Origin of the sequence: Halomonas sp. 5021, assembly GCF_036663435.1 — a bacterium.
Taxonomy (GTDB): domain Bacteria; phylum Pseudomonadota; class Gammaproteobacteria; order Pseudomonadales; family Halomonadaceae; genus Vreelandella; species Vreelandella janggokensis.
Genome location: NZ_JAXOVU010000001.1, coordinates 1 through 735,667, shown reverse-complemented (window position 1 = coordinate 735,667; position 735,667 = coordinate 1). Strand labels below are relative to the sequence as shown.

Here is a 735,667-nt window from a genome sequence, read left to right as displayed (position 1 = left end):
CGTTGAGCTAACGTGTACTAATGGCCCGTGAGGCTTGACCCTATAACACCCAAGGGGTCTGGTCGTGATGATAACGAGACAAACCGGATACGCGTACTGAGTCAAGTGTTGATGACACAGGGCTTGGTAAGAGACGCACACAAAGCACAGCATGATAGGCATTTAAAGTTACGCCTGACGACCATAGCAAGTGTGAACCACCTGATCCCTTGCCGAACTCAGCAGTGAAACCGCTTCGCGCCGATGGTAGTGTGGGGTCTCCCCATGCGAGAGTAGGTCATCGTCAGGCACCTATACCGCAGAAAACCCAGCCAATCGGCTGGGTTTTTTGTTTAGGGGTCTCCCCATGAAGAGTACCGGAGCGCCGACCGGCGGAAGGCCGCCCCCCGGAGCGCCGGCCGGATCATCGTCAGGCACCTATACCGCAGAAACCCCCGAGCACATCGTGCTCGGGGGTTTTTGTGTGCGTGGAAGAAAAGCCGTCGTTAAGACGGCGGCTTTTTAAAAATGGTGATTAATTATCCCTGTGATGCTGGCAAATGCCACCCGCCCAGGTTTCATAGATGGCTCGGTCGTCGGCCAGCATCATCAAAGCGAACAAGCGTTCTCCCAGCGTTTTACAGTGATTGATGCGACGCTTAAGCAGCGACGTTGCCTGAGTGTCGATCACTACAAAGTCAGCCTCAAGCGTGGGCGCCAATTGGCCGATATGGCTATCCAGTGAGAGTGCCTTTGCATTTCCTTTGGTCAAACCATAAAACCCCTGCCAGGCGGTAAGGGGCTGTCCGCGTAGCTGACCAACTTGATAGGCGCTTTTGAGTGTGTCAAATCCGGAAAGGTCAGTGCCTGCACCGATATCGCTGGCGAAGGTAAATGCCATGCCGGTTTCATTAGCGGCCTCCCGGTCAAATAGTCCGCTGCCAAGGAAGAGGTTAGAGCTAGGGCAAAAAGCAATATTTGCACCGCGTTCCGCCAACCGCTTACGCATACCGTTATCAAGATGAATACCGTGTGCAAAGGTGCTGCGAGGGCCGACAAGCCCCGCTTCTTCATACACCGACAGGTAGTCACGGCTGCCGGGAAAAAGCTCTGCCACCCAGTCCAGCTCCCCGCTGTTTTCCGCTAGATGAGTCTGTAACCAGAGGCTCGGGTCGTTACGTAGAAGGGCGCCTGCCGCATCCATTTGCGTTTTGGTCGATGTTGGCGCAAAGCGTGGGGTAACGCTATACCCCAACCGCTGCTTGCCGTGCCAGTCTTCAATCAGTCGCTCGCTGGCGGCAATACCCGTCGTGCCGTCCATAAGCGCCTCTGGCGCGTTACGATCCATCAATACCTTGCCGGCCAGCATGCGTAGTCGACGTTTTTGACAGGCAGTAAAGAAAGCATCCACGGACCCTTGATGGCTTGAGCCAAATACCTGCGACGTCGTGGTGCCTGCACGCAGCATTTCATCCAGAAAGGCATTTGATAATGCCTCTGCGTGCTCATGATTGGCAAAGCGACATTCCTCAGGGAAGGTATAGTCATTGAGCCAATCCAGCAGTTGCCGACCATAAGACGCCATTATATCCAACTGGACATAGTGAACATGGGTATCGATAAACCCCGGCATGATCAGCTTATCGCGATAGTCCAATACATCACTGTTTTCTGGTAGTGACGGCAATAATTCATTGAAATGGCCGACGGCATGAATATGCTGACCTTTCAACCAGAGCAATCCGTCGCCGTAATGCTCTAAACTGCCCGGCTTGGGCGTATCGCCAATGCCAGGGTCGCGGGCAAAACTAATCAATTCGGCACGAATCAACGTATCGGTAGTGGAATTCATATTAACTCTGGGTCGTTTTCGTATCGCCAACTAAAGCACGTACAGCGTTAGGCTCAAGGCCACGTGTTTCTGGTGAGGTGGGTTTGTCGGTTAGCCACAGCAATTCGGTGACCACCGTCATCGCAATGGCATAGGGGGTCTTATTATTGAGTTTGGTGGCGTGGATGCGTCCGATGGGGCTTCGCACACGCTCTATTTTCCCGGCGTCATGGCCTTCTCGCTGGAGACGTCCCTGAAAGCTTGACCATTTACTGTCGCTGCCAATTAGCCCGATGGATGCCACATCATCTCGCTCAATGAGGGCTGTGATGAGGGCGTAATCCTGATCGTGGCTATGGGTTAGTACGAGTGCATGCGTTCGCGGCGGTAATTCTGCGACCGTCCGATGGACATCGCCAAGTGTATGACAGCTAAGGCGTGATTGCTGTGACGTCTGCTCACTAAATATATCGCTTCGGCTATCGTACCAGTGCAGTTGCCAAGGCAACGGTGCGCTTAAGTTAACGATTTCGCGACCGACATGGCCCGCACCAAAGATAGCGACATGGGCTTCTGAACCTGGAAAGACTTCCAGCAGAATGTTGACGAAGCCGCCGCAGCACTGGCCGCTGCGGCCCCCCAGCGAGAAGGCTTCAAGGTGAAGGCCATAACGCTGATGGTATAAATAATCCCGCGCCGCGCTGATCGTCTGCCACTCGAAAGTACCGCCACCTAGCGTATCGAAGATAGCCTCTTCAGTAATCACCATTCGCGCACCAGGCTCGCGGGGTGTCGAGCCTGCGCTGGTCACCTGAGTTGCTAGTACATGGGGGATGCCGTCGCGCTGTAAGCGATGCAGCGCCGCATGCCAGCTTTCTGGAGTGGGTAAGGTCATAGTGCTTTCTGCCTGATGGCATTTGCTGCCAACATGACCCGTTCAGGTGTTGCCGGGGTATCAAGATGGGGGGATGCCTGATAGCCCGTCAGGCTTGAAAGGGCATCTCGTAATGCCGACCACACGCAAATCCCCAGCATGAAGGGCGGCTCGCCAACGGCTTTGGAGCGATAAAGGCTCGCCATGGAGTTGGGGTGGCCTTCCAGAAGTTCGACATTGAAAATCGGTGGCAGGTCGCCGAACGTGGGGATCTTATAAGTTGCCGGCCCGTCGGTGATCAGCATGCCTTTATCATTCCATTTGAGCTCTTCGCTGGTCAGCCACCCCATGCCCTGTATAAAGCCGCCTTCCACCTGGCCCATGTCAATGGCAGGATTAAGTGAATCGCCCACATCGTGGAGTATATCCACGCGCTCCACCTGATATTCACCCGTCAGTGTATCTACGCTGACTTCGCCTACTGCTGCGCCGAAGGCATAGTAATAGAAAGGGCGACCCTGGCCGTCGGCGCGGTTGTAATAAATCAGCGGCGTTGCATAAAAGCCTTTTTCCGACAGTGAAATACGGTTTAGGTAGGCGGTCTGGACGAGCTCACCCCAGGCGATACGGCGCTCACTTTCGCCAATGCCGGCAATCAGCATACCGTCTTCCAGGCGCATGCCTTCACGATCCAGGCCTTCTGAATAGTGCTCGGCGGCAAAATCGAACAGTCGCTCCCTCAGCTTGCTGGCGGCGTCCCGCGCCGCCATGCCGTTCAGGTCGGCACCGCTGGAGGCGGCGGTGGGCGATGTATTGGGTACCTTGTCTGTGCGGGTTGCACTGATGCGGACGCTGTCCAGATCCAGCCCCAGTTCTCGAGCGACTACCTGACAGATTTTGGTATGTAGGCCCTGACCCATTTCCGTGCCGCCGTGGTTGATCATGATACTGCCATCGGTATACACATGAAGCAGCGCGCCGGCCTGATTCAGGTGCTGAGCAGTAAATGAGATGCCAAATTTGACCGGGGTAAGAGCGAGGCCCTTTTTGATAATCGGGCTTGCCGCATTGAACGATGTAATGGCCTTACGACGCGACCAATAGTCACTGCTGTGTTCCAGCGTGTCCACCAGGGTGTGAAGCAATTGGATCTGATCGACCTGCTGGCCATAGTGGGTAATGTCGCGACCCTGGCGATAGAAATTGCGCTTGCGGATGGTCAGTGGATCCTCGCCGATCCGGCGGGCGATGTCATCCATGGCGGCCTCAATGATCATCATTCCTTGAGGCCCTCCAAAGCCTCGAAAAGCAGTGTTTGAGGCCGTATGGGTCTTGGCGCGATGCCCTGTCACGCGCGCATTGCCCAACGAGTAAGCGTTATCGGCATGAAACATGGCACGATCGACGATGGCGTCTGAAAGGTCGGGCGAGTAGCCGCAGTCGCCGATCACGGTGATCTCGCCGCCTTCGATGACTCCCTGATGATCGATCGCCAACTGATAGCGGTTATGGAAAGGATGCCGCTTACCCGTGGCGCGGGTATCCTCGCTGCGTGGCAACCGTAGGCGAATGGCCTTGCCCGTTCGGCGCGCAAAAAGCGCTGCCATACAGGCCCAGGGAGAGGCCTGGGTTTCTTTGCCGCCAAAGCCACCGCCCATGCGGCGAACTTCAACGGTTACCGCGTGAAAAGGAATGCCGAGCACTTCGGCAACGAGCTTTTGGGTTTCGCTTGGGTGCTGGTTGGAGGTATGGACGATGACGCCTTCATCTTCGCTGGGCAATACAATGCATGCCTGTCCTTCCAGGTAAAAATGCTCCTGGCCGCCAATAAAAAGCTCGCCTTCGATGTGCTGCGATGCTTGTTCCAGGGTTGCCTGCCAATCACCACGCTCTTGAACGTGGGTGGGGCGAACGAACTCTTCACGCTCGGTCGCCGCGAGAGGATCAAGGCTGGCGGGTTGTTCGTCGATATCCAGCTTGGCAAGTTTCACGGCCCGGCGCGCGGCCTGTAAGGTTGTTGCAGCCACGGCAAAGAGGCATTGGCCTGCATAGCTGATTTCCCGGTCCACAAAGATAGGATCACCCGGGAATACCGGGCCAATGTCAGTGTGCCCCGGTACGTCATCAAACGTTATAACATCGATAACCCCAGGTGCTTGCCTGACCGCCTCAAGGTTGAGCTTGGTTAATGTGCCATGGGCGACAGGCGATAAGCCAAGTGCAACGTGCAGGGCATCAGCCGGCGTTTTGATATCGTCAATATAAGCTGCCTTACCCGTGACGTGTTTATGAGCGCTTTCGTGAAAGCTTGCACTGCCCGCCTGGCGTCGACTCTGGTTATCGACCGTATGGCGAGCAAGTGGGCCGGAGCCTTGAATATGGTCATGCAATTCACGGCGTGCACGGTGGCTGTCGACATCGAGTTTAGTGAGCGTACGCATGGAGCATCACCTCCTGATTGGGCGCGCAAAGCGTCAGGTACAGGCGCTCTAGCAGGTTGCGAGCGGCTTGTTGGCGATAAAGCTGGCTACCCCGCACATCGCTCATGGGATGAAATTCGTCGTCAAGCGCCTGCTGTGCGGCTTGGAAGCTGGCTTTCGACAGTGGCTGGCCATCCAGTGCTTTCTCGGTCGCAAGGGCTCGTTTAGGGGTTGCGGCCATGCCGCCGAACGCGATGCGCACGTCGTGCATGACACCTGCCTCCAGGCGGTAGCAGAAAGCGCCCAACACCGCTGATATATCATCCTCCCGCCGCTTGGAGAGCTTCCAGACACGCAGCATGCTGTTATCAGCCAGTTTTGGAACAAATACCCGGCTGACAATTTCATCTGCTGCCAGCGCGGTTTTTTTATAGTCGATAAAAAAAGTACTCAAAGGAATTTGCCGAGAGCCGTCAGCGTTTGCCAGTTCTACCCAGGCATCGAGTGCCAGCAAAACGGGGGGGGTATCACCAATGGGAGACGCATTGGCGATATTGCCGCCGATGGTGCCTGTATTGCGTATTTGTTGGGAACCGAGACGGTGTAGCAAATGGGCAAAGGCCGGGAAGTGGGTGTCCAACAGCGGCTCAAGCTGGGTGTAGGTGACGCCAGCGCCTACCCACCAGCCTGATTGTTCCTGAAAAGTGGCTTCCTCAATCCGGCGGAGCTCGTTAACCCGGGAAACATCAATCAGTTGATCCAGTTCGACAAGGCGCTGAGTGTTTTCCAGCCATAAATCCGTTGCACCGGCGACGAGGCGCGCATTGGGGTAACGACGGCGCACTCTGGTCAGTTCATCCAGGGTGGTTGGCTGGGCAAACAGCGATGCGTTGTCTTCTATCCGCTCAGAATCGGGCGCTGATGCAACTGGCGGTGAGGCGTCAAACCATTGGGGGGCCTGCCAGGAAAATGATTGCATGCTCAAGGCCGCATCGCGGATAGGGCGATAGCCGGTGCAGCGGCATAAATTGCCTCCTAAAACGGCTTCCAGGCGTTCCGGAGTCAAGGGGGCAGGGCGATGTTGCTGAGTGGTATGCAGCGTAAACAGCGACATGACGATACCCGGCGTACAAAAACCGCACTGACTGCCGTGACATTCAACCATGGCCTGTTGCGCAGGGTGCAACTGACTGCCTTGCGCCAAACCTTCGATAGTGACCAAGTGGCGACTGCTAAGCTGATGTGCTGGCGTGATGCAGGCATTGATGCTTTGAAAGCACGCTTGAGCATCACTCGGGTTGCGAATGGCAACCGTACAGGCGCCACAATCGCCGGAGGCGCAACCTTCTTTGGTGCCCGTCATCCCCAAATGGTCGCGTAATAGCGTTAAAATGCTTGTGTCCGGTGGCACATCGCATTGCTTGGGGATGCCATTGAGCAAAAACTCAATCGTCGCCATACCAAACTCCATCTTCATTGTTTTGACCGATCGGTCAATATCATTTGAGCTTGAGACAAAATCGGCGGTTATGCAAGGCTTCGAGTGTTGCACCGGTAAGGTGCAAATAACCGTATTACGCGGGGTTTTGGAGCATGTAATGTGAAGCGCCGTTATCTGCCCCCACTCATCTACCCAGCACCTGATAAAGGAACTCAGTGAATGACGGCTGAAACAGCAGACCAGGATAACGTCGGTAGGGATCACATCGAACGCTGCATTTTGCGCGCGGCTGAACAGGTGTTTTCGCAGTATGGCTACCGGGGAGCAAGCCTCCAGGCGATTGCCGATAAAGCCGGTCTGCCCAAAGCGAATATCCTGTATTACATGGGCAGCAAGCAGGCGCTCTATGTGCGGTTGCTCAATCGCATGATGAGCCGGTGGAATGCAGTGCTTGAGGACATCACACCGGAAAGCGACCCAGGACGCGTTCTCAGCGAATTTATTCGCACCAAGGTAGTGCTTGGTCAGCGTTATCCCGAAGGCTCAAAGCTGTTTGCCGCTGAAATTTTAGCGGGTGCTCCTTTTCTGAATAAATACCTGTCCGGTGAACTCCGTGATTGGGTCGCTTCCCGGGCGGCCGTTATTCGTCAGTGGTCGAATCAAGGCAAGATGGACGATCTGGACCCACATTTGCTGATTTTTCTCATTTGGTCCGCTACTCAGCATTACGCTGAATATAGTGCCCAGGTCACCGGTATTCTAGGTAAAGAGGCACTTGATGAAGCAGACCTGGAGTCGATTTGCCAATTCCTTGAGCAGGTGATCCTGAAAGGCTGTGGTGTGCCGCGTCCCGATGCATCGCCCGCAACGCCGCGGTGATTGGTTATGACCACGCTACCTATTGAGCCGCATTTAACCTCCCTGCAAGAAGCCCTGGACGACCATAATCGACTTATTTTGGTGGCCCAGCCTGGGGCGGGCAAGACGACGCGAGTGCCCATGACGCTTTTGAATAGCCATTGGGCGCAAGGCAAAACGCTATTACTGCTGGAACCACGACGAGTTGCAGCTCGGCTAGCGGCAAATTTCATGGCTCAGCAGCTTGATGAGCCTATAGGTCATACGGTGGGCTATCGAATGCGGGGCGATAGTCAGGTAAGTCGATATACCCGCCTGGAAGTCGTCACCCAAGGGGTTCTGACCCGTATGCTGCAGGATGATCCGCTGCTTGAGGGGGTTGGCGGCATCATCTTTGATGAGTTCCATGAACGCAGCATTGACGCAGACCTGGGGTTGGCTCTGGCGTTAGATGTACAGCAAAGCATTCGCGACGATTTACGCCTCATTGTGATGTCCGCCACTATCGATGTGGCGGCTTTACGGAAAGTGCTTGGGCAACAGACGCCGGTGATTGAAAGTACGGGGCGCCAGTACCCGGTTGAAACGATCTATCGGCCGGTGCAGCGTGATACAGCTTTGGAGACACGCGTCTGCGAGGCAGTTGGTGACGCCCTCAAGCGATCGGGTACGCGCGATATTCTGGTTATTCTGCCGGGCGTAGCCGAGATAAACCGGCTGGTGAAGAAGCTGTCAGAGAGTTGGCTTGATATCGAAGTGCGCACGTTGCATGGTCGCATGTCAGTAGAAGCGCAGCAGGCTGCCCTCCAGCAAAATGCTTCACGTCCTCGGGTCATCGTATCGACGGCTATCGCGGAGTCGAGCGTGACAGTGGATGGCGTTAATGTGGTGATCGACGCTGGTTTAGAGCGTGTTCCGCTGTTCCAGCCTCGTTTGGGACTCACGCAACTGACCACTCGGTGGGTTAATAGCGCCAGCGCCGATCAGCGGCGCGGTCGCGCGGGTCGACAATGTCCAGGGCTATGTTTCCGCTTATGGTCTAAAGAACAACCGCTCGTCCCCTTTGGTGAACCTGAAATACAACAAGCTGATCTCTCGAAACTGGTGCTTGAACTGGCGTCCTGGGGCGTACAGTCTCCCGACGATCTGACGTGGGTGAACCCCCCGCCTAGCGGCGCCTGGCAGAGTGGCAAAGCACTGCTGAAAAAGCTTGGCATCATTGATCGAACCGGCATGTTGACCTCGGTGGGTGAACAGTGTGCACGTTGGCCGGTGGCCCCAAGGCTTGCCGCAATGTTGGTGAAATCAGCCGACATCAACGCGACGGCGTTGGCCTGTGGGCTAGCCGCGCTCCTTGAAAGCAGGGAGCGTATCAACGGCTCGCTTCGCAATGCGCTGGATCTGCGTTTTTCTCAACCTGCACGGTACCCTCAGTGGCAGCGTGAGGCCAAGTGGCTGGCACGGAGTGCACACGTCGATTTCCCAGGCAAGGTTGACGACGCATTGTTAGGTGCACTTGTGGCGCTGGCGTATCCAGAGCGTATTGGTCAGTGCATCAGCCCAGGTCGATTCAAACTCGCCAATGGTAAAACGGCGACCTTACTGAACAGCCATCCGCTTGCCAGTGAGCCTTACCTGGTTGCTGTCAACGTTGAAGGGGCGGCCAGCGAGGCGACGATATACGTGGCGGAGTCGCTTCCGCTAGATACCCTTAACAGTCTTTATCCGGCCACCCGGCAGTGGGTCAATCGCGTCAGCTGGTCGGACGCCCAAGGCAGACTGATTGGAGAAAGGGTGCAGTGTCATGGTGAGCTGGTGTTAGCCGCTTCTCCGCTCGGCAAGTTGCCCGAGGAAGACGTCACAGCGGCGCTGTTGAGCGCTTTGGAGCAGCGTCCTGAAATGATCTTTAATTCATGTGTTCAGCAGCTACAGGGACGTATGGCGATGCTGCACGAGTCTTTTGAGCGTCACTGGCCAGATTGGTCGGACAGTTCATTGATAAAAACACTTGAAGTCTGGCTCGCTCCCTACATGATCGGGGCGACCCGCATGAGCCAGGTGGAAAAAATGCCTTTCGAGACATACTTGCTGGCGTCACTGAGTTGGGATCAGCAGACTCAGCTTGAGCGCTTGGCGCCCACTTCGTTAACCGTGCCAAGCGGTCGCGATATATCGCTTGACTACACCCCGTGTCTGGAAAGTAGGCCACCGGTGCTCGCGATCAAGCTTCAAGAGGCGTTTGGCTGGCAGGAGACACCAAGGGTTGTCGATGGTCGCGTCGCCGTCATGGTTCATCTGCTATCACCGGCGGGGCGACCCCTTCAGGTTACTCAGGATCTGCACAGCTTCTGGGTGAACGGCTACCCTGATGTACGAAAAGAAATGCGAGGGCGCTATCCAAAGCATCCCTGGCCCGAAGATCCTCTTGCCGCACCAGCTACCGCAAAAACGCATAAGCGCAGATAAACGAAACACCCATATCATGTATAACGGGTTTTAGGGCCGTTTGACGTTGCGTTTAATAGCGCATTGATGACCGCTTTTATTCAGGGATCTCACCAGGCTTGCGGTAGCGCACTCCTTGAGCGCGACGTTCCTCTTCCGTGAGCCTCTCATCCTCAGCTGGTACGCCAAATACTGTCTCCTTGGACCCGTCTTCCCAAGTGTAAGTGGTACAGCCGGACAACAACGTGACCAGCAGGCATGATGCCATGGCCAGGGTGATTATTTTCAACATTTTCATGCGCATCAGTTATCTCCGCAGGGCACGTTAAGATCAATATTATCAATCAACTATAGAAGTCGATAGCGGAATCGTAAATTAGCAAATAAACAATGTTCCAAGAGCGTTGAATGACTACCAGGGTAACATGTCGCGTGTGAGCTATCGTTTAAAATAGCGTATTACAGCAGAACAGAAAGCCGTCGATAGCCACATCGCGGCAAGCGGCAACGAGGTGAGTATGTGGTCGGTAATCAAATCGGTGCTCGCAGCACTCATCGGTGTTCAAAATGACCGTCAACGGCGTGAAGACTTCAGTTCTAAGCATCCAGCTGCGTTTATTATTACATTTATTATCATTACGTTAGCGTTTGTCGTGGCGCTTTGGGCTCTTGCTACTGTCGTTGCGGGATAAGCAGACCAGCTTTATTTTTTACAAATCACGTGAACATTGGCGGGTGTTTTCTATACTGCAGTTGACAACGTTATATCGGCATTCGTCTGTTGCCTACATCCATGCAGGTTGCTGGTTTCAGCCACAACAAAAAAAACAAGGGGGCTTCAATGCGCTTATGGTGGCGACCATCAGTGTTCAGTGCAGGCGTGATGAGTAGCAGTGTCTGCTTTGCTCAATCGTGGAACATGCCGCTCGGGGTGACCAATGTAAGCCGCGATATCTTTGGTCTACACATGACCATTTTCTGGATATGTGTCGCCATTGGTGTGGTGGTTTTTGGCGCTATGTTCTTCTCGCTTTTTCGCTATCGTCATTCACAAGGCGCCAAAGCCGCTCACTTTCATGAGAACACCAAGGTAGAGATTCTCTGGACGGTAATTCCTGTACTGATTCTTGTCGGCATGGCCGTACCGGCGACGGCCACGTTAAAGAATATGTACGATGCTTCAGATGCTGAACTGGACGTTATGGTAACGGGCCAGCAATGGCGCTGGCGCTATGAATATCTGGGGGAAGATGTCGCGTTCACCTCCAACCTCAGTACGCCCCGCAGCCAGGTAAGTGGCGAGGAAGTTAGAGGAGAGAACTATCTCCTGGAGGTTGATGAGCCACTAGTCCTGCCTATCAACCGTAAAATCCGTTTTTTAATGACGTCAGATGACGTTATACATTCCTGGTGGGTGCCTGATCTCGCCGTCAAGCAAGATACGATTCCTGGGTTTATTAACGAAAACTGGGTCAGGATTAACGAGCCTGGAATGTATCGTGGGCAGTGTGCTGAGCTTTGCGGCATTGACCACGGCTTCATGCCGGTAGTGGTTCAGGCTATGGAAGAAGAGGCCTTTGATGACTGGCTGACAGAACGCAAAAAAGCGGCTGAGCAAGAAGCGCAGGGGGTTGGGCGTGAATGGGCAATGGAAGAATTAATGGACAGAGGAGAGGCTGTCTATGAATCCATTTGTGCATCATGTCACCAACCAGATGGACAGGGTTCTCCCCCCGCATTTCCAGCGCTCGCGGGAAATCAGCAACTGATTGATGATCTCGACTGGCACTTGGACAAAGTCATCAATGGCGTTTCGGGTGCCGCAATGCCTGCGTTCCGAAATACGCTTAATCCGGTCGAGATTGCCGCGGTCGTTACCTATACGCAAAACGCCTGGGGCAACGATACCCAAAAGCAGGTACAGCCCGCGCGCGTTGCAGAACAAACAGAATGATCGATAGGTACTGCAGGTTACAGCGAAAAGAATAAATTTGGAGACAGATATGGCACCCAGAATACCTTTGCAGTCTACGCTACAGCACAGCGATGCGGTTGCGACAGCGGGTGGAGTTGCCGATCATCCGGCGCATCCGACTGGATGGCGTCGTTGGGTCTTGACGACCAACCATAAAGAAATAGGCACGCTTTATTTGATTTTTTCCTTATCCATGTTTTTTGTTGGAGGCATCTTTGCGCTTGTTGTGCGTGCAGAGTTATTTCAACCCGGATTACAGTTGGTCCAACCAGAATTCTTTAACCAGATGACCACCATGCACGGCCTGATAATGGTGTTTGCAGCTGTCATGCCGGCTTTTACTGGGCTTGCCAACTGGATGATACCGTTACAGATTGGCGCGCCCGATATGGCGCTGCCGCGCTTGAACAACTTTAGCTTCTGGTTGCTGCCTGTCGCGTTCACGCTGTTGCTTTCCACGTTGCTGATGCCGGGTGGTGGGCCTAACTTTGGCTGGACGTTCTATGCACCACTATCGACTACCTATGCGCCAGCATCGACGACCTTCTTTATTCTTGCACTGCATATTGCAGGTATTAGCTCCATTTTGGGGGCGATCAATATTATCGCTACCATTTTAAATATGCGCGCTCCGGGCATGCGGTTGATGGATATGCCGCTGTTTGTATGGACTTGGTTAATCACCGCTTTTTTGCTGATTGCCGTCATGCCGGTTCTGGCTGGCGTCATTACAATGATGCTCATGGATATTAACTTTGGCACCAGCTTCTTTGATGCAGGGGGCGGTGGGGACCCCGTGCTTTTTCAGCACCTTTTTTGGTTTTTTGGTCATCCTGAAGTTTACATCATGATCTTGCCAGCTTTCGGAATCGTATCTGCAATTATCCCGACTTTTGCTCGAAAACCTCTATTTGGCTATGCCTCGATGGTTTATGCCACGGCGGCTATTGCTCTATTGTCTTTCCTGGTATGGGCGCATCATATGTTTGTGGTGGGCCTGCCATTAGTCGCTGAATTATTTTTTATGTATTCGACGATGCTGATTGCCGTACCCACGGGCGTTAAAGTCTTCAATTGGGTAACGACGCTTTTTCGCGGTTCGATTAGCTTTGAGTCTCCCATGCTTTTTGCGCTTGCCTTTGTGGTGCTGTTTACCATCGGTGGCTTTTCAGGCCTGATGCTTGCTATTGCGCCAGCGGATTTTCAATATCATGACACTTACTTTGTCGTCGCCCATTTTCATTATGTGCTGGTGCCAGGCGCCATTTTTGCCATCATGGCGGGTGTTTATTACTGGTTGCCCAAGTGGACAGGGCATTATCCAAACGAAACGCTAGCAAAATGGCATTTCTGGTTTTCCGTTATTGGGGTCAACTTAACATTCTTCCCGATGCATTTTGCTGGTTTAGCCGGTATGCCAAGACGAATACCTGATTATGCACTTCAGTTTGCCGATTTTAATCTAGTCTCCAGCATAGGTGCCTTCTTTTTTGGTACGTCGCAATTGCTTTTCGTTCTGGTGATTATTTTATGTGTGAAAGGCGGTAAACCAGCCCCCGCTAAGGCTTGGGAAGGCGCCGTAGATTTAGAGTGGACGGTGCCCAGTCCTGCTCCCCTACATACATTCGAGACACCCCCAGTATTTCGACAAATAGAAAAATAGGTCATCCATACTCAATCACCTGGAGTGAAATATGCGTTCACACCAAGCGGAAGGCGTAAAGAAAACAGTCACCAAGACGATTTTCGCCTTGATTGGTATGTTTGCATTTGCGTTTGCATTAGTGCCTCTTTACGACGTTTTTTGTGAAGTAACAGGTATTAATGGAAAGGTGAGCACCTCCGCGCAACAGGTCTTGGGTAATGATGTTGACCGCGATCGCTATGTGACGGTTCAGTTCATTACCCGGACAAGCGCCGGGCTTCCGTGGCAACTTGGTGTGGAAACCCGCCAAGTCCAGGTACATCCCGGTCAAATGACGGAGGTTGACTTTACGTTCTCCAACCGTAGCCAGTCGACCAGTTGGGGCCGGGCAGTTCCCAGCGTTAGCCCATCTGTTGCTAGCGCCCATGTGCGGAAGGTGAGCTGCTTTTGTTTTCAGGAACAGCGGCTTGATGCCAACGAGAATCTTACCATCCCGCTTGTTTTTCAACTGGATAACACGCTGCCAGAGGATATAGCGACCGTTACATTGGTATATACGCTATACCCTCTCGACGAAAGTGATGACCGCCCAGCAGTGGCGCAATATGTGAATAATAAAAACGGGGAGATTTAAAATGAGTGGCGGAAGTTATTATGTCCCTGCAAAAAGCTATTGGCCGATCCTGGGATCTTTGGCTACCGGTTTTATGATGGTGGGTTTGGGCTCGCAGCTTGTTTACGGCAGTACAAGCTTACTTATTGCGATAGGTGTTATCTCCGTTATCGCGGTCATGGCATTCTGGTTTCGTGATGTGATCAATGAGTCCCACCTGGGCCTATATGATAGCCAGATGGATCGCTCTTTCCGCTGGGGAATGGGCTGGTTTATTTTTTCAGAAGTGATGTTTTTTGCCGCGTTTTTTGGTGCACTGTTTTACGTTCGTATGTTTGCGATACCCTGGTTGGGAGGTGAAGGTGCTAAAGGTGTTTCCGCACTTTTATGGCCGAACTTTATTGCCGAATGGCCTTTGTTGAGTCCCCCGGATAGTTCAGTCTCAGGGCCTGATAATGTCTTTAGCCCTTGGCAGCTGCCCTTGGTGAATACATTGCTGTTGGTCACATCAAGTATCACATTGACAATTTCCCATGAAGCACTCAAGGCTGAAAAGCGTGGTGTATGCAGGAACTGGCTGGCTGGAACGGTAATACTTGGTTGCTGTTTTATTTTTATTCAAGGTGTCGAGTATTATGAAGCTTACCAGCATTATGGTATTACGCTGGAAGCCGGTATTTTTGGGTCTACGTTCTTTATTTTAACGGGTTTTCATGGCGTTCACGTCATCATAGGCACCCTCATTCTTATGGTAATGCTGGCGCGTATCATACGCGGACATTTTTCGGATACTGAGCACTTTGGTTTTGAGGCATCCTGCTGGTACTGGCACTTTGTCGATGTTGTATGGTTAGGATTGTTCATCTTCGTTTACGTTGTGTGAGCACTCAGGTGAGTTGGCCGCTCCCGAATCCATAGACGATTAGCAATAAGAGCAGAGCAGCAAAGCCTATCCGCCATTTCAGAGATGTAAGTAGTCGCTTGGACGAAGAGCCATCACGTAACAGGTAACCAGCGCCTATCGCCAAGCTAATCAACATAGCGAAAAAAACAATGATAATGAGTGATTTAAGTAGCATGAAAAAGTACTCCTCATGTCGCTGGCGTCTATATGGCTGGTATGCGTTCTGGTTGTCGTTGGTGCTGCTGGGCGGTCTTCTTGGCGCATGGCAGTGGGACAGGGCCAATAATAAACAAGCGGCGGCTTCGGCGCGAGACAATGCGCCTGCGCTGGTTGACCCGCAAACGCTACCTACCGAAGGGGCTGAGCTTACGCTCAATGGTGAGTATATATCCGAGCATACTTTTTTTTTAGATAACCGAATTGCCAATGGACGGTTGGGGGTTGCCGTTTTAACCCCGCTTAAAGATAGATTTGGTCAGTACTGGTTGATTCAGCGTGGCTTTGTTGAAACCGGGACCAGTCGTGAATCGCCAATTATATCGACACCCAAAGAACACGTCTCTTTAACCGGGAAATGGCAGCAAGCAAATAATGATGGCCTATTGTTTGGACCTAACCGGGAAGAAGAGCGCCTTCAACAAATCAGCCTTACGCCTTGGCAAGGGGTGATACCCGGCTTTCGTTACCAGGGATGGGTGCATGCGCAAACCGGCGACGGCGTTTTCTCAGAGTGGTGGCAAGCCAATGTAATGCCAGCAAGTCGGCATATTGCCTATGCATTTCAGTGGTGGGGGCTTGCGCTGGTGGCACTGATCACGATGTTGGTTGGCAGACGTTATCTTTACTCGAGCCGAGAGCACCATGAGAGGGGGCATGATGATAGCCATTAATTCAGTCAATCGTCAGCGTATTAAGTTGGTATTGGTATTCGTTATCTTTTCTGCGCCTATCATCACCGCTTGGGGGATGGTTGAGTGGCGTATCGGCGTTCCTGAACAGATTACGGCTCACGGATCACCCGCTGAGCAACTTCCATTACTTGAGCATTGGCCCGTTGAAACGGTTTCAAAGACAGATGTTGGTGAAGATCAATGGACATTAGCATTTGATTGTTCGGTTAAGTGTGCAGAGCGCCGAGACATCCTGTGGCGAATGCATCGCGCTCTCGGCCGTGAGGCCCATCGGTTGGCGCGATTAAGTATTGGCGGAGGAGGTCAGGCATTGCCTGGCGAGCAGTTGGCACGTTGGGAAGGAAAGCCCACCTGGCGAAAAGCAAATAGCGTGTGGTTGATTGATCCTCAGGGTCGTCCGGCGTTGTCGTTTCCTGCTTCTGTGCCGGTGGCAGATATACTCGACGACACGCAACATTTATTTAAGGTCAACGCCAGATAGCATAGAACAAGCGCTTTGCCGTGGGAGGTCTCAATGGTTGATCAACAGCGTATTGTCGTCGTCAAGGGGCTGTCATTTATCGGTATCTTTTTTACCGCTCTGGTGATGTTAGTGGGGGCCTGGACGCGACTGTCAGACGCAGGTTTGGGGTGTCCAGATTGGCCAGGGTGCTACGGTCAATGGGTGGTGCCCACAGCCGATCACGCCGCTGTGAACTATCCAGCCTTCCCCTTAGAGGCATCGAAGGCCTGGCTTGAAATGTTCCATCGCTATGTTGCAACCATGCTCGGCGCGACTGTCATCCTGCTGTTGTGGCTGGGTTGGCCACTAAGACGTGTAAAGCAATATCCATGGAATATCAGCATTATCTTGTTAATGGCTATTACGGCACAAGGGACATTTGGTGCGTTGACCGTCACCCTCAAATTATGGCCCCAGGTGGTTACGTTGCATTTGCTGGGTGGTATGGGGATTCTGTTGCTGTTTGCATTGTTATATAGCCGTCTGAAAGCATTACAGCAAAATTCTGGTCGGCAGCCACGTCGAGCATCTGCACACTGGTGGCTGGTGGCAGTACTATTATGTTGCCAGATAGCGTTGGGGGGCTGGGTTTCGAGCAACTATGCTGGTATTTCATGCCAGGGCTTCCCGTCGTGCAATGCTCAATGGTGGCCGGAAATGGATATTAGTGAAGGCTTCCACTTGACCCAAACCGTAGGACCCAATTATTTACACGGCCAGTTGCACGCTGATGCGCGAACCGCGATTCATATGATGCACCGACTGGGAGGCGGCTTGCTGGGAGCGGCTCTAATGGCTTTGTGGTGGCGATATCGGCATGACAGGGCGGCACTCGGCTTGCTTACGGTATTGAAAATCTACTGCCTCCAGGTGGTCCTCGGCATTGCCAGCGTTGTTCTGTGGCTGCCGCTATGGTTGGCGTTACTGCATACCGCCGGCGCGATGGCGCTTAGTGTCAGTTATTTAATTGCCTGGCGGCAGTGGCGATACAACATGTCGGATAGAAATGCTCACGGGCTCAACTCTTCCTCGACGGCAAACTATTTATCGCCTGATAAGGCAAGCCAGCCAGCAGAGCTAGTAACACTCGCTGCCAATCGACAAGCTCGATATGATTAGCGTGATCGATATAGATGCTGTAAGGTCATGATGATTGATATGTACAACTTTGGTAAAGCAATTGATAGGTTTGGGTAAGGAGCATCATGAGTCTGACGTATGCATTGTTACTTCTCTTGGTCGCGGTTGTGGTAATTGTCGCACTGGGTGGCTACGCCTACCGCTTACGCAAGGAAGTCAAGCGGCGTGATGCGTTTCGCGTCGCTGAAGACCAACAGGCTCAGTTGAAGAGCCTGGAGAATCTGGATTGGGTAACCGCTGCTTTGGTTCAGGAGCAGGTGGACATCACCGAAGGCGCCTGGCGTTGCAAAGTCTTGCTGGAGATTATCGACCCGAGCCTGACGGAAAGGTCTGATTTTCAAGCCTTCGCAGAGCATTATGAGCGCACAAAGCACCTTAAAACCCATTCGGCCAGGCAACAATTGACGCCGCGTGAGCGCATGGAAGAAGATCGTGAACGTCTTGCCGCGGAAGAGCAAATGCGAGATGCCGTGTTAGCCGCTGCTGAGGCTGTGATGACATGGCGTAAAAAGGGTGGGCAAGGGCTTCATTGAGCTGTCAATGGATTGATTGCCCAAATTTTTTAAGTGTAACGGCTGGTTTATAGTGCTCTTCGTGCTTAATTTGCTATGCTGAGGTATGTCAGCGTCTGCAACAAGTTGATAAATCGACATGTTGCCTAAGGGCATTGATTCGGTACCATGACCAACGGCCTCACACCGAGGAAGGCAAATTTTGGCGGTGTCAGGCAAGCGAAAAATGGATGCTCTCGCTTAAAAAGAAGCATTATATGACATGGTCACTAATGACCATGTCAGCATTGGATCAAGAAGGAGTTCTGCATGAAAAAATCAACGACTGGCTTGCTAATCGGTTCTGCTCTGGTAGTGGGCCTTTCCGGTTGCGCTAGCTCTGCCTCCCAGTCTTCCGGCCAAATGAGCGCCAGCAGCGATCGCAGCTGGTATCAGCATCCTTTTGTTTGTGGCTTGGCCGGTAGCGTAATTGGTGGAAGCATCGGCTACGCAAGCAGCAGCAGCTCTGATGAAGACACGGGCGCTGCTGTTGGTGCGACAGCGGGTGCCACTATCGGTGCTATGCTGTGTGCGGACAGCAGCCCTGAGCCTATGGAGCCTCAATGCCCGAGTTATGGCGGTGAAATTCCTGCTGGTGCAGCTGTCGATGCTGAAGGCTGCCCGTTAGATTCCGACAATGATGGCGTGCCTGACTTCCGTGATCAGTGCCCGGGTACTCCTGCAGGCGTTGAAGTCGATGCCAACGGTTGCCCGCTGGACTCTGATAACGATGGCGTGCCTGACTACCGTGACCAGTGCCCCAATACACCGGCAGGTGTTGAAGTCAATTCATTGGGTTGCCCTGACAGCGTTGTACTTCAGGATGTCAACTTTGAGTTTGATTCCGCTCAACTAACCGCTGAAGCGCAAAATGTGCTTAATGGCGTTGCTGAGCGCTTGGTGAATAATCCTGGCGTGCGTGTCCGCATTGAAGGTCACACCGATTCTGTTGGCTCCAATCAGTACAACATGGATCTGTCCCAGGCTCGTGCCGAGTCGGTAACTGAGTATCTTGCAACTCGTGGCGTCGAGTCCAACCGCATGATGGCTGAAGGTTTCGGTGAGGAGCAGCCAATTGCAACGAATGAAACTGCTGCAGGACGTGCTGAAAACCGTCGTGTAGAGCTGGATGAGTGGAACTAAGGTACGCATTTAACGCGCCGACCTTACGGTTTTAAATCGCGTTAATTGAAGTAAGCGGGGGGCTTTAGCCTCCCGCTTTTTTATTTATACAAAGTCCGTCATCTGTTAGTCTTATCCCTTATACGTTGTTATCGTTAGTCTATTTTTACATCATTGATAGCGAAATGTGATCCTTGGTATGGATCACCACTGCGCTCAAGGAAAATCCGCATGCCCATTGTGACACTGCCAGACGGCAGTCAGAGAACATTTGATGAACCGCTTTCCATTATGCAACTGGCAGAGTCCATTGGCCCTGGTTTGGCTAAGGCCTGCGTTGCCGGAAAAATCGACGGCGTCCTGGTAGATGCTGCTGATCTGATCGAGCAAGACGCTCAGGTGGCCATCCTTACTGCCCGTGACCCGGAGGGGCTGGATATTATCCGGCATTCCTCTGCGCATTTGATTGGCCACGCCGTCAAGCAGCTATATCCCAATGCCAAGATGGCAATTGGTCCGGTCATTGAAGACGGCTTCTATTACGATATCGAATTTGGCAGCTCGGTATCGCCTGATGATCTGGAAGCAATAGAAACGCGTATGAAAGCGCTTATTGATCACGAATATGACGTCGTACGTGAGTACGTGGATCGTGATCAAGCCATGCTGACCTTCCTGCATCGTGATGAGCCCTATAAGCAGGAAATTGTTCGGGATATTCCCGAGGGCGCTACCATCCGGCTCTATCATCATGAAGAATATACCGATATGTGTCGGGGGCCGCATGTCCCCAATACGCGTCACCTCAAAGCCTTCAAGCTGACCAAGCTGGCGGGGGCTTACTGGCGTGGTGATGCCTCGAATCCCATGTTGACGCGGATTTACGGAACAGCGTGGGGCGACAAGAAACAGCTCAAGGCTTATCTAAAACGGCTGGAAGAAGCTGAGAAACGGGACCATCGCAAGCTGGCGCGCAAGATGGATCTTTTTCATCTCCAGGAAGAAGCGCCTGGCATGGTGTTCTGGCATCCCAACGGCTGGACGATGTATCAGGCCTTGGAAGACTACATGCGCCAGATCCAGCGTGAACACGGTTATCAGGAGATCAAGACGCCCCAGGTCGTGGATCTTTCCCTGTGGAAGAAGTCGGGTCACTGGGGGCACTACAATGAACTGATGTTTACCACGGAATCGGAAAAGCGCGAATATGCGGTCAAGCCCATGAACTGCCCGTGCCATGTGCAGGTCTTTAATCAGGGGCTCAAGAGCTACCGTGATTTGCCGTTACGCTTGGCAGAATTTGGTAGCTGCCATCGCAACGAGCCGTCTGGGTCCTTGCATGGCCTGATGCGTGTACGCGGCTTTACGCAGGACGACGCGCACATCTTTTGTACTGAAAGCCAGATTCAGGCGGAAGCGGAAGCCTTCATTGCGCTCACGCTTCAGGTATATAAAACGCTTGGTTTTGAAGATGTGGAGCTTAAGCTGTCAACCCGGCCCGAAGACTTCTTGGGCGAGGCTGATGTGTGGGATCAGGCTGAGCAAGGATTGGAAGCTGCCCTCAATGCCACCGGGCTTGACTGGGAGCTGCAGCCGGGTGAAGGTGCCTTTTATGGTCCGAAGATTGAGTTTGCCCTGCGCGATTGCCTGAATCGCGTGTGGCAATGTGGTACGCTACAACTCGATTTCAATTTGCCAGGTCGGCTTGGAGCGCAATACGTAGCCGAAGACGGGGCTCGCAAAACGCCAGTGATGCTGCACCGTGCTATATTAGGTTCCTTCGAGCGCTTTTTGGGAATTTTGATTGAGCACTACGCTGGCGCAATGCCATTATGGCTGGCACCGCAGCAGGTCAGCGTGATGACGATAACCGATTCACAGCGTGATTATGCCCTTGCTTTAGAGCAACGTTTGCAAAAAAATGCAATGCGAGCAAAAGCGGACTTGAGGAACGAGAAAATCGGCTTTAAAATCCGCGAGCATACGTTACAGAAAGTTCCCTATCTCCTGGTGGTAGGAGATAAGGAAGTCGACGCTGACTCAGTGGCCGTGCGAACTCGCAGCGGCGAAGATCTCGGCACTATGACGGTCGATGAGTTTATCGAACGTTTCAGTGCTGAGCGAGCAGCCCTGGCGACATCGTCAATTGCCTAAGGAGACGGAACGATCAAGAGAAGCAACCAGCGCGGGCGTCCAGCAGACAAGCGCCCACCAATGAACGAGCGAATTACCGAGCAAGAAGTGCGTCTTATCGATAGCGAAGGTGAGCAGTTGGGTGTAGTGCCCACCACCGAAGCGTTGGAACGTGCTGAATCTGCCGGTTTGGACCTCGTGCAAATTTCGAATGCCGATCCCATCGTCTGCAAGATTATGGATTACGGCAAATTCGTTTTTGAGCAGAAAAAGCAAAAAGCGGCTCAGAAGAAGAAGCAGAAGCAAATCCAGGTCAAGGAAGTTAAATTCCGGCCTGGCACCGACGAGGGCGACTATCAGGTCAAGCTGAAAAACCTGACGCGCTTTCTTGAAGGTGGTGACAAGGGGAAGGTCACATTGCGCTTCCGTGGTCGTGAAATGGCGCACCAGGATATCGGCCGAAAGCTGATGGAACGGATTGCGGCAGACCTGGAAGAGATCGGAACGGTGGAAGCATTTCCAAAAATGGAAGGCCGCCAGATGATCATGATCCTTGCCCCGAAAAAGAAGTGATCCAACGGCGAAGTTAACGGGCTACCTCCTGTAGGTAGTAGGCCCTGGATTTTCTAAAAAACATCGAGCGGAGTTTTCCTCATGCCGAAAATCAAAAGCAACAGTGGTGCTGCAAAGCGCTTCAAGAAGACAGCCAATGGCTTCAAGCACAAGCAGTCTTTCCGTAGCCACATTCTGACCAAGAAGTCGACCAAGCGTAAGCGTCAGCTGCGCGGTATGAAACAGATTCATGCGTCTGATAAGGCGCTTATCCAGCGCATGCTGCCGAATCTGTAACGTCGAATTTTCTAAACTGAGTGCATTTGCCTCAGTCATAAAGTCAGGAGTGTGTTATGACTCGTGTTAAGCGTGGCGTAGTTGCCCGTCGTCGCCATAAAAAAGTATTGAAGCAGGCCAAAGGTTATTATGGTGCTCGTTCGCGTGTGTTCCGTGTAGCCAAACAGGCGGTTATCAAAGCCGGTCAATATGCCTACCGTGACCGCCGCAATCGCAAGCGTCAATTCCGTGCGTTGTGGATTCAGCGCATCAATGCGGGTGCGCGCATGAACGGTATGTCATACAGCCGTTTTGTTGGTGGCCTCAAGAAGGCCGGTATTGAAATTGACCGTAAAGTGCTGGCGGATCTGGCCGTTCATGAAAAAGCGGCATTTGCTGCCATCGTGGAAAAAGCCAAGGCTGCCCAATAAGCTTCAATTGGCACCGGTGGTGCCAGTGAACGTTTCGGTCATTTCAGTGTGACCCATACAGGGGAAGAGCAGCCGCTCTTCCCCTGTTTTTATGTCACGCTCTTCAATCACAACGTGACACGCCATCCTCGGGATGGAAATCGCTTAATTCGGAGATGAACAGGATGGACCACCTTCCAGCGCTGGTATCTGAAGCACGCGACGCCATTCAGGCGGCACAGAGCGTCGCTGCATTGGATGAAGTGCGCGTACGTTATTTAGGCAAAAAGGGCGAAATGACGACGTTGCTTAAAGGGCTTGGCAAACTGTCCGCCGAAGAGCGTCCAGCTGCAGGTGAGCGTATCAATCAAGCCAAGCAGACATTGGCGGGAGAAATCGACACCAAGCGCCAGCAGCTCGAAAGCGAGGCCCTTGAAGCGCGTTTGGCCGCGGAGCGTATCGACGTGACCTTGCCCGGTCGCACGCAGTCGGCTGGCGGTCTGCACCCGGTGACCCGTACACTGGAGCGGATCGAGGGACTGTTTACCCGCATAGGTTATGACGTCGCCGTCGGGCCAGAAATTGAAGATGACTACCACAATTTCGAGGCGCTCAATATCCCCTCGCACCATCCGGCTCGCGGCATGGCCGACACTTTTTACTTTGATGCAACGCGCTTGTTGAGGACACATACCTCGCCAGTGCAAGTGCGCACCATGAAAAGCACTGAACCGCCTATTCGGATTGTTTGCCCAGGGCGCGTTTATCGCAGCGATTCGGACCTGACCCACACGCCGATGTTTCATCAGGTCGAGGGTCTTCTGGTGGATGAAGATATCAGCTTTGCGGATTTGAAAGGCACGATTGAAGATTTTCTGCAGGCATTTTTCGAGCGGGATGATCTCTCGGTGCGCTTTCGTCCTTCCTACTTCCCGTTTACAGAACCTTCAGCGGAAGTTGATATTCAATGTGTCATGTGTAGCGGTGAGGGATGCCGTGTGTGTTCACACAGTGGCTGGCTTGAGGTGATGGGCTGCGGCATGGTCCATCCCGAAGTCTTTCGTCACTCAGGTATCGATGCTGAGCGTTTTACGGGCTTTGCCTTCGGTATGGGCGCTGAGCGCCTGGCAATGCTTCGATATGGCGTCAACGACTTGCGTCTTTTCTTCGAGAATGATCTGCGCTTCTTGCGTCAGTTCGCTTAAGTCCTTCGCCAACCACAGGAACGACCATGAAATTTTCAGAACAGTGGCTGCGTGAGTGGGTTTCGCCGCAGCTGGATACGCAGGCAGTCGCCGACCAGATCACCATGGCAGGCCTGGAAGTCGATGCCGTTGAGCCGGTGGCAGCATCATTCAGCGCCGTGGTAGTCGCGGAAGTGTTGACCAGGGAAAGTCATCCCAATGCCGACAAGCTCAACGTGTGCACAGTGGATGACGGCAGTGGTTCGTCGGTACAGGTGGTTTGCGGGGCGCCCAATGTCGACGCGGGCCAGAAAGTACCATTTGCCCGGGTAGGTGGTGTATTGCCCGGTGATTTCAAGATTAAAAAAGCCAAGCTGCGGGGTGTCGAGTCGCAAGGCATGATTTGCTCGGCCTCAGAGCTTGGCCTTGAAGAGGATACCTCGTCCGGTATTCTCGAACTGCCCATCGAAGCGCCTGTTGGCATGGATTTTCGTGAGTATATGCATCTCAATGACATGACGATTGAGGTCGATCTCACGCCTAACCGAGGCGACTGCCTGAGTATTAAAGGCATGGCCCGTGAAGTGGGGGTGCTTAACCGCCTGACGCTGACGGAGCCAGAGGCGCTGACGGTGCCTGCCGAGATCGATGATACCTTCGCGGTCGACCTGGAAGCGCCGGAACAATGCCCGCGTTATCTGGGCCGTGTCATCACCAATGTCAACACAGGCGCGGAAACACCTCTATGGATGGTCGAGCGCTTGCGTCGCAGCGGTATCCGTGCGATTGACCCGGTTGTTGATATTACCAACTATGTGATGCTGGAACTTGGCCAGCCCATGCACGCCTTTGACCGGGAAAACCTCAGCGGCGGTATCGTCGTGAGGATGGCTCACCCCGGTGAAACCCTAACCCTGCTGGATGGGCAGGAGATCGCTCTGCGGCCTGAAACCCTGGTAATTGCCGATCAGGCAGGTCCGCTGGCGATGGCAGGGATCATGGGGGGCGAGCTGTCCGGTGTCAGCGAAACAACACGGACGATCTTTCTGGAAGCCGCTTTTTTTAGCCCGGTGGCCATTGCCGGTCAGGCCCGTTCCTACGGTTTGCACACCGATGCCTCGCATCGCTTTGAGCGCGGTGTCGACCCAGAACTGACGCCCCTCGCCATCGAGCGTGCGACAAGCCTGCTCATGGAGATATGTGGTGGCCAGGCAGGGCCCGTTGTCGAGGCGAAGAGTGAGGCTGCAATGCCGACCACCAAGCACATCACGCTTCGCGTTGAGCGGCTTGAAAAAGCCCTTTCCAAACGTCTGGCCAGCGATGATGTCAGCGATATTCTCAAACGACTGGGTTTCAGCGTCACCGAAAGCGAAGGCAACTGGCTGGTGCAGGTACCCAGTTGGCGGTTTGATGTTTCCATTGAAGAAGACCTGATTGAAGAAGTGGCGCGAATCCACGGCTATAATAATCTGCCGGTTCGTCGCCCCGCTGCGCGACTTTCGCTGCGTCCCACAGATGAAGCCACGCTTTCCCTCGGGCGACTGTGCCGACAAATGGTGGCGCGGGGATTTCAGGAAGCCATTACCTATAGTTTCGTAGCCCCCGAGCTACAGTCGGCCATGCTGCCAGACGCCGTCTCGCCGGTTCTTGCCAATCCCATCTCTGCCGATATGTCGGTGATGCGTGCCAGCCTGATGCCGGGATTAGTGAGGGCGATGGAGCACAACCTTAACCGTCAGCAAAGCCGGGTGCGCCTGTTTGAGACGGGGCTGGTCTTCAACGGTGAGCTGGATGCTTTATCGCAAGTGCCGATGATGGGGGCGCTGGTGTGCGGCAGCCGCGACCCAGAAGGCTGGAGCGGCGCGAAGGTCGGCGTGGACTTTTATGACCTCAAAGGTGACCTGGAAAGCTTGTTGACATTGGGCGGCAATCGCGATGCGTGGCGGTTCGAGCCCGCTGAGCATCCAGCCTTGCACCCGGGTCAGAGTGCCCAGGTACTGTTTGAAGGCAAGCCGGCGGGTTGGATTGGTACCCTGCATCCTCAGGTGAGGGCAACGCTGGGACTTAAGGTTGATGCGGTCGTATTTGAAGTGCGTTTGGATCACTTGAGTCAGGGGTGTGTACCTGCTTTTGAGCCGCTGTCACGCTTTCCAGAAGTACGCCGTGATTTAGCGTTTACGCTTCCCAGTGAGCGCCCCGTGCAGACATTGCTGGATTGTGCGCAGGTAAAAGCCGGTGAATACCTGAAAGACATAACGCTATTTGATGTCTATGCTGGTAAAGGCGTTGCCGAAGGGTATAAAAGTATCGCGCTAGGCTTGACCTGGCAGCACCCATCGCGCACGCTTAATGATGAAGAAATCAATCAGTTGGTAGAGTCGATAGTGGCGCAGGTGCAGGCTGAGTTGGGCGCTGAGCTACGCGGCTAAAAATGCCAAGATGCGGTCCGTTCCGTATGCTTGGCGGCTTTGTGCTACACGGAGGATTCCCATGGGTGCGTTAACCAAAGCAGAGCTGGCGGAGCATTTACATACTGAGCTGTCGTTTTCCAAGCGGGAAGCGAAAGCTATGGTTGAGGCTTTCTTCGAGGAGATCCGAGCCTGCCTAAGGGAGAACGAGCAGGTGAAGCTGTCGGGTTTTGGTAATTTTGATCTTCGCGACAAGCGTGAGCGGCCTGGCCGCAACCCCAAAACCGGTGAGGAAATCCCCATTTCAGCCCGCCGGGTTGTCACTTTCCGTCCCGGGCAAAAGCTCAAGCAGCAAGTCGAGCATTATCGGGGGGCGGCATCATAAAGTAACGTAGATGCTCTGTTTCCCCTGTAAGCCACTGATTAACCCCCGTTGACGCTGCCCGTGTCGATGGGGGTTTTATATTGTCCACTCTGGTAGAGGTTCTCTTGAGGGTGCGCCATATCACGCAGGCATGTTAATATTTGAGCAAATTCATCAGGTATTAGTCGGCTCTTTGTCGGCGGTACATTACCTTGTTTGAGGAGTCGTAATGCCTCGTCTAAGTATAGCAGTAGGTACCATGTACGGTGGTGCATTGGATGTGGCCGAGCAGGTCAAGCCGCTATTTGAGGAAGCGGGTTACGTGGTTGATATCCTGGAACAGCCAGTACTGGCGGACATTACCGATTCGATGCCGGATCTCGTGTTGTTTTGCGTATCGACCACCGGTAGCGGTGATTTCCCAGGCAACTTTGTTCCTTTAGTTCGCGACCTTCAGAGTCAGAGCCCATCACTTTCCTCGTTGTCTTACGGCCTGATAGCGCTCGGTGATAGCTCCTACGGTGACACCTTTTGTGGTGCGGGACGTCGTCTGGATGAGTTGCTGGCAGATCTTGGTGCGACACGTCTGGGCGAGCGATTGGAAGTCGATGCCATGGAAACCTTTATGGCCGATGACGCCGCATTACCCTGGGTCGAAGAATGGCTGGCGTCTGAGCAACTGCCGGTGAATAGCTGATGCAGCCGGGGGAGGCAACGTCAGCCAATAAAGTGAGCAGTGCGCTAGGCCTGTGTGTCGTGATGCTCGCCACCTTGCCTCGCTACATGGCGGGTGGCCACGAAACCCGCTTGACGTTGATACTGCTGGCTCTGGTGGTTGTGCTAGTGGCTACCGTCGTGCAGTGGCGTCTCCTGCCGCGCGATGGTCGACAGCAGCTTCCTGGTATGCTCAAACGTCTTGCCATCATGATGATGCTCGGAGTGTTGGTAATGGGGGCGTGGCATGCACTGTTCACCGACTGGATGAGCTGGCAGGTGTTTATTTCCCATGCAAGCACCTTTGGCCTTGTTGCCCACGTTGTCAGTCTATGGTGGGTGGCCAAATAAGGCGGCAGGCCATGAAAATTGTCCGCCTTGGTACTAAATCGATGTCAAAGGGGCTCTGAAACCAGCACTATCCCCTTGTTTTTCACGATGCTGCCCCCATCTTGCGAGCATGGCGCTTGCCACGATGCGCCAGGGTTCTTAAAATTGCCCCTTGGACTTATTTACAGCAATCAACACAACGCCCAGCCGTTAGAGGACAATTCATGCAAGTTTCCGTCGAGACGACCTCCCAGATTGAGCGCCGCATCACGATTCAAGTGCCTGCTGGCGAAATCGATGAGGCTGTCAATACTCGCTTAAAAGAAACGGCGAAGAACGTTCGCTTGAATGGTTTTCGCCAAGGGCGAGTGCCGATGGCCGTGGTTCGTCAGCGTTACGGTCAAAGCGTGCGTAATGAAGTTGTTGGCGAAGTAATGCGTGAACGCTACGTGCGTGCAATCACCGATGAAGGATTTAACCCGGCGGGCTATCCGCAAATCGAGCCGGTCGTCAACGAAGCGGGTAAAGACTTTGAATTTGTTGCCACCATGGAAGTCTATCCCGACGTCGAGCTTGCTTCGATTGAGGGTACAGAAGTGGAGCGCCCGGTAGTAGAAGTCACCGATGCTGATGTTGACGAAATGATCGACACACTGCGTAAGCAAAATGCGACCTATGAAGAAGTCGATTCTGCTGCGCAAGACGGCGATCAAGTGACCATCGACTTCCAGGGCTACCTTGGCGACGAGCCGTTCGAAGGCGGTAGTGCTGAAGGTCATGAGCTGGTGATTGGTTCCAATAGCTTCATCCCCGGTTTTGAAGAGCAGCTCATCGGTGCCAAAGTTGGTGACGACAAAACCATTACGGTGACCTTCCCTGAAGACTACCAGGCCGAGCACCTCGCGGGTAAGGAAGCCACCTTCAAGGTCAAGGTGCACAAGGTCAGCCGCCAGGCGCTGCCGGAAGTCGACGCCGAGTTCATCGAGCGTTTCGGCGTTGAGGGCGGAGACGAAGCCAAGTTCCGCACTGAAATCAAGAAGAACATGACCCGTGAAGCAGAACAGGCGGTCGATAACCGCGTCAAGCAGCAGGTGCTGGATGCGCTGAAAAAAGCCAACGACATCCCTGTTCCGAGTGCGCTCGTGCAACAAGAGACTGACGGCATGAAGCGGCAGGCTGCTCAGCAGTTCGGCCTCGGTGAAGATTTCGACGTCAGTCAATTGCCGAATGAGCTTTTCGAAGAGCAAGCGAAAGGCCGCGTTCAGGTCGGTTTGTTACTCGCCGAGGTCATCAAGGCGAACGAGCTTGACGCATCAGACGATGAGATTAAGGCGAAGGTTGAAGAACTGGCGGAGCAGTACCAAGATCCTTCTGAAGTCGTTGACTACTATATGGGCAACGAGCAGATGAAAACCCAGGTCAAATCTGCCATTCTCGAAGAAAAAGCGGTTGATAAGCTGCTTGAGCAAGCAACCGTCGCCGATGTTGATATGTCCTACCAGCAAGTGCTGGCAGCGGCTCAGCAACAGGCTGAGGCAGGTGAGGGCGCTGAGGAAGACGAAACTACCAACGCGTAAACTCCCTGACACTGGCGCACTTTCCGGGTGCGCCATTCCCTTATCGGACGCAAGGAATCACCTAAATGAGTGAATTTGATATTCAAAACGCCGGCGGTCTAGTGCCCATGGTGGTGGAGCAAAGCGCCAAAGGGGAAAGATCCTACGATATATACTCGCGTCTGCTTAAAGAGCGCGTTATCTTTTTGGTGGGCCCCGTCGAAGATTACACAGCCAATCTGGTCGTTGCCCAGCTGCTGTTTCTTGAATCTGAAAACCCCGACAAGGACATCCACCTTTACATCAACTCTCCCGGTGGATCCGTGACGGCAGGTATGTCGATCTACGACACCATGCAGTTTGTGAAACCCGATGTGTCGACAGTGTGTATTGGCCAAGCGGCCAGCATGGGTGCTTTGTTGTTGACCGCCGGTGCCCAAGGCAAGCGCTATTGCCTGCCCAATTCACGCGTGATGATCCATCAGCCGCTGGGTGGCTATCAGGGCCAAGCGTCGGATATCGAAATCCACACCCGTGAGATTTTGGGTATTCGTGAGAAGCTGAATCAGATTCTGGCACATCACACTGGCCAGGAGATTGAGGCTGTTGCGCGCGACACTGATCGCGACAACTTCATGAGTTCCAGCCAGGCTCAAGAATATGGCTTGATTGATGCAGTGCTGGATAAGCGGCCTACATCCTGATAGCGTGATGGGATACTGCATTTCCAACGAGCTTACAAGGCGGTCTTTACCGCCGCAGTGAAAGAGGTACGCGAATGGCCGACGGCAAAGGCAAAGACGAAGGTGGCAAGCTGCTTTACTGCTCGTTTTGTGGCAAGAATCAAAACGAAGTAAGAAAGCTGATTGCAGGTCCATCCGTCTATATCTGCGATGAGTGTGTCGACTTGTGTAACGACATCATTCGCGAAGAAGTTCTCGAAGCCGATGCCGAGAGCGATGAGGAGCGTTTACCTACGCCTCGCGAAATACGTTACACGCTTGACGACTACGTCATCGGACAGGATCGAGCCAAAATGGTCCTGTCGGTCGCTGTGTACAACCATTACAAGCGACTGAAATCTGAAGTCCGTGAAAGCGACGTCGAGCTCGGAAAATCCAACATCCTGCTGATTGGTCCGACGGGGAGCGGTAAAACACTCCTGGCCGAAACCATGGCGAGATTGCTGAATGTGCCGTTCACGATTGCTGATGCCACCACGCTGACGGAAGCGGGCTATGTGGGTGAAGATGTTGAAAACATCATCCAGAAGCTGCTGCAGAAGTGTGACTATGACGTCGAGAAGGCGGAACGAGGCATCGTCTATATTGACGAAATCGACAAGATTTCGCGCAAGTCGGACAATCCTTCAATTACGCGTGACGTTTCCGGCGAAGGCGTACAGCAGGCGCTGCTCAAGCTGATTGAAGGTACGACAGCGTCTGTTCCTCCGCAGGGTGGTCGCAAGCATCCCCAGCAGGAGTTTGTGCAGGTCAATACCGCCAACATGCTGTTTATTGTCGGTGGGGCATTTGCCGGGCTGGACAAGGTTATCCGTGACCGTGTTGAAAAGGGTGGTATCGGTTTCAATGCGACGGTTAAGAGCAAGGAATCATCTCGGGGTGTCGGTGAAATGCTTGCCGATGTCGAACCGGATGACTTGGTCAAGTTTGGCCTTATTCCTGAGTTCGTCGGTCGTCTTCCAGTGATCGCCACGCTTACCGAGCTCACTGAAGAAGCGCTGATCGAGATACTCACCGAACCCAAGAACTCCTTGATCAAGCAGTATGCCAAGCTGTTTGAAATGGAGAATGTAACGCTTGAGTTTCGTGATGATGCGCTTCGTGCCGTTGCGGAAAAAGCGATGGAACGCAAAACCGGTGCGCGTGGCTTGAGGTCGATCCTTGAATCCGTATTGCTTGATACCATGTACGAAATACCTTCTTTGGAAGGCGTCAGCAAAGTGGTGATCGAAGCTTCGGTAATCGCCGGTGAAAGTGAACCGCTGTTGATTTACTCCCAGCAAGAAGAGGCACGGGTCGACGGTACCGATGGCTAAACCCATCACCGAAGAGCCTTAGCTTTCTATCGCTTTCGCGGTTAGCGCCAGTCAAGGGGGTCGCCTAGGCGGCCCCCTGTCATTAGTAGCGCAGTGCTACATGGTGCTTAGGCCGTGCTTTAAACGTAGTCAGTTCTCTTCCCAGAACTCATCTGATTTATCGAGGAACGTCTGCGATGCAGCAGAGCGCCGAACAGACACAATGTCTACCCTTGTTACCATTGCGCGATGTGGTGGTTTATCCGCAAATGGTGATCCCCCTTTTTGTGGGACGTGAAAAGTCGATCCAGGCCCTCGAGGCGGCAATGGAGGCTGACAAACGCGTTCTGCTAGTGGCTCAACGCGAGGCATCTCAAGATGAGCCCGACAACGCCGACCTTTATTCCATGGGGACGGTGGCTGACATCATGCAGCTCCTGAAGCTGCCTGATGGAACGGTAAAGGTGCTGATCGAAGGCAACTTCCGGGCGGACGTGAGTCGCATCGAAGAGCATGCTGATGGTTACACTCAGGCCTATCTGGTGGCCCGTGAAAGCCAGCCGCTGACGACCCGCGAGCAAGAAGCATTGGTTCGCGTACTGCTCAATCAGTTTGAACAGTACGTCAAGCTGTCCAAAAAAGTACCCAATGAAGTCCTCAACTCGTTGTCCGGCATTGAGGATCCAAGTCGCCTGGTGGATACCATCTGTGCGCATTTATCGCTGAAAATCGGCGATAAACAAGAGCTCCTGGAAATGGATCGTGTGCGTGATCGCATCGAGCATTTGATGGCGCTCATCGAGTCTGAAATTGACCTCTTGCAGGTAGAAAAGCGTATTCGCACGCGTGTCAAAGAGCAGATGGAAAAGACGCAGCGTGAGTATTACCTGAACGAGCAAATGAAAGCCATCCAGAAAGAGATGGGCGAGCTCGATGATGTACCCAATGAAGTGGAAAAATACGAGCAGGCGATTGCCGCATCCGGCATGCCGAAAGAGGCGGCGGACAAGGCCAACCAAGAGCTGAACAAGCTCAAGATGATGGCGGCCAACTCTGCTGAAGCCAGCGTGGTTCGTTCTTATCTGGACTGGCTGGTTGCAGTGCCGTGGAAAAAACGTACCCGTGTTAAGCACGACTTGCAGAAAGCCCAACAGGTGCTTGATGAAGATCACTATGGTCTGGAAGAGGTAAAGTCACGCATCCTTGAATACCTCGCGGTACAAAAGCGTGTACGCAAGATGAAAGGCCCCGTTTTGTGCCTGGTTGGCCCTCCTGGCGTGGGTAAAACGTCGCTTGGTCAATCGATTGCTCGGGCGACGAATCGTAAATACGTGCGCCTTGCTCTGGGCGGCGTGCGTGATGAATCAGAGATTCGGGGACATCGCCGAACCTATATTGGTTCGTTGCCAGGTAAACTCATGCAACGCATGAGTCGGGCTGGTGTTAAAAACCCCTTGTTTTTGTTCGACGAAGTCGACAAGTTAGGCATGGATCACCGGGGTGACCCGGCGTCTGCGCTGTTAGAGGTCTTGGATCCTGAGCAGAACAACAGCTTCAGCGATCATTACCTTGAGCTTGATTATGATCTGTCCGAAACGCTGTTCATCTGCACAGCAAATTCGATGAATATTCCGGGTCCCTTGCTGGACCGTATGGAAATCATTCGTCTTCCTGGCTATACAGAAAATGAAAAGCTGGCGATCGCCAAGCGTTACTTGCTACCCAAGCAGTTGAAAGCCAATGGTTTGAAAAACGCCGAGCTGGCGGTTGAAGATGAGGCCTTGCTGGAGCTTATTCGGTATTACACCCGTGAAGCGGGTGTGCGTGAACTGGAGCGCCAGATCGCCAAGGTCTGCCGGAAAGTGTTGCGCGAGCGTATAGAACCTTCTGCCGTTAAGGATGGCGAATTGCCACCTGATCTGCTCGCGGCCAAGCACGTCGAGCACTATGCCGGCGTTCGGCGCTACAGCTATGGTCTTGCCGAAGAAGATGACCAGGTGGGCCGTGTGACCGGGCTGGCATGGACCTCTGTAGGTGGTGAGTTGCTTAATATCGAATCGGTTGTGACGCCAGGCAAAGGGCGAATCAACAAAACCGGCTCGTTGGGCGATGTCATGAAGGAGTCCGTCAGTGCTGCGCAAACCGTGGTACGTGCCAGAGCGCAGGCATACGGTATCGACGCCGAGCGATTCGAGAAAGAAGATCTACATATTCACGTCCCTGAGGGCGCCACCCCCAAGGATGGACCGAGTGCCGGGGTAGCCATGGTAACGGCGATTGTCTCTGCCTATACCCAACGGCCAGTGAAGTGTCAGGTTGCGATGACAGGTGAAGTCAACCTGCGTGGCGAAGTATTGCCGATTGGTGGGCTAAAGGAGAAATTGCTGGCAGCCCGTCGTGGTGGTATAAAGATAGTCCTGATTCCGGAAGAAAATCGTCGCGATCTCAAGGAGGTACCGGACAATATCAAGGATGCACTGGATATTCGTCCGGTACGCTGGATTGACGATGTACTTGCCGTGGCGTTGGCGGACGAACCTCTAGAAGGTGCGCCGCTACCTAAAGCGGATAAAGCGTTGGGTAACTCCGCCGTCGCCAATACACATTAGGCAACGTCGGCAAACCAATAGCATTTTGTTTGTATCATTGCCCAAAGCCTTTATGGCGGGCACATCCAGGCAAGGTTGCTTGACAGGCGTTTCAGGGCATTGCTATAAAACGCTGCTATGCCTTGATCGTCGATACCGTCGGTGACCATGTCTTTAGAACCATTTTTTGAAACAGTCAAGGGGTGAAGTGTGAATAAGTCTGAGCTGATTGAAGCCATTGCCGCGTCTGCAGATATTCCAAAAGCAGCGGCAACCCGCGCATTGGATGCCATGGTGGAGTCTGTCACCGATAGCCTAAAAAATGGTGACAGTGTTTCACTGGTGGGCTTTGGTACCTTCGCAATCAAAGAACGCGCTGCGCGTACGGGCCGTAACCCACAAACAGGTCAGCCGATCCAGATCAGTGCGGCAAAAGTGCCTAGCTTTAAAGCCGGTAAAGCATTGAAAGACGCCGTTAACTAAGTTGTACGCGTTTGTAGTCATCTATGGGCGCATCGCAACCGCGATGCGCCCATGTTATTTTCTAGCTCACCTTTAGGGGCGACCCGTTTAGCTGTGACTGCCTGAGGAAAACATGCTGCAAAGTATTCGGAATGGATCCAGAAGCTGGGGAGCCAAGATTATTATCGGGGTCATGGTGGCTGCCATGGCGCTTTTCGGTGTGGAATCTTTGTTTGGTCTGTTCGGTGACGACCCGAATCAGGAAATCAGCGTGAATGGCGAGCCCATCATGCGCCAACAGATTGAATTGGAAGTTCAGCGTGCTATGCGTTCGGGCCAGGTCCCTCCTGAGCAAGAGCGTCAACTGCGCAATGACATAAGGGATGAACTGGTAACACAAACACTGCTTACCCAATACGCAGAAGAAGGCGGCTTGTACGTATCCGAAGATCAAGTCGACCAGCTCATTGTGGGGATTCCTGAATTCCAGGATGAAGACGGACGATTCTCGCCCGACATATTTCGCAACCGCCTATCAGGTGCTGGCTATACCCCTCTTTCATTTCGTGAGGAACTGGAAGTGGACGTTAAACGTCAACAGCTTCAGCAAGGCCTCGCGTTTAGTGACTTCACGCTGGATAACGAACGTCAGCGTCTGGCAGAACTTCAACGTCAACAGCGCAGTTTTCGTTACGTGATGTTGGATGAAGATGACCTCGAGGGGGGTATCGAGATCAGCGACGATGAGCTTCAAACCTACTATGAAGCCAATGCTGATCGGTTTGAACGTCCAGAACAGGTGCGTCTTGAGTATGTTCTGGTCGACCGTCGAGAAATGGCAAATAACGTCGATGTGGATGAAGAGGCACTGCGAGAAGCCTGGCTAGAGCGGACCGAAGACGCAGATCGTCGCGTTTCGCACATCATGATTACATTCGGTGATGAGCGCAATCGCGATGAAGCTCAGCAGCGGGCGGATGAAGCGCTACAAGCCCTTGAAGACGGCGAGTCTTTCGCCGATACGGCACTCCGCTATTCTGATGATACGGCCAGTGCTGAAGAAGGCGGCGACCTCGGCACGATCAGCCCTGGCTTCTTTGGTGAAGCCTTTGATGAGGCGGCATTTTCTCTTGATGAGGGGGAAACGTCATCGGTTGTCGAAATGGACAACGCCTTGCATATCATTCAAGTCACCGACATTGAGCGTCCGGCGTTTGAGGACCAGCGGGATTCGCTGCGTGAAGATGTCGCGATGAACGAAGTGAATGATGCGTTTAACGATAAGGTTCAGCAGCTCATCGACGAGAGCTTTGCCGCCGATGACTTGCAAAGCGTCGCCGAAGACCTTTCGCTAACCCTTGAAGAAAGCGACTGGCTGTCCCGGAATGACCAAGGTAGTAGCGTTCTATTTGAGCCAGGCGTCATGGAGCAGGCCTTCAGTGACGACGTTCTGGAGGAAGGTTATAACAGCGAAGTGATCGAGCTCGATGAAGACCGTCGATTGGTCGTTCGCGTTGCTGACCATCGTGAGCAGACTCAGTTGCCGCTAAATGACGTGCGCGATGAGGTCGAGGCAGCGGTACGCGCCAAGCGGCAACAGGAGCGGCTTCAGTCGCAAGCCGAAGACATGGTGGCACGCCTTCAGGCGGGTGAGTCGATTGATAGGCAATGGCTGGAAGCCAACAATGTACGCCGCCAGGATGAAGTCACGGCTTCTCAACTGATCGTGCAAGCTGCTTTCCGGATGCCCCATCCCGATGACGGCGAAAGCACCTACCAAACGGCAGTTCTACCTACTGGCGTTGCGGTCCTTGCGCTTGACGAAGTCACGGCGGGTGATGTGGATGAAGAGCGCGAGCGGTTTGTCGCTCAAATGGCCCAGCAATTGCGCGCGCAGGCGATTATTCAGGGGCTTGTTGAAGACCTGCGTAGTGACGCCGAGATTGAGCGATGATACTTGGGCGTTAAGCACGTACCGTCAAAAAAGCCGATCCAAGGGATCGGCTTTTTTTATAGTGGCCGCTAGGGAGGCGGTGGGTCGTTAAGGGGGAACTGCCGCAGCCGAGGGGTAGTATGGTCTGTTTTCTCGACCACAATATCCCAACCGTGACTGGCATCCCAGTCGCCAAGCACGAAGCGTTTTGCAGGAACATCTTCCACGGTTAAATCGTGCACTTTGGGGCGATGGGTATGGCCATGAATCATGGTTGTGACACCATGCTTTTCCATCAGCGCTACCACCTCATCGTGGGTAACATCCATGATGGCATCTGCCTTCTTGGCATTGGCATCTCCCGACTGCAGGCGTAGGCTGCTGGCCAATTCCAAGCGTTGATCCAGCGGCATGGCGAGTATCTGAGCTTGCCATTCAGTGTCCCGGGATTGTTGGCGAAATGCCATATACGCCTCATCCCGAGTGCACAGGCTATCGCCGTGCAAGATGACGGCAGGCACGCCCTGGAGCTCGATTTGTTCGACCTCGGAAAGCAGTGTCGCCTGGCAGGCGTCAATAAAGCGTTGGCCCAGCAAGAAATCACGGTTGCCGTGAATAAAATATATCGCGGTTCCATCGCTGCTAAGCCGGTGTAATTGCTGAATGACCTCGCGAGCGACAGCGCCCAGTGGGTGAGGCGTATCGAGGAGATCATCACCGATCCAGGCGTCAAACAGATCGCCCAGAATGTACAGGGCATCCGCTCCTCTGGCGGTATGGGCTAAATAATCATAGAACCCCTGATTGATCTCAGGGGTATCATGACTTAAATGCATATCAGCAACTAGCAGGGTACGCATATAGCTCCCGGAGATTATTCTGCTTCCTTGAGATAGGCGCGCTCGATGATAACGTCCTCGGCGGGTACGTCGGCATGCATACCGCGACGCGTGGTGCTGACGTTTTTAATGGCGTTGACCACGTCCATACCGTCGACGACTTCACCAAAAACGGCGTAACCCCAACCCTGCAAATTCTTGCCGCTATGATTCAGAAAACTGTTATCACCGACATTAATGAAGAACTGAGCAGTAGCGGAGTGAGGGTCCTGGGTGCGTGCCATCGCCAGGGTGCCCAGGGTATTTTTCAGCCCGTTATCCGCTTCGTTTTCGATTGCATCACGGGTGGGTTTTTGATTGAAATCCTGGTCAAAGCCACCGCCCTGGACCATAAAGCCATCAATGACACGGTGAAAAAGGGTGCCATCGTAAAAACCATCGCGAACGTACTGCTCGAAGTTGGCGGCGGTGACGGGGGCTTTTTCGTGATTAAGCGCAATCGTGATGTCGCCGTGGTTCGTCTGTAATACGATCATAGATAAATTCCTGTTCAATAAAGGCGTTCGCCTTGGCGCTGTGCATCGGCGTCACGTTATAATACCGGTTTTGCTTGGCACCGCGAAGCGCTATACCGTTAGAGTAGGCAGACGACGCCAAGCATGCCATCCACCACGAGGTTATCAACACCACCATGACCAACGAGACCACCCCAGCGCCGAACTTCATTCGCAACCAAGTACGCGACGAAATCGAGGGCGGCCAGGTCACTAAGATTGTGACGCGCTTTCCCCCTGAGCCCAATGGCTTCCTGCACATCGGCCATGCAAAGTCGATCTGCCTGAACTTTGGGTTGGCGGAACAGATGGGTGGTGAGTGTCATTTACGCTTTGACGACACCAACCCTGCTAAAGAAGAGCAGGCCTATATTGACGCGATTAAAGAGGACGTCAGTTGGCTGGGCTTCCAGTGGGCAGGGGCGGTGCGTTTTGCTTCTGACTACTTCGACCAGCTATATGCCTGGGCGCAACACCTGATTCGTGAAGATAAAGCCTATGTTGATGACCTGACGCCTGACGAGATTCGCGAATACCGCGGTACGCTAACCGAGCCAGGCCAGCCGAGTCCTTACCGTGAGCGTAGCGCGGAGGAGAACCTTGATCTTCTCGAGCGGATGCGCATGGGAGAGTTTGCTGAGGGGGAAAAGGTGCTGCGTGCGAAAATCGATATGGCATCGCCCAATATCAACCTGCGTGATCCGATCCTGTATCGAATCCGACATGCCAGCCACCATCAAACCGGCGACAAGTGGAAAATCTATCCGTCTTACGATTTTACCCATGGGCAGTCTGATGCCATCGAGGGGGTTACCCACTCGATCTGCACGTTGGAGTTCGAAGACCATAGGCCGCTTTACGAGTGGTTCTTGAATCATCTTCCGGTACCCACCAAACCCCGTCAGATCGAGTTTGCCCGATTGAACCTGAACTACACGCTGACCTCGAAGCGTAAGCTTAAAATGCTGGTGGACGAACAGATCGTCGACGGCTGGGATGACCCGCGTATGCCGACTATCTCTGGCATGCGTCGCCGCGGCTATACACCCGCCGCCATCCGCAAGTTCTGCGAGATGATTGGCGTTACCCGCGCAGATGGCGGCCTGGTGGATATCGCCATGCTGACCCACGCGATTCGTTCGGACCTTGAAGATAATGCGCCGCGTGCGATGTGTGTATTGAAGCCACTGAAAGTGGTGCTGACCAACGTGCCTGACGATCACGAGGAAGTATATGAAGTGGCAGGCCACCCGGCGCGTGACGACATGCCGGTGCGGAAAGTGCCATTAACCCGTGAGGTCTACATCGACCAGAATGATTTCATGGAAGATGCGCCGAAAAAATTCTTCCGCCTGGCGCCGGGCAAAGAAGTCCGCCTGCGCAATAGCTATGTTATCTGCTGCGATGAGGTCATCAAGGATGACGCTGGGGAGGTAACCGAACTGCGCTGCTCGGTTGATTTTGACACCCTGGGCAAAAACCCCGAGGGTCGAAAAGTGAAAGGGGTCATCCATTGGGTCAGTGTCGACCATGGTATCCCGTTGGAAGTGCGTCTCTATGATAATTTGTTCATGGTGGAGCAGCCTGACCGGGACAAAGATGTCGACTTTCTGGACCATCTGAACCCCGAGTCACTGACGGTTTGCCACGCCATCGGCGAACCCAGCCTGGCGGATGCAGGACCTGAAGCGCGTTTCCAGTTCGAGCGTGTGGGTTATTTCTGTGCTGATCGGCATGTATCGACGCCAGACCATCTGGTGTTCAACCGTACTGTCGGGCTCAAGGACAGCTGGGCGAAAATCAAACAGAAAGGTTAAGGAATCGGCACATGCATATTTACAATACGCTGACACGTCGCAAAGAGCCTTTTACCCCGCTGGTGGCGGGCAAGGTGAGTATGTATGTCTGCGGCATGACGGTGTATGACTATTGCCACCTTGGCCATGCCCGCGTCATGGTGGCGTTCGATGTCATTACGCGCTACTTGCGGGAGCGAGGTTATGAAGTCAATTATGTGCGCAATATCACCGATATTGACGACAAGATCCTGAAGCGTGCCGATGAAAACAGCGAGACTATCTCAGCGCTGACCGAGCGCATGATTGCGGCGATGCACGAGGACGAGGCGCGCCTCAGTGTGTTGCCGCCCAGCCATGAACCCAGGGCAACCGGGCATGTCGACGATATTATCGCCATGATCCAGACGTTGATTGAAAAAGGCTTTGCCTATCCGGCCGACAACGGCGATGTGTATTACCGCGTTCGCCGTTTCGCTGACTATGGCAAGCTGAATAATCGCCAGTTGGATGACATGCGCGCAGGCGCCCGCGTTGACGTAGACGTTCATAAAGAGGACCCGCTGGATTTCGTGCTGTGGAAGGCGGCCAAACCCAGCGAGGCCAGTTGGCCATCTCCCTGGGGAGATGGCCGCCCCGGTTGGCATATTGAATGCTCGGCAATGTCGACCTGCTGCCTGGGCGACACTTTCGATATTCATGGAGGTGGCCCGGACCTGACCTTCCCTCACCACGAAAATGAAATCGCACAGTCTGAAGCGGCCACCGGCAAGACCTATGTGAATACCTGGATGCACGCTGGGGCCGTCCGTGTTGACCAGGAAAAGATGTCGAAGTCGCTGGGAAACTTCTTCACAATTCGTGAAGTGCTGGCTGAGCACGACCCCGAAGTGGTCCGTTTTCTGCTGGTCGCCAGCCACTATAGAAGTGCGATTAACTACTCACTGGATTCGCTTTCAGAAGCCAGAAAGTCATTGACGCGGTTTTATACGGCGTTGGAGGGCGTGCCAGTTGATGCCGCCGCCGCGAGCGATGATCCGGCGGTTGCCCACTATCGCGAGCGTTTTACCACAGCCATGGACGATGACTTCAATACCCCCGAAGCGTTGGCGGTCTTGTTTGACCTGGCGCGTGATGTTAACCGTGCTAAATCCGATGCACCTGAAAAAGCCCTGGGTCTGGCCGTTGAATTGAAACAGCTGGGCGGCGTGCTGGGGCTTCTCCAGCAATCACCAGAGGCGTTTCTCAAAGGCTCGCAGCAAGACAATCTCGCGCTGAGTGAGTCGGCCATCAACGAAAAGATTGCCCAGCGTCAGGCTGCCAAAGCCAACAAGGATTTTGCTCAAGCCGACGCCATCCGCGACGAACTGGCGGCGCTGGGGATTATTCTTAAAGATTCCCGAGAAGGCACCACCTGGGTCGTCGAGTCTGCTTCTTAAGCAGGGCCAAGCGATGGTTTAGATAGCGCTGTGGATTCGAAGGGCGTCTGACTTCAACGCACGAGGGGCATATACTCCTACCAAACTCTGCCAAAAGGATGATGACAATGCGTTTTGCGACTAAATCGGCCATCGCCATCGGATGTTTCAGCCTGTTACCGCTATCATCGGTTAATGCCAATGACCCTGTGGTAGTCTCGTCAAAAATCGACACGGAAGGGTCGGTGCTGGGTGAACTGATCATACAGACGCTGGAGCGTAACGATATCCCCACTGAAGACCGCCTGCAGTTGGGCGGCACCAGTGTTGTACGTAGCGCCCTGCAAGCGGGGGAAATCGACCTTTATCCCGAGTACACCGGCAACGGCGCCTTTTTCTTCGATATGGGCGGCAGCGATGTATGGAACGACCCGGAAAAGGCGTATGAAACTGTCCGTGAACTCGATGCCGAACAGGGACTGGTGTGGTTAAGTCCGGCGAGTGCCAACAATACCTGGGCCATGAGTGTGCGAAAGGACGTCGCAGAGGCGAATGGCCTGGAAACGCTCGATGACCTGGCGGCTTATCTGGACGAAGGGGGCGAGTTCAAGTTTGCGGCAAGCGCCGAATTTGTTGAATCCGAGCAGGCTCTTCCCGCTTTTCAGCAAGCCTATGGGTTTGAACTCAGCGAAGACCAACTGCTGGTGCTTTCTGGCGGTAACACGGCGGCCACCATGCGGACAGCCGCCGAGCAGACCAGTGGCGTCAATGCCGCGATGACATACGGTACCGACGGCGGTTTGAATGCGCTGGGCCTCGTGGTGCTTGAAGATTCAAGGGGTGTTCAACCCATTTATCAACCCGCCCCGGTCGTACGCGAAAGCGTATTGGAAGCGTATCCTGATATCGCGCCGTTGCTTGAGAACGTATTCAGCACGCTGGATCTTGAAACGCTGCAAAAACTCAACGCTGACGTGGCAGTGAACGGCATGTCACCCGGTAATGTCGCAGGCGATTACCTCGATAGCCTGGATAACGACTGATAATGGCGTTGCTGGATGCTTTGCCAAGTCCGCGCATGTCTTGGCGACAGTGGCGGCCCAATAGTGTTCTCGTCGTTCTCCTCAGCGTCCTATTGGTGGCCGTTTGGCTGTTCGATGTCGTCAGCGTCTCCCCCAACCGGATCGTCAGCGGCCAGGGAGCTGGTCTGGTTGAAGCCGTGGGCTGGTTGGGGGCATTGCTGGTCAGCGGTGTCATTCTCACCCTGGTGCTGCTGTCTCTCCAGCCTAGTCGACAGAACTATCAGGTTGCCCTGGTAGGTGTCTGTCTATTACTTCTCCTGATGCCGTTTGGTTTGATGGTGGCCAGCGACCGGCTGGTCAGTAGCGATGCGCCACCAGCTCGACTGAATATGGGGATGGCCTATTGGCTGATGCTATCTCTATTATTCCTGTGCTGGATCGAGCTGCGCTTGCGTTTAACGCTGCCACGGCGTTGGACTGTCCTGATGCTTCTGGGCGTTGCGATCGTCTGGTGGCTGTGTGCCATGTGGGCGCTAGAGGCGTTGGCGTTGGGGCAGGAGTTTCGCGCTCGGGACGATGAATTCTGGCGCGCCTTGCGACAACATATAACGCTGGTGAGTGTCGCCGTGGCTATCAGTATTGGATTGGGTTTATCCCTTGCCATGCTGATGCGCCGCTATGCAAACTTTCAGAAAGTCGCCTTTGGGGTGCTCAATTTCCTGCAGACCATTCCGAGTATCGCCCTGTTCGGTTTAATGCTGGGCCCCCTGGCTTGGCTGGCGGCTCAGTGGCCGCTGTTGTCTCAACTGGGAGTCAGTGGCATTGGCTGGGCACCCGCTTTGCTGGCGCTGGTCGCTTACAGTCTACTGCCGATGGTGCGAAACACCTACATTGCCCTTGAGCAAGTCAGTCCTGAAACATTGGAAGCGGCACGCGGGATGGGGATGCGCAATAGCCAGCGCTTCTGGCAGGTACGTTTGCCACTGGCCTTGCCGGTGCTGATTGAGGGTATAAGAATCACATCGGTCCAAGCTATTGGCCTTACGGCGGTTGCTGCCTTGATTGGCGCGGGCGGCCTGGGGGCTTTTATTTTTCAGGGATTGGGGCAGGCAGCGATGGATATGGTGTTACTGGGCGCATTGCCCATTCTGATACTGGCGCTCATAGCAGACGCCGGACTGGGGGCCTTGTCTGATATCCTCCGGCCGAAAAATACCGTGCCGCCTGGAGAAGCCCAATGATCGAACTCGCCCACGTTTCCAAACGTTTTGGCGACGCTGTCGCAGTGGATGACATTTCGCTGCACATCCCAAAAGGCAAGTTTTGTGCGCTTGTGGGTACGTCGGGCTGTGGTAAATCAACCACTTTACGGATGATTAACCGTCTGATCGAGCACAGCGAGGGTGACATCATATTGGATGGTCAACCGATTGCCGCCTATGACCCGGTCAAGTTGCGGCGTCGCATCGGCTATGTGATTCAGCACACAGGATTATTTCCCCACTGGACGGTGGCTCGCAATATTGGCCTCGTTCCACGCCTGCTTAAATGGTCCGCCGCAGAGGTTCAGGCAAAAGTTGACGAGCTGATGAACCTGCTGGGTTTGCCGAAAGATGAATTCGCCCATAAATACCCTCATCAGCTGTCGGGCGGGCAGGCGCAGCGTGTCGGGGTGGCGCGGGCGCTGGCTGCTGACCCTGATATTTTGCTGATGGATGAACCCTTTGGCGCACTGGATCCGATTACCCGTGAAAAGCTTCAGGATGAACTTGCCAGGCTCCAGGCAAAGATGCATAAAACGGTGGTGTTTGTTACCCATGACATGGATGAAGCGCTAAAGCTGGCGGATCATCTGGTCGTGATGCGTGAAGGCCATATTGTTCAGCAGGGCACGCCACTGGCACTGCTTCAGCATCCGCAGGATCCGTTTGTGGAATCGTTGCTCGGCGGACTTGAGCGCGGGCTGAAGCAGGCGGCATTGACCCGGGTAAAGGACCATATGGCCCCGATGGGACCAACATTACCTGCTCAATCGAGAATTCCCGCGGCGTTTTCCCTGCGCCAGGGGCTTTCCATGATGCTGCGTGACCATACGGATCGCCTTACCGTCGTGGACCAACACGACGTGCCGGTAGGCGAGCTCACACTGCGCAAAATCGTCAAGGAAGCCCAACCGGAACAAGGAAAAGTGCGTGAGTCATAATGCCATGGGCCGTTCGCTGACGGCGCGCGGCGCTAACCAGGTGATGTGGCCGGCTATCTGGCTGGTGCTTTTAATGGTGTGTGTCTGGGGATTTCCTTACGCTGACGGTGTGCTACGCGTGATAGAGCCGGATGCCCGTCAGGTTGTCTATCAACGCGCCAGCTTAGCGTCGCTGTTGGTGCAGCACCTCCTTGTGGTCAGCGCGGCCGCCGTGATTACCACGGCGAGTGGCGTGTTGGCGGCGATTGTCGTGACAAGGGAATGGGGACGTAATTTTTTACCTCTGGTGGCGCAAGTCGCCTCACTGGGTCAGACCTTTCCACCGGTTGCCGTGCTGGCGCTGGCGGTACCGGCATTGGGTTTTGGCACACTGCCGATCATTGTTGCGCTGGTGCTGTATGGCGCGCTACCCATCGTTCGAAATACACTAGGCGGCATACAGGGCGTTGATAAAGAGGTTAAAAGCGCCTCCGCCGCGATGGGCATGACGGGCTGGCAAACCCTTTGTCAGGTGGAGTTGCCCCTGGCGGCCCCAGTCATACTGGCCGGCATTCGGACCTCCATCACCATCAATATCTCGACCGCCGCGATCGGCGCCACCGTCGGTGCGAGCAATCTGGGTGACCCCATCATTGCCGGTATTGTGAACGGAAACATGGCTTATATCATACAGGGGGCGCTGACCATCGCATTGCTGGCGTTGACCGTCGATAGCCTGTTCGAGCGTCTTCAGGAACGGCTACGTTCGCGCTTTTATACCTCTTAAGTCGAATCCCTAAAGTGTCTCAGCTGCGTTACTGTCGCAGGTGTTGCGTTGACCAATGTCAGATAAATCCACTGGCATAAAAGGTCATCACCGACAACACTGCCCTCAAAAGGGGTACGACAAGGACAATAATGATGACACAGCATGCACACCAGCCTGTCTTCCTGACAGGCGATGAATTTTCGATTCCCACCTTCAGTTTGCTGAGCCCCGAGGGCGAACTCTACAGCGAAGCTGATGCCCCTGCGCTTGAAAAAGACCATGCCCGGCGCATTTATCATGCGATGCTGGCAACGCGTATTCTCGATGAGCGTATGTTGGCGGCCCAGCGTCAGGGACGGCTGTCTTTCTACATGCAATGCACCGGCGAAGAAGCCGCCGTGGTAGGCGCCACTGCGGCGCTCGACGATGCCGACATGATCATGGCGCAGTATCGCGAGCAGGGTGCCTTGATGTACCGCGGGTTTTCCATTGATGAATTCATGAATCAGCTATTCGGCAACGAGCTGGACTATGGCAAAGGCCGCCAGATGCCGATTCACTATGGGTCGCGAAAGCTCCACTACATGACCATTTCCTCGCCGCTTGCTACCCAGATTCCCCAGGCGACAGGCTATGCCTATGGTCAGAAAATGGCGGGCGATGGGCACTGTACCCTAACGTTCTTTGGTGAAGGGGCGGCTTCTGAAGGCGACTTTCATGCGGCGCTGAATATGGCCTCGGTCCACCAGGTCCCGGTGATCTTTTTCTGCCGCAACAATGGCTACGCGATTTCGACGCCGGCGGTAGAGCAGTTTGCAGCCGACGGTATCGCCCCCCGGGCTTTTGGTTATCACATGCATGTGATCCGTGTGGATGGCAACGACATACTGGCGGTCTATGAAGCCACGCGACAGGCTCGTGAAATCGCCGTTGAACGCAATCAACCCGTGCTGATAGAAGCGATGACGTATCGGCTGGCCGCGCATTCCTCTTCCGATGACCCGTCGGGTTATCGTTCCAAAAATGAGGAAGAGGCCTGGCGTATCAAAGACCCACTGTTGCGCATGCAGAAGTGGCTGTTGGCCAAAGGCTGGTGGAGCGAAGACGAAGAGGCCAGCGAGCAGGAACGTCTGCGTCGTGAAGTGTTGGACACCATGAAGCGCGCCGAAAAGCGCTCGCCTCCGCCCCTGGACTCCCTGATCAGCGATGTCTATGCGGATGTCACCCCGGCGTTGCAGCAGCAGTTCGACCAGCTCAAGCAGCATATCCGCCGCTACCCGGAGGCTTACCCGCGTGGGGCCAAGTCATTGGATCTGAGTGTGAGCACCGATGCCGACTCCCAGGGGGGCGAATAAAATGCCGACAATGAATATGCTTCAGGCAATTAATAACGCCCTCGACATTGCCATGGCGGAAGACGAAAAAGTCATCTGTTTTGGTGAAGATGTGGGGATTTTTGGCGGCGTCTTTCGTGCCACCAGCCACCTGCAGGAAAAATATGGCAAGGCCCGCTGTTTTAATACCCCTTTGGTAGAGCAGGGTATCATTGGCTTTGCCAATGGCTTGGCTGCTCAGGGATCGGTTCCAGTCGCTGAAATTCAGTTTGCCGATTATATTTTTCCCGCCTTCGATCAAATCGTTAACGAAACCGCCAAATTCCGCTATCGCTCGGGCGATCTGTTTAACGTCGGCGGCCTGACCATTCGGACGCCTTATGGCGGTGGGATTTCCGGTGGCCTTTATCACTCACAATCCCCCGAGGCCTACTTCACCCATACACCTGGGTTAAAGGTTGTGGTGCCCCGCAACCCCTATCAGGCCAAGGGGCTACTACTGGCGTCTATTCGTGACCCGGATCCGGTGCTGTTTCTAGAACCCAAGCGGCTTTACCGCGCGTCAGTCGGCGAGGTGCCGGAAAACGATTACCAGCTTCCCATCGGCGAGGCCGAGATCACCAAGGAAGGCAGCGATATTACCCTGGTCGGTTGGGGCGCGCAGATGGAAGTGATTGGCAAAGCGGTGGAGTTGGCAGAGGAGCAGGGCATTAACTGCGAAGTCATCGACCTGCGCTCGCTATTGCCCTGGGATGCAGATACGGTCGCCGAGTCCGTTCTCAAGACAGGTCGGTTAGTGGTCAGCCATGAAGCGCCGTTGACCGGTGGTTTCGCCGGTGAAATTGCCGCGACGATTCAGGCGCGTTGTTTTCTCTACCTGGAATCGCCCATTGCACGGGTGACCGGGCTGGATACGCCTTTCCCGCTGGTGCTGGAAAAAGAGTATCTACCCGACCACCTGAAAATCTTTGAAGCGATTCGTGAAAGCGTTAATTTTTGACGCCAGAGGAGAACAACAATGAGCGATTTTATGTTGCCGGATATCGGCGAAGGTATCGTCGAGTGTGAAGTGGTCGAATGGCGCGTCGCTGAAGGCGACCGGATTGAAGAAGATCAGCCTATTGTCGAGGTCATGACCGACAAGGCGCTGGTGGAAATCACCGCCCATGAAGCAGGCGTGGTCACTAAACTGTATGTCGATCAGGGGCAAATTGCCAAGGTCCATGCCCCCCTTTATGCCTACCAGGCTGAGGGTGAAGATGCTGATGAGGCAAGGGCATTGAATGATAGCTCAGAAGCGTTGTCGTCCAGTCAGCCCCCGGCTGCTGAAAAACAGGCGGAAACTCAGCCGTCACCCTCAACCCCATCGGTTGTTACTCAGGGGAAAGTGCCTGCCAGCCCCGCCGTCAGACGGCTGGTCAGAGAGCATCAGTTGCAGCTCACGGATATCGCGGGAAGCGGCAAAGACGGCCGAGTCCTCAAAGAAGACGTCCTGGCGCATCTTGATCAACCTGCAGAGACCGTTTCGATGGCTTCTTCATCACGAGGGAGTGGTGAAGTGAGCCGGGTCGAGCCACTGCGTGGTATGCGGGCGATGATGGCCAAGCGCATGGTGGAATCGGCCAGCACGATTCCGCATTTTCATTACGGTGAGGAAATCGACGCGACGCAGCTTCTCGCCATGCGGGAACGTTTGAAACCGGTAGCAGAAGCCCAGGGGGAGCGCTTGACGCTGATGCCTTTCTTCATGAAAGCGATGGCATTGGCGGTTGCCGAAACACCGATTATCAATGCCCAGCTCAATCAAGCAGGCGACGAGCTGCACTACTACTCTCATTGCAATATCGGGATGGCCGTGGACAGCAAGGCTGGCTTGCTGGTGCCCAATGTCAAAGGTGTCGAGCGATTGACGCTCCTGGAGATTGCCAGGGAAGTTGGGCGTTTAACCCATGCGGCCAGAGAAGGGCGGGTTGATCAGGCGGATCTCAAGGGTGGCACCATCAGCATTTCCAACATTGGGGCGCTGGGCGGCACCTACGCGGCGCCGATCATTAATGCCCCGGAAGCCGCCATCGTGGCGATTGGCAAAACCCAGTGGCTGCCGCGTTTTGATGATCAGGGCGAGGTCCAGCGGCGTGCGATCATGACGATTACCTGGGCGGGGGATCACCGTTTTATCGACGGCGGTACGATCGCGCGCTTCTGTAATACCTGGAAGGGCTTTCTGGAAGCCCCAGATAGCATGTTGTTGCATCTGGGATAACGCAGGCACCCCATGGCTCAGGCACCCCTTCAGCAGTTTTATATACCCGAGGAGCAGTCGGTATACCTGCTGAGCCACCACGATGCCCGCAAGCTCAAGGACTGGGTGGCGCTGTGCCAGGAGCAGCTCTCCCAGTTGGGCTACCGGGACATCGAACTGATCGGTAAGGGTGCCTACGGTTTCGTTTTTGCCGGTAGTGCGCCGATCCAGGGAGCGACGGCGCACTACGTTTTCAAGTTCTCGCGCATTACCCTGCCCATTCACCTCCAGGAACGCCTTGAAGAAGAGGCGTTCATGCTGGAGCAGGTATCTCACCCGCTCATTCCTAGACTGATCACCTACCAGCGCGCGCGGGGGCAGTCGATTCTGGTCATGGAGCGCGCGCCCGGCTTGAATCTTGAACAGGTATCGCTCAAGGAGGGGCGCCTGTCACCCCGTCTGATCGTACGCATCGCCGCTCAGTTAGCCGATATCCTCATGGCGTTACGCAGAGAGTCCGGACCCAAGGCGCGACCTGTCGTCCACGGTGATATCAAACCCTCCAATCTGGTCTTTGACCCGACTGACGAGTCCATCGCCTTGATCGATTGGGGCTCATCCGTCTTTGCCCAGCTCGATGCCCAATTGCAGTTCGTTGGTGCCAATGTGATGGAGTTGATGTCGGATAACCTGCAACAGACCAATGCGCGACTGGGCGATGTCTATTTTATCGGCGAGGAACAGCTCAATGGAGCACTTTCGTCGCCACGCTTTGACGAGCAGGGCGTGGCGGGCACCTTGTATGCCTTGGCGTCTGCCCAGTCGTGCCGCTTTGGTCATCGCGCGATTCCTGCCAGTTCGCTGGGGCTTCCCATGGAGTTTGCCCGAACGCTGGACGCTATGCTCGACCCAGATCCTCAAATACGCCGCAAAGCGGGTGACTATTTTTTGCGCGCCATGCCCCGGATGGCTCGTGTGGTGATGCTGGACCTGCCGGGTAGCGTTCAATCACCGCTGGTACCTGTATGGGGGCGTCCGGCTGAACAGGAAATTGACACCGTGGTGTACAGTTCTCGCAAGGCGTTTCTGCGTGAAGCCAATGCCCCTGAAACCCTCAACGACGTTAACGATGTGCAGCTGGATCGCTATTACAAACAGTTCATGCAGGGGATGGGAGAAACTGAAAAAGCCTTTCTGGCCTCGGTGAGCCGTCTGGGCAAGTACCCGGTTGTAGGCGGTCTGGCAGTACGCTGGGAGCGCGACGGGGTCTATATCGATTCGTCGTTGAACCTGCACGACCCGGCATTGAAGCCTGCGTTTATCGAAGCGGTCAATAACATGGTGCACCTGGCGCGGGCGATCCATCGCCAAGGGGTATTCAAGAGCTGTCTGTTTAACGCCCGCCAAACATTGCATCTGGAGCGGGGTTCAGCGTCAGAGGCTTTTGATTGCGAACCCGGCATGGCGATCAGCTATGAAATGAGCGCCGTTCCGGAACTTGAGGACCGTACTCGTCAGCATAGCTACTTCGAGGATGGTCCCGATCCCGAAGAGCTATTAGCATTGCCAGAATCGATCATGCAGGTGCTCAAACAGCTTAACGAGATTCATCACACCGGCATGATCATTTTTGAAGCGCTGCCCAAGCACCTCAAGATTCACAGCTACTATCGTCTTCTCGACCCTTCCAGGGAGGGCGAATTTCGTGCGTTGCTGGTGAAAATGCTCGCATCAGTCAGCCAAATTGAAGGTCTGGGGGTCTCTGGATTCATGAAAATGCCTTACAAAGATACCCGCTACTTTACGCACCTTGAAAGCCAGCCCGAACGATACTACCCGCGTGACCCCCGGGACTATATCAGGAAACATGGCCAATAAAGGCAGACCATTTTTGCAGGTGTTACCGGGAGAATTCCCGCCATGCCGCGTAAGTACTGAGAAAGACGCGACCGGTGAGCGCCTCAAGAAAGTCACTTTTCTTGAGCTGATCCATCACAGGGCCTTTTACCTCTGAAAGGTGCAGCTTGACACTTGCGTCCTTGAGGCGGGCATTGATGGCGTCGAGGCTTTCCAGTGCTGATGCATCAATCAGGTTAACGGCTGAGCAAATCAATACCACGTGTTCCAGTTCGGGGCGGCTGGCCACCAGATTATACAGCGTATCTTCCAGATAGCGCGCATTGGCGAAGTACAGGCTTTCATCAATTCGCAGTAGTGCGACACGGCTGACAGTCTCGACATCGTGACGGGTAATGTTACGGAAGTGTTCGGTGCCAGGAACGCGCCCGACAAGCGCGCTGTGCGGGCGACTGGTACGATATAGATAAAGTGCAATGGAAAGGGTCACGCCCCCCAGAATACCCGCCTCGATTCCCTCGACAAGCGTCAGGATGATGGTAAGCGCCATGGCTGAGAAATCACTGCGGGAATAGCGCCACGTCTGGCGCAGCATGGGGATATCCACCAGGGTCAGGATAGACACGGTAATCGTCGCTGCCAGGGTGGCAATTGGCAGGTAGTAAAGCCATCCCGTAAACGCCATCGTCACCAGCGCAATGCCCAGCGCGGCAAAAGCACCGGCAGCTGGCGTCTGAGCGCCCGCATCAAAGTTAATCACCGTGCGTGACAGGCCGCCGGTCACCGGCATGCCATGGGTAACGGCCGCGGCCAGGTTGGTTGCGCCCAGGCCAATCAATTCCTGATTGGGGGAAATGCGCTGGCGCCGTTTGGCCGCCAGCATCTGCCCCATCGACACCGACTCGACAAAACCGACCAGGCTGATGAGCAAGGCCGGAATGAATAGCGCTTTCCATAACGAGGTATCAGCCCACGGCAGGCTGAAAGCGGGAAGCCCAGACGGCACGTCGCCGACGACATTGACGCCCTGATCAGCAAGCCCCCAGTACCAGGTGGCAAGGGTGGTAGCAACCACGGCGATCACCGGCCCTGCCTTGGCGACCAGGTCGGCAGCACTATTGGGTAGCCCCAGGCGCTTGAGTGTCGATTTCCCATGTCGACGAAGCCATACCAAAAACACCAGTGTGCCAAGCCCCAAAAGGCAGGTGGGCACGTTGAGGGCATCCAGGTTGGGGATGAGCGTCATCAAACGCTCCACCAGAGTGAAACCGCTGCTTTCGATCCCCAACAGACTGCCAAGCTGACTGACCGCAATCAGAATACCTGAGGCCGTTAGAAAACCTGAAATGACCGGGTGGCTCAAGAAATTGCTAAAAAAGCCCATTTTCAGCAGCCCCATGGCGACCAGCATGCCCCCCGAAAGCATCGACAGCACCAAGGCGGCTTCCAGGTAGGCATCAGATCCTGGAGAGGCAACCGATGAAAGGGCAGCCCCGGTCATTAGCGCAATAATCGCCACAGGGCCCACAGCCAGGGTACGGCTGGTACCAAACAGGGTATATACCAGCTGCGGTAAAATACTGGCGTAAAGGCCCACCACGGCCGGAAGTCCTGCGAGAAGGGCATAGGCAAGCGACTGCGGTATGACCATGACGGTGACAATCAAGCCGGCAAGTAAATCTGCTCCCAGTAACCGCTTATGGTAGTAAGGCAGCCAGGACAGAATGGGCAAGTAGCGCTTTAGCATGGGCTCCCGGGGCGATCCGCCTCAATTCATCGGATTGATAAGCTGTGTCAGAGCTTAACGCGAATGTAGGTCATTATATTAACAAGTTATAAGTCAAATTACGGCACCCTGCGGTAATTTCATCTTCAGAGGGGCGTCCTTCCCCCAAAGTGTTACTTATTTAATCCTCATTAATTAGTAAGCTTACGATAAGTCTAATGGAAGACTTGGGGCCTCATTACCACTTTAATAACAAGAGAACTGACTATGCGTGTCATTCAATGGGCGGTTCCCATCGTGCTCTTGGCACTGGCGGGTTGGCTGGTGTCTTTCAGTACATTTGGGGGATATGTAGCGGTGGGGTTGGCGGCCCTTGCGGGGGGGCTGAGTGTTTTGATGGCCTGGGGAGCGCTATACCAGGCAGATCAGCAGTCGTTGGAGAGCAGGCGACCTGTCAATCGGTTAATGGCCGATTATGCGTCGCTACGCGCCATGGCGTTTAGGTTAATGAAGCGCGCCAGCAGCACCGCGATCGCCTCGGCAGAAGTTTCACACTACGCAGATTTGATGGATCAGCGTCTCACTAAACAGGAAAGAATGGCTCGAGAGTCGTCAGCCAGCATGGGGGCTATCAATACGGCTATCATGCAGGTCAGTGCCAGCGCCTCTCAGGTTGCCACGCTCGCTGAAAGCGCCCGCGAAGCCAGTCATCACAATCAGGAAGCACTCACCGATATCATCCAGGAAATGAGCGATGTGTCCGAACAGTCCCAGCAAGCGCTGGAAATGCTGACCGCGCTTAACGACAAGATCGAGCGTGTGCGCAACGTCACCTCAATGATTGAAGACATTGCCGAACAAACGCACCTGTTATCTCTCAATGCCTCCATTGAGGCCGCACGGGCAGGCGAGCACGGACGAGGGTTTGCTGTCGTGGCCGGTGAGGTTCGCAACCTGGCTCACAAGACCTCGACGGCCACTCAAAGCGTGGATGAGCTCGTCAAGGATATGCATCAAAGCGGGCAAAACGTGGTGTCATCGATGGGGAGCCTGATGAGTCGAATCAGCCACCGGTCCGCTGACATGCAGCACGTCGGTACCAGTCTGGGCACCATTACCCAGGAATTTGATCAAGTGCAAAGTGAAATCAGCAGCGTTGCGGACGCCATCGATAATACCCGTCAGCATAGCCAGACCGTGGCCGATACCTTGCACGAGCTGGAAGCAGACGTTGATGAAGGCAACCGCGACATGCACGACCTGGCGAATCAGGCCCGTGCGCTGATGGAAGCGGCAGAAGGTGTTGATGGCGAGCTGGCGCAACAGCGGCTCAACGGTCGTCATCAACAAGTTTTTCATGCGGCGCGGAAAGCCGCCGACCGGTTGGGCAAACTGTTTGAGAACGCCCTCAAACGCGGCGAATTAAGCGAAGCGGCGTTGTTCCAGCCCAGCTATCAGCAGATCCCCGATACTCGGCCACCGCTGTATCGAACGTCGTTCGATGACTTTACCGATAAATATCTGCCCGATATCCAGGAACCGTTACTTACCCAACTTGAGTTGAGCTACGCGATTACCTGCGATAAGAAAGGCTATGTGCCCACCCACAATCAAGCCGTGAGCCGTGCGCCCACTGGCGACTTTGAACACGACTTAAAATTCTGTCGCAGCAAGCGTATCTTCGACGACCCGACGGGGCGCCGCTGTGGTGCACACGAAAAGCCACTGCTACTGCAAACCTATAAGCGTGATACGGGCGAGATCATGCATGACCTGTCAGTACCCATCTATATCAATGGCCGACACTGGGGTGGTTTCCGTATCGGCTATCAGCCAGAGCGCGAACCGGTTTCTCAGGCTCTGGACCATCAAGACGATGTGCCCGCGCTACCTGGCCGACAGCTGGCCGGGACGTGATTGCCAGGCAGACCAAGAGTAAAGGGCCAGCCCTGTCCAGATCATGATAAACGTCACCAACTGGATAGGGCTGAGAGGTTCTCCAAAAACAGCCAGGGCGATTAAAAACTGGATACTGGGGTTGATGTACATCAGAAACCCAAGCGTCGCGAGGCGCAAACGCCTCGCAGCGCCCGCAAAAGCCATGAGCGGGAGGGCCGTAATGACCCCGCTGGCGATCAACAGGGCCGTTGTCTGGGTGTCGCCTAAAAAGTGGGATGTTCCTTGCCAGCTAAAGCCTGCCAATGCGATCAGCGCAACGGGGAATAGCAACAACGTCTCAACAAAAAGCCCCGACAGGCCATCAAGCGGGACCTGTTTGCGAAACAGGCCATAACTTCCAAAGCTCAGTGCCAGCAGTAGACTGATCCATGGCAATTCCCCCAGCATTAAAAACTGAATGGCGATCGCCAGGCTGGCCAACCCCAGTGCCACCAGTTGCAACCGTGCCATCACTTCACGCAGTACCAGCATGCCCAGCGCCACATTGACCAGCGGGGTTAAAAAATAACCTAAACTGGCCTGTAGTACTTGGCGGGTTTCAACCGCGTAGATATACATTCCCCAATTGAACCCAATCAGCAAGGCGCAGGCGAGAACACGGCCGAGACGCCTGGGCTCCACCAGGGCGGCGACAACCGGCGGCCAGCGGCGTAGGAGGGTAATAAGGCCCACCAGGAAAAGACATGACCACAAAATGCGGTGAACCAGTATCTCGACCGCCGGTACGCCATCAAACAGCGCAAAAAAAAGCGGGAAGCATCCCCACATGGTATAGGCCGTCAAACCAAAGGTGACCCCTTTGACGGCTTCGGGATCGCGTGGTGGAGTGGGATGCATAGCAGCCTCATTATTTAAAAATGCTAATCTAACACAAACGCGACAACATGAACGGCGTAAAGGAGTGATTCGATGAGCCAACTCAGAACCAGCCTGGTGCAGTGCGATCTGCGCTGGGAAAACCCGGAAGCCAACCACACCCACCTTGAGAAGCTGCTGGGTGATCTAGATAACCGGGAAACTGATCTGATCGTATTGCCCGAAATGTTTGCCACCGGGTTTACGATGAACTCCCGTGAGATGGCACAGCCCATGGACGAAAGCCAAAGTGTTGCCTGGATGAAGCATCAGGCCCGGTCACGTCAGTGCGTCATGACCGGGAGTGTGGCCATCCAGCATGGGGGTGAATTCTACAACCGGCTGATCTGGGCCATGCCGGATGGGGAGCTGACCTATTACGACAAGCGACACCTGTTTCGCATGGCCGGTGAACATGAGCGTTATGACTTGGGGGAGCGTCGTGAAATTGTCGAATTGAACGGTTTCAAAATACTGCTCACGGTCTGCTACGACTTGAGATTTCCGGTTTGGCTGCGCCAGCAACCGGCACAAGGCGAACATTTCGAGTATGATGCGCTGCTGTGCGTGGCCAACTGGCCCGCACCTCGCCGTCAACCCTGGCGCACCTTGCTTCAGGCCCGGGCGATTGAAAACCTGACCTACGTGATTGGCGTCAATCGCGTGGGCGAAGATGCCAAAGGCCTGGCGTACAGCGGCGACTCTATGCTGGTTGATTTCAAAGGCGAGCCACTTATCGACCATTCAGCGCATACGCCGTTTGTGGAAACGGGATGCCTCAATAAAACGGATCTAGATGCTTTTCGAGAAAAATTTCCTGCCTGGCAAGACGCCGATCGATTTTCATTACTCCCAGGAGTCGGCCAATAATGCGTCTTGATCGCTTTTTAAGTGAAACGACCCCGTTAACGCGCAGCCTGGCTAAGCGCGCGCTAAAAAACGGTGAGGTTACCTTGAACGGCGAGCCGATCAAGCAGGCAGCAACGCATATTGATACGCAAGAAGACGTGGTGCTGCTTAACGGCGCGCGTCTGGCGCTGGTAGGGCTACGCTATATCATGCTGAACAAGCCTGCCGATGTGGAGTGCACCGCCAGGCGAGGGCTTTACCCCAGGGTCATCGACCTGATTGACCTTCCCAAGGCGGAGCGATTACAACCGGTCGGTCGTCTTGATGTCGATACTACGGGTCTATTGCTGCTTACCGACGATGGCCAGTGGTCGCATCGTGTGACGTCACCGCGCCATCGCTGCGCCAAGGTGTATGTGGCTGAGCTTGCTGAGCCCATGGAAGGTGATATGGCCGAGTGGGCCATCAACCAGGTGGCAGAAGGCATCATGCTCGATGGTGAAGAAACGCCGACCCAGCCAGCAACGCTGCGTTTTATATCACCGCGCCAGGCCGAGTTGACCATCACGGAAGGCCGCTATCATCAGGTCAAGCGCATGTTTGTAGCGTTAGGCAATCACGTAGATGCGCTGCATCGACGTTCCATTGGCGATATTGAGCTGACTGATGCCCTTGCGCCAGGCGAATGGCGTGAACTGACCCCGGAAGAAATCGCCAGCTTTTAATTGCCCACGAACGCCCTGAGCTTACGCACACCGATATGGCTCAGGCGCGTTTCATTTTACTATCATTTTATACCGTTATCTTTTTTTGCCTGGTCTATAGGCAAACTCGAGATATTCTTGAACAGGCAGCAAATCAGCCCACGAAATCTTTCAGATACGCCGCCGCTATAAGCGATTGGGTATAAGGATGCCGGGGAGAGGCCAGTACATCCAGACAGGATCCTTGCTCGACGACGTCGCCATCTTTCAGCACCATGATGCGATGGGCCATCGCGCGCACCACGGCGAGGTCATGGCTGATAAACAGATAGCTGAGCTGGCGCCGTGCCTGGAGGTCCCTCAGCAGTGTCACCAGCTGCTTTTGAACGGTGCGGTCCAGTGCTGACGTCGGTTCATCCAGCACCAGCAGCTCAGGCTCCAGGATAATGGCTCGCGCGACGGCGATCCGCTGGCGCTGACCACCGGAAAATTCATGCGGGTACCGCGCTGCACAGCTTTCCGGCAGGCCAACTTCTCTCAGCGTTTGATGGACGCGCTCGGTGACTTCCGCATCAGACAGGTGCGGGTAGTGAAACCGCAAACCTTCGCTGACGATATCGAATACCGGCATACGCGGTGACAGTGCGCCATAGGGATCCTGGAAAACCATCTGTAGCCGGTGCCGCTGACGGCGCAAGTCGTTACCCGTCAGCTTGCTCAAGGGGGCATCATCCAGGGTGATATCGCCCTGGCTGGTCACCATCCGCATGATAGCGGAGGCGAGGGTGGTTTTGCCCGAACCTGACTCACCCACAATACCCAAGGTTTCGCCTGGTGCGATGGTGAGGTCAGTGGCTTTGACCGCTTCAAAGGCAGGCGGTTGACGCTTGAACAATCCGGGTTTGGGTCGTTTAAAGCTTACGCTCAACTGTCTGACGGTCAGTAACGGCGAACGCTCGGCAACAGGCGATGGCCTGCCTTCCGGCTCGGCGGCCAGCAGTCGCTGGGTATAATCGCTTTGTGGCCGCTCAAACACCTGCTCGACGGGGCCAGACTCCTGGATTTTACCCTGATACATGACGCACACACGGTCTGCATGACGGCGTACCAGGTTAAGGTCGTGACTGATCAACAGCAGCCCCATGCCGTGCTGGTCGCGCAGCTCTTTCAGCAGGGCCAGAATTTCCTGTTGAACGGTGACGTCCAGTGCGGTGGTGGGCTCGTCGGCGATCAACAGCGATGGGTTATTGGCAATCGCCATTGCGATCATAACCCGTTGACGCTGCCCCCCGGATAGCTGGTGAGGCCATGCATCGAGCAGTTCTTCAGCACGCGGCAGTTTCACTTGTTCAAGCAGGTTTTTGGCCCTTGCTCGGGCGGCTTTTCCACGAAGCCCCTGGTGCAGGCGAAGGGATTCACCAATCTGCTTACCAATCCGGTGTAGTGGGTTGAGCGATGTCATTGGCTCCTGGAAGACAACGCCTACCGTATTGCCGCGCAGGGCGTTCCACTCGGCATTGCCAAGTGAGTTAAGCGGGGTACCGTTCAGACGTCGTTCGCCGCTTACCCTGGCATTGGCCGGCAACAGATTCATCAATCCGAGCGCCGATACCGATTTGCCTGAGCCGGATTCGCCCACAATGGCCAGCGTCTCGCCTGCATGTAGCTCCAAACTCAGTGACTCGACCACCGAGCTACCATCAAAGGCGATGGTCAGGTTGTCGACGCAAAGTAGCGGCTCAGGCATGGGGCGTTTCCTTAGCAGGCGTTGGTAGCTGCTGAACGTGGCGGGGGTCAAAGGCGTCACGTAGGCCTTCGCCGATAAACACCAGCAGCGAAAGCATAATGGCCAGGGTCATGAAGGCGGTGATGCCCAGCCAGGGTGCGTGCAGGTTGTTTTTGCCCTGAGCGGCAAGCTCGCCCAGTGAAGGCGCTCCCGGTGGTAGTCCAAACCCCAGAAAATCCAACGCGGTCAAGGTGCCAATGGCCCCGGTAAACAGGAAAGGGATGAACGTCAGGGTGGCCACCATGGCATTGGGCAGCACGTGTCGCCACATGATCAGACGCGACGGCAGCCCCATGGCTTTGGCCGCGCGAACGTACTCTAGGTTACGTGCACGCAGGAATTCGGCGCGCACGATGTCCACCAGCCCAAGCCAGGAAAACAGCAGCATGATACCCAGCAGCCACCAGAAACCGGGCTGCACGAAACTGGCGAGAATGATCAGCAGAAACAGTACTGGGAGTCCTGACCATATTTCGGTAATGCGTTGGCCGACAAGGTCCGTCTTGCCGCCAAAATAGCCCTGGACACCCCCCGCAAGCACGCCTAGTACCAATGATCCAGCCGTTAATACCAGGGCAAACGCGACCGAAAGACGAAAGCCGTAAATCACACGCGCAAGCACATCCCGTCCCTGGTCATCGGTGCCCAGCCAGTGGCGACCATCTGGCGGGGCAGGCGACGGGCGGGTCATCTGCATATCCAGGGTCTGGTAAGAAAACGGAATCAGGGGCCACAACGCCCAACCGTTGTTCTCGATCTGCTGCTGGACAAAGGGGTCCAGGTAATCGGTTCGTGTAGGCAAGAAGCCGTCAAATTCCGTTTCGGGGTAGTCGACCAGCAGCGGAACATACCACTGACCATCGTATTGCATGATGATCGGTTTATCGTTGGCGATCAGTTCGGCAAACAGGCTCAACACAAACACGACACCAAACACCCATAATGATACCCAGGCGCGGCGGTTCGACCTGAATGCGGCAAAGCGGCGCCGGGTAATGGGTGAAAATCGAGACGTAGAAACAGTCATGGTCACGACTCCCGGGTGGCAAAGTCGATGCGCGGGTCAACCCACACATAGGTGAGATCTGACAGCAGTTTCAGCAGCAACCCGATGACCGTATAGAGAAACAGCGTACCGAAAATGACGGGATAGTCTCGCTGCATGACCGCTTCAAACCCCAGCAGGCCCAGCCCATCAAGAGAGAAAATCACCTCAATCAGTAACGAGCCAGTAAAGAAGATACCAATCAAGGCTGAGGGCAGGCCGGCAATAATGATCAGCATGGCATTACGAAACACGTGTCCATAAAGAATGCGCTGCTCATCGGCGCCCTTGGCCCGGGCTGTCAGCACGTATTGCTTGTGGATTTCATCCAGAAAGCTGTTCTTGGTCAGCATGGTGAGCGTGGCGAAACTGCCAATCGATGCAGCCAATACAGGAAGCGTGATATGCCAGAAATAATCCTTGACCTTACCCCAGGTGGAAAGCTGGTCGAAATAAGGGGAAGTGAGCCCCCTGAGTGGAAACCAGTCCAGGTAGGTGCCACCGGCAAATAGCACAATCAGCAAGATGGCGAATAAAAACCCCGGGATGGCGTAACCGACGATGACCAGCCCGGATGTCCAGACGTCAAATCGTGAGCCGTGGCGCAGGGCCTTCCGTATGCCTAGCGGAATCGAGATGAGGTAGACCAGCAAGGTCGTCCAAAGCCCCAGCGAGATAGATACCGGCAAACGCTCTATCATCAAATCGATTACCGGCCGGTCGCGAAAAAAGCTGGTGCCGAAATCGAAGGTGAGATAATCCGCCATCATGCCGATGAAACGTTCATGGGCCGGTTTATCAAAGCCAAACTGCTGTTCCAGTTGCTCAATAAAGCGAGGGTCGATTCCCCTGGCACCGCGGGATTCGTCGTTGACCTGTACATCGGCACCCCCCATATCTAGGCGCGTACTGGCCATTGCATCGGCGCCTTCAAAGCGTGCCAGCATTTGATCGATCGGGCCACCAGGCGCGGCCTGCACGATAATGAAATTGAGCAGCATGATCCCGACAAGCGTCGGAATCATCAACAACAGTCGGCGTAGGGTGTAACGTGCCACAGAACTCTCCATGGTTCATCAAGAATAAGCCGAGGTCAGCGGCGTGACCTGCGCTGTAAAGCGGCTTCACGTTCGGGGACCACCCACCAGGCGTCTAAATCCATGGCGTATTCGGGGAAGGGGTCGGGATAACCGAATTTATCCCATATGGCGATCCGTGTCTCACCTGAATGATAGTGGGGAATGACATAAAACCCCCAGCGCAGGACACGGTCCAGCGCCCGGGTAATGGTATTAAGCTCTTCGCGGTCTTCTGCTCGGATCAGCTTTTCCACCAGATCGTCGATAGCCGGATGCGCAAGGCCCATGCGATTGCGACTCTGTGGCGAGTCAGCTGCTTGGCTGGTCCAGAAGTCACGCTGCTCATTGCCTGGGTTATTGGACTGGGGGAAATGGCTGATTACCATATCAAAATCAAAATTGCGCTGACGATTGAGGTACTGATTGATATCGACGATACGCATCGAGGTTTGCACACCCAGGCGGGCCATGTTGCGCAACATAGGCTGTACCACGCGCTCAAGCCCTGAATCGTATAGCAATACTTCCAGGCTTAGCGGCTGCTGGGTATCCTCATGGACCAGAACGCCGTCTTCCACCCGATAACCTGCCTCGCGAAGCAGGTCCAGGGCCAGGCGAAGCCGTTCGCGGAGGTCGTGAGGATGGTCGATGGGCAGTGGTTCCGTGAACAACCGCTTTGACTGGTGGGACTCCATCAGCTCCTCGCGATGGGGTTCGAGTAATGCAAGCTGTTCGTCGCTCGGTAGGCCCTGGGCTTCCATTTCGGAGTTTTCAAAGAAGCTTTGCGTCCGCTGATAGGTATCGTAAAAAATATTGGTGTTCAGCCATGGAAAATCAAAGGTCAGGCTCAGCGCTTCACGAACGCGCGGATCCTGGAACTTTTCCTTGCGCAGATTGAACACGAACGCCTGCATCATGGAGGGGTTAACATCGGGGACCGTGATACGCTTGACAAGCCCTTCCTCATAAGCGGGAAAATCGTAGCCAATTGCCCAGGTAGCGGCGCGCGCGTCAGTGCGAAAATCCGTCAGTCCGGCCTTAAAAGCTTCCCAGGCAATATCCCGATCCCGGTAATAATCATAGATCACCCGGTCAATGTTGTATCGGCCCACGTTGACCGGCAGGTCCTTTGCCCAATAATCGTCGTCGCGCTGATAGACAATCCGTCGCCCAGGATCCACTTCGCCAATTTTATACGGGCCAGACCCGGGATGCGCCGCCAATGTCGGGGCGGTGAAATCATGCTGTTCCCAGTAATGCTTCGGCAGCACGGGGAATTGGGCGACGATAAGCGGTAACTCTCGTGACTCACTGTCGCTAAGCGTGAAACGAACCAGGTGGTCATTGAGGGCAACGGCTTGCTCAACCCCTGCATAGTAGCTGCTATAGAAAGGGTTGCCTTCGTCACGAAGCAGGTTCAGCGAAAAGACGACATCGTCGGCCGTGACCGGCTCACCGTCCTGGAAGCGAGCTTCAGGGCGAAGGTCGAATTCAATCCATTCACGATCGGGGTCAAGACGCACACCTTCTGCAAGCAAACCATAAAGACTGAAAGGCTCATTAGGATTGCTTGCCATTAAGGTGTCGTAGATCTGAAATATTCCCGCCGCTGGTGTGCCGCGAATAATGAAGGGGTTTGTCGAATCAAAACTGCTTCCCACCGCCGTATGCTTGATACTCCCGCCTTTGGGCGCGTCGGGATTCACGTGGGAAAAGTGCGCAAAATCCTCAGCGAGGGCAGGCGCGTCATAAAGCGACATCGCATGGCGGGTTTCGACAGGTGCCGAGCCATCCGTGGCGGTGGACTCTGTCACGCGGGCATCACTGCTGGCATGAGTGCTGGCCAGGAGTGATGCCGCAAGCAGCGCGTTACGGGCAAGGCATAAAACAGGACGCAGAATAACGCCACAGCGCATGGGGCAATTTCCCTATCAACAAGGCGATGAGTCTCAACGTCCTGAAAGTGTCAGGAGTTGGCCTGCTTGTAAAGCTTCTGGACGTTCAATCTCATTTAACCGCATCAACTCTTGAGCGCTCAGATTATAGCGACTCGCTATCACTGATAGGCTATCGCCGCTTTCCACGCGGTAAGTGTCGGGCGTATTGGCGCTGGCTATGGCCTGGCGCTCATTTGCACCGTTTGACAGCTCTGCGAGAACGTCATGATCCACGTCTTCAGGTACCAGCAGCGTTTGAGAACTTGATGGGTTGAGCGCACCATTGAGGAGACCGGGGTTGAGTTCAGCCAGCGCCGATTTATCTATCCGAAGCAACTTTGACGCTTCAGACAGGGTAACCGAATGCTCGAGCTTTACCTTGGCGAAGGCCGGCTCTGTATGAATATCCGGCAAGCTGACATTGTAGCGTTCCGGATCATCGATAATCTTGGCAATAGCAAGCAGCTTGGGCAGGTATTGCATGGTTTCCTGGGGCAGGTTCAGATCCCAATAGCTGCCTTGCAAGCCTTGGTTTTCGGCGCGTTGTTTGGCTTTATTGACTGTCCCGGCGCCTGCATTGTAGGCGGCAAGAGAAAGCTGCAGGTCCCCTTCATACCACTGGTCGGCCTGCATTTCGAGGTAGTCCAGCGCGGCGTTAGTCGAGGTGACAACGTCGAGCCTGCCGTCGTAATGGCCGTTGCGTACAAGCCCTAAAGCGTCACCGGTGCCAGGCATAAATTGCCATAGACCAGCAGCGCCCCGATGACTTCGCGCATTGGGGTCAAAAGAGCTTTCAACGAAGGGTATAAGTGCTAATTCTCCCGGCAGGTTGCGATCACTTATCTGCTGAGTGATCCAGGCAAGCCATGGACTTGCACGACCGGTGATTTCAGCAATATTTTCAGGGCTTGAGCGGTAGTGGTCTATCCATTCATCGACACGTGCCTGTGCCTTGGCAGACAGTGACTGCTCGCGCCACTGGAAGCTGTCACGCAGTTTGCTCCAGGCATCCTGAGGCTCCAGCATCAGCTCTTCCCAGAAATGTACATGAGACGCTGTGGGATGATCGGACGCAGAGGCATTCCGTGAATCGGAGGCAGACCGCTGAGAAGGGTCGTATTGGATAGCGGATGCCTGAGAGTTAGCGGCAGCTGCCAGTAACAGGCTCATGATCACGGTACTGCCGGCGCCCAATAAAAGGCGTTGGCGAATCGTGCGATAGGTCATAGTGGTTTACGTCGTTGCGATAGCGTTTAGAAACGATTCTTCCACTCACGCAGAGTGGTGAACGTTGCGAGATCATTATCAATAGCGCCCTGCTTGCTTGCGGCGCCGCGGACACTTTCCGTATCGACACGCAAGTAGGGGTTGATTTTCAGCTCGCGTCCTATCGTGCTGGGTAAGGTGGGGCGGTCTAGTGCCCGTGCCTTCTCACACTCCGTTAAGGCGTGTTTGACGTCTTCATTTTCCGGGTCTGCTTCGCTGGCAAAGCGAAGGTTGGCCAACGTGTATTCGTGAGCAGCAAACACAAATGTTTCTTCCGGCAGGGCAGCAAAGCGTTTCAATGCCTTGTGCATCTGCTCAGGGGTCCCTTCAAAAAGGCGGCCACAACCGGCACAAAACAGGGTGTCGCCGCAGAACAATAACGGGGGAATCCCTGGTGTAAAGTAACTGATATGGTCTAACGTATGCCCAGGTGTCTCGATGACCTCGAACAGGCGGCCCATGACGCGAATTTCATCGCCATCACTGACCCGCTCGTCGACCCCCTCGATAGAGGGATTGTCCGGGCCTATTACCCTGGGGGCATAGCGCCTGATTAATTCTCCCAGCCCATCAGTATGATCAGGATGATGATGAGTGACCAGGACAGTGCCGAGTGACAACGACTCGCGTTCAAGAAACTCGATAACCGGCAACGCTTCACCAGGATCCACCACGCACACCTCTTGACTGGTATCCTGTCGGAGCAGCCAAATATAGTTGTCGCTAAGGGCGGGAATCGGTGTCACGCTCAGCATAGGCGAGATCCTTTAACGATGGATTAGCGCTCATGATTAATAGCTTTTTCATGATGCAAGACGTCAAAAAGCAGTTACTGTGGAGGGTTGAGCGGTACATGTCAAATTCAACGGCGGCAGAGACACTCGCCCACACGCTATTTACAAGCCGCACCTACTGGGAGTCGGAGGCAGGTAAATCATTGTGGGATTCCCAACGCGCCTGCCTCGGGCCCCTGGTTGATTCCCGTTCCGGTGGTCATAGCCTCGAGATGGGAATGGGGCCAGCACTGATGTCGATGTCCGGCATTGCCCATCGCCTGCAGTGGGCACCTACACGCACGAGCGCCTCCAGCGACCAGACGTTAATTTGTCCGCCCGACAGGCTCGCACTACCGGACAGCTGTCTGGATGTCGTCGTGCTTCACCATTGGCTTGAGCATTTGCCGGATGCCCATCATGCGCTTCAAGAAGCCGCACGCGTTACCTCAGATAGTGGCCTACTGGTACTGTTCGGGTTTAACCCTATGGGGGTCAGCGGTGTGGTCAAACAGTGGCGCAAGCGCCAGGGGCAATACCCCTGGAACGGGCAATGGCGAACGGCCAGCCGGATGGGTGACTGGCTGGCATTTGTCGACTTTGAGGTGGAGCGAGTAGACTACTGCTGCTTTAGAAGCTGGCCGGGAGGGCGTTGCGTCGAGCACTGGGAGTCACTGGGTCGGCGCTATAACTGTCCTCTGGGGGAAAGCTACATGGTGCTGGCCAAACGCCGCCAACGCCATGCACCCAAACAACGCATTACATTTGGTCTGAAAGCGCCGGTTGCCGCGAATTCCCTGGGGGCGACGCGTACCCATGGTCATTAACCGCCGTTATCCAGTCTACAGACCCCAAGCTCAAACATTATGGATTTAAGGACGCACACAACGTGACTGACACTGGACGGTTACCCCGGGTAACCGTGTATACCGATGGAGCCTGCCGTGGGAACCCCGGCCCCGGCGGATGGGGCGTTGTGCTGGCAAGTGGGCAGCATGAGAAAACCCTTTATGGGTATGAAGCACAAACGACCAATAACCGCATGGAATTAATGGCGGCCATCATGGCACTGCGTACATTGAATACCCCTTGTCAGGTGGCGATCTGGACGGATTCCCAATACGTCCGTCAGGGTATCACGCAGTGGATACATAACTGGCGTAAACGCCAATGGAAAACCGCTGCTAAACAGCCGGTCAAAAATGCCGAACTGTGGAAAGAGCTTGATGCTGAAGCCCAGCGTCATCAAGTTGAGTGGCACTGGGTAAAAGGGCATAGCGGTCATCCCGGCAATGAACGAGCTGATGCCCTTGCCAATCAGGCAATCGATGAAGCAGTACAAAACGCATAGGAGACCATGATGCGCCAAGTCATTCTGGATACGGAAACCACAGGTATTGATCCCAGGGAAGGTCATCGGCTGGTAGAAATCGGTGCCGTGGAAATGGTCAATCGGCGTTTTACCGGCCGTACCTACCATCAATATATCAATCCCGAGCGTCACATCGACGCTGAGGTAGTCGCAGTACACGGGATTGATGATGCCAAAGTTGCCAACGAACCGGTGTTTGCCCAGGTTGCCGACGATTTCTGGGCCTTTATAGAAGGGGCCGAGCTGGTCATTCATAACGCCCCCTTCGATGTGGGGTTCATTGATCACGAATTAAAAATGCTGAAGGGTCGTGGGCAACCGCTCGGCCCTGTCGGTGATCATTGCCGTATTCTTGACACCCTGGTGATGGCCCGAAAGATGCACCCGGGACAGCGCAACAGTCTTGATGCGCTATGCAAGCGGTATGATATCGATAACGGTCATCGCGTACTGCACGGCGCCTTGCTGGACGCCGAGATCCTGGCTGATGTCTATCTTGCCATGACCGGTGGGCAGACGGCGCTCACGCTGGATGCTGAGGTCAACCAAGAGGAGCGTAGCGATACTCCGTCCGAGGCGGGGCTGTCGGTTCAGCGCATGTCATTATCGCCTGGGCAGCTTCGGGTCATTGCGCCTAGCCAGGAAGAGCGGCAAGCGCACTTGGCGAAATGTGAAACGCACCAGCTTCGCTGGTTCGAGGATATGCCGGGCAATGCTTAGACGAGAAATACCCCATGAAGCACGGGAAGGGCGTGTTATTTACCTTTCACGCAGTCGTCTTGCGCCTGCCGAGTCGACACTAGATCGCGAGGCATTGACCCCTCTCCACCCCTGGCAAAAGTGGACTCAAGAAATGCAGCCGCTTTGCTACTGGGAGGAAGAGCCTGTTGCGCTGCAGTTAGCCTCATCGCCGGGCGAAGGATGGATAGACGGGCGGCAATGGATGGGTGAGTTGCCGACCCACTGGTATTCGCTGTTATCCACCGCCCTGCAAGTGGGAGCGTGGCTGGAAAATCATCGCTTTTGTGGTCGCTGTGGTGCAGAAGCAACGAAGCTCTCCACTGAATTTGCGATGCATTGCCACGCCTGCGGTCACCGTAACTACCCACGCATCTCGCCCTGCATTATCACGCTGGTGACCAGTGGCGAGGCGATGCTGCTGGCACGCAGCCCGCGTTTTCCGCCTGGCCGCTATTCAACTCTGGCGGGGTTTATTGAACCGGGAGAATCCGCTGAAGAGGCCGTACATCGAGAAATTTTTGAAGAGGTGGGCGTCCACGTAAGCCAGTTACGCTATTACCAAAGCCAGGCGTGGCCATTTCCCCATTCACTAATGCTGGGTTTTTTTGCCGAGGCGACCACACGGCGGATTCGCATTGACGGGGTGGAAATCAGTGATGCAGCGTGGTTTTCCCCCCGCCAACTGCCTACGCTACCGCCGACCTATTCGATCTCTCGCGAGCTGATCGAAACCCATTTAAACCATTGGCGATGAAAAGGGTGGGGAGCCGTCGGCTTATTCGCCGGGAAAGAGGCTCGTCAACTTGGTGGCCAGCATCACGTTACCCGTTGCCTTGAGTTTGCCGGTCATGAATGCGGTCATGCCATTGATGTCGCCATTCATGATGCCTTTCAGCGTATCTGTGCTCATGCTCAGGCTGACCGACGGGTCGTCGTGCTCACCCTCTTGAATATCGAGGTTGCCATCCTGGATATCCAGATAGTGACTGCCCGCATCAGAAAAATGAAACTGGAAAATCTCATGCATCCCCTGAGCGGCTTTTGGGTCAAAGCGAGCTTGCAACTTTTCGAGGGTGTTGGTTGACATAATAGCGTTCCGTTAAAAAACCAGATGGAATGAATAATGGGATGAAGTGGCGTGCAATGTGAAGCGACATCGTACCATTGGCCACCTTGGGGCGAGAGAATATTTCAAACATATGTTTCATATCAAGCGCCGTTTTCATGCAGCGGTCAACGGTGGCAGCTTGATGCACATCAATCAAGGAGACGCACGTGAACGAATGGGTCGTAGAGATAGGTACGTTTATCGTACAAGCCTGCATTATCGTCGCTGTTATCGGCATCGGTGTATTGCTTATTGCACGTGCCAAGGCAGAAGGGGAGCGCGATTTAACCCTGCACGTAGAACCCCTGCACGAGCGTCGCCGTAGCCGCGCTCGTCGCCTGCGGCTCGCGGCGACGCCTGCCGGTATTCGCAAAAAGCTGCTCAAGACTTTCCGTCGTGAGGACAAGCATCGGCGTAAAGAAAAGGGCGAAACTGAGACGCCCAATGTGTGGGTGCTGACATTCAAGGGCGATATGAAAGCCTCGGCCACCGAGCATTTTGCCCAGGAAATCTCAGCGCTTATCGAGGTCGCCAAACCTGATGATGAAGTGGTGATCTGTCTTGAGTCGCCCGGTGGGCTGGTTCACGCCTATGGTCTAGCTGCTGCCCAGTTGGATCGTTTGAGAGAGGCAGGGCTTACGACGACTGTGTGCGTGGACAAGGTGGCGGCGAGTGGCGGCTACCTGATGGCGTGTACCGCGCATCATATTAAAGCAGCGCCTTTTGCCGTGGTGGGGTCAATTGGCGTGGTCGCTCAGATTCCTAACATCCATCGCTTGCTCAAGCGCCACGATGTCGACGTTGAGCTGTTAACCGCCGGTAAATACAAGCGAACATTGACCCTGTTGGGTGAAAATACCGACGAAGGGCGTGAAAAATTCCTCGAAGATCTTGAGAATACGCATCAATTATTCAAGCGTTACGTTGGCGAGCGTCGCCCCGATATGGATATCGATGCCTTGGCGACGGGGGAGATCTGGTACGGCAGTGAAGCACTGGATCGCAAACTGGTCGATAGTGTCGGCACCAGCGAAGCGTATTTGATGGAGCGTATCGCAAAAGCCCACGTTTATCGGGTAAAACTCGAGCCCCCCAAGACAGTTGGCCGCAAGTTTGGCCTGGCGATGGCCAGCGGCGTAGAAAATGCCGTGCTTAAAGGACTAAGCATGCTGGAAGCCACAGGTTGGCATCGTCGTTAAGTACGCTTTGCTGCTGCCTATCAAGCAGCAAAATGGTCTGCCAAGGTCATGATGATGGCCTTGGCGCTATCACTGCTGAGCGAATAATAAATCGTTTGTGATTCCCGCCGGGTATTCACCAGTTGGTCACGCCGCAAAATTGCCAAATGCTGCGAAAGCGCGGACTGACTCAGTGCCAGCTGCTGATTAATCTGTGTTACCGAAAGTTCCTTACCCGCGAGCAAGCACAAAATCTGCAACCGTTTCTCATTGGCCAATGCTTTCAACAAGTTGGTTCCCGCCTCGATGGCGTGACCGTTATGATTAAGCAGGCGTGCAGCACTCTTGGAAGCCGACATGGGGATCTCCTGGTCTACCTTTGAAAGGTAGCGTTGTTATAGGTTGTTGAAGGCATGGCCGCGATGTAGTGTCTGATTATTTAATGATCAGTAAATTAGCGTGGTTTGTCCAAGTTGTTGTTTAACGGTTTATCAATGGTAATCAACGCATTTTGTCGACAATGAAACCCATTCCGCGAATTATCTCCCACTTGTAGCCCATGGTCTTAGAGAAAAGCATCGGCTTAGTGCATAAAGTGTCAACAATCCTGAGAGCCTTCTCCAATCACAATAACGATAGGTGTTCCCATGCGCCGCTACCCGCAGCTTTACCAGCAATCTATTGAGCAACCAGAACAGTTTTGGGCCGAGCAGGCCAAGCGGATTCCCTGGATGATGCCGCCCACGACGGTACTGTCCTACGATGAACAACAGCACGCGCGGTGGTTTGCCGACGGTGAGATGAACCTTTGCCACGCGGCCCTGGACTACCATGTGGATCAGGGGCGAGGAGAGCAGGCCGCCATTTTCTGGGATTCGCCAGTGACGCAAACCGCGCAGACCATTACCTACCGTCAGTTACGGGATCGGGTAGCGGCATTTGCCGGCGGCCTTCAACAGTTAGGCGTTGTAAAAGGCGACCGGGTGGTCATCTATATGCCGATGATTCCGGAGGCGGTGGTCGCCATGTACGCCTGCGCCCGACTGGGCGCGATTCATTCCGTTGTATTTGGTGGTTTCGCTCCCCACGAACTGGCCGCACGCATCGAAGACGCCGCACCAAAAGTCGTTGTTGCTGCCTCCTGCGGTATCGAGGGTGGCAAGGTAGTGGCCTACAAGCCGATCATCGACCAGGCCCTGGCCTTAAGTCCGCATCAGCCCGATGCCTGCATTATCAAAGTCCGCGCGGAGTGTGACGTCGAGTTCAACGAACGGGAATACGACTGGGAGGCCCTTGTCAGCCAGGCGACCCCGGCCGACTGCGTACCGGTAAAGGGCACCGACCCGCTTTATGTGCTGTATACCTCAGGCACCACGGGAAAACCCAAAGGTATTGTGCGCGACACCGCTGGCTATGCCGTGGCGCTTGCTTACTCGATGGAGGCGATTTATGCCCTGGCGCCGGGCGATGTGTTCTTTACCGCGTCAGACGTTGGCTGGGTCGTCGGCCATTCCTATATCGTCTACGGCCCACTGTTACACGGATGCAGCACGGTTCTTTATGAGGGCAAGCCGGTCAAGACGCCCGATGCTGGGAGTTTTTGGCGTCTCATCGAAAAATATAACGTCACCAGTTTCTTTAGTGCACCTACGGCCTTTCGTGCGATTAAAAAGGAAGACCCGGATGCACAGTGGCTGTCAAAGTACGACATCAGCTGTCTCAAGCATCTTTACGTTGCCGGTGAGCGGCTTGATCCGCCGACCTATCACTGGCTTGACGATCTGCTCGACGTACCGGTTATCGACCACTGGTGGCAAACTGAAACCGGCTGGCCCATTGCCGCCAATCTGCCGGGTATCGAACCCATGCCCACCAAGGCTGGGTCGGCGACCGTACCTGTTCCTGGCTTTAATGTGCAGGTGTTGAATCGGGATGGCGAGCAAGCAGCCCCCATGGAACAGGGCAGCGTTGTGATCAAGCAGCCGATGCCCCCGGGTTGTTTAACCGGTGTTTGGGGAGATCCAAAGCGCTTTCACTCTGCCTATATGGCAGCATTTCCGGGCTATTACCTGACCGGAGATGGCGGCTTTTTTGATGAGCAGGGTTACCTGTTCATCATGGGGCGCACCGACGATGTGATTAATGTGGCAGGCCACCGGCTTTCTACCGGCGAGATGGAAGAAGTCGTGGGCGGTCATCCGTCGGTCGCCGAATGCGCGGTCATTGGTGTCCATGATGATCTAAAAGGGCAGTTGCCTGTTGGCCTGGTGATTCCCAAGGATGGTTACACTGAAGGTGAAGAAGCACTCGAAGCAGCGTTGATTGCGCGTGTACGCGAGCAAATTGGCCCGGTGGCCTGTTTCAAGCAAGTCATTGTCGTCGACCGGCTGCCCAAGACACGCTCCGGAAAAATCTTGCGGAAGTTGCTGCGCAACCTGGCCGATGGCCAGGAGGTGGGCATTCCTTCCACTATCGATGATCCCACCAGCGTCGATGATGTGCATCGCGCCATGTGCGATCACCGGATCGGTCGCGCGAACGAAACGCCACCTCACGCCTAGCCTTTGCTGACCGCCGCCCACTTTTAATGCGGTCGAGAAGGCGTATAATGCGCCTCTCGCCGCACTGGGTGCGCAATACATTGAGGGTTCCCTAACCCCTCGTTACACAAAAAGGCTAGCCGCATGTTTGTTTTAAACGACGCTCAGCACCGCCGTTGCCTCGCCGTCATGGTAGCGTTTCACATAGGTATCATCGCCGCCAGTAACTATCTGGTTCAGCTTCCTTTCAGCCTGTTCGGTTTTCATACCACTTGGGGCGCCTTTAGCTTTCCGTTTATCTTTTTGGCCACTGACTTGACCGTCAGGCTGTTTGGAAAAGGGCCTGCGCGAGCGATTGTTCTGCGCGTCATGCTGCCTGCGCTGGTCGTTTCGTATGTGATCTCCGTGGTGTTTCCGCAGGGCGATTTCGCAGGACTGGGCGCATTGAGCGAAGGCAATCTATTTGTCGCGCGTATCGCACTGGCAAGCTTTTTGGCTTACGTTATTGGGCAGTTATTGGATGTGCAGGTGTTTGATCGTTTGCGACAGTGGGTATGGTGGGTCGCGCCGGTGTTTTCTACCGTGCTGGGCAACCTGGCCGATACCTTTGCATTTTTTTCGGTCGCCTTTTACCAGAGCCCGGATCCCTTCATGGCCACCCATTGGGTGGAAATTGCTGCCGTCGATTACGCCATAAAGCTTGCCATCAGCCTGCTGTTTTTCCTGCCACTGTATGGCCTGTTGCTATCCTGGTTAACGCGTCGGCTGGTGGTCTGGACCGATCAGACTGACGTCGCGCCGCGACCGGCCTGATAGCCCATCAACCGACGAGGAGCCACGATGAATGACGCCATGCCGATAGATTTACACTACCTTGACCAGCCCTCGGAAGAGCACGCCGATGCGACTCCGATGGTCGTCATTCACGGTCTTCTCGGCAGCGCCGACAACTGGCGCTCGCATCTCAAGGTATGGCAAGCCTCACGGCGGGTGATTGCGGTTGACCTACGAAACCACGGCCGTTCGCCTCATGTCGAGGGAATGAGCTACGCCCAAATGAGTGCCGATGTCGTCGCCTTGCTCGACAAGCTCGGATTATCGCAGGTTCATCTGGTGGGGCATTCAATGGGCGGCAAGGTGGCGATCAGCCTGGCCCGTCAACACCCGGATCGCGTTGCCTCACTGGTGGTGGCGGACATTGCCCCAGTGGCTTACCAGCATGGCCATGATGATGTCTTTGCCGCGCTCGAGCGGGTGAGGGAAGGGCAGCCCGCTAATCGCCGCGCAGCGGATGAACTGCTTGCTGAACACGTCGATTCCCGGCCGACCCGGCTGTTTCTTGCCACTAATCTGGTGCGAGGCGAGCAAGGTGGGCTCAAACTGCGCGTTGGGTTGGATTACATCCGCCAGGATTACGAGGCAATCATCGGTTTGCCGTCGGGGGAGGCACCTTACAACGGACCGACGCTGGTACTACGCGGCGATGAGTCCCCCTACGTGAGCGACGCCATGCTGCCTGCGCTGCGTGAGATACTTCCCGCCGCACGTGTCGTGACGCTAAAACAAGCCGGGCACTGGCTGCATGCCGATCAGCCTGTGGCTTTCCAGCAATCAGTTGACGCATTTTTGACAGCGCAAACTTCTTCAGTCAACTCATAGAGCCTTGATGGATAGGCCATACTCATCAGGTTCACGTAAGAAACGCTGCAGGATCCGATAGCTGTCGATATCGAAGCTGGCTGACTCGGCATCCAGCTTCTTGGCGGCGGCTAAAGTGGCGGCACTTCCCAGGTAGCACCACTGATTTACCACGTGCCAGGCCACTGCCTTGTGCTCCGGTGGGGATTCCTTGATGACAATCCGCCCCGGCCAGGGCCAGGTGTTGACCTGTAGGGGCTGCAACGCTGTCTGCGCGCGCTGTGTGTGGTCGCTGATTGTTTCGTTACCGCAACAGGCGCCCCGGCACTTTCCTACCTGGCTGGCAAAACAGCGGCCTTTACCCGCTTCCAGGCCCAGCACCTGCGGGCAAAGCTGATGCGTTTCGGCTAGCCCACGTAAGGCCTCCTTGGCACTGGAAGCATTTCGGTAAAGACCGAAGAATCCTCCCGTTGTCGGTTGATTAAGCGCCGTGCCGCTGAGCAATTGTGGCTGTGTCGCCCCCTCTGGCCAATGCCAGGTGGTCAGGTTGCGCTGCTTGCGTAATTGACGGTTCATGATCGGTAGCAGTGACTTGACCAGTTGGGCTTCCCGTAGCTGGGCACCCAGGTCGCCAGCTGTCTCTTCCCATTCTATATGCTGTATCTGCTCGACCATTCGCATCGCTTTATGATCGTGGCGGGCTCGCCGAAAATGGTCGCGCACGCGGTCGCGTAGGCGGATACTCTTGCCGACGTAAAGCGGTAGCCGGTTATGGCCATAAAACAGATACACTCCAGGCCTGGGCGGTAGCTGGTCGAGCATGTCCTGATCAATCCGTGCCGGTCGTTGACGACCCCGGGTTTCATCCAATTGCGTTTGCCGTTTGGTCGGTGATTAACAGCCCCCGACTAGAGGGTATGGGGATCGATGGCCAGGCGTGACACTGGCAAAAGCTCATCGCTGAGGCCTTGCTGTAAAAGAAATTGTTCAAAGGCCTGATAGCGGCGGTTATCCACCGCACCAGGTGACAACGCGATACGCCTGAGGAGGTCTTGCCAATTTGCTGCATTAATGGGGTTATCAAGCACCGGTTCGGCACTGATCAGTAACTCCCAGGCGGCATCGGGGTTTTCCAATATCCAGTAATGCGCGTCTTCAATGGCCCTGACAATGTGAGACCAGGTCTTGGCACGACGGGCGGTACCGTCTCGGTTGGCCAACAGTATCAAGCCGTCGTAGCGCGGAATATCCAGGGCACTGTGGCGTATAACCTGCGTATTGATGCCTTCATTCGCCAGTTGTTCAGGTAATGAATGAAAGGGCGCATCGATGACCGCATCGACCTGCTCCTCAGCGAAAGCACGGCGAATGTCAAAATGCAGATTAACCGGAGGCGCGACATTGCCAGCCTGGGTGAGTGCCTTGGGAATCAAATAAGGGATGAACAGATCAAGACCTTCGCGGCTTGTGTAGCCGTAGCGCATCCTTGCAAGTTTATCCTTGATGGGATCTTCAATCTCACCTGCCACGACCACTGCGGTTAGCGGTGTTTCGATCAGCGTGGCGATACGTACGATAGGAGCTCCATCATGCACGTAGAGATGCAGTGAAGGCTGGCGACTTAAGGCAAAATCGATTTCATCGGCCGCTAACAGCTTCAGTCCGACGCTTGGGTCTGCCGGTGTCTGGAGCTCAACCTTCATGCCCTGGGCGGTAAACAAGCCACGTTGCTGAGCCACGATGAGCCCTGCGTGCTTCGGGCTCAAAAACCAGTCCAGCATGATGCTGACCTGTTCAAGGGGCGGTGGCTCAAGGGGAGGCGCTGGGGTGACGGCGTTGGTAGGCGCCTCCTGTTGGGGCTCCTCTGGTTCGGCATTGGGCGTCCACCAGGCGGGGGGAACCTCGACGCTGCTGTTAAGTTCGAGCTGGCTGTCACTGTTCGTCTTCTGAGCATCCGACTCATTTGCGTATGTCATTGAACTTACGAATAATAAAACAACCTTTATAGACAGCAAAACATACCAAGTGCGACACAAACGGGTCAGCATCATCAATCACTCCCAGTAACAGAAAGCAAAGTGTATCTGGCACGCTAAGCATCTGACCAGCCTTCAATTACGCCTTGTCAGTCCATGAGGCGCAGTAAATTCAACGCTGGCATGCGATAATCAGCGTGCTTAGAGAAGAGACGGAGAGTCATGGACGCAATCTACACGTTTTTCTTGGTCGGCGGTTCCTTGATGGCGCTCAGTATTCTGGCGAGTCGTCTTTCCTCGATGATGGGGGTTCCCCTGCTCCTGATCTTCCTTGCGCTAGGGATGGTCGCCGGTGAAGAAGGACTGTTAGGGCTCCAGTTCGATGACTATTACATGGCGTTCACCATCGGCCATTTAGCGCTGGCGATGATTCTACTGGATGGCGGCCTGCGCACACGCCTGAAAACTTTCCGCGTCGGCTTCAAGCCGGCGCTTTCACTTGCCACCTTCGGGGTCTTTATCACCAGTGCCATTGTCGGTGGCATCGCCATGCTGGTGTTTGATCTATCGCTCGCCGAGGGGTTGCTGGTGGGTGCCATTGTAGGCTCCACCGACGCCGCCGCGGTGTTTTCAATGCTAAGCGGACGAGGTGTCAACCTCAATGAGCGGGTAGGGGCCACGCTTGAAATCGAATCGGGTACCAACGACCCGATGGCGATTTTCCTGACCTTGATGTTGGTCGAATTGTTGGTTGGTGATATCGGCGGTCCCGTTGAGACACTGCTGTTTTTTATTACCCAATTCGGTATTGGCCTGGTGGTGGGACTTGGCGGCGGCTGGCTGAGTGCCAAGCTGTTGCGCTGGCTGGACCTGGCCCCGGGCCTCTACGCCATGCTAGCGCTTGCCCTGGGCTTCAGCGTCTTTGGCCTCACCAGTGTACTCGGCGGCAGTGGCTTCTTGGCGATCTACCTGGCGGGCTTGATGATCGGCAATCAGCCGGGCCGCCATCTCAACTTTATCCTGCCCGTTCACGATGGCCTGGCGTGGTTGAGTCAAATCGGTCTTTTCCTGGTGTTGGGGCTTCTGGTAACGCCCAGCGAGCTCTGGGACGTCGCGCTTCCCGCCGCCTTGGTAGCGCTGGCCCTGATTTTCATTGCCCGCCCGCTGGCCGTGTTGATTACCATCAAACCGTTTTTCAAGTTTCGCTGGCGGGAAACGTGGTTTATTGCCTGGGTGGGTCTGCGCGGCGCGGTGCCGATCGTGCTGGCCATTTTCCCCTTGATCGACGGTGTGGAAAACGCCTCGCTCTACTTCAATGTGGCCTTCGCGGTGGTGCTTATGTCGCTTCTGATCCAGGGTGGCTCACTGACTATCATGGCTCGCTGGCTAAAGGTGGAGGTGCCGACGGGTACCACGCCTGATCGACGCGGTCCGCTGGGTATATTGCCGGAAAACGACTACGAGATGTTCGTCTACTCAGTTGACAACAAAGACCTTGAAGACGTGCCCATCCGTCTTCTGCGCTTTCCCTCCGGTGCACTTATCTCGGCGCTATTCCGTGAACATGCCATGCTGCACCCGAAAGGCAGCACCCGACTCAAGCTGGGCGATGTAATTTGCGTAATCGGCCGTTCGGAAGACCTGAATGCGCTCAACCGTCTGTTTAACGGTGATTCAAAGTTAAAAAGGGAGCGTGCCTTTTTCGGTACCTTTACCCTGGATGGCAGCGCCCAAATGCAAGATATTGCCCAGGCTTATGGTCTGACCTTGAGCCCAGGTGAGAAGGACATGACCCTGGCCGAGTTTGTATCGCTCCGCGTAGGCGGTCACCCTGTGGTAGGTGACGATGTGGACTGGCATGGCATCCATTGGGTTGTCAGCGATATGCAAGGCGGAAAAATCACCCGTGTCGGGCTAAGGTTGTACTAAAGGCGTTGACTTCCAAGGAAAAGCTGGTAGTATATGCATCCGTAAGCCGGAGGGATGGCAGAGCGGTTGAATGCACCGGTCTTGAAAACCGGCAAAGGTTAATAGCCTTTCCAGGGTTCGAATCCCTGTCCCTCCGCCAATATTATATATTTATCAGCAACTTAGAGACGTTTTCTCAGGTTGCCCAACAACCCGCCCAACATACCAAAAATGGTATCAAGGCGGGTTTTTTTATGCTTTGTATTCCAAAGTAAGCGTGATCACTTTCCCTTTTTCTTTGCTGCAATGGCAGCCCGAGCCTGGGCCTTGCCAGCACTGATGCGCGCGGCGAGGTCGTGAGCCGTGTCACGCCGTTGCTGTCGCTTCTCAGGGCTGCCGTCCCCCGCTTCAATCTCTCGATCAAGGCGGCGTAGGTTCTTAAACCCCTCAGAAAAGCCGTCTTTGTTGTGTTCTGTCATGACTTATTGCCTCCTTCCTGTGCTGCTCTCACCCGCTCGCGAGCGGCGTGGATCTTATCAACGAAGGTTTCACCCAGGTCGTGCTCGACCTTGTCCTTAAAGGCCTGCACATCGACATGGCGGCCCAGCATCTGCAGGTTCTTGAGCTTGTCAGGCCATTTGAGTTTCTTCATCACGCCGACCACCTGGCGATCATTACCAGAACCTTCCCACACCTCGGCCAAGTCCATGCTGCTGATGTAAGTGCGCCACACTTGAGGCCAGTCATTCACCGCCTTTACGGATCCATCATCATTAAGGATGTCGGCCACGTCCATTTGGTCGATCTCCACCAGCCGTTTGAGCAAATAGGCTGCGTCAACGTTGAAGGTTTCCTGGGCTTTCTCGGCAATGACTTTCTGCAACTGTCGAACCCGCTGCGCGATGTTTCCATCCTTGAGGAGTTCGGACGCCTTCACAGCGATAGTGTCAGCTTTCATGCGCCCGGCCTCGAAGGCGTGGCGGTAGGCCTCGGACGGCTTGCCATGAAGCGCGTAATGTTGCGCGAAGGCTTCCTGTTTCTTGCTCTTGAGCATGATGACTCCTAATTATCGCGATCGCCGAAAATAAGCATTTTGGCCGCTTCGCCGGCGTTGTCTGGGTTTCCTTCGTAGATGCTCCAGGCCCCATCTGTGGTGCGCTTTATCTGTCCGCTTGGCAGGTGAAGAGTGATGCCCAGGGTGTCGGCAGTGGCATTGAACAGGGCCTGATCCATCTCGCCTTGGCCAACCTGCTGCCCCAGGCTCACGGTCTCGCCGAATATGCTGGTTCCGGCAGGGCCGGAGTAGCGGTATCCGGTCACCAGCCCGGACACGTCTCGAACCCCAAGGAACATGCCCATCACGAACGATACCTGCTCCTTGAGATAGCGCTCCTCGAATTCCTCGTCGTCGTCCCATCCGTTGCGCAGGCCGTCGAGGAACACGCTACCCACTGCGGGGACGACCATGAGCAGAAGCATGTCGGCGCCAAATTTCATCACCTCGGCAGGCGACCGGAAGTCAGTACGGCGGAATGACTCGGCGCTGAGGTTCCAGGTCGTGACCATATAGCTCATGAACATGGAAAACAGTTTCTTCCAGGCCGAGCCGGTTTGTACGCCGGCAAGGTCTTTCACTGCGCCCCCGCCCTGGGCGTCGAGTACGGCTTGATCGGCTACCGCTATGGCGGTGCCTTCGTCATCGCTCATGCTCATAGCCTTTCGGTAGGTAGTGATCCAGGTCGGTATGTCCACCGCGACCAGCTGCACGGCCGCCATCGGAATCATTGAGGACTCGGCGATCTTCTTCTGGGTGGTCTTCCGCTCGATGGTGTTGCGTATCTCGTTCATCTCCCGGTTCTGTTGCATCGTCCGGGTGCGCATCATCTCGGATTTCTGCATGGCCAGGCGGGTGGTAGCGACGGGGCTGCTCAGGTACTCGGTGTACCCTTTGAGCATGGCTGAGTAACCGGCTCTCACCGCCAGGCGGGCAATAGAGTTGGTCACCCCCAGGGGCTGGAGAAGCATGGTGCCAACGTTAAAGCCAAGGAAGGCGACCGATGTACCAGACCGGAAATACAGCATGGTGCGCTCCATGGCTGTGCGTGCCCGCTCCGGGCCGAATTTGATATCCGCCAGCCGGTCGATCATCTGCCGGTAGATGTCACGTCCCAGGCGCCGCTCAATGATCTCCGCGACGTCGCGCTCTTTCATGATGCGGCCCACGTCGAGGATCGTTTCAGTGTGAGTGATCTCGTGGATCACTTCGCTGACGTGATCCTGGATTACCATCAGCCCATCCAGATCCAGTTGTCGCTCGACCTTGGCCTGGCGGGACTGCGTGAAGCCGGCCTGTATGCGGTTCGATACTCGGGCGCTGCCGCTGTTGGCTCGAGACTGGTTGACCAGCCCCTGTTCGCGAGCGCGAGTGCTCAGGCGTTTGCTGTAGCGAATGGGGAAATAACCGCCGCGATACTCTCCAAAGGGGGTGACCACACTACTTGGCTCGACCCGCTCCGGGGGAATACCGTAAATGCGCTCATTCATGCCCGCAATTTCTGACCAGAAGGTATCGAGGTAATCCCACACCTCCTGAACAAATTCCCAATCCTTGCGAGTCATCACCCGGTTGAACAGTGACGTGACCTGCTGGTTGGCCAGGCTAAAGCCGTCCATAACACGGGAGCGGTTTACCTCGTTGCCCCAGTTCAGCGCCATGGTGACCACGTCAAACTTGCCAAGCCGCATATTCACTTCTGGGTAAAAGGTGCGGTTACGGTTTAGCCGCGGGGTCATCTCCCGAAGCTCCTTGTCGCTGTAGTGCTTGCGGAACAGCTTACCCAGCGCTTCACCCTCTTTGCGGATGCGCAGCGACTCTGTGTCGCCGGCCTCGTTAAGGGGTCGCATAATAAGATCCCAGACCGTTCCGGCATCCTGCCCACCATCCATCTGCCGAACTAGGCTGGAGAGTTTGCGATGCTCGGCCAAGTAGTTACTAAAGCCTTCGGAAGCGCGCTCACCCGGTGTTGGGTTAGCGGGGCTGGCCTTTATGTCGGTGCGGGTGTTCTCGTTCACCGTGGTCACGATGGCGTCCCGGGCCTCCTCGAGGGATCGCGTCCGCTGGTTCTTGAGCAGTTCATCCTTGAGCGTGGCCTGGCGCCAGATCAGCCGCAGCATGTCGCGCACGCCTGAAAGCTCTTCGACCGTAAGCTGCTGCCAGTTCACGCGGCGCGCCTCGTTGACCATATCGGCAGTGATCGTAAAACGCTGGCTGTCGGTGGCCTTTTCCATCGCCTTGTCGGCAAGTTGCTGATCAGTTAAGGCGGTATTGGCCAGCCCGTCATCGGGTAGGATGCCATTCAGGAAGTTGGCCAGGGACTCGCGGCGGCCTTGGGCCTGGCGTGTCACACGGCGAAACTCGTAGCGCTCCAGAATGCCATTGACTTGCTCGCGGTAGCTTGGACCGGCTTTGCCTAGCCGTTCCTGCCGGGTGCGCGTGGTGAAGCGGCGGGCTTCGCGGTAGGCCTGTTCGCTCATCTCTTTGGCCTGGCGGGCTTCGCGGTACAGTTCATGGTTCAACAACTGCCGCTGCTTCGCCTCGATGGCCTGATCGTAGTTGTTCTCGGCCACAGCGTTGAAAGCGTCCCGGCCTGCCTTCTGCTCAGCACGCAGGTAGAGGCCCGGTTTGATATCGCGGACAGCCTTTCCGGCGATGATGCGCTGGGCAGCTTCGCGAATGGCCGACATTGGCGTGGCACGGCGACGGGAGCGGCTGGCCAGGGCGCGCAGCTCGCGCTGCATGACGTCGGCCCGTTGGTCGTTGTGCACAGCTTCCAGGGCAGCATCCGCCATTGATCCATCGTTAAGCATGTCGCCGTGGCGCTCACGCATCCTGGAGTCTGTCTCGGCTTCGATGAGTTTGGCCCGGGGCCTGGCATTGGCCAAGGCTTCGAACAATTCGTTTCCGGATCGATAGCCCAACATATCAGCAGCCATATCCAGCGGGACGCCACCCTCGCGGCTATACACGTAAGGGCGGGGGAGGCGGCTTAGGGACTCACCATAGCCCGCATCAATGAGGCTCCTTTTGTTGATCTTGAAGGCCGACGTTCCATCGGGAAGAGGGGAGCCATCAGGCAGGGTGCCGCGCTGGAGGACACTCAGGGCGACGTATTCACGCCGCTGGTTTACCTCGTTGGCGACTTCCTCGCGGACTTGCTCGCGGGACTCCTTCCACCAGGCTTGTGACTCGCGCTGTTGCTCGCGCATCACGCGCCGGGTCAGCTCATCCTCGGCGGCAACCTTGGCCTGTTCGGCGCTTTGGCGGTAGCGCTCGTACTCATCGGGGGTCATGCCGGCCGCCTGGGCATCCTCGAAGAGTGGGCGATAGCCTGCCTCCTCTCTCGCTTCGGTGATCTCCTGATCGGTGGCCACCAAACGATCCATGACGCCGCGGACCTCGTCGGTCAGGTCAACGTCGAGATTGCGCACACTGCGATAGATGGCGACCAGCCAGGCGCGAAAACGAGCGAACACGCTGCGCAACTCGGCAGACGGGGCATTGCCCTCAAGCAAGTAAGCCTCAAAGCCTCGGGCGAATTGTTCATGCTGGTCTGTGCCAATACTGTCCGCGTCATCGACGCCAAACCAGTCGAGCAAGCGCTGATAGTCCTGGCGGATCTGCTCGGGGGCGTCGTCGCGCTGCGCAAGCTCTCGCAGAACCTCAAGATAGAGATGCCCGGACTCATGGAGAAACGAGCTCAGGTTGGCGCCTTCCAGGAATTCGATGTTGAAGAAGCGGCGGCTTTGGGGGAAGGTGATGCGGGCGCGGGGGCCGCGCTGGTCAAGCGTGGTCGTCTGCTCACCATCCTCGGCCTGTGGCCGGTCGTCACCACGCAGCAGGGCCTTGACGCTCTCGTTGTCCATGGCGTTGAGGTCGGCCCCAATCTGCTGGAGGTAGTCACTCAACTCCTCAAGGGTGCGCCGTGTTCCTTCCAACTGCTCGTCAGCATTGAGGTCGGAGAAGACCGGGCCGTCCCGAAGCTCACGGCCTACCGCTTCTGTAAGCGCGTCAGGGGTTACCGTGTCGCGATCAAAGCCACGGAGGTACCCGGCCTCGGCGGCCGCCTGAGCGGCATCGTCGGGTGTCAGGCCGTCATCGCGCAGGATGGCCCGCTGAAAGGCCTTGCGGTTGGCATCGACATCACGCGCGGCCAGTTCGCCGCCATCGTCCCTCACGCCGCGCTCCCGTAGGAAGTCCAGCAGAGACGGCCCCAGGGCATCGGTCTGTGCGGAAATGTCACCGGCCCTGAGGCGATCAAGCAACGGATCCACCTGGGCATCGAAGTCGCCGCCAGCGCTGCGCAACACCTCGGGCAATGGGCGGGTCACGTTGATATTGAACTGGCCGAACAGCTCGGCGGGGTCCATGCCGGTACGCTCGCCAAGGGTTCGCCATACGGCTTGTGTGAGGCGGGCTTCTTGGGTCGCCGTGGCGCGATCACGGCCAGCGGCGAGAAGTTGACCATAGACATCCTCATAGACCGCCGCACTCGGGTCGTCTGAACGTCCTGCAAGGTCGTCGACGTAGCGCTCGACGTTCTCCTGGGCGCTGCTCATCCAATCTTCCGCCTCGCGGCGGGTCATGTCCTCCGGACGCATCCGAATATCTTGCATCAGCTCCTGATGGAAGTCTGTGGGTGCGATGGTGGTGGCGTACTCGGCCAAGGGAAGGGATAAGTCGCCACCGGTGGCCATGGCCTCACGGTAGGCCTGGGGGCTGCCAGTGACCTGCTCGGCCATCTGGGCGGGATCCCGGTCGGCACCCTGAAACAACTCGTTCCACCGTTCGACGGGAACCTGCAGGGACTCAATGCCAGTGCCTTCCTGCATCCGTGCAACGAACTGACGGAATTTGTCGGGGCTTCTGCCTCGCAGCTTTGATTCGCGGGCGGCTTGGCCCAAAGCCTCAAGGGTTTGGCCTGACTCCATCGCGCCGCGCACCTTGGCGGCGTCCTCGACAGGCTTGGGGGTGCGGCGGGACAGAAGGCGGTCAGCGGTGAAGGTTCCGGCCTCGATCGGTGCTCCTGAGAACTCCCCAATGAACTCGGCGAACAACTCGCCCGGGGCGATCTCGCCCTCCTGGGTCAGTTGCAGAAAGCCTTCGGCACCCGCGCCCAGCGTGCCCTGAGCGAGCGGCTGGGCTGCAAAAACATTGACTGCTTCCCGAGTAGCCGTCTGCCCGGTACCAGGCGCCAGCATACGCGGGGCCAAGGCGCCCGCTGCCGCTCCTGCTGCACCCATGACGGCGCCACGCTGCTCGGCGTACTCCACGGCGCGGGTGGCAGTCTCATCGTCACTCAGTGCCGTTACTACCTGGGTCGGGTCGCTTGCGTCTACTCCTTGGCGGTTAAGGTACTGGATGATTCCCCCACCGGCTTCGAGGGCGTACTGGTTGGCACCGCTGGAGACCATCGCCACGCCGGGGTTGCGGGTGGCCATCATCAGGGCCAGAGCGGGGAGCTGCTGCACCTGGGAGGTGATGCCGATATCGGCCATGATGCCAAGTGGGTCCATTGTGAAGGCGTCGAAGACCTCACCCCAATTGCCTGCCTGCATCATTGCCTGTGTCGCCGGGCGCTGCTCAATACCTTCCAGGCGTTGCTGCAAAGGGGCTATCCGACTGGCAAACTCAACCGATGCCGCGTCACCCATGGCCTCAGCACCCTCAGCCAGCTGTCGCTGCTGGTTCTCGCCGACCGTCACCTGGCTGGCCGGAATCGGCATGCCAGTAATCGGGTCGGTTGCGGCCTGGAAGTCGCCGGTCTGACTTGCCTGTGCGCCGCGCTCGATCATGTCAACCAAGGGAAGGCCTGCCATCGACTGCCGGAAGCTGAGGGCGCCAGAGCGGGCGCTGTTCCATAGCCGCTCGGCCAGGGTGGTATCTTCCTCGTAGCGCTGCTGTCGGCCTCGCAGGCTATGTTCGATCAGCCCCAGGGCTTCAAGGTCGTCGTGGGCCATCTCAGCGTTCTGGGGGTCATCCAGCAAGCCGGCCATTCGCGGGAATTCCTGACGGAATTGGCGGGCGTCAAAATCCTTTTCCTGCGCCGCTCCCCGCACCATCTCTATGTTCCGCTTAATGAGGTCGGGAGGTAGCCCAGTTTTGCCCTGCAGCTGGAACACTTCGGCCGCTTGGTCAGGATTTGCGCCCCGGGCGTTTTTTAGCGTGGTAGTCAGGCGTCCATCGGACTGCTTCAGTAGGCTACCGACGCGGGTAATGCCATCTGATAACATATCGTCCTGCACGCGCTGCTTTTCCTGGAAAAGCTGCTCAACCCTGCTCATGATGATTGCCCCTTGAGGATGGTTTCAAGCTGCTCTATATCGCCGAGTAGCGTTGCCTGCCAGGCCTCTGCAATGGCCTCGGGTGTCGGCATTACTCCGTTACTCAGCATCCTGTTACGAATCTCTTCAGCCTCATTGCCTGGGACTTCATCAGCGGGTACGTAGGCACTCTCGCGTTCTTCCTCGCTCATATCCCAAAGGTAGCGCTGTGGATCCGGCCCGAATCGGTCGAGGCGGAAGGACTCGATCAGCATGCTGTCAATTACTTCCTGCTGCTCGTTGCCGGTTAGCTTGCGACCTGCTTGCCGCTCGGCGGACTCGATGCGGCCCGCAGCCTCGGTCTGGAACCGGGAATAGGTCCGGGCGCCGTCGCCTTTGGGGCTCTCGCCAGCGGGGATCATCTCAGCCTGTTCAGCGGCCGCTCTGACGCGCTGCGTAAAGGAAAGAGTTGAACTGGTCTCGACCTCGCCCCTGATCCCTTTGGCGTCGTTGATGAGCTGCACCGCCTTTTCGTAGTGGCTGTCATCGAGATGAGGGCGCAGGGCGGTATAGGGGTCTTCAATGGCGGCCAGGTCGTCGCGGTCCATCATGGTAATTTCGGTCCAGCGATCCCAATCCATTGTCGGCTCGCTGGTCACCAATTCGCGGGATCGTGCTTTCAGCGCTTTGATCTGGTCGGCGTTCAGCCGGTCAAGCGCTCGAGAGGGCAGTCGGTGAAACCTCGTGCCGTTCTCAACCTCAAGTTTTACCGCCTCGTAGAGCTCGGAAAGCTGCTGGTCTTGTTGTTTCCATACCGCTTCAAGCCCTTCGGTGGCGGCTTCACGAACGCCGCTGGGGTAGCTATTGAGTACGGCCATTTGTTCGGAGCGCTGCAGTGTCTCGGCTCGGGCGCCACGTGTCACGTTGCGCACATACCCACGAGTTTCCTCGATGGGGATGCGGGCAATCCATTCCTCATGGCTGACGCCGTCTGCCCTGGGGTCGCCGTTCTCTCTTAGCCAGGCATCCACGCGTCCCGGTCCAGCGTTGTAGGCGGCAGCTGCCAACGCCGGGTCGCCATACTTCTCCACCTGGGCATCGAAGTAGGCGCGACCCAGAGCCAGGTTATACTCGGGATCGTTGCGGTACCGATCCTCGTCCCATTCGAGCCCGGCCATTCGTGCGGCTTCCGAGGCAGTCCCCGGCATCACTTGTGCGATGCCAATGGCACCCCTGCTAGAGGTCAGCGGCTGTCCGTCGCGTCCAAATTGCTGCCCACCGCTTTCCTGCTGGACCATCCGCGTCCAGACACCATCCGCCCCTTCACCCTGACCGGCCGTCAGGCTGTCCACGATGCGGGCAGCGGCATCGCGTTCCCGGGTGGTCTGAATCACCTTGTCATAAGCGACACGGTCCTGAGGTGTCATCTCGGGGCCGTGCTTCGCGTAATAGCGGATAGCCTCGGCCGGGTCGTTGGCAGCCATTCGGTCGATCACGGCGCCGTGTGTCGCGCTCTCAGCTTTATTGATCTCTAAACGAACCTTTTCCGGACTCCATCCCATGTCGGAAGAGCGGGCCATGATGGCGCCACGCTGGCGACGTAGCTCGATGCCTATGCGCTCGGGGTTGTTGTAGTAGTTGGCCGCGGTGACCTGACTGCCTGCAATCAGGCTCTCGGCCTGCTGCTGCTCGTAGGTGTTGATCTCGTTGGACACATGGCGCTGTAAAGCAAGATCCATTTGCTGGCGGCGTTGGGCTGTCAGCTTATCGAAGGCCTGAACTTGGCGATCGCTCAGGTTGCTTCGTATTTCTGTCGCACGGGTATCGAAATCCTTCATTACCCGCTCGGGGACATCAAAGGCATTCTTGCCGCGTTGGTTGAGCGCGCCCGCCTCAGGGTCATAAAGCGCGTTGTTCTCGAACTCGGTTAACGCGCTGTCGGCTTCCATCACCTGAGCCGTATCGGCGCGGTCGCGCGCCTTGAGCGCCATGTCGGTAATTTGATTGGCAGCGCCGGACAGGTCAGGGCCAAAGCTGCCCCGGGGCGTAGACGGATTGACGTTGCTGAACGAGGTGCTGGGCAGCCCCTGCGTCTTGGCCCGTTGATCGCTAATGCGTGGGATGCGTGGCACGGGGGTTCTCCTCAGTAGAGCCGTATCTTCGCGCACTCGATGGCGTCTCGGATGGAGTAGCCCTGGTTCCGCCGTACAGGTCGTTAGTCCGATCTTCCTGATCCAGTGCGTAAGGGTTTCCCCGCGGTTCCTCCTTCTCCTGGTAGAGCCGCTCGGCACGCGCCTCGTCGTCTGTCTTGGTAGGCGGCTTGCTGTCTTTCTGGGGCTGGGTCTGCGCTTCGCCATACATCCGTGACGCGAGGTCATTGGGAGTGTTGTCATTGGTCGTGGAAGCTGGGGCAGGCTTCGGCGGTTCTTCGCCGTAGAGGTTGGTAGCGTGGTCAGTCATGACAACCCCGTTCATCTGTTGTGGTGTGTGCTTTCTGGGCGGCTTGCCGCTGCTCAGAGAGGAATAACAGCCAGCCAGCAGCCTGCACGTCACCCTCATCTGCACGATCCTGCAGAAGGCGCGTGTAACTGCGTACGGCTGTCTCACTTGGGTTTAAATTTCGGCGGCCCTTGGGGCGGCCTAATTGCTTTTCCATGGCTATACGTCCAGCGTGGATACATGAACAGTAATAGCAGAAAACAGAGGATTTACCCACAGTTTATGTGGGGTAATATGTTGGATAGAACACAGTGGAACGCTATGAAACGGCATGGAACTGGAGAAAAATACGGAATAGTTGTCCGCCACTTATCAGTCGATACCAGAAAAACTGGTAACGGGTTCGTGCACACGCAAAAGGGCGGTTCGCAGCAAGGCACCTGGCTAACGCCGGGGCTTCTTCCATTTGAAATGGAGGAAGTGAAAGCCGAAATCCCGGCCTTTTCTGAAGGCAGATGCTTGGCATAATCGCGTTTGAAACGCGGAAGCCTGCGGTAATGGCTAACTTTCAATAGTTTGCGTGGCGAAGAGGGATTTCCCCACTTCTAATTGTGATTTTTTCCCACATTTAGGTTGTGAGCCAGCGTCACTTGTAGGCGTGGTCATTTCGGCCACACCTGCACGGTCAAGCTGACCGACCAGACCAAAGTGATCCTGAGTCACTTTTAAAAACGAAGCGCGGCAGGCACAAAAAACCGGATCTATGTCCGGGTTCGAAGTTGGCGATAAGAACAATTCTGTCTAATTTGGGTGCTGCTATTTGGTCCATTATCTGAAGTCAGGACTCAATGCCTGCATCGCCGCGGGAAGAGATTACCGTCAGATTACCGTCACGCAGGTCATTGCCGGGGTTCATGCCTGGCAATGATCAGCCCCATTTTCTGGACGATCCCCTCAAGCTGCGTGTCTCCAGTCTTGTCGCGCAGTTCTGCCAGCTCCGTCATCAGCTCTAGAAGCTGCCAATGGGTACTGCTGTCCATCTGTGGTTCGCTCATCTGCTTGGGTTTTTTGAACTCGATTACGTTATCCATGCCGAGAACTCCACTTTGGGGTAGGTGTGGGTGGCGGTAGTAGGTGGCTAATGTAGGAGTGGTGCAGAAACGACACCTGTAGAAGCTGGAAAAACCCTCCACGGGTATCAAAAACGCTACCTGTAGGTGCCTAAATCCCTTCCTATGGTGCATAAACGCTACCTGTGGCCTAGTCAGCGGTATCGAATATGCACCGGTAGAAATTTTACGCACGGCGCTGTTCTTCCCAGTCGTTGCTTGGTGGCCGGTTCCTCCAGCACGGCATCCAAGTTAGGCGCCAGGTGCGCGTCTTTGACTGAGTGCGCGAACAGAACAGGCTGTCTTCCACCAGAACGATGAAGCCGGCAGCCTCAAGCTCTTTGAAAGCACGCATTGCCAACCGGCGAGAACAGGGAATCTTCTGCTCAGCCTCACGTACGCCATAGCCAACCGGATGGTTAGCGCTCCAATGGACGTGCATCAGGTGCATTAGCGCCTTTGCCTGCGGCGATAGCCCTATGTAAGCGTTAGAAGTCAGCAGGCGGCGCTGTATGGCCACGACGCCGCCCTTCTTATCGAAGGGCAGGCTTTTCCCTTTTCCCATACGGTCACCCGATGCTCATGAGGTGATAACGTTTGATCTTCTCGCCTGGCTTTCTCGGGTGTGGGTGTTCTTGGGTCACGATGCTGATACTGGCCCGACGAAGATCCCTCACGGCTGCGGGCGGGTGCGCAATGTCCAGCTCCCATATCAGCTCTATGTTGCTCATGGGCTTTTCACGAAGCGCCGCTAGGACTTTGCCGGCGTGGGTGGTAGGATCAATTTTCGACAGTGTTTTGGAAGTGTCCCGGTCGCCCCCACGGCCGGGATTTTCTTTGCTGATACTCATGCAGCACCCCCTGAGAGGCGCGGCCTCAAGTGCTCATCGACGTACTCGGTAAGGGCCTGCTTCCGTTGCTGGTAGTCCAGCCCCTGGCCCAGCAGGAAGGTATTTCGCTGCTCGAGCATGCCGATCAGGCGTAGCTCGGTCCGGTCCATGTCTGTGCGGTCACGTCCCTTGAACTCGCCATAGAGCACACCGTTGATCAGGCGAGCTTCGTTGATGAAGTGGTGGGGAGCGGACTGCTTGCCCTGGGCCTGGCGGGTCAGGTTGAGTGCGTCACACATACCCTGATAACCGATGGCCGCGGAATCGCGGAGATGCTGCCAATCGTCTTGGTCGCCGTGAATAAGGTTGTCGATCTGCGCGTCACACCAGACAGAAAAGCGCATATCGAGCCATTGGGCAAATCGAACTCCCAACTTGGGATGCAGCCAGGTGCCCGGCGCCTTACCGCCTCTACTTGTCCGTACCAGGCCAAAGTGATTCTGAGTCACTTTGGTCATTCCCATCGCCTCAGCCAGCGTCCTGATGTACTCCTGGGTTTCTTCCTGCTTGAGCCAATCTACCGGGCGCTTCCCAAAGCGCCGCGCCGCTTCGGTCGCGTTGATCCAGCCATCAGTGCTGAACCGAACGGACTGGCCCTGATACTCGAAGGGGATGATGTTGGTTGCGGAAGACATGACTATGCCTCCTCTTGGCGGGAGGCTTCCCACGCTTCAATATCACCGAGGCGCCAGCGAGTGCAGCAGGCACTTAATTTGACTGGCTTAGGGAAATCGCCTTCACGTGCCCAGCGCCAAATAGTCGGAACGCTGGTTTGGTAGCGCTTAGCGAGTTGCTTTACGTCTATATAGTGGTTCACCGTGGCCTACCTTGTTGCGTATGGGTTCAAGGCAGACTATGGCGTGGTAGTTAGGTGGGGCCGACCTCAAGAATTATCACTTTCTGAGGTCTGGTTTAATCAGTCGGGTCGAAGCGCACTTTCAACATCATCACGAAGCTCAACATACGCACGCTCAACGCTGGATTCGCTCATGCCGAGCTTTTCGGCGACTTTCCCGTAGACACTGTTAGGTGATCCCTTGCTTGCTGGGTTTTTGCTGGGATCGTCCAGCCGAAACTGGCCGACCATAAGAGCCGCCATCCAACGTCTGGGGTGTGTTCGATCTAAGGTTTTTGTTGGATGCTCGAACCGCTTCTTGGTCCAGAACTCACCTATATATTTGTCGTAACGCTGCAAATATCTTAGCACCGGCCAATAAACTAGCCCGATTGATTTTTTCGGAGGCGGCACATCGTAATCACTTGCTTTCAATATCGAACGCAAGGCCCACATAAAGTCAGCCTTGTCTTTCTGCTCAGAGGTAGGTTCATCAGGAGAGTTGGGCGCCGTCGCCCCCTGTATATCAAATGTCTTATTCTCCACACGAGCCCTTAGCCTTCTAGATTCATACTCCACATATTCGCGGTAATCGGGAGCGTCTCCATACAGAAAAGCATCATAAACTCCGTCCCTGCCAAATTCCGTCATGCCAGGAAGAGTCATCGCTAATGACAGATCATATTCAATGCCACAGTTATTGACTGTGCCTCTGCGCATTGCATATGCGTAAAGCGATGCACCGATATACTCCCTAGCTTCATCTTCTTTTTTACTGGTTAGCTCTTCAAGCCTGTCAATAACGCTGTCTAGGTCTGCCTGGATCCTCATTAACTCGTCAAGCATCATCCCCCCCATGGCGGATATATACTCCGCCGCAATTCCTTTAAAAACAGGGCTCAAGCATCGCCTGGCCCCGTTTCCCATCAACAGCCCAACATAGATCAGGCCGACGCAATTCGCGCCCTCCCTCTTGCCTCACCGTCAACCGCGTGAATCACGCTATCCAAAGCAAACCGGAAAGCATCTTCATCAGTGCCGCGGCGAACTCGGCAGGTGATAGCTGTGGGTGAGTCGGGGTCGAACGTGGCTTCGTAGGCACGATCGCCGATTCGTTCGACTAAGCAGGCATCATCTCGACCAGCTTGGCGTGCAGCGTCACGCCAGTCGGTTGCTTCAATAGAAGTTTCTTGGCCGGTGCGGGCGAACGTGATCTTGAATAGGCTCATTTGCTCACCTCCTGATTTTCGGCGCGCAAGGCGTCGTAAGCCTGCATCATTTTTTGACGAAAGCAGGGATCTTCCAAAGTGGGGGTAATGCTCTGAATCATGTGCATATGGTTGGAAATGTTCTCGAAAAGGCTTGTCATGATGTCATCAGACAGTATTTCGTGGCCCTCTTCGGAGTAGTGAGACATAAGAATCTGGGCGATTCCGTGCGCCTGCCGGGCGTGCCGGTCAATGGCGTCAATACAGTCGAATTGATCTTCGATAGTGATAGGATGTTGTTGCATGTCGGCTTCTCCTCAGTAGTTGCCGATGTGTAGGCCTTGGGGTGTATCAGCACCCTGGGGCCACCTTGTTAGCCCTCGTGGGCCCGTATTGGCGTCACGCTCGCTTGTGTGGCGCCCTCGGCGCAGAATTGCGCCCAGTCCTTCATCAGCCGGCGTCGTTTCTCCAGCAGATCGCCGCGACGGTAAGCCGCCTCAGCCTTGTTCTTGATCGTATGGGCCAGCGCCATCTCGCAGATATCGCCAGGGTAGGCAGTGCGCTCGCCAGCCCAATCTCTGAACGTTGAGCGGAAGCCGTGAGCGGTGACAATTCCGCCTGTATTTGGATCTCGATAACCTTGCCCCTCGGGCATTGCTCCATCCATCCGCTTAACAACGGCTGTCAGGGTGTTTTCAGAAAGCAGCTTGCCCTGGGCAGAGGGGAATACCAGTTCAGTGCCTTCATGTTTCGGCAGGGCCTTTAATAGCGACAGGGCAGACCGTGAGAGCGGTACGCGATGCTCTTTGCCTGCTTTCATGCGGCTGGCCGGTATCGTCCACAAACGCGCCTGCAGGTCGATCTCGCTCCACCTGGCGCCCTTGGCCTCGCTGGAGCGCGTCGCGGTCAGGATGGTGAACTCCAGGCAGCGGGCGCCATTGCCGTCCATCTCAGTAAGATGGCTCATAAATCGCGGCATTTCGTCAATTGGCAGGGCGGAATGGTGACCCTTCGTGGCCACCTTGTTGGGGTTGGGCAGGCGGGCGTCCAGATTGCCACGCCAACGGGCAGGATTATCGCCGGTACGGTGCCCACCAGCGGTGGCCCAATCCAGTACCTTCTCGACGCGTCCGCGCAAACGCTTGGCCGTCTCGGTCTTTGCCAACCATAGGTTGTCTCGGGTCAGCAGTTCCTCGATATCAGCCAGGGTGATCTCGTCCACGCGCTTAGTGCCGATGATCGGTGAAGCGTAAGTGGCTAACGTGCTTTCCCATTGAGCGGCATGCTTGGCGTTCTTGAACTCATGGCGCTTGAGGGCTAGAAACTTCTCTTTCGCTTCGTCAAAGGTGAGGCGATTTGTTTGTGCTCTCAGGGCGAGGCGGGCGGTGCGCTTTTCTTCTACCGGGTCGATTCCAGCAATAACTTGGTCACGCAGGGCTCGAGCCTTCGCTCTGGCATCTGCCAGTGGAACGTCAGGGAAGCCACCCAGGCCAATGTCCCGGCGGCGGTCGCCTACCTTGATGCGGAAAACCCACGAACGGCCACCGGTCTTTGTCACCTGTAGTTGCAGGCCGGCCACACCACCCACGGCGTACAGTCCTGGGTCAGTGAGGCGCCTTACCTCGGCGGCAGATAACTCTCGGGCTTTCTTGGGCATCTCATATCCTCCAACTTCTTACCCCACATAAGGGAAGTAATTGGATGATAGGCGATGAACTTAGATAACACAAGAAAACCAGCAATGGCGGGGATGAAAGGGCGGATATGATATGCGGTGAAACTGGATTAAGTGTGGAAGCGGCGGCCTGTCCCTCCGCCACCTCTATATTAAAGCCCCGTTTTTACGGGGCTTTTTTGCGTTTCTAGTCCCTTCGTTTCTTGTTCAATACCCCTTCTACTAAATGCACAGGTCCTTTACTGTGTCCAGATCGTGTCTACGGTTGTTTAGCAACCTCCGTCGGCGCTTGGCGCTCTTGTTGTTTTCACCTTTCAGGTGAGATGGGGCGTTATCAACGTCGATACGTGACCAGATCATCTTGAGAAGCTCATTCAAGTGGCCTTAGGCCCAATAGAATGACGTCTGCGCACCGCAGCGTTATGTTTTGGATGCCGCTAAAGACCTGACTGCTTCCGAGTGGGTGGTCCACCTACCATCCTTTGGCTTCCTTTAGCACCCTGTCGCGACCAGGAGCTATCACCATGAGCTTGATTCAAAAGCACGACCAGAACATGACGGGTAGGGACTTCATTGTCAGCGATATCCATGGGCAATACGACTTGCTGCTGGAGTCCATGGCGCAGGTTGATTTTGATAAGACCAAGGATCGCCTGTTTTGCGTGGGTGACTTGATAGACCGCGGCGCTGATTCATTGAAGTGTCTATCGCTACCCTTCGAGCCTTGGTTTTTCGGCGTGCGCGGCAATCACGAAATGCTGGCATTGGAGGCTCTAGAAAGGGGTGGAAACGCTGAAAGTCTTTGGATGATCAACGGCGGTACTTGGGCGAACAAAGAGAACCGGACCGAAGTGCACCGACTACTCCTCAAGGCGTTGAAGTATCTGCCCTATGCACGCCAGGTGGAGGTGATGGGGCAGCAGATAGGCATCGTTCACGCGGAGTCGCCCGCTGACTGGTCAATGATTGAAGATGCAGGCCCTGCCGAAAAAGAACAAATCGTGTGGGGGCGTTCCCGTATCAAGCGTATGGACAAAACGCCGGTGACTGGCATCAATGCGGTGGTGGTCGGGCATACGATCATCGAGCGACCGACGTGGTTGGGTAATGTGTTCTATATCGACACCGGCGCTTTCCAAACCGGGCGACTGACGTTGATCAATGCCCGGGAGGTGTTGGCATGAACGGGAGCGAATGTCGGCCACCCAGTAGGGCTAGTGCGTTCTAAACGGTAGTTTCGCGGGGATGATCTCTTTCGCACCGCTAGTTGAATAGTATGATGATTCCCGTCAAATAAAGGCCGATTATTGCCATGCTTTCAAATCCAATACGGCCCGGCCCTTGCTCTTGTCGATGCAGAAGGCCCAACATGAGCACCCCCGTCATCAATACCGTAAGGGCAACCCATAACATCACATGATTGGGGATGACGTGATAAATGGAGCCGCCCCGATAAGCTACATCTGATGCGGCGGCAAACAATGTATCAAACGCATTACCACCGATAATCCCAGCCACTGCGAGCGTTAGCGCTCCCCGTCGCACCGCTGCAATCGTCGTTACAAGCTCGGGTAACGATGTGACGACTGATGTGAGCAGGACACCGACGGCGGCTTGGCTAAGCCCTGTTTCGGCAGCAATAATCGTCGCGCTACGTTCCAGCAACCAGCCGGTGAAGCCTATTGCAAGCGCGAGACCCAGGAAAAAGAGCCATAGCCGCTTGAGCGTAATTTTTCCAGACGGCTCATCGGGCTGGTCCTCACGCGTCTCGCGGGTTCTTGTCGGGGACCACATCGGCCGTGTGTGAGCATTTTTAATCAGCCTTAGACCAAATAGGTAAGCAATAAATAATAACGGTGTGATCGGATGTATCTGCCAGAAAGTCCACTCAGGCGCGAAACGCCCCACCAGCAACAGGCTGAGAAGGCACAAAAGTAATGCCCCCTGAATCAGGTTACCAAGAGAGGCTGCCGCGTGTTCGAGATTGGCACGTCGATATACCATGTCGGCGATCGTTAAAAATAGCGTCTGGACGGCGATACCGCCTAGCGCATTACTCATTGCCAGTTCGGGTTTATCAGTCCAGGCAGAAGAAACCGATACCACAATGCCTGATAGCGAGGTAGCCATTCCAAGCAAAACAGCTCCCGCAATCGCTTCACCTAAGCCAGTGCGATTAGCGAGGCTATCAACCACTCGAGTGAGTCGGGTACCCACGATACCAATGACAACTGCGCAAAAACCGAAGAGGGCAAACGCGGCCAGAAGCGAAATATCATTGAGCAATGTGAACATTCAGTTTCCCTCGTTAGGGCATATCGCTGTGTCATGCCGAGAATGTTTAACACTGGCTCATTAGAAAGCATGAGTTCAAGCAATAAGTGCCTCACCAACAGTATTCAGGATCGATAAAAAAACATTAAGCTGTGGGGCATGCGATATTACCTCAGCTAACGATCGGTGAAGTCAGCTTCGCTGGCTAAATTCTAGAAAAATCGCCGTTTTACTCGGGGAGTATGGGACCTTGTCGTCATTAAAAACGCACTACCAGGTGCATTGGTTGACCGGTCAGTTCTGTGGCGGTGGCAGTGAGTCAATGTATCGCCAGTCCATTGAGTCGAGGGTGCGGTTTGAATCCTGCCTTTACTTGATTGTGGCCGCGTTGATCTTCGGCATGTTTGCCATTTCGGATTACTACCTTCTGGGCATCACCAGAGAGTTTTATTTGCTGCTCGCTATGCGTATCGGGGTGGTGAGCTTCTGCCTTATGCTGGCCTTCATTATCGGGCGTTGGGGCGGCTATTCGAGAAAAGTCTGGTTGCATGCTTTGCCGCTATGGCTACTGGCGACGGGTATCATTTTGATTGTGCCATTACGCCCCGAGAGCCTTCCCACTCAGGTAACAGCGGTAGTGGTAGCCACGATGGCTTTTTATCTTTTGATTCCCAACCTGCTGACGGTAGCGGCGCTTGCCAGCCTCTATTTGAATATTGGGTTTTTGGTCTTTGCAGTGCTGTTTGCGGCGCTTGGCCCAATGACAATGCTTCGCATAGCGCTGCTGTTGATTATGGCCAACGTGGTGGGGTTCTGTGCATTGCTGCGTATTGAGAGCCTACAACGTAAGCAATTTGCGTTGCTTCACGAAGAACGTGGTCAGAATCAGCAGTTGCATGAGGAAATCGTTCGCCGAAAATCACTGGAAACGCAGCTGCGCGAAGTGGCAGAGCGGGATGCTCTGACAGGATTAAATAACCGCGGTCATTTCATGAATTTGGCCGAAAAACTATTGCAGCACTCACAACTGGAAAAGGTGCCGTTCGGCTTTTTCATGATTGATGTGGACCACTTCAAAGTCATCAACGACACATGGGGCCATCGCCATGGGGATTGGATTTTGACCAAGATTGCCGAGGTCTGTGTTCAATCTCTGCGCCCTACGGATGAGATAGGGCGCTTCGGAGGGGAAGAATTTGTGGTGGCCCTTCCTAATATCAGTCCTGAAGACGCGCAAATGGTGGCAGAACGACTTAGAAAACAGGTCGCAGATCTGCCATTACAAAAAGGAATGGAAAAACTATGCCCAAGCGTTACGATCGGCATAGCGATAGCGCACACCCAGGACGTTGATCTCGAGACGCTGATCACGCGAGCTGATCAGATGCTTTACAGCGGCAAACGTCAAGGCAGGAACCGGGTGGTAATGTACGACAACCCGCGAATAATCCGGTAACCACTCCTTCCACAACGCCGAAGATGGCGGCAGCCAAATATATGAAGTGGGCATTTTCGTTTGGCGTGCCACCGGTAAGATTAACCACCAAGGTTCCTGCAGGCAGCTAAAAGCGCCCTGAATAAGGGCGCTTGCTAATACGGGGTTTTGCGAAAAACGTACCCAAAACGAAGCTTCATCACGCAAGCGGCATTCAGGCCGGTAGGATGTTTTGGTTGACGCGGAAGAGGTTTGTCGGATCAAACTTCTTCTTGATCTCCACCAGTCGCTCGTAGCTCGCCCCATAGGCGAAGGCAATGCGGTCGGTTTCATCATCGGTCAGGAAGTTGATGTAGGCGCCATCACTGGCATAGGGCTGTGTCCGGGTAAAGAATTCACGCGCCCAGTCGATGCAGCGCTCGTCCTCGGCAGCCGTCTCCCAACGGGCATGCACGTTTAGCACGTAGTTGGCGTCGCGGCTCGAGTAGGCCATCGCTTCGGATTGGACCCGGCCCGTTTGGCCGCCTAACGTGGCAATAAATATCTCGCACTGTGAAGACGGTAGAGTGCCGGCGTATTCGATGATGGCATCGACCGCCCCTTCGCCAAGCGACGAGAAATTATGCGACTTCCAGTAGTTGCGGGCGCCTGAGGTTAACAGTGGATCGAACGCCTGTTGCCAATCGGTATATGGCTGTACGCCGATATGCTCACCATGGGCGGTACCGAACCCACGCAGCGGTGCGATGTGTTTCTCGCCTTCAGCAGGATCGCCTGTGTAGCAAATGGCCAGTGCGACAATCTCTTTCCCGTGGACAGTCTCGGGCAGGAAGGGCAAGGGAGGTGCCTTGCGGGTCACCATCCACACGTTGAGTTCATCAGGCATCGTTTCCGTAAAACGGGCGAACTGCGTGATGACCGATTTCGCCTGATCGAAGGGAAAGACGATGAGACCGCACAGCACATTCGGGCCTACGGGATGCAGCTGGTACTCGAAACGCGTCACGATACCGAAGTTACCGCCTCCACCGCGAAGTCCCCAGAAAAGGTCGGCGTTTTCCGTTTCACTGGTGTGCAACTGTTGGCCATCGGCAGTAATCACGTCCATGCCGAGCAGGTTGTCGATGGTCATGCCGTACTTGCGGCTGAGCCAACCGAAACCACCTCCCAGGGTCAGGCCGGCCACACCCGTGGTGGAGTTAATGCCCAGCGGGGTGGCAAGGCCATACGCTTGGGCAGAGGCATCGAAATCTGCGAGGGTGCAGCCAGGCTCAACATATCCGCGATGAAGCTTCTGATCAATGAGTACGCCCTTCATTAATGAGAGGTCGATCATCACACCATTGTCACAGACAGAATTGCCGGCAATGTTGTGACCACCGCCACGTATGGAAAAGGGCAAGTCGTTGGCGCGCACGAAGTTCAGGGATTGGACAATATCCTCAGGTGAAGAGCAGCGGGCAATCATGGAAGGCCTGCGGTCGATCATGGCATTCCAGATCTGTCGCGTTTCTTCGTATTGCACATCATCCGGAAGCATCACACTTCCCGAGAAATCGGCCTTAAACGCCTCTATTGCGGTTTGAGAAATATGGTTCATGACGACCACCGTTGCGTGTGCCCGAGGCAGGGACGCATGGAAAGAGCGTCGGGCGGAGAATGGAAGAAAACAAATCGGCTGGCGATTCGCCCCCAATCCTCACAGCGACCCTTTGATTGGCATTTCGTCAGTGGATCATCATAGTGTAGGTCAGACTGTTAACAATCGCGTTTATTTATTCGATGGACTCATGGAGAATCCTAGTCTCATAGCGACTGGATCTCTGGCAAGTAGTTATCGCCGTTCGTTTTCGGTAACTCTCGGCCCATATAGTGAGTAGAGCAGTTGATGAAACGAGCGGGAAGCTACAGTGTTTCTTCCAGGAGCAAGGCCAGTCGCTTGAGATGCAGTTCATAGGCGGTTGCATTAAAAGAAGGGGCGTCCTTGGCCGTGAAGCCGTGGGCTGCGCCTTTGTAGAGTTCGGTGGTGAAGTGCACGCCAGCGGCGGCTAGCGCAGCGTCCATGCGGGCGATCTGCTCCGGAGGCAAAAGCTCGTCCTGGTCGGCATGTCCAAAATAGACGTGCCCCTGAATATTGCCGACCACGTGTATCGGACTGTTCGGGTCGTCTGCTTCCGCCAGCCGGGCCGAATGGAAACCGGCCGCCGCTGCAACGCGGTCGGGGTGTTCAGCTGCCATGCGAAGCGCAAACGCCCCAGTCATGCAATAGCCGACCGCCGCCATCTTGCCGTCAGCAAATTCGGCCTCGTTATCAATGCCGTTCAGAAGGGCAATGAAGTCACGGGACTGTGCCTCGGGCGTGAGGTGACCGGCATACGCTAATAGCGTTGGCCTTACGTCCGGGTCACGAAAGGATTTGCTCTCCGGCACGACAGAGCCTTGCGCATCACGGTAGTAGACGTTAGGCATCAACACGGCATAGCCATTGTTGGCGACCTGCTGGGCTTTCTCGTGATAGCAGGGCCGCAAACCGCCGATATCCGTGAACAGAATAACGGCCGGAAAGGGGCCTACGGCGTTCCCGGGCGTGAAGATATGAGCGTCGATGGTGCCGTCGGTGGCGGGAATTTCGATAGCACGAGACATGAATAAGCTCCGGCTTGTCGATAGCGAGTGGTTGTTATCACAGTCGAATATTACACAGATAAATCTAGCCGAATAAAGGCTTGTCATCCTCGTAACTTGGCGTGATCGACGTAAAACTCCTATGTTGTCGGAAAGGCGATAGGAGTAACAATAATGGATGCACTTGCGCGGAAGCTCGGCCTCAGGACGGATCCCACTATATTTTTCACCTCCGCAGGGATCATGATCCTTTTCTTGGTAGTGATTTTAATTGCGCCGGGCCCCATAGGCGATGCCTTTGGCGCCGGACGGGAGTGGATAGTCACCAATCTTGGCTGGTTCTTTATTTTCGGGGTGACGAGCTGGGTGGCCTTCCTGCTTTGGGTGGCGATCAGCCGTTATGGGGCAATCCGCCTGGGTGGCAATGATGCCAAACCGGCTTATAGCAATATCTCCTGGTTCGCCATGCTGTTTGCGGGCGGTATCGGCACGGTGTTGATGTTCTGGGGCGTAGCGGAGCCTATTTCCCATTTTACGACGCCACCAAGGCCGGATGTTGAACCCTTCTCTGTAGAGGCCGCTGACGATGCCATGAGCTTTTCGATCTATCACCTGGGGCTGCATACCTGGGCGATCTTCGCCATGCCGGGCCTTGCTTTCGCCTACTTTATCTATCGTTTCAATCTGCCGATGCGTTTTAGCTCGGTTTTCTACCCATTGATTGGCGAGCGCATTTACGGTTCCGTCGGTAAATCCCTCGATATCTTTGCCATTCTCGGTACCCTTTTTGGCGTGGCAGTCTCCATTGGCCTGGGGACTCAGCAGATCAATGCGGGGTTAACGGAGTTGTTCGGTATTCCTGATGCAGTGATGCCCAAGGTGCTGATCATTGCCATTCTGACAAGCGTTGCTGTCGGTTCGATCGTGGCAGGGCTGGATTCAGGTGTAAAACGGCTTTCCAATATCAATATCGGTATGGCCGTTGGCCTGATGATGTTTGTGCTCTTTACAGGCTCTACCGTTTTCCTTTTACGTGCCGTTGTCGAGACCTTTGGGCTCTATATATCGAACCTGCTGCCCATGGCGTTCTGGAATGACACCCTGGCGACCTATACCAACGATGATGGCAGTGGCTGGGGATGGCAGGGCAGTTGGACCGTATTCTACTGGGCCTGGACAGTCACTTGGTCGCCGTTCATAGGGATCTTCGTGGCACGGATTTCCCGCGGGCGGACCATCCGCGAGTTCGTGCTTGGGGTGCTGTTCGCGCCCTCCATTTTCACGTTGATCTGGTTTGCGATCTTTGGCTGGTCGGCGATGGAGATTGACGGAATCGGGCCCGAGGCCCGGGAAGCAATGGGCGAGCAGGCCGGTGTCTTGTCTGCTGCCGTCGGCGAAAGCATTCCACTCGCCATGTTTGCGTTTTTCGAGAATTTCCCGGCCGCTACATTGATTCAGGGTCTGGCGGTCGTCATCGTTGCCATCTTCTTTGCCACGTCATCAGACTCCGCGTCCCTGGTGGTCGACATGCTATGTACCGGCAGCCCTGACCCTGGCCCTTGGCATCAGCGCGTATTCTGGGGGGTCTCTGAAGGCATGTTGGCGGCAATGCTCATTGTGCTTGCCGGCGATGCAGGGCTGACGGCATTGCAGGAGGTGATTACCGTTGTCGGTCTGCCAATGTTCATTCTGGTGTTTGCCATGATGTTCGCGTTGTTCCGTGGGTTGTCCCACGAAGACCTTGGGGCGGTGAAGGTTGGTGATCCACCCAAACCTGAGGAGTTATCAGCGAGCGAGAAGGGGAGAACCTAAGCCCCTTTCGAAGATCAAAAGATTCTAGGAAACTTGAGACAGCATTTTCCGGATCCATTACCGCAAGGGGAGAATGGCAATGAGTCAACGCGATGAATTCATCGAGGAAATGAAAGCCAGGCTTGATGAGTGGAATGCTGAAATCGACAAACTAACCGCTCAGGCCCGTCAGGCCAGTGATGAGGCCAGGGTCAAATACCACGAAGACATTGAGCGACTCAAGAAGCGCCAGGCGGAGACTCAGCAAAGGCTCGAGGAACTGCGCCATGCCAGTGAAGAGGCCTGGGATACCGTTCGCCAGGGCATGGACGATTCCTGGGAATTGATGCGCAAAGCTTTCCGGGACGCCTCCTCTCGTTTCAAGTAGCCGGCGCTAGCCCCATTAGTTGGAGGCACGACCGTCCTGCGGTTGCGCCTCATTGCCTTCGCGTAGTCGTTCGATAGACGCACTTCCCTGCTCTGACAAAGCGGCAAGGCGGTCGATCTGCTCATCCAGGCGAGGCAGGGCTTCCTGACGGTAGGTTGAAAGGTCGTCGATTGCGCCCATCACCTCGCGAAACGCCTCTTCGAGCACCTGCATGTCGAGCATCGCCGAGGAGGCCCGCTTCTGGATGTCCACGCCTTGCTGGCGTAGTGCCTTGGCGGTTCCGCCGATCATCTGTGATGTGGTGGAATTTAGGGATTCGATGCGGTCCAGCACCAGACGCTGATTGGCCATGGCCATGGCGACCGTCACTGCAACGGTAAGGGCCGAGACGGTCACGTTGATGGCCCGGTCCACACCGCGCATCAACTCCCGGTTGTTGCGGATGATGACTTCCAGCGCCAGTACACCCTGCTGGCTCACCGCCAACTGTTGCTGAAGATCGACAATGCGTTGACGAAGCGGAAAGAGCAGCTCCTCTTCGATAAATTGACGCCGTGGGTCATTCACGTCACGGTCGGCGACATCATCCTGAAGTCGCTGATCGATCAAGCGACCCAGCGTGATCTGGCGGTTCAGCTCACTGAGGATGTCATTGAGCGCTTTCTGGTCATCGCTAAGAGTGAGGTTGTCACGATGTAGCATGTCGCGACCGCCTTCCAGCTCCTCGATGATCGCGTCCAGGGCCTGCTGGGCATTCTCGAACTTGCGGAAGTAGCGCTGCAGGCGGCTGTCGACGCCGGGAATGATCGCCATCACGCGATCCAGTGCGCTGGGCGCCAGGCGATGACGGGCGGGGTCGAGGCCTTCCATCCGCCCCCGTAGGTCACTTAGCGCCTTGGCAACCGGCCCACCTTCGTCGCCCTGGTGGGCCAGCTTGCGGAGCGGTGTTTGCAGCATGGCACTGCGATGGGCGGCCTGCTGCTGAAGCTCCAAGCCCATTTCGTCCACGGCGCGGCGCTGGCGAACCGCTGATGCCTCGTCGCCTTCGGCTAGAATGTCCTCGATAAAACGGTCAGCCAGGGACGCGAGTTCGGGGTCGATATCCTTCTTGTCAGGCTCAACTGACTCGTCCTGGCGCGCCCCCAATTGGCTGGCGATCTCGTCCACCGGTGGCAGGGAGAGGCGAGGTTGGTCATCCGATGGTTGAGTCATGAGCGTCTCCAGAGGATAAAAAAACTAAGTGATCAAAAGACCGTCGTAAAACGTTACTCTATCAATGGCTACCGGATCAGTCTTTGCGCGCATACCGATCGGCGCCTTCGACGAAGCGGCGCAGATCTTCCAGCGCTTTATCGGTGGTAACGGACGCCTGGGGTCGCGTTGTTTCGATGCGTGACATGGAAACGGCGGTATCGTCGAGCACGGTAAGCGCCGACTCAATTCGGGCGGCTCGCTCATTGAGCCGATGTTCGGTCTCCACCAGCAAGTCGAGGCGACGCACCAGGGCGGCACGTTCCTCATCGCTTAGCCGTTTGCCATCCCGTTCCAGCCGACCGCGCACGTATTGGCCGTCCACGCTGACCACGCCGCGGGCCTGGGAGGCCATGGTCGTCAGTGTATCCACCGCGCCGAGACATACCTGGGTGACCAGCCCGCGCGAGCGCTCAAAGGCCAGCTCGCCCGTGTGGAAGCGACCGCTCAGGACGTCCATGACATGACGGTAGCGGCTGTAGAGACGGTCCGCGAGAATCGCCAGGTCAGGACGCTTGACGTCCAGCAAGCTCTGCTTGGCCCGACACATGGCCAACACAAGATCATCGGCACCCTCGGGTGGTCTTGCCGGATCGAGCACCGAGACGCCAGCTTCATAGGCCTTGCGCTCCTCCTGGGCTCTGCGCTGCTGCGCTTCGGCGATACTTTGAGCCTCTCGACGGCGTTCACGGCGGCGAGCAAGCCAGCCGCGTAGCGTTCGCTCGATGGGCAGCTCCACCGGAATGGCAACAATGCCCGCCAACCAGCCAAACAGACTAGGGCTGAAACCACCCCAAAGAGAGGTTAGCCATAGCAGCATGCTGATGAAAGGGATGATCAGGCAATAGCGGAAGACGACCTGTAGCCGCCCTTGGGTTGCCACCGGAAGCGCTATACCGGGGTTGTACAGGCCGACCAGTAACCAGGGGAGACAGGTCATGAAGAGGCCATAGGAAAATCCCTGCAGGAATCCCAACATTGATGCGATTATCCTTGAGTGATTGAACGCCTAGAGTAACCGAGCCGGGATGATCAGCACCAGCAGCGCTGGCACTCTAATATTGACTTGCATCCTCCATGTGGATGGTATTGATGAATTTATGGATCAACATTGCACTTCACCAACAACTTGATTGCGCCCGTGATGCTTGCCTGTGTAGAGAGAGGTATCCGCACGATGAAGAATGCTTTCTTCTGTTGGGTCATCCGCAGTGAAATGCGCAACCCCGCAGGTGACAGAAATATAAAAGGTAGCACCGGTATGCGTAGTGAAGGCAGTGTTGGCAAGCTTTTGTCTGATATCATCAGCGATTGCTAATGCAGCGTCTGGCGTTATTTCAAACAGCAGCACGGCAAATTCCTCTCCACCCAAACGCCCGATGACATCGGTCTCTCTGAACCGTTCCTTGAATAAGCGGCAAACTTGCTTCAGTACCTTATCGCCTACGGCATGCCCATAAGTGTCGTTGACGTTTTTAAAATGGTCGACATCAAAAAGCAGGACGGCGGCGTTATGTTCGCTTCGACAAAAATGAGAAAAGGCTTGTCGAAGTCGTTTCATAAAGTGACCTCGGTTGAATGTGCCGGTGAGGTCATCAGTGATTGCTTGATTTCTTAGGTTTTTCTCCAGCACCTTGTGGTCGGTGATGTCCTGTAAAGTGCTGAGGAGAATATCAGGGTCGTCGGGTGCAGAGTTATCGGCAACTTCATGTATCCAGCGCACATTACCACCAGGCTGGACGATACGATATTTGATATCAATGGCGCCGGTTTTCTTAAGTGTCTGCTGTGCCTTGGCAACTTTTTTCCGATCAGAGGGATGCACCAACCTGATAAAGTCCTTTTTATCAGGTATGAACCGGTCAGGGTCAACGCCAAAGAATTCGTAAACCATCTCTGACCAATACATCTGCCCAGTTGATAGTGACATCTGCCAGTAGCCGAAGCCTCTTATCTTATGCAGTTTTTGTAGCATGATCGCGAAGGACTGCCACTCTTGCGATGTCGAAGGCATACCGAAAATTCGAGATGAAGTCTGCATGCCATGATTTGCGGGGTTGATAGTGTTCCTCGATGCCATTTTTACGGCTGCCGAATGAGGGCCCTGAGGCCATACCTCTTAAAAATTAGTGCTTGGGTCAGCATCCATAGCCAGTACCCAGATTATCCAATGTACTTGAAGGTCAATGAGTTGATCGACTGCTGTTTTTTCTATTGGCCTTGAATAAAGATGCCACTATCTTTTCCTTAAGCACCCTTTAAGGCGCTCTATCATTGGGTGTGTCAATGTCGTTTTATGTACCAACCGTTGTAAGGGGCTGAGATGCCTTGCGTGTTGAAGGCATGCCAAAGATCCCGTGCTGGTATGTGGAGATGTGATGAAGTGCCTGAATGCCATTTACATGGCTGCAGGATGAGAGCCCTGAGACCACGCCTCTAAAAAATTGAGTGCTTTGTCGGCATCAACGGGACGGCTGAACAGGTAGCCCTGAAGGACATCACAGCCAAGCTTTTCCAATAGCGTCTGCTGTGTCTGGTATTCAACGCCTTCGGCAACGACCGTCAGACCAAGGCCGTGAGCGATGCGGATAATGCCGCTCACCAGGTTGATGGCTTTTTCATCATGAGGCAGGTCGTCGATAAAGCTCTTGTCGATCTTAAGCACGTCAACGGGTAAGCGCTTGAGATAATTCAGTGACGAATAGCCAGTACCAAAATCATCCAGCGCCAGAGATATACCGCTGTTTCGCAGCTTATCCATGGTCGAAATGGCACGGTCGATATCTGTCAGCAGGCTTTCTTCGGTAAGTTCCAGCGTCAGGCGCTGTGGGGCCAGGTTGTGCTCACCAAGGGTCCGCAGAACCTGCTCGACAAAATTGGGTTGATAAAACTGGTTAGCGGGGATATTGACGCCGATTTTCAACGAGGGATCGCTGAGCTTGAGGGGCCAATGGAAGGCTTTTTGGCATACAAGCTCAAGCGACCAGTCAGTCAGTAACCGTGACAGCCGTGCATTTTTTTCGGCAATGGGGACGAACTCTCCAGGGCTGATGGCCCCCAGCTTGTTATCCTGCCAGCGCGCTAGTGCTTCGAACCCAACCACGCCGCTGCCATCGGCGGAGACCAGCGGCTGGTAGTGTTGCTGCAATTTATTCCCTGACAGAGCCGCTTCAAGGCGCTGCTCAACCTCATGTCGGCGTAACGCACTTTCTTCTGTGCGATGGGTAAAGACATGAATGTTTTCATATGTCTTGGGTGCCTTTAGCGCTGTACGAGCCCTTTCCAGCAAATCATCCGGGTTGATTCCATCACTTGGTGAGACGCTGACCCCTACGTCGATTTTCGGTCTTACCGTATGACCATCGAGATCAATGGGAGCGTTCAGCTTGTTGATAATCGGCTTGATAACGCCGAAAAGATCGCGCAGTGAATAGATGGATACCACGGCACCAAAACGATCAATGTCGATATTGCCAGCTGTCAGGATACCGATATCAGGGGCAATGAGACGATCGGCCAGGCATTTAAGAATCGCGTTACGATACTTGCGACCATGAAGCCGACTAATCTCGTCTAGGTTGTTGATCCGCAAGTGCAAAACAACCAGATGGTAAGATTCGGTTTCAGCAAGTTGGACTAGATTGTCCAATGTTTCGCCCAGCAAGGTTTCGTCGGGTAGGCCCGTTCGCGCATCCCGTTGATTAATACGGCTGGCCTGGTGGCGCATCTCGAGTATCTGCGTCTTGATGTTGATCTGCTCTTCGACAATATTGCCAAAGGCGAGCAGCCATGAACGCTCAACTTCATTGAGTGCGCGCGGCTGGATATCACTAAGACAGAGCGTACCGATTGCCTTTCGGTTTGGGTCGCGTAACACGACGCCAGCGTAGAACCGAATATAAGGATATGAAATCACGGCCCTATGGCGTTTGAATAAATCGCTCTCCAATGTATCGGACACTTCCATATAACCGTGCTCTAGCGCATGGATACAGAAAGAAAACTCGCGTGAGATTTCACGCCCTTCCATGCCGACTGACGATTTCAGCCGCTGACTATTTTCATCGAACAGTGAAATGAAAGCGATGGGCACATTGAATACCTGGGACACCAGGTGGATAAAACGATCAAAGTGCGCTTCTGGGGCGGCATCTGGTGAATACTGAGGGGTGAGGCCGTTGTCATCGTTTTGCAAAGGGGGGCAGCGGTTACTTTCGTCATCCATTGAATATGCCTGCTTGAAGCTGAGCACGCAGGTAACCAGCCGGGGCATTGACACTCGTGCTTTAAACGATAGTAATTGATTTAATCATTCCTGCGGGTATGTTTCAAATGTTCTAGGGGTTTTTATGTATATATTGGTGCTCATGTGCCTCTTAAAAAGCTGTTCACGACGAGGAAGGTAAGTATTCTCGTCAGGGGGTTGTAATAAATCGTTTTGCTCAGCAGTCAGTGGGAGCGTCCAAAATCAGTGGGGCATGCCGTAAAACAGCATTGATTAATGAGGAGTGCGAAGTGAATCCACAAGAAGGTTCCGGGTCAGCTATCAGAGTGTTGGTTGTCAACGAAAGCGGTTTTATTCGTGAGGGACTTTGCAAGGTTATCGAGCGGTTCAGGGGAGTTGACGTGGTGGGCAGCACTTCTTGTGCTCATGATCTGGACGCGGTGGTGCAAACCTTGTGCATTGATGTTGCCTTGATTGACGCACAATTCCCCAGTCAGACGGGGTTTGATGCCGCTCGTCAGCTTCACGAAAGCGGCGTCGAAACGCGGGTGGTCATCCTGTCGGTCAATCCTAGCCTGACGGATGTAAGAAGAGCATTTCAGGCAGGGGCTATCGGTTTTTTGCTGCGTAGCGCTGGTATCAGCGACCTTGAAATAGCGCTGCGTGTCGCTGTTAAGGGGAAGATGTTTTTGTGCCCAACCTTACTCAAACGGTTGTATGAATCATCGGCGCCAGAAGGTATTCTAGACGGCGAAAACATAGGTGCTGACACCCATCAAAATTGTCATTCGATTGAGGATATGCTCCTTAAGGCACAGCACTTGGGTATGCTCCAGCAGGATAGCTAGTCAGGGTTTTTACTTATACTGCTTTGTCGATCACTGCGTTAACGTGCAGGAACGAATTATACACCTAAATTTCTAATGTTAACTTTTTATCCAGTAACGGGGTGATGCGCCTGCTAGGTTCACGATTCACGATTGAACACACCCTCAGCCAAGAGGGAGTTACAGGCAACAACCTGTCAAGGTCAACAGCATAAATTCATGAAATCTAATGACAATACCATCCAGATACTACTGGCGGATGAACATCAGCTCGTTCTTTCTGCGATCAGCTCGCTTATTGAAACCTTTGATGACATGACGGTGATTGCCGAGGTTGGCTCTGCGCAACAGTTGCTGAATGATGACGAGGTATATAACGATGTTGATGTGGCACTTATCGACTCAACGTTGCTTTCGATGAAGGGAGTCGCGTCATTGAGTCGGCTCAGGAAACGGTGCCCCAAAGGGCGGGTCGTGATTCTATCGAGCTATTCCAGCGATAGTTTCATTCGCCGCCTTTTCGAAGAAGGGGCACATGGATTTCTACATAAAAACGCTGACGTCGATACACTGGAATTGGCAATCAAGAAAGCGGTGATGGGCGAGTGTTTTGTATTTACTTCCATGGAACCTGAGCAATTCGTTGATGCAGCCTCCGTTGTCGGGACCTCCGCCATCCCGGATAACCCCTTGACCTCGCGTCAATGCGAAGTTCTTGAGCTGGTGGCAAAAGGCTTTCGCAGCAAGGCCATTGCTAACCAGCTTAACGTCAGTATTAAAACCGTCGAGACCCATCGAGCCGATATTATGCGTCGCCTGGGGGTGAGGCATACGGCAGGGCTTGTTCATGAAGCGATTCGATTTGGCTTATTGGTTTCACCCAACGAAACGGATGGACCTGAATGAACAACACGATGGTTATCCATGTCCTCGTTTAGCCCTTCCAGATGGCTGCCCGGTGGTCATTTGCAAACGCTGTATAGCCCATTGTTTCGTTCAGAACTGCTTTTAGCGCGCGAGCGTGAGCGGATGACACTGAAAGATGGGGACTTCCTTGATCTCGACTGGTATGGCCGTCGTGACGACGATACGCCTTGCGTCATACTGCTACACGGGCTGACCGGCAGTTCTTCGTCACGTTATATCCTGGGCCAGCAGCAGGCGTTAGCCTTGAGAGGCTGGCAGAGTGTGGCCGTGAATTGGCGTGGCTGCTCTGGACAGCCCAATCAGCTCGCTCGCGGTTATCATTCTGGGGTGAGTGACGACCTGGCTGAGGTTGTCGGGATGCTATCCATGCGCCGACCGGCCCAGCCTCTGGCGGCCATTGGTTATTCGCTGGGCGGCAACGTCCTGTTGAAATACCTGGGCGAGCAGGGCAGTGCCACCCCGTTGCAGGCAGCCGCCGCCGTTTCGGTCCCGTTTCGTCTGGACCACAGTGCCGAGAGGATTCGTCAGGGCATGTCGAAAATATATCAAGCCCGTTTTTTACGCGACCTGGGTCATTACATGAAAGACAAGCGCCAGCGATTCTCCATCAATGGTGACCCCGATGAATACGCAAAGCTGTTAGCTTTGGGGTCGCTCAAGGGGATGTCCACGCTATGGGAATTCGATGAGCGAGTAACGGCCCCCTTGCATGGTTTTTCAAGTGCTGCCGACTATTACCAGCGATGCAGCAGTCTGTATTTTGTTTCGTCGATCACTGTGCCGACGCTGATCATCCAGGCACAAGACGACCCCTTTCTTTATCCGGAAAGTGCACCACCTCCACAGTCATTACCTTCCAGCGTGACGCTTGAGTTTCACCGCCAAGGAGGGCACGTGGGCTTTATTGAAGGTACGCCCAGATCCCCCGGCTATTACCTGGAGCGGCGTCTGCCAGCGTGGTTGGCGTCTACGCTATCAAACGCCGAGAAGTGGGCGAGCTGCGCGTGAAATATTGATTGTGTTAGTGAGGCGTTGCACTACTATGCAGCTATAAGGCTCATTGGGAGCCCTTATGGAAAGACGCCATGCTAAAAGGTCTGATTATCTGTTTTGCTGTGCTGTTTGCACAATTAGCGGTACTGCATGTGATTGACACGCGTCTCTACAACTCATCGCAGGACGCACGTCAAACCGCGGTGACCAAGACCACACCGCTGAAAGACGATGAGGAAGACGTGCAAAGTTGAGGCGCGGACATCAACATACCCAGCGGGGCTAACCGCTGGGTCACTCGATTTAGAGCATGTCCTCCAGCCAGACCGTAAAGGCTTGCCAGGAGCGCCGGTCGGCACGTTCATGGTAAGCATCACTTCCGAAGACGCTAAAGGCGTGTGGCGCGCCAGAATAGATACCGACTTCGTAGGTAACTTCGGCGTTTTCCAGTTCGCCGGCCAGGGTCGCTACATCGCCGAGGCTCACCGATGAATCGGCGCCACCGTGGGCAATGAAGATCGGTGCCGTATCACTTGAATAGGCCTGCCCCTCGGGCGTGGTCAACCCACCATGAAAACTGGCATACGCCGCAATATCTTCGGCCTCATCAGAACGGGCGATCTCCAGTGCCACTGCACCGCCAAAGCAGTACCCCATGATCACGGTGTTATCGGCGGCACCCTGTTGCCTTGCCTGCGAAAGGCCACCGAGGGTAAGCGCTCTCATCCGTTCCCTGTCTTCGTAAAGCCGATTGGTGGCCGCCCGTTTGTCTTCAACTGCCTGGGGCCGGTTGCCTTCCCCGAACAGGTCCAAGGCAAACACGTCAAAGCCTTTTTCGGCGAGCATATCGGCACGTTCCCGCTCATAATCATCCAGCCCGTCCCAGTCATGAACGATCAGCACGCTGCCTTGTGCGTCGTCACCACCCGAGACGAAATAACCTTCGAAATCTTCATCATTGATGGAGTAAGCCACATCCTGCCCGGCGGGGGAGAAAGCAAAAGTAGCCTGAGCCAATGACATCAGCACGATGGTGCTGGCAGGGAATAGAATTTTTTTCATCATCTTGGTGTCCAAGGTGGGAATGGGTATCAAGGAGGTTCTTAGCAAGCATAGCTAACGCTTGCTAAACTGACACAATGTTGAAAGTCTCAACGCTGAAAGACTAATAGCGTGGAAGACAAAGACTTGCGTCTGGAACTCGGTAACGGCATGCTGGTCAACTGTTTGATAGATCATTACGGAGCATGAACACATGAGTTACAACGACTCGCATATTGCGCAATCAGCCTCTGGCGGTGTAGCCAATTCGGTTAGCACCAACAAAGTGCTGCGTAACACCTACGCGTTGTTGGCGATGACGCTACTTTTCTCTGCGGTCACCGCAGGCGCCTCCGTCGCGATGGGCGTTCAGCAACTGAACATCTTCGTGTTCTTCATTGGTGCTTACGGGTTGATGTTCCTGGTCCATAAAACGGCCAATTCAGCGCTAGGGCTGCTTTCTACCTTTGCCTTCACAGGCTTCATGGGCTTCACCTTAGGGCCGATCCTGTCCGCCTACCTGGCACTGCCCAATGGCGGCGCCTTGATCATGAATGCCCTGGCCATGACCGGCATCACCTTCATCGGCCTATCAGCCGTCGCCCTGATAACGAAGAAAGATTTTGGCTTCCTGGCCAACTTCATGGTGGCCGGTGCCATCGTGCTGGTGCTCGCGATGGTGGCGGCGTTGATTTTCAACATCCCCGCGCTTTCACTGATGGTATCGGCTGGCTTCGTACTGTTTTCTTCAGCGGCCATTCTTTACCAGACCAGTGAAATCATCCATCGCCAGGGTGAGACGAATTATATTCTGGCCACCATCACGCTCTTCGTCTCTATCTACAACCTGTTTATCAGCCTGCTGTCGCTGCTCGGTTTCATGAGCAACGAGTAACCCATCTGGCGTTACACATAGCAGCATGTCTCAACAGACCCTATTACCAGGGTCTGTTTTTTGTTATATGCAGGATGTCACTCGCCACACCGATAGGTAAGGGCAATGAATTACGGACTGTTAGTCATGGGGGCCCCCTACAGCCAGCCGGCGCCTCATTCGGCGCTCAGGTTTGCCCATGCGGTGCTGGCAAGGGGGCATCAGCTCGCCGGCGTTTTCTTTTATCACGACGGTGTTCATAATGCGTCAATGCTAATGACCCCGCCGCAGGATGAGTTGAACCTGCGCGAAGCCTGGATAGCGCTTCATAAAGACCACAATGTGGCGCTGGATGTATGTATCGCCGCGGCGCTGAGGCGTGGTGTCATCAGTCAATCTGAAGCATCCCGCCATGGCCATGATGCCTTTAACCTGGAAGCTCCCTTTGAGCTGACCGGGCTTGGTCAGTTGCTGACGCTGCAACAACGCTGCGATCGTTTGATTACCTTTGCCAGTTGAGGCCGTCCATGCATGAATCAGAAGACCTGTTGGTGATCATTCGTCATGCTCCCCATAATTCGAACTGGCTGCGTGAGGGGCTTGACGCCGCTCTGGTTGGCGCTGCCTTTGGGCAATCTGTCAGGCTGCTGTTCATGGGGCAGGGTGCGTTGGCACTGTGCAGGGAACAGCAGGCAGGCGCCCCGGGACAAAAGGCCAGTCTGCCGACCATCGACATGCTCGAGATGTACGATATCGACCAGTTGAATGTCCCCCAGCGAGTGCTCGACGACCTCAAGCTTCCTCTCGATGCGCTTGTCGATGGCGTAACACCGCTCAGCGAGGAGCAAGTCAAAGCGCTGTTTAGCCAAAACCGCCCGATCCTCAACTTCTAGGGTGTTTCATGATCCTGCATATTTTGACAACCCCTCCCACCCATGAGGCCGCCCAGCAGGTCGAGCAGGCCATTCAGGCGGGGGATACGCTGTTGCTGACCGAAGCAGGCGTGATGGCGGCGCTTAACCCAGATTTACACTGCTGGACGCAGAATGACTACGCGGTATTTTTGCTTGAAGAAGACCTCGTCGCCCGAGGGCTCTCAAGCATTGCCGCAACCCATGGGTTGGCGGCCGTGGATATGGAAGGGTTTGTAGCGCTGACTGAGCAGCATGCACAGTCGGTCACCTGGTATTGAATAGCTGATAGGCAACAGTGAGTACACTGATGGAGAACACCGACGCTAACGTACTGCTTGATCCGGAAGGGTACCTCGTCGACATGAGTGACTGGTCAGAAGCGGTTGCTGACCAGTTGGCCGTCGATGAAGGCATCGAATTGACGTCCGAGCACTGGGAAATCATCCACTTGGCGCGCGGTTTCTATCGCCGTTATGAAATGGCACCGGCAATGCGACCGCTCGTCAAAGCCACTCAGCAGACGCTGGGTAGTGACAAGGGCCGCTCTATTTACCTGATGCGGCTCTTTCCTGGCAGTACCGCCAAGGTGGTGGCGCGCATTGCAGGGCTTCCCAAACCCACCAACTGCCTTTGAAAACAGCCAGGCAGCGTAACCGCTGGTCGGCCGTTAGCTCGATGCCGCAAAAGGCAGGCCCAGCAATGCCTTGAGATGCGCCTCCACACCGCTTGCCAGCGATGTCGGGTTATAGCCGCCCTCCAGCGAGGAGACAAGCCGGTTATCGGCATACAGCGTGGCAATTTCCATCGCCATGTGCGTGATCCAGTAGAAGTCCTCATCCACCAGGCATACATCGCCCATGGGGTCATCACGGTGGGCATCGAACCCGGCGGACATCATCACCAGGTCAGGCTTGAAGCGGTGCAACGCCGGTAGCCATTGGCTTTCAATCAGGCGACGGAATTCGGGCCCTTGCGTGCCGACTTCCAGGGGCGTATTGACGACGTTTTGCCATTCGCTACGTAAATATCGCCATGGGTAGAAGGGATACTGGAAGCTGGTGCAGATCAGCACATCCGGATCATTCTTGAAAATATCGATCGTGCCGTTGCACTGGTGGACGTCAAAATCCAGGATGGCAATGCGCTGGGCACCGTAGCGTTCCCTTGCATAGGCCGCGCCGACCGCGATGTTGTTGTAAAAGCAAAACCCCATCGCCTCGGCGGCTTCGGCATGATGCCCAGGCGGACGAATCGCACAAAACACATTATCGGCTTGGCGCTTGAAGACCTGATCGATCCCTTTGATAACCGCACCAGCGGCATAACGAGCGGCTTTCAGGCTATCCGGGTTCATCAGGGTGTCGTTATCAAGCGATACGATGCCTTGCTCGGGCAGACATTTGGTAAGGGCGTTAAGATGACGTGTGGCGTGCACTCGATTGAGTGCCGCTTCATCCGCTTCCCTGGCATCGGCCTGCATGGTTTGCTGCAATAAGCCTGACAATGCCAGACGCGCTCGAATCGCCTCCAGTCGATGAGGGTTTTCAGGATGTTCCGGCCCCATATGATGCAATAAGCAGTCCGGGTGGGTAAGGTAGGCAGTGATCATTCAAGCGCTCCATGGTAGCTAGTATCACCTTAATCGCGACACGCTGATAGGCGACAGTGTCCATAAGTCTTACATCGCGCTGCACCGTTCCAGGAGAGGCAAACGTGAGTACACGTTTCTTGCACCATTTTTTCGAACCCCGCACGCTTGCCGTCATTGGCGCATCCGAGAACCCAGCGTCGCTTGGGGGCTTGGTGCTTCGCAATATTCATGAAGGCGGGTTCAAGGGGCGACGTTGGGCGGTTAATCTGAAAGGCTATGATCAGGTCTTCGGTGACCCCTGTGTCAAGCGCGTTGACGACTTGCCTGAGGTGCCTGACCTCGCCATCATCTGCTCGCCCATTGACGGGGTGCCCAAATTGATCCACCAGTTGGGCAAGTTTGGGGTAAAAGCCGCCCTGGTACTTTCCGGTGGCGCTTATCTGGATCGCGACACGGGCAATAAAGGCTCGATACGCGAGCGCATGCTGAAGGCTGCCCGTGAATCCGGCATCCGCGTGCTGGGGCCTGAGTGCATGGGCCTTATCGTGCCAGCTAAAAAACTCAATGCTTCATATGCCAGTCAGCCGGTCAAGGCAGGCCGAGTGGCGTATCTTGGCCAGTCAGGCATGTTGGCCAACGCCATGATCGATTGGGCAGCCGGGCGCGATGTGGGGTTTTCGCACCTGATTACCGTGGGTGACAGTGTCGATGTGCTATTGCCGGATCTGATCGATTACGTAAATCAGTTCTCACCGGCGCAGGCAATTCTGCTCCATCTTGAGCGGATTTCCGACGCGCAGCATTTCATGACCGCGGTACGCGACGCCTCGAGAAACCGGCTCGTGCTGGCCATCAAGAGCGGAAGAACCTTTGCTTCGGATATTTCCGGCATGGCCCCGACGCCGGGTATTGCCAATCGCGATGTCGTGTTTGACGCGGCTTTTTCACGCGCCGGGGTAGTGCGTGTCGACGACTCCGACGAGTTGCTGGATGCCCTGGAAACCCTTTCGCGCATGAAACCATTACGTGGCGACCGCCTGGCGGTGGTGTCTAACGGTTTGGGGCCTGCCATGCTGGCTATCGACAAGCTGGTCAGCGCCGGAGGCAAGCTGGCCGAGTTCAGCGATGAAACACAACAAGCGTTGCATCAAAGCCAGGTCGATTTCAGCAAACCCGGTGAAAACCCCGTTGACCTGGGCGGTAATGCCACGCCCGAGCGGTTTGTCGAGGCGCTGAAAATTGTCGCCGCAGATGCCAATGTGGATGCGGTCCTCGTGGTGCATGCACCAACGCGCCTGGCGCCTTCGCTGGTCACCGCACAAGCGCTGATTGCCAACCGCAAGGCCTTCCGTCGTAATTTATTGACCAGTTGGATGGGGCTCAAAGAGGCGTTGAATGCTCGCCACGAATGCAACCTGGCTGGCATTCCCACTTATATTTCGCCCGAAAAAGCGGTGAAAGCCTTCATGCATATGGTGGACTACCAGCGCGTTCAACAGCTGCTTCAGGAAACACCGCCCAGCCTGCCGTTTTCCACCAGTGCTGATATTCGCGCAGAGTGCCGGACATTGATCAGCGAGGCGAAGGCCGAGGGCCGTCAGACGTTAAGCCACTCGGAAACGGCGCAAGTGCTTGAGGCTTACGGCATTCCTGCAGCGACCAGTTATTACCTTACCAGTGCCGAGCAGGCGTTGGACATTGCCGGGCAGATTGAAGGACCCAAGGCGCTGAAGGTAGTGCATGAGGGCAATTGTCGACCCTATCGCTATCGCAAGCACCCGCATAAGATTTCGGCAGGGCTGCTTCAGGATCTTGAAACCCCCGAGCAGGTGGCGGATGGAGTTCGCCAACTGGGCGAAAAGGTGAACGAAAAGTACCCCGAATACGCGATCCATGAATACTGCCTGCAGCCCATGCAGCGCGGCAAGCATTCCATGCAGGTGTGCGCGGGCATTACCCGGGACCCGGTATTCGGCCCGCTGATCGTGTTTGGCATTGGTGGCTATAAAGTCAATGTACTTGCTGACCGCCAAGTCGCTTTACCGCCCCTCAACATGAGCCTGGCGGCGGATGTGGTCAATCGCACCCACGCCGCATCGTTGATCCGCGAACACTCGTCAGACCCCGACCGGGATACCCAGCACTTATGCCAACTGCTGGTAAAGCTGTCACAAATGGCCTCGGATCTGGGCGAGCTGCGTGGGCTTGAACTTAACCCATTGCTGCTCAACCGGGACGGCATGCTGGCCGTCGATTTTGCCATGGACCTCGGCCCCCCGGCTCGTTTTGCCATCATGCCTTATCCGGAAGAGCTGCGTGAATGGCTGACGTTGAAAAACGGCTGGCAAGTCGAGGTGCGGCCGATTCGTGCCGAAGATGCACCTTTGATTACCAATTTTCACCGCCAACTTTCCGAAGAAAGTATTCGTTTCCGCTATTTTCATAACAAGTCGGATTTAACCCAGCGCGATCTTTCGGTGTTGTCGCATATCAATTACGACCGCCAGATGGCGTTTATTGCCGAACATCAACGCGATGATGGCAGCAAGGAAATGCTCGGGGTGGTGCGTGTCTGGAATGATCCGGATAACATTCGAACGGAATTTTCAGTCATTATTCGCGACGACATGCAGGGCCTGGGGATCGGCAGCCTGTTAATGAAAAAAATGGTCGCTTATTGCACCCACATTGGCACCCTGGAAATGGTGGGCAAAATCATGCCGGATAATCATCCCATGCGGGCACTGATGAAACACCTGGGCTTCACTTGTCGTTACAACATGGAAGAACAGGTAATTGATGCCATCATGCGGCTCAACGAGCCCGAAAGTGAATGGCAGCGCCACCGGCTGGAAAGCCTGCCGGACTAGCCGCTGGGCATGGCTAGCCCGCCACCTTGGCCAGCCACAGGGCAGAGGGGCTCAGGGCGCCATGCGGAAAGAGTTCCACTCGCCGCCTTCGCGACGCTCAAAGCGTATACGGTCGTGCAAGCGACTGGGTTGGCCCTGCCAGAATTCGATCATATCGGGATTCACGCGGTAACCGCCCCAGTGGTTGGGACGCGGAATTTCTTGCCCTTCATAGGCTTGTTCAAAACGCTTTTGCCGTTCTTCAATCCAGTTACGGTCCGGTATCACTACACTCTGGGTGGCAATCCAGGCACCTAACTGGCTGCCACGTGGGCGGCTGGCGAAATACGCGTCGGACTCTTCAGCGGCCACCTGCTCGACGGCTCCCTCAATACGCACCTGGCGGGAAATCGATGGCCACCAGAAGGTAAGCGCCGCGTAGGGCACATTGTTGAGTTCACTTCCCTTGTGGCTATGGTAATTGGTGTAAAACACCATGCCGCGCTCGTCGAACCCTTTCAAAAGCACCACGCGCGCGTGAGGGCGCCCCTGGCTGTCGACGCTTGCCAGCGTCATGGCATTGCTGTCTTTGCCTTCCTTTTCGATAGCCAGATTGAACCATTCATCAAACAACACGAGGGGATCATCAGGGGCCTGGGATTCATCGAGTTGGCCACCTTCATAATCACGCCTGATATCCGCTATGTCGCGTGCCATTGCTAGGCTCTCCATCAAGAATTTTTTACATGGTGTCGGGTGTGGTCACAAAGCTCAAGCCCTGATTAGCCCTGAGTACGTAATTGGCGGCTGCGAAACCGCGCAAAGGCCATGCAACCGGTAAACAAAGCGAGCGAGAGAACGGCCTCGGTGACGCCACGCAAGGTTTGAGTGGGTAGGGTGGCCACCATCACGCCCTGGCTGAAATACAGCAGGCTGACAAAGGCTAACCAGGCATGTCCTCGCGGTCGCCTTCCGATAATAGAAGGTAGAAACAGGATCAGGGGAAGCACAAAGGCTGCCATGGGGCGCCAACTGAACGCCGCGTCCTGCACCATGAAACCACGTAACAGCATCATTATCAGCAACAGGCCAAAACTTGCCAATACCCACTGCCGTGCCCGCAAGGTGAGAAGATCAACGCCGTGCCGTTGCTCAAGCCGCTCCAGCCACTGCTTCATGATGTCTCCTCGCGCATTGTCCGCATCGCCAGCGCCAGTTTGGCGAGGCGCTTGCCCTGAGCGACGCACAGGGCGCGCTCATGTTCGTCGACTGAGCGGTCGCTCCTTGGCCCTGCCAGGTGGCTTGAGCCATAGGGCGTTCCACCGGTTTCTGTGGCCAGCAGCTCAGTGGCGCTATAGGGCACGCCAGCGTAGACCATGCCGTGGTGAAGCAGCGGGACCAGCATGGTCAACAACGTGGCTTCCTGCCCACCATGCAGGCTCGAGCTTGAGGTAAAGGCGGTTGCCGGTTTGTCGATCAGGGCACCATTGATCCAAAGGCTGCTGGTGGTATCCAGAAAATATTTAAGTGGTGACGCCATGTTGCCAAACCGGGTCGGGCTGCCTAGCGCCAGGCCGCTACAGTGACGGAGATCGTCGAGCTCGGCATAAATCGCACCTTCCTCGGGGATCTCGGGGGATGTCGCTTCGCAGGTGGGGGAAACCGGCGGCACAGTGCGCAGGCGCGCTTCAATGCCTGCCACTTGCTCTACGCCGGCGGCCATCTGCTGAGCCATGGTGGCGGTCGCACCCGAGCGCGAGTAATAAAGTATCAAGACATAGGGCAATGAACCGGACATAGTAACTCCAAGCAGATTATTCTCTTAGGGTACCAGAGCAATGTGGGCAGCGGGTAATGCCAAACGCATACCTTGCGCATTGGGCAGCCGTTGATAGACCCAGGCCCGGGTTCCGTCGGCCAGCTGCTTTTCCACGCGCTCGTAGCGAATCCCCAGGCGTTCGTAACGGTCAAGGCGGGCCAGTTGATCCGCGGTCACACGCAAACGCAAGCCATCAACCTGGCTGTCCGGCAATGGCGATAAATCAAGGCCATTACGCTGATAACCTTCGAGGGTGGCCGCTTGAGGGTTGCCCGAGCCCCCCATGACGATCCAGCGCACGGGGGCATAACGTAACGTGCCATATACAAACACGTGGTGTGGGCGTTGTTCGATATCCGCAAGATGGTCGGGCCGATCATAGAACCAGGGGCTGAGCATGGTCAGCCAAAGCCACCCGGCAAGGCCCAGTAGCAGTATTGTACATAGCACCAACAGGCGTTTTACCCAGGCCATGGTGTTTCCTTATGTAGCAGGCAGAAAGCGTAGCGTGGCGTGCGTCAGCGTGGAACACAAGCGTAACAAGACGCTTAAGCAATCAGTGCGTGTTTGGTAGGATAAAAAGCCTATCCTGTCGGAGAGCCTGCCATGAACCAGCCACTTCGTGATGAAACAGACTTTCGGGCGCTTGTGGGCGACGTGAAACCGCTAGCGGATAAAAACCGCGCAGATACCGGTGATGCGCGCAAGCGTCCTTCCGAGGCCCAATTGGCAAGGCGCGAACGCGCTGAAGCAGAGATTGATGAGCGTAACTTTCTATCCGATGATTTTGTCGACCTGATACCCCCCTTTGACCCCATCGAGTACCGCCGCGAGGGAATCCAGCAGGGGGTGGTTGATAAACTCAAGCACGGCGGCTACTCGGTCCAGGCACAGCTTCACCTGCTCAGACGGCCTCTGGCCGAATGCCGGAGACTGGTATTTCCCTTTATTCAGGATGCTTATGCGCACGACCTGCGTTCGGTACTGATTGTCCACGGGCGTGGGCGGGAGATCGACAGCCCGGCCAATGTGCTGCGCTCCTATATTGGCAAATGGCTGATCCAGTTTGATGAAGTACAGGCCTACATCTCCGCCCAGCCGTCGGAAGGTGGGCTGGGGGCTACCTGGGTCATGCTACGCAAGAGCGATCGCGCGAAAGCCAACAACCGTGAACGGCAACAGAAGCGTCGTGGCTAGCCAGCGACACATAAGCCGTCAAAACAAAAGGGGCAGCCGTTGGCTGCCCCTTTGCGTTTAGATGACTGACGCACTTAGTGGCTAGCGTTAAGGCGTTTCTCAAACAGTGCCTGGCGTTCTTCGACATCCGGCTGGTAGCGTACACTGAAAAAGCTCAACGCCCGCAGGGCATCTTCGGGATGCTGGTCATCGCGCAGCGCCATGGCGGTAAAGCCACAGCGGCGCATGTATTCCAACTGGTCGACCAGCACATCGCCAACTGCGCGCACTTCACCGTTGTAGCCGAAACGCTCGCGTAACAGCCGGGCAAGGCTGTAGCCACGGCCGTCGGTGAATGCCGGAAAATGAATGGCGACTGCCGGGGCCGAACGGATCTCATCGGCCAGGGTCGCCGTCAGTTCGCAATCGCTTGCCAGCAGCGGTGCCAGCTCGGTGTCTTCCTGATGAGCCTTCCAGAGCGCCAGCGGTACAAAAGCAGGGCGTTGCTCGGGAAGTGCCTCAGCGTCGTAAGACACGCACCAGGCATTTTCCGCCGCCAGTTCGCCATTGGCGATCAGGTGATCGGCATGAACCGGCGTCATCTCAACCGCCTCGGCCTGTTTGTCATTAGGCGGCATACACACGCTCCTTGAAGGGTTTCAGTCCAATACGGCGATAAGTGTCCAGGAAGCGTTCATCTTCATGGCGCTGGGCCACGTAGACTTCCAGCACTTTCTCGACAACCCCGGGGACGTCTTCACGGAAGAAGGAGGGGCCAAGAATCTTGCCCAATGAGGCATCATCGGTCGAATTGCCGCCAATCGATACCTGGTAGTACTCCTCGCCCTTTTTATCGACGCCCAGAATGCCGATATGGCCCACGTGGTGGTGGCCACAGGCATTCATGCAGCCGGAAATATTCAGATCCAGCGGCCCCAGGTCGTAAAGGAAATCGAGGTCTTCAAAGCGTTCCTGCAATGCCTGGGCGATGGGAATCGACACCGCGTTGGCCAGGCTGCAGTAATCGCCGCCAGGGCAGCAAATAATGTCGTTGAGCGTGCCCACTGTCGGGTTGGCCATGCCCAGTGTTTCAAGCTCTTGCCAAAGGGCTTCCAGCTCGTCGACAGGCACGTCGGAAAGTACCAGGTTCTGCTCATGGGTAACCCGGACTTCACCGAAGCTGTAACGGTCCGCGAGGTCGGCGATGGCGTCCATCTGGTCAGCCGTCACGTCGCCAGGGGCATGCTCGCGACGCTTGAGCGATAGCGTCACGGCCTTGTAGCCGTAAACCTTGTGGTCAGCCACGTTATTGGTCACGAAGCGTGCAAAGCCTCGATTTTCCCGACGAAGGCGCTCGTAATCCTGCACAGCACTTTCAGCCACGCTGCGACGTTCCGGTTCGGGGAAGTGGCTTTTGGCTGCCTCGACCGCCGCCGCATTGAGCGTCTGGGGGCCGTCTTTCAAATGCGCCCACTCTTCCTCGACGCGACGGCGGTACTCTTCGATGCCCAACGCCTTGACCAGAATCTTGATCCGCGCTTTGAACTTGTTGTCGCGACGCCCGAACTGGTTGTACACCCGGACGCACGCTTCCAGATAGGTCAGCAGGTGCTGCCAGGGCAGGTCGTCGCGCACCACATCGCCGATCATCGGCGTGCGGCCCAGACCACCACCCGCAAGGACTCTTACGCGCAATTCGCCTGCCTCGTTGTACCACAGACGCAGGCCGATATCGTGGACCTGGATGGCCGCACGGTCCTGGGAAGCACCGCTGACGGCGATCTTGAACTTGCGCGGCAGATAGGCAAATTCAGGGTGCAGCGTCGACCACTGGCGAATCAGCTCGCACCAGGGACGCGGATCTTCCACTTCATCGTTGGCAATACCGGCAAATTGATCGCTGGTGGTATTGCGAATGCAGTTGCCGCTGGTCTGGATCGCGTGCATCTGGACGTTGGCCAGATCCGCCAGGATATCCGGCACGTCTTCCAGGGCAGGCCAGTTGAGCTGCAGATTCTGGCGCGTGGTGAAGTGACCGTAGCCACGGTCGTAGCGACGGGTAATACTCCCCAGCGCACGCAGCTGATGGCCAGCCAACATGCCGTACGGGATCGCAATACGCAGCATGGGCGCATGGCGTTGGATATAGAGACCATTCTGCAAACGCAGTGGACGAAACTCTTCTTCTCCCAAACGCCCGTCGCGGTAGCGATCCATTTGATCGCGAAACTGAGCGACGCGCTCATCTACCAGCGTTTGGTCATGAATATCATAGCGATACATGGGGCACGGTCCTGCTAAAGCGAAGTTGTCACGTTGAAACGGGACGAATCAGTGTCGCCACCTTAACGCGGGCATCATATTCTACAAAAGAATATATAATTATCTTTTTATCTCAAAATGGTATTTACGCTAGCGACGTCGCCCACCGGCGACGTTGCCATATCCAGAAAAAAGCAGCTGAGTTAATGATGCGATACATCAACTGCATTAGCCAAATGCCGAGCAGCCCATAGCCGAGACTGACGCCAACCCACCAGGCCAGCGGTAAAAAAAGCAGCCACTGCAGGCTCAACGTCAACAGCATGACGGTTCGCTGAGCGCCCGCGCCCATCAGGGCCTGGGCGAGTACCAATGCGGCGACGTCAATGACCATCATCAGGCCCGTTAACTGAAGCGGCAAGGTGCCAAGCTTAATCAATTCCGGCGCCTTGAAAAACAGGCCAAGCAGTTTGTCCGGCATCCATAGCATGGGCAGGGCCAGTACGGCCAGCAGCAGTGCAGCTACCCAGAGCGCGTCCAGACCCCAGCGGTGAGCTTCTTGCTCGGCGTCCCGCCCCAGGGCTTCACCCACCAGGCTCATTGCGGCAACCCCGACACCCACGCCCGGCAATATCAGCAACAGCGACAGGTTGATCAGCACGTGCCCCACCGCAACACTCGCGGTGCCGAGCTGGCTCAACAGCCAGAAAAGCACGGCATAGCCAGCGGCAAACCAAAGCTGCTGGGCCGAGTGCGGCAACGCCAGCCGGGCCGTGGTTCGCAGCCCCTGTATGTCAGGTCGTAACTGGGCCCATGTCAGAGCGCTGCTGTGGCGGGCGGTGATGCCTATCCAGAGCAACAGCCCCACGCCCACCGACAAGCTGGTGGCAACGCCAGCACCACTGGCGCCCAGTTCGGGAAGCCCGGCAAGGCCAAAAATCAATCCCGCGCTGAGCACCACGTTAAGCAGGTGAACCGCCACAATAATGCGCAAATACAGGCGAGTGTACTGACGGCCATTCCAGTAACCACGAAAGCACAGGGTGAGCGCAATCGCCGCCAGCGACAGCACACGCCAGCGGAAGTAATCAACTGCCACGTCATGAACGTCCGGCGTCGGCGAGATCCACTGCATAATCAAAGGCGCCTGCCACCATGCCAGCAGCGCCAGTAATGTACCACTGATCAGGCCAAGCAGCAGGCCCGCCTGCAGCGGCAGGGAGAGGCCTGAATGACCCGCGCCCAGGCGCTGGGCGGTTTGTGATTGAACGCTGGAGGACAGCCCGAACACCAGGGCGGTCATCATGAACATGGCGTAACCGCCAAGGCCAACACCCGCCAACGCTGTTTCGCCTAGACGGCCCACCAATGCGGCATCGACCAGGTTGAGCATGCTCTGCGAGAGCATGCCCAGTATGACCGGCCAAGCCAGACGAACCACTATGCCGTGGCGGTGGGCGACGTAGGGCACAGTCAGCTCGGGTCGTAGGAAAGCACTGGTGACAGCCAGCGCTCCATTTCCTCGAGCGGCATCTGTTTACGCTCAGCCAATACCTTGACCTGGTCTTGGGTAATCTTGCCGGTTGAAAAATATTTGGACTGCGGATGCGAGAAATACCACCCTGATACCGCCGCGGCAGGCCACATGGCAAAGTTTTCGGTCAGCGCCAGTCCGGTATTGGCGGTGGCGTCAAGCAGTCTGAACAGCGTTGCCTTCTCGGTGTGGTCAGGGCAGGCCGGGTAGCCGGGGGCAGGGCGGATACCCTGGTATTTCTCGGCAATCAAGGCGTCATTATCGAGCGACTCCTCGGGCACATAGCCCCAGAACTCCTTGCGCACACGTTCGTGCATGCGCTCGGCAAAGGCTTCCGCCAACCGGTCCGTCAGGGCCGGAACCATGATGGCGTTATAGTCGTCCCCCGCCGCTTCATATTCTTTGGCCAGTTCATCGACCCCGTGCCCGGTGGTCACTGCAAAGCCACCAATCCAGTCCGCTTTGCCGCTGTCCTTGGGGGCGATGAAATCCGCCAGGCTGTAACAGATGCCGTCGCGCCCTTTGGTGGTCTGCTGACGGATATGGTGAAGTCGTTCGACGACATCGGTACGGGATTCATCGGCGTAGACTTCAATGACGTCGTCGTCGACAGTATTTGCCGGCCAGAAGCCAATCACGCCCCGTGCCTGGACGCGCTTTTCATCAAGCAGCTTGCGCAGCATCACCTTGGCATCTTCAAACAGGTTGCGGGCAGCTTCACCGACCACCTTGTCATCCAGAATCTTGGGGAACTTCCCTGCCAACTGCCAGCTCATGAAGAAGGGTGTCCAGTCGATCCGCTCGACGAGTTCATCAAGCGGGTAATTATCGAAGGTTTGTAGCCCCAGTTGATGAGGTTTGCCCGGTGTGTAGCTGGCCCAGTCGGTCCGGAAACGCCGCTTACGCGCCTGGGTGTAGTCAAGGTCGGCGGCTTTGGGGCGACGCTTGGCATTGCGTTCACGAACCTTTTCGTACTCTTCGCGTATTTCGGCGATATAGGGCGTCTTGAGGGACGGGGTAAGCAACCGGCTGGCCACCCCAACGGCCCGGGACGCATCGGTCACATAAATCACCGGATGGTCATACTGGGGTTCGATTTTAACCGCCGTATGCGCTTTCGAGGTCGTTGCACCGCCAATCAGCAGTGGCAGGTCCATGCCGCGACGCTTCATTTCCTTGGCGACGTGAACCATTTCATCCAGGGACGGCGTGATCAAACCGGACAGCCCGATGATATCGGCGTTGTGATCCTTGGCGGCCTGGAGGATTTTCTCGGTGGGCACCATTACGCCAAGGTCAATAACCTCGTAGTTGTTGCACTGAAGCACCACGCCGACGATATTCTTGCCGATATCGTGGACGTCGCCCTTGACCGTCGCCATGACAATCTTGCCCTTGGCCTGGGTGTCAGCGCTTTTTTCGGCCTCGATATAGGGAATCAGATAGGCGACGGCCTGCTTCATGACGCGAGCGGATTTGACCACCTGGGGCAGGAACATCTTGCCCGCGCCAAACAGGTCGCCGACCACGTTCATGCCGTCCATCAATGGCCCTTCAATGACCTCAATGGGGCGTTCCGCCTCGGCGCGTGCCAGTTCGGTATCGTCTTCGATATGCGCTGTGATGCCTTTGACAAGGGCATGTTCGATACGCTTGTTGACCGGCCAGCTGCGCCACTCCAGGTCTTCTTTTTTCGCCGCGCCGCTGCCATCGCCTTTATAGTTATCGGCAATATCCAGCAGGCGCTCGGTGCCGTCGCTGCGACGGTTGAGCACCACGTCTTCCACGGCGTCGCGCAGTTCGGCCGGCAGATCGTCGTAAACGGCCAACTGACCGGCATTGACGATCCCCATGGTGAGCCCCGCACGAATGGCGTGGTACAGAAAGACCGAGTGAATCGCTTCGCGTACCGGATTATTACCCCGGAACGAGAAGGAGACGTTGGAAACGCCCCCGGACAGCATCGCATGGGGCAGGTGTTCGCGAATCCACTGGGATGCCTCGATGAAATCAACGGCGTAGTTGTTATGCTCTTCGATACCCGTGGCAATGGCGAAAATGTTGGGGTCGAAAATGATATCTTCCGCCGGGAAACCGATTTCATCTACCAGCAGGCGGTAGGCGCGCTCACAAATCTCGGTCTTGCGGGCGAAGGTATCAGCCTGGCCTTCCTCGTCGAACGCCATCACGACGATGGCGGCCCCGTAGCGCCGGCATTTGGTCGCCTGCTCGCGGAAAGCTTCTTCGCCTTCCTTGAGCGAAATGGAGTTCACCACGGCCTTGCCCTGCACGCACTGAAGGCCGGCTTCGATGATTTCCCATTTGGACGAGTCGATCATGATAGGCACACGGGCGATGTCGGGCTCGCCGGCGATCAGGTTCAGAAAGCGCACCATGGCTTCCTGAGACTCCAGCATGCCCTCATCCATGTTGATATCGATGATCTGGGCGCCGTTTTCCACCTGCTCCAGCGCGACTTCCAGCGCGGTGGTGAAATCTTCTTCCACGATCAGTCGCTTGAAGCGCGCCGAGCCGGTCACATTGGTGCGCTCGCCGACATTCACAAACAGCGAGTCGGCCTCGATGTTGAACGGTTCAAGTCCCGATAACCGGCATGCGCGCGAACGCTCTGGCACCTCCCGGGGCGCCAAACCGTGAACGGCTTCGGCAATGGCGCGGATGTGTTCCGGCGTCGAGCCGCAACAGCCGCCGATAATGTTGACCAGGCCGCTCTGTGCAAACTCGCCGACGATGGCCGCCATTTCTTCAGGCGTTTGGTCGTATTCGCCAAATTCGTTGGGCAGGCCCGCGTTGGGGTGGGCCGATACAAAGGTGTCGGCCTTGGTGGAAAGCTCTTCGACGTACTGGCGTAATTCCTCGGCACCCAACGCGCAGTTTAGGCCCACGGAAAACGGCTCGGCATGGCGAATCGAATTCCAGAAAGCTTCCGTGGTTTGCCCCGACAGCGTCCGCCCGGAAGCATCGGTGATGGTGCCGGAAATCATCACTGGCAACCGCTTACCCAGGGACTCGAACAGTTCATCAAGGGCGTAGATCGCGGCCTTGGCATTCAGCGTATCGAAGATGGTCTCGATCATGATCAGATCGGCGCCGCCTTCGATCAGCGACTTGGCTGCTTCAAGGTAATTGTCGCGCAGCTCATTAAATGTGACGTTACGCTTGGCAGGGTCGTTGACATCCGGCGACAGCGACGCGGTTCGCGAGGTAGGGCCCAGCACACCCGCCACATATCGCGGTACGCCGGTCTCTTCGGCAACGGCGTCACACACTTCCCGGGCCAGCCGAGCCGATTCCCGATTCAGCTCCGGCACAATATCTTCCATGCCATAGTCAGCCTGGGAGAGGCGCGTGCTGTTGAAAGTGTTGGTTTCAATAATATCGGCACCGGCCTCGAGATAATCGCGGTGAATGCGGGTCACCACGTCGGGGCAGGTCAGCGCCAGCAAGTCATTGTTGCCTTTCAGGTCCGACGGCCAGTCACTGAAACGCTGGCCACGAAACTCCTCCTCGCTCAGCTCGGCATTCTGCAACATGGTCCCCATGCCGCCATCCAGGATATGGATACGTTGATTCAGGCGTTGGGAGAGGGTGGCAATCAAATCACTAGCAGCCATGGCAGGGGGATGTCTCCAGCGTCACAGTCAAAAAAGGTTTTTTATCGTCGGCAATCGCCGTTCAAATGAACCAACGGCGCATTATGATAACAAAGGGTGCCAGGCGGGGCAGCAATGTATTGTTTATGAATGCCATAGGCCCCATTAACAATACACCGGAAATAGCCTAGTAAAACAGTCGGGATTGTGTCGGCGCGCTGTTTTGCTTACCATAGACACAAAATGACATGTGAAGTGGCCCCGCCACTGCCACGGGAGGAAAACAACCCTCATGACCACGACAGCAGAAGCCGATACCAACGTCGATACCCAAGGTATTGATATCACGAACAGTGCGCAGGATTACCTGGCGGAATTGCTGGAAAAGCAAAACGTCGAAGGCATCGCCGTGCGCATTTTCATCACCCAGCCAGGTACACCTTACGCCGAAACGTGTCTGGCCTATTGTCGCCCGGGCGAAGAAGAGCCGACTGACGAAAAGCTTGAGCTCGAAAAAATCAATGTGTTTCTCGACAAGAACAGCTTGGCGTTCCTTGAAGAAGCCGTGGTCGACTTTAACGCCGACCGCATGGGCGGTCAGCTGACCATCAAGGCCCCAAACGCCAAAATGCCCAAGGTCAACGCGGACAGCCCACTTGAAGACCGCGTCAACTATGTTCTGTACAGCGAGATCAACCCAGGTCTGGCCTCTCACGGCGGAGAAGTCAAGCTGGTCGAACTGACCGAGCAGAACATGGCGGTGCTGGCCTTCGGCGGTGGTTGCCAGGGGTGTGCGGCCGTTGACCTGACCCTCAAGGACGGCGTCGAAAAAACGCTTATGGAACGTATTCCCGAGCTTGGCGGCATTCGTGATGTGACCGACCATTCGGACACCACCAACGCTTACTACCGGTAAGCGATAGCGTCCCAACAGCATTATGATGCCCAGCACCCGCTGGGCATTATCGTTTAAGAGTGCCCGTTGATGCTAGCCGTCTACTCAAGGCTATCTTTATCTTCGCGCTCACCGTCCTGATCACGCGACAGTGATGTCGGCAGGTCGGTTAACTGTCGCTGCATGGCGTCCATTCTTGACCAAAGCTGCTCCTGCCAGGCCTTTTCGCGAGCGTCATGCTGCCGCGCTTCTTCGGCTAATGCCGATTCTGCATCGTCGAGTTTCTTGATCGCCTCTTGGTAGCGTTGCTCCAGCGCATTCAGCGCTGCCTGAAGCTGCTGTTGAGCTTGCTGCTCGGCATGCGCCTCCAACTGATACTGATAGATTGATTTTTCCAGCGTTTTAACCTCTTGGGCCAGTTTCTCGTTGCGTTTATCAGCCTGTTTCAGCCGCTGCTGGTAGGCGCTTTCTTCCTGTGCCCGTTCCTGTCGGGCGCTGTCCAGCAAGCTCATTAGGCGATCTTCGGCGGCTTCATGGCGCTGCTCTTCCTGAGTCAGGCGCGCCTGCCATTCGGCTTGCTGTTGGCTGAGCTGATCGGCATGTTGCGCCTGATGCTCACCCAACTGTTGCTGGGCTCGCTCATAGGCGGACTGCCACTTGGCCACCTCTTCACGTGCCTCTCTTGCTTGAGTCCGCCACTGGGCTTCATCGGCTTGGCTGGCCGCCAGGTCTCGACTAAGCCCCTCGACGCGCGTTTCTGTATGACGCAGATGTTCCGCCAGGGCGCTTTCACGCTGCTCCGCATTGGCGGCCCGCTGGTCGGCGTCGTTGGCTTCAAGCTTTGCAGTCTCAACCTGGCGGTCGGCTTCTTCACGGTAATGGCATAACGCATCGTGCGCCGCCTCCCTGGCTTCCTTCCATAGTTCACTGGCAACGCTGACCACTGCCTCAGGCAACCCTTTGGGCGGTGGGACGTCACGGTTGTGCTCACGCTCAAGACGCCACTGGCGGAAATGTTCACTGATGGTGGTGAAGCTACCCGTACCGAGCACTTCACGAATGCGCTGCACGCTGGGCGTATCGCCTCGGCTGAGCAACGTATCGATGGCCTGCTGTACATCTTGATATTGAACGCCGCTGCGTGCCATTTGCGAGCTCCTTATTGGGGTTAGTGGCCGTCATTATCCCGCCCCGGGTCATACAAGGCAATATTACGTAATATGTAAAGTGTAATTTATTTATTTTAAATGGGTAAAATTCAAGATTACCCGTATTATCTTGAATTTATAAGGTATAAAAGGCAGACTTGGCGCACCCGTTAGCAACTGGGCCGAATAAGAAGGGAAGAGGGACGATTAGGGTGAGAGAGGAGCAGGGTCGCCAATGGAAACGCGAGATAATACAGCTATCGCCAACCCGATATCGCCGCTGGAAAACCTCAGCGGTTCGCCGGTTTTGCCACACATTACCGCCAACACGGATGTGGAAGCGGTGGCGGCGTGGCTCGCCGAGTACCAGGACAGCCCGCAAACCTGGAAGTGCTATCGTCGGGAAGCCGAGCGCTTGCTGCTGTGGCTCAAGGCTCAGAATTTGACGCTTGGCCAGGTAAACCGTGACGTGCTGCGTCACTTCGAGAACTTCCTGGCCGATCCGCAGCCAAGCGCGCAGTGGGCGGGGCCTACCAAGCCCCGTCATCACCCGCAATGGCGCCCGTTTCGAGGTGGTCTTTCCCCGGCCAGTCGCCGGCAAAGCCTGATCATTCTGCAGGGGTTATTCAGTTGGCTGGTAGAAGCAGGCTGGGTGCGCCATAACCCATTTCGCCTGATGCGCGATAAATCGCGTCGCTTGAACAACCAGGCGCCGCGGATTGAGCGCTATCTGGAGCGCGAGCTATGGGGGTGGCTCTGGCAGTGGCTTAACCAGCCAGCGGGGAAGGGTGAACGCGACCGTTACGAAATGGCCAGGCGACGTTTTATCTTTGGTTTTGCGTACCTGCTGGCTCCCCGCGTGAGTGAAATGGCCGATGCCCGTATGGGCGATTTTCATCAAAGCGAGGGCCGTTGGTGGTGGTCCGTCGTTGGCAAGGGCAATAAGGTCGCCCATATTCCGCTACCCGCTGACATGCTGGAATGCCTGGCTGAATGGCGACAAACCCTGGGGCTCGCTACCACGCCACCCCATCACGACGATACGCCGGTACTTCGCGCTTTGGACAAAAAGCGGGGGATTGGTCATAACCAGCTCTACCGTCTGATACGTGAGACTTTCAACGAAGCGGCCAACGCGCTGGAAGCGGCTGAAGGAAGCCCTGCTAATATCGCGGCGTTGCGTCGCGCAACGCCCCACTGGTTGCGTCATACGTCCATTACTCATCAAGCCCAGGCAGGCATCAGCCTGCGGCATCTGGCCGACAGTGCTCGCCACTCGCGCCTGGATACCACGGCGCGCTATCTGCACAATGAGGCTATCGAGTGGCACCAGCAACAGCAGCGCCATCAGATTGAGCCGAGAGTCACCCAAGACGACGCTGAGACGTTATAATGGGCGGCATACGTGACACCAACGCTAAAGGAATCACCATGAGCACGTCCGGTGCCGAGTTAGCCCAGCAGGAACTGATCGAAGAGTTTGACATGTTTGATAACTGGATGGACCGTTATCAATACATCATTGATATGGGCAAGCAGCTCCCCCATTACCCAGACGAGTGGAAAACTGACGAGTTTAAAATTCAGGGGTGTCAGTCGAACGTGTGGATGCACCATGAACAGCAAGACGACAAGCTGATCTTCAAGGCGACCTCTGATGCGGCGATAGTCTCGGGCTTGATTGCCGTGCTGCTGCGTATTTACAGCGAAAGAACCGCTGCCGAGGTGAGCGTCACAGAGCCGCATTTCATGACGGATCTGGGCCTGGACAAGCACCTGTCGCCAACGCGTAGTAACGGCTTGCATGCCATGTTGGAGCGCATTTACCAGGTTGCCCGGCAGAGCGCTTAATCACGCCGGGAGTGATGGTGACCATCGGTGTGAGCGTGTCCCTCGTCTTCCCGGCACAAGGCTTCGCTGCGCCCGCCGGGTACGGGGTCCATCCCGCCGTTGCTTCCCGGGTGGCATTTCAGAATACGCTTCATCGCCATCCAGCTGCCTTTGAACGGCCCGTGTACCTGAATGGCTTCAATGGTATAAGACGAACAGCTTGGCCAAAAACGACAGCGCGGGCCGAGCAGGGGGCTTAACGTATATTGATAAGTGCGCACCATGACAACCAGGCAATGACCGACCAGCCAACGAACGGCACTAACCAGTGCGCGCCAAGCCGTCATGGTGATGGCTTGGCGTAGAGCTCGGCGGGGTCAATAAGTGGCTCGCTGTTGACCGTCACGCCTTCACTTGAAAGTGACAGGTAAAAGCAGCTTCGCCGACCCGTATGGCAGGCAGGTCCTGTTTGGTCCACCTGGAGCAGCAGCGTGTCTCCATCACAGTCGAGGGCCGCTGATACGAGATGCTGCTGCTGGCCGGAAGACTCACCTTTACGCCATAATTTCCCGCGCGAGCGTGAGTAATAGCATACCCGCTGCGTTTGCAGTGTTTCTTCCAGGGATGCGCGGTTCATCCAGGCCATCATCAATACTTCGCCGGTATCGTGCTGTTGGGCGATGGCTGGCATCAATCCGTCCGCATTAAAAGCAGCGGCATCGAGCAACGCCGTTACTGAGAGAAGGATATCCGCGGGAGATGCCGACTCAAGGTCTTTGAGTAATGAATTTTTGGAGGACATGTTCACGATTCCTCATGGGGTTGGCAGCGCTGGCATAGCCCCTGTAGCTCAATGGTTTGGCGCTCTACATTGAAGCCTTGACGCTGGGCGAGGGCAGCCAGTTGATCGCTGATTTCATCCAGGTGGAGTTCTTCCACGTAGCCACACTGTCGGCAGATAAGCAGTTGAAAGCCATGGGCATGCTCCGGACATGCGCAGGCAACATAGGCGTTTTGCGATTCGATACGGTGCACCAGTCCCTGCTCGATAAGAAACTCGAGGGCACGATACACCGTCGGGGGTCGAGCAGCCGCGTGCTCTGTGGAGAGTTTATCAAGTAGATCATAGGCCTTTAAGCCGCCGCCATGACGCGCAATCAGTTCAAGCACACGGCGCCGAATAGGCGTAAAGCGCACCCCCCGCGTGTGGCATTGGGATTCTGCCTGTTGTAATAGCACATTGGCGTGTGTCATAGACGTCTCGTTGACCATGGTGAGCGCAGTTCACGCGCTGAAGAGTAGTTTACGCGCTTGCAGGAGGCGTGTCAGGTGGGTCAATCAACTCACTCACGCGGGCAAAATGATGCTGTGCAAACGCCACACGCTTCTCGGCCGGCACACCATCGGGCTGACGTTCAATAAGGTCCAGGCGGCGGCGCAGCCCTTCACCGTTGGTCATCTGGATGGCAAGACCGGGGCGGGCATTGAGCTCTAATAGCATCGGGCCATGCTGGCGGTCGAGCACCATGTCGGTTCCCAGGTACCCCAAGCCGGTCATTTCATAACAACCGGCCGCTAAGTTAAGCAAGGTTTCCCACTGCGGAACTTTGAGACTAGCAAGATCATGCCCTGTATCGGGGTGGACAAAGCAGGGACGATCAAACTGAACGCCGCGAAGGGCAGCGCCCGTTGCCATATTAAGCCCCACCCCGACAGCCCCCTGATGCAGGTTGGCCTTGCCATCCGACGCCGCCGTGGAAAGTCGCATCATGGCCATGACGGGGTAGCCTTTAAAGACGATGACACGAATATCGGGCACGCCTTCATAGGTGTAGGCCATCAGGCTTTCATCAAAGTTGATCAGTGTCTCGACAACGGCGACATCGGGTGAGCCGCCAAGCGAATAGAGTCCTGACAGAATATTCGATACATGGCGCTCGATGTCGGTGATCGACAGGCGAGCACCGCTGGGCTTGATAAAATCGTCGCCCTCAATCTTTTCAACCACCAGAATCCCTTTGCCGCCGCTGCCTTTGGCCGGCTTGATCACAAAGCCATGGTGGCCTGCCAATATGCGTCCGATATGTTTGACCCCAAACTGCGTCGTCACCGTGCCGATTAACGCCGGAGAGGTAATTCCATAACGCTGCGCCAGTAGCTTGGTTTTCAGCTTGTCATCGACCAGCGGGTAAAGACGCCGATTGTTGTAACGCCCGATATAACGGATGTTACGCCGGTTCATGCCAATGATGCCTTTGTCACGCAGTTGCGTCGGCCATGTCCAATTGCTCAGCAAGCTCATGAGGGTTTGTCTTCCTCGGTAATGGGCTTGAAGCGCCTCAGTTCCAGCAGGCGGTAACCGGTGTAATTACCGAGCAACAGAATCAGCGCCATCAAGATAAACTGAACCCCCAGGAAGTTGAAGGTGATGTGTCGCACCCACGGATTGTTCATGGCCAGGAACGCAATGACGGCTGTCAGCAAGCTCCCGCCGCCCTGTATCAGGACCTGCTTGGGACCTTCTTCTTCCCACAGAATCGACATCCGCTCGATCGTCCAGGCCAGAATGATCATCGGGAAAAAGGTAATGGTGAGTCCGGCGTTCAAGCCCATTCGGTACGCCAGCACCGAGAACACCGAGATGATGGCAATGACGGTGATGATCACCGCCGAGACCCTGGCAACCAACAATAAATTCAAGTAAGACAAGTAATTGCGGATTATCAGGCCTACCGATACGACCAGCAGAAAACCAATTAATCCGGTTGCCAGACTGGTCTGGATGAAGGCGAGGGCAATCAGTACAGGCATGAAGGTGCCCGAGGTTTTGATGCCTACCAGTACGCGCAGGAAGACGACGACCAGCGCCCCAATCGGGATAAGCAAGATGGTTTGGAATAGGGCCTGTTCTTCCAGCGGGAGGCTGTGAATCGAGAAATTCAGCAGCGTATCGTTGGAGTTGTGGTTACGTACCGCCGCGGATGCGGGCTGATAGTGGGTCATCATCGAGAAGCTGACCCGGGAATTGGTCCCGCCTTGTACCTCAAGTACAGCGTCACCGGTCGTTTCCCATAGCAGCAGGTTGTCAGGCTTGCCTTGGACACCGGTAATGGGATGAAAAAGCGACCATGTTTCATCGTTTTCATCGAAGACCTGAATCCAGGTGCTCAGCGTTTGTCGGCGACGGCCATCGTCAAGTAGCAAGCCGCTAACCCCTCGAGCTTTCACACCTGCCTGGTTAAGCAGGCGAACAACCAGTGGGGCAGGGTCCATCTCGCCAAGCAGAAGGCGAGCATTTTCATCCTGGCGTTCTCCGTTTGTATCGCGAATCAACTCCCGGGCAAAGGTGGCGTTATTGGCACTTCGCTCCCAGGCTTCCTCGATAAGCTGCTCAGCAGCTGAGTCGTAAGGACTTTCCCATTCGACGGCAGGAGGAAGCTCAGGTGCAGCCTGCACCGGCGCTTGCGCCTCGGGCGATACCAGCATTTGAACGGAATAATACAGCTGCTGTTCACCATCAGCCTCGCGAATCGTCCACTCCGCACGCCGACCTGCTTCATCTGCCTGGTAAGCCAGCCCATAACCGGAAGACGCTGTGTTCTCGGTGAGTATGCGGTATCCGGCCTGCTGGGTCGGCAGTGCAAGATCAACCTCTACAGGCCCATCCTGAGCATCAAAGGTAATGACGGCCTCGATTTCCCATACCTGGCGCTGCTCACCTGGCACCCAGGGTATTTCAAACTGCAGGTGACGATGTACACTCATCGCAATGCCGGCTGCGAGCAATAAACCGACAATAAAATAAAAGGGTAGCCGTGACATTAAGATTCCTTTCAAAAGTGACAGTGGCGACTGTCGTTATTCTTCACTATCGTCCGAGTCGGCCGCTTCATCCTCAGCCGCTTCGTCGGCGGGCTCACCACCTGGGAATTCAGGTCGATCGAAGCGATAAGTTTCAGCCACATCAATAAGGGCAATATCGAGTAAAAAACGACGACCAAGCAGAACAGGGTAGTCTAGGTGACTGCGGTTACTAAGGGTGAACTCCACATTTTCGCTAAGCGGACCCAGGGTTAGCAGCAGGGAAATCACCAGACGCGATTCTTCTCCGGAGGCCTGTACAATACGGACGCGACGCTCGATAGGCGCTTCAATCCACTCATCGCGGATACTTTCAACCACGACATCTTCTTCATTAAGCGCCAACTTGAAGCGCACCCAGTCTTCACCGTCACGCTCAAAGGGCGTGATGTCACGGGCAGATAGCGATGATGTATTGGCGCCTGAATCCACTTGGGCCTGGAGATAGGTACCAATACTCGGCAATCCCACCCATTCATTGCGGCCAAGCAGCGTTTTATTTTCAAGCAGGTCGTTTTCAACGTTGCATTCTTCACGAACCACGATGGATTCTTGGTTGTGCGCATCCAGTTGCTGCACGTCGTTACGTAGGCGACGAAGCAGGCTGCCAACTTCACGCACATCGGCGGTGAAGACTTCTTGCTGGTCAAGCTGGCGTTGCTGCAAGGAAGCGGTCTCGCCGCACTGCTGGGACAACTGGGTCTGTAACCTATCCATGCGCATGTTGAATGCTGCTTCATCAAGAGGCGGAGGGCCTTCGGGAGCAGGCTTCGGCAATGCACAGCCAGACACCAAAACAGCCGAACCTACTATCAACCAAACAACACCTTTACGCATAACATGGACATCCGTGATCAATAAGAAGATGAATGATAAGGAGTAGTGAGACCGGTTGTCCAACAACCGCGTGGTGTTATTTACCGGCAATCCATTCAATTTAACATAATATATATTATGCGAACCGAAAGGATAGATTGGCTTTAGCCACAATTCCTGCGATAGTCTTGACAGTAATTATACATGCCACGTTGTCTATATAGGAAAAACGCGATGAGAAAACCTGTACACGCTACCGTTATCGCCCTCTTGGTTGTTTTCCTTGCCAGCTGTTCGAGTGTCGACGTCGAAGATTACGCCGATACAGAACCGCGACTGGATATTGCGGAATACTTTACCGGCTCAACACGCGCCTGGGGCATGGTACAGGATTACAGCGGCGAGGTTCAGCGCCGGTTTACCGTGACCATCGATGGCCGTGTTGAAAACGGCACGCTCATTCTGGATGAAGACTTCGTGTTTGCCGATGGCGAGACAGACAAGCGCGTATGGCGCTTCGAGCGTATCGATGAGCATCGTTGGGTGGGTACTGCCAACGACGTCGAGGAGCCCATTGAAGCCCGCCAGTACGGTCATGCGTTCCACATGAATTACCCACTTGATGTGGCGATCGGCGATAGAACGATAAACTTCACCATGGATGACTGGATGTACTTACAACCGGATGGACGATTGATCAATCGTACCGCGATGAAAAAGTTTGGTTTAACCCTGGGTGAGATCACGCTGGTTTTTGAGCAAGCAACGCCGCGATCAAAATAATAGTCGCTTTGATGCATCAGCCTCTGCCGCACCCAAAAACAGCCTGCTGATCAGCAGGCTGTTTTAGTACTAAGGTTTTAGTACGGTGTGCCAAAAAAACTTGAGCCCCATGGCTCAATCATCGGCTGGTGCGTACGAGCCATCTTCACGGTGTACTTCGTTGCCTGTGATTGGCGGTGTGAACACACAGGCCAGATGCATCGTTTTATGAGCACGCAGCAGGTGTTCGTCATGCTGGTCAAGAATGTAGATGTCACCGGGCTTGATCGGCCAGATTTTGCCATCTGCCAGGGTTTCTACCTCACCCTCACCTTCGATGCAGTAGACGGATTCATAGTGATGCTTGTAATGAATATGCGTTTCGGTGCCTTCGAAGATGCGCGTAATGTGGAACGAGAAGTTGCCACCATCACCAGCCAGTACCAGGCGCGTGCTGTCCCAGTTTCCGTTTTCAGCTGTCACTAAGCGATCTGTTTGGCGAGCTTCTTCAATGTTGCGAACGATCATACGTGTGCTCCAGTTCAGAGGCGGCCCGGACGGTACCGCGTACGTTATATCTTAGCGGAAGATCAGTAGCGTTGTTACTCGCTAGCGACGGCTTTGACACATTTTTCCAGGATATCCAGCCCTTCCAGCAGGTCTTCATCGCTGATGGTCAGCGGGCACAGGCACTTGACCACTTCACCGTCTTGACCGCTGGTCTCGATAATCAGACCGTGTTCAAACGCCATACCGGTGATTTTATCGGCGATATCACCTGATACAACGTCGATGCCACGCATCAAGCCACGGCCACGCTCAGTCGCTGGCATGCCGTTTTCTGTGAGCACAGCGGCTAACGATTTAAAACGCTCTTCTACAATACGGGCTTTACGCTGCACGTCACGCTCGAAGGTATCGTTTGACCAGTATTTTTTGAAGGCGGCAGTGGCCGTGACCATCGCCAGATTGAAACCGCGGAAGGTACCGTTGTACTGACCCGGCTTCCACTTATCCAGCTCAGGCTTGATGAGCACATGGGCAAACGGCATCCCGAAGCCTGACAGCGACTTGGAGTTGGTCACCATATCAGGGTTGATGCCCGCGTGCTCGAAGCTGAAGAACTTGCCGGTACGACCACAGCCTGCCTGGATATCGTCAATGATCAACAGAATGTCGTGGGCTTTACAAATCTCTGCCAGGCGTTTGAGCCACTCGATACCGGCGACGTTGATACCGCCCTCGCCTTGCACCGTTTCGACAATCACCGCGGCTGGCACATCCAGACCGCCCGATTTATCCTTCAATAGCTTCTCGAAATAATCGAGAGTGTCGGCATGTTCGCCCATGTAGCCATCAAAAGGCAGGAAGCTTGCTCCCTGGGTCGGGATGCCACCGGTGGCTTCGCGGAATTTACGGTTACCGGTGGTTGCCAAGGCCCCCATGGTGACGCCGTGGAAACCGTTGGTGAAGGTGACGATGTTGTGACGCCCTTTCGCAACACGCGCCAAGCGGATGGCGGCTTCTACCGCATTGGTGCCGGTAGGACCAGGAAGGTGAACTTTATAATCCAGTCCACGAGGCTTGAGAATGACATTTTCAAGCGTTTCCAGATAATCGCGTTTTGCATCGGTCCACATATCCAGGCCGTGAACGACACCATCTGTTGCCAGATAGTCGATCATGGCTTGCTTCAGATGAGGGTTATTATGCCCATAGTTCAATGTGCCCGCACCGGCGAGAAAATCGATGTATTCTCGGCCGTTTTCATCGGTCAATCGGGCATTCTGCGCCTTGGTGAACACCACAGGGAAAGAGCGAGAATAGGTACGAACATTGGATTCCATGCGTTCGAGTGTCTGGGTCTGCATTAGCGACCTCCTTTTTAATAAGAATCAGTTTGCCAAGCGAAAGGAAACAAAGGTAACGCGAGCGGGAAAACCGGTCAGATGTTGTGGGTATTGAACGGACCAATACGCACCAGGTTTTCCGGATCGTGCTCGCCCCCGAGTTGTTCGGTTGAAAAGTACTCGCGGCTGTTCAGTGGTGCCTGCCAGCGGCCTGCCAGCCGTTTGAACAAGCCCCATGAAGCTTGGTTATCGGGCGTGATCGTCGTTTCAAGGTGGTGGACATCGGCCAATTCCGGGCGCGACATGATGGCTTCGACCAGGCGACGTGCCAGCCCGGTTCCCCTGGCCTTTTCACCCACGGCCACCTGCCATAAAAAATACGTATCCGGCGCATTGTCCTTTACATAGCCAGATACAAAACCAACGATTTCACCTTCTTCATTGGTCGCAACGGCACAGGTGTCACGGAATTGGGTGGCTAGCAGAAGATAGGCATAGGCGGAATTTACATCCAGCGGGGGGCACGCTTTTATCAATTCATATACCCCCCAGCCGTCTTCGGCATTAGGCTTGCGAATGTACAGCGGGGTGTCCGCATGGCCAACAACGGCATCGGCGACGGTCGGCCGTGCCAAGTCTGCTGAAGGGGTAAACGGCGGTATTGGGGTGCTCATGGTTATGCTTCGCTGTTGCGATTTTGGGTGTGATTATAACAGCTGCTTATGAGCAATTCAAAAATCATGTTATTCAACTCCCTATTTTCGATAATTATTTATTATACGAGAAGCCTGTCCTTGGCGAACTGGATGCCGTTACCCCTCTACTGCCTATGATCAGTTTAGCTCAAAGACGGTGGCTGCCCAGGGCATATTGAAGTGCCACTATCTCCGAGAAGGCATACGCATCGTGACAAATTCTTCAGCGCCGGTGGGATGAATCCCGACCGTATTATCAAAGTCTCTTTTGGTTAATCCTGCGCGCACTGCAATGGCAATTCCCTGGATGACTTCCCCCGCGTCGTCACCGACCATGTGGGCACCGACAACCACATCGGTCGCATCATCCACCACGAGCTTCATCAGGGTGCGTTCCTGGCTGCCTGATAGCGTATGCTTCATGGCTCGAAAGTCAGTGCGATAAACGCGGATGGCGCCAAATTGCTCCCGTGCGGCTTCTTCCGAAAGGCCGACCGTGCCAATGTTGGGGTGGCAGAAAACGGCCGTTGGCACGCGGGTGTAGTCCAGGGGAGCAGGCGCCGGGCCACCGAAGTGGTGGTCAGCTAATTGCATGGCTTCCGCAATGGCCACCGGGGTCAGCTCGGGCGTATCAATCAGGTCCCCAAGGGCAAGAATTGACGGGACCTCAGTTTCAAAGCGTTCATTGACCGATAGCTTGCCCTGCTCGTTTAGCGAAAGGCCTACCGATTCCAGGCCCAGTCCGGACACGTTGGCACGGCGCCCTGTCGCAGCCAGAACGGCATCCACTTCAAGGGTATCCCCATTGCTGAGCGCAACCTGGTAGCCAGTGTCAGTTTTCTCGATTGTCTCGATATTGGTATCAAAATGGAGATGGACACCTTGGCGGTCCATTTCCTGACGCGTGAACTCACGCACCTCGTTATCAAAGCCTTTCAGGAATAGGTTGCCGCGGTAGATCAGATGCGATTCGCTGCCTAGCCCATTAAAAATACTGGCAAACTCAACGGCAATATAGCCACCGCCTAGCACCAGGAACCGCTCCGGCAGACGTTCAAGATCAAAAATCTGGTTGGAAGTCAGGGCATGCTCATTGCCAGGGAACGTCGGTACCCAAGGCCAGCCGCCGGTAGCCAGAAGGATACGCTCGGCCGTCACATGCTGCTCGTCGCCCTGCTGATCGGTAATCACGACCGAGTGCTCACTGTTCAGGCGGGCTCGGCCGTTATAGAGGTTGACGCCTGCGGTCTCAAGCAAACGCTGATAGATGCCATTGAGTCGTTTGATCTCGCTGGTTTTATTGTCCCTTAGCGTCGCCCATTCAAAACGCGCCTCGCCAGGCAGTTGCCAACCGAAACCACTGGCATCATCGAACGCGCTATGGAAATGGGACGCATAGGCATAAAGTTTTTTAGGCACGCACCCCACGTTGACGCAGGTGCCGCCTAGATAGAGATCCTCTACAATGGCGACGCTGGCCCCCTTGGCAGCGGACATGCGTGCAGCCCGCACGCCGCCGGACCCGGCGCCAATCACCAATAAATCGTAGTCGTAACCTGCAACCTCTGACATTTCAAACTCCTATATCGTCAACACGGCGAATGTTGACCCGCTGTCGAGAGAAGGTTAAAACCTTCCTCTGATTAATGTACGTGATGGCTGCCATGATTAACGATGAGCATGCCGGACGTAATGATGAAAAAATTAAGTAATCGGAGACCCAATGTCTGACCCTATTGAGACGTTACTAGAGAACAATCGCGCCTGGGCGAAGCGCATGTGCGACGAAGACCCTGATTACTTTAAACGACTCTCCGAGCAGCAAAATCCTGATTATCTCTGGATTGGCTGTTCCGACAGCCGGGTACCCGCCAATCAGATCATTGCTTTGCCCCCTGGCGAGGTATTTGTCCATCGCAACGTCGCCAACCTGCTGCATCATACCGATATGAATGCACTTTCAGTGGTGCAATTTGCTGTGGATGTGCTCAAGGTCAGCCATATCATGGTGGTTGGGCATTACGGCTGCGGGGGAATCAAGGCAGCGGTAATGGGTGGCGAATGCGGCGTCGTCGACTATTGGCTACACTCGGTTCGCGAGCAATACAATCAACATCGTCGTTCGCTTGAACATCTCCCGCTTGACGAGCAAATTGACCGCATGTGTGAGCTGAATGTAAAAGCGCAAGTCAATAGCCTGTGTCGCACCAAGATCCTTCAACGTGCCTGGCAGCGTGGGCAGCAGATTTCGGTTCATGGTTGGGTCTATGGCTTGAGCGATGGACACGTAAAAGACCTCAATTGCACCATCAACGGCCTTGAACAAGTCGAAACGTTATACCGCATTGACCGTCTTCAGACCGATGATTGACTGCCTCTCGCCCGCGGGTTCTGCGCGGGCGACAGTAACATCCAGCAGGTTATCCGATAGGACAGCTGACACCCGTACCCTTGATGCCACAATAGCCATTGGGGTTTTTGTATAGATATTGCTGATGATACGCCTCAGCATAATAAAAAACGTCCAATGGCTTGATTTCAGTGGTGATATCGCCTTTTCCAGCGGCGTGAAGCGCCTCCTGGAATACCTTGGCACTTTCCTCGGCTGCCTGATGCTGCGCCGTTGTCGTCGTGTAAATCGCTGAGCGATACTGAGAGCCAACATCATTACCCTGGCGGTTTTTTTGGGTAGGGTCGTGCTGCTCCCAGAAAACATTCAGCAATGTTGCCAGTGAGACCTGGCTCGGGTCGTAAATAATTCGTACGGCCTCGGTATGGCCGGTACGCCCCGTGCAGGTTTCTTCATAAGTCGGGTTGGGTGTTTGCCCCCCGGCATAACCTGCCGCCGTCACATAGACCCCCGGCAAATCCCAGAAAAGACGCTCCACGCCCCAGAAACAGCCCATGCCCACAACCAGTTCCTCAGCCTCTGAAGGAAAAGGCGGGTGCAGAGGGTGGCCGTTAACGGCATGGTGATCACTGGTCGCAATGGGTGTCTCGCGACCCGGCAGAGCGAGCTCCGCCTGGCGAGTGGCATTATGGGTGTCAAATATAGACATGCTGCTTACCTCATTGCTGATCGAAAATAGTTGGGTTACCAGAACGACTGAAGGTGTAGATCAGGTCGACTGCCTGATTGGCCCCGGAAACCGCCTGTACATAAAGGTTGCGCCACAAAGTGTAGCGTAACGTTAGTTCTGCAATGGGTGAAAAAATTCCCACCCCGTAGCTTATCCGGATATCGTCAGTCAGTTGTCCACTCAATGCCACCTGGCTATCTTCACCGGAACCTGCCGTATCCAGCGTCAAATCGTCGATGCCAAAGGCCTCGCCAATAGAGCCAACCGCCCCGCCCGTGCGACCCAACGACATGCCAATCAGCGCGGTGGTTAAAGCGCTGTCGACACCACCGCCTGAAGCCTCCGGAGCTCGCCCTCTCAACACGTAAGAAAGCGCACGGCTCTCATTCATGGGGGGCTCGGAAAAAATGGCAATATTAGGCTGTTCAGCATTACCCGTTACACGAAGGCCGGCAATGACATCGTCTTGGGTCACATCCGGGTTGCGTATGGCCTCAAAGTCGAGAATGGGCAGCCCAGGTGGGCCACTGAACAGCAGTTGGCCGCGGCGAATGAGCAGGTCCTGGCCAAATGCCTGGAAGCGTCCGTCGATCAGGTTGACCTCGCCAAATAGCTGTAGCGAACCGCTATCCTGACGAACTTCTAATGTACCTCCCAGCCGAGATTCCAGCCCATAAGCTGAAATCATCATGTCGCGACCTAACGTCAGGGTAATTAACACATCCAGCTCCATGCCATCACTGGCCAGCTCATCCGCCGCACTGGGGCCGTCTTCTCCACGTTCTGCCTGGCGGCGTGCCTCCTGGGCCGCCTGCCTATCCTGGCGCTCGGTAATAATCACTTCATCGGGGCTGGGTGAGATGGCAGACGACGGCAGGTCTCCCACTTCTAGCCGTGCCCATGGCAGGTCAACATTGCCGCGGACTTGCAGTCGCTCGGGTGTGACCCGGATACGAATATCCGGGGCGGCTTCCAATCGCCCAAACTGCGGTAATACCACCAGTATGGGTGATTGGGTTGCGTTGAGGTCTACGCCCACTCGCCAGTCATCATCCGCTGGCCAGTTGGCATTCCCGTCAATATCAAGCTGGCCTCGCTCGGCTGCCAGGAACCCATCAATCGTCCCTTCTTCACCCTCAAACGTTATGTTCACCTCGCCATCTTGTACATCGACAGGAATATCGGGGCCATTTACCTGGATGCCAACCAGCGCAAGCTCGCCCTGCAAGTCCGGCTGAGTGGTGGTGCCAGAAATATCGATGCGGCCATTCAAATCCCCCGCAAGCTGCTCAAGGGATACCACCATGGGCCGATACGGAGCCAGTGATACGCCATTGGCTTCAAGCGAGCCGGACAGCTCCCCCGCGCCGAGTGGGTCCAAGACCGATAGCGCAAGTTCGACATCCCCCGCCTCTTCAAGCGATAGCAGCACCCTGCCATCCGCCTCGGCCTGTGTGGCGGATACCTGAGTATCCAATGAGATACGCGGCAGCTCAACGGGCTGGCCATAATCATTAACCGCCGTGACTGCCAGTTCGCCTAGCACCTCGACATCGGCTTGCCAACGCTGGCCTCCCTGGCTCCATTGGGCGGCCAGGTCCGCGGTTGTATCACCATCGACCTGCCATGCTTCGGGTAACCAGGGTTCCAGCGCTTCGATAGGAATATCACGCACGCTAAGCGCCGCTTGCCCCTGGTCAGGCGATGCGACCGTCGGTTGGTCAGCGCATACCCGGCCACCCTGCTCGCGAACCAGGCAAAACGGCGTCAAACGGGCCTCACTGCTGGCGAGATTGAAAACGATCTCAAGCGGATCTTCCAGTCGAATATCGCCTGCCTCGGTGTCAATTTCCAGCGGTGTCAGACGCGCCTGGTAGCGCTGAGCAGCCTGGTCGAACTGACCACTGAGGCTGATCAAGGCGCGTTCCAAGGCGCCGTTCGGCTGACCATCCACATTGATCTCCAGTTGATGCGATGACAGGCGTCCATCCAGCGTTAGATTCGCTGCAGCCAGCGACTGACCGCCGGCAACCAGATTCTCGAGTGCCAATGAAACATCCAGTTGTGGATCTTCCAGCCCTTCCACATTAGCGTTCAGGCGCAACTGTTCAATGCGGTTTTGGGCAAACCGCAGCACGTCGCCGTTGAGCGTCGCTTGAAGCTGGGGTTGCTCCAGGCTACCCCGAGCTTCAATGTCGCCGCGGATCGTACCAGCAAGATCAGGGGAAAGCGTTTGCAGCTCGCGCAGATCAATATCGGCGTCCACGGCAAGCGCGTCAGGCTGAACCGAACCGCTCGCCGACAAGCGATTCTCACCCTGACGAAAGCGCAAACGCTCAATGTTGGCCTGCAAGTCACTGTTGGCATCAAAGGCAGCATCAAGCTGCAGTGGGTAGTCACGCAGGTCACCGCTCAGGCTTAAATTCGGCACATCGACCAACCAACGTGTGTCTTGCTGACGAACGGTGAAAGCGAGTTCGCCGTCGATATCGCCTTCTAACTGGTCAATAAACAAGGCGGGATCAAATTGCTCGAGCCCAACCCGGGCATTAACCGTCAGCGGCGCCGTCCAGTCGACACGGCCTTCGCTTGTCAGTTGACTATCGCCTGCGACGAGCGTCAATGGCTGCCAGATGAAATGTGCCGTATCGCCTTTTCCGTTCACCGTGATGTCGGTTTCGGGCAATCCAGGGCCCTGAGCCTTCAAACCCAGCTGTAGTTGATAAGCGTCGAGGTTACCGCTGGCCTCCAGGTCCATATCATTGATGACAAACCCCTCACTTGAAGAGGCTTCTTGAGGATTTTCGTCAATCGCCGCATTGGCCGGCAGCGGCCATGTCAGCTCATCACTTTGCAGGTGCGCCTTAAAGGGGAGCACCGGGTCCAGGGTATTCACCTGACCTTCCAATGACGCGTTAATGGCCCCTTCCGCGTCAAACTGTGCCGTCAAATCGCTTAGATTTCCCGACAGATCAAGTGTGAATGCCTGACCCTTCAGTGCCGGTAACGGTTCCTCCAGAAACAGTGTGGTTTCAGCCCGTAATTCCAGCGGATAGTCGTCACGCAGTGCAACATTACCCGCCAGGTTAAACGTTGCATCGGCAGACGACACCGCGAAGTGTTCGATTACAATGTCATTACCCTGAGCTCCAACCCCGAGACTTAATCGTTCGACGAGATAGCTGAAGCGACCCGCCACCTCGATATCATTAACCGTCAGCGTGGCGAGGTGAATATCGACAGGCAGACGAACCTCGGGCAATTCGATGGGAGAGCGATCTGAGGCTACGGCCTCAGTGGTCGCGCCAGTCGTTTCTGCAGGTGGATTTTGTAACGCGATCGAGGCATCAATAGCCGCAGCGGTTAACCCTATTTCACCCTCTGCTGGCGCCAGGCGTGCCCCCACTGACGGCGGCAAATAAAGCCGTGGGTTTTCCCAGTGCGTCGGGGCAATATCAACCTGTCCGGCGCTTGCACTTAACGAGGTGCGAAAAGAGGTCCAAGCGAACCGGGTCCCATCAGGTAGTTGCAGGGCGACATCATCCAGCACCAGTTCCCTGAGCTCGACGGGAAAGGGAAAACGGAATGGAGACGTACCCTCTGAACCTGCCGCCTCTGCGGGGGCTTCTTCATCACCGCCGGCGCCAGACAGGCGAATATCAACGCCTTCCAGGCGTAGCGTATCCAGGCACAGCTTGCCGGACAGGACACAGTCATCCGCCCATGCAAGCTCAAGCTCGTCAATCCGAACCTCTGCGCCTGGGGCGTCGAGCCGGAAACCGCTAAGCCGGAACTCATCGAGTACACCGCCCACGTGTTCTTCGACGCTGAACCAGCCGCGATCCTGGCCCTGGGATAGCAATACGCCGGTTCCCCACGGTGACAGCGCGACCCCCAACAATAGCGCTATGGCGCCAAACAGCCATAGTGGGAATAGCAACACCAGCCGCAGCATACTCCAGCACAGTAACCACAGGCGGTAGCGAAGTGATAACGCTCGGCGACCAGTCGCAGGCGTTTGCTTAGCTTGAGACACATCGCTCTCCTAGAATTCGGGTCCAATCGAAAAGTGCAAACGCCAGTTATCGTCGGCGTCGTCAAAAGGATGCGCCACGTCCAAGCGAATAGGGCCAACCGGGGACACCCACCTAACTCCTAAGCCCGCGCTTTTTTTCAGATCAGCGGGGCCCCAGTTGTCAAAGGCATCCCCGGCATCGATAAAGGCGGCTCCCCACCATGCACCGGTCACGCGGCGCTGGTACTCGAGGCTGGAGGTAAGTTTTTGCTGGCCACCACGCAGTTTGCCTTCATCGTTACGGGGCGAGAGTCCTTCGTAGGAATAACCGCGTACGCTGCGATCGCCCCCGACAAAGAACCGCAGGGACGGGGGAATCTTATCGAAATTTTGGGTCTCGATGGCCCCGACACTGACGCGTGCCAAAAAGCGGTTATCATCGCCGTAGGTGCGAATCCATTCGGTGTCACCCGTTAGGCGTAAAAACTGGGCGTCCGATCCCCAGACCGGATCAGAGTACTCCACCGAAAACTGCTGGCGGTCCCCCCACAGAGGAAAGCGCTGTGGCCTGGTGCGCGTACGTGACCATTGAATGCCGGGGTAGAATAACCACACTTGATCGGCCTCCCCCCCTTGGTTGAAATCCTCATAGGTCGTTCGAAAGTACAGCGACTGTACCCAGTCATTGTCGAACTCCCAGCGCCGAGCGATTTCAACGGTACCTTCCAGCGAGTCGGTATCGCTGTCATCGACGTTGCGGACACCGTATTGCAGGCGATAGCTATCACGCAGCGGGTCTTCGAGGGGAACGTCGTAGACGCCGGTAAAGCGCTGCTCAGGCGCTGACAGGTAGAGATCGTGATCCAGGCTATGGCCATAGCGGTTGATCCATGGCTGGTCCCAGCCGAACCGTAACCGTGCGCCTACGTCAGTGGCGAAGCCTATGCCTGTTTCAAACTGGTGCCGATTGGCAGGCTCCACACTGACATCGATGGGCAGGGCTGTGTCGTCGGATTGTTGCGTGCTCAACGCGCTGGCAAGTGCGGCACTGGTAATCCTTGGCCGCTCAGGCTGCGATTCGGTTGCCGATACCCACCATGGGTCACCACCACCAGGTGGGGCGAGTGTCAGTTCTTGGGCAGTTTCCAGGCGTGGCTTGACGGATACTGAGCTAAACCATCCGGTCTCGGCAAGACGCTGGTTAAAACGCGCAAGGGATTCCGCCAAATAAGGTTCATTCACCTGGTACGTGCGCATCTGCTGCAGACGTTCGGGTTGAATGTGGCTCCCAGTGATCATCGTCTTGCCAAACCGGTAACGCGGGCCACTGTCAAAATCCATATACAGCCGGGCACTTTGCAAATAGGGGCGAACTTCCATTCGACGCTCAGTAAATCCCCAGTCGAAGTAGCCTCGTTCAATCGCCAAACCGGAAAACTCACCCCGCAGTCGATCCCAGGGCGCGTGGCGCAGGGTATCTCCCACTTTCAAGGGGAATCCCGCCAACGCCTCATTGAATGGCTCATCCTGAGCGGCGTCACCGAGTATGTTGATATCCAGTGTTTCGATGGTGACCTGGGGGCCTGGCTCAATGGTCAGGTGTGGATTACCCTCCGCTGGTAAGTCGATGGAAATATCGGGTTCATAATAACCGTAAACGCGCATCGCTTCCTGGGTGCGTTGGCGGATTTCACCCACCAGACGGCTTTCGGTGTACTCGTCTCCTTCGAGATTCTGCAGATAGGCGCGAATATTGCCCTCTACCTCATCTTCCACACCTTCAAGCGTCGCGCTCAGTGCCCATACGGCGGGTGCAGCCATCCCCAGCGGCAATGTTACCAAGTGTGCGATGACCGCTGCTGAAAGCCACTGCCGTTGTCTTCCCATACATTTTCCCTAACCTAATCATCGGCGTGCTGCCTTTCAGCAGGTCGTGTCAATTAACGCAACATTTCAAGTTGTGCACTGAATGCCAGTTGCGCTTGGCGAACCTGGCGTAAATCGTTTTCGAGTTCATCCAGTCGCTGTGACAATCGACTCTCTAGTGTTTCGTTGTCGCTCTTTGCACTCTCTAGCTCACTTAGCGATGCTTCAAAGCGTGACCATTTCTCTTGTCGCTCGGCGTCGCGGGCACTGAGGCGTTCGTCAATATCGTTCGCCAAAGCGGCCACTGACGTCTCCAACGCTTCCAACTCTTCGCGGCTTTGAGCCTCTACATGAGCGATTTCCTCGGTTAACGATCTACGCCCCGATGTCCCAGCTTCTTCCAACGCATCCAGCGACGTGTGTATGGCGGCAAGCTGGCTATCGCGAAGAGCCGCTCGCTCGCGCTGTTCCTCCAGTCGCTCAAGCAATGGATCAATGGTGTCACTGGCAACAGTGCTTTCATTTTCGGTAAGTACGTCGTAAAGCTCATTACGAGTATCCGTTAGCGCTATCGACAATTGTTCCTGCTCTTGGAACAAGGTACTCATCTGAGCTTGGACAAAGGTTAACGTATCTTGTACATCACTGTCACCCGAGTCTAGTCTAGCGTGCATGTTCGATACCTCACCACTGACCCGCTGCAACTCCTCCTGAAGCCGCTCGCGCTCGAGGTACAGACCAATCGCGGCCGCCACCAACAGGCCAATCAACAAAAACATGCACAGCCAAAGCGGCCATAGCGAAGGCCCCTTACGATGCTTGACATGCTGCGATGCAATACTCTGATCGGCATCCGGTACAATGCGCGAAGATGGGGCTCTATCGGACATGCAGTTTCCTCACAACGACGTTGGATCGGCGCGCCGACCTATTCCTCGATACTGTAACCCACAGCTGGCCACAAATTCAGGATCATAAATATTTCGGCCGTCCAGTATCAGCTTATCGCCAAGCTGTGAAGCCAAGTATTTCCAGTCTGGATTCCAGTAGATTTTCCATTCTGTTACCAACATTAACGCATCGGCATCTTCACAGGCATCGTACGGGTTATCGACAAAGGTAACCAAATCATTCCTTGGGCCAACGGCCGCCATTAATGCAGGCGTGGCCGCAGGGTCGTGAAGCTTGACGTGAACCCCTTGCGCCCAGAGGGCGTTCAATAACGTCAGTACCGGCGCATGATCAATACGTGCTGTGCCTGGCTTAAAAGCGGCTCCCCAGATGGCAATCGTCTTCCCTTCAAGCGCGCCGCCGTAGTAGGACCATAGCTTTCTGAATAATGTCTCTTTCTTCTGTTCATTGATATCGAGCACGTGTTCAAGCAAGGCAGACTGTCGCCCGCTGGCGACCTGCACGTCGGCAAGCCTCATCAAATCCCGCGAGAAGCTTGGCCCGCCAAACCCACAGCCTGGATAAAGGTATTCATACCCGATACGTGAATCGGCCCCCATTCCCTGCCTTACATGCTCGACATCAACGCCCAGGGTATCTGCCAGCCCCGCAATTTCATTCATGTAGCTGATGCGCGTGGCCAACATGCCGTTAATGGCAAGCTTGGTTAACTCAGCGGCACGCGTGGGCATCACCTGAAAAGCATCACGGCGTCGATTGAAGGCTCTCAGTAACTCTCTTAGCTTTTGCTCGGCCAGTTGATCATCACAACCCAATAGCCAACGGCCAGGGCGTGTAAACGACGCCCAGGCTCGCCCTTCTTCCAGCGTATCTGGCAAGGCAACGCCCAGAGCGCACTCCCCTGTCAGGCGCTGTAACCGTTCGGTATCACCGACCGGGAAGGTCGAGTTATTGACCAGTATGCTATCGGTCTGCCATCTCAGCGCGGGGTGCTGCAGCAAAGCGGCTGCCGACTCGCGCTGTGATGGTGAGAGTGCTAACCACAGCACATCGACAGCCAGATGCGTTTCCGGCTGGGCGATAACCGTTAAAGCGCCACTCTCCAGAGCTTGCTGTATCTGCTCAACGAGTTGTGGTTCGCGGCGTAGCCAATCCTCGTTGAGGAGCGTCGACCACGGTGTATCTCCATGAGGAAGCCATGCCACCACATGGCCCACAGAGGACAAGGCCGCCGCCGCGGTTGCGGTGCTTAATTCACTACCGTACAGGAGCACCCGCATCGATTAGGCTCCCTGATGGTAGCGCGCGAGCAATGCTTTAAACTCATCCCCCAAGTCAGGGTGCCTGCGTGCATAGGCCAGCGTTGCCTCCAGGTATCCCAGTGGTTGTCCGCAATCGTACGTCGTCCCTTGCATACGATAGGCCTGAACGCCCTGCTGCTCACGAAGCGTTTCAATGGCATCGGTGAGCTGAATTTCCCCACCAGCGCCGGGTGGCGTCTTGGCAAGAATAGGAAAAATCGCGGCGGGCAAGGCATAGCGGCCGATGACCGCCAGATTCGAGGGAGCCTGGTCACGCGCCGGCTTCTCAACCATGCCAACCAGGTCGGCAGAGCTGGCGGGAGCCGGCACATCACCTGCGGGGGCAACAATGCCGTATTTTTCCACAAGCTCCCACTTGACTTCCTCGACCATCAGTTGAGCGGTGCCCTGCTGGTCGTAAGCCTCGAGCATTCCTTGCAGATCGCTGCGCGGGGTGTCGCTGTTGTCCACCAACACATCCGGCAATAGCACGGCAAAGGGTTCATCGTCGCCAATAACTGGCTGTGCGCAAAGTATGGCATGTCCCAGTCCCAAGGGCTCACCCTGGCGTATACTGATGATATTGACGTCATCAGGCACCATTTCCCTGAGCGAGGCCAACAGATCATGCTTCCCCTTTGCTTGCAGGCTCGCCTCTAATTCAGCATGGGTGTCGAAATGGTTTTCGATGGCGCCCTTATTACTGCTGGTGACAAACACGATATCGCGAATACCTGCGGCAATTGCCTCCTCGACCACGTATTGAATGACTGGCCGATCCACAATGGTGATCATTTCCTTGGGAATGGCTTTGGAAGCGGGCAGGCAGCGGGTACCGAATCCCGCAACAGGCAATACAGCCTTACGAATCATAAGAGGTCCTTTTCATGCGTTCCGGCTCAGGAGTGGTTAGAATGCCTATCATACTGAACGCGCGTTGGGTTTCCAGTTCGCCGTTACACTGCAAGTATCAGGCCACGGTCTTTCCCATGCTTGCTCAATGTTGATGGAGTCAAAACATGTCAGCGACACCAAAGGATAGCATTGCTCACCAATACCAAGGCAATGTTGATAACGCCGAAGTGGCGAAATTTGAAGCACTTGCCAGTCGCTGGTGGGACCCGCAGAGTGAATTTAAACCCCTGCACGATATAAATCCCTTACGACTCGACTTTATCGATGCCAGGGCAGGATTAGCGGGCAAGAAAGTGCTGGATGTTGGCTGCGGCGGCGGTATTTTAAGTGAAGCCATGGCCCGCCGTGGTGCAAAGGTGACCGGTATTGACCTGGGTGAAGCACCCTTGGGCGTTGCCCGCCTGCATGCTGAAGAGCAAGGCGTGACGATTGATTACCGCAACATCAGTGTGGAAGCACTGGCGGATGAACAGCCAGGCCAGTATGACGTCGTCACCTGCATGGAAATGTTGGAGCATGTTCCTGACCCGGCGTCGGTCGTGCATGCTTGTGCGGCCTTGGTGAGACAGGGTGGCTATGTGTTTTTCTCTACCCTTAACCGCACGCCGAAATCCTACGCCTTTGCCATTCTCGGTGCCGAGTACGTGCTGAAGCTACTGCCTCGGGGAACGCACGACTATGCGAAATTCATCCGCCCCTCGGAAATGGCGAGTTGGAATCGGCATAGCGGTCTGGAAGTGCGCGAACAGATCGGGCTGACCTACAACCCCCTGACCCGACGCTATCGGTTGACCGAAAACGATGTCTCGGTCAATTACATGATGTATTGCCGTAAGGTGCAGGCATAATGCCTGTCTGCTCATCGCCCCGTGCCGTGCTGTTTGACCTTGACGGCACCCTGGTGGATACCGCGCCGGACTTAGCTGTCGCCACCAATGCATTGCGTCAACACCACGGTTTGACACCGCTACCGTTCGCCACAATTCGCACCCAGGTGTCAAATGGCGGTAACGCCTTGGTGAGCCTGGCGCTGGGCAGTGATCTTGGCGTTACTCATCAGGCAGAGGCTCGTCAGTTTCTGCTGGACGCCTATGAAGCCTCGGTTGCGGTTCACAGCCGGGTATTTTCACCTCTGGATCAATGGCTCGCTGAATGGCAATGCCAGGAACGCCCCTGGGGGATTGTCACTAACAAACCCCGTCGCTATACCACGCCGTTGCTCGAGGCCTTGTCGCTGACGCCGGGTGCCCTGCTTTGCGCGGATGATCTGACCGTCAAAAAACCCGATCCCACTCCGCTGATCGAGGCCGCTCGGCGATTAGGTGTCAAACCACAGCATTGCTGGTATGTCGGCGATCATCTCAGAGATATGCAAGCCGCCAGAGCAGCCGGCATGACGGCGGTGGCGGTTGGCTACGGGTATATTGCGGAAGGCGATGATTATCGTCTGTGGCCAGCACACTACTGGTATCAGCAGTGTACTGAGCTGGTCGATGCGCTGCCTGATATCGCTTGAACAACCCTCAAAGGTCAAGTCTGCTTGGGGGGTTGGGCATCGATTTTCTGACCATGGGTGCCTGCGCTATCGGGTCCCATCAACCACAGGTACGTGGGCATAATGTCATCGGGGGTACGCAAGTTGGCGGGGTCTTCACCAGGATAAGCATTACGCCGCATTTGCGTCCGGGTAGCGCCTGGATTAAGGGTGTTAATGCGCAGGTGGGGCTCACTATCCAATTCGTCGGCCAGTACCTCCACGAACCCTTCGGTGGCAAATTTGGATACGGCGTAGGCCCCCCAGTAGGCACGGCCTTTGCGGCCGACACTGGAAGAGGTAAAGATGACCGAGGCATCGTGGGAGCGTTGCAACAACGGCAATAGCGCCTGGGTCATCCAGATGGGGCCATTGATATTGACCTGCATGACCTGCTCCCAGAGTGCGGCATCGTACTGCGCAAAAGGGGTAATACGACCCAGTAGACCGGCATTGTGCAGCAGACCGTCCAGGCAGCCGAACTCTTTTTCGAGGGTGTCGGCCATGTCGTGAAAATCCTTGAGCGTGGCGCCCTCAAAATTGAGCGGAAAAATGGCCGGTTGAGGGCCTCCGTCCGCCTCGATTTCATCGTACACACGCTCTAACTTGGCAATGGTGCGGCCAAGCAGGATCACGGTCGCACCATGGCGGGCGTAACTTAGCGCCGCCGCACGCCCTATGCCGTCACCTGCGCCAGTGACCAACACGACACGGTCACGGAGCAAATCGGGCGCTGGCTGATAATCAATTTTACATGTCATCGCAGACCCTCCTGGCGGCTTTTGCCATCAACTGCCCTGGCGAAGAAAATCATCGGCCAGCCCCGCCGCACTGCTTTGTGGATAATCATCCTGCACTTTTTCGAGGAACGCACGACTTTCTTCCGCTTCGCCCTGCCGGGCCTTGACCAAGCCAAGCTTGTACAACGCATCCGGCACCTTGCTGCTACCATCATAGTTGTCAATCACGCGGGTGAACGCTTGCTCGGCGGCATCCAGTTCGCCTTCCGCGGCATACAGCTCACCCAGCCAGTAATGGCCGTTGGCGGTCAAGCTGGTATCGGGATAGGCTTCCACAAAGGCTTCAAAGGCGGCGATGGCTTCGTCGAAACGGCGCGCCTGTACATGTGCGAAGGCGTCCTGATACGTCTGCCGCGCATCCTCACTCACATCGCTTGGTGAGGGAGTATTGGCAACTTCCTCGGCGGCGTCAGGCTCCACCTCGGGTGTCGATTCCTCGATTTGACTCTGCCCAATGCTCATCAGGCGGTCTTCAATATCAAGGTATTGCTGCTGTGATTGGCGGCGAAGTTGCTCCAATTGGTGACGCAGCTCTTCAATTTCACCACGCAGACGCTGAATTTCCTGCTGGTGCTCCTGCACCGTGTTGAATAAGACGAGGCTTCCATTGGAGCCTCCGCCCTGGGTCTGGGCTTGTTCATAAAACCCGCCGCCTGAACCTGAAAGGTCTTCGACAACGGGCTGTTGGGCAACACTGGCAAGGGGCAATACGGATAACGGGAGCACTAAGGCTCCCGCACCGCACAGCCTCTCAATGTAACGCTTGAGACTGTGATTCATGATGACTCCAAAATGACGAATCCTAATGCGTGTTGATTATCACGCGGGTCATCAATAATTGAACACAACGCGACGGTTTTGTGAATATGCAGCCTCGCTGCTACCACGTTCAGCCGGACGCTCTTCCCCATAGCTCACCACGCTCATTTGCGAGGATGAAACGCCTTGAATGTTCAGAAAGCGCTCGACGGCGTTGGCACGGCGTTCACCGAGGGCCATGTTGTATTCACGGGTACCGCGTTCATCGGTATGCCCGTGCAAGACGACGTTGACATCCGGGTTTGAACGCAGATAGCGCGCGTGGGCCATCACGACAGATTCGTATTCGCTTTTAATCGTGTCGCGATCGTAGTCAAAATAGATGGTTTTGACATCCGGAATACGCGAGTCGGCCTGTTGACTGCGATCAGCGCCTGATGTGGCGCTGCCATACTGACCGCTCGTTCCGGTGCCCGAGGTGCTGCTGGCGCTTCCATCACGGCCATCCTGGCTGCCGTATGAATCACCGTCTTGAGTGCCGCCGGTGCTTGAACAGCCTGCGATAACGGCGATAGAAAGCGCGACTGCCAATGAGCGAGCCAACGGTTTAAGTTGCATAATCAGACTCCTTGCCTGAAAACATGAATGGATTTCAGTTGTTTAAAAACGGTGACCATGCGGGGTCACGCACATCACCTTGGGCAGCGGGCAACCTGAATGACGAACGGCCATCGGCAGAAACGGCACTCAGCACCCCGTTGTTACCCTGTTGGGTAGCGAAGATTACCATGGTCCCGTTCGGTGCAACACTGGGTGATTCATCACTAGTGGAATCACTCAACGTGACCAGGCGACCACTGTCGATTTCCTGACGTGCGACTTGAAAACCACGGTCAGAACGGTGGATCAAAAACAGGTTTTCGCCATCCGGCGAGAAACGCGCCCGAGCGTTATAATTACCCGTGAAAGTCATACGCTCCGTTTCACCGCTACCGAGCGTATGCTGATAAATTTGCGGCCCACCGCTACGGTCGGACGTGAACACCAGACGGCGACCATCCGGCGACCATGCAGGTTCGGTATCGATACTGTTGCTATCCGTAACGCGAGTGAGCGAACGGTCGGCGATTTCCATGACATAAATATCGGGCTGACCGTCTTTTGACAAGGACATGGCCAACCGGCGGCCATTTGGCGACCAGGCAGGTGCACCGTTAATCCCCTCAAACGATGTAATCCGCGCACGATTACCGCTACTCACTTCCTGAATATAGATCTCCGGGCGTCCACTCTCGAAAGATACATAAGCAAGCTTGCCACCGTCCGGTGACCAGGCAGGGGACAGGATGGGCTGGTCGGACGTCAAAATCTGCTGGCTATTGCGCCCGTCTGCATCGGCTACGTACAGGCCATAGTCGGTGTTATCGCCAACCCCTTGCGCGGTGACATACGCAATTCGCGTCGAGAAAGCACCGCGAATGTCAGTAATCTCCTCAAAAATCTGGTCGCTGATATAGTGCGCGGCACCACGCAGATCATTTTCACTGGCCGTCACGGTTTCGCTCATCATGCGCCGCTGGCCGCTGATGTCCATCAGATCATATTGGATTCGATAGCCAGTGTCTGTCCGTTCGGTTCTGCCAACGACCAGATAACGAACATCCAATGACCGCCAGGTGCTGTATTGAACATCCTCTGCCTCGTTGGGTTGCTCAAACATCGAACCGCGATCCAGGGGATCAAAAAAACCGCTGCGATCAAGATTGTCATGAATGATTTGTGCCACGTCTTCGGGCATACCCTCTGGACCCTCGAACGGCACCACGCCTATGGGTAGCGCCTGATCACTGCCGCGGGTAATTTCGATGGTTAAATTGGCGCTAGCAACTGTGCTCATTGCCAGCAACAGACAGAATAGCCATACCTTGCTTATGGTGTGCATCAGCGAACATCCCCCGGGGTAAATCGCAGATTGAATTGACGTAAATTGCGCTGCTGTCCAGCCGGCAGCTCACGCAGCTCAACGAACGGTGCTGCATGTTCGATTGCCTGCATCGCCGATCGATCAAAGTTGCCATCGCCGCTTGACGATACCACCGACGTGGTCAGCACTTCGCCTGACGGCCCTAACCTGACTTCAAGCGTAGCACTCATCGAGTCGCTTGCGTCTGACGGAATTATCCATGCCTGCTCGACGGCGCGCTTAACAATCGTCAGGAAGCTATTGGCGGCTTGCTCGGCTTGTTGTGCTGCAGCAGCGGCCTGGGCTTCACCTTCCAACTGTCGCTGCATTGCGGCTTCTGCCTCTTCCTGAAGGCGCTGTTCTTCGGCTTCGCGTTGACGCTCGGCCGCGGCTTCTGCCTCTTCCTGACGGCGTTGCTCTTCCGCTTCGCGTTGACGCTCGGCCTCGGCTTCTGCCTCTTCCTGGCGGCGTTGCTCTTCGGCTTCCCGCTGACGCTGGGCCTCGGCTTCTGCCTCTTCCTGGCGGCGCTGTTCTTCGGCTTCCCGCTGGCGCTGAGCCTCGGCTTCTGCCTCTTCCTGGCGGCGCTGCTCTTCGGCGGCCTCCTGACGGCGTTGCTCTTCAGCTTCCCGCTGACGCTCGGCCTCGGCTTCTGCCGCTTCCTGGCGGCGCTGCTCTTCAGCTTCCCTTTCACGTTCGGCTTCAGCTTCGGCTGCCTCCTGGAGGCGTTGGGCTTGCGCTTCTGCTTCTGCCCTGGCAGCTTCCAGGGCTTCTTCGGCAGCAGCAGCTTCAACCGCTTCCTGTGCAGCCTGTTCGGCAGCAGCCTGCTCTTCGGCGGCTGATGTATCGGGTTCTTCTATTGTCTCCTCAGCTTCCTCAGCCCCCTCCATGGCAGCTGACTCATCATTGGCCTGCTGGGCCCGGTTCGTGAACGCCTCTGTGCTGATCAGGGTTGCCTGTACAATAGAAGAGGAATCTGGCTCGGCGTCACTATCTGGCCATTCAACCAACGAGAACAACACGATCAGCAGGTGCACGGCAATCGCAAACACCGCTGGCCAAAGGTAGCCAATATCTTGAGGATCACGAGGTTTTTTTACAGCCATGCCCTGTGCGTCCTTACTCATTCTGTGGTGGCTCAGAAATGAGCCCCACATTGGCCACGCCCGAGCGCTGCAGATTACTCATCAACACGACCACTTCACCATAAGCCACATTCTGGTCGCCACGAACCATCACCGGCGTGTCAGGCTGCTGCTCTATAATAGCGCTAACCCGGCGAGTGATATCATCAGCAGAGACCTGGGTCGAATCGTCTCCGAGGCTAAGGTAGTACTGTCCTTCGCGATCGATGGAAATAATGATCGGGTCGTTGTCTTCCTGACTTTCTATTGGCTCTGAACTGACCTGGGGCAATTCAACGTCCACTCCCTGATTCAACATCGGAGCGGTAATCATGAAAATGACCAGCAACACCAGCATGACATCGATAAAGGGGACAACGTTGATTTCACCCATAGGCTTACGCTGTCCGCCGCGTTTAAACGGTCCTTGCATGGGGCAACTCCCTTAGCTTGACGCGCTGTCGCGCCCTTGCAGATTGCGGTGCAAGATAGCGTGGAACTCTTCAGCGAAATCCTCGTACTTGCCCAACAAGCGACTGGCGTTGTTGGAAAGCCGGTTGTAGAAAATCACGGCAGGTATCGCGGCGAAAAGGCCCATTGCCGTGGCAATCAATGCCTCTGCGATCCAGGGGGCGACCGTTGCCAATGTGGCTTGCTGGGTCATGGAGAGCGATTGGAAGGACCCCATGATGCCCCACACAGTGCCAAACAGGCCTATATAGGGGCTGGCAGAAGCCACTGTCGCGAGAAAGACAAGATGCTGGGTCAGGCGGTCTTCCTCACGTGACCATGCGACGCGCATGCTGCGCTGAACACCTTCCAGAACCGTTGTGGTATTACGGGTCTTGGGCATCAGGCGATTGAATTCACGAAAGCCTGCCTGAAAGATGTGTTCAGCCCCGTGGCGGGGATCATCAGCAGGGATTTCACGGTAAAGCTCATTCAAATCAACGCCTGACCAGAACGTTTCTTCAAACTGGGTATATTCTTTTTGCGCACGGCGCAGGGCAATGCCGCGTTGAAAAATCACCACCCATGAAAGAATGGACCCCACTGTTAATAGCAACATGACCAGCTGAACAACGACGCTGGCATTCATAATCAGGTGTGGAATAGACATGGCATTATCGTTCACAAGTGCCCTCATCAATCATCAGTAATGTGGTGTTAGGTGCCCGCATCGTGCGTTACATAAGCGATTTGAGCGCAGACGGCCATGCCATAGGGCGCAGATCCTGCGCACTCAAGCACGCTATCTCGACCGTGGCGGCGCAAAGACGTTCATTTTCCCGCCATACGTGCTGCTCAAATGTCATCCGGCAGCGGCCAACACTGACGACATCGGCACTTACGTCAAGCGCATCATCTAGTCGCGCAGGCTTGGTGTAATGACAGGACAAGCGATATACCACTAGCTGAGTGCCTGCGTCCAGCAACGTTTGCTGGTCGATCCCCAGGGATCTCAGCCATTCACTGCGGGCACGTTCCATAAACTTCAGGTAGTTAACGTAGTAGACAATCCCCCCCGCGTCTGTATCTTCCATGTAAACGCGGACCGGGTAACGCGGCGACTGGTTCATGGACGCTGCTCTCCCTGGGCCTCGATGGACGCCTCATGGGGAACACGCTCAAAATGCAACCAGGCCTGCCGCGTGACGACGCGCCCGCGAGGCGTGCGCATCATCAGTCCCTGCTGGATCAAATATGGCTCGATGACGTCTTCAATGGTATCGCGTTCCTCACCGATGGCGGCTGACAGTGAATCGACACCTACTGGCCCGCCGTCGAATTTATCGATCATTGCCAATAACAGCCTGCGATCCATATGGTCCAACCCATGGTGGTCCACATTAAGCATGTTTAGCGCCGCGTCTGCCAGACTTGCATCCACGGTGCCATCGCCCTTCATTTCGGCATAGTCGCGGACTCGGCGAAGCAAGCGGTTGGCAATTCGCGGGGTGCCCCTTGAGCGACGGGCAATTTCAACGGCACCGTCATGATGAGTTTCAACGCCAAGCAGCTTGGCTGAACGGGTCACGATCTCTGTCAACTCGGTCAGGTTATAAAACTCCAGCCGTTGAACGATGCCAAAACGATCACGCAACGGCGAGGTGAGGAGCCCTGCTCGAGTGGTGGCGCCCACCAACGTAAAGCGCGGTAAATCCAGCTTGATCGAGCGTGCAGCAGGCCCCTCACCAATCATGATATCGAGCTGAAAATCTTCCATCGCCGGATACAGCACTTCCTCGACAACGGGCGATAAGCGATGGATTTCATCGATAAACAGGACGTCCCCAGGCTCCAGGTTGGTGAGCATGGCCGCCAGGTCACCGGCCCTTTCAAGCACCGGGCCCGACGTCGACTTGAGCCCCACGCCCATTTCCGTGGCAATAATGTTGGCCAAGGTGGTCTTGCCCAAGCCTGGTGGGCCGAACACCAATGTATGGTCAAGGCTATCTTCACGCAGCCGGGCGGCCCCAATAAAAATTTCCAACTGCTCGCGAACGCGGGGTTGGCCAATATAGTCCTGGAGCCGTTTAGGGCGAATCGCATGGTCAATGCGGCCTTCACCCTGCTCTGGCTCAGCGGCAATCAGTCGATCGTGCTCTAGCATAAGCGTTCATTTACGTCCTTGGTTGTACGCGTTCAGCCCTTCATGCGCTGGGTAAGTGCCGCCTTGATGAGGGCCTCGGTCGACTGAGAACCATCAAGGTCGGCCAGCATTTTCGTGGCCTCGGTCGGTTTGTAGCCAAGACTCACGAGCGCCGACTCGGCGTCCGCCAAGCTGTTTCGGTGATGAGTAGCCTGTCCATTGGCGGCTTCGAGAGGAAGCGTGGTATCGCGGCCATTTTCCCACTCAGGAAAGCGGTCACGCATTTCTATGATCAAGCGCTCGGCGGTTTTTTTACCCACGCCTGGAAGTTTGGTGAGCGCCTTGCTGTCATCATCGCGCACACAACGCATAAAAGCGTCTTCATCCATACCCGACAAGATGGCCAAAGCCAGTTTGGGCCCCACGCCATTCACTTTGATCAGGGCGCGAAACAGGGCACGTTCATGCTCGCGACCAAATCCATATAGCAGATGGGCGTCGTCCCGTATCGTGAGATGAGTATATAAAAAAATGCCTTCACCCACCGGCGGCAGCGCTACCAGCGTTGTCATCGACGTTTCCAGCTCGTATCCCACGCCATGTACATCCACCACGATCCAAGGCGGCTGCTTCTCAATTAACTGGCCTTTAAGCCGTCCAATCATATCTATGCTCGCGCTAAGCCAAACCAGTCGCCACTATAAAGCCACTCTGTACAAGTGACCAGTGGTTGGCGGCTGATTATCAGAGTCGCCAGCGCCCGGAGGAACGGCGACGCCCTCCTCCTTGCGTGGTTAGCGCCTTGGGTCCTTGGCTGGCGTAGGCATGGGTCAGTGCAATCGCGAGTGCATCAGCCGCATCCGCCTGCGGTGAAGCCGCCAGATGCAAGATAGCCGTTACCATATGTTGCACCTGCAACTTATCGGCGCCGCCCTGACCGGTTACCGCCTGCTTGATCTGCCGCGCGGCATACTCATCAACTGCCAGACCATGGTTGGCCATACAGACCAGCGCCACCCCTCTTGCCTGCCCCAGTTTGAGCGCTGAGTCGGGATTTTTTGCCATGAAAATGCGCTCAATGGCCACAGCATCTGGGCGGTGCAATCCGACCACCTCCCCTAGCCCTGCGTAGATTTGAGCCAAACGCTGCTCGAGCGGACCTTCAGCGGTGCGAATGCAGCCGCTAGCAACATACCGGGGAACAAGCCCTACCAGCTCAATGACACCATAGCCGGTAATGCGCGAACCAGGGTCAATGCCCAGGATACGCAACGGGTTGGATAAGGCAGGTGTCTGCATATAACAGCACTCAAGTCGTCCAAACAAAAACACCGACGCCTGGGCGCCGGTGCAAGGTGGTATATGAAGAGCGCTTATTCGGCCGTGGTATCCGTTTTGGCTTTCTGACGCAAACGGATATTAAGGTCTTTGAGCTGCTCTGAGCTGACTTCGCCCGGGGCGTCGGTCATCAAACAAGCGGCACTTTGGGTTTTCGGGAACGCGATCACTTCGCGGATGGTCTTGGCACCCGCCATCAGCATCACCAGGCGGTCCAGACCAAAGGCCAAACCACCGTGAGGCGGCGCACCGTACTGGAGGGCGTCCAGCAGGAAGCCGAACTTTTCCTGGGCTTCTGCCTGGCCAATTCCCAGGATGTCAAACACCGTACGCTGCATGGTTTGATCATGAATACGGATCGAGCCGCCGCCAAGCTCGGTACCATTCAGCACCATGTCGTAGGCGCGCGACAAGGCGTTCGCCGGGTCATCCTTGAGTGCTTCAGGCGAGCATGACGGGGCAGTAAAGGGATGATGCAGCGGGCTGAGGCGGCCGTTATCGTCCTCTTCGAACATCGGGAAGTCGACGACCCAGAGAGGAGCCCAGTCTTGGGTATACAGGTCGAGGTCTGCCCCCAGCTTAACGCGCAATGCGCCGATCGCTTCGTTGACGATACGCGTTTTGTCAGCACCGAAGAAAATAATGTCGCCATCTTTGGCGTCGACACGGTCGAGCAGATCCTCTACCACATTCTCCATGAACTTGACGATCGGCGACTGCAGCCCGTCAAGGCCTTTCGCGCGCTCGTTGACCTTGATCCAAGCAAGCCCCTTGGCGCCGTAGATACCGACAAATTTGGTGTATTCGTCGATTTCCTTGCGTGAAAGTGATGCACCGCCAGGAACCTTCAACGCTGCAACGCGGCCATCTGCCGCATTTGCCGGGCCGGAGAACACCTTGAAGTCAACCTGTTGCATCAAGTCATCGACATTGGTCAATTCAAGGGGAATACGCAAGTCGGGTTTGTCTGAGCCAAAGCGGTCCATGGCTTCCTGCCACGTCATGCGCGGAAACGCGGCCAGTTCGACATCGAGCACTTCCTGGAAGAGTTGACGAATCATGGACTCGGTAATGTCCATGATGTCGTTTTCTTCAACGAACGAGGCCTCGATGTCGATTTGGGTGAACTCGGGCTGGCGATCGGCACGCAGATCTTCGTCGCGGAAACACTTGGCAATCTGGTAGTAGCGGTCAAACCCCGCCACCATCAACAGCTGCTTGAAGAGCTGCGGCGACTGCGGCAGTGCAAAGAAGTTGCCCGCATGGGTACGGCTCGGCACCAGGTAATCGCGCGCCCCTTCGGGCGTCGCACGGGTCAAAACCGGGGTTTCGATATCCAGAAATCCCTGATTTTCGAGGAACGCGCGTACGGTGTGTGAAATACGCGAGCGCAGCCGTAGCTTGTCGATCATATCGGGGCGGCGCAAATCGATATAGCGGTGCTTGAGGCGGACCTCTTCACCGACTTTGCCATGCTCGTCGAGCTGGAAAGGCGGCGTCACCGCGGTATTAAGCACTTCGACGTCTTTTGCCAGTACTTCAATCATCCCGGTGGGCATATTGGGATTCTGCGTACCTTCGGGGCGCAGACGAACCCGCCCGGTAATGCGCAGAACGAACTCATTGCGAGCACGGTCGGCATTGGCAAACGCGTCGGCGGTATCTGGGTCCACGACGAACTGAGCGACGCCATCGCGATCGCGCATATCGAGAAAGATAACCCCACCATGGTCACGGCGGCGATGCACCCACCCGCATACGGTGACCGTCTGGTCTACCAATGTTTCGTTTAGCTGGCCGCAATAATGACTGCGCATGTTTCATCCTGTTGTGTTTCGTGGCAAAAGGTAATTGTAGGACCTTGGTCGGTCTGACGACGTCGGCTAGGCCGCCGTGTCTTTTTTCTTGGCCGCCGGACTGGCGCTATTCTGACCACCTGTCTCGGGCGTTGCGCTTTTGGCATCAGCAGCTAAATTCTTTTTACTGCCGGTTTTAAAATCAGTTTCATACCAGCCGCCGCCCGCCAAGCGGAAACCGGCAGCGGATACCAGCCGCGACAAGCTGGCGCTTTCGCACGCAGGGCAATCCGTTAACGGATCGGCGCTGATTTTTTGCAATTTATCCATGCGATGGCCGCAGGCCTTGCACTCATATTCATAGATGGGCATGTTGATGACTCCAGATAAAGCTCAACTCCGACAAAACAGCAACATGAATGCTGCCAAGCTGCAATATGCGGCCCGTCGGGATAAATTCCAAGGCGATGATTATTCACGCCAGCTTATTATACCCTTTTGTGCCCCCTGCCGAGCAAGGCTAGACGCCACCGGCAGACAGTGGAGGTCAGAAAATGCCAAATGCAGTCATATTGGATGCCGAGAGTCTTGGTCCGCAAATCGATCTAACCGCTATCCGTCAGTCGGTATCGCACCTTGAGGTGTTCGGTCAAAGCACGTCTCAACAGGCTCGTGAGCGCCTGGACAATGCCGATATCGCCATTGTCAATAAAGTTGTCCTGGATGCGGAGACACTCAATCAGTTGCCCTCGCTGAAATTGATCTGTGTGCTGGCTACCGGGCTTAACAATATCGATCTGGAAACTGCCAATGCCAGAGGGATAGCCGTTAAGAACGTTGCCGCTTATGGCACCGCCAGTGTGTCGCAGCACACCTTGATGCTGATGCTGACGTTGGCAAACAGACTGCCGCTTTATCAACGGGATGTTGCCGCGGGCGCCTGGCAAGACAGCGACTTTTTCTGCCTGCAGCATTATCCGACGATGCAGTTATCGGACAAGCACCTGGTGATGGTAGGCCAGGGCGAACTTGGTTCGGAAGTAGCACGTCTGGCTGAAGCACTGGGGATGCGCGTCACCTTTGCAGCCCGCCCGGGGAATGAAGCGAACGACCCCCGTCCGTCACTCGACGACCTGCTGCCAGAAGCCGACGTTATCAGCCTTCACTGCCCGCTAAATGACGCCACCCATCACCTGATCAATGCAGGACGCCTGGCCAGGGCCAAACCTTCGTTATTGCTGATTAACTGTGCCCGTGGAGGCGTTATCGACGAACATGCCGCGCTCTCGGCACTCAGGGATGGGCACATAGGCGGGCTTGCCGTCGACGTGCTACCCAATGAGCCGCCACGCGAAGGACACCCACTGCTAGCCGCGCTGGATGAACCACTCAACCTGGTTGTCACGCCCCATAATGCCTGGATTACGCCAGAGGCCAGGCAAAACATTGTCAGCCTGACCTCTGAGAACATCCAGCAGTGGCAGGCAAACCGCTAATAAGTCGCAAAATGATCCGGGGCGTGGCACTGATCCAGCACGTTAAATTCGACATGGGTCACCTGCGCCCCGTCAGGGCCTTTCCATAACCACTCGCTGACGGTTTTTACATCCTCTGGACCGCCGCAAAGCAATACTTCAACACGACCGTCAGGCAAGTTTTTCGCATAGCCGGTTAAACGATACTGCAGCGCCTGATGTTGGGTAGAGCGCCGAAACAAAACGCCTTGCACTTTTCCCGTCACCCAAGCACGTACACAACAATCTGCCATTGTCGTCTCCTGTTTTAGCCGTCGTCATTTTCCTGATATTTGATAACAACAGCGCTATTGCGTGGCACCAACGGTCGACCTCTGCGCAAAAGAAGTGAGCGGGTAAAGGCGGCGCCAAAGAGCAAAATGAGGGATGAATAATAAACCCACAGCAGCACCATCACCACAGAACCAGCCGCACCGTAAGTGGAAGCCGTTGCCGTATAAGCAAGATAGACAGCGATGACACTCCGGCCAATGGTAAATAATACGGCGGTTACCACAGCACCTATCAAAACATCCTGCCAACTTAATACCACATCGGGCAAGACCTTGAAAATAGTGGCGAAAAGCAAAGCAACAACCAATAGCGAAACCAGCGATTCGGCCACTTGGCTCAGCAGGCCTACATAAGGTAGCAGGTTATCTGCCGCACCGAGCGCACCCCGGATGGCCACACCCAACACTAACGAGACCAGCAATATAAACCCGATCGACAGCACAACCGTTAACGAGAGTATACGATTTTTAATGAACACCAGCGCCCCGTTGGCAGTCGGCTTGGCGGTGACGCCCCAGATCGTATTGAGCGAGAACTGCATCTGAGCAAACACCGTTGTGGCACCCACGACAAGTGCGCCCACGCCGAGTATCGTCGGCATTATCCCCGCTTCCTGAATGCGCGATTGAGCGACGGCTTGTTCCACTACCGCTGCGGCATCACTGCCGATCGTGCCTTGCAGTTGTGCCACGATCTGACCCTGCGCCGCCTCCTCACCCAGCACAAGGCCAATGACGGTGACCGCAATAATAATGGTGGGGGCCAGTGAAAAGAGGGTGTAAAACGCCAAGGAGCCTGCATAGCTGAAGGCGTTGCGCTTCAACCATAATGACGCCGAGTCCCTGAGCACGTTGCCCCAAAAATATGCGCTGCGTTTGAGCATGAAAACTCCCTAATCAATTGATACAGGGCCAACTCTCCATGGCCTATTATAATTAGCATACCCAATCATACCGTTGGCTGCAGAGCTAGATTGCGCCGCCTCGCCAAGCCCACCATAATGCGGGGCCATGATTGACAGACAAAGGACAGCCTCGCATGCCAACTGATGCCTCACACCCGAGCCAGGCGTATGACTTTGACTGCCTCGTCTTTATTGGCCGTTTTCAGCCCCCTCACCTGGGACATCTGGCGGTTATTCGTGAAGCACTGAAACAAGCTCGTCAGGTCATCGTGTTGGTCGGCTCCTCCTGGCAGGCGCGCTCGCTGCGGAATCCATGGCGTTTTGAAGAACGGCAGATGATGTTGCGCTCAGGTTTTGACGAGGAGGATAACCAGCGACTGGAAATCACACCGCTACTGGATGCGCTTTACAACAACGACGTCTGGGTTCGCGATGTTCAGCGTAAAGTAAGGGACTTGACCGCGCCGGCAAATGCCAGACTGCCACGGATCGGTCTTATAGGGGCTAGCCGGGGACAATCCAGCTACTACCTATCACTATTCCCGCAATGGGAGTCGGTGAGTGTCCCGTTGGTCGAAGGTATTTCAGCAAGCCAGATCCGTGAACGTCTGTTTCGCTCGCCTGGGTCCACCGACGACTACCTCAGTACAGGTGCCTACCACGACCTACCCCCTGGCGTGGTTGATCGTGTGGCGCTTTTTTGCCGGGGAAGCGACTACGAACAACTGCTGGAGGAGCAGCAACTGCTGGACCAGTATCGTAAAGCCTGGCAACAAGCGCCCTACCCTCCCATTTTTGTTACCGTCAATGCCGTGGTGGTCCAGTCAGGCCATGTGCTACTGGTACGCCGTACTGCAGCACCGGGTAAGGGGCTGTTCGCATTACCAGGTGGCTTTATCAATCCCCATGAACGATTGCTTGACGCCTGCCTGCGGGAATTGCGTGAGCGTATCCGTCTGAAAGTACCTGAGCCGGTTTTGAAGGGCTCATTGAGAGGCCAGCGCCTGTTTGATGAACCTCACCGCAGTTGGCGTGGCCGAACGCTGGCTGAAGCCTTCTACTTTGCCTTGCGCCCCGACCAGCAGTTGCCGCAATTGAAACCCGTCAAGGGCGGTGACCATGCCCGCTGGGTCGCCCTTGCCGACCTTCAGCCCGATAGCCTGTTTGAAGACCATTTTTTTATCATTCAAAATTTTCTTGGCCTGCCTGCCGACTTTACGAGCGAGTCAGCGCACTAATTCATTACCCCTGCAGAAAGTCCCGGGGCAGCTTCATCATTTGCCGCCACAAGCGCTCTACACCAGGCTTGTGGACCAGTGAACAGCGGTACAGCCGGATTTCCAGCGGGATATCCCAGTTGGCATCGGCAGCACGCACCAAACGACCGCTCTTTAGTTCTTCGCGAATACAAAAATCGGGGATCCATGCCATGCCTACCCCTTGAAGCACCATCCCCTTCAGCCCCTCCGCCATGGCGGTTTCATAGACGGTGCGCAGTTTCATACGCAAGGGGTCGTTTTTCAGCAGCATGCGTACACTGCGCCCCAAAAAGGCACCCTGCGTATAAGCAAGGTAGGGCACAGAGTCACCTTCTTGAAGTGAAAACAATGGTTTGCCCTGGGCATCGGGTAATGACACGGGGAGCATATTGACGTTGCCAATCGAAAAAGACGGGAACACTTCAGCATCCAGCTGCATGGTGGCGAATGGATCATAGTAGGCCAGCATGAGGTCACAGTTGCCTTCACGAAGCACGTGAATGGCCTCTCCGACATTCATCGCGACCAATCGGGTAGGCAGCTCACCGAGGCCTTTTTGCAGTCGCGATATCCAGGGCGGATAAAAGCTCAGCGCTAACGAATGCGCGGCGACGATATCCAGCGCCTCATTGGCAATCGAGAGCCCCCGTAAATGGCCTAACGATTCGTTAAGCTGCTCAACAAGGTTTCGCGCGGTAACCAGAAACAGCTGTCCTTCTGAGGTCAAGCCCACCGGCGTCGTTGAACGGTCAACCAACGTCACCCCCACCGCCTGCTCTAAAGCCCGGATACGCCGACTGAACGCTGGCTGAGTCACGTGCCGCTGCCTGGCAGATGCTGAAAAACTCCGGGTATTGGCCAATGCGACGAAATCTTCCAACCATTTTGTTTCAAGGTTCACCAACGACTCCTTGTCACCCTAGTTATTTGAATTGATCTGGCACGGAGCCTTCAGTTTACTGAATGGGCGCCGTTAAATAGGCCGCCCGTGATACCACTTTTTTCCACCAGGGACGCTGGGCAATCTCATCCAGGCTGATACGACGACATCTTGCGAAATCGTTCTCGAGCATCAAGCTAACCTGGGCAGCAACGGACGGGCTGGGCATAAAAGCGGTGATTTCAAAGTTTAACCGGAAAGAACGGTTGTCCATATTCACTGTACCGACCGTTGCTGCCTTGTTGTCGACAAGCATCACTTTCTGGTGGAGAAAACCAGGAAGATAACGGTATATTTTTACACCAGCGCGCAACATATCGGGCAGGAATGAAAAGGCCGACAGGAAAACCAGCAAGTGATCAGGCCGTTCGGGTATCATGACCCGGACATCCACGCCACGCATGGCGGCTAGCCGAAGCGCATCCTGAACACCCTGGTCCGGCACAAAATAGGGGCTGGTAACCCATAGCCGCTCTTCGGCACTCTGTATTACCTGCTGTATGAGCAGGCTTGCTGTGTCCTGGCGATCTGCAGGTCCCGAGGGGACCACGACCACGTGATGGTTACTGGCGAAGGTTTGCACGGGCTGCCAATCCAGGGTTATCACTTCGCCTGTCGCCCAATGCCAATCTTCCCAGAAGGCTTCCTGAAGCCCCAGAACACTCGGGCCTTCAAGCTTGAGATGCGTATCGCGCCAGGGGCCACGATTAGGATCCTCGCCCAGATACTCCACGCCGACGTTAAACCCGCCAAGCCAACCTTCATGCCCATCGACCACCATCACTTTACGATGATTGCGAAAGTTCAGTTGGAAAGGATGCTTAAGCCCCCTGGAGGATCGAAACGCACTGACTTCGATACCTGACTGGGCCAAATCATTTAAATAGCGATCGCTGAGCTTTCGGCTGCCCATCTCGTCGTATAGGAAATAGATATTGATACCACGCCGCACAGCTTGCTGAAGGTACGCCATCAATCGGCGGCCAAGCCGATCATCCCGAACGATGAAAAATTGCAGAAGAATATAGCGCTGGGCACGCTCAATGCCCGCAAACAGGCTTTCGAAGGTCTCCTCGCCGTCAATCAGCAAGGTTGCCTGGTTACCCTGGGTCATTGGCATCATGGCCAACTGTTCAACGGCTCGAATATCGGCGCTTTTAGCCGTCACACCATAGGGGTCAATGTTGGCGCGATAACGTACCAGCATGCGGCGTAAAATATTGTCACGCACCCCGCGGGCCGTCACGTAGCCATAAAACCGTGGCCGTCCAAATAGCCAATAGGCAGGTACGGCAACATAAGGAAACGTGAGTAGTGAGATAATCCAGGCGACCGCGCCCTGGGAGGTCCGGCTGGACATCAGCGCCATCACCGCTGAAACAATCCCCAGCACATAGATCAACAAGATGCCGGTCCCTAGCAACCACGAGGTCATAGTGGTGTCCTCATTATGGGTGTCAATTCCATTGCGATGCGCTGGCCGAGAATGGACATAGGCCCCGCCACTGGCAGGGCCTATATCGCCTGAAACACGCGACTCCTTTCCAACATTCAAGCCGTCTGGGCGATAATTTCCTTCCACTTGGCAGGCCCGGTCTGGTGCACCGAGGTTCCTGCACTATCCACGGCGACGGTAACCGGCATATCTTCCACTTCAAACTCATAAATGGCTTCCATGCCGAGATCCTCGAAGCCAACCACGCGGGATTTCTTTATTGCCTGGGCAACAAGATAAGCAGAACCGCCTACCGCCATCAGATAAACCGCCTGGTTATCGCGGATGGCGTCAATCGCCGCCTGCCCTCGCTCGGCCTTGCCCACCATGCCCAGCAAGCCTGTTTCTTCGAGCATGGTGCGGGTGAACTTGTCCATGCGTGTGGCGGTGGTAGGACCTGCAGGGCCGACCACTTCGTCACCTATCGGATCCACCGGGCCCACATAGTAGATAAACCGCCCTTTCATATCGACCGGTAACGGCTCGCCCTTGGCAATCATATCTACCATGCGTTTGTGGGCCGCATCACGCCCGGTCAGCAGCTTGCCATTCAACAAGAGCGTATCGCCGGGCTGCCAGGTTTTGACATCGTCGGGAGTCACCGTATCCAGGTTGACACGTTTGACGTTGTCGCCGGCTTCACGGGTAATTTCCGGCCAATCTTCCAACTTGGGGGCAGGTAGCGCCACGGGGCCAGAGCCGTCCAGTGTGAAGTGGGCATGGCGAGTGGCCGCGCAGTTGGGAATGATGGCGACCGGCTTATTTGCCGCATGCGTCGGATAATCCTTGACCTTGATATCCAGCACAGTCGTCAAGCCACCCAAGCCTTGTGCGCCAATGCCACTTTTATTGACCTTGTCGAACAGCTCGAGACGCAGCTCCTCGGCGCGATTGCTGGCCCCTCTTGCCTGCAAGTCCTGGATATCGATAGGATCCAGCAGTGCCTCTTTCGCAATTTCCATGGCTTTTTCGGCCGTGCCGCCAATCCCGATACCCAGCATACCAGGCGGGCACCAGCCAGCGCCCATTTTAGGCAATTGCTCCATTACCCAATCCACCACGCTGTCAGAGGGGTTGAGCATGGCAAACTTGGATTTTGCTTCGCTACCACCGCCCTTGGCTGCCACATGGATATCGACTTTATCGCCCGGCACAAGCTTATGGTGGATAACCGCCGGGGTGTTGTCCTTGGTATTCTGACGCTTTCCATCAGGGTCCGCCAGGACAGACGCTCGCAAAATATTGTCGGGTAGCTGATAGGCGCGACGCACCCCTTCATTGACCATGTCATCCAGGCTCATGCCAGCGTCCCAGGTGACATTCATACCCACGTGAACAAACACCGTGACGATACCGGTATCCTGACAAATTGGGCGATGACCGGTGGCACACATACGCGAATTGATCAAAATCTGGGCAATCGCATCCTTGGCGGCAGGGTTTTCTTCACGCTCATAGGCAGCCGCCATAGCATCGATAAAGTCTTTGGGATGGTAGTAAGAGATGTACTGCAGTGCATCGGCAACGCTTTGAATCACGTCGTCCTGGCGAATCACGGTCATGGACAAACTGCTCCTCGGTTATCGTCTTGTCGGCGGCCTAAGCGGTGATGGGAATAGCGGCCTGTTTAACGTGTAAACATTATACCGTATTGGCATTATTCCGGCAGCAACACTGTATGTCTGTAATTCTAGGGGGTGTGTTGGTTTAATGGTTTTCAAACAAAAAGATAACGGTATAAATCATGGCGTATCTATTTGACAGCCGGGGCACCAGTAAAGCCGCCGGGAGCCGACCATCATACGCTCGATAACGCGACCGCAACGATGGCAGGAAAGTCCCGCTCGCTCAAAAACACTGAAGCGCCATTGGCGACGCGGTTCACCGGCGGCGATGGCGTTTTCAACCCAGGCCTTTGTATTGGTTACCCCCGCCTGCTGGTAGGCCTGTCGAGTTATGTCGATAATAAAAATAGCCAACTGCTGGCGCTGCCGCTCGGTTAAATCAACCGGGCGCTGTTTGGGGTGGCACTGGGCAAAAAAAAGAATTTCCGAGCGCAGATAATTGCCTAACCCCGCGACAAAGCCCTGGTCCAGAAGTAATGCACCCAGGCCACGTCGGTGAAACTGCTTAAGGCTCATGCGCTGCTGTACTTGCAGCGGGGTCACCTTCTGGCTCAGGAGGTCAGGCCCGAGCCGGGATAAAAACGGGTGTTCTGTGAGATTGTCTTCGTGCCAGAGTGAAATATCGGAAGCACTATACAGACTGGCGCAGCGCCCATCTGTGGTTATTCGAACACGCAGCGAGCGCCGGGTGCTGGGGGGCTTATCTTCTTTGTGAAGCTTCCAAACCCCATACAGTTGATTGTGGGAGTAAAGCACGCGCTGGTCGGCAAACCAGATCAGCATTGCCTTGCCCCGAGTATCTACCCGCGAAACCCGCACCCCAAGCAGTGACGCTGCCTGCTCGGCAAGTTCCGGGAAGGCGAACCAGGCATCGTCAATCACCTGGCCGCCTATCTGCTGCTCAATGCGATCTGCCGCACGACGGATTTCCGGACCTTCAGGCATGCCCTACCCTAGCGCCAGCTGTTTTTCTTTCATCTTGTGCAACTGGTCGCGCAAGCGTGCCGCTTCCTCAAACTCAAGGTTTTGCGCCGCTTCAAACATGGCATCTTCGATTTTGCTGATCGCGGCAAGGAAATCGTGCTTGTCCATGCTCGCGGTATCGTACTCGGCAGTACTCTCGGCCACTTTGCGATCACTACCCCGCTTGCGGTTGCTTTTCTTGCCCGGTGCCTGTGCGGCTTCCATGATATCGGTTACCGAGCGGGTAATCGTGGTTGGGGTAATACCATGGGCTTCGTTATGCGCCTTCTGTTTGTCACGCCGACGCTCGGTTTCATCCATCGCCCTGCGCATGGAATCGGTAACCCGGTCGCCGTAAAGGATAGCTTTCCCCTGGGCGTTACGTGCGGCGCGGCCAATGGTCTGGATCAATGAGCGCTCGTTACGCAGAAAACCTTCTTTATCGGCATCAAGAATGGCAACCAATGAGACTTCCGGGATATCCAGCCCTTCACGCAGCAGGTTGATCCCCACCAGCACGTCGAATTTCCCCAACCGCAGGTCGCGGATGATTTCCACCCGCTCGACGGTATCGATATCCGAATGCAGATAGCGGACGCGGATGCCATGCTCGTCCAGGTATTCGGTCAAGTCTTCGGCCATACGCTTGGTGAGGGTGGTCACCAGCACGCGTTCGCCCACCTCGGTGCGAAGCCTGATCTCGGACAGCAAATCGTCAACCTGCGTGCTTGCCGGACGCACTTCAATCTCGGGGTCCAGCAAGCCCGTCGGCCGCACGACCTGCTCGACAACCTGGCCTGCATGCTCGGCTTCATAAGGGCCCGGTGTCGCCGAGACAAAAATCGTTTGCGGTGAAATGGCTTCCCATTCTTCAAACTTCATCGGCCGGTTATCGAGTGCAGACGGCAAGCGGAATCCGTACTCCACCAGCGTTTCCTTGCGCGACCGGTCACCTTTGTACATCCCGCCTACCTGGGGCACGCTGACGTGGGATTCATCAATAAACAGCAGCGCATCGTCTGGCAGGTAATCGAAAAATGTCGGCGGTGGCTCGCCGGGGGTGCGGCCCGATAAATAGCGAGAGTAGTTTTCGATACCGTTGCAGTAACCCAGTTCGAGCATCATCTCGATATCGTACAGCGTGCGCTGCTCGAGCCGCTGCGCCTCGACCAGACGCTCGTGCTTGCGCAGCCACTCCAACCGCTCTTTAAGTTCTGCCTTGATATCGTCAATCGCGCCTAGAATCGTTTCTCGAGGCGTAACATAGTGGGATTTCGGGTAGATGGTCATGCGCGGGACTTGCCCGCGCACGTCGCCCGTCAAAGGATCAAAGAGCCGGATCGAGTCGATTTCATCGTCAAACAACTCCACCCGCACGGCTTCTTCTTCGGCATCTGCCGGGAAAATATCGATCACATCGCCTCGCACCCGGTAAGTACCGCGGCGAAAATCCATATCGTTACGCGTGTACTGAAGTTCCGCGAGACGACGGAGGAAAGCACGCTGGTCGATCAACTCGCCGCGGGTAAAATGCAAGCGCATCTTGAGGTACTGGTCAGGGTCGCCCAGGCCATAAATCGCTGACACCGATACGACAATCAACGCATCCCGGCGCTCCAGAAGTGCTTTCGTCGCCGACAGGCGCATTTGCTCGATGTGGTCGTTGATGGAGGCATCTTTTTCAATGAAAGTGTCCGACGACGGCACATAGGCTTCCGGCTGGTAGTAATCGTAGTAGGACACGAAGTATTCAACGGCGTTATCCGGGAAAAACGCTTTGAACTCACCGTATAGCTGCGCCGCCAACGTCTTATTGGGCGCCATGACAATCGTTGGCCGCTGCTGTTGCGCGACGATATTGGCCATGGTGAAGGTTTTCCCCGAGCCGGTGACACCGAGCAGCGTTTGATGGGCAAGTCCCGACTCTAGCCCCCCCACCAGGCCCTTGATAGCGTTGGGCTGGTCGCCTGCGGGCTCAAATTTCGATTGCAACCGGAAATCCTTGCTCATCGTCACTCCTGATCAGGGTAAGGCGAGCTACGTGGTGCTCGTCGTAATCTCCACGGTCGATGTGGTCATCAACCGTTGGATGGGGCAGCGGTGGCTGATATCTTCCAGCCGGGCACGCTGCTCAGGATCATCAATGCCGTGAAAGGTCATCATCACCGCCAGCTTGTACTCACCTTTCCTTTCCTGGCTGTCATCGCGCTGAACAGTGACGGTAATGCCTTTCAGAGGCCATTGCTTTCGCTTGGCATACATCTGTACGGTAATTGCCTTACAGGTTCCAAGGGCAATATCAAAATAGTCATGGGGGTCAGGCGCGCTGCCGTCACCGCCCACGACGGGCGGCACATCGGCGGCCAGATCCTCAAGGCCGTCAACCTCGACGCGCTGGCGGAAAGCGCTGTTGCGCTCACTGATCACCGTAATCGGCTTGTGCATCATGTTACCTTTATGCCCAGCTTGAGCTTTTCAACGGCCTTGATGAGCGCCTCACGCTTTACGCGACCGTCCACTTCAGCGCCATAGCGACCCACTTCAGCGCTGTCCACGCCTTCGAGCATCATCAGCGCGGTGGTAATCTGATTGACCTGTTCAGCGGATTTCACACCGTGAAAGGTTAGTGATTGCTGTGCCATCGGCTAGCCTTGTTTCAAATACATTTTACCGTCACGGGTCAATGCCAACTGGATTGGCTCTCCGAGCGAATTGATATTGTCCTATGCAAAACTGATACAAACAACGAGTCTAGCACGCGGCAGGACCCTTGCAATTGCGGTCCATTGCCCATACTTAAGACAATATTGATTCGCAACACGATCCAGCCACCCCTTCAACAGGAGTTGTCATGGCGACCGTTCCCTCAATCGATGCCCTTAACAGCGGTATTCGCCTTAACCATTTAGCGGCATTGGATATCCAAGGACCCGATGCCGAGAAATTCTTGCAAGGGCAAACCAGCGCTCAGGTCAGTCTTGCCGACGGGCGTTTTGCGCCGCTTACCTGTTTCTGCACGCCAAAGGGACGCATGCTGGCAAATGCCCAGTTGATGAAGGTTGGTGACAGTCATTATCGGCTACTTCTCAGCGCGTCGCTGCTTGAAACGCTGAGCAGCCACCTAAAAAAATTTGCCGCTTTTTATAAAGCGGAGCTAACCCCACTTCCCGGGCTATTGCTGGTCGGCGTGGGAGAAAATGCCCGCTCAGTTGCGGAAACGCTGGACCTCCCCTTGCCCAACGCGCCTGGCACTCAATCCACAAACCCACACGCCAGCGTGCTGTGCTATCCAGGCGATACACCACGCTGGCTGTTCTGTCTGGAAGACGACACTCTTATCGAGACACTTGACGATGAAGGCGGACGGGCCGCCTGGCAATTGGCTGACATCCGCAGCGGCCTGGCATGGCTGACCGAGGCACAGCAGGACCATTTCCTGCCGCAGATGCTCAATTGGGAAGCGCTGGGCGGTATCAGCTTCAAAAAAGGCTGTTACACCGGTCAGGAAGTCGTTGCCCGGGCTCATTTTCGTGGTCAGGTAAAAAAACGCCTGGTGCGTGCCGAACTTTCGAATATCGAGGCGCCAACAACCGGGGACACGATTATCAATGAAGCCAATAAGGCCGTCGGCGAAGTCGTTACCAGCGCTCTTAGCGAAACAGGCAGCATTGAGCTTCTGGCTGTCATGAATACCAAGGTGATGGAAGAGGCCATGCCCGTTTATATCGGGGAGGCCCGCTTGACACTACTCGATCTTCCCTACGCTATCGAGCGGCTCGACCCCGAGCAGCTCGCCATGGGCCTGGCGAATTGAACGCTGATTAATCGACCGCAACGGGTAAGCGAAACAGGCGGACAGCATTGGCGCTGCTGATGGCGGCGACATGTTCGCGTGCTTGTCCGCGTAATTCGGCCACGACATTGCAGACGTCACTTACTCGGCAAGGTTCATTGCGCTGTCCCTGGTAGCCACTTAGCGGCATGTCGGGGCTGTCCGTTTCCAGCACAAAACTGTCATCGGGCAATGCCTTGATAACCCGGTGCAATCGCTTTGCCCGGTAATAGGTCGCCGCGCCCCCCAGACCCAGGACATAACCAAGATCCACAAACTTCCTGGCCTGCTCGTAAGACCCGGCAAAGGCATGGATCAACCCGGTTCTGGAAAGCGTGCGTTGACGAAGCCGTTTGGCGACGGTGTCGTTGGCTTTGACACAATGCACGACCACCGGCAAGGCATGCTGCTTGGCCAAGGTTAATTGGGCATCAAAGTACGCCCATTGGGCATCAAGGGTAGTGTCAAAGCGAGCGTCAATCCCGCATTCACCGACGGCGACTAGCTCGGAGCGCTCTTTCAGCAAGCACTCGAGCTCAGCCAGATCCTGATCACGGTGTTCACCCGTAAAGTAGGGATGAAGCCCTGCGCAAACGCTGACATCCTGACATCGCTGTCCCAGCGCCAGCACGGCTTGCCAGCGAGCACGCGTCGTCCCCGGCACGATGAAGTGCTTGACCCCCACGCCTCTTGCGGCTGACATGACCGCATCACGATCAGGGTCGAACACCGCAAAATCAAGATGGCAGTGGGCATCAATCAGCATGGTCGCCTCGTATTGCCCGGCTAGTGCTCGCGCGTCGGCTGGAAGCGAATATCCGGCCAGCGCTCCTGGGTCATTTGCAGGTTGACGCGGGTCGGTGCGATGTAGGTCAAGTAGCCGCCGCCATCGATCGCCAGGTTGGTGCTTGCCTTACGCTTGAATTCCTCAAGCATCTTGGGATCTTCGCAATACACCCAGCGCGCTGTCTGAACATTGACGGCTTCATACAGACAGTCGACCTTGTATTCTTCTTTCAAACGGTGCGCCACGACGTCAAATTGCAGCGTCCCCACTGCCCCCAGAATCAGGTCATTGTTGTCGATCGGCATGAAGACCTGGGTAGCGCCTTCTTCGGAGAGCTGCTGCAAGCCTTTCTGCAAGGCTTTCATTTTAAGCGGATCTTTCAAGCGCACGCGTTTGAAAAGCTCCGGCGCAAAATGCGGAATACCGGTGAAGCGCATATTCTCACCCACGGTAAACGTATCGCCAATCTGGATAGTGCCATGGTTGTGCAGGCCGATGATGTCGCCAGGCCAGGCTTCTTCTACCTGAGAGCGGTCGGAGGCCATGAACGTCAGCGCGTCGGCAATCTTGACGTCCTTGTTGATACGCACATGGCGCATCTTCATGTTCTTGTCGTACTTGCCCGAGCATACCCGCAGAAAAGCGATACGATCGCGATGATTGGGATCCATATTGGCCTGGATTTTAAACACAAAGCCAGTAAAGCGAGAATCGTCAGCCGGCACATCCCGCACATCGGTTTCCCGGGGTTGGGGAGCCGGTGCATATTCGACAAAGCCATCCAGCATTTCGCGTACGCCAAAGTTGCCCATGGCCGTCCCGAAATAGACGGGCGTCAATTCCCCACGGCGATAAGCATCAAGGTCAAACTCATGGGATGCACCGCGCACCAGTTCAACTTCCATGCGCAGTTCTTCAGCCTGTTCTTCACCCAGCACTTCGTCTACCTCGGTATTATCCAGCCCCTCGATACGCTTGTCCTCGGGGATACGACTGCCCTGACCCTGGGTATAGAGATGAACCACATCATTATAAAGGTGATACACCCCGCGGAAGTGCCGTCCCATGCCGATGGGCCATGTCATTGGCGCACACTGTATGTTGAGCACCGTCTCGACCTCGTCCATCACCTCAATAGGATCACGGATATCGCGGTCCATTTTGTTGATGAAGGTCAGAATCGGCGTGGTGCGTAGACGACAGACGTCCATCAGCTTGATGGTCCGGTCCTCGACGCCTTTAGCGCCATCAATCACCATCAGGGCGGAGTCCACCGCCGTCAGGGTACGGTAGGTGTCCTCAGAGAAATCTTCGTGACCTGGCGTATCGAGCAGGTTAACGATGCGTCCCCCATAAGGAAACTGCATCACGGAGGTTGTCACCGAGATGCCCCGCTCCTGCTCCATTTTCATCCAGTCCGACGTGGCATGGCGATCATTGCGCTTGCTCTTCACCGATCCGGCCAGCTGAATGGCATTACCAAACAGCAGCATTTTCTCTGTAATGGTCGTTTTACCGGCATCGGGGTGCGAAATGATAGCAAAGGTTCTTCTAAGCCCGGCTTCCTGGGCTAATTGAGTATCTTTCATCGGGCCTCATCATTAACGTGGACTCAGCCAGGCACATAGATGCAGGGTGTCAGCGGCTGAGCTGTGTGGCATTGAGCGCAATTGTACCCTCGCAGACAGTATGGGGCCACAAGAGGACGGTTGTGGGACGGTTTAGTTAAGCGAGACTGCGGTCATGAACAGCAGGAGCCATGACAAAGAGCCAGGCGTGAATAACCGGACATAAAAAAACGCCGGGAAACCGGCGTTTTGCGTAAAGCTGTCGGGAACGTATTACGTTTCAGGCAAAGGTGTTGACCTGAGTCCCCACGGTGCCCTCTTTTGCTAGATCAGGCTGTGCACCGGTATCGGCAGACGCCATGATGTCAGTCACTTGCTGCGCCTGGGTATCCAGTGCTTCCTTGAATACCTGCATTTGAGCTTGCTCAGCACTTTGCGCCTGATTCATGTAAAGCGCCGTACTGACGGCGTTGCTGACGGCTACATCCATATAATCACCTCAATGTAGTACGAATATACTAGGAGACTAGCAAATGGTGTGACAACACGCAAAATCGCGCGCTAAAAACGCTCGGCCCTGAAGGGGGCCATATCAATGGCTGGCGTTTTACCTTCCATCATGTCCGCCAGCAGGTAGCCCGTCGCCGGCCCCAGGGTAAACCCTTGATGGCCATGCCCGAAGGCCAACCAGAGGCCTTTATGACGGGGCGCAGGGCCAATCACCGGCTTCATATCCGGAAGACACGGGCGTGCGCCCTTCCAGGCGGCTTCATCAAGACGCTCAGCCAGCGGAAAAATACGTCGTGCAGCGCTTTCCGCCGCGCTTAGCTGGCCTTCATGAGCCGGTGACTCAAGGCGGTCCAGCTCGGCACCCGTGGTAAGACGGATGCCTGCATTCATGGGCGCCAGCAAGTAGCCCACCTCGGCATCCATCAACCAGTACTGCAACCGAGCCGGTGCTTGAGTGGCATAATGCATGTGATAGCCCCGTTTGACGAAGGTCGGGAAGCGATAGCCCAGCCCTTTGAGCCACTCGCCTGACCAGGGTCCCAGTGCCATTACGACATCATCTGCCACCACTTCTCCATCGCTGGTCGTCACACGCCACTGGGTTTCACGCTGGGTGACCGACTGAACATCACTTTGCACAACGCGTCCGCCATTGGCGACAAATGACGCCGCGTAGGCAGCCACCAGCGCGCCTGGGTCGGCGACTGTCCAGGAATCAAGCCAATGAATGGCCCCAATGATGTCATCGCCAAGGTCGGGCTGCTTGTCTCGCAATGCCTGTCGATCCAACACTTGAAATTGCACATCGTAGAGGTCCCGCATTTCTTCGGCCTCTTTTGCGCGCTCGGCCAGCTTCTCCGGGGTTCTATATATCTCCAGCCAACCTTGACGACGAACCAAGTCCTCGACCCCCGCGGCCTCAATCATCGGCTCATGGGTTTTAAGACACAGCTGAATCAAGGAGGCATATTCCGGCACGATCTGCCGGTAGCGACGCGGCGAAGAATGATGCCAATAGCTCAATAACGGCGATGCCGCTTCCAGCATCCCGCCGGTACGATAGCGGATATCCACGCGCCGATTGGGCAATACACTCAGGATAGTTTTCAAATCGCGAGGAAAGGGATACGGTTTTACCGCTTCACGTTGGATAATACCGGCATTGCCAAAGGATGTTTCCCGGCCTGGCTGGCGCCGGTCCATCAGGGTGACCTGAATACCCCGCTGCTGCAGTTGCCATGCAATGCTGACACCTACCATACCTGCCCCTAACACCACTGCATGACGCGACATTGAAACACCCTCCGATCTGCAAATTACACGACACGCGGGCTCGTTACACCGCACGCCTATTTATCTAAAAAAATAGCACTGATAAAGAACCATTAATACAGTCCAAAAAACTGTTTTTAATAGATAAATCAGAAATTAATATCGCCTTAAGCACAAAAATCGACAGCGCCCGACATTGCGGCACAGCAATTGCTTGGCCTTATTACCGGGTGAATCATCATCAGGGCAAAGAACATTAATTCAGCACTGTCTTAACAACCTTTGCATAGCGCCATGCACCGAAAAGGTGCGTGCCACGCACCAAAAATACCAAGGACACCGCCATGCCGCTCACACCCATTGTCGACACCGAACTGCTCGATACGCTGTGGGTATTATGGGCAGCCGCGCTGGTATTTGTCATGCAGGCGGGTTTTTTATGCCTGGAAGCCGGCACAACCCGCAGCAAAAACGCCATCAATGTCGCAATGAAGAATATTGCGGATTTTGCCATCGCATTGAGCATCTTCTGGCTAGTGGGCTTCGGGTTGATGTTCGGTGTTTCGGAAGGCGGCTGGTTGGGCACAAGCCTGTTCGGGTGGCAGCTCAACTCCGTATCGAGTTGGGTAATCACGTTGTTTATCTTTCAAGCCATGTTCTGTGCTACCGCTGCGACCATTGTGGCGGGTGCCGTCGCCGAAAGAATGCCATTTTTTGCCTACCTATGGACCGCCCTCTGGATAGCGCTACTCATCTACCCCGTATTTGGACACTGGGCATGGGGCGGTCTATTGGGAGGCGAAAGCGGCTGGCTCGCCTCGCTGGGTTTTGTCGATTTTGCCGGCTCAACCGTCGTTCACAGCGTGGGGGGCTGGGTCGCGCTTGCAGCCGTCCTCGCCATCGGCCCTCGCCAGGGACGCTTCAACCAAAACCAACCTCCCACCGCCTTCCCGGCAGGCAACCTTCCCCTTGCCATGTTAGGGGCATTGTTCATGACACTCGGCTGGTTTGGCTTCAACGGCGGCAGCACGCTGGCTGTTAACAATCAGGTACCTGGCATTCTTGCCAATACCGTCCTGGGCGCCGCCGGTGGCATTTTATCCGCCATGCTGATGGGCTGGCGAACCCGTCGCTATGCTGACGTCATGTATGCCATCAACGGCGCCATTGCCGGGCTGGTCGCTGTTACCGCAGGCGCCCATGCGATTTCGATGTCGGCAGCACTGGGGCTCGGGGCTGTCAGCGGCGTTCTGATGGTGGTCACCAGTGAATGGCTACTCAACCACCGCATCGATGATGCCGTAGGCGCTATTCCGGCGCATTTGATTCCCGGCATTTGGGGCACGCTCGCTCTGCCCTGGATAGCCAACCCCAAGGCACTGGCCACGGGACTGAGCACCTTGGAGCAGGCAGGCGTTCAATTGCTGGGCGTCGTTGTCTGTGGACTCTGGAGCTTTGGTATTGCGTGGCTGCTGTTTCGTATCTCGGGGCGCTATTTTCCACTTCGCGTTAGCGCTGAAGATGAAAAAATGGGCCTCAACCTCGCCGAGCACGGTACCCATAACGAACTGACTCAATTACTGGAACACATGCGCCGTCACGAGCAGCAGGGCGACATGCGCCAGCGCATCGAGGCAGATCCTTTTTCTGAAGTGGGTGAAATAGCGGCAGGCTACAACCGCGTCGCCGCGGCACTGGAAAGCGCTATCGGGCATACCCGCGTGATGCTGCACAACCTGCGCGACGGCGTGCTTACCTGGCAAGCCAATGGGCTGCTAACCAGCCTTAACCCCGGAGCCGAACAGCTGTTCGGCGTTCAAGCCGAGCAAATGATAGGTACCCCCGTCAGCCGCTTACTGGATAGCCGAAACCTGGCACCGGGTGAGCGTCACGAGATTAAACTGCGCTCCGCCACTCAGGAAATCCGCTACCTGGAAATTCAGGTAAGCGAAGGTGCCAGTGGCTCGGCCTCCGAACGTTCCGGCATGGTGCGTGACATTACCGAACGCAAGCGCCTGCAGGAGCAGCTAAACCGCGAGAGGGACCTGGCAAGAACAACCCTTGCTTCCATTGGCGATGGCGTTATCACCTGCGACGCCAGTGGCTTGATCACGTTCATGAATAGCGAAGCCCAGCGGCTGACCGGCTGGCACCTTCGCGACGCACGTGAAAAACCGATCCAGTCTATTTACCGGCTCATTGACGACAATACCGGTAGCCTAAGGAGCAACCCAGCGCGCCAGGTGCTCACCCAGCATCGCGCCATTCATTCAACGGACGATGGCTGGCTTGAACACCGCGAAGGACAGCGAACGCCCATTCAGCATAGCGCCGCCCCTATTCGCTCGCGCAGCGGCATTACGCTGGGCGCAGTGGCCGTCTTTCAGGATGTCAGCGTCACCCGCCAGCTTGCCGACCAGCTTAACTACCAGGCCAGCCACGACAATTTGACAGGGCTAATCAATCGCCGAGCATTTGAAACAACACTGAGCCATTTGCTGAATGAGAAGGAAGGATCGCACGTTTTATGCTATCTGGATCTTGACCAGTTCAAGATCGTCAACGATACCTGCGGCCATATCGCCGGTGATGAGCTCCTACGGCAGGTGGCCACAAAGCTGCAGGTTTATGTGCGCACCAGCGATACCGTTGCACGACTTGGTGGCGACGAGTTCGCCCTGCTGCTGCCCAACTGCCCTATTGATCAAGCCTGCCAAATCGCCGATGCCATCCGCTGTGATATCGAAAACTATCGCTTTGCCTGGCAGGAGCACACCTTTGGTATTGGCGTCAGCATCGGGCTGGTCGCTCTGACGGATCACAACATGCAGCTAACCGATGCGCTTCACGCCGCCGATGCCGCCTGCTATACCGCCAAAGAGGCAGGACGCAACCGCCTTCACTGCTACCAGGCCAATGACCATTCGGTACTCGAACGCGACGGCGAACTTCGCTGGGTACAGCGCTTACAGAACGCCCTCGACAATGATCATTTCCGACTCTTTGCCCAACCAATCAAAGCTGTCTGCGCCAAACGCCCCGCTTACCAGGAAATACTTTTACGCCTGGAAGAAGACGGCAACCTGATCACACCGGGCAGTTTTTTACCTGCCGCCGAACGCTATCACTTTATGCCGCGCATTGACCGCTGGGTGGTTCGCAACACGCTTGCATGGCTGTCCGATATTACCCGCTCAGCCCCAGACACTGCCTGGGGCTGCTGGGGGGTCAATCTCTCGGGCGCGTCACTGTCTGATGGCGAATTCTGCAGGGATTTGATCACCCAGGTACACAAAGCCCAACTGCCCAAGGGCAGCCTGTGCTTTGAAATTACCGAAAGCGCGGCCATTGCCCAGCTTTCAAGCGTGATCGAGCTCATCCACACGCTTAAGCAACTTGGCTGCCGATTTGCGCTGGATGATTTTGGCACAGGGCTGTCTTCCTTCAGCTACTTGAAACAGTTGCCCGTTGATTATTTAAAAATCGACGGTCATTTCATTCGCCATGTTCATGAAGACCCGATAGATCGAGCGATGGTGGAAGCCATTCATGCCGTGGGGAAAGCGCTCAATATAGAAACCATCGCTGAATTCGTCGAAACACAGCAAACCCTGGATACACTCACGACGCTCGGCATTGACTATGCCCAAGGTTTTTTACTCGGACACCCAGGCTCACTCACCCAGGTAGGCGGACAGCCTATCAAGGTAATGCCACGTTAATCAGAAACCGGAAATAACAAAACCCTGCAAATCAACTACCAAGGAAGAAAGGCGAAAGAACGAACTTGAAGAACGAGCTTGAATAATTAACTGAGGAGTTATAACAGAGAAATAACAGAAAAGAGGTTAATGGGGTGGATGATGGGGATCGAACCCACGACCACCGGAGCCACAATCCGGGGCTCTACCACTGAGCTACATCCACCATAACCTGTAGAAGGGAATTGCTGCTTGCTGTGCTGTCACTGGGGTGGATGATGGGGATCGAACCCACGACCACCGGAGCCACAATCCGGGGCTCTACCACTGAGCTACATCCACCATAACCTGTAGAAGGGAATTGCTGCTTGCTGTGCTGTCACTGGGGTGGATGATGGGGATCGAACCCACGACCACCGGAGCCACAATCCGGGGCTCTACCACTGAGCTACATCCACCATTGACAACTGCAACTGACGAGACATCAAGGCTGATCGCTACTGGTACAAATGGCGCGCCCAGCAGGATTCGAACCTGCAACCTACGGCTTAGAAGGCCGTTGCTCTATCCGGTTGAGCTATGAGCGCACATGTAATATCTGTAGACAAAGACATTGATGAGCACTTGACCACAACCATCGCCTGGAAAAGCAAAACTACCTTTCGCGTTAGACGTGGTCGGGGTGGAGGGATTCGAACCCCCGACATCCTGCTCCCAAAGCAGGCGCGCTACCAGACTGCGCTACACCCCGATTTCATTGCCTAAACGCTGCCGCCTGGCCCGTCTCAAGCGAGGCATATATTACTGTTTTTAATTTTAAAGTCAACCATCAACATGACAACTTACCGTGGCACTTTGCCTGACTGCCCCATCATGCGAAAATTAGCGATGTCAGACCTTTGATTAACACTCGTGTTTTTGTTCGCCCTTCAACCTCTACGGGGATTTCTTTACATGACCGCCCAACTCATCGATGGCAAAGCGATCGCCGCCAATGTCCGTCAGCATGTTGCTCAACAGGTAGCTGCACGCCAGCAGGCGGGTAAACGAGCACCCGGACTTGCGGTTGTGGTGGTAGGAGATGACCCCGCTTCACAGGTCTATGTCAACAATAAACACCGCGCCTGTGAACAGGCAGGCATTCTTTCCTTTCAGCACGCCCTGCCCAGCCATACTTCCCAACAGACACTTGAAGCACTGGTTGACCAGTTAAATGACGACCCTGCTGTCGACGGCATCCTTGTCCAACTGCCCTTGCCAGAATCGCTTGACGCCGAACCGATACTCGAACGAATTCGCCCCGACAAGGACGTCGATGGTTTTCACCCCTTCAATATTGGCCGTCTTGCCCAGCGCATGCCTGCCCTTCGTCCCTGCACCCCGAAAGGCATCATGACGCTGCTTGAGCAGAGTGGCGTCAAGGTCCGCGGTCTCGATGCCACTGTCGTCGGCGCCTCTAACATTGTCGGCCGACCCATGGCGCTGGAACTGATGCTCGCTGGCGCCACCACCACGGTATGTCACCGGTTTACCAGAGATCTGGAAGCACATATCCGGCGTGCCGACCTTGTAGTGGTCGCCGTCGGCAAACCCGGCATTGTCCAAGGCGATTGGATAAAACCCGGTGCTGTGGTGATTGATGTGGGTATCAATCGCCAGGAAAACGGCAAGCTGAAAGGGGATGTCGGTTTCACCGCTGCGGCCGAACGCGCCAGCTTGATCACCCCCGTCCCCGGCGGCGTGGGACCGATGACCGTTGCCACGCTACTGGAAAACACCCTGGCGGCCGCTGAACAGCACGACCAATCTGACAGCTAATCGTGGCTGTTTATCTTCTTCTGATGGATAGGAAAACAACATAGTGAAGCGTATCGGCATCATCGGCGCCATGGCCCAGGAAGTCAGGATCCTGGCGTCCCAGCTCGAAAACCCGGAGCGTTATGAACACGCTGGGTTTATCTTTCATCGCGGCACACGCCATGGCCTCGATGTGACAATCCTTCAATCGGGTATTGGCAAAGTGAACGCCGCGGTGGGCACTGCGCTACTTTTAGAGCGCCATCAACCTGATGCGGTGATCAACACCGGCTCAGCCGGCGGGTTCGCCAGCGACCTGAAAATCGGCGATATCATCATTTCCGACGAAGTTCGCCACCATGACGTAGACGCGGTGGTATTCGGCTACGAAATGGGCCAGGTACCCGGCATGCCCGCGGCTTATCTGGCCGATAAAGCGCTCCGCAAAGTGGCTCAGGGAGCCATCAAGACACTCGGTGAGGTCAACGTGCGTGAAGGCTTGATCGCCACTGGCGATGCCTTCATGGCCGACCCGGCCAGAGTCGATGCCACACGCGCCTTGTTCCCCAGCATGCTGGCGGTGGAAATGGAAGCCGCCGCTATTGCCCAGACATGCCACCTTTACCAATGCCCGTTCGTGGTTATCCGCGCGCTATCCGATATTCCCGGCAGCGGCGATAACCACCTGTCCTTCGAGCAATTCCTGGATGTGGCTGCCGACCATTCCTCGCGCATGGTCGACCAGATGCTCCTCACTTTAGGCGCTAGCTGATTGACCAGTCGAGCGTCTCCCCCGCCAGCAGCGGAATAATCGCCTCACCATCGGCATAGGGGTAGCTGGCGGGGACGCTTTGCGGGCTCCGCGACAAGGTAATCGTATCGCCATTGGGCGGCAGCCCGTAAAAGCGCGGTCCGTTGAGGCTGGCAAACCCCTCCAGCGCCGACAGCGCCCCGACTTCGTCAAACGCCGTCGCATAAAGCTCTATCGCCGTGGAGGCCGTGTAAGCGCCCGCACAACCACAGCTGGACTCTTTGGCGGTTTGCGCATGGGGAGCGCTGTCGGTGCCCAGAAAGAACTTCCCGCTGCCACTGGTCGCCGCTTTCAATAGGGCCTGACGGTGCCTTTCGCGCTTGAGAATGGGCAGGCAGTAATAGTGCGGCCGAATCCCCCCGACCAGCATTTTATTGCGATTGAACAACAAGTGATGCGCGGTAATCGTCGCGGCCACGGTATCGGGTGCCTGGGCAACGAACTCGGCGGCTTGTTGTGTCGTGATATGTTCGAACACCACTTTCAGCGTTGGGTGGCGCGCTAAAAGCGGCGTCAGCACGCGCTCGATAAACACCGCCTCGCGATCAAAAATATCAATATCTGGGTCGGTGACCTCGCCATGCATCAACAACGGCATGCCTGCATCGGCAAGCGCGGCAATGGTAGCATCGCAGCGGGTCAGATCTGTCACCCCTGAGGCGGAGTTGGTGGTCGCCCCTGCCGGGTAAAGCTTGACGGCGTTGACAATACCGCTTCTTGCTGCCCGTTCAATCTCTTCCGGCGGAGTGGTATCTGTCAAATACAATGTCATGAGCGGTTCAAAGCGGCTACCGGCAGGCAATGCATCCAGAATCCGCTCACGGTAACCGATAGCTTGCTCGGTCGTGGTGATCGGCGGCGTCAAGTTCGGCATAATGATTGCGCGCCCCATTTGGGCCGCGGTGTGGCCCACAACCGCTTTCAGCGCTTCGCCATCGCGCAGGTGGAGGTGCCAGTCGTCTGGCCGGGTCAAAGTAATAGCGTCCACGGAAGATCCTGTACGTCGTCAGTTATCGCAGTCAATGAAATGGGCGCCCTGCGCCTCAAGCAGTAGTATACCGGATACACCATCAGGTTGAATCGAGTGCAATTCACCCACAGCTAACCCGATGTGGCGTATGATAATTATCACTGGTTGGTCAAAGGATACACGTTATGCAGAAGGTCCGGCGAAATGCCGACATTATTGCCAGCCTCGAAGGCTTGCTGTGGCTCGCGCTAGCGTGGTCGGTGTCGTTTTCAACGTATTACGGCAGCACCGAAGCGACCGTCACCATGTTGCTGATCGTCGCCACCCTGGCATTTTTCAGCTGGGCACACCGGCCGCTTCGCTACCTGCTGCGGCGCTATCATGTGCGCAAACGGCGGACCGATATGTGGATTCACTTGCTGGCGCTGCCGGTGCTTATTGCGATGTTTTTCCACATCATGATTGAGGGCCTGCTGGGCAGCGCCTGGCTGCCGCCCAAGATGCTGGTATTCAATATTGTTGCCACGGCGGGATGGTTAACCTACGTCATGACACTGTTTATTAAATTCCTGATCCATCGCTTTAAATCCACCGCCAGGTGAGCAAGATGCCAACCGAGCTCCCGCTGCCGTTATCGACCCCAAACCGTAATCTGGTCCGATTGACCATTGTACGAGGCATCACCTGGACGGGTTTTTTAATCGCCATCATCGTGGGCGTCAAATTCCTCTCGTTCGAGCTACCCGTTCCTGAGGTGGTCAGCGTTGTCCTGGCAATGGGACTGCTCAACATTGCCACCTGGTGGCGGCTGGGTCGGCCGCGTGCGGTTCGGCATCTTGAGTATTTGCTGCATCTGCTTGCTGATATAGTGGGCTTGACGCTGCTGTTCTATTTTTCCGGGGGCTCCACCAATCCCTTCATCACCTATTACCTGGTACCCATTACCATTGCGGCCGCGACCCTGCCCTGGCGTCATGCGTGGATCATTGCCGGCTGTGCCATGGCCGCCTATAGCTTCTTGATGATTGACTACCATCCGATCCCCCAACTGGGCCATATCAACAGCGGCAGCCCGCTTAGTCTCCACGTACTGGGCATGTGGGTGAATTTCGGCATGTCAGCGGGGCTCGTCACTTTCTTCATCTATAAAATGGCCCATGCCTTGAGACGTCGCGACCAGGCCCTTTCGCGCACCCGTGAAGCGGCGTTACGCAACGAGCAAGTGTTGGCCGTTGCCACCCAGGCGGCGGGCACCGCGCATGAACTGGGCACGCCACTATCCACCATGGCCGTACTGCTCAAGGATATGCAGGAAGAAGCCAAGGACCACCCGGAGCGTCAGGAAGATATCGAATTACTGCGTCAGCAGGTGGATATTTGCAAATCGCGCCTGCAGCATCTCGTCAACCAGGCGGACCGGCGGCGCATGGCAGAACCGGAAGTGCTCGACGCCGAAACCTGGCTGGGGGGTGTTGTCCAACGCTGGCTGGTATTGCGGCCCGATGTCAGCCACCAATTGGACATCGCCAGCCGCCGTGGGCGACCCTGGCTGGCGGTTGACGCCACCCTTGATCAGGCGCTGACCAATCTGCTCAATAACGCTGCGGACGCCAATCCTGAAGACATCGCCATCGGGCTGGACTGGCACTCTGACCGCGTCGTCATCGATATTCGTGACCACGGCCCAGGCGTTGCCATGTCGATCGCCGATCAGCTGGGCGATACGTTCATTTCCACAAAAAGCAAAGGAATGGGCATTGGTTTATTCTTGACCCACGCCACGATCAATCGCTTTGGCGGGGGCGTCAGTCTTTACAACCATCCCGAAGGCGGTACGTTAACCGAGGTCACGCTACCCCGTGCAGACGCTGACTAGGCTATGTGGCGCTCTCGTTTTAGTGATTAATTGAGGTCATCATGCAAACACCCAACCAGCGGTTATTGATTGTCGACGACGACGAGATGTTTTGCCATGTGCTAAGCCGCTCCCTCACCCGGCGAGGCTTTGAGGTCGTCGTGGCACATGATGCGGACCAGGCCCTGGCACTTGCGGCCCAACATGCCCCCACCATGGCCACCCTCGACTTGAAGCTGGAAAATTCCTCGGGGCTCAAGTTATTGCCCGACCTGCTGGCAGTCGTGCCGCACTGCCATGTGGTCGTCTTGACCGGCTACTCGAGTATTGCGACCGCCGTGGAAGCCATCAAGCTGGGGGCCGTCAATTATTTATGCAAACCGGTTGACGCTGACGATGTACTGAACGCGTTCGACCGCTCCGAAGGTGATCCCAACATTGAAGTTGCTGATAGCCCACCTTCCATCAATCGCATTACCTGGGAACACATCCAAAAGGTCTTGCAGGAGCACGATGGCAATATCTCGGCCACTGCCAGGGCGCTCGGCATGCACCGCCGAACGCTACAGCGCAAATTGCAAAAGCGCCCTGTACGTCGCTAACCGTTTATCTGCCTCCGCTTGCATGGCAACGGAGGCGGTTTAAGACGGACTAATGGGCGGTCCAGCCAAGGTCGATATTCCAACTCGCTCCGGTCACCGCCCCTGCAGCGTCGGAGGCCATATAGGCAACCAGCTGCGCTACTTCAGCGGGTTCGATCAGGCGTTTCACAGCGGCATTCTTGAGCATGATATTTTCAATCACTTCCTGCTCGCCCATGCCATGCAGCTTGGCCTGATCCGCAATCTGATTATCGACCAGAGGGGTTTTCACGTAGGCCGGGCATATCGCATTAGCCGTAATCCCCTGCTCACCACCTTCCAGCGCAGCCGTCTTGGTGAGCCCGATCATGCCGTGCTTGGCACTGATATAAGCGGCCTTCCCCGGCGAGGCCACCTGGGCATGAATAGACGCAATATTGACGATCCGGCCCCAGCCCTTTTCGCGCATGTGCGGCCAGGCTGCCTGGGTCAGCAGGAAAGGGGCTGTCAGCATCAGGTCGATAATGTGACGCCATTTCGCTTCGGGAAAGTCTTCAATCGCCGCCACATGCTGAATCCCGGCATTGTTAACCAGGATATCCACGCCGCCAAAGCGTTTGACCGCCTCCGCAACGGCACCGCGACAGGCCTCCGGGTCGGTCAAATCTGCCTGGTAGAACGCAGCCCCTGCCGCCTCGGCGATCTTTTTACCCTCAGGGTTGAAATCGACCGCCAATACCTGGTGGCCCAATTCGCAAAAGTGTTTGACCACTGCTTCGCCAATACCGCTGCTGGTGCCGGTAACCAAGGCAACACGGGGGGTCACTGCTGTCGTCGTCATGGCAAATCCTGTTGATTAAATGAGTGGGCTTGCTGGGTTCAGTCTAGTTGATTGCTTACCGCTTCACTGCGCCTCTTCGAAAAGACGCAGATGATAACGTGACTCAATAACCTTTTTAGCGTTCCCCTATTGGATAACACTGGCGGGTTGATTCACAATGTTCTGTCGTTCTATCACCAGCAAAGGAGTCATGTATGTTTGTGGTCATTTTTGGACGCTTGTCCTGCCCGTTTTGTGTTCGCGCCAAGCAGCTTGCTGAGCAGCTGGAACAAGCGGGGAACATTGAAGGCTATCGCTACGTCGACATGCCGTCTGAGGGTGTCAGCAAAGACGATATTGCCAAAACCGCCGGCAAGCCGATTCATACCGTTCCCCAGGTTTTTGTCGATCAGCAGCATGTCGGTGGCTTTACCGAATTCGACCAGTTTGTGCGCGACCACCAGCTACTGAGCACCTCGTCGACTGCCTGAGTCAGCGTTAGCCTGCCGTTTAGCTGCGTTGAACCGTTCACCTGTCACTTGCCTATACTGACTTGATAGCAACCTAGACGTTAATGGTCCGATACCTTGGCAAGGAAGGCAGTATGCATCGCGAGGAGTTCATCCAGCAGTTGTGGCTGGATTATATCCATACTCACCCTGATATCGGGGCACTCCGCCTCTGGCCCCTTTCCACGCCAGCGGATTATCTCACCCTGGTGACGCTCAACCATGGCGGTTTTTCCGCCCAAGCGCTATCGCCTTCGCTTGCCCATATGGGTTATCGCCACATCGGGCATTATGCGATGGCCGACAAGGGACTGCTCATCCATCTCTTGGCGCCAGCGGAGGGTGGAAGCTGCCTGGTTCTTGTCGAATTACAGACGGGCACCCTGTCAAAATCGCTACGTGAAGCGCTGCTGGGCCTCGTCCAGCAAACGCACCCGCAAGACAGCAAAGGCCAAAACCTGCTGTGTAGAGGTCGCCCCTGGCCAATGCCTGCTTGGACACTTTATCAAAAGCTACACGATGAACACCCGCTCGCCGCCTGGTTAGCCGTTATGGGGCCCAGGCTGCACCATGTCGGCTTTGACTGCGAACAGCTTGGCAGCTCAATGGAAGCCATTGACCGGCAACTATTACAAAGCGGCCTGACCCACATGGTAGATCAGCAAAATGGGGTATTCAGCGTTTCCAACCTGCTTGTCCATCGTTTTTACCCCGCCACCCCTCAAAAAATGATATTCGACCAGGGTGACGAACATCGTCTCTGTCTGGGCGGTCTGGCCATAGTTCAGAGGCACCTGGAAAGCAATCACGAACGGATAGCCGAGCTATTGCTGCCTGTTCATGCCCGCTGCGAGATGGCGTAAGCGCCAGGCGACGCTTACGCCTTGACTTGCGTCAGGCACTCGGGGGCCGACTAGCCTTGGGCAAATGTCATTTCGGGGACGTGGTCGGGTACCACCAGCTTGCCTGCAGTCTTTTCGACAATTTCTTCAACACTCACGCCCGGCGCACGCTCTTTCAGAATGAAAGTGCCGTCCTTGATTTCAAGGTATGCCAGGTCCGTCAATACACGGTTAATACAGCCTGCGCCGGTCAATGGCAGATTGCATTTTTCGAGCAATTTGGACTCCCCGTGTTTTGACGCATGAGTCATGGTGCAAATGATATTTTCCGCACCAGCTACCAGATCCATGGCGCCCCCCATCCCCTTGATCAGCTTGCCGGGAATCATCCAGGAGGCAATATTGCCATTCTGATCGACCTCAAACGCTCCCAGTACCGTCAGATCCACGTGGCCGCCGCGAATCATCGCGAACGACTCTGCCGATGAAAAAATCGCCGCGCCCGGTCTTGCCGTAACGGTTTGCTTGCCGGCGTTGATCATGTCGGGATCAACTTCTTCTTCGGTGGGATAACGCCCCATGCCCAGCAAACCATTTTCCGACTGAAGCATTACGTCCATATCCTCGGGGATATAGTTAGCCACCAGGGTCGGAATGCCGATTCCCAAATTAACGTAAAAGCCGTCTTCCAGTTCCCGCGCCACACGCTGAGCCATTTGTTCACGTGTCAGTGCCATGATCAGTTCCTCATAGTGAATCGATTAAAAGCCAAAACAACCGGGTCGTTCTATAGCGCTGCACTCTTAACTGTGAACCGTGCGTTTTTCGATGCGCTTCTCAAACGTGCCCTGAATGATTCGGTCTACATAGATGCCCGGTGTATGGATCTGACTGGGCTCCAGTTCGCCGGGCTCAACGATCTCTTCGACTTCAACGACAGTAATCCTGCCCGCCGTTGCGACCATGGGATTAAAGTTCTGCGCCGTATGGCGGTACATGACATTACCGTAACGGTCGGCTTTCCAGCCCTTCACAATGGCAAATTCACCGGTTATGGCCTCTTCCAGAATATGCGGACGACCATTGAATTCACGGACTTCCTTGCCTTCGCCAATGGGAGTGCCATAGCCGGTGGCGGTATAAAACGCCGGGATACCGGCTCCGCCTGCGCGCATCTTTTCCGCGAGCGTCCCCTGAGGGGTTAGCACCACTTCGATCTCGTCATTGAGCATTTGCTGCTCGAACAGCGCATTCTCGCCTACATAAGACGCCAGAATCTTGCGTATCTGACGGTCTTCGAGCAACAGGCCGAGGCCAAAACCGTCAACGCCACAGTTGTTCGATACAACGGTCAGGTCCTTGACGCCACGTCGCTTTATTTCAGCAATCAGATTTTCGGGAATGCCGCACAGGCCGAAACCACCGGCCAATACGGTCATGCCGCTTTCAATGCCTTCCATCGCTTCTTCGTAGGAAGCAACACGCTTATCGAATCCTGCCATTGTTATACCTCGCCTTGTTGTCGATGACGGTTGTCAGTGATACACCAATGTCGCTGAGCCCACGAGATCCAAGTTGTGACGGCTATCGCGACGCAGGCTTCTGGTTGCAGTGTTGTGCCAGACAATATATTTGTTAAGTTTGTTTTTCTTATCAATTTATTTGCATAACTTATAAAGAGCCGACCATGACCGTCAAACAGTTGCGCGCCTTCCTGGCCGTTGCCCAGACCCTGAGCTTTACTCAGGCCTGCGAACGGTTACATTTGTCCCAGCCTGCCCTTAGTCTAGCCATAAAAGGGCTCGAAGATGCTCTGGGCGGCAAACTATTGCTACGCAGCACTCGCAGTGTCCGCTTAACCCCCGAGGGCGAGTCGCTGCTGCCGCTGGCCAAGCATTTGCTCGCCCAGTGGGACAATACGGAAGAACGCCTGCGTCAACGCTTCACTTTGCAACTGGGCCGCCTCAGCGTCGCGGCCATGCCTGCCTTTGCCTGCAACCTGCTCCCCGGGGCATTGGTCAGATTCCGTCAACAATACCCCAAAATCAATGTGACCGTGCACGATGTCATCAACGAAGATGTTAACGACATGGTCCGTTCGCGCCAGGTGGAAATGGGCATTGCGTTTGCACCAGAAGGCACCGGCAGCCTGACATTCACGCCTCTATTCGAGGATCATTTTGTCGCGGTTGTTTCCAATGGCTCACGGTTGAGTAAGCGAGCCTCACTGTCATGGGCGGACTTGCTAGGCGAGGATTTCATCACCTTGCAACGACCCTCAATGGTCCGCCGACTGCTGGAACAGGCTCTTTCCCGACAGCAAATGGATTTACCGGTCGCCTTCGAAAGTCATCAATTATCGACCGTCGGCCGAATGGTGGCAGAAGGCCTGGGCGTCAGCGCAGTGCCATCAATGTGCATTCCGCAAATGCAGGCGCTGGGCGCTCAATACCTTCCCCTGACCTCGCCAAGCGTTGCCTGTCGCGTGGGGATACTGACGCAACAGGAGCTATCAGTCGCTGCACATGCATTGCGCACGGTATTGCTGGAAACCGTTCAGGCGCCTTACTTACCCGAGCATGAGGCTGGGCAGGCTGGTTAATATCCTTTAGCATTCAACATTACGCACCAGTAAGGAAACGCGGTATGCCGATGTTAAAAGGGGTGGTTAGCGTTGCCTTGCTAGCCCTCAACACGCTTTTTTGGGGAATCCCCCTGACAGCGCTGTCTCTGCTCAAAGTAATAACCCCCAAGGGTCGCGTTCTAAAGGCAGTACAAGCAGGCATTGGTCACGTCACCATGAACTGGATAGGCGTTAACCTGTGGTGGATGCGGCACTGGATACAGCCTCGGCTTGATGCATCTGTCCCCGATAACCTGCGTCCGGATCAGTGGTGGTTGGTGATTTCCAATCATCGTAGCTGGACCGATATCTTTATGCTGTTGTTGGTTCTGCATCGGCGCATTCCCATGCCGCGTTTCTTTGTAAAACGGCAGTTATTGTGGATACCGATTGTGGGTCTTGCCTTTTGGGCGCTCGATTTCCCTATCATGCGTCGCATTACCCGAGAGCAAATCGCCCGGAATCCCGCCCTGGCAAAGCTGGACCGAGAGGCGACAGAACGCATGTGCGCTCGCGCCCGCCAGTCGCCCATTGCTATCTACAACTTTGTTGAAGGCACTCGCTTTACGCCGCATAAACATGCCTTGCAACAGAGCCCCTACCGCCATCTGCTTCGCCCCAAGGCGGGCGGGGTTGCTCAAGTCCTCAACTTGCTTGGCGACAAGCTCGACGGCATCCTTGACGTCACGTTGAGCTATACCAATCCAAATCCCACTTTTTGGGGCTTTCTCTGTGGACAGGAAGCACCGATCACCCTGAAGGCACGCATCCTTGAAGTGCCTGCATGGATGTTGACCGCTGACTATCACGCCGAATCGCAGCACAAGGAACATTTCCACACATGGATCAATGCACTTTGGCAGGAAAAAGACTGTCAACTGGATGGTCAGATCGATCATGCTTGAGCAAGTGGCTCGGGGCTATCATGGTCGCCAGCATAATGGTGGGCTGCGCCGGCACGCCCTCTACCCCGCAGCGAGTCGCTGCCCCGGCGATGACCCAGATCAGCGGTAGCTGGGTGGCAATCAAACGTGGTGATACGCTGGGCCAGTTAGCCAAACGCGCCAACGTGCCACTCGAAAGGCTACAGCGCTTCAATCCAGGCGTAAAAGCTCGCCACCTGGCCGTTGGCCAACGCGTGCTGATTCCTACGCAGCAGGAACGCGCGCCGGCAAGTGGACCATACCGCTACCAAATCCGCCCGGGCGATACTTTTTCCAGCCTTGCTCGCCATTTCGGCACCACCTCGTCGCGGCTACAAAGTGCCAACGCGGGCAGCTCGGCGACCGAATTGCGCGTTGGACAAATGATCAATATTCCCGTCGGTTCGAGCGCTAGCACCTCGACCGCCAGCTCGACACCGTCAAGCACCAGCAAACCGGCCGCGCAAACGTCCAGCGCAAGCAGTTCATCACTCCCAGCATCGGCCAAACGCTGGCCCTGGCCACTGGACGATTACCGGGTTGTTCGCCGCTATGGCCCTGATAGCCGTGGCACGCTTCAGCCCATGCTGCTGGCCACCCAGGCCAATGCCAGCGTAAAGGCAGTCGCCAAGGGCGAGGTCCGCTTTGCAGGCAGTATGCGACAGCTTGAGAAGGTGGTGATTGTTCACCATGCAGATAACCTGCAAAGCGTCTATGCCCTGTGTGAGCAGTTAACTGTCGAGGAAGGTCAGCAGGTAGCCGTAGGCGACCCGCTTTGCCAGGTAGGCAAAAGCCGGGCCACGGGTCGTCATGATTTGTTGTTTGATTTACGCCAGGGTGGAAAACCGATTGACCCTCGGCAAGTGCTGAAATAAAACCGGCCCCGCGGCTACAGCCAGGGCGGGGGCGGTTTCACCACCACGCCTAACCACGATAATAGTTGGCAGTGACAAACGGTGTTTTTGTGACGGTCATGGGTAACCGTTTACCGCGCACTTCGGCATAAACGGTCGTGCCCGGTGCTTCAAGGTCGCGGGAAACGTAGCCCATTGCCACTGGCTTACCCACACTGGGCCCGAATCCGCCGGAGGTCACCATCCCCACCTCACTGCCATTCTCAGTTAACAGCGTTGCGCCTTCACGCACCGGCTGGCGCCCCTCGGCCACCAGCCCCACGCGTTTACGGGTATGGTCTTTGGTATCGACCTGGTGAAGGATCAAATCCGCACCGGGAAAGCCGCCAGGGCGATCGCCGCCGTGACGACGCGGCTTGCTGATCGCCCAGATCAAACCGGCTTCTACCGGTGTGGTCATGGTATCCATGTCGTGCCCGTAGAGGCACAGACCTGCCTCCAGACGCAAGGAGTCACGGGCACCGAGGCCGATGGCTTCGACTTCAGGCTCTGACAGCAATCGTTCAGCGAAAGCCTCGGTGGCGTCAGCCGCCACCGATATTTCGAAGCCATCTTCGCCGGTGTAGCCACTGCGGCTGATCCAGACCTCTTGATCGGCCACTTGAAAGCGACCGTGCTGCATAAACACCATCTCGCAGGCTGCCGGGCAAATCCGCTGCATGACCAGATGCGCACTGGGTCCCTGCAGGGCGAGCAACCCCCGGTCCAGCGGTTCTATGGTCAGGCGGTCACCTAAATGTGCCTGCAGATGGGCGATATCCTGTTCCTTGCAGGCAGCATTGACCACCAGATAGAAATGATCTCCCGCATTGACGACCATCAGGTCGTCAAGAATTCCGCCTTCGCTGCTGGTCAGCAGCCCATAGCGCTGGGCACCTTCGGCCAACCCAACCAGATCGGCAGGAATCAGGGTTTCCAATTCCTCGGCGACGTTATCGCCAGACACCACTACCTGCCCCATATGCGAGACATCAAACAAGCCGCACTGCCGGCGTGTATGCTCGTGCTCCTTTTTAACGCCCAACGGATATTGGACAGGCATCTCGTAACCGGCAAAAGGCACCATCTTTGCCCCCAGTCGGCAATGCAGCGCATGCAACGGGGTCTGTTTAAGCTCAGTCATCAATCACTCCTTTACAAACAAGAGCGGGAAGCCACATCAGTGCCTTCCCGACTCTTCATCAGCATTGCAAATGCGCACGAGCGCCTGGCAACGATTAGTTATCGTGGTCTAACGATTCCCCTGGCAAGACATCTTTGCCATCGAAATAGTCTTTGGTCAGTTTAAACACGACGGGCGACAGCAGGGCCAGTGCAATCAGGTTGGGGATCGCCATCATGGCGTTGAAGGTATCCGCCATCAGCCAGATGAACCCAAGCTGCGCCATGGCACCAAGCGGAATCGCTAGAACGAAGAGTACGCGATAAAGCATGATGGAGCGCGTCCCGAACAGGAACTGGAAGCATTTTTCGCCGTAGAACGACCAGCCAAGGATAGTGGTAAAGGCAAACACCGCTAGCGCAACGGCAACAATCTGATTGCCGAACCCGGGTAGCGCCGCATCGAAGGAGAGTGCCGTTAACGACGCCCCCTCCTCGCCATCAATCCATACGGTTGAGGTCAAGATAACCAACGCTGTGATGGTGCACACCACAATGGTATCGATAAAGGTTCCCAGCATGGCAATCAGACCCTGGCGGACCGGGTTCTTGGTTTGTGCCGCCGCGTGGGCAATAGGCGCACTACCCAAGCCTGCTTCGTTGGAGAAAATCCCCCGAGCCACACCAAAGCGAATCGCTGCCATGACCGCCGCGCCTGCAAAACCACCCGCAGCCGCAACCGGGTTGAAGGCATAGTAGAAAATCAAGCTGAAGGCTTCACCGATCTGACCGGCATTAATAATCAGCACGACAATACCCGCGACGATGTAGGCTATCCCCATGACGGGTACCAACTTGCCAGCGACCTTGGCAATCCGCTTGATGCCGCCGAGAATGACCGCACCGGCCAGCACCATGATCACCACCCCGGTTAACCATGTCGGCACGCCGAAGGTGGCATCCATGGCATCCGCGACCGAATTGGACTGCACCGTGTTACCAATACCGAAGGCAGCCACAGCACCGAAGAACGCAAACAACACACCAAGCCACATCCATTTCTTGCCGAGACCGTTCTTGATGTAGAACATCGGTCCGCCGACATGGTAGCCAGTACTGTCGGTCTCACGAAAACGGACCGCCAGCAGTGCCTCGGCAAATTTTGTGGCCATCCCTACCAGCGCCGTGATCCACATCCAGAACACCGCGCCCGGCCCACCTAACGCAATCGCGGTGGCCACCCCGGCGATATTACCGGTACCGATAGTCGCCGACAGCGACGTCATCAGGGCATTAAAGGGGGAAATTTCGCCGTCTTTTTCAGCGCTCTCTCCCTTGGCTTCCCGTCCCTGCCACATTAGCTTGAAGCCGATACCGAGCTTCCTGATGGGCATCAGTTTCAGGCCAAGCTGGAGGTAGATCCCCACACCTAACAACAAGATGAGCATCAACGGGCCCCATACCACCCCGTTAATGGCTCCGAAGAGACTGTTTAATGTTTCCACCTGCTACCTCCTTACCCTTTTCATGATTTGATTTATTCGATGTAGGCCAGATGTAACGCTTGACGACGCGTCGCTTAATTCTGGCCATCAAACGCTCTTGTGTCACGAGCCGATCGCTGGCGGCACCCGACGTAAGATCGCCATGTTTTACACCATAACTTTGGTCACTTGCCATGGCATTGTCGAGTTAACGCAGTAAATTTCGCTAAATTGACAATTCATGACCACGTAATCGTCATCGACGTTTTAGATAGGTAGGGATGTCGCTATAAAGCAGCAGCATGGAAACTTGTTTCCTATTGGAAACACGTTACCATGCTTCGCTAAACGCTCGCCGTGAACAGCGCCCATCGCCAAGGTGACCAACAAGCGCTAACATGGCGGCTCCACATCCGTTTCGTATAGGGAATCACCATGAGCAATCTTCCTGCCAACCTTCGTTACGCTGAGAGCCACGAGTGGGTGCTTGACCATCAAGATGGCACGGTCACCATTGGCATTACCGACCATGCTCAAGCCGCGCTTGGCGATGTCGTGTTTGTCGAACTGCCCGATGTCGGCACCACGCTGACCAAAGGCGATGAGTTCGGTGTGATTGAATCGGTCAAAGCCGCCTCTGACCTTTATTCGCCCGTTGATGGCGACGTTATCGACGTCAATGAAGCGCTGGAAGACGCCCCTGAAACGGTCAACGATGCCCCCTATGAAGGCGGCTGGATCATGAAGGTGCGGTTAAACGATGACAACCTTGATGAGTTGATGGATGCAGACGCCTATCAAGCGACGTTAAGCGACGACTGATCAATAAACGCCTGCCCAGCATTGGCAGGCGCAGCCCCAACCCCTGCCCGGTTTTCTCATCACGTTCGGAATTCTCTCCATGCCTTTTGAAACTCGCCGATTAGCCGAACTGGCTGACCACGATGCTTTTATCAAACGTCACAATGGCCCTGACGCCGACGACGTCTCCACCATGCTAAAAGCGCTCGACATGCAGCGCATGGAAGATCTGATCGAGCAAACTGTACCCGGCGATATTCGCCTTGGCCGCGAACTGTCGCTCGACGACCCCAGAAGCGAAGCTGAAGCCCTCGATTACCTGAGCCAGTTGGCGCGTCAAAACCGGGTCGCCAAAAGCTATATTGGCCAGGGTTACTATGGGACACACATGCCTGCGGTGATTCAGCGCAATGTCCTGGAAAACCCGGGCTGGTACACGGCATATACGCCTTACCAGCCGGAAATCTCCCAGGGGCGCCTGGAGGGGCTGCTGAACTTCCAGCAGGTGGTCATGGATTTAACCGGCATGGAGCTTGCCAACGCCTCCCTGCTGGATGAGGCGACAGCGGCGGCTGAAGCCATGGCGCTGTGCAAGCGGGCCAACAAGAAAAACAAGTCCAATGCCTTTTTTGTCGCTGACGATGTGTTTGCCCAAACCCTGGACGTGGTGAAAACCCGCGCCGATTTTTTTGGGTTTGAACTCATCGTGGGACCGGCAGCGTCGGTTGCCGAGCATGACGTTTTTGGGGCCTTGTTCCAGTACCCCACGGCCAGCGGCGAAATCAGTGACCTGGCATCGTTGGTCAGCACCGCCGCTGAACGCTCGATCATGACCTGTGTCGCCACTGACCTGTTGAGCCTGGTTCTGCTTAAAGAGCCGGGCGCGCTGGGTGTCGATATTGTGGTGGGTAACTCTCAGCGCTTTGGGGTGCCCATGGGCTTCGGTGGGCCTCATGCCGCCTTTTTTGCCACATCAGACAAGCTCAAGCGATCCATTCCCGGACGGATTATTGGTGTGTCCAAAGACAGCCGCGGCCACACGGCGTTACGCATGGCGATGCAAACCCGTGAGCAGCACATTCGCCGTGAGAAAGCCACGTCGAACATCTGTACTGCCCAGGCGCTACTGGCCAATATTGCCGGTTTTTACGCTACTTACCACGGTGCCGACGGGCTACGCAAAATTGCCGGACGCGTGCATCGTTTGACGACCCTGCTCGCCCACGGCCTTCAGCAGACAGGTATCCGCCTCGCGCATGACACCTGGTTCGATACGCTGCGCCTGACCCAGGTGGATGCAGGCAAAATCCATGGCCGCGCGATGACCCACGACATCAACCTGCATTATTTCGCCAACGGCGATGTGGGTATCAGCCTGGATGAAACCACCACGGCCCACGACGTGGCCATCCTGTTTGACGTACTGCTCGGTGATGAGCACGGACTCTCTGTCGCCGCTCTTGACGAGCAGATTGTCACTGACCGTGTTTCCGGCATTCCCAGTGCTTACCAGCGCGAAAGCGCTTTTCTGACCCACCCCACCTTTAAGCGCTATCGCAGCGAAACCGAGATGCTGCGCTATCTGAAGCGGCTGGAAAATAAAGATTTATCGCTTGCCCATGCAATGATTCCGCTCGGCTCGTGCACCATGAAACTCAACGCCACCAGCGAGATGATCCCCGTTTCCTGGCCGGCGTTCGCCCATATCCACCCCTTCGCACCCCGCGAGCAGGCGGCTGGCTACCACCAGATGATCGACGAACTGGCCGATTTCCTGGTTGAGGTGACGGGCTATGAACATATTTCCATGCAGCCCAACTCAGGTGCCCAAGGCGAATACGCCGGGCTGGCAGCCATCAGGCGTTACCAGAATGCCCAGGGCGAGGGCCGCCGCAATGTCTGTCTGATCCCAAGCTCGGCCCACGGTACCAATCCGGCATCTGCGGCCATGGTGCAAATGAAAGTGGTGGTCGTCGAGTGCGACGCTAACGGCAACATTGACCTGGACGACCTGCGTACCAAGGCAGAACAGCACCGGGATCAGCTTTCCGCCATCATGCTCACTTATCCGTCGACCCACGGGGTCTTTGAAACCAGCGTGCGCGAGGCTTGCCAGATCGTTCATGACAACGGTGGCCAAGTGTATATCGACGGCGCCAACATGAACGCTCAGGTTGGGTTAACCCGCCCCGGGGATTTTGGCGGCGACGTTTCACACCTGAATCTGCATAAAACGTTCTGCATCCCCCACGGCGGCGGCGGTCCAGGCATGGGGCCCATTGGTGTCAAAGCCCACTTGGCTCCCTACGTCTCCAACCACGTGGTCACGCCCATCAACGGCGTCAATCCAGAGTGTGGCGCGGTATCCGCCGCGGCGTTTGGCAGTGCCTCCATCCTGCCGATTTCCTGGGCGTACATTAAAATGATGGGTGCGCGGGGTCTGCGTGAAGCAACTGAGCTGGCCATCCTCAATGCCAACTATATCGCCAAGCGGCTTGAAGCGGCTTTTCCGATTCTCTATCGCGGCCAGAACGGTACGGTGGCTCATGAATGCATCATTGACATTCGCCCACTCAAGACGGCCTCGGGCATCAGCGAAGAAGATATCGCCAAACGCCTGATGGATTACGGCTTCCACGCGCCTACCATGTCGTTCCCCGTGCCAGGCACACTGATGATCGAGCCAACCGAGTCGGAATCGCTGTATGAAATAGACCGCTTCTGCGATGCGATGATTGCCATTCGTGGGGAGATCACGCGAGTCGAGCAAGGCGAGTGGCCGCAGGACAACAACCCGCTGGTCAACGCGCCGCACACCCAGGAAGATATCATCGACGCTGAGTGGCAACGTCCTTACGATCGCGAACTGGGGGCCTTCCCTACCGCCGCCGTCAAGGCGTCGAAATATTGGCCGGCGGTGAATCGCGTGGATAACGTCTTTGGCGACCGTCAGCTGATTTGCTCCTGCCCGAGTATCGACGAATACCGCGACGCGTAACGGCCAGGTCGATCAGCCAAGCGCCTTGAGGACGACGAGGCGGCCTCAAGGCGTTATTTCCTGCATCCGTTCCTGATGAAAGCCATTGAGCAGCTTTTCATAACGCTTGGGCAACACGGAATCTCGCCGACGCAGCAAATACAACACTTCATTGACCGTGTTGGGCAGGTTAAGCGCCTTTACCTGCCGCTGCCATGGGGACGTCTCCAGCACCAGACGCGACACCACGGTAAAACCCAGCCCCCGGGCGACGGCGTCAAGTACCATGCTGACTTCATTGGTAAAGCCCTGGTGGCGAAAATGCGTCATCGAACGGTAATCATCGGGATAGTTGGCCCGCAACAGGGCGTTGGCGTGGTTGATGCCATCATAGTAGTTGAGAAAGCCAATCCCCATCAGGTCCGAAAGCGTTCCTTCGACGAAGTCCGCTGGCACGACCAGACACAGGGGTTCCTGGTGCCATACATAACATTCCAGATCGGGATGATTGACCGCTTCAGTGACGATCCCGATGTCGTACCGCCCTTCCAGTAAGTCATTGACGATTTCGTGATTGAACGCAAAGCTGTAGCTGACCGTTAGATTGGGATGCCGTTGCTGCTGTCCCAGAATGTAAGGATAAAACATCAGGCCAACACTGCCCGGAGAGGCAATACGACATTCACCGCTGTCCAGTAAATCGTCGTCCAGCGCATGACGAAACTGCTCATGCTCAGCAAACAGTTTTAACGCATAGTCGTAAGCGCGACGCCCCGACTCGGTCAATGTAAAACCCCGTCCGCGCCGTTCCAGCAAGGTCTTATTTAAATAACGCTCCAACTTGCGAATGTGCTGGCTCACCCCTGGCTGCGTCATATCCAGTCGCTGCGCGGTGCGCGTAAAGCTGCCGGTTTCCACTAAGGTGATGTAGGTTCGAAAATATTGCGCATTAAACATGTTGAGCATCATCGGGTTAGCAATGGCGTATATCATATCATACTGCTTACCAGGCACTTGCGGTGTACCCGCTCAGGGAGCGTGATAGTATGAGAAAAGACCTCACACCGTCAGGAACCGCACCACTAATGACCCAAAACGCTCAATCGCGCGACACCATTTCCAGCATTATCTCGCCGGAAGGCAGCCTTGAAGTCCTCTCGCAACACGAAGTCAATCGCCTTCATCGCACATCCAAGAGCGGCCTGCATGATTTACTAAGGCGCTGCGCGCTGGCCGTACTTAACTGCGGCAGTCCCACCGACGACAGCCTGGCGATTCTGGAAGCCTATAGAGACTTTGACATCGAGGTGCTTCAGCAGGATCGCGGCATTCGTTTGAAACTGACCCATGCGCCCGCCGAAGCCTTTGTGGATGGCCGCATGATTCGCGGTATTCGGGAACACCTCTCTTCGATCATCCGCGACATTGTGTACATCTACAATGAAATCCAGCGTCATGATCGCTTTGACCTGACCACCGCAGAAGGCACCACCAACGCGGTGTTTCATATCCTGCGAAAGGCAGGCACGCTCAAACCTGGCCGTGACCCCAGCCTGGTGGTGTGCTGGGGCGGTCACTCCATTTCACGGGAAGAGTACGAATATACCAAGGACGTCGGCTACCACCTGGGCCTACGCGATCTGGACATTTGCACAGGCTGTGGCCCTGGTGCCATGAAAGGCCCGATGAAAGGTGCCAACGTCGCCCACGCCAAGCAGCGTCGTCGTGATGGCCGCTATCTGGGGATTTCGGAACCAGGCATCATCGCCGCCGAAGCGCCCAACCCCATTGTCAATGAACTCGTTGTCATGCCCGATATCGAAAAGCGCCTTGAAGCGTTTGTCCGCCTGGGGCACGGCATCATTGTCTTCCCCGGCGGCGTTGGCACCGCAGAAGAAATCCTCTATCTGTTGGGGATTCTGTTGCATCCCTCAAATCAGGATATGCCATTTCCGCTGATATTGACCGGCCCAGCCGACTCGGCTGCCTACTTCGAGAAGATCGATGAATTTCTGGTCTATACCCTGGGCGAGGACATCCGGCGATTTTATACCATCATTACCGGTGACCCCGTCGCGGTAGCTCGGCTCATGCGCGAGAGTGTCGATGAGATTACTGAATTCAGGCGTACTCACCAGGATGCGTTCTACTATAACTGGCGCCTGACGGTTGCGCGTGACTTCCAGGCGCCTTTTGACCCCACTCACGATGCCATGCGGGCCCTGGCACTTCACCGCCAGCAGCCAACCCATGAGCTGGCCGCCAATCTTCGCCGGGCGTTCTCGGGTATCGTCGCCGGCAACGTCAAAGAGCAAGGCATTCGTGCGATTGAGGCCCACGGCCCCTATGTGCTCAATGCCGAGCCTGAGCTAATGCGGCGCCTGGATGAGCTGCTGAGCTCATTTGTGGCACAGGGCCGCATGAAACTCGATGGGCAGGCCTACGTCCCCTGTTATGTGCTGACGTGATCATGCGGGCAAAAAGGCACTGAACGACTACACTGGACGTGTTTAACGCGTCATCAAGGAGAGCAAACTACCATGGACATGATCAACCAGTTAAGTGACGGCAAAACCAAGGCGTTTGCCAAGCATTGTTTTGAACGACACTCCAGGGATGAGCTTGAGGATGCCGCCAAAGGCAGCCCTGACCAGGCGGAAATGAAGCATTGGGGGATTACCCCGGGCCAGTGGGAAGAAGCCGTGACCGCTGCCCTCGCCGATCACCAGGCACCCAGCTAATCCCTCTGGACCTGGACTGCCGACACATACAAAAACGCCGACTGGGAATAACGTCCCTCGGCGTTTTTGTCGTCAGATACTCTGAAAGGAGTTGTGTTGGATTAACGACTTAATCACTTCCAATGAAATAGGTCGTCTTGCATTGCCCCTGACAGATGTCATTGAGAGAATGGAAATACCCGTATGACATTCAAGCCAAACGCGACAGTGGGGTGGCCATATGAAGACTTTGTCCAACATGGGGTTTGCCTTCTTTGGCGCAGCCCTTGTGGCTATCAGCTACGGGCTTGCGCGCTTCGCGTTTGGCTTGTTCGTCCCTTCCATCAGCAATGAACTTGACCTGTCAGCGTATATTGTCGGCATCATCGGCGCATTACCCTTTGTCAGTTTCGTGCTAGCCACCATGGTGGCTCCACTTGCCGCCAACCGTCTCGGCGCGCGCAATCTGGCAGTGCTCTCAGGGTGTTTTGGCGTTGCGGGTCTGGCACTGATCAGCCGGTCTTCAGACGCTCTATCCCTAGGTATTGGTGTGTTTACCTGCGGCGTCTGTACGGGGTTGATGATGCCGGCGCTGACCTCCGCCATGCAGGTATTGGTCAGCCGTTCGATGCACGGCCGTGTCAGCTCCATCATGAACGCGGGTACCAGTATCGGTATCATCGTGGCGGTACCTACCGTCGTGTTCCTGGCAGATGCCTGGCGTTTTACTTATACATCATTTGCCGTACTGGCAGGTATCGGGGTTGTGGCAGCCTGGTTTTTTATCCCCTCGGTCTCACGGGTCATTCCCGCCAATGCAGCGCCTCCTCCCCCGGTGACTCGACAGCAGTGGTCGCGCCTTGTCCGGCTTTCGCTGTTTGCTTTCGCGATGGGTTTTGTATCTGCACCTTACTGGATCTTCGCTCCGGATCTGGTAGTCAGGCTTGGTGAACTCCCCCCCGCCTTTACCGGCTGGCTATGGTTCGCCGCCGGGATTGCCGGCCTGGGAGGTGCCGTGGTGAGCGATGTAGCCGACCGCAATAACCCGCCCATTACCCAGGCGTTAATGCTGATGATGCTGGCGGCAAGCCTTGTACTGCTCGCCGCCAGCCCCGACCAGTTAGCCCTGACGATGTTTTCCGCATTGGTATTTGGTCTCGCTTACATGAGCCTGACAGGTTTATACCTGATGACCGGCATCCGCCTGTTGCCGGGACGCCCATCGATGGGCCCGGTATTACCCTTTATGGCCTGCGCCTTGGGTCAGGCAGCTGGCTCCCCGATGGTCGGTATGCTGGTCGGCAAATTCGGCTATGCCGACGCTTTTTCCGTATTCTGCGTGATCGGCATTCTGGTGGCGGTACTCTCGCCCCTCTATCCGGGCCACATCGACTACCTGACTGACGATGACGAACAGCCCCAGGAAGTCGAACCAGAAGAGACTGGCCTCCAAGCGGCGTATGATCACCAATTTCTTGACGAGGATGGCAACCCCCTGGAACCGGTCGGGGACGAGGAAGAAGCAGAAACAGAAGAAACGACGAAGTGACGCAGCCGGTGGTCGCTATTGCAGTGCGCAATCCCGGGTTTCAAGCGCCCGGGGTATTTACGTTTGCGGCCTCTTCTCGAGATGGCAAGCACCAGGCTTGCTCATAGCACGTACCAGGCGATCAATATGCCACCAGCCGGTAATCGTCGTCGGTCAACCGCCTGGCTAACTCGGCAATATGCGCAGGACCCACCTCACAGCAGCCACCGATCACCGTAGCGCCCAGCCTAACCCATTCGAGCGCATGTTCGGCATAGCCGGCAGGATCAAGATCACTACGCGACATTAGCGCGTCTACGGTCCCGCCGGGTTGGAGTGGTGCCACAGATGTAAAGCCGTTGGCATACCCTCCAAAGGGCACATCGAGGGTTGCAAGTTCATACATGGCGGTTGTAACGGCTTCAGGTACTGAACAATTGACCACTATTCTCTCCGCGCCAATGGAGGCGACCTCATTGGCCGCCTCGGACAGCCGTTCGCCAGAGCGCAAGCGGGTGCCATCGCGATCGTCCACAGTGAATGCCACCCATACCGGGCGCTCAGCCTCCACCGCCGCGATTGTCGCTGCTCGCGCCTCACGTATCAGCGACATGGTTTCACAGAGAAATAGGTCGACCCCCTCTGTTTGCTGCTTCACCAGACGCCGGTAATCACGCTGGCAAACGCTATCGTCGGGTACGCTATCAGCGTGATAACTGGCCACCAATGGCGGCAGGCAACCTGCGATACGAACCTCACGCCCGCTCTCTTCTCGCGCCTCCCGGGCGGCATTTAGTGCCGCTGTATGCAAAGGCTCGAACATGGCAGCGCTGCCATCGCGTTCCAGACGTATCGGGGTGGCACTGTAATTATTAAGCTTGATGACTTGCGCTCCAGCCGCGATAAAATCACGATGTGCATCAACGACCAAATGGGGTTCGTCAAGCATGACCTGAGCAGACCATAGCGGGGACGCTGGCTGGCTGCTGCGTTTCCTGAGTTCTTGCCCCATTCCACCGTCCAGCAGCACTATGTTTCTGCTTTCAGTATTCATCAGTTTTCCCTTAATAAAAAATCGATCACAGTCTTCGTATCCCGCCGCTATGTGACTCATACCAATATAAAAGTTCTCATGGCGCAAGACTTCGATGGGTAGAGGTATCAATGACTCAGTATGACTAGACGTCCCTGATACAGACGGAGTATGTTCTACACATCATTAGAATTAAGAGCCTCAGGCATGTTAGCTTTCATTCGACGGATACTCATAACAGTTGCTTTTACGGTCACCGCCTTTGCAGCACCCGCCCAAGCAGCCGAAGTGACACCAAGCGCTCTTTCACCATCAACAGATGACACACCGGTTATTACACTGCATAGCGATGAGGAACGCCGCTCAATCAGTCGTGCGCAGATTGAGCAATCATCTCTCCATGAAGTATCACTGCAACACTTTGAAGGACCAGAAGGGAGCTTTGCGGGCGTCTGGCTCGATGACTTCCTCAATGCTGAAGGCATCGATAATGCGGCGACATTACGTTTCATTGCTCATGATGATTATACGACCTTCCTTACGCCTGAAGACCGCGATGCCAAACGCTATCTCCTCGCCACAAGGCTGGACGGCAAGACACTGACCAGAGATGAGTTTGGCCCGACGATGTTGATCATTCCGGCGGACGCTGATGCCGTTGAGACAGGCACGGTGAGTATGACCTCATGGGTATGGTCAATTAAAGACATCTACGTGCAATAATGAATCTGCGCTTTAATCGGCCACTGGGCTGGCAACTCGGCCTTGGGTTTACGCTACTAGCGGGCATTTGCGCAATCGCCGCAGGGATTTATCTGTACCAGGTACGCCAGCAACTTGGATCGAACTACACAGCGCTCGTTGCCGATGTCATTCGCCCGCAGTTGCATACTGCCCTGCTACGCTCCACGTTGAACGAGTTTCGCGAGGATCCACAAGATAGCGAGCTGATAGAGCGCTTCGACAACCTTCTTTGGCGCATCCCGCAACATATTGAAGGTATAAGCTTCGGGCTCAGCAAAAACCGCTTCGCACCAGCCGAGTATAGATCCTCTTTAAACCGCTTACGCCGCGTAGAAGAGAAGATTCCCCACCTACGTCAGACGCTGGGTGAAATAGCCGCTGGCGCGCCTCCCGATGACTTGATTCAACAAGGCATCGCCATTGAAAACGATTTGGCTCAAGCCTATAGCAGGCTGAGTCACCTCTTACATTCTGAGGCCGCCAAGCAACGCATTGTGATGGACCGTCTGGCGATAGGCATTGCCGTGCTGATCCTTGTTATTCTTCTCCTCGTGGGCGGCCTCATGCTGCTCTTGATGCGCCTGCATCATCAGCACAAAAAAGTGCTCCAACTAAGCCTGATGGATGAGCTCACCGGGCTAGGCAACCGCCGTTACGTGCTCAATTTCGCCGAACGCTTATTCGAACAGAGACAACGCAGTGGCCTCCCCCTGAGCATGGCTGTTCTTGATCTTGACCATTTCAAGCGCGTGAACGACGATTTTGGCCACCCCGCGGGCGATCAAGTCCTTAAAGTCTTTGCCGACTCGCTACTCGACGAGGTCCGCAAGGCAGATGTTGTGGCGCGCCTGGGCGGGGAAGAGTTCTGTGTGCTTATGCCAGAAACCGACGCTGAAGGGGCGCTGGAGGTCGTCGAACGGATACGCCATCGAGTGGCAACCCTGTCCCATCAAGAACTTGGCGTACCCGTTGGCCTCACGGTTAGCCTGGGGCTAGCCACAGCCGTGAATCATGATGCATCTTTCGATCAGCTTTACTCCCGTGCTGACCGAGCCCTCTATCAAGCCAAGACCCAGGGACGCAATCGTGTTGTCGTCGACTGACGTCATGCGTCGGACTTGCCTGCTCGGTATAGCATGAACAAAGGTTCGTCCCAAGAGCTGCCACCCCATCAGTGATACAAAAGGATCGGCAGGCAACGCGATTACGGGTTTGAATAACGCTGGATCTGAACCTAGATAGCCTAGCGAAAAGGGATAGCCAGGTTTTATCGCATTGCGACAACACCGTATGGAGGCTGTGTTTCAGCGTCACGCTCGTTTCAATTATCAGGATGTGGTGGACAGAGCGAGGCGTCAAAGTGCTCACCGCAGATCGCAGCAAACCGTAGATTAAATATTGCCCCCTGGCTATTCGATAGGCACCTTGAACCGCTTGCATCTTTGCATTACGACTATTCATTTGCTTTAACACGATGCATTTTGTAATCATTCGCACTCATTTGGTGCATGCGGGCGTGGAATGAAGACTTATTTAAACAAGATGCGCGGAGGGACTGTCCAGCGTTCTTTTGTGGGCTGGAAAGACGCTTTCTGGTCGTGGCTCGGTGCCTTCAGCGGTATGGCGTTGATTTGCTGGTTAAGCGCAGGATGGCTCTCAAAAGAACTACTCATTGTAGGGTCTTTTGGTGCCACCTCAGTACTCATCTATGCAGCACCTGAAAGCCCCTTTGCACAGCCAAGCCACGTACTCGTTGGCAGCATGCTGTCTGCGTTAGTGGGCGTTGTTTGTTACCAAGGGCTTGGCACGTCTCCTATTGCCATGGCACTGGCCGTGTCGCTATCGATTTTTGTCATGCAGCTTACCCATACGGTTCACCCACCGGGTGCCGCCGCGGCTTTGACGGCTGTCGCGGGTGGCGAAAACGTCCATCAGTTAGGCTGGCTATATCCGATTTTCCCTATTGGGGCTGGTTGCATCATTATGCTTTCAGTCGCCATTACGGTTAACAACCTTGCCCGCCACCGTCGCTATCCCCACTATTGGTAGACAGCCTTTTCTCAGGATCGGATTGCCAGCACCTGTTCGGCGATATCGTGACACTCAGCTGAGAAGCCCTGTTCGCTGCCATGCGAGAAACCGGCCATTGAAAAGCCTGGCGCTATATAGCGCCAGGCTCATTTTTCCGTCTTTTCCATACTCAGGGGATGATTTTTTCGGCGCGCAGGCGGTCGAAGAGGTCAAAAAAGGCACCGCGTGTCTCGCGGAAGTGGTCAAAACCGAAGTCGCGGGCCTTGGTGGTGTCATTGACGCACTCCTGATCACGGCCCAGATCAGCGTCGGTGTGCCACCAAGACGCTAGTTTGTCGACGTCCGGCTCCACCAAGTCGTGCTTTTTGGCAATCTCGCGCCAGGTCGATTCAGCGTCAGCCATCTGCTCGTCTAACGGCTGGGGAGTCTCGGGGCAGTTCGCCACGTCAAGACCAAAGTACTCGCCGATCTCTCGCCACATGCGACGCCAGCGGAAGACGTCGCCATTAACTGTATTGAAGGCCTGATTCGCTGCACCTGGCGTGGTCACCGCCCACTCCATTTGGCGTGCCAGAACAAGGGCATCGGTCATGTCCGTTAGCGCGTTCCATTGGATCTGCGAGCCTGGGAACACGAACGGTCTGCCGGTCTCCTTACAGATTGAGGCGTAGACGGCAATCGTTGTCCCCATGTTCATTGCGTTGCCACGGGCATAACCAATCACCGTGTGCGGGCGGTGCACGTTCCAGGCGAAGCCGTGACGCTCGGCGGCCTCGAACAGTACATCTTCCAACGCGTAATAGAAATTGTCACCCGGTACTCGTGGCTCGGATTCGCGGAACGGGGTCTCGATTCGACCGCTACCATAGGCCTCGAATGAGCCTAGGTACTGTTTGGTACCCGTCACCAGCGAGGCGTGTTGCAGGTTATCACTGTCGAGCGCCTCGAACAGGTTACGCATCATCGCACTGTTGGCCTCAACGTTGGCTTTTTCGTTGTCGCGACGAATCCAAGTGCAGTAGAAGACGTGAGTAATCGGTAGCCCAGCAAGCGCCTGCTCGGTGGCGGGTTCGTCCAACAGATCGGCGGCGATGGGAATCACACCGCTCTGCTGGGTGGCGCGACGCGACAGACCATACACGGTCCAACCACTGGCCACCAGGTAAGAAGCCAGATTACCACCGGTGATACCCGTGGCACCTACCACAAGCGCAGTACCTTTACGCATGATTGATGTCCTTCTTGAGAGTTATAAAAGTTCTGACACCAAGCCAGACTAGTGAAAGCAGTCTGTAAGACAGAGATAATTGCTACAATCGAAAATATCGCAAATCTTTATTGCAGGAAACGCAACTTGATGAACCTGAATGCGCTGGACCTAAACGCCTTGCGAGTGTTCGAACGCGTTGCCGCTACCGGCAGCTTCACCGCCGCCGCGAATCACTTCCACAGAGCAGTGTCGTTAGTCTCCCGGCAGATTCGGGGACTGGAAGAATCAGTGGGGCAACCTCTGCTCTACCGGCATACCCGTGCCGTCACACTGACAGAAGCAGTTCAACGCTATTATGCAGAAGTGCGTGACATTCTTGAGCGCCTCGACATGGCGACCGAAGCACTCAACCAGCCAGAAGCAGAACCCAGAGGCGTGCTTCGTATCAATGCACCGGTGGCCTTCGGCCAGCGCCAGATCGTGCCGTTGCTTCACCGCTTTCAAGACCGCTTTCCGGGCATCAAGGCGGAACTGCAGTTGGACGATCGTGTTGTCGATCCGGTACGCGAAGGGCATGACATCACTTTTCGAGTTGGTGATCTGTCCGACTCATCAATGGTCGCGCGGAAGGTGGCACCGATGAACTACGTCTTGGCTGCATCACCCGACTACCTGGCAACACAGGGAACGCCGGAAACACCCGAGGCACTCGCTGAATACGACTGCCTGCTCTATCAGGGCGAACTGGGTCGCCAGCGGTGGTATTTCCAGCAAAACAAGGCGGCGCCCGAAGTGGCCTACGAACTTGACGGTAGCCTCGCCAGCAATGATGCCGAGACGCTGGTAAGGGTGGCGCTAATGGGTCAGGGGCTCGTCATGTTTCCCACCTGGTTGATGGCCGAAGAGCTTGCCAAGGGGGCTCTGGTGCCACTGCTTGAGGGATGGCGTGGCGAGGTCATGCCCGGTCGCCGCGAACTTTACGTACTGACACCTGAGCGCCGAATCAAAACGCTCAAGGTGCGTACCTTTATGGATTACCTGTTCGAGGTGGTATCGCCACTTCCCCCTTGGGATCGTTGGCAGGAAGGGATTTACCGTTAAGTTTATTAAACGGCTGCATAAACTTCATAAACGCTACCCCATCTTCCTCAAGAATCGGCTGCTTTGCCAGGTCAGTGCTGTCGTCGACTACCTGTTTAATTATCGCGAGTGTTGAGGAGCGAAAATTCACTCACTCAGCAGAAAAGGAAGGCACGGTAAACCAAAGAACAAGTGCTCTTTAGCTGGACCACGATGACCTTCAGGGCATGAGGCTCCCGCCCGAGAGGTGTTCGGCGTCGTGTATAACAAGTGGCAAGCCGTTGTCGCTTATTTGTTTCCTGGTACCAAAGACAAAAAAACGGCCACTCGCTGTATTAGCGAAGTGGCCGTTTTTGGTATTAACTTTTGGTCGGAGCGACAGGATTCGAACCTGCGACCTTTGCAACCCCATTGCAACGCGCTACCAAGCTGCGCCACGCTCCGATTCACCGAGGCGTTAATTTCTTGCCTCAAGACGGTGCGTATACTAGCGGTTTAGCCGGCAAATGAAAAGCTCTTTTTGCGCTTTCTTTTCAAGTGTTTGTCTACCATACGGATTCATCGTTTCAGCCTATGCGGCACTATCGGCATCGCGTAACAGTCTGGCCATCGCAGAGTGAACGGCGGGTGTCGTCACCAGCAAATGCTGGGAATATAAATCTACAGGTACGTCAGCTGGCACATCGTAAAGATGCCCCACACTGGCACCCGCCTCGCGCGCGACAACCCAGCCGGCGACGAAATCCCAGGGCGAGACGCTCTCGTAGTAAGCATCCAGCCGCCCACAGGCAACATCGCAAATATCCAGAGCGGCGGCGCCGTTGCGTCGTATATCGCGGCAGTTACTCAATACGGCAGCCAGGCGAGGCAACAGAGCTTCCCGAGCCTCGCGCTGATAGGGAAACCCCGTTGCCACAAGACTGCGCGCCAGTTCGCTTGCGTCGCTTGGCTGGATGGGCTGGTCATTGCAGAAGGCCCCAGCTCCCTCGGCGGCGGTGAAGGTTTCTTCCAGAAACGGTGCGTGGACAACACCGATCTTTGCCACACCGTTCTCCATCCAACCGATCGAGACCGCCACATGGCGAAGCCCCTGGGCAAAATTGACCGTACCGTCAATCGGGTCGACAACCCATAGCTGCGGGGCACTTTCGTTGAATGCCTGATCGGGAGAGAGTTCTTCGCTTAAACGGGTCTCGCCAGGAAAATGTGATGCCAGTTGATCACTAATAAAGCGATCAACCGCCACGTCGGCATCCGTCACCAGTTCATCACCGGCCTTGTAATGCCGACCAAAAGATTGCTCCTGGCGTGCCTGACGAATCATTTGCCCCGCCTGTTCGGCAATCGAGCGGGCAATGTCCAAACGCTCTTTGAGGGTATAGGCAGGCATAGCGACTCCGTTAATAGACAAGCCCCTAGCGTAGTGCATCCACCAGGATATCGACAACTACGCGCGTGGCCGCATCGATCAACACCACATCAGACCCCACACGCTGCCACTCATAACCGGGATAACGAGGCAGTTCGTTGGCGATCGGCCCGTCAAACCGCTTGGCGATGCCTGGCGGAAGCGGCTTTCCACGTGCCAGATTGCGCTCTATACCCGGTGGAAGCGGCTCCGCTCTGGGCGCACCGTATTCACGCAGCAGGCGCTGCAACAACCGCTCCTCAATACGTGGCCAGTCACCACGATAATTCCGTTCGGTGCGATCATCGTAAGACCGATTCTCACGCTTTGGAGTCTGCCCCTGATGATGCTGCTTATCGCGAGCGCCGTGAGCCGGGGCATGGTCGGGCTGGGCAAGCGCCAGCGGAGTGGTCAAACAGAAAATCAACGAACCCAATATAACCCGATGAGGTATTTTCACTGCGAGCTCTCCCATGTAATGGCAATCTCTAACAGGTTAAGCGGCAAATACGCAGTGAGTGTGTAAATACTGAGGTTTTACTGTTTAAGAGCGGCAGCTACCGGGCAGATATTTATTATCCATTGGCTGCTGCTGGGCAGGCATACAGCGCCATGTAATCGACCCCTCCGTTGCCCTCACTTCTATCCTGAAGCGCGTATTACGAATCGCCTGGGAGACGGGTGCTTCATTGCGCATGCGAATGCCGATATCAACGCCCTCTCCTCCCTCTGCGGCGTAGTAGTCGATGGAGTCTATATACTGGGTATGGCTGACCAGAGAATCATCGTTAAGCGAATTTTCCTGACCGAAGCTACCCTCCATGGCATAACGCTCGCCGAGTTCGCTTTTTACGCCGCTGAGAACATTAAGCGCCTCGGATACCTGGGCGCGGGCCGTGTAGTTCTGGTACTGCGGAATGGCGATAGAGGCCAATACTCCGATGATGGCGACCACAATCATCAGCTCGATCAGTGTAAAGCCTTGCTGGGTTCCCTTCATTTTTTTATTCCTACATTGAGGCAATCTAAAAGGGGCCAACAAAGGCCCCCAAATAACTAAACTCAGCGTTTATTTAGTCACCGCGGCACCCTGCGGGAAGTAAACTATCTTCCAAACCACCACAACTCCAACCTTCCGAGGGGTCGCTAGTTGAAATTGTTAGTTCGTCGCTATCTTCAGCTTGATTTGCGATTGCTGTACCACTTTGATATGAAACGGTAATGGTTCCGGTACCTTCGCTTTCAGCATAGGTAGCATTTTGTACATACCTGCCAGATGGATCTTCAGCAGTACCGCCTAAACTATCAATATCGTCATCATCTGGCATAGCACCTTGAAGTGAGTATTGTTCAGCAATATCTGCACGCATGCCCGCTGTTACAGAAAGACCTTCACTGGCCTGAGCGCGGGCGGTGTAGTTTTGATACTGCGGCACGGCAATGGACGCCAGTACGCCGATAATGGCCACCACAATCATCAGCTCAATCAGCGTGAAACCACCCTGCTTCTTGTTACGAATTGCCGGTTGTGCAGAATGCTGCATGGAGACGTCTCCTTGGGGGATGCTACCCAGCGTCGCCGCAGGGTATCGCGATAGGGGAAATTTAAAATGACACTAATTGACAGTCTGTGCTTTATCAATATATCGCACCAACGCTTGAGTATGAGTTATATCGGCAGTGGGATGCCTGGCTTGAGCTTTTCGACTTAACGAGACGCTACTGCCTTGTGGTGCCAAGTATGGTAAAAGTAACCCGCAGCGCACTTCACCAACGAGTCACGCATGAGCGAACCCTATTTCGAGTCCACTTTAAGCCATGCCGCCGCCCGGGGCGGACTGCGTGGTATCGCCCAACGCCTGGTCAAGCACGGGTTGCTGACCGAGGCTCAGGCGGCCACCGCTGAAGCGACAGCGTTCGACTTGGATATCTCACTGCTCCAGCATGTCGTTGACAGCGGCCTGGTTGATCCCAGGCAATCAGCCATTGCCGCTGGCTGGGAGTATGGGTTGCCGGTGATTGATCTAAACGCCGTACGGTTATCGTCACTGCCACCAGCGGCTGAGTACCCTGTTAAAGTCCTTCAGAACTTGACGGTGCTGCCATTGGCGCGCCACGGTCACCGGCTCACTGTTGCCGTCCCTTATCCGGCGACGCTTACCCAACTGGATGAGTTGCAATTTGCCACCGGGCTAAGCGTTGAAGGTGTTCTCGCGCCTGTTGATCAGTTGAGCACGGCGTTAAACCAGTATCTCACCCAGAATGAGCGCAGCATGCTGGAGGAGCTTGACGACATCGACGATGCCGTCAGTTCCTTGAATGTCGTCCAGGGAGCCGCCGGTGAAGACGCTCCCCTTGAGGAAGCACCGCAGAATAGCGACGACGCACCGATCGTCAAATTCGTCAATAAACTGCTGCTGGATGCGATTCGCCGGGGCGCCTCGGATATCCACTTTGAACCCTATGAAACCCAGTACCGGGTTCGCTTCCGGATTGATGGCATGCTGATCGAGGTGGCACGGCCGCCTTTCGCCATGCGTAACCGAATCGCCGCGCGCTTGAAGATCATGGCCCGGCTGGATATCTCCGAGCGCCGCCTGCCCCAGGACGGTGCGATCAAACTCAAGCTTTCACGCACTCGCTCCCTCGACTTCAGGGTCAATTCACTGCCGACTGTGTATGGCGAGAAGCTCGTACTGAGGATCCTTGACCCCACCGCCACGCAATTGGGCATCGAGCAGTTAGGCTTCACCGATGACCAGCGCGGTTACTACGAGCGGGCGCTGGCGCAGCCGCAAGGCATGATTCTGGTGACCGGCCCCACGGGCAGTGGTAAAACCGTATCGCTGTATACCGGGATCAATATCCTTAACCAGATAGAGCGCAATATCTGCACTGCCGAAGACCCAGTGGAAATCAAGGTCCCTGGCGTTAACCAGGTCAACGTACTGCCAAAAATCGGTCTGGATTTCGCCAGCGCGTTAAGGGCATTCCTGCGCCAGGATCCTGACGTGGTCATGGTCGGTGAAATTCGCGACCTGGAAACCGCCGAGATCTCCATCAAGGCGGCCCAGACTGGCCACCTTGTGCTGTCAACGGTACATACCAACTCGGCGGCCGAAACCCTCACTCGCTTGTCCAATATGGGGGTGTCTTCCTTCAATATTGCCAGCGCGGTCAGTTTGATCATTGCTCAGCGCCTGGCGCGCAAGCTTTGCCCTCACTGCAAGGAACCGGCTGACATTCCCCACGAAACACTGAGACGCGAAGGGTTCAGCCAACAGGAGATTCAGCAGGCTACCCTATTTCGCCCGGTCGGCTGCAAGCAGTGTACCCATGGCTACAAGGGGCGTGTGGGTGTCTACGAAGTCGTGCCGATAACCGATGCGATGCGCCAGTTGGTCATGCGCGATGCCAACTCACTGGATATTGACCAGTTGGCCCGCCGTGAGGGGTATCCGAGCCTGCATCAAAGTGGTCTTTTAAAGGTGATGCAAGGGATCACGAGCCTTGAGGAAGTTAACCGTATCAGCAAGGAGTAAACCATGGCCAAGTCGCCTCGGGCTCGTCGTCAGCCGGGTATTCAGCTTTACCGCTGGAAGTGGGAAGGCACTGGGCCCCAGAACCGCACGCTTAGCGGTGAAATAATTGGTCGCAGCAAGGCAGACGTCGCCAGCGAGCTCGCCAATCAGCAGATCAACGTAAAACGGTTACGCAAGAAAGGCGGCCTCAGCGGTCGTGGTCGAATCAGTCCGCACGATATCATGGTGTTTGCCCGCCAGATGGCGACCATGATTCGGGCAGGCATTCCGCTACTTCAGGCGTTTCAGGTGGTCGCCGAGAGCCTCAAAAAACCGGCAATGGTTGCGCTGGTCCAGCAAATGATGAGCGATGTATCCGCTGGTTCCAGCTTCTCCGATGCACTGCGCCGCCACCCCAGGCATTTTGACCGCCTGTTCGTGAACCTTGTTGAAGCAGGCGAGCAGTCCGGGGCACTTGACCAGATGCTTGACCGCATTGCCACTTACAAGGAGAAAGTCGAGTCGCTTAAAAGCCGCGTCAAGAAGGCCATGTGGTACCCCTCCGCGGTCCTCCTGATCGGTGTCGGCGTCACCCTTCTTCTGCTGATCAAGGTGGTGCCCGAATTTGACAGCATGTTTGACAGCTTTGGCGCAGAACTCCCCGCCTTGACGCAGATGACGGTCAACCTATCGAGCCTGGCCCAGCGTTACTGGCTATATGCATTGGGGGGCGTCGTCGCGGGGATCTTGCTGCTCAAACAGGCGATTAACCGCTCTCCCCGCGTTGCTTACCGCGCGCACAGTGTCCTGTTACGCCTGCCCGTCGTCGGTGACATCCTGCATAAATCGGCAGTGGCACGTTTTGCCCGGACCCTGGCGACCACCTTTGCGTCTGGCGTGCCGTTGGTTGAAGGATTGGACACGGCGTCCGGGGCCACCGGCAATAGAGTCTATGAACGCGCCGTCACCCGGACGCGCCATGACGTGGCCACCGGTCAGCAGTTACACTTCGCCATGCGCATGACCAATCAGTTTCCGCCCCTGGCAGTGCAGATGGTCAGCATCGGTGAAGAAGCAGGCTCGCTGGATGCCATGCTCAACCGCGTCGCGGACTACTACGAAGAAGAAGTCGACAATAAGGTAGATGCCTTAACCTCGCTGATGGAACCGCTCATTATCGTGGTCTTGGGCCTGCTGGTCGGCGGTGTTGTGGTGTCGATGTACTTACCCATCTTTAACTTAGGCTCGGCCCTGTAAGGCGCCGTGCAAAGGTATTTCATGCAGTACTTGTCGATCACTTTCTGGCCACTGGTCTTTTTATTGGGGTTATGCCTGGGCAGCTTTCTCAATGTGGTCATTACCCGTCTGCCCGTTATGCTGATGCGGCATTGGCGTCAGGAAGCACGTGCCCAGCTCGCGCTTGATGAAGAACCATCGCCGCGCTTCAACCTTGCCCAACCACGTTCTATGTGCCCGAGCTGCGAGTCTTCTATCGCCTGGCACGATAACCTGCCGCTGATCGGCTGGTTCAAGCGGCGCGGGCGATGCTCGCACTGCAATGCCCGGATCAGCGTGCAATACCCGCTCATAGAGCTTGCGGGTGGCATCCTGGCTATCAGTGTTACCCTACTTTATGGCATCAGTTGGCAGGCGCTATGGCTTTATGGGGCCTGCTTGACGCTGCTTGCTCTGGCCGTCATTGACTGGCGTGTACAGCTACTGCCCGATATCTTGACACTGCCGTTGCTGTGGGCCGGTTTGATCTATCAATGGCTTTTTCAACCCGCTTTCCTCGCCGATGCCGTTATCGGTGCGGTGGTGGGGTATATGAGCCTATGGAGTTTTTACTGGCTATTCAAGCTGACTACCGGCAAGGAAGGGATGGGCTTTGGTGACTTCAAGCTACTCGCTGCATTGGGTGCCTGGCTGGGTTGGCTATCGCTTCCACTGGTAGTACTGTTTTCTGCGGGTTTAGGCGCCATCCTCGGCCTGGCCTATCAAGCATCATCACCCCAGGCGCGGGGCACCCCCATGCCGTTCGGGCCTTTTTTAGCACTTGCCGGATGGATAATGCTGCTCGCTGGCAACGACATATTAGTAATGTACCTCAATATCGTCAGTTAACCCTGAAAGTCTGAATGACATACCATAGGTAGACACACCATGATTATTGGCCTTACGGGAGGCATCGGCTCAGGCAAGTCAACGGTCGCCCGCACCTTTGGCGAACTCGGTATCGGGTGGGTCGACGCCGATGACGTGGCGCGGGAAGTCGTGGCCCCCGGCGAGCCCACACTTGATGCTATCCGTCAGCATTTTGGGCCCAGGGTGATAAATCAGGATGGGGCACTCGACCGAGCTGCTCTGCGCGAGATTATTTTTGAAGCCCCTGAACAACGTCGCTGGCTTGAGCAGCTCACCCATCCGCTCATCCGCGAGCGGATTATTGCCCAGCTGGACAACATCCAGTCGGGGCCTTCCCCCTATGCGCTGTTGGTATCGCCTTTACTGTTCGAATCGGGCCAAGCGGCGTTGGTCAATCGCACCCTGGTGATCGATATTCCCACCGACATGCAGCTATCCCGAACGCTTGAGCGCGACGGTGTCAGTGAAGCAAATGTGCGTGCTATTCTGGATGCACAGATGTCGCGCGAGGAACGTTGTGCCCGTGCCGATGACATCATCGACAACAGTCGTGATATGGCGCACATGCAGCGCCAGGTCGCCCGACTTGATCAATACTATCGCGAGCAATTATCGTCGTGACCCGTTGACGGCCCTTGAGGCGGTCTCTTTCACTGATCACGTTTTACACCTGCGGATATTTTATGTCTCAACCTGCTAACGACAGCCCATTTGAAGTCGCTTGCCCTCAATGTTCAAGAACCGTTGCATGGAGTAGCGAAAGCCCTTTCCGTCCATTTTGCAGCAAACGCTGCCAACAGCTCGACCTGGGGGCCTGGGCGGAAGAATCCCACCGAATAGCCGGTGAAAACGCCATGGACGAAGCCGATATCGACGCTATGCTAGCGCAGGCTGATCGCGATGCACCGCTTTCCTAAATGACCGTATCCGACTACCCTGCCTACCATCTTATGCAGCACCTTGAACGGTGCTTTGATGATCTGATGGCAGCATTGGACGTACTTGCAACGCAATACGCAACTCAGTGCCCGCCTACCTGGATGCTGTCTCCCATGGCCGATTCCTCACCAGACGGGTTCAGAACGGCACTCTTTGATGTCTGGCATCAGACGGGGCAGGATGGTCGGGAAACACGCAATTACCTGGGTATCGTTGTCGCCAACGAGGCGCTTATCGACGCTGCTCGCAATGTAAATGCAGCGAAAGACGCACTCCATGCCGGTTTGCAAAAGATTAAAAGCACCACCCCTAAAGCGTTAAGTGATACTAAAGCACAACTGACCACTCGCCACCCGGATGTTAATCAGGTCTTGCGTAAAGAGGGGTTAGCGCGGCTACATTTAAAACAATGCTGGCGTCAATTGCCTATCGCCGATGCGGAAGTCGCAAAAGTGCGCTTTGCCTGGTATCAAAGCGGACGCTCGATTAAACGCATCACCGTAAGAGACGCCGAACAAAAGCTACTTCGACTGGATACTGACGCGCCTCATATAAAAGTACAATTGCGTCGTCTTGCAGGCTTACCCAGCGAAGAACCGCTTGCCCAGGTTCAAACCCAGGCACCGCTGATGCGGGCCAATCTCTTTTTTAGCCACCCATTAGCGGATGGCCACACGCGACGGGCGTTAAACGTTTCCATGCCCCTTTTTGTACCCAATGAGCGCCTGGGAATGCCTGATATCAAGGCACCGCCAGCTCACCCCCAGCCGCAACGAACTCGGGCGACTCGAAGCGATGAAAAACTGGAATCCGAGGCTTTCTTACCCAGCCTGCGAGTTTATCGCTACCGTTAAGCTTATTTTAACATCAGGTTTAAAAAAACGGGGTTAATCAAGCAGGCACCTGCTCCTCCGTCCAACGTCCCGAAGCCAGCAGCGCCTCGATCAACTCGCGCAGCTCATGCGACGCAATGTGGTATTCCGCCAGCAATGCTTCGAATTGCTGCTGAAACGCTTCCTCTCGTAATAGAGCCTGCTTTTCGGCGTCTTCCTCTTCAAGCGCCTCCAAGGAGCGCACTGGCGGCCCAGTCGGAATATCCGTTGCGCTGCCTGGGTCTTCTAGCTGACGTAGCGCTTGCGCAAAGGCATCATCCAATTCACGAAATTTACGAAGCTTGTCGCGCTCGTCCATCGGTTTCTGAACTTTTTGATATTTCATTGATATGTCATTCACACCCTTTCGATTGAGAGATACGCCTGCCTATAAGGCCATTTTCCCCAAAAACTGTGCCCAAACGCGTAAAAAGCCAAAGCAAACTTGCCTTCGAGAGCTGTTCCTAGCATAAAGAGAGCATCATTATGTATCGGTGCATAAAGTAAAGAATACTTACGTATCACTGCACATTTTGCGACCACTGACATATTACGCTGCAATGTAAGTACTGGGCTGCAATATAAACGTTGGGCTAAAAAAACCGCCGCCACGTTGCACTGACGTGGCGGTACATCCGTGACACCAAGGCACCGGGAGGGTGCACATACCGCCAGATACACTACCTGGCGGTAAGACTCATGCATGGGAGGCCAGATAATGTTCAATGCTATGACACGAGCTGAAATCTGGCTGCAAGACACACTTGAAAAGCCATTGAGTATTGACGATCTTGCGCAACATCTAGGGTATTCAGCTTCACAAGTACGACGCCAATTCCGTCATTACTTTCACACAACGCCGAGTGCCTATCGAGAAAAGCGTCGGTTAGAGCGTGCGGCGGTTTTACTCGCCCTCACTCCCCGTAATATAGCGCAAATTGCACTGCATTGCGGTTACCAAAACCATTCGTCTTTTTCGCGAGCTTTTCTGCGACATTTTCGACTATCCCCGCGACATTACCGTCAGGCTATGGGCCATGTAATGCATCAGCAAATACCGCCTTACGGCTACACGACTCGAATCAAGCAAACACCGGCTCGGCAGGCTGTTCTCATGCGACTCTATAAATCACCGGAGCAGCTTCAAGGCCTCGGGGACAGCACTTACCATAGCCACCAGTTGGAAAGCCTGCAAGCAAGGCTGGCAGACTCAACCCCAGCCGTTTCGCTGCCTGATCTACTCAGCGAAAAGATTGATGCTCTAAGCGATCAAGCTGCGCATCCGGTGCGTACCGATATCGGGCTTTATCTTGAAACACTTCACAACATGAAAAGCATCCCACTGCCTGCGCCCTACCGCCGGATTAATATCGCGGCACGCTACTATGCGAGCACCTGCTTCGAGGAATTTTCACAACTTTCACACGCGCTGACCAGCATGCTGCTGGAACTCTTGCATAAACAAAAGGGCTATTACATCAGCGGCGAGGCGCCCATGGTACTGTGGAAACCCGATTATTTGGAATTGAGGGTACCGCTGAATCAATAAGCAAATACATTTTGGGCAACCAATAAAGTCGGCATTCCCATTGGAAATGCCGACTTGGCGATACGATACTTAGTCTTCCATCCGGACAAGCCAGGACTCAACGGTCTCATCGCCGTGTTCGTCTTTCCAGCTACGCAATCCCTTGTGGTTACCTCCACGCGTTTCGATAACCTCACCTGTATGAGGGTTTTTATATATCTTTAAACGACGCTTACGGCGGCCTGCATTACTACTGGCGGGCTTTGAGCCACGCTGGTCAGCGGCAGGATCAAGCAATGCGACCACGTCGGCTGGACGCTTACCAAACTCGTTCATGAGTGCTTCAAGCTTTGATTTGAACTCTAGTTCACTCTTGAGGCGCTGATCACCCTCTAGTCGCTGAAGGTCTTCTTGAAGCTGCTTCAGCTGCTGTTCTTTTTGGATGTATTCGTTAAGTAGTGACATGGGGAATCCTTTAACATCAGGTCAAACCAGATAAGATACCGAACGGACATTGTCAGTATCCATTAGTTCAGAATGCGCATTCATTATTGCTGTAAAAAGACCAACTGACAACAGTCTAGATGATTTTTAGTCAATTACGAAAGATATTTTAAAGATTGGCTTAGCAATGAATAACTTTTTATTAGGTTAATCGCCAAGTTATACAGACAAAAATTGCTCACAAAAAAACGCCGCCCTAAAGGCGGCGTTTTTATGAAGCCATCACTAACAGGATATTAGTCTTGGCCCATTTGCTGCTTAATCAAGTCACCGATCGTGGTAGCACCACCTGCTGCTTCCGGCTCTTGTTCACGCAGTTTCTTGAGGTTCTGACGCGTGTCATCTTGCTCTTTCGCTTTCACCGACAGATTAATCTGACGGCTCTTGCGATCAACACTCACGATGCGTGCTTCGACACTATCGCCCTCACTGAGAACGTTACGTGCATCTTCAACGCGATCAGCCGCGATTTCAGACGCCTTGAGCACCGCCACTACATCGGTAGCCAGCTCAACGTGAGCTTCTTTGGCGTCTACTTCAACGACACGACCAGTGACGATGCTGCCCTTGTCGTTGACCGACAGATATTCAGCAACCGGATCAGAATCCATTTGCTTGATACCCAGTGAAATGCGCTCGCGCTCAGGGTCGATAGACAGGATAACCGCTTCGGCTTCGTCGCCTTTCTTGAAGTTACGAACCGCTTCTTCGCCAGTATCGGTCCAGGAGATGTCGGACAGGTGAACCAACCCATCGATACCGCCTTCCAGGCCGATGAAGATACCAAAGTCCGTGATTGACTTGATGGTACCCGAGACGCGATCGCCCTTGTTGTACTCGGCATTAAAGGTTTCCCAGGGATTAGCAGTGCATTGCTTGATACCCAGAGAAATACGACGACGCTCTTCGTCGATATCCAATACCATGACATCAACATCATCGCCCACTTGAACCACTTTGGACGGATGGATGTTCTTGTTGGTCCAGTCCATTTCAGAAACGTGAACCAGGCCTTCAACGCCTTCTTCCAGTTCAGCAAAGCAGCCGTAATCGGTCAGGTTGGTGACCACAGCATGAACCTTGGTACCTTCCGGATAGCGCTCTTTAATACGAACCCACGGATCTTCGCCAAGCTGCTTGAGACCCAGAGAAACGCGATTGCGCTCACGGTCAAACTTAAGCACTTTCACGTTGACTTCGTCGCCGACAGCCACGATTTCAGACGGATGCTTGATGCGCTTCCATGCCATGTCAGTGATGTGCAGCAGGCCATCAACGCCACCCAGATCAACGAAGGCACCGTAATCAGTCAGGTTCTTGACGATACCCTTGATTTGCTGACCTTCCTGAAGCGTGGCCAGCAGCGCTTCACGTTCCGCACTGTTTTCTGCTTCCAGAACCGCACGACGTGAAACCACGACGTTGTTGCGTTTCGGGTCGAGCTTGATGACCTTGAAGTCCAGCTCTTTGTGCTCCAGGTGCGCGGTATCGCGAACCGGGCGAACGTCGACAAGAGAGCCCGGCAGGAAGGCACGGATAGAGTCGACATCGACGGTGAAGCCGCCTTTGACCTTACCGTTGATCACGCCTTTGACGACTTCATCTTTCTCGAAGGCGGCTTCCAGAATCTTCCAAGCTTCTGCGCGCTTGGCTTTTTCACGGGATAGACGCGTCTCACCGAAGCCATCTTCAACGGCTTCAAGTGCAACGTGAACATCGTCACCGATCGCAATGTTCAGTTCGCCGTTCTCGTCGCGGAATTGCGCCGCGGGGATCTGACCTTCAGATTTCAGACCGGCGTTGACGGTAACCCAGTCACCGTCAATATCGACAACCTGGGCCGCGACGATAGCGCCTGGCTCCATGTTAATGTCGTTAAGAGACTGTTCAAACAGTTCAGCAAAGCTTTCGCTCATGGTGTTCCTACGTGATCAACGTTGTTGAGGCATAAATGCCTTCTCCGTACCACCAGCGAGCACGGGCCTAATGTCACTCTGCTTTTGGAGGTGTTAGCGCTGGTTAAACCTGACCGGGCTCCCAATGTGAGTTTTACGCCCTGCCATGTCATGACACCTATCCAAAAACGCCGCAAGGGAGAGTCAATTTCCGGAGACCAGGCCTTGTTGGGCCAGTAGCTCGGTCAACTGATCAACCACTTCCGGTATGCTCAGGCGCGTGGTATCAAGCGTGATGGCATCATCTGCCGGCTTGAGTGGCGCCACGTCGCGATGCATATCGCGTGCATCGCGTGCCTGAATCTCCTTTAGAAGACTCGAAAGACTAGCATCCACGCCTGCTTCCTGCAACTGCTGATGGCGACGGCGGGCCCGCTCCGATGCTGAGGCGGTCAGAAATATCTTCAGAGACGCGTCAGGAAAAACGATCGTTCCCATGTCTCGACCATCAGCCACCAGGCCAGGCGCCTGACAAAAATCGCGCTGGCGCTCCAGCAGCGCCTGACGTACAGCCGGAAGCGCCGCCACCTGAGAAGCACGCTCGCCAGCTTGTTCGGTGCGGATTGTACGGCTGACATCCTCGCCTTCCAGCAGGGTTCGTGGCTGACCATTTTCGACCGGAAAAGCGACATCCAATGCTTGGGCCAATTGTGCCAACGCCGCCTCGTCGTCAAGCGCCACCTGATGTTTGGCAGCGGCCTGCGCCGTCAACCGATACAAGGCACCACTGTCCAACAGGTGCCAATTCAGGCGTTCGGCCATTAGCCCGCTGATCGTGCCTTTACCTGCGCCGCCGGGGCCATCAATGGTCAATACAGGGGTGATTTCAGTCATGCCCCCTCCACCGATAGCGTCATCCCCACGCGGGTTACCAGGTCCACGAAATCCGGGAAGGAGGTCGCCACATTGGCGCAATCATCGATTACGATATCGTCGCTTGCCCGCAGTCCAGCAATGGCGAAGGCCATTGCAATTCGGTGGTCACCCAGGCTATCGATCCGCCCGCCACCATAACTGGCCACTTGGTCGTCGCCATTACCAGTAATATCAATACCGTCAGCAACGACCGTATGCTCGACGCCCAGAATGGCCAGGCCATCAGCCATCGCCTGAATGCGATCAGACTCCTTGACGCGCAGCTCTTCGGCGCCGCGTAATCGCGTGGTGCCCTTGGCGTTGGCGGCGGCAATGAATAAGGCTGGAAATTCGTCTATCGCTAATGGCACTTGGTCGACAGGAATCTCAATACCGCTAAGCGGTGCGTAACGAATGCGAATATCCGCAACGGGCTCGCCACCCACTTCACGCTGATTTTCAAGGGCCAGGTTGGCCCCCATCAGGGTGAGAATATTAATCACGCCGATACGCGTCGGGTTGATGCCCACATGCTCAAGCGTTATGTCGGAACCTGGGGTAATGGCCGCGGCCACCAGGAAAAACGTCGCTGATGAAATATCCGACGGCACATCGATCGGCCCCGCTGTCAGCTTTCCGCCACCCTGCAGCCAACAGGTATCACCCTCACGGGACACCGGATAACCAAAGCCGTTGAGCATGCGCTCAGTGTGGTCGCGGGTAGGCGCTGGCTCACGCACGCGGGTTTCACCTTCAGCATAAAGGCCTGCCAGCAACAGGCAGGATTTCACCTGGGCACTGGCCATAGGCATGTCGTAATCAATGCCTTTTAAAGCGGCGCCGCCTCTGACATTCAGCGGGGGGCGTCCACCTTCTGCGGTATCGATGGTTGCCCCCATCAGGCGCAGCGGGTCGGCAACACGGGCCATTGGACGCTTGTTCAGCGACTCGTCGCCGGTCAATTCGCTGTCGAATGCCTGCCCGGCCAGCAAGCCTGCAAACAGTCGCATCGCGGTGCCCGAATTGCCCACATAAAGGGGGCCAGAAGGCGCTTTTAATCCATGCATGCCTACGCCATGGATGGTGACGCGCCCCTGGTGTGGCCCTTCAATGGCCACGCCCATTTCACGAAACGCCTGAAGCGTAGCAAGGCTGTCTTCGCCCTCAAGGAAACCTTTGACCTCGGTAACACCATCAGCCAGTGCCCCCAGCATGATTGAGCGATGTGACATGGATTTGTCACCGGGCACTCGCAGTCGACCCTGCGCCTGACCGCCTGGCCGCACCCGGTAAGTTACCTTACCTTCTGGTTGCATATGATATTCCGCCTGATAAGTGGTTTTGTTCAATAACGTATCGAAATAGTGGCGTGCATGGCTGGCCCGATCAAATGTCGCAATCAGGGCATCGCTATCGCCTTGCTCAACGGCCTTGCGCAATCGGGCAAGGCCCGCTTCAAAATCATCCAGCGACGACAGTACCGCCTGGCGATTGGCGATGAAGATATCGCGCCACATCACCGGGTCACTGCCCGCAATACGGGTAAAGTCACGAAATCCCCCGGCGGCGTAGCGAAAAATATCCAGCCGGTCATCCTGACGCGCCAACGTGTCGACCAACGAAAATGCCAACAGGTGCGGCAAGTGGCTGGTACGCGCCAGTACATGGTCGTGATGCTCAACGCTCATTTTCAGCACATCGGCACCGCAAGCCGTCCACAAAGCCGAAACCCGCGCCAAGGCCGCCTCATCAACGTCCGGCTCAGGGGTCAAGATCACCTTATGATGCCGATAGAGATTGGGATTGGCTGCCGACACGCCACTTTTTTCTGAGCCGGCAATTGGATGACCCAACACCATATTGGCAGGCACGCCACCAAAAACGCGGTTGGCACAGGCGCGAATCGCCGCCTTGGTGCTGCCCACATCGGTAATCACCACATCAGGGGCAGCCTTGGGCAATGCGCCAGCCAGCGTTTTCATTACCGTTTCCATCGCCAGTACTGGGACGGCGAGCACGATAAGTGACGCATCAGCCACCTGGGCGCCAAGCTCGGTGCCGCCGCTGTCAATCAAGCCCATCTCGATACCACGGGCAATTTCATCGGGGTTGGGATCGCAACCGACTATCTGGCCCTCAAACCCGGCAAAACGCAGCGCCGAGGCCAGTGATCCGCCAATCAGGCCGAGCCCGACAATCAACAACCGCGACTCATCGACACCTGCCCCACCGGACATCTTCTCACCCGCTGGCGTCACAACACGCCCTGGGGGTAGGAACCCAGCACACGCAACTCGGCGGCTCGCAGTTGGACTTCTTCCAGCACAGCGGTGACCCGTGGCTCGTCGCGATGCCCCTTAAAGTCGATAAAGAAGACATAGTTCCAGACCCCAGTACGCGAAGGACGCGTCTCCAGGCGGGTCATGTCGATTTGGTGACGATGGAACGGCTCGAGCAGATCATGGAGGGCCCCCGGCTGGTTGCGCATCGCCACCACAATCGACGTTTTATCTTCTCCCGACATGGGAATATCCTGGTTACCGATAATCAAAAACCGCGTGGAGTTATCCGGACGGTCTTCAATCTTTTCGGCGACACGCTCAAGATTGTAGAGTTTGGCGGCCATGTCGCCGGCAATCGCTGCACTGTGCCACTCGGTTTTCACCAATTTGGCGGCTTCGGCATTGGAAGCAACCGGCACTCTTTCCGCATGAGGAAAGTGGGCATCAAGCCACTTACGACACTGGGCAAAGGATTGAGGGTGGGAGTAAATACGCGAGACTTTATCCCGCCGGGTCGTTTCGCTGACCAGTAAGTGATGATGGATACGCAGGACCACTTCACCGCAAATGCGAATCGAGGAATCCATGAAGGTGTCGAGCGTATGATTGACCACCCCTTCCGTAGAGTTTTCTACCGGGACAACGCCATAGTTGACCGCTCCGGCTTCAACTTCGCGGAACACCTCATCAATGGCGGCCATCGGCAGGCTAATCGCGCTTTCCCCGAAATGCTTCAACGCCGCCTGCTGGGTAAAGGTCCCCTCCGGGCCCAGGTAGGACACCTTGATGGGCTTTTCCAGTGCCAGGCAAGCGGACATAATCTCGCGAAACAAGCGCGCCATTTCCTCAGCATCCAGCGGGCCTTTATTTAACGCCATAATACGGCGTAGCACCTGGGCTTCGCGCTCGGGCCGATAGAATACCGCTTCCTCATCCTCGGCGAGCTTGATATGCGCGACCTGCTGAGCGCAGTCCGCCCGCTCGCTGATCAAGCGGAGAATATCATCATCCAATTGGTCAATACGCTGGCGCAGCGCGTCCAGATTGATCGACGTGTCGGCCATGGTGATTAGCCCCTTCGTTGTTCGAAATCTGCCATGAAGGCAATCAAAGCGTCCACCGCTTCCTCTGGCACGGCGTTGTACAGGCTGGCGCGCATGCCACCCACGCTGCGGTGCCCTTTCAGGTTCAAGAGCCCCGCCTCATCGGCCTCTTTCAAGAAGGCGTTATCAAGCCTGGCGTCTTCCAGCACAAAAGGAACGTTCATGCGAGAGCGGTTATGACGTGCAATCGGATTGCTGTACAAGTCGCTGGCGTCAATGGCGGCATACAGTTTTTCAGCCTTGCGCTGGTTAATCGCATCCATCGCCGCCAGGCCACCGACATCCGTTTTCAACCACTGGAAAACAAGTCCCGCCAGATACCAGGCATAGGTCGGAGGCGTGTTGACCATGGACCCTGCCTCGGCAAGCAACTGATAGTCAAACAAAGAGGGAATGGTGGGCTGCGCGTTACCCAGCAGGTCGTCGCGCACGAGCACTAACGTCAATCCCGCCGGGCCAATGTTTTTCTGCGCGCCCGCATAAATCACCCCGAACTGACTGACGTCCCGCGGCCCGGAAAGGATGTTGGACGACATATCACAGACCAGCGGTACGCTGGTGCCATCGTTACGCTGCACGTGTGGCGTGTAATCAAATTCCAGCCCGCCAATCGTTTCATTGGAGGTATAGTGCAGATAAGCCGCGTCGTCACTGATCTTCAATGTGTCTGCCGCAGGCACCGCCGTATGGCCATTCGACTCACTACTTGCTGCCACATGACAGTCAAAACCAAGCCGCTTGGCCTCGTTGAACGCTTTCTTGCCCCAGATACCGGTTTGAATGAAGTTGCCTCGCCCCCCCTGACCCAAGAGGTTCATCGGCAGCATAGCAAACTGGAGGCTTGCGCCCCCCTGCAGAAACAGCACCTTGTAGTTACTGGGAACTCCCAGCAACTCACGTAAATCGGCTTCCGCCTGTTCGGCAATTGCCACAAACTCATCGCTGCGATGGCTCATTTCCATCACCGACAAGCCGCGGCCCTGGTAATCGAGCAGTTCATCCCGGGCCCGTGCCAATACCGCTTCAGGCAGTGCGGCAGGCCCCGCACAAAAATTATAACGACGTGTCATCGGCTCCGGCATCCTGTGCGTCATTATGGTTGGCGTCGTCTGTCTCCGCCTCTTCCAGCGTCTCAAAATCGCCTTCTTCGGGCTCTTCGACACGCACGGTTTTAACCAGCTTTTCTTCTTTACCGAGACGAATCAGCATGACCCCCTGAGTATTACGCGACGTGGTCGAGACCTCTTCCACACGCGTGCGGACCAGCGTGCCGCGGTCGGTGATCAGCATCATTTCGTCACTGTCATAGACCTGCATGGCCGCTACCAGGGAACCGTTACGCTCACTGGTCTGCATGGCAATCACGCCCTGGCCGCCACGACCGCGAAGCGGGAAGGCTTCAAGACGGGTACGTTTTCCGTAACCGTTCTCGCTCGCGGTGAGAATATAGATATGACCGGCGTCGGATTGACCATCGACAGCACTGTCTGATGCATCGTCTTCACCGTCATCAATCTGCTGCGTCTTGGGAATGATCAAGCTGATCACTTCCGCCTTGTCTGCCAGGCGCATACCGCGAACGCCACGAGCTGTCCGGCCCATCGCCCTTACATTACCTTCCTCGAAGCGGATTGCTTTGCCGTTGGAAGACAGCAGCATGGCGTGGTCGGAACCCGACGTAATCGCCGCGCCCACCAAGCGGTCACCTTCTTCCAGGTCAATCGCGATCAGGCCTACGCTGCGTGGACGGGAGAACTGCTCAAGGCTGGTGCGCTTGACCGTCCCTTGGGCGGTGGCAAACAAGATATAATGATCAGGGTCATAATCGCGCACCGGCAAGATGGCGTTGACCGCCTCACCTTCCTCGAGGGGCAGCATATTGACCAGCGGCTTGCCACGGGAGCCACGACTCGCGTTAGGCATTTCGTAGACTTTAAGCCAGTACACCTTGCCGCGATTGGAGAACAGCAGCACCGTGTCGTGGGTCGATGCCACCAGCAGGTGCTCGATCACGTCCTCGTCTTTCATGGCCGTGGCAGACTTGCCGCGACCACCGCGGCGCTGGGCCTGATAATCGGAAAGTGGCTGTGTCTTGGCGTAGCCTGAACGCGAGACCGTTACCACCATGTCTTCTTCAGCAATTAAATCTTCCATCGAAAGATCAAGGTGGCTGGCCTGGATTTCAGTGCGACGGTCATCACCAAACTGATCGCGCACGGCATGCAGCTCTTCACGGATCACTTCCATGAGGCGGTCCGGCGAGGCAAGAATTTCGGTCAGCTCGGCAATTTTTTCCAGGATGGAAAGGTACTCATCGAGCAGCTTTTCGGTTTCAAGGCCGGTCAACCGATGCAGACGCAGTTCCAGGATGGCTTGAGCCTGGGCCGGCGACAAGCGGTACTCGGTCGCGCTGGGATTAAGACCAAAGCCTTCGTCAAGGTCTTCAGGCTTGCACGAAGTGGCCCCGGCGCGCTCCAGCATGCTGGTCACCTGACCTGGCTGCCAGACATTCGCCAACAGCTTATCTTTCGCTTCGGACGCGTTGGGCGATGCCTTGATGAGTTCAATGACTTCATCAATATTGGAAATCGCCACCGCCAGACCTTCCAGAATGTGACCGCGCTCACGGGCTTTCTTCAGTTCAAACAGCGTTCGACGGGTGACGACTTCACGACGGTGGCGGATAAACGCTTCAAGCATCTGCTTGAGGTTCAACGTGCGTGGCTGGCCGTTTTCAAGCGCCACCATGTTGATACCGAAGACATTCTGGAGCTGCGTCTGGGCGAAGAGGTTATTCACCACGACCTCACCGAACTCGCCCCGCTTGATTTCGATCACCACCCGCAGGCCGTCCTTGTCGGACTCATCGCGCAGTTCGGCGATGCCTTCGATCTTTTTCTCTTTGACCAGCTCGGCGATCTTCTCGATCAAGCGCGCCTTATTAACTTGATAAGGCAACTCGGTAATGATGATGTGATCGCGACCGGTTTTATCATCATGCTCGATGGTGTGACAGGCGCGCACGTAAACACGCCCTCGCCCGGTACGATAGGCATCAAGAATGCCCGCACGCCCATTGATGATGCCACCGGTAGGGAAATCCGGCCCGGGAATATACTGCATCAGATCATCGACGCTGAGCGTATAGTCATCGATTAACGCCAGGCAGCCGTCGATCACCTCGCGCATATTGTGGGGCGGAATATTGGTCGCCATCCCCACGGCAATTCCCGAGGACCCATTGATCAACAGATTGGGAACCTTGGTGGGCAGAACGTCTGGGATGCGCTCGGTACCGTCATAGTTATCAACCCAGTCGACGGTATCTTTTTCCAGGTCGGCAAGTAGCTCGTGGGCCAGGCGTGCCATGCGCACTTCGGTGTAACGCATGGCGGCCGCATTGTCGCCATCTATCGAACCGAAATTGCCTTGACCGTCGACCAGCACATGGCGCATGGAGAAATGCTGTGCCATGCGAACAATGGTGTCGTATACCGCACTGTCACCGTGCGGGTGATATTTACCGATCACATCGCCGACGACACGCGCCGACTTCTTGTACGGTTTATTCCAGTCATTGTTCAGCTCATGCATGGCAAACAGCACACGCCGATGAACAGGTTTCAGGCCGTCACGCACATCAGGTAGCGCGCGGCCGATAATGACACTCATCGCATAGTCGAGGTACGACTGTTTGAGCTCGTCTTCAATATTGACGGGCAAGATTTCTCTGGCGATGTCACCCATGAAAGTCAGATCCTTTGCACTGCATTGGCACTGCGAGAGTTGAAAGCGCTTATAAATACGGCCTGAAAAGACACAGCATAGCGGCGCCCAAATAATTCCCCATCATACCACTGCATTTGCATCAAGGGCAGTCAGTCGCAATGCCGAGACGCTTCAATCAGCAAATATCGACTTGTCGACGGTTAACGCATCGAGTGTCTCGCGGACATTGCCGTCAATGGGGCTCGCCTTGTTGGCCTGCACGTCCAGCAATACAAAGGTAAGATCCGCCTGGGCCACCATACGGCCGTCCTTTTGGCGAATCTGATGGTGGCATACCGCACTTCGATCACCGACATCGATAATCCCCGTCACCACCACCAGGTCATCGCCTTGAACGGCAGCGGCTCGGTAATCAATATTTAAATTCACCACCACAAACGCCCGCCCGGCGGCGTGCAATTCTTTCATTAGCGCGGGATGTTCATCGAAAAATGCCCAGCGCCCTTCTTCCATGAATTCCAGGTAGCGGGCATTGTTAACATGGCCATAGCCATCCAGGTGATAACCACGCACGCGTAGCTGGGTGCTCGACACTGATTCGACTGACATAAGGGCTCCTCCATTGTTCGGGTTTATAACGATAGTGACTGACCGGCGTGACTTGGCCAGCGAGACCCCAATCAAACACAAGTTTGAAACACTCGCAACAATGAACCGCTTTGCGACGATGCTGGTAGGACAGCGCCGCTTTCGACATAATGTGCCACCTTTTACACAGGACAGGCGACATGTGGTTTAAACACCTGCACTTATATCGCGTACACAGCGCTCCTGAACTAAGTCATGAGGCGCTCAGTGAAGCACTGGATGCTCACGCAGCAGCACCTCTGGGTAATGCCGACGCCCGCCGCCTGGGCTGGACAGCGCCCGCCGGGCGCCTGGGCAGCGGCCAGCGCCTGCATGAAATCCAGGGGCATCGGCTGTTGTCGGCGCTGCGTCAGGAACGCCTTCTGCCGGCCTCGGTCGTCAAAGAGGATGTCGACGAACAGGTGGCAAGCATTGAGGCAAGTGAAGGCCGCAAGGTGACCCGCAAGGAAAAAACCGCTCTCAAGGAGCAAGTCACCGAAGAGCTGTTACCTCGCGCTTTTGTACGCAGTCAGAAAATTGATGTTTGGTGGGATACTCGACGCCAGCTAATCGGTGTTAATGCCAGTTCGCGGACCCGGGCGGAAGATATTCTCGACCTGCTGCGCGAATCCCTGGGCACCTTGAGCGTTACCCCGCTCGCCTCCCAGACGCTGCCCATGCGGGCAATGACGACCTGGCTTGGCGACCCCGCCAGTCGACCCGCTGACCTTCAACTGGGCGACCAGGTAGAACTGAAGGCCAAAGGCGACGATGGCGTACTGCGTGCCCGACAAGTCGACCTGGATAGCGACGAAATCCAGCAACTTCTCGAGAGTGGGCGACAAGCCAGTAAACTCGCCATTCACATCGAAGGTCGCCTAAGCTTGGTATTACACGATGACCTGGCGCTCAAGTCGCTACGCTTCGGTGATGCCCTGATTGAAGAAGCTGACCAAGCTGATGATGGCGACGATGCGCTCGCACGGCTTGAGACCGACTTTATTCTCATGGCGAATGCCCTGTCTGACGACATCGTCCGCTTGATGGAATGGCTTGGCGGGGAAGTACAGCAAGAACCAGTACAGCGAGAACCTTCACCGGCTTGATCAGGTCGCGCCCAAAGGTCAACGACTATCGCTCATACATTTGATTTTATTGAAGAAATCTTACGGATCGCATGACACATCACAATAACGCTTCGACCGCCTCGATGCCATCAGACCCCTGGGCGGATGTCCGCCCTTACATGGATCATGAAGTGGCTGACGTGCTTGCCAAGCTTTCGCGGGATAACGAGTTGCTAAATGCGCTTACCCGCTTCCGGCTGCCCCGCCTGGCTCGCTGGGCACCCCCGCTGGCACGTGCCATTGCCAGTCAAGCGGTGCGCCGGGAAGTCAAGGGCGTCGCCAGCGTGCGTGAATTCCAGATGCGCATTGCCAGCTATATGGTGCGCATGATCCGCACCACAACCGATGCATTCGAGGTTGCCGGGCTGGACAAACTGGATCCTGATAGCGCCTATTTATTTATCGGTAATCACCGGGATATTTCGCTGGACCCGGCTTTCGTCAACTACGCTCTCTACCAGGCTGATCGGGACACGGTGCGTATTGCGATTGGTGACAATTTATTGAAAAAGCCCTACGTCACCGATCTCATGCGGCTCAACAAAAGTTTCATCGTCCCTCGCAGTGCACGTGGCAAGCGCGCCATGCTGGCCGCATACCAGAAACTTTCGTCCTATATCCGCCATTCGATTACCGAGGATCAACACTCGATCTGGATGGCTCAGCGGGAAGGTCGAGCCAAAAACGGGATTGACCGGACCGACCCTGCCATCATCAAGATGCTGACCATTGCGAGTCGCCTCAGCAATCGCGACGCTCAATTTGGCGATGCCATTGCCGAGCTTAAGCTTGTGCCCGTCTCGATCAGTTACGAATATGATCCTTGCGACCTGCAAAAAGCCCAGGAACTTCACGATATCGACACGAAGGGCCATTACGCGAAAAGCGAATTCGAAGACATTCAATCTATTGTGGCTGGCATCACCGGCACCAAGGGCCGTGTTCAACTACGATTCGGCACGCCCGTGGGGGCCGATATGGCCACCCCCGATGAAGTCGCCGCTGAAATTGACCGACAGGTGATTGGCGGTTACCGACTTTTTCCCAGCCATTATCTGGCGCTGGAAGCCCTTGGGGATGCCCCTGAACTGGTGGCCCGTCGCACCATTACCCGTGAAGACAGAGAGCGTTTCAATGCGCGACTGGCAAACGTGCCGGAACCGCTGCGGCCTTACTGGCTGGCACAATACGCCAACCCGGTTAAACACAAGGCGGGGCGTTTAACCCACTGAGGTTACACGCCATGCTCGTTGGCAGAAAAAATGCTATTGTCGAGGTATTTAGTGGCCTCGCTTGACGCCATGCTCGTCGCGATATGAAGGAGAACCCCATGTCCGCTTCAGAAATCCAGAAAACCCGTATCATCAATGAGCTCCGCGGCTTTATTCGCAAGCTGCTGCAAGACCCCAAAATTCTTGAGCAGTCGCTGACCATTGCCCGAGAAGAATTGGCCGAGGGCAACAGCCCCGCCGTCATGGCGCGTATTGCCAACCAAATATCTGATACCACTAGCGTGCATATCCCTGAAGACCCAACCGAGCACTCTGAGGCGGATAAATTGTTTTTAGAGCTATTGCGTGAAGTGGTTCAAGAGGAACAGGCGCTCTACTAGTCAGTTACTTGAGCCGCCTCACCGTTTTATCTTTTTGTTAATGCCTGACCGGGATCTTCGTTCATCATGTCAACTACCTCCTCGCGCCGCATATTGGTTACCAGCGCGCTGCCTTACGCTAACGGCGCTATCCACCTGGGCCACTTGCTTGAATATATCCAAACCGATATTTGGGTGCGCTTTCAGAAAAGCCGTGGTCAGCAGTGCCACTACGTATGTGCCGACGACGCACACGGCACCGCCATCATGCTGCGCGCCGAGCAGGAAGGTATTTCCCCTGAGGCATTAATCGACCGGGTTTCACGCGATCACCAAGCCGACTTTGCGCGCTTCGGGGTTGCCTTTGACAATTATCACTCAACCCATTCCGACGAAAACCGCTATTACAGCGAGCTGATCTACCAGCGCTTACGCGACAAGGGCCATATCGCCACGCGGGAAATTGAACAAATGTTCGACCCGCACAAGGGATTATTTCTCGCTGACCGGTTCATCAAAGGCACTTGCCCAAAATGCGGTGCGGACGATCAGTACGGCGATAACTGCGAAAAATGTGGCGCTACTTATACGCCAGCCGAGTTGATAAATCCGGTCTCGGCGATTTCAGGGGCCACGCCCGAAGTCCGCAGCTCCACGCACTACTTCTTCAAGTTGCCGGACTTTGCTGATTTCCTGCAGCGCTGGATAAACGATGGCCATGTACAGCCGCAGATTCGCAACAAGCTGATGGAGTGGTTTGAGTCGGGCTTTAACGAGTGGGACATCTCCCGAGACGCCCCCTATTTCGGTTTTGAAATCCCCGATGCCCCCGGCAAATACTTTTACGTCTGGCTGGACGCGCCGATCGGTTATCTGGCGAGCTTCAAGAACCTCTGCGAGCGAGAGGGCATTGACTTCGACAGCTACTGGGAAAAAGACTCGGATGCCGAGATCTATCACTTTATCGGCAAGGATATTGTGTATTTTCACGCGCTTTTCTGGCCGGCGATGCTCGAGGGGGCAGACCTTCGAACGCCAACCGCCGTTAACTGCCACGGTTTTGTCACCGTGGACGGCGCCAAGATGTCGAAGTCGCGGGGTACCTTTATCAAGGCAGCCACCTACGCCGACTACCTGAACCCTGAATACCTGCGCTACTACTTTGCCGCCAAGTTGACGTCCAAGGTCGATGACCTTGACCTCAACCTTGACGATTTTGCCGCCCGGGTGAATGCGGATCTGGTCGGCAAAGTCGTCAACATTGCCAGCCGTTGCGCCGGCTTTGTCAAAAAGCTTGGCGGCGGTCGCTTATCCGCCCATTGCAGCGAGCCACAGATGGTCGCCCGGTTCATCGCTGCTGGCGACAGCATTGCCCAGGACTTTGAAGCGCGCGAATTTAGCCGCGCGATGCGCCACGTCATGGAGCTGGCCGACGAGGCCAATACCTATATTGCTGAAAAAGAGCCTTGGGTGCTCGCCAAGCAGGAAGGCCGGGATGACGAAGTGCTCGACATCTGCTCGGTGGGCATTAACCTGTTCCGCCAACTGATGGTTTACCTTGCACCGGTAGTCCCCGGCATGGCTGACCAGGCAAGAGTCTTCCTGAATGTGGAGTCGCTGGACTGGGAGAGCCGTCAAGAGGTGCTTGTCGACCATGACATCAACAAATTCAAACCCCTCATGCAGCGCATCGAGCGCGACAAGATTGACGCCATGATCGATGCCTCAAAGGAGGATATCGTGGAAGAGCAAAAGCTTAAGGAAACCCCCAAGGGCCCCTTGACAGACGACCCCATCGCGGCAGAAATCAGTTTCGATGAGTTTGCCAAGGTTGACCTGCGCATCGCGCGTATCGCCAGGGCGCAATACGTCGAGGGCGCGGACAAACTGCTTCAACTAACGCTCGACCTGGGCGGCGAAACCCGTAATGTCTTTTCGGGTATCCGCTCCGCTTATGCCCCGGAAGCACTGGAAGGCCGTTTAACCGTCATGGTCGCCAACCTCGCGCCGCGCAAAATGCGCTTTGGTGTGTCGGAAGGAATGGTACTGGCATCGGCTAACCAAGACGGCATTTATCTTCTCTCGCCGGACTCTGGTGCGGAACCGGGTCAGCGTGTCACCTAACTAGGTATCCGGCAGTAAAAGGGGCAAGGCACCCAGCCTTCGCCCCTTTTTTATAAGCGCTTATTTAGTACCCATACACTTTTGGTTCACTTTATGCACCGGCATATTCCACGCTCATTGCGTTTCCGCTTTTTCGCTGCTCTTGGCGGATTACTTATCTGTGCAATCGTTGCACTGGCCGCGATCAGTTCATCGGTCATCTTTCCGGCATTGCAAGCTGAAGAGCGCCAGGCCGTAAAACGAGAATTAGATCGCGTTGAGCGCAGCTTTCAGCTTGAGCAGCAGCAACTGCTTGCCCAGGTGCGTGACTGGGCTCATTGGGATGATACCTATCAGTTTGTCCAAGGTGACTATCCACGCTACAAAGACGTCAACTTCAGTCAGGAAATGTTTGACGATATGCGCTATCAGCTGATGGCGTTTTTCAATAATGCTGGAGAAGTCTACTTTTTAGCCGGTATTAACCCGACGACGGGCAACTACCAAACATGTGAAACGCCTAACAACGAATGTGCCTGGATGGAGCCTTGGGTTAACCGCATGCAGTCAGCCATTGATGGGGATAGAGCAGATCAAAGCGCTATCTATGCTGACCAGGAGCCTGTAATGGTGGGCTCCACCCCCATTTTACGCACCGATAAAAGTGGCTCACCGGCGGGATGGCTATTTAAGACACGCGCCTTAGACGACGAATGGCTGAGCTTCATGGAAGAATACACGGGGCTGCCTATCAACCTGAGCCTTACCCGGCAGGCCGCCTCAAGCAGTGATGCTCTTAGCTTCTCTGGTAACATCGTTCATGCCGAACGTTACTTACCCATCTATAGTCCACTAACCCCCGTTTCACTAGGAATAGGCATAGAGCTCAATCGCACTAGCTATTTAACTAGCTTGACCACCTTTCGCTATGTTCTGTTGTGGACGGCTGTCCTAATGATTCTGGTCATTGCCGTGGTACTACTGCTGCTTGAGAAAATTGTACTTAAGCCGTTGCGCTTACTTACCCAATTTACTCAACAGCTGGATATACACGAGACGGATGTACATAAGCTCACCAGACGAAGCGACGAAATAGGGTTGCTGTCACGAGCGTTTCAGGAACAGTTTACCTGCCAGCAACAGCTCAATGATGAACTTCTGAAGATGTCCACGCATGACGCGCTGACAGGGCTGCCCAACCGGCGGCTCTTTGACCAGCAACTTGAAACTGCCTTCAGCGACACCAGTACCGATTCAGACTCAGTTGCCGTGATGATGCTGGATATTGATCACTTCAAACTCTACAACGACCATTATGGGCATCCCGAAGGGGACGTCTGCTTGCAACGTATTGCCGACGCCATGTACAGTCTCGCCCGAACGAGAGACTTTTTCATTGCCCGAACCGGCGGAGAAGAGTTCTGCGCCCTGCTTCCCCACATCTCGCCCGATAAGGCAAGAGGCATTGGGGAACAGCTTTTGGCGGCGATCGATGGCTTACAGATTCCTCATTCAACCTCACCCGTTAAACCGTTCGTCACGATAAGTGTCGGTATTGCCATGCAAAAAGACGCTAAATCCCAGTCGCCCAGTGCGGTGGTCAGCTGCGCCGACCAGGCGCTCTATCTGGCCAAGGAAGCGGGCCGACACCAGGTGGCATTCTTCAGCCCCCAGCTAGCCAGTGGGCTGACGCCTGAACACAATGCTCCGCAATGAATGAGCTCTTTGTGATCTTGGTCAGCACCGCGCTGGTCAACAATTTTGTGCTGGTGCAGTTTCTTGGTTTATGTCCGTTCATGGGTGTTTCCAATAAACTTGAATCGGCGATGGGTATGTCGTTGGCCACCACCTTTGTACTGACCCTGGCCTCCGCCGCCAGTTTCGTGGTCTACCATGGACTGCTGGTGCCCCTGGACGTTACCTATTTGCGCACCATCAGCTTTATCGTGGTGATTGCCGCCGTGGTCCAGTTCACCGATATCATGGTGCGCCAGCTAAGTCCCTTGCTGCATCGTGTACTGGGTATTTTTTTACCCTTGATCACCACCAACTGCGCGGTACTTGGCGTTGCCCTACTGTCACTTAATCGCGATCTGAGTTTTATTGCCACCACCCTTTACGGCCTGGGCGCCGCGGTTGGGTTTTCCCTGGTACTGGTACTTTTTGCCGCCATGCGCGAACGCCTCGCCGCGGCGGATACGCCCCGGCCTTTCAAAGGTGCCGCCATTGCCATGATCACGGCCAGCTTGATGTCACTTGCCTTCATGGGCTTTTCTGGCCTGGTCCAAGGATAGGTGCGTCGATGAGTGATGCCTTTTCGATCATCAGCCTGCTCAGCGCCATTGCGGTGCTCACCGCGCTAGGCGTGGGGTTTGGTGCCCTGCTGGGCGCCGTTAGCGAGCGTTTCAAGGGAGATGAATCCAGCCTGGTCGAGCAGATTGATACCCTGCTGCCACAGACGCAGTGCGGGCAATGTGGCTATCCTGGCTGCCGCCCCTATGCCGAAGCCATCAACCAGGGTGATGCCATCAACAAGTGCCCGCCCGGCGGCGAAGCCACCATTACCGCCCTCGCCGACCTGTTGGGCCGCACGCCTGAACCGCTGGATGGTGAAGCCCCGAGTGAGGATTTGGTGGCGTTCATCCGCGAGGATGAGTGCATTGGCTGTACCAAATGTATCCAGGCGTGTCCGGTGGACGCGATCATTGGCGCCGCCAAACAGATGCACACCGTTATCGAAGATGAGTGCACAGGCTGCGATTTATGCCTTGACCCCTGCCCGGTCGATTGCATTGATATGCTGCCGCGGAGTACGCCGTTGGATCAATGGCGACCCGTCACCTATCCCCCCCAGGTGATTGCCAGTGACCGCCGCTCGTCAATGGAGATGCCTCATGGCACGCACCTTTGAGTTTCATGGCGGCGTCTATCCGCCCGAACGCAAACAGCGCTCCCAAGGGCCGGTGCGTCATGCAAGGTTGCCCGATCAAGTCGTGCTGCATTTGGACCAGCATGCCGGTCGCCCTGCCTTGGCGACCGTCGCCGTGGGTGATAGCGTCAGGGTTGGCACGCCGATCGCCAGGGGCGACGGCATGATTTCAGCCACTTTGCATGCCAGCATCAGCGGCCAGGTCACCCAGGTGGATCGCCATACCATCACCATCGACGGTGACGGCGTTGATACCTGGCAACGCTTGACGCCGCTTGAATGGCGTACCGAAAGCGCTGATCAACTGCTTAGGCGCCTGGAACAAAGCGGCGTGGTAGGGCTCGGCGGCGCGGGTTTTCCTGCTCATATCAAGGCCCGAATCGGCGAGCGCCAGCGCATCGATACCCTGGTGGTCAACGCCGCCGAATGTGAACCCTATATCACCGTGGATGACCTTACGCTGCAGCAGTACACTTCGGATGTGCTGGAAGGTGCCCAGTTCATCGCCTCGCTTTGTGGCGCCAAGCAGATCGTTGTCGGCATTGAAGATAACAAGCCCGAGGCGATAAGCGCCCTGCGTCAAGCGATGGCAGAAAGCCAACCGCTCAGTGTGACCGTCAGCGTAATCGCCACCCGTTACCCCAGCGGAGGCGAGCGCCAGTTGATTAAATCGCTACTCAACCGCGACGTGCCCGACCAGGGGTTACCCGCTGACGTGGGCGTGCTCTGCCAAAATCCCGGCACGCTCCTGGCAGCCCTGCGCTCGGTTCGCGATGGCGAACCGCTGGTTGAACGACTGGTGACACTGACCGGTGAGGCCATCGCCGACCCGGGTAATCGCTGGGTACGGATCGGTACGCCGATGGCCGCCCTGCTCGACGAGGCCGGCCTGAATCGGGCAGAACTTCATCAACTGATCGAGGGCGGCCCCATGATGGGTACGCCGCTTGACGACCTTGAAGGCATGGTGACCAAAACCACCAACTGCTTGATTGCTGCCACGCGGCAAGAGCTCCCGCCTGCGCCGCCCGAATCGCCCTGCATTCGTTGCGGCGCGTGTGAAGAGGTCTGCCCGGCCAACTTATTACCCCAGCAGTTGCATTGGTATGCGCGCGCTCAGGACGATACCAAGCTGGCTCACTACCGGCTGTTCGATTGCATAGAGTGCAATGCCTGTAGCTACGTTTGCCCGAGCCATATTCCCCTGGTTGCCGACTATCGTCAGGCTAAAACCCGGCTTCGCCAACAGCAACTGGAAACCGCCAAGGCTGAGCATGCCAAGCATCGCTTTGAATGGCGGCAGGCGCGGCTCGCCCGCGAGGAAGCAGAAAAGCAGGCGCGTCGGCAGGCACGACTTGCCAGGCAGTCGACTCAGCAATCCGATTCTCAGGGCGCTTCTCCTCAAGCCGACCTGCGAAGTTTACGCATCGCGCAAACCGCCGCCAAAGCCGCGGTCAGAAAAGCCGAGAAGAACCTCGCGCGGGCTGCCCAGCAAGACCCTGAACAGCCCAACGACGACCTCGAAATTCAGTTGGCCACCGCCCAGGAAAATCTGCAGGCAGCCGAGGCACGCCTCGCCGAGGCTCGTGAAGCAGGCGAACCCCAAGAGACTTCATAAGTATGCTGCACGCGTCCCAGGTAGACGACCGACCCCGCTTGACGACAATGCCCAGCACCGGGGGCATCATGCGCTGGGTGATCATTGCCACACTGCCCGGCCTTGCCACCATGACGTTTTTTTTCGGCCTGGGCGTGGTTAGCAACGTCGTCCTCGCCGCCGCTTTCGGGCTGGGGCTGGAGGCCCTTGTCCTGCGGCTGCGTCAGCGCAATTTGCGGCCGCTCAATGATGCCAGCGCGCTACTCACTGGCGTATTGCTCGGCGCGTCGTTACCCCCTGCCAGTCCCTGGTGGCTGATCGGCATCGGCATGGTCGCGGCCATCGTGGTCGCCAAGCACCTTTATGGCGGGCTGGGAAACAACCCTTTCAATCCCGCCATGGTGGGCTATGCCCTGTTACTGGTGTCGTTTCCCACCTACATGACCCTGTGGCCGACGCCCCAGTCGCTATGGCCCGATACGCTTGTCAGCCAGATCATGGGCATTACCTCGCTTGAGCAGATTGACAGTTTAAGCGGCGCAACACCGCTGGACGCGTTCAAACATAAAGCCGAGGAGGTATCCGCCAGCCAATTCTGGGCTAACCCGCCGCTACCCCGAGCCACCCTCACTGCGTGGGAGTGGATTTCGGCGGCCTGGGCAGTGGGCGGCGCACTGCTGCTTGCCAAACGCCTGATCAGCTGGCATATCCCCGTCGCCATGCTTGGCAGCATGACAGCCGCCGCCGCGTTGCTGTACTTGTTCAACCCCGATGAAGCCGCCTCACTCTGGCTACACCTGTTCACCGGCGCGACACTATTTGGCGCATTTTTCATTGCCACCGACCCTGTGTCCGCGGCCACCAGCCAGCGCGGCAAACTGATCTACGGCGCTGGGATCGGCCTGCTTGTCATCGTGATTCGTACCTGGGGCGGCTACCCCGATGCGGTCGCCTTTGCCGTGCTACTCATGAACCTGTGCGTACCGCTGTTGGATATTTACACGGTGCCCGCCGCGACGGAATCGCAAACCGCCACTGGCAGGGCACAACCATGAGCACCCTCAACGCCATGCAGCGCGGTGCACTGACGTTAGGCCTGTTTGCCTTGATCACAGCGGGCAGTGTCGCCTCGCTGAGGGCATTGACTGCCGAGCGTATCGACGCGCACCAGCAAGCCTATCAGCAACGCCAGCGCCAGGCCGTTCTGCCCGAAGCCCTTACCCAGCAGGCAACGGTATCCTCCGTTTGGCTGCCCGATGCTGAAAAACTCGGCTACCCCGACGGTGTGACCGGCTGGCAAGTGGAAAACGACCAGCAACGCGCTGTCGTGTTACCGGTGGTCACCCGACGCGGCTATAACGGCGACATCCACCTGCTCGTGGGGCTTGATGAGCAACAGCGAATCAGCGGGGTTCGCGTCACCCGGCATCAGGAAACCCCAGGCCTGGGCGACGACATCGAGCGCCGCCGTAGCGATTGGATCACTGACTTCGATGGCTTACGCTTGGATTCGCTAGCCACCGAAGACTGGGCGGTACAAAAAGATGGCGGTCATTTTGATGCCTTTACTGGCGCCACCATTACCCCCCGAGCTGTGGTCGATGCTGTACACAGTGCCCTACAATATGCGGCCAACCATGCACTATTTGACAATACACCCAAGCGGCAAGCAGAGGAGCCAAAGCGATGAGCCAACTTGGCCAGCTTTCGCGTGAAGGACTGTGGTCAAACAACCCGGCGCTGGTTCAACTGCTGGGGCTATGCCCGTTATTGGCTGTCAGTGCGAGCGTGGTCAACGCATTGGGGCTGGCCATGGCCACGCTGGTCGTCATGGTCGGCGCCAGCACCACCGTATCGCTGATTCGTCACCAGGTACCCAGCGCCGTCCGCCTGCCTGCCTTTGTGATGATTATTGCCGCCTTTGTCACCTGCGCTGAGCTCCTCATGGCCGCCTACGCCTACCCGCTTTATCAGGTGCTGGGGATTTTTATTCCGCTGATTGTGACCAACTGCGCCATTCTGGGCCGTGCCGAGGCGTTTGCCTCGCGCCAGCCAGTGTTACCTGCCGCCATTGATGGTTTGATGATGGGGCTCGGCTTTGGCGCTGTACTGGTGGTGTTAGGCGCATTACGCGAACTGCTGGGCCAGGGGACGCTGTTCCGGGAAATGGCGCTATTGTTCGGGCCGATGGCCGATGGCTGGCGATTGACATTGATCGACGACTATCAGTTTCTGTTTTTTGTACTTCCTCCCGGCGCGTTTTTCGTCGCGGGGCTGCTGATCGCGCTGAAAAACAGCATTGACCAACGCCTTGAGGCATCGTCACAACCCAAGACCATCACCCCCCGTGAACAGCGCCGTGTCCGCGTCACGGGGACGATTAAATAACCCAGAGACTGACCATGAATGCCCAAAAGCGTCATGAAATTTTCGCCCGGCTGCAGGCAGAAAACCCTCACCCCACAACTGAGCTCAATTGGCATACGCCTTTCGAGTTGCTCGCCGCGGTGCTGCTCTCCGCCCAGGCCACCGATGTAGGCGTCAACAAGGCAACCGCCAGCCTGTTCCCTGTCGCTAACACGCCCCAGGACATTATCGACCTGGGTATCGATGGCCTGAAAACCCATATCAAGACCATCGGCTTGTACAACACCAAGGCCGAAAACCTGATGAAAACCTGCCATCAACTGGTCGAACAGCACAATGGGGAAGTGCCTCAAACCCGTCCTGCGCTTGAGGCCTTGCCCGGCGTGGGACGCAAGACGGCTAACGTCATTTTGAATACGGCCTTCGGCCAACCGACCATGGCGGTGGATACGCACATTTTCCGGGTTGCCAATCGAACGGGCATTGCCAGGGGTAAAAACGTCGTCGAGGTAGAGCAAAAACTGTTGCGCCACGTGCCCAATGATTTTCTGCAGGATGCTCACCACTGGCTGATCCTGCACGGCCGTTATACGTGCGTTGCCCGCAAGCCGCGATGCGGCAGCTGCATCATTGAAGATCTATGCGACTATAAAGAAAAAACTGAGATTGCTTGATCACTCAAATGCATCTTCCTCCAGCAGGGACGAATAGGCCGCCTGCCATGCTGGCCACTCCCATTGAGCCGTATTCAATGGCTCCGGTTGGTCTGTCGGCGCTGTAAGCCAGCGGTACAACTGATCGTAAAGCCCACCTCGGGTGCCATCGTAACGATACGCCTTGGGGTAAAGTGCCGGGAAGCAAAGACGGTCTGGCACTAACGGTCGTGCGCCACGCTGGGCCGCCTCCATGATCGCCAACCCTTGAAACTCGTGCCACGTCGTTGACACCACGATACCGGCTTTATCCAACTCGGCCTGATAATGCCCTTCCGGCAGCGGCCCCCAGGCGGTGATATGTGACGCAAGTCGTTGCTCCGCCTCGGCAAAAATCGGCGGGACATGACGAAAGCGTTGCCCCACCACCGCAAGCTCGAAGGCCACACCCTGGCCGCTCAGTTCAAAAAGCACCTCGAAAAAGTCCTCAGGGTTCTTGTCGTACTCCCAGCGGTGGTTCCATAGAATTCGCCGGGGATGGCGCTGGTCCTGGTACCCGCCATCAAGGGGCATGATCGGGACAGGCAGTATTCTGGCGCGTTGTCGCAGCGCCTCAAGAGGTTTTACCGCCGGTACATTCTCGGGCATCTTTTTTAAAAAGGCGCGCGCGCCATCGACAAAGGAGTCGCGGTTATAGGCGGTATTAAAAATCACCGTATCGGCCGCCAGAGCGGAATACAGATTGACCATTCTGCCTTCCACCGAGGAGTGCTGCGCTTCCGACACAGGGTAGGCAAACTGGTTCTCATGAAAATAGATGATCTTGTGCGCCTGGCCCAGCGAAGGGAACAAGCCGATTAACGTCGCCAGGTCCACCATCGAGGTTACCAGCACCACATCATAGGACTGACTCAGCGTTTCGCGCTCTTTAAGCAGCCATGTTAATGGGTTACCACGGACACGCCAGCGAAAATGCCGCGCTGGCAAGCGCAGTTGCGTCCACTCGACAGTCTCGACGTGACGAATCACGCTGTCGGCCCAGTAGCGGTGGCTCACGGCATCATAGGCGGATAGCAATAAAACCCGCTTCCGGCGATTCAAGGGAGCGTTCATTAGGGTCTCGTTGGGTAGCGTTAATACAATTGTGTAATACCCAGGCGTTGCTTGTCATCACAGCCGCAGGCTACCTATTGAAAATCCACAGCCATCGCTTTGTTACCAAGGTCGTCTTGGCGCAGCCAGCTCGCCTACCTACACTCAGGCTAATAACCGGGCAACTCGGTCCGCCCCAACACCTTTAATCCATGGAGAGCACAATGGCCAGAGTGCTTGTGGTCGATGACGAACCCAACATCTTAATCTCGCTTGAGTTTCTTATGCAGCAAGGAGGCTTCGAGGTCATGACGGCAGAAGACGGCGAACAAGCACTTGTGCATGTGCAACAAAGCAAGCCGGATCTAATCTTGCTGGACATCAGCTTACCGGGTATCAGTGGGTTCGATGTACTGGAGCAATTACGCCAAGCCCCCGACACTGCAACACTCCCCATCATTATGCTGACCGCCCATGGCCGCGAGGTGGAGCGGGAAAAAGGCATGGCACTGGGAGCTGATGATTACATTACCAAGCCTTTCTCTACCCAGGCACTGGTCGAAAAAGTCAACGCACTGCTGACAGGAAACAACCCATGACAAGAGGTGGGCTGCCCAAACGCCAGCGATTGATTGGCCTGTGGCTTCTGCTTAGCGGCATCAGCCTGCTGGGCGGGGCTGTCTTTGCTGCGTGGTTGGATGCCCAATTGGCGCCAAGTGGGGCGACGCGAGTCGCCTTGTGGCTGGGCAGTTTCTCTGGCGGCGCCACGATTTTCCTGGCGGGGTTGCTGCTTGAACGCATGCTGTTCACCCCCTTGCGCCACCTGCAGGTCCAATTGGCACGCCTGGTGGCCAACCCCGATGCTCGAGATGAATACCCGCCCGAAGGCTGGCTAAAAGGCTTGGGGCCAGACCTTAAGCGGGTCCGCGAGAGCTGGCGTGAAGACCGCAGTCGCCTGGCCACGGCGCATACCGAAGGCGCGCGCAGCGCCGCCAAAATTCGCCAGGAGCTTGAAACCCTGCTGCAGGTGCTCGAAACACCTCTCCTGCTATGTGACCATCATCGTCGGGTGATGCTGTTCAATCAGGCAGCCGAAGACTTTTTCGCCGATAATACCGGCCTCGGCCTGGGCAAACGCCTGGAAGCGCTCCTGCCGGTAGCGAGCTTGCAGCAGGCGATCAGCCAGCTACCCAACGATGGGGCCCCCCGTGAGCTGCTTTCTCCTTGTGACAACCGCTGGCTAAAGGTCATTTTACGCCGCGTCCCGGGTAGCGATGGCGAAACGTTGTTGACGTTCAGTGACGCGACCGCCTCCTGGTCGAACGAAATGGGGGTAAGAGCGGAGCTTGCTGACATGTTGACGCCCCTTCGCCAGCATACCGCGAGCCTGACCAGTGCCGCGGACGCGCTGATCCAGCTTCGTCATCAAGGCGACCTGGAAACCTCATCGCTACGCCAACGTCTTGAACGCGTCATCCAGGAGGAAGGCGCCACACTTGGCGACAACGTTGCCCAAATCGGCCAGCTACTGGATGCCATGCAGCATCAGGGCGAACGCCTGACCCCCATGTGGTCAAACGACTTCTGGCAAGCCCTGGACGAACGCCTTGACCCCGAGCACCGCCTGATTACCCCCGTCGGCATGCCTGCCTGGTTCAAGGGCGACGCGCCGGCTCTGATTGCGCTGTTTGATTCGCTGGTCAAGCATCTCAATGCGCACCTGCCCGACAGCGGCTTTGAGGGCGAGATGTGCCTGGGTAATAAGCGTGTCTATCTAGACCTTATCTGGCAGGGCAAGGCGTTACCCGAGCATGAGCTGGCCGAGTGGCGGCAACAACCGCTGCCTTCTCTGCCGCTGAGCCCCATCGTTTCCGACGTACTGCGCCAGCATGCCAGCGATATCTGGAGCCTGACCGACGATGATGGCGTTCATGCCCGCCTGCGCCTTCCGCTACCCGCCATGGACCGTGTAGGCGCCCCACGGGAAACCGCCCCGCCGCGCCCTGAATTCCATGACTTTGGGATTGCCGACCTGCCACCGCCGGATGAAGCTCTCGCCAGCCGCTCGCTGCGCAGCCTGGATGTGGTGGCATTTGATACCGAAACCACCGGGCTTGAACTGCGCCGAGGGGATACCGTGATCAGCCTTGGGGCCTGCCGCGTGGTTAACGCACGCCTGCTGGCAAGCGACGTCTTCGATCAAAAAGTGGATCCCAAGCGGCCTATTCCGCTGGCCAGTACCGCCATCCACGGCCTTACCGATGCCGATGTGGCCGGCGCGCCCCCCCTGGATATTGTGCTTAGCCGTTTTCGCGACTATGTCGGTGAAGCGGTACTGCTGGCCCATAATGCCGCTTTTGACTTACTCGCCATCAGTCATCAAGGGGTGACCTTTGATCTCCCCGTGATCGACACCCTCCTCATCTCGCGCGCACTGGACGAAGCGCTGGATGGACACGACCTGGATAGCCTCGCCGAGCGCTACGACCTGGCCTTCCCGCCCGGCACACGTCACACGGCGTTGGGTGATGCGCGCGTCACCGCCGAACTCTGGCTTGCCCTGCTACCACGCCTGGAAGCCCGAGGCATCAATACTCTGGAGCAACTACTTGCCCTCCAGGCCAATGCCTTCGACCGAGAGGATGCCAGCGCCTCATGACACCTTCAGGCCCTCAATCACGCAAAACAGAACGCCTGGTCGCTCTAGTTGCCATTGCCTTGGTGCTGTTTTGCCCGCCGCTGATCATTGTGGTTGACCGCCTTCCCTCACCCCACATTGGCTGGCTATCCCTGTATCTATTTAGCGCCTGGGCAATCATCATCGGCCTGGCGGCATGGCTGATGGAACACCGTGCAGGCCGCTGACCATGCGCACTGACCCTATTATTCTGGGCACCGCCTTTGGTTATCTGGCCCTGCTGTTCGTGGTCGCTGCCTGGGGAGATCGTCGTGCAGAACAGGGCCGGTCACTGATCGGCTCCCCCACGGTTTATGCGCTTTCCATCGCCGTTTACTGCACTGCCTGGACCTTCTACGGCAGCGTGGGGCGTGCCGCCGAGCATGGGCCCAGCTTTTTGCTCATTTACCTGGGGCCCACGCTTGCAATGCTGCTGTCGCCCTTTATCATCCGCAAAATGGTGCGCATCGCCGCTCGCCAGCGCATCACATCGATTGCCGACTTTATCAGTGCCCGCTACGGCAAAAGCAGCAGCCTCGGCGCCCTCGTCGCCTTGATGGCCCTGATCAGCATCACGCCCTACATCGCCTTGCAGTTAAAAGCGATCACCGTCAGCCATGCGGTGCTGATCAACTACCCCGCTGCGGCCGACACCACCCTTGTCGATGAACACTTCTGGATGGATAAGTCGCTCTGGGTCGCTCTGGTTCTGGCCGTTTTCATCATCCTGTTTGGTACCCGCCACCTGGATGCCAGCGAACGCCATGAGGGCATGGTGGCAGCCATTGCGCTGGAGTCGATCGTCAAGCTGGTGGCGTTCATGGCCGTCGGCGTGTTCGTCGTCTTTGTCATGTTTGAAGGGCCTGGCGCGCTGTTTGACCAGGTGGCCGTAACGCCCGGCCTGGCCGGCAGCATGCGCCTGGATAGTGTGCCTGGCGGCGCGACCGGCTGGGTAGGCATGCTGGTACTGGCTTTTCTGGCCTTTTTAACCCTACCGCGCCAGTTTCAGGTCCTGGTTGTCGAAAATGTCGATGAGCAGCATCTCACCCGGGCAAGCTGGCTGTTCCCGCTGTATATGCTGCTGATCAATCTGTTCGTGATTCCCATTGCGTTGGCGGGACTGCTCCTGGGCGTGAGTGCTGGCGACCCCGACAGCTTTGTGTTGACGCTGCCACTTTCCGCCGGGCTGGAAGGGCTGCCCTTGCTGGTATTTATAGGCGGTCTCTCGGCCGCCACCGGCATGGTCATCGTCGAGACGATTGCGCTTTCCACCATGGTCAGCAACCAGTTGGTCATGCCGCTGCTGTTGCGCTCGCGGCGGCTGCACCTGAGCACCAAGGGCGAGCTTGCTGGCTGGCTGCTCGGCATCCGCCGGGTGGCCATTGTGCTGATTCTGCTTCTCGGCTACCTCTACCATGCGCTGATTGGCGACTCCTATAGCCTGGTCACTATTGGATTGGTGTCCTTTGCCGGCGCGGCTCAGTTCGCCCCGGCGCTGCTCATCGGCCTTTATTGGCGTGGTGCCACTCGCCAGGGCGCCGCTGCAGGATTAATCGCGGGTTTCGTGGTCTGGTGTTATACGCTGCTGCTGCCAGGCTTTGCCCAGTCCGGCTGGTTGGATGCCGGATTGCTTACCGAGGGCCCCTGGGGAATCGCCTGGCTGATCCCCTATGGGTTATTCGGTCTCGAAGACTGGGATATTTATACCCATTCGCTACTCTGGAGCATGCTGGCCAACGTCGGGCTATTGGTGGGTGTTTCGTTATTTACCCGCCCCACACCACTTGAACAGACCCAGGCAGCACTGTTCACCGAAGCGATGCACCCCAACCTGCAAACCGCCCCACTCTGGCGAGGGCAAACGACGCAAGGGGCGCTTAGCGAGTTGCTCATTCGCTACCTAGGCAACCAGGCAACGCGGCGCGTCTTCCGTCAGAACCGCGCCGACAATGCCTTCGCAGCAGATGAGCCCGCCAACGCCGAGCTGATTACCCGCGCCGAGCAGGCCCTTGCCGGGTCGCTGGGCAGCGCCTCTGCCCGGGTTCTGATCAACTCGGTGGTACGCGGCGAAGCGCTGGATATCGAGTCGATTCTGAGCATTCTGGATACCACCTCGCAAACCCTTGAGTACAACCGCCGCCTGGAGCAAAAGTCCCAAGAGTTGGCGCAAATCGGCGAAGAATTACGCGCTGCCAATGAACGGCTGCGCGAGCTGGACCGATTGAAAGATGAGTTTGTCGCCATGGTCAGCCATGAACTGCGCACACCGCTCACCTCGATCCGCGCCTTTGCGGAGATTCTGCGTGATAACAGCGAGCTACCCGACGAAAAGCGCCAGCACTTTCTGGGCGTCATCGTTCATGAAAGCCAGCGACTATCCCGCCTGATAGAAGAGATTCTGGATCTTGCCAGATTGGAGAGCGGCCGCTTAACGCTTAACCCGGTGCCTCTTGACCTGGCTGCGCTGGCGCGGCGCAGTGTGGATACCATTGCACACCTGCATCAAGAACGCGGGATCAAGCTTGAGATGAGTCTTGAGGCTGACCCGGCCATGGTGATCGGCGATCAGGACCGCCTGGAACAGGTAATCATCAATCTGCTCGATAACGCGGGCAAGTTTGCTGATCGCCATCAGCCCATGGTGCGCCTGAGCCTATACCGTCACCGCCATCATTTCCGCTTAAGCGTGGAAGATAACGGCGCGGGAATTAGCGTTGATGAGCGCGAGCGGGTATTTGAAAAATTCCATCAGATACAGCAGGACGGCGATATCCCCCACGGCCGCCCCAAGGGAAGCGGGCTTGGGCTACCCATCAGCCGGGGCATTATTGCCCATCTGGGTGGACGCCTCTGGGTTGAAGATGCCAGGACTCTGGGCGGTGCATGCCTGACACTGGAGCTGCCGCCCGCCCCTGATCACCCTACGACGACAGAGTCATCGGCATAATCCCACCGCTTGCTAGGCCGCTCTCACCTGCTTTACAAACGCCTTGATCTGCTGGAGGTCGAACTTTAACAGCAGTTGCTCATCTTCGCGCAGACGGTGCACATCAATCCAGCCGTCAGCAACATGGCCGCCCGCCTTGTTGTATCGCTGCTGATCCAGTAATCGCTGCTGTAAGCGCTCAAAGGCTGCCAGGAGCATGTCTGATTGCGACGCTGTCAGCACCTCTGCGGCATGGCTGAGCGCAACCAGCCGTTCCCGAGTGCCTATTTCATGGCGTTGGTGGCGAACACAAAGCAAGCGCACGGCACTGATCAGCGGTATTAACCCCTGCTGTTTCAGGTTGACAGCCTGCTCGTGGGGTGCCGCAAGACCGGGGCTTGAGGCGATCCGCCCTAAGCGATCCAGCGCCACCGGCAGCTCGTCAAGCAATGCGGCCATCTCGTGCATGAACAGGGAGGCCTTGGGCAACGTCGCCGCGATGCTTTCAGCCAGTTGTTCTGCCAGCGCGGGATTGCCCGCAACCGGTGAAAAATCAAGCAGAATATTAGTCTGCTGTACCCGTTTTACCCGCCGGTCGGCACTCCAGATTGACAGCTGCGCGCGCCATTCGCTCAACCGCTTGCGCCACATCGGCCAGCGCGCCATCACGTGGCCTCGGCACAGTGGTATACCTGCCTCGTCCAGGCGATTGGTAAACCGCTCGCCTAATGCTTGAAAGTAGCCGTCGATCTCGACGTGTCGATGGTCGGGATAGTCGTCAATAATCAGTGCGTTATCCTGGTCGGGACCCAGTAAACTCTCGTAGCGCGCTGCAGAGCCTAACAGCAGGACGCAGTAGTCGACTGGCGGTTCCCCCCAGCCTTGTGCGCGCATTTCGTCAAGCGATAGCGAAATCGCCTGGCGGTAAAGCATGGCGTTATGGTCACTGATCACCTCACTAATGCGCCAGGCTGGCAGATCGTAGCGAACCAGTGATTCAGCCAGGGACAGCTGCCACGCATGCGCATCGGCTAACGAGGTAAGCGGCGAAGAAAGATGGGTTGAAAGGTGGCTCAACGGCGCGGTGAGCGCCGATAGCTTGAGCGTCCCGTCATCAGTAAACAGGGAGCGCCAGGGTGAGGCTTGGTGGACAACCCGCATACGCCTCTCCTTAACGTTACAGCCGCCTCTCCGTCACCGGCCACCTTCGTGGCGTGGGTCGGGCTTGAACATGTCGTCGCCCACTTCATCAATGTAGCGCTGGGCTTTGGTGATCATCATGGCGTCGCAGGCATCGCGGCTGGGCAACATGTCCGAACGCTCAAAGCGGTGCTCAAGATCCTCGCCCTCGCCCTGAGGACGGCTGATCAAACCGCTCACCCGATACTGGCCACTCTGGTTATCGGGCTGAGAGGTGATCATGTAGCCTTTATATTCGACGGGGTCGGCCGACTGGGTTTTACCCGTGGCGCCTTCCTGACCGCCACCCAACAAACCTGAGAGTAATTTTTTTAACATTTTGACTCCTCGCGTCCGGCAGGCGGCAAGCCACACTTGCCGCCCAACCAGCCCGTTAGCTCTGTTGACGACCTTTACCAGCCGCAATCCGCAGACGCAGCGCGTTCAGCTTGATAAAGCCTTCAGCGTCTTTTTGATCGTAAGCACCGGCGTCGTCTTCAAAGGTGGCAATCGACTCATCAAACAGCGACTGCTCTGACTGACGGCCCACCACGATGGCATTGCCCTTGTAGAGCTTCATGCGCACAACACCCGAAACATTGTGCTGGGTTTCATCGATCGCCGCCTGAAGCATGCGACGCTCAGGGCTCCACCAGTAGCCGTTGTAGATGACTTCAGCGTACTTCGGCATCAACTGGTCTTTGAGATGGGCTTCTTCGCGGTCCAGGGTCAACGACTCGATCGCCCGATGGGCACGCAGCATGATGCTGCCCCCCGGGGTTTCGTAGCAGCCACGCGATTTCATGCCCACGTAGCGGTTTTCTACGATATCCAGACGGCCGATGCCGTTATCGCCACCCAGCTTATTGAGCTTTTCAAGCACTTCATGGGGTTTGAGGGCTTCACCATCAATCGCCACGATATCGCCTTTCTCGAACGTGAGTTCCACGTAAGTCGGCTGATCAGGCGCCGCTTCCGGCGAGACACTCCAGCGCCACATGTCTTCTTCGGCTTCCGCCCACGGATCTTCCAGAATGCCGCCTTCGTAAGAAATATGCAGCAGGTTGGCATCCATGGAATAAGGCGATTTTTTCTTTTTACTGGAAAAGTCGACGGGAATGTTGTGCTCTTCGCAGTACGCCATCAACTTTTCACGCGAAGTGAGATCCCACTCACGCCACGGTGCGATCACCTTCACACCAGGCTTAAGCGCATAACCGCCGAGTTCGAAGCGTACCTGGTCGTTGCCCTTGCCGGTCGCGCCATGGGAGATCGCATCGGCACCGGTCTCGTTGGCAATATCGATCAGGCGTTTGGCGATCAACGGGCGGGCGATGGAGGTACCCAGCAGATATTCGCCTTCATAGATGGTGTTGGCGCGAAACATTGGGTAGACAAAATCACGCACAAACTCTTCGCGCAGGTCTTCAATGTAGATTTCTTTGACGCCCAACGCCTCTGCCTTGGCGCGCGCTGGCTCAACCTCTTCGCCTTGACCGATGTCGGCGGTAAATGTCACCACCTCGCAGTTGTAGGTTTCTTGCAACCACTTAACGATAACGGATGTGTCCAGGCCGCCTGAGTATGCCAGCACAACCTTTTTGACATCGGACATTCTTGACTCCTTTTCTGAACAATTGCGCGCCAGACTCGCTAATCGCGGAATGGCTTACGTTGAAAAACACCAGTCACCAAGTATAGCGTTCTCAGTGCTCAGCGAATACCGCCAACGACGCCTTAAAAGGAAACTGCTAGAATCATCCACGAAAAGCGCTAACCGATTACTCGCAGACTAAGGAGAGCTGCATGAGCGAGGCGATTGCCCGCGAATTAATGGCCCAACGTTTTCGCAGTTACCTGCCCGTTGTCGTTGATTTAGAGACCGGCGGCTTCAATGCACAAGGCGACGCCTTGCTGGAAATTGCTGCCGTTACCCTGACAATGGACCCAGAAGGCAACCTTTTACCCGATGCCACTCATGCCTACCATATTCAGCCGTTTGAGGGGGCTAACGTTGAGCAGTCCGCGCTGGATTTCACCGGCATCAATCTGGATGACCCCTTACGTCAGCAGGTCGCGCTGAGTGAAGAAGAAGCCTTGGGCGAAATTTTTCGTCCTATTCGCAAATCGATTAAAGCCCACGGCTGTTCGCGGGCTATCCTGGTCGGCCATAACGCGGCATTCGACCATGGTTTTTTAAATGCGGCTGCCAACCGCTGCGGTGTCAAGCGCAACCCCTTTCACCCTTTTTCCAGCTTCGATACAGCGACCCTGGCGGGATTGGTCTATGGCCAGACCGTTCTGGCGCGCGCCTGCCAGGCAGCGGGTATCGAATTTGATAACAAAGCGGCTCACTCGGCACGCTACGATACCGAACGCACAGCAGAGCTGTTCTGCGCCATGGTCAACCGCTACAAGGATTTAGGCGGCTGGCAGTTGGCCCAACGCGAACAGGCTCTGGATAGCGGCGACTAGCCGTATGCAGGCCTTAGCGCTTTACGCTAAACTTCGCCCACTTATTACGCTTTCCGACTTTCAGGAGATGAGACGTTTCCATGGCTCAGTATAATGCCTTCTACGCCCAATCAGGCGGTGTCACCGCTGTGATCAATGCCAGCGCTTGCGGCGTCATCGAAGCTTGCCGACAAGCCCCCGACCAGATTGGCAAGGTCTATGCCGGTCATAACGGCATTATTGGAGCCCTGACGGAAGACCTCATCGATGTCACCCAGGAAAGCGACGACGCCATCGCGGCCTTGCGCCACACCCCGGGGGGTGCGTTTGGCTCTTGCCGCTACAAGCTTAAGGATATCGATACCCACCGCACCCAATACGAGCGCCTGATCGAGGTCTTCAAGGCCCACGATATCCGCTATTTCTTTTATAATGGCGGGGGTGACAGCGCCGACACCTGCCTAAAGGTCTCACAGCTTTCCGAAAAGCTTGGCTATCCGCTGACCGCGATTCATGTACCCAAAACCGTCGATAACGACCTGCCGGTTACCGACAACAGCCCAGGGTTTGGCAGTGTGGCGAAGTACATCGCCACCTCAACTCTTGAGACGTCGTTGGATATCGCCTCAATGTGCGCCACATCGACCAAGGTGTTTGTACTTGAAGTGATGGGTCGCCACGCTGGCTGGATCGCGGCGGCAGGCGGGTTAGCCGGTGAAGGTGCTGGTGAGCCCCCCCATCTGATTGTATTCCCGGAAATTCCTTTCAACCGCAAAGCGGTCATGGAAAGGGTCGAGCAAAGCGTCAAGCAGAATGGCTACTGCGTTATCGTGGTGTCGGAAGGGGCACGCTACGAAGACGGCACCTTCCTGGCCGATGCGGGCAACACCGACGCTTTTGGCCACCGCCAACTGGGCGGCGTTGCCCCTACGCTGGCAGGCATGATCAAGCAGGATCTGGGGTACAAATACCACTGGGCCGTTGCGGATTACCTGCAGCGCGCTGCCCGTCACCTGGCGTCTAAAACCGATGTAGAACAGGCCTACGCGGTAGGTCGCGAAGCGGTATCACTGGCACTGGCGGGCAAGAACGCCATGATGCCAGCGATTCGCCGTATTTCTCAGTCACCTTATCAGTGGGATGTTATCTCTGCCCCGCTCTCCCAGGTGGCGAACCAGGAAAAGTTCATGCCCCGCGACTTCATCAGCGAGGAAGGCTTCGACATTACCGACACGTGTCGCGACTATCTTTCACCGCTGATTCAGGGCGAAGATTTTCCACCGTTTGAAAACGGCCTGCCGAAAGTGGCCAAGCTGAAACTGGCCAAGGTAGAACGCAAGCTGCCTGTTTTCACGCTTTAACCGTTCGCTGATACCTGTAGGTTGATACACAAAAAGCCCGGGAGTCTCCACGACGCCCGGGCTTTTTGTCAGCTCAACGGCAAAGAGCGAGCACTAACGCAACAGCCAGGACAACACAAGCAGCAAGAGCAGAATACCGGCAACACCCTGCCAGAAATGGCGTGGCTCTTTGCGTTCTTTCTCGCCCGGTGTCCGTTTACCCAATGGCAGCCGCAAGGCATGCAGAAACTCGGATAACCGCCTGAAACGCAGTGATCGTTGAGGGTCCAATGCGCGCCGCAAGGCCTCATCAAGCTCCGGCGATATTTCCGGATTAGTGGTGCGTGCATTGCGGTAGCTCAGCCCTTCCAGGTCGGTATGACTGCGCAGCCGGTTAGGCGTCAGGCTGTAAGGCAGTTCGCCCGTCAACAACCAATATACGGTCGACGCCAGCGAGTATTGGTCGCTGCGCCGCCCGACGCTGTCCCCGAGGGCATACTCGGGGGCCGTGTGCTCATTGAAGCCCACTTGCCTTAACAGCTCGCCTGAATGGCGATGGCCGTCAACCTCGCGCATGTGGCAGGCACTGAAGTCGGCCAGGACGACCTTCCCGTGCGGGTCGATCAGAATATTATCGGGATTGACTTGCTGATGCAGGATGTCGCGATGGTGCAATGCCTGAACCGCTTTGCCCAACTGATTGGCGATATCCAGCCGCTGGGACAGGTTTGCCTGGGGATGGCGCTCGGCCCACTGACGCAGGGTCTCGCCCTCAACATGCTGCATCAGATAGTAAAGGTAACGCCGCGGCCGTGACGGCTCAACAACCTTGACCACGAACGGCGAGTTGACCCGCTCTACCACCCACTGCTGGAGCAGAAAGTGCTCTAGATAGGCATTACGCAGCGAAAGCTCCGGGCTGGGCGCCTTCATGACCATTTCCCGCTCTGAGTAGACATCGCGCACACGGTATATGCGTGACTGGGCCGTACGCGACAACACCGCCAGCACCTCCAGGCCATCCAGTCTCGCCCCGGGGGCCAGTTCCGGCGGTATCGGCAATTCGCCATATAACTGACCGGGATGGTCGCTGCTTTCTTCAGGCAGTTCATCGATGCGTACCAACTGGAAACAGAACTGGTCACCCCCATAGCCGCGATCCTGAGCGCGTTGTTTCGCTTCATTGGCAAGGCGTTCACAGGCCGCATCTAGATCGCTGGCATCCTGGCGGATCAGTCGCACGTAGTCGGAAGGCAGCAAGGTGCCCCCCACGGCCTGGGTCGTAAACAGGAAAAGGTCGCCCTGCTTCATGGGCAGATGGGAGTAGTCAATATCCAGACTGCCATCCATACCCAGCGCCCGTGATGGATAGCGATACCCCCCAAGGTCCGTGACGTGGTCACGGGTCAGTTGTTCAAACTCGGCCCCTCTCAGGCGAAACACCAGGGTGTCACCCATATGGAACAGGTGGGCATCGCGTTCACGGAAGATCAAGGCCGACAGCGATGATACGAAGCTGCCATTCTGCACATGCTGGCTTTGACCATAACACCAGCTGTTGAGCGCTCTTAGTACACGCGTCGCCGAGGTTTTTACATCCCAGTGATCAGGTGTTGAAAAATAATCGGCTAAAAACCCCCTTACGCTTAAATCGCCTGCCTGTTTGGCCAGGGTATTGCGCGCCAGCGAGTCGCTAATGACCGCGCAACTCCCTTTAGCCTTGAGCAAAGGCGGCTCGGGGAAGCGTACCGACATGGAGCTGCGGTGCAGGCGCCGATCCGGGGCAACAAATGCCTGACCGTAACTGATCAGCAATTGGGCATGGGCCAAGTCATCCTCCTGAGCATACAGCATTGGCAACTGACATCACTGTCTAGGACTTCCTATGATACACACTGGAGATACTGAACGATGCTCGCCAAACGTCGTGACCTTATCAAGCTTGCCGTGCAGTCCGATCGCAGGATGGCAAACGCTTTGTCGTCGCAACACCTATGTCGCATTGGTAATCTTGCGGCCATGTTCGTATAATCCGGTGTTATTCATACAGCAACTTCGATTGCCTAGCCATTGTACGACCAAGGAATTAACGATGAACTTCGACAACATCCCCGCTGGTAAGGATCTGCCCAACGACTTGTATGTGGCGATTGAAATTCCTGCCAATCATGCGCCGATCAAATACGAGATCGATAAGGACATGGGGGCCCTGCTGGTCGACCGCTTTATGGCCACCCCCATGTTCTACCCGGCCAACTACGGTTTTATTCCCCACACCTTGGCCGACGATGGCGACCCGCTGGACGCACTTGTCGTCACTCCACATCCGGTGCAGCCCGGCAGTATCATTCGTGCACGCCCCGTCGGCATCCTGAACATGACTGATGAAGCCGGGGAAGACGCCAAGCTGGTATGTGTCCCGCACCCCAAGCTTAGCTCGCTCTATGACGACGTTCAGGAAGTCACCGACCTGCCCGAATTGCTGCGTCAGCAAATTGCCCACTTCTTCGAGAATTATAAAGATCTGGAAAAAGGCAAATGGGTTAAAGTCGAGTCCTGGGAAGGTGTCGATGCGGCACGCAAAGCCATTGAAAAATCGGCAGCGGCCTACCAAAAAGCCTAAGCGTACGTGATGAACGGGGCCACCTTCGGGTGGCCCCGTTTCGTTGACGGTCAGCATTCTCCCTGAAGCCCGTTGCCAGCGCGCCACGTTGCGTTATGCTAGCTGCTGATATGACGTTATCGACCAAGGACACATTTTGCACACGATTCGACGTTTAGGTCTGTTGCTTCTGCTCGGCACGCTACCATTATTTGCCCAGGCGCAGTGGTTCTCTTCAAGCGATCAGAACGACGACTTTCTACCCGTCCTGGAAGCCTTTCAACCCACCGCCTGGCATGACGGCGACACGCTCTTCGTGGGCGTCGAAGTCGCTGACGGGTATTACCTCTACCGGCACCAGTTTGCCGTGGAAAGCCTGACGAACAAGGTTCGCCTGGGTATGGCCGAACTGCCCGAGGGTACCTTCACCAATGATGAGTTCATGGGTGACGTCTATATTTTCCGCGACCAAGTGGTCATGGAAGCGCCGTTGGAAAGTGACTTTTCAGGTCCGCTGGATGTCGACTTCACCTTCCAGGGCTGCGCCGATGCCGGGCTTTGTTACCCGCCGGAAACCATCGCACTGAAGGCTACCGAGAGCCAACCGCCACGCGCATATGCCGACTGGGAGACCGGAGCGAACGCCGACGAAACGCCTCCCGCATCGCCTGCGGACGCGTCGAATAACGCCACCGATGCGGCAACGGCTGCCGACTCGACGGTGGCATTGAACAACAGCGCTGCAACCCTTGGCGCGCCACAAAGCGAGGACAGCCGCTTCAGCCAACTGATGACCGATGCCAGCCTGCCGCTGGCGCTAGGGCTTTTCTTCCTGGCCGGCATCGGACTGACATTCACACCCTGCGTATTGCCGATGGTGCCCATCCTGTCTTCGATCATCATCGGTCAACAGCCCTCACGTCCCCGTGCGTTCATGCTGTCGGCCAGCTATGTACTGGGTATGGCCATGACCTACGCTGGCGCGGGCGTGCTGATGGGCCTCTTTGGGGCCGGCCTCAACCTCCAGGCACAGCTCCAGTCCGCGCCGGTACTGATCTCCTTTGCCATTCTGTTCAGCGTGTTTGGCATGGCAATGCTTGGCGCCTTTGATTTACGCCTTTCACCACGCCTGGCGCAACGCGTCGATGCCTGGCAGACACGAGCACAACGCAGCGGCCCGGCTGGCCTGGCACTGGCAGGTGCACTCTCGGTCCTGGTGGTGTCTCCCTGTGTAACGGCACCCTTGGCCGGGGCACTGGTGATCATTTCCACCACCGGTGATGCGCTGATGGGAGGTGCCATGCTATTTGCACTGGGCATGGGAATGGGCGTGCCGCTATTGCTGGTCGGCACCTTCGGCGCCACTCTGCTGCCACGTTCCGGCGCATGGCTTAACGGGGTCAAAATGGCTTTTGGGCTATTGCTGTTCGGGGTGGCAATCTGGATGGTAGAACGCCTGATAGCACCGTCAATTGCCCTGCTGCTCTGGGCGGGACTTGCCATTGGCACCGCCCTCACACTGGGCGCCTTGCAAACCCATACGCCATCGGGCTGGGCTAAAGCGCGTCAAACGCTGGGCCTTATCCTGCTGACCTGGGGCATCGCCCTTACCCTTGGCGCTGCCTTGGGCTCGCATAATCCGTTGCGCCCGCTAAACATCCAGACGACCAACAAAAGCGACGCTCAAGGACCATTGGCTTTTAAGCATTTGGACAGCTTGCCAGCACTCAACAGCGCCATCGACACAGCTGAGACAAAGGGCAAACCCGTCTTCGTTCATTTTACGGCTGACTGGTGCATCTCATGTCGCCAGTTGGAGCGCAAGGTCTATACTGACCCCGATGTCATTGAGCAACTTTCAGGCTTTGAGCGCATTGCCGTCGATGTCACCGATACCAATGAGCAAAGTCGGCAACTATTGAACCGCTACCAGCTTTTTGGCCCACCCAGCCTGCTCTTTTTCCAGAATGGTCAGGAGGTCCGTGCAGCGCGCATACAGGGCGATATCAACGCCGCCGACTTTGCCCAGCACCTGCGCGAATTGGCGCGCTGGGAAGAGAGTCGCCAGGCAGGCAACGGTTAGATATTGAGGCGTCCTGTCGCGAACGCCGTCAAACGACCGTTTAAGAACAGCCTTATGTGCCAGGCATGTGATAACTGGACATCGATAACGTTTTTCGGCACACTTCGCCACCATATTGATTGAACTTCTGCTTTTATAAGCAGTAAAAAAGGGTAACGTTCGTCATCATGCGGCGTTCTCTACATTTTATAATTTGGTTTACTGCGCTATTGACGCGTGATGAACACACCACTCTCAACGATAGTGATGGGGCTAGGTAATGGATATCCGTAAAGTCAAAAAACTGATTGAACTGCTTGAAGAATCCAATATTAGCGAGATTGAAATCCAGGAAGGCGAAGAGTCGGTTCGCATCAGTCGTCATCCCAATGGGGGCACCTGGCACCCGCAGTCAATGCCCCAGTACGCTCAGCCTGCCCCTCAACAGCAACCTGCTGCGCCTGCGACTAACGCCGCAACGCCTGAAGAAGAGCCCGCTCCAGGCAACAGCTATCGCGGCGAAGCCATCAACTCGCCGATGGTCGGTACCTTCTATCGCAGCCCCGCGCCTGGCGCCAAATCCTTTGTTGAAGTCGGCGATACGGTCAAGCAAGGCGATACGGTGTGTATCGTGGAAGCCATGAAGATGATGAACCAAATTGAAGCCGACCGTGACGGCGTGGTGGAAGCCATTCTGGTAGAAGACGGTGAGCCGGTGGAATTCGATCAGCCAATGATCGTCATCGCTTAATCCTTCATTTCAATACGGGTGGACTCTCCCATGCTCGACAAGGTACTTATCGCCAACCGCGGCGAGATTGCCCTACGTATCCTCCGGGCCTGTAAAGAGCTAGGCATCAAGACCGTGGCGGTTCATTCCAAGGCGGACCGCGAACTCATGCACGTACGCCTAGCCGACGAGGCGGTATGTATCGGTCCGGCCTCCTCTGCTCAGTCCTATCTTAATATTCCGGCATTGATCAGCGCAGCGGAAGTGACCGATTCCAGCGCCATTCATCCCGGCTATGGCTTTTTATCCGAAAACGCCAACTTTGCCGAACAGGTAGAACGCTCAGGCTTTACGTTTATCGGCCCCCGCGCTGAAACCATTCGCCTGATGGGCGATAAAGTCAGCGCCATCGAGTCAATGAAAGCGGCTGGCGTCCCCACGGTTCCAGGCTCGGACGGCCCACTTGGCGATGATGATGAAACCAACCTTGCGACCGCACGGCGCATCGGCTATCCGGTTATCATCAAGGCAGCAGCCGGTGGTGGCGGGCGCGGTATGCGTGTCGTGCATACCGAGGGCCACCTGCTTTCCGCGATTACCGTCACCCGCACCGAGGCCCACTCCTCGTTTGGCGATGGCACCGTCTACATGGAGAAGTTTCTCGAAAACCCCCGCCATGTGGAAGTTCAGGTACTCGCCGACGGCCAGGGCAATGCCATTCACCTCTTTGACCGTGACTGCTCGTTGCAGCGTCGCCACCAGAAAGTCCTCGAGGAAGCGCCAGCTCCCGGCATCGACCCTGACGCGCGTGCCAAGGTGCTGGAAGCGTGTCGCCAGGCATGCGTGGAAATCAACTACCGGGGCGCGGGTACCTTCGAGTTCCTCTACGAAGACGGCAACTTCTTCTTTATCGAGATGAACACTCGCGTCCAGGTCGAACACCCTGTCACCGAGATGGTGACCGGCGTGGATATTGTCAAGGAACAGCTGCGCATTGCCTCGGGCATGCCGCTGACGATCCGCCAGGAAGACGTTGTATTGAACGGCCACGCGTTCGAATGCCGCATCAACGCGGAAGACGCGCGCACCTTCATGCCGTCACCCGGTAAGGTAACGCTTTACCACGCACCAGGTGGCCTTGGCGTGCGTATGGACTCGCACATGTATACCGGCTATACCGTCCCGCCCCATTACGACTCGCTGATCGGCAAGCTGATCACCTGGGGAGAGGACCGGGAAATTGCCCTCACCCGCATGCGCAACGCACTGGATGAGCTATTGGTTGAAGGCATCAAAACCAACATTGATCTGCAAAAAGACCTGGTGCGCGATAGCTACTTCCGCCAGGGTGGCGTCAATATTCACTATCTAGAAAAGAAACTCAGCAGCTAACACACGCTGAGATCGATCATCACGGGATGGCCATCGTCATCCCGCTTTTTTTGCTGCTGCGGAGACCCGGAATGCCCTGGCTTCAACTCAAAGCGCACGTCCCGCCCGAGCAGGCAGAACTGCTGGAAGAATTACTCCTTGAAGAAGGCGCGACGGCAATTGGGCTTCAAGACGCCCAGGATGACCCGGTATTCGAACCCGAACGCGGCACAACGCCTCTATGGCAGGACACTGTCGTCACCGGGCTATACGATGACCTCGAGGGCATTGACGCCATGCTTGCGCGCATCGAAGCCGCCTGGTCGGAACAGGTACCGGACGAACCCTGCCCGGCCATTGACTATGAGCTACTCGCAGACCGCGATTGGGAACGCGAGTGGATGGAAGACTTTACGCCACTGCGTATGGGAGAAAGGCTCTGGATTGTGCCAAGCTGGCACGAACCACCCGAGTCCGATGCCGTCAACCTGGTCCTTGACCCGGGCCTGGCGTTTGGTACGGGTACCCACCCGACCACGGCGTTGTGCCTTGAATGGCTTGATAGCCTGGCAGTCAAGGGGCAACTCGCTGACCAGTCTGTGCTGGACATTGGCTGTGGTTCGGGCATTTTGGCCATTGCCGCATTAAAGCTCGGCGCGGCCCATGCCGATGGTACCGATATTGACCCCCAGGCACTGCAGGCCAGTCGTGACAACGCCGAGCGTAATCATATCGACGAAACAGCACTGGCACTCTGCTTTCCTGAGCAACTCGTCAAAAGCCGCTACCCGATTGTCACCGCCAATATTCTGGCGGGTCCGCTGATCGAAATGGCATCAACGGTTGCTGGCCACGTTGCCCCTGGCGGTCACATTGCCCTTTCGGGCATTTTGGCCAACCAGGCCGATGATGTCATGCAGGCCTATCAGCAACAGGGGCTCAGCATGGATGCGCCTGTCATGCGGGAAGGCTGGGTACGCCTTACCGGACATCGCCTCATTTAATCTGTCGCTGACACTCAGGCCGCCTTCACCCCGCCGTCGAGTAAGCGTATCATACGCGTCCTCGGGCGGCCTGACGGTCGTTAACCGCAACATCAAAGCGCCAACTGCCATGACCCTAGCAACACCACCACTCAAGATCGGCCCACACGCCCTGCCGAACCGGGTCATATTAGCGCCCATGGCGGGGGTGACCGATCGTCCTTTCCGCCAGCTGTGTCGACGGCTCGGGGCAGGCTGGGTAGTTGGCGAGATGGTCACTGCCGACCCCAATCTATGGCATACACGCAAATCAAAATTGCGCATGGATCATCGTGGCGAACCCGCCCCCAGGGTTGTGCAAATTGCCGGGGGCGACGCCGAGATGCTCGCCCAGGCAGCCCGGCTCAATGCCGATCTTGGCGCACAGGTAATCGACATCAACATGGGCTGTCCGGCCAAAAAAGTCTGCAATAAGGCAGCAGGCTCAGCGTTGCTTCGCGACGAAAGACTGGTTGGCGAGATTCTTGACGCCGTCGTCAACGCCGTCGATATTCCTGTCACCCTTAAAATTCGCACTGGATGGTGTGCTGACTCCAATAACGGCGTCCGTATTGCGCGTCTTGCAGAGCAAGCAGGCATTCAATCGTTGGCAGTTCATGGCCGACATCGCGAGCAGCGCTATACTGGATGGGCAGAGTACGACACCATTGCCGATATCAAGTCACGACTGGGCATTCCGGTGATTGCCAACGGGGACATCACCACCCCGGAAAAAGCGGTAGAGGTGCTGCACTACACGCAAGCAGACGCCGTTATGGTCGGACGGGCCGCCCAGGGAAATCCCTGGATTTTTGATCAGATTCAGCACTTTCTGGAACATGGTGAGCACCGCGCTCAACCCAGCCTGGAAGAGCGCCGCGGCGTGCTCATTGATCATTTAAACGCCCTTCATGGCTTTTATGGCGACACCATGGGCGTGCGCATTGCGCGTAAGCACCTTGGCTGGTACCTGGGCGAAGATGCCCGTTTCACTCCAGCTCAGCGGCGTGATTTAAAGCAACAATTCAACGGATTGGCCACTACCGAAACACAAGTCAACTGGATCAATGACGCCATGGCACCCGATGCCATCAAGCGTCTGCTAGCCAAAGGAAGCTATGCAGCATGACCGAACGCGATCTTGACCTTGTTTCCAGCGACAGCGCGTCAGACAGCCATACACGCCTCAACGGCACACTGGCAGACTCCGAGGCCAATATGCCGCCGCAGCCTCTTCGAGAGGCCGTGGAAGCTGCGATGCGTCGCTACTTCGAGCATCTCGATGGCAGTCAGGCGAGCGACCTGTATGCCATGGTGATGGCCGAAGTAGAGGCGCCTTTGCTCGCCTGCGTGCTTGAGCACACCGAGGGGAATCAGACCCGTGCGGCGGATGTACTGGGCCTCAACCGTGGCACGCTGCGCAAGAAACTCAAGCTTTATGGACTTATTGAAGGCGACGCCCCAACACCCTGAAGGCGTCATTGACTTTTCATTCTCTACTCTGCACACGAGCACCCTCATGGCTGATAGCACTGCGACCCCTGTACGCCGCGCCCTTTTGAGCGTTTCTGATAAAACCGGCATCGTTGAATTTGCCCGCGGCTTGTCCGAGCATGGCGTGGAGCTTCTGTCCACGGGCGGCACATTCCGCCTGCTACAGGAACACCAGATTCCGGTTAAGGAAGTTAGCGAACACACCGGCTTCCCCGAGATCATGGATGGCCGCGTCAAGACACTGCACCCCAAAATCCATGGCGGCATTCTCGCCCGCCGCGGCCAGGATGACGCGGTCATGGCGGAGAACGACATTACCCCGATTGATATGGTCGTGGTAAACCTCTACCCCTTTGCTGCCACCGTCGCCAAGCCGGACTGCACGCGGCAGGACGCCATCGAAAATATCGATATCGGTGGCCCGACCATGGTCCGCGCCTGCGCCAAGAACCACGCGTACACGACGATTGTCGTCAACGCCGACGACTATCCCCGGGTGCTGGGTGAGCTCGCCGCTCAGGAGGGGTATGTCAGCGAAGCCACCCGCTTCGACCTCGCGGTAAAAGCCTTTGAACACACCGCAGGCTACGACGCTGCCATTGCCAATTACCTGGGACGCCAGGTCGAGGCAACAGACGCCGATTTCCCAAGGACGCTAAATCTGCAACTGCACAAGAAACAGGCCATGCGCTACGGTGAAAACCCGCACCAGCAGGCTGCTTTTTACGTGGAGGAAGGAGCCAACGAACCCGGCGTGGCGACGGCAACAATGCTGCAGGGTAAGCCGCTGTCGTACAACAATGTCGCCGATACCGATGCTGCCTTTGAGTGTGTCAAAGAATTCGATGACACCGCCTGCGTTATCGTCAAACACGCTAACCCCTGCGGCGTTGCGATTGGCGCCACCGCCCTTGAAGCCTACGACAAAGCCTTTGCGACCGACCCTACCAGTGCGTTTGGCGGCATTATCGCTTTCAATGTGGCGCTCGATGCCGACACGGCCCAGGCAATCGTCGATCGCCAATTTGTAGAGGTGATTATCGCCCCCGGCGTCAGCGCCGACGCCGCTTCCATTGTGGCAGCGAAGAAGAATGTCCGGCTACTGGATGTCAGCGCACATTGGCCCAGCGAAACCAAGCCCGCCTTCGACTTCAAGCGGGTTAACGGTGGCCTGCTGGTTCAAGAGCGTGACGACGGCATGGTAACGCGTGATGCCCTGACGGTGGTCAGTGAGCGCGCTCCGTCCGAGCAGGAACTGCGTGATCTCTCGTTTGCCTGGAGGGTCGCCAAGTTCGTTAAATCCAATGCCATCGTGTACGCCCACAGTGGCCAGACAATAGGCGTTGGCGCGGGACAGATGAGCCGTGTCTATTCCGCCAAGATTGCGGGCATCAAGGCGGCCGACGAGGGTCTCTCAGTGCCGGGTTCCGTAATGGCGTCGGACGCTTTCTTCCCGTTTCGTGACGGCATTGATGCCGCTGCGGCGGCAGGTATCACCGCCGTCATTCAGCCGGGCGGCTCAATGCGCGATCAGGAAGTGATCGATGCAGCCAATGAAGCCGGTATTGCCATGGTGTTTACCGGCATGCGTCATTTCCGCCACTAAGCCAGACTAGGGTCCCCGACAGCAAACAACCCTCATTGACGTGTTCAGTGAGGGTTGTTTCAGCTCAGGAAAAATGAAAAGCGGGGTTTAACTGAGATCAATACACAGATACTTGGTTTCCAGATATTCCTCCAAGCCCTGGTGACCCCCTTCGCGTCCCAGGCCGGATGCTTTCACACCGCCGAACGGCGCCGCTGCATTGGAAATCAGGCCGGTATTAATGCCTACCATGCCATATTCAAGCGCTTCAGCTACCCGCCAGACCCGCGACAAATCACGAGAATAGAAGTAAGACGCCAGCCCATATTGAGTGTCGTTAGCCATTTCAATGGCCGTCTCTTCGTCATCGAAGGGAAAGACAGCCGCCAGCGGGCCAAAGGTCTCTTCATGGGCGACTTTCATTTCATTCGTGGCAAAGCTGATCAAGGTTGGGCTGAAGAAGTTACCTCCCAAGGGGTGCGGATACCCGCCCAGTAACAGCTCTGCCCCATGGTCGACAGCGTCCTGGACGTGCTCACTGACTTTCTGAACACCATTCTGGTCAATCAACGGCCCGATGTTGATATTTTCCTGAGTGCCATCGCCCACATTCAGCTCGCTGTTCATCGCCACGGCGAGCTTTTCGCAAAACGCATTGATGACGCTGGACTGGACCAAAAAACGGTTGGTGCAGACGCATGTTTGCCCTGCGTTACGAAACTTGGCAGCCATGGCGCCGTCAACCGCCGCATCCAGATCGGCATCTTCAAAGACGATAAAGGGAGCGTTGCCGCCCAACTCAAGCGATATTTTCTGCACATGCTCGGAAGCCTGCGCCATCAGCTTGCGGCCAACTTCGGTCGAACCGGTAAAGGTAATCTTGCGCACTTTAGGTGACTGGGTCAGCGCTTCGGCAATGTCAGCAGCGCTCCCCGGTACAACGTTGAAAACGCCGCGGGGAATACCGGCACGCTCCGCCAGCATGGCCAGGGCCGTGGCCGAAAACGGCGTCTGGCTCGCTGGCTTGACCACAATGGTACAGCCAGCCGCCAGAGCAGCACCCGCCTTACGGGTAATCATCGCCGCCGGGAAATTCCAGGGGGTGATGGCACCGACAACGCCAACAGGCTGTTTGGTCACCACAATACGCTGGTTGGCCTTGGCGGCAGGAATGGTTTCACCGTAGACGCGCCGAGCTTCTTCAGCGAACCAGCGAAGAAAGCTCGCCGCATAGGCAATTTCACCCGCCGCCTCTTTCAGTGGCTTGCCTTGCTCGTGGGTCATCAGCATGGCGAGATCGTGCTGATGTTCCAGCATCAGGTCATGCCACTTCAATAACAAATCCGCCCGCTCCTGGGCAGTCAGCGAGCGCCACGCGGGAAGTGCTGCATCAGCCGCTTCAATGGCCCGTTCGGTTTCCGCTTTCCCCAGCCTTGGCATATCGCCCACTATCTCACCGGTGGCCGGGTTAAGCACGTTGATCTGGTCACCGCTGTCGGCCGCTACCCAACTTCCATCGATATAGGCAAACGGACAGTACAGCTGTGTCTCTTTAAGCGCTTCCATGACAGACTCCTGCCCCGGATAAGGGACTCATCAGCAAAATAACGTATTCATGCTATGACGAAACAGGGTAACAGACCAACCGTAATACAGTATCGTGTCGCACAGGGTTAATTGACCAGCGTCAAGAACTCCTGACGCGTTGCCTGATTGGCCCGGAAATCGCCCAGCATGACGGATGACGTCATACTCGAGTTTTGTTTCTCGACGCCACGCATCATCATGCAAAGATGACGCGCTTCAATTACCACGGCCACCCCACGCGCCTGGGTGACCTGCTGCACTGCCTCGGCAATTTCCCGGGTCAGGTTCTCCTGAATCTGCATGCGTCGGGCATACATATCGACGATACGAGCAAATTTGGAGAGCCCCAACACGTTACCGTTCGGCAGGTAAGCGATGTGACACTTACCAATAAAAGGCAACAGGTGATGCTCGCACATTGAATACAGCTCGATATCCTTGACCAGCACCATTTCGTCAGTCTGCGACTCAAAAACGGCACCGTTGACGATTTCCTCCAGCGACTGATGATAGCCATGCGTCAGGAACTGCATTGCTTTTGCTGCGCGAAGAGGGGTATCTCTGAGCCCTTCACGCTCGGGATTTTCCCCAAGTGCGCTGATGATCTGTTGGTAATACTGGGCGATATCATCCGTCATGGTAAGCCTCGTCAAAAATGTCGTGCACGATCAATATGGCTCCATCGCGCTAAAAAGAGTCGGCCATAGGCCGCCATGGCAATGATTGGACGCAATCCAGACACAACCATGTACAGAAAATATACTTTAAGTAAGGTATGTACAATAAAATATTAACATAACGCAATAAAAGCGTGCATCTTAGCGCACCTAAGCGCTGGGTGGCAGCTTGGCTTGATCCGGCATCCCGCTATGCGCGTGATAGAAAGACACTATGCCAACCACTGCGGCTTTTTTAGTATTAGCAATTGTTGCTCAAGTTGCCGGATATGCTGATCCCAGTACCCTTTATCAGCGACCCAGGGAAACGCTAACTGGAAGGCAGGGTCTTGCCAGCGAGAGACCAGCCAGGCGCTGTGCCTTATCAACCGGTAGGCACGCAGTGGTTCAATCAGCTCTATCTGCTGATGGGGAAAGGGCCGCGTTTCTTCGTACCCTTCGACAATCTCACTCATCTGACGCTGCCACTCAACGGGCTCATTCGCCGATAGCAGCATCCAGATATCCTGGATCGCTGGCGCCATCAGGCAATCATCAAAATCCACCAGTGAAAACTGCTCATCGCGCCCCAGAATATTGCCCAAATGACAGTCACCGTGACAACGTATCATTGTTTCATCACCCCATTGATAGGGACGAAGCGCTTTCAGCATGCGGGTAATGACGCTTTCATAACCCCGACGCTGGTAACGATCCAAACGCTGGCTATCGAAGACCCGTTGCTGAGCATCTTTCACTCCTTCCACTAACTCCAGACGTGGACGATGGATAAAAGTGCCCTTGCTTGACGACTCGTGCAACTGCCCCATCAGTTCACCAAGCGCGAAAAGGTGGGCATCATTGTCCAACTCGGGGGCCTGTCCAGGGCAGTGGCGGAATAACGCAAAACGATACCCTTCATAGCGATGCAGGCTTTGCCCGCGACGATCACGCCAAACGGTGGCCACCGGCACTCCGGCCTGGCTAAGCTCGACAAGAAAATCGTGCTCTTCCTGGATAGTGGCGTCCTGCCAGCGTTCTGGACGATAGAACTTGATAATCCATTGACCGCCTTGCTCATCGCGGAACATCATCACGCGGTTCTCATAGCTGTTTAGCGCAAATGGTTCCGACGTTGGCCATATATCCAACGACTCCACCGCTGACATCACAAGGCCAGGAGAAAGCTGGTGAAAAGCATGCGTCATGGTGTCTCCAGGGATCAATCAGTAAAAGCGTATCATCGACGAGGGCATCGTGCTGTCAGGCGTCATCAACCACCAGAGGTGTGCGCGCCGCCGCCCACACATCAACACGCTGCGCTCCAGCCCGGCGCAATGCCAAAGCGAGTGCATGGGCCGTAGCCCCCGTGGTGACAACGTCATCAACAATCGCGACATACGCAGGCGGCGGTTTATCAATCACGAAAGCACCCGCCAGATTGGCAAAACGCGCCTGCCGGTTCAAGCGGCGCTGCGAAGGCCCCTGCTTGAGTCGACGGGCTTCGAGCACGGGCAAGCCGCTTCGCTTGGCGAGCTCGAAAGCCAACCAGTGCGCTTGATTGAACCCGCGGTCGCGAGCGCGCTCTGGTGTCATTGGCACGGGCAGTATCGCATCAAAGGGTGGCGACGGCAGGCTTTGTTGCATTAACTCACACAACAACATGCCAGCCCGAGGCCGGGCGTTAAATTTGAAATCGCGCACCAGTGCATTAACGGGAAATTCATAGCGTAACGCCACATAAGCAGCCTCGAAGGCAGGCCGCTTACTGAGGCAATGCCCGCACAAGAATTGGTGATCGTTCGTTAACTGATCACCACAGCACGGACAGGCAGGTCTATTCCAGGGCAACTGCTCGAAACATTCCGAGCACCAGCTTGCGTCCCCTTCAAGCGGTGCCAAACAAAACGCACAATAACCCGGCAGTCCACGTTTTAGCAGAGCACTACCGGCAGCTACCCAGCGTTTCAATCGCATGAGCACTCCTTGGCTGGCGGCTTGTACACTTTATCATTGACTTTATATAAAAGATTGATAGTATACGCATCGTTCTGCGGATGTGGTGGAATTGGTAGACACGCTAGATTTAGGTTCTAGTGCCGTAAGGCGTGGGAGTTCAAGTCTCCCCATCCGCACCAATTAAGCTTTATTTTTCAATCAGCTAGATTTATCCCCTCCTTGCTTTTAGTGCTCATATAGTCTGTTTTGGGCATGCTTCGGTCAGTGTCTTAGCCAACATTTGCATCCCTTCTAATCGTCTTTATCTGCTTTCTTACGTCCCCGCAATGCTTTTTTATTGCCCAACAAATCAGGTTTACCTGATTAAAATTGAATCACAACTCATTGGCTAACTGGATTTTTTAGCCTGTTGAGCTAGCTTTTGTTCTACTCGCTAACTCCAAACCATTAAACGGGCTAAGGAACAGACCTATGGACTGGCTTAACGGAAATAGTCAGGCGATTTCCGCCGCCACAAGCATCTTCACCGTTCTCCTTTGGTTATTTTACCTGCAGCTACTCTATAACGGCTACGTTCGCCAGCGGCGTCCACGCATCATTATCAATCGCGGCCTTGGCACCGGCCAGAATGCGCTTTGTCTAATAAGCAACATGAGTAGTGAATCCATCTACATTCAACATGTGGCAGCACTTCTTCATACCCAAGAAAGCAGCTACATGGTCGACGTCGCGGAGTACCAAGAAGAGAAAGAGAATGAGCAGGAAGGGAAATCCATCAGAAGTCACCAGGGGCCGCTAGCCTCTGGCGATTACCTGCATATGCAACGCTTTGCCGACATTGCCGATCAGATCTGCGCTACCTGGCAACTGGACAACACCATTTACGATCAGACCGGGCTTCAACTGGAGCTGCGAGTGATTGCCATCTATGGCTCGGAAGACAGGCCCGTCGGAGCGTCGCGGTCATTCTATCTAAGCGACCCATCCACTTCCGAAAAGACATTGATCCCCATCAGCGTGGATACCAAACGTCTCAACGGGCGGCTTCAGCGCCGTAAAGTAAAGCGCTGGGCTGAAGAAGTGGATAACCTTGAAACGAATCGCTAGCCCGGCGTTGGCCATACGCCACTATCAACACGACACCCATGGACTATGGCTACAGCCGCAGCCCACCGTCGCACTCGATGATTCGACCAGAGAAATAATCATTATCGAGGATAAACGCCACGCTTTGCGCAATATTATCCGCCTCCCCCAGACGCCTTAACGGCACCTTTGAGGCAATGCGTTCCAGCATATCGGGGCGCATCGAGGCGGTCATGTCAGTATTGATGAAGCCCGGCGCCACCGTACCGGTGCGAATACCATAGCGCGCCAGCTCGCTTGCCCAGGTGACAGTCAATGCATGTACTCCCGCCTTCGCGGCCGCATAATTGCTCTGCCCGGGGTTACCCGCTTTAGAGATACTGGAAATATTGACGATCACGCCTTCATGCTGGGCTTCGATCATTTGCGTCGCCGCTTCTCGTCCGCACAAAAACACGCCCGTCAGGTTGATATCAATCACGCGCTGCCAGGCCGCCAGGGACATGCGTGTTTCCACCTGCCCCTCTTTGGCTTTCACCATGAGGGCATCGTCGGTAATGCCCGCATTATTGACACACCCGCTGACCGGACCCTGCTTCTCGGCAATGTCCGCAAATGCTTGCACCACTGATGCTTCATCGGCAACATCAACGACCACTCCCTGCGCATCGATCCCCTGCCGTGCCAATGTTGAGACAGCGCTATCCAGAGCTTCACCACTAATATCCAGCAACGCCAGCCGCGCTCCCTTCTGCCCCAGTTGCTGAGCCACGGCATAGCCCAGGCCTTGTGCACCTCCAGTTATCGCAATTACCCGACCATCCAGCTTCATTTAACGCTCCTTCCCGTCCGTTTTGATCACGTTGATACATCTCGTCGTTCAAACTGACACGCAAACCATCACCCGGCAATCCCCTAAAAGCGCAATGCAGCTTCGCTAGGCTATTTAGTCCGGCTTGTTTTTCAATCAGACTGTCACCATATCTATCACGACGTTTATTACGGAGTTAGTTATGCCCATTTTGGTGTTTGTTTCCCTGTTCACGCTGCTTGACTTTGTCATCCTGTTCTCGATTGGCAGCCAGATCGGTTTATTAATGACTCTGCTGCTGGTGATTGGCACCGGGGTCGTGGGTCTGCATCTTATTCGCAAGGAAGGCGTGGCAACGTTTGCCCGCGCTCGTCAGCGCATGCAGGCAGGTGAAATTCCCTCTAATGAGCTGTTTACCGGTGCCGCCCTGATATTTGGCGGTGCGTTATTAATGGCACCGGGTTTTCTCTCCGATGCCCTCGGCCTTGCCTGCCTTGTGCCGAATGCCCGTCGCCTGCTGTTTAAACTGCTTACCGCGCTGGGTTTAAAGGTCGCCACCCACCGCACGACCGGGCATGATCCGTCGTGGGCCTCTCATCAGGATGAGCCCCGCTATCGTCACAGCGAGAGCGCGTCGTCCACCGAAAAGCCGGAAGGACCGATCGAAGGGGATTTTATTAGCCGGGATGAGCCGAAACACCGCGGCTAGCGAATAGACAGCGCTTGAGATTTTTTTATTAGCGCCCCCTTGAAAGGCCACCCGCAGCCCCCACTTTTCAAACAGCACACAAGTTCGGTAACTGCTTCACTATAAAGTGGTTGCCATTTACAGCGAAGACATCTTGTCTTCATTTTTCGCGGGCACCGCCCACGAAAACTATCAACACTAACCGCCCTGATTGGGGCTTTGACGATACTCAGGAGAACGTAAGCATGAATATCCGTCCTTTGCACGATCGCGTCGTCGTTCGTCGCGTGGAAGAAGAGCAGAAAACCGCTGGCGGCATCGTGCTTCCGGGCAATGCGCAGGAAAAGCCTACCCGTGGTGAAGTTATCGCCGTTGGTAATGGCCGCATTCTGGAAAGCGGCGACGTTCGCCCCTTGGACGTGAAAGTTGGCGATAACGTGATCTTCAAAGACGGCTTTGGCGTTGAAAAGCAGAAAATCGACGGCGAAGAAGTCTTGATCATGAGCGAAGCCGATATTCTGGCAGTTGTCGAAGGCTGATCACCGCCTCGACCTATTACTTTCCCATTTCTTGAAATTTATTAGGAAGTAACGAACATGGCAGCTAAACAAGTCAAGTTTTCCGATGATGCTCGCAAGCGCATGGCGCGCGGTGTTGACGTTCTCGCCAATGCAGTGAAGGTCACACTGGGTCCGAAGGGACGCAATGTTGTTCTCGAAAAATCCTTTGGTGCACCGACCGTCACCAAAGACGGTGTATCGGTGGCCAAGGAAATCGAACTGAAAGACAAGTTCGAGAACATGGGCGCCCAGATGGTCAAGGAAGTTGCTTCGCAGACCTCTGACGTCGCGGGCGACGGCACCACCACCGCCACGGTTCTGGCCCAGGCTATTATCGCGGAAGGCCTGAAAGGCGTAACTGCCGGCATGAACCCGATGGACCTCAAGCGCGGTATTGACCATGCCGTCACGGCAGCCGTCAAAGAAATCCAGGCGATGTCAGTGCCCTGCACCGATACCAAATCCATCGCTCAGGTAGGCACCATCTCCGCTAACGGCGACAAGCGCATCGGTGAGATCATTGCCGAAGCAATGGAAAAAGTCGGTAAAGAAGGTGTCATCACCGTTGATGAAGGTCGTGGCTTCGAAGACGAACTGGAAGTCGTCGAAGGTATGCAGTTCGATCGTGGCTACCTGTCGCCCTACTTTGTGACCAACCAGGACACCATGTCCGTTGAACTGGAAGATCCTTACATCCTGTTAGTGGATAAGAAGATCTCCAACATCCGTGAGCTGCTGCCGGTTCTCGAAGCCGTTGCCAAGCAAGGCAAACCGCTTGCCATCGTTGCCGAAGACATCGAAGGCGAAGCGCTGGCCACGCTGGTCGTGAACAACATGCGCGGCATCGTGAAAGTCGCGGCCACCAAGGCGCCTGGCTTTGGCGATCGTCGCAAGGCGATGCTTCAGGATATTGCGATCCTCACCAACGGCACCGTGATTTCTGAAGAAGTTGGTCTGACCCTCGAGCAGGCGAACCTGGATCACCTGGGTACTGCCAAGCGCATGACCATGTCCAAGGAAAACACCACCATCATCGATGGCGCCGGCGTTGAAGCCGATATCGAAGCTCGCGTGGGTCAGATTCGCACCCAGATCGAAGACACGTCTTCCGATTACGACAAAGAGAAGCTGCAAGAGCGGGTTGCCAAACTGGCAGGCGGCGTTGCGGTTATCCGCGTCGGTGCGGCCACCGAAGTGGAAATGAAAGAGAAGAAAGCCCGCGTTGAAGATGCGCTGCATTCGACTCGCGCCGCCGTTGAAGAAGGCGTAGTGCCTGGCGGTGGTACCGCGCTTGTCCGCGTCATGGCCAAGGTACAGGGTCTGACGGGTGATAACGAAGACCAGAACCACGGCATCAACATGGCCCTGCGCGCCCTGCAGTCGCCGCTGCGTCAAATCGTCAGCAACGCTGGCGAAGAGCCCGCCGTCGTCATCAACCGCGTGAAGGACGCTGAAGGCAACTTCGGCTACAACGCGCAGACCGGTGAATTCGGGGACCTGTTTGAAATGGGCGTCCTCGACCCTGCCAAAGTAACGCGTTCTGCGCTGCAGTCTGCAGGCTCCGTTGCTGGCTTGATGATCACCACCGAGTGCATGATCGCCGACGATCCGGACGAGAAAGAAGCCGCTCCGGACATGGGTGGCATGGGCGGAATGGGTGGCATGGGCGGCATGATGTAAGCTGCCCCCGAGCCTTATCGCTCTGACGGTAAGCCGTCATCAAGAACCCCGCCTTGTGCGGGGTTCTTGTCGTTAAAGCGTGGTAAAATCGTCGTTTTCCATTCGCTATTCAGGCTGTCTTATCACCGTGCTTTCCAACATTCGCATTGTGCTGGTGCAAACCTTCCATCCCGGTAATATAGGCGCCACCGCCCGGGCCATGAAAACCATGGGGCTGACGAACCTGGTGCTGGTCAACCCCCGTCAATTTCCCGACGAGGAAGCCACCCGCCTTGCCGCCGGGGCGACAGACGTTATCGACAACGCCCGGGTCGTCACCCGGCTTGACGAAGCGGTGAGTGACTGTGTTCAGGTAGTAGGCGCCAGTGCGCGGCTTCGTAGCCTCCCCCTGCCCCATTTTGAAGAACCCGACGATATGGCCCAGGCGGTGACACAGAACGCGCAGCATGCGCCGGTAGCACTCGTGTTTGGCCGCGAACGCTCAGGGTTGACCAACGACGAGATTCGCTGCTGCACGCATCAAGTCAGCATTCCCGCCAACCCTGACTACGGCATCTTGAACCTCTCTCAAGCGGTGCAAATCCTTGCCTACGAAGTACACCGCGCATGGCGCAGGCGCGACGACAGCCACTATGTTTATCAGCAGCCGACTGAAACCACGCCGCCGAGCCGCGAACAATTCTTGTACTTTCAGGAGCACTTAGGGCGATTGATGCAGCAAAGCGGCTTTATCACCCAGCCCCATGCGCGCACTGAGGAACAGTTGCAAGCCCTGTTTACCCGCGCTCAGCCGAGCCGCAAAGAGCTTTCTCTGCTGCGTGGCTTGCTCAGCGCTTTCGAGTCCCACTTGCCGGATCGATAACTCGTGCCACACAGCCATCAACCCATCCATCGGGCACGGTGCGTAATACCTACCCACAAAAAAACGGCGAGCTTGTGCTCGCCGTTCGTCTATGCCGCTAACAGTTAGTGTGCGTAACACTGATTAACGGTCCAACCACGCCACCAGCGCTTCACCGGTGGCCGCTGAGGATGGCGGGTTTTGGCCGGTGATCAACTGACCATCTTCACGCACATAAGGCGTGAAGTCGTCTGCCTTGCTGTAAATACCGCCACATTGCTGAAGCGCATCTTCTACCAGATGAGGAACAACATCCGTCAGCCCCACGGCCTTTTCTTCACCGTTGGTAAAGCCGGTCACTTCACGACCTTTCACCAATGGTTCGCCATTCCTGTCCTTCGCATTGACGAGCACAATCGGCGCATGGCAGACCGAGGCCACCGGCTTACCTTGTGCGATAAAGGTTTCGATCAGCTTGATAGAATCTTTATCATCGACCAGATCCCACAGCGGGCCATGGCCTCCCGGATAGAACACGGCATCAAAGTCATCTGCTTTCATATCGCTCAGGCGATGCGTGGCGGCCAAGGCGGCATTGGCTTGCTCATCCTTTTTGAAGCGCCGCGTTTCATCGGTTTGGCCATCTTCGGCATCGCTTTTTGGATCAAGCGGCGGCTTGCCACCTTTCGGCGATGCCAACGTCACCTCGGCCCCGGCGTCCTTGAACACGTAGTAAGGCGCGGCAAGCTCTTCCAGCCAGAAACCCGTCTTTTCTCCGGTATCGCCCAACTGATCGTGAGACGTCAGTACTACCAAAATACGCTTGCTCATCTAAATTCTCCTAGCGTGATGCGTTCAAAACTCCGCCTAACACTCTTTTAGGTGGGGGCATGCCCCCTGAGTTGCAAGCCGAACCCGTCCGTCCTTGTTAGACGCCGCGCCCTGGATGGTTAAAGCATCATCGTCGCCAGCCAGCCAAAGCCGATAAGCGGTACGTTATAGTGCAAGAATGTCGGTACGACACTGTCCCACATGTGATCATGCTGACCGTCGACATTGAGGCCTGCCGTAGGACCGAGCGTAGAATCTGATGCGGGGGAGCCCGCGTCACCCAAGGCAGCAGCAGTGCCCACAAGTACGACGGTGGCCATGGGCGAGAAGCCGAACTGAACCGCTAACGGCACAAAAATAGCCGCGATAATGGGAATCGTCGAAAATGACGAGCCGATTCCCAGGGTGATAAACAACCCGACCAACAGCATAACCAGCGCAGCGAGCCCGCGATTATCGCCAAACAGGTCGACAGCACCCGCGACAAGCGTGTCGATATCGCCGGTGGTTTTCATGACTTCCGCAAAACCGGCCGCCGAAATCATGATAAAGCCAATCAACGCCATCATGCGCATGCCACTGGTAAACAAGTCATCGGCTTCGCGCCATTTAAAAATCCCCCCCAGCGACAGCAGCCCAATCCCTACCAAGCCGCCGAGGATCATCGAGCCGCTATAAAGCTGAAGCCCGAGAGCGGCGACAATGGCGACCCCGGACATGACCAGCCCAAGTGTGTGGGGCGTGGCGGGCGTGGCCGAATGTCCTGCCGGTGTATTGGCTAACGGCTTGACCGCATAATCGCGACGGCCGCGGTAGCTGAAAGTAAGCGCCACGACCAAACCAACAAGCATCCCGCCGACCGGTATGGCCATCGCCATGGGCAGCATCTCGCGGGTGATCTCCAGGCCCAGCGGTTCACCCGCACTCCTCAGGTTGGCCAGTAAAATATCATTGAGGAAGATAGCCCCAAAGCCCACAGGCAGCAGCATATAGGGGGCAGTCAAGCCGAATGTCAGGGCACAGGCTACCGCCCGACGGTCCAGCTGTAGGCGGTTCATGACGGTCAACAAGGGTGGTATCAATACCGGGATAAACGCGATATGCACGGGGATCACATTCTGAGACAGAATCGCGACCAGCACTACCGCGGCCAACAGCACCCACTTCACTCGATTCTGGTTGGCTGCATGGGTTTCTTTACCCAGCATCCTGATCAACACGTTGGCTAGCATGTCCGGCAGCCCGGAGCGGGAAATCGCCACGGCGAAAGCGCCCAGCGTCGCGTATGCAAGCGCCACCTGGGCACCGCCGCCCACCCCATCGTTGAATGCCTCGAGCGTCTGATCCAATGAGAGCCCGCCCACGAGCCCACCCACTAACGCGCCCACGACAAGGGCGAACACAACTGAAACTCGCGCGAGCGAGAGCGCGACCATCACAAGTACGGCAATAATTACGGCGTTCATCAATCTTCCTAAAATAGGCAGTGAGAAGTGGTAAGCGAGAAAACGCGGGATTTTATCAGAGAAAATCGCTATTCGCGGCGCCATTTACCCGATATATCACCAAGAACAACAGCTCCGCATTGCTGCCATGCAACACGAAGCCTGATATGTTGGTATCCTGGCTCTTGGATTAACTCAGATTCATGCTGCTCCGGAGCGCCCATGAGCACCTTTGCCATTGTCATTTCGCTGCTTCTGCTCATCTTCCTTGCCTACCGTGGGCTGACAGTTCTGCTGCTCGCCCCGCTGATGGCGGCGCTGGCGGTTACACTTTCGGGTGAAGCCGCCTTTTTGTTGCCGATGTATACCGACACTTTCATGGGGGCCCTCGGCAGTTTTGCCATTCAGTTTTTTCCGCTGTTCTTTCTGGGCGCCCTGTTTGGGCAGCTAATGTCGGATTCCGGCGCGGCTCAATCCATCGCCAACGGCATCGTCAATAAGCTGGGCACCCGTCATGTGGTACTGACGGTCGTGCTGGCCTGCGCCATTCTTACCTACGGCGGCGTTTCGTTATTTGTCGTAGCCTTTGCCATTTATCCCATCAGCCGCGAATTATTTCGCCGCACCGATATTCCCAAACGATTGATTCCAGGCGCGATTGCACTGGGATCTTTCACCTTTACCATGACCGCTCTACCCGGCACCCCGGCCATTCAGAACGCAATCCCCATTCCTTATTACGCCACCAACAGCTTTGCCGCTCCCGGCCTGGGAGTCATCGCCGGGCTCGTGATGCTCGGGCTGGGAATGGCCTACCTGCAATCCCGAGTAAAACGGGCGGCCGCACTGAATGAGGGCTACGGCCTTCATAAAGAACGCGAGACGGATGAAAGCGACTCACAGAATTCGCCACCCACCATGCGGTTAACCACGGCGCTGATTCCGTTGATCATGGTGATCGGTCTGAATGGCCTGCTGACGTACCTTGTTTTCCCATCGATGGACCTGAGTTTTATCAGCGATGAATTCGCCAGCGTAACGCCCGCCCGGCAGAGCGGCCTGTGGTCAATCTTGATCGCCCTGCTGAGCGCTTCCATATGGCTGGTCATCAGCCGCTGGCGACACTGGATAGCCCTGAAAGATACGGTTAATGGCGGCTGTGTCGACTCGTTGCTACCGATTTTCAACACCGCCTCCGTCGTCGGCTACGGTGCCGTGATTGCCAGCCTCGAGGGCTTTACCATCATTCGCGATACGGTGCTCAACGCATCGCCGGGTAATCCGCTGATTTCCGAAGCGCTGGCGATGAGCGTGCTGTCAGGTATTACCGGCTCCTCGTCGGGGGGCCTGTCGATTGCACTGGAAACGTTGGGCGGCGAATACCTGGCGATGGCACAAGCGGCCAACATCGACCCCGAGCTCATGCATCGCGTTGCCACACTGGCCGCCGGCGGCATGGATACACTGCCCCACTCTGGCGCCGTCATTACGCTGCTGACCATCTGCGGACTCACCCACCGACAGGCCTACGGCAACGTGGCCATGGTCACGATCGTGCTGCCTATCGCCGCACTGGTGAGCGTTATCACCCTCGGCACGCTGTTCGGCAGCTTCTAAAATAACCGCGCGCATGAGATAGTTAACCCAAAACCAGCGTTTGCAACCACGGGCCCAGCTTTTCGTGACCATTCCGTACCCTGAACACGTCGTGGTGGTCATCACCACGTCTATCACCGTCGTGCTCGCGGTTCTGCTGCACTACGAAGCCCTCTGGCTTATTTCCCGCCAGATTGAGCGATCACACAGACCCCACCGTCAGCGCATTCTGGCCATGGCATTCGGCGTTCTGATGACCCACATCGCCGAAATCTGGCTGTTTGGGCTTACAGGGTGGTGGTTGGTTGAGCTGCGAGGTATCGGCGCATTAAACGGCTATAGCGTTTTCAACCTGCTGGATCATATATTCTTCGCTGCCGTGACCTACACCACGGTGGGCTACGGCGACATTTATGCAACCGGCCCGATCCGTTTCTTGTATGGCACATTAGCGTTGACCGGTTTTGTCTTGATCACCTGGTCGGCGTCGTTCACGTTTGTCGAAATGCAAAAGCATTGGCGAGTAAGAAAATAACCTGTCTGTTCCATACGCTAGGGATTGTGCATGTTTGAAGTCATTATTTTATCGTTTGCCTTTATCTTCGGGATTATAGCTCGCCAACTCAGTCTGCCACCTCTGGTGGGTTTTTTAACGGCCGGTTTTGCACTTAATTTTGCCGGGCCCTATCTGGGTTTACCGACCGAGGCTGGCCCATTGCTCGAACACCTGGCGCATCTGGGCGTATTGCTGCTGTTATTCACCATTGGCTTGAAACTCAACCTAAAAAACCTCGTCGAACCTGCTGTGCTGGGCGGTGCTTTTATACACCTCAGCATCACCACCTTTATTTTCACTGCCGGCTTCGTGGTCTTGATGGGCCTGGCGCTTGATACCGCCATTCTGCTGTCCATTGCGCTATCATTTTCCAGCACGGTACTGGCTGCCAAGGTGCTCGAGGGCAAAAGAGAATTGCGGGCGCTGCATGGACGACTGGCTATCGGCATCCTGATTATCCAGGATCTGGTGGCACTGGCCGCCATCAGCATTTACAGCGGCCAGTCTCCCTCCTGGTGGGCACTTTGGATCCTGGCGCTGCCGCTACTACGGCCGGTGCTTTACTGGCTGATGAGCATTGCCCAGCACGATGAAATGCTGGTGCTGATGGGGGCAGTGTTGGCCATTGCCATCGGCGGCATGGGCTTTGATGTCGTGGGGCTCAGCGGCGAAGTGGGCGCTCTGGTGATGGGACTTTTGCTGGCCAAACATCCACGTGCCCAGGAAATGTCCAAGGCGCTCTGGGGGCTAAAGGAAATACTGCTGATCAGCTTTTTCCTGCAGATAGGCATGTCGGGCCTACCGGACGCTAATGCACTGATCTTCGCTGGCGTGATGGCAATGCTGCTGCCACTAAAAACCGCGCTGTTTTTTGCCCTTCTGGTTATATTCAAGATCCGCGCCCGTAGCGCTTTTCTGGGGAGCCTCAGCCTCACAGCCTACAGCGAGTTCGGCCTGATCGTGGCGTCCAGCATTCTGGAAGAGTGGCTGGTACCGCTGGCGCTGACGGTGGCGCTTTCATTTATCATCTCCGCGCCGCTCAACCGAGTCGCCCACGCCCTGTTTGATCGTTACGAAGTCCGCCTGACCCGCTTTGAACGTCATTTACGCCATCCCGATGAGCAGCCCGTCACCCTCGGCGATGCCAAAATGATGGTGATTGGCATGGGCCGGACCGGCAGTGCCGCCTACGACTTTTTCGTCGAGAACCATTTGCGGGTGATCGGCATTGATTCTGACCCGAATAAAGTGGCGACCTCCGAGCGCGACATACGTTATGCCGATGTGGAAGATGTTGCTTTCTGGTCGCACCTGGATATTCATGCCCTTGAAGCCGTAATGCTGGCAACGCCCAACACTGAGAGTAAGCTGTTTGCCACTCGCCAGCTTCGTAAAGCGGGTTTTAAAGGTACGATCATTGCGGGTATCAACTATCCCGATGAAGAAGCCCCCTTGATGGCGGCTGGCGCTGACCAAACCTATTTGCTGATGGCCGGTGCCGGTATCGGTATCGCCGAAAAAACCTGGGAAAACCTACAGTCTACTGCGCCAATCAGGTTTTGAGGGCGTTAGCTCAACAAAAAAGCACCATGCAAATAGTTTAACCTTGGCTAACAATTATTCCAAAAAATACGTTACCATCCTAATCAACGTTTTTACTCACTCTGATATAGCCAACCTATATAGCCATTATGAGCGATCACGAACAGCCGCCATTGCCGCCTAATTCACGCCTAAGTGGCGATGCGCTGCCGCCTGTCGAGCAGCATGCACAACAGTACGAAACCGTGCGCAACGCCCACGAAACTGAACTGATCGAAGATTATGTGGAACTGATCGGGGATCTTTTGCGCCATCGTGGCGAAGCACGCGCGGCTGATATCGCCAGCCGCATGGCGGTTAGCCAGGCAACTGTATCGAAAATGATCCGACGTCTGAATGAGCTGGGGCTGGTAACGAGCCGTCCCTATCGGTCGCTCTTCTTGACTGAGGAAGGCCATAAAATGGCCGAAACCTCACGCGCACGTCATGATATTGTGCTGCATTTCCTGCGCGCCCTGGGCGTTCGCGACAACACCGCCCGCATTGATGCAGAGGGCATGGAGCATCACGTCAGCGATGAAACACTGGCCATCATGCGGCGTTTTACTGAAAAGCATCAGACATAAAACAGCCACTTCATTGTTTTTACGATTTTTTTACGACCTTGATACGGCTGAAAGCCGATTAACCTGGGCGATGTCACCATTCCAGATCATTTCCAGGTGAGTGGTCTGAATCATCTGCTTGACACGACGCGGCGTCATCAGCGCCCAACAGACACCTCCCTCGTGCCGCACCGAGTGATATCGCAGCCCCGTTCCAGTTGAAAGACGTAATGCTTCGCCCAAGACCTGCGATGCCCGGTAATCATCAGCGCAATAGATGGGGTGGCTCGGTGCTAACACCAACCCATCTCGGCATCCCCCTTCATCGAACACACATTTCAGCCCTCTAAACACGAAGCGTTCATAGTGCAGCGACGGCACTTTTCGCCAGTACGCTTGCTGGTGATATTTTACTTCCGTAATCGCAGCAGTCAGTGAATCCGCGACATAGAGTACGCCAAAGCTGCCATCGCTAAAGCGCGAGCCATTAGGATTGACATGGGTAAACGGTGCGGTGGCATAAGAGCAGCCGCGAATGCCGAAGGGAATATCTTGAATTGGCAAAAGCCCCAGATCGCCAACCTCGTTTCGCAAGCGTGGATTGGTTAATGCCTGAAGCGCGTAGAGGGCTTCAAACTCCTCGGCATTGGCAACGTCGTCAAACAGCTCAATCGGTGGAAACTTGCTGTTGACCAGGCAGTAACTTTCCACCCGTTTTGCGGCACATGACGGCAGCTCGTCAGGCATTACCACTGGGCACTCCGCAGGCTATCGATACGCTTGAAGGTCTCGTAAAGCGCGGCAAAATCACCGCTACTGATAACGTCAAGCGGCGTGCGGCCGTTAAAATAGGGGTTGTAGTTGGCCATCGAGACAAACCCATACAGGTTATCAGGGTTCTCAAACAGCATGCGCAATGCCGCATGAATATTGAGCAGATAGCTAATTCGCGTAAGTTGATCGTTGTCGAGCTTGATTTCAGCCACGTCACCACGGCGTGCCCGGGCATAGGTACTGTGGGAAACACGCAAAATGGCTTCCCCCTGCTCACCGGTCGCGCGCCACTTATCCAGAATACGGACCGCTGCTTTCAGCCCTACCGCTGCCGCTGCCTTGTTATGAGCAAGTTCGTTTGCCGTTTGCATCGTCATCTCATGGCCCATTCTGCAAATACAATAAATCTATAAAGGTATCTACAGACAGTATACACCATTACCCTCTTTTCTGCCTTTTGCCGGCTGCGAGGCAGCCAACAAGCGCGCCAACATTTAATGATTCCCCATGGCCCGGGCGGGCATCCCCAACCGGCCGACACCCGGCAGCTTGATCGCCGGCCGCATGAAATCAATCCCCACGCCAAGCCCCAGGATATTCACCTCAACCCCCTCTTCACGGGCGACAAGCAATCCCGCCACACCCCCCAGAGAAAGCTGATAACCGGTACCACTCGGCGCAGGGGCGAAAACACTGTCAAACAGGTAGTCTTTACCAATCGCCGTGATCGGCAGAGACACGTTGAACCCAGGCACCTCCCGAGCCACCCAGGCAATAAAGCTATTGCTGTTGGGTCCCGGCCACACGCGGTACAGGTCAGCATAGGGAAAACGTGCCGCCGCATCGGCAATCCGGGGAATCATGGTTTGCGCTGGCTCGCCGCGGTAATCCGCCAGCAGTTCGGGGGAGTTGCCAAACCAAAAGCGATCAGGCATATCGATCGACGACACCACCGTAGGTCGACGCCAACTCAACACCTGATGCAAGCGATAGTAGTCAGCGTTTTGCGCTTTGGTGGCAATCCATACATGAACCCCGAAGGCACCTCGCCAGTTATACGCACGTGCGGCGTAAACCTGCACGACCGCCTCAGAGACATCCTCCGGCGACGGGGCGATATCCGCCGACGAGCGATCAAGCGCGGACCAGTGCCCATCTGTCACGATCTGGTCACTGGCCAACATCCAGACGGGGCCGGCCAGTAGCACCGCCAACATCACGATCAATACGGCCACCCAGCGCGTAAACGCCGCTAGCGTTTTCTTCATCTCTGACCTCGATTGACATCGGCCCCATTGGGTTCGGCAAATAAGCTAACCCGACGCTGAGCACAAATCGAGGCGCTGATCTAAACGCGGTGCACACGCAAAGGCCAAGCCGACTAGGAGGGGGGTAAAAAGCACGGTGGCGACGCACATTCACGATCGGCGACATCCTCTTGCTGCAGCGCTTCGAGGAGCATGTCCCTTAGCACAGGCAAATGCGAATGCTCGGGATCGCGGGCCGCGGTCAGAAGCGTCAGCTTGCCCTGACGGGCATAGCGCATCAGCGGCAGCAGCACCTCCGGCTCGGCCTTCAATGCCTTGCGATAGCGCTCGCGAAAGTCATCCTCGCTGATGGCGTGGCGGTGATAGTCGCACCGCAACGTCGGCGCGGGCGAGGCGTCGCGGTACCATTCGTCAAGCGCAAGCGACGCGCGGGACTTTCCCCTTGGCCAAAGCCGGTCAACCAGCACCCTGGCACCGTCATCGTTTGCCTGCGGCGAGTAAATACGTTTGAAGACGATGTCATAACTCATCAGACTCTCCTCATCATGCCATGCCACGCAAGGCTAAAGAACGTCATGAAGCCGCTTCATGGCTGAATGCAAATCGCTCACTTGCTTTAAGGAGGTGCATTTTGTCATTATCTGCACCCTTTTGATGCAACAAGGCGCCAAATGAAAACCTACCTGGGGAAAATGCGTGGCGAACGTACCCGACGACCTTTTGTCGGTTGGCAGGACGCCTTCTGGTCATGGCTGGGCGCCTTTAGCGGCATGGCGCTGATTTGCTGGTTAAGCGCGGGCTGGCTCTCCAATGGACTGCTCATTGTCGGCTCGTTTGGCGCCACCTCGGTACTCATTTACGCGGCGCCGGAAAGCCCGTTTGCGCAACCCAGTCACGTCCTGTTTGGTAGCATGGTGTCAGCCGCCGTGGGTGTGGGCTGTTACCAATGGCTGGGCGCAACCCCGATGTCCATGGCGCTGGCCGTGTCATTATCCATTCTGGTCATGCAGCTCACTCATACAGTGCACCCGCCGGGTGCCGCCGCCGCATTGATTGCCGTTGCCGGCGGCGACAACTTGCATGCCCTGGGCTGGTGGTTTCCCCTGGTGCCGATTGGCGCGGGCTGTCTGATCATGCTGATGGTCGCCATCCTGATCAACAACCTGGCCCGCCATCGGCGCTACCCACGCTACTGGTAGTCGTCATACCCGCCCCTCCCAGTCAGGCAAGCGTATTTCCTCCTGCAGCTGACGAAGTTCGGGCTGATGCATTTCGGCAATTTGTGCCACGCGCTTTGCACCTTCTGTCAGCAAGTGGACTTCGATCTGGCGACGGTCTTCACGCCCTGGCCGCCGCTCCACCAACCCCAACTGTTCGCAACGGTCAATCAAGGTGACCGTGCCGTGATGCTTGGCCTGCAAACGCTCGGCCAACTGACCCACCGTCGCCCACTCCTGCCCTTCAAATCCTTGCAAGTGCAGCAGTAATTGATACTGCAGCGAGGTCATTCCATGTTCGCGGCAAATATTTTCGCTGTGGCGTAAAAAGCAACGGAGCTGGTAACGAAACTGGGAAAGCTGCTGAAAATCCCGTTTGGTTAATGACGACGTCGGATTATTGGGCATCGTTTGGCTATGTCTCTATTTAGCTGGGCTGACTTGACAGCCACCAGTGTAGCGCCTAAACATTAAATATCACAATATGATATTTTAAACCTGAAACGTAGGCAACCGTTGTCATTGCACGGTACGCGTAGCCAATGGGGAGGTGCTCCGATGAATTTACTGACCGCCGCACAAATGCCTTTTAATCATCAAGTGGGATGGCAAGAACTTAGCGAGCGTCAACCGTCGATACCTGCGCTTGCGGGATGGCTGGTACTACCCATGTCGCTTCTGCCACCAATCATGCTTTATTTTGCCGGCACTCACCACGGCGATGCGCTGATGCCTGGCTTTGCCGATCGGGAATGGCGGTTTATCACCACCATTTTATTTTTGGCCGAGCTGCTGACGTTTTTCATGATGGGGTGGGTGATTCATACCGTGGTCAATGGCACCCAGGCGCTTTCCATCGACTATCCGGACGCCTACCTGCTGGCCGCGCTGGCCCCGCTACCGCTATGGGCATCATCGCTCATACTGCTCATTCCGAACCTGCTGCTTAATGTGCTGGTCGTGTTAGCGGCGCTTGGCGTCTCGTGCAGCCTGATCTGTCACGGCCTGCAGGCGCTTTGCGGGAGACACGACCATGATATGGCCACCATGTCGGCGACCTATACCATCATGTCGGCAGGCGTGCTCGCTTGGGGCGTGCTGATGGCGCTGACCTGGGCTTACTAGGTTTTCCTGAATAACACGGCGGTGATCACTGCATCAGCGAGTCACCGCTATCATCGTCAAGCGCCACCCCTTCCACGCCAATATCCGCTTCCAGCGCCAGCAGATAATGCCGCAGACCGCGGCGGGTCGCTTGTTCGTGCAGGCTAAGGCGTACACGATCGGCCACATCATTGTAGGCCAACTGCCGACCTTCCTCGCGTGCGTCCACCATGACCAGATGCCAACCGTAGCGCGACGCAAGCGGGCGATCGTGCAGGCCCTCCGGCAGGTGTTGCAGCGCGCGGTCAAGCTCCGCCACGGTTTGCCCTGGCACCAGCCAGCCAAGCTCACCACCCTGCTCATTCGAGGGGCAAGCAGAATAGCGCTGAGCAAACTCTGTCAACCGCTCAGGGTGCTGCCTGAGTGTTTCCAGCAATGTCACCCCCTGATGATACTGCGCGTCCCGTGCTTCAGCGTCGTCCGGCGCAGCGGCAAGCAGAATATGACGAACGCTCACTCGCGTGGGTTCACAAAAACGCTCAGGGTGAGTGGCGTAGAAACGCTCGCAGTCTTCTTCTGAGGGCTCAGGCACTGCAAGCTCTTGCTCGAGTAGCGCGGCAACTGCCTGATCATCAGCATCGTCGCCCTCTTGAAGCAGCCCAAGCTCGGTCGCACGCTGGCGCAGGAGTTCCCGAACCACCAGCGCCCGGGCGGCTTTCAACTGCGCACTCCCGGCACTATCCGCCGGGTGGTACTGCATTTCCTGGGCGATATCACTGTCTAGAATGGGCTGACCACCAACACTGACCGCTGGAGTCGTTGCCTCGCCTGGTAGTTGTTCAATATCTATCATCTGCATGACAACACTCCTTAGCCTCTTTTACGCACCAACTGATAACGACGAGTGACATAGCCAAACGGCGCGCTCCATACATGAACAAGGCGGGTAAAGGGAAAGATCAAAATAATCGTCAAGCCGACCAGAATGTGCAGCTTGTAGATAAAGCCAACGCCTACGAGGTAACTGGCAGCGCCGCCCTGGAAGAACACCACCGCCTGGGCCCAGTGGGCAAGCTGAATCATCACGCCGCCATCAAGGTGATTCAACGCCGGAATGATCGTCAGCAGGCCTAACGAAACCTGCACCACCAGCAGTAAAATCATCAACGTATCCATGAGGCTCGACGAGGCTCGCACCCGTGGGTTGGCAACACGGCGATAAGCCAACATGGCACCACCCACTAGGCACATAACGCCTGCGATGCCCCCCACCACAATGGCGATGATTTGCTTGGTGCCCGCGCTCATAAACGGTGCGTAGACCCAGTGTGGTGTCAATAGCCCTACCAGATGGCCAAAAAAGATGGTGATGATGCCGATGTGGAATAGGTTGCTTGCTAAACGCATGTTTTTCGACGACAGCATTTGGCTGGAGCCGGTTTTCCAGGTGTACTGACCGTGATCAAAACGCAGCAGGCTGCCAAGCAAAAATACCGTGCCCGCCAAATAGGGGTAGTAGCCATAAACCAGTTGATGAAGGTAGTCGCTAACCATGGGGATTCTCCTTTAGCGCTCGCTTGGGCCAGGCTTAGCGGCGCCAGTGCTGGGCATAATGTTAATGGGGTCGCTGGGAACGCTGCGCTTGCGCTCGGCAAGCCGACGCCCTTCGGCGGACTGTAGCGCGCAGTCCTGATCGGACTCGGCAGAAAAACGCACCGCTTCTTCTTCCCATACGGCATCCAGTGCCTCCGGCGTGTCATCAGGCGCCTCGGCTTTCACCTCATCACGGTGTTCATTGACCTCCTCTTCAGCACCAATCAGTGCCAGTAATGCATAAGGAGCAAGGGCATGGTCCGCTTCGCGTTCTTCCAGCCGCGCCATCAATAGCGCCAGGATGTGACGAATTTCGCCCAGCCAACGGGCTATTTCCCCTTCCGGGCGCGTGGAGAGATACTCGAGAAACAGCGGCAGGAAGTCCGGCAGCTCACGCGCATCGAGCTCAAACCCGGCGGCCTGGTATTCGTTCATCAAATCGACCATTGCCTGACCGCGATCGCGAGACTCGCCGTGCACGTGCTCAAACAGCAGCAATGACGTCGACCGTCCTTTATCGAATAGCGCAACGTACTCTGCCTGCAGGTCGAGCAGATCAGTGTCGGCGATGCGCTGACACCAATTGATCAGCTGCTGGCGCAATGGCGCGCGCCAGCGACGCTCTGCGTCGATGATGTCACTCAGCTCTCCGGCCGCCTGCTGCAGATCAACATTGGGATAATCCAGGAGCCTGGCGAGCACACGTAAACTCAACATTTCATCCTGCTCGTCGGGCAGCATGTGCTCTACAGCGTTACCCATGACGGGCCTCCTCGGCGTGCGCGTTGGGGTCAAAGGTTTCAACCGGTTTTACCAGGGTTTCCGTGTTGGAGCGGCCGTTGAACAGGCTGGCTTTGCTCTCGCCATGACACCCATCGCCAAAGCTGAAGCCGCAACCGCCGCGCTCGGGAAACGCATCGGTGGCCATTTCGCGGTGGCTGGTGGGAATCACGAAACGGTCTTCGTAATCGGCAATGGCAAGGTAGCGGTACATTTCCTCCACCTGGGTCGGCGTCAGACCCACTTGGTCGAGCACCTCGGTATTGGGCTCGCCCTCGACGTGTTTACCGCGCATATACAGACGCATGGCCATCAGGCGCTTGAGCGCCAGCACCACGGGCGCTTCTTCACCGGCGGTGAGCATGTTGGCCAGATACTTCACCGGGATGCGCAGGGACTCGATTTTCGGCATCACGCCGTCGAACTCGACCTTGCCGTCTTCCGCGGCGGACTGAATCGGCGACAGCGGCGGTACGTACCAGACCATCGGCAGCGTGCGGTATTCCGGGTGTAGCGGCAGCGCCAGCCCCCAGTCCATCGCCAGTTTATACACCGGCGATTCCTGTGCGGCTTGGATGACGTTATCGGTGATGCCGTCCTGTTTTGCCTGGGCAATCACTTCGGGGTCGTTGGGGTCGAGGAAGATCTCACGCTGACGATGGTAAAGATCCTGCTCGCTGGGCGCGCTTGCCACCTCCTCGATGCGGTCGGCGTCGTAGAGCAGCACGCCGAGATAGCGGATCCGGCCCACGCAGGTTTCCGAGCAAACCGTTGGCTGGCCCGATTCAATGCGCGGATAGCAGAAAATACATTTTTCGGATTTTCCGCTTTTCCAGTTGTAGTAGATCTTCTTGTAGGGGCAGCCGGAGATGCACATCCGCCAGCCGCGGCATTTGTCCTGGTCGATCAGCACGATGCCGTCTTCTTCGCGCTTGTAGATCGCGCCGCTGGGGCAGCTCGCCACACAGGTAGGGTTCAAGCAGTGTTCGCAGAGTCGCGGCAGATACATCATGAAGGTGTTTTCAAACTGGCCGTAAATATCGGCCTGCACCTTCTCGAAGTTGATATCCTTGCGACGCTTGGCAAATTCGGTACCCAGGATTTCTTCCCAGTTCGGGCCCCATTCGATCTTCTTCATCCGCTCGCCGGAAATCAGCGAGCGGGGTCGTGCCACTGGCTGGTGCTCGCTTTGCTTGGCCGTGTGCAGGTGCTGATAGTCGAAGGTGAACGGCTCGTAGTAATCATCCACTTCGGGAAGGTCGGGGTTGGCAAAAATATTGGCCAACACCCGCCACTTACCGCCGATGCGCGGTTCGATCTTGCCGTCCTTGCGCCGCATCCAGCCGCCCTTCCATTTGGCCTGGTTCTCCCATTCCTTGGGGTAGCCAATCCCCGGTTTGGTCTCGACATTGTTGAACCAGGCGTACTCGACGCCTTCGCGGCTGGTCCAGACATTTTTGCAGGTCACCGAGCAGGTGTGGCAGCCAATGCACTTATCGAGATTGAGGACCATGCCTACTTGCGAGCGAATTTTCATTTGACGGCCTCCTGGACGTAATCGTTACCTTCGCCATCGAGCCAATCGATGTGCTTCATTTTGCGTACCAGCACAAACTCATCGCGGTTCGAACCCACGGTGCCGTAGTAGTTAAAGCTGTAAGCGAGCTGGGCATAGCCGCCGATCATGTGCGTCGGCTTGGGGCAAACCCGGGTAACGGAGTTGTGAATACCCCCACGGGTACCGGTAATCTCGGAGCCGGGCACATTCACCTGGCGCTCCTGGGCGTGGTACATCATCACCATGCCGACCTTGATCCGTTGGCTGACCACCGCGCGGGCGGCAATCGAGCCGTTGGCGTTGAAGACCTCCAGCCAGTCGTTGTCGTCAATACCCAGGTCGGCCGCATCGTCTTCGGACAGCCACACCACCGGGCCACCCCGGTTGAGCGTCAACATCAACTGGTTGTCCGAATAGGTCGAGTGAATTCCCCACTTCTGGTGCGGCGTCAAAAAGTTGAGCGCCTTGCTCTTGAAGCCGTTATCCGCCGGTAGCGGGAAGTTCTCGGCTGCCTTGGTGTTGATCGGCGGGCGATAGACCAGCAGGCTTTCACCGAAGTCGCGCATCCAGGCGTGATCCTGATACAGCTGCTGACGACCGCTCACCGTGCGCCAGGGAATCAGCTCGTGAACGTTGGTGTAGCCGGCGTTGTAGGAAACGTGCTCATCTTCCAGGCCGGACCAGGTCGGGCTTGAGATAATCTTGCGCGGCTGGGCGACGATGTCCCGGAAGCGGATTTTTTCTTCCTGCTTGGGTGTCGCCAGATGGGTGTGATCCAGCCCGGTAATCTTGCCAAGCGCGCCCCAGGCCTTCACCGCCACATGACCGTTGGTTTCCGGGGCGAGGGTCAACACGGTTTCGGCGGCGTCGATCGCTGACTCGATGCACGGGCGACCTTTCGCCGAACCCTCAAGCTTGCGTTTATTAAGCTTGCCGAGCAGCTCAACTTCGGCATCGGTATTCCAGTTGATGCCTTTACCGCCGTTGCCGAGCTTTTCAAGCGCCGGACCAAGCGACGTGAAGCGCTCATAGGTTTCCGGATAGTTACGCTGCACTTCCATCAAGGCAGGCATGGTTTTGGCGGGGATCGGGTCGCACTCGCCCTTTTTCCAGTCTTTGACATCCACCTGGGATAGCTCCCCCGGTGAGTCGTGCTGTAGCGGCAGCGTGACCAGATCGGTTTCTTCGCCAAGGTGGCCGACGCAGGCTTTTGAAAACGCCTTGGCAATGCCCTTGTAGATGTCCCAATCGCTGCGCGATTCCCACGCCGGGTCGGTCGCCGCCGTCAGCGGGTGAATAAACGGGTGCATATCCGAGGTGTTCAGGTCATTTTTTTCATACCACGTGGCCGTGGGCAGCACGATGTCGGAATACAGGCAGGTAGTCGACATGCGGAAGTCCAGCGTCACCAGCAGGTCGAGTTTGCCTTCCGGCGCTTCGTCGTGCCATTTCACTTCTTCGGGCTTCTGGCCGCCAAAATCGCCCAGATCCTTGCCTTGAATACCGTGGCGCGTCCCCAGCAGGTACTTGAGCATGTATTCATGCCCCTTGCCGGAGCTGCCGAGCAGGTTGGAGCGCCAGATAAACATATTGCGCGGGAAGTTCTGCGGATTGTCGGGATCTTCAGCGGCAAAGGAAAGCTCGCCTTTCTTCAACTGATCCACGACGTAGTCTTTGCTGGCCATGCCCGCGGCTTTTGCCGCTTCAGCAATACGCAGCGGGTTGGTGCCCAGCTGCGGCGCCGAGGGGAGCCAGCCCATGCGCTCGGCACGGACGTTGTAATCGATCAGGCTCCCGGTGTGCCGCGAAGTATCCGCCAGCGGCGAGAGAATCTCCTTGATCTCCAGCTTCTCGTAGCGCCACTGCGAGGAGTGGTTATAGAAAAACGAGGTGGAGTTCATGTGCCGTGGGGGGCGCGTCCAGTCAAGACCAAAGGCGAGCGGGAGCCAGCCGGTCTGCGGGCGCAGCTTCTCCTGGCCAACATAGTGCGCCCAGCCGCCACCGCTCTGTCCGATACAGCCGCACATGATCAGCATATTGATCAGGCCACGGTAGTTCATGTCCATGTGGTACCAGTGGTTCATCCCGGCGCCGACGATGATCATGGATCGACCTTGGGTTTTGTCCGCGTTATCGGCGAATTCCCGGGCGATCCGGGTTGCCTGCTCGGCGGAGACGCCGGTGATCTTTTCCTGCCAGGCGGGGGTATAGGGTTTGATCTGATCGTAAGCCGTCGCGCCGTCGTCTTCGCCCTCGTTGCCCAGACCGCGGTCGATGCCGTAGTTGGCGCACATCAGGTCGAAAACCGTCACCGCCATTACGCTGCTGCCATCGGCTTTGGTCAGCCGCTTGACGGGCAGGCAGTGATAGAGACGGTCGCCGCTCGCGCCGGCGACATGATTGAAGTGCTCATGCTCGATGCCACCAAAGTAGGGAAACGCCACCCGCACGATGTCGTCGTGACGTCCCACAAAGGTCAGCAGCGGCTTGATCTCGCCGCCCTCGGCATCACGCGGCTCAAGATTCCACTTGCCATGATTGGCCTCGTCTTCGCCCCAGCGAAAACCAATCGAGCCCCGCGGCACCACAAGCTGGTCGCGGGTTTCGTCCCAGGCCAGGGTTTTCCACTCTGGGTTGTTGTGCTGGCCCAGGTTGTCAGCAAAGTCGGCTGCGCGCAGTTGACGACCCGGCACGATAGTGCCGTCCTCGCGGGTCTCCAGCTCGACCAGGCACGGCATATCGGTGTAGCGGCGCACGTAATCAGTGAAGTAGACGCTTGGATTCTCCAGATGGAACTCCTTGAGAATCACATGCCCCATCGCCATGGCAAGCGCCGCGTCGGTACCCTGCTTGGCGCTCATCCATTCGTCGGTGAGCTTGGAGACCTCGGCGTAATCCGGCGTGATCGAGACCGTCTTGGTGCCCTTGTAACGCACCTCGGTAAAGAAGTGGGCATCCGGCGTGCGGGTCTGCGGCACGTTGGACCCCCAGGCGATGATATAGCCCGAGTTGTACCAGTCGGCGGACTCGGGCACGTCGGTCTGCTCGCCCCAGGTCATCGGCGAGGCGGGCGGCAAATCGCAGTACCAGTCGTAAAAGCTCATGCACACGCCGCCGATCAACGACAGATAGCGACTGCCGGCGGCGTAGCTGACCATCGACATCGCCGGGATGGGCGAGAACCCGAGGATGCGATCCGGCCCGTATTGCTTGGCGGTGTATACGTTGGAGGCGGCGATCAGCTGGTTGAGTTCGTCCCACTCCGCGCGCACAAACCCGCCCATGCCTCGGGCGCGCTTGTACTGCTGGGTTTTCGCTGGGTCGCTAACGAGGTATTCCCAGGCATCCACCGGGTCGTTTTTTTCAGCCAGCGCTTCGCGCCACAGGCTCAGCAGGGCTTTGCGGATCAACGGATACTTCAAGCGGTTGGCGCTATACATGTACCAGGAATAGCTGGCCCCCCGAGGGCAGCCGCGCGGTTCGTGATTGGGAAGATCGGGCCGCGTGCGCGGGTAATCGGTCTGCTGGGTCTCCCAGGTCACCAGGCCATTCTTGACGTAGATTTTCCAGCTGCACGAGCCGGTGCAGTTGACGCCGTGGGTAGAGCGCACGACTTTGTCGTGCTGCCAGCGGCGGCGATAACTATCTTCCCACTGGCGGTCCTCTTGGCGAACTTCACCGTGATCACTCGCAAAAGGCTCGCGGGCCTTACGGAAAAAATTTAGCCGGTCAATGAAATGACTCATGGTCGATCTCCAGGCTTTTCAAAGGAAAGCAATCGCCTGATAGCAGACGTCTTGGAAATCGATTGTGGGGGATTGAACCGGCGATTTCTGCCCAGTTACCTCTATATACCCCACCCCTACCTCTTAGGTGATAGAACCCCCAAACCACTGGGGATAGAGGACGAAAAACGCTTGCGATCACTGACCTGCGTCAATGATGGTAAGGGCATCGGCATAGGATAGTGTCCCTCTACAACACTCAGCTTTCGCACTTAAAGGCGCGCTTATGAGCTCACGTCAACTTTCTGATCGCTTACCGCTACTGCGTTTGGCCTTTCGTCCTTTCTTTTATTTTGCCGCGCTGTTTAGCCTGCTCGCCATGCTGGTGTGGCTGGGCTTCTGGCACGGCAACGTTTGGCTTTCTCCCTACGGCGGCATGCTGTGGTGGCATCAGCATGAAATGCTGTTTGGCTTTGCGGGTGCCATCATCGCCGGTTTTCTGCTTACCGCGGTACAGAACTGGACGGGGCGGCCCGGGGTGTCGGGCTGGGCGCTACTGGGATTGGTGGTGCTATGGCTCGCCGCCAGGGTATTGCTGGCCTACGCCGCCTCTCTACCCGGCTGGCTATTATTGCTGGTGGATGTCAGCTTTCTACCGCTGGTTGCGATCATCATGGTGCGCAGCGTTGTGGCAGCACGCTTATGGCGCAACCTCTTGTTTCTTCCCGTGCTACTGCTGCTGGGCACCGCCAATGCCGCCATGCACCTCGGGGTGGTAAACGGCAACGCCCTGCTGATTCGCGAGGCAAGTCATCTGGCTGTCTTGACCATTACCCTGCTGATGGTGATATTGGGTGGACGCGTGATTGCGTTTTTCACCGCGCGCAAACTGAGCTTTCCCCAACCTGAGCGCACCCCGCTACTTGAGGCGCTGAGCCTTGGCAGCATGGCAGCCATTGTCGTTCTACAACTGATGAGTATGTTAAGCGACCTGGGCTCTGACCGGTTAATGGCCACGTTAATGACTATCGCCGCTTTAAGTAATGCCTGGCGATTAGCCCAGTGGAAAGGCTGGCTTGGCTGGCGCGAACCGCTTTTATGGGGATTGCACCTAAGCTATGCCTTTATTCCCCTTGGGTTAATGCTTTGGGCATGGCAGCTAGTCAGCGGCCAGCGCGTCGAAACCGCCGTGCACGCGCTGGCGATTGGCGCCATGGCAACGATGATGCTCGCCATGATGGCGCGGGTGTCGCCGGGCCATACCGGACGCGCCATCCAGACGTTACCGGGAGTAGGCTTGGCGCTGGGCATCCTGCTAATCGCAGGGCTGCTGCGTTCGGTGTGGCTGGTGGTATTTCCGCAGACAAGCCATTGGGTATTTAGCGCGGCCATCATCGCCTGGTGCATCAGCTATTTGGTTTTTTTACTGCACTACACCGTCCCACTCTTCTCTGCACGCGTTGATGGCAATGATGGTTAAGCAGGCAATGTCGGCAACCGGCGGCTTATGGGGAGATGATCGTGGCGGAGCACTATTTATTGCTAAAGCACCTGCATATCACCGCGGCTTATGCGAGTCTGGCATTTTTTGTCCTGCGCGCTATCTGGTCGTTCAACGGTGCCCAAGTGCTTCAGGCCCGTTGGGTAAAGGTGATACCGCATATCATCGATACGGCCCTGCTGGCCCTTGGGGTATCGCTGGCTGTTATACTGAATTTCTGGCCCTTGCCACCCTGGCTAAGCGCTAAAATCACCGCGCTGGTTATTTATATCGTGCTGGGCACGGTCGCCATCAAGCGTGGCAGAACGCCGACCACGAGAGCCATGGCGGCGTTGGCGGCGATCAGCGTATTTGGCTACATGGTGGGGGCCGCCATACAGCGTTCGCCGCTATCCTGGCTTGGCTGGCTTGGCTGATACCTGAACATAATGAAAAAGGAGAGCCCATGCGACTGACACAGATAGCCTGGTGTGCGCTTGCCTACCTGTGTATCGGTCTGGGCATCGCCGGGATTGTGCTGCCTCTCGTACCCACTACACCGTTTTTACTGCTCGCGCTGTGGGCCGCCACCAAAGGCTCTCCCCGCATGGCACACTGGTTGTATCACCATCCGCGTATGGGCCCCTACCTTCACGCCTGGCACGAACAGCGGGCCATTCCAAAGCGGGCCAAGATCATTGCCTTGGGGCTGTTGACGAGCACTTGGCTGATACTGTTGGCCAGCGGCGCACACCACTTCCTGCTCGTGGGGATGGCTACATTTTTCATCGGCGCTGCCAGTTTTATTGTCACACGCCCAAACGCCTATGCCGATCAATAAGCGCACTCTTACCCCTTGCCCGCGATACTCTTCTTATCCCCACAAAGAAGCATTACACTTACTTGATTAAATAATAGGGGCACGGCCCAATACCGCACCCTAGATGCCTTCTCTGCGCACCGGGAGTGACATGAACCCCCTACACCATTCGTTGGTCGTCAGAATCGTCGCGTTACTGCTGATCATCGGTAGCATGGCCATCGCCAGCATCAGCGCGACCATTGTGATCGCCCAACGTAGCCAGGGCGACGCCGAAGCGATTAACGTGGCCGGCTCGCTCAGGTTGTACAGCGCGCAAATCAGCCAGACGCTTCAGCAGCCGTCGACCACCAACAGCAACGCACGCCAGGCTGCGATTGACCGAGCCACGGCACGCTTTTCCGAACGGCTGGCAAGCCCTGCTTTAACTGACCGGGCGGGTGTTTCGTTAACGGATCAGGCCGAGCAGTCACTCACTTCATTGACCACCCAATGGCAGCGCGATATCACCCCGCTGATCGAACGTGCACGAGACGGCGACGGTGGCGACGTTCGACTTGCGATCGACAGTCTCGATGGTTATATCGCCGATATCGACCACTTTGTCACTCTTCTGGAAGACCATAGCCAGGACAAGATCCGCTTTCTGACCCAGCTGCAGATGGGAAGCTTGGTATTGATTGGCCTGCTCTTGACCGCAGCGCTCTACGACCTTCGCGCCCATTTTATCAAGCCACTACGGCGATTAATGCGGCTCAGCCGTGAAGTGGGCAAGCGCAATTTTGGCTACCGTGCGCCGGCTCATTCCAAAGATGAGCTGGGTCAGCTGGGCCAAACGTTCAACCAGATGGCTGCGGAACTTGGCGACAGCTACCAGGAACTCGAGTCCCGGGTGTTCAGCAAGCAGGCAGAACTCAAGCGCCATAACCGGGCGCTGCAAATTATTCATGACGGCAGCCGAGCGCTTTATGGCGGTGGCAACGACCTTTGCTCAAGCGCCGCCCCGATGCTCCGTGAACTGGAGGCCTTATTGGCCATTGGCCCCATGTCCCTGTCTCTGCATAATTCCCACGACAACAGCGATATGGAAATTCTTGCCACCCACTCGCTTGAACGCCCTCGTTATTGCCGCGACCTGGCCTGTGTGGCCTGTCTGGAGCCCGCTCAGCCTATCGGTTTGGGTGATACGACTCACGACCCTGCTTTGCGCGTCGATAGCCATACTCATCAGTTGCAACTACCCATTACTGCTGGGCATTTAACCCTAGGGTATTTGACTGTTAGCTATACCAGCCCTATCAGCGATACCACCCACCAACTGCTCAACACGCTATGCGGGCAACTGGCCACCGCTATATACCTGCAGCAGCGAATCGAAGAGCAACAGCAGCTATCGCTGATCAAGGAACGCACCATCATCGCCCGTGAACTGCATGATTCACTGGCCCAATCGCTGTCTTATCTCAAGATGCAGGTAGCCCGGCTCGAGCGCATGCAGGCCAAGGCAGTGCCCGTTGAGCAACAAAGCAACGTGATGAGCGATTTACGTGATGGCTTGAACAGCGCCTATCGCCAACTGCGTGAGCTATTGAGCACGTTCCGGCTGTCACTGGATAAACCGGGCCTGCAGGCGGCACTGCAACATACCGTCGATGAATTCAGCGAGCGGCTGGGTTTTCCAGTAGCCTTTAGCTATGCCGTACCGCCCCATTTGCTCAGCGCTAACGAAGACGTGCACATCTTACAAATCACCCGTGAAGCGCTAGCCAATACGCTCAAACACGCCAACGCCCAATGGGCCAGTGTCAGCTTGACCTTTGAGCAGGCCGAACTGCGTCTGACCATCGAGGACGACGGTGTTGGACTCAAGCAAGCCGAGTCGCCGCCCATGCATTTCGGGCTGGTGATCATGCGCGATCGGGCCAGCCATATTAACGGCACATTGACCTTTCATAACCGCCCCACAGGCGGAACCGGCGTTTATCTGTGTTTTACGCCCCAGGCCAACCGACTCATCAAGGAAGCGCGCTTATGAGCACTCCCAACTCCGCTGCGGACCCGATCGCCACCATCATTGTCATAGACGATCACCCGCTACTGCGCCGCGGCGTCCGCCAGCTGTTGGACATGGAGGATGATCTGCAGCTGATTTACGAGACCGGCTCGCCGCAGGAGGGAATCCAGCAGGCCGTTGCGCTCGAGCCGGACATGCTGCTGCTCGATATGAACATGCCCGACATGAGCGGCCTGGAAACCCTCCAGCACCTTCGCGATGCGGGCTACGGCGGTCGAATAATCATGTACACGGTCTCGGATCAGGAGGGTGACGTGGTCGATGCGCTGCGCGGCGGCGCCGACGGCTATTTGCTCAAGGATATGGAACCCGAAGATATGGTCCACCAACTGCGCCAGGCCGCCAAGGGACGTATGGCGATCAGCGAGAACCTGACCGCCCTGCTGGCTCAGGCGCTGCGCAACCAGCGCGGCGCTTCGCCAGCGCCTTCATCGGCATCCTTGACCCAGCGCGAGAAGGAAATACTGCGTGAACTGTCGGCGGGAATGTCCAACAAGCTGATTGCCCGCAAACTGGGTATTACTGAAGGTACGGTCAAGGTCCACGTTAAGCACCTGCTAAAAAAGCTTCACCTTCGCTCGCGGGTAGAGGCCGCCGTTTGGGCTGTGCAGGAAGGGATAAGCTAAACCGGTTCTATGTGGTTACCCCTAAATACCTAGCGGCAAATTTTGATCCTGCACCCACACCGCCTACACATAAAAATAACTCATAAAAACAATGCTTTAACTTAAATAACTCGCTACCTCCTTAGAGGTAGTTGGCCGTTAACACCCCTCTATTCCCCCGTTTTCTCGGATCAAGCCAAGGCGTATCTTGCAAGGCACTGCGCTTTGCAGCACTTGCGTCCAAAGGGGGTAGCGAATGGCCAAACACAATGCCGACATAGAACACTGGGACGTTGAGGATCCGCAATTCTGGGATCAGCAGGGCAAGCGAACCGCCACTCGAAACTTGTGGATTTCCATTCCCAGTCTCCTGCTTGGCTTTGCCGTCTGGATGATGTGGGGAATGATCACCACCCAGATGCTAAACCTGGGGTTCCCCTTTTCGAACGATCAGCTTTTCACTCTCACCGCCATCGCCGGGTTGGCAGGGGCCACGCTGCGGATCCCTGCATCATTTATGATCCGCATTGCCGGCGGTCGCAATACCATCTTTTTAACCACCGCGCTGTTGATCATACCGGCGGCCGGCACCGGTTTTGCGCTGATGAACCCGCAAACGCCTTTCTGGGTGTTTCAGGCACTTGCACTGCTTTCCGGCATTGGCGGGGGGAATTTCGCCTGCTCGATGAGCAATATTTCCAACTTCTTCCCCAAACAGCAGCAAGGCTATGCGCTAGGCATGAATGCCGGGCTGGGTAATTTTGGCGTGACCACCATGCAGATTCTCGTGCCACTGGTCATGACGGTCGGCCTGTTCGGCGCGCTGGCAGGCGAGCCCATGGCGCTGGAAAGTGCGAGCGGCACGCTCATCGGTCGCATTGAGGCTGGCACCGATACCTGGATTCAAAACGCCGGTTTTGTATGGCTATTGTTTCTTGTACCGCTGGCAATCGCCGGCTGGTTTGGAATGAACAACCTTCGCCCTATCACCCCCAACCCGGGCAACCCTCTGCAGGCATTCGCCAAGATTCTGGGGCTATACGCGGTGGGCATCCTGACATCCATCGCGGGCGTCCTGGCACTCGGGTATATCAATATGTGGTTTGCCCTGCCCCTGACGATTGTAGTCACGCTGGCGCTGTTGCGGCTGCTGCCGGGCGATATCAAGCCGGCGATCACAAAACAGTTCGGTATTTTCTCCAACAAGCACACCTGGTCGATGACGGTGCTTTACATCCTCACCTTTGGCTCTTTTATCGGGTTTTCGGCCGCGCTCCCCCTCTCGATCAACATTATTTTCGGCAACATGATGGACGTCGCCGCTGACGGCAGCATGACCCGTGTCACCAACCCCGATGCACCGAGCGCGCTGACCTGGTCATGGATAGGCGCCTTTGTCGGGGCACTGATTCGCCCGGTGGGCGGCTGGATATCCGACAAGGTCGGCGGCTCGATTGTCACCCAGGTGATCTCGGCCATCATGGTGGTGGCTTCCATTGCCTGCGGCTATGTGATGATGCTGGCCTACAACGCCACCGATCCAAATCAGTTCTTTTGGATATTCCTATTGCTATTCATTGTGCTTTTCGCCGCCAGTGGTATCGGCAATGGTTCGACCTTTCGCAGCATCGGGGTGATTTTCGACGCCCAGCAGAAAGGACCGGTACTCGGCTGGACCTCGGCTATCGCCGCCTACGGCGCGTTTATAGCGCCGCGGGTGATTGGCGATCAAATCAAAGCGGGCACACCGGAACTGGCGATGTATGGCTTTGCCGTGTTCTATGCCATTTGCCTGATCGTTAACTGGTGGTTTTATCTTCGCAAAAACGCCTACGTCAAAAACCCGTAGACCTAAAGCCCTGCCCGCCTAGCGACTAACGCCACCCCAATGTCAAGAGAGGCCAACATGGCGTCAAAACGTTTTCAACAAACCTCGGTGCTGATCGCCAACACCTTTGCCTTCACCATGTGCTTCATGGTGTGGACGATGTTTGGCGAAATAGGCGTGCCGATTGCAGAAGAACTTAACCTGAATGGCACTCAGTTCGGCATCCTGACCGCCGTCCCCATCCTGACCGGCGCACTATCACGCCTGCCCCTGGGCGCAATGACCGACCAATACGGCGGCCGACCGGTGTTTTTTATTATCCTGCTGCTGATTATACCCGCCGTATGGCTCGTTCAATTCGCCACTCAGTACTGGCAACTTCTTACGCTAGGGGCATTTATCGGCCTTGCTGGCGGGGCCTTTTCAGTAGGTATCACCTATACCGCCAAGTGGTTTGAAAGCGATCGCCAGGGGCTTGCCATGGGCATCTTTGGTGCCGGTAACGCGGGGGCGGCGGTGACCAAGTTTATCGCCCCGACGGTGATTGTGATGCTCGGCTGGCAGGCGGTGCCGAATATTTACGCGGCGATCATGCTGGTCACCGCAATCCTCTTCTGGTGTTTCACCTTCACCAATCCGGCCCACCGCAGCCCTGGAAAAGCACCCCTGCGCGAGCAGATCAAAATCCTCAACGATCCTAAAGTGTGGAAGTACTGCCAGTACTATTCGCTCGTATTTGGCGGCTATGTCGGCGTGTCGCTTTGGCTCACACGCTATTACATGTCCGAATACGGCTTTGGTATTCAGTTGGCGGCGGTGATCGCCACCATTTTCGTGCTGCCGTCCGGAGTCATCCGCGCCTTCGGTGGCTGGCTTTCCGACCGCTTCGGTGCCCATAACGTTACCTGGACGTGCCTTTGGGCCAGCCTGATTGCCTTGTTTATCATGTCCTACCCGGAAACACGCTATAGCATTGAAGCGGCGGGTGGCGCAGGTCGTGTGGAGTTCGGCTTCGGCATACCAGTATGGCTGTTTACCGTAGCGTTGTTTGTGGTGGGTATCGCATGGGGCATTGGCAAGGCGTCGGTATTCAAATACCTCTCCAACGAGTACCACGAAAACCTCGGGCTTGTTTCCGGCATTGTCGGGCTGGCGGGTGGGTTGGGCGGGTTTTTCCTGCCCATCATGTTTGGTGCCCTGGTAGATATAACCGGTGTTGCCACCACGGTGTGGATGCTGTGTTTCGGTATTACGCTGGTGTCGATCATCTGGATGTGGTGGACAGAGCGACGCTCACCGGTAATCACACGCAGTACATCGTCAGGCGCAAAGGCCGAACAAGGGGTAACGAGCGAGGGATAAAGCTGAGAAGGTAGTGCGAGGAGGCTGGTTGAAAGACAACCCAAAATAAAATAACGGGGCTGAAATGGAGGCGGCCCCAAAAGCCACATCCCGGCACACGCATCCACCACTACCGTTGCTCCCTTCCGGGCCTGGCGGGGTTTGCAGTTTAGCGTTGCGGGAGGACCTAAGGGGCCACCATAACAGCTGACTCATTTGCGAGTCTGCCTACGCTGAGTGGTGGCTACGCCCTGATTTGAACAGGGGACCCCATCATTATGAGTGATGTGCTCTAACCAACTGAGCTACGTAGCCTTTCCGACATCAGCGGAGACGCATTGTGCCTATCTTAACGGCAAAAGGCAAGCCGTTATCGACCTGCCTTTTGCTCCAAGCACCTTTTATTGCAATGCGTTACGCACAGCTTCTTCAGCAGGCTCGCCATCGATCGTTTCCACGCCGGCTAACCACTCGCCTAGCAGCTCATCATTTTCCTGCAGGTAAGCACGCGCGGCATCACGGGGGTCTTCACCATCGTCCATGATTTCGCCCATCAACTGATTTTCCATTTCGAGTGTGAACGTCATGTTGTTGAGCAGTTCACCAACATTAGGGCACTCTTCCGCGTAACCACCACGGGTGTTGGTATACACCGTCGCACCACCCAGGTCAGGGCCAAAGTAATCGTCAGCCCCTTCAAGATACGCCATGTCAAAGTTGGTATTCATGGGGTGTGGCTCCCAACCCAGAAATACCATCCAATCTTCATTGGGTACCCGCGCTGTCAGTTCGGCCAGCATGCCGGCTTCACTGGAATCGACCAACTGCCAATCGCCAAGGCCGAAAGCATCGTCATCGATCATTTGCTGGATCAATTCGTTGCCATCGTTGCCTGCTTCAATACCATGCAGTTGCTGGTCAAACTGGTCGGCATGCTCTGCCAGGTCTTCGACCGACGTGACGCCTGCATCGTAAACATACTGCGGCACGGCCAGGGTGTATTTGGCACCTTCTAAATTGGCCGTTAACCGATCAACTGTGCCTTTTTCAACGTAAGGGTCACTGATTGAGGCCATTGACGGCATCCAGTTGCCCAAAAAGACATCAAAGTCACCGTTTTCCATGCCCGAGTACGCGATGGGTACCGATACGGTATCCACTCGTGCCTCGTAGCCCATACCTTCAAGCACTTCGCTGGCAAGCGCTGTGGTCGCAGTGATGTCGGTCCAGCCTACCTCGGCGAAGCGAACAGTGCTGCATTCGTTAGCCATCGCCAGTGAAGGAAGTCCCGCCGTGACGACCATCGCCCCCATCATACCAATATGTGTTTTCTTCATTCAGCGTCCCCTTTTCATCAGATTATCGATCACCCGCTCCGCATTCATATCGCAGCGGCAGCTAACATCTTTTTGTTGATTGAACGTTCAATAAAAAGATGCCATCATTGTTAGGTAATCATGCCTAAAGTCGTTTTTCAAGGTAATGGGTGAATAGGCATTCAACGCGACAGGAGACAGCCATGCCTAAAGTGGGAATGGAACCAATACGCCGCGAGCAATTAATTAACGCCACCATGGCGGCTATTGACGAAGTTGGATTGGCGGAAGCCACTGTCATGCGGATTGCCCGCCACGCGGGGGTGTCAGCAGGTATTATCAGCCATTACTTTGGCGGCAAGGATGGACTGCTGGAAGCTACCATGCGGCAAATTTTGACCGACCTCAACCACGCTATTTCAGTGCGTCGCCAAGCGTTGGAAGACCAGACGCCACGCGCCCACATTGGTGCCATTATTGAAGGCAACTTTGACCGCACTCAGGTGACCGGCCCGGCCGCCAAGACCTGGCTTGCCTTCTGGGCCAGCAGCATGCACAAGCCGACACTGCAACGCCTGCAGAATGTCAATGACCGCCGCCTGTACACCAATTTATGCCACCAATTTCGCCAGATAATGCCGAGGTCTGATGCTCGCAACGCGGCTCGGGGTCTGGCCGCCATGATCGACGGCTTGTGGTTGCGCGGCGCACTTACACCAGAAGGCCTGGACGCCAACGAAGCCCGCCACCTGGCCCACACCTACCTTGACCAACTACTTGCTCACCATGGGTGCCAACAACCTGCATCCATGATCGAATCTTATTAAGGAGACCACCATGGCTACTCATGATGTACTGCCTCTTTTCATTAATGGTCGCCCGGTTGATGCCACCTCAGGCGATACGTTTACCATCACCAATCCTTTCGATGGCAGCCTGCTGGCAACGGTCGGTCAGGCAAGCCAGGCCGACGTTGATAGCGCCGTTGAAGCGGCCCGCGAAGGCCAGCGCAAGTGGGCCGCCATGACCGGCATGGAACGCGCACGCATCATGCTGCGTGCCGTTGCGCTGTTAAGAGAGCGTAATGACGAGCTGGCTGAACTGGAAACTCGCAATACCGGCAAGCCAATCAGCGAAACCGCAAGCGTCGATATCGTCACCGGTGCCGATGCGCTGGAGTACTATGCGGGCCTCGCCCCAGCTATCGAGGGCAGCCAGATTCCACTGCGGGATAGCTCGTTCGTCTACACCCGCCGCGAACCGCTGGGTGTGATCGGTGCCATCGGCGCCTGGAACTACCCGATTCAGATCGCCTGTTGGAAAGCCGCCCCGGCACTGGCCGCGGGTAACGCGATTGTCTTCAAGCCCAGTGAAGTCACGCCGCTCACGACGGTGAAGCTTGCCGAAATCTTCACCGAGGCGGGTCTCCCCGACGGCGTGTTCAACGTCGTCCAGGGTGACGGCCGCGTGGGCGCCATGCTGACCGGGCATAAAGGTATCGACAAGGTATCGTTTACCGGTGAAGCCGGTACCGGCAAGAAGGTCATGTCAGCAGCGGCCGAATCGACGCTCAAAGACGTCACCATGGAACTGGGCGGCAAATCGCCGCTGCTGGTCTTTGCCGATGCCGATCTGGACCGCGCTGCCGATGCTGCCATGATGGCCAACTTCTATTCCTCCGGCCAAATCTGTACCAACGGCACCCGCGTGTTTGTGGAACGCAGCGTCAAAGACGCCTTTGAGGCCAAACTGGTCGAGCGCGTCAAGCGTATCAAGGCGGGCGACCCCATGGATTCGGCTATCAATTTCGGCCCGCTGGTCAGCTTCGAGCACCAGGAGAAAGTGCTCTCCTACATTGCTCTCGGCAAAACCGAAGGCGCACGCGTCCTGGTGGGCGGCGAGGACTGGAACAGCGGCAGCTGGGCCAACGGTGCCTGGGCGGCGCCGACGGTCTTCACCGACTGCACCGATGACATGCGCATCGTCAAGGAAGAGATCTTTGGCCCGGTGATGTCGGTACTCGCCTTTGATGACGAGGAAGAGGTGGTTCGCCGCGCCAATGACACCACCTACGGCCTCGCCGCCGGTGTCTTCAGCGAAAGCCTGAACCGCGCCCACCGGGTGATCCATCAGTTGGAAGCCGGTATCTGCTGGGTCAATACCTGGGGCGAATCGCCCTCCGAAATGCCAGTTGGCGGCTATAAAGAATCGGGCATTGGCCGCGAAAATGGGGTCGAGACGCTCAACCACTATACCCAGACCAAGTCTGTACAGATCGAGATGGGGCCGTTTGAGTCTGTGTTTTAACTGTTTTCAACACACGAACTCATGAACCAAGGGCCTGGGGGTGGCCAAGCTACCCCCAGAGTCGCACCCTCCCCCTATAAGTCCCGGTGAATCAGTATGTCTCAACCACGTGAATTTGATTACATCATTATCGGTGCAGGTTCCGCAGGCAATGTGCTTGCGACTCGCCTAACTGAAGACAGTGACGTCAGCGTGCTGCTGCTGGAAGCAGGCGGCCCAGACTATCGCTTTGACTTCCGAACCCAAATGCCCGCTGCCCTGGCCTACCCGCTGCAGGGCAAGCGCTACAACTGGGCATTTGAAACCGACCCCGAACCGCATATGGACGGCCGCCGCATGGAATGTGGCCGCGGCAAGGGCCTGGGCGGCTCCTCGCTGATCAACGGCATGTGCTATATCCGCGGCAATGCGCTGGATTACGACAACTGGGCCAAGCAACCGGGTCTTGAAGACTGGGACTATTTAAGCTGTTTGCCCTACTTCAAAAAAAGCGAAAGCCGCGATATCGGACCAAATGACTATCACGGCGGCGAAGGGCCGGTCAGCGTCACGACGCCCAAGGCGGGCAATAACCCGCTTTACCACACCTTTATCGAGGCCGGAAAGCAGGCAGGCTACCCTGAGACCGACGACGTCAACGGCTATCAGCAAGAAGGTTTTGGTCCCATGGACCGCTTTGTGACGCCTAACGGCCGCCGAGCGTCGACGGCACGTGGCTACCTGGATACCGCCAAGCAGCGCGAAAATCTGACCATCGAAACTCATGCGGTAACCGATGTAATCGAGTTCGAGGGTAAGCGTGCAGTGGGCGTGCGCTATGAGCGAAAAGGCGAGAAACAGCAGGCCTACGTTCGTCGTGAAGTGCTGCTGTGTGGCGGTGCTATCGCCTCACCGCAGATTCTTCAGCGCTCGGGGATTGGCAACCCGGAATTGCTTAAAGAGCTCGATATCGAGACAATTCACGACCTGCCCGGTGTCGGTGAAAACCTCCAGGACCATCTGGAGATGTACATCCAGTACGAATGCAAAGAGCCTATTTCGCTCTATCCGGCGCTCAAATGGTACAACCAGCCGAAGATTGGTGCCGAGTGGCTGTTCAAGGGCACCGGCGTGGGCGCCAGCAATCAGTTTGAATCCTGCGGCTTTATCCGCAGCCGCGATGAGGAAGAGTGGCCCAACCTGCAGTACCACTTCCTGCCCATCGCGATCAGCTACAACGGTAAAAGCGCGGTGCAGGCCCACGGCTTCCAGGCTCATGTCGGCTCCATGCGCTCGGAAAGCCGCGGCCGCATTCGCCTGACCTCGAAAGATCCCCATGCGGCGCCAAGCATCCTGTTCAACTACATGGCCAAGGACAAAGACTGGCAAGAGTTCCGCGATGCCATTCGCCTGACCCGCGACATCATCGCTCAGCCAGCCTTTGACCCATACCGTGGCCGCGAGATCGCACCCGGCCCGGCTGTTCAGTCGGATGCCGAACTCGATGCCTTTGTCAAACAGCACGCCGAAACCGCCTATCACCCCTGTGGTAGCTGCCGGATGGGCAACGACGAAATGGCAGTCACGGATGGCCAGGGCCGCGTCCATGGCATTGACGGCTTGCGCGTGGTCGATGCGTCCTTGTTCCCGGTGATTCCCACCGGCAACCTGAATGCCCCCACCATCATGCTGGCCGAAAAGATCGCCGACCGGATTCGTGAACGTGAGCCCCTGCCCCGGGCCAACGTCGACTATTACGTCGCCAACGGCGCACCAGCCAAACGCCACTGAACCAAGTCTGGTTAGCAAAACTCTAAAACGTCGTAGCCCAGCGCTGCGACGTTTTTTTATGTCCCTTTAACGCATCGAAATACTTGCACTGGGTGGCGCAGGTCTGCCAATATTCAAACATCTGTTTAAATCTGTGCATTATTAACCATATCGTATCCTTCAACACTATCCCTCAACATATGGAGAGGCACTATGCTCACCCTACTACTGATCGTGCTGGCGGCTGTTGGCCTGCTCGCGGTGATGCGCCGCGAAGCCGGTGCGACCGCCGCCCTGGTCGTGCTTGCCGTGCTGGGTCTTGTTGGCCTGGTGTTCGATGCCGCCGTCATTGGCGTGCTCTTACTGCTGGGCGCCGCCGCTGTGGCCATTGCCGGGCTTCCTGCGCTACGCCGCCAGTGGCTTACCCCGCGGCTGTTTGCAATGTTCAAGAAAGTCGCGCCCAAAGTCTCTGACACAGAGCGCACTGCGTTGGAAGCGGGCACTGTCTCCTGGGATGGCGAGCTGTTTTCCGGCAAGCCCCAATGGAACAAGCTGCTCAACTTTAAAGACGAAGGCCTGCGTGAAGACGAGCAAGCCTTTCTCGACAACCAGTGCGCAAAAGCCGCCGGCATGTGTAATGCCTGGGATATCGCCATTGAGCGCGCGGACCTTCCCCAGCAATTGTGGGATTACCTGAAAAAAGAAGGCTTCTTCGGCATGATCATTCCGAAGGAGTACGGCGGCCTGGGCTTCTCGGCCAAGGCCCAGTCCATGGTGCTGCAAAAGCTCTCCGCCAATGAAACGCTGATGGTTACCGTCGGTGTGCCCAACTCGTTGGGCCCAGGCGAGCTACTGCTCAAATATGGTACTCAGGAGCAGAAAGATCACTACCTGCCGCGCCTGTCCGATGGCCGTGAGATTCCCTGCTTTGGCCTGACAGGCCCGCGTGCCGGTTCAGACGCTACCTCGCTGCCGGACACCGGCGTCGTGTGCAAGCAAATGGTCAACGGTGAAGAAGTCCTCGGCCTGCGGCTCAACTTTGAAAAGCGCTGGATCACCCTGGCGCCCATTGCCACCGTTGTCGGTCTTGCCTTCAGGCTGTTTGATCCCGAGAACCTGCTCGGCGATGAAGAAGACCGCGGCATTACCCTGGCGTTGATTCCCCGCGATACCGACGGTATGGAGATTGGTCGTCGCCACCATCCGATCGGCAGCCCGTTTATGAATGGTCCGATCAAGGGTAAGGACGTTTTTGTCCCGCTGGATACGATCATCGGCGGCCCCGACATGATCGGCCAGGGTTGGCGCATGCTGGTCGAGTGTCTTTCCATCGGCCGTTGTATTACGCTTCCCTCAGGCGCCACCGGCACGGCGCGCTATGCGTTGGGCTGGAGCGGCGGCTTCACCCGCGTGCGCCGTCAGTTCAACGTGCCCGTGGCGGAAATGGAAGGCGTGCAGGAACCTCTGGCGCGCATGGCAGCCCTCGGGTACATCGCCCAGGCAACGGTCTATCAAACCGCCAACCTGATCGACCATGGCGAAAAGCCCGCAGTCCCCTCGGCGATTCTGAAAAGCCAACTGACCGAATTCCAGCGCGATATTCTTGCCGATGCCATGGACGTACATGGCGGTAAGGCGGTCACTCTGGGCCCACGCAACTACCTGGGTATTGGCTACAGCGCCAATCCGGTGGCGATCACCGTGGAAGGCGCCAACATCATGACCCGCAACCTGATGATCTTCGGTCAGGGAGCTATCCGCTGCCATCCCTATGTGCTTGAGGAGCTAGCCGCGAAGGACGCCAACGATATCAAGGCATTCGACAAGGCGTTCTTCAGCCATGCGGGACTCATCTTTGGCAACGCGGCCCGCGCCTTCACCCTGGGCTTCGGCATCGGCAAACCCAATGTGCCGTTCGACGGCCCGGCGGCCGCCTACGCCCAGGACATTGCCCGCCTCTCGGCAGGCTTCGGACTGTGCGCCGATGCGGCCATGGCAAGCCTCGGATCGGCCTTGAAGAAACGTGAAATGCTCTCCGCCCGTCTTGGCGATGTGCTTTCCAACCTCTACCTGGCCTCGATGGTACTCAAGCAATGGCAAGCGGGTGACAAGGTGGAAGGCGAAGAAGCCCTGCTGCATTACAGCTGTCGTTTCCTGCTCCAGCGGGCTGAACAGGCCTTTGTCGAGATTTTCGATAACCTGCCCAACCGGGCGCTGGGCAAGACGCTGAAAGTGATCGTCATGCCGACCGGTCGCCGCTGGGACAAGCCCCACGATGACGATGCGCGGGATATCGCCAAGCGCGTCTCCACCCACAGCGCATTGCGTACCAAGCTGTTGCACAATACCTGGGACGCCGACGACGGCGAACAGCGCAACCCGCTCGCCCGCTATAACGCGCTGCTGGTGGACTACGAGCGTGCTGAGGCAATCTATCGCACGGTCAACAAAGCCTATGCCAAGGGTGAACTGCCGCAGACGGCACTGCATCCTGAAGCACGGGTGGAAGCGGCATTGGAAGGCCGTCTAATTAGCGAAGAAGACGCCCAGTTCATGCGTGAATTCGAAGCTGAGGTATTGGAAATGCTCACTGTAGACGATTTCCCTTACGAAACCTTTGCTACCGACAAGTCGACGCTGATTGATCACAATGCCAAGCCGCAGTCGACACAAGCATCTGAGACGACAGACAGCATTAAATAGCCACTCGCTCGCACCAACCTTCAACCGGCCTCCCTGAGGCCGGTTTTTTTTGACCCTAGACTTTCGTTTAATTTTCGATTTTTCATCCAAAAACTGCAAACGAAAGCAGATAAAGGCATTGCAGGTTCGAAAACGATCAACTAGGATTTCGTAAACGAAAGCTAGATATTCTCCAATAACAACGACGCTAGCGAGATTCGCATGTCACTACATTTGCAAAATATCGCCCATACCGTAGGCGGTGTTCCCTATATTAGCGACGTTGACCTAGCACTCGAGCCGGGCTCCTTCAATGTGCTATTGGGCAGAACACTCGCAGGCAAGACCACACTGATGCGCTTGATGGCCGGCCTTGAGCCACCTACCCAAGGTCGGATTCTGATGGACGGCAAGGACGTCACCGGAGTACCGGTACGCCACCGTAACGTATCGATGGTATATCAGCAGTTCATCAATTATCCCAGTTTGACCGTCTACGACAATATTGCCTCGCCGCTTAAACTCGCCAAACAGCCAAAAAGCGAAATTAACAAGCGCGTCGGCGAAATTGCTGAGATGCTGCATATCGAGCATCTGCTTGACCGCTATCCTCTGGAGTTGTCCGGTGGCCAGCAACAGCGCACCGCCATGGGCCGCGCTCTGGTAAAAGACGCCGATGTCATTCTCTTCGACGAGCCGCTGGTCAACCTGGACTATAAACTCCGTGAGGAACTGCGCGACGAGCTGCGCGACTTGTTCAAAGTGCGTAACTGTATTGCCGTGTACGCCACCACTGAGCCTAATGAGGCTCTTGCACTCGGCGGCAACACAGCCATCCTTCACGAAGGTAAGCTGCTGCAGTACGGCCCCACCGATCAAATCTACCGGCAACCCAACGGCATTCTCAGCGCCGAGATGTTTTCTGAGCCGCCGATCAATATCGTGCCGGGTCGGCTCACCGACAACGACATCACCTTCGATAACGACACTCACTTTACCTGCGACGATGCCTTGCGAAAGCTGCCTCCTGGTGACTACCAGTTCGGGGTTCGCGCCTCGCATTTGAGCCTTACACCACAAGCCGCGGATGATCTGGAACTGCCGGTCACCGTGGATGTTGCCGAAATCAGTGGGTCCGAAACCTTTCTTCATGCGCGTCATGCGCACTTCCCACTGGTATTGCATCTCCTGGGAATACACGAATTGAAGGTCAATCAGCCCATCAAGGTTTATTTCCCCATTCATAAACTGTTTGTTTTCGACCAGCAGGGCCACATTGTGCATACCCCGTTGGCTCAGACGGAGGGCGCCGCGCATGGCTGAGATCGTGCTTAAAACACTCGCGCACACATACAGCGCCAACCCGCAATCGGCCGAGGATTACGCCATCCGCCATATGGAACACGTATGGCATCAAGGCGGCGCTTATGCCTTGCTGGGACCGTCCGGATGCGGCAAATCAACCCTTCTGAATATTATTTCAGGGCTACTGGCGCCTACCGAAGGAGATGTACTCTTCGATGGCCACCGGGTCAACGAACTGCCACCGGAAGAGCGCAACATCGCCCAGGTGTTCCAGTTCCCGGTGATCTACGACACCATGACGGTGTTCGATAATCTCGCCTTCCCGCTGCGCAACATGAACACCCCCGAGTACCGGGTTAAACCCAAGGTACTGGAAGTCGCCGACATCCTTGAGCTGACACCGCTGCTATCGCGCAAAGCCAAAAACCTGACCGCCGATGAAAAACAGAAGGTCTCCATGGGGCGCGGTCTGGTCCGCGACGACGTTACCGCCATTCTGTTTGATGAGCCGCTTACCGTCATCGACCCGCAGTTGAAGTGGAAGCTGCGCCGCAAGCTCAAGGAAATCCACGAGCGGTTTAACATCACCATGATCTACGTCACTCACGACCAGCTTGAAGCCTCGACCTTCGCTGACAAGATTGCCGTGATGTACCAAGGCCAGGTGGTGCAGTTCGGTACGCCACGGGAACTGTTCGAAACACCCGCGCATACTTTCGTGGGTTATTTCATCGGTAGTCCAGGCATGAATTTTTTCGAGCTTCGCTACGATGAGGCACAAAATACGGCCTACTTCGGCGACCAGCCACTGCCGTTAAGCAATGCTTATCTGGCCACGCTTAAAAAGACCGAGAGCGACAACCTCAAGCTCGGCATTCGCCCGGAATTCATCGACGTTCACGCAAGCGCCGCACCCGACACGATTGCCGTGCAAAAAGAGAACCTGCAGGACCTTGGCACCTACGCCATTCTCACCTTCTCGTTCAATCAGCAAACATTTAAAGCCAGGTTGCCCGAAGACCATCCTGCCCTGGGTGACACCGTCTATATCCGTTTTCCCGACGACAAACTGAGCCTTTACGTCGATGAATACCGAGTCGAGGTAGATCATGAATAAAGTCTATAACAACCGCGCCTGGCTATTGGTACTGCCAATGCTTGTCCTGGTCGCGTTTTCCGCGATCGTGCCACTGATGACCGTCGTCAACTACTCGGTGCAAGACGTGCTTGGGGCTAACGCCCGCTTCTTTACCGGCACCGAGTGGTTCGAAACCATGCTCAACGACCCGGCCCTGCAAGCGGCTTTTCTACGCCAGATAATATTCTCGCTCACCATTCTTGCCATCCAGATCCCTCTGGGAATCGGCATTGCGTTGATCATGCCCAAACGTGGTTGGCAAGCATCGGCAGTGCTGATCCTGATTACTCTGCCCCTGCTGATCCCCTGGAACGTAGTGGGCAGTATCTGGCAGATTTTCACACGCGGTGATATCGGCCTGATGGGTTGGGGACTTCGCCAGTTGGGCATCGAGTACAACATTACCCGTAACGCCGCCGATGCCTGGGTGACGATCATCCTGATGGACGTTTGGCACTGGACCCCGCTGGTCGCCATGCTTTGCTACAGCGGCCTGCGCTCCATCCCCGAAGCCTACTATCAGGCGGCGCGCATTGACCGTGCCTCAAAATGGGCGGTATTTCGCTACATTCAGTTGCCCAAGCTGACCAATGTGCTGGTCATTGCCGTGCTGCTGCGCTTCATGCACTCGTTCATGATTTACGCCGAGCCCTTTGTACTGACCGGTGGCGGGCCTGGCAGCTCAACGACCTTCCTGAGTCAATCATTGACCACCATGGCGGTGGGTCAGCAGGACTTGGGACCCTCCGCTGCTTTCTCGATTATCTACTTCCTGGTCATCCTGCTGGTGAGCTGGGTGTTCTACACCGCCATTATGAACATGCAGAAAGACAAGCATTCCCAGGGAGGAGCCTGATATGAGCTACCAACTGGAAAACACCCAGCAGGGTGAAAAATACAACACCATTTTCAGCCGCACCACACCCGCACAACGCCGCAAGCGCAACGCCAGAACCAAGCTGCGCTCGCGCCTGTTGCTGGGCGTCTATCTGCTCTTGATGATTCTGCCCATCTATTGGCTGCTGAATATGTCGCTGCAAACCAACAGCGAAATACTGGGCTCCATGACCATGTGGCCGGAGAACCTCACCTTTGACAACTATATTGGTATCTTTACCGACTCAAGCTGGTACATGGGCTATGTCAACTCGATTGCCTATGTGCTGATGAACATGCTTATCACCATCTGTGTGGCACTACCGGCTGCGTATGCCTTCAGCCGCTACAGCTTCATTGGCGATAAGCACCTGTTCTTCTGGCTGCTGACCAACCTCATGGCGCCGCCCGCTGTGTTCCTGCTGCCTTACTTCCAGCTTTATTATTCGGTCGGTCTCTTCGACACGCACATTGCCGTGGCGCTGGCGCACTGCCTCTTCAATATTCCACTGGCCATCTGGATTCTTGAAGGCTTCATGAGCAGCGTTCCCAAGGAGATCGACGAAACCGCCTACATCGACGGTTACAGCTTTCCACGCTTTTTCATTAAGATTTTTATCCCGATGATTCGCTCGGGTATCGGCGTCACGCTGTTCTTCCTGTTCATGTTCTCGTGGGTTGAGCTGCTCCTGGCCAGAACGCTGACGGCCACCGAGGCACAGCCCATTGGCATGATCATGACGCGCACGTCCACCGCGTCGGGGATTGACTGGGGCACGCTCGCCGCAGCCGGTGTGCTGACCATCTTGCCAGGCATTCTGGTGGTCTACTTTGTCCGCAACCATATCGCCAAGGGCTTTGCCCTGGGTCGTACCTAAGGAGGTGATGTATGTCTTGGATGGTATGGACGGTGCCCACCGCTATTTTCTTTTCCGCCATTGCCGCCATGTTGGCGGGGATGACGGTCTGGGAAATTGTCTCGCCCACCATAGAGCGTAAGGGCTTTCTACCCATCACGACCACACGCGGAGACCGGCTGTTTGTTGGCCTTCTGTCTGCTGCGTTTATTCATCTTGGCGTGATTGGCTTTACCTCATTATCGATTTGGTTAGCACTGGCAGCTTCGCTGGTCTGGCTGTTGGTGCTGATGCGCTGGGGGTAACCGGTGCGAGAACCAAAAGCGGTCTCATGGACGGATTCGCCATTAGGGAAGATCACAACACAACGAGGTCTATATGCGACATAACAATTTCAAACTTACCACCCTCGCCGCCAGCCTGCTGCTAGCATCCGGTTCGCTAGCCGCAGACGACCACGATGCGCGGGCGGTGGCCGAGCGGCTGGTCGACGAGCATTTCCAAAACTCGACCCTGAGCCGCGAGGAACAGATCGAAGAACTGATGTGGTTTGCCAAAGCGGCCGAACCATTTCGCGACATGGATATCCAGACCGTTGCGGAGGGGTTAACCACCCACGTCTATGAAAGCGAAGTACTTGCTGAAGCGTTCAGTGAGCTAACCGGTATCAACGTCACTCACAACATCATTGGCGAAGGCGATGTTGTCGACACCATGCAAAACCAGATGCAGTCGGGTAACAGCATCTACGATGGTTTCGTCAACGATACCGATGCCATCGGTACCCACATCCGCTATGGCACCACCATCAACCTCTCCGAGGCGATGGAAAACGAATGGGCCGACTACACGCTACCCACGCTGGATCTGGACGACTTCATCGGGCTGCAGTACGGCACCGGGCCAGATGGCAGCATCTATCAATTGCCAACCCAGCAGTTCGCCAACCTTTACTGGTTCCGCTACGACTGGTTCCAGCGCGAAGACCTGCAGGAGCAGTTCCGGGATATTTACGGCTACGACCTGGGCGTACCCACCAACTGGACCGCCTATGAGGATATCGCCGAATTCTTCACCGACCATGTTGGCGAGCTCGACGGCAAAGAGATCTATGGCCACATGGATTACGGTCGCCGCGACCCCTCACTAGGCTGGCGTTTCCACGACTCCTGGCTCTCCATGGCAGGTATGGGCAGTCCTGGCGTTCCTTCCGGCAACCCGGTAGATGACTGGGGTATTCGTGTCAACGAAGACAGCCAGCCGGTGGGGGCCAGCGTTAGCCGTGGCGGTGCGACCAACTCTCCCGCCTCCGTCTTTGCCATGCAAAAGGCCGTTGACTGGCTCCGCGACTTCGCTCCACCCGAAGCCCAAGGCATGACCTTCGGTGAAGCGGGTCCGGTGCCTGCTCAAGGCCATATTGCCCAGCAGATTTTCTGGTACACCGCCTTCACGGCCGACATGACCGACCCCGATGTCGCCGTGACCGATGACGAAGGCAATCCGCTATGGCGCATGGCCCCCTCGCCCACCGGCCCGTATTGGGAAGAAGGCATGAAGGTTGGCTATCAGGACGTAGGCGCCTGGACGTTCTTTGACTCCACCCCCGAAGACCGTCGCACAGCGGCGTGGCTGTTTGGTCAGTTCACCGTTTCCAAGACGGTATCGCTTGAGAAGTTGATGCACGGCCTGACGCCGATCCGCGAGTCCGACATCTTCTCTGAGCAGATGACCGAAATGGCGCCCAAGCTCGGCGGGTTGGTTGAATTCTACCGCAGCCCCAACGAGTCCAACTGGACCCCAACGGGCACCAACGTCCCCGATTATCCCCGCATGGCGCCCCTATGGTGGCAAAACCTTGCACCGGTCATGAGCGGAGATGTATCGCCACAGGAAGGCCTCGATGCACTGGCGGCGGATATGGATAGCACCATGCACCGTCTTGCCCGTGCCGATGTCTTCGACAGCTACGCCCCCGTGCTGAACGAAGAGCGTGACCCGCAATACTGGCTGGACCAGGATGGCGCGCCGAAAGCCAAGCTGGATGACGAAATGCCACAAGGCACCACCGTGCCTTACGACGAAATGATGGAAGAATGGATGTCGGCCGGGACGCGCTAATACCGGCTGGGCGGGCCCCACGGCCCGCCCTTTCCGGCTTCATCGGCGGCACCCTCTATCGACACTTACCAACAGCGCGGTCGCCCATACAGCACCGTGAACGGGGCTTTCTTTGTTAATTTGGATCCGCTATGAAACTGCGTAACCGTAATATCGAGAAACTACATTCCGATGAATTCGATGTACTGATCATTGGTGGTGGCATCAATGGTGCCGCCACCGCTGCGGCGCTGTCAGGTAAAGGCGCCCGGGTTGCCTTGATCGATCGTGGCGACTTCGCTGGCAGCACCAGCATGCACTCCTCAAATCTCGTTTGGGGAGGCATCAAATATATGGAAAGCAAAGACTTTGCATTGGTTCGAAAGCTTTGCAAGAGTCGTAATCATTTAATTAAAAGTTACCCATCCACTGTTCAGGAAATTCGTTTTCTGACCAACATCACCCGGGGGTTTCGCCATTCACCGCGTTACTTGTGGATTGGCACCTGGCTCTACTGGCTGATGGGCAATGGATTTACCCGGCGACCCCGCTTGTTGTCCCCCAAGGATATCAAGCAGGAAGAACCGATTATCGATGTCGATGACTCCGTCGGCGGCTTTGAATATTCGGATGCCTACCTGCACGACAACGATGCCCGTTTTGTCTTCAATTTCGTTCGTCATGCACTCAATCATGGGGCAACTGCCGCCAATTATGTTGAGTCACTGGGCGCCGAGCGTGAAGGGAATGTCTGGGTCACCAAGGCGCGTAACGTGATGGACGGCCAAACCTTCGATATCCGCGCCAAGGTGCTGATTAATGCAGCAGGCCCCTGGGTTGACCAGCACAACACCCTGACCGGGCAAAAGACCACCCACCAACACCTGTACTCCAAGGGTATTCACCTGATCGTGCCCCAGTTGACGGATTCCCAGCGCGTGCTGGCCTTCTTCGCCGACGACGGGCGGCTGTTCTTTGTCATTCCCATGGGCAACCGCACCTGTATCGGGACCACCGATACGCACATGGAACACCCCGAGGTGGATGTTACCGGTGACGACATTGACTTCGTGCTGGAAAACATCAACAAGCGCCTGACCCTCGACAAGCCACTGGGTCAGGCCGATATCATCTCGACCCGCTGTGGCGTGCGTCCCTTGGCCATCAAGGCGGATCAAGGCAACGACCGCGACTTTCTCCAGCTATCCCGCAAGCATGTGATCGATACCAATCAGGATAGCGCACACATCAGTATTTTTGGCGGCAAGTTGACCGACTGCCTGAACGTGGGCGATGAAATCGCTGAAGCCGTCGCAAAGCTTGGGGTCGAACTACCCGACCAGGGCTTCCGCTGGTATGGCGAGCCCCCCAATGCCGTGAAACAACAGTTCATGGATCATGCCAAGCGCATGAACCTGGACGCCATGACAGCGGCGACATCCTCAGAGCCTCTCTCATCACGCCTTTGGCGACGTTATGCCGAACAGGCGATGCCCATGCTCGAAAAAATCCGCCAGGACCCGGCAGAAGCCGACATTCTGATCGAGGGCACGGAATACATTCGCTGCGAGCTTGAACATGCCCGCGACCATGAGATGATCACCCAGCTTGAGGATTTCCTGCGCCGCCGAGCCAAAGTATCGCTTGTAGTGCACCACGAGCAACTGCGCCACTCCAAGGGGTTGAAAGAAGCCTGCCGTGTTCTATTTGGCGAGCAAGCCGAAGAGCGTTTTGAGGCGTATTTCGCCCAGAACCGGGATACCGCCCAACCCTATACACCCAAACAGGAAGTTCCCTCCTAGAAAGTGGCGGCAATGGGAGCGCAGTGGCAAATAAAATCCCCCTCACGGTGGCCGCCAGGGGGATAGAGGAAAGTGAAGAGCGTCAGAACCTAATCTTTAGTCGCTATTCTTCGTTTTCAACCAGCAGCTGGGAATCCCCTGCCAGCACCTCGTCCCACGCCTCTTCAATGGTGTACCCCATACGGCTATCAATGGTGTCGATGACTTCAACCGCGTGCTGAAGCGACTCCCGCTGGCCTTTTAGCGCTACTACCAGCTTGGCCAGGTCTTGCTTGCTGAACGTATTCGCGATTCGGTCGGCTTGTTGGCTTAATTCGATGCAGTTCATGGTTCAACCCTCATGGTATGGTCATCCGCTGCTTACTATTGTCGTTAATCGTTAAGCAGCCATCTTGTTAATGACGAATGGTGACGTTGCTACTCATGCTGGACCGGATAAGTGTCCAGTTCGGTGACTGCGATAAGGTCACAAGCGTTACAAGACCTTCGCTTCAAGCGCCCGGGTAATTCAAAAGCGCATCAAATGTAGCAGTGGTCAGAAGGGGTCAATCGGGATAACGAAACACCGCCCTGATCCATGACTTCACTATGGTGCACTGCCGTAAAGCTCACAATGCGTCATTGGCCGCAGGCAGCGTTGTAGCTCGACTACATAAGCGTCGAATAACCCCGAAAGGTGTCATAGAATTTCACGATGGAGGGACAGTACGCAGGGAACGCATTGATAACGTCGGGAAACTTACCCGAGGTGGCCTGGATAAGCGGTGGCAGTATACGCCATCAACCCAACGACGCCAGTCGACCATGGGTTAATAAAATGAGGCCGCTATCACCACCGCCATGGCGATAGCGGCCTCTGGCGGGAATAGGTTAATCCGTTGAACGCACGCGGGAAACCGCGTCCAACCATCCTTGGTACAGTTGTTCGCGGTTCGCCTCCTCCATACTCGGTATAAAGCTTCGCTCGCAGCGCCAGAGTTGCTCTATCTCGTCCAGGGTCTGATACCAGCCTAACCGCAGGCCGGCCAGGTAGGCGGCGCCCAGAGCGGTGGTTTCCAGAATCGTGGGGCGGTCCACTTGCACGTTCAGCATATCGGCCAGAAACTGCATGACCCAGTTATTCTTGACCATGCCGCCATCAACACGCAGGTTGCCGGGTGGGGCTTCCATATCGTCATTCATGCAATGCTGAAGATCACGCGTCTGATAACAGACTGCCTGAAGACCAGCGGCGACAATTTCCGCAATCCCGGTATCGCGGGTCAGACCAAAAATCGCCCCGCGGGCTTTCGGATCCCAGTGCGGTGCCCCCAGGCCAGTAAAGGCAGGGACTAGATAAACGCTATGCCCGCGGCGGGTTTTACGGGCAAGGGCTTCGGTCTCCGCCGCATCCGCAAATAAATTCAGCCCATCGCGCAGCCACTGGACCGTGGCGCCGGCGACAAAAATACTGCCTTCCATGGCGTAGGTCGGCTTGCCGTTCAGGCGATACCCAATGGTCGTCAGCAACCGGTTGCGCGACAGAGACGGTGTGTCTCCGGTGTTGACGATCATGAAACATCCGGTCCCGTAGGTACTCTTCCCCATGCCCGGCTGAAAGCACGCCTGACCGACCAGCGCTGCCTGTTGATCCCCCGCCACACCCGCAATCGGCAGCTCAACACCCAGCCAGCGGGCATCCATGGTGCCAAAATCATCGCTCGAGTCTTTCACCTCAGGCAGCAAGCTTGCCGGGATATCGAACAGGTCGAGCAGTTCGTCGTCCCAGCACTGCTCGTGGATATTGAACAAGGCGGTGCGCGAGGCATTGGTTGCATCAGTTACGTGATGGTGACCACCGGTCAATCGCCAGATCAGGAAGCTATCGACGGTACCAAAGAGCAATTCGCCTTTCTCAGCCCGGGCTCGGGTCCCTTCGACGTTGTCCAGCACCCATGCAAGCTTGGTGGCGGAAAAGTACGGGTCGATCAACAGGCCGGTCTTGGCCTGCACACGCTCGGTATGTCCACCATCGCGCAGCTGTTCGCAGAGCGACGACGTACGCCGGTCCTGCCACACAATGGCGTTATAAACCGGCTTTCCGGTGCGCTTGTCCCACACAATGGTGGTTTCGCGCTGATTGGTGATCCCCACGCCAGCAATTTGCTCTGGCTTGATAGCTGCCTTTTTGACAACTTCCTGGCAGGTGGCAACGACCGTGTCCCAGATATCTTCAGGATCGTGCTCGATCCAACCGTCGTAGGGATAGTGCTGGGTAAATTCCTGCTGCGCGACAGCAGTTACTTGACCTTCACGGTCAAACAGGATGGCACGGGAACTGGTCGTACCTTGATCGATGGCAAGTATATAGGAGGACATGGCACGTTCACTTTGTTGTTGGTAGTTTCGATTCTGTACATTTATTTTCGAATTATTATCACCAAAGGCTACGCCAGCCGCCAGCAATGCTCAAGTATGAAAACATAACCGCCTTCACCTGATCAGGCCAGGTGCAACGCGACATCGTGCTGGGTCAGCAGGCGCTGAATGGCCTCAGGCGGTTTACGGTCGGTAAACAGTGCGTCCAACTGGGCAATATTGCCTTGGCGTACCACCGGGTTGCGGTGAAACTTTGAATAGTCGGCCGCCAGATAAACGCGCCGTGAATTGGCAATAATGGCCTGGGCAACGCGCACCTCCTGGTAGTCGAATTCCAGCAAAGAGCCATCTTCGTCGATGCCGCTGATACCGATAATGCCGTAATCGACCTTGAACTGATTGATAAAGTCGATCGTGGCCTCGCCAATAATCCCGCCATCCCGGGAACGCACCTGCCCCCCTGCGATGATCACCGTGAAATCTTCCTTGTGCTGCAGAATCGCCGCGACGTTGAGGTTATTGGTAATAATCTCCAACCCCTGATGATCGAGCAGCGCCTGAGCAATCACCTCGTTGCTGGTACCAATGTTGATGAATAGTGACGCGTCATTGGGAATATGGTCAGCCAGGCAGCGTGCGATCCGCTCTTTCTCTTCAAGATGCAGGGTTTTACGAGTGCTGTAGGCGGTATTCACGGTGCTGGATTCAATCCCCACTCCCCCATGAACTCGCCTCACGCGGCCATCGTTCGCCAGTGTGTTCAGATCTCGGCGAATGGTCTGCGGCGTTACGGCAAAATGATCAGTGAGCTGCTCGATGCTCATGTATCCATGCTGGCGGACCAGCTCGATGATCGCGTCTTGACGAAACTGTTGATTCATAAGCTAGCCCGTGGCGTTATTTTTTCGTTTTAGAACGTATTTACTTTAAAACTATTTATTTTAAAAACCATTTACTTTGAAACCATTCACTTTTAAACCATTCACTTTTAAACATAGCAGCGTAGCAAAATTTCTATCAAATAACGCTTATTGATGCTCGAAGACGAACGTTATGTCGACAGCGGCCATACCCACAGGATCATCGGTATCGACACCAGCAGCACGATGACCGACAGCGGCAACCCCAACTTCCAGTAATCGCCAAACCGATACCCCCCCGGCCCCAGCACCAGCGTATTGGACTGATGGCCTATCGGGGTCAAAAAGGCACAGGACGCACTGACAGCGACCACCATCAGGAAGGGATCGAGCGATACCTCGAACCCTCTGGCCAGGCTGACGGCAATGGGCGCCATCAGCAGCGCCGCTGCCGCATTGTTGATGACATTGGAAAGCAGCATGGAAAGGATAAACAGCCCCACCAGGGTAACCACCACCGGCCAGTCGGCTCCCCATTGCAGCAACGCCTGGGCGATCAGATCCGCCCCGCCGCTGGTCTCCAGGGCCTCGCCGACCGGAATCATGGCCCCCAAGAGAACAATCACAGGCCCGTCGATCGCCTGATAGCCCTCCCGAAGTGGCAGCACACCAATCAATAGCGAAACCAGTGCCGCACTACTCAACGCCACCGCAGCCGGCAATACGTCCAGCAGCATGGCAACAATCGCAGCCGCAAAGATAGCCATCGAAAGCAGCAATTTGCGCGGCTGACCAAGGCTTAAATTGCGGTTAGCCAGCGGTAAACAACCCAACGCTGGCAGGCTTTCGGCAATTTCATTCTCCTCGCCCTGTAACAACAGGATATCCCCGGTCTGAAAGCGAATATCCCGCAGACGCTGCTTTAACCGGGTGCCATCCCTAGCCACCGCCACCAAATGCAAACCAAACTGGTGATTGAGACGCAACTGACGAACACTCCGATTGATCATCATGGAGTCATTACGTACCACCACTTCCACCAGCTGTAGCCCTTCGGTATCCACCGGCGGATGCGAATCCGACGCTTCTTCTGCAGCCAGGTCGCGGGCTTCCTCATCCTCGTCATCCCCTTCAATCTCGGCGACGGCGCTCAGCCCTGCCTTGTCTTCCAGCAGTTTCAGTTCTTCAGGTCCGGCTTCCAAAAGCAGGATATCGCCTGCCTGTAACATACCGTGGAACGAATAGCCTGCCTGGCGGTTGTCATCGCGCACCACTGCCAGTACCGGAATAGACTCTTCAAGCTCGTCGCGAAGCTGCTGCAACGTCAACCCTTTGGCCTTGGATTCATCATTGACCTTGAGCTCTACCAGATAGTTGGCAGTGTCAAACATATCCGCGGCTGATGCCTGGCCGCTACGCTTGGGCGTTAGTCGCCAGCCGACCAATACGATAAATGCCAACCCGGCCAACGCCACGACGCCTCCCACAGGGGCAAAGCTGAACATGCTGAAGGTATCGCCGGATACGTTCCCCCGGTAACTGGAAATAATGATATTCGGAGGGGTACCGATAAGCGTCATCAGCCCACCCAGCAGTGAGCCAAATGCCAGTGGCATCAGCAATAGCGATGGAGAGGTGTCATGCTCCCTTGCCATACGCATGGCGACGGGCAACAACAGCGCCAGCGCCCCGACATTGTTCATGATGCCCGAGAGTACCAAGACGGTTCCCACCAACGCCAGCAACTGGAGTATCAAGCGATCACCCACCTTGAGTATCTGGTCGGCGATAATATCGACCAGACCTGAGCGTTCGAACCCTTTGCTCAGCACCAGCACGGCGGCAACCGTGATCACGGCAGGGTGGCCAAACCCCATAAAGGCATCTTCGGCAGGCACCAAGCCAAGCATGACCGAACCCAATAGCGCTGAAAGGGCGACCAGATCATAGCGAAACCGCCCCCATACAAAGGCCGCCAATGTTAACCCCAGCACTAAAAACACCAGCGTGCTCGTCGCCAGCCCCACGTCCTCGATTGCCATATATTGAATCACCTCCCTGTAGAGCACCGTCACTATCGTCGGCTTGCTTTACTGTAAATCAGATAGTGGCAAGCAGGTAAATCATATTAGACATTGACTATACGCCAATAAAAAGCCCGGCGATGCCAGGCTGAGAAAGATCATTGATTGAGTCCGCAGACCTGGGGCGCTATTTTTTCATGCGATCCAACATTTGCTGAACGGCTTCCAGATGCTCGGGTTCGTTATGAGACATGCCCTGAAAAACGGCGCAGACGTCCAGAAATCCTTTTAGCTCCATGTCGGGCGCCATTTTCATTAGCCGCTTGGTCAACCGAGTCGCCTTCGGTGGTTGGGCAGCGATCCGCCCGGCATGCTCATACGCCGTCTTCATCAACACATCGGGCTCGGCAACCTCCAGTACAATTCCGTACGCCAAGGCTTCCTGGGCATCGATCACCCGGCCGGACAAGGTCAGCTCAAAGGCACGCTGGTAGCCGATCTGGCGTTGCATGAACCATGCGCCGCCGTCGCCGGGAATAATGCCCAGGTTGAGAAAGGTCTCACCAAACTTGGCCTGGCGCGAGGCAATGCGCAAATCCGCCATATTGGCCAGGTCAAACCCGGCGCCGATCGCAGGCCCGTTGATCGCCGCAATGATGGGCACTTCCACCGCTTCAAGCGCCAGCGGCATACGCTGTATGCCCCGGCGGTATCGCTCAGCGACTTCCGCCACGTCGCCCGCGAAGTCGCCGTCGCGGTGGGCCATATCCTTGACGTTACCACCGGCGGAGAACGCCGATCCGGCCCCGGTAATCACCAATACCGACACGTCGGCAGCGTGGTTAACCCAGTTAGCCGTAGCGACAATGTCATCGACCAACGCAGTGCCGGTAAGCGCATTGCGCACGTCGTGACGGTTCATGGTGAGCGTAGCCACCCGTTCTTCAAGCGTTAAAGTCGCATCCGTCAGTGTCGGCAACGATTGACTCATTCTTCACGCTCCAAAATGATGCGGGCATCCACAATGGCATACCCGTGGGGGTGGCTTTCTGGATACACCATTACCGGGTTTAAATCCAACTCACGAATGCTCGGATAGGCGTCCACCAACTTTGAAATGCGCATCAACAGCAATACCAGTGCCTGCTTATTGACCGCCTGAGCACCGCGGACCCCTTCAAGCACTTTTTGCGCCTTGATTTGGCTCACCATGGATTCGGCATCGGCTTGCGTGATAGGTAGTGAACGAAACGCCACGTCCTCCCACACCTCAACGAAAACGCCGCCCAGGCCAAACATGAGCACCGGGCCAAAGACCGGATCCCGCAGCATACCGATGATCACCTCCACCCCTTTCTCTACCATCGGCGTGACCAGCACCCCCTCGAGTCGTGCGCCAGGGTCGTAGTACTGGGCATTAGCGACGATGGTTTTGTAGGCATCGCGTAATGCGGCTTCGCCTACCAGGCCAAGCTTGACCCCACCGGCGTCGGATTTGTGCAGAATATCTTTGGAAACCACTTTCATGGCCAATGGCTGTTCGCCAAAGTGACGGGCAACTTCCTCCATCTCATCGCTACCTTGCACCCACCGTTCGTCGGGCACATGAATGCCATGCTCGGCCAGCAGTCCCTTGGCTTCGAACTCTAGCAAGTTCCGCTTTTGTTCTTTTGCGTTGGTTAATATTGCCTGGCCGTTACGGGATGCCTGCATCGGCAGATTTGCGGGTTGAACGGCGCATTTCGCCAGGTATTCACCGCGCTCGCCCAGCGCCGCCAGCACTCTTACCGCGTGTTCGATGGAGGCGTAAACGGGCAACCCCGCCTCGTGCAAACGGCTCAGCGCTGGGGGGTTAATGGGCGCGTAGAGGCTGTAGATGACCAGCGGTTTACCGCTCGAATGGGCAAGCTCAATCATGGATTCGGCCCCGCGCATTTCATCCCCCAGCAAGGACTCGGCAAAGCGGAGACTGTAGCCGCCAAACATGCCTACCAGAAACACGCTATCGACATTCGCATCAGCGGCCACCACGGCCATGCATTCTGCCAGGAGGGAAGGATTCGCATCCGAAGACCCCGCCACATCGACAGGGTTCAGCGTCGAGGCCTGGGGCAGCAAAAGCGCCTCGAGTTTCACCTGGGTATCTCGGCTAAGCGTCGCCAGTGTCAAGCCCGCCTCCGCCAGCCGATCGGCGGCGATCGTTGCCTGACCACCACCGTCGGCAATCACCGCCACGCGTTTACCTTCTGACTTTTGCAAGCGGCCCAGCCCTTCCGCCACCGGGAGTATTTCATCGGAGTATTGCACCACGCTCACCCCAGCCTGGCGCAACAGGTCCACGGTCATCCGGTAGCTGCCTGCAAGAGCCCCGGTGTGAGAACTGGCGGCCTTTTGGCCCTGCTCGGTAGAGCCCGACTTATATACCACGACGGGCTTCATGGTAGTGACTTCACGCGCCGCATCGAGAAACTGGCGACCGTCCCGAAAGCCCTCCACATAAAGCGTCGCCACCCGAGTATGCTCATCTTCCCCCAGATAGCGGAGGTAGTCGTTGAAGCCGATATCGGCCTGATTGCCCGGCCCGATGTAGGTACTGAACCCGACCTGCCCGTTGTGCTGGGCCTCCAGCGCCAGGGAAAGCAGCATGTTGCCCGACTGGGAGACAATTCCGATGTCGCCGGTCTTGAGGTTATCAAGCGCCAGCAGATTAACCCGATGGTGCAGGTTGAACAGCCCCGACGTGTTGGGCCCGATGATGCGCACGCCATGGGCCCGGGCGTTGGCCATCATGCGGGCTTCCAGCGCAGCGCCTGCCTCGCCAGTCTCGCCAAAGCCGCTGGCCAACACCACGGCCCCCTTGATGCCGAGGCGGCCACACTCAGTAATCAGGTCGGGCACCGTGGCGGCGGGAGTACAAATCAGCGCCAGCGCCGGGGTGCCCGGGATAGCACTGATCGAGGCAAAGGCTTTGACCCCTAAAATCGAGGTCGCCTTGGGATTGACCGGGTAAATCTCACCGCCATAGCCGCCCTTGATCAGCCCGACCATGGCCTTATAGCCGCGCTTGGTGGGATCAGACGATGCACCAACGACGGCAATGCCCGACGGCGCCAGGATGGCATGCAGCGGGCTTTGAGAAGGAAGATGACCTTCGATGGATTGCATGGAGTTACCTTTAGGAAGTAAGACAAGTCGACAATGCGTGTTGGAGCGGACGCCTAACGGCCCTTGAACTGGGGCGCGCGTTTTTCGGCGAAGGCGTTGACCCCCTCCTGCCAATCCTCGGTGGTCGAACAGGTAAAGACGGCATCAAGCTCTTGCTGAAGCTGGCTTGGCATGTCGGTTTGCGCGGCTCGATTGACCAGCGGCTTCAACATGGCCAATGACACCGGCGCCTTTTCCGCCAGCTGCAACGCCAGTGTCTCGACCTCTGGCATCAACTGATCCGCTGGATAACTGGCCAGCGCCAGACCCAGCCGTGCTGCCTCGGTTCCATTGATTCTTTCGCCGATATACAGAAGCCGACGAGCCTGGGCCAGCCCGACAAGTTGGGGTAACCACTTGGAAACGCCACCGCCTACGCAGGTGCCAATACTGGTTTCGGGAAAACCGATCTGAGCATCATCGGCCATCAGTATAAAATCGCAGGCCACCGCCATTTCGGCGCCCGCCCCCAGGGCATAGCCGTTCACGGCGGCAATCACCGGCTTGCTCAGTTGAGCGATTGCCTCGCCCACGTCGTTCCCCAACTGGAGATATTGGCGCCGCTGGAAAAGCGTCCGACCCGCGCCTTCGTGGGCTTTCATGTCAGCGCCGACGCAGAAGGCACGCCCTTCCCCGGTGATTACCACGGCGCGAATATCCGGCTCGCGCTGGGCAACGGCCAGCACGCCAAGTAGCTCGTGATATAGCGATTCCACAACGGCATTGAGCCTGTCGGGCCGATTGAGTCGCACCGTCATTACATGGTCTTGCTGGGTGACTACAAGATGGGAACAGGAAGGTAAATCAAGCGGCATGGTCATAACGGTCAGGATACCTGGCGGAAAGGTGAATAAGTAGACACATACGTTTCTATATTTTTCATAAAAAGAAACATATGTATCAAATTCAATCCTAGGACCACCCTGCGCCCCAGTCAACACGATTGTTTCATTAAAAAATAAAAAAGATACAAATGTATCGATCAAGTGTGATGGTCTAAACTACCCGCCTGAATGCGCTGGAGCCTTACATGACATCCAAGAACAGTGAAACGATCACTTCATCTGCCTCGCCGCTGGATACCATCAATCAACGTCTTGCGGCGGTTTACCCGACGCTCAGCCCACAGTTGAAACAGGCGGCAGGCTATGTGATGGAACACCCCCCGAACATCGCATTTCAATCCATCCGCAAAACCGCAGAAGCGGCACAGGTCACGCCCTCAACCCTGGTGCGTCTGGCCAAGCGACTGGATTTCAAAAGCTATGAAACGTTTCGCGAGGTGTTTCAGTCGGCGGTTAAGACACCGTCTGTGGAACTATCAGGGCGCGCCAACCGGCTTCGTTACCAGGCAAGTCAGCCTGATGACCCCCTCTTTGTTGATGTCGGCGATGCCGCCTTCGACAACATTGGCCGCCTGTTCACCGCGGATAACCAGGCACGGGTACGCGATGCCGCTCAGCAGCTTTTAGCGGCGCGCAATATCGCCGTGGTGGGTTTTCGCGACACCTTTGCCTGCGCCTACCACTTTGCTTATGTGGGTCGCATTGCCATGCCCAACATCAGCCTTATTCGAGGCTTGGAAGGCGGGTTATTAACCGAGCTGGACGGCTTCGATGAAAACGATATTGTCGTCGTTTTTGGCTTTGAGCCCTACTGCGCAGAAACGGTAAAAGCACTGGAAGTTACCCGCGCAAACGGCGTCAAGGCTATTGTCGTAACGGATAACATGCGTTCACCACTGGCACCCGGCGCACAGATCACATTCAACCTTGCCAACGCGACCCCACACTTTTTTCCTTCGATTCTGTCGGCCATCACGCTCATCGAAGCCATTCTGGCGGAATGTGTCGCCTTCGGCCCTGATTCTCTGGTCGACAACGTGTCCAGATTCGAACAGCGTATGCGCCATATGGGGGCGTATGTTGAGACCGACTAAAGATAAGACTATTGATGGAGACCAAGCAGGTATTTCGACATTCGACATTCGCTGTACTATGGCAAACGTTGAAAATATTAATTGGCGCTTAGCTCAGGACTCGCTAAATTCTGTTTACGTAAAGTGATGCCTTCGCGCTTGGCATCACCTTGCCTGTGCCACAGGGAACTCAAAAGTGACACGACGTTTAGTATGGGAATACAAAAACAAACAGTGGCAATGATCACTGCTGGAGCTTCCAACATGCATAACAAAGAGCAAAACACGAAGTCAGAATCTTTAATCTCCACGTCAACAGAGCTACCTTCCTCTATCACCAAGGGATCCTCAACGCGACGTAATTTCCTTAAAACCGCAGCAGTCGGTTCCGCCGCTGCCGTCGCCGCCCCCTGGATCGGCAATGTTCAGGCCCAGGAAGGCATTCGCATCCGCATGCAGTCTTCCTGGCAGCCTGGCACGACGGGCTACAGAATCTTTGAGGAGTGGGCTGCCGGCGTCGCCGAAGCAACGGGAGGCGAGGTGCGCATTGAGCCCTTCCCTGCCGGCGCCGTGGCGGGAGCCTTTGAGGTTGCCGATGCGGTACGTAACGGCGTGCTTGACGGCCAGAACTGGTTCACCGTTTATTGGCCAGGCAAAATGCCAGCCGGCGTATTCCTGACTGCCTATCCGATGGGGCTTTCCGTCCCTCACCAGTGGGATATGATGTTCGGAGCCTATGGCGGTTTTGGCATTGCCAAGGACCTTTATCGCAAGCAGGGCCAGGAACTGCTGGGCTATGTTCATCATGACCTTAACCTGATCCACTCCAAGATTCCGTTACGCAGCTTCGATGACTTCAAAGGCGTTAAGATCCGCATGCCAGGCGGCATCGTGGCTGAAACCTTCGCCTCTATTGGTGCACAGACGACTCTGCTCCCGGGCTCCGAGGTATATCCGGCACTTGAGAAAGGCACTATTGATGCGGCCGATTACACCGGCGCCGCGGTCAACTACGAGTTAGGCTTCTGGCAGGTAGCTGACTACATCATCATGGGGCCGCCCTCCACGCCCTGCCTACATCAAGCTGTTGACTTAATGGATATTTCTGTCAACCGTCGAGTCTTTGAGCGCATGTCGCCACAAACTCAGGATCTGATGCATGATCTGGTGGCTGCCTATTCCCGCGAGCATTATGCGGCAATCCAGAAGGCCAATGCTGAAGCATGGCCCAAATATCGCGAAAAAGGCGTGGAAATCATCCACCTCACCGAAAACGATGCCAGCCGTTTCCGCGATGCCGCCATCCCGCTGTGGTTCAAGTGGGCCAACAAGGATCCAGATGCGGCTCGGCTGTTTAGAGCGCACCTCAACACCATGATGGATCCTGCAGTGGGACTGGTCACTGACGAAGACATTCAGGGCTACGAACTTAACGCCTGATGCTCAACGCCTGACTTATTTGCTCGACAACATCGGATGTTGCGATGAAATCGCAACATCCGATTTGACTGGAGCAACCCTTTTTCCGCATCCCGTCGGCTTGATGATCCGGTTCCATCGCCAGGAGGTGATGGTGTCACGGAGGAGTGTCCATGAATCTTGATATCGAATTCGTTCTTCCGCACTGGCTATACTGGTCAGTGCTGTTGCTTTTGCCACTGGTGGTCATGTTTTTCGTCGACCGTAGCTTCCGTCGAGGTGCCACGGTCAGCGGCGGCGACACCGCCGAGATACCTGCAGGTGAAGCCACCAATGTCGCCTATCAACCGCCAGGCAACGTATTTACGACTATTGTCGACCGTCTATCCGGCTTTTCCGGCCGTTATGTGGCCTATTGGGCGCTGATTGCTCCTTTCATCTTCGCCTACGAAGTCCTCGTACGCTATGCCTTCAACTCGCCGACTAACTGGGCCCATGAGTCGATGACGTTAATGTTCGGCATGCAGTACCTGATTGCCGGTGCTTATGCGCTTCGCGAAGGTGGACATGTTCGCGTCGATATCCTGTACAGTCGGGCAAGGCCCCTCAACCGAGCGGCACTGGATATTGTCACCTCGATATTCTTCTTCATCTTCACCCTCGCTTTACTAACGACCGGCTGGACGTTCTTCTCCCAGTCGGTGAGCGACGCGTACTTCTTTGGGTCCAGCTATTCCAACGAGACCTCTTTCACCGAATGGGCCATCCAGTTCTATCCGGTGAAATTCATGCTCTTCTTTGGCGCACTGCTGCTGTTGCTACAGGGGTTCGGCCAACTGATTCGGGACATTCAGGCGTATCGGTACCACTGGCGCTTACATGAGGGTAGCCGAACCTTCGCACGCGTAATGGTGGTTATCGCCGCCATTCTGGCGGCTTGGCTGTTGTTCGAGATGGTCAATATCGCCGTCACCGACTACGAGAGTCTGGCAGGTAGCATTTCAGGTAGCCTAAGCTCATTCGGCATCGGGGCCCTGACATTGGTCATGTTCGGTTCGCTGATGGTGGTGCTGGTCGCAGGCCTGCCATTGGCCTTCGTCACCGGTGGCCTAGGGGTGGTATTCCTGTATACGGTTGGCGATCAGGCGATGCTCAACCTGATGCCATCGCGCATTTTCCCGATGATGACCAACTATCAGCTTTCAGCCATTCCGCTGTTCATCTTCATGGCGTCAGTCCTTGAGAAAGCCGGGATCATCGAAGAGCTGTTCGACGTCGTCTACAAGTGGATGGGCGGCCTCAAGGCAGGTTTGGCCATTGCCACGATTATTGCCTCAACGCTTCTCGCAGCGATGGTCGGCGTAATTGGGGCGGCAGTGGTAACCATGGGTCTGATTGCCCTCCCAGCGATGCTCAAGCGCAACTACGATCCGGAAATTGCCATCGGGTCGATCATGGCCGGCGGCACCCTGGGCATCCTTATCCCGCCCTCGATCCTGGCGATCATCTACGGCGTTATCGCCCAGCAGTCAGTGGGTGAGCTCTACCTCGGCTCGCTGATTCCAGGCTTGCTGCTCGCCTTCATGTATGGCTTCTACTGCTGGATGCGAGGAACGCTGAACGTCAAGATGGCCCCGCCAATGCCGGTTGAAGACCGTGTTGATACAAAAGAAAAGCTCCGCCTGTTGCGCAACATGCTGGCCCCCATCGTGCTGGTGATACTGGTACTCGGCATCATCTTTACTGGCATCGCAACGCCCGTGGAGGCAGCGGGTATCGGTACCTTCGGTGCCCTGGTGGTCGCGGCCATGCACAAGCGCCTGACCTGGCCCAACCTGCACGCCGCCTGCATGACCACGCTGGTCGCCTCTGCCATGGTGATGTGGATCATCTTCGGCGCCAGCATCTTCGTCGGCTTCTACATCCTGCAGGGCGGACAGACGTTCGTGCAGGAGCTGATCTCCGGCGCGGGACTGGGTCCCTATGCGGTGCTGATGGTGATGATGGTACTGCTGGTAGCACTGGGCATGTTCCTCGACTGGGTCGGCATCCTGCTGCTGGCGGTGCCGATCTTCGTGCCGTTGATCAAGGGAATGACCTTCGATGGCGTGTTTGGCCTGCCCGGTGTCGACGCCGCGGATGTTTCGCTTTGGTTCGGCGTCATCTATCTGGTCAACATGCAGATGTCGTTCCTCAGTCCGCCGTTCGGCTATGCGCTCTTCTATATCAAGGGGGTCTGCCCACCTCATATCACCATGGCGCAGATATTCCGCTCGTCCTTCCCATTCCTGGGCATTCAGGCGCTGGGACTACTGCTGGTCATTCTCTTTCCGGCACTGGTCACCTGGCTCCCCAACCTGGCCTACGGCTAACCACGCTTGACCGTTCGCCCTTCTGCCGCCCTCGCTCAGCGAGGGCGGTTTTCGTTCCGGGGAGGCAACCTCAGGGCAGCAGCACCGTGGAGCCGGTGGTCTTGCGGCTTTGCAGCGCGTCCTGGGCGAGGCCCACATCTTTAAGCGGGTAGCGGTTGGCCACATCAATTTTGATCTTGCCGCTTTCCAACATGGCAAAGAAATCCTCGCACATCATCTCGAAGCGCTCACGGGTATCCGCGTAGCCGTTCAAGCTCGGGCGTGTCACGAATAGCGAACCTTTCTGGTTGAGAATACCGATGTTCACACCGTCGACGGGGCCTGATGCGTTGCCAAAGCTGACCATCAAGGCGCGCGGCTTGAGGCAGTTCAGCGACATTTCCCAGGTATCCTTGCCTACCGAGTCGTAGACCACGTCGCACATCTCGCCGTTGGTGAGTTCGCGCACACGGTCGACCACGTCTTCCTGGGTGTAGTTGATGGTCGCCCAGGCACCGTTGGCCATGGCAAGGTCGGCTTTCTCCTGTGAGCTGACGGTCCCGATCAGCTTGACGCCCAGCGCCTTGGCCCACTGGCAGGCGATCGAACCAACGCCACCGGCGGCGGCATGAAATAAAATCGTTTCGCCGCCCTTGAGTTCATAGGTCTGGCGCAGCAGGTACTGCACCGTCAGCCCTTTGAGCATGCTGGCCGCGGCGGTTTCAAAATTAATGAAGTCCGGCAGCTTGACGACTTTGGAAGCCGGTAGCGTATGCAACTCGGCGTAGGCGCCGAGTGGCCCCTGGGCATACGCGACCCGATCGCCCTCTTTCAGATGGGTAACACCTTCACCCACCGCATCCACAATACCGGCACCTTCGGTACCCAGGCCCGAAGGCAAAGAAGGCGCCGGGTAAAGCCCGGTACGGAAGTAAATATCAATAAAGTTGAGGCCAACCGCCTCGTTGGCAACGCGGACTTCGCCAGCGGCAGGTGCCGCCGGTGTCACATCCACCAGTTCGAGCACCTCTGAACCGCCGGTGCGAGCAAATTGAATTCGTTGAGACACATATTCTTGGGACACAGGGAACTCCTTTTTATTGGGTAGTGGTCAAGCTAACGCTATCGGCCCGGCAGCGCAACGCGGTTGTCATACCCCCCATGCTAGACTGGGATTTGTTGATCGCCGACGGCTAACGGAACATTGCTAATGCACCCTGCTATTTCACTGCCCACGTTAATTGCCCACCGCGGCTACTCTGCCGCCGCCCCGGAAAACACCCTCGCGGCCGTCCGCGCCGCCCATCAGGCCGGGGTTGACTGGGTTGAGCTCGACGTTCAGTTGCTGAGGGACGGCACGCCCGTGATCTGGCACGATGCCGACGTCGCGCGCTGTTCAGACGGCCGCGGCAGGCTGCGCCGCATGACCTGGCCCCAGGCACAGACCCTCGATGTCGGCCGCTGGTTTGGCAAGGCTTTCGAAAGGGAAAGGATGGCAAGCCTTGAGGCCATGCTGGCACTGCTCAACAAGCTGGGGATGGGCGTCAATCTGGAACTCAAGGTCAATCGCGGCCACGACCCCATCGCGCTGGTCGACCGCGTTCTGCCAGCCGTGCTCGAGGCCTTGCCCGCCGAGCGGCTTGTACTGTCGTCTTTTGATCAAACGGCGCTACGCCACAGCCGCTCCTTTGCAATGGCCGACAAGCTGGCGCTCGGCTTGCTGGTCAACCGCCTGCCCAAGGATTGGCGGACACTGTGCGCCGAGATCGAGGCGTTCAGCCTTCATGTCCACTGGGGCCGCCTGAAACCCGCACAGGCCGACGCCATTGTGCAGGCGGGCTATGCGCTGCTCTGCTATACCCCCAACGATCCCCACGCCTTCCACCCGCTCTGGGCCTGGGGGCCTGCCAGCGCGATCACCGATGAACCCGAGGCCTTCCAGCGTTATTTATCGGCCTCGGCCAGCGCCGCACACGGCAGATAATGGATGACGTCGTGAAAGCGTAGCGGTGTATCGCCGTCATTACGCATGACATGCGGCCGGTCAGCGGCGAAACGAACGCCCTGGCCCGCCGTCACCGTTTGCCAGGCGTCGTCGATGCGCAGCGCCATGGTGCCCTCGATCACCACGATATGCTCCACCACGCCGGGCGCGTGGGGTGCCGATTCGCTGGCGCAATTCGGCGCCAGCTCGATCGCCAGCATTTCAAACCCGAGTAGCGGGTCGTAGGCAAACAGCACCTGCGCCTGCATCCCGGCGCTATCCTGCCAGGTGGGCGGATGCGGCGGCCTGGCCTCCACCTCTGCCCCCGCATCAAACAGGCTGGAAAACGATACGCGAAAGCCGCTGGCCATGCGCCACAGCGTGGCAATGGTCGGGCTCGACTCGCCCCGCTCGATCTGGCCCAGCATGGCTTTACTGACGCCGGTGGCCTCCGCCGTCCGGGTCAGGCTCCAGCCACGCTCACGGCGGAGTTGCTTCACGGTCGCGGCGATATGCGCCGCCAGAGTGTGAGGCTCAGCAGTCATAAAACGCTCCTTAGGTACGTGGCGTTGTTTGCCCACCACTTATCACAGGACATGTACCAGCCACTGACGTTGATGTTAAGTAATACGCGGAGGCCGGTTAGACGCTGACCGCCCCGTCCACTAGGCTCTATTTAGCCCTTTTGAGCCATGACCAACAAGGACAGTGACATGAGTGATACAGACCTCGGCGCCATGGATGCGCAAACCCTCAGGCAGCTCTTCGAAACGCGCCAGGCGTCTCCACTGGAGGCGACGCGAGCAGCGTTGGCACGCATTGACCAATTCAACGGTGCCGTCAACGCCTACATCCATGTGGATGCTGAGGGCGCCGAGCAAGCCGCGAAAGCGTCGGCCCGGCGCTGGGGCCAGGGCAAACCACTTAGCCCGATTGATGGCATTCCGGTATCGATGAAGGATTTGACCGAGGTGGCCGGTATGCCCTGCCGCGCGGGGTCATTGACGACGTCCGATGAACGTTGCGATACCGATGCGCCCCCGGCGCGCATGCTGCGTGAGGCCGGGGCGATTTTTCTCGGCAAAACCAATACGCCCGAATTTGGCTGGAAAGCCGTTACCGATAACCGCGTGTTTGGCGCCACTAATAACCCCTGGGACACGCGCCTCACCCCCGGTGGGTCGTCGGGCGGTGCCGCCGCGGCCGCCGCTCTCAACATGGGCGTGCTGCACCAGGGCGGTGACTCGGGTGGGTCTATTCGTATTCCCGCTGCCTTTACCGGCGTTTTCGGCTTCAAGCCCACCTTCGGCTGGACGCCCCAGTGGCCGCCTGCCAAGGAACCGACCCTTTCGCATCTCGGGCCGTTGACGCGTTCGGTGCGCGATGCGGTGAGCATGCTCGATGTGATGGGCCGCTACGACTACCGCGACCCCTACGCCACCCGAGGGCAGCCTGACTGCTGGGGTGCCGACCTCGACAAGGGCCTTACAGGATTACGCATTGGCTATTCGGCCGATCTGGGCTACGCCGACGTTGACCCGCAAGTTGCCAGCCGGGTAAAAGAGGCCGCTCAGAAAATGGAAGCGCTGGGGGCGGAGATCGTCGAGGTGGACCCCGGGTTCTCCTCGCCGCTGGATACCTTTCGCAAGATCTGGTTTACCGCCTCCCTGGATCAATGGCGGCAGATGACTCCATCCCAGCGCGAGCAGCTGGACCCCGGCATGGTGGCCAACGCCCGCGAGGCCGAGGCGTGGAACGCCCTCGACCTCTTCCGTGCGCTGTCGGATCGTGCCCTGCTGACCCGGGAGCTCGAGCACTTCAACCAGCACTATCACCTCATCATGACCCCGGCCGTGGCCGTCCTGCCGTTCGAAGTCAATCAGGAGGTGCCGCCGGGCAGCGGGATGGGCGACTGGGAAGAGTGGGCGCCTTTTTCCTACCCGTTCAACCTCAGCCAGCAGCCCGCTGCCTCGGTGCCCTGCGGGTTTACCGACAACGGGCTGCCGGTGGGTTTCCAACTGGCGGGCGGCAAGTTCGACGACGTACGGGTGCTGCGCGCCTGCCATGCCTTCATGGAAGCGCACCCGCCGCGCTTTCCCACCGTGCCCAATCCCTCACAGTTCGCATGAAAAGGCGCAGTACTCACCACCGTTGTGCGTTATAGCGCACGATGATAGGCTGATTTGTACGTTATAACGCTCGGCCTCATTGACGAGGCTGAGCGTTTTTCCAGACGCCAGCCGCGAACGAGTCACTGCCATGCCGACGCCTTCTTCCGATACCCCATGTCTCAAGCGCGATATCTCGCTCTCCAACGTGACGGCGGGTATTGTCGCGGTACTTATTGGCTACACAAGTTCAGCGGCGATCATCTTTCAGGCGGCCTCAGCCGCCGGCGCCTCTAGCGCCCAGACCAGTTCCTGGCTGTGGGCGCTGGGCATTGGCGTCGGGCTGACGTCGCTGGGGCTATCGTGGCGTTACCGCATGCCGCTGGTGACCGCCTGGTCGACGCCCGGGGCAGCGTTTCTGGCGACCAACCTGCCAGGCGTGCCGCTGGGGGAGGCGATTGGCGCCTTCATCGTATCGGCGGGGTTGATCACCCTGTGTGGCCTCACCGGTGTGTTCGAACGGCTGATGCGGCATATCCCGAGCAGCCTGGCCTCGGCCATGCTGGCGGGCATCCTGCTCAATTTCGGCCTGGAGATTTTTACCCGGCTCGAGCAGCACTGGCTCATGCCCCTGGCGCTGCTGGCCGCGTGGGGCATCGGGCGGCGCTTCTGGCCGACGCTTGCCGTACCCGGCGTGGTGTTGACCGGCATTATCTGGGCCATTCTGCAGGGTCAGTTGGCGATTGAGGGCCTGCCGCTGTCGCCTACCCTGCCAATACTCATGACGCCTGAGTTTTCTCTGGCGACGCTGATCAGCGTGGCAATTCCGCTGTTTATCATCACCATGGCCACCCAGAACGTTCCGGGCATGGCCGTGCTGAACGCCGCCGGCTATACGCCAAACAGCTCGCCGCTGTTGGTAGCGACCGGCGGCGCTACCCTGGCCCTGGCGCCCTTCGGCGGTTACGCACTCAACATGGCCGCCATCAGCGCCGCCGTGTGTACCGGCCCGGATGCCCACCCGGATCCCAGGCGCCGCTACCCGGCCGGCATCGTCGCCGGGCTGTTGTATCTGCTGCTGGGGGTCTTTGCGGCCACCGTCACGGCGCTGTTTGCCGCGCTACCCGGGGCCATGGTGGTGGTCGTGGCGGGCATTGCCCTGCTGGGAACGTTGAGCAGCGGGCTGGCCGATGCGTTCTCGAAGCCCGACGAACGCGACGCCGCGCTGGTGACGTTTCTGTTCGCCGGGTCGGGCATTACCCTGCTGGGCATCGGCGGCGCCTTCTGGGGACTGATCGCCGGGATGGTCACCCGCCATCTCATCGCCAGACGACGCTGATGCGTCTGGCGCCTGGTCTTTGCGGGCAGGCGTGACTACATGGCCGAGAGGCGATCGTCATCCATCACGCCCGACATGCGCACCATGGCCAGCGCCTCTTCAAGGCTATCCACTTGTTCAACCTTGACCAATTCATTCTTCAGCGCCACCGGCTTCCCTGCCTGCTCAGACAACACTTTTTCCAGCGACGCTATGTCCATGTCGTCACCCAGCGACTGCATCTCGATATCGCTGTTGGTCCGGCTGGGTAGATAGATCGTGCCATTAGAGAAATCCACCGCGTAGGCAATCACGCCGGGGACAATAAAGAAAAGCAGTCCAACGCCATTGGCCACCGCTACGGCAGGATCAATATCGCCACCCAACTGACCTTTCCTTTCCGGGTGAAAAAGCGTCCCGCAACCGCTGATGGCGACAACCGCTGCGCCAATGACGGCCCCCTTCAACCACTGGTTAACTGTGCGTTGCATGCAGGGTCTCCCCGTTAATAATCAATTGTGTATAGGGTTAAAACCCGCTGATTTTAGCACACCGAACGGATAAGTCAGCGCGGGTAATCTCAGCGCAATTTTGCCGCCTTAACCGCTTGGCCGTACAATGTCGCAACGAACGATAACGGGTCCACCCCATCAACAAGGAATGCTCTCGCCCATGCGCGCCAGCCAACTACTCATTGCCACCCTGAAAGAAACCCCGGCGGACGCCGAGGTGATCAGCCACCAGCTCATGCTACGCGCGGGCATGATCCGCCGTCTCACCTCGGGCCTTTATACCTGGCTGCCGCTGGGTTTGCGCACGCTGCGTAAAGTGGAAACCATCGTGCGCGAGGAAATGAACAACGCTGGCGCCCAGGAAGTGTTGATGCCTGCGGTTCAGCCAGCCGAGCTCTGGCAGGAATCCGGGCGCTGGGAGGAGTACGGCCCTGAACTTTTACGCTTGAAAGACCGCCACGCCCGCGATTACTGCGTTGGCCCCACCCACGAGGAAGTCATCACAGATCTGGTGCGTAAAGAAATCGCCAGCTACAAACAGCTGCCGATCAATTTCTACCAGATTCAGACCAAGTTCCGCGACGAGATTCGCCCACGCTTCGGGGTTATGCGCTCGCGGGAATTCATCATGAAAGATGCCTACTCCTTCCATCTGGACGAGACATCGCTCAAGGAAACTTACCAGGGTATGTACGATGCCTATACGCGCATCTTCAACCGTTTGGGCCTCGACTTCCGCCCGGTGATCGCCGACAACGGTTCGATCGGTGGTACGGGTTCGCATGAGTTTCACGTCCTGGCCGACTCGGGCGAGGACGATATCGTGTTTTCCGATGGCTCGGATTATGCCGCCAATATGGAAAAAGCCGAGGCAATACCTGCACCGCTGGGTAGTGACGCCTTGCGCGAAGCCCCCAGAGAAGACATGCGTCTGGTCGACACGCCAGACACTAAAACCATTGCGGCACTGGTCGAGCAGTTTGGCCTGCCCATCGAGAAAACCATCAAGACGCTGATCGTGAAGGGTGCCGATGGCCAACTCATCGCCCTGCTGGTGCGCGGTGACCACGAACTGAACGAAGTCAAGGCGGAAAACCTTCCCCAAGTGGCAACACCATTGACCATGGCCAGCGAGGAAGAAATTCGCGCCGTGGTTGGTGCAGGCCCTGGCTCCCTTGGCCCGGTAGGCTTAGATCTGCCCATCATCATCGACCGCAGCGTGGCATTGATGAGCGATTTCGGAGCCGGTGCCAATACCGATGACAAACACTATTTCGGTATCAACTGGGAACGCGACACGCCCTTGCCCGAGATTGCCGACCTGCGCAATGTGGTTGATGGTGACCCCTCACCCGACGGACAAGGCACGCTCTCGATCAAGCGCGGTATCGAAGTGGGCCACGTCTTCCAACTGGGCCAAAAATACTCGCAAGCCATGAATGCCAGCGTGCTCGGCGATAATGGTAAAACCAGCCACCCCTGGATGGGTTGCTATGGCATTGGCATTACCCGCGTGGTGGCCGCCGCTATCGAGCAGAATCATGATGATGCCGGCATCATTTGGCCCAACGCCATAGCGCCTTTCCAGGTTGCGCTCGTCCCCATGAACGCTCACAAGTCGCAGCGGGTGCGCGAAGAGTCTGAACGCCTTTACCAAGCGCTCAGTGCCGCTGGCCTGGATGTGTTACTGGATGACCGCGACACGCGTCCCGGGGTTAAATTTGCCGACCTGGAACTCATGGGCATCCCCCATCGCCTGGTCATTGGCGACCGCAGCCTGGACAACGGCGAACTCGAATACAAAGGCCGCCGTGACAGCGATGCCACCATGGTGCCTGCCGAGCAGATTATTGACTTCCTTCGAGAAAAGGCCGGCCTTGCCCCGACTGCTCAATAGACGCTCAACCTGCATCGCCCGGCCATTGTCACGGCCAACACTGGCGGCCTGCCTGGCCGCCAGTCTCTTCTTAGGCCCGCCGGTCAAGGCCGAGGAGCCACTACCCGGGCCTCTTCGCCCGACCTTGGCGGATACCCATCAGCGCCATCAGACACCTCAACAGCAATGGCTGATGCGCCAGTGGCGACAGCGTATGGACACCGATCTGGCTGACTTCATCAGCGAACCAGCCGAGCGCCGCAAGCTGCTTACCCAAGTTTACCAGGAGGCACGTCTTGCCAGGCTGCCGCCCGAGCTTGTTCTGGCATTGATTCACGTGGAAAGCGGCTTTGATACACAAGCCGTATCGTCCGCGGGCGCTGTGGGCCTCATGCAGATCATGCCGTTTTGGATCAAAGAATTGGGGTTGCCGATGGATGACTTGACGAACCCAAACCGCAATCTGCGCTATGGCTGCACCATCCTCGCCCACTACCTCGCCGTCGAACAGGGCGACTTTACCCGGGCGTTGGCACGTTACAACGGCAGCTTAGGCAAAACCTGGTATCCAGAACGGGTGCTGCGTACCTGGCGTGACCACTGGCGATAAGTCTGATACCTGCGTGCGGTATATCTGTGAGCCTATCGTTAAGTAAGTGGCATGACTTTCCTGACATAAACTCGCATGATAGTGGTTCGATATCCGGCTCAGCTAACCAAGGATGCTTATGGTGTATCTCAAACGTGCGTATTGGGCGCTTTTATGCGGCGGCGCCTCGCTTGTTCTTCTAAGTGTCAGCCCTGATACGCTTGCCAGTGATACCCGTATCAGCGTATCCGACAGCAATGGTGAACCGCTGAGCAATGCCGTGGTGGAAGTCTATTTTCCATACTCGGCATCGCGCGATACCAGCGTAAAGCAAATTTATCAGCGCGATGCGGCTTTTCACCCCGAGGTGCTGACAATTCCGGTGAATAGCCAGGTAACATTTCCCAACGAAGACACGACACGTCACCATGTATTTTCTTTTTCCGACGCCAAAACCTTTGATCTCAATCTTTATCTGAACGAAACGCCACCGCCCGTTCATTTTGATACGCCTGGCGTGGTGGTGCTGGGATGTAACATTCACGATCACATGCAGGCCTTTATAGTGGTCAGCGATGCCCCTTTTTATGCCATGACCGATAACAACGGACAGGTCGTCCTGCCATCGTTGCCACCCGGCGAGCATCGCGTAAGGGTTTGGCATCAACGCCTCCACGATAGCCAGCAGCGCTGGTGGGAAGGCGAAATTGCCCCAACCGAGCAGTTGTCGGTCCCTCTGGAACTGCGCGCCACCCCGAAGCCACCCGAGAAGCTGTCGCCGTTGCAGCAACGTTTTAGAGAGGCCACCTAGTGCCTAGCGACAACTTGAGGGCCAGATAACAACGATATGCGCTTTCGTACCCGTTTGATGCTCGTGCTGTTAACCGTGGTGGTGGTCTCACAACTGGCCACGGGCCTCGCGTTTCTGCGCGCCACCCAGCAAGATGCCCTGGCCAAGGGCAACCAGCGCCTGGAGGTAGGTGCCCGCGTTCTCGACCAACTGCTCGAAAGACGCGGCGATCAGCTACGCGATAACGTAGCGATCCTGGCCGATGACTTTGGCTTTAAAAGCGCGGTCGCGTCGCAGGATCGTGAAACCCTACAGTCTGTATTGGTTAATCACGGTACTCGGGCTGATGCAGACATCGTGCTATTAAGCGACCTGGACGGCCAGCTGCTGGCCAGCAGCCACCACCCCTCGCAAACGCCCATGCCCTTCCCCGAGCTGTTCGAAACCGCTCGCCAGCAGGGTTCTGCGTTCAGCGTCGTGATTGCTGATGGACAGCCCTACGAGCTTGTCATGTTGCCGGTACAAGCGCCCAACGTGATTGGCTGGGTGGGCATGGGCTTTTTGATTGACGACGCCGTCGTCGAGGAAATCAATGCCCTCACCGGCCTGGAAATCAGCGTGGTCAATTACACCTCTGACCAGACATCAACGTATCTAGCCAGTTCGCATTCCCAAAAAGCAGCCGAGCCATTAAGTCAGTTCAATAATGCAGCTGAGGCAGGGGCGTACTCAGAAACCAGTCAGATGACGCCTGACGATGGTTATCTGACCTATGCGAGCGAGCTATATAAGGACTCAAGGAATCAAACGTTCGCGCTCATTCAGCTGTCACGTAACGAATTACTAGCCGCCTACGACGACCTACAGTGGCAGCTAGTCATTATCGTGGCACTTATATTGCTGTTCACAATCGCTATTGCGGCCTGGAGTGCCCGTAGTATCAGCCGCCCGCTCGTCGCGCTGGCCGACGTTGCCAGACGGATTGGTCAAGGTGAGCGTGTCACTGACGTCCCAGCAGAATCATCCCAAAGTGAAACCGGGCTGCTCGCGGGGACGCTGCGCTCGATGCAAGACGATATTGCCGAACGTGAAGCGATCCTGCGGCATCAGTCACGCCATGACCTGCTCACCGATTTGCCCAATCGCATCAGCGCCCTGGAAGACATCAATGCCCGCATAGACGACGGTCACCCCTTTACCCTGCTGCGCCTGGCCATTAAGGACTTTCGCAACATCAACGATACCTTCGGCTACGAACTGGGCGATCATGTGCTGGTAACCCTTGCCCACCGTATGAAAGCGCTGACATCCCCTATTCAATCCGCCTATCGCTTGGCCAGCGACGAATTCTTACTGCTGATCAATCAACCTGACACCACGCCAAACTGGCGCATCAGTGAACTCGCAGCACTCTCAACGCCCATCGATCTGGATAATTCGTCAATCGGCATTTCACTGGCTGCGGGTGAAGTGAGCTATCCAGCACACGGTGCGAAGGCGCAGTTGCTGCTACGCCGTGCCGATATTGCTCTCGACATGGCGCGTCATCACCCGGATGCCCACCAGCGTTACGCCGAAGGCCAGGACGAACGCCACTTACGCCAGCTGACGCTGATTCATGATCTCCGCGATGCAGTGAGCAACAATCAGCTTTGGATGGCCTATCAACCCAAAGTGGCAACGCATGATGGGGAGGTATGCCAGTTTGAAGCACTGATGCGTTGGCGGCACCCTTCGCTTGGTTTTGTGCCCCCGGATGAGTTCATTGGCCTGGCCGAGCGCTCGGGCAATATTCGCAAGCTTAGCCAGTGGATGCTTGAACACATAACCTCACAGCTCCAACAGTGGCAGCAACAAGGCTCTCGAATCAGCGTGGCTGTCAATTTATCCGCCAGCGATGTCACCGACCCCGATCTTCCGGGGCAGTTAGCCGAGTTGCTGGCGCGCCATGATTTAGCAGCGGATCAATTGAGCCTGGAGGTTACTGAAAGTGCCGTCATGCAGGACATCAATGCCGCTGCCAGAACGCTGGATGAGCTGAACCGCCTCGGCGTGTCCATCGCGATAGACGACTATGGCACCGGGTATTCGTCCCTGGCACAGATCAAGCGATTGCCGGTTAACGAACTCAAGATCGACAAGTCCTTTGTGCTCAAGCTCGACTCCCAGGAAGACGACCTGACGATTGTACGTTCGACGATCGAGATGGGTCACAGCCTAGGGCTGAGTATTGTTGCCGAAGGGGTTGAAAATGCGGCTAGCGCCGCCTTGCTGAATGACTTGGGCTGCGATTATCTACAAGGCTACTGGATCGCCAAACCCATGCCGAGTGACCAGGTGATCCCCTGGCTGAAAAGCACCGAAATCTTCACCTTCACGCATTAACCGCGTGCTTACCGAGAGAGCCTGTCCATGTCCAACGTCATCCCTAAGGCAATAGCAAAAGGCAAGCCACTCCTTATTATCCTCTTTGGGCTTTCAATAAGCAGTGCGTCCCTTGCTGGCAGTCGTCTGATAGGTACCGGTGGTGTGGGCGCTATTGAGGGAGCCGCTGGCGGTGGACTCTCGCCCTGGGCCTTGCTTACAAGTACCGCCAGTGAGCAGGAATTCGGGGCAACGGCAACCGTCTCGCGCGCCTGGCTGGATGATTATCGCTTAACGGTCGAGGCCGCCAGCGCCAACATCTACGATCGCGTCGAGATCTCTGTGGCACGCCAAACCCTGGACCTCGAAACCTTAGGCGGCGAACTGGAGCAAACCATTATCGGTGCCAAGGTACGGTTATTCGGCGATGTGTTGTACCACCCCTGGGGGATCTGGAGCGCGGGCGTTCAACATAAAAACCTGGCCGATGACAGTATCCCCAACGCGTTAGGGGCGCAGCACGGCCAGGGGAACGATATTTATCTAAGTGCCAGCAAACTGGTGTTCAACGCCGTGGCTGGGCGCAACCTGCTGCTGAATGCCACCCTGCGTAATACCGACGCTAATCAAGGCGGATTGCTGGGGTTTGGCGGCAATAACGGCGGCCGCGAATGGGTTGCCGAAGGCAGCCTGGGACTCTTTGTGACACCCAAGTGGGTGGTGGGAATGGAATATCGACAAAAGCCTGATCGGCTTAGCGCAGCCCGGGAAGACGACTGGCAAAGCCTGTATAGCGCTTACTTCTTCAACAAGCACGTATCGCTGACCGCGGCCTGGTTAGCGTTGGGCGATATCGCCGGGTTACCGTCTCAGAATGGCGCCTATGCGTCGCTTCAGGCAGCCTTTTGACCCGTCAAGGAGACTCCATCATGCGTTTTCACCACTACGCCACCACGCTGCTGATGGCACTCTGGCTGACTGGCTGTGCGGCCCAGCATACGACCCAACCATCGCTTTACACACGACTTGGCGGCATGCAGGCCATTGATCGCGTGGTCGAGAACATGCTGTATCGGGTGGCAGACGACCCGGAGGTCGTGGTCTTTTTTGCCAACACCAACATCGACCATTTTGCAGAGGCTTTCGCCACCCAGCTATGCGATATCAGCGACGGTCCCTGCCAATACGAAGGGCCGCCCATGGATCGTGCCCACCAGCACATGGGCATCAACGATGCGCATTTCAATCGTGTGGTTGAGTATCTCGCCGACGCAATGGCGGAGGAAGGCGTTCCTCTGGCAGCTCAAAACGAGTTATTGGGGCGATTAGCGCCACTGTATGCCGATGTCATGCGACGGCAATGATTTGCCAATCATCCCGTCCCGCTGTCTTCACCTGATAAAGGGCGTTATCCGCGGCTTCATAGGCCCGGGGGAACCCCACTCTCGACGGCATAAAACAGGTTGCCCCGATACTGAGCGTCACCTGTTTTTTATCCGGATGGGCGGCGTGCGAGAACGCTGACCGTTGCACTTCTTGGTGAAGCTGTTGGCAGTAGCGACCCAGCGCATCAATATCCTCGCAAGGCAATAACGCCGCAAATTCATCGCCGCCCAGCCGATAGAGAGTCGCCTCTTCTGGCAAGGCATCGGCAATTAACAGTACAAGGTTGCGTAACAGAGCGTCACCCGCCGGATGCCCCATGGTATCGTTATACTGTTTGAAAAAATCGATATCCACTAACACCAGGCCTAGCAACTGCTGGGCTTGCTGCATGACGTCCTGGTGGAGTGCACTGCGATTGCCAATGCCCGTTAAAGGGTCACGCATGGCACGCCCCATCCACCGCAGTGTTTCCTGAGTCGCCTTTTCTGTACGCCTTAATTGCCGTTCATGCAGCCACCAGAACAGCAGGCCAAATACAAAGATCAGAAGGCTGGTATAGATAAGCACCTGGTTGTGCCAGCGGGTTCTCTCCGAAAAGGTGTTAATGGCTTCCGCGCGGCGATCCAACTGCCCCATTTCGATACGCGTCAGGCAGGCAATCGGGTCGAGCAGTTCTCGAGCGAGCACCACCGGTAACACGCTATCGCTTTCCAGCGACGTCACCGTCTCGTCCAGCACGCCTAAGCTGGGTGACGTGCAGTCATATTGCTGATGGTAAACATCCACGTCGAACAGGCCGTAGGCCAACTCGATGTCGGTTATCGCCGCTGCCCGTTCTTCGGGCCCAGGCATGTCCAACAGACGGGCCTGAGCATCCTGTAAATAGTGCCGGGAACGCGTAGCCAACTGTTGCCCCGTCAGGTTACCCGATTGGCTGAAGTAAGTCTGAATCTCGGGAAACACCCAGCGGGCTTCATAGATGATCAACACCATCAGCGCCATGAAACTCATCAGGCTGAGCGATAGCCATTTGATGTAGCGGCCCGGCCGCTTGCGATTGGCCCAGTCGCTTTTATCAACGTCACGGGATGAGTCAAGAATTGGCTTCATGGTTTACCCACGCGCTTCGATACTGCGAATCATCCAGATCCAGTCATTGAACTCGCGTAAGCTGTTAACATCCCGGTCACCGTATTCCCGCTCTACCAGGCGTACCGGGCCCCTTGAACGCAGGGTCAACGGCTTGTCATTTTCAATCGTTACCAGGTACCAATTAGGATCGTCCCAACCACCTAGCGTGACCTCGTATCCGTCCCAGGCAGTAAAGCGCAACTTGGCAGGCACTCGATCAAAGTGGCGGGTGAGAAAATCAGCAAATGGCATGCCCTGCATTGCCACCTCTTCACCCTGATAAGGGTCAAACAGTTGAAAGTGGCTGTCTGAAGACTGTCGAAGCTGCTCGATATCGAGCTCCTTGACCATGTCGCCATCGATCAGTCGTAGCGTTTGCGCCACGCTCGCGACAGGCATCAGGAGAGCAGAAATACCCACCCCGAGCGCCCAGCGAGCTGCGGGGTAGCGGCGCAAACAACGCTTCAAAAAGGCAGCATCCATAGCATGAGCTTCTCAATAGTCAACGATGGGAACGACTGTATCACTTCCAAATTTACTTTGCCTTTCAACCGCGAAGAACTCACGTTGACCACAGCAGACTGAAAGGCTTCCGTGGGCGGCAAGTCAATCAGGGTCTGAGTCGCGGGGCTGTCGCTTAGCGTTCTCATGGGTTTCGAGGCCACTTTTCAACTCATGGGTCAAGGGGTCGTAGTTAGGCCTTAGCTCGTCCTTTACCGTGCCACTCCACAAACGCGATCCCACAAAGTAGCCAGCCCGTCCAATGACGTGAGCTGCCACCGGTGCCGTCATCAGGATAAACACGATAATGGCAAACGAGCGTGCAACGACACCCACCTCCGCAAAGTGCATAGCTGAGGCCAGCATAATCAGAATCACGCCTAGCGCAGCCGCTTTGGTAGTGGCGTGCATGCGCGTCAGCAAGTCCGGGAGTCGTAGTAAGCCAACCGCGGCCAAAAGCATGAACAACGACCCGGTAATGAGCAAAGCACCTTTTATAAAATCAATCATCTCGTGGCCCCCCACGTTCCAGAAAGCGCGCAAAACCAATGGCTGCCAAAAAACCCATCAGGGCAATCACGATTGCCGCGTCCAGAAAACTCGCCACGCCAGATTGAATAGCGTAAACCCCGACCAGCCCAACCACGGTAGTTGAAAACAGTTCTAGTGCCATCACTCGGTCTGGCAGGCTCGGTCCACGGACGACACGCACAAACGTCAACACGAGCGTTAATCCCATGATGACTTGACTGATTAAAAGAACGGTTTCCATTAACGAAATAACTCCAGAGCGCGGTGTTCCATATCTTTTAGGTTGCGCCGCAAATCGTCCTCGTTGTCCAGGAACATCGCATGGATGTAGAGTACTTTGCGGTCATCGGATACGTCCAAGCTGAGCGTCCCTGGGGTCAGCGAGATCAAATTCGCTACCATGGTGATCTCCATTTCGGTGCGCGCCGAAAGCGGTAACGCGATGACGCCAGGTTTCATGTGCCAGGGCGGGGTGACAATATCGAACGCCACACGTAAATTAGCCTGCACCAACTCTTTGATAAAAAAGCCGACGAAACCAATGAACCGCGGTATACGGGCCGGATAGCCTTTTAATGCATCCACCTGAGGCTCCAGAAGAACCAGAGCAAGATAGCCAAATACCATCCCAACCAGCAGGTTAAGACCCGTAAAATCACCGCTGAGCAGCACCCATGCCAAGCCTAGCAGCAGGTTCCAAATTGCACCGGTCATGGCGTTTCCTCCGTGCCGTTAGCCTGCTCGGTCTGAAGCTCCGTGACCAATGCGCCTTCAGCGCTTGCGGAAGCTCCCAGCACTGCTTCAATATAACCAGAAGGTGTCATCAACTGATCACCTATCAACGTCATGACGTTCATTACTGGCTCAGCAAACAAACCAATCAACAGTGACATCAAGGCTAAAACCCCGACGGGCAGGTACATCATCCACAAGCTCGGCTTAACCAGTCGACCATCGTCGCCCACCGGCGTTTGCGAACCGGGCACGAGGTTATCCTCGGGCAGCGCTTTCCAAAACACTTCGTTCCAGATTTTGACCATCGAGTACAACGTCATCAGGCCCACTGCCAGGGCGAACCCTGTGGCCACGTAAGCGCCCGCCTCCAGGCCTGCACGAACCAACACGAACTTGGCGAAGAACCCCGACAGCGGTGGAACACCTGCCAGGGAAAAAGCCGAGATAAAAAACGCAACAGCAAGCCACGGTCGCTCCCGGTATAGCCCGCCCATTTTCTTAAGCTGGTAGGTACCTTGCAGACGATGGGTGATACCGCTGATCAGGAACAGATTCGTCTTGACGACGATGTTGTGTATGATGGCAAAGACACCGCCAGCAATGGCAAGAGGCGTATACAGCGCCAGCCCCAAGATCATGTAGCCAATCTGGCTGACGATATGAAAAGACAGGATACGCCTGAACTCGTGTTGAGCCGCCGCACCCAATACGCCGGTAACCATCGTAAACACCGCTCCCCACAGCATGATGTCCTGCAAATATCCCATGGTCTGATCGAACATCAGCGTGAAGACACGAAATAATGAGTAAACGCCCACCTTGGTTAGCAGGCCCGCAAACAGTGCCGACACTGCCACCGACGGCGTGTGATAGGAAGCAGGCAACCAGAAAAACAGCGGGAACGCCGCTGCCTTGATGCCAAACGCCACCATGAACATCACCGCCAGCACCTCAACCATTCCAGTATGCTCAGCAGCATCGAGGCGCAAGGCGATATCGGCCATATTGAGCGTACCCACCGTACCGTACAAAAGCCCCACAGCGGTTAGAAAAATCACCGACGCCAGCAGGTTGAGCGTTACATATTTTATCGCCCCTTCCATCTGCGCACGTTCGCCACCTAGCGTGAGTAGCGCAAACGAGGCCACCAGCATGACCTCGAACCACACGTAAAGGTTAAAAATATCGCCGGTTAAAAAGGCCCCCGCGACGCCTGCCAATAACAGATGCATTAACGGATAGTAGCCAAACTTCTCGTGCCTACGCCCCGTCGTGGCCAGCGAATAGATCCCCATCGCCAGTCCAATAATGCCAGTGAGCAGCACCATGACGGCACTGAGTATATCGGCAACCAGCGTGATGCCAAACGGCGCTGTCCAATTGCCCACCTGCATGGTGATATAGCCGTCGGAAAGCGTGGCAACAAATAACCAAAGGCTGACGACGAGTAACGCAAGATTCCCGGCAACGGCGATAAACCGCTGCATTGGGCGCGAGCGCCAGAAAAGGAGCGATATGGCACCGGAGAGCAGCGGCAGCAGTACGGGAAGTGCAACTTCAGGCCTCACGTGTCAGTTTCCTTCATCTTGTCCAAATCATCGGCTTTTACAATTTCATAGGCACGCCGAATCAATACCACTGCAAAGGCCAGTACCCCAAAGGCAATCACGATGGCCGTCAGCACTACCGCTTGAGGCAACGGATCAGCGACCTCACCCAACGGTTGCTGAAGGCCCTCGGGTATCAATGGTGGTGCGCCTCGCGTCATGCCCGCCGTGGTAAAAATCAACAGATTCGCCGCGTTGGAAAGCAACATTAAGCCAATTACCAACTTGACGATGGAGCGGCGTAACATCATAAAAATAGCGGTGGCATAGAGTAGCCCAATCGCTAGTGCCATTAGCGGTTCCATATATCGCCTCTCATTAACTCAAGGTTCATCCTTGTCGGCCTCCATCAGCGCCATGACCATCCCGGTCACTGAGCCCAGCACCGCGAGGTAGACACCCACATCAAAAATAAGTGGCGTCGAGGCTTTAAAATCGATCACCGGGATTGTCCACCACTGGGCCGTCAAGAACGGCTGCCCCATGAACCAGGCCGGCAACACGGACACCATGCCAAACAACAGCCCCACGCCAATCAAGTCACGTGGGTCGACCATGCGTAGCAATTCCCGGGTGGCGCTGACACCAAAGGCAAACAGGTAAAGCGTAAAGGCCCCGGCTGCTACCAGCCCGGCGATAAAGCCCCCGCCTGGTTCGTCGTGGCCCCGGAGTAACAGGAAAACCGAAAACATTAGCTGCAACGGCATCAAGAAGCGGGCCGCCGTATTGAGAATAATGGTGCCTGACTTAACCATCGTACGGCTCCTTCGCGCTTGGTTTGTCGCCATTAGTAGCGGAGATGTCTTCATCTTCAACGGGGCGCAATTTCAACATGGCAATGACACCAATCGCCGCCAGCGCCAGGACAAACATTTCCCCTAAGGTATCAAGCGCACGGTAGTCGACCAGAATCACGTTAACGATATTTAACCCATGGGCTAAAGGCACGCTGTTTTCCACCATGTAGGTGGAGATCGTCTCAAACTGATCGATACTCCAGGCTGTCATGATCAACAGGAAAATCAGCACCCCGAGCGCAGTGGCCACTGCGCCGTCGCGGATACGCTCCAGGGCGGTGGAAAGATTCGAGAAGCGCGGCAAGCGGAAGAGCACCAATACCAATAAAATGACGGTCAACGTCTCCACCAACAGTTGGGTGATGCCTAAATCAGGGGCGCTGAACAGAATAAAGACCAGCGCGATGGAGAACCCCATGATGCCGACTGATACCACCGCTCCCAATCTTGAACGGGAAATTGTGGCAAATATTGCCCCCATCGCCATGGTGCCCACCACGATGACTTCGTGGAAACGCACATCCAGCTCAAACGCCAGCTGTGGGGAATGACGCAATAGAATCGAATTACCGATCAGGGCAATCAGTACCGTCAGCATGACAAGAATATAGTTACGCATGTAGCCATTTTGCAGCAACCGCGTTTGCCATTCGGAAAACGTTACGACACCGTTCATCAAGCCTTCATAACCCGCCTCCGGGCCACGTTGCATAATGGGTTCCAGACGAGATAGCTTCAAACGCACGGTATCCCAGCGTTTAAACACGAGGAAGCCAAGGCCAAGGCTGACGATCGATATGATCAGCGCAAGATTGACCCCATACCATAGGGATAAAGAAACCTCCATCGGCTGGCCGGAAACCGCCGTCGCCGCCGACGTCAACAACGCATTACCACCTAGCAATCCAGGCGCAAGCCCGATTAGAAGCGAGCCCAGGGCTAAAAGGCCTGGGCCCAGCAACATGCTTAGCGGCGCTTCATGGGGATCTTGAGGTGTCGATTGGCGTTGGCCATAAAATGGCCGTATCACGACAATGGCGGCGACGGCAATCGTGAGCACAGCGGAAGCGAAGGCTAGCAACACGAGCAGCAGCCGAAAGCTATCAGCCCCCAATGTGGCTTCAAGCATTAACTCTTTGCCGATAAAACCCAACAGTGGTGGTACACCGGCTAACGATAATGCCGCCATAATCGCGATAGCGGCCGTCACCGGCATCAACTTTCGAAGACCACCCATGGCCGTGACATCTTTCGTACCCGTTTCATGATCCAGAATACCGGCCACCATGAACAGCGCCCCCTTGTACATGGAGTGGGCGAGTAAAAACGTGACGAATGCCGTCATGGCGTATTCGGTGCCGATACCCAGCAGCATCGTCAGGGTCCCTAGGGCCATGATGGTGGAATAGGCCAACAACTTCTTGATATTGGTATGGTGGATCGCTAAAAAAGCGCCGGTAAGCATGGTGGTAGCGCCCACCAAGGAAAGAATCCCTACCCATAACGCTGTACCACCGAGTTCGGGCTGCAATCTTGCCAGCAGATAAATACCCGCTTTTACCATGGTCGCCGAATGCAGATACGCCGACACAGGGGTCGGTGCTGCCATGGCGTTGGGCAACCAGAAGTGAAAAGGAAACTGCGCGGACTTGGTAAAGGCACCAATCAACAAACAAATCAGCATTGGTGTATAGAGCGAATGTTGCCGTAGGTCGCCTTCCATCTGGCTAATTTCATAAAGCGACCAACTACCAGAGGCGATGCCTAGCAACACCAACCCGGCCATCAAAACCAGCCCACCCGCAACGGTCACAAAGAGCCCCTGTCGGGCCGACTTACGAGCCTCAATGTCAGTATGGTTGAAGCCAATCAGCAGGTAAGAGGTGATGCTGGTCAGTTCCCAGAACACAAATAGCGTGAACAAGCCGTCCGCCAGCACAAGCCCTAGCATTGAGGCCATGAAAGCGACCATTGCAACGTGAAAACGGGCTATATCAACATGACCCTTGAGATAGCCACCTGCGTAAATCAGCACGAAGGTACCGATCACAGTAATAAGCAGACCAAAAAGTAACGACAGCCCATCAAGGAGGAAGCTGAGGCTTATGCCTAGCGAAGGTACCCACTGCCATTCCAGTAACATCGGGCCATCATTGACGACCGATGGGGCTAGACTTATGAGCCAAGCCGCAAGAAAGGCCGGAAATATCGCCATCACAAGGCTTGCCCGCTGTCCAAACCAGCGATTGAGCAGCGGCGATGCCGCCGCCAGCACAAATCCCATTAATAAGGCGAGTTGCATCTAGCGATATCTCCTGTGTGTTAGCTCCGGTCCTGATACCGGACAGAGCTTTCCATTGGCAACAACGTAGCCTGACGCATGAGTGCTTGCGGAAGGTGTTCAACCGCCAGAATTGTGCAAACATCCTAGCATTCAAGGCATTATTTAACTCGTTAAACCGCAACGAACATCTCCAACGCTGAAACTTCAGCATCAGTAGGTTACAGAACCTTGCGGTCTTCTACCTTGCTATAGTCGGTATCCGGTGGCAATGGATGCCCCTTGGCCAACTCCGCTCTTGTTGCCTCACGGATGGTAAGCACGTTGACCTGGTAACGCAACGTATAGCCTGCCAGCGGGTGGTTAGTATCGATGCTCACGCTGTCCCCGTCTACGCCAAGCACGGTAACGATCTGCGGCCCGGCTTCACCTTCGGTTTGAAAACGACTGCCCACCTCAAGCTGGGTATTCCCAAAGGAGGCACGGCTGACCGTTTGCACCAACGCCTCGTTATAGTCCCCGTAGGCGTCTGCCGGAGCCAGCGTTACGCTAAGCTCGGCACCTGCAGGCTGGCTTTCCAGGGCACGCTCAAGTCCTGGCAGGATATTGTCATGGCCATGCAAATACTCGAGCGGATTATCCCGCGCTTGAGAATCATCCAGTAGTTGCTCGCCGCCATCATTCAACACTTCATACAAACGATAGTGTAGGGTAACTACCTGATGTGCTGAAATCGACATACAAAACTCCTCTCCGGTAAGCTGTTGGCCGTGTGTCCAAGCGTGGGCACAGCTTATCATTAGGCCGCTGTCACCGTCTTACTCAGGAGCCGCATTTCATGCCCACCCCTACGCCCCAGCGCAGTTGGCGCGCTGCCCTGGCGATTTACCTGCGTGCCCCGGTCATTACCATGCTGTTTTTAGGGTTTTCCGCCGGACTGCCCTTCTTGCTGGTGTTTTCGACGCTTTCCGCCTGGCTGCGCAGCGACGGCGTCGAGGTGGCGGCGATTGGTTTTTTCGCCTGGATTGGCATGCTCTACTCAATCAAGTTTTTCTGGGCACCGGTGGTCGACCGCTTGGCACTGCCGGTCTTGACCCGCCACTTCGGCCAGCGACGTGGCTGGATGTTGCTTGCCCAGGCAATGATAGCTGCAGGACTCATTGGCCTGGCCGGGTTGAGCCCACTAGGGAATCTAGGGTGGGTCGCAGCCTTTGCGCTGCTGGTGGCTTTTGGTTCGGCCACCCAGGATATCGCCATAGATGCCTTCCGCATCGAATCCGCGGACGACGATGTGCAGGCGGCCATGGCGTCAACCTATATCATCGGCTATCGCGGTGGGCTAATCGCCGCCGGGGCATTGGCGTTGTATGTCGCCTCGGCAGTGTCCTGGCAGGTGGCGTACCTGACCATGGCAGCGTTGGTAGGCGTCGGCGTTGTGACCGTGCTACTACGCCCGGAACCCAAGCGCGCCTCGTTGACGGTTCAGTTGATCCACGAACCTAAGGTACGGGCCTTTATTCGTTCCAGCCGCGGCCAACCCAAAATGCTGCGCAGAATCGGCGCCTGGGTAATTGGCGCTATCGTTTGCCCGTTTACCGACTTTTTCCGCCGCTATGGGCTCAAGGCGCTGTGGCTTCTGGTCTTCATTGGCGTGTTTCGCATCAGCGATCTGGCGATGGCCTCGATGGCTAACCCGCTCTACATCGATTTGGGTTTTTCGCTGGAGACCATCGCCAACGTGACCAACGTGTTTGGCATCGTGATGAGCATTGCAGGGGGCATTCTTGGCGGCCTATTGGTGGCACGCTACGGCATTGGGCCGCTACTGATCTTTGGCGCGGGCATTGTCATGGTGACGAACCTTTTGTTCGCGGCACTGGCGCTGATCGGCAACCAATTGCCCATGCTAGTGCTCACGATTACCGGCGACAACCTGGCCAACGGACTTGCCAGCGCGGTATTCATCGCCTTTCTTTCCAGCCTGACCTCCCGCGCCTATACCGCCACCCAGTACGCGCTGTTTTCTTCGTTGATGACGCTACCCGGCAAGTTCCTCAGCGGTTTTGGCGGGCTCGTAGTGACTGGTCAGGGCTATGCCAGCTTTTTTGTGCTGGCCACCCTGCTGGGCCTGCCAGCCATTCTGTTGGCCATCTGGATCAATCGCGACCGCCAGCTCGTGCCCGCCCCTGTTACGGCCACCCGCTAACGCTTAGCGACTCGCGGGGCGGTGGGCATCGAGCCAGTCCAACGCCCCCTGGGTCGTCCGCCACTGATCACGCATTAGCGTGCGGTACTGCCAGGCCTCGGCGCGTGAACCGGGGTCAACCTGACCATCGGGGTGAGGCATTACCGGGCGCGGGTTTTCAGCGCAAATCATGTCCAGGGTATGGCGGTTATGGGTAACGACCTCCTTGAGCGAGCGCTCTGCGGCTTCGTGATGGCCAAGCCGGTATAGCGCCAGCGTGCGGCCCATCAGCAGCCCCAACTCCAATGAACCATCGCCGCTGGCTTGCTCGGTGAGCGCCAAGGCTTCTTCATTACGGTCATCGCGCAGCAGTTGGTCCAGCACCAGTTCACGTAGCCCTAGGCTATCTTCCTGATCGATCGCCAGGAGCTCTTCGGCCAGCTCTCGGGAATGCTGGCGCGCGCCACGCTCCATGCCCACCACCAGGGCCAAGCCAATGCGCAGCAGGATGGCATTATTGGCATCGTCCCAGCGCAGGCTACCTTGCCCCTCAGCGCGTGCCTGGGTCAGCCAGCGCGAAAGACGCTTGGCAAGCGGTGCGAGCAAACTGGGCGCCATCCACGGCAGGCTGCCAAAACGGCTGGTAAGGGCCAGCGTCAGGTCCTGCACCACTTGAGGCGCATCCAGCCATTCGGGGTGGGCGCACAACGCCGACATCCACTCCACTGCGTTGCCCCATGGCTCGCCTCGGAATCCCAGCGCTACGTCGTCATCCACCATGACCTGAAACTGCTCGTGCCAGGCGGCGAATAGCGTCGCTTCGCGTGCGCTGACGTGGTACTCCAGATGCTCGGTATCAGGATTAGAGGTGATGTCGATCTTGGGCGCAGTGGGCAGCGCAGCGAGCAGCGCCTGCAATGAAATCAACGGCGTTGCCAGGTCTTCCTCAGCACTGAGCAATTGATCCGCCAGGGTCGCACCGGGGTTGTCGGCAAGCGCCGCCAGGAAGTCGAGCTGATCGTCGTCAAGATCGCCCTGCCGGACCAAGCGACGATACCAAAAATTGGCACGCTCCTTGGCTTCACGTTCGTGCCCTTCATGCAACAACAGCATGGCTTCGATATACGCCAGCGTCGGCGAATCCGGCAGCGCCTGCTGGGCTTTGACAAAGGCCGCACGAGCGCTATCCAGGTCATCGTTGTCCAGATGCGTCAGGCATAGCCGTTCAAGTGCCACCCCGCGCAGGAACAGTGGCCCCCTTTCCAATACCTCATCCAGCAGGTCGGCTCGCTTGCGGGTAAATCCACGCTCCTGGTAAATATCCAACAGAATTTCAAACGCGGGTTCAGCCTGTTCAGGCAGCCGCGACCAGTCGCTGCCATCGAACAGCGATTCAAGAATCTGCATGGCGCGGCCGCTTTGGCCACTTTCAGCGGCAATCAACCCGGCTTCAAGCAGTGCCTGGGGCAGCGCACGCTGGCTATCCAGCGCGGCTTTCAGGGTCGCGCCCTTCCACTCGCGCAGCGAGAGCATCCACATCATCTGCTCGGGGATTTCAGTGGGGAATTCGACCCGCGCGCAGCACTGCTTGAACTTGTGACCGGAATCGCACCAGCACGGCTCATTTCGACCGGGCGTGGCAAGGGGTTCGCAGGCAAAATCCAGCCGTTCCAATGGCGTTTGCGACCATAGAATGGGGGCAAGCGCCTGAGCCGTCGCCAGATCATCATTGAAATATTCCGCCCCCTCGGCACGCACCCAGGTCATAAAATCGGGGTAGTGTTCATCCTGCCTGATAGCCGAGAGTGCCCCGGAGGCAAATCCCAGCAGCTGATCGACCCATACCGCCAGCATTGCCGTCTCCACTTATAAAAGACCCTATTGAAAAGCGACATAGTCTAGCATGACCATTGGGGGCACGCAGAGAGGATTGGCAAGATCGCCAAGGGCTGCCAGCGGGAAACGCTTCTACCCACCCGGCCAACGTTTATCTGGAGAGCAACCCAATGGACACATTGACACTAACCACCTGCCAAGGGGCCGAAATAACGCCTCATGTCCAGGCACTGGCACGCCTGCGCATTGAGGTATTTCGTGACTACCCCTACCTCTACGATGGTGACCTAAGCTACGAAGCGGATTACCTGGGTCGCTACGCGGATAATCCAGACAGCCTGTTCGTCCTGGTCTTCGACGGCGAATCATTGGTGGGCGCCGCCACAGGACAGCCGCTGGCCGATGAAGTCGACGAGTTCCGTCGCCCGTTCCAGGCCAACGGCATTGATCCCTCGAGCGTGTTTTATTATGGGGAATCGGTGCTGCTTCATGATTACCGTGGACGCGGCATCGGCAAACGCTTCATGGCCGAACGAGAGGCACATGCCAAGCTCAGAGGGTTTGATAGAGTCGCTTTCTGCGCTGTTGAGCGCCCCGCCGGCCATCCACTGGCGCCATCCAATTATCGTCCGCTGCATGACTTCTGGAATGCCCAGGGTTACCAACGCCACCCAGAACTCGCCACCACTTTCGCCTGGAAAGATATCGGCGAAAATGAAGAAAGCCACAAATCAATGGTGTTCTGGATGAAGCGTCTCGATTAAGCCACTCGGGCCCATTCAAGCAGGGGGGCCGTCCGCGAGTGCATATCAAGCCTTGCCTGTAAGCGCACCAGGTTCCAGTAATGGCCATTGAGGGCGCGTGAAAGTAGCAGCGTATCGGCGGGGGGCTGCAGACGGTCCATGGCCCCCCATACCTTGGGCGTCAGTTCGCGCAGGCGGCGATGGACGCGCACATCGCTGAAGTCCTGTTCACCGGGGCTAAACAGCGGCGCCACGCACTCGGCGGACTCGCGATAAAGCGATAAGGGGGCGCCCTGCCCCTGGCGGCCCCCCATTTGCATCAGCGCTTCATCCATTGCCATCGGATCATGGGCAAGGGTCGCGTTGAGGAGTTGCATCATCGCTTTCAAGCGGGTCTCGGGCACTGGAATCACCGCGCCAAAGTCGTATATCACCAACCGGCCTTGATCATCGGCCGCAAAATTACCCGCATGCGGGTCGGCGTGCAGCTCGCCGTAGGTAAACAATTCCTCGGTGATCCAGTCCGCCAACGCCACGGCGATTTTCTGGCGGGTGTCATCGTCAGCGCTTTCCAGATCGCGCAGCGGTGTACCACCCACAAAACGCATCGCCAGCACATGTTGGCCGGAAAGCTCAAAAAGCGGCTCGGGTATCACCAAGCGGCTATCGGCCTGGTAGCGTTCGCGGTAACGGGCCATGGCATCGGCCTCGGCGCGATAATCAAGCTCGTCGCGTAGCCCCGCTGCCAGCTCTTCAAACAGCGCATCCAGGCGCGCCTGGGGCACCTTGAACCAGCGGCCCAATCCCATGATACGCTTTACCTGCTTGAGATCGCTTTCCAGCACGTCGGCAAGCCCGGGGTACTGCACCTTTAGCACCACTGTTTCGCCGGCATGGGTGACCGCCTTGTGCACCTGCCCCATGGAAGCGCTGGCGAAGGGCCGCTCTTCGATGTCCCGAAAGTGCGAATCCAGCTCGCCGTACTGCATCACCAGCGCCTCGCGTATGCGCGGCCAGGGCATCGGCTCCGCCTGGCGTTGAAGGCGCGACAGCTCCTCGGCCAGGTCCGGCGGCAAGAGGTCATCCCACTGGGACATGATCTGCGCCAGCTTCATGGCCGGGCCTTTCAGCTCGGATAGTCCCTCAAATAGCGCCTCGCCCAGAGCCCGCCAGTCTGCCTGGCCACCCAGGCGTGTCTTGAGTAGCGCCCCGCCAGTGCGTGCCCCCAACCCCATCAAACGTCGTGTTCTGCCGCGATCTCGCATTTAAGTCGCCTCGTTGAGCATCTGATAAGCAGCTTACGCAATCCTATCAAATTATACAAAAGCTATACGCATAATTACTGAACATCATTTTCTCGACAACCCCTGCTATGCGCTTACGTGTGTGGTGTCTGTTACCATATTCATACGTTACACAATTTAAGGCATCTCCCGCATGCGCTTGATTATCGCCGAAAAACCCAGCCTTGCCCGGGCAATTGCCGATGCACTTCCCGGAAGCGGAAAACGACAGGACGGCGCCATTCACTGCGGCGATACCACGGTTACCTGGTGCCTGGGACACCTCCTGGAACAGGCAGCCCCGGAGGCCTACGACCCTGCCGATAAACAATGGCGATTGGATCGGCTACCCATTGTGCCGCAGCAGTGGAAATTGATGCCGCGCTCAAAAGCGCGCGGGCAACTGGCGGTGATACGCAAGCTGATTAAACAGGCAAGCGAGGTCGTTCACGCCGGTGACCCGGATCGCGAAGGTCAATTGCTGGTACAGGAAGTGATCGACTACATGAAGTACCGCGGCCCGGTACAACGGCTGCTGATCAGCGACCTCAATAGGCCCGCCGTCAGCCGCGCCCTTGCCAGCCTGCGACCCAACGCCGAGTACCAGCCACTGTTCCAGGCGGCCCAGGCACGCGCCCGTGCTGACTGGCTCTACGGCATCAACCTGACCCGCGCCTGGACGCTTACGGGCCGCCAGGCAGGCCACGACGGCGTGCTTTCCGTAGGCCGCGTACAAACCCCGGTGCTGGGCTTGATCGTGCGCCGCGACAACGCTATTCGAGACTTTGTGCCCCACCCTTATTACCCCCTTTGGGCCGACCTCAAGGTCGCTCAGGGCCAGCTGCGCGCCTGGTGGGCACCCAAGGAACACCAGCCATTAGATGACCAGGGGCGCTTGATCGACCGCCGGCCCGCCGACGCATTGGCAGCGCAGCTACCCGGCGCCTCGGGTCAATTGACCCATCTCGACCAGCAGGAGAAACGCCAGGCACCGCCACTGCCGTACTCGCTCTCAGCCCTTCAGGTCGACGCTGCCCGCCGTCACGGGCTTTCTGCACAGGTAGTACTGGATATTTGCCAGCGGCTATACGAGCAACACAAGCTGATTACCTACCCGCGCTCCGACTGCCGCTACCTGCCCGAAGAGCACCTCCCGCTTGCCCAGCGCAGCCTGAACGGTGCCTGCCAGAACGATGAAGCCCTTCAACAGTGGCTGAAAGGCGCGGACTTTTCGCTACGTTCCAAAGCCTGGAACGACAAGCAGGTAGGCGCCCACCACGCCATCGCCCCCAGCGGCAAGCCAGCAGATTTCAGCCAGCTCTCCGCGACCGAAGGGCATGTCTTTCGATTGATCGTACGCAACGTTATGGCCCAGTTTTACCGTCCGCTGCGCACCTTTGAGGTAAAAGCCGAGTTTACGCTGCTTAATGAAGCCTTCCGCGCTCGCGGCCAAAGCATTCTTGACCCCGGCTGGAAACCGCTGTTTACCACCCGCGATGAAAGCCCGCCGCTGCCGCCGCTCACCCAAGGAGAAGCCTGCCAGGCGATGGGTGCTGGCGTTGACGAGAAGGAAACCCGCCCGCCGGAACCCTTCACCGATGCCAGCCTGATCAAGGCAATGATGAACATCGGCCGCTACGTAGACGATCCTGCCGTGCGTCGCACCCTGCGCGACACCGATGGCCTGGGCACCGAAGCCACCCGCGCCGGTATTATCGAAACGTTGGTCCAGCGCGGCTACCTGGTCCGCCAGCAAAAGGCCCTGCGCGCCACCAAGCTCGGCAGCGCCCTGATCGCCGCCCTGCCTGAAGCGGTCAGCACCCCCGAACGCACCGCACTCTGGGAACAGCGACTGCGCGCCATCGCCGAACAGCAGGACGACGCCAACACCTTTCAGAAGGCGTTACTGGATGACTTGCGCGGCCTGCTCAGCCATAGCGATGCAGGGAAACTCAGGCAGAGTTTGCAAACGGCACAAGGCGTAGCCGGTGGCCCGGCGAAGCGCTCAGGCAAGCCGAGAAAGCGTTATAGTAAGAAGAAAGCCAACAGCAAGGGCAGTCGTAAAACACCAGTGCAGTAACGCTAACGCCTTATCGACTTGCAACTGATGGGGCTATGGTCGTTTGGTGGCTTCAAACATCGGAATGATCGTCATCATCCTCAGAGGTTGAAGCTTTTTTCTTGCTGATGGGGCGCGAAAAGAAAGGCACCACGTAAAGCACCATCCAGGCCAGCAGCGTACATAAAACGGCTGTTTGCTCACGCCCCAGACCCACGGCTACCCCAATGGCGGCCGTCAGCCAAATACCGGCCGCCGTGGTGAGGCCTGACGTGCCTTGTTCGTCTTTGCGGGTAATGATGGTGCCGGCACACAGAAAACCGATGCCTGCAATGACACCCTGAATGACGCGACTCATCTCTGCATCAGAAATACCCGTCTGTTCAGGAATAAAAATGAATAAAGCAGCACCCATGCAGACCAGCATGTGGGTCCGAATACCAGCCGCCTTGCCTCGCTGCTCTCGCTCGAGCCCCAACAGGCCACCGAGAACAGCTGCCAATAGTAGCCGGATCACCACAATGATGAGTTCGCCTAAGTCGTTGAATTCCGAAAACTCGGAGGCGATGATATTTCTAATTGCTTCCACCTTTTCACTCCTGTTGATCCAGTCTGGTAGCCCTTCATATCCACACGTCAGGGCGATGGCGCACAAAGCCCACCCGGCACCGATTTCACCCACTCCCGTATAGCCAGAATCGTCGGATCGTCCCGGCGGCTTTCCGGGTAAACTAGAAAAAACGGCTTGCCTTCAAATGCAGGGCCGAAAGGTTGCACCAGGCGCCCTTCCTCCAATTCATCCTTAATCAACTGGCGACTCATCAGCGCAACGCCCTGTTCACCCACGGCAGCTGAAATAGCATGGGTTTCGTCAGAAAACACCAGACCGGCACTAACGTCCAGTCCAGGTACCTTTGCCTCTTTTTGCCACGCTGCCCAATCAAGCGGCGAAGAAATAGCCCCCTGACTACTGAAGTGAATCAATGGGTGCAAAGGTAAATGCGCCACCTCGTGCAGACCAAGGCGTGGACTGCAGGTCGGGATGAAGGTGTTATCAAATAATTTTTCCGCTACCAATCCCGGCCAGCGGCCATCACCATAACGAATGGCAATGTCTGCCGTTACCCCATCCAACGCTACCGGCTCGTGAGAAGCATGAATGCGCAGATCAATGTCTGGATGCGAGTCACGCAGTAGGCAAACCCATGGCAGCAACCAGCGCACCGCGACCGCAGGCGTCGTGGAAAGCGTAGTGGTTTGGCGAACGGGCACAGCGCTTAGCCGCTCGACCGCGTGACTGATGCTGTCAAACGCGCCTTCCAACACCTGCAGCAGCTCCCGGCCCTGGGAAGTCAGTTCCAACTGGCGTGGTTTACGCACAAACAAGGTAATGCCGAGCGTTTCTTCAAGCCCACGGACCTGGTGACTAATGGCAGTGGCCGTCACTGAGAGCTCCTGTGCCGCCTGCTTGGCACTTTCATGACGGGCAGCAGCCTCAAAAGCGCGCAGTGCCGAAAGTGAGGGTAAACGTCGATAGCTCATGAATGAATTTTAATCACCTATGCCGACAAGAAAAGATCGTTTGTTCGCCTCTACAAGCAAGGCCTACGCTGATTCTGTTGTTAATCATAGATGAGTTCAGTTCAGATTAGGAGACCAATCATGCCACATATTCTGCAGATAGATGCCAGCGCCCGCCCCGGTATTGCGGGAACCGATAAGCACGGCTCCCATAGCCGCCACCTCACCCAACGGTTTGTCAGTCAATGGCAATCAGGTCGCCCCCATGACACGCTAACTTATCGCGATATTGGTCAAAATCCGCCGTCCTTTATCAGCCACGATTGGATCGCGTCAGCGTTTACGCCTGAAGACCAGCGAGAACCCTGGATGAAGGATGCGTTGGCAGAGAGCGACCTCTTGGTGGATGAATTAATTGCTGCTGATATTGTGGTGATTGGCGCGCCGCTTTATAACTTTGGCATGCCGGCCGCCCTCAAGGCGTGGATCGATCAAGTGATAAGGCTTGGCCGCACAATAGATTTCGATGACACCAATCCCATTGATCCTCCCATCCCGATGCTCACGGATAGATCAAGGCATGCTGTCATTCTTAGCGCCAGAGGCAGTATCGGCTTTGACCCTGGTAGAGAAATGGCGCATATGAACCACCTCGAGCCAAACCTCGCCACCGCGCTTGGCTTTATCGGCATTACCCGACTCCACTACATCGCCATTGAGGGGCAGGAAGCTGGCGGTGAGCTACTGGCAAACTCTGTGGCCGAGGCGATAGGCAAGGTTGAAGCGCTGGTCGATAAACTACAGATGTCGCTAGAGACCACTCCGATATCCGAACCGGCCTAGATCTCAAAGGGAGCTATTTTCAAGTAAACAGTCAACATTAATAGGTGCGGTGATCGCAAACCCAGGATATCCGCACCTTTTGAATCTATTTAATACTAGCGAATAGAAATTCCTCTTTTAACACCAGAGTTACCTTCACTTAGTTTTGCATAGGCAGCTTTTTTCTGGCTGATTGAGTGTGAAAAGAAAGGCACCACATAAAGCACCAGCCAAGCCAGAAGTGTGCACAGTACCGCCGTTTGCTCACGCCCAAGGCCAACCGCTATGCCGATGGCCGCTGTGAACCAAATACCGGCTGCTGTGGTAAGCCCTGTAGCAGCCTGATCATTCTTGCCAGTGATGATACTTCCGGCGCAAAGAAAGCCGATCCCGGCAATAACACCTTGAATAACTCGGCTCATCTCCGAATCCGAAATACCTGCTTGCTGCGGAATCAATATAAATAACGCAGCGCCCATGCAAACAAGCATATGGGTGCGTATTCCAGCCGCCTTGCCGCTCTGTTGACGCTCAAGCCCCAGCAGCCCACCTAGCAAGATAGCCATCAGTAGTCGAACTATCAAAATAATAAGTTCACTTACGTCATTGAAATCCGAAAACTCAGAAATAACGACACTGCGGATCAATTCCATCACTTCATTCCTGTTGGTTAACTAAAAAAAGCGGGCTGCAAAGGGAAAACCGGTGCACTGTGCCTGATTATGGCCACCACTTTGTCATCATCGGTTTGACGGTTAGTCCGTGGACGACGATCGAGAGCACGATGACCACTAGCGTGATGTGGATGAATTCCACGGCCAGCGCTTCCGGCAGACCAAAGACGATCGCGAACATCAAATAATAGATCGAGCCGATTCCACGTACGCCGAACCAGCCAACCAGCATCTGCAGCCGCATCGGTGTACCAGAACCAAGCAGACCCAAGAATACGCTGGCGGGGCGAACCACGAGAAAAAGGAATAGCGCCACCCCGACGGCCCTTAAACTCCATGAGTCAAGAAACAACATTCCACCTAGTAGCATGACCAGCACCAGCTCGGAGAGCCGCTCCAGTGACTCCTTGAACAACATGGAACCTTCAGATACTTGAGTGCTATTCGGTGGCGTCGGCTCTTCGGAATTAACCGGAATTTGCCGGTTGAAGCCCGTTTCTTGGTTAGGCCCGTGAATACTCGCCAGCTTAAGCTCCGACTGACGAAGTGAAATAGCCGCCGCGAAAACGGCCAGAAACCCCCAGGCATCGAGTAGCAGACAGACGCCATAGACCACGCCGATCAAGCCCATACCCAGAAAGTCATCCAGCAACGGGCCTTCGTTACTGAGAAAGCGCTGTTTCCATACAAGCTGTGCTAATAAGCGCCCCATTACGAGCCCGACAACCAGGGCAACGATTGTCGACCATAAAACATCCTTTAACACCCAAGCCCCAAGCAGTTCGTAACTAACCGGGGAACTGAGCATTGCCAGCCCCAGCATGACAAACGGAAAAGCACTGCCGTCATTCATGCCCGCTTCACTGGTCAGCGTGAAACGTAAAGGATCTTTATCCCCCATGTGCCGGACTTGAACATCGGTGGCTAAAACGGGATCAGTGGGTGCCAGAATAGCCCCCAGCAGAATCGCCGCCCCCAGTGGCAAGGCAAGCACGTAATAGCCAAACACAGCGGTCAGGACGACACTGATGGTCATGGAGATAATCGCGAGCCGAACGGGGGCATTCCACTCCCGCCATTTGAACGGCATCGGCATTTTCATTCCCGCGATAAACAACGATACGAGAACCGCAATTTCAGCGAGCACTTCCAGCAAATGCGCTTGTTCTAACGGATTAAAATGAAATGCTCCCAAGACCGACGGGCCAAGAGTCACCCCAATAGCCAAATAGACAATGGAAGGTGTCAGTCGCAGGCGATGTAGAATGGGCGAACGCAACCCCATCATGATCAGCAAGGTTCCGATCAATACAAACCAAGTAGCGTTGGTCACAGGGATTCATCCGAGGCGGGTTGAGTAGCAGTGTGGCGCATGAAAGCTGTCCGGTCACGAACACAATACGATGGCACCCACAAAACTGGCGATCACCTCAGCTAAATCGTCATTCCATGTTATGGAACAAAGCTGCCAAAATTGCCGGTCCCTGTAAGCTATGCCGCTAAAAGGCACACCGGGTGACCAGGAACTGTCCATTCCCGATGGGCACTGTGCAGGTAGTGACATCGGCATCTGCCGATACCAACGTCATAAAAGAATCCATTTCATCGTCGTGGGACGTGGCGTTGTCAACGACAAGAAGCCCGCCCCTGCGTAGTAAACGTTTGATGGTAGGCCACCAGGCCACATACGCCGAGCGTTTGGAATCCAGAAAAACAAGGTCGCAGCTTTCGTCATGCATTGCTTCCAGCAGGCCGCCCGCTTCCCCGCGAAGCTGGATAATGACATCAGAAAGCCCCGAGCGCTCAAAGTTACTGGCCGCTAGCTCAAGCTTGAAGTCAGATTGCTCAATTGTCGTCACGTGCCCAGCAATCTTTTGTGCCGCCTGAGCCAGCCACAAGGTGGAATATCCGTTGGACGTGCCAATCTCAAGCACACGCTGCGCGTTGGTCGCCTGAACCAGTACTGACAGAAACTCCCCGGTATCACGGGTAATATTCAGCATTCGCCGTGGGCGCTCGGCGATTGCCGCGTCGTTTTCCTGCCCAAATTGCTCCAATTCGACTAGCAGCGCTTGTAATGACTCACTTGACCCGGAAGGCGAAATCCCGCTTCCTTGAGATTTTTTAGCCATCCCAGGACTCCTTTGCGTTTGACCGTATAGTGTTGAGGCTCAAGTGCTTGACCATGGAAAGCCATGTATCGCCATGCAGAACTGCACGGTTTCAACTTAACGCACCTGATGAGCTTCGCCAGATGGGTATCAACTAGCGGGCCAAAGGAGCCAATGCCAATACCTCATTGCGCAGTTCGTGCTTTCGCTTCTCCAACGAAGCGCCCCATGACGCGCACTCTTTCTTCTGTTCAGCGTCGTTATCAGCGCTTTCGATGAAGGCATTTAGCCAGGCTTGTCGAGTGCATAGATCCTGAAAGTCACCGAGCAGGCGCTGACGGTGCTTCAATTCTGCCAGAAACGACTTGGGGACCTTGGGATTCAGATCGGCCAGATAACGGATGCGCTTCACGCCCTTGCGAAGTTCATGCAAAGAGGTGTCAGGGGCGTCTAAAGAAAGTGCCGCCAGATCCTTATCGTGGCTTGCAATGCGCTTATTGAGCACCGCCTTGATACGCTTGGGCGTCAGCTTGGTGAGCGCCTTCTTGACGTCATCGGAAGCGATAAACCTCTGCCAGTTTTGCATTTCCTCGGCGTACGCCGGCGCGCTTAACTGCTCGCACAGGGCTTGATGCTCTGTCCGCTGGCAATCCTGAAGCCATTGCTGCAAAGCTTGACGAGTCGCGGAAGAAAGCGGCGGTGACGTATTGCCAATATCCTCCAGAAACACGTCAAGGTCGCGGAGGTCGCTGGTGGCCCGGGCACGGTACTTGAGCCGCTTAAGCATTTTTTTCAGGCCAGGCACTTTGGTAATGGAACGTACGGATTCGCCCACTGCCAGGCTGCGACGCAGGTTAACCCGGTACTGATGCAGAAATTCAGCATCAACACCTGCGATCACCCCCGGCTCCAGGGCCCTGACCATCCGGTACTGGTGCTCGAGCATGGCAAGGAGTCGGCTGGACGTGTTGCCTTTATGATCAGATGGTTTGGGGGCAAGGCGCTTGAAAAGTGAATAGCTGGCCTCTTCCGGGGTCAGTCGTCTCACCAGCTCCGCACAGCCAGGTTCCATGGATGACCAGGGTGTATCGGGCAACGTGAAATGCAGCACGCTGCCGGTAGGCAGCGACGTCGGCGTTTCCTTATTGAGCCAGCAGGCGAGATCCACAAGGGCCGGATTATGGCCAATAACAAGCATTTTTTCGGGTTCATCAGGCAGTGCTTTGAGCCATGCCAGTAGTTCTTCACCGTCGAAGGTGTAGAGAGCGTCGTCAAATTGAGGCTGATTGATGAGTGCTCGTTCTGGCAACTGCGCGGCGATGTCGTCGAGGGTTTCCCGCGTACGAGCCGCCGTGCTGACGTGAACCTGCCCCTCCAACGCTTTCCAGCGTTGCAGCACAGGGGCCATTGCCGTCGCCTGACGCTTTCCCCGTTTGCGCAACGGCCGTTGGTAGTCGGTCATATTGTCACTGGGTTGCTTGGCCTTGGCGTGGCGCATCACGAAAAGATGCCGCATGTATTCGCTCCTCATTGCGACATGATTAACCAAGTTTAGTACACCCACATATGCTAGCGAACCCGTTTACGTGGCCGCACCACCCACCAACTCGCCAGCACCAAGCCGCCAAATATGCTGTAAACCACACCAAACACCCAGTCCGGCGCGCTGTAGTAAAGAAGGCTGTGCAGCCAATACTGAATAAATGAACCGGCATAAGTGGCCGCCCCCGCCTCGGTTCTGAGCGCCATTTCCCAGGTCGTCAGCGGACAGACCATCCCCAACCAGGCTTGCCCCACGACGTAGCCAATGGCACACAAGTGCACGATACGAAAACCGCGGTGACGCACCCACTGCCACTTCAGCAGATACCCGGCGTAAACAGCCAACAGGCCTAGTACCACGAAAACTACAAAGAGAACGTGGAGGATCAGGATGGCGTCTGCGAGCAACAGTAATAGCCACTGTTTAGTTATCACGATTCATTCCGTAGATGCTTCAAGCCCGCAACGGCAGCGCTGCGCCAATTACCATGAACAGACCTCTGCAAACGCGATTAAACCCTCGCCCGGCAAGTTCTAGCCAGTGTCGAATGCGGCTAGCAGCGCTTGCCAAAATAAACTCTGCCAAAGATTCCGTCATCACGCATGCCAAACATCCAAAGAGCAATAACGATGACAAACCCTATCGCGCCACCCGAAATCGTAAACAGCGTCTTGCGGCTTCCGTGAAGCACCCCATGCGTGAGTGCAAGAAGCCCGTTGGGACCAGGCGAGAGCGACAAGCCCACACAACTGGCGAAATAGATAAACCACATATCCAGCTGCATTGGCCAACTCGTGAATTCCCACCATTAAGCGCCTGAAAGATGCAAGCACAAGCTGCCTACGATACACGGCAATCCTGGCATACCTCGCCGATGGAATGCACTGTTTACAGCGCTTATGCGGCGCTCGCTGTATTCCTCCGCATCTCGGGAAGGCGTACACTCTCCAGATACAGCTTCTCGCCTGGGCGTTTTCTGGGTTGCCTAAGGGGTTCAGGCGCGGGATAACGAAGACAGCATATGCGCGGCCGTTAGCTCGACTGGGTTCGACGTCGGACCTGCCGCCTGGATTTTTACAAGTCGGCCTCAGAACCTTGAGCCTAACCACAGAGGATGGAATTATGGCTCAATCAAAGCTGTTCACCCTGGACAAGCTGCGCTTTGCTTTTAGTCGGATTAGCGAGCGTCTCTGGGTCAAGCCACTGCTCCTTTGCGTGCTTTCTATAGGCGGTACCTTCATCGCCATGCTCGCTGACACGATGGGGCTGTCGAGTGTGCTACCGGATATCACCCTGGCGTCTGTCGAATCGCTACTGACCATCATGGCGTCCAGCATGCTGGTGATTGCAACATTTGCAGTGGGCTCCATGGTGGCCGCTTATGCATCCGCCAGCACCGGGGCTACTCCCCGCTCCATACCGCTGGTGATTGCGGATGACGTTACCCAGAACGCATTGTCGGCATTTATAGGCGCCTTTATCTTCAGTATCGTTTCGCTGATAACCATCCAGAATGACATGTTTGACGCGGCAGGCCGGTTTGCGATCTTTGCACTGACGCTGTTGGTGTTTGCCATTGTCATCATCACATTCGTTCGTTGGGTGGACAGAATCGCACGGCTAGGCAAGGTGGTGAATACCATCGAGAAAGCGGAAAAGGCCGCAGGCGACGCACTGAACCGCCGTCGGCATGCGCCTTCACTCGGCGCGTTGACAGCCTCCCCGCATCAAGCGGCTGACAAGGGCATTCCTACCTGTTCTTCGAAAATTGGCTATGTCCAGCATATCGACCTGGAGACATTACAAGCCTGTGCTGAAGCGCACAATTGCCACGTAACAGTAGCGGTACTGCCGGGTACCTTTGTTCATACACACCTTCCATTGCTTCATATTGTTAAAGACGCCGAAGAATGCAAGGCGTTCGAGACAGAGGCTTTCTCCAGTGCCTTCACAATTGGCTCAAGCCGTACCTTTGAGGATGATCCTCGCTTCGGGCTGCTGGCGTTGTCCGAAATCGCCGACAAAGCGCTGTCGCCGGGCATCAATGACCCGGGAACCGCGATAAACGTGATTGGCACACTGGTGCGACTATTTACCCTTTGGCAATCCCCCGTAGAGATAGACCGGTTGCAAGCGATTACCTATAACCGTATCTCAGTGCCAGAACTGCTGATCGACGACCTGTTCGACGATGCTTTTACGGCAATTGCCCGGGACGGCGCGGGTATGGTGGAGGTGTCGATCCGATTGCAGAAAGCCCTGCTCGCTCTGGCCGGAACAGGTGACAGTGCGATGGTAGCGGCCGCCAGAAAACATTCAAGGATGGCACTGGCCCGTTCAGAAAGCGCAATGTCGCTTCAAGACGATATCGATGCTGTGCGCAAAACTGCTGAGTTTTCGGCATTGCCACCCATAACAGAACCAAACTCACTATAACGGGTCTTCCACTCGGTCAGACTCTCAACACGGCGTTGACCAGCCAGCCGTTATAGGCCACTACCTCCAGCAGTAGCATGCTCGCCTCGATGCGATTGATCCGCCCCTTGCCGCGAACCTCTTAGCCCATGATAAACAGCCCCACTACCTTGGCCATCATCACCGGCCAGTCCCAACGCATAACGCCGGGTTAAAACTGACCCATCCTTGGCAGTTAGCTGACAATTCAGGACTGCTTCGAGCGTCATTGAGCTCAACACTGACCCAAGGGGCTCGACCTCAAGCGAACAAGCAGGCATGGTGAGTATTATCATCCATCATCCGTGAACCAACAGGAGATCAAGCTAATGCCGCGCTGTCTTGCTCAAAATCTATGCATCATGGGTCTATTATCGATCTTGGTGTTGTCTCCCAACGCCTTCAGCCAACAACAACCGAGTACGTCTACCGGTGATGATGTCACCACCGAGTCTTTCCAGGACTGGGAGGTGCGTTGCCGGCGTAATGCCGAGGGCCCGTCGCCTTGTGCGATGTCGCAATTGGTTACTCAACCTGGCAGCGACCAGCCCTTGATGCAGGTCATTCTCAACTACCCACCCCAGATCGATGATCCGGTAATGAGCTTCTTCGTTCCGCTGGGGGTGCGTCTGGCCGCAGGCTTGCAATTAAGTGTGGATAACGCTGAGCCAATCCAGTTCCCTTACCAAGTCTGCCAGGCGCAAGGGTGCCGTGCTGACGCCCCCATTGAGCCGTCGATGTTGCAGCAACTCCGCAGTGGCAATACGGCAACCCTCAGCATGATTGGTCCACGCGGCGACCGCATGGACCTGGATATTTCTCTGATCGGCTTTACCGACGCCAATAACCGCATCAACCCCTGATCGTTGGGGCCTTGCCCGACAATGCCGGTCCATAAGGACCGGCACGTCGATACGATTGATGTGCGCTGCCAAGTTATGCGCTTCCAGCCCAACGAAAGCCGCCAGACCAAAGGCGGTATCTCCTATTTCAACCTTGGATGGCGGCCACCACCTGTCAGAGCAAAGCCTTCAAACTGTCAGTACAGCGTTGACCAGCCAGCCGTTGTAGGCCACTAACCCCAGCAGTAGCAGACTCGCCTCGATTCGATTGATCCGCCCCTTGCCGCGAATCCCAAAGCCCATGATGAACAGGCCTACTACCATGGCCATCATCACCGGCCAGTCGCGGAGCATGACCTCCGCTGAAAGTGCCTCCATCGGTGCGATAACACCAGCGATACCCACCACTGCCAATAGATTGAACATGCAGGAACCCACGACATTGCCAATGGCAATATCGTGCTCCCCCTTGCGAACCGCGGCGATCGACGATGCCAACTCCGGCAGCGAGGTACCAAGCGCCACGATCGTTAGTCCGATGATGAGATCACTGACGCCCAGGGCACTCGCCACGGAGACAGCCCCCCACACCAGCATCCGCGAGCTCACCAACAGCAGCGCCAGACCAACGAGGAGCCACAGGATGGCTCGGCCAAGTGTCATGGCATGCGAGGAGAGTTCCTGTTCAGTCTCGACGGCTAATGTATCACCCTTGCCACGCAGGGCTGCCCAGGTCGTCCAGGCCATCAGGCCAAAGAACCCCATCAGTAGCAACACCGACTCCAATCGGCCAAGTTGATCATTCCAGAAGAATGCCCCTGCCACGGCTCCAAACAGCAATAGCAACGGCAACTCACGACGGATGATCGTCGAATGCACCGCAATCGGCACGATCAGCGCCGTTACTCCGATGATCAGGCCAACGTTGTAGATATTGGATCCCAGCGCATTGCCGAGGGCCAGTTCAGGATTCCCGTCCAGGGCCGCCATGATGGACACGACGATCTCGGGTGCCGACGTGCCGAACCCGACGATGACCATGCCGATCACCAAAGAAGGCAACCCGATGTGCCCGGCTACCGCCGAGGCACCATCAATGAAGCGGTCAGCGCTCCACAGGAGCAGGACAAACCCCAGGATGATGGCCAGAGTCGGTAAGATCACTACGTCTCCTCAATCGTTGTAAAGGGCACTGTTTGTAACCAGCCCGTCAGATGTCGGTATCTTTATCGTCGTCATGGTCGGAATGTCGTATCAGATAGCTGAAGAGACAGGATGGCAGATTATCTGGATCCTCACGATGTGGAACAGTCTGCAGGCGAGGCATTCTCGTAGGTTGCCAACGCTTCATCCATGGACGTTTCGAGCACCTTGATACGAGATTCGTGAGCGGGATGAGTCGAAAGAAACTCTGGAGGCTGACCTCCACCGGTAGCGGCCATATTGCGCCACAGCGCCACGCTCTCTTGCGGGTCAAACCCCGAACGGGCCATGATCGCCAGCCCCATCAGGTCGGCTTCTTCCTCATGGGTCCGGCTGAACGGCAGACTGATGCCGATCTGGGCGCCGATGCCCAAAGCCTGCATCAACTGCTGATGCCCCAGCTCACCCTCACCCAGTAATCCCACGACCAAAAGCCCGGCCTTGATGCCGAGTTGCTGGGTCAATCGCTCATTACCATGGTCAGCCAGCACATGGCCTACCTCGTGTCCGATCACCGCCGCGAGTTGCGCGGGTGTCTCGGCCACTCGAAGTAAACCAGTATGCACACCGATGCGCCCCCCAGGGAGAGCAAAGGCGTTGGGAGAAGAGTCCTCAAAGACGACAACGTCCCAGCGCTCAGGGAAAGCGAGCCCTGGGTAGCTTGCCTCAGCGCCCGCCACGACTTTGTCAGCCACACACTGTACCAGTTCATTCACCTGCGTATCGCGTGATACTGGCTGGCGATTGAGTAACTGGTCGAAGGTGTCCTCCCCCATCTGTGCCATCAGGTTTTCGGGCACCAATGCCAGTTGGGAACGCCCTGTTGGCGTCTCATCGCAACCAGTCAGAAGTGCCAGCTGCAATATGAACAGCAGGTGTAACGGGAATCGCAGACGCATCAACGGCCTCGCCAAGGATCAGGTAACCTGCAGGAGAGTATAGGGCGCCTCGCAGGCATGTCGTTCATCACGCTCATCCACGCTGCCTAGACCGAGATGCCGATCGTTGTCGTAAGCAACAAACAGTCGATCATGATCCAGTACGGCAAGCCCCTCAGCCTTGTGCTCGAACTCCAAGGGCAGTCCCTCAGGCGTGGTCACTAGTGCCGGGCTGCTGCCCGCTCGAAAATCGCCCAGGCTAACCTCCCACAGGTAACCGCCGATGCGTTCTTCCCCGGCTTCCTTCACCTCGAAGCTGTTAAGCAGGTAAAGGCGTGCATGGTAGGGATCATACTCCAGGCTCGATAAACCGCAGTCATAACGAACCGCCGGGTGATGGCCGGGATCAAAGGCGTAGTGCTCGCGCATTTTATCGATAAACACCAGGTTACCAGTGTCGCTAATCTCGTAATGAGCGCCCACGATACGGCTTACGTAACGGAAGTCATCATGCGCCCGCCCCTGTTCGCGAATGCCGAACAACAACAGGCCATCGCCGCGCTCTCCAGGTACCGCAGCAAGCCCCTCAACCTTGTAATAAGGGAAGCCAACGGCCTCATCGAGCTTGGTGCGCAGTTCCAGGGAGCCTTCGACGCCATCCCGTGGGTCGGGGTCTACTGCCTGCACTTTTTCAGGTTCGCCCAGCGGCCAAATCAATAAATGGTTATAGTCGTTCAGGACATGGCTTTCACTGTCGATTCGATCAAAGCCTGTGGTTGCCAGTACGTGTCGGCCATCCGCCGTGAGGGATAAATCCTCGTACTTGACAGCCTGTTTGACCAGCGGCGCTGTGTAGTATTCCAGTTGGCTGTCATCCGGGCCTTGTGCCGTCATCGGCATGGCAAAGACCGCCGAGCGTTCCTCGCCGGGGACCGGCTTGTCACTGGCCAGAATCAGCCTTTTGCCGTCATAGAGCACCGCGGAGACCTCGGCATTGACCAGTTTTCCTTGCTCATCGCGCAACCCAGCGGGAAAGCAGTGGATAGTTCCTTGCTGTAGAATGGTCGCGTGCGTCATGGTGTATGATCCTTACAACTGCCAAAAGTGGAGCGAAGCCTAGACCTTAGCGTCGGCGTCGCGTGTCCCAGAAGCTCTGGAAACGTTTCGTCGCTGCCGCGTTTGCCTTACGTCGCACATTACCAACTACGTATGGCCTGTTATGCTGGAAATCAAGCGACTTACCGATACGTACTGGCAATAACGACTGACCCGAGGAGCGTTAAATGAGCACTAAAGAAGAAAGGGATGTAGAAAAAGGCTACTCGAAAGCAGACTTTGTGGCCAAGCTGCGGCGGTTGGCGGATTCCATCGAGAACGGCGAACGTTTCGATATTCAGATTGCAGGCGAGCGTATTTACGTCCCCGTCCGAGCGGCGTTCACCATCGAACACGAACGCTCAGATGATGAAGAAGAAATAGAGTTTCAGATCAAATGGCATCATGAATAGCGACCGGTAGTCACCTGACATGACGGCGAGGATTTGCTTGGCGTCGGCTGAAGCGGCGCTGGTTATTGCCGACTGAGTCACAGCAAGCCGCTAGCGCGTTCGCGATTTGCGCCGGGAGTATTGTCGCAGCGCAAATAGCAGCAGGATGCCAAGCCCCAGGCCGACCAGCGACAACATGACATCGCGGGAGTCACTGGCCGTCACAAGCGCACCAAGCTGGCTGCCCAACAAGGTGACGGCTGCGAGCCCTGGCACAATGCCCAGGGTTGAACCGACCATGTAATCGCGAAACTTGATGTGAAAGGCCCCCGCCATCATATTGGTAAGGGTAAAAGGTGCCAATGGGAGCAGGTTAATCAGCGTCATTGCTCGGATGCCGCGACGGGACAGGTAGTGCGAAAGCCCATTCATGTGTTTGCCGCCATGGTTCATCAACGCCTCGCGCCCCAGGCGATGCCCTACAGCATACGACACGACCGACGACGCCAGCGTCCCCATCGTTGCATAAACAAACCCCCATACCGGACCGAATATCAAACCGGTGACGGCCACTAGGATACTCAGCGGAAACATCACCAAAAGGGCGATCACATAGACGACCGTCACCAGCACAAACACCCAAGAAGAATCTCGCCATTGAGGTGATGCGGCTACCCACGCACGGAGGCTATTAACTGTCACAATGTCATTGACCGTCAGCCATTGCCATAACCCGCCGAGTGCAAGCAGCAATGCTAGAACACTTAGCGCTATTGTGACGGGACGCACCATCCGCTTTTTCTCCTCAAATCCAATTGCCAACAGGGTAAAATATTGGGTTGTCGACGCGCGGGCACGTTTGTGTCAGCTTATCGCCCCTGTTACCCACCCAGCCAGGAGACACAACGAGTGCCCCGCCAGCGACTCATTTCGTGGTTTTTCTATCTCAACCTTGCCCTTATTGCTGCACTGCTGGGTTACAAAGCTTACCTGAATTTTTTTGAGCAGGACTTTGCCAGCGCTCACGCTGCCCAGGTCAACGCCATTGAGTCGATGCTTACCGAACGTGATACCTACCGTTTTGCTGTGCTGGGCAACATTAACAACTCGGTGGGCATTTTTGAGCGCAAAATTATCCCTCGCCTGAATCGCGAGGGCTATGACTTTATCATCTCCGCTGGCAATGCTGTCGCCAGCGGTGGCGAGGACAAATACCGCGCACTGTTTGGCACCCTCAGTTATTTGGAAATGCCATACCTGCTAACCTTCGGCCCCCATGAGGAAAGTCGGCTCGGCGGCTTTCGCTTTTACGACCACTTCGGTCCCTATCACTTTAGTTTTGCCGCAGGGAAAAGCCGGTTCACCTTTCTTGACAGCACCGGCACCACCGACTTTGGCTGGCAAATACGATGGCTTGATGAAGTACTTGCCGCAAAGCGCGAACCCAATCAGTTTCTTTTCAGTGCCCACCCACTCTACCCGGTGGACCATGCAGGGCTGTTCGGCCTGGACGATAACCATGACTATCACCTTGAGAACCCCGCGCGCCAAGGGTTGACCCGCCAGATCGAGCAGGCCGACGTGGATGCAGTGTTCTCTTCCCAGGTGCCGCTGTTTGACCGTCAGCAACATGGTGGCACCACTTATATCACCACCGGCGGTGCCGGCGGATTAGTGCTCAATGATGACGAGAGCTACCATCACTTTGTCTCCGTCAGCGTTGACGGCGATGACATCCAGATTAGCGAACGGCGCCTGGATATTGGCCAGCACCCGATCTGGCGCACGCTGGAAAGTTTATGGTTTTTTATCTACTCACTGTTTTACGTTGGCTACCTGAACTTCATCTTGATCGTTTCCACGTTCATTGCCATCGCGCTATGGTTATACAAGCGGATCTTCACCGAGCAGGATTACTACCCTGACTTTGATATTGACCCGGACGCCGGTGGTGATATGCCACTTCAAGTGGCCATGTTTACCAATAACTACCTGCCATTTATCGGTGGCGTACCGATATCGGTTGAGCGCTTAAAACGCGGTTTAACAGAGCTTCGTAATAGCGTCTTGGTCGTTGCCCCGGGCTACCCTCATCAGCCTCCCGATGAGGAAGCCGATATACTGCGCCTGGCCTCGCTGTTGCCAATGGGCCGCCACAAAGAGTTTCGCCTGGCTAACATTTTCTCTTGGCGTTTGGTTAAGCGTGTGCGCGCCTTTGCTCCACAGGTGATTCACGTTCACCACCCGTTCTGGATCGGCCGCGCCGGTCAGCTGTTGGGTCGGTTATTCAGAGTGCCCGTGGTTTACACCTACCACACCCGCTTGGAGCACTACGCTCACTATGTGCCACTACCAGGGCCGTTGTTTCGCAACTTGATTTCCCACGCCCTGGTCAAGCGCTTTGCCAACGGCTGCGATGCGGTGATTGTTCCTACCAGCTCCGCCGAGGAGTACATGCGTATTATCGGCGTCAAGCAACCGATCTTTGTCCAGCCGACGGGGATCGAATACGCGCGTTTTGCCACCGCTGACAGCGCCGCGATCGACACGCTACGCCAACGCTACCGGCTTGAAGGCAAACGCGTGCTGGTATCAATTTCACGCCTGAGCAAAGAGAAGAACATCGACTTTATGCTCGATGGTTTAGCGCTTTTACGCGACAGCAGTGAGCACGACTTTCACCTGCTACTGCTTGGGGAGGGTCATGACCACGAGCGATTGCAGGCACGAATTGAAGCGTTAGGCCTTAGCAAGCACATTACGTTGGTTGGGGCCGTCCCTCCCGACGAAGTAGCATGCTACTGCCACCTGGCCGAGCTTTTCGTCTTCGCTTCCCGCTCGGAAACGCAAGGCATGGTGGTACTCGAAGCCATGGCCGCGGGACTGCCGGTAGTGGTGATCCGCTCCAGCGGCATCGAGGATATCGTTCAGCACGGGGTTAACGGCTACAAGACGGCCCCCGACCCTCAGGCTTGGTGCGAACGTATCGACACCCTGCTCAGCGACGATAAATTAAAAACACGCATGAGCGAACAAGCCTCGCGCTGTGCCGCCGAACACTGTATCGAGAAGTTTGCCACAGCTGTGCTACGTGTTTACCGCTACGTGATCGAAGCGCGACGTAAGCGCCATGCTGATTAATCGTGCAAGTCCCGACACTAGTGTAAGGAACTTTATAAAGTGGCCGCTGTAACAAAAATGCTGTCATGTTCCATGCACTTGAAAGAAAGGAGCCAGTCGTGACGCTCAAACCCCATTCGCCCTACTGGCTGATAAGCTTAGCGCTATTGCTGATGTTGGCAACGCCAGCCTTTGCCGACAAACCTCAGCTTCCGGACTTTACGGAGTTGGTCGACGCAGCCGCGCCTGCCGTGGTCAACATCTCGACCACTCGCGATGTCGATAGGACGATGACCTCATCCCGGCAATTCGGCGGGCAAGAGGTCCCGGAGATCTTTCGCCACTTCTTTGGCGACCGTTTTCCGACGCCGCCAGGCGGCTCACCCGACCATGGAGACGAGCCGCGTCGATCGCTGGGGTCGGGCTTCATCTTCGATGAAGACGGCTACATCATGACCAACGCCCATGTCGTCAAGGATGCCGACAAGATTCTGGTACGCCTCAACGACCGCCGCCAGCTTGAGGCAGAGTTGGTCGGAGCCGATGAGAAGACCGACGTGGCGGTTCTCAAGGTCGAGGCAGACAACCTGCCCACCCTGAACCTAGGTGAGTCTACCGACCTCAAGGTCGGTCAGTGGGTCGCCGCTATCGGCTCGCCCTTTGGCTTCGACCACTCTGTGACCTCCGGCATCATCAGCGCCATCAACCGCACCTTGCCTCAGGACGTCTATGTTCCCTTCATCCAGACCGACGTGGCGATCAACCCCGGCAATTCAGGCGGACCTCTGTTCAACCTGGATGGCGAAGTCGTGGGTATCAATTCCCAGATCATCACCCGAAGTGGTGGTTACATGGGCCTTTCCTTCGCCATTCCCATCGATGTGGCAATGGATGTTGCCAAACAATTGCGTGAAGACGGCTATGTGAGTCGCGGTTGGCTCGGCGTCAGCATCCAGCCAGTGTCCAAGGACCTGGCAGAATCCTTCGGTATGGAACAGGCCGAGGGCGCCTTGATCGCCGAACTCGAACCCAGCGGCCCAGCGGCTGACAGTGGCCTTCAGGCAGGCGACGTCATACTGGAGGTCAACGGCCAGGAGGTGGACCACTCCACTACACTGCCACGCTTGGTCGGTGAGACAGCACCCGGTGACGTCGTCGAACTCTCCGTATTGCGCGATGGCCAGAATGAGACCATCACCGTAGAGGTTGGCGAGTGGCCGAATGCCGGTCCTCATCAATCAGACGGCGATCCGCTTCGATTGGGTATCGCTGTCCAGCCGTTGAACGACATGGAGAAACGTCGGCTCGGCATCGATCATGGGGTACGCATTGCCAGGGTCGACCCGACCGGCCGCGCTGCAGCCGCTGGCATTCGCCCCGGAGACGTTCTGGTCAGCATCGGCCAGCAGCCGATTGAGAGCCCAGGCCAGCTGAAGACAATGCTGACAAATCTGCCTGACGATCAAACGCTGCCTGTTCTGCTCAACCGCGAAGGCCGCGCCTACTTTGTGGCCATACGATTTGGCAACGATGACTGATCACGGCTGAGAGAAAATTCATCCAGGTTCGTTCTGCCTGGCGCACAACCAAGACGCCCCCGGAATTCCGGGGGCGTGGGTATTGCTAGGTTCTCCATTTACCGAGAGTATCAGCAGCTCTCATTGAGGACCGCTTCCGGGAAGTGGCGACGCAGCATCCGATTCTGGAAGTCGTCCACGAAGCGGCTGTTGATGATGATGATAAACCGCTCGAAGGGTGCCTCGCTGTCGAGCTGTTCGATCCCGTCGACACTGTGGAATACCTGGTCATCGTTCAGATGCAGGATATCCCCCGGATTCAGGGTGATATCGGCCAACGGTTGCGTGCCAGCCTTGTCGGCGTAGAGGTGGTTTTCGGCACCCGCCACGTTTTCCCGATTGATGACCAGAATGCTAAGGGCCTTGCAGCCATCGGCATGAATTCCCTGTCCCTGGAGGGGGTCGATGCTGCCTTCGCCGCGAACCCCGGTGATCTGCATCAGGATGGGTTCGTGCGCACCGATACTCCACAGCCTTGCCCAGGCGCGAACAAAGGCCTTCACATCGGGGCGTCCCATGAATTCCCGAGTCAGCGGATCATAGTACCGCAGGCGATCCGCCATGCTTTCCGCGTCGTTGAAGGCTCCCCCCTGGGCCATGGGGCATTGGCCCATATCTTCGACATCGCCCTGATCATTCAGGGCGAGCCATGACATCCGCTTCCATCGCTGGTTAACGTAGGGATCGCGCGGCAGGTCAGCGGTAAACCCCTGCCAGGCGGTCAGATCGATTCTCTCCCGAATATCAGTTTTCGCCCAATCCTGATGCCTCAGCGCCTCGGTCACTCCCGGATTCCAATAATCGGCGAGTGAATCGGCAGGCATGGAGGTGGGGTCGAAACCGTGCTTCAGAGTATCGAGTTTCATGTGAGTTTCTCCTGTTAACTGGGCGGAATTGCCCGGTGTTGCCGGTGTAAACACTGCGGTCAACAGGAAGAAAATGAAAAGATTTGCAACGATATGTCAAAAAAACGTACTAAAAAAGAGTGATTATTTTTGAAAACAGGATCAGACCGTTGATGACGTATGTGTAGGTTATCTCCTACAAGGTGTAGGATGACTAAGACAAAGTGCCTATTTTGGCCATCATGATGGCTCTTAACAGTGTTTGTTCTTTAAGTGGACCCCATGGCTGCCAGCGATTCCCGACATTACCGAGATCCGGAACGCCTGAAGAAAAAACGCAGGGGGTTTTCCGGTGCGCTCGTGTTGAAGGCGTCAAAGACACCTTCAACTGCTGGCATCGATTCACAGGATGCCAACAGAGAAGAAGTTGAGTTAGTACGTCGCCAGTATCTGGAGAGTGAGCAGCGATTCCGCGCGCTGCTGGAGAGTCTGCCTAAGGTGGCGGTCCAGGGTTATGATCGCGATCGGCGAGTGATTTACTGGAATGAGAGTAGCACTCGGCTTTATGGCTATACCGCTGAGGAAGCCCAGGGACAGTTACTGGAAGATCTGATCATTCCTGCCTTCATGCGTGACGAGGTGATCCAGGCGCATTGTGCCTGGATCAAAGAAGGGGTCGAAATACCCGCCGATGAACTTGAGCTCAAGCACAAAACCGGCGAACTGGTATCGGTCTTTTCGCAGCATCTGATGCTCAATGAGCATACCGACTCCCCCCTGATGTTCTGCGTGGATGTCGATCTTTCCGACCAAAAGCGCGCCCACCGTGATCTGGAATTCGCCACCCGTTTCGACAGGCTCACCCATCTCCCTAACCGCCAGACCTTCGAGGTCGATCTGGACAGTCAGTTGGATTCCTGTCGACGCCAGGGCAATGGCCTGGCAACCATCTATCTGGACATCGATCACTTCGTCGAGATCAATGATGCCCTTGGCTATGATCAGGGCGATCGCCTGCTCATTGAGCTGACTCGGCGACTGAGAGAGTGCCAGCAAGTCACTGACCTGGTGTCCCGTGTCTCTAGCGATGAATTCGTGCTGGCCTTTCCCGGCGTCCACTTGGCCCCAGATGTCAGACGGATCGTTCGTCATGTCCAGAATGTCTTCCGCGAACCTTTCGTCCTGGATGGTCGAGAGTCTCAGGTCACGGCCTGCCTGGGTGTGGCGCTCTTTCCCGAGAATGGTGAATCGTCACGCGAATTGATTCGTAATGCCGATGTTGCCAAGAATCGTGCCAAACTGGATGGTCGGGGTGTTGTACGTTTCTTCCAACAGAAGCTCCATGATGAGCTGGTTCGCCAGCACTATCTCTCGGCGCAACTCGAGGAAGCCCTGGATAACGGTGAATTCTCCCTCCACTACCAGCCCCAGGTCTCGGCGGCCAGTGGGCGAATAGAGAATCTCGAGGCCTTGCTACGCTGGGAGCCTGCCGAGGGCCCGCCGATCTCGCCTGCCGAGTTTATCCCGCTGGCCGAGCGTTCCGGTGTGATCCATCGCATGGGCGACTGGGTCATCGAAGAGGCTTGCCGCCAGCAGGTGGAATGGCGTGCCAAGGGCTTTCATGAGCACCGCGTCGACATCAATGTCTCGGGGCGTCAACTGGTGCGTCCCGATGCCCTCAAGAGCTTCGAGGACGCGCTGCAGCGTCACGGCTTGGGTCCGCGGGATATCGGCATCGAATTGACCGAGAATGTCCTGATCGAAGCCGACGAGACCGTCCTCGAGGACCTGTGGCGCCTCTATCATCGGGGTATTCACATTGCTATCGACGACTTCGGGACCGGTTATTCCTCCCTGAGCTATCTCAAGCACTTCCCAGTCACCGCCCTGAAGATCGATCGTTCCTTCATACACGACGCTCCCACACAGCCGAAGGATAGAGCCATCATGGAGGGTGCCATCTTCATCGGTCATCGGTTGGGGTTGGAAGTGGTGGCCGAGGGCGTCGAGAACGCCGAACAGTTGTCACTGCTTCGCGAAATGCATTGCGACCTCATCCAGGGGTTCTTCTTCTACCGGCCGATGCCTGCCAAGGACATCGACCGCCTGCTGGGCGGTTTCGTGCCTGGTTCCGAAGGGCTGTCGAGCTGAGTCTTGACGTGATTTGGCTTGCAATGCAAAGGGTTGCCGGATCTTGTGGGCGTACCCGATGCCACCTGGTCGCTTGGATTAACCCCGGGGTTCTAGCGGGATCGCCGTTATCGGCCAGAAGCGGCCTTTTAGGAGCCACTGATATAGCACTTTAACGCTGCGATCAGCTGCCGCCGCAGGCGGTCTGCTGCATCGACTTGTTAGGAGTGGTACTTGCGGAGATAGCGCCGAGCCCAATGATAGAGATAATACAGGCTACAGCTAAAAGCCCCCTCCGCTGACCGATGTAACGAAAATACTCTGGCGTTTCAACTTCCTCACGTAAGCAGTAAGCGACCCACCAAACAATGAGATTAAGGAAGAAAACCACGCCTAGTAACATGACGCCCACGACCGAACGAAGGTAGTCAACAAACTCGCTAAACCCCGATTCATAAGAAGCTACACAAAGTAGACCCAAAACGGCCCCAAAACCAAGCGCACCTACCTCTGATGAAAATTTTAGGACAGCATATGAGGACCGAAAAAAATAGGACGAAATACTCTGACATCGAACTGCATATGCCAAGGCACCGAAAAGCGCAAATAGCAGGCCCAGAACTACTACCATATTCCAAAACAGCGGCGCGAGCATTTGCTTGACGGACTCTAAAAAATAAGAGTTTCCGAGAAAACTAGTGAGGAAACAAGCTAGGATGACTCCTGTGAATCCCCAGATGACCCACGTTCTCACGTACTCTTTCCAATATACAATTAATACTCTTGACGGATCGCCACCAGGGATTAATGCATGCCAACCCTGCGTACAGATGGGGCCTGCCGAATATGCGATTAGCCGGCGGATTCGTTCCATAAAACTCCTAACAGCGTATTAGACGGCGCGTTCTATGATTGAATGAACGTGCTGGCACTTTTTGCCGGCAAATGCAGCCTGCCAGATACTCCCAAGCCTATGATTCTTTGAGGTATTAATTTCTATTAGGCTATATGTCCAAAACTCGCGTGCCTGCTGCATTTCCCGGAATATCCGCTCAGGGTCAAAAGCGCCTAATACGCACATTCCTGTTTCCGACAAAAAGCTGCACTTGAACGTCAAGTCAGGAAGTGTCCTACCCGCCAGCCCGCGATGTACTGTCGAATGCGTTCATCGCCTACCAGCTTTTGCATTACATCTAGGACTATTCGGGCATTCTCACCTTGATGGCGTAGTAAGCATCGTAGGATCACACCGGTTGCCTTCTCTCTAGTGGTTACCAAAGATCTGGTTCTCCATAGTTCGAAAATCGCTGATATCGTCACATCCATATGTGATCTCATGTCAGCCCCAGCTTGTCCTAAAATAGAACAGAACATTACGAATTCGTCCTCCGACAACTTACCTGACGATAGCATTTTCACCGCTTCCAGCACTCGTTCAGAACTAGTACTCAGAGACTCTTCGCCCAACTGAAGTAGCAGTACTGTGCTCTTTATGACTTCTTGACTGGATAACTTGCCTGTAGCTTCAAGATAGAACAAAAGCTCCTGCAACCACGCACTCTGGATTTGAAATAGCCCTTCTGCCCATTGCCTAAGGTGAAAGTCATCAGAAATCAAAACTCGGCCGGAGCCGTCGGCTGCGAAAATATCTTCGAAAAACTGTCCACCTTCTACACGACGGAAACGAATAACTGCATCATTAGGGTCTGTCTTGGCAACTGACGGAATTAGTACACAGTCAGACTTCAGCCATTCAAGATCCGCTTGCATTAAACTAACTTTGCTACCTACCTCCTCTTCAGTTAATTCGGACAATACAATTTGACCATCGCGTATTGCCATGCTCCCTGCTTTACGCGTATCAGTATCTGTGTCGACGAAAATTGAGTTTTCAGTCTCCTGCAAGCGTCGCGAAAATATATCTATTGTTTGTTGTGTGATGCCAATTGGGCCGAATTCTTGTTCAACTGATTTTTCGACCTCTAAGCGACGCAAAAGGTAACAAGCAGCGGCATCAGCAATAATGCCGGACTTACTAGCTACTTTAAGAGCGGCATGTGCCTTACTTTGCTCGGCATGCGAACAAGAAGAAACTTTTGGAGAGACGCCGCATTCAGCTTTAAGGCCGACTAAAGCGTCTATTGGGTCAATACCCAGATGATATCCGAGTATGTAAATCGGATATGCTCCCTCATGGTACTCTCTAGCCTTGCTCTGAGCGTAGTCGGATCTTTGTTTGAGCATGGCCTTCATTTCATCAAGGCCATCCTCTGCCTCAAAGTTCACTGATACAGACTTAAAACTGGAAGTTTCAGGGAAGCGTTCTTCAAATTTTTCCAATATCATGTGGAAGGCAGCCAAAGTCTTGTGCTTAACGCTCAATATCTCCGCCTTACTAGCGCCTTGAAACGGCCAATCAAAGTGTTCGCCTTGGCTCCTTCCCAGCGCCGCTAGTGCAACCGGATGACCTGGGGGAATGTTACCATCTCTTAAGGAGAGCAATTTTTCATCACTCTCAATGGTGAAGAGCTGCTTCTCACCGTTAGGTTTCAGCACTTCAAATGTTGAACTTTCTTGTATTATTATAACGTCTAAGTCATCATTTGACTCAGGTGAACGTCCAAACGCTAGAACGCTGGAGCTCAGCGCCATCCAAGCATGATTATCATTTTGATTTTCGCAGAAAAGACGATATGCATAAGTTCGGGCCCGCATTATCTCGCCGCAGAACACTAAAAGCTTTACGTAGTTACACCGATCAAGCAGTGTGCCAGATAAATTCCAATCGTCTAAGTCTTTAATAACTCTCTGTATTCTTTTCCGATCATTGGACCTCAGCAAAGATTGCACATACCATTCAAGGGCATTGAGGGACCGAGGATTTCTCTCGAAGAGCTTTCTTGTGAGGGGAACGGCCTTGGCAATCTCCCCGCCCAAATAAGCTACATTTGCGCAGAATTTCCAACCAAAAACAGAGTTTTTGACCTTTGGTGCTAGCTCATCACTAATCTCTCTGGCCAGGCTTCCTAAATGTCCATGCAAACAAGCGTCGCATAATGTTTTCAGCGCTGGGCTTTCTTTAGAAAGGCTGACACGGTCTCGAAGCAAATCAGTACATTCGCGGAAATAACCTAGCGCAAGTAACTCGTCTGCAGCTTGAAGCAAAGTAGAGAAGTCCCATTCATGCGCCTCTCTCAGCGAAGCGAGAAGTTTTCTTGCTTCAGAATAATTATCGGCTTTTATGGCTGGAGCCAGTTCTAATAATTCCTTTTCGGTGCGGCTCGTAAAAGCTCGATCATAGGCCGAACGCAATAGAACTAACTCCGGTAAGCTGGGATATCTCGCCAAAAGCTCTTCAAGCGCTTCATCAGCAGCATCTTGCTCGAGAGCATTGATTCCAATTCTAGCCTTAGCTGAGAGTGCTTGAGATAAGAAATTTTCAGGAGGTCCTGATTTCAACACATTATTGATCCGGGATAGAGCGTGGAATGTCTCCCCTATCTGGGCCTCGATCTCTGATGCCAGTACTTGGAGCTCGCAAGTATCAATGAAAGGTCTAAGTAGTTCGAGTGCTTCGCGCTCCTTGTCTTCTTGAATGAACAGTACCGCGCGGATTTGAGCGAGCTCTATTGTCAGTTCTGGGAATAGTTCTAGCACTCGATCAACCAGCCGGCCTGCATCAGAAACACTGCCTGAAAGACGCAGAGCTACTGCCGCGTTATTTGCTTGCGACGGTAGTAGAAGTTTGTTAGGAGATTGTTGGCTGAGAGACTTTTCTAAATCATTCCTAAGTATTATTGCACTATTATCAACATTTTCCTCAAACTCACTCGCCATTTTTTCTCCAAGCAAAAATGCTTGGTTTCGCTTCATATTTTCGAGTATGGACAGCGCCCACATCGTTGCCACTTCATCATTTTCTGGATTATCCGCATATGCCGTAGTTATAGCATTCTCAAATTCAGTTGGACGTAGCTTTCTAAGATATTCTAAGTACGCTGCTAAAACGTCAGGACAGGTCAATTCGTCACTGCCGATGAGTTTACAATCAAGTTCTTGGCCAAGGTTCTGGGCAGCATAATAACAAATACATGCTGCCAGTTTTCGATGATCACCATCAGCTTTCAGAAGTTCGGAAGCTTGCTCCAACGCTCGTTTGTATGCGCCGCCGAGGAGTTCCGCAAGAGCTAACCCTGTCTGCGACTTAGGATCTTCAGGGTAGTAAGAGTGAGCTGTCCTTAATGAGAAACAAGCTTCTTCAATTTCACCGATTTGTTGCTGAACAATACCAATATTGTAGTGGAGGCGAAATGCAAAATATCCGGTAGAATAACGTTCATCTTTCGCTAATTTTTTTAAAAGGGTTAATGCAGTTGAGCTCTGTCCTTCATCTGCGAGTTGTCTATACTCGATAATCCTCTTAATCTCTTCACGGTCATCTCCCTCTAGATAATTTGACGCGAATGATCGGTTGCTCAGAGAAGTCTGAGAAGTATCGGCTCTCGCTAATAAATCACGCTTAAAGCTGTCTTCAGTACCCTCAATAATTATCGTTTGAGTGACTGTATTATTGTTACCAGCGATTTCTGTAGATTGCACATTTCCCTTTTTCGGTGATCGAAAAATCGACATTAAGGAAAATTTACCGAGCCTCATTGGTTATCCTTGCTCTCGCCAGTTTTGATATCGGCCCTTTGATTAACGATATTGTGCTGCCCCGATATTTTTGCGTTCTGTCGATTTTTGGTGGAGTTTGTTGCTTTGGCATAAAGAAATAGTCCGACAATCGATACCACTGCTACAATTATTCCAGCGACCCAGTATATTTGTTCAAGCATTGTAGAACCTCCCCATTTTCTTGGTTCAAGCCTCCAGGCGACGACTCCCCACTCAAGTCCTTATGCACTGAACTATCTCGGTTTTTTTGGATGAACGCAATGCGCCGGACGACTATAAGCTCGACGGATGTCTGCTTGCTCAAATTTCGAGCCAGACATGCGACGATGCATCAAATGGCAGCTTTTCGTCCTTCGATAACTATGGCCAGAATCGAGCCGATCCTGAAGCTAACGACCGCTAAGGGTCGATAGCCGACCAAAACACCCTATTCAAAACGCGCCCATAAACCCTGACGGCATCTTCGTCGACAATACATTCGAGCACCTATCACATAGGCACCCAAGCAGTTGTCGCTTGGCTGGTAGTATCCTGGCCAGCAGCATAGCGAACGGCTATTTCTTCAACCACCTTAGCACTTGATCGCATGATCCGCTCCACATCCCGGGACTTTCTCCCTCAACGCTGCCGCAAAATATTTTGCGAATCCGTGCATCCCAGCCCTGCGGGTTTTAAATGCTTTAGCCGCTGGTACGCGCGTCGCCCATGCGTTTACTGAGAGGTGGCGCTCGCCGCTGATCGACGGCTTTGCATCACTGTGCCAAGATCGTGATGTACCGAATATCTGCAAGAGGAGCGCCAAACCATCATGCCTGAGGATTCCTTCTGGCTGGAGCTGTTGAGCAACCGGCTGGTGAGCTCGGTTGCGCTCGTGGCGATTCTCATAACGCTGCGTATCCTTGCCGTGCGTGTCATTCGCGGGCGCCAAGAGATTCTGTCCGATTACCGGCGCGCCTGGCTGGCCCGGATCCGTAATGTGGCCGTCATCCTGACGCTACTCGGCCTAGCGTTAATCTGGCTGCCTTCCCTGCATGCCTTTGCGCTTTCCATCACCGCTTTTGCCGTGGCCTTGGTTATCGCAACCAAGGAGTTGATTCTGTGCCTTTCGGGCACCGTGCTGCGTATCGTCAACCAGCCGTTCGAGATTGGTGACTGGGTCGAAATCGGCAGCCTGCGTGGTCAGGTGGTCGACGAGACCATGCTGGCGACGACCCTTCAGGAAATTGGCGGCGCAGTGGGCCGTTTTGAATACTCCGGCAAGACGATCGTAGTGCCCAACAGCGTGTTCCTGACCACCCCGGTTCAGAACCAGAACTTCTTCAAGAAATGGGTGTATCTCGACGTCGGTGTGGTGTTAGAGGCCGATGTGGATATGCGATCCGAACTGTCGGCGCTTGAAGACGAAGTGGCCTCCCTGCATGCGCCGCATTCCGACTTGGCCCAACGCTACAGCGAGGTCATCAGAAAACGCAGCGGCGTCGACATCGCAGATCCGCAACCCCGCGTGACCCTGACGACCACGGACATTGGCAAGCAGCGCATTGGCGTCACGCTTTTCTGCCCCACGCCAAGCGCCTTTGAAATGGAGCGCGCCATCAACGATGCCGTGCTGCGCCGCTATTGGCAGCTGCGCACGACAGCGAACGCCTTGAACTCTGCTTATACAAAAACTCCCGGCTTCGTGGCCGGGAGTTGACGATTACCAGGCGTTAAGGTGCCCTCATCCAAACCGATGACTTAAAATTCTTCCCACTCCAGTTCTGCTACTTTTTTGGCGCTGGCAGGCTGGCCAAGTGAAGGGCGCCCCGGATTGCTGGCGATTGCTCTTGCCACCGGCTTGCGAAGCGGAAGGGCTGCAGAGGCTACGCCACCCTGCAGTTTGAAGATAGCCACCGCCGTTTCAAGCTGGGCGGCTTGATCTTCCAGGGAAGCAGCGGCTGTCGAGGCTTCCTGCACCAAGGCGGCGTTTTGTTGCGTTACCTCATCCATCTGTGAAACGGCCTGATTCACCTGTTCGATGCCATCACTTTGCTCTGTGGAGGCAGCCGAAATTTCATCCATGATATCCGCAACGCGCTTAACGGACGCCATGATCTCTTCCATTGTCTTACCGGCTCCTTCCACGAGGGAAGAGCCCTGATGCACCTGGCCTGCCGATGTTTCAATGAGGCCTCTTATCTGCTTGGCGGCATCAGCGCTGCGGCTGGCAAGATTGCGAACTTCCGTGGCAACAACAGCAAAGCCGCGGCCTTGCTCACCCGCACGCGCCGCCTCGACAGACGCATTTAGAGCCAGAATATTGGTCTGAAAGGCAATCGAGTCGATCACACCGATGATGTCGCTGACCTTTCTGGAGCTTTCCGAGATACTATGCATCGTGTCGACAACTTGACCGACCGCGTCACCACCCCGCGCTGCGGTGACAGACGCATCGCTCGCTAGCTTGCTGCCCTGACGTGCATTGTCTGAATTTTGCTTCACCGTTGCAGTGAGCTGTTCCATGCTGGCAGCGGTTTCTTCCAGCGACGCGGCTTGCTGCTCCGTGCGTGATGAGAGGTCGGCATTTCCCATTGAAATTTCCCGTGCCCCGATATGAATCGAGCCGCTGCTGTCACGCACGCTCGACACCGTTTGAGAAAGTCCTGACTGCATGTATTGCATTGCCGCGAACAGTTGGCCGATTTCGTTTCGGCCACGATCAGCGATCTTGTGCGATAAATCGCCCTGGGCAATGCGCTCAAAGTGGTGAACGGCTTCCTGAAGAGGGCGAATGACCACGCGCATCATGCCGATTCGCACCAGGACGACACTCAGGATGACCAGCAGCAATGCGCCGACCCCCACGTATGCTGACGTCGTCATGGTTGACTGGTAGCCTGCCATCAGCTCACGGCCCCGTGCTGTGGCATAGTCAATAAAGGCTTCATTGGTTTCGATATAGGCAAGATTGAGCTGGTCGCCTTCGCGCTTGGCCGCTCGATAGGCTCGTTCATCATTGCGCTTAAGTGCTTCATGCTGAGGCATCAGGCCTCGCGAGAGCAATTGAGTAAAAGCGTTCTCGATCGCGTCTGCGTAAGGCTTGCCTGTTTCTGTCTTGGGCACAGACAAAAAGGCATCAAAACGCTGCTGGGCCATCTCAAGGGTCTGCCCTGCCTGGTCAAGATAGCGTTCTGCGAGTGCCTCGTTCCCTTCGTTCAGCGCGTCCAGGTGGTTCAGAAAAAACAGCTGCGTATCGGCAATATTGACCTGCGCTCGATTCAGCATATTCAGCTGCTGAACATTGATGCGGTTAAGCTCATCAATCGAACCAGCGCCCAGCATGCTGGATTTGTAGCCAAGTGCCGCCACGATGAGAATCAAGGTGGTAAACAGGCCTAGCACAACCGTCAAGCTCGCCTTGACGGTTAATTTTTTCAATAGGTTATGCATCTGTGTTCTCTAAGAGAGGGAGTCATTCAACGTGAATGCATCCGGCCACTGGGAAGGTACCTCGAAAAAAGCATATAAAATACTGGTTTTTGCGAAGTTAAAATGGATATCGGCACCAGGGGCATTAAATTGAATTAAAAAAGCTGTCATCCCGTAAATAATGACCTGTATCAATTAATGATGATGCTCGTCATTAGCCCTACGCCGTTACCTGCCTTCGTTTCTTGGCGGTGAACACGTTAAGCTTGACGACAACACCGCTGCTGAGCAACGACCTCAATGATCACGAGCCACTGGATTCTTGGCCCTGGCGCCATTGGCCGCCTGTTGGCCCATTCGCTATCGCCCATAGGTGCGGTCACATTAATTGGCCGCCGGGCGCTGGCTGAGCCGCAATGGCTGACCACGCCAGAAGGCGAGCGGCGAGTTCAGCGTTTAAACGCACTTACCGTTGATCAATTGGCATCTGCCGATCTGCCCACGCCTGGGTTTGTGCATATCACCACCAAAGCCATGGCCGCTGAAGCGGCACTGGAAAGCATTGCTGACTACCTTCCCCCCACTACCCCGCTGGTGCTTTGGCAAAACGGTTATTGGGCCCAGCCACGTATTACGCAAGCCTGGCCTGGCCCTGTGCTATGTGCCACCACCACAGAAGGCGCTTATCTCACCGAGGGTGATGGGGTGGTACACGCAGGGCGCGGGCATACGTTTATTGGCGATTTGCACGACCAGCACCGTTCACTGACCGAAGCGCTGGTCCAAACACTGTCAACAACAGGCTTAACGGCGACGGCAGTGAACGATATTCGCGCCCGGCTCTGGCAGAAACTGGCGGTCAACGCGGCAATCAATCCGCTGGTGGCGCTGCATGGGGTGCGTAATGGTGAATTACGTGGTTCCCAGTATTCGGGCCGCGTGGCATCTGTGATAACTGAAGTGGCGATGATATTGCAGGCAGAGGGCATTCAGCCGCCAAACGCGGGCCAAGGCGACGCCGCGTGGCGGGCGCTGGTCTGGCAGGTCGTGGACAATACCGCGGGAAACAAGGCCTCGATGCTTCAGGATGTTGAAGCCCAGCGCCCCACCGAGCGCGGGGCGATCTTGGGGCCGTTAATCGAAAGTGCAAAGCACCATGGGCTGCCATGTGAGGTGCTGCAAGCGCTTGATGCCGAGCTAGCGGCGTTGGAGGCCAGTTACCTGAGCCCTCACTAAGTACAAAATCCTAGGCCAGCACCGGATACAGCGAGCCCACCAGCAACACCGCCATGGTGATATTGAACGCCCGGTTGCGCTTGGGGCTGGTCAGCCACTGGCGCACCACCAGACCCAGCCAGGCCCAGATCGAAATCGCGGGGAAGCTGACCATGGCAAATACACAGGCCACCATCACCACGGAAAGCAGGGTTCTGTCCGGCGCGTAGAGGGTGATCGCCGAAAGGCACATTGCCCAGGCTTTGGGGTTCACCCACTGAAAGGCAGCCGCCTGCAGGAACGTCATGGGCGTGCCCTTTTCATCGGATGCCTTGAGCGGCGCGGCGTTGGCGATCTTCCAGGCAAGCCAAAGCAGGTAGGCAATCGATACCGCCTGCAGCACCTTGCTCAGCAGCGGATAGGCGTCGAAAAGCGACATGAGTCCGCCCCCGACTACCAGCACCATCACGCTGACGCCCACCATAATACCGAGCATATGCGGCAGGGTTTTCCTGAAGCCAAAGTTCGCGCCTGAAGCCATCAGCATCAAATTGTTGGGCCCTGGGGTCACAGTGGTGACAAACGCAAAGGCCGTTAAGGCAGCCAATACCGATATGCTCATTCTCGCTGTCTCTTTTGGGTGAGTGTGCGTAGAATTTTACGTGCTCGAATGCGCAATTTGGTGCCTAATATCCATTTATATGATCGCTTTTCGCAAGAAAATATGAAAATAGATACCCTTGACAGAAAAATATTGCACGAACTCAAGCGTGATGGAAACCTCAGCAACGTTGAACTTGCCAAGCGCGTTAATCTTTCTGCCTCGGCATGCCTGCGCCGGGTCCAGGAGCTCGAGAAAAACGAGGTCATCCTCGGGTATCGGGTAGTCACGGCGCCAGAGGCGATGGGGCGAGGCTTTGTGGCGTATGTCACGGTGGGGTTGGCAATACATACCAAGGCGGCTCAGGAGGGTTTTGAGCGGGCGATGGCCGTGGCGAATGAAGTGGCAGAATGCCATAACATCGCCGGTCCGTTTGAGTACCTGCTGCGCGTCGAAACCCGGGACCTCGCCAGCTACAAGCGCTTTCACACCGAGGTGCTGGGCACCCAGCCTCATGTCAGCGCCATTTCTACCCTGATTGTGATGGGCTCGCCCAAGGACGAGCGCGGCTAGGGTCTGCCGACGAGCCCATCACGGTTGCTTACACGTTAGGCGTTACCGTCTTGGTCTTGATAGAACCGCATCAGGCTCGAGAAGTCGAGCTTGCCGTTACCCCCCGCTTTATGAAAGGTAAACAGTGAGCGGGCGACGGAGCCCATGGGCACCGGCGAGGCGCTTAGCTGGCTGACGTCCATCGCCAGGCCCAGATCCTTGATCATCAAGTCCACCTGGAAACCGCCCTGATAGTCTTTCGACGCGGGCGCATTTTCCATTACGCCCGGGTAGGGGTTATAGCCATTGAGCGCCCAGTTGCCACCGGAGCTTTGCTTCATGATTTCCGACAGCACCGCGGGGTCCAGGCCGTTTTTGACACCCATGTTGATCGCCTCACAGGTGCCCGCCATCAGAATCGACAGCAGCATGTTGTTGCACACCTTGGCAATCTGCCCGGCACCGTGATCCCCGGCGTGGAAGATATTTTTACCCATGGCGTCCAACACCGGCTTGGCCTGCTCGAATTGAGCCCCACTCCCGCCCACGATAAACGTCAGCGTTCCCGCCTGGGCGCCGCCCACACCGCCGGACACCGGCGCATCGACAAAGCCAATCCCCTTCTCCTGACCCAACGCCGCCACGTCTCGGGCGGTATCGGCATCGATCGTTGAGCAGTCGATCACCAACGCGCTGGGCTTGATCAGATCAAAGAGCGGCGCATCGCCTTCCGCGTAAAGGCCCATGACATGCTTGCCCGCGGGCAGCATCGAGATCACAAAGTCAGCCTCAGCGACGGCCTCCTGGGCGGAGCTTGCCACTTCGCAGCCCTGGGATTTGGCGGTTTCCAGCGCGCTTGCCGAAAGATCGAAAGCGCGCACCTGAAAACCTGTCTTGACCAGGTTGGCGGCCATGGGGCCGCCCATATTGCCTAAACCGATAAATGCGACGGTGCTCATGGAATTTGTCCTTGTTGTAGGTTGTCAGTCGTAAATCGAACGTTGTAATACGTCAGCGTAGATCGTGGAGCGGATTCGTTGCCCACGGGGGCGTTAGCAGCTCATCGATGAACGACGCTTCAACCGAGGCCACATCGGGGTAGGTCCAGTCAGGCTCACCATCTTTATCCACCAGCAGGGCACGCACGCCTTCCGGGAACTCACGGTGACGGCAACACTGCACCGAAAGCGCCAGCTCCGACTGAAACACCTCGGCAAGCGACATGTACTTGGCCCGCTTGAGCTGTTCATCGATCAGCGTGATGGACACGGGGCTGCCGTGGGCCAGCGTTTTTTGGGCTTTGCTAAACCACTTGTCGTCGCTTTTGACAGCGCTAATGGCAGCAACAATTTGCTCGACAGTGTCGTGATCCATCAGCTCGCGGATCAGCGGGGAGAATTTATAAACCGGGGCTTCCAGCTCTTCGAACACCGGCTGCGACGCTTGCTCCAGCTCGCGCAGAATACGGTTGACGACACCATGGGTATCCGTTTTCTCCCCTTCGCCCCATGGGGCTTGGGTCAGTTTTTTGGCCAGTTTGTCGCGCTCGTGGCTGGCGATGGCTCGGTCGGCCAGGCCCAGGTGGACGGCGTCCGGCGCGTTGATCTGGCTGCCCGTCATGGCCAGAAAGCGGCCCGTGCCGTTGGGCAGGCGGTTCAGGAACCAGCTTGCGCCCACATCCGGGTATAGGCCGATGGTGACTTCCGGCATCGCCAGGCGCGAGGTTTCTGTCACCACCCGATGGCTGCTGCCGCTTAGCAGTCCCATACCGCCGCCCATGACAATGCCATTGCCCCAGCAAATCACCGGCTTTGGGTAGGTATGCAGCGCGTAGTCCAGACGATACTCCTGATGGAAAAAGCGCTCCGGAAAATCGGGATCGCCCTCACCTTTAATCGCCTTGTAGAGGCTGACCACATCGCCACCGGCGCAGAAGGCTTTTTCCCCTGCGCTGTCGAGTAGCACGGCGACCACACGCTCGTCGTCCTGCCAGTCGGCCAGGCGCGGCAGTATTTCCTCGATCATTTCCAGGGTCAGGGCATTTAGCGAACGCTCGGCATTGAGGGTAATTTCCGCAACGACGTGGCCGTCCTGGGTGGGGTGTTCGGTAAACAGTACGCTACTCATCTCACTTTCCTTATTCGGGCCGGTGACCACAACATTTACCAGAGTCGTGCTATCAGTGTCTGGTCATTCAATACAGCTAAGCTCGGCATGGCTAAAGCTCGGCGGCACCCTCTGCCAGTACCCGGCGAGAAATGATCAGGCGCATGATTTCATTGGTGCCTTCCAGAATACGATGGACACGAGTATCACGCACAAAGCGCTCCATCGGGTATTCCTTGATATAGCCGTTGCCGCCGTATAGCTGAAGCGCTTCGTCACATACCTTGAAGCCTACATCGGTGGCGAAGCGTTTGGCCATGGCGCAGTAGGTAAGCGCATCCGCGTCGCCCGCGTCCAGCTTGGTGGCGGCCAGGCGCACCAACTGCCGCGCGGCGACCAGCTCGGTCACCATATCGGCCAGGCGGAACTGGAGCGCCTGGAAGTCCGCGAGGCGCTTGCCGAACTGTTTGCGTTCCAGCATATAGGCCCGGGCTTCGTTGATGGCCTGCTGAGCGGTACCAATCGAGCAGGTGGCAATATTGATTCGCCCGCCATCCAGGCCTTTCATGGCGATCTTGAAGCCGTCACCTTCGTTGCCAAGCATCTGATGGGCAGGCACCCGCACGTCTTCGAACGTGATCGTGCGGGTCGGCTGGCTGTTCCAGCCCATTTTGGCTTCCTTACGGCCGTAGCTGATGCCGTCTGACTTGGCATCCACCGCGAAAGCGGAAACGCCCGCTGCGCCCTCTCCGCCCGTGCGCGCCATCACTACCAGCACGTCGGTACTGCCCGCGCCGGAGATGAACATTTTGCTGCCGTTGAGCAGGAAGTCGTCGCCGTCGCGCTTGGCAGTGGTTTTGAGTGAGGCAGCGTCGGAGCCCGCGTTGGGTTCGGTCAGGCAGTAAGACCCCAACAGCTCGCCGGTGGCCAGCTTTTCGCCCCACTGTTCAATCACCTCAGGCGAGCCGAAATCGGCCAGCATCCAGGTGACCATGTTATGGATCGTGAGATACGCCGTGGTAGAGGTGCAGCCCATGGAAAGCTGCTCGAAAATGATGCTGGCATCCAGCCGTGAAAGCCCCAGCCCACCGACGCTTTCCGGTGCATAGAGCGAGCAGAACCCCAACTCACCCGCCTTACGAATCACCTCAACGGGGAATATAGCCTCTAGGTCCCATTCCGCCGCATGGGGAGCCAGCTCATTTTGGGCGAAGGCACGCGCCATATCGGCAAACGCAACCTGGTCTTCACTCAGCTCGAAATTCATGGCGACTCTCCGCTGAAAGCCGACCCCTGACATCAAGGTCTCAAGGGGGCGCTTTCGTTATTGTGATTGTGTGCTTCAAGCGTGGATGACGAAAAGCCAAACACGCTAATTGACGTTTACGTTAACTTATATTTTAACCCTGCCATAAGCAACCATCCTCCCCCTCGACCTTTGGTGTAGATGGCTGCCTGACAAAAAAGGGTGCCGAATGGCACCCAACAACGGACAGACGCGAACCCGCTTTGTCGATAAAACAGCGGTATTTACTTGAAGTTTTTGCGGTACATTTTGCCAAGCTCCCCCACGATGCCGCTGCGAAAACTCAGCACACAGACCACGAAGATCAGCCCCAGAATAACGCTGACCCAATTACCCAAAGGCGATTGCGCAAGAATATGTTGAAGACTGATCACCAGGCTTGCCCCCATGACCGGGCCGAGCAATGTGCCAACCCCGCCGAGCAGGGTCATCAGAATCACCTCGCCCGACATATGCCAGTGGGCATCGGTCAGCGATGCGAGCTGGAACACCACGGTTTTGGTGGAGCCCGCAAGCCCCGCGATCGCGGCAGACAGCACAAAGGCGAGTAGCTTATAGGCATCAACGTTATAGCCCAGCGAAACCGCCCGGGGTTCGTTTTCGCGAATCGCTTTTAATACCTGCCCGAATGGCGAATGCACTGCGCGCTGAATCAACGCAAAACCAAACAGGAAGATCGCAAACACGAAATAGTACATGGCGATATTATTGCTCAGGTCGATAAAGCCCAGCAGCTCGCCGCGCGGCACGCCGTGAAGGCCATCTTCCCCGCCGGTAAAGGGCGCCTGGATGTAGACGAAGAACATCAGTTGCGCCAGCGCCAAGGTCACCATGGCAAAGTAGATGCCCTGGCGGCGGATCGACAGCACGCCGAACAGTATTCCCAACAGCGTCGCTGAAAACGTGCCTGCGATAATTCCCACCTCTGGCGTGAGTCCAGGGTAGCTGGCCAACAGATAACCGGTGACGTAACCGCCACTCGCCAGAAAGGCCGCATGCCCAAACGAAAGCAGCCCCGCGTAGCCAAGTAGCAGATTGAATGCACAGGCAAACAGTGCAAAACAGAGAATTTTCATCAAGAAGACAGGATAGGCCAGAAACGGGGCGACCAACCCTATCGCGATCAGCGCGAGATAGAACATGGTGCGGCGCTGCTTGGCCCGACGCTGCCGCTCGACGACCATCGACGGCGCGGCTATGGCTTCGTGTTGAGATTGCGTCATGGTTTACGCCTCCTTACCGAACAGCCCTGAGGGGCGTAATAACAGAACCAGAATCATCACCAGAAAGATCACCGTATTGGCTGCCTCGGGGTAATAAACTTTTGTTAGCCCTTCGATGATTCCCATTGACAACCCGGTGATAATCGCCCCCAGAATCGACCCCATTCCGCCGATCACCACCACGGCAAACACCACGATCAGCAGGCTGGAGCCCATGGTCGGCGATACCGGATACAACGGCGCCGCCAGCACACCGGCAAAGGCAGCCAGACCAACGCCAAAGCCATAGGTCAAGGTAATCAGCAAGGGCACGTTAACGCCAAACGCCTGCATCAGCTGGGAGTTTTCTGTCCCCGCGCGAAGATAGGCCCCCAGCCGGGTCCGCTCGATCATGAACCAGGTGAACAGGCACATCGCCAGGGCCGCCACCAGCACCCAACCCCGATACACGGGCAGGAACATGAAGCCCAGGTTCATACCGCCCTGTAGCGCTTCAGGGGCGGTATAGCGCGCGCCAGAAACGCCGAAAATATTGACCAGCGTGCCCTCGAATATCAGCGCCAGACCAAAGGTCAGCAATAGGCCGTACAAATGGTCCAGGTGAGCAATACGACGAAGCAAAAAGCGCTCCATCAACATACCGAAAGCACCTACAACAAGCGGCACCAACACAAGCGCCAGCCAATAATTGATACCTAAATAGCGAAAGCCTAGAAGCGCGGCAAAAGCGCCCAGCATGTATTGCGCTCCGTGGGCAAAGTTGACGATCTTCAACAGACCGAAGATGACCGCCAGACCCAGGCTGAGCAGTGCGTAAAAAGCACCGTTCACAAGGCCCAGTGTCAACTGCCCCAGGAACACGGCCAATGGCACGCCGAATATCATCGTCATGGTACGACTCTCCCCGCCATCAAGCGGGTAGCAGCCAACGACTGCTACCCGAAGATGGATGCTTGTTTATTACGTCTGGGCTGATTAGTTCTGCACCAGTTCGCACTGGCTCTCAGACAGCGGACGGTAAGCTTCTTCGGCGGGAATGGTGCTGAGGATTTCGTAAAGATCCCATTCACCGGTGGATTCCTCAGGGGTTTTCACCTGGGCAAGGTACATATCATGAATCATGCGACCGTCTTCCCGGATACGGCCGTTGCGAGCGAAGAAATCATCGATCGGCATCTCCGCCATTTGCGCGCGAACGGTTTCAGGGTCGTCGGTGCCAGCGGCTTCAACGGCTTTCAGATAATGCATGGTGCTTGAGTAGATACCTGCCTGCACCATGGTCGGCATACGCTCTTCTTCTGCGTAGTAACGCTCCGCCCATTCGCGTGACTGATCGTCCATATCCCAATACCAGCCAGTTGTCAGCAGCAGGTTCTGGGTGGCTTCCAGGCCAAGCGCCTGCACATCGTTAAGGAAAATCAGCAGGCCTGCCAACTGCTGCCCAGATTGCGTCAGGCCAAACTGGCTCGCCGTGGTGATGGCATTGACCGTATCAGAGCCCGCATTGGCCAGCCCCACAATCTTGGCACCTGAACCCTGGGCCTGAAGGATATAAGATGAGAAGTCGTTGGTCGGAAACGGGTGCCGAACACCACCCACAATTTCACCGCCATTCGCCTCCACCACGCTGGTCACATCGGCTTCCAACGCATGACCGAAGGCATAATCCGCCGTCAACATGAACCAGCTGTCACCGCCCTGATCCACCACCGCTTTAGCGGTACCGTTGGCGAGCGGGTAAGTGTCGTATACCCAATGAATGTGATTAGGCGTGCAGTGCTCGTTGGTGATACTCGACGCCGCAGAGCCAGACACAATCGCCAGGCCATCGTTTTCTTCGATCACATTGCTGACGGCGATCGACACCGATGACGCCACCAGGCCGCCAACCATGTCGACGTTGTCCTCGTCGATCCAGCCGCGCACGGTATTGGCGCCGACGTCAGCACTGTTGCGATCATCAGCACTGGAAATAACGATGGGCGCGCCGTTGACGCTGCCGCCAAAGTCCTCAACCGCCATTTCCATGGCGGTTAAGCCACCAGGGCCAGCAAGATCACGATAGGTACCCGACATATCGGCCAAATAGCCAATACGAACTTCGTCGTCACTCATTTGCGCCTGGGCATTCGAGGCCATCAGACTGGTAGCTGCCGCCGCGGCAACACAGCAGGCTAGCGTTTTCTTGATAAATGTCATGCTATTCTCCTGACTCTAGAGAGCCTTTGTTGTTGTGGTACAGGCGAAGTATCAAGTGTGCTTGGTCAATCACGGGTTGTGAGATAAAGCTAGAAAGCCGTGTCGGGTTATACCCCCAGCATTGAATTGAGGTGCTCACGGCGCGATGGCAGTTCGGCGGCGCTGATTTCCTCGACGATCTGCCCGTGCTCCATCACGAAGTGGCGATCCGCCAGCGGTGCGGCAAATCGAAAGTTTTGTTCCACCAGCACAATGGTCATGCCTCGCGCCTTGAGCTGTTCCAGTACCTCGCCGAGCTTTTGCACAATCACCGGCGCGAGGCCTTCGGTGATTTCATCCAGCAACAGCATGCGCGCACCCGTGCGCAAAATACGCGCCATTGCCAGCATCTGCTGTTCACCGCCGGAAAGCCGGGTACCCTGGCTTCTACGCCGCTCGTAGAGGTTAGGAAACATGGTGTAAATTTCATCGAGACTCATGCCGTCTGAACGAACAGTAGGCGGCAATAAAAGGTTCTCATGGACATCAAGGCTGGCAAAAATGCCACGCTCTTCCGGGCAGTAACCGATCCCTAAGCGCGGAATATGGTGCGGCTTCATGTGCAGCGTTTCATTGCCGTTGATGACGATCGATCCGGAACGCCGCCCCACCATGTTCATGATGGCTTTCAGGGTAGTGCTTCGCCCGGCGCCGTTGCGGCCCAGCAAGGTCACCAGCTCACCGCGCTTTACGTCGAAATCGATCCCGTGGAGGATATGCGACTCGCCATAAAAGGCATGCAAATCCTGTACGCGCAGCATTTCCAGGCCCTGAACATTATCGCCAGGTGCCTGGTCGATAGGTGCCTGCGCTTCAACGGTATTCATACGGCAGCTCCTTCCTCTTCGGCGGCGTCGCTGCCCATATAGGCTTCGCGCACTAGCGGGTTACGGGACACATTGTCGTAATCGCCCTCGGCCAACACGGCACCACGCGCCAGAACAGTAATACGATCGCACAGGCGGCTCACCACGCTCAGATTATGCTCCACCATCAAAACCGTACGGCCTTTCGATACCCGCTTGATCAACGCCACGATGCGGTCGACGTCTTCCGCGCCCATGCCTTGTGTGGGTTCATCCAGCAGCATCATGGTCGGATCAAGCGCCAGCGTAGTAGCGACTTCCAATGCCCGCTTGCGCCCGTAGGGCATCTCAACGGTTAGCGTATCGGCATACTCGCCAAGCCCCACTTCTTCCAGTAATTCAAGGGCACGCTCATTGAGGTGATCCAGGGATTTCTCTGACTTCCAGAAGTGGAACGAGGTACCCAACTTACGCTGGAGCGCCACCCGCACGTTTTCCAGCGCGGTCATATGGGCAAATACGGCTGAAATCTGGAAGGAGCGCACCATACCCAGTCGCGCGATCTCATTGGATTTCATCGAGGTAATGGCGTTACCCCGATAGAGAATCTCCCCGCGCGTAGGGGGTAGAAACTTGGTCAGCAGATTGAACACCGTGGTTTTGCCAGCGCCATTAGGCCCTATCAAGGCGTGGATATGCCCTTCCTGTACCTGGAGATTGACATCGTCCACCGCTGTAAAACCGCGAAACTCTTTGGTCAGCCCGCGCGTTTCGAGAACGGGCACTTTCCGAACATCGTCTGCACACATGAAGTGGTAAGCCTCTTGTTGTTCTTGTGCTGACTTAGAACCCTCTGACTCACGATGACATGTTGATGCATGCCTCATGTTCCAGTGACTTCTTTACACCAGCCTGTACTTACTAGAAGCAAAATTCGTTAGCTGGCAACATATTCTTACCTTAACGTAAGGTGTAGGTGCAAACTAGCAACCTCTGTCAGGTAATTACAATTACAACTTTGGTCTACGCAAGTGAAAGATACTGACCTTGTTTTGTAAAAAAGACTTCTTATTCAGAAGATTGGCAACGTCTATCAGCAAAACAAAGAAAACAAGATATGCTTTACGTTAACGTAAACTTGTTTTAGCCTCACTGGCAGTGTTCCATAGAAGGTATGCCTTAAGAATGATTCTTGGGAACAATGCCCTTTTGAGAGAACGTCACCATGAGCAAAACCTACTCGATCAGCGAATTGGCCAACGAATTTGATTTGACCACCCGCAGCATCCGTTTCTACGAAGACCAAGAGTTGCTTCACCCCACCCGCCGCGGGCAAACCCGCGTCTACAGCAGTAAGGATCGGGTGCGACTCAAGCTGACCATTCGTGGTAAGCGACTGGGGTTTTCACTCGCCGAAATTCGCGAGCTGTTCGAGCTCTGGGACGAGACCCGCAGCGGCAGTAAAAAACAGCTGAATTTAATGCTCAGCAAGATAGCCGAGCGCCGCTCTGCACTGGACCAGCAGATGAAAGATATCACCATGGTCCAGCTTGAGCTCGAAAGCGCAGAAATTCGCTGCCGTCAGGCGCTGGAGGAACTGAATCAAAAACAACGCGAAGAAGAGCAGACGGAACCCGATACAACATCGCCATCTTCATCCGCGACTACGCACTGAATAGATAACGACTCTAAATACCCCCAGCGCGCTTACCAACACAATGAACAACAGGTGATTGACCATGTTTTCACACTACTCAGAACTCAATTTTGGCCTGGATGACGAGCTGAATATGCTGCGCGAGCAGGTCAACGCCTTCGCTGCAAGCGAGATTGCCCCACGCGCTGCCGAAATCGACCAGAGCAATGAATTTCCCAACGACCTATGGAAGAAGTTCGGCGATATGGGCTTATTGGGTATTACCGTTTCTGAAGAAGATGGTGGCAGCGGTATGGGCTATCTCGCCCACTGTATCGCCATGGAAGAGATTTCGCGGGCCAGCGCCTCGGTGGCGCTCTCCTACGGCGCCCACTCCAACCTGTGCGTCAATCAGATCAAGATCAACGCCACCGCCGAACAGAAAGCCAAGTACCTGCCCAAACTGATCAGCGGTGACCATGTGGGTGCCCTGGCCATGTCGGAACCCGGCGCCGGTTCCGATGTGGTCTCCATGCAGCTGCGTGCTAAACGCGATGGCGACCACTACATCCTTAACGGCAACAAGATGTGGATCACCAATGGCCCGGACGCGGATGTGCTGGTGGTCTACGCCAAGACCGACCCGGACGCCGGTTCCAAAGGCATTACCGCCTTTATTATCGAAAAAGGCATGCCCGGTTTCTCGACCGCCCAGAAGCTCGACAAGCTGGGCATGCGCGGCTCCAACACCTGCGAACTGGTGTTCCAGGACTGCGCCGTGCCCGCCGAGAATATTCTGGGGGATGAGGGCAAAGGCGTTCGCGTACTGATGAGCGGCCTGGATTACGAGCGCACCGTGCTCGCGGCCGGCCCCATCGGCATCATGCAGGCCGCCATGGATGTGGTGCTGCCCTATATCCACGAGCGCAAGCAGTTCAACCAGTCGATTGGCGAATTCCAACTGGTGCAGGGCAAGGTAGCGGATATGTACACCACCCTGAACGCCTGCCGGGCCTATCTTTATGCCGTAGCGGGTGCCTGCGACCGCGGCCAGACCTCCCGCAAAGACGCTGCCGGGGTGATTCTCTACTGCGCGGAAAAAGCCACCCAGGTAGCGCTTGATGCGATTCAGCTACTCGGCGGAAACGGCTATATCAACGAGTACCCCACTGGCCGCCTGCTGCGCGACGCCAAGCTTTACGAAATTGGCGCGGGCACCAGCGAGATTCGGCGGATGCTGATTGGCCGCGAACTCTTCACTGAAACCCTTTAATTAACATCAGCAGGGCCGCGCCATGAGTACCATCAATAGCCAAATCAATCCGCGCAGCGATGTGTTCCAAGCCAACGAAGCCGCAATGCTCGGTGAAGTTAGCAAGCTACGTGAGCTTACGGCCGCCATTGCCGAGGGCGGCGGTGCCAAAGCCCGCGAGCGCCATGAAAGCCGCGGCAAGCTGTTTGTTCGTGACCGTATCGATCACTTGATCGATGAGGGGTCCCCATTTCTAGAATTCTCCGCCCTGGCAGCTCACCATATTTACGACAGTGAGATTCCGGCGGCAGGCGTTGTGACCGGTATTGGCCGGGTTTCCGGCGTCGAGTGCGTCATCGTGGCCAACGACGCCACGGTCAAAGGCGGCACCTATTTTCCGCTGACGGTTAAAAAGCATATTCGCGCCCAGGAGATCGCCCGCAAGCACCGCCTGCCGTGTATTTATCTGGTCGATTCCGGCGGTGCCTTCCTGCCCCGCCAGGATGAAGTCTTCCCTGACCGCGACCATTTCGGTCGCATCTTCTACAACCAGGCAACCCTGTCCGCCGAAGGTATCCCCCAAATTGCCGTGGTCATGGGTTCCTGTACCGCAGGTGGCGCTTATGTGCCCGCCATGGCGGATGAGTCGATCATCGTTAAAGAACAGGGCACGATTTTCCTCGGCGGACCGCCCTTGGTAAAAGCCGCCACCGGCGAAAGCATCAGCGCTGAAGACCTGGGCGGCGCGGATGTGCATGCCAAAGTCAGCGGCGTGGCCGACCACTACGCCGAAAACGATGCCCACGCGCTGCAGCTTGCCCGCGCCTGTGTCTCGCGGCTCAACTGGCAGAAACGCGGCCAGCTTGCCATGCAGGCGCCCAAGCCACCCAGGCTCGACCCCGCCGAGCTGTATGGCATTGTCGGCACCGACCTTAAAAAGCCCTATGACGTGCGGGAAGTCATTGGCCGCATCGTCGATGACTCCGACTTTGACGAGTTCAAGCGCTACTACGGCGATACGCTGGTCACGGGCTTTGCGCACATCCACGGCTATCCGGTGGGTATCGTGGCCAACAACGGCGTGCTGTTTTCTGAAAGCGCCGTCAAGGGGGCACACTTTATTGAGCTCTGTGCCCAGCGCAAGATTCCGCTGATCTTCCTGCAGAACATCACCGGCTTTATGGTCGGTTCAAAGTACGAACACGAAGGTATTGCCAAGCACGGCGCCAAGCTGGTCACCGCCGTGGCCTGCGCCAAGGTGCCCAAATACACCGTCCTGATTGGCGGCAGCTTCGGCGCTGGTAACTACGGCATGTGCGGGCGGGCTTATGATCCCAACCTGCTGTTTATGTGGCCCAACGCGCGTATTTCCGTGATGGGGGGTGAACAGGCGGCGGGCGTGCTGGCCCAGGTCAAGCGCGAACAGCACGAGCGCGATGGTCGCGAGTGGAGCAAGGAGGAAGAAGAAGCCTTCAAACAGCCCACACGCGAACAGTATGAGCATCAGGGCCATCCCTACTACGCCAGCGCCCGCCTTTGGGATGACGGCGTGATTGACCCCCTGCAAACCCGCGATGTGCTGGGACTTTCACTGGCCGCCGCGATGAATGCTGAAGTCGAAGAGACACGCTTTGGCGTGTTCCGGATGTAAGGGGCAATCACCATGGCTTACTCAACACTGATGATTGAAAAGGGCGTGGCGCGCCTGACATTGAACCGCCCAGAAGTGCATAACGCCTTCGACGATAGCCTGATCGCCGAGCTGAATGAACACCTCAACCGGCTACATGTGCTTGCTGAAGCGGGCGAAGTGCGCGCGGTCGTACTGGGCTCAGAAGGCAAGAGCTTTTCGGCGGGTGCTGACCTGAACTGGATGAAGCGCATGGTCGACTACGACCTTGACGATAACCTCGCCGATTCGCGCAAGCTCGCCGCGCTGATGCACGGTCTGGACACGTTGCCCTGCCCCACGCTATGTCGTGTGCAAGGCGCTGCCTTTGGCGGTGCCGTAGGGCTTGCCGCCTGCTGCGATGTGGTGGTTGCCTCCGTGAAAGCCAAGTTCTGCCTCTCGGAAGTCAAGATTGGGCTTTCGCCTGCCGTCATCAGCCCCTATGTGCAGCGTGCATTAGGCGAGCGCCAGATGCGTCGCTATGCGTTAACAGCGGAAGTGATGGATGCCCCAATGGCGCTCGCGCTCGGTTTGGCCCACCAAGTGGTTGAGCTTGATGCGTTGGATGACGCTGTCGATGCCATGCTGGCAACGCTATTGGCTGGCTCACCCCAGGCCCAGCGTGCCACCAAAGCGTTGTTGGCTAGCGTCGTCCAGTCCCCGGATAGCGACGCCACTCGAGAACACACCTGCCAGGTCATCGCCAGATTGCGGGTAAGCCAGGAAGGCCAGGAGGGATTATCCAGCTTCTTTGAAAAGCGCCGCCCCGTTTGGGCCGAATCTAATAACACATCTAACGCTTCGGAGCGTCGCTCATGAGTCACTCATCCACCATCGCAAAAGACGAAAAAGCTGACAACGCCGCTCGCACGACACCTTTTGACACCCTACTGGTCGCCAACCGCGGCGAAATCGCCTGCCGAGTGATGCGCACGGCGCGCCGCATGGGATTAAAAACCGTCGCCGTCTATTCAGACGCCGATGCCAGCGCCCGCCATGTACGTGAAGCCGACGAGGCCGTGCGCTTGGGCCCTGCCGCCGCGCGGGAAAGCTACCTCAATATTGACGCGGTGGTTGACGCTGCCAAGCGCACCGGTACCGGAGCGATTCACCCGGGCTACGGCTTTCTTTCCGAGAATGGCAGCTTCGTTAAAGCGCTTGAAGAAGCGGGCATTACCTTTGTGGGGCCGCCCGCCTCGGCCATTGCAGCCATGGGCGATAAATCCGCCGCCAAAGCGCGCATGGCCAATGCCGGCGTTCCGCTGGTGCCTGGCTACCATAGTGATGACCAGGACGACACCCTGCTACGTACCGAGGCTGACAAGATCGGCTACCCGGTCATGCTCAAAGCCAGCGCGGGTGGCGGTGGCAAAGGCATGCGCGTTGTTGAATCGGGTGATGGTTTCCAGGCTGCGTTGGATGGCTGTCGCCGTGAATCCAAAGCTGCTTTCGGCGACGACCGCATGCTGATCGAGAAGTACCTGGTGCAGCCACGCCATGTGGAAGTGCAGGTATTCTGCGACCGCCATGGCAACGGGGTTTACCTGTTCGAGCGTGACTGCAGCGTTCAGCGTCGTCATCAAAAGGTGATCGAAGAAGCCCCTGCTCCCGGCATGACCGCGGAATTGCGCAGTGCCATGGGCGATGCCGCAGTGCGTGCCGCAAAAGAGATCGGCTACGTGGGTGCGGGCACCGTGGAGTTCCTTTTAGACGCGGACGGTTCCTTCTACTTTATGGAGATGAACACTCGCCTCCAGGTCGAGCACCCGGTCACCGAAAAGATCACCGGTCAGGATCTGGTCGAGTGGCAACTGCGTGTTGCCATGGGGGAACGGCTCCCGTGTCAACAAGATGAACTAACCATTACCGGCCACAGCTTTGAGGCGCGCATTTACGCCGAAGACCCGGACCAGGATTTCATACCCGCCACCGGCTTGCTTACCCGCTTTGCACTGGATCTGGAAGGCGCAGGCTTGAACGCCGATCAGGTTCGCTTGGATAGCGGTGTGGAGAGCGGCGATACAGTGTCGATGCACTATGACCCCATGCTCGCCAAGCTGATTGTGCACGGCCCCGACCGCAGTGCAGCGCTGGCGACGCTTAACCGCGCGCTTGCAGCGCTGGACGTTCAAGGGGTGGTTACCAACCGTGCCTTCCTGATGCGCCTGGCGACCCACCCTGGTTTCAAGAACGTGGAGCTGGATACGCGCTTTATCGAGCGCAACGAAGCCACGCTTTTCGCACCGCGCCACCACAGCATTGAGGCCTACGCCAGTGCGGCGCTGATTGGTCTGCACCAACTCGCCCAGGAGTGTGAAAGCGACTCCCCCTGGGATCGGCACGACGGCTTCCGCCTTAACGCACCCCACACTATTCGTATTGCCCTGTGTGACCCGGCAGATATCAAAGCCGCTGACAGCGATGAGTCAGTGGTGATTGTGGAAGGCAAACGCAACGCAGGCGAAGCGTTATGGAATCTGACCATTGGCGATGACACCCTCACCGCCAGCCTGCAGCCGCTGGCCGGCGATGCGGTCGCCGTCACCCTTAACGGCCACCGCCGCCGCCTGCAGGCGCGCCGGGATGGGCATGTCGTGGTGATGGCTGACCCTAACGGAGAAACCCGGCTGTTCTGGCGGCGTATTGATGCCATCGATCATGGTCACCACGAAGCGGAATCCACTCTCACTGCACCGATGAACGGCACCGTCGTTGCCCTGCTGGTGGAGTCCGGTATTGCCGTTGAAAAAGGCATGCCGCTGATGGTCATGGAAGCCATGAAGATGGAGCACACCATGACCGCACCTGCAGACGGCAGCGTGGAGGCCTTCCACTTCCAGGCAGGTGATACCGTCAACCAGGGCGATGTGCTGCTCGACTTTGCAGCCAACGAATAAAGGAGCTCTCAATGGCATTGCCAACCTCCGTCAAGCTGTTTGAAATGGCCCCCCGGGACGGCCTGCAAAACGAGCCCGGGGCCATCGTGCCTGCTGCGACCAAAATCGCCCTGATCGAACGCCTCGCCAACGCGGGTATCACGCATATCGAAGCCGCCAGCTTTGTGTCACCCAAGTGGGTGCCGCAAATGGGCGATGCAACTGAGGTAATGACCGGCATCCATCGTCAGCCAGGCGTGGTCTATTCTGCATTGACGCCCAACCTGAAAGGCCTGGAGAACGCGCTGGAAACGGGCGTGGATGAAGTGGCCGTCTTTGGCGCCGCATCAGAAGCGTTTGCGCAAAAAAATATCAATTGCTCGATTGCCGAATCACTGGCGCGCTTTGAACCGGTACTGGAACGCGCCCGGGAGGCCGGTATTCGAGTTCGCGGCTATGTGTCTTGCGTGTTGGGCTGTCCTTACGAAGGCGAGATAGCGCCTGGCAAGGTAGCCGAGGTAGCCAAGGCACTTTACGACATGGGCTGCTACGAAATTTCACTGGGCGACACCATTGGCGTGGGCACCCCATTGGCTGCCAAGCGAATGATTGAGGCGACACGCCAGCAGGTGCCCGTTGAGTTCCTGGCAGCTCATTTCCACGATACCTACGGCATGGCGCTGGCGAACCTGTACGCGGTAATGGAAGAAGGCATCAGCGTGATCGATGCGGCCACGGCTGGCCTCGGTGGCTGCCCCTACGCCAAGGGCGCCTCCGGTAATGTCGCCACCGAAGACGTACTCTACCTGCTTGAAGGGCTAGACATAGAAACAGGCATCGACCTGCAGGCCGTGATCGATACCGGCTACTGGATTACCGGCGAGTTAGGCCGCAAGCCCAGCTCTAAAGTCGCCCTGGCAAAAGGTCGCGCCAGCTCATAACAAACAACAAACAGTCGCGGCCTTCGCTCGGACAAGACAATAATATTTGGAGAGATACCATGGCATCACCTGCACTCACGCTGCCAAGCTACACCAGCAGCACCGCCGACAAGCCACTGCTGGGCATGACCATTGGCGATAAATTCGACCAGATCGCCGCGCAGTACCCGGATAACGACGCCTTGATTGCATTACACCAGAATATTCACTGGTGCTACCGCGAGCTTCAGGATGAAGTGAATCGCTGTGCCCGTGCCCTGCTGGCTATCGGCGTCAAAAAGGGCGATCGCGTGGGCATCTGGGCGCCTAACTGCAGCGAATGGACCGTCACCCAGTTCGCCACGGCCAAAATTGGCGCCATTCTGGTCAATATTAACCCCTCCTACCGCACCCATGAGCTGGAGTACGCGCTGAATCAATCCGGCGCACGCTTTCTGGTGACGGCGAACCGTTTCAAAACATCTGACTACAGCGCCATGCTGTATGAACTGGCGCCAGAACTGAACACCTGTGCCGAAGGCCAGTTGACGTCACAAAAGCTGCCCGAGCTTGAGTGCGTGATTAATTTAAGTGCCGATAAACACCCCGGTATGTGGCGTTGGGCCGACATGATGGAAGCGTCTCGCCACGTCAGCCAAACCGACGTTGACGACCTGCAGGCCACGCTCCAGTTCGACGACGCGATCAATATTCAGTACACCTCCGGTACCACGGGCTTCCCCAAAGGGGCGACGCTCTCCCACCACAACATTCTCAACAATGGTTTCTTCGTTGCTGAAAGCATGGGCTTTACCAGTGAAGACCGCCTGGTGATCCCGGTGCCGCTTTATCACTGCTTTGGCATGGTGATGGGCAACCTGGGCTGCATGACCCATGGTGCGGCCATGATCTACCCGGATGAAGGCTTTGACCCCGGCACTGTTCTCAAGGCAGTACACGAACAGAAAGCCACCGCACTGTACGGCGTGCCCACCATGTTTATCGCCGAGCTTGACCATCCGGACTTTGCAAGCACCGACCTCTCAACCCTGCGCACCGGTATCATGGCGGGTTCCATCTGCCCTGCCGAGATCATGAAGCAGGTCATCAGCAAGATGAACATGAAGGGCGTGCAAATCGCCTACGGCATGACCGAAACCAGCCCGGTATCCACCCAGACCGGCGCCGATGACAGCATTGACAAGCGCGTTTCGACCGTCGGACGTACCCAGCCGCACCTGGAAACCAAAATCGTTGACCCCGGCAACGGCGGCATTCTGCCCCGTGGCGAAATCGGCGAGTTGTGTACTCGCGGCTACAGCGTCATGTTGAAGTACTGGAACAACGACAAAGCCACCGCTGAAGCGATTGACGAAGCGGGCTGGATGCATACCGGCGACTTAGCCACCATGGATGAAGAGGGCTATGTCCAGATCGTCGGTCGCATCAAGGACATGGTGATTCGCGGCGGCGAGAATGTTTACCCCAAGGAGATCGAAGAGTTTCTTTACGCCCACCCGGCCATATCAGAAGTGCAGGTGACCGGTGTGCCGGACAAGAAGTATGGGGAAGAGCTGATTGCCTGGGTCAAGCTCAACAGCACCGCCGATGAGGTCACTGGGGAAGAACTGCGCGAGTACTGCAAGGGCAAGATCACCCACTTCAAGATTCCGCGCTACTTCAAATTCGTCGATGAATTCCCGATGACTGTCACCGGCAAGATCCAGAAATTCAAAATGCGCGAGATTTCCATTCAAGAGCTCGGGTTAGACGACTAGCGGCACGCGCTGGCAGCTCTTCGGCTAGCGAAGGAGCATCAAATGGCTTTCCACTCGCCCCTGGTGACGCATTACCATCAGGCACTTCGTGACCGCGAAGTGCTTGAACAAATCCGGGCCCATTACCCTGACGGACCGACACTGCCCCAGCTTGCTCCCCTGGACCAACTGCATATTGGCGGTATGGCGGCGTCCGCCAGGTTGCTGAACCTGATTGATCCCGTTGCCCCCACACGCGTGCTGGATATAGGCGCTGGTCTGGGCGGGCTAATGCGCCAGGGAGCGGCGCTGGGTTATCACATGGTCGGCCTTGATATTACCCATCGGTTTAACGTTCTCAACCAATCGCTTAGCGCACTGGCAGGCAGCCCGCCGCTTGTCTCGATCACTGCTGACGCCTGTGCCTTGCCGTTTGAGTCGGGGTGTTTCAATGCAGTGGTCTTCCAGCACAGCCTGCTCAACATGCCTGACGCGGCCAGGGTGATGGATGAATGTCACCGCGTGCTGAGCGCTAACGGTCAACTGGTGATGCACGAAGTGATCAGCGGTCCCAACGTGGAAGACCTTGTCTACCCCGTACCCTGGGCGGATTCGCCAGCGCATTCCCATTTGCTTACCCAGGACGCACTAGTCCATCTGCTCGAATCAAAGGGCTTTCACATTCAACACCTCGATGACTGGAGCGATACAGCCCTGGAATGGCGCCAGCGCCAAAGACATAAAGAACAGACGCCACGGACGGCGGTACTCTCCCCAGCCTGGGTGTTCGGCGACCGCTTTACCCAGATGGGCAAGCACCTGGTCGAAAACCTGGTCAATGGCGCAATTAAATTGGTAGAAATCAAGGCCCGTTGCTACGCTTAAAAGGTCTGCCTTCACTTTACGCTTCTAGGTGTAAGAAAAATGCCAATGAAACGCTTGGCAAGCACCCTCCTCTTTTGCGCCGTGCCATATGCTGGCGCCCATGCTGACGAGCTCGCGCCCGCCACTTCGTATGCCTTGCCGCAAAGTGAGTTAATGCAACTGGACAATGGCGTCATCCTCGAAGGCAGCGACCTGAGCAGTATCGACAGTTACACCAGCGGCTTCCGGTTAACCGCCGGCTTCAGCCCATGGCAGTTGCCCCAGTTGGATATCGGCGCTGAACTGGCCTACCGCGAGAGCGAAGAAGTGCCTATCTCATCAAGTATTAAGCCGTTGATCATGGACACCCTCAGCCTAGGTGGCGCTGTGGTGGCAGGTTTGCGTATGGGAGCATTCAGCATCTACGCCAAATCAGGGCTTACCGAGTGGCGCGGTGAAAGCTACCGGCCAATGCAAGGCATTGATGAAAGCGGCACCGCCCTACTGCAAGGGTTTGGCGCCACTCTCACCGTCGACCGTCTCGTCAGCCGCCTGGAATACGAGCGGGTCGACGACCCTACTCTTGATCATCTCAATATGCTCAGCGCTTCGCTACACCTGCCGTTTTAAATGCCACTAGACCGACGTCAATGCGAGCTCGTCATGGCATTGACGGGTGGCCGCTTATTCGCCCAGGGGCGCGCCTGCTCAAGCTGAGCCGCCAACGACAGCAGCGTACTCTCGTCACCGAATCGCGCGGCAAAATGGCTGCCGATCGGCAGACTATCCTGCGTCCAATACAGCGGAACCGACATGGCCGGCTGGCCGGTCGCGTTAAAAATAGCCGTATAGGGCGAATAGCTATGGAACTGATGAATGATGTCTTCAAGACTCAGCGTATCGTCAAAGGCGTCCAGCTCACCGATGATTGGCGGCTTGCGTGTCAATGTCGGCGTCAAGATCAGATCGTAGTCACGCATGAAACCCGCCACCGTTCTGCCCAGCGCATGCATATACTCGATGGCCGCAATGTAGGTGGTGGCGTCGAGATGGCCTTTTTCCCTCAGCATCACCCTGGTGCGAGGTTCCAGCTCGGTATCCTTGACAGGAGATCCGCGCATCTCGCCGAGAGTATTGATGAAATTCTGCGTGTTAGGCGCGATGATGCTAAAGGTATTATGAATAAACTCGGGCAGGTTCACCGGCAACGATACCGATTCAACGCGGTGTCCCAGGGATTCGCATAACGACGCGGTAATCTTGACGGCTTCTCGCGCCTCGGCGCCTGATTCCCAGGGGGCCATACTTTCCACCACGGCAATGCGCAACGTGCCAGGCGACCTTTCCACGGCGTTCAGGAAGGAGTCACGCTGTTCCGGAGCGGCATAGGGTGCCCCGAGGTCCGCCCCGCTAGTGGCATCAAGTAACGCTGCGCTGTCGCGCACCGACAGGGTCATCGCGTGAGGCGTCCCCATGCCTCCCCAGCCCTCACCTACCATCGGGCCCGATGGCATCCTGCCCCGCGTAGGTTTAAGACCAAAAATGCCGCAACAGGATGCCGGCACTCGGAGGGAGCCGCCGCCATCGTTGCCGTGGGCAAACGGCACCACCCTGGCAGCCACCAGAGCGGCAGCACCGCCACTCGAACCGCCCACGCTTCTCTCCGGGTTCCAGGGATTACGCGTTGCCCCAAACCGGCTCGACTCGGTGGTATAGGAAGTGCCGAACTCAGGGGAGGTGCTGGTACCCACGAACAGGCAACCCGCGCGCCGCAACCGAGCAACGGCCTCGGCATCGATTTCCGCACGCGCCTCTCCCAATGCAAAGGAACCACTGGCCATCCTGGCCCCATTGAGGGGCGAAAAAAGATCCTTAACGAAGGTGGGAACACCACAAAATGGCTGCCGCGTGTCGACGTTTTCCTTTGCCGCCTTCTGCGCCTGTTCATATAGCGGCTCGGCCAGCGCATTGAGCTGAGGGTTGACGGCTTCCAGGCGATCGATGACCGCCGTTACCAGTTCAGTGGGTGAGACGTCCTTCTGCCGCACCTTCTCGGCAAGCCCAACGCCATCCTGACTATCCATCAACGTATGTATATCGCGTGTCATTTCACTATCACTCATCGGCTGTGGTGGTTAAGGGAGGCGTGTCGTTCTGTTTGGCAAAGAAGGCATACGTTAACCAGATGACGGCTGATCCAAAACCGATCAATGCCAGCATGGCGATGGCATGCGTCAGCCTGCCGGTCATTGACATCAGGAAGGCGACACACAAGGGACTGACAAACTGTCCTAGATAAAGGCAGGAGGTAAATCCGCCCATTCCTCGTCCATTTTGGCGCTTGTTCAACGCATTCATGACCGGGGTAAGCGCATTGGGAACTAATAACCCCGCCCCCACACCATGAATGACGACGGCAATAAAAATACCCGTGAGTGAGCCAGCGTTGATGAGCAGCATCAGTCCGGAGGACATCAACCCCAGCAGCAGGGCGTTAGTGCACTTGATGCCAATGGTCTTGCGAATCAGCGGCCAGGCCAGCGCCCCCACCAGTGAGGCGAGCAGACCGGCGCCCGTCGCCATGCCGATCAACGTACTTGACGCGATTCCCAGTTGAACCATCAGTCTGGGGGTTTGCACGGGCACGACAAAGCTCAACACCATGCCACCGAGAATCAACACATAGCCAACCACCAAGGCAACCCCATCAATGCGCTGCCTATCGGGCGTTTCATCCTGCTCAGAACGTGCAAGGGGTTCCCAGAGCACTTTCATCATCGGTATGACAAGCAACAGAGGCAGCAGGTAGAGATAGAAAGGCGTGCGCCAGGATTGCTCGCCAAGCGCCCCCCCGATGACAAAAAACAGGGCACCCACCAGCGCGATCGAGATAACCTGCGCATTGATATAGCGGAGTCTGCGCTCGCCCTGCCAATAGTCTGCAATCAATGCCGTGCAGCAGGTCATCACCATGGCCTCGCTACAGCCGAAAAGAAAACGGGCAATGACGATCGACTGGAGATCATTGAGGAGCGCAGGCGCAGCCCCCAGCAGCGCATAAAGCAAGGTGGCGAAGATCAATATGAGTTTTCGGCCCACGCTATCCGCAAGCCAGCCCGCCAAAGGCGCGAATATAGCAATGGCTAATGCCGGGCCGGTAATCGCCAGCGGTGCAAGCACCTCGACGCGAGGTTCGCTGGCTGCAAATTCCGCGATCAATTTGGGAATGATGGGCGCCACCATGACGGATCCCATGATGGTCAGGCTGCTCCCCAACACCAACACGCTGCCCTGAGACCGCCCCGCTTCGCGGGGTAAATGTGCATTGCTCATCATGCCCCCTTAGAAGCTGAACGCCATTGTTAAACCGATGTTATAGCCTTCGGTGCGGTTCTCGGCGCCAAACTCCTTGTACGCATGGAACCTGATCGGCGGAATCGACGATCCTGGGTCGAAGAAGCCAATGGCAGGCCCTGCGGCCACCACCGATGCGCGATTACCGCCTTCCAGGCCCGGGGCATCGTCATCGATAATTTGCTGATAGTGATAGCCACCGACGCCGACCGTCCATGGGCCCACATGCTTGCCTACCGCAAACTCATGGCGATACTCCGTGCCACTCCGGTAGTCGGTGTCATCATTGCGGGTATTGATGTCGAGCTGAAACGAAGACGAGACCTCATAGCCGCTATCGCTGACATAGGTAAACGCCGCCTGAGGTGTAAAGGCCCAGCGATTCAACCCCGGGGAGACGAGGCGCTCTGAATCGTAATCCCCCGTGGGCGCCTGGATCTGGAACTGTGCAAAGATCGACAGATTGGGGCTTGGTGTCCACTGCAGTAACATCGGCATGAACTGGATATCCGCCAGCTCAAATACATCGGCCTCGTCGCTGAACAGCGTCGCACCACCTCGCTTGACCTGCAGCTCGGAGTCCATCTTGAAGAAAGGCACGACCGTTCCGAAACCGTAACGGGCGCCCAGCACTTTCTGATCCGTCATGTAGAAATAGGCCATTGACAGCGAGAGCACATCTAGCGAGAAATCATTGCCTGTATCGTTTCCGTCGTTATCTTTCTGGGCATCCGTTGAGTAATACGCGGCTCGAAAGCCCACTGTGCCATTATCCGTGGAGGGAGGTAGATAACCTGCGCCAAAATCCAGCAGCCCCATTGCCGTCGTCGGTGTGCCATTTTCGGTGGCCATGGAAGCCGCTGAATAGCTGCAGGTGAGTGCCAATAAAATGCGGGGTAGCATTGTTTTTCTTGGAGTCATTGTATTGCCTCTATGTCTCGGAATGAGCCATTTCAGCTTATGACGCTGCCGAAAAGGGCGTTATCCGAGATTGGCAAACCTGCTTATCATTCTCCCTCGAGTGTCTGATGGGCGCTCTCCGAACAGGTTACGGTAGTCCGAAGTAAAGTGACCTAAATGCCAAAACCCCCATTCGGCGGCAATATCCTGGATCTGCTTGTCTTGGCTTCCGGTACACAGGGCTTTATGAACGGCATTGAGCCGCAGTATACGCAGGAAGGACACTGGACTGATGCCGAGCACATCCTGAAAACAATACTGCAGCTTTCGTCGACTGGCTCCTACATGGTTGCATAAGTCCATGATGGACAAAGGAGTATCGCTATGCTCGATCGCGTATGTACGTGCACGATCCACCATCTGCTTTTTTCGTGTCGTCGACAGGGGAGGCAAGCAAGCCGTTTCACATGTATCCAGCAGATGCATCAGCAGCAGGTCTTGGGCATTCTTCTTTTGTACTGGTTTTGCGAGCTGTCCCTGCTTGCTTAGCAGGAATATACGCTCGACCGCCTGCGCCAGCGCATTCTGGTCATGCGGTTGACTGAAAGGGAAAAAGTAAGGAGCACAGCTGGCCTCAAATGCCAGGTTCTGCTTAACGATATAGTCAATCAGCAAATCCTTTTGCACACTCAAGTTAAACACCTGCAGTCCTGCCGGCGTTCTTAATTCAGGTAGATCCTGAGCATCGGAGACAAGCAGCCCCGGGGTGGTAAAGATATTACCAAGGCAAATCAGATCAGAGGGGCTTTTGCGCGTCGAGATACTAAAGCAGATCGTATTTTTGAAGGCCTCCCCACTCTTGATCATCGCCTGATTGGTTTGATCTTCGATAATCTGGATATTGGGCAACTCCAGCTGGGAGATCTGCCCCAGGAACTTGCCGGCAGACACCTGCTCATAATTGAGCGTCCATCCACTTGGCGTTTGCGCATGCTCGACAACATCGTGGGTTTGACGCTCGACGAGCGCAGCCGTACATGGGTGTTCCCGGATAATGGATTGCTCACTACTCACCATGATTCTCCTTGACCTCGAGATTATTGTTGGCTTTTTAGTCAAGCAACTTCCGCGCTATATCAGCAGTTTGGCTCCCCCAAAACAGCTATTCTCACTGTCCGCTGAATCAAGGTATAAAGCATTTCAGCCGTCGCGTCTTGTTGTTACTTGCCAGTATTATTGGCCCTGAGTGCCATTCACAGCGCTGGTCTCTGGCCTTCCGCCCCCACCAATTCCCCACGACCATCATGGATGCACCATAACAGGCTAAACCCTTACCCCACCTGTTAAACTATATGTCTCATCCCAGGATGGTCGATCGCCCAGTAGCGGCATGTGAGTTTTGTGAATCCGCGTTTGTCACGTTCTGCCGTGCATCGTATGCTTTCACGTTGCCAGATGGCCGTGCTGGCGGAATCGACAATCAGGTAATGTTCTCATTGCCATCAGACAGCTTGCCTGGCCTGGTGGCTATTTAGAAAAGGCAACACATGGTACGCCCTACCCCCTCCTTGACGTTGGCATTGATGCAAGCCCGTGAGTCAGCAATGGACTTCTTCAGGCCTCATCTCAATCGCCACAACATAACCGAACAGCAATGGCGGGTGATCCGTATTTTGTGGCAATCGGAAGATCAAACCCTGGAAAGCCATCGGCTGGCCAAGCTCGCGTGCATACTGCCGCCCAGCCTGACAGGCGTCCTGGTTCGACTGGAACAGAATGGCCTGGTGGAACGCTGGAAACCTGCCGCCGACCAGCGGCGTCTGTGCGTTACGCTTACCGCAAAGGGCAATGCGCTTTTCGATGAAATGAAAGGTGAGATGATCAATCAATACAAGAAGATCCAGCAGGCGCTGGGAGAAGAGAAGTACCGCACCCTGATGAACTTGCTTAAAGAAGTGCAAGCACTTGATCCAGATGAACTGCCTTCCGACCCCGACGCGTAACGCTGAACGGCTATCGAGACCGTCGAGTCAGTTTGTCCACACTGCGCGCCCTGAACGTTTTTACTGCTCCTGGGAATCCAGAACGTCTTGAATGCGTTGGGTGGCTTCCTGCGTTTGGTTGGCCAGTTTCTTGACTTCATCGGCGACGATCGAAAACCCTCTGCCAGCCTCGCCCGCTCGTGCCGCTTCAACGGCGGCATTGAGCGCCAGCAGATTGGTTTGGGTCGCAATCTGGCTGATAACGTCCACCACCTCTGACACCTGGTGGTAAGTCTTGTGGTTGTTCTCGACGATGGTTTCGTGAGCTGACTTGGCCGATCGCTCATCCTCAATGTTGCGAACCGCCCCGATGACACGTAACAGCTGCCCATCTTCATCCCGGATGGCCCGGCCACGCTCTCTAAACCAGCAGTAGCCGTGTTGTTTATGGTACATGCGAAATTCTTCCACGTATTCGCCCGAGCCCAACGGCGAGAGGATTTCCTTTTCAAAGGCCGCCAGAATATTGGGCAGATCATCGGGATGGGTAATGTCCTTCTGGCTGTCCATCCCGTTGGGCAGCTCCTCCCGGGTATAGCCCAGAAGGCTCCGAAACTGGTCGGTGATGATCATCTCGCTTGACGGATCTTCTACGTTACCGTGATGAACGATAAAGTCCCAGACGCCTTCAGTGAGCGTCAGTTGTATCATCTCCCATACCCTTTGCTCCCCTGCCAAGCGCTGACACTCTGCTTCCAATGCACGAATACGGTCATCTTTTTGGCTAACAAGCGCGGCATGCTGCTTTTCCATTTCCGCAAGCCTGTTTGCCATTGACGCTAACTCTTGAGATAACGCCTCTTCTGACGCTGACGTTCGTTCAATAAACGTTTGGATGGTTGAAAACACATCTGAGTTGCGGCGTAACTCGCTAAGCAAAGTGCTGTCAATGGCGCCCTGGGCATCCTCTAACTGACCAAAGAAATTGAGAATATCGTTTGCTAGCCTTTTTGATGACCCCATATGTAACATTGTCGCTACCCTCTAGAGACTTGGCGTATCAAAGCAGCGCCTCGTCATCGGTTTCATACACCGAATAATCACGGTGGGTCTCCTCACTGTGATTCCTGGGGCAGGTCATTTCTTGTATCCGGATGCCGGTGACTTGCATTTCCTTGCCATCCACCGGCAGATGGGCGCCGATAGCTTACTTGGCAAGGCAGTATTGATAACCCGAATGCGCTACACGACGACCTAATCAATCTAATCGGAGCTTTTTTTGCCACACCTGATTCTTAGATAGGACTTTCCGGTATCCAACGTCAGGCATTTTCTTGAGCCTGGCCCTTTTGTGCTAATGTCATTGCTTGTCTTAGCACGTCAGCAATGAAGGGGATCATTGCTTATCCGCTTCAGGTGGCGTCCAGATCGGCACATCTTCACGCTGAGGCTCGGGCCAATCCTGGTGCATGGCACTATTGAGGGATTCTTCCAGTTTCATAAACAGCTCACCGTAGCGGGGGCTGAAGCTGATACCTCCCTCTATCTCTTTCCAGGCAGCAAAGAGCTCATCCTCGTGGGCCTCTTCGTTCTGTACAAATGCCCAGGTCATCTGCTTGGCGCGCATGGGATGAACGCCCACGGCGGTCAGCGCGTGGCCACCCAGTTCCAGCGCCGAATGGTAGGTTTCACTGACCACATCATCAGCCCCCGCTTCACGTAACTGGTAGCTGTGGCCGCGGTCAAAGGCGCGGGCAAGCACCCAAACATGGGGGTAGGCACGCTTGACATGCCTGACCATCTGCAAGGCACGGTCGCGATCATCCAGCGCGATGACGAGCAGCCGAGCGTACTCAATTCCCGCCGTTTCGAGCAAATCGGAGCGACTGGCGTCACCAAAATAGCTTTTTATGCGAATTTTTCGCAGGTTCTCGATTTGTTCGATCTCGAGATCCAGCGCCACAATGGGAATGTTATTAGCGCGCAGCAAGCGGCAGATAATCTGCCCAAACCGCCCTACGCCTGCCACGATAACCGGCGCCTGCTCTTCTATCGTATCGGCCTCCCGGTCATCGTTTTTGACTGTTAGGTAACGCGGTAGCACTAAGCGGTCATAGGCAATGAACAGCAGCGGCGTCACGAACATCGAAAGTGCCACCACTAGCGAAAGCACCTGGGAGATATCGGTCGAAATCACGTTGTTTTGTACACTATAGGTGAGCAGCACAAAGCCGAATTCACCGGCTTGGGCAAGGCTTAACGTGAATAGCCAGCCGTTGCTGCCATGCACTCGAAAGAGCAGTGCCAAGCCCAGCAAAATTAAACCTTTGACAACGATGACCGCTACGCCCAACGAGAGTACCGTCCCCCACTCTGCCGCCAGTACCGAGAAGTTGATGCCCGCGCCGACGGTAATAAAGAAAAGCCCCAGCAGCAGACCTTTGAAAGGCTCAATATTGGCTTCCAGCTCATGTTTGAACTCGCTGTTAGCGAGCACCACGCCCGCCAGAAAGGCCCCCAGGGCAGGAGATAGATTGACCACACTCATCAGGGCGGCGATACCAATAACCAGCATCAGCGCCGTGGCGGTAAATACCTCGCGCAGGCCAGAGCCAATCACATAGCGAAACAGCAGCGGTACTAGATAGTAGCCCGCCGCTATCACGCTGGCGATAGCGGCGACGACCACCAAGGCGTGCGCCCAGCCGGGCAAGTGCGCGACCAAGCTTAAACTGGCGTGGCCATCACTGCCGCCGGTACCCATCAGCTCGGGCAGCGCCAGCAGCGGAATCAACGCCAGCATGGGAATCACCGCCATATCCTGGAACAGCAGCACCGAGAAGGCGCTGCGCCCGCCTTCTGTTTTGGCCAGCCCTTTCTCATTGAGCGTTTGCAGCACAATGGCTGTGGAAGAGAGCGCAAAAATCAACCCCACTGCCAGGGCAGTTTGCCAAACAAGCCCCAGCCACCAAGCGATGATGGTGCCAGCCGTCGTCGTTAGCGCTACCTGAAGCCCGCCCAGACCAAATAGACGCACGCGCATCGCCCAAAGGCCCTTGGGATCAAGCTCCATGCCCACCAAAAATAGCATCATCACCACACCAAACTCGGCGAAGTGCTGAATGGTGGTGGTCTCCTGCCCCACCAGCCCCAGGATAGGGCCAATCACCACCCCGGCCACCAGATAACCCAGCACCGATCCCAGGCCAAAACGCTTGGCAAGCGGTACCGCAATCACCGCGGCAACTAGGTAAATAAAGGCTTGAATAAAATAACCGGTCATCGACGTTCCTTAACGTAATTCAACACTCACTGCTTGACTTTTCCAGCTAACAATATACCGTACTAGTACGCTAGTACACACTTATTCATCGGCCTTGACCATGCCCTCAAACGAACACTATCAGGCTGAACTCATTCGGCACTTGCTCGCCATCGACTCGCCGGACGCAATGGATGAGGCGCTGGCCAGCCTGCTGACCCCTGCAGAGTATCAAGAAATCAGCAAGCGCCTACAGATTTTTAAGCTGCTACGCGAGGGTGTGCCACACCGCAAAATTGCCGAAACACTGGGCGTGGGCATCGCTACGGTATCACGGGGTTCCCGCGCCTTGGCCACGTTACCCTCTTCAACATCGCCACTTTCTTCGCTACCCACTTCACGGAATGATTGATCATGACCACTGCTGATACGCATGCATCGACAGGGCCTGAGCCGTTTACGCTGCCGCGCAAGCCGCACTATGTGACGCTGGCGGCGGACTGCGACTTTTTTGCCCTGTTTCAAAAAATCGAGCGGCAGTTTACTAACTGCTACATGCTGGAGTCGCTGGGCGAAGATAGCCACATGGCGCGCCACTCGATCATCGGCTTTGACCCAGAATACACGCTCTATGCCAATGGCAAGACGCTGACGATCGAAGACCGCGACGGCCATGCCAACCACTATCCGAGCGATAACCCATATGAACTGCTGCGCAGCCTCATCCCGCAGAATATTATTTCGCGTAAATACGCCGGCGGATTAAGCGGTTACCTCGGTTACGACGCGATGCAGTACTTCGAGCCATCGCTGACGTTAAAAGCCAGCGATGATTTCGATACGTTCCGGTTCGGGCTCTATAAAGATGGACTGATTCTCGACAAGATGACCGGTGAGGTTATCTATTTTTACTACGACAATAGCCGCTACGAGTTCCTGCAGACGCTGATTGACGCCGAGGACGCGCCGCCCGGCCCGCTGCATATCACGGCCCTGGGCGATACCATGAGCCAGGCGGAGCACGCCAAGGCCGTGGCCAAGGTGAAACAGGACATCATCGACGGCAAGGTCTTCCAGTGCGAGGTCGGCTTTAAAAAGCGCTTCCGGATTCAGGGCGATACCCTGGCGCTGTATGACCAGCTCCGCACCATTAATCCCTCGCCGCAGATGTACTACGTCAAGTTTGGCGATCAGAAGCTGATTGGCGCCAGCCCCGAGCTTCTATTCCGGCTGCGCCAGGGTGAAATGGAGACGTTCCCGCTGGCGGGCACAACAACTCGTGGTCAAACGCCTCAAGAGGATACCCAGCTTGCCCGGGCTCTGCTCAATGACCCCAAAGAGATCGCCGAGCACAATATGATCGTCGATCTGCACCGCAATGATATTGGCCGGGTGGCACAGTTTGGCACGGTAAAGGTGCGCAGCCTGATGGATATCAAGCGTTTCAGCCACGTTCAGCATATCTCAAGCGAAATTGTCGGCATTATCGCCGAAGGTGACGACATGTTCAGTGCCCTGGCCAGCAACTTCCCGGCGGGCACCCTCACCGGCGCGCCCAAGATCGAAGCCATGAAAATCATCGACGATCTGGAGACCGATGGGCGCGGCCCCTACGGCGGCGCCGTGGGCCAGTTCTCGTTCAACGGCGACTGCACCTTTGCGATTCCCATCCGTACCGTTTTCGTGAACGGCGAGCGCGCCTATGTGCAAACCTGCGGCGGTAACGTCTTTGACAGTAATGCTGCGGATGAATACGAAGAGATTCGCCGCAAGTTTGCCGGCACCCGCAAAGCCCTTGCCCCCTTTATGGAGACGGACATGGAGAGCCAAGCATGAAGGTACTGATCATCGATAATTACGACTCCTTCACCTATAACCTTTACCAGTTCATCGGTGAGATTCTGACCACGGAAAAAAATCGCGGTAAGGTGCCCCATTTCGAGATACTCGTTAAGCGCAACAACCAGATCGACTTCAAAGCGATTGAAGCCATGGCGCCGGACCGCATTATTATCTCCCCCGGCCCCGGTTCACCGGATGACCCGCGTTACTTTGGCGTCTGTGCCGAGGTGATAGAAAAGCTTGGCAAGACCACCCCGCTGTTGGGGGTTTGTCTGGGTATGCAGGGCATTGTGCACGTGTTCGGCGGCCAGGTGGTCAAGGCGCCGCTACCCATGCACGGCAAGATCAGTCCCATCAACCACAACAACCATTCGGTATTTAACGGCGTGCCCGACCAGCTTGAAGTGATGCGCTATCACTCACTGATTGCCGATGCGACCACCCTGCCCGAGTGCCTGGAAGTGACCGCCACGGTTGGCGCCCTGGCGGCGGACAACTTTGAACAGCGTAGCCGCTGGCAGGCGGTCGGCGAGTTTGAGTTGATGGGCGTTAAACACCGGGACTATCCCATCCACGGCATTCAGTTCCATCCGGAATCGTTTGCAACCGAGGGCGGCAAGGAGCTGATTGGCAATTTCCTGTTTGCCTATGCAGCCTGACGCCATCGCCACTACTTTCGGCGGGGGGCCGGCTTTCCTTTAACCGGCTTTTTTTTCACAGGCTTGCCCTGTCCGGCTGCTTTCCGGCCGGAAGGAACCCCACTCGACTTGCCTTTAAGCGCTGGTTTGCCGCCAGCGCTTTTGGCCTTGGGCCGCCCCGAGGCGCTGGCAGTGCGTTTTCCCGCCGCTTTTCCCGCCCTTTTGCTCGGCGTTTTGTCACCGGATTTACCGCCACGCTTGCCCGGCGTACCCGCCGCATTTTTCCGGGATTTGTTCTGACCGCCCGAACGCTTTGGAGCAGACGGCGGCGCGGGCTTGGCCTCTGAACTGGCGGTTAACGCCTCAAGCGTCGCGATCTCTTTCGGGGTCAGGTCACGCCAGTCACCCAGCGCCAGGCCCTTTAGCGACACATTCATGATGCGCGTGCGAATGAGCTGGGTGACGTCATAGCCGAAATAGTCACACATGCGGCGAATCTGGCGGTTCAGCCCTTGCACCAGCGTTATCGTGAACTCGAAGGTGGATACCTTCTCCACTTGGCATTTTTTAGTGACCTGGCCAAGAATGGGCACCCCGTTCTGCATCCCTTGAATAAAGTCATCGGTAATCGGCTTGTTAACCGTTACCCGGTATTCCTTTTCATGGTGATTGTTGGCACGCAGAATCTTGTTCACCAGGTCGCCATTATTGGTGAGCAGGATCAGTCCCTGGGAGTCTTTATCCAGCCGGCCAATGGGAAAAATGCGCGTGCCGTGTTTTACAAAATCGACAATGTTGTCTTTTTCGCTCGGCTCCGTGGTACAGACGATACCCACCGGTTTATTGAGCGCTATGAGGACGAGATCTTCCTCTTCCTGGGGCTCGATATCCTGGCCGTTCACCTTGACCCGATCGCCTGCCACCACCTGATCACCGGTGGTCGCCCGGCGACCGTTAATCCAGACGTTGCCCTGCTCCACAAAACGGTCGGCTTCCCGCCGTGAGCACAGACCGCTTTCGCTGATATATTTATTGATACGGGTAGATTTTCGTAACGTCATAGAACGCCATGTGGCTGAAAGAGATAAATAAACGGTTAAAAAGACGACCCGGGCTGCTTCAGAAACGCCAGTTCCTCGTCGGTAGAGTCCCGTCCCAGAAGCGCATTGCGGTGCGGGTAGCGCCCAAAGCGATCAATAATCGCTTTGTGGCGCACTTCAAAGTCGAGGTTTTTCTCCAACCCAGGCTGGTTAAACAGCTCCATCGCCCGCTCGTGAATTGTCGCCGACTCGCTATGCATATAGGGCATATACAGAAACGCCCGCTGCTCACTGGAAAACTCAGCATCGGCGCCAGCGGCCACCGCTTCCTGAGCCAGCGCCAGCGCCAAGGTATCGGTGGCAAAGGCACTGGCGTCGTCGCGATAGATATTGCGCGAGAACTGATCCAGCACGATGATCTCCGCGAGCCGCCCTTGGGGCGTTTTCCGCCAGGCGTAACACTCGCACTGCGCTGCCTGGGCATGCAGAGTGCCAAACCGCTCCCGGATCGCCTGATCCATCTCGGGGTCTTTTTTAAACCACTGCGCAGGCGTCAAGGCCTCAAACCAGAAATCGAGTACCGCTTGAGCATCTGATGACATTGACGCCTCCTGATGGTGACAAAAACGCTGATGGTGATAAAAACTAGCCCGTATTACGTAGACCGGCCGCAATCCCCGCCATGGTAACCATCAGTGCTCTTGAAAGATCGGCGCTGATAGCCCCGTCGGCGTCACGATTACGCTGCAAGAGCTCCGCCTGCAAGCCGTGGAGCGGATCGATATAGGGGTTACGCACATCAATCGCCTGACGAATCAGCGGCGTATTTTCCAGCAGTTCCTCCTGCTGCAGAATATCCAGCACGGACTCTTCCAGCCGTGCGAACCGCTCACGCAACTGTTTACCCAATGCCTTCAACGAAGGCTCGTCCACCAGGCGGTGCTCGTAGTAGGCAGCAATCGCCACGTCGGCTTTGGCCAACAACATTTCCAGCATATCGAGGTAGGTGCCGAAGAACGGCCACTCGTTGCGCATTTCCTGTAGCACTTCGCGCCCGCCCGGCTGCGCCAGCCGGTGCGAGAACGCCTCGCCACTACCCAGCCATGCGGGCAGCATCAGACGTATCTGCGTCCAGGCAAAAATCCACGGAATCGCGCGGAGTGTCTCCACCCCGCCATCCTGGCGGCGTTTAGTTGGCCGCGAGCCCAACGGCAGCCTACCCAGTGCGCCTTCCGGTGTTACCGAACGGAAGTAAGGTACAAAGTCCGGGTCTTCACGCACAACGCCAACATAGGCGGCGTGGGCAACGCTGGAAAGCTGGTCCATCTCTTCGCGCCAGTGCGGTTCGGGTGCCCTCGGCGGCAGCAGCGTGGCCTCCAACACCGCACAGGCATAAATTTCCATCGAACGCAGGGCAATATCGGGCTGACCAAACTTGAAGCGAATCATCTCGCCCTGTTCAGTCACCCGTAGGCTGCCGTTCACCGAGCCAGGCGGCTGGGAAAGAATCGCCGCGTGGGCGGGGCCGCCGCCACGGCCAACGGTGCCACCGCGGCCATGAAACAGGGTGAGGTCGACACCATGGCGCTCACACACATTGACCAACGACTCCTGAGCGCGGTACTGGGCCCAGGCGGCGGCCAGCTGCCCGGCGTCCTTCGCAGAATCCGAGTAGCCAATCATCACCTCCTGGCCCTTGCGCATCAGCTTGCGATAGCCCGGCAGCGCCAGCAGTTGGTCGATCACGTCGCCTGCGTGATCCAGGTCGTTCAGGGTTTCAAACAGCGGTGCAATCGGCAGGGTCACGTTGCCGCCGGCCTCTTTCATCAACAGCGCTACGGTAAGCACGTCTGACGGTTCAGCCGCCATGGAGATGATGTAGGTCCCCAGCGCTTCACTGTGCTCCTGGGCGACCACCTTGAAGGTATCGAGCACCTCGCGGGATTCTGCCGAACACTCCCAGCGGCGCGGGATCAGCGGCCGCCGCGATTCAAGTTCGGCCAGTAAAAATTCCTGGCGCTGGGCTTCATCCCACTCACGGTAGTGACCCAGGTTCAGCGCGTCGGTCAGCTCTTCCATTACCTGGGCATGACGGCTGGCTTCCTGACGCAGGTCGAGCTTGGTCAGCGTGACGCCGAAGACCGCCACCCGGCGCAGGGTGTCCAGCAGCGCGCCGTTGGCGATGGTGTCCAGGCCCACATCGCACAGAGAACGGTAGCAGGCCAGCAAGGGCGCATACAGCTGGTCGCGGGTTTCGATAATCGGCCCGCCGTCATAGTTATGCCCCTCCAGCTCGGCCTTTGCCCAGTCGCGAGTGAACTCCATTTTCGCCAGCAGGCGCTTCAGTACTTCGCGGTAAGGCTCTGCCACGTCGCCCGCTTCGGCTTTAAGGGCGCTATTGGCCTTCCACATGGAGAGCTCGGTCTTGAGTTGCTCAAGGTCACGCAGGTAGAGGTCTGCTGCCATCCAACGCCCCAAAAGAAGCACTTCTTTGGTGACCTTGGCCGTGACGTTCGGGTTGCCATCCCGGTCACCTCCCATCCAGGAGGCATAGCGAATGGGCGCGGCGTCCAGCGGCAAGCGTTCGCCAGCGGTATCGAGCAGCAGGTTGTCCAGATCACGATGAAAGTCAGGCACCGCCTGCCACAGCGAATTTTCAATCACGGCAAAGCCCCACTTGGCCTCATCGACGGGCGTGGGTCGTTCATGGCGAATCTCGTCGGTATGCCAGGCTTGACTGATCAGTTCCTCCAGCCGCCCCTGTGCGCGGGCACCACGCTCAGGGTAGTCATCAGAACCTTCAATGGCCGTCAGGCAGTCGTCGATGGCATCGTACTTTTGAATCAGCGTGCGGCGAATGACTTCGGTAGGGTGCGCGGTGAGCACCAGTTCAACCCGCATATTGGCAAGGCTCTCGACAAGCTTGCGCGGCGAGTTGCCTGCCTGCTCGGCGCGCTTGAGCAGCTCGCCCAGCACCGGCTGCGAGCCTGGCTTGTAGTCTTCAACACGGCGGAATCGCGCCCGGTAGTGCTGCTCGGCGATATTGGCGAGATTGAGGAACTGGTTGAAAGCACGGGTGACGGGCAGCAAATCCTGCTCAGGTAGCTGACGCAGGTATTCAATCAAATCACGTTGCTGTAGCGAATCACCCTGCCGCCCCTGCTTGGCATGGGCACGAATGGTTTCGATTTTATCGACAAATGATTGGCCTAGGTCGTCGGCAATGGTACGCCCCAGGCTGTCGCCCAGAATACGCACGTTATCGCGCAGCGATTCGTGTAGATCATGGCTCATGGCGTGGCCTCCTTGCAGGGGTCGCGTATAAACGGTTGATAACGATGTTATTGGGTGTCTTCGGCTTTGGCTGCCTGCCAGTGGGCTTCCATCTCGTCCAGCGTGGCCTCGGCGAGTGGCCGCTTTGCAGCGCTGAGTTCGCCCTCTACGTAGCGAAAGCGCCGCTCGAATTTGGCATTGGTCGCGCGCAGGCACTGTTCCGGGTTGGCCCCTAGCGTGCGTGCTAAATTAGTGACGGCAAACAGCAGATCACCGACTTCTTCATGGGCGTGCTGCTGGTCGCCTGCGGCAAGGGCCTCTTCCACTTCATCAAGCTCTTCGCGGATCTTGGCCAGAACGCCATGGGAATCCGGCCAGTCAAAGCCCACCCTTGCCGCGCGTTTGGAAAGCTTGGCCGCACGGCTAAGTGCGGGCAGGGTTCGGGGCACGTCATCAAGCACCGAGGCAGGTACGCCTGCCCTGTCAGCACGCGCCCTTTCGTCACGTTCTGCGGCTTTCAGCGATTCCCAGCGGCTATTCACCTGCTGTGTCTGTACGTCCCTGGCACTGCCCCCCGGTGGTCGACGTGAGTTCAAGGTGCCGTCGGGGAAGACATGCGGGTGGCGACGCAACATCTTGTCGGTGAGCGTATCGATAATGTCATGGAAATCGAAGCGCTGCTCTTCCGCCCCGAACTGGGCGTAGTAAACCACCTGAAACAACAGATCGCCCAGCTCGCCGGGCAATTCATCAAAAGCGCGGCGTTCGATGGCATCGGCCACTTCGTAGGCTTCTTCAAGAGTGTGAGGCACGATGCTGTCCCAATCCTGCTTGATATCCCAGGGGCAGCCCTGCTCATGGTCTCGAAGCACCTGCATCAGGGTGAGCAAATCATCCAGCGAGTAACGCATCAGCCCCTTCCCCCCCGCGTTGTCTTGTCCGGGTCGGTGTCGCGCAGGCGACGCACCTCGGTCACATTGGGCAATTGTTGAATACGTGAGAAAAGACGCCCCAGCGCTTCCAGACCATCGACTTCCAGGGTAATGCGAAGCCGGGCAATACCTTCGTCAGTGTCGGTCAGCGTATTCACCGCCAGCACGTTGACTTTTTCGTTGCCCAGCAGACCGGTGACATCGCGCAGCAGGCCTGAACGGTCCCAGGCCTGGATCTCGATAGTTACCGGATAGCGCGTCTCGGCGCGCTCACCCCACTCCACCTCAATAATGCGCTGGGGTTCGTCCAGGCGCAATTGCAGGATGTTGCTGCAATCCTGGCGATGTACCGTCACGCCGCGACCCTGGGTAATGAAACCGACGATGGGTTCGCCGGGAACCGGGCGACAGCAGTTCGCCATGCTGGTTTTCAGGTTGCCGACCCCCAGCACGGTAATATCGCTTTTGGTCGCCTTGCTGGACTGACGCTTGGGCTTGGCCAGCAGTCGGTCGAGCTGGTCCTGGTCATCGGTTTCACCAAACAGCTGCTGGGCCTGGTGAAGAACCTGTCCAATGCGCAAGTCGCCCGCCCCCAAGGCGGCATACATGTCATCCGGCGTTTGGTAATTAACCGCTTTGGCCAGCTTGGGAAGATCGAGCCCATCGACATCCAGGCGGCGCATTTCACGATCAAAAAGCACGCGACCTTCGTCCAGGTTTTGATCGCGGGCCTGGTACTTGAACCAGGCCTGGATCTTCGCCCGGGCCCGGGAGGTGCGCACATAGCCAAGACTCGGGTTGAGCCAGTCCCGGCTTGGCCCGCCTTTTGTCGCTGTAAGAATTTCGACCTGCTGACCGGATTTCAGCTTGTAGGTAAGCGGCACGATACGGCCATTGACCTTGGCCCCGCGGCAACGGTGTCCAATTTCAGTGTGCACGCGATAGGCGAAATCGATAGGCGTGGCGATCCGTGGCAAATCGATCACGTGGCCATCGGGGGTAAACACGTAGATGCGGTCCGGGGCGACATCACTTGAAAGCCCTTCGCGCAGGTCGCCAAAGCCGCCAACCTCGTCCTGCCACTCGAGCACCTGGCGCAGCCAGGCGATTTTTTCCTCGTAGCTGCGGCTCTTGGCGTTGGTGTCGTGGCCCTTGTAGCGCCAGTGGGCACAGACCCCTAGCTCGGCTTCGTCGTGCATCGCAAAGGTGCGAATCTGAATTTCCAGAACCTTGTTTTCCGGTCCCATCACAGCCGTGTGCAGCGACTGGTAGCCGTTTTTCTTGGGGTTGGCAATGTAGTCGTCAAACTCGTTGGGTACGTGATGCCAACGGGAATGAACAATCCCCAATACCGTGTAGCAATCGGCCACTTCAGGCACCAGGATACGTACGGCGCGTACGTCGTGAACCTGGGAAAAATCGATCCGCTTGCGCTTCATTTTGCGCCAGATCGAATAGATGTGCTTGGCGCGCCCATCGACATCGTAATGGTGGATGTTCTGAGCTTCCATCAAGCCTTTCAAGGTCTCTACGACATCATTGATATAGCGGTCCCGGTCAAGGCGTTTTTCCGCCAGTAGCTTGGCAATCGCTTTGTATTCATCTTCGTGGAGATAACGAAACGAGAGGTCTTCCAGCTCCCACTTGAGCTGGCCAATACCCAGGCGGTGCGCCAACGGTGCATAGATATCGGCCACTTCCCGGGCGACCTGTTGGCACTTTTCACGGGGCGCATCTTTGACCTGGCGCAGGGCACAGGTACGCTCGGCAATTTTGATCAGCGCCACGCGCACGTCACTGACCATATTGACCAGCATCTTGCGCAGGTTTTCCTGCTGGTTGTGCTGGCCCATGCCATGGTTGGGGGCCAGCGGGTAGCTGATCGCGGCCATCTGCAAGACACCATCGATGAGGTTGGCCACCTCATCACCGAAGCGCTTGGTGACTCCCTCCAAACTCAACAGGCCTTCTCGCACCGCACGATAGAGAACGGCTGCTTCCAACGTTGACTGGTCGAGCTTGAGTTCCCCCAGGATGTCGGCCATCTCCAGGCCCATACGAAAGCTGGAACCCGGCGTCAGCCACACACGGTGTGACCTGGGCGCCTCGAGCTCCAGGGTTTGAGCAAGCTCACAGGCCTCGCGTAAACGCGCTGGTTCCGGAAGACGCACGTCTTCTTGCAGGCGAGATAACCATTTCTGCAAGTCCACCGTTCCGCTGTCAGTTAGCGGCTGGTCTTCACGCACTTTTACCATGACGATTCTCATCCATTCGAGGCAGCCGTTTGCGACACCGCTGCCGAGGCTAACGACGTTTTAGGCACACTTAGTGTGTTCAAACAGCATCAGCGTTTCCATATGTGCAGTGTGCATGAACATGTCGGCCACTGCGACGCGGTTGATGCGGTAACCTGCATGCACAAGATGTGCCGCATCACGGGCAAGCGTGGCGGGATCACAGGAAATATACATTATCCTGGCAACCGGATTGCGCGCCAGTGCTTGGCAAATGACCTCGGCCCCACTACGTGGCGGGTCAAGCACCAGTGCCTCCAGACCTTCGGCCTTGAGCAGGGAGGCGACGGTATCCGGGTCGCTGAGATCGGCCTGTTGGCCCGTCACATCAAGTCGATTTCGATGGGCATTATCCGCCAGCCGCTCGACCATGGCAGGACTGCCTTCCACGGCATGTACACAAGCTCCGGCCGCTGCCATTGGCAGGCTGAAGTTACCGATACCGGCGAACAGGTCCATCGTTCGTTGGCCGGGCGAAAGCGCCAGCCAATGCATGGCAGTATTGACCATCTGCTGATTCACGGCGGCGTTGACTTGTAAAAAGTCACCAGGCGCAAAATGAAGGGTCAATGGCGTCGCATCCGGCCTATCGAGGGTCTCTTCCAGTACCGGCGCTGCACCATACCAATGCAGTCTCGGGCTCTCACGCCCTAACCAGGTGCCTAAAGCGACTTGGTGGTGATCAGCAAACGCCTGCCAGCGCTCGGCGTCCGATGGATTGGCTTTCAATTGACGAACCAGAACGACCCGTTGGCTGGCGGTCGCCAGCAGTTCGATATGCCCAACCTGACGCGGGGCATCCAGCGTTGCCAGCAGATCGCGCAAGGGAGCAATCAGCGCTTGCAACCCATCGACCAGCACCACACAGCGTTCGATGTCGATCAGTCTGTGAGAATGGGCCGCTCGAAAGCCCAGCCGTGGATGGCCGTCAGCATCGACCTTAACGCCCAGGCGCGCCCGCCGACGGTAGCCCTGAACATCGTCGTGCAACGATTCGATCTCACCCAGTTCGATTCCCTGGCGGGCCATTAAATCGCGAACCACCTCCCTTTTATGCTCGCGCTGCGCCGCCACCGTCATGTGCTGAAGATCGCAGCCGCCGCAATGGCTGAAATGCGGGCACGGCGGCGCAACACGCTGCGCCGAGGGGGTCAGCAGATTTTTGACGTGCGCTTCGTCGTAGCGCTTGCGGGTCTGGTGAACCGCCACGTCAACGTACTCGCCGGGTAGCGCCTGGTCGATAAAAACCGTTTTGCCCTCGGCGTTGTGAGCCACCCCCCGGCCGTCATGCGCCAGGCGCTCTATCACCAGCGTGTTTGACTCTTGCGGCGACTGGCTCGAGGGTTTCGCCGTGGGTTGGCGTGCCAGCCCGGAATGCCCCGACGCGGGACGCGGCGGTCGCCGTTTTCCCAGCATGGCCATCTATACCTCCGGGGCAAACAAGCCCGTGGAAAGATAGCGATCTCCGCGATCGCAGACGATAAACACGATCACGGCATTTTCCACCTGCTCGGCAATACGCAGCGCGCCCGCCAGGCTCCCGCCGGAGGAGACGCCCGCAAAAATACCCTCTTCACGCGCCAGACGCCGCATGTGCTCCTCGGCTTCGTGCTGGGCAATATCCAGCGTGGCATCCACTCGTGGCGCTTCAAAGATGGCTGGCAGATATTCCTGCGGCCAGCGCCGGATCCCCGGAATGCTCGCCCCATCTGCTGGCTGCAGGCCAACAATCTGGATGGCAGGATTCTGCTCTTTCAGATAACGCGATACCCCCATGATGGTACCGGTTGTCCCCATGGAGCTGACAAAATGGGTGACTTCGCCGCCCGTCTGCCGCCAGACTTCAGGGCCTGTCGTCCGATAGTGGGCCAGGGGATTGTCCGGATTGGCGAACTGGTTGAGCGGCTTGCCCTCCCCCCGAGCGATCATGCCGTCGGCAATATCCCGGGCTTCTTCCATGCCGCCTTCCTTACTTGCCGACACCAGCTCAGCGCCGAATGCTGCCATGGCCTGCTTACGCTCCTCGGATGCGCTCTCGGGCATTATCAGCACCATGCGGTAACCCTTAATGGCAGCGGCCATCGCCAGGGCAATCCCGGTATTGCCCGATGTGGCCTCGATCAGCGTGTCGCCGGGCGTAATATCGCCGCGCGCTTCTGCCTCGCTGAGCATCGACAACGCGGGCCGGTCTTTCACCGACCCTGCCGGATTGTTACCTTCCAGTTTCGCCAGGAGGGTATTGTTACGCCCCGCGCTGATACGCTTCAGACGCACCAACGGCGTGTTGCCAACCACCTCTTCTAACGTGGGATAATCCATCGCATCAATTCCTTATCGTGATCGTTACCTACATTATATCGGTGCTAACGTACACTGGACAGGTAACCCTCTTGAATCAGCAGGCTGCTTTCATGTCTTTGAACACGCGACTTCTTTTTGCGCTGCTTGGCCTTCCGCTTGTGGTCTATGCCTGCATGGCGATACTGCTCATCATCCAAAACGACCAAAAAGCCCACGCGCTGTTAGAGGAGCGTATTGTAAGCGCCAGTCACGCCATTGCCCCCGACATGGCAGAGGCGTTACTGGAAACAGATATTGATCAGTTGGACACCCACGTTGCCGACTTCCTGGCACAGCCGAGCATCAGTTCAGTCACCATCTTCGATAATCAAAAAAACCGTCTCATGGTGCGCGGGCGCACCAACTCAGCATCACCGCTCTCGTCATATCCCGATACCACACAACTGGTCACCACTGATGATGGATGGCGCTTGCAAGCTCCTCTGGAGGCGTCGACGACAGGCAACGAATCTCCCTCACGAGCGGGGTGGCTCGAAGCCACGATTGACACCTATTCACTAAACCTTGCTCGCTATCAGATGATTGCCAGTTTAAGCCTGGGCGGCATGCTTCTCGGGCTTTGCCTGTTCCTGATTGCCTTTGCGATCAGCCGCTATGTCACGCGGCCCATTGAAGAGGCAAACCATGCACTTTATCGCCTGACGCGGGGCGATTATGAGCAAACGGCGATGTCACATGACGCCGTCGAGCTTAACCGGTTAGCCCAACAGATCAATGCCCTTGCCCGTCATCTCCAAAGCGCCAAACATGACATGCAAACGCAAATCGAACAGGCGACCAGCGAACTCCAGGAATCCATGGAGACCATCGAAGAACAGAATATCAAGCTCGACTTGGCCCATCGCAGCGCGGTGCGGGCCAATACGGTGAAGTCGGAGTTTCTCGCCAACATGAGTCACGAGATCCGTACACCACTGAACGGGATCATCGGATTTTGTCGGCTACTGGGCCGTTCATCCCTGGATGCCCGCCAGCGCGATTGGCTACAGCACGTGCATAGGGCCTGCGATAACCTGCTCATGCTGGTCAACGATGTGCTCGACTTTTCCAAGCTGGAAGCCAACCGGCTAACCCTGGAAGAAGCCGATATCGACATCGTGACGCTGGTTGATGAGGTTCTCGGCCTGCATGCCCCCGAAGCCCAGCGTAAACACCTTCATCTGGTGGCCATGGTGTACGACGATGTGCCAACACCGCTCAGCGGCGACCCGCTCAGACTGCACCAGGTGCTCAATAACCTGCTCAGCAATGCCCTCAAGTTTACCCATCAGGGCGATGTGGTCGTCAGGGTCATGCTGGAGCACTATGCGGGCAAACATGTCGTGCTGAATATCAGCGTCAGCGATACAGGCATCGGCCTGAGCGAAGAACACCAGCAACAGTTATTCAGCGCCTTTTCTCAAGCCGAGCCCAGCCACCCCCGGCAGTTTGGCGGCAGCGGGCTCGGCTTGACCATCTGCCGTCAGCTCATTCACCGTATGGGGGGCGAGATCAGCGTCGAGAGCGAACTGAATAAAGGCTCGACGTTCTCTTTTACCCTGCCCCTCCAGGCCACCCACGCCGACGAGCGCAGCCCAGAGCTGCGCCTTGACGGTCCGATCATCCGCGTTCACGAACCACACACCACCACGCGCCATGTGCTGGATCATCTACTGGAACGCTGGGGAGCAATGCCGGTCGCGCTTTCCAGCAACGCGGCCAGCGATTTGTTGCTCATCAGTCTTGACCAGGATGATTTACAACCCAAGGCGCTTAGCCAGTGGCAGGACATCATCCGTGCCGCCGAGTGTCCCGTACTGGTGCTGGTCAACGGGTCAAGCTTTGAACTGCCAAAACTCGATTTTCCGTTCAAAGGCGAGCTGCTTTGCAAGCCATTTACCCGTTCGCAACTGGCTGTCTCGCTGACGCATCTATTGGTGTCGGTCAGCGAAGTCCCCTCCCTCCAAAACGCTCCTCTTCCGGCGTTACCTGCCGCGGACGAGGGGTATCGATTATTGGTTGTCGACGACAATACATCCAACCGACAACTGCTCAGTGCGTTATTGGAGGCACCCGGTCGGCACATTACCTTGGCGGAAAGCGGTCATGAAGCGATCAAGATTGGTCGGGAGCAGACGTTTGACATGGTGTTCATGGATATCCGCATGCCTGAGATGGATGGTGTCCAAGCCACCCAGACGCTGCGACGCATCAGCAATGCCTGGAGCCGCTGTCCGATCATTGCGGTGACCGCGCACGCGTTGAATAGTGAGCGTCAGCACTGGCTGGCCGAAGGGCTGGACGACGTGATTATCAAGCCGATAGACGAACATGACTTGAACCAATTGCTCAACCGGTTCCTGGGCATTGACGCACCGGATTCAGCGCCCCTGCCGACTAAAAAGCTGCCCAGCGAAACCTCGACATCTGCCACGTTACCGGTAATCGACCTGACGCTGGGTACACGCCTGGCCGGCGGCAAGGATGACATTGCACGGGCCCAGATCAAGCGCCTGATCGACAATTTGCCCGCCACGCGGCAAGCCATGGATGCCGCTCATCAGCAGCGCGACATTGAAGCGCTGCTGGACAGCGTCCACGACCTGAACGGTGCCAGCCGCTACTGCGGGACCCCCGAGTTAGCACTGATTGTCGAGACCCTGGAAACCCGGCTGCGCACCAGCGGGCTGGACCATGCGGACACCCTCATCAACGATCTTTACCGGGCCATGGACAAGCTCATTGCCCAGCGCGGAACGCTTGGCTAGGACGACCTAGCTTTCCAGGACCACTTAGCTTTCCAGGACCACTTAGCTTTCCAGGACTACAAACGCAATGGCATAGTCATCTTCATCGCTTAACGTGATATGCAGAGCGGCCACCCCGGCGGCTGACGCTTTCTCTGCGGCAGCCCCCTGGAGGTTAAAGTAGGGTTTGCCCAGGGCATCATTGAGCACCTGAATATCGCGCCACTGCAACCCATGCCGCAATCCCAGGCCCAGCGCTTTGACAAAAGCCTCTTTGGCCGCAAACCGCTTGGCCAGAAAGGCGATGGGATGCGCTTTCTGCTGCCACATGACGTGTTCTTCAGGGCCCAGGATACGCAGTGCGAAGCGCGGTCCATGACGCTTTAAGGCCCGCTCAAAACGCTCTATCCGCGCTATATCTGAGCCGATACCGACGATCACGGATCAGTGCCCACAGCAGCCATCATGGACATGACCGTGCTGCTCCTCATGTTCATGGTCATGAGCATCCAGCGCCGCCATCAGACCGGCTTCCTGACCCGCGATTATCAACCGTTTCATCTCGGCAACGGCGTCTTTCAGACCAACAAAGAGAGCGCGTGCAATAATCGCGTGGCCGATATTCAACTCATTGATGCCCGGCAATGCGGCGATGGCCTCAGCGTTATGGTAATGCAGCCCGTGGCCGGCATTGACCACCAGCCCAAGTGATACCGCGTGCGTGGCGGCAGCGGTTAACCGCTGGTACTCGGCCGTGGCTGTCTCACTGCCCGGGCGCGCCTCGGCATACGCCCCGGTGTGCAATTCAACGACCGGCGCGCCCGTGCGCTGCGCCGCATCGATCTGGTCAGCGTCCGGATCAATGAATAACGACACCTCGCAACCGACTGCCGCAAGTCGCTGGCAGGCACTGGCAACAGCGTCGAAACCACCCGCCACATCGAGACCGCCTTCAGTGGTCAATTCTTCGCGCTTCTCGGGCACCAGGCATACATGGGCGGGGCGAATCTCCTCGGCAAGGGCCAGCATTTCCTCGGTCAGCGCCATTTCCAGGTTCATGCGCGTATTGAGCACCTCGGCGAGCAGCTTCACGTCGCGCGGTTGGATATGGCGGCGATCTTCACGCAGGTGCACGGTAATGCCGTCGGCGCCCGCCTCTTCGGCTAACAGCGCCGCCTGCACAGGATCCGGATAGCGGGTGCCGCGTGCCTGACGCAACGTGGCAATGTGATCGATGTTGACACCTAACAGTATCCGGGGGGGATGCATAAATGGCCTCCAGTTTTATAAAGGGTGACTACCTAACGTTGGCGACGCTGGGCGAGATCGCGCATCAACTCCCGGGAGCGTAATGCGGTGGTCCCCAGATGCGGTGCCAGGGCGGCACGCATGACGGCTTTCAACGCATTGGAAAGTGTCGGTTCCTGCCAGTCATGGTGATCAATATAGCGCAGGGTTCGACCGTCCAGCCCTTTGGCGGCCGGGATGAACGCCCGGCTGGCCGCATCGAATCGGTAGTGGGCATGTGGATCGAGTGCGCCACCGTCGGGGGTGCAGAAGCGTGGCGTGGCGTCCAGGACCTCCAGGAGCGACCATTCGTAACGGCGCAGCGCCAGCGCACGGGCGGCTGGCACCGGCAGCGCCTCCAGCAAGGCCGTGTAAAAGGCGAAGACATTGCCTGCGGGCAGTTCCAGCGGCAACAGGCGAGTCGCAATCTCGTTGGCATAAAACCCACAAAGCAGGCCCTCGCCCGCCAACAGCGCTGTCGCTCCCCGTGATTCCATCAGGTTCAGCCGCTTGAGCTCACGTTCGCCTCGCCAGGTTACTAGAAGAGGAGTAAAAGGCTGAAGCCGCTGGCGCGATTTTGACGTGGGTCGCTGACCGCCCTGGGCGACCGCTCGGATACGCCCATGGTGGAGTGTCAACAGATCCACCAGCGCACTGGTTTCGCGGTATGGCCTTCGGTGAAGCAGGAAGGCCGGCTCCGCCGACATTGCCATGCTCAATCGAGATCGTAGCCCAGGCTCTTCAGCGCGCGCTCATCGTCTGACCAGCCACGTTTAACCTTCACCCACAGATTCAGCATGACTTTGGTACCCAGCGCACGCTCCATATCCAGGCGCGCCTCACGGCCAATGCTCTTGATGCGCTCGCCATTTTCACCGATCAAAATGACTTTCTGCCCCTGGCGTTCCACCAGAATCAGCGCACTGATGTGGGTCACGCGCTCAGTTTCGCGAAACTCTTCTATTTCCACGGTCATCTGATAGGGCAACTCGTCACCCAACTGGCGCATGACTTTTTCCCGCACCAGCTCAGCCGCCATGAACCGCAGGCTACGATCGGTAATCTGGTCTTCGGGGAAATAGTGAATGCTTTCGGGAAGATGCTTGGCAACCTCTTCCTCGAGGGTATCTACCTGGGTACCATGCTTGGCGGAAATGGGCACAATGGCGGCAAACTCACGGCGCGCTCCCACCTCGGAAAGCCAGGGGAGCAGGTCGCTTTTGTCATTGAGACGGTCCACCTTGTTAACCGCCAGGATGATGGGCGCATCGACGTGTTCAAGGCGCTTAAGCACCGCTTGGTCCTCATCGGTCCAACGAGTGCGGTCAATAATGAACACGACACAGTCAACGTCACGCAGGGCCTGGGTCGCCGCCTGGTTCATGAACCGGTTAATCGCTTTATTGCGATCTTTGGACATGATGTGCATGCCCGGTGTATCGACGTAAATAAACTGGGCGTCGCCTTCCGTCTTGATCCCCATCACCTGGTGGCGTGTGGTCTGCGGCCGCCGGGAGGTAATCGAAATCTTCTGCCCCAGAATACGATTCATCAAAGTGGATTTGCCGACATTGGGGCGGCCGACAATCGCAACGAATCCACAGGACTGGCTCATGCATTGTCTCCAGGACGTTTTTCAAGGTGGGCGAGCGCTTCTTCAGCGGCTTGCTGTTCTGCGTGGCGACGGCTGGGGCCTTTGCCCGTTGTGTGTTCGCTCAGCAGATCAATGTAACATTCCACAGTGAACATCTGGGCGTGAGCCTCCCCCTTGACGCTAACAACTTCGTAGCGGGGTAGCGCCGCCTGGCGAGACTGAAGAAATTCCTGCAGCCGTGTTTTAGGGTCTTTCTGGGTGTCCTGCAGCGATATACCCGCCAGCCGTTCGGCGTACCATGACAGGACACGCTCGCGAACGGCATCCATGCCTGCATCCAGGTAGATGGCACCGATCACCGCTTCTACCGCATCCGCCAGAATCGATTCCCGGCGATGCCCGCCGCTTTTCATTTCGCCTGAGCCTAACCGTAAGCATTCACCAAACGTCATTTCCCTGGCCAGCTCTGCCAGCGTTTGTCCTTTAACCAGACGCGCCCTCAGGCGCGATAGCTGACCTTCACGGGCCTGCGGAAAACGCTCATAAAGAGCTTCCGCAATCACGAAATTGACGATGGAATCGCCCAGAAACTCCAGGCGTTCATTATTGCGGCCGCCGTAACTGCGGTGGGTCATGGCCAGCTCTATCAGCGTAATATCGCCGAAGGTATGGCCAATACGTCGGCAAAAAGCGGTTAACGAAGTACTCACGGGGCCCCTACGTCATTGACGTCGACTAAAAATAAATGGTTATACATGACGATTGTTTTCATTACTCAATACGGCGCACGTCGGTAAAGCTTGGCAGACCACCATCCCAGTGCATCCAGACAGCAAAGGCGCGCCCGACAATATTGTCTTCAGGCACAAACCCCCAGTAACGGCTGTCGTTGGAGTGGTCGCGGTTGTCGCCCATGGTGAAATAGTGGCCTTCGGGCACCTCCACCTCACGCATCTGCGGCCCGGGATCACGGGGGTTGTTATAGATATAATGCTCCACGTCACCTAAACGCTCTTCAAATAACGGCTGCTGAGTCGCGCTCTCTTCCATCAGCTCCTTGGGCACCGGCTCGCCATTGATGTACAGCTGTTTGCCTTCATAGCGAATCTGGTCACCAGGCAGGCCTACCACGCGTTTGATGAAGTTGACCGAGGGCTCTTCAGGGAAGCGAAACACCATGACATCGCCACGTTCAGGATCATCGACTTCAAGGAACCGCGTATTGACGACCGGTAGGCGCAGGCCATAAGCGAACTTGTTGACCAGAATAAAGTCGCCTACCTCAAGGGTCGGACGCATCGACCCGGAAGGGATTTGAAACGGCTCAACGATAAAGCTGCGTACCACCAGCACGACCAGCAATACCGGGAAGAATGAGCGCGAATAATCGACTAGCCATGGCTCTTTAAGCAGCTTTTCCCGGGTGGCCGGGTCCAACCCCTCCTGGGTATTGGCGTCGGCGCGCTCGACACGCTCCCGACGCTTGGGACGCAGCCAAACCACATCAAGCAAATAGATAACGCCAGAAAGCGCAACGGCAAGTACCAGCAGTAATGCAAAATCCATGGGTGGACGTCTTCCTTAGTCGTTAACCTTGAGTACAGCAAGGAAGGCTTCCTGGGGGATCTCCACCCGACCGACCTGCTTCATACGTTTCTTACCAGCTTTCTGTTTTTCCAGCAGTTTTTTCTTGCGGCTAACATCACCGCCGTAACATTTTGCCGTCACGTTTTTACGCAGCGCTTTGACAGTGGAGCGCGCCACAACCTGCCCTCCGATAGCGGCCTGAATCGCCACGTCATACATTTGCCGGGGGATCAACTCTTTCATTTTCTCCACCAGCAGTCGACCCCGCGAGTGGGCGTGATCGCGGTGAATAATCACCGCGAGGGCATCTACTTTATCACCGTTAATCAGCACGTCCAGGCGGGCCAGTTGGGCCGCTTCAAAACGCTCAAAATTATATTCAAGCGACGCGTAACCCCGTGAAATAGACTTCAATCGATCAAAAAAGTCCATCACGACTTCAGACATCGGTAATTCGTAGGTCAACTGGATTTGGTTGCCGAGAAACTGCATGTCCAGCTGGGTGCCGCGACGGAGTTCACATTCGGAAATCACATTCCCGACAAACTCCTGGGGTACCAGAATACTTGCTCGCACAACGGGCTCGCGCATTTGCTCAACGTCGGCCATGTCGGGCAGCTTGGAGGGGTTCGATACGTAAAGGAGATCGCCATTTTTCATGGAAAGCTCGTAGACCACCGTGGGAGCGGTCGTCAGCAGGTCCAGATCGTATTCACGTTCCAGGCGCTCTTGAATGATCTCCATGTGGAGCGTGCCAAGAAAACCTACCCGGAAACCAAAGCCCAACGCATCCGAATTTTCAGGTTCGTATTCGAGCGAGGCATCGTTAAGTGCCAGCTTTTCCAACGCATCGCGAAAATCTTCATAATCATCGGAATTGACGGTGAAGATCCCGGCATACACCTGCGGTTTGACCTTTTTAAAGCCTGGCAGCCTGGGCACATCCGGTGTTTTGGTATGCGTGATGGTATCACCCACCGGGGCACCGTGAATGTCTTTAATACCCGCCACGATAAAGCCCACTTCGCCAGCACGCAGAATATCGGTCTGTTTGCGCAGCGGCGTAAAAATACCCACTTCAGTGGTATTCCAATCCCTATTTGTGGAATTGATTCGGATCTTGTCGCCTTTGCGCAGCGTACCGTCAAACAGGCGAACCAACGACACAACCCCAAGGTAGTTATCAAACCACGAGTCGATAATCAACGCTTGCAAGGGGGCGTCAGGGTCGCCTTTGGGGGGCGGTATATCGCGTACCAGACGTTCTAACAGCTCATCGATGCCAATCCCGCTTTTAGCGGACACCTGACAGGCATCGGTCGCATCAATGCCGATGATTTCCTCGACTTCCTGAGCCACCCTGTCAGGGTCGGCCTGGGGCAAGTCGATTTTATTCAGCACCGGCAATACTTCCAGGCCCTGTTCAACGGCGGTGTAGCAGTTGGCAACCGACTGGGCTTCAACCCCCTGAGCGGCATCGACAACCAGCAGCGCGCCCTCGCAGGCGTAAAGCGAGCGGGACACTTCATAAGAAAAGTCGACGTGCCCGGGCGTGTCGATAAAATTGAGCTGGTAGACCTGCCCGTCGGACGCGGTGTAGTCCAGCGTTACCGACTGAGCCTTGATGGTAATGCCACGCTCGCGTTCGATATCCATCGAGTCAAGCACTTGTTCTTTCAATTCGCGCTCGGTTAAACCACCACAGGTTTGAATCAACCGGTCTGATAGGGTGGATTTGCCGTGATCAATGTGCGCGATGATCGAGAAATTGCGTATATGATTGATCTTACTAACTTTTTCGTCTGTCATGTAAGGGCTTTATCCGGAGTTTGTACACAGCCATGTACACGTTATGATTTTACATGGCTGCGTTCAATGTCGATTTTAGGCATTGTACCGCTCTAGCTGCCCGGGTGCTACGAAACCAGCCAAGGCTTCCATTACGCGGCAACCTGACGCTCCTCCCATGCCTGAATGTCGACTTCTCGCCAACGTGATTCAGCGCCGTGCCCTCCCTGGATAACCGGCTTGGGAAAACCCTTCTCTTTCTGCCAGCGAAGTAACGTGTCTCGGCTGCGTCCGTAACGGCTGCATAGCTCGCTAGTGCTTACATATTGTGGGTGCATACTTTCCTCCCGCGCAAAAGAAGCCGCCTCTTGGGCGGCTATTCAAAAAAGCTTTCGTACTCACTTTCGGGAACTCTTTGCGGCTTGAGCTCAATCTGAAGCTCTTTGTGCCAAAGCCTGCCACGCGGCTCATCGGTATGTTTTTCCTTTGCCTTCTCGGCCATGAACTCAACCGCTTTCAGGTATTCATCCTCGCGGAAATTGCCCAGGCACATGAAGTCATCACATACACGCCAGACCACGCGCTTAGTCTCATCAGTTTTCCGCTTGATCAGGTCGGCAACGATGGATTGCGCGTTATAAAGCTGGTCGGTATCCAGCCGCCCAAGATATTTAGGGATGCCCATTTCAAGGTCGCGCCTGGTGGCAGTGAGTAGGAAGCTATGGCCTTCCATTTCGTGGCCAGTTGGCGGCTTGAACTCGAACATCCGCAAGCCTTCCGGCATACATAGCCTCGTGCACGCCTGGCGCACCATGTGGCTGACTTCGAAGTAGTCTTTTATCCCGTACTTTTCGGCAATCTGTTTCGCCAGCCGACCGTGATCAGACAAAAAGAACATATCTATCGTGATGGCCTTGCTTGCCCAATCATCGGGTATGCCGCACTCATCGCGCAGCTGCTGCTCTGCTTCCTGCTCTTCAAATACTGTTGGCATAATTCTCTCCATAAAAAAGCCGCCCTGGTGGCGGCCATAGTCCTTAAACAGTCGTGTCGATAGTCGCCACGCGGGTGTATCAGTTGGCGGGCGTCGCCTCACCAGTGCTGCGATGCGCCTGGCGTTGGGTAGGTCGGTTAACATTGCTCGGACTGCCGGCGTAGCCAGTCTGCTACCGCTTCCGAAACATCGCGCTCAAACACAAGTGGGCTGCCACTATGATCGTCATAGCATGCTTCGGCGGTGATATCGCTGACCTCGGCTTTTAAGGCAAGCGCTTCTATCATTTCCGCCTGTTTAATCTTGTCGCGCCGGGCGAGGCTGGTGTCTGGCAAGTAATCAAGAACCTCCATAACTATCTGCCCATAGCACGGCTCATCTCTCTCAACTTCCTTTAGCCGCTCAACATGCGCCGCCAGCGCCGCCTCCCGCTCATCCGCCTTCTGCCGCAACGCTATCTGCATTTCCTCGGCGGCTTTGTGCTGCTCAACCTGGGCTTCAAGATCGGCGATGCGCCGCTTTTGCTGTGCGATTGTTATCTCTCCGCCAATCATCACGCCACCCTCCGTTGCATTGCTGCTAGCTCGCGGCGTAGCTTGATATTTTGTTTAGCGTTGCCGTCAGCCTCCGCAGCAAGGGAAAGTTTCTCTTCAAACATCTGCATCAGTTCATTGATCAACTGATCGTGCAGGCGCTCCATGGCGGCGCTATGGCATCGCTCGACGGTGCCCGCGTGTACGGGAATAATCATTTCTTATCTCCGGTAATGATGTAACGGTCGCGGCTCGGGCCCACAAGCGGCTGCTGGCTGGGCTCAAGCCGCCACGGAAACTCATGCAGGCACTCATCGCACTGCTTCAAGTTCATCGACGAGAAAAGGCGTAGGCGCTGGCAGCCGCATTTAGGGCAGCGTTTGGTGGTGGGGTTCGAGGTTGTCATTGATCCAGTCCATTTCTGCGTCATAACCAGCGTCATGCAGCACCGCGTCGCCCGCCGGGCTGCGTATCGTGCGAATCTTCGGCCCGCCTGCGCGGCGCTGTTGACGCTCTATCGTGTAGCCGTGCTTGGCCCAAAGGGCGTTGGGGCTGTTTGGCTGCGCTTTCATAAAGCCTCCATGCATTCAGCCCACAAAAAAGCCGCGCTGATCTGGTCATAGGCGCGGCTGCCAATCTCTCCGTAGTATTCGATTTCTTCGATCCACGTCATAAGACCCCCAGCCACACCAGCCAGCCGTGCAACATCCCAACAGGAAAGATCACAGCGCCCAGCACCAACAGTACCCACATTTCTTCATTGATCGCTGTAACGAAGTGCTGAACGTAAGCGCCAAAGGTGGCCAGCGCGATACCGATAAAAAAGATGACGCCTAGTAGCGATTGCATAATAATCTCCAGATAGTAAAAGCCCCGCTAAGCGAGGCGTTAAGCTCTGCGTTGTTCGGCGGCTAGCTGCCGGCCGACTGTGTTGTGCGGCCATGATTGCCACGCATCGGGCGGGATAAACCGTTTGAGCGTTGTGCAGTCGATGCCGATGTCCGCGGCAAGGTCGCAGCGGGCCAAGTTTCTCGCCTGATACCATTCAACCACTTCGGTAAGCGGCTTTCCCTGCCGCTTCAGGAAGGCTTCAACGGCTACCCTGGGGTCACTGCGAGCACTGCGGATGCCTAGCTTGCTGGCCATCCTGTGAACGCTGTGCTTGGTGCGCCCCAGCGTCTCGCCGATGCACTGAGCGGACAGCCCGCGCTCATAGCCATGGCGCAGCGTGGCGACTTCTACCGTGGTCCATTCGCGGTGGCTGGCCATGTGACCTCCAAAAGAAAAGGCCCCGTAGGGCCTCGTTGTGATAAGCGCTTAACGCGGCGCGTCGGCGTGCAAAATCATGACGTCACTGCCCAGCGTTTGCTTGATGCTCGCCATCGTCTGCGCGAACGCATCTTCCAACAGGCGCTCGGGGCGCAGCAGGTCAAACCACATCACTAGCTGGCCATCATTGATCCGGTAGCGTAGACGGGCGTCGAGCGCGTAGTGGTCGCCACCTTCAAAGACGGGAATTCCCAGCTTGAAGACTTCGGGAATCTCGATCGTGCCTTTGCCAGCCGTCCCTTGGATGTCTTCGTTGTAGGTGATCTGCACCTCGCCGTTATCCAGGCGCACACCACTCTGAAAGTCGACTTTCTTCTTGGCTTCCAAGGTGCGACTGACGGTAAGGATATCGCTGCCGTTCGGCTCCTGAATGTCGGGCAGGTTGTCCTCGATGAACTTGGCGAAGTCCTGTTGAGCCATGCGCTTGCCGTCAGTGCCGGACCATGTTTTCCAGCTGCGTGAATGCGGGCAGGCGTAGGTAGCGCGGTGCTGACCCCAGGCGGGCGCGTCTTTCTCCGGATGATCGATCACCGCCGTAAAGCGCGTGGCCGACAGGTCGGCATAAACGGTAGTGGCGTCATTCTTGAAGCGATTCACATAGGATGTGAAGTCTTCCGCATTGTGGATCGTGACGTTCTGACGCGTTCGCCGTGGTGACTGGCGATATTGCTCCAGGTCTTCGAGCCGGTAGCCATCCGGCAGCATGACGGCTTCGTCATTCTCGGGATCGAAGCCAGCCATCTGGGTGCCGGCGGCGATGGCGTCAGCGACAAACGTTTGGTTGAGTTCTGCCATTATTTATACCTGCTTGAGTTCGGTGGGTTTGCTTTCTTCTGCGAGCTGCTTGGCCTCGCGCTTCTGTAGCTCAACCTCGCGCAAGTCCATCTTTTGTTGGCGAGGGTCTTCGAGCTGCAGCTGCATGTTGGCGTCTTCGAACATGACGCTTGCACCGCGATCAAACTCAGGCAGCTTCGATTTGATCTCGTCGGAAAGCATGAACATGCCGGGCATGCCTTTCTCCGGCTTGATCTTCACTTTCAGCGTGATCTCGGCCATCTTGCCCGTGTCTTTGCAGCGGTCCTGCGCTTCGACCAGGGCTTCGGATAGCTCTTCCAGCGTTTGGCCACGGCGTAGCTTGGCCAGCATTGCCGTGAATGCTTGCGGGTTGACTTCCATTGCGAGTTACCTCATCGAGGTGGTGGGTTGAAAGGGGCCAGCGGCCCCGGGTGGGTGAACTGTTGGCATTAAAAAGCCCCTGCGTGAGGGGCTAGTAGTTGATGGTGATATTGGGCACCTTGCTTTGCGCAATCAGCGTTATCGCCTGCTTGGCACAGTCTTCCGGCATCCCTCCATCGATCATGGCCTGCATGGCCGCGCGGTTGATGCGCTTGCGGTGCTCCTTGTCGGCCTGGCGGCGTTCCGCTTCCTCTCGCTCCCGGCGTTCGGCATCAAGGCGCGCTTGCTCCCGGCGCTCATGCTCCTGCTGGATGCACTGGCGTTCGGCCTCTGCTTCACGCTGCGCCTTAGCGATGCCTTCCTGATATTCGCGTTCTTTACGCTCGGCTTCAGCCTTGGCTTCCTGCTCACGCCGTGCCGCTGCTTCGCGTTCTGCCTGGGCAGCCTGTTCAGCTTCACGCCGTGCGCGCTCCTCTGCCTCCCGAGCGATTTGTGCTTCACGCTCTTGCTGCTTGCGCTCTTCCTCTTGTTTACGCAGGCGCTCAAGATCAGCCTGTTCGGCTTCATAATTCTCGCGCTTCTGAATCGCGGCCCGTAGCGTGCTGACGGTTACATCTTTTACCCGATGCGCCTCGGCCTCGTATTCTTCCCAGCTTTCATCAACCTTTTTGGCTTCGGCATTTGTCAGCCGCTCTTTGAGTGCAGCGCTGTCCAGCTCCTCAATTTCCAGGGCCATATCGCGCAACCACTCAATGCCCTGCACATGGTGAGCGATTCGCGCCTCCTCAGCAGCTTCCCACTCATTCAGTGGGCCACGCGCCTCATCACGCCATGCGTCCAGCTGGTCACGCCAGCGTTTACGCTCTGCGTCGATGGTTTTGGGTAGCTGCTTTAAGTCGGCTACTAGCTCCTTGCCAATGTTGTCGATGGCCGTCTTACTGCGGGCTATCTTGTGAGCCATGGATGCGTAGGCCTTTCGGCCCGTTGCGGTATCCAGCGAAGGCGGCTCGGCTAGAAAACTGTCTAGCTCCTGGCGAATCGTTTGCAGGTAGGGATCAAGCCCTTGCTCGGCCTTAAAAACTTCCAGCGCCGTCTCCTTCGACGGCACTGTGACCAGCTCGGTGGATTCTTTCTCGGCTACTTCGGCCATGTTGCTCTCCTAGGCAGCCATTACCAGCTGCATGCGCTCATCCAAAAGCTCGTAAAATGCGTTTACGCGCTCGCTAATCTTGCGAATCATCACTTCGTCACGGTAGGCGCGCTTAACAAACAGCGGCATGCCTGGGTAGTAACTGATGAAGTCGATCCATTCGCGTTCGCTGACCCAGAGACCACCCTGGCATTGAGCCATGTGTTCCTTGGGTATCTCGCCATCCAGCAGCACCTCGACCTGAAACTTGGGCAGCTTGGTTTTGATCTCAGCCAGCCCATCATTTCCAACCAGGCTGTCAGGGGAATAGCCAGCACCATGGTTAAGGATGATGCCTACCTGCTCCAGGGCGTTGCCGGTGCGCTCGGTGTAAAGCTCACGGCCCATCGGCTCTAACTCATGGCCCCGCTCGGTGTGGAAATTGCCCTTGAAGGCGTCGGCAGGTTCTTCGGTGATTCGCTCGCCAATTAGCTGGTTCATGTAGGTGATGGCCCCGGCCCCGAAACCGCCAGGGCCCTTGCCGTTGACCAGCAGGCATTGCAGCTCGCTCATGGTCACGATGCCAAGGCGTGCCGCTAGCCATGCGTCACTGCCTTGCTCAAGCTCCTTGATGATCTGCATTTGCAGCCTCCTGTTTCTCAATGCCTGATTTCAGCTTTGCCGATAGCTTGTCGTACTTGGATGCAGGAACGTGCTCAGGCTCGCCAAACTCGCCCGCAAACCAGCCTTGGGTTACTGCTGGGCACTGGCTCAGCAGCGACTTGAGATAAGCAGCTTGGGCCAAGCTGATCGTTTTAACCGGCGTGGCCGAGTTGCCGTCGCCATCCTGGCCGCGCGTGGTGATGTTGAGTAGCGCGCTCATAACGTAGCGCTTGCCATAACTGACCGACGAGCCCACCTGTTGAACCGAGTTTTTCTTGCCGCTATCGTCCAGGGGCAGCGTCATCGTGGTTTCTTCGCGGTGCCCGCTCTTGTGCATCAGCACGCCAGTCACCTCAATGCCGCCCTGGATGTTGTGGACGCGAAAGCTGACCGCAAAGCCGTGGCGCTTCATGATCGGCTTGGCTACGTCGTTGATATCCTCGAAGGTGGCGTAGTGGCCGTTGTGCGATTGCCCCCGCTCGGCAATACTTGGCAGCTCGTCCTGCATGGCGGCCATGGCGGTATTGAAGTCCATCGACGCCTGGCGCTCCATGACGCGCTCCTGCATTTGCAGCAAGCGCTCCATCTTGTCGATGTCGACGTCGGGATTCATTGCTGCCCGCTCAATCACCTGGATGATGGCGGTGGCTTCGTTGCGTGGGGTTTCGGCGGGCGGTGCCGCCTGGTCTGTTGTTGCGACTGCGTTGCTCATATAAACTCCTTGTTGATCTATTTCGACGTGGATCAATCCGGCCCCTGACGTGTTAGCGCACGAAAGGGGCTTTTTATTTGCCCGGCGCTTTAACCTGACCGCTGCTAATCCTGTTAATCAGTACGCTGATCTGCTTAGCGACTTCGAGCGCGCGGTGATAGTCGCCGTTGTTGATCGCATGGGTGAGGTCTACCAGCTCGCCGTCCTCGTACTCCATAAACAGGTCTTTCAGCGTGCTGGCCTGGCCGGTGTCTGTTGATCGTTGCGCGGTCACAGCTCACCCCGCTGCACTTTCTCGCTCCACTGCTTGATCCATGACCGGACAACCGTGCTGTCGGCCTGCTGTAGCAGATAATCGAATAGCTCTTGCTCCATAAAATCGCTGCGGGCGTAGTCGATGAATGCCTCAGCGGCTTGCTTGTCGCCCTCATCCAGCGACTGCTCCGGCGTCGGCTCCTGGTCCGGATCAAACTGCGGATAAATCACGCGGCTTTGGTCGGGTACACGTAGTGCTGTGTTCATGTCGTTACCTCGCTGGACGTAGGCCGGGGCAGTGTTCCTCGGCAACGTTCTTAAAATCGCTGTGACCGTTGAGCTTTTCAGTCGGCACACCGCGCGCCACTTCCGCTTCGTACTGCGCTACCCGCTCGCAATACCGCAGGTGTTCGCGCTGCGTGGCTTCGTAATCGGCGTTGCCTGCCCAGGCCATGGCGGTGACAAGGCCTAGAATGGCGATGACGCTAAGCGTTTTTCCGTTCATTGCGCGTTACCTTCTTGATCAGTTCGATAGGAAAGCCGCGACGCTTAGCGGCTCGCTTGGCGTCCTTTCGGCTACAAAAAAGCCCCAGATGGGGCATTGGTGTAATGGTGTCTAGGTAGTAATCGCAGAGTATCCAGCGGCTAGTCATCGGCGCGCTCCTTTTCTCGATTGCGAATGAAGCCCATCACATCGCCGCGATGACGCTTACCCTCATACATAAACCGCGTGGTAGAGGGCCAGTAATCAAGGCGCTTGCCGTTAAGCATCCGTGACCAGTGGTATTCGGTGTGCTGCGTCCAGCCTGCAGGGTCGGCTTTCGCCAAGTTGTTCTGCTTTCGCTGCTTGTGATATTCATCAAGCGCACTAAAATCATCAGCCATGTCGCCCATAAATCACCTCTCATAGAATTAGGCGCGCCGCCTCGTCGCTCTCGCAGTGCCAGTGCAGTGAGTCGGTTAGGGGAAGCGGCGCGGGCATGGCAGCTCAGTGAGAAGCCATGCCAATAAAAAACCCCTCGGCTGAGGGGCGAATGCTTGCTCTTCCTTAAGCGGACACGTGATGCGGATGCATCGGTGGAGCGCCCTGTGAAGACGTCGCATGTCCGCAGTCAGTTGAAAACGGCACCGAACCAGGACGCTCCCCGATGCCCTCGAATTCTCAGCCCAAGGGCAGGCTTTAGGCCGCGTTTACCCAGCGGAACGGGCTACTGCTCTTTACGCGCACCGTTCGACTTAAACTCTCGACCAATGCGCTTGCCTTCTTGCTGTAGCCATCTGCCAAGTTGGCGAAGCTCTTTCGGTGTCATGCTGTGAAGCATCCCGACCTCGAGGCTGACAATCTGCCAAGGTCTGCGCGTCTCCTCTTTCGCTTTCTGATCAATTACAAGCGAGACATCCAGATAATCATGCTCAACTTCTTGCGTTACGACGCCCATATACCCACCTCCTGTTGATTAGCGGCTACGCGCCTTTAGGCTCAGGCATCCATCCAAGCGCTCGCTGTTCTGTGATGTGCGAAACTGCGTCGCCATCGCACAAATGCTGCCATGCGCCGCAATTCGAGTTAACGCTGTAAGGCTTTACCCACCTACATAGGCGGTACCAATTGCCGTCCTCATCGCGCTCTTTGACGATGATTGCCGTGCCATCTCTTGGCGCTTCATCCATTGGCCTTAATCGAAATTCTGTTTGTTCGCTCATGCCGCTCTCCTGTGATCGTGATCAAACATCGAGGTAGCGGCTGCCCGAAGGAACGACCGCGAATCCGCAATCTTATCAACCGCTACGTCGATGCCCGCTCAGTGAACGGGCTTTTATTGACCGAGCAAGTCAGCCTCTATTGCCTCCGCCAAATTGGCGTAAAGCTCACCTCTGTTTTTCTGGCGAGTAAAGCGAGCAATCGGGATAGTTCCTCGAACTACCTCAAACGTGTCGCTAACTTTCTTTCGCTTGATCCAGTAGGCAGAAGAGCAAAGGTGCTGTTCTTGCCCCGGCCATGCGATACGAAACCAATCGTCTTTGGTCGTTTTGCCGTGCTCAAAAGTCGCGGCAACAATGTCGCGTAGCCTGCGCTCAACTGGCATCGGTAGTTGGCCAAAACTTCTCGCCTCTGAAATGTTCGCTGCTCGCTGGGCGTCAATATCTTCATGGATATTGCGATTAATAATGCCGATGCATTTATTTAAGCCTTGGCAGGCTTGGGCTAATTGGTTCATGTCATTCTCCTGTTTCATCCACCAGCGCCCTCAAGGAAGGCGCTGTAAGATGACCTGATACTTCGACAGCCTCAGGTAGGCGTACTCCTAGCGACCTCTCGTGAGATGCAATCCCCTACGGGCGGCTAGGCTTATCAAATTGTTAAAGAGCGTCCACATTGCCCGGTGGTGCGGGTGTTGCTACTGCTAGGCGACGGTCTGAACCTGCTCCGCCTTTCGTGCCATGCGAGTCTTGCCAGCTCGGCGCATCGCATCGTCTGTGCCTGTGAGCATTGCTGCAGATAACAGCAAGCACATGGCGGCTTTCCCTGCGTATCGAATCCATCCCTTGGCCTGGGCCAGCGCTACTGCTGCTGTGCCCCTGGTCACGCCGAGGCGGTCGTAAGCTCGTTTGAGCCCTTTGCTTACCGTTTCCGGTGAGCGCCCTACCGCCTTGGCTACTTCCTTGTGATTCATTCCGTTGGCAACGCACAGCAGATAGGTGGCTTCCATGCGGGTCATTCCTTCGCTGCCCTTGGTGGTTTCGATCTCTGCCACCCACTCGCCTTGTGTGATTTCCATGTCGCTGGCCTTCTGCTGTGCCGTTGTGTGAGTTAAATATAGGCAATCCTATAAACACGGTCAATAGCTATCCCTATATTTTTTATCAATTCCCTATATTTTACTTTCTTTGCCTATACTTACAGACACAAAAAACCCGCCTCATGGGCGGGTTGAGCTATTTGCTAAGTGGTTTTGCTAGCCAGCGATCATTCTAGCAGCGGTGAAAGCAATCCCGGCGGTTAGACCAACCATGGTAAAAGAAGTAGCCACGTACCACTTCACCATAGTCGACTCCAGCTTGCTCAGGTCGGACTTGGTGGCACCGTGGGTCTCTATGGATTGCACGGTTGCCTCTATCCCAGCCAAGCGCTCACGAATATCTGGGACGGCTTTTTCCAGGGCCTCTATGCGCTTTTCCATATCATTGCCTCCAGGCGGTCCACCGCCAGAATTTGGCTTATCTGGGGGTATTTTAGCACCATTACGGCGTCCCTCGCCTACTGTGCGCATTTGATTTGCAGTTCTCGTCAGAACATGGCGAGATTTTGGCTTCTTAGCACTCAATCAAAATTCTCCCACCAGAAGACCTTGCCGATGATCTTGGGAGCGTCGGGGTCTGCGAGACTATAAACCTCTTCTGGGTATTCATCTGAGTTTTCGCTAACGACGCGCACGCGGTTCAACGGAAGGCGGTAAAGCTTTTTAACTCGCAGCATGCCGCCATGGTCCAGGGCGTAGATTTTGCCGTCTACAATGCCCTGGCAGCCCTTGTCGATCCCTAATGTGGCCCCGTCGTGAATAGCTGGCATCATTGAGTCGCCTTTTGCTACCGCTAAGGCGGCGTTGTGAGGCTGAACGCCTTGGCGGGCCAATCGTGGCAAGCTGAAACGCTCCTGAGCGCCGTGATTCTCAATTACCTGCGTAGCGCCGTCACCTGCGGCAAACTCCACTTCTCGCAGGATGGGAAGCCACACCTCGTCGCTACGTAAGGGCTCGTCGCCCTCAATGACCTCGATGTCCATCATCTCGGCGTTGCTATCAGGTAGCGACTGTTCAGCATCAAGCATATCGCCGACGCCCGTGGCTAGCCATCGGGCATTCACCTTGCACACCTCAGCTATCTGCACGAGGTAAGCGCTAGACCGCGATTCGCCGCGCTCCAGTTCTGAAAGAGTGGGCTGCTTTATGCCGATGGCAAACGCCAGCTCTTTTTGATTCATCCCTATGCGCTTGCGGGCGCGCTTAACCCGATCACCGATGCTCATAACTGAGAAATGTATAGGCGAACCTATACTGTTGCAAAAAGGAGTTCCTATGCCTACTATATAGGCATTCCTATCTATGCAGGCTGTCATCATGCTTTCACCTATATCCAAGCTCATCGCCCATTTCGGCACCCAGGAGCGCACTGCAACCGCATTGGGCGTTAAGCAGGCGAGCGTTTCCGGCTGGGTGAGCGGTAAGCACGGCATGTCCGAGCTTCATGCAATTAAGGCCGAAAGGGCTACTGAGGGTGCGATCAAGGCGTCAGAGCTTTGTCCGCGATTGGCTGACGTGGATGCCGCCTAATTCATAGGAATCACTATAGGCCAGCCGTTATAGGTGCGCATCGCCCATGATTGGGCTGGAAAAACATACAGGTAGGTGGGCAGACGCCCAAAACGACAACCGGAGGTAGGTATGGCCAAGCAATCACGACTCGAACTCAAGCTCGAACCCACCGAGCTGTTCTGCCAAGTACGGGAGCGGCTGGCGTCAGGTATCGAGGAGCTAGCCGAGGAAGGCGAAACGCTTTCCGGCGACCAGCTCCGCGAGTTGGCGAAAGACGTTCGCTCTATCGGCCTCTCGGCTTCGTGAAGCCGCCTTTGCCGCCGAATTTGCCGAAGACGTCGCTGGCAGCGTCCTGCGCCGCCTTCTCCATGTCGTCCAGGCATTGGCGCTTGGTGCCCAGCTCGGCATTGCAGCCAAGGCAAACGACCTGTTCGTCGTCAGATTCGGGGATATCGAAGGTGTCATGCCCGCAGTCGGGGCACCGGAAAGAGGGGTTACCGGACATTGCAAGTTCTCGCTGTGTTGCTGCGTGGAAACTTCAGCATAGCGCGGAACGAGTCACCTGCGAAGTGGTGAGGCAGCCGGGGCAGACCGGCATGGTAAACGCAAAAAGCCCGGCGCGCTGGGGAGCGAGAACCGGGCTTTAAACCACATCAACTTGATAGGAAACATTCTAATGCAAACCGCCGACATATACCAGTTTCCCAATCGCCCCGATGGCGAAGTCAGGGAGAAGCGAGGCCCGCAGGTGGAGGATGGTTACACGCGCATCGCTAATGAGCTGTACGAAGTGGTCAACAACGGGCACTCCTGCCCTGTCAACGTTCGCCACCTTCGTATCATCCATGCGCTTATTCGGCGCACCTATGGGTTTAACAAGACCATGGACGCAGTAGCGGACACTCAGTTAGCTGCTGATACCGGCATCCCGCGCAACAAGGTCAACGTGGCTAAGCATGAGCTGATCGCCATGAATGTGATCAGGCTTTCAGACGATGGCCGCAAGCTGGGCATAAATAAAGATTACGCCTCCTGGGACTTCACAAAGCGCCCTGAAAAGAAAGCGCCAAAGCCCAAAACCAAAATGGGTCAAAATGGTAACGGTGTTACCAAAATGGTCACTTCAGACGTTACCAATTCGGGCACACACAAAAGACAGAAAGACAGTAATACCTCTACTGACGTAGAGGAGCGTATCGGCGAGCCGAAACGCGAAGCCGCGGTTGGCCAAGATTCAAAACCAGAACCCAAGCTGCCCGACTGCCCGCACATGGAGATCATCGACCTGTGGGCCGAGATCATGCCTGACAAACCCCAGCCCTCGAAAAACATGTGGCAAGGCACCGAGCGAGCCCGCCACCTCGCAGCACGCTGGAAGGCTGGGTTCAAGATCAAGCATGAACGCACTGGCGAACCCCTGTACACCGACTTGCAAAGCGGTCTCGACTGGTGGGGCCGGTTCTTCCGCTTCCTGCGTAAATCCGAATTCCTGATGGGCGATAACCGCTGGTTCAAGCTGGCATGGGTCGCCAAGCGCGAAAACTTCGTGAAGATCATGGAAATGGATTACCACGACGGGGGTGAATCATGAGCCTCTACAGCCTCGAATCAGAGCAAAGCGTCATCGGCGCGTGCCTGCTCGACAACCGCTTGATCGACAGAATCACAGACATCGTTGCCGCGGCGGACTTCTCCTCGCTTGAAAATCAGATCGTCTGGTCGACCCTGCTCCGACTTCGCAATGCTGGGCAAGCCTGTGATGTGGTGACCGTTTCCGAGCGGCTTGAGACAGACCAGACCTATGACGATGTGGGCGGGCTGACCTACCTGGCCGAAATCGCCCGCAACACGCCCAGCGCATCGAACGCGCTTTCCTACGCCAACATCGTTGCCGACTTGAGCGGCCGCCGCAAGCTGCTGGGCGAGCTGACGAACATCGAAGCAATGACCGGCGACAAGGGCCGCAACCTGCTGACCATCGTTGATGACGCCCAGGGCCGACTGGCACGCCTGATCCGCGCTGATGCAGATCAAGCAGGCCCAATGTCCGCGGACTTGGCCGACATGCTGGACGAGATCGACCGCAAGTGGAACGGCGAAGCCGACGCCATGGGTCTAAGTTTCGGCCTAACCGACCTAGACCGCCGCACGATGGGGATGCACCCAGGCCAATTCATTCTGGTGGCTGGCAGGCCCGCCCAAGGCAAGACCGCGTTTGCGCTCAACATCATGCGCGCCTGCTGTGTTCGCGATAAGCGACCTGCCCTGATTTTCAGCATGGAGATGGACCGCAAGGCGCTGCGCAACCGGATGACCGCCGCGGTTGGCAACCTACCACTGCAGGCCATCCGTGACCCCAAGCAGCACATGACCGACGAGCTGTGGCCGAAAATGAGCTACGCCGTGCAAGGGCTGAAGGATGCACCGCTGATCGTTGATGACCGGGCGGCCATGACGCCAAGTCAGATCCGCGGCGCGGCAAAGCGCTGGCGGGACCACTACGGCGACCTGGGCGTGGTGATGGTGGACTACCTGCAGCTCATGAAGGCTGACGGCAAGCACGGCAACCGCGAGCAGGAAGTGGCGGAAATGAGCCGGTCGATGAAGACCATGGCGAAAGAGCTGGGCTGCCCCGTGGTGGCGCTTTCCCAGCTCAACCGCTCACTTGAGCAGCGCCCCAACAAGCGACCGATGATGGCCGACCTTCGCGAGAGCGGCAGCTTGGAGCAGGACGCCGACTTAATCCTCTTTCTGTACCGGGACGAAGTCTATCACCCGGATAACGAAGCCAGCCGCGGCGTGGCGGAAATCATCATCGGCAAGCAGCGGGAAGGCGACACAGGGACGGTCTACGCCCGCGGCCTTCTGGCTAACGCTCGCTTTGATGACCTGGATCATTCGGTAGTAAGCGCAATGGTCGAGGCCTCAAAGCCTCAGCCGCGGAAACAAAAATCAGCCATGGCGGAGTTTTGATCATGAAGAAAATTGCTTCCTTTCCCGAATCTGCCGCTATGGCAAAGACGCACCCAACTCCGTCGCTGATGGCTCAATTCGTCATCAAATCATGCGGTCGAGATATTTACGTCAATCAGGCGTCCGGCCCGATGGTTCGCATTAGCTGGCTTGATGACCACTCTGCCTGGAAGGCCTGGAGCTTTATCGAAGCAGTTCAGCGTGATGCTGGCGATGCAATTTCCAAGGCGGTTCGCAGCGTTTCAATCAATCACGACGACACAGCCGCAACAGTATTTGTCGATCACTCCGACTTGGATAAATGCGGCGCTCAAATGCCCGATTCGTTGGCCTGGATGACCCGCTTTGACGAATCGCCGTATTTCGTTCAGTGCGTCGTCAAGGAGTGCGAATCATGAGCCTAAGTATCAAACAGCGCGCCCAGCTCCGCACCAAGGGCATCATCGTTCGAATCGAGTACGCCAGCGGCACCGTCCTTTGCTCCACGCCCGAGGGCGACCGCTACTACGCCGCCGGGGATTTAAAGCAGCTAGCGAAGCCTGGGTTTTGTGACCGGCTGACGGCCTGGATTGGGGGTGCGGCATGAGATACGGCAGCGTTTGCAGCGGCATCGAAGCCGCCTCAGTAGCCTGGGAGCCGTTAGGCATGACGCCCGCATGGTTCTCTGAAATCGAAGCGTTTCCCAGTGCTGTACTAGCCCACCACTGGCCTGACGTTAAGAACCTAGGCGACATGACCAAGATAAGCCGCCGCATCCTCTTGGGCGAGATTGAAGCGCCTGACGTTCTGGTAGGCGGCACGCCCTGCCAAGCGTTCAGCGTCGCGGGTATGCGGGAAGGAATGGCCGATGCGCGCGGCCAGCTAACAATGAAATACGTGGAGCTAGCCAATGCAATCGACACTGTTCGAACTCGGGCCGGAAATGCCGAAGCCGTCATCGTCTGGGAAAACGTCCCAGGCGTCCTCAGCGACAGGCAAAACGCCTTCGGATGTTTTCTTGGCGCGCTCGCTGGGGAAGATCGCGAATTGCAGCCTTCAGGGAAAAAATGGACGAACGCTGGTTGTGTGTATGGACCCCAAAGAGCAGTCGCATGGCGGGTTCTTGACGCCCAATATTTCGGAGTGGCCCAACGACGCCGCCGTGTGTTCGTTGTCGCAAGTGCTAGAGCAGACTTCGATCCCGCAGCGGTACTTTTTGAGCGCGAAAGCGTGCGCCGGGATACTCCGCCGAGCCGAAGCCAGGCGCAAGACGCTACCCAAGATGCTGGAGCAGGCTTTACAGCATCAAGCTTTGGTCAATACCAACCAGGCGTAGGCACGCTTAGATCGCAGGGCGGTGATATTGGCGGAGGGTCGGAAACAATAGCGGTTCACCCTCACTGCATAGGTCGAGCTGCCACTGCTGGCCCGCAAGGCAAAGAGTATCTGGAAGATGGCGCGGCATATACCTGCGATGCGCGTGGCGTCGCGCAAGCGGTTGCATGCACCGTCGCTCTACGAGGCCGTGAAGGCGGCGCCACTGCCGAGCTAGGCGGCGAAATTGCTACCGCGTTGCGCGCCTCTACTGGCGGCGGTGACAAACCTCATATTCTGACTGTTCACGGCACCCAAGACCCCTGCGTCAGCGACAGCACGGCATTTTCTTTGGGTCGCAACAATGGCGGAGAGAATGCCGTATTGAATGACCTAGTCGTTCGCCGCCTAACTCCTACGGAAGCAGAGCGCTTACAGGGCTTTCCTGATTCGCACACCGCCGTCCTCTACCGCAATAAACCCGCTGCCGATGGCCCGCGATACAAAGCAATTGGAAACTCGATGGCTGTTCCTTGCATGGCATGGATCGGCTCTCGCCTCACCGCGCTTATGGGGGTGCGTCATGCCAGTTAACTACGAGCTGTGGCAGCCATGGGAAGACGAGTTCGTGATGGAGGTTTACCCGTTGCGCGAATGGAGCATTCCCCAGATCGCCGAGAAGCTAGAGCGGACGCACCGGGCGCTTGAAGCTAGAGCGCTAAAGCTAGGCGTGCAGCGGCCAAGAGGCTTGGATTATGACGCTATCGCCCGCCTTTCAAAAGACGGCCTACCAATCAGAGACATTGCCCAGCGGCTCAACTACTCGACCCAGGCCGTTCGCTATGCGCTGAAAGTGATTGCGAGGGAGGCGGCATGAAACCACTAGAACCCAACTGCCTCGCCTACGTCACCGGCGGCCCTGACTCGGGCATCACAGTTACCTGCCTGCAGTACGCAGCGCCGGGATTCAAGTACAGCCCGCTGAGCAGCAGTGATGTTATCGAAACGAACGAGCCCGGCTGGATTGTTCAGCACCCCGACAACGTGACGGCGATACATGCCGAGCGTGACCTGATGCGCATCGACGGCAGTGCAGAAGCCGAGCAAAAGCAGGAGGCCCGCCATGCCTAGATTCAAGCATCCGCCGTTCCTGTGCCCAGACGGCAGCAATCCGTGCGGCAAATGGGGCTATTGCGCGTACTGCCCTCACGACAAGAAGGCGAAGAAGAAAGAGCGCGAGGTGGAGCATGGGTAAGCAACCAAAGCGCTACGCCGTCACAGCCAGCACCATCGAGGAAGCCCTGGGCGCGCTCGCCAGAATGCCGGGTATGTTGACACAGGCGTTTTCCCGCTGGAAGCGCGTGCGCCTGGTGGTCGAGGAAGCCGAAGACGAGCGCACGCTGAACCAGAACGCCTTGCAATGGAAGTGGTGCCAGGAAGCCAGCCAACAAGGCGACCAGAGCGCAAGCGAGTATCAGGCGTGGTGCAAGCTGCACATCGGCATGGACATTCTGTGCCGCGATAGCGAGGACTACGCCACCGCCTGCCGCAACGTGCTGGGCAGCCTGACCTATGAGCAGAAGCTGGCATTGATGCGCCACCCCTTTGACTGGCCGGTCACCAGGGCGATGACCAAAAAACAGCTCACGGAATACCTCGACCGTGTATGGCAGCACTTTACCGCTCTGGGCATGCGCCTGACTGACCCGGGGCTGAAAGGGATTAACGCAGACGAATATCGGGAGGTGGCATGAGCAGCTTAGGCAGCGCATGGATGGGGCTCATCAATCAGCTTAATCGAATTGGCTCTAGTCCAGCGCCCAAGAAAATCGAGCTATCGCAAAATCTTATCAGGGTGTCCGAAGGGCCAGGGCAGATTAATCGCGGCTGCCGTGCCATGGGCCTTAAGTATTTAGCCGAAGCGGTGGTAGCCAAAGACCGCAAGGAGCGAGGCCAATGAAACGCACTCCATTGGCCCACAAGTCGCCGCTCAAAAACAAAGCGCCCATGGCCCGCAAACCCATTAAGCGGAAAGCCACGCGCAAGCAGAGCACCGACAAGCGCTGGCGTAGCGAAGCCTATCTGGTGTTCGTGCGTTCGCTACCGTGCTGCAATTGCCAAGGGCCGGGCCGCGACCCGCACCACGTCATCGGCCTTCACTGGGGCTTGTCCGGTCAAGGCTTAACGGCCCCTGACAGCTTCGCTATGAGCTTGTGCCGTGAATGCCATGACACAGTGCATCGCTCGCCAGAACTGCAGCAGATGCAACCGCAATGGCTGCGCACCACGTTACGCGCTGGCTTAAAGCAATTCACTGGCGAGGCAGGCGAGCAGCTATTACATGCGCTGGCATTTTTGGAGGCCCAAGAACAATGAGCAGAGAAAACCACCAACCACCAGCTAGAACGCCGCCGCCCGTTTGCTGCAATAACCACAAGGTGAATTGCGGATGCTGGCTTGGCCGCGGCTATTGCGCTGAATGCCCGAACAAGCCTGCAGCGAGCGAAAAGCACAGCAAATACCACCGCGAGATAAAGCCCGGCGTATGGGTTGATTGCTATGACGTTATCAAGGCATGGAACGTCAACAACCCGGCGCTGCAACACCTTCTCAAAAAGGCGATGGCACCGGGTCAGCGTGGCCACAAAGACCTCATGACCGACCTTGACGACATCATCGCCAGCGCAAAGCGGGCCAAGGAGTTGGAGCAATGATCATGATCGATTCGAAGGCTGGGCAGCGTTTTGCCAGAGCATGCCATGCGTATGAGCAAGCGGAAGAAGCGTGCGCTAAAGAGCCTTTCAGCGTTCAGCGGGATTTAGATATTGAGCGCGCAGAGCAAGCGCTACTTGTCGAGGCTGTGCAGCTAGGCAAGCAGCTAATGGAAGACGGCCACCACTTAGCCGAGGACTACTGATGCCAAGACGCGCCGCAAGGGTAGACAGTAACCAAGCCGAGTTGGTCAAGGTAATGCGTAAGCTGGGAGCTAGCGTCGAAATCACCAGCGGCGCGCATGACGGCTTTCCTGATGTGGTTGTCGGCTGGGGTGGTGTCACCGTGCTGGTTGAAGTTAAGGACGGCGACAAGATCCCGTCCAAGAGAAGGCTAACACCTGATCAAGTTGTTTTTCATGAGCGCTTCAAGGGGGCCGTCACCGTGATTGAGACAGAGCAGCAGGCTGTCGAGCTAGTTAATCGGATTCGTCGCTTGGCGGGCATGATTGGGCCCGCTAACTGGAATCTAGGTGCGGTGGCCAGCAATGGTTGAGCGCCCAACTGCATGGCCGGACGGTCGCCCGCTAGGCGGCACCAATGGCTACCCGCCCGAGTGGCACGAATGGGCCGCCGAGTGCCAGGTGAAGTACGTAGCAAGGCAGATGCTAGCGGCACGCAAAGAGAATCGCCGCGGCATTCACGAGCAATGGCTGAAAGTATTCCCGCACGCAACGCAAGACGCGGTGAAAGCCGTTTGGGATGAAGTGATTCAGGAAAAACGACAGGGGGCGGCATGATTACTAACGATCCACGGCTAGCATGGGTATTGGCGCGTGACGATGGATTGCGCAGCCAAGGCGTTATCAGCATGGAAATGGCAGAGCTAGGCTGCCGCGTTGATTGCTCGGTGAAAGGTGGCGTCGGTGCTGGGTCTAATGCTGAATACGCAGCGGTCAATACGGCTATCGAGCGAATGGATCTACCTCGCCAATCAGTGGGCGACTTTCTAAACTGCCGGGGCTCGCTGAATGATGCGTCAATGCGTAAAACTGCCACGCTGGCCGCCCTCTCTGTCTCGCAAATGGCAGCCAAGCGTTTGCCGGGATTCTCGAAGTGGTCACCAGCACGGCAGCAAATGCTCTATTGGGTCGCTCTGGCAGCGATTGAGCGTTGCTGGGTATGTTTGCACGACGTACCGGAGAAGATCGACCACAAGGGCAGAGAGGAAGGTCGAACCCTTAACGAGCCTTGGAAGATTGGCAAGTGGCTACGCGGCAAGCATAGTCAATCACTCGACCTAAAGCGCTGGGGCGAGCAATGGGCTAAGCCCTGGCAGCTACTGCAAGACGTGGCGTATGAGCTAGATGATGCTGGCCAGGTTGAGATAGAGGAGCTATTGGGCATTAAGCGGCGATTACAAAAAGCATCTTGATACTTGCCACCCTGTGCGATATGGACTATGATATTCCTAAGCTGTTACAGCTACGCTTAATCAGCACCTAATTCAAAGCCTCGCCCTCACCGGCGGGGCTTTTCTTTTGCTATCTGCTCAAGCATGACCTGCATGCCGTAACTCATGGCCTTATCACCGCGCAGCACTGCGTTGATGTACTGCCGAGTCATACCCATTCGCCGGGCGAGCTCCGGCTTTGACTCAGCGCAGGCCTTGAGCGCTTCGGCGATCAGCTCTTTTGCTTTCGTTGTGTCGTGATACTTCTCTGCATCAATCATTCTGCCAGCAGCTCTGATTCGCGGCCCATCATGCTGACCATGTAAGAAGTGCCTTGCTCGTCTTCGACTTCAACAGCACGAAAGCCAAGGATTTGAGCAGCGCGAGCGGTGAATACTTGAACGTCCCAGCTAGCATCAGCCATGTCTTCTGGCTCAATGTCGAGATCCATATCAAAAATGCTTTTGCTTTCGTCGATCAGCGCTTCGGCGTCGTCTTCGTCGATATTTAGTTTTTCTGCTAACTCGGCAACTAAGTCAGTTAGCTTCTCGGCACCGTCATGATAGAAAAGCTGGCCCGCTTCGATGATCGCATCGTCTTCAATCTCGATGCTGTAGGTAACGTGCTCGCCAGCCGTCATCACATACGCTTCATCAGCGAAGAACAGAAACTCGCCAAAACGACCAAATGAGTTGATTTCAGTGATTTCGCTTGGGCTGGTGTGAAGTAGTTTCATGTCTGTTCTCCTTGGCTGATGTGATCAGTATACGGAAACTTAGTTTCCATAGCAAGTCCTTTTCTGAATTATTTTATGTCGCCCTCCGGCCTTGAACCCCGGAACCTATGGGGCGGCGCTCATACCATGCCTCGCTTATGCGGGGCTTTTTTGTTTGAGGTTCCGCTATGCCGCGCATTACTGCTAAAGACGCGGGTAGCGTCAACTTATGTGCTTTTCTGGACATGCTCGCGTTTGCCGAGATCGGTCCGGCCATGCTCGAAAAGAGCGACGACGGCTATGACGTCCTGGTGGGCTCGCTGCCCAACGCAATGAGCACCTTCGACGGTTACGGCGACCACCCGCTGCCCAGCAAGCGCGATGCCATCGAGTACGCGCCCGGCGTATGGTCTACGGCTGCCGGTCGGTATCAAATCCTTTCCCGCTACTGGCGTCACTACCGCGACCAACTCGGCCTGCCCGACTTCGGCCCGGTTAGCCAGGACCGCTATGCCATTCAGCAGATCAAAGAGCAGCGAGCGATCGACCTGATCCATGACGGCGATATTACCGAGGCCATAGGCCGCTGCCGGAATATCTGGGCCAGCCTGCCCGGTGCCGATTATGGCCAGCATGAACACGCCCTGGGCGACCTGATACACGAATACGTGAAGGCCGGGGGTACGCTGAGTGGCGAGGACAAGACGTGGTACGAGCGGGCTGAGTTACAACGAGGGGGCGCGTGATGCCATGGAGAAACACAGGTTGGCTTCAGGAAGCACTGCTGGCGATTACGCTAGCGGGAGCAGTATTTATGGGATTCATCGCTAAGGTTGCCGCCGAGATCAAAACCGGTGAGCGGGACAGGTTCTTTACGAAGCGCTTACTGCTTGATGTCCCGGCGCTTATCGTCATGTGCGTTATCGCCGCTGGCATCAACATCTGGTTCGAGCTAGATGGGTGGCCATCGACGGCGGTGGCGGTTATCTGCGGATGGGTAGGCCCTCGCGGTATCGACATTATTCTTATGGCGGTTGCTGACCGCGTGAGGGGTGCTAAATGAAGCTGGTTTCTAAAGCTCTGGGTGCTATCACCGGCCCGCTGTTCGGCGTGATCGACAAAGCTGTCACCGATAGAGACGAAGCCAACCGCCTAAAGCAGCAAATCCAATCCCAGCTTATCGACTCCAAGGATAGCGTCGTCAAGGCGCAGATGGAGATTATCCTGGCGGAAGCTCAGGGCGAAAGCTGGGCACAGCGCAATTGGCGTCCCGTATTGATGCTAGTGATCGTCGCCATTATCGCGAACAACTACTTGCTGGCTCCCTACCTGGGCGCGATGTTTGGCGTGGGCTTAATGCTCGACCTACCAGAGCCTTTATGGAATCTGATGACGCTGGGCGTTGGCGGCTACGTTGGGGCGCGTACAGCGGACAAAGGCATTAACGCTTGGCGCGAAGTGCAGGCTGAGCGAAACCGCGCGCAGACGAGCCTCTACCGTGAAGCTGACACCAAGTAGACGCACTTACGCCTGGCTGCGCCTCCGCTACATCGTGGCCGTGTGGCTGCTGTCGTGTTACTGGCATCGTAAGCGCAAACATTGAATAGGTAACCAAATGGCTAAGAAGTCGCCCGATTGGGAGGCCATCGAGTCGGCCTACCGGGCTGGCTCCTTGTCCATCCGAAACATTGCAGAGAAGCACGGAGTAAGTGATACCGCTATTCGTAAGCGAGCTACCAAGCATGGGTGGCAACGTGATCTAACCGAGCAGGTGCAGAAAGCCGCTCGGGATAAGTTAGTTCGCAAGAAGGTTCGCGAAGCGGGTTCGCAGGAGCAGGCGCGAACCGATGCAGAGATTGTCGAGGAGGCTTCAACCGAAGCGGCCTCCGTTGTCCTGGCCCATCGGCAGAACTTGGCGCAGTGGCGAGGCATCACCAACAAGCTACTTCTTGCCCTGGGCGCCATGGATGTAGATGAATCCAACCACAATGACTTCGCCCGCTCGCTGAACGCTGGCGTTGATGCCCAACTGAAAGTCATCAAGGGCGAGCGCCAGGCGTACAACCTGGACGAGCCGGGCGGTGGTGAAGATGACCTTGAGCGCGTCGAGCGCGTGGAGATAAGCATTGTCGGGCAGGACGCTACAGATCAAGGCGACGAAGCCTCAGGCTGAGTTCATGACGCTCAAGGCCAAGTATCGCCTTTTTTGTGGCGGCTTTGGCTCGGGCAAATCGGAAACCATGGCGAGCGCGTCAATGATCGACGCCAGCCAGGCGGCCAGTATTCTTGTCGGGCTTTACGCGCCCACGTTTGACCTGGTGCGGCTCATTACGGCGCCGCGCATACAGTTGAAGCTGGCTGAGCATGGCATTGCTCACCGCTACAACAAGAACGACAACGCCATCTACACCAGCGCGCCAGGCTTTGGCGACTTCATCATGCGCACGATGGACAATCCCGAGCGCATCGTGGGCTATGAGACATACACCGCCCACGCGGACGAGCTGGACACGCTAAAGACCGAGCAGGCCCGGCGCGCCTGGAACCAGATCATTGCCCGTAACCGGCAGCGCCCCAGAGGCGTGGTCGAGCCGTTCAACCAAGCCAGCGCTTACACCACGCCGGAAGGTTTCAAATTCTGCCATGAGCGCTGGGTGGCCAAGCGTGGCGACTCTTACCAGATGGTTCAGGCGGCAACGTACTCAAATCCGTACCTGCCTGTTGACTACATCGACAGCCTGCGCGAGTCGTATCCCGCCGAGCTGATCGACGCTTACATCGAAGGCAAGTTCGTCAACCTGACGACTGGCACCGTTTACAGCGCTTACGACCGTGACCGCTGCCGCAGCTTTGAGACGATCAAGCCAGGCGAGCCGCTGTTCATTGGTCAGGATTTCAACGTAGGCGCAATGGCCTCCACGATCTACGTGCGCCGCCCTAATGGCTGGCACGCTGTCGACCAGTTGACTGGCATCTACGACACGCCTGCGCTAATCGAGACGCTAGGCGAACGCTACGAAGGCCACAAGCTGACCATCTACCCAGACGCCTCAGGCAAGAGCCGCAAGACGGTGAATGCCTCAACGTCAGACATCGCGCTGCTTCAACAGGAGGGCTATCGCGTCAAGGCGCCGAACAGTAACCCGCCCGTTAAAGACCGCATCATGTCGGTCAATGGCGCGCTTAGCCGTGGCGAAATGTGGGTCAACGACCGCAAATGCCCCGACGTCGCCGCATGCCTTGAGCAACAAGCCTTCGATAAGAACGGCGAGCCCGACAAGCAAGGCGGTTTTGACCACCAGAACGATGCCACCGGCTACCCGATGGCTTATGAGCTGCCTATTCGCAGGCCCGTTGCAACAGTCGGCCGCATCCAGTTTTGACGATAAGGAATCACCATGCCCGTCGATACCCTCCATCCCAGTTATGAAGCGCACGAGCAGAAAGCGCGGCGCGTGCGGGATGCCGTCGCCGGGTCTGACGCTATCAAGGGTCGCGGCTTCTTGTATCTGCCGCATCCCCAGGAAGAATACGAAACGCTCACTGGTGACGCTAAGAAGATCGCTGACACGCGTTACAAGGCGTACAAAGAGCGCGCTGTCTGGGTAGGTGTCACCCGCAGCACGCATGATGGCCTGCTGGGCGCAGTGTTCCGCCGTGACCCTGAGGTAACGCTGCCCTCGCCCATTGGTTACATGGAGGAGGACGCAGATGGCTCGGGCATGTCGCTTGTTCAGTTTGCGCGGGGCAATGTGTCCGGCTTGATGACCAGTGGCCGCCACGGCGTGTTGGTGGATTATCCCGAAGCCGAGGACGGCTTGACCCGGGAGCAGACGCAGGGTATGAAGGCGACGCTTCGCCACTACTCAAGCCCGAGCATCGTCAACTGGCGCCGCGATGGCGAGACGTTGGTGCTTGTAGTGCTGCGTGAGCCCTGGGCCAAAGACGTCGACGAATTCGAACAGGATTGGGACTGGCAGTATCGCGTCCTGCGCTTGGAAGACGGCAAGTACACTCAGCAGGTCTATCGCGATAATCAGCCAGCAGGCGAGAAGGTCATGCCGCGTCAGGCGAACGGCTCGCCCTGGCAGGAGATCCCGTTCCAGTTCCTCGGCACCGTGGACAACAACGAGACGCCAGATCCGCCCCTGCTGTTGGACATTGCCGACCAGAACATTGCCATGTACCGCAACAGCGCCACGGTTGAGGAAGCGGCGCACATTTGCGGGCAGCCGGTTCTACACATCGACATCGGCGAAACGTCCACTGACGAATGGACGGAGCTTAACCCGAACGGCATCAGTATCGGTGCTCGTCGAGGCGTGCAGACGCGAGGTGGCGGCACGATGGCCATGGTGCAGGCCGAAGAGCGCAATCTGCCCCTGAAGCTCATGGAGCAGCGCCGAGAGGATATGGTTGCTCTGGGGGCCAAACTGATCGAGCGTGGCGCATCCAATGAAACCGCAGAATCAGTTCGCGAGCGCAGTGGTTCCGAGTCGGCCAATCTGTCTAGTGTGGCGGGCAACGTCTCCGATGGCATCCGCAACGTTCTGGAGTGGTCGCTGGCCTTCATGGGCGGATCCGGTGAGATCGAGTTCGAGTTGTCGCGTCAGTTCTATGACGTCACTGCTGACCCGCAAGACGTTATGGCCCGCATTCAAGAGCTTGATCGTGGCCTGATCGCCAAGAGCGACTACCGCACCTGGCGGCGGAAGACGGGTGGCATCGAGCCGGATCGCAGCGACGAGGATATTGACGCTGACGTTGAGGCTGGCGGGACTGCCATAGGGGCGCTGTGATAAAATCAGCTTGTGGCTAGGCCTGTACAGCCGAAAAGCGGTAACGCCTACCGCCTGCCACACCTCCAAGGCGATAGCGAGAGGCGACGTTATGACCGATAAGGAATTACTGGAGCGTGCTGCCAGGGCTGCTGGATACAACTTCGATGGCAACCTGAAGCACGACAGGTACAGCAGCAATATTTGGGACCCGCTTTTTGACGACGGTGATGCGTTTCGGCTGATGGTTGCTTTAGGTATCAGTCCAAAGTTTGATGGCTATGCAGATATGGCCACGCAAGACGAGCTAAGCAAAACCCGCCGCGCCATCGTTCGAGCCGCCGCTGAAATGGCCGGCTAGATTGCAACAAGAACACCACTAGCCCAGCTATAACGCTGGGCTTTTTTACGCCTGGAGCCTGACCCATGACGGCAGACGTAAAGTTATTGGAAAGGCTGGTCAGGCATCAAATCCTCAATCAGCGCTTTGCAGGCGGCCAAATCAAGGCCGCCCTTCCCATCATCCGCCAGCTCGCAAAAGACCTGCGTAAGCGCATCCAGTCAGCCGAGGCCACCGAGTTCCAGATGGGCCGCATGGTCGCCCTGGAGCGCGATATTCAAGCGCTGGTCGCCACCGCTACCGGCGACATTCAGGGCGTGCTTGAGCTTGAAGACTTTGCCGTACAGGAAGCCGAGTTCACGCAGAAGCTGCTAGGCGCATCGGTGTCGATCGATCTTGCCGAAGGGCTGGACCTTGATGCTATTCGCGCGATCACCACGCGCCGGAAGTTACGCCTGGTCAGCGGCGATACCGTTAAGAATCTGACGATCCCTGAAATGTGGGACGAGTTTAGCGAGGCCGCTGGGCGTGATGCCATGCGTGTCGTGCAAGCGGGTGTGCTTGAGAGCAAGACGCAGCAGCAAATGGCGAGGGGCGTGGCCGAACTGGTCACTACCCGCAGCCGCAGACAGGCAGAGACGGTCGTTCGCACGGCGGTCAACGGCATAGGCGGCGCTGCCCGCAACGAGGTCTATGGCGCAAACCGCGACATTCTGGAAGGTGAGCGTTTCCTGGCCACTTTGGATTCATCCACCACATACCAATGCGCAGGGCATGACCAGTCCGTTCATCCGCTAGGCCGTGGCCCTATGCCGCCGCTACATTTTGGATGCGTCCTTCCTGATTGCGACGTAACGCCCAGTGGCGCTATCTCGTACGTTACGAAACGGCCATTCAATGGTGAAGTGATCGTCATCCGAACGCTGGGCAATCGCGAGCTGACCGTTACTGGCAATCATCCGGTAATGACGGATAGGGGATTCATCCCGGCCAAGCTCCTCAAGCAAGGCGACCGCGTGGTCAGCAGTCTCGGCACTGACTCCTTGAGAGCGAGCAGCAATGACGACCAAGTGGAATCCGTTATTGAGGATCGTTTTGATGCGCTCCTCAGCTCTGGCCGCATGCAGCCCGTTCCAGTGCCATACGCCCCCGAAGATTTCCACGGCGACGTTACCGAAGAGGAAGTCGGCGTTGTACTTGTCGATAGCGAACTGTCGGATGCCATGGTATCCACGCTCGCGCATCAATTCGTCAAACGTTTCCTCAAGGTAACTGGATCGAGAGCTTTGGTTGGCGAATCTGCTGGCCGCGAGTTTGCGGAGTTCGTCTTCAGTTTTTACATGGCCGAGAGATGCGGCGTGAGCTTTGGCGGTGAGTCTAGCGACCTCCTCAGGGCTCGCATTATCCATGCGGGCCTGCTGCTGCTCGGACCGGTTGCGGGGCTTACGCCCAGAATCAATCAGCAGGTTATTGATGACGCTGGCAGAGACACCAAGCTCTTTGCCAATGCCGACCGAACCCCTGCCCGCCTCCCACATGCTGATGACCATATCGGCATCGAGGGATTTATGTCGGGGCTTTCTACTGGTGTCGACGCCGTGCTCTTTGGCGGCTCGGTAGCAGACGGAGCGGCTGATGCCAGTTATGCGGGAGACTTCCGGGGGCTTTACCCCTTGACGGAGGAGCTCGACACAGTGAGCGAGGTCGGCAGAAGGAGTTTTAGCGGTCATGTGTTTAACCTTATGTGCGGAGACGGAGTTTATTCTGCATCCGGCATTATAACACATAACTGCCGAAGCATTCGCGTGCCAGTAATTAAGGAGGAGTATCGCATCGCCACGCAAGGCGAGCGCGCCTCCATGGATGGTCCGGTAAGCAATCAGCTCACTTATGGCGGATTCCTTCGTAATCAGTCGAGAGAGTTTCAGGATGACTATCTAGGGCCACGCCGTGCCGAGCTGTTCCGCTCAGGCCAGATCAAGATCGACCAATTCACCGACGACATGGGCCGCACATTGACGCTTGACCAACTCCGGCAGCGTTACGACCTCACGATGGAGTAAATCATGGATAACTATTCAGACATTGAGCTGCTAGCCGAGCTTGTTAAGCGCAATCTACAGCGCGTAACGGTCGCACCGGCAGCTCGCCAGTACGCAACGCCGCACAGTGACCTATGTATCGGTATCGGCGCAGACCATACGGCTGATATCACGATGGATGATGATGCGCTAATGGAGCTTCGTCGTCTGACTCCTAACGCTTAACACCACTAACCAGAATCAACACAGCCCTGCTCTCGAGCGGGGCTTTTTTATGGGCGCGCGGGGCGCGTCTGAACCAACGCTCGGGGAGCGACTGATGGCACTTAAGTTTGAAATCACCAAGGAAGAATTCGAAGCGCTCGACGAGGCGCAGCAAGCGCTTTATGCCGCGAAAGGCGACGGCTACCAGCTTGAAGTCGAGGGCATCGACGACGGCGCGGAGCTGAAAGAAGCCTTGCGCAAGGAGCGTGAAGAGCGCGCCGAGGCCAAGCGCAAGCTGAAAGAATTCGAATCCGACGCTGAGCGCAAAGAGCGCGAGCGCTTGGAAAAGCAGCAGGAATGGGAGCAGCTAGCTAAGAGCGAGCGAGAGCGCGCAGAGAAGACAGACAAGGAGCTGGCCGAGCTACGCGACAAAGTAGCGAACAGCGCCCGCGATAGCGAAGCGGCCACCATCTGTGCCGGACTGATCGACAAAGAGGCAACCGGCGGCGTTCAGCGCTACAACCTTCTGACCAAAGAAGCCAAGCAGTTCATCAGTCACACCCCAGAAGGCATCAAGATCAATGGCCCAGATGGCGAGGCGTGGAGCGCCAAGCAGCTGGGCGAGCACCTATCACAGCAATACCCATTCCTTGTGGATGGCAGCAAGGCGAGCGGGGGCGGCGCCCCAGGCTCGAGCGGCGGCGGGGCCGTCACGAAGAAGCTCAGCGACATGAACGACGCCGAGCGGCTCAAGTTCAAGCAAGACGATCCCGAGGGCTTCCGAAAAGCCCTGCAAAACCGATAAGAGGTAATACCCGATGGCTACCGTACGCCTATCCGATGTTCAGTTTGATCCCGATGTTTACCTGTCCTACGTGCAGGAAGACCGCACCGCCAAGAACGCCTATATCGCGTCTGGCGTTGCAGTTACTAACCCGCAGCTCCAGGCCCGAGCCAATGGCGAAGGCGAAATTACCACCATTCCTTACTGGAAAGACCTCAACGCTGACAACGAGAACATGTCCAGCGATGACCCGGCAGCCTACGCCACCCCCGAGAAAATCGGCACCGGCAAAATGGTGGCCCGCAAGCTGTTCATCAACAACTCCTGGCAGTCTGCCAACCTTGTATCCAGCCTGACAGGCGGAGAAGACCCGATGCGCCAGATTGCATCGCGTACGTCTGCTTACTGGCAGGAGCGTTTTGCTGCCCGCATTCATGGCGCTACCCAAGGCATCTTTGAAGACAATGACGCTGGCACTGGCGACATGATCTTTGATGTAGCCGTTGAAGACTCCGCCGCTGTCACTGCTGACAACAAGTGGACGTTTGATGGCTTTGTTGATGCTCGCGCCACAATGGGCGAATCAGCAAGCGACCTTACTCTGCTGGGCGTTCATCCGGACACCATGACGCAGATGATCAAGCAGCAGGCCATCGAGTTCATTCAGGATGCGGATACTGGCGTCATGATCCCGACTTATAACGGCTACCGCGTCGTTGAAGACAAGAAGCTGCCGGTTATTGCCGGTTCCGTTTCTGGCTTCAAGTACGTGTCTGTGCTGTACAAGGCGGGCGCCTTTGGCTACGGCGAAGGCTCTCCGAAGTATCCGACCGCAGTCGAGATGGACGAGCTTGCTGGTAACGGCGCAGGCGTTGAAACCCTGGTTGAGCGTAAGGAGTGGCTGATCCACCCCGAGGGCTACCAGTGGACAGAAACCACTGTGACCGGACAGTCCCCTACCGCTGCTGAGTTTGAACTGGCGGCTAACTGGACGCGTGTGTTTGAGCGTGAGTCGGTCGGTATCGCCTTCTTTGTCCACAATTAAAGACAGATGTATTAAGTAAAACGTATTCGCGCTATGATTCCCCTGAGTAGTTTATTCAGGGGAATTTAATGACTAGCGTGCTTGCGGGATCAGTGTTTGGGGAGCTGACAGTCGTGTCGGTGTTTACCGGAACTCGCTCAAGCGGAAAGGCCAAATGGATGGCCTCATGCAAATGCTCTTGCGGGGCGATGATTGATGTTGAGAAACACAATCTAAAGACCGGCAACACGACTAGATGCAGGGCGTGCGCCAATGCCGTCAGAGGTCTGACAAGGAAAAGCCACGGCCATTCAGGTAATGCCGTTAGGTCAAGCCCCATAGAAAAGAAGTGTTATTACACATGGCAGGCTATGAAGCGCCGCTGTTACAGCCAGCTAGACAAGCGCTTTGCTGACTACGGCGGGCGCGGCATCAGTGTTTGTGATCAGTGGCGCGACTCGTACGAAGCCTTCTTTTCTGACATGGGCTTACCGCCAAGCATGGGCCATCAGATAGACAGGGAAGACAATGATGGGAATTATTCCCCAGAGAACTGCCGATGGATAACGCGCAAAGGTAATTCTCGAAACAAGCGCAATAGCCGTAATATTTCCGCCTTTGGAAGGGTTGCGACTATAGCTGAATGGGCTGAAGAAACAGGCCTGCTGCCCGACACTATTTCAATGCGGATTGCTCGTGGTTGGGATGGCGAGAAGGCGGTATCCAAAAGGCTTGCTAAGCCTGGAGGCGAAAAGCCTGTTAGCTGCCCGTCAGGGGATTTCCAGTCAGTGGCTGAGTGCGCAAGGTTCGCTGGGATGAGTCATTCCGGCATCCTTGGGCGCATATCCTCGCCAAACTATCCAGATTGGCGATACAAGTAAAACCCAATCAGGCCGCCATTGAGCGGCCTTTTTTATGAGAGGTAATTGACATGGCAGACGCCAACGAGAACAAACAGGCTGAAGGCCCAGCGCCTAAGCGCAACAAAGACGGCTTCATCCCCGGTCAGCGCGTGACGCAGAAAGAGATTGCAGAATATCGCAACAAGCAGCGTAAAGCCGCCAAGAAGTAATGTTACCGGGCGGTGAAAGCCGCCCACCTATTCCCGTCAGGAGGTTCTATGCCCGCTCGCATCAATAAGCCGAGAACAAAACAGGCAAAGCGCCGCCTGGCGTCGTCAGACTTTTACCGTCGCCAACAGCAAGCCCGCATTCGAGAGCAAGCACGGCAGCAGGAGCCTGAGTCATGAGCGATTACATCACCGTCGCCAAAGCCGACGAACTGCTTGGCGCTGGCTGGCAGGGTGACGGCGATGCCGATCAAGCCGTTATGGAAGCCAATGTGTGGCTGTCTGCCCGCAACCTGCCCGATGACCCTGTGCCGAGCGCTGTGGAGCGTGCAGGGGCGTTGCTGGCCAAGGAAGCGGCAAAGGGTGAGCTCTACGCGTCAACCACTGGCAGCGTGAAGCGCAAACGGGTCAAGGCGGACACGGTAGAGAGCGAAACCGAGTATACGACCGGCGACAATCGCCAGTCGGGCACCATGCGGCTTGTTCTCGACCTGCTTCGGCCCTGGCTTAGCTCCGGCTCCACCTTTGACGTGAGGCGCGCATGAGCTTACGTGACGATCTACAGGCAGATATTGCCGAGGCGTTCGATGACGTTGACGGCCTGGCTGATGCGGTCCAACCATTCACCTGCGAGCGTGAGGTGGTCGACGGCGAATATGACCCGATCACCGGCGAGACCCCGCAGACGATCATCGGCTACCAGGGACGCGGGGTATTCGGCGGCTTCCGCTCATTCGAGATTGACGGCACTCGCATCATGGCCACCGATACCAAGCTGACCGTGCTGCAAAACGAGATATGGCGCACTGAGAGCGGCGAGGTGACCGATACGCCGGAATCACCAAAGGTTGATGACGTCATCAACGGCCTGGCGGTGATGGACGTTCGAAAGGATCCGGCGAGCGCCACCTGGACGGCCCAGCTACGCAAGACGTGAGGTGCTTATGGCATGGTCAAAACCGCTCGGCGGATTCGCCCGGGAAGTGGAGCAGACTCAAAACAAGCGGCTGCGTGCTGCTGCCCTGCAAGGGTTTTCGGGTGTGATTGAGCGAAGTCCCGTTGATGAAGGGACTTTTAGGGGTAACCACCGCGTGAGCGTTGGCTCTCCTGATAATGCCTATGACGAAGACCTTACTGATAGCGCTGGTGACAAAACCCTATCAGATGGCTTCCAGATTATCGGGCAAGTAAATAATCCATTCGCCGTTATTTACGTTCAAAATAATTCACCGTACGGCCCGCCCTTAGAAAATGGCTCCTCTAAGCAGGCACCCCAGGGCGTATATGCCATCACCTTTAACGATTTAAAAGAGGCGGCTGGCCGTGACTTTTGAGCAGATACGAATTGCGGTGGAGTCAAAACTGGCTTCCTGGGATGGCGTGCCCGTCGAGTATGACGGCGCGCCGCAGTCTCAAGAGTTGATAGCGGCGATTGAGGCTAAGCAAAGCTGGGCCAGAGCAACCATACAGCATGGCAACAGCTCTGCACCCTACAAAGGCTCGGAGCCGGGCATTCGCCGTACTGGGCTCTTGACCTTTCAAATATTCACCGACAAAGACAAAGGCTCGCGCCCTGCCGCCCTGCTGGCTGACTCACTTGCCGAGCACTTCCAGTTCTATCGCAGTGGCGGCCTTGAGCTGCTAACGGCTAGTGTCCAACGGGTCGGCCCTGATTCGGGTTGGTATATGTACTTGGTCAGCGTGCCCTTCCGCGCCGGATAGTCCAAACAAATCACCCCAATGGCCCGCACTGAGCGGGCTTTTTTATGCCCGCAAAACGCCATAGGAGAACACCATGAGCAGCGGTTCGCAGATCGTTACGTACATCGTAGCCGAAACCACGCCAGGCGAAACGCCTGCCACGCCCGCATATGACACCCTGCGCCTGACCGGCAATAGCATGACGCCGACAGTGGGCACCGAGCAGTCTGACGAGATCCGCGCTGACCGCATGTCAGGCGGCAATATCATCACCTCGCTGGATTACTCGGGCGATCTTTCGTTTGAGCTGTCCGCCCTGACCTTTGATGACCTGCTGGAGGCGGCGTTCTACGGCACCTGGGCAACCGATGTTCTGGAGGTCGGCTCCGACCGGCACACCTTCACGGTGGTGAAGGGTTACAAGGACATTGGCGTCTGGACAACCTTCCGTGGCGTCCATGTGGGCTCGATGAGCCTGGAAATTCCCGAGGAAGGCAAGGTCACCGGCTCGTTTACGTGCATGGGCCTGGATTATGAGGACGGCACGACCGACCCGACCGCTAGCGGCACGATCAATGCACCGACCTCGACCGTTCCGTTTGGCTCAGCGACCAGCGTGGGTGACATCACCATCAACGGCGCAAGTCTTGCGGGCGAGGCGTGCATCTCTGCCTTGTCGCTTGAGATCGATAACACCATGCAGGTGCAGCGCTGCCTTGGCAAAGCAGGCCCCGGCGCGCTGATTGCTACCCGCGCCAATATTACCGGCTCCGTGACAGTCGCGTGGTCTGCCGCGTCATTTGAGTTGTGGAAGAACACTTTAACACGAGAGGCGATTAGCTTGGTTTTCCCGCTAACAGATGCCGCCGGTAACGAGTACATCTTTGAAGTGCCGCAGGCCGAGGTCGATGGAGACTTACCCGACGGTGATAACGAGTCAATCGTACAGGTCGAGCTTAATATCTCGGCGAAACTGTCGCCGGTAAAGGTGACTCGAACATTGGCTGCATAAGACTTGATGCAGTAGAATATTAGCGTGCGGCTAGGCTTAGCGGCCGAAACGGGAGCACGTCACTCCTTTGCCGCACCCCTTCAAATGACGATAACGGTGACGACGTTATGATAGAAAAACAGAAACTGCTTCAAAGACTGCTTTCCTACGACCCGGCTACCGGCATATTTTTCTGGCGAACAAGGTCTGGCGAGCTATTTCGTTCTGAGCGCGCGTGTAATGCTTGGAATGCCCGTTTTGCAAACAAGGAAGCTGGGCACACATGGGAGAGAAAAGATGGTTATCGTTACAGAATAATTCAGTTTGACGGGTCTCTTCGTAGGGCTCATCGACTGGCGTGGCTCTACATATACGGAAAGTGGCCAGAAGGCGAGATCGACCATATTGATAGAGATGGCACCAACAACAGAATTGAAAATCTTCGCGTTGTTGATAGCTCAGGCAATAGCAGCAATCTCTCAAAATACAGAAACAACACCAGCGGGTTTACAGGCGTTCATTTGCACAAGCCATCAGGGACTTGGCACGCTTACATCAAAGAGCGCGGAAAGAAAGCTCACCTTGGGAGCTTCAGCACTATGGAAGACGCATTAGCAGCACGCAGAGAAGCAGAAATCAGGCTTGGATATAGCGCAGGACATGGAAAGCCGAGGCCCTTCTAGCAAGACCTCTTTCGAAAGTGCATAGCCCGCCCCGAGCGGGCTTTTTTACGGCTTAATTTCGAGCGTCAGGGCTTACCGCGACCCTGGCGCTTTTTTAATTCGCGGAGCGGAGATAGATCAATGAGCTTCAATGCAAAGCGCAACGACCCTTCTAAATTCACCGAAGGCACATGGGTAAATATCCTGGGCGGGCAATTCAAGGTGGCGCGAGCTGGCAGCGCCGAGTACGAAAAGGCACTTGAGGATTGCGGCTATCGCAAACAAGAAGAGCCACAAGCCAAGCAGGAAGCGCTCTACACAGCTATCGCCACCGGCATATTGAGGGATTGGCGAGAAGTGGTAGATTGCAACGACAAGACCATCCCTTACAGCGTCGAAAATGCCGTTGAAGTGATGCTAGAAAACCCTGATTTAGTTGGCCGTATTCTGAACGAGGCCAGCGACCTTGCCAACTTTCGCCGCGAAGACCTGGAAAACCAGAAAAAAAAGCAATAGCCGCGCTTGAGTATGAGCTGCGAGCGTCAGGCAAGGAGACCAAGCTGGCAACGATTGCGGCAAAGCTGGGCATTGCTGATAAGTTTGAGAAGCCCGAGATAGACAGTCGTACCGCCTTCTGGCTTGATGTCTACTCGCTCGCTGAGCGCGGCAGGCCTTACACGCATGGCTACCCCTTACCCTTGCGCCCCTTAGACATTATCGCCCTTGTGAACGCCTTGTCGCTCGCTGCTGAGCCTGATGAGGCGGTAGTAGTTGTGTGCTCTATGGATGACGCCTGGATTAAGTGGCGGGATAGTAAGCAAGGGAAGAAAGCCAAGTAAAGGGCATGAATTGCCCGAACAAACCTCTGGAGGTCGACAGATGAAAAGTCAAACCGCTCAAAGCAAAGCAGAGAAGTCTGCCCAAAAACATAGCGATGCAGAGGTTTTAAAAAGCCTCAGCCGAGAGATTGAGCAGTCTTCTCTATTTAAATCACTAGCAGCCCGAGAAGAAGGGAGTAAGGGCTATATGCTACTCCCAACTGGCAGAGTGCTTATTTCAGATAGCCTGCTCGACAGGCTGTTATTTCCTAAGCTGCCGGTTCACTAGCGTATCCATAATATCGTCAGAGACTGCCGTAGGAATATTTTCTCCAGGAAATACAGTTTCAAAAACCTTTCTTGGGATATCGTCACCCATTTCAGCATCCCTCGCAGCCGCAATTACTGCGCCGCCAAGGTAGGATTTCGCTTTAGCCTCATCAATCTCTCTCATAAATACGCCCATCGCTATGAGCGTTTGTATCGTTTGATTCAAGTAATCAGGACTCGACATTGGTAAATCTCCTAGCTTGTGGTGAGCGTAGAGAGTATCAGTCGACGTAGGCGAGATGCAGACTGTGTATTAATACATGCCCTACCCCTCCCCTCCCGCCTGCGCTACGATTGGGGAAACTGAGGAGGGATTATGACCAAATGGGTAGCTATTGCATTTATCGCGCTGGCATTTGCAGGCGGTGCTCAAGCTCAGCAAGTTGATCAAGAGAGCCTGAGAATCCAACTGATGAGCTACAGCACGGTAAAAGACGTCGCCTTTACAAGTAGCGGCAATGTTTATGTTGGCGTTCTAGATAACGGCAACAACCGAGACGGCTACGCAATGTCGGTTTGCGAAGATGTTCGAGAGTTCGCCACTGGCAGTGGCCGCGTGCTGGTGAAGATGATTGATATAGCCGTCGCTGCTAGAGGAGATGGCTTTGAGCAGCTCGGCAAATATTGGTGCGAGATATAGCTTTGCACATCGGAATACAACCCGCCTCGGCGGGCTTTTATTTACTAGCTCGCTTATGCGGGCTTTTTTTATGCCTGGAGACAGCCTGTGTCATATTCCTCTCGCCTAGAGCTACAGATAGATAGTCGCACAGGGGAACGGTCTCTACGGCGCGTAGAAGATCGCCTGCAGGGCGTAGAGCGAGCTGGCGACCGTGCGCAAGGCTCAATGCGCGACATGTCGGGCAGTCTTGATAGCGTCCGCCGCGTGGCTATTCTGGCCTCTGGCGCGCTGGCCGGCCTAGGCCTAGCTCAGTTCTCACGTAACACCTTTGGCGCTATCAGTAGTGCTCAAAAGCTTCAAGCATCGCTAGAAACTGTCACCGGCTCAGCCGATGCAGCGGGCCAAGCGTGGGAATCACTTCTAGAGTTTGCCAGCGAAACACCGTTTACGCTGGAGCAGTCGGTACAGGGTTTTATTCGCATGAAGTCATTGGGGCTAGACCCGACCAATGACGCGCTGCGCTCGTTCGGCAACACCGCCTCAGCCATGGGCAAGGACATGATGCAAATGGTGGAGGCGGTAGCAGATGCCACCACAGGTGAGTTCGAACGCCTAAAGGAATTCGGTATTCGTGCCAGTAAGGAAGGCAATCAAATTACATTCACCTTTCAGGGCGTGGAGACTACTGTTCGCAACAGCTCAGAGGCTATTAGCGAGTACCTGCAAAGCATAGGCGAAAACCAATTTGCGGGCGCCATGGCCGATCAAATGGACACGCTGGGCGGAAAGATGTCGAACCTGCAGGATTCCGTTTACCAGCTTTATATAGCTATTGGCGACGCGGGCGCGACTGACGCTTTCAGCGGGTCAATAGACAGAGCGGCTGACTCGGTCGAGCGACTTACAGCAGCTATTGAAAATGGTGCATTTGATGATCTTATTGGCTTTTTCCAAGACGCTAATGCCGAGGGTAATGCCTTTATAGCTGAGATATACGGCATTAAAGAAGAAGCTGTTGGAATGAAAAACACCTTGAGCGCAGGTCTTCTAGAGATAGAGGCGAGCTTTCTAGATATGCGCGCGACCGGTGTTGAGGCGTTCGCAGGGCTTGCGGCAGGCGCAGCCGATACAATCAACAAAGGCCTGGTTCCGATACAGCAAGCACTGAATTACCTCGATGAAACCTTTGCCAATCTACTCGAAAATGTCGGCAATCTGCTCGGCCCTGCTGGTGGTAACTTCATCGCCCAAGCAGAAGCAATTCGAAATGGGCTGATTGACCCCCAAGGACTTGCTGTTGAATCTCTTGAAAATACCTCCGAAGCGTTACGCCATCAAGCTGAAGCAGCGCGACAATCTGCCGAGGCTATTAGGTCAGGCGGAGAGGCTGCTAGCCAGGCATCAAGCTTAGGATTTAAACCGCTTTCAGGCTGGTTGTTCGATGTTGAGCAGGCAGCTAGCGGCGTTAGCAAAGGGGTGAATGAGGCATCGGGAAGCACAAAAGAAGCCCAACGCCAAGCCGATCAATTCGCCAACTCCCTACGCTCCCTAGAAGAACAGCTATTCCCGCTTGAAGCCGCCCAGCGTCAGTATCGCAGCGAGCAGATGTTGCTCCAAACAGCGCTCATGAACGGCACCATTGGCATTGAGCGCTATATGGATGCATGGCAGCGCCTGCAAGATGCGCAGCGCTCAGACGAGAACTGGCAAGAGGCCTACGGCTTCACCGGTAACTCAGTCAACGAAGTGGATAAGCTCAGCGACGCAACCCGCGACCTGGGGCTGACGTTCGAGAGCGCGTTTGAGAACGCGATCGTCAACGGCGAGGGTTTCCGTGATGTGCTGGATGGTATCTACCAAGACATTCTGCGACTTTCTGTGCGCAAAGGCATCAGCGACCCGTTTGTTAAAACCATATCCGGCCTAGATTGGGGCGGCATGTTTGGCTTCGGGGGCGGTGCTACCTCATACAGCGGATGGGCCGGAAGCGCTACATATTCCGAAGGCGGCTACACCGGCCCTGGCGCCAAGATGGATCCGGCGGGCATCGTCCACGCGGGCGAGTTCGTGGTGAAGAAAAGCGTCGTCGATAACCCTGGTGTTCGCCCCTTTCTCGAAAGCCTCAACCGCAAGGGTTATGCCGAGGGCGGCTATGTGGGTGGCGCTTCATCAGGAAGGCCGGTTGCACCCCAGTTCAACGTAGAGATTCACACCCCACCAGGCATGTCTGCTAGGACTGAGGAGCGTCAAAACGCTAGTGGTGGCCGTGACTGGCTTGTTATGCTTGATGAGGGGGTGGCGGCCAACATAAAAAAATCAGGCTCGCAGACCCAGCGCGCCATGCAAAACAAGTTTGGCGCACAGCGTACGCTAACAGGAAGAGGCTGATATGCAGATTAGTGAATTCGAGTCCAGGGTGCTAGATGTAGTAAACAGTTACTATCTTGCCGATAAGCCGTCAGTTGAAGGCGAGGACATCTACGACATTGCGAGAGAAGCAGGTATTGCATCAGCCCGAGTGATTGCGGTATTGCGACACCAGGGCCCGTTGACTAGCGACACGCTTGACCATATTGCTTCCATGGAAAAAGAGTTCGTTGGCATGTTCACTGAAAGCATGCTTCGAAATGCGCGTGAGGCGGGCTACGACGTTGACATTCCGCCTACTTAATTGCAGTCACGCGGCAAACCCTAGCACCGAACATTCGGGGCTTTTTTGTGCATGAAGGAAAATCAATATGCCCACTTGGCCCGCCTCACTACCGCAAAGCCTCAACATCGGCGCTTCTCGCAAGGCGCAGAAAGGGATGATTCGCTCAGAGCCCGACACCGGCCCCGCCAAGACACGCCGCCGATTCACCGCTGTTAGCGTGGATTACTCGGGCGACATGGTGCTGTACGGCTCTGAAATGCAGACGTTTCTCGCCTTTCATGATGACGAACTGGCCATGGGGGCGCTGCAATTTGACTGGACAGACCCCGTAGATGACAGCGCGGCTAAGGTGCGAATCAAGGAATACCAAAGCGAGGTCATCGGCGGCAACGAAGACCCAGCAAGGCGCGTCTGGCGGCTGTCACTTGAGATCGAGGTATTGCCATGAGCCTACGTGAATCCGCCTTTGCTGAGGCGACAGGCGACGTCTGGTTGCCGCTGCTGACCATCTCGCACCCTGACATCAATCCGTCTATTCGCGTTGTTTTCAACACTCAGGCCATCGTCAGCCGGGGCGACGAGTTCTTGCCCTTCCCGTTCGACGTCAAACTGCCGAACGAGACGGACGATGCGCCCAGCCGTGCGCGGCTGATCATCGACAACGTGTCACGCGAAATCGCCCAGGCCGTGCGCTCCATACGCACCTCGCCCTCGGTAATGATCGAGATCATACGGGCCGATGCGCCGGATACCGTCGAGATGAGTTGGCCGAATTTCTGGTTGCGCAATGTGAGCTGGAACGCGCAACAGGTATCAGGCGAGCTTGTCCTCGAGGATTTAACCGACGAGCCGTATCCGGCCGGCACGTTCACGCCCGCGAGCTTCCCTGCCCTTTTCTGACCCGAGGCACCCATGACGCTTAATGAATTTGTCGGACAGTCCATTGGGCTGCCTTTCCGGCCGCATGGCCGTGGGCCAGACGCATACGACTGTTGGGGGCTTGTCTGCGAGGCGTACCGGCGGATCAGCGGCTTGGAGTTGGACGATTACGGCGGCGAGTACACGACGCTCAAGGACATCGAGCGGCTGAAGCGCATCTTCTCACGCGAGTGCGGCACGACCTGGCAGCGCATTGAGTCGCCAGAGCCGATGGACGTGGCGGTGATCTTCCGGCGAGGCCGAGCTATTCACGCAGGCATCTATCTTGGCGACGGTCAGATTATGCACGTCGAACATGGCATCGAAACCACCGTCCAGCACGCCACCGACTTCCGCGTGGAAGGCTATTACAGACCGAAGGAGCGCCCATGCAGGTAATCGCCGCCAATCATCCGCTGCGCTCTGATCTCGCGCCGGTGTCCGCCCGGGAAGGCATGACGCTGACTGATATCCTCGAGCAAGCACAGCCAGACCCCGTCCTTCGTGCGCACGCCCATATTTTTGTGGGTGATGTTCGCGTGCCGCGTGAGCGCTGGGCGTTGGTTCGCCCTAAGTCTTCAAGCATCGTGACCATCCGCGTTGTACCTCAGGGCGGGGGTGGTGGTGGAAGCAAAAACCCGCTCCGCACGATTCTGACGATTGCTGTAGTGGCCGCAGCCGCTGCGGTCACAAGCGGGGCCGCCCTTGGTGGCCTGGCGTCCGCCGTGCCAGGAGGTGCCGCCGTTCTAGGGGCCGCTGTAGCTGTGGGCGGCAACCTGCTCGTCAACGCCATCGCCCCGATTCGCGGGCCCTCGCTTGATGGTCGATCCGGCACGAGCAAACGCGATAGCGCCACGCTCAGCATTGAAGGTGCGCGAAACACGGCCAAGCCTTTCGGCGTGGTGCCGGTCGTGCTGGGTAAGCATCGGCATGTGCCGCCACTGGCAGCCCAAAGCTATACCGAGGTGCTGGGCGACGACCAGTATTTGCGGATGCTTGTCGTGTGGGGATACGGGCCGCTACAGATAACCAATTTACGCATCGACGACACGCCTTTATCGTCATTCGAGGGCGTGCGCGTGGAGACGCGCCAAGGGCGCTCGGGCGACGCGCCGCTAACGCTATTTCCCAGCCAGGTGGTACAGCAAGATTTAGGGATACGCCTTCGCCAGGATGAAGGCTGGCAGGTGCGCACATCGGGATCAAATGCCGACGAGCTGAGCGTTGACATCGCATTCCCGCAGGGCCTGACGAAATTTAGTGATGCAGGCGACCGAGCACCACGCCGGGTCGGCGTTCAAATCGCTTATCGGCAAGTCGGGGAGATCGATTGGAAAATCCCCAGCTTTTCAGACGCAACAACGCCTTCTTCTTGGTTTTCTATCTCCTCGACAGGCAACCGGGAGATTAGCTTTACTCATAAGCGCACGTCAGCTATTCGGCATGGTTTCCGCTGGTCTGTGCCAAGAGGCCAATACGAGGTACAGCTGCGGCGCGTAACGAGCGACACCGACGATCCGCAAACAAGTGACACCACCGTATGGTCGGCGCTGCGAACAATCACTGACGACAACCCCATCCAGTTTGATCAGCCAGTGGCTGTGACAGCTTTATCGATTAAGGCAACTGACCAGCTAAACGGCACCGTTGACCAGTTGACGGCTGACGTTTCAAGCTATGTCAAAAGCGTATGGACGGGCAACGAGGTCATCACCAGCAACCCCGCTCACCTTTACCGCCATGTGCTTCAAGGCGCTGCGAATGCTCGAGGCTTGAGCGATAGCCGTATTGATATCGATGGACTTCAGGATTGGGCTCAGCACTGCAACGAGGAAGGTTTCGAGTTCAACATGGTTCGGGACTTCCAAGCGTCAGTGTGGGAGACCTTGGCCGACATTGCTGCTGCGGGGCGTGCATCGCCTTCCCAACGAGATGGCAAGTGGGGCGTTGTCGTTGATAAGCCGCAGCCGTATCCGGTGCAGCACTTCACGCCGCGCAATAGCTGGGGATTCGAGGCAGAAAAGACCTTTCCTGATCCGCCTGACGCCTTCCGCATCCGCTTTTCATCGCGCGAGTCGCAGTATGAGCAGGACGAGCGCATCGTCTACGCGGATGGCTACAACGCCAGCAACGCGGAGGTGTTCGAGTCACTGGACGCGCCGGGCATTACCGATCCGGCACATATTTGGAAGTTTGGGCGCTTTCACCTTGCCCAGGCGATCCTTCGCCCTGAACGCTGGACGCTGAATCTGGATTTCGAGCATCTTGTTGCTCGGCGAGGCTCTTGGGTCAAGATCACCCACGATGTACTTCTCGTCGGCTTGGCATCAGGGCGCATCAAGGAAGTGCTGACCGACGTCGACGGCAATGCCACAGGCTTCGTCTCTGATGAACTGCTGAGCATGGAAGCAGGCACGACCTACGGCGTGTCTATTCGCACCGTAGGCGATGCGGCTATATCACGTGAGCTGGTAACAGTCGACGGCGATAACCATATTGTCGATTTTGCTGTTCCGATTCCTGCCGCCTCAGCACCAATGACCGGTGATTTGTTCGGGTTTGGCGAATCCGGCAAAGAGACGGTCGACGCCCTGGTGCTCTCCATCGAGCCGCAGTCGGATCTCGTCGCCCGCCTCGTGCTAATTCCCTACAGCCCTGAGGTCTACGACAGCGACACTGGCGAGATTCCCGCATTTGACCCGGGCATCACGCCTATTGAGTCCATTCCGGACGCTATGGTAACGGGCGTCCGCACTGGCGAGACCGTGTTAACCGTGGGGCTTGGCAGCACGCTGACGCCGCACGCTGCTATAGCACTGGAAAACCCGCAATACCCGGGCTTAGTAGCCGATGCGCAAATACGGCCTAGCGGCACCGGGGAGCCGTTCGTTGAGGCGTCGATAGCCCGCCGCAACGGCACGGAGATATGGGTTGGCGAGGTAAACGAGGGCGAAACGTACGATTTCCGCGTTCGATGGCTTGATCCGGCTAGGGTGGTCACGGGGCGCTGGTCTTACATCAATGCGCAGATTGTTAGCGGTTCGACAAACCCGCCGCAAGAGCTTCGGGGGCTGACAATTTCGGCGTTCGGGGGTTCCGCGCTTCTGCGATGGGATCAACCGCCCGACATAGATGTTCGCATCGGCGGGGAAATTCGGTTCCGGCACTCGCAGGCCGAGAACGCCACCGTCGCGCAGTGGAACAACAGCACCTCTATCGGGGACTCCGCAAACGGTAATAGCACGACGGCGGTATTGCCGCTAAAGCGCGGCACCTACCTCGCCCGCGTCTACGACAGTGGCGGCAGACCATCGACTGAGATAGCAGCGATTAGCACCAAGCAAGCTAGCGTGCTGGCATTCGCCAATCTCGACTCAGTGACAGAGAGTCCGTTATTCCCTGGCACTAAATCAGGCGTTACCGCAATTGATGGCTCACTTTGGCTGTCAGCGGTTGGGCAGTTCGATGATATTCAGGATTTTGACAGCCTTTCAGCGCTCGATAGCTTCGGCGGGATTGGTACCGAGGGCTACTACACGTTTAGCGGCGGCTTTGATTTCGGAGCATTGCGGCGCGTGCGACTCACTAGCGTCATTGATGCCACGGCAATTAATGTGCTCGACCGCATAGATGAACGTACCGACCTGATCGACACCTGGGAGGATTTCGACGGCACTCTGCAGGCGCAAGCGGATGCGCGTGTGCAAGTGCGCCACACAGATGATGACCCACTAGCCAGTCCAACTTGGACCGTTTGGAATAATCTGGATAGCGCTGAATTCGAAGCCCGCGCTTTTCAATTCCGCGTTCAATTAACCAGCCGTGATCCCGCTTACAACATGCGCGTCGATGAACTCGGCGTGGTCGCAGAGGAGTTAGCATAATGCCCAGAATTGCAGTGCTCGATGAAAAAGGGCTGCTGATTGGCAGCAAGCAGAAAGCCAAGCCCGCCAAGGGTGACGTTGAATGCGGTGACCTACCGTGTGATGGCAGTTACCGACTAATGGAAGGCGCGTTTATTCCGGTAGGGCATGGGCTTGGCAAGCCAGGGCGGCCGCCTGTGTCGCCGTATCACGCGCTTTGCTTAATGATTCGCGCGGTGGAAAAGGGCAGCCCACTGCCGGATGAATGCCTAGCGTGGGCTGATTGGTTTGAAAAATACGGGGGTGCACGCTAATGGCACAGTCAGATCTTAATGTGGCCAACGCTGACGGCGCGACAGTCCGCGCAGACATCAACTCGCAGCTTGAAGCGCTAGCTACTCAGAACAGCGGCCCAACCGCACCGCCTGTCACTTTTCCTTTTATGGCATGGTTTGATACTGCGAACCAATTAATGAAAGAGCGCAACGCTGCTAATACTGGCTGGCGTGTCACCAATCTAGGATTGCCGATCGGCTCTTACCTTGCAGTTCAAACCAACATAGCAGGTGCCGAAGAGCCTGACCCCGCGCGATTTATTAAGCTCACGGCGGGCGAAGACGGCGTAGGCGGATACAACGAAGGGAAACTAATCAGTGAGACGATCACCGGTTCCGCGCCTCTTCTTGTAGCCACGGCTGTAATAGACGACGCTAACAGCCCAATGAACGGCGAAACCGTGCATTTAGTCAACACGGAAAATCGCTACTTAGCACCTGGCGCAACTGCAGGCGCTATAGCAAACGATCAGATGCAGCGGATCACTGGTTCTTTGTTACGCATAGGTAGCAACCGCGTCGTGTTTAGAACAGAGGACACCGGTGGTGTATTTACTGCTGACGGGGGTTTTGACGCGCCGGTTGATGCGGGGAATGGATCAAATACAGGGTTAAGCGGAAATATACAATTCGACTCGGCAAACTCTCCGAGCGCTCGAGCCGGCGATCACACGAACGTCAAGCGTATACAGGCCACGTATTACATGAGGATCAAATAATGCCGTATGCAGCGAATGGCCAGCTATCAAAATCTCCGCTAGAAGGCGGCATTGAAATCACGGACGAACAATACAGGGAAGCCATTGAAGCCGCCCAGCAAGGGAAGCGCGTTGCCGTGCAAGGCGGTGCGTTGCAGCTGCTTTCCAGCGACAAGCGCAAAGTTTACAACACCGCTGACGGTTCGCTTCTGGAAATCTACGCTGACGACGAAACGCCCGTGGGCTATGCCGAAACCGAGCGCCCAAGCGAATTTCACGAATGGGTAAGCGGCGAATGGATCCAAGATGAGCAAGCCGCGCTAGAAGCATGGCGCGAAACAGCCAGCGTCACTTCCCGTCAGGGCGAGCAGCAGCTTATTATCGCGGGACTAGATGAGCAAGTCGAAGCCGCGATTGATGCCATCGCCGACCCATTGCAGCGCAAATTAACCAGCGCTTGGTACCGACGCGCATCGACATGGGAGCGCATGAACCCGGAATTTGTTGCGATGGGCGCAGCGCTTGGGCTGACCGATGAACAGATGGATGAGCATATCCGGGAAGCAATGAAGCTTTAGACGCTGACCACAACTGCAGCAAACCCCGCCGCCTTGAGCGGTTTTTTGTGTCTGAAAAACAGGAGTCCCTATGTCTACGCTCTTAGTCGTCCTAGCTTGCGGCCTGATCATCGCGGTTGTCGGCGTCGTTGGGTTTGTTTACTGGCTGTATCACAACGATAAGGATTCGTTGCGTTAGCGCCTGCCCGTCAATTCCTCGAGTCTATCCGCTGCCTGCTGTGCGGCTCTGTCATAGGGCCGCTCTCGCAGCTTGGCGATTAGCTCGTCGTCTGTGAGTTTGTCCATCACCCCTCCTCTGCCGTATCGGCGTTAACAATCCCCATTACCCGAGCGTACCACTTCCGGTAAGCGTCGGCTTGCTCGTCTAAATAGTCGTGCCTGTCGTACACTTGCCACACGCCTGGTAGGACGTGGCCCAGCATTAGCTCGCAAACGTGCGGCTCGGCCAGCGTTGACCAGTTCGTTCGCGCTGTCTTGCGCAAGTCATACATGGACCAATGTTCCATTGGCCGCTTTAAATGCCTATCTGCCGCTCTCATGATGTTGTAAGGATAGGACAGGACTGAGCTGTTATGCAGGACCACATCTGACGACTCACCGCTGAAAAGCATGTCAGGAATATGCGAGAGCGCCATCGCTTCTTTTATCATCGGTGCCACTTCATCAATGATAGGGCGCTGGAGCGACTTTCCTGTAGCCTTCCCCGTTTTGTGCCTCTCTGGCGGTATCGTCCATACCCCCGCTGTAAAATCAAACTCCTTCCGCTTTGCCCCAACAAGCTCCCCCGGCCGACAGCCAAACAGCAATACCAGCTTGACCAGTATTTTTGACCGGGTCGCCATCCGTGAGCGCTCCATCGCGTGCCATAGCGTCCATATTTCGTCATCGTCAAGCGCCCTGCCCGCTATTCGCTTCCGGTTAACGTGCAAATCCTCAGTGGCGCTAGCCGCTGCAAGCGGCTGGCTTTCAATCAGCCCCCGCCGTGCGCCCCACTTGTGCGCTTGCTTAGTATTGACCAGTAGCCGCTCAGCAATGCGCGGCTTGATGTCTGCCAGCGGCTCCAGCAGGTCCATCCATGGCCGCAGACCCGTACTGTCAGCAGGCAGACTGCCTAGCGTTGGGAATACGTGCAGCTCGAAGGAGCGCAGGATTTCAGCGGCGCCCGCTTTGGTTGGCTCGCAATAGCGAACATACCACTCCCGAATCAAGCTTTCGTTGGTGTATGCGGCAGCAATGGACGCCTGTTCCACCTGTTTCTGTGTCCGCGGGTCATAACCCTGCTCCAGCTGACCACGCCGTTTAATGGCCTCGTCGCGCGCCTCCTTTAGGGTCATGGCGGGATAGGTGCCCAGGTCCAACCGAGACTGCTTGCCCTGGTAGCGGAAACGCAACTGAAAGATCACTTTCCCCGTGGGCGAGACTCGGGCGCTCATTCCATCGCGGTCGGTTTTTACGATGGCTTTTTCCCGCTGCTTTCTATGCACGGATTTAAGCCAAGCGTCGGTTAACGCCATGTGTACATGCTCCCCAGCATATTTCAGATAAGGGGGAGATTATGTACACAGATATGTACATATTAATAGTGCCTTGGAGTGATTTGCTGTGCTTTCTGGTGGGGCGCAGTAATGCGCAAGAGGCAGGAAATGCAATGGTTTAGTGCGGGGCAGTGAGCGTCTTGCAGGGGTAGTGCTTGGTAGTTAGTCGTCGATGTGCGCGATGATCGAGAAGTTTCTAATGTGCTTGATTTTGCTAACTGTTTCTTGGGTCATTGGCCGTTTTTATCCGGTATATGTACGCAACCATGTACGGTTAACAGTCTTGCTGTGGTATACGCAGTAGAAATTTGACGCCATTGTACCGTTACGACGGTCCCGGTGCTATGTGCAAAAAAAAGAGCAAAAAAAACGACAGCCCGTTAAGTGAAAACGGACTGCCGTTATAGAGAGGTTAATCAGTTACTCAAAGCGCAGCGCCACAAAGAGCGAGCGCCCCTCGCGATAGAGGCGTAGCGGAATCGCTCGATCAGTGGGCAACTCCTCCACGATGCGACGCAGCTCTTCAGGCGACGTTAAGCTGCGATGGTCCAGGCTCACCAGCACATCACCTGCACGCAGCCCTGCACGTGCTGCCACGCTATCGGGCTCTACTTCACGCACGATGACACCGCCTTCCAGGTTAAGTTGCTCACGGGTTTCCTGGTCAATTTCGGCCACCGACACCCCAAGGCGTACCTGACTATCGCTGGACGACGATGGTACAGACGCTTGTTCAACGTTCGGCCAGGTCCCCAGCTCGACTGACTCACTGCGCTCTTCTCCATCACGCATCAACAGCAAGTCCACTTCGTTGCCCGGCGCGACACGCCCGATCAGACGCGGCAGACTGCTCGAACTGTCCACGGTTTCGCCGTTGACTTCAAGGATCACATCACCCGCTTTAAGCCCGCCTTTCGCCGCCGGCCCTTCAGGGTCAAGATCAGCGATTAGCGCGCCTTCGGCTTCTTCCATGCCGAATGACTCGGCCAGGTCACGGGATACGGGCTGTATCATCACCCCTAACCAGCCACGGTTAACGTACCCATCTTCGCGAAGCTGATCGGCCACATCCATCGCGACATTGATCGGGATGGCGAAGGAAACGCCCATGAACCCGCCGCTACGCGTGAAAATCTGTGAATTGATACCAATAACTTCGCCATCGAGATTGAACAGCGGACCACCGGAGTTACCCGGGTTGATCGCCACATCGGTTTGAATGAACGGCACGTAGGCATCCCGCGGAAGCGTGCGATTGATCGCACTGATAATGCCAGCGGTCACCGAATGATCGAATCCGAATGGAGAACCTATCGCCGCCACCCACTCACCGACGCGAAGCTCGTCGGAATCGCCGAGTTCTAGCGTGGGCAAATCACTTGCCTCCACCTTCAAAAGCGCCACATCAGTTTGCGGATCACTGCCAATAAGCTCGGCGTTCAATTCACGACGGTCGTTCAAACGCACCAGAATTTCATCGGCATCCTGCACCACGTGGGCGTTGGTCATCACATAGCCGTCTTCACTGATAATGAAGCCAGAGCCCAGTGATTGGCGTTCTTCTGTTCGCCCACGACCGCTACCTGGAGGTGACGGGAAACGATCACTAAAATTATCGCCGAAGAAGTGGCGAAATATCTCGGGTATCTCCTGCCCGCCAAAATTGTCAAATGAGGGCCCGCCGCGCTGCACCGTGCGACTAGTGGAAATATTGACCACACCGGGGGCAGCGTCTTCAACGAGATCGGTAAAGTCTGGCAGATCCTGGGCGTGGGCGTTTTGCCCCCAAGCGAACAACACGACAAAGCATACCCACAATGTGGAGGAAAACATTAAGCGCTTCATGCAAGAACTCCTACTAAAAACACTATCATGCCAAGTTAATACAGCTCACAGCGAGCCATCCATCACGGTGCGTCGATCAATCGTGGGCGAAATAACTCCGCTCGCTGACCTAACGCATATTTAAGACCCACCATGCCACACATCAAGACACCAAAAAAAAGCCCCGGGGCAAGCCAGGTCGAATCACTCACCACACTCCCCAGGCCGGCGACCACCAATCCGGCCAGAAGCGGAAACCCGTAGACCAACCACGTCAACCGAGTCACTGAGGTTTTTTCTATCGCCACCGTTACCTCGCTGTTCAGTGGCGGAACGGGGTCTCCTTCCCAACATGCTGGTACGTCTATTTCCAACTGCCACGAGCGGGGACGCGAGAGAAGCCCCAGCCCACAACCCTGCCCTTTCGCGCATTGAGTGCAGCCAGACGATGCCGTCGCTACAACGATAATCCCCTTGTCGTGGTAGCCCACTACCCGCGCCTTGCGCTCAATAAACGTCTTGCTCGGTAATATCGGCATCACTTCCCTCTCCACAAGTCGCCGAGGAGTGATCACCCAATCGGCACCCACAAAAAATGGACGTTGAAATAGAGAGAAGCTCTTTTCAACGTCCATTTATCACTTTCCATGTTGGCCGCTCGTTTTGTTGATCAGCGTTGGCCCAAGGGCTCTGTCACTCCTGCGGACCGCATCAACGTCGACCCTTGATCGGCTTGATATCCTGCTGCGCCTTGGGTCTGTTGCTCAAGATAAGACTGCAGCATGCGCAGTTGTTCAATGTCGATATTCGTCCCTTGCTGGGCTGAGACAGCCTGCTGGGAACTAGGCCCCACGAAGCCACCTTCACTGACATTCATCAGGCCGCTGCCCGAGGCTTGCGCGTTCATACGAAAAGGGGTCTGCTCGAACATGGGCATTTCGTTTTGCCCAGCGCCCGCTGCCTGGCCACCGGAGACAGCCGGTGTGGCGGCAAGATTGACCGGCTGCACCTGGTTAGAGGCAGGCGTCGTAGTGGTTGCTACCCCTTCATTACCACCCTGCTCGACAGTTCCGGCATTGTTGCCGAAAAACTGAACGCCGGTAATCACCATCAGCGAAACTGCCGCTGCCACGCCGGCACCACGTGCGAAAGACACGCTTCCAGCACTACGGCTTACCATCGAGTCGTCTTCCGACGCGGGTGTGGGTTCACTCTGCAAATGAGCCATTACGCCAGCGGAAAGATCAACACTCACATCCACGTCCCGTTCGCGCCGCATCATGCTGCGTGCCAAATGATAGCGTCGCCACGTATCAGCGGCATCATCATCGTTCGGTAGTGCCTTCAACACTCGGCGCAGTTCAAGCTCATCACTTTCGCTATCCATCAATGCCGAAAGTGATTCCCGTGTGTTTTGACTCATACTTCACACCCTCACACTGTTGAGAAGAAGCGCTGATGCCATCGTAATAGGTTGCTTTTACGCTGATTCACCGGCTGCTTCGCTGTCGCTTCCCATTGGGGAATGTAATGGCTTTGACGATGATGACACCAAACAGTTCACGGTGATCAGTCATTTTTCGCCATTCACGTTTAATCTACCCACATTGACCATTAATCATCGCGACTGTTCCGTGCCGTGGACACCAGGGGGCGAATATGTTCGTCAACGGCCTCGCGAGCACGAAAAATGCGCGAACGCACCGTACCCACCGGACACTGCATCACCTGTGCAATATCTTCATACGCCAGCCCGTCAAGTTCACGCAGCGTAATCGCGGTGCGCAAATCATCCGGCAGCTTTTCGATCGCCTCATAAACGGCGGCTTCCAGCTGGTCACGTGCAATCGACGCTTCGGGAGACTCGGCATCAGCCAGGCGACCGCTTTGGTCGACGATTTCGGCATCGGATATATCCAGATCGCTGCCGGGTGGACGCCGCCCGCGGGATACCAGGTGATTTTTGGCAGTATTGATCGCAATGCGATACATCCAGGTATAAAAGGCACTTTCCGAGCGAAACTTTCCCAGCGCTCGATAGGCCTTGATAAAAGCCTCTTGAGCGACGTCGTGAACTTCGGCATGGTCATGGACATAGCGCCCAATCAGGCCAATAATTTTATGCTGGTATTTCTTTACCAGCAGATCAAATGCACGTGTATCGCCTTTTTGGGCACGTTCTACAAGCTGTTGATCTGTTTCATGAGTGCCCATTCACACGCTCCCCCCACCCGGACGGTGACCGCCGAGCGCAACTCTTCCTTTAAACCCGATACATTGGGTGTTGACAGCAAGCAACATAACGTTCCTTGGGCATTGGTTAATCATTCGAATGACATGAATTGGCACTGTAACGTGATCGCCTTTTGATAGCTAAGTGTTACGCGTTCTGCACGGCGCATCAAGCGTTTACCCCTTGAACAAAACCCAGCGGCTGACTTCAATTTACCTCGCCAAGTTCCGCAACAATTGATTTTTACTGCGCTGACAAGCGATAGTAGGCGGCATGAATCGACCATCACGCATGCACAGGTAGCACAATGTCAGATCAGCAGGTCAATAATCTTAACGTCCTTGCCCAGGATGTACTTACCACCCCCGAAACCCTCAAGCAGGATGTGCCGCTTACCGACGCTGCCGAGCGCACCGTGATCGAGGGTCGCCATACCATCCAGCGTATTCTGGAAGGCAGCGATCCACGCTTGCTGATGGTAGTGGGCCCTTGCTCTATTCACGATGTCGATGCCGCTCTGGATTATGCCAAGCGCCTTCGTAAACTGGCGGATGAGGTCAGCGACAGCCTGTATATCGTGATGCGGGTGTATTTTGAAAAGCCCCGCACGACCGTCGGCTGGAAAGGCCTGATCAACGACCCGCACATCAACGACTCGTTTGAAATCGACGAAGGCCTGCATATCGCCCGCAAGCTGCTGGTCGACCTTGCCGAGATCGGCTTGCCACTGGCTACCGAAGCTCTCGACCCGATCTCCCCCCAGTATCTGCAGGACTGCATCAGCTGGTCAGCTATCGGCGCACGCACCACCGAATCGCAAACCCACCGCGAGATGGCCTCGGGCTTGTCTTCACCTGTCGGTTTCAAGAACGGCACCGATGGCAGCCTGGATGTGGCGATCAATGCGCTGCAATCCGTTGCCAGCCCACACAATTTTCTGGGTATCAACCAGTCGGGGCAAGTCGCCATCATCCGCACCCGCGGTAACGGCTATGGCCACGTGGTACTGCGCGGCGGCAACGGCAAGCCCAACTACGATAGCGTGAGCGTTGCCCTGGCCGAGAAAGAGCTGAAAAAAGCCAACCTTTCCGCCAATATCATGATCGACTGCTCCCACGCCAACTCGAACAAGGACGCGGCACTTCAGCCCCTGGTTCTCGAAAACGTGACCAATCAGATATTGGAGGGCAATACGTCCATCATCGGTTTGATGGTGGAATCCAATATTGGCTGGGGCAATCAAAAAGTTCCGGCCGATCTGAAAGACCTTCAATACGGCGTTTCGATTACCGATGCCTGTATCGACTGGCAGACGACCGTTGACGCCTTTACCCAGATGAACGACAAGCTGGCACCGGTTCTGACCAAGCGCCGCCCGTCGTAACCCTACCTGTCGCCCACCGCGTTGAGTGCGGTGGGCGTCATGTCACGAAGCGATTTCACGCCTGAAGGGTGGTAGCGCATCCAGCAACGCCTGACCGTAGCGTCGCGTGATGACGCGCTTATCCAGCAGGGTGATCGTGCCTTTATCGCTTTCCTTGCGGATCAGCCGACCGCAGGCTTGTACCAGCTTGATCGATGCATCCGGCACGCTGATGCGCATGAACGGGTTGCCGCCCTGGCTTTCAATCCATTCGGCAAGCGTCGCCCCCACGGGATCATCCGGCACCGCAAAGGGTAACCGTGTGATGACCACATGGGTCAGGTAATCACCGGGTAGGTCGATACCCTCGGCAAAGCTGGCCAGACCGAAAATAATACTGCCCTTGCCGCTATCCACCGCCGTGCGATGACGCTCAATCAATTCCCGCTTGGGCAATGCATCCTGAGCCAGCACGCGCTCCCTGACGGCCTCACTCAGCGCTTTCTCGACCCCTCGCAGCTGCGCCCTGGATGAGAACAGCACCAGCGCCGCCTCGCGATCCGCCAGTTGGGTCACAAAGTCGACGATCGCCTTTTCGTGGGCGTCACGGTCACTCGGGTCCGTCGCTTCCTTGGGCACACTCAGCACGGCATTGGCGTAATCAAACGGACTGGGCAGTGCCTGATAGCGGTAGCGATTGGCAAGCCCTGCCCGTTCCTGGAGCCGCTCGAAGCGACCCAGCGCCGTCAAGGTTGCCGAGGTGACAACAGCGCCATGACAGCGCCCCCAAAGGTGCTTGGCCAATGTGTGTGCGGCGGATACCGGGCTTGCCGAAAATTCGATTTCCGGCTCGCCAGCCACCCGGCTCAAGGTGATCCAGCGAGCGCTCGGCGGCGCATTGGCCGCGTCACGGTCGCTGAACGCTTGCCACAGTGAGTGAGCATCCAGCGCCCGTCCGTGAAGCAGCGCCACCAGTGGCAGCCAGGTTTCCGCCTGTTCGCGGTCCAGGCCTGTCTGCTTGTCTGGATCGAGGCTTTCGCGCAGTACATCGCTGATGCTTTCAAGGCTGCGCGACAAGGTAGCAAACAGGGTCAACAACTGCTCGGCCTGCTCGCGCAGCGCATCAGGAATCTCGCCTTTCTCAAACCGCGACTGCAGCGTGCTTTCTTCGTCCGACAGACCATTCGCGCGCCCGGCGAGCTGGTGGCCTGTGCTGAACACATCGCCCAACGCCGGTTCCAGCGTATGAATAAGTTCGGGCAAACCGGCAAGCAACCGGGCAACCGTCGGCTGGACAGCAAGCCCTTGATTCAGATCCGTCAAGCTGCTCTTGAGGGTTTTCAGCCAGCGCAGGCAACCATTGACGGCAAAGCGGTGGGCAAAATGCGACAGCGCCTTGTCAGGCAGATGGTGGCCTTCATCAAACACGAAAATACAGTCGGCGGGATCCGGCAGGATGGCCCCGCCACCCAGCGCCAAGTCCGCCAACACCAGATCGTGGTTGGCCACGATGACATCGGCGTTTTCCAGTTCCCGGCGGGAGCGAAAAAACGCGCAGGCACCAAAATGGCCGCAGCGGCGTCCGGTACACTGGCGATGATCGACGGTCAATCGACGCCAGTGGGCATCGTCAATCGCATGCGGCCAGTTATCACGATCGCCCTCCCACTCACCCTGCCCGTAGGCCTCGGCCATATCGCTGGCAATCACGCCAAGGTCACTGCTCTGCGCCTGTTGCGACTGCTCGAACAGCGAAAGCGTGGGGTTTGGCTCCGCGCCTTCCAGCGCCTGATCCAGTCGCGCGACGCAGACATAACGCCCACGCCCCTTGGCCAACGCATAACGAAACGCCAGACCGCTGTGGCTGGCCAGGGATGGCAGGTCGTGGTTGAGCACCTGCTCCTGGAGCGCCACGGTGGCGGTGGAGATGATCAACCGCTTGCCACGTGCCTTGGCGATGGGCAGCGCGGCTATCAGGTAGGCCAGGGTTTTGCCCGTTCCAGTACCCGCCTCCAGCACACAAACGTGGTTATCACTTTTGCGCTTGCCTTCGTCGTCGCTCTCGATGCCACCCAGCGTGCGGGCAATTTCAGCGATCATCAGCCGCTGCCCGTAGCGCGGGGTCAAATCAAGGTTTTCCACCACGCGACGGTAGGCGTCCTGAATCTCGCTTTTAAGGGCAGTATCCAGCATGCGGCTTAGAGCATACCTTCCGGCGGATGTTCGCAGGGCAGCTTGTCGTTGATATAGCGCTCGATCTCAGGCAGAGAAAAAGCATCTTCTTCACCGACAAAACTGATGGAGACGCCTTTTGCGCCTGCCCGGCCGGTCCGCCCGATACGGTGAACGTAATCTTCCGGGTCTTCCGGCAGCGTGTAGTTGATCACGTGACTGACGTCTTCGATATGAATGCCGCGCCCTGCCACATCGGTGGCCACCAGCACCTGGATTTCGCCTTCGCGGAAGCTTTCCAGGGTCTTGATACGTTGGTTTTGCGGCACATCGCCCGACAGCATGGCGGCACTGACACCGGCTTTCTTGAGCAGACTGTCGAGTTGGCGCACCAGGTCACGGCGATTGCCGAACACCATCACCCGCTCGAAGCTTTCCTGCTCCAAGAGCTTGACCAGCAGACGCTGCTTGTCATCGTCAGAGACCAGATAGACCCGCTGGTCGATGTCGGCCTGATTCTCGACGGTCACTTCGATCTCAACGTGGGCTGGGTTCAGCGTCCATTGACTGGCCAGATTGAGAATATCGTCGGTGAAGGTGGCCGAGAACAGAAAGGTCTGGCGCTCTTCTTTCTTGGGCGTGTAGCGAATGATTCGCTTCACATCGGGAATGAAGCCCATCGACAGCATGCGGTCGGCCTCATCCAGCACCAGCACCTCGACCTCGGAAAGATCGATATCGCGCTTCTCGTGAAAATCGAGCAGACGGCCAGGCGTGGCGACAAGAAGGTCGATCTTTTTGCCAAGGCTGTCGCGTTGCTTCTGATAATCCATCCCGCCCACAACACTTGCCACATTCAGCTTGGTAAAGCGGGCAAGGGCCTTGGCGTCTTTCTCGATCTGCAGTGCCAGTTCACGGGTGGGGGCGATAATCAGCGCACGCGGCGCGCCGGGCTTCTGCCCATCCGGTGTTGGCTCCTCGAGAAAATAGGCTAGCGCCGACATCAAGAAGGCAGCGGTTTTTCCGGTACCGGTCTGTGCCTTGCCGACAATATCGCCGCCGAGCAGCGTATGGCGCAGTGCCTCTGCCTGAATGGGCGTGCAGTACTCAAACCCTTGAGCATGAATCGCGCGCATTAACGGCAGCGGCAGATCGAAGTCATGAAAGCGCCATTTGCCGGCCACGGCAGGCACCTGAAACTGACGGAGATCCCAATTCGACTGACGACGACGCGGCTTCCGACGACGACGTTTAGGTTTGCGATTCTGGGCCGATGCTGTGGTCTGTTCCGACTCGCTCATAGGCTATCTATCTGTCCATTGCTGTGGATATTAGTCATCTTGACGCGCGCATTGTAACAGGGCTTGGCGATAAGAGCGCGCCCTGCTGTCGAAGGAGGTTGCTAGGCTGTTAGAATAGGCCCATTACCGAACCAAGGAGCGCGATATGACGCGTAAGAAAAAGACCCGTTCGCTGGCGGATAAAGTAACCATCAAAACCGGTCGGCGTAAAGATTATAAAAAGTGGCGTCATGATAACCCTGACCAAGTGACATCATCACGCCGTTTTGTGGCAAAAAAACAGCAGCAACGCAAACTTCAGGCAGTGCGCAAGCTGGCCCGCCAGCAGAGTGGGCAACATATCGCCATTCACCCTGACAAGGATACGGATAACCCGCCGGGAGATCGTTCGTGATGCGCCTTGTTTCTTTCAACATCAATGGCATTCGCGCGCGACTTCATCAACTGCAGGCATTGATCGATTCGCAAAAGCCCGACGTGATCGGCCTTCAAGAAACCAAGGTGCAGGATAGCGAGTTCCCGCTTGCCGATGTAGAGGCCATGGGCTATCACGTTTTCTACTATGGCCAAAAAGGTCACTACGGCGTTGCAATGCTGTGCCGTCACAAGCCACAAGCCGTCTTTTACGGCTTCCCTGACGACGAGGAAGACGCTCAGCGGCGCATGATCGGCGTCAAACTCCTCGCCGACGACGGCCAGCCCGTCACCGTGTGGAACGGCTATTTCCCCCAGGGGGAAAATATCGACCACCCCACCAAGTTCCCGTACAAGACCCGCTTTTACCAACAGCTGGCGCGCCTGCTTGATGAGCAGCACCAACCCGACGAGCGCGTGGCGGTAATGGGGGACTTTAACATTTCGCCCGAGGACCAGGATATCGGCATCGGCGAAGCCAATCGCAAACGCTGGCTGCGCGAAGGCAAAACCAGCTTTCAGCCCATCGAGCGTGAATGGCTGGAAGGCATCAAGGGGTGGGGCTTGAGCGACAGCTACCGGCTTTGCCACCCAACCGATGCTGAGTGGTTCAGCTGGTTTGATTATCGCTCCAAGGGGTTTGATCGTGAACCCAAGCGCGGGCTGCGCATCGACTATATTCTGGTTACCCAACCGCTGGCCGAGCGTATCAGCGACGCAGGGATCGACTATGCGCTGCGCGGTATGCAGCGGCCCTCCGATCACGCGCCAACCTGGAGCGATTTTTCGCTTACCCTGGCACCGGCGGAATAACCGCGGCGGCCAGCTTTATAGTGAATGGGGCGGCGACTGCTCAAGCGTCGCCAGCCACTCACCCGCCTGGTCATCGCCCAGCGACTGGGCACGCGACAGCGCCTTCTCGGCACGTTCATCCTGCCCCCAGGCAAAAGCGAGCTGACCATACTGACGCCAGTCGCTGCCCTCTTTGCTCAGTGTCGCTAACGCCTGCCAGGCATCAAGCGCCTGAGTCCTATCGCGGGCTTGATGCCATGCGTTCGCCAACAGGCGGAGCGAGGTCTCATCCCGTACGATGTCGCCCGATTCAAGCCATGTCTCAAGATACTCGGCGGCCCGGGCGGGCGTTCCCCCCGCCATGTGCAGGTTTATCAATTGCCAGCGGTCACCGTCTTCATCCAGCCTGCCCAGCTTCCAGGCGGTATCCCACAGCGCCGCGGCGATACCCGGCTGACCGGACTGCTGAGCGAGCCCGGCGGCTTCGCGCCAGTGAGCCGCATCACTGCCTTCATCAAGCCCGCCCAGCAACAGGTCAAGCGCCTGATCGGTTTGCTGGGTGCGCTGATAGACAACCAGCGCCAACCTGCGCTGGGTAGCATCAGGCTCAGCGGTTTGGTTCAGGCTACGTTCAAGCCACTCCCCCGCTTCCTGCCAACGCTGGTCGTCGGCGAGCCAACGGGTCAGTTTCCAGTAATCCTCGGCAGGGGCAGCGGCGTCCTGGGACTCGAGCCACTCGGCAAGTAAGTCGCTGGCCTGCGTCGTTTGTCCCGCCGCGTGGCGCAACGACACTTCTTCGCGCAGCCAGCGGGCCACCTGGGCTTGCTCGCCCGCGGCCAGTTCACGCGCTTGCGCCAATCGATTGGCGGCATCACCCGGCTGGCCCTGGTGCGCCAGTGCGTTAGCGGCAAGCTGCTGATACAACGCGCTGGCCCAGCGGTCAGCCGCGTTACCCGTTTGCAGGCGGGTTGCTTGCTGGGTGGCCCGGGAGACCACGCTGGCGTATTGCGCTTCGCGTAGTTGCGTTTGCAAGCGGTTCAGGTCGCCAATGATATCGCCGGGAAGCGCCGGGCTGGCGTTGGCAAACGATGCCCACAAGCCGATTAAACAGATGCACCCCCATACACGCATGGTCATACCTCAATAAAGTCGTTAGCGCAGCTGAAACTCGATCCGCTGGGTCGCGTTGCGCAACCGATCGCTAGGCTCGAACTGCCACTGCGCAATCGCGTCGCGGGCCGCATCGTCAAACACCCGGCGTGGCTGGGCATCCGTAATGCGAATCGAAGAGTCATCAACGCTGCCGTCGCGACGAATGGTAAACGATACCTCAACAAACCCCTCCATGCCGCGACGCTGAGCGCGAGCAGGGTACGTCGGATTGACCCGGCTGGTCGGCGCGGCCTGACCGACATTGACCGGTTCATCCGACACTTCCTGCGGCGCTTCTGGCGCTGCCTCGCGCTCGGCATCGGAAGGCTCGGTTTCACTTGGCTGAGCAACGGGGTCGGGCTGCGGCGTTGGTTCAGGGGCCGGTTCCGGTTCTGGCGGCGGCTCGGGTTCCGGCTCGGGCGTCGCCTCGGTCAATTCCGGCAATTCACTCTCCATCTCCACCGGCTCGTCGGGCGGCTCGGGTAGATCAATCTCCGGCAAGGCAATGGTACTGTCGGACACCGGGGGCGGCTCGGGGGTCGGCATCGGCTGCGGCAGAGGCGTGGGTGCCTGTTCGGTTTCCGGGGGAGGCGCCTCTTTCTGCGGGGCGACGTCGGGTGCCTCCACCATGTTCATCGAGACCGTCTGCTCTGGTGGTTCCACCTGGTCATCCGGCGGCGCGACCAGCAATGCCAACAGCCAAAACAGCCCAATCGCCAAGATCCCACCACTCACCATGGATAATGCCTGGCGTATCATTGGCCGCTCCGGTTAGCCGCCACCGCCACCTGGTCCACGCCGGCCTGTTCAAGACGGTCCATCACTTCAATCAGCAGCCCGGTCGTCGACTCGCGATCCGCCTGGATGACGACCGAGCCATCCTCGCTGATCATCCCGGCGACTTCTTCGCCCACCCTGTGGGCGTCGATCGCGCGACCATCCACCCATACCGCCCCTTCGGGCGAAAGCGCAACCAATACCTGGGCATCGGGCCTGGGGCTTGCGTCACTCGACTCCGGTCGGTTGATTTCAATCCCGCTTTCCTTGATAAAACTGGTTGTGACGATAAAGAAAATCAGCATGATGAACACCACGTCCAGCATCGGCGTGAGGTTCACCTCGGTATTTTCGTCAGCGCTGCCCATCGAACGTCGTCTACGCATCATTTTCCTCCACTGCCCGCGCCATCCGGTCGTGCAACCGCTGATCCTCGCGCCGAATGATGTGTTCCAGGCGACTGATGAATAAAAGCCCGACCACGGCAATTGCCATGCCGGTCAACGTTGGCAACGTTGCCCTTGCCACGCCATCGGCCATTGCCCGGGCCTGGTGTGTATCACTCAGCGATAGACTGTCGAAGACGCCGATCATGCCCGTCACGGTACCCAGCAAGCCAAACAGCGGGCATAACGCCACCAGCAGCTTCAACCAGGGCAGCGGACGGCGCAGACGAACCACGAGGTCCTCCGTCCAGACGTTGCGCAGCGTGCGAGCACTCCAGCTATGATGGTCATCTCGCCTGGCCCAGCGATTGACAAGCTGGCGGCGCGCTCGCCGCCAGGTCATGCGGTAGAACCAGAAGCGCTCAATGGCCATGCCAAATACCAGCAACGCCACAACGGCCAGTACGACCAGCACCAAGCCACCCGCACTCATGAGCCGTTCGACGGGTTCGAGCCAAAGGGGAACGGTCACCATATCATCTCACCGACGCGTCTTGGGAAGGCTGCTGCGCTTCCAGATGGTCGGCCAGCGCGGCACTTGCCCGACCTTCAATGACATGAGTGAGGTGGCGACTGCGGCTTGACAGCGCCGTCTGCGCGAACAGCAGCGGCACGGCGGTAATCAGGCCAAGGACGGTCGTCACCAGCGCCTGGCTGATCCCACCCGCCATTAGCTGTGGGTCGCCGGTGCCAAACACCGTGATCGCCTGGAAGGTCACGATCATGCCGGTGACCGTGCCCAACAGCCCCAGCAAGGGCGCGATGGCCGCCAGCAGCTTGACAATCGGCTGCCCCCGTTCCAGACGGGGCAGCTCGGCGAGCACTGCCTCATCCAGGCGTGCTTCCAGTGCTTCCGGCGTCTGATGCTTATCCATTCCTTCAAAGCGCAGCAGCACACGCCCAAGCGGATTATGATCCGTGAGTTGATCGGTGCTTTTGAGCTGGCGGTTCACCCGCTGGCTGGTAGCCAGCAGATACAGGTATTGCAGCAAAGCGACCAGTAGACCGACGCCCCCCAAGGCAACGACCACATAGCCGACGTACCCGCCTTGATGGAAACGCTCCATCAGAGTAGGACGCTGCGCCAGGGCATCGATCACGCTACCTCGAGTTGGGTCCATGGCCATCACGCGCGTATCGCCCTGATGATAAGCGGCCAGATAATCAGCTATTTCCGCTGGAGTACGGGGCAGCACCGTCAGATGCCCATCATCGTCCTGGCGCAGTAAATCGGTGCTGGTAAACGCTGCAAAATCCCCCAGCCGCACGACGGTCTGAGGCGCAATTTCGCCATTGGCATCGGCCACGGGACGTTCAAGCCGCTCCGCATTGCCGGTGTTGCGCGTCAACGTGGCGAGCCTGTCGACCACGTCTTCCAGCACCTCCTGCTCGAGTACGTTGACGTCACTCAGCCGTGGCGGCAACGCTTCTTCGTTCAGGGTCAGCCAGCTATCTTCGCCCAGTGCGTTACGCACCTCGTTACTGTGCTGGTTGAGCGCATCCAGCAGATTGCTCAGCGCTTCGCCCTGCTCTGACTGACGCGCCGCCAGGCGCTCCGCCTCGGCCGACTGAGCGGCGTCCTGTGCCTGCAAGGCATCGTGACGCGACTGGGCGGCTTGCTGGCGATCCCGCGCCTGCTCCAGTGCCTCCTCAAGCGCCGCCTGGTCGTCCAGCAGCTTGATCAAGCGCTGCTGATCACGAATTTCAGCGGCTTCGCGGGCTTCACGCAGTGAGGTTGCCTCTTGCGACTGCGCGTTCGCCAACGGGCTCAAGCTGGTCAGCCCCATCAGCAGCGCTACCATCACATAACGATGGCACTTCTTGAGATCGCGTATCATGGCTGCTCTCCCTGATCGGCCGAGACGGTGATGGAGAGCGGCAGCGTCAGGATATCCGGCGCCCGCTGGTCTTCCGCTATCCGCAGCCCGTCACGCACCGCCTGAAGGTGTTCGGCACTCAACGACTGCCACTCGCCGTCCTCGGCATTCCATACGCCGCCCTCGCGGCCATCGGGTGTCAGGTAGTAAAAACCGATACGCCCGATGCGCAGGAAGTCCACTTCCAGTTGCTGATCATCGTCTAAGCGCAAACGCCCACGCCAGGTATCCATTTCACGGCCGTAATCCAGCTCCGTGCGCCAGATATCGAGCATGCTTTCAATCTGCTCGGCGGGCTCCGCACCCTCGTCGTTTTTCAAGGTTTCGATGCGGGCCAGCCGCTGCTCTTTAAGAAACGGCAGATCGCGTTCGATCCACTGGGTGAGCTGGGCTTGCATGTTCTGCTCAATGTCCGGCAGCGCGGCGCGCGTATCGGCCAGGGTATCCAGCGCGGAAGCCAGGCGGGCCTGCCGCTCGGCTTCCTGGGCCAAGCGGCCCGCTAACGAGGCGTTCTGGGATTCAAGCTGGCGAGTATCGCGCTCTAGCTCGCGCAGCTCTTGCAGCGCGGCCCGGGTTTGCTCATCGGCGCTATCTATCTGCTGTTGAAGCTCGGCTTGAAGCTGCTGGGCATCAATACCTTGACTGGCCTGCTCGAGCGTCTCGTCACTTGCCATTAGCGAACTGCTGGCCAGCATGCACGCTAGCCAGCAGCCCTGCATGGCAAAGAAAGGCTTATTCAGCACATCGACTCTCCGTCACTGATCACTGGCAGTCACCCTGCCGCTATAGAGAACACATCAAATATAAGAACGAGTTGCGTTTCATATCGAGTGCCCATAGCCTACCCACTTATAAAATAAATGACAATATTTATCATTAGCGTTCAGCTAACTTTAGCCTGCTACAAAACAAAAAAGGGAGCCGCTGGGGCTCCCGATCTTTATTAGACTGTGTGCTCAATGATTGTCTAGAAAGCCCAATCATCGTCTTCGGTGGCGACGGCCTTACCAATCACATAGGACGACCCTGAGCCGGAAAAGAAGTCGTGGTTCTCATCGGCATTCGGCGATAGCGCCGCCATGATCGTGGGGTCCACATCCGTTTCACTGCTGGGGAAAAGCGGCTCGAAGCCGAGGTTCATCAGCGCCTTGTTGGCGTTGTAGTGAAGGAACTTTTTGACATCTTCGGTCAGGCCAACCTCGTCGTACAGCGACTCGGTATAGCGGACTTCGTTGTCGTAAAGCTCCAGCAGCAGCTCGTAGGCGTAGTCCTTGACCTCCTGCTGACGCTCCGGCGTTGCCTCAGCCAAATCCTGCTGGAACTTGTAGCCGATGTAATAGCCGTGCACCGCTTCGTCGCGGATGATCAGGCGGATCAGGTCCGCCGTGTTGGTCAATTTGGCGTGGCTCGACCAGTACATCGGCAGGTAGAAGCCGGAGTAGAACAGGAACGACTCCAGGAAAACACTGGCCACCTTGCGCATCAGCGGATCGTCTGAGCGATAGCGGCCGAGAATCAGCTCCGACTTGGCCTGCAGCGTCGGATTTTCTTCACTCCAGCGAAAGGCATCGTCGACATCCCGGGTGGTGCACAGCGTCGAGAAAATCGAGCTGTAGGAGCGCGCATGAACCGATTCCATAAAGGCGATATTGGTGTAGACCGCCTCTTCGTGGGGCGTGCGCGCGTCTTCCATGAGTACCGGTGCGCCGACACTGCTCTGGATGGTATCCAGCAGCGTCAAGCCGGTGAACACGCGAATGGTCAGCTGTTTCTCTTTATCCGTCAGCGTATTCCACGACTGGATATCGTTGGACAGCGGGACTTTTTCCGGCAGCCAGAAGTTGCTGGTCAAACGGTTCCACACTTCGAGATCTTTATCGTCTTGCAGACGGTTCCAGTTAATCGCATCGACCCGCGATAAACGTTGCATCATGTTCATATCGTCAGTCTCTTGAAAGTCGTCGGACGCTTAAAGCGTGCAGGATACGCAGCCTTCAACCTCAGTACCTTCCAGCGCACTCTGGCGCAGGCGGATGTAATAGAGGGTTTTAATCCCTTTGCGCCAAGCGTAAATCTGCGCCTTGTTGATATCACGCGTGGTGGCGGTATCCGGGAAGAACAGGGTCAGCGACAGGCCCTGGTCGACGTGCTTGGACGCCTCGGCGTAGGTGTCGATAATCTTTTCAGGGCCAATCTCGTAGGCGTCCTGGAAGTAATCAAAGTTGGCTTCGTTGAGGAACGGTGCCGGGTAGTAAACCCGCCCCAGCTTACCTTCCTTGCGGATCTCGATCTTGGCCGCGACCGGGTGAATGCTCGACGTCGAGTGATTAATGTAGGAAATCGAGCCCGTGGGCGGAACGGCCTGCAGGTTGCGGTTATACAGCCCGTGCGCCATGACGCTGGCTTTCAGCTCTTGCCAGTCCTGCTGGGTCGGCAAGGCGATACCGCTGCGCTCGAAAAGCCCACGCACTTTTTCGGTCCGCGGCTCCCAGGCGTGTTCGGTGTACTGATCGAAGAACTCACCCGACGCGTAGGTAGAGTCGGCAAAACCGGCGAAGGTATCGCCGTGCTCGATTGCCAGACGATTTGACGCCCGCAGCGCGTGAAAGGCGATGCAATAGAAATACAGATTGGTAAAATCCAGGCCTTCATCCGAGCCGTAATAGATATGCTCGCGGGCCAGGAAGCCATGCAGGTTCATCTGCCCAAGACCGATCGCCCGGGACTTGGCATTACCTTCCGCGATGGAGGGAACGCTGCTCAGGTTGCTCATTTCCGACACGGCCGTAAGACCCCGAATGGCCACCTCGACGCTGGTGCCGATATCGCCCGAGTCCATCACCTTGGCGATGTTCATCGACCCCAGGTTGCAGGAGATATCCTGGCCGATATGCCGATAGCCGAGATCTTCGTCATAATCCGTCGGCGTGTTCACCTGAAGGATTTCCGAGCACAGGTTGCTCATGTTGATCCGGCCCGCGATGGGGTTGGCGCGGTTCACTGTATCTTCGAACATGATGTACGGATAGCCGGACTCGAACTGCAGTTCGGCCAGGGTCTGGAAAAATGCCCGTGCGTTGATCTTCTGCTTGCGGATACGCGCGTCCGCCACCATTTCGTGATACTTCTCGGTCACGCTGATATCACCGAAGGGCACGCCGTAGACCCGCTCTACGTCATAGGGCGAGAACAGGTACATATCTTCGTTGCGCTTGGCGAGTTCGAAGGTGATATCGGGAATCGTCACCCCTAGCGAGAGCGTTTTAATGCGGATTTTTTCATCGGCATTTTCACGCTTGGTATCCAGGAAGTGCAGGATATCGGGATGGTGAGCGTTCAGGTACACAGCACCGGCCCCCTGACGCGCGCCGAGCTGGTTGGCGTAGGAAAACGCATCCTCCAGCAGCTTCATGATCGGGATAATCCCCGACGACTGGTTTTCAATGCGCTTGATGGGGGCGCCTGACTCACGAATATTGCTGAGCAGGAAGGCAACGCCACCGCCACGCTTGGAAAGCTGCAGCGCCGAATTGATCGAGCGGCCGATCGACTCCATGTTGTCTTCGATGCGCAGCAAAAAGCACGACACCAGTTCACCGCGCTGCTGCTTACCGCAGTTCAGGAAGGTGGGGGTCGCCGGCTGGAAACGGCCGCTGATAATTTCATCGACCAGCGACTTGGCCAGGGTTTCATCCCCACGCGCCAGGGCAAGCGCGACCATGCAAACGCGGTCTTCGTAGCGTTCAAGGTAACGCTTGCCATCAAAGGTCTTCAGCGTATAGCTGGTGTAATACTTGAAGGCGCCAAGGAAGCTTGGAAAACGAAACTTGTAGGCATACGCCTGCTCGAACAGCGCTTTGACGAAAGAAAAGTCATACTGCGCCAGCGTGCCCGCTTCGTAGTACTGCTCTTCCACCAGATAATCGAGCTTCTCTTCGAGGGAATGGAAGAACACGGTGTTCTGATTGACATGCTGCAAGAAGTACTGACGCGCGGCTTCGCGGTCTTTATCCAACTGCAGTTCGCCGTTGGCGCCGTAAAGATTCAGCATGGCGTTCAGCGCATGGTAATCCATGGTGCGACCGTCGCTTGCCGCCGCAGGCCTTTGCGTTTCAGTGACGTTTTTTGAGGCTAGCGTTGTCGTTTCCAAAACTCTTCTACTCCTTCACGGACCTTGGCGACGTCTTCGTCGGTGCCAAACAGTTCGAATCGATAAAGCAACGGTACCTGGCATTTTTCCGCAATGATGCGGCCCGCCAAGCCATACGCGTCGCCAAAGTTGGTGTTACCCGCGGCAATCACCCCGCGTATCAGGTGGCGATTGTGCTCGTCATTCAGGAACCGGATCACTTGACCCGGCACCGCGCCCTTCGCCTGGCCGCCACCATAGGTGGGCGTTACCAAAATGTAAGGCTGATCCACCTGGGGTACCGGCGCTTCCCGATTAAGCGGCAAGCGCTGTGCAACCAAACCTGTTTTTTCAATGAAACGGTGGGTATTACCTGATTTGGTGGAAAAGTACACCAGATTGCCGACCATGGAGGGCGTGCGTCCATCTGTCAGCATGGGTAACTTACGCCAGGGCTTGGATGCGGTCTGGACGGAAGCCTGACCAATGGTCTTCACCGGCAACGACGACCGGCAACTGACGATAGCCCAGCGCTTCAACTTCTTCCTGGGCACCCGATTCGGCGGTGATGTCGATCACGGTATAAGGAAGTCCCTGCTTGTCCAGCGCGCGATAGGTAGCGGTGCACTGAACACAGGCTGGCTTGCTATAAATTTGAATTTCCATGGTCATTTCCCTTTTCATAGCGGCATTTTTCGGGTAGGGCATATCTTGTGCCCGCCCCCTATAGAAGCTACAACGCATACTATATATAGACCATCAGAAAATCAATTCAAGCATATGTGGTATTTTTCATCCACAGGATATTGACAGCTATTGCCCATTACTATTCACGACAGCAAAAAAAACCGCCTCCGATTAAGGAGGCGGTTTTTAAGCAGACACCATCAGATGGCGTCATACGTAGCGCGGCTAGCGTAGCGCGGCTAGGTGTTAGGCGGTGGCCGCTTGGTAGCGACGTTCGACGTCTTCCCAGTTCACTACGTTAAAGAAAGCGGCGACATAGTCAGGGCGCTTGTTCTGGTACTTGAGGTAGTACGCATGCTCCCAGACGTCCAGGCCTAACACCGGCGTATTGCCGTGCATCAGCGGGCTGTCTTGGTTCAGTGTGTTTTCAACGACCAGTTTTTTCTCGGGCGTGACGGATAGCCAGGCCCAGCCACTACCGAAACGACCAAGCGCTGCTTTTTTGAACGCTTCCTGGAAAGCCTCAAAACCGCCTAACTCGGCATCGATAGCCTTGGCCACGCCGCCTTGTGGCTGACCGCCGCCATTGGGTGACATCATTTGCCAGAACATGGAGTGGTTGGCGTGACCACCGCCGTTATTGATGACGGGCTGACGCTTGTCTTCCGGAACACGGTCCAGGTTGGACACAAGCTCTTCCACCGGCACGTCCTCAAGCCCGGTGCCTTCCAGCGCGGCATTCAGGTTGGTGACATAGGTGTTGTGGTGACGAGAATGGTGGATCTCCATGGTCATCGCATCAATGTGCGGTTCTAGCGCATCGTACGCGTAGGGTAACTCTGGAAGTGTATGTGCCATATTGATCATCTCCTTTCAGTGGCTTTCTTTGCGTTCAGCAATATCCGGTTTCGATAACTAGGTATGGTCACCTCATTGCTTTTTCAACCGCAAGGGGCTGATTTCGCTTTTGCCCCAGCATTTTAGTCAACTAATGACAGTTTATCTAACCCAGCTCATATAAAAAAGCCGACTTCACATGAAGTCGGCTTTTAATTCCGAGATTTCAGATGGTTACAGCTTACCTTCCAGCTCTGGGAGGATCTCGAACAGATCGCCCACCAGGCCATAATCGGCAACCTGGAAGATCGGCGCTTCGTCGTCCTTGTTGATCGCGACAATCACCTTGGAGTCTTTCATGCCCGCCAGGTGCTGGATGGCACCGGAAATCCCCACCGCGATATACAGCTCCGGGGCAACGATTTTACCGGTCTGACCGACCTGCATGTCGTTGGGAACAAAGCCGGCATCAACCGCGGCGCGGGAGGCACCAATCGCCGCCCCAAGCTTGTCGGCAATGCCATCGAGCAGCTTGAAGTTCTCACCGTTGCCCATGCCGCGACCACCGGAGATGACCACCTTGGCGCCACCCAGCTCCGGGCGGTCCGACTCGGCCAGTTCCTGCTTGACGAAACTGGATTGGGCATTGTCGACCACGGTATCAATGGCTTCAATGGTGGCGCTACCACCATCGCCCACGGCATCAAAGCCGGTGGTACGCACGGTGATGACTTTCAGCGCGTCGTCGCTCTTGACGGTCGCAATTGCGTTGCCGGCGTAAATCGGGCGCTTGAAGGTATCAGCGCTATCCACGGCAAGCACATCGGAAAGCTGGCTGACATCTTTCAAGGCCGCCAGACGCGGCAGTACGTTCTTGCCAGTGGTAGAGGCGCTGGCCAGCACGTGGGTGTAGCCATCGGCCAGTTCGACCAGCAGCGCGCCCATGGGCTCAGCAAGCTGGTGGGCATAAACGGCGTTATCCGCAACGCGTACTTTACTCACACCGTCAAGCTTGGCCGCCGCCTCGGCCGCGGCCTGAACGCCTTCACCGGCGACAAGAACGTCGATATCGCCACCAATGGCTTTAGCCGCGGCCACGACGTGGGCCGTGGCGCCCGCCAGCTGGCCTTCATGAAGGTCGGCAAGTACCAAAATGCTCATAAAATCAGCTCCTTTCAAAGCGCTTGTCTCGAAGAACTTGTCTCAAAGTACGGGTTGTAAAGAACCGACCTTAAAGAACCTTGGCTTCGTTTTTCAGTTTGTCGATCAGCTCGTCTACCGAGGCCACTTTGATACCGCCTTTGCGCTCCGCTGGCGATTCGACTTTCAAAAGGCTGACCTTGGACGCCACCTCGACACCCAGATCGGCGGGGGTCTTCACGTCCATGGGCTTTTTCTTGGCTTTCATGATATCCGGCAGCTTGGCGTAGCGCGGCTCGTTGAGGCGCAGGTCGGTCGTGACGATCGCCGGCAGCGTCAATGCAACCGTCTGCAGGCCGCCATCGATTTCACGGGTGACGTGAACCTTGTCACCGTCGACGGCCACCTCTGACGCAAAGGTACCCTGGGGCAGGTTGGTCAAGGCGGCAAGCATCTGGCCGGTCTGGTTATTGTCGGTGTCGATGGCCTGCTTGCCGAGAATCACCATGCCCGGTTGCTCTTCATCAACCACCTTGGCCAGCAGCTTGGCCACGGCCAGCGATTCAGCGCGCTCGTCGGTTTCGATATGAATGGCGCGATCCGCGCCCAGCGCCAGCGCGGTGCGCAGTTGCTCCTGGGCGGCCTTGGGGCCCACCGTCACGGCGACCACTTCCGTCGCAACGACCTTCTCTTTCAGACGCACGGCTTCTTCCACGGCAATTTCGCAGAAAGGGTTCATGGCCATTTTGACGTTGGTAAGATCGACGTCAGAGTGGTCTGCTTTGACACGAATTTTGACGTTGTAGTCGATGACGCGTTTCACCGCGACAAGTACTTTCATAGGTTCCTCGCTTGGCTTGTGGTGAAGCCGTTAACCCTGGATGGCACCCACCTGGCAGGCACCTTGAGAAGCTTGGGATATCACATTGCGGCCCATGGAAAGGCTACCGCATAAAATTCATTCGAGCGTTTGATAGGTGTGCAAGTAAAAAACCTTTTTAATTTGCCATAGCCTACCTGCCTGCAACAATAGGGGTTGCTTACGGCCTTGGTCGAATCCCCATCGATAGATAGGCCGCCATTCACCATCGCTAAATGTTAAATCGCCATTTAGCATCGTAGGCGTGACCTTACACAGGTATTATGCCTATTATGAAGGATAACCAGAAGCAAACGACCGTTTAAAATTAAGGCCATGTTTTTATAAGCTAGTTCCCAATCGCTAGTCATTGTAAACAATGGCCCTTATGAGAGTAAGGAGACACCAGGTGGATAACGTTGAACGCGATGTGATGGACTTTGACGTGGTCATCGTCGGAGCTGGTCCCTCAGGACTGGCAGCAGCCTGCCGTCTAATGCAGCAGGCCAACGACGCGGAGCAGGAACTGACCGTCTGCGTGGTTGAAAAAGGCTCGGAAGTCGGCGCGCATATTCTGTCCGGCGCCGTGTTTGAACCCCGCGCTCTCAACGAACTGTTTCCCGACTGGCAAGAGCGCGGTGCGCCCCTTAACACGCCCGCCATCCGCGATGATGTTTACCTGCTGAAAGATGCTGACAAGGCGCAGAAACTGCCCAATGCCCTGGTGCCCAAGAGCATGCATAATACCGGCGGCGACCTGACCCGCTACGTGATCAGCGCTGGCAATTTATGCCGCTGGCTGGCGGAACAGGCAGAGGCCCTGGGCGTGGAGATATTCCCGGGCTTTGCCGCCCAGGAAGCCATCGTTGAAGACGGTGCGGTACGTGGCATCCTCATCGGCGACATGGGCGTGGCCGCCGACGGTTCGCCAAAAGAGGGCCATATGCCCGGGATGGAACTGCGTGCGAAATACACCCTGTTTGCCGAAGGCGCCCGCGGTCATATTGGCAAACGTCTGATCGAAGACTTTTCACTCGACGCTGGGCGCGACCCTCAGCACTACGGCATCGGCCTGAAGGAGCTTTGGGACGTGCCTGCCGACAAGCATGAACCCGGCGTCGTCCTGCACGGTTCCGGCTGGCCTCTGGACAACAATGCGCATGGTGGCTGGTTCCTCTACCACGCCGAGAATCAGCAGGTGGTGGTCGGCCTGATCATGGACCTGAGCTACCAGAACCCCTGGCTGTCACCGTTCGACGAATTCCAGCGCATGAAGCACCACCCGGTACTCAGCCAATACCTGGAAGGCGGCAAACGCGTTGCCTACGGCGCCCGGGCGATCACCAAAGGCGGCTTCAACTGCCTGCCTAAAATGACCTTCCCAGGTGGCCTGCTCATCGGCTGCGATGCGGGCACGCTCAACTTTGCCAAGATCAAGGGTCTGCACACAGCCATGAAGTCGGGCATGGTGGCGGCAGAAAGCGTGTTTGAAGCGATCAAGAACGGCGACGAGGGCGCCCAGGAACTGACGAGCTTCAGCGACAAATGGGAAGCCAGCTGGGCATATCAAGAACTGAAAGAAAGCGCCAGTTTCGGCCCGGCGATTCATAAATACGGCACTGTCGGCGGCGGCGCGTATAATTTTGCCAATCAGCTATTGGGCAACAAACTACCCAACCTTCACGATACGACCACCGACCATGGGGCTCTCAAGCCCGCCGACGAGTGCGAGAAAATCGACTACCCCAAACCCGACGGCAAGCTATCATTCGACAAACCTTCGTCGGTGTTCCTGTCCAACACCAACCACGAAGAAAACCAGCCTTGCCACCTGCGGCTGGACGATCCTGACCTACCGATTCGCGACAACCTGCCCAAGTACGCTGAACCCGCGCAGCGCTACTGCCCGGTAGGTGTCTACGAAGTCGTCGAAGATGATCAGGGCGAACCTCGCTTCCAGATCAATTTCCAGAACTGCATCCACTGCAAGACCTGCGATATCAAGGATCCGGCTCAGAATATTACCTGGGTAGCACCGGAGGGCGGCGGCGGCCCCAATTACCCGAATATGTAGCGGTCGCTGTGACGCAACCCGCATGTCAATAAGCCTAAATGCCCCATCACTGGGGCATTTTCTTTATCAGGCCAGCCGCTCGATGGGCGCTCGGCTGGCAATCAGCCGTCGCCGCCCTGCCTGATCAAAGCGCACATCAATCACCGGGTCGCTTGGGTTACCTTCCACGGTGGCCACCTCGCCTTCGCCGAATACCGCATGGTGCAACCGCTGGCCAGGATAGAACGCGCTTGCGGTGTAGCCTGCCTGGGGGGCCTGAACCTGGGGCGCGGCCAATTCAATGTCATCACGCCCTAGCTGGCTGAGATAACGTCCCACAAGCGATGGCGACGTGACCGTCAGCGTGGGCGACGGCGTCTTGTCGCTGGCCAGGCAGGCGGCGACCTGCATGCTGTCCTGCCAGGCACTTTCGGCAATAAAACGGCTGGGCCGATGTGCACCGCCGTCGTGAAGCACAAGCAACTGTTCTTTCGAGCGCGTGATCGCGACGTAAAACAGCCGCCGTTCTTCTTCCAGGCGGTCATCGGTGAGCGGGTTATCCCGACTGTAATAAGGAAAGTCTTCCTCGTTGACACCCGCCACGGCGACGAAGGGCCACTCAAGCCCCTTGGCGCCGTGAACGGTGCTGATCAGCACCCCCGCCGCTTGATTCTCTACCGGCCGCTCCAACAACTCGATAAATGCATCCGGGTCTGAAACGCTTTGCGCCTGCTCGATCAGCACGTCCAGCAAACGCACGTCCTCTTCGCCCTTATCGCGCCGGGCGGCGGCGCGTTTCAGGGTTTTCTCGGCCTCGATGGTGTCGACCACGTACTGCAACAGCTTGGCGGGCGGCCATGCACTGAGCTGCGGCAGTTCGCACAGCAACGCCCAGCGTTTTTTCAGCGTGCGCCGTTGGATGGGCTTTAAATCACTGATCACCGGGTCGTGATTTTCCGGCCATGCTTGACGACTGGCGAGCTGCCGAGCCAGGCGCTGCAGGCGCTCACGGGCCACGAAAGGCGTGGGCTGGGCCAGCAGCAAGGTGAGTTGTTCGGGATCTTGCAGCAATGTCGGACGACGGGAAAGTTTTAAATACCCGGCCAGCGCCTGAACCAGCGGCAGGCGAAACACAAAGCGGTCTTCCCGGGCCAGCCGAAAGGGGATGCCAGCCTGCAGAAGCGCCAGTTGAAACGGCACCGAGAGCGCCCAGCTGCGTACCAGGAGACTCACGTCGCTCAACACACGGCCCTGCGCCTGCCAGTCAATCAACGCATCCAGCAGCTGTCGACCGCCCTGCCCCACTGACAAGCGGGTATCCGGATTGTGGGTCGCGGCCAAACATAGCTGATCCGGCCGACGCTGGTTGGCGGCAATCGCATGGTTGGCCGCCAGTGCCAGGGCATGGCCGTGGCGAAACGTGGTCGAGAGAGGGTAATCGGTTGCTTCACCAAAGGTGGTGGTAAAGTTTTCCAGCATGGTATCCGGCCGCGCGCCGCGCCACTCGTAGATACACTGGTTGGCGTCGCCGACCGCCATCACGGAGGCTCTTTTACCCGCCAGAACCGCCAGCAAGCGCTGCTGGGCCGCATTGATATCCTGATACTCATCGATGATCACGTGATCGAGAAAGCCCTCTACCCGGCTGCGTAAGGCGCTATCGGCCTCGATTGCCTGCAGCGGACGGTAAAGCAAATCCGCATAGGTCATCACCCCTTCACTACGCAGCAGGCGTTCGGCCTCCTTGAAGGCGGCGGGGAAATAGTCCGTATCGGGGTCGTAATTGAGACGTTCAAAGAGGGCCTCTGGCGCCATCATTTCGGCTTTAACCAGACCGCAAAAATGGGCCAGCGTCTCGAGTCGATCGCCTTCCAGCGCCGCATCGCGGCGCTCAACGGCATCGCTGAGCACATTCAGGCTGGCCTGGCGAAGCAAACGCTCGAGCTGCCATTCCGCCGACAACAGGCGACGCGGCGCCAGGACGCCCCAGCGGCACAGGCTTTGCGTCAGCCGGTAACCCAGCGAGTGGAAGGTACGAACGTCAGGTAACGCCTGGCCGGATGGCGCCATACTGGCCAACCGACGCTGAAAATCTTCCCGGGCGGAGCGGTTAAACATCAGCACCAGGATGCGCTTGGGCGGAACACCACTGCCGAGCAAATAGTGAACCCGCGCGGCCATGGTGGTGGTTTTACCGGCGCCGGCCACCGCTGCAACACGGGCATGGCCCTCATCGTGGTGAATGACGGCTTGCTGTTCAGCGGTTAGCTTCACGACCCCTCGCTGGGCGATAACCCATCAAGCTCATGCCCTTCAAGGTAGCCGATGGGATGCCAGTGACCAGCACTGTAGACACTCAGCGCCTGACGACCGGCCCTTTCATCGCGTAACTCAGCAACGTCGGCAAGCTGATAATAGACATGGCGATGCAACCTGGCAGCCAGTCCGAAACGTACGGCAATTTCCGGCACATGGTCTCCCTGGGGCGTCTCGCTCAACGTCAGGGAGTGCTCGGCATCAAGGCGCACGATGTCGTCAAACTGCGTGGTCAACCACCATGCATCGTCACGAAAATCGGCTTCCACGGCGACTAGCGGCCGATCGTCCACCTGAATACGCCAGCGCTCGATCGGTGTTACCAGGCAATAGCCCTCGGCATCATGACGCAGCAAGGTCGACAGCAACCGCGCGACGCTGGCACGGGCAAAGGGCACGCCCTCGTGCCACCAGCCACCCTGGGCGTCGATACGTATATCCATATCGCCTGACAAGGCGGGCTGCCAGTCATCGAGTGGCGGTATGCTGGAAGCGCCCTGTCGATAATCAAGCAATCGGTCTATGTTCATCCTATTACCTCGCCCTGGCCCGCCTACTTAGCCAATAACCCCGATTGTGCCAACGCTTGCTTAACCTGTTCGGGGGCGTCGGGGGCCGCATTACGAAATAGCTGATAGAAATTGGCCGTGGTCTGCATGGCGACTTCATCAACACTGATGCCACGCGCTTCGGCAATGCACTCGGCCACTTCAACCACCCAGGCGGGCTCATTGGGTTTGCCACGATACGGCACGGGTGCCAAATAGGGGCTATCGGTTTCGATCAGCAACCGGTCAAGGGGCAACTGGCACGCCAGGGTACGCAGCGACTCAGCATTGCGGAAGGTGACAATCCCTGATAATGAAATATAAAAGCCTAAGCGTACGGCGTCACGCGCCATCTCGATATCTTCGGTAAAGCAGTGGAGCACGCCCCCGACTCGCGGGTCGCTGTGCTCACGCAGCAAGGCCAGAGTGTCTTCCTTGGCATCGCGGGTATGCACCACCACGGGCAGCTCGAGCTCACGAGCGGCGATCAAGTGGCGCTTGAAACGTTCATACTGAACCCCTGCCGACACGCGGTCCGCATAATGGTAATCAAGGCCCGTCTCGCCAATGGCCACCGCGTCGAATTGCTCCGCCGCCTCCTTGATATCACTGACACCGGGTTCGACCGGTGCGTCATGGAGAGGATGCTGGCCCGCCGATATCACGACATCCCCGTGCTCTCTGGCAATGCCGGCAAGTTTGGGCATGTCCTCAAGCGTCACGGAGATGGCAAGAAACTGGTTGACGCCAACGTTGCGGGCGGCCTCCAGCGTGGCCGCAAGGCTGCCGTTGTGTGTGGTGTCGGATAAGCGGTCCAGGTGACAGTGGGAATCAACAAACATGTCGCTCTCGTGGTGGGCGTTAAAGAGTAAATGAGGGCGCAGCTTTATCCAACTGCCCCGCCAGAAGGGTTTCAATACGGTCACGCACCCGGTAATCCTGCGCGTGGAAGTGAATGCCGATCCCCGGCATGCGCCGACCGCTGACACCGTCGGGAGACACCCAGATCACCTCGCCGCTTAGCGAGAGACGCTCGCTCTCCCCCGGCAGTGTCAGCAGTAAATAAACGGTCTGGCCCAGGTCATAGTAGCCGCGCGTGGGAATGAACATGCCACCGCGGTCAAGAAACGGCATATAGGCAGACAATAAAGTGGGCACATCGGGCACCGTGAGGGAGAGCGCTTTTTGCGTTGCCATAACACCTCGCAAGTCGGTCTAGGAGCGGAGTAATGCCGACCAGCGCACCAGCCACGCTTCCAACACAAGCTGCGGATTGGGGTTGGCACCAACGGCGAGCAGGCGGCGCTGCTCGCGGGCATAGTCCAGCAGCTTAAACCAGTCCCGTACCCGGGCATTTTTCACCGCTTGACGGTAAAGCGGAAGCAAATCGGGATTACGCAGGGCAGAGGTGGAGCCGGACAACCCCAGCCTGATCAGGTCTTCAAGCCAGGCAATACCGTACCATAAAATGGCATCTATCGCCTGACGGTCTAATCGCGCGGCTTCAGATACCGGCTCCCCGCCGCGTACCAGTTGCTCGAAGCAGTCGTGCAACTGCTGACGCAAGGCGCGCGCCTCAGGAGCGGCAAGCTCGACCGCCCTCAACGGCAGCCCACCTGACACCTGCCACCAGAAGCGCGCTTCGTCCTCGCTTGCCAACTGCTCGGTCAACCAGCCCAGGCAATCGGCTAACGCGACGCTGGGTAGCGGCCACTGCTGGCAGCGTGAGCGAATGGTGGGCAGCACTCTGGACGGCACATCCGCCAACAGGATAAATAGTGTCTGATCGCCCGGCTCTTCCAGGCTTTTCAACAGTGCGTTTGAAGCGGCCACGTTCATGGCTTCAGCCGGCGAGATAACGATGACCCTGTAGCCACCCTGCTGCGCGGTTTGCGAGACAAAGCGATTGACGTCACGAATGGTATCAATACGGATCTGGCGCTTGCCTTCCTCCGGCGAAATGCGTAGCAAATCGGGATGGTACCCGGACGCCAGCAGCTGACAGCTGCGGCATTGACCACAGGCCTGCTCACCGGGGGCGGCACACATCGTTCGGGCAATCAGTGCCTCTGCCAGGCGCTGCTTGCCTACGCCATGCTCGCCGCTGAACAGCAGCGCATGGGGCATTCTCCCAGCATCAGCAAGACGACATAGCTGGCGCCAGGTGGGGTCATGCCAGGGCAGCACACCGCTCAGTCCCATAACGCGGCTCGACCGGCCAGGGTGTCACAGATATCGGACTGGACCTCTGTCAGGGGTTGGTGGGCGTTGATCAGGGCAAACCGCTCCGGCGCTTGCTCGGCCCTCGCCAGGTAGGCATTACGAACAGCCTGAAAGAAGTCTGCCTGCTCCTTTTCAAACCGGTCTCGCTGGGTATGCTGGTCGCGCAGGCGTGATTCCAGGCGTTGCCTGGCAGCATCGTGTGGCATATCCAGCAATAGCGTCAGGTCAGGCGCCACTCCCTTCTGCACAAATGCCTCAAGCGCTGCGATACGCTCTACCGGAATCCCACGGCCGCCGCCCTGATAGGCGTATGTCGCGTCAGTGAAACGGTCACACACCACCCAGGCGCCTCGCGCCAGCGCGGGCAGAATCTTTTCGGCCAGGTGCTGGGCGCGGGCGGCAAACATTAACAGCAGCTCGGCGTCGGTGTGCAGCCATTCCTCGGGGGCGGGGTCCAACAACAGTTGGCGAATCGCTTCTGCCCGGGGGGTTCCCCCTGGCTCCCGCGTGGCCACCACTTCGATTCCCTGAGCCTCCAGCCAGGCCACCACGAACTGCATATTGGTGGACTTCCCTACACCTTCACCGCCTTCTAGGGTAATAAAGCGACCGCGCTTCGTCATCATGGCCTCTGGATTTGGGTAATATTAGTCACGGTTACGGATATACCGGTTCACGGCGTTGTTGTGCTCCCGCAGCGTGCTCGAGAACTTGTGGGTCCCGTCACCCCGCGAGACAAAATACAGCGTGTCGCCCGGCAAAGGGTTCACAGCCGCTTCCAGCGAGGCTCGCCCCGGCATCGCGATTGGCGTCGGCGGCAGCCCATCAATCACATAGGTGTTGTAGGGCGTGGCCTCGCGTAAATCGGCATGGGTAATCCGCCCATCGTAGCGATCCCCCATTCCATAGATAACCGTCGGGTCGGTTTGCAGCCGCATGCCGCTCTCCATCCGCCGCTTGAAAACGCCCGCGATTTCACGCCGTTCTTCAGGTGCTCCGGTTTCGCGTTCGATCAACGATGCCATGATCAGCGCTTCATAGGGCGAGTCGATGGTCAGGTCGTCGTCGCGTTCGGCCCAAACCTCGTCAAGTATGCGTTCCATACGTTCAAGCGACTGACGCAGGATATCAACGTCACTCATCCCCAGGTGATAGCGATAGGTATCGGGGAAGAACCAGCCTTCCGGGTGCGTCCCCTCTCGATCAAGCAATGCCATGAGCTCCCCATCGCTCATATCCGCCGTGCGCTGTTCAAGCTTGGGGGCTGCCGCCAGTTGCTCACGCATCTGGGCAAAGGTCCACCCTTCGGGAATGGTCAGCGGATATGTTACGACATCGTTGCTGCCGAGCAGCGCCAAAAGCTCCATGCCGGTAATGCCAGGCTCGAGAAGATATTCCCCTGTGCGCAGGTCCGGCAATTCATCCGGCTGAAGTTTCGTCATCAGTTGGAACGCCCAGGCATCCTCAATAATGCCTTGCGCCTCCAACTCGGCGACCACACGATTGAGGCCGGCACCAGAAGGCACCTGATAAAGCGTGGGCTCATCAATCGACAGCGGCGCATCAAGCCGCTGCTGCCAATAAACATAACCACCCGCGACACCGGCAACGCCAACCACGGCCATCACGGCCAGTGCAACCACCAAGCGTTTCACTATAAGACCTCAATATTCAATACGTTAAGACGTCGCTGGGTAACCGAGCAGCGGGTGGGCCACGGCTTGCAAGGGATCATGCCTGGGCGCTCCCCAGCGACGAAGAGGGGCGCCTTCAGCCGTCCACAACGCATTGACCGGCCATACACCCTGCACTGAGTTGGCCAGCCACAACCGGTCAACCGCCGCGACCTCATCGATTGCCAGTTGAGCAGGGGTAACAAGCTGTGCATCAATCAACGCGGCGCGCAGCGTACCTTCCACACCACACTGATCCAGCGTAGGCGTCATGATGCACCCGTTCTGTTCCCAAAACAGATTCATGCTGGTGGCTTCCACGACCAGGCCGTGGTTATCAGCCAACAGACCTTCACGGTAGTCCGTTGCCTGCCACTCCTGGCGAGCCAGCACATTTTCAAGACGATTGAGGTGTTTGATACCCGCCAAGCGGGGTTGCCGGGCCAGGCGTAGCGAACAGATACGTACGCTAACCCCCTGCGACCAGGCCGACGAATCCGGCTGAAAAGGCACACGACGGCTCATAAGACGGGGGGCCGCCACGTCAGGAATCGCGTAGCCACGACCACCGCTCCCCCGGGTGACGATAATCTTGAGCACCTCCCACCCGACAGTGGGTGCTGCTTGCCAGGTGGCCGACAATGCGGCTGGCGAAGGCGGGTCGATCATCAACCGCTGACAGCCCTCCAGCAGCCGCTCCACATGCTGCTGCCAAAGCAACGGCTGACCATCGTGCAGCAGAACAGTTTCAAATACGCCGTCACCGTAGGCCAGCCCGCGGTCGTCAAAAGGTACCCAGGGCTGACTCATACAGGCTTACACCTTTTTGAACAGCAATGACCCATTGGTACCGCCAAAGCCGAAGGAGTTCGACAGCACAGCATCGATACGCATGTCACGAGCCGTGTGCGGTACGTAATCGAGTCGGCAGCCCTCCTGCGGGTTGTCCAGGTTGATCGTGGGCGGTGCGACCTGATCGCGGATAGCCAGCACGCTAAACACCGCTTCCACAGCGCCAGCCGCCCCCAATAGGTGGCCAATCATCGACTTGGTCGAACTGACGGCCACTTGCTGAGCAGCCTGCCCCATGACTTTTTCGACAGCTCGACTTTCAGCCAGGTCGCCCGATGCCGTTGAGGTACCATGGGCATTGATATAATCCACCTCGGCAGGATTCATCTGCGCGTCCTTGATGGCATTACTCATCGACAATGCAGCACCACTGCCATCTTCAGGTGGTGACGTCATGTGATAAGCGTCATCGCTCATGCCAAAGCCTGCCAACTCCGCATAGATGGTTGCGCCGCGGGCCTTGGCGTGCTCGAACTCTTCAAGCACCATCACACCGGCCCCGTCTGACAACACAAAGCCGTCACGGTCGGTATCCCAGGGACGGCTGGCAGCCTGCGGGTCATCGTTGCGGGTCGACAGCGCGCGTGCGGCTGCGAACCCCCCCAGCCCCAGCGGTGTGGTGGCCATTTCCGCGCCACCGCAGACCATCACCTCGGCATCACCATAGGCAATGGTGCGGGCGCTGTAACCAATATTGTGCGTTCCCGTGGTACAGGCCGTGGTAATCGCAATATTGGGCCCTTTAAAGCCGTGCTGAATCGCCATATTGCCCGAGATCATATTGATAATGGACCCTGGGACAAAAAACGGCGATATCCTGCGTGCACCGCCTTTATTCAGCGCATCATGATTATGTTCAATCATGGGTAACCCGCCAATGCCGGACCCGATCGCTACACCAATACGGTCAGCGTTGGCCTCGGTACACTCAAGGCCTGAGTCCTGAATTGCCTGAGCACCCGCGGCCATGCCGTACTGGATGAACAGATCCATCTTGCGGGCATCTTTAGGGTTCAGGTACGGGCTGATATCAAACCCTTTTACCGACCCGCCAAACCGCGTGTTAAAGCCGCTGGTATCGAAATGCTCAATCGGCGCGATACCGCTTTGCCCGGCCACAATGTTGGCCCACGACTCATGGACCGTATTTCCAACTGGGGTCACCAGGCCTAACCCGGTTACCACTACCCTTCTTCGCGCCATCAATCTTCCTCCAGGCATCCATGGTGACTCGACCCTTGTGAGTCATTATCAGTCGTCAAAGTTGCCGCTAGTATAACGGAGATTGAACGTTATATTCAGTGCGACCGCAAAGCAAAAAAGCCGCCCCTGGAAGGACGGCTTTTTAATGCGGGTAGACATCAAGCCACCTACCCGGGTTCGATGCATCAACTACCCCTTACTGATGGGCGTTAACGTAGTCGATAGCTTCTTGAACCGTGGTGATCTTCTCGGCTTCTTCGTCCGGAATCTCCGTATCGAATTCTTCTTCCAACGCCATGACGAGCTCAACTGTGTCAAGCGAGTCAGCACCCAGGTCTTCAGTAAAAGAAGAGCTATTCTGGATATCTTCTTCTTTAACGTTCAGGCGCTCAGCCACTACTTTCTTTACGCGCTCTTCAATAGTACTCATCAACGTACTCCAGTCATTCACATTAGCCGTTTTGGATAACCAGCTATTTGGGAACCGCAAGCCAAAAGCTGCGGGGTAGTTTATAGACGCCCTTGAGCTGACGCAACCGCCAAACTCAAGGCCATCAACGCATATTCATGCCGCCGTTGACATGCAGTGTCTCGCCGGTGATGTATCCTGCCGCATCACTGGCCAGAAATCCCACGGCAGCGGCAATTTCATCCGGAGAACCCAGGCGCGCCAACGGAATCTGCTTGAGCAGCATTTCGTGCTGCGCTTCCGGTAGCGCTTCGGTCATGTCGGTGGCGATAAACCCCGGCGCCACCGAGTTGACCGTAATGGCACGCGAGGCAACCTCACGGGCCAGCGCTCGGCTAAAGCCTTCCATGCCAGCCTTGGCCGCCGCGTAGTTAGTCTGGCCCAAGTTGCCCATGGTCGCCACCACGGAGCTGATCGACACAATACGCCCAAAACGCGCCTTGGTCATCCCTCGCAGGCACGCTTTGCTGACCCGGTAGACAGACTTGAGATTGGTATCCATCACCGAGTCCCATTCGTCTTCCTTCATGCGCATCAAGAGATTATCGCGCGTGATACCGGCATTGTTGACCAGAATAGTCGGCGCGGCAAACCGTTCAGCAATGGTTTTCAAGACATCATCGATGCTCGCCTGATCGGTGACATCAAGGCATAAGCCAGCCCCTTCAATGCCCTGATCTGCGAAGTCAGCGTCAATGTTGGCTGCACCAGCTTCGCTGGTCGCGGTACCAACGACAATACGTCCCTGGCGGCTCAGTTCGTAAGCGACTGCCCGGCCGATGCCACGACTGGCACCCGTAACAAGCGCAACTCTACGTTCTTGGGTCATAAGGTACTGCCTTTCACCATGTAAATAAGCAAGGATAGCGGAAAATCACCACTTATCATGCATCATCCGCCAACGCGTCGCGAGCCAACTCAAGCGCGGCATCCAAGCTATCGGGATCGTTGACCGCCAGACTTTTACTGCCACGCACAATACGCTTATTCAAGCCGGTCAGCACTTTACCCGGGCCACACTCGATGAACACGTTTGCTCCCTGGGCGGCCATTGTTTCGACACAGTCGCTCCAGCGCACAGGCTGATAAAGCTGTTCAATCAGTCGCGTGCGCAGCGTATCGACGTCAGCATGCGCCTCGGCGTCTACGTTTTGGATGACTGTGTAGCGCGGCGGACGCAGTTCGATTTCCTGCATCGCTGCCGCCAGGCGGTCTGCCGCAGGGCGCATGAGGTCGCAGTGCGAAGGCACGGAAACCGGGAGCGGCATCGCCCGCTTGGCGCCCGCTTCCTGACACGCCACAATCGCCCGCTCAACGGCCGCTTTGCCGCCCGCAATCACTACCTGGCCCGGGGCATTGTAGTTGACAGCTGAAACGACGTCCCCTTGCGCTGCGTTGGCACAGGCGGCCTCCACAGACGCGTTATCGAGGCCCAGAATGGCGGCCATACCGCCTTCTCCCGCTGGCACTGCGTGCTGCATGGCCTCACCGCGAAGACGAACCAATTTAACGCCCTCGGCAAATCCAAGCACACCTGCGCATACCATGGCGCTGTATTCCCCCAGGCTGTGCCCGGCCATGACCGTCGGGCGCGGCCCTTCCAGCTCTTGCCAGACGCGCCATATCGCTATACTGGCGGACAGCAACGCTGGCTGAGTGCATTCGGTAGCATTTAGCGAGGCATCTGGCCCCTCTTGCACGACTTTCCACAAGTCGTAGCGTAACGCATCCGATGCTTCCTCAAAGGTCGTTCCCACCACGCTGTAACGCTCGGCAAGCTCGCGCAGCATTCCAAGCTGCTGAGAGCCCTGCCCGGGGAAAATGAGGGCAAGGGGTTGAGACATGTCGTTCACCTTTGCTCTTGTAGGCATTTGCTCAATTGAGCGATAGACGCGGTTATGGGCACATCCTGCTGCTCGCCATAACCCGCTAACCTGCAATGCAGTGACATCATCACTGCACTATTAAAAAAGTCGCTACTCATTGAAAGACCAGCGCTTGGCAAGCCGCTCGGGCAGGTTGTGCTCAACCTCCTGCATCGCGCGGCGAATGGCATAGTAAAAACCATCTGCACGGGTACCTCCATGGCTTTTCACCACGATTCCCTGCAAGCCTAGTAAACTGGCGCCGTTGTAGCGTACCGGATCCAGCTCTTGTTTTAAGTGCTTTAACACGGGCTTGGCAACCCAGCTCGCCAGGCGCCCTCTCAGGCGTGACGCAAACGCAAGCTGCACCCGCTCGACCAGCATACCCGCCAAACCCTCGCTTGCCTTGAGCACGGCGTTGCCCGCAAAACCATCACAGACAATCACATCCAGTTCGCCTTGGAAGATATCGCCGCCCTCAGCATAACCAAGGTAGTCAAATGGCAAGCTGTCCGCCGATTCTTGAAGCAATCTATCGGCTTCGCGCACGCTGGCACTCCCTTTGGTTGACTCGGCACCAACGTTGAGCAACGCCACGCGAGGGCGCGCGATACCGTCCACCTGCTCTGCCATTGCTGCACCAATCAGGGCAAACTCGACCAGGCGGCTCGCCGGCGAATCAACATTAGCGCCCAGATCCAGCAGATAGCAGCGCCGCCCGCAGCGCGCCGGAATAGCCGTGCTGATAGCCGGACGCGACATACCCGTCAGCATACCCAGCTCTCGGCGGGCCAACGCTACCAGGGCGGCCGTATTGCCAACGCTGACACCCGCCTGGGCATCGCCTTTGGCCAGGCAGCGTAGCATTTGCGCCATACTGGTCGACTGCCCGCGACGCAACGCCCAGGCAGCCGTCGCCGTCGTCGCAACGCTATCAGCCACATCGTGGACCGCTAAACGTGACGTTGCCGCAGCCAAAGGCCGCGGCAAACGCGAGAGCTCAGCACTGATATGCTGATGCGGACCAAACAGAACAAGCTCTAGACCAGGGGTATCGATAACAGCCCTGGCAGCCCCTTCAATCAGCGCGTGAGGGCCTTCATCGCCCCCCATCACATCAATTGCTAGGCGCACAAAGCACCCATTCGTTTAGTCGTATCGACCGGCAAAGACGCTTTACGCGTCAACCACCTTGCGACCGCGATAGAAACCATCCGGCGAAACGTGGTGACGCAGGTGGGTGGTGCCGGTTTCTTTGTCTTGAGACAGCGTCGGAGCGGTCAAGGCATCGTGGCTACGACGCATACCGCGCTTGGAACGAGTTTTACGGTTCTTTTGAACTGCCATGGGATTACTCCAGGGTCTGTCGGATTATGGGTGCTTACTTCTTGCCTTTCAGCGTGCTAAGCACCGCGAAAGGATTGGCGGGGGCTTCTTCCTGCACCCCACCTTCTGTCTTGCTGACCAGTTGCTCTGCCGAAACGTGGCAATCTGCTTCGTCGTGGTAGACCACTTGAGGCAGACTGAGGATTAATTCATCCTCGACGACCGTCAGCAAGTCCAGCTGTTCATGTTCCACCAGCACCGGTTCATGACTGGATGGCAGCTCTCCGGCCAGGCTTTCATCGGCGACCATCCCTAATAGAAAATCGCTGGTGACGTGCTGGCTGAGCGGCTCCAGACATCGGCGGCAAGGAAGGGCCAGTGTTGCTTGCATATGACCACGAATTTCACGTCGCCCCTGAGCATCAACACCAAATTCGAGCACGACGTGACAGTCACCCGATTGGAGTCCGGCTTCTTCGGCGAGGCGTGGCAGCTTATCAAGCGCTACCAGGCCTTCGAGTCGTTCGCGGCGGGCTGCAAGCTTATAAGGCTCAACCCGGCTGGGGAGTTGTGAGGTCAACATAGGCGCGCAATGATAGGCACTCCCCATGCTGGTGTCAAAGCCAAGGGCATAATTCTTTGTGGTCGCGCGATAGGATAAGGCCCAAGTTTCGGTAAACTGGGCATCCATCAGGCCCATTGACCGCAAAAGCCACTTACCTTACGAAGGAAAAACGCATGTCTAACGCAACACCTGCGCTGGTGCTGGCTTCAAGCTCGCGTTCGCGCCGCGCACTGCTCGACCGACTGCAATTGCCTTATCAATGCTTTTCGCCCGACATTGACGAAACACCGCAAATGGGTGAAACGCCGCAGCGGTTGGTGCATCGCCTGGCGTTAAGCAAAGCCAACGCCGTGGCTGACCGGTTTAACGACCACTTGATCATCGGCTCTGACCAGATTGCCGTCTTTGAGGGCGACATCCTGGGCAAGCCGCACACCAGCGAGCGTGCCGAACACAATCTCAACCGCTTTTCCGGTCAACGGGTGACCTTCCTTACCGGCTTAGCCCTGCTTGACACCCGACACAAATCTCACAGGGTCCACGTAGAGCCCTTCGAGGTTGTCTTCCGACAGCTGAGCCAAGAGGAAATAAGCGTTTACGTCGCTAAAGAGCAGCCGCTTGATAGCGCTGGAAGCTTTCGCATGGAGGGTCTGGGCATCGCGCTGTTCGAACGCCTTGAGGGACGCGATCCCAACGCCCTGATGGGGTTACCCTTGATCGCCCTTTGCGACATGCTACGCCAAGCGGGCCTCGACCCGCTTGGCGCCAACCTTCTTCAGGGTGACTGAAAGCGCAGCGGCGAAGGGGATGTATCGACCCCCAGCAGTCGAGCGGCCGTCTGAGTGAAGCGCCGGGTCAGCCGATCAAACGGATCCAGGCTCGGCGTGTAGTTTTGCCACTCAGCCTCATCGCTGTACTCACGGGCAACATCATCGATACTACCCAGCTGGTCGACCAACCCCAGCGTCTGGGCCTGCGCGCCACTCCAGACAAGGCCACTGAACAAATCGTCGTTATCGCTCAAGCGATCTCCGCGTCCCGCTTTTACATCATCAATAAACTGCTGGTGGGTGCTTTCGAGTACGCTCTGCCAAAACGCCTCATCTTCCTCATCAAAGGGCTGAAAAGGATCCAGAAACGCCTTGTTATCACCTGCCGTCAACACCCGCCGCTCGATGCCCACGCGGTCAATGGCCTCTTCCAGGCCAAAACCGGCGTATATAACGCCAATCGAACCGACCAGACTCACCGGGGATGCGACGATGTCATCAGCCGCCGCCGCTATGTAATAAGCACCACTGGCACCAATATCTTCAATGACGGCCACAATGGGTTTATCGCCCGACTCCCGTAACCGCATGATTTCCGAATAAATGCGCTGTGACTGCACAGGACTGCCGCCCGGGCTGTTGATATGCAGCACAATGGCCTCGGCGCTATCGGCGTCCCAGGCGTTGCGCAGCCCTTCAATGATACGTTCAGCATTGGCTGGCGCGTCCGCGGCGATCACGCCGTTAACGTCCACTCTGGCGAGGTGCGCGGCAGCGGGCGTCGCTTCCGACGGGGCATAGAAACGGTATATACCCAGCCCCAGCGCCACCGCGAACAGGGTCAGCATCAGCAGACGAAAAAACAGCTTCCAACGACGCGAGCGCCGCTGCTCTGCCAACACGCCGCCAATCCAGTGATCCATCATCTCGATCTGCGCCAACCGCTGGCGCTCGCGCAGCGTATCAGCGTCGTCACCGGGCTGCCCCGCCTCCTCATTTCCCTTGTTTGGGGGCACTTCGGGGCCCTGGGTCCAACGATCTGCCATCTTTTGTTGCTCGGACGATGGCGATGCATCGTTGTTCATGTTGCTGCGGGAATCATCATCCTTCATCACTTACCCCTGTAGCCAGGTAAAAAGTTCATCAACGCTGTGCACGATCTCATGCGGCTGGCTAGCCGCCAGGCGCTCAGGGGAATGAACGCCATAACTGACGCCGACGCGAGGCATACCGAGCGATCGAGCCATTTCCAGGTCATACTCGGTATCCCCCACCATGACCGCCCGCTCAGCAGGCACCGATAGCTCGTCGAGCAATTCCTGCAGCATTTGCGGGTGAGGCTTGGAACGTGTTTCGTCGGCGGTGCGGCTGGCGTGAAACCAGTCGAGGCTACCCGTCTCCTGGAAAATCCGGTCCAGACCACGGCGACTTTTGCCTGTCGCGACCGCCAGTCGCTGCGCCTCATTTAACCGAAGGCGCGCCAAATGATCTTCCACACCAGCGAAAAATCGCATGGGAGTGGTATCCACATGCACAAATTGATGCGCGTAGCCTTGGCGGAGACGCTCGGCCTGCTCTGGCGATATACCCGGGCAAAGCGTTTCAATGGCTTCAGGCAATCCCAGACCGATGATGTTCTCGATATCCGCCTGGGGAAGCGTACCCAATCCCGCTTCGATACCCGCCGTCTGCATGCACGACACGATACGCGGCACCGAATCCATCAGCGTACCGTCCCAATCAAAGATGACCAGTTCATAGCGCATGGGAACTCCTTATCGGCGCACGCGATTAAGTGTGTCTTCCAGCGCCTCAGGCAGCGGCGCCTTGACCGTTACAGGACGTCCATTGGAAGGCTCAGGAAAGGTCAGTGCGCGGGCATGCAAAAATAGTCGGCCAAGCCCGAGCTGCTTGGTAAGCAGGCCGCTCTCTCGATTGGCATACTTGTCATCCCCGAGCAGCGCGTGACCGGCATGCGCGGCATGCACACGGATTTGATGCGTCCGCCCGGTCACCGGCTCGGCCTCGATAAGCGTGGCTTTTTCAAACGTCTCGACAACCGCGAAGTGCGTGCGCGACACCTTACCATCGGGATCCACCCTGACACGCCGCTCGCCGTTGCCCGCGTCATAGCGATCCAGACGGGCGCTTTCGTAGGTCTTACGTGCCGGCCAGCGGCCTGCCACCAGCGCCAGATAGCGCTTGTCCATGCCGTGTTTTTTCAGTGACTCGTTCAGGGTGACAAGCGCATCGCGGGATTTGGCCAGCAGCAGGCAGCCCGAGGTATCGCGGTCCAAACGGTGCACCAGTTCTAAAAACGTCAGGTCGTCGCGCACCTGACGAAGCGCCTCGATCAGGCCGATTTTAACCCCACTGCCGCCATGGACGGCGAGCCCTGACGGCTTATTGAGCACCATCCAGTCCGGCCCCTCCATAATGACGCTGCCGACAAGCAGATCACGCAAATTATCGCTGACTTCCTTGACCGCCTCGCGGGGCGCCAGACGAAGCGGTGGAATGCGCACCAGGTCGCCCGGCTGAAGCCGGTAATCGACCTTGATGCGTTTTTTATTCACTCGCACCTCACCCTTGCGCACGATCCGGTAAATCAACGCACGCGGCGCGCCTTTAAGGCGGGTCATCAAAAAATTATCAATTCGCTGGCCAGATTGTTCCTGGGCAATTTCCACCCACTGTACTTCGCGCCCTTCGGCCATTGCCGCGCACTCCTGCTGATAGGCTAAAACGGCATTCTACCGTAGACCCAACACCAATGCGTCAATTGCTGGTCGTTTGCTTTACTGTTATATTCCAAAGCGCTTACCGGCTGATAGAGATCATTGATAGCATCGCGTTGTCATTAAGCTAATTGATGGTATCAAGATGATGTTTGGCCAGCGCCTGCCCGACTAACACGCAGGCCGAAGCAAGAGGCGTGGTTCAGTGTACGCATTACCCACCCCTCGCCGTAAAAAAATGCAGTAACTCTGCCGCCCGTTTTCCATACGGCAGACAAGATTGTGCCCAACCCTGAACGGTGGGCAATCGCTTAAAACGCCACGTCCTAAGTAGCCAGGCTGAAACGTCACAACGCGCTGCCTGCTTAAGACGACAAAGTTCAACACCGTGCCGATGACGGTGTTGGTGAATCGATGAATGCCAGGTGTTGGCGGTGTCAGCAGGGCCGGATGGACGTGACAGCCACCGAAACATGTCTTGCCTCCGCCACGTACTCAACGCCTAATTAGCCAGGTCGGCGATCATGCCGTCCTGGTAAAATGCGTCAGCATCGCTATGCGCCGAGCACAAGCACGCAGCACCCAGCGGTTCGCCACATCACCCCCAAGGTGGTTCGTCGGCACGCTACGCTATGCGAGACATTATGAAAAGAATGCTAATCAATGCGACCCAGCCTGAAGAGCTGCGCGTCGCTCTGGTTGATGGACAACGGTTGTATGATCTGGATATCGAGTCCGGCGCAAGAGAGCAGAAAAAAGCCAATATTTATCGTGGCAAGATCACTCGTGTTGAACCCTCACTGGAAGCAGCCTTCGTTGATTTCGGCGCCGAACGTCATGGTTTTCTACCGTTAAAGGAAATCTCGCGGGAATATTTCATCAAGGATGTTTCCGGCCGTCCGAGCATCAAGGAAGTACTCAAAGAGGGCCAGGAAGTCATTGTCCAGGTCGATAAGGAAGAGCGCGGCAATAAAGGTGCAGCGTTAACCACCTTCATCAGTCTGGCCGGGCGCTTTCTGGTGCTGATGCCTAACAATCCGCGCGCCGGCGGCATCTCACGCCGTATCGAAGGCGACGAGCGTAGCGAATTGAAAGAGGCCATGGGCCACCTTACCGTACCCGATAAAATGGGCCTGATCGTGCGCACCGCTGGCATCGGCCGGAGCCCTGAAGAACTGCAATGGGACCTGGACTACCTCGTTCAGGTATGGGAGTCGATCACTACCGAAGCGGGTAAACGCGCCGCCCCCTTCCTTATCTACCGCGAATCCAACGTAATCATTCGCGCGATGCGGGACTACTTGCGCCAGGACATCGGCGAAGTCTTGATCGACAGCCCCGAGATACACGCAGAAGCGCTCGCCTTCATTCGTCAGGTGATGCCGTCTTACCAGCAGAAGATCAAGCTTTACGCCGATGAAGTGCCGCTGTTCTCGCGTTTCCAGATCGAATCGCAAATCGAAACGGCCTACCAGCGCGAAGTCAAACTGCCGTCCGGTGGATCGATCGTTATCGACCATACCGAAGCCCTGGTATCCATCGATATCAACTCGGCCCGCGCCACACGTGGCAGCGATATTGAAGAAACCGCGCTGCAAACCAATTCAGAAGCCGCCGATGAAATCGCTCGTCAGCTACGCCTGCGCGACATTGGCGGCCTGGTGGTCATCGACTTTATCGACATGGGGCCCGCCCGCAACCAGCGTGAAGTTGAAAATCGTATGCGCGATGCCCTCAAGCTTGACCGGGCACGGGTACAAATCGGCCGCATCTCTCGCTTTGGCCTGATGGAAATGTCACGTCAGCGGCTGCGTCCTTCACTGGGCGAAACCAGCGGCGTGGTCTGCCCGCGCTGCAACGGTCAAGGCACCATTCGCGATGTCCGCTCGCTCTCGCTATCCATCATGCGCCTGATCGAAGAAGAGGCCATGAAAGAGCGCAGCGCGCAAATACGGGCTATCTTGCCAGTCCCTGTGGCAACCTACCTGCTTAACGAAAAGCGTAGTGTGCTGGCCGACATCGAATCCCGCCAGGGCGTTCGCGTCGTTCTGCTGCCCAACCCGGAAATGGATACCCCCCATTACGATGTGCAGCGTCTCCGCGATGACCACCTCGACGAAGACGACAGCCAAACGCTCTCAAGCTTTGAGCTGTCCACGGAGAGCGACATCGGCAAAGAACCGGCGCCAAGCTTTGTCCCCCCTGCCCAGCGGGCTGAAGCGGCGGTTAAAAGCGTTGCCCACAACGCCCCTGCTCCTGCCTCGTTGCAGCATGAACCAAGCCCGGAAAGCCCGGCACCTGAAAGCAACACCAGCGATGCCAGCATGCTGGGTCGCTTCATGCGCGGCGTTGCCAAATGGCTGGGTAGCGATGAACAGCGCCCTACGCCCACTGACCAGACCAAGAAGCCGTCAGAACCAGCCGCGCCGCGCAAAACCGAACGCACACCCTCCGCTCGCCGTGAAGAGACGCAACCCAACCGGCAGCGCAGCGATAGTGCGGCCAAGAGCAATACGGGCAATGCCCAGCGCAGTACCGGCAACGAGACCGACGAAAAGCGTAACGGCCCAAGCCGGACCCGCAACCGTCGCCGCCATCCCCAGCAAGATGATGGCAACAGCGCACAGGGCAATGACAAAAAGCCAAACCGTCAGAAGGACACTGCTCAGGCAAGTTCTGCCAAGGGCAGCGACAGCGATACAGCAGGCAAAAGCGCACCCCCCAAAGCCCGTCGCGAGTCGAACCGTGACACCTCTCGCAATGCCAGTGACGCGAATGCGAATGCCAATGCCAGCGACACCAAAAACGCTGCCAAGGCCAACGCCGATACGCCGACGGCCAAGCAGGATGACGGCAAGCCCAAGCGCACGCGTAACAACCCGCGCCAGCGCACGCGTCAGCAGGCCATCAATCCGAAGGCCGAAGCCGAGCAGCTAAAACTTCAGGAAGAGGCTGCCAAGGCCCCCAGCGAGTCGGATAATGCATCAAATGACGCGGTGACAGGCAACGGCAACGAGCGCCAAGCAGATAACCACGCGACCACCGAGACTGCATCGCAGGCAACTCAGCCAACGGCCGCTGCGCCAGCGGACACGGCCAAGCAACCGCCCGCTGAACAGGAAGCAACCTCCTCTTCAGTAGATAGCATCGCTGATTCAGTCGACGAGGCGCCAACCACAACGGCTGAAAGCCCTGCCGATAATGCGGCCAAGGCCCGCAAGTCGACGCAGCAACGGCGTCAGCCAAAACGCAATTCGCGTTCGAAAGGTGGCGATACGGCATCGAATGAAGGCACTGACGCAGTGCCCTCACAAGACCAAGCGACTGTATCAGAGGAGGAGGCTTCCACCCCCTCCGAGGCCGCCGAAGCGCCAGCAGCCCAGGCATCGGTAACGGAAGAGACGCCCAAGGCTGACCCCATCGCTGATCAGGCGGGTGCTAACACGTCTTCAACAACAGCGCCGGAGCAGACTGCCGGTACAGACGCGCCTGAGGACAACACCTCAGAGGCCGCCTCCAAGCCAGCCGCCAGCGACGAAACGGCTGAGGTAAGCGAGCAGCCGACAGCGCAGACGCCGCAGGACAACGATGGCGAGCAAGCCGCGTCAGCGCCCGAGGCGTCGGAGAAGGCACCTGAGCAAAGCGCTTCTCAAGAAAGCACTTCTGAAGAAAACGCACCTGAAGTAAGTGCTGAAGAACCTGTTAAAGCGAGTCCTGAAGCGGAAGTCGAAGATAGCCCTGCTGAGCCAGGCGCTACTGAAAAAGACACTGCTGTGAAAACCTCGCCTGAGCAGGCACCAGCCACGGAACCAGCGGCTGAAACGCCGTCGCAACCTGCGCAGCAAGCAGCGCCCGACAGCGAAGCAGTGGCTAAAGAAGCCGCAAAACCGCGCCGTCGTCGCAGCCGGGCACATAATGACCCGCGCGAGAAACGCAAGCAGCAGGCAAACGACAAGAACGCCGACTAACGACCAAGTCAGCCGAGCGGCACCAAAACAAACGCCCCGCCGTTGTTAACGGCGGGGCGTTTTTTGTGTGCAACCGAAACGGATCATCCCGTGATCAGACGCGGCTCCGGGGTTAGCCTGACAGCAAAGCGTTCAGCCACCCGCTCAGCGACCGTATTGGCCAACGCCAGCAGGCCCTGGCGGTTCCCGCCGCCGAAATGGACCAGTACCAGCGCTTGACGCTCGTGAACCGCAAACGCCCCCTGACGAAATCCTTTTAAGCCGCACTGGTCAATTAACCAACCTGCTGCCAGCTTCGTTTGCCCGTTACCTTGAGGAAAACAGGGCATCTCAGGGTAGCGCTGGCGTAGCGTCGCGGCCAGTTGATCGGTCACAAACGGGTTTTTGAAAAAGCTGCCCGCATTGGCCAGTTCTTCAGGGTCCGGTAGCTTTTCACGGCGGATGTCGCATACTGCGTTGGCCACTGCCAGCGGCGTAGGTGACGCCGGCACCCTTGTTGCCAAGTCCCCATAGCCCAGCGTGACCAGGGGCTCACGGGACAGTCGCAGCACCAGCCGGGTAATAATGACCGTTTCCGCCAGTGCGCCTTTGAAGATACTATCGCGATAGCCGAACTGGCAGGCATCGCGGCTCAACCAGCGCACCTCCCCGGTCGTCCGATCAACCACCTGCACCGCGTCGAGCCTATCCGCCAGCTCTACCCCGTAGGCACCGATATTTTGCACCGGGGCTGCGCCACAATCACCAGGTATCAGGGCGAGGTTTTCGGTGCCCCATACCCCGGATGCTGCCAGAGACATGACCAGTCGGTGCCAGTTCACGCCCGCGCCCACATGAACAAACAGTTGATCGCCCCGCGCTTGAAGCCACCACTGTTCAAGCAATGGTCGAAGCACAATGCCGCTGAGCCGGGCTGGCAACAGCACATTACTACCGCCGCCCAGCACGGTTACCGACCACCCTTCTTGTCTGGATTGGGCAAGCACCTGCTGCAATTGAGCCAGCGTGCGAGGCGCCGCGTACCGTTCGGCCACACACGGGAGACGCAGCGTATTGGCATCACTCAGATCGACTTCTCGCTGGACTGACACTGTGCTCATTTCAGTGTTCACGCTGGATATGCTCAACCAGACCTTCGGCAGCAGTCTCAAGCAGGTTGAACACCCGCTCGAAGCCTTCATCGCCACCGTAGTAAGGGTCCGGTACCTCGCTTTCCGCCAGGTCGGCAAAGTCCAGAAACAGCCCCACATGGGCATTGGCGTGCGCAGGTTTCATGGCGAGCATCGCGCGAAGATTGTCGCGATCCATCCCCAGCACATAGTCGAAGTCAGCGAAATCCTGAGCTTGCAATTGGCGAGCCCTCAAACCGCTGATATCGATACCTCGCTGTTCTGCCGCTGCCTGCGCACGCGGGTCGGGCGCATTGCCTACATGCCAACGCCCCACGCCACAGGAGTCGACGACCACGCGATCCTGATATCCGGCGCGCGCCAGCGCGCGGCGAAACACGCCTTCAGCCGTTGGCGAGCGGCAGATATTACCTAAGCAAACGAACAGCACCTTCACGATTCACTCCTTCTGCTGTGTTGGCGCCAATAACGCGCGCACACGGGCTAGATCTTCAGCGGTATCGACCCCGGCCGGGTTCAAATCACAGGCCAACGCAACCTGAATCGTATGGCCATACTGCAGTGCGCGCAGCTGCTCGAGCTGCTCGAGCTGCTCGAGGCTTGATGCAGGCCAGTCGCAATAGGCATGCAGGAAGCTGACTCGATAGGCATAGAGGCCGATATGGCGTAGCCACGCATCGGTATTGAGCCCCGTAGGCGGCTGCGAAAAATGTTCACGATCCCAGGGAATCGGTGCCCGGGAAAAGTACAGCGCCCGCCCCTGAAATGAACGCACCACCTTGACGACATTGGGGTTGAACAGTGCATCGATATCCGCAATCGGTTCCGCCAGTGTCGCGATGGAGGCCTGATCATCGTCCGCCAAACGCTCGGCCACCTGATTGATCAGCGCCGGGGGAATCAAGGGTTCGTCCCCCTGGACATTGACCACCAGCGCCGACTCATCCAACGCCAACTGGTCGGCAACCTCGGCCAGCCGGTCGGTTCCGGAAGCATGGTCCTCGCGTGTCATGACGACCTCGGCGCCGTAAGGCTCCATGGCCGTCCGAATACGTGCATCGTCGGTGGCCACCACGATACGGCTGGCGCGGCTCTGGCAGGCGCGTCGCCAGACATGGGCAATCATCGGCTCTCCCGCAATATCCAGCAGTGGCTTGCCCGGTAATCGGCTCGAACCATAACGGGCGGGAATCACCACGGTAAACGACAATGCCATTCACCCCTCTCCTTTGCGGCCTGGTGACGGAGGAAGTTTTTCATCGACATCCAGCGCACGCGCCGCCTCCGGCAACATCACCGGAATGCCGTCTTCAATCTGATAGGCCAGGCCATCGTAAACACAATGCAGCTCCTGGGCCTCGCGGTCGAAATGCAACTTGCCTTGACACAGCGGGCAGACCAACATTGCCAGCAGTTCCTTATCCATGAGCGTTTCTCCTGTCTCATGTAAGCGCTGACAGCTTGCCTGTCAGCCAATGCTCAAAATCAGGTGGAAGCACGGCTTCCACATCGAGAACCCAACTATCCGGCGGGGCGAACGCCTGACATTTCACGGCATCCTTGGCGGTCATCACCAGCGGACGCCCTCTCCACTGGTTCAGCAATGTCTCGGTCAACGGCTGATGATCCGCCAGCGGATGCCACTCGCCTGTTACCCCCAGTGATGTCAATGCCGCAAAAAAACGCTGGGGATTACCAATGGCAGCCAGCCCGTTCACCGGGGCTTCAAACGGCAGCGGTGCCAGCGGAAACCGCTGACCATCGTCAAGTCGGCGCCAGCTGCATGGCCCCAGGTGCATCTTGACGGCCGCTACCGGCAACTCACAAGTGTTGACGCCATTCACGATGACGGCATCGACACTCTTCAACCGGTCTGGCGGTTCGCGCAGCGGGCCTGCCGGCAGGCAATGACCATTTCCCAGTCCACGTGCGCCATCAATCACCACCAATTCAATATCGCGCGCCAGGTGGAGATGCTGCAAGCCATCATCGCTGATAATCAGATCGCAGCCCGCCTGGACAAGTGCCTCCACCGCTCGGGCACGCTGTGGGTCGACCATGACCGGAAGCCCCGTCTGCTGGGCCAGCATCAGCGGCTCATCGCCGCTCTCGCTTACCGGCGTGGTCGGCGTTACCCGCAGTGGGTAGCGTTCGGCACTCCCCCCATAGCCGCGTGACACGATACCCGGCGACCAGCCTTGCGCTGCCAACCGGTTACCCAACCATGCCACCAGCGGGGATTTACCCGTACCGCCCAGGGTGATATTACCCACAATGATGACCGGCACCGGCGCCCGCCATGCGCGTCGCCTGCCAGTCTGAAACTGGCGCGCCCGTCGCTGCATCAGCCATTGATATAGCTTACCCAAGGGCCGCAAAGGCCATAGCCAGCAGCTACCTTGGTAGGCACCCACAAGCCAGCGGTCGGCAAGCTTCACTGGGGCTCCTGAAATTGCAGCTGGTGCAGCGCCGCGTAGGCACCGCCTGCCGCCAGCAGGGTTTGATGACTGCCCTGCTCAATAATGCGTCCCTGATCCATGACGATAATCCGATCGGCGCGCTCAATGGTAGACAACCGGTGGGCAATCACCAGGGTCGTGCGACCCTGGCAGACATCTTCGAGCGCCTTTTGGATGTAACGCTCTGATTCGGTATCCAGGGCGGAGGTGGCCTCATCCAGAATCAGTAACGGGGCATCCTTGAATATCGCCCGCGCAATGGCCAACCGCTGGCGCTGACCGCCTGACAGCATCACGCCGTTTTCCCCTACCACCGTGTCATAGCCCTGGGGAAGCTGGTCGATAAACTCATCTGCATAGGCGGCTTCAGCCGCCGACTTGACCGCCGCAGGGTCCGGATTATCCACGCCGTAAGCGATGTTCTCGGTAATCGAGGCATTGAACAGCGTAACCTGCTGGGAGACCAGTGCCATTTGCTGACGCAGGGGGCGTAACGCATAATCGTCCAGGGGCACATCATCGATGGTGATGTGCCCCTCACTGGCATGGTAAAAGCGCGGCAGCAAGCTCACCAGGGTCGACTTGCCGCTGCCGGACCGCCCCACAATCGCCACCATCTCGCCGGCTGCCACATCAAGATTGATATCTTGAAGAACATAGGGCTGATCATCGGCATAGCGGAAACTGACGTTTTCGAGCTTGACGCGACCCGCCAATCGTTCGACCCGATACGTACCGCTATCGCTTTCGGGGGCCTCATCCAGCAGGCCGAACAGTTCGGCGGCGGCGGCTATCCCTTTCTGGATTTCGCTGTTGATTTCCGACAGCTGACGAACCGGCTTGATCATCAGGGCGGCCGCGGTAATAAAGGCGACAAATTCACCCGGCGTCATACTGGCCATCAGTGAGGGCGCCATGGCCAGCCAGACAAGAATGGCCATCGAGATCGCCACCAGAATCAAAATCACCGGTGAGCTGATGGCACGCGTCATCGCTTCCTTCATGCTTTGTCGGCGATTCTCTTCGCTGACGCGCTCGAAACGCTGCTTTTCATACATTTCCGCGCCATGGGTGCGAACCACCCGGTGACCCGAAAGCGCTTCGGAGGCCACATGGGTCACGTCGCCCATGGAGTGCTGAATACGCTTGGAAAGCCTGCGAAAACGCTTGCTGGCGTAGCTCACCACGCCTGCAATAATCGGCGTGACGCCCAAAAACAGCAGCGTCAGCATCCAGTTGGTCCATAGCAAATAGCCCAGCAGGCCAATTACGAACAAGCCTTCACGTAGCAGGATGGTAAACGCTTTGGTCGCGGCTCCCGCAACTTGCTCCACATGGTAGGTAACCCGGGACACCAGATGACCGCTGGAGTGATGATCAAAAAACATGCCCGGCAGGTGGAGCATGTGGGCAAAGACATCGCAACGCAGCGTATGAATCACATAGCGCCCGACATACGACATGAAGTAGGTACTCAGAAAGGTTCCGATGCCCCGCGCGGAAAACATGATGATGACAAATAACGGAAGGAAGAGCCGGAACGAGGCGTCGGGGTCTTGGATGCCGTCAATCAGGCGTTTCATCATTTCCGCCAGCGCCGTGCTTGACGCGGCATAAATCACAAAACCCACCAGCGCCAGGCTAAAGGCACGCCAGTGCGGCTTTACATAGCTTAATAAACGTTTATAGAGGACCCAGCCTGATTCAGTCACACGAGCTCCTAAGCAATAGCGTGCAGTGGGGGAATTCTACCTGATGGCGCTGCGCATCAACACCGCTGTCGAGGCGTCGACTCCCGCAGGGGATTTATTTCAAGCGAGGCACCGGGTGAGAGGCGTAACTGGATGGCACCATCTTGCGCGGTATTCCATAAACAGCTCCCTTGCTCGCGAAAACGCCGCACAACGTCGTCATTGGGGTGACCAAAGGGGTTATCGCGCCCGGCACTAAAAATAACATGCCGGGCATCGGCCGCCCGCACGAACTGCAGCCCCGAACTCGAGGCGCTGCCGTGGTGTCCAGCGACCAATACCGTAACGGGTGAATTAAGATCTCCGATCAACCGCCGCTCGACCTGACGGCCGACATCGCCGGTGATTAACACCTGCTGTTGGCCCACCTGAACCGACAGCACGCACGACCGGTCATTGGACGAGGATTCGCCCTGGTCCGCGTTGGGCCACAATACGCGGTAATGCGCGCCATCACGCTGCCACTCGTCACCCCGTTGACAGTCAAGACGTTGCACCGCAAGGGGTTCCAGGGCAGGCGCACGCCATTCCTCCACCTGGTGCTGGTCGCGGAGCGCCTGCACGCCCCCTGCGTGGTCACTATCGCTATGGCTGACAAGCACCAGATCGAAGTGCTGCCCCGGCGGCCATAGGGTTTCAAGGGGCATAAATCCCGAGCGATAACGCGGCCCCGTGTCCACAAGCATCCGCTGATGGGTGCTACGCAGCTCTATCAGTTGACCCTGCCCCACATCGTAAACGGTGATAAGCAGGTCATCGCCTGAGAGGCGAGGAGACGCTGGCCAAAAAGGCACCAACATGACAATGGTAAGCGCCCCTCGCTTGAGCCACCTGGCCGTGCCGGGCAACCCCCAGCATAACGCCATCACAAGAAGCCCCAATGCCCATGGCAGTTGCAGGTAGCGCGACGGCTCCCATAGCGGCCAGTGCACCACTGCCATCTCCAAGGCACTGTAAAAGCCACCCAACCCCTGCTCGAACAACCACCAGGCCGCTGTCGACGCGTAAGGCACTGGCGTCAACAACCAACCCAACAACGCCAGCGGCACCATGAAAAGGCTCATCAAGGGGACGGCGACAAGATTAATCAGGGGAGCCGTCGGTGCTACCCGGCCAAACGCGACAAGCACCGCCGCCGCCATCAACGGTGCCAGCAGACATTGGGACCGCAGCACGGCCCAACACCATCCACGCAGGCCTTGGGGGCGTGGCCTGCCTTGCCAAATGATGATGAGCCAGGCAACAGCCACAAACGATAGCCATAACCCGGGTCGCCAAAGGGCAACGGGATCGATCACCAATACGGCGGCCAATGCCAGCCACCAGCCTTGCCAGGGGCCCGGCGCGTGGCGACCACTCAACACCCAGAGACCCACAACGCTCATGATCATGGCGCGCATGGCCGGCGGCTCCATACCCGCCAGCAGCGCATAACCAAGGGCCGCTGCAGCCGATAGCCACCAGGGCCACGCTCGCAGGCGCCAGTTACCCGGTGTTATCCAGCGTGCTGCCTGGCGCGCCAACAGCAAAACAAAAGACGCCACCAACCCCACATGCAAACCGGAGATCACGACCAGGTGGGTCGTGCCACTGGCGTTGAGCAGCTTCCAGTCACTCTGGGTGAGCTGGTCTCCCAGCCCCAAAGTCAGCGCCGCCAGCCAACGCCGGGTGCGCGGCGAAAGCGGCTGTTCTTCCAGCATGGCATGCGCTTGCTGACGTAGTGAGAACGAGGCAGCGGTTAACCGCTGAGCAGATGGTTCCTGTCGGACATAGCCGGTCGCATCGATACCTTCGCGCCATAGCCAGTGGGCATAGTCGAAAGCACCGGGGTTCATAAAGCCGCTGGGCGGGCGCAAACGCAGCGTCATCATCCAGCGCTCGCCTGGTTGAGGCAACGGCGACTCCAGGGCGTATGCGCTGACCCGAACCCTTTGCAGGCGCTCGCAGTCTGGCCGAAGATCCGGTGCCTCACAGCGCTCCACCTTCAATAACAGGCGTAGGCCACCGCTTATCTGCTGGGTCTGAGTAATACGCCCTTCAACCCGAACATCCTCGCCGGAGAGGCCGACGGGTAATTGCCGTGCCCACTGGGACTGGATGGCCACCACCCCCCAACAGACGATTGCCAGCCAGAGGCAATAGCGCAAACGCACTGTCGCCAGGACAAGCAGCAAAATGCCCAGCGCAGAGGTCAGCCACAGCGTATTACAGGCGGGCCCTAGCCAACTGCCAAGAACAGCTCCCGCCATCACGGCCACTGCAACCGGCATCGCAAGCCCAATGCGCATATTGCCCTCCCTGGCACCGCCTTATCACCGCCTTGGCGTAGCCGAAACCCTGTCCCTTATGGATAATGGGCGGCATTCACAGGCAAGAGTGTCCGACATGCCTCGCCGTTTCTTTCAACGCTATATGCCCAGGCCCGATACGCTAAAGCGTCAGCGGTCGCTGCGTTTCATGGCGCCGCTGATTGCCGACCCGCGTTTGTGGCAACTGACGCGACGCAGCGTCGCCAATGCGTTCAGCGTGGGGCTTTTCTGCGCCATGCTGCCGATTCCTTGCCAAATGGTGGTAGCGGCCATAGGTGCTCGCTTCAGCCGCTGCAACCTTGCTCTTGCGGTGGGCCTGGTGTGGATTACCAACCCACTGACCATGCCGCTATTTTTTTACGGTAACTATTGGATTGGTACCTTTTTTCTGGATACGCCTGCACGTGAGGCGCCTTCCCGTCTTTCGACACAATGGCTGGCCGAACAAATGCATAACATCATGCCTGCCCTGCTGCTGGGCTCCCTGGTGTCAGCCCTGGTCCTGGCGGTAATGGCCAATATTGCCGTCCGCTTGATCTGGCGCTGGCACGTTTCCCATCACTGGAAGCGCCGCCGCCAAAAAAGGCGGCAGCGGCGGGCCCGTGTCGAAGCAGAATTCGACGATTAGGGCTGCTGTACGAGTTTTCCACCATCCAGTTTCATCATCCGATCCTGGTGCCCCGCCAGGCCAATGTCGTGGGTGACAATCACGAAGGCGCAGGCGCTTTCGCGCGCCAGCTCATCCATTAGCGCCAGAATCGTGGCGGCGGTGGTCTGGTCCAGATTCCCCGTAGGCTCATCCATTAATACCAAGCTGGGATCCGTGACCAGCGCGCGGGCAATGGCCACCCGCTGGCGCTCCCCGCCGGATAATTCACCCGGCTTATGATCGGCCCTGTCCTGCATACCCACCCGTGACAAAATCTGCATGGCGCGCTGCTCGGCCGTTTTTTTCGCTTGCCCGCGAATGATCAACGGCAGCGCGGCGTTTTCTACCGCCGTGAACTCTGCCAGCAAGTGGTGGAACTGATAGACAAAGCCGATATAACGGTTGCGAAAACGCCCCAGCGCCGTCTCATTCAGACCCGCCAGGGGTTGATCCGCGATCACGACATCGCCTTTAGTGGGCCGGTCCAATCCACCTAACAAATTTAGCAGTGTCGTCTTGCCCGACCCTGAGCTACCCACAATGGCAACGCGCTCGCCCGCATGCACTTGAAGGTCAAGGGTATCGAGGACGGTTAAATCCTGCGGCCCTTCACTGTAAGTGCGAGTCAACCCTTCGCATTTAAGCATTACAGGGGCTTGATTCGATGTCGTCTCAGACATGTTGGCATCCTTATTCATAGCGCAGCACATCCGCAGGCTGGACACTAGCGGCTCGCCAAGCCGGGTATAACGTTGATAAGAACGTCAACCCAAAGGCAGCCAGCACAATGTTTCGAACATCTTCAAAGTGTAAACGCGACGGCAAATCACTGATGAAGTAGACCCCTGCGTCGAGGAATTTAATATTCAAGAAACCCTCGACCCAGCCGATCAGATCGGAAATCGTCAAGGCGAGCAACACACCGACAGCGACGCCCACGGCAATCCCGATCAAGCCGATAGCCAACCCCTGCACGATAAAAATGCCCATGATCGAACGCGGCGTGGCACCAATGGTTCGCAGTATGGCGATGTCAGCCCGCTTGTCGGTGACGACCATGACCAGGGTTGACACAATATTAAAGGCGGCGACCGCAATGATGACCGTCAACAACAGCGCAATCATGCGTTTTTCCATCTGGATTGCCTGGAAAAGATTGCCCTGTGAATAGGTCCAGTCGCTGCCTCGATAGCCGGGACCCAGTTCATTGAGGATAGCCTGTGTTTCGCTACCGGCGACAAACAGGTCGTCCAGCTCAAGACGCAGCCCCCCGATCGCATCACCAAGACGACCAAGCGTCTGCATGTCCTCGATATTAGCGTAAGCTAAGTTAGCGTCAAGCTCAGCGCCAACGCTAAAGATACCGCTCACGGTGAAGCGTTTGAGACGCGGAAATACGCCCGCCGGGGTAATCGAGGCCTCAGGAACCAGCAAGGTCACTCGATCACCCACACCGACGCCCAGGCGTCGGGCCAACATCGACCCCAGCACCACGTTCCATTCGCCCGGCACCAGGTCACTTAACTCACCTCGTTGCATGTGGTCGCCAATAATCGATACCTTATCTTCCCAGTCGGGGTGGATACCGTTGACCATGGCGCCTTCATTGTTGCCGCCAACCGAGAACATGCCCTGCTGTTCGACATAGGGGGCGACCCCCTCAACGCGGTCACGCTGCATAATCCTTTCGGCCAGCGACTGCCACTCCACCATGCCATCACGGGCTTCGATTTTGGCATGCGGCACCATGCCCAGAATTCGGGTACGCAGCTCATGGTCAAACCCGTTCATTACCGACAGAACGAGAATCAGTACCGCCACGCCCAGCATCAGTCCCAGCATGGAGGTCAGCGATATAAACGAAATAAAATGGTTTCGGCGTTTAGCGCGCACGTAGCGCAGCCCCACCAAAAAAGGCAAACGATCAAGCATGGCGTCATTCCTTATAAGTCAGCGCTCATGGTACGGTTTTTTTAGCATCGCTGCATATGTATAAGCGGGCTTTAGAGGCACATCAGCCGCCAGCGTTCCCTCATGATTCTCTATACTTGCAACTTTTCGCGCCAGCCCCTACATTGCGCCGATTCGACTGGCGCCAGGCGCGCTCTCTTTTAACTTCGCTGCGAGCGGCTTTACGTTGATCACTTCGACCTACCGTTTATTACCCGAGTGGCATCCTCAAGATGGCATTCAACTCACCTGGCCACGCCCGGAGGGCGACTGGCAGGCGCTCCTGGGTGGCATTGAAGGCACACTTGAGCGTATTGTCGTCGCCGTGAGCCGCTATCAAAGAGTGCTCATCAGCGTGCCTGACAATGCCACGCGCACACGCCTGGCAGCGACATTCGACGCCTACGGGGTACCCGAAGGTCAGTTACTGTTGTGCGTCGCGCCCAGCAACGACACCTGGGCACGCGATCACGGGCCGATTACCGTCGCCGATGAAACGGGGGCGTTGCAACTGCTGGATTACACCTTTACCGGCTGGGGCGGTAAATTTCCTGCTGACCGCGATAACCAGTTGACCCACCGGCTTGCCGAGGAAGGCGTTTGGAACTGCTGTGTAAGCCGCCGCGAGCTAGTGTTGGAAGGAGGCGCGATTGAGACGGACGGCGACGGCACCTTGCTCACCACCGAGGCCTGCCTGCTTAATCCCAATCGCAACCCGCAGATGACGCGGCATCAACTGGAACAACAGCTTGAGAAAGACTTAGGGATAGATCGCGTGCTGTGGTTGGCCCATGGCCATCTGGAAGGCGACGACACGGATAGCCACATTGATACCCTGGCGCGTTTTTGCAACCCGACGACAATCGCCTATGTGCGCTGTGACGACCCGACGGATCCTCACTACCCAGCCCTGCAAGCGATGGAGCAGGAGCTGCAGGCGTTTCGGCAGCGTAATGGCGAGCCCTATCGGCTAATTCCGCTGCCCTGGCCTCAGGCCTGCTATGCACCCGAAGATGGTCGCCGCTTGCCAGCCACTTACGCCAATTTTTTGATCATCAATGGCGCTGTACTGGTACCCACCTACGGGGACCCCGCCGACGTTATCGCGCTGAACGCTCTGGCGGTCGCCTTTCCCGAACATACGCTTATTCCCATTGAGTGCAGTCACGTCATTCGCCAACACGGCAGCCTGCATTGTTTAACCATGCAGCTCCCCAGAGGCACGCTCGCCACTGCTCATCAGACCGCTGAGGAATCATCATGAAAAGCCCCGTCACCGTTGGCATCGTCCAACAGCAAGCCTGGCCCGATAAAACCCAAAGCCTGGATGCCAGTGAAGCGGGCATTCGCAACGCTGTGCAGCAAGGGGCTCAGCTGGTATTGCTCCAGGAATTGCATGCCACGCACTATTTCTGCCAGTACGAAGACCCTGCGGTGTTCGACCTGGCCGAGCCGCTGGACGGACCCACGGGCCAACGGCTCGCTGAATTGGCCCAGGAACTGGACATCGTACTCGTCGGCTCCCTGTTCGAGCGCCGGGCGCCCGGTCTTTATCACAATACCGCGGTGGTATATGACCGCGCCAAGGGCCGCGTGGGGCACTATCGCAAGATGCATATCCCCGACGACCCCGGGTTTTACGAGAAATTCTATTTCACCCCAGGCGATCACGACGCCGCGCGCAATGAGGGGTTCACTCCCATCGATACGTCGCTCGGCCGCCTGGGCGTGCTCGTCTGCTGGGACCAGTGGTACCCCGAAGCCGCGCGACTGATGGCTCTTGCCGGCGCCGAGTTGCTTCTCTACCCCACCGCCATCGGCTGGGATCCCAACGACGACGATGCCGAGAAGGCCCGTCAGCATAACGCCTGGACGCTCATCCAGCGCGCTCACGGTGTCGCCAATGGATTACCCGTGGTCGTCGCCAACCGCGTTGGCTTTGAGGCAGACCCGTCTACCGTGGGTGCGGGCATCCAGTTTTGGGGAGGCAGTTTTGTCTGTGGCCCGCAGGGTGAACTGCTGGCGAGCGCGGGAGAGACGACAGAACAGCTGGTCGTGGAGGTCGATATGGCACGCAGCGAGAACACGCGGCGTATCTGGCCTTACCTGCGTGACCGCCGTATCGATGCGTATGGCGAGCTGACCCGACGCTTCAGGGACTAGGCGCCTGATGCTCTTCTATTGTTAAGCAAAACGCCTGCCTGGGATTAACCAGACAGGCGTTTTTCATGCCCTGCTTACTTCCTTACTTCCAGAAATCGCGGATGGAGGCAATTCCCTGGGCACCAACGGCCCGGGCGTGATTGGCATCAAAACGCGTCATGCCGCCCAACGCAAAGACCGGCATGCCGGCGTGCTCCACCCACTGCTGAAAATCATGCCAGCCGATGGGGGCTACGTCGGGGTGCGACGGCGTGGTGCGCAACGGCGATAGCGAGACAAAGTCACAGCCTAGCGAGGCAGCCTGTTCCAACTGCTTGGGGTCATGGGTCGACGCCGATAGCCATTTATTTTCCGCAATTGGCCGACGTTCAAGCTGCATTAGACGCTCGCTGGTCAGGTGAATACCGTCGGCATCCACCTGATCGAGCAGCGACGGATCGCCATTGAGCAGCAAGCGAGCACCGACCTCATGGCAAAGGGCGAGTGCACGCTCAGCCCTTGCCACATAGGCCTCCGGCGTTAACTGCTTGGCACGTAGCTGCACCAGGCGAATACCATCTTCGCTCAACGCCCGGGTGAGTGACGCCTCAAAACGGGCTTCATCGGCTTCTTCACCGGTAATCAGGTATTCAGTCGGCAACATGACAGCCCGCAAGATAGGCAAATTTGCCGCCGGGAACGGGTAGTTCACCAGTTCCTCCATGGGGACCCAGCGAACGGCCTGGCCTTCGCGACCGAAAGGTTCACCGGCAAAGGCATGCACCTGCCAGACATCGAGCAGTATATGCTTATCCGAATACTCATGATGCACTCGGATTAATGGTTGCGCATTGACAATTTCGACACCCAGCTCTTCGTGTAACTCCCGCTTCAAGCCTTCCAACCCGGTTTCGTAGGGGGCCAGCTTGCCGCCGGGAAACTCCCATAACCCGCCGTGATCAACATTCGAAGGCCGCCTGGCAATTAACACCTGCTGCTTGTCAGCACTGATAATGGCAGCGGCTGCCACATGAACCCGTCGTTTAACCATGATATTCATTGCATCTCTATCCACTGTGTGCACACCCGCTGAGCGATAGTGGTGTTATATCGCTACGTTAAGATCTATTGACGTCGAGGGAGCGACGATAGTTTGTCGCTTAGCTACGATAATCAGCGTTGATCGATACATAGTCATGGGAGAGATCCGACGTCCACACTGTGGCACTATCGTCACCCCGCCCAAGACAAATGCGGATGGTAATCTCATCGTTGGCCATCACCTGGCTACCGGCTTCTTCCGTATACCCCGCCGCTCGACCGCCGTTTTCCACCAGGCGCACATCGCCAAGCTCGATGATGACCTTTTCAACGTCAAACGCATCGACTGGCGCACGACCAACGGCGGCAAGAATACGTCCCCAGTTGGCATCGGACGCATAGAGTGCCGTCTTGACCAACGGAGAGTGGGCAACGGTAAAGGCCACATCAAGCGCTTCCTGGCGGCTACGCGCCTGCTCGACCTGCAAGGTGACAAACTTGGTCGCACCTTCACCATCGCGAATAATGGACTGCGCCAATTCCGTCATTACCCGCTGCAAGCCGTTGCGGAATATCTCGATATGCGCATCGCTTTCAATACGCACCCCCGTGCCGGTTGCCGCCAGCATGCAGGCGTCATTGGTCGAGGTATCGCTGTCAACGGTAATACAGTTGAACGAGCGGTCGACCGTTTCGCGCAGCAAGCGATCCAGCAATGCCTGATCGATTCCCGCATCCGTCACTACAAAGCCCAACATGGTGGCCATGTTAGGCTTGATCATGCCCGAGCCCTTGGCGATCCCGTTGATGACAACCTCCCGGTTTCCGATCGCCAAGGTCACGCTCGCCCCCTTGGGACGTGTATCGGTGGTCAAAATACCTTCAGCCGCGTTTTGCCAAGCTTGACCATCGCTTGCCAAATCGCCAAGCGCCACAGGAATGCCGTCCAGAAAGCGTGCCATGGGCATTGGCTCGCCGATCACGCCCGTGGAAAACGGCAGCACGGCATAAGGATTGGCACCCACCTGCTCAGCAACTGACGTGCAGCTGTTCTGAGCGTCCTTAAGGCCTGTGTCGCCGGTGCCTGCATTGGCATTGCCCGTATTGATCAACCAGAAACGAGGGGCTTGACCGTTTTCAGCGCTACGCTGAAGATGCTCCTTTGCCACTTTAACCGGAGCGGCGCAGAAGGCATTACGGGTAAACACCCCCGCCACCGTCGAGGTCTCGGGCAACTCAATAACCACGACATCACGGCGGTCTGGCTTTTTTATCCCGGCCATGGCCGAACCCAAACGCACCCCGTCAAGGGTCGGCATAGAAGGGAAAGGCATCGATCCTACCGCCATGTAGTTCTCCTTAAACGTGGCTTTTGCACTTAATCGAGTTTACCGCAACACTGCTTATACTTTTTGCCTGATCCGCAAGGACAGGGGTCATTGCGCCCCACCTTGGGGCCCTCGCGACGAACGGGACGGCCGTCGGCGCCAGGCGCCTCTTTAGGCGCGTCGGTATCCCCGGCCGCGGCAGAGTCCGGGTCATCATGGCGACTGGCGGCAGTGGCTTTTTCACGTTCCAGCGCTTCACGACGCTTCTGCTCGAGGGCTTCCACTTCTTCCGGCTGGCGCACCTGTACATGGCTGAGAATCCGCGTCACGTCTGCCTTGATGTTAGTCAGCAATTGCTGAAAAAGCTCAAACGCTTCACGCTTGTATTCCTGCTTGGGATTTTTCTGCGCATAGCCACGCAGGTGAATACCGCGACGCAGGTGGTCCATGGATTGCAGGTGCTCTTTCCAACGGGTATCGAGAACCTGCAGCATCACCTGCTTTTCAAACCGGCGAATAAGCGCTTCACCGGCGGCGTCGATTTTCGCAGCGTAGGCTTCGCGGTGCATGGTGTGCAGGCGTTCACGCAGCTTCTCTTCGTTGAAGCGTTGATCCGCTTCTGCCCATTCGACCACCGGCGCATCCAGGTTGAACTCGGTTTTCAGGTGCGCTTCCAGGCCCGGCAGGTCCCATTGCTCCGCCAGGCTTTGCGGCGGAACAAAGTCGCTGATGGCGTCTTCCATGACTTCTTCATGGATACCCGCAACAGCGTCTGCCACGTTATCCGCCGCCAGGATATCGTTACGCTGCTGATAAATGACCCGACGCTGGTCGTTGGCCACATCATCGTATTCAAGGAGCTGTTTACGAATGTCGAAGTTGCGCCCCTCGACTTTTTTCTGCGCTCGCTCAACGGCATTGGAGACCATCTTGTGCTCGATGGCTTCGCCACGCTCCAGGCCCATCGCCTGCATCAGACGCTTGACGCGGTCAGAGCCGAACAGTCGCATCAAACTGTCTTCGAGGGACAGGAAGAAACGGGTGGACCCTGGGTCACCCTGGCGCCCGGCACGGCCGCGCAGCTGATTATCAATTCGCCGCGACTCGTGGCGCTCGGAGCCGATCACGTGCAAACCGCCGGCTTCCAGAACGGCGTCGTGACGCTCCTGCCATTCTGCTTTCAGGGCATCAATCTGCGCCTGGCTGGGCTGCTGCAGTTTGGCCACTTCAGCTTCCCAGTTACCACCCAGCACGATATCGGTACCCCGGCCCGCCATGTTGGTGGCGATCGTTACCGCCCCAGGACGCCCCGCCTGGGCAATGATCTCGGCTTCACTTTGGTGTTGCTTGGCATTGAGAACGTTGAACGCGAGTTTGGCCTCGCGCATCAGGTGCGCAATGTATTCGGAGGTTTCGATGGAGGCCGTACCCACCAGCACAGGGCGACCCGCCTCGGTCTGCACCTTGACATCCTGAATGATGGCTTCGTACTTCTCTTCCGCGCTCAGGTAGACCAGGTCATTGAGGTCTTTACGCGTCAACGGCCGATTGGTGGGAATCACCACCACATCAAGCCCATAAATCTGGCGGAATTCAAAGGCCTCGGTATCGGCCGTCCCGGTCATACCGGCGAGCTTGTCGTAGAGGCGGAAGTAGTTCTGAAAGGTGGTCGAGGCCAGGGTCTGGCTCTCGCGCTGAACCGTGACGCCTTCTTTCGCTTCGACAGCCTGGTGCAGACCCTCGGACCAACGCCGCCCCGGCATGGAACGGCCGGTGTGTTCGTCAACGATCACCACCTGATCGTCGGCGACCATATAGTCCACGTCGAGATGGTAAAGATGACGAGCCCGCAACGCCGAGTGCATGTGCTGGAGCAGGTTGAGGTTTTGAGCCGCGTAGAGGGAGTCATCTTCCCCCAGCAGCCCCTCCTCACGCATGAGCGCTTCGACCTTGTTGTGGCCCTGCTCGGTCAGCTCGACCTGTTTTTGCTTTTCCTCGAGGACGAAATCCCCCGTGACCGGCGTTTCGTCGTCCTCGGACTTTTCGCCTTTTTCCAACTGCTGCGACAGGCGATCAACCACTTTGTAAAGGTCGGTATTCTCGTCGACAGCGCCTGAAATAATCAGCGGCGTACGGGCTTCATCGATCAGGATCGAATCCACCTCATCGACAATCGCGTAGTGCAAGTCACGCTGGACTTTATCTTCAAGCGAAAAGGCCATGTTATCGCGCAGATAGTCAAAGCCAAATTCGTTGTTAGTGCCGTAGGTAATATCACAGTGATACGCATGACGCTTTTCAGCGCTGGTCTGACCACTGAAAATAACCCCGACAGTGAGCCCTAAAAACTCATAAAGCGGGCGCATCCATTCAGCGTCACGGCGGGCCAGGTAATCATTCACTGTCACGACGTGAACGCCTTTCGCCGGTAGCGCATTCAAGTAAACGGCGAGGGTCGCCACCAGGGTCTTACCCTCGCCGGTTTTCATTTCGGCGATACGGCCGCGATGCAGGGTGATCCCGCCGACCATCTGCACATCAAAGTGACGCATCCCCATGACGCGTTTGCTGGCTTCACGGACCATCGCGAAGGCTTGCGGCATTAAGCTGTCCAGCGACTCACCGTCCGCCAGTCGCTGACGCAGTGTCGCCGTTGTGCCCTGCAGTTCAGCATCGCTTAATGCCTCGAACTCACTTTCCAACGCATTAACGTGCTGCACGCTTTTGAGCATGCGTTTCACATCACGGTCATTTTTTGAACCGACGACCTTACGTAATAAATTATTGATCATGTAGTTTCCAACTAACCGCGAGCGCCCTTGACAGGGCCACCCCGTTCCATAAATGAAGAAGGTTGACTGATTTTTCAGCGGTAAAACGGGGAATTCTGAGGGGGGCCACGACGGCTGAACACATCATGTGCGGCCACTAGCACACTAACAAACCGCTTGAATGCGAAAGGTCTAGGTGATGTTAAGGGCTTCAACACGACCCAGAAGCGCCGCATAGCGTGACGCCGGGTTGCCATCAAGCGTGTCCGTGCGCGCAAGACGGCAGGCACCCAAATACACGCCACGACGCTGCGCTCACCACCCCGCAGCGCTTCTGCATAGGTCAGGTTAGTCGGCAATAAACAGCCGACCAACAGGCCTGCCAGCCACCAGCGCGCCAGACTATGGCGACGCTGACGCCGAGGCAATACCGAGGCAATGTTCAACGCTTGCGACATGCTGTGGACAAACTCCTGAGCGTGTTAGGCTTTAAGGATCGGGCAACCTGACGTGTGCCCGACATCACCTTTGCCAGAAAGCATCTACATAAGGCACCTATGTAAAGGTAAAGTCCCCATGCATAGGGCAATAAGCGATACCTTAGGAATCAAGCGTATGAGTATAAAGGTTAAGCGATCTCAGGCCCAGCCCATCAGCCGTCTGATGGGCAAGTCGGGCGATATCGGCAAGCTTATGCGCCTCTCAGCACTTATTGATCAGGCACAACGGCATTTGCAGGCCCACTTGCCCGAGGCAATGCGTGAGCATATTTATGTTGGCGGATTCCGAGACGGACGCTTGACATTGATTAGCGGCCAGGCCCAATGGCTAACTTGGCTGCGCTACGAACAGGACCGCTTGCTAAGCCTTATTCATCAGTTGCCGGGATTCGAGGGCGTCACCGGATTTACCTTCAAGGTGCGTCCTGTAAGGACCATCCAGCCACCTTTACGCAATACCCGCTCTCTGTCGCGTTCAGCCGGCAATACGCTCAGCCAATGTGCCGAAGACACCGACCACCCTGCCCTCAAGCGGGCCTTGGAACGACTGGCCTCCCACGCACCGGATGAAGCCAGCAACGAACCCAGCCATGAAGACTGACCCACAAAACAAAACGCACCGCCATGGCGGTGCGTTTTTCGAGCAGTCAATCAGGCGAACAAGACTGACTACGCCATGGCAGGTGCCGAGTAGGAAATCGGCGCCACGGCCTGCTCTTCTTCAAAGGTGACAATTTCATAGGCATCGGGCTGAGCCAGTAACTCGCGACATAATTGATTGTTCAATGCGTGACCCGACTTTACGCCGCGGAACTCGCCAATCAGGCTATGACCTAGCTGGTACAGATCACCAATGGCATCCAGCACCTTGTGCTTGACGAACTCGTCTTCGTAGCGCAACCCGCCCTCATTGACGATTCGATAGTCATCGACAACGATGGCATTATCCAGGCTTCCACCTAATGCCAGGTTGTTCGAGCGCAAGAATTCGAGATCGCGCATAAACCCGAAGGTACGCGCACGGGAGACTTCTTTAACGAAGGAGGTCGTCGAAAAGTCGATCAGTGCCGTTTGCTTTTGCTGGTCGAACACCGGGTGATCAAAGTCGATGGCAAAAGAAACCTTGAACCCCTGATGCGGCAGGAAGGTCGCTTCTTTATCGTCTTCTGTCACGCTGATCGGACGCTTGATACGAATAAATTTCTTGGCTGCTTCCTGCTCCAGAATACCCGCCGATTGAATCAGGAAGACAAACGGGCTTGCACTGCCATCCATGATAGGCACTTCTGGGGCGCTAACATCGACATACGCATTATCGATGCCCAATCCAGCAAACGCCGACATCAAATGCTCGACAGTCGCGACTTTGACACCCTGATAGCTGAGTGCAGTACACAGCTTGGTATCTTCAACCAACGCTGCGCGGGCAGGCACCTGGGCCATTGGCTCCAGGTCCGTTCTGACAAACACAATCCCCGTATTAGCGGGCGCCGGACGCAAAGCCAGATGAACTTTTTTACCCGAGTGTAAACCCACTCCGGTGGCACGAATGATATTTTGTAAGGTGCGTTGTCTGATCATGGGCAGTGGTCGAACTCTAATAACGGGGATAACCGCAAGGGATGAAAGTTATCAAACAGTGTTCACTTTAACAGCAAACGAGAGTTTTGACCAATAAAACTCTCGTTTGGCGGTAGCATGAACCTGATAGCTTGTATCAATCCGCTTGGCGGCGAAGAAACGCGGGGATGTCCAGGTAGTCGTCAGCATCCGCAGCGCGACGCTTTTCAGGGCGTGCAGGTGTGCTTTCGGCAGCTTCGGCACGGCTGCTTGCCTGCTGGCGCATTACCGTCGGCTGTTGCAGCTTGCGGTAATCTGCAGAGGTTTCCGCCGTCCGGCGAGCCGGCTCGCGGGTAGCCGCTTTAGGCTGACCACCATCCAGGCCTGCCGCCACCACCGTTACACGCAGCTCGTCTGACATTTCCATATCAATGGAAGTTCCCACGACGATCGTCGCTTCCTGGGAGGCAAATTCCTGAACCGTGGCGCCCACGTCGTTGAATTCGCCAATCGATAGATCAGGACCTGCCGTGATATTGACCAGAATGCCGCGGGCGCCGTGCAGATCGATATCTTCCAGCAGCGGGCTGCGGATAGCCTTTTCAGCGGCTTCGCGGGCGCGGTTTTCACCTGTCGCACCGCCGGTGCCCATCATCGCCATGCCCATCTCGGACATCACCGTGCGCACGTCGGCAAAGTCGACGTTGATAATGCCCGGGCTCGTAATCAGCTCGGCAATGCCCTGGACAGCCCCCAGCAGCACATCGTTGGCTGCGCTAAAGGCGGTCAACAAGGTGGCATTTTTGCCTAGAACAGAGAGCAGCTTTTCGTTGGGAATGGTGATCAACGAATCCACATGCTCCGAGAGCTCTTTCATGCCCTCTTCTGCCGCGCGCATCCGCTTGGGCCCTTCAAAGGGGAAGGGGCGCGTCACCACCGCCACCGTCAGGATACCCAATTCCTTGGCCACCTGCGCGACGACAGGCGCACCACCGGTACCTGTACCACCGCCCATACCAGCGGTGATAAAGACCATGTCAGCGCCATTGAGAAGCTCAGCGATACGCTCACGATCTTCCATCGCCGCCTGACGGCCGACATCCGGATTAGCTCCCGCACCCAGGCCTTTGGTGATTTCACCCCCAAGCTGCAGAACCGTCTTAGCGGATACCCGCTTTAATGCCTGAGCATCGGTGTTGGCGCAGATGAACTCGACGCCTTCGATGTTGCTTTCGACCATGTGGTTAACTGCGTTGCCACCACCGCCGCCAACGCCAACCACTTTGATGACCGCACTGCTCGAGGGTGCGCTATCTACCAATTCGAACATAAGCCCCGTCTCCTGAACCGCGCTTGCGGCCCTGTCAGAAATTTCCTTTGAACCAGCCTTTGATTCTTGCCAGCGCTGCACTGCCATCCTTGACGTCACGCCGGGAGACGTCAGTACGCCCCTTGTGCACAGGGATGACTCCCCGTTGACTTTCTCGACCATGCCCATGGCGGGATTCCTGCAGTGCATAATGCAGTAAACCCACACCCGTTGCATAGATAGGGTTGCGTACTACGTCTGACAACCCTTTGACATTTTGTGGACACGCAATGCGAACGGGCATATGAAAAATCTCTTCAGCCAGCTCGCCCACGCCTTCCATACGTGACGTACCGCCCGTCAGCACAATACCGGCAGCGACCATGTCCTCATAGCCGCTGCGACGCAGCTCGTCTCTGACCAGCGTAAACAGTTCCTCATAGCGTGGCTCCACTACTTCGGCCAGGGCTTGCCGGGAAAGGTCCCGAGCCGGCCTGTCACCTACGCTAGGTACCTTGATCATTTCGTCGCTTGCCGCTAACTGAGTCAGCGCGCAAGCGTACTTTACCTTGATCTCTTCAGCGTGCTGTGTCGGGGTCCGCAACGCCATCGCAATATCGTTGGTGACCTGATCGCCGGCAATAGGAATCACCGCCGTATGGCGAATAGCACCTTCGGTGAAAATCGCCATATCGGTCGTTCCTCCACCGATATCGACCATGCAGACACCCAGCTCGCGTTCGTCCTCGGTCAGCACGGCCATGCTGGACGCCAGTTGCTCGAGGATAATGGCATCTACATCCAGACCACAGCGGCGTACACACTTTTCAATGTTCTGTACCGCATTGAGGGCGGCGGTTACCAAATGAACCTGCGCCTCAAGGCGAACCCCCGACATACCCAAGGGCTCGCGAATACCGCCTTGAGCGTCGATTGAAAACTCCTGGGGCAGCACATGCAGAACGCGCTGCCCTTCTGAAACAGCGCGCGCGCGCGCCGAGTCAATCACTCGTTCGATATCCGAGGGCGTCACTTCACGCTCTTTGATGGCCACCACACCATCGGAATTCATCGATTTGATGTGGCTGCCAGCCACGCCGACATAGACAGAATGAATGTCGCAGCCTGCCATCAGTTCGGCTTCTTCAACGGCGCGCTGGATTGATTGCACGGTCGACTCAATATTAATAACCACGCCGCGCTTCATGCCCCGCGAAGGATGCGAGCCAATACCTGCAATTTCAATTCCACCGTCGTCGGTCGGCTGACCGACGATCGCGACGACCTTGGACGTTCCAATGTCCAGCCCGACCACCATGTTGGATGCGTTGGGTGAGCCTGCCATGAGTCGGGAAATCTCCTTGTCGCCTTAAATAAAAAAACAATTAACGTTCAATTCTACTTGGGCACTAGTTAATAAGAGTGCCAACTTGTGTCTTTGCGATGCTGAGCAGTGAGCTAACTTAATCGGCAATATTAACATTTATAATTCACGATTGGCTCATAGTATAGAAACAATCAGCGCATTACGACTAGTCAATTATCACAATAGTCGCCATCAAAGCGAAATAAAACCCCATTCGCGCGGTTTTCATCGACAGCGACTGCTTACTTTACACCGTTAAACGATGTTTCATCGACGCGTTACTCTTCTTGCACATCAAATTCACTTTCTCCGTGCCAAGCCACCGCCACCCCATTGGGGTAGCGTAAATCGATATAACGGATGCGTTCGCTTAAACGACTCAATTCCCGCTGCCAGGAAGCGCTTAAACGCGCCAGCCGCACTTGATGTTGACGACGCCCCAACATTACCCAGGTGCTATCATTTAACTGTAACCGCCAAGCGCCACGCGGCTCTAATCGTAACTGCGTTAACCGTAGATTCAGCCCTGCGAAATGCGGGGTTAATTGGTGGTAATAATCCAACACTTCTTTACTGCTACCAGCGGGGCCTGCCATATCGGGCAAGCCCTTGGGCGCTTCCATCGGGGCGAATGCAAAAGCTTCGCCTTCTGCGTTAAGCAGAAAGTCGTCATTCCAGCGGGCCACCGGGGTTTGTTCAATCAGCTCAAATACCAGCGCATTGGGCCATTCACGTGTTATGCGCACTTCATTCAACCAACCTATGCGCAATGCCTGTTGCCTTAACGCCCCCAGATCAGCAGATAACCACTGAGTGTCCTCAACGACAGGTGCCAACTGGGTCCGTAGATAATCAGCATCGACGTAGTCCCAGTCGCCCCGAATAGAGACACGCTCAATGGGGCGATCAAGCCACAGCCATAGCGCCTGTCCACCTGCCACCAACAGCAGACCCAACATCAAAGCACCCAACCAGGCCTGGCGTTTTTTCATGAGGCGCTCTTGTGACCGGCCGTTTGCAGGATACGCATCACCAACTGATCAAAATCCATACCGGCATGGGCAGCCGATTGGGGCACAAGGCTGTGGTCGGTCATCCCGGGCACGGTATTGACTTCGAGTAACCAAAAGCGCCCTTCACTGTCACGCATCACGTCAACGCGCCCCCAACCCTGCCCACCCACGGCGGCAAATGCCTGTTGGCAGAGCGCTGCCAGCGCAGACTCGTCCTCTTGCGACAGACCGCACGGCAGATGATATTGCGTCGTATCGGTTAAATATTTGGCTTCATAGTCGTAAAAGCCACCCGGCACTTCAACGCGAATGGCGGGGAGCACCTGATCGTCTAACAGACTCACCGTGTATTCATCGCCTTGGATGAATCGCTCTGCCATGACCCGCGCGTCGAAACGGGCGGCATCATGATAGGCGGCTTCCAGGGCTACCTGATCGTCGACAATGTTGATGCCAAGCGTCGAACCCTCGTGGACGGGTTTGACGATCAGCGGCAAGCCAAGCTGCGCGACAACCCCAGCCCAGTCAGAGTCTGCATGCAGCATGATGCTTTCCGGCGTTGGCAACGCCAGCGCATGCCAAACCTGCTTGGTTCGTTGCTTATCCATACCCAATGCCGACGCCAGGACACCACTGCCCGTATAGGGAATGCCCAATAGCTCAAGCGCCCCTTGCAGCGTACCGTCTTCCCCGCCACGGCCGTGCAGCGCGACAAAAACGGCGGTTGGCGCCAGCTTTTCCAGACCGACCAACCCGCCCTCGCGCGGGTCGTAACCCTGGACATTAACGCCCTGACGCTCCAGCGCCGCAATAATCGCGGCGCCGCTCTTCAATGACACTTCACGCTCGGCAGACTGACCGCCATAGATGACGACAACACGCTCAAGCGATAGGGGTTCAGAGTTGAGTCCGCTCACAGGTCTACCTCATTTAACGCCAACTGGGCTTGCGCCAGGCGCAGCGAGATACCGCCGACATCCCCGGCGCCCTGGGTAATCAAAATGTCGCCGGGGCGCAGCACGTGACTTAGCAGGTTAGGCAATTCGTGTTTATGCTCGACAAATAGCGGATCGACCTCGCCACGCTGACGAATCGAACCCGCCAGCGTACGGCCTTCTGCCCCGGGAATCACCGCTTCACCAGCGCTATAAACGTCCAACAGCACGAGCGTGTCCACCTGGGAGAGCACCCGGACAAAATCCTCGTATAAATCGCGCGTCCGGCTATAACGATGCGGCTGATAAAGCATCACCAGACGCCGCTCAGGCCACCCCGCCCGAACCGCCTGAATGACCATATCCACTTCCCGAGGATGATGACCATAATCATCCACCAGCATGACGTCACCGCCCGTCGGGCTGGGGTAATGGCCATGCACCTGAAAGCGGCGCCCTACCCCAGCAAAGCTCGCCAGGGCGCGCGTGATCGCCTCATCACTGACACCCGCATCGGTGGCCACCACGATGGCCGCCATCGCGTTCAATGCGTTGTGACGTCCCGGCATGGCCAGTCGTATGGGTAGCGGGTCGGCATCACCTGGACGCAATGCGGTAAACGATACCTCGCCCCCTTGCTGCTCAAAATCGGTGATTCGGTAGTCGGCATCCGCGTCGAACCCGTAGGTGACGAACTGACGTTTCACCTGGTCACAGAGCTCGCGCACATTGGCATCGTCCGTGCAAAGCACCGCCAGCCCGTAGAAAGGCAGATTATGAAGAAATTCGACAAACGTGCTTTTAAGACGCGAGAAGTCACCACCGTAAGTTGCCATGTGGTCGGCATCGATATTGGTAACGATGGAGACCATGGGCTGCAGGTGCAGAAATGACGCATCGGATTCATCGGCCTCGGCCACCAGATAATCACCCTCACCCAGCCTTGCATTGGCACCCGCGCTGGTCAGCTTGCCACCAATCACAAACGTCGGGTCAAGGCCGCCCTCGGCCAGTATCGTTGCCGTCAAACTGGTGGTCGTGGTTTTGCCATGGGTACCGGCCACCGCGATGCCGTGGCGAAAGCGCATCAGTTCGGCGAGCATTTCAGCGCGGCGCACCACCGGTACGCGATGATCGTTGGCCCAGCGAATTTCTGGATTCGTCGGATCGATGGCGCTCGATACCACCACGACATCCGCCCCCGACACGTGTGCCTCAGCGTGACCGATCGATATACTGACACCACACTGGCTCAAACGCTCGGTAACCGGCGAAGGTTTCAAATCGCTGCCGCTGACAGCGTAGCCCTGGTTGGCTAGCACCTCCGCGATGCCGCACATACCTGCACCGCCGATGCCAACAAAATGAATGCGCCGAATGCGGCGCATGCCGCGACCAGTGGGGGCGGTCGTTGCTGATGCCGCCTTGGTTACAGAGTGGGTCACACAGTCTCTCCTTGCGGTATCACAGCCAGACACCCGTCGGCCAGGCGCTGGGTTGCTTCCAAGTAGGCAGCCTGGCGTGCATTAGCGGCCATCGCCGCCAGGGTGTCAGGCGTTAATAAATTTGCCAATTCATGGCTAAGGCGCTCGGCGGTCAGCTCGGACTGAACGATGCACAGTGCCGCCTTTGCCTCGACAAGCACCTGGGCATTGACGCGTTGGTGATCATCTACCGCGAAAGGGAAAGGCACCAGCAAGGCTGGCTTGGCCGCTGCCGCCAGCTCCGCAACGGTCAATGCCCCGGCACGGCAAACCACTAGATCGGCCCAGTCATAAGCCGCCGCCATGTCATCAATAAATGGTTCTACACGCGCCTCGACGTCCTGCTCGGCATACAGAGCCGCGGTATCAGCATCACGCGCCTTGCCGGCCTGATGCCATATAGCCGGCCGCTGCGCAGCCGCCAGACGGGCGATCGCTCCGGGCAGTCGCTCGTTAAGGGCAACAGCGCCCAGTGAACCACCGACGACCAACAGGCGTAGAGGACGGTCTGTCATGGTCGCCGAATCGCGCGGATGATCGCCCAAGGAGGCAATATCCTCGCGGACCGGATTGCCAATCACTTCCGCCCGTTGGCCAAAGGCCTGCGGAAAAGCCGCATAGGTGCGGGTAGCCAGGCGCGACAACACCCTGTTCGTCAATCCCGCCACCGCGTTCTGCTCATGAATCACCAGCGGAATGCCCAATGTCCTGGCGGCCAGGCCGCCAGGACCACTGGCAAAACCACCCAACCCAACCACAACCTGAGGTTTGAATGCTGCCATGACACGGCGGGACTGACGTACCGCGCGGCTCAGGTTCAAAGGTGCCTTCAGCCAGCCTGTCAGACCATTACCGCGCAGCCCTGAAATAGCAATGGTATGCAGAGTGATACCCGCGTCGGGCACCAGCCGGTTTTCAATGCCTTTCGGACTACCCAGCCACTCAACTTCGACACCCTGAGCCATCAGAGCGCGCGCCAACGATAAAGCAGGCATCACGTGGCCCCCGGTTCCTCCTGCCATGATGAGCGCTCGGCGCGCTGGCTGTGTCACAGGCAACTCCTTAAGCTTGATTATGAGAGGCGTGGTTCACGACGCGGGCGATAGGGCGTCGAGGCACGTTTTGGCTGTTGGCGCGTTTCCACATCGGTGCGCAACAACAAACCGATCATGACGCCGGTCACCAGCAAGCTGGAACCGCCATAGCTCATCAGTGGCAGCGTCAATCCTTTGGTTGGCAGCAGCCCAGAGCTTACCGCCATGTTGATAAACGCCTGAGCCGCAATGATGAAACCAATACCATAGCTGACATAAGCGCCAAACAGATGCCCTGACAGCTCAGCTCGACGCCCTACCAACATGGCCCGGGCAATCAACAGCGTAAATAACACCACCACTGTGATGGCGCCCAACATCCCCAACTCTTCGGCGACCACTGCAAAAATAAAATCGGTATGCGCCTCGGGGAGGTAATGCAACTTCTGCACGCTGTTGCCAAGCCCGGTACCGGTGACATGACCACGGCCAAAGGCAATCAGTGCCTGGGTCAGCTGATACCCCGTCGCGAACTGATCGGCCCATGGGTCCAAAAAACTGGTCCAGCGAGCCAGCCGGTAGGGTTCAAGCGCCACCATCATCACCGCACCCGTCGCCAACAGGCTGCCACTACCAATCAATAAAGTTAGCGACGCCCCCGCCATCATCAGCATACCAATCACGCACGCTGCAAATACCACCATACCGCCAAAATCGGGCGCTAAAAATAACAGCCCGGCCGGCACGGCCAATACGGCCAGTGGCCGCCATATGCTGAATGGCTTGCGTCTGAGGTCGTAAGCAAAGCGTGACATGAAAGCTGCCATATAAAGAATCAAGCCAATCTTGGCGAGCTCGGATACCTGCAGGCTAGGCAATGGGCCGGGCAGTGCAATCCAGCGTTTGCTGCCGTTGATTTCCTGACCGATGAACAGAACCAGTGTCAGAAGGAAAATATTGACAAGCAGAATCAGACTGGCGTTTTGACGCCAGACCTCCAGCGGAAGACACAACATCACCAGGCATGCCGCTATGCCGAGCAGCAAGAACACACCATGCTGCTGTGCATAGTGATAGCTGTCATCGACCAACCCGATAGAGGCCGAACTCACCATCACCCAGCCGAAACCCGCTAGCGCCACCGCCACCACGATCAACCAGACGTCACAGGGCGCCCCTTGGGTAGACAGTTTTTGGCGTAGATCCTGGAATCGCTTCATGACGTTGCCTCGCTGGAGAATCGTGCCTTTTGCTCTACCCATTGACGAAAGGCATCGCCTCTTGCCTGGTAATTGACGAATTGGTCCAGACTCGCACAGGCCGGCGACAGCAGCACACAATCACCGGGTTTCGCAAGCGCATATGCTTCTTGCATGGCATGCTCCAGCCCTTCCACCAGACGCGTCTCGACGTGGTCAGCCAACGCCTCATCCAGCCGCAATGCATCTTGGCCGAACAAGATAACGCAGCGTGCGCTGGCGCTTAATGGCGCCGCCAGGGGAGAAAAATCGGCCCCCTTCCCCACCCCGCCTGCCAGCAATATCAACCGACCTGTTAAGCTGGCGCTAATGCCTTCAATGGCCGCAAGGGTCGCTCCCACATTGGTACCCTTGCTATCGTTCACCCATTTAACGCCGTCGAGTTCAACGATTAGCTCGCTGCGATGGGGCAATCCCTTAAAGCCCTTTAATGCCTCGCACATGGCCGTTTGATCAAACCCCAATGCGTCCCCCATGGCCAGGGCGGCCAACCCGTTAACGTAATGATGCTGGCCTACCATCGCCAATTGATCGGCGGCAAGCCAAGGCGCTTTCCCCTTCATCAGGGTTAACTGCCCCTGCTCTATCGCCAACCCAAAATCACGACTGCCTGGCGCCTGATTGCCAAAGCGAGTCAGCGTGGCAACCGGCTCGTTGGGAAACGTCATGGGATCATCGGCATTGACAACAGCATGCTGGGCACCGTGAAAAATGGCTTGCTTGGCACGACAATAGCCTTGCATATCGCCATGTCGGTCCAGGTGATCTTCCGATAAATTTAAAAAGGCGGCTACCGCCGCCCCAAGGCGGGGGGTGGTTTCGAGCTGAAAACTGGAAAGCTCAAGGATGAATAGCTCAGCGTCAGGCTGTTGCGCCAATAGATCCAGTGCCGGGGTGCCGAGATTACCGCCAACAGCGGCGTTGACACCTGACACCTGGGCCATCTGCCCGAGCAGGGTTGTCACGCTTGACTTGGCATTCGAGCCGGTAATCGCGGCAATGGGGGCAGATGCTGCACGCACAAAAAGGGCCATTTCGCCGACCAGCCGGGGCTCGCCAGTACGGGGGTTCATCTGCGCCGCCAGCGGCGCTAAGGTCGGATGATGGGGGTCGACACCCGGGCTCACCACGACTTCTTCCACCGCGTCAATATCCAGGACCTCGAGGGGGCCGCAATGAACGACCACGTCAGGATGGGCGCTGTGGAACGCAGCCATTTCAGGTGGTTCCTCGCGGGTGTCCGCCACCATGAACGACACGCCCTGTCGCGCCAAGTGGCGACATATCGCCCGCCCCGAGATTCCCAGCCCCACGACGAGCGTTATTCCTGGTGGAACATGAACCATCCCGGCTCCCTCACACCGACCCATGTCTGGCCCGGCCGCATTGAAAATGAAAAAACTTAACGGACTTTCAGCGTGGCTAGACCCAGCAACACCAGTACCACGGTAATGATCCAGAAGCGCACGATCACCCGCGGCTCTGGCCAGCCTTTCAGCTCATAGTGGTGATGTAGAGGCGCCATTCGGAAAATCCGGCGTCCAGTAAGCTTGTAGGAACCAACCTGCAAAATGACCGAGACGGTCTCCAGAACGAAAATACCGCCCATGATGAACAACACGATTTCCTGGCGGACAATAACGGCGACGACGCCAAGCGCAGCGCCCAGTGCGAGCGCTCCCACGTCGCCCATAAAGACTTGTGCAGGGTAGGTATTGAACCAAAGAAAACCCAATCCAGCGCCCGCTATCGTGGCGCAAAAAACAGCCAGCTCTCCGGTGCCCAGAATAAACGGGATATGCAGATAATCAGCGAAAAGTGCGTTGCCGCTGGCATAGGCAAAAATCGCCAGCCCCATCGCCACCAGCACCGTCGGCATGATAGCCAGGCCATCCAGGCCATCGGTCAGGTTGACGGCATTGGAGCTACCGACAATCACCAGATAGGTTAGCAGGATATAAAAAACACCCAGAGGAATCGCGACGTCTTTCAACGTCGGTATCAACAAGCTGGTCTCGACCGCCGAGGCTGCGGTAAAGTAAAGAATCAGTGCCGCACTCAAGCCGACCACTGATTGCCAGAAATATTTCCAGCGTGCCGGTAAACCCCGAGGATTTTTCTCGACCACCTTGCGGTAATCATCTATCCAGCCAATCGCGCCAAACCCCAGTGTCACGCCTAGCACGACCCATACGTAGTGATTGGTCAGGTCCCCCCACATCAAGGTGCTGATGGCCATGGCCATCAGAATCATCGCCCCTCCCATGGTCGGCGTGCCGGCTTTTGAGAGGTGTGATTGCGGACCGTCATCACGCACGGCCTGGCCAATTTGCCCTTCGACCAGCCGCCTTATCACCCAGGGCCCTAGCCATAAGCACAGAAACAAGGCTGTCAGGGCGGCTAAAATCACCCGTAAGGTTAAATAGTTAAAGACTTGAAAGGCAGATTGATACTGCGACAGAAAATTCGCCAAGTGAAGTAACATGAACGGCGTTTACCTTATCTTATCCGTGCGCAGGGCGGTGACAACTTGTTCCATGCCTGCGCTGCGCGACCCTTTTACCAGCAGGCTGGCATTGGGCGGCAACGTATTATGAAGATGACGCACAAGCGTCGCGTGATCATTAAAATTCAACCCACCATCAAAGGCATCGCTGGCCGGCTTGGCCACTTCCCCCAGCGTTAACAGAAGATCAACACCCAACTGGGCCGCATACCGGCCGATATCAGCATGAAAAGCGTTGGAGTCGCTACCCAGTTCCCCCATTGCCCCCAAGGCACACCAACGTGGCCCAGGAAGGCTCATCAACGTATCCAGCGCGGCTTTTACAGCGCCAGGGTTGGCGTTATAGCTATCATCAAGCACGTTTGCACCACGTAAGCCGGGTAGCACACCCAGCCGGTTAGGCAGTGCGGACAAGCACGCCAGACGCTCGATCACCTGCGCCGACGACACGCCCAGGGAGAGCGCCGCCGCCGCCGCCGCAAGCGCATTACTCACATTATGCTTGCCCAGCAGCGGTAAATGCACCCGCCCAAGGGATTGGCCTTGATAGTTAAGCGTGAAAGCATAACGCCCTTGGGAGTCACAGGAAAGCGCTTCGGCCCAGATATCGGCCGGTGCCTTGATGCTGAAGCTGATGACACGACGCGGCGCAGCACAGGCCGCCCAGTAGGCATAATAGTGATCGTCGCGATTTAGAACCGCCACGCCATCGTCCGCCAAACCGCTCAGCACTTCGCCCTTGGCCTGGGCAATCTGCCCCATACCGCCGAACTCGCCGACATGAGCACCGGTCACATTGGTAATAACGGCGACCTGAGGCCGAGCCAGACGCGTCGTCCAGGCAATTTCCCCCAGATGATTGGCCCCCAACTCGACTACCGCCGCCTGGTGCCCTGGCGTCAACGCCAGCAAGGTTAACGGCGCCCCAATGTCATTGTTGAGGTTCCCCTGGGTGGAATGAACCGCGCCCAGCGGTGCCAGCAAGGCGGCCGTCATGTCTTTTACCGTCGTTTTGCCGCTGTTGCCGGTCACCGCTACCAGCGGGCCTTGCCAGGCTTCGCGCGCGGCGGCTGACAGCAGCCCCAACCCCAGACGGGTATCAGGACACACCAATTGTGGCAGCGGACTCTTCACTGGCGTTTGCACCACAGCCGCAGCCGCGCCCGCCTGCTGTGCCTCGGCCAATAGATCATGACCGTCAAACCGTGGCCCATTGAGGGCGACAAAGAGCCCTCCCGCCACCATCTTGCGTGTATCGGTGACAACAGTACTGATGGGCATGTCCGCCAAGGATGGCGGCACTTCAACAGCGAGCGCCGCCGCCACGTGACCGAGGGTCCAGTCCATCTAGAGCGCCTCCCGAGCGGCCAGTGCGGACTGTACGGCCTCACCATCATGGTAGGGGTAGCGCACCCCTTTGATTTCCTGATAGGGCTCGTGACCTTTACCCGCCACCAGAATGACATCATCAGGGTTGGCGTGACGGACCGCATAAGCAATCGCCTCGCCTCGCTCGGCTATTTCCAACGGCTGAGCCTTCTGAGTGAAGCCTGCCAGAATGTCGGCGCGTATACTGTCGGCAGACTCACCCCGGGGATTATCATCGGTCACGATCACGCCATCCGCATGCGCTTCTGCCACACGCGCCATCTCGGCGCGCTTGCCGGTATCACGTTCACCGCCACAGCCGAACACGCACCATAATTTGCCCGCATGCCCATCAAGGGCGCGCAGTGCATTATCAAGCGCATCCGGCGTATGGGCATAATCGATCACCACACTGGGAGAGCCTGCCTGGCGGTAGCACTCCATGCGTCCTGGTACCGGGCTAAGCGACTCTGCCGCCTCAAACAGTGAATCCAGTGACTCGCCCAAACCGTATAGCGTTGCCATGGCCAGCAGCACGTTATCCAGATTAAAGCGACCCATCAGTGACAGCGACAGTGTTTTTTCACCATCCGGCGTGGCGATCAGTGCCTGCTGGCCTTCACTATGCGGATTCCAGCCCACCACGCGCAGCGTGACGGCCTCTTCTGTGCCTGTCGCCAGGACGCGCACATGGCTATCGCAGCCGGCCAACATCAGACGAACGAGCGGGTCATCACCGTTCATCACGGCAAGGGCAAGCTCAGTACGTCTGAATAACTTGGCCTTGGCAGCCGCATAGGCAGCCATACTGCCGTGATAATCCAGATGATCACGGCTCAAATTGGTGAACACGCCGGTCGTGATATCAACGCTATCCAGCCGCGATTGATCAAGGGCATGGGATGACACTTCCAGCGCCACACGCTTGACACCTTGACGAGCCAACCCGCCCAGCGCCGCATGCATGGCAAGTGCGCCGGGCGTTGTCAGCCCGGTATCGCTCAGCGCGCCCAACCGGCCTACGCCCAAGGTGCCGATGACGCCAGCCGGTGTACCCAGTGCATCGCTTAACGCGGCAATGTAGTGCGTCACCGAGCTTTTCCCATTAGTTCCCGTGACCCCGATGACTTCAGGGCCTTGAGGCAATTGAAAAAGCGCGCGCCCAAGCTCCCCAAGCCGTCGCGTCAGATAAGGTAACTGCAGAACACGGCCATTGAGCGTGATCTCACCATCGCTTGCATGTGCAAGCACCAGGCCCGCACCTGCTTCAAGGGCGCTATCAATAAAATCGCGACCGTCTAGCCGTCCACCTGGAACGGCCACAAAAATATCGCCAGGGCCGATCTGGCGAGAATCGCTGGTAATATTGATATTGTCGGACAACGATGGCAGCGAGGCGGGCAGCCCACCGGCTGGCCACACCTTGGTGAGCGCTTGTATCACCTCATTCGGGCTGAGCGTCATGCAATCTCCTTCCCACTAGTCCGCCTCTCTATCAGGAGGCACGTCCAATAACCTTAGCGCATTACCTGTCACACTTGAGAATACCGGCGCTGCCACGGCACCCCCATAGAATTCGCCTGCCTTGGGATGGTCGATCATGACCACCGTCACGATGCGCGGATCCGAGATCGGGGCAATCCCGGCAAACACACTACGGTAAGCGTCTTTTGCATATCCCCCCTGGCCGGATTTACGAACCGTCCCGGTCTTACCACCTACACGATAACCTTCAACCCGAGCTCGTCGGCCACCCGTATAAGCGGCGACCGAGCTTTCCAGAATATCCAGCAAGTCATTAGCAACCCGGGGCTCTATGGCAGGGATGCCTTGAGGTGACTCAGAAAGACGCAGCAGCGAGGGCGGCAAACGTTTGCCGTCATTGGCAAGCGCTGTATAAGCACTCGCCAACTGAACGGCTGAAACCGACAGGCCGTAGCCATAGGACAGAGCGGCCCGCTCGCTGCGCGACAGGCGTATCGGTGAGGGCAAGTGGCCGGTGGCTTCACCGGGGAATCCCGTTTCCGTACTTTGGCCAAGGCCAAGCTGCCGATACTTTTCCCAGATCTCCGTGTCATCAAGCTCAAGGGCAAGATGCGACATGCCAATATTGGAGGACTTTTCGAGAATGCCCGCTAGATCCAGCTCACCGTAATTCCGAAAATCGCGGATCGTGTACTCGTCGATCCGCATCCAGCCCGGTGACGTGTCCACAATGGTATCGCGATCAAAGCCCTCGTTTTCCAACACCGCCGACATCGCCAGCGGTTTCATTACCGAGCCGGGCTCGAAAACATCGACCAACGCCTGGTTGCGCAGCCCGCGGGGGTCTAGCCCTGCCCGATTATTCGGGTTATAGGAGGGTAGATTGGCCATGGCCAGCACTTCACCACTGCGGGCATCCATCATGACCAGAACACCACCATCCGCCTTGTTTTCAACGACCGCTGACCGGAGTTCCCGGTAGGCCATGTACTGCAATCGCTGATCAATTGAGAGGGTCAAATCGCCACCCGGCTGAGCTTCACGGATAACATCCAGCTCCCTGACCAGTCGGCCACGACGATCCTTGATAATGCGTCGCTGCCCCGGACGACCGGCCAGGTGAGGCTGGTAGGCAAGCTCAAGCCCTTCCTGTCCGACATCATCAACGTTGGTCACGCCAAGCAGCTGTGCCGCCACTTCACCTGCGGGGTAGTAACGCTTGTATTCCCGCTGGGGGTAGACCCCTGGTGTGCGCAAATCGAGGATACGTTGAGCGGCTTCAGGCGTCATTTGGCGACGCAGGTACATGAACTCATGCTCGCTATAGCGCGCCACTCGAGCCTCAAACGACTCCAGCGACATACCCAGTGCCTGGGCCAGGACGATACGCTGAATCGCATCGTCGGGTAGTTCCTGGGGGTTCGCCCAAAGCGTAACTACTGGCGTGGAGATCGCCAGCGGCTCGCCATTGCGATCAGTAATCATCCCCCGGTGGGCAGGGATGACCTCATTACGCAGCGTACGCGCATCCCCCTGGCTTTGCAGAAAAGGTCGGTCGATCACCTGCAGCAAGGTAATCCGCCCTATCAGGATCGCGGACGCCAGGACAATAAGCAGCATGACAAAGAAAAACCGCCCACCCGGCAGCGGAGGAGCGACAGGCGCTTGGCGTGAACTGACGCCCCGGCGCTGAGTGCTCATGGCCGAATTACCTCAACGTCATCAACATCGGGAATACGCATCCCCAGACGCTGTGTGGCAATCTGCTCTATGCGCGCAGGCGTTGACCACGCGCCTTCCTCCAGCAGTAGCTGACCCCATTCAGTGTTCAACTGGTTCCGCTCTTGCTCTAGTTGCTGTAGCTGAGCGTACTGCCCCCGGGTCGCATGGGTGGTCACGACGACGCAAAAAGCCGTTGCCAGGCAGGCTAAAAAAAGCAGGCTAAGAGCCACCGGCCAGGGCCGCAGACGTAAAGAAAACGGCCATCCGGCCTGCAAAGAAGACCACCACCGATCAAGTTGCTCCAAACTCATACTGACATCCGTGATCACTCTCGTTTGCGCGCAGCACGCATGACCGCACTTCGGGCACGCGGGTTCTCGGCCACTTCGGCATCGCTCGGCCGTCTTCCTTTACCCAACGCCTCGAGACGACGGCTCAACTGGTCATCTCGAATCGGCACGCCCTTGGGTAGATGTGTATCGCCTCGCACATGATGGCGAATAAAACGCTTGACCCGGCGATCCTCGAGCGAATGGAAGCTGATGACCACCAAATGCCCCCCCGGCGCCAAGGCCTCGAGGGCAGCCTCAAGCGCGGCATCCAACTGTTCCAACTCGCCGTTTAAATAAATCCGCAGGCCCTGAAATGCCTTGGTGGCCGGATGACGGCCTTTTTCCCATGCCGGATGGGCAGCTTTCAGTACGTCGGCCAAGTCCACCGTATGCGTAAATGGCGCCTCGGCCCGCCTATTGACGACCGCCCGCGCAAGCCGTTTTCCAAAGCGTTCTTCGCCATAGGCTTTGAATACGTGCGCGATAGTGGCTTCACTGGCGTGAGCAAGAAATTCTGCGGCGCTTTCCCCTTGACCGGGATCCATACGCATATCCAGAGGGCCATTGCGCATAAAGCTGAAACCCCGCTCAGGGTCATCAAGCTGTGGCGATGACACGCCAACATCGAGCAAGACCCCGGCAAGCTTGCCGTGCACACCCTGCTCGCGGGCAACATCGCCCAGCCGGGCAAAGTCGCGCTGTACCATGGCAAATCGTGAATCGGCGATATCTGCCGCCGCCGACACGGCTTGAGGATCCCGGTCGAGGGCAATCAAGCGACCTACCTCATTCAAGCGCGATAAAATGACCCGGGAATGGCCGCCACGGCCAAAGGTGCCATCAAGGTATATGCCATCAGGTTGATGAACGAGGACATCGACAGCGCCGTCCAGTAGCACACTGGTATGCTCGAATGGAGCGCTAGCCTGATCAGATGGCGGCATGGTAAAGCTCACAGGTAGTCCAGGTCACAGACAGTACACTCACAGGAGAATGAGGGGCATGCCTGGGCATGCCCCGATGAATGGGGAGTCAGCCGATAAGCCGGGTTCTGTCGTGGACAGTCATTCCTCTAGGCACTGCGTTACCACAGCGCTCAAGCAACCTACCCGGACCCAGCGCGGGCCACGCCATTGGGTCCCTATTTGGTCTTGCTCCGAGTGGGGTTTACCTTGCCACGCACTGTTGCCAGGCGCGCGGTGCGCTCTTACCGCACCCTTTCACCCTTACCGGCCCCGAAGGGCTTAGGCGGTCTACTCTCTGCTGCACTTTCCATCGGCTCACGCCGCCCAGGCGTTACCTGGCACTCTGCCCTATGGAGCCCGGACTTTCCTCCCCCAACACCTTTTGAGGGGCATTAGCGGCGACTGTCTGGCCAACTCCGGCGGCAAGCATACCAGTGCCCAACGTTCGCCTCAATGCTCGCCTTTCATGCCTTGCAAGCGGGCATACCAGGTTTGCTTACGACCGCCGAACAGGCGGGCAGCAACACTTGCCGCCTGTTTGACACCAACGCCTTCTGCTAGCAACGTCTCAAGCAGGGTGTCGGCGTCAATCGCCTGCTGCTCACTTTGCGCTACCGGCGGCGAACCTGCGACGATCACGACAAACTCGCCGCGCGCCTGATTCGGATCGCTGGACAACTGCGCCAGCAACGACGACGGCGTACCGTGCAGAAATGTCTCGAAGGTTTTGGTCAGCTCGCGAGCCAGGACGACCTCGCGGCCTTCCAGCTGTTCATGCAAGGCCTCCAGGGTATGAACGATACGATGCGGGGATTCGTAAAATACCAGCGTCTCCTCGCGCACCTTCCAAGCCTCCAGCGCTTGTCGTCTCGCGCCGGGCTTAGCAGGCAGAAACCCGCCAAATACAAAGCGATCGGTAGGCAAGCCGGCTGCAGACAACGCGGTAATCAGTGCGCAGGGGCCAGGTATCGGCACAATATGACGATTACGCGCGCGCAGTTCACGCACCAATACGAACCCCGGGTCGCTGATCAGCGGTGTCCCGGCGTCGCTGATCAAGGCAATATCCTCCCCCGCTTCAAGGTAGCGATCCAGGCTATCGACCCGTCGCGCTTCATTGTGCTCGTGCAACGATACCATCGGCTTATTCAAGCCCAGATGCGACAGCAAGCGGGCGCTGTGACGAGTATCCTCAGCGGCAACGCGGGCCACCTCACCCAGCAGTCGCACGGCGCGGGCAGAAAGATCATCCAAATTCCCAATCGGCGTGGCGACCACGTACAATGTACCCGGCGGTGTATGTGTCATCGTGACTCCCAATTCGTCAATGGCTTGCCCCTCGGTACGCTATGCTTGTGCAATAGTCGCCAAATCGTTGACAAGCAGCGACGGCGCAAATGGAAACTAAGGAAGGATACATGAAACAGTCATTACGTGGCTTTCTTGCCGCTACGCTCATGGCGCTTTTCGTTGCGGGCTGTGCGACACAGCCCCCCGGCGTCGTTGATCGAGTACCCGACGAGGACCCTGGTCGCCTGCTTAGCCAGGCGGAAGAACAGGCCCCGGAAGAAGCAGCCAGAACGCGCCTAGAGGCGGCCAATATTTTTGCCCGCCAGGGCCAACGCGAAAATGCCTTTGAGGCGGCTGACAACATTGACGAACAAGCGCTGTCCGAAGCAAACCGGGTTCGCTGGGCACTCCTTTTTTCCGAGTTAGCCCGCGCACTCAATGAACCTGACAGCGTCTTGCGCGCCACCCAGGTGCTTGATGACGAGTTGCCGATGCAGGCCGACCAGCAGCGCACGCTTGAAGACCGCCAGCGCTGGGCACGCGAAGCGCTCGACAAACCCGATCCGGAACGCTTTGCACTGCCTGAACTCGAAGGCGAAACGATCAACCGTATCGTCGTGGCACTCCCCGAATCCGGCGCGCTCAGCAGCGTCGCCGAGACCATTGCCTCCGCCATGCGCCGCCATCACGACATCACCGGCGACAATGTACAACTGAGCTTCCTGGATGCTTCGCAGTACTCGCTCAACGAGCTTTATGATCGCGCCCAGCAGATGAACACCCAGGTGATGATTGGGCCGCTGGACAAGGAACTGGTCACTCAGCTTGAACAGCGCGACAGTGTTCCCGTGCCGACATTGGCCCTCAACTACGGGAGTGGCGATCGCAATCAAGCCAAGCGGCTTTTCCAATACGGCCTCTCGGCTGAAGATGAAGCGCGTCAGGCCGCACGCCGCGCTTGGCAGGATGGCCACCGCCAAATGGCACTTATGGTACCCGATAACAACTGGGGGCAGCGCGTCGGCGAAGCTTTCTGGAACGAGTGGCATCGCCAGGGAGGCGATATCAGCAACGCAGTGCGCTACAACCCTGACAATCCGGTTTCTGATGCGGTAAAGACAGCCTTGAACGTTCGCGGTGAGCGCGCCCAGTTGAATGATATTGATGCCCTCTTCCTACTCGCGCTACCTGACTATGCTCGCCAGGTGCCGCCCACCATGGATTACTACTACGCGCCCGATCTTCCCATCTATGCCACTTCCCACCTTCACGAAGGACGGGGTCAGACGCGCCTTGACCAGGACCTCAATGACGTCATGTTCATGGACATCCCCTGGCAAATTCCTGATGCCGCCGTGGGTGGTGAAGAAGTACTGCCTTTCTACGACAGCTACCAGCGCCTCCGGGAAGAGCCCGATGCCTCGGTGTTCCGATTAATGGCCATGGGTGTCGATGCCTATGAAATTGCCACAAGCCTGTCTGATTTTTCTGCACTGGAAGGCTTTGATGGCAGCACAGGCAAGCTGTTTCTCACCGGTGACGGCAGGATCTATCGCGAGCTGCCCTGGGCCAAGTTCCAGAACGGGACACCTGTGCCGATTTTAATCCCGGGCTTGATGAGCAATGAAGAAGACAACGACGCAAGCGATGACGACTAGCTCGAAGACGGCACGAGCGCGCGGGCAAGCCATTGAGCAGCTTGCCGCGCAATGGCTGCAGCAGCAGGGACTGCGCTTAATCGCCAGTAATCACCATGTTAAAGGCGGTGAGCTTGACCTGATCATGGAAGATGCGGATATTCTGGTTTTTGTAGAGGTCAAACATCGCAAATCGAGCCGCTACGGGCATCCTCTCGAGTCCGTAACGGCTCAGAAACAGCAGCGGCTTATCCGGGCCGCACGCCTTTATTTGGCCTCCAGGCGACACCCGTCAGCGTGTCGTTTTGATGTTATCGCCATGACCGGCATGCCCCCTCAGATGGAAGTCGAGTGGGTAAAAGCCGCTTTTGATGCCTTTTGAATCGACAACCAGGAAGCCCTAATGGACTTTCAACCACGCATACTGGACCACTTCAACGCCAGCATTGATACCAAAACCTACGCCAGCGAAGTGCTGCCGCCTTTTATTGAGGTCGCCAGTCAGATGATGGTGCAATGCTTGGTAAGCGAAGGCAAAATTCTTGCCTGCGGAAACGGCGGCAGCGCGGGAGATAGCCAACATTTCTCGTCAGAGTTGCTCAACCGCTTTGAGCGCGAGCGGCCGAGCTTACCGGCACTGGCGTTAACCACGGATACCTCCACGCTAACCTCGATCGCCAACGACTATACGTATAATGAAGTATTTTCTAAGCAGATCAGGGCGTTAGGTCAACCGGGCGACATACTCCTGGCCATTTCGACAAGTGGCAATTCGGCTAATATTGTGCAGGCTATACAAGCCGCTCACGACCGTGACATGACAGTCGTGGCGTTAACCGGCCGGGATGGCGGTGACATGGCATCGCTACTGGGTCAGGATGACTGCGAAATTCGTGTGCCGGCGACCTCCACGGCACGCATCCAGGAAGTGCACTTGTTGGTCATCCACTGCCTTTGCGACTTAATCGATGAGCAACTATTCGGCGGCTAACCCCGCCCTGCCGAAAATGAAAAGGAACCTATCAATGACTCCAAACCTCTCAGCCTCACGTTTTTCTCGTTTGTTAATGGCCGCCACCCTGGGTGCCAGTATTCTGCTCGCAGGTTGCGCGACCAATACCGCTGTCGATGCTTCAAATTACGGTCAACGTGGCGAAGATGTCGTTGCCATTGACGAAACAATTGAACGAGAAGTCGGGCGTGCGCTGGACCGAGCTGACGGACGGCTGGGTGACGCTCGCATTCGTCCCCATAGCTTCAATGGCGTCGTGCTGCTGGTAGGCCAAGTGCCCAGCGAAGAATTGCGCGAGATGGCCGGAAACGTCACCGCTGACTTACGTGGTGTCAATGACGTACACAACGAGCTCACGGTGTCGGCCCGCCTACCCAGCACCCAACGCTTGACCGACACCTGGCTAACCAGCAATGTTATCGCTCAGTTGGCGACCAATGACCGCATTGACTCTTCAAAGCTCAAGGTCACGACGGAAAACGCCAGCGTTTACATCATGGGAATGGTGACGCGTGAAGAAGCGGACCGCATCGTCAATACGGCTTCCAACGTGGCCGGCGTCCAGCGGATTGTAAAAGTCTTCGAGTATATCGACTGACCCGACGCGAAAAACAAATGAAAAAGCCTCGCTGTTGTGAACAGCGAGGCTTTTTCATTTAGGAAGACTTCGAAGGAAGTCTATCGCATTACTTCACCACCCGGAGCGATGGTTTTTTCTTGCCGGGCTTATCCTTTGATTCACTGTCTGATTCCGACGTTTTCGTTGGCATTTCCTCAGAGGAAGAATCCGCCTCACCGGTTGATTCGGTCGCCGCCAATGTTGGCTTGCTTGGCGGAGTGGCTTCGTCTGCCGCCTCTTCCTCGCCCTCGAGCGGAGTTAATTCCGGCTCGTGACCGAACACCATACCAGCGCCGTTTTCCCGGGCATAAATCGCGATGAGTGCCGGCGTTGGAATCATCACCTGCATGGGCTGCCCACCGAAGCGCGCATTAAAACCAATGGCCTGGTTTTCCATAAACAGGTCGCGAACCGCTGTAGGCGCAACATTGAGTACGATTTGGCCGTTTTGCACAAATTGACGCGGCACTTCAACACCAGGCTGAGTGGCATCCACCACCAGGTGCGGCGTGAGTTCGTTGTCCAACAACCACTCGTAAAGCGCTCGGGCAATATAAGGACGGCTCGATTTCATCTCGTCTCGCTCCTCCCAGAGAGAAGGCCCCGCCAGGCGAGGCCTGAGTGGGTTCAGGCACGCATCTCTTTTTCACGCTCATTCAATGCGGCTTTAAATGCGTCTCGCTCGAACACCCGCGACATATAGTTTAAAAGCGGCTTTACCTGTTTTTCCGGCAACTCAATATTCAGTGCCGGCAAACGCCATAATATCGGCGCCAGACAGCAGTCCACCAGAGTGAATTCGTCACTCATGAAATACGGCATGTCTTCAAAAATAGGTGAAATGCCGATCAGGCTCTCGCGCAGCTCTTTTCGTGCTTTTTCGGCTTCTTTTTTCCCACCGCTGGTGATCTGTTCGACCATCGGGCACCACTCGCGTTCGATGCGATGCATCCAAAGGCGGCTCTGCGCACGTGCCACGGGGTAGACAGGCAAGAGTGGTGGATGCGGAAAACGCTCATCCAGGTATTCCATCATGACCTTCGACTCGTAAAGCACCAGATCACGATCAAGCAGCGTAGGAACGCTATTGTAGGGGTTCAGGTCGGCGAGCTCGTCAGGGACATTCTCGTCGGAGACATCGACGACGTCGACAGCCACCCCCTTCTCAGCCAACACAATGCGGACACGATGACTGAAATGATCATCATTACCTGAATAAAAAATCATCGACGACCGTTTGGCCACAACTCCCATGAAACCATCCTCGCAACGAATCAATCTTGAATAATAACACGTCCACCCCACCCTTGGGGAAGGCAACGCCATGCATTACGTTAAAGGCTAACACGAAAAAGGCGCACGACTTGACCGTGCGCCCGGGATTGCCCTGAATCAGCGCCTCAATGAATATCGCGCCAATATTCGCGCTTGAGGAGATAGGCAATGACGGCAAAGATAAACAAAAAGATGAGCACCTTCGGCGCTAACGCCTGCGCCTGAAGCTTCGAGGGCTCTCCCACATAGGCAAGAAAGTTTGTGAGGTCATAAACCGCCTCTTCAAACTCCTCTGGCGAGAGCTCGCCCTGACGAGTAATTTCCAACGTATTACAGCCAGTTTCGCTGCCGGAGGTACCTTCTGATGCATCTGCTTCAGGACATACCTTTTCCTGTACACCCTGAAGCGGCTCCAGCACATTGGGCATCGCGACCAACTCGAATACCGCATTATTAACCCCGGTAGGACGGCTCGGATCCTGATAGAAACTGAGTAGATAGGAATACAACCAATCAGTGCCGTGCAGCCTAGCTGACAGTGTCAGGTCAGGGGGCGGCGCACCAAACCAGGTCTCACCGTCTTCCTCGCTCATTGACGTTTCCATTTGATCGTTGAACGCCATTTCGGAGGAAAAGATGACATTGTCCTCAATAATGTCCCGTGGAATATCCAAATCCTCAGCGGCGCGCGAAAATCGCTGATACTCAAGCGAGTGGCACCCCATACAATAGTTAACGTAGAGCTTCATGCCATTTTGCAACGACGCCTGATTCTGCAGATCCGGCTCCATGGAGTGCGGGACACCTGCGCCACCGGCAGCCATTGTGGTCATAGGCACCAGAACAGCAATGAGCGCGATCAGTTGTTTTTTCATTAGCCTGTCACCCTTTCCGGAACGGGTTTTGTTCTTTCCAACCGCGTATAGATCGGCATCAACAAGAAATAAGCGAAATAGATCGCCGTACAGACTTGGGCCAATAGTGTTCGCCCCCCTGTTGAAGGCATTACACCTAGAACACCCAGCGTCACAAAGCTTGCCGCAAACAACGCTAACATCAGCTTGGATATCCAGCCTTTATAGCGGATCGAACGCACAGGGCTACGATCCAGCCACGGCAGCACAAACATCACGGCAATGGCCGCCCCCATGCACATCACCCCTAAAAACTTAGCCTCCAAACCGAAAATCGAGAAGGTAATGGCACGCAAAATCGCGTAAAAGGGCGTGAAATACCACACGGGCGCGATGTGGTCGGGGGTTTGTAACGGATTCGCCGGTTCAAAGTTGGGTGTTTCAATGAAATACCCACCCCCTTCCGGGAAATAGAAAACCACAATGCAGAACACAAACAGAAAAACGGCAACGCCAACCAGATCCTTAACCGTGTAATAAGGATGAAAAGGGATACCATCCCGCGGATTACCGGCTTCATCTTTCTTCTGCTTGATATCAATGCCGTCCGGGTTGTTTGAACCCACTTCGTGGAGTGCCACAATGTGCAGCACCACCAACGCGAGAATCACAATCGGCAACGCGACCACATGCAAGGCAAAAAAGCGATTCAGCGTGATGCCTGAAATCAGGTAGTCGCCACGCACCCACTGCGCCAGATCCGGACCAATAAAGGGAATGGCAGAGAACAGTGAAATAATGACCTGCGCACCCCAATACGACATTTGCCCCCAAGGCAGCAGATACCCCATGAAGGCCTCGGCCATCAGGGTCAAATAAATGGCCATGCCGAAAATCCACACCAGCTCTCGGGGGGCTTTGTAGGAGCCATATAGCAATCCCCGAAACATATGCAGATAGATCACCACAAAGAAGGCTGATGCCCCCGTGGTATGCATATAACGGATAAGCCAGCCCCACTCCACATCGCGCATAATATATTCAATGGAGTCAAAGGCGCCTTCCGCACTGGGGTTGAAGCTCATGGTAAGCCAGATCCCGGTCAGAATCTGATTGACGAGAACCAATAGCGCGAGTGAACCGAAAAAATACCAAAAGTTAAAATTTTTCGGCGCGTAATAGTGCGATAGATGGTCCTGAAAGAACTGCGTTGCCGGAAAGCGGGCGTCAATCCAGCGCATCAGGCCTCGGGGCGCTTTGGTTTTATTCGAATTACCCATCAGGCCGTCTCCTCATCTTCACCGACAACAATGATGTTATCGCCTTCGAAACGATAGGGGGGCACTTCCAGATTGGTCGGCGCCGGTACATTGCTGAACACTCGTCCCGCCAAATCAAACCGTGAGCCATGACAGGGACAAAAGAAGCCACCAGGCCAATCCTCGACGCCAACGCCCGCTGCATCAGGCTCGGGACGATAGACGGGCGAACAACCCAGATGCGTGCAGATACCAATCAGGACACCGATTTCCGGGCGTATGGAGCGCATTTGACCGGCAATATAGGAAGGTTGCAGAGACGCTTGAGATTCAGGGTCAGCGAGGCGGTCAGTGGCAAAGGATTCCGTGCGCTCGATCATTTCGGGCGTTCGGTTGATAATCCAGACGGGTCGCCCTCTCCATTCGACCGTCATACGCTGCCCGGGAGCCAGTTTCGAAACATCGGCCTTAACAGGCGCCCCTGCCGCACGGGCTCTTGCACTCGGCTGCCAAGCTGACACGAACGGGATTGCAACCCCAACCGCTCCTACTGCGCCGACAACCGTCGTCGCGCCTACAAGGAAACGCCGCCGCCCCTTGTTAACGCCGTTATTTGCCATATCCGGCCCCCACTTTTTCCTCACGCAACGCTTAACGTTCCGCAAGAATGACTGTTGTTATTTAATGTCTATGTATAAAGTAGTTTAACCAGCGTGCAGTTCGCCAGGCACGCTTAATCAACGTACACCTTGACGGATGATTGTTATAGCAAAAAAAAGCCCAGGCCAATGGCCTGGGCTTTTTCCACAGTATTTGAGCGTCCGATTAACGCTTGGAGAACTGCGGACGACGACGTGCTTTACGCAGGCCGACTTTCTTACGCTCTACCTGACGTGCATCGCGCGTCACATAACCCGCGGCGCGCAGTGCAGGACGCAGGTCTTCGTTATAATTCATCAGCGCACGGGTAATACCGTGGCGAATGGCACCGGCTTGTGCTGAACCACCACCGCCTTCAACCGTGACGTAAACGTCGAACTGGTTGAGGGTTTCGGTCAGTTCTAGCGGCTGACGCACAACCATACGACCAGTTACACGACCGAAGTAATTGTCGAGTTCACGGTTGTTGACGGTAATTTTGCCGGAACCCGGCTTCATAAAGACGCGGGCGGTGGAAGTCTTGCGGCGCCCGGTACCGTAATACTGCTGTGTCATGGCGGAGATTTCCTCAGATGTTCAGTTCAAGCGGCTGTTGGGCAGCATGCGGATGCTCGGCACCAGCGTACACTTTCAACTTGGTGTACATGGCACGGCCAAGCGGGCCTTTGGGCAGCATGCCTTTCACGGCAGACTCAATAATACGCTCGGGCGCATGGTCGATCATTTTATCGAACGTCATGGAGCGTAGACCGCCCGGGTAACCAGTATGGCGGTAATAGGTCTTGTCCTTCGCCTTGTTGCCGGTCACTTGGACTTTTTCAGCGTTGATCACCACGATGTAATCGCCGGTATCAACGTGAGGGGTAAATTCGGGCTTGTGCTTACCGCGCAAGCGGCGAGCAATTTCGGTAGCCAGACGGCCGAGCGTCTTGTCCGTTGCGTCGACAACGTACCAATCGCGCTGGACGGACTGCGGCTTAGCACTGAACGTCTTCATGGATGAAATCACCAGTTAAAATGTGTTGGGTACGACACACCGCAATGCGGCGTTGCACCATCCCTATTTTTTTTGGTTGCGGGATCTTGACCCACAACGTGTAGCGAGGCGGCATTCTACAGCAAGCCATCCGTCAAGTTAAGCCTTTATAGGTATTCACCGAGACTTTTCTGGATTTATCTTTTTATGTGGTCATGGTTCATACAGCCAAGTTTCTACGACCGAGTTTTATATGGCTATACTTTATGCCGCTAGGGCTTGTGCGGCAGCGCCAAATATTCATGGGACTGCATCTCCTGCAGCCGAGAGAGCGTTCGCTGGTATTCAAACGTCAGCTTTCCACCTTGGTAGAGCGACTCCACCGGCACCTCTGCCGACATCAAGACCTTGACGCCCCGGTCATAGAACTCATCCACCATGTTGATAAAGCGCCTTGCCAGATCGTCATCTGCGCCGCGCATAGCAGGGACATTAGAAACGATAATCGTGTGAAACTCGCGTGCCAGCTCGATATAGTCATTTTGGCTACGCGGTCCATCGCAAAGCGCCGCAAACTCAAACCAGGCGATGTCATCGTGCAGCCGGCGAGTCGTCAGCACACGCTGATTAATTTCAAGCGGAGCGTCTTCCTCCCCAGCGTGCCCCGCAATTTCGCGAAAACTGCGTGCCAGCTCTTTTTCGGCGGCGTCGTCGAGCGGCGAGTGAAAGATTTCTGCGCGCTCCAGAGCGCGCAGTCGGTAATCAACACCCGAGTCAACATTCACTACCTGACAATGGCGATTGAGCAAATCGATAGCAGGCAGGAACCGGGCGCGTTGAAGACCGTCTTTATACAGGTCGTCAGGCACGATATTCGACGTTGCCACAAGGACGACACCTCTTTCAAAGAGGGCTTCAAGCAGGTTCGCCAGGATCATGGCGTCGGTGATATCCTTGACGAAGAACTCGTCAAAGCAAATCACCCTCGCCTCACTCGCAAATTTGCTCGCCACCAATGTCAGCGGGTTCTTTTCCCCTTTGTAATGGGTGAGCTCGTTATGCACACGCTGCATGAAGCGATGGAAATGGGTGCGCATTTTATCGGCAAACGGCAGCGATTCGTAGAAAGTATCCACCAGGTACGTTTTGCCGCGACCCACACCTCCCCAGAAATAAAGTCCCTGAACGCTCGGCGTCACCGGCTCTTGAGCGGACGTTTTTTTACCTATCAACCCCGCCACCTTGGCCTTAAGCCCTTTATTGGCAAGGACCGTTTTCGGCACCGTCGTCGGGGTTGACAGCAATGCATCGTATAAACGCTGCAAATGCGCCACTGCCGCTTCCTGGGCCGGGTCGTACTCAAACCCCTCTCGCTTAAGGTCTGCACGATAACGCCCCATCGGCGTCGCCGTATTCGGCGCTGGCCCACCACCGTCCGACGTTGCCCTCATCGTTTAACTCTCCTGTTATTTCCGCCTAGGATTACTGAAAACCAACACAACATAAATAAAGGCAACAAGTATACGTGGTTAGGCTCACCAACGCATGAGCATTGACCCAACCATCATCAAGGCGCCTATAATAGCAATCGACTGTTTCATGCGCTGTATAACCAGCAGCGACAGGCATCAAGGGAGATAAATGTGGAAAGCGAGCCATTAACCTATGCAGCAATAGGCCTTGTGATCGGCTTGATAATCGGCGCAGGATGCTACCGGTTACTCAGCAAAAGCCAGCGTCAACTTGCTTCACTTCGCCAAACACTATTGGAACGTGAACATCAGGTGGCGTCACTCAAGAATGGCGTCAGCCATCAACTGTCCAGTGTGCATGAATCGCTGGCAACGATCCGCCAGGAAACCGACGAGCTGGAAAAAAAGCTGCAAGACGACGCGGGCCAGTGGCAACTAGACCAGCTAACACATCGCCCTGCCGAGTTGACTGACCTTCGCCCTGTAAACGAGCCCAGTGATACGCTGAGTGCACCCGCGACGCCTCGCGACTACGCCGATGGCCAGAACGGCACGTTATCCGAACATTTCGGCCTCAAGGATAAAGAGGCTCGCGACGACACGGCAACACCGCCACGTTACTGAGCGCTTCCAGTGTGAGTTGACCCCCGGCAGCATTGCCGAGGGTCAACGTCATCAAGCTGGATTATCAATATCGACAAATCGGTGCTCAACACCATATTCATCAGCCAACCATTCCCCTAATGCCTGAACACCATAACGTTCAGTGGCATGATGGCCTGCCGCCAGATAATGGATCCCCATTTCTCTGGCAAGATGCGTCGTTCGCTCTGAAATTTCTCCGGAAACAAATGCCTGCGCACCGCCTTCAAAAGCGGCACTGATCATATCCTGCGCCCCACCCGTGCACCAGGCGATGCGCTCTATGTCACCTACACCCGGCGCTTCAATGAGCAGTGGTTCTCGCTGCAAGGTCTGGCTTATTTGCCCGGCAAGCGCGGTCGCACTCAGTGGCTTGGCAACGCGCCCAGACCAAAGCAAACCTTCACCCAGCTCCCCATCCAGGCAACCTTCAACTTTCCAGCCAAGCTGCCTGGCCAGCTCAGCGTTGTTGCCCATCTCGCTGTGGGCATCAAGGGGTAGATGATAGGCCAGCAGGTTTATCTCATGATCGAGCAAGGTTTTGATTCGTCTTTGCTTCATGCCCGTAATGGCGACCGGCTCGTTCTTCCAAAAATAGCCATGGTGAACAATCAACATATCAGCCTGCCAGCTCACTGCTTCGTCAAGCAAGGACTGGCAGGCCGTCACGCCGGTCATGACACGGGCTACTCGATCACGACCTGCCACCTGAAGGCCGTTAATTGTAAAGTCTTTAAACTGCGAAGCGCGAAGCTGATGGTCACAGGCTGCTACTAATATATCGCGTTGAATCACCGTTGCTCCTAAGTATCTGCTGGCATCCATGAGATACAAGCCAATAAAATGTTATCATTTATAAGATAACGTCTAGTGTAAAACTGACGACTCGTCAGCGCTATTATCTACCCCTCGACGATCGCCAAAGGAAACCTCAATGAAACGCTTTGTGCTGCCTTATATATGGCCCATCATCACAGGCTTTTTGCTGGCAGCGGTCATCATGTTTGCGTTTCCTGAGCGCTTCCCGCTGCCCTTTCAGCCTTCAGCCCCCCAAACCGCAGACACGCCCTCTCTGGTCACCACGGCAGATCAAGAGACCGACCCAGACCGACCGGCACCTGAAGTCCGGCGAGCGGCACCCCTGAACCGCAACCAGGGCCCTGCCAGCTACGCCGCTGCAGTCAACCAGGCGGCGCCTGCCGTGGTCAACGTCTACTCATCTCGCATCGTCGAACGCGACGAACACCCGCTGATGTCAGACCCGTTCTTTCAGCAGTTTTTCAACGGCGATGACGCCACTACCCATCAACGTATGCTGTCGAGCCTAGGGTCAGGCGTTATCGTCAGTGACGAAGGCTATGTGCTCACCAATCACCATGTCATCAACGGTGCCGACGAAATCCAGGTAGCGCTGCGCGATGGCCGCGAAGTACTCGCTGAAGTGATTGGCACTGACCCTGAAAGTGACCTCGCCGTGCTTAAAATCGACCTGGAAAACCTGCCCGTTATTGAGCTGAGCAATTCAACGGATGTTGCCGTTGGCGATGTCGCCCTGGCCATCGGCAACCCCTTTGGCGTTGGACAGACGGTGACAATGGGGATTATCAGCGCCACCGGGCGTACCCATCTGGGCCTGAACGCCTATGAAGATTTCATTCAGACCGACGCAGCCATTAACCCGGGGAACTCGGGTGGGGCGCTGGTCAACCCGGAAGGCGCGCTGGTGGGCATCAATACGGCCATCTTTTCGCGCTCGGGGGGGTCTCAGGGTATCGGGTTTGCCATTCCAGCCAACCTTGCCCATAGCATTCTGGACGAGCTGGTTACCCAGGGGCGAGTCATCCGTGGCTGGCTGGGGATTGAGGCGCAGGCACTATCCAGAGAGCTTGCCGCCTCTTTCGGCCTACGCACGCCTCAAGGGGTGATTGTCGCTGGCGTTGTGGATGGAGGGCCCGCAGAGAAGGCGGGATTATTGCCTGGCGATGTCCTGCTATCAGTCGATGGCCAACCTATTCTCGATGCGCGCGCCACCATGAGCGATATTGCCTCGATCAAGCCAGGCACCGAGCTACCGCTGACGATTGTCCGCGACGGTGAACGCATGGAGATGACGCTGAATGTTGGTGAGCGCCCCATTCCTTCGACACTTCCACAACCCGACGGAACCCGCCGAAGTGACAATGATGAAGGCGAACCAACCCAGCCCTGACGGACTGAGTGGCCGCCTTTTCACCCCATCAAGACGGTTTGATTCGATATTCAGCGGATCGCGCGTGAGCGGTCAACGATTCACCGCGTGCCAATACTGAGGCGACCTCACCCAGCGCTGACGCCCCCTCGGCCGAGCAGTGAATCAGCGACGAGCGCTTTTGAAAATCGTAGACGCCCAGCGGTGATGAGAAGCGCGCGGTACCCGAGGTGGGCAGCACATGATTCGGCCCCGCACAATAATCACCCAGCGCCTCTGCCGTGTAACGCCCCATGAAGATCGCGCCCGCATGACGAATACCCGCGAGCCACGCATCTGGCGTTTCCACTGAAAGCTCAAGGTGCTCGGGGGCAACCCGGTTGATCAGCGTGACGGCCTCCTCCGCATCGCGGCAGTGAACCAGCGCGCCGCGTCGACGCAATGACTCACGGACGATATCGGCCCGCTCCAGGGTCGGAAGCAGACGTTCTATAGCGGCTTCTAAATCCGCCAGATGCTGAGCGTTCCAACTCACCAGGATGGCTTGAGCATCTTCATCGTGCTCCGCCTGGGAAAACAAGTCCATCGCCAGCCAATCAGGGTCGGTCAGTCCATCCGACACCACCATGATTTCAGAGGGACCAGCAATCATGTCGATACCCACCTGACCGAATACGGCCCGCTTGGCCGTGGCCACATAGATATTGCCCGGCCCGACGATCTTATCCACCCTGGGGACGCTTTCTGTTCCGTAGGCCAGGGCGGCAATGGCCTGGGCTCCGCCAATGGTAAACACCTGGTCCACACCGGCCACGTGCGCTGCCGCCAGCACAAGATCGTTGAGTACACCATCGGGGGTGGGAACCACCATGATGATCTCTTGCACTCCCGCCACATGAGCGGGAATCGCATTCATCAGAACTGATGAGGGATAGGCCGCCTTGCCGCCAGGTACGTAAATCCCCGCGCGGTCGATGGCCGTCACTTGCTGGCCAAGCACCGTTCCGTCAGGTTCTTCGTATTGCCAGGAGGTCGGTTTCTGATGCTCGTGATAACGCCGAATTCGCTCGGCAGCCCTCGCCAAGGCATCACGCTGCTCAGCGGGCAGCGACTCAAAGGCCTGACGCAATTGCTCAGCTGTCAGACGAAGCTCATCCATTTGGGTAACCGAGACGCGATCAAAGCGATTGGTGGCTTCGATGACTGCCGCATCACCATGACGCTTCACGTTGGCGAGAATGTCATTCACGCGCGCCTGAACAGCACTGTCTGACACGCCCTCCCAATCCAGCAACGCGTCCAGTTGTCCGGCAAACGCCTCATCGGCAGTGTTGAGCCGTGCTATCGTCACTGTAGCGTTCTCGTTCATAGCAACCTCACTTAGTCGGCGGACGATATCGTCTTGCGATCGGCAATGGCGCGTTCCAGTCGAGCCAGCAATGGCTTGATACGCGCGTGCTTCATGGTCATGGCCGCCTTGTTGGCCACCAGGCGCGTGCTGATCGGCGCAATCAGCTCACGCGGTTCCATACCATTGGCGCGCAGGGTATTACCGGTGTCGACGATATCGACAATTTCATCGGCCAGGTTCATCAACGGCGCCAGCTCCATGGCACCATAAAGCTTGATCACCTCGGCCTGGATACCTTGCTCGGCATAGTAGCGCCGAGCGATATTGACGAACTTTGTTGCCACCCGACGGCGTGCCAGCTTCGGCGGCTCACCGGTAACGCCAGCGGTCATCAGCTTGCAGCGTGCAATATCGAGATCAAGCGGCTCATAAAGCCCTTCGGCGCCGTGCTCTAAAAGGACATCCTTACCGGCCACCCCCAGATCGGCTGCCCCAAGCTGAACGTAGGTCGGCACGTCCGTTGCCCTGATCACGACGAATTTGACATCGGGCAGGTTGGTATCGAACAGCAGCTTACGACTTTTATTTAAATCCTCTGTAGGCGTGATGCCTGCATCGGCCAGCAGCGGTAGCGTCTCTTCTAGAATACGGCCCTTTGAGAGGGCTAAGATCAGTTGCTTACTCATTTTGGTTGCCAATGGTTGGGAGCCGGGCTCAGCCTGGGATACGGCGGATACGCGCACCCAGCAGCTGCAGTTTTTCCTCGATACATTCGTAGCCACGGTCAATATGATAAATGCGATCGACCAGGGTTTCGCCCTCCGCCATCATGGCGGCAATCACCAACGAGGCGGACGCGCGCAGATCCGTCGCCATCACCGGCGCACCCGAGAGCTTGTCAACACCGCTAATCAAGGCGGCATTGCCCTCCAGAACGATATTCGCACCCATGCGGTTCAGTTCCTGCACGTGCATGAAACGGTTTTCAAAAATCGTTTCAACAACTCTTGATGCCCCTTCTGCCACGGCGTTCATGGCCACGAACTGGGCTTGCATGTCGGTAGGAAAGGCCGGGTACGGCGCCGTGCGGATATTCACGGCACGGGGACGCTTGCCGTGCATGTCCAGGGCAATCCAGTCGTCGCCGGTAGAAATCTCGGCACCCGCCTCTTCCAGCTTGGCGAGCACGGCTTCAAGGATATCCGCCCGGGTGCGTTTTACCTTCACGCGACCGCCGGTCATGGCCGCCGCAACAAGAAAGGTACCGGTTTCGATACGGTCCGGCATGACATCGTGAACGCAGCCCCCAAGCGACGCCACGCCTTCAATCGTGATGGTATCGCTGCCGTGTCCACTGATCCGAGCGCCCATTTTGATCAGACACTCAGCCAGGTCGACCACTTCAGGCTCACGAGCGGCGTTTTCAAGCACGGTGACGCCATCCGCCAGTGTGGCGGCCATCAACAGGTTCTCGGTGCCGGTAACCGTCACGGTATCAAAATAAATCGTCGCCCCTTTCAGGCGACCATCCACTTGCGCACGAATATACCCTGCTTCGACGCGAATCTCGGCGCCCATGGCTTCGAGACCACGAATATGCAAGTCCACCGGGCGGGAACCGATCGCACAACCACCGGGCAAGGACACATCAGCTTGGCCAAAATGTGCCAGCAGAGGCCCCAGCACCAGAATGGAGGCGCGCATTTTCTTTACCAGCTCGTAAGGCGCGTGGCAGTGAGTGACCTGGGAGCCGTCCAGTTGGATGGTGAGGTTATCCCCCATCACCGGCTCGACGCCCATACGGCCAAGCAGTTCCAACGTGGTGGTAATGTCCTGCAGGTGCGGCAAATTACCGATCACCACAGGCCCCTTGGATAAAAGACTAGCGCAAAGGATGGGCAATGCCGCGTTTTTGGCGCCGCTGACCCAAACTTCGCCGTCAACCGAGCCATTGCCGGTAATTATGAGTTTATCCATGAGATAACCGTTACTGCACGTTTTCAGCAGCGGTTTGCCACTGTGACGGGGTGTAGGTCTTGATGCTGATGGCATGCAAGGCACCCGAGGCAATCTCATCACTCAAGGCTGAATACACCAATTGCTGGCGCTTCACGGGCGATAATCCTTCAAAGGCATCACCCACTGCAATCACCTGAAAATTACAGCCTTCGCCCTGAATATGGAACTGACATCCGTCGACACGCGATTCGAGCAGGGCTTTCACCTCTTGGGGTTGCATAGGACAGAGACTCCTTAAAGGACGTTTGTAAGTGGGTAGATGGATATCAAGAGGAGGACATCATAAAGAAAAGCTGGCGCTTTGGCGACGCCCACGAATCAGCCAACAGACTGCTCGCCGGGCGCCCGGATCAATGCGTCCAGCTCGGCAAGTTCGGCAAGCCGCTGGAGCGGCGCTGACAGGGCAATAGACGTTACCCTGATACGATACTCATGGCATGTGCGCAACCATTGGAGCAAGACGCTCAAGGCGACGTTGCGCGGCGTTGCCACCTTACTGAAATCAAACGCGACCGTTTCGGGCTTTTGACTGGCTAACCAGCGCGCGCCCTCTGCAGCAAGTGCTGCCGCAGAGGCAATATCCACGTCACCCTGCACACTCAAGCCATCGGCCTGCTGGTGCAGCGATACATCGCGGTCGGTAAAAATCACCGTCACGCATCGCCCCCTGCTTCGAGCTCGTCGACACCCACGTCCGGCGCCCAGCTATCAATTACCGCATCGTAATCCCGGTTATTGTCACGCATTGCCTGATCAAACTGGTTACGGAAGGTCAGCCCCAGATTGATGCCGTTCACAATGACGTTGACGACGCGCCACTCGCCGTCGGATAACCGCAGACTATAGTTGACCGGATAGACATCACCATTAGTGGCGACGACTTCCATGGCCACGCTGGCACGGTCTTCTTCACGCTGAGGACGCTGGTCATCCAGAACGCGAATGTCATCGTAGTCAAAGGTCACCAATCCGCGTGTGTACGTATCGATAAGCGTTTGACGAAACACGTCGACAAAACGACTGCGCTGCTCTGGCGAGGCATTACGGAAATAACTTCCCATCACGCTGGCACCGATGTAGCGAAAGTCCGCCACTTCTTCAAGACTCTCATCGACTTGCTGTTTCAGCTCATCGATATTTTCTTCGTAGTACGCCTCACGGCCTTCAAGCTGGGCCATGAATTCGTTGATATTGCTGCGAATCATCTCTTCGGGTGGCTCGGGTTGAGCGCTTGCCGAGAGCGGCACCATCGCCGCGAAAAGCGCGACAGCAAAGGTGAACACCGAGACGAACGACCCTTTCTTTACAGACATCCTTTTATCCTCCTATTGACGGCGAACAATGTCTCCGTCACCTGTTTCAACACGAGCAAGTCAAACAAATACGGCAAGGGCACCTCATCACAATGATCAGTTAGTTGCCATATTGGATATAAATTGCTGGATAAGTTCTTCAAGCACCAGAGCCGATTGGGTATCGCGTATCGTATCGCCTTCCTCAAGCATCTCGGGGTCGCCCCCCATGCTCAGGCCAACGTACTGTTCCCCGAGCAACCCTGACGTCAGAATCGCGGCAGTGGCATCCCGGGAAATCTGACCTTCCAGCTCATTGCTCAGGTTCAGCGTTACCCGGGCGTCATACCATTCGGTATCCAGCTCGATCGACTCGACATGACCCACCGTGACACCTGCCATGGACACCCGCGCACGAGGCTTCAGGCCGCCAATGTTGGAAAAGTTAGCCTCCAGTTGATACGTATTAGACGCACCCGAAAAGGTCAAGCCACTCACCCGCAGCCCCAGAAACACCAACCCCAGGATGCCCACCAGGATAAACAGGCCGACGCCAAACTCCATGGTCCTACTTCGTTTCATGAAACAGCTCCAGCTAATCAGAGGCCGCCAAACATAACGGCGGTTAATATGAAATCAAGCCCCAGTACCGCAAGCGACGAATAGACAACAGTCCGCGTTGTCGCACGGGAAATACCTTCGGAGGTAGGCAGCAGATCATAGCCCTGGAAAACCGCTATCCAGGTGACCACCACGGCGAACACAATGCTTTTGATCATGCCGTTGCCAATGTCGTTGATAAACGCCACGCTGGCCTGCATGTTGCTCCAGTAAGACCCTTCAAAAACCCCCAGCCACTCGACGCCGACCAGGTAGCCGCCCCAAATGCCGACAACGCTGAACCCCACAGTGAGAATCGGCAGCGCCACCACACCTGCCCAGAAACGCGGCGCCACCACCCTTCTCAGCGGATCCACGCCAATCATTTCCATGCTGGTTAGCTGCTCGGTGGCTTTCATCAAACCGATCTCGGCGGTCAGCGCCGAACCAGCACGACCGGCAAATAACAGAGCAGCGACTACCGGGGCCAATTCACGTAACAGCGAAAGCGCCACCATCTGACCCAGGGCGTCCTCGGCGCCAAAATCAATCAGAATGGTGTAGCCCTGAAGCGCCAGCACCATACCGATGAACAGGCCGGATACCAGCACAATGGCCAGCGACAGGACACCGACAAAATGCAACTGCCGCACCCACAGGCGGAAGCCTTCAGCTGATGGCACCCCCACCGCAGACTGAGCAAGAAACACCCCGGCACGGCCCAGCGATTCCACTACATCACAGCTGCGCCGCCCTAACCGGGTAATACGCGTGGCGACCTGCCCACCTCTCATCGACATCAGGCTCCTCCTCGGGTCGCCGTATCGCCCAGCATATCCTGGTAAAACTGAGCGGCTGGGTAATGGAAAGGAACGGGACCATCGGGCTCACCATGGATAAATTGCTTCACCCGTGCGTCCTGGTTGACGTCGAGATCCGCTGGCGTTCCATGTGCCACCACATGGCCCTCGGAAATAAAGTAAAGATAATCAGCAATCGTCAGGGTCTCCTTGATATCGTGGGAAACCACCACTGACGTCAGGTTTAGCGCCTGATTCAGCCGCTTTATCAGTTGGACAAGCACGCCCATGGAAATAGGATCCTGCCCCACAAACGGCTCGTCGTAGAGGATCAGTTCCGGATCCAGCGCCACGGCCCGCGCCAGCGCAACGCGTCTGGCCATGCCCCCCGAAAGCTCGGCTGGCGTGAGATGGCGGGCACCGCGCAGGCCGACTGCCTGAAGCTTGAGCAACACCAGGTCACGGATCATGGCATCGGGCAGGTCCGTATGAACCCGCAATGGAAATGCCACATTTTCATACACATCCAGATCGGAAAACAGCGCCCCACTTTGAAACAGCATGCCCATGCGCTTACGTAGCGTAAATAGTGCCTTGCGCGAAAGCCGATGCACGTCATCCCCGTCGATCAGCACGCGGCCCTTGTCGGGGGTCAGCTGTCCGCCGATGAGCTTTAACAGGGTCGTTTTGCCAGTCCCGCTGGGGCCCATGATCGCCGTCACTTTACCGCGCGGGATGGTCATGTTCACCCCGCGGAAAATCTCGTTATCACCCCGAGAAAAATGCAGGTTCTCGACTTCAATAAAAGGCACATCGCTCATGGAACCATCGACTCTCGCGTTGACTTGCACCATTGCTCGCTTCACGCAGCAATTAGGAAACAGTGATAAAAAATCCGTGTTAAAAAAACTGTATTTAAAAAACCACGTTAAAAAACCATTATCGAACAACGTATTCTAACCCTAGCAGACGATGACAAGCGAGCATCGCTTATCCTCACGACAAAACGATGGGGCAAAGTCCACTCGGTCAATGTTACTCTTACGTTTTAATTGTCATTTTTAACGAGCCACGCGATTACCCATGCCAGCGACAACTGCGACCACACCCTTTCGCCAAAGCGCATTGCGCACGCTAGACATTGAGCAGGCCGCCATCGCAGGCTTGGTCGGCAAACTGGATGCGCATTTCGACCATGCCTGCGAGCTGATTCTGGCTTGCCAGGGACGCGTTGTGGTGACCGGCATGGGAAAGTCAGGCCATATTGCCGGCAAAATCGCGGCCACACTGGCCAGTACTGGCTCGCCGGCGTTTTTTGTTCACCCTGGTGAAGCCAGTCATGGTGACCTGGGCATGATTACCCGCTGCGATGTCGTGATCGCGCTCTCGAACTCAGGAGAAACTGCTGAGGTAACGGCTCTGCTGCCGCTGCTGAAGCGCCTGGGTACGCCACTGATCAGCATGACAGGACGCCCGACCTCTACACTTGCCCAGCATGCGGATGCTCATTTGAACAGCAGTGTCGATCGGGAAGCCTGCCCACTGGATCTAGCGCCGACAAGTTCTACCACAGCGGCATTAGCCCTGGGCGACGCTCTCGCTGTTGCCCTACTTGAAGCACGCGGCTTTACCGCAGAAGATTTTGCCCTGTCGCATCCTGGCGGCAGCCTGGGCCGCCGCCTCCTGCTTCGCGTTCGTGATCTTATGCATCAAGGCGAACGTTTACCTCAGGTCGCCCTGGGCAGCCCCCTGCGCGATGCGTTACTGGAAATCACCCGACAAGGGCTGGGATTCACCTGCGTGGTAGACCCCGACGGCCTGTTAGTCGGCGTATATACGGATGGCGATCTGCGCCGCACCCTGGATAACTTTCACGACCTGCGTGACGTACAGGTAGATGACGTCATGACCCGGCCTGGCAAGCGTATATCTCCCGACCTTCTCGCGGCGGAAGCCGTTCGTATCATGGAAGACAACCGCATTACCGCGCTGGCCGTAGTGGACGAACACCAGCGCCCGATAGGCGCGCTGCATATGCATGACCTGCTTGCCAGCGGCGTTATTTAACTTAAATCGACCGGAGTCCTAATGACCCTTTCTGCTGACCTACTCGACCGACTACGTCGCATTCGCTTATTTGCCCTTGATGTCGATGGTGTGCTTACCGATGGTCGCCTCTACTTTCAAGCCGACGGTGTCGAAATAAAAGCCTTCCACACCCAGGACGGCCATGGACTCAAGTTGTTGAAACGTGCGGGCATCTCAGTGGCCTTGATCACCGGCCGCGACTCCCCCATGGTCAGCCAACGTGCCGCCGCTCTGGGCATCCCCCACGTCTATCAAGGCTGCGAAGATAAACTGGCCGTCCTCCGCGGCCTGTGCCAACGCCTGGAGCTTGACTTGTCTCAGGTTGCCTATTGCGGTGACGACCTTCCCGACCTGGCCAGCATCAAGCGTTCGGGGGTTGGCATCACGGTACCCAACGCCCCTGACTACATGCACACCCACGCTGACTGGGTCACCGAACGCCTGGGGGGACACGGCGCTGTCCGCGAAGTCTGCGATACGTTACTCGATGCTCAGGGCCACTGGGGTGCCGTCGTCGATACTTATCTACACGGCTGAGGCACTATGCTGAAGACACTGCGCACGCGCCTGGGACTGGCCCTGATAGTGCTGGCTCTGGGTGGCTTTCTGGTATGGCTGGACCCAGGTGGCCCACAGACTGTCCCGACAGACCCGGAAGCCCGAGCCGAGGAGCCAGGTCATGTCCTTCACAATGCCGAGCTTACACTGTTTGATGAACAGGGGAATATTCAGCAGGGGTTAACCACGCCTCGTCTGGTACATACCCCCCAATCCGCCTCAACACTCGCCGAAACGCCGCACGCCACGCTTTATGACAGCGAGCGACGTATCTGGAACGCCACGTCAGAGATAGGTACGCTGAATACCCGTTCCCAGGAGCTGACGCTTTCGGGCAATGCAAGATTGATCGCCCCTGATGAAGGCTGGCAGCTCGACACGGACGTTCTGCACTATGAGGGGAAAACCGCCCATGCGTGGAGTAATACTCATGTGCTGCTCCAGCAACCGCCCCAGCGCATGACAGCACAGCGAATGGATGCATGGCTCAACGAGGAGGAGGTGCGCCTCGAAGGTAACGTTCAAGGCCACCACCCTCCGGAGACGCAACCCGGACAGGAATGAAACATGAAAGCGTTTATCTACACGGCGATGGCTGCTGCCTGCCTAGTGCCTTTTTACGCAACCGCAGATAATCACCAGCAACCGGTTGAAGTCGTCGCCGACCAGCTCGACCTGGATCAGCGCGCCGGTACAGCGGTCTACACCGGCGACGTCGAAGTTCGCCAAGGCAACATGCTGATAAGAGGCGACGAAGTGGAAATCCAGCGAAATGAGGAAGGCGAGCTCTCGCGGGCCACGGCGCTGGGCGAACGGGCCTATTTGCGGCGGCAGCCCGAAGACCAGGATGGCCCGATGGAAGGCTGGGGTCGAAGGGTGATCTACCATGTCGCCGAGCGACGCGTCGAGTTGATTGACCAGGCGGAAATCATCCAGCAAGGCGACCGCTTCACCGGGGGGCGGCTGGAATACTTTATCGACCGCGAGTTCGTCAAGGCGCGCTCCGACGTCGACAATCAAGAGTCGCAGCGCATCCGCATGACGCTGCAACCCGAGGGATAAGGAGAGCCTGATGGCAGCTGCCGACAACAGCGCAACACGAACGCTATACGCCCGCCATTTGGCGAAAAGCTACAAGCGCCGACGCGTCGTAAAAGACATCAACCTGGATATCTCACAAGGCAGCATCGTCGGTTTGCTCGGCCCCAACGGCGCCGGTAAAACCACTTCATTCTACATGATTGTCGGCCTGGTCAAGGCAGATGCAGGCAGCGTCGGGATTGATAGCCTGGACCTTTCCCGAGCACCCATGCACGAGCGCGCCAAGGCAGGCATTGGCTATTTGCCCCAGGAGGCGTCGATCTTTCGCAAACTCTCCGTCGCCGACAACATCATGGCCATTTTACAAACCCGTCACGACCTGGATCGAGCCGGACGCGAAGCACGCCTGGAAACACTCCTGGAAGAGTTCCACATTACCCACATCCGCGACAATATGGGCATGAGCCTTTCCGGAGGCGAACGGCGCCGCGTCGAGATCGCCCGGTCCCTCGCGACAGAGCCTGCGTTCATCCTGCTTGATGAGCCTTTCGCAGGTGTAGACCCCATCTCCGTGGGCGATATCAAGTCGATCATCCGCGCCTTGAAGGAGCGAGGTATTGGCGTATTGATTACCGATCATAACGTGCGTGAAACGCTGGATATTTGCGATGTGGCGTATATCGTCGGCGACGGGCATATTATCGCCAGCGGTTCGCCGGCCGCTATTCTTGACAACCAGGAGGTGCGTGACGTTTACCTAGGTGCTGATTTCCGTCTCTAAAGCCAGCAATGGCATATTTATTGCCGATGGCATACTTATTGCACTTGCACCCAAACACAACTCGCACTAGGGTGGATGCTTTCCGATAAACGAGTGGTTCTCAGATGGTCATGAAAGCTTCTCTTCAACTGCGGATCGGCACTCAGCTCACCATGACACCCCAGCTGCAGCAGGCAATTGCCCTGCTACAGCTATCAACGCTCGATTTACGCCAGGAAATCCAGCAAGCGCTTGACGCCAACCCCATGCTCGAGCAGGAAGATGAGTTCAGCGAAAGCGAGCAAGCTGACAGCGAGCCGGAAGCAAGCGAGTGGGCAGATAGCATTCCCAAGGAGCTATCCGTCGATAGCGACTGGTCAGATACCTATCAGGATACGATGGGCAGTGGCAGCACAAGTAGCGAGGGACCTGACTTCGAGCGCCAGGCCACCGGGCAAACGCTGCATGGCCACCTCCTCTGGCAACTCGCCATGACCGATTTGAGCCAACGTGAACAGTTGGTGGCCGAGAGCCTGATTGACGCACTGGATGCTAACGGTTATCTCACCCAGCCCCTTGCCGATATCCGCGAAGGACTGCGAGACCAGGGCGTGGAAGGCCTCAGCCAGCGCGAGGTTGAGACCATTCTACTGCGACTGCAACAGTTCGAGCCCACCGGCATCTTCGCCCGCGATCTTCGCGAATGCCTGATGCTTCAGCTCGCCGCACTACCCGGTGATACACCGCTGCTGATTCCTGCGCGGCGTCTGGTTCGCCAGTTCCTTGAAGCGCTGGGTAAAAATGATCAGCGCCTCCTCAAGCGAAGACTCGGCCTGGACGATGCGCAACTCGATGACGTCATCCAACTGATCAGAAGCCTGGACCCGCGCCCCGGCAGCGTTTACAGCGCCACTGACGATAGCTACGTGATTCCCGACCTGGTGGTTCGCCACGATAACGAAGGCTGGCACCTCGAACTCAACCCAGAGGCCTTACCCAAGCTCAGGATTCAACCCGACTACGCTAGCCTGATCAAGCGCGCCGACAAGAGTCATGATAACCAGTTCCTCAAGGATCACTTGCAGGAAGCCCGCTGGCTGATCAAAAGCCTCTCCAGCCGCAACGACACCCTGTTACGCGTCGGCCGCGAAATCATCACTCGCCAGATCGGCTTTCTCGAACACGGCGAAGAGGCCATGAAACCGCTTATACTGGCCGATATTGCCGATGCGGTAGAGATGCATGAGTCGACCATCTCTCGCGTCACCACCCAGAAGTTCATCCATACACCGCGGGGCATTTTCGAGCTTAAATACTTCTTTTCCAGCCAGATCAGTGGCCAGGACGGCGACAGCCACTCCAGCACGGCCATTCGCGCTCGTCTCAAAAAACTGATTCAGGAAGAACCCCCCGGCAAACCTTTGTCAGATAGCCGTCTGGTCACCCTGCTGGAGGAAGCCGGCATCCACGTGGCACGTCGCACGGTTGCCAAATACCGCGAAGGCATGGGCATCCCTTCGTCCAGCGAACGGCGTCGCTTACGTTAAGCAAACGGAAACTCAACACAAGGGCTTTGCTTAACGCCAAAAAGGGTTACAATCGAAGGACAGTCCGACGGATAAGGAGTACGTCAATGCAAGTCAATATCACCGGTCATCATGTAGATCTGACTGACGCCTTGCGTGACTATGTCAACGAAAAGCTGGAACGCGTTGAGCGCCATTACGACAACATCACCACCGTGCAGGTAACGCTCTCGGTCGAAAAAGAGCGCCAACAGGCCGCCTGCACACTCCACGCTGCTGGGGCTGACTTGCATGCTGAGGCCCTCGATAATGACATGTACGCCGCCATCGACGCCCTGGCGGACAAGATTGATCGACAGCTCGTTAAGCATAAGGAAAAAGCACAAGCCCGCGCCCAGGGCGCAGGTGTGCGTTAATTCAATGACGTTGGCCACAATCCTCCCCCCGGAACGCGTTCTCTACGATGTGCCCGGGGGCAGCAAAAAACGGGTGCTGGAGTTTTTCAGCACCTTTATCGCACAAAACATTCCCAGCCTCGACAGCCAGGAAGTGTTCAGCCGTTTGATTGGTCGTGAACGCCTCGGCAGTACGGGGATTGGCAACGGCGTGGCGATTCCCCATGCTCGAAGCCCGCACTGTGATTCACCTATCGCCGGCTTTCTCAAACTCAATGAAGCGGTCGACTTTGACGCCATTGATGGCGACCCGGTTGACTTGGTGTTTGTTCTTCTCGTGCCTGAAGAAGCCGACGACACCCACCTCGCACTGCTGGGACAAGTTGCTTCCATCATGAATGATGCCGACACGCGCCAGCAGCTACGTAAGTCGGGTAGTCAACGTGAATTGCTGGACCTCATCTCCGCCAAGATACGCGACCAGGCGGCCAGCCTTTAATAGGTCGGCACGTAATGAACCGTCCTGACCAAGGGGCGTTTATCCAAGTCGCTTGACCGCAAGCAAGAGAGCCTTCATGCAACTCGTCATTATTAGTGGCCGATCGGGGTCAGGCAAATCGATAGCCTTACAGGCACTGGAAGATCTGGGTTATTACGCCATTGATAACCTGCCCGCCATGCTATTGGACTCGCTGGTGGATGAGTTGCGTGATCAGGGTGATCGCTCCCACTTGGCTGTCAGCATTGATGCACGCAATCTGCCAGGCGCACTTGCCAAACTTCCAGAACTGCTCAAAGAGCTTCGACAGCGGACCATCAAGTGCCAGATCGTGTATCTCACCACCGACGCACGTATTTTACTGGAGCGCTATTCAGCCACTCGCAGGCGGCATCCGCTCACGCGCAACAGCAGTCTCACGCTAGAAGAAGCCATCGACAAAGAAGAGCAAACGCTGCACGAGATACGCGATCTGGCCGATTTGACCATCGACACAACGCGGCTTTCAGTCCATGACCTTCGTCGGCGCATCACCGACCAGGTCGCCCATCAGCGGCGCGATGAGCTAACGCTGACCTTCGAGTCCTTCGGCTATAAGCGCGGCGTTCCGCTGGATGCCGATATTGTCTTTGATGTCCGTTGCCTGCCAAACCCCTACTGGGACCCTGTGCTACGAGGCTCCACTGGCCGCGATGCCGACATCATTGCGTTTTTATCCAGCTACCCACTGGTCGATGACATGACCAGCGATATTCAGGCATGGCTTGAACGCTGGCTACCCGCCTACCAGCATAGCCAGCGCAGCTACATGACCATTGCGATCGGCTGTACCGGCGGTCAGCATCGCTCCGTGTATATGGCTGAACAACTGGCGCAACGCATCGCCAGCCAACAGGGCGAAGTAAAATTACGCCACCGCGAGCTAGGCTTGCAGTACACGGTTAACGCGCCGCTTTAAGTTCGAGCCACATTGACCCGCTATCGCGAAGACCCTCATAGCCAAAAGGAACCAGGGTGCCAGAACGTAGACTTACCCTCACTAACCAACGCGGTCTTCACGCGCGGGCCGCCACGAAGCTTGTGCAGTGCAGTCAGCAATTTGACGCCAACGTACGCATTTGCAAACAGCAACAGGAAGCCGATGCCGCCAATATCATGGCACTACTGATGCTAGCGGCGCCCTGTGGCACGGAGCTATGCATCAAGGCAGAAGGCGATGACGCCGAACAGGCGTTGGATGCCATTCAATCGCTGTTCGACGCCCGCTTTGACGAAGACAAGTAAAGCCCTGCCTTCAACGCTTGGTTAGTTACCGGCGATGGTCATGCCATCAATCAACCAGCTACCGGAATGGATACTACCCCGGCGGTCGATATCATCTCCCACGCCTACCAGGCCTCCGAACATACGCTCCAGGTTGCCCGCAATGGTGAACTCCTCGATCGGGTATTGAACCACGCCTTTCTCGACCCAGAAACCGGCCGCACCACGGGAATAATCGCCGGTCACGCCATTGATTCCCTGCCCCATCAGCTCAGTCACCCAGACACCAGTGCCCATTTGCTCGAACAGGGCTGCCGGGCTGGATAACGGCGCGGTAATGCGCAAATTGCGCGCGCCGCCAGCATTACCCGTGGTACTCATTCCCAAACGCCGTGCGCTGTAGGAGGACAACATATAGCTTGCAATCTGGCCGTTTTCGATAAAGCGGTTGTTGCGCGTTTGAACACCTTCTCCGTCGAAGGGTGAGCTCGCCGTCGCGCCGATTTCCATGGGTCGTTCTTCCAGGCTGAACCAATCGGGAAACAGCGCGGTATCGAGTCGATCACACAGAAATGAGGCCTGACGGTATAGCGCACCGCCTGCCAGCGCGCCCATCAGATGGCCCACCAGACCACTGGCCAGACTTGGATCGAACAACACCGGATACGTACCGGTAGGCGGCCGTTTGGCCCCCAGCCGACGCAACGTACGTCTCGCCGCTTCGCGGCCTACCGTCGCCGGGTCGGTTAACTGCCCAGGATCACGTGCCGAGGTATAGTCCATGTCGCGCTGCATGCCTTGCTCGTCTTCGGCAATCAACATGCAGGAAAGCGAATGTCGGCTACCTTTTTGGGTACCGATGAAGCCATGGCTGTTGGCGTACACCCTCACGCCTTCACCGCTGGACAACGATGCCCCGTCCGACTGGGTAATCCCCGTTACGTCCCGTCCTGCCTGCTCACAGGCCAAGGCCAGCTCGATCGCCTGGTCAGTGGTTAACGCCCAGGGGTGATGGACTTTCAGATCCGGGATATCGGTCGCCATGAGCGCCGCATCAGCAAGACCTGCCGACGGGTCCTCCCCCGTATAGCGGGCAATCCCCAGGGCCTTTTCGACGGTTGCCTGAAGCGAGGCCTCGCTGGCATCAGTGGATGATGCGCTACCCTTGCGCTGCCCCACATATACGGTGATGGCAATCCCCTGGTCACGGGAAAGCTCAACGGTTTCCACTTCGCCCTGGCGGACACTGACGCCAATTCCCTGATCAACACTTGCGCCCACTTCAGCGGCATCTGCCCCCATCCGTTTGGCCATTGCCAGCGCGCTTTCAGCGCGAAGAGTGAGCAGTGCCTGCTGGGCAGATGCGTCGAACGCTTGTGCCATACAATCTCCTTAACCACCGACATGGTCGGTAGATCAATATTGAGCATCGCAGCCTGATATAATAAGACCACGAATTCTGTTGATGAGAACCTACGATGCCAAAACAACGCCCCGAGCCCCTAGACGACGGCATGGCAGAGCGCCCCAGCAAGTCCCAGTTGAAGCGCGAAATGCATGCGCTTCAAGCATTGGGGGAAACACTGATTGCCATGCAACCCGCCGAGCGGGCGCGTTTCCCGCTATCCGATGACATGCTGCGTGCCATCGACGAAACCGCTCGCATTCGTTCCCATGAAGGGCGCCGTCGGCATATGCAGTACGTCGGCAAATTAATTCGCAAGGAAGACCTTGCCGCCATTCAGGCCGTGTTCGACAACATCGAACAAGAAAAGCAGCAGCGCGACCATGCGTTTCATCGACTTGAAAAATGGCGTGACCGGCTAATTGATGAAGGGGACCCGGCCGCTGAGCAGTGGCTCAACGAGCACCCGGACACCGACCTTCAAACCCTTCGCCAGTTGATTCGCAACGCCAGACGCGAGCGTGATCAGGACAAGCCACCCACCAGTGCTCGCAAGCTTTTCAAGTTTTTACGCAATACCGCTGAGCTGTAATTTTTTAAGACTGCGTGCCGCCGACGGTCAGCTCGTCAACTTTCAACGTCGGCTGACCAACCCCCACCGGCACGCCCTGGCCTTCTTTGCCGCAAACACCAATGCCGGTATCCAGCGCCATGTCATGGCCGATCATCGAGACACGGCTCATGGCGTCAGGGCCATTTCCGATCAGCGTCGCGCCTTTAACCGGCGCTGTCACGCGGCCATCTTCAATTAAATAGGCTTCGCTGGCGGAGAACACGAATTTACCTGAGGTGATATCGACCTGGCCGCCACCAAAGCTCACGGCGTAAATACCCCGCTTGACGCTCTTGATGATGTCGTCTGGCTCGTCATGCCCCGCGAGCATGACGGTGTTGGTCATTCGCGGCATCGGCAAATGGGCAAACGACTCGCGCCTGGCGTTGCCAGTGGGCGCCATACCCATCAGACGAGCATTGAGCTTGTCTTGCATATAGCCAGTCAGCACGCCGTCTTCGATCAACGAGGTGTACTGCCCTGGCGTGCCCTCATCGTCGACGCTGAGCGAACCACGCCCATCGCGTAACGTGGCATCATCCACCACGGTAACGCCTTTTGAGGCCACACGCTGGCCCATCCGCCCGGCAAACGCCGAACTTCCCTTACGATTGAAATCTCCCTCCAGGCCATGACCGACGGCTTCGTGAAGTAAAATACCCGGCCACCCGGCCCCCAAGACCACCGGCATTTGCCCGGCGGGGGCATCGACCGCCTCAAGGTTGACCAGCGCCTGACGCACGGCCTCTTTGGCGTAGCGCTCCGAGACCTGCTCATCGCGCAGCCGCGACATTGAATAACGCCCGCCCCCACCGGCACTGCCGCGTTCGCGACGGCCGTTCTTGACGGCAATCACACTGACATTGAAGCGCACCAATGGACGAATATCCGTCGCTAGCGTGCCGTCACTGGCCCGTACCAGCACCACTTCGTAGGTGCCGGAGAGCGACGCGCTCACTTGAGTGACGCTGGGGTCGGCCGCACGGGCAATACGGTCAGCATCTTTCAGCATGGCGACTTTTTCGTCAGCACTCAGCCCGGCCAGCGGGTCGATGCCAGCATAGTAGGACGCAGCCGTCACCGGCTTGACCGCCTGTCCGGTCAATTGCTTGCCACTGCGCACGATACCGGCTGCCGTTCGTCCGGTATCCATCAACGCATCGGCGGTGATCTGGTTGGAATAGGCAAAGCCGGTTTTCTCGCCTGCCAGCGCGCGTACGCCGACGCCGCCATCGATGTTGTAGCTTGCCTCTTTAACCTCTCCATCTTCCAGTACCCAGCCCTCTTCCCAGGAGCGCTGAAAATAAAGGTCAGCATAGTCGACCCCGGCGCCCATGGCGTAACCCAGGCCGCTGTCCAAGGCGTCAATATCCAGTCCGCCCGGGGTGAGCAGAATCGAAACGGCGGTTTGTAAGTCGTTAGTGTCTGCGGTCATCGAGAACCTTCTAAAGTCACTTGCGGCGAGGCCCATGGCCCCTCCACACGGTAATAAATTGTGGTCACCTGATCCAAGGCGTCGCCGAATAGTTGGTCGGCCAGGAACAACGCGCCGCCTACCACGGGCGCTCCGATAGCGAGCGCCGCCATTGGTAAGCTTTGGCTTACCGGTAATGCGACGCCAAGGCGTTGATCAAGTTCACGGTTCACCAAATCAACGTCTCCACTAAGCGATAACGTGGCGGCAGGCGCCTCTATTTGCAATGGCCCCCGCAGCATGAGCTGACCATTGGCGATGTCGGCAGCTCCGTGGACACGATCAAACGCCGTGCCTTGACCTGTTACGTCGGAAAAATCCAGCCGCAAACGCCGCAAGATATTGTCGAAGTTTAGCAGCCCTACCAGGCGTGCCGGTGCCGATTCCAGGGTAAGAAAACGACCATCGCGGATGTCGGTGGTCATCTCCCCTCCTGCCTTGGCGAGATCCAACTGCCATGGGGCGCCGGGCCAGGCAAGCGCGGCATCCACCCGGGTACTGCGGCTGCGCATGGCCACCGGCTGGTCAAGACGTTCAAGCGCGGTGGCAATATTGCCACCCTTGATCGACACGTCCGTACGCGTCCGACTGGTGGCGCTCCCCCCCTCCCAATGCAGCGAACCGGCGGCGGTGAGCTGCCCCAGCGTCAAGCCGACGGGCTCCAGCGAAAAGCCGTTACCATCGGCATGCCAGAACGCCGTTAAAGGGCCCATTCGCTTGCCGTCGAGCAACATCTCGGACAGACGCAAACGGCCATCAGGAACATCCGCCAGCCATTCGGGCAAAGCCATTGGAGTCGATGCTTCAGGTGTCGTTGTCTGAACGGATTCGGTCCAGGAAGTCGGCATAGGCGCCGTTGTCTGCTCCCGACCATCCCTCGTCGCCGCCTCCACAATGGGGTCCAGGGAGAGCTGAGTGAGCGCGATATCCAAGGACCTCGGCCCAGCGGGGCGGTACTCAACCTGCCCCCTCACCACATCGCTGTCGACCATCAGCGACACCTTGCTGTCACGCAGGCTGCCCTCAGCGGTACCACCTCCCAGGCAAGCCTGCTTATAGACCACGCAGGACGTGGCGATATTCAGCGAAAGCGGCGGGAGTGTTGACATTGACGTATCGCCAGCGTCTGCCGCGTCGCTGCCCCGAACAAGGGGGGATAACGCCCTTTGCCAGGCGGCGATGTCCAGCCGTTCAACCTCGGCAGCCAGCTGCCAGCCAGGCGTTTGCCGCCAGCCCGACGTACGACGAGAAGCTTCACCCAGGCGTACGCTGCCAGCAAGCTCGCCGACGGTAGACTGGATATGTAAATCGGCGATATCGGCTAGGCGGCTCTGAATACGTAACGGCTCAAGGTCCGCCGTTAGTGTCCAGGGCCATGCCTGTTGGGCACTCTTGGCAAAGGGAGCGGGCAGCTTGACGGCCATGCCTTGCCAATCACTTTCCAACACCAACTTGGGCGTGGGCGATAGGACCAGTTCCCCCTGCCAGGATGACCGACCTTCGACAAGCGACCTCGCCGCTTCAGGGCTAAGCCCTGCCAACCCCAGCAACCCGCGAGCCGATGCGTTGCCCTGAAGCGCCACGCTGTCTTCCCGGGTATCAATCGCCGCCTGAATCACGCCATCCAATAGTTGCCCATTCAATTGGCCAACCAGTGCGCTTTGCTTGCCTTGTTGCTGCCAGCTAATCTGGCCCTGCAATGCCTCGATGCGCTCGGCAAGGGCACCATAGCCTACCTGCATGCTTCTGGGTTCGGCGTTGACTTCCAGAGTTAGATCGCCTTCCTTTTCCAGCGACAAGGCAAGTGCCACGTCTCCATCAATATCGCCCTGGAGCTCCAGGGCGTTGATGTCAGGGGTATCGATATCGGGCATCGCCGACAAGAACGCCAGCGCGTTTTGCCCGCTTGCCTGCCACTGGCCTGACAAGTTCAGCACATCGTCCTGTAACCGAACGGCACCATCGCTAAGCACTACGCCTTGTGTTTGCCCACGCTCCACCTCAGCCAACAGGCGGCCATTTTGCCACTTCAAGCGACCGGCCAAATCCTCAATCTGCGGCCAGCCAGGGGCCATAGGCAAGTGTCCATCGCGTAGTGTCAGTTCCAGGGTGGACGTTAACGCATCGTCGCCAACGTCATCGCCGAAAGGCTGGCTGAGCTTTAATGCGCCCTGGGTGACATAGCCCCCCACATCGTTACTCAGCCACTCGCGCAATTCCGGCTCTAGTGCCTTCATTGGCACCCACTGCGCGAGCGGGCTATCAAGGGCATCGACATCCTGAAAATCAATATCCAGGCCGAAATGCCCACGATCAGCATCGGTGACTAGTCCAAAACCTCCGGTGACGCGTGCGCCATCCCAGTCGAGGGCGATATCCCGCCCGCTGACTAATGCCCGAGGGCCATCGTAAACCCACTCCACCTGCCCTGTGGCATGCTGTAACTGCATGGGGGCATCAAAGAGTTCTGGAAAGTAAAGAGTGCTTTCGCGTTGGTTGGCAAACTGAACGCGCCCCCTGAAATCACGCGCCTGTACCCAGGCATCCAAGGGACCACCTCCGGGTGCCTGCTCCCAGGGCAACACTTCGAGGTTGCTGATGGCCGCATCAACGCCCCACTCACCGTTCTTCTGACCAATACGGAATCCTTGCACCTGACCACGCGGAGCGAGCGTTTGTAATACGCGGGTCACCGACTCCGGCATCAGTACATAATCGCGCCATGCGGCAAGTGACGCCAGCTCAAAGGGGCTGGTGCGCATTTCCCAATCATTGGGCTGGTGCGTCAGGTACCAATGCCGGGGCAGCGCGGGGCCCTCACTGACGCCCGCGGGCTGTGCCCACTCGACATTTTCCGCATCACCACTTAGCCAGGCTTCGCCACCATTGCCATTGCGTTGCCACTGGCCCAAGGCTTCTACATTTCGCAATATGGCGCGTTGTACATCGTGGCTCAGTATCAACTGGGGTATATCAACGCCCACACGCGCTCGGTCCAGCTGGCCTTTGTACCACTGCCCCCAAAGACGCGCGTCCCCCCCCGCCTGGGTAATCTTGGGGACATACTCGGGACGTATGACATCCGCCAGGAGAGCCAGATTGTCAAGTTGAACATCTACGCTCAATGCCGCCGAGAAGTCTCGATAGCCGTCCTCCCCCGGAGAAACCTCCGCCTGCAGAAACGCCACCGGCAATGGCCTTGAAGGCTCACCTTCCGTCTGATCAATAATATTAATACTGCCTTCAAACTGAGTGTGCTCTTCATCCCCCCCCAGCAATAGTGTCGGCGCATGTAAATCGACCGTATTATCCTCACCGTGCAGCACCAGGCGCGTATCTTCCACGCTCAGCCGTTGGCGGAGCAGAATACCCGTCCAGCGATCCAGCGCGGTTAAATTGATATCAGGCTGGGCTTCCATCACAGGCAGTTTGGCAGGAGCTGGCCACTCCCATCTATCACTGAAGAGACGATAAAGGTGGAATTCAGTGCCACGAATATCAGCCTCATTGAAAATAGGCGCGCGCGCCTTGAGCGATGCCCAGACATCCAATCGAAGCGTTGCTCGGGCCAGCTTGAACAGGGGATAGCCATTGGGGGTCTGGGCGCTGACATCGCCCACCATGAGTTCGATATCATTACGCTGAAGGGCGAGCGTCAGCTGCTCAATGTGAACCGGAACGCCAAGCTGGGACTCCAGAAATGCTTCAACGCGGGGCGTCAGTGCATCCGCCTGACTCATCGCCAAGCGCACTAACAGCAGCATAACCGCCAGCGCACCAAGCCACCACGCTGCGATTCTCAACGCAATACGCACCACTGGACGAATCGTCATGGATCACATCAACACAATATCGTACTGCTCTTGAGAATAGTGCTGTTCCACCTGAAAGCGTATCGTCTTATTTATAAATCCTTCCAAGTCCGCAACGGCAGCTGACTCTTCGTCCAATAAACGATCAACCACCGGTTGGGAAGCCAACACCATATACATCTCGGCACTGTAAGCGCGCTCTTCACGAAGAATCTCGCGGAAAATCTCGTAGCACACGGTCTCGGGGGTTTTGAGAGTGCCTCTACCACTGCAGGTAGGGCATGCTTCGCACAGTGTTTGTTCAAGACTTTCCCGGGTACGCTTACGGGTCAGTTGCACCAGGCCAAGCTCGGTGACACCGGTGCATTTTGTCTTCGCATGGTCACGTTCCAGCGCCTTTTCCAGCACGCGCAGCACTTGTCGCTGGTGTTCGACATCTTCCATATCGATAAAGTCGATAATGATGATGCCGCCCAGATTGCGCAGGCGTAACTGCCGGGCGATCGATGTTGCCGCCTCCAGATTGGTCTTGAAGATGGTTTCTTCCAGATTGCGGTGCCCTACATAAGCACCGGTGTTGACATCGATGGTGGTCATTGCCTCGGTAGGGTCAATCACCAAATAGCCACCCGACTTCAACTGCACTCTACGGCCAAGTGCTTTCTGAATCTCGTCTTCGACGCTGTACAGGTCAAAAATGGGTCGCTCGCCAGGATAATACTCAATACGGTCCACCGCGTCGGGCATGAACTCCTCGGCAAACTCCACCAGCCTGACAAAATTTTCACGGGAATCGATGCGGATTTTTTCGATATCATCGCGCATCACATCGCGTAAGGTGCGCATGAACAGGGGCAGGTCATCATATATGACTGTTGCGGGCGCCGCCGAAATTTTACGCTCGCTGACCTTGCGCCATAGCCGCAGCAAAAAATGCATATCGCCGATAAGCTCTTCATCGCCCACCCCTTCAGCCGCGGTACGCACGATAAAGCCGCCGTTTACATCCAGCGTTTGCTCGCCGATGCTGTTATCCAGTAATGCCTTTAAACGCTCACGCTCACGCTCGTCTTCAATGCGCTGGGAAACACCGTGGTGGGGCGAATCGGGCATGTAGACCAGATAGCGCGAGGGAACCGAAAGATGCGTGGTCAACCGCGCCCCTTTACTGCCGATCGGGTCCTTGGTGACCTGCACGACCAACGCCTGGCCTTCATGCAGCAGTTGGCCAATGGTCTGCTGCTCGTCAACGGAGGTACCAGGGGCCATCACTTCCTGGGCATGGATAAAGGCGGCACGTTCGAGGCCAATATCGACAAAGGCAGCCTGCATTCCAGGCAGCACTCGTACCACCTTGCCTTTGTAGATATTGCCGACGATGCCGCGCCGACGGGAACGCTCGATGAGCGCCTCTTGCAATACGCCGTTTTCGACCAGCGCCACGCGGGTCTCCATCGGCGTCAAATTAATCAGAACCTCACCGCTCATGCAAAAATCCTTGTGGGTTTACGCGGGTAAATATCCATCCCATAACGGTACCCCCTGACGACGCAGCAAGCACGCTGTTTCAAAAAGCGGCAGCCCCACCACTGCCGAGTGACTGCCTTCAATCCCGGCTACAAACACCGACGCCAATCCCTGTATCGCATAACCGCCGGCCTTGTCCTCTGGCTCAGTTGTTTGCCAGTAGGCCGCTATTTCTACTTCACTGATGTCACGCAACGTCACGCGGGTGGTCACACCACACGTCAACACGCCTTGGGGGCCGGTGACAGCGACACCGGTCAGTACCTGGTGCTCGCGCCCCGAGAGCTGGCGTAACATCCAGGCGGCATGCTGCTGACTCTCGGGCTTGCCTAGAATCCGCCCATCCACGACCACCGCCGTGTCGGCGCCTAATGTGGGTAGTGGCGTCAGGGCTGCCGCCGCTTGCGCCTTGGCCTTTGCCAAGCGTTCCACATAGCCCTCAGCGGACTCATTGGCTAACGGTGTTTCATCGATGTCGCAGGGCTGCACCTGCACCGCCACGCCGATCGATGCGAGCAGCGCGCGGCGTCGTGGTGATGCGGATGCCAAGCACAACACCGGCTCTGATTCCAACGCCATATCAGCTCCACGTCGATTTTCAGGCCGCCTTACCTGTTGTTAGCGGGCAAGGCGGCGCTGCAGGGCGGAAAACATCGTCGCAAGCCAAGGCCACAACGCGGCGCTGACCACCGACGAGGTTAAAAACGCCAGATGAATAGAGAAATCTCCCACCAGGCTGCGCAACCACTGGTCGACCAGCTGGACGAGCCCCAGCAGCACCAGCACCAGCAACGCCTGCTGGAGCAGTGAGTAGGCACGAAAACGGGCATAGACAAGTGCGCACAGAAACGCCAGCAAAGAGAACATGATGGCGTGATGACCCAGAGGGGTTCCCTCGATCAAATCCAGCAGAATACCTAGCACAAAGCCGTGGAACACCCCCACTTGATCGGGCTCGCGCATACACCAATAAATCATCATCAAGCCCAGCCACTCGGGTCGGAACACCTGCCACTCATCACCCAGCGGCATCACCTGCAGACACAGCGCCATCAGCAAGGTCAACCACACCACCACCAAAGGCGTTACCGGAACGCGGGGCATCAGGGCACCTCCTGGGAAGATGATTCATCGTCAGGGTTTGCCACCTGGTGAGCACTGCGTAACGCGTCGACCGAGACTCGCAGAGAGTCATCCCAATATTGCTCATCAGGCAGTTTTTGGGGCGGGGGGGAAAGCAACAGAAAATAGCGCGAGCGTTTCAACTGAGCCGTGGGCTCTGCGGTAACCTGAGCAAACGGCTGTCCAGGGTCATGCGCAACCTTGGTGACCCTGGCAACGGGGTAGCCAGGCGGAAATCGCCCTGCCAAACCCGACGTTGTCAACAAATCGCCTTCGCGGATATCCGCCGTGTTGGGCACATGCAACACATTCACGCGACCATAGCGTCCCGTGCCCTGGACAATGAAACGCAAACCATTGCGATTGACTTGCACCGGCAGGGCATGACTGGCATCGGCGACCAGCAGCACACGACTGGAGTAGGTCGAAACGGCGGTTACCTGACCGACCAGCCCCGTGGCATCAATGACCGGCTGGCCCACATAGGCACCATGGCGATGCCCGCGATCCACCACCATCTGATGACTGAAGGGGTCATTGTCGAGAGACAGCAGTTCCGCGGTCATAAAGGGGATATCGCGCTGCTGGGCAGCGCCTAGCAAACGGCGTAATTCAGCATTTTCCTTGGTGAGGTTTGCCATTTGCTGCCCACGGTGGGACAGCGTCAGAATTTGCTCACGCAGGCGCTGATTCTCATCAACGAGCGCTTGCTGGTCTGAAAACGCCAACGACCCCCAATCCAGAAGCCGGCTGGGAACGCCCACCACCCACTGGATGGGGGCTACCACCACTGACATCTGGGCGCGCACGTTTTCCATACGCGTAAAACGCTGGTCGGCAAACATCAACGCACTGGCAATCAGCACGCAGAAAAATAGCCGATATCCCGGTAAAGGACCATGCGAAAACAGCGGTTTAATAGGCAAATCCCCCGCAATTAACCGCTGCGATTAGTCGCTCGACAGCAACTCAAAAGTGTGCTGATCTATCATTTCGAGCGCCTTGCCCCCGCCGCGCGCTACACAGGTCAGCGGATCTTCCGCCACGATCACGGGCAACCCGGTTTCCTCAGCGATCAGCTTGTCGATATCACGCAGCAACGCGCCACCACCGGTCAGCACCAGTCCCCGCTCGGCGATATCAGACGCCAGTTCGGGAGGTGATTGCTCCAGCGCATTTTTTACCGCTGCGACAATTGAGCCCAGTGTCTCTTGCAGTGCTTCGAGAATTTCGTGGGAATTGAGCGTAAAGCTGCGCGGAATCCCTTCAGCCAGGTTACGCCCGCGCACATCGATCTCGCGAAGCTCGCCACCAGGATAAGCGCAGCCAATTTCTTCCTTAATACGCTCAGCCGTCGCTTCGCCAATCAAGCTGCCGTAATGACGGCGCACGTAGGCAATAATCGCTTCGTCGAAGCGGTCGCCACCCACGCGGATAGATTCAGAATAGACAATACCGTTGAGCGAAATAATCGCAATTTCGGTGGTACCACCGCCGATATCCACGACCATCGAGCCTTGCGCTTCTTCCACGGGAAGCCCGGCACCTATTGCCGCTGCCATGGGCTCCTCGATCAGATCCACCCGACGTGCGCCAGCCCCTTCGGCTGACTCGCGAATCGCGCGGCGCTCCACCTGTGTCGCCATATAGGGGATGCACACCAGAACGCGCGGGCTGGGTGTAATGAAGGTGCTTTGATGCACTTTACGGATAAAATGCTGAAGCATTTGCTCGGTGACGGTAAAGTCAGCAATGACGCCGTCTTTCATCGGGCGAATAGCCGTAATATTACCCGGCGTACGCCCCAGCATGCGTTTAGCATCGGCACCTACTGCCGCGACGCTTCGCATATTACCGGATTGACGGATAGCAACGACGGATGGCTCGTCAAGGACGATGCCACGACCGCGTACGTAAATCAGTGTGTTGGCCGTACCCAGGTCGATCGATAGATCGCTGGAAAACAGCCCCCTCAGACGTTTGAACATGGATGTTGATACCTAGTGCAGACTGGGAACCCTGTGCGGATGCAAACGGTATCACCGCAACCCCCTGGCAGCAAGCACGAGTCGCGCCAGACACTGCCCGTTTGCGCCAAGATGTGGTACATTTTGCGGCTATTTTACACATCTGCGATACAAGACGTTATTACGATGACTGACTGTATACCGCGTAATGCGGGATATGTTCCATCACCTTCGCGAGGAATTTCGAACATGGCGCTTGAAGACTCTCATGTGCGCCGGGCCGCCCACCTAGCCCGGATCGCCGTCAGCGATGACCAAGCCAGCAGTTTCGTAGAGGACCTGAGCCGCATCCTGGATATGGTCGACCAGCTGCAGGGCGTCAATACCGACGGCGTCGCCCCCCTGGCCCATCCCCTCGATGCCACCCAGCGCCTGCGCGCCGACGAAGTCACCGAAACCAATCAGCGCGACACTTTCCAGCGCTGCGCCCCAGCGGTTGAAAACGGTCTGTACCTGGTGCCCCGCGTCGTCGAATAGCGCATCACTCAGGGCATAAGCCGCCTTTTCAGCCTTATCTTTTGCTTCGAACGGAGCTCTCAGGTCATGCACGACAAGACACTGACGCAACTCGCCAACGCGCTGGGCAGCGGTGAACTATCCAGCCGCGAGCTCACTGAGCACTACCTGCAACGCATACAACATAGCGGTGCAACACTAAACAGCTTTATTACCGTCACCGCTGATCAAGCGCTGGCACAGGCCGATGCCGCCGACCAGGCGCGCGCCAACGGCAACGCCGGATGGCTGGCCGGTCTACCGCTTGCCCTGAAGGATATCTTTTGCACCCAGGGCGTTAAAACCAGCTGTGGCTCCAGAATGCTGGACAACTTTACAGCGCCTTACGACGCCACCGTGGTAGAAAAGCTCAAGGCGGCGGGCACCGTCAGTCTTGGCAAGACCAATATGGACGAGTTCGCCATGGGCTCCTCCAATGAAAACAGCTACTACGGCCCGGTGAAGAACCCTTGGGACTTGAGCGCCGTGCCAGGAGGCAGCTCTGGCGGCAGCGCGGCCGCGGTGGCCGCAGGCCTGACGCCGGCGGCCCTCGGCACCGATACCGGCGGCTCGATTCGTCAGCCAGCGGCGTTCTGCGGTATTACCGGCCTCAAACCGACCTATGGACGCGTTTCCCGCTACGGCATGATCGCCTACGCCTCCAGCCTTGACCAGGCGGGCCCCATGGCACGCAGCGCCGAAGACTGCGCCCACCTCCTGAACGTCATGGCTGGCCACGACGTGCGCGACTCCACTAGTGTGGCCCGCGGCGTGCCCGACTATGCGGAAACGCTCAATGCGCCGCTTTCAGGACTCAAAATCGGCCTCCCTCAAGAGTACTTCGGTGAAGGCCTCGACCCTGACGTCGAGAAGGCAGTTCGTGAGGCCGTTCGCGTCTATGAGTCGCTGGGCGCCACGGTGCGGGATGTCAGCCTGCCTCACACGCATTACGCCATCCCCGCTTATTACGTTATCGCCCCAGCCGAAGCCTCTTCCAACCTGTCTCGCTTTGATGGCGTGCGTTTCGGCCACCGTTGCGACAACCCCAGCGACTTGATCGATCTTTACAAGCGTTCGCGGGCTGAAGGCTTTGGCGACGAAGTACAGCGCCGCATCCTGATCGGCACCCATACCTTGTCAGAGGGCTTTTTCGACGCCTATTACACCAAGGCGCAGAAAGTTCGCCGCCTGATTCGCCAGGACTTCCTGGATGCCTTTGAAGATGTGGACGTCCTTATGGGGCCTGCCTCGCCGACACCGGCTTTTGATCTAGGCGCCAAGAAGGACCCTGTATCGATGTACCTGCAGGATATCTATACGATTGCCGTCAACCTGGCGGGCATCCCGGGCATAAGCGTTCCCGCCGGCTTCGTGGGCCGCCGGCCCGTCGGCCTGCAGATACTGGGCACCCACTTTGCCGAAGCCCAGTTGTTAAATGTCGCCCACCAGTTCCAGCAAACGACCGATTGGCACTTGCAACGCCCTGATTTTGCCGAGGAGAGCGCCTGATGCAATGGGAAACCGTTATTGGGCTAGAAGTCCACGTTCAACTTGCCACCCACTCGAAGATTTTCTCCGGCGCGTCAACGGCTTTCGGCGCTGAACCGAACAGTCAGGCCTGCGCGGTCGATCTGGGTCTGCCTGGCGTGCTGCCGGTACTCAACGAACAAGCCGTGGCCATGGCGGTGCAGTTTGGCCTGGCCGTGCATGCCGATATCCCTGAAGTATCGGTGTTCGACCGTAAAAATTACTTCTATCCCGATTTGCCGAAGGGTTATCAGACCAGCCAGATGTATCACCCCATCGTGGGGCCCGGTGAGGTAGAGATCGCCCTGGATGATGACACCACCAAGCGGATTCGTATTCACCACGCCCACCTGGAAGAAGACGCAGGGAAATCCCTGCACGAAGATTTCCACGGCATGACGGGCATTGACCTTAACCGCGCTGGCACACCGCTGCTCGAGATCGTCTCCGAGCCGGATATGCGCAGCGCCAAAGAAGCGGCTGCCTACCTCAAGGCGATTCATTCAATTGTCACCTACCTGGGGATTTCCGACGGCAACATGGCGGAAGGCTCGATGCGTTGCGACGTTAACGTTTCGGTGCGCCCCAAGGGACAGGAAGCCTTTGGCACCCGGGCCGAAATCAAGAACGTCAACTCTTTCCGCTTTGTGGAACGCGCCATTGCCTTCGAAGTCGAGCGGCAGATCGAACTGATCGAGGACGGCGGCAAGGTCGTCCAGGAGACCCGCCTGTTCGACCCTGAGCGCGACGAGACACGCAGTATGCGTACCAAGGAAGAAGCCAACGACTATCGCTACTTCCCCTGCCCAGACCTGCTGCCAGTGGTACTCGACCAGGCCTACCTGGACCATCTTCGCAGCCAGCTACCGGAGCTGCCTGCTGAAAAACGCGAGCGCTTTCAGCAGGCACTAGGCCTATCGGCCTACGATGCATCCGTGCTTTCCGCCAGCCGCGAAATGGCAGAATATTTCGAGGCAGTCCACCGCGCCTGTGGCGATGCCAAACAGGCAGCCAACTGGGTGCAGGGTGAGCTGTCCGGCGCGCTCAACCGCGAAAACCTCAGCATCACCAACAGCCCGGTCACTGCCAGCCAACTGGGTGAGCTGGTTCAGCGTGTGCTTGACGACACCATTAACGGCAAAGCCGCCAAACAGGTCTTCCAGGCACTTTGGCACGGCGAAGGCGCCAGCGCCGATGCCATCATTGAGGCGAAAGGGTTAAAGCAGGTCACCGACACCGGCGCTATCGAAGCAATGATTGACCAGGTGATTGCCGACAGCCCCGCTCAGGTGGCCCAGTATCGTGACGCCGAACCCGAGAAACGCGGCAAGATGATTGGCTATTTTGTCGGCCAGGTCATGAAGGCATCCCGCGGCACCGCCAACCCTCAGCAGGTAAACGGCCTGCTAAAAGAGAAGCTTGACGCACTGCTGTAAATATCGCTGTTGGTTGGAAAACGGCCGCTTATGCGGCCGTTTTTAGTCCAACTGGCCGGGATGCAGAAAACGCGTCAACTGCGCGCAGTCTTTTGCCCATACCGGTGCAGTGAACTCGGCAAGCCCGGCGGTGGGAAATCCCACGCCGCGGGCTGAACGACCGTCGACCAGCGTTTCAGCAAGCTCCCCTACCAGCGGCATATGGCTGACCAGAATCAGTCGTTCATCGCTTTGCTCGAGCAGCCAGTCGATGACCGCTTCGGGTGCGTCGTCCGGAGTAATCAGCGGCAGGGTTTCTACCGGCACCGACAGCGCCTCACTCAACCGGGCAGCTGTCTGCTGAGCGCGACGATAGGGACTTGCCAGCAGCCTCGGCGGCGCCCCTGTCTGGGCCGCTATATGCGTGGCCAGCCATGCCCCGACCTTGGCAACTTCCTGCTCGCCGAGCGGCGTCAGCGTTCGCTGTTCATCTGGCCGCCCGGGGCCGGCTTCACCGTGGCGCATTAGCCAGAGTTGCTGGGTGGATGAATCATTCATGCCAATGTCCTGTTTCGCGGTGGGCTTGCTGGACGTCCTCGCGCGGCAAGATGAATTCCACGTCGCTACTTTGCTCGCCCATCATTAACGTACGTGCCATGTCCTCAGCGGGCACACCGTCAAACAGCACATGGTAGAGTCCTTCCGCCAGAGGCATGTAGACGCCGATCTCGGCCGCTTTGGTACACACAAGCCTGACAGTATTGACACCTTCCGCCACCTGGCCAAGCGCATTGATGGCTTCATCCAGCGACCGGCCCTCACCGATGGCGTAGCCGACGCGGTAGTTACGCGACAAGTCTGACGAGCAGGTGACGATTAAATCCCCCACCCCGGCAAGACCCAAAAATGTCATGGGGTTAGCCCCCTGGGCAACAGCGAAACGGCTCATCTCGGCCAATGCCCGGGTCATCAGCATGCTGCGGGTATTCTCACCCATGCCGAGCGCCGCGGCCATGCCCGCGGCAATGGCGTAGATATTTTTCAGCGCCCCACCCAGTTCGACACCGTGTCGATCATTGCTGGCATAGACACGGAAGTAACGGCAACCAAGGGCCTGCTGAACCCGGGTACGAGTCAGGGCATCGGCGCTGGCGATCACCGTGGCAGTGAGCTGTTTATCGGCAATTTCCGAAGCAAGGTTGGGGCCCGCAATTACCCCAATATGGGCAAAGCCGGTTTCCTGTTCGAGCACTTGGCTCATCAATAAAAAGCCGGATTGCTCAATCCCCTTGGTGGTGCTGACCAGAATTTGCTCGGGCCTTAGCCACGGCTTGGCCGCCTGAACAACACTGCGAAAGGCCTGGGACGGAATCGCAATCAGCACCAGCTCAGCGTTGTGCAGCACCGTTTCCAGATCGGTGGACGCCTGTACAGCGGGGTTAATGGCATAATTCGGCAAATAGCGGCCGTTGCGTCGCTCCCGGTTAATCTGTTCCACCAGCGCTTCATCGCGCATCCATTGACGCACCTGCGCGCCATTGTCAGCGGCAATGCTTGCCAGGGCAGTGCCAAAACTACCGCCGCCCAATACGGCGACCTGAATCTGCTGCTCAGCCATGGGAATCCCGGATAGTTGGTAAGCGAAAAACTAGAAGTCCTAATTAACGTCATGAGCGAAGGCCGGACAAGGCGTAATTAGCCAAAAAAGGACCGGGCTCGCGTACGAGTTTACACGTAGTAAATCAGTATTTGGATCGGACTCGCGCACGAAGCTAATTTCAACGCAGTATGGGCAAGCGCAATCGTTAATAAGGGTACGAAAAAACAAACGGCCCACTTGGGATCACTCCCAAGGGGCCGTTATACGCCGTTAAGTGAGCGTTATGCCGCCAGCACCCCATTGAGGCGCTTCACGTAGGCAGCCGGGTCATCCAGATGGCCGCCTTCCGCGATAATCGCCTGATCCAGCAGGATGTGTGCCAGGTCGGCAAACAGTCCATCTTCAGCACTTTCCAGGCGCGCAACCAGTGAATGACTGGGATTCAGCTCCAGAATCGGCTTGACCTCGGGCAACGGCTGCCCGGCGGCTTCCATGATGCGGCGCATCTGATAGCCCATTTCGTGCTCTGGAAGCACTACGCAGGCTGGCGAATCCGTCAGGCGGTGGGTCACTTTGACATCCTGCACACCTTCACCCAGCGCTTCCTTGACGCGCTTGACCAGTGACTCCTTGGCTTTGGCGGTTTCTTCCTGCTCTTTTTTCTCGGCTTCATCTTCCACATCGCCAAGGTCAAGCTCGCCTTTACCCACGTCAGCGAAGGATTTGCCGTCAAATTCGGTGAGATGGCTCATCAGCCACTCATCAATGCGGTCGGACAGCAGCAGTACTTCGATGCCCTTTTTACGGAAGATTTCCAGATGCGGGCTGTGCTTGGCGGCATTAAAGCTGTCGGCCACCACATAGTAGATTTTCTGCTGCCCTTCTTTCATCCGCGCAACGTAGTCGGCCAGCGAATGTTCCTGGGCGGCCGTATCGGTGTGGGTCGAGGCAAAACGCAGTAAGCCAGCGATTTTCTCGCGGTTGGCCGCGTCTTCGCCCGGGCCTTCCTTGAGGACGCTACCGAAGGTGTTCCAGAAGGTCTGATACTGCTCGTCGTCTTTGGAAAGCTTCTTGAGCATATCCAGTGCGCGCTTGGTCAGGGCGCCCTTGATCTTGTCGACTTTGGGGTCCTGCTGCAGCAGCTCGCGGGATACGTTGAGCGACAGGTCGCGAGTATCCAGCACACCTTTGATGAAGCGCAGGTAAAGCGGCAGGAATTGCTCGGCGTCGTCCATGATGAAGACACGCTGAACGTAGAGCTTCACACCACGGGCACCGTCGCGGTCGAACATATCAAACGGTGCACGACCGGGCACAAACAGCAGGCTGGTATATTCCAGCTTGCCTTCCACTTTATTGTGGCTCCAGGTGAGCGGGTCGCTAAAGTCATGGGCGACGTGTTTGTAGAACGCCTTGTACTCGTCATCCGAAATATCGCTCTTGGGGCGCACCCAAAGCGCCGTGGCTTCGTTGACGGTTTCCCAGGTGGTCACTTCGCTGCCTTCGACCGGATTACCCTCATCGTCCTTGGCAGTTTCGGTCTTGGGCATGCGAACCGGTACTTCGATATGGTCCGAGTACTTACGCACCAGGTTTTGCAGACGGAAGTCGTCAGCAAATTCTTTGGCGTCGTCTTTCAGGTGCAGGGTGATTTCGGTGCCGTGCTGCTCAAGATCGATGTCGGCGACGGTGAACTCGCCTTCGCCTTTCGAGCGCCATTCCACACCAGTGCTTACATCTTCGCCGGCCTTACGTGTGCGAACCGTTACATCATCGGCGACAATAAAGCTGGAATAGAAACCCACGCCGAACTGACCGATCAACTTGGCGTCTTTCTGCTGTTCACCTGACAGCTGCTTGAGGAACTCGGACGTACCGCTACGCGCAATGGTGCCCAGGTTGGCAATCACATCATCGCGCGTCATGCCGATACCGTTGTCGCGCAGCGTTACCGTTCCGGCGTCGGCATCGTGCTCGATTTCGACACGTAGCTCGCTGTCGCCTTCGTAGAGCCCATCGTTGTCCAAGGCCGCGTAGCGCAGCTTGTCACAGGCGTCGGCAGCATTGGATATCAGCTCGCGAAGGAAAATTTCCCTGTTAGAGTACAGCGAGTGAATCATCAGATTCAGCAGCTGCTTAACTTCCGTTTGAAAGCCAAGGGTTTCTTCGTGGGTCGTGTTGGACATTCGCTCAGCCCTCGTTGATCTCGGTACGTAAAGCGCCTCGCCAAGTTGGCAAAGGCATAAAAGTCGGTGTGAACGAGATATGGGGCTGAGGGAAAATTTTTCAAGCGGCCGTGTGCGGGGAATCAGTGGATTCCCTCTCGGGATACTTCCAGGCACGATAGCCGGCCAGTTGCTGGTCCATACGATTGAGCAACCAACCAACAATGACCGCATCGTCGACCACGCCAATCAACATGAGAAAATCGGGGATCAAATCAAACGGCAACACCAGATACATCAGCGCCACCGCCATCAACCCGAAAGCCGACCAGGGCACAGGCCGAAAACGGCCCTTGACGACATCACGCGTCATGGGGAAAAACAATGACAGCGCACGCCACATGCGCTTGAATACCCAAGCACGGGATTTCAGTCGACGCAGCCACCACCAGCCGGATAATAGAGCCATCAGTATTGAATCCTCCAAAGCGTTCGGTTGTCGGAGTCTTTTACGTTAGGATAGTTCAGTCCCCCAAGGCCACCCAATGCCGTATCGAGGAAGCATCATGCCCTGCACTGCCCGCGTATTATCCATTGCGTTCATTGCCTGCTTACCAAGCATGTCATGGGCCTTGAGCGACAGTGCAATGCGCGACGCGCTCGATGCTGCACGCAACCAGCAGTGGGACCGCATTGACATGGCGGCCATTGAAGACCATCCGTTAAGCGGCTATGTCACTTATCATCGGTTGCGCAACCAGCTACCGGACCTGCCGCCGGAAACGGTCAACCGCTATATCGATACCCACAGGGACTCACCGCTGAGCGACTGGATGCGTGGACAGGCCATCGATCAATACGGTAAGGCAGGCCAGTATGGCCGTGTACGGGCGGTCAGCAATGGTGAGCCCAACGGCGCCGCCCGGCAATGCCACTACCACACGGCCCATTTTGACATTGCCCCACAACAAGCGGTTGAGGCCGGCCAACGCCTCTGGCTTGTGGGCCAATCCCAACCGAACGCCTGCGATCCGTTGTTTGACCGGTTGAGAGCAAACGGCACCATCGATGGCGAGTTGATTTGGGAACGCCTGATGTTAGCCTGGCAGGCAGATAACCGTCGGCTGGCCGACTACCTGAGCAATCAATTAAGTGAGCGCTGGCAAACCGCCATTGATACCTACGAAGCGGTGGATAGCGACCCGCAGCGCTTACTCAGTGCCCCCACCTGTCTGGGCCCTGAATGCGCGGCTACGGCCGCTTTTTACCAGGCGGCAATGCAACGCCTTACGCTAGACGACACCCCGCGAGCGCTGTCCGTTTGGCGCTCACTGACTGAGCGACTGAGCCTGTTGCCCAGCGATCAACAGCTTATCGAGGAAGAGCTGGCGTATTACGTACTGGTGCGTGAAGTGCCCAATTCGATGGCGTGGGTCGATAGCGTTTTGCCCAATCTGGACAGCGAGCGCGTTCTTGAATTGCGTGTTCGCCGCGCCCTTCAAGCTCATCAATGGGAGTCGGTGCGCCAGTGGATTACCCAAATGCCCAGCGAGCAGAAAGCGGATGCACGGTGGCAATACTGGCTCGCCCGAGCCAGCCAGCAGCTAGGCGATCAGACGGCGGCAGCAACGCATTTCCAGCAAGCTGCTTCACAGCGTAGCTTTTACGGTTTTGCCGCTGCTGAGCGTTTGGGGCAGCCGTTAGCGTTGAACAATGAGCGCTTCTATTTTGACGACGCTTCACGTGAGCGTATCGCGCAACTGCCCATGGTGCAGCGTACCCAGGCATTGATGCGCATCGGCGAAGACGGCCTGGCCAATAGTGAGTGGCTGCATGCCGTTCAGCAGGCATCCACCGAAGAAGCCCGAGCGCTGGCGGACTTTGCCGCCGAGCAGGATTGGCATGCCCGGCTGGTGCAAACCACCATAGCGGCGGGTATGTGGGACGCCCTCGAATGGCGCTTCCCCCAGGCCTACCACGACGACTTCATCCACTGGGGGCGCATTAGCGGCGTGGATCCTTACCTGCTAATGGCGATTACCCGGCGCGAAAGCGCCTACAATCCCGATGCCCTGTCACCTGCCGGTGCCCGCGGGCTGATGCAATTGATGCCTGGCACCGCTGCCCAGGTAAGTCGCCAACTGGGCCTCGATGATCCTGGCCCCTACGGTATACTCGATCCGGAGCTGAATATTCGCCTGGGCAGCACGTACTTACGCGACAAGCTGCAGCGCTACCAGGGCAATCGTTTAGCTGCCGCAGCAGCTTACAACGCGGGCCCTGGACGGGTAGACAGCTGGCTGAGGGATGACAGCATCGAGGCTTTTGACCTCTTTGTGGAGCGCATTCCCTACCGTGAAACGCGCAACTACGTGCAGGCAGTGCTGAGTTATCGTGCCATTTTTGAAAGTCTCGCCAACGGCTCAAGTGACGGAATATCGCTGCTGAGCGACGGCGAAAGGCAGGTACGTTACAGTCGGGCGCTGGTCAATCGCGATTAATCCACGCTCTAGCGTTACACCGGCCGCTGCGAAAACGCCAGCCGGATCCCCAGCATCACCAATACGGTGCCAGTCATCGCGTTGAGCGTTTGCGCAAAACGCGCGCTGGCCAGCCATTTTCCGGCGCTGCCGACCATCAGTACCACACTGATTTGCCAGAGGTTGGCAATCACGAAGTGAACGCCTGCCAACCATAGCGACTTGACCAGCGCTGGATCGCTCGGGGCAATGAACTGCGGCAGAAAAGCCATATAAAATACTACCGTCTTGGGGTTAAGCACATTGGATAAAAACCCTTCTTTCAGCGGTTGCCAGAGTGGAACGGCCGTATCCGTGGTCATCACACCCTTCACCGGCAATGGTTGTCCACGCCGTGCCGCCAGCAGACTGCTAATACCCAGCCAGATCAAATAGCCAGCTCCCACCAGCTTCAAGGCATGAAACGCCCAGGCTGACTGCAGCAGGATCAGCGAAATCCCCATTGCCGAGATGGTGGCATGCACGAACAGGCCGCTGCAGATCGCCATGCTGGTGGCGACCCCGTCACGCAGCCCTCCCCTGGCCGTATTACGGATCACCAGCAACGTATCGACCCCAGGGGTGATCGACAGCAACGTAATGGCAATGACAAATGGCACAAACTGCGCATCAATCAGGCTAAATGGCGTCATAACAAGGCACTCGTTCGATGGAAACGATTCAATCACATTGTGACTGGACGACAGGTTTTTTTGCATCTAGAGTAATTCAGGCGGGTTCGCAATAGCGCCCCGCTTGAACATCAAGCTCGTGAAGGAAATGCATAATGGCAACTGGCACTGTCAAGTGGTTCAACGATACCAAAGGTTACGGCTTCATCTCCCCGGATGACGGTGGTGACGATCTATTTGCTCACTTCTCCGAAATTCAAGCTGAAGGTTTCAAAAGCCTGCAGGATGGTCAGAAAGTCAGCTTTGAGGTAACCCAGGGTAAAAAAGGCCTCCAGGCTTCCAATATACGCGTTGCGTAATTCGCTATCGCGCACAAGGCCCGCATGACGATGCGGGCCTTTTTATTTGCCTAGCGCACAAGCCTCACCAGGGAAGTTATTCTTCCTGCTCTATGGTTTCAGGGCGCTCTTCCTCGATTGATTCAAACTGTTCATTCAATCGCTGCTCAGCCTCTTCAAAACGCCGCTCGGTGTCTTCTATCAGCTCATCTATATCTTTACCGCGCGTACGCTCTCCGTCGCGAGCCGACTCAGGCAGACTGCTTTCAAACTCCCAGCGCTCCTCCATCTCTTCATCGCTGATAGGATCGACAACAGGGGACTGCTTCTCGACTTCCTGAAACTGCTCTTCCAGCCGCTGCTGCGCCTCCTCAAAGCGGCGTTCGGTTTCGGCAATCATATCGTCCACATCCGACCGAGTTGCCTCACCGGGCATTGCGCCGCCTTCCTCAAGCACGTCTTCAGGATCAGCAGCCAAGGTATCCTCGCCGGCCTCGACATCTTCGGTCTGCACGGCGCTGTCTTCCTCCGCCTGTTCGCCTTCAAGGGCCTCAGTTCGATCCAGCTCATCTTCCGCCTGGGATTCAATAGCATCGCTATCTTCCTGGCTGCGGCTGGCACCGGGCTCGTCGACGGCTCCCTCCTCTTCAGTACCTGCTGGAGCATCAGCAGATACAGCGTCTCCGTCATTTGATGATGAAGCAGACTCTTGCTGCTGATCGGCGTTGGACGTTTCGTCGTTATCGCCACAGCCACTGACCACCAACACGACAGCTGCCAGCAAGGGTAGCCAAACGCTTTTAGTCATTTATGTTGTCTCCTCAATGTGTATGTCTCATCGCCTCTGTAAAAGTGGGTCAATGACAGATTATTAATTTCAGGTCTCTATGACCGATGACAGTAGTGGGCATTGATCGGGCAGCACCACATGGATAGCCAACGGCACAACATCAGCGCGAAAGCGTCGATAATGGCGTGCTTCACCATCCAGGGTTAACGGCCACGGAGGATCGTCAGATAGTGTCGATACGCTGAGCGCATCCGCCGATACATAGCGCACGAATTGCCCATGGCTGGGAAAATCCTGCAATTCGCTGACCAGATCCGTCAGTGCCCGCGCTGTGAGAAAATCCTTGACCACGAGGATATCAAGATGACCGTCATCCAATTTCGCCTTTGGGGCCAGCACTTGCCCACCCCCTGACTGGCGACCGTTGCCAATGGCGAGCAGTAAAAGCGACGTCGACTCTTCCTGATCGTCCCAGTGTAGCGTGCCACGGTAGCTATGGTGTCGCCATGCCTTGACGGCCCCCATCAGGGAATAAGCGCCGCCACCCAACATGCGCTTGAGCATTTTGGGAGTGGACGAGGTAATTTCAGCGCCAAAACCTGCCGTCATCATATTAACGTAATAGCTGGTGACCGACTCAGTGTCGCTCTCGGCACATAGTTTAACAACGTCAATCGGGTAATCAGACAGCGTCAACGCCGCAGACAGCGCTTCGGAGGGCTCCAGCGGCAAGCCCACCGAGGTCGCAAAGTCATTTGCGCTACCCAGCGGCACAATTCCCATGACCGGCCGCCGCTCTTTATCCAGACGCATCAGACCGTTCATCACCTCGTTGACGGTACCATCCCCGCCACAGGCAATCACATGAGTCATTCCCATATCGACGGCGACCACGGCAAAATGCCCGGCATCGCCCGCTTCCCAGGTTACCCGAACACTAATCGACATCCCTGCCTTTCTTTGCTCAGCTACCGCTTCACGTAACGCCGCATTACCGGCTGATTTACCATTAACAATGAGTAAAAAACGCTTTTTTGGTGTTGTCACTGAGATTTCCTTTCCTTGTCACTCCATCAATTTGTTACGCCAATGCTTTCTCCACCACCTCATATACGTTACTCGATAGCGGTTCGCGTTGAATGCGCTCAAGCTCAGACCGCATCAAGACCTGTCGTGTTTCATCGAACCGTTGCCAACGGGTTAGCGGGGTAATCAGGCGCGCCGCTATTTCCGGGTTCAGCTGATTCAACTCAATCACGACATCAGCCAGTAGAGCGTAGCCCTGACCATCCAGACGATGGAAATTGACGCGATTTTGGGCAAAAGCGCCAATCAGCGCGCGCACACGGTTGGGGTTCTTCAACGAGAAGGCGGGATGGGCCATCAGGTACTTCACACGGTCGATCACATCCGGCTGGGGGCGCGAGACCTGAATCGTGAACCACTGATCCATGACCAGCGGGTCATGGGCCCACTTTTCACCGAAGGTCTTGAGCGCCGGAGAGGCCAGGTCGTCACGGTCACTATGAACCAGCAGCGTCAATGCATGACGTACATCAGTCATGTTGTGGTTCGCCGCAAACTGCCCTTCGCAGAGCGCCACGCCCTGCTCATCTTCAATCGACATCAGGTAGCTGAGTGCTACATTCTTCAAGCTTCGCTGGGCAATCTGCTCAGGCGTCGGTGCATAAGGCTCACTGGAGCGATTGGCCTCGAAGGTCGCCATGAACTCATCACGCAGCGCCATCGCCAGTGACTGTCGGACAAACTCTCGGGCCGCGTGGATGGCATCGACATCGACAATCGGCTGCTGCTCAGCGATGTACGCTTCCGAAGGTAGCGTGAGCATTTCGGCAAGCACCGCCTTGTCCGCCGGCGCATCGGCCAATAGCGTTCGGAATGCCTCGACGACACGGCTGTCCATTACCTTTTCCACACCATTACGGTGAGCGGCAATCAAGTCATCAAGCGCCAGCATCGCCAGCCGTTGCCCGGCATCCCAGCGGTTAAACCCGTCGCTGTCCTGGGTCAGCAGGAAGGCGAGATCTTCCCGCGAATACGGAAAATGCAGCTTCACTGGCGCGGAGAAGTTACGCAGTAGCGAAGGCACAGGGGCCTCTGCCACGTCGGTAAACACGAAGGTCTGCTCGTCTTCGCGCAGGTGGATGACTGTCTCTTTACCGAGCTTGTTGCCTTCCAGGGTAAGCGCCAGGTCCTGGCCCGACTTGGTACCCACAAGGCCCATGGCAATGGGGATATGCAGCGGCTCTTTATCTACTTGGCCCGGCGTAGCGGGGGTCCGCTGACGCAGCGTCAAATGGTACTCGCCGTGAGCATAGTCGTACTCGCCATGGGCGTCGATTTCGGGTGTTCCCGCCTGGGAATACCAACGCATGAACTGACCTAGGTCAAGTCCCGAGGCCTCTGCCATGCAATCCACAAAGTCTTCGATGGTTACCGCCTGACCGTCAAAGCGCGCAAAGTAATGGTCGGCCCCCTGCCGAAAGGCGTCCCACCCGACCAGGTTGCACAACATGCGAACAATTTCAGCGCCCTTTTCATAAATAGTCAGGGTGTAGAAATTGGTGATCTCAATATAATGATCCGGCCGCACCGGATGGGCCGTCGGTCCAGCATCTTCGGCAAACTGCGCCGTGCGGAAAAACGAAACGTCCTGAATCCGCTTCACTGGGGCAGAGTTGGTCTCGGCGGAGAAACATTGATCACGGAAGACAGTGAAGCCCTCTTTCAGGGAGAGCTGGAACCAGTCGCGGCAGGTGACTCGATTACCCGACCAATTATGGAAATACTCGTGGGCAACAATGCCCTCAACCGTCTGGAAAGCACCGTCGGTCGCTGTATCCGGATGGGCTAATACCGCCGCCGAATTAAAGATATTGAGACCTTTATTTTCCATGGCCCCCATATTGAAGTCATTCACCGCCACGATCATGAACAGGTCCAGGTCGTATTCACGACCGTAGGCTTGCTCATCCCAGGCCATGGCCCGTTTCAGCGACCCCATGGCATGCTCGGTTTTGGCCAGATTTTCTTGCTCAACCCAAAGCTGCAGGATCACTTCGCGCCCGGACCGGGTGGTAAAACGGTCTTCAACGCTATGCAAATCGCCGGCGACCAGGGCAAACAGGTAACAGGGCTTGGGGTGCGGATCCTCCCAGATAGCAAAGTGGCGACCGTTTTCAAGATCGCCTTGTTCAACCGGATTGCCGTTGGCTAGCAGAACGGGCTCTCGCTCGCGATCCCCGATGACGGTCACTTTAAAGGTCGACATTACATCCGGACGATCGGGATAAAAGGTGATACGTCGAAATCCTTCCGCCTCACACTGGGTACAGAACATGCCGTTGGACTGGTAAAGACCTTCCAACGCGGTGTTGTCCTTGGGCGAGAGTTGTACTTCACTTTCCAGGGTAAAGCGCGCAGGCACCTGTTCAATACGAAGCCCCTCATCGCTTACCTGATAATCATTACCCGACAGTGGGTTGCCATCAATCAGCAAGGCGTCAAGGGTCAGTTGCTCACCGTCAAGCTTGAGTGGTTCATCAGCACTGGCCGTTGCCTGTCGCTCGATGTGCAGGCGCGCTTTGACTCGAGTCGCGGCGGGGTCAAGATCAAACGTCAGCTCGGTATGGGTCACCCGGTAGGCGGGAGGCTGGTAATCGCTTAAATAAACCGGCTGCGGATCAGACATGATGAGAAACTCCTTATAGTCATTGCTGTTATTGGCGGCGTAAAGAGGTTACCAGGGCGTCGGGTCAATCCCGGAAGTTATCGAACTGAAGCGGCAGTTCCGGTCCTTCCTCACCGCGCAATAGCGACATGACGCTTTGCAAATCGTCACGCTTTTTACCTGTAACCCGCACCTTTTCACCCTGAATTTGTGCTTGGACTTTTAGCTTGCTGGCCTTGATACGCTTGACGATATCTTTCGCCTCGCCTTGATCCAGGCCTTGCTTGAGCGCCACTTCCTGACGGGCTTTAACACCCGATAGCACAGGGTCTTTAATATCCATACAGCGCGCATCGATGCCCCGTGCAATCAGACGGTTACGCAGTACATCAAGCATCTGTTTGAGCTGAAAATCGACCTCGGCTTCAAGCTGAACCGACTCCTTTTCAAGCGTGAAAGACGCATCCACGCCCTTGAAATCAAAGCGGGACTGAACTTCGCGGTTGGCTTGGTCGACAGCATTGGCAGCTTCGTGCTGATCAAACTCAGAGACAATATCAAATGAGGGCATAAACGGATTCCTGACAAGACATGACCCACTATTCTAGAGCAGCCAGCCCCCCACCGGCCAATTATGTGGATATAAATAGCCAAAATACTGAATCCAGACGACTTATCGTGGAATAAAAGAGGGTTCTCCTAGATGTTCAAGGCACGATGAATCGCTTAGGCTAAGGCACCGGAACGCTCTATTCGCAGCTGAGGAACCCCCATGACCGACCGTAATACACGCCATAAAGCATCAATGGAAAAACTCAAGGCTCGCGTCGACGAGAAGATCGCGGATGCCACCGAGCAGCGTGGCCTAATACTCATCAACACCGGCAACGGCAAAGGGAAGACGACAGCGGCCTGGGGCACGGTGACCCGCGCCCTTGGCTACGGCTATAAAGTTGGCGTCGTTCAGTTTATCAAAGGGCTGTGGGAGTGCGGCGAGCGCAATCGATTGGAAGAAGACCCCAACCTGAGCGTTGCCATCATGGCCACCGGCTTCACCTGGGAAACGCAAAACCGTGAGGCGGACACCCAGGCATGCCAAGAGGTATGGCAAGACGCAGAGAAAATGCTGGCCGACCCCGACACCTACCTGGTGGTACTGGACGAGATCACCTATATGCTCAAGTTTGGCTACCTGGATATTACCGAGGTCAAAGCCGCTCTGGAGAAGCGTCCTCGCGAACAGACCGTGATTATTACCGGCCGCAACGCCCACCGCGATCTCGTCGCCATGGCAGACACGGTGACCGAAATGCAGGAAGTCCGCCATGCCTTCAACAACGGCATCCAGGCGCGCCGCGGCATCGATTTTTAAGCGTTCGAATGACAGACCTGAAAAGGGGCGAACACGTCGCCCCTTTCTTTACACCCACCCGACAGAATGTGTCAGCTATTCAGCCGGTTATCCATCAAACGGATTGCGCAGCACGATCGTTTCAATGCGGTCTGGGCCAGTGGAAATAATGTCGATGCTGGTGCCTACTTGTTCTTCCAGGAAACTGATGTAGGCCCGCGCATTGGCCGGCAGTTCTTCGACCTTTTTTACGCCCAGGGTCGACTCTTTCCAGCCAGGCAGGTCCTCATAGACTGGTTCAAGGGCTTCGTAGCCTTCTGAATCGACCGGCGTATCGAGCACGTCACCGTCTTTGCTGCGATAACCAACGCACACGCGGATATTTTCCAGCCCGTCGAGCACGTCCAACTTGGTCAAACAGATACCCGAAACCGAATTGATCTGCACCGCATGGCGAAGCGCGACAGCATCGAACCAGCCACAGCGACGCGGACGGCCGGTGGTCGCGCCAAACTCATGGCCCTTCTCGGCCAGATGGCGGCCGTGGTCGTCAAACAGCTCGGTGGGAAACGGACCTGACCCGACGCGTGTGGTGTAGGCTTTGGTGATACCCAGCACATAGTCCAGGTACAGCGGACCAACGCCGGACCCCGTCGCCGTTCCGCCCGCGGTGGTATTGGAGCTGGTCACAAACGGATAAGTACCGTGGTCGATATCCAGCAGCGACCCCTGGGCACCTTCGAAGAGAATATTCTCTCCGGCTTTGCGCAGATCGTGAACCATGCTCACCGTGTCGCTCACCATGGGGCGTAGTTCTTCGGCCATCTGCATGGCGCTATCGAGCACTTTCTGGAAGTCTACGGCTGGCTCGCCGTGGTAATTAACCAGGACAAAGTTGTGGTAGTCGAGCACTTCGCCCAGTTTGGAAGCAAAACGTTCGCGGTGAAGCATATCGCCCAAACGCAAACCCCGGCGAGCGACTTTATCTTCATAAGCGGGGCCAATCCCCCGGCCCGTCGTACCAATCTTTGCGATACCGCGGGCTTTTTCCCGCGCCTGGTCCAGGCATACGTGGTAGGGCAGGATCAACGGGCAGGCAGGCGACAAGCGCAACCGTTCACGCACCGGGACACCTTTGGCTTCAAGCTCGCGAATTTCTTTGATCAGCGCTTCCGGCGAGAGCACGACGCCATTACCGATGATGCAGGTCTTGTCAGGCCGCAGTACGCCGGAAGGAATCAGGTGAAGCACGGTTTTTTCACCGTCAATCACCAGCGTATGACCCGCGTTATGGCCACCCTGAAAACGCACCACCGCCGACGCCGACTCAGTCAGCAAATCAACGATCTTGCCTTTGCCTTCATCGCCCCACTGGGTTCCCAGGACTACGACATTCTTACCCATTATGCACTCGTCTCTTGTGTCAGTGTCGTTGGCTGCCAACGACCATCGATAAACTCAAGACGGCGGTCACAACCGTGTTCCGCCGGTCCCGTACGCTGCCCTGGCAGCGCCTGAATTACCCGCTCGCCCTGCTCACGCAGCAAGGCAATGGCAGCATCAAGTGATGCGGCCTGCTCTGCTGGCGCCCATATCGCGCCCTGCTCCGACGAGGCCATATCCAGTGAGGCCAACTGTTTCAAGTCCATCGAAAAGCCGGTTGCCGGACGCGCACGCCCGAAAGCACGCCCCGTATCATCATAGCGACCGCCTTTCGCCAGCGCATGGCCGTAGCCTGGCACATACGCCGCGAACATCATGCCGGTATGGTATTGATAGCCACGTAATTCGGCCAGATCAAAATACAGCGAGACATCAAACTGTGCCAGTACACCTTGATAGAGGGCATCCAGTTGGTCCAGCGCTGCGACCACGGACGCGGGCGCACCCGCCAGACGTTCACGCGCTTGAAGCAAAATATCGGCATCGCCATGCAGTTCGCCCAGGGCCAATAGCATCTCAGCCAAAGCAGGATCTCTTACGCTGGTGCTGACGTTTTCTGCCAGCAGGCCCGGTGACTTGAGCGCCAGAGCGTCAAACAGCTGCGCTTCCTGCTCGGCGTTCAATTCCGCCGCCTCTACCAGGCTCCGATAAATACCGATATGCCCCAGCGCCAGGTGGATCTCCTGCGCACCTGCCGCCTGCAGGCTCGACAGTGCCAGATGGATAATTTCCTTGTCAGCATCCAGACCGGCGTGGCCAAACAGCTCGACCCCCACCTGGACAGGGCTCCGCCCCCCCTGATGCTGGTCTGCCTTGGCGCGCAATACGTTGGTGCAGTAGCACAGGCGCACCGGCCCCTGGCGCTTGAGCGAATGGGCATCCATTCGGGCCACCTGCGGTGTAACATCCGCCGACGCGCCCATCATCCGCCCCGTCAACTGGTCGGTCAACTTGAAGGTCTGGAGGTCCAGGTCGGTTCCCGTGCCAGTAAGCAGAGAGTCCAGAAACTCCACCGGCGGTGGCATGACTTGGTCATAGCCCCAAACATGGTATAGATCCAGCAACGTCCGGCGTAGCTCTTCCATACGGCTTGCCTGAGGCGGCAGCACTTCGTCCATGCCGTCGGGCAATAGCCAGCGGTCAGCAATGGTCATGTGAACAATCCTGCGAGACGACAATAGTGAAGGCCCAATGACGTAGGGCCACAAAAAAACCGGGCGACGCCCGGTTGGTAAAGTCTATCACGTTTTATGACGTGTTGAACCCCGCCGGTGTCCGACGGGGCCTACGTCAATGGCTTAACTGTCTTCGTCAGGCATGGCGCTGCGCAGGTAGCGGAAGAAGTCACTATCCGGCTCCAGCACCAACAGATTGTCATCTCCCGAGAAGCTCTCACGATAGGCATTCAGACTACGCCAGAAAGTGAAGAACTCAGGGTCTTGACCGTAGGCTTCAGAGAAGATGGCCGCCGCCTGGGCATCGCCCTCACCGCGCAAGGTTTCGGCACGCTCATTGGCCTGAGCGAGCAGCACCTGGCGGCGGCGATCTGCGTTCGCACGGATGCGCTCGGCCTCTTCTTGACCCTGGGCACGCCATTCCCGGGCTTCACGCTCGCGCTCTGAACGCATCCGCTCATAGACCGCGGCTGATACGTCGTCCGGCAGGTCGATCCGCTTGATACGGATATCGCGAATCGCCACGCCAAGCTCTTCGCGCATCAGTGCGTCGAGCTCCTCGGTCGGGCCATCCATCAGGTCGTCGCGCTCCTCGGCGATGATCTGCTGAAGGTTCAAGCGACCAAACTGGTTGCGCAGGCTTTCGTCAACGCGGGGCTGAATCAGGCGCGTCGCCATCATTTCATCCCCTGCGGTGGCCTCGTAGTAGCGAGTGGGATTGACCACCTGCCACTTCACGTAGGAATCGACAATGACCGCTTTCTGCTCTTGGGTCAGATAGCGGCTGGTGTCGGTATCCAGCGTCAGCAGGCGGGTATCGAAAGTACGCACTGTCTGCGCAATCGGCATTTTGACGTGCAGGCCCGGCTGAATGTTCTCTTCGATGACCTCACCGAAGCGCAGTTTGACCGCACGTTCGGTTTCATCGACAACATACAGGCTGTTACTGGCAAGCCACGCAACGGCGGCAATGCCGCCAACGATTAGCAGGGATCGATTATTGATCATTTACCGGCCCTCCCTGCGGATAGAGCTGCTATTGGATGAGGAGTTGCTGCTCTGACTGCTGCTGTTACCGCTGCGCAGGCTTTCAAGCACCTGCGGATCGACACCGTCGCTGTTGCTCTGCTGCGAAGCGGCGGCACCCTGGCGACGATTCAACTGCTCGAGCGGCAGGTACATCATCGGTGCGTTCTCACTCACGTCAAGCAGCACCTTGGGCGTTTCGCCAAAGACATCTTCGATGGCTTCAATGTACATCCGCTCACGCATGATATCAGGCGAATTCTCGTACTCGGCGAGCAGCGAATTGAAGCGGTTGGCTTGACCCTGCGCTTCGGCCACGACCGATTCACGATAACCCTGGCCCTGTTCGACCAACCGCTGCGCCTGACCCTGAGCCTCAGGGATGATCGAGTTGGCGTAGGCGATGCCCTGGTTGATCGTGCGCTGACGATCTTCACGGGCGCGGATCACGTCATCAAAGGCATCAATGACCGGCTGCGGAGCAGAGGTGGACTCGATGTTGATGGTCTGGAGCTGGATACCAGCGCCGTAGTTGTCCAGGTAGGACTGAAGACGGCTCGATACCGAACTGCCCAGAATTTCACGACCCGAGGTCAGGATATCGATCATGTCGGTTCCACCGACCACATGACGCAGCGATGAGTCGAGGGCGTTGTCCAGTGACAGCTCCGGGTCTCGTACATTGAGGACGAAATTGCGCGGATCGGCCACCTGATACTGAGCGGATATTTCCACTTCAACGATGTTCTCATCCCGGGTCAGCATCGACTGGGTCTGGGTCAGCGAGCGCACACGCGTCACATTGACCATTCGCACTTCGTCGATCAAGGGGGGATTCCACTGAAGTCCAGGGGTAACGGTGTTCTGGTATTCGCCAAAACGAAGCACAACGCCACGCTCGGATTGATCCACGACATAAAAGCCCATTGCGGCCCAGATCGCCAATGCGACAATAATCAACAAGCCCGGTAGCGCAAAGACATTACGAGGCTTGCCGCCGCCGCTACCTTTGTTACCGCCGCCGCCAGATTTCTTGCCGCCACCGAGCATACCGCTCAGCTTATCCTGAAACTTTTTCAGCGCTTCATCGAGATCGGGAGGGCCTTGGTTGTTGCCCCCTTTATTGCCATTGTTGCTATCGTTATTGCCACCACGGTTTCCACCGCCGTCGCTACCGCCTCGTCGGCCACCACCACTCCAAGGATCATGCTGGTTGCCGCCACCGGGCTCATTCCAGGCCATACTTCGTCTCCACTGAGGTATTCACTCACGCTCAAGCCCCGACGTTAACACGGGGCCATAGCGCAATTTAGTATTATGCAATCTGGAGCTTGTTCGGTCACTGACCGGGGCTCGTGCCTACCCGCTCCACGAGAACTCACCATTCACTCGTTTCGCGCAGCTCGGCTGGCAAATAGGTATTGGCGCGTTCACCAAGTTGCGCCATCAACTGGTTAAAGTCACGTCGAGGCAAACGCACATTCAGCACCGAACGTCCCTGTTCATCAAATGCTTCCTCCCGCACGGCATTCAATTCGTGAAGACCTGCACGCAACTTGCCCTGCTCGGGGGAAAGCGTTAGCGAAAAGCCGATGACATCGCTCGCCAGGCGCTCCGTTAGTGCCTCGTGGAGTAACGCGAGCCCCTTGCCTTCCTGGGCTGAAAGCCAAACGACATCGGGACGCCCCTGTCCGTCTCGCTCAATGCGGGGCGCGCTGTCCAGCCGGTCAATTTTGTTCATGACTTTCAGCACCGGGACATCATCGGCACCAATTTCTTCGAGTACACGCTCGACCTGCTCAACGTTTAGATCACGATCAGGATCGGCGGCATCGATGACATGTACGAGTAGCGTTGCTTCAGCCGCTTCCTGAAGCGTGGCCTGAAACGCCTCCACAAGTTTGTGAGGCAGGTGACGGATAAAACCGACGGTATCGGCCATCACGACAGGCCCTACATCTTCAATTTCCAGACGTCTTAGTGTCGGGTCAAGCGTCGCGAACAACTGATCAGCAGCATACACGTGTGACTGCGTTAACGCATTGAAGAGGGTTGATTTTCCAGCGTTGGTATAACCAACCAGCGAGACGCTGTGAATTTCTGCCCGTGAACGAGCTCGGCGATTCTGCTCACGCTGGCTGCGCACTTTATCGAGTCGTTTATTGATCGATTTGATACGGCCACGGAGAAGCCGCCGGTCGGTCTCCAACTGCGTTTCACCCGGACCGCGCAGACCGATACCGCCCTTCTGACGTTCAAGGTGAGTCCACCCGCGAATCAAGCGTGTGGATACGTATTCAAGCTGAGCAAGCTCAACCTGTAATTTACCTTCGTGGGTGCGCGCACGCTGTGCAAAAATATCCAGAATCAAGCCCGTCCGGTCCAGCACGCGGCACTTGAGTTCACGCTCAAGATTACGCTGCTGCGATGGGCTTAAACCATGGTTAAAGATGACCAACTCGGCCTGGTGAGCTGCGAGCATTGCCCGCAGCTCTTCCAACTTGCCTGACCCGATAAAGGTACGTGAATCGGGGCGGTGTCGGCTGGCCGTGAGCAATGTAGCAGGCTCTGCACCGGCAGAACGTACGAGTTCTAAAAACTCACCCGGGTCTTCGCGTGCTTGTTCATCCTGAAAATCAACGTGAACAAGCACTGCCGTTTCGCCGGCTTCAGGGCGTTCAAAAAACAATCAATACCTCATGGACTGTTTTGCTGATCTCACCGTGTTACTCATCTTCGTCCGGAGCGGCCGGATCTTGTGCAGGCAACCGCACATTTCGCGATGGTACGACGGTTGAGATCGCATGTTTATAAACCATCTGGCTGACGGTATTGCGCAACAAGATGACAAACTGGTCAAACGATTCAATCTGGCCCTGCAGCTTAATGCCGTTGACCAGGAAGATAGAGACCGGAATACGCTCCTTGCGCAAAATATTCAGGTACGGGTCTTGAAGGGACTGCCCTTTGGACATGTTGCTCTCCCTAAAACTGTCGTTGGGGGTTAATTATGGATGGCGTGCCCAACTGGTGCTACGCCGATATCTTGTTGGCCAAAGGCCTGCTCGCTCGGCCACTCGAAATCATGACTTACGAACCTCATATCTTACGCTAAGCACCGCTTCCGCGCACGATTTTCAGCACCTTGTCCAATGAGTTAGGCTGCAAAGTATCGATCCAATGCAGTGACGGCCAACGCCTCAGCCAAGTAATCTGCCGCTTGGCGAGCTGTCGAGTGGCGATAATACCGCGCTCGCGCAGCATTGCATCATCATAACGGCCTTCCAGATATTCCCAAACCTGCCGGTATCCAACGCTTTTAATCGCGGGCAAATCACCATGCAGGTCATAACGTTGTTTGAGGGCGGCGACCTCATCTATCAAGCCCTCTGCCAACATCATTTCAAACCGTTGCGCGATGCGCTGGTGCAATATCGCCCGATCTGCTGGCAATAGCCCTATCGACAACACCCGCCATGGAAAGGTTTCCGGTTGCTGTTCAGCCCACAATGCGCTCATCGGACGCCCACTTGCGTAATACACTTCCAGAGCGCGCATCAGGCGCTGCGGATCGTTGGGATGGATACGCTGCGCCGAAGGCGGGTCAACCTGCGCCAATGTTTGATGCAGGGCTGAAAGCCCTTCTGCCTGCCACCTCGCCCCTAGTTCTTTTCGAATGGAAGCATCTGCCGGGGGCAGATTGGCGACACCTTCGAGCAAGTGCTTGTAGTAAAGCATGGTACCGCCTACCAGCAACGGCACCTGGCCCGCCGCGCTGATTTGTCGCATCTCATCAAGCGCATCGCAGCGAAAATCGGCGGCTGAATAAGGCTCGGCCGGGTCACGAATATCGATTAATCGGTGAGGCGCGCGAGCAAGCTCATCCGCACTGGGCTTGGCACTGCCGATATCGAGGCCACGATACACCATCGCCGAATCAACACTGATCAACTGATGACCCAGCCGCTCATGCAACGCGATTGCCGTATCCGTTTTTCCGGCGGCGGTCGGACCCATTAAAAAAATTGCCCAAGGGCGTGTATCAGCCATTCGCTGGTAAAACTCCGCTGACCCTACCTGATTCCAACATAACCGTTACTGACCGCGCATGAATAGCCTATCGAGGGCTTTCATATCCATTTGCGTCCAGGTCGGGCGACCATGATTGCACTGGTCGCTGCGCTCGGTGCGTTCCATATCGCGCAACAGTGCATTCATTTCATCCAGCGTCAGACGCCGATTGGCGCGTACGCTCCCATGGCATGCCATGGTCGATAACAGTTCGTGTATGCGCGCTTCGACCTGGTGCGTGCGCCCGAAGCGAGCCAGTTCTTCCAGCATTTCACGAACCAGTGTCTCGGGATCTGCCTGCGCAAGCATGGCCGGAAGCTGGCGTACCAGCAGGGTTTCAGGACCCGCCACATCCAGCTCTACGCCCAGTTTAACGATCGCATCACGTTCACTTTCCACGGTAGCCACTTCGCTGCGGCTGGCGGCCAGTGACACGGGCACGAGTAATGGCTGCGTGTCGACCCCCTGTGACGCCGCCAACTGATTTTTCATTCGCTCGTAGACGATGCGCTCGTGAGCGGCATGCATGTCCACCAACACCAGGCCATGGACATTCTGGGCCAGAATATAAACCCCATGAAGCTGACCCAGAGCAAACCCCAGCGGCGGTGCGCTGGTGGGGTCACTCTGCGGCATCACCAGCGGCGCTTCGCGCACGTCGCCCTGCGTCTCGCCAAATGGGCCTTCATGGGCAGTCGACTGGGGCGTCAGCAGTGTCTCTTCATGGTCGGGGTGCAATGCCTGATAACCCTGCATGAAACGGCGCACTCGTTCGCCACCCGGGTGACGATCAGCTGACGGTGCGGCTGAAGGTGAAAGCGCCATACCCTGCTGTTGCCAGCGGGCAGGCTCGCCCGGGGTCTCCACAGGGGCCGTGGGCTGTGACGGCGACACAGCATTGACATCCTCGGCGTTGGGCCGGGCATCTGCCAGGCTGTGATGCAGGCTTGAATAAAGAAAGTCGTGCACCATGCGACCATCGCGAAAACGTACCTCGTGCTTGGTAGGATGCACATTGACATCCACCACATCTGGATCAAGCGTCAAGTAAAGGACGAAGACCGGATGGCGCCCATTGTAAAGAACATCGCGGTAGGCTTGGCGAACGGCATGGGCGACCAACCGGTCGCGCACCACACGGCCGTTAACAAAAAAATATTGTTGATCTGCCTGGGCGCGTGAATGGGTGGGCAAGCCCACCCAACCACTCAGACGAAGCGCACCGGCTTCGCGCTCAATGTAACGCGCATGCTCAATAAAATTATTGCCGAGCAGCGAGGCAATACGCCGCTCACGGGCCGCTTCCGTATCGCCTGGTGGTAGTTGATGGACCACTTTTTGATTATGCCGCAGGGTCCAGGCAATGTCGTAGCGCGATAAAGCCTGGCGGCGGAAGGCTTCCTCAACGTGAGCAAATTCGGTTTTTTCGGTACGCAGAAATTTACGCCGCGCGGGGGTATTAAAAAACAGGTCGCGCACCGACACGCTAGTGCCTCGAGGATGAGGCGCTGGCGTCACGCGTGTTTCCATGCCGCGCCCCTCAGCCACCACGCGCCACCCCTGTCGCGGGTCGTCCAGCGCATTGGACACCAGTTCCAGGCGCGATACCGAACTGATTGACGCCAGTGCTTCACCGCGAAAACCCAGTGAGCTGACGCCTTCCAGATCTTCCAGACTATCGATCTTGCTGGTGGCATGGCGGGCGAGCGCCAGCGGCAAATCCTGCTCACCAATGCCAATACCGTCGTCGCGGATCTTGATAAGCCGCGCACCGCCCGCTTCAATATCGACTTCGATACGCTGGCTGCCTGCGTCGATGGCATTTTCGATCAGTTCCTTGGTCACCGAAGCCGGTCGCTCGACCACTTCCCCCGCGGCAATCTGGTTCGCCAACCGCGGGTCCAGTACGTGTATACGTGGCATAGCGGACGTCGTTTCAGTCAATACAACACCTCATGAACTGGGAATACGCAATACTTGGCCCACCCGGATAACATCTCCGTTGAGGTCGTTCGCCTGCTTTAACTGGTTCACGGGCACACCGTGGCGCACTGCAATCGCCGACAGCGTATCGCCGGACTGAATACGGTATTCATCGCCACCAGGGCGGCGTTGATTATCCCGCTGCCAAGCCAGCAGGCTGGCGGGCGGTGGATAACGCTCAAAATGGCTCTTCAGGCCGCCAAAAATAGCCTCGGCAACCCCCTGCTGGTGTACAGGATCGCGTAAGCGTCGCTCTTCTTCCGGGTTGGATATAAAGCCCGTTTCAATCAGCAATGACGGTATATCGGGCGACTTGAGCACCATGAAGCCAGCCTGCTCAACCCGGGACTTATGCAACCGGTTCACCCGGCCCAGTTGGTCAAGCACCTGACCGCCGATTGACAGGGAATCGTTGAGCGTCGCTGTCATGGTTAAATCCAGCAATACGCCCCGCAACACCTGATCTTTATCGCGTAGAGACAGGTTGCCATCCACCCCACCAATCAGGTCGGAGCGGTTTTCGCTGTCGGCCAGCCACTGCGCCGTTTCTGATGTTGCCCCGCGCTGGGAAAGCGCATATACCGAGCTTCCCTGTGGGCGTGGGCTGGTGAAGGCATCGGCGTGAATCGAGACAAAAAAGTCGGCTTTCTGTTCACGGGCAAGCTGGGTTCGCTGGCGCAGCCCAAGGTAATAGTCGCCGTCGCGAATCAACACCGCTTTAAAACCTTCAGTCGCATTGATGATATTGGCCAAGCGTTGACTAATATCGAGTACGACGTCTTTTTCACGGGTACCTGATGGACCGATTGCCCCTGGGTCTTCACCGCCATGGCCTGCATCCACGGCGATAATAATATCGCGCCTCGGGTGAGGCTTGGCCTGCTCGGACGAACGCGATGTCGGCTCAGTTGCCTGCTGATCACTGCCTGCTCGCACCTGGACACCCGCTCGTTGCGCTTGAATCTCCTGCTCGCGAATCATTGCCTCGATAGGGTCGATAGGGTTTTCCACGGCACTTTCGCCAGGATATTCCAGATCGACCACAAGCCGGTGCCCGTACTGGTCGTTGGGTGTCAGGGTAAAGTGGCGCGGCTCGACTTCACGATTGAGCTCAAGGACGACGCGTAATCCATTACCTTCTCGCGTACCGGTGCGCAACGCGCTGATGGCGCTGTCTTCAAGCGACAGGCTATCAGGGTCGGCTTCTAGCTGGCTGTTTTCCAGATCAATCACCAGACGTGCAGGGTCATCCAGAGAAAATACGTCAGCCGATGTTGCGCCCGAAAGGTCAAAAACCAGGCGCGCATGATCGGGCGCCGCCCAGAGCCTCATGCCCTCGACGGTGGCCGCCTGAAGCGACGTCCATAGACCCGCCGATATGACCGCTACAATACTCAGCGCCAACTGGCGCAATGCCAATACTTTCATCACCTTTGCATGGATACCCATCGCGCTTATGACCATTGAAATACACCGCCCTGCTGGGGACAGACAGACAAACGATCACCTAACTTGGCCAACACCTTTTCGCCGAAGTCGCTACCGGCACTTAGCCGGGCTCTACGCCCAGGCTCGTCAACTGCCAACTGCAGGCAAATATCCGCCGCTGGCAGCCAGCCCTCGCCACGGCTCGGCCATTCAATCAAGCACAGCGCGTCATCTGCCAATACGTCACGTCCGCCGATAAATTCGAGTTCCTCAGGGTCGGACAAGCGATATAGATCCAGATGATAAAGCCGCATGCTGGCCAATTCATAAGGTTCGATTAGCGTGTATGTAGGGCTTTTAACCGCCCCCTGATAGCCGTAAGCCCGCAATACACCGCGGGTCAGTGTCGTTTTCCCCGCTCCCAAGTCGCCTTCCAGATAAATACGCCCGCGTCCTTGCAATACGCTACCCAGGGCTTCACCGAAGGCTACCTGAGCTTGTTCATTATCCAGTTGCACCTGCATTTGGGCTGCCTTCACGGGTTAATTAATTCTCGCGCATAGGATGCCAGATCGCTCGCCAGCAAGCCACGCTCGCCGAACGCTGCCGCCGCTCGATCTGCCGCCAAGGCATGCACCAGGGTACCTAGCCAGGCACTGGTTTCGACATCGCCCCGCTGGGCAATTAGCGCGCCGAGCATCCCACTGAGCGCATCGCCCATGCCGCCACTGGCCATGCCAGGATTGCCGTAGGGACATACCATCAAGCCACCAGGGCCTGCCACCAGACTGCCCGCGCCTTTGAGTATCACCACGCCCCCCCGCGCACGCTGAAGCGCCTGAGCGGCGGCGGGCCGGTCAGCCTGAACGTCCTCCACCGAGCAGCCCAGTAAACGGGCTGCCTCACCCGGATGGGGGGTGAGCACCCAATCATCACGGCGTAAATCAGGCCAGTGACTGGCCAGCAAGGTTAACCCATCGGCATCCACGACCAGCGGCACAGTTGCCTGCAAGGCACTTTGCAGGATGGCCTGCCCCCATGCGGCCTGGCCAAGCCCGGGCCCAACCACCACGGCATCCGCCTGCTGAGGCAGCTCAATGGCCTCGGCACCACCCCGTACCGCATGTGCCATGACTTCCGGGCAGCGCACCAAACTGGCGGTAATATGCTCAGCAGCCGTTGCCAGACTGACTTTGCCTGCCCCCAGACGCGCCGCGGCCTGGGACGCCAGCAACGCGGCACCGCCAAAGCCAGGCGCGCCCCCCATGACCAATACATGACCCATACGACCTTTGTGACTGGTCCGCGAGCGCGGTCTGAACGCTTCGCTGAGCATGTCGTCGTCAAGGCGCCAGGCGGTGGGGGGAATATCAAAAAATGCCTGGGCCTTGACACTCAGCGGACGGAAGTCGATTTCGCCCGTGTAAGCAGGGGCTTCACCGGTGTGCAGGCCGATCTTGTCGCCGATAAATGTTACGGTGCAAGCGGCTTCCACCGCCACACCAAGTACCGCACCCGTATCGGCTGCCAGCCCTGACGGAATATCAATCGATAACACCGGCTGGGAGGCTGCGTTGATCAGCTCGATAGCTCGCTGATAGCGACCCGACACCTCGCCGTTCAAACCAGTCCCCAGCAGCGCATCGACAATCACTTCACCCGACAACACCGTCGCGGGGTGCCACTCCTCGCAACTCACTCCGGCTTGACTGGCGAGTTGCGCGGCACGAAAGGCATCGTCCTTCAGCTCATTCAACGGCTTCAGCGAAATGCGTTGGACCTTAAGCCCCGACTGCATCGCCAGGGCCGCCAGCACGTGGCCATCACCGCCATTATTACCGCTGCCACATAGCACCGTGACGCTACGTGCCTGGGGCCAACGGGAGCGGAAACTGTGCCAAGCACTCGATGCCGCGCGCTGCATCAAGGCAAACCCATCGATTCCTCCGGCAATGGTACGCCGATCCAGCTCGCGTACTTGAGCGGCTTTATAAAGAGGGCGTAACGTAGACGTTGTTAAGCGAGACACGATCTCTCCTTTCACATGTTGTGACGGCCAGCAATGCGTTAGCATAGCGCGGCTGACGCCTGACCGTTGAGTATCAACGCCCAATTTTCTCTGGCTTTTCTTTTTTTTGCGACGAAGCGGCGTTCCCCATGCTTTCAGACGATACCCTTGCCGATCTTGCAGAACTCATCAAAACCTGGGGGCGTGAGCTCGGCTTCCAGCAGGTAGGCATTACCGACACCCACCTGGAGGCCCATGAAGCGCACCTCAACACCTGGCTGGACAAAGGGTACCACGGTGAAATGGGCTTCATGGCCAAGCACGGCACTAAACGCACCCGCCCGGCGGAGCTAGAGCCCGGCACGCAGCGGGTCATCAGCGTGCGCATGGATTACCTGCCTGCCGAGGTAGAAAGCACCAAGGTCCTCGGCCAACCCCGTCGTGCCTATGTGTCGCGCTATGCCCTAGGCCGGGACTATCACAAACTGATGCGTAAGCGCCTGGCACAGTTAGCGAAGCAGATTGAGCACAAGGTCGGTGCGTTTGGCTACCGGGCCTTTGTCGATTCTGCACCGGTCATGGAACGGGCGCTGGCTCAGAAAGCCGGCCTGGGCTGGTTCGGCAAGAACGCCATGCTGCTCAACCCCAAGGCCGGCTCGCTGTTTTTCCTGGGCGAGCTGTACACTGACCTGCCACTACCTGTCGACGCCCCCTTTGAAGAAGAACACTGCGGCAGTTGCAACGCCTGTCGCACCGCCTGCCCAACAGGGGCCATCGTCGATGATAAAGTCGTCGATTCACGCAAGTGCATTTCGTATCTGACCATTGAACTCCACGGCGCCATTCCGGTGGAATATCGCCGCGCCATGGGCAACCGCATTTATGGCTGCGACGACTGCCAACTGGTATGCCCCTTCACACGCTTTACCCGCGCGACCCAGGAAGACGATTTCGCACCGCGCCATGATCTTGACCGCGCGTCGCTTGTTCGCCTTTTCACCTGGGGGGAAGAAGAATTTCTCGCCAAGACAGCCGGCAGTCCCATTCGGCGCATTGGCTACGAGCGCTGGCTACGCAATATCGCCGTGGGCCTGGGCAACGCGCCCTGGAGCGAAGCCGTCGAGGCCGCACTTTGGGCACGCAGAGCCTTTCCAAGCGAACTGGTACGTGAACACGTTGCCTGGGCACTCGAGGAGCAGCGTTTCAAGCGCGAAACGCGCATTGCCACCGCCGCTTCTTAGTTGTTACGTATATCTATTCCTCTTCGTCGCTCTGGGTCTCAAGACGCAAAAACGTGTTGCGATAATGGGAAAGTTCGGCAATCGACTCTTTAATATCGTCCATTGCCAGGTGGACATTTTGCTTCTTGAACCCGACAAGTGCGCCAGGGTTCCAGCGTTTGGCGAGCTCCTTCACGGTGGATACATCCAGGTTGCGGTAGTGGAAAAACGCCCATAGCGCGGGCATTTCACGCTCCAGAAAACGCCGGTCCTGGTGGATGCTGTTGCCGCACATGGGCGAGGAACCCGGGGTAACGTACTGGCGCAGGAAGTCCAGAGTCTGCTGCTCGGCGTCAGCCGTTTCCACCGTGCTGGCTTTCACGCGAGCGACCAACCCCGAATCACCGTGGGTCTTTTGATTCCAGTCATCCATCTGCGCCAGCAGGCTATCGGGCTGCTTGACGGCGATCACCGGCCCTTCCGCCACGACGTTCAAGTAGGCATCGGTCACCAGGGTGGCCACTTCGATAATGCGCTCCTTGTCAGGGTCCAGACCGGTCATCTCCAGATCAATCCAGACCAGCCGGTCATCACGCGGTGCATTATGTTCGCTCATTGTGCTCTCCAAAATGGTGGGTCATTCAAGTTACCCTGCGCCAGTTAACAGGTACAATAAACCCATTGTACCGAGCATCGGGTGGTCATGAGCAAACGTAAATTAAGCCGTCAACAGCGTTGGCGGGTCGAGAAGGTTCAGGCAGAGCGTGCCCAGCGCGCTGAAAAACGCGATACACAGGATGCCGAGAAGCTTGCCGCTGGCGAATACGGTGCCGAACAGCCGGGTCGCGTGATGGCGCATTTTGGGCGCACGCTAGAAGTGCGTAATGCCGATGGTGTGCCTGTGCGTTGCCACTTGCGTGCCAACCTGGAAGGATTGGTAACCGGTGACCGGGTCATCTGGCGGGCAGGCCAGGAAGGCTCCGGGGTGGTGGTGGCCCGCGACGAACGTGCAAGCGTCCTCAAGCGCCCTGATGCGCGCGGCCAGCTCAAACCAGTGGCCGCTAATATTGACCAGATACTCATCGTGTTTGCCGCCGAACCCGCCCCTCACCCCAATTTGATCGACCGTTACCTGGTCGCTGCCGAAGCCACTGGTATCGCACCGGTACTGGTGCTCAATAAAACCGATCTACTGCCGAACGATGGTGGCGAGTTGGGTCAGTTATTGGAACGCTACCGCGATTTGGGTTACACCGTGGTGCGCACGACCACCGCGACAGATTCAGGATGGGATGCGTTGCGCCGCCAGCTTGAAGGACGCACATCCGTATTCGTCGGCCAGAGCGGCGTAGGCAAGTCATCGCTGATTGATCTGCTGCTACCCGATGAAACCCTGCGCATCGGGGCGCTGTCCGAGGATTCACGTAAAGGCACCCATACGACGACAACGGCACGGCTTTATGCCATGCGCACGGATGAAGTCATTGACGGTGAATTGATCGACTCGCCCGGGATTCGTGAATTTGGCCTGATTCATCTTGATGAACAGGCGGTTACCGACGGTTTCATTGAGTTCCGGCCGTTTATCGGCCACTGTCGGTTTCGCGACTGCCGCCATCGTGCTGAGCCCGGTTGTGCTTTACTTGAAGCGGTCGAGGCAGGCAACATCCATCCAGAACGATTTGCCAGCTACAGGCGGATTGTTGATAGCCTGAACGCTGAACCCATAAGGAGTCGCCCATGAGCACCGAGAGTCATTCGTCTGAAACCAATGTGCTACCGCTGATTGTTGAGCCCGAGCAGCTTCAGGCGAACCTGGACGACCCTCAGCTGCTCATCATCGATGTGCCGGTAAACCCCGACAGTTATCGTCAGGGCCATGTGCCCGGCGCTATTTTCCTCGATTTTCGCTATTTGATGCGCGGTGAAGGGCCTGTTCCCAGTGACGTTCCCAGCGTTGAGGCGCTTTCGCGGCTGTTCAGCGCGCTCGGCCTTACCCGCGATACCCATGTCGTTGCCTACGACGACGAGGGCGGCGGCTGGGCGGCCCGACTACTTTGGACGCTGGAGCTGATCGGGCATACCCGATATTCCTATCTAAACGGCGGCATACACGCCTGGCGCGATGAAGGGCTTGAAGAAAGCACCGAGCCCTCGGCACCGACACCCAGCGATTATCGGGCCGAAATCCTTAACCCCCAGGCACTGATTACCTGCGACGAGATCAAACAGAAGCTCGACGATAAACAGTTTGCCATCTGGGATGCACGGTCGACCGCCGAATACGACGGCGAGAAGGGTAACAATAAGCACCTGGGACATATTCCGGGGGCAGTCAACATGGATTGGCTGAACGTCATGGATCGCCACCGGGCACTGCGCATTCGCGATTACGCCGAACTGGTTACCGAGCTGGATGCCCTCGGCCTGACCCCTGAAATGGAAATCGCCACCCACTGCCAGAGCCACCACCGCAGCAGCTTTACCTGGCTGGTCGGCAAGGCGCTGGGCTTCAATATGCGCGGCTATGCGGGCTCCTGGGGCGAATGGGGCAACCGCGACGACACGCCGATCGAGAAGTGAAGATATTATCGTGACCCTTTACCAAAAAGCCTTTTCGCTGATTCAGTACCCATTGCCCCACCACGCACTTTCGCGCCTGACCGGCCTGTTTGCACAGTGTGATAACCCCTGGGTGAAAAACACTCTGATCAACGCCTTTATCAAGCGCTTTAACGTGGATATGAGCCAGGCACTGGAACCTGAACCAACGGCCTACGCCACTTTCAACGACTTTTTTACTCGGGCGCTCAAGGCCGATGCCCGTCCGATTCACGAGGGTATCATCAGCCCTGCCGACGGCACCGTATCCCAGTATGGCCGCCTCCAGGCCGGCCAACTGGTGCAGGCCAAGGGGCATACCTACTCTGCGCAAACCCTGCTCGGCGGCGATACGGAACTGGCAGAAGAATTTCTCGGCGGCAGCTTTGCGACGGTGTATCTTTCGCCAAAGGACTACCACCGGGTGCATATGCCGGTCACCGGCACACTGCGGGAAATGATCTACGTCCCCGGGAGGCTGTTCTCTGTCAACCAGGCCACGGCCAACTATGTGCCGGGGCTATTCGCCCGTAACGAGCGCCTGGTGTGCATCTTTGATACCGAGCAGGGGCCGATGGCCATGGTGCTGGTGGGCGCCATGATCGTCGCGGCGATCGAAACCGTCTGGTCGGGACAGGTTACGCCACTTTCCGGCTATCCTCAGCGCATGCAGTTTGGCCAACCGATCACCCTGGAAAAAGGCGCTGAAATGGGGCGCTTCAAGCTCGGCTCCACGGTGGTGATGTGCTTTGCCAAACCGGTTAGTTTCACAGAGCGGCCCCTCGCCTCGATGGTCAGCATGGGAGAGTCGCTTGGATGTTATTGATGGTTCATCCCGGTGATAGTTAGCAATTGGGCGTCGAAAACGTCAGCACGTCTTCCAGGCGTGCTTTTCCAAGCGCCAGTTGAACCAGACGGTCAATGCCCAGCGCCACCCCTGCCCCATCCGGCATGCCATGCTCAAGGGCGTCCAGCAGCCGTTCATCCACGTCCACTTCGGGCAACCCCAAGCGGCGGCGCTCGGCGTTATCTTCAATAAAGCGGGCACGCTGCTCAGCCGCATCGGTCAGTTCATCGTAACCGTTGGCCAATTCCGTGCCGTTTAGATAAAGCTCAAAGCGTGAGGCAACCCACTCACCGTCCGTGTCTTGATGGCGGCGTGCCAGCGCCGCCTGGCTTGCCGGGTAATCCACCACCACACTTAGTTCGTTGCGCCCTAATTGCGGTTCGATCACCAGCCCCATCAACAAATCGAGGCACGTATCGCGCCCCTCGTTTGCCATCGCCCCGGCTGGCATCTGACCGCGCTCAGCCGCAAGCCTGCGCAATGCCTCAAGCGACGTCGTGAACGGGTCGACCGCTAGATAGGTATGAAACAGCTGACGATAGCGGTAATGCACCACCGGCCCATGAAAACTGGGCAGAATATTGGCGACCAGGGTGGTCGTTTCGTCGATCAGATCTGCCAAGGTGAATCCTGGGCGGTACCATTCCAGCATGGTGAATTCGAGGTTGTGACGAGCGCCCACTTCACCATCGCGGAAGCTTCTTGCCAGCTGAAAAATGGGTCCGCTACCCGCTGCAAGCAGTCGCTTCATATGAAATTCCGGCGAGGTTTGCAGCCACAGCTTACGCTGGCCTTTATCCGTACGCGCCATCGTTGAAAGCGAAACCAGGTGGACATCGGTACTCCCCCCCTGACCCAACACTGGCGTTTCCACCTCCAGCACATCGCGCGCAGCAAAAAAACGTCGCACGCTCGCCATTAAACGGGCTCGCTCACGCAGCGTCTCGATGGTGGCCGTCGGTCGCCAACTTTCTGTCATTGGCCTTACTCCCAAAAGACAAAGCCACGCCCTGTGGCGTGGCTGTCAATATATCGCGTTCCTGGCGCCTTTTTAGCAGCCTGTCGGGCTTGACCGATCGTCGCGAGAATCACGGATTTTGAGCCAAATTTATCGATCGATTGAGGCGAATAGCGAGCTATTTAACGAAATCGATCGAATAAAGTTGGCCAAAATACCGGGATTCGCAGTAGATCAGTGTTAAGTCCGACAGGCTGCTAGGCCCGCGAGACGTATTCTCCACTGCGCGTATCAATCTTGAGGACTTCCCCTTCATTGATAAACAGCGGCACACGCACTACGGCACCGGAAGACAAGGTGGCAGGCTTGGAACCGCCCTGGGCAGTATCGCCTTTCAACCCCGGGTCGGTTTCGACCACCTCAAGCTCGATGAAATTCGGCGGTGCTACGTGAATGGCGTTATCGTTCCACAAGGTAACGGTATAAGGCACCTGCTCCTTCAACCACTTTTCGGTCTCGCCGAGCGCTTTCTTTTCCACCGCATACTGTTCAAAGGAGCCGTCGGTTTTCATGAAGTACCACATTTCGCTATCGTTATAGAGATACTCCATCTCCAGTTCCATGACGTCGGCACCCTCTAACGAATCACCCGACTTAAAGGTCCGCTCCCCCACGCGACCGGTCATCAGGTTACGTAGCTTGACGCGATTAAAGGCTTGGCCCTTGCCCGGCTTGACCAGCTCGTTCTCTATGATCGAGCAAGGATCACCGTCGAGCATTACTTTCAAACCGCCCTTGAATTCGTTGGTAGAATAGTTCGCCATATTGCCTCTCAATGATGCATGTCAGTAACGTGATGAGCGAAGGACCGCTTCGACTCTAATGATATTGGTTCAATAAGTGCGCGCATGATAACCCGAAGGAGGGCTTTTTTGCAGGAGAACATCATTATCGCCGACAAGTGCCCCACGACCCAAATAGCGTCTTGGCAGCAGCAGCTCTCGCAGGCGATTCGCGACCCCGCCGTTCTTTGTCAACAGCTTGCGTTGAGCGATGAATGGTTGCCAGGTGCTCGAACGGGGCATCAACTCTTTGATATCTGTGTGCCCGCCGCCTATTTGTCGCGCATTACCCCCGGCGACCCTCATGATCCACTGCTGCGTCAGGTGCTACCGCTGGACGACGAGGCCCTGACACCGCCAAACTACGTCACGGATCCCCTCGAAGAGGCGGATCATCAGCCCGTCAAAGGGCTGATTCACAAGTATGCGGGCCGCGTGTTGCTGATCGCCAGCCCTAACTGTGCCATCAACTGCCGCTACTGCTTTCGCCGCCATTTCCCCTACAGCGAGAATTCGCCCTCCAGGGCTCAGTGGCAGGAAGCCCTCGACTACCTGCGCGCCGACACCTCCATTCACGAGGCGATTCTCTCAGGCGGTGATCCGCTTGCGGCCAATGACCGCCAACTGGCCTGGCTGGTCAAGCAGCTTGAAGGCATTTCACACCTGAAGCGGCTACGTATTCACACACGTCTGCCCGTGGTAATTCCCGACCGTGTTGATGATGCTCTGATTGGCTGGCTAGCCTCAACTCGCCTGCAAAAAGTCGTGGTGCTGCATATCAACCACGCCAACGAGATCGACCAGGCAGTGGTCGACGCCTGCGCGCGGCTTAAACAAGCCGGAGTAACGCTACTCAACCAGAGTGTCCTGCTACGGGGTATTAACGACGGCGTAACAACCCTAGCCACACTGTCGGAACGGCTATTTGAAGCAGGCATTCTGCCCTACTACTTGCACGTACTGGATCCCGTGCAGGGCGCTGCACATTTTGATGTCCCGGATGAAGAAGCCCGCAAGCTTGTAGCTTCACTTCGCGACCTGTTGCCGGGGTTCTTGATGCCACGCCTGGTGCGGGAAATTCCCGGCAAAGGGAGCAAAACGCCACTTTAAAAAGTTCATCCCGGCTAGATACTCATGCACCTCATTTCTAAAACAGTATACAAAGGTCTAAAAAACAATTTTCTGCTAAAGTTATAGGGCTAACGACTTCCGACATTGACTTAGCCTCAATGTTGGCTACCTCACTCATTAGGAGGCCAGCACATTATGTCGTCATCCCTCTCATCAAAATCGGGCGCTATCGTCCTTCTGATAGCCTCACTCGCCGGTCTTGCCGTCGCTCTGTATGCCTACTTCACCCCACTGACCGGGGTCACGGGAACACTCGGGGCACTGGTTGCCATCGTGGCCTGTATCGCGCTGGCAATATTGGCCCTACTTCTTGCTGCTGCAAGATGGCGTGGTGCGTCCGTTATCCTGCGGGTACTTATTCTGATAGGCCTCGGCGGGACATTTTTCGCCGCAATGCTGCTCCATCAGTGGTGGATCGGCGTTGCGATGGTCGTGGGCCTGATAGGCCTGGTTCTTGATCTTTTCCGCCCGGCGCGCCCTGCACGCCTCACCCATTCTTAAGGAGCTGCTCATGACGACTTTTTTATCCGCCACAAGCACTCCATTTAAACCCATTACATCTGGTTTAGGCGCGGTTACCGCTCTGACAATTTGCCTAACGCCAATGCCGCTAATGGCTCAGGAACCGTCAGTAGAGACGGAGCAGCCAACGGCTCAAGAGGCGCCAGGGGAGCAAGCATCAGCAGAGCAAGAGAACGCCTCACCGGAAGAAACGACTAACGCCGCCCCTATCCCCTTGGTACCCGGAGAGCCGATCTGGGATAGTTTCCACGGCCAGCTTAATGCCCAGAAATATAGCCCGCTTGATCAAATCAACGCTGATAACGTCGGCGAGTTGGAGAAAGCATGGGAAGTGCATACCGGCGATGTAGCAGATGGTACAGGCGATTTACCCGCGACGGTCTGGTCTGCCACCCCGGTGTTTGCCAACGATACGCTGTATATCGGCACTCCGTTCTACCGGATCCTGGCACTTGACCCCGCAAGCGGCGAAGAGAAATGGAGCTTCGATACTCAATCCTCCCTTGAAGCACTGACCCAGCCCGCCCTTAAGAACCGCGGTGTGGCTTATTGGGAAGCAGATGACCCCGAAGCGGGCGAGCCCTGCCAGAAAATCATTTACATGGGCACCATGGATGCGCAGCTCTTCGCGGTCGACGCCGATAGCGGCGAACAGTGCACCAACTTTGCCGATAACGGCGTGCTCGACGTCAATCAGTGGAACGATACCAATGACCGCTGGCCGTTATCACTTCTTCAGCCGCCGACCGTGGTGGGCGACCATCTGATTCTCGGCTGGGCAGGAAAGGACTGGGCCTACGAACAAGCCCCTCCCGGCACCGTCTACTCAATCAATGCCCGCACCGGCGAGCGCGAATGGACCTTTCAGGCGCTCAGCGATGAGACGCGCGAACAGAGCGGTACCGCCAACGTCTGGACGCATATGTCCGCCGATGAAGAGCTTGGTTTGGTTTATTTACCCGTCTCTTCACCATCGCCTAACTACTGGGGCGGTAACCGCACCGAAGAAGTACCTCTGGGCACATCGACCACCGCGTTGGATGTTGAGACTGGCGAGGTGGTCTGGTCGCGGCAGTGGGTTCACCATGACATCTGGGATTACGATATTAACGCCGCCCCCACGCTGATGGACATTACCGTTGATGGCGAGGAGAGCCCGGCGCTGATTCAGGCGACCAAAATGGGCTTTCTGTTTGTGGTCAACCGAGAAACCGGTGAAGACGTATGGCCGATTGAGGAGCGCCCAGTGCCCAGCGGCGACGGCAACGTCGAGGGTGAAGTCTACGCACCGACTCAACCTTTCCCGACCAAACCCGCTCCACTGTTAGATCAGTCCGAGAAACCCGACGTCTGGGCGCTGGCCGATGCGGTCAGCTTCGGGGAGTGCTCGGCGTTGTGGGACGATCTTAGTTATGAAGGCATGTACACCCCGCCCACTACCCAGGGCGAAGGCACGCTTGGCTACCCCATCAGTGCGGGTGGTGTTCAGTGGGGCGGCGTCGCTTTTGACCCGGAAAGCCAGACCGCGATCGTCAATACCTCGCATATTGTGCAGTACATCAAGCTTTATAATCGCGAGGATTATGAGGCAGCCAATAGGACATCGGGCAACGAGAGCGGCTTTGCCCCGCAGGAAGGTGCGCCCTACGGCATGCGGCTTGAGGTGGCGCTCAACCGGTTCGGCATGCCCTGCTGGGAGCCGCCTTTCGGTGAACTGGTCGCTCTCGATATGACGACCGGCGACGTGAAGTGGCGGACCCCGGTAGGTGCTTCACAGCAATATGGCTTCTTTATGCCCGAAAGCTGGGGCTCGCCCACCATTGGTGGACCAGCCGTTACGGCGGGCGACGTTATCTTTATCGGTGCCTCCATGGATGCCAAGGTGCGTGCCTACTCCCTGGAAACCGGCGAAGAGCTGTGGTCGTCTCAGACCGAAGCGCCTTCAGTCTCAAACCCGGCGGTGTATGAATACAAGGGGCGCGAATATGTCGCCTTTGTTTCAGGCGGTAACACCATCCTGAAAGATCAGGTGGGCGACCAAATTACGGTCTACGCCCTGCCGGAATAACGCTTGCGATTGACCCATAAAAAACCAACGGGGCGGCCTTAAGGCCGCCCCGCTTATGTTAAACCCCATCTCCTTAGTCAGTCTCCTCGGCTTGCCGTTGAGTCCGCTTGGCTAACGCATGGTTAGCTGTTCTAAAACATAACCGCATCAACGGCACTAACAGCCACAGCATAGGTGTAAGCAGCCAGCGATAAGCAAATCGCACCACTATCAGTACCGGTAGCAGCACGATTAGCCAGACAAGAAACTGCCCCAACCATACCGGCCAGCCAAGCCAGGTAGACAGGTTGGCACCGAGTGCGCTGACGAGGCTTGGGTGGCGAACCACCACATAGGCGGTACCTGCGACCACGACAACCTTGGCCATACGCGGTAGGCTCGCAAAACGCCCGCCTGAAGCAACCATCCCCTGGCGCAAGCCAGCCCGAGCGCCCTGGGCTTCCACGCTGCCCACCTGGGCAGCACGAGCGGCCTTGCCTGCCCGCAGCACCTTAACGGTGCTGGCCATGACCAGTAGATCGATACCCGCCCAGCCTAGATCGGCGGCGCCAATGGCGTCGCCCCGCCGCCACTGGCTTTCAAGATCACGCAGACCGCTGGTAAAGAAATCGCCAACCCCCGAGACCAGCCGCTCGCCTTGCAGCCACTCAACGTCTCCCTCGTCACCCACCACGAATTGATTGAGTAGCCCGTGACCATTGGTGTCGAGTAGCGCAATACCCATTTGCCCGCGGCGGTAGGGGGTAAGCTCGCTGGACACTGCCTCGGTTTCGTCGTTCCACAAGCGGCTAACTTGTTGGTAGCGCTCGTCAAACCAGTGTTGGGCACTTAACGTAGCAATATCGTTATCATGAAAGTAGTTGATAGGGAGAACCACGTCTGCCCCGTAACGGACCAATACGCTCTGGAATTTCGGCAAATGACCATAGTCGATGAGCACCCCTCGGGCCACATCACCATGGCGCATCAGCGCAAGATAGGCGCTCATCCAGAGCGCCTGATCATGTGAGTAGCTTAAGAAAGTCGCGTTGAGCGCCGGCGTTTCCTGCCGAAGTATTGACCCAATTGCAGGCAGCGCCCGCTGAGCTTCCAGGCGGACCAATTTGGACTCAAACGGCTCATGGGAAGCCACGGCTGATGCGACCCCGGCCACCACAATGGCGGCGAACACGATAAGCTGCCAGGGCCGCAACATTGCCTGTCTCATTCAATTGGACATCGGTGGATTAGGCCAACGACGCCGCCGTCACGTTTGCCGCTGCGGGTTGGGTCGAATGGTGGCGATTGATCGCGCTAAGCACGCCTTTCATCGAGGCGCTGGTAATGCTTTCGTCGTTACCGACACCGAATACCGCCTTGCCGTCGATGCGGACTTCCACATAGGCAATGGCCTCTGCATCGGCGCCCTGGCCACGGGAGTGCTCATGGTAGTCGATAATTTCCACATCATGCCCGGCAGCAGCCAGCGCTTTTACAAACGCTGCGAGCGGCCCGTTACCCTCGCCATTGAGCGTTTGACGCTCGCCATCCTGCTCGACCACGGCGTCCAGCGTTACTTTGGGGCTATCTGGCTCCGACGATAAACGATGGTTGACCAGCGCAAAGGGTGAACGTTGCTCCAGATACTCATCGGCAAAAGCCTGGTAAATCATCTGAGAGGTAATCTCTTTACCGGTCCGGTCGGCCACTTCCTGCACCACCTGGCTGAACTCGATGGAAAGCCGACGCGGCAGCTCGATACCGTGCTCCTGCTCCAGCAGGTACGACACCCCACCTTTACCGGACTGGCTGTTAACCCGAATCACCGCCTCGTAACTACGACCTACATCAAGCGGGTCGATAGGCAGATAGGGCACATCCCAAACCGCCTCGGGATTGGCGCGACGGTCAAGCATGCCTTTCTTGATCGCATCCTGGTGGGAACCGGAGAAAGCGGTAAACACCAAATCACCCACGTAAGGATGGCGTGGATGCACCGGCAACTGGTTGCAGTACTCCACTTCGCGCATGACCGGGGTGATATTGGAGAAATCGAGCTGCGGATGAACCCCTTGGGTGTACATGTTCATGGCGAGGGTGACGATATCGACGTTACCCGTGCGCTCACCATTGCCGAACAAGGTGCCTTCAACGCGGTCAGCTCCCGCCATCAGCGTCAACTCAGCGGCAGCCACACCGGTACCCCGGTCATTATGGGGATGCACGCTGACAATCAAATGGTCACGATTTTTGACGTTGCGGCAGAACCACTCGATCTGGTCCGCGTAGTTATTCGGCGTGGCGACTTCAACCGTTGCCGGCAGGTTGACGATCATCCGGTTGTCGGCGCTGGGCCCGAAGGTTTCCATGACCGCTTCGACAATTTCGACGGCAAAATCCATCTCTGTCGTGGTAAAGAGCTCGGGCGAGTACTGGAAGGTCCAGTTGGTTTCAGGCGCTGCCTTCATTTGGTCGCGAATTTGCGCCGTGGCCTCGGTGGCAATATTCACGCATTCGGCTTTATCCACGTTGAACACCACACGGCGGAACATCGGATCGGTGGCGTTGTAAACGTGCACGATCGCGTTTTTGGCGCCTTTCAAGGCTTCGAAGGTGCGCTCAATCAAGTGCGGGCGCGCCTGGGTCAGCACTTGAATGGTCACATCTTCCGGGATCTTGTCTTGTTCGATCAGCGTGCGGACAAAGTCAAAATCAGTTTGCGAAGCTGAGGGAAAGCCGACTTCGATCTGTTTGAAGCCGACCTTCAGCAGCATGTCGAACAAGCGCTGCTTGCGCTCATGATCCATCGGATCAATCAGCGACTGATTGCCATCCCGCAGGTCAACACTGCACCAGATCGGCGGTGTTTCAATCCGCTGGCTGGGCCATTGGCGGTCAGGCAGGTCCACCGCAACAAACTGGCGGTATTTTTTGGCGGGATCAGACAACATCATGACGGTTCTCCTGGGCAAGTAGGGTGAAAGTATTCGATTGGATGGACGGCGGGCGTGCCAACGAAAAACGCCCCATCGCCAGTAAAGGCCATGGGGCGCAGATCATAAGGATTTGTCGGGCGCACGATTATAAAAGAGCGGCACCCTACAAATTGAATTGATTCAATAATTCCAGTGTTTGTAACCATGTCTACCTCACCACTAAGAAAACCAACGACAATGCCAGCAGCACTGCCCGACCCTGATATTCAGAGACGGGCGCTTAGTAGTCGTAGGTCTAGTGCAAAGGTGTTCATGGATGTATTCATACGTCTAGAAAATCAGTCTTGGCGGTTTTTGTCAATATCCGTGCGCGCATTGTCAGCCCTCTGCCCTGATAGGGCTGCCTCCATTCGGTCTAGCTGGCTGCGCATTTCACTGACTTCGTTGCGCAACGCGTGCGTCTCATCGACATCTTCTCCATTGGTCAAAACATCGAGCGCGGCGCTCTCTTTCTGCATGACGTCCAGTACGATGCCAATCATCATGTTGAGGAAAATAAACGCGGTCAGAAAGATAAACGTCAGGTAGTAAATCCAGCTCCAGGCATAAACCTCCTGGGTGGCATAAAGAATATCCGTCCAGTCTTCAAAGGTGGCGATACGAAACAACGTCAGCATCGAAATGGATATATTGCCCCACAAGAAGCTGTCGACGTCGGCAAACAGGAAGCTGCCAATGGCGGCGTAGATGTAGAAGATAATGAACATTAACAACACCACGTAGCCCATACGCGGAATAGACTTCACCAGGGCTGAAAGCAGCATCTGCAGCTCGGGAATCATCGAGACAAGGCGCAGCACGCGGAAAATACGCAGCAGTCGCGCCAGCAGGACCATCTCGGAGTCGTCCATGGGGATCAGGCTGGCGGTCACGATAACGAAATCAAAGACGTTCCATCCTCGTCTGAAAAAGCGTATCAGGCTTCCTTCAGCCGCTATCCTGATGAGGATCTCTACCAGGAAAAAAACCGTGATGGCCAGGTCGAGATAGAGAAGCCATTGTTCAAAGCGCGACGTCTCCTCTTCGTAGGTTTTAGCGCCGATCACCAGCGCGGAGATGACGATAATCGCGATCACAAAGGCTTCAAAAAATTTGTTCGAACGCAGGGTTTCGAAACGCTGCTGCCATGTGTCGAAAGGTTGATTCATAGGGTCAATTGGCTCGCTTGGGTGGACGGCGTCACTTTATACTAAAACTTCACAATGCCACTACAAGTGATATCCTCTTGTTTAATTTGCGGTCTCCGATGCCTCAGCCGACACGTTTACGATGGCGGGCCGTGGGCTTTTTTTTGATTTTTGCGCTGGATGACTCCCATGACACTGCTGTGGATAGCCTTACTACCGTTACTAGGCGTCTTGGTGCCGGCCCTCAACGCTCAACGCAGCCGCATGGTCTGCTCGTTGGCAACCGCCCTGCTGCCGGCTATTGCCCTGCTGCTAACCTTGATGCAGATACCCGCACTACTGGAAGGCGAAGCACTACGCTTCGCCGTTGGCTGGCTGCCAGAACTCAACCTGGAACTGGCACTACGCCTGGACGGCCTGTCGCTGCTGTTTAATATTTTAATCATGGGCATCGGGCTGTTGATACTGCTCTACGCTCACTTTTATCTGGCAAGTGACGAACCCGTCGGTCGTTTTTACGCCTTCCTGATGCTGTTCATGGCCTCCATGGTCGGTATTTCAATGTCCGACAACCTCATCCTGCTGTGGCTATTCTGGGAGCTCACCAGCCTTTCATCGTTTTTATTGATCGGCTTCTGGTCGCACCAATCGGATGCGCGTAAAGGCGCAAGAATGGCACTCACCGTGACGGGCGCTGGCGGCTTGGCGCTGTTGGCAGGGCTTCTGTTGCTGGGGGATATGGCAGGCAGTTTCAGCATGGGAGACGTTCTGGCCAGTAGCGACAGGATCATCGCCGACTCGCGTTATCCGCTGATGCTCGGCCTGGTTTTACTCGGTGCTTTTACCAAGTCAGCTCAGTTTCCGTTTCATTTTTGGCTCCCTCATGCGATGGCCGCTCCTACACCGGTTTCGGCCTACCTGCATTCGGCCACGATGGTGAAGGCCGGCATTTTCCTCATGGCAAGGCTACACCCGGCAATTGCCGACAGTGAGCTGTGGACCGTCGTTGTATCGCTCGTGGGCACCGCCACGCTGCTTTACGGGGCCTGGTTTGCGCTATTCAAAACCGACTTGAAAGGCATTCTGGCCTTTTCCACGGTCAGCCATTTGGGGCTGATCACGGTACTGTTGGGCATCGGCAGTCCAATGGCTGTCCTGGCGGCTCTTTTTCACATTCTCAATCATGCCACCTTCAAAGCGGCGCTGTTCATGAGCGCTGGCATTATTGACCACGAGACAGGAACACGTGAACTCAAGCAACTGGGTGGCCTGAAAAAAGCCATGCCGGTAACCGCACTGTTGACCACACTTGCCGCCGCCGCCATGGCGGGTGTGCCGCTGTTCAACGGCTTTCTTTCAAAAGAGATGTTCTTTACTGAAACCCTGAAAACCCCGGTACTGGGTGGCTTGAGCTGGTTACTGCCTGCCCTTGCCACGCTGGGGGGCATTCTCTCTGTGGCTTACTCGCTGCGCCTTGTACATGCGGTTTTCTTCAAGCCAGCCCGCGAGGCACCGCCTAAATCGCCCCACGAACCGCCACACCTGATGCGTTTACCCGTGGAAATTCTTGTAGTGCTGTGCGTCGTGATCGGTCTGCTGCCCGCCCTCACTGCCACACACCTGCTCGACCTTGCCACCCAAGCGGTACTCCAGCGTCCGCTGGATTTCAAACTGGCGATCTGGCATGGCGTCAACCTGCCACTGTTGATGAGTGTTGCGGCATTGTTGATCGGCACCGTCCTCTATTGGCGCCACAGAGACATGCGCCTGTTCACCCGACAGTTCGAAAGCGTTGATGCCCGGCGGGTGTTTGAGCGCTTTGTGGTAACGATGGGCTATCGTGCTGAACAACTCCTCACTGCATTCGAGGGTAATTCATTACAGCGCTACATGACGCTGTTGCTATCCGCTGCCTTTGTGATGGGGCTAATCGGCCTGGTCCAGGTCACCGATTTAACGGGGGCAGCGGGCAACCAGCCGATCGACGGCGTGGTCATTCTAGGCGCGGTAATGCTTATCTTTGGCGGCATCGCAACCGCGGCTACCCACCGGTACCGTTTGATTTCATTGCTCATGCTATCGATTGTTGGTTTATTTGTGGCCCTCACCTTTGCACGTTTTTCTGCGCCGGACTTAGCACTGACCCAGCTATCCGTGGAAGTGGTGACCATGATTCTGCTGATGCTGGCGTTGTTCTTCCTGCCGCAGAAAACACCTCAGGAATCAAGCCCGCTGCGCAACGTCCGCGATATTCTGCTGGCTGGGTCGCTGGGGCTGGTGATTGCCAGCCTCAACTATGCGGTATTGACCCGGGAAACGCTGTCGATCTCCAATTTTTTTGTCGAAAACAGCAAACCCGGCGGTGGAGGCTACAACGTGGTCAACGTCATCCTCGTCGACTTCCGGGGCTTCGATACGCTAGGCGAAATTACCGTGCTTGCCCTTGCAGGCCTTGCGATATTCAAGCTACTCAACCGCTTGCGCCTGTTTATGCCGCACAGTGATGGCGAAGGCCGGGTATGGTCACCGGACCGCTATCCGGCCATTTTGACCTCTGTTTCCATGACGATACTACCGCTGGCATTGCTGGTATCAGCGTTTATCTTCCTGCGTGGTCACAACCAGCCTGGCGGTGGCTTCATCGCCGGCTTGATTACTGCTGTTGCGTTGATTCTGCTGTATATGGCCCGAGGCGTGGAATGGGCGCAGGAACGCCTCGACTTCCCCTTCCAGCCCGTGGCCATCATGGGCGTCGCGGTCGCGACGCTGACAGGGCTTGGCAGTTGGCTATTCGGCTATCCGTTCCTGACATCGTCGTTTGGCTACTTCACCCTACCCGTTGTCGGTGAATTTGAGTTGGCGACGGCGCTACTTTTCGACCTGGGCGTTTATCTGGCAGTGGTCGGTGCCACGCTCATGATCCTCGCCAACCTGGGCAAAGTAACCACTGCCCATCGCCCAGTGACCGAAAAAACCGAAAAAAATGCTGAGACGTCCGCCACCCCCACCAGCAAGGAGCCTCGCTAATGGAACTGCTCTACGCGATGACCACTGGCGTGCTCACCGCCTCCGGACTTTACCTGACTCTGCGTGGGCGAACCTTCCCTGTGGTGGTCGGCCTGACCCTGCTCTCCTACGCCGTCAATTTATTTCTATTTTCGATGGGCGGGCTGACCACTGATGGCGCCGCACTGGTCAATGAAGGCAATGGCTTCGCTGACCCGCTTCCCCAGGCGCTGGTGCTAACGGCCATCGTGATCGGGTTTGCGATGACCGCCTTTGTGGTCATTCTGGCGATGCGCGCGCGAAGTGAAGTAGGGAATGACCACGTAGACGGCAAAAAGGAAGACCGCGAATGACCCAGCATTTGATTGTTTTACCTGTCGTTGTGCCATTAATCGCGGGTATCTTGTTACTCTACCAACGCCAGGGAATGGTTCGTTACAAACGCGTCGTCAGTGTGGTCGCAACGTTTGCGCTGCTCTTCGTTGCCATTGGACTGCTGAACCAAGCCGCCAGTGGAGAGGTTACCTATTACGCCCTCGGCGATTGGCAGCCTCCGTTTGGCATTGCGCTGGTGCTCGATCGTCTGTCGGCGCTCATGTTGCTGGTGACCGCCCTCCTGGCCGTCGGGGCTGTCGTCTTTGCCTGCGGCGGTGATGATGAAAAAGGCAGCAACTTTCATGGTCTCTTCCAATGGCAGTTGATGGGCATCAACGGTGCTTTTTTAACCGGAGACCTGTTTAACCTCTTCGTCTTCTTTGAAGTGCTGCTGCTGGCCTCCTATGCCCTGCTGCTCCACGGCGGCGGCAAGGCGCGCATTCAGTCCAGTGTTCATTACGTGGTACTCAATCTGGCGGGGTCTTCGCTGTTCCTGATTGGCGTGGGCATTCTCTACGGGGCAACCGGCACGCTGAACATGGCGGATATGGCCTCGCGTATGGCCGAACTGCCCGCTGAACGCGAAGGGTTGGTGGTGGCTGGTGCCTTGATGTTACTGGTGGTCTTTGGCCTCAAGGCAGCCATTTTACCGCTGTATTTCTGGTTGCCCCGTGCCTACGCGGCGGCCCCTGCACCGGTGGCCGCCCTGTTTGCGGTAATGACCAAGGTCGGCATCTATTCCATTTTGCGTGTCTACAGTCTCATCTTTGGCGACCAGGCAGGTAATCTGCAAGCCCTCGAGCAACCCTGGGTCTGGTGGCTCTCATTAGCGACGCTGGCCGCCGCGGGCATAGGCGTGCTGGCCGCTCGGGATTTGCGCCTGCTCATTGCCTATCTGGTGTTGATTTCCGTCGGCACACTGCTTGCGGGTGTCGGGATGCGCACGCCTGAAGCCACCTCGGCACTGCTTTACTACTTGATTCACACAACGCTGATTACCGGCGGCCTGTTCTTGTTGGCTGAGATGATCGGCCTGCAACGTGGCAAACCGGGTACGCGACTCGTCAAGGGTCGCCCCATGGTACAAGGCTCGGCACTGGCGCTGGCGTTCTTTATAGGGGCGATCGCGGTGGCTGGCTTACCCCCTCTCTCGGGCGCTTTCGGCAAAGCGCTGATGCTCAACGCCGCGGAAGGCAGCCAACGACTTTGGCTCTGGACACTCGTCTTGCTGGCAGGTCTGGCATCGCTCATTGCGCTCTCGCGTGCGGGTTCAACCCTGTTCTGGCGCAGTCATCGCGGCCATCTCAGTGGCCGTCCACTGCCCCGTTGCCAGTGGTTTGGCATGGCGTGGCTGTTAAGTAGCTCGCTACTGCTGGTCGTGTTTGCCGGCCCCGTTAGCGACTATACCCAGGCCGCCGCTAAGCAATTGGCTAACCCTAGCCTGGTAATCGATACGTTGATCAATGACGCTGGAGGCACCCAATGATTCGATCCCGCGCCTGGTTGCCGACCCCGGTTTTTTCATTGTTGCTGCTTTTCGTGTGGCTACTCCTGGTGCGCAGTGTGGCGCCCGGGCATATCGTATTGGGTGGCGCACTGGCCATTATCATCCCCTTGCTTACCAACCGCTTTTGGGATGCCCGACCGCGCATCAAAAAGCCGTTGCTGCTGTTGCGTTTTGTGCTGCGCGTGCTTGGCGACATCATCACCGCCAATTTTGAAGTGGCGTATCTGATCGCCAACCCATGGCGTAAATTAAATCCCCATTTTGTCGAATACCCTCTGATGCTTGAGGAGCGTTTCACCATTACACTGCTTGCCAGCACTATCAGCCTGACGCCGGGGACGGTCTCCGCCAACCTGCGTATGGACGGTAAATCGCTGCTTATTCATGCCCTCAACGAAACAGACGAAGAGGCACTGATCGAGCAGATTCGGGAGCGCTACGAACGCCCGCTCAAGGAGATTTACGAATGCTAAGCATCGCACTTTATATCACCCTGGCGTTGGTGGTGATGGCACTGCTGATGAACCTCTATCGGCTGACCATTGGTCCCGATTTGCCGGATCGAGTACTGGCGCTGGACACCATGTACGTCAACTCCATCGCGCTGATTGTACTACTCGGCCTGTGGCTGAACAGCAAGACCTATTTCGAGTCGGCGCTGCTCATCGCCATGCTGGGCTTTATCAGCACGGTAGCGGTGTGCAAATACATATTACGCGGGGACATTATCGAATGAACCCGGTCACCCTCTTGGCTATTATACAGGTACGCTTATGTCGCTTTGGGTAGAGGCGCTTATTTCATTATTGCTGATCACAGGCGGCGCTTTTGTATTCGTCGGCTCTCTGGGGATGGCGCATCTCCGCGATTTCTACATGCGCTTACACGGCCCCACCAAGGCAACGACTCTGGGTATCGGCTGCATGCTGGTGGCCTCCATGGCATACTTCTGGAGCGTTGACGGCAGACCCGATATTCAGGAGTTATTGATCACTCTGTTTTTATTTATTACTGCACCGGTCAGCGCTCACTTGCTCGCCAAAACGGGGCTGCACTTACGCCTGAAGCACATCGATATCACCCAGGGTAAACCCGTAGAGCTCCGCCCCGAGGAAGTCGGTAAAAAGCCGGTCCCTCACCCCGACAAAGGCCATGGCTGATCGATTTTGCCTTCTAAACCAAGCGCTGGCACCCTTCCCGGGTTGACGATATTGAGGTGAGGTAACTGTATGTGGAGCCTGTTAAGGCTATCGACATTATCGTTCGCAATGATAATGCTTGCGGGGTGTTCAGAGCCCAGAATTGATACCAGTTCAATGCCCGCCGCTGTTATATCCGTCGAAAAGGTGCGCGACTCACTGCCCCCTTACAAGCGCGACGAATTTGATCAGGCGCTGACCATTATGGCGATGTCATCGTTTAACGGTATCGATATTCTTAACCCAAGGCCGATGAACGCCGCGGAAATCGCCGAGTCGGCCAATGCTTACATGCATGGGCTGACGGGTGATGAAGCGATAGAGAAAGCCAATGAGTTATTGCGTAACCGCCGGGCACGGGAACGAAGTCAGGCGCTGGGCATTCTCTCCCGACTTGAAGAAAAGCAGGCTAATGCGGAGCATGACCGCGAACAACGGGCTCAGGTGACCCTCGACAGCGCCGATTTTTACATGAGCACAAGCCCCTATGGAGCGCTAGAGCCGGTTATTGAACTGGAGGTCACCAACGGCTCTGATCAACGTATCTCGGAACTGTCACTCAGAGGCGTTGTCGGCAGTCCTGGTCTCGAGACGCCCTGGGTCGATGAAGCGTTTTATTACGTGATTCCCGGCGGTTTAGCCCCTGGCGAAAGCGCCCAATGGAGTTTGGCGCCCAACCGTTTTGGCCCCTGGGGTAACCGCGAGATTCCCGATAATGCCCAGTTTGATGTCACCATCGAAGGCCTGCACGACGCCGAGGGCGACCCGCTTTGGGATACGCCCCCGCTTAGCGAGCAACAGCGAGAGAGACTCGATGAGTTGCGTGAGGAGTATGGCGACATGACCGCTCATTCCGGCGAGCATTAAGGGCCCTCTCAAGGGCCTTGACTTTATATCAGTCGATCAAATCTACGTCTGGGTAGCCTATAAGGTACAACACCGCATCAATATCGAGATGTGAAATGGCTTGGCGCGCCTGTGACCGCACCATGGGTTTGGCGCGGTAAGCAATGCCCAGGCCGGCTTTAGCGAGCATTTTGAGATCATTGGCGCCATCGCCCACCGCAATCGTCTGGTCGAGTGTCAAACCTTCACGCAGAGCAATGGTTTCCAGCAGTTCAGCCTTGCGGTCTGCGTCGACAATCGGCTCGCGCACCTCGCCGGTGACCTTGCCATTCTCGATCACCAGCTCGTTGGCATGGACCTCATCGAAGCCGAGTTTATGCTGTAGGTAGTCAGCAAAGTAAGTGAAACCACCGGAAAGGATGGCAGTGCGATACCCCAGGCGCTTCAGGTTGGCCATCAGCCGTTCGACGCCTTCCATCAAGGGTAGCTCGGCGGCGATCTCAGCCAACACGGACTCGTCCAGACCAGCCAGCTTGCTCATCCGCTCGCGGAAGCTTTGCTGAAAATCGAGCTCACCACGCATCGCCCGCTCGGTTACCTCGGCAACTTCACTGCCCACGCCATGACGATAGGCCAGCTCGTCAATCACTTCAGCCTTGATCAGCGTGGAGTCCATATCGAAGCACACCAGCCGAGGCTTAACCTGTTGTCGCAGGTTTTGCTGAACCGCAATATCCACGTTCAAGGTCTCGCTCAAAACCAGCGCGGCATGACGCAGGGCTTCAAGATCAACATCGGTACCACTCAAGTACAGCTCAAGGCAGTCGATGCGTTCGCCCTGCGCCACATCTGACAGCCGTCGGATGCTGTTTTCCTGCAGGTCAAACTGTACCCTCAAAGCGTCCACCTGGGACTGAATATCCGCGCTTAAACGCGGCGCTAACACGGTTAAAATTAAATCGCCGCTTGCCATCACTTAGTTCCTGTCATTGTTTAGTCCCCTGCCCCTATCCAATCAACCTTTTGGAAACCGCGTGGCAACTTGCTGCCCCGCCGACCTCGCTCGCCGCGATAATAGGCCAAATCATCGGTTTTCAGCGTGAGTTTTCGCTTACCGGCGTGCAGCTCCAGGACGTCGCTGTCTTTAATTACCGCAATGCTGCGCACGAATTCCTCGCGGCGTGCGGCACGCGGACCGGGGATATCCAGCATCTTGTTGCCTTTGCCCTTGGCCATTTCAGGCAACTGATCCAAGGGGAACAGCAATAGCCGACCTTCGTTGGAGACCGAAGCCACCCAAAGTTCTTCGCCCTCAGGCACTTCAACCGGTGCCATCACACTGCAGCCTTTAGGCAGGCTAAGCACCGCCTTACCTGCTTTATTTTTACCGGTGAGCGCTTCCAAACGGGCAATAAAGCCGTAGCCGCCGTCGCTTGCCAGGACAAAACGCCGCTCGGCAGGTGCCAGCATCAAACCGGCCATACGGGCCCCGGCCGACACATTCGCGCGCCCGGTGACTGGCTCTCCCTGCCCCCTCGCACTGGGCAGGTTATGGGCACTGAGCGTATAGGCACGCCCGGTATCATCCAGCAGCACCAAGGGTTGGTTGGTTTTGCCTCGTGCAGCCAACTGGAAACGGTCGCCCGCTTTATAGGAAAGCCCTTCGGGGTCGATATCATGGCCCTTGGCAGACCGAATCCAGCCCTTCTCTGACAGCACGACGGTGATCGGATCAGCCCCGAGAAGTTCGACTTCGGACAACGCCTTGGCGTCGGCCCTGGCGACCAGTGGCGAGCGGCGTTCATCGCCATGCTCTTTACCCGCCGCGCGAATCTCTTTTTCGATCAGCGTGGTCAGCTTGGCTTCACTGCCCAGCAGGCCCTGTAGGTATTTGCGTTCTTTTTCCAGATCATCCTGCTCGCCGCGGATTTTCATCTCTTCAAGCTTGGCAAGATGACGCAGGCGCAATTCCAGAATTGCTTCCGCCTGTCGTTCAGAGAGGCCAAAGGCCGCTACCAATGCAGGCTTGGGCTCATCTTCCTCTCGAATAATGCGAATCACCTCATCGATATTCAGGTAGGCGGTGAGCAGGCCTTCCAGAATATGCAGGCGGTCTTCCACCTTACCCAGGCGGTGCTCAAGTCGGCGGCGCACCGTCCCACGACGAAAGCGCAGCCATTCGCCCAGCATCTCGGGCAGCGGCATCACCCTTGGGCGGCCATCCAGACCGATCACGTTCATGTTAACCCGCACGTTCTTTTCCAGGTCCGTGGTGGCAAACAGGTGGTCCATCAACGACTCAACGTCAATGCGATTGGAACGCGGCTCAATCACCAGACGAGTGGGTTCTTCGTGGGTCGATTCATCGCGCAGATCGGCCACCATGGGCAGCTTTTTGGCCTGCATCTGGGCAGCAATCTGTTCCAGCACCTTGGCGCCGCTGACCTGATACGGCAAGGAGGTAATTACAATGTTGGGGCCTTCCCGCTCGTAGCGAGCGCGCAACTTGACCGAACCACGACCGGATTCGTAGAGCTTCCGCAGGTCTTCTTTGGGCGTAATAATTTCCGCATCAGTCGGGAAGTCCGGCGCGGGAATGAAGTCCATCAGATCTGTCGTCGTGGCCTGCGGATTGCGTAACAGGTGACAGGTGGCATCCACGACCTCAGACACGTTGTGCGGCGGAATATCGGTCGCCATACCCACCGCAATCCCGGTGCCGCCATTGAGCAGCACATGCGGCAAGCGCGCGGGCAGCACCAGCGGCTCCTGCATGGTACCGTCAAAGTTGGGCACCCAGTCGACAGTTCCCTGGCCCAGCTCGCTGAGCAGCACTTCGGCAAACTTGGATAGCTTGGCTTCGGTGTAGCGCATGGCGGCAAACGATTTCGGATCGTCAGGACTCCCCCAGTTGCCCTGACCGTCCACCAGCGGATAGCGATAGCTGAAAGGCTGTGCCATCAGCACCATGGCTTCATAGCAGGCACTGTCACCGTGGGGGTGAAACTTACCCAACACGTCGCCGACGGTGCGCGCCGACTTCTTGTACTTGGCGTTGGCATGCAGCGCCAGCTCGCGCATGGCATAGATAATCCGCCGCTGCACGGGTTTCATGCCATCACCAATGTTGGGCAGTGCACGGTCGAGAATCACGTACATCGAGTAGTCGAGGTACGCTTTTTCGGTGTAATCGCGCAAGGACAAGCGCTCGACGTCGCCTTCCGCTACCTGAATATCCATGGGGTATTCATCCTTTCCTGACAAGCAAAGCCGCCCCGACGGGAGCGGCTATTCCTGCTACACATTGATACTCAATGCGTTAGTAGTTGCTTACGTCATATCAATAACGTCACTGAGGCCCCGAAAGCGGTACCGCTTCCGGGGAGCGTTGATTATCGCGCTGAAAATCATCAAGTAAACTCTTCAGGCGCTGTGCCTGAACAGAAAGTTCGTTGGCCGCTCCTGACGCTTGGCTCACAAGCCCTGCGTTCTGCTGGGTAACCGTGTCCATTTGCGAGACAGCACGATTGATTTCATCAATGCCGTTCGTCTGTTCGCTGGACGCTTGACTGATTTCTGCGATGCGTTCGGCGATTTCTTCAATCGCCGAAACAATTTCCTGCATTGCACCTTCTGCATCACGAGCATAACCGCTACCGGTTTCAATTTGTTGGGACGTGGTCTTGATCAACTCATTGATGTCGCGAGCGGATGTAGCGCTTCTGGAAGCCAGTTCGCGAACTTCACTGGCGACGACCGCAAAACCTCGCCCGTGCTCACCCGCCCGGGCAGCTTCAACGGAGGCATTGAGTGCCAAAATATTGGTTTGAAACGCAATATTTTCAATGACATCGACAATTGAAGAAACCTCTCCCGAGCTTTCATTGATCGCCTCCATCGACTGAGCTAAACGCGCGACCTGTTCGCCACCCCGCCTGACTTTTTCAGTCGCGTCAGTGACGCGCTGATCGGCTTCGTTGGCATTATCAGCGTTGCGCTTAACGGTTGTCGCCATTTCCTCCATTGTGGAAGAAGTTTCCTGAAGCGATGCGGCCTGTTGCTCGGTCCGACTGGACAATTCTGTGTTGCCGGAGGCAATTTCCGTCGCTTCACTGGCAATCACGTCGGATACCTGGCTCACGTCCTCAAACAGGTGTCGTAATTTTTCAGCATAACGGTTCACTGCACTGCGCAACTCGCCAATTTCATCATTACGATAAATCGTCAGTTCTCGACTTGAGCCGCCTTGGCCGAGTTGGTCAATCTGCTCGGTGGTGCTGTGGATTTGACGCAAAAGTATACGTCCACCCCACCAGCCTAACGCCAGCAGCAGGGCCAAAAGGGGAAGGATTACCACCATCAGATCACGCGTCAATGTCTGTGCCAGTGCCGTCACTTTTTCTTGAGGCGTCATGAGACCCAATGTCCAGCCCGTGTCCTGCATATCGAACAAACGAACCGAGGCAGGCTTATCCAGAACGCCTGCTGTTTCCACCTGGACATTTTGACTGCCTGATTCGACAGCCTCGACCACTGGTGAAAGCCAGGGCATATCGCTGGTCAGATCGTCTAACCCTTGCATATCAGCCGTCGCCAGATCCGCACCAGGAAAGTGAATGACCTTGCCTGCTCTATCAAGCACGAAGGCATAGCCCCCGGTTGTGCCACCATTCTCGGCCAGAAATTCGGCGATGCCTTCCAGTTGCATATCGATGGTCGCGACCCCGGCGAACTCATCGTCAAGGTAGTAGGGCACGCTACAGGTTACCATCGCCACCCCGGTAGTTGCGTCGCGATAAGCCGTTGACCAGATACACTGACCTGGCTCGGCATCGCGGGCATTCTGATACCAGGCCTCCTCATGGTAAGGCGCCATATCATCAGCATTATAATCATCCAGGAACTCAATCTCACCTTCAGCATTTCTCGCCCAGAAGAAGCTGAATCGCTCGACCCCGTCTTCAAACGCACCCGGCTCCGGCCAGATACCACCCCCGGCAATGGCTGTATTGCCGCTGTCGTCGACAACCCGTGGGAAGGCTTGACGAAACAACGATTCCTCGCGAGGTAATGACTCTGCGAGCGAGGCAAGACTCGCTGTATTACCTTCCACGCGGGCTAGCTGTGCATTCATTGCGTTGACAATGGATTCACCTGTTCGGTCAACAAGCAATTGGCTTGCCTCTATAACCTGCGGTTGGCCGCGCCATGCCATGACGGCGTAAATACTTGCTGCCATGAGTAGCATGAGAGCAAACGCCGCCAGTGTTAACTGCCTCGAAATGGTATTAAACAAGGACATTCCCCTTTAGTGATGTAAGTGATACTGACTGGCGTACTTTTTTTCAGGTACGCTCTTTATTCACTATCGGCTAATTAATGCCCAACCTTAGCTATTTAATACCAATGCAGGGTTGACACCGTCACTAGACCTCGACGTCAGCAAGGTTGCCGTAATCTTCCAGCCATTTCTTGCGATCGCCGGCACGCTTTTTGGCCAGCAGCATATCCATCATTTCCAGCGTGCCATCCCCTTCATCGAGGGTAAGCTGAACCAGACGGCGGGTTTCCACCGCCATGGTGGTTTCGCGCAGTTGCAGCGGGCTCATTTCGCCCAAGCCTTTAAAACGCTGAACGTTCGGAGTACCACGCTTTTGTGCCAGCTGTTTTAGGATCGCGGCTTTTTCGCTTTCGTCGAGGGCGTAGTGAACCTCTTTTCCCAGGTCAATACGGTAAAGCGGCGGCATGGCCACATAGACGTGGCCCGCGTCCACCAGACTGGGGAAGTGCTTGACGAACAGCGCGCAAAGCAGCGTGGCAATATGCAGGCCGTCGGAGTCGGCGTCGGCGAGAATACAGATTTTGTGGTAGCGCAATTTTTCCAGGTCAGCGCTGCCCGGGTCGGCGCCAATCGCCACCGCGATATCGTGAACTTCCTGCGAGCCGAAGATATCGTGGGTCTCGACTTCCCAGGTGTTAAGGATTTTGCCACGCAGCGGCATTATGGCCTGGGTCTCGCGGTTACGCGCCTGCTTGGCGCTGCCCCCGGCGGAGTCACCCTCGACCAGGAACAGCTCGCTCTGAGCGGGGTCCTGCCCCGAGCAATCTGCCAGCTTGCCGGGCAGGGCCGGGCCCGATGTCACTTTCTTGCGCGCCACCTTCTTGGCTTTTTTCTGGCGGCGCTGGGCGGCGCTAATCACCAGCTCGGCAAGGGCTTCGCCCTGGTCGACATGGTGGTTGAGCCATAGCGAAAAGGCGTCCTTGAGCACCCCTGACACAAAGCCCGCGATGGTTCGCGACGAAAGCCGCTCTTTGGTTTGCCCGGCAAACTGGGGATCCAGCATCTTGACCGAAAGCACAAAGGAGGCGCGCTCCCACAAGTCATCAGCGGTGAGCTTGATGCCACGGGGTAGTAGGCTACGGTACTCACAGAACTCGCGCAGTGCTTCGAGCAAACCCGAGCGAAACCCGTTCACGTGGGTGCCGCCTTGCGGGGTGGGGATCAAGTTAACATAGCTTTCCAATAGCGCGTCGCCGCCCTCGGGCAACCATTGGATAGCCCAGTCCACGCCGTTTTCATCGTCGTTGAAGTGACCGATAAAGGGCTCGGCTGGCACCACTTCATAACCATCGGTGGCTTCTGCCAGGTAGTCGCGAAGCCCATCGGCGTAGGCCCACTCGGTTTTGGTGCCGTCGGGCTCAATCAGGGTAACGGCAAGCCCTGGGCAAAGTACCGCCTTGGCCCGCAACAGGTGTTTCAGTTTGCCCAATGCCAGTTTAGGGCTATCGAAGTAGCTTTCATCCGGCCAGAAACGCACAAGGGTACCGCTGGCACGCTTGGCCGCTTTGCCAATTTCGCGCAGTTCTTCGACCTTTTCCCCGAACTCGAACGCCATGGCATGGCGCGCACCGTTGCGCGTGACTTCGACATCCAGGCGCCGCGACAGCGCATTAACGACCGACACGCCGACGCCGTGCAGGCCACCGGAAAAACGGTAGCTGTCCGATGAGAACTTGCCGCCTGAGTGCAGTTTGGTAAAGATCAGCTCGACGCCCGACACGCCGTGCTCGGGGTGCATATCGATCGGCATTCCGCGGCCGTTATCCTGCACCTCGATCGCACCGTCGCTATGCAGCACGACGCTGATAGCTGAGGCGTGGCCCGCCAGCGCTTCATCGACGCTGTTATCGATCACTTCCTGAGCAAGGTGGTTGGGCCGCGAGGTGTCGGTATACATACCGGGACGCTTTCGTACCGGCTCGAGCCCCGAGAGGACTTCGATGGAACTCGCGCCGTACTGGGAGGCATCAAACTGGGTCATGTAACGTCGATTCCTGAAGGGTCATGCACGTATGAATGCTTTCAAAGGGATACAGGATAGCCGAAAAGCAAAATGCTGTATATCCAGCCATATTTATTACCAGGGAAGAGCGCCGGGGATAGGTCGTAGAGGAGGTCATTTGCCATGGCCGGAAAAATGATCCCTTCAATTCCGGCATTTCCGCCATCCATGGCGGTCAGATGGCAAATGTAGCGCCCAAGGATGGGTTCACAGCACCTCCTCGTAGACCTGTCACCGGCGCTAGCACCGGCTTAATTATCACTCCTGCTCAGCCGCCCAAAAGGCTTCAATCAAGCCGCGACTGGATGCATCCAGTCGCGACAGGTCACCCTGATGGTCGATAATTTTCCGGGTATCGGTGGCAATCTGCTTGCCTAGCTCCACGCCCCACTGGTCAAACGGATTGATATCCCAGATGACCGCCTGGACAAACACCTTATGCTCGTAGAGCGCAATCAGCGAACCCAGGGTTGCCGGGGTCAGCTTGTCCAGCAGCACCGTGGTCGACGGCTGATTTCCCCGATAGCGTTTATGCGCCGGGCGCGGGCCATCGTCATCAATCGCGTCGTCACCGAGCATCAGTACCCGCGATTGGGCAAAGCAATTGGCCAATGCCAGCCGATGCTGGGATTTCAGGTGGCGGCGGGTATCCGGGTCTTCCACCTCATCGTAACGCTTAAGCGGCGCGATAAAGTCGCATACAACCGGTTGGGTCCCCTGATGGAGCAGTTGATAGAACGCATGCTGGGCATTGGGCCCCAACTGCCCCCAAAGCACCGGACAGGTGGAATAATTGACCGCCTGCCCCTGACCGGTCACTGACTTACCGTTGGACTCCATCTCCAACTGCTCAAGGTAGGCAGCAAAATACTCCAGACGACCGTCATAAGGCAAAATCGAGTGAGCGCGAATATCCAGGAAGTTGACGTTCCAGATACCCGCCAGCCCGAGCAGAACCGGCACATTTTCAGCCAAAGGCGCCTCCTGAAAGTGACGGTCCATGGCATGGGCGCCGGCTAACAGCTCGCGGAAATTCTCCATGCCCACCACCAGCGCAATCGGCAGACCAATGGTCCCCCAAAGCGAATAACGTCCACCGACCCACTCCCAGAACATCAGTTGATGGTCGGGGGTGATACCCCATTCGCTCATTTTATCAGGGCTTGCCGACACACCGATAAAGTGCTGACGAATGATCAATTCGTCACTGACCGGATTGGCGCTGGGTAGCTCACCGTGCTTCGACAGCCGCCCTATCAGCCAGTCGCGGGCGGTATTGGCGTTGGACAGCGTATCAATGGTGGTAAACGACTTCGACGACAACACAAATAGCGTGGTTTCGGGGTTAAAGCGCGTCAGGTAATCGGCAAGCTGTGAGCCATCCATGGTCGAGGCGAAATGAACCTCCACTGGGTGAATATCATCAGGACGGTAGTCGGCCAGCGCGTGGGTGACCATCAGTGGCCCTAGATCGGACCCGCCGACCCCCAGATTCACCACGTGGCGGATCGGCTTGCCGGTGGCACCACGCCACTGGCCCGCATGTAGACGCTCTACCAAGCGCTCCATTTGCGACAGGCTTTCATGTACTGCCGTCGCTACGTCTTCCCCTTCCACGTCCAGGCTCGCCCCCGGCGGCAACCGCAGGGCCGTGTGCAAGGCCGGGCGGTTTTCGCTGATGTTGACACGCTTGCCGCTCAGCAGCGCCTCGATCGCCCCAGGCACCCCCGCCTCATCCGCCAGCGCCAGCAGATGCTCAAGGGTATCGTCGTCCCAGCGCTGCTTGGAAAGATCCAGGGTCAAGCCTGCCACCTCGCGTGTAAAGTGCGTCCAGCGGCCAGGGTCGTTGCCAAACAGGTTTTTCAGATGCACATGTTCCAGCGACTGGGCGTGCTGTTTCAGCGTTTGCCATGCGGGTAGCGAATCAGGGGTTGTGCGTGATGATGCAGCCATTTGCCCTCTCCTGTGGCATCGTTCCGTGCTGGGTCTGTTCTGGCTTACCAAGGGCGCGTAAACTACGCAACCTCATTAATAATCCTGGCTTGACCATGAGTGATGCATCTTACCGCGACGCTATCTTTTCGACACCCTTGGATAAAGTGGCAAGGTTCTCCTTTGACGAACAGGTGGTCGCGTGCTTTCCCGACATGATCCGCCGTTCGGTGCCCGGCTACGGGCAAATCCTCGGCATGCTGAGCCTGATCGCCCAGCGACATCTCCGCCACGGCGCCCACGTCTACGATCTGGGCTGTTCGCTGGGTGCTTCGGGGCTGGCACTTGCCGGCGCGCTGCCTGCCGACGCCTTTCGCTATACCGGAATCGATCTTTCCCCTGCCATGGTAAAACAGGCTCGGCAAACGTTTGCCGATGAGTGCGCCGACTATGTCATGCAGGTGGAAGAAGCTGATATTCGTACGCTTGAGTATGCGCCTTCGGGGATGATCATTCTCAACTTTACGCTGCAGTTTTTGCCGCCCGATGACCGCGATGCCCTCTTGAGTAGGCTGTTCGATGCGCTCGAGCCCGGAGGCGTGCTGATTCTATCGGAAAAGACTGTCGACGCCGACGAACGCGACAACGCCTGGCGGGTCGAGCGCTACCACGATTTCAAGCGCGCCAATGGCTACAGCGATTTGGAAATCAGCCAAAAGCGTACTGCCCTCGAGAACGTGCTGGTGCCGGACACCCTTGAAGTTCTTCATGACCGCCTGAAGCAAGCCGGCTTTCCGCGCTCGATGACCTGGTTCCAATACCTCAACTTCGCCTCCTTGATCGCCTTCAAGCCATGAGTATCTGGGTCGTCCTGACCGGGGCCGCGCTGGCGCTCTATGTAGCCACCGTTTGGTGGCACTCGCGCAAGCCCTTGCCATCCGGCCTGAGTGTCGAGGGCAAGTGGCGGTCGCCTGTTGCATCGCAGTTGCTTCTCGACGAAACCTTTGTCGATGCCGACGGCCAACGCCACTGCCGACAGCAGATTTTCGACGAGATGTTGCGCCTGATTGGCCAGGCCAAAAAGCTGGTGGTATTGGATATGTTCCAGTTCAACGACCCCGCCGACGACCGCCACGACTGCCATCGCCAGATTTCCGTGGCAATGCGTGACGCCCTGCTGAACCGCAAGCACCAGCGCCCTGATATCGAGATAGTGGTAATTACCGATCCTATCAACGCCGTCTACGGCGGGCTCGAGCTTAGCCACCATCAAGCACTTGAAGCGGCTGGCATCCGGGTCGCCACCACCGACCTAACGATCGGGCGTGACCCCAACCCAAGCTGGACCGCGCTTTGGCGGCTGAGCTTTCGCTGGCTGCGCCACTCGCCCCGGGCCGGCTGGCTACCCAACCCTATCGGCCAGGGCAAGGTCGGTCTTCGCAGTTACCTGAACCTGCTTAACCTCAACGCCAACCATCGTAAGACCCTGGTAGTGGACGAAGGTGATCGCTGGACCGCCGTGGTCAGCTCAGCCAACGCCGATGACGGCAGCAGCGACTACCGGGACGTGGCGCTGCGGGTCTCCGGCGATACCGCCATCGACCTGCTTGCCTCCGAGTGCGAAATTGCCGCCCTCAGCGGCGTCCCCATCGCCCACGTCCAGCCGACGGCAGCCACTAGCGACAAAAGTGGCGACACTCCGCGCCTACGCCTGCTTAGCGAAGGCGCCATCAAACGCGCTTCGCTGGCGATCATCGACGACGCCCACGCAGACGAGAGGCTCGATATCGAGATACTCTACCTCTCTCACCGTCGCGTGATCGCGGCCGTGGTCAGAGCCGCGGCAAGGGGCGTTAAGGTACGCGTGCTTCTCGACCCCAACCACCATGCCTTTGGCGTCTCCGGCAGCGGTATTCCCAACCGCCAGGCGGCCAACGACCTGATCAACGCCGACATCCAGCTACGCTGGAGTGATACCCACGGCGAGCAGGCGCATGGCAAAGTATTGCTGCGCCATGCTGGCAAGCGCCCCGCCCACCTGCTGCTGGGTTCGGCCAACTATACCCGGCGTAGCCTTAACGACCTCAACTTCGAAGCCAATCTCGAGTGGGTCGCCGACAGCGATGATGAGATTATCCACGAGGCCCGCGCAGCCTTCGAACGCCACTGGCATAATACCGACACCGAGCATTACAGCACCGGCCCCGAGGCTTACCTGGACGCCTCTCGTTGGCGCTACTGGCAGTATCGACTGATGGAAGCCAGCGGCTGGTGCACTTTTTAAGACAGCGAGACACCCATGCCCCACCCCCACCGCGAGCTCTACCACGCCTTTATTGACCAGGGTCTGGACACCTGGCTGGCACGTCTGCCCGAGCAATTGGCGCGCGGCCTCGACCGCAACCGCCACGGCGACTTGCCCGCCTGGGAAAAAGCCGTGGCCAAACTGCCCGCGCTGCCAAGCGAGCGGCGCGTCGACCTGAACAGCGACACCGTGACTGTCGACATTGACCTCACCGACAGCCAAAAGCGCCAGTGTTTCAACCTGCTGAGAAAGCTTGCACCCTGGCGGAAAGGCCCTTTTCAATTGGGTGGCATCCATATCGACACCGAATGGCGCTCCGACTGGAAGTGGCAGCGCGTGGCCCCCCACCTGGCACCGCTCGAATACCGCAAAGTGCTCGATGTGGGCGGAGGTAGCGGTTACCACGCCTGGCGGATGGCCGGGGCAGGTGCAGCTTTTGTGCTGGTCATTGACCCTTCACCGCGCTTTTACTGGCAGTTCCAGGCGGTACGCCATTTCGTGGGCGATGCAGACGGCGGCAGAACGCAGTTCTTACCGGTGGGCATCGAAGACGTACCGGAAAACCTGGGCTTTTTCGATACGGCCTTTTCCATGGGCGTGCTCTACCACCGCCCCGCGCCGCTGGAGCACATTCAGCAGCTAAAGGCCGCTTTGGCGCCTGGCGGCGAGTTGGTGCTGGAGACCCTGGTGGTGGAAGGCGATCAGCAGACGGTGTTTATGCCCGGCGAACGCTACGCCGCCATGCCCAACGTTTACTTCCTGCCCTCCTCCAAGGCGCTATGCCACTGGCTCGAGCGCTGCGGCTTTACCAATGTGCGCGTGGTGGATGAAGCAGTCACCACCCTTGACGAGCAGCGCTCCACCGACTGGATGACGTACCAGTCGCTGGCCGATTTCCTCGATCCAGACGACCGTACCCGCACCATCGAAGGCTACCCTGCTCCGCGCCGGGCGGTGATATTGGCGAATAAGCCGGGGTAACACCATTTACCTGCGCAAAATCACCAGCCAGCGGCCCAGGTTCATCACGCTGGCAAGCGACGCCGCTACATAGGTGAAGGCGCAGGCCGTCAGCACATGCCGGGCGCCGTGCATATCGTTGGGGGGCACATATTCCTTCAGTAGCGGCAGGGCCCGGTTGAAGCTGGCATCAAACTCGACGGGCAAGGTGACCAGATGCACCAGTGCCGCGGTGCCGAAGCTGATCACGGCCATGACGATGATCACCGCCAGCCCGCCCGGCAACCGAGTGAGTAGAAACAGAAACGGCGCCGCCATCATCAATATCGCGCCCAGTTTTTCAGCTTTTTGCGCCACTTTCACCAGACGACTGCGCGCCAATAGCGGCGCGTAACCTTGGTGATGCTGAATGGCGTGCCCAACTTCATGGGCGGCCACCGTGACGGCGGTCAGTGAACGTCCATCGTAATTATCCGGAGAAAGACGGACGCAGCGTGTTTCAGGGTCATAATGGTCACCGAATTCAGTGCGCTCGACACTCGCTCCCTCTATGCCCAGTCGGCGCAGCAAATGATCGGCAAGCTCGGCGCCGGTACCGGGATAGTCGTCACGTCCCCGAGTGTGGCGCTTGAGTACCCATTTGGCCCACAGGTTAGGCAGCACAAAAATCGCCAGGGCGAAGATAATCAGCACAACGAACATCATGGTTCCCAGCCCCCCAAAACGAATTGACATGACCTATTAAACATCTTTTCTACAGGACGTGACGACCGGGAAGGATGAAAGTGCCTATTTTATTCGCTGGCAGCCTCCTGATAGCTTGCGGCCACGTCACGCTTGACCGCCTGAAGTCCTCGCGCCGATATATAATCTTCCGCATGAGCATGCTCGGCGATCAGCACGCTATCGGCGGCCAGTACCAGCTGGCAGTCGGTGTCGGCCAGTTCGTTGCGTAAATGCTGGATAGCTTCTTCTCGAGCGGGGTCTTGATCAACACGGCGAATATAAATGGCCTTTATACGCCCAGGGTAATCGCGGACAACCTCACTATACACCTCAGGGTCATGCTGACCGCTGTCGCCTATCAAAATACAAGGCATGTCATCGAATAGCGCCAGCATATGATCGATCAGATCCCGCTTGTGTGCCTCCCCTCGCCTCGGCCAGGGATGGCGCCACGAAATACCCCATTCCCGCAAAAAAAGAATAGGGCCTACCGGAATGCGGTTGAGTTGAAAAAATGCTTCCAGCATTTCATAGATAGCCCAAGGCCCGCGGGAAACATACAGAATAGGCCGTTCGGCTTTATCGCTGGCACCGCGATGCAGCGCCTGATAGAGGGAAGCAACTCCAGGAAATGCAGTACGGCGGTGCGGCTTGCGCACAAACAGGCGGTACAGCATCTTGAGCTTTTCAGCCACGCCGGTGAACATCACGGTGTCATCAATATCACTGATCACCACCAAGTCTGCCTCGGGCGGCGGTACGTAAATTTCTACCTGGGTGTTAACGGGCCGCTGGCCTTCAGCCTGAACCTTTATGTCTGCAACATGCCAGGAAACATCGATAGGAAGAGGATGACTGATCGGCAGGTGGACATTGAAGTAGCCATCGCGGTCGGTCGTCACACACAGCTGATTTTCACCTAGGGAAAGTTCGATAGCCGCGCCGGAAAATCCGCGACGAAAGACACGCCTGGCGACGTCAGCTGTGTCGCGCAGCATGCCCCGCCTGGGAATGGCGCGGCCCAGGGCGGCCTGACGGAACACCCTGCCCATGACGAAGATTTCTCGTTGAGACCCGTAGCCACGATAGGGGTGAACCATCATGCCGCCGCGGCCAAGATCGCGTTTCATGGGCTTGGCAATCACATGGGTAAGCCGCTTAACGAAGCTTGACCACTGGCGAAACACCTTCATCAAGCGTGCTGGCCTGAATGACGTCCTTCTTGAAGTTCTTCCAGAAGCTTCGCATTAAAGTCATCAAGGTCTTTGGGCGTGCGACTGGTGACCAGACCGCTATCGACCACGACAGGCTCATCTACCCAGTTGGCACCCGCATTACGCAGATCCTGGGCGACGCTCGCCACCGAGGTCATGCGACGCCCTTCTACGACACCCGCATTAATCAGAATCCAGGGGGCATGGCAAATAGCCGCTACCGGCTTACCTGCCTGAAAGAACGCTTTCGCAAAATTCAGCGCATCATCATTGAGGCGTAGCGCATCAGGATTAAACAGACCGCCCGGCAGGACTAAGGCGTGATAGTCAGATTCGTTGACGTCAGCAAGGGCCACATCGGCATCATAGGTGTCTCCCCAATCAGTCTCGGCCCAGGCACGAATACCTTTCCCTTCAGGCGTGACTACATGCACCTCAACGCCATTTTTCTGAAGTGCCGCACGGGGAACGCTTAATTCGGATTCTTCAAAGCCATCGGTCGCCAGAATAGCAACGCGTTTTCCATTTAGTGCTTGACTCATCATGCTCTCCTTTTCGTGATGATTAGACGTTAACAACACCTAACCAGTGTGGCATCTGTTGTATAATCGTCAAGCCAAATACCCAATGCGCGGGGCGCTAGGCGTTGTACAGCACCTCGCCCATCTGACGAATGTCGTAGCCCCCAAGTGCCTTAGCACGCTGAGCAAACCGGGGCTGACGGGTAAACGCCAATAGCGCCTGCATGCTCGGCTCGAAGTAGCTGCGGCGATGCATCATTAAATCGAACTGCTCATCGTAAAGCGGGATAAAACCCAGTTGCTGACGCCGCGCCGCTGCTTCAACGCCGAGCCCGACATCCGCCTCCCCTTGCAGCACGCTCAGCGCCAAATCGTCTTCGTTCAGACTCGGGTGAGCCGCCCAATCAACCGACGTTGTCATGATGCCCGCTTTGCCGAGCAGGTAAGTTAACAACCGAGCGGCACCGGCACCGGGTTGGCGGTGAGCAACGCGTATCTTGGGGCGCGTCAGGTCGGCCACACTGTTAATCCCTAATGGATTCCCAGCGGGAATCAATAACCCCTGGCGCCGGATTGCCCAGCGCAACACAACCAAATCTTTTACGCCGCCCAACCCCAATAAATGCGGCTGGTTGTATTGACCGCTGTCAGGATCGAGCAAGTGCACCCCGGCAACCATGGCGCGACCCTCCAGCAGGCGACGAACGCCGTCGCCGCTGCCATGAAACAAGCTGGCCAAGTCGGAGCGACTTTCGCGGATGGCCCATTCCAGTAACGGATCCTGGCTACCGGCTACCACTGCAGGCGGCGGTTGGCGTTGGGCCTGATCCCCTTCCAGATGGTTGAGCACCCATAAATCAATCTGTTGGCGAGGAAAGAGCAATTTCCCCGTCACACGGCTACAAGGTATCTGACCCTGGCGCACCAGGTCGTAGACCTTGCGCTCCTTAAGCCGTAAATAGTCGGCCACTTCGCTGGTGGTTAAATAATTGACGCTCAACGGCAGACCCTCAGTGTTTTATGCTGCATATAGCTGCACCAATTTCAGCATAGGGTGCATCTTTGCATATTAACGATCATGCTGCCTACCTACACCACATCATGCTGACTATTGATTATGCCCGCTAGCGATAATGCTTTTTTAACCGCGCTACAGCTTATTCTGCACATGGATAGCGACCTGTTCGCGATTGTGTCGTTGTCGCTGCAGGTATCGCTTGTGGCCGTTGCGCTCGCCGCGCTTGTGGGCTTACCGCTGGGTGCCGCTCTGGCGCTTTGGCGCTTTCCCGGTCGCAACGGTGTGATTATCGTGTTGAACGCCTTGATGGGCCTCCCCCCCGTTGTCGCCGGGCTGTGTGTTTATCTGCTGCTCTCGCGCGCCGGACCACTGGGCGAATGGGGGCTACTGTTCAGCCCCACCGCCATGGTGGTGGCCCAATGGGTGTTAGTGCTACCGATTATTGCCTCTTTGACGCGCCAACAAATCGAGGCATTACACGGCGAATACGCCGAACAGCTCCAGTCACTGGGCTTATCCACCGCGAGAATGATGCCCACCCTGCTCTGGGACGCCCGCGTTGGGCTGGTCACCGTCATGCTGGCGGGGTTTGGGCGTGCCAGCGCTGAAGTCGGTGCGGTAATGATTGTGGGCGGCAATATCGAGGGTGTGACGCGGGTCATGACCACCAGCATCGTGCTGGAAACCAGCAAGGGCAATCTGCCTCTGGCACTCGGGCTGGGTATTATTCTACTGGCATTGGTGACACTGATTAATGCGATGGCCCACCTGATGGGCGAAACGGCCAAGAGGCGCTTGGGATGAATGCACCAACGTCCATACTCGCGCCTATCGCCGACCTGCAGCTCGATAGCGTCAGCTTTGAACACCGCGGCCAATCGCTTTTGGCCCCCACCTCGCTGACACTGTCGGGGTGTCGTCGTACGGTCATCATGGGCCCAAACGGCGCGGGCAAGAGCCTGCTGATGCGCTTGGCTCACGGACTACTTACCCCAACGACTGGACGTATCTACTGGCAAGGCCCTACCCCGGTACAGGCGATGGTGTTCCAACGGCCGGTGCTGCTTCGCCGCTCAGCGATTGATAACCTCACCTACGTCCTGGGTATCCATAAAGTGCCCCGTGCCCAGCGTAAAGCGCGTGCCTATCAAGCGCTCGACACCTTCGGTTTAACCTCCCTCGCCCATCGTCCGGCCCGAGTACTCTCGGGTGGCGAGCAGCAGCGGCTTGCCCTGGCCCGCGCCTGGCTGCTCAACCCCGATGTGCTGTTTCTGGATGAAGCCACCTCGGCCCTGGACCCGGCAGCAATCAAAGCCGTGGAAGATGCCGTTATGGCGTTTCACGCAAGCGGCACCCGCATTGTGATGACGACTCATGACTTGCATCAGGCCAAACGCCTGGCCGATGACGTGGTGTTTTTACATAACGGTCAATTGAGGGAACACACCTCCACCGAGACATTTTTCTCCGCGCCTCGCTCGTCAGAGGGTCGCGCATTTATCCAGGGTGAGCTGGTTTGGTAACCCTGAGCATCTCGCAAAAAGAAGGAATCGTGACATGAAAAAGACAGCGATCATCACCAGCGCAAGCCTGCTAAGCCTGGCCTGGGGAGGTCTGGCGCTGGCCGATGACGACTACATCACACTGGCCTCCACCACGTCGACGGAAAATTCGGGGCTATTTGATGCCATCATTCCCCAGTTTACCGACAAGACCGATATTGATGTCCGGGTGGTGGCCGTAGGCACCGGCCAGGCGTTTGAAACCGCCCGGCGCGGCGACGCCGACAGCCTGCTGGTTCACGACACGGCAGGCGAGGAGCAGTTTGTCGCAGAGGGTTATGCCACCGAGCGCCTGAATGTCATGTACAACGACTTCGTGATCGTCGGCCCAAGCGATGATCCCGCCGACATTCAAAGCAGCGAGACCGTCGAAGAAGCCATGCAGCGCATTGCCGAAAGCGAGTCGGCCTTTGCCTCGCGGGGTGATGACAGCGGCACCAACCGTGCCGAGCTGCGTTTATGGGAAGACGCCGACGTTAACCCGCAAGGCGAGTGGTACCGCGAGCTGGGCAGCGGTATGGGGCCGACACTCAATACGGCAGCGGGCATGAACGCCTACACCCTCACTGACCGCGCTACCTGGGTGTCTTTTGAAAACCCGCAGGACTTGACCTTACTGTTTGAAGGCGATGAGGCGCTTTTTAATCAGTATGGCAGCTTGCTGATCTCGGAAGAGCGCCACCCTCACTTGAAGCATGACCTTGCCGCCCAGTGGCATGAATGGCTGGTCTCAGAAGAGGGCCAAGCCGCCATCGCTGATTACGAGGTCGATGGCCAACAGCTGTTTTTCCCCAACGCGGAATAACCTACCGACAAGTCATCGATAAAAAAGCCCCTCAGGCATGCTGCCAGAGGGGCTTCTATATAACCACATTGCTTATCTTACCCAGTTGATGCCAGGTAAAAACCTACAGCAGCTGGCGAATATCCTTGGCTTCCCAATGCGGAAAATGCTTACGCACCAGGGCGTTGAGATCGCGCTCAAACGCCGCCCAATCGGTTTTCTCTGGACCACTGCCTGACGCCTTGGCGACGCCACGGATCATCCCCGCACCGACGGTCACGTTGGTCAGCCGATCGACAATGATAAAGCTGCCGGTACCAGGGCTGCTGCGATAACTGTCAACAGGGATCGCCGCCGTCAATTCGACTTCGCAGCGGGCGATGGCATTCAAGCTCAGCGAATCCGCGGCGTGCTTTTCAAGGGTGTTCACGTCGATCTGGTAGTCAACCGCGCTGACTTGCCCTGACAGGTCCCGCGTGGCGAGCTTGAAGTCATACAGTTTGCCCGGCGCCAGCGCATCTTCATGCATCCAGACAATATCCGCTTCAAAAGCATTTGACAGCGGCAACTCTTCCTCGGCGCTGACGAGCCAGTCGCCCCGGGAAATATCGATTTCATCGTCCAGCGTAACGGTAATGGCCTGCCCCGGATACGCCGCCGTCAAGTCCCCCTCAAAGGTCACGATCCGCTCGACGCGCGAGGTTTTCCCCGAAGGCAGCACCTTCACGGCTTGGCCAGGGCGCAACACGCCCGCTGCCAAGGTGCCGCAATAGCCGCGAAAATCAAGGTTGGGCCGGTTAACATACTGCACCGGCAAACGCAGATCGGTAAGGTTCTGGTCATACGTGACCTCGACGCTTTCCAGCAGCTCAATCAGCGTTTTGCCTTCGTAGCCCGCGGTGTAATACCAGGGTGTCTGCTCGCTGGGATTGACGACGTTGTCGCCGTTGAGCGCCGACATCGGCACAAAGCGAATATCGGGGGCGTTCAGATTGGTGGCGAAAGCACGATATTCTTCGACGATTTCGTTAAAGCGCTGCTCGGAGAAATCGACCAGATCCATCTTGTTGACTGCAATGACCAGATGCTGGATACCCAGCAAATCGGCAATGAAGCTGTGGCGGCGGGTTTGCGTCTGCACGCCGTAGCGCGCGTCAATCAGGATCACCGCCAGGCTCGCGGTAGAGGCGCCGGTGGCCATGTTGCGGGTGTACTGCTCGTGTCCCGGGGTATCGGCGATAATGAACTTGCGCTTATCGGTGGAGAAAAACCGATACGCCACATCGATGGTAATGCCCTGCTCGCGCTCCGACTGCAGGCCATCGACCAGCAGCGCCAGATCAACGGTATCACCGGTGGTACCGCTGGTTTTGGACGCCTGGGTGATCGCCGCCAGTTGATCCTCAAAAATCATTTTGGAATCGTGCAGCATTCGGCCAATCAGCGTGGACTTGCCGTCATCGACACTGCCGCAGGTGATGAAGCGCAGCAGGTCCTTGTTTTCGTGTTCGTGCAGATATTGCTCGATGTTGTCGGCAATCAAGTTGGATTGGTGTGACATTAAAAGTACCCCTCACGCTTTTTCTTTTCCATCGAGCCGGCCTGGTCGTGGTCGATGGCGCGGCCGCTGCGTTCGCTGGTTTTGGTCAGCAGCATTTCCTGGATGACCTCGGGCAAGGTGGCGGCTTTGGATTCCACCGCGCCGGTGAGCGGGTAGCAGCCCAGGGTTCTGAAACGCACCCACTTTTCTTCCGGCACTTCGCCCGGCTCCAGCGGCATGCGGTCGTCGTCGACCATGATCTGCATGCCGTCACGCTCGACCACCGGGCGTGGGGCTGACAGGTACAACGGCACAATGGGGATCGATTCCAGATAGATGTACTGCCAGATATCCAACTCGGTCCAGTTGGAAAGCGGGAACACGCGAATCGATTCGCCCTTGTTGACCTTGGCGTTGTAGATATTCCACAGCTCCGGGCGCTGTTTTTTCGGGTCCCAGCGGTGGTATTTATCGCGGAAGGAGTAGACACGTTCCTTGGCACGGGACGCTTCTTCATCACGCCGGGCACCGCCAAAGGCGGCGTCAAACCCATGCTTGTCCAGCGCCTGCTTGAGCGCCTGGGTTTTCATGATGTCGGTGTACTTGGCACTGCCGTGGTCAAACGGGTTGATGTTCGCCGCACGACCTTCTTCGTTGGTGTGGACGATAAGCTCCATGCCCGCCTCTGCCGCCATGCGGTTGCGGAACTCGATCATCTCGCGGAATTTCCAGGTGGTGTCTATATGCATCAGCGGGAACGGGGGCGTGCCGGGGTAAAACGCCTTGCGCGCCAGGTGCAGCATCACTGAGGAATCTTTGCCGATGGAGTACATCATCACCGGATTGGAAAACTCGGCGGCGACTTCGCGAATGATATGGATCGATTCCGCTTCGAGCTGCTTCAAGTGCGTCATGCGCGCAGCACTAGGCGCACCGGGCATTTCAGGCCGCGACGCGGCTGAAAGATTGGAAAACTGGGACATGGCCGACTACCTCACAAAAACAAACCTGTGCACTGCGCAAAAGCTGAGCGCTAAGATGTGGGTAGGGTAACGTCTTGTCGATAATAACCCAAAAGAATTAATAACTATCTTTTTATTCTTTTACTGCCTATAAGATCAAAAAGCCGTTTTGACGGCTAAACCGTGACACGCTCGACCCGGGTTTCCCACTGCTGGTCGTGGAAATCAACGATGCGATAACCGGGGCGTGATGCCTCATCAATCATAAAGTGTTCTGCCCCAGGCATGAATTGATCGGCAATCGCCGGGCAGCCATAAACGGCAACATCATGTGTACCGGCTACATGGCGCTGGGTATATGTCTGATGGGCGTGACCAAACAGGATGACCTTGACCTGGGGAAACGCGCTGATGACCTCCCAGAACGCATCGCGGTCCTGCAAACCAATGGCATCCATCCAGGTCGCTCCCACCTCAACGGGAGGATGATGCATCGCGATCAAGGTCGGTCGGCGATCTCCTTCAAGCTTTGACGATAGCGTCGCCAAGGCGTCACGGCCCAGTTCACCATAGGGCTCCCCCTCAACCGGGGTGTGCAGCAGCAGTAGGCGCCAGGGCGGCAACGACACCTCATCGACCAGCGGATGTTCTGCTTGCATCAGCGCGGGCTGGTCGTGATTACCCGCCATCCAGGCCCACGGACAGGGCAACTGCGACATCGCCTCACTGGCCAGTGCATAAGAGGTCGCTGTTTCGTCCTGACTGACATCACCGGTCAACACCACGAAGTCGGGTCGCTCAGCGATGGCCGCCTGCAGCACCCGCTGTAGGTGATGCCAGGGCACTCCCGCGCGGGAACGCGCTTGTTTATCCGCGTACAGGTGGGCATCGGTGATTTGCACCAGGCGCATCAGGGAAGCTCCGGTACATCAACGGTGTGTCCATGTGCCAGGGCATGAGCCAGCCATTCGCCGAGAAAGCGATTCAACTGAAGCTTTTCATCCGGCTGGTGCATCCGCGCATTAGGGTAGCGGTAACGCCCTCTAAAGTGGCGCTCGCGCTGAAAATCGGTGACTTCTGCCATGCGGACGTCGTGGTAAAGATGCACACGCATGCGAGGCCCTTCCCACAAGGTATCCATCGGACTGCTTTGCGACACTTCCAACATGGTGGTGTAAGGGGCGTTTTGCAAAATCTTGAGTTGTAAAACACCGAAATCCTGGTCATCGCCGCGCAAGGCAATGTTGCGTTGCTGGTCGCCTTCCAGGTCACCCACCAGGCGAACCAGTCGCAAATAGTTGGCGCTGCACTCGGCTTGGAGCGTCTTCAAATCGGTGACATAAGCCATTTTCGCCATGCTCACTCCTCGTCGGTTTCGCCCTGCGGGGGTATTGGGCGGGAAGCGGCGCGTAAAGACGCCCGCTGGCCTGCCAGCCAATGCAGTGCAATCAAGCACATGGCGTTGTCGAGTCTTCCCTGGCCCAAGAGTTCCCATGCAGTGGGAAAAGACACCACATGGACGCGAATATCTTCATGTTCTTCAGCCAGGCCATGAACCCCGCCCACCCCCTGCGTATTGATCAAGCCGCAGAACAGTGTCACGCGTTCGTTACAGGCGCCTGGACTGGGGTAATAGGAGTGCAGTTTAGTCAATTGGCCCACATGACACCCGGCCTCTTCCAGAGATTCACGACGGGCAACATCTTCCAGTGACTCGTCCTGCTCGACGAGGCCGGCCACGAGCTCAAGCTTCCATGGCGTGTGCGGATCGTCAACGGCACCGGCACGGAACTGTTCAACCAACACCAGGTTATCGCGCGCGGGGTCGTAAAGCAGCACCCCCACGGCATCAAAGCGTTGATGGACCTCGCGACGCATGACGTCGCTCCACCCGCCTTCAAACAGGCGATGACGAAGCTCTAACGCCTCCAGGCGGAAAAAGCCCTGGTGCAGGGTTTCACGTTTATGCAGTTCAACATCTTCGCGGCCTAGCGGCGTGTTGAGCAGAGACGTGCTGGCGCTGGATGCCATAAGGCGCTCCCGGTGATAACAATTGTCCTATTATCAATGCTTGCCACCGGGAATGCCAATTTGTGGAAGGAGTTATAGTTCACCAAGCAACGCTTCGGCGTCACGGCGCAACGCTTCATCGGACTGTTGGCGACCCTCGCGGGCGGTGCCATTCAAGGCGCGCTGGGCATGCTCCCGAGCCGCCTGGGTATTGCCTTCTTCCTGGAGGAAGGTCGCGTAGTAATAGTTGACATCGATGCCGTCAGGACGAATCTGCAAGGCCCGCTGAAACATCTTGTCTGCCGTATCACTATCGCCAAAACCAATCAGCCCACCGGGTACGCGGTCGTATAGCGCCCCCAACGTCACATAGGCAGAGCCATTATTGCCTTGCGGATCGATCTCGACAGCACGTTCGAGGGTATTCCGGGCGTCTTTGGCAACGCCCAAAGCACCAAGACCACCTCGTTCACGGGCATAAGCGGCCAATACCACCCCTTTCCAGACCAACACGTCGGCTTCGTCGCTATGCTGCTCAGCAAGCTGTGTCACTTCGTCGGCCAGGCCACTGAGCGCTTCTTCCCGCTCACTTTCAGGCATCTCCGTTACCGTATGCTCCCAGCGGTTCTTAAGCGAGAACAGCTCGCTTTCATAAGCCACCGCGTTAAACGACGCGAGCGCCAGCGAACTGCTGAGCGCGGTCATTGCGAAATAGCGCATCAGGTTTGAATGAACCATTATCAACTCCTTAGCTTGTTGTTGTCGGATAACTGCCAGTCGGCAAAATAAGCCACCCGGACAATGTAACGAACGTTTGAATTAATCGCCAGTCGCAAATCATTCGACGCGACGTTTGGCCGTCCTGAGGCAAATCGCGTTAAAGTGGGGATCGCCTAACCAGAAGGGAGTTGGCAATGAAAGGCCGCAACATGACACGTTGGCGCGATCCGGCAAAAGACCCGCGCCAGGAACCTAAAAGCAACCTGATTACCGCTGAGGGTGCAGCACGCCTGAGAGGCATTCTGGACCATCTCTCGCGGGTAAAACGCCCGCAAATTTCGGCGAAAGTGGGCGAAGCGGCCGCCCAGGGTGATCGCAGTGAAAACGCCGATTACACCTACAACAAGAAGGAACTCAATCGCGTCATCGCCCGGATTCGATACCTCACCAAGCGTCTGGATGAGCTCCAGGTGGTCGACCGCCTGCCCGCCAACACGCAAAAAATATTTTTTGGCGCCTTTGTCAGCCTGGAAGACGAAGAAGGTGAAACGCTGTCTCTACGCATTGTTGGCCACGATGAAACCGATACGCAAAAACGCTGGATCAGTATCGATGCTCCCATGGCCAAGGCCTTGCTGGGCAAGGAAGTGGGCGAGGATATAACAGTGCTCACGCCCAACGGCGAGACGTTCTACACCGTGACAGCCATTGACTATGCCCCCGAACGGTAATTAATACTGCTGGGCGCGATAGACCCTGAAACGGCGATTATCCGCCAGGGTCTGGAACTGCCCAAATGCGTTCTGGAGCCGGTCCGGATAGGGCAAGAACGCATTGGCAACCAGCAATAATTGGCCCGCTGACGTCAAGTGGGTCGGCGCCTGACTGATCAGGCGCTGGCTTGGCCCATAGCTGACATCACGCTCCTGGTGAAAAGGCGGATTGCTGACGATAAGATCAAAGTGTTCGCCCTGCAAAGCACTGAATACATCACTTTGCAATACGCGGCCTTCGAGCCCGTTGACCCTCAGCGTTCGCTGGGTCGACTCAACCGCAAACGCACTGACATCCACCGCGGTGACCTGATGCCCGCGACGGGCTAGCCACGCGCTGATAATCCCGTCACCGCAGCCCATATCCAGCACGTGCAGAGGGTTGATGAGTGGTGTGCTGGGAAGTTCGCTCTCCAGGACGTTCAGGAGTAGCCGGGTGCCTTCGTCGACCTTGCCATGCCCGAATACGCCCGGGTGGCTGATCAGTGCCAGACCCAGCGCGTCGAAACGCGTCCAAACATCGTCCTTGGAAGCGAGCTTTACCGTGCGGGTGGCAAATAGCGAGCAGCGTCGGGCGTTATCCAGCTTGTCGCACTCCATGCCCCGCTCAGCGAGCAACTTGGGGACGCGCTTGATGCCTCCATTATGCTCACCGACAACCTCTACCGGCGTGTCACCTGGCAATACCTCACATAGCCACTCCAGCCACCAGATACCCAACTGATGGGCTTTGGGCCAGAACAGCACCACCTCGCCTGCCAGGTACTCAACATGCTCATCCACAAACGGGCTAAACGCTGATTTACCCCGAGCGCGCCAAGCGTCAAGCACAGCCAAGTCAGCGCTGACAACACCCGTTGATTGCTCAACCAACCAGGGATCCAACGGCGGACCGACTCCCCAGAGCGGCTCATCGCGCGCTGGCTGTCGTTCAAGCAGTTGGCAGGCAGGCGTTTGGGCACTCATTCGACGGTCTCCGGTTTGCTGAGGGTATAAAGCAAGTAGCGACCCAGGCGCCAGTGGGGGTCCTGTCGGCAGTAGCATTTTTCCAGCGCCAGCAGCGTGTCGCGCTCGCGTGGCGCTAACGCGGGCTGGCGTAAATAGTCCTGAAAGACTCGAATACCGGCTACCGACTCAACAACCAAGCCATTTTCCCCGCTCCACTGCACAACCTGGTCGTGGGTGATGGGCGAAATGGGCGTCAGTCGCTGGCCCCTGCCCTGACCCTCAAGCTGGTCGCTTAAGGCTTTTTGTAAGTTACCTTTCATGGCATTGGAAAAACGCAGCGCATCACGGTTAAACACCATGAGACTCAGTTGACCGCCTGGGGCGAGCAGGCTCGCCAGCGTTTGCATGGCCAAACGCGGCTCGCCGAGCCATTCCAGTACCGCGTGGCAGGCAATGAGTGGCCAGGGACCTGGGGCGTGCTGCCCAATCGTTTGCAGAGGCGCCTGCAGGTACTCAATCGCATCGCTGGGCAGCTCATTGGCATCACGATGCCAGTTTTTTGCATGGTCCAACATTTCGCCAGAGGGCTCTGCCATCGTGACCTTATGCCCTCGCTCTGCAAACCACGCAGTTTGCTGGCCCAGGCCACCGCCGATATCCAATACCGCCTGCTGCTGTAAATTCAGCATTTGCGGCAATAAATAGTCGAGCATCGCCAGGCGCAACTCGCCTCTGGGCGCCTGGTAGAGCGATCGTGAAAACTTGTCGACCAGGCCGTCGAAATAACGATCGCCCGCTTGGGTCAATTCATAATGTGGATGCATTCAATGGGCCGAGCGTTGTATCAAAGCCATGTAGTTTACCTTTCTGAAGAATATAACGCTTGTCACTCTAGGGGAGATGAGGAACGGGTTAATGTTATCAACTAATGTACGCGTATTGCCTTTCAAATCGAAAAGCCCTACTTTGGGAACGTTACCATTTATATCAATCCATTTTTATGCCTTCATCCCGAGCTACCCTCATCGAAGTTGCCAAATTGGCAGGCACCTCTAAAACCAGCGTTTCGCGCTATTTTGGCGAAGAGCATGACCGGCTATCGCCTTCCCTCAAAAGGCGCATCGCCCAGGCGGCAGGGACCCTTGGCTACCACCCGAATCAAATGGCACGCGGCTTAAAAGGGGGGCACTCGAAATTGATCGGAATGTTGGTCGCCGATATCCGCAATCCGTTTTCAGTAGCCATCACCCACGGTGTCGAGCAAGCTTGCCGCCAATACGGCTACTCGCTAGTCGTGTGTAATACCGACAATGACCCTGAGCAGGAGCGCCAGCATCTAGACCTGCTTGGCGCCTATCAAGTGGAAGGCTTGGTGGTGAATGCATCCGGCAGCCCCGAACACCAGCTGCATACCATTATGAGTCAGGGAACCCCTATTGTGCTGCTAGACCGCGACGTCGACCATGTGGAGGCGGAAGTGGTCGGGCTCGATAATCACCTGGCGGTTGATATGGCGCTCGAACACTTGTGCGCCCAGGGCTACCAAGCCGTACTGTATGTCAGCGAAGCGCCCGAACAATCAAGCACGCGTCAACGACGTTTGTCGCGTTTTCACCAAGCTGCCGAACTACGCGGGCTGCATCACGCGACATTACTGCTTACCACCGAAGATGGCACTGCATCGCAGCAAATGCTAAGCGACTTTTTAGCCGACCACCAACAGCACGCTTGTGCCGTTTTGTGTGGTAACGGTAATGCCACCCTAGCAGTGACTGCCCTTTTTCAGCAGTTGGGCTTAACACTTGGCAAGACAGGCTTGATGGGGATTGATGAACTCGATTGGTGCGCCTTAGTGCCTCCCGGCATCACCACCCTTGGCCAGCCCACCGATGCGATCGGCAAAGCGGCAATTGAATGTTTGATGCATCGCATTGCACCCCATATATCGGCAATGCCGACCACGGTGAGTTTTGCCCCTGGCCTGATTGAGCGGGGCTCCACCCTGCGCTAATTTCCAAGGCATCGCTAGAAAAGAGTCGCAAAAATGGTATCGTTCCCATTGAATGCTAAAAAACAGCCGAAAGAGAATATTGACCATGCCACACGCTATCGATAGCCCACCCGAAATTCTCACCTTTGGCGAGGCCATGGCCATGTTTGTAGCGGATACGCCGGGCGATTTATCCGCTATCGAGGGTTTCCACCGCCGTTTGGCCGGTGCCGACAACAATGTCGCCATCGGCCTCTCAAGACTGGGTTTTCAAGTGGGTTGGTTAAGCCGAGTGGGCACCGATAGCTTTGGGAAGTTTATTCAGGCGGCGTTAACCGCGGAAGGAATCGATGGCCGCTATATTCACGCCGATGCACAGCACCCCACCGGACTGCTCTTTAAAGAGCGCGCCCAGGACGGCGCCGACCCGCGAGTCGAATATTTCAGACGTGGCAGTGCTGCCAGTCACCTGACGGTTGACGACGCCCAGCATGTCGACTTTCAAGCACTTAACCACCTTCACGCAACGGGCATTACACCGGCGTTATCTGAAAGCGCCTGCCAGCTTAGCCATCATTTGATGGAACAGGCCCGCGCCCATGGTGCCAGTGTTTCCTTTGACCCTAATTTGCGACCGTCACTTTGGCCCAACGAAAACGTTATGCGATCGACCCTCAACGAACTCGCCGGCCGTGCCGACTGGGTACTACCAGGGCTTTCCGAGGGCCAGCTACTCACAGGGCAAAAGACGCCTTACGACATAGCAGGCTACTATCTGGATCAAGGTGCTTCGGCGGTGGTTATCAAACTGGGGCCGGAAGGCAGCTATTACCGAGGCAGCTTAGATGGGAAAGAGGAGAGCTTTACGGTAAGCGGTTGCCCTGTCGCTGAAGTAGTGGATACCGTAGGTGCAGGCGATGCCTTTGCCGTTGGCGTAATCAGCGCCCTGCTTGATGGCTGCTCAGCACGCCAAGCCGCCCAGCGGGGAAATTTAATTGGCGCTCAGGCCGTTCAAGTCATTGGTGATATGGAAGGCCTGCCTGGTCGCGAGCGTTTACAGGTGCTTGAAGCAGAGCAACCCACCGCCTGACCCGCCTCGCTTTTTTGTAGCCGCTTTTTTACCCTGGAGATAACAATGCAAAAACGGTTAATGGTTCAAGGACGACTCAGCGATGCCCAACTGGGTGAGCTAAGCGATTTATTTAAGGTAGATGTGCTGGCAAAAACCTCCGCGCTTGATGCCCCTGAAAATCGCGCTCTATTAGCAGAGGCGCACGGCATTATCGGTTCCGGCTTGGCAATCACCCCTCAGTTGCTAGACGCAGCCCCCAACTTGGAAGTCATCGCGACCGTTTCTGTTGGCTATGACAACATCCCCGTTGATGAACTGACCAAGCGCGGCATCATGCTGTGCAATACACCGGATGTGCTTACCGAAACCACCGCCGATACGGGGTTTGCACTGGTCATGGCCACCGCGCGTCGAGTAGTGGAACTAGCCGAGTGGGTAAAAGCAGGCGAATGGCAAGCCAGTATTGGCCCCGCTCTGTTTGGTAGCGATGTGCATGGCAAAACCCTGGGCATGGTCGGCTTTGGCCGCATTGGGCAGGCAGTGGCCAGGCGCGGTGCGCTGGGCTTTGGCATGCCGGTGCTCTACTCCAACGCCTCCCAAAAGCCCGCATTAGAACGCGAGCTTGGCGCTAAGCGCTGCGAACTTAACCAACTGCTGGCCGAAGCTGACTTTGTCTGTGTCACAGTACCGCTGACTGCCGAGACCGAACACCTGATCGGCGCCAAAGAATTTGCACAAATGAAACCAACCGGCATTTTCATCAATATTGCCCGCGGCAAAGTCGTCGATGAAGCGGCATTGATACACGCTCTGGAGAGCGGCGCTATACAAGCAGCCGGACTGGATGTCTTCGAGCAGGAGCCGCTCGCCGCCTCGTCAACGCTACCGACGATGGCCAATGTCGTCGCTTTGCCGCATATCGGCTCTGCCACCCATGAAACCCGCGACGCCATGGCTCAACGGGCTGTGAATAATATTCGCTTGGCGCTTCAGGGTGAACGCCCCATTAGCCTGGTCAATCAGGAAACCTATCAATGAACTCTGCGATGAGCACAGCCACACCGCTCTGTCTGCTGTTTGACTGCGATGGCACCCTGGTGGATAGCGAGATACTGCTTGCCGAGGTGATGGGCGAGATACTTCCTGAATTCGGCCTACCCTTTTCAGCCCGACAGTATATGGATGAATTTCGCGGGGTGCGTTTCCAGACCATCGTCCAAACACTGGAAAGCCGTTTTCAGACGTTGGCAGAAGACAAATTCACCCAGCTTGAAGCGGACATGCGGGCACGCATGGAAGCCCGCATGCGTGCCGAGCTTGTGGTAATACCCGGCATGCCCGATGCGTTGGAACAGTTAAGCAGCCACCCTATGGCCGTGGTATCCAATGGCCCCGAGCGCAAGATCCGTTGCGCGCTGGAAAGCACCGCGTTAGGCCACCATTTTGAAGGCAGGCTGTTTAGCGCCTACACCCTCAACGTATGGAAGCCAGATCCCGAGCTGTATCGCAAGGCGGCGGCCGCCATGGGCTATACTCCACGTCAGTGTGTGGTGATTGATGATGCGGCGGTGGGTGTCGAGGCAGGCCTAGCGGCAGGCATGCACGTGATTCATCTGAACCACTTTCCTGGAGAGGAAATCACTCCCGACGGTGCGATCGGCATTCTGCATGCCAGTGAATTACCCACCGCGATTGCCAACCTATCCACCAACGTGCCTGCTGACGTTTAATACCTGGAGTTGACACATATTGGTGAAAATCGGCTCAGGAGGATTCAATGAGGTTATTTTCATTGCAAGATCAAGTGGCGATGGTTACCGGCTGCAACAAAGGCTTAGGCCAAGGTATGGCCGTGGCCCTGGCCGAAGCGGGTGCTGATATTGTCGGTGTCAGCCGCCGCCCTGCCGAGGAAACCCGCCAGCAGGTTGAAGCCTTAGGCAAGCGCTTTTACGCTGTTGAAGCAGAGTTAGGCAATGATTCGCCTAACGACATTGTTCATCAAGCGGTCACTCAGGCGGGTAAGCTGGACATCTTGGTCAACAATGCGGGAACGATTCGCCGGGCACCGGCTATCGAGTTCACCGAAGAAGACTGGGACGCGGTGATAGACATCAACTTGAAGGCAGCGTTTTTTCTCTCCCAGCAGGTGGCTAAACACCTGATTGAGCGCGAGGCACCGGGCAAGATCGTCAATATTGCCTCACTGCTGTCGTTCCAAGGCGGTATTCGCGTGCCCTCCTACACCGCCAGCAAAAGCGGCATCCTCGGCCTAACCCGCCTGATGGCCAACGAATGGGCTGCCCATGATATAAACGTCAATGCCATCGCCCCAGGGTACATGGCCACCGATAATACCCAGGCGCTGCGCGACGACCCCCAGCGCCACGATGAAATACTCGGACGCATTCCCGCCGGCCGCTGGGGCACGCCCGAGGATCTAGCGGGTGCCGTGATCTTTTTATGCTCCGACGCTGCCCACTACGTCCATGGTCATACCCTGGCAGTTGACGGTGGCTGGCTAGCCCGCTAAATGATATCCAGCAGTAAGTTGAATGCCATCCAGCCAGTCACTAGCCAGCCGTCGACTGCCGCAACACGAACTCTACGCCACGCAGCTCGGCAAGGCCACGCATGCGCCCGTAAAGCGGGTAACCCGGTGCGGTATGGCGCTGTTGATCATCGAGAAGCTGGTGACCGTGATCCGGGCGCATCGGTAAACGTGCCCCACCTTCGCGTTCGCGGCGCCGCTCTTCTTTCACCAGCGCATGAATGACCCCCACCATGTCCACATCACCGGCTAGGTGCGACGCCTCGTGAAAAGACAGGTTATCCGCTTCGCGCTGCGTGGCACGCAGATGGATAAAATGAATATGTGGGGCAAAGTGGCGGGTCATGGCCACCAAGTCATTATCTTCACGGACGCCATAAGACCCTGTGCAAAGCGTCAAACCATTGGCGGGGCTGGGCACACGATCGATAATCCACTGGGCATCCTCGCGCGTCGATACCACCCGGGGCAATCCCAGCAACGGCCGGGGCGGGTCATCCGGGTGGATGGCCATACGAATGCCCACCTCTTCCGCCACCGGAATAACCGCCTGCAGAAAGTAACCCAGGTTTTCTCGCAACCGGGCGGCGTCGACATCGGCATACCCTTCCAGCACAGCCCGAAACTGTTCAAGGGTGTAATGCTCCTCGGCGCCGGGCAGCCCCGCGATCAGGGTATTGACTAATTGGTCACGGCCAACGCTATCCAAGCTTTCCAGATAGCGACTTGCTTGAGCTTTATCCTCAGCGCTGTAGTCTTGCTCAGCCCCTGGTCGCCGCAGCAGATAAAGATCGAAGGCCGCAAAAGCCACCTGATCAAAGCGCAGCGCCAAGGCGCCATCAGCTAATTCATAGGTCAGGTCAGTACGTGTCCAATCGAGTACCGGCATGAAGTTATAGCAAACGGTGTCGATACCGCAGGCCGCCAGGTGTCGCAGCGTCTGGCAATACGTTTCGATCAGCGCGTCACGTTCTGGCAGTCCTTTCTTGATCGACTCATGGACCGGGACGCTCTCCACCACCGACCATGTCAGGCCAGCCGCTTCGATCATCTGCTGACGCTCGCGAATCGCCTCAACCGGCCATACCTGATCATTAGGCACCTCATGCAGGGCGGTAACGATACCGGTTGCGCCTGTCTGGCGAATCTCGTCCAGGCGAATCGCATCATTCGGGCCAAACCAACGCCAGGTGTGTTCCATGGTGCTCTCCTTTTTTGTTAGCCCCTAACCATGCTTCAGCGCTGCGAGCGCCTCCTCCAGGCCTTCCTGGGTCAACGTCTGGTACGCCGTCACCACGGCCTGGGCAAATGCCTTATTCGTTGCCAGTTCGCTTGGCACCACATCATCCATAGCCAGATACGCCGCCACCAGTGCGTCAGCATCGCGACCATGCGCGTGATGTATCGACTGGAAGCGCTGGGCGAGCGGGTCGTCGACGGGGTGGCGATTGCCCATCAGATCCTCACCCGAGGTATAGCGAATCCACGCCGCCATGCCTAATGCCACGCACGGCGATGACTGACCGACACCTGCGCGCTTCAGGGCGGCGGATAGCCAGCGCTGCGGGAGCTTCTGGCTACCATCCATGGCGATCTGATGCAGGCGATGGCGCAGGCTATCGTTGGCAAAACGGGCCAATAGCGAGTCCGCGTAGGCGTCCAGGTCGATGCCCTCGGGCATCTCGAGGGTGGGCGCCGCCTCTTCGAGCATATAGCGGTTTAACAGCGCCCGCAGTTTGGCATGCTGGACACCCTCATAGACCGTTTCAATCCCTGCCAACGCACCCAGGTAAGCCAGCAGCGAATGACTACCGTTGAGCATGCGTAGCTTCATGGTTTCAAACGGCGCCACATCGGCCACCATTTCAACACCTTCAGCTTCCCAGCTCGGCCGCCCTGCGGGGAAGTGGTCTTCGACCACCCACTGCGTGAATGCTTCGCACACCACCGCGTTTGGGTCGTTAACGCCCAGCGCTGCCAAGCGCTCAAAGTCAGCGTCCGTCATCGCGGGCACGATCCGATCCACCATGCTGCAAGGGAACGCCACTTCATCGGCAATCCAACTCGCCAGGGCGGGATCTTGGTGTTCAGCGAGCTGCACCACCGCCTGGCGTGTCCGTTTGCCGTTATCTGGCATGTTGTCGCAAGACAGAACGGTAAAAGGAGCAATGCCTGCCTTGTGCCGCCGGGCCAATGCTTCCACCAATAGCCCGGGCGCAGTGCGTGGCTGCTTGGGGGCAGCGATATCAGCGGCGATCATGGGGTCATCATTTCTTAACTCACCACTGGCAGGGTTCAAGAAATAGCCTTTTTCAGTGACCGTCAGGGTCACAATTCGCGTATCCGCGGATGCCATCCGCGATAGCAAGGCCTCCCGGTCGCGTCCCCAGTTACCCTCTGTATCGCAGCCAGTGAACAGCGTCTCTTCGATCACGCCTATTTCGCGCAGCGTCAGGCTTTCACTGTCGGCGTACTCGGCAACATGGTAGCGATGCCCTGCCGCGCGCAATCCGTCGACCAAGCCAATGCTGGCACGAAGGTTAGCGCTGCAAACACCCCATTCAGAGTCACCTGTACGCTGGCGGTAACGCTCCAGATACGCCGCTTGGTGGGCGCGGTGGAAGGCGCCGAGCCCCAGATGAACGACGCCAACCTCTCCGCTTTTAGATGAGGTTTCAATACGGTGTGAAGGCATGGTTAATGACTCCCCATCAGTAGGTTGGGTAACCAAAGCGAAATAGCGGGCACGTAAGTTACCAACAACAGTACGGCTAAGTTGCAAAGTAAAAATGGCACAATGGCTCTTGCGACCGTCAACATCGGCAGCTTACCAATCCCGGCGACAACGAATAGGCATACCCCTACCGGCGGCGTTGTGAGGCCAATCATCAAGTTTAGTACCGCGATCACCGCAAAATGAACCGGATCGACACCCACGCCAGTCGCTACACCCACCAGGGCGGGAAAAAGAATTATTAACGCGGCGATGGTTTCCATAAACGCGCCGACGAATAGCAGGATCAGATTAAGTATTAATAAAACTATCAGCGGATTATCACTAATAGAGAGGATAAGCTCAGCGATCATCTGAGGTATCTGTTCGCTGGTGAGGATCCAGCCAAACAAATTCGCTAACCCCACCATCAGCAGCAATGCCGAGGAGGTCAATACAGTGTCAGACAAAATCGCCGGCAGTTTTTTCCACGACAACCCTTTGTAAACATACATGCCAACCACTAATGCATATAGGCTGGCAACGATGGATGCTTCTGTGGGCGTGAAGAAGCCACCAATGATGCCGTAGAGAATGATCACGGTCATCAAGAGTGCCCAAAAGGCCGTTTTCGCTTCACAAAGCAGCTGCAGCAAAGATACCCGCTTCTCTTTTGGATACCCGCGGCGAACGGCCAGGATATACACCGTAATCATCATGGCGAGCCCCAGCAACAAGCCGGGAACGGCCCCTGCCAAAAACATCCGCCCTACCGAAATACCACTCAGCGATCCAGCAATAATCATGGGAACGCTTGGCGGTATAATCGGCCCAATGGTCGACGACGCGGCGGTGACGGCGGCGGCAAAGGGTTTGTCATAGCCTGCGCGCGCCATACCGGGAATCATGACCGAGCCGATGCTGGCAGAATCCGCCACGGCGGTACCTGAAATACCACCAAAAATCATCGATCCCCCCACATTCGCCAGCCCCAGCCCACCGCGAATATGGCCTAATAAGGCGTTGGCAAAGCGCACAATATGATCAGTGATATTACCCGCATTCATCAGGTTACCGGCCAATACAAAGCCCGGAATGCAGAGTAAAACGAAGGTATCGATGCCCGCATACATCCGCTGCGGCACTATGGTTAATGAAATACCCTCCAGCAGGAGGTAAGAAAGTGATGCCAACCCCAACGAAAAGGCTATCGGCATCCCTACCAGCAGTAGCACCAAGAAAACACTAAACAGGATAATAACTTCCATGCTTACGACTCCTGAAGGGAGGCAGAGGAGCGACACATCGCGATCATCCCCTCAAGGCACCCCAGTAAGCTATACACCAGGAGTAGCGCAAAGGTGACGACCGTTGAGAAAAAGATATACAGCATGGGGACATGCAGCGTTGGAGAGGTCTGCCATGTGCCATTTTGGGCATACTTCCAAGCATAAGGCAGCACCAGTAAGGCAAACAGACCAATCATCAAGCAGATCAAGACTTGGAAAGCTGCCTTCATTCGAGGACTCAGCCGATGATGGAAAAGCTCAACGCTGATATTGCGATTCTGGCGCAATACCACACCCACCGATAACGCCACCATGTAAATAAACAGATAGCGCGACAGTTCTTCTGTCCAGGCAATCGAAAACGGTAAAAACAGTCGCGAACATATTTGCAGCAGTACCGTGGCAGCAATGGCAATCAACGCCATAACGGCCAACGTCAAAAAACAGGTATCCACCCAGCCAATCACGCGCCCAATGGAGCCTTTGAATTTAGGCACCGCCGACATTGAATCCAGACTCTCCAACGCTTGCTTTTCAAGCGCTTTGTGATCCGAGTTCATAACCGAAACCTCATGGGCAAGCTGCTTGTGTTGTTAGACAACGGACTGGCGCTACGGCCAGCCCATTGTCGTTGCCAATTCATTGCCAAGACGGCCTTACAGGTCCTGGATAGCGTCAAAGAGTTCACGCTGTTCATCCGTCAGTGCTTCAAGCACGGCAGGACGCGCCTTTTCAGCAAACGCATCGACATCGACCTCAACAAACTCCATGCCACGCTCTTCTAGCGCTTCTTCGAGACGTGCCTGGTCTTCCTCGAACAGTTCAGCTTCGTACGCTTGCATCGTTTGAGCAGCATCGCGCACCACCTGCTGAAGCTCTTCAGGCATATTTTCCAGCTGATCACGTCCAATCACGACATAGATCCAACTACGCACATGGCCAGTCATGTTGATGTAGTCCTGAACTTCATTGAAGCTGGCGCTTTCAATCAAGCTAAGCGGGTTTTCCTGGCCTTCCAGGGTGTTTTGCTGAAGCGCGGTGAAGACTTCACTAAAGGCCATGGGCGTAGGGCGCGCACCCAATGCTTGCCATGTATCAACGAACAACGGCACGTTAGGCACACGGAGGCGCAAGCCATCCAGTTCGTCAGGCGTTCGGATAGGCCGATTGGAGGTCAAATGACGGGGGCCGCGCTCAAACCACGCAAGAGGTACCAGGTTAGTGCGCTCGGTAATTTGCGCTTCAATTTCGGCGCCAATGTCACCGTTAACCGCAGCATGCAGATGCTCGGCGTCTCGGAAAGCGTAAGGTACCGCCATCATCGCGGCTTTAGGTGCCCAGTTCTGTAAGCTTTCACCGGTGATCGTCATATCCGCCGTGCCTAGTTGGATACTATTGATCACATCCATTTCGTTACCGAGTTGCTCATTGGGGTAAAGTTGCACTTCAATCCGACCGTCGGAATTCGTTTCAACTTCCTCTTTGAACTTTTCGGCGGCCTGGTGCCAGATGTTCTGCTCATTTGCCAAGTGGCCAAATTGCAGCGTGTAATCTGCTGCCATGAGTGAATGACTGCCTAACATGGCAGCCCCGAGAACAGCACTTGTCATAAGTTGTTTGATCATGATTTTTCTCCTGCACACGGGCGTTGTAGATTGTTTGTGAATCGTGAGTTGGCGTTGTTACCCTCAAGCACTGATTTGAATCAGTACCTTTCGGGCCTCTTCAGGACGGTGATCAAGCATGTCAATGGCACCTGGCATCTCACTGAGTGGCAGCCGATGACTCACCAGCGCCAATGGATTCAACTGGCCACTTGCCATTAGCTCAAGCACCTCCGGAAATTTGCGATTATTAAGACGCGACCCCACCAGGGTCAGCTCCTTCTTGATGACCTCTAGCTGAACGAGCTCACTTGGCTGAACGCTGAAACCCAGCAAACCAATGCGCCCGGCGGGAGACGCCAAGCGCAGCATTTGGGGTAAAAGCGCTGGTACGCAGGCCGCATCCGCGATCAGTGGCACCCCCTCACCGTTGGTCAAGGCCAAAACCTCATGTTCGACATCCTGATCACGGCTATTGAACACGTACGTTGCACCGAGCTCTTTCGCTGCCGCTAATCGTTCGTGGATCACATCCGTTACGACCACTTCTTCAATGCCCTTGGCCAGGGCCATCTGCAGGATCGTCATGCCAATAACACCCGCTCCCAAAATCATTAGTCGGTCACCGGGATGCGGCTGCATACGATCAAGCACATTGGCGGCAATGGTGTAAGGCTCAACCAGGGCAGCCGCGTCCAGGCCGATATGATCTGGAAGGTGGTGGACGTTTGCGGCGGGGACGGCAACAGATTCCTCAAAGCCACCGTCACGATGCACGCCGATCACTTCAAGCGCGCTGCACACATTGGGACGGCCAATACGGCAGGGATAGCACTGGCCACAGCTGATAACAGGATCAATGCAAACACGATCCCCTACAGCGACGTTCTGCACTCCATCACCGACCGCCTCTACGACCCCGGCAAACTCATGACCGGTGATACGAGGAAAACGCACAAAAGCGTTATCTCCATGGATAATATGCATATCCGAACCACAGATACCTGCAAAGGCTACACGTACAAGCGCTTCTCCAGCGGCAGCCTGAGGGGGGGCAACATCTGCTACCTGGTAGTCGTGCGGCGCCTTCACCTGAAATGCTTTCATTGTCATGCTTCTCCTCACCAGTGCCACAAAGTGCCATCTTCCAACCGGTTAACCGGCAGACTGGCCCGCTTATAGGGATACTGCTTGGCTAATTGCTCATCGATATCGACGCCGTGACCGGGCGTTTCGCCCACAATGAAGTGCCCGTTTTCAAACCGGTAATCGTGGGGGAAGACCTCATCAGTCGCGCTGGTATGCGGCATATATTCTTGAATGCCGAAGTTGGGTACCCAGGTGTCAAAGTGAATCGCCGCGCCAAGGCAAACCGGTGAGAGATCCGTCGGGCCATGGAAGCCGGTGCGCACGTGATAAAGGCCCGCCAAGTCGGCGATTCGCCGTACGTGGGTAATTCCCCCAGCGTGGGTCAAAGTGGTGCGGATATAGTCGATCCACTGATTTTCAATCAGCGTTTTGGCATCAAACAGGCTGTTAAATACTTCGCCTACCGCCAGCGGTGTGGTGGTGTGCTGGCGAATGAGCCCAAACGCCTCCTGATTTTCAGCAGGCACACAGTCCTCAAGCCAGAATAAATGATAAGGCTCAACTTCTTTGCCTAAACGGGCGGCTTCGATGGGGGTCAGGCGGTGATGAACATCGTGTAGCACGTGCAAATCATCACCAAAACGCTCCCGAACAGCGGCAAACAACTTAGGTACATGGTTTAAGTATTTACTGGTACTCCACACGTGCTCTGCGGGTAAGTCAGCATCTGCAGGCTCGTAGGGTTCGCCATCTTTTTTGGCAACGCCGTAGATACTGGCAATGCCTGGAATACCCGCTTGAACACGGACTGCCTTATAGCCTTCGTCTACGTGGCGAGCGACCTCTTCCAGGCAGGCGTCGATATCTCGGCCGGTAGCATGGCCATACACCATCACCCGGTCACGACTCTTACCACCTAACAACTGGTACAGCGGCATCTCCGCCAGCTTCGCTTTAATATCCCAAAGCGCCATATCCACGGCGGCAATCGCGGTCATTGTGACGGGGCCACGCCGCCAGTATGCACCACGGTATAGGTAGTGCCAGATGTCTTCGATGCGCTGGGGGTCGCGCCCAATTAACGTCGGGATTACGTGCTCCTCCAGGTACGCCACAACCGCCATTTCGCGCCCATTGAGCGTCGCATCACCAATGCCGTACTCGCCCTGATCAGTCACAATCTTCAGCGTCACAAAGTTGCGCCCCGGCGAGGTTACAATGGTATAGGCCTGCTCAATCTTCATTGGATTGCCTCCTGCTTCAGCGCTGGGTTTTCTTGTTCATCGAACCGTTGATTTTCCTGTGCCTCGAAAAGATTGGGGAAACGACGCACCAGATCGGGCATGGACACCAATATCTCGCGCAAATGAAGAGACATCGCCTGCTCTGCTCGGGAGGCGTCTCGCTCCTCAATTGCCGCAACGATGCTGGAATGCTGATCCACAAGCCTTTCCAGCGGGGTGCTATGGGGCACACTGAGATAGCGCACCCGGTCAAGCTGAGCCCGGACTTCTTCAATGACTTTCCAGGCTGCCTGCTGCTTTACGCCCAGCGAAAGCGTTCGATGGAAGGTTTCATCAAGACGATAAAATCGCTCATTATCATTAGGCTCAATACAGCGACGCTGCCGTGCTAACAGATCATGCAGATCTGTTAACACGCCCGGATCAAGGCCTTTTTCAGCCGCCATTTTTACAATCGCCACTTCCACCGCTTCACGCACAAAGCGCGCCTCAAGCACCGCCCGCTGGGATATCTTCACCACATAAGTGCCACGCTGAGGCTTCACCTCTACTAATCCGGCCTCGGAGAGCCTTATGAAGGCTTCACGTACTGGCTGGCGGCTAACTGAAAAGGTGTCGGCAAGCTCCTTTTCCGATAGCGCCTGCCCTGGCGCCAGCACCATCTGGATAATCGACTGCCTCAGCACATGAAATAGCCGTTGGCGTACCGGGTCTCTTTCGTGGGTTTCCTGCCATAGCGTTTGTAAGGTCGCGTGCATAACAACTGATCCTGATAGGAAGGTTCGTGACAGGTAACGGCCACTACTGATATGACTAGTATGGTAGTGGATTGATGATATAGAAAGCCTGCGGCACTTATACTTTGGTCGCTGACTGATCGGCGTCCATAAGGTCCTAAGTGACGATGTATCACTGCACCCAGTATTTTTTCACCACCAGTAACGTCCGCCCCCAAAGCCGCATGACAAAAACCCATAAAATAGCGTCAAGACAGGCCAAGTAACGACAAAGCCTTGACGGAACTTTAGGGCTCATATAAACGTGTAGCATGGTGGCATGACAGCTATACCATCACACCAGGAGTCACCTTGGCCCGACGGTATGCGAACCGCCTGTCGCGATTTGGAGAAAACGATGGAACTTATCAATGATTACCCGATGGTGATCAGCCTGGACCCTGATGACAATGTGGGCGTTGCCACCCGGAATATCGCCGAAGGGCTTTCGCTCAGTCAGGCATTAGGGGCTGCACGAGAAAACATCATGGCCGGCCACAAGGTGGCGCTGGTCGATATCGAGGCGAACACCCCCGTCGTAAAATATGGGCAGACGATAGGCCTGGCCAGCCAGCCGATCCGTGCGGGTGACCATGTCCACACACATAATCTGGCCATGCTGGAGCGTGATACATCGCTTGAAAACTTCACTCCCGCCGCACCGACACCCATCGTGGAGAGTGACCTGACCTTCAATGGCTTTCACCGCAGTGATGGCCGCGTCGGTACCCGTAACTACATTGGCATCGTGGCTACGGTCAATTGCTCGGCGACCGTGGTCAAGGCCACCGCGGATCAACTTAACGCGTCGGCAGGGCTTGAAAAACTCGGCTTCGATGGTGTGGTTCCCGTCACGCATGGGTCAGGCTGCGCCATGAACACCGAGTCGGAGGGATTTGCCTTTCTGGAAAGAGTCGTCACCGGCTATGCGGTGAACCCGAATTTCGCGTTTGTGATCGTGATCGGCCTGGGCTGCGAGAGCAACCAGGTAAAGGCGCTGGTCGACAAGTACGGAATGACGGATAGCCAACGGCTCGACTACTTCAACATTCAGGGGGCGGGTGGAACACGTGCCAGCATTAAACTGGCCAGCGACAAGATACTCGCCATGGCCAATACCCATGCGCATACCCCGCGCCAGCCAGCGCCACTCAAACATCTTACCGTTGCCCTGCAGTGTGGCGGTTCCGATGGCTATTCGGGCATTACCGCCAACCCGGCGCTGGGTTATGCGGCCGACCTCATCGTACAGCATGGGGGCAGTGTCATTCTGGCCGAGACCCCAGAGATCTACGGCGCCGAACACCTGCTGCTCAACCGGGCCGTCGATGTCAGCGTTGCTCGCAAGCTACTGGAGCGTATCGCCTGGTGGAAGCACTACACCTGGATCAATGGCGCTGAGCTGAACAACAACCCCTCGCCAGGTAATAAAGCCGGTGGCCTGTCCACAATACTTGAGAAGTCACTTGGCGCCGTTTCCAAAAGTGGCTCCTCAAGTCTCAGTGATGTGCTCGAGTATGCCGAACCCATCAAAAAGCCCGGTTTCAACTTCATGGACAGCCCTGGCTACGACCCGGTCTCCGTGACGGGACAGATTGCCTCTGGGTCGACGATCGTGTGCTTTACCACCGGCCGTGGCTCCGTGTCGGGCTTCAAGCCTGCACCCTGTATCAAGCTTGCCACCAACACCGCCATGTTTGATGCCATGTCAGAGGATATGGATATCAATTGTGGCGGCATCATCGACGGGGATGACACCGTCAGGAGCTGTGGCGAAGCGATATTCCAGAAGATCATTGCCATCGCCTCCGGCGAAGAAACGGCCAGCGAATCGCTGGGCTATGGTAGTAACGAGTTTGTCCCCTGGATGGTGGGCGCCGTCACCTGATCAACAGACGTCATCAGTGATACCTATCAGCTGTCGGCGACCATTTGGCAAAGACAGTCGATTGGGCCATACTCAAACGCAGATATCGTACTGTCATCCTGTCATACAGCTTATTCATCACAAAACAACAACAGACCAATAGGTCTCAACAAACACGATCACGGAACCTGCCATGCGATTGAATAACAAGACGGCCCTGATCACCGCAGCAGGCCAGGGCATCGGCCGAGCCACTGCGCTGCGATTCGCTGCTGAAGGCGCGCGGGTCATCGCCACGGATATCAATGACGCTACCCTGGCCGAGTTGTCCGGTACGCCCGGCATCGAGACTCGTCAACTGGACGTGCTCAATGCTGATGCCATCAAGGCCTTGGCCGATGAAGTCGGCCCTGTCGACATTCTTTTCAATTGCGCAGGCTATGTGGCCAACGGCTCGTTGCTTGAAGGTACCGACGATGACTGGGAACTGTCGTTCTCGCTCAATGTCATGGCCATGATGCGCATTATCCGTGCCATGCTGCCCGCCATGATCGACAACGGCGGTGGCAGCATCATTAACATGGCCTCGGTAGCGTCGAGCCTCAAGGGCGTGCCCAACCGTTGCGCCTACGGTACCACCAAGGCCGCGGTTCTGGGGCTGACCAAGTCAGTCGCCGCCGACTACATCGGCCAGGGCATCCGCTGCAACGCCATCTGCCCAGGCACCGTGGACTCACCGTCGCTGCGCCAGCGCATTCGCGCCCAGGCCGAAAAGCAGGGCCGCGAAGAGGATGACGTCTACGCCGAATTCAACGCCCGACAGCCCTTGGGCCGCCTGGGCAGCGCCGACGAGATCGCGGCACTTGCCACCTACCTGTCTGCCGACGAATCCGCCTATACAACCGGCACCACTCAGATCATCGATGGCGGCTGGTTAAACTGATAATGCCGCGCCAGATGATGGTTAATGAACGATATCAATGCCCACATTTATGAGGAGCACACATGAAATTACTGCGCTTCGGCCCTCCGGGCCATGAAAAGCCCGGCCTGCTGGACACTCAAGGGGTCATTCGCGACCTGTCGGCCCACCTGCCCGATCTCGATGGCCCCCACCTCAGCCGTGACCACCTGTCCGTATTGGCTGAGCTGGATACCGACAAACTGCCGGAAGTGCCTAAAGACACGCGCCTCGGCCCCTGCGTCAGCGGTGTCGGCAAGTTCCTGTGCATCGGCCTCAACTACTCCGACCATGCCGCCGAAACCGGTGCCCAAGTGCCCCCCGAGCCGGTGGTGTTCAACAAATGGACAAGCGCCATCTGCGGCCCCGATGACAATGTCATCATCCCGCGTGATTCGCAGAAAACCGATTGGGAAGTCGAACTGGGTGTAGTGATCGGTGAAGGCGGCAAGTACATCGCCGAAGCCGATGCCATGAAACACGTGGCGGGCTATTGCGTGATCAACGATGTTTCCGAGCGCGAGTTTCAGCTCGAACGCAGCGGCACCTGGGACAAGGGCAAGGGGTGCGACACTTTCGGCCCGATGGGGCCCTGGCTGGTCACGCCCGACGAGGTAGCCGACCCGCACGAGCTAGACATGTGGCTCGAAGTGGATGGCAAGCGCTATCAGGACGGCAGCACGCGCACCATGGTGTACCAGATTCCTTTCCTGATCAGCTACCTGAGCCGCTTCATGAGCCTGCAGCCGGGTGATGTGATCTCGACCGGCACCCCCCCAGGCGTCGGCATGGGTCAGAAACCATCGGTCTACCTTCGCCCTGGCCAGCGCATGCGCTTGGGGATTGAGGGGCTGGGCGAACAGAACCAGCAAGTGGTTGCCGACGACTAGGCTGAAATTCAATCGTCAGAATCAACCCCGCCGTTGAGTTGAGATGAAGGAGGGCCAAGCCATGCGCAGCATCGTCTGTACGCGCCCCGGCTTGATGGAACACGATGACCGAGAAACACCGGTTTGCGGAGCGGGCGAGGCCCTGCTGCGCATCCGGCGAATCGGCATCTGTGGCACGGATATCCATGCTTTTGGTGGCAATCAGCCGTACTTTGCCTATCCGCGAGTGCTGGGGCACGAGCTGGCTGGTGAGGTTGTGCAAGTGGGTGATAGCCACAACCAGGCACTGGTGGGTCAGAATGCCTCCGTCATCCCCTATCTGCATTGCGGTGAATGCCGCGCCTGCCAAAGGGGGCTCACCAACTGCTGCCAGCGAATCAAGGTCATCGGCGTGCATCGCGACGGCGGCATGTGTGACATGCTGGTGGTGCCAGTCGACCACTTGATGCTTTCCCACACCCTGTCGCTGGACCAGCTCGCACTGATGGAATGCCTGGCCATCGGCGCCCACGCCGTGCGTCGCAGCGCGCTGGCTCAGGGTGAATGGGCAGTTGTCGTAGGTGCTGGCCCGATAGGCATTGGGGTAGCGCAATTCGCCCGGGAGTGCGGGGCCCGCGTGGTGGTCGTCGATACCAACGAACAGCGGCTGGCCTTCTGCCGCGAGACACTGCATGTCGACCACACCCTGAATCCCTTGCAACACGATACGCTAGCGCAATTGGAGACCCTCAGCGACGATGCACTGGCAGACGCCGTCTTCGATGCTACCGGGAACCCCGAGGCCATGCAGCAGGGCTTCGACCTTGTCGGCCAGGCGGGACGCTACGTTCTGGTCAGTATCGTCAAAGCGGACATCACTTTTCACGACCCTGACTTTCACCGCAAGGAAATGACCCTGCTCAGTAGCCGCAATGCCACACGTGAGGATTTCACCTGGGTCTCGACACTGATGGAAGCCGGTAGACTGCAAGACACAGCGATGATCACACACCGTGAAGAACTCGATGCAGTCCCGGAGCGAATGTCGGCGTGGTGTGACCCTGCTACCGGCGTTATCAAGGCAATGATACACCTTAACCACTAGCCTCCCATGGAGAGGCAGCCCCGTTGTCTTCTCAAGGCGACGCTGACAGGCGTTCCTTGAGCTGCATATAGGTACCATAGTGGCGGTCCAGGTGGCGGCGCATGGCTGCCTCGGCGGCATCGGGGTCGCGTGATTCGATGGCCTCGATGATTTCGGTATGCGCTGCTGTCGCGGCCTTATCCTCACCTTCTTGCTGCAGCACTTGTGCACGACGGTCATCAAGCCACTCGGAGAGTGCCACATGAATAGCGTCGAAAATAGGATTGCGCCCGATACTGGCCAGTACCCCATGAAATTCGTTATCTGAACGCTTGAAACGCGCTTCGTCGCCTATGGCATCGCGATTGTCCTGCAGGGCATCGCGCAGGCGCTGGAGGTCTTCTTCACTGGCATTGACGGCGGCGTAACGCGCCAGCGATATCTCGAACATGGCACGGGCCTCCTGGAAATACTGCTGCCCATCAGGCTTGGAAAGCAACTGCCGGGTTACCCCTGAAAGGCGCGACATCACCGCTTCTGCCGTAGGACGAATAACCCGCGCACGCGTTCCGCTATTGATGGCGATCAAGCCCAAACGCTGCAGGTAGAACAACGCTTCGCGCACCGCCGGACGCCCCACCCCAAACTGCTCCATCAGTTCTCGTTCTGAAGGCAATTGCGCGTTTTCGCTCAAACGTCCCTCGAGGATTTCGGTTTCCAGCTGCTCGGCTACCTGCTCGGATAGTGTCTTGCGCTCTACCTGATATCGACTCATGCACGCCTTCTCCTGACTGTCTTCGGTAAAGAAAACAAACCTTTCTTTACCCCTTATGGTCATATTTTACCGCATTTCGCCGTCATTTCGGGGCAGGAAAGGCGTCTTTTTCAGCGCATAGGCGTCAGCGGCTCAACATCGAACTGCTCGGCCAGCGCGGCATAAGCGGCCTGGTTAGCCCTGTCCAGGGGGATGCCATTAGCATCCCGCATGCCAAGGCATCGCCACTCCCGGTCCCCAGGTGCCAGTGTCTCAGTCCCCTCGTTGGCGGGCTGAGCACGCAGGTCCTCGAGGTATTCGCGTAGACAAGTCTCAAAGGATGCATTTTCATTAAAGGCATCAGGGTTCATCGCCAGAAAAAAGTGACCTACTCCCCGCGGTGTCGCCATATCGGGCCCGCCCATTGGCAAAAGACGGAAACCGTTAAGCATGCCCGAAAGCGTTGAACTCAATATCTCGACCATGCCACCGAGCCCTGCCCCCTTGAAGCCGAAATCACTTCCGCCCAGCGGTAACAGCGCTGACACGTCGGCTGGAGTGCGGGTCACGCGACCCGCGGCATCCGCCGCGACCTGGTCCGGAAGTTCACGACCGATGGCGCCGTACTGCTGAACGCGATTCCAGGGCACCGAACTGGTCGCCATATCCAGCAGGTAGGGAGCTTGGCCATTGACCGGTGCCGCAAAGGCAATCGGATTGGTGCCATGAAACGGCGACCGTCCCTCGTGCAGCAAGACGAAAGGGTCGGAGTTGCAGAAGGCCATACCGATCAACCCGCGTTCAGCGGCCGCCAGCGCATAGCAACCTGCAGCGCCAAAGTGGGATGAATTACCCACCGCCACCGCGCCCAGCCCCACTTTTTCGGCCATGTCAGCGGCATGCCCCATGGCCGTGTAGCCCGCCAAATGCCCTAGGCCGTCATCGGCATCCAGATACCCAGTGGCTGGCAGAGGTTGGGTAAAATGCATCGCGGGGCGACCATTGATACGCCCACCTTGCAAGGCCTGGATATAGTGCGGCAGTAGCCGCAATCCGTGGCTGTCCGTCCCCATGCGCGAAGCCGTGACCAGCGCGCGAGTCACGGCCTGGGCGGAGGCCACATCGGCTCCCGCGCGATGCAGAATACGATCGATGAAACGTTCCAGATCAGTAACGGCAACGCGAAAATCAGGCGAATCGGATGTCATCGACACTCAGCTCCTTTCGTCAAACTCAACGGTAGACCAGGGTTGGCAGCCAAAGCGAAATCGCTGGAATGAAGGTCACCAGCAGCAGCGAGATCACCAGCGGAATGAGAAACGGCAGCGTGCCGCGCATGCAACTCTCGAAGGAAATGTTCGAGACCCGCGATAGGACATAAAGTACCATACCCACCGGCGGCGTCAGCAGGCCGATCATCAGGTTGAGCACCATGATCACGCCAAAGTGCACCGGATCTACACCCGCGGATACGGCCACCGGCAACAGAACGGGCACCAGGATGGTGATAGCCGCAATGGTCTCCATGAAGCAGCCAACCAGGATCAGCACAAGGTTGATGATAATCAGCAGAGCGATGGGATTATCGGCAAAGGGGCCCAAAAGTCCCATGACATGCTGCGTTACCTGGTTGCTGCTCATGATCCAGGCAAAGATCGAAGCACCCGCGACAATCAGCAGAATGACGGCTGTCGTCTCGATGGTTTCCATGCTGACCTTCATCAGGCGACGCCAGGTGAGGATTCTATACACCACCCCGCCCAGGAAAAGCGCATAGACCACCGCCGCGATGGCGGCCTCGGTAGGGGTAAAGACACCAGAAATGATGCCACCGACGATGATCACCGGTGTCAAAAGGGACAGGAAAGCACGGCGGAACGTCGTCCATAGGTGCGAAATCGAGAATGCCGAATCCCGGGGATAACCGCGACGTTTGGCCATGATCGTGATCATCACCATCAGTGCCACGCCCATCAACAGACCTGGAATAAGCCCGGCAGCGAACAACTGACCGACGGAGACCGACGCCATGACACCGTAGATGACCATCGGCAAGCTGGGCGGGATAATCGGCCCGATCGTCGAGGAGGCGGCTGTAATGCCCACCGAGAACTCCTTATCGTAGCCTGCATCGCGCATGGCCTTGATCTCGATAGTCCCTAGGCCACCGGCATCAGCCACCGCCGCACCGGACATGCCGGAAAAGACGATGCTCGCGCCGACATTGACATGGCCCAAACCACCGCGCATCCAACCCATCAACGCTTTGGCAAAATCGAAAATGCGTTTGGTGATACCTCCATTGTTCATCAGGTTGCCGGCCAGGATGAAAAACGGGATCGCCAACAACGGAAAGCTGTCAACGCCGTTGACCATTCGATGCACGACCACCACATCGGGCACGCGCCCGGTGAGATAGACATACAGCAGGCAGGAACCCGCCAGGCTGATGGCAATCGGCACGCCCAGCAGCAACATGGTAAACAGCGCGGCAAACAGGAACAGCAAATACTCGCCGAAGAAAGCCAGGGTCAAGCAACCAGATACCGCAAGGGCGGCGATCAGGGGTGAAACCAACGCCCCTCGAGGGCGCATAGCCAGGAAATGGGACATGGGGAAAGCTCCGGCCAAAGTGGTCGTTATGGGGCGTCAGGGTGCGAGGAATTGCGGTCACGCCAGCGAATTACCGCCATCTGGATAGCCCGTCCCAACATCAAGATGAACCCCAACAACACCAGGTAGTAGAGAAAACTCTTGGGGATATCGACCGACGCCATCAACGCCGTGGTCCGGTCGGCGAGCTTCCAGGTGATCCAGGCGCCGGTGGCAAAGAAGGCAATACTGACAACATCCACCAAGGTCACAAGCAGCCGACTCATCCAGCCGGGCATATAGCGATAGAAGAATTCGACGGAAATATGCGTACCCGTGCGGACAGCCATGGAGCCTCCCATGAACCCCACGGTCACCAAAAGATAGCGAGCCATCTCTTCCGTCCAGGCGATCGAACTCCCCAATACGTAGCGGCTGAAGAACTGCATGAATACATCCAGCGCCAGCAGCCAGAACACCACCAGGGTGGCGTAATCCTCAATCCCATAGTCACGCCACTCAAAGGTATCGTCTTCCTCCATCTGAAAGTCGGATGTCTCGGCAGGCCATTTATCGATTGTCATTTGCAAGCTCCGCAGAAGACGCCACCCCCTTCAGGGGATGGCGTGTCGGCTATGAGAAGAGGCTTACTGACCGATCGCCTGAAGGCGGTCGTAGGTTTCCTGATCCCAGGTCGCATCTTCACCGGTATGGTACGGCACGGTGGCTTCGCGGAATGGCGTGATGTCGACCTCATTGACGGTCACCCCTTGATCCTCGAACCAGGCAACGAGATCTTCTTCGGACTGGAGGATGTCTTCAGTGATTTTCTCACCCGCTTCCATGTAGACCTCGCGGAAAATCTCGCGATCTTCTTCAGAGAGGCGGTTCCAAAGTGGCCCACCGGCAATGGTGATCAGCGAGTCGGTGATATGGCCGGTCAGGTTGATGTAGTCCTGCACCTCGTAGAAGGCTTTGGCGCGAATGGTCGGCAGAGGGTTCTCCTGGGCGTCCACGACGCCTTGTTGAAGCGCCAGATAGACCTCAGCGAAGGCGATAGGGGTCGGATTGGCACCCACGGCCTCAGGGAACATCATATACATCGGCGCATTAGGCGTGCGGATCTTGAGGCCTTCCATATCCGCCGGCTCGTTAATGGGTTCATTGGAGGTCACATGACGGCGACCATAGTAGTTCATCGCCAATGGCACGTTGCCGGTCTCATCCTGGTAGCCCTGGGCGATCTCGTCGAAAAGATCGCTGTCGGCATAGGCACGCCAGTGATCGAAATCGCGGAACATGTAGGGCGCTCCCGCAATACCGATGGGGCCGTAAAAACGCCCGGCGAACTGGTTGCCGGTGTAGATCAGATCCACGGTACCCAGTTGGAGGCCCTCGTTGATATCGGCCTCTTTACCTAGCGACGAGGCGGGATGAACCTCGATCTCGTAGCGGCCGTCGGTGCGCTCCTCGATCTCATCAGCCGCCCACAGCGCCCACTCATGGTAGGGCTCGGATGTCTCGTAGACGTGGGCAAAATTGAGCGTTTCGGCGAAGGCATAGCCGCTTGCCGTCATGCCCGCCAGCAGGAGGGTGCCGGAGGCGAGACGATGGAAGGTTTTGAGTCGGAAGTTGGCGTTACCCATTTTATTTTGCTCCATAGCGTGATGATTGGGGAGTTGGGTTGTTGGGTGATTTGAAAGTGAAGGTGATGGACTTCTTGTATACGTGTCATACCATCATAATCCAATCTAGTCGCCAATTCTGAGCAATGCAACCTCTGGATTGACGTTCAATCCAGGGATCTTAACAAGCGCACCAGCAACGCCTCGTCGCCGAAGCCACCTGCCTTGGTCAGCAAGGGCCACTTCCGATTGCCCTGCGGATAGCCCAGTACCATTCCTGGTTCCCACTCGCCCGCTACGTCGATATAGCAAGCATCCAGCCTTTTCATCAGCGCACTGGCGCAATCACCACCGGTCACCAGGTAGAGGCGCTGCCTGGCCGCCAGCATGCCCAAGGCAAGTGCGTCGGCAAGCGCTGCCGCCACCTCGTTGGCACCACGCGGAGGTGCCTCTGTATCGGGCATCAACAACAGGCAAGGCGACTCAACCGTCGCTTCGTCAATGTCCGTCATGACAGGAAGCTCGGGCACGGCACGACGCAGCGCGGCCACCTGCTGCCTGGCTCGCTCGCTGCGCGACCCGACGGCCATCCAGAGGCCGACAAAAGGGGCATGGTCCAATGGCACCGCCGCACCGAACATGACCTGAGCCAGAGCGCGACTCAACCCCGCAGCACCTACCGCCAGCCACTTCCCCGGCTCGTCGCCGACCCCACCGGCCAAGTCATCAAGGTCGGCATCTGTTTCGGCATCGGCCACGCTGTCCGCCATCGGCAGTCGCTGACCTGGAACATGGCGCGCCAGGGGTAATCCGGCGGCAGCGAACAGAGCATCCAGGCCACCAGTGGGGGGCTGGGAACGTGCGTCGCGGGCAAAGTCGGTTGCTTCGAGGGGTTGGCCGTACACGAGGATTCGGGCATCGCAGGTCGTGCGGCCCTGAGAAGGAACGGCGGGAGCGAGCAACAGCCGTCGACAACAAGCCCGGTGCATCGCCAGGCTCTCAGCCACTGCCTGGCCGCGCAGTGTCGAGTCGATTTTTTTGAACCACACAGCAGGAGCCAGACGAGCGAGTATCCGGGTCGCCTGGGTCACGCGTTCGGCCGCCGCCGATGCCATCAGGTGGCGTGATTCGGTTGTCACCGCGATCACGTCAGGGAGCGCCCCTTGCCACGCGTCCAGGGAAGCCTCCAGGCTCTCCAATGCCACGACCACGCGTGTCGTCGCGCCGCGCTGGGCGAAAGGTGCCGCGGCGTCCAGCGCACCGGTCAGGTCGTCGGCGACAATGGCGACGCGGCACTCACTCACGCCCATTGGGGTTAGCTCTCATTCCAGCCACCAACCGATGCGCGTACGCAATCGCCGCGCCCATGTTGGTCGCATCCGCCCTGCCCTGCCAGGCAATGTCAAAGGCGGTACCATGATCCACAGACGTACGCCGGATCGGCAAACCAAGACTGACGTTCACCGTGGTGTCGAAGGCAATCAGCTTGACCGGGATATGCCCCTGGTCGTGATATTGGGCCACCACCAGGTCGAACTCGCCCTGCGACGCACGAAAGAAAACGGTATCGGCGGAGATCGGGCCACTTACTTCAAATCCACGCGCCTTGAGGGTCTCGACAGCCGGTGAAATACAGCGGGTGTCTTCGTCACCGAAAATACCGCCCTCACCGCAGTGCGGATTAAGTCCGGCCACCGCGATGCGCGGATTGGCCATTCCCAGCGACCTGAGATGCTCGTCACCGGCCTCGACGGTGGCAATGATCCGCTCGGGCGTTACCCGATCAATGGCCTCACGCAACGACACATGGGTCGACACATGCAGGGTCGACAAGTGCTCGGAGGCTAACAGCATGAACGATGAGGGCGCACCGGTTAGCGCCGCCAGCATACCGGTGTGGCCATCATAATAATGACCGGCCGCATGCAGTGCTGCCTTGTTCAACGGCGCCGTGACAATCACCCCGGCCTGACCGCTCTGCACCAGCTCCACGGCCCTGGCGATGCAGCGAAAGGCCATGTCACCGGCACCGGCACTGATCTCGCCGTCGGGAATGTCGGCATCGGCAGGTGTTTCCACCACCGCGACTGCCACACAATCTATATCGGCGTCGACCATATCCAAAGGCGCGAAATCCAGGTCGCTGCCGATGGTTTGCGCGGCACGTCGAAAGATCGCCGGATCGCCGACCAACAAAGTGCCCGCCCGCGCCGATGGCGACATGTCAGCGACGGCCCGACAGATGATCTCGGGGCCGATACCCGCCGGGTCCCCCATGGTAATGGCGATGTCGTATTGCCTGTTGCGGCTCATGGCATCAACTGCCCGCCGTTGACTTCAATAATCTGCCCGGTGACATAGCTGCTGAGGGCATCGGTCGCCAGGAACAGGTAGGCACCAACACAATCCTCAGCGCTGCCAAGACGCCCCTGAGGGATCGTGGCCCGCGCGGCTTCCATCTGGGCATCGTTGGAGTGACGCGCGTGGAAATCCGTGGTAATCACGCCAGGCGCCACGGCATTGACACGAATCTTGTCGCCGGCGAGCTCCTTGGCCATGTTGCGGGTCAAGGTAGTGACGAAGCCCTTGGCCGAAGCGTAGAGCCCCGCGCCAGTGCCACCGCCATTGCGCGCTGCGATCGAGCCGGTATGAATGATATTGCCAGCCCCGGCCTGGCGCAGGTAAGGCAGCGCCGCCCGACTGGCCATGACAACCGAACGCGCGTTGAGGTCCATGACGCTGTCGTAATACTCATCATCCATCTCGTCCAGGCTGACGCGTCCCTGCATATCACCGGCATTGTTGATCAACAGATCGAGCCCACCCAGCTGTTCCGCCGCCTGATCGACAATCGAGGTGGCTTCTTTCGTGCGGCTGATATCACCTTGAATCAGAAAGGCCTCGCCGCCCGCCTGGCGGATATCGTCGCAGACCGCCTGGGCCGGTCCTTCACTGCGGTGGTAATGCACCGCCACGCGCGCCCCCAGTCCACCGAGCCGCCTGGCAACTGCCGCGCCGATCCCCCGACTCGAACCGGTCACCAGTATTCGTTTGCCTTTCATTTCATCGAACATGCTGCACTCCTGATTGGTTATCGTGTGGCAATCGCCATTAGGTTGCGTTAGGGTTTATGGCATACCTTTCATACATCATGACATTGCTTGCATGATAGGTGAAAGTTGGCCAGATGCCAGTTCACCTTCTTAGCCATTCGCATTACTCACCAATGCCAACGACCATGAGGACGCCATCATGACCACCATTTCTCGCGTTGAGGTCCAGGACATACGCTTTCCGACCTCCCGTTCGCTCGACGGCTCGGACGCCATGAACGCCGCGCCTGATTACTCAGCCACCTACGTAATTTTGCACACCGATGACGACAACGGCCCCCAGGGCCATGGCCTGACCTTTACCATTGGCCGCGGCAACGAGATCGTGGTCACCGCCGTTCGCTCACTCACTCCACTCCTTGAGGGCCGCTCGCTGGAGACGATCACCGCCAACATGGGTGCTTTCTGGCGTGAGATCACCGGCGATAGCCAACTGCGCTGGATCGGCCCCGACAAGGGTGCGATCCATCTGGCCACCGCCGCCATGGTCAACGCCGTCTGGGACCTGTGGGCCAAGCGCGAAGGCAAGCCGGTGTGGAAACTGCTCGCCGACATGAGTCCTGAAGAGCTCGTTCGCTGCCTCGACTTCCGCTTCGTCACCGATGCCTTGACGCCGGAAGAAGCCATTGCCCTGCTGCGCAAGCAGGCACCCGGCAAGGCCCAGCGGGAAGCCGAAATGCGTCGTGATGGCTTTCCCGGCTACACCACCTCGGCAGGCTGGCTCGGCTATACCGACGACAAGGTCCGCCAACTGGCTCGCGAGGCCCTGGCCGAGGGCTGGACGCACTTCAAGCAGAAGATCGGTGGCGATCTCGACGAAGATGCAAGGCGCGCCGCCTTGTTGCGCGAGGAGATCGGCTGGGACAACGTACTGATGATGGATGCCAACCAGGTATGGGAAGTCGATGAGACAGTGGCCAAGATGCGCCGCCTGGCGGAGTACGACCCGCTGTGGATCGAAGAACCCACCAGCCCGGATGACATCCTGGGCCATGCCGAGATACGTCACCGTGTCGCGCCGATTGGCGTGGCGACCGGCGAGCATTGTCATAACAAGGTGATGTTCAAGCAGTTCCTGCAAGCCGACGCCATCGACTATTGCCAGATCGATGCTGCGCGACTGGGCGGGCTGAACGAGGTCATCCTGGTGGTGCTGATGGCCGCCAAGTTCGGTGTGCCGATCTGCCCACACGCTGGTGGCGTTGGGCTGTGCGAATACGTCCAGCACATCTCGATGTTCGACTATATCGCCGTGTCGGGTAGCCTCGAGGGCCGGGTACTGGAGTACGTCGACCACCTGCACGAGCACTTCGTCGATCCGGTCGTCGTTCGCCAAGGCCGTTACCAGGTGCCAACTGCCGCCGGTTATAGCATCACCATGCATGACGACTCGCTTGCCAGACACCGTTTCCCTGATGGCGCTGCCTGGCAGGAAGAAAGCTGAAGGGTGCGGGGCGGTTTTTAGATCAGCCTGACGCCTGACCGCGCATTCAAGGCGGGCGACAAAACGCGCCAAGTATTTTAGGCAGATTATGTATAGTGAACGACGCTTCACGACAACTTTTTTTTAACCACCGCGACACACTAGTCAGCGAATAAACCGCTGATTAGAGAGCGCGCCATGAACCGCAATGTCATCCTCACCTGCGCCGTTACCGGCGCGGGTGATACCACGACTAAAAACCCCAATGTACCCATTACGCCCAAGGCCATCGCGGCGTCCTGCATCGAGGCGGCCCGCGCCGGGGCCAGCATCGCGCATATCCACGTGCGCGACCCGGAAACCGGTGGCATCAGCCATTCCACCGAGCAATTCCGTGAGGTGATGGAGCGTGTGCGAGAGGCAGATGTCGATATCGTCATGAACATCACCGCCGGTGGCGGCGGCGACTGGATACCGGATGTAAGCGACCCCTCCCGCGGCGGCCCCGGCACCGATATACAAACGCCCGCCGAACGTCACGCACCGGTGGGTGAGCTGCTCCCCGAGCTGTGCACCCTGGACTGCGGCAGCCTCAACTTTGCCGACATGGTCTACGTGAACCCCGCCGACTGGCTGCGCGAACATGCTCGTTTGGTGCAAGCCGCCGGTGTCAAACCAGAGCTTGAGTGCTTTGACCTGGGCCATGTCTGGTTTGCCCGTCAGCTTCAGCAAGAGGGCTTGATCGACGGTGACCCTCTCTATCAACTCTGCCTGGGCATCCCCTGGGGCGCCGAAGCCGACACCGAAACCATGCTGGCCATGCGCAACAAGCTGCCGGATAACGCCAACTGGGCCGCCTTCGGCATTGGTCGCCATCAGATGCCCATGGTCGCTCAGGCGGTGCTGCTGGGTGGCCACGCCCGAGTCGGCCTGGAAGACAACCTGTTTCTGGAGAAAGGCGTACTGGCCAACAACGGCCAACTGGTGGAGAAAGCCTCAACCATTATCGAGAACCTCGGCGCCCGGGTCATGACGCCTGCGGAAACCCGCGCCCACCTGAGCTTACGCCATCCATCAGGAGGTGATGCATGAGCCGTTTAGCCGTGATTGGAACCGGCGTGATTGGCAACGGCTGGATTGCCCGCGCCCTCGCCCAGGGTTGGGAGGTCGTCGCTTTCGATCCAGACCCCAAAGCGCCGGAACGCACCCGTTCATTTATCGACAACGCCTGGCCGTCATTAACCCAGCTCGGCCTGGCACCTGATGCCAGCCCTGAGCGGCTAACGTTTGGAGCGACGATTGAAGAGGCCGTGAACGGTGCTGACCTGATTCAGGAAAACGTTCCCGAGCGTCTACCGCTTAAGCAAGAAATCCTAGCGGCCATTGACGCTGCTGCCGAACCGGACGTCATCATCGGGTCGTCAACCTCCGGCTTCAAGCCCACCGACCTGCAGCAAAAGTGCCAAAAAACACCCGGACGCGTGATCGTCGCCCACCCCTTCAACCCGGTATATTTATTGCCGCTGGTGGAACTTGTGGGGGGTGACGCCACCCAGCCCGAGCAGATGGCCGCAGCCCAGGAACGCTATCAGTCACTCGCCATGCGCCCGCTGGTTGTTCGCCGTGAAATTGAAGGCCATATCGCCGACCGCTTGATGGAAGCGCTGTGGCGGGAAGCATTGCACCTGGTCAACGATGGCGTGGCGACCACCGAAGAGATTGATGCGGCCGTGGTTTACGGCTGTGGACTACGCTGGCCGTTGATGGGTACGTTTTTAACCTTCCACCTGGCGGGTGGTGAGCCAGGCATGCGGCATATGCTGGAACAGTTCGGCCCGGCGTTAAAACTGCCCTGGACCAAGCTTGAAGCCCCGGAACTTACCGACGAATTGATTGATAAAGTGGTAGAAGGCTGTGAACATCAAGCCGCGGGGCGCTCGGTGGCGACACTGGACAAGCGTCGCGATGACTTTCTGGTCGAGTTGCTTGAGGTCGTCCACAAGTACTGGCCGGAAGCCGAGGGCTTAAAAGGACGCATTTAATGATCATCCATGAAACCCAAGTCGCCCCTGAGTGGGTCGACTACAATGGGCATATGAACGACGCGGCATACGCCCGCGTCTTCTCCCAGGCCTGTGAAGCGCTGATCGACCAGATAGGGCTCGACGAAGCGGGCCGGGCGCACTACGGCTACACGATCTACACGCTGGAAACCCACCTCTGCTATCGCCGCGAGGCACATCAAGGCCAACCGTTAAGTGTCGACCTGACGCTACTGGATAGCGATGCCAAACGCCTGCATGTGTTTTTCGCCATGTTCGATGACGAAGACAACCTGCTCGCTTCCAGCGAACAGATGCTGATGGGCATGGAAAAAGCGACAGGACACCCCCTTGCATTTCCAAAGCCGGTCGAGAACTGCGTGGCAAAGCTTCCTCAGGCTAATAAAGACCTGTGGCCAGAGCTTGCAGGGCGCACTATCGGCATACGTCGCTAGGCGTTACAAGACAGGATAGGGGTCATGCGGGAAAGGCAAACGCTATGCATATAGATGCCTTTATTCAACGTTTTAGTGCACAACTGGAGGCGATGGAAGCGCTGCCATTACCCCAGGCACGGCACGCCTATGACATTCTTTGCCGAACCTTCGCCCCTTCTGATCCGGCCGGTATGCGGATTAAAGACGGCACTGTTGATGGTATCGATGTTCGCCATTTTATCCCCAGGCATCGTCTACCGGGGTGTGTGCTGTTTATACACGGCGGTGGCTTTACCATCGGCTCGATCGAAAGCCACCATGGCCCCGCCGCCAGCCTGGCCCGTGCGCTGGGTCGAGAAGTGGTAAGCGTCAACTACCGGCTTGCGCCTGAAGTCGCTTACCCTGCCATGCTGGCAGACTGCCAAACGGTGCTCGAAGCGATACAGCCCATTGCGCTGGTAGGTGACAGCGCAGGCGGGCGTCTGGCTATCGATCTTGCCCACCCTTTGATCAAGGCCCCACCGCTTGGGTTGATCTATCCAACGGTTGGCGAGCTATCACCTGGGTGTCTCGGGAAGGATGCGCCGCTGCTCTCACGCGACGATATACTAGGGCTTCGCCAACGCTGCCCAGAGATCAGCGCCGCCAAGCGCGATCTCGCGCCACCTGCGACGGGCATCGAAGTACTGACAGTCGAGCACGATCCGCTGACTCAGCCCATCGAAACCGCAGTCGCTAACTGGCAGGAAGCGGGTGCCTCAATCGGCTATCGCTGTGCGCCGCAGATGGTGCACGGCGCTCTGCACGCCCAATCACAGCTGCCCAATATGGGCAGCGCATGGCAGGCGTTTTGCCATGCGCTCAAGCATCGCCTTGTTGGTTAAGAGCCGAACTGGGCCCGCACCTGCTCAATAGCGGATTCACCCTCACGGGTTTCAACGCCCTCAAGCCACTCGGCAACGGTATCCAGGTTGTTGCCTATCCACTCGTTCGCGACTTCATCCGCCGGGCGCTCTTCGTAGCTGTACTCATGCACCCACTCGTTCTGGTCCTCGATATCGATCACGTACTGCGACAGGAAACGGTGAACCTCGGGCGCCTCGTCCGCCAGGCTGGCCGGCGTAATGGTCCATACGGTGCTTTCAATCGATGCCACACCCGCGTCGTCGCTATCGGCCAAGTAGGCCAGATCGAAGCTCACGTTCATCCAGTGAGGCTCCCAGCCGACAAACGTCACCCACTCCTCATCGGCCATTTTTTGCTCAGCCTGGGCAAGCATCGCCGAGGTCGAGCTTTCGCGGAGCTGCCAATCGCCCAACCCGGCAAGGTCGTTATCGATGGCGTTGAGAATCGCCTCGTTTATGCCAGTTCCCGCTTCAATACCCTGGATTTCACCGTCAAACCGGTCATGATGCTCTGCCAGTTCAGCGACCGTCGTGACGCCAGCATCATAAACGTACTGGGGAACCACTAACCCGGAATTGGCACCGCTGATGTTCGAAACCACTTTCTCTACTTTGCCGTCCGCCACCAACGGCTCGACCATGTCGGTCTGTACGGGGTACCAGCCGCCTAAATAGACCTCAAGGTCATTATTCGACAAGCCTTCAAGAATGACACTCACAGCTAAATCCTGCTGCCGTGTCTGGTAACCCATCGTTTCGAGTAGCTGGGCCGCCACTTCGGATTTCACGGTCACACCTGGCCACGGCGGCACCCCGAAGCGCAGCTCGTCAAGTTCTGCCATGGCGGGGGTCGTGGTCAATGCAGTGAGTAAAAATCCCGCTTTTAAAGACATCGATTTGATAGTGGTCGGCATCTGGCTAAACCCTCTTGTTGATTAGGTTCCGTCAGTATGCGCGGCTTCCATTCCACTACTAACCACTAGGCGACATTTATTAATCATTAAGCGACTTTCAAGCGTTTGGCGTCTTTATTCTGTGTCTGAATAACGTACCTGCCGTGGCGAAACGCCGTAATAAGTGCGGAACGCACGCGCAAAGCTCGACGACGAACTAAACCCGCAGGCCACGGCCACCGCCAAGACGGCTAAATCGGTCTCAGCCAGCAGTCGCCTTGCGCGTTTAATACGCAACTGCAAATACCACTGTCGCGGGGTGGCCTCCAGTTCCTGTTCAAACAGTCGCTGTAGCTGACGCACCGACACCTCTACTCGGCTTGCCACCTCTTCAAGGGTGAGCGGCTCTTCAAGGTTCTGCTCCATCAGCGCCACCGCCTCGACCACGCGCCGGTTGTGGGTACCTAACCGCTTGACAAGTGCCATGCGCTGCTGGTCGCTGCGGGTACGAATCCGGTCATGAATAAGCTGCTCGGAAACATCGATGGCCAGCTTCGCGCCATGCCGTCGCGCGATTACCTCCAGCGCCATATCCATCGCCGCCGCCCCACCCGCACAGGAAAAACGCCGCTCGCCAAGCTCATAAAGTTCATCGGTGGTATCAATACCCGGAAAGCGTTCGCGAAAAGCCGGCAGACTCTCCCAGTGCAGCGCCACCCGTTCGCGTTTCAACAACCCGGTGGCGGCGAGCAGAAACGCGCCGGTATCAATGCCGCCCAAACAGCAGCCCGCCTGATCCAACTGGTGAAGCCACGCCATTAACGGCCGAGTGAGATGCGCCTCGGGCGTAAAACCACTGCATACCGCCAGGGATGGCAAGTGATGCACCTCTCGGGTTGCTTGGTCTGCCATGAGCGTCATGCCGTTGGACGCCGTTACTGGCCCGCCATCCGCACTAATCAAGGTCCAGTCGAACAGTGGGCGGCTGGCAATGCGATTAGCGATACGCAGTGGCTCGACTGCCGCAAAAAAAGCCATCATGGAAAACTGTGGCAACAATAAAAACCCTACCATTTCGGGTGTCGGGCCATGGTAACTAAGACGCATAACAATGCTCACGTTCAGTACATTTAAACACTGGAAAGAAAAGCGATTTATCGGCCATTTGACGTTTCTTCCGCAACGATTGGCAAACGATTAAATAGCCCCGGCATGCTGGCTTTCTCGCATATCAGATTATCGGCCCTTGACGTATACTTTATATATTAAAGACGATAGCTCTTTAAAATAATCACAGGAATCACAATTGACTCGACAGCGCCTTTACGCGCGCCTCTTGATGGCCGTAACCTTACCGTTGATGTTGGTCACCGCCACACTATGGCCGGTACTGCGTGTGCACCTGGAAACCCGCCAGGAAAGCATCCGTGCAGAAACTCGCGCCATTATGCAGGTGGGCAAAGATACCCTGTTACGCGATATTAACGAGACGCTCAGTTACGCGCTCGCAGTTACCGAGATACCGGTCATCAAGGCTCACATGACAGGCGAGATCGACGAAGACGTCGACAATTCGACGTCGGCGCAGTTGACTGGTTTTTTATCGACGCTGATCGAACACTACCCGCGCTACACCAAGCTTATACTGATCGATAATCAGGGCAACGAAGTCCTGCGTGCCCCGGTCGGGATTACCTCCGACCCTCGCTTTGCAGACCATCGTCATGCCAGTACCGATTATTTCAAAGCCGCCAGTAAGCTGTCTGCCCGTGATCTCTACATCTCCCCACCCGGTCACAACCTCCAATACGAGCTATTCAGTGGTGAAGTGGTCCCGGTCGTCAATGTCGCCACCCCTATTTTTGACGATCAAGGCGAACGCCAGGGGATGGTCCTGTTGAGCCTTAACTGGCAGCACCTCACCAAGGCCGTCCAACAGGCCATGCTCATTGATCCCGACGCGGGCGTTCTATTGGCGGATGCCCAGGGCGGTTGGCTTCTCACGGAAGGCAGCCAGCGCCTGCCGATGATCAGGTTTGGTGACAATTACGCCGAACTGGCCGCCGAACCATGGCAACCTGTGACCGAGCAAGACAAAGGGGCATTCACCCTTGGCAACCATTTATTACGTTTTCAGCGTTTGGATATACGTAGCGAAGCCTACGAGGGGCTAACAGGACGCATTTTCAGCCAGGACGACACCCTCCCCTGGGTATTGGGGGTTAGCCTACCCACCCCCACCTGGAAGTCGCTGCTGCAAGATGAAGCCATCGTTGTCTGGTTTTTATTGCTCACCTACTCCACGGCGGTGGCGCTGGGCATCTATTGGTCAATTAGCAGTCACCAACAGCGCAAGCTGCGCCGCCAGGCACAGCAGCAAGCCAACGAAGTCAGCAATCTGTACGAAAACGCCCCCTGTGGTTACCATTCACTGAACGCCGATGGCGTGATCCTTAAAATGAACCAGACCGAACTCGACTGGCTGAGCTTAACCCGCGATGTTATCGGCAAGCGTTGCTATCGCGACTTTATTTCGCCAGATTCACTGTCCGCTTTTGATGCCGCCTTTCAGGACGTAAAAGCAGGCCGCCAGGGCGAGGCAGAATGCACACTGATAGCCACCGATAGCCAGGAGCGCCAAGTGGTCATTCAAGCCGTCGGGTATCTGGAAAAAGATCGTTTCAAGTACTCAAACGCCACCGTCTTTGACATTACCGAGCGCAAGCAACTGGAAGAAAAGCTCCGCGCCCAGGCCATGACGGATCCGTTAACCGGCGTCTACAATCGGCGCTACTTACAAGCGCAGGCCAGCGCCGAGATATCACGTGCCTCAAGGCACCAGACGCCTATCTCTCTCATCGCCATTGATATTGATCATTTCAAGCGCATCAACGACGAATACGGTCACGACGCCGGCGATGAAGTGCTTAAACGCTTTACCGATGTCATTAAAGAATTGCTGCGCCATGAAGATCTTCTGTGCCGTGTAGGCGGCGAAGAATTCGCCATCTTGCTGCCTGACACTCCGTTGGAGAAAGCGTGGCAAGTGGCAGAGCGCATTCGAGTTGCCGTGGAGCAGACTCAAGTGCCCCTTGAGCAAGACGACGTACCGATTACCATTGCCATCACCGCTTCCTTCGGCGTGACGCACGTCGCCAGTGGCGAAATGAGCTTAAAGGCCGCTATCAAACGCGCCGACAACGGCCTCTACGAAGCTAAAGCTGCGGGCCGGAATCGTATTGTTCTTCAAGAGAGGTAATGACTGAGTTTTGAATGATTCGCCCTCCCGTTCAGCCATCAATTCTTCCCGATGACGTTTTGCTAGCGACAGCTTAATTTGCTTTGAGGCCAGATTATCTTGAGGGTCAGGGGAATTCTGCGATCAGTAAAGTGGTCCCAGCTTCTCATACACTTTTAGTCACCCGAAGCAGTGCGTCGGGCGCTTGACTTCTACATGGAATGGAAACCTTTGATGACCCAACCACTGCAAAGCCTTGAACAACTAATCGACCGAGTTAGTCAATCGACGCACGACAACGACCAGGTCTCAGTCGGGATGGTTGTCGAGTCGATTGGCAGGCGTTCTTTTGGGCCGCTGCTGATGCTGATTGGTATCACGCTGTTTTCGCCGCTAAGCGGTTTACCCGGCATGTCCATCTTCATGGGGTCATTCGTGCTGCTAATCGCCGTACAGATGCTCATCGGCCGAAAACAGTTCTGGTTGCCACACTTTATCCTCAACCGTTCCATCGAGCGCCGCAAGCTTCAAAAAGCGCTCCATTGGCTCAACAAGCCTGCACGCAGCATCGACCGCGTTCTCAAACCGAGGTTAACATTTCTGGTTCGTAACGGCGGTAGCTATGGGATTGCCTCACTATGCATCGTCGTCGGACTTTGCATGCCATTTATGGAGCTGGTGCCATTTTCATCTTCGGCCGCTGGTCTGGCGTTATTGGCGCTAGGACTGGCACTCGTCGTGCATGACGGCTTGTTGGTACTGCTGGCTCTTGGGGCATTCAGCGCAACTCTCATACTTATCGTTGCCAACATTCTGTGACGGCTCTTCGACATGAGTGGAGAGTCTCAGAATATTCGCAACCGGGCGTTATCAATAAGCAAGTGAAACACCTAACCCATCCGACATAGTGCTGCCCTGACTCACTGCTATCGCCATTTCTCCCTGTTTCTGATTCAGAGCCATAACCAGGGCTGGATCACCAGCCCCGGCTCTTCTATTCCATCGCCAGCAGGATCGCTGCTGCAGAAGTCACGATAGTTTCACAACATCATCGCAGCGACCCAGCCAAAGACAATGAGTGGGATGTTGTAGTGGATAAAGGTCGGTACCACGCTGTCCCAGATGTGATCGTGCTGGCCGTCGGCATTGAGACCGGCGGTTGGGCCTAGCGTTGAATCTGATGCTGGAGAACCGGCATCCCCCAGGGCTGCGGCGGTTCCCACAAGGGCTACGGTCGCCAGGGGCGAGAAGCCGAAGTTGAGGGCAAGCGGTACATAAAGAGATGCGATGATAGGGATCGTCGAGAATGACGAACCAATGCCCATGGTGATGAAAAGCCCCACTAACAGCATGACCAACGCCGCCAGCCCCTTGTTGTCACCGATGATGTCAGTGGAACTACTCACCAATGCTTCAACTTCACCGCTTGCCTGCATGACGCTGGCAAAGCCAGCCGCGGTAATCATGATGAAGCCCACCAAAGCCATCATGCGCATACCTTCAGTGAAGATGCCATCCTGCTCATGCCAGCGAAAAACACCACTCAGCGACAGCAGAGCAAAACCGAAGATACCGCCGAGCACCATCGAACCGGTGTACAACTGCACTGCTACCGTGCCAACAAGCGAGATAGCCAATACCACCTTCTGCCAGAGTTTGAGGTGCTGGGCCGCCTCGGCGGGGGACTCTTCGCCATGCGCCAAATCGCGATCTTCGTAGTCACGGCCCTTGCGATAGCTAAACAACGCGGCCACAGCAAGGCCTAATGCCATGCCGCCGATGGGAATCACCATGGCCATGGGCACCATCTGGCGTGTTACTTCCAGCCCTAATTCGGCACCGCTTTCGTTGAGATTGGTGAGCAGAATGTCATTGAGGAAGATAGCGCCGAACCCTACTGGCAGTAGCATGTAGGGGGCGGTAATGCCGAACGTAATCACGCAGGCAACAAGTCGGCGGTCGAGCTGCAGATGGTTCATCAGCTTCAGTAACGGCGGCACCAGCACAGGAATGAACGCAATATGCACTGGAATAAGGTTCTGAGAGCTGACCGCAGCTGCCAGCAGAGCCGCCAGCAAAGTAAAAGTCACCATGCGCCGACTACTACCCGTTTCGTTGATATGAAAGCGGCGAATAGCCCGATTGGCCATGACTTCTGTAATCCCCGAACGAGAGAGCGCGACAGCAAAAGCCCCCAACACTGCATAAGCCAGCGCCACGGTAGCACCGTTTCCAAGGCCGTCGTTAAAGGCATTGAGAATGTCGTTGATTGGCATGCCAGCATAGAGGCCACCTACCAATGTCGCGACAATGAGAGCAAAGACGACGGAAACTCGGGCAAGACTGAGACTGACCATCACCAAAATGGCCAAAACGATAGCATTCATAAAAAAGCTACTCTTGTCGTTGGAATTGAATGCGGTAATCCCCGAAGCCTGTAGCCGCGGGGAGGGAGATGCTAGTTAGTGTTGACTTGGCAGGATGCCAGAGCAGAGCAAGTGACTCAGCGTTCTGGACGCTAGCAAGTCGCTGGCAGCTTCTATATCAGGCGCGAAGAAGCGGTCCTGATCGTAGTGGCTAACCCGGTCGCGTAGCAGCTTTCTGGCCTGCTCTAGCATCTCAGTGCTCTTCAAGCCGTGACGCATGTCGAGCCCCTGGCAGGCAGAGAGCCACTCAATGGCAAGGATGCCTCGCACGTTGTCGGCCATTTCCCATAGTCGTTTGCCAGCCGCCGGCGCCATGGAGACATGGTCCTCCTGGTTGGCTGAAGTTGGCAGGCTGTCAACGCTGTGAGGGTGCGCAAGTGCTTTGTTCTCGCTGGCGAGGGCTGCCGCCGTCACCTGGGCGATCATGAACCCGGAGTTAACGCCGCCTTTTTCAACCAGGAAAGGTGGCAGTTGGGACATGTGCTTGTCCATCATCAACGAGATGCGACGCTCGCTCAGCGAGCCGATCTCAGCGATGGCCAGCGCCAGGTTATCGGCGACCATGGCAACCGGTTCAGCGTGGAAGTTGCCCCCGGAAAGGATGTCGCCACTCTCAGCAAACACCAGCGGGTTATCTGAGACAGCGTTGACTTCGGCTGCCAACACTTCGGCAACATGACGAATCTGGGTCAGTGCTGCCCCCATCACCTGGGGCTGGCAGCGCAAAGAGTATGGATCTTGAACTTTGTCGCAGTCAGCATGAGAATCGCCAATGGCACTGCCATCGCCGAGCAGGTGACGATAGGCTGCCGCGGCGTCGATCTGACCACGCTGGCCACGTACCTCGTGAATACGCGCGTCAAAGGGCGAGCGCGACCCAAGAGTGGCCTCAACCGTCAACGAACCACACACAGTAGCCGCAGCGAACAAATCCTCGGCATCGAACAAGCCGCGCAGCGCATAGGCGGTGGAAACCTGGGTACCGTTGAGCAGCGCCAGACCTTCCTTGGGTGCCAGCTCCATCGGGGCTAGCCCTGCCACCTTCAGCGCCTCCTTGGCGGAGAGCCACTCCCCCCGATAGCGCGCCTTGCCTTCGCCGAGTAGTACGACACTCATGTGCGCCAACGGCGCCAGGTCCCCAGAGGCGCCTACTGAGCCCTTCAACGGAATATGTGGATAAACTTCAGCGTTGATGAGTGCAATGAGGGCATCAAGTACTTCGCGACGGATACCAGAATAGCCGCGGGCCAGGCTATTGACCTTGAGCACCATGATCAGTCGCACCAGGGCGTCGTCCATTGGCGCGCCGACACCGGTGGCGTGGGAAAGTACCAGCGAGCGCTGCAGCGCCTCAAGATCCTCGTTGGCAATACGGGTCTGGGCCAACAGTCCAAAGCCCGTATTGATGCCGTAGACAGTCCGGTTCTCAGCGACCACCCGGTTAACACAATCCACGCTTTTATGGATATCGGCGTTGGCGCTTTCCGAGAGCCTGACCGGCACATGCCCCTCAAAGACGCAGCGCACCTGAGCCAGCGTCATCTTGCCGGGTTGAATCTCGAGATGGGTCATCAGTAAATCTCCTGTTATTTGTCCAGCATCGGCAGGTCGAGGCCGTGCTCGCGGGCGCTCTCTTTAGCGATCTCGTAGCCTGCATCGGCGTGGCGCATGACACCGGTCGCCGGGTCGTTGCGCAGCACGCGGCCCAGGCGGGCGTGGGCGTCGTCGGTGCCGTCGGCGACGATCACCACACCGGCATGCTGGGAGTAACCCATGCCCACGCCACCGCCGTGGTGCAGTGAGACCCAAGTGGCACCGCCAGCGGTGTTGAGCAGGGCATTGAGAAGTGGCCAGTCGGAGACAGCGTCGGAACCGTCCATCATCGACTCGGTCTCGCGGTTGGGGCTGGCCACCGAGCCAGAGTCCAGGTGGTCACGACCGATCACCACCGGCGCCTTTAGCTCGCCATTGGCGACCATCTCGTTGAATGCCTGGCCGAGACGAGCACGATCCTTGAGACCCACCCAGCAGATGCGAGCTGGCAGGCCCTGAAAGCTGATGCGCTCGCGCGCCATATCGAGCCAGTTGTGCAGGTGCGGATCGTCGGGAATTAGCTCCTTCACCTTCTTGTCGGTCTTGTAGATGTCTTCAGGGTCGCCGGACAGCGCCGCCCAACGGAAGGGGCCGATGCCCTGGCAGAACAGCGGGCGAATGTAGGCTGGCACGAAACCGGGGAAATCAAAGGCATTCTCAACACCCTCTTCCATCGCCATCTGGCGGATGTTGTTGCCGTAGTCGAAGGTCGGCACACCCATCTTCTGGAAGTCGAGCATCGCCCGGACATGCACTGCCATGGACTGCTTGGCAGCCTTGACGGTGGCTTGTGGCTCGCGTTTTCCGCGGGCGACGTACTCTTCCCAGGTCCAGCCTGCTGGCAGATAGCCATGCAGCGGGTCATGAGCGCTGGTCTGATCGGTGACCATGTCGGGCCTGACGCCACGTTTGACAAGCTCCGGGAGCACATCAGCAGCGTTGGCACACAGGCCGATGGAGATCGCCTTACCCTCGGCGGTATAGCGCTCGATGCATGCCAGGGCGTCGTCAAGATCCTCCGCCTGCTCGTCCAGATAGCGGGTACGCAGGCGAAAGTCGAGACTGGTTTGCTGGCACTCGATGTTGAGCGAACAGGCACCAGCCAAAGTAGCCGCAAGCGGTTGCGCACCGCCCATACCGCCAAGGCCAGCAGTCAGTATCCAGCGCCCTTTCAGTTCGCCATCGAAGTGCTGGCGACCTGCCTCGACAAAGGTTTCGTAGGTGCCTTGGACAATGCCCTGAGAACCGATGTAGATCCACGAACCTGCGGTCATCTGTCCATACATCATCAAGCCTTTACGATCCAACTCGTTGAAGTGCTCCCAGTTGGCCCAGGCGGGTACCAGGTTAGAGTTAGCAATGAGTACCCGCGGGGCGTCTTTATGGGTTTCAAATACACCGACTGGCTTGCCGGACTGCACTATCAAGGTCTGGGTGTCCTCCAGGCGCTGGAGCGTATCAACAATTTTGTCATAGCATTCCCAGTCACGGGCGGCGCGGCCAATACCGCCATACACCACCAGATCCTCGGGCCGCTCGGCCACGTCAGGGTGCAGGTTATTCATCAACATGCGCAGCGGTGCCTCGGTGAGCCAACTTTTACAGCTGCGCTCAGTACCAGTGGGAGCGGCGATCTTGCGGGAGGGGTCGTGGCGATTGTCGTGCATCGTCATGGTGTCTTCCTCTGAGGGTGATGTTCGTAATCAGGAACGTTGAGCCTTAAGCGCTTAATCATTCAGGGTCAGCAGATGCACTAGGCGAGCCGCCACCCTGGCGGTGCGGCTATCGATGTCATGGCCGGGGTTGAGCTCCGCCAGGTCGGCCAGGCGCAGCTTGCCGCTGTCTCGAATGCGCTCAATCAGCGGCTCGATCAGGGCAAGCGAGACGCCACGAGCAGCCGGGGCACTCACCCCAGGCGCTTCGGCGGCAGGCAGCACGTCCAGATCGATGGTCAGGTAGAGGTGGTCGCAACGGGCGATGAACCGTTCCAAGTCACGTTGGATGGCATTGAGGTAACGCGTGTCGAAGTCCCGGTCTTCGCGGACCAGCACGCCGAGTTCGGTCGCTCGGTTGAACAGCGCCCGGGTATTAGCGGCCCGACTCACGCCCAAGCAGGCGTAGCGAAACGGCCAACCTCGCTGTTGACTGTCGTCGGCGATCTGCGAGAACGGCGTGCCGGAGGAGCGTACGTGAGCCGGGTCGCGTAGATCGAAGTGGGCATCGAAGTTGATGATGCCGACTCGCGGCGCGGTCTCGCCTCGACCTGCCAGGTGTTGGGCGAGCCCCGTCCAGCTGGCATAGGCGATCTCGTGGCCGCCGCCTAGCACGATGGGTCGGTGGCCAGCGTCGAGCAATGGTTTCAGACGATCAGCCAGGACTTGCTGGGCATCTTCCATGGCGTCGCCTTTACAGCGCACGTCACCGGCATCATAGGCTGGACCGCAACGGTGCCAAGCTAGCGGAGCTAGTGCCTGGCGCAATGCGGCGGGTCCCTCGGCAGCACCCACACGGCCCTGGTTGCGCGCCACTCCCGCATCGCACGCAAAGCCCAGCAACGCACAGCCCGAGGCGCCACTTCCATTCAGTGGCTGAACTTTTTGGTGCCAGCGCTCGCTATGGGGCTCGGGATCGGTGCGTCCTTTCCAGGGCGTCATGTCGATAGCGTTTTCGAGCGGAGTATCAGATGGCATGAGTCAGTTCTCCCTGGAACAGCCGCTGACGCAGGCGTCCTGGTTGGACGGCATAAGCCAGCGCAGCCGGGGTATCGATGTCCCAGACACACAGGTCGGCGCGGGCACCCTCCTCGATCCGCCCCTCGCCCTTGAGACCAAGAGCGGAAGCGCCATGGGCGGTCATGCCGGCCAGGGCTTCTTGAGGCGTCAGGCGGAACAGGGTACAGACCAGGTTGAGCATCAGGGTCGGCATGAACAGCGGCGAGCTGCCCGGATTAGCGTCGGTGGCCACGGCCATGGGCACGCCGGCCTCGCGCAGTGCTGCGATGGGCGGCTGCTGGGTCTCACGCAAAGTATGGAAAGCCCCCGGCAGGATCACGGCGACGCTACCGGCCTGCCGCATGGCCGCAATCCCAGCCGCATCGAGGTACTCGATATGGTCGGCGGAGAGCGCCCCGTGGCGGGCCGCCATGGCGGTGCCGCCCAGATTGGAGAGTTGCTCGACATGGGCCTTGATTGGCAGGCCATGGGCCTCAGCCGCCTCGAACACCCGCTCGCATTGGGCCACCGAGAAGGCGATCTTCTCGCAGAACACGTCAACGGCATCGGCCAAGCCTTCCTTTGCTGCAGCCGGGATCATTTCCTGGCACACCAGGTCGATATAACCGTCGCTGTCATTCTCGAATTCTGGCGGCACCGCATGCGCGCCAAGCAGTGTCGTCTCCACACGCACCGGCAGTGCCTCACCGAGGCGGCGCGCCACTCGCAGCATCTTCAGTTCGTCTTTGACCGTCAGTCCATAACCGGACTTGATCTCCACGGTGGTGACACCATCGGCAATTAATGCTTCAAGGCGCGGCTTAGCCAGTTCGAACAACGCCTGCTCGCTAGCATCGCGAGTGGCCGACACGGTGCTTAGAATGCCGCCTCCGCGGCGGGCAATCTCTTCGTAGCCAACTCCCTCCAGGCGCGCCTCGAACTCGTCTGCACGGGAACCGCCGAACACTAGATGGGTGTGACAGTCCACCAGGCCAGGGGTCATGACTCCGCCACGCCCCATCTCGTCACAGCCTTCAGCCTGATGCTCAACGAAGTCATGCATGGCAACCAGAGAGACGATGCGACCACCCTGAGTAATCACGGCCATGGGCTCCGGCAGGGTGTGGAGACCGTCGAAGACACTGACGTCGCGCCACAAACGACGCTTTTCGGTGTTAGACATGGAACCTCCTCGGATAAGGCATGTTATGTATATACAATTAGACTAGCTCCGAAGACGCGCCGAGTCACCCCCTGAATATCGTTCAAAGGTGTATCTGCTGGATAGAAAAAACATTGAAAATAAAAAATTTTATATATTTTTCAATTGTTTATTTATAAATCGTCGAGCTGAAAGATGATAAAAACCACTCTTTAATTAGACCAATGTCTAATCACAAAGAGTGGCTCGGATAAGATCTGGGGCGTAAATTATGTATATACATTAACAAGCAGAATGTTTCCTTCCGCCATCACCATCAAGAGGTGTGCCATGCAACCCCCAAGCGACAACCCCCAACAGCGGGCCAGCCGCATCACCATCCTCAAGCTCTTCCTGCCCAGTGCCCTGGGTATCTTGATCTTCTTCGTTCCGGTCGAAATCAATGGACACAGCACGATTCTGCTTGATCACATGGTGACCGGCGCCCGCCGCCTATTGGGTGATGCCAGCGGACTCTATGCGCTGGCGCTGATCGTGGCGGGTGCTGCCTACCCGCTGGTCCGAGGTTACTGGAACCGCAACCTCACAGAACGCCTATTCACGGTGCTAAAACTGCTCGGGGTCATCGCGGCACTAATGGCACTGACAGGCTGGGGACCCGCCTTTCTACACGAGCCCGATATACTGCCTTTTCTGTTCGACAAGCTGGTGATTCCAGTAGGTCTGATCGTGCCCATCGGCGCCATCTTCTTGGCCCTGCTGATCAGCTTCGGGCTACTGGAGCTGATCGGCGTGCTGATCCAACCGGTGATGCGCCCCATCTGGCGCACACCGGGGCGCAGTGCCATCGATGCGGTGGCCTCTTTCGTCGGCAGTTACTCCATCGGACTGCTGATCACCAACCGGGTCTATCAGGCGGGGCAGTACTCCGCCAGAGAAGCGGCTATCATCGCCACTGGCTTTTCCACGGTCTCGGCCACCTTCATGATCATCGTCGCCAAGACCCTCGATTTGATGGCGGTGTGGAACCTCTACTTCTGGCTGACCCTCCTGATCACCTTCATCGTCACCGCGGTCACCGTCCGCTTCCCGCCACTTTCGCGCATGGATGACAGTGTTGAGGATGGCGAACCGGAGGCTGAACCCGGTAAGCGGCTGGTTACCGCCTGGCAAGTCGGGCTGGAGGTGGCAGCCAAAGCACCAAGCCTACATCGCAGCGTGGCGCTTAATTTCAAGGAAGGGTTGGTGATGGCAATCAGCATCCTGCCGTCGATTATGTCGGTGGGCCTGCTAGGGTTGTTGGCTGCCAAGTACACGCCGCTGTTCGAATGGCTGGGCTGGGTGTTCTACCCATTCGTGGCCGTGTGGGGGTTGGAGGACGCCGCAATGCTGGCTCAGGCTTCTGCTGCCGGGCTTGCCGAGATGTTCCTACCGGCGCTGTTGATGGCTGAGGCCGAGTTCGCCGCTCGCTTCGCCGCGGGAGTGGTGTCGGTCTCCACCGTCCTGTTCTTCTCGGCCTCCATCCCCTGTATTCTCTCAACCAGCGTCCCGCTGACGGTGGGAAAGATGCTGATCGTGTGGTTCATCCGCGTGTCGCTGAGCCTGTTGCTGGCGGTGCCTACCGGTTATTTGGTGCAGACACTAACTGGCTGAGTCCACCGTCAAACTTGCATTGGCGTTGGTCTTGGCTACCCGCGGGGTCAGCTCAGCTCTCGATGCATTGATGAACGCAGCTTATACCGCTCCCCAGGATGGAGCAGCCGCGCGTAGCTGATCAGTTGCTCACCAGACCAGGTGCGCCGAATCATGCTGAGACAGGGGCTAGCCGTATCAATACTCAGCCATTCGGCAGCCTGTGCTTCGGGCAGAATCGCCTCAACGATGTGTTCGACATCGGTGATGGGGCAGGCGGCCACCAACACCTCATTGGGAGTGTGAGTGGTGAAGTCGGCATCTAGATAGTCTGGCACCCAGCGTGGATTGACGTAGCGCTTCTCCAGCTGAATCGGCACCTCATCCTCCAGATGCACGATCAAGGTATGAAAGACGCGGCTACCAAGCCTGACCCCCAGGCGCAACGCCACCTCGTCATCGGCCTCAATGGCTTCGCAGATCAACACTTGGTTGCCATAGCGGTGTCCACGTAAACGCACCTCCTCAGCGATGTTGTACACCTCGACCAGCGATGACTCGGCCTTGCGGTCGGTCACGAAGGTACCGAGCCCTGGCTGGCGCGTCAGATACCCTTTCTGCACCAAATCACGGATCGCTTTGTTAGCGGTCATGCGGCTGACATTGAAATCACGTGCCAACTTCTCTTCTGGTGGGATCTGATGGTGCGATGGCCATTCGTTGCTTTTTATTTTGTCCAGCAGATGCTTCTGTATCTGCTGGTAGAGAGGAGAAGAGCTAGCCATAAAAGCACCTTTTTTCACTGCCATCAATGTATATACATATAGTTTACACGTTAAAGCAAAGTTACAAACGCTTTCTCGCGTTTTTAGGCATACCAGTGATGTGAAGCTGTGAACCTCTACCAATAACCTTTATCGCGCAAGGTTCAACTCTGCTGCCTGGAGGCACGTTCCTCTCCTCCAGTCGCCGCCACAACGCCGATCGCGAAATCGAGTCACGCTTAAAAAGCTTTATATCTGTTAAGAAAGAATCATCTGACACTATTTCCATTAAAGTCCTTATGTATGAACTAAACACAAGAATTATGGGTGGAATGTCTATAACTATTTGTTAGCCAGGCATACAAAAAGCTCACACATCGAATAATTCGGCTCTTCGACGTTGGGTGTGGAATTTGTCTCCTGAGCTGGGCCAGAATAGGGACTCCACAACAGCGGTAGGTATGG

707 protein-coding genes, 9 tRNA genes, 1 rRNA gene, 2 other RNA genes and 1 pseudogene are annotated in these 735,667 nt (G+C 56.6%); 318 read left to right on the top strand and 402 right to left on the bottom strand.

The genetic code is table 11. The features are described from left to right. Positions 1-173: 173 nt before the first annotated feature. Positions 174-289 (top strand): 5S ribosomal RNA (gene rrf, locus R3F64_RS03600). 225 nt (positions 290-514) lie between these two features. On the opposite strand, the gene guaD is transcribed toward rrf, so the two are convergent. The 4 genes from guaD to xdhA are packed head-to-tail and all read right to left on the bottom strand — an operon-like array spanning position 515 to position 6,563. Beyond that, positions 515-1,831: a guanine deaminase gene (gene guaD, locus R3F64_RS03595; protein WP_332609797.1), complete on the bottom strand. Its 1,317-nt coding sequence runs from the start codon at positions 1,829-1,831 to the stop codon at positions 515-517. A 1-nt stretch (position 1,832) separates the two neighbouring features. Beyond that, a complete protein-coding gene (gene xdhC / locus R3F64_RS03590) occupies positions 1,833-2,705 on the bottom strand; it encodes a xanthine dehydrogenase accessory protein XdhC (protein ID WP_332609795.1) in 873 nt (290 codons plus the stop codon). Next, positions 2,702-5,125, bottom strand: coding sequence for a xanthine dehydrogenase molybdopterin binding subunit (gene xdhB / locus R3F64_RS03585; protein ID WP_332609793.1), 2,424 nt, complete (start codon positions 5,123-5,125; stop codon positions 2,702-2,704). Before xdhB ends, xdhC begins: the two co-directional genes overlap by 4 nt. Continuing rightward, complete coding sequence (gene xdhA, locus R3F64_RS03580) at positions 5,109-6,563, bottom strand: xanthine dehydrogenase small subunit (RefSeq protein ID WP_332609791.1); 1,455 nt, start codon at positions 6,561-6,563, stop codon at positions 5,109-5,111. The genes xdhB and xdhA overlap by 17 nt, the downstream gene beginning before the upstream one ends. A gap of 201 nt (positions 6,564-6,764) precedes the next feature. Between xdhA and R3F64_RS03575 the strand changes: the two genes are divergently transcribed. Together R3F64_RS03575 and hrpB are read left to right on the top strand one after the other, a co-directional pair. Continuing rightward, the gene (locus R3F64_RS03575) at positions 6,765-7,424 is read left to right on the top strand and encodes a TetR family transcriptional regulator C-terminal domain-containing protein (RefSeq protein ID WP_264827391.1); all 660 of its coding nucleotides are present in this window, start codon (positions 6,765-6,767) and stop codon (positions 7,422-7,424) included. Positions 7,425-7,430: 6 nt separating this feature from the next. Next, the gene (hrpB, locus tag R3F64_RS03570) at positions 7,431-9,869 is read left to right on the top strand and encodes an ATP-dependent helicase HrpB (protein ID WP_332609789.1); all 2,439 of its coding nucleotides are present in this window, start codon (positions 7,431-7,433) and stop codon (positions 9,867-9,869) included. Positions 9,870-9,945: 76 nt separating this feature from the next. Here the strand turns inward: hrpB and R3F64_RS03565 are convergent, their stop codons facing one another. Continuing rightward, a complete protein-coding gene (locus R3F64_RS03565) occupies positions 9,946-10,152 on the bottom strand; it encodes a hypothetical protein (RefSeq protein WP_320109342.1) in 207 nt (68 codons plus the stop codon). Positions 10,153-10,366: 214 nt separating this feature from the next. Between R3F64_RS03565 and R3F64_RS03560 the strand changes: the two genes are divergently transcribed. From R3F64_RS03560 to R3F64_RS03540, 5 genes are all read left to right on the top strand, one after another. Continuing rightward, positions 10,367-10,540: a DUF2970 domain-containing protein gene (locus R3F64_RS03560; RefSeq protein WP_085920438.1), complete on the top strand. Its 174-nt coding sequence runs from the start codon at positions 10,367-10,369 to the stop codon at positions 10,538-10,540. Positions 10,541-10,731: 191 nt separating this feature from the next. Beyond that, a complete protein-coding gene (gene coxB, locus R3F64_RS03555; protein WP_268901570.1) occupies positions 10,732-11,802 on the top strand; it encodes a cytochrome c oxidase subunit II in 1,071 nt (356 codons plus the stop codon). Positions 11,803-11,851: 49 nt separating this feature from the next. Continuing rightward, entirely contained in the window at positions 11,852-13,486 is a 1,635-nt protein-coding gene (ctaD, locus tag R3F64_RS03550) for a cytochrome c oxidase subunit I (protein WP_085920436.1), read from the top strand. A gap of 31 nt (positions 13,487-13,517) precedes the next feature. After that, positions 13,518-14,102 (top strand): cytochrome c oxidase assembly protein, encoded by a 585-nt coding sequence (locus R3F64_RS03545; RefSeq protein WP_085920435.1) that lies wholly within the window; start codon positions 13,518-13,520, stop codon positions 14,100-14,102. A 1-nt stretch (position 14,103) separates the two neighbouring features. Beyond that, entirely contained in the window at positions 14,104-14,964 is an 861-nt protein-coding gene (locus tag R3F64_RS03540) for a cytochrome c oxidase subunit 3 (RefSeq protein WP_199285275.1), read from the top strand. Between the two features lie 4 nt (positions 14,965-14,968). Here the strand turns inward: R3F64_RS03540 and R3F64_RS03535 are convergent, their stop codons facing one another. Then, positions 14,969-15,121: a DUF2909 family protein gene (locus R3F64_RS03535; protein WP_422823731.1), complete on the bottom strand. Its 153-nt coding sequence runs from the start codon at positions 15,119-15,121 to the stop codon at positions 14,969-14,971. 37 nt (positions 15,122-15,158) lie between these two features. On the opposite strand from R3F64_RS03535, the gene R3F64_RS03530 reads away from it, so the two are divergent. The 20 genes from R3F64_RS03530 to R3F64_RS03435 all read left to right on the top strand — a co-directional run bounded on the left by R3F64_RS03530 (position 15,159) and on the right by R3F64_RS03435 (position 36,180). After that, positions 15,159-15,875 carry an SURF1 family protein gene (locus R3F64_RS03530; protein ID WP_085918647.1) on the top strand — a complete coding sequence of 239 codons (717 nt, stop codon included), beginning with the start codon at positions 15,159-15,161 and terminating at the stop codon, positions 15,873-15,875. Next, complete coding sequence (locus R3F64_RS03525) at positions 15,859-16,377, top strand: hypothetical protein (RefSeq protein WP_332609781.1); 519 nt, start codon at positions 15,859-15,861, stop codon at positions 16,375-16,377. Before R3F64_RS03530 ends, R3F64_RS03525 begins: the two co-directional genes overlap by 17 nt. A 33-nt stretch (positions 16,378-16,410) precedes the next feature. Continuing rightward, the gene (locus tag R3F64_RS03520) at positions 16,411-17,517 is read left to right on the top strand and encodes a COX15/CtaA family protein (RefSeq protein ID WP_332609779.1); all 1,107 of its coding nucleotides are present in this window, start codon (positions 16,411-16,413) and stop codon (positions 17,515-17,517) included. Positions 17,518-17,603: 86 nt separating this feature from the next. Next, positions 17,604-18,071 (top strand): DUF2489 domain-containing protein, encoded by a 468-nt coding sequence (locus R3F64_RS03515; protein ID WP_085918645.1) that lies wholly within the window; start codon positions 17,604-17,606, stop codon positions 18,069-18,071. Positions 18,072-18,359: 288 nt separating this feature from the next. Continuing rightward, the gene (locus tag R3F64_RS03510; protein WP_268901202.1) at positions 18,360-19,232 is read left to right on the top strand and encodes an OmpA family protein; all 873 of its coding nucleotides are present in this window, start codon (positions 18,360-18,362) and stop codon (positions 19,230-19,232) included. Positions 19,233-19,442: 210 nt separating this feature from the next. Continuing rightward, positions 19,443-21,365, top strand: coding sequence for a threonine--tRNA ligase (gene thrS, locus R3F64_RS03505; RefSeq protein ID WP_199285278.1), 1,923 nt, complete (start codon positions 19,443-19,445; stop codon positions 21,363-21,365). 60 nt (positions 21,366-21,425) lie between these two features. Next, the gene (gene infC / locus R3F64_RS03500) at positions 21,426-21,917 is read left to right on the top strand and encodes a translation initiation factor IF-3 (RefSeq protein ID WP_217808002.1); all 492 of its coding nucleotides are present in this window, start codon (positions 21,426-21,428) and stop codon (positions 21,915-21,917) included. An 81-nt stretch (positions 21,918-21,998) separates the two neighbouring features. Then, positions 21,999-22,193, top strand: a complete 195-nt coding sequence (rpmI, locus tag R3F64_RS03495) for a 50S ribosomal protein L35 (RefSeq protein ID WP_009724291.1) — start codon at positions 21,999-22,001, stop codon at positions 22,191-22,193. A 56-nt stretch (positions 22,194-22,249) separates the two neighbouring features. Further along, positions 22,250-22,603, top strand: a complete 354-nt coding sequence (gene rplT / locus R3F64_RS03490; protein ID WP_066317588.1) for a 50S ribosomal protein L20 — start codon at positions 22,250-22,252, stop codon at positions 22,601-22,603. Positions 22,604-22,767: 164 nt separating this feature from the next. Next, positions 22,768-23,787, top strand: coding sequence for a phenylalanine--tRNA ligase subunit alpha (pheS, locus tag R3F64_RS03485; RefSeq protein WP_085918641.1), 1,020 nt, complete (start codon positions 22,768-22,770; stop codon positions 23,785-23,787). A 26-nt stretch (positions 23,788-23,813) separates the two neighbouring features. Further along, the gene (pheT, locus tag R3F64_RS03480; protein WP_332609775.1) at positions 23,814-26,195 is read left to right on the top strand and encodes a phenylalanine--tRNA ligase subunit beta; all 2,382 of its coding nucleotides are present in this window, start codon (positions 23,814-23,816) and stop codon (positions 26,193-26,195) included. A gap of 61 nt (positions 26,196-26,256) precedes the next feature. After that, positions 26,257-26,559: an integration host factor subunit alpha gene (locus R3F64_RS03475; protein ID WP_085918639.1), complete on the top strand. Its 303-nt coding sequence runs from the start codon at positions 26,257-26,259 to the stop codon at positions 26,557-26,559. 208 nt (positions 26,560-26,767) lie between these two features. After that, complete coding sequence (locus R3F64_RS03470; protein WP_085918638.1) at positions 26,768-27,235, top strand: flavodoxin domain-containing protein; 468 nt, start codon at positions 26,768-26,770, stop codon at positions 27,233-27,235. Continuing rightward, a complete protein-coding gene (locus R3F64_RS03465) occupies positions 27,235-27,603 on the top strand; it encodes a hypothetical protein (RefSeq protein ID WP_233337402.1) in 369 nt (122 codons plus the stop codon). The genes R3F64_RS03470 and R3F64_RS03465 overlap by 1 nt, the downstream gene beginning before the upstream one ends. Before the next feature lie 203 nt (positions 27,604-27,806). Beyond that, on the top strand, positions 27,807-29,159 hold the full coding sequence (gene tig, locus R3F64_RS03460; RefSeq protein ID WP_085918637.1) for a trigger factor: 1,353 nt from the start codon (positions 27,807-27,809) through the stop codon (positions 29,157-29,159). 65 nt (positions 29,160-29,224) lie between these two features. Then, positions 29,225-29,842, top strand: a complete 618-nt coding sequence (gene clpP / locus R3F64_RS03455; RefSeq protein WP_085918636.1) for an ATP-dependent Clp endopeptidase proteolytic subunit ClpP — start codon at positions 29,225-29,227, stop codon at positions 29,840-29,842. Between the two features lie 74 nt (positions 29,843-29,916). Further along, the gene (gene clpX / locus R3F64_RS03450; protein WP_066317568.1) at positions 29,917-31,197 is read left to right on the top strand and encodes an ATP-dependent Clp protease ATP-binding subunit ClpX; all 1,281 of its coding nucleotides are present in this window, start codon (positions 29,917-29,919) and stop codon (positions 31,195-31,197) included. Positions 31,198-31,373: 176 nt separating this feature from the next. Next, complete coding sequence (lon, locus tag R3F64_RS03445; RefSeq protein ID WP_332609770.1) at positions 31,374-33,785, top strand: endopeptidase La; 2,412 nt, start codon at positions 31,374-31,376, stop codon at positions 33,783-33,785. A gap of 189 nt (positions 33,786-33,974) precedes the next feature. Beyond that, positions 33,975-34,247 (top strand): nucleoid-associated protein HU-beta, encoded by a 273-nt coding sequence (gene hupB, locus R3F64_RS03440; RefSeq protein ID WP_066317565.1) that lies wholly within the window; start codon positions 33,975-33,977, stop codon positions 34,245-34,247. A 112-nt stretch (positions 34,248-34,359) separates the two neighbouring features. Further along, a complete protein-coding gene (locus R3F64_RS03435; RefSeq protein ID WP_268901205.1) occupies positions 34,360-36,180 on the top strand; it encodes a SurA N-terminal domain-containing protein in 1,821 nt (606 codons plus the stop codon). A gap of 68 nt (positions 36,181-36,248) precedes the next feature. On the opposite strand, the gene R3F64_RS03430 is transcribed toward R3F64_RS03435, so the two are convergent. Further along, positions 36,249-37,019: a UDP-2,3-diacylglucosamine diphosphatase gene (locus R3F64_RS03430; protein ID WP_085918633.1), complete on the bottom strand. Its 771-nt coding sequence runs from the start codon at positions 37,017-37,019 to the stop codon at positions 36,249-36,251. 14 nt (positions 37,020-37,033) lie between these two features. Next, on the bottom strand, positions 37,034-37,534 hold the full coding sequence (locus tag R3F64_RS03425; RefSeq protein WP_085918632.1) for a peptidylprolyl isomerase: 501 nt from the start codon (positions 37,532-37,534) through the stop codon (positions 37,034-37,036). A gap of 155 nt (positions 37,535-37,689) precedes the next feature. Between R3F64_RS03425 and R3F64_RS03420 the strand changes: the two genes are divergently transcribed. The 10 genes from R3F64_RS03420 to R3F64_RS03375 all read left to right on the top strand — a co-directional run bounded on the left by R3F64_RS03420 (position 37,690) and on the right by R3F64_RS03375 (position 50,193). After that, the gene (locus tag R3F64_RS03420; RefSeq protein ID WP_332609765.1) at positions 37,690-39,369 is read left to right on the top strand and encodes a glutamine--tRNA ligase/YqeY domain fusion protein; all 1,680 of its coding nucleotides are present in this window, start codon (positions 37,690-37,692) and stop codon (positions 39,367-39,369) included. An 11-nt stretch (positions 39,370-39,380) separates the two neighbouring features. Then, positions 39,381-40,787 (top strand): cysteine--tRNA ligase, encoded by a 1,407-nt coding sequence (gene cysS, locus R3F64_RS03415; protein WP_085918629.1) that lies wholly within the window; start codon positions 39,381-39,383, stop codon positions 40,785-40,787. A gap of 107 nt (positions 40,788-40,894) precedes the next feature. Then, a complete protein-coding gene (osmF, locus tag R3F64_RS03410) occupies positions 40,895-41,809 on the top strand; it encodes a glycine betaine ABC transporter substrate-binding protein OsmF (protein ID WP_332609763.1) in 915 nt (304 codons plus the stop codon). A 2-nt stretch (positions 41,810-41,811) separates the two neighbouring features. Beyond that, positions 41,812-43,029 carry an ABC transporter permease gene (locus R3F64_RS03405; protein WP_332609761.1) on the top strand — a complete coding sequence of 406 codons (1,218 nt, stop codon included), beginning with the start codon at positions 41,812-41,814 and terminating at the stop codon, positions 43,027-43,029. Continuing rightward, complete coding sequence (locus R3F64_RS03400; RefSeq protein WP_085918626.1) at positions 43,026-43,991, top strand: ABC transporter ATP-binding protein; 966 nt, start codon at positions 43,026-43,028, stop codon at positions 43,989-43,991. Before R3F64_RS03405 ends, R3F64_RS03400 begins: the two co-directional genes overlap by 4 nt. Before the next feature lie 4 nt (positions 43,992-43,995). After that, entirely contained in the window at positions 43,996-44,757 is a 762-nt protein-coding gene (locus tag R3F64_RS03395; protein WP_332609827.1) for an ABC transporter permease, read from the top strand. Positions 44,758-44,891: 134 nt separating this feature from the next. Further along, a complete protein-coding gene (locus tag R3F64_RS03390; protein ID WP_332609758.1) occupies positions 44,892-46,094 on the top strand; it encodes a thiamine pyrophosphate-dependent dehydrogenase E1 component subunit alpha in 1,203 nt (400 codons plus the stop codon). A 1-nt stretch (position 46,095) separates the two neighbouring features. Then, positions 46,096-47,073, top strand: coding sequence for an alpha-ketoacid dehydrogenase subunit beta (locus R3F64_RS03385; protein ID WP_332609757.1), 978 nt, complete (start codon positions 46,096-46,098; stop codon positions 47,071-47,073). 18 nt (positions 47,074-47,091) lie between these two features. Then, positions 47,092-48,336, top strand: coding sequence for a 2-oxo acid dehydrogenase subunit E2 (locus R3F64_RS03380; protein WP_332609755.1), 1,245 nt, complete (start codon positions 47,092-47,094; stop codon positions 48,334-48,336). 12 nt (positions 48,337-48,348) lie between these two features. After that, positions 48,349-50,193: a protein kinase domain-containing protein gene (locus tag R3F64_RS03375; RefSeq protein WP_199285284.1), complete on the top strand. Its 1,845-nt coding sequence runs from the start codon at positions 48,349-48,351 to the stop codon at positions 50,191-50,193. 22 nt (positions 50,194-50,215) lie between these two features. Here the strand turns inward: R3F64_RS03375 and R3F64_RS03370 are convergent, their stop codons facing one another. Further along, the gene (locus R3F64_RS03370) at positions 50,216-51,919 is read right to left on the bottom strand and encodes a SulP family inorganic anion transporter (RefSeq protein WP_332609754.1); all 1,704 of its coding nucleotides are present in this window, start codon (positions 51,917-51,919) and stop codon (positions 50,216-50,218) included. Between the two features lie 246 nt (positions 51,920-52,165). On the opposite strand from R3F64_RS03370, the gene R3F64_RS03365 reads away from it, so the two are divergent. After that, entirely contained in the window at positions 52,166-53,815 is a 1,650-nt protein-coding gene (locus R3F64_RS03365; protein WP_332609753.1) for a methyl-accepting chemotaxis protein, read from the top strand. On the opposite strand, the gene rarD is transcribed toward R3F64_RS03365, so the two are convergent. Further along, positions 53,786-54,694 carry an EamA family transporter RarD gene (gene rarD, locus R3F64_RS03360; RefSeq protein WP_332609752.1) on the bottom strand — a complete coding sequence of 303 codons (909 nt, stop codon included), beginning with the start codon at positions 54,692-54,694 and terminating at the stop codon, positions 53,786-53,788. The two genes, R3F64_RS03365 and rarD, sit on opposite strands and share 30 nt — an antisense overlap. Before the next feature lie 72 nt (positions 54,695-54,766). Here rarD and R3F64_RS03355 point away from each other — a divergent pair, with 72 nt between their 5' ends. Continuing rightward, entirely contained in the window at positions 54,767-55,582 is an 816-nt protein-coding gene (locus R3F64_RS03355) for an amidohydrolase (protein ID WP_332609750.1), read from the top strand. Continuing rightward, on the top strand, positions 55,582-56,286 hold the full coding sequence (locus R3F64_RS03350) for a pseudouridine synthase (RefSeq protein WP_085918618.1): 705 nt from the start codon (positions 55,582-55,584) through the stop codon (positions 56,284-56,286). The genes R3F64_RS03355 and R3F64_RS03350 overlap by 1 nt, the downstream gene beginning before the upstream one ends. 133 nt (positions 56,287-56,419) lie before the next feature. Here the strand turns inward: R3F64_RS03350 and R3F64_RS03345 are convergent, their stop codons facing one another. From R3F64_RS03345 to gloB, 6 genes are read right to left on the bottom strand one after another with little or no spacing between them, the layout of a single operon-like run. Continuing rightward, a complete protein-coding gene (locus tag R3F64_RS03345; protein ID WP_332609747.1) occupies positions 56,420-58,012 on the bottom strand; it encodes an ABC transporter ATP-binding protein in 1,593 nt (530 codons plus the stop codon). Continuing rightward, positions 58,005-59,078, bottom strand: a complete 1,074-nt coding sequence (locus R3F64_RS03340) for an ABC transporter permease (protein ID WP_085918616.1) — start codon at positions 59,076-59,078, stop codon at positions 58,005-58,007. The genes R3F64_RS03345 and R3F64_RS03340 overlap by 8 nt, the downstream gene beginning before the upstream one ends. Positions 59,079-59,080: 2 nt before the next feature. Continuing rightward, on the bottom strand, positions 59,081-60,154 hold the full coding sequence (locus tag R3F64_RS03335) for a microcin C ABC transporter permease YejB (protein ID WP_085918615.1): 1,074 nt from the start codon (positions 60,152-60,154) through the stop codon (positions 59,081-59,083). A gap of 35 nt (positions 60,155-60,189) precedes the next feature. Next, on the bottom strand, positions 60,190-62,091 hold the full coding sequence (locus R3F64_RS03330; RefSeq protein ID WP_085918614.1) for an extracellular solute-binding protein: 1,902 nt from the start codon (positions 62,089-62,091) through the stop codon (positions 60,190-60,192). Positions 62,092-62,124: 33 nt separating this feature from the next. Beyond that, positions 62,125-63,339, bottom strand: coding sequence for a transglycosylase SLT domain-containing protein (locus R3F64_RS03325; RefSeq protein ID WP_085918613.1), 1,215 nt, complete (start codon positions 63,337-63,339; stop codon positions 62,125-62,127). Positions 63,340-63,365: 26 nt separating this feature from the next. After that, complete coding sequence (gene gloB, locus R3F64_RS03320; protein ID WP_085918612.1) at positions 63,366-64,133, bottom strand: hydroxyacylglutathione hydrolase; 768 nt, start codon at positions 64,131-64,133, stop codon at positions 63,366-63,368. Between the two features lie 98 nt (positions 64,134-64,231). Between gloB and R3F64_RS03315 the strand changes: the two genes are divergently transcribed. From R3F64_RS03315 to nudC, 4 genes are all read left to right on the top strand, one after another. Beyond that, the gene (locus R3F64_RS03315) at positions 64,232-64,978 is read left to right on the top strand and encodes a methyltransferase domain-containing protein (protein WP_332609743.1); all 747 of its coding nucleotides are present in this window, start codon (positions 64,232-64,234) and stop codon (positions 64,976-64,978) included. A gap of 62 nt (positions 64,979-65,040) precedes the next feature. Beyond that, positions 65,041-65,502, top strand: a complete 462-nt coding sequence (gene rnhA / locus R3F64_RS03310; RefSeq protein WP_268901217.1) for a ribonuclease HI — start codon at positions 65,041-65,043, stop codon at positions 65,500-65,502. A gap of 9 nt (positions 65,503-65,511) precedes the next feature. Continuing rightward, the gene (gene dnaQ, locus R3F64_RS03305) at positions 65,512-66,243 is read left to right on the top strand and encodes a DNA polymerase III subunit epsilon (protein ID WP_332609739.1); all 732 of its coding nucleotides are present in this window, start codon (positions 65,512-65,514) and stop codon (positions 66,241-66,243) included. Further along, on the top strand, positions 66,236-67,018 hold the full coding sequence (gene nudC / locus R3F64_RS03300) for an NAD(+) diphosphatase (RefSeq protein WP_085918609.1): 783 nt from the start codon (positions 66,236-66,238) through the stop codon (positions 67,016-67,018). Before dnaQ ends, nudC begins: the two co-directional genes overlap by 8 nt. Positions 67,019-67,039: 21 nt before the next feature. Here the strand turns inward: nudC and R3F64_RS03295 are convergent, their stop codons facing one another. Beyond that, entirely contained in the window at positions 67,040-67,351 is a 312-nt protein-coding gene (locus tag R3F64_RS03295; RefSeq protein WP_085918608.1) for an SCP2 sterol-binding domain-containing protein, read from the bottom strand. Positions 67,352-67,539: 188 nt separating this feature from the next. Here R3F64_RS03295 and sohB point away from each other — a divergent pair, with 188 nt between their 5' ends. Beyond that, positions 67,540-68,571 carry a protease SohB gene (sohB, locus tag R3F64_RS03290; RefSeq protein ID WP_085918607.1) on the top strand — a complete coding sequence of 344 codons (1,032 nt, stop codon included), beginning with the start codon at positions 67,540-67,542 and terminating at the stop codon, positions 68,569-68,571. Positions 68,572-68,591: 20 nt separating this feature from the next. Here the strand turns inward: sohB and R3F64_RS03285 are convergent, their stop codons facing one another. After that, positions 68,592-68,909, bottom strand: a complete 318-nt coding sequence (locus R3F64_RS03285) for an ArsR/SmtB family transcription factor (protein ID WP_085918606.1) — start codon at positions 68,907-68,909, stop codon at positions 68,592-68,594. A 288-nt stretch (positions 68,910-69,197) separates the two neighbouring features. On the opposite strand from R3F64_RS03285, the gene R3F64_RS03280 reads away from it, so the two are divergent. From R3F64_RS03280 to R3F64_RS03270, 3 genes are all read left to right on the top strand, one after another. Further along, the gene (locus R3F64_RS03280; protein ID WP_332609734.1) at positions 69,198-71,111 is read left to right on the top strand and encodes a propionyl-CoA synthetase; all 1,914 of its coding nucleotides are present in this window, start codon (positions 69,198-69,200) and stop codon (positions 71,109-71,111) included. A 123-nt stretch (positions 71,112-71,234) separates the two neighbouring features. Further along, positions 71,235-71,903 carry a 7-cyano-7-deazaguanine/7-aminomethyl-7-deazaguanine transporter gene (locus R3F64_RS03275; protein WP_199285292.1) on the top strand — a complete coding sequence of 223 codons (669 nt, stop codon included), beginning with the start codon at positions 71,235-71,237 and terminating at the stop codon, positions 71,901-71,903. Between the two features lie 27 nt (positions 71,904-71,930). Beyond that, positions 71,931-72,749: an alpha/beta fold hydrolase gene (locus R3F64_RS03270; protein ID WP_085918603.1), complete on the top strand. Its 819-nt coding sequence runs from the start codon at positions 71,931-71,933 to the stop codon at positions 72,747-72,749. Here the strand turns inward: R3F64_RS03270 and R3F64_RS03265 are convergent. Continuing rightward, positions 72,744-73,598, bottom strand: coding sequence for a GIY-YIG nuclease family protein (locus R3F64_RS03265; RefSeq protein WP_332609731.1), 855 nt, complete (start codon positions 73,596-73,598; stop codon positions 72,744-72,746). The genes R3F64_RS03270 and R3F64_RS03265 overlap by 6 nt on opposite strands. Positions 73,599-73,636: 38 nt before the next feature. Continuing rightward, positions 73,637-74,704, bottom strand: a complete 1,068-nt coding sequence (locus tag R3F64_RS03260) for an ABC transporter substrate-binding protein (protein ID WP_332609729.1) — start codon at positions 74,702-74,704, stop codon at positions 73,637-73,639. Positions 74,705-74,926: 222 nt separating this feature from the next. Here R3F64_RS03260 and R3F64_RS03255 point away from each other — a divergent pair, with 222 nt between their 5' ends. Both R3F64_RS03255 and R3F64_RS03250 read left to right on the top strand, forming a co-directional pair. Beyond that, positions 74,927-76,633 (top strand): potassium/proton antiporter, encoded by a 1,707-nt coding sequence (locus R3F64_RS03255; protein ID WP_332609727.1) that lies wholly within the window; start codon positions 74,927-74,929, stop codon positions 76,631-76,633. Positions 76,634-76,681: 48 nt separating this feature from the next. Further along, a tRNA-Ser gene (locus R3F64_RS03250) sits at positions 76,682-76,772 on the top strand. A 121-nt stretch (positions 76,773-76,893) separates the two neighbouring features. On the opposite strand, the gene R3F64_RS03245 is transcribed toward R3F64_RS03250, so the two are convergent. From R3F64_RS03245 to R3F64_RS03185, 13 genes are all read right to left on the bottom strand, one after another. Beyond that, positions 76,894-77,091, bottom strand: coding sequence for a hypothetical protein (locus R3F64_RS03245; protein ID WP_332609725.1), 198 nt, complete (start codon positions 77,089-77,091; stop codon positions 76,894-76,896). After that, positions 77,088-77,666, bottom strand: a complete 579-nt coding sequence (locus R3F64_RS03240; RefSeq protein WP_332609723.1) for a terminase small subunit — start codon at positions 77,664-77,666, stop codon at positions 77,088-77,090. Before R3F64_RS03240 ends, R3F64_RS03245 begins: the two co-directional genes overlap by 4 nt. A gap of 8 nt (positions 77,667-77,674) precedes the next feature. Next, complete coding sequence (locus R3F64_RS03235; protein ID WP_332609721.1) at positions 77,675-83,953, bottom strand: hypothetical protein; 6,279 nt, start codon at positions 83,951-83,953, stop codon at positions 77,675-77,677. After that, positions 83,950-86,064 carry a transglycosylase SLT domain-containing protein gene (locus R3F64_RS03230; RefSeq protein ID WP_332609720.1) on the bottom strand — a complete coding sequence of 705 codons (2,115 nt, stop codon included), beginning with the start codon at positions 86,062-86,064 and terminating at the stop codon, positions 83,950-83,952. Before R3F64_RS03230 ends, R3F64_RS03235 begins: the two co-directional genes overlap by 4 nt. A 1,206-nt stretch (positions 86,065-87,270) precedes the next feature. After that, positions 87,271-87,462 (bottom strand): hypothetical protein, encoded by a 192-nt coding sequence (locus R3F64_RS03225; RefSeq protein WP_332609718.1) that lies wholly within the window; start codon positions 87,460-87,462, stop codon positions 87,271-87,273. Between the two features lie 205 nt (positions 87,463-87,667). Further along, entirely contained in the window at positions 87,668-88,045 is a 378-nt protein-coding gene (locus tag R3F64_RS03220; protein WP_332609716.1) for a hypothetical protein, read from the bottom strand. Between the two features lie 4 nt (positions 88,046-88,049). Next, complete coding sequence (locus tag R3F64_RS03215) at positions 88,050-88,331, bottom strand: helix-turn-helix domain-containing protein (RefSeq protein WP_332609714.1); 282 nt, start codon at positions 88,329-88,331, stop codon at positions 88,050-88,052. Next, positions 88,328-89,005, bottom strand: a complete 678-nt coding sequence (locus R3F64_RS03210) for a KilA-N domain-containing protein (RefSeq protein WP_332609712.1) — start codon at positions 89,003-89,005, stop codon at positions 88,328-88,330. Before R3F64_RS03210 ends, R3F64_RS03215 begins: the two co-directional genes overlap by 4 nt. A 2-nt stretch (positions 89,006-89,007) precedes the next feature. After that, on the bottom strand, positions 89,008-89,187 hold the full coding sequence (locus R3F64_RS03205; RefSeq protein ID WP_332609710.1) for a helix-turn-helix transcriptional regulator: 180 nt from the start codon (positions 89,185-89,187) through the stop codon (positions 89,008-89,010). Between the two features lie 99 nt (positions 89,188-89,286). After that, entirely contained in the window at positions 89,287-90,108 is an 822-nt protein-coding gene (locus tag R3F64_RS03200; protein WP_332609708.1) for a hypothetical protein, read from the bottom strand. A gap of 41 nt (positions 90,109-90,149) precedes the next feature. Next, on the bottom strand, positions 90,150-90,434 hold the full coding sequence (locus tag R3F64_RS03195; protein WP_332609706.1) for a hypothetical protein: 285 nt from the start codon (positions 90,432-90,434) through the stop codon (positions 90,150-90,152). Further along, positions 90,431-90,718: a hypothetical protein gene (locus R3F64_RS03190; protein ID WP_332609704.1), complete on the bottom strand. Its 288-nt coding sequence runs from the start codon at positions 90,716-90,718 to the stop codon at positions 90,431-90,433. The genes R3F64_RS03195 and R3F64_RS03190 overlap by 4 nt, the downstream gene beginning before the upstream one ends. Positions 90,719-90,786: 68 nt before the next feature. Further along, positions 90,787-92,070 (bottom strand): tyrosine-type recombinase/integrase, encoded by a 1,284-nt coding sequence (locus tag R3F64_RS03185; RefSeq protein ID WP_332609703.1) that lies wholly within the window; start codon positions 92,068-92,070, stop codon positions 90,787-90,789. A gap of 542 nt (positions 92,071-92,612) precedes the next feature. Here R3F64_RS03185 and R3F64_RS03180 point away from each other — a divergent pair. Next, the gene (locus R3F64_RS03180; protein WP_332609701.1) at positions 92,613-93,272 is read left to right on the top strand and encodes a metallophosphoesterase; all 660 of its coding nucleotides are present in this window, start codon (positions 92,613-92,615) and stop codon (positions 93,270-93,272) included. Between the two features lie 79 nt (positions 93,273-93,351). Here the strand turns inward: R3F64_RS03180 and R3F64_RS03175 are convergent, their stop codons facing one another. Then, entirely contained in the window at positions 93,352-94,383 is a 1,032-nt protein-coding gene (locus tag R3F64_RS03175; RefSeq protein ID WP_332609699.1) for a sodium:calcium antiporter, read from the bottom strand. 229 nt (positions 94,384-94,612) lie between these two features. On the opposite strand from R3F64_RS03175, the gene R3F64_RS03170 reads away from it, so the two are divergent. Then, the gene (locus tag R3F64_RS03170; protein ID WP_332609698.1) at positions 94,613-95,818 is read left to right on the top strand and encodes a GGDEF domain-containing protein; all 1,206 of its coding nucleotides are present in this window, start codon (positions 94,613-94,615) and stop codon (positions 95,816-95,818) included. Between the two features lie 193 nt (positions 95,819-96,011). Here R3F64_RS03170 and R3F64_RS03165 read toward each other — a convergent pair whose 3' ends face one another. Together R3F64_RS03165 and R3F64_RS03160 are read right to left on the bottom strand one after the other, a co-directional pair. Beyond that, complete coding sequence (locus R3F64_RS03165; RefSeq protein WP_332609697.1) at positions 96,012-97,397, bottom strand: FAD-binding oxidoreductase; 1,386 nt, start codon at positions 97,395-97,397, stop codon at positions 96,012-96,014. A 305-nt stretch (positions 97,398-97,702) separates the two neighbouring features. Further along, complete coding sequence (locus R3F64_RS03160; RefSeq protein WP_332609695.1) at positions 97,703-98,443, bottom strand: dienelactone hydrolase family protein; 741 nt, start codon at positions 98,441-98,443, stop codon at positions 97,703-97,705. 153 nt (positions 98,444-98,596) lie between these two features. On the opposite strand from R3F64_RS03160, the gene R3F64_RS03155 reads away from it, so the two are divergent. Next, positions 98,597-100,234 (top strand): BCCT family transporter, encoded by a 1,638-nt coding sequence (locus R3F64_RS03155; protein WP_085918596.1) that lies wholly within the window; start codon positions 98,597-98,599, stop codon positions 100,232-100,234. 79 nt (positions 100,235-100,313) lie between these two features. Further along, a complete protein-coding gene (locus R3F64_RS03150) occupies positions 100,314-100,601 on the top strand; it encodes a conserved coiled coil protein (RefSeq protein WP_085918595.1) in 288 nt (95 codons plus the stop codon). 15 nt (positions 100,602-100,616) lie between these two features. Here the strand turns inward: R3F64_RS03150 and R3F64_RS03145 are convergent, their stop codons facing one another. The 4 genes from R3F64_RS03145 to R3F64_RS03130 all read right to left on the bottom strand — a co-directional run bounded on the left by R3F64_RS03145 (position 100,617) and on the right by R3F64_RS03130 (position 106,125). Beyond that, positions 100,617-101,813 (bottom strand): toxic anion resistance protein, encoded by a 1,197-nt coding sequence (locus tag R3F64_RS03145; RefSeq protein WP_332609692.1) that lies wholly within the window; start codon positions 101,811-101,813, stop codon positions 100,617-100,619. A 76-nt stretch (positions 101,814-101,889) separates the two neighbouring features. Continuing rightward, positions 101,890-102,831 (bottom strand): cobyrinic acid a,c-diamide synthase, encoded by a 942-nt coding sequence (locus R3F64_RS03140; protein ID WP_332609690.1) that lies wholly within the window; start codon positions 102,829-102,831, stop codon positions 101,890-101,892. 126 nt (positions 102,832-102,957) lie between these two features. After that, positions 102,958-103,893, bottom strand: coding sequence for a sensor domain-containing diguanylate cyclase (locus R3F64_RS03135; protein ID WP_332609689.1), 936 nt, complete (start codon positions 103,891-103,893; stop codon positions 102,958-102,960). Positions 103,894-104,250: 357 nt separating this feature from the next. Further along, a complete protein-coding gene (locus tag R3F64_RS03130) occupies positions 104,251-106,125 on the bottom strand; it encodes a bifunctional diguanylate cyclase/phosphodiesterase (protein ID WP_254902891.1) in 1,875 nt (624 codons plus the stop codon). Between the two features lie 242 nt (positions 106,126-106,367). Here R3F64_RS03130 and R3F64_RS03125 point away from each other — a divergent pair, with 242 nt between their 5' ends. The 4 genes from R3F64_RS03125 to R3F64_RS03110 all read left to right on the top strand — a co-directional run bounded on the left by R3F64_RS03125 (position 106,368) and on the right by R3F64_RS03110 (position 109,078). Beyond that, positions 106,368-106,925, top strand: a complete 558-nt coding sequence (locus R3F64_RS03125) for a response regulator (protein WP_332609687.1) — start codon at positions 106,368-106,370, stop codon at positions 106,923-106,925. 132 nt (positions 106,926-107,057) lie between these two features. Further along, a complete protein-coding gene (locus R3F64_RS03120) occupies positions 107,058-107,810 on the top strand; it encodes a response regulator transcription factor (RefSeq protein WP_332609685.1) in 753 nt (250 codons plus the stop codon). Between the two features lie 18 nt (positions 107,811-107,828). Then, positions 107,829-108,839: a hydrolase gene (locus tag R3F64_RS03115; RefSeq protein ID WP_085918589.1), complete on the top strand. Its 1,011-nt coding sequence runs from the start codon at positions 107,829-107,831 to the stop codon at positions 108,837-108,839. 77 nt (positions 108,840-108,916) lie between these two features. Continuing rightward, complete coding sequence (locus R3F64_RS03110; RefSeq protein ID WP_176243658.1) at positions 108,917-109,078, top strand: hypothetical protein; 162 nt, start codon at positions 108,917-108,919, stop codon at positions 109,076-109,078. Positions 109,079-109,127: 49 nt separating this feature from the next. Here R3F64_RS03110 and R3F64_RS03105 read toward each other — a convergent pair whose 3' ends face one another. Further along, positions 109,128-109,886, bottom strand: a complete 759-nt coding sequence (locus tag R3F64_RS03105; protein ID WP_199285442.1) for a dienelactone hydrolase family protein — start codon at positions 109,884-109,886, stop codon at positions 109,128-109,130. Positions 109,887-110,079: 193 nt separating this feature from the next. On the opposite strand from R3F64_RS03105, the gene R3F64_RS03100 reads away from it, so the two are divergent. From R3F64_RS03100 to R3F64_RS03080, 5 genes are all read left to right on the top strand, one after another. Further along, complete coding sequence (locus R3F64_RS03100; protein WP_085918588.1) at positions 110,080-110,760, top strand: Bax inhibitor-1/YccA family protein; 681 nt, start codon at positions 110,080-110,082, stop codon at positions 110,758-110,760. A 105-nt stretch (positions 110,761-110,865) separates the two neighbouring features. Next, positions 110,866-111,258 carry a sulfurtransferase complex subunit TusD gene (gene tusD / locus R3F64_RS03095; protein WP_332609683.1) on the top strand — a complete coding sequence of 131 codons (393 nt, stop codon included), beginning with the start codon at positions 110,866-110,868 and terminating at the stop codon, positions 111,256-111,258. A gap of 8 nt (positions 111,259-111,266) precedes the next feature. Beyond that, complete coding sequence (locus R3F64_RS03090) at positions 111,267-111,632, top strand: DsrE family protein (RefSeq protein ID WP_085918586.1); 366 nt, start codon at positions 111,267-111,269, stop codon at positions 111,630-111,632. Positions 111,633-111,640: 8 nt separating this feature from the next. Continuing rightward, the gene (gene tusB / locus R3F64_RS03085) at positions 111,641-111,931 is read left to right on the top strand and encodes a sulfurtransferase complex subunit TusB (RefSeq protein ID WP_085918585.1); all 291 of its coding nucleotides are present in this window, start codon (positions 111,641-111,643) and stop codon (positions 111,929-111,931) included. Between the two features lie 29 nt (positions 111,932-111,960). After that, complete coding sequence (locus R3F64_RS03080) at positions 111,961-112,287, top strand: TusE/DsrC/DsvC family sulfur relay protein (protein WP_199285303.1); 327 nt, start codon at positions 111,961-111,963, stop codon at positions 112,285-112,287. A 33-nt stretch (positions 112,288-112,320) separates the two neighbouring features. Here R3F64_RS03080 and R3F64_RS03075 read toward each other — a convergent pair whose 3' ends face one another. Continuing rightward, positions 112,321-113,262 (bottom strand): histone deacetylase family protein, encoded by a 942-nt coding sequence (locus R3F64_RS03075; protein ID WP_264823092.1) that lies wholly within the window; start codon positions 113,260-113,262, stop codon positions 112,321-112,323. A 104-nt stretch (positions 113,263-113,366) separates the two neighbouring features. Between R3F64_RS03075 and R3F64_RS03070 the strand changes: the two genes are divergently transcribed. Then, entirely contained in the window at positions 113,367-116,114 is a 2,748-nt protein-coding gene (locus tag R3F64_RS03070; RefSeq protein ID WP_309781391.1) for a bifunctional acetate--CoA ligase family protein/GNAT family N-acetyltransferase, read from the top strand. Between the two features lie 51 nt (positions 116,115-116,165). Here R3F64_RS03070 and pdxH read toward each other — a convergent pair whose 3' ends face one another. The 4 genes from pdxH to R3F64_RS03050 all read right to left on the bottom strand — a co-directional run bounded on the left by pdxH (position 116,166) and on the right by R3F64_RS03050 (position 118,386). Further along, positions 116,166-116,810 carry a pyridoxamine 5'-phosphate oxidase gene (gene pdxH, locus R3F64_RS03065; RefSeq protein WP_085918581.1) on the bottom strand — a complete coding sequence of 215 codons (645 nt, stop codon included), beginning with the start codon at positions 116,808-116,810 and terminating at the stop codon, positions 116,166-116,168. Between the two features lie 65 nt (positions 116,811-116,875). After that, positions 116,876-117,271: a DUF2069 domain-containing protein gene (locus R3F64_RS03060; protein WP_332609679.1), complete on the bottom strand. Its 396-nt coding sequence runs from the start codon at positions 117,269-117,271 to the stop codon at positions 116,876-116,878. After that, on the bottom strand, positions 117,268-117,891 hold the full coding sequence (wrbA, locus tag R3F64_RS03055) for an NAD(P)H:quinone oxidoreductase (protein WP_199285305.1): 624 nt from the start codon (positions 117,889-117,891) through the stop codon (positions 117,268-117,270). The genes R3F64_RS03060 and wrbA overlap by 4 nt, the downstream gene beginning before the upstream one ends. A 24-nt stretch (positions 117,892-117,915) precedes the next feature. Next, positions 117,916-118,386, bottom strand: coding sequence for a gamma-glutamylcyclotransferase family protein (locus tag R3F64_RS03050; protein ID WP_332609678.1), 471 nt, complete (start codon positions 118,384-118,386; stop codon positions 117,916-117,918). Between the two features lie 132 nt (positions 118,387-118,518). On the opposite strand from R3F64_RS03050, the gene smrA reads away from it, so the two are divergent. After that, positions 118,519-119,109, top strand: a complete 591-nt coding sequence (gene smrA / locus R3F64_RS03045; protein ID WP_332609677.1) for a DNA endonuclease SmrA — start codon at positions 118,519-118,521, stop codon at positions 119,107-119,109. Between the two features lie 74 nt (positions 119,110-119,183). Here the strand turns inward: smrA and R3F64_RS03040 are convergent, their stop codons facing one another. The 4 genes from R3F64_RS03040 to metH all read right to left on the bottom strand — a co-directional run bounded on the left by R3F64_RS03040 (position 119,184) and on the right by metH (position 126,519). Beyond that, positions 119,184-119,726: a DUF934 domain-containing protein gene (locus R3F64_RS03040; protein ID WP_085918576.1), complete on the bottom strand. Its 543-nt coding sequence runs from the start codon at positions 119,724-119,726 to the stop codon at positions 119,184-119,186. Beyond that, positions 119,716-121,371, bottom strand: a complete 1,656-nt coding sequence (locus R3F64_RS03035) for a nitrite/sulfite reductase (protein ID WP_264823097.1) — start codon at positions 121,369-121,371, stop codon at positions 119,716-119,718. The genes R3F64_RS03040 and R3F64_RS03035 overlap by 11 nt, the downstream gene beginning before the upstream one ends. 124 nt (positions 121,372-121,495) lie before the next feature. Beyond that, positions 121,496-122,821, bottom strand: a complete 1,326-nt coding sequence (locus R3F64_RS03030; RefSeq protein WP_332609673.1) for an MATE family efflux transporter — start codon at positions 122,819-122,821, stop codon at positions 121,496-121,498. 2 nt (positions 122,822-122,823) lie between these two features. Further along, positions 122,824-126,519, bottom strand: coding sequence for a methionine synthase (metH, locus tag R3F64_RS03025; protein WP_332609672.1), 3,696 nt, complete (start codon positions 126,517-126,519; stop codon positions 122,824-122,826). 271 nt (positions 126,520-126,790) lie between these two features. On the opposite strand from metH, the gene nfuA reads away from it, so the two are divergent. After that, positions 126,791-127,414, top strand: a complete 624-nt coding sequence (nfuA, locus tag R3F64_RS03020) for a Fe-S biogenesis protein NfuA (protein WP_085918573.1) — start codon at positions 126,791-126,793, stop codon at positions 127,412-127,414. Between the two features lie 80 nt (positions 127,415-127,494). On the opposite strand, the gene R3F64_RS03015 is transcribed toward nfuA, so the two are convergent. Further along, positions 127,495-128,541, bottom strand: a complete 1,047-nt coding sequence (locus R3F64_RS03015; RefSeq protein WP_085918572.1) for a DNA-binding protein — start codon at positions 128,539-128,541, stop codon at positions 127,495-127,497. A gap of 235 nt (positions 128,542-128,776) precedes the next feature. Here R3F64_RS03015 and R3F64_RS03010 point away from each other — a divergent pair, with 235 nt between their 5' ends. Continuing rightward, positions 128,777-129,934, top strand: a complete 1,158-nt coding sequence (locus R3F64_RS03010) for a tyrosine-type recombinase/integrase (RefSeq protein ID WP_085918571.1) — start codon at positions 128,777-128,779, stop codon at positions 129,932-129,934. Between the two features lie 38 nt (positions 129,935-129,972). Continuing rightward, positions 129,973-130,392: a SufE family protein gene (locus tag R3F64_RS03005; RefSeq protein WP_264823101.1), complete on the top strand. Its 420-nt coding sequence runs from the start codon at positions 129,973-129,975 to the stop codon at positions 130,390-130,392. On the opposite strand, the gene yidD is transcribed toward R3F64_RS03005, so the two are convergent. Genes yidD through R3F64_RS02975 form a run of 6 tightly spaced genes read right to left on the bottom strand, consistent with a single transcriptional unit; the run spans position 130,389 to position 135,069 of the window. Then, positions 130,389-130,718, bottom strand: coding sequence for a membrane protein insertion efficiency factor YidD (gene yidD, locus R3F64_RS03000; protein ID WP_264823102.1), 330 nt, complete (start codon positions 130,716-130,718; stop codon positions 130,389-130,391). The two genes, R3F64_RS03005 and yidD, sit on opposite strands and share 4 nt — an antisense overlap. Next, positions 130,715-131,173, bottom strand: coding sequence for a phosphoribosyl-AMP cyclohydrolase (gene hisI / locus R3F64_RS02995; protein WP_332609669.1), 459 nt, complete (start codon positions 131,171-131,173; stop codon positions 130,715-130,717). The genes yidD and hisI overlap by 4 nt, the downstream gene beginning before the upstream one ends. 2 nt (positions 131,174-131,175) lie before the next feature. Beyond that, on the bottom strand, positions 131,176-131,625 hold the full coding sequence (locus tag R3F64_RS02990; protein ID WP_199285311.1) for a transcriptional repressor: 450 nt from the start codon (positions 131,623-131,625) through the stop codon (positions 131,176-131,178). A 49-nt stretch (positions 131,626-131,674) separates the two neighbouring features. Then, positions 131,675-132,673, bottom strand: coding sequence for an alpha-L-glutamate ligase-like protein (locus R3F64_RS02985; protein WP_085918566.1), 999 nt, complete (start codon positions 132,671-132,673; stop codon positions 131,675-131,677). Next, positions 132,670-134,193, bottom strand: coding sequence for an inactive transglutaminase family protein (locus R3F64_RS02980; protein WP_264823104.1), 1,524 nt, complete (start codon positions 134,191-134,193; stop codon positions 132,670-132,672). The genes R3F64_RS02985 and R3F64_RS02980 overlap by 4 nt, the downstream gene beginning before the upstream one ends. Before the next feature lie 36 nt (positions 134,194-134,229). Next, positions 134,230-135,069 (bottom strand): ATP-dependent zinc protease family protein, encoded by an 840-nt coding sequence (locus R3F64_RS02975; RefSeq protein WP_085918564.1) that lies wholly within the window; start codon positions 135,067-135,069, stop codon positions 134,230-134,232. A 213-nt stretch (positions 135,070-135,282) separates the two neighbouring features. Here R3F64_RS02975 and R3F64_RS02970 point away from each other — a divergent pair, with 213 nt between their 5' ends. After that, the gene (locus R3F64_RS02970; RefSeq protein ID WP_332609665.1) at positions 135,283-135,831 is read left to right on the top strand and encodes a DUF3833 domain-containing protein; all 549 of its coding nucleotides are present in this window, start codon (positions 135,283-135,285) and stop codon (positions 135,829-135,831) included. 114 nt (positions 135,832-135,945) lie between these two features. Here R3F64_RS02970 and R3F64_RS02965 read toward each other — a convergent pair whose 3' ends face one another. From R3F64_RS02965 to gorA, 4 genes are all read right to left on the bottom strand, one after another. Further along, positions 135,946-136,338, bottom strand: a complete 393-nt coding sequence (locus R3F64_RS02965; protein WP_066320560.1) for an ectoine synthase — start codon at positions 136,336-136,338, stop codon at positions 135,946-135,948. Between the two features lie 74 nt (positions 136,339-136,412). After that, on the bottom strand, positions 136,413-137,681 hold the full coding sequence (gene ectB, locus R3F64_RS02960) for a diaminobutyrate--2-oxoglutarate transaminase (RefSeq protein WP_199285315.1): 1,269 nt from the start codon (positions 137,679-137,681) through the stop codon (positions 136,413-136,415). Positions 137,682-137,755: 74 nt separating this feature from the next. Then, positions 137,756-138,334, bottom strand: a complete 579-nt coding sequence (gene ectA, locus R3F64_RS02955; protein WP_085918560.1) for a diaminobutyrate acetyltransferase — start codon at positions 138,332-138,334, stop codon at positions 137,756-137,758. A 207-nt stretch (positions 138,335-138,541) separates the two neighbouring features. Further along, positions 138,542-139,927, bottom strand: coding sequence for a glutathione-disulfide reductase (gorA, locus tag R3F64_RS02950; RefSeq protein WP_332609663.1), 1,386 nt, complete (start codon positions 139,925-139,927; stop codon positions 138,542-138,544). Positions 139,928-140,078: 151 nt separating this feature from the next. Between gorA and can the strand changes: the two genes are divergently transcribed. Further along, complete coding sequence (can, locus tag R3F64_RS02945) at positions 140,079-140,726, top strand: carbonate dehydratase (RefSeq protein WP_085918558.1); 648 nt, start codon at positions 140,079-140,081, stop codon at positions 140,724-140,726. Positions 140,727-140,775: 49 nt separating this feature from the next. Here can and msrA read toward each other — a convergent pair whose 3' ends face one another. From msrA to galU, 6 genes are read right to left on the bottom strand one after another with little or no spacing between them, the layout of a single operon-like run. Further along, positions 140,776-141,414, bottom strand: coding sequence for a peptide-methionine (S)-S-oxide reductase MsrA (gene msrA, locus R3F64_RS02940; RefSeq protein ID WP_332609662.1), 639 nt, complete (start codon positions 141,412-141,414; stop codon positions 140,776-140,778). Positions 141,415-141,424: 10 nt separating this feature from the next. After that, complete coding sequence (gene tamB, locus R3F64_RS02935; RefSeq protein WP_332609660.1) at positions 141,425-145,471, bottom strand: autotransporter assembly complex protein TamB; 4,047 nt, start codon at positions 145,469-145,471, stop codon at positions 141,425-141,427. 9 nt (positions 145,472-145,480) lie between these two features. Next, the gene (gene tamA / locus R3F64_RS02930) at positions 145,481-147,337 is read right to left on the bottom strand and encodes an autotransporter assembly complex protein TamA (RefSeq protein ID WP_309781380.1); all 1,857 of its coding nucleotides are present in this window, start codon (positions 147,335-147,337) and stop codon (positions 145,481-145,483) included. A gap of 53 nt (positions 147,338-147,390) precedes the next feature. Further along, a complete protein-coding gene (locus R3F64_RS02925; RefSeq protein ID WP_309781379.1) occupies positions 147,391-148,206 on the bottom strand; it encodes a hypothetical protein in 816 nt (271 codons plus the stop codon). Positions 148,207-148,215: 9 nt separating this feature from the next. Further along, positions 148,216-149,508 (bottom strand): nucleotide sugar dehydrogenase, encoded by a 1,293-nt coding sequence (locus R3F64_RS02920; RefSeq protein ID WP_332609655.1) that lies wholly within the window; start codon positions 149,506-149,508, stop codon positions 148,216-148,218. A gap of 3 nt (positions 149,509-149,511) precedes the next feature. Then, a complete protein-coding gene (galU, locus tag R3F64_RS02915; RefSeq protein WP_332609653.1) occupies positions 149,512-150,402 on the bottom strand; it encodes a UTP--glucose-1-phosphate uridylyltransferase GalU in 891 nt (296 codons plus the stop codon). Positions 150,403-150,548: 146 nt separating this feature from the next. On the opposite strand from galU, the gene ubiG reads away from it, so the two are divergent. Then, on the top strand, positions 150,549-151,292 hold the full coding sequence (gene ubiG, locus R3F64_RS02910; RefSeq protein ID WP_085918551.1) for a bifunctional 2-polyprenyl-6-hydroxyphenol methylase/3-demethylubiquinol 3-O-methyltransferase UbiG: 744 nt from the start codon (positions 150,549-150,551) through the stop codon (positions 151,290-151,292). Further along, positions 151,292-151,960: an HAD-IA family hydrolase gene (locus tag R3F64_RS02905; protein ID WP_332609650.1), complete on the top strand. Its 669-nt coding sequence runs from the start codon at positions 151,292-151,294 to the stop codon at positions 151,958-151,960. Before ubiG ends, R3F64_RS02905 begins: the two co-directional genes overlap by 1 nt. A gap of 14 nt (positions 151,961-151,974) precedes the next feature. Here R3F64_RS02905 and R3F64_RS02900 read toward each other — a convergent pair whose 3' ends face one another. From R3F64_RS02900 to R3F64_RS02840, 13 genes are all read right to left on the bottom strand, one after another. Further along, positions 151,975-152,739 carry a YciK family oxidoreductase gene (locus R3F64_RS02900; protein WP_085918549.1) on the bottom strand — a complete coding sequence of 255 codons (765 nt, stop codon included), beginning with the start codon at positions 152,737-152,739 and terminating at the stop codon, positions 151,975-151,977. Positions 152,740-152,766: 27 nt separating this feature from the next. Then, the gene (gene ybgF / locus R3F64_RS02895; protein WP_085918548.1) at positions 152,767-153,558 is read right to left on the bottom strand and encodes a tol-pal system protein YbgF; all 792 of its coding nucleotides are present in this window, start codon (positions 153,556-153,558) and stop codon (positions 152,767-152,769) included. Between the two features lie 51 nt (positions 153,559-153,609). Further along, positions 153,610-154,155, bottom strand: coding sequence for a peptidoglycan-associated lipoprotein Pal (pal, locus tag R3F64_RS02890; protein WP_085918547.1), 546 nt, complete (start codon positions 154,153-154,155; stop codon positions 153,610-153,612). 34 nt (positions 154,156-154,189) lie between these two features. Next, positions 154,190-155,479: a Tol-Pal system beta propeller repeat protein TolB gene (tolB, locus tag R3F64_RS02885; RefSeq protein ID WP_085918546.1), complete on the bottom strand. Its 1,290-nt coding sequence runs from the start codon at positions 155,477-155,479 to the stop codon at positions 154,190-154,192. Beyond that, on the bottom strand, positions 155,479-156,603 hold the full coding sequence (gene tolA / locus R3F64_RS02880; protein ID WP_332609647.1) for a cell envelope integrity protein TolA: 1,125 nt from the start codon (positions 156,601-156,603) through the stop codon (positions 155,479-155,481). Before tolA ends, tolB begins: the two co-directional genes overlap by 1 nt. Before the next feature lie 13 nt (positions 156,604-156,616). Beyond that, complete coding sequence (gene tolR / locus R3F64_RS02875) at positions 156,617-157,054, bottom strand: protein TolR (RefSeq protein ID WP_085918544.1); 438 nt, start codon at positions 157,052-157,054, stop codon at positions 156,617-156,619. A gap of 12 nt (positions 157,055-157,066) precedes the next feature. Beyond that, positions 157,067-157,741: a protein TolQ gene (gene tolQ / locus R3F64_RS02870; RefSeq protein WP_233337408.1), complete on the bottom strand. Its 675-nt coding sequence runs from the start codon at positions 157,739-157,741 to the stop codon at positions 157,067-157,069. Positions 157,742-157,808: 67 nt separating this feature from the next. Beyond that, a complete protein-coding gene (gene ybgC / locus R3F64_RS02865) occupies positions 157,809-158,201 on the bottom strand; it encodes a tol-pal system-associated acyl-CoA thioesterase (protein ID WP_199285323.1) in 393 nt (130 codons plus the stop codon). Then, on the bottom strand, positions 158,198-159,235 hold the full coding sequence (ruvB, locus tag R3F64_RS02860; protein ID WP_066320533.1) for a Holliday junction branch migration DNA helicase RuvB: 1,038 nt from the start codon (positions 159,233-159,235) through the stop codon (positions 158,198-158,200). The genes ybgC and ruvB overlap by 4 nt, the downstream gene beginning before the upstream one ends. A gap of 32 nt (positions 159,236-159,267) precedes the next feature. Beyond that, the gene (ruvA, locus tag R3F64_RS02855) at positions 159,268-159,879 is read right to left on the bottom strand and encodes a Holliday junction branch migration protein RuvA (RefSeq protein ID WP_085918540.1); all 612 of its coding nucleotides are present in this window, start codon (positions 159,877-159,879) and stop codon (positions 159,268-159,270) included. Between the two features lie 79 nt (positions 159,880-159,958). Continuing rightward, the gene (gene ruvC / locus R3F64_RS02850) at positions 159,959-160,513 is read right to left on the bottom strand and encodes a crossover junction endodeoxyribonuclease RuvC (RefSeq protein ID WP_332609642.1); all 555 of its coding nucleotides are present in this window, start codon (positions 160,511-160,513) and stop codon (positions 159,959-159,961) included. Positions 160,514-160,587: 74 nt separating this feature from the next. Next, complete coding sequence (gene aspS / locus R3F64_RS02845; protein WP_332609641.1) at positions 160,588-162,369, bottom strand: aspartate--tRNA ligase; 1,782 nt, start codon at positions 162,367-162,369, stop codon at positions 160,588-160,590. Between the two features lie 66 nt (positions 162,370-162,435). Beyond that, complete coding sequence (locus R3F64_RS02840; RefSeq protein WP_085918537.1) at positions 162,436-162,720, bottom strand: FmdB family zinc ribbon protein; 285 nt, start codon at positions 162,718-162,720, stop codon at positions 162,436-162,438. A gap of 182 nt (positions 162,721-162,902) precedes the next feature. Between R3F64_RS02840 and R3F64_RS02835 the strand changes: the two genes are divergently transcribed. Then, positions 162,903-163,844 (top strand): D-2-hydroxyacid dehydrogenase, encoded by a 942-nt coding sequence (locus R3F64_RS02835; protein ID WP_264823116.1) that lies wholly within the window; start codon positions 162,903-162,905, stop codon positions 163,842-163,844. On the opposite strand, the gene yccX is transcribed toward R3F64_RS02835, so the two are convergent. Next, on the bottom strand, positions 163,841-164,116 hold the full coding sequence (gene yccX / locus R3F64_RS02830; RefSeq protein WP_085918535.1) for an acylphosphatase: 276 nt from the start codon (positions 164,114-164,116) through the stop codon (positions 163,841-163,843). The genes R3F64_RS02835 and yccX overlap by 4 nt on opposite strands. Before the next feature lie 14 nt (positions 164,117-164,130). Further along, complete coding sequence (locus tag R3F64_RS02825; protein WP_199285326.1) at positions 164,131-165,039, bottom strand: YihY/virulence factor BrkB family protein; 909 nt, start codon at positions 165,037-165,039, stop codon at positions 164,131-164,133. A 155-nt stretch (positions 165,040-165,194) separates the two neighbouring features. Here R3F64_RS02825 and R3F64_RS02820 point away from each other — a divergent pair, with 155 nt between their 5' ends. Then, positions 165,195-166,298, top strand: a complete 1,104-nt coding sequence (locus R3F64_RS02820; RefSeq protein ID WP_085918533.1) for a bifunctional nicotinamide-nucleotide adenylyltransferase/Nudix hydroxylase — start codon at positions 165,195-165,197, stop codon at positions 166,296-166,298. A 4-nt stretch (positions 166,299-166,302) separates the two neighbouring features. On the opposite strand, the gene R3F64_RS02815 is transcribed toward R3F64_RS02820, so the two are convergent. From R3F64_RS02815 to R3F64_RS02785, 7 genes are all read right to left on the bottom strand, one after another. Further along, the gene (locus tag R3F64_RS02815; RefSeq protein ID WP_199285327.1) at positions 166,303-167,220 is read right to left on the bottom strand and encodes a LysR substrate-binding domain-containing protein; all 918 of its coding nucleotides are present in this window, start codon (positions 167,218-167,220) and stop codon (positions 166,303-166,305) included. A gap of 55 nt (positions 167,221-167,275) precedes the next feature. Then, complete coding sequence (gene cls, locus R3F64_RS02810) at positions 167,276-168,694, bottom strand: cardiolipin synthase (RefSeq protein ID WP_332609636.1); 1,419 nt, start codon at positions 168,692-168,694, stop codon at positions 167,276-167,278. Positions 168,695-168,810: 116 nt separating this feature from the next. Then, a complete protein-coding gene (locus R3F64_RS02805) occupies positions 168,811-170,316 on the bottom strand; it encodes a fumarate hydratase (protein ID WP_332609634.1) in 1,506 nt (501 codons plus the stop codon). A gap of 180 nt (positions 170,317-170,496) precedes the next feature. After that, complete coding sequence (nei, locus tag R3F64_RS02800; protein WP_332609632.1) at positions 170,497-171,324, bottom strand: endonuclease VIII; 828 nt, start codon at positions 171,322-171,324, stop codon at positions 170,497-170,499. A 3-nt stretch (positions 171,325-171,327) separates the two neighbouring features. Beyond that, the gene (uvrB, locus tag R3F64_RS02795; RefSeq protein WP_085918528.1) at positions 171,328-173,352 is read right to left on the bottom strand and encodes an excinuclease ABC subunit UvrB; all 2,025 of its coding nucleotides are present in this window, start codon (positions 173,350-173,352) and stop codon (positions 171,328-171,330) included. A 27-nt stretch (positions 173,353-173,379) separates the two neighbouring features. After that, entirely contained in the window at positions 173,380-173,787 is a 408-nt protein-coding gene (locus R3F64_RS02790; RefSeq protein WP_085918527.1) for an OsmC family protein, read from the bottom strand. Next, positions 173,787-173,984: a hypothetical protein gene (locus tag R3F64_RS02785; RefSeq protein ID WP_199285331.1), complete on the bottom strand. Its 198-nt coding sequence runs from the start codon at positions 173,982-173,984 to the stop codon at positions 173,787-173,789. Before R3F64_RS02785 ends, R3F64_RS02790 begins: the two co-directional genes overlap by 1 nt. Before the next feature lie 209 nt (positions 173,985-174,193). Between R3F64_RS02785 and ygfZ the strand changes: the two genes are divergently transcribed. Beyond that, positions 174,194-175,156 (top strand): CAF17-like 4Fe-4S cluster assembly/insertion protein YgfZ, encoded by a 963-nt coding sequence (ygfZ, locus tag R3F64_RS02780; RefSeq protein ID WP_199285332.1) that lies wholly within the window; start codon positions 174,194-174,196, stop codon positions 175,154-175,156. A gap of 7 nt (positions 175,157-175,163) precedes the next feature. Here ygfZ and R3F64_RS02775 read toward each other — a convergent pair whose 3' ends face one another. The 4 genes from R3F64_RS02775 to R3F64_RS02760 all read right to left on the bottom strand — a co-directional run bounded on the left by R3F64_RS02775 (position 175,164) and on the right by R3F64_RS02760 (position 179,332). Further along, positions 175,164-175,940, bottom strand: coding sequence for a TatD family hydrolase (locus tag R3F64_RS02775; protein WP_332609628.1), 777 nt, complete (start codon positions 175,938-175,940; stop codon positions 175,164-175,166). A gap of 20 nt (positions 175,941-175,960) precedes the next feature. Next, the gene (locus R3F64_RS02770) at positions 175,961-177,550 is read right to left on the bottom strand and encodes a peptide chain release factor 3 (RefSeq protein WP_332609627.1); all 1,590 of its coding nucleotides are present in this window, start codon (positions 177,548-177,550) and stop codon (positions 175,961-175,963) included. Between the two features lie 259 nt (positions 177,551-177,809). Continuing rightward, positions 177,810-178,019: a putative motility protein gene (locus tag R3F64_RS02765; RefSeq protein WP_066320510.1), complete on the bottom strand. Its 210-nt coding sequence runs from the start codon at positions 178,017-178,019 to the stop codon at positions 177,810-177,812. Positions 178,020-178,090: 71 nt separating this feature from the next. After that, positions 178,091-179,332, bottom strand: coding sequence for an NAD(P)/FAD-dependent oxidoreductase (locus R3F64_RS02760; protein ID WP_332609623.1), 1,242 nt, complete (start codon positions 179,330-179,332; stop codon positions 178,091-178,093). Positions 179,333-179,655: 323 nt separating this feature from the next. Here R3F64_RS02760 and amt point away from each other — a divergent pair, with 323 nt between their 5' ends. Next, on the top strand, positions 179,656-183,033 hold the full coding sequence (amt, locus tag R3F64_RS02755) for an ammonium transporter (RefSeq protein ID WP_332609622.1): 3,378 nt from the start codon (positions 179,656-179,658) through the stop codon (positions 183,031-183,033). Between the two features lie 130 nt (positions 183,034-183,163). On the opposite strand, the gene R3F64_RS02750 is transcribed toward amt, so the two are convergent. The 5 genes from R3F64_RS02750 to R3F64_RS02730 all read right to left on the bottom strand — a co-directional run bounded on the left by R3F64_RS02750 (position 183,164) and on the right by R3F64_RS02730 (position 183,763). After that, positions 183,164-183,238: transfer RNA gene (locus R3F64_RS02750), tRNA-His, on the bottom strand. 41 nt (positions 183,239-183,279) lie between these two features. Continuing rightward, positions 183,280-183,354: transfer RNA gene (locus R3F64_RS02745), tRNA-His, on the bottom strand. Between the two features lie 41 nt (positions 183,355-183,395). Beyond that, a tRNA-His gene (locus R3F64_RS02740) sits at positions 183,396-183,470 on the bottom strand. Positions 183,471-183,522: 52 nt separating this feature from the next. Further along, positions 183,523-183,599: transfer RNA gene (locus tag R3F64_RS02735), tRNA-Arg, on the bottom strand. 87 nt (positions 183,600-183,686) lie between these two features. Continuing rightward, positions 183,687-183,763: transfer RNA gene (locus R3F64_RS02730), tRNA-Pro, on the bottom strand. A gap of 203 nt (positions 183,764-183,966) precedes the next feature. Between R3F64_RS02730 and folD the strand changes: the two genes are divergently transcribed. Together folD and mtnN are read left to right on the top strand one after the other, a co-directional pair. Beyond that, positions 183,967-184,830 (top strand): bifunctional methylenetetrahydrofolate dehydrogenase/methenyltetrahydrofolate cyclohydrolase FolD, encoded by an 864-nt coding sequence (gene folD, locus R3F64_RS02725; RefSeq protein WP_332609620.1) that lies wholly within the window; start codon positions 183,967-183,969, stop codon positions 184,828-184,830. Positions 184,831-184,873: 43 nt separating this feature from the next. After that, complete coding sequence (gene mtnN, locus R3F64_RS02720; protein WP_085918520.1) at positions 184,874-185,581, top strand: 5'-methylthioadenosine/S-adenosylhomocysteine nucleosidase; 708 nt, start codon at positions 184,874-184,876, stop codon at positions 185,579-185,581. Here mtnN and pyrC read toward each other — a convergent pair. Further along, the gene (gene pyrC, locus R3F64_RS02715; RefSeq protein ID WP_332609617.1) at positions 185,574-186,608 is read right to left on the bottom strand and encodes a dihydroorotase; all 1,035 of its coding nucleotides are present in this window, start codon (positions 186,606-186,608) and stop codon (positions 185,574-185,576) included. The two genes, mtnN and pyrC, sit on opposite strands and share 8 nt — an antisense overlap. 167 nt (positions 186,609-186,775) lie before the next feature. Between pyrC and R3F64_RS02710 the strand changes: the two genes are divergently transcribed. The 3 genes from R3F64_RS02710 to R3F64_RS02700 are packed head-to-tail and all read left to right on the top strand — an operon-like array spanning position 186,776 to position 189,047. Next, on the top strand, positions 186,776-187,192 hold the full coding sequence (locus R3F64_RS02710) for a hypothetical protein (RefSeq protein WP_085918518.1): 417 nt from the start codon (positions 186,776-186,778) through the stop codon (positions 187,190-187,192). 5 nt (positions 187,193-187,197) lie between these two features. Further along, positions 187,198-188,466 carry an ATP-binding protein gene (locus R3F64_RS02705; protein ID WP_199285337.1) on the top strand — a complete coding sequence of 423 codons (1,269 nt, stop codon included), beginning with the start codon at positions 187,198-187,200 and terminating at the stop codon, positions 188,464-188,466. Positions 188,467-188,507: 41 nt separating this feature from the next. Beyond that, positions 188,508-189,047, top strand: a complete 540-nt coding sequence (locus R3F64_RS02700) for a response regulator transcription factor (RefSeq protein ID WP_085918516.1) — start codon at positions 188,508-188,510, stop codon at positions 189,045-189,047. 49 nt (positions 189,048-189,096) lie between these two features. Here R3F64_RS02700 and R3F64_RS02695 read toward each other — a convergent pair whose 3' ends face one another. After that, positions 189,097-189,867 (bottom strand): 3-hydroxybutyrate dehydrogenase, encoded by a 771-nt coding sequence (locus R3F64_RS02695; RefSeq protein ID WP_199285338.1) that lies wholly within the window; start codon positions 189,865-189,867, stop codon positions 189,097-189,099. Between the two features lie 194 nt (positions 189,868-190,061). Here R3F64_RS02695 and R3F64_RS02690 point away from each other — a divergent pair, with 194 nt between their 5' ends. After that, on the top strand, positions 190,062-190,337 hold the full coding sequence (locus R3F64_RS02690) for a GrxA family glutaredoxin (protein ID WP_085918514.1): 276 nt from the start codon (positions 190,062-190,064) through the stop codon (positions 190,335-190,337). 113 nt (positions 190,338-190,450) lie between these two features. Further along, positions 190,451-191,218, top strand: coding sequence for a DUF1338 domain-containing protein (locus R3F64_RS02685; protein ID WP_332609611.1), 768 nt, complete (start codon positions 190,451-190,453; stop codon positions 191,216-191,218). 50 nt (positions 191,219-191,268) lie between these two features. Here the strand turns inward: R3F64_RS02685 and R3F64_RS02680 are convergent, their stop codons facing one another. Both R3F64_RS02680 and R3F64_RS02675 read right to left on the bottom strand, forming a co-directional pair. Continuing rightward, complete coding sequence (locus R3F64_RS02680; RefSeq protein ID WP_085918512.1) at positions 191,269-191,934, bottom strand: CoA transferase subunit B; 666 nt, start codon at positions 191,932-191,934, stop codon at positions 191,269-191,271. A 66-nt stretch (positions 191,935-192,000) separates the two neighbouring features. Continuing rightward, on the bottom strand, positions 192,001-192,699 hold the full coding sequence (locus R3F64_RS02675) for a CoA transferase subunit A (protein WP_066320486.1): 699 nt from the start codon (positions 192,697-192,699) through the stop codon (positions 192,001-192,003). A gap of 185 nt (positions 192,700-192,884) precedes the next feature. Here R3F64_RS02675 and R3F64_RS02670 point away from each other — a divergent pair, with 185 nt between their 5' ends. The 3 genes from R3F64_RS02670 to R3F64_RS02660 are packed head-to-tail and all read left to right on the top strand — an operon-like array spanning position 192,885 to position 195,618. After that, positions 192,885-193,799: a LysR family transcriptional regulator gene (locus R3F64_RS02670; RefSeq protein WP_332609606.1), complete on the top strand. Its 915-nt coding sequence runs from the start codon at positions 192,885-192,887 to the stop codon at positions 193,797-193,799. Positions 193,800-193,843: 44 nt separating this feature from the next. After that, the gene (locus R3F64_RS02665) at positions 193,844-194,725 is read left to right on the top strand and encodes an acyltransferase (protein WP_085918510.1); all 882 of its coding nucleotides are present in this window, start codon (positions 193,844-193,846) and stop codon (positions 194,723-194,725) included. Between the two features lie 20 nt (positions 194,726-194,745). Next, positions 194,746-195,618, top strand: coding sequence for a LysM peptidoglycan-binding domain-containing protein (locus R3F64_RS02660; RefSeq protein ID WP_085918509.1), 873 nt, complete (start codon positions 194,746-194,748; stop codon positions 195,616-195,618). Positions 195,619-195,667: 49 nt separating this feature from the next. On the opposite strand, the gene gcvT is transcribed toward R3F64_RS02660, so the two are convergent. After that, positions 195,668-196,780, bottom strand: coding sequence for a glycine cleavage system aminomethyltransferase GcvT (gene gcvT, locus R3F64_RS02655; RefSeq protein ID WP_264823124.1), 1,113 nt, complete (start codon positions 196,778-196,780; stop codon positions 195,668-195,670). A gap of 94 nt (positions 196,781-196,874) precedes the next feature. Beyond that, the gene (locus R3F64_RS02650; RefSeq protein WP_085918507.1) at positions 196,875-198,263 is read right to left on the bottom strand and encodes an alanine/glycine:cation symporter family protein; all 1,389 of its coding nucleotides are present in this window, start codon (positions 198,261-198,263) and stop codon (positions 196,875-196,877) included. A 414-nt stretch (positions 198,264-198,677) separates the two neighbouring features. On the opposite strand from R3F64_RS02650, the gene gcvH reads away from it, so the two are divergent. Next, on the top strand, positions 198,678-199,064 hold the full coding sequence (gene gcvH / locus R3F64_RS02645) for a glycine cleavage system protein GcvH (protein WP_332609601.1): 387 nt from the start codon (positions 198,678-198,680) through the stop codon (positions 199,062-199,064). 79 nt (positions 199,065-199,143) lie between these two features. Further along, entirely contained in the window at positions 199,144-202,041 is a 2,898-nt protein-coding gene (gcvP, locus tag R3F64_RS02640) for an aminomethyl-transferring glycine dehydrogenase (protein WP_332609599.1), read from the top strand. 45 nt (positions 202,042-202,086) lie between these two features. On the opposite strand, the gene R3F64_RS02635 is transcribed toward gcvP, so the two are convergent. Further along, entirely contained in the window at positions 202,087-202,977 is an 891-nt protein-coding gene (locus tag R3F64_RS02635) for a LysR family transcriptional regulator (protein WP_085918654.1), read from the bottom strand. Positions 202,978-203,105: 128 nt separating this feature from the next. Between R3F64_RS02635 and ppnN the strand changes: the two genes are divergently transcribed. The 3 genes from ppnN (at position 203,106) to R3F64_RS02620 (ending at position 206,289) form a co-directional block, all read left to right on the top strand. Then, positions 203,106-204,488 carry a nucleotide 5'-monophosphate nucleosidase PpnN gene (gene ppnN, locus R3F64_RS02630; protein ID WP_085918504.1) on the top strand — a complete coding sequence of 461 codons (1,383 nt, stop codon included), beginning with the start codon at positions 203,106-203,108 and terminating at the stop codon, positions 204,486-204,488. 72 nt (positions 204,489-204,560) lie between these two features. After that, on the top strand, positions 204,561-204,761 hold the full coding sequence (locus R3F64_RS02625; protein ID WP_085918503.1) for a hypothetical protein: 201 nt from the start codon (positions 204,561-204,563) through the stop codon (positions 204,759-204,761). 220 nt (positions 204,762-204,981) lie between these two features. Further along, complete coding sequence (locus R3F64_RS02620; RefSeq protein WP_199285343.1) at positions 204,982-206,289, top strand: MFS transporter; 1,308 nt, start codon at positions 204,982-204,984, stop codon at positions 206,287-206,289. A gap of 121 nt (positions 206,290-206,410) precedes the next feature. On the opposite strand, the gene R3F64_RS02615 is transcribed toward R3F64_RS02620, so the two are convergent. Next, positions 206,411-207,322 carry a homocysteine S-methyltransferase family protein gene (locus R3F64_RS02615; protein WP_268901357.1) on the bottom strand — a complete coding sequence of 304 codons (912 nt, stop codon included), beginning with the start codon at positions 207,320-207,322 and terminating at the stop codon, positions 206,411-206,413. Positions 207,323-207,508: 186 nt separating this feature from the next. On the opposite strand from R3F64_RS02615, the gene R3F64_RS02610 reads away from it, so the two are divergent. From R3F64_RS02610 to R3F64_RS02600, 3 genes are all read left to right on the top strand, one after another. Beyond that, positions 207,509-208,024, top strand: a complete 516-nt coding sequence (locus R3F64_RS02610) for a hypothetical protein (protein WP_085918501.1) — start codon at positions 207,509-207,511, stop codon at positions 208,022-208,024. Beyond that, positions 208,024-209,148 (top strand): GGDEF domain-containing protein, encoded by a 1,125-nt coding sequence (locus R3F64_RS02605; protein ID WP_332609595.1) that lies wholly within the window; start codon positions 208,024-208,026, stop codon positions 209,146-209,148. The genes R3F64_RS02610 and R3F64_RS02605 overlap by 1 nt, the downstream gene beginning before the upstream one ends. Before the next feature lie 418 nt (positions 209,149-209,566). Then, complete coding sequence (locus tag R3F64_RS02600) at positions 209,567-210,094, top strand: HPP family protein (RefSeq protein WP_332609594.1); 528 nt, start codon at positions 209,567-209,569, stop codon at positions 210,092-210,094. Between the two features lie 151 nt (positions 210,095-210,245). On the opposite strand, the gene R3F64_RS02595 is transcribed toward R3F64_RS02600, so the two are convergent. After that, a complete protein-coding gene (locus tag R3F64_RS02595) occupies positions 210,246-211,304 on the bottom strand; it encodes an SDR family oxidoreductase (RefSeq protein WP_332609592.1) in 1,059 nt (352 codons plus the stop codon). A gap of 129 nt (positions 211,305-211,433) precedes the next feature. Here R3F64_RS02595 and R3F64_RS02590 point away from each other — a divergent pair, with 129 nt between their 5' ends. Next, positions 211,434-212,387, top strand: coding sequence for a LysR family transcriptional regulator (locus R3F64_RS02590; RefSeq protein WP_442908814.1), 954 nt, complete (start codon positions 211,434-211,436; stop codon positions 212,385-212,387). 346 nt (positions 212,388-212,733) lie between these two features. Here R3F64_RS02590 and R3F64_RS02585 read toward each other — a convergent pair. The 5 genes from R3F64_RS02585 to R3F64_RS02565 all read right to left on the bottom strand — a co-directional run bounded on the left by R3F64_RS02585 (position 212,734) and on the right by R3F64_RS02565 (position 215,318). Then, positions 212,734-212,810, bottom strand: a tRNA-Pro gene (locus R3F64_RS02585). Positions 212,811-212,937: 127 nt separating this feature from the next. Continuing rightward, a complete protein-coding gene (locus R3F64_RS02580; RefSeq protein ID WP_268901359.1) occupies positions 212,938-213,756 on the bottom strand; it encodes an inositol monophosphatase family protein in 819 nt (272 codons plus the stop codon). A 25-nt stretch (positions 213,757-213,781) separates the two neighbouring features. Then, complete coding sequence (locus R3F64_RS02575) at positions 213,782-214,234, bottom strand: anti-virulence regulator CigR family protein (RefSeq protein WP_442908813.1); 453 nt, start codon at positions 214,232-214,234, stop codon at positions 213,782-213,784. Between the two features lie 84 nt (positions 214,235-214,318). Further along, positions 214,319-214,774 (bottom strand): pilin, encoded by a 456-nt coding sequence (locus R3F64_RS02570; RefSeq protein WP_320109297.1) that lies wholly within the window; start codon positions 214,772-214,774, stop codon positions 214,319-214,321. A gap of 73 nt (positions 214,775-214,847) precedes the next feature. Beyond that, the gene (locus tag R3F64_RS02565) at positions 214,848-215,318 is read right to left on the bottom strand and encodes a pilin (protein WP_320109298.1); all 471 of its coding nucleotides are present in this window, start codon (positions 215,316-215,318) and stop codon (positions 214,848-214,850) included. Positions 215,319-215,558: 240 nt separating this feature from the next. Between R3F64_RS02565 and pilB the strand changes: the two genes are divergently transcribed. From pilB to R3F64_RS02535, 6 genes are all read left to right on the top strand, one after another. Next, entirely contained in the window at positions 215,559-217,316 is a 1,758-nt protein-coding gene (gene pilB / locus R3F64_RS02560) for a type IV-A pilus assembly ATPase PilB (RefSeq protein ID WP_264823132.1), read from the top strand. Positions 217,317-217,319: 3 nt separating this feature from the next. Then, on the top strand, positions 217,320-218,552 hold the full coding sequence (locus R3F64_RS02555) for a type II secretion system F family protein (protein ID WP_085918493.1): 1,233 nt from the start codon (positions 217,320-217,322) through the stop codon (positions 218,550-218,552). Positions 218,553-218,573: 21 nt separating this feature from the next. Beyond that, positions 218,574-219,419 carry a prepilin peptidase gene (locus tag R3F64_RS02550; protein ID WP_264823133.1) on the top strand — a complete coding sequence of 282 codons (846 nt, stop codon included), beginning with the start codon at positions 218,574-218,576 and terminating at the stop codon, positions 219,417-219,419. Between the two features lie 39 nt (positions 219,420-219,458). Beyond that, entirely contained in the window at positions 219,459-220,061 is a 603-nt protein-coding gene (gene coaE / locus R3F64_RS02545) for a dephospho-CoA kinase (protein WP_264823134.1), read from the top strand. A gap of 62 nt (positions 220,062-220,123) precedes the next feature. Next, positions 220,124-220,357, top strand: a complete 234-nt coding sequence (gene yacG, locus R3F64_RS02540) for a DNA gyrase inhibitor YacG (RefSeq protein WP_085918490.1) — start codon at positions 220,124-220,126, stop codon at positions 220,355-220,357. Further along, the gene (locus R3F64_RS02535; protein WP_332609582.1) at positions 220,358-221,233 is read left to right on the top strand and encodes a DNA replication terminus site-binding protein; all 876 of its coding nucleotides are present in this window, start codon (positions 220,358-220,360) and stop codon (positions 221,231-221,233) included. It begins immediately after the preceding gene. A gap of 37 nt (positions 221,234-221,270) precedes the next feature. On the opposite strand, the gene R3F64_RS02530 is transcribed toward R3F64_RS02535, so the two are convergent. Then, positions 221,271-221,597, bottom strand: coding sequence for a hypothetical protein (locus R3F64_RS02530; protein WP_199285359.1), 327 nt, complete (start codon positions 221,595-221,597; stop codon positions 221,271-221,273). Between the two features lie 372 nt (positions 221,598-221,969). On the opposite strand from R3F64_RS02530, the gene R3F64_RS02525 reads away from it, so the two are divergent. Beyond that, the gene (locus R3F64_RS02525) at positions 221,970-222,800 is read left to right on the top strand and encodes a helix-turn-helix domain-containing protein (RefSeq protein ID WP_085918487.1); all 831 of its coding nucleotides are present in this window, start codon (positions 221,970-221,972) and stop codon (positions 222,798-222,800) included. Between the two features lie 69 nt (positions 222,801-222,869). On the opposite strand, the gene R3F64_RS02520 is transcribed toward R3F64_RS02525, so the two are convergent. The 8 genes from R3F64_RS02520 to R3F64_RS02485 all read right to left on the bottom strand — a co-directional run bounded on the left by R3F64_RS02520 (position 222,870) and on the right by R3F64_RS02485 (position 233,816). Further along, entirely contained in the window at positions 222,870-223,244 is a 375-nt protein-coding gene (locus R3F64_RS02520; protein ID WP_085918486.1) for a histone-like nucleoid-structuring protein, MvaT/MvaU family, read from the bottom strand. A 275-nt stretch (positions 223,245-223,519) separates the two neighbouring features. Continuing rightward, positions 223,520-225,199 (bottom strand): 30S ribosomal protein S1, encoded by a 1,680-nt coding sequence (gene rpsA / locus R3F64_RS02515; RefSeq protein WP_066320448.1) that lies wholly within the window; start codon positions 225,197-225,199, stop codon positions 223,520-223,522. Positions 225,200-225,382: 183 nt separating this feature from the next. Then, the gene (gene cmk, locus R3F64_RS02510; RefSeq protein ID WP_332609576.1) at positions 225,383-226,072 is read right to left on the bottom strand and encodes a (d)CMP kinase; all 690 of its coding nucleotides are present in this window, start codon (positions 226,070-226,072) and stop codon (positions 225,383-225,385) included. Next, entirely contained in the window at positions 226,069-228,330 is a 2,262-nt protein-coding gene (locus R3F64_RS02505) for a bifunctional prephenate dehydrogenase/3-phosphoshikimate 1-carboxyvinyltransferase (protein WP_332609573.1), read from the bottom strand. The genes cmk and R3F64_RS02505 overlap by 4 nt, the downstream gene beginning before the upstream one ends. A 17-nt stretch (positions 228,331-228,347) precedes the next feature. Beyond that, positions 228,348-229,439 (bottom strand): prephenate dehydratase, encoded by a 1,092-nt coding sequence (pheA, locus tag R3F64_RS02500; RefSeq protein ID WP_085919562.1) that lies wholly within the window; start codon positions 229,437-229,439, stop codon positions 228,348-228,350. A gap of 5 nt (positions 229,440-229,444) precedes the next feature. Beyond that, positions 229,445-230,548: a 3-phosphoserine/phosphohydroxythreonine transaminase gene (serC, locus tag R3F64_RS02495; RefSeq protein ID WP_085919561.1), complete on the bottom strand. Its 1,104-nt coding sequence runs from the start codon at positions 230,546-230,548 to the stop codon at positions 229,445-229,447. After that, positions 230,532-233,225, bottom strand: a complete 2,694-nt coding sequence (gene gyrA / locus R3F64_RS02490; protein ID WP_332609570.1) for a DNA gyrase subunit A — start codon at positions 233,223-233,225, stop codon at positions 230,532-230,534. The genes serC and gyrA overlap by 17 nt, the downstream gene beginning before the upstream one ends. Before the next feature lie 153 nt (positions 233,226-233,378). Further along, positions 233,379-233,816, bottom strand: a complete 438-nt coding sequence (locus R3F64_RS02485; RefSeq protein WP_085919559.1) for an acyl-CoA thioesterase — start codon at positions 233,814-233,816, stop codon at positions 233,379-233,381. A 179-nt stretch (positions 233,817-233,995) separates the two neighbouring features. Between R3F64_RS02485 and R3F64_RS02480 the strand changes: the two genes are divergently transcribed. The 12 genes from R3F64_RS02480 to nth all read left to right on the top strand — a co-directional run bounded on the left by R3F64_RS02480 (position 233,996) and on the right by nth (position 246,222). Further along, a complete protein-coding gene (locus R3F64_RS02480) occupies positions 233,996-234,940 on the top strand; it encodes a recombination-associated protein RdgC (RefSeq protein WP_268901365.1) in 945 nt (314 codons plus the stop codon). Between the two features lie 71 nt (positions 234,941-235,011). After that, entirely contained in the window at positions 235,012-236,193 is a 1,182-nt protein-coding gene (locus tag R3F64_RS02475) for a 1-acyl-sn-glycerol-3-phosphate acyltransferase (protein ID WP_268901366.1), read from the top strand. A 98-nt stretch (positions 236,194-236,291) separates the two neighbouring features. After that, positions 236,292-236,573: a hypothetical protein gene (locus R3F64_RS02470; RefSeq protein ID WP_085919556.1), complete on the top strand. Its 282-nt coding sequence runs from the start codon at positions 236,292-236,294 to the stop codon at positions 236,571-236,573. Between the two features lie 66 nt (positions 236,574-236,639). Beyond that, a complete protein-coding gene (gene metG, locus R3F64_RS02465) occupies positions 236,640-238,676 on the top strand; it encodes a methionine--tRNA ligase (RefSeq protein ID WP_085919555.1) in 2,037 nt (678 codons plus the stop codon). Positions 238,677-238,769: 93 nt separating this feature from the next. Continuing rightward, positions 238,770-240,371 carry a sensor domain-containing diguanylate cyclase gene (locus R3F64_RS02460; protein ID WP_332609566.1) on the top strand — a complete coding sequence of 534 codons (1,602 nt, stop codon included), beginning with the start codon at positions 238,770-238,772 and terminating at the stop codon, positions 240,369-240,371. Further along, positions 240,368-240,949 (top strand): electron transport complex subunit RsxA, encoded by a 582-nt coding sequence (gene rsxA, locus R3F64_RS02455; RefSeq protein WP_199285364.1) that lies wholly within the window; start codon positions 240,368-240,370, stop codon positions 240,947-240,949. Before R3F64_RS02460 ends, rsxA begins: the two co-directional genes overlap by 4 nt. 8 nt (positions 240,950-240,957) lie before the next feature. Further along, complete coding sequence (gene rsxB / locus R3F64_RS02450) at positions 240,958-241,566, top strand: electron transport complex subunit RsxB (RefSeq protein WP_085919552.1); 609 nt, start codon at positions 240,958-240,960, stop codon at positions 241,564-241,566. After that, the gene (rsxC, locus tag R3F64_RS02445; protein ID WP_332609564.1) at positions 241,550-243,202 is read left to right on the top strand and encodes an electron transport complex subunit RsxC; all 1,653 of its coding nucleotides are present in this window, start codon (positions 241,550-241,552) and stop codon (positions 243,200-243,202) included. Before rsxB ends, rsxC begins: the two co-directional genes overlap by 17 nt. Then, the gene (locus R3F64_RS02440; RefSeq protein ID WP_332609820.1) at positions 243,199-244,236 is read left to right on the top strand and encodes an RnfABCDGE type electron transport complex subunit D; all 1,038 of its coding nucleotides are present in this window, start codon (positions 243,199-243,201) and stop codon (positions 244,234-244,236) included. Before rsxC ends, R3F64_RS02440 begins: the two co-directional genes overlap by 4 nt. Further along, entirely contained in the window at positions 244,233-244,871 is a 639-nt protein-coding gene (gene rsxG / locus R3F64_RS02435; protein WP_264823141.1) for an electron transport complex subunit RsxG, read from the top strand. The genes R3F64_RS02440 and rsxG overlap by 4 nt, the downstream gene beginning before the upstream one ends. Further along, positions 244,868-245,569 carry an electron transport complex subunit E gene (locus R3F64_RS02430; protein WP_264823142.1) on the top strand — a complete coding sequence of 234 codons (702 nt, stop codon included), beginning with the start codon at positions 244,868-244,870 and terminating at the stop codon, positions 245,567-245,569. The genes rsxG and R3F64_RS02430 overlap by 4 nt, the downstream gene beginning before the upstream one ends. 14 nt (positions 245,570-245,583) lie before the next feature. After that, the gene (gene nth / locus R3F64_RS02425; RefSeq protein ID WP_332609561.1) at positions 245,584-246,222 is read left to right on the top strand and encodes an endonuclease III; all 639 of its coding nucleotides are present in this window, start codon (positions 245,584-245,586) and stop codon (positions 246,220-246,222) included. On the opposite strand, the gene R3F64_RS02420 is transcribed toward nth, so the two are convergent. Further along, positions 246,223-247,314, bottom strand: coding sequence for a tRNA-queuosine alpha-mannosyltransferase domain-containing protein (locus tag R3F64_RS02420; RefSeq protein WP_264823144.1), 1,092 nt, complete (start codon positions 247,312-247,314; stop codon positions 246,223-246,225). It lies immediately after the preceding gene. A gap of 203 nt (positions 247,315-247,517) precedes the next feature. Here R3F64_RS02420 and R3F64_RS02415 point away from each other — a divergent pair, with 203 nt between their 5' ends. From R3F64_RS02415 to R3F64_RS02400, 4 genes are read left to right on the top strand one after another with little or no spacing between them, the layout of a single operon-like run. Then, complete coding sequence (locus R3F64_RS02415) at positions 247,518-247,892, top strand: response regulator transcription factor (protein ID WP_085919545.1); 375 nt, start codon at positions 247,518-247,520, stop codon at positions 247,890-247,892. Continuing rightward, the gene (locus R3F64_RS02410) at positions 247,889-249,952 is read left to right on the top strand and encodes a 3'-5' exonuclease (protein ID WP_268901373.1); all 2,064 of its coding nucleotides are present in this window, start codon (positions 247,889-247,891) and stop codon (positions 249,950-249,952) included. The genes R3F64_RS02415 and R3F64_RS02410 overlap by 4 nt, the downstream gene beginning before the upstream one ends. Continuing rightward, on the top strand, positions 249,949-250,158 hold the full coding sequence (locus R3F64_RS02405; protein ID WP_085919543.1) for a hypothetical protein: 210 nt from the start codon (positions 249,949-249,951) through the stop codon (positions 250,156-250,158). The genes R3F64_RS02410 and R3F64_RS02405 overlap by 4 nt, the downstream gene beginning before the upstream one ends. Before the next feature lie 2 nt (positions 250,159-250,160). Further along, entirely contained in the window at positions 250,161-252,917 is a 2,757-nt protein-coding gene (locus R3F64_RS02400) for a sensor histidine kinase (protein ID WP_332609557.1), read from the top strand. Between the two features lie 12 nt (positions 252,918-252,929). Here R3F64_RS02400 and R3F64_RS02395 read toward each other — a convergent pair whose 3' ends face one another. The 3 genes from R3F64_RS02395 to R3F64_RS02385 are packed head-to-tail and all read right to left on the bottom strand — an operon-like array spanning position 252,930 to position 255,690. Then, positions 252,930-254,057 (bottom strand): DUF294 nucleotidyltransferase-like domain-containing protein, encoded by a 1,128-nt coding sequence (locus R3F64_RS02395; RefSeq protein WP_332609556.1) that lies wholly within the window; start codon positions 254,055-254,057, stop codon positions 252,930-252,932. Positions 254,058-254,090: 33 nt separating this feature from the next. Next, entirely contained in the window at positions 254,091-254,414 is a 324-nt protein-coding gene (locus tag R3F64_RS02390; RefSeq protein WP_085919540.1) for an HlyU family transcriptional regulator, read from the bottom strand. 55 nt (positions 254,415-254,469) lie between these two features. Beyond that, positions 254,470-255,690, bottom strand: coding sequence for an argininosuccinate synthase (locus tag R3F64_RS02385; RefSeq protein WP_199283351.1), 1,221 nt, complete (start codon positions 255,688-255,690; stop codon positions 254,470-254,472). A gap of 191 nt (positions 255,691-255,881) precedes the next feature. On the opposite strand from R3F64_RS02385, the gene rnt reads away from it, so the two are divergent. After that, positions 255,882-256,550, top strand: coding sequence for a ribonuclease T (gene rnt, locus R3F64_RS02380; RefSeq protein WP_066320406.1), 669 nt, complete (start codon positions 255,882-255,884; stop codon positions 256,548-256,550). Between the two features lie 80 nt (positions 256,551-256,630). After that, positions 256,631-257,890: a 6-phosphofructokinase gene (locus tag R3F64_RS02375; protein ID WP_332609554.1), complete on the top strand. Its 1,260-nt coding sequence runs from the start codon at positions 256,631-256,633 to the stop codon at positions 257,888-257,890. Positions 257,891-257,983: 93 nt separating this feature from the next. Here the strand turns inward: R3F64_RS02375 and R3F64_RS02370 are convergent, their stop codons facing one another. Next, positions 257,984-259,699: a bifunctional protein-serine/threonine kinase/phosphatase gene (locus R3F64_RS02370; protein WP_085919637.1), complete on the bottom strand. Its 1,716-nt coding sequence runs from the start codon at positions 259,697-259,699 to the stop codon at positions 257,984-257,986. Between the two features lie 262 nt (positions 259,700-259,961). On the opposite strand from R3F64_RS02370, the gene ppa reads away from it, so the two are divergent. From ppa to purH, 8 genes are all read left to right on the top strand, one after another. Beyond that, positions 259,962-260,492 (top strand): inorganic diphosphatase, encoded by a 531-nt coding sequence (gene ppa / locus R3F64_RS02365; RefSeq protein WP_085919537.1) that lies wholly within the window; start codon positions 259,962-259,964, stop codon positions 260,490-260,492. A gap of 136 nt (positions 260,493-260,628) precedes the next feature. Then, positions 260,629-262,554 (top strand): protein-disulfide reductase DsbD, encoded by a 1,926-nt coding sequence (gene dsbD / locus R3F64_RS02360; protein WP_332609551.1) that lies wholly within the window; start codon positions 260,629-260,631, stop codon positions 262,552-262,554. A gap of 259 nt (positions 262,555-262,813) precedes the next feature. Continuing rightward, positions 262,814-263,284, top strand: coding sequence for an acetyl-CoA carboxylase biotin carboxyl carrier protein (accB, locus tag R3F64_RS02355; protein WP_085919535.1), 471 nt, complete (start codon positions 262,814-262,816; stop codon positions 263,282-263,284). A gap of 30 nt (positions 263,285-263,314) precedes the next feature. Further along, complete coding sequence (accC, locus tag R3F64_RS02350) at positions 263,315-264,655, top strand: acetyl-CoA carboxylase biotin carboxylase subunit (protein ID WP_085919534.1); 1,341 nt, start codon at positions 263,315-263,317, stop codon at positions 264,653-264,655. A gap of 71 nt (positions 264,656-264,726) precedes the next feature. Then, a complete protein-coding gene (gene prmA / locus R3F64_RS02345; RefSeq protein WP_085919533.1) occupies positions 264,727-265,638 on the top strand; it encodes a 50S ribosomal protein L11 methyltransferase in 912 nt (303 codons plus the stop codon). A gap of 109 nt (positions 265,639-265,747) precedes the next feature. Continuing rightward, positions 265,748-266,785, top strand: coding sequence for a tRNA dihydrouridine synthase DusB (gene dusB, locus R3F64_RS02340; protein WP_085919532.1), 1,038 nt, complete (start codon positions 265,748-265,750; stop codon positions 266,783-266,785). Next, positions 266,782-267,129: a DNA-binding transcriptional regulator Fis gene (gene fis, locus R3F64_RS02335; RefSeq protein WP_085919531.1), complete on the top strand. Its 348-nt coding sequence runs from the start codon at positions 266,782-266,784 to the stop codon at positions 267,127-267,129. Before dusB ends, fis begins: the two co-directional genes overlap by 4 nt. A gap of 46 nt (positions 267,130-267,175) precedes the next feature. After that, entirely contained in the window at positions 267,176-268,756 is a 1,581-nt protein-coding gene (gene purH, locus R3F64_RS02330; RefSeq protein ID WP_264823151.1) for a bifunctional phosphoribosylaminoimidazolecarboxamide formyltransferase/IMP cyclohydrolase, read from the top strand. An 87-nt stretch (positions 268,757-268,843) separates the two neighbouring features. Here the strand turns inward: purH and R3F64_RS02325 are convergent, their stop codons facing one another. The 4 genes from R3F64_RS02325 to R3F64_RS02310 form a co-directional block, all read right to left on the bottom strand. Further along, complete coding sequence (locus R3F64_RS02325; RefSeq protein ID WP_085919529.1) at positions 268,844-270,301, bottom strand: NAD-dependent succinate-semialdehyde dehydrogenase; 1,458 nt, start codon at positions 270,299-270,301, stop codon at positions 268,844-268,846. 107 nt (positions 270,302-270,408) lie between these two features. Further along, positions 270,409-270,960 carry a GTP cyclohydrolase I FolE gene (folE, locus tag R3F64_RS02320; protein WP_085919528.1) on the bottom strand — a complete coding sequence of 184 codons (552 nt, stop codon included), beginning with the start codon at positions 270,958-270,960 and terminating at the stop codon, positions 270,409-270,411. A 251-nt stretch (positions 270,961-271,211) separates the two neighbouring features. After that, positions 271,212-272,186: a serine/threonine protein kinase gene (locus tag R3F64_RS02315; RefSeq protein WP_199283355.1), complete on the bottom strand. Its 975-nt coding sequence runs from the start codon at positions 272,184-272,186 to the stop codon at positions 271,212-271,214. A gap of 55 nt (positions 272,187-272,241) precedes the next feature. Then, positions 272,242-272,955, bottom strand: coding sequence for a ComF family protein (locus R3F64_RS02310; protein WP_268901380.1), 714 nt, complete (start codon positions 272,953-272,955; stop codon positions 272,242-272,244). Between the two features lie 76 nt (positions 272,956-273,031). Here R3F64_RS02310 and R3F64_RS02305 point away from each other — a divergent pair. Together R3F64_RS02305 and R3F64_RS02300 are read left to right on the top strand one after the other, a co-directional pair. Continuing rightward, positions 273,032-273,116 (top strand) — tRNA-Leu (locus R3F64_RS02305). A 292-nt stretch (positions 273,117-273,408) separates the two neighbouring features. After that, a complete protein-coding gene (locus tag R3F64_RS02300) occupies positions 273,409-274,044 on the top strand; it encodes a hypothetical protein (RefSeq protein ID WP_085918666.1) in 636 nt (211 codons plus the stop codon). Between the two features lie 49 nt (positions 274,045-274,093). Here the strand turns inward: R3F64_RS02300 and R3F64_RS02295 are convergent, their stop codons facing one another. Next, a complete protein-coding gene (locus R3F64_RS02295) occupies positions 274,094-274,855 on the bottom strand; it encodes an SDR family oxidoreductase (RefSeq protein WP_085918667.1) in 762 nt (253 codons plus the stop codon). Positions 274,856-275,036: 181 nt separating this feature from the next. On the opposite strand from R3F64_RS02295, the gene R3F64_RS02290 reads away from it, so the two are divergent. The 4 genes from R3F64_RS02290 to R3F64_RS02275 all read left to right on the top strand — a co-directional run bounded on the left by R3F64_RS02290 (position 275,037) and on the right by R3F64_RS02275 (position 278,624). Continuing rightward, a complete protein-coding gene (locus R3F64_RS02290) occupies positions 275,037-275,543 on the top strand; it encodes an FxsA family protein (protein WP_085918668.1) in 507 nt (168 codons plus the stop codon). A gap of 224 nt (positions 275,544-275,767) precedes the next feature. Further along, positions 275,768-276,061: a co-chaperone GroES gene (locus R3F64_RS02285; protein WP_066320359.1), complete on the top strand. Its 294-nt coding sequence runs from the start codon at positions 275,768-275,770 to the stop codon at positions 276,059-276,061. A gap of 57 nt (positions 276,062-276,118) precedes the next feature. After that, the gene (gene groL, locus R3F64_RS02280; RefSeq protein ID WP_085918669.1) at positions 276,119-277,762 is read left to right on the top strand and encodes a chaperonin GroEL; all 1,644 of its coding nucleotides are present in this window, start codon (positions 276,119-276,121) and stop codon (positions 277,760-277,762) included. Between the two features lie 127 nt (positions 277,763-277,889). Then, complete coding sequence (locus tag R3F64_RS02275; RefSeq protein WP_085918804.1) at positions 277,890-278,624, top strand: RNA methyltransferase; 735 nt, start codon at positions 277,890-277,892, stop codon at positions 278,622-278,624. A 123-nt stretch (positions 278,625-278,747) separates the two neighbouring features. Here the strand turns inward: R3F64_RS02275 and R3F64_RS02270 are convergent, their stop codons facing one another. Both R3F64_RS02270 and R3F64_RS02265 read right to left on the bottom strand, forming a co-directional pair. Beyond that, entirely contained in the window at positions 278,748-279,434 is a 687-nt protein-coding gene (locus R3F64_RS02270) for a type 1 glutamine amidotransferase domain-containing protein (protein WP_085918670.1), read from the bottom strand. Between the two features lie 119 nt (positions 279,435-279,553). Continuing rightward, positions 279,554-280,900, bottom strand: a complete 1,347-nt coding sequence (locus tag R3F64_RS02265; protein WP_085918671.1) for a Na+/H+ antiporter family protein — start codon at positions 280,898-280,900, stop codon at positions 279,554-279,556. A gap of 201 nt (positions 280,901-281,101) precedes the next feature. Here R3F64_RS02265 and R3F64_RS02260 point away from each other — a divergent pair, with 201 nt between their 5' ends. The 4 genes from R3F64_RS02260 to mntR all read left to right on the top strand — a co-directional run bounded on the left by R3F64_RS02260 (position 281,102) and on the right by mntR (position 285,199). Beyond that, complete coding sequence (locus R3F64_RS02260) at positions 281,102-282,496, top strand: GntP family permease (protein ID WP_085918672.1); 1,395 nt, start codon at positions 281,102-281,104, stop codon at positions 282,494-282,496. A gap of 91 nt (positions 282,497-282,587) precedes the next feature. Continuing rightward, positions 282,588-283,010 carry an ion channel gene (locus tag R3F64_RS02255; protein ID WP_254902901.1) on the top strand — a complete coding sequence of 141 codons (423 nt, stop codon included), beginning with the start codon at positions 282,588-282,590 and terminating at the stop codon, positions 283,008-283,010. A gap of 30 nt (positions 283,011-283,040) precedes the next feature. Then, positions 283,041-284,594, top strand: a complete 1,554-nt coding sequence (locus R3F64_RS02250; RefSeq protein ID WP_268901383.1) for a cation:proton antiporter family protein — start codon at positions 283,041-283,043, stop codon at positions 284,592-284,594. 128 nt (positions 284,595-284,722) lie between these two features. Next, entirely contained in the window at positions 284,723-285,199 is a 477-nt protein-coding gene (gene mntR / locus R3F64_RS02245; RefSeq protein WP_085918673.1) for a manganese-binding transcriptional regulator MntR, read from the top strand. A gap of 30 nt (positions 285,200-285,229) precedes the next feature. Here the strand turns inward: mntR and R3F64_RS02240 are convergent, their stop codons facing one another. The 4 genes from R3F64_RS02240 to R3F64_RS02225 form a co-directional block, all read right to left on the bottom strand. Beyond that, positions 285,230-285,925: an RES family NAD+ phosphorylase gene (locus R3F64_RS02240; RefSeq protein WP_332609818.1), complete on the bottom strand. Its 696-nt coding sequence runs from the start codon at positions 285,923-285,925 to the stop codon at positions 285,230-285,232. Continuing rightward, on the bottom strand, positions 285,925-286,323 hold the full coding sequence (locus R3F64_RS02235; RefSeq protein ID WP_085918675.1) for an antitoxin Xre-like helix-turn-helix domain-containing protein: 399 nt from the start codon (positions 286,321-286,323) through the stop codon (positions 285,925-285,927). The genes R3F64_RS02240 and R3F64_RS02235 overlap by 1 nt, the downstream gene beginning before the upstream one ends. A gap of 123 nt (positions 286,324-286,446) precedes the next feature. Next, complete coding sequence (locus R3F64_RS02230; RefSeq protein ID WP_332609535.1) at positions 286,447-287,220, bottom strand: DUF3750 domain-containing protein; 774 nt, start codon at positions 287,218-287,220, stop codon at positions 286,447-286,449. Between the two features lie 113 nt (positions 287,221-287,333). Next, positions 287,334-287,750, bottom strand: a complete 417-nt coding sequence (locus tag R3F64_RS02225; protein WP_332609532.1) for a DUF488 domain-containing protein — start codon at positions 287,748-287,750, stop codon at positions 287,334-287,336. Positions 287,751-287,891: 141 nt separating this feature from the next. On the opposite strand from R3F64_RS02225, the gene R3F64_RS02220 reads away from it, so the two are divergent. Then, positions 287,892-288,419, top strand: coding sequence for an HPP family protein (locus R3F64_RS02220; RefSeq protein ID WP_332609530.1), 528 nt, complete (start codon positions 287,892-287,894; stop codon positions 288,417-288,419). 3 nt (positions 288,420-288,422) lie between these two features. On the opposite strand, the gene R3F64_RS02215 is transcribed toward R3F64_RS02220, so the two are convergent. Then, complete coding sequence (locus R3F64_RS02215; protein ID WP_234346820.1) at positions 288,423-288,728, bottom strand: MarR family transcriptional regulator; 306 nt, start codon at positions 288,726-288,728, stop codon at positions 288,423-288,425. A 267-nt stretch (positions 288,729-288,995) separates the two neighbouring features. On the opposite strand from R3F64_RS02215, the gene R3F64_RS02210 reads away from it, so the two are divergent. Next, on the top strand, positions 288,996-289,562 hold the full coding sequence (locus R3F64_RS02210; RefSeq protein WP_332609528.1) for a YIP1 family protein: 567 nt from the start codon (positions 288,996-288,998) through the stop codon (positions 289,560-289,562). Between the two features lie 25 nt (positions 289,563-289,587). On the opposite strand, the gene R3F64_RS02205 is transcribed toward R3F64_RS02210, so the two are convergent. From R3F64_RS02205 to R3F64_RS02185, 5 genes are read right to left on the bottom strand one after another with little or no spacing between them, the layout of a single operon-like run. Then, complete coding sequence (locus R3F64_RS02205) at positions 289,588-290,400, bottom strand: peptidylprolyl isomerase (RefSeq protein ID WP_085918679.1); 813 nt, start codon at positions 290,398-290,400, stop codon at positions 289,588-289,590. An 11-nt stretch (positions 290,401-290,411) separates the two neighbouring features. Further along, positions 290,412-291,095 (bottom strand): respiratory nitrate reductase subunit gamma, encoded by a 684-nt coding sequence (narI, locus tag R3F64_RS02200; protein WP_264823157.1) that lies wholly within the window; start codon positions 291,093-291,095, stop codon positions 290,412-290,414. Positions 291,096-291,107: 12 nt separating this feature from the next. Next, the gene (narJ, locus tag R3F64_RS02195; RefSeq protein WP_332609526.1) at positions 291,108-291,896 is read right to left on the bottom strand and encodes a nitrate reductase molybdenum cofactor assembly chaperone; all 789 of its coding nucleotides are present in this window, start codon (positions 291,894-291,896) and stop codon (positions 291,108-291,110) included. Then, complete coding sequence (gene narH / locus R3F64_RS02190) at positions 291,889-293,451, bottom strand: nitrate reductase subunit beta (RefSeq protein WP_085918681.1); 1,563 nt, start codon at positions 293,449-293,451, stop codon at positions 291,889-291,891. The genes narJ and narH overlap by 8 nt, the downstream gene beginning before the upstream one ends. Further along, complete coding sequence (locus R3F64_RS02185; protein WP_332609523.1) at positions 293,448-297,218, bottom strand: nitrate reductase subunit alpha; 3,771 nt, start codon at positions 297,216-297,218, stop codon at positions 293,448-293,450. Before R3F64_RS02185 ends, narH begins: the two co-directional genes overlap by 4 nt. 265 nt (positions 297,219-297,483) lie before the next feature. On the opposite strand from R3F64_RS02185, the gene R3F64_RS02180 reads away from it, so the two are divergent. The 7 genes from R3F64_RS02180 (at position 297,484) to R3F64_RS02150 (ending at position 305,366) form a co-directional block, all read left to right on the top strand. After that, positions 297,484-298,677, top strand: coding sequence for an NnrS family protein (locus R3F64_RS02180; RefSeq protein WP_332609522.1), 1,194 nt, complete (start codon positions 297,484-297,486; stop codon positions 298,675-298,677). A 41-nt stretch (positions 298,678-298,718) separates the two neighbouring features. Continuing rightward, positions 298,719-299,114, top strand: a complete 396-nt coding sequence (locus R3F64_RS02175) for a SirB2 family protein (protein ID WP_254902905.1) — start codon at positions 298,719-298,721, stop codon at positions 299,112-299,114. A 29-nt stretch (positions 299,115-299,143) separates the two neighbouring features. Beyond that, positions 299,144-299,518 (top strand): YbaN family protein, encoded by a 375-nt coding sequence (locus R3F64_RS02170; RefSeq protein WP_066320314.1) that lies wholly within the window; start codon positions 299,144-299,146, stop codon positions 299,516-299,518. Positions 299,519-299,648: 130 nt separating this feature from the next. Next, a complete protein-coding gene (locus R3F64_RS02165) occupies positions 299,649-301,532 on the top strand; it encodes a HAMP domain-containing protein (protein WP_085918685.1) in 1,884 nt (627 codons plus the stop codon). Beyond that, the gene (gene narL, locus R3F64_RS02160; protein WP_085918686.1) at positions 301,529-302,197 is read left to right on the top strand and encodes a two-component system response regulator NarL; all 669 of its coding nucleotides are present in this window, start codon (positions 301,529-301,531) and stop codon (positions 302,195-302,197) included. Before R3F64_RS02165 ends, narL begins: the two co-directional genes overlap by 4 nt. Positions 302,198-302,432: 235 nt before the next feature. Beyond that, positions 302,433-304,025 (top strand): antiporter, encoded by a 1,593-nt coding sequence (locus tag R3F64_RS02155; RefSeq protein ID WP_085918687.1) that lies wholly within the window; start codon positions 302,433-302,435, stop codon positions 304,023-304,025. Positions 304,026-304,082: 57 nt separating this feature from the next. Further along, complete coding sequence (locus R3F64_RS02150) at positions 304,083-305,366, top strand: MFS transporter (protein ID WP_332609519.1); 1,284 nt, start codon at positions 304,083-304,085, stop codon at positions 305,364-305,366. A 74-nt stretch (positions 305,367-305,440) separates the two neighbouring features. Here the strand turns inward: R3F64_RS02150 and ffs are convergent. From ffs to R3F64_RS02135, 3 genes are all read right to left on the bottom strand, one after another. Then, positions 305,441-305,537: signal recognition particle sRNA small type (ffs, locus tag R3F64_RS02145), an RNA gene on the bottom strand. A 46-nt stretch (positions 305,538-305,583) separates the two neighbouring features. Beyond that, positions 305,584-305,660: transfer RNA gene (locus R3F64_RS02140), tRNA-Met, on the bottom strand. Positions 305,661-305,746: 86 nt separating this feature from the next. After that, on the bottom strand, positions 305,747-306,682 hold the full coding sequence (locus tag R3F64_RS02135) for a choline ABC transporter substrate-binding protein (RefSeq protein ID WP_199283358.1): 936 nt from the start codon (positions 306,680-306,682) through the stop codon (positions 305,747-305,749). A gap of 182 nt (positions 306,683-306,864) precedes the next feature. Here R3F64_RS02135 and betI point away from each other — a divergent pair, with 182 nt between their 5' ends. The 11 genes from betI to R3F64_RS02080 all read left to right on the top strand — a co-directional run bounded on the left by betI (position 306,865) and on the right by R3F64_RS02080 (position 321,474). After that, positions 306,865-307,488 (top strand): transcriptional regulator BetI, encoded by a 624-nt coding sequence (gene betI, locus R3F64_RS02130; RefSeq protein WP_199283359.1) that lies wholly within the window; start codon positions 306,865-306,867, stop codon positions 307,486-307,488. 10 nt (positions 307,489-307,498) lie between these two features. After that, positions 307,499-308,968: a betaine-aldehyde dehydrogenase gene (gene betB / locus R3F64_RS02125; protein WP_264823168.1), complete on the top strand. Its 1,470-nt coding sequence runs from the start codon at positions 307,499-307,501 to the stop codon at positions 308,966-308,968. Between the two features lie 96 nt (positions 308,969-309,064). Continuing rightward, complete coding sequence (betA, locus tag R3F64_RS02120) at positions 309,065-310,738, top strand: choline dehydrogenase (protein ID WP_332609518.1); 1,674 nt, start codon at positions 309,065-309,067, stop codon at positions 310,736-310,738. A 192-nt stretch (positions 310,739-310,930) separates the two neighbouring features. Further along, positions 310,931-313,420 carry an acyl-CoA dehydrogenase gene (locus tag R3F64_RS02115; protein ID WP_264823169.1) on the top strand — a complete coding sequence of 830 codons (2,490 nt, stop codon included), beginning with the start codon at positions 310,931-310,933 and terminating at the stop codon, positions 313,418-313,420. A 201-nt stretch (positions 313,421-313,621) separates the two neighbouring features. After that, positions 313,622-314,722 carry an ABC transporter ATP-binding protein gene (locus tag R3F64_RS02110; RefSeq protein WP_085918693.1) on the top strand — a complete coding sequence of 367 codons (1,101 nt, stop codon included), beginning with the start codon at positions 313,622-313,624 and terminating at the stop codon, positions 314,720-314,722. After that, positions 314,715-315,821: an ABC transporter ATP-binding protein gene (locus R3F64_RS02105; protein ID WP_332609515.1), complete on the top strand. Its 1,107-nt coding sequence runs from the start codon at positions 314,715-314,717 to the stop codon at positions 315,819-315,821. The genes R3F64_RS02110 and R3F64_RS02105 overlap by 8 nt, the downstream gene beginning before the upstream one ends. Next, entirely contained in the window at positions 315,814-316,698 is an 885-nt protein-coding gene (locus R3F64_RS02100) for a carbohydrate ABC transporter permease (RefSeq protein WP_176243663.1), read from the top strand. The genes R3F64_RS02105 and R3F64_RS02100 overlap by 8 nt, the downstream gene beginning before the upstream one ends. A gap of 1 nt (position 316,699) precedes the next feature. After that, positions 316,700-317,596, top strand: coding sequence for a carbohydrate ABC transporter permease (locus R3F64_RS02095; RefSeq protein WP_199283363.1), 897 nt, complete (start codon positions 316,700-316,702; stop codon positions 317,594-317,596). A gap of 11 nt (positions 317,597-317,607) precedes the next feature. Beyond that, positions 317,608-317,880, top strand: coding sequence for a DUF2160 domain-containing protein (locus R3F64_RS02090; protein WP_085918697.1), 273 nt, complete (start codon positions 317,608-317,610; stop codon positions 317,878-317,880). A 73-nt stretch (positions 317,881-317,953) separates the two neighbouring features. Beyond that, entirely contained in the window at positions 317,954-319,693 is a 1,740-nt protein-coding gene (locus tag R3F64_RS02085; RefSeq protein ID WP_085918698.1) for an ABC transporter substrate-binding protein, read from the top strand. Between the two features lie 131 nt (positions 319,694-319,824). After that, positions 319,825-321,474, top strand: coding sequence for a glycerol-3-phosphate dehydrogenase/oxidase (locus tag R3F64_RS02080; protein ID WP_332609511.1), 1,650 nt, complete (start codon positions 319,825-319,827; stop codon positions 321,472-321,474). A 103-nt stretch (positions 321,475-321,577) separates the two neighbouring features. Here the strand turns inward: R3F64_RS02080 and R3F64_RS02075 are convergent, their stop codons facing one another. The 7 genes from R3F64_RS02075 to R3F64_RS02045 form a co-directional block, all read right to left on the bottom strand. Then, positions 321,578-321,802, bottom strand: a complete 225-nt coding sequence (locus tag R3F64_RS02075) for a hypothetical protein (RefSeq protein WP_085918700.1) — start codon at positions 321,800-321,802, stop codon at positions 321,578-321,580. Positions 321,803-322,344: 542 nt separating this feature from the next. Continuing rightward, complete coding sequence (glpK, locus tag R3F64_RS02070) at positions 322,345-323,832, bottom strand: glycerol kinase GlpK (RefSeq protein WP_085918701.1); 1,488 nt, start codon at positions 323,830-323,832, stop codon at positions 322,345-322,347. Between the two features lie 122 nt (positions 323,833-323,954). Further along, positions 323,955-324,713: a DeoR/GlpR family transcriptional regulator gene (locus tag R3F64_RS02065; RefSeq protein WP_085918702.1), complete on the bottom strand. Its 759-nt coding sequence runs from the start codon at positions 324,711-324,713 to the stop codon at positions 323,955-323,957. Positions 324,714-324,883: 170 nt separating this feature from the next. Then, the gene (locus R3F64_RS02060) at positions 324,884-326,734 is read right to left on the bottom strand and encodes an SLC13 family permease (RefSeq protein ID WP_332609508.1); all 1,851 of its coding nucleotides are present in this window, start codon (positions 326,732-326,734) and stop codon (positions 324,884-324,886) included. Positions 326,735-326,903: 169 nt separating this feature from the next. Further along, the gene (locus R3F64_RS02055) at positions 326,904-327,707 is read right to left on the bottom strand and encodes an enoyl-CoA hydratase-related protein (protein WP_085918704.1); all 804 of its coding nucleotides are present in this window, start codon (positions 327,705-327,707) and stop codon (positions 326,904-326,906) included. Beyond that, entirely contained in the window at positions 327,704-329,881 is a 2,178-nt protein-coding gene (locus R3F64_RS02050) for an acetate--CoA ligase family protein (protein ID WP_085918705.1), read from the bottom strand. The genes R3F64_RS02055 and R3F64_RS02050 overlap by 4 nt, the downstream gene beginning before the upstream one ends. 53 nt (positions 329,882-329,934) lie before the next feature. Further along, a complete protein-coding gene (locus tag R3F64_RS02045) occupies positions 329,935-330,678 on the bottom strand; it encodes an enoyl-CoA hydratase/isomerase family protein (protein WP_332609505.1) in 744 nt (247 codons plus the stop codon). A gap of 272 nt (positions 330,679-330,950) precedes the next feature. Between R3F64_RS02045 and R3F64_RS02040 the strand changes: the two genes are divergently transcribed. The 3 genes from R3F64_RS02040 to R3F64_RS02030 all read left to right on the top strand — a co-directional run bounded on the left by R3F64_RS02040 (position 330,951) and on the right by R3F64_RS02030 (position 335,629). After that, a complete protein-coding gene (locus R3F64_RS02040; protein WP_264823177.1) occupies positions 330,951-331,859 on the top strand; it encodes a MurR/RpiR family transcriptional regulator in 909 nt (302 codons plus the stop codon). Between the two features lie 243 nt (positions 331,860-332,102). Then, positions 332,103-333,278: a TRAP transporter substrate-binding protein DctP gene (gene dctP, locus R3F64_RS02035; RefSeq protein WP_085918707.1), complete on the top strand. Its 1,176-nt coding sequence runs from the start codon at positions 332,103-332,105 to the stop codon at positions 333,276-333,278. A 152-nt stretch (positions 333,279-333,430) separates the two neighbouring features. After that, a complete protein-coding gene (locus R3F64_RS02030) occupies positions 333,431-335,629 on the top strand; it encodes a TRAP transporter large permease subunit (protein WP_085918708.1) in 2,199 nt (732 codons plus the stop codon). A 70-nt stretch (positions 335,630-335,699) separates the two neighbouring features. On the opposite strand, the gene R3F64_RS02025 is transcribed toward R3F64_RS02030, so the two are convergent. Next, positions 335,700-336,677 (bottom strand): NADPH:quinone reductase, encoded by a 978-nt coding sequence (locus R3F64_RS02025; RefSeq protein ID WP_085918809.1) that lies wholly within the window; start codon positions 336,675-336,677, stop codon positions 335,700-335,702. Between the two features lie 141 nt (positions 336,678-336,818). On the opposite strand from R3F64_RS02025, the gene R3F64_RS02020 reads away from it, so the two are divergent. Continuing rightward, positions 336,819-337,592, top strand: coding sequence for a glycerophosphodiester phosphodiesterase family protein (locus R3F64_RS02020; protein WP_332609502.1), 774 nt, complete (start codon positions 336,819-336,821; stop codon positions 337,590-337,592). Here the strand turns inward: R3F64_RS02020 and R3F64_RS02015 are convergent. Continuing rightward, on the bottom strand, positions 337,553-338,137 hold the full coding sequence (locus R3F64_RS02015; protein WP_085918710.1) for a helix-turn-helix domain-containing protein: 585 nt from the start codon (positions 338,135-338,137) through the stop codon (positions 337,553-337,555). The genes R3F64_RS02020 and R3F64_RS02015 overlap by 40 nt on opposite strands. 168 nt (positions 338,138-338,305) lie before the next feature. Between R3F64_RS02015 and R3F64_RS02010 the strand changes: the two genes are divergently transcribed. Further along, positions 338,306-339,721 (top strand): amidase, encoded by a 1,416-nt coding sequence (locus R3F64_RS02010; protein WP_332609499.1) that lies wholly within the window; start codon positions 338,306-338,308, stop codon positions 339,719-339,721. A 130-nt stretch (positions 339,722-339,851) separates the two neighbouring features. Next, on the top strand, positions 339,852-341,039 hold the full coding sequence (locus R3F64_RS02005; RefSeq protein WP_332609497.1) for a benzoate/H(+) symporter BenE family transporter: 1,188 nt from the start codon (positions 339,852-339,854) through the stop codon (positions 341,037-341,039). 35 nt (positions 341,040-341,074) lie between these two features. On the opposite strand, the gene R3F64_RS02000 is transcribed toward R3F64_RS02005, so the two are convergent. Then, the gene (locus R3F64_RS02000; RefSeq protein ID WP_085918713.1) at positions 341,075-341,509 is read right to left on the bottom strand and encodes a hypothetical protein; all 435 of its coding nucleotides are present in this window, start codon (positions 341,507-341,509) and stop codon (positions 341,075-341,077) included. A 181-nt stretch (positions 341,510-341,690) separates the two neighbouring features. On the opposite strand from R3F64_RS02000, the gene R3F64_RS01995 reads away from it, so the two are divergent. The 6 genes from R3F64_RS01995 to R3F64_RS01970 all read left to right on the top strand — a co-directional run bounded on the left by R3F64_RS01995 (position 341,691) and on the right by R3F64_RS01970 (position 348,513). Further along, positions 341,691-343,427, top strand: coding sequence for a proline--tRNA ligase (locus R3F64_RS01995; protein ID WP_332609495.1), 1,737 nt, complete (start codon positions 341,691-341,693; stop codon positions 343,425-343,427). Between the two features lie 25 nt (positions 343,428-343,452). Beyond that, positions 343,453-344,016: a lytic transglycosylase domain-containing protein gene (locus tag R3F64_RS01990; protein WP_442908812.1), complete on the top strand. Its 564-nt coding sequence runs from the start codon at positions 343,453-343,455 to the stop codon at positions 344,014-344,016. A gap of 118 nt (positions 344,017-344,134) precedes the next feature. Continuing rightward, entirely contained in the window at positions 344,135-344,806 is a 672-nt protein-coding gene (locus R3F64_RS01985) for a Cupredoxin (RefSeq protein WP_268901401.1), read from the top strand. 36 nt (positions 344,807-344,842) lie between these two features. Further along, positions 344,843-347,170 carry a bifunctional diguanylate cyclase/phosphodiesterase gene (locus R3F64_RS01980; RefSeq protein WP_332609492.1) on the top strand — a complete coding sequence of 776 codons (2,328 nt, stop codon included), beginning with the start codon at positions 344,843-344,845 and terminating at the stop codon, positions 347,168-347,170. 27 nt (positions 347,171-347,197) lie between these two features. Next, positions 347,198-348,058, top strand: coding sequence for a DUF3034 family protein (locus R3F64_RS01975; RefSeq protein WP_264823185.1), 861 nt, complete (start codon positions 347,198-347,200; stop codon positions 348,056-348,058). A 20-nt stretch (positions 348,059-348,078) separates the two neighbouring features. After that, the gene (locus R3F64_RS01970; protein WP_264823186.1) at positions 348,079-348,513 is read left to right on the top strand and encodes a group I truncated hemoglobin; all 435 of its coding nucleotides are present in this window, start codon (positions 348,079-348,081) and stop codon (positions 348,511-348,513) included. On the opposite strand, the gene R3F64_RS01965 is transcribed toward R3F64_RS01970, so the two are convergent. The 10 genes from R3F64_RS01965 to R3F64_RS01920 all read right to left on the bottom strand — a co-directional run bounded on the left by R3F64_RS01965 (position 348,497) and on the right by R3F64_RS01920 (position 356,858). Continuing rightward, positions 348,497-349,645: a GGDEF domain-containing protein gene (locus R3F64_RS01965; protein ID WP_233337215.1), complete on the bottom strand. Its 1,149-nt coding sequence runs from the start codon at positions 349,643-349,645 to the stop codon at positions 348,497-348,499. The genes R3F64_RS01970 and R3F64_RS01965 overlap by 17 nt on opposite strands. Before the next feature lie 3 nt (positions 349,646-349,648). Beyond that, the gene (locus tag R3F64_RS01960; RefSeq protein WP_332609489.1) at positions 349,649-350,149 is read right to left on the bottom strand and encodes a hypothetical protein; all 501 of its coding nucleotides are present in this window, start codon (positions 350,147-350,149) and stop codon (positions 349,649-349,651) included. A gap of 123 nt (positions 350,150-350,272) precedes the next feature. After that, entirely contained in the window at positions 350,273-350,677 is a 405-nt protein-coding gene (gene mnhG / locus R3F64_RS01955) for a monovalent cation/H(+) antiporter subunit G (protein ID WP_332609487.1), read from the bottom strand. Then, the gene (locus R3F64_RS01950) at positions 350,670-350,939 is read right to left on the bottom strand and encodes a monovalent cation/H+ antiporter complex subunit F (RefSeq protein WP_085918721.1); all 270 of its coding nucleotides are present in this window, start codon (positions 350,937-350,939) and stop codon (positions 350,670-350,672) included. The genes mnhG and R3F64_RS01950 overlap by 8 nt, the downstream gene beginning before the upstream one ends. Beyond that, a complete protein-coding gene (locus R3F64_RS01945; protein WP_085918722.1) occupies positions 350,939-351,412 on the bottom strand; it encodes a Na+/H+ antiporter subunit E in 474 nt (157 codons plus the stop codon). Before R3F64_RS01945 ends, R3F64_RS01950 begins: the two co-directional genes overlap by 1 nt. After that, complete coding sequence (locus tag R3F64_RS01940) at positions 351,409-353,001, bottom strand: Na+/H+ antiporter subunit D (RefSeq protein WP_085918723.1); 1,593 nt, start codon at positions 352,999-353,001, stop codon at positions 351,409-351,411. The genes R3F64_RS01945 and R3F64_RS01940 overlap by 4 nt, the downstream gene beginning before the upstream one ends. Continuing rightward, entirely contained in the window at positions 352,998-353,345 is a 348-nt protein-coding gene (locus R3F64_RS01935) for a Na+/H+ antiporter subunit C (protein WP_085918724.1), read from the bottom strand. The genes R3F64_RS01940 and R3F64_RS01935 overlap by 4 nt, the downstream gene beginning before the upstream one ends. Before the next feature lie 18 nt (positions 353,346-353,363). Beyond that, on the bottom strand, positions 353,364-353,795 hold the full coding sequence (locus R3F64_RS01930) for a Na+/H+ antiporter subunit B (protein ID WP_085918725.1): 432 nt from the start codon (positions 353,793-353,795) through the stop codon (positions 353,364-353,366). Continuing rightward, positions 353,788-356,139 (bottom strand): putative monovalent cation/H+ antiporter subunit A, encoded by a 2,352-nt coding sequence (locus tag R3F64_RS01925; RefSeq protein ID WP_332609481.1) that lies wholly within the window; start codon positions 356,137-356,139, stop codon positions 353,788-353,790. Before R3F64_RS01925 ends, R3F64_RS01930 begins: the two co-directional genes overlap by 8 nt. Positions 356,140-356,339: 200 nt before the next feature. Further along, positions 356,340-356,858, bottom strand: coding sequence for an FKBP-type peptidyl-prolyl cis-trans isomerase (locus tag R3F64_RS01920; protein WP_332609479.1), 519 nt, complete (start codon positions 356,856-356,858; stop codon positions 356,340-356,342). A gap of 98 nt (positions 356,859-356,956) precedes the next feature. Between R3F64_RS01920 and R3F64_RS01915 the strand changes: the two genes are divergently transcribed. Then, positions 356,957-358,324 carry an AmpG family muropeptide MFS transporter gene (locus R3F64_RS01915; protein WP_332609477.1) on the top strand — a complete coding sequence of 456 codons (1,368 nt, stop codon included), beginning with the start codon at positions 356,957-356,959 and terminating at the stop codon, positions 358,322-358,324. Between the two features lie 3 nt (positions 358,325-358,327). Here R3F64_RS01915 and R3F64_RS01910 read toward each other — a convergent pair whose 3' ends face one another. Further along, the gene (locus R3F64_RS01910) at positions 358,328-360,157 is read right to left on the bottom strand and encodes an SEC-C metal-binding domain-containing protein (protein ID WP_332609475.1); all 1,830 of its coding nucleotides are present in this window, start codon (positions 360,155-360,157) and stop codon (positions 358,328-358,330) included. 152 nt (positions 360,158-360,309) lie between these two features. On the opposite strand from R3F64_RS01910, the gene R3F64_RS01905 reads away from it, so the two are divergent. After that, positions 360,310-360,903: a GNAT family N-acetyltransferase gene (locus tag R3F64_RS01905; RefSeq protein WP_264823193.1), complete on the top strand. Its 594-nt coding sequence runs from the start codon at positions 360,310-360,312 to the stop codon at positions 360,901-360,903. Here R3F64_RS01905 and R3F64_RS01900 read toward each other — a convergent pair. After that, positions 360,900-362,147, bottom strand: coding sequence for an ABC1 kinase family protein (locus R3F64_RS01900; RefSeq protein ID WP_309781291.1), 1,248 nt, complete (start codon positions 362,145-362,147; stop codon positions 360,900-360,902). The genes R3F64_RS01905 and R3F64_RS01900 overlap by 4 nt on opposite strands. A 172-nt stretch (positions 362,148-362,319) precedes the next feature. Between R3F64_RS01900 and R3F64_RS01895 the strand changes: the two genes are divergently transcribed. Next, positions 362,320-364,245, top strand: coding sequence for a DNA topoisomerase III (locus tag R3F64_RS01895; RefSeq protein ID WP_332609471.1), 1,926 nt, complete (start codon positions 362,320-362,322; stop codon positions 364,243-364,245). A gap of 52 nt (positions 364,246-364,297) precedes the next feature. Here R3F64_RS01895 and R3F64_RS01890 read toward each other — a convergent pair whose 3' ends face one another. After that, the gene (locus R3F64_RS01890) at positions 364,298-364,813 is read right to left on the bottom strand and encodes an MgtC/SapB family protein (RefSeq protein ID WP_264823197.1); all 516 of its coding nucleotides are present in this window, start codon (positions 364,811-364,813) and stop codon (positions 364,298-364,300) included. Positions 364,814-364,860: 47 nt separating this feature from the next. Then, positions 364,861-365,766: a LysR substrate-binding domain-containing protein gene (locus tag R3F64_RS01885; RefSeq protein ID WP_332609468.1), complete on the bottom strand. Its 906-nt coding sequence runs from the start codon at positions 365,764-365,766 to the stop codon at positions 364,861-364,863. Positions 365,767-365,886: 120 nt separating this feature from the next. Here R3F64_RS01885 and R3F64_RS01880 point away from each other — a divergent pair, with 120 nt between their 5' ends. Further along, entirely contained in the window at positions 365,887-366,588 is a 702-nt protein-coding gene (locus R3F64_RS01880) for an FMN-dependent NADH-azoreductase (RefSeq protein ID WP_264823200.1), read from the top strand. 95 nt (positions 366,589-366,683) lie between these two features. On the opposite strand, the gene R3F64_RS01875 is transcribed toward R3F64_RS01880, so the two are convergent. The 6 genes from R3F64_RS01875 to R3F64_RS01850 form a co-directional block, all read right to left on the bottom strand. Beyond that, the gene (locus R3F64_RS01875) at positions 366,684-367,220 is read right to left on the bottom strand and encodes an MgtC/SapB family protein (RefSeq protein ID WP_332609466.1); all 537 of its coding nucleotides are present in this window, start codon (positions 367,218-367,220) and stop codon (positions 366,684-366,686) included. A gap of 67 nt (positions 367,221-367,287) precedes the next feature. Continuing rightward, the gene (locus R3F64_RS01870) at positions 367,288-368,574 is read right to left on the bottom strand and encodes a cation:proton antiporter (protein WP_332609464.1); all 1,287 of its coding nucleotides are present in this window, start codon (positions 368,572-368,574) and stop codon (positions 367,288-367,290) included. Between the two features lie 166 nt (positions 368,575-368,740). Continuing rightward, entirely contained in the window at positions 368,741-369,373 is a 633-nt protein-coding gene (locus R3F64_RS01865; RefSeq protein ID WP_332609462.1) for an O-methyltransferase, read from the bottom strand. A gap of 133 nt (positions 369,374-369,506) precedes the next feature. Then, positions 369,507-370,868: a CHAD domain-containing protein gene (locus R3F64_RS01860; protein ID WP_332609460.1), complete on the bottom strand. Its 1,362-nt coding sequence runs from the start codon at positions 370,866-370,868 to the stop codon at positions 369,507-369,509. A 53-nt stretch (positions 370,869-370,921) separates the two neighbouring features. Further along, positions 370,922-371,329 (bottom strand): DUF2784 domain-containing protein, encoded by a 408-nt coding sequence (locus R3F64_RS01855; RefSeq protein WP_442908811.1) that lies wholly within the window; start codon positions 371,327-371,329, stop codon positions 370,922-370,924. 119 nt (positions 371,330-371,448) lie between these two features. Continuing rightward, positions 371,449-371,679 carry a hypothetical protein gene (locus R3F64_RS01850; RefSeq protein WP_332609458.1) on the bottom strand — a complete coding sequence of 77 codons (231 nt, stop codon included), beginning with the start codon at positions 371,677-371,679 and terminating at the stop codon, positions 371,449-371,451. Positions 371,680-372,017: 338 nt separating this feature from the next. Between R3F64_RS01850 and R3F64_RS01845 the strand changes: the two genes are divergently transcribed. Continuing rightward, positions 372,018-373,331: a DUF2254 domain-containing protein gene (locus tag R3F64_RS01845; protein ID WP_199283396.1), complete on the top strand. Its 1,314-nt coding sequence runs from the start codon at positions 372,018-372,020 to the stop codon at positions 373,329-373,331. A gap of 347 nt (positions 373,332-373,678) precedes the next feature. Further along, positions 373,679-374,212 carry an invasion associated locus B family protein gene (locus R3F64_RS01840; RefSeq protein WP_332609454.1) on the top strand — a complete coding sequence of 178 codons (534 nt, stop codon included), beginning with the start codon at positions 373,679-373,681 and terminating at the stop codon, positions 374,210-374,212. Between the two features lie 168 nt (positions 374,213-374,380). Here the strand turns inward: R3F64_RS01840 and R3F64_RS01835 are convergent, their stop codons facing one another. From R3F64_RS01835 to R3F64_RS01825, 3 genes are all read right to left on the bottom strand, one after another. Beyond that, positions 374,381-375,355, bottom strand: a complete 975-nt coding sequence (locus R3F64_RS01835) for a calcium/sodium antiporter (RefSeq protein WP_332609452.1) — start codon at positions 375,353-375,355, stop codon at positions 374,381-374,383. A 131-nt stretch (positions 375,356-375,486) separates the two neighbouring features. Further along, positions 375,487-376,293: a M48 family metallopeptidase gene (locus R3F64_RS01830; RefSeq protein WP_332609450.1), complete on the bottom strand. Its 807-nt coding sequence runs from the start codon at positions 376,291-376,293 to the stop codon at positions 375,487-375,489. 18 nt (positions 376,294-376,311) lie between these two features. After that, the gene (locus R3F64_RS01825; RefSeq protein WP_199283402.1) at positions 376,312-377,349 is read right to left on the bottom strand and encodes a hypothetical protein; all 1,038 of its coding nucleotides are present in this window, start codon (positions 377,347-377,349) and stop codon (positions 376,312-376,314) included. A gap of 206 nt (positions 377,350-377,555) precedes the next feature. On the opposite strand from R3F64_RS01825, the gene R3F64_RS01820 reads away from it, so the two are divergent. Beyond that, complete coding sequence (locus R3F64_RS01820) at positions 377,556-377,780, top strand: amphi-Trp domain-containing protein (protein ID WP_085918741.1); 225 nt, start codon at positions 377,556-377,558, stop codon at positions 377,778-377,780. A 90-nt stretch (positions 377,781-377,870) separates the two neighbouring features. Here the strand turns inward: R3F64_RS01820 and R3F64_RS01815 are convergent, their stop codons facing one another. Continuing rightward, on the bottom strand, positions 377,871-378,551 hold the full coding sequence (locus tag R3F64_RS01815; RefSeq protein ID WP_085918742.1) for a TVP38/TMEM64 family protein: 681 nt from the start codon (positions 378,549-378,551) through the stop codon (positions 377,871-377,873). A 117-nt stretch (positions 378,552-378,668) separates the two neighbouring features. Here R3F64_RS01815 and R3F64_RS01810 point away from each other — a divergent pair, with 117 nt between their 5' ends. Further along, positions 378,669-380,900: a glycosyltransferase gene (locus R3F64_RS01810; RefSeq protein ID WP_332609446.1), complete on the top strand. Its 2,232-nt coding sequence runs from the start codon at positions 378,669-378,671 to the stop codon at positions 380,898-380,900. Positions 380,901-381,052: 152 nt separating this feature from the next. Next, entirely contained in the window at positions 381,053-382,417 is a 1,365-nt protein-coding gene (locus R3F64_RS01805) for a DegQ family serine endoprotease (RefSeq protein ID WP_332609812.1), read from the top strand. 110 nt (positions 382,418-382,527) lie between these two features. On the opposite strand, the gene R3F64_RS01800 is transcribed toward R3F64_RS01805, so the two are convergent. Then, entirely contained in the window at positions 382,528-383,322 is a 795-nt protein-coding gene (locus tag R3F64_RS01800; RefSeq protein WP_264823212.1) for a 2OG-Fe dioxygenase family protein, read from the bottom strand. Positions 383,323-383,583: 261 nt separating this feature from the next. Between R3F64_RS01800 and R3F64_RS01795 the strand changes: the two genes are divergently transcribed. After that, the gene (locus tag R3F64_RS01795; RefSeq protein WP_332609444.1) at positions 383,584-385,452 is read left to right on the top strand and encodes a putative bifunctional diguanylate cyclase/phosphodiesterase; all 1,869 of its coding nucleotides are present in this window, start codon (positions 383,584-383,586) and stop codon (positions 385,450-385,452) included. 163 nt (positions 385,453-385,615) lie between these two features. Here the strand turns inward: R3F64_RS01795 and R3F64_RS01790 are convergent, their stop codons facing one another. Next, a complete protein-coding gene (locus R3F64_RS01790; RefSeq protein WP_332609442.1) occupies positions 385,616-386,305 on the bottom strand; it encodes a hypothetical protein in 690 nt (229 codons plus the stop codon). A 239-nt stretch (positions 386,306-386,544) separates the two neighbouring features. Continuing rightward, positions 386,545-390,087, bottom strand: a complete 3,543-nt coding sequence (locus R3F64_RS01785) for a PIN domain-containing protein (RefSeq protein WP_332609440.1) — start codon at positions 390,085-390,087, stop codon at positions 386,545-386,547. An 829-nt stretch (positions 390,088-390,916) separates the two neighbouring features. On the opposite strand from R3F64_RS01785, the gene R3F64_RS01780 reads away from it, so the two are divergent. Beyond that, positions 390,917-391,804, top strand: a complete 888-nt coding sequence (locus R3F64_RS01780; protein ID WP_332609439.1) for a mechanosensitive ion channel family protein — start codon at positions 390,917-390,919, stop codon at positions 391,802-391,804. Positions 391,805-391,845: 41 nt separating this feature from the next. On the opposite strand, the gene R3F64_RS01775 is transcribed toward R3F64_RS01780, so the two are convergent. After that, positions 391,846-393,537, bottom strand: a complete 1,692-nt coding sequence (locus R3F64_RS01775) for a methyl-accepting chemotaxis protein (RefSeq protein WP_332609437.1) — start codon at positions 393,535-393,537, stop codon at positions 391,846-391,848. A 279-nt stretch (positions 393,538-393,816) separates the two neighbouring features. On the opposite strand from R3F64_RS01775, the gene R3F64_RS01770 reads away from it, so the two are divergent. Further along, entirely contained in the window at positions 393,817-394,752 is a 936-nt protein-coding gene (locus tag R3F64_RS01770) for a ketopantoate reductase family protein (protein ID WP_332609435.1), read from the top strand. Positions 394,753-394,762: 10 nt separating this feature from the next. Here R3F64_RS01770 and R3F64_RS01765 read toward each other — a convergent pair whose 3' ends face one another. Continuing rightward, the gene (locus tag R3F64_RS01765) at positions 394,763-395,353 is read right to left on the bottom strand and encodes a LysE family translocator (protein WP_085918757.1); all 591 of its coding nucleotides are present in this window, start codon (positions 395,351-395,353) and stop codon (positions 394,763-394,765) included. A gap of 48 nt (positions 395,354-395,401) precedes the next feature. Between R3F64_RS01765 and R3F64_RS01760 the strand changes: the two genes are divergently transcribed. After that, a complete protein-coding gene (locus R3F64_RS01760; RefSeq protein ID WP_332609433.1) occupies positions 395,402-395,905 on the top strand; it encodes an Lrp/AsnC family transcriptional regulator in 504 nt (167 codons plus the stop codon). A 35-nt stretch (positions 395,906-395,940) separates the two neighbouring features. Here R3F64_RS01760 and mmsB read toward each other — a convergent pair whose 3' ends face one another. The 8 genes from mmsB to R3F64_RS01720 all read right to left on the bottom strand — a co-directional run bounded on the left by mmsB (position 395,941) and on the right by R3F64_RS01720 (position 404,372). Beyond that, the gene (mmsB, locus tag R3F64_RS01755; protein WP_332609431.1) at positions 395,941-396,843 is read right to left on the bottom strand and encodes a 3-hydroxyisobutyrate dehydrogenase; all 903 of its coding nucleotides are present in this window, start codon (positions 396,841-396,843) and stop codon (positions 395,941-395,943) included. Positions 396,844-396,895: 52 nt separating this feature from the next. Then, the gene (locus R3F64_RS01750; protein WP_332609429.1) at positions 396,896-398,011 is read right to left on the bottom strand and encodes an enoyl-CoA hydratase/isomerase family protein; all 1,116 of its coding nucleotides are present in this window, start codon (positions 398,009-398,011) and stop codon (positions 396,896-396,898) included. Positions 398,012-398,102: 91 nt separating this feature from the next. Next, positions 398,103-399,257, bottom strand: coding sequence for an acyl-CoA dehydrogenase family protein (locus R3F64_RS01745; protein ID WP_332609427.1), 1,155 nt, complete (start codon positions 399,255-399,257; stop codon positions 398,103-398,105). Between the two features lie 263 nt (positions 399,258-399,520). Continuing rightward, the gene (locus R3F64_RS01740) at positions 399,521-400,519 is read right to left on the bottom strand and encodes a branched-chain amino acid ABC transporter permease (protein WP_264823230.1); all 999 of its coding nucleotides are present in this window, start codon (positions 400,517-400,519) and stop codon (positions 399,521-399,523) included. A 3-nt stretch (positions 400,520-400,522) separates the two neighbouring features. Continuing rightward, positions 400,523-401,410 (bottom strand): branched-chain amino acid ABC transporter permease, encoded by an 888-nt coding sequence (locus R3F64_RS01735; RefSeq protein WP_066320111.1) that lies wholly within the window; start codon positions 401,408-401,410, stop codon positions 400,523-400,525. A gap of 84 nt (positions 401,411-401,494) precedes the next feature. After that, complete coding sequence (locus tag R3F64_RS01730) at positions 401,495-402,718, bottom strand: ABC transporter substrate-binding protein (protein WP_332609423.1); 1,224 nt, start codon at positions 402,716-402,718, stop codon at positions 401,495-401,497. 107 nt (positions 402,719-402,825) lie between these two features. Then, a complete protein-coding gene (locus R3F64_RS01725) occupies positions 402,826-403,584 on the bottom strand; it encodes an ABC transporter ATP-binding protein (protein ID WP_217808014.1) in 759 nt (252 codons plus the stop codon). Further along, a complete protein-coding gene (locus R3F64_RS01720) occupies positions 403,581-404,372 on the bottom strand; it encodes an ABC transporter ATP-binding protein (protein ID WP_085918762.1) in 792 nt (263 codons plus the stop codon). Before R3F64_RS01720 ends, R3F64_RS01725 begins: the two co-directional genes overlap by 4 nt. Before the next feature lie 416 nt (positions 404,373-404,788). Here R3F64_RS01720 and R3F64_RS01715 point away from each other — a divergent pair, with 416 nt between their 5' ends. The 9 genes from R3F64_RS01715 to R3F64_RS01675 all read left to right on the top strand — a co-directional run bounded on the left by R3F64_RS01715 (position 404,789) and on the right by R3F64_RS01675 (position 415,167). Continuing rightward, the gene (locus R3F64_RS01715; RefSeq protein WP_085918763.1) at positions 404,789-405,238 is read left to right on the top strand and encodes a MerR family transcriptional regulator; all 450 of its coding nucleotides are present in this window, start codon (positions 404,789-404,791) and stop codon (positions 405,236-405,238) included. 64 nt (positions 405,239-405,302) lie between these two features. After that, entirely contained in the window at positions 405,303-406,472 is a 1,170-nt protein-coding gene (locus R3F64_RS01710; protein ID WP_332609421.1) for an isovaleryl-CoA dehydrogenase, read from the top strand. Positions 406,473-406,494: 22 nt separating this feature from the next. Next, a complete protein-coding gene (locus R3F64_RS01705; protein WP_332609420.1) occupies positions 406,495-408,102 on the top strand; it encodes a carboxyl transferase domain-containing protein in 1,608 nt (535 codons plus the stop codon). Positions 408,103-408,114: 12 nt separating this feature from the next. Then, on the top strand, positions 408,115-408,939 hold the full coding sequence (locus R3F64_RS01700; protein ID WP_332609418.1) for an enoyl-CoA hydratase/isomerase family protein: 825 nt from the start codon (positions 408,115-408,117) through the stop codon (positions 408,937-408,939). Beyond that, positions 408,936-411,017 carry an acetyl/propionyl/methylcrotonyl-CoA carboxylase subunit alpha gene (locus R3F64_RS01695; RefSeq protein WP_332609417.1) on the top strand — a complete coding sequence of 694 codons (2,082 nt, stop codon included), beginning with the start codon at positions 408,936-408,938 and terminating at the stop codon, positions 411,015-411,017. The genes R3F64_RS01700 and R3F64_RS01695 overlap by 4 nt, the downstream gene beginning before the upstream one ends. An 11-nt stretch (positions 411,018-411,028) precedes the next feature. Beyond that, on the top strand, positions 411,029-411,937 hold the full coding sequence (locus R3F64_RS01690) for a hydroxymethylglutaryl-CoA lyase (RefSeq protein WP_332609416.1): 909 nt from the start codon (positions 411,029-411,031) through the stop codon (positions 411,935-411,937). A gap of 59 nt (positions 411,938-411,996) precedes the next feature. Further along, positions 411,997-413,694, top strand: a complete 1,698-nt coding sequence (locus tag R3F64_RS01685; RefSeq protein ID WP_085918769.1) for an AMP-binding protein — start codon at positions 411,997-411,999, stop codon at positions 413,692-413,694. Positions 413,695-413,736: 42 nt separating this feature from the next. After that, on the top strand, positions 413,737-414,558 hold the full coding sequence (locus tag R3F64_RS01680) for a class I SAM-dependent methyltransferase (RefSeq protein ID WP_332609415.1): 822 nt from the start codon (positions 413,737-413,739) through the stop codon (positions 414,556-414,558). Positions 414,559-414,597: 39 nt separating this feature from the next. After that, entirely contained in the window at positions 414,598-415,167 is a 570-nt protein-coding gene (locus R3F64_RS01675) for a hypothetical protein (RefSeq protein WP_085918771.1), read from the top strand. 17 nt (positions 415,168-415,184) lie between these two features. On the opposite strand, the gene R3F64_RS01670 is transcribed toward R3F64_RS01675, so the two are convergent. The 4 genes from R3F64_RS01670 to R3F64_RS01655 form a co-directional block, all read right to left on the bottom strand. Further along, a complete protein-coding gene (locus tag R3F64_RS01670; RefSeq protein WP_332609414.1) occupies positions 415,185-416,645 on the bottom strand; it encodes an amidase in 1,461 nt (486 codons plus the stop codon). 7 nt (positions 416,646-416,652) lie between these two features. Then, on the bottom strand, positions 416,653-417,870 hold the full coding sequence (locus R3F64_RS01665; protein ID WP_332609413.1) for an MFS transporter: 1,218 nt from the start codon (positions 417,868-417,870) through the stop codon (positions 416,653-416,655). 9 nt (positions 417,871-417,879) lie between these two features. Beyond that, a complete protein-coding gene (locus tag R3F64_RS01660) occupies positions 417,880-418,794 on the bottom strand; it encodes a SphA family protein (protein ID WP_332609412.1) in 915 nt (304 codons plus the stop codon). A 78-nt stretch (positions 418,795-418,872) separates the two neighbouring features. Continuing rightward, positions 418,873-419,868, bottom strand: coding sequence for a helix-turn-helix domain-containing protein (locus tag R3F64_RS01655; RefSeq protein ID WP_332609411.1), 996 nt, complete (start codon positions 419,866-419,868; stop codon positions 418,873-418,875). 470 nt (positions 419,869-420,338) lie between these two features. Here R3F64_RS01655 and hpaR point away from each other — a divergent pair, with 470 nt between their 5' ends. Beyond that, complete coding sequence (gene hpaR / locus R3F64_RS01650) at positions 420,339-420,794, top strand: homoprotocatechuate degradation operon regulator HpaR (RefSeq protein WP_264823246.1); 456 nt, start codon at positions 420,339-420,341, stop codon at positions 420,792-420,794. Positions 420,795-420,854: 60 nt separating this feature from the next. Here hpaR and R3F64_RS01645 read toward each other — a convergent pair whose 3' ends face one another. After that, positions 420,855-421,607: a methyl-accepting chemotaxis protein gene (locus R3F64_RS01645; protein WP_332609410.1), complete on the bottom strand. Its 753-nt coding sequence runs from the start codon at positions 421,605-421,607 to the stop codon at positions 420,855-420,857. 562 nt (positions 421,608-422,169) lie between these two features. Continuing rightward, the gene (locus R3F64_RS01640; protein ID WP_332609409.1) at positions 422,170-424,056 is read right to left on the bottom strand and encodes a monovalent cation:proton antiporter-2 (CPA2) family protein; all 1,887 of its coding nucleotides are present in this window, start codon (positions 424,054-424,056) and stop codon (positions 422,170-422,172) included. Positions 424,057-424,156: 100 nt separating this feature from the next. Here R3F64_RS01640 and R3F64_RS01635 point away from each other — a divergent pair, with 100 nt between their 5' ends. From R3F64_RS01635 to R3F64_RS01625, 3 genes are read left to right on the top strand one after another with little or no spacing between them, the layout of a single operon-like run. After that, positions 424,157-424,447, top strand: coding sequence for a Trp family transcriptional regulator (locus R3F64_RS01635; protein ID WP_085918773.1), 291 nt, complete (start codon positions 424,157-424,159; stop codon positions 424,445-424,447). 2 nt (positions 424,448-424,449) lie between these two features. Further along, complete coding sequence (locus tag R3F64_RS01630) at positions 424,450-425,871, top strand: anthranilate synthase component I family protein (protein WP_264823248.1); 1,422 nt, start codon at positions 424,450-424,452, stop codon at positions 425,869-425,871. Beyond that, entirely contained in the window at positions 425,868-426,536 is a 669-nt protein-coding gene (locus tag R3F64_RS01625) for an anthranilate synthase component II (protein WP_085918775.1), read from the top strand. The genes R3F64_RS01630 and R3F64_RS01625 overlap by 4 nt, the downstream gene beginning before the upstream one ends. 11 nt (positions 426,537-426,547) lie before the next feature. Here the strand turns inward: R3F64_RS01625 and rluF are convergent, their stop codons facing one another. From rluF to cysM, 7 genes are read right to left on the bottom strand one after another with little or no spacing between them, the layout of a single operon-like run. After that, positions 426,548-427,576: a 23S rRNA pseudouridine(2604) synthase RluF gene (rluF, locus tag R3F64_RS01620; protein ID WP_085918776.1), complete on the bottom strand. Its 1,029-nt coding sequence runs from the start codon at positions 427,574-427,576 to the stop codon at positions 426,548-426,550. A 35-nt stretch (positions 427,577-427,611) separates the two neighbouring features. Beyond that, positions 427,612-428,157, bottom strand: a complete 546-nt coding sequence (locus tag R3F64_RS01615) for a DUF924 family protein (RefSeq protein WP_332609401.1) — start codon at positions 428,155-428,157, stop codon at positions 427,612-427,614. Positions 428,158-428,200: 43 nt separating this feature from the next. Further along, positions 428,201-430,849 carry a phosphoenolpyruvate carboxylase gene (ppc, locus tag R3F64_RS01610; RefSeq protein ID WP_332609399.1) on the bottom strand — a complete coding sequence of 883 codons (2,649 nt, stop codon included), beginning with the start codon at positions 430,847-430,849 and terminating at the stop codon, positions 428,201-428,203. Between the two features lie 47 nt (positions 430,850-430,896). Further along, positions 430,897-431,739, bottom strand: a complete 843-nt coding sequence (gene mazG / locus R3F64_RS01605) for a nucleoside triphosphate pyrophosphohydrolase (RefSeq protein ID WP_332609397.1) — start codon at positions 431,737-431,739, stop codon at positions 430,897-430,899. Continuing rightward, positions 431,739-434,015, bottom strand: a complete 2,277-nt coding sequence (relA, locus tag R3F64_RS01600; RefSeq protein ID WP_264823253.1) for a GTP diphosphokinase — start codon at positions 434,013-434,015, stop codon at positions 431,739-431,741. The genes mazG and relA overlap by 1 nt, the downstream gene beginning before the upstream one ends. 60 nt (positions 434,016-434,075) lie before the next feature. Then, the gene (locus R3F64_RS01595) at positions 434,076-435,476 is read right to left on the bottom strand and encodes a TRAM domain-containing protein (RefSeq protein WP_264823254.1); all 1,401 of its coding nucleotides are present in this window, start codon (positions 435,474-435,476) and stop codon (positions 434,076-434,078) included. Next, positions 435,477-436,373, bottom strand: coding sequence for a cysteine synthase CysM (cysM, locus tag R3F64_RS01590; RefSeq protein ID WP_186255542.1), 897 nt, complete (start codon positions 436,371-436,373; stop codon positions 435,477-435,479). A 92-nt stretch (positions 436,374-436,465) separates the two neighbouring features. Between cysM and R3F64_RS01585 the strand changes: the two genes are divergently transcribed. Then, entirely contained in the window at positions 436,466-439,162 is a 2,697-nt protein-coding gene (locus R3F64_RS01585; protein ID WP_309781237.1) for an ATP-binding protein, read from the top strand. Between the two features lie 42 nt (positions 439,163-439,204). Here R3F64_RS01585 and acpS read toward each other — a convergent pair whose 3' ends face one another. The 30 genes from acpS to R3F64_RS01435 form a co-directional block, all read right to left on the bottom strand. Next, on the bottom strand, positions 439,205-439,582 hold the full coding sequence (gene acpS / locus R3F64_RS01580; RefSeq protein WP_268901447.1) for a holo-ACP synthase: 378 nt from the start codon (positions 439,580-439,582) through the stop codon (positions 439,205-439,207). A gap of 3 nt (positions 439,583-439,585) precedes the next feature. Continuing rightward, the gene (pdxJ, locus tag R3F64_RS01575; protein ID WP_268901448.1) at positions 439,586-440,410 is read right to left on the bottom strand and encodes a pyridoxine 5'-phosphate synthase; all 825 of its coding nucleotides are present in this window, start codon (positions 440,408-440,410) and stop codon (positions 439,586-439,588) included. Between the two features lie 32 nt (positions 440,411-440,442). Next, positions 440,443-441,135 (bottom strand): DNA repair protein RecO, encoded by a 693-nt coding sequence (recO, locus tag R3F64_RS01570; protein WP_085918786.1) that lies wholly within the window; start codon positions 441,133-441,135, stop codon positions 440,443-440,445. An 8-nt stretch (positions 441,136-441,143) separates the two neighbouring features. Continuing rightward, complete coding sequence (gene era, locus R3F64_RS01565) at positions 441,144-442,043, bottom strand: GTPase Era (RefSeq protein ID WP_085918787.1); 900 nt, start codon at positions 442,041-442,043, stop codon at positions 441,144-441,146. Then, a complete protein-coding gene (gene rnc / locus R3F64_RS01560) occupies positions 442,040-442,732 on the bottom strand; it encodes a ribonuclease III (RefSeq protein WP_066320021.1) in 693 nt (230 codons plus the stop codon). The genes era and rnc overlap by 4 nt, the downstream gene beginning before the upstream one ends. A gap of 61 nt (positions 442,733-442,793) precedes the next feature. After that, the gene (gene lepB, locus R3F64_RS01555) at positions 442,794-443,588 is read right to left on the bottom strand and encodes a signal peptidase I (protein WP_199283440.1); all 795 of its coding nucleotides are present in this window, start codon (positions 443,586-443,588) and stop codon (positions 442,794-442,796) included. 15 nt (positions 443,589-443,603) lie between these two features. Then, entirely contained in the window at positions 443,604-445,418 is a 1,815-nt protein-coding gene (gene lepA / locus R3F64_RS01550) for a translation elongation factor 4 (protein WP_332609393.1), read from the bottom strand. A gap of 131 nt (positions 445,419-445,549) precedes the next feature. Further along, positions 445,550-445,735 carry a helix-turn-helix transcriptional regulator gene (locus tag R3F64_RS01545; protein ID WP_332609392.1) on the bottom strand — a complete coding sequence of 62 codons (186 nt, stop codon included), beginning with the start codon at positions 445,733-445,735 and terminating at the stop codon, positions 445,550-445,552. Positions 445,736-445,773: 38 nt separating this feature from the next. After that, the gene (locus tag R3F64_RS01540; RefSeq protein WP_332609390.1) at positions 445,774-446,391 is read right to left on the bottom strand and encodes a hypothetical protein; all 618 of its coding nucleotides are present in this window, start codon (positions 446,389-446,391) and stop codon (positions 445,774-445,776) included. Positions 446,392-446,528: 137 nt separating this feature from the next. After that, positions 446,529-446,948, bottom strand: coding sequence for a hypothetical protein (locus R3F64_RS01535; protein WP_332609388.1), 420 nt, complete (start codon positions 446,946-446,948; stop codon positions 446,529-446,531). Then, positions 446,945-447,142, bottom strand: a complete 198-nt coding sequence (locus tag R3F64_RS01530) for a hypothetical protein (RefSeq protein ID WP_332609386.1) — start codon at positions 447,140-447,142, stop codon at positions 446,945-446,947. Before R3F64_RS01530 ends, R3F64_RS01535 begins: the two co-directional genes overlap by 4 nt. Positions 447,143-447,292: 150 nt before the next feature. Further along, positions 447,293-447,496, bottom strand: coding sequence for a hypothetical protein (locus tag R3F64_RS01525; protein ID WP_332609384.1), 204 nt, complete (start codon positions 447,494-447,496; stop codon positions 447,293-447,295). 97 nt (positions 447,497-447,593) lie between these two features. Continuing rightward, entirely contained in the window at positions 447,594-447,773 is a 180-nt protein-coding gene (locus R3F64_RS01520; RefSeq protein WP_332609382.1) for a hypothetical protein, read from the bottom strand. 39 nt (positions 447,774-447,812) lie between these two features. After that, on the bottom strand, positions 447,813-448,193 hold the full coding sequence (locus R3F64_RS01515) for a hypothetical protein (protein WP_332609380.1): 381 nt from the start codon (positions 448,191-448,193) through the stop codon (positions 447,813-447,815). Between the two features lie 48 nt (positions 448,194-448,241). Beyond that, the gene (locus tag R3F64_RS01510) at positions 448,242-449,048 is read right to left on the bottom strand and encodes a YfdQ family protein (RefSeq protein ID WP_332609379.1); all 807 of its coding nucleotides are present in this window, start codon (positions 449,046-449,048) and stop codon (positions 448,242-448,244) included. Positions 449,049-449,051: 3 nt separating this feature from the next. Continuing rightward, positions 449,052-449,429 (bottom strand): hypothetical protein, encoded by a 378-nt coding sequence (locus R3F64_RS01505; protein WP_332609377.1) that lies wholly within the window; start codon positions 449,427-449,429, stop codon positions 449,052-449,054. A gap of 91 nt (positions 449,430-449,520) precedes the next feature. Then, the gene (locus R3F64_RS01500) at positions 449,521-450,579 is read right to left on the bottom strand and encodes a hypothetical protein (RefSeq protein WP_332609376.1); all 1,059 of its coding nucleotides are present in this window, start codon (positions 450,577-450,579) and stop codon (positions 449,521-449,523) included. A gap of 9 nt (positions 450,580-450,588) precedes the next feature. Beyond that, entirely contained in the window at positions 450,589-451,200 is a 612-nt protein-coding gene (locus tag R3F64_RS01495) for a lambda exonuclease family protein (RefSeq protein ID WP_332609374.1), read from the bottom strand. Then, positions 451,178-451,933, bottom strand: coding sequence for an ERF family protein (locus R3F64_RS01490; protein ID WP_332609372.1), 756 nt, complete (start codon positions 451,931-451,933; stop codon positions 451,178-451,180). The genes R3F64_RS01495 and R3F64_RS01490 overlap by 23 nt, the downstream gene beginning before the upstream one ends. 73 nt (positions 451,934-452,006) lie before the next feature. Then, on the bottom strand, positions 452,007-452,207 hold the full coding sequence (locus tag R3F64_RS01485) for a hypothetical protein (protein WP_332609370.1): 201 nt from the start codon (positions 452,205-452,207) through the stop codon (positions 452,007-452,009). Then, the gene (locus R3F64_RS01480; protein WP_332609368.1) at positions 452,204-452,455 is read right to left on the bottom strand and encodes a hypothetical protein; all 252 of its coding nucleotides are present in this window, start codon (positions 452,453-452,455) and stop codon (positions 452,204-452,206) included. Before R3F64_RS01480 ends, R3F64_RS01485 begins: the two co-directional genes overlap by 4 nt. A 4-nt stretch (positions 452,456-452,459) precedes the next feature. Continuing rightward, positions 452,460-452,693 carry a hypothetical protein gene (locus tag R3F64_RS01475; protein WP_332609366.1) on the bottom strand — a complete coding sequence of 78 codons (234 nt, stop codon included), beginning with the start codon at positions 452,691-452,693 and terminating at the stop codon, positions 452,460-452,462. After that, on the bottom strand, positions 452,674-452,841 hold the full coding sequence (locus R3F64_RS01470) for a hypothetical protein (protein WP_332609364.1): 168 nt from the start codon (positions 452,839-452,841) through the stop codon (positions 452,674-452,676). Before R3F64_RS01470 ends, R3F64_RS01475 begins: the two co-directional genes overlap by 20 nt. Next, entirely contained in the window at positions 452,834-453,073 is a 240-nt protein-coding gene (locus R3F64_RS01465) for a hypothetical protein (RefSeq protein WP_332609363.1), read from the bottom strand. The genes R3F64_RS01470 and R3F64_RS01465 overlap by 8 nt, the downstream gene beginning before the upstream one ends. 323 nt (positions 453,074-453,396) lie before the next feature. Then, the gene (locus tag R3F64_RS01460) at positions 453,397-453,627 is read right to left on the bottom strand and encodes a hypothetical protein (RefSeq protein WP_332609362.1); all 231 of its coding nucleotides are present in this window, start codon (positions 453,625-453,627) and stop codon (positions 453,397-453,399) included. 25 nt (positions 453,628-453,652) lie between these two features. Continuing rightward, a complete protein-coding gene (locus tag R3F64_RS01455; RefSeq protein WP_332609361.1) occupies positions 453,653-453,892 on the bottom strand; it encodes a hypothetical protein in 240 nt (79 codons plus the stop codon). Positions 453,893-454,005: 113 nt separating this feature from the next. Next, positions 454,006-454,407 carry a hypothetical protein gene (locus tag R3F64_RS01450; RefSeq protein WP_332609360.1) on the bottom strand — a complete coding sequence of 134 codons (402 nt, stop codon included), beginning with the start codon at positions 454,405-454,407 and terminating at the stop codon, positions 454,006-454,008. 186 nt (positions 454,408-454,593) lie between these two features. Next, the gene (locus R3F64_RS01445) at positions 454,594-454,968 is read right to left on the bottom strand and encodes a helix-turn-helix transcriptional regulator (RefSeq protein ID WP_332609359.1); all 375 of its coding nucleotides are present in this window, start codon (positions 454,966-454,968) and stop codon (positions 454,594-454,596) included. Positions 454,969-455,145: 177 nt separating this feature from the next. Beyond that, positions 455,146-455,370 carry a hypothetical protein gene (locus R3F64_RS01440; protein ID WP_332609358.1) on the bottom strand — a complete coding sequence of 75 codons (225 nt, stop codon included), beginning with the start codon at positions 455,368-455,370 and terminating at the stop codon, positions 455,146-455,148. Between the two features lie 140 nt (positions 455,371-455,510). Then, on the bottom strand, positions 455,511-456,215 hold the full coding sequence (locus R3F64_RS01435) for an XRE family transcriptional regulator (protein WP_332609809.1): 705 nt from the start codon (positions 456,213-456,215) through the stop codon (positions 455,511-455,513). Positions 456,216-456,306: 91 nt separating this feature from the next. Between R3F64_RS01435 and R3F64_RS01430 the strand changes: the two genes are divergently transcribed. Then, positions 456,307-456,519, top strand: a complete 213-nt coding sequence (locus R3F64_RS01430; RefSeq protein ID WP_332609356.1) for a transcriptional regulator — start codon at positions 456,307-456,309, stop codon at positions 456,517-456,519. Positions 456,520-456,630: 111 nt separating this feature from the next. Further along, on the top strand, positions 456,631-456,807 hold the full coding sequence (locus R3F64_RS01425) for a hypothetical protein (protein ID WP_332609354.1): 177 nt from the start codon (positions 456,631-456,633) through the stop codon (positions 456,805-456,807). On the opposite strand, the gene R3F64_RS01420 is transcribed toward R3F64_RS01425, so the two are convergent. Next, complete coding sequence (locus R3F64_RS01420) at positions 456,785-457,006, bottom strand: ECs_2282 family putative zinc-binding protein (RefSeq protein WP_332609352.1); 222 nt, start codon at positions 457,004-457,006, stop codon at positions 456,785-456,787. The two genes, R3F64_RS01425 and R3F64_RS01420, sit on opposite strands and share 23 nt — an antisense overlap. A 171-nt stretch (positions 457,007-457,177) precedes the next feature. On the opposite strand from R3F64_RS01420, the gene R3F64_RS01415 reads away from it, so the two are divergent. The 15 genes from R3F64_RS01415 to R3F64_RS01345 all read left to right on the top strand — a co-directional run bounded on the left by R3F64_RS01415 (position 457,178) and on the right by R3F64_RS01345 (position 464,913). After that, positions 457,178-458,092, top strand: a complete 915-nt coding sequence (locus tag R3F64_RS01415; protein WP_332609350.1) for a replication protein — start codon at positions 457,178-457,180, stop codon at positions 458,090-458,092. Then, entirely contained in the window at positions 458,089-459,474 is a 1,386-nt protein-coding gene (gene dnaB / locus R3F64_RS01410; RefSeq protein WP_332609348.1) for a replicative DNA helicase, read from the top strand. The genes R3F64_RS01415 and dnaB overlap by 4 nt, the downstream gene beginning before the upstream one ends. 2 nt (positions 459,475-459,476) lie before the next feature. After that, entirely contained in the window at positions 459,477-459,872 is a 396-nt protein-coding gene (locus tag R3F64_RS01405; protein WP_332609346.1) for a hypothetical protein, read from the top strand. After that, positions 459,869-460,060 (top strand): hypothetical protein, encoded by a 192-nt coding sequence (locus R3F64_RS01400; RefSeq protein WP_332609344.1) that lies wholly within the window; start codon positions 459,869-459,871, stop codon positions 460,058-460,060. Before R3F64_RS01405 ends, R3F64_RS01400 begins: the two co-directional genes overlap by 4 nt. Continuing rightward, positions 460,057-461,361 carry a DNA cytosine methyltransferase gene (locus tag R3F64_RS01395; protein WP_332609342.1) on the top strand — a complete coding sequence of 435 codons (1,305 nt, stop codon included), beginning with the start codon at positions 460,057-460,059 and terminating at the stop codon, positions 461,359-461,361. Before R3F64_RS01400 ends, R3F64_RS01395 begins: the two co-directional genes overlap by 4 nt. Continuing rightward, on the top strand, positions 461,351-461,644 hold the full coding sequence (locus tag R3F64_RS01390) for a helix-turn-helix domain-containing protein (RefSeq protein WP_332609340.1): 294 nt from the start codon (positions 461,351-461,353) through the stop codon (positions 461,642-461,644). The genes R3F64_RS01395 and R3F64_RS01390 overlap by 11 nt, the downstream gene beginning before the upstream one ends. Beyond that, positions 461,641-461,898, top strand: coding sequence for a hypothetical protein (locus R3F64_RS01385; protein WP_332609338.1), 258 nt, complete (start codon positions 461,641-461,643; stop codon positions 461,896-461,898). The genes R3F64_RS01390 and R3F64_RS01385 overlap by 4 nt, the downstream gene beginning before the upstream one ends. A 116-nt stretch (positions 461,899-462,014) precedes the next feature. Further along, positions 462,015-462,521, top strand: a complete 507-nt coding sequence (locus tag R3F64_RS01380; protein ID WP_332609337.1) for a hypothetical protein — start codon at positions 462,015-462,017, stop codon at positions 462,519-462,521. Next, complete coding sequence (locus R3F64_RS01375; protein WP_332609335.1) at positions 462,518-462,727, top strand: hypothetical protein; 210 nt, start codon at positions 462,518-462,520, stop codon at positions 462,725-462,727. Before R3F64_RS01380 ends, R3F64_RS01375 begins: the two co-directional genes overlap by 4 nt. After that, positions 462,724-463,143: a DUF968 domain-containing protein gene (locus R3F64_RS01370; RefSeq protein WP_332609334.1), complete on the top strand. Its 420-nt coding sequence runs from the start codon at positions 462,724-462,726 to the stop codon at positions 463,141-463,143. The genes R3F64_RS01375 and R3F64_RS01370 overlap by 4 nt, the downstream gene beginning before the upstream one ends. Then, complete coding sequence (locus tag R3F64_RS01365; protein ID WP_332609332.1) at positions 463,140-463,481, top strand: hypothetical protein; 342 nt, start codon at positions 463,140-463,142, stop codon at positions 463,479-463,481. Before R3F64_RS01370 ends, R3F64_RS01365 begins: the two co-directional genes overlap by 4 nt. Continuing rightward, positions 463,478-463,684, top strand: a complete 207-nt coding sequence (locus R3F64_RS01360) for a hypothetical protein (RefSeq protein WP_332609330.1) — start codon at positions 463,478-463,480, stop codon at positions 463,682-463,684. Before R3F64_RS01365 ends, R3F64_RS01360 begins: the two co-directional genes overlap by 4 nt. Beyond that, positions 463,684-464,034, top strand: coding sequence for a hypothetical protein (locus R3F64_RS01355; protein WP_332609329.1), 351 nt, complete (start codon positions 463,684-463,686; stop codon positions 464,032-464,034). The genes R3F64_RS01360 and R3F64_RS01355 overlap by 1 nt, the downstream gene beginning before the upstream one ends. After that, positions 464,027-464,278, top strand: coding sequence for a hypothetical protein (locus R3F64_RS01350; RefSeq protein WP_332609328.1), 252 nt, complete (start codon positions 464,027-464,029; stop codon positions 464,276-464,278). The genes R3F64_RS01355 and R3F64_RS01350 overlap by 8 nt, the downstream gene beginning before the upstream one ends. Next, complete coding sequence (locus R3F64_RS01345) at positions 464,275-464,913, top strand: hypothetical protein (RefSeq protein ID WP_332609327.1); 639 nt, start codon at positions 464,275-464,277, stop codon at positions 464,911-464,913. The genes R3F64_RS01350 and R3F64_RS01345 overlap by 4 nt, the downstream gene beginning before the upstream one ends. An 86-nt stretch (positions 464,914-464,999) precedes the next feature. Here the strand turns inward: R3F64_RS01345 and R3F64_RS01340 are convergent, their stop codons facing one another. Then, positions 465,000-465,212, bottom strand: coding sequence for a hypothetical protein (locus R3F64_RS01340; RefSeq protein ID WP_332609326.1), 213 nt, complete (start codon positions 465,210-465,212; stop codon positions 465,000-465,002). Beyond that, a complete protein-coding gene (locus R3F64_RS01335) occupies positions 465,209-465,667 on the bottom strand; it encodes a hypothetical protein (protein WP_332609325.1) in 459 nt (152 codons plus the stop codon). The genes R3F64_RS01340 and R3F64_RS01335 overlap by 4 nt, the downstream gene beginning before the upstream one ends. Before the next feature lie 167 nt (positions 465,668-465,834). On the opposite strand from R3F64_RS01335, the gene R3F64_RS01330 reads away from it, so the two are divergent. The 21 genes from R3F64_RS01330 to R3F64_RS01230 all read left to right on the top strand — a co-directional run bounded on the left by R3F64_RS01330 (position 465,835) and on the right by R3F64_RS01230 (position 479,757). Continuing rightward, positions 465,835-466,392, top strand: coding sequence for a glycoside hydrolase family 24 protein (locus R3F64_RS01330; RefSeq protein ID WP_332609324.1), 558 nt, complete (start codon positions 465,835-465,837; stop codon positions 466,390-466,392). Further along, positions 466,392-466,709, top strand: coding sequence for a phage holin family protein (locus R3F64_RS01325; protein WP_332609322.1), 318 nt, complete (start codon positions 466,392-466,394; stop codon positions 466,707-466,709). Before R3F64_RS01330 ends, R3F64_RS01325 begins: the two co-directional genes overlap by 1 nt. Then, positions 466,706-467,164 carry a 3TM-type holin gene (locus tag R3F64_RS01320; protein ID WP_332609320.1) on the top strand — a complete coding sequence of 153 codons (459 nt, stop codon included), beginning with the start codon at positions 466,706-466,708 and terminating at the stop codon, positions 467,162-467,164. Before R3F64_RS01325 ends, R3F64_RS01320 begins: the two co-directional genes overlap by 4 nt. 97 nt (positions 467,165-467,261) lie before the next feature. Beyond that, complete coding sequence (locus R3F64_RS01315; RefSeq protein ID WP_332609318.1) at positions 467,262-467,819, top strand: hypothetical protein; 558 nt, start codon at positions 467,262-467,264, stop codon at positions 467,817-467,819. A gap of 4 nt (positions 467,820-467,823) precedes the next feature. Then, positions 467,824-469,029, top strand: coding sequence for a phage terminase large subunit family protein (locus R3F64_RS01310; protein WP_332609316.1), 1,206 nt, complete (start codon positions 467,824-467,826; stop codon positions 469,027-469,029). A gap of 15 nt (positions 469,030-469,044) precedes the next feature. Beyond that, positions 469,045-470,445: a DUF4055 domain-containing protein gene (locus tag R3F64_RS01305; RefSeq protein WP_332609314.1), complete on the top strand. Its 1,401-nt coding sequence runs from the start codon at positions 469,045-469,047 to the stop codon at positions 470,443-470,445. 91 nt (positions 470,446-470,536) lie between these two features. Then, entirely contained in the window at positions 470,537-470,785 is a 249-nt protein-coding gene (locus R3F64_RS01300) for a hypothetical protein (RefSeq protein ID WP_332609312.1), read from the top strand. Positions 470,786-470,850: 65 nt separating this feature from the next. After that, positions 470,851-472,827, top strand: coding sequence for a hypothetical protein (locus tag R3F64_RS01295; protein WP_332609310.1), 1,977 nt, complete (start codon positions 470,851-470,853; stop codon positions 472,825-472,827). A 3-nt stretch (positions 472,828-472,830) separates the two neighbouring features. Then, the gene (locus tag R3F64_RS01290; protein WP_332609308.1) at positions 472,831-473,031 is read left to right on the top strand and encodes a hypothetical protein; all 201 of its coding nucleotides are present in this window, start codon (positions 472,831-472,833) and stop codon (positions 473,029-473,031) included. 94 nt (positions 473,032-473,125) lie between these two features. Continuing rightward, on the top strand, positions 473,126-473,815 hold the full coding sequence (locus R3F64_RS01285; RefSeq protein ID WP_332609306.1) for a hypothetical protein: 690 nt from the start codon (positions 473,126-473,128) through the stop codon (positions 473,813-473,815). Positions 473,816-473,828: 13 nt separating this feature from the next. Beyond that, entirely contained in the window at positions 473,829-474,839 is a 1,011-nt protein-coding gene (locus tag R3F64_RS01280) for a hypothetical protein (RefSeq protein WP_332609305.1), read from the top strand. A gap of 350 nt (positions 474,840-475,189) precedes the next feature. After that, complete coding sequence (locus tag R3F64_RS01275) at positions 475,190-475,699, top strand: hypothetical protein (RefSeq protein ID WP_332609303.1); 510 nt, start codon at positions 475,190-475,192, stop codon at positions 475,697-475,699. A gap of 50 nt (positions 475,700-475,749) precedes the next feature. Further along, positions 475,750-475,890 carry a hypothetical protein gene (locus R3F64_RS01270; RefSeq protein ID WP_332609301.1) on the top strand — a complete coding sequence of 47 codons (141 nt, stop codon included), beginning with the start codon at positions 475,750-475,752 and terminating at the stop codon, positions 475,888-475,890. Positions 475,891-475,938: 48 nt separating this feature from the next. After that, the gene (locus R3F64_RS01265; RefSeq protein WP_332609299.1) at positions 475,939-476,067 is read left to right on the top strand and encodes a hypothetical protein; all 129 of its coding nucleotides are present in this window, start codon (positions 475,939-475,941) and stop codon (positions 476,065-476,067) included. Beyond that, a complete protein-coding gene (locus tag R3F64_RS01260) occupies positions 476,064-476,432 on the top strand; it encodes a DnaT-like ssDNA-binding protein (protein ID WP_332609297.1) in 369 nt (122 codons plus the stop codon). Before R3F64_RS01265 ends, R3F64_RS01260 begins: the two co-directional genes overlap by 4 nt. Then, positions 476,429-476,824 carry a glutamate 5-kinase gene (locus R3F64_RS01255; protein WP_332609295.1) on the top strand — a complete coding sequence of 132 codons (396 nt, stop codon included), beginning with the start codon at positions 476,429-476,431 and terminating at the stop codon, positions 476,822-476,824. The genes R3F64_RS01260 and R3F64_RS01255 overlap by 4 nt, the downstream gene beginning before the upstream one ends. A gap of 7 nt (positions 476,825-476,831) precedes the next feature. Continuing rightward, complete coding sequence (locus R3F64_RS01250; RefSeq protein ID WP_332609293.1) at positions 476,832-477,221, top strand: hypothetical protein; 390 nt, start codon at positions 476,832-476,834, stop codon at positions 477,219-477,221. After that, positions 477,211-477,609: a phage tail terminator-like protein gene (locus R3F64_RS01245; protein ID WP_332609291.1), complete on the top strand. Its 399-nt coding sequence runs from the start codon at positions 477,211-477,213 to the stop codon at positions 477,607-477,609. The genes R3F64_RS01250 and R3F64_RS01245 overlap by 11 nt, the downstream gene beginning before the upstream one ends. 73 nt (positions 477,610-477,682) lie before the next feature. Next, the gene (locus R3F64_RS01240; protein WP_332609289.1) at positions 477,683-478,600 is read left to right on the top strand and encodes a phage tail tube protein; all 918 of its coding nucleotides are present in this window, start codon (positions 477,683-477,685) and stop codon (positions 478,598-478,600) included. Between the two features lie 107 nt (positions 478,601-478,707). Beyond that, the gene (locus tag R3F64_RS01235) at positions 478,708-479,262 is read left to right on the top strand and encodes an HNH endonuclease signature motif containing protein (RefSeq protein ID WP_332609287.1); all 555 of its coding nucleotides are present in this window, start codon (positions 478,708-478,710) and stop codon (positions 479,260-479,262) included. 120 nt (positions 479,263-479,382) lie between these two features. After that, positions 479,383-479,757 (top strand): hypothetical protein, encoded by a 375-nt coding sequence (locus R3F64_RS01230; protein ID WP_332609286.1) that lies wholly within the window; start codon positions 479,383-479,385, stop codon positions 479,755-479,757. Positions 479,758-479,783: 26 nt separating this feature from the next. On the opposite strand, the gene R3F64_RS01225 is transcribed toward R3F64_RS01230, so the two are convergent. Next, a complete protein-coding gene (locus R3F64_RS01225) occupies positions 479,784-479,924 on the bottom strand; it encodes a hypothetical protein (RefSeq protein WP_332609284.1) in 141 nt (46 codons plus the stop codon). 196 nt (positions 479,925-480,120) lie between these two features. Between R3F64_RS01225 and R3F64_RS01220 the strand changes: the two genes are divergently transcribed. Beyond that, a complete protein-coding gene (locus R3F64_RS01220; protein ID WP_332609282.1) occupies positions 480,121-480,348 on the top strand; it encodes a hypothetical protein in 228 nt (75 codons plus the stop codon). Here R3F64_RS01220 and R3F64_RS01215 read toward each other — a convergent pair. After that, positions 480,322-480,573 carry a hypothetical protein gene (locus R3F64_RS01215; protein ID WP_332609280.1) on the bottom strand — a complete coding sequence of 84 codons (252 nt, stop codon included), beginning with the start codon at positions 480,571-480,573 and terminating at the stop codon, positions 480,322-480,324. The genes R3F64_RS01220 and R3F64_RS01215 overlap by 27 nt on opposite strands. A gap of 132 nt (positions 480,574-480,705) precedes the next feature. On the opposite strand from R3F64_RS01215, the gene R3F64_RS01210 reads away from it, so the two are divergent. The 10 genes from R3F64_RS01210 (at position 480,706) to R3F64_RS01165 (ending at position 490,056) form a co-directional block, all read left to right on the top strand. After that, positions 480,706-481,029, top strand: a complete 324-nt coding sequence (locus R3F64_RS01210) for a hypothetical protein (RefSeq protein WP_332609279.1) — start codon at positions 480,706-480,708, stop codon at positions 481,027-481,029. Between the two features lie 207 nt (positions 481,030-481,236). Next, positions 481,237-483,399 carry a tape measure protein gene (locus R3F64_RS01205; RefSeq protein ID WP_332609278.1) on the top strand — a complete coding sequence of 721 codons (2,163 nt, stop codon included), beginning with the start codon at positions 481,237-481,239 and terminating at the stop codon, positions 483,397-483,399. 1 nt (position 483,400) lies between these two features. Next, positions 483,401-483,682, top strand: a complete 282-nt coding sequence (locus R3F64_RS01200) for a hypothetical protein (protein WP_332609277.1) — start codon at positions 483,401-483,403, stop codon at positions 483,680-483,682. Between the two features lie 67 nt (positions 483,683-483,749). Next, on the top strand, positions 483,750-484,112 hold the full coding sequence (locus R3F64_RS01195) for a hypothetical protein (RefSeq protein ID WP_332609275.1): 363 nt from the start codon (positions 483,750-483,752) through the stop codon (positions 484,110-484,112). Beyond that, entirely contained in the window at positions 484,109-484,564 is a 456-nt protein-coding gene (locus tag R3F64_RS01190; protein WP_332609274.1) for a DUF1833 family protein, read from the top strand. The genes R3F64_RS01195 and R3F64_RS01190 overlap by 4 nt, the downstream gene beginning before the upstream one ends. 12 nt (positions 484,565-484,576) lie before the next feature. Continuing rightward, positions 484,577-484,981, top strand: a complete 405-nt coding sequence (locus tag R3F64_RS01185) for an NlpC/P60 family protein (RefSeq protein ID WP_332609273.1) — start codon at positions 484,577-484,579, stop codon at positions 484,979-484,981. After that, positions 484,972-488,466 carry a host specificity factor TipJ family phage tail protein gene (locus R3F64_RS01180; RefSeq protein ID WP_332609272.1) on the top strand — a complete coding sequence of 1,165 codons (3,495 nt, stop codon included), beginning with the start codon at positions 484,972-484,974 and terminating at the stop codon, positions 488,464-488,466. The genes R3F64_RS01185 and R3F64_RS01180 overlap by 10 nt, the downstream gene beginning before the upstream one ends. Then, positions 488,466-488,759: a hypothetical protein gene (locus R3F64_RS01175; RefSeq protein WP_332609271.1), complete on the top strand. Its 294-nt coding sequence runs from the start codon at positions 488,466-488,468 to the stop codon at positions 488,757-488,759. The genes R3F64_RS01180 and R3F64_RS01175 overlap by 1 nt, the downstream gene beginning before the upstream one ends. Next, positions 488,759-489,499, top strand: coding sequence for a hypothetical protein (locus R3F64_RS01170; protein WP_332609269.1), 741 nt, complete (start codon positions 488,759-488,761; stop codon positions 489,497-489,499). The genes R3F64_RS01175 and R3F64_RS01170 overlap by 1 nt, the downstream gene beginning before the upstream one ends. Further along, entirely contained in the window at positions 489,499-490,056 is a 558-nt protein-coding gene (locus R3F64_RS01165) for a hypothetical protein (protein WP_332609267.1), read from the top strand. The genes R3F64_RS01170 and R3F64_RS01165 overlap by 1 nt, the downstream gene beginning before the upstream one ends. Before the next feature lie 284 nt (positions 490,057-490,340). On the opposite strand, the gene R3F64_RS01160 is transcribed toward R3F64_RS01165, so the two are convergent. The 5 genes from R3F64_RS01160 to rpoE form a co-directional block, all read right to left on the bottom strand. After that, entirely contained in the window at positions 490,341-491,570 is a 1,230-nt protein-coding gene (locus R3F64_RS01160) for a tyrosine-type recombinase/integrase (protein WP_332609265.1), read from the bottom strand. 441 nt (positions 491,571-492,011) lie between these two features. Further along, on the bottom strand, positions 492,012-493,436 hold the full coding sequence (locus tag R3F64_RS01155; protein WP_199283441.1) for a DegQ family serine endoprotease: 1,425 nt from the start codon (positions 493,434-493,436) through the stop codon (positions 492,012-492,014). A gap of 62 nt (positions 493,437-493,498) precedes the next feature. Further along, positions 493,499-493,954: a SoxR reducing system RseC family protein gene (locus tag R3F64_RS01150; protein ID WP_332609262.1), complete on the bottom strand. Its 456-nt coding sequence runs from the start codon at positions 493,952-493,954 to the stop codon at positions 493,499-493,501. A 131-nt stretch (positions 493,955-494,085) separates the two neighbouring features. Beyond that, the gene (locus R3F64_RS01145; protein ID WP_085918792.1) at positions 494,086-494,838 is read right to left on the bottom strand and encodes a sigma-E factor negative regulatory protein; all 753 of its coding nucleotides are present in this window, start codon (positions 494,836-494,838) and stop codon (positions 494,086-494,088) included. Positions 494,839-495,029: 191 nt separating this feature from the next. Next, on the bottom strand, positions 495,030-495,629 hold the full coding sequence (gene rpoE / locus R3F64_RS01140; protein ID WP_066320008.1) for an RNA polymerase sigma factor RpoE: 600 nt from the start codon (positions 495,627-495,629) through the stop codon (positions 495,030-495,032). Between the two features lie 326 nt (positions 495,630-495,955). Between rpoE and R3F64_RS01135 the strand changes: the two genes are divergently transcribed. Further along, positions 495,956-497,032, top strand: coding sequence for a 3-deoxy-7-phosphoheptulonate synthase (locus tag R3F64_RS01135; protein ID WP_085918793.1), 1,077 nt, complete (start codon positions 495,956-495,958; stop codon positions 497,030-497,032). A gap of 42 nt (positions 497,033-497,074) precedes the next feature. On the opposite strand, the gene dinG is transcribed toward R3F64_RS01135, so the two are convergent. Together dinG and rhlB are read right to left on the bottom strand one after the other, a co-directional pair. Then, positions 497,075-499,204 (bottom strand): ATP-dependent DNA helicase DinG, encoded by a 2,130-nt coding sequence (dinG, locus tag R3F64_RS01130; protein WP_085918794.1) that lies wholly within the window; start codon positions 499,202-499,204, stop codon positions 497,075-497,077. 5 nt (positions 499,205-499,209) lie between these two features. Then, positions 499,210-500,484, bottom strand: coding sequence for an ATP-dependent RNA helicase RhlB (gene rhlB / locus R3F64_RS01125; protein ID WP_085918795.1), 1,275 nt, complete (start codon positions 500,482-500,484; stop codon positions 499,210-499,212). Positions 500,485-500,629: 145 nt separating this feature from the next. Between rhlB and R3F64_RS01120 the strand changes: the two genes are divergently transcribed. Together R3F64_RS01120 and xthA are read left to right on the top strand one after the other, a co-directional pair. After that, positions 500,630-500,878, top strand: a complete 249-nt coding sequence (locus tag R3F64_RS01120; protein ID WP_085918796.1) for a hypothetical protein — start codon at positions 500,630-500,632, stop codon at positions 500,876-500,878. After that, positions 500,878-501,711, top strand: a complete 834-nt coding sequence (gene xthA / locus R3F64_RS01115; RefSeq protein WP_085918797.1) for an exodeoxyribonuclease III — start codon at positions 500,878-500,880, stop codon at positions 501,709-501,711. Before R3F64_RS01120 ends, xthA begins: the two co-directional genes overlap by 1 nt. Positions 501,712-501,726: 15 nt before the next feature. On the opposite strand, the gene R3F64_RS01110 is transcribed toward xthA, so the two are convergent. From R3F64_RS01110 to R3F64_RS01050, 13 genes and pseudogenes are all read right to left on the bottom strand, one after another. After that, positions 501,727-502,821, bottom strand: coding sequence for a tetratricopeptide repeat protein (locus R3F64_RS01110; protein ID WP_332609258.1), 1,095 nt, complete (start codon positions 502,819-502,821; stop codon positions 501,727-501,729). Between the two features lie 21 nt (positions 502,822-502,842). After that, positions 502,843-503,601, bottom strand: coding sequence for an energy transducer TonB (locus tag R3F64_RS01105; RefSeq protein WP_332609257.1), 759 nt, complete (start codon positions 503,599-503,601; stop codon positions 502,843-502,845). Further along, complete coding sequence (locus tag R3F64_RS01100; RefSeq protein WP_085918800.1) at positions 503,598-504,005, bottom strand: ExbD/TolR family protein; 408 nt, start codon at positions 504,003-504,005, stop codon at positions 503,598-503,600. The genes R3F64_RS01105 and R3F64_RS01100 overlap by 4 nt, the downstream gene beginning before the upstream one ends. Beyond that, the gene (locus R3F64_RS01095) at positions 503,998-504,540 is read right to left on the bottom strand and encodes a MotA/TolQ/ExbB proton channel family protein (protein ID WP_264823262.1); all 543 of its coding nucleotides are present in this window, start codon (positions 504,538-504,540) and stop codon (positions 503,998-504,000) included. The genes R3F64_RS01100 and R3F64_RS01095 overlap by 8 nt, the downstream gene beginning before the upstream one ends. Position 504,541: 1 nt before the next feature. Then, positions 504,542-505,903: a MotA/TolQ/ExbB proton channel family protein gene (locus R3F64_RS01090; protein WP_254902914.1), complete on the bottom strand. Its 1,362-nt coding sequence runs from the start codon at positions 505,901-505,903 to the stop codon at positions 504,542-504,544. Continuing rightward, positions 505,900-506,685, bottom strand: coding sequence for a DUF3450 domain-containing protein (locus tag R3F64_RS01085; protein ID WP_332609252.1), 786 nt, complete (start codon positions 506,683-506,685; stop codon positions 505,900-505,902). The genes R3F64_RS01090 and R3F64_RS01085 overlap by 4 nt, the downstream gene beginning before the upstream one ends. A gap of 224 nt (positions 506,686-506,909) precedes the next feature. Further along, positions 506,910-507,884 (bottom strand): annotated as a pseudogene (gene nrdF, locus R3F64_RS01080) (class 1b ribonucleoside-diphosphate reductase subunit beta); the annotation flags it as partial. 27 nt (positions 507,885-507,911) lie between these two features. Further along, positions 507,912-510,092 (bottom strand): class 1b ribonucleoside-diphosphate reductase subunit alpha, encoded by a 2,181-nt coding sequence (nrdE, locus tag R3F64_RS01075; RefSeq protein WP_442908802.1) that lies wholly within the window; start codon positions 510,090-510,092, stop codon positions 507,912-507,914. Then, positions 510,074-510,508 carry a class Ib ribonucleoside-diphosphate reductase assembly flavoprotein NrdI gene (gene nrdI, locus R3F64_RS01070; RefSeq protein WP_254902915.1) on the bottom strand — a complete coding sequence of 145 codons (435 nt, stop codon included), beginning with the start codon at positions 510,506-510,508 and terminating at the stop codon, positions 510,074-510,076. The genes nrdE and nrdI overlap by 19 nt, the downstream gene beginning before the upstream one ends. 7 nt (positions 510,509-510,515) lie before the next feature. Further along, positions 510,516-510,737 (bottom strand): glutaredoxin-like protein NrdH, encoded by a 222-nt coding sequence (nrdH, locus tag R3F64_RS01065; RefSeq protein WP_066320999.1) that lies wholly within the window; start codon positions 510,735-510,737, stop codon positions 510,516-510,518. Positions 510,738-511,004: 267 nt separating this feature from the next. Beyond that, positions 511,005-511,616, bottom strand: a complete 612-nt coding sequence (locus R3F64_RS01060) for a superoxide dismutase (RefSeq protein ID WP_085918820.1) — start codon at positions 511,614-511,616, stop codon at positions 511,005-511,007. A gap of 213 nt (positions 511,617-511,829) precedes the next feature. Then, on the bottom strand, positions 511,830-512,756 hold the full coding sequence (locus R3F64_RS01055) for an electron transfer flavoprotein subunit alpha/FixB family protein (RefSeq protein WP_332609246.1): 927 nt from the start codon (positions 512,754-512,756) through the stop codon (positions 511,830-511,832). A 70-nt stretch (positions 512,757-512,826) separates the two neighbouring features. Then, the gene (locus R3F64_RS01050) at positions 512,827-513,576 is read right to left on the bottom strand and encodes an electron transfer flavoprotein subunit beta/FixA family protein (protein WP_332609244.1); all 750 of its coding nucleotides are present in this window, start codon (positions 513,574-513,576) and stop codon (positions 512,827-512,829) included. Positions 513,577-514,003: 427 nt separating this feature from the next. Between R3F64_RS01050 and R3F64_RS01045 the strand changes: the two genes are divergently transcribed. Beyond that, entirely contained in the window at positions 514,004-515,668 is a 1,665-nt protein-coding gene (locus R3F64_RS01045; protein ID WP_268901458.1) for an electron transfer flavoprotein-ubiquinone oxidoreductase, read from the top strand. A 66-nt stretch (positions 515,669-515,734) separates the two neighbouring features. Here the strand turns inward: R3F64_RS01045 and R3F64_RS01040 are convergent, their stop codons facing one another. The 15 genes from R3F64_RS01040 to R3F64_RS00970 form a co-directional block, all read right to left on the bottom strand. Next, positions 515,735-517,921, bottom strand: a complete 2,187-nt coding sequence (locus R3F64_RS01040; protein ID WP_332609240.1) for an ATP-dependent helicase — start codon at positions 517,919-517,921, stop codon at positions 515,735-515,737. Beyond that, complete coding sequence (locus R3F64_RS01035; protein ID WP_268901460.1) at positions 517,918-518,493, bottom strand: DUF1285 domain-containing protein; 576 nt, start codon at positions 518,491-518,493, stop codon at positions 517,918-517,920. The genes R3F64_RS01040 and R3F64_RS01035 overlap by 4 nt, the downstream gene beginning before the upstream one ends. A gap of 23 nt (positions 518,494-518,516) precedes the next feature. Then, entirely contained in the window at positions 518,517-519,353 is an 837-nt protein-coding gene (locus R3F64_RS01030) for a TatD family hydrolase (protein WP_085918050.1), read from the bottom strand. Between the two features lie 19 nt (positions 519,354-519,372). Continuing rightward, the gene (locus R3F64_RS01025; RefSeq protein WP_085918049.1) at positions 519,373-519,708 is read right to left on the bottom strand and encodes a PilZ domain-containing protein; all 336 of its coding nucleotides are present in this window, start codon (positions 519,706-519,708) and stop codon (positions 519,373-519,375) included. An 18-nt stretch (positions 519,709-519,726) separates the two neighbouring features. Then, complete coding sequence (locus R3F64_RS01020) at positions 519,727-520,713, bottom strand: DNA polymerase III subunit delta' (RefSeq protein WP_085918048.1); 987 nt, start codon at positions 520,711-520,713, stop codon at positions 519,727-519,729. Beyond that, positions 520,704-521,357 (bottom strand): dTMP kinase, encoded by a 654-nt coding sequence (gene tmk / locus R3F64_RS01015; protein ID WP_176243639.1) that lies wholly within the window; start codon positions 521,355-521,357, stop codon positions 520,704-520,706. The genes R3F64_RS01020 and tmk overlap by 10 nt, the downstream gene beginning before the upstream one ends. A gap of 24 nt (positions 521,358-521,381) precedes the next feature. Beyond that, the gene (mltG, locus tag R3F64_RS01010) at positions 521,382-522,392 is read right to left on the bottom strand and encodes an endolytic transglycosylase MltG (RefSeq protein ID WP_233337424.1); all 1,011 of its coding nucleotides are present in this window, start codon (positions 522,390-522,392) and stop codon (positions 521,382-521,384) included. A gap of 21 nt (positions 522,393-522,413) precedes the next feature. Then, positions 522,414-523,217, bottom strand: a complete 804-nt coding sequence (pabC, locus tag R3F64_RS01005; protein ID WP_332609235.1) for an aminodeoxychorismate lyase — start codon at positions 523,215-523,217, stop codon at positions 522,414-522,416. Positions 523,218-523,223: 6 nt separating this feature from the next. Next, complete coding sequence (gene fabF / locus R3F64_RS01000) at positions 523,224-524,462, bottom strand: beta-ketoacyl-ACP synthase II (RefSeq protein WP_085918044.1); 1,239 nt, start codon at positions 524,460-524,462, stop codon at positions 523,224-523,226. A 196-nt stretch (positions 524,463-524,658) separates the two neighbouring features. Next, on the bottom strand, positions 524,659-524,892 hold the full coding sequence (acpP, locus tag R3F64_RS00995; protein WP_008956801.1) for an acyl carrier protein: 234 nt from the start codon (positions 524,890-524,892) through the stop codon (positions 524,659-524,661). Between the two features lie 124 nt (positions 524,893-525,016). After that, positions 525,017-525,760 (bottom strand): 3-oxoacyl-ACP reductase FabG, encoded by a 744-nt coding sequence (fabG, locus tag R3F64_RS00990; protein ID WP_332609232.1) that lies wholly within the window; start codon positions 525,758-525,760, stop codon positions 525,017-525,019. A gap of 55 nt (positions 525,761-525,815) precedes the next feature. Next, complete coding sequence (fabD, locus tag R3F64_RS00985; RefSeq protein WP_085918042.1) at positions 525,816-526,775, bottom strand: ACP S-malonyltransferase; 960 nt, start codon at positions 526,773-526,775, stop codon at positions 525,816-525,818. 132 nt (positions 526,776-526,907) lie between these two features. Then, on the bottom strand, positions 526,908-527,930 hold the full coding sequence (gene plsX / locus R3F64_RS00980; RefSeq protein WP_085918041.1) for a phosphate acyltransferase PlsX: 1,023 nt from the start codon (positions 527,928-527,930) through the stop codon (positions 526,908-526,910). Between the two features lie 42 nt (positions 527,931-527,972). Then, a complete protein-coding gene (rpmF, locus tag R3F64_RS00975) occupies positions 527,973-528,143 on the bottom strand; it encodes a 50S ribosomal protein L32 (protein ID WP_027335444.1) in 171 nt (56 codons plus the stop codon). Between the two features lie 34 nt (positions 528,144-528,177). Further along, positions 528,178-528,705, bottom strand: coding sequence for a YceD family protein (locus tag R3F64_RS00970; protein WP_332609228.1), 528 nt, complete (start codon positions 528,703-528,705; stop codon positions 528,178-528,180). Between the two features lie 155 nt (positions 528,706-528,860). Here R3F64_RS00970 and R3F64_RS00965 point away from each other — a divergent pair, with 155 nt between their 5' ends. Continuing rightward, a complete protein-coding gene (locus R3F64_RS00965; protein WP_332609226.1) occupies positions 528,861-529,475 on the top strand; it encodes a Maf family protein in 615 nt (204 codons plus the stop codon). On the opposite strand, the gene sppA is transcribed toward R3F64_RS00965, so the two are convergent. The 3 genes from sppA to R3F64_RS00950 are packed head-to-tail and all read right to left on the bottom strand — an operon-like array spanning position 529,463 to position 532,174. Beyond that, the gene (gene sppA, locus R3F64_RS00960) at positions 529,463-530,569 is read right to left on the bottom strand and encodes a signal peptide peptidase SppA (protein WP_332609224.1); all 1,107 of its coding nucleotides are present in this window, start codon (positions 530,567-530,569) and stop codon (positions 529,463-529,465) included. The two genes, R3F64_RS00965 and sppA, sit on opposite strands and share 13 nt — an antisense overlap. A 3-nt stretch (positions 530,570-530,572) precedes the next feature. Continuing rightward, positions 530,573-531,223, bottom strand: coding sequence for an HAD family hydrolase (locus R3F64_RS00955; protein ID WP_085918038.1), 651 nt, complete (start codon positions 531,221-531,223; stop codon positions 530,573-530,575). Between the two features lie 9 nt (positions 531,224-531,232). After that, positions 531,233-532,174, bottom strand: coding sequence for an RluA family pseudouridine synthase (locus R3F64_RS00950; protein WP_085918037.1), 942 nt, complete (start codon positions 532,172-532,174; stop codon positions 531,233-531,235). A gap of 665 nt (positions 532,175-532,839) precedes the next feature. Here R3F64_RS00950 and rne point away from each other — a divergent pair. Next, a complete protein-coding gene (rne, locus tag R3F64_RS00945) occupies positions 532,840-536,163 on the top strand; it encodes a ribonuclease E (RefSeq protein WP_332609222.1) in 3,324 nt (1,107 codons plus the stop codon). An 83-nt stretch (positions 536,164-536,246) separates the two neighbouring features. Here the strand turns inward: rne and murB are convergent, their stop codons facing one another. The 7 genes from murB to R3F64_RS00910 are packed head-to-tail and all read right to left on the bottom strand — an operon-like array spanning position 536,247 to position 543,791. Continuing rightward, positions 536,247-537,263 carry a UDP-N-acetylmuramate dehydrogenase gene (murB, locus tag R3F64_RS00940; RefSeq protein WP_085918035.1) on the bottom strand — a complete coding sequence of 339 codons (1,017 nt, stop codon included), beginning with the start codon at positions 537,261-537,263 and terminating at the stop codon, positions 536,247-536,249. Position 537,264: 1 nt separating this feature from the next. Next, positions 537,265-537,729, bottom strand: coding sequence for a low molecular weight protein-tyrosine-phosphatase (locus R3F64_RS00935; RefSeq protein WP_085918034.1), 465 nt, complete (start codon positions 537,727-537,729; stop codon positions 537,265-537,267). A gap of 3 nt (positions 537,730-537,732) precedes the next feature. Continuing rightward, on the bottom strand, positions 537,733-538,509 hold the full coding sequence (gene kdsB / locus R3F64_RS00930) for a 3-deoxy-manno-octulosonate cytidylyltransferase (RefSeq protein ID WP_268901469.1): 777 nt from the start codon (positions 538,507-538,509) through the stop codon (positions 537,733-537,735). After that, positions 538,510-538,719 (bottom strand): Trm112 family protein, encoded by a 210-nt coding sequence (locus R3F64_RS00925; protein ID WP_085918032.1) that lies wholly within the window; start codon positions 538,717-538,719, stop codon positions 538,510-538,512. It lies immediately after the preceding gene. 16 nt (positions 538,720-538,735) lie between these two features. Beyond that, the gene (gene lpxK / locus R3F64_RS00920) at positions 538,736-539,731 is read right to left on the bottom strand and encodes a tetraacyldisaccharide 4'-kinase (RefSeq protein WP_085918031.1); all 996 of its coding nucleotides are present in this window, start codon (positions 539,729-539,731) and stop codon (positions 538,736-538,738) included. Then, positions 539,728-541,464, bottom strand: a complete 1,737-nt coding sequence (gene msbA, locus R3F64_RS00915) for a lipid A export permease/ATP-binding protein MsbA (protein WP_332609217.1) — start codon at positions 541,462-541,464, stop codon at positions 539,728-539,730. Before msbA ends, lpxK begins: the two co-directional genes overlap by 4 nt. A 56-nt stretch (positions 541,465-541,520) precedes the next feature. Next, on the bottom strand, positions 541,521-543,791 hold the full coding sequence (locus R3F64_RS00910; RefSeq protein ID WP_332609214.1) for a DNA internalization-related competence protein ComEC/Rec2: 2,271 nt from the start codon (positions 543,789-543,791) through the stop codon (positions 541,521-541,523). Positions 543,792-543,888: 97 nt separating this feature from the next. Between R3F64_RS00910 and R3F64_RS00905 the strand changes: the two genes are divergently transcribed. After that, the gene (locus tag R3F64_RS00905) at positions 543,889-544,440 is read left to right on the top strand and encodes a DUF2062 domain-containing protein (RefSeq protein ID WP_199283452.1); all 552 of its coding nucleotides are present in this window, start codon (positions 543,889-543,891) and stop codon (positions 544,438-544,440) included. Here R3F64_RS00905 and R3F64_RS00900 read toward each other — a convergent pair. Both R3F64_RS00900 and R3F64_RS00895 read right to left on the bottom strand, forming a co-directional pair. Beyond that, positions 544,437-545,141, bottom strand: coding sequence for an ABC transporter ATP-binding protein (locus tag R3F64_RS00900; RefSeq protein ID WP_085918027.1), 705 nt, complete (start codon positions 545,139-545,141; stop codon positions 544,437-544,439). The genes R3F64_RS00905 and R3F64_RS00900 overlap by 4 nt on opposite strands. A 10-nt stretch (positions 545,142-545,151) precedes the next feature. Continuing rightward, entirely contained in the window at positions 545,152-546,393 is a 1,242-nt protein-coding gene (locus tag R3F64_RS00895; RefSeq protein WP_332609210.1) for a lipoprotein-releasing ABC transporter permease subunit, read from the bottom strand. Between the two features lie 205 nt (positions 546,394-546,598). On the opposite strand from R3F64_RS00895, the gene R3F64_RS00890 reads away from it, so the two are divergent. Next, complete coding sequence (locus tag R3F64_RS00890; protein WP_332609208.1) at positions 546,599-547,675, top strand: agmatine deiminase family protein; 1,077 nt, start codon at positions 546,599-546,601, stop codon at positions 547,673-547,675. Beyond that, positions 547,672-548,574, top strand: a complete 903-nt coding sequence (locus tag R3F64_RS00885; RefSeq protein WP_332609207.1) for a carbon-nitrogen hydrolase — start codon at positions 547,672-547,674, stop codon at positions 548,572-548,574. The genes R3F64_RS00890 and R3F64_RS00885 overlap by 4 nt, the downstream gene beginning before the upstream one ends. Positions 548,575-548,656: 82 nt before the next feature. On the opposite strand, the gene R3F64_RS00880 is transcribed toward R3F64_RS00885, so the two are convergent. The 4 genes from R3F64_RS00880 to R3F64_RS00865 all read right to left on the bottom strand — a co-directional run bounded on the left by R3F64_RS00880 (position 548,657) and on the right by R3F64_RS00865 (position 554,151). After that, entirely contained in the window at positions 548,657-549,613 is a 957-nt protein-coding gene (locus R3F64_RS00880; RefSeq protein WP_233337222.1) for a Nudix family hydrolase, read from the bottom strand. Positions 549,614-549,713: 100 nt separating this feature from the next. Next, positions 549,714-550,943 carry a bifunctional glutamate N-acetyltransferase/amino-acid acetyltransferase ArgJ gene (gene argJ / locus R3F64_RS00875; protein WP_332609204.1) on the bottom strand — a complete coding sequence of 410 codons (1,230 nt, stop codon included), beginning with the start codon at positions 550,941-550,943 and terminating at the stop codon, positions 549,714-549,716. A gap of 29 nt (positions 550,944-550,972) precedes the next feature. Continuing rightward, the gene (gene secA / locus R3F64_RS00870) at positions 550,973-553,714 is read right to left on the bottom strand and encodes a preprotein translocase subunit SecA (protein WP_264823279.1); all 2,742 of its coding nucleotides are present in this window, start codon (positions 553,712-553,714) and stop codon (positions 550,973-550,975) included. Positions 553,715-553,788: 74 nt separating this feature from the next. Further along, complete coding sequence (locus tag R3F64_RS00865; protein ID WP_332609200.1) at positions 553,789-554,151, bottom strand: hypothetical protein; 363 nt, start codon at positions 554,149-554,151, stop codon at positions 553,789-553,791. A gap of 157 nt (positions 554,152-554,308) precedes the next feature. On the opposite strand from R3F64_RS00865, the gene R3F64_RS00860 reads away from it, so the two are divergent. Continuing rightward, entirely contained in the window at positions 554,309-554,794 is a 486-nt protein-coding gene (locus R3F64_RS00860) for a DUF721 domain-containing protein (protein ID WP_085918021.1), read from the top strand. Between the two features lie 68 nt (positions 554,795-554,862). Here the strand turns inward: R3F64_RS00860 and lpxC are convergent, their stop codons facing one another. From lpxC to rsmI, 17 genes are all read right to left on the bottom strand, one after another. Further along, a complete protein-coding gene (gene lpxC, locus R3F64_RS00855; RefSeq protein ID WP_253021803.1) occupies positions 554,863-555,774 on the bottom strand; it encodes a UDP-3-O-acyl-N-acetylglucosamine deacetylase in 912 nt (303 codons plus the stop codon). Between the two features lie 136 nt (positions 555,775-555,910). Beyond that, complete coding sequence (gene ftsZ, locus R3F64_RS00850; protein ID WP_085918019.1) at positions 555,911-557,083, bottom strand: cell division protein FtsZ; 1,173 nt, start codon at positions 557,081-557,083, stop codon at positions 555,911-555,913. 34 nt (positions 557,084-557,117) lie between these two features. Next, positions 557,118-558,407: a cell division protein FtsA gene (gene ftsA / locus R3F64_RS00845; RefSeq protein ID WP_066321059.1), complete on the bottom strand. Its 1,290-nt coding sequence runs from the start codon at positions 558,405-558,407 to the stop codon at positions 557,118-557,120. Positions 558,408-558,706: 299 nt separating this feature from the next. Beyond that, a complete protein-coding gene (locus R3F64_RS00840) occupies positions 558,707-559,420 on the bottom strand; it encodes a cell division protein FtsQ/DivIB (RefSeq protein ID WP_085918018.1) in 714 nt (237 codons plus the stop codon). Beyond that, positions 559,417-560,358: a D-alanine--D-alanine ligase gene (locus tag R3F64_RS00835; RefSeq protein WP_332609193.1), complete on the bottom strand. Its 942-nt coding sequence runs from the start codon at positions 560,356-560,358 to the stop codon at positions 559,417-559,419. The genes R3F64_RS00840 and R3F64_RS00835 overlap by 4 nt, the downstream gene beginning before the upstream one ends. Continuing rightward, positions 560,355-561,764 (bottom strand): UDP-N-acetylmuramate--L-alanine ligase, encoded by a 1,410-nt coding sequence (gene murC, locus R3F64_RS00830; protein ID WP_199285464.1) that lies wholly within the window; start codon positions 561,762-561,764, stop codon positions 560,355-560,357. Before murC ends, R3F64_RS00835 begins: the two co-directional genes overlap by 4 nt. 53 nt (positions 561,765-561,817) lie before the next feature. Further along, a complete protein-coding gene (gene murG / locus R3F64_RS00825) occupies positions 561,818-562,912 on the bottom strand; it encodes an undecaprenyldiphospho-muramoylpentapeptide beta-N-acetylglucosaminyltransferase (protein ID WP_268901478.1) in 1,095 nt (364 codons plus the stop codon). A gap of 20 nt (positions 562,913-562,932) precedes the next feature. Then, entirely contained in the window at positions 562,933-564,114 is a 1,182-nt protein-coding gene (ftsW, locus tag R3F64_RS00820; protein ID WP_085918015.1) for a putative lipid II flippase FtsW, read from the bottom strand. Then, positions 564,111-565,499: a UDP-N-acetylmuramoyl-L-alanine--D-glutamate ligase gene (gene murD, locus R3F64_RS00815; RefSeq protein WP_085918014.1), complete on the bottom strand. Its 1,389-nt coding sequence runs from the start codon at positions 565,497-565,499 to the stop codon at positions 564,111-564,113. Before murD ends, ftsW begins: the two co-directional genes overlap by 4 nt. Positions 565,500-565,555: 56 nt before the next feature. Beyond that, on the bottom strand, positions 565,556-566,638 hold the full coding sequence (mraY, locus tag R3F64_RS00810; RefSeq protein WP_085918013.1) for a phospho-N-acetylmuramoyl-pentapeptide-transferase: 1,083 nt from the start codon (positions 566,636-566,638) through the stop codon (positions 565,556-565,558). A gap of 9 nt (positions 566,639-566,647) precedes the next feature. After that, a complete protein-coding gene (locus tag R3F64_RS00805; RefSeq protein WP_332609189.1) occupies positions 566,648-568,006 on the bottom strand; it encodes a UDP-N-acetylmuramoyl-tripeptide--D-alanyl-D-alanine ligase in 1,359 nt (452 codons plus the stop codon). Beyond that, positions 568,007-569,491 (bottom strand): UDP-N-acetylmuramoyl-L-alanyl-D-glutamate--2,6-diaminopimelate ligase, encoded by a 1,485-nt coding sequence (locus R3F64_RS00800; protein WP_264823284.1) that lies wholly within the window; start codon positions 569,489-569,491, stop codon positions 568,007-568,009. 15 nt (positions 569,492-569,506) lie between these two features. Next, entirely contained in the window at positions 569,507-571,213 is a 1,707-nt protein-coding gene (locus R3F64_RS00795; protein WP_199283461.1) for a peptidoglycan D,D-transpeptidase FtsI family protein, read from the bottom strand. Beyond that, on the bottom strand, positions 571,210-571,545 hold the full coding sequence (gene ftsL, locus R3F64_RS00790; RefSeq protein WP_085918009.1) for a cell division protein FtsL: 336 nt from the start codon (positions 571,543-571,545) through the stop codon (positions 571,210-571,212). Before ftsL ends, R3F64_RS00795 begins: the two co-directional genes overlap by 4 nt. A gap of 14 nt (positions 571,546-571,559) precedes the next feature. Beyond that, a complete protein-coding gene (rsmH, locus tag R3F64_RS00785) occupies positions 571,560-572,510 on the bottom strand; it encodes a 16S rRNA (cytosine(1402)-N(4))-methyltransferase RsmH (protein WP_332609185.1) in 951 nt (316 codons plus the stop codon). A gap of 80 nt (positions 572,511-572,590) precedes the next feature. Then, positions 572,591-572,949, bottom strand: an RNA gene (rnpB, locus tag R3F64_RS00780) — RNase P RNA component class A. A 32-nt stretch (positions 572,950-572,981) separates the two neighbouring features. After that, positions 572,982-573,839 carry a 16S rRNA (cytidine(1402)-2'-O)-methyltransferase gene (rsmI, locus tag R3F64_RS00775; protein ID WP_264823285.1) on the bottom strand — a complete coding sequence of 286 codons (858 nt, stop codon included), beginning with the start codon at positions 573,837-573,839 and terminating at the stop codon, positions 572,982-572,984. Positions 573,840-573,949: 110 nt separating this feature from the next. Between rsmI and R3F64_RS00770 the strand changes: the two genes are divergently transcribed. Genes R3F64_RS00770 through R3F64_RS00755 form a run of 4 tightly spaced genes read left to right on the top strand, consistent with a single transcriptional unit; the run spans position 573,950 to position 577,068 of the window. Next, positions 573,950-575,479 carry a penicillin-binding protein activator gene (locus R3F64_RS00770; protein ID WP_332609183.1) on the top strand — a complete coding sequence of 510 codons (1,530 nt, stop codon included), beginning with the start codon at positions 573,950-573,952 and terminating at the stop codon, positions 575,477-575,479. Next, positions 575,469-575,840: a YraN family protein gene (locus R3F64_RS00765; protein WP_085918005.1), complete on the top strand. Its 372-nt coding sequence runs from the start codon at positions 575,469-575,471 to the stop codon at positions 575,838-575,840. The genes R3F64_RS00770 and R3F64_RS00765 overlap by 11 nt, the downstream gene beginning before the upstream one ends. A 21-nt stretch (positions 575,841-575,861) precedes the next feature. Further along, a complete protein-coding gene (locus R3F64_RS00760; RefSeq protein WP_066321086.1) occupies positions 575,862-576,449 on the top strand; it encodes a phosphoheptose isomerase in 588 nt (195 codons plus the stop codon). A gap of 34 nt (positions 576,450-576,483) precedes the next feature. After that, entirely contained in the window at positions 576,484-577,068 is a 585-nt protein-coding gene (locus tag R3F64_RS00755; protein ID WP_233337223.1) for a BON domain-containing protein, read from the top strand. An 88-nt stretch (positions 577,069-577,156) separates the two neighbouring features. Here the strand turns inward: R3F64_RS00755 and R3F64_RS00750 are convergent, their stop codons facing one another. The 8 genes from R3F64_RS00750 to zapE form a co-directional block, all read right to left on the bottom strand. Continuing rightward, the gene (locus tag R3F64_RS00750; RefSeq protein WP_332609178.1) at positions 577,157-577,663 is read right to left on the bottom strand and encodes a ClpXP protease specificity-enhancing factor; all 507 of its coding nucleotides are present in this window, start codon (positions 577,661-577,663) and stop codon (positions 577,157-577,159) included. Positions 577,664-577,716: 53 nt separating this feature from the next. Continuing rightward, entirely contained in the window at positions 577,717-578,343 is a 627-nt protein-coding gene (gene sspA / locus R3F64_RS00745; protein ID WP_085918003.1) for a stringent starvation protein SspA, read from the bottom strand. Between the two features lie 146 nt (positions 578,344-578,489). Further along, entirely contained in the window at positions 578,490-579,239 is a 750-nt protein-coding gene (locus R3F64_RS00740) for a cytochrome c1 (protein WP_199283466.1), read from the bottom strand. Then, a complete protein-coding gene (locus R3F64_RS00735; protein ID WP_085918001.1) occupies positions 579,239-580,498 on the bottom strand; it encodes a cytochrome b in 1,260 nt (419 codons plus the stop codon). Before R3F64_RS00735 ends, R3F64_RS00740 begins: the two co-directional genes overlap by 1 nt. Then, a complete protein-coding gene (gene petA / locus R3F64_RS00730) occupies positions 580,498-581,097 on the bottom strand; it encodes a ubiquinol-cytochrome c reductase iron-sulfur subunit (RefSeq protein WP_085918000.1) in 600 nt (199 codons plus the stop codon). Before petA ends, R3F64_RS00735 begins: the two co-directional genes overlap by 1 nt. Before the next feature lie 205 nt (positions 581,098-581,302). Beyond that, entirely contained in the window at positions 581,303-581,692 is a 390-nt protein-coding gene (gene rpsI, locus R3F64_RS00725; protein WP_066321105.1) for a 30S ribosomal protein S9, read from the bottom strand. Between the two features lie 13 nt (positions 581,693-581,705). Further along, positions 581,706-582,134 carry a 50S ribosomal protein L13 gene (gene rplM, locus R3F64_RS00720; RefSeq protein ID WP_085917999.1) on the bottom strand — a complete coding sequence of 143 codons (429 nt, stop codon included), beginning with the start codon at positions 582,132-582,134 and terminating at the stop codon, positions 581,706-581,708. Positions 582,135-582,385: 251 nt separating this feature from the next. Next, positions 582,386-583,564 (bottom strand): cell division protein ZapE, encoded by a 1,179-nt coding sequence (gene zapE, locus R3F64_RS00715; RefSeq protein WP_085917998.1) that lies wholly within the window; start codon positions 583,562-583,564, stop codon positions 582,386-582,388. A 192-nt stretch (positions 583,565-583,756) separates the two neighbouring features. Here zapE and R3F64_RS00710 point away from each other — a divergent pair, with 192 nt between their 5' ends. After that, on the top strand, positions 583,757-584,209 hold the full coding sequence (locus R3F64_RS00710; RefSeq protein ID WP_176243638.1) for a YhcB family protein: 453 nt from the start codon (positions 583,757-583,759) through the stop codon (positions 584,207-584,209). Positions 584,210-584,260: 51 nt separating this feature from the next. Here the strand turns inward: R3F64_RS00710 and R3F64_RS00705 are convergent, their stop codons facing one another. Beyond that, positions 584,261-585,022, bottom strand: coding sequence for a Nif3-like dinuclear metal center hexameric protein (locus R3F64_RS00705; RefSeq protein WP_085917996.1), 762 nt, complete (start codon positions 585,020-585,022; stop codon positions 584,261-584,263). A 139-nt stretch (positions 585,023-585,161) separates the two neighbouring features. Here R3F64_RS00705 and R3F64_RS00700 point away from each other — a divergent pair, with 139 nt between their 5' ends. Continuing rightward, positions 585,162-586,436 (top strand): S1C family serine protease, encoded by a 1,275-nt coding sequence (locus R3F64_RS00700; protein WP_199283469.1) that lies wholly within the window; start codon positions 585,162-585,164, stop codon positions 586,434-586,436. 28 nt (positions 586,437-586,464) lie between these two features. Here the strand turns inward: R3F64_RS00700 and hisD are convergent, their stop codons facing one another. The 9 genes from hisD to R3F64_RS00655 all read right to left on the bottom strand — a co-directional run bounded on the left by hisD (position 586,465) and on the right by R3F64_RS00655 (position 593,298). After that, positions 586,465-587,784, bottom strand: a complete 1,320-nt coding sequence (hisD, locus tag R3F64_RS00695; RefSeq protein WP_332609170.1) for a histidinol dehydrogenase — start codon at positions 587,782-587,784, stop codon at positions 586,465-586,467. A gap of 11 nt (positions 587,785-587,795) precedes the next feature. Then, on the bottom strand, positions 587,796-588,452 hold the full coding sequence (gene hisG, locus R3F64_RS00690) for an ATP phosphoribosyltransferase (RefSeq protein ID WP_085917993.1): 657 nt from the start codon (positions 588,450-588,452) through the stop codon (positions 587,796-587,798). Between the two features lie 28 nt (positions 588,453-588,480). Further along, on the bottom strand, positions 588,481-589,743 hold the full coding sequence (gene murA / locus R3F64_RS00685) for a UDP-N-acetylglucosamine 1-carboxyvinyltransferase (protein WP_332609168.1): 1,263 nt from the start codon (positions 589,741-589,743) through the stop codon (positions 588,481-588,483). A gap of 10 nt (positions 589,744-589,753) precedes the next feature. Next, the gene (locus tag R3F64_RS00680; RefSeq protein ID WP_085917991.1) at positions 589,754-590,005 is read right to left on the bottom strand and encodes a BolA family protein; all 252 of its coding nucleotides are present in this window, start codon (positions 590,003-590,005) and stop codon (positions 589,754-589,756) included. A gap of 98 nt (positions 590,006-590,103) precedes the next feature. Then, positions 590,104-590,442, bottom strand: coding sequence for an STAS domain-containing protein (locus R3F64_RS00675; RefSeq protein WP_085917990.1), 339 nt, complete (start codon positions 590,440-590,442; stop codon positions 590,104-590,106). Further along, positions 590,439-591,035, bottom strand: coding sequence for an MlaC/ttg2D family ABC transporter substrate-binding protein (locus tag R3F64_RS00670; RefSeq protein WP_422823556.1), 597 nt, complete (start codon positions 591,033-591,035; stop codon positions 590,439-590,441). Before R3F64_RS00670 ends, R3F64_RS00675 begins: the two co-directional genes overlap by 4 nt. Before the next feature lie 159 nt (positions 591,036-591,194). Beyond that, positions 591,195-591,659: an outer membrane lipid asymmetry maintenance protein MlaD gene (gene mlaD / locus R3F64_RS00665; protein ID WP_085917988.1), complete on the bottom strand. Its 465-nt coding sequence runs from the start codon at positions 591,657-591,659 to the stop codon at positions 591,195-591,197. A 17-nt stretch (positions 591,660-591,676) separates the two neighbouring features. After that, positions 591,677-592,477 carry a lipid asymmetry maintenance ABC transporter permease subunit MlaE gene (gene mlaE, locus R3F64_RS00660; RefSeq protein ID WP_139839351.1) on the bottom strand — a complete coding sequence of 267 codons (801 nt, stop codon included), beginning with the start codon at positions 592,475-592,477 and terminating at the stop codon, positions 591,677-591,679. Then, the gene (locus R3F64_RS00655) at positions 592,477-593,298 is read right to left on the bottom strand and encodes an ABC transporter ATP-binding protein (protein WP_199283470.1); all 822 of its coding nucleotides are present in this window, start codon (positions 593,296-593,298) and stop codon (positions 592,477-592,479) included. The genes mlaE and R3F64_RS00655 overlap by 1 nt, the downstream gene beginning before the upstream one ends. Positions 593,299-593,560: 262 nt before the next feature. Here R3F64_RS00655 and R3F64_RS00650 point away from each other — a divergent pair, with 262 nt between their 5' ends. The 10 genes from R3F64_RS00650 to R3F64_RS00605 all read left to right on the top strand — a co-directional run bounded on the left by R3F64_RS00650 (position 593,561) and on the right by R3F64_RS00605 (position 600,628). Beyond that, complete coding sequence (locus R3F64_RS00650; RefSeq protein ID WP_199283471.1) at positions 593,561-594,544, top strand: KpsF/GutQ family sugar-phosphate isomerase; 984 nt, start codon at positions 593,561-593,563, stop codon at positions 594,542-594,544. A gap of 21 nt (positions 594,545-594,565) precedes the next feature. Beyond that, positions 594,566-595,102, top strand: a complete 537-nt coding sequence (locus R3F64_RS00645; RefSeq protein ID WP_085917986.1) for a KdsC family phosphatase — start codon at positions 594,566-594,568, stop codon at positions 595,100-595,102. Between the two features lie 6 nt (positions 595,103-595,108). Next, positions 595,109-595,687, top strand: coding sequence for an LPS export ABC transporter periplasmic protein LptC (gene lptC / locus R3F64_RS00640; protein WP_085917985.1), 579 nt, complete (start codon positions 595,109-595,111; stop codon positions 595,685-595,687). Between the two features lie 3 nt (positions 595,688-595,690). Next, a complete protein-coding gene (gene lptA, locus R3F64_RS00635) occupies positions 595,691-596,185 on the top strand; it encodes a lipopolysaccharide transport periplasmic protein LptA (RefSeq protein ID WP_199283472.1) in 495 nt (164 codons plus the stop codon). 10 nt (positions 596,186-596,195) lie between these two features. Beyond that, entirely contained in the window at positions 596,196-596,945 is a 750-nt protein-coding gene (gene lptB / locus R3F64_RS00630; protein ID WP_264823293.1) for an LPS export ABC transporter ATP-binding protein, read from the top strand. Positions 596,946-597,049: 104 nt separating this feature from the next. Next, positions 597,050-598,471 (top strand): RNA polymerase factor sigma-54, encoded by a 1,422-nt coding sequence (locus R3F64_RS00625; protein WP_199283474.1) that lies wholly within the window; start codon positions 597,050-597,052, stop codon positions 598,469-598,471. An 86-nt stretch (positions 598,472-598,557) separates the two neighbouring features. Then, a complete protein-coding gene (gene hpf, locus R3F64_RS00620) occupies positions 598,558-598,866 on the top strand; it encodes a ribosome hibernation-promoting factor, HPF/YfiA family (protein WP_009721972.1) in 309 nt (102 codons plus the stop codon). Between the two features lie 4 nt (positions 598,867-598,870). Beyond that, the gene (locus R3F64_RS00615; protein ID WP_085917981.1) at positions 598,871-599,344 is read left to right on the top strand and encodes a PTS sugar transporter subunit IIA; all 474 of its coding nucleotides are present in this window, start codon (positions 598,871-598,873) and stop codon (positions 599,342-599,344) included. 76 nt (positions 599,345-599,420) lie between these two features. Continuing rightward, on the top strand, positions 599,421-600,302 hold the full coding sequence (gene rapZ / locus R3F64_RS00610) for an RNase adapter RapZ (RefSeq protein WP_085917980.1): 882 nt from the start codon (positions 599,421-599,423) through the stop codon (positions 600,300-600,302). Between the two features lie 56 nt (positions 600,303-600,358). Next, positions 600,359-600,628, top strand: coding sequence for an HPr family phosphocarrier protein (locus R3F64_RS00605; RefSeq protein WP_085917979.1), 270 nt, complete (start codon positions 600,359-600,361; stop codon positions 600,626-600,628). A 21-nt stretch (positions 600,629-600,649) separates the two neighbouring features. Here the strand turns inward: R3F64_RS00605 and pmbA are convergent, their stop codons facing one another. Then, entirely contained in the window at positions 600,650-601,990 is a 1,341-nt protein-coding gene (gene pmbA, locus R3F64_RS00600) for a metalloprotease PmbA (RefSeq protein WP_085917978.1), read from the bottom strand. A 95-nt stretch (positions 601,991-602,085) separates the two neighbouring features. Between pmbA and yjgA the strand changes: the two genes are divergently transcribed. Further along, the gene (gene yjgA / locus R3F64_RS00595) at positions 602,086-602,604 is read left to right on the top strand and encodes a ribosome biogenesis factor YjgA (RefSeq protein WP_085917977.1); all 519 of its coding nucleotides are present in this window, start codon (positions 602,086-602,088) and stop codon (positions 602,602-602,604) included. Positions 602,605-602,608: 4 nt separating this feature from the next. On the opposite strand, the gene tldD is transcribed toward yjgA, so the two are convergent. Genes tldD through R3F64_RS00560 form a run of 7 tightly spaced genes read right to left on the bottom strand, consistent with a single transcriptional unit; the run spans position 602,609 to position 612,548 of the window. Next, a complete protein-coding gene (gene tldD / locus R3F64_RS00590; RefSeq protein WP_085917976.1) occupies positions 602,609-604,060 on the bottom strand; it encodes a metalloprotease TldD in 1,452 nt (483 codons plus the stop codon). Next, complete coding sequence (locus R3F64_RS00585) at positions 604,057-607,932, bottom strand: YhdP family phospholipid transporter (protein ID WP_332609155.1); 3,876 nt, start codon at positions 607,930-607,932, stop codon at positions 604,057-604,059. Before R3F64_RS00585 ends, tldD begins: the two co-directional genes overlap by 4 nt. 3 nt (positions 607,933-607,935) lie before the next feature. Next, entirely contained in the window at positions 607,936-609,399 is a 1,464-nt protein-coding gene (rng, locus tag R3F64_RS00580) for a ribonuclease G (RefSeq protein ID WP_085917974.1), read from the bottom strand. A gap of 18 nt (positions 609,400-609,417) precedes the next feature. Continuing rightward, positions 609,418-610,017, bottom strand: a complete 600-nt coding sequence (locus R3F64_RS00575) for a Maf family protein (protein ID WP_085917973.1) — start codon at positions 610,015-610,017, stop codon at positions 609,418-609,420. Between the two features lie 39 nt (positions 610,018-610,056). Beyond that, positions 610,057-610,542 (bottom strand): rod shape-determining protein MreD, encoded by a 486-nt coding sequence (gene mreD / locus R3F64_RS00570; RefSeq protein ID WP_085917972.1) that lies wholly within the window; start codon positions 610,540-610,542, stop codon positions 610,057-610,059. Next, a complete protein-coding gene (gene mreC / locus R3F64_RS00565) occupies positions 610,542-611,486 on the bottom strand; it encodes a rod shape-determining protein MreC (RefSeq protein ID WP_085917971.1) in 945 nt (314 codons plus the stop codon). The genes mreD and mreC overlap by 1 nt, the downstream gene beginning before the upstream one ends. A 24-nt stretch (positions 611,487-611,510) precedes the next feature. Further along, on the bottom strand, positions 611,511-612,548 hold the full coding sequence (locus tag R3F64_RS00560) for a rod shape-determining protein (RefSeq protein ID WP_066321157.1): 1,038 nt from the start codon (positions 612,546-612,548) through the stop codon (positions 611,511-611,513). Positions 612,549-612,776: 228 nt separating this feature from the next. On the opposite strand from R3F64_RS00560, the gene gatC reads away from it, so the two are divergent. The 3 genes from gatC to gatB all read left to right on the top strand — a co-directional run bounded on the left by gatC (position 612,777) and on the right by gatB (position 616,045). Next, on the top strand, positions 612,777-613,064 hold the full coding sequence (gene gatC, locus R3F64_RS00555; protein WP_199285467.1) for an Asp-tRNA(Asn)/Glu-tRNA(Gln) amidotransferase subunit GatC: 288 nt from the start codon (positions 612,777-612,779) through the stop codon (positions 613,062-613,064). Positions 613,065-613,130: 66 nt separating this feature from the next. Then, positions 613,131-614,591, top strand: a complete 1,461-nt coding sequence (gatA, locus tag R3F64_RS00550) for an Asp-tRNA(Asn)/Glu-tRNA(Gln) amidotransferase subunit GatA (protein WP_085917969.1) — start codon at positions 613,131-613,133, stop codon at positions 614,589-614,591. Continuing rightward, the gene (gene gatB / locus R3F64_RS00545) at positions 614,591-616,045 is read left to right on the top strand and encodes an Asp-tRNA(Asn)/Glu-tRNA(Gln) amidotransferase subunit GatB (RefSeq protein ID WP_085917968.1); all 1,455 of its coding nucleotides are present in this window, start codon (positions 614,591-614,593) and stop codon (positions 616,043-616,045) included. The genes gatA and gatB overlap by 1 nt, the downstream gene beginning before the upstream one ends. 42 nt (positions 616,046-616,087) lie before the next feature. Here the strand turns inward: gatB and sixA are convergent, their stop codons facing one another. The 4 genes from sixA to R3F64_RS00525 all read right to left on the bottom strand — a co-directional run bounded on the left by sixA (position 616,088) and on the right by R3F64_RS00525 (position 620,258). Then, positions 616,088-616,582 (bottom strand): phosphohistidine phosphatase SixA, encoded by a 495-nt coding sequence (gene sixA, locus R3F64_RS00540; RefSeq protein WP_332609147.1) that lies wholly within the window; start codon positions 616,580-616,582, stop codon positions 616,088-616,090. Then, positions 616,575-617,642 carry an NAD(P)H-dependent glycerol-3-phosphate dehydrogenase gene (locus tag R3F64_RS00535; RefSeq protein ID WP_085917966.1) on the bottom strand — a complete coding sequence of 356 codons (1,068 nt, stop codon included), beginning with the start codon at positions 617,640-617,642 and terminating at the stop codon, positions 616,575-616,577. Before R3F64_RS00535 ends, sixA begins: the two co-directional genes overlap by 8 nt. Positions 617,643-617,905: 263 nt before the next feature. Beyond that, on the bottom strand, positions 617,906-619,810 hold the full coding sequence (htpG, locus tag R3F64_RS00530; RefSeq protein WP_085917965.1) for a molecular chaperone HtpG: 1,905 nt from the start codon (positions 619,808-619,810) through the stop codon (positions 617,906-617,908). Positions 619,811-619,910: 100 nt separating this feature from the next. Then, positions 619,911-620,258, bottom strand: coding sequence for a YkvA family protein (locus R3F64_RS00525; RefSeq protein WP_085917964.1), 348 nt, complete (start codon positions 620,256-620,258; stop codon positions 619,911-619,913). A 97-nt stretch (positions 620,259-620,355) separates the two neighbouring features. Between R3F64_RS00525 and R3F64_RS00520 the strand changes: the two genes are divergently transcribed. After that, positions 620,356-622,290: a transglycosylase SLT domain-containing protein gene (locus R3F64_RS00520; RefSeq protein WP_199283479.1), complete on the top strand. Its 1,935-nt coding sequence runs from the start codon at positions 620,356-620,358 to the stop codon at positions 622,288-622,290. 14 nt (positions 622,291-622,304) lie between these two features. On the opposite strand, the gene R3F64_RS00515 is transcribed toward R3F64_RS00520, so the two are convergent. Further along, positions 622,305-622,961 carry a LysE family translocator gene (locus tag R3F64_RS00515; RefSeq protein WP_332609144.1) on the bottom strand — a complete coding sequence of 219 codons (657 nt, stop codon included), beginning with the start codon at positions 622,959-622,961 and terminating at the stop codon, positions 622,305-622,307. Between the two features lie 134 nt (positions 622,962-623,095). Here R3F64_RS00515 and R3F64_RS00510 point away from each other — a divergent pair, with 134 nt between their 5' ends. Further along, complete coding sequence (locus R3F64_RS00510; protein ID WP_066321172.1) at positions 623,096-623,299, top strand: cold-shock protein; 204 nt, start codon at positions 623,096-623,098, stop codon at positions 623,297-623,299. A gap of 76 nt (positions 623,300-623,375) precedes the next feature. On the opposite strand, the gene R3F64_RS00505 is transcribed toward R3F64_RS00510, so the two are convergent. The 4 genes from R3F64_RS00505 to R3F64_RS00490 all read right to left on the bottom strand — a co-directional run bounded on the left by R3F64_RS00505 (position 623,376) and on the right by R3F64_RS00490 (position 628,330). After that, entirely contained in the window at positions 623,376-624,086 is a 711-nt protein-coding gene (locus R3F64_RS00505; protein WP_264823299.1) for a hypothetical protein, read from the bottom strand. A gap of 69 nt (positions 624,087-624,155) precedes the next feature. Beyond that, positions 624,156-625,115, bottom strand: coding sequence for a lipid kinase YegS (gene yegS, locus R3F64_RS00500; protein WP_085917960.1), 960 nt, complete (start codon positions 625,113-625,115; stop codon positions 624,156-624,158). Positions 625,116-625,149: 34 nt separating this feature from the next. After that, positions 625,150-627,780, bottom strand: coding sequence for an aminopeptidase N (pepN, locus tag R3F64_RS00495; protein WP_332609138.1), 2,631 nt, complete (start codon positions 627,778-627,780; stop codon positions 625,150-625,152). A 64-nt stretch (positions 627,781-627,844) separates the two neighbouring features. Continuing rightward, positions 627,845-628,330, bottom strand: coding sequence for a YajQ family cyclic di-GMP-binding protein (locus tag R3F64_RS00490; protein ID WP_085917958.1), 486 nt, complete (start codon positions 628,328-628,330; stop codon positions 627,845-627,847). 201 nt (positions 628,331-628,531) lie between these two features. Between R3F64_RS00490 and cobO the strand changes: the two genes are divergently transcribed. Then, the gene (gene cobO, locus R3F64_RS00485) at positions 628,532-629,131 is read left to right on the top strand and encodes a cob(I)yrinic acid a,c-diamide adenosyltransferase (protein WP_332609136.1); all 600 of its coding nucleotides are present in this window, start codon (positions 628,532-628,534) and stop codon (positions 629,129-629,131) included. 87 nt (positions 629,132-629,218) lie between these two features. On the opposite strand, the gene R3F64_RS00480 is transcribed toward cobO, so the two are convergent. The 11 genes from R3F64_RS00480 to R3F64_RS00430 form a co-directional block, all read right to left on the bottom strand. Further along, positions 629,219-630,514, bottom strand: a complete 1,296-nt coding sequence (locus R3F64_RS00480) for an adenylosuccinate synthase (RefSeq protein WP_085917956.1) — start codon at positions 630,512-630,514, stop codon at positions 629,219-629,221. Continuing rightward, positions 630,514-631,707: an ATP phosphoribosyltransferase regulatory subunit gene (locus R3F64_RS00475; RefSeq protein WP_085917955.1), complete on the bottom strand. Its 1,194-nt coding sequence runs from the start codon at positions 631,705-631,707 to the stop codon at positions 630,514-630,516. Before R3F64_RS00475 ends, R3F64_RS00480 begins: the two co-directional genes overlap by 1 nt. A gap of 144 nt (positions 631,708-631,851) precedes the next feature. After that, a complete protein-coding gene (gene hflC, locus R3F64_RS00470) occupies positions 631,852-632,736 on the bottom strand; it encodes a protease modulator HflC (protein WP_085917954.1) in 885 nt (294 codons plus the stop codon). Next, positions 632,737-633,996, bottom strand: a complete 1,260-nt coding sequence (gene hflK, locus R3F64_RS00465; RefSeq protein ID WP_199283486.1) for an FtsH protease activity modulator HflK — start codon at positions 633,994-633,996, stop codon at positions 632,737-632,739. It lies immediately after the preceding gene. A gap of 136 nt (positions 633,997-634,132) precedes the next feature. Next, a complete protein-coding gene (gene hflX / locus R3F64_RS00460) occupies positions 634,133-635,443 on the bottom strand; it encodes a ribosome rescue GTPase HflX (protein WP_085917952.1) in 1,311 nt (436 codons plus the stop codon). Positions 635,444-635,480: 37 nt separating this feature from the next. Further along, positions 635,481-635,729, bottom strand: coding sequence for an RNA chaperone Hfq (gene hfq / locus R3F64_RS00455; protein ID WP_066321194.1), 249 nt, complete (start codon positions 635,727-635,729; stop codon positions 635,481-635,483). A 136-nt stretch (positions 635,730-635,865) separates the two neighbouring features. Then, positions 635,866-636,804: a tRNA (adenosine(37)-N6)-dimethylallyltransferase MiaA gene (miaA, locus tag R3F64_RS00450; protein ID WP_085917951.1), complete on the bottom strand. Its 939-nt coding sequence runs from the start codon at positions 636,802-636,804 to the stop codon at positions 635,866-635,868. A 45-nt stretch (positions 636,805-636,849) separates the two neighbouring features. Continuing rightward, positions 636,850-638,748 (bottom strand): DNA mismatch repair endonuclease MutL, encoded by a 1,899-nt coding sequence (gene mutL, locus R3F64_RS00445; protein ID WP_085917950.1) that lies wholly within the window; start codon positions 638,746-638,748, stop codon positions 636,850-636,852. A 30-nt stretch (positions 638,749-638,778) separates the two neighbouring features. Beyond that, positions 638,779-640,272 carry an N-acetylmuramoyl-L-alanine amidase gene (locus R3F64_RS00440; RefSeq protein ID WP_442908801.1) on the bottom strand — a complete coding sequence of 498 codons (1,494 nt, stop codon included), beginning with the start codon at positions 640,270-640,272 and terminating at the stop codon, positions 638,779-638,781. Next, positions 640,263-640,760, bottom strand: a complete 498-nt coding sequence (gene tsaE / locus R3F64_RS00435; RefSeq protein WP_085917949.1) for a tRNA (adenosine(37)-N6)-threonylcarbamoyltransferase complex ATPase subunit type 1 TsaE — start codon at positions 640,758-640,760, stop codon at positions 640,263-640,265. Before tsaE ends, R3F64_RS00440 begins: the two co-directional genes overlap by 10 nt. Positions 640,761-640,771: 11 nt before the next feature. Further along, positions 640,772-642,265 (bottom strand): NAD(P)H-hydrate dehydratase, encoded by a 1,494-nt coding sequence (locus R3F64_RS00430; protein WP_085917948.1) that lies wholly within the window; start codon positions 642,263-642,265, stop codon positions 640,772-640,774. Positions 642,266-642,393: 128 nt separating this feature from the next. Here R3F64_RS00430 and queG point away from each other — a divergent pair, with 128 nt between their 5' ends. Continuing rightward, a complete protein-coding gene (gene queG, locus R3F64_RS00425; RefSeq protein ID WP_085917947.1) occupies positions 642,394-643,485 on the top strand; it encodes a tRNA epoxyqueuosine(34) reductase QueG in 1,092 nt (363 codons plus the stop codon). A 13-nt stretch (positions 643,486-643,498) separates the two neighbouring features. On the opposite strand, the gene orn is transcribed toward queG, so the two are convergent. Further along, positions 643,499-644,080 (bottom strand): oligoribonuclease, encoded by a 582-nt coding sequence (orn, locus tag R3F64_RS00420; RefSeq protein WP_199283490.1) that lies wholly within the window; start codon positions 644,078-644,080, stop codon positions 643,499-643,501. Between the two features lie 87 nt (positions 644,081-644,167). Here orn and rsgA point away from each other — a divergent pair, with 87 nt between their 5' ends. The 3 genes from rsgA to asd are packed head-to-tail and all read left to right on the top strand — an operon-like array spanning position 644,168 to position 646,891. Next, entirely contained in the window at positions 644,168-645,208 is a 1,041-nt protein-coding gene (rsgA, locus tag R3F64_RS00415; RefSeq protein ID WP_332609127.1) for a small ribosomal subunit biogenesis GTPase RsgA, read from the top strand. Then, positions 645,205-646,047: a sulfurtransferase gene (locus R3F64_RS00410; RefSeq protein WP_085917944.1), complete on the top strand. Its 843-nt coding sequence runs from the start codon at positions 645,205-645,207 to the stop codon at positions 646,045-646,047. The genes rsgA and R3F64_RS00410 overlap by 4 nt, the downstream gene beginning before the upstream one ends. Positions 646,048-646,057: 10 nt before the next feature. Further along, entirely contained in the window at positions 646,058-646,891 is an 834-nt protein-coding gene (gene asd / locus R3F64_RS00405) for an archaetidylserine decarboxylase (protein ID WP_085917943.1), read from the top strand. Positions 646,892-646,910: 19 nt separating this feature from the next. On the opposite strand, the gene epmA is transcribed toward asd, so the two are convergent. Beyond that, entirely contained in the window at positions 646,911-647,891 is a 981-nt protein-coding gene (epmA, locus tag R3F64_RS00400; protein ID WP_332609123.1) for an EF-P lysine aminoacylase EpmA, read from the bottom strand. A 236-nt stretch (positions 647,892-648,127) separates the two neighbouring features. Next, positions 648,128-648,694 (bottom strand): elongation factor P, encoded by a 567-nt coding sequence (gene efp / locus R3F64_RS00395; protein WP_066321208.1) that lies wholly within the window; start codon positions 648,692-648,694, stop codon positions 648,128-648,130. A gap of 108 nt (positions 648,695-648,802) precedes the next feature. Here efp and epmB point away from each other — a divergent pair, with 108 nt between their 5' ends. The 3 genes from epmB (at position 648,803) to R3F64_RS00380 (ending at position 652,433) form a co-directional block, all read left to right on the top strand. Further along, the gene (gene epmB / locus R3F64_RS00390; protein WP_332609118.1) at positions 648,803-649,822 is read left to right on the top strand and encodes an EF-P beta-lysylation protein EpmB; all 1,020 of its coding nucleotides are present in this window, start codon (positions 648,803-648,805) and stop codon (positions 649,820-649,822) included. A gap of 156 nt (positions 649,823-649,978) precedes the next feature. Next, the gene (locus R3F64_RS00385) at positions 649,979-650,344 is read left to right on the top strand and encodes a hypothetical protein (protein ID WP_332609114.1); all 366 of its coding nucleotides are present in this window, start codon (positions 649,979-649,981) and stop codon (positions 650,342-650,344) included. Between the two features lie 10 nt (positions 650,345-650,354). Beyond that, positions 650,355-652,433 carry a pyrroloquinoline quinone-dependent dehydrogenase gene (locus R3F64_RS00380; protein WP_332609112.1) on the top strand — a complete coding sequence of 693 codons (2,079 nt, stop codon included), beginning with the start codon at positions 650,355-650,357 and terminating at the stop codon, positions 652,431-652,433. 73 nt (positions 652,434-652,506) lie between these two features. Here the strand turns inward: R3F64_RS00380 and R3F64_RS00375 are convergent, their stop codons facing one another. The 3 genes from R3F64_RS00375 to R3F64_RS00365 all read right to left on the bottom strand — a co-directional run bounded on the left by R3F64_RS00375 (position 652,507) and on the right by R3F64_RS00365 (position 656,556). After that, the gene (locus R3F64_RS00375; protein WP_332609110.1) at positions 652,507-653,628 is read right to left on the bottom strand and encodes a hypothetical protein; all 1,122 of its coding nucleotides are present in this window, start codon (positions 653,626-653,628) and stop codon (positions 652,507-652,509) included. Positions 653,629-653,659: 31 nt separating this feature from the next. Further along, positions 653,660-655,366, bottom strand: a complete 1,707-nt coding sequence (leuA, locus tag R3F64_RS00370; RefSeq protein WP_085917938.1) for a 2-isopropylmalate synthase — start codon at positions 655,364-655,366, stop codon at positions 653,660-653,662. Positions 655,367-655,686: 320 nt separating this feature from the next. After that, entirely contained in the window at positions 655,687-656,556 is an 870-nt protein-coding gene (locus tag R3F64_RS00365) for an ion transporter (RefSeq protein ID WP_268901503.1), read from the bottom strand. 168 nt (positions 656,557-656,724) lie between these two features. Here R3F64_RS00365 and R3F64_RS00360 point away from each other — a divergent pair, with 168 nt between their 5' ends. The 7 genes from R3F64_RS00360 (at position 656,725) to R3F64_RS00330 (ending at position 663,489) form a co-directional block, all read left to right on the top strand. After that, positions 656,725-659,562, top strand: a complete 2,838-nt coding sequence (locus tag R3F64_RS00360) for a monovalent cation/H+ antiporter subunit A (RefSeq protein WP_332609107.1) — start codon at positions 656,725-656,727, stop codon at positions 659,560-659,562. Continuing rightward, a complete protein-coding gene (locus tag R3F64_RS00355; protein ID WP_085917935.1) occupies positions 659,562-659,894 on the top strand; it encodes a Na+/H+ antiporter subunit C in 333 nt (110 codons plus the stop codon). Before R3F64_RS00360 ends, R3F64_RS00355 begins: the two co-directional genes overlap by 1 nt. After that, positions 659,891-661,402, top strand: a complete 1,512-nt coding sequence (locus tag R3F64_RS00350; RefSeq protein ID WP_332609105.1) for a monovalent cation/H+ antiporter subunit D — start codon at positions 659,891-659,893, stop codon at positions 661,400-661,402. Before R3F64_RS00355 ends, R3F64_RS00350 begins: the two co-directional genes overlap by 4 nt. Continuing rightward, positions 661,399-661,896: a Na+/H+ antiporter subunit E gene (locus R3F64_RS00345; protein ID WP_066317673.1), complete on the top strand. Its 498-nt coding sequence runs from the start codon at positions 661,399-661,401 to the stop codon at positions 661,894-661,896. Before R3F64_RS00350 ends, R3F64_RS00345 begins: the two co-directional genes overlap by 4 nt. Further along, the gene (locus tag R3F64_RS00340; RefSeq protein ID WP_066317677.1) at positions 661,890-662,159 is read left to right on the top strand and encodes a K+/H+ antiporter subunit F; all 270 of its coding nucleotides are present in this window, start codon (positions 661,890-661,892) and stop codon (positions 662,157-662,159) included. The genes R3F64_RS00345 and R3F64_RS00340 overlap by 7 nt, the downstream gene beginning before the upstream one ends. A 37-nt stretch (positions 662,160-662,196) precedes the next feature. Continuing rightward, positions 662,197-662,583, top strand: coding sequence for a Na+/H+ antiporter subunit G (locus R3F64_RS00335; protein WP_085917932.1), 387 nt, complete (start codon positions 662,197-662,199; stop codon positions 662,581-662,583). A gap of 69 nt (positions 662,584-662,652) precedes the next feature. Then, complete coding sequence (locus R3F64_RS00330; RefSeq protein WP_332609099.1) at positions 662,653-663,489, top strand: DUF6694 family lipoprotein; 837 nt, start codon at positions 662,653-662,655, stop codon at positions 663,487-663,489. 28 nt (positions 663,490-663,517) lie between these two features. Here R3F64_RS00330 and serB read toward each other — a convergent pair whose 3' ends face one another. The 5 genes from serB to pgi form a co-directional block, all read right to left on the bottom strand. Beyond that, positions 663,518-664,441: a phosphoserine phosphatase SerB gene (gene serB / locus R3F64_RS00325; protein ID WP_332609097.1), complete on the bottom strand. Its 924-nt coding sequence runs from the start codon at positions 664,439-664,441 to the stop codon at positions 663,518-663,520. 20 nt (positions 664,442-664,461) lie between these two features. Beyond that, positions 664,462-666,708, bottom strand: coding sequence for a DNA topoisomerase IV subunit A (gene parC / locus R3F64_RS00320; RefSeq protein ID WP_085917929.1), 2,247 nt, complete (start codon positions 666,706-666,708; stop codon positions 664,462-664,464). A gap of 109 nt (positions 666,709-666,817) precedes the next feature. Further along, positions 666,818-668,770, bottom strand: coding sequence for a methyl-accepting chemotaxis protein (locus tag R3F64_RS00315; protein ID WP_254902853.1), 1,953 nt, complete (start codon positions 668,768-668,770; stop codon positions 666,818-666,820). A gap of 124 nt (positions 668,771-668,894) precedes the next feature. Beyond that, the gene (parE, locus tag R3F64_RS00310) at positions 668,895-670,790 is read right to left on the bottom strand and encodes a DNA topoisomerase IV subunit B (protein WP_085917928.1); all 1,896 of its coding nucleotides are present in this window, start codon (positions 670,788-670,790) and stop codon (positions 668,895-668,897) included. Positions 670,791-671,069: 279 nt separating this feature from the next. Beyond that, positions 671,070-672,764 (bottom strand): glucose-6-phosphate isomerase, encoded by a 1,695-nt coding sequence (gene pgi / locus R3F64_RS00305; RefSeq protein ID WP_085917927.1) that lies wholly within the window; start codon positions 672,762-672,764, stop codon positions 671,070-671,072. 95 nt (positions 672,765-672,859) lie between these two features. On the opposite strand from pgi, the gene cmoA reads away from it, so the two are divergent. From cmoA to cmoB, 3 genes are read left to right on the top strand one after another with little or no spacing between them, the layout of a single operon-like run. Next, on the top strand, positions 672,860-673,600 hold the full coding sequence (gene cmoA, locus R3F64_RS00300; protein ID WP_332609093.1) for a carboxy-S-adenosyl-L-methionine synthase CmoA: 741 nt from the start codon (positions 672,860-672,862) through the stop codon (positions 673,598-673,600). Beyond that, a complete protein-coding gene (locus R3F64_RS00295; protein WP_268901508.1) occupies positions 673,597-675,027 on the top strand; it encodes a phospholipase D-like domain-containing protein in 1,431 nt (476 codons plus the stop codon). The genes cmoA and R3F64_RS00295 overlap by 4 nt, the downstream gene beginning before the upstream one ends. A 15-nt stretch (positions 675,028-675,042) precedes the next feature. Continuing rightward, positions 675,043-676,029: a tRNA 5-methoxyuridine(34)/uridine 5-oxyacetic acid(34) synthase CmoB gene (gene cmoB, locus R3F64_RS00290; RefSeq protein ID WP_332609089.1), complete on the top strand. Its 987-nt coding sequence runs from the start codon at positions 675,043-675,045 to the stop codon at positions 676,027-676,029. A gap of 6 nt (positions 676,030-676,035) precedes the next feature. Here the strand turns inward: cmoB and R3F64_RS00285 are convergent, their stop codons facing one another. From R3F64_RS00285 to R3F64_RS00270, 4 genes are all read right to left on the bottom strand, one after another. Then, positions 676,036-676,710, bottom strand: a complete 675-nt coding sequence (locus R3F64_RS00285; RefSeq protein WP_066317710.1) for a zinc metallopeptidase — start codon at positions 676,708-676,710, stop codon at positions 676,036-676,038. A gap of 92 nt (positions 676,711-676,802) precedes the next feature. Continuing rightward, complete coding sequence (locus tag R3F64_RS00280; protein ID WP_085917920.1) at positions 676,803-677,927, bottom strand: App1 family protein; 1,125 nt, start codon at positions 677,925-677,927, stop codon at positions 676,803-676,805. Then, positions 677,927-678,490, bottom strand: a complete 564-nt coding sequence (locus R3F64_RS00275; RefSeq protein WP_085917919.1) for a type 1 glutamine amidotransferase domain-containing protein — start codon at positions 678,488-678,490, stop codon at positions 677,927-677,929. Before R3F64_RS00275 ends, R3F64_RS00280 begins: the two co-directional genes overlap by 1 nt. 97 nt (positions 678,491-678,587) lie before the next feature. After that, complete coding sequence (locus R3F64_RS00270) at positions 678,588-679,469, bottom strand: helix-turn-helix transcriptional regulator (protein ID WP_199283507.1); 882 nt, start codon at positions 679,467-679,469, stop codon at positions 678,588-678,590. A 117-nt stretch (positions 679,470-679,586) separates the two neighbouring features. On the opposite strand from R3F64_RS00270, the gene R3F64_RS00265 reads away from it, so the two are divergent. Genes R3F64_RS00265 through R3F64_RS00255 form a run of 3 tightly spaced genes read left to right on the top strand, consistent with a single transcriptional unit; the run spans position 679,587 to position 681,854 of the window. Then, a complete protein-coding gene (locus tag R3F64_RS00265; protein WP_085917917.1) occupies positions 679,587-680,291 on the top strand; it encodes an ABC transporter permease in 705 nt (234 codons plus the stop codon). Continuing rightward, positions 680,288-681,010, top strand: a complete 723-nt coding sequence (locus R3F64_RS00260; RefSeq protein WP_332609086.1) for an ATP-binding cassette domain-containing protein — start codon at positions 680,288-680,290, stop codon at positions 681,008-681,010. The genes R3F64_RS00265 and R3F64_RS00260 overlap by 4 nt, the downstream gene beginning before the upstream one ends. 34 nt (positions 681,011-681,044) lie before the next feature. Beyond that, entirely contained in the window at positions 681,045-681,854 is an 810-nt protein-coding gene (locus R3F64_RS00255) for a substrate-binding domain-containing protein (RefSeq protein WP_085917915.1), read from the top strand. Positions 681,855-681,957: 103 nt separating this feature from the next. Here R3F64_RS00255 and cysN read toward each other — a convergent pair whose 3' ends face one another. The 6 genes from cysN to R3F64_RS00225 form a co-directional block, all read right to left on the bottom strand. Continuing rightward, complete coding sequence (cysN, locus tag R3F64_RS00250; protein WP_085917914.1) at positions 681,958-683,394, bottom strand: sulfate adenylyltransferase subunit CysN; 1,437 nt, start codon at positions 683,392-683,394, stop codon at positions 681,958-681,960. Continuing rightward, complete coding sequence (cysD, locus tag R3F64_RS00245) at positions 683,394-684,356, bottom strand: sulfate adenylyltransferase subunit CysD (RefSeq protein WP_422823549.1); 963 nt, start codon at positions 684,354-684,356, stop codon at positions 683,394-683,396. The genes cysN and cysD overlap by 1 nt, the downstream gene beginning before the upstream one ends. Before the next feature lie 155 nt (positions 684,357-684,511). After that, complete coding sequence (locus R3F64_RS00240) at positions 684,512-685,246, bottom strand: metallophosphoesterase (protein WP_332609083.1); 735 nt, start codon at positions 685,244-685,246, stop codon at positions 684,512-684,514. Beyond that, positions 685,246-685,692: a DUF1249 domain-containing protein gene (locus R3F64_RS00235; RefSeq protein WP_085917912.1), complete on the bottom strand. Its 447-nt coding sequence runs from the start codon at positions 685,690-685,692 to the stop codon at positions 685,246-685,248. The genes R3F64_RS00240 and R3F64_RS00235 overlap by 1 nt, the downstream gene beginning before the upstream one ends. A gap of 2 nt (positions 685,693-685,694) precedes the next feature. Next, positions 685,695-686,366 carry an NUDIX domain-containing protein gene (locus R3F64_RS00230; RefSeq protein ID WP_085917911.1) on the bottom strand — a complete coding sequence of 224 codons (672 nt, stop codon included), beginning with the start codon at positions 686,364-686,366 and terminating at the stop codon, positions 685,695-685,697. A gap of 72 nt (positions 686,367-686,438) precedes the next feature. Then, on the bottom strand, positions 686,439-687,065 hold the full coding sequence (locus tag R3F64_RS00225; protein WP_442786535.1) for a hypothetical protein: 627 nt from the start codon (positions 687,063-687,065) through the stop codon (positions 686,439-686,441). A 194-nt stretch (positions 687,066-687,259) separates the two neighbouring features. Here R3F64_RS00225 and greB point away from each other — a divergent pair, with 194 nt between their 5' ends. Then, positions 687,260-687,796: a transcription elongation factor GreB gene (greB, locus tag R3F64_RS00220; protein ID WP_085917909.1), complete on the top strand. Its 537-nt coding sequence runs from the start codon at positions 687,260-687,262 to the stop codon at positions 687,794-687,796. Here greB and R3F64_RS00215 read toward each other — a convergent pair whose 3' ends face one another. Both R3F64_RS00215 and R3F64_RS00210 read right to left on the bottom strand, forming a co-directional pair. Then, positions 687,797-688,804 (bottom strand): methyltransferase, encoded by a 1,008-nt coding sequence (locus R3F64_RS00215; protein WP_332609079.1) that lies wholly within the window; start codon positions 688,802-688,804, stop codon positions 687,797-687,799. After that, the gene (locus tag R3F64_RS00210; protein WP_268901518.1) at positions 688,801-689,610 is read right to left on the bottom strand and encodes a methyltransferase domain-containing protein; all 810 of its coding nucleotides are present in this window, start codon (positions 689,608-689,610) and stop codon (positions 688,801-688,803) included. The genes R3F64_RS00215 and R3F64_RS00210 overlap by 4 nt, the downstream gene beginning before the upstream one ends. Positions 689,611-689,786: 176 nt before the next feature. Here R3F64_RS00210 and R3F64_RS00205 point away from each other — a divergent pair, with 176 nt between their 5' ends. The 5 genes from R3F64_RS00205 to kduD all read left to right on the top strand — a co-directional run bounded on the left by R3F64_RS00205 (position 689,787) and on the right by kduD (position 694,378). Next, a complete protein-coding gene (locus R3F64_RS00205; RefSeq protein ID WP_332609075.1) occupies positions 689,787-690,797 on the top strand; it encodes a LacI family DNA-binding transcriptional regulator in 1,011 nt (336 codons plus the stop codon). Positions 690,798-690,882: 85 nt separating this feature from the next. Continuing rightward, a complete protein-coding gene (locus R3F64_RS00200) occupies positions 690,883-691,866 on the top strand; it encodes a sugar kinase (RefSeq protein WP_332609073.1) in 984 nt (327 codons plus the stop codon). A gap of 45 nt (positions 691,867-691,911) precedes the next feature. Continuing rightward, entirely contained in the window at positions 691,912-692,886 is a 975-nt protein-coding gene (locus R3F64_RS00195; protein ID WP_332609071.1) for a 2-hydroxyacid dehydrogenase, read from the top strand. A gap of 8 nt (positions 692,887-692,894) precedes the next feature. After that, positions 692,895-693,578, top strand: a complete 684-nt coding sequence (locus R3F64_RS00190; RefSeq protein ID WP_264823327.1) for an HAD family hydrolase — start codon at positions 692,895-692,897, stop codon at positions 693,576-693,578. 47 nt (positions 693,579-693,625) lie between these two features. Beyond that, a complete protein-coding gene (kduD, locus tag R3F64_RS00185; RefSeq protein ID WP_264823328.1) occupies positions 693,626-694,378 on the top strand; it encodes a 2-dehydro-3-deoxy-D-gluconate 5-dehydrogenase KduD in 753 nt (250 codons plus the stop codon). A 40-nt stretch (positions 694,379-694,418) separates the two neighbouring features. Here the strand turns inward: kduD and uxuA are convergent, their stop codons facing one another. The 8 genes from uxuA to R3F64_RS00145 all read right to left on the bottom strand — a co-directional run bounded on the left by uxuA (position 694,419) and on the right by R3F64_RS00145 (position 703,093). Beyond that, positions 694,419-695,597, bottom strand: a complete 1,179-nt coding sequence (gene uxuA / locus R3F64_RS00180; RefSeq protein ID WP_332609067.1) for a mannonate dehydratase — start codon at positions 695,595-695,597, stop codon at positions 694,419-694,421. A 24-nt stretch (positions 695,598-695,621) separates the two neighbouring features. Continuing rightward, positions 695,622-697,091, bottom strand: coding sequence for a mannitol dehydrogenase family protein (locus R3F64_RS00175; protein WP_332609066.1), 1,470 nt, complete (start codon positions 697,089-697,091; stop codon positions 695,622-695,624). A gap of 2 nt (positions 697,092-697,093) precedes the next feature. Beyond that, positions 697,094-698,377 carry a TRAP transporter large permease gene (locus tag R3F64_RS00170; protein WP_199283517.1) on the bottom strand — a complete coding sequence of 428 codons (1,284 nt, stop codon included), beginning with the start codon at positions 698,375-698,377 and terminating at the stop codon, positions 697,094-697,096. A gap of 2 nt (positions 698,378-698,379) precedes the next feature. After that, positions 698,380-698,958, bottom strand: coding sequence for a TRAP transporter small permease (locus R3F64_RS00165; RefSeq protein WP_085918990.1), 579 nt, complete (start codon positions 698,956-698,958; stop codon positions 698,380-698,382). 96 nt (positions 698,959-699,054) lie between these two features. Beyond that, on the bottom strand, positions 699,055-700,023 hold the full coding sequence (locus R3F64_RS00160; protein ID WP_085918991.1) for a TRAP transporter substrate-binding protein: 969 nt from the start codon (positions 700,021-700,023) through the stop codon (positions 699,055-699,057). Between the two features lie 63 nt (positions 700,024-700,086). Further along, a complete protein-coding gene (locus R3F64_RS00155) occupies positions 700,087-701,109 on the bottom strand; it encodes a Zn-dependent oxidoreductase (RefSeq protein WP_309781423.1) in 1,023 nt (340 codons plus the stop codon). A 14-nt stretch (positions 701,110-701,123) separates the two neighbouring features. Further along, a complete protein-coding gene (gene manD / locus R3F64_RS00150) occupies positions 701,124-702,335 on the bottom strand; it encodes a D-mannonate dehydratase ManD (protein ID WP_085918993.1) in 1,212 nt (403 codons plus the stop codon). Beyond that, positions 702,332-703,093: a GntR family transcriptional regulator gene (locus R3F64_RS00145; protein ID WP_199283521.1), complete on the bottom strand. Its 762-nt coding sequence runs from the start codon at positions 703,091-703,093 to the stop codon at positions 702,332-702,334. Before R3F64_RS00145 ends, manD begins: the two co-directional genes overlap by 4 nt. A 376-nt stretch (positions 703,094-703,469) precedes the next feature. Between R3F64_RS00145 and R3F64_RS00140 the strand changes: the two genes are divergently transcribed. The 4 genes from R3F64_RS00140 to R3F64_RS00125 all read left to right on the top strand — a co-directional run bounded on the left by R3F64_RS00140 (position 703,470) and on the right by R3F64_RS00125 (position 707,913). Continuing rightward, positions 703,470-704,999 carry a UxaA family hydrolase gene (locus R3F64_RS00140; RefSeq protein ID WP_199283522.1) on the top strand — a complete coding sequence of 510 codons (1,530 nt, stop codon included), beginning with the start codon at positions 703,470-703,472 and terminating at the stop codon, positions 704,997-704,999. A gap of 172 nt (positions 705,000-705,171) precedes the next feature. After that, a complete protein-coding gene (locus R3F64_RS00135) occupies positions 705,172-705,921 on the top strand; it encodes an SDR family oxidoreductase (protein WP_332609062.1) in 750 nt (249 codons plus the stop codon). 62 nt (positions 705,922-705,983) lie between these two features. Beyond that, positions 705,984-706,829: a fumarylacetoacetate hydrolase family protein gene (locus tag R3F64_RS00130; RefSeq protein ID WP_085918997.1), complete on the top strand. Its 846-nt coding sequence runs from the start codon at positions 705,984-705,986 to the stop codon at positions 706,827-706,829. A 61-nt stretch (positions 706,830-706,890) separates the two neighbouring features. After that, complete coding sequence (locus R3F64_RS00125) at positions 706,891-707,913, top strand: zinc-binding alcohol dehydrogenase family protein (protein WP_332609060.1); 1,023 nt, start codon at positions 706,891-706,893, stop codon at positions 707,911-707,913. A gap of 31 nt (positions 707,914-707,944) precedes the next feature. On the opposite strand, the gene nanR is transcribed toward R3F64_RS00125, so the two are convergent. The 8 genes from nanR to R3F64_RS00085 all read right to left on the bottom strand — a co-directional run bounded on the left by nanR (position 707,945) and on the right by R3F64_RS00085 (position 715,937). Then, positions 707,945-708,667 (bottom strand): transcriptional regulator NanR, encoded by a 723-nt coding sequence (gene nanR, locus R3F64_RS00120; protein WP_085918999.1) that lies wholly within the window; start codon positions 708,665-708,667, stop codon positions 707,945-707,947. Positions 708,668-708,777: 110 nt separating this feature from the next. Beyond that, positions 708,778-709,854, bottom strand: coding sequence for an Ldh family oxidoreductase (locus R3F64_RS00115; protein WP_264823334.1), 1,077 nt, complete (start codon positions 709,852-709,854; stop codon positions 708,778-708,780). Between the two features lie 25 nt (positions 709,855-709,879). Next, entirely contained in the window at positions 709,880-711,259 is a 1,380-nt protein-coding gene (locus tag R3F64_RS00110; RefSeq protein WP_085919001.1) for a TRAP transporter large permease, read from the bottom strand. Between the two features lie 26 nt (positions 711,260-711,285). After that, positions 711,286-711,822, bottom strand: coding sequence for a TRAP transporter small permease (locus R3F64_RS00105; RefSeq protein ID WP_332609055.1), 537 nt, complete (start codon positions 711,820-711,822; stop codon positions 711,286-711,288). 63 nt (positions 711,823-711,885) lie between these two features. Then, entirely contained in the window at positions 711,886-712,884 is a 999-nt protein-coding gene (locus tag R3F64_RS00100) for a sialic acid TRAP transporter substrate-binding protein SiaP (RefSeq protein WP_253021571.1), read from the bottom strand. A 146-nt stretch (positions 712,885-713,030) separates the two neighbouring features. Continuing rightward, positions 713,031-714,173: a four-carbon acid sugar kinase family protein gene (locus R3F64_RS00095; protein WP_332609050.1), complete on the bottom strand. Its 1,143-nt coding sequence runs from the start codon at positions 714,171-714,173 to the stop codon at positions 713,031-713,033. After that, positions 714,160-715,176, bottom strand: coding sequence for a 4-hydroxythreonine-4-phosphate dehydrogenase PdxA (gene pdxA, locus R3F64_RS00090; protein ID WP_332609049.1), 1,017 nt, complete (start codon positions 715,174-715,176; stop codon positions 714,160-714,162). The genes R3F64_RS00095 and pdxA overlap by 14 nt, the downstream gene beginning before the upstream one ends. Further along, the gene (locus R3F64_RS00085; RefSeq protein ID WP_199283528.1) at positions 715,173-715,937 is read right to left on the bottom strand and encodes an SDR family NAD(P)-dependent oxidoreductase; all 765 of its coding nucleotides are present in this window, start codon (positions 715,935-715,937) and stop codon (positions 715,173-715,175) included. The genes pdxA and R3F64_RS00085 overlap by 4 nt, the downstream gene beginning before the upstream one ends. Before the next feature lie 178 nt (positions 715,938-716,115). On the opposite strand from R3F64_RS00085, the gene R3F64_RS00080 reads away from it, so the two are divergent. The 5 genes from R3F64_RS00080 (at position 716,116) to R3F64_RS00060 (ending at position 720,762) form a co-directional block, all read left to right on the top strand. Further along, positions 716,116-717,420, top strand: a complete 1,305-nt coding sequence (locus R3F64_RS00080; protein ID WP_268901531.1) for an L-fuconate dehydratase — start codon at positions 716,116-716,118, stop codon at positions 717,418-717,420. 177 nt (positions 717,421-717,597) lie between these two features. Next, positions 717,598-718,491, top strand: a complete 894-nt coding sequence (locus tag R3F64_RS00075) for a 3-keto-5-aminohexanoate cleavage protein (RefSeq protein WP_332609041.1) — start codon at positions 717,598-717,600, stop codon at positions 718,489-718,491. Then, a complete protein-coding gene (locus R3F64_RS00070; protein ID WP_332609039.1) occupies positions 718,488-719,441 on the top strand; it encodes an L-carnitine dehydrogenase in 954 nt (317 codons plus the stop codon). Before R3F64_RS00075 ends, R3F64_RS00070 begins: the two co-directional genes overlap by 4 nt. Continuing rightward, positions 719,441-719,896 carry a thioesterase family protein gene (locus R3F64_RS00065; protein WP_332609037.1) on the top strand — a complete coding sequence of 152 codons (456 nt, stop codon included), beginning with the start codon at positions 719,441-719,443 and terminating at the stop codon, positions 719,894-719,896. Before R3F64_RS00070 ends, R3F64_RS00065 begins: the two co-directional genes overlap by 1 nt. Positions 719,897-719,940: 44 nt before the next feature. Then, complete coding sequence (locus R3F64_RS00060; protein ID WP_332609035.1) at positions 719,941-720,762, top strand: alpha/beta hydrolase; 822 nt, start codon at positions 719,941-719,943, stop codon at positions 720,760-720,762. Here R3F64_RS00060 and R3F64_RS00055 read toward each other — a convergent pair. Both R3F64_RS00055 and R3F64_RS00050 read right to left on the bottom strand, forming a co-directional pair. After that, the gene (locus R3F64_RS00055) at positions 720,759-721,697 is read right to left on the bottom strand and encodes an ABC transporter substrate-binding protein (protein ID WP_332609033.1); all 939 of its coding nucleotides are present in this window, start codon (positions 721,695-721,697) and stop codon (positions 720,759-720,761) included. The two genes, R3F64_RS00060 and R3F64_RS00055, sit on opposite strands and share 4 nt — an antisense overlap. 114 nt (positions 721,698-721,811) lie before the next feature. Beyond that, a complete protein-coding gene (locus tag R3F64_RS00050; RefSeq protein WP_332609031.1) occupies positions 721,812-722,783 on the bottom strand; it encodes a GlxA family transcriptional regulator in 972 nt (323 codons plus the stop codon). Between the two features lie 199 nt (positions 722,784-722,982). Between R3F64_RS00050 and R3F64_RS00045 the strand changes: the two genes are divergently transcribed. Further along, a complete protein-coding gene (locus tag R3F64_RS00045; protein WP_332609029.1) occupies positions 722,983-724,935 on the top strand; it encodes a diguanylate cyclase in 1,953 nt (650 codons plus the stop codon). Between the two features lie 213 nt (positions 724,936-725,148). After that, positions 725,149-725,733 carry an exopolysaccharide biosynthesis protein gene (locus tag R3F64_RS00040; protein ID WP_085919014.1) on the top strand — a complete coding sequence of 195 codons (585 nt, stop codon included), beginning with the start codon at positions 725,149-725,151 and terminating at the stop codon, positions 725,731-725,733. A gap of 221 nt (positions 725,734-725,954) precedes the next feature. Here the strand turns inward: R3F64_RS00040 and R3F64_RS00035 are convergent, their stop codons facing one another. The 5 genes from R3F64_RS00035 to hutI form a co-directional block, all read right to left on the bottom strand. Continuing rightward, entirely contained in the window at positions 725,955-727,301 is a 1,347-nt protein-coding gene (locus R3F64_RS00035) for a Na+/H+ antiporter family protein (protein ID WP_085919015.1), read from the bottom strand. Between the two features lie 75 nt (positions 727,302-727,376). Next, complete coding sequence (gene hutH / locus R3F64_RS00030; protein WP_264823347.1) at positions 727,377-728,912, bottom strand: histidine ammonia-lyase; 1,536 nt, start codon at positions 728,910-728,912, stop codon at positions 727,377-727,379. 14 nt (positions 728,913-728,926) lie between these two features. Continuing rightward, positions 728,927-730,606, bottom strand: coding sequence for a urocanate hydratase (hutU, locus tag R3F64_RS00025; RefSeq protein ID WP_332609024.1), 1,680 nt, complete (start codon positions 730,604-730,606; stop codon positions 728,927-728,929). 54 nt (positions 730,607-730,660) lie between these two features. After that, positions 730,661-731,623 (bottom strand): formimidoylglutamase, encoded by a 963-nt coding sequence (gene hutG / locus R3F64_RS00020; RefSeq protein ID WP_332609023.1) that lies wholly within the window; start codon positions 731,621-731,623, stop codon positions 730,661-730,663. Beyond that, entirely contained in the window at positions 731,613-732,827 is a 1,215-nt protein-coding gene (hutI, locus tag R3F64_RS00015; RefSeq protein ID WP_332609021.1) for an imidazolonepropionase, read from the bottom strand. Before hutI ends, hutG begins: the two co-directional genes overlap by 11 nt. 309 nt (positions 732,828-733,136) lie before the next feature. Between hutI and R3F64_RS00010 the strand changes: the two genes are divergently transcribed. After that, the gene (locus R3F64_RS00010; RefSeq protein WP_332609019.1) at positions 733,137-734,459 is read left to right on the top strand and encodes a YjiH family protein; all 1,323 of its coding nucleotides are present in this window, start codon (positions 733,137-733,139) and stop codon (positions 734,457-734,459) included. 47 nt (positions 734,460-734,506) lie between these two features. Here the strand turns inward: R3F64_RS00010 and hutC are convergent, their stop codons facing one another. After that, positions 734,507-735,223, bottom strand: a complete 717-nt coding sequence (gene hutC / locus R3F64_RS00005; protein ID WP_332609017.1) for a histidine utilization repressor — start codon at positions 735,221-735,223, stop codon at positions 734,507-734,509. Between the last annotated feature and the right edge of the window lie 444 nt (positions 735,224-735,667).

What these genes read in the sequence shown, in the direction of transcription:
- R3F64_RS01175 (WP_332609271.1), top strand. Translation starts at nt 488,466, where the DNA reads ATGCCCAGAATTGCAGTGCTCGATGAAAAAGGGCTGCTGATTGGCAGC.
- R3F64_RS00365 (WP_268901503.1), bottom strand. Translation starts at nt 656,556, where the DNA reads ATGAATCAACCTTTCGACACATGGCAGCAGCGTTTCGAAACCCTGCGT.
- ruvC (WP_332609642.1), bottom strand. Translation starts at nt 160,513, where the DNA reads ATGCAGACACCTGCCTTATCCAACCCGTTGCGTATCCTGGGCATTGAC.
- pabC (WP_332609235.1), bottom strand. Translation starts at nt 523,217, where the DNA reads ATGAGTCAGCCCTGGGTACCTTTTGACGACCGCGGGCTGGCCTACGGT.
- ppnN (WP_085918504.1), top strand. Translation starts at nt 203,106, where the DNA reads ATGACCCAAAACGCTCAATCGCGCGACACCATTTCCAGCATTATCTCG.
- mntR (WP_085918673.1), top strand. Translation starts at nt 284,723, where the DNA reads ATGAGCGATCACGAACAGCCGCCATTGCCGCCTAATTCACGCCTAAGT.
- R3F64_RS02310 (WP_268901380.1), bottom strand. Translation starts at nt 272,955, where the DNA reads ATGCGATTGAAACGCTGGGTAGCTGCCGGTAGTGCTCTGCTAAAACGT.
- R3F64_RS02970 (WP_332609665.1), top strand. Translation starts at nt 135,283, where the DNA reads ATGAGAAAACCTGTACACGCTACCGTTATCGCCCTCTTGGTTGTTTTC.
- R3F64_RS03275 (WP_199285292.1), top strand. Translation starts at nt 71,235, where the DNA reads ATGTTTGTTTTAAACGACGCTCAGCACCGCCGTTGCCTCGCCGTCATG.
- narJ (WP_332609526.1), bottom strand. Translation starts at nt 291,896, where the DNA reads ATGGGTAACGCTGTAGAGCACATGCTGCCCGACGAGCAGGATGAAATG.
- rhlB (WP_085918795.1), bottom strand. Translation starts at nt 500,484, where the DNA reads ATGAGCGAGTCGGAACAGACCACAGCATCGGCCCAGAATCGCAAACCT.
- R3F64_RS02390 (WP_085919540.1), bottom strand. Translation starts at nt 254,414, where the DNA reads ATGTTAAAAAAATTACTCTCAGGTTTGTTGGGTGGCGGTCAGGAAGGC.
- dinG (WP_085918794.1), bottom strand. Translation starts at nt 499,204, where the DNA reads ATGCTGGATACTGCCCTTAAAAGCGAGATTCAGGACGCCTACCGTCGC.
- lepB (WP_199283440.1), bottom strand. Translation starts at nt 443,588, where the DNA reads ATGGATTTTGCATTACTGCTGGTACTTGCCGTTGCGCTTTCTGGCGTT.
- R3F64_RS02085 (WP_085918698.1), top strand. Translation starts at nt 317,954, where the DNA reads ATGCGACATAACAATTTCAAACTTACCACCCTCGCCGCCAGCCTGCTG.
- R3F64_RS02150 (WP_332609519.1), top strand. Translation starts at nt 304,083, where the DNA reads ATGGCGTCAAAACGTTTTCAACAAACCTCGGTGCTGATCGCCAACACC.
- R3F64_RS00795 (WP_199283461.1), bottom strand. Translation starts at nt 571,213, where the DNA reads ATGAGCACTCAGCGCCGGGGCGTCAGTTCACGCCAAGCGCCTGTCGCT.
- R3F64_RS03575 (WP_264827391.1), top strand. Translation starts at nt 6,765, where the DNA reads ATGACGGCTGAAACAGCAGACCAGGATAACGTCGGTAGGGATCACATC.
- R3F64_RS02250 (WP_268901383.1), top strand. Translation starts at nt 283,041, where the DNA reads ATGTTTGAAGTCATTATTTTATCGTTTGCCTTTATCTTCGGGATTATA.
- R3F64_RS03380 (WP_332609755.1), top strand. Translation starts at nt 47,092, where the DNA reads ATGAGCGATTTTATGTTGCCGGATATCGGCGAAGGTATCGTCGAGTGT.
- R3F64_RS00535 (WP_085917966.1), bottom strand. Translation starts at nt 617,642, where the DNA reads ATGGCTGAGCAGCAGATTCAGGTCGCCGTATTGGGCGGCGGTAGTTTT.
- nudC (WP_085918609.1), top strand. Translation starts at nt 66,236, where the DNA reads ATGCTTAGACGAGAAATACCCCATGAAGCACGGGAAGGGCGTGTTATT.
- R3F64_RS03180 (WP_332609701.1), top strand. Translation starts at nt 92,613, where the DNA reads ATGAGCTTGATTCAAAAGCACGACCAGAACATGACGGGTAGGGACTTC.
- R3F64_RS01155 (WP_199283441.1), bottom strand. Translation starts at nt 493,436, where the DNA reads ATGAAGCGCTTAATGTTTTCCTCCACATTGTGGGTATGCTTTGTCGTG.
- rapZ (WP_085917980.1), top strand. Translation starts at nt 599,421, where the DNA reads ATGCAACTCGTCATTATTAGTGGCCGATCGGGGTCAGGCAAATCGATA.
- R3F64_RS01030 (WP_085918050.1), bottom strand. Translation starts at nt 519,353, where the DNA reads ATGTTTGTTGATTCCCACTGTCACCTGGACCGCTTATCCGACACCACA.
- pdxA (WP_332609049.1), bottom strand. Translation starts at nt 715,176, where the DNA reads ATGAGCCGCAACAGGCAATACGACATCGCCATTACCATGGGGGACCCG.
- R3F64_RS02760 (WP_332609623.1), bottom strand. Translation starts at nt 179,332, where the DNA reads ATGTCGCGTCATGCAGTGGTGTTAGGGGCAGGTATGGTAGGTGTCAGC.
- R3F64_RS01170 (WP_332609269.1), top strand. Translation starts at nt 488,759, where the DNA reads ATGGCACAGTCAGATCTTAATGTGGCCAACGCTGACGGCGCGACAGTC.
- R3F64_RS03525 (WP_332609781.1), top strand. Translation starts at nt 15,859, where the DNA reads ATGATGATAGCCATTAATTCAGTCAATCGTCAGCGTATTAAGTTGGTA.
- hutG (WP_332609023.1), bottom strand. Translation starts at nt 731,623, where the DNA reads ATGCCATCTGATACTCCGCTCGAAAACGCTATCGACATGACGCCCTGG.
- R3F64_RS01200 (WP_332609277.1), top strand. Translation starts at nt 483,401, where the DNA reads ATGCAGATTAGTGAATTCGAGTCCAGGGTGCTAGATGTAGTAAACAGT.
- accB (WP_085919535.1), top strand. Translation starts at nt 262,814, where the DNA reads ATGGATATCCGTAAAGTCAAAAAACTGATTGAACTGCTTGAAGAATCC.
- R3F64_RS03405 (WP_332609761.1), top strand. Translation starts at nt 41,812, where the DNA reads ATGGCGTTGCTGGATGCTTTGCCAAGTCCGCGCATGTCTTGGCGACAG.
- R3F64_RS02080 (WP_332609511.1), top strand. Translation starts at nt 319,825, where the DNA reads ATGAAACTGCGTAACCGTAATATCGAGAAACTACATTCCGATGAATTC.
- R3F64_RS03280 (WP_332609734.1), top strand. Translation starts at nt 69,198, where the DNA reads ATGCGCCGCTACCCGCAGCTTTACCAGCAATCTATTGAGCAACCAGAA.
- R3F64_RS03330 (WP_085918614.1), bottom strand. Translation starts at nt 62,091, where the DNA reads ATGCGCTGTGGCGTTATTCTGCGTCCTGTTTTATGCCTTGCCCGTAAC.
- R3F64_RS01960 (WP_332609489.1), bottom strand. Translation starts at nt 350,149, where the DNA reads ATGGATGCTGCCTTTTTGAAGCGTTGTTTGCGCCGCTACCCCGCAGCT.
- aspS (WP_332609641.1), bottom strand. Translation starts at nt 162,369, where the DNA reads ATGCGCAGTCATTATTGCGGCCAGCTAAACGAAACATTGGTAGACCAG.
- R3F64_RS00515 (WP_332609144.1), bottom strand. Translation starts at nt 622,961, where the DNA reads ATGACGCCATTTAGCCTGATTGATGCGCAGTTTGTGCCATTTGTCATT.
- R3F64_RS01925 (WP_332609481.1), bottom strand. Translation starts at nt 356,139, where the DNA reads ATGCAACTCGCCTTATTAATGGGATTTGTGCTGGCGGCGGCATCGCCG.
- R3F64_RS01405 (WP_332609346.1), top strand. Translation starts at nt 459,477, where the DNA reads ATGAAGAAAATTGCTTCCTTTCCCGAATCTGCCGCTATGGCAAAGACG.
- R3F64_RS00880 (WP_233337222.1), bottom strand. Translation starts at nt 549,613, where the DNA reads ATGAATATCATGGTTAAACGACGGGTTCATGTGGCAGCCGCTGCCATT.
- manD (WP_085918993.1), bottom strand. Translation starts at nt 702,335, where the DNA reads ATGAAGATTGAGCAGGCCTATACCATTGTAACCTCGCCGGGGCGCAAC.
- R3F64_RS02000 (WP_085918713.1), bottom strand. Translation starts at nt 341,509, where the DNA reads ATGCAACGCACAGTTAACCAGTGGTTGAAGGGGGCCGTCATTGGCGCA.
- R3F64_RS00315 (WP_254902853.1), bottom strand. Translation starts at nt 668,770, where the DNA reads ATGTCCTTGTTTAATACCATTTCGAGGCAGTTAACACTGGCGGCGTTT.
- R3F64_RS03255 (WP_332609727.1), top strand. Translation starts at nt 74,927, where the DNA reads ATGGACGCAATCTACACGTTTTTCTTGGTCGGCGGTTCCTTGATGGCG.
- ybgF (WP_085918548.1), bottom strand. Translation starts at nt 153,558, where the DNA reads ATGAATCACAGTCTCAAGCGTTACATTGAGAGGCTGTGCGGTGCGGGA.
- kduD (WP_264823328.1), top strand. Translation starts at nt 693,626, where the DNA reads ATGAGGTTATTTTCATTGCAAGATCAAGTGGCGATGGTTACCGGCTGC.
- greB (WP_085917909.1), top strand. Translation starts at nt 687,260, where the DNA reads ATGAAAGGCCGCAACATGACACGTTGGCGCGATCCGGCAAAAGACCCG.
- R3F64_RS02050 (WP_085918705.1), bottom strand. Translation starts at nt 329,881, where the DNA reads ATGCAATCCATCGAAGGTCATCTTCCTTCTCAAAGCCCGCTGCATGCC.
- R3F64_RS01090 (WP_254902914.1), bottom strand. Translation starts at nt 505,903, where the DNA reads ATGATACGCGATCTCAAGAAGTGCCATCGTTATGTGATGGTAGCGCTG.
- R3F64_RS00035 (WP_085919015.1), bottom strand. Translation starts at nt 727,301, where the DNA reads ATGAATGCTATCGTTTTGGCCATTTTGGTGATGGTCAGTCTCAGTCTT.
- R3F64_RS00755 (WP_233337223.1), top strand. Translation starts at nt 576,484, where the DNA reads ATGACTCCAAACCTCTCAGCCTCACGTTTTTCTCGTTTGTTAATGGCC.
- argJ (WP_332609204.1), bottom strand. Translation starts at nt 550,943, where the DNA reads ATGGCGGTAGGATCGATGCCTTTCCCTTCTATGCCGACCCTTGACGGG.
- R3F64_RS01805 (WP_332609812.1), top strand. Translation starts at nt 381,053, where the DNA reads ATGTTGGCAACGCCAGCCTTTGCCGACAAACCTCAGCTTCCGGACTTT.
- R3F64_RS02685 (WP_332609611.1), top strand. Translation starts at nt 190,451, where the DNA reads ATGCATCGCGAGGAGTTCATCCAGCAGTTGTGGCTGGATTATATCCAT.
- R3F64_RS01165 (WP_332609267.1), top strand. Translation starts at nt 489,499, where the DNA reads ATGCCGTATGCAGCGAATGGCCAGCTATCAAAATCTCCGCTAGAAGGC.
- tusB (WP_085918585.1), top strand. Translation starts at nt 111,641, where the DNA reads ATGATCCTGCATATTTTGACAACCCCTCCCACCCATGAGGCCGCCCAG.
- R3F64_RS01965 (WP_233337215.1), bottom strand. Translation starts at nt 349,645, where the DNA reads ATGAAGCCAATTCTTGACTCATCCCGTGACGTTGATAAAAGCGACTGG.
- R3F64_RS02975 (WP_085918564.1), bottom strand. Translation starts at nt 135,069, where the DNA reads ATGCGTAAAGGTGTTGTTTGGTTGATAGTAGGTTCGGCTGTTTTGGTG.
- R3F64_RS01280 (WP_332609305.1), top strand. Translation starts at nt 473,829, where the DNA reads ATGGCTACCGTACGCCTATCCGATGTTCAGTTTGATCCCGATGTTTAC.
- R3F64_RS00235 (WP_085917912.1), bottom strand. Translation starts at nt 685,692, where the DNA reads ATGGCGAAAATGGCTTATGTCACCGATTTGAAGACGCTCCAAGCCGAG.
- R3F64_RS01460 (WP_332609362.1), bottom strand. Translation starts at nt 453,627, where the DNA reads ATGGGCGTCGTAACGCAAGAAGTTGAGCATGATTATCTGGATGTCTCG.
- lptA (WP_199283472.1), top strand. Translation starts at nt 595,691, where the DNA reads ATGAAAGCGTTTATCTACACGGCGATGGCTGCTGCCTGCCTAGTGCCT.
- R3F64_RS03510 (WP_268901202.1), top strand. Translation starts at nt 18,360, where the DNA reads ATGAAAAAATCAACGACTGGCTTGCTAATCGGTTCTGCTCTGGTAGTG.
- R3F64_RS03475 (WP_085918639.1), top strand. Translation starts at nt 26,257, where the DNA reads ATGGGTGCGTTAACCAAAGCAGAGCTGGCGGAGCATTTACATACTGAG.
- R3F64_RS02660 (WP_085918509.1), top strand. Translation starts at nt 194,746, where the DNA reads ATGGTCGCCAGCATAATGGTGGGCTGCGCCGGCACGCCCTCTACCCCG.
- R3F64_RS01480 (WP_332609368.1), bottom strand. Translation starts at nt 452,455, where the DNA reads ATGAACACAGCACTACGTGTACCCGACCAAAGCCGCGTGATTTATCCG.
- R3F64_RS01885 (WP_332609468.1), bottom strand. Translation starts at nt 365,766, where the DNA reads ATGAGCTATCGACGTTTACCCTCACTTTCGGCACTGCGCGCTTTTGAG.
- R3F64_RS02400 (WP_332609557.1), top strand. Translation starts at nt 250,161, where the DNA reads ATGCGCACTGACCCTATTATTCTGGGCACCGCCTTTGGTTATCTGGCC.
- R3F64_RS01365 (WP_332609332.1), top strand. Translation starts at nt 463,140, where the DNA reads ATGAGCAGAGAAAACCACCAACCACCAGCTAGAACGCCGCCGCCCGTT.
- R3F64_RS03470 (WP_085918638.1), top strand. Translation starts at nt 26,768, where the DNA reads ATGCCTCGTCTAAGTATAGCAGTAGGTACCATGTACGGTGGTGCATTG.
- R3F64_RS03145 (WP_332609692.1), bottom strand. Translation starts at nt 101,813, where the DNA reads ATGACTCAACCATCGGATGACCAACCTCGCCTCTCCCTGCCACCGGTG.
- R3F64_RS00900 (WP_085918027.1), bottom strand. Translation starts at nt 545,141, where the DNA reads ATGTCTGAGACGACATCGAATCAAGCCCCTGTAATGCTTAAATGCGAA.
- R3F64_RS03515 (WP_085918645.1), top strand. Translation starts at nt 17,604, where the DNA reads ATGAGTCTGACGTATGCATTGTTACTTCTCTTGGTCGCGGTTGTGGTA.
- R3F64_RS01145 (WP_085918792.1), bottom strand. Translation starts at nt 494,838, where the DNA reads ATGAGTCAAAACACACGGGAATCACTTTCGGCATTGATGGATAGCGAA.
- R3F64_RS00205 (WP_332609075.1), top strand. Translation starts at nt 689,787, where the DNA reads ATGCCTTCATCCCGAGCTACCCTCATCGAAGTTGCCAAATTGGCAGGC.
- R3F64_RS01135 (WP_085918793.1), top strand. Translation starts at nt 495,956, where the DNA reads ATGTCAGATCAGCAGGTCAATAATCTTAACGTCCTTGCCCAGGATGTA.
- R3F64_RS01905 (WP_264823193.1), top strand. Translation starts at nt 360,310, where the DNA reads ATGGACACATTGACACTAACCACCTGCCAAGGGGCCGAAATAACGCCT.
- R3F64_RS02475 (WP_268901366.1), top strand. Translation starts at nt 235,012, where the DNA reads ATGACACATCACAATAACGCTTCGACCGCCTCGATGCCATCAGACCCC.
- R3F64_RS03285 (WP_085918606.1), bottom strand. Translation starts at nt 68,909, where the DNA reads ATGTCGGCTTCCAAGAGTGCTGCACGCCTGCTTAATCATAACGGTCAC.
- R3F64_RS02135 (WP_199283358.1), bottom strand. Translation starts at nt 306,682, where the DNA reads ATGAAGAAAACACATATTGGTATGATGGGGGCGATGGTCGTCACGGCG.
- R3F64_RS01670 (WP_332609414.1), bottom strand. Translation starts at nt 416,645, where the DNA reads ATGACACGCGATATACATACGTTGATGGATAGTCAGGATGGCGTTGGG.
- murC (WP_199285464.1), bottom strand. Translation starts at nt 561,764, where the DNA reads ATGCGCCGCATTCGGCGCATTCATTTTGTTGGCATCGGCGGTGCAGGT.
- mmsB (WP_332609431.1), bottom strand. Translation starts at nt 396,843, where the DNA reads ATGAGCACCGTCGCATTTATCGGTTTAGGCAATATGGGCGGCCCCATG.
- ppa (WP_085919537.1), top strand. Translation starts at nt 259,962, where the DNA reads ATGAACTTCGACAACATCCCCGCTGGTAAGGATCTGCCCAACGACTTG.
- efp (WP_066321208.1), bottom strand. Translation starts at nt 648,694, where the DNA reads ATGGCGAACTATTCTACCAACGAATTCAAGGGCGGTTTGAAAGTAATG.
- ygfZ (WP_199285332.1), top strand. Translation starts at nt 174,194, where the DNA reads ATGGCGACCGTTCCCTCAATCGATGCCCTTAACAGCGGTATTCGCCTT.
- R3F64_RS01715 (WP_085918763.1), top strand. Translation starts at nt 404,789, where the DNA reads ATGAGCAAAACCTACTCGATCAGCGAATTGGCCAACGAATTTGATTTG.
- gyrA (WP_332609570.1), bottom strand. Translation starts at nt 233,225, where the DNA reads ATGGGTGACATCGCCAGAGAAATCTTGCCCGTCAATATTGAAGACGAG.
- cmk (WP_332609576.1), bottom strand. Translation starts at nt 226,072, where the DNA reads ATGACTGAAATCACCCCTGTATTGACCATTGATGGCCCCGGCGGCGCA.
- R3F64_RS02835 (WP_264823116.1), top strand. Translation starts at nt 162,903, where the DNA reads ATGCCAAATGCAGTCATATTGGATGCCGAGAGTCTTGGTCCGCAAATC.
- amt (WP_332609622.1), top strand. Translation starts at nt 179,656, where the DNA reads ATGCCGCTCACACCCATTGTCGACACCGAACTGCTCGATACGCTGTGG.
- R3F64_RS01360 (WP_332609330.1), top strand. Translation starts at nt 463,478, where the DNA reads ATGATCATGATCGATTCGAAGGCTGGGCAGCGTTTTGCCAGAGCATGC.
- R3F64_RS00895 (WP_332609210.1), bottom strand. Translation starts at nt 546,393, where the DNA reads ATGCTTGATCGTTTGCCTTTTTTGGTGGGGCTGCGCTACGTGCGCGCT.
- R3F64_RS00615 (WP_085917981.1), top strand. Translation starts at nt 598,871, where the DNA reads ATGACGTTGGCCACAATCCTCCCCCCGGAACGCGTTCTCTACGATGTG.
- R3F64_RS01750 (WP_332609429.1), bottom strand. Translation starts at nt 398,011, where the DNA reads ATGAGTAGCGTACTGTTTACCGAACACCCCACCCAGGACGGCCACGTC.
- yacG (WP_085918490.1), top strand. Translation starts at nt 220,124, where the DNA reads ATGTCTCAACCTGCTAACGACAGCCCATTTGAAGTCGCTTGCCCTCAA.
- hpf (WP_009721972.1), top strand. Translation starts at nt 598,558, where the DNA reads ATGCAAGTCAATATCACCGGTCATCATGTAGATCTGACTGACGCCTTG.
- R3F64_RS02295 (WP_085918667.1), bottom strand. Translation starts at nt 274,855, where the DNA reads ATGAAGCTGGATGGTCGGGTAATTGCGATAACTGGAGGTGCACAAGGC.
- R3F64_RS02260 (WP_085918672.1), top strand. Translation starts at nt 281,102, where the DNA reads ATGAGCACCTTTGCCATTGTCATTTCGCTGCTTCTGCTCATCTTCCTT.
- R3F64_RS02005 (WP_332609497.1), top strand. Translation starts at nt 339,852, where the DNA reads ATGCCGACGCCTTCTTCCGATACCCCATGTCTCAAGCGCGATATCTCG.
- R3F64_RS00335 (WP_085917932.1), top strand. Translation starts at nt 662,197, where the DNA reads ATGTCGCTTTGGGTAGAGGCGCTTATTTCATTATTGCTGATCACAGGC.
- tolA (WP_332609647.1), bottom strand. Translation starts at nt 156,603, where the DNA reads ATGGCTGTAAAAAAACCTCGTGATCCTCAAGATATTGGCTACCTTTGG.
- xdhB (WP_332609793.1), bottom strand. Translation starts at nt 5,125, where the DNA reads ATGCGTACGCTCACTAAACTCGATGTCGACAGCCACCGTGCACGCCGT.
- R3F64_RS01865 (WP_332609462.1), bottom strand. Translation starts at nt 369,373, where the DNA reads ATGGCTAAAAAATCTCAAGGAAGCGGGATTTCGCCTTCCGGGTCAAGT.
- R3F64_RS01340 (WP_332609326.1), bottom strand. Translation starts at nt 465,212, where the DNA reads ATGATTGATGCAGAGAAGTATCACGACACAACGAAAGCAAAAGAGCTG.
- R3F64_RS01210 (WP_332609279.1), top strand. Translation starts at nt 480,706, where the DNA reads ATGACCAAATGGGTAGCTATTGCATTTATCGCGCTGGCATTTGCAGGC.
- R3F64_RS00340 (WP_066317677.1), top strand. Translation starts at nt 661,890, where the DNA reads ATGCTAAGCATCGCACTTTATATCACCCTGGCGTTGGTGGTGATGGCA.
- R3F64_RS01380 (WP_332609337.1), top strand. Translation starts at nt 462,015, where the DNA reads ATGGGTAAGCAACCAAAGCGCTACGCCGTCACAGCCAGCACCATCGAG.
- dctP (WP_085918707.1), top strand. Translation starts at nt 332,103, where the DNA reads ATGCATAACAAAGAGCAAAACACGAAGTCAGAATCTTTAATCTCCACG.
- R3F64_RS02185 (WP_332609523.1), bottom strand. Translation starts at nt 297,218, where the DNA reads ATGAGTCATTTCATTGACCGGCTAAATTTTTTCCGTAAGGCCCGCGAG.
- R3F64_RS01640 (WP_332609409.1), bottom strand. Translation starts at nt 424,056, where the DNA reads ATGACCGGTTATTTTATTCAAGCCTTTATTTACCTAGTTGCCGCGGTG.
- R3F64_RS02055 (WP_085918704.1), bottom strand. Translation starts at nt 327,707, where the DNA reads ATGAGTCAATCGTTGCCGACACTGACGGATGCGACTTTAACGCTTGAA.
- R3F64_RS03040 (WP_085918576.1), bottom strand. Translation starts at nt 119,726, where the DNA reads ATGCCGCCTAATGACAAACAGGCCGAGGCGGTTGAGATGACGCCGGTT.
- tldD (WP_085917976.1), bottom strand. Translation starts at nt 604,060, where the DNA reads ATGACCGCAGACACTAACGACTTACAAACCGCCGTTTCGATTCTGCTC.
- R3F64_RS01770 (WP_332609435.1), top strand. Translation starts at nt 393,817, where the DNA reads ATGATCACGAGCCACTGGATTCTTGGCCCTGGCGCCATTGGCCGCCTG.
- R3F64_RS01520 (WP_332609382.1), bottom strand. Translation starts at nt 447,773, where the DNA reads ATGCAATCGCTACTAGGCGTCATCTTTTTTATCGGTATCGCGCTGGCC.
- R3F64_RS02470 (WP_085919556.1), top strand. Translation starts at nt 236,292, where the DNA reads ATGTCCGCTTCAGAAATCCAGAAAACCCGTATCATCAATGAGCTCCGC.
- R3F64_RS02315 (WP_199283355.1), bottom strand. Translation starts at nt 272,186, where the DNA reads ATGACGCATGCTTTTCACCAGCTTTCTCCTGGCCTTGTGATGTCAGCG.
- nrdH (WP_066320999.1), bottom strand. Translation starts at nt 510,737, where the DNA reads ATGGAAATTCAAATTTATAGCAAGCCAGCCTGTGTTCAGTGCACCGCT.
- R3F64_RS00285 (WP_066317710.1), bottom strand. Translation starts at nt 676,710, where the DNA reads ATGTTCGTTGTGCTGATTATCTTCGCCCTGGCGATTTTTGTGCTGCCT.
- R3F64_RS02215 (WP_234346820.1), bottom strand. Translation starts at nt 288,728, where the DNA reads ATGACCTCGCTGCAGTATCAATTACTGCTGCACTTGCAAGGATTTGAA.
- gloB (WP_085918612.1), bottom strand. Translation starts at nt 64,133, where the DNA reads ATGCTGAGCGTGACACCGATTCCCGCCCTTAGCGACAACTATATTTGG.
- R3F64_RS03565 (WP_320109342.1), bottom strand. Translation starts at nt 10,152, where the DNA reads ATGCGCATGAAAATGTTGAAAATAATCACCCTGGCCATGGCATCATGC.
- R3F64_RS03350 (WP_085918618.1), top strand. Translation starts at nt 55,582, where the DNA reads ATGCGTCTTGATCGCTTTTTAAGTGAAACGACCCCGTTAACGCGCAGC.
- R3F64_RS01320 (WP_332609320.1), top strand. Translation starts at nt 466,706, where the DNA reads ATGAAGCTGGTTTCTAAAGCTCTGGGTGCTATCACCGGCCCGCTGTTC.
- R3F64_RS01150 (WP_332609262.1), bottom strand. Translation starts at nt 493,954, where the DNA reads ATGCCGATATTACCGAGCAAGACGTTTATTGAGCGCAAGGCGCGGGTA.
- pheS (WP_085918641.1), top strand. Translation starts at nt 22,768, where the DNA reads ATGGACCACCTTCCAGCGCTGGTATCTGAAGCACGCGACGCCATTCAG.
- nth (WP_332609561.1), top strand. Translation starts at nt 245,584, where the DNA reads ATGAATGCCCAAAAGCGTCATGAAATTTTCGCCCGGCTGCAGGCAGAA.
- R3F64_RS03215 (WP_332609714.1), bottom strand. Translation starts at nt 88,331, where the DNA reads ATGAGTATCAGCAAAGAAAATCCCGGCCGTGGGGGCGACCGGGACACT.
- tsaE (WP_085917949.1), bottom strand. Translation starts at nt 640,760, where the DNA reads ATGCAGGTGCAACTGGATAATGAACAAGCTCAGGTAGCCTTCGGTGAA.
- R3F64_RS01330 (WP_332609324.1), top strand. Translation starts at nt 465,835, where the DNA reads ATGCCGCGCATTACTGCTAAAGACGCGGGTAGCGTCAACTTATGTGCT.
- R3F64_RS01760 (WP_332609433.1), top strand. Translation starts at nt 395,402, where the DNA reads ATGCGCAATTTGGTGCCTAATATCCATTTATATGATCGCTTTTCGCAA.
- R3F64_RS02410 (WP_268901373.1), top strand. Translation starts at nt 247,889, where the DNA reads ATGACAAGAGGTGGGCTGCCCAAACGCCAGCGATTGATTGGCCTGTGG.
- R3F64_RS02985 (WP_085918566.1), bottom strand. Translation starts at nt 132,673, where the DNA reads ATGAGCTTGCTGAGCAATTGGACATGGCCGACGCAACTGCGTGACAAA.
- R3F64_RS01795 (WP_332609444.1), top strand. Translation starts at nt 383,584, where the DNA reads ATGGCTGCCAGCGATTCCCGACATTACCGAGATCCGGAACGCCTGAAG.
- R3F64_RS00155 (WP_309781423.1), bottom strand. Translation starts at nt 701,109, where the DNA reads ATGAAAGCATTTCAGGTGAAGGCGCCGCACGACTACCAGGTAGCAGAT.
- R3F64_RS00215 (WP_332609079.1), bottom strand. Translation starts at nt 688,804, where the DNA reads ATGAGTGCCCAAACGCCTGCCTGCCAACTGCTTGAACGACAGCCAGCG.
- R3F64_RS01675 (WP_085918771.1), top strand. Translation starts at nt 414,598, where the DNA reads ATGCCAATGAAACGCTTGGCAAGCACCCTCCTCTTTTGCGCCGTGCCA.
- guaD (WP_332609797.1), bottom strand. Translation starts at nt 1,831, where the DNA reads ATGAATTCCACTACCGATACGTTGATTCGTGCCGAATTGATTAGTTTT.
- murD (WP_085918014.1), bottom strand. Translation starts at nt 565,499, where the DNA reads ATGGTTCATGTTCCACCAGGAATAACGCTCGTCGTGGGGCTGGGAATC.
- R3F64_RS03115 (WP_085918589.1), top strand. Translation starts at nt 107,829, where the DNA reads ATGTCCTCGTTTAGCCCTTCCAGATGGCTGCCCGGTGGTCATTTGCAA.
- rsgA (WP_332609127.1), top strand. Translation starts at nt 644,168, where the DNA reads ATGAGCAAACGTAAATTAAGCCGTCAACAGCGTTGGCGGGTCGAGAAG.
- R3F64_RS02920 (WP_332609655.1), bottom strand. Translation starts at nt 149,508, where the DNA reads ATGCGGGTGCTCCTGTACGGTAGTGAATTAAGCACCGCAACCGCGGCG.
- R3F64_RS03260 (WP_332609729.1), bottom strand. Translation starts at nt 74,704, where the DNA reads ATGACATACGCAAATGAGTCGGATGCTCAGAAGACGAACAGTGACAGC.
- R3F64_RS01110 (WP_332609258.1), bottom strand. Translation starts at nt 502,821, where the DNA reads ATGCGTGTATGGGGGTGCATCTGTTTAATCGGCTTGTGGGCATCGTTT.
- R3F64_RS02600 (WP_332609594.1), top strand. Translation starts at nt 209,567, where the DNA reads ATGAAGACTTATTTAAACAAGATGCGCGGAGGGACTGTCCAGCGTTCT.
- R3F64_RS01390 (WP_332609340.1), top strand. Translation starts at nt 461,351, where the DNA reads ATGCCAGTTAACTACGAGCTGTGGCAGCCATGGGAAGACGAGTTCGTG.
- pdxH (WP_085918581.1), bottom strand. Translation starts at nt 116,810, where the DNA reads ATGGCACGCGACATAGCGGATATCAGGCGTGATTATGAAGGTGGCCAA.
- lepA (WP_332609393.1), bottom strand. Translation starts at nt 445,418, where the DNA reads ATGACAGACGAAAAAGTTAGTAAGATCAATCATATACGCAATTTCTCG.
- R3F64_RS00840 (WP_085918018.1), bottom strand. Translation starts at nt 559,420, where the DNA reads ATGAAAAAACGCCAGGCCTGGTTGGGTGCTTTGATGTTGGGTCTGCTG.
- R3F64_RS01850 (WP_332609458.1), bottom strand. Translation starts at nt 371,679, where the DNA reads ATGCAGCTGGATATGTGGTTTATCTATTTCGCCAGTTGTGTGGGCTTG.
- hflC (WP_085917954.1), bottom strand. Translation starts at nt 632,736, where the DNA reads ATGATCAATAATCGATCCCTGCTAATCGTTGGCGGCATTGCCGCCGTT.
- relA (WP_264823253.1), bottom strand. Translation starts at nt 434,015, where the DNA reads ATGGTAAAAGTGCGTGAAGACCAGCCGCTAACTGACAGCGGAACGGTG.
- uvrB (WP_085918528.1), bottom strand. Translation starts at nt 173,352, where the DNA reads ATGAGCAAGGATTTCCGGTTGCAATCGAAATTTGAGCCCGCAGGCGAC.
- hfq (WP_066321194.1), bottom strand. Translation starts at nt 635,729, where the DNA reads ATGTCCAAAGGGCAGTCCCTTCAAGACCCGTACCTGAATATTTTGCGC.
- R3F64_RS01695 (WP_332609417.1), top strand. Translation starts at nt 408,936, where the DNA reads ATGAGTCACTCATCCACCATCGCAAAAGACGAAAAAGCTGACAACGCC.
- fabD (WP_085918042.1), bottom strand. Translation starts at nt 526,775, where the DNA reads ATGTCTCAACCCCTTGCCCTCATTTTCCCCGGGCAGGGCTCTCAGCAG.
- R3F64_RS02270 (WP_085918670.1), bottom strand. Translation starts at nt 279,434, where the DNA reads ATGAGCAAGCGTATTTTGGTAGTACTGACGTCTCACGATCAGTTGGGC.
- murB (WP_085918035.1), bottom strand. Translation starts at nt 537,263, where the DNA reads ATGAGCACAGTGTCAGTCCAGCGAGAAGTCGATCTGAGTGATGCCAAT.
- R3F64_RS02635 (WP_085918654.1), bottom strand. Translation starts at nt 202,977, where the DNA reads ATGTTTAATGCGCAATATTTTCGAACCTACATCACCTTAGTGGAAACC.
- R3F64_RS03430 (WP_085918633.1), bottom strand. Translation starts at nt 37,019, where the DNA reads ATGCGTACCCTGCTAGTTGCTGATATGCATTTAAGTCATGATACCCCT.
- R3F64_RS02570 (WP_320109297.1), bottom strand. Translation starts at nt 214,774, where the DNA reads ATGAAGGGAACCCAGCAAGGCTTTACACTGATCGAGCTGATGATTGTG.
- R3F64_RS02460 (WP_332609566.1), top strand. Translation starts at nt 238,770, where the DNA reads ATGCACCGGCATATTCCACGCTCATTGCGTTTCCGCTTTTTCGCTGCT.
- R3F64_RS01820 (WP_085918741.1), top strand. Translation starts at nt 377,556, where the DNA reads ATGAGCACTAAAGAAGAAAGGGATGTAGAAAAAGGCTACTCGAAAGCA.
- hrpB (WP_332609789.1), top strand. Translation starts at nt 7,431, where the DNA reads ATGACCACGCTACCTATTGAGCCGCATTTAACCTCCCTGCAAGAAGCC.
- wrbA (WP_199285305.1), bottom strand. Translation starts at nt 117,891, where the DNA reads ATGTCCGGTTCATTGCCCTATGTCTTGATACTTTATTACTCGCGCTCG.
- R3F64_RS02505 (WP_332609573.1), bottom strand. Translation starts at nt 228,330, where the DNA reads ATGTCCGGTGGGGCAGGTGTCGATGAGTCGCGGTTGTTGATTGTCGGG.
- R3F64_RS02680 (WP_085918512.1), bottom strand. Translation starts at nt 191,934, where the DNA reads ATGGCACTGACACGTGAACAAATGGCTCAGCGTGTGGCGCGGGAACTG.
- R3F64_RS02595 (WP_332609592.1), bottom strand. Translation starts at nt 211,304, where the DNA reads ATGCGTAAAGGTACTGCGCTTGTGGTAGGTGCCACGGGTATCACCGGT.
- clpP (WP_085918636.1), top strand. Translation starts at nt 29,225, where the DNA reads ATGAGTGAATTTGATATTCAAAACGCCGGCGGTCTAGTGCCCATGGTG.
- R3F64_RS01720 (WP_085918762.1), bottom strand. Translation starts at nt 404,372, where the DNA reads ATGTGTGCAGACGATGTTCGGAAAGTGCCCGTTCTCGAAACGCGCGGG.
- R3F64_RS01980 (WP_332609492.1), top strand. Translation starts at nt 344,843, where the DNA reads ATGCGCTTTCGTACCCGTTTGATGCTCGTGCTGTTAACCGTGGTGGTG.
- hisD (WP_332609170.1), bottom strand. Translation starts at nt 587,784, where the DNA reads ATGAACGAGAACGCTACAGTGACGATAGCACGGCTCAACACTGCCGAT.
- R3F64_RS02485 (WP_085919559.1), bottom strand. Translation starts at nt 233,816, where the DNA reads ATGTCAGTCGAATCAGTGTCGAGCACCCAGCTACGCGTGCGTGGTTAT.
- R3F64_RS00910 (WP_332609214.1), bottom strand. Translation starts at nt 543,791, where the DNA reads ATGCGCATTGGGCTTGCGATGCCGGTTGCAGTGGCCGTGATGGCGGGA.
- R3F64_RS02065 (WP_085918702.1), bottom strand. Translation starts at nt 324,713, where the DNA reads ATGAATCAACAGTTTCGTCAAGACGCGATCATCGAGCTGGTCCGCCAG.
- gatB (WP_085917968.1), top strand. Translation starts at nt 614,591, where the DNA reads ATGCAATGGGAAACCGTTATTGGGCTAGAAGTCCACGTTCAACTTGCC.
- R3F64_RS02805 (WP_332609634.1), bottom strand. Translation starts at nt 170,316, where the DNA reads ATGACCGTGATTCGCCAGGACGACGTGATTCAAAGCGTTGCCGATGCA.
- metH (WP_332609672.1), bottom strand. Translation starts at nt 126,519, where the DNA reads ATGGCTGCTAGTGATTTGATTGCCACCCTCTCCCAACGCCTGAATCAA.
- R3F64_RS00070 (WP_332609039.1), top strand. Translation starts at nt 718,488, where the DNA reads ATGAGCCGTTTAGCCGTGATTGGAACCGGCGTGATTGGCAACGGCTGG.
- R3F64_RS00200 (WP_332609073.1), top strand. Translation starts at nt 690,883, where the DNA reads ATGCCACACGCTATCGATAGCCCACCCGAAATTCTCACCTTTGGCGAG.
- R3F64_RS02535 (WP_332609582.1), top strand. Translation starts at nt 220,358, where the DNA reads ATGACCGTATCCGACTACCCTGCCTACCATCTTATGCAGCACCTTGAA.
- R3F64_RS00560 (WP_066321157.1), bottom strand. Translation starts at nt 612,548, where the DNA reads ATGTTCAAACGTCTGAGGGGGCTGTTTTCCAGCGATCTATCGATCGAC.
- R3F64_RS01655 (WP_332609411.1), bottom strand. Translation starts at nt 419,868, where the DNA reads ATGGTGAGTAGTGAGCAATCCATTATCCGGGAACACCCATGTACGGCT.
- ectB (WP_199285315.1), bottom strand. Translation starts at nt 137,681, where the DNA reads ATGCAGACCCAGACACTCGAACGCATGGAATCCAATGTTCGTACCTAT.
- tolQ (WP_233337408.1), bottom strand. Translation starts at nt 157,741, where the DNA reads ATGTCTATTCCACACCTGATTATGAATGCCAGCGTCGTTGTTCAGCTG.
- rplM (WP_085917999.1), bottom strand. Translation starts at nt 582,134, where the DNA reads ATGAAGACGTTCAGTGCTAAGCCGCAGTCCGTCCAGCGCGATTGGTAC.
- R3F64_RS02060 (WP_332609508.1), bottom strand. Translation starts at nt 326,734, where the DNA reads ATGGCAATCGAGGACGTGGGGCTGGCGACGAGCACGCTGGTGTTTTTA.
- R3F64_RS03370 (WP_332609754.1), bottom strand. Translation starts at nt 51,919, where the DNA reads ATGCTAAAGCGCTACTTGCCCATTCTGTCCTGGCTGCCTTACTACCAT.
- R3F64_RS02225 (WP_332609532.1), bottom strand. Translation starts at nt 287,750, where the DNA reads ATGAGTTATGACATCGTCTTCAAACGTATTTACTCGCCGCAGGCAAAC.
- R3F64_RS02530 (WP_199285359.1), bottom strand. Translation starts at nt 221,597, where the DNA reads ATGAAATATCAAAAAGTTCAGAAACCGATGGACGAGCGCGACAAGCTT.
- R3F64_RS00950 (WP_085918037.1), bottom strand. Translation starts at nt 532,174, where the DNA reads ATGGCCGAAGGGCGCGAAGTACAGTGGGTGGAAATTGCCCAGGAACAA.
- R3F64_RS03270 (WP_085918603.1), top strand. Translation starts at nt 71,931, where the DNA reads ATGAATGACGCCATGCCGATAGATTTACACTACCTTGACCAGCCCTCG.
- R3F64_RS02395 (WP_332609556.1), bottom strand. Translation starts at nt 254,057, where the DNA reads ATGCGGGTTGTCCACCAAGCCTCACCCTGGCGCTCCCTGTTTACTGAT.
- thrS (WP_199285278.1), top strand. Translation starts at nt 19,443, where the DNA reads ATGCCCATTGTGACACTGCCAGACGGCAGTCAGAGAACATTTGATGAA.
- R3F64_RS03185 (WP_332609703.1), bottom strand. Translation starts at nt 92,070, where the DNA reads ATGCCCAAGAAAGCCCGAGAGTTATCTGCCGCCGAGGTAAGGCGCCTC.
- R3F64_RS03050 (WP_332609678.1), bottom strand. Translation starts at nt 118,386, where the DNA reads ATGGCCTGGGTAAAACGCCTGTTGGTGCTATGTACAATACTGCTACTG.
- era (WP_085918787.1), bottom strand. Translation starts at nt 442,043, where the DNA reads ATGAGCCAGTCCTGTGGATTCGTTGCGATTGTCGGCCGCCCCAATGTC.
- R3F64_RS02705 (WP_199285337.1), top strand. Translation starts at nt 187,198, where the DNA reads ATGCCAACCGAGCTCCCGCTGCCGTTATCGACCCCAAACCGTAATCTG.
- fis (WP_085919531.1), top strand. Translation starts at nt 266,782, where the DNA reads ATGACCGAACGCGATCTTGACCTTGTTTCCAGCGACAGCGCGTCAGAC.
- R3F64_RS03190 (WP_332609704.1), bottom strand. Translation starts at nt 90,718, where the DNA reads ATGCAACAACATCCTATCACTATCGAAGATCAATTCGACTGTATTGAC.
- R3F64_RS01515 (WP_332609380.1), bottom strand. Translation starts at nt 448,193, where the DNA reads ATGGCCAGCCACCGCGAATGGACCACGGTAGAAGTCGCCACGCTGCGC.
- R3F64_RS01765 (WP_085918757.1), bottom strand. Translation starts at nt 395,353, where the DNA reads ATGAGCATATCGGTATTGGCTGCCTTAACGGCCTTTGCGTTTGTCACC.
- R3F64_RS00195 (WP_332609071.1), top strand. Translation starts at nt 691,912, where the DNA reads ATGCAAAAACGGTTAATGGTTCAAGGACGACTCAGCGATGCCCAACTG.
- gcvH (WP_332609601.1), top strand. Translation starts at nt 198,678, where the DNA reads ATGAGCAATCTTCCTGCCAACCTTCGTTACGCTGAGAGCCACGAGTGG.
- R3F64_RS00240 (WP_332609083.1), bottom strand. Translation starts at nt 685,246, where the DNA reads ATGCGCCTGGTGCAAATCACCGATGCCCACCTGTACGCGGATAAACAA.
- R3F64_RS03110 (WP_176243658.1), top strand. Translation starts at nt 108,917, where the DNA reads ATGCTAAAAGGTCTGATTATCTGTTTTGCTGTGCTGTTTGCACAATTA.
- R3F64_RS02605 (WP_332609595.1), top strand. Translation starts at nt 208,024, where the DNA reads ATGAATCTGCGCTTTAATCGGCCACTGGGCTGGCAACTCGGCCTTGGG.
- R3F64_RS01375 (WP_332609335.1), top strand. Translation starts at nt 462,518, where the DNA reads ATGAGCAGCTTAGGCAGCGCATGGATGGGGCTCATCAATCAGCTTAAT.
- msrA (WP_332609662.1), bottom strand. Translation starts at nt 141,414, where the DNA reads ATGTCTATATTTGACACCCATAATGCCACTCGCCAGGCGGAGCTCGCT.
- R3F64_RS01195 (WP_332609275.1), top strand. Translation starts at nt 483,750, where the DNA reads ATGCCCACTTGGCCCGCCTCACTACCGCAAAGCCTCAACATCGGCGCT.
- R3F64_RS00735 (WP_085918001.1), bottom strand. Translation starts at nt 580,498, where the DNA reads ATGGGTAATTCGAATAAAACCAAAGCGCCCCGAGGCCTGATGCGCTGG.
- R3F64_RS00760 (WP_066321086.1), top strand. Translation starts at nt 575,862, where the DNA reads ATGGACTTTCAACCACGCATACTGGACCACTTCAACGCCAGCATTGAT.
- cmoB (WP_332609089.1), top strand. Translation starts at nt 675,043, where the DNA reads ATGCCCCACCCCCACCGCGAGCTCTACCACGCCTTTATTGACCAGGGT.
- narI (WP_264823157.1), bottom strand. Translation starts at nt 291,095, where the DNA reads ATGGTTAGCGACTACCTTCATCAACTGGTTTATGGCTACTACCCCTAT.
- R3F64_RS00505 (WP_264823299.1), bottom strand. Translation starts at nt 624,086, where the DNA reads ATGACTAAAAGCGTTTGGCTACCCTTGCTGGCAGCTGTCGTGTTGGTG.
- hpaR (WP_264823246.1), top strand. Translation starts at nt 420,339, where the DNA reads ATGGTACGCCCTACCCCCTCCTTGACGTTGGCATTGATGCAAGCCCGT.
- R3F64_RS00145 (WP_199283521.1), bottom strand. Translation starts at nt 703,093, where the DNA reads ATGCACGCGACCTTACAAACGCTATGGCAGGAAACCCACGAAAGAGAC.
- R3F64_RS00225 (WP_442786535.1), bottom strand. Translation starts at nt 687,065, where the DNA reads ATGCGCTATTTCGCAATGACCGCGCTCAGCAGTTCGCTGGCGCTCGCG.
- R3F64_RS01540 (WP_332609390.1), bottom strand. Translation starts at nt 446,391, where the DNA reads ATGCCAACAGTATTTGAAGAGCAGGAAGCAGAGCAGCAGCTGCGCGAT.
- R3F64_RS01290 (WP_332609308.1), top strand. Translation starts at nt 472,831, where the DNA reads ATGGATAACTATTCAGACATTGAGCTGCTAGCCGAGCTTGTTAAGCGC.
- R3F64_RS01265 (WP_332609299.1), top strand. Translation starts at nt 475,939, where the DNA reads ATGCCCGCTCGCATCAATAAGCCGAGAACAAAACAGGCAAAGCGCCGC.
- R3F64_RS01525 (WP_332609384.1), bottom strand. Translation starts at nt 447,496, where the DNA reads ATGAAAGCGCAGCCAAACAGCCCCAACGCCCTTTGGGCCAAGCACGGC.
- R3F64_RS00350 (WP_332609105.1), top strand. Translation starts at nt 659,891, where the DNA reads ATGACCCAGCATTTGATTGTTTTACCTGTCGTTGTGCCATTAATCGCG.
- yjgA (WP_085917977.1), top strand. Translation starts at nt 602,086, where the DNA reads ATGCCAAAACAACGCCCCGAGCCCCTAGACGACGGCATGGCAGAGCGC.
- R3F64_RS00700 (WP_199283469.1), top strand. Translation starts at nt 585,162, where the DNA reads ATGAAACGCTTTGTGCTGCCTTATATATGGCCCATCATCACAGGCTTT.
- R3F64_RS00955 (WP_085918038.1), bottom strand. Translation starts at nt 531,223, where the DNA reads ATGCGCTATGAACTGGTCATCTTTGATTGGGACGGTACGCTGATGGAT.
- R3F64_RS01725 (WP_217808014.1), bottom strand. Translation starts at nt 403,584, where the DNA reads ATGAATACCGTTGAAGCGCAGGCACCTATCGACCAGGCACCTGGCGAT.
- pheT (WP_332609775.1), top strand. Translation starts at nt 23,814, where the DNA reads ATGAAATTTTCAGAACAGTGGCTGCGTGAGTGGGTTTCGCCGCAGCTG.
- R3F64_RS02420 (WP_264823144.1), bottom strand. Translation starts at nt 247,314, where the DNA reads ATGAACGCTCCCTTGAATCGCCGGAAGCGGGTTTTATTGCTATCCGCC.
- R3F64_RS01295 (WP_332609310.1), top strand. Translation starts at nt 470,851, where the DNA reads ATGACGGCAGACGTAAAGTTATTGGAAAGGCTGGTCAGGCATCAAATC.
- R3F64_RS03225 (WP_332609718.1), bottom strand. Translation starts at nt 87,462, where the DNA reads ATGGATAACGTAATCGAGTTCAAAAAACCCAAGCAGATGAGCGAACCA.
- R3F64_RS01880 (WP_264823200.1), top strand. Translation starts at nt 365,887, where the DNA reads ATGCCACATATTCTGCAGATAGATGCCAGCGCCCGCCCCGGTATTGCG.
- R3F64_RS03420 (WP_332609765.1), top strand. Translation starts at nt 37,690, where the DNA reads ATGACCAACGAGACCACCCCAGCGCCGAACTTCATTCGCAACCAAGTA.
- R3F64_RS01625 (WP_085918775.1), top strand. Translation starts at nt 425,868, where the DNA reads ATGAAGGTACTGATCATCGATAATTACGACTCCTTCACCTATAACCTT.
- groL (WP_085918669.1), top strand. Translation starts at nt 276,119, where the DNA reads ATGGCAGCTAAACAAGTCAAGTTTTCCGATGATGCTCGCAAGCGCATG.
- R3F64_RS02155 (WP_085918687.1), top strand. Translation starts at nt 302,433, where the DNA reads ATGGCCAAACACAATGCCGACATAGAACACTGGGACGTTGAGGATCCG.
- secA (WP_264823279.1), bottom strand. Translation starts at nt 553,714, where the DNA reads ATGATCAATAATTTATTACGTAAGGTCGTCGGTTCAAAAAATGACCGT.
- R3F64_RS03465 (WP_233337402.1), top strand. Translation starts at nt 27,235, where the DNA reads ATGCAGCCGGGGGAGGCAACGTCAGCCAATAAAGTGAGCAGTGCGCTA.
- R3F64_RS00275 (WP_085917919.1), bottom strand. Translation starts at nt 678,490, where the DNA reads ATGAGTCAAGCACTAAATGGAAAACGCGTTGCTATTCTGGCGACCGAT.
- pal (WP_085918547.1), bottom strand. Translation starts at nt 154,155, where the DNA reads ATGCAACTTAAACCGTTGGCTCGCTCATTGGCAGTCGCGCTTTCTATC.
- ubiG (WP_085918551.1), top strand. Translation starts at nt 150,549, where the DNA reads ATGTCAGCGACACCAAAGGATAGCATTGCTCACCAATACCAAGGCAAT.
- R3F64_RS01875 (WP_332609466.1), bottom strand. Translation starts at nt 367,220, where the DNA reads ATGGAATTGATCCGCAGTGTCGTTATTTCTGAGTTTTCGGATTTCAAT.
- R3F64_RS02110 (WP_085918693.1), top strand. Translation starts at nt 313,622, where the DNA reads ATGTCACTACATTTGCAAAATATCGCCCATACCGTAGGCGGTGTTCCC.
- R3F64_RS03175 (WP_332609699.1), bottom strand. Translation starts at nt 94,383, where the DNA reads ATGTTCACATTGCTCAATGATATTTCGCTTCTGGCCGCGTTTGCCCTC.
- R3F64_RS00345 (WP_066317673.1), top strand. Translation starts at nt 661,399, where the DNA reads ATGATTCGATCCCGCGCCTGGTTGCCGACCCCGGTTTTTTCATTGTTG.
- mlaE (WP_139839351.1), bottom strand. Translation starts at nt 592,477, where the DNA reads ATGTCGATGAGAGGTGGGCAGGTCGCCACGCGTATTACCCGGTTAGGG.
- ectA (WP_085918560.1), bottom strand. Translation starts at nt 138,334, where the DNA reads ATGAGCACCCCAATACCGCCGTTTACCCCTTCAGCAGACTTGGCACGG.
- R3F64_RS00160 (WP_085918991.1), bottom strand. Translation starts at nt 700,023, where the DNA reads ATGATCAAACAACTTATGACAAGTGCTGTTCTCGGGGCTGCCATGTTA.
- ftsL (WP_085918009.1), bottom strand. Translation starts at nt 571,545, where the DNA reads ATGAGTTTGGAGCAACTTGATCGGTGGTGGTCTTCTTTGCAGGCCGGA.
- rsxG (WP_264823141.1), top strand. Translation starts at nt 244,233, where the DNA reads ATGAGCACCCTCAACGCCATGCAGCGCGGTGCACTGACGTTAGGCCTG.
- R3F64_RS02020 (WP_332609502.1), top strand. Translation starts at nt 336,819, where the DNA reads ATGCACCCTGCTATTTCACTGCCCACGTTAATTGCCCACCGCGGCTAC.
- accC (WP_085919534.1), top strand. Translation starts at nt 263,315, where the DNA reads ATGCTCGACAAGGTACTTATCGCCAACCGCGGCGAGATTGCCCTACGT.
- R3F64_RS03075 (WP_264823092.1), bottom strand. Translation starts at nt 113,262, where the DNA reads ATGATCACTGCCTACCTTACCCACCCGGACTGCTTATTGCATCATATG.
- R3F64_RS01745 (WP_332609427.1), bottom strand. Translation starts at nt 399,257, where the DNA reads ATGAATTTCGAGCTGAGTGAAGACCAGGTTGCGTTTGCCGATATGGCG.
- R3F64_RS03080 (WP_199285303.1), top strand. Translation starts at nt 111,961, where the DNA reads ATGGAGAACACCGACGCTAACGTACTGCTTGATCCGGAAGGGTACCTC.
- yccX (WP_085918535.1), bottom strand. Translation starts at nt 164,116, where the DNA reads ATGGCAGATTGTTGTGTACGTGCTTGGGTGACGGGAAAAGTGCAAGGC.
- R3F64_RS00125 (WP_332609060.1), top strand. Translation starts at nt 706,891, where the DNA reads ATGCGCAGCATCGTCTGTACGCGCCCCGGCTTGATGGAACACGATGAC.
- R3F64_RS03245 (WP_332609725.1), bottom strand. Translation starts at nt 77,091, where the DNA reads ATGACAGAACACAACAAAGACGGCTTTTCTGAGGGGTTTAAGAACCTA.
- R3F64_RS00625 (WP_199283474.1), top strand. Translation starts at nt 597,050, where the DNA reads ATGGTCATGAAAGCTTCTCTTCAACTGCGGATCGGCACTCAGCTCACC.
- R3F64_RS00655 (WP_199283470.1), bottom strand. Translation starts at nt 593,298, where the DNA reads ATGAGCGATGTGCCTTTTATTGAAGTCGAGAACCTGCATTTTTCTCGG.
- R3F64_RS01335 (WP_332609325.1), bottom strand. Translation starts at nt 465,667, where the DNA reads ATGAAACTACTTCACACCAGCCCAAGCGAAATCACTGAAATCAACTCA.
- R3F64_RS02230 (WP_332609535.1), bottom strand. Translation starts at nt 287,220, where the DNA reads ATGAAGAAAACGCTAGCGGCGTTTACGCGCTGGGTGGCCGTATTGATC.
- R3F64_RS02165 (WP_085918685.1), top strand. Translation starts at nt 299,649, where the DNA reads ATGAACCCCCTACACCATTCGTTGGTCGTCAGAATCGTCGCGTTACTG.
- R3F64_RS00140 (WP_199283522.1), top strand. Translation starts at nt 703,470, where the DNA reads ATGGAACTTATCAATGATTACCCGATGGTGATCAGCCTGGACCCTGAT.
- R3F64_RS00075 (WP_332609041.1), top strand. Translation starts at nt 717,598, where the DNA reads ATGAACCGCAATGTCATCCTCACCTGCGCCGTTACCGGCGCGGGTGAT.
- R3F64_RS03060 (WP_332609679.1), bottom strand. Translation starts at nt 117,271, where the DNA reads ATGAAGCAGTGGCTGGAGCGGCTTGAGCAACGGCACGGCGTTGATCTT.
- tamA (WP_309781380.1), bottom strand. Translation starts at nt 147,337, where the DNA reads ATGGGAAGACAACGGCAGTGGCTTTCAGCAGCGGTCATCGCACACTTG.
- R3F64_RS01415 (WP_332609350.1), top strand. Translation starts at nt 457,178, where the DNA reads ATGCAAACCGCCGACATATACCAGTTTCCCAATCGCCCCGATGGCGAA.
- R3F64_RS00130 (WP_085918997.1), top strand. Translation starts at nt 705,984, where the DNA reads ATGAAATTACTGCGCTTCGGCCCTCCGGGCCATGAAAAGCCCGGCCTG.
- R3F64_RS01305 (WP_332609314.1), top strand. Translation starts at nt 469,045, where the DNA reads ATGCCCGTCGATACCCTCCATCCCAGTTATGAAGCGCACGAGCAGAAA.
- R3F64_RS02825 (WP_199285326.1), bottom strand. Translation starts at nt 165,039, where the DNA reads ATGCTCAAACGCAGCGCATATTTTTGGGGCAACGTGCTCAGGGACTCG.
- R3F64_RS00260 (WP_332609086.1), top strand. Translation starts at nt 680,288, where the DNA reads ATGAATGCACCAACGTCCATACTCGCGCCTATCGCCGACCTGCAGCTC.
- R3F64_RS03165 (WP_332609697.1), bottom strand. Translation starts at nt 97,397, where the DNA reads ATGAACCATATTTCTCAAACCGCAATAGAGGCGTTTAAGGCCGATTTC.
- R3F64_RS00115 (WP_264823334.1), bottom strand. Translation starts at nt 709,854, where the DNA reads ATGACATCCGATTCGCCTGATTTTCGCGTTGCCGTTACTGATCTGGAA.
- R3F64_RS02785 (WP_199285331.1), bottom strand. Translation starts at nt 173,984, where the DNA reads ATGGCACAGCAATCACTAACCTTTCACGGTGTGAAATCCGCTGAACAG.
- R3F64_RS02115 (WP_264823169.1), top strand. Translation starts at nt 310,931, where the DNA reads ATGCTCACCCTACTACTGATCGTGCTGGCGGCTGTTGGCCTGCTCGCG.
- R3F64_RS00575 (WP_085917973.1), bottom strand. Translation starts at nt 610,017, where the DNA reads ATGGCGTTGGAATCAGAGCCGGTGTTGTGCTTGGCATCCGCATCACCA.
- R3F64_RS02550 (WP_264823133.1), top strand. Translation starts at nt 218,574, where the DNA reads ATGCAGTACTTGTCGATCACTTTCTGGCCACTGGTCTTTTTATTGGGG.
- mutL (WP_085917950.1), bottom strand. Translation starts at nt 638,748, where the DNA reads ATGCCACGTATACACGTACTGGACCCGCGGTTGGCGAACCAGATTGCC.
- rluF (WP_085918776.1), bottom strand. Translation starts at nt 427,576, where the DNA reads ATGACGTTACGAAAATCTACCCGTATCAATAAATATATCAGCGAAAGC.
- can (WP_085918558.1), top strand. Translation starts at nt 140,079, where the DNA reads ATGTCTGACCCTATTGAGACGTTACTAGAGAACAATCGCGCCTGGGCG.
- R3F64_RS00010 (WP_332609019.1), top strand. Translation starts at nt 733,137, where the DNA reads ATGCAACCCCCAAGCGACAACCCCCAACAGCGGGCCAGCCGCATCACC.
- R3F64_RS01595 (WP_264823254.1), bottom strand. Translation starts at nt 435,476, where the DNA reads ATGGCCATGCTGGGAAAACGGCGACCGCCGCGTCCCGCGTCGGGGCAT.
- R3F64_RS01945 (WP_085918722.1), bottom strand. Translation starts at nt 351,412, where the DNA reads ATGACCGGTGCAATTTGGAACCTGCTGCTAGGCTTGGCATGGGTGCTG.
- R3F64_RS01935 (WP_085918724.1), bottom strand. Translation starts at nt 353,345, where the DNA reads ATGGAACCGCTAATGGCACTAGCGATTGGGCTACTCTATGCCACCGCT.
- petA (WP_085918000.1), bottom strand. Translation starts at nt 581,097, where the DNA reads ATGGCAAATAACGGCGTTAACAAGGGGCGGCGGCGTTTCCTTGTAGGC.
- R3F64_RS01100 (WP_085918800.1), bottom strand. Translation starts at nt 504,005, where the DNA reads ATGCGTAGACGACGTTCGATGGGCAGCGCTGACGAAAATACCGAGGTG.
- R3F64_RS02010 (WP_332609499.1), top strand. Translation starts at nt 338,306, where the DNA reads ATGAGTGATACAGACCTCGGCGCCATGGATGCGCAAACCCTCAGGCAG.
- leuA (WP_085917938.1), bottom strand. Translation starts at nt 655,366, where the DNA reads ATGATGTTGTCTGATCCCGCCAAAAAATACCGCCAGTTTGTTGCGGTG.
- R3F64_RS03345 (WP_332609747.1), bottom strand. Translation starts at nt 58,012, where the DNA reads ATGCCTGAGCCGCTACTTTGCGTCGACAACCTGACCATCGCCTTTGAT.
- galU (WP_332609653.1), bottom strand. Translation starts at nt 150,402, where the DNA reads ATGATTCGTAAGGCTGTATTGCCTGTTGCGGGATTCGGTACCCGCTGC.
- R3F64_RS02180 (WP_332609522.1), top strand. Translation starts at nt 297,484, where the DNA reads ATGAGCTCACGTCAACTTTCTGATCGCTTACCGCTACTGCGTTTGGCC.
- R3F64_RS02690 (WP_085918514.1), top strand. Translation starts at nt 190,062, where the DNA reads ATGTTTGTGGTCATTTTTGGACGCTTGTCCTGCCCGTTTTGTGTTCGC.
- R3F64_RS03130 (WP_254902891.1), bottom strand. Translation starts at nt 106,125, where the DNA reads ATGCCCCGGCTGGTTACCTGCGTGCTCAGCTTCAAGCAGGCATATTCA.
- gorA (WP_332609663.1), bottom strand. Translation starts at nt 139,927, where the DNA reads ATGTCAGAGGTTGCAGGTTACGACTACGATTTATTGGTGATTGGCGCC.
- R3F64_RS02205 (WP_085918679.1), bottom strand. Translation starts at nt 290,400, where the DNA reads ATGCAGATGATAGATATTGAACAACTACCAGGCGAGGCAACGACTCCA.
- R3F64_RS01445 (WP_332609359.1), bottom strand. Translation starts at nt 454,968, where the DNA reads ATGGAAATCACACAAGGCGAGTGGGTGGCAGAGATCGAAACCACCAAG.
- R3F64_RS03395 (WP_332609827.1), top strand. Translation starts at nt 43,996, where the DNA reads ATGGGCCGTTCGCTGACGGCGCGCGGCGCTAACCAGGTGATGTGGCCG.
- R3F64_RS02775 (WP_332609628.1), bottom strand. Translation starts at nt 175,940, where the DNA reads ATGCTGATTGATGCCCACTGCCATCTTGATTTTGCGGTGTTCGACCCT.
- R3F64_RS00510 (WP_066321172.1), top strand. Translation starts at nt 623,096, where the DNA reads ATGGCAACTGGCACTGTCAAGTGGTTCAACGATACCAAAGGTTACGGC.
- hflK (WP_199283486.1), bottom strand. Translation starts at nt 633,996, where the DNA reads ATGGCCTGGAATGAGCCCGGTGGCGGCAACCAGCATGATCCTTGGAGT.
- R3F64_RS01060 (WP_085918820.1), bottom strand. Translation starts at nt 511,616, where the DNA reads ATGGCACATACACTTCCAGAGTTACCCTACGCGTACGATGCGCTAGAA.
- nfuA (WP_085918573.1), top strand. Translation starts at nt 126,791, where the DNA reads ATGACCACGACAGCAGAAGCCGATACCAACGTCGATACCCAAGGTATT.
- R3F64_RS01435 (WP_332609809.1), bottom strand. Translation starts at nt 456,215, where the DNA reads ATGAGCATCGGTGATCGGGTTAAGCGCGCCCGCAAGCGCATAGGGATG.
- R3F64_RS00355 (WP_085917935.1), top strand. Translation starts at nt 659,562, where the DNA reads ATGGAACTGCTCTACGCGATGACCACTGGCGTGCTCACCGCCTCCGGA.
- R3F64_RS02555 (WP_085918493.1), top strand. Translation starts at nt 217,320, where the DNA reads ATGGCCAAGTCGCCTCGGGCTCGTCGTCAGCCGGGTATTCAGCTTTAC.
- hisI (WP_332609669.1), bottom strand. Translation starts at nt 131,173, where the DNA reads ATGTCCTCCAAAAATTCATTACTCAAAGACCTTGAGTCGGCATCTCCC.
- R3F64_RS02240 (WP_332609818.1), bottom strand. Translation starts at nt 285,925, where the DNA reads ATGCCTGACGAGCTGCCGTCATGTGCCGCAAAACGGGTGGAAAGTTAC.
- R3F64_RS00650 (WP_199283471.1), top strand. Translation starts at nt 593,561, where the DNA reads ATGCCAGCGACAACTGCGACCACACCCTTTCGCCAAAGCGCATTGCGC.
- queG (WP_085917947.1), top strand. Translation starts at nt 642,394, where the DNA reads ATGCTTTCAGACGATACCCTTGCCGATCTTGCAGAACTCATCAAAACC.
- R3F64_RS01950 (WP_085918721.1), bottom strand. Translation starts at nt 350,939, where the DNA reads ATGGAAACCGTTCTTTTAATCAGTCAAGTCATCATGGGATTAACGCTC.
- R3F64_RS00265 (WP_085917917.1), top strand. Translation starts at nt 679,587, where the DNA reads ATGCCCGCTAGCGATAATGCTTTTTTAACCGCGCTACAGCTTATTCTG.
- glpK (WP_085918701.1), bottom strand. Translation starts at nt 323,832, where the DNA reads ATGTCCTCCTATATACTTGCCATCGATCAAGGTACGACCAGTTCCCGT.
- R3F64_RS02710 (WP_085918518.1), top strand. Translation starts at nt 186,776, where the DNA reads ATGCAGAAGGTCCGGCGAAATGCCGACATTATTGCCAGCCTCGAAGGC.
- R3F64_RS01250 (WP_332609293.1), top strand. Translation starts at nt 476,832, where the DNA reads ATGGCATGGTCAAAACCGCTCGGCGGATTCGCCCGGGAAGTGGAGCAG.
- coxB (WP_268901570.1), top strand. Translation starts at nt 10,732, where the DNA reads ATGAGTAGCAGTGTCTGCTTTGCTCAATCGTGGAACATGCCGCTCGGG.
- R3F64_RS00280 (WP_085917920.1), bottom strand. Translation starts at nt 677,927, where the DNA reads ATGAAGGTGTTTCGCCAGTGGTCAAGCTTCGTTAAGCGGCTTACCCAT.
- R3F64_RS03385 (WP_332609757.1), top strand. Translation starts at nt 46,096, where the DNA reads ATGCCGACAATGAATATGCTTCAGGCAATTAATAACGCCCTCGACATT.
- R3F64_RS02040 (WP_264823177.1), top strand. Translation starts at nt 330,951, where the DNA reads ATGACATCCAAGAACAGTGAAACGATCACTTCATCTGCCTCGCCGCTG.
- R3F64_RS00410 (WP_085917944.1), top strand. Translation starts at nt 645,205, where the DNA reads ATGAGCACCGAGAGTCATTCGTCTGAAACCAATGTGCTACCGCTGATT.
- purH (WP_264823151.1), top strand. Translation starts at nt 267,176, where the DNA reads ATGGCTGATAGCACTGCGACCCCTGTACGCCGCGCCCTTTTGAGCGTT.
- R3F64_RS01845 (WP_199283396.1), top strand. Translation starts at nt 372,018, where the DNA reads ATGGCTCAATCAAAGCTGTTCACCCTGGACAAGCTGCGCTTTGCTTTT.
- dnaQ (WP_332609739.1), top strand. Translation starts at nt 65,512, where the DNA reads ATGCGCCAAGTCATTCTGGATACGGAAACCACAGGTATTGATCCCAGG.
- R3F64_RS01740 (WP_264823230.1), bottom strand. Translation starts at nt 400,519, where the DNA reads ATGACGCAATCTCAACACGAAGCCATAGCCGCGCCGTCGATGGTCGTC.
- ctaD (WP_085920436.1), top strand. Translation starts at nt 11,852, where the DNA reads ATGGCACCCAGAATACCTTTGCAGTCTACGCTACAGCACAGCGATGCG.
- R3F64_RS00170 (WP_199283517.1), bottom strand. Translation starts at nt 698,377, where the DNA reads ATGGAAGTTATTATCCTGTTTAGTGTTTTCTTGGTGCTACTGCTGGTA.
- R3F64_RS01325 (WP_332609322.1), top strand. Translation starts at nt 466,392, where the DNA reads ATGCCATGGAGAAACACAGGTTGGCTTCAGGAAGCACTGCTGGCGATT.
- R3F64_RS03210 (WP_332609712.1), bottom strand. Translation starts at nt 89,005, where the DNA reads ATGTCTTCCGCAACCAACATCATCCCCTTCGAGTATCAGGGCCAGTCC.
- sixA (WP_332609147.1), bottom strand. Translation starts at nt 616,582, where the DNA reads ATGAATGATTCATCCACCCAGCAACTCTGGCTAATGCGCCACGGTGAA.
- tusD (WP_332609683.1), top strand. Translation starts at nt 110,866, where the DNA reads ATGAATTACGGACTGTTAGTCATGGGGGCCCCCTACAGCCAGCCGGCG.
- R3F64_RS01105 (WP_332609257.1), bottom strand. Translation starts at nt 503,601, where the DNA reads ATGATACGCCAGGCATTATCCATGGTGAGTGGTGGGATCTTGGCGATT.
- mnhG (WP_332609487.1), bottom strand. Translation starts at nt 350,677, where the DNA reads ATGATTGATTTTATAAAAGGTGCTTTGCTCATTACCGGGTCGTTGTTC.
- narL (WP_085918686.1), top strand. Translation starts at nt 301,529, where the DNA reads ATGAGCACTCCCAACTCCGCTGCGGACCCGATCGCCACCATCATTGTC.
- R3F64_RS02170 (WP_066320314.1), top strand. Translation starts at nt 299,144, where the DNA reads ATGCGACTGACACAGATAGCCTGGTGTGCGCTTGCCTACCTGTGTATC.
- R3F64_RS01815 (WP_085918742.1), bottom strand. Translation starts at nt 378,551, where the DNA reads ATGGTGCGTCCCGTCACAATAGCGCTAAGTGTTCTAGCATTGCTGCTT.
- R3F64_RS01495 (WP_332609374.1), bottom strand. Translation starts at nt 451,200, where the DNA reads ATGCAGATCATCAAGGAGCTTGAGCAAGGCAGTGACGCATGGCTAGCG.
- R3F64_RS01645 (WP_332609410.1), bottom strand. Translation starts at nt 421,607, where the DNA reads ATGGCAAACAGGCTTGCGGAAATGGAAAAGCAGCATGCCGCGCTTGTT.
- R3F64_RS01685 (WP_085918769.1), top strand. Translation starts at nt 411,997, where the DNA reads ATGGCATCACCTGCACTCACGCTGCCAAGCTACACCAGCAGCACCGCC.
- R3F64_RS03155 (WP_085918596.1), top strand. Translation starts at nt 98,597, where the DNA reads ATGGATGCACTTGCGCGGAAGCTCGGCCTCAGGACGGATCCCACTATA.
- R3F64_RS00380 (WP_332609112.1), top strand. Translation starts at nt 650,355, where the DNA reads ATGACGACTTTTTTATCCGCCACAAGCACTCCATTTAAACCCATTACA.
- R3F64_RS03540 (WP_199285275.1), top strand. Translation starts at nt 14,104, where the DNA reads ATGAGTGGCGGAAGTTATTATGTCCCTGCAAAAAGCTATTGGCCGATC.
- R3F64_RS02695 (WP_199285338.1), bottom strand. Translation starts at nt 189,867, where the DNA reads ATGACGACGACAGCAGTGACCCCCCGTGTTGCCTTGGTTACCGGCACC.
- mreD (WP_085917972.1), bottom strand. Translation starts at nt 610,542, where the DNA reads ATGCCCCGCGTTCCGGTAACGCCTTTGGTGGTGGTGTGGTTGACCTTG.
- folE (WP_085919528.1), bottom strand. Translation starts at nt 270,960, where the DNA reads ATGACGGATGATATCGCCCAGTATTACCAACAGATCATCAGCGCACTT.
- osmF (WP_332609763.1), top strand. Translation starts at nt 40,895, where the DNA reads ATGCGTTTTGCGACTAAATCGGCCATCGCCATCGGATGTTTCAGCCTG.
- R3F64_RS00865 (WP_332609200.1), bottom strand. Translation starts at nt 554,151, where the DNA reads ATGTCGCAAGCGTTGAACATTGCCTCGGTATTGCCTCGGCGTCAGCGT.
- R3F64_RS02965 (WP_066320560.1), bottom strand. Translation starts at nt 136,338, where the DNA reads ATGATCGTTCGCAACATTGAAGAAGCTCGCCAAACAGATCGCTTAGTG.
- cls (WP_332609636.1), bottom strand. Translation starts at nt 168,694, where the DNA reads ATGACCTCGTGGTTGCTAGGGACCGGCATCTTGTTGATCTATGTGCTG.
- cobO (WP_332609136.1), top strand. Translation starts at nt 628,532, where the DNA reads ATGACCGACCGTAATACACGCCATAAAGCATCAATGGAAAAACTCAAG.
- R3F64_RS00490 (WP_085917958.1), bottom strand. Translation starts at nt 628,330, where the DNA reads ATGCCCTCATTTGATATTGTCTCTGAGTTTGATCAGCACGAAGCTGCC.
- R3F64_RS00585 (WP_332609155.1), bottom strand. Translation starts at nt 607,932, where the DNA reads ATGACGATTCGTCCAGTGGTGCGTATTGCGTTGAGAATCGCAGCGTGG.
- R3F64_RS00965 (WP_332609226.1), top strand. Translation starts at nt 528,861, where the DNA reads ATGTCTAACGCAACACCTGCGCTGGTGCTGGCTTCAAGCTCGCGTTCG.
- R3F64_RS00970 (WP_332609228.1), bottom strand. Translation starts at nt 528,705, where the DNA reads ATGTTGACCTCACAACTCCCCAGCCGGGTTGAGCCTTATAAGCTTGCA.
- gcvP (WP_332609599.1), top strand. Translation starts at nt 199,144, where the DNA reads ATGCCTTTTGAAACTCGCCGATTAGCCGAACTGGCTGACCACGATGCT.
- R3F64_RS02990 (WP_199285311.1), bottom strand. Translation starts at nt 131,625, where the DNA reads ATGACACACGCCAATGTGCTATTACAACAGGCAGAATCCCAATGCCAC.
- R3F64_RS02430 (WP_264823142.1), top strand. Translation starts at nt 244,868, where the DNA reads ATGAGCCAACTTGGCCAGCTTTCGCGTGAAGGACTGTGGTCAAACAAC.
- R3F64_RS01220 (WP_332609282.1), top strand. Translation starts at nt 480,121, where the DNA reads ATGAAAAGTCAAACCGCTCAAAGCAAAGCAGAGAAGTCTGCCCAAAAA.
- R3F64_RS03355 (WP_332609750.1), top strand. Translation starts at nt 54,767, where the DNA reads ATGAGCCAACTCAGAACCAGCCTGGTGCAGTGCGATCTGCGCTGGGAA.
- uxuA (WP_332609067.1), bottom strand. Translation starts at nt 695,597, where the DNA reads ATGGAACACACCTGGCGTTGGTTTGGCCCGAATGATGCGATTCGCCTG.
- R3F64_RS00060 (WP_332609035.1), top strand. Translation starts at nt 719,941, where the DNA reads ATGCATATAGATGCCTTTATTCAACGTTTTAGTGCACAACTGGAGGCG.
- R3F64_RS00105 (WP_332609055.1), bottom strand. Translation starts at nt 711,822, where the DNA reads ATGACAATCGATAAATGGCCTGCCGAGACATCCGACTTTCAGATGGAG.
- R3F64_RS00475 (WP_085917955.1), bottom strand. Translation starts at nt 631,707, where the DNA reads ATGACCATTGCTGACCGCTGGCTATTGCCCGACGGCATGGACGAAGTG.
- rpsI (WP_066321105.1), bottom strand. Translation starts at nt 581,692, where the DNA reads ATGACACAGCAGTATTACGGTACCGGGCGCCGCAAGACTTCCACCGCC.
- dnaB (WP_332609348.1), top strand. Translation starts at nt 458,089, where the DNA reads ATGAGCCTCTACAGCCTCGAATCAGAGCAAAGCGTCATCGGCGCGTGC.
- R3F64_RS00175 (WP_332609066.1), bottom strand. Translation starts at nt 697,091, where the DNA reads ATGCCTTCACACCGTATTGAAACCTCATCTAAAAGCGGAGAGGTTGGC.
- fabG (WP_332609232.1), bottom strand. Translation starts at nt 525,760, where the DNA reads ATGACCCAAGAACGTAGAGTTGCGCTTGTTACGGGTGCCAGTCGTGGC.
- betA (WP_332609518.1), top strand. Translation starts at nt 309,065, where the DNA reads ATGTCTCAACCACGTGAATTTGATTACATCATTATCGGTGCAGGTTCC.
- rng (WP_085917974.1), bottom strand. Translation starts at nt 609,399, where the DNA reads ATGAGCGGTGAGGTTCTGATTAATTTGACGCCGATGGAGACCCGCGTG.
- sppA (WP_332609224.1), bottom strand. Translation starts at nt 530,569, where the DNA reads ATGAAGGATGATGATTCCCGCAGCAACATGAACAACGATGCATCGCCA.
- R3F64_RS01275 (WP_332609303.1), top strand. Translation starts at nt 475,190, where the DNA reads ATGAAGCGCCGCTGTTACAGCCAGCTAGACAAGCGCTTTGCTGACTAC.
- zapE (WP_085917998.1), bottom strand. Translation starts at nt 583,564, where the DNA reads ATGAGGGCAACGTCGGACGGTGGTGGGCCAGCGCCGAATACGGCGACG.
- R3F64_RS00080 (WP_268901531.1), top strand. Translation starts at nt 716,116, where the DNA reads ATGACCACCATTTCTCGCGTTGAGGTCCAGGACATACGCTTTCCGACC.
- recO (WP_085918786.1), bottom strand. Translation starts at nt 441,135, where the DNA reads ATGTCGGCGGAGCCGGCCTTCCTGCTTCACCGAAGGCCATACCGCGAA.
- clpX (WP_066317568.1), top strand. Translation starts at nt 29,917, where the DNA reads ATGGCCGACGGCAAAGGCAAAGACGAAGGTGGCAAGCTGCTTTACTGC.
- R3F64_RS01300 (WP_332609312.1), top strand. Translation starts at nt 470,537, where the DNA reads ATGACCGATAAGGAATTACTGGAGCGTGCTGCCAGGGCTGCTGGATAC.
- R3F64_RS01785 (WP_332609440.1), bottom strand. Translation starts at nt 390,087, where the DNA reads ATGAGGCTCGGTAAATTTTCCTTAATGTCGATTTTTCGATCACCGAAA.
- miaA (WP_085917951.1), bottom strand. Translation starts at nt 636,804, where the DNA reads ATGGCTGATACACGCCCTTGGGCAATTTTTTTAATGGGTCCGACCGCC.
- lpxC (WP_253021803.1), bottom strand. Translation starts at nt 555,774, where the DNA reads ATGATCAGACAACGCACCTTACAAAATATCATTCGTGCCACCGGAGTG.
- rpoE (WP_066320008.1), bottom strand. Translation starts at nt 495,629, where the DNA reads ATGGGCACTCATGAAACAGATCAACAGCTTGTAGAACGTGCCCAAAAA.
- R3F64_RS02700 (WP_085918516.1), top strand. Translation starts at nt 188,508, where the DNA reads ATGCAAACACCCAACCAGCGGTTATTGATTGTCGACGACGACGAGATG.
- R3F64_RS02565 (WP_320109298.1), bottom strand. Translation starts at nt 215,318, where the DNA reads ATGCAGCATTCTGCACAACCGGCAATTCGTAACAAGAAGCAGGGTGGT.
- R3F64_RS00645 (WP_085917986.1), top strand. Translation starts at nt 594,566, where the DNA reads ATGACCCTTTCTGCTGACCTACTCGACCGACTACGTCGCATTCGCTTA.
- R3F64_RS02030 (WP_085918708.1), top strand. Translation starts at nt 333,431, where the DNA reads ATGAATCTTGATATCGAATTCGTTCTTCCGCACTGGCTATACTGGTCA.
- R3F64_RS03520 (WP_332609779.1), top strand. Translation starts at nt 16,411, where the DNA reads ATGGTTGATCAACAGCGTATTGTCGTCGTCAAGGGGCTGTCATTTATC.
- rpmI (WP_009724291.1), top strand. Translation starts at nt 21,999, where the DNA reads ATGCCGAAAATCAAAAGCAACAGTGGTGCTGCAAAGCGCTTCAAGAAG.
- R3F64_RS02265 (WP_085918671.1), bottom strand. Translation starts at nt 280,900, where the DNA reads ATGAACGCCGTAATTATTGCCGTACTTGTGATGGTCGCGCTCTCGCTC.
- R3F64_RS00055 (WP_332609033.1), bottom strand. Translation starts at nt 721,697, where the DNA reads ATGCCGACCACTATCAAATCGATGTCTTTAAAAGCGGGATTTTTACTC.
- R3F64_RS02210 (WP_332609528.1), top strand. Translation starts at nt 288,996, where the DNA reads ATGAATTTACTGACCGCCGCACAAATGCCTTTTAATCATCAAGTGGGA.
- R3F64_RS01215 (WP_332609280.1), bottom strand. Translation starts at nt 480,573, where the DNA reads ATGTCGAGTCCTGATTACTTGAATCAAACGATACAAACGCTCATAGCG.
- R3F64_RS00860 (WP_085918021.1), top strand. Translation starts at nt 554,309, where the DNA reads ATGAGTATAAAGGTTAAGCGATCTCAGGCCCAGCCCATCAGCCGTCTG.
- R3F64_RS00385 (WP_332609114.1), top strand. Translation starts at nt 649,979, where the DNA reads ATGTCGTCATCCCTCTCATCAAAATCGGGCGCTATCGTCCTTCTGATA.
- coaE (WP_264823134.1), top strand. Translation starts at nt 219,459, where the DNA reads ATGATTATTGGCCTTACGGGAGGCATCGGCTCAGGCAAGTCAACGGTC.
- R3F64_RS00065 (WP_332609037.1), top strand. Translation starts at nt 719,441, where the DNA reads ATGATCATCCATGAAACCCAAGTCGCCCCTGAGTGGGTCGACTACAAT.
- dusB (WP_085919532.1), top strand. Translation starts at nt 265,748, where the DNA reads ATGACCCTAGCAACACCACCACTCAAGATCGGCCCACACGCCCTGCCG.
- R3F64_RS00255 (WP_085917915.1), top strand. Translation starts at nt 681,045, where the DNA reads ATGAAAAAGACAGCGATCATCACCAGCGCAAGCCTGCTAAGCCTGGCC.
- tmk (WP_176243639.1), bottom strand. Translation starts at nt 521,357, where the DNA reads ATGACGAAGCGCGGTCGCTTTATTACCCTAGAAGGCGGTGAAGGTGTA.
- R3F64_RS01585 (WP_309781237.1), top strand. Translation starts at nt 436,466, where the DNA reads ATGTCTTTGAACACGCGACTTCTTTTTGCGCTGCTTGGCCTTCCGCTT.
- R3F64_RS01775 (WP_332609437.1), bottom strand. Translation starts at nt 393,537, where the DNA reads ATGCATAACCTATTGAAAAAATTAACCGTCAAGGCGAGCTTGACGGTT.
- R3F64_RS03005 (WP_264823101.1), top strand. Translation starts at nt 129,973, where the DNA reads ATGAGCACGTCCGGTGCCGAGTTAGCCCAGCAGGAACTGATCGAAGAG.
- R3F64_RS00295 (WP_268901508.1), top strand. Translation starts at nt 673,597, where the DNA reads ATGAGTATCTGGGTCGTCCTGACCGGGGCCGCGCTGGCGCTCTATGTA.
- R3F64_RS01660 (WP_332609412.1), bottom strand. Translation starts at nt 418,794, where the DNA reads ATGCTACCCCGCATTTTATTGGCACTCACCTGCAGCTATTCAGCGGCT.
- R3F64_RS00440 (WP_442908801.1), bottom strand. Translation starts at nt 640,272, where the DNA reads ATGGTCATAAGCGCGATGGGTATCCATGCAAAGGTGATGAAAGTATTG.
- betB (WP_264823168.1), top strand. Translation starts at nt 307,499, where the DNA reads ATGGCTACTCATGATGTACTGCCTCTTTTCATTAATGGTCGCCCGGTT.
- mraY (WP_085918013.1), bottom strand. Translation starts at nt 566,638, where the DNA reads ATGTTACTTCACTTGGCGAATTTTCTGTCGCAGTATCAATCTGCCTTT.
- R3F64_RS03365 (WP_332609753.1), top strand. Translation starts at nt 52,166, where the DNA reads ATGCGTGTCATTCAATGGGCGGTTCCCATCGTGCTCTTGGCACTGGCG.
- R3F64_RS03425 (WP_085918632.1), bottom strand. Translation starts at nt 37,534, where the DNA reads ATGATCGTATTACAGACGAACCACGGCGACATCACGATTGCGCTTAAT.
- R3F64_RS02770 (WP_332609627.1), bottom strand. Translation starts at nt 177,550, where the DNA reads ATGAAAGATACTCAATTAGCCCAGGAAGCCGGGCTTAGAAGAACCTTT.
- R3F64_RS03035 (WP_264823097.1), bottom strand. Translation starts at nt 121,371, where the DNA reads ATGTATCGCTATGATATTCATGACCAAACGCTGGTAGATGAGCGCGTC.
- R3F64_RS01920 (WP_332609479.1), bottom strand. Translation starts at nt 356,858, where the DNA reads ATGTCGATTTCAGCACATCAGGTAGTTACCCTACACTATCGTTTGTAT.
- R3F64_RS02220 (WP_332609530.1), top strand. Translation starts at nt 287,892, where the DNA reads ATGAAAACCTACCTGGGGAAAATGCGTGGCGAACGTACCCGACGACCT.
- R3F64_RS02285 (WP_066320359.1), top strand. Translation starts at nt 275,768, where the DNA reads ATGAATATCCGTCCTTTGCACGATCGCGTCGTCGTTCGTCGCGTGGAA.
- hutI (WP_332609021.1), bottom strand. Translation starts at nt 732,827, where the DNA reads ATGTCTAACACCGAAAAGCGTCGTTTGTGGCGCGACGTCAGTGTCTTC.
- rsxC (WP_332609564.1), top strand. Translation starts at nt 241,550, where the DNA reads ATGGCACGCACCTTTGAGTTTCATGGCGGCGTCTATCCGCCCGAACGC.
- R3F64_RS01530 (WP_332609386.1), bottom strand. Translation starts at nt 447,142, where the DNA reads ATGATTATTCCCGTACACGCGGGCACCGTCGAGCGATGCCATAGCGCC.
- pepN (WP_332609138.1), bottom strand. Translation starts at nt 627,780, where the DNA reads ATGTCTGATCCGCAGCCGGTTTATTTAAGCGATTACCAGCCTCCCGCC.
- R3F64_RS01400 (WP_332609344.1), top strand. Translation starts at nt 459,869, where the DNA reads ATGAGCCTAAGTATCAAACAGCGCGCCCAGCTCCGCACCAAGGGCATC.
- mlaD (WP_085917988.1), bottom strand. Translation starts at nt 591,659, where the DNA reads ATGAAACGAAGTAGGACCATGGAGTTTGGCGTCGGCCTGTTTATCCTG.
- R3F64_RS02840 (WP_085918537.1), bottom strand. Translation starts at nt 162,720, where the DNA reads ATGCCCATCTATGAATATGAGTGCAAGGCCTGCGGCCATCGCATGGAT.
- R3F64_RS01975 (WP_264823185.1), top strand. Translation starts at nt 347,198, where the DNA reads ATGTCCAACGTCATCCCTAAGGCAATAGCAAAAGGCAAGCCACTCCTT.
- pmbA (WP_085917978.1), bottom strand. Translation starts at nt 601,990, where the DNA reads ATGGCACAAGCGTTCGACGCATCTGCCCAGCAGGCACTGCTCACTCTT.
- R3F64_RS03150 (WP_085918595.1), top strand. Translation starts at nt 100,314, where the DNA reads ATGAGTCAACGCGATGAATTCATCGAGGAAATGAAAGCCAGGCTTGAT.
- R3F64_RS02105 (WP_332609515.1), top strand. Translation starts at nt 314,715, where the DNA reads ATGGCTGAGATCGTGCTTAAAACACTCGCGCACACATACAGCGCCAAC.
- R3F64_RS02610 (WP_085918501.1), top strand. Translation starts at nt 207,509, where the DNA reads ATGTTAGCTTTCATTCGACGGATACTCATAACAGTTGCTTTTACGGTC.
- R3F64_RS02900 (WP_085918549.1), bottom strand. Translation starts at nt 152,739, where the DNA reads ATGACATGTAAAATTGATTATCAGCCAGCGCCCGATTTGCTCCGTGAC.
- R3F64_RS02090 (WP_085918697.1), top strand. Translation starts at nt 317,608, where the DNA reads ATGTCTTGGATGGTATGGACGGTGCCCACCGCTATTTTCTTTTCCGCC.
- R3F64_RS01450 (WP_332609360.1), bottom strand. Translation starts at nt 454,407, where the DNA reads ATGAACCAATTAGCCCAAGCCTGCCAAGGCTTAAATAAATGCATCGGC.
- narH (WP_085918681.1), bottom strand. Translation starts at nt 293,451, where the DNA reads ATGAAAATTCGCTCGCAAGTAGGCATGGTCCTCAATCTCGATAAGTGC.
- R3F64_RS01235 (WP_332609287.1), top strand. Translation starts at nt 478,708, where the DNA reads ATGATAGAAAAACAGAAACTGCTTCAAAGACTGCTTTCCTACGACCCG.
- R3F64_RS01190 (WP_332609274.1), top strand. Translation starts at nt 484,109, where the DNA reads ATGAGCCTACGTGAATCCGCCTTTGCTGAGGCGACAGGCGACGTCTGG.
- R3F64_RS03090 (WP_085918586.1), top strand. Translation starts at nt 111,267, where the DNA reads ATGCATGAATCAGAAGACCTGTTGGTGATCATTCGTCATGCTCCCCAT.
- R3F64_RS03545 (WP_085920435.1), top strand. Translation starts at nt 13,518, where the DNA reads ATGCGTTCACACCAAGCGGAAGGCGTAAAGAAAACAGTCACCAAGACG.
- R3F64_RS01635 (WP_085918773.1), top strand. Translation starts at nt 424,157, where the DNA reads ATGCCCTCAAACGAACACTATCAGGCTGAACTCATTCGGCACTTGCTC.
- rne (WP_332609222.1), top strand. Translation starts at nt 532,840, where the DNA reads ATGAAAAGAATGCTAATCAATGCGACCCAGCCTGAAGAGCTGCGCGTC.
- R3F64_RS00375 (WP_332609110.1), bottom strand. Translation starts at nt 653,628, where the DNA reads ATGTTGCGGCCCTGGCAGCTTATCGTGTTCGCCGCCATTGTGGTGGCC.
- hutH (WP_264823347.1), bottom strand. Translation starts at nt 728,912, where the DNA reads ATGACCCATCTCGAGATTCAACCCGGCAAGATGACGCTGGCTCAGGTG.
- R3F64_RS01505 (WP_332609377.1), bottom strand. Translation starts at nt 449,429, where the DNA reads ATGGAAGTCAACCCGCAAGCATTCACGGCAATGCTGGCCAAGCTACGC.
- R3F64_RS03390 (WP_332609758.1), top strand. Translation starts at nt 44,892, where the DNA reads ATGACACAGCATGCACACCAGCCTGTCTTCCTGACAGGCGATGAATTT.
- R3F64_RS00750 (WP_332609178.1), bottom strand. Translation starts at nt 577,663, where the DNA reads ATGAAATCGAGCCGTCCTTATATTGCCCGAGCGCTTTACGAGTGGTTG.
- R3F64_RS01910 (WP_332609475.1), bottom strand. Translation starts at nt 360,157, where the DNA reads ATGCTGGCGGTATGGGTCGATCAGCTGCTGGGATTTGCCTCCGGGGCA.
- cysM (WP_186255542.1), bottom strand. Translation starts at nt 436,373, where the DNA reads ATGGATTATCCCACGTTAGAAGAGGTGGTTGGCAACACGCCGTTGGTG.
- R3F64_RS02665 (WP_085918510.1), top strand. Translation starts at nt 193,844, where the DNA reads ATGCCGATGTTAAAAGGGGTGGTTAGCGTTGCCTTGCTAGCCCTCAAC.
- hutC (WP_332609017.1), bottom strand. Translation starts at nt 735,223, where the DNA reads ATGGCTAGCTCTTCTCCTCTCTACCAGCAGATACAGAAGCATCTGCTG.
- murA (WP_332609168.1), bottom strand. Translation starts at nt 589,743, where the DNA reads ATGGATAAACTCATAATTACCGGCAATGGCTCGGTTGACGGCGAAGTT.
- acpP (WP_008956801.1), bottom strand. Translation starts at nt 524,892, where the DNA reads ATGAGTACTATTGAAGAGCGCGTAAAGAAAGTAGTGGCTGAGCGCCTG.
- cmoA (WP_332609093.1), top strand. Translation starts at nt 672,860, where the DNA reads ATGAGTGATGCATCTTACCGCGACGCTATCTTTTCGACACCCTTGGAT.
- R3F64_RS03375 (WP_199285284.1), top strand. Translation starts at nt 48,349, where the DNA reads ATGGCTCAGGCACCCCTTCAGCAGTTTTATATACCCGAGGAGCAGTCG.
- R3F64_RS02925 (WP_309781379.1), bottom strand. Translation starts at nt 148,206, where the DNA reads ATGTCCGATAGAGCCCCATCTTCGCGCATTGTACCGGATGCCGATCAG.
- R3F64_RS00480 (WP_085917956.1), bottom strand. Translation starts at nt 630,514, where the DNA reads ATGGGTAAGAATGTCGTAGTCCTGGGAACCCAGTGGGGCGATGAAGGC.
- gcvT (WP_264823124.1), bottom strand. Translation starts at nt 196,780, where the DNA reads ATGACTGAGCTTAAACAGACCCCGTTGCATGCGCTGCATTGCCGACTG.
- R3F64_RS03220 (WP_332609716.1), bottom strand. Translation starts at nt 88,045, where the DNA reads ATGGGAAAAGGGAAAAGCCTGCCCTTCGATAAGAAGGGCGGCGTCGTG.
- R3F64_RS02385 (WP_199283351.1), bottom strand. Translation starts at nt 255,690, where the DNA reads ATGTCCGATGTCAAAAAGGTTGTGCTGGCATACTCAGGCGGCCTGGAC.
- rsxA (WP_199285364.1), top strand. Translation starts at nt 240,368, where the DNA reads ATGAATGAGCTCTTTGTGATCTTGGTCAGCACCGCGCTGGTCAACAAT.
- R3F64_RS01315 (WP_332609318.1), top strand. Translation starts at nt 467,262, where the DNA reads ATGGCTAAGAAGTCGCCCGATTGGGAGGCCATCGAGTCGGCCTACCGG.
- tolB (WP_085918546.1), bottom strand. Translation starts at nt 155,479, where the DNA reads ATGCACACCATAAGCAAGGTATGGCTATTCTGTCTGTTGCTGGCAATG.
- gatC (WP_199285467.1), top strand. Translation starts at nt 612,777, where the DNA reads ATGGCGCTTGAAGACTCTCATGTGCGCCGGGCCGCCCACCTAGCCCGG.
- R3F64_RS01800 (WP_264823212.1), bottom strand. Translation starts at nt 383,322, where the DNA reads ATGAAACTCGATACTCTGAAGCACGGTTTCGACCCCACCTCCATGCCT.
- R3F64_RS02075 (WP_085918700.1), bottom strand. Translation starts at nt 321,802, where the DNA reads ATGAACTGCATCGAATTAAGCCAACAAGCCGACCGAATCGCGAATACG.
- R3F64_RS02480 (WP_268901365.1), top strand. Translation starts at nt 233,996, where the DNA reads ATGTGGTTTAAACACCTGCACTTATATCGCGTACACAGCGCTCCTGAA.
- R3F64_RS01995 (WP_332609495.1), top strand. Translation starts at nt 341,691, where the DNA reads ATGCGCGCCAGCCAACTACTCATTGCCACCCTGAAAGAAACCCCGGCG.
- R3F64_RS03400 (WP_085918626.1), top strand. Translation starts at nt 43,026, where the DNA reads ATGATCGAACTCGCCCACGTTTCCAAACGTTTTGGCGACGCTGTCGCA.
- ftsZ (WP_085918019.1), bottom strand. Translation starts at nt 557,083, where the DNA reads ATGTTCGAATTGGTAGATAGCGCACCCTCGAGCAGTGCGGTCATCAAA.
- R3F64_RS03195 (WP_332609706.1), bottom strand. Translation starts at nt 90,434, where the DNA reads ATGAGCCTATTCAAGATCACGTTCGCCCGCACCGGCCAAGAAACTTCT.
- infC (WP_217808002.1), top strand. Translation starts at nt 21,426, where the DNA reads ATGAACGAGCGAATTACCGAGCAAGAAGTGCGTCTTATCGATAGCGAA.
- R3F64_RS02325 (WP_085919529.1), bottom strand. Translation starts at nt 270,301, where the DNA reads ATGGAAGCGCTTAAAGAGACACAGCTGTACTGTCCGTTTGCCTATATC.
- R3F64_RS02375 (WP_332609554.1), top strand. Translation starts at nt 256,631, where the DNA reads ATGGCTCAGTATAATGCCTTCTACGCCCAATCAGGCGGTGTCACCGCT.
- R3F64_RS01470 (WP_332609364.1), bottom strand. Translation starts at nt 452,841, where the DNA reads ATGACTAGCCGCTGGATACTCTGCGATTACTACCTAGACACCATTACA.
- R3F64_RS01690 (WP_332609416.1), top strand. Translation starts at nt 411,029, where the DNA reads ATGGCATTGCCAACCTCCGTCAAGCTGTTTGAAATGGCCCCCCGGGAC.
- R3F64_RS02765 (WP_066320510.1), bottom strand. Translation starts at nt 178,019, where the DNA reads ATGGATGTAGCCGTCAGCAACGCCGTCAGTACGGCGCTTTACATGAAT.
- R3F64_RS03535 (WP_422823731.1), bottom strand. Translation starts at nt 15,121, where the DNA reads ATGTTGATTAGCTTGGCGATAGGCGCTGGTTACCTGTTACGTGATGGC.
- R3F64_RS00210 (WP_268901518.1), bottom strand. Translation starts at nt 689,610, where the DNA reads ATGCATCCACATTATGAATTGACCCAAGCGGGCGATCGTTATTTCGAC.
- R3F64_RS01615 (WP_332609401.1), bottom strand. Translation starts at nt 428,157, where the DNA reads ATGTCATCAGATGCTCAAGCGGTACTCGATTTCTGGTTTGAGGCCTTG.
- R3F64_RS00905 (WP_199283452.1), top strand. Translation starts at nt 543,889, where the DNA reads ATGCCTCGCCGTTTCTTTCAACGCTATATGCCCAGGCCCGATACGCTA.
- pilB (WP_264823132.1), top strand. Translation starts at nt 215,559, where the DNA reads ATGAGCGAACCCTATTTCGAGTCCACTTTAAGCCATGCCGCCGCCCGG.
- R3F64_RS01730 (WP_332609423.1), bottom strand. Translation starts at nt 402,718, where the DNA reads ATGACATTTATCAAGAAAACGCTAGCCTGCTGTGTTGCCGCGGCGGCA.
- R3F64_RS02525 (WP_085918487.1), top strand. Translation starts at nt 221,970, where the DNA reads ATGTTCAATGCTATGACACGAGCTGAAATCTGGCTGCAAGACACACTT.
- R3F64_RS01260 (WP_332609297.1), top strand. Translation starts at nt 476,064, where the DNA reads ATGAGCGATTACATCACCGTCGCCAAAGCCGACGAACTGCTTGGCGCT.
- ftsW (WP_085918015.1), bottom strand. Translation starts at nt 564,114, where the DNA reads ATGAAGCGATTCCAGGATCTACGCCAAAAACTGTCTACCCAAGGGGCG.
- nrdI (WP_254902915.1), bottom strand. Translation starts at nt 510,508, where the DNA reads ATGCTGACAGATGGACGCACGCCCTCCATGGTCGGCAATCTGGTGTAC.
- cysD (WP_422823549.1), bottom strand. Translation starts at nt 684,356, where the DNA reads ATGTCCCAGTTTTCCAATCTTTCAGCCGCGTCGCGGCCTGAAATGCCC.
- R3F64_RS02235 (WP_085918675.1), bottom strand. Translation starts at nt 286,323, where the DNA reads ATGCAAACGGCAAACGAACTTGCTCATAACAAGGCAGCGGCAGCGGTA.
- R3F64_RS03135 (WP_332609689.1), bottom strand. Translation starts at nt 103,893, where the DNA reads ATGCAGACTTCATCTCGAATTTTCGGTATGCCTTCGACATCGCAAGAG.
- R3F64_RS01500 (WP_332609376.1), bottom strand. Translation starts at nt 450,579, where the DNA reads ATGGCCGAAGTAGCCGAGAAAGAATCCACCGAGCTGGTCACAGTGCCG.
- R3F64_RS02520 (WP_085918486.1), bottom strand. Translation starts at nt 223,244, where the DNA reads ATGTCACTACTTAACGAATACATCCAAAAAGAACAGCAGCTGAAGCAG.
- rsmH (WP_332609185.1), bottom strand. Translation starts at nt 572,510, where the DNA reads ATGCCGCCATCTGATCAGGCTAGCGCTCCATTCGAGCATACCAGTGTG.
- R3F64_RS03160 (WP_332609695.1), bottom strand. Translation starts at nt 98,443, where the DNA reads ATGTCTCGTGCTATCGAAATTCCCGCCACCGACGGCACCATCGACGCT.
- parE (WP_085917928.1), bottom strand. Translation starts at nt 670,790, where the DNA reads ATGACCCAGTTTGATGCCTCCCAGTACGGCGCGAGTTCCATCGAAGTC.
- xdhC (WP_332609795.1), bottom strand. Translation starts at nt 2,705, where the DNA reads ATGACCTTACCCACTCCAGAAAGCTGGCATGCGGCGCTGCATCGCTTA.
- R3F64_RS01930 (WP_085918725.1), bottom strand. Translation starts at nt 353,795, where the DNA reads ATGGTTAAGTCAGGCACCATTATTCTCAATACGGCGGCCCGCTTCTTG.
- R3F64_RS00040 (WP_085919014.1), top strand. Translation starts at nt 725,149, where the DNA reads ATGACCCAACCACTGCAAAGCCTTGAACAACTAATCGACCGAGTTAGT.
- R3F64_RS02675 (WP_066320486.1), bottom strand. Translation starts at nt 192,699, where the DNA reads ATGGCAGGATTCGATAAGCGTGTTGCTTCCTACGAAGAAGCGATGGAA.
- R3F64_RS03140 (WP_332609690.1), bottom strand. Translation starts at nt 102,831, where the DNA reads ATGTTGGGATTCCTGCAGGGATTTTCCTATGGCCTCTTCATGACCTGT.
- R3F64_RS00740 (WP_199283466.1), bottom strand. Translation starts at nt 579,239, where the DNA reads ATGAAAAAACAACTGATCGCGCTCATTGCTGTTCTGGTGCCTATGACC.
- R3F64_RS00110 (WP_085919001.1), bottom strand. Translation starts at nt 711,259, where the DNA reads ATGTCCCATTTCCTGGCTATGCGCCCTCGAGGGGCGTTGGTTTCACCC.
- R3F64_RS01025 (WP_085918049.1), bottom strand. Translation starts at nt 519,708, where the DNA reads ATGGCAACGCAAAAAGCGCTCTCCCTCACGGTGCCCGATGTGCCCACT.
- R3F64_RS01285 (WP_332609306.1), top strand. Translation starts at nt 473,126, where the DNA reads ATGGCACTTAAGTTTGAAATCACCAAGGAAGAATTCGAAGCGCTCGAC.
- R3F64_RS01700 (WP_332609418.1), top strand. Translation starts at nt 408,115, where the DNA reads ATGGCTTACTCAACACTGATGATTGAAAAGGGCGTGGCGCGCCTGACA.
- hutU (WP_332609024.1), bottom strand. Translation starts at nt 730,606, where the DNA reads ATGACGATGCACGACAATCGCCACGACCCCTCCCGCAAGATCGCCGCT.
- R3F64_RS02100 (WP_176243663.1), top strand. Translation starts at nt 315,814, where the DNA reads ATGAATAAAGTCTATAACAACCGCGCCTGGCTATTGGTACTGCCAATG.
- tolR (WP_085918544.1), bottom strand. Translation starts at nt 157,054, where the DNA reads ATGCAAGGACCGTTTAAACGCGGCGGACAGCGTAAGCCTATGGGTGAA.
- R3F64_RS03010 (WP_085918571.1), top strand. Translation starts at nt 128,777, where the DNA reads ATGGAAACGCGAGATAATACAGCTATCGCCAACCCGATATCGCCGCTG.
- R3F64_RS01160 (WP_332609265.1), bottom strand. Translation starts at nt 491,570, where the DNA reads ATGGCGTTAACCGACGCTTGGCTTAAATCCGTGCATAGAAAGCAGCGG.
- R3F64_RS01665 (WP_332609413.1), bottom strand. Translation starts at nt 417,870, where the DNA reads ATGAGCAATGCACATTTACCCCGCGAAGCGGGGCGGTCTCAGGGCAGC.
- R3F64_RS02625 (WP_085918503.1), top strand. Translation starts at nt 204,561, where the DNA reads ATGGACATGATCAACCAGTTAAGTGACGGCAAAACCAAGGCGTTTGCC.
- R3F64_RS01180 (WP_332609272.1), top strand. Translation starts at nt 484,972, where the DNA reads ATGCAGGTAATCGCCGCCAATCATCCGCTGCGCTCTGATCTCGCGCCG.
- R3F64_RS03530 (WP_085918647.1), top strand. Translation starts at nt 15,159, where the DNA reads ATGAAAAAGTACTCCTCATGTCGCTGGCGTCTATATGGCTGGTATGCG.
- R3F64_RS01735 (WP_066320111.1), bottom strand. Translation starts at nt 401,410, where the DNA reads ATGACGATGATATTCGGCGTGCCATTGGCCGTGTTCCTGGGGCAGTTG.
- R3F64_RS01205 (WP_332609278.1), top strand. Translation starts at nt 481,237, where the DNA reads ATGCGCGACATGTCGGGCAGTCTTGATAGCGTCCGCCGCGTGGCTATT.
- rarD (WP_332609752.1), bottom strand. Translation starts at nt 54,694, where the DNA reads ATGCATCCCACTCCACCACGCGATCCCGAAGCCGTCAAAGGGGTCACC.
- lon (WP_332609770.1), top strand. Translation starts at nt 31,374, where the DNA reads ATGCAGCAGAGCGCCGAACAGACACAATGTCTACCCTTGTTACCATTG.
- fabF (WP_085918044.1), bottom strand. Translation starts at nt 524,462, where the DNA reads ATGGCGCGAAGAAGGGTAGTGGTAACCGGGTTAGGCCTGGTGACCCCA.
- R3F64_RS02820 (WP_085918533.1), top strand. Translation starts at nt 165,195, where the DNA reads ATGCCAACTGATGCCTCACACCCGAGCCAGGCGTATGACTTTGACTGC.
- R3F64_RS01825 (WP_199283402.1), bottom strand. Translation starts at nt 377,349, where the DNA reads ATGACGCACGCGACCATTCTACAGCAAGGAACTATCCACTGCTTTCCC.
- R3F64_RS01490 (WP_332609372.1), bottom strand. Translation starts at nt 451,933, where the DNA reads ATGAGCAACGCAGTCGCAACAACAGACCAGGCGGCACCGCCCGCCGAA.
- R3F64_RS01710 (WP_332609421.1), top strand. Translation starts at nt 405,303, where the DNA reads ATGTTTTCACACTACTCAGAACTCAATTTTGGCCTGGATGACGAGCTG.
- serB (WP_332609097.1), bottom strand. Translation starts at nt 664,441, where the DNA reads ATGGCAAGCGGCGATTTAATTTTAACCGTGTTAGCGCCGCGTTTAAGC.
- R3F64_RS01425 (WP_332609354.1), top strand. Translation starts at nt 456,631, where the DNA reads ATGGCCAAGCAATCACGACTCGAACTCAAGCTCGAACCCACCGAGCTG.
- nanR (WP_085918999.1), bottom strand. Translation starts at nt 708,667, where the DNA reads ATGAGTCGATATCAGGTAGAGCGCAAGACACTATCCGAGCAGGTAGCC.
- ruvA (WP_085918540.1), bottom strand. Translation starts at nt 159,879, where the DNA reads ATGATTGGACGGCTTAAAGGCCAGTTAATTGAGAAGCAGCCGCCTTGG.
- metG (WP_085919555.1), top strand. Translation starts at nt 236,640, where the DNA reads ATGTCAACTACCTCCTCGCGCCGCATATTGGTTACCAGCGCGCTGCCT.
- R3F64_RS01680 (WP_332609415.1), top strand. Translation starts at nt 413,737, where the DNA reads ATGGCTTTCCACTCGCCCCTGGTGACGCATTACCATCAGGCACTTCGT.
- ybgC (WP_199285323.1), bottom strand. Translation starts at nt 158,201, where the DNA reads ATGAACCAGTCGCCGCGTTACCCGGTCCGCGTTTACATGGAAGATACA.
- R3F64_RS00805 (WP_332609189.1), bottom strand. Translation starts at nt 568,006, where the DNA reads ATGGACTGGACCCTCGGTCACGTGGCGGCGGCGCTCGCTGTTGAAGTG.
- R3F64_RS02045 (WP_332609505.1), bottom strand. Translation starts at nt 330,678, where the DNA reads ATGACGGTGCGACTCAATCGGCCCGACAGGCTCAATGCCGTTGTGGAA.
- prmA (WP_085919533.1), top strand. Translation starts at nt 264,727, where the DNA reads ATGCCCTGGCTTCAACTCAAAGCGCACGTCCCGCCCGAGCAGGCAGAA.
- xdhA (WP_332609791.1), bottom strand. Translation starts at nt 6,563, where the DNA reads ATGGCGACGATTGAGTTTTTGCTCAATGGCATCCCCAAGCAATGCGAT.
- cysN (WP_085917914.1), bottom strand. Translation starts at nt 683,394, where the DNA reads ATGTCACACCAATCCAACTTGATTGCCGACAACATCGAGCAATATCTG.
- betI (WP_199283359.1), top strand. Translation starts at nt 306,865, where the DNA reads ATGCCTAAAGTGGGAATGGAACCAATACGCCGCGAGCAATTAATTAAC.
- R3F64_RS02405 (WP_085919543.1), top strand. Translation starts at nt 249,949, where the DNA reads ATGACACCTTCAGGCCCTCAATCACGCAAAACAGAACGCCTGGTCGCT.
- R3F64_RS02415 (WP_085919545.1), top strand. Translation starts at nt 247,518, where the DNA reads ATGGCCAGAGTGCTTGTGGTCGATGACGAACCCAACATCTTAATCTCG.
- R3F64_RS03235 (WP_332609721.1), bottom strand. Translation starts at nt 83,953, where the DNA reads ATGAGCAGGGTTGAGCAGCTTTTCCAGGAAAAGCAGCGCGTGCAGGAC.
- smrA (WP_332609677.1), top strand. Translation starts at nt 118,519, where the DNA reads ATGAACCAGCCACTTCGTGATGAAACAGACTTTCGGGCGCTTGTGGGC.
- R3F64_RS01230 (WP_332609286.1), top strand. Translation starts at nt 479,383, where the DNA reads ATGAGCTTCAATGCAAAGCGCAACGACCCTTCTAAATTCACCGAAGGC.
- R3F64_RS00925 (WP_085918032.1), bottom strand. Translation starts at nt 538,719, where the DNA reads ATGGATAAGGAACTGCTGGCAATGTTGGTCTGCCCGCTGTGTCAAGGC.
- R3F64_RS01240 (WP_332609289.1), top strand. Translation starts at nt 477,683, where the DNA reads ATGAGCAGCGGTTCGCAGATCGTTACGTACATCGTAGCCGAAACCACG.
- R3F64_RS01985 (WP_268901401.1), top strand. Translation starts at nt 344,135, where the DNA reads ATGGTGTATCTCAAACGTGCGTATTGGGCGCTTTTATGCGGCGGCGCC.
- R3F64_RS01350 (WP_332609328.1), top strand. Translation starts at nt 464,027, where the DNA reads ATGGTTGAGCGCCCAACTGCATGGCCGGACGGTCGCCCGCTAGGCGGC.
- R3F64_RS01050 (WP_332609244.1), bottom strand. Translation starts at nt 513,576, where the DNA reads ATGAAAGTACTTGTCGCGGTGAAACGCGTCATCGACTACAACGTCAAA.
- R3F64_RS00165 (WP_085918990.1), bottom strand. Translation starts at nt 698,958, where the DNA reads ATGAACTCGGATCACAAAGCGCTTGAAAAGCAAGCGTTGGAGAGTCTG.
- R3F64_RS01900 (WP_309781291.1), bottom strand. Translation starts at nt 362,147, where the DNA reads ATGCGAGATCGCGGCAGAACACGACGTTTGATGGGGTTGGGGGCACGC.
- R3F64_RS00330 (WP_332609099.1), top strand. Translation starts at nt 662,653, where the DNA reads ATGTGGAGCCTGTTAAGGCTATCGACATTATCGTTCGCAATGATAATG.
- rplT (WP_066317588.1), top strand. Translation starts at nt 22,250, where the DNA reads ATGACTCGTGTTAAGCGTGGCGTAGTTGCCCGTCGTCGCCATAAAAAA.
- R3F64_RS03325 (WP_085918613.1), bottom strand. Translation starts at nt 63,339, where the DNA reads ATGACCTATCGCACGATTCGCCAACGCCTTTTATTGGGCGCCGGCAGT.
- R3F64_RS03015 (WP_085918572.1), bottom strand. Translation starts at nt 128,541, where the DNA reads ATGGCACGCAGCGGCGTTCAATATCAAGATGTACAGCAGGCCATCGAT.
- lptB (WP_264823293.1), top strand. Translation starts at nt 596,196, where the DNA reads ATGGCAGCTGCCGACAACAGCGCAACACGAACGCTATACGCCCGCCAT.
- nei (WP_332609632.1), bottom strand. Translation starts at nt 171,324, where the DNA reads ATGCCTGAAGGTCCGGAAATCCGTCGTGCGGCAGATCGCATTGAGCAG.
- yidD (WP_264823102.1), bottom strand. Translation starts at nt 130,718, where the DNA reads ATGACGGCTTGGCGCGCACTGGTTAGTGCCGTTCGTTGGCTGGTCGGT.
- R3F64_RS01510 (WP_332609379.1), bottom strand. Translation starts at nt 449,048, where the DNA reads ATGGCAGAACTCAACCAAACGTTTGTCGCTGACGCCATCGCCGCCGGC.
- R3F64_RS02095 (WP_199283363.1), top strand. Translation starts at nt 316,700, where the DNA reads ATGAGCTACCAACTGGAAAACACCCAGCAGGGTGAAAAATACAACACC.
- R3F64_RS02590 (WP_442908814.1), top strand. Translation starts at nt 211,434, where the DNA reads ATGAACCTGAATGCGCTGGACCTAAACGCCTTGCGAGTGTTCGAACGC.
- R3F64_RS01095 (WP_264823262.1), bottom strand. Translation starts at nt 504,540, where the DNA reads ATGGTGACCGTTCCCCTTTGGCTCGAACCCGTCGAACGGCTCATGAGT.
- R3F64_RS03435 (WP_268901205.1), top strand. Translation starts at nt 34,360, where the DNA reads ATGCTGCAAAGTATTCGGAATGGATCCAGAAGCTGGGGAGCCAAGATT.
- R3F64_RS01035 (WP_268901460.1), bottom strand. Translation starts at nt 518,493, where the DNA reads ATGAACATAGACCGATTGCTTGATTATCGACAGGGCGCTTCCAGCATA.
- R3F64_RS00190 (WP_264823327.1), top strand. Translation starts at nt 692,895, where the DNA reads ATGAGCACAGCCACACCGCTCTGTCTGCTGTTTGACTGCGATGGCACC.
- R3F64_RS01440 (WP_332609358.1), bottom strand. Translation starts at nt 455,370, where the DNA reads ATGGAAAAGCGCATAGAGGCCCTGGAAAAAGCCGTCCCAGATATTCGT.
- R3F64_RS00135 (WP_332609062.1), top strand. Translation starts at nt 705,172, where the DNA reads ATGCGATTGAATAACAAGACGGCCCTGATCACCGCAGCAGGCCAGGGC.
- R3F64_RS01420 (WP_332609352.1), bottom strand. Translation starts at nt 457,006, where the DNA reads ATGTCCGGTAACCCCTCTTTCCGGTGCCCCGACTGCGGGCATGACACC.
- R3F64_RS01790 (WP_332609442.1), bottom strand. Translation starts at nt 386,305, where the DNA reads ATGGAACGAATCCGCCGGCTAATCGCATATTCGGCAGGCCCCATCTGT.
- R3F64_RS03295 (WP_085918608.1), bottom strand. Translation starts at nt 67,351, where the DNA reads ATGTCAACCAACACCCTCGAAAAGTTGCAAGCTCGCTTTGACCCAAAA.
- epmA (WP_332609123.1), bottom strand. Translation starts at nt 647,891, where the DNA reads ATGACAGAAAGTTGGCGACCGACGGCCACCATCGAGACGCTGCGTGAG.
- R3F64_RS01780 (WP_332609439.1), top strand. Translation starts at nt 390,917, where the DNA reads ATGCCTGAGGATTCCTTCTGGCTGGAGCTGTTGAGCAACCGGCTGGTG.
- R3F64_RS01385 (WP_332609338.1), top strand. Translation starts at nt 461,641, where the DNA reads ATGAAACCACTAGAACCCAACTGCCTCGCCTACGTCACCGGCGGCCCT.
- R3F64_RS00800 (WP_264823284.1), bottom strand. Translation starts at nt 569,491, where the DNA reads ATGACGCTCAGCCCGAATGAGGTGATACAAGCGCTCACCAAGGTGTGG.
- xthA (WP_085918797.1), top strand. Translation starts at nt 500,878, where the DNA reads ATGCGCCTTGTTTCTTTCAACATCAATGGCATTCGCGCGCGACTTCAT.
- sspA (WP_085918003.1), bottom strand. Translation starts at nt 578,343, where the DNA reads ATGGGAGTTGTGGCCAAACGGTCGTCGATGATTTTTTATTCAGGTAAT.
- R3F64_RS02580 (WP_268901359.1), bottom strand. Translation starts at nt 213,756, where the DNA reads ATGCCTGCCTATACCCTCAAAGAGCGTTTGGACATTGCCCGCTCGATT.
- R3F64_RS00525 (WP_085917964.1), bottom strand. Translation starts at nt 620,258, where the DNA reads ATGGCTCTATTATCCGGCTGGTGGTGGCTGCGTCGACTGAAATCCCGT.
- pdxJ (WP_268901448.1), bottom strand. Translation starts at nt 440,410, where the DNA reads ATGCATCCCCCCCGGATACTGTTAGGTGTCAACATCGATCACATTGCC.
- rsmI (WP_264823285.1), bottom strand. Translation starts at nt 573,839, where the DNA reads ATGACACATACACCGCCGGGTACATTGTACGTGGTCGCCACGCCGATT.
- R3F64_RS00085 (WP_199283528.1), bottom strand. Translation starts at nt 715,937, where the DNA reads ATGTTCGATGAAATGAAAGGCAAACGAATACTGGTGACCGGTTCGAGT.
- R3F64_RS02790 (WP_085918527.1), bottom strand. Translation starts at nt 173,787, where the DNA reads ATGCACAAGCCGATTACGGTGATCAGTGAGCGCAACAGCGCTTTCCGC.
- htpG (WP_085917965.1), bottom strand. Translation starts at nt 619,810, where the DNA reads ATGTCCAACACGACCCACGAAGAAACCCTTGGCTTTCAAACGGAAGTT.
- R3F64_RS02670 (WP_332609606.1), top strand. Translation starts at nt 192,885, where the DNA reads ATGACCGTCAAACAGTTGCGCGCCTTCCTGGCCGTTGCCCAGACCCTG.
- kdsB (WP_268901469.1), bottom strand. Translation starts at nt 538,509, where the DNA reads ATGGCATTGTCGTTTACCGTGGTGATTCCCGCCCGTTATGGTTCGAGC.
- R3F64_RS01255 (WP_332609295.1), top strand. Translation starts at nt 476,429, where the DNA reads ATGAGCTTACGTGACGATCTACAGGCAGATATTGCCGAGGCGTTCGAT.
- R3F64_RS01860 (WP_332609460.1), bottom strand. Translation starts at nt 370,868, where the DNA reads ATGCGGCATCTTTTCGTGATGCGCCACGCCAAGGCCAAGCAACCCAGT.
- R3F64_RS01475 (WP_332609366.1), bottom strand. Translation starts at nt 452,693, where the DNA reads ATGAACGGAAAAACGCTTAGCGTCATCGCCATTCTAGGCCTTGTCACC.
- R3F64_RS00050 (WP_332609031.1), bottom strand. Translation starts at nt 722,783, where the DNA reads ATGCGTCTTAGTTACCATGGCCCGACACCCGAAATGGTAGGGTTTTTA.
- R3F64_RS02290 (WP_085918668.1), top strand. Translation starts at nt 275,037, where the DNA reads ATGCCCATTTTGGTGTTTGTTTCCCTGTTCACGCTGCTTGACTTTGTC.
- R3F64_RS01455 (WP_332609361.1), bottom strand. Translation starts at nt 453,892, where the DNA reads ATGAGCGAACAAACAGAATTTCGATTAAGGCCAATGGATGAAGCGCCA.
- serC (WP_085919561.1), bottom strand. Translation starts at nt 230,548, where the DNA reads ATGACACGTCGTTATAATTTTTGTGCGGGGCCTGCCGCACTGCCTGAA.
- parC (WP_085917929.1), bottom strand. Translation starts at nt 666,708, where the DNA reads ATGGATATTCAGGTAGCGGAAGGCGACGTCGAGCGCTTGTCCTTGCGC.
- R3F64_RS03105 (WP_199285442.1), bottom strand. Translation starts at nt 109,886, where the DNA reads ATGAAAAAAATTCTATTCCCTGCCAGCACCATCGTGCTGATGTCATTG.
- R3F64_RS01970 (WP_264823186.1), top strand. Translation starts at nt 348,079, where the DNA reads ATGCGTTTTCACCACTACGCCACCACGCTGCTGATGGCACTCTGGCTG.
- R3F64_RS01020 (WP_085918048.1), bottom strand. Translation starts at nt 520,713, where the DNA reads ATGGGACTGAGCGGTGTGCTGCCCTGGCATGACCCCACCTGGCGCCAG.
- R3F64_RS03240 (WP_332609723.1), bottom strand. Translation starts at nt 77,666, where the DNA reads ATGCTCAAGAGCAAGAAACAGGAAGCCTTCGCGCAACATTACGCGCTT.
- R3F64_RS01840 (WP_332609454.1), top strand. Translation starts at nt 373,679, where the DNA reads ATGCCGCGCTGTCTTGCTCAAAATCTATGCATCATGGGTCTATTATCG.
- R3F64_RS02620 (WP_199285343.1), top strand. Translation starts at nt 204,982, where the DNA reads ATGAAGACTTTGTCCAACATGGGGTTTGCCTTCTTTGGCGCAGCCCTT.
- R3F64_RS01270 (WP_332609301.1), top strand. Translation starts at nt 475,750, where the DNA reads ATGGCAGACGCCAACGAGAACAAACAGGCTGAAGGCCCAGCGCCTAAG.
- R3F64_RS02015 (WP_085918710.1), bottom strand. Translation starts at nt 338,137, where the DNA reads ATGACTGCTGAGCCTCACACTCTGGCGGCGCATATCGCCGCGACCGTG.
- R3F64_RS01830 (WP_332609450.1), bottom strand. Translation starts at nt 376,293, where the DNA reads ATGCGTCTGCGATTCCCGTTACACCTGCTGTTCATATTGCAGCTGGCA.
- R3F64_RS02615 (WP_268901357.1), bottom strand. Translation starts at nt 207,322, where the DNA reads ATGAATACTGAAAGCAGAAACATAGTGCTGCTGGACGGTGGAATGGGG.
- R3F64_RS00885 (WP_332609207.1), top strand. Translation starts at nt 547,672, where the DNA reads ATGAAAAGCCCCGTCACCGTTGGCATCGTCCAACAGCAAGCCTGGCCC.
- R3F64_RS01225 (WP_332609284.1), bottom strand. Translation starts at nt 479,924, where the DNA reads ATGCGTGTAAGGCCTGCCGCGCTCAGCGAGCGAGTAGACATCAAGCCA.
- R3F64_RS00360 (WP_332609107.1), top strand. Translation starts at nt 656,725, where the DNA reads ATGACACTGCTGTGGATAGCCTTACTACCGTTACTAGGCGTCTTGGTG.
- tig (WP_085918637.1), top strand. Translation starts at nt 27,807, where the DNA reads ATGCAAGTTTCCGTCGAGACGACCTCCCAGATTGAGCGCCGCATCACG.
- hisG (WP_085917993.1), bottom strand. Translation starts at nt 588,452, where the DNA reads ATGAGTAAGCAACTGATCTTAGCCCTCTCAAAGGGCCGTATTCTAGAA.
- R3F64_RS01895 (WP_332609471.1), top strand. Translation starts at nt 362,320, where the DNA reads ATGCGCTTGATTATCGCCGAAAAACCCAGCCTTGCCCGGGCAATTGCC.
- R3F64_RS02300 (WP_085918666.1), top strand. Translation starts at nt 273,409, where the DNA reads ATGGACTGGCTTAACGGAAATAGTCAGGCGATTTCCGCCGCCACAAGC.
- orn (WP_199283490.1), bottom strand. Translation starts at nt 644,080, where the DNA reads ATGAGCGAACATAATGCACCGCGTGATGACCGGCTGGTCTGGATTGAT.
- R3F64_RS01355 (WP_332609329.1), top strand. Translation starts at nt 463,684, where the DNA reads ATGCCAAGACGCGCCGCAAGGGTAGACAGTAACCAAGCCGAGTTGGTC.
- R3F64_RS03340 (WP_085918616.1), bottom strand. Translation starts at nt 59,078, where the DNA reads ATGACTGTTTCTACGTCTCGATTTTCACCCATTACCCGGCGCCGCTTT.
- rsxB (WP_085919552.1), top strand. Translation starts at nt 240,958, where the DNA reads ATGAGTGATGCCTTTTCGATCATCAGCCTGCTCAGCGCCATTGCGGTG.
- R3F64_RS01630 (WP_264823248.1), top strand. Translation starts at nt 424,450, where the DNA reads ATGACCACTGCTGATACGCATGCATCGACAGGGCCTGAGCCGTTTACG.
- rpsA (WP_066320448.1), bottom strand. Translation starts at nt 225,199, where the DNA reads ATGAGCGAAAGCTTTGCTGAACTGTTTGAACAGTCTCTTAACGACATT.
- R3F64_RS03100 (WP_085918588.1), top strand. Translation starts at nt 110,080, where the DNA reads ATGAGTTACAACGACTCGCATATTGCGCAATCAGCCTCTGGCGGTGTA.
- R3F64_RS00770 (WP_332609183.1), top strand. Translation starts at nt 573,950, where the DNA reads ATGAAACAGTCATTACGTGGCTTTCTTGCCGCTACGCTCATGGCGCTT.
- R3F64_RS02980 (WP_264823104.1), bottom strand. Translation starts at nt 134,193, where the DNA reads ATGTCACGGCTACCCTTTTATTTTATTGTCGGTTTATTGCTCGCAGCC.
- R3F64_RS00680 (WP_085917991.1), bottom strand. Translation starts at nt 590,005, where the DNA reads ATGCAACCCCAAGAGGTGAAAGCCCTGCTCGAATCGCGTGTCGACGGA.
- R3F64_RS01185 (WP_332609273.1), top strand. Translation starts at nt 484,577, where the DNA reads ATGACGCTTAATGAATTTGTCGGACAGTCCATTGGGCTGCCTTTCCGG.
- R3F64_RS01545 (WP_332609392.1), bottom strand. Translation starts at nt 445,735, where the DNA reads ATGCACCCACAATATGTAAGCACTAGCGAGCTATGCAGCCGTTACGGA.
- R3F64_RS00095 (WP_332609050.1), bottom strand. Translation starts at nt 714,173, where the DNA reads ATGGGCGTGAGTGAGTGCCGCGTCGCCATTGTCGCCGACGACCTGACC.
- R3F64_RS00100 (WP_253021571.1), bottom strand. Translation starts at nt 712,884, where the DNA reads ATGGGTAACGCCAACTTCCGACTCAAAACCTTCCATCGTCTCGCCTCC.
- lptC (WP_085917985.1), top strand. Translation starts at nt 595,109, where the DNA reads ATGCTGAAGACACTGCGCACGCGCCTGGGACTGGCCCTGATAGTGCTG.
- ruvB (WP_066320533.1), bottom strand. Translation starts at nt 159,235, where the DNA reads ATGCTAGAGCACGATCGACTGATTGCCGCTGAGCCAGAGCAGGGTGAA.
- mazG (WP_332609397.1), bottom strand. Translation starts at nt 431,739, where the DNA reads ATGCGTTACTCGCTGGATGATTTGCTCACCCTGATGCAGGTGCTTCGA.
- cysS (WP_085918629.1), top strand. Translation starts at nt 39,381, where the DNA reads ATGCATATTTACAATACGCTGACACGTCGCAAAGAGCCTTTTACCCCG.
- ftsA (WP_066321059.1), bottom strand. Translation starts at nt 558,407, where the DNA reads ATGGCAGGCTCACCCAACGCATCCAACATGGTGGTCGGGCTGGACATT.
- ppc (WP_332609399.1), bottom strand. Translation starts at nt 430,849, where the DNA reads ATGAGCCATGATCTACACGAATCGCTGCGCGATAACGTGCGTATTCTG.
- gatA (WP_085917969.1), top strand. Translation starts at nt 613,131, where the DNA reads ATGCACGACAAGACACTGACGCAACTCGCCAACGCGCTGGGCAGCGGT.
- R3F64_RS01370 (WP_332609334.1), top strand. Translation starts at nt 462,724, where the DNA reads ATGAAACGCACTCCATTGGCCCACAAGTCGCCGCTCAAAAACAAAGCG.
- R3F64_RS03560 (WP_085920438.1), top strand. Translation starts at nt 10,367, where the DNA reads ATGTGGTCGGTAATCAAATCGGTGCTCGCAGCACTCATCGGTGTTCAA.
- R3F64_RS01310 (WP_332609316.1), top strand. Translation starts at nt 467,824, where the DNA reads ATGACGCTCAAGGCCAAGTATCGCCTTTTTTGTGGCGGCTTTGGCTCG.
- R3F64_RS01120 (WP_085918796.1), top strand. Translation starts at nt 500,630, where the DNA reads ATGACGCGTAAGAAAAAGACCCGTTCGCTGGCGGATAAAGTAACCATC.
- R3F64_RS00520 (WP_199283479.1), top strand. Translation starts at nt 620,356, where the DNA reads ATGCCCTGCACTGCCCGCGTATTATCCATTGCGTTCATTGCCTGCTTA.
- rnt (WP_066320406.1), top strand. Translation starts at nt 255,882, where the DNA reads ATGAGCGAGGCGATTGCCCGCGAATTAATGGCCCAACGTTTTCGCAGT.
- R3F64_RS03315 (WP_332609743.1), top strand. Translation starts at nt 64,232, where the DNA reads ATGTCAAATTCAACGGCGGCAGAGACACTCGCCCACACGCTATTTACA.
- R3F64_RS00670 (WP_422823556.1), bottom strand. Translation starts at nt 591,035, where the DNA reads ATGGTGCCGCTCTCGGCAAGCGCTCAACCCGAGCCACCCGAAGAGATG.
- R3F64_RS01395 (WP_332609342.1), top strand. Translation starts at nt 460,057, where the DNA reads ATGAGATACGGCAGCGTTTGCAGCGGCATCGAAGCCGCCTCAGTAGCC.
- pheA (WP_085919562.1), bottom strand. Translation starts at nt 229,439, where the DNA reads ATGGCCGACACGTCGATCAATCTGGACGCGCTGCGCCAGCGTATTGAC.
- R3F64_RS01465 (WP_332609363.1), bottom strand. Translation starts at nt 453,073, where the DNA reads ATGGCTGATGATTTTAGTGCGCTTGATGAATATCACAAGCAGCGAAAG.
- rpmF (WP_027335444.1), bottom strand. Translation starts at nt 528,143, where the DNA reads ATGGCAGTTCAAAAGAACCGTAAAACTCGTTCCAAGCGCGGTATGCGT.
- R3F64_RS01430 (WP_332609356.1), top strand. Translation starts at nt 456,307, where the DNA reads ATGCTTTCACCTATATCCAAGCTCATCGCCCATTTCGGCACCCAGGAG.
- folD (WP_332609620.1), top strand. Translation starts at nt 183,967, where the DNA reads ATGACCGCCCAACTCATCGATGGCAAAGCGATCGCCGCCAATGTCCGT.
- pgi (WP_085917927.1), bottom strand. Translation starts at nt 672,764, where the DNA reads ATGGCTGCATCATCACGCACAACCCCTGATTCGCTACCCGCATGGCAA.
- R3F64_RS01915 (WP_332609477.1), top strand. Translation starts at nt 356,957, where the DNA reads ATGCCCACCCCTACGCCCCAGCGCAGTTGGCGCGCTGCCCTGGCGATT.
- R3F64_RS01345 (WP_332609327.1), top strand. Translation starts at nt 464,275, where the DNA reads ATGATTACTAACGATCCACGGCTAGCATGGGTATTGGCGCGTGACGAT.
- R3F64_RS00765 (WP_085918005.1), top strand. Translation starts at nt 575,469, where the DNA reads ATGACGACTAGCTCGAAGACGGCACGAGCGCGCGGGCAAGCCATTGAG.
- R3F64_RS01705 (WP_332609420.1), top strand. Translation starts at nt 406,495, where the DNA reads ATGAGTACCATCAATAGCCAAATCAATCCGCGCAGCGATGTGTTCCAA.
- R3F64_RS01055 (WP_332609246.1), bottom strand. Translation starts at nt 512,756, where the DNA reads ATGAGCATTTTGGTACTTGCCGACCTTCATGAAGGCCAGCTGGCGGGC.
- R3F64_RS00230 (WP_085917911.1), bottom strand. Translation starts at nt 686,366, where the DNA reads ATGGCATCCAGCGCCAGCACGTCTCTGCTCAACACGCCGCTAGGCCGC.
- R3F64_RS02905 (WP_332609650.1), top strand. Translation starts at nt 151,292, where the DNA reads ATGCCTGTCTGCTCATCGCCCCGTGCCGTGCTGTTTGACCTTGACGGC.